At 52.6% G+C, this 911,725-nt stretch carries 831 protein-coding genes, 26 tRNA genes, 9 rRNA genes, 2 other RNA genes, 95 pseudogenes and 4 riboswitches (1 of these 967 running past the window's edge); of the genes and pseudogenes, 462 read left to right on the top strand and 501 right to left on the bottom strand.

Annotated elements, in window-relative coordinates:
* The 3 genes from HT085_RS06595 to HT085_RS06605 all read left to right on the top strand — a co-directional run.
* On the top strand, window positions 1-223 hold the end of the coding sequence (locus tag HT085_RS06595; RefSeq protein WP_003691703.1) for a glycosyltransferase family 2 protein. It extends 542 nt beyond the left edge of the window; the window shows 223 of its 765 coding nt (coding positions 543-765); its start codon lies off the left edge, out of view; the stop codon is at window positions 221-223.
* Window positions 224-1,288: a glycosyltransferase family 4 protein gene (locus HT085_RS06600; RefSeq protein ID WP_003691706.1), complete on the top strand. Its 1,065-nt coding sequence runs from the start codon at window positions 224-226 to the stop codon at window positions 1,286-1,288.
* A gap of 233 nt (window positions 1,289-1,521) precedes the next feature.
* Window positions 1,522-2,859, top strand: coding sequence for a sodium-dependent transporter (locus HT085_RS06605; RefSeq protein ID WP_003695694.1), 1,338 nt, complete (start codon window positions 1,522-1,524; stop codon window positions 2,857-2,859).
* A gap of 174 nt (window positions 2,860-3,033) precedes the next feature.
* On the opposite strand, the pseudogene HT085_RS11825 reads toward HT085_RS06605, so the two are convergent.
* Window positions 3,034-4,046: pseudogene (locus HT085_RS11825) on the bottom strand (FAD:protein FMN transferase).
* Window positions 4,047-4,054: 8 nt separating this feature from the next.
* Entirely contained in the window at window positions 4,055-4,849 is a 795-nt protein-coding gene (locus HT085_RS06625) for a thymidylate synthase (protein WP_003691712.1), read from the bottom strand.
* Between the two features lie 424 nt (window positions 4,850-5,273).
* On the opposite strand from HT085_RS06625, the gene gdhA reads away from it, so the two are divergent.
* Both gdhA and HT085_RS06635 read left to right on the top strand, forming a co-directional pair.
* Window positions 5,274-6,608: an NADP-specific glutamate dehydrogenase gene (gene gdhA / locus HT085_RS06630; protein ID WP_014580289.1), complete on the top strand. Its 1,335-nt coding sequence runs from the start codon at window positions 5,274-5,276 to the stop codon at window positions 6,606-6,608.
* 94 nt (window positions 6,609-6,702) lie between these two features.
* A pseudogene (locus HT085_RS06635) lies at window positions 6,703-6,809 on the top strand (IS5/IS1182 family transposase); the annotation flags it as partial.
* A gap of 37 nt (window positions 6,810-6,846) precedes the next feature.
* Here the strand turns inward: HT085_RS06635 and HT085_RS06640 are convergent.
* Complete coding sequence (locus HT085_RS06640) at window positions 6,847-7,626, bottom strand: FadR/GntR family transcriptional regulator (RefSeq protein WP_003691718.1); 780 nt, start codon at window positions 7,624-7,626, stop codon at window positions 6,847-6,849.
* Between the two features lie 349 nt (window positions 7,627-7,975).
* Between HT085_RS06640 and HT085_RS06645 the strand changes: the two are divergent.
* Window positions 7,976-8,182, top strand: a pseudogene (locus HT085_RS06645) (L-lactate permease); the annotation flags it as partial.
* Window positions 8,182-8,380, top strand: a pseudogene (locus HT085_RS06650) (hypothetical protein); the annotation flags it as partial. The pseudogenes HT085_RS06645 and HT085_RS06650, both read left to right, overlap by 1 nt.
* 200 nt (window positions 8,381-8,580) lie before the next feature.
* Here HT085_RS06650 and mtrE read toward each other — a convergent pair.
* Genes mtrE through mtrC form a run of 3 tightly spaced genes read right to left on the bottom strand, consistent with a single transcriptional unit; the run spans window position 8,581 to window position 14,490 of the window.
* Entirely contained in the window at window positions 8,581-9,984 is a 1,404-nt protein-coding gene (gene mtrE / locus HT085_RS06655; protein WP_003693770.1) for a multidrug efflux transporter outer membrane subunit MtrE, read from the bottom strand.
* Between the two features lie 52 nt (window positions 9,985-10,036).
* A complete protein-coding gene (gene mtrD, locus HT085_RS06660) occupies window positions 10,037-13,240 on the bottom strand; it encodes a multidrug efflux RND transporter permease subunit MtrD (protein ID WP_003695678.1) in 3,204 nt (1,067 codons plus the stop codon).
* Between the two features lie 11 nt (window positions 13,241-13,251).
* Window positions 13,252-14,490, bottom strand: coding sequence for a multidrug efflux RND transporter periplasmic adaptor subunit MtrC (gene mtrC / locus HT085_RS06665; RefSeq protein WP_004465401.1), 1,239 nt, complete (start codon window positions 14,488-14,490; stop codon window positions 13,252-13,254).
* A gap of 249 nt (window positions 14,491-14,739) precedes the next feature.
* Here mtrC and mtrR point away from each other — a divergent pair, with 249 nt between their 5' ends.
* Window positions 14,740-15,372: a multidrug efflux system transcriptional repressor MtrR gene (gene mtrR, locus HT085_RS06670; protein WP_003697360.1), complete on the top strand. Its 633-nt coding sequence runs from the start codon at window positions 14,740-14,742 to the stop codon at window positions 15,370-15,372.
* Between the two features lie 92 nt (window positions 15,373-15,464).
* Here mtrR and HT085_RS06675 read toward each other — a convergent pair whose 3' ends face one another.
* Window positions 15,465-15,677: a hypothetical protein gene (locus tag HT085_RS06675; RefSeq protein ID WP_010358853.1), complete on the bottom strand. Its 213-nt coding sequence runs from the start codon at window positions 15,675-15,677 to the stop codon at window positions 15,465-15,467.
* Between the two features lie 331 nt (window positions 15,678-16,008).
* Here HT085_RS06675 and mtrF point away from each other — a divergent pair, with 331 nt between their 5' ends.
* Window positions 16,009-17,577: an AbgT family antimetabolite efflux transporter MtrF gene (gene mtrF, locus HT085_RS06680; protein WP_003693758.1), complete on the top strand. Its 1,569-nt coding sequence runs from the start codon at window positions 16,009-16,011 to the stop codon at window positions 17,575-17,577.
* A gap of 69 nt (window positions 17,578-17,646) precedes the next feature.
* Here the strand turns inward: mtrF and recC are convergent, their stop codons facing one another.
* From recC to ccoN, 6 genes are all read right to left on the bottom strand, one after another.
* The gene (gene recC / locus HT085_RS06685; protein ID WP_004465404.1) at window positions 17,647-20,856 is read right to left on the bottom strand and encodes an exodeoxyribonuclease V subunit gamma; all 3,210 of its coding nucleotides are present in this window, start codon (window positions 20,854-20,856) and stop codon (window positions 17,647-17,649) included.
* Between the two features lie 100 nt (window positions 20,857-20,956).
* Window positions 20,957-22,366 (bottom strand): PepSY-associated TM helix domain-containing protein, encoded by a 1,410-nt coding sequence (locus tag HT085_RS06690; RefSeq protein ID WP_003693752.1) that lies wholly within the window; start codon window positions 22,364-22,366, stop codon window positions 20,957-20,959.
* Window positions 22,367-22,709: 343 nt separating this feature from the next.
* The gene (ccoP, locus tag HT085_RS06695) at window positions 22,710-24,029 is read right to left on the bottom strand and encodes a cytochrome-c oxidase, cbb3-type subunit III (RefSeq protein ID WP_003695664.1); all 1,320 of its coding nucleotides are present in this window, start codon (window positions 24,027-24,029) and stop codon (window positions 22,710-22,712) included.
* Window positions 24,030-24,052: 23 nt separating this feature from the next.
* Entirely contained in the window at window positions 24,053-24,223 is a 171-nt protein-coding gene (locus HT085_RS06700) for a CcoQ/FixQ family Cbb3-type cytochrome c oxidase assembly chaperone (protein ID WP_003693747.1), read from the bottom strand.
* Window positions 24,224-24,227: 4 nt separating this feature from the next.
* The gene (ccoO, locus tag HT085_RS06705; RefSeq protein ID WP_002212596.1) at window positions 24,228-24,839 is read right to left on the bottom strand and encodes a cytochrome-c oxidase, cbb3-type subunit II; all 612 of its coding nucleotides are present in this window, start codon (window positions 24,837-24,839) and stop codon (window positions 24,228-24,230) included.
* Between the two features lie 26 nt (window positions 24,840-24,865).
* Window positions 24,866-26,299 carry a cytochrome-c oxidase, cbb3-type subunit I gene (gene ccoN, locus HT085_RS06710; RefSeq protein WP_010358857.1) on the bottom strand — a complete coding sequence of 478 codons (1,434 nt, stop codon included), beginning with the start codon at window positions 26,297-26,299 and terminating at the stop codon, window positions 24,866-24,868.
* 325 nt (window positions 26,300-26,624) lie between these two features.
* Between ccoN and HT085_RS06715 the strand changes: the two genes are divergently transcribed.
* Together HT085_RS06715 and HT085_RS06720 are read left to right on the top strand one after the other, a co-directional pair.
* Window positions 26,625-28,373, top strand: coding sequence for a M61 family metallopeptidase (locus HT085_RS06715; protein WP_010951253.1), 1,749 nt, complete (start codon window positions 26,625-26,627; stop codon window positions 28,371-28,373).
* A 64-nt stretch (window positions 28,374-28,437) separates the two neighbouring features.
* On the top strand, window positions 28,438-28,866 hold the full coding sequence (locus HT085_RS06720; RefSeq protein WP_002220419.1) for a TIGR01244 family sulfur transferase: 429 nt from the start codon (window positions 28,438-28,440) through the stop codon (window positions 28,864-28,866).
* A gap of 500 nt (window positions 28,867-29,366) precedes the next feature.
* On the opposite strand, the gene HT085_RS06730 is transcribed toward HT085_RS06720, so the two are convergent.
* The 3 genes from HT085_RS06730 to HT085_RS06740 all read right to left on the bottom strand — a co-directional run bounded on the left by HT085_RS06730 (window position 29,367) and on the right by HT085_RS06740 (window position 31,383).
* Window positions 29,367-29,801, bottom strand: a complete 435-nt coding sequence (locus HT085_RS06730; RefSeq protein WP_003693740.1) for an ExbD/TolR family protein — start codon at window positions 29,799-29,801, stop codon at window positions 29,367-29,369.
* A 2-nt stretch (window positions 29,802-29,803) separates the two neighbouring features.
* Window positions 29,804-30,466: a TonB-system energizer ExbB gene (exbB, locus tag HT085_RS06735; protein WP_003695658.1), complete on the bottom strand. Its 663-nt coding sequence runs from the start codon at window positions 30,464-30,466 to the stop codon at window positions 29,804-29,806.
* A gap of 65 nt (window positions 30,467-30,531) precedes the next feature.
* A complete protein-coding gene (locus HT085_RS06740) occupies window positions 30,532-31,383 on the bottom strand; it encodes an energy transducer TonB (RefSeq protein WP_003693736.1) in 852 nt (283 codons plus the stop codon).
* Between the two features lie 255 nt (window positions 31,384-31,638).
* Between HT085_RS06740 and HT085_RS06745 the strand changes: the two genes are divergently transcribed.
* The gene (locus tag HT085_RS06745; RefSeq protein WP_003693735.1) at window positions 31,639-32,277 is read left to right on the top strand and encodes a site-2 protease family protein; all 639 of its coding nucleotides are present in this window, start codon (window positions 31,639-31,641) and stop codon (window positions 32,275-32,277) included.
* A 71-nt stretch (window positions 32,278-32,348) separates the two neighbouring features.
* On the opposite strand, the gene HT085_RS06750 is transcribed toward HT085_RS06745, so the two are convergent.
* A complete protein-coding gene (locus tag HT085_RS06750; protein ID WP_010358860.1) occupies window positions 32,349-32,990 on the bottom strand; it encodes a GrxB family glutaredoxin in 642 nt (213 codons plus the stop codon).
* A gap of 142 nt (window positions 32,991-33,132) precedes the next feature.
* Between HT085_RS06750 and HT085_RS06755 the strand changes: the two genes are divergently transcribed.
* The gene (locus tag HT085_RS06755) at window positions 33,133-35,346 is read left to right on the top strand and encodes a RelA/SpoT family protein (RefSeq protein ID WP_003698774.1); all 2,214 of its coding nucleotides are present in this window, start codon (window positions 33,133-33,135) and stop codon (window positions 35,344-35,346) included.
* Between the two features lie 63 nt (window positions 35,347-35,409).
* On the opposite strand, the gene HT085_RS06760 is transcribed toward HT085_RS06755, so the two are convergent.
* The 19 genes and pseudogenes from HT085_RS06760 to HT085_RS06855 all read right to left on the bottom strand — a co-directional run bounded on the left by HT085_RS06760 (window position 35,410) and on the right by HT085_RS06855 (window position 47,181).
* Window positions 35,410-35,787: an immunity 41 family protein gene (locus tag HT085_RS06760; RefSeq protein ID WP_003693730.1), complete on the bottom strand. Its 378-nt coding sequence runs from the start codon at window positions 35,785-35,787 to the stop codon at window positions 35,410-35,412.
* A 68-nt stretch (window positions 35,788-35,855) separates the two neighbouring features.
* The gene (locus HT085_RS06770; RefSeq protein ID WP_010360642.1) at window positions 35,856-36,311 is read right to left on the bottom strand and encodes a hypothetical protein; all 456 of its coding nucleotides are present in this window, start codon (window positions 36,309-36,311) and stop codon (window positions 35,856-35,858) included.
* On the bottom strand, window positions 36,292-36,921 hold the full coding sequence (locus HT085_RS06775; protein ID WP_012503800.1) for an HINT domain-containing protein: 630 nt from the start codon (window positions 36,919-36,921) through the stop codon (window positions 36,292-36,294). Before HT085_RS06775 ends, HT085_RS06770 begins: the two co-directional genes overlap by 20 nt.
* 148 nt (window positions 36,922-37,069) lie before the next feature.
* Window positions 37,070-37,300: a MafI family immunity protein gene (locus tag HT085_RS06780; RefSeq protein ID WP_002259831.1), complete on the bottom strand. Its 231-nt coding sequence runs from the start codon at window positions 37,298-37,300 to the stop codon at window positions 37,070-37,072.
* Window positions 37,301-37,466: 166 nt separating this feature from the next.
* Complete coding sequence (locus HT085_RS06785; RefSeq protein ID WP_002231818.1) at window positions 37,467-37,739, bottom strand: hypothetical protein; 273 nt, start codon at window positions 37,737-37,739, stop codon at window positions 37,467-37,469.
* A gap of 298 nt (window positions 37,740-38,037) precedes the next feature.
* Window positions 38,038-38,487 (bottom strand): annotated as a pseudogene (gene mafB, locus HT085_RS11835) (polymorphic toxin MafB class 1); the annotation flags it as partial.
* A gap of 97 nt (window positions 38,488-38,584) precedes the next feature.
* Entirely contained in the window at window positions 38,585-38,962 is a 378-nt protein-coding gene (locus HT085_RS06795) for an immunity 41 family protein (RefSeq protein WP_003689514.1), read from the bottom strand.
* Between the two features lie 30 nt (window positions 38,963-38,992).
* Window positions 38,993-39,391: an immunity 41 family protein gene (locus HT085_RS06800; RefSeq protein WP_003691611.1), complete on the bottom strand. Its 399-nt coding sequence runs from the start codon at window positions 39,389-39,391 to the stop codon at window positions 38,993-38,995.
* 5 nt (window positions 39,392-39,396) lie between these two features.
* Window positions 39,397-39,927, bottom strand: a pseudogene (locus HT085_RS12190) (polymorphic toxin-type HINT domain-containing protein); the annotation flags it as partial.
* A gap of 44 nt (window positions 39,928-39,971) precedes the next feature.
* Window positions 39,972-40,307 (bottom strand): hypothetical protein, encoded by a 336-nt coding sequence (locus HT085_RS06810; protein ID WP_002218743.1) that lies wholly within the window; start codon window positions 40,305-40,307, stop codon window positions 39,972-39,974.
* Entirely contained in the window at window positions 40,304-41,035 is a 732-nt protein-coding gene (locus HT085_RS06815) for a polymorphic toxin-type HINT domain-containing protein (protein ID WP_003700253.1), read from the bottom strand. Before HT085_RS06815 ends, HT085_RS06810 begins: the two co-directional genes overlap by 4 nt.
* 134 nt (window positions 41,036-41,169) lie before the next feature.
* Window positions 41,170-41,712 (bottom strand): suppressor of fused domain protein, encoded by a 543-nt coding sequence (locus HT085_RS06820; RefSeq protein WP_003697374.1) that lies wholly within the window; start codon window positions 41,710-41,712, stop codon window positions 41,170-41,172.
* A gap of 126 nt (window positions 41,713-41,838) precedes the next feature.
* A complete protein-coding gene (locus tag HT085_RS06825) occupies window positions 41,839-42,066 on the bottom strand; it encodes a hypothetical protein (RefSeq protein WP_002236686.1) in 228 nt (75 codons plus the stop codon).
* A 58-nt stretch (window positions 42,067-42,124) separates the two neighbouring features.
* Window positions 42,125-42,448, bottom strand: coding sequence for a ribonuclease E inhibitor RraB (locus tag HT085_RS06830; RefSeq protein WP_004465421.1), 324 nt, complete (start codon window positions 42,446-42,448; stop codon window positions 42,125-42,127).
* On the bottom strand, window positions 42,438-42,791 hold the full coding sequence (locus tag HT085_RS06835) for an immunity protein Imm33 domain-containing protein (RefSeq protein ID WP_002216461.1): 354 nt from the start codon (window positions 42,789-42,791) through the stop codon (window positions 42,438-42,440). The genes HT085_RS06830 and HT085_RS06835 overlap by 11 nt, the downstream gene beginning before the upstream one ends.
* 296 nt (window positions 42,792-43,087) lie before the next feature.
* Window positions 43,088-43,636: a suppressor of fused domain protein gene (locus HT085_RS06840; RefSeq protein WP_002227008.1), complete on the bottom strand. Its 549-nt coding sequence runs from the start codon at window positions 43,634-43,636 to the stop codon at window positions 43,088-43,090.
* A complete protein-coding gene (gene mafB, locus HT085_RS06845; RefSeq protein WP_014580299.1) occupies window positions 43,626-45,443 on the bottom strand; it encodes a polymorphic toxin MafB class 1 in 1,818 nt (605 codons plus the stop codon). The genes HT085_RS06840 and mafB (HT085_RS06845) overlap by 11 nt, the downstream gene beginning before the upstream one ends.
* Before the next feature lie 3 nt (window positions 45,444-45,446).
* The gene (gene mafA, locus HT085_RS06850; protein ID WP_003691615.1) at window positions 45,447-46,388 is read right to left on the bottom strand and encodes an adhesin MafA; all 942 of its coding nucleotides are present in this window, start codon (window positions 46,386-46,388) and stop codon (window positions 45,447-45,449) included.
* 139 nt (window positions 46,389-46,527) lie between these two features.
* Window positions 46,528-47,181 carry an IS1595-like element IS1016 family transposase gene (locus HT085_RS06855; protein ID WP_048596768.1) on the bottom strand — a complete coding sequence of 218 codons (654 nt, stop codon included), beginning with the start codon at window positions 47,179-47,181 and terminating at the stop codon, window positions 46,528-46,530.
* 66 nt (window positions 47,182-47,247) lie between these two features.
* Between HT085_RS06855 and HT085_RS06860 the strand changes: the two genes are divergently transcribed.
* Both HT085_RS06860 and HT085_RS06865 read left to right on the top strand, forming a co-directional pair.
* Window positions 47,248-47,829, top strand: a complete 582-nt coding sequence (locus HT085_RS06860) for a C39 family peptidase (protein WP_080282422.1) — start codon at window positions 47,248-47,250, stop codon at window positions 47,827-47,829.
* Between the two features lie 129 nt (window positions 47,830-47,958).
* On the top strand, window positions 47,959-49,620 hold the full coding sequence (locus tag HT085_RS06865; protein WP_003689235.1) for an electron transfer flavoprotein-ubiquinone oxidoreductase: 1,662 nt from the start codon (window positions 47,959-47,961) through the stop codon (window positions 49,618-49,620).
* 133 nt (window positions 49,621-49,753) lie between these two features.
* Here the strand turns inward: HT085_RS06865 and HT085_RS06870 are convergent, their stop codons facing one another.
* The 11 genes and pseudogenes from HT085_RS06870 to gcvT form a co-directional block, all read right to left on the bottom strand.
* Window positions 49,754-50,248, bottom strand: coding sequence for a nitrous oxide reductase accessory protein NosL (locus HT085_RS06870; RefSeq protein ID WP_003689238.1), 495 nt, complete (start codon window positions 50,246-50,248; stop codon window positions 49,754-49,756).
* Window positions 50,245-51,075: an ABC transporter permease gene (locus tag HT085_RS06875; RefSeq protein ID WP_003689240.1), complete on the bottom strand. Its 831-nt coding sequence runs from the start codon at window positions 51,073-51,075 to the stop codon at window positions 50,245-50,247. Before HT085_RS06875 ends, HT085_RS06870 begins: the two co-directional genes overlap by 4 nt.
* Entirely contained in the window at window positions 51,072-51,968 is an 897-nt protein-coding gene (locus HT085_RS06880) for an ABC transporter ATP-binding protein (protein ID WP_003689241.1), read from the bottom strand. The genes HT085_RS06875 and HT085_RS06880 overlap by 4 nt, the downstream gene beginning before the upstream one ends.
* A 57-nt stretch (window positions 51,969-52,025) precedes the next feature.
* Window positions 52,026-53,060, bottom strand: a pseudogene (nosD, locus tag HT085_RS06885) (nitrous oxide reductase family maturation protein NosD).
* A gap of 53 nt (window positions 53,061-53,113) precedes the next feature.
* Window positions 53,114-53,257 (bottom strand): annotated as a pseudogene (locus tag HT085_RS12195) (NosR); the annotation flags it as partial.
* A 296-nt stretch (window positions 53,258-53,553) separates the two neighbouring features.
* Window positions 53,554-55,521 (bottom strand): annotated as a pseudogene (nosZ, locus tag HT085_RS06890) (TAT-dependent nitrous-oxide reductase).
* A 128-nt stretch (window positions 55,522-55,649) separates the two neighbouring features.
* Window positions 55,650-57,956, bottom strand: a pseudogene (locus tag HT085_RS06895) (4Fe-4S binding protein).
* A gap of 246 nt (window positions 57,957-58,202) precedes the next feature.
* Window positions 58,203-59,450 carry a glutamyl-tRNA reductase gene (gene hemA / locus HT085_RS06900; protein ID WP_003689254.1) on the bottom strand — a complete coding sequence of 416 codons (1,248 nt, stop codon included), beginning with the start codon at window positions 59,448-59,450 and terminating at the stop codon, window positions 58,203-58,205.
* Window positions 59,451-59,602: 152 nt separating this feature from the next.
* A complete protein-coding gene (gcvH, locus tag HT085_RS06905; RefSeq protein ID WP_003695621.1) occupies window positions 59,603-59,989 on the bottom strand; it encodes a glycine cleavage system protein GcvH in 387 nt (128 codons plus the stop codon).
* Between the two features lie 51 nt (window positions 59,990-60,040).
* Complete coding sequence (locus tag HT085_RS06910) at window positions 60,041-60,580, bottom strand: hypothetical protein (RefSeq protein WP_003689258.1); 540 nt, start codon at window positions 60,578-60,580, stop codon at window positions 60,041-60,043.
* Window positions 60,581-60,726: 146 nt separating this feature from the next.
* A complete protein-coding gene (gcvT, locus tag HT085_RS06915; protein WP_003693701.1) occupies window positions 60,727-61,827 on the bottom strand; it encodes a glycine cleavage system aminomethyltransferase GcvT in 1,101 nt (366 codons plus the stop codon).
* A 210-nt stretch (window positions 61,828-62,037) separates the two neighbouring features.
* A riboswitch (glycine riboswitch) is annotated at window positions 62,038-62,134 on the bottom strand.
* 202 nt (window positions 62,135-62,336) lie between these two features.
* On the opposite strand from gcvT, the gene HT085_RS06920 reads away from it, so the two are divergent.
* The 4 genes from HT085_RS06920 (at window position 62,337) to HT085_RS06935 (ending at window position 65,607) form a co-directional block, all read left to right on the top strand.
* Window positions 62,337-62,819 (top strand): Lrp/AsnC family transcriptional regulator, encoded by a 483-nt coding sequence (locus tag HT085_RS06920; RefSeq protein ID WP_002221359.1) that lies wholly within the window; start codon window positions 62,337-62,339, stop codon window positions 62,817-62,819.
* Between the two features lie 46 nt (window positions 62,820-62,865).
* Window positions 62,866-63,471 (top strand): DUF1415 domain-containing protein, encoded by a 606-nt coding sequence (locus HT085_RS06925; protein ID WP_003693700.1) that lies wholly within the window; start codon window positions 62,866-62,868, stop codon window positions 63,469-63,471.
* Window positions 63,468-63,827: a YbaN family protein gene (locus HT085_RS06930; protein WP_003689264.1), complete on the top strand. Its 360-nt coding sequence runs from the start codon at window positions 63,468-63,470 to the stop codon at window positions 63,825-63,827. Before HT085_RS06925 ends, HT085_RS06930 begins: the two co-directional genes overlap by 4 nt.
* A gap of 358 nt (window positions 63,828-64,185) precedes the next feature.
* Window positions 64,186-65,607, top strand: a complete 1,422-nt coding sequence (locus HT085_RS06935; protein ID WP_172763941.1) for a sodium:proton antiporter — start codon at window positions 64,186-64,188, stop codon at window positions 65,605-65,607.
* 73 nt (window positions 65,608-65,680) lie between these two features.
* Here the strand turns inward: HT085_RS06935 and HT085_RS06940 are convergent, their stop codons facing one another.
* Window positions 65,681-66,334 carry an IS1595 family transposase gene (locus HT085_RS06940; protein WP_172763942.1) on the bottom strand — a complete coding sequence of 218 codons (654 nt, stop codon included), beginning with the start codon at window positions 66,332-66,334 and terminating at the stop codon, window positions 65,681-65,683.
* Between the two features lie 237 nt (window positions 66,335-66,571).
* Between HT085_RS06940 and HT085_RS06945 the strand changes: the two genes are divergently transcribed.
* The 8 genes from HT085_RS06945 to nqrM all read left to right on the top strand — a co-directional run bounded on the left by HT085_RS06945 (window position 66,572) and on the right by nqrM (window position 74,186).
* On the top strand, window positions 66,572-67,915 hold the full coding sequence (locus HT085_RS06945) for a Na(+)-translocating NADH-quinone reductase subunit A (RefSeq protein ID WP_012503818.1): 1,344 nt from the start codon (window positions 66,572-66,574) through the stop codon (window positions 67,913-67,915).
* A gap of 2 nt (window positions 67,916-67,917) precedes the next feature.
* Window positions 67,918-69,150, top strand: coding sequence for an NADH:ubiquinone reductase (Na(+)-transporting) subunit B (locus tag HT085_RS06950; protein ID WP_003689269.1), 1,233 nt, complete (start codon window positions 67,918-67,920; stop codon window positions 69,148-69,150).
* Window positions 69,143-69,919 carry a Na(+)-translocating NADH-quinone reductase subunit C gene (locus tag HT085_RS06955; protein ID WP_003689271.1) on the top strand — a complete coding sequence of 259 codons (777 nt, stop codon included), beginning with the start codon at window positions 69,143-69,145 and terminating at the stop codon, window positions 69,917-69,919. The genes HT085_RS06950 and HT085_RS06955 overlap by 8 nt, the downstream gene beginning before the upstream one ends.
* A complete protein-coding gene (locus HT085_RS06960) occupies window positions 69,919-70,545 on the top strand; it encodes an NADH:ubiquinone reductase (Na(+)-transporting) subunit D (protein ID WP_002214361.1) in 627 nt (208 codons plus the stop codon). The genes HT085_RS06955 and HT085_RS06960 overlap by 1 nt, the downstream gene beginning before the upstream one ends.
* 3 nt (window positions 70,546-70,548) lie before the next feature.
* On the top strand, window positions 70,549-71,142 hold the full coding sequence (gene nqrE / locus HT085_RS06965; protein WP_003689273.1) for an NADH:ubiquinone reductase (Na(+)-transporting) subunit E: 594 nt from the start codon (window positions 70,549-70,551) through the stop codon (window positions 71,140-71,142).
* A 13-nt stretch (window positions 71,143-71,155) separates the two neighbouring features.
* Window positions 71,156-72,373, top strand: a complete 1,218-nt coding sequence (gene nqrF, locus HT085_RS06970; protein WP_003693696.1) for an NADH:ubiquinone reductase (Na(+)-transporting) subunit F — start codon at window positions 71,156-71,158, stop codon at window positions 72,371-72,373.
* Between the two features lie 516 nt (window positions 72,374-72,889).
* Window positions 72,890-73,945, top strand: coding sequence for an FAD:protein FMN transferase (locus HT085_RS06975; RefSeq protein ID WP_003693694.1), 1,056 nt, complete (start codon window positions 72,890-72,892; stop codon window positions 73,943-73,945).
* 25 nt (window positions 73,946-73,970) lie between these two features.
* Window positions 73,971-74,186, top strand: a complete 216-nt coding sequence (gene nqrM, locus HT085_RS06980) for a (Na+)-NQR maturation NqrM (protein WP_002214367.1) — start codon at window positions 73,971-73,973, stop codon at window positions 74,184-74,186.
* Between the two features lie 123 nt (window positions 74,187-74,309).
* Here nqrM and grpE read toward each other — a convergent pair whose 3' ends face one another.
* Window positions 74,310-74,888, bottom strand: coding sequence for a nucleotide exchange factor GrpE (gene grpE / locus HT085_RS06985; RefSeq protein ID WP_002214370.1), 579 nt, complete (start codon window positions 74,886-74,888; stop codon window positions 74,310-74,312).
* Window positions 74,889-75,070: 182 nt separating this feature from the next.
* On the opposite strand from grpE, the gene cysE reads away from it, so the two are divergent.
* Window positions 75,071-75,889: a serine O-acetyltransferase gene (gene cysE, locus HT085_RS06990; protein ID WP_003689278.1), complete on the top strand. Its 819-nt coding sequence runs from the start codon at window positions 75,071-75,073 to the stop codon at window positions 75,887-75,889.
* 203 nt (window positions 75,890-76,092) lie between these two features.
* Here the strand turns inward: cysE and ubiB are convergent, their stop codons facing one another.
* From ubiB to HT085_RS07015, 5 genes and pseudogenes are all read right to left on the bottom strand, one after another.
* Window positions 76,093-77,604 (bottom strand): ubiquinone biosynthesis regulatory protein kinase UbiB, encoded by a 1,512-nt coding sequence (gene ubiB, locus HT085_RS06995; protein WP_003689279.1) that lies wholly within the window; start codon window positions 77,602-77,604, stop codon window positions 76,093-76,095.
* Between the two features lie 34 nt (window positions 77,605-77,638).
* Window positions 77,639-78,096 (bottom strand): annotated as a pseudogene (locus HT085_RS11850) (peptidase).
* Window positions 78,093-78,239: a hypothetical protein gene (locus HT085_RS07005; RefSeq protein ID WP_003703690.1), complete on the bottom strand. Its 147-nt coding sequence runs from the start codon at window positions 78,237-78,239 to the stop codon at window positions 78,093-78,095. Before HT085_RS07005 ends, HT085_RS11850 begins: the two are co-directional and overlap by 4 nt.
* A 16-nt stretch (window positions 78,240-78,255) precedes the next feature.
* A complete protein-coding gene (gene erpA / locus HT085_RS07010) occupies window positions 78,256-78,594 on the bottom strand; it encodes an iron-sulfur cluster insertion protein ErpA (protein WP_002219692.1) in 339 nt (112 codons plus the stop codon).
* A gap of 132 nt (window positions 78,595-78,726) precedes the next feature.
* A complete protein-coding gene (locus HT085_RS07015) occupies window positions 78,727-79,413 on the bottom strand; it encodes a S24 family peptidase (RefSeq protein ID WP_003689281.1) in 687 nt (228 codons plus the stop codon).
* Window positions 79,414-79,599: 186 nt separating this feature from the next.
* Between HT085_RS07015 and HT085_RS07020 the strand changes: the two genes are divergently transcribed.
* The 9 genes and pseudogenes from HT085_RS07020 (at window position 79,600) to HT085_RS07060 (ending at window position 89,430) form a co-directional block, all read left to right on the top strand.
* Window positions 79,600-79,872, top strand: a complete 273-nt coding sequence (locus HT085_RS07020; RefSeq protein ID WP_003689282.1) for a hypothetical protein — start codon at window positions 79,600-79,602, stop codon at window positions 79,870-79,872.
* Window positions 79,873-80,079: 207 nt separating this feature from the next.
* Window positions 80,080-82,008, top strand: coding sequence for a molecular chaperone DnaK (dnaK, locus tag HT085_RS07025; RefSeq protein WP_014580306.1), 1,929 nt, complete (start codon window positions 80,080-80,082; stop codon window positions 82,006-82,008).
* Between the two features lie 222 nt (window positions 82,009-82,230).
* Window positions 82,231-84,157: pseudogene (locus HT085_RS07030) on the top strand (TonB-dependent receptor).
* A gap of 56 nt (window positions 84,158-84,213) precedes the next feature.
* A complete protein-coding gene (locus tag HT085_RS07035) occupies window positions 84,214-85,191 on the top strand; it encodes an ABC transporter substrate-binding protein (protein ID WP_003693688.1) in 978 nt (325 codons plus the stop codon).
* Between the two features lie 336 nt (window positions 85,192-85,527).
* Window positions 85,528-85,665, top strand: a complete 138-nt coding sequence (locus HT085_RS07040) for a hypothetical protein (RefSeq protein ID WP_153707873.1) — start codon at window positions 85,528-85,530, stop codon at window positions 85,663-85,665.
* Window positions 85,666-85,743: 78 nt separating this feature from the next.
* A pseudogene (locus HT085_RS07045) lies at window positions 85,744-86,514 on the top strand (ABC transporter permease).
* Window positions 86,515-86,540: 26 nt separating this feature from the next.
* The gene (locus tag HT085_RS07050; RefSeq protein ID WP_003689290.1) at window positions 86,541-87,233 is read left to right on the top strand and encodes an ATP-binding cassette domain-containing protein; all 693 of its coding nucleotides are present in this window, start codon (window positions 86,541-86,543) and stop codon (window positions 87,231-87,233) included.
* 191 nt (window positions 87,234-87,424) lie between these two features.
* Window positions 87,425-88,039, top strand: a complete 615-nt coding sequence (locus HT085_RS07055; protein ID WP_003703682.1) for a CadD family cadmium resistance transporter — start codon at window positions 87,425-87,427, stop codon at window positions 88,037-88,039.
* Window positions 88,040-88,334: 295 nt separating this feature from the next.
* Window positions 88,335-89,430, top strand: a pseudogene (locus tag HT085_RS07060) (NnrS family protein).
* Between the two features lie 46 nt (window positions 89,431-89,476).
* Here the strand turns inward: HT085_RS07060 and HT085_RS07065 are convergent.
* Window positions 89,477-91,666, bottom strand: a complete 2,190-nt coding sequence (locus HT085_RS07065; RefSeq protein ID WP_003705770.1) for a primosomal protein N' — start codon at window positions 91,664-91,666, stop codon at window positions 89,477-89,479.
* Between the two features lie 139 nt (window positions 91,667-91,805).
* On the opposite strand from HT085_RS07065, the gene HT085_RS07070 reads away from it, so the two are divergent.
* Window positions 91,806-92,591, top strand: a complete 786-nt coding sequence (locus tag HT085_RS07070; protein WP_003689299.1) for a DsbC family protein — start codon at window positions 91,806-91,808, stop codon at window positions 92,589-92,591.
* 98 nt (window positions 92,592-92,689) lie between these two features.
* On the opposite strand, the gene HT085_RS07075 is transcribed toward HT085_RS07070, so the two are convergent.
* On the bottom strand, window positions 92,690-94,624 hold the full coding sequence (locus tag HT085_RS07075) for a MacB family efflux pump subunit (RefSeq protein WP_003695602.1): 1,935 nt from the start codon (window positions 94,622-94,624) through the stop codon (window positions 92,690-92,692).
* 65 nt (window positions 94,625-94,689) lie between these two features.
* A complete protein-coding gene (locus HT085_RS07080) occupies window positions 94,690-95,868 on the bottom strand; it encodes a MacA family efflux pump subunit (protein WP_003689303.1) in 1,179 nt (392 codons plus the stop codon).
* Between the two features lie 225 nt (window positions 95,869-96,093).
* On the opposite strand from HT085_RS07080, the gene HT085_RS07085 reads away from it, so the two are divergent.
* Window positions 96,094-96,483, top strand: a complete 390-nt coding sequence (locus HT085_RS07085) for a type IV pilin protein (RefSeq protein ID WP_014580308.1) — start codon at window positions 96,094-96,096, stop codon at window positions 96,481-96,483.
* Between the two features lie 93 nt (window positions 96,484-96,576).
* Here HT085_RS07085 and smc read toward each other — a convergent pair whose 3' ends face one another.
* On the bottom strand, window positions 96,577-100,062 hold the full coding sequence (gene smc / locus HT085_RS07090) for a chromosome segregation protein SMC (protein ID WP_014580309.1): 3,486 nt from the start codon (window positions 100,060-100,062) through the stop codon (window positions 96,577-96,579).
* Window positions 100,063-100,438: 376 nt separating this feature from the next.
* Here smc and HT085_RS11860 point away from each other — a divergent pair, with 376 nt between their 5' ends.
* From HT085_RS11860 to HT085_RS07105, 4 genes are all read left to right on the top strand, one after another.
* On the top strand, window positions 100,439-101,107 hold the full coding sequence (locus tag HT085_RS11860; RefSeq protein WP_003695595.1) for a hypothetical protein: 669 nt from the start codon (window positions 100,439-100,441) through the stop codon (window positions 101,105-101,107).
* Window positions 101,079-101,564, top strand: a complete 486-nt coding sequence (locus HT085_RS11865) for a YadA C-terminal domain-containing protein (protein WP_020997380.1) — start codon at window positions 101,079-101,081, stop codon at window positions 101,562-101,564. The genes HT085_RS11860 and HT085_RS11865 overlap by 29 nt, the downstream gene beginning before the upstream one ends.
* 208 nt (window positions 101,565-101,772) lie before the next feature.
* Window positions 101,773-102,495: a UDP-2,3-diacylglucosamine diphosphatase gene (gene lpxH / locus HT085_RS07100; protein WP_003689323.1), complete on the top strand. Its 723-nt coding sequence runs from the start codon at window positions 101,773-101,775 to the stop codon at window positions 102,493-102,495.
* 268 nt (window positions 102,496-102,763) lie between these two features.
* Window positions 102,764-104,350, top strand: a complete 1,587-nt coding sequence (locus tag HT085_RS07105; RefSeq protein ID WP_003689325.1) for an L-lactate permease — start codon at window positions 102,764-102,766, stop codon at window positions 104,348-104,350.
* 165 nt (window positions 104,351-104,515) lie between these two features.
* Here the strand turns inward: HT085_RS07105 and HT085_RS07110 are convergent, their stop codons facing one another.
* The gene (locus HT085_RS07110; protein ID WP_003689327.1) at window positions 104,516-104,719 is read right to left on the bottom strand and encodes a zinc-finger domain-containing protein; all 204 of its coding nucleotides are present in this window, start codon (window positions 104,717-104,719) and stop codon (window positions 104,516-104,518) included.
* A gap of 115 nt (window positions 104,720-104,834) precedes the next feature.
* On the opposite strand from HT085_RS07110, the gene HT085_RS07115 reads away from it, so the two are divergent.
* Window positions 104,835-105,332, top strand: coding sequence for a DNA-mimic protein DMP19 (locus HT085_RS07115; RefSeq protein WP_003689329.1), 498 nt, complete (start codon window positions 104,835-104,837; stop codon window positions 105,330-105,332).
* Window positions 105,333-105,413: 81 nt separating this feature from the next.
* On the top strand, window positions 105,414-106,604 hold the full coding sequence (locus HT085_RS07120; RefSeq protein WP_003705754.1) for an amino acid aminotransferase: 1,191 nt from the start codon (window positions 105,414-105,416) through the stop codon (window positions 106,602-106,604).
* Here HT085_RS07120 and HT085_RS11580 read toward each other — a convergent pair.
* The 3 genes and pseudogenes from HT085_RS11580 to HT085_RS07140 form a co-directional block, all read right to left on the bottom strand.
* Window positions 106,605-107,413: pseudogene (locus tag HT085_RS11580) on the bottom strand (transposase); the annotation flags it as partial.
* A 246-nt stretch (window positions 107,414-107,659) separates the two neighbouring features.
* On the bottom strand, window positions 107,660-109,171 hold the full coding sequence (gene lysS / locus HT085_RS07135; protein WP_003689332.1) for a lysine--tRNA ligase: 1,512 nt from the start codon (window positions 109,169-109,171) through the stop codon (window positions 107,660-107,662).
* Window positions 109,172-109,325: 154 nt separating this feature from the next.
* Window positions 109,326-110,579, bottom strand: coding sequence for an NRAMP family divalent metal transporter (locus tag HT085_RS07140; protein ID WP_003689333.1), 1,254 nt, complete (start codon window positions 110,577-110,579; stop codon window positions 109,326-109,328).
* A 458-nt stretch (window positions 110,580-111,037) separates the two neighbouring features.
* On the opposite strand from HT085_RS07140, the gene HT085_RS07145 reads away from it, so the two are divergent.
* Window positions 111,038-112,834, top strand: a complete 1,797-nt coding sequence (locus tag HT085_RS07145) for an aminopeptidase P family protein (protein WP_010360673.1) — start codon at window positions 111,038-111,040, stop codon at window positions 112,832-112,834.
* A 16-nt stretch (window positions 112,835-112,850) separates the two neighbouring features.
* Entirely contained in the window at window positions 112,851-113,006 is a 156-nt protein-coding gene (locus HT085_RS07150; RefSeq protein ID WP_003697400.1) for a hypothetical protein, read from the top strand.
* A gap of 1,972 nt (window positions 113,007-114,978) precedes the next feature.
* Here HT085_RS07150 and HT085_RS07155 read toward each other — a convergent pair.
* The 5 genes and pseudogenes from HT085_RS07155 to serB form a co-directional block, all read right to left on the bottom strand.
* Window positions 114,979-115,275, bottom strand: coding sequence for a hypothetical protein (locus HT085_RS07155; RefSeq protein ID WP_003695979.1), 297 nt, complete (start codon window positions 115,273-115,275; stop codon window positions 114,979-114,981).
* Window positions 115,276-115,509: 234 nt separating this feature from the next.
* Window positions 115,510-116,307 (bottom strand): opacity family porin, encoded by a 798-nt coding sequence (locus HT085_RS07160; protein WP_172763943.1) that lies wholly within the window; start codon window positions 116,305-116,307, stop codon window positions 115,510-115,512.
* Between the two features lie 713 nt (window positions 116,308-117,020).
* Complete coding sequence (purH, locus tag HT085_RS07165) at window positions 117,021-118,601, bottom strand: bifunctional phosphoribosylaminoimidazolecarboxamide formyltransferase/IMP cyclohydrolase (RefSeq protein WP_003698822.1); 1,581 nt, start codon at window positions 118,599-118,601, stop codon at window positions 117,021-117,023.
* A gap of 160 nt (window positions 118,602-118,761) precedes the next feature.
* Window positions 118,762-119,984 (bottom strand): annotated as a pseudogene (locus HT085_RS07170) (chloride channel protein).
* A gap of 63 nt (window positions 119,985-120,047) precedes the next feature.
* Window positions 120,048-120,881: a phosphoserine phosphatase SerB gene (gene serB / locus HT085_RS07180; protein WP_003693646.1), complete on the bottom strand. Its 834-nt coding sequence runs from the start codon at window positions 120,879-120,881 to the stop codon at window positions 120,048-120,050.
* 288 nt (window positions 120,882-121,169) lie between these two features.
* Between serB and HT085_RS07185 the strand changes: the two genes are divergently transcribed.
* The 3 genes from HT085_RS07185 (at window position 121,170) to pntB (ending at window position 124,560) form a co-directional block, all read left to right on the top strand.
* Window positions 121,170-122,708 carry a Re/Si-specific NAD(P)(+) transhydrogenase subunit alpha gene (locus HT085_RS07185; protein WP_025455821.1) on the top strand — a complete coding sequence of 513 codons (1,539 nt, stop codon included), beginning with the start codon at window positions 121,170-121,172 and terminating at the stop codon, window positions 122,706-122,708.
* Between the two features lie 3 nt (window positions 122,709-122,711).
* The gene (locus tag HT085_RS07190) at window positions 122,712-123,095 is read left to right on the top strand and encodes an MAPEG family protein (protein ID WP_003689346.1); all 384 of its coding nucleotides are present in this window, start codon (window positions 122,712-122,714) and stop codon (window positions 123,093-123,095) included.
* A 79-nt stretch (window positions 123,096-123,174) separates the two neighbouring features.
* Complete coding sequence (gene pntB / locus HT085_RS07195; RefSeq protein ID WP_003689349.1) at window positions 123,175-124,560, top strand: Re/Si-specific NAD(P)(+) transhydrogenase subunit beta; 1,386 nt, start codon at window positions 123,175-123,177, stop codon at window positions 124,558-124,560.
* A 207-nt stretch (window positions 124,561-124,767) separates the two neighbouring features.
* Here the strand turns inward: pntB and HT085_RS07200 are convergent, their stop codons facing one another.
* Window positions 124,768-125,346, bottom strand: coding sequence for an NAD(P)H-dependent oxidoreductase (locus tag HT085_RS07200; RefSeq protein ID WP_003693637.1), 579 nt, complete (start codon window positions 125,344-125,346; stop codon window positions 124,768-124,770).
* Window positions 125,347-125,584: 238 nt separating this feature from the next.
* Between HT085_RS07200 and crgA the strand changes: the two genes are divergently transcribed.
* On the top strand, window positions 125,585-126,496 hold the full coding sequence (gene crgA / locus HT085_RS07205; protein WP_003689351.1) for a LysR family transcriptional regulator CrgA: 912 nt from the start codon (window positions 125,585-125,587) through the stop codon (window positions 126,494-126,496).
* A 497-nt stretch (window positions 126,497-126,993) separates the two neighbouring features.
* Here crgA and HT085_RS07210 read toward each other — a convergent pair.
* The 10 genes and pseudogenes from HT085_RS07210 to HT085_RS07255 all read right to left on the bottom strand — a co-directional run bounded on the left by HT085_RS07210 (window position 126,994) and on the right by HT085_RS07255 (window position 134,240).
* A tRNA-Asn gene (locus HT085_RS07210) sits at window positions 126,994-127,069 on the bottom strand.
* A gap of 91 nt (window positions 127,070-127,160) precedes the next feature.
* Entirely contained in the window at window positions 127,161-127,520 is a 360-nt protein-coding gene (locus HT085_RS07215; RefSeq protein ID WP_002212575.1) for a roadblock/LC7 domain-containing protein, read from the bottom strand.
* 20 nt (window positions 127,521-127,540) lie between these two features.
* Window positions 127,541-128,183 (bottom strand): annotated as a pseudogene (locus HT085_RS07220) (peptidase M23).
* Window position 128,184: 1 nt separating this feature from the next.
* A pseudogene (locus HT085_RS07225) lies at window positions 128,185-128,720 on the bottom strand (GTP-binding protein).
* 11 nt (window positions 128,721-128,731) lie between these two features.
* Window positions 128,732-129,830: pseudogene (locus HT085_RS07230) on the bottom strand (response regulator).
* Window positions 129,831-129,832: 2 nt separating this feature from the next.
* Window positions 129,833-131,270 (bottom strand): annotated as a pseudogene (locus HT085_RS07235) (tetratricopeptide repeat protein).
* 241 nt (window positions 131,271-131,511) lie between these two features.
* Window positions 131,512-132,294 (bottom strand): malonyl-ACP O-methyltransferase BioC, encoded by a 783-nt coding sequence (gene bioC / locus HT085_RS07240; RefSeq protein WP_003689357.1) that lies wholly within the window; start codon window positions 132,292-132,294, stop codon window positions 131,512-131,514.
* Window positions 132,282-132,929, bottom strand: a complete 648-nt coding sequence (locus HT085_RS07245; RefSeq protein WP_003689360.1) for a pimeloyl-ACP methyl esterase BioG family protein — start codon at window positions 132,927-132,929, stop codon at window positions 132,282-132,284. Before HT085_RS07245 ends, bioC begins: the two co-directional genes overlap by 13 nt.
* A gap of 9 nt (window positions 132,930-132,938) precedes the next feature.
* Entirely contained in the window at window positions 132,939-134,081 is a 1,143-nt protein-coding gene (gene bioF, locus HT085_RS07250; RefSeq protein WP_003689362.1) for an 8-amino-7-oxononanoate synthase, read from the bottom strand.
* A gap of 21 nt (window positions 134,082-134,102) precedes the next feature.
* A complete protein-coding gene (locus tag HT085_RS07255) occupies window positions 134,103-134,240 on the bottom strand; it encodes a hypothetical protein (protein ID WP_010358890.1) in 138 nt (45 codons plus the stop codon).
* A 63-nt stretch (window positions 134,241-134,303) separates the two neighbouring features.
* Here HT085_RS07255 and HT085_RS07260 point away from each other — a divergent pair, with 63 nt between their 5' ends.
* Complete coding sequence (locus tag HT085_RS07260; protein WP_003689364.1) at window positions 134,304-135,380, top strand: L,D-transpeptidase; 1,077 nt, start codon at window positions 134,304-134,306, stop codon at window positions 135,378-135,380.
* A 203-nt stretch (window positions 135,381-135,583) separates the two neighbouring features.
* On the opposite strand, the gene HT085_RS07265 is transcribed toward HT085_RS07260, so the two are convergent.
* The 8 genes from HT085_RS07265 to rpsT all read right to left on the bottom strand — a co-directional run bounded on the left by HT085_RS07265 (window position 135,584) and on the right by rpsT (window position 145,043).
* The gene (locus HT085_RS07265) at window positions 135,584-137,050 is read right to left on the bottom strand and encodes a DASS family sodium-coupled anion symporter (RefSeq protein WP_003697406.1); all 1,467 of its coding nucleotides are present in this window, start codon (window positions 137,048-137,050) and stop codon (window positions 135,584-135,586) included.
* A gap of 197 nt (window positions 137,051-137,247) precedes the next feature.
* The gene (speB, locus tag HT085_RS07270; protein WP_003689368.1) at window positions 137,248-138,171 is read right to left on the bottom strand and encodes an agmatinase; all 924 of its coding nucleotides are present in this window, start codon (window positions 138,169-138,171) and stop codon (window positions 137,248-137,250) included.
* A 98-nt stretch (window positions 138,172-138,269) separates the two neighbouring features.
* Window positions 138,270-140,162: a biosynthetic arginine decarboxylase gene (gene speA, locus HT085_RS07275; protein WP_003689369.1), complete on the bottom strand. Its 1,893-nt coding sequence runs from the start codon at window positions 140,160-140,162 to the stop codon at window positions 138,270-138,272.
* A 166-nt stretch (window positions 140,163-140,328) separates the two neighbouring features.
* Window positions 140,329-140,613 carry a PepSY domain-containing protein gene (locus HT085_RS07280; RefSeq protein WP_004465656.1) on the bottom strand — a complete coding sequence of 95 codons (285 nt, stop codon included), beginning with the start codon at window positions 140,611-140,613 and terminating at the stop codon, window positions 140,329-140,331.
* A 149-nt stretch (window positions 140,614-140,762) separates the two neighbouring features.
* Window positions 140,763-142,571, bottom strand: coding sequence for an aspartate--tRNA ligase (gene aspS / locus HT085_RS07285; protein ID WP_004465659.1), 1,809 nt, complete (start codon window positions 142,569-142,571; stop codon window positions 140,763-140,765).
* Between the two features lie 57 nt (window positions 142,572-142,628).
* The gene (locus HT085_RS07290) at window positions 142,629-143,330 is read right to left on the bottom strand and encodes a DUF502 domain-containing protein (RefSeq protein ID WP_010358891.1); all 702 of its coding nucleotides are present in this window, start codon (window positions 143,328-143,330) and stop codon (window positions 142,629-142,631) included.
* A gap of 141 nt (window positions 143,331-143,471) precedes the next feature.
* Window positions 143,472-144,620: a phospholipase A gene (locus tag HT085_RS07295; RefSeq protein WP_003689377.1), complete on the bottom strand. Its 1,149-nt coding sequence runs from the start codon at window positions 144,618-144,620 to the stop codon at window positions 143,472-143,474.
* 159 nt (window positions 144,621-144,779) lie between these two features.
* On the bottom strand, window positions 144,780-145,043 hold the full coding sequence (gene rpsT, locus HT085_RS07300; protein WP_002212556.1) for a 30S ribosomal protein S20: 264 nt from the start codon (window positions 145,041-145,043) through the stop codon (window positions 144,780-144,782).
* Window positions 145,044-145,347: 304 nt separating this feature from the next.
* Here rpsT and HT085_RS07305 point away from each other — a divergent pair, with 304 nt between their 5' ends.
* A complete protein-coding gene (locus tag HT085_RS07305; RefSeq protein ID WP_010361543.1) occupies window positions 145,348-146,490 on the top strand; it encodes an extracellular solute-binding protein in 1,143 nt (380 codons plus the stop codon).
* Between the two features lie 1,611 nt (window positions 146,491-148,101).
* On the opposite strand, the gene tbpA is transcribed toward HT085_RS07305, so the two are convergent.
* From tbpA to HT085_RS12285, 3 genes and pseudogenes are all read right to left on the bottom strand, one after another.
* Window positions 148,102-150,840, bottom strand: a complete 2,739-nt coding sequence (gene tbpA, locus HT085_RS07310; RefSeq protein ID WP_004465694.1) for a TonB-dependent transferrin-binding protein TbpA — start codon at window positions 150,838-150,840, stop codon at window positions 148,102-148,104.
* Between the two features lie 86 nt (window positions 150,841-150,926).
* Complete coding sequence (locus HT085_RS07315; protein WP_014580321.1) at window positions 150,927-153,038, bottom strand: transferrin-binding protein-like solute binding protein; 2,112 nt, start codon at window positions 153,036-153,038, stop codon at window positions 150,927-150,929.
* 3,071 nt (window positions 153,039-156,109) lie between these two features.
* Window positions 156,110-156,226: pseudogene (locus tag HT085_RS12285) on the bottom strand (Fic family protein); the annotation flags it as partial.
* Between the two features lie 196 nt (window positions 156,227-156,422).
* Here HT085_RS12285 and fic point away from each other — a divergent pair.
* A complete protein-coding gene (fic, locus tag HT085_RS07320; protein WP_003689382.1) occupies window positions 156,423-157,532 on the top strand; it encodes a protein adenylyltransferase Fic in 1,110 nt (369 codons plus the stop codon).
* Window positions 157,533-158,260: 728 nt separating this feature from the next.
* On the opposite strand, the gene murI is transcribed toward fic, so the two are convergent.
* Entirely contained in the window at window positions 158,261-159,073 is an 813-nt protein-coding gene (gene murI, locus HT085_RS07325) for a glutamate racemase (protein ID WP_003689383.1), read from the bottom strand.
* A gap of 187 nt (window positions 159,074-159,260) precedes the next feature.
* On the opposite strand from murI, the gene tsaE reads away from it, so the two are divergent.
* The 3 genes from tsaE to HT085_RS07340 all read left to right on the top strand — a co-directional run bounded on the left by tsaE (window position 159,261) and on the right by HT085_RS07340 (window position 161,869).
* Window positions 159,261-159,722: a tRNA (adenosine(37)-N6)-threonylcarbamoyltransferase complex ATPase subunit type 1 TsaE gene (tsaE, locus tag HT085_RS07330; protein WP_003703029.1), complete on the top strand. Its 462-nt coding sequence runs from the start codon at window positions 159,261-159,263 to the stop codon at window positions 159,720-159,722.
* A complete protein-coding gene (locus tag HT085_RS07335; protein ID WP_014580324.1) occupies window positions 159,719-160,969 on the top strand; it encodes an N-acetylmuramoyl-L-alanine amidase in 1,251 nt (416 codons plus the stop codon). Before tsaE ends, HT085_RS07335 begins: the two co-directional genes overlap by 4 nt.
* Window positions 160,970-161,050: 81 nt before the next feature.
* Window positions 161,051-161,869 carry a Fic family protein gene (locus tag HT085_RS07340; RefSeq protein ID WP_025455823.1) on the top strand — a complete coding sequence of 273 codons (819 nt, stop codon included), beginning with the start codon at window positions 161,051-161,053 and terminating at the stop codon, window positions 161,867-161,869.
* Window positions 161,870-161,914: 45 nt separating this feature from the next.
* Here HT085_RS07340 and HT085_RS07345 read toward each other — a convergent pair whose 3' ends face one another.
* The 9 genes and pseudogenes from HT085_RS07345 to HT085_RS07390 form a co-directional block, all read right to left on the bottom strand.
* Window positions 161,915-163,057 carry a THUMP domain-containing class I SAM-dependent RNA methyltransferase gene (locus HT085_RS07345; protein ID WP_004465704.1) on the bottom strand — a complete coding sequence of 381 codons (1,143 nt, stop codon included), beginning with the start codon at window positions 163,055-163,057 and terminating at the stop codon, window positions 161,915-161,917.
* A gap of 48 nt (window positions 163,058-163,105) precedes the next feature.
* Complete coding sequence (locus HT085_RS07350) at window positions 163,106-163,528, bottom strand: hypothetical protein (protein WP_003693592.1); 423 nt, start codon at window positions 163,526-163,528, stop codon at window positions 163,106-163,108.
* Window positions 163,521-164,330, bottom strand: coding sequence for an NUDIX domain-containing protein (locus HT085_RS07355; RefSeq protein WP_004465706.1), 810 nt, complete (start codon window positions 164,328-164,330; stop codon window positions 163,521-163,523). Before HT085_RS07355 ends, HT085_RS07350 begins: the two co-directional genes overlap by 8 nt.
* A gap of 81 nt (window positions 164,331-164,411) precedes the next feature.
* Window positions 164,412-164,789, bottom strand: coding sequence for a holo-ACP synthase (gene acpS / locus HT085_RS07360; protein ID WP_003695557.1), 378 nt, complete (start codon window positions 164,787-164,789; stop codon window positions 164,412-164,414).
* 49 nt (window positions 164,790-164,838) lie between these two features.
* Window positions 164,839-165,567, bottom strand: a complete 729-nt coding sequence (pdxJ, locus tag HT085_RS07365; RefSeq protein ID WP_003695556.1) for a pyridoxine 5'-phosphate synthase — start codon at window positions 165,565-165,567, stop codon at window positions 164,839-164,841.
* 52 nt (window positions 165,568-165,619) lie between these two features.
* Window positions 165,620-166,363: a DNA repair protein RecO gene (gene recO / locus HT085_RS07370; RefSeq protein WP_003695555.1), complete on the bottom strand. Its 744-nt coding sequence runs from the start codon at window positions 166,361-166,363 to the stop codon at window positions 165,620-165,622.
* Between the two features lie 36 nt (window positions 166,364-166,399).
* Entirely contained in the window at window positions 166,400-167,527 is a 1,128-nt protein-coding gene (gene pheA, locus HT085_RS07375) for a prephenate dehydratase (RefSeq protein WP_003689394.1), read from the bottom strand.
* Window positions 167,528-167,567: 40 nt separating this feature from the next.
* Window positions 167,568-168,793 (bottom strand): annotated as a pseudogene (locus HT085_RS07380) (multidrug effflux MFS transporter); the annotation flags it as partial.
* A 115-nt stretch (window positions 168,794-168,908) separates the two neighbouring features.
* Window positions 168,909-169,784, bottom strand: a complete 876-nt coding sequence (locus HT085_RS07390; RefSeq protein ID WP_003689397.1) for a DMT family transporter — start codon at window positions 169,782-169,784, stop codon at window positions 168,909-168,911.
* A gap of 182 nt (window positions 169,785-169,966) precedes the next feature.
* Between HT085_RS07390 and HT085_RS07395 the strand changes: the two are divergent.
* The 5 genes and pseudogenes from HT085_RS07395 to HT085_RS07420 all read left to right on the top strand — a co-directional run.
* Window positions 169,967-170,371, top strand: a pseudogene (locus tag HT085_RS07395) (pilin); the annotation flags it as partial.
* A gap of 669 nt (window positions 170,372-171,040) precedes the next feature.
* Window positions 171,041-171,964 (top strand): UDP-3-O-acyl-N-acetylglucosamine deacetylase, encoded by a 924-nt coding sequence (gene lpxC, locus HT085_RS07405; protein WP_003687007.1) that lies wholly within the window; start codon window positions 171,041-171,043, stop codon window positions 171,962-171,964.
* Window positions 171,965-172,092: 128 nt separating this feature from the next.
* Window positions 172,093-172,494 (top strand): annotated as a pseudogene (locus HT085_RS07410) (pilin); the annotation flags it as partial.
* Between the two features lie 137 nt (window positions 172,495-172,631).
* Window positions 172,632-173,027, top strand: a pseudogene (locus tag HT085_RS07415) (pilin); the annotation flags it as partial.
* A 642-nt stretch (window positions 173,028-173,669) separates the two neighbouring features.
* Window positions 173,670-174,377 carry an opacity family porin gene (locus tag HT085_RS07420; RefSeq protein WP_172763944.1) on the top strand — a complete coding sequence of 236 codons (708 nt, stop codon included), beginning with the start codon at window positions 173,670-173,672 and terminating at the stop codon, window positions 174,375-174,377.
* Here the strand turns inward: HT085_RS07420 and HT085_RS07425 are convergent.
* Window positions 174,351-174,509, bottom strand: a complete 159-nt coding sequence (locus HT085_RS07425; RefSeq protein ID WP_154235881.1) for a hypothetical protein — start codon at window positions 174,507-174,509, stop codon at window positions 174,351-174,353. The genes HT085_RS07420 and HT085_RS07425 overlap by 27 nt on opposite strands.
* A gap of 149 nt (window positions 174,510-174,658) precedes the next feature.
* Window positions 174,659-175,471, bottom strand: coding sequence for a carbon-nitrogen hydrolase family protein (locus HT085_RS07430; RefSeq protein WP_003689398.1), 813 nt, complete (start codon window positions 175,469-175,471; stop codon window positions 174,659-174,661).
* An 84-nt stretch (window positions 175,472-175,555) separates the two neighbouring features.
* Between HT085_RS07430 and HT085_RS07435 the strand changes: the two genes are divergently transcribed.
* Complete coding sequence (locus HT085_RS07435) at window positions 175,556-176,428, top strand: prephenate dehydrogenase (RefSeq protein WP_003693577.1); 873 nt, start codon at window positions 175,556-175,558, stop codon at window positions 176,426-176,428.
* 57 nt (window positions 176,429-176,485) lie between these two features.
* Here the strand turns inward: HT085_RS07435 and HT085_RS07440 are convergent, their stop codons facing one another.
* A complete protein-coding gene (locus HT085_RS07440) occupies window positions 176,486-177,640 on the bottom strand; it encodes an NnrS family protein (RefSeq protein WP_010358927.1) in 1,155 nt (384 codons plus the stop codon).
* Between the two features lie 44 nt (window positions 177,641-177,684).
* On the bottom strand, window positions 177,685-178,053 hold the full coding sequence (locus HT085_RS07445; protein WP_003689404.1) for a hemerythrin domain-containing protein: 369 nt from the start codon (window positions 178,051-178,053) through the stop codon (window positions 177,685-177,687).
* Window positions 178,054-178,226: 173 nt separating this feature from the next.
* Here HT085_RS07445 and HT085_RS07450 point away from each other — a divergent pair, with 173 nt between their 5' ends.
* Both HT085_RS07450 and HT085_RS12065 read left to right on the top strand, forming a co-directional pair.
* Entirely contained in the window at window positions 178,227-178,670 is a 444-nt protein-coding gene (locus HT085_RS07450; protein ID WP_003689406.1) for an Rrf2 family transcriptional regulator, read from the top strand.
* A 9-nt stretch (window positions 178,671-178,679) separates the two neighbouring features.
* Window positions 178,680-178,808 (top strand): hypothetical protein, encoded by a 129-nt coding sequence (locus tag HT085_RS12065; protein WP_010358932.1) that lies wholly within the window; start codon window positions 178,680-178,682, stop codon window positions 178,806-178,808.
* Between the two features lie 23 nt (window positions 178,809-178,831).
* Here HT085_RS12065 and HT085_RS07455 read toward each other — a convergent pair whose 3' ends face one another.
* From HT085_RS07455 to mraZ, 26 genes and pseudogenes are all read right to left on the bottom strand, one after another.
* Complete coding sequence (locus HT085_RS07455) at window positions 178,832-179,452, bottom strand: L-threonylcarbamoyladenylate synthase (protein ID WP_010358934.1); 621 nt, start codon at window positions 179,450-179,452, stop codon at window positions 178,832-178,834.
* Between the two features lie 110 nt (window positions 179,453-179,562).
* Window positions 179,563-180,762, bottom strand: coding sequence for an acetate kinase (locus HT085_RS07460; protein WP_004465718.1), 1,200 nt, complete (start codon window positions 180,760-180,762; stop codon window positions 179,563-179,565).
* Between the two features lie 311 nt (window positions 180,763-181,073).
* A pseudogene (gene prpF / locus HT085_RS07465) lies at window positions 181,074-182,236 on the bottom strand (2-methylaconitate cis-trans isomerase PrpF).
* Between the two features lie 549 nt (window positions 182,237-182,785).
* Window positions 182,786-185,391 (bottom strand): annotated as a pseudogene (gene acnD, locus HT085_RS07470) (Fe/S-dependent 2-methylisocitrate dehydratase AcnD).
* A gap of 76 nt (window positions 185,392-185,467) precedes the next feature.
* Window positions 185,468-186,252 (bottom strand): annotated as a pseudogene (locus HT085_RS07475) (TSUP family transporter).
* Between the two features lie 151 nt (window positions 186,253-186,403).
* Window positions 186,404-187,552 (bottom strand): bifunctional 2-methylcitrate synthase/citrate synthase, encoded by a 1,149-nt coding sequence (gene prpC, locus HT085_RS07480; protein WP_003700328.1) that lies wholly within the window; start codon window positions 187,550-187,552, stop codon window positions 186,404-186,406.
* A gap of 84 nt (window positions 187,553-187,636) precedes the next feature.
* Window positions 187,637-188,512: a methylisocitrate lyase gene (gene prpB / locus HT085_RS07485; RefSeq protein ID WP_025456211.1), complete on the bottom strand. Its 876-nt coding sequence runs from the start codon at window positions 188,510-188,512 to the stop codon at window positions 187,637-187,639.
* Window positions 188,513-189,131: 619 nt separating this feature from the next.
* On the bottom strand, window positions 189,132-190,442 hold the full coding sequence (locus tag HT085_RS07490) for an NCS2 family permease (RefSeq protein WP_003689428.1): 1,311 nt from the start codon (window positions 190,440-190,442) through the stop codon (window positions 189,132-189,134).
* A gap of 135 nt (window positions 190,443-190,577) precedes the next feature.
* The gene (ftsZ, locus tag HT085_RS07495; protein ID WP_003689432.1) at window positions 190,578-191,756 is read right to left on the bottom strand and encodes a cell division protein FtsZ; all 1,179 of its coding nucleotides are present in this window, start codon (window positions 191,754-191,756) and stop codon (window positions 190,578-190,580) included.
* Between the two features lie 118 nt (window positions 191,757-191,874).
* A complete protein-coding gene (gene ftsA, locus HT085_RS07500) occupies window positions 191,875-193,119 on the bottom strand; it encodes a cell division protein FtsA (protein ID WP_003689434.1) in 1,245 nt (414 codons plus the stop codon).
* 85 nt (window positions 193,120-193,204) lie between these two features.
* Window positions 193,205-193,933 (bottom strand): cell division protein FtsQ/DivIB, encoded by a 729-nt coding sequence (locus HT085_RS07505; protein ID WP_003689436.1) that lies wholly within the window; start codon window positions 193,931-193,933, stop codon window positions 193,205-193,207.
* A complete protein-coding gene (locus tag HT085_RS07510) occupies window positions 193,923-194,837 on the bottom strand; it encodes a D-alanine--D-alanine ligase (protein WP_003689437.1) in 915 nt (304 codons plus the stop codon). Before HT085_RS07510 ends, HT085_RS07505 begins: the two co-directional genes overlap by 11 nt.
* A 111-nt stretch (window positions 194,838-194,948) precedes the next feature.
* Window positions 194,949-196,358, bottom strand: coding sequence for a UDP-N-acetylmuramate--L-alanine ligase (murC, locus tag HT085_RS07515; protein WP_033908872.1), 1,410 nt, complete (start codon window positions 196,356-196,358; stop codon window positions 194,949-194,951).
* Window positions 196,359-196,512: 154 nt separating this feature from the next.
* Entirely contained in the window at window positions 196,513-197,580 is a 1,068-nt protein-coding gene (gene murG / locus HT085_RS07520; RefSeq protein WP_003689443.1) for an undecaprenyldiphospho-muramoylpentapeptide beta-N-acetylglucosaminyltransferase, read from the bottom strand.
* Between the two features lie 3 nt (window positions 197,581-197,583).
* Window positions 197,584-198,855 carry an FtsW/RodA/SpoVE family cell cycle protein gene (locus HT085_RS07525; RefSeq protein WP_025455826.1) on the bottom strand — a complete coding sequence of 424 codons (1,272 nt, stop codon included), beginning with the start codon at window positions 198,853-198,855 and terminating at the stop codon, window positions 197,584-197,586.
* Between the two features lie 178 nt (window positions 198,856-199,033).
* Entirely contained in the window at window positions 199,034-200,371 is a 1,338-nt protein-coding gene (murD, locus tag HT085_RS07530; RefSeq protein WP_003695534.1) for a UDP-N-acetylmuramoyl-L-alanine--D-glutamate ligase, read from the bottom strand.
* 84 nt (window positions 200,372-200,455) lie between these two features.
* Window positions 200,456-200,836 carry a tetratricopeptide repeat protein gene (locus tag HT085_RS07535; RefSeq protein ID WP_003689448.1) on the bottom strand — a complete coding sequence of 127 codons (381 nt, stop codon included), beginning with the start codon at window positions 200,834-200,836 and terminating at the stop codon, window positions 200,456-200,458.
* A 124-nt stretch (window positions 200,837-200,960) separates the two neighbouring features.
* Window positions 200,961-202,043: a phospho-N-acetylmuramoyl-pentapeptide-transferase gene (gene mraY / locus HT085_RS07540; protein ID WP_003689450.1), complete on the bottom strand. Its 1,083-nt coding sequence runs from the start codon at window positions 202,041-202,043 to the stop codon at window positions 200,961-200,963.
* Between the two features lie 244 nt (window positions 202,044-202,287).
* Complete coding sequence (locus HT085_RS07545; protein ID WP_003689452.1) at window positions 202,288-202,464, bottom strand: hypothetical protein; 177 nt, start codon at window positions 202,462-202,464, stop codon at window positions 202,288-202,290.
* 2 nt (window positions 202,465-202,466) lie between these two features.
* Window positions 202,467-203,825: a UDP-N-acetylmuramoyl-tripeptide--D-alanyl-D-alanine ligase gene (locus tag HT085_RS07550; protein ID WP_010358960.1), complete on the bottom strand. Its 1,359-nt coding sequence runs from the start codon at window positions 203,823-203,825 to the stop codon at window positions 202,467-202,469.
* 124 nt (window positions 203,826-203,949) lie between these two features.
* Window positions 203,950-205,596: a phosphoethanolamine transferase family protein gene (locus HT085_RS07555; protein WP_003693549.1), complete on the bottom strand. Its 1,647-nt coding sequence runs from the start codon at window positions 205,594-205,596 to the stop codon at window positions 203,950-203,952.
* A gap of 22 nt (window positions 205,597-205,618) precedes the next feature.
* Window positions 205,619-207,097 (bottom strand): UDP-N-acetylmuramoyl-L-alanyl-D-glutamate--2,6-diaminopimelate ligase, encoded by a 1,479-nt coding sequence (locus tag HT085_RS07560; RefSeq protein ID WP_047923773.1) that lies wholly within the window; start codon window positions 207,095-207,097, stop codon window positions 205,619-205,621.
* Window positions 207,098-207,121: 24 nt separating this feature from the next.
* Entirely contained in the window at window positions 207,122-208,867 is a 1,746-nt protein-coding gene (gene penA, locus HT085_RS07565; RefSeq protein WP_172761298.1) for a peptidoglycan D,D-transpeptidase PBP2, read from the bottom strand.
* 60 nt (window positions 208,868-208,927) lie between these two features.
* Window positions 208,928-209,191: a cell division protein FtsL gene (ftsL, locus tag HT085_RS07570; protein WP_003701583.1), complete on the bottom strand. Its 264-nt coding sequence runs from the start codon at window positions 209,189-209,191 to the stop codon at window positions 208,928-208,930.
* A gap of 26 nt (window positions 209,192-209,217) precedes the next feature.
* On the bottom strand, window positions 209,218-210,174 hold the full coding sequence (rsmH, locus tag HT085_RS07575) for a 16S rRNA (cytosine(1402)-N(4))-methyltransferase RsmH (RefSeq protein ID WP_003689462.1): 957 nt from the start codon (window positions 210,172-210,174) through the stop codon (window positions 209,218-209,220).
* A complete protein-coding gene (gene mraZ / locus HT085_RS07580; RefSeq protein WP_003689463.1) occupies window positions 210,171-210,626 on the bottom strand; it encodes a division/cell wall cluster transcriptional repressor MraZ in 456 nt (151 codons plus the stop codon). Before mraZ ends, rsmH begins: the two co-directional genes overlap by 4 nt.
* Window positions 210,627-210,904: 278 nt before the next feature.
* Between mraZ and HT085_RS07585 the strand changes: the two genes are divergently transcribed.
* The 3 genes from HT085_RS07585 to HT085_RS07595 all read left to right on the top strand — a co-directional run bounded on the left by HT085_RS07585 (window position 210,905) and on the right by HT085_RS07595 (window position 212,407).
* Window positions 210,905-212,152, top strand: a complete 1,248-nt coding sequence (locus HT085_RS07585) for a class I SAM-dependent methyltransferase (protein WP_010951292.1) — start codon at window positions 210,905-210,907, stop codon at window positions 212,150-212,152.
* Between the two features lie 95 nt (window positions 212,153-212,247).
* Window positions 212,248-212,324, top strand: a tRNA-Met gene (locus HT085_RS07590).
* 7 nt (window positions 212,325-212,331) lie between these two features.
* Window positions 212,332-212,407: transfer RNA gene (locus tag HT085_RS07595), tRNA-Ala, on the top strand.
* Window positions 212,408-212,592: 185 nt separating this feature from the next.
* On the opposite strand, the gene HT085_RS07600 is transcribed toward HT085_RS07595, so the two are convergent.
* The 5 genes from HT085_RS07600 to HT085_RS07620 form a co-directional block, all read right to left on the bottom strand.
* Window positions 212,593-213,414, bottom strand: a complete 822-nt coding sequence (locus tag HT085_RS07600) for an undecaprenyl-diphosphate phosphatase (RefSeq protein WP_003689465.1) — start codon at window positions 213,412-213,414, stop codon at window positions 212,593-212,595.
* Window positions 213,415-213,446: 32 nt separating this feature from the next.
* Entirely contained in the window at window positions 213,447-214,091 is a 645-nt protein-coding gene (locus HT085_RS07605; protein WP_003689466.1) for a thiol:disulfide interchange protein DsbA/DsbL, read from the bottom strand.
* Window positions 214,092-214,093: 2 nt separating this feature from the next.
* Window positions 214,094-214,957, bottom strand: coding sequence for a cell division protein FtsN (ftsN, locus tag HT085_RS07610; RefSeq protein ID WP_010360712.1), 864 nt, complete (start codon window positions 214,955-214,957; stop codon window positions 214,094-214,096).
* 105 nt (window positions 214,958-215,062) lie between these two features.
* A complete protein-coding gene (locus tag HT085_RS07615) occupies window positions 215,063-216,559 on the bottom strand; it encodes a YifB family Mg chelatase-like AAA ATPase (protein WP_004465745.1) in 1,497 nt (498 codons plus the stop codon).
* Window positions 216,560-216,572: 13 nt separating this feature from the next.
* Window positions 216,573-216,893, bottom strand: a complete 321-nt coding sequence (locus HT085_RS07620; protein ID WP_002216505.1) for an accessory factor UbiK family protein — start codon at window positions 216,891-216,893, stop codon at window positions 216,573-216,575.
* A gap of 487 nt (window positions 216,894-217,380) precedes the next feature.
* On the opposite strand from HT085_RS07620, the gene putP reads away from it, so the two are divergent.
* From putP to HT085_RS07650, 7 genes and pseudogenes are all read left to right on the top strand, one after another.
* Window positions 217,381-218,907: a sodium/proline symporter PutP gene (putP, locus tag HT085_RS07625; protein WP_003689473.1), complete on the top strand. Its 1,527-nt coding sequence runs from the start codon at window positions 217,381-217,383 to the stop codon at window positions 218,905-218,907.
* Window positions 218,908-219,158: 251 nt separating this feature from the next.
* Window positions 219,159-222,764, top strand: a complete 3,606-nt coding sequence (gene putA / locus HT085_RS07630) for a bifunctional proline dehydrogenase/L-glutamate gamma-semialdehyde dehydrogenase PutA (protein ID WP_010360714.1) — start codon at window positions 219,159-219,161, stop codon at window positions 222,762-222,764.
* Window positions 222,765-223,128: 364 nt separating this feature from the next.
* Complete coding sequence (locus HT085_RS07640) at window positions 223,129-223,818, top strand: opacity family porin (RefSeq protein ID WP_048596783.1); 690 nt, start codon at window positions 223,129-223,131, stop codon at window positions 223,816-223,818.
* A gap of 234 nt (window positions 223,819-224,052) precedes the next feature.
* Window positions 224,053-224,349, top strand: coding sequence for a hypothetical protein (locus tag HT085_RS07645; RefSeq protein WP_003695979.1), 297 nt, complete (start codon window positions 224,053-224,055; stop codon window positions 224,347-224,349).
* A 147-nt stretch (window positions 224,350-224,496) separates the two neighbouring features.
* Window positions 224,497-224,674, top strand: a pseudogene (locus HT085_RS11870) (DUF1275 family protein); the annotation flags it as partial.
* A 153-nt stretch (window positions 224,675-224,827) separates the two neighbouring features.
* Window positions 224,828-225,094: pseudogene (locus HT085_RS11875) on the top strand (YoaK family protein); the annotation flags it as partial.
* Between the two features lie 68 nt (window positions 225,095-225,162).
* The gene (locus HT085_RS07650) at window positions 225,163-225,840 is read left to right on the top strand and encodes a YiaD family glycine zipper/OmpA-like lipoprotein (RefSeq protein WP_003705684.1); all 678 of its coding nucleotides are present in this window, start codon (window positions 225,163-225,165) and stop codon (window positions 225,838-225,840) included.
* 273 nt (window positions 225,841-226,113) lie between these two features.
* Here the strand turns inward: HT085_RS07650 and xth are convergent, their stop codons facing one another.
* Window positions 226,114-226,884 carry an exodeoxyribonuclease III gene (gene xth / locus HT085_RS07655; RefSeq protein WP_003689477.1) on the bottom strand — a complete coding sequence of 257 codons (771 nt, stop codon included), beginning with the start codon at window positions 226,882-226,884 and terminating at the stop codon, window positions 226,114-226,116.
* A 59-nt stretch (window positions 226,885-226,943) separates the two neighbouring features.
* Window positions 226,944-227,225, bottom strand: coding sequence for an ArsR/SmtB family transcription factor (locus HT085_RS07660; protein ID WP_003697444.1), 282 nt, complete (start codon window positions 227,223-227,225; stop codon window positions 226,944-226,946).
* Between the two features lie 56 nt (window positions 227,226-227,281).
* Here HT085_RS07660 and HT085_RS07665 point away from each other — a divergent pair, with 56 nt between their 5' ends.
* The gene (locus HT085_RS07665; protein WP_010361561.1) at window positions 227,282-227,548 is read left to right on the top strand and encodes a hypothetical protein; all 267 of its coding nucleotides are present in this window, start codon (window positions 227,282-227,284) and stop codon (window positions 227,546-227,548) included.
* A 300-nt stretch (window positions 227,549-227,848) separates the two neighbouring features.
* Here HT085_RS07665 and nadC read toward each other — a convergent pair whose 3' ends face one another.
* Complete coding sequence (nadC, locus tag HT085_RS07670) at window positions 227,849-228,730, bottom strand: carboxylating nicotinate-nucleotide diphosphorylase (protein WP_003689485.1); 882 nt, start codon at window positions 228,728-228,730, stop codon at window positions 227,849-227,851.
* Window positions 228,731-228,805: 75 nt separating this feature from the next.
* Window positions 228,806-229,744 (bottom strand): NUDIX hydrolase, encoded by a 939-nt coding sequence (locus tag HT085_RS07675; protein WP_003695517.1) that lies wholly within the window; start codon window positions 229,742-229,744, stop codon window positions 228,806-228,808.
* A 201-nt stretch (window positions 229,745-229,945) separates the two neighbouring features.
* On the opposite strand from HT085_RS07675, the gene nadA reads away from it, so the two are divergent.
* Both nadA and nadB read left to right on the top strand, forming a co-directional pair.
* Window positions 229,946-231,058: a quinolinate synthase NadA gene (gene nadA, locus HT085_RS07680; protein WP_003695516.1), complete on the top strand. Its 1,113-nt coding sequence runs from the start codon at window positions 229,946-229,948 to the stop codon at window positions 231,056-231,058.
* Window positions 231,059-231,109: 51 nt separating this feature from the next.
* Complete coding sequence (nadB, locus tag HT085_RS07685) at window positions 231,110-232,618, top strand: L-aspartate oxidase (protein ID WP_003689488.1); 1,509 nt, start codon at window positions 231,110-231,112, stop codon at window positions 232,616-232,618.
* Window positions 232,619-232,977: 359 nt separating this feature from the next.
* Here the strand turns inward: nadB and HT085_RS07690 are convergent.
* The 5 pseudogenes from HT085_RS07690 to HT085_RS07715 all read right to left on the bottom strand — a co-directional run.
* Window positions 232,978-233,307, bottom strand: a pseudogene (locus HT085_RS07690) (transposase); the annotation flags it as partial.
* A gap of 139 nt (window positions 233,308-233,446) precedes the next feature.
* A pseudogene (pgmB, locus tag HT085_RS07695) lies at window positions 233,447-234,089 on the bottom strand (beta-phosphoglucomutase).
* Between the two features lie 12 nt (window positions 234,090-234,101).
* A pseudogene (locus HT085_RS07700) lies at window positions 234,102-236,359 on the bottom strand (glycoside hydrolase family 65 protein).
* 246 nt (window positions 236,360-236,605) lie between these two features.
* Window positions 236,606-237,567: pseudogene (locus HT085_RS07705) on the bottom strand (aldose epimerase family protein).
* 3 nt (window positions 237,568-237,570) lie between these two features.
* Window positions 237,571-238,925 (bottom strand): annotated as a pseudogene (locus HT085_RS07715) (SLC45 family MFS transporter).
* Between the two features lie 235 nt (window positions 238,926-239,160).
* Here HT085_RS07715 and ettA point away from each other — a divergent pair.
* Window positions 239,161-240,837 (top strand): energy-dependent translational throttle protein EttA, encoded by a 1,677-nt coding sequence (ettA, locus tag HT085_RS07720; RefSeq protein WP_003701575.1) that lies wholly within the window; start codon window positions 239,161-239,163, stop codon window positions 240,835-240,837.
* 59 nt (window positions 240,838-240,896) lie between these two features.
* On the opposite strand, the gene HT085_RS07725 is transcribed toward ettA, so the two are convergent.
* The 3 genes from HT085_RS07725 to rmpM all read right to left on the bottom strand — a co-directional run bounded on the left by HT085_RS07725 (window position 240,897) and on the right by rmpM (window position 243,816).
* Window positions 240,897-241,382 (bottom strand): phosphatidylglycerophosphatase A family protein, encoded by a 486-nt coding sequence (locus HT085_RS07725; RefSeq protein ID WP_003689495.1) that lies wholly within the window; start codon window positions 241,380-241,382, stop codon window positions 240,897-240,899.
* Window positions 241,375-242,331 carry a thiamine-phosphate kinase gene (thiL, locus tag HT085_RS07730; protein ID WP_003689496.1) on the bottom strand — a complete coding sequence of 319 codons (957 nt, stop codon included), beginning with the start codon at window positions 242,329-242,331 and terminating at the stop codon, window positions 241,375-241,377. The genes HT085_RS07725 and thiL overlap by 8 nt, the downstream gene beginning before the upstream one ends.
* A gap of 774 nt (window positions 242,332-243,105) precedes the next feature.
* Window positions 243,106-243,816 carry a peptidoglycan-binding outer membrane protein RmpM gene (rmpM, locus tag HT085_RS07735; RefSeq protein ID WP_003689500.1) on the bottom strand — a complete coding sequence of 237 codons (711 nt, stop codon included), beginning with the start codon at window positions 243,814-243,816 and terminating at the stop codon, window positions 243,106-243,108.
* 363 nt (window positions 243,817-244,179) lie between these two features.
* Between rmpM and HT085_RS07740 the strand changes: the two genes are divergently transcribed.
* Window positions 244,180-245,130, top strand: coding sequence for a CysB family HTH-type transcriptional regulator (locus tag HT085_RS07740; RefSeq protein WP_003689503.1), 951 nt, complete (start codon window positions 244,180-244,182; stop codon window positions 245,128-245,130).
* Between the two features lie 112 nt (window positions 245,131-245,242).
* Here the strand turns inward: HT085_RS07740 and fnr are convergent, their stop codons facing one another.
* Entirely contained in the window at window positions 245,243-245,977 is a 735-nt protein-coding gene (fnr, locus tag HT085_RS07745; protein WP_010358997.1) for a fumarate/nitrate reduction transcriptional regulator Fnr, read from the bottom strand.
* 134 nt (window positions 245,978-246,111) lie between these two features.
* Here fnr and hemN point away from each other — a divergent pair, with 134 nt between their 5' ends.
* Window positions 246,112-247,533, top strand: a complete 1,422-nt coding sequence (hemN, locus tag HT085_RS07750) for an oxygen-independent coproporphyrinogen III oxidase (RefSeq protein WP_003689506.1) — start codon at window positions 246,112-246,114, stop codon at window positions 247,531-247,533.
* Between the two features lie 37 nt (window positions 247,534-247,570).
* Here hemN and HT085_RS07755 read toward each other — a convergent pair whose 3' ends face one another.
* Together HT085_RS07755 and HT085_RS07760 are read right to left on the bottom strand one after the other, a co-directional pair.
* Window positions 247,571-247,759: a hypothetical protein gene (locus tag HT085_RS07755; RefSeq protein ID WP_153707880.1), complete on the bottom strand. Its 189-nt coding sequence runs from the start codon at window positions 247,757-247,759 to the stop codon at window positions 247,571-247,573.
* A 13-nt stretch (window positions 247,760-247,772) separates the two neighbouring features.
* A complete protein-coding gene (locus HT085_RS07760) occupies window positions 247,773-249,347 on the bottom strand; it encodes an inorganic phosphate transporter (protein ID WP_003693510.1) in 1,575 nt (524 codons plus the stop codon).
* A gap of 324 nt (window positions 249,348-249,671) precedes the next feature.
* Here HT085_RS07760 and HT085_RS07765 point away from each other — a divergent pair, with 324 nt between their 5' ends.
* From HT085_RS07765 to HT085_RS07835, 15 genes and pseudogenes are all read left to right on the top strand, one after another.
* Window positions 249,672-250,772 carry an anhydro-N-acetylmuramic acid kinase gene (locus HT085_RS07765; protein ID WP_025455827.1) on the top strand — a complete coding sequence of 367 codons (1,101 nt, stop codon included), beginning with the start codon at window positions 249,672-249,674 and terminating at the stop codon, window positions 250,770-250,772.
* Between the two features lie 118 nt (window positions 250,773-250,890).
* The gene (gene mafA / locus HT085_RS07770) at window positions 250,891-251,832 is read left to right on the top strand and encodes an adhesin MafA (RefSeq protein WP_003691615.1); all 942 of its coding nucleotides are present in this window, start codon (window positions 250,891-250,893) and stop codon (window positions 251,830-251,832) included.
* Window positions 251,833-251,835: 3 nt separating this feature from the next.
* Window positions 251,836-253,566, top strand: a complete 1,731-nt coding sequence (mafB, locus tag HT085_RS07775) for a polymorphic toxin MafB class 1 (RefSeq protein WP_048596787.1) — start codon at window positions 251,836-251,838, stop codon at window positions 253,564-253,566.
* Complete coding sequence (locus tag HT085_RS07780) at window positions 253,544-253,825, top strand: hypothetical protein (protein WP_003693718.1); 282 nt, start codon at window positions 253,544-253,546, stop codon at window positions 253,823-253,825. The genes mafB (HT085_RS07775) and HT085_RS07780 overlap by 23 nt, the downstream gene beginning before the upstream one ends.
* Window positions 253,826-253,898: 73 nt before the next feature.
* A pseudogene (locus tag HT085_RS07785) lies at window positions 253,899-254,528 on the top strand (MafB family polymorphic toxin); the annotation flags it as partial.
* Window positions 254,525-254,941: a DUF6911 family protein gene (locus HT085_RS07790; protein WP_003689511.1), complete on the top strand. Its 417-nt coding sequence runs from the start codon at window positions 254,525-254,527 to the stop codon at window positions 254,939-254,941. The pseudogene HT085_RS07785 and the gene HT085_RS07790, both read left to right, overlap by 4 nt.
* Window positions 254,942-255,076: 135 nt before the next feature.
* On the top strand, window positions 255,077-255,754 hold the full coding sequence (locus tag HT085_RS07795; protein ID WP_003705658.1) for a hint domain-/BECR-fold containing toxin: 678 nt from the start codon (window positions 255,077-255,079) through the stop codon (window positions 255,752-255,754).
* A 5-nt stretch (window positions 255,755-255,759) separates the two neighbouring features.
* The gene (locus HT085_RS07800; protein ID WP_003691611.1) at window positions 255,760-256,158 is read left to right on the top strand and encodes an immunity 41 family protein; all 399 of its coding nucleotides are present in this window, start codon (window positions 255,760-255,762) and stop codon (window positions 256,156-256,158) included.
* Between the two features lie 30 nt (window positions 256,159-256,188).
* A complete protein-coding gene (locus tag HT085_RS07805; protein ID WP_003689514.1) occupies window positions 256,189-256,566 on the top strand; it encodes an immunity 41 family protein in 378 nt (125 codons plus the stop codon).
* A 130-nt stretch (window positions 256,567-256,696) separates the two neighbouring features.
* Window positions 256,697-257,434, top strand: a complete 738-nt coding sequence (locus HT085_RS12200; protein WP_048596789.1) for a polymorphic toxin-type HINT domain-containing protein — start codon at window positions 256,697-256,699, stop codon at window positions 257,432-257,434.
* Complete coding sequence (locus HT085_RS07815) at window positions 257,431-257,850, top strand: DUF4265 domain-containing protein (protein ID WP_002231813.1); 420 nt, start codon at window positions 257,431-257,433, stop codon at window positions 257,848-257,850. The genes HT085_RS12200 and HT085_RS07815 overlap by 4 nt, the downstream gene beginning before the upstream one ends.
* Before the next feature lie 250 nt (window positions 257,851-258,100).
* On the top strand, window positions 258,101-258,370 hold the full coding sequence (locus HT085_RS07820; RefSeq protein WP_003693502.1) for a hypothetical protein: 270 nt from the start codon (window positions 258,101-258,103) through the stop codon (window positions 258,368-258,370).
* A complete protein-coding gene (locus HT085_RS07825; RefSeq protein WP_003689518.1) occupies window positions 258,352-258,504 on the top strand; it encodes a hypothetical protein in 153 nt (50 codons plus the stop codon). Before HT085_RS07820 ends, HT085_RS07825 begins: the two co-directional genes overlap by 19 nt.
* On the top strand, window positions 258,491-259,036 hold the full coding sequence (locus tag HT085_RS07830; RefSeq protein WP_003695508.1) for a suppressor of fused domain protein: 546 nt from the start codon (window positions 258,491-258,493) through the stop codon (window positions 259,034-259,036). The genes HT085_RS07825 and HT085_RS07830 overlap by 14 nt, the downstream gene beginning before the upstream one ends.
* A 403-nt stretch (window positions 259,037-259,439) precedes the next feature.
* Entirely contained in the window at window positions 259,440-259,841 is a 402-nt protein-coding gene (locus tag HT085_RS07835; RefSeq protein WP_003693500.1) for a hypothetical protein, read from the top strand.
* A gap of 142 nt (window positions 259,842-259,983) precedes the next feature.
* On the opposite strand, the pseudogene HT085_RS07840 reads toward HT085_RS07835, so the two are convergent.
* A pseudogene (locus tag HT085_RS07840) lies at window positions 259,984-260,097 on the bottom strand (IS5/IS1182 family transposase); the annotation flags it as partial.
* A gap of 15 nt (window positions 260,098-260,112) precedes the next feature.
* Here HT085_RS07840 and HT085_RS07845 point away from each other — a divergent pair.
* From HT085_RS07845 to HT085_RS07855, 3 genes are all read left to right on the top strand, one after another.
* Window positions 260,113-260,607, top strand: a complete 495-nt coding sequence (locus tag HT085_RS07845; RefSeq protein WP_003693499.1) for a hypothetical protein — start codon at window positions 260,113-260,115, stop codon at window positions 260,605-260,607.
* A gap of 119 nt (window positions 260,608-260,726) precedes the next feature.
* The gene (locus HT085_RS07850; protein ID WP_004465779.1) at window positions 260,727-261,860 is read left to right on the top strand and encodes a hypothetical protein; all 1,134 of its coding nucleotides are present in this window, start codon (window positions 260,727-260,729) and stop codon (window positions 261,858-261,860) included.
* A gap of 6 nt (window positions 261,861-261,866) precedes the next feature.
* A complete protein-coding gene (locus tag HT085_RS07855; RefSeq protein ID WP_004465781.1) occupies window positions 261,867-262,187 on the top strand; it encodes a hypothetical protein in 321 nt (106 codons plus the stop codon).
* 175 nt (window positions 262,188-262,362) lie between these two features.
* Here the strand turns inward: HT085_RS07855 and HT085_RS07860 are convergent, their stop codons facing one another.
* The 3 genes from HT085_RS07860 to glnA form a co-directional block, all read right to left on the bottom strand.
* A complete protein-coding gene (locus HT085_RS07860; protein WP_003689530.1) occupies window positions 262,363-262,638 on the bottom strand; it encodes a GIY-YIG nuclease family protein in 276 nt (91 codons plus the stop codon).
* Window positions 262,635-263,918 (bottom strand): MFS transporter, encoded by a 1,284-nt coding sequence (locus tag HT085_RS07865; protein ID WP_003693496.1) that lies wholly within the window; start codon window positions 263,916-263,918, stop codon window positions 262,635-262,637. Before HT085_RS07865 ends, HT085_RS07860 begins: the two co-directional genes overlap by 4 nt.
* 148 nt (window positions 263,919-264,066) lie before the next feature.
* Window positions 264,067-265,485 carry a type I glutamate--ammonia ligase gene (glnA, locus tag HT085_RS07870; RefSeq protein WP_003697465.1) on the bottom strand — a complete coding sequence of 473 codons (1,419 nt, stop codon included), beginning with the start codon at window positions 265,483-265,485 and terminating at the stop codon, window positions 264,067-264,069.
* A 310-nt stretch (window positions 265,486-265,795) separates the two neighbouring features.
* Between glnA and aroE the strand changes: the two genes are divergently transcribed.
* Window positions 265,796-266,605, top strand: coding sequence for a shikimate dehydrogenase (gene aroE / locus HT085_RS07880; RefSeq protein WP_003689536.1), 810 nt, complete (start codon window positions 265,796-265,798; stop codon window positions 266,603-266,605).
* A 2-nt stretch (window positions 266,606-266,607) separates the two neighbouring features.
* Window positions 266,608-267,309 carry a monofunctional biosynthetic peptidoglycan transglycosylase gene (gene mtgA, locus HT085_RS07885; protein ID WP_003693494.1) on the top strand — a complete coding sequence of 234 codons (702 nt, stop codon included), beginning with the start codon at window positions 266,608-266,610 and terminating at the stop codon, window positions 267,307-267,309.
* A gap of 273 nt (window positions 267,310-267,582) precedes the next feature.
* Here the strand turns inward: mtgA and HT085_RS07890 are convergent.
* The 6 genes from HT085_RS07890 to HT085_RS07915 all read right to left on the bottom strand — a co-directional run bounded on the left by HT085_RS07890 (window position 267,583) and on the right by HT085_RS07915 (window position 271,319).
* Window positions 267,583-267,658, bottom strand: a tRNA-Phe gene (locus HT085_RS07890).
* A gap of 190 nt (window positions 267,659-267,848) precedes the next feature.
* On the bottom strand, window positions 267,849-268,583 hold the full coding sequence (gene lptB, locus HT085_RS07895; RefSeq protein ID WP_003689540.1) for an LPS export ABC transporter ATP-binding protein: 735 nt from the start codon (window positions 268,581-268,583) through the stop codon (window positions 267,849-267,851).
* A 70-nt stretch (window positions 268,584-268,653) separates the two neighbouring features.
* A complete protein-coding gene (gene lptA, locus HT085_RS07900) occupies window positions 268,654-269,184 on the bottom strand; it encodes a lipopolysaccharide transport periplasmic protein LptA (protein WP_003689542.1) in 531 nt (176 codons plus the stop codon).
* Window positions 269,165-269,746, bottom strand: a complete 582-nt coding sequence (gene lptC, locus HT085_RS07905) for an LPS export ABC transporter periplasmic protein LptC (RefSeq protein ID WP_003689544.1) — start codon at window positions 269,744-269,746, stop codon at window positions 269,165-269,167. The genes lptA and lptC overlap by 20 nt, the downstream gene beginning before the upstream one ends.
* Window positions 269,743-270,279, bottom strand: coding sequence for a KdsC family phosphatase (locus tag HT085_RS07910; protein WP_003689546.1), 537 nt, complete (start codon window positions 270,277-270,279; stop codon window positions 269,743-269,745). Before HT085_RS07910 ends, lptC begins: the two co-directional genes overlap by 4 nt.
* Before the next feature lie 65 nt (window positions 270,280-270,344).
* Entirely contained in the window at window positions 270,345-271,319 is a 975-nt protein-coding gene (locus HT085_RS07915) for a KpsF/GutQ family sugar-phosphate isomerase (RefSeq protein WP_003689550.1), read from the bottom strand.
* 96 nt (window positions 271,320-271,415) lie between these two features.
* On the opposite strand from HT085_RS07915, the gene tal reads away from it, so the two are divergent.
* Genes tal through gluQRS form a run of 4 tightly spaced genes read left to right on the top strand, consistent with a single transcriptional unit; the run spans window position 271,416 to window position 273,816 of the window.
* Window positions 271,416-272,471 (top strand): transaldolase, encoded by a 1,056-nt coding sequence (gene tal / locus HT085_RS07920; protein WP_003689551.1) that lies wholly within the window; start codon window positions 271,416-271,418, stop codon window positions 272,469-272,471.
* An 11-nt stretch (window positions 272,472-272,482) separates the two neighbouring features.
* Window positions 272,483-272,617, top strand: a complete 135-nt coding sequence (locus tag HT085_RS12070; RefSeq protein ID WP_003703570.1) for a hypothetical protein — start codon at window positions 272,483-272,485, stop codon at window positions 272,615-272,617.
* 4 nt (window positions 272,618-272,621) lie between these two features.
* Complete coding sequence (locus tag HT085_RS07925; RefSeq protein WP_003689553.1) at window positions 272,622-272,912, top strand: hypothetical protein; 291 nt, start codon at window positions 272,622-272,624, stop codon at window positions 272,910-272,912.
* A 16-nt stretch (window positions 272,913-272,928) separates the two neighbouring features.
* Entirely contained in the window at window positions 272,929-273,816 is an 888-nt protein-coding gene (gene gluQRS / locus HT085_RS07930; protein WP_003689554.1) for a tRNA glutamyl-Q(34) synthetase GluQRS, read from the top strand.
* 69 nt (window positions 273,817-273,885) lie between these two features.
* On the opposite strand, the gene dusA is transcribed toward gluQRS, so the two are convergent.
* Window positions 273,886-274,902: a tRNA dihydrouridine(20/20a) synthase DusA gene (gene dusA / locus HT085_RS07935; protein ID WP_003689555.1), complete on the bottom strand. Its 1,017-nt coding sequence runs from the start codon at window positions 274,900-274,902 to the stop codon at window positions 273,886-273,888.
* A gap of 119 nt (window positions 274,903-275,021) precedes the next feature.
* Between dusA and HT085_RS07940 the strand changes: the two genes are divergently transcribed.
* Complete coding sequence (locus HT085_RS07940; RefSeq protein ID WP_003697468.1) at window positions 275,022-276,176, top strand: tyrosine-type recombinase/integrase; 1,155 nt, start codon at window positions 275,022-275,024, stop codon at window positions 276,174-276,176.
* 49 nt (window positions 276,177-276,225) lie between these two features.
* Here HT085_RS07940 and HT085_RS07945 read toward each other — a convergent pair whose 3' ends face one another.
* From HT085_RS07945 to HT085_RS08000, 12 genes are all read right to left on the bottom strand, one after another.
* Window positions 276,226-276,492, bottom strand: coding sequence for a pyocin activator PrtN family protein (locus tag HT085_RS07945; protein WP_003689557.1), 267 nt, complete (start codon window positions 276,490-276,492; stop codon window positions 276,226-276,228).
* Between the two features lie 107 nt (window positions 276,493-276,599).
* Window positions 276,600-277,748, bottom strand: a complete 1,149-nt coding sequence (locus HT085_RS07950; RefSeq protein WP_003705649.1) for a DNA methyltransferase family protein — start codon at window positions 277,746-277,748, stop codon at window positions 276,600-276,602.
* Window positions 277,745-278,728: a hypothetical protein gene (locus HT085_RS07955; RefSeq protein ID WP_047919745.1), complete on the bottom strand. Its 984-nt coding sequence runs from the start codon at window positions 278,726-278,728 to the stop codon at window positions 277,745-277,747. The genes HT085_RS07950 and HT085_RS07955 overlap by 4 nt, the downstream gene beginning before the upstream one ends.
* 110 nt (window positions 278,729-278,838) lie before the next feature.
* Window positions 278,839-279,054 carry a hypothetical protein gene (locus tag HT085_RS07960; RefSeq protein WP_003691538.1) on the bottom strand — a complete coding sequence of 72 codons (216 nt, stop codon included), beginning with the start codon at window positions 279,052-279,054 and terminating at the stop codon, window positions 278,839-278,841.
* A gap of 51 nt (window positions 279,055-279,105) precedes the next feature.
* A complete protein-coding gene (locus HT085_RS07965) occupies window positions 279,106-279,597 on the bottom strand; it encodes a siphovirus Gp157 family protein (protein WP_003691537.1) in 492 nt (163 codons plus the stop codon).
* Window positions 279,594-279,776: a hypothetical protein gene (locus HT085_RS07970; protein WP_003691535.1), complete on the bottom strand. Its 183-nt coding sequence runs from the start codon at window positions 279,774-279,776 to the stop codon at window positions 279,594-279,596. Before HT085_RS07970 ends, HT085_RS07965 begins: the two co-directional genes overlap by 4 nt.
* 139 nt (window positions 279,777-279,915) lie before the next feature.
* Entirely contained in the window at window positions 279,916-280,602 is a 687-nt protein-coding gene (locus HT085_RS07975; RefSeq protein WP_003691532.1) for a phage replication initiation protein, NGO0469 family, read from the bottom strand.
* Between the two features lie 68 nt (window positions 280,603-280,670).
* Window positions 280,671-280,832 carry a hypothetical protein gene (locus HT085_RS07980; protein ID WP_003691530.1) on the bottom strand — a complete coding sequence of 54 codons (162 nt, stop codon included), beginning with the start codon at window positions 280,830-280,832 and terminating at the stop codon, window positions 280,671-280,673.
* The gene (locus HT085_RS07985) at window positions 280,829-281,107 is read right to left on the bottom strand and encodes an NGO1622 family putative holin (protein ID WP_003691529.1); all 279 of its coding nucleotides are present in this window, start codon (window positions 281,105-281,107) and stop codon (window positions 280,829-280,831) included. Before HT085_RS07985 ends, HT085_RS07980 begins: the two co-directional genes overlap by 4 nt.
* A 152-nt stretch (window positions 281,108-281,259) precedes the next feature.
* Window positions 281,260-281,592: a hypothetical protein gene (locus HT085_RS07990; protein ID WP_003691528.1), complete on the bottom strand. Its 333-nt coding sequence runs from the start codon at window positions 281,590-281,592 to the stop codon at window positions 281,260-281,262.
* 256 nt (window positions 281,593-281,848) lie between these two features.
* Window positions 281,849-282,325 carry a DUF6948 domain-containing protein gene (locus HT085_RS07995; RefSeq protein WP_003691526.1) on the bottom strand — a complete coding sequence of 159 codons (477 nt, stop codon included), beginning with the start codon at window positions 282,323-282,325 and terminating at the stop codon, window positions 281,849-281,851.
* Between the two features lie 32 nt (window positions 282,326-282,357).
* On the bottom strand, window positions 282,358-282,558 hold the full coding sequence (locus HT085_RS08000; protein WP_047919800.1) for a hypothetical protein: 201 nt from the start codon (window positions 282,556-282,558) through the stop codon (window positions 282,358-282,360).
* 482 nt (window positions 282,559-283,040) lie between these two features.
* Here HT085_RS08000 and HT085_RS08005 point away from each other — a divergent pair, with 482 nt between their 5' ends.
* Window positions 283,041-283,259, top strand: a complete 219-nt coding sequence (locus HT085_RS08005) for a hypothetical protein (RefSeq protein ID WP_003691731.1) — start codon at window positions 283,041-283,043, stop codon at window positions 283,257-283,259.
* Between the two features lie 16 nt (window positions 283,260-283,275).
* On the opposite strand, the gene HT085_RS08010 is transcribed toward HT085_RS08005, so the two are convergent.
* From HT085_RS08010 to HT085_RS08020, 3 genes are all read right to left on the bottom strand, one after another.
* Entirely contained in the window at window positions 283,276-283,635 is a 360-nt protein-coding gene (locus tag HT085_RS08010) for a hypothetical protein (protein ID WP_003691733.1), read from the bottom strand.
* The gene (locus tag HT085_RS08015; protein ID WP_003695998.1) at window positions 283,636-284,175 is read right to left on the bottom strand and encodes a Panacea domain-containing protein; all 540 of its coding nucleotides are present in this window, start codon (window positions 284,173-284,175) and stop codon (window positions 283,636-283,638) included.
* A gap of 159 nt (window positions 284,176-284,334) precedes the next feature.
* Complete coding sequence (locus HT085_RS08020) at window positions 284,335-285,039, bottom strand: S24 family peptidase (RefSeq protein WP_003702453.1); 705 nt, start codon at window positions 285,037-285,039, stop codon at window positions 284,335-284,337.
* Between the two features lie 127 nt (window positions 285,040-285,166).
* On the opposite strand from HT085_RS08020, the gene HT085_RS08025 reads away from it, so the two are divergent.
* Together HT085_RS08025 and HT085_RS08030 are read left to right on the top strand one after the other, a co-directional pair.
* Window positions 285,167-285,382, top strand: a complete 216-nt coding sequence (locus tag HT085_RS08025; protein ID WP_223169978.1) for a helix-turn-helix domain-containing protein — start codon at window positions 285,167-285,169, stop codon at window positions 285,380-285,382.
* Between the two features lie 79 nt (window positions 285,383-285,461).
* On the top strand, window positions 285,462-285,617 hold the full coding sequence (locus tag HT085_RS08030; protein ID WP_003691446.1) for a hypothetical protein: 156 nt from the start codon (window positions 285,462-285,464) through the stop codon (window positions 285,615-285,617).
* Here the strand turns inward: HT085_RS08030 and HT085_RS08035 are convergent.
* Complete coding sequence (locus tag HT085_RS08035) at window positions 285,594-285,782, bottom strand: hypothetical protein (protein WP_003691445.1); 189 nt, start codon at window positions 285,780-285,782, stop codon at window positions 285,594-285,596. The genes HT085_RS08030 and HT085_RS08035 overlap by 24 nt on opposite strands.
* 173 nt (window positions 285,783-285,955) lie before the next feature.
* On the opposite strand from HT085_RS08035, the gene HT085_RS08040 reads away from it, so the two are divergent.
* From HT085_RS08040 to HT085_RS08070, 8 genes are all read left to right on the top strand, one after another.
* Window positions 285,956-286,183 carry a helix-turn-helix domain-containing protein gene (locus tag HT085_RS08040; protein ID WP_003691442.1) on the top strand — a complete coding sequence of 76 codons (228 nt, stop codon included), beginning with the start codon at window positions 285,956-285,958 and terminating at the stop codon, window positions 286,181-286,183.
* Window positions 286,180-287,190, top strand: a complete 1,011-nt coding sequence (locus tag HT085_RS08045) for a helix-turn-helix domain-containing protein (protein WP_014580341.1) — start codon at window positions 286,180-286,182, stop codon at window positions 287,188-287,190. The genes HT085_RS08040 and HT085_RS08045 overlap by 4 nt, the downstream gene beginning before the upstream one ends.
* A gap of 11 nt (window positions 287,191-287,201) precedes the next feature.
* The gene (locus HT085_RS08050) at window positions 287,202-287,981 is read left to right on the top strand and encodes an ATP-binding protein (RefSeq protein ID WP_025455804.1); all 780 of its coding nucleotides are present in this window, start codon (window positions 287,202-287,204) and stop codon (window positions 287,979-287,981) included.
* A 12-nt stretch (window positions 287,982-287,993) separates the two neighbouring features.
* A complete protein-coding gene (locus HT085_RS08055) occupies window positions 287,994-288,260 on the top strand; it encodes a hypothetical protein (protein WP_172763933.1) in 267 nt (88 codons plus the stop codon).
* 38 nt (window positions 288,261-288,298) lie between these two features.
* Window positions 288,299-288,793: a DUF3310 domain-containing protein gene (locus tag HT085_RS08060; protein WP_003691434.1), complete on the top strand. Its 495-nt coding sequence runs from the start codon at window positions 288,299-288,301 to the stop codon at window positions 288,791-288,793.
* A gap of 176 nt (window positions 288,794-288,969) precedes the next feature.
* The gene (locus HT085_RS08065; RefSeq protein ID WP_003689110.1) at window positions 288,970-289,119 is read left to right on the top strand and encodes a hypothetical protein; all 150 of its coding nucleotides are present in this window, start codon (window positions 288,970-288,972) and stop codon (window positions 289,117-289,119) included.
* A gap of 28 nt (window positions 289,120-289,147) precedes the next feature.
* The gene (locus HT085_RS11900; protein WP_003689109.1) at window positions 289,148-289,429 is read left to right on the top strand and encodes a hypothetical protein; all 282 of its coding nucleotides are present in this window, start codon (window positions 289,148-289,150) and stop codon (window positions 289,427-289,429) included.
* The gene (locus HT085_RS08070) at window positions 289,420-289,800 is read left to right on the top strand and encodes a RusA family crossover junction endodeoxyribonuclease (RefSeq protein WP_017147222.1); all 381 of its coding nucleotides are present in this window, start codon (window positions 289,420-289,422) and stop codon (window positions 289,798-289,800) included. The genes HT085_RS11900 and HT085_RS08070 overlap by 10 nt, the downstream gene beginning before the upstream one ends.
* 328 nt (window positions 289,801-290,128) lie before the next feature.
* Here HT085_RS08070 and HT085_RS08075 read toward each other — a convergent pair whose 3' ends face one another.
* From HT085_RS08075 to HT085_RS08145, 15 genes are all read right to left on the bottom strand, one after another.
* A complete protein-coding gene (locus HT085_RS08075; protein ID WP_048596800.1) occupies window positions 290,129-291,091 on the bottom strand; it encodes an IS110 family RNA-guided transposase in 963 nt (320 codons plus the stop codon).
* 511 nt (window positions 291,092-291,602) lie between these two features.
* Window positions 291,603-291,962, bottom strand: coding sequence for a hypothetical protein (locus HT085_RS08080; protein ID WP_003689732.1), 360 nt, complete (start codon window positions 291,960-291,962; stop codon window positions 291,603-291,605).
* Between the two features lie 120 nt (window positions 291,963-292,082).
* Complete coding sequence (locus HT085_RS08085; protein WP_003691565.1) at window positions 292,083-293,168, bottom strand: zonular occludens toxin domain-containing protein; 1,086 nt, start codon at window positions 293,166-293,168, stop codon at window positions 292,083-292,085.
* Between the two features lie 9 nt (window positions 293,169-293,177).
* On the bottom strand, window positions 293,178-293,468 hold the full coding sequence (locus tag HT085_RS08090; RefSeq protein WP_047917922.1) for a DUF2523 domain-containing protein: 291 nt from the start codon (window positions 293,466-293,468) through the stop codon (window positions 293,178-293,180).
* Window positions 293,447-295,036: an IgG-binding virulence factor TspB family protein gene (locus HT085_RS08095; protein WP_172763945.1), complete on the bottom strand. Its 1,590-nt coding sequence runs from the start codon at window positions 295,034-295,036 to the stop codon at window positions 293,447-293,449. The genes HT085_RS08090 and HT085_RS08095 overlap by 22 nt, the downstream gene beginning before the upstream one ends.
* Window positions 294,978-295,295 (bottom strand): DUF1132 family protein, encoded by a 318-nt coding sequence (locus tag HT085_RS08100; RefSeq protein WP_003689167.1) that lies wholly within the window; start codon window positions 295,293-295,295, stop codon window positions 294,978-294,980. Before HT085_RS08100 ends, HT085_RS08095 begins: the two co-directional genes overlap by 59 nt.
* A 127-nt stretch (window positions 295,296-295,422) precedes the next feature.
* Entirely contained in the window at window positions 295,423-295,701 is a 279-nt protein-coding gene (locus HT085_RS08105) for a hypothetical protein (RefSeq protein WP_003691583.1), read from the bottom strand.
* Window positions 295,702-295,707: 6 nt separating this feature from the next.
* Entirely contained in the window at window positions 295,708-295,926 is a 219-nt protein-coding gene (locus tag HT085_RS08110; protein ID WP_003691584.1) for a major capsid protein, read from the bottom strand.
* Between the two features lie 85 nt (window positions 295,927-296,011).
* A complete protein-coding gene (locus tag HT085_RS08115; RefSeq protein ID WP_003689736.1) occupies window positions 296,012-296,215 on the bottom strand; it encodes a hypothetical protein in 204 nt (67 codons plus the stop codon).
* Window positions 296,216-296,228: 13 nt separating this feature from the next.
* A complete protein-coding gene (locus tag HT085_RS08120) occupies window positions 296,229-296,540 on the bottom strand; it encodes a hypothetical protein (RefSeq protein WP_003689737.1) in 312 nt (103 codons plus the stop codon).
* A gap of 13 nt (window positions 296,541-296,553) precedes the next feature.
* Window positions 296,554-297,840, bottom strand: a complete 1,287-nt coding sequence (locus tag HT085_RS08125) for a replication initiation factor domain-containing protein (RefSeq protein WP_003691767.1) — start codon at window positions 297,838-297,840, stop codon at window positions 296,554-296,556.
* Between the two features lie 28 nt (window positions 297,841-297,868).
* Complete coding sequence (locus tag HT085_RS08130) at window positions 297,869-298,093, bottom strand: hypothetical protein (RefSeq protein ID WP_003689739.1); 225 nt, start codon at window positions 298,091-298,093, stop codon at window positions 297,869-297,871.
* 395 nt (window positions 298,094-298,488) lie between these two features.
* Window positions 298,489-298,695, bottom strand: coding sequence for a DUF2788 domain-containing protein (locus tag HT085_RS08135; RefSeq protein WP_003689742.1), 207 nt, complete (start codon window positions 298,693-298,695; stop codon window positions 298,489-298,491).
* Window positions 298,696-298,789: 94 nt separating this feature from the next.
* A complete protein-coding gene (metZ, locus tag HT085_RS08140; RefSeq protein WP_003691769.1) occupies window positions 298,790-299,959 on the bottom strand; it encodes an O-succinylhomoserine sulfhydrylase in 1,170 nt (389 codons plus the stop codon).
* A 145-nt stretch (window positions 299,960-300,104) separates the two neighbouring features.
* Window positions 300,105-300,875 (bottom strand): hypothetical protein, encoded by a 771-nt coding sequence (locus HT085_RS08145; protein ID WP_003689746.1) that lies wholly within the window; start codon window positions 300,873-300,875, stop codon window positions 300,105-300,107.
* 101 nt (window positions 300,876-300,976) lie between these two features.
* Between HT085_RS08145 and HT085_RS08150 the strand changes: the two genes are divergently transcribed.
* From HT085_RS08150 to trkA, 4 genes and pseudogenes are all read left to right on the top strand, one after another.
* Window positions 300,977-301,228, top strand: a complete 252-nt coding sequence (locus HT085_RS08150) for an NGO1151 family protein (RefSeq protein WP_003689748.1) — start codon at window positions 300,977-300,979, stop codon at window positions 301,226-301,228.
* A 51-nt stretch (window positions 301,229-301,279) separates the two neighbouring features.
* Window positions 301,280-302,086: a basic amino acid ABC transporter substrate-binding protein gene (locus HT085_RS08155; RefSeq protein ID WP_003691772.1), complete on the top strand. Its 807-nt coding sequence runs from the start codon at window positions 301,280-301,282 to the stop codon at window positions 302,084-302,086.
* Window positions 302,087-302,392: 306 nt separating this feature from the next.
* Window positions 302,393-303,916 (top strand): annotated as a pseudogene (locus tag HT085_RS08160) (fumarate hydratase).
* Window positions 303,917-304,013: 97 nt separating this feature from the next.
* A complete protein-coding gene (gene trkA, locus HT085_RS08165; RefSeq protein ID WP_003689753.1) occupies window positions 304,014-305,426 on the top strand; it encodes a Trk system potassium transporter TrkA in 1,413 nt (470 codons plus the stop codon).
* A 484-nt stretch (window positions 305,427-305,910) separates the two neighbouring features.
* Here the strand turns inward: trkA and HT085_RS11905 are convergent, their stop codons facing one another.
* The gene (locus HT085_RS11905; protein WP_003689755.1) at window positions 305,911-306,369 is read right to left on the bottom strand and encodes an autotransporter outer membrane beta-barrel domain-containing protein; all 459 of its coding nucleotides are present in this window, start codon (window positions 306,367-306,369) and stop codon (window positions 305,911-305,913) included.
* Between the two features lie 676 nt (window positions 306,370-307,045).
* Window positions 307,046-307,312: pseudogene (locus HT085_RS11910) on the bottom strand (pertactin-like passenger domain-containing protein); the annotation flags it as partial.
* 333 nt (window positions 307,313-307,645) lie between these two features.
* On the opposite strand from HT085_RS11910, the gene HT085_RS08175 reads away from it, so the two are divergent.
* On the top strand, window positions 307,646-308,299 hold the full coding sequence (locus HT085_RS08175) for an IS1595 family transposase (protein WP_115067325.1): 654 nt from the start codon (window positions 307,646-307,648) through the stop codon (window positions 308,297-308,299).
* Here the strand turns inward: HT085_RS08175 and HT085_RS08180 are convergent.
* Window positions 308,267-309,529: a hypothetical protein gene (locus HT085_RS08180; protein WP_020996890.1), complete on the bottom strand. Its 1,263-nt coding sequence runs from the start codon at window positions 309,527-309,529 to the stop codon at window positions 308,267-308,269. The genes HT085_RS08175 and HT085_RS08180 overlap by 33 nt on opposite strands.
* A 196-nt stretch (window positions 309,530-309,725) precedes the next feature.
* On the opposite strand from HT085_RS08180, the gene HT085_RS08185 reads away from it, so the two are divergent.
* A tRNA-Glu gene (locus tag HT085_RS08185) sits at window positions 309,726-309,801 on the top strand.
* Window positions 309,802-310,016: 215 nt separating this feature from the next.
* Here the strand turns inward: HT085_RS08185 and HT085_RS08190 are convergent.
* Entirely contained in the window at window positions 310,017-310,169 is a 153-nt protein-coding gene (locus HT085_RS08190) for a hypothetical protein (protein WP_003689760.1), read from the bottom strand.
* Window positions 310,170-310,228: 59 nt separating this feature from the next.
* Between HT085_RS08190 and thiD the strand changes: the two genes are divergently transcribed.
* On the top strand, window positions 310,229-311,035 hold the full coding sequence (thiD, locus tag HT085_RS08195) for a bifunctional hydroxymethylpyrimidine kinase/phosphomethylpyrimidine kinase (RefSeq protein ID WP_003689761.1): 807 nt from the start codon (window positions 310,229-310,231) through the stop codon (window positions 311,033-311,035).
* Window positions 311,036-311,092: 57 nt separating this feature from the next.
* Here the strand turns inward: thiD and tehB are convergent, their stop codons facing one another.
* On the bottom strand, window positions 311,093-311,962 hold the full coding sequence (gene tehB / locus HT085_RS08200) for an SAM-dependent methyltransferase TehB (protein ID WP_003705511.1): 870 nt from the start codon (window positions 311,960-311,962) through the stop codon (window positions 311,093-311,095).
* A gap of 112 nt (window positions 311,963-312,074) precedes the next feature.
* Here tehB and rnhA point away from each other — a divergent pair, with 112 nt between their 5' ends.
* Complete coding sequence (gene rnhA / locus HT085_RS08205) at window positions 312,075-312,512, top strand: ribonuclease HI (protein WP_003689763.1); 438 nt, start codon at window positions 312,075-312,077, stop codon at window positions 312,510-312,512.
* 330 nt (window positions 312,513-312,842) lie between these two features.
* Here rnhA and HT085_RS08210 read toward each other — a convergent pair whose 3' ends face one another.
* The 26 genes and pseudogenes from HT085_RS08210 to HT085_RS08330 all read right to left on the bottom strand — a co-directional run bounded on the left by HT085_RS08210 (window position 312,843) and on the right by HT085_RS08330 (window position 332,418).
* On the bottom strand, window positions 312,843-313,805 hold the full coding sequence (locus tag HT085_RS08210; protein WP_048596793.1) for an IS110 family RNA-guided transposase: 963 nt from the start codon (window positions 313,803-313,805) through the stop codon (window positions 312,843-312,845).
* Window positions 313,806-314,316: 511 nt separating this feature from the next.
* Window positions 314,317-314,676 (bottom strand): hypothetical protein, encoded by a 360-nt coding sequence (locus HT085_RS08215; RefSeq protein ID WP_003689732.1) that lies wholly within the window; start codon window positions 314,674-314,676, stop codon window positions 314,317-314,319.
* A gap of 120 nt (window positions 314,677-314,796) precedes the next feature.
* The gene (locus tag HT085_RS08220) at window positions 314,797-315,882 is read right to left on the bottom strand and encodes a zonular occludens toxin domain-containing protein (RefSeq protein WP_003691565.1); all 1,086 of its coding nucleotides are present in this window, start codon (window positions 315,880-315,882) and stop codon (window positions 314,797-314,799) included.
* A gap of 9 nt (window positions 315,883-315,891) precedes the next feature.
* Window positions 315,892-316,182 (bottom strand): DUF2523 domain-containing protein, encoded by a 291-nt coding sequence (locus HT085_RS08225; RefSeq protein ID WP_047917922.1) that lies wholly within the window; start codon window positions 316,180-316,182, stop codon window positions 315,892-315,894.
* Entirely contained in the window at window positions 316,161-317,702 is a 1,542-nt protein-coding gene (locus tag HT085_RS08230; RefSeq protein WP_425325815.1) for an IgG-binding virulence factor TspB family protein, read from the bottom strand. The genes HT085_RS08225 and HT085_RS08230 overlap by 22 nt, the downstream gene beginning before the upstream one ends.
* Window positions 317,689-318,006 (bottom strand): DUF1132 family protein, encoded by a 318-nt coding sequence (locus tag HT085_RS08235; RefSeq protein ID WP_014580264.1) that lies wholly within the window; start codon window positions 318,004-318,006, stop codon window positions 317,689-317,691. Before HT085_RS08235 ends, HT085_RS08230 begins: the two co-directional genes overlap by 14 nt.
* 127 nt (window positions 318,007-318,133) lie before the next feature.
* Window positions 318,134-318,412, bottom strand: coding sequence for a hypothetical protein (locus tag HT085_RS08240; RefSeq protein ID WP_003691583.1), 279 nt, complete (start codon window positions 318,410-318,412; stop codon window positions 318,134-318,136).
* 6 nt (window positions 318,413-318,418) lie between these two features.
* Window positions 318,419-318,637 carry a major capsid protein gene (locus HT085_RS08245; RefSeq protein WP_003691584.1) on the bottom strand — a complete coding sequence of 73 codons (219 nt, stop codon included), beginning with the start codon at window positions 318,635-318,637 and terminating at the stop codon, window positions 318,419-318,421.
* Window positions 318,638-318,710: 73 nt separating this feature from the next.
* Window positions 318,711-318,908: a hypothetical protein gene (locus tag HT085_RS08250; RefSeq protein ID WP_003689600.1), complete on the bottom strand. Its 198-nt coding sequence runs from the start codon at window positions 318,906-318,908 to the stop codon at window positions 318,711-318,713.
* Window positions 318,909-318,912: 4 nt separating this feature from the next.
* Entirely contained in the window at window positions 318,913-319,203 is a 291-nt protein-coding gene (locus HT085_RS08255; RefSeq protein WP_012503914.1) for a hypothetical protein, read from the bottom strand.
* 44 nt (window positions 319,204-319,247) lie between these two features.
* A complete protein-coding gene (locus HT085_RS08260; protein ID WP_025455830.1) occupies window positions 319,248-320,597 on the bottom strand; it encodes a replication initiation factor domain-containing protein in 1,350 nt (449 codons plus the stop codon).
* Window positions 320,598-320,735: 138 nt separating this feature from the next.
* On the bottom strand, window positions 320,736-321,158 hold the full coding sequence (locus tag HT085_RS08265) for a very short patch repair endonuclease (protein WP_003691751.1): 423 nt from the start codon (window positions 321,156-321,158) through the stop codon (window positions 320,736-320,738).
* Between the two features lie 5 nt (window positions 321,159-321,163).
* Window positions 321,164-321,760: a TIGR02391 family protein gene (locus HT085_RS11915; RefSeq protein ID WP_012503916.1), complete on the bottom strand. Its 597-nt coding sequence runs from the start codon at window positions 321,758-321,760 to the stop codon at window positions 321,164-321,166.
* A gap of 189 nt (window positions 321,761-321,949) precedes the next feature.
* Complete coding sequence (locus HT085_RS11920; protein ID WP_012503917.1) at window positions 321,950-322,807, bottom strand: ATP-binding protein; 858 nt, start codon at window positions 322,805-322,807, stop codon at window positions 321,950-321,952.
* A 13-nt stretch (window positions 322,808-322,820) separates the two neighbouring features.
* Entirely contained in the window at window positions 322,821-323,150 is a 330-nt protein-coding gene (locus tag HT085_RS08275; protein ID WP_002234365.1) for a DNA cytosine methyltransferase, read from the bottom strand.
* A gap of 38 nt (window positions 323,151-323,188) precedes the next feature.
* Complete coding sequence (locus HT085_RS08280) at window positions 323,189-323,797, bottom strand: DNA cytosine methyltransferase (protein WP_080229275.1); 609 nt, start codon at window positions 323,795-323,797, stop codon at window positions 323,189-323,191.
* A gap of 891 nt (window positions 323,798-324,688) precedes the next feature.
* Entirely contained in the window at window positions 324,689-325,138 is a 450-nt protein-coding gene (locus HT085_RS08290) for a type IV pilin protein (RefSeq protein WP_002214937.1), read from the bottom strand.
* Window positions 325,139-325,225: 87 nt separating this feature from the next.
* Window positions 325,226-325,621: a helix-hairpin-helix domain-containing protein gene (locus tag HT085_RS08295; RefSeq protein ID WP_003703428.1), complete on the bottom strand. Its 396-nt coding sequence runs from the start codon at window positions 325,619-325,621 to the stop codon at window positions 325,226-325,228.
* A gap of 104 nt (window positions 325,622-325,725) precedes the next feature.
* A pseudogene (locus HT085_RS11925) lies at window positions 325,726-325,842 on the bottom strand (competence protein ComE); the annotation flags it as partial.
* A 35-nt stretch (window positions 325,843-325,877) separates the two neighbouring features.
* Window positions 325,878-325,991: ribosomal RNA gene (gene rrf / locus HT085_RS08300) — 5S ribosomal RNA — on the bottom strand.
* A gap of 96 nt (window positions 325,992-326,087) precedes the next feature.
* Window positions 326,088-328,979 (bottom strand): 23S ribosomal RNA (locus HT085_RS08305).
* Window positions 328,980-329,326: 347 nt separating this feature from the next.
* Window positions 329,327-329,402 (bottom strand) — tRNA-Ala (locus HT085_RS08310).
* 5 nt (window positions 329,403-329,407) lie between these two features.
* Window positions 329,408-329,484 (bottom strand) — tRNA-Ile (locus HT085_RS08315).
* A 100-nt stretch (window positions 329,485-329,584) separates the two neighbouring features.
* Window positions 329,585-331,125, bottom strand: a 16S ribosomal RNA gene (locus HT085_RS08320).
* A gap of 341 nt (window positions 331,126-331,466) precedes the next feature.
* A pseudogene (locus HT085_RS08325) lies at window positions 331,467-332,120 on the bottom strand (TIGR01621 family pseudouridine synthase).
* A complete protein-coding gene (locus HT085_RS08330; protein WP_003691787.1) occupies window positions 332,074-332,418 on the bottom strand; it encodes an HAD hydrolase family protein in 345 nt (114 codons plus the stop codon). The pseudogene HT085_RS08325 and the gene HT085_RS08330 overlap by 47 nt, the downstream one beginning before the upstream one ends.
* 286 nt (window positions 332,419-332,704) lie before the next feature.
* On the opposite strand from HT085_RS08330, the gene HT085_RS11930 reads away from it, so the two are divergent.
* Window positions 332,705-332,866 carry a hypothetical protein gene (locus HT085_RS11930; protein WP_003698918.1) on the top strand — a complete coding sequence of 54 codons (162 nt, stop codon included), beginning with the start codon at window positions 332,705-332,707 and terminating at the stop codon, window positions 332,864-332,866.
* A gap of 19 nt (window positions 332,867-332,885) precedes the next feature.
* Here the strand turns inward: HT085_RS11930 and HT085_RS08340 are convergent, their stop codons facing one another.
* Together HT085_RS08340 and HT085_RS08345 are read right to left on the bottom strand one after the other, a co-directional pair.
* The gene (locus tag HT085_RS08340; RefSeq protein ID WP_048596804.1) at window positions 332,886-333,539 is read right to left on the bottom strand and encodes an IS1595 family transposase; all 654 of its coding nucleotides are present in this window, start codon (window positions 333,537-333,539) and stop codon (window positions 332,886-332,888) included.
* A 91-nt stretch (window positions 333,540-333,630) separates the two neighbouring features.
* Window positions 333,631-333,969: a P-II family nitrogen regulator gene (locus HT085_RS08345; protein WP_002218119.1), complete on the bottom strand. Its 339-nt coding sequence runs from the start codon at window positions 333,967-333,969 to the stop codon at window positions 333,631-333,633.
* Between the two features lie 150 nt (window positions 333,970-334,119).
* On the opposite strand from HT085_RS08345, the gene purL reads away from it, so the two are divergent.
* Window positions 334,120-338,076, top strand: a complete 3,957-nt coding sequence (purL, locus tag HT085_RS08350; RefSeq protein WP_014580344.1) for a phosphoribosylformylglycinamidine synthase — start codon at window positions 334,120-334,122, stop codon at window positions 338,074-338,076.
* Window positions 338,077-338,146: 70 nt separating this feature from the next.
* Here the strand turns inward: purL and HT085_RS08355 are convergent, their stop codons facing one another.
* Together HT085_RS08355 and HT085_RS08360 are read right to left on the bottom strand one after the other, a co-directional pair.
* A complete protein-coding gene (locus HT085_RS08355; protein WP_308472334.1) occupies window positions 338,147-339,361 on the bottom strand; it encodes an NADH:flavin oxidoreductase/NADH oxidase family protein in 1,215 nt (404 codons plus the stop codon).
* A 70-nt stretch (window positions 339,362-339,431) separates the two neighbouring features.
* Window positions 339,432-339,743, bottom strand: a complete 312-nt coding sequence (locus HT085_RS08360) for an ArsR/SmtB family transcription factor (protein WP_003689616.1) — start codon at window positions 339,741-339,743, stop codon at window positions 339,432-339,434.
* Between the two features lie 231 nt (window positions 339,744-339,974).
* Between HT085_RS08360 and gloB the strand changes: the two genes are divergently transcribed.
* Together gloB and mgtE are read left to right on the top strand one after the other, a co-directional pair.
* Complete coding sequence (gene gloB / locus HT085_RS08365; RefSeq protein WP_003689617.1) at window positions 339,975-340,727, top strand: hydroxyacylglutathione hydrolase; 753 nt, start codon at window positions 339,975-339,977, stop codon at window positions 340,725-340,727.
* Window positions 340,728-340,960: 233 nt separating this feature from the next.
* A complete protein-coding gene (gene mgtE / locus HT085_RS08370; RefSeq protein WP_003689618.1) occupies window positions 340,961-342,415 on the top strand; it encodes a magnesium transporter in 1,455 nt (484 codons plus the stop codon).
* A gap of 85 nt (window positions 342,416-342,500) precedes the next feature.
* Here mgtE and hslO read toward each other — a convergent pair whose 3' ends face one another.
* Window positions 342,501-343,409, bottom strand: coding sequence for an Hsp33 family molecular chaperone HslO (gene hslO / locus HT085_RS08375; RefSeq protein WP_010358617.1), 909 nt, complete (start codon window positions 343,407-343,409; stop codon window positions 342,501-342,503).
* A gap of 244 nt (window positions 343,410-343,653) precedes the next feature.
* Between hslO and HT085_RS08380 the strand changes: the two genes are divergently transcribed.
* The 10 genes and pseudogenes from HT085_RS08380 (at window position 343,654) to HT085_RS08425 (ending at window position 356,744) form a co-directional block, all read left to right on the top strand.
* On the top strand, window positions 343,654-344,322 hold the full coding sequence (locus HT085_RS08380; protein ID WP_003697500.1) for a C40 family peptidase: 669 nt from the start codon (window positions 343,654-343,656) through the stop codon (window positions 344,320-344,322).
* A gap of 18 nt (window positions 344,323-344,340) precedes the next feature.
* On the top strand, window positions 344,341-344,559 hold the full coding sequence (locus HT085_RS08385) for a hypothetical protein (RefSeq protein ID WP_003691795.1): 219 nt from the start codon (window positions 344,341-344,343) through the stop codon (window positions 344,557-344,559).
* A gap of 144 nt (window positions 344,560-344,703) precedes the next feature.
* Window positions 344,704-345,048 carry a CidA/LrgA family protein gene (locus HT085_RS08390; protein WP_003691797.1) on the top strand — a complete coding sequence of 115 codons (345 nt, stop codon included), beginning with the start codon at window positions 344,704-344,706 and terminating at the stop codon, window positions 345,046-345,048.
* Window positions 345,048-345,740 carry an LrgB family protein gene (locus HT085_RS08395; RefSeq protein ID WP_003691799.1) on the top strand — a complete coding sequence of 231 codons (693 nt, stop codon included), beginning with the start codon at window positions 345,048-345,050 and terminating at the stop codon, window positions 345,738-345,740. The genes HT085_RS08390 and HT085_RS08395 overlap by 1 nt, the downstream gene beginning before the upstream one ends.
* A gap of 66 nt (window positions 345,741-345,806) precedes the next feature.
* The gene (argJ, locus tag HT085_RS08400; RefSeq protein WP_003691802.1) at window positions 345,807-347,027 is read left to right on the top strand and encodes a bifunctional glutamate N-acetyltransferase/amino-acid acetyltransferase ArgJ; all 1,221 of its coding nucleotides are present in this window, start codon (window positions 345,807-345,809) and stop codon (window positions 347,025-347,027) included.
* 59 nt (window positions 347,028-347,086) lie between these two features.
* A pseudogene (locus tag HT085_RS08405) lies at window positions 347,087-348,495 on the top strand (chloride channel protein).
* 187 nt (window positions 348,496-348,682) lie between these two features.
* Window positions 348,683-350,074, top strand: a complete 1,392-nt coding sequence (gene hrpA / locus HT085_RS08410; protein ID WP_003689635.1) for an ATP-dependent RNA helicase HrpA — start codon at window positions 348,683-348,685, stop codon at window positions 350,072-350,074.
* Window positions 350,075-350,141: 67 nt separating this feature from the next.
* On the top strand, window positions 350,142-351,644 hold the full coding sequence (locus HT085_RS08415; protein WP_025455914.1) for an SIR2 family protein: 1,503 nt from the start codon (window positions 350,142-350,144) through the stop codon (window positions 351,642-351,644).
* A 226-nt stretch (window positions 351,645-351,870) separates the two neighbouring features.
* Window positions 351,871-353,448, top strand: coding sequence for a lipooligosaccharide phosphoethanolamine transferase (lpt3, locus tag HT085_RS08420; protein ID WP_171000415.1), 1,578 nt, complete (start codon window positions 351,871-351,873; stop codon window positions 353,446-353,448).
* 65 nt (window positions 353,449-353,513) lie between these two features.
* Window positions 353,514-356,744 carry a DUF3418 domain-containing protein gene (locus HT085_RS08425; protein WP_012503929.1) on the top strand — a complete coding sequence of 1,077 codons (3,231 nt, stop codon included), beginning with the start codon at window positions 353,514-353,516 and terminating at the stop codon, window positions 356,742-356,744.
* Window positions 356,745-356,863: 119 nt separating this feature from the next.
* On the opposite strand, the gene HT085_RS08430 is transcribed toward HT085_RS08425, so the two are convergent.
* The 5 genes and pseudogenes from HT085_RS08430 to HT085_RS08450 all read right to left on the bottom strand — a co-directional run.
* A complete protein-coding gene (locus HT085_RS08430; RefSeq protein WP_082277468.1) occupies window positions 356,864-357,826 on the bottom strand; it encodes an IS110-like element ISNgo2 family transposase in 963 nt (320 codons plus the stop codon).
* A gap of 511 nt (window positions 357,827-358,337) precedes the next feature.
* Complete coding sequence (locus tag HT085_RS08435) at window positions 358,338-358,697, bottom strand: hypothetical protein (RefSeq protein ID WP_003689732.1); 360 nt, start codon at window positions 358,695-358,697, stop codon at window positions 358,338-358,340.
* Window positions 358,698-358,817: 120 nt separating this feature from the next.
* Window positions 358,818-359,903, bottom strand: a complete 1,086-nt coding sequence (locus HT085_RS08440; protein ID WP_003691565.1) for a zonular occludens toxin domain-containing protein — start codon at window positions 359,901-359,903, stop codon at window positions 358,818-358,820.
* Between the two features lie 9 nt (window positions 359,904-359,912).
* Window positions 359,913-360,203, bottom strand: a complete 291-nt coding sequence (locus HT085_RS08445; RefSeq protein WP_047917922.1) for a DUF2523 domain-containing protein — start codon at window positions 360,201-360,203, stop codon at window positions 359,913-359,915.
* Window positions 360,182-361,132: pseudogene (locus tag HT085_RS08450) on the bottom strand (IgG-binding virulence factor TspB family protein); the annotation flags it as partial. The gene HT085_RS08445 and the pseudogene HT085_RS08450, both read right to left, overlap by 22 nt.
* A gap of 203 nt (window positions 361,133-361,335) precedes the next feature.
* On the opposite strand from HT085_RS08450, the gene HT085_RS08455 reads away from it, so the two are divergent.
* The 8 genes from HT085_RS08455 (at window position 361,336) to HT085_RS08490 (ending at window position 366,162) form a co-directional block, all read left to right on the top strand.
* On the top strand, window positions 361,336-361,620 hold the full coding sequence (locus HT085_RS08455; protein WP_003689770.1) for a DUF2523 domain-containing protein: 285 nt from the start codon (window positions 361,336-361,338) through the stop codon (window positions 361,618-361,620).
* Window positions 361,621-362,808: a zonular occludens toxin family protein gene (locus HT085_RS08460; RefSeq protein ID WP_003689773.1), complete on the top strand. Its 1,188-nt coding sequence runs from the start codon at window positions 361,621-361,623 to the stop codon at window positions 362,806-362,808.
* Between the two features lie 214 nt (window positions 362,809-363,022).
* On the top strand, window positions 363,023-363,979 hold the full coding sequence (locus HT085_RS08465) for an IS110-like element ISNgo3 family transposase (protein ID WP_003691812.1): 957 nt from the start codon (window positions 363,023-363,025) through the stop codon (window positions 363,977-363,979).
* Between the two features lie 290 nt (window positions 363,980-364,269).
* A complete protein-coding gene (locus HT085_RS08470) occupies window positions 364,270-364,809 on the top strand; it encodes an NlpC/P60 family protein (RefSeq protein WP_003691814.1) in 540 nt (179 codons plus the stop codon).
* Window positions 364,809-364,967, top strand: coding sequence for a hypothetical protein (locus tag HT085_RS08475; RefSeq protein ID WP_003691816.1), 159 nt, complete (start codon window positions 364,809-364,811; stop codon window positions 364,965-364,967). The genes HT085_RS08470 and HT085_RS08475 overlap by 1 nt, the downstream gene beginning before the upstream one ends.
* Window positions 364,951-365,292, top strand: a complete 342-nt coding sequence (locus tag HT085_RS08480; RefSeq protein ID WP_003696082.1) for a hypothetical protein — start codon at window positions 364,951-364,953, stop codon at window positions 365,290-365,292. Before HT085_RS08475 ends, HT085_RS08480 begins: the two co-directional genes overlap by 17 nt.
* On the top strand, window positions 365,243-365,449 hold the full coding sequence (gene lysC, locus HT085_RS12290; RefSeq protein WP_003696084.1) for an Rz1-like lysis system protein LysC: 207 nt from the start codon (window positions 365,243-365,245) through the stop codon (window positions 365,447-365,449). The genes HT085_RS08480 and lysC overlap by 50 nt, the downstream gene beginning before the upstream one ends.
* A gap of 332 nt (window positions 365,450-365,781) precedes the next feature.
* Window positions 365,782-366,162, top strand: coding sequence for a type II toxin-antitoxin system PemK/MazF family toxin (locus HT085_RS08490; protein WP_003691817.1), 381 nt, complete (start codon window positions 365,782-365,784; stop codon window positions 366,160-366,162).
* Window positions 366,163-366,362: 200 nt separating this feature from the next.
* On the opposite strand, the gene HT085_RS08495 is transcribed toward HT085_RS08490, so the two are convergent.
* The 8 genes from HT085_RS08495 to HT085_RS08530 all read right to left on the bottom strand — a co-directional run bounded on the left by HT085_RS08495 (window position 366,363) and on the right by HT085_RS08530 (window position 371,617).
* Window positions 366,363-367,205, bottom strand: a complete 843-nt coding sequence (locus tag HT085_RS08495; RefSeq protein ID WP_003701667.1) for a BRO-N domain-containing protein — start codon at window positions 367,203-367,205, stop codon at window positions 366,363-366,365.
* 498 nt (window positions 367,206-367,703) lie between these two features.
* Window positions 367,704-367,880: a hypothetical protein gene (locus HT085_RS08500; protein WP_003689785.1), complete on the bottom strand. Its 177-nt coding sequence runs from the start codon at window positions 367,878-367,880 to the stop codon at window positions 367,704-367,706.
* 327 nt (window positions 367,881-368,207) lie between these two features.
* Entirely contained in the window at window positions 368,208-368,699 is a 492-nt protein-coding gene (dtd, locus tag HT085_RS08505; RefSeq protein WP_003689787.1) for a D-aminoacyl-tRNA deacylase, read from the bottom strand.
* A 73-nt stretch (window positions 368,700-368,772) separates the two neighbouring features.
* The gene (locus HT085_RS08510) at window positions 368,773-369,531 is read right to left on the bottom strand and encodes a peptidyl-prolyl cis-trans isomerase (RefSeq protein WP_003689788.1); all 759 of its coding nucleotides are present in this window, start codon (window positions 369,529-369,531) and stop codon (window positions 368,773-368,775) included.
* A gap of 69 nt (window positions 369,532-369,600) precedes the next feature.
* Window positions 369,601-370,467 carry a peptidyl-prolyl cis-trans isomerase gene (locus HT085_RS08515; protein ID WP_003689790.1) on the bottom strand — a complete coding sequence of 289 codons (867 nt, stop codon included), beginning with the start codon at window positions 370,465-370,467 and terminating at the stop codon, window positions 369,601-369,603.
* A gap of 48 nt (window positions 370,468-370,515) precedes the next feature.
* Entirely contained in the window at window positions 370,516-370,794 is a 279-nt protein-coding gene (locus HT085_RS08520) for a BolA family protein (protein WP_003689791.1), read from the bottom strand.
* Window positions 370,794-371,084 carry a YciI family protein gene (locus HT085_RS08525; RefSeq protein ID WP_003689792.1) on the bottom strand — a complete coding sequence of 97 codons (291 nt, stop codon included), beginning with the start codon at window positions 371,082-371,084 and terminating at the stop codon, window positions 370,794-370,796. Before HT085_RS08525 ends, HT085_RS08520 begins: the two co-directional genes overlap by 1 nt.
* A 2-nt stretch (window positions 371,085-371,086) precedes the next feature.
* Window positions 371,087-371,617, bottom strand: a complete 531-nt coding sequence (locus tag HT085_RS08530) for a septation protein A (RefSeq protein WP_010359130.1) — start codon at window positions 371,615-371,617, stop codon at window positions 371,087-371,089.
* 307 nt (window positions 371,618-371,924) lie between these two features.
* Between HT085_RS08530 and tspA the strand changes: the two are divergent.
* Window positions 371,925-374,241, top strand: a pseudogene (gene tspA, locus HT085_RS11935) (FimV/HubP family polar landmark-like protein TspA).
* 172 nt (window positions 374,242-374,413) lie between these two features.
* Here tspA and gloA read toward each other — a convergent pair.
* From gloA to HT085_RS08555, 3 genes are read right to left on the bottom strand one after another with little or no spacing between them, the layout of a single operon-like run.
* Window positions 374,414-374,830 (bottom strand): lactoylglutathione lyase, encoded by a 417-nt coding sequence (gloA, locus tag HT085_RS08545; RefSeq protein ID WP_003691827.1) that lies wholly within the window; start codon window positions 374,828-374,830, stop codon window positions 374,414-374,416.
* Window positions 374,831-374,854: 24 nt separating this feature from the next.
* Window positions 374,855-376,024 carry a lipopolysaccharide assembly protein LapB gene (lapB, locus tag HT085_RS08550; protein ID WP_003689796.1) on the bottom strand — a complete coding sequence of 390 codons (1,170 nt, stop codon included), beginning with the start codon at window positions 376,022-376,024 and terminating at the stop codon, window positions 374,855-374,857.
* A gap of 10 nt (window positions 376,025-376,034) precedes the next feature.
* Window positions 376,035-376,349: a LapA family protein gene (locus HT085_RS08555; protein ID WP_010359134.1), complete on the bottom strand. Its 315-nt coding sequence runs from the start codon at window positions 376,347-376,349 to the stop codon at window positions 376,035-376,037.
* A gap of 309 nt (window positions 376,350-376,658) precedes the next feature.
* Between HT085_RS08555 and ilvE the strand changes: the two genes are divergently transcribed.
* Entirely contained in the window at window positions 376,659-377,657 is a 999-nt protein-coding gene (gene ilvE, locus HT085_RS08560; protein ID WP_003689799.1) for a branched-chain-amino-acid transaminase, read from the top strand.
* Between the two features lie 244 nt (window positions 377,658-377,901).
* Here ilvE and fabI read toward each other — a convergent pair whose 3' ends face one another.
* The 3 genes from fabI to pgi form a co-directional block, all read right to left on the bottom strand.
* A complete protein-coding gene (gene fabI, locus HT085_RS08565) occupies window positions 377,902-378,687 on the bottom strand; it encodes an enoyl-ACP reductase FabI (RefSeq protein WP_002223367.1) in 786 nt (261 codons plus the stop codon).
* 154 nt (window positions 378,688-378,841) lie between these two features.
* The gene (gene dapD, locus HT085_RS08570; protein WP_003689804.1) at window positions 378,842-379,663 is read right to left on the bottom strand and encodes a 2,3,4,5-tetrahydropyridine-2,6-dicarboxylate N-succinyltransferase; all 822 of its coding nucleotides are present in this window, start codon (window positions 379,661-379,663) and stop codon (window positions 378,842-378,844) included.
* 209 nt (window positions 379,664-379,872) lie between these two features.
* Entirely contained in the window at window positions 379,873-381,516 is a 1,644-nt protein-coding gene (gene pgi / locus HT085_RS08575) for a glucose-6-phosphate isomerase (protein WP_003689806.1), read from the bottom strand.
* Window positions 381,517-382,025: 509 nt separating this feature from the next.
* On the opposite strand from pgi, the gene pilG reads away from it, so the two are divergent.
* The 4 genes from pilG to HT085_RS08595 all read left to right on the top strand — a co-directional run bounded on the left by pilG (window position 382,026) and on the right by HT085_RS08595 (window position 385,023).
* Window positions 382,026-383,258, top strand: a complete 1,233-nt coding sequence (pilG, locus tag HT085_RS08580; RefSeq protein WP_003689811.1) for a type 4 pilus assembly protein PilG — start codon at window positions 382,026-382,028, stop codon at window positions 383,256-383,258.
* A 73-nt stretch (window positions 383,259-383,331) separates the two neighbouring features.
* Window positions 383,332-384,192 (top strand): prepilin peptidase, encoded by an 861-nt coding sequence (locus tag HT085_RS08585; RefSeq protein ID WP_003689814.1) that lies wholly within the window; start codon window positions 383,332-383,334, stop codon window positions 384,190-384,192.
* The gene (gene coaE / locus HT085_RS08590) at window positions 384,189-384,821 is read left to right on the top strand and encodes a dephospho-CoA kinase (protein WP_003689816.1); all 633 of its coding nucleotides are present in this window, start codon (window positions 384,189-384,191) and stop codon (window positions 384,819-384,821) included. Before HT085_RS08585 ends, coaE begins: the two co-directional genes overlap by 4 nt.
* A complete protein-coding gene (locus HT085_RS08595) occupies window positions 384,814-385,023 on the top strand; it encodes a DNA gyrase inhibitor YacG (protein WP_003696096.1) in 210 nt (69 codons plus the stop codon). Before coaE ends, HT085_RS08595 begins: the two co-directional genes overlap by 8 nt.
* A gap of 85 nt (window positions 385,024-385,108) precedes the next feature.
* On the opposite strand, the gene pilB is transcribed toward HT085_RS08595, so the two are convergent.
* The 4 genes from pilB to HT085_RS08615 form a co-directional block, all read right to left on the bottom strand.
* The gene (pilB, locus tag HT085_RS08600; protein ID WP_003689817.1) at window positions 385,109-386,785 is read right to left on the bottom strand and encodes a type IV-A pilus assembly ATPase PilB; all 1,677 of its coding nucleotides are present in this window, start codon (window positions 386,783-386,785) and stop codon (window positions 385,109-385,111) included.
* 245 nt (window positions 386,786-387,030) lie between these two features.
* Window positions 387,031-387,102: transfer RNA gene (locus HT085_RS08605), tRNA-Arg, on the bottom strand.
* A gap of 20 nt (window positions 387,103-387,122) precedes the next feature.
* The gene (locus tag HT085_RS08610; RefSeq protein WP_003689818.1) at window positions 387,123-387,569 is read right to left on the bottom strand and encodes a DUF441 domain-containing protein; all 447 of its coding nucleotides are present in this window, start codon (window positions 387,567-387,569) and stop codon (window positions 387,123-387,125) included.
* A 3-nt stretch (window positions 387,570-387,572) separates the two neighbouring features.
* Window positions 387,573-388,547 (bottom strand): polyprenyl synthetase family protein, encoded by a 975-nt coding sequence (locus HT085_RS08615; RefSeq protein ID WP_003689819.1) that lies wholly within the window; start codon window positions 388,545-388,547, stop codon window positions 387,573-387,575.
* Between the two features lie 223 nt (window positions 388,548-388,770).
* Between HT085_RS08615 and rplU the strand changes: the two genes are divergently transcribed.
* The 3 genes from rplU to ubiM all read left to right on the top strand — a co-directional run bounded on the left by rplU (window position 388,771) and on the right by ubiM (window position 390,795).
* Complete coding sequence (rplU, locus tag HT085_RS08625) at window positions 388,771-389,079, top strand: 50S ribosomal protein L21 (protein WP_003691838.1); 309 nt, start codon at window positions 388,771-388,773, stop codon at window positions 389,077-389,079.
* Window positions 389,080-389,103: 24 nt separating this feature from the next.
* Entirely contained in the window at window positions 389,104-389,376 is a 273-nt protein-coding gene (gene rpmA, locus HT085_RS08630; protein ID WP_003689821.1) for a 50S ribosomal protein L27, read from the top strand.
* Window positions 389,377-389,610: 234 nt separating this feature from the next.
* Window positions 389,611-390,795, top strand: coding sequence for a 5-demethoxyubiquinol-8 5-hydroxylase UbiM (gene ubiM, locus HT085_RS08635; RefSeq protein WP_020996717.1), 1,185 nt, complete (start codon window positions 389,611-389,613; stop codon window positions 390,793-390,795).
* A gap of 188 nt (window positions 390,796-390,983) precedes the next feature.
* Here the strand turns inward: ubiM and rpmG are convergent, their stop codons facing one another.
* The 4 genes from rpmG to farA form a co-directional block, all read right to left on the bottom strand.
* Window positions 390,984-391,139, bottom strand: coding sequence for a 50S ribosomal protein L33 (gene rpmG, locus HT085_RS08640; RefSeq protein WP_003689824.1), 156 nt, complete (start codon window positions 391,137-391,139; stop codon window positions 390,984-390,986).
* 31 nt (window positions 391,140-391,170) lie between these two features.
* Complete coding sequence (rpmB, locus tag HT085_RS08645) at window positions 391,171-391,404, bottom strand: 50S ribosomal protein L28 (RefSeq protein ID WP_002216391.1); 234 nt, start codon at window positions 391,402-391,404, stop codon at window positions 391,171-391,173.
* A gap of 249 nt (window positions 391,405-391,653) precedes the next feature.
* On the bottom strand, window positions 391,654-393,177 hold the full coding sequence (farB, locus tag HT085_RS08650; protein ID WP_003703449.1) for a fatty acid resistance MFS efflux transporter permease subunit FarB: 1,524 nt from the start codon (window positions 393,175-393,177) through the stop codon (window positions 391,654-391,656).
* A 23-nt stretch (window positions 393,178-393,200) separates the two neighbouring features.
* Window positions 393,201-394,355, bottom strand: a complete 1,155-nt coding sequence (farA, locus tag HT085_RS08655; RefSeq protein ID WP_012503946.1) for a fatty acid resistance MFS efflux transporter adaptor subunit FarA — start codon at window positions 394,353-394,355, stop codon at window positions 393,201-393,203.
* A gap of 240 nt (window positions 394,356-394,595) precedes the next feature.
* A riboswitch (PreQ1 riboswitch) is annotated at window positions 394,596-394,640 on the top strand.
* A 3-nt stretch (window positions 394,641-394,643) separates the two neighbouring features.
* Between farA and queF the strand changes: the two genes are divergently transcribed.
* Both queF and HT085_RS08665 read left to right on the top strand, forming a co-directional pair.
* Window positions 394,644-395,117, top strand: a complete 474-nt coding sequence (gene queF / locus HT085_RS08660; protein ID WP_003689837.1) for a preQ(1) synthase — start codon at window positions 394,644-394,646, stop codon at window positions 395,115-395,117.
* A 74-nt stretch (window positions 395,118-395,191) separates the two neighbouring features.
* Window positions 395,192-395,878 (top strand): 7-cyano-7-deazaguanine/7-aminomethyl-7-deazaguanine transporter, encoded by a 687-nt coding sequence (locus HT085_RS08665; protein WP_003689839.1) that lies wholly within the window; start codon window positions 395,192-395,194, stop codon window positions 395,876-395,878.
* Window positions 395,879-396,227: 349 nt separating this feature from the next.
* Here HT085_RS08665 and HT085_RS08670 read toward each other — a convergent pair whose 3' ends face one another.
* Window positions 396,228-397,520, bottom strand: coding sequence for a DD-carboxypeptidase/endopeptidase Mpg (locus HT085_RS08670; protein WP_003691859.1), 1,293 nt, complete (start codon window positions 397,518-397,520; stop codon window positions 396,228-396,230).
* Between the two features lie 76 nt (window positions 397,521-397,596).
* Between HT085_RS08670 and HT085_RS08675 the strand changes: the two genes are divergently transcribed.
* On the top strand, window positions 397,597-398,565 hold the full coding sequence (locus HT085_RS08675; RefSeq protein ID WP_003691862.1) for a hypothetical protein: 969 nt from the start codon (window positions 397,597-397,599) through the stop codon (window positions 398,563-398,565).
* A 200-nt stretch (window positions 398,566-398,765) separates the two neighbouring features.
* Here HT085_RS08675 and HT085_RS08680 read toward each other — a convergent pair whose 3' ends face one another.
* Both HT085_RS08680 and HT085_RS12075 read right to left on the bottom strand, forming a co-directional pair.
* Window positions 398,766-400,229: a surface lipoprotein assembly modifier gene (locus HT085_RS08680; protein WP_422120942.1), complete on the bottom strand. Its 1,464-nt coding sequence runs from the start codon at window positions 400,227-400,229 to the stop codon at window positions 398,766-398,768.
* Between the two features lie 247 nt (window positions 400,230-400,476).
* Window positions 400,477-400,734 (bottom strand): autotransporter outer membrane beta-barrel domain-containing protein, encoded by a 258-nt coding sequence (locus HT085_RS12075; protein WP_235220045.1) that lies wholly within the window; start codon window positions 400,732-400,734, stop codon window positions 400,477-400,479.
* Between HT085_RS12075 and HT085_RS12080 the strand changes: the two genes are divergently transcribed.
* On the top strand, window positions 400,660-400,821 hold the full coding sequence (locus HT085_RS12080; RefSeq protein ID WP_003700479.1) for a hypothetical protein: 162 nt from the start codon (window positions 400,660-400,662) through the stop codon (window positions 400,819-400,821). The genes HT085_RS12075 and HT085_RS12080 overlap by 75 nt on opposite strands.
* A 96-nt stretch (window positions 400,822-400,917) precedes the next feature.
* Here the strand turns inward: HT085_RS12080 and HT085_RS12085 are convergent, their stop codons facing one another.
* Together HT085_RS12085 and HT085_RS08690 are read right to left on the bottom strand one after the other, a co-directional pair.
* A complete protein-coding gene (locus HT085_RS12085; protein ID WP_003703443.1) occupies window positions 400,918-401,397 on the bottom strand; it encodes a hypothetical protein in 480 nt (159 codons plus the stop codon).
* Window positions 401,398-401,923: 526 nt separating this feature from the next.
* Window positions 401,924-402,169 carry a hypothetical protein gene (locus HT085_RS08690; protein WP_003689849.1) on the bottom strand — a complete coding sequence of 82 codons (246 nt, stop codon included), beginning with the start codon at window positions 402,167-402,169 and terminating at the stop codon, window positions 401,924-401,926.
* Between the two features lie 111 nt (window positions 402,170-402,280).
* On the opposite strand from HT085_RS08690, the gene HT085_RS08695 reads away from it, so the two are divergent.
* On the top strand, window positions 402,281-402,709 hold the full coding sequence (locus tag HT085_RS08695; RefSeq protein WP_020997399.1) for a CopD family protein: 429 nt from the start codon (window positions 402,281-402,283) through the stop codon (window positions 402,707-402,709).
* Window positions 402,710-402,720: 11 nt separating this feature from the next.
* Window positions 402,721-403,197: a CYTH domain-containing protein gene (locus HT085_RS08700; protein ID WP_003689851.1), complete on the top strand. Its 477-nt coding sequence runs from the start codon at window positions 402,721-402,723 to the stop codon at window positions 403,195-403,197.
* Between the two features lie 29 nt (window positions 403,198-403,226).
* Here HT085_RS08700 and HT085_RS08705 read toward each other — a convergent pair whose 3' ends face one another.
* From HT085_RS08705 to HT085_RS08715, 3 genes are all read right to left on the bottom strand, one after another.
* Window positions 403,227-403,715, bottom strand: coding sequence for a dihydrofolate reductase (locus tag HT085_RS08705; RefSeq protein WP_025455834.1), 489 nt, complete (start codon window positions 403,713-403,715; stop codon window positions 403,227-403,229).
* A 67-nt stretch (window positions 403,716-403,782) separates the two neighbouring features.
* The gene (gene aroG / locus HT085_RS08710) at window positions 403,783-404,838 is read right to left on the bottom strand and encodes a 3-deoxy-7-phosphoheptulonate synthase AroG (protein WP_003689853.1); all 1,056 of its coding nucleotides are present in this window, start codon (window positions 404,836-404,838) and stop codon (window positions 403,783-403,785) included.
* A 161-nt stretch (window positions 404,839-404,999) separates the two neighbouring features.
* Window positions 405,000-405,227, bottom strand: a complete 228-nt coding sequence (locus tag HT085_RS08715; protein ID WP_153707886.1) for a hypothetical protein — start codon at window positions 405,225-405,227, stop codon at window positions 405,000-405,002.
* A 227-nt stretch (window positions 405,228-405,454) separates the two neighbouring features.
* Here HT085_RS08715 and HT085_RS12090 point away from each other — a divergent pair, with 227 nt between their 5' ends.
* Both HT085_RS12090 and HT085_RS12095 read left to right on the top strand, forming a co-directional pair.
* Window positions 405,455-405,751: a hypothetical protein gene (locus tag HT085_RS12090; protein ID WP_003689859.1), complete on the top strand. Its 297-nt coding sequence runs from the start codon at window positions 405,455-405,457 to the stop codon at window positions 405,749-405,751.
* On the top strand, window positions 405,748-405,987 hold the full coding sequence (locus tag HT085_RS12095) for a membrane protein (RefSeq protein WP_012503951.1): 240 nt from the start codon (window positions 405,748-405,750) through the stop codon (window positions 405,985-405,987). The genes HT085_RS12090 and HT085_RS12095 overlap by 4 nt, the downstream gene beginning before the upstream one ends.
* Before the next feature lie 633 nt (window positions 405,988-406,620).
* Here HT085_RS12095 and HT085_RS08730 read toward each other — a convergent pair.
* From HT085_RS08730 to HT085_RS08765, 9 genes and pseudogenes are all read right to left on the bottom strand, one after another.
* Window positions 406,621-407,016, bottom strand: a complete 396-nt coding sequence (locus HT085_RS08730; RefSeq protein ID WP_003703428.1) for a helix-hairpin-helix domain-containing protein — start codon at window positions 407,014-407,016, stop codon at window positions 406,621-406,623.
* A gap of 104 nt (window positions 407,017-407,120) precedes the next feature.
* A pseudogene (locus tag HT085_RS11945) lies at window positions 407,121-407,237 on the bottom strand (competence protein ComE); the annotation flags it as partial.
* A gap of 35 nt (window positions 407,238-407,272) precedes the next feature.
* Window positions 407,273-407,386, bottom strand: a 5S ribosomal RNA gene (gene rrf / locus HT085_RS08735).
* 96 nt (window positions 407,387-407,482) lie between these two features.
* Window positions 407,483-410,374: ribosomal RNA gene (locus tag HT085_RS08740) — 23S ribosomal RNA — on the bottom strand.
* Between the two features lie 347 nt (window positions 410,375-410,721).
* Window positions 410,722-410,797, bottom strand: a tRNA-Ala gene (locus tag HT085_RS08745).
* A gap of 5 nt (window positions 410,798-410,802) precedes the next feature.
* Window positions 410,803-410,879 (bottom strand) — tRNA-Ile (locus tag HT085_RS08750).
* Between the two features lie 100 nt (window positions 410,880-410,979).
* A 16S ribosomal RNA gene (locus tag HT085_RS08755) occupies window positions 410,980-412,520 on the bottom strand.
* Window positions 412,521-412,805: 285 nt separating this feature from the next.
* Window positions 412,806-412,964 carry a hypothetical protein gene (locus HT085_RS08760; protein ID WP_162488836.1) on the bottom strand — a complete coding sequence of 53 codons (159 nt, stop codon included), beginning with the start codon at window positions 412,962-412,964 and terminating at the stop codon, window positions 412,806-412,808.
* A 13-nt stretch (window positions 412,965-412,977) separates the two neighbouring features.
* Window positions 412,978-413,784 (bottom strand): cytochrome C assembly family protein, encoded by an 807-nt coding sequence (locus tag HT085_RS08765; RefSeq protein ID WP_003689873.1) that lies wholly within the window; start codon window positions 413,782-413,784, stop codon window positions 412,978-412,980.
* A gap of 221 nt (window positions 413,785-414,005) precedes the next feature.
* Between HT085_RS08765 and ffh the strand changes: the two genes are divergently transcribed.
* The gene (gene ffh, locus HT085_RS08770; protein ID WP_003691889.1) at window positions 414,006-415,376 is read left to right on the top strand and encodes a signal recognition particle protein; all 1,371 of its coding nucleotides are present in this window, start codon (window positions 414,006-414,008) and stop codon (window positions 415,374-415,376) included.
* A 255-nt stretch (window positions 415,377-415,631) separates the two neighbouring features.
* Window positions 415,632-416,087, top strand: coding sequence for a four-helix bundle copper-binding protein (locus HT085_RS08775; RefSeq protein WP_003689877.1), 456 nt, complete (start codon window positions 415,632-415,634; stop codon window positions 416,085-416,087).
* A 54-nt stretch (window positions 416,088-416,141) separates the two neighbouring features.
* Here the strand turns inward: HT085_RS08775 and HT085_RS08780 are convergent.
* A pseudogene (locus tag HT085_RS08780) lies at window positions 416,142-416,564 on the bottom strand (nitroreductase family protein); the annotation flags it as partial.
* A 46-nt stretch (window positions 416,565-416,610) separates the two neighbouring features.
* On the opposite strand from HT085_RS08780, the gene HT085_RS08785 reads away from it, so the two are divergent.
* Entirely contained in the window at window positions 416,611-417,573 is a 963-nt protein-coding gene (locus tag HT085_RS08785; RefSeq protein ID WP_048596809.1) for an IS110 family RNA-guided transposase, read from the top strand.
* A gap of 128 nt (window positions 417,574-417,701) precedes the next feature.
* Here HT085_RS08785 and HT085_RS08790 read toward each other — a convergent pair.
* Together HT085_RS08790 and HT085_RS08795 are read right to left on the bottom strand one after the other, a co-directional pair.
* Window positions 417,702-417,890, bottom strand: a pseudogene (locus HT085_RS08790) (nitroreductase family protein); the annotation flags it as partial.
* A 48-nt stretch (window positions 417,891-417,938) separates the two neighbouring features.
* Window positions 417,939-418,337 (bottom strand): DoxX family protein, encoded by a 399-nt coding sequence (locus HT085_RS08795; protein ID WP_002216361.1) that lies wholly within the window; start codon window positions 418,335-418,337, stop codon window positions 417,939-417,941.
* Window positions 418,338-418,444: 107 nt separating this feature from the next.
* Between HT085_RS08795 and HT085_RS08800 the strand changes: the two genes are divergently transcribed.
* The 4 genes from HT085_RS08800 (at window position 418,445) to HT085_RS08815 (ending at window position 423,625) form a co-directional block, all read left to right on the top strand.
* Window positions 418,445-419,356 carry a LysR family transcriptional regulator gene (locus tag HT085_RS08800; RefSeq protein WP_003689884.1) on the top strand — a complete coding sequence of 304 codons (912 nt, stop codon included), beginning with the start codon at window positions 418,445-418,447 and terminating at the stop codon, window positions 419,354-419,356.
* Entirely contained in the window at window positions 419,346-420,644 is a 1,299-nt protein-coding gene (locus tag HT085_RS08805) for an FAD-binding domain-containing protein (RefSeq protein ID WP_003691893.1), read from the top strand. Before HT085_RS08800 ends, HT085_RS08805 begins: the two co-directional genes overlap by 11 nt.
* Window positions 420,645-420,824: 180 nt before the next feature.
* The gene (gene dinG / locus HT085_RS08810; protein ID WP_003689889.1) at window positions 420,825-422,975 is read left to right on the top strand and encodes an ATP-dependent DNA helicase DinG; all 2,151 of its coding nucleotides are present in this window, start codon (window positions 420,825-420,827) and stop codon (window positions 422,973-422,975) included.
* A 35-nt stretch (window positions 422,976-423,010) separates the two neighbouring features.
* Complete coding sequence (locus HT085_RS08815) at window positions 423,011-423,625, top strand: tellurite resistance TerB family protein (RefSeq protein ID WP_003691896.1); 615 nt, start codon at window positions 423,011-423,013, stop codon at window positions 423,623-423,625.
* A gap of 135 nt (window positions 423,626-423,760) precedes the next feature.
* On the opposite strand, the gene HT085_RS08820 is transcribed toward HT085_RS08815, so the two are convergent.
* The 3 genes from HT085_RS08820 to HT085_RS08830 all read right to left on the bottom strand — a co-directional run bounded on the left by HT085_RS08820 (window position 423,761) and on the right by HT085_RS08830 (window position 427,783).
* A complete protein-coding gene (locus HT085_RS08820; protein ID WP_003691898.1) occupies window positions 423,761-425,629 on the bottom strand; it encodes an acyltransferase family protein in 1,869 nt (622 codons plus the stop codon).
* Between the two features lie 79 nt (window positions 425,630-425,708).
* Window positions 425,709-427,079 carry an adenylosuccinate lyase gene (purB, locus tag HT085_RS08825; protein WP_003689895.1) on the bottom strand — a complete coding sequence of 457 codons (1,371 nt, stop codon included), beginning with the start codon at window positions 427,077-427,079 and terminating at the stop codon, window positions 425,709-425,711.
* A gap of 71 nt (window positions 427,080-427,150) precedes the next feature.
* The gene (locus HT085_RS08830) at window positions 427,151-427,783 is read right to left on the bottom strand and encodes an LOG family protein (protein WP_003689897.1); all 633 of its coding nucleotides are present in this window, start codon (window positions 427,781-427,783) and stop codon (window positions 427,151-427,153) included.
* A 155-nt stretch (window positions 427,784-427,938) separates the two neighbouring features.
* Between HT085_RS08830 and HT085_RS08835 the strand changes: the two genes are divergently transcribed.
* Window positions 427,939-429,819: a ribonuclease catalytic domain-containing protein gene (locus HT085_RS08835; RefSeq protein ID WP_003691900.1), complete on the top strand. Its 1,881-nt coding sequence runs from the start codon at window positions 427,939-427,941 to the stop codon at window positions 429,817-429,819.
* 479 nt (window positions 429,820-430,298) lie between these two features.
* On the opposite strand, the gene HT085_RS08840 is transcribed toward HT085_RS08835, so the two are convergent.
* Window positions 430,299-431,300 (bottom strand): peptidylprolyl isomerase, encoded by a 1,002-nt coding sequence (locus tag HT085_RS08840; protein WP_003691902.1) that lies wholly within the window; start codon window positions 431,298-431,300, stop codon window positions 430,299-430,301.
* A 101-nt stretch (window positions 431,301-431,401) separates the two neighbouring features.
* Window positions 431,402-433,807: an LPS-assembly protein LptD gene (locus HT085_RS08845; RefSeq protein ID WP_003691904.1), complete on the bottom strand. Its 2,406-nt coding sequence runs from the start codon at window positions 433,805-433,807 to the stop codon at window positions 431,402-431,404.
* A gap of 69 nt (window positions 433,808-433,876) precedes the next feature.
* Here HT085_RS08845 and amgK point away from each other — a divergent pair, with 69 nt between their 5' ends.
* Window positions 433,877-434,881 (top strand): N-acetylmuramate/N-acetylglucosamine kinase AmgK, encoded by a 1,005-nt coding sequence (gene amgK / locus HT085_RS08850; protein ID WP_003689901.1) that lies wholly within the window; start codon window positions 433,877-433,879, stop codon window positions 434,879-434,881.
* A gap of 56 nt (window positions 434,882-434,937) precedes the next feature.
* Here the strand turns inward: amgK and HT085_RS08855 are convergent, their stop codons facing one another.
* Complete coding sequence (locus HT085_RS08855) at window positions 434,938-435,636, bottom strand: thiol:disulfide interchange protein DsbA/DsbL (protein WP_003689902.1); 699 nt, start codon at window positions 435,634-435,636, stop codon at window positions 434,938-434,940.
* Between the two features lie 437 nt (window positions 435,637-436,073).
* Here HT085_RS08855 and murJ point away from each other — a divergent pair, with 437 nt between their 5' ends.
* The 4 genes from murJ (at window position 436,074) to recQ (ending at window position 441,903) form a co-directional block, all read left to right on the top strand.
* Window positions 436,074-437,612: a murein biosynthesis integral membrane protein MurJ gene (murJ, locus tag HT085_RS08860; protein WP_003691906.1), complete on the top strand. Its 1,539-nt coding sequence runs from the start codon at window positions 436,074-436,076 to the stop codon at window positions 437,610-437,612.
* 132 nt (window positions 437,613-437,744) lie between these two features.
* Window positions 437,745-438,704, top strand: coding sequence for a YheT family hydrolase (locus HT085_RS08865; protein WP_003691908.1), 960 nt, complete (start codon window positions 437,745-437,747; stop codon window positions 438,702-438,704).
* Window positions 438,705-438,754: 50 nt separating this feature from the next.
* A complete protein-coding gene (gene trpC / locus HT085_RS08870) occupies window positions 438,755-439,537 on the top strand; it encodes an indole-3-glycerol phosphate synthase TrpC (protein ID WP_003689906.1) in 783 nt (260 codons plus the stop codon).
* Between the two features lie 62 nt (window positions 439,538-439,599).
* Window positions 439,600-441,903: a DNA helicase RecQ gene (recQ, locus tag HT085_RS08875; RefSeq protein ID WP_003691910.1), complete on the top strand. Its 2,304-nt coding sequence runs from the start codon at window positions 439,600-439,602 to the stop codon at window positions 441,901-441,903.
* Between the two features lie 36 nt (window positions 441,904-441,939).
* Here the strand turns inward: recQ and HT085_RS08880 are convergent, their stop codons facing one another.
* Window positions 441,940-443,313: a hypothetical protein gene (locus HT085_RS08880; protein ID WP_003698956.1), complete on the bottom strand. Its 1,374-nt coding sequence runs from the start codon at window positions 443,311-443,313 to the stop codon at window positions 441,940-441,942.
* A 118-nt stretch (window positions 443,314-443,431) separates the two neighbouring features.
* Here HT085_RS08880 and HT085_RS08885 point away from each other — a divergent pair.
* Window positions 443,432-443,542, top strand: a pseudogene (locus tag HT085_RS08885) (IS5/IS1182 family transposase); the annotation flags it as partial.
* 80 nt (window positions 443,543-443,622) lie between these two features.
* On the opposite strand, the gene HT085_RS08890 reads toward HT085_RS08885, so the two are convergent.
* Together HT085_RS08890 and bioH are read right to left on the bottom strand one after the other, a co-directional pair.
* On the bottom strand, window positions 443,623-444,411 hold the full coding sequence (locus HT085_RS08890) for a class I SAM-dependent methyltransferase (protein ID WP_003689910.1): 789 nt from the start codon (window positions 444,409-444,411) through the stop codon (window positions 443,623-443,625).
* Entirely contained in the window at window positions 444,408-445,157 is a 750-nt protein-coding gene (bioH, locus tag HT085_RS08895; RefSeq protein WP_010360850.1) for a pimeloyl-ACP methyl ester esterase BioH, read from the bottom strand. Before bioH ends, HT085_RS08890 begins: the two co-directional genes overlap by 4 nt.
* Here bioH and HT085_RS08900 point away from each other — a divergent pair.
* The 10 genes from HT085_RS08900 to HT085_RS08950 all read left to right on the top strand — a co-directional run bounded on the left by HT085_RS08900 (window position 445,156) and on the right by HT085_RS08950 (window position 452,441).
* Window positions 445,156-445,881, top strand: coding sequence for a ComFC family protein (locus HT085_RS08900; protein ID WP_003689912.1), 726 nt, complete (start codon window positions 445,156-445,158; stop codon window positions 445,879-445,881). The two genes, bioH and HT085_RS08900, sit on opposite strands and share 2 nt — an antisense overlap.
* 64 nt (window positions 445,882-445,945) lie before the next feature.
* Entirely contained in the window at window positions 445,946-446,410 is a 465-nt protein-coding gene (gene trmL / locus HT085_RS08905; protein WP_003689916.1) for a tRNA (uridine(34)/cytosine(34)/5-carboxymethylaminomethyluridine(34)-2'-O)-methyltransferase TrmL, read from the top strand.
* A 127-nt stretch (window positions 446,411-446,537) separates the two neighbouring features.
* Window positions 446,538-447,224, top strand: coding sequence for a septal ring lytic transglycosylase RlpA family protein (locus HT085_RS08910; protein ID WP_003689919.1), 687 nt, complete (start codon window positions 446,538-446,540; stop codon window positions 447,222-447,224).
* A gap of 60 nt (window positions 447,225-447,284) precedes the next feature.
* The gene (locus tag HT085_RS08915; RefSeq protein ID WP_003689921.1) at window positions 447,285-447,611 is read left to right on the top strand and encodes a PepSY domain-containing protein; all 327 of its coding nucleotides are present in this window, start codon (window positions 447,285-447,287) and stop codon (window positions 447,609-447,611) included.
* A gap of 81 nt (window positions 447,612-447,692) precedes the next feature.
* Complete coding sequence (ruvA, locus tag HT085_RS08920; protein ID WP_003689924.1) at window positions 447,693-448,277, top strand: Holliday junction branch migration protein RuvA; 585 nt, start codon at window positions 447,693-447,695, stop codon at window positions 448,275-448,277.
* Entirely contained in the window at window positions 448,277-448,414 is a 138-nt protein-coding gene (locus HT085_RS08925; protein ID WP_003689926.1) for a hypothetical protein, read from the top strand. Before ruvA ends, HT085_RS08925 begins: the two co-directional genes overlap by 1 nt.
* Window positions 448,415-448,439: 25 nt before the next feature.
* The gene (locus HT085_RS08930; RefSeq protein WP_003689927.1) at window positions 448,440-450,296 is read left to right on the top strand and encodes an ABC transporter ATP-binding protein; all 1,857 of its coding nucleotides are present in this window, start codon (window positions 448,440-448,442) and stop codon (window positions 450,294-450,296) included.
* Window positions 450,297-450,300: 4 nt separating this feature from the next.
* Window positions 450,301-451,224, top strand: a complete 924-nt coding sequence (gene rsgA / locus HT085_RS08935) for a ribosome small subunit-dependent GTPase A (RefSeq protein ID WP_003689928.1) — start codon at window positions 450,301-450,303, stop codon at window positions 451,222-451,224.
* A 25-nt stretch (window positions 451,225-451,249) separates the two neighbouring features.
* Window positions 451,250-451,561, top strand: a complete 312-nt coding sequence (locus HT085_RS08945; protein ID WP_003697631.1) for an exodeoxyribonuclease VII small subunit — start codon at window positions 451,250-451,252, stop codon at window positions 451,559-451,561.
* Complete coding sequence (locus tag HT085_RS08950; RefSeq protein ID WP_003691917.1) at window positions 451,545-452,441, top strand: polyprenyl synthetase family protein; 897 nt, start codon at window positions 451,545-451,547, stop codon at window positions 452,439-452,441. The genes HT085_RS08945 and HT085_RS08950 overlap by 17 nt, the downstream gene beginning before the upstream one ends.
* Before the next feature lie 116 nt (window positions 452,442-452,557).
* Here the strand turns inward: HT085_RS08950 and HT085_RS08955 are convergent, their stop codons facing one another.
* From HT085_RS08955 to HT085_RS09055, 21 genes and pseudogenes are all read right to left on the bottom strand, one after another.
* A complete protein-coding gene (locus tag HT085_RS08955; protein ID WP_010359269.1) occupies window positions 452,558-452,857 on the bottom strand; it encodes a DUF2818 family protein in 300 nt (99 codons plus the stop codon).
* A 111-nt stretch (window positions 452,858-452,968) separates the two neighbouring features.
* On the bottom strand, window positions 452,969-454,414 hold the full coding sequence (gene nuoN / locus HT085_RS08960) for an NADH-quinone oxidoreductase subunit NuoN (RefSeq protein ID WP_003689932.1): 1,446 nt from the start codon (window positions 454,412-454,414) through the stop codon (window positions 452,969-452,971).
* A gap of 9 nt (window positions 454,415-454,423) precedes the next feature.
* Entirely contained in the window at window positions 454,424-455,920 is a 1,497-nt protein-coding gene (locus tag HT085_RS08965) for an NADH-quinone oxidoreductase subunit M (RefSeq protein WP_003691918.1), read from the bottom strand.
* 113 nt (window positions 455,921-456,033) lie between these two features.
* On the bottom strand, window positions 456,034-457,197 hold the full coding sequence (locus HT085_RS08970) for a phospholipase D family protein (protein ID WP_003691920.1): 1,164 nt from the start codon (window positions 457,195-457,197) through the stop codon (window positions 456,034-456,036).
* Between the two features lie 183 nt (window positions 457,198-457,380).
* Window positions 457,381-459,405 (bottom strand): NADH-quinone oxidoreductase subunit L, encoded by a 2,025-nt coding sequence (gene nuoL, locus HT085_RS08975; RefSeq protein WP_003691922.1) that lies wholly within the window; start codon window positions 459,403-459,405, stop codon window positions 457,381-457,383.
* A 2-nt stretch (window positions 459,406-459,407) separates the two neighbouring features.
* Window positions 459,408-459,713: an NADH-quinone oxidoreductase subunit NuoK gene (nuoK, locus tag HT085_RS08980; protein WP_002215628.1), complete on the bottom strand. Its 306-nt coding sequence runs from the start codon at window positions 459,711-459,713 to the stop codon at window positions 459,408-459,410.
* Entirely contained in the window at window positions 459,710-460,381 is a 672-nt protein-coding gene (locus HT085_RS08985) for an NADH-quinone oxidoreductase subunit J (RefSeq protein ID WP_003689941.1), read from the bottom strand. Before HT085_RS08985 ends, nuoK begins: the two co-directional genes overlap by 4 nt.
* 11 nt (window positions 460,382-460,392) lie before the next feature.
* Window positions 460,393-460,872 (bottom strand): NADH-quinone oxidoreductase subunit NuoI, encoded by a 480-nt coding sequence (nuoI, locus tag HT085_RS08990; RefSeq protein WP_014580372.1) that lies wholly within the window; start codon window positions 460,870-460,872, stop codon window positions 460,393-460,395.
* Between the two features lie 80 nt (window positions 460,873-460,952).
* Complete coding sequence (gene nuoH / locus HT085_RS08995; protein ID WP_003691926.1) at window positions 460,953-462,029, bottom strand: NADH-quinone oxidoreductase subunit NuoH; 1,077 nt, start codon at window positions 462,027-462,029, stop codon at window positions 460,953-460,955.
* 2 nt (window positions 462,030-462,031) lie between these two features.
* Window positions 462,032-464,293, bottom strand: coding sequence for an NADH-quinone oxidoreductase subunit NuoG (nuoG, locus tag HT085_RS09000; protein ID WP_003691927.1), 2,262 nt, complete (start codon window positions 464,291-464,293; stop codon window positions 462,032-462,034).
* Between the two features lie 413 nt (window positions 464,294-464,706).
* Window positions 464,707-465,006 carry a hypothetical protein gene (locus HT085_RS09005; protein ID WP_010359298.1) on the bottom strand — a complete coding sequence of 100 codons (300 nt, stop codon included), beginning with the start codon at window positions 465,004-465,006 and terminating at the stop codon, window positions 464,707-464,709.
* On the bottom strand, window positions 465,006-466,307 hold the full coding sequence (gene nuoF, locus HT085_RS09010) for an NADH-quinone oxidoreductase subunit NuoF (protein ID WP_003689949.1): 1,302 nt from the start codon (window positions 466,305-466,307) through the stop codon (window positions 465,006-465,008). Before nuoF ends, HT085_RS09005 begins: the two co-directional genes overlap by 1 nt.
* 389 nt (window positions 466,308-466,696) lie before the next feature.
* Window positions 466,697-467,170 (bottom strand): NADH-quinone oxidoreductase subunit NuoE, encoded by a 474-nt coding sequence (nuoE, locus tag HT085_RS09015; protein ID WP_014580373.1) that lies wholly within the window; start codon window positions 467,168-467,170, stop codon window positions 466,697-466,699.
* Window positions 467,170-468,426 (bottom strand): NADH dehydrogenase (quinone) subunit D, encoded by a 1,257-nt coding sequence (nuoD, locus tag HT085_RS09020; RefSeq protein ID WP_003689951.1) that lies wholly within the window; start codon window positions 468,424-468,426, stop codon window positions 467,170-467,172. Before nuoD ends, nuoE begins: the two co-directional genes overlap by 1 nt.
* Window positions 468,416-469,009 carry an NADH-quinone oxidoreductase subunit C gene (locus HT085_RS09025; RefSeq protein ID WP_003689952.1) on the bottom strand — a complete coding sequence of 198 codons (594 nt, stop codon included), beginning with the start codon at window positions 469,007-469,009 and terminating at the stop codon, window positions 468,416-468,418. Before HT085_RS09025 ends, nuoD begins: the two co-directional genes overlap by 11 nt.
* Window positions 469,010-469,021: 12 nt before the next feature.
* Window positions 469,022-469,504 carry a NuoB/complex I 20 kDa subunit family protein gene (locus HT085_RS09030; protein ID WP_002215610.1) on the bottom strand — a complete coding sequence of 161 codons (483 nt, stop codon included), beginning with the start codon at window positions 469,502-469,504 and terminating at the stop codon, window positions 469,022-469,024.
* Window positions 469,495-469,851, bottom strand: coding sequence for an NADH-quinone oxidoreductase subunit A (locus HT085_RS09035; protein ID WP_002216332.1), 357 nt, complete (start codon window positions 469,849-469,851; stop codon window positions 469,495-469,497). Before HT085_RS09035 ends, HT085_RS09030 begins: the two co-directional genes overlap by 10 nt.
* Before the next feature lie 492 nt (window positions 469,852-470,343).
* Window positions 470,344-471,831, bottom strand: coding sequence for a spermine/spermidine synthase domain-containing protein (locus HT085_RS09040; RefSeq protein ID WP_003691931.1), 1,488 nt, complete (start codon window positions 471,829-471,831; stop codon window positions 470,344-470,346).
* Window positions 471,818-472,438 (bottom strand): fused MFS/spermidine synthase, encoded by a 621-nt coding sequence (locus tag HT085_RS09045; RefSeq protein WP_003696151.1) that lies wholly within the window; start codon window positions 472,436-472,438, stop codon window positions 471,818-471,820. Before HT085_RS09045 ends, HT085_RS09040 begins: the two co-directional genes overlap by 14 nt.
* 198 nt (window positions 472,439-472,636) lie before the next feature.
* Window positions 472,637-473,013 (bottom strand): annotated as a pseudogene (locus HT085_RS09050) (transposase).
* 308 nt (window positions 473,014-473,321) lie between these two features.
* Window positions 473,322-473,447 (bottom strand): annotated as a pseudogene (locus HT085_RS09055) (IS110 family transposase); the annotation flags it as partial.
* A gap of 787 nt (window positions 473,448-474,234) precedes the next feature.
* Between HT085_RS09055 and HT085_RS09060 the strand changes: the two are divergent.
* The 3 genes and pseudogenes from HT085_RS09060 to HT085_RS09070 form a co-directional block, all read left to right on the top strand.
* Window positions 474,235-474,603 (top strand): annotated as a pseudogene (locus HT085_RS09060) (pilin); the annotation flags it as partial.
* Between the two features lie 526 nt (window positions 474,604-475,129).
* A pseudogene (locus HT085_RS09065) lies at window positions 475,130-475,528 on the top strand (pilin); the annotation flags it as partial.
* A 642-nt stretch (window positions 475,529-476,170) separates the two neighbouring features.
* Window positions 476,171-476,878, top strand: a complete 708-nt coding sequence (locus HT085_RS09070) for an opacity family porin (protein ID WP_172763944.1) — start codon at window positions 476,171-476,173, stop codon at window positions 476,876-476,878.
* Window positions 476,879-477,141: 263 nt separating this feature from the next.
* Here HT085_RS09070 and ftsY read toward each other — a convergent pair whose 3' ends face one another.
* On the bottom strand, window positions 477,142-478,395 hold the full coding sequence (ftsY, locus tag HT085_RS09075) for a signal recognition particle-docking protein FtsY (RefSeq protein WP_003696286.1): 1,254 nt from the start codon (window positions 478,393-478,395) through the stop codon (window positions 477,142-477,144).
* Between the two features lie 145 nt (window positions 478,396-478,540).
* Between ftsY and msrAB the strand changes: the two genes are divergently transcribed.
* Entirely contained in the window at window positions 478,541-480,109 is a 1,569-nt protein-coding gene (gene msrAB / locus HT085_RS09080; RefSeq protein WP_003694393.1) for a bifunctional peptide-methionine (S)-S-oxide reductase MsrA/peptide-methionine (R)-S-oxide reductase MsrB, read from the top strand.
* Between the two features lie 83 nt (window positions 480,110-480,192).
* Here the strand turns inward: msrAB and HT085_RS09085 are convergent, their stop codons facing one another.
* From HT085_RS09085 to HT085_RS09095, 3 genes are all read right to left on the bottom strand, one after another.
* Window positions 480,193-480,675, bottom strand: a complete 483-nt coding sequence (locus HT085_RS09085; RefSeq protein WP_003694396.1) for a CinA family protein — start codon at window positions 480,673-480,675, stop codon at window positions 480,193-480,195.
* Between the two features lie 26 nt (window positions 480,676-480,701).
* Complete coding sequence (locus HT085_RS09090) at window positions 480,702-481,550, bottom strand: mechanosensitive ion channel family protein (protein ID WP_003687000.1); 849 nt, start codon at window positions 481,548-481,550, stop codon at window positions 480,702-480,704.
* 93 nt (window positions 481,551-481,643) lie between these two features.
* Window positions 481,644-482,645 carry a thiamine ABC transporter substrate-binding protein gene (locus tag HT085_RS09095; RefSeq protein WP_003691948.1) on the bottom strand — a complete coding sequence of 334 codons (1,002 nt, stop codon included), beginning with the start codon at window positions 482,643-482,645 and terminating at the stop codon, window positions 481,644-481,646.
* Window positions 482,646-482,703: 58 nt separating this feature from the next.
* On the opposite strand from HT085_RS09095, the pseudogene HT085_RS09100 reads away from it, so the two are divergent.
* From HT085_RS09100 to HT085_RS09110, 4 genes and pseudogenes are all read left to right on the top strand, one after another.
* Window positions 482,704-483,419 (top strand): annotated as a pseudogene (locus tag HT085_RS09100) (pyrimidine 5'-nucleotidase).
* Window positions 483,412-483,684, top strand: coding sequence for a hypothetical protein (locus HT085_RS11950; RefSeq protein WP_003686997.1), 273 nt, complete (start codon window positions 483,412-483,414; stop codon window positions 483,682-483,684). The pseudogene HT085_RS09100 and the gene HT085_RS11950 overlap by 8 nt, the downstream one beginning before the upstream one ends.
* Window positions 483,685-483,738: 54 nt before the next feature.
* On the top strand, window positions 483,739-485,109 hold the full coding sequence (gene glmU, locus HT085_RS09105) for a bifunctional UDP-N-acetylglucosamine diphosphorylase/glucosamine-1-phosphate N-acetyltransferase GlmU (protein ID WP_003691951.1): 1,371 nt from the start codon (window positions 483,739-483,741) through the stop codon (window positions 485,107-485,109).
* Between the two features lie 74 nt (window positions 485,110-485,183).
* Window positions 485,184-485,513, top strand: a complete 330-nt coding sequence (locus tag HT085_RS09110; protein WP_003686995.1) for a zinc ribbon domain-containing protein YjdM — start codon at window positions 485,184-485,186, stop codon at window positions 485,511-485,513.
* Between the two features lie 71 nt (window positions 485,514-485,584).
* Here the strand turns inward: HT085_RS09110 and efeB are convergent, their stop codons facing one another.
* From efeB to efeU, 3 genes and pseudogenes are all read right to left on the bottom strand, one after another.
* Window positions 485,585-486,850 carry an iron uptake transporter deferrochelatase/peroxidase subunit gene (gene efeB / locus HT085_RS09115; protein WP_003691953.1) on the bottom strand — a complete coding sequence of 422 codons (1,266 nt, stop codon included), beginning with the start codon at window positions 486,848-486,850 and terminating at the stop codon, window positions 485,585-485,587.
* 307 nt (window positions 486,851-487,157) lie between these two features.
* On the bottom strand, window positions 487,158-488,324 hold the full coding sequence (gene efeO / locus HT085_RS09120; protein WP_003691957.1) for an iron uptake system protein EfeO: 1,167 nt from the start codon (window positions 488,322-488,324) through the stop codon (window positions 487,158-487,160).
* Window positions 488,321-489,140 (bottom strand): annotated as a pseudogene (gene efeU / locus HT085_RS09125) (iron uptake transporter permease EfeU). The gene efeO and the pseudogene efeU overlap by 4 nt, the downstream one beginning before the upstream one ends.
* Window positions 489,141-489,372: 232 nt before the next feature.
* Here efeU and mltA point away from each other — a divergent pair.
* Window positions 489,373-490,698: a murein transglycosylase A gene (gene mltA / locus HT085_RS09130; protein WP_003686988.1), complete on the top strand. Its 1,326-nt coding sequence runs from the start codon at window positions 489,373-489,375 to the stop codon at window positions 490,696-490,698.
* 288 nt (window positions 490,699-490,986) lie between these two features.
* Here the strand turns inward: mltA and HT085_RS09135 are convergent.
* A pseudogene (locus HT085_RS09135) lies at window positions 490,987-491,508 on the bottom strand (hypothetical protein); the annotation flags it as partial.
* Between the two features lie 272 nt (window positions 491,509-491,780).
* Here HT085_RS09135 and glmS point away from each other — a divergent pair.
* Window positions 491,781-493,619: a glutamine--fructose-6-phosphate transaminase (isomerizing) gene (gene glmS, locus HT085_RS09140; RefSeq protein WP_003691965.1), complete on the top strand. Its 1,839-nt coding sequence runs from the start codon at window positions 491,781-491,783 to the stop codon at window positions 493,617-493,619.
* Between the two features lie 115 nt (window positions 493,620-493,734).
* Entirely contained in the window at window positions 493,735-495,789 is a 2,055-nt protein-coding gene (gene metG / locus HT085_RS09145; RefSeq protein WP_010359662.1) for a methionine--tRNA ligase, read from the top strand.
* Between the two features lie 74 nt (window positions 495,790-495,863).
* Here metG and HT085_RS09150 read toward each other — a convergent pair.
* Window positions 495,864-496,172: pseudogene (locus tag HT085_RS09150) on the bottom strand (NAD(P)-dependent oxidoreductase); the annotation flags it as partial.
* A gap of 3 nt (window positions 496,173-496,175) precedes the next feature.
* Between HT085_RS09150 and HT085_RS11955 the strand changes: the two are divergent.
* From HT085_RS11955 to HT085_RS11970, 7 pseudogenes are all read left to right on the top strand, one after another.
* Window positions 496,176-496,511, top strand: a pseudogene (locus HT085_RS11955) (pilin); the annotation flags it as partial.
* Window positions 496,512-496,550: 39 nt separating this feature from the next.
* Window positions 496,551-496,960, top strand: a pseudogene (locus HT085_RS09160) (pilin); the annotation flags it as partial.
* A 107-nt stretch (window positions 496,961-497,067) separates the two neighbouring features.
* A pseudogene (locus HT085_RS09165) lies at window positions 497,068-497,448 on the top strand (pilin); the annotation flags it as partial.
* A pseudogene (locus HT085_RS09170) lies at window positions 497,448-497,801 on the top strand (pilin); the annotation flags it as partial. The pseudogenes HT085_RS09165 and HT085_RS09170, both read left to right, overlap by 1 nt.
* Window positions 497,783-498,106: pseudogene (locus HT085_RS09175) on the top strand (pilin); the annotation flags it as partial. The pseudogenes HT085_RS09170 and HT085_RS09175, both read left to right, overlap by 19 nt.
* A gap of 26 nt (window positions 498,107-498,132) precedes the next feature.
* Window positions 498,133-498,557 (top strand): annotated as a pseudogene (locus HT085_RS11960) (pilin); the annotation flags it as partial.
* Between the two features lie 114 nt (window positions 498,558-498,671).
* Window positions 498,672-499,028, top strand: a pseudogene (locus HT085_RS11970) (pilin); the annotation flags it as partial.
* A 488-nt stretch (window positions 499,029-499,516) separates the two neighbouring features.
* Here the strand turns inward: HT085_RS11970 and thiC are convergent.
* Entirely contained in the window at window positions 499,517-501,418 is a 1,902-nt protein-coding gene (gene thiC, locus HT085_RS09190) for a phosphomethylpyrimidine synthase ThiC (RefSeq protein WP_047918965.1), read from the bottom strand.
* Window positions 501,419-501,508: 90 nt separating this feature from the next.
* Window positions 501,509-501,608, bottom strand: a riboswitch (TPP riboswitch).
* 148 nt (window positions 501,609-501,756) lie between these two features.
* Between thiC and HT085_RS09195 the strand changes: the two genes are divergently transcribed.
* From HT085_RS09195 to HT085_RS09205, 3 genes are all read left to right on the top strand, one after another.
* A tRNA-Met gene (locus HT085_RS09195) sits at window positions 501,757-501,833 on the top strand.
* Window positions 501,834-502,015: 182 nt separating this feature from the next.
* Window positions 502,016-502,891: an NUDIX hydrolase gene (locus tag HT085_RS09200; protein WP_003686971.1), complete on the top strand. Its 876-nt coding sequence runs from the start codon at window positions 502,016-502,018 to the stop codon at window positions 502,889-502,891.
* Window positions 502,892-502,899: 8 nt separating this feature from the next.
* Complete coding sequence (locus tag HT085_RS09205) at window positions 502,900-503,841, top strand: ABC transporter ATP-binding protein (RefSeq protein WP_003686969.1); 942 nt, start codon at window positions 502,900-502,902, stop codon at window positions 503,839-503,841.
* A 126-nt stretch (window positions 503,842-503,967) separates the two neighbouring features.
* On the opposite strand, the gene ptsP is transcribed toward HT085_RS09205, so the two are convergent.
* The 5 genes from ptsP to HT085_RS09230 form a co-directional block, all read right to left on the bottom strand.
* Window positions 503,968-505,743: a phosphoenolpyruvate--protein phosphotransferase gene (gene ptsP, locus HT085_RS09210; RefSeq protein WP_003686967.1), complete on the bottom strand. Its 1,776-nt coding sequence runs from the start codon at window positions 505,741-505,743 to the stop codon at window positions 503,968-503,970.
* On the bottom strand, window positions 505,743-506,012 hold the full coding sequence (locus tag HT085_RS09215) for an HPr family phosphocarrier protein (protein ID WP_003686964.1): 270 nt from the start codon (window positions 506,010-506,012) through the stop codon (window positions 505,743-505,745). The genes ptsP and HT085_RS09215 overlap by 1 nt, the downstream gene beginning before the upstream one ends.
* A 220-nt stretch (window positions 506,013-506,232) precedes the next feature.
* Complete coding sequence (locus HT085_RS09220) at window positions 506,233-506,670, bottom strand: PTS sugar transporter subunit IIA (RefSeq protein WP_050172611.1); 438 nt, start codon at window positions 506,668-506,670, stop codon at window positions 506,233-506,235.
* Between the two features lie 83 nt (window positions 506,671-506,753).
* A complete protein-coding gene (locus HT085_RS09225) occupies window positions 506,754-507,317 on the bottom strand; it encodes a hypoxanthine-guanine phosphoribosyltransferase (protein WP_003691981.1) in 564 nt (187 codons plus the stop codon).
* A 68-nt stretch (window positions 507,318-507,385) separates the two neighbouring features.
* Window positions 507,386-508,210, bottom strand: a complete 825-nt coding sequence (locus HT085_RS09230; protein WP_014580390.1) for a DNA ligase — start codon at window positions 508,208-508,210, stop codon at window positions 507,386-507,388.
* A gap of 92 nt (window positions 508,211-508,302) precedes the next feature.
* Between HT085_RS09230 and HT085_RS09235 the strand changes: the two genes are divergently transcribed.
* Window positions 508,303-508,935: an MBL fold metallo-hydrolase gene (locus HT085_RS09235; RefSeq protein WP_003686957.1), complete on the top strand. Its 633-nt coding sequence runs from the start codon at window positions 508,303-508,305 to the stop codon at window positions 508,933-508,935.
* A 66-nt stretch (window positions 508,936-509,001) separates the two neighbouring features.
* Here HT085_RS09235 and HT085_RS09240 read toward each other — a convergent pair whose 3' ends face one another.
* The 5 genes from HT085_RS09240 to HT085_RS09260 form a co-directional block, all read right to left on the bottom strand.
* On the bottom strand, window positions 509,002-510,792 hold the full coding sequence (locus tag HT085_RS09240) for a DNA recombination protein RmuC (protein ID WP_003686956.1): 1,791 nt from the start codon (window positions 510,790-510,792) through the stop codon (window positions 509,002-509,004).
* Window positions 510,793-511,123: 331 nt separating this feature from the next.
* Window positions 511,124-511,912, bottom strand: a complete 789-nt coding sequence (locus HT085_RS09245; protein WP_003691984.1) for a cytochrome c1 — start codon at window positions 511,910-511,912, stop codon at window positions 511,124-511,126.
* A gap of 14 nt (window positions 511,913-511,926) precedes the next feature.
* Window positions 511,927-513,276 carry a cytochrome b gene (locus tag HT085_RS09250; protein WP_002215003.1) on the bottom strand — a complete coding sequence of 450 codons (1,350 nt, stop codon included), beginning with the start codon at window positions 513,274-513,276 and terminating at the stop codon, window positions 511,927-511,929.
* An 18-nt stretch (window positions 513,277-513,294) separates the two neighbouring features.
* The gene (gene petA, locus HT085_RS09255) at window positions 513,295-513,876 is read right to left on the bottom strand and encodes a ubiquinol-cytochrome c reductase iron-sulfur subunit (protein WP_002215005.1); all 582 of its coding nucleotides are present in this window, start codon (window positions 513,874-513,876) and stop codon (window positions 513,295-513,297) included.
* 122 nt (window positions 513,877-513,998) lie between these two features.
* Window positions 513,999-514,748: a Nif3-like dinuclear metal center hexameric protein gene (locus HT085_RS09260; protein WP_025455841.1), complete on the bottom strand. Its 750-nt coding sequence runs from the start codon at window positions 514,746-514,748 to the stop codon at window positions 513,999-514,001.
* 128 nt (window positions 514,749-514,876) lie between these two features.
* Between HT085_RS09260 and HT085_RS09265 the strand changes: the two genes are divergently transcribed.
* Both HT085_RS09265 and HT085_RS09270 read left to right on the top strand, forming a co-directional pair.
* Entirely contained in the window at window positions 514,877-515,806 is a 930-nt protein-coding gene (locus tag HT085_RS09265; RefSeq protein ID WP_003686949.1) for a LysR family transcriptional regulator, read from the top strand.
* A 192-nt stretch (window positions 515,807-515,998) separates the two neighbouring features.
* On the top strand, window positions 515,999-516,493 hold the full coding sequence (locus tag HT085_RS09270; protein ID WP_003691989.1) for a hypothetical protein: 495 nt from the start codon (window positions 515,999-516,001) through the stop codon (window positions 516,491-516,493).
* Between the two features lie 380 nt (window positions 516,494-516,873).
* Here HT085_RS09270 and rpsI read toward each other — a convergent pair whose 3' ends face one another.
* The 7 genes from rpsI to ppc all read right to left on the bottom strand — a co-directional run bounded on the left by rpsI (window position 516,874) and on the right by ppc (window position 522,586).
* The gene (gene rpsI / locus HT085_RS09275) at window positions 516,874-517,266 is read right to left on the bottom strand and encodes a 30S ribosomal protein S9 (RefSeq protein ID WP_003686946.1); all 393 of its coding nucleotides are present in this window, start codon (window positions 517,264-517,266) and stop codon (window positions 516,874-516,876) included.
* Window positions 517,267-517,278: 12 nt separating this feature from the next.
* Window positions 517,279-517,710: a 50S ribosomal protein L13 gene (rplM, locus tag HT085_RS09280; RefSeq protein ID WP_003686944.1), complete on the bottom strand. Its 432-nt coding sequence runs from the start codon at window positions 517,708-517,710 to the stop codon at window positions 517,279-517,281.
* A 177-nt stretch (window positions 517,711-517,887) separates the two neighbouring features.
* A non-coding RNA gene (gene ssrS, locus HT085_RS09285) (6S RNA) lies at window positions 517,888-518,067 on the bottom strand.
* Between the two features lie 5 nt (window positions 518,068-518,072).
* Complete coding sequence (locus HT085_RS09290; protein WP_003686942.1) at window positions 518,073-518,378, bottom strand: cell division protein ZapA; 306 nt, start codon at window positions 518,376-518,378, stop codon at window positions 518,073-518,075.
* 10 nt (window positions 518,379-518,388) lie between these two features.
* Window positions 518,389-518,718 (bottom strand): hypothetical protein, encoded by a 330-nt coding sequence (locus tag HT085_RS09295; RefSeq protein WP_003686940.1) that lies wholly within the window; start codon window positions 518,716-518,718, stop codon window positions 518,389-518,391.
* Window positions 518,719-518,771: 53 nt separating this feature from the next.
* Window positions 518,772-519,761, bottom strand: coding sequence for an NAD(P)H-dependent glycerol-3-phosphate dehydrogenase (locus HT085_RS09300; RefSeq protein ID WP_003686938.1), 990 nt, complete (start codon window positions 519,759-519,761; stop codon window positions 518,772-518,774).
* Between the two features lie 122 nt (window positions 519,762-519,883).
* The gene (gene ppc, locus HT085_RS09305) at window positions 519,884-522,586 is read right to left on the bottom strand and encodes a phosphoenolpyruvate carboxylase (protein WP_025455842.1); all 2,703 of its coding nucleotides are present in this window, start codon (window positions 522,584-522,586) and stop codon (window positions 519,884-519,886) included.
* Window positions 522,587-522,628: 42 nt separating this feature from the next.
* Here ppc and HT085_RS09310 point away from each other — a divergent pair, with 42 nt between their 5' ends.
* A complete protein-coding gene (locus tag HT085_RS09310) occupies window positions 522,629-523,522 on the top strand; it encodes a HesA/MoeB/ThiF family protein (protein WP_003686936.1) in 894 nt (297 codons plus the stop codon).
* A 399-nt stretch (window positions 523,523-523,921) separates the two neighbouring features.
* Here the strand turns inward: HT085_RS09310 and HT085_RS09315 are convergent, their stop codons facing one another.
* The 8 genes from HT085_RS09315 to tldD all read right to left on the bottom strand — a co-directional run bounded on the left by HT085_RS09315 (window position 523,922) and on the right by tldD (window position 531,504).
* Entirely contained in the window at window positions 523,922-524,146 is a 225-nt protein-coding gene (locus HT085_RS09315) for a SlyX family protein (protein ID WP_003686929.1), read from the bottom strand.
* A complete protein-coding gene (locus HT085_RS09320; protein ID WP_003686927.1) occupies window positions 524,147-525,535 on the bottom strand; it encodes a Na+/H+ antiporter family protein in 1,389 nt (462 codons plus the stop codon). It lies immediately after the preceding gene.
* Window positions 525,536-525,620: 85 nt separating this feature from the next.
* On the bottom strand, window positions 525,621-526,442 hold the full coding sequence (gene prmC / locus HT085_RS09325; protein ID WP_025455843.1) for a peptide chain release factor N(5)-glutamine methyltransferase: 822 nt from the start codon (window positions 526,440-526,442) through the stop codon (window positions 525,621-525,623).
* A gap of 416 nt (window positions 526,443-526,858) precedes the next feature.
* The gene (locus HT085_RS09330; RefSeq protein WP_003704691.1) at window positions 526,859-527,713 is read right to left on the bottom strand and encodes an amino acid ABC transporter substrate-binding protein; all 855 of its coding nucleotides are present in this window, start codon (window positions 527,711-527,713) and stop codon (window positions 526,859-526,861) included.
* Window positions 527,714-527,825: 112 nt separating this feature from the next.
* Window positions 527,826-528,557 (bottom strand): amino acid ABC transporter ATP-binding protein, encoded by a 732-nt coding sequence (locus HT085_RS09335; protein ID WP_003686921.1) that lies wholly within the window; start codon window positions 528,555-528,557, stop codon window positions 527,826-527,828.
* Window position 528,558: 1 nt separating this feature from the next.
* The gene (locus HT085_RS09340) at window positions 528,559-529,227 is read right to left on the bottom strand and encodes an amino acid ABC transporter permease (RefSeq protein WP_003692001.1); all 669 of its coding nucleotides are present in this window, start codon (window positions 529,225-529,227) and stop codon (window positions 528,559-528,561) included.
* Window positions 529,217-529,876, bottom strand: coding sequence for an amino acid ABC transporter permease (locus HT085_RS09345; RefSeq protein ID WP_003686917.1), 660 nt, complete (start codon window positions 529,874-529,876; stop codon window positions 529,217-529,219). Before HT085_RS09345 ends, HT085_RS09340 begins: the two co-directional genes overlap by 11 nt.
* A gap of 143 nt (window positions 529,877-530,019) precedes the next feature.
* Window positions 530,020-531,504: a metalloprotease TldD gene (gene tldD, locus HT085_RS09350; protein WP_003692003.1), complete on the bottom strand. Its 1,485-nt coding sequence runs from the start codon at window positions 531,502-531,504 to the stop codon at window positions 530,020-530,022.
* A gap of 74 nt (window positions 531,505-531,578) precedes the next feature.
* Window positions 531,579-531,683, top strand: a riboswitch (TPP riboswitch).
* Window positions 531,684-531,748: 65 nt separating this feature from the next.
* Between tldD and cytX the strand changes: the two genes are divergently transcribed.
* The 6 genes from cytX to HT085_RS09385 all read left to right on the top strand — a co-directional run bounded on the left by cytX (window position 531,749) and on the right by HT085_RS09385 (window position 536,421).
* Entirely contained in the window at window positions 531,749-532,975 is a 1,227-nt protein-coding gene (gene cytX, locus HT085_RS09355; RefSeq protein WP_003692005.1) for a putative hydroxymethylpyrimidine transporter CytX, read from the top strand.
* Window positions 532,972-534,072 (top strand): FAD-dependent oxidoreductase, encoded by a 1,101-nt coding sequence (locus HT085_RS09360; RefSeq protein ID WP_003692007.1) that lies wholly within the window; start codon window positions 532,972-532,974, stop codon window positions 534,070-534,072. The genes cytX and HT085_RS09360 overlap by 4 nt, the downstream gene beginning before the upstream one ends.
* A 21-nt stretch (window positions 534,073-534,093) precedes the next feature.
* Window positions 534,094-534,711 carry a thiamine phosphate synthase gene (gene thiE, locus HT085_RS09365; RefSeq protein WP_003692009.1) on the top strand — a complete coding sequence of 206 codons (618 nt, stop codon included), beginning with the start codon at window positions 534,094-534,096 and terminating at the stop codon, window positions 534,709-534,711.
* A 421-nt stretch (window positions 534,712-535,132) separates the two neighbouring features.
* The gene (thiS, locus tag HT085_RS09375; protein ID WP_003692010.1) at window positions 535,133-535,327 is read left to right on the top strand and encodes a sulfur carrier protein ThiS; all 195 of its coding nucleotides are present in this window, start codon (window positions 535,133-535,135) and stop codon (window positions 535,325-535,327) included.
* Window positions 535,328-535,405: 78 nt separating this feature from the next.
* Window positions 535,406-536,194, top strand: coding sequence for a thiazole synthase (locus HT085_RS09380; protein ID WP_003692011.1), 789 nt, complete (start codon window positions 535,406-535,408; stop codon window positions 536,192-536,194).
* 14 nt (window positions 536,195-536,208) lie between these two features.
* A complete protein-coding gene (locus tag HT085_RS09385; RefSeq protein WP_123766931.1) occupies window positions 536,209-536,421 on the top strand; it encodes a histidinol phosphate phosphatase in 213 nt (70 codons plus the stop codon).
* Between the two features lie 505 nt (window positions 536,422-536,926).
* Here the strand turns inward: HT085_RS09385 and HT085_RS09390 are convergent.
* The 7 genes from HT085_RS09390 to HT085_RS09420 all read right to left on the bottom strand — a co-directional run bounded on the left by HT085_RS09390 (window position 536,927) and on the right by HT085_RS09420 (window position 540,638).
* The gene (locus tag HT085_RS09390; protein WP_003692015.1) at window positions 536,927-537,751 is read right to left on the bottom strand and encodes an SPOR domain-containing protein; all 825 of its coding nucleotides are present in this window, start codon (window positions 537,749-537,751) and stop codon (window positions 536,927-536,929) included.
* A gap of 112 nt (window positions 537,752-537,863) precedes the next feature.
* A complete protein-coding gene (locus HT085_RS09395) occupies window positions 537,864-539,642 on the bottom strand; it encodes a bifunctional biotin--[acetyl-CoA-carboxylase] ligase/type III pantothenate kinase (protein ID WP_003692016.1) in 1,779 nt (592 codons plus the stop codon).
* The gene (gene rfaE2 / locus HT085_RS09400; RefSeq protein ID WP_003692018.1) at window positions 539,639-540,145 is read right to left on the bottom strand and encodes a D-glycero-beta-D-manno-heptose 1-phosphate adenylyltransferase; all 507 of its coding nucleotides are present in this window, start codon (window positions 540,143-540,145) and stop codon (window positions 539,639-539,641) included. Before rfaE2 ends, HT085_RS09395 begins: the two co-directional genes overlap by 4 nt.
* Complete coding sequence (locus HT085_RS09405) at window positions 540,138-540,278, bottom strand: hypothetical protein (protein ID WP_228369780.1); 141 nt, start codon at window positions 540,276-540,278, stop codon at window positions 540,138-540,140. Before HT085_RS09405 ends, rfaE2 begins: the two co-directional genes overlap by 8 nt.
* A gap of 78 nt (window positions 540,279-540,356) precedes the next feature.
* Window positions 540,357-540,432 (bottom strand) — tRNA-His (locus tag HT085_RS09410).
* Between the two features lie 27 nt (window positions 540,433-540,459).
* A tRNA-Arg gene (locus HT085_RS09415) sits at window positions 540,460-540,536 on the bottom strand.
* 24 nt (window positions 540,537-540,560) lie between these two features.
* A tRNA-Pro gene (locus tag HT085_RS09420) sits at window positions 540,561-540,638 on the bottom strand.
* Between the two features lie 222 nt (window positions 540,639-540,860).
* Here HT085_RS09420 and folD point away from each other — a divergent pair.
* Complete coding sequence (gene folD / locus HT085_RS09425; protein WP_003686899.1) at window positions 540,861-541,715, top strand: bifunctional methylenetetrahydrofolate dehydrogenase/methenyltetrahydrofolate cyclohydrolase FolD; 855 nt, start codon at window positions 540,861-540,863, stop codon at window positions 541,713-541,715.
* A gap of 61 nt (window positions 541,716-541,776) precedes the next feature.
* On the opposite strand, the gene HT085_RS09430 is transcribed toward folD, so the two are convergent.
* Complete coding sequence (locus HT085_RS09430; protein WP_003686897.1) at window positions 541,777-542,358, bottom strand: RDD family protein; 582 nt, start codon at window positions 542,356-542,358, stop codon at window positions 541,777-541,779.
* A 174-nt stretch (window positions 542,359-542,532) separates the two neighbouring features.
* Between HT085_RS09430 and asd the strand changes: the two genes are divergently transcribed.
* Window positions 542,533-543,648 carry an aspartate-semialdehyde dehydrogenase gene (gene asd / locus HT085_RS09435; RefSeq protein ID WP_003686895.1) on the top strand — a complete coding sequence of 372 codons (1,116 nt, stop codon included), beginning with the start codon at window positions 542,533-542,535 and terminating at the stop codon, window positions 543,646-543,648.
* A 92-nt stretch (window positions 543,649-543,740) separates the two neighbouring features.
* On the opposite strand, the gene HT085_RS09440 is transcribed toward asd, so the two are convergent.
* The 7 genes from HT085_RS09440 to obgE all read right to left on the bottom strand — a co-directional run bounded on the left by HT085_RS09440 (window position 543,741) and on the right by obgE (window position 550,203).
* Window positions 543,741-544,271 (bottom strand): alpha/beta hydrolase, encoded by a 531-nt coding sequence (locus HT085_RS09440; protein ID WP_003686894.1) that lies wholly within the window; start codon window positions 544,269-544,271, stop codon window positions 543,741-543,743.
* A gap of 9 nt (window positions 544,272-544,280) precedes the next feature.
* The gene (locus HT085_RS09445) at window positions 544,281-544,625 is read right to left on the bottom strand and encodes a hypothetical protein (protein WP_003686892.1); all 345 of its coding nucleotides are present in this window, start codon (window positions 544,623-544,625) and stop codon (window positions 544,281-544,283) included.
* Entirely contained in the window at window positions 544,612-545,391 is a 780-nt protein-coding gene (locus HT085_RS09450; protein WP_003692021.1) for an exodeoxyribonuclease III, read from the bottom strand. Before HT085_RS09450 ends, HT085_RS09445 begins: the two co-directional genes overlap by 14 nt.
* A gap of 170 nt (window positions 545,392-545,561) precedes the next feature.
* Entirely contained in the window at window positions 545,562-546,983 is a 1,422-nt protein-coding gene (cysS, locus tag HT085_RS09455; RefSeq protein ID WP_010355798.1) for a cysteine--tRNA ligase, read from the bottom strand.
* Between the two features lie 15 nt (window positions 546,984-546,998).
* Window positions 546,999-548,051 carry a HaeII family restriction endonuclease gene (locus tag HT085_RS09460; protein ID WP_003686885.1) on the bottom strand — a complete coding sequence of 351 codons (1,053 nt, stop codon included), beginning with the start codon at window positions 548,049-548,051 and terminating at the stop codon, window positions 546,999-547,001.
* Window positions 548,048-548,995 carry a DNA cytosine methyltransferase gene (locus tag HT085_RS09465; protein WP_003686883.1) on the bottom strand — a complete coding sequence of 316 codons (948 nt, stop codon included), beginning with the start codon at window positions 548,993-548,995 and terminating at the stop codon, window positions 548,048-548,050. The genes HT085_RS09460 and HT085_RS09465 overlap by 4 nt, the downstream gene beginning before the upstream one ends.
* A gap of 53 nt (window positions 548,996-549,048) precedes the next feature.
* Window positions 549,049-550,203: a GTPase ObgE gene (gene obgE, locus HT085_RS09470; protein WP_003686881.1), complete on the bottom strand. Its 1,155-nt coding sequence runs from the start codon at window positions 550,201-550,203 to the stop codon at window positions 549,049-549,051.
* 278 nt (window positions 550,204-550,481) lie between these two features.
* Here obgE and HT085_RS09475 point away from each other — a divergent pair, with 278 nt between their 5' ends.
* Window positions 550,482-551,012, top strand: a complete 531-nt coding sequence (locus HT085_RS09475; RefSeq protein ID WP_003704702.1) for a cytochrome b — start codon at window positions 550,482-550,484, stop codon at window positions 551,010-551,012.
* A 34-nt stretch (window positions 551,013-551,046) separates the two neighbouring features.
* Here the strand turns inward: HT085_RS09475 and rsmI are convergent, their stop codons facing one another.
* Window positions 551,047-551,922 (bottom strand): 16S rRNA (cytidine(1402)-2'-O)-methyltransferase, encoded by an 876-nt coding sequence (gene rsmI / locus HT085_RS09480; protein WP_010359642.1) that lies wholly within the window; start codon window positions 551,920-551,922, stop codon window positions 551,047-551,049.
* A gap of 46 nt (window positions 551,923-551,968) precedes the next feature.
* Here rsmI and HT085_RS09485 point away from each other — a divergent pair, with 46 nt between their 5' ends.
* The 7 genes from HT085_RS09485 (at window position 551,969) to HT085_RS09515 (ending at window position 556,070) form a co-directional block, all read left to right on the top strand.
* Window positions 551,969-552,316, top strand: a complete 348-nt coding sequence (locus tag HT085_RS09485) for a YraN family protein (RefSeq protein ID WP_003686873.1) — start codon at window positions 551,969-551,971, stop codon at window positions 552,314-552,316.
* Between the two features lie 4 nt (window positions 552,317-552,320).
* Window positions 552,321-552,914 (top strand): phosphoheptose isomerase, encoded by a 594-nt coding sequence (locus HT085_RS09490; RefSeq protein WP_003692028.1) that lies wholly within the window; start codon window positions 552,321-552,323, stop codon window positions 552,912-552,914.
* A 63-nt stretch (window positions 552,915-552,977) separates the two neighbouring features.
* Window positions 552,978-553,586 (top strand): BON domain-containing protein, encoded by a 609-nt coding sequence (locus HT085_RS09495; RefSeq protein WP_003686871.1) that lies wholly within the window; start codon window positions 552,978-552,980, stop codon window positions 553,584-553,586.
* A 7-nt stretch (window positions 553,587-553,593) separates the two neighbouring features.
* Window positions 553,594-554,244 (top strand): hypothetical protein, encoded by a 651-nt coding sequence (locus HT085_RS09500; protein WP_003692031.1) that lies wholly within the window; start codon window positions 553,594-553,596, stop codon window positions 554,242-554,244.
* A 39-nt stretch (window positions 554,245-554,283) separates the two neighbouring features.
* On the top strand, window positions 554,284-555,063 hold the full coding sequence (gene map, locus HT085_RS09505; RefSeq protein WP_003686869.1) for a type I methionyl aminopeptidase: 780 nt from the start codon (window positions 554,284-554,286) through the stop codon (window positions 555,061-555,063).
* Between the two features lie 98 nt (window positions 555,064-555,161).
* A complete protein-coding gene (locus tag HT085_RS09510; protein ID WP_003686868.1) occupies window positions 555,162-555,461 on the top strand; it encodes a helix-turn-helix domain-containing protein in 300 nt (99 codons plus the stop codon).
* 237 nt (window positions 555,462-555,698) lie between these two features.
* Complete coding sequence (locus tag HT085_RS09515; RefSeq protein ID WP_010355785.1) at window positions 555,699-556,070, top strand: ACP-like domain-containing protein; 372 nt, start codon at window positions 555,699-555,701, stop codon at window positions 556,068-556,070.
* Window positions 556,071-556,256: 186 nt separating this feature from the next.
* Here the strand turns inward: HT085_RS09515 and HT085_RS09520 are convergent, their stop codons facing one another.
* From HT085_RS09520 to HT085_RS09530, 3 genes are all read right to left on the bottom strand, one after another.
* Window positions 556,257-557,723: a malate:quinone oxidoreductase gene (locus HT085_RS09520; RefSeq protein WP_003686866.1), complete on the bottom strand. Its 1,467-nt coding sequence runs from the start codon at window positions 557,721-557,723 to the stop codon at window positions 556,257-556,259.
* Between the two features lie 383 nt (window positions 557,724-558,106).
* Complete coding sequence (locus HT085_RS09525) at window positions 558,107-558,697, bottom strand: GNAT family N-acetyltransferase (RefSeq protein ID WP_003692034.1); 591 nt, start codon at window positions 558,695-558,697, stop codon at window positions 558,107-558,109.
* A gap of 60 nt (window positions 558,698-558,757) precedes the next feature.
* On the bottom strand, window positions 558,758-559,339 hold the full coding sequence (locus HT085_RS09530; RefSeq protein WP_010355779.1) for a 5-formyltetrahydrofolate cyclo-ligase: 582 nt from the start codon (window positions 559,337-559,339) through the stop codon (window positions 558,758-558,760).
* Between the two features lie 77 nt (window positions 559,340-559,416).
* Between HT085_RS09530 and HT085_RS09535 the strand changes: the two genes are divergently transcribed.
* From HT085_RS09535 to HT085_RS09600, 14 genes and pseudogenes are all read left to right on the top strand, one after another.
* A complete protein-coding gene (locus HT085_RS09535) occupies window positions 559,417-559,650 on the top strand; it encodes a hypothetical protein (protein ID WP_003686864.1) in 234 nt (77 codons plus the stop codon).
* 172 nt (window positions 559,651-559,822) lie between these two features.
* A complete protein-coding gene (gene rpsB / locus HT085_RS09540; protein WP_003686861.1) occupies window positions 559,823-560,551 on the top strand; it encodes a 30S ribosomal protein S2 in 729 nt (242 codons plus the stop codon).
* A gap of 128 nt (window positions 560,552-560,679) precedes the next feature.
* Entirely contained in the window at window positions 560,680-561,534 is an 855-nt protein-coding gene (tsf, locus tag HT085_RS09545) for a translation elongation factor Ts (RefSeq protein ID WP_003692036.1), read from the top strand.
* 216 nt (window positions 561,535-561,750) lie between these two features.
* Window positions 561,751-562,470: a UMP kinase gene (gene pyrH / locus HT085_RS09550; protein WP_003686859.1), complete on the top strand. Its 720-nt coding sequence runs from the start codon at window positions 561,751-561,753 to the stop codon at window positions 562,468-562,470.
* 130 nt (window positions 562,471-562,600) lie between these two features.
* Window positions 562,601-563,563 (top strand): adhesin MafA, encoded by a 963-nt coding sequence (gene mafA, locus HT085_RS09555; RefSeq protein ID WP_003706509.1) that lies wholly within the window; start codon window positions 562,601-562,603, stop codon window positions 563,561-563,563.
* Between the two features lie 39 nt (window positions 563,564-563,602).
* Window positions 563,603-565,168 carry a polymorphic toxin MafB class 3 gene (gene mafB, locus HT085_RS09560; RefSeq protein WP_082298493.1) on the top strand — a complete coding sequence of 522 codons (1,566 nt, stop codon included), beginning with the start codon at window positions 563,603-563,605 and terminating at the stop codon, window positions 565,166-565,168.
* Window positions 565,165-565,536, top strand: a complete 372-nt coding sequence (locus HT085_RS09565) for an SMI1/KNR4 family protein (RefSeq protein ID WP_002218307.1) — start codon at window positions 565,165-565,167, stop codon at window positions 565,534-565,536. The genes mafB (HT085_RS09560) and HT085_RS09565 overlap by 4 nt, the downstream gene beginning before the upstream one ends.
* 88 nt (window positions 565,537-565,624) lie before the next feature.
* A pseudogene (locus HT085_RS09570) lies at window positions 565,625-565,747 on the top strand (adhesin); the annotation flags it as partial.
* A gap of 39 nt (window positions 565,748-565,786) precedes the next feature.
* The gene (locus HT085_RS09575; RefSeq protein WP_048596828.1) at window positions 565,787-567,283 is read left to right on the top strand and encodes a MafB family polymorphic toxin; all 1,497 of its coding nucleotides are present in this window, start codon (window positions 565,787-565,789) and stop codon (window positions 567,281-567,283) included.
* Between the two features lie 4 nt (window positions 567,284-567,287).
* Window positions 567,288-567,647 (top strand): immunity 8 family protein, encoded by a 360-nt coding sequence (locus HT085_RS09580; protein WP_002218298.1) that lies wholly within the window; start codon window positions 567,288-567,290, stop codon window positions 567,645-567,647.
* Window positions 567,648-567,723: 76 nt separating this feature from the next.
* Window positions 567,724-567,933, top strand: a complete 210-nt coding sequence (locus HT085_RS09585) for a hypothetical protein (RefSeq protein ID WP_003688150.1) — start codon at window positions 567,724-567,726, stop codon at window positions 567,931-567,933.
* Between the two features lie 100 nt (window positions 567,934-568,033).
* Window positions 568,034-568,882, top strand: a pseudogene (mafB, locus tag HT085_RS09590) (polymorphic toxin MafB class 3); the annotation flags it as partial.
* Window positions 568,879-569,235 (top strand): DNA mimic protein DMP12, encoded by a 357-nt coding sequence (locus tag HT085_RS09595; RefSeq protein ID WP_002225728.1) that lies wholly within the window; start codon window positions 568,879-568,881, stop codon window positions 569,233-569,235. The pseudogene mafB (HT085_RS09590) and the gene HT085_RS09595, both read left to right, overlap by 4 nt.
* Before the next feature lie 173 nt (window positions 569,236-569,408).
* The gene (locus HT085_RS09600; protein WP_003692042.1) at window positions 569,409-569,783 is read left to right on the top strand and encodes an SMI1/KNR4 family protein; all 375 of its coding nucleotides are present in this window, start codon (window positions 569,409-569,411) and stop codon (window positions 569,781-569,783) included.
* Between the two features lie 37 nt (window positions 569,784-569,820).
* Here the strand turns inward: HT085_RS09600 and HT085_RS09605 are convergent.
* A pseudogene (locus tag HT085_RS09605) lies at window positions 569,821-570,182 on the bottom strand (IS1595 family transposase); the annotation flags it as partial.
* Window positions 570,183-570,283: 101 nt separating this feature from the next.
* Between HT085_RS09605 and HT085_RS12210 the strand changes: the two are divergent.
* Window positions 570,284-570,480: pseudogene (locus tag HT085_RS12210) on the top strand (replication initiation factor domain-containing protein); the annotation flags it as partial.
* Here the strand turns inward: HT085_RS12210 and HT085_RS09615 are convergent.
* The 4 genes and pseudogenes from HT085_RS09615 to HT085_RS09625 form a co-directional block, all read right to left on the bottom strand.
* Window positions 570,475-570,726: pseudogene (locus HT085_RS09615) on the bottom strand (IS1595 family transposase); the annotation flags it as partial. The pseudogenes HT085_RS12210 and HT085_RS09615 overlap by 6 nt on opposite strands.
* A 95-nt stretch (window positions 570,727-570,821) precedes the next feature.
* Window positions 570,822-571,305 (bottom strand): annotated as a pseudogene (locus HT085_RS12295) (transposase family protein); the annotation flags it as partial.
* Between the two features lie 81 nt (window positions 571,306-571,386).
* On the bottom strand, window positions 571,387-572,373 hold the full coding sequence (locus tag HT085_RS09620) for a S49 family peptidase (RefSeq protein WP_003688139.1): 987 nt from the start codon (window positions 572,371-572,373) through the stop codon (window positions 571,387-571,389).
* A 39-nt stretch (window positions 572,374-572,412) separates the two neighbouring features.
* Window positions 572,413-573,213 (bottom strand): competence/damage-inducible protein A, encoded by an 801-nt coding sequence (locus HT085_RS09625; protein ID WP_003692044.1) that lies wholly within the window; start codon window positions 573,211-573,213, stop codon window positions 572,413-572,415.
* Between the two features lie 124 nt (window positions 573,214-573,337).
* On the opposite strand from HT085_RS09625, the gene argG reads away from it, so the two are divergent.
* The 3 genes from argG to HT085_RS09640 all read left to right on the top strand — a co-directional run bounded on the left by argG (window position 573,338) and on the right by HT085_RS09640 (window position 575,307).
* Window positions 573,338-574,681: an argininosuccinate synthase gene (argG, locus tag HT085_RS09630; RefSeq protein WP_003688135.1), complete on the top strand. Its 1,344-nt coding sequence runs from the start codon at window positions 573,338-573,340 to the stop codon at window positions 574,679-574,681.
* Between the two features lie 202 nt (window positions 574,682-574,883).
* Window positions 574,884-575,099 (top strand): DUF4177 domain-containing protein, encoded by a 216-nt coding sequence (locus tag HT085_RS09635; RefSeq protein ID WP_002218233.1) that lies wholly within the window; start codon window positions 574,884-574,886, stop codon window positions 575,097-575,099.
* A complete protein-coding gene (locus tag HT085_RS09640) occupies window positions 575,092-575,307 on the top strand; it encodes a hypothetical protein (RefSeq protein ID WP_002242092.1) in 216 nt (71 codons plus the stop codon). The genes HT085_RS09635 and HT085_RS09640 overlap by 8 nt, the downstream gene beginning before the upstream one ends.
* Here HT085_RS09640 and HT085_RS09645 read toward each other — a convergent pair.
* From HT085_RS09645 to sstT, 5 genes are read right to left on the bottom strand one after another with little or no spacing between them, the layout of a single operon-like run.
* Window positions 575,300-575,548 (bottom strand): hypothetical protein, encoded by a 249-nt coding sequence (locus HT085_RS09645; protein WP_225577385.1) that lies wholly within the window; start codon window positions 575,546-575,548, stop codon window positions 575,300-575,302. The genes HT085_RS09640 and HT085_RS09645 overlap by 8 nt on opposite strands.
* 59 nt (window positions 575,549-575,607) lie before the next feature.
* A complete protein-coding gene (locus HT085_RS09650; RefSeq protein WP_003688134.1) occupies window positions 575,608-575,811 on the bottom strand; it encodes a malate:quinone oxidoreductase in 204 nt (67 codons plus the stop codon).
* Complete coding sequence (locus HT085_RS09655) at window positions 575,811-577,091, bottom strand: transferrin-binding protein-like solute binding protein (protein WP_003701776.1); 1,281 nt, start codon at window positions 577,089-577,091, stop codon at window positions 575,811-575,813. Before HT085_RS09655 ends, HT085_RS09650 begins: the two co-directional genes overlap by 1 nt.
* Window positions 577,084-577,233 (bottom strand): hypothetical protein, encoded by a 150-nt coding sequence (locus HT085_RS09660; RefSeq protein ID WP_003697759.1) that lies wholly within the window; start codon window positions 577,231-577,233, stop codon window positions 577,084-577,086. The genes HT085_RS09655 and HT085_RS09660 overlap by 8 nt, the downstream gene beginning before the upstream one ends.
* Window positions 577,234-577,241: 8 nt before the next feature.
* Window positions 577,242-578,471: a serine/threonine transporter SstT gene (gene sstT / locus HT085_RS09665; protein WP_002215131.1), complete on the bottom strand. Its 1,230-nt coding sequence runs from the start codon at window positions 578,469-578,471 to the stop codon at window positions 577,242-577,244.
* Between the two features lie 371 nt (window positions 578,472-578,842).
* Here sstT and HT085_RS09670 point away from each other — a divergent pair, with 371 nt between their 5' ends.
* From HT085_RS09670 to HT085_RS09680, 3 genes are all read left to right on the top strand, one after another.
* Window positions 578,843-580,690, top strand: coding sequence for an autotransporter assembly complex protein TamA (locus tag HT085_RS09670; protein ID WP_003688132.1), 1,848 nt, complete (start codon window positions 578,843-578,845; stop codon window positions 580,688-580,690).
* Between the two features lie 54 nt (window positions 580,691-580,744).
* A complete protein-coding gene (locus HT085_RS09675; RefSeq protein WP_003692054.1) occupies window positions 580,745-584,914 on the top strand; it encodes a translocation/assembly module TamB domain-containing protein in 4,170 nt (1,389 codons plus the stop codon).
* A 780-nt stretch (window positions 584,915-585,694) separates the two neighbouring features.
* Window positions 585,695-587,152 (top strand): MFS transporter, encoded by a 1,458-nt coding sequence (locus HT085_RS09680; protein ID WP_003688130.1) that lies wholly within the window; start codon window positions 585,695-585,697, stop codon window positions 587,150-587,152.
* Between the two features lie 330 nt (window positions 587,153-587,482).
* Here the strand turns inward: HT085_RS09680 and rnpB are convergent.
* The 3 genes from rnpB to HT085_RS09695 all read right to left on the bottom strand — a co-directional run bounded on the left by rnpB (window position 587,483) and on the right by HT085_RS09695 (window position 590,020).
* Window positions 587,483-587,842: RNase P RNA component class A (gene rnpB, locus HT085_RS09685), an RNA gene on the bottom strand.
* 78 nt (window positions 587,843-587,920) lie between these two features.
* A complete protein-coding gene (prfB, locus tag HT085_RS09690) occupies window positions 587,921-589,024 on the bottom strand; it encodes a peptide chain release factor 2 (protein ID WP_003688127.1) in 1,104 nt (367 codons plus the stop codon).
* 102 nt (window positions 589,025-589,126) lie between these two features.
* Window positions 589,127-590,020 (bottom strand): patatin-like phospholipase family protein, encoded by an 894-nt coding sequence (locus HT085_RS09695; protein WP_010355679.1) that lies wholly within the window; start codon window positions 590,018-590,020, stop codon window positions 589,127-589,129.
* A 339-nt stretch (window positions 590,021-590,359) separates the two neighbouring features.
* Here HT085_RS09695 and HT085_RS09700 point away from each other — a divergent pair, with 339 nt between their 5' ends.
* From HT085_RS09700 to HT085_RS09730, 7 genes are all read left to right on the top strand, one after another.
* The gene (locus HT085_RS09700) at window positions 590,360-590,809 is read left to right on the top strand and encodes an HvfX family Cu-binding RiPP maturation protein (RefSeq protein WP_003692059.1); all 450 of its coding nucleotides are present in this window, start codon (window positions 590,360-590,362) and stop codon (window positions 590,807-590,809) included.
* A 73-nt stretch (window positions 590,810-590,882) separates the two neighbouring features.
* Window positions 590,883-591,191 carry an HvfA family oxazolone/thioamide-modified RiPP metallophore gene (locus tag HT085_RS09705; RefSeq protein ID WP_003692062.1) on the top strand — a complete coding sequence of 103 codons (309 nt, stop codon included), beginning with the start codon at window positions 590,883-590,885 and terminating at the stop codon, window positions 591,189-591,191.
* A gap of 117 nt (window positions 591,192-591,308) precedes the next feature.
* A complete protein-coding gene (locus HT085_RS09710) occupies window positions 591,309-592,151 on the top strand; it encodes an HvfB family MNIO-type RiPP peptide maturase (RefSeq protein ID WP_010355671.1) in 843 nt (280 codons plus the stop codon).
* A complete protein-coding gene (locus HT085_RS09715; RefSeq protein ID WP_003692064.1) occupies window positions 592,141-592,887 on the top strand; it encodes an HvfC family RiPP maturation protein in 747 nt (248 codons plus the stop codon). Before HT085_RS09710 ends, HT085_RS09715 begins: the two co-directional genes overlap by 11 nt.
* 21 nt (window positions 592,888-592,908) lie before the next feature.
* Window positions 592,909-593,496 carry a sigma-70 family RNA polymerase sigma factor gene (locus tag HT085_RS09720; RefSeq protein ID WP_003688115.1) on the top strand — a complete coding sequence of 196 codons (588 nt, stop codon included), beginning with the start codon at window positions 592,909-592,911 and terminating at the stop codon, window positions 593,494-593,496.
* 5 nt (window positions 593,497-593,501) lie between these two features.
* Window positions 593,502-593,681, top strand: coding sequence for a zf-HC2 domain-containing protein (locus HT085_RS09725; RefSeq protein ID WP_003692066.1), 180 nt, complete (start codon window positions 593,502-593,504; stop codon window positions 593,679-593,681).
* A gap of 231 nt (window positions 593,682-593,912) precedes the next feature.
* Complete coding sequence (locus HT085_RS09730; protein WP_003688111.1) at window positions 593,913-594,353, top strand: surface-adhesin E family protein; 441 nt, start codon at window positions 593,913-593,915, stop codon at window positions 594,351-594,353.
* 151 nt (window positions 594,354-594,504) lie between these two features.
* Here HT085_RS09730 and HT085_RS09735 read toward each other — a convergent pair whose 3' ends face one another.
* The 3 genes from HT085_RS09735 to purD are packed head-to-tail and all read right to left on the bottom strand — an operon-like array spanning window position 594,505 to window position 596,942.
* Window positions 594,505-595,020 (bottom strand): hypothetical protein, encoded by a 516-nt coding sequence (locus tag HT085_RS09735; RefSeq protein ID WP_003688109.1) that lies wholly within the window; start codon window positions 595,018-595,020, stop codon window positions 594,505-594,507.
* Between the two features lie 14 nt (window positions 595,021-595,034).
* Window positions 595,035-595,637 (bottom strand): L-threonylcarbamoyladenylate synthase, encoded by a 603-nt coding sequence (locus HT085_RS09740; protein WP_003688107.1) that lies wholly within the window; start codon window positions 595,635-595,637, stop codon window positions 595,035-595,037.
* A gap of 33 nt (window positions 595,638-595,670) precedes the next feature.
* Complete coding sequence (gene purD, locus HT085_RS09745) at window positions 595,671-596,942, bottom strand: phosphoribosylamine--glycine ligase (protein ID WP_003688105.1); 1,272 nt, start codon at window positions 596,940-596,942, stop codon at window positions 595,671-595,673.
* 169 nt (window positions 596,943-597,111) lie between these two features.
* Here purD and HT085_RS09750 point away from each other — a divergent pair, with 169 nt between their 5' ends.
* Window positions 597,112-597,417, top strand: a complete 306-nt coding sequence (locus tag HT085_RS09750; protein ID WP_029670075.1) for a DUF4298 domain-containing protein — start codon at window positions 597,112-597,114, stop codon at window positions 597,415-597,417.
* 51 nt (window positions 597,418-597,468) lie between these two features.
* Here the strand turns inward: HT085_RS09750 and HT085_RS09755 are convergent, their stop codons facing one another.
* The 5 genes from HT085_RS09755 to HT085_RS09775 all read right to left on the bottom strand — a co-directional run bounded on the left by HT085_RS09755 (window position 597,469) and on the right by HT085_RS09775 (window position 601,704).
* Window positions 597,469-598,080 carry an IMPACT family protein gene (locus tag HT085_RS09755; RefSeq protein WP_003688100.1) on the bottom strand — a complete coding sequence of 204 codons (612 nt, stop codon included), beginning with the start codon at window positions 598,078-598,080 and terminating at the stop codon, window positions 597,469-597,471.
* A 62-nt stretch (window positions 598,081-598,142) separates the two neighbouring features.
* Window positions 598,143-599,078, bottom strand: a complete 936-nt coding sequence (locus HT085_RS09760) for an electron transfer flavoprotein subunit alpha/FixB family protein (protein WP_003688098.1) — start codon at window positions 599,076-599,078, stop codon at window positions 598,143-598,145.
* Window positions 599,079-599,088: 10 nt separating this feature from the next.
* Window positions 599,089-599,838 (bottom strand): electron transfer flavoprotein subunit beta/FixA family protein, encoded by a 750-nt coding sequence (locus HT085_RS09765; RefSeq protein ID WP_003688096.1) that lies wholly within the window; start codon window positions 599,836-599,838, stop codon window positions 599,089-599,091.
* Between the two features lie 225 nt (window positions 599,839-600,063).
* Entirely contained in the window at window positions 600,064-601,032 is a 969-nt protein-coding gene (gene waaC / locus HT085_RS09770) for a lipopolysaccharide heptosyltransferase I (RefSeq protein WP_003688094.1), read from the bottom strand.
* A gap of 36 nt (window positions 601,033-601,068) precedes the next feature.
* Window positions 601,069-601,704 (bottom strand): nicotinamidase, encoded by a 636-nt coding sequence (locus tag HT085_RS09775; RefSeq protein WP_003692069.1) that lies wholly within the window; start codon window positions 601,702-601,704, stop codon window positions 601,069-601,071.
* Between the two features lie 459 nt (window positions 601,705-602,163).
* Here HT085_RS09775 and tsaA point away from each other — a divergent pair, with 459 nt between their 5' ends.
* A complete protein-coding gene (gene tsaA / locus HT085_RS09780; RefSeq protein WP_003692071.1) occupies window positions 602,164-602,844 on the top strand; it encodes a tRNA (N6-threonylcarbamoyladenosine(37)-N6)-methyltransferase TrmO in 681 nt (226 codons plus the stop codon).
* Between the two features lie 151 nt (window positions 602,845-602,995).
* Here tsaA and gap (HT085_RS09785) read toward each other — a convergent pair whose 3' ends face one another.
* Window positions 602,996-604,000: a type I glyceraldehyde-3-phosphate dehydrogenase gene (gap, locus tag HT085_RS09785; protein ID WP_003688087.1), complete on the bottom strand. Its 1,005-nt coding sequence runs from the start codon at window positions 603,998-604,000 to the stop codon at window positions 602,996-602,998.
* Between the two features lie 430 nt (window positions 604,001-604,430).
* On the opposite strand from gap (HT085_RS09785), the gene mutS reads away from it, so the two are divergent.
* Window positions 604,431-607,025, top strand: a complete 2,595-nt coding sequence (gene mutS / locus HT085_RS09790; protein WP_003688085.1) for a DNA mismatch repair protein MutS — start codon at window positions 604,431-604,433, stop codon at window positions 607,023-607,025.
* A 275-nt stretch (window positions 607,026-607,300) separates the two neighbouring features.
* On the opposite strand, the gene HT085_RS09795 is transcribed toward mutS, so the two are convergent.
* From HT085_RS09795 to arsC, 5 genes are all read right to left on the bottom strand, one after another.
* Window positions 607,301-607,792 carry a GNAT family N-acetyltransferase gene (locus HT085_RS09795; RefSeq protein WP_003688081.1) on the bottom strand — a complete coding sequence of 164 codons (492 nt, stop codon included), beginning with the start codon at window positions 607,790-607,792 and terminating at the stop codon, window positions 607,301-607,303.
* Window positions 607,793-607,795: 3 nt separating this feature from the next.
* Window positions 607,796-608,191, bottom strand: coding sequence for a hypothetical protein (locus tag HT085_RS09800; protein ID WP_003688080.1), 396 nt, complete (start codon window positions 608,189-608,191; stop codon window positions 607,796-607,798).
* Between the two features lie 20 nt (window positions 608,192-608,211).
* Window positions 608,212-609,606, bottom strand: coding sequence for a glutamate--tRNA ligase (gene gltX, locus HT085_RS09805; RefSeq protein ID WP_003692075.1), 1,395 nt, complete (start codon window positions 609,604-609,606; stop codon window positions 608,212-608,214).
* Window positions 609,607-609,721: 115 nt separating this feature from the next.
* Window positions 609,722-610,378 (bottom strand): YdcF family protein, encoded by a 657-nt coding sequence (locus tag HT085_RS09810; RefSeq protein WP_002237424.1) that lies wholly within the window; start codon window positions 610,376-610,378, stop codon window positions 609,722-609,724.
* Window positions 610,375-610,728, bottom strand: a complete 354-nt coding sequence (arsC, locus tag HT085_RS09815) for an arsenate reductase (glutaredoxin) (RefSeq protein WP_003692077.1) — start codon at window positions 610,726-610,728, stop codon at window positions 610,375-610,377. The genes HT085_RS09810 and arsC overlap by 4 nt, the downstream gene beginning before the upstream one ends.
* 123 nt (window positions 610,729-610,851) lie before the next feature.
* Between arsC and HT085_RS09820 the strand changes: the two genes are divergently transcribed.
* From HT085_RS09820 to HT085_RS09835, 4 genes are all read left to right on the top strand, one after another.
* The gene (locus tag HT085_RS09820; RefSeq protein ID WP_003688077.1) at window positions 610,852-611,334 is read left to right on the top strand and encodes a TlpA disulfide reductase family protein; all 483 of its coding nucleotides are present in this window, start codon (window positions 610,852-610,854) and stop codon (window positions 611,332-611,334) included.
* 193 nt (window positions 611,335-611,527) lie between these two features.
* Complete coding sequence (locus HT085_RS09825) at window positions 611,528-612,178, top strand: cell division ATP-binding protein FtsE (RefSeq protein ID WP_010355614.1); 651 nt, start codon at window positions 611,528-611,530, stop codon at window positions 612,176-612,178.
* Window positions 612,175-613,092 (top strand): permease-like cell division protein FtsX, encoded by a 918-nt coding sequence (gene ftsX, locus HT085_RS09830; protein ID WP_003688074.1) that lies wholly within the window; start codon window positions 612,175-612,177, stop codon window positions 613,090-613,092. The genes HT085_RS09825 and ftsX overlap by 4 nt, the downstream gene beginning before the upstream one ends.
* Window positions 613,093-613,184: 92 nt before the next feature.
* Window positions 613,185-613,433 (top strand): BolA family protein, encoded by a 249-nt coding sequence (locus HT085_RS09835; RefSeq protein ID WP_002247180.1) that lies wholly within the window; start codon window positions 613,185-613,187, stop codon window positions 613,431-613,433.
* A 51-nt stretch (window positions 613,434-613,484) separates the two neighbouring features.
* Here the strand turns inward: HT085_RS09835 and HT085_RS09840 are convergent, their stop codons facing one another.
* The 8 genes from HT085_RS09840 to HT085_RS09875 form a co-directional block, all read right to left on the bottom strand.
* Complete coding sequence (locus HT085_RS09840; RefSeq protein ID WP_014580412.1) at window positions 613,485-614,678, bottom strand: phosphoglycerate kinase; 1,194 nt, start codon at window positions 614,676-614,678, stop codon at window positions 613,485-613,487.
* An 80-nt stretch (window positions 614,679-614,758) separates the two neighbouring features.
* Window positions 614,759-616,012 carry a UDP-N-acetylglucosamine 1-carboxyvinyltransferase gene (murA, locus tag HT085_RS09845; RefSeq protein WP_003688069.1) on the bottom strand — a complete coding sequence of 418 codons (1,254 nt, stop codon included), beginning with the start codon at window positions 616,010-616,012 and terminating at the stop codon, window positions 614,759-614,761.
* Window positions 616,013-616,232: 220 nt separating this feature from the next.
* Window positions 616,233-616,308 (bottom strand) — tRNA-Lys (locus HT085_RS09850).
* A gap of 68 nt (window positions 616,309-616,376) precedes the next feature.
* Window positions 616,377-617,351 carry a TerC family protein gene (locus HT085_RS09855; protein WP_003688067.1) on the bottom strand — a complete coding sequence of 325 codons (975 nt, stop codon included), beginning with the start codon at window positions 617,349-617,351 and terminating at the stop codon, window positions 616,377-616,379.
* A 32-nt stretch (window positions 617,352-617,383) separates the two neighbouring features.
* On the bottom strand, window positions 617,384-617,833 hold the full coding sequence (locus HT085_RS09860) for a CopD family copper resistance protein (RefSeq protein ID WP_003692085.1): 450 nt from the start codon (window positions 617,831-617,833) through the stop codon (window positions 617,384-617,386).
* Between the two features lie 40 nt (window positions 617,834-617,873).
* A complete protein-coding gene (gene waaA, locus HT085_RS09865; RefSeq protein WP_010360974.1) occupies window positions 617,874-619,145 on the bottom strand; it encodes a lipid IV(A) 3-deoxy-D-manno-octulosonic acid transferase in 1,272 nt (423 codons plus the stop codon).
* A 62-nt stretch (window positions 619,146-619,207) separates the two neighbouring features.
* Window positions 619,208-620,656: a decarboxylating NADP(+)-dependent phosphogluconate dehydrogenase gene (gene gnd, locus HT085_RS09870; RefSeq protein ID WP_003688061.1), complete on the bottom strand. Its 1,449-nt coding sequence runs from the start codon at window positions 620,654-620,656 to the stop codon at window positions 619,208-619,210.
* 79 nt (window positions 620,657-620,735) lie between these two features.
* On the bottom strand, window positions 620,736-620,999 hold the full coding sequence (locus HT085_RS09875; RefSeq protein ID WP_017147189.1) for a hypothetical protein: 264 nt from the start codon (window positions 620,997-620,999) through the stop codon (window positions 620,736-620,738).
* Window positions 621,000-621,841: 842 nt separating this feature from the next.
* Between HT085_RS09875 and pilC the strand changes: the two are divergent.
* Both pilC and HT085_RS09885 read left to right on the top strand, forming a co-directional pair.
* A pseudogene (gene pilC, locus HT085_RS09880) lies at window positions 621,842-624,939 on the top strand (PilC family type IV pilus tip adhesin).
* 651 nt (window positions 624,940-625,590) lie between these two features.
* Window positions 625,591-625,875 carry a GIY-YIG nuclease family protein gene (locus tag HT085_RS09885; protein WP_003692093.1) on the top strand — a complete coding sequence of 95 codons (285 nt, stop codon included), beginning with the start codon at window positions 625,591-625,593 and terminating at the stop codon, window positions 625,873-625,875.
* Between the two features lie 479 nt (window positions 625,876-626,354).
* On the opposite strand, the gene yccS is transcribed toward HT085_RS09885, so the two are convergent.
* The 3 genes from yccS to pilT form a co-directional block, all read right to left on the bottom strand.
* Window positions 626,355-628,505, bottom strand: coding sequence for a YccS family putative transporter (gene yccS / locus HT085_RS09890; RefSeq protein WP_003699137.1), 2,151 nt, complete (start codon window positions 628,503-628,505; stop codon window positions 626,355-626,357).
* Window positions 628,506-628,621: 116 nt separating this feature from the next.
* On the bottom strand, window positions 628,622-629,848 hold the full coding sequence (locus HT085_RS09895; protein ID WP_003697786.1) for a PilT/PilU family type 4a pilus ATPase: 1,227 nt from the start codon (window positions 629,846-629,848) through the stop codon (window positions 628,622-628,624).
* 163 nt (window positions 629,849-630,011) lie between these two features.
* Complete coding sequence (pilT, locus tag HT085_RS09900; RefSeq protein WP_003690200.1) at window positions 630,012-631,055, bottom strand: type IV pilus twitching motility protein PilT; 1,044 nt, start codon at window positions 631,053-631,055, stop codon at window positions 630,012-630,014.
* A 119-nt stretch (window positions 631,056-631,174) separates the two neighbouring features.
* On the opposite strand from pilT, the gene HT085_RS09905 reads away from it, so the two are divergent.
* From HT085_RS09905 to HT085_RS09950, 11 genes and pseudogenes are all read left to right on the top strand, one after another.
* Window positions 631,175-631,861: a YggS family pyridoxal phosphate-dependent enzyme gene (locus tag HT085_RS09905; protein WP_003690201.1), complete on the top strand. Its 687-nt coding sequence runs from the start codon at window positions 631,175-631,177 to the stop codon at window positions 631,859-631,861.
* Window positions 631,861-632,268, top strand: coding sequence for a hypothetical protein (locus tag HT085_RS09910; RefSeq protein ID WP_003701818.1), 408 nt, complete (start codon window positions 631,861-631,863; stop codon window positions 632,266-632,268). Before HT085_RS09905 ends, HT085_RS09910 begins: the two co-directional genes overlap by 1 nt.
* A 48-nt stretch (window positions 632,269-632,316) precedes the next feature.
* Window positions 632,317-633,108 (top strand): pyrroline-5-carboxylate reductase, encoded by a 792-nt coding sequence (gene proC / locus HT085_RS09915; protein WP_003692105.1) that lies wholly within the window; start codon window positions 632,317-632,319, stop codon window positions 633,106-633,108.
* A gap of 148 nt (window positions 633,109-633,256) precedes the next feature.
* Complete coding sequence (gene dksA / locus HT085_RS09920) at window positions 633,257-633,673, top strand: RNA polymerase-binding protein DksA (protein WP_003692108.1); 417 nt, start codon at window positions 633,257-633,259, stop codon at window positions 633,671-633,673.
* A 457-nt stretch (window positions 633,674-634,130) separates the two neighbouring features.
* Window positions 634,131-635,671, top strand: a 16S ribosomal RNA gene (locus tag HT085_RS09925).
* Window positions 635,672-635,771: 100 nt separating this feature from the next.
* A tRNA-Ile gene (locus HT085_RS09930) sits at window positions 635,772-635,848 on the top strand.
* Between the two features lie 5 nt (window positions 635,849-635,853).
* Window positions 635,854-635,929: transfer RNA gene (locus tag HT085_RS09935), tRNA-Ala, on the top strand.
* Between the two features lie 347 nt (window positions 635,930-636,276).
* Window positions 636,277-639,168: ribosomal RNA gene (locus HT085_RS09940) — 23S ribosomal RNA — on the top strand.
* A 96-nt stretch (window positions 639,169-639,264) separates the two neighbouring features.
* Window positions 639,265-639,378 (top strand): 5S ribosomal RNA (gene rrf / locus HT085_RS09945).
* Between the two features lie 35 nt (window positions 639,379-639,413).
* Window positions 639,414-639,530 (top strand): annotated as a pseudogene (locus HT085_RS11975) (competence protein ComE); the annotation flags it as partial.
* Window positions 639,531-639,634: 104 nt separating this feature from the next.
* Window positions 639,635-640,030 (top strand): helix-hairpin-helix domain-containing protein, encoded by a 396-nt coding sequence (locus HT085_RS09950; RefSeq protein ID WP_003703428.1) that lies wholly within the window; start codon window positions 639,635-639,637, stop codon window positions 640,028-640,030.
* A gap of 524 nt (window positions 640,031-640,554) precedes the next feature.
* Here HT085_RS09950 and HT085_RS09955 read toward each other — a convergent pair.
* A pseudogene (locus HT085_RS09955) lies at window positions 640,555-640,884 on the bottom strand (transposase); the annotation flags it as partial.
* A 133-nt stretch (window positions 640,885-641,017) separates the two neighbouring features.
* Between HT085_RS09955 and dnaJ the strand changes: the two are divergent.
* Together dnaJ and HT085_RS09965 are read left to right on the top strand one after the other, a co-directional pair.
* On the top strand, window positions 641,018-642,139 hold the full coding sequence (gene dnaJ / locus HT085_RS09960) for a molecular chaperone DnaJ (protein ID WP_003690173.1): 1,122 nt from the start codon (window positions 641,018-641,020) through the stop codon (window positions 642,137-642,139).
* A 194-nt stretch (window positions 642,140-642,333) separates the two neighbouring features.
* Entirely contained in the window at window positions 642,334-644,352 is a 2,019-nt protein-coding gene (locus HT085_RS09965; protein ID WP_003690255.1) for an OPT family oligopeptide transporter, read from the top strand.
* Window positions 644,353-644,395: 43 nt separating this feature from the next.
* On the opposite strand, the gene rfbC is transcribed toward HT085_RS09965, so the two are convergent.
* The 4 genes from rfbC to galE all read right to left on the bottom strand — a co-directional run bounded on the left by rfbC (window position 644,396) and on the right by galE (window position 648,119).
* A complete protein-coding gene (rfbC, locus tag HT085_RS09970) occupies window positions 644,396-644,953 on the bottom strand; it encodes a dTDP-4-dehydrorhamnose 3,5-epimerase (RefSeq protein WP_003690256.1) in 558 nt (185 codons plus the stop codon).
* Window positions 644,954-645,090: 137 nt separating this feature from the next.
* A complete protein-coding gene (gene rfbA / locus HT085_RS09975; RefSeq protein ID WP_010359534.1) occupies window positions 645,091-645,957 on the bottom strand; it encodes a glucose-1-phosphate thymidylyltransferase RfbA in 867 nt (288 codons plus the stop codon).
* A gap of 104 nt (window positions 645,958-646,061) precedes the next feature.
* A complete protein-coding gene (rfbB, locus tag HT085_RS09980; RefSeq protein ID WP_003690258.1) occupies window positions 646,062-647,102 on the bottom strand; it encodes a dTDP-glucose 4,6-dehydratase in 1,041 nt (346 codons plus the stop codon).
* A complete protein-coding gene (galE, locus tag HT085_RS09985) occupies window positions 647,103-648,119 on the bottom strand; it encodes a UDP-glucose 4-epimerase GalE (protein ID WP_003690260.1) in 1,017 nt (338 codons plus the stop codon).
* A gap of 114 nt (window positions 648,120-648,233) precedes the next feature.
* On the opposite strand from galE, the gene HT085_RS09990 reads away from it, so the two are divergent.
* The 10 genes and pseudogenes from HT085_RS09990 to HT085_RS10040 all read left to right on the top strand — a co-directional run bounded on the left by HT085_RS09990 (window position 648,234) and on the right by HT085_RS10040 (window position 657,587).
* Window positions 648,234-650,507: a Tex family protein gene (locus tag HT085_RS09990; protein ID WP_003690262.1), complete on the top strand. Its 2,274-nt coding sequence runs from the start codon at window positions 648,234-648,236 to the stop codon at window positions 650,505-650,507.
* Window positions 650,508-650,537: 30 nt separating this feature from the next.
* Window positions 650,538-651,539 (top strand): DNA cytosine methyltransferase, encoded by a 1,002-nt coding sequence (locus HT085_RS09995; protein ID WP_003690264.1) that lies wholly within the window; start codon window positions 650,538-650,540, stop codon window positions 651,537-651,539.
* Window positions 651,532-652,539 (top strand): DNA adenine methylase, encoded by a 1,008-nt coding sequence (locus tag HT085_RS10000; protein ID WP_003690162.1) that lies wholly within the window; start codon window positions 651,532-651,534, stop codon window positions 652,537-652,539. The genes HT085_RS09995 and HT085_RS10000 overlap by 8 nt, the downstream gene beginning before the upstream one ends.
* A gap of 62 nt (window positions 652,540-652,601) precedes the next feature.
* Window positions 652,602-653,726, top strand: a complete 1,125-nt coding sequence (locus HT085_RS10005) for an HNH endonuclease signature motif containing protein (RefSeq protein WP_003690267.1) — start codon at window positions 652,602-652,604, stop codon at window positions 653,724-653,726.
* A gap of 6 nt (window positions 653,727-653,732) precedes the next feature.
* Window positions 653,733-653,831 (top strand): annotated as a pseudogene (locus tag HT085_RS12300) (hypothetical protein); the annotation flags it as partial.
* Window positions 653,832-654,278: 447 nt separating this feature from the next.
* A complete protein-coding gene (gltS, locus tag HT085_RS10020) occupies window positions 654,279-655,493 on the top strand; it encodes a sodium/glutamate symporter (protein ID WP_003690157.1) in 1,215 nt (404 codons plus the stop codon).
* 98 nt (window positions 655,494-655,591) lie between these two features.
* Window positions 655,592-656,608, top strand: coding sequence for a lysozyme inhibitor LprI family protein (locus HT085_RS10025; RefSeq protein ID WP_003690269.1), 1,017 nt, complete (start codon window positions 655,592-655,594; stop codon window positions 656,606-656,608).
* 9 nt (window positions 656,609-656,617) lie between these two features.
* Entirely contained in the window at window positions 656,618-656,815 is a 198-nt protein-coding gene (locus tag HT085_RS10030) for a hypothetical protein (protein ID WP_003690155.1), read from the top strand.
* A 17-nt stretch (window positions 656,816-656,832) separates the two neighbouring features.
* Window positions 656,833-656,982 (top strand): hypothetical protein, encoded by a 150-nt coding sequence (locus tag HT085_RS10035; RefSeq protein ID WP_010951364.1) that lies wholly within the window; start codon window positions 656,833-656,835, stop codon window positions 656,980-656,982.
* A 182-nt stretch (window positions 656,983-657,164) separates the two neighbouring features.
* A complete protein-coding gene (locus HT085_RS10040) occupies window positions 657,165-657,587 on the top strand; it encodes a hypothetical protein (RefSeq protein WP_003690270.1) in 423 nt (140 codons plus the stop codon).
* A gap of 82 nt (window positions 657,588-657,669) precedes the next feature.
* Here the strand turns inward: HT085_RS10040 and HT085_RS10045 are convergent.
* Together HT085_RS10045 and pyk are read right to left on the bottom strand one after the other, a co-directional pair.
* A pseudogene (locus HT085_RS10045) lies at window positions 657,670-659,097 on the bottom strand (OmpP1/FadL family transporter).
* A 158-nt stretch (window positions 659,098-659,255) separates the two neighbouring features.
* On the bottom strand, window positions 659,256-660,728 hold the full coding sequence (pyk, locus tag HT085_RS10050; protein ID WP_003690149.1) for a pyruvate kinase: 1,473 nt from the start codon (window positions 660,726-660,728) through the stop codon (window positions 659,256-659,258).
* Between the two features lie 259 nt (window positions 660,729-660,987).
* Here pyk and HT085_RS10055 point away from each other — a divergent pair.
* The 5 genes and pseudogenes from HT085_RS10055 to HT085_RS10080 all read left to right on the top strand — a co-directional run.
* Window positions 660,988-661,314 (top strand): annotated as a pseudogene (locus HT085_RS10055) (IS1595 family transposase); the annotation flags it as partial.
* Window positions 661,315-662,269: 955 nt separating this feature from the next.
* Entirely contained in the window at window positions 662,270-662,506 is a 237-nt protein-coding gene (locus HT085_RS10060) for a hypothetical protein (protein ID WP_003690275.1), read from the top strand.
* A gap of 220 nt (window positions 662,507-662,726) precedes the next feature.
* The gene (locus HT085_RS10065) at window positions 662,727-663,008 is read left to right on the top strand and encodes a Blp family class II bacteriocin (RefSeq protein WP_080281794.1); all 282 of its coding nucleotides are present in this window, start codon (window positions 662,727-662,729) and stop codon (window positions 663,006-663,008) included.
* Window positions 663,009-663,728: 720 nt separating this feature from the next.
* The gene (locus HT085_RS10075; RefSeq protein ID WP_002220133.1) at window positions 663,729-664,994 is read left to right on the top strand and encodes an HlyD family secretion protein; all 1,266 of its coding nucleotides are present in this window, start codon (window positions 663,729-663,731) and stop codon (window positions 664,992-664,994) included.
* Between the two features lie 2 nt (window positions 664,995-664,996).
* Window positions 664,997-667,084, top strand: coding sequence for a peptidase domain-containing ABC transporter (locus tag HT085_RS10080; protein WP_003700725.1), 2,088 nt, complete (start codon window positions 664,997-664,999; stop codon window positions 667,082-667,084).
* A gap of 81 nt (window positions 667,085-667,165) precedes the next feature.
* Here the strand turns inward: HT085_RS10080 and HT085_RS10085 are convergent, their stop codons facing one another.
* Window positions 667,166-667,468 (bottom strand): hypothetical protein, encoded by a 303-nt coding sequence (locus HT085_RS10085; protein WP_014575097.1) that lies wholly within the window; start codon window positions 667,466-667,468, stop codon window positions 667,166-667,168.
* Between the two features lie 66 nt (window positions 667,469-667,534).
* On the opposite strand from HT085_RS10085, the pseudogene HT085_RS10090 reads away from it, so the two are divergent.
* Together HT085_RS10090 and HT085_RS10100 are read left to right on the top strand one after the other, a co-directional pair.
* Window positions 667,535-668,206, top strand: a pseudogene (locus tag HT085_RS10090) (IS1595 family transposase).
* A gap of 158 nt (window positions 668,207-668,364) precedes the next feature.
* A complete protein-coding gene (locus HT085_RS10100; RefSeq protein ID WP_003690145.1) occupies window positions 668,365-668,916 on the top strand; it encodes a hypothetical protein in 552 nt (183 codons plus the stop codon).
* Between the two features lie 264 nt (window positions 668,917-669,180).
* On the opposite strand, the gene HT085_RS10105 is transcribed toward HT085_RS10100, so the two are convergent.
* Together HT085_RS10105 and HT085_RS10110 are read right to left on the bottom strand one after the other, a co-directional pair.
* Window positions 669,181-669,771: a C39 family peptidase gene (locus HT085_RS10105; protein WP_003690143.1), complete on the bottom strand. Its 591-nt coding sequence runs from the start codon at window positions 669,769-669,771 to the stop codon at window positions 669,181-669,183.
* A gap of 801 nt (window positions 669,772-670,572) precedes the next feature.
* Window positions 670,573-671,415, bottom strand: a complete 843-nt coding sequence (locus HT085_RS10110; protein WP_003690284.1) for a GNAT family N-acetyltransferase — start codon at window positions 671,413-671,415, stop codon at window positions 670,573-670,575.
* A gap of 234 nt (window positions 671,416-671,649) precedes the next feature.
* Here HT085_RS10110 and pyrB point away from each other — a divergent pair, with 234 nt between their 5' ends.
* The 3 genes and pseudogenes from pyrB (at window position 671,650) to HT085_RS10125 (ending at window position 673,765) form a co-directional block, all read left to right on the top strand.
* Window positions 671,650-672,570 carry an aspartate carbamoyltransferase gene (gene pyrB / locus HT085_RS10115; RefSeq protein ID WP_003690137.1) on the top strand — a complete coding sequence of 307 codons (921 nt, stop codon included), beginning with the start codon at window positions 671,650-671,652 and terminating at the stop codon, window positions 672,568-672,570.
* 9 nt (window positions 672,571-672,579) lie between these two features.
* Window positions 672,580-673,038: an aspartate carbamoyltransferase regulatory subunit gene (pyrI, locus tag HT085_RS10120; protein WP_003690135.1), complete on the top strand. Its 459-nt coding sequence runs from the start codon at window positions 672,580-672,582 to the stop codon at window positions 673,036-673,038.
* Between the two features lie 61 nt (window positions 673,039-673,099).
* A pseudogene (locus HT085_RS10125) lies at window positions 673,100-673,765 on the top strand (hypothetical protein).
* Between the two features lie 404 nt (window positions 673,766-674,169).
* On the opposite strand, the gene HT085_RS10130 reads toward HT085_RS10125, so the two are convergent.
* Entirely contained in the window at window positions 674,170-675,393 is a 1,224-nt protein-coding gene (locus HT085_RS10130) for a LysM peptidoglycan-binding domain-containing protein (RefSeq protein WP_025455749.1), read from the bottom strand.
* 411 nt (window positions 675,394-675,804) lie between these two features.
* Between HT085_RS10130 and def the strand changes: the two genes are divergently transcribed.
* The 26 genes and pseudogenes from def (at window position 675,805) to rpoB (ending at window position 699,345) form a co-directional block, all read left to right on the top strand.
* On the top strand, window positions 675,805-676,308 hold the full coding sequence (def, locus tag HT085_RS10140) for a peptide deformylase (protein ID WP_003690288.1): 504 nt from the start codon (window positions 675,805-675,807) through the stop codon (window positions 676,306-676,308).
* Window positions 676,309-676,395: 87 nt separating this feature from the next.
* The gene (gene fmt / locus HT085_RS10145; RefSeq protein WP_003690130.1) at window positions 676,396-677,322 is read left to right on the top strand and encodes a methionyl-tRNA formyltransferase; all 927 of its coding nucleotides are present in this window, start codon (window positions 676,396-676,398) and stop codon (window positions 677,320-677,322) included.
* A gap of 78 nt (window positions 677,323-677,400) precedes the next feature.
* On the top strand, window positions 677,401-678,660 hold the full coding sequence (gene rsmB, locus HT085_RS10150) for a 16S rRNA (cytosine(967)-C(5))-methyltransferase RsmB (RefSeq protein WP_003690289.1): 1,260 nt from the start codon (window positions 677,401-677,403) through the stop codon (window positions 678,658-678,660).
* Window positions 678,626-679,225, top strand: coding sequence for a DUF4390 domain-containing protein (locus tag HT085_RS10155; RefSeq protein WP_003690290.1), 600 nt, complete (start codon window positions 678,626-678,628; stop codon window positions 679,223-679,225). The genes rsmB and HT085_RS10155 overlap by 35 nt, the downstream gene beginning before the upstream one ends.
* Window positions 679,225-681,345 (top strand): HAMP domain-containing histidine kinase, encoded by a 2,121-nt coding sequence (locus tag HT085_RS10160; protein ID WP_003690126.1) that lies wholly within the window; start codon window positions 679,225-679,227, stop codon window positions 681,343-681,345. Before HT085_RS10155 ends, HT085_RS10160 begins: the two co-directional genes overlap by 1 nt.
* Complete coding sequence (locus HT085_RS10165) at window positions 681,338-682,615, top strand: sigma-54-dependent transcriptional regulator (RefSeq protein WP_003690124.1); 1,278 nt, start codon at window positions 681,338-681,340, stop codon at window positions 682,613-682,615. The genes HT085_RS10160 and HT085_RS10165 overlap by 8 nt, the downstream gene beginning before the upstream one ends.
* Window positions 682,616-682,705: 90 nt before the next feature.
* Window positions 682,706-683,893, top strand: coding sequence for a DNA-processing protein DprA (dprA, locus tag HT085_RS10170; RefSeq protein WP_003690292.1), 1,188 nt, complete (start codon window positions 682,706-682,708; stop codon window positions 683,891-683,893).
* 25 nt (window positions 683,894-683,918) lie between these two features.
* A complete protein-coding gene (locus HT085_RS10175; RefSeq protein ID WP_003690120.1) occupies window positions 683,919-684,380 on the top strand; it encodes a Smg family protein in 462 nt (153 codons plus the stop codon).
* Window positions 684,381-684,457: 77 nt separating this feature from the next.
* Window positions 684,458-686,764, top strand: a complete 2,307-nt coding sequence (gene topA, locus HT085_RS10180; protein WP_014580418.1) for a type I DNA topoisomerase — start codon at window positions 684,458-684,460, stop codon at window positions 686,762-686,764.
* Window positions 686,765-686,850: 86 nt separating this feature from the next.
* A pseudogene (locus HT085_RS10185) lies at window positions 686,851-687,647 on the top strand (IS1595 family transposase).
* Between the two features lie 101 nt (window positions 687,648-687,748).
* A complete protein-coding gene (locus HT085_RS10190) occupies window positions 687,749-688,576 on the top strand; it encodes an opacity family porin (protein WP_172763956.1) in 828 nt (275 codons plus the stop codon).
* 13 nt (window positions 688,577-688,589) lie between these two features.
* Window positions 688,590-688,943 (top strand): hypothetical protein, encoded by a 354-nt coding sequence (locus HT085_RS12220; RefSeq protein ID WP_010360925.1) that lies wholly within the window; start codon window positions 688,590-688,592, stop codon window positions 688,941-688,943.
* A gap of 88 nt (window positions 688,944-689,031) precedes the next feature.
* Window positions 689,032-689,601: a 16S rRNA (guanine(966)-N(2))-methyltransferase RsmD gene (gene rsmD / locus HT085_RS10200; RefSeq protein ID WP_003690114.1), complete on the top strand. Its 570-nt coding sequence runs from the start codon at window positions 689,032-689,034 to the stop codon at window positions 689,599-689,601.
* A gap of 122 nt (window positions 689,602-689,723) precedes the next feature.
* Window positions 689,724-689,975 carry a YfhL family 4Fe-4S dicluster ferredoxin gene (locus tag HT085_RS10205; protein WP_002215364.1) on the top strand — a complete coding sequence of 84 codons (252 nt, stop codon included), beginning with the start codon at window positions 689,724-689,726 and terminating at the stop codon, window positions 689,973-689,975.
* A gap of 96 nt (window positions 689,976-690,071) precedes the next feature.
* Window positions 690,072-690,155, top strand: a tRNA-Tyr gene (locus HT085_RS10210).
* A gap of 30 nt (window positions 690,156-690,185) precedes the next feature.
* A tRNA-Gly gene (locus HT085_RS10215) sits at window positions 690,186-690,259 on the top strand.
* Window positions 690,260-690,268: 9 nt separating this feature from the next.
* Window positions 690,269-690,343, top strand: a tRNA-Thr gene (locus HT085_RS10220).
* Window positions 690,344-690,391: 48 nt separating this feature from the next.
* On the top strand, window positions 690,392-691,576 hold the full coding sequence (gene tuf, locus HT085_RS10225) for an elongation factor Tu (protein WP_003690212.1): 1,185 nt from the start codon (window positions 690,392-690,394) through the stop codon (window positions 691,574-691,576).
* A gap of 6 nt (window positions 691,577-691,582) precedes the next feature.
* Window positions 691,583-691,658 (top strand) — tRNA-Trp (locus tag HT085_RS10230).
* Between the two features lie 114 nt (window positions 691,659-691,772).
* Window positions 691,773-692,051: a preprotein translocase subunit SecE gene (secE, locus tag HT085_RS10235; protein ID WP_003690113.1), complete on the top strand. Its 279-nt coding sequence runs from the start codon at window positions 691,773-691,775 to the stop codon at window positions 692,049-692,051.
* Between the two features lies 1 nt (window position 692,052).
* Window positions 692,053-692,589, top strand: coding sequence for a transcription termination/antitermination protein NusG (nusG, locus tag HT085_RS10240; protein ID WP_002215369.1), 537 nt, complete (start codon window positions 692,053-692,055; stop codon window positions 692,587-692,589).
* 100 nt (window positions 692,590-692,689) lie between these two features.
* A complete protein-coding gene (gene rplK, locus HT085_RS10245; protein WP_003690112.1) occupies window positions 692,690-693,124 on the top strand; it encodes a 50S ribosomal protein L11 in 435 nt (144 codons plus the stop codon).
* Window positions 693,124-693,819, top strand: coding sequence for a 50S ribosomal protein L1 (gene rplA, locus HT085_RS10250; protein ID WP_003690110.1), 696 nt, complete (start codon window positions 693,124-693,126; stop codon window positions 693,817-693,819). Before rplK ends, rplA begins: the two co-directional genes overlap by 1 nt.
* Before the next feature lie 227 nt (window positions 693,820-694,046).
* Window positions 694,047-694,547, top strand: a complete 501-nt coding sequence (gene rplJ / locus HT085_RS10255; protein ID WP_003690107.1) for a 50S ribosomal protein L10 — start codon at window positions 694,047-694,049, stop codon at window positions 694,545-694,547.
* Window positions 694,548-694,604: 57 nt separating this feature from the next.
* The gene (gene rplL, locus HT085_RS10260) at window positions 694,605-694,976 is read left to right on the top strand and encodes a 50S ribosomal protein L7/L12 (RefSeq protein WP_003690106.1); all 372 of its coding nucleotides are present in this window, start codon (window positions 694,605-694,607) and stop codon (window positions 694,974-694,976) included.
* A 190-nt stretch (window positions 694,977-695,166) separates the two neighbouring features.
* The gene (rpoB, locus tag HT085_RS10265) at window positions 695,167-699,345 is read left to right on the top strand and encodes a DNA-directed RNA polymerase subunit beta (RefSeq protein WP_003690105.1); all 4,179 of its coding nucleotides are present in this window, start codon (window positions 695,167-695,169) and stop codon (window positions 699,343-699,345) included.
* Here rpoB and HT085_RS10270 read toward each other — a convergent pair.
* Window positions 699,310-699,450, bottom strand: coding sequence for a hypothetical protein (locus tag HT085_RS10270; protein WP_020996737.1), 141 nt, complete (start codon window positions 699,448-699,450; stop codon window positions 699,310-699,312). The genes rpoB and HT085_RS10270 overlap by 36 nt on opposite strands.
* A gap of 47 nt (window positions 699,451-699,497) precedes the next feature.
* On the opposite strand from HT085_RS10270, the gene rpoC reads away from it, so the two are divergent.
* The 10 genes and pseudogenes from rpoC (at window position 699,498) to rpsJ (ending at window position 711,423) form a co-directional block, all read left to right on the top strand.
* Window positions 699,498-703,673, top strand: a complete 4,176-nt coding sequence (rpoC, locus tag HT085_RS10275) for a DNA-directed RNA polymerase subunit beta' (RefSeq protein ID WP_003690305.1) — start codon at window positions 699,498-699,500, stop codon at window positions 703,671-703,673.
* A gap of 287 nt (window positions 703,674-703,960) precedes the next feature.
* Entirely contained in the window at window positions 703,961-704,374 is a 414-nt protein-coding gene (locus tag HT085_RS10280) for a hypothetical protein (RefSeq protein WP_010360919.1), read from the top strand.
* A 17-nt stretch (window positions 704,375-704,391) separates the two neighbouring features.
* Window positions 704,392-705,021, top strand: a complete 630-nt coding sequence (locus tag HT085_RS10285; RefSeq protein WP_003690102.1) for a factor H binding protein domain-containing protein — start codon at window positions 704,392-704,394, stop codon at window positions 705,019-705,021.
* Window positions 705,022-705,260: 239 nt separating this feature from the next.
* Window positions 705,261-705,503, top strand: coding sequence for a hypothetical protein (locus tag HT085_RS10290; RefSeq protein WP_010951359.1), 243 nt, complete (start codon window positions 705,261-705,263; stop codon window positions 705,501-705,503).
* Window positions 705,504-705,699: 196 nt separating this feature from the next.
* Window positions 705,700-706,560 (top strand): annotated as a pseudogene (locus tag HT085_RS10295) (surface lipoprotein assembly modifier).
* A gap of 178 nt (window positions 706,561-706,738) precedes the next feature.
* A complete protein-coding gene (gene rpsL / locus HT085_RS10305; protein ID WP_002218431.1) occupies window positions 706,739-707,110 on the top strand; it encodes a 30S ribosomal protein S12 in 372 nt (123 codons plus the stop codon).
* A 117-nt stretch (window positions 707,111-707,227) separates the two neighbouring features.
* Window positions 707,228-707,698: a 30S ribosomal protein S7 gene (rpsG, locus tag HT085_RS10310; RefSeq protein WP_003690099.1), complete on the top strand. Its 471-nt coding sequence runs from the start codon at window positions 707,228-707,230 to the stop codon at window positions 707,696-707,698.
* 18 nt (window positions 707,699-707,716) lie between these two features.
* Window positions 707,717-709,822: an elongation factor G gene (fusA, locus tag HT085_RS10315; RefSeq protein ID WP_003690097.1), complete on the top strand. Its 2,106-nt coding sequence runs from the start codon at window positions 707,717-707,719 to the stop codon at window positions 709,820-709,822.
* An 87-nt stretch (window positions 709,823-709,909) separates the two neighbouring features.
* A complete protein-coding gene (gene tuf, locus HT085_RS10320; protein ID WP_003690212.1) occupies window positions 709,910-711,094 on the top strand; it encodes an elongation factor Tu in 1,185 nt (394 codons plus the stop codon).
* A gap of 17 nt (window positions 711,095-711,111) precedes the next feature.
* Window positions 711,112-711,423, top strand: coding sequence for a 30S ribosomal protein S10 (rpsJ, locus tag HT085_RS10325; RefSeq protein WP_002228872.1), 312 nt, complete (start codon window positions 711,112-711,114; stop codon window positions 711,421-711,423).
* Between the two features lie 341 nt (window positions 711,424-711,764).
* Here rpsJ and HT085_RS10335 read toward each other — a convergent pair.
* Window positions 711,765-711,881, bottom strand: a pseudogene (locus HT085_RS10335) (IS5/IS1182 family transposase); the annotation flags it as partial.
* Between the two features lie 327 nt (window positions 711,882-712,208).
* Between HT085_RS10335 and rplC the strand changes: the two are divergent.
* The 32 genes from rplC to oxyR all read left to right on the top strand — a co-directional run bounded on the left by rplC (window position 712,209) and on the right by oxyR (window position 728,517).
* The gene (rplC, locus tag HT085_RS10340) at window positions 712,209-712,853 is read left to right on the top strand and encodes a 50S ribosomal protein L3 (protein ID WP_003690089.1); all 645 of its coding nucleotides are present in this window, start codon (window positions 712,209-712,211) and stop codon (window positions 712,851-712,853) included.
* Window positions 712,853-713,473: a 50S ribosomal protein L4 gene (rplD, locus tag HT085_RS10345; protein WP_003690088.1), complete on the top strand. Its 621-nt coding sequence runs from the start codon at window positions 712,853-712,855 to the stop codon at window positions 713,471-713,473. The genes rplC and rplD overlap by 1 nt, the downstream gene beginning before the upstream one ends.
* Window positions 713,470-713,784, top strand: coding sequence for a 50S ribosomal protein L23 (gene rplW, locus HT085_RS10350; protein WP_010359449.1), 315 nt, complete (start codon window positions 713,470-713,472; stop codon window positions 713,782-713,784). Before rplD ends, rplW begins: the two co-directional genes overlap by 4 nt.
* A 5-nt stretch (window positions 713,785-713,789) precedes the next feature.
* A complete protein-coding gene (gene rplB / locus HT085_RS10355; protein WP_003690083.1) occupies window positions 713,790-714,623 on the top strand; it encodes a 50S ribosomal protein L2 in 834 nt (277 codons plus the stop codon).
* 5 nt (window positions 714,624-714,628) lie between these two features.
* Complete coding sequence (gene rpsS, locus HT085_RS10360) at window positions 714,629-714,907, top strand: 30S ribosomal protein S19 (protein ID WP_003690082.1); 279 nt, start codon at window positions 714,629-714,631, stop codon at window positions 714,905-714,907.
* Window positions 714,908-714,915: 8 nt separating this feature from the next.
* A complete protein-coding gene (gene rplV, locus HT085_RS10365) occupies window positions 714,916-715,245 on the top strand; it encodes a 50S ribosomal protein L22 (protein ID WP_002215424.1) in 330 nt (109 codons plus the stop codon).
* A 9-nt stretch (window positions 715,246-715,254) separates the two neighbouring features.
* A complete protein-coding gene (gene rpsC, locus HT085_RS10370; RefSeq protein ID WP_003690079.1) occupies window positions 715,255-715,947 on the top strand; it encodes a 30S ribosomal protein S3 in 693 nt (230 codons plus the stop codon).
* Window positions 715,931-716,347 (top strand): 50S ribosomal protein L16, encoded by a 417-nt coding sequence (rplP, locus tag HT085_RS10375; protein WP_002215430.1) that lies wholly within the window; start codon window positions 715,931-715,933, stop codon window positions 716,345-716,347. Before rpsC ends, rplP begins: the two co-directional genes overlap by 17 nt.
* A complete protein-coding gene (gene rpmC, locus HT085_RS10380; protein ID WP_002215432.1) occupies window positions 716,347-716,538 on the top strand; it encodes a 50S ribosomal protein L29 in 192 nt (63 codons plus the stop codon). Before rplP ends, rpmC begins: the two co-directional genes overlap by 1 nt.
* Entirely contained in the window at window positions 716,538-716,801 is a 264-nt protein-coding gene (gene rpsQ, locus HT085_RS10385) for a 30S ribosomal protein S17 (protein ID WP_003690077.1), read from the top strand. Before rpmC ends, rpsQ begins: the two co-directional genes overlap by 1 nt.
* Window positions 716,802-717,022: 221 nt before the next feature.
* Window positions 717,023-717,391 carry a 50S ribosomal protein L14 gene (rplN, locus tag HT085_RS10390; protein ID WP_003690075.1) on the top strand — a complete coding sequence of 123 codons (369 nt, stop codon included), beginning with the start codon at window positions 717,023-717,025 and terminating at the stop codon, window positions 717,389-717,391.
* Window positions 717,392-717,402: 11 nt separating this feature from the next.
* A complete protein-coding gene (gene rplX / locus HT085_RS10395) occupies window positions 717,403-717,726 on the top strand; it encodes a 50S ribosomal protein L24 (protein ID WP_003690072.1) in 324 nt (107 codons plus the stop codon).
* Window positions 717,727-717,735: 9 nt separating this feature from the next.
* A complete protein-coding gene (gene rplE, locus HT085_RS10400) occupies window positions 717,736-718,275 on the top strand; it encodes a 50S ribosomal protein L5 (protein WP_003690070.1) in 540 nt (179 codons plus the stop codon).
* Window positions 718,276-718,277: 2 nt separating this feature from the next.
* A complete protein-coding gene (rpsN, locus tag HT085_RS10405; protein ID WP_002216244.1) occupies window positions 718,278-718,583 on the top strand; it encodes a 30S ribosomal protein S14 in 306 nt (101 codons plus the stop codon).
* 15 nt (window positions 718,584-718,598) lie between these two features.
* Window positions 718,599-718,991, top strand: coding sequence for a 30S ribosomal protein S8 (gene rpsH, locus HT085_RS10410; RefSeq protein WP_002215438.1), 393 nt, complete (start codon window positions 718,599-718,601; stop codon window positions 718,989-718,991).
* Between the two features lie 13 nt (window positions 718,992-719,004).
* The gene (gene rplF / locus HT085_RS10415) at window positions 719,005-719,538 is read left to right on the top strand and encodes a 50S ribosomal protein L6 (protein ID WP_003690068.1); all 534 of its coding nucleotides are present in this window, start codon (window positions 719,005-719,007) and stop codon (window positions 719,536-719,538) included.
* Window positions 719,539-719,551: 13 nt separating this feature from the next.
* Window positions 719,552-719,905, top strand: a complete 354-nt coding sequence (gene rplR / locus HT085_RS10420) for a 50S ribosomal protein L18 (RefSeq protein WP_002215441.1) — start codon at window positions 719,552-719,554, stop codon at window positions 719,903-719,905.
* A gap of 18 nt (window positions 719,906-719,923) precedes the next feature.
* Window positions 719,924-720,442, top strand: a complete 519-nt coding sequence (rpsE, locus tag HT085_RS10425; protein ID WP_002215445.1) for a 30S ribosomal protein S5 — start codon at window positions 719,924-719,926, stop codon at window positions 720,440-720,442.
* Window positions 720,435-720,620, top strand: a complete 186-nt coding sequence (gene rpmD / locus HT085_RS10430; RefSeq protein ID WP_003690310.1) for a 50S ribosomal protein L30 — start codon at window positions 720,435-720,437, stop codon at window positions 720,618-720,620. Before rpsE ends, rpmD begins: the two co-directional genes overlap by 8 nt.
* 1 nt (window position 720,621) lies before the next feature.
* Window positions 720,622-721,056 (top strand): 50S ribosomal protein L15, encoded by a 435-nt coding sequence (gene rplO / locus HT085_RS10435; protein WP_003690064.1) that lies wholly within the window; start codon window positions 720,622-720,624, stop codon window positions 721,054-721,056.
* 11 nt (window positions 721,057-721,067) lie between these two features.
* Entirely contained in the window at window positions 721,068-722,378 is a 1,311-nt protein-coding gene (secY, locus tag HT085_RS10440) for a preprotein translocase subunit SecY (protein WP_003690313.1), read from the top strand.
* A 4-nt stretch (window positions 722,379-722,382) separates the two neighbouring features.
* Window positions 722,383-722,601, top strand: coding sequence for a translation initiation factor IF-1 (gene infA / locus HT085_RS10445; RefSeq protein ID WP_002215452.1), 219 nt, complete (start codon window positions 722,383-722,385; stop codon window positions 722,599-722,601).
* Between the two features lie 20 nt (window positions 722,602-722,621).
* On the top strand, window positions 722,622-722,735 hold the full coding sequence (gene rpmJ / locus HT085_RS10450) for a 50S ribosomal protein L36 (protein WP_003697674.1): 114 nt from the start codon (window positions 722,622-722,624) through the stop codon (window positions 722,733-722,735).
* 65 nt (window positions 722,736-722,800) lie between these two features.
* Window positions 722,801-723,163: a 30S ribosomal protein S13 gene (gene rpsM, locus HT085_RS10455; protein WP_002215453.1), complete on the top strand. Its 363-nt coding sequence runs from the start codon at window positions 722,801-722,803 to the stop codon at window positions 723,161-723,163.
* A 19-nt stretch (window positions 723,164-723,182) separates the two neighbouring features.
* Window positions 723,183-723,578, top strand: a complete 396-nt coding sequence (gene rpsK / locus HT085_RS10460; protein ID WP_002216249.1) for a 30S ribosomal protein S11 — start codon at window positions 723,183-723,185, stop codon at window positions 723,576-723,578.
* 19 nt (window positions 723,579-723,597) lie between these two features.
* Window positions 723,598-724,218 carry a 30S ribosomal protein S4 gene (rpsD, locus tag HT085_RS10465; RefSeq protein ID WP_002215455.1) on the top strand — a complete coding sequence of 207 codons (621 nt, stop codon included), beginning with the start codon at window positions 723,598-723,600 and terminating at the stop codon, window positions 724,216-724,218.
* A gap of 25 nt (window positions 724,219-724,243) precedes the next feature.
* Window positions 724,244-725,230, top strand: a complete 987-nt coding sequence (locus HT085_RS10470) for a DNA-directed RNA polymerase subunit alpha (RefSeq protein ID WP_003690059.1) — start codon at window positions 724,244-724,246, stop codon at window positions 725,228-725,230.
* A gap of 23 nt (window positions 725,231-725,253) precedes the next feature.
* Window positions 725,254-725,622, top strand: a complete 369-nt coding sequence (gene rplQ, locus HT085_RS10475) for a 50S ribosomal protein L17 (RefSeq protein ID WP_002233417.1) — start codon at window positions 725,254-725,256, stop codon at window positions 725,620-725,622.
* A gap of 146 nt (window positions 725,623-725,768) precedes the next feature.
* Window positions 725,769-726,482 (top strand): septum site-determining protein MinC, encoded by a 714-nt coding sequence (gene minC / locus HT085_RS10480; RefSeq protein ID WP_003690056.1) that lies wholly within the window; start codon window positions 725,769-725,771, stop codon window positions 726,480-726,482.
* A gap of 28 nt (window positions 726,483-726,510) precedes the next feature.
* Complete coding sequence (minD, locus tag HT085_RS10485) at window positions 726,511-727,326, top strand: septum site-determining protein MinD (protein ID WP_003696194.1); 816 nt, start codon at window positions 726,511-726,513, stop codon at window positions 727,324-727,326.
* Window positions 727,327-727,329: 3 nt separating this feature from the next.
* Window positions 727,330-727,593 (top strand): cell division topological specificity factor MinE, encoded by a 264-nt coding sequence (gene minE, locus HT085_RS10490; protein WP_003690052.1) that lies wholly within the window; start codon window positions 727,330-727,332, stop codon window positions 727,591-727,593.
* A 3-nt stretch (window positions 727,594-727,596) separates the two neighbouring features.
* Window positions 727,597-728,517, top strand: coding sequence for a LysR family transcriptional regulator OxyR (gene oxyR, locus HT085_RS10495; protein ID WP_003690049.1), 921 nt, complete (start codon window positions 727,597-727,599; stop codon window positions 728,515-728,517).
* Between the two features lie 717 nt (window positions 728,518-729,234).
* Here the strand turns inward: oxyR and porB are convergent.
* Entirely contained in the window at window positions 729,235-730,281 is a 1,047-nt protein-coding gene (gene porB, locus HT085_RS10500; protein ID WP_172763947.1) for a trimeric porin PorB.IB, read from the bottom strand.
* Between the two features lie 517 nt (window positions 730,282-730,798).
* Window positions 730,799-731,596 (bottom strand): tRNA pseudouridine(38-40) synthase TruA, encoded by a 798-nt coding sequence (gene truA / locus HT085_RS10505; RefSeq protein ID WP_003690045.1) that lies wholly within the window; start codon window positions 731,594-731,596, stop codon window positions 730,799-730,801.
* A gap of 732 nt (window positions 731,597-732,328) precedes the next feature.
* On the opposite strand from truA, the pseudogene HT085_RS10510 reads away from it, so the two are divergent.
* Window positions 732,329-732,454 (top strand): annotated as a pseudogene (locus HT085_RS10510) (IS110 family transposase); the annotation flags it as partial.
* A 49-nt stretch (window positions 732,455-732,503) separates the two neighbouring features.
* On the opposite strand, the gene HT085_RS10515 reads toward HT085_RS10510, so the two are convergent.
* The 4 genes from HT085_RS10515 to HT085_RS10530 all read right to left on the bottom strand — a co-directional run bounded on the left by HT085_RS10515 (window position 732,504) and on the right by HT085_RS10530 (window position 738,716).
* Window positions 732,504-732,968 carry a hypothetical protein gene (locus HT085_RS10515; protein ID WP_003690042.1) on the bottom strand — a complete coding sequence of 155 codons (465 nt, stop codon included), beginning with the start codon at window positions 732,966-732,968 and terminating at the stop codon, window positions 732,504-732,506.
* A 76-nt stretch (window positions 732,969-733,044) separates the two neighbouring features.
* Complete coding sequence (locus tag HT085_RS10520; protein ID WP_003690315.1) at window positions 733,045-735,882, bottom strand: valine--tRNA ligase; 2,838 nt, start codon at window positions 735,880-735,882, stop codon at window positions 733,045-733,047.
* A 104-nt stretch (window positions 735,883-735,986) separates the two neighbouring features.
* A complete protein-coding gene (locus HT085_RS10525; RefSeq protein WP_003690316.1) occupies window positions 735,987-737,246 on the bottom strand; it encodes a D-amino acid dehydrogenase in 1,260 nt (419 codons plus the stop codon).
* Between the two features lie 78 nt (window positions 737,247-737,324).
* Window positions 737,325-738,716, bottom strand: a complete 1,392-nt coding sequence (locus tag HT085_RS10530) for an alanine/glycine:cation symporter family protein (protein WP_003690317.1) — start codon at window positions 738,714-738,716, stop codon at window positions 737,325-737,327.
* Window positions 738,717-738,915: 199 nt separating this feature from the next.
* On the opposite strand from HT085_RS10530, the gene HT085_RS12225 reads away from it, so the two are divergent.
* Window positions 738,916-739,062 (top strand): hypothetical protein, encoded by a 147-nt coding sequence (locus tag HT085_RS12225; RefSeq protein WP_162488837.1) that lies wholly within the window; start codon window positions 738,916-738,918, stop codon window positions 739,060-739,062.
* Window positions 739,063-739,179: 117 nt separating this feature from the next.
* On the opposite strand, the gene lpxA is transcribed toward HT085_RS12225, so the two are convergent.
* The 16 genes from lpxA to HT085_RS10610 form a co-directional block, all read right to left on the bottom strand.
* Window positions 739,180-739,956 (bottom strand): acyl-ACP--UDP-N-acetylglucosamine O-acyltransferase, encoded by a 777-nt coding sequence (gene lpxA, locus HT085_RS10540; RefSeq protein ID WP_003690038.1) that lies wholly within the window; start codon window positions 739,954-739,956, stop codon window positions 739,180-739,182.
* A gap of 42 nt (window positions 739,957-739,998) precedes the next feature.
* Window positions 739,999-740,679 carry an Abi family protein gene (locus HT085_RS10545; protein WP_003690318.1) on the bottom strand — a complete coding sequence of 227 codons (681 nt, stop codon included), beginning with the start codon at window positions 740,677-740,679 and terminating at the stop codon, window positions 739,999-740,001.
* Between the two features lie 206 nt (window positions 740,680-740,885).
* Window positions 740,886-741,335 (bottom strand): 3-hydroxyacyl-ACP dehydratase FabZ, encoded by a 450-nt coding sequence (gene fabZ, locus HT085_RS10550; RefSeq protein ID WP_002231544.1) that lies wholly within the window; start codon window positions 741,333-741,335, stop codon window positions 740,886-740,888.
* A gap of 35 nt (window positions 741,336-741,370) precedes the next feature.
* A complete protein-coding gene (gene lpxD / locus HT085_RS10555; protein WP_014580429.1) occupies window positions 741,371-742,414 on the bottom strand; it encodes a UDP-3-O-(3-hydroxymyristoyl)glucosamine N-acyltransferase in 1,044 nt (347 codons plus the stop codon).
* 32 nt (window positions 742,415-742,446) lie between these two features.
* Entirely contained in the window at window positions 742,447-742,947 is a 501-nt protein-coding gene (locus HT085_RS10560) for an OmpH/Skp family outer membrane protein (RefSeq protein WP_003690321.1), read from the bottom strand.
* Window positions 742,948-743,012: 65 nt separating this feature from the next.
* Complete coding sequence (gene bamA / locus HT085_RS10565) at window positions 743,013-745,391, bottom strand: outer membrane protein assembly factor BamA (RefSeq protein WP_003690323.1); 2,379 nt, start codon at window positions 745,389-745,391, stop codon at window positions 743,013-743,015.
* Between the two features lie 56 nt (window positions 745,392-745,447).
* Window positions 745,448-746,788: an RIP metalloprotease RseP gene (gene rseP / locus HT085_RS10570; RefSeq protein WP_003690033.1), complete on the bottom strand. Its 1,341-nt coding sequence runs from the start codon at window positions 746,786-746,788 to the stop codon at window positions 745,448-745,450.
* A 34-nt stretch (window positions 746,789-746,822) separates the two neighbouring features.
* Window positions 746,823-748,058: a 1-deoxy-D-xylulose-5-phosphate reductoisomerase gene (ispC, locus tag HT085_RS10575; RefSeq protein WP_003690324.1), complete on the bottom strand. Its 1,236-nt coding sequence runs from the start codon at window positions 748,056-748,058 to the stop codon at window positions 746,823-746,825.
* Between the two features lie 4 nt (window positions 748,059-748,062).
* Window positions 748,063-748,860, bottom strand: a complete 798-nt coding sequence (locus HT085_RS10580; RefSeq protein ID WP_003690029.1) for a phosphatidate cytidylyltransferase — start codon at window positions 748,858-748,860, stop codon at window positions 748,063-748,065.
* 2 nt (window positions 748,861-748,862) lie between these two features.
* The gene (locus HT085_RS10585; protein WP_003690027.1) at window positions 748,863-749,609 is read right to left on the bottom strand and encodes an undecaprenyl pyrophosphate synthase; all 747 of its coding nucleotides are present in this window, start codon (window positions 749,607-749,609) and stop codon (window positions 748,863-748,865) included.
* A 55-nt stretch (window positions 749,610-749,664) separates the two neighbouring features.
* The gene (gene frr, locus HT085_RS10590; RefSeq protein ID WP_003690026.1) at window positions 749,665-750,222 is read right to left on the bottom strand and encodes a ribosome recycling factor; all 558 of its coding nucleotides are present in this window, start codon (window positions 750,220-750,222) and stop codon (window positions 749,665-749,667) included.
* 141 nt (window positions 750,223-750,363) lie between these two features.
* The gene (locus tag HT085_RS10595; protein WP_003690024.1) at window positions 750,364-751,356 is read right to left on the bottom strand and encodes a DNA cytosine methyltransferase; all 993 of its coding nucleotides are present in this window, start codon (window positions 751,354-751,356) and stop codon (window positions 750,364-750,366) included.
* Between the two features lie 4 nt (window positions 751,357-751,360).
* Window positions 751,361-751,765 carry an NgoPII family restriction endonuclease gene (locus HT085_RS11510; protein WP_353074622.1) on the bottom strand — a complete coding sequence of 135 codons (405 nt, stop codon included), beginning with the start codon at window positions 751,763-751,765 and terminating at the stop codon, window positions 751,361-751,363.
* Window positions 751,766-751,793: 28 nt separating this feature from the next.
* Complete coding sequence (locus HT085_RS11515) at window positions 751,794-752,198, bottom strand: NgoPII family restriction endonuclease (protein ID WP_003700761.1); 405 nt, start codon at window positions 752,196-752,198, stop codon at window positions 751,794-751,796.
* A 108-nt stretch (window positions 752,199-752,306) separates the two neighbouring features.
* Entirely contained in the window at window positions 752,307-753,434 is a 1,128-nt protein-coding gene (locus HT085_RS10605; protein ID WP_003690020.1) for an FUSC family protein, read from the bottom strand.
* A 69-nt stretch (window positions 753,435-753,503) separates the two neighbouring features.
* Window positions 753,504-753,579: transfer RNA gene (locus HT085_RS10610), tRNA-Thr, on the bottom strand.
* 106 nt (window positions 753,580-753,685) lie between these two features.
* Here HT085_RS10610 and HT085_RS10615 point away from each other — a divergent pair.
* From HT085_RS10615 to HT085_RS10625, 3 genes are all read left to right on the top strand, one after another.
* Window positions 753,686-754,165, top strand: a complete 480-nt coding sequence (locus HT085_RS10615) for a hypothetical protein (protein ID WP_003690329.1) — start codon at window positions 753,686-753,688, stop codon at window positions 754,163-754,165.
* 94 nt (window positions 754,166-754,259) lie between these two features.
* A complete protein-coding gene (rsmG, locus tag HT085_RS10620) occupies window positions 754,260-754,883 on the top strand; it encodes a 16S rRNA (guanine(527)-N(7))-methyltransferase RsmG (RefSeq protein ID WP_003690016.1) in 624 nt (207 codons plus the stop codon).
* A 99-nt stretch (window positions 754,884-754,982) separates the two neighbouring features.
* On the top strand, window positions 754,983-755,756 hold the full coding sequence (locus tag HT085_RS10625) for a ParA family protein (protein ID WP_003690014.1): 774 nt from the start codon (window positions 754,983-754,985) through the stop codon (window positions 755,754-755,756).
* A 744-nt stretch (window positions 755,757-756,500) separates the two neighbouring features.
* Here HT085_RS10625 and rnhB read toward each other — a convergent pair.
* From rnhB to HT085_RS10640, 3 genes are all read right to left on the bottom strand, one after another.
* Complete coding sequence (gene rnhB, locus HT085_RS10630; RefSeq protein WP_010359364.1) at window positions 756,501-757,085, bottom strand: ribonuclease HII; 585 nt, start codon at window positions 757,083-757,085, stop codon at window positions 756,501-756,503.
* Between the two features lie 67 nt (window positions 757,086-757,152).
* Window positions 757,153-759,048, bottom strand: a complete 1,896-nt coding sequence (mnmG, locus tag HT085_RS10635; RefSeq protein ID WP_003690334.1) for a tRNA uridine-5-carboxymethylaminomethyl(34) synthesis enzyme MnmG — start codon at window positions 759,046-759,048, stop codon at window positions 757,153-757,155.
* A 172-nt stretch (window positions 759,049-759,220) separates the two neighbouring features.
* Entirely contained in the window at window positions 759,221-760,648 is a 1,428-nt protein-coding gene (locus tag HT085_RS10640) for an alanine/glycine:cation symporter family protein (RefSeq protein ID WP_003690336.1), read from the bottom strand.
* Window positions 760,649-760,806: 158 nt separating this feature from the next.
* Here HT085_RS10640 and pdxA point away from each other — a divergent pair, with 158 nt between their 5' ends.
* Window positions 760,807-761,799, top strand: coding sequence for a 4-hydroxythreonine-4-phosphate dehydrogenase PdxA (pdxA, locus tag HT085_RS10645; protein WP_003690006.1), 993 nt, complete (start codon window positions 760,807-760,809; stop codon window positions 761,797-761,799).
* Window positions 761,800-762,028: 229 nt separating this feature from the next.
* Here the strand turns inward: pdxA and HT085_RS10650 are convergent, their stop codons facing one another.
* A complete protein-coding gene (locus HT085_RS10650; protein ID WP_003690003.1) occupies window positions 762,029-764,788 on the bottom strand; it encodes an Rne/Rng family ribonuclease in 2,760 nt (919 codons plus the stop codon).
* 492 nt (window positions 764,789-765,280) lie between these two features.
* Here HT085_RS10650 and HT085_RS10655 point away from each other — a divergent pair, with 492 nt between their 5' ends.
* The 5 genes and pseudogenes from HT085_RS10655 to HT085_RS10670 all read left to right on the top strand — a co-directional run.
* A complete protein-coding gene (locus HT085_RS10655) occupies window positions 765,281-766,273 on the top strand; it encodes an RluA family pseudouridine synthase (protein ID WP_003690001.1) in 993 nt (330 codons plus the stop codon).
* A 54-nt stretch (window positions 766,274-766,327) separates the two neighbouring features.
* Window positions 766,328-766,446: pseudogene (locus HT085_RS12305) on the top strand (IS5/IS1182 family transposase); the annotation flags it as partial.
* Window positions 766,424-767,596 (top strand): lipid-A-disaccharide synthase, encoded by a 1,173-nt coding sequence (gene lpxB / locus HT085_RS10660; RefSeq protein WP_003689999.1) that lies wholly within the window; start codon window positions 766,424-766,426, stop codon window positions 767,594-767,596. The pseudogene HT085_RS12305 and the gene lpxB, both read left to right, overlap by 23 nt.
* Before the next feature lie 7 nt (window positions 767,597-767,603).
* On the top strand, window positions 767,604-767,762 hold the full coding sequence (locus HT085_RS10665) for a hypothetical protein (protein WP_003689996.1): 159 nt from the start codon (window positions 767,604-767,606) through the stop codon (window positions 767,760-767,762).
* An 81-nt stretch (window positions 767,763-767,843) separates the two neighbouring features.
* Window positions 767,844-768,122: pseudogene (locus HT085_RS10670) on the top strand (hypothetical protein); the annotation flags it as partial.
* Window positions 768,123-768,235: 113 nt separating this feature from the next.
* On the opposite strand, the gene dapB reads toward HT085_RS10670, so the two are convergent.
* Both dapB and HT085_RS10680 read right to left on the bottom strand, forming a co-directional pair.
* Entirely contained in the window at window positions 768,236-769,045 is an 810-nt protein-coding gene (gene dapB / locus HT085_RS10675; RefSeq protein ID WP_003689993.1) for a 4-hydroxy-tetrahydrodipicolinate reductase, read from the bottom strand.
* A 9-nt stretch (window positions 769,046-769,054) separates the two neighbouring features.
* A complete protein-coding gene (locus HT085_RS10680) occupies window positions 769,055-769,432 on the bottom strand; it encodes an outer membrane protein assembly factor BamE (protein WP_003689992.1) in 378 nt (125 codons plus the stop codon).
* A 226-nt stretch (window positions 769,433-769,658) separates the two neighbouring features.
* Here HT085_RS10680 and fur point away from each other — a divergent pair, with 226 nt between their 5' ends.
* Window positions 769,659-770,093 carry a ferric iron uptake transcriptional regulator gene (gene fur / locus HT085_RS10685; protein WP_010359353.1) on the top strand — a complete coding sequence of 145 codons (435 nt, stop codon included), beginning with the start codon at window positions 769,659-769,661 and terminating at the stop codon, window positions 770,091-770,093.
* Window positions 770,094-770,162: 69 nt separating this feature from the next.
* On the top strand, window positions 770,163-770,888 hold the full coding sequence (gene aat / locus HT085_RS10690; protein ID WP_003689990.1) for a leucyl/phenylalanyl-tRNA--protein transferase: 726 nt from the start codon (window positions 770,163-770,165) through the stop codon (window positions 770,886-770,888).
* 254 nt (window positions 770,889-771,142) lie between these two features.
* Here the strand turns inward: aat and gap (HT085_RS10695) are convergent, their stop codons facing one another.
* Both gap (HT085_RS10695) and HT085_RS10700 read right to left on the bottom strand, forming a co-directional pair.
* On the bottom strand, window positions 771,143-772,174 hold the full coding sequence (gap, locus tag HT085_RS10695) for a type I glyceraldehyde-3-phosphate dehydrogenase (protein WP_003690340.1): 1,032 nt from the start codon (window positions 772,172-772,174) through the stop codon (window positions 771,143-771,145).
* Between the two features lie 198 nt (window positions 772,175-772,372).
* On the bottom strand, window positions 772,373-773,212 hold the full coding sequence (locus HT085_RS10700) for an RnfABCDGE type electron transport complex subunit B (protein WP_003690341.1): 840 nt from the start codon (window positions 773,210-773,212) through the stop codon (window positions 772,373-772,375).
* Between the two features lie 145 nt (window positions 773,213-773,357).
* On the opposite strand from HT085_RS10700, the gene HT085_RS10705 reads away from it, so the two are divergent.
* The 5 genes from HT085_RS10705 to HT085_RS10725 all read left to right on the top strand — a co-directional run bounded on the left by HT085_RS10705 (window position 773,358) and on the right by HT085_RS10725 (window position 775,812).
* Complete coding sequence (locus HT085_RS10705; RefSeq protein WP_017146899.1) at window positions 773,358-775,334, top strand: monovalent cation:proton antiporter family protein; 1,977 nt, start codon at window positions 773,358-773,360, stop codon at window positions 775,332-775,334.
* 69 nt (window positions 775,335-775,403) lie between these two features.
* Window positions 775,404-775,479: transfer RNA gene (locus tag HT085_RS10710), tRNA-Val, on the top strand.
* Between the two features lie 32 nt (window positions 775,480-775,511).
* Window positions 775,512-775,588 (top strand) — tRNA-Asp (locus HT085_RS10715).
* 39 nt (window positions 775,589-775,627) lie between these two features.
* A tRNA-Val gene (locus HT085_RS10720) sits at window positions 775,628-775,703 on the top strand.
* Between the two features lie 32 nt (window positions 775,704-775,735).
* Window positions 775,736-775,812 (top strand) — tRNA-Asp (locus tag HT085_RS10725).
* 125 nt (window positions 775,813-775,937) lie between these two features.
* Here the strand turns inward: HT085_RS10725 and HT085_RS10730 are convergent.
* Complete coding sequence (locus HT085_RS10730; RefSeq protein ID WP_170959667.1) at window positions 775,938-776,087, bottom strand: hypothetical protein; 150 nt, start codon at window positions 776,085-776,087, stop codon at window positions 775,938-775,940.
* 296 nt (window positions 776,088-776,383) lie between these two features.
* Between HT085_RS10730 and HT085_RS10735 the strand changes: the two genes are divergently transcribed.
* On the top strand, window positions 776,384-776,482 hold the full coding sequence (locus tag HT085_RS10735) for a hypothetical protein (protein ID WP_014575118.1): 99 nt from the start codon (window positions 776,384-776,386) through the stop codon (window positions 776,480-776,482).
* Window positions 776,483-776,552: 70 nt separating this feature from the next.
* On the opposite strand, the gene HT085_RS10740 is transcribed toward HT085_RS10735, so the two are convergent.
* On the bottom strand, window positions 776,553-777,938 hold the full coding sequence (locus tag HT085_RS10740) for an L-serine ammonia-lyase (protein WP_003696162.1): 1,386 nt from the start codon (window positions 777,936-777,938) through the stop codon (window positions 776,553-776,555).
* Window positions 777,939-778,036: 98 nt separating this feature from the next.
* The gene (gyrB, locus tag HT085_RS10745; protein WP_003689984.1) at window positions 778,037-780,427 is read right to left on the bottom strand and encodes a DNA topoisomerase (ATP-hydrolyzing) subunit B; all 2,391 of its coding nucleotides are present in this window, start codon (window positions 780,425-780,427) and stop codon (window positions 778,037-778,039) included.
* A gap of 265 nt (window positions 780,428-780,692) precedes the next feature.
* Between gyrB and HT085_RS10750 the strand changes: the two genes are divergently transcribed.
* Together HT085_RS10750 and HT085_RS10755 are read left to right on the top strand one after the other, a co-directional pair.
* Window positions 780,693-781,565 (top strand): mechanosensitive ion channel family protein, encoded by an 873-nt coding sequence (locus tag HT085_RS10750; RefSeq protein ID WP_004467023.1) that lies wholly within the window; start codon window positions 780,693-780,695, stop codon window positions 781,563-781,565.
* 87 nt (window positions 781,566-781,652) lie between these two features.
* On the top strand, window positions 781,653-783,689 hold the full coding sequence (locus tag HT085_RS10755) for a M3 family metallopeptidase (protein WP_003690348.1): 2,037 nt from the start codon (window positions 781,653-781,655) through the stop codon (window positions 783,687-783,689).
* A gap of 580 nt (window positions 783,690-784,269) precedes the next feature.
* Here HT085_RS10755 and HT085_RS10760 read toward each other — a convergent pair.
* The 3 genes from HT085_RS10760 to katA all read right to left on the bottom strand — a co-directional run bounded on the left by HT085_RS10760 (window position 784,270) and on the right by katA (window position 788,251).
* Window positions 784,270-785,433 carry a cytochrome-c peroxidase gene (locus HT085_RS10760; RefSeq protein ID WP_003705279.1) on the bottom strand — a complete coding sequence of 388 codons (1,164 nt, stop codon included), beginning with the start codon at window positions 785,431-785,433 and terminating at the stop codon, window positions 784,270-784,272.
* Between the two features lie 221 nt (window positions 785,434-785,654).
* The gene (locus tag HT085_RS10765; RefSeq protein WP_003690352.1) at window positions 785,655-786,221 is read right to left on the bottom strand and encodes a manganese efflux pump MntP; all 567 of its coding nucleotides are present in this window, start codon (window positions 786,219-786,221) and stop codon (window positions 785,655-785,657) included.
* A gap of 515 nt (window positions 786,222-786,736) precedes the next feature.
* Entirely contained in the window at window positions 786,737-788,251 is a 1,515-nt protein-coding gene (gene katA / locus HT085_RS10770; RefSeq protein WP_003689973.1) for a catalase KatA, read from the bottom strand.
* Window positions 788,252-788,558: 307 nt separating this feature from the next.
* On the opposite strand from katA, the gene HT085_RS10775 reads away from it, so the two are divergent.
* Both HT085_RS10775 and HT085_RS12330 read left to right on the top strand, forming a co-directional pair.
* Window positions 788,559-789,371 carry an RNA polymerase factor sigma-54 gene (locus HT085_RS10775; RefSeq protein ID WP_438941664.1) on the top strand — a complete coding sequence of 271 codons (813 nt, stop codon included), beginning with the start codon at window positions 788,559-788,561 and terminating at the stop codon, window positions 789,369-789,371.
* The gene (locus HT085_RS12330) at window positions 789,368-789,451 is read left to right on the top strand and encodes an RNA polymerase factor sigma-54 (protein ID WP_431607045.1); all 84 of its coding nucleotides are present in this window, start codon (window positions 789,368-789,370) and stop codon (window positions 789,449-789,451) included. Before HT085_RS10775 ends, HT085_RS12330 begins: the two co-directional genes overlap by 4 nt.
* Window positions 789,452-789,852: 401 nt before the next feature.
* On the opposite strand, the gene HT085_RS10780 is transcribed toward HT085_RS12330, so the two are convergent.
* The 5 genes and pseudogenes from HT085_RS10780 to acpP form a co-directional block, all read right to left on the bottom strand.
* The gene (locus HT085_RS10780; protein ID WP_003690357.1) at window positions 789,853-790,980 is read right to left on the bottom strand and encodes a glycosyltransferase family 4 protein; all 1,128 of its coding nucleotides are present in this window, start codon (window positions 790,978-790,980) and stop codon (window positions 789,853-789,855) included.
* 226 nt (window positions 790,981-791,206) lie between these two features.
* Window positions 791,207-791,329: a hypothetical protein gene (locus tag HT085_RS12100; RefSeq protein ID WP_010359328.1), complete on the bottom strand. Its 123-nt coding sequence runs from the start codon at window positions 791,327-791,329 to the stop codon at window positions 791,207-791,209.
* Window positions 791,330-791,333: 4 nt separating this feature from the next.
* A pseudogene (locus tag HT085_RS10785) lies at window positions 791,334-792,559 on the bottom strand (MFS transporter).
* Window positions 792,560-792,951: 392 nt separating this feature from the next.
* Window positions 792,952-794,199, bottom strand: a complete 1,248-nt coding sequence (gene fabF, locus HT085_RS10790) for a beta-ketoacyl-ACP synthase II (RefSeq protein WP_003689969.1) — start codon at window positions 794,197-794,199, stop codon at window positions 792,952-792,954.
* 155 nt (window positions 794,200-794,354) lie between these two features.
* Entirely contained in the window at window positions 794,355-794,591 is a 237-nt protein-coding gene (gene acpP, locus HT085_RS10795; protein WP_003689968.1) for an acyl carrier protein, read from the bottom strand.
* A 231-nt stretch (window positions 794,592-794,822) separates the two neighbouring features.
* Between acpP and HT085_RS10800 the strand changes: the two genes are divergently transcribed.
* The 7 genes and pseudogenes from HT085_RS10800 to HT085_RS10835 all read left to right on the top strand — a co-directional run bounded on the left by HT085_RS10800 (window position 794,823) and on the right by HT085_RS10835 (window position 803,702).
* A complete protein-coding gene (locus tag HT085_RS10800; protein ID WP_003689966.1) occupies window positions 794,823-795,830 on the top strand; it encodes a quinone-dependent dihydroorotate dehydrogenase in 1,008 nt (335 codons plus the stop codon).
* 196 nt (window positions 795,831-796,026) lie between these two features.
* Entirely contained in the window at window positions 796,027-796,500 is a 474-nt protein-coding gene (locus tag HT085_RS10805) for a DUF2247 family protein (RefSeq protein ID WP_003689964.1), read from the top strand.
* Between the two features lie 13 nt (window positions 796,501-796,513).
* On the top strand, window positions 796,514-796,849 hold the full coding sequence (locus HT085_RS10810) for a hypothetical protein (RefSeq protein ID WP_003690361.1): 336 nt from the start codon (window positions 796,514-796,516) through the stop codon (window positions 796,847-796,849).
* Between the two features lie 193 nt (window positions 796,850-797,042).
* Window positions 797,043-799,733: a bifunctional [glutamate--ammonia ligase]-adenylyl-L-tyrosine phosphorylase/[glutamate--ammonia-ligase] adenylyltransferase gene (glnE, locus tag HT085_RS10815; protein WP_003690363.1), complete on the top strand. Its 2,691-nt coding sequence runs from the start codon at window positions 797,043-797,045 to the stop codon at window positions 799,731-799,733.
* 423 nt (window positions 799,734-800,156) lie between these two features.
* On the top strand, window positions 800,157-802,364 hold the full coding sequence (uvrD, locus tag HT085_RS10825) for a DNA helicase II (RefSeq protein WP_003690365.1): 2,208 nt from the start codon (window positions 800,157-800,159) through the stop codon (window positions 802,362-802,364).
* 727 nt (window positions 802,365-803,091) lie between these two features.
* A pseudogene (locus tag HT085_RS10830) lies at window positions 803,092-803,217 on the top strand (IS110 family transposase); the annotation flags it as partial.
* Window positions 803,218-803,510: 293 nt separating this feature from the next.
* Complete coding sequence (locus HT085_RS10835; RefSeq protein WP_014580443.1) at window positions 803,511-803,702, top strand: hypothetical protein; 192 nt, start codon at window positions 803,511-803,513, stop codon at window positions 803,700-803,702.
* A 63-nt stretch (window positions 803,703-803,765) separates the two neighbouring features.
* On the opposite strand, the gene HT085_RS10840 is transcribed toward HT085_RS10835, so the two are convergent.
* From HT085_RS10840 to gmhB, 3 genes are read right to left on the bottom strand one after another with little or no spacing between them, the layout of a single operon-like run.
* Window positions 803,766-804,455 carry a YgjP family zinc-dependent metalloprotease gene (locus HT085_RS10840; RefSeq protein ID WP_003690369.1) on the bottom strand — a complete coding sequence of 230 codons (690 nt, stop codon included), beginning with the start codon at window positions 804,453-804,455 and terminating at the stop codon, window positions 803,766-803,768.
* Window positions 804,452-805,195, bottom strand: coding sequence for a lysophospholipid acyltransferase family protein (locus HT085_RS10845; protein ID WP_003687014.1), 744 nt, complete (start codon window positions 805,193-805,195; stop codon window positions 804,452-804,454). Before HT085_RS10845 ends, HT085_RS10840 begins: the two co-directional genes overlap by 4 nt.
* Window positions 805,196-805,224: 29 nt before the next feature.
* The gene (gmhB, locus tag HT085_RS10850; RefSeq protein WP_003687015.1) at window positions 805,225-805,788 is read right to left on the bottom strand and encodes a D-glycero-beta-D-manno-heptose 1,7-bisphosphate 7-phosphatase; all 564 of its coding nucleotides are present in this window, start codon (window positions 805,786-805,788) and stop codon (window positions 805,225-805,227) included.
* 142 nt (window positions 805,789-805,930) lie between these two features.
* Between gmhB and HT085_RS10855 the strand changes: the two genes are divergently transcribed.
* Window positions 805,931-807,583, top strand: coding sequence for an LTA synthase family protein (locus HT085_RS10855; protein ID WP_003697862.1), 1,653 nt, complete (start codon window positions 805,931-805,933; stop codon window positions 807,581-807,583).
* 66 nt (window positions 807,584-807,649) lie between these two features.
* On the opposite strand, the gene HT085_RS10860 is transcribed toward HT085_RS10855, so the two are convergent.
* Complete coding sequence (locus HT085_RS10860) at window positions 807,650-808,705, bottom strand: glycosyltransferase family 4 protein (RefSeq protein ID WP_010951397.1); 1,056 nt, start codon at window positions 808,703-808,705, stop codon at window positions 807,650-807,652.
* A gap of 151 nt (window positions 808,706-808,856) precedes the next feature.
* Window positions 808,857-810,098: an aromatic amino acid transporter gene (locus HT085_RS10865; protein WP_047918020.1), complete on the bottom strand. Its 1,242-nt coding sequence runs from the start codon at window positions 810,096-810,098 to the stop codon at window positions 808,857-808,859.
* A gap of 147 nt (window positions 810,099-810,245) precedes the next feature.
* On the opposite strand from HT085_RS10865, the gene ubiG reads away from it, so the two are divergent.
* Window positions 810,246-810,974, top strand: a complete 729-nt coding sequence (gene ubiG / locus HT085_RS10870; protein ID WP_003687021.1) for a bifunctional 2-polyprenyl-6-hydroxyphenol methylase/3-demethylubiquinol 3-O-methyltransferase UbiG — start codon at window positions 810,246-810,248, stop codon at window positions 810,972-810,974.
* A 36-nt stretch (window positions 810,975-811,010) separates the two neighbouring features.
* Window positions 811,011-811,928 (top strand): homoserine kinase, encoded by a 918-nt coding sequence (gene thrB / locus HT085_RS10875; protein WP_003687024.1) that lies wholly within the window; start codon window positions 811,011-811,013, stop codon window positions 811,926-811,928.
* A gap of 185 nt (window positions 811,929-812,113) precedes the next feature.
* Here thrB and HT085_RS10880 read toward each other — a convergent pair whose 3' ends face one another.
* Both HT085_RS10880 and HT085_RS10885 read right to left on the bottom strand, forming a co-directional pair.
* Window positions 812,114-812,632: a gluconokinase, GntK/IdnK-type gene (locus HT085_RS10880; protein WP_003690379.1), complete on the bottom strand. Its 519-nt coding sequence runs from the start codon at window positions 812,630-812,632 to the stop codon at window positions 812,114-812,116.
* 19 nt (window positions 812,633-812,651) lie between these two features.
* Window positions 812,652-814,038 (bottom strand): annotated as a pseudogene (locus tag HT085_RS10885) (GntP family permease).
* A gap of 390 nt (window positions 814,039-814,428) precedes the next feature.
* Here HT085_RS10885 and HT085_RS10895 point away from each other — a divergent pair.
* The 8 genes from HT085_RS10895 to coaD all read left to right on the top strand — a co-directional run bounded on the left by HT085_RS10895 (window position 814,429) and on the right by coaD (window position 819,993).
* Complete coding sequence (locus HT085_RS10895) at window positions 814,429-815,970, top strand: ABC transporter permease (protein WP_010356090.1); 1,542 nt, start codon at window positions 814,429-814,431, stop codon at window positions 815,968-815,970.
* Window positions 815,971-815,998: 28 nt separating this feature from the next.
* The gene (locus HT085_RS10900) at window positions 815,999-816,598 is read left to right on the top strand and encodes a beta-class carbonic anhydrase (RefSeq protein WP_003690382.1); all 600 of its coding nucleotides are present in this window, start codon (window positions 815,999-816,001) and stop codon (window positions 816,596-816,598) included.
* Window positions 816,595-817,200 carry a nicotinate-nucleotide adenylyltransferase gene (gene nadD / locus HT085_RS10905; protein WP_003687035.1) on the top strand — a complete coding sequence of 202 codons (606 nt, stop codon included), beginning with the start codon at window positions 816,595-816,597 and terminating at the stop codon, window positions 817,198-817,200. The genes HT085_RS10900 and nadD overlap by 4 nt, the downstream gene beginning before the upstream one ends.
* 58 nt (window positions 817,201-817,258) lie before the next feature.
* Entirely contained in the window at window positions 817,259-817,645 is a 387-nt protein-coding gene (gene rsfS / locus HT085_RS10910; RefSeq protein WP_003687037.1) for a ribosome silencing factor, read from the top strand.
* A gap of 52 nt (window positions 817,646-817,697) precedes the next feature.
* Complete coding sequence (gene rlmH, locus HT085_RS10915; protein ID WP_003690383.1) at window positions 817,698-818,168, top strand: 23S rRNA (pseudouridine(1915)-N(3))-methyltransferase RlmH; 471 nt, start codon at window positions 817,698-817,700, stop codon at window positions 818,166-818,168.
* A gap of 73 nt (window positions 818,169-818,241) precedes the next feature.
* Window positions 818,242-818,508, top strand: a complete 267-nt coding sequence (locus HT085_RS10920) for an oxidative damage protection protein (protein ID WP_002214948.1) — start codon at window positions 818,242-818,244, stop codon at window positions 818,506-818,508.
* 156 nt (window positions 818,509-818,664) lie between these two features.
* Entirely contained in the window at window positions 818,665-819,348 is a 684-nt protein-coding gene (locus HT085_RS10925; protein ID WP_003687040.1) for a Bax inhibitor-1/YccA family protein, read from the top strand.
* 129 nt (window positions 819,349-819,477) lie between these two features.
* Window positions 819,478-819,993, top strand: a complete 516-nt coding sequence (gene coaD, locus HT085_RS10930; protein WP_003687042.1) for a pantetheine-phosphate adenylyltransferase — start codon at window positions 819,478-819,480, stop codon at window positions 819,991-819,993.
* 138 nt (window positions 819,994-820,131) lie between these two features.
* Here coaD and HT085_RS10935 read toward each other — a convergent pair whose 3' ends face one another.
* Window positions 820,132-821,439, bottom strand: coding sequence for a YadA-like family protein (locus tag HT085_RS10935; RefSeq protein WP_012504094.1), 1,308 nt, complete (start codon window positions 821,437-821,439; stop codon window positions 820,132-820,134).
* On the opposite strand from HT085_RS10935, the gene HT085_RS10940 reads away from it, so the two are divergent.
* On the top strand, window positions 821,425-822,078 hold the full coding sequence (locus HT085_RS10940) for an IS1595 family transposase (protein WP_048596920.1): 654 nt from the start codon (window positions 821,425-821,427) through the stop codon (window positions 822,076-822,078). The two genes, HT085_RS10935 and HT085_RS10940, sit on opposite strands and share 15 nt — an antisense overlap.
* A 34-nt stretch (window positions 822,079-822,112) precedes the next feature.
* Here the strand turns inward: HT085_RS10940 and HT085_RS10945 are convergent, their stop codons facing one another.
* From HT085_RS10945 to fetA, 7 genes are all read right to left on the bottom strand, one after another.
* Window positions 822,113-822,871, bottom strand: coding sequence for an iron ABC transporter ATP-binding protein (locus HT085_RS10945; protein WP_003687045.1), 759 nt, complete (start codon window positions 822,869-822,871; stop codon window positions 822,113-822,115).
* Window positions 822,872-822,954: 83 nt separating this feature from the next.
* Entirely contained in the window at window positions 822,955-823,581 is a 627-nt protein-coding gene (locus tag HT085_RS10950; RefSeq protein WP_003690385.1) for an FmdE family protein, read from the bottom strand.
* A gap of 44 nt (window positions 823,582-823,625) precedes the next feature.
* Complete coding sequence (locus tag HT085_RS10955) at window positions 823,626-824,600, bottom strand: iron chelate uptake ABC transporter family permease subunit (RefSeq protein WP_003690387.1); 975 nt, start codon at window positions 824,598-824,600, stop codon at window positions 823,626-823,628.
* Window positions 824,590-825,558, bottom strand: a complete 969-nt coding sequence (locus HT085_RS10960) for an ABC transporter permease (RefSeq protein ID WP_003696522.1) — start codon at window positions 825,556-825,558, stop codon at window positions 824,590-824,592. Before HT085_RS10960 ends, HT085_RS10955 begins: the two co-directional genes overlap by 11 nt.
* Before the next feature lie 18 nt (window positions 825,559-825,576).
* Window positions 825,577-825,768 (bottom strand): hypothetical protein, encoded by a 192-nt coding sequence (locus HT085_RS10965; protein WP_162098110.1) that lies wholly within the window; start codon window positions 825,766-825,768, stop codon window positions 825,577-825,579.
* A 17-nt stretch (window positions 825,769-825,785) separates the two neighbouring features.
* Window positions 825,786-826,751, bottom strand: a complete 966-nt coding sequence (locus HT085_RS10970; protein ID WP_003696524.1) for a siderophore ABC transporter substrate-binding protein — start codon at window positions 826,749-826,751, stop codon at window positions 825,786-825,788.
* Window positions 826,752-826,902: 151 nt separating this feature from the next.
* The gene (gene fetA / locus HT085_RS10975) at window positions 826,903-829,044 is read right to left on the bottom strand and encodes a TonB-dependent siderophore receptor FetA/FrpB (protein ID WP_014580446.1); all 2,142 of its coding nucleotides are present in this window, start codon (window positions 829,042-829,044) and stop codon (window positions 826,903-826,905) included.
* A 505-nt stretch (window positions 829,045-829,549) separates the two neighbouring features.
* Between fetA and HT085_RS10980 the strand changes: the two genes are divergently transcribed.
* The 4 genes from HT085_RS10980 (at window position 829,550) to HT085_RS10995 (ending at window position 833,895) form a co-directional block, all read left to right on the top strand.
* The gene (locus HT085_RS10980) at window positions 829,550-829,840 is read left to right on the top strand and encodes a co-chaperone GroES (RefSeq protein WP_003687059.1); all 291 of its coding nucleotides are present in this window, start codon (window positions 829,550-829,552) and stop codon (window positions 829,838-829,840) included.
* A 92-nt stretch (window positions 829,841-829,932) separates the two neighbouring features.
* A complete protein-coding gene (groL, locus tag HT085_RS10985; protein WP_003690397.1) occupies window positions 829,933-831,567 on the top strand; it encodes a chaperonin GroEL in 1,635 nt (544 codons plus the stop codon).
* Window positions 831,568-832,270: 703 nt separating this feature from the next.
* Window positions 832,271-833,806: a sodium-dependent transporter gene (locus HT085_RS10990; RefSeq protein ID WP_010359695.1), complete on the top strand. Its 1,536-nt coding sequence runs from the start codon at window positions 832,271-832,273 to the stop codon at window positions 833,804-833,806.
* The gene (locus HT085_RS10995; RefSeq protein ID WP_010356218.1) at window positions 833,803-833,895 is read left to right on the top strand and encodes a methionine/alanine import family NSS transporter small subunit; all 93 of its coding nucleotides are present in this window, start codon (window positions 833,803-833,805) and stop codon (window positions 833,893-833,895) included. Before HT085_RS10990 ends, HT085_RS10995 begins: the two co-directional genes overlap by 4 nt.
* 51 nt (window positions 833,896-833,946) lie before the next feature.
* Here the strand turns inward: HT085_RS10995 and HT085_RS11000 are convergent, their stop codons facing one another.
* The 3 genes from HT085_RS11000 to lptM form a co-directional block, all read right to left on the bottom strand.
* Complete coding sequence (locus tag HT085_RS11000; protein ID WP_003687065.1) at window positions 833,947-834,369, bottom strand: toxin-antitoxin system YwqK family antitoxin; 423 nt, start codon at window positions 834,367-834,369, stop codon at window positions 833,947-833,949.
* Window positions 834,370-834,562: 193 nt separating this feature from the next.
* Complete coding sequence (gene lysA, locus HT085_RS11005; RefSeq protein WP_003690402.1) at window positions 834,563-835,783, bottom strand: diaminopimelate decarboxylase; 1,221 nt, start codon at window positions 835,781-835,783, stop codon at window positions 834,563-834,565.
* A gap of 10 nt (window positions 835,784-835,793) precedes the next feature.
* Complete coding sequence (gene lptM / locus HT085_RS11010) at window positions 835,794-835,964, bottom strand: LPS translocon maturation chaperone LptM (RefSeq protein ID WP_003687071.1); 171 nt, start codon at window positions 835,962-835,964, stop codon at window positions 835,794-835,796.
* Window positions 835,965-836,034: 70 nt separating this feature from the next.
* On the opposite strand from lptM, the gene cyaY reads away from it, so the two are divergent.
* The 5 genes from cyaY to HT085_RS11035 all read left to right on the top strand — a co-directional run bounded on the left by cyaY (window position 836,035) and on the right by HT085_RS11035 (window position 841,532).
* Window positions 836,035-836,358, top strand: a complete 324-nt coding sequence (cyaY, locus tag HT085_RS11015; protein ID WP_002226758.1) for an iron donor protein CyaY — start codon at window positions 836,035-836,037, stop codon at window positions 836,356-836,358.
* 32 nt (window positions 836,359-836,390) lie between these two features.
* Complete coding sequence (locus tag HT085_RS11020) at window positions 836,391-836,810, top strand: DUF2251 domain-containing protein (RefSeq protein ID WP_003687072.1); 420 nt, start codon at window positions 836,391-836,393, stop codon at window positions 836,808-836,810.
* 21 nt (window positions 836,811-836,831) lie between these two features.
* Entirely contained in the window at window positions 836,832-837,338 is a 507-nt protein-coding gene (gene luxS / locus HT085_RS11025; protein ID WP_003687075.1) for an S-ribosylhomocysteine lyase, read from the top strand.
* Window positions 837,339-837,482: 144 nt separating this feature from the next.
* Window positions 837,483-840,275 carry a DNA polymerase I gene (polA, locus tag HT085_RS11030; protein WP_003687077.1) on the top strand — a complete coding sequence of 931 codons (2,793 nt, stop codon included), beginning with the start codon at window positions 837,483-837,485 and terminating at the stop codon, window positions 840,273-840,275.
* A gap of 561 nt (window positions 840,276-840,836) precedes the next feature.
* Entirely contained in the window at window positions 840,837-841,532 is a 696-nt protein-coding gene (locus HT085_RS11035; protein ID WP_003690406.1) for a Fic family protein, read from the top strand.
* On the opposite strand, the pseudogene HT085_RS11040 reads toward HT085_RS11035, so the two are convergent.
* Both HT085_RS11040 and app read right to left on the bottom strand, forming a co-directional pair.
* A pseudogene (locus tag HT085_RS11040) lies at window positions 841,524-841,634 on the bottom strand (IS5/IS1182 family transposase); the annotation flags it as partial. The gene HT085_RS11035 and the pseudogene HT085_RS11040 sit on opposite strands and share 9 nt — an antisense overlap.
* Window positions 841,635-841,771: 137 nt before the next feature.
* Window positions 841,772-846,178, bottom strand: a complete 4,407-nt coding sequence (app, locus tag HT085_RS11045; protein ID WP_003690407.1) for an adhesion and penetration autotransporter App — start codon at window positions 846,176-846,178, stop codon at window positions 841,772-841,774.
* 425 nt (window positions 846,179-846,603) lie between these two features.
* On the opposite strand from app, the gene mnmE reads away from it, so the two are divergent.
* On the top strand, window positions 846,604-847,950 hold the full coding sequence (gene mnmE, locus HT085_RS11050; RefSeq protein ID WP_003687082.1) for a tRNA uridine-5-carboxymethylaminomethyl(34) synthesis GTPase MnmE: 1,347 nt from the start codon (window positions 846,604-846,606) through the stop codon (window positions 847,948-847,950).
* Window positions 847,951-848,842: 892 nt separating this feature from the next.
* Here the strand turns inward: mnmE and hupB are convergent.
* Together hupB and hupA are read right to left on the bottom strand one after the other, a co-directional pair.
* Complete coding sequence (gene hupB / locus HT085_RS11055; protein ID WP_003690410.1) at window positions 848,843-851,272, bottom strand: haemoglobin-haptoglobin-utilization protein HupB; 2,430 nt, start codon at window positions 851,270-851,272, stop codon at window positions 848,843-848,845.
* A gap of 27 nt (window positions 851,273-851,299) precedes the next feature.
* Window positions 851,300-852,382 carry a haemoglobin-haptoglobin-utilization protein HupA gene (gene hupA / locus HT085_RS11060; protein ID WP_003700809.1) on the bottom strand — a complete coding sequence of 361 codons (1,083 nt, stop codon included), beginning with the start codon at window positions 852,380-852,382 and terminating at the stop codon, window positions 851,300-851,302.
* A gap of 242 nt (window positions 852,383-852,624) precedes the next feature.
* On the opposite strand from hupA, the gene HT085_RS11065 reads away from it, so the two are divergent.
* Window positions 852,625-854,241, top strand: a complete 1,617-nt coding sequence (locus HT085_RS11065; protein WP_012504106.1) for a surface lipoprotein assembly modifier — start codon at window positions 852,625-852,627, stop codon at window positions 854,239-854,241.
* Window positions 854,242-854,301: 60 nt separating this feature from the next.
* Here the strand turns inward: HT085_RS11065 and HT085_RS11070 are convergent, their stop codons facing one another.
* Complete coding sequence (locus tag HT085_RS11070) at window positions 854,302-856,176, bottom strand: bifunctional chorismate-binding protein/class IV aminotransferase (protein ID WP_003700811.1); 1,875 nt, start codon at window positions 856,174-856,176, stop codon at window positions 854,302-854,304.
* A gap of 170 nt (window positions 856,177-856,346) precedes the next feature.
* Between HT085_RS11070 and ppk2 the strand changes: the two genes are divergently transcribed.
* Complete coding sequence (ppk2, locus tag HT085_RS11075) at window positions 856,347-857,276, top strand: polyphosphate kinase 2 (protein WP_003690414.1); 930 nt, start codon at window positions 856,347-856,349, stop codon at window positions 857,274-857,276.
* Window positions 857,277-857,357: 81 nt separating this feature from the next.
* On the opposite strand, the pseudogene aldA reads toward ppk2, so the two are convergent.
* Both aldA and HT085_RS11090 read right to left on the bottom strand, forming a co-directional pair.
* Window positions 857,358-858,789 (bottom strand): annotated as a pseudogene (gene aldA, locus HT085_RS11080) (aldehyde dehydrogenase).
* 107 nt (window positions 858,790-858,896) lie between these two features.
* Window positions 858,897-859,812, bottom strand: a pseudogene (locus tag HT085_RS11090) (helix-turn-helix transcriptional regulator).
* A 172-nt stretch (window positions 859,813-859,984) separates the two neighbouring features.
* Here HT085_RS11090 and HT085_RS11095 point away from each other — a divergent pair.
* The 9 genes from HT085_RS11095 to HT085_RS11135 all read left to right on the top strand — a co-directional run bounded on the left by HT085_RS11095 (window position 859,985) and on the right by HT085_RS11135 (window position 865,283).
* Window positions 859,985-860,785: an ABC transporter ATP-binding protein gene (locus tag HT085_RS11095; RefSeq protein ID WP_020996750.1), complete on the top strand. Its 801-nt coding sequence runs from the start codon at window positions 859,985-859,987 to the stop codon at window positions 860,783-860,785.
* A gap of 47 nt (window positions 860,786-860,832) precedes the next feature.
* Window positions 860,833-861,609, top strand: coding sequence for a lipid asymmetry maintenance ABC transporter permease subunit MlaE (gene mlaE / locus HT085_RS11100; protein ID WP_003687103.1), 777 nt, complete (start codon window positions 860,833-860,835; stop codon window positions 861,607-861,609).
* Window positions 861,610-861,659: 50 nt separating this feature from the next.
* Window positions 861,660-862,154: an outer membrane lipid asymmetry maintenance protein MlaD gene (mlaD, locus tag HT085_RS11105; RefSeq protein WP_003687104.1), complete on the top strand. Its 495-nt coding sequence runs from the start codon at window positions 861,660-861,662 to the stop codon at window positions 862,152-862,154.
* A gap of 30 nt (window positions 862,155-862,184) precedes the next feature.
* A complete protein-coding gene (locus tag HT085_RS11110; protein WP_003690419.1) occupies window positions 862,185-862,775 on the top strand; it encodes an MlaC/ttg2D family ABC transporter substrate-binding protein in 591 nt (196 codons plus the stop codon).
* 50 nt (window positions 862,776-862,825) lie between these two features.
* Window positions 862,826-863,104, top strand: a complete 279-nt coding sequence (locus HT085_RS11115; protein ID WP_003690420.1) for an STAS domain-containing protein — start codon at window positions 862,826-862,828, stop codon at window positions 863,102-863,104.
* Window positions 863,101-863,928: an MlaA family lipoprotein gene (locus HT085_RS11120; protein WP_003690421.1), complete on the top strand. Its 828-nt coding sequence runs from the start codon at window positions 863,101-863,103 to the stop codon at window positions 863,926-863,928. Before HT085_RS11115 ends, HT085_RS11120 begins: the two co-directional genes overlap by 4 nt.
* Window positions 863,929-864,052: 124 nt before the next feature.
* Window positions 864,053-864,415 carry a hypothetical protein gene (locus tag HT085_RS11125; protein WP_002229974.1) on the top strand — a complete coding sequence of 121 codons (363 nt, stop codon included), beginning with the start codon at window positions 864,053-864,055 and terminating at the stop codon, window positions 864,413-864,415.
* Window positions 864,415-864,798, top strand: coding sequence for an acyl-CoA thioesterase (locus HT085_RS11130; RefSeq protein WP_003687109.1), 384 nt, complete (start codon window positions 864,415-864,417; stop codon window positions 864,796-864,798). Before HT085_RS11125 ends, HT085_RS11130 begins: the two co-directional genes overlap by 1 nt.
* Window positions 864,795-865,283 carry a peroxiredoxin family protein gene (locus HT085_RS11135; protein ID WP_003690423.1) on the top strand — a complete coding sequence of 163 codons (489 nt, stop codon included), beginning with the start codon at window positions 864,795-864,797 and terminating at the stop codon, window positions 865,281-865,283. Before HT085_RS11130 ends, HT085_RS11135 begins: the two co-directional genes overlap by 4 nt.
* Window positions 865,284-865,516: 233 nt before the next feature.
* Here the strand turns inward: HT085_RS11135 and HT085_RS11140 are convergent, their stop codons facing one another.
* Entirely contained in the window at window positions 865,517-865,645 is a 129-nt protein-coding gene (locus HT085_RS11140) for an LbetaH domain-containing protein (RefSeq protein WP_002256059.1), read from the bottom strand.
* Window positions 865,646-865,650: 5 nt separating this feature from the next.
* Window positions 865,651-866,013, bottom strand: a complete 363-nt coding sequence (locus tag HT085_RS11145; protein ID WP_012504112.1) for a hypothetical protein — start codon at window positions 866,011-866,013, stop codon at window positions 865,651-865,653.
* A 32-nt stretch (window positions 866,014-866,045) separates the two neighbouring features.
* On the opposite strand from HT085_RS11145, the pseudogene HT085_RS11150 reads away from it, so the two are divergent.
* The 8 genes and pseudogenes from HT085_RS11150 to HT085_RS11185 all read left to right on the top strand — a co-directional run.
* A pseudogene (locus HT085_RS11150) lies at window positions 866,046-866,180 on the top strand (IS5/IS1182 family transposase); the annotation flags it as partial.
* 71 nt (window positions 866,181-866,251) lie between these two features.
* Window positions 866,252-866,467, top strand: coding sequence for a 50S ribosomal protein L31 (rpmE, locus tag HT085_RS11155; protein ID WP_010356285.1), 216 nt, complete (start codon window positions 866,252-866,254; stop codon window positions 866,465-866,467).
* A gap of 263 nt (window positions 866,468-866,730) precedes the next feature.
* Window positions 866,731-867,359: pseudogene (locus HT085_RS11160) on the top strand (CadD family cadmium resistance transporter).
* A 145-nt stretch (window positions 867,360-867,504) separates the two neighbouring features.
* Window positions 867,505-869,181, top strand: a complete 1,677-nt coding sequence (locus tag HT085_RS11165) for an ArnT family glycosyltransferase (RefSeq protein ID WP_010361207.1) — start codon at window positions 867,505-867,507, stop codon at window positions 869,179-869,181.
* A gap of 48 nt (window positions 869,182-869,229) precedes the next feature.
* Window positions 869,230-869,343: pseudogene (locus HT085_RS12310) on the top strand (IS5/IS1182 family transposase); the annotation flags it as partial.
* 44 nt (window positions 869,344-869,387) lie between these two features.
* Window positions 869,388-869,993, top strand: coding sequence for a glutathione S-transferase N-terminal domain-containing protein (locus tag HT085_RS11175; protein ID WP_003687122.1), 606 nt, complete (start codon window positions 869,388-869,390; stop codon window positions 869,991-869,993).
* A gap of 71 nt (window positions 869,994-870,064) precedes the next feature.
* Window positions 870,065-870,457, top strand: coding sequence for a ClpXP protease specificity-enhancing factor (locus HT085_RS11180; RefSeq protein WP_003690431.1), 393 nt, complete (start codon window positions 870,065-870,067; stop codon window positions 870,455-870,457).
* A gap of 4 nt (window positions 870,458-870,461) precedes the next feature.
* Window positions 870,462-870,608 carry a hypothetical protein gene (locus tag HT085_RS11185; protein ID WP_164823286.1) on the top strand — a complete coding sequence of 49 codons (147 nt, stop codon included), beginning with the start codon at window positions 870,462-870,464 and terminating at the stop codon, window positions 870,606-870,608.
* A gap of 47 nt (window positions 870,609-870,655) precedes the next feature.
* On the opposite strand, the gene HT085_RS11190 is transcribed toward HT085_RS11185, so the two are convergent.
* From HT085_RS11190 to ltgA, 3 genes are all read right to left on the bottom strand, one after another.
* On the bottom strand, window positions 870,656-871,102 hold the full coding sequence (locus tag HT085_RS11190; protein ID WP_010356294.1) for a GatB/YqeY domain-containing protein: 447 nt from the start codon (window positions 871,100-871,102) through the stop codon (window positions 870,656-870,658).
* A 131-nt stretch (window positions 871,103-871,233) separates the two neighbouring features.
* Window positions 871,234-871,446: a 30S ribosomal protein S21 gene (rpsU, locus tag HT085_RS11195; protein WP_002214819.1), complete on the bottom strand. Its 213-nt coding sequence runs from the start codon at window positions 871,444-871,446 to the stop codon at window positions 871,234-871,236.
* A gap of 289 nt (window positions 871,447-871,735) precedes the next feature.
* Entirely contained in the window at window positions 871,736-873,586 is a 1,851-nt protein-coding gene (gene ltgA / locus HT085_RS11200; RefSeq protein ID WP_003690436.1) for a lytic transglycosylase LtgA, read from the bottom strand.
* Window positions 873,587-873,962: 376 nt separating this feature from the next.
* Between ltgA and HT085_RS11210 the strand changes: the two genes are divergently transcribed.
* The 3 genes from HT085_RS11210 (at window position 873,963) to HT085_RS11220 (ending at window position 876,413) form a co-directional block, all read left to right on the top strand.
* Entirely contained in the window at window positions 873,963-874,700 is a 738-nt protein-coding gene (locus HT085_RS11210) for a methionine ABC transporter ATP-binding protein (RefSeq protein WP_003687134.1), read from the top strand.
* Window position 874,701: 1 nt separating this feature from the next.
* Window positions 874,702-875,388 carry a methionine ABC transporter permease gene (locus HT085_RS11215; protein ID WP_003687136.1) on the top strand — a complete coding sequence of 229 codons (687 nt, stop codon included), beginning with the start codon at window positions 874,702-874,704 and terminating at the stop codon, window positions 875,386-875,388.
* A 158-nt stretch (window positions 875,389-875,546) separates the two neighbouring features.
* Window positions 875,547-876,413 (top strand): MetQ/NlpA family ABC transporter substrate-binding protein, encoded by an 867-nt coding sequence (locus HT085_RS11220; protein ID WP_003687141.1) that lies wholly within the window; start codon window positions 875,547-875,549, stop codon window positions 876,411-876,413.
* A 62-nt stretch (window positions 876,414-876,475) separates the two neighbouring features.
* Here the strand turns inward: HT085_RS11220 and HT085_RS11225 are convergent, their stop codons facing one another.
* Entirely contained in the window at window positions 876,476-877,045 is a 570-nt protein-coding gene (locus HT085_RS11225; RefSeq protein WP_020996754.1) for a UbiX family flavin prenyltransferase, read from the bottom strand.
* A gap of 157 nt (window positions 877,046-877,202) precedes the next feature.
* On the opposite strand from HT085_RS11225, the gene HT085_RS11230 reads away from it, so the two are divergent.
* From HT085_RS11230 to HT085_RS11315, 18 genes and pseudogenes are all read left to right on the top strand, one after another.
* Window positions 877,203-878,063 (top strand): ParB/RepB/Spo0J family partition protein, encoded by an 861-nt coding sequence (locus HT085_RS11230; RefSeq protein ID WP_003687145.1) that lies wholly within the window; start codon window positions 877,203-877,205, stop codon window positions 878,061-878,063.
* 135 nt (window positions 878,064-878,198) lie between these two features.
* A complete protein-coding gene (locus tag HT085_RS11235; protein WP_003696565.1) occupies window positions 878,199-878,375 on the top strand; it encodes a hypothetical protein in 177 nt (58 codons plus the stop codon).
* A 362-nt stretch (window positions 878,376-878,737) separates the two neighbouring features.
* A complete protein-coding gene (locus tag HT085_RS11240; protein WP_003690443.1) occupies window positions 878,738-879,091 on the top strand; it encodes an ATP synthase subunit I in 354 nt (117 codons plus the stop codon).
* Complete coding sequence (atpB, locus tag HT085_RS11245) at window positions 879,081-879,947, top strand: F0F1 ATP synthase subunit A (RefSeq protein WP_003690445.1); 867 nt, start codon at window positions 879,081-879,083, stop codon at window positions 879,945-879,947. The genes HT085_RS11240 and atpB overlap by 11 nt, the downstream gene beginning before the upstream one ends.
* Before the next feature lie 56 nt (window positions 879,948-880,003).
* Entirely contained in the window at window positions 880,004-880,240 is a 237-nt protein-coding gene (gene atpE / locus HT085_RS11250; RefSeq protein WP_002214801.1) for a F0F1 ATP synthase subunit C, read from the top strand.
* A 69-nt stretch (window positions 880,241-880,309) separates the two neighbouring features.
* Window positions 880,310-880,780, top strand: coding sequence for a F0F1 ATP synthase subunit B (locus HT085_RS11255; protein WP_003687152.1), 471 nt, complete (start codon window positions 880,310-880,312; stop codon window positions 880,778-880,780).
* A 4-nt stretch (window positions 880,781-880,784) separates the two neighbouring features.
* Entirely contained in the window at window positions 880,785-881,318 is a 534-nt protein-coding gene (locus HT085_RS11260) for a F0F1 ATP synthase subunit delta (protein ID WP_003690447.1), read from the top strand.
* A 10-nt stretch (window positions 881,319-881,328) separates the two neighbouring features.
* A complete protein-coding gene (atpA, locus tag HT085_RS11265) occupies window positions 881,329-882,876 on the top strand; it encodes a F0F1 ATP synthase subunit alpha (protein WP_003687154.1) in 1,548 nt (515 codons plus the stop codon).
* A gap of 24 nt (window positions 882,877-882,900) precedes the next feature.
* A complete protein-coding gene (gene atpG, locus HT085_RS11270; protein ID WP_003690449.1) occupies window positions 882,901-883,776 on the top strand; it encodes a F0F1 ATP synthase subunit gamma in 876 nt (291 codons plus the stop codon).
* Between the two features lie 37 nt (window positions 883,777-883,813).
* Window positions 883,814-885,211: a F0F1 ATP synthase subunit beta gene (gene atpD / locus HT085_RS11275; protein ID WP_003690451.1), complete on the top strand. Its 1,398-nt coding sequence runs from the start codon at window positions 883,814-883,816 to the stop codon at window positions 885,209-885,211.
* A 10-nt stretch (window positions 885,212-885,221) separates the two neighbouring features.
* Window positions 885,222-885,644 (top strand): F0F1 ATP synthase subunit epsilon, encoded by a 423-nt coding sequence (locus HT085_RS11280; protein ID WP_003687159.1) that lies wholly within the window; start codon window positions 885,222-885,224, stop codon window positions 885,642-885,644.
* Between the two features lie 171 nt (window positions 885,645-885,815).
* Complete coding sequence (gene glyQ / locus HT085_RS11285; RefSeq protein ID WP_003692424.1) at window positions 885,816-886,712, top strand: glycine--tRNA ligase subunit alpha; 897 nt, start codon at window positions 885,816-885,818, stop codon at window positions 886,710-886,712.
* A gap of 116 nt (window positions 886,713-886,828) precedes the next feature.
* On the top strand, window positions 886,829-888,892 hold the full coding sequence (glyS, locus tag HT085_RS11290) for a glycine--tRNA ligase subunit beta (RefSeq protein ID WP_172760449.1): 2,064 nt from the start codon (window positions 886,829-886,831) through the stop codon (window positions 888,890-888,892).
* 63 nt (window positions 888,893-888,955) lie between these two features.
* Window positions 888,956-889,996: a glycosyltransferase family 2 protein gene (locus tag HT085_RS11295; protein ID WP_003694656.1), complete on the top strand. Its 1,041-nt coding sequence runs from the start codon at window positions 888,956-888,958 to the stop codon at window positions 889,994-889,996.
* Complete coding sequence (locus HT085_RS11300) at window positions 889,996-890,835, top strand: glycosyltransferase family 25 protein (protein WP_014580456.1); 840 nt, start codon at window positions 889,996-889,998, stop codon at window positions 890,833-890,835. The genes HT085_RS11295 and HT085_RS11300 overlap by 1 nt, the downstream gene beginning before the upstream one ends.
* A gap of 11 nt (window positions 890,836-890,846) precedes the next feature.
* Window positions 890,847-891,768, top strand: a pseudogene (locus HT085_RS11305) (glycosyltransferase family 8 protein).
* A 59-nt stretch (window positions 891,769-891,827) separates the two neighbouring features.
* The gene (locus HT085_RS11310; RefSeq protein WP_172763948.1) at window positions 891,828-892,841 is read left to right on the top strand and encodes a glycosyltransferase family 2 protein; all 1,014 of its coding nucleotides are present in this window, start codon (window positions 891,828-891,830) and stop codon (window positions 892,839-892,841) included.
* Between the two features lie 18 nt (window positions 892,842-892,859).
* Window positions 892,860-893,702, top strand: coding sequence for a glycosyltransferase family 25 protein (locus HT085_RS11315; protein ID WP_047922168.1), 843 nt, complete (start codon window positions 892,860-892,862; stop codon window positions 893,700-893,702).
* A 553-nt stretch (window positions 893,703-894,255) separates the two neighbouring features.
* Here the strand turns inward: HT085_RS11315 and HT085_RS11320 are convergent.
* Window positions 894,256-894,981 carry a 16S rRNA (uracil(1498)-N(3))-methyltransferase gene (locus tag HT085_RS11320; RefSeq protein ID WP_003687169.1) on the bottom strand — a complete coding sequence of 242 codons (726 nt, stop codon included), beginning with the start codon at window positions 894,979-894,981 and terminating at the stop codon, window positions 894,256-894,258.
* A 103-nt stretch (window positions 894,982-895,084) separates the two neighbouring features.
* On the opposite strand from HT085_RS11320, the gene HT085_RS11325 reads away from it, so the two are divergent.
* Complete coding sequence (locus tag HT085_RS11325; protein ID WP_003687170.1) at window positions 895,085-895,879, top strand: inositol monophosphatase family protein; 795 nt, start codon at window positions 895,085-895,087, stop codon at window positions 895,877-895,879.
* A 219-nt stretch (window positions 895,880-896,098) separates the two neighbouring features.
* Here HT085_RS11325 and HT085_RS11330 read toward each other — a convergent pair whose 3' ends face one another.
* The 15 genes and pseudogenes from HT085_RS11330 to HT085_RS11400 form a co-directional block, all read right to left on the bottom strand.
* Window positions 896,099-896,584 carry a YchJ family protein gene (locus HT085_RS11330; RefSeq protein ID WP_003694665.1) on the bottom strand — a complete coding sequence of 162 codons (486 nt, stop codon included), beginning with the start codon at window positions 896,582-896,584 and terminating at the stop codon, window positions 896,099-896,101.
* Window positions 896,585-896,648: 64 nt separating this feature from the next.
* Window positions 896,649-897,395, bottom strand: a complete 747-nt coding sequence (fabG, locus tag HT085_RS11335) for a 3-oxoacyl-ACP reductase FabG (RefSeq protein WP_003690463.1) — start codon at window positions 897,393-897,395, stop codon at window positions 896,649-896,651.
* 61 nt (window positions 897,396-897,456) lie between these two features.
* A complete protein-coding gene (gene guaA / locus HT085_RS11340; RefSeq protein ID WP_003690464.1) occupies window positions 897,457-899,022 on the bottom strand; it encodes a glutamine-hydrolyzing GMP synthase in 1,566 nt (521 codons plus the stop codon).
* Window positions 899,023-899,121: 99 nt separating this feature from the next.
* Window positions 899,122-900,987: a lipid A export permease/ATP-binding protein MsbA gene (gene msbA, locus HT085_RS11345; RefSeq protein WP_014580460.1), complete on the bottom strand. Its 1,866-nt coding sequence runs from the start codon at window positions 900,985-900,987 to the stop codon at window positions 899,122-899,124.
* 138 nt (window positions 900,988-901,125) lie between these two features.
* On the bottom strand, window positions 901,126-902,052 hold the full coding sequence (fabD, locus tag HT085_RS11350; RefSeq protein WP_003687177.1) for an ACP S-malonyltransferase: 927 nt from the start codon (window positions 902,050-902,052) through the stop codon (window positions 901,126-901,128).
* A gap of 25 nt (window positions 902,053-902,077) precedes the next feature.
* Window positions 902,078-902,449 carry a DUF1294 domain-containing protein gene (locus HT085_RS11355; protein ID WP_003687178.1) on the bottom strand — a complete coding sequence of 124 codons (372 nt, stop codon included), beginning with the start codon at window positions 902,447-902,449 and terminating at the stop codon, window positions 902,078-902,080.
* A gap of 46 nt (window positions 902,450-902,495) precedes the next feature.
* On the bottom strand, window positions 902,496-903,458 hold the full coding sequence (locus tag HT085_RS11360; RefSeq protein WP_003687179.1) for a beta-ketoacyl-ACP synthase III: 963 nt from the start codon (window positions 903,456-903,458) through the stop codon (window positions 902,496-902,498).
* Between the two features lie 26 nt (window positions 903,459-903,484).
* Entirely contained in the window at window positions 903,485-903,688 is a 204-nt protein-coding gene (locus HT085_RS11365) for a hypothetical protein (RefSeq protein WP_003696596.1), read from the bottom strand.
* A gap of 53 nt (window positions 903,689-903,741) precedes the next feature.
* Window positions 903,742-903,909, bottom strand: a pseudogene (locus HT085_RS11370) (DUF6911 family protein); the annotation flags it as partial.
* Between the two features lie 153 nt (window positions 903,910-904,062).
* Window positions 904,063-904,278, bottom strand: a pseudogene (locus tag HT085_RS11590) (DUF6911 family protein); the annotation flags it as partial.
* Window positions 904,279-904,304: 26 nt separating this feature from the next.
* Entirely contained in the window at window positions 904,305-904,556 is a 252-nt protein-coding gene (locus HT085_RS11380; protein ID WP_003687181.1) for a MafI family immunity protein, read from the bottom strand.
* Between the two features lie 137 nt (window positions 904,557-904,693).
* Window positions 904,694-905,740 (bottom strand): phosphate acyltransferase PlsX, encoded by a 1,047-nt coding sequence (gene plsX, locus HT085_RS11385; RefSeq protein ID WP_003687182.1) that lies wholly within the window; start codon window positions 905,738-905,740, stop codon window positions 904,694-904,696.
* A gap of 89 nt (window positions 905,741-905,829) precedes the next feature.
* Entirely contained in the window at window positions 905,830-906,357 is a 528-nt protein-coding gene (locus HT085_RS11390; RefSeq protein WP_003690468.1) for a phosphoribosyltransferase, read from the bottom strand.
* 174 nt (window positions 906,358-906,531) lie between these two features.
* On the bottom strand, window positions 906,532-906,711 hold the full coding sequence (gene rpmF, locus HT085_RS11395) for a 50S ribosomal protein L32 (protein WP_003687186.1): 180 nt from the start codon (window positions 906,709-906,711) through the stop codon (window positions 906,532-906,534).
* Window positions 906,712-906,744: 33 nt separating this feature from the next.
* Complete coding sequence (locus HT085_RS11400; protein WP_003687187.1) at window positions 906,745-907,245, bottom strand: YceD family protein; 501 nt, start codon at window positions 907,243-907,245, stop codon at window positions 906,745-906,747.
* 147 nt (window positions 907,246-907,392) lie between these two features.
* Here HT085_RS11400 and HT085_RS11405 point away from each other — a divergent pair, with 147 nt between their 5' ends.
* Together HT085_RS11405 and HT085_RS11410 are read left to right on the top strand one after the other, a co-directional pair.
* Window positions 907,393-907,983, top strand: coding sequence for a Maf family protein (locus tag HT085_RS11405; RefSeq protein ID WP_003690470.1), 591 nt, complete (start codon window positions 907,393-907,395; stop codon window positions 907,981-907,983).
* A 61-nt stretch (window positions 907,984-908,044) separates the two neighbouring features.
* Complete coding sequence (locus tag HT085_RS11410) at window positions 908,045-908,755, top strand: SAM-dependent methyltransferase (protein ID WP_010356435.1); 711 nt, start codon at window positions 908,045-908,047, stop codon at window positions 908,753-908,755.
* A gap of 80 nt (window positions 908,756-908,835) precedes the next feature.
* Here the strand turns inward: HT085_RS11410 and yidC are convergent, their stop codons facing one another.
* The 4 genes from yidC to rpmH form a co-directional block, all read right to left on the bottom strand.
* On the bottom strand, window positions 908,836-910,473 hold the full coding sequence (yidC, locus tag HT085_RS11415; RefSeq protein ID WP_003697918.1) for a membrane protein insertase YidC: 1,638 nt from the start codon (window positions 910,471-910,473) through the stop codon (window positions 908,836-908,838).
* A 172-nt stretch (window positions 910,474-910,645) separates the two neighbouring features.
* Window positions 910,646-910,867 (bottom strand): membrane protein insertion efficiency factor YidD, encoded by a 222-nt coding sequence (gene yidD / locus HT085_RS11420; protein WP_003690475.1) that lies wholly within the window; start codon window positions 910,865-910,867, stop codon window positions 910,646-910,648.
* A gap of 64 nt (window positions 910,868-910,931) precedes the next feature.
* Window positions 910,932-911,297, bottom strand: coding sequence for a ribonuclease P protein component (gene rnpA / locus HT085_RS11425; protein ID WP_003687193.1), 366 nt, complete (start codon window positions 911,295-911,297; stop codon window positions 910,932-910,934).
* 2 nt (window positions 911,298-911,299) lie between these two features.
* Window positions 911,300-911,434, bottom strand: a complete 135-nt coding sequence (gene rpmH / locus HT085_RS11430) for a 50S ribosomal protein L34 (RefSeq protein ID WP_002214728.1) — start codon at window positions 911,432-911,434, stop codon at window positions 911,300-911,302.
* Window positions 911,435-911,725 lie beyond the last annotated feature (291 nt).

A 911,725-nucleotide genomic window follows, 5' to 3' on the forward strand; every position in this document is an offset into this window, starting at 1 on the left:
TACTTCCATCTCGGCCGAGAAATACCGGGAGCAGGGAAAGCCCGTGAGTTTCGTTAGGGACATTATCCTCCGTCCGATTTGGGGTTTTTTCAAAATTTATATCCTGAACAAAGGGTTTCTTGATGGAAAAATGGGTTGGATTATGTCCGTCAACCACAGCTATTACACGATGATTAAATATGTCAAACTATATTATCTGTACAAATCCGGCGGAAAATTTTAAATGGAAAAAGAATTCAGGATATTAAATATCGTATCGGCCAAGATTTGGGGTGGGGGCGAACAATATGTCTATGATGTTTCAAAAGCATTGGGACTTCGGGGCTGCACCATGTTTACCGCCGTCAATAAAAATGATGAATTGATGCGCAGACGCTTTTCCGAAGTTTCTTCCGTTTTCACAACGCGCCTTCACACGTTCAACGGGCTGTTTTCGCTCTACGCGCTTACCCGCTTTATCCGGGAAAACCACATTTCCCACCTGATGATACACACCGGCAAAATTGCCGCCTTATCCGTACTTTTGAAAAAACTGACCGGGGTGCGCCTGATATTTGTCAAACATAATGTCGTCGCCAACAAAACCGATTTTTATCACCGCCTGATACAGAAAAACACCGACCGCTTTATTTGCGTTTCCCGTCTGGTTTACGATGTGCAAACCGCCGACAATCCCTTTAAAGAAAAATACCGGATTGTTCATAACGGTATCGATACCGGCCGGTTCCCCCCGTCTCAAGAAAAACCCGACAGCCGTTTTTTTACCGTCGCCTACGCCGGCAGGATCAGTCCGGAAAAAGGATTGGAAAACCTGATTGAAGCCTGTGTGATACTGCATCGGAAATATCCTCAAATCAGGCTCAAATTGGCAGGGCACGGACATCCGGATTATATGTGCCGCCTGAAGCGGGGCGTATCTGCTTCGGGAGCAGAACCATTTGTTTCTTTTGAAGGGTTTACCGAAAAACTTGCTTCGTTTTACCGCCAAAGCGATGTCGTGGTTTTGCCCAGCCTCGTCCCGGAGGCATTCGGTTTGTCATTATGCGAGGCGATGTACTGCCGAACGGCGGTGATTTCCAATACTTTGGGTGCGCAAAAGGAAATTATCGAACATCATCAATCGGGGATTCTGCTGGACAGGCTTACGCCTGAATCTTTGGCGGACGAAATCGAACGCCTCGTCTTAAACCCCGAAGCAAAAAACGCACTGGCAACGGCAGGACATCAATGCGTCGCCGCCCGTTTTACCATCAACCATACCGCCGACAAATTATTGGATGCAATATAAGCCGCTTTCAGGCGGCCTATGCCGTCTGAAAGCCTTTGATGCAACAAACCGCCAAATTATATTCGTTCATTGGAAAAAAACACCCCGAATTCATCCTTCAAAATAAGAAAATCCCAATATCCCCCGATATCGCGCAGCCTATTGGCAAAGTTTTGCAGCGTCTTCCCCGGCTTGTGCCGCCGCGTCAAGTGCTTTGTTACAATGCACTACCTTCACATTTCTTAATAAATTTTATGAGTAACCATACTTCTTGGTCGTCCAAAATCGGTTTCGTACTTGCTGCGGCAGGTTCGGCCATCGGTTTGGGCGCGATTTGGAAATTTCCTTATACGGCGGGCACCAACGGCGGCGCGGTGTTTTTCCTGCTGTTTTTGATATTTACCGTCTTGGTCGCCCTGCCCGTCCAGCTTGCCGAATTTTATATCGGGCGCACGGGCGGTAAAAATGCCGTCGATTCCTTCAGGGTTCTGCGTCCGGGTACGCAATGGCTTTGGGTCGGGCGCATGGGCGTTGCCGCCTGCTTTATTTTGCTGTCGTTTTACAGCGTGGTCGGCGGATGGGTATTGAATTATGTCGTCCACAGTTTTACAGGGGCAATCCATGCGGGAGCGGACTTTGAAGCCCTGTTCGGCACAACGATTTCCAATCCGGCAGGTTCGCTGTCCTATCAGGCACTGTTTATGCTGATTACGGTTTGGGTGGTCAAAGGCGGCATTTCAGACGGCATTGAAAAGGCAAACCGTTATCTGATGCCGGGGCTGTTTATCCTCTTTATTGCGCTGGCTGTCCGTTCGCTGACGCTGCCGGATGCAATGGAGGGCGTGTCTTTCCTGCTCAAACCCAATTGGTCGTACTTTAAAGCCGATACGATGATTACGGCTTTGGGCCAGGCGTTTTTTGCCCTGAGCATCGGCGTTTCCGCCATGATTACCTATGCTTCGTATTTGGGAAAAGATCAGGATATGTTCCGTTCCGGCCATACGATTATGTGGATGAACCTCTTGGTTTCCCTGCTTGCCGGCCTGGTGATTTTCCCGGCGGTATTCGCCTTCGGTTTTGAACCGAACCAGGGGCCGGGATTGATTTTTATCGTATTGCCCGCAGTGTTCATGAAAATGCCGTTCGGTACGGTTTTATTTGCAGTATTCATGCTTCTGGTCGTTTTCGCCACGCTGACTTCGGCATTTTCGATGTTGGAAACGGTCATTGCCTCAACCATCCGCCAAGACGAGCGCAAACGCAAAAAACATACTTGGCTTATCGGCACGGCTATTTTCATTGTCGGCATCCCGTCCGCGCTGTCTTTCGGCGCATGGGGTGAGTTTAAGGTTTTCGGCAAAACCATTTTTGATTTGTGGGACTATGTTATTTCCGCCGTCATTATGCCGATTGGTGCTTTGAGTGTTTCCATCTTTACCGCCTGGATTCAGGACAAGCAGTCTGTGTTAAAAGATGCCGGCGCGGGCAGCACCGTACCACGGGCAGTGCTGCTGCTGTGGCTGAATACCTTGCGCTACCTTGCCCCGATTGCCATTATTATTGTTTTCGTCAATTCTTTAGGCATCCTTTAAACATACCGCCCGACGGCAAAATGCCGTCTGAAAGCCTTTCAGACGGCATTTTGCTTCAGATTCAACCTATTTCGTTCAAAGTATAGTGGATTAAATTTAAATCAGGACAAGGCGGCGAAGTCGCAGACAGTACAGATAGTACGGCAAAGCGAGGCAACGCCGTACCGGTTTTTGTTAATCCACTATATTGTCCGGCATGGCCAGCCTAACTTTAAGCCGCCTGCTTTCGGCAACCGACCGTATCAGCGGCAAATCCATCACGGAAAACGCCGTCGACAAGGCATCGGCAACCGCCGCATCATCCGCCATTACGCTCATGCTTTTATAACGCGGCGTACTCACGCCGGTTCGCGGATCGAACAAATGGGTAAGCCTGCCCGCTTTGTCCATCACCGTCCCATAGCCGCCCGAAGTGGCAAACGCCTTGTCTTTCATCGTGATATTTGCCAACACGCCTTCTTCGTCGTCCGGATTGCGGATGCCGACATTCCACATCCGCCTGCCGTTTGTATCAAACCCCCTGATTTCGCCCATATCGACCAGCGCGGCAGGCACTCCGTTTGCTTTAAGCAGCGCAACAACCTTGTCCGTGATATAGCCTTGCGCGATGCCGTTCAAGGACAAACCCATACCCTTTTCGGCAAAACGGATTTCACGGTCGTCAAACGAGACTTTGCCGAAGCCGACCCGTTTCAGGGTTTCCTTCACGCTATTCTCCGGCGGCGTTTCCGCATCGGGACGGGCGGCAAAATAATCGGCATACAGTTTCCACAACGCCTGAACCGTCGGATCGAACGCGCCTTCCGTCAGCGCGTGAATATCGCGGCCAGGCTCAACAGTTCCAAAAAATCCGCCGGAGGCGAAGTCAGATAACCGTCGCGGTTCAGACGGCTGATCAGGCTGTCTTCACGGTAAAGGCTGAACATTTTTTCCAAACGCGCCACTTCCGCCAAAACCTTATTGACCCAATCCGCCGCCTGTCTGTCGTCCACGCCGAACAGGCGCAGCTCCGCGCCGGAACCCAGCGCGACACCTTTCCAGAAAAACACATTTTCATCGCGTTTTTTATCCATGTTGCGTTTTTCGCCGCCGGCGGCAAAAGGATTCGGCAAAAAAGAAACCGCCGCACCGGCCACAGCAACGGCGGCAGCCGTCAGAAAACGTCTGCGCCCGAAATGCCTGCCCATACCGCCTCCTAAACCGACACTACCGCCTTGATGTGCGGATGCGGATCGTAGCCTTCCAACTCGAAATCTTCAAACTTGAAGGCAAACAAATCCTTGACTTCAGGATTGATTTTCATCACAGGCAAGGCGCGCGGTTCGCGTTCCAACTGCAATGCGGCCTGTTCGAAATGGTTACGGTACAAATGCGCGTCGCCAAACGTATGGACAAACTCACCCGCCTCCAGCCCGCACACTTGCGCCATCATCATCGTCAACAGCGCGTAGCTGGCAATATTAAACGGCACACCAAGGAAAATATCTGCACTACGCTGGTAAAGCTGGCAGGACAGTTTGCCGTCGGCAACGTAAAACTGAAACAGCGCGTGGCAGGGCGGCAAGGCCATCTCATCGACCAAAGCCGGATTCCACGCCGACACAATCAGGCGGCGCGAGTCGGGGTTTTTCTTAATTTGTTCCACCACATTGGCGATTTGGTCGATATGCCTGCCGTCGGGCGCGGGCCAGCTGCGCCATTGGTAGCCGTAAACCGGGCCCAAGTCGCCGTTTTCGTCCGCCCACTCGTCCCAAATGGAAACATTGTTATCCTTCAGGTATTTGATATTGGTATCGCCTTTGAGGAACCAAAGCAGCTCGTGGATTATCGAGCGCAAATGCAGCTTTTTGGTCGTCAGCAGCGGAAAACCTTTGCCCAAGTCAAAACGCATCTGATAACCGAATACGGAGCGCGTACCCGTACCGGTGCGGTCTGATTTGTCCGTACCGTTGTCGAGGACGTGGCGCATCAAGTCCAAATAGGCCTTCATCATCATCTTTCATCAAATTAAACGGCACATATTGTAACATTTCCGGCCAACACCCGAGTCCGGACAAACGCGCAGGCCGCCCCGCCGGACGCTCAAAACGCGGATGAAGGCAGGCAGGATTGTTGGCAATTTCAGCCCTTTTTCACAGCAAAAGCAGGCGTGAAAACAAAATTATCTTGATTGGAATCAAAAAATCTAGTTTAACTACTTAGAATAAAATTCCAATAATATTTTTTTATTTGAGAAATTAATTTATGATTATTGGTTGATTATCGGCAATAAACATCATATATCGAAAATATGGGAAAAATAATGTCAACAATTTGTGCAAAATTAGGCTTGGCATCAGAAAAAAATAGGTTTATATTGCCAACTACAAATTTGTTTTCCCATTAGTACAATATCAACCAAAAGGAGTATCCGAATGACTGACCTGAACACCCTGTTTGCCAACCTCAAACAACGCAACCCCAATCAGGAGCCGTTCCATCAGGCGGTTGAAGAAGTCTTCATGAGCCTTGATCCGTTTTTGGCAAAAAATCCGAAATACACCCAGCAAAGCCTGCTGGAACGCATCGTCGAACCCGAACGCGTCGTGATGTTCCGCGTAACCTGGCAGGACGACAAAGGACAAGTCCAAGTCAACTGCGGCTACCGCGTGCAAATGAGTTCCGCCATCGGCCCTTACAAAGGCGGCCTGCGCTTCCACCCGACCGTCGATTTGGGCGTGTTGAAATTCCTCGCTTTTGAACAAGTGTTCAAAAACGCCTTGACCACCCTGCCTATGGGCGGCGGCAAAGGCGGTTCCGACTTCGACCCCAAAGGCAAATCCGATGCCGAAGTAATGCGCTTCTGCCAAGCCTTTATGACCGAACTCTACCGCCACATCGGCGCGGACACCGATGTTCCGGCCGGCGACATCGGCGTAGGCGGACGCGAAATCGGCTACCTGTTCGGACAATACAAAAAAATCCGCAATGAATTCACTTCCGTCCTGACCGGCAAAGGTTTGGAATGGGGTGGCAGCCTCATCCGCCCCGAGGCGACCGGCTACGGCTGCGTCTATTTCGCCCAAGCGATGCTGCAAACCCGCAACGATAGTTTTGAAGGCAAACGCGTTCTGATTTCCGGTTCCGGCAACGTGGCGCAATACGCCGCTGAAAAAGCCATCCAACTGGGTGCGAAAGTGCTGACCGTTTCCGACTCCGACGGCTTCGTCCTCTTCCCCGACATCGGTATGACCGAAGCGCAACTCGCCGCCTTGATCGAATTGAAAGAAGTCCGCCGCGAACGCGTTGCCACCTACGCCAAAGAGCAAGGTTTGCAATACTTTGAAAACCAAAAACCGTGGGGCGTTGCCGCCGAAATCGCCCTGCCCTGCGCGACCCAGAACGAATTGGACGAAGAAGCCGCCAAAACCCTGTTGGCAAACGGCTGCCACGTCGTTGCCGAAGGCGCGAATATGCCGTCGACTTTGGGCGCGGTCGAGCAATTTATCAAAGCCGGCATCCTCTACGCTCCGGGCAAAGCCTCCAACGCCGGCGGCGTGGCAACTTCGGGCTTGGAAATGAGCCAAAACGCCATCCGCCTGTCTTGGGCGCGCGAAGAAGTGGACAGCCGACTGTTCGGCATCATGCAAAGCATCCACGAGTCCTGCCTGAAATACGGCAAAGTCGGCGACAAAGTGAACTACGTCAACGGTGCGAACATCGCCGGCTTCGTCAAAGTTGCCGATGCGATGCTGGCGCAAGGCTTCTAAGCAAACGCCTCCGCCCCGCAAACAAAATGCCGTCCGAACCGCAAATGCTGTTCAGACGGCATTTCATTATCCGCCCGTTCGAATCGGGTAATACTATAGTGAATTAAATTTAAATCAGGACAAGGCGGCGAGCCGCAGACAGTACAAATAGTACGGCAAGGCGAGGCAACGCCGTACTGGTTTAAATTTAGTTCACTATACCGATACATCCGAATATGCCAGACCGTCTGAACGGTATTCATACCTCCCAATCCTGCACGCGCTTCAAATCGTTTTGCGCCAAAGTATCCGCGTGGCGGTTACGGCTCTGATATTCCCTGTCTTTCAATATGCTGCTCGCCACATAATTCAAATGAGCCTTTGCCGCCTCCGAAGCCTCGCCCGGCCGGCGGTTCGATATCGCCTCATACAGCACGCGGTGCTGCGCCATCAGTTTCGGACGCGGATCTTCTTCCTGATTCAGATAAATAAGGCTGCTGCGCGTCTGCCGGTACAGCATTTTCAACAAACCGCCCGACAAATGGCTGAACAACAAATTGTGCGCCGCATCCGCAATCGTCTGATGGAAGCTGACATCGGCTTCGCCCTGATGTTCCAGATTGCCGCTTCCGCACGCTTCCTCAAACTTTTCAAGCCAAAACCGAATCCGCTTCAAATCGGCATCCGTCCGGCGTTCTGCCGCCAATGCCGCCATACAGCCCTCGATGTGGCAGCTGAAATCAAAAACATCCTGTTCCCAATTGGAATGTTTGCCCAAAAGCTCCTGCCAACTTTGCAAAAAATCCTGCTGCGGCTTGACCGAAACATAATAACCATCGCCCTGCCTCGCTTCCAAAATCTGACGGGCAACCAAAATATTCAATGCCGACCGGACCGACGGACGCGAAACGCCGAACTCTTCCGCCAAAACGCGTTCGGGCGGAATCTTGCCCCCTTCCGCGTAAACCCCTTCCACGATGCGGCCTTCCAATACCGACAATACCTGATCGCTGATTTTCTGAGGCCTTACCAGTTTCATCACTCCTCCTTTATAAAGATTCCCTGCAGAACCCTTCCGAAATACATCAAACATCAAATTGGACTGGCCAATCAGGGCGGATTCTAATGACACGCCGTTCCCGCCGTCAACGGCACTTACCTCGCACCGCCCCCGAAACACAGGAAAAAACTACACCAAACTACAATTTTTGTTCATGCAAATATTTGTTTTAACGGGATTTAAATGAAAGCTCCGATTCAAATCTGCCGAACCGCCCAAAAATATATTGACCTGAATATTAAAGTTTCGTAAAGTAATGCAACGTTGCTTTAATTGGTTTGACCACTATTGCCGACGATTAGAAAAATATTTTCGGAGATGTTCAATTATGGAAACTTGGGTTCAAAACTACACGGCAATCGGCGGCAGCCTGTATCTGACTGCCGCCGCCGCACTCTTACCCATCGTCTTTTTCTTTGCCGCGCTGACCGTCCTGAAGCTGAAAGGCTATCAGGCGGGGCTTTATACGCTGCTGATTGCGCTTGCCTTTGCCGTATTCGGCTTCGGGATGCCGACGGGTATGGCGGTTTCTTCCCTGTCGCCGCAGCCGCATTGACCCAACGCCCCATACGCTACACTGGACTTGACCGCGCATTACAAAATCGGCAAATCCACCCGCATCGGTTTGGACTTTGAAAACGTCTTTAACAAACGCTGCCGCACGATGCCCGACATTCACGTTTACGGCACGCCGCGCAGCCTGACCGCAACCGTCAAACATATAGTGGATTAACAAAAATCAGGACAAGGCGGCGGGCCGCAGACAGTACAAATAGTACGGAACCGGTTCGCCCGGTGCTTGGGCGCCTTAGGGAATCGTTCTCTTTGAGCTAAGGCGGGGCAACGCCGTACTGGTTTTTGTTAATCCACTATAAAGAAAGAAATGCCGTCTGAAACCTTATCGTTTCAGACGGCATTTGTTTGCCCGGGCGGTTATTTGCCGGTTTGGGTATCCCGTTTCAATCCGCCGCCGAGCGCCTTGTACAAATCGGCAAGGTTTTCGGCGCGGGTCAGTTGTGCCGACAAAGCCGCACCTTCCGCCGAATAGCTGATGCGTTCCGCATCGAGCAAATCGAGCGCGCCGGATACGCCGTGTTTGTAACGCAGTCCGACCAAGCGCAACGCTTCTTTAGAGGCGCGGCTTTGTTTGCTTAAAGCGTCATAGGCTTTATCCAGCTGCTCGCGCGCCGCCAATGCGTTTGCCACGTCTTGAAAGGCGGATTGGACGGCGGATTCATAGGCAACAATTTGTGCCTGTTGGCGCAGTTTTGCCACATCAAGGTTCGCCTTGTTCGTTCCCCAAGTAAAAATCGGCAGGGTAATAGACGGCGCGAACGCCCAAACGCCCGTGCCGCTTTTGAACAGCCCGCCCAATTCGACAGAACCCGTACCGACGCTTCCGGTCAGGCGGATGGACGGGAAAAAGGCGGCGCGCGCCGCACCGATATTGGCGTTTGCCTGTTTGAGCGCGTGTTCGGCGGCGCGGATGTCGGGACGGTCGAGCAATACTTCGGAACTCAAACCGGCAGGCAGTTTTTCAACAAAAAACTGCTTGTCCAACGGCAAACCGGCGGGCAGGTCTTCGGGTATCGGACGGTTAATCAAGGTTGCCAAGGCATTGCGCGCCTGTTCGCGGCTGCGCGCGGCATGGGCATAATCGGCTTTGGCAGATTCAATCAAGGCTTCCTGCTGGCGCAGGGCGACGGCGGAAATCACGCCTGCCTTGTACCGCAATTCGGACAGCTTGTAGGTTTCCTCGCGCGTTTTCAAGACACGCTGCGCCAAAGACATCGCTTCTTCGGCATAACGCTCGTTGAAATAGGCTTTGGCAACGGTGGCAATCAGACTCAAATGTGCCGCATCGCGGTTGGCAACGCTGGCAAAATAGCCTTGCAGTGCTGCTTCGCTGCTGCTGCGCACGCGCCCGAACAGATCGAGTTCGTAAGATGCCGCACCCAGTCCGACATTGTAGCTGCTGCTGACATTGCCGCCGCTCAAGCTGCCTTGGCGCGAGCCGTTCGCATTGGCGGCAAGCGTGGGCAGGAGGTTGTTGCGCTCGATCATGTATTGTTTGCGGTAGATTTCGCTGTTCAATACGGCTGTACGCAAACTGGTATTGCGCTCGAGTGCGATGTCGATCAGCTTTTGCAGGCGCGGGTCGGCAAAATAGTCATGCCAACCCAAATCAACCGCGCGGATGGAAGAAACCGATGTGTCGTTTTGGAAGGTTTCCGCAACTTCGACTTTGGGCTGCTCGTATTGAGGAATCATGGTGCAGGCAGACAATGCAAAGGCTGCTGCAACAGAGGTCAAGGTAGTTTTCAATGTAGTATTCATAAAAAAGTCCTGATGCCGTCTGAAAACCGGCGGTTCTCAGACGGTATTTTGCTTAATATTGTTTATCGTCCGAACCGGTTATACCCGCTTTTGATGCATGTCTGACCGCCATTTCATGCTCGTGTGCAGTTTCTTTGAAGAATTTGCGCACCACTACATAAAAAAGCGGAACAAGGAACACGGACAAGAGCGTGCCGATGAGCATCCCCCAGAATACGGTCGTGCCGATGGCGCGCTGGCTGGCAGAACTCGCACCAGCGGCAATATACAGGGGAACCACGCCCAAAATAAAGGCAAACGAGGTCATGATAATCGGACGGAAACGCAGGCGGGCTGCCTCCAAAGCGGCTTCGACCGCGCTTTTCCCTTGCGCTTGAAGGTCTTTGGCAAATTCGATAATCAGAATCGCGTTTTTCGCACTCAAACCCATCACAGTAACGAAACCGACTTGGAAGTAGATGTCGTTGGCAAACGAGGGAACGCTGCCCAACAGTCCTTCAAACAGGTTGCGCCCGGTTACGCCCGCAGCCGCACCGATCAAACCCAACGGAATCACAAGGATGACCGCCAGCGGAATCGACCAGCTTTCATAAAGCGCGGCAAGTACCAAAAATACGGCTGCAACCGCCAAACCGTACAAAATCAGGGTTTGCGAGCCGCCTTTTGCCTCTTCGCGCGACTGTCCGCCCCATTCGAAGCTGTAACCGCCGCCCAATTCGTCAACCATTTTTTGAACCGCCGCCATAGCCTGCCCGGTGGAAACGCCGGTTGCAGGCGAAGCGGACAGCTTCATCGAGGGATAACCGTTGAAGCGTACGCTCTGTTCCGTACCGTTTTCCCAAGAAACAGTAGCAATGGTGGAAAGCGGTACGGCGACGCCGGATTTGTTCGGCACGGTCAGGTTCAAAATATCGGCAGGCTGCATACGGGCATCCTCGTCGGCCTGCACCATCACGCGTTGCAGACGGCCTTGGTTCGGGAAGTCGCTGACATAAGACGAACTCAGCGCGCTTGCCAATGCGGTGCGGATGTCGGCAAACGAAATGCCTTGCGCCGCCGCTGCGGCACGGTTGATGTCGATTTTCAACTGCGGCGAGTCTTCCAAACCGCCGGCACGGACGGTGCTGGGGTCAAACAAACCGCTGGCACGCATTTTCTGAATCAGCTCGTTGCGCTTCGCCAGCAATGCGGTATGGCCGGTATTGTTGCGGTCTTGCAGGTTGATGCTCAGGCCCGAACCGTTGCCCAACTCCAGAATCGGAGGCGGGACGACGGCGATGCCGAAACCGTCTTTAAGCGTCCCCATCATCATACCCGTCAGCTTGCCGGCAACCGCAACGGCATCGCTGCCGGAGGCGGTACGTTCGTTCCAATCTTTCAATATGGCAAAACCCATCGCCATATTCTGACCGCTGCCCGAAAAGCTGAAGCCGGAAACGGTAATGATGTTTTCAATTTCGGGAATGCTTTTCGCCAGTTGGGTAACTTGTGCTAGCGTCGCATCGGTGCGCTCTTTGGTCGCACCCGCAGGCAGTTGCACGCTGACCATAACGAAGCCTTGGTCTTCGGTCGGCAGGAACGAAGTCGGCAGGCGCATAAACAGGAACACGCCCACAACCGCCAAGCCGATATAGACAACCATCATGCGGAAAGTCTTACGCAGCACTTTGGCAACCCGGCCTTCGTAGCCGTGCGTCCAACTGTCGAATTTCTTGTTGAACCAGCCGAAGAAACCTTTTTTCTCTTCGTGATGCCCTTTCGGGATTGTCTTCAACATTGTGGCACACAAAGCAGGGGTAAGGGTCAGCGCAAGGAAGGCGGAGAATGCGATTGATGACGCCATCGTCAGGGCAAACTGTTTGTAAATATTGCCGGCCGCCCCGCTGAACATCGCCAGAGGCACGAACACGGAAATCAGAACGGCGGTAATACCGATGACCGCGCCCGAAATCTGACCCATCGCTTTTTTGGTCGCTTCTTTGGGCGGCAGGCCTTCACCCGCCATAATGCGCTCGACGTTTTCAACCACCACAATCGCGTCATCGACCACGATGCCGATGACCAATGTCATCGCAAACATCGTCAATACGTTAATCGACATCCCCATATAAGAGATGAAGGCGAAACCGCCCAACAGGGAAATCGGTACGACGATGGTCGGAATCAGCGTATAACGGATGTTTTGCAGGAAGAGGTACATTACGACAAACACCAGCACCATCGCTTCGATTAAAGTGTGAATCACTTTTTCAATCGAAATTTCAACGAATTTGGAAGTATCGTAAGGGGTTTTCCAACTCATACCCTGCGGAAAGTATTTTTCCAGCACCGCCAAGCGTTCTTTTACCGCCTTTGCCGTCGCCATCGCATTGCCGCTGTTGGACAACATTACCGCCATACCGGTGGTATTTACCCCGTTCAGGCGGGTTGAGGAAGAATAGTCTTCCATACCCAATCCGACTTTCGCCACATCCTTCAGGTAAATATTAGAACCGTCGGTATTGGCGCGGAGGATGACGTTGCCGAATTCTTCTGCCGTACCCAACTGCCCTTGCGCCGTTACGGTAGCCGTAACCGTCTGTCCGCGCACAGCGGGAAGCGAACCGATGGAACCTGCGGAAATTTGGATATTCTGCGCCGACAACGCGCTGCCGACATCGGCAAACGACAAATTGTAGTTTTGCAGTTTCTTAGGATCGACCCAAATCCGCATCGCGCGTTGCGCGCCGAACAGGCGGACCTGCCCCACGCCTTCGATACGCTGCAATTCGGGAACGACGTTGCGCTGCGCGTAGTCGTTCATCTCTTCGGTTGACTGCACATCCGACGAAAGCATCACAATCATCAGGAAATTGGAACGCGCCTTGGATACGGTTACGCCGTATTGCTGGACGGTTGCCGGCAGCGTGCTCAATACTTCGGAAAGCTTGTTCTGCACTTCCACCTGCGCCAGATTCTCGTCGGTATCGGGCGTAAAGGTCAGGCTCACGCTGCCGCTGCCGCTCGAATCGGCGGAAGTGGACATATAGTCCAAACCTTCCACGCCGTTCATATTCCGTTCGATCACGGAAAGTACGCTGCCTTCCATCACTTGTGCGGACGCACCCGGATAAATGGCGTGCAAAGTAATGGTCGGGGCGGCAACGGACGGATATTGCGAAACCGGCAGGCTTTTAATGCCGAAAATACCTGCCGCAATAATGAAAATCGAAATAACCCACGCGAAAATGGGGCGGTCGATAAAGAATTTAGCCATCGATGCCTTCCTTATTTCGCTTCAGAAGCAGGTTTGGCTTCAGATGCCGTCTGAACGCCGGCTTGAGGGGCGGCAGCTTGATTTTCAGACGGCGCCCATTCTTTAGGCGTTACCTTTTTCGCCCCCGTCATACCGGCGATACTGATGCCTTCCACAACCACCTTGTCCCCGTCCTTCAGACCCGACGTAACAATCCAATTCGTACCCTGCTGTTGCGCGACCGTTACCTCGCGGGGTTCCATACCGCCCTGGGCATTCACAATCATCACGGTATCTTTCGCACCGCGCGTTACCGCCTGCTGTGGAACGATGAATGCATTATCCGCCGCCACCTGATCCATCAGCACACGCACATACAGGCCGGGCATCAGGATATTCTGATCGTTCGATACGGCGGCGCGCAAGGTAATCTGACCGGTCGATTCGTCAACGGTCGGATCAGCAAACAGCAGGCGGCCTTTTTCAGGATAAACCGTACCGTCGTCAAATTTGATGCCGACCGCAATCGCACCATCCGCCGCCAGCAGCTTGCCTTCGGCTATCTGCCGGCGCAGTTTCATCACTTCGGATGCAGACTGGGTAACGTTCACATACATCGGATTGGTTTGGCGGATGGTGGCTAAAACAGTTGTATCGCCCGCATTCAACAGCGTACCTTCGGAAACTTTGGACTGACCGATAAAGCCCGAAATCGGCGCGGTAATGCGCGAACGGTTCAGATTGATGCCGGCGGATTTGATCGCCGCCTGCGCCGCTTTAACGCCCGCCTCGGCAGAACGTTTCGCCGTTACCGCAGCATCGTACTCTTGTTTACTGATGGCATCGGCGGAAACCAGCGGTTTGTAACGCGCCAAATCCGCATCCGCTTTGGCAAGCGTTGCCTGTGCCGTTGCCAGTTGCGCGCGCGCGCTTTCCAGACCTGCTTCATAAGTGGAACTGTCGATCTGATACAGCGGCTGCCCGGCGCGGACATAACTGCCTTCTTGGAACAGGCGTTTTTGGATGATGCCGCCGACTTGGGCGCGGACATCGGCGGTACGCAGCGATTCCAAACGCCCCGGCAACTCGACGGTCAATGCGACGGTTTGCGGATGGACGGTTACGACGCCGACGACGGGCGCGGGGGCTTCCCGACCCGCAGGCTGCCCGCCCTGCGCCGCGTCTCTGCCTTTACCGCAAGACGACAGTGCCAATGCAACGGCGGCAGCCAACGCGGCCGCACGCATCGCCTTAGAAGCATAAAAAGCCATTATTTATCCTATCTGTCTGGTTTGATGTAAAGGGTTTTGCCAATCAACAGGCATTCTTATTTCAGGATATAAAAACCGCCTGCTTTGATACCCGAATGTTCGAACGGGTTGCAAAGCAGGTTATACCTGTTTTCAAAGTTGAGATGCAGTCTCAATTTTATGGGTTTCATTATACATACACGATTGCACGGATAAAAGTCTTTTTTATAATCCGCCCTCGTCAAACCGACCCGAAACGAAAACGCCATTATGAGAAAAACCAAAACCGAAGCCTTGAAAACCAAAGAACACCTGATGCTTGCCGCCTTGGAAACCTTTTACCGCAAAGGGATTGCCCGCACCTCGCTCAACGAAATCGCCCAAGCCGCCGGCGTAACGCGCGACGCGCTCTATTGGCATTTCAAAAATAAGGAAGACTTGTTTGACGCGTTGTTCCAACGTATCTGCGACGACATCGAAAACTGCATCGCGCAAGATGCCGCAGATGCCGAAGGAGGTTCTTGGACGGTATTCCGCCACACGCTGCTGCACTTTTTCGAGCGGCTGCAAAGCAACGACATCCACTACAAATTCCACAACATCCTGTTTTTAAAGTGCGAACATACGGAACAAAACGCCGCCGTTATCGCCATTGCCCGCAAGCATCAGGCAATCTGGCGCGAGAAAATTACCGCCGTTTTGACCGAAGCGGTGGAAAATCAGGATTTGGCTGACGATTTGGACAAGGAAACGGCGGTCATCTTCATCAAATCGACGTTGGACGGGCTGATTTGGCGTTGGTTCTCTTCCGGCGAAAGTTTCGATTTGGGCAAAACCGCCCCGCGCATCATCGGGATAATGATGGACAACTTGGAAAACCATCCCTGCCTGCGCCGGAAATAATCAAGCCTTGGTAACAATGCCGTCTGAAACGAACAAACCCTTTCAAACGGCATCAAAATGACACAAAGCATTCTTCTAAAAATACATATTCACTAAATTGCATTTTTAATTTCCCCTATCATCGCATGAACATTGTCTTGGTCAAAATGTCCGTTTTCTTCTGAATAAACTTCTAACAAATAATGTTCAATGAACGTTTTATCTGTCATCAACGATACATCTTTGGCAATGTCTTCATACGACTCAAAATCATCTTCATGCCATGGATCATATTTATCCATGATTTTTTGAATTTCATTTTTCATATCATTTACCTTCCAATATTTATTTACAATTAATAACAATACCATTCGAATGTAAACTGCATTTTTCTCCGGCATTCTTGCAAACAAAAACCGAAAATCCCGTCATTCCCGCGCAGGCGGGAATTCGTTTTTTTGAGTTCCAGTCATTCCTGATAAGGCTTTAACGTCAAGTTTTCGGATTACCGCCTTTATGAGAATAACGATGTGGGCATTTTCCGTTTTAATCTATTACGGTTATATACATATACGATTATTTTAGTTTGCTTACAAAACACTTCATGTTAAATTCAAAAATTTAATGCACTCAATATATTTTTTTAAGGAGAAGCAGATGAGTCAAACCGACGCGCGTCGTAGCGGACGATTTTTACGCACAGTCGAATGGCTGGGCAATATGTTGCCGCACCCGGTTACGCTTTTTATTATTTTCATTGTGTTATTGCTGATTGCCTCTGCCGTCGGTGCGTATTTCGGACTATCCGTCCCCGATCCGCGTCCTGTTGGGGCGAAAGGACGTGCCGATGACGGTTTGATTCACGTTGTCAGCCTGCTCGATGCCGACGGTTTGATCAAAATCCTGACGCATACCGTTAAAAATTTCACCGGTTTCGCGCCGTTGGGAACGGTGTTGGTTTCTTTATTGGGCGTGGGGATTGCGGAAAAATCGGGCTTGATTTCCGCATTAATGCGCTTATTGCTTACAAAATCCCCACGCAAACTCACTACTTTTATGGTTGTTTTTACAGGGATTTTATCCAATACGGCTTCTGAATTGGGCTATGTCGTCCTAATCCCTTTGTCCGCCGTCATCTTTCATTCGCTCGGCCGCCATCCTCTCGCCGGTCTGGCTGCGGCTTTCGCCGGCGTTTCCGGCGGTTATTCGGCCAATCTGTTCTTAGGCACAATCGATCCGCTCTTGGCAGGCATCACCCAACAGGCGGCGCAAATCATCCACCCCGACTACGTCGTAGGCCCTGAAGCCAACTGGTTTTTTATGGCAGCCAGTACGTTTGTGATTGCTTTGATTGGTTATTTTGTTACTGAAAAAATCGTCGAACCGCAATTGGGCCCTTATCAGTCAGATTTGTCACAAGAAGAAAAAGACATCCGGCATTCCAATGAAATCACGCCTTTGGAATATAAAGGATTAATTTGGGCAGGCGTGGTGTTTATTGCTTTATCCGCCCTATTGGCTTGGAGCATCGTCCCTGCCGACGGTATTTTGCGTCATCCTGAAACAGGATTGGTTGCCGGTTCGCCGTTTTTAAAATCGATTGTTGTTTTTATTTTCTTGTTGTTTGCGCTACCGGGCATTGTTTATGGCCGGATAACCCGAAGTTTGCGCGGCGAACGGGAAGTCGTTAATGCGATGGCCGAATCGATGAGTACTTTGGGACTTTATTTGGTCATCATCTTTTTTGCCGCACAGTTTGTCGCATTTTTTAATTGGACGAATATTGGGCAATATATTGCCGTTAAAGGGGCGGTGTTCTTAAAAGAAGTCGGCTTGGCCGGCAGCGTGTTGTTTATCGGTTTTATTTTAATTTGTGCTTTTATCAATCTGATGATAGGCTCCGCTTCCGCGCAATGGGCGGTAACCGCACCGATTTTCGTCCCTATGCTGATGTTGGCCGGTTACGCGCCCGAAGTCATTCAAGCCGCTTACCGCATCGGTGATTCCGTTACCAATATTATTACGCCGATGATGAGTTATTTCGGGCTGATTATGGCGACGGTGATGAAATACAAAAAAGATGCGGGCGTGGGTACTCTGATTTCTATGATGTTGCCGTATTCCGCCTTCTTTTTGATTGCATGGATCGCCTTATTCTGCATTTGGGTATTTGTTTTGGGCCTGCCCGTCGGCCCCGGCGCGCCCACTTTGTATCCCGCACCTTAAACACGATAAACAAAATACCGTCTGAAAACCTTTTTTCTGTTTTCAGACGGCATTTGCCTTTCCATCCCGTCAGGCTTCTCCGGTCCCTTCCCTCTTTTCCGCTGCGGCAAGTGTGTCGGCGAGCAGGCGGGCGAGGTTTTCAAACAGGGGCTGTTCGAGCGGGTTTTGGCTTGCGTTGCCGAACACGAGGGCGACTTCGGTATAGTCTTTCTGCCCTTTGCTGACTTTGCTGCCGTAATAGGCGGTTTGGGCTTTTTTCAGGGCGGCTTCCCAATCTTGTTTTTGGGCAAACGCTTCGGCGGCGGCAAGCGAGGTTTTGGCAAAAAACGGCAGCGGGCGGTTTTGCCCGATATTGAAAAATACAATCCATTCCGACAACAGCTGCAATGCCCTGTCTTGCGCGATTTCCGCCAATACTTCGGTTTCTCCGGATTTGACGATAAAGGTTTGCCGCGTTTCGGCTTCAGACGGCATAACGGCGCAAAATATCAGGTGTTCCAACAAAAAAGCGATACGTTGCGGCGCATTGGGTTTGCCGTAGGCATAAAACACCTGACCGCAGCGGTACAGATTGCCCAAGCTGCCTTTCAGGATTTGCCCGTCCGACGGTATGGCGTATGGAAACGGGGGCAGTTTGGGGCTGTTTAAAACCGCCGTGTCGATTTGTTTGGCGGCGGTTTGGAAGGACTGCTGCCAAAGTTTTCCCAATTCTCCGGAAGGCAGCAGGCTTTCCGCCGCGATACGGGCGGCGGTTTGGGAAAAATCTTGTCCTTCGCGGCGCGCCCCGATATAGGTTTCGGCGATTTGCTCCGCGTGTTGCGGCTCGAAGGGTTCGGCAGGCTCCCAGGCTTCGCCGATATGGGGTTCGCTCCACGCAAGCTGCTGCTGAAGCCATACTTTGACGGGGTTGCGCCAGAAGCGGATAAATTCGTCCTGTCCGATTTCGGCAACGGGTTCGGCGTTTTCTACGGGTTGGTCGAAAAAAGGGCGCGGCGGTTCGGGCGTTTGTCCGAGCGCGGCGGCGTAGTCGGTACGCGTGCCGAATATGCCGTCTGAACGTCCGCCTTCTTGGAAATATCGGCGCGAGAAGGCTTGCAGCGGATGCTGTTCTATCCAATTTTGTGCAAGTTGGCGGCTGTTTGTGCCGGTCATGGCGGCAACTGTGTCGATGAGTTCGCCCAACAGGGAAGACGGGGCAAGCTCTTCGTCTTTGCGGATGTCGCGCCCGATGTAGGACAAATACAGGATTTCGCGCGCGCTGATGAGGGCTTCGAGGAACAGGTAGCGGTCGTCGTCGCGGCGGGCGCGGTCGCCTTTGGCGGGATGTTTGGCAACCAGGTCGAATACGGCGGCTTTGGTATTGCGGGGAAAATCTCCGTCGTTCAAACCCAACAGGCAGATGACTTTGAACGGCAGGCTCCGCATCGGCACCATACTGCAAAAGGTGATGCCGCCGCGTAAAAAGCCTGCCTCGCTTTCGCTGTCGAGGAAGCGGCGGATATGGCGGATGACGGTTTGTTGCGGCAACTGTCCGAAAAACCCAGCCAAAGTGCTCTCTTCCTGCCATTTGACCCATTCGTTTTCGAGGTTTTGGACTGCCTTTTGGTCATCGGGCCCGGCTTGAAACAATGTTTCAAGCAAATCCCGGCAACGCGCCACCCATTCGCCGACCGTCGCAGGTTGCCGCCATATCCGGGCAATATCCGACAGGGTTTCGAGGAAGGCGGCAAAACGTCCGAACATGGCGGTTTGATTCACGTCGGCATACCACGCGCTGACATCCTGCCACATCGGGTTGCCGCCTTCGGGCAGCATCCAGCCCAATATCATACGGTCTGCCGCCTGCTTCCAGGTAAACAGCTGATCCGTGCCGCCGCGCATTTCTCCGTCCAAACCCCAGCGGACGTTCAAATCGGCAACCATGTCGTGCAAAAGCGGTAAATCGTCCCCGGTCAGTCCGAAACGGCGCAACACGGGCGCGGTTTCCAAAAGCGCGAGCACTTTGCCGACTTCAAAACGGCTTTCCAGCAAGTCGGACACGCACTCCAACGCATAAAAAAACGGTTGCCGGCGGCTGATTTTCACGTCCGAAACGGAATACGGCAATGCCTGCGCGCCGGGCTGCGCCTGTCCGAACACGGCTTCGATAAAAGGCGTATAGGGTTCGATGTTCGGGGTTAATACGGCGATATCATGCGGCTGCCAATCGGGATGTTCATGCAGAATTTTCAACAGCTTGTCTTTGAGTATCTGCAATTCGCGCAAAGGGCTGTGTGCGGAGACGATGCGTATCGAGCCGTCGCCCGTGTTGACGCTTCCCACATTTTCAGACGGCATTTTCAGGTTTTGAATATCGGTTTGCAGGGCGTGCAAAAGCGTATCGCGTCCGCCTTCTTCAAATACCGGCGTTTCGCCTTCTATTTCCATTTCGTTCAAAAAGTCGAAAAAGTCGCGCCCCTGCTTGCCCAATGAGGCAAGCAGCGGATGCCCTGCCTGCGTCAGATCGGGATCGCCGCCGCCTTTGAGGATTTGCGCCGCTTCGATGACGTTGCCCCAATGCATCCCGCTCGGATTGAGTGCGAACACGAACACGTCGCAATGTTCGGACAGCTTGTGCAAAAGCTGCAAATACATCGGCGCCATCGTGGAAATGCCGAACACGAAATAACGCTCGGGCAGCTTATCCTTGTCCAACGCGGCAAGCAGTTTTTCCCACAACGCGACACGGTGCGGCGCGCTCTGCCTGCCGTCGTCGAGGTAACGCCACAGTTTGGACTGCCAGATTTCGTCGTCGCCCAAACCGAGTATCCTGCCCTGCTGCCAAGCGTCTATCCACTGAGGACGGTACACGAGGTATTGGTCGAATATGTCTGCAAGCTGTCCCGCAAGCTGGTAATCCGCCGATTCTCCGCTGCCCAGATAGTCTTGCAGCACATTCCTCACATCTTCAAATTCCGCTCCGTTTTGAAATTCTGCGCTGCGGAACAAATCCAGCAGCCGCCAGCGCATGACTTCGGGTGCAAACGGGCTGAGTTCCGGAATACCGGGAATCAGTTTTTTCATCAACTTCCACGTCAGGCCGGCGGGCAGGCTGAACGCCAAATTCGCCGCCACGCCCAAATCGCGGGCGAGGCAGGTGTTGAGGTAGCGGCGCATCCCCTGGCTCTGCACAACAATCTGTTCGGGCTGCAAGGCACATTTCAGCGGTTTGACTTTTTGAATGCGGGCAAACAGTGCAGCGAGCGATTCGAGGCGGTTGGATTGGTACAGGTAAAACATGGCTTGCTTTTTCAAAATGACAGTGATGCGGAATTATATAGCTTCTCGGGCAAGCCGCCCGCAAACAAAATGCCGTCTGAACGCTTCAGACGGCATCGGGTCATTTAAACCATTTCCTCAACACAGGAATCCGCGACAGCAGCAAGGTATCCAACAGCCAAATCACGGCAATGGCAAGCAGCGCGGTCGGGAAAAGCAGTGCAATCAACAGCAGCGGCAATGCCATCGCCCACCAGACGGGCAGTTTGATTTTTTGCGCCGGAGGAACAATGCCCGCCACGCCGGACGGACGGCGTTTCCACCACATCACGCAGCCGCTGATGCCGATAAAAATCACGGCAAGGCAGAACACGACGTTCGCCAACACGCTCCACCAGCCCAAAGTCCCCATATGCAGCGCAATGCTTGCCGCCATAAATTTGCCGAACGGGTTGTAATCGTCAAAACGGATGTCGGCAAGAATCTTGCCGCTGTACTGGTCGATATGCACCGTGCGGTCGGCAAACGGGCTGATCATGTCATAACTCATAGAATCCTGCGACAAAGTCCATACCCCGTCCTCGCCTTTGGGCAAATTCAACTGATAACGCCCTTTGAAACCGATTTCCCGCGCGAAACGGTCGACGGTTTCCAATGTCATCGGCTCGCTGGGGTTAATGCCGTTTTCACCCACAGTCGTCCCTGAGACAGGCATAGGCGTAAGCTCCAAAATCCACGGCACTTCCTTAACCTTGCCGTCATTCAATACCTCGCCGTGGGTCGGCACGACTGAAACGGGGTTCGGTTCGACACCCCATTTGCCGGCCGGGAACTGACTCCAAGCCTGCACGAACTTGCCGCCCCAAATACCTGCCCAAGCAATACCCGACAGGCAGAACAACAGTAAAATCAACGATACCCAAGTTCCAAACGCGCCGTGCAGATTCCGCCACCAAGAACGCGCCCTGCCTTTTGGCGGCAGCAGCATCGCTTTAATGCCGCGCTGTTTCGCCCACCAAAGGTACAAGCCGCTGACAACCATAATAATGGTCAGTGAAGCTGCCGTTTCCAAAAGATAATCGCCTGCCGCACCGAGCATCATATCGCCGTGGATTTCATCCATAGTGTGATACCAACCCTGATTGCGCGGCATGGTGTTGACCACTTTTGCCGTATAAGGATCGACCGCAACCATGGTTGCCTTACCCTCATTGTTGACACGGAACACAGCAACCATATCATCGGCACGCGGTGCAATATATTGGACGACGGACGAAGTCTCCGGATTAATGGCACCGCGTGCCGCTTCTGCCTGAACAGAGAGGGGTTGCACCACTGCCTGAGGGAAAACGTGAATACGCTCTCCCTCTTTACCGGTAATATTGGCAAACAACAGCATACCCAAACCTGTAACGGCAAGCAGGGTCAAGAAGGGCATAACCAATAAACCGGCATAAAAATGCCACCTCCAAACGCTCAGATAATGCCGGTTATTCTGCTGACCGGCTTCAGTTTTGATTTGTGTATCCATTAATCGTCCTTTTGAAATTAAGGCTATCGTGATGATGCGCGATTATAAACAATAAAGACTAATTCTTTATGACTAAAATCAATTTTTTTGCAACATATGAAAAAAGATTCAATTTTGAAGAAACAAACCTATATGCCGTCTGAAAGCATCAAACAATGCTGTCCGACACCCAACTGCACCATTCTTTAAACCATACAAAAATATCAGTCGGTCTGACTGCTTAAGCATCAAAATCCCCACTTTCAGACGGCATAAATCAAAAACAGGATTTCCGTTCAAAATAAAAAATCCGGATTCGATATGAATCCGGATTTCTGCATCCGACAAAGTCGGAAAACAACGGTTAGAACTTACCGCCTGACTGGTTGACCATATAGTCAACCGCAGCTTTGACCTCATCATCGCTCAAATCGCCGCGACCTCCTTTTGCGGGCATCGTATTAAAACCTTCGATCGCGTGTTTGTGCAACGTGTCCTTACCTTTTTTGATGCGGTCGGCCCAGTCGGCTTTGGTGCCTACATGGGGAATACCTGGAATTGCATTGCCATGGCAGGCGGCACAAACGGTTTCATAAACCTGTTTGCCATCCGCTTTGGCGGCAGGTGCGGCTTTTTCCTCGGCTTTAGGTTCTGCTGCGGCAGGTTTGGCTTCAGAAGCGGCTTGTGCTGCTTCTGCAGGAGCAGATGGTGCGGGTTCTGCCGCCGGTGCAGGCTCGGCTTTTTTCACCGGAGCTTTACCGTCTTTATTGGAAAGACCCCATACATAAGCAGTCATGATATGCAGTTTGTCTTTATCCAAGAAATGTCCCCAAGCGGGCATTTGGCTGCTGCGACCGTTGGTAATGGTTTCGATAATGGATTTTTGCGTACCGCCCCACAACCACACGTCATCAGTCAGGTTCGGACCCAAACCTTGGATACCTTGTCCCTTATCGCCGTGGCAAGTGAAACAGTTGGCAGGCGGACCGCTGAACAAGGCTTGTCCGCGCGCGGCACGTTCCTCATCATACTGACCTTTGGGTTTTGAAAGGGACATCACATAATGGGCAACGTCTTTCACGCCTTCTTCGCCCAAAGCAGGACCCCAGGCAGGCATAGTCGCAACACGGCCTTTTTCGATGGTCTCGTGGATTTTATCGGGATCGCCGCCCCACAACCAATCGCTATCGGTCAGATTCGGAAAACCTTTAGAACCTTTGGCATCAGAGCCGTGGCACTGGATACAATAAGTGTTAAACAGGTTTTGGGCGATTTGCTTGGCCTGTGGGTCTTTTGCCACTTTTTCAATCGGCATATCCGCAAACTTGGCATACAGTTTGCCGTATTGCTCATCGGCTTTTTTGACCTCTTTTTCATATTGGTTATGGCTGGTCCATTTCAGCAGACCTTTGTAGTCGCCGACACCCGGATACATAACCAGATAACCGATACCGAACAGCCACGTCAAAACACACAGCCAAAACCACCAGCGGGGCAGCGGATTGTCGTATTCGGCAATGCCGTCCCACTCGTGACCCGTAGTTTGTACTTCTTCGCCCTTCTTCGGACGTTTGACAACATTTTGAGACAGCAGCAGCCAAGCCAAAGCGATAAAGCTCAGTAAGACAATAACTGCAATATATATATTCCAGAAATTACTGGTAAATTGGGATGTTGCGTTCATTGTTTTGCTCCGTTATCACAATATTAACGGTTTTCGCTTTTCTTATCTTGCGCATCTTGGTTTTCAGCAAAAATGCTGTTTGCGGCATCATCGTAGTTTTTCTTATTCCGCCTGTTGAAGACGATATAGAGTACTAACAGGAAACAGATAAAGATCCATACCGTGAAAAGAGCGCGAATACCGTTAATATCCATGATGTTACCTTACGTTTTTCAAAGCCAGACCCAATCCTTGCAGATAGGCGACTACAGCATCCAGCTCGGATTTGTTTGCCAAAGCCTCAGGCGCTTTCGCAATTTCCTCATCACTGTAAGGAGTACCTACTTTACGCAAAGCCTTCATGTTGGCAACGGTTGCATCGACATCGACTTTATTGCGTGCAAGCCACGGGAATGCCGGCATATTGGACTCAGGCACGACATCACGGGGATTCAGCAGGTGGATGCGGTGCCATTCGTCGGAATAGCGGCCGCCCACACGTGCCAAATCAGGACCGGTACGTTTGGAACCCCATTGGAACGGATGGTCGTAAACCGACTCTCCAGCAACAGAGTAATGACCGTAACGCTCAGTTTCCGCACGGAACGGACGAATCATTTGAGAGTGGCAGTTGTAACAGCCCTCACGGATGTAAATATCGCGTCCGGCAACCTGCAGGGCATTGTAAGGCTTCACGCCCGGCGCCGGCTGTGTTGCCGCCTTGGTAAAGGCCAAGGGCACAACTTCAATCAACAGACCGACACTGACTACAAGCAGCGTGAACACAATCAGAACGCCGATTTTTTCTTCAGCCAATTGTTGTAATTTCATTTTGGTAGCCTATCTTTCTTAGTATTTTAGTGGTGCTGTGTTTGGGAAACCGCAGGGATTTCGGCATCGACTGCTTTACCACCGATGGCTGTGCGGTACACGTTGTACGCCATAATGCACATGCCACTCAGATACAATAAACCACCTGCAAAACGGATCATGTAGTAAGGCATGGTGCGTTTTACGGATTCGACAAACGAGTAGGTCAGCGTACCGTCATCGTTCAGAGAACTCCACATCAAACCCTGCATCACACCTGCAATCCACATCGCGGCGATATACAGAACCACACCGATAGTCGCAATCCAGAAATGCGCCTCTACCAGCTTGGTGCTGTGCATCTGCTCTTTGCCGAACAGACGGGGAATCATGTAATAGACGGAACCGATGGTTACAAAGCCTACCCAGCCCAACGCACCCGCATGAACGTGCGCGACGGTCCAGTCCGTATAGTGGCTCAATGCATTGACCGTTTTAATCGACATCATCGGGCCTTCAAAGGTAGACATACCGTAGAAGGACAAGGATACAATCAGGAATTTAAGAATCGGGTCTGTACGCAGTTTGTCCCACGCGCCGGACAAGGTCATAATGCCGTTAATCATACCGCCCCAAGAGGGTGCGAACAAAATCAAGGACAGAACCATACCCAAAGATTGCGTCCAGTCAGGCAGCGCAGTGTAGTGAAGATGGTGCGGACCCGCCCACATATAGGTGAAAATCAACGCCCAGAAGTGAACGACGGACAGGCGGTAGGAGTAAACGGGGCGGGCTGCTTGTTTGGGTACGAAATAGTACATCATACCCAAGAAGCCGGCAGTCAGGAAGAAGCCCACGGCGTTATGCCCGTACCACCATTGAACCATAGCATCAATCGCACCGGAATAGACGGGGTATGACTTCATCAAACCGGCCGGGATGCTGATATTGTTGACGATGTGCAAAAGTGCGACCGCCAAAATAAAGCCGCCGTAGAACCAGTTGGCAACGTAAATGTGTTTTACCTTGCGTTTGGCAATCGTACCGAAGAATACGATGGCGTAAGCCACCCAAACCAAAGTAATCAGAATGTCAATCGGCCATTCCAGTTCGGCATATTCCTTACCTTGGGTCCAACCCATAGGGAAGCTGACGACGGCGGCAACGATTACCGCCTGCCAACCCCAAAAGGTAAATGCCGGCAGCCAACCGCCGAAAAGACGGGTATTACAAGTACGTTGGACAACGTAGTATGATGTGCCGATCAGACCGCAACCGCCAAATGCGAAAATAACCGCATTGGTGTGCAGCGGACGCAGGCGGCCGAAGTGGAACCAAGGTCCGATATTAGACAAGTCGAGGGCAGGAGCAAAAAGCTGGGCGGCGACGATAACGCCGACCAACATGCCCACAATCCCCCAAACTACAGTCATGATGGCGAACTGGCGCACCACTTTGTAGTTGTAAGTTTGTGTGTCCATGAGAGTCTCCATGAATTATGGGAATAAAGATTTTTATCCTGCCGCTTCCGCAGCCTGTTTAAGGTGCAATCCGGGCAAGCGTAATTTTTTCTAAATTTAACATATCTGCCTTATTACGCCAAGCGGAATTACATTCGCGCCGCCGGCGAACCCTTTGCTTAATCTGTTTTTTATTACATATAAATCATATTGTTATAATAAATTACAACCCGGCCGCCATTGCTTTTGTTTCCAATTTTCCCTTTTTGTGGCACTTTATTGATGTAGGTTAAGCTGCATTTTAAAGGCATTTAATCCATCCCGTTTAACGATATATTTGATAGTTATGATTCATTATAAAATAGCCCCGTCCCCTCTAGACCATGAATGGCACATCCTGCTGAAATTCACACAAGATAATGATTTTCCTATAGAAATAAGCCTTCCGAATTGGGTGCCGGGCAGCTATCTGATTCGGGATTTTTCCCGCCACATCACTTCTATCCATGCATCCTGCAACGGCACGTCCATGCCGCTCGAACAAATTGCAAAAAACCGCTGGCACACTGCCGCCGTACGCGGCGAGTGGCAAATCCGCTACACCGTATATGCATTCGATTTGTCGGTTCGAGGTTCTTTCCTGACGACAGAACGCGGTTTTTTTGACGGATCGTGCCTGTTTTTGAAAGTCGAAGGAACGGAAACGCTGCCGCACCGCTTGGAATTGACAGGCATTCCACCCGAATGGCGTATTGCCACAACGCTGCCGGAAACAGGGAGGCTTGTCTTTCAGACGGCATCTTATGACGAATTGATTGACCGACCTGTCGAGATGGGCTTGATTGAATTTTTAGATTTTGAGGCGGCAGGCATTCCGCACACGATTGCCTTAAACGGCATATATCCCGATTTCGACCGCGACAGGCTGGTTTCGGACATCAAAAAAATCTGCGAAACAGAACTGGCGATGTTCTCCTCCCCTGCCCCATTTGAGAAATATTTGTTCCTGCTCCACGTCGGCGACCATATTTACGGCGGTTTGGAACACACCGACAGCACCGCACTGCTCGCCGATCGCCACAGCCTTCCGCCGTACGGTATGACCGATGCCGACGATGCCTACACCACATTGCTCGGACTTTTCTCCCACGAATATTTTCACGCGTGGAACGTCAAATCCATCAAACCTGCCGCATTCGCCCCTTATGACCTCGACAAAGAAAACTATACCGAACAACTATGGGCATTCGAAGGCATTACATCCTATTACGACGATTTGTTTTTGGCACGCAGCCGCACCATCTCGCCCGAATTTTATTTAAACCTGCTAGCACAAGGCATTACGCGCGTACAACAAACCCGCGGCCGTTTGAGGCAGACCTTGGCGGAATCGAGTTTTACCGCGTGGAACAAATTTTACAAACCGGATGAAAACAGCCCCAACGCCATCGTCAGCTACTACCAAAAAGGCGCACTTGCCGCATTGTGCCTTGATCTGATAATACGCAACCGAAGCAACGGCAGACATTCCCTTGATACGGTAATGGACAAACTCTATCGGGAGTGGAGGGACACACACTCGGGTATTCCGGAAAAACACTGGCAAATCCGTTGTCAGGAAATTACCGGCTTGGATTTGACAGATTTTTTTCAGACGGCATTGTACAGCACCGAAGATTTGCCGCTTGCCGAATGCCTGGCAACCACAGGCGTGAAACTGACCTTCCTGCCGCTTCCCCGACAACACGGCGGCGGATATGCGGAACACATTTTCCCCATCCCGCCGACGGGCGATTTCGGCGCACGCTTCAAACAAAACGCCGACCATATCGTCCTGACCCATGTCTTCAACGGCGGAAGTGCGGAATCTGCGGCACTGTGCCCGCAAGACAAAATCATTGCTTTAGACGGTTATGCCTGCACCGACTTTGCCGCACAATGGGCCCGATACCACGTCAGGGCAAAAATCAATATCCACTTCTTCCGTGCAGGCATATTGCGTCAAACCGTCTTGACGGTTCAGGCAACGGCGGCGGATACTGCCATCCTACACATCACAGATCGCAACCTGTTGGAAAACTGGTTGTTCGGTTAAACTTTCAGACGGCATTGCACACAAAATGCCGTCTGAACACCAACCGCAAAGCAAAGGAAACAAAATGGCGATTCTCAAACTTGACGAACATCTCTACATCTCCCCGCAACTGACCAAAGCCGATGCGGAACAAATCGCGCAACTTGGCATCAAAACCGTCATCTGCAACCGCCCCGACCGCGAAGAAGAATCGCAACCCGACTTCGCCCAAATCAAACAGTGGCTGGAACAAGCAGGCGTTACCGGATTCCATCACCAACCCGTTACCGCACGCGACATCCAAAAACACGATGTCGAAACCTTCCGCCAACTCATCGGACAAGCCGAATATCCCGTCCTTGCCTATTGCCGGACCGGTACGCGCTGCTCCCTCCTGTGGGGCTTCCGCCGGGCGGCAGAAGGTATGCCGGTTGACGAAATCATCCGCCGCGCCCAAGCGGCAGGTGTGAATCTGGAAAACTTCAGAGAGCGGCTGGACAACGCCCGCGTCTGATTACAAGCCGAAACGTTTAAACCACACCTTCAAGCGGCATTCCACCGCAACTTGAAAAAGAGGACGGCAAACCTTACTGCCGTCCTCTGTCCTTCTCCGTTTTTACAGTGGGTATAGCGGATTAACAAAAACCAGTACGGCGTTGCCTCGCCTTAACTCAAAGAGAACGATTCTCTAAGGTGCTGAAGCACCAAGTGAATCGGTTCCGTACTATTTGTACTGTCTACGGCTTCGTTGCCTTGTCCTGATTTTTGTTAATCCACTATAAAAATTAGAAATGCACATTTTCATTATTCTCGCGCAGGCAGGACTCCAGACTTACCCATTTCAGTAATGTTTGAAAATAAAAGAAAAATCAGATGTTTGTATTCCCGCCTGCGCAGAAATGGAGACGGTGCTCTGTCGTCTCATTTTTGTTTTAATCAACTATATATAACTGATTAAACATAAGAAATGCCGTCTGAAAGACTTTCAGGCGGCATTCGTTCAAGCGTCGAACTTTATTGCGCCTTGGTTTCGGTTACAAAACCGATTTTGGTAATTCCTGCCTGACGGGCGGCTTCTAAAGCTTTGTTTACATAATCGTATTCCACCGCCTTGTCTGCCGCAATCGCCACAATCACGTTTTCATTCTGCTCCTTGGCGGCTTTCAGACGGCTTTCCACTTCCCCGATTTCCACTTTGCTTGCAGAATCCCCGCCGACATAATAGCCGCCGTTCGCATCAATCGTCAGGCGCAGGGGGTCTTTAGGCTGTTTGTCCTGCTTGTTTGCCTGCTCGGACGCGGTCGGCAGTTCCAAAGGGATGGAATGCGTCAGCACCGGCATAGTAATCATAAACACAATCAGCAACACCAGCATCACGTCCACCAACGGCGTAACGTTGATGTCGGACATCGGAGAATCGTCGCTGGAATTCATCGAACCAAATGCCATAATCAGCTATCCTTTTGATTAAGCAGGCGGACGTGCAAATCGTGCGCCATCGCATCCAAATCCTGGGTCAGTATTTTTGTGCCGCGATTGAGGAAGTTGTATGCCAACACCGCCGGAATCGCCACGAACAAACCCGCCGCCGTCGCCACCAGTGCCTCGCCAATCGGGCCGGCAACCGCCGCAATACTCATCTGCCCGCTTTGCCCGATATTGATCAGGGCGTGGTAAATCCCCCAAACCGTGCCGAACAACCCGATAAACGGCGCGGTCGCGCCGATGGAGGCAAGCGCGGTCATCCCGTAATCAAACCGGCGCATAATCTGCGCCATACTGTTGCGGATTTGAATGACCAAATACTCGTTCAACGGCAAAGCCTGCGCCAGTTCGGACGCTTCGTTTCGGCGGTAGTTGCGGTAAGACTGCAATGCCTCTTGCGCCAGTTTGGACAAAGGCGCATCGACGGCGCGCACTTTTTCGACCGCGTCGTTCAGCGACAAAGTATCGCGCATATGCCGTTTGACGGCGGCATTCCCTTTGCGCGCCCGATACAGCTTGATGCAGCGCAAGACAACCAGACACCACGTTACGGTACTCATCAACAGCATCAACACAAACACACCGATCAGGACGGGATCGCCCGATTCAAACACTAATTTCAAATTCATAATGATTCCAACACTGAAAAAACCAATCAAACATCCAAGCTGCCGCAAACTGCCGCGACAACCGCCTAATTCAATTCAAACTTGACGGGGACTTTAAACTCCGTCCAGGCATTGGCTTGAAAATGCCCGTTTTGCGCCGCTTTGCGTGCCGCATTGTCCAAACGGGAAAAACCGCTGCTTTTCACCACTTTGACGGACTCGACATGACCGCCCGGAGAAACCAAAACGCTCAAAACAACCATACCCTGCTCGTCATTTTCCATAGAAAGTGCGGGATAGGCCGGGCGCGGGATGCTGCCGTTGGCGCGTAAAGGATTGCCTTTGCTGCTGCCGACACCGGTTCCGCCGCCGCTGCCGCCGGCTCCTTCCCCGTGTTCGCCTTTGGCACCGCCGCTTCCTTTACCGCTGCCTTCTCCGCGCCCCGTTCCGTCGCCTTTGGTACCGGTTCCCTTACCTTCCCCATTACCCTGCTCGCTGCCGGCTTTGGCAGAAGCATTACCGGAATGTTCGGCAGGTTTTTCAGACGGCTTCTCTGCCGGTTTTTCCGCCGGTTTCGGGGCAGGCTTCGCTTCCGGTTCGGGTTCGGGCTTAGGTTTTTCTTCGGGTTTCGGCTTTTCCTTAGGTTGCTGAATATCCGCATCCGCCTTTTTTGTAACCGCCGGCTTCAAAACCGGCTTGGGCGGTTCGACAGGTTTGGGCGGATCGGGCGCGGGTTGCGGTTCGGGCGCGGCAGGCGCGCCTGCGCCTTCGGGTGCGCCGCCCCCTCCGCCAAAATCGCCCAAATCGACAAATTCGATAACATTTCCTGACTCTATCACGGGCAGCTTGTGCGCCTGCCAGAGCAATGCCACTATTGCCAAATGCAGCAGTGCGACGGAAAACACGACTGCGGGGGTTAAAATTCGTTCTTTATCCATAATTCGGGCATAATAATAGCAACAATTCCTATTTGCAACCTATTTTTTATAATTTGTTGTCATGTGAACGCCTGCTCCATTCATAGGCAAACCGTGTTTAAACGCGGTATTACAGCAAATCATCAGATAACGGGCCGGCAGAAAAAATGATTCCGTCTGATTTCTTATTCCAATAAAATCAGGTTAGATGATATATTGCCGCTTCTGTCTGTCAGCCGTTTCGGGCTGCACACCACATCTGTTCAAAGGAAAACCATGTTTCAAAATTTTGACTTGGGCGTGTTTCTGCTTGCTGTCCTGCCCGTGCTGCTCGCCATTACCGTCAGGGAGGTGGCGCGCGGCTATACGGCGCGCTACTGGGGAGACAACACTGCCGAACAATACGGCAGGCTGACACTGAACCCCCTGCCCCATATCGATTTGGTCGGCACAATCATCGTACCGCTGCTTACTTTGATGTTCACGCCCTTCCTGTTCGGCTGGGCGCGTCCGATTCCTATCGATTCGCGCAACTTCCGCAACCCGCGCCTTGCATGGCGTTGCATTGCCGCGTCCGGCCCGCTGTCGAATCTGGCGATGGCTGTTCTGTGGGGCGTGGTTTTGGTGCTAACTCCGTATGCCGGCGGGGCGTATCAGATGCCGCTGGCTCAAATGGCAAACTACGGTATTCTGATCAATGCGATTTTGTTCGCGCTCAACATCATCCCCATCCTGCCTTGGGACGGCGGCATTTTCATCGACACCTTCCTGCCGGCGAAATATTCGCAAGCGTTCCGCAAAATCGAACCTTATGGGACGTGGATTATCCTGCTGCTTATGCTGACCGGGGTTTTGGGTGCGTTTATTGCACCGATTGTGCGGCTGGTGATTGCGTTTGTGCAGATGTTCGTCTGACTGGCTCTCAGACGGCATAAACGTTCCAAAAAACGCGGAAGGACATATTGCCCTGCCGCTTTTTTTTGGTTTTACAATGCCCTGTCGAAATAAAGCGGCACGCCTGATTTTTCACTCATACCGATTAAATAATCCATCGTCTTCCGAGGGAACGCGATGCCGCGCACCACGGTCAGATTCCTCAAAACGGGGAAAACCAAAATATCCTCCATACCGATTCCACCGTTGATGCCGTCTGAAGTACCGTCCATCAAATTCTCCAACTCTTGCAAATCTGCGTTTATCCGTTCAAGGTATTGGGCGGTTTTATTCAAATTGGCGGAAAAGCTGCCGATGCTTTTCTCTTTTTTGTCTGTGAAATATTTCACCGCTTCCGGCGTTACAAATTCGGGCAGCCCGATTTTGATCAAGCGTGGCTGAACCAATTTGTTGTTGTATCCGCCTACCTTGTCCAGCCACGCCTGTATCTCGGGGCGGACTTCGTCTTTCAGACGGCCTTCTCGGTCGAAATGGCACACAATGTCCAAACTCTCGCCCATAAACGAACCGTCTTCTTTTTGCAGGACGGGCACTTGTTTCGCACCGATCATACCGATCGGCGTTGCCTCGTCGTCGTTTGCCAGCACGACTTCTTCAACGTCAGCACCAAACAGCCCGGCAGCCATCCGCGCACGCACGCAAAACGGGCAATGGTCGTAAATATACAGTTTCATCAAAATATTCCTCGTCAACCTGTCGGTACCGGCTACCTTAACACCCGGCGCCGCCCGAAACAAGTTTATCTTCCCGCCTATGCACCGTAAATAAATAAGCTGTTACAATGAACTCGTTTTTATCGGAACGGAAGATCCCATCATGACCGCCATCAGCCCGATTCAAGACACGCAAAGCGCGACCCTGCAAGAATTGCGCGAATGGTTCGACAGCTACTGCGCCGCTCTGCCGGACAACGATAAAAACCTCATCGGTACCGCATGGTCGCTGGCGCAGGAACATTATCCTGCCGATGCCGCCACGCCGTATGGCGAGCCGCTGCCCGACCACTTCCTCGGCGCGGCGCAAATGGTCGACGAACTCGACCTGCTGCCCGATGCCGTCGCCGCCACCCTGCTTGCCGACATCGGACGCTACGTCCCCGATTGGAACCTATTGGTTTCCGAGCGCTGCAACAGCACCGTCGCCGAGCTGGTCAAAGGTGTGGACGAAGTGCAGAAGCTCACCCACTTCGCCCGGGTGGACAGCCTCGCCACTTCCGAAGAGCGCGCGCAGCAAGCCGAAACCATGCGGAAAATGCTGCTGGCGATGGTTACCGACATCCGCGTCGTATTAATCAAACTGGCGATGCGTACGCGCACCCTGCAATTTTTAAGCAACGCCCCCGACAGCCCCGAAAAACGCGCCGTCGCCAAAGAAACCCTCGACATCTTCGCCCCGCTCGCCAACCGCTTGGGCGTGTGGCAGCTCAAATGGCAGCTCGAAGATTTGGGCTTCCGCCATCAAGAACCCGAAAAATACCGCGAAATCGCCCTGCTTTTGGACGAAAAACGCACCGAACGCCTCGAATACATCGAAAACTTCCTCGATATCCTGCGTACGGAACTCAAAAAATACAATATCCACTTTGAAGTCGCCGGCCGTCCGAAACACATCTACTCCATTTACAAAAAAATGGTGAAGAAAAAACTCAGCTTCGACGGCCTGTTCGACATCCGCGCCGTGCGGATTCTGGTCGATACCGTCCCCGAGTGTTACACCACGCTGGGCATCGTCCACAGCCTCTGGCAGCCCATTCCCGGCGAGTTCGACGACTACATCGCCAACCCCAAAGGCAACGGTTATAAAAGTTTGCACACCGTCATCGTCGGCCCGGAAGACAAAGGTGTGGAAGTGCAAATCCGCACCTTCGATATGCACCAATTCAACGAATTCGGTGTCGCCGCCCACTGGCGTTACAAAGAAGGCGGCAAAGGCGATTCCGCCTACGAACAAAAAATCGCCTGGTTGCGCCAACTCTTGGACTGGCGCGAAAATATGGCGGAAAGCGGCAAGGAAGACCTCGCCGCCGCCTTCAAAACCGAGCTTTTCAACGACACGATTTATGTTTTGACCCCGCACGGCAAAGTCCTCTCTCTGCCAACGGGCGCAACCCCCATCGACTTCGCCTACGCCCTGCACAGCAGCATCGGCGACCGCTGCCGGGGCGCGAAAGTCGAAGGGCAGATTGTGCCGCTGTCCACCCCGCTCGAAAACGGACAGCGCGTCGAAATCATTACCGCCAAAGAAGGGCATCCTTCCGTCAACTGGCTTTACGAAGGCTGGGTCAAATCCGGCAAGGCCATCGGCAAAATCCGCGCCTACATCCGCCAGCAAAACGCCGACACCGTGCGCGAAGAAGGCCGTGTCCAACTCGACAAGCAGCTTGCCAAACTCACGCCCAAACCCAACCTGCAAGAGCTTGCCGAAAATCTCGGCTACAAAAAGCCAGAAGACCTCTACACCGCCGTCGGACAAGGCGAAATTTCCAACCGCGCCATCCAAAAAGCCTGCGGCACGCTGAACGAACCGCCGCCCGTGCCCGTCAGCGCAACCACCATCGTCAAACAGTCCAAAATCAAAAAAGGTGGCAAAACCGGCGTGCTCATCGACGGCGAAGACGGCTTGATGACCACGCTTGCCAAATGCTGCAAACCCGCGCCGCCCGACGATATTGCCGGCTTCGTTACCCGCGAGCGCGGCATTTCCGTCCACCGCAAAACCTGCCCCTCTTTCCGACACCTTGCCGAACACGCGCCCGAAAAAGTACTGGACGCAAGTTGGGCGGCGTTGCAGGAAGGGCAAGTGTTCGCCGTCGATATCGAAATCCGCGCCCAAGACCGCTCCGGGCTTTTGCGCGACGTATCCGACGCGCTCGCCCGCCACAAACTCAACGTTACCGCCGTACAAACCCAGTCCCGCGACTTGGAAGCCAGCATGAGGTTCACGCTCGAAGTCAAACAAGTCAACGACCTCCCGCGCGTCCTCGCCGGCCTCGGCGATGTCAAAGGCGTATTGAGCGTTACCCGGCTTTAAATACAAAAATGCCGTCTGAAAGCCGGATAACGCTTCAGACGGCATTTTGATTGCCGGGTTTTGCTATTTTTTGTTGTAATAATCAAATCGCACGTTGACTATGTCTTTCTCGGTAAAAATATAACGGAGCATCGTTGTGAATCTTTCATAACGTTCATGAATTCCCACACTATCAGGCAACCAAGGGGAAGATTTAATTGTAAAAAGTTTCCAATTTGGAACCATTAAAAACTCAATAATGGTACCGATTCCAATCACGATATCCCTTGGTATATCCATCGGATAAGGATATTTTCTCCTAACCTCGATTAAATCATTCTCCAGCTTCCAATATTCTTCATCATCCCACACCCCGTCATCATACCATTTACCAATAAATGAATTTTCGTCATACTCTTCAAAACAAGGGATGTTTCTTCTAAAATCCTTGAACTCGCACATAATAATTAATCTCCAATACGATTTAGGTTTTTATCAAATGTACCGTTTCTTGTTTCTTTTCTGTAATGTTATTCATCGTAGTAAGGTTCTGTCGAATAATTGTCTTTGCCCCCGGCAATGATAGTAACAATTTTCCCTTTTGCTTCCCATGCTTGTACTCCTATTTCATCAAACTCATAGACATATGTCGGATAAGATTCATTTGATAAATAATATTTATCAACACCGTATGATTTAGGGTGATGGAAAAGCTGTTTAAAATCTTCAAAATTCAGACCTATTATATTAACGCCCATAAAATATAGCTCCTGATAACAAAATATCGAAATAATTTTGTTTTTTTTGACGGAAATGAGTAAATTTGAGTCGGGAGATTCATAATATTCTGTTCCAAACTCATCAGGAGGTTCATACATAAAAGTTTCCAGTATGTTTTTGTACTGTGTTATATCAGCACCAAAACGGAATATTCCTACAGAAGTAAAAGGTAAAAATTCGGGAGTTTTAACGACCGCGTCGACCATGCTCTTCTCCTTTTGTTTTTCGATTGGCATTTTTGGCAATATTTTTGATTTTTTGCTTAATCTTTAAGCGTTCATTTTTGGACATTCCGGGAATAATTTTATTTGTTAATTCAGCAATTTTTGATTCCGCTGATATTTGACTTCGACCGCCGTCTCCATGTTTTTCATTCTTGGAGCTTCCTGTTCTTTTAGGCGGACAAGAATTATGAACCCAAACCCCTTCCGTTTCCGCCTGATTACCCTTGACGAAGTAAGTATGCCAGTCGGCAACGGTCAGATTGTAGGCTTTGAGCGGTTTTGGTTTGACAACGGTTTTGCGGACGGTTTGGGTTCTGCCGCTTTCGGATAACAGTCTGCTTCCCGCTTTTAAATCTTCCGCCTTAATCCATTTGCCGCCCGAATAAAACGAGTGGATGCGGTTGGAAATCAGGGTTTGGCTGTTGCCGATGCCGTCTGAAACTTCAATGTAAACGGTTTCCCGATACGGATTGCCGTATCGGGCGGTAACAGGTTTGCATCCCGTTACCCCGCTTGCCTCGTCCTTGGAGAGGACGCTCTCGCCGGCTCGGATACGGGCAATGGCTTTGTAGCCGTCTGCCGTTTTGACCAAGGTGCTGCCGTGGAAGGAGCAGGTGTAGGATTTTTGAAGAACTTAGTTTTCAATATCCTGTTTCAAATGAAGGAAATGCCGTCTGAAAATTAAACACGGTTTCAGAAGACCTTGTGATTGTTGGGTTTTTAAACCGACCTAATATTTATTAATCTGATGTACTTTCAATTCCAAATTCCTTATTAATAAAAGAGATTTCTTGGGATTCTTTTTCCGTAAGCTGGATATTGAAATCTTCAATATAATCACATAGCGTTTCAAAAGCTAGCAAACGTTCTGAAAAAGTAATGTACTCTAGTGTGGCATCAATTAGATTAGCGTCAATTCTATCTTCAAGAGATTTTCCTAAATTCTTTATTCGTTCGTCTAATGTTTCCATCTTTTAAATACTCATTATTTCATAAGGTTATATTTGAGATTAGTAAGCGTGTAGGTTGGGTCGAGACCCAACATTCTATGTTAATTGAAGAAAAGGTCGTTTGAAAAACTAAACACGGTTTCAGACGACCTTTGATTGTTGGTTTTTTTAACCTAACCTACGCTTGCTAATCAAAATTCCATTTTTCCGATATAGTATTTCTCCAAGCGTAACCACCAAGAGGTAAATTACTTAAGAGATTGACTGAGGAATCAATAGTGACAATTTCTTTTAAACTAACTATCACAGCATCTCCTTCATGAATTTCATTGCCATCTAAGAATTGCCACATTCCATCATCAGCATCATGCCATACTTCTAAGATTCCGTTTTTTTTAGACAAAATTCTTCTGGTGGTAATAACAGCAGTATTTTGAGGATCTTCAAATTTCCATTGCATATTGATACCTATTTATTTGATTTCTTAATATTTTCTCTTCTGGATAAAACCTGTGCATTTTTATAACTATTTGAACCTCCTTTACTTTTTGCTTGCACATGGTCAATCTGCCATTCATTTGATGGGGGGGGGTGATACCTTTTTGGCTCTTTTTAGGACGAACCAAAACTTCTCCAGATTGGTCAGACTTCACTACCCCTCCGTTTCTATTCATGTTTTCTTGGATGATTGCTTTCTTTTGAGCTGGTGTAAATTTTTTTCCTTCGCCAACAGATTTATTATCCGATAAATTTCCATACGGACAATCATTATGAACCCAAACCCCTTCCGTTTCCGCCTGACTGCCCTTGACGAAGTAGGTATGCCAGTCGGCAACGGTCAGATTGTAGGCTTTGAGCGGTTTTGGTTTGACAACGGTTTTGCGGACGGTTTGGGTTCTGCCGCTTTCGGATAACAGTCTGCTTCCCGCTTTTAAATCTTCCGCCTTAATCCATTTGCCGCCCGAATAAAACGGGTGGATGCGGTTGGAAATCAGGGTTTGGCTGTTGCCGATGCCGTCTGAAACTTCAATGTAAACGGTTTCCCGATACGGATTGCCGTATCGGGCGGTAACAGGTTTGCATCCCGTTACCCCGCTTGCCTCGTCCTTGGAGAGGACGCTCTCGCCGGCTCGGATACGGGCAATGGCTTTGTAGCCGTCTGCCGTTTTGACCAAGGTGCTGCCGTGGAAAGAGCAGGTGTAGGATTTTTGAAGAACTTAGTTCCCAATATCCTGTTTAAAATAAGGGGAAGGTCGCCTGAAAATTAAACACGGTTTCAGACGGCATTTTGATTGCCGGGTTTTGCTATTTTTTGTTGTAATAATCAAATTGCACGTTGACTATGTCTTTCTCGGTAAAAATATAACGGAGCATTGTTTTAAGCCTTTCATAACGTTCGTTAATTCCCACGCTATCAGGTAACCAAGGGGAAGCTTTAATTTCAAAAAGTTTCCAATTTGGAACCATTAAAAACTCAATAATGGTACCGATTCCAATCACGATATCCCTTGGTATATCCATCGGATAAGGATATTTTCTCCTAACCTCGATTAAATCATTCTCCAACTTCCAATATTCTTCATCATCCCACACCCCGTCATCATACCATTTGCCAATAAATGAATTTTCGTCATACCCCTCAAAATAAGGAACGTTTCTTATAATATCCTTGAACTCACACATAATAATGTATCTCCAATATAATTAAACTTTTCATCTCAATCTACCTTTACTATGTTGTATTGGAAAGTAAAAAAATTTCCAGTCCTCTGCATCTAGATCAGTAAAAATATAACGGAGCATTACTCTGAACCTTTCATAACGCTCATTAATTTTGACACTTTTAGGCAACCAAGGAGAAGCTTTAATTTCAAAAAGTTTCCAATTTTGAACCATTAAAAAATCAATAATGGTACCGATTCCAATCACGATGTCCCTTGGTATATCCATCGGATAAGGATATTTTTTTCTAACCTCGATTAAAGCATTCTCCAATTTCCAATATTCTTCATCATCCCACACTCCGTCATCATACCATTTGCCAATAAATGAATTTTCGTCATACTCTTCAAAACAAGGGATGTTTCTTCTAAAATCCTTGAACTCGCACATAATAATTAATCTCCAATACGATTTAGGTTTTTATCAAATGTACCGTTTCTTGTTTCTTTTCTGTTCAGATTTTTGGGTGAAGATGCTTCTTTCCAAGCCCCTCCATTATGTGAATCTACATCGCGTGATATATAACTCTTTCCTTTTTTAAAAATAGCAGCATCATTTCTCGTTCTTTCTTTTATTTTTCTATATCCCAATTTCTTTGCTGCTGCATATGCTTCTGAATCATTCCCATATACGGGGGTAGATGGTGTTTTTCTTGGCGGACACGCATTATGAACCCAAACCCCTTCCGTTTCCGCCTGACTACCCTTGACGAAATAAGTATGCCAGTCGGCGACGGTCAGATTGTAGGCTTTGAGCGGTTCCGGTTTGACGGTAACGCTTTGAACGGTCTGCTCTGCACCGTTTTCAGCAAACAGCCTGCTTCCCGCTTTCAAATCTTCCGCTTTAATCCATTTGCCGTCCGAATAAAACGGATGGATGCGGTTGGAAATCAGGGTTTGGCTGTTACCGATGCCGTCTGAAAGCCGGAATGTACTTTCAGACGCATCGGATTTCCGGGTTTAATCCGCGCTTACGGACGCTTTTTAAATATAAAGAAGGAAATATCGTCTAACGCATCTTCGGCAAAACCTTGAAAATCCGGATTACCTTGTTTTGAGCGCAATAAAGCAATCACTTTATCGCAATCGCCGATATTTTCATGCATCCTGGCGAGATGTCCGAAACAGGTTAATGACAATCTGGCAATATCCAAGTCTTTATGCTTCGACAACTCCGTCAATTTCTCGGAAATCCAAGGGATTTCATCCTCCTCCGAGCTGAAGGTCATACCGAGCATACCATCAATAACACAATCTTTATTTTCAGAATAAATCATCTTTTCTACTTGTTCCTTATCAGCCATCATTTTTTGATTTTTCCTTTTGAATTAACCAATCCTGCTTTCTTTAAAGCATTTTGTTGATCAGTATGTAAATTTTTCCAGTTCCTTACATGCCCATGATACTCAGCAGAACCGTCATTAAAAATTCTAGTTTGGTTTAATACAACGATTTCATTATTGGTTTTATCAACTCCAACTCTTTGAGAAGATGTCGATTTAACTTGAACAGAGTTATCAAGGACAGCTTGCCCATTTGTTGGCGCTCTACTTTTCACAGAATTATCATTTTTACCATGATAAGGAGCATCTTTATATCGTTGGTTGCCTTTTCCATACGGACACTCATTATGAACCCAAACCCCTTCCGTTTCCGCCCGATTGCCCTTGACGAAGTAAGTATGCCAGTCGGCAACGGTCAGATTGTAGGCTTTGAGCGGTTTTGGTTTGACAACGGTGTTGCGGACGGTTTGGGTTCTGCCGCTTTCGGATAACAGTCTGCTTCCCGCCTTTAAATCTTCCGCTTTAATCCATTTGCCGTCCGAATAAAACGGATGGATGCGGTTGGAAATCAGGGTTTGGCTGTTACCGATGCCGTCTGAAACTTTAATGTAAACGGTTTCCCGATACGGATTACCGTATCGGGCGGTAACGGGTTTGTATCCCGTCTCCCCGCTTGCCTCGTCCTTGGAAAGGACGCGGTCTCCGGCTTGAATATGGGCAATGGCTTTGTAGCCGTCTGCCGTTTTGACCAAGGTGCTGCCGTGGAAGGAGCAGGTGTAGGATTTTTGAAGAGCTTAGTTCTCAATATTCTGTTTCAAATGAAGGAAAGACCGTCTGAAAAACAAGCTTAATTTCAGACGACCTTTAATCAAATTTAAGAAAGCCCTTACCAAACAAACGGTTTCCTATTCATATCCGAAAGGTTGCCAACTTCATTATCCAACAAGAACTGCTCAAAAGCATTCCAACCCTTTTTTTCCACCAATTCGGCTTCCTGTTTATACAAGGGGACAAGCAAAGGGAAAACAATATTGTAGTGTTCGCCATAACAGACTTGGAAATCATCGTCGAAATAAAATGGGGCGGAAACATACAGTGCATCCATTTTTGTTGAATTAACAATGCTTCTAGGCAAATAAACAACCTGCCCCCGAAGAAGGATTTTTTTATTCTCAATGATGGTTTCTGCTAACCATCTTAAAAATGGGAAAATCTGATTTTCATCATATTTTAAAGAACATACAAAAAGTATTTCAAATCTGCTTTTATAATTCAGATCATGTTTGCTTAACCCTAAAGTAATATAAGTTTTTAAATCCCTGTTAGGGGAAGAGGGAATAGCTGCGATATTTAATTTGTACTGATTTCCCGAATCGCTTTTCGAGCCATGAGAAATAGTGCCTATATATTTTTCAATATGATTAATCATATTTTTCTTAGCTTCCCATCACTGTATCGAATAATCATAAACCGGATTGAGACAAAACGCCTTGTTCCCATTGGTAGAAAGTCCGTCTGAAAAGTAAAAGCGTTTCAAACGGACTACGTTTGCCGACTATCCGACCCACTTTATTATCCAATGAGATTCTTGCAGGTATTCTTTTAATATTTCTAAGTTTTCGACCCAGTCATCGTAACTGTCAAATGATGAGAATTTGTCATTTGAAGATAACAGTATCAGAAATCCACCGGTATTTTCCTGGTCATCAATAATTTTTATGAATTTTTCTTCAGGATTGACCCCATTCAGGATAACCCCCAAAGTATTGAATTTTATTTCCATAGACATCCCCTAATCTTTAATGGGAATATGGTTTTTTCAACCCAACCTACACTTTTTGTTAGTTCCCATACGAACCAAAACCTTCATAATTACAATCATTTTTTTGTGCAATACCAAATAACGTAGTTTCAATAGCTAAAATGTTTTCAAGGGAAGGGACGATATTGACGGAACAATAGCAAGTCCACATTTCTCCGAATTCATCTTGTTCAATACTGATTTGAAAATCTTGCCGATAAGAAATGAGTTGGCTTTCTATTGATTGCAGATTCTTTTGAGAACCATCTATAAAAAACTCTATTATCATAGGTTTTGTCAAATCAAACCCTAGTTCTTGATATTGTTTCAGTACATCTGAAGTAGATTTTTCGTCAATTATCATTTAATAGCAACTCATCAAACCATACGTCTTCATAACCGTTTTCCCCAATTAAAAAACGGTAACCGGGCGGAAGTGTCAAAAAGGGGATGATTTCGGGTCGCCATATTTGCAAATGGAACGTATGCAAGGGCAGGAAAAAATTTTTATCATAGGAGAAGTTTTCACCGGCCCAGATATACCAACCGTTAGTATCACCTTTGGGACGGTGCCTTAACCCGTTAATCGGATACAGGCCTGTCTGTTTGACATTTTCAGCAACACCGATTTTTGAAACATCGGAAACAGGATATATTTCTGTATTATATTTTTTACAAATTATTATTTGTTCATTTTTTATTCCCATTACTCAGTTTCTTTTTCTGTTCTTTTGAATATTGGCTTAATCTCCCTCCCTGTTTTGCAGAACAAGTCGGACATTGCGCTTGTACCGATTCAATTACCTGGCTTCATCTTGCTTCATCTTTGGCAAGGATACGGGCAATAATTTTTCATCCGTCTGCCGTTTTGACTAAAGCACCGACGTATAAGGGACGGAGATAGGATTTTTGAAGAACTCAGTTCCCAGTATCCTGTTCCATTCATCAGAATACCGTCTGAAAGTCCAAACTTGTTTCAGACGGCATTTTGATTGCCGAATTTTTATCCTGCCTGCCAGACAGTACTCGCACGATTTATATCTAAATAATCAATACCCGCTTCATCAAATTTCGTTTCCAATTCTTCTACCGAATGAGTATTCAAGAAAAGTCTTTCTGTCTGGGTAATTGGCAATAACCAGAAAAATCGGACATTATCCATATATTCCAACTCTTGCCCATAAGGATAAGGCAGAGAAATCAGAAAATGCCGGAAGGATGATTGCTCGACCCACGGTCTACCGATATTGACGGTTTTCCCTAATTGAAATTGATCAGGATAATGCATACTTGCAGATGCCAGCATTGCCAAGGTCTCAATATGTTCAGGTGTTTCAAACGGGCTGATGATAAAAAACTCCTGCCCTAAAAATTGACCTATCCCAGAGCTGACATAAACCCAAGGCTCATCTTCATGATTAGGAATCACTTGGAAAACTTGGAAATCGGGAAGTTCTTCAACAATTCTTCCTAAAGTCCAAGTAAATCCTTTAATATCATGATGTTTCCAAAATTTTTGCAAGTGAGATAAAACAGTTTGGTTATAGTCCATGCTTTTTAGCCTGTTCTCTCGAATATCTTGACATCATCGCACCCTCTTTCCTTTGACATGTTAAACATTGAGTTCCTTTTATGCTTTCCCTGGCATGTTTCGCTCGATCAGCATTGCTCATAGAGTGACCACCATGTTCATAGTAATGTTTTACTAATGGGGGTTCATGTTGCGGACTTGGTGCGGTTTTCGTACCAAATATCTGAATTCTACCACAAGTTGGACAAGGTTTACCTTCTCCTGCCTGTCTTGCTGCCTGAGCCCTTGCTCCATCTGTTTGAGAACCTCCATAATGCGTTTGACGATTATAACGTTCTGTCGGTTTTAGTTTGGTTGGACAATCATTATGAACCCAAACCCCTTCCGTTTCCGCCTTATCGCCTTTGACAAAGTAGGTATGCCAATCGGCAACGGTCAGATTGTAGGCTTTGAGCGGTTTTGGTTTGACAACGGTGTTGCGGACGGTTTGGGTTTTGCCGCTTTCGGATAACAGCCGGCTTCCCGCTTTCAAATCTTCCGCTTTAATCCATTTCCCATCCGAATAAAACGGATGGATGCGGTTGGAAATCAGGGTTTGGCTGTTGCCGATGCCGTCTGAAACTTTAATGTAAACGGTTTCTTGATACGGATTACCGTATTGGGCGGTAACGGGTTTGTATCCTGTTTTCCCGCTTGCCTCGTCCTTGGAAAGGACGCGGTCTCCGGCTTGAATATGGGCAATGGCTTTGTAGCCGTCTGCCGTTTTGACCAAGGTGCTGCCGTGGAAGGAGCAGGTGTAGGATTTAGAAAAATCCCCACTAACCGCAGCCTTCCCCGGTTTTGCCGCCTTTGTCAGGTTTTTGACTTTGGCAAACGGCAGGACGTTGACCAGGGCTTCGACGGTTTCGGCGGCATTGGGGTTTTCCTGTATCCACCGGTCAACGGCTTCGCGCGTATTCTTTTCAAAGCCCGCCACGCTGCCCAAGCCGCCGATGACGGCGAATTTACCCTCGGCGGGCAAGGGGGCGATGTTGCGCATCGCGGCTTTGTCTATGGCATAACCCGTTCCGTACAGTATGTCGCCTATGCCCAAGGCTTCGCCCGCGCTGATAAAGGGGTTGAGCGCGCCGGCGGCGACGCCGTTGATAAACTCCATGCTGTTGCCCCGGCGGTCGAGCTTGGCATTGTGCTCGAACATTTTTCTGTTGGCTTCATCGGCGCGGTCGGAGAAATTGCTGCCGAGGTTGCTGTAGTTGTCGGATATGCGTTGCCGGATGCTGCGGGTGTCGGTCGGATTGAGTTTGATACTGCGGGCTGTGCCGTTGACGTGATAGGTGTATTCGTCTCGTGCGCCCGTAGGTTTGGGGTAATTGCCGCCCTTCGGGCCGTCGTAGGCATCGGCGGGATGATGTTCGTGTCCTTCCCAGTTGAGCCGGTACACGGTAAAGCCGTCGTCAACGTTGCCTTTTTCTTCGCTTGCGCTGTCGGCGGCGTGGTTGTCGAAGGGGGCGTGTTCTTCGTGTCCGTGTCCGGAAAAGCGGGTGTGGTAGCCGATTGTGCCGTTGATGTTTGCCTGTTGGATAAGCAGGTTGCCCATCTGGTGGGTATAGTCTTGGATGACGTTGATTTTGCCGGTGCGGTCGGAAACGCTGCCGCGCGGGTCGCCGAAGAGGTGGTATTTGCCGCCGGGTTCGTAGTGCTGCCGTTGGGTGTTATCGGTAATGAACGGGTCTTGCGCCAAGTCCGCCGCGAGGGCGGGCTGTATGAGTGCGGCCGCCGCTACGGCACAGGCGGCAAGGAGGTTTGTCAGTCTTCGCAGCGGTTTCACGGTTTATCCTCCTTTGCGGCGGCGGATGACTTCGTTGCCGACATCGGGGTTTTTACCGTTGTTTTGTTTGAAGTCGGGACGGTTTTGGGCGGTTGTGTCGCCGTAGGGGGTGATGTCGGAGAAATCGACCATCAGGCGGTCTGAGGCTTTGACGGTTTTGCCGACGCTGTAAGGTCCCATCCAGAGGGCGTATTGTTCTTGGTATTGGGATTCGTAGGCGGCGGTTTTAGGGGCAATCAGCAGTTTCCGGCTGTCGCGGTCGACGGCGAAATATTCGAGCTTGGTTTGGGCTTTAAGGGTTTCGGCGTTGTAGAGGTGCAGTTCGGTACGGCTGCGGACGGTGCCGAATACGTCGACGGTTACGAATACGTCGGTGTCGGCGTATTCGGGCGGTACGACTTCGATGCCGCGCAGGTAGAAGACGGTTTGGATGAGGTTGGTCAGGAAGGAAACGTCGCGGGGGTTGGCGAGCAGGGTTTCGTTGCGGTAGTCGCCCGTGCCGTTGACGGACAGTCCGGCGGAGCGTTCGCCTTTGCGTCCGTTGTTTTTCGTCAGGGCGGCGGCGGGGGCGTTCAAAAGCGATGTGGAAGTGGTTACGCCGGAGAGCGCGTCGGATTTGGTGGTGGCGGTAGTGTCATAGGCGGGGTAGCTGTATCGGGTGGCGCTGTCGGGGTTGTTGTGGTAGCCGCCGCGTATCAGTGCGTCGATGGAGTAGCGTCCGCCGCTTATGTTGCCCGAACCTTGGTCGCCCATAACGGAGACGTAAAGGGCGGCTTTGCGTCCTTTCAGGGCGGACAAGTCCATTTCTTTGACGGCGGCGCGGGACGATGCGGCGACGAGTTCCTGTTCGACGGCAAAGCGTTTGCCGCCGCCGTGGGCGGGTATGCCGGTCAGTGTGCCGCAGGCGGTGAGTACGAGGGGGATGAGGAGGAGCAGGGTTTTCATGGCAGGGTTTGTTTTGTTTTGAACGGGTTTGAGTGTAAATGGATTTTAAGGGTTTGTAAACAAAAGGGGTGGAAATGCCGTCTGAACGGCAGGGCGGGCTTTCAGACGGCATTGTTTTTGTGGCTGTACTAGATTATCCCTAAATTCCACACCGATCCCGCAGGATTTTTAGCTGCCGGGACGGTGTGCCGAAGTTAAGTCGAAATTCGCATTCCCTCAACAACGGCGGGAAAGGTTTACGATCGATTCCGTTGTATTTCCGCAAGGCGCGTTTTGCCTGATTCCAAAAGTTCCCAATGCCGTTAATGTGGTTCCGACGGTCTGCAAATTCCTTGGAACGGTTGATGCGGCAACGGGTAAAACCGCCCGCGTCCGACTTGCCGCGGCTGCCCGGGCTATCGGCATAAACAATACCGTCCGGCATGATTTTCTTTTTGACGGCAGGGGGCAACGTTTCAGGCTCGGCATTGTCCGCGGCAACGGTATAGGTCCGCCCGTTGCGTTTCGGAATGCCGAAGACAACCGCTTTTCCTGCCGCGCCGCGACCGCGTCTGCCTTTACGCCGTCCGCCGAAACAGCTTGCGCCCGGCCCGGCGGGGCCCTCGAAAACCTCATCGGCAGCCAAGGCCAAACGATGGTTGGCAACCGTGCGGATTTTACGGTAAAACAGTGCCGCCGAATCGGGATGGATACCCAAAATATCGGCGGCAGAACGGGCGGTAACTTCCGGTACAAAAGAACGGAGCGGTTCTTTTTGTACTTCTTTCTTTAATTTGCAGTGTGTTATCTTCATATTTCGAGGGTAACATATCTGCTAATCTGGTACAGACCCTTGTCTTATCGTTTGAATGCTGCACCGATGTTTAACGATAATCCTGTTGTTTACGGAAAAATCAAATTGCAGAGTTGGAAAGCGCGGCGGGATTTCAATATTGTAAAGCAGGATTTGGATTTTTCCTGCGGGGCGGCTTCGGTGGCGACGCTTTTGAACAATTTTTACGGGCAAACGCTGACGGAAGAAGAAGTGTTGGAAAAACTGGGTAAGGAACAGATGCGCGCGTCGTTTGAGGATATGCGGCGCATTATGCCCGATTTGGGTTTTGAGGCGAAGGGCTATGCCCTGTCTTTCGAGCAGCTCGCGCAGTTGAAAATCCCCGTCATCGTGTATCTGAAATACCGCAAAGACGACCATTTTTCGGTATTGCGCGGAGTGGATGGCAATACGGTTTTGCTTGCCGACCCGTCGCCGGGTCATGTTTCGATGAGCAGGGCGCAGTTTTTGGAGGCTTGGCAAACCCGTGAGGGAAATTTGGCAGGCAAAATTTTGGCGGTCGTGCCGAAAGGGAGGGATGCCGGTGGGGATAAGGCGTTTTTCACACGCAGTCCGAAACGTCAGACGGAGTTTGCGGTCGGACAGGTAAAATGGTGGCGTGCTTATTGAAATTTCGACAAAGGTCGTCTGAAAACCGAAAATATGGTTTTCAGACGACCTTTGTTGTATTTGGTAACTATATGTTCCCGTTGTATAATTACGGATTTGCAATTCAATAATAAATACACAGGAACCGCCATGACAGAATCCATCACCCGCGACAGTATGCAATACGATGTCGTGATTGTCGGCGCAGGCCCGTCGGGGTTGTCCGCCGCCATCAAACTCAAGCAGCTTGCCGAACAGAACGGGCGCGAAATCAGCGTTTGCGTGGCGGAGAAGGGTTCGGAGGCGGGGGCGCATTCGCTGGCGGGCGCGGTTATCGATCCGATTGCGCTGAATGAGCTGATTCCCGACTGGAAAGAAAAAGGCGCGCCGCTGACGCGCACGGTAACTCAGGACAAGGTGTTGTTCCTGACGGAGAAAAAAGCGTTCAATCTGCCTATTACCCCGAATTTCGACAATCACGGCAACTACATCGTCAGCTTAGGCGAAGTCGTGCGCTGGTTGGCGGAGCAGGCGGAAAATATGGGCGTGGAAATCTATCCGGGCTTTGCCGCCGCCGAAGTGCTGTATCACGAAGACGGCTCGGTCAAAGGTATTGCGACCGGCAATATGGGTGTAGGCAAAGACGGCGGGCCGACCGACAGTTTCCAGCCCGGCATGGAGCTTTGGGCGCGGCAAACCCTGTTTGCCGAAGGTTGCCGAGGTTCGCTTTCCAAGCAAATCATCGAACGTTTCCAACTCGACCAAAACAGCCAGCCGCAAACTTACGGCTTGGGCATCAAAGAAGTTTGGGAAGTGCCGTCTGAACAGCATCAGCCCGGTTTGGTGGTGCATAGCGCAGGCTGGCCGCTGGACAGCAAAACCTACGGCGGTGCGTTTATTTACCATTTCGACGACAACAAAGTCGCCGTCGGCTTCGTGGTCGGTTTGGACTATCAAAACCCGTATCTGTCGCCGTTTGAAGAGTTCCAACGTTTCAAAACCCATCCCGAAATCCGCAAAACCTTTGAAGGCGGCCGCCGCATTGCTTACGGCGCGCGTTCGCTGATTGAAGGCGGTTTGCAAAGCCTGCCGAAGCTCTCGTTCAAGGGGGGCGTTTTAATCGGCGATGCGGCGGGGTTCCTCAATATGCCGCGCATCAAAGGCATTCATACCGCGATGAAATCCGCCATGCTCGCCGCCGAAGCCGTGTTCCCCTTGTTGGAAAACTTTGAAGAAGTGGAAAGCTTCGACAGCGGCAAAGAAGCGGGAAACTATCAAAAACTGTTTGAACAAAGCTGGCTGTATCAAGAGCTTTATGCCGCGCGCAATGTCCGTCCGTCATTCAAATGGGGCGTTTACCTCGGCTCGCTTTATACCGGCATCGACCAGATGATTTTCAGAGGCAAAGCCCCGTGGACCTTGAAACATCACGGCAAAGACAACGAGCAGCTCAAAAAAGCCGCCGTGTGCAAGCCGATTGATTATCCGAAACCCGACGGTGTGTTGACCTTTGACCGCTTGAGCAGCGTCTTCCTTGCCAATCTCGCGCACGAAGAAAACCAGCCCGACCATTTGGTGCTGAACAATCCGCAAACGATGATAGACGTGAACTATAAAGAATACGCCTCTCCCGAAACGCGCTATTGTCCGGCCGGCGTATATGAAATCATCGAAGAAAACGGCAGTCCGCGCCTGCAAATCAACGCGGCAAACTGCGTGCACTGCAAAACCTGCGACATCAAAGACCCGACGCAAAACATCACTTGGATTTGCCCCGAAGGCGCAAGCGGACCGAATTACGGCGGGATGTAAACCTCATTCCGCCGTTACGCCCGGTCAGGAATAAGGAATGGGGCAGTTGTTCGAACCTGCCCCGTTTGAACCTATGACAAAAAATGCCGTCTGAACCTTGGCTTCAACGTTCAGACGGCATTTCTGTTTGGATTTACTTGAAAATGTAAGCATCGGGCATATCGTCAAAACCGACGACCTTGCCGCCTTTATCCTTTGCAAATTTTTCAGCCTGCTCCTTGTTGCCGAACGGCAGCGCGTCTTCCGCGCCCATACCGCCGATAAAGCCGCTGTCGATGACGTAAAAGGCTTTTTTCGCATCTATCCACTCCGTGTCGGCATTAGGATTCGTCCAATCGGTAACATTGCCCATATCGGTAACGTAAATCACGCGGATGCCTTTGGGCTCTTCGGGCAGCTTGGTATAGCCGAACATCTGCTTGACGGTGGAGAACCAAACGGGCTGATCGGGTTTGCCGTTCAAAAAAATCTGGGCTTTGGGGCCGTTGTGTTCGGTCAGGTTCATACTGCAATAGTGTCCGACCGAACGGTCGCTAATCTGCCGGGGTAAAGGCGGCGGTGCCTCTTCCGCCTGCCGGCAGGCACTTAAGGCGAAAACGGCAACAATTGCCAACAGGGTTTTCTTCATATTCGTCGCTTTCTAAAAATTCCGGCTGCCAAAACAAGCGGAATGATAACCCATAAAACCTGCGCGGTCAGCAAAACGGGGACGGTCAGGCCGATTTGTCCGCTCAAACCCGCCATACCCGCATACATAGCCGTATTTTCGTAACCGGTCAGGTTGAGCAGGCGGTAAATGTCGGTGGGATTGAACAGCAGCACCGTTTCAACGACGGGCGCGGTGATGACCTGTTTCGAGTCGGCAACCAGAATACCCAAAAGCGCCATATCGAAGATGACGACGAAAAACAACCATACGCCGATGGAAATACCGGCCGCCGTCCCCCGCTCTTTGACCTTTGCACTAATCAAGTAGCCCATAGACAGAAATGCCGCACCTAAAATCACGCTGGCGGCAATCAACAGCGCAAAGGGTTTCCAAACGGCGATGTCGAAACCGCCGTTGGCAAGTTGCAGCGTAATGCCTGCCAATCCGTAACCTGCCGTGGTGGCAAGGGCGAGGATGATGAGGTGTCCGACAAACTTGCCGGCAAGGATTTGGTTGCGCCAAATGGGATAACTCAACAGCAACGCCATCGTACCGCGTTCGATTTCGCCGATCAGTGCGTCATAAGAAAGCAGCATCGCAATCAGCGGAATCAGGAAAATAGACAGGCTCGACAGGCTGACGACGGTAACGGTCAGCGGATCGACCTTGACCGAACCGGTGGGCGAGCTGCCGAGGAAACCCAAAGAAAGGGCGAGTGCGGCAAGCAGGAGGACGGCGGCAAGCACCCAGCGGTTACGCAGGCTGTCGCGGGCTTCTTTGCCGGTAATAATCCAAACGGGGTTCATACGTCCTCCCTTTTCAAGAACCGTGCGTACATTTCGTCAAGCGTCGGCGTGTGGATGTCGAAATAGGCAAGGTCGGACAGGCTGCCCAATTCGCCCAACAGTTCCATACGTTCTTCGGCCTGACATTGCGCCCGGTAGGAAATGCCGTCTGAAAGCGGCTGCCAGCGGCTGCTGAGGGTGCGCGGCGCATTGAGGCGGATATTGACGGTCAGCGGCAGCCCGCTTTGGACGTGCAATTCGTCCATACTGCCGTCGGCAACCTTAACGCCGTTTTTCATCACGACAATGCGGTCGGCGTGTCCGTCCAACTCGGCAAGGGCGTGGGTACTGAGCAATACGGTCGCGCCGCGCCCGTTGAGTTCGCGCACGACTTCGTAAAACATTTGTCGTGATGCAGGGTCGGGGCCGGTTGTCGGTTCGTCAAACAGCAGGACTTTGGGCTCGCCCAGCAGGGCTTGTGCCAAGGCAAGGCGTTGGCGCATCCCTTTAGAATAAGTGCCGACGCGGCGGTGTGCGGTCTGGGAAATGCCGACGCGCTCAAGCAGCCCCCGGTTCTGCGTGAGCGGCTGTTTTTTAAGTTTGGCATAAAAATCCAGCGTTTCGATGCCGGTCAGCGAAGGGTGCAGCGCAACGGTTTCGGGCAGGTAGCCGATTTGGCTGCGAAGCCGCGCCCCCGCTTTGCTGCCGGTACGTTCGCCCAAAAGCATCACTTCGCCTTCGGTCGGGGTAATCAGCCCGAGTATCAGCTTCATGATGGTGGACTTGCCCGCGCCGTTGTGTCCGGCAAGCCCGACGCTTTCTCCTGCCTTCAAAACCAAATCGACTTGGCTGACGGCTTTTTGCGCCCCGAACCGTTTGGTTACCTTCCTCAATTCGACATGATGTGTGGTCATGGTTGTTCCTTTTGTGTTTTCAGACGGCATTTGAATCCGGGTGCCGTCTGAAGCAGACTAGTTCAAAGAACCGTTTTCCGCCCTGCCCCGTTCCGACTGCCGCGTTTCGGCTTCTTTGAGCAACTCGTCCTTCATCGCCTGATAACGGGTTTGAATTTTGGGGGCATAAGGCTTCATCAGCGGTTTGCTGTCCACCACGCCGCCGGGCAGAACGGCGGGAAACTGCGCCTGCGCCCATTTGACGATGCTGATTGCGGGACTGTTCATCAAGAGGCGCGATACGGGCGCGCGCCAGATGATTTGGTCGATGATGCCGTCGGGACGGTACGCGCTGTCTCCGAAGCCGTCGCCGTTCAAATCGAACGGGCTGTTGTCGCTCCAGTAGTTGCCGTGTCCGCCCTCGCTCCAGTCGAGAAAGCGCGTACTGACATATTTGACCTGGCTTCCGTTGTTGATAAAGGAATTGTCGTGCAGGGACGTGCCTTCGATGGCGGCGGTAAAGTGCATGCCGATTTGGCAGTTTTCAAAATGATTGGCGGACAGTTTATCGTAGTTGGCATTGTAGGCAAAAACGCACTTGCCCGCTTTGTTGATAATATTGTCGTGAATATCGGAATAGTTGACATAGTTGAGCATGATGCCCTAATCGCGGCTGCCGACGGCGATATTGTCGAACACTTTGAGCCGTTCGGAAAACATCAGCACATAGCCCATATTGTTGCCCACGGAAATATTGCCGCTGACTTCGCTGTCGTTGGTGTACATATAGTGGACGGCGAAACGCAGGTCGCTGAAGCGGTTGTTTTTATAGGTGTTGTGCGTGCTGGTATTGGAAAAAATGCCGTCCCGCCCTTTGGAAATGTCGTTGCCGACGACCTGCGCGCCGGGCGCGTTCCAAACGGTAACGCCATTGCCGCGCTCATTCACGCGCAAGGTCGCATCGCCGACGATTTTATTCTCGCGCACCATCGCATCGGCAGAACCATGAAGGTATACGCCGAACGAATTATCAAAAATATTGTTGTGTTCAACCAGGGGGCGCGGGGCGGCTTTTTCGAGATAAATACCGGCATCCATTGCTGGCAGGCTCATACCGGAACGGGTAACGGTCAGGTTGCGGAGCGTTACGTCCGGCGCGTGTACGGCTATGGTACGCCCGCTCTTGTCCCCTTCGATGGTTGCGGAACGGTCGGCAGGCCCTTCAATCGTAATCGGTTTGTCGATATAAAGTTTGGTTTGATATACGCCGGAAGCCAGTTTGATCGTATCGCCCGCCCGGGCGCGGGCAAAAATTTCGGCAAGGTTGTCTTGCGGGGAAACGTGGACGACGGCTGCCGATGCCGTCTGAAAAATGCTGCCGGCGGCAAGTATCAGCACGGCCTTCAGCCATATACGGAGCGCGGATGTGTGCATAGTGTCCCTCTGTTTCGTTCGGTATGGCCGAACAAAATAAAGCATCATTCAAATGTGCCTGTTTTTATAGCGAAACCGCCTGAAACGGTACGGCAAGCGGTTTGGCTATAAATGCCGTCTGAAGACCTGTTGCCTTCAGACGCCATTCTCCATATTCAGCCGTCGGGCCGCATTATTTGGGATGAACAATCATCTGACCGGACATTTCCATATGCAATGCGTGGCAGAACCATTGGCAGTAGTACCAGTGCACACCCGGGCGGACGGCTTTGAAGGTTACGGAAGAAGTGGCTTGCGGGCCGATTTCCATAGCGATGCCGCAGCCTTCCAAAGTGAAGCCGTGGGTCAGGTCCTCGATGGTTTCGACGTTGGTAACGTAAACGGTTACTTCGTCGCCTTGGTTCACTTCAAACTGCGGGATACTGTAAGCAGGCGCGACGGCCGTCATATACACGCGTACTTTGTTGCCTTCGCGTACGGCTTTGGCGGCTTTTTCCAGCTCGACACCGTCTTTTTTCGCCTGTTCCAAAGCATCCTGCTAGAACCACGGGTCTTTGCGGTCCCAAGTTTTGCCCGGGTTCAGTTTGGACGCGGCAACCAAACACAAGTCGTGCGGTTCGGCAAAAGTCGGGTTGTCGTGTACCAGACGCATTTCGTCGCCGGAGATGTCGATCAATTGGTCGCACTCGGGTTTCAAAGGACCGGCATTCAAGAAGCGGTCTTTGGAGAATTTGTTCAAGGACACCAGCCATTGACCGTCGGCTTCTTTGGTTTCGCCCATGGTCGTATGGTTGTGACCCGGTTGATAGTGAACGTCGAGTTTTTGTTTGATCGGATCGATTTTCTCGCCTTTGTAGGCTTTGATCGCATCGTCAATATTCCATTTCACCATTTGGCTGTCGATAAACAATGTCGTATAAGCATTGCCGCGACCGTCGAATGCAGTGTGTAACGGGCCGAGACCCAGTTGCGGTTCGGCTACGACCACATCGCGCTCTTTGATTTTGCCGGCGAACAAATCGTCCAGTTTGCTGACATCCAATACGGTAACGGTTGGAGGCAGTTTACCGTTGGGCATGATGTATTTACCGTCAGGGCTTGCGTTACAGCCGTGAGGAGAGTTCGGCACAGGGATATAACGCGTGTATTTGGATTTGGCCTCAGCGCGGCCGTCCAGCATTTTCACACCGTTAACTTCTTTGAAGTCGCCCGCTTTGATGCCTTCTTCGATGGCTTTCAGGTCGAAAACGACGCACCAGTCCTGCTCGTTGGAAGACGCACCTTGTACGGTCAGCGCGCGCTCGGAGTTGTAGCAGGTGGCAAAAGAATATTTGCCTTGATAGTCGGCATCGCCGTTGTCCAGGTTACCGTCAACCAATACTTGCCATGCGATCTCCATGGTTTCGCCGTCGATGGCGGTGTACACTGCATTCCAGGTTTTCGCATCATCCAGTTTGCCTACACCGCTGACAGGGGTAATGTGTTCGCCGTTGGCAAAAACATAACCGGTTTTCGGATAACGTTGCGGACGCAGACCGTGAATACCTGAATCATTAGGGATGTCGATGATTTTGTCGGCCTTCATCACATCCAAACGCACGCGGCAGACGCGGTTGTTTGCCTTGTCGTTGGCATAGGCATAGCGGCCGTCATAAGTTTGGTCGGTAAACGACAGGTGCGGGTGGTGCAAGTCGCCGTTGGGGTAGCAGCGCAGGCCGCCGTCTTTTAAGAATTTACGGGTTTCTTCGGTAATATTGCCGTTGAGGACTTTCAAGCTCTCATTGGTGCGTCCCCAACCGGTCGCGCTGTCCATATTGAACACGGGGATACGCATCAGTTCGCGCATAGAAGGCAGACCGATCAGGCGCATCTCGCCGGACTGGCCGCCGGAAAGGAAACCGTAATATTGATCGAGTTCGCCCGGACCGACTTCGGAAGACAGTTGGCCGGGTTTGGATTCCCCTTGCGCCTTGGCGACGGGAGCCGCGCCGGAAGCGTTAGCGGCAGCCTGTTCGCCGTCTTTAGAGCAACCCGCCAAACCCAACAGGCCCGCACCGGCAATACCTGCACCGGAAGCGGCGGCCGTACCTAAGAACGAACGACGGCTCAAGCCGTTTTGTTCTAATTTTTCGTCTGACATACAACACTCCTTGGATAAAATACGGCAAACCGGTTTTCGGACGGCAAGCCGATGGGAAAAAAATTTTATTATCCTTCCGGGGAAACCCTGCCTGCCTGACACTTTGGCTTCAGGCTTCCCCCGGATGCTTATTTTTCAGATTGCGCCGTTTCGGGTTTGACAAAACGGACGACCTGTTCCTGCGGCTGCTTAGAGACATTTTCCAATTCCCCTGATTTGGCAGCAGCCTGTTTTTGTTTTTTCTTATTTTCCGCCACAACTTGCGGACAGCGCGTATCGTGGTGGTACATCACTTGGCAGTGCAGGCACTGGATACATTCGTTCGGATGGATGTCGCCCTCGGGCGCGATTGCCTGAACGGGGCATTCGTGCGTACAGATTTGGCAGGGGTTGCCGCACATTTTGTAGCGGCGCAGCCAGTCGAACACGCGGAATCTGCCCGGCAGCGCGATGCCCGCACCCAAAGGACACAGATAACGGCAGAAGAAGCGTTCGATAAACAGCCCCGCAATCAAAAGTGCCACGGCAAAGGCGACAAACCACCAATCGCACATGAATTTCAAGATAATCGCAGTTTTGAACGGTTCGACTTCGGCAAATTTTTCCGCCGTACCCAAATCATACAGCGAAATTGCAAAAAAACCGAAGAAAATCAGGTATTTTATGACGTTCAAACGGGTATGCAGCATATGCGGCACGGTAATCTGTTTCACACCCAGTTTTTTGGCAATGCGGTTAGTCAATTCCTGTAATGAGCCGAACGGACACAACCAACCGCAAAACGTCCCCCTGTTCCACAGCAGCATGGTTGCAGCCGTGAACAGCCACAGGATGAACACAATCGGATCCATCAGGAAGAATTCCCAATGAAATTCGGTAAGGATGGCGGAAAACAGCGTCAGCGTATTGACGACCGAAAGCTGCGCCTGTGCATACCAGCCGATATAGAAGAGCGTAAAAGTTAGGAAAGCAAAGCGGAAGCGGTCGTACCATTTTTCGTAACGCACAATCCAATCTTGGAACAGGAATACCAAAAGCAGGATGGTCAGCGCAATGCCGACGACGACAATCTGCCCCTGTTTCGCTTTCCAAATCTGTTTCCATAATTGGTTGGATACACCGTTTTCAGCTGACGCATCTTCGGCAATGCCGTCTGAAGCGGTATCGGATGCTGCGGCAGGTACTGCTTCGACAGGCGCGCTGATTTCTACGGGCGGCGCTTTAGGATCATCGACGTAATAAGCTTGGGGCAGTTCGTAATCCAAATCGGCGGTAACGAAGGCTTTATCGTTCACACTCAATACGCGCTGAACCATCAATTACAGCCGCCACGGCTCCGCACCGTCAAACGCTACGCCTTCAGGGATGGTAAACCAAGAAACTTCTTTAAAACGCGGCGCATCGGCGGCAGACAGCTCGACGACGCGTTCGTGTTGGGCATCGGTAAAACGGAAGCTGTTCTCCCCCTGAATCATCTCGATACGGTCGAAAATACCGCCGCGCACATAGCCCGAACCTTTCCAAGAATAACGGCCCTCTCCGGCAACCAAAACCGCCTGCTGCCCGGGTTTCAGCCGTTTTTGCAGATGCGCCCAGCCGTCCTTACCCAGCAGGCTTTTACCGATGGAAGGCTGGCTGACCAAGGCAACATACAAATCAATAAAGGTATCGTCAGGATCGCCCTGTTCGGCGTGATCGGCCACGCCGGCCTTGCCGCCTTTCTCAAACAGTTTGTTGATTTGATCGAGCGTGATATGCAGATGGCCGACGGCCTTTTGTTTCAAAAGTTCGTCCCAAGACAAAATATCCTGCTTGTCGGGATTTGCCATACGGCGCGGACGGGTTTCTGACGCAGGCGCGGCTTCCCGAACATCGGAAGCGGATGCCGTCTGAAGGGCCTTGTCCGAACCCAGACGGTATTGGTTGGCAATGACCTTGTACGAACGCTGGATGCTGTCGTTAACCACCATCAGTGTAACAGTCGCACCGCTGATGATGTCGCCCGGCGCCACGCCCGGGGTCGGCGGATTTTTAATAAAATTCAGACCGATATATTTGTCGATGAACTTATCGACACGCGATTGCGGGATACCGATCAGCATAATCGGTTCGTGATGATCGACCAGTTTCGCCCCGGCTATCGTGCCGTCGTTTGCCAAAGCCATCAGCGTATCGATCGGTTTGCTCGAATAACCGCGCGTATTGACCGCATCGGTCGTGATATAAACCAAACCGAGCTGCTCATCGCCTTTGTAAACGCGGGCAACCATAGGCTTGCCTTCCGGCTTGCCGTAACGATCCGCACCCGGAAAAATTTCCGAAGGCTGTATTTTCGCCAGAAAATCAGGCAGACGCTCCGCATAAGCGGGCAGTGCCGCCGTCAAAAAGACAAAGGCGGTAAAAAACGCCGTTATCCGCGCCCGAAACGCAGACATACGCCGGATTGAAAAACAGGACATAGCTATCCCCGATATACCGATACTCTTTAATATTGATATTATATGAATCATCTATCGGCGATTTTTGATGCAAATCAAATTTACAAATCTTAAAACCAATCCGCATATAGGATAATACTTTGTAATTACATCGATATAATGTGGGATTTCACGATGTTGTCAGGCGGCACAAAAATATGCCGTCTGAAACCCCTTCAGACGGCATCCTTTTCCGGCGCACCGTTATTTGTCCAAATGATAAATCTGCGCGACGGCATGAACCAAATCTTTATCTTCTTCCCCCGCCTTATTCAAGGTTTGAGTTGGCGAATGCAGCAGCTTGTTGGTCAGTTGGACGGACAGCCGTTCCAAAACCTCTTCCGCCGTTGCGCCTTTGGCAAGCTGTTTCATCGCATTTTCCAACACCTGCTTGCGCGCTTTCTCGCCCTCGTCCCGCAAGGCCTTAATCAGCGGAACGCTCTGCCTGCCCTGCTGCTGCCTGACAAATTCGGCAACCTTTTCGGACACCAGCGTTTCGGCGGCGGCGGCGGCCTTCTGCCTTGCCTCCTTGCCGCTTTGGACGATGTTGACCATATCGTCCACCGTATAAAGATACGCATCGTTCAAATCGCCGACTTCCGCTTCAATATCGCGCGGCACGGCCAAGTCAAGCATGAACAACGGCATACTCTGACGCTGTTTCAATGCGCGTTCGACCATGCCTTTGCCGACTATCGGAAGCTGGCTCGCCGTTGAAGAAACCACCACGTCGTAATCGTGCAGAATGGCAGGCAGATCGGACAGCAGGCACGGTTCCGCGTTAACACCGAGCTTGTCGCACAACTCCTGTGCACGCGCCAGCGTCCGGTTGGCAACCGTCATCAGCCGGGGATTTTTGGCGGCAAAATAAGTGGCAACCAGCTCAATCATTTCGCCTGCGCCGATAAACAATACGTTCAAATCGCCGATGTCGGGAAAAATCTGTTCCGCCAACTTGACGGACGCGGAAGCCATCGAAACCGAATTTTCGCCGACAGCGGTATCGGTACGGACTTCTTTAGCAACGGAAAAGGTTTTTTGGAACAGGGCATTGAGTTTTGCCCCCATACTTTCCTGTTCTTGAGCCGCACGCACCGCATCTTTAATCTGCCCCAAAATCTGCGGCTCGCCCAAAACCATCGAATCCAAGCCGCAGGCAACGCGGAAGGCGTGGCGCACGGTTTCCTGCATATCCAGCGTGTACAGATACGGACGGATTTCTTCAATCGGCAAACTGTGGTAATCGGCAAGCCATCGGATGATTTCTTCCGAATCGCCGACGCAGTAAAGCTCGGTGCGGTTGCAGGTAGAAAGGATTACCGCCTCCGTTGCCGCATTGCTTCGGGCAAGATTGCGGACGGCTTCTGGCAGGGCGGCGGCGGCAAACGCCAGCTTTTCCCGTATGCTTAAAGGTGCGGTTTGATGATTGAGTCCGACAGCGGTAAGTTGCATGAAAAAATCGGTGAAGATGGATATAGACCGTTATTATAGCCTAACTGCATCCTTAAAACACGGACAAAAAAACTGCACCTCCGACCGCAGAAATGCCGTCTGAAGGTGCAGTTTCCGTTTGTCCGACGGTTGCCGTCGGACAAACGGGCGGTTTAATCCACTTCGCCCGCGTATTGTTCGGCAGTCAGCAGACCGTCGTAATCGGCAGGATTGGCAGGTTTGATTTTGAAGAACCAGCCTGCGCCGTAAGGGTCGCTGTTGGCGGTTTCCGGCGCGCCTGGCAAGTCATCGTTGACGGCAACGACTTCGCCCGCAATCGGCGCATACACGTCGGATGCGGCTTTTACAGACTCAACCACACCGGACTGTTCTTCGGCGGCGAGGTTCGCACCGACTTCGGGCAGCTCGACAAACACGATGTCGCCCAACAGCTCTTGCGCGTGATGGGTAATACCGACGGTAATGGTACCGTCTTCTTCAAGGCGCAGCCATTCATGGCTGGCAACGTATTTCAGTTCTGTTGGGATGTTGTTGCTCATGGTTTGATTCTCCATTGGTAGGGGGTTATTTTCAGACGGCATCTGCACAACTTAGCGTACGCAGATACCTCGTGCGATTAATTCTTCCAAGCGTCCGTAATGGACGGCAATCATATTGTTTTTATCTTGTTCCAATTCTTGCTTTTGGGCGGAAGGCAGTTTAGAGGATGCAGAATAATCCAAATATGCTTCGTTTATCTTGCGCTTATTACTTGCCATTACGCCGCTTGCACGGAATACAACGATTTCTTGTTTGGGCCTCATATTGTCTGCAACGGCAACCTTCAGGCCTTTGCTGCGGTAATCTGCACAAATGCCTGTAACAGCCGATACTTTATCCACTTCAACTGTGCCCGCATAACGGCTGAACGCAATTAGGGTAAATGATTTCGCTTGCGACAATGCTTCCAGGTCGGAAGCACGGCTTCTACCCTTATTATCTTGCACGGCAATACTCAAATCATCATTCATGCGGACAATATCAAGAGCATATTCCCCGTCTATCACCACCTCGCCGGCAATCTTTCCATTGCCGCCAACGATTTTCATAAATATTGCAGTATGGGATTTTCCTTCTGTATCGAAAAACATCAATCCGCGCTCGCCGGCGACGAAGCGCAAGCCGATAACATCAATAACAACAATAAACTGCCAAAATTTGCTTTCATAGGAAATAACAATTCCTTAAAACCTGCTTTCAGACGGCTTAATTCAAACAAATGCCGTCTGAACCGATATTAATCAAACTGTTTTTGACCGCTGCGGACGAACGGCAGCTTCAGTACGCGCACGTCCGCTTCTTTGCCGCGAATCAGGACTTTGGCGGTATCGCCGTCAAAATCTTTCGGTACGCGGGCGATGGCGATAGATTGTTTCAGGCTGGGCGAGAATACGCCGCTGGTGGTTTCGCCTTTTCCTTTGTCGGTCAACACTTCCATATGCGCGCGCAGGATGCCGCCTTTTTCGAGCAGCAAACCGACTTGTTTGACGGCAACGCCTTTTTCTTTCAATGCCAACAAGGCGGCTTTACCGACAAAATCGCGGCTTTCGTCTTTCAAATCAACCGTCCGGCCCATGCCTGCTTCGAGCGGGCTGGTGTCGTCGTCCATATCGTTGCCGTAGAGGTTCATACCGGCTTCCATGCGCAGGGTGTCGCGCGCGCCGAGGCCGCAAGGCTGTACGCCTGCTGTTTGCAGGGCTTTGAAGAATGCGACGGCTTCGGTATCCGGCAGAATCACTTCGACGCCGTCTTCGCCGGTGTAGCCTGTACGGGCGACAAACCAGTCGTTGCCCAAATCCGCGCCTTGGAACGGTTTGAGGCCGTGAATCACATCCGCCCATTCGGGTTTGACGGTCAGGAGTTTTTCAATGGCTTTAGGACCTTGTACGGCAAGCATACCGAGGTCGTAGCGCGGATTGAAGGCAACGCCGAACTCTTGTCCGACTTTGTGGAATTGTGCCGTGTCTTTTTCACGGGTCGCACCGTTGGACACGATGCGGTATTGGGTTTCGGCCTCGTTGGTGCGGTAAACGATCAAGTCGTCAATCACGCCGCCGTTGTCGTTGAGCAAAGCGGAATAAAGGGCTTTGCCGACAAAAGCGAGTTTGGCAACGTCGTTGGCAATCAATTTGCGGAAAAAGGCTTTGGCGTTCGCTCCGACGACGTCGGTAACGAGCATATGGGATACGTCAAACATACCGGCGTCGGTGCGCACGGCTTCGTGTTCGGCGATTTGCGAACCATAATGGATGGGCAGTTCCCAGCCGGCAAAATCTACCGGCTTCGCGCCTGCATCTTGATGGGCTTGATGAAACGGGGTGGTTTTCAGAGCAGTCATTCTCAAGTTTCTCCGGATTTTTTGTTCAGATGCCGCCCGCGCACCTGTGCGCGGATGACCCTATCTGTCCTTGAACCTGAGATTTTCGACCGTATCCGCATGATGGCAAACCAGTCTGCTCACTGCTTTGCGCGGTTGTCTGAATGGTGGTTCAGACGGCCTTCTCCCCTTCGGTGGACGTTATTCTAACGCCGCTCTCCAGATTGTTTGTTTCAATGTGCAGTCCCTGATACCTGAGCGATTTAAGGGTGTCTGCGCCTTCGGCGGCTACGCGTAATCGGGTGTAGCTCTCTCCTGCACATTTCCCGATTATGTCTTGAATCGGCGGTTTGGGCAAGCCGTCTTAAAGAGATGCAAACCGACCGCCTCTGTTTTCACATGATTTTCCGAAAACAAAATTTGTCCCGGATGACGGTATAACTTTTTATATGTTAATATGGTCTCCATCTATGCGGATTGCCGCAAACATACGGACAGACAATCCGAATTCCTTAAAACGGAACGCAAATATGCCCCAACTCACTTTAGACAAAACCGATATTAAAATCTTACAGGTCCTCCAGGAAAACGGCAGGCTGACCAATGTCGAACTGTCCGAACGTGTCGCACTTTCGCCTTCTCCGTGCCTGCGCCGTCTGAAGCAGTTGGAAGATGCCGGCATCGTCCGCCAATATGCCGCGCTGCTGTCTCCGGAATCCGTCAACTTAGGTCTTCAGGCATTTATCCGCGTTTCCATCCGCAAAGCAAAAGACGCGCGGGAAGATTTTGCCGCATCGGTTCGAAAATGGCCGGAAGTCTTGAGCTGCTTCGCCCTAACCGGCGAGACCGACTACCTGCTTCAGGCATTTTTTACCGATATGAACGCGTTTTCCCATTTTGTTTTGGATACGCTTTTATCCCACCACGGCGTACAGGATGCGCAATCGAGCTTTGTTTTAAAAGAAATCAAACACACCACCTCCCTGCCGCTCAACCACCTGCTGAAGGAATAGTGCCCTTCCCGATTTTCCCGCACGTGCACTCTGCAAACACATTTACATGACAATAATGAATATCGATACTTCCGAAAATAAAGATGCTGTTGCCGAACACACCGGACAATGGTTGGAAAAAGCCGTCATCGGTCTGAACCTGTGTCCCTTTGCCAAAGCCCCCCACGTTAAAAACCTTGTCCGCATCGCGATCAGCGAAGCCAAACACCTTGACGGTTTTTTGGAAGACTTGGACGAAGAACTGCAGCGACTGGGCAATACACCCGCCACCGAACTGGAAACCACCCTGCTGGTTCACCCGACCCTATTCCCCGATTTCGACGTATTCAACGATATGCTCGACATTGCCGATGCCGCCGTTGTCGAAAACGGCTTGGAAGGCATCGTCCAAATCGCCCCGTTTCATCCCTATTTCCAATTTGAAGGCACGGATTCAGACGGCATCGGCAACTACACCAACCGTTCTCCCTATCCGACGCTGCACCTCATCCGCGAAGACAGCATTGCCAAAGCCGCACAAGCCTTTCCCGACGCTTCGGCAATATTCGAACGCAATATCGCCCTGCTGGAAAAAATGGGACATGAAGGCTGGGCAAAACTCGGTATCACATCCTGCCCTTATCCGCACAATAAGAAAAATATTTCAAAATGATCCGTTATCTTTTAATTGCCTGCGGCGGCATCTCCCTGCTGCTGGGGATCATCGGCATTTTTTTGCCGCTGTTGCCGACCACGCCGTTCGTACTACTCTCCGCCGCCTGCTGGGCAAAGGCATCCCCGCGCTTTCACCGCTGGCTGCACCGGCACCGCTATTTCGGCCCGATGGTTCATAACTGGGAACAAAACGGCGCAGTGCCGCGCAAAGCCAAGATTTTCGCCATCAGCATGATGACCGCATCCTGCCTGATGATGTTTTGGCAGTTTCCCCAACGCTGGTGGGTCGGGGCGGTTTCATCGGTTTTTTGTTCCCTTGTCGCCATATGGATGTGGCGCAGACCCGAATCTTGAATGCCGTCTGAAAGGGATAAGGGCAAACAAACGGGTGGGGCAAACCTGTTTCATTGCAAATATATGTTAAAATAAATTTATTTTTCGTTTTCGACAGATTATTTATTAAAGACATATATTTATTTGTTTTAAATAAAATTATTTATCAAAAAGAACATATATTCCCAAGCACGGCAATCCGCCTTCCCGCCGCCTTCCGGTTTGGGAAACTGGTTTATCCTGATTATTTACTTTACAATCAATCGGAAAACTTTTTTCAAAAACAAACAGGCAGCACAGTCCGCCTATGTCCGGGCGGCACGAAGCCTGTATCACTCCCGCGCGCCGCGCAAGGCAGTGCTTGAATCGAGGAAACACGATGCGCCACCTACCCCTGTTTTCACTAATGCTTTTCCCGGCATCGGTTTACGCCGCAGATTCGGACGGCGCAAACCTAAACCTGCTGTGGGGCTTGCCCTTTGCCCTGATTTTGCTGTCTATCGCATTGGGTCCCTTGTTTTTTTCGCATACCTGGCATCACCATTACGGCAAAATCACCGCCTTTTGGACATTGCTCTTCCTCATCCCGTTCAGTTTGGTTTTTGGCGCGTCCGCCGGTATCCATACCGTCGCACACGCACTCGTTGAAGAATATATCCCCTTCATCCTGCTGCTGCTTGCCCTGTACACCATTTCAGGCGGCATTTTGGTTTGGGGCGACTTGAACGGCACACCCAAGCTCAACACCGCCCTGCTTGCCGTCGGTACGGCACTTGCCTCTATCATGGGAACGACCGGCGCGGCAATGCTGATGATTCGTCCGCTGCTGAAAGCCAACCAAGACCGTACCCGCCGCGTGCACATCGTCATCTTCTTCATTTTCCTGGTTGCAAACATCGGCGGCGGCCTGACCCCTTTGGGCGACCCCCCACTCTTCCTCGGCTTCCTCAAAGGCGTAGATTTCATGTGGACGGTCAAACATATGTTCGCCCCCGTCCTGATTAGCACCGCTGTCCTGTTGACCGCCTTCTATTTCATCGACAACCGTTTCTTCAAACAGGAAAGCATTGCACAAGATACGCCGGCACAACAGGAAAAACCCGAAAAAATCGCCATCTTCGGCAAATGGAACTTCCTCCTGCTTTCGGGCGTGGTCGGCGCGGTTCTAATGTCCGGCCTTTGGAAACCCGAACACCCGGGATTTGAAATCCTCGGCAGCCGTTACGCCCTGCAAAACCTTGTCCGCGATGTCATCCTGATTACATTGACCGCCGTATCTATGGCAATCACGCCCAAACAAGTCCGCGCAGGCAACGAATTCAACTTTGAACCCATCGCCGAAGTGGGCAAACTCTTCCTCGGCATCTTCATCACCATCTTCCCCGTCCTGAGCATTCTGAAAGCAGGCGAGGCAGGCGCGCTGGGCGGGGTGGTATCGCTGGTTCACGATACGGCAGGTCATCCGATTAATACGATGTATTTCTGGATGAGCGGCATATTGTCGGCATTCTTGGATAACGCGCCCACTTATCTCGTGTTTTTCAATATGGCGGGCGGCGATGCCCAAGCCTTAATGACGGGTCCCCTGTTTCATTCGCTGCTGGCGGTTTCTATGGGTTCGGTATTCATGGGCGCACTGACCTACATCGGCAACGCACCGAACTTCATGGTCAAGGCCATTGCCGAACAGCGCGGCGTACCGATGCCGACTTTCTTCGGCTATATGATGTGGTCGGTCACCTTCCTGACACCCGTCTTCATCGTACATACCCTCGTCTTTTTCGTTTTCAAACTACTGTAAACGCTATGCCGTCTGAACATTCAGACGGCATTTTAAATTCCGGCATAATCAAAGGGGCTGTACTAGATTATCCCTAAATTCCACACCGATCCCGCAGGATTTTTAGCTGCCGGGACGGTGTGCCGAAGTTAAGTCGAAATTCGCATTCCCTCAACAACGGCGGGAAAGGTTTACGATCGATTCCGTTGTATTTTCGCAAGGCGCGTTTTGCCTGATTCCAAAAGTTCCCAATGCCGTTAATGTGGTTCCGACGGTCTGCAAATTCCTTGGAACGGTTGATGCGGCAACGGGTAAAACCGCCCGCGTCCGACTTGCCGCGGCTGCCCGGGCTATCGGCATAAACAATACCGTCCGGCATGATTTTCTTTTTGACGGCAGGGAGCAACGTTTCAGGCTCGGCATCGTCCTCGGCAACGGTATAGGCCCGCCCGTTGCGTTTCGGAATGCCGAAGACAACCGCTTTTCCTGCCGCGCCGCGACCGCGTCTGCCTTTACGCCGTCCGCCGAAACAGCTTGCGCCCGGCCCGGCGGGGCCCTCGAAAACCTCATCGGCAGCCAAGGCCAAACGATGGTTGGTAACCGTGCGGATTTTACGGTAAAACAGTGCCGCCGAATCGGGATGGATACCCAAAATATCGGCGGCAGAACGGGCGGTAACTTCCGGTACAAAAGAACGGAGCGGTTCTTTTTGTACTTCTTTCTTTAATTTGCAGTGTGTTATCTTCATATTTCGAGGGTAACATATCTGCTAATCTGGTACAGACCCTTATCAAATCAATATCCCCCTTCCGACAATTAAAAACGGCTTCCGCAAGGAAAAAAGCGGCAAATCTGACAAACAGGTACAATTCCTGATAAAATCTAACACTTTGCTACATTAATTTATTCAATGCTTTTGATGCCACGCGACACGGTATCAAAAACACGCCGTTTTTACCTTAACCATCACAAGTAATGCAAATCTATGATTAAAATCAAAAAAGGTCTAAATCTGCCCATCGCGGGCAGACCGGAGCAAGTCATTTATGACGGCCCGGCCATTACCGAAGTCGCGTTGCTTGGCGAAGAATATGTCGGCATGCGCCCCTCGATGAAAATCAAGGAAGGTGAAGCCGTCAAAAAAGGCCAAGTGCTGTTTGAAGACAAAAAGAATCCGGGCGTAGTATTTACTGCGCCGGCTTCAGGCAAAATCGCCGCTATTCACCGTGGCGAAAAGCGCGTACTTCAGTCAGTCGTGATTGCCGTTGAAGGCAACGACGAAATCGAGTTCGAACGCTACGTACCTGAAGCGCTGGCAAAATTGAGCAGCGAAGAAGTGCGCCGCAACCTGATTCAATCAGGCTTATGGACTGCGCTTCGCACCCGTCCGTTCAGCAAAATCCCTGCCGTAGATGCCGAGCCGTTCGCCATCTTCGTCAATGCGATGGACACCAATCCGCTGGCTGCCGACCCTACGGTCATCATCAAAGAAGCCGCCGAAGACTTCAAACGCGGCCTGTTGGTATTGAGCCGCCTGACCGAACGTAAAATCCATGTGTGTAAAGCAGCAGGCGCAGACGTGCCGTCTGAAAATGCTGCCAATATCGAAACACATGAATTTGGCGGCCCGCATCCTGCCGGCTTGAGTGGCACGCACATTCATTTCATCGAGCCAGTCGGCGCGAATAAAACCGTGTGGACCATCAATTATCAAGACGTGATTGCTATCGGACGTTTGTTCGTAACAGGCCGTCTGAATACCGAGCGCGTGGTTGCCTTGGGCGGCCTGCAAGTCAACAAACCGCGCCTCTTGCGTACCGTTTTGGGTGCGAAGGTGTCTCAACTTACCGCCGGCGAATTGGTTGACGCGGACAACCGCGTGATTTCCGGTTCGGTATTGAACGGTGCGATTGCACAAGGCGCGCATGATTATTTGGGACGCTACCACAATCAGATTTCCGTTATCGAAGAAGGCCGCGGCAAAGAGCTGTTCGGCTGGGTTGCGCCGCAGCCGGACAAATACTCCATCACGCGCACCACTCTCGGCCATTTCCTAAAAAACAAACTCTTCAAGTTCACGACAGCCGTCAACGGCGGCGACCGCGCCATGGTACCGATCGGCACTTATGAGCGCGTAATGCCGTTGGACATCCTGCCTACCTTGCTTTTGCGCGATTTAATCGTCGGCGATACCGACAGCGCGCAGGCTTTGGGTTGCTTGGAATTGGACGAAGAAGACCTCGCTTTGTGCAGCTTCGTCTGCCCGGGCAAATACGAATACGGCCCGCTGTTGCGCAAAGTGCTGGAAACCATTGAGAAGGAAGGCTGATTATGGGCTTAAAACATTTTCTGGAAAAAATCGAACCGCACTTCCTGCCGGGCGGCAAACATGAAAAATGGTATGCCCTCTATGAAGCTGCGGCGACGATTTTCTATACATCCGGCGCGGTAACGCGCAAAGCGGCGCACGTCCGCGACGCGCTCGACTCCAAACGCATGATGATTTTGGTGTGGCTGGCTTTGTTCCCCGCCATGTTTTACGGCATGTACAACGTCGGCGCACAGGCATTCGGTGCCTTAACGCCCGATTTGCTGCAACAAAGCATCGCCAACGACTGGCATTACGCCCTTGCCAACGCTTTGGGCATCAATATGTCGCCTGAAGCGGGCGTGTTGGGCAAAATGCTGTTCGGCGCGATTTACTTCCTGCCGATTTACGCGACCGTATTTATTGTGGGCGGCTTCTGGGAAGTCTTGTTCGCATCCGTACGCAAACACGAAATCAACGAAGGTTTCTTCGTTACTTCGATTCTGTTTGCCTTAATCGTTCCGCCCACGCTGCCGCTGTGGCAGGCGGCTTTGGGTATTTCTTTCGGCGTTGTGGTTGCGAAAGAAGTATTCGGCGGTACAGGTAAAAACTTCATGAACCCTGCGCTGGCAGGCCGCGCCTTCCTGTTCTTCGCCTACCCCGCCAACTTGAGCGGCGATGCGGTTTGGACGGCGGTTGACGGCTATTCCGGCGCAACCGCGCTGGCGCAATGGGCGGCACACGGTGCAGACGGCCTGAAAAACGCCGTAACCGGTCAAACCATCACTTGGATGGACGCATTTATCGGCAAACTGCCCGGCTCCATCGGCGAAGTCTCCACTTTGGCACTCTTAATCGGCGGCGCGTTTATCGTGTTTGCCCGCATCGCTTCTTGGCGCATTATTGCCGGCGTGATGATCGGTATGATTGCGATGTCTTCGCTGTTTAACTTCATCGGTTCTGACACCAACGCTATGTTTGCTATGCCTTGGTACTGGCACTTGGTGGTCGGCGGCTTCGCCATCGGTATGCTGTTTATGGCGACCGACCCCGTTTCCGCTTCCTTTACCAATGTCGGCAAATGGTGGTACGGCGCGCTTATCGGCGTAATGTGCGTGTTAATCCGCGTGGCCAATCCGGCTTACCCCGAAGGCATGATGTTGGCGATTCTGTTTGCCAACCTGTTTGCCCCGATTTTCGACTATTTCGTCGCACAAGCGAACATCAAACGCAGAAAGGCGCGCAGCAATGGCTAAGAAATTCGATAAAGACAGCTTCAGCGGCACGCTGATTGTCGTGTTGGCGGTCAGCCTGATTTGCTCGGTCATCGTTGCCGGTGCGGTCGTCGGCTTGAAACCCATCCAAGAAAAACAAAAACTCCAAGACAAACAAGGCTATATTTTGAGCGTGGCCGGTTTGATGGATAAGGACACCGACATCGGTAAAACCTTTGCCGAGCGTATCGAGCAACGCGTGGTCGATTTGGCGACCGGCGAATATGTGAAAGACGCGCCGAAAGACTTCAGCGCGCGCATCGCAGGCAAAGACCCCGCGCAAAGCATCCGCATCAAACCTGAAGACGATTTGGCAGGCATCAAAAGCCGCGCCAAATACACCGAGGTTTATTTGGTAAAAGGCGAAGACGGCAAAATCGGGCAAATCATCCTGCCGATGCACGGCAACGGTTTGTGGTCGGTGATGTACGGCTTCGTCGCCATCCGACCCGACGGCAACACCATCAACGGCATTACCTACTACGAACAAGGCGAAACCCCGGGCTTGGGCGGCGAAATCGGCAATCCTTTGTGGCAGCAAAAATTCGTCGGCAAAAAATTGTTTGACGGACAAGGCAAACTCGCCCTGCACGTGGGCAAAGGCGCGGGTTCGGACAAAGAACACGGCGTAGACGCCCTCTCCGGCGCGTCGCTGACTTCCAAAGGCGTGCAAGGTTCGTTCGCCTACTGGTTCGGCGAAAACGGCTATATCCCCTACCTGAACAAATTGAAATCAGCAGGAGTGCAATAATGGCTGATATGAAACGCTTGAAACATTTGATGTTCTCACCCTTTATCGACAACAACCCGATTGCCTTGCAGGTTTTGGGTATTTGTTCGGCTTTGGCGGTTACCACCAAACTTCAGACGGCCATCGTAATGGGTATTTCCGTAGCTTTGGTAACCGGTTTTTCCAGCTTCTTCATTTCGCTGGTGCGCAACTACATCCCCAACAGCATCCGCATCATCGTGCAAATGGCGATTATCGCGTCGCTGGTTACGCTGGTCGACCAACTGCTTCAGGCATTTGCCTACGAATTGTCCAAGCAGCTTTCCGTATTCGTCGGCCTGATTATTACCAACTGTATAGTGATGGGCCGTGCCGAAGCATTTGCGATGAAAGAGCCGCCGCTGGAAAGCCTGATCGACGGCATCGGCAACGGTGCGGGCTACGGGATGATGCTGCTTGTCGTCGCCACCGTCCGCGAACTGATCGGCTCAGGCAAACTTTTAGGTTATACCGTCTTTCAAACCGTACAGGACGGCGGCTGGTATCAGACCAACGGCCTCTTCCTACTCGCCCCCAGCGCGTTCTTCATCATCGGCTTTTTGATTTGGGGACTGCGTACTTGGAAACCCGAACAGGCGGAGGAATAAGCTATGGAACACTATTTGAGCCTCTTCATCAAATCCGTCTTCATTGAAAATATGGCGCTATCCTTCTTTTTGGGTATGTGTACGTTTTTGGCGGTATCCAAAAAAGTATCCACCGCATTCGGTTTGGGTGTGGCGGTAATTTTCGTACTCGGGCTGTCCGTCCCCGCCAACCAATTGGTTTACTCGCTGCTCAAAGACGGCGCGATTGTCGAAGGCGTGGATTTGACCTTTTTGAAATTCATCACCTTTATCGGCGTGATTGCCGCTTTGGTGCAGATTTTGGAAATGTTCTTGGACAAATTCGTCCCCGCCCTCTATAACGCGCTGGGCATCTACCTGCCTCTGATTACCGTAAACTGCGCGATTTTCGGCGCCGTATCGTTTATGGCGCAACGCGAATACGACTTCGGCGAGTCCGTCGTGTACGGCTTCGGCGCGGGTTTGGGCTGGATGTTGGCGATTGTCGCTTTGGCGGGCATTACCGAAAAAATGAAATATTCGGACGCTCCCAAAGGCCTCAAAGGCTTGGGCATTACCTTTATCGCCGCCGGCCTGATGGCAATGGCGTTTATGTCGTTCTCCGGCATCCAGTTATAAGAAAGGGACCGGTATGGAGATTATTTTAGGTATCGTGATGTTTACCGTCATCGTCTTAGCTTTGGCACTGATGATTCTGTTTGCCAAATCCAAGTTGGTCAGCGAAGGCGACATCACCATCAAAGTCAATGATGAAAAAGAACTGACTATGCCCGCCGGCGGCAAACTCTTGGGCGCGCTTGCCAGCCAAGGCATCTTTGTCCCCTCCGCCTGCGGTGGCGGCGGTTCGTGCGGACAATGCCGCGTTGTCGTGAAAAGCGGCGGCGGCGACATTCTGCCGACCGAGCTGTCCCACATCAGCAAACGCGAAGCACGCGAAGGCTGCCGTTTGTCCTGCCAAGTCAATGTCAAAACCGACATGGACATCGAAGTACCCGAAGAAGTGTTCGGCGTGAAAAAATGGGAATGCACCGTCATTTCCAACGACAACAAAGCAACGTTCATTAAAGAACTCAAGCTTGCCATTCCCGAAGGCGAAGAAGTTCCTTTCCGCGCCGGCGGCTACATTCAAATCGAAGCCCCGCCGCACACCGTTGCCTACAAAGACTTCGACATTCCCAAGGAATATCACGAAGACTGGGACAAATACAATCTGTGGCAATACGTTTCCAAAGTGGACGAGCCGATTTTGCGCGCCTACTCTATGGCTTCGTATCCTGAAGAAAAAGGCATCATTATGCTGAACGTGCGTATCGCCACGCCTCCCCCGCGCGTACCCGATGCGCCTCCGGGACAAATGTCGTCCTACATCTGGTCGCTCAAACCCGGCGACAAAGTTACGATTTCCGGCCCGTTCGGCGAATTTTTCGCCAAAGACACCGATGCCGAAATGGTATTTATCGGCGGCGGTGCGGGTATGGCCCCGATGCGTTCCCACATTTTCGACCAGTTGAAACGTTTGCACTCCAAACGCAAAATCACCTTCTGGTACGGCGCACGCTCCAAACGCGAAATGTTCTATGTCGAAGACTTCGACCAACTCGCGGCAGAATTCCCGAACTTCACTTGGCACGTCGCCCTGTCCGACCCATTGCCTGAAGACAACTGGGACGGCTACACGGGCTTCATCCACAACGTGGTTTACGAAAACCACCTGAAAAACCACGAAGCACCGGAAGACTGCGAATTTTATATGTGCGGCCCGCCGATTATGAACCAGTCCGTCATCAAAATGCTCAAAGACTTGGGCGTGGAAGACGAAAACATCCTCTTGGACGATTTCGGCGGTTAAATATTCGGCTTCAAACACAAAAGGAAGAAACCCCGGTTTCTTCCTTTTTTATCCGATGCCGTCCGAACACCCTTCAGACGGCATCCGCCCATACCCGTATCAATATCGTTTTTTTACCCTGCGGCGGATGTGCGGCTAAATATTTTGACGAAAAAACAAAGAAGTATACTTCTTTTTAGTTATGGTTGATTCCATAACTAAAAAAGTATCGATCAACCCATTTTACGAGGTACGGATAATGTCTGACAGCTTTGAAAACAGCCCCGAATACGATGATTGGATTGAATCGGGCGGTCGTGATGAAGATTACGAATACTACTACAACAAATGGCAACGCAGGACGCGCTGACCATTAAACCCTGACAAACCGGTTTGTAAAACACCGGTTTGTTTTTTATTACCGCCACCCAAACGACGGGCGATGCCGCCCGAACGCCCTTCAAACGGCATCGGCATAGAAACATACCGGCCGTTTTGCGATATAATTCAAGCCATTTGCCAAAACCGTCAAACACTATGCCGTCTGAAACACGCCTGCCGAACCTTATCCGCGCCTTGATATTTGCCCTGGGTTTCATCTTCCTGAACGCCTGTTCGGAACAAACCGCGCAAACCGTTACCCTGCAAGGCGAAACGATGGGTACGACCTATACCGTCAAATACCTTTCAAATAATCGGGACAAACTCCCCTCCCCTGCCAAAATACAAAAGCGCATTGATGATGCGCTTAAAGAAGTCAACCGGCAGATGTCCACCTACCAGACCGATTCCGAAATCAGCCGGTTCAACCAACACACAGCCGGCAAGCCCCTCCGCATTTCAAGCGATTTCGCACACGTTACCGCCGAAGCCGTCCGCCTGAACCGCCTGACTCACGGCGCACTGGACGTAACCGTCGGCCCTTTGGTCAACCTTTGGGGGTTCGGCCCCGACAAATCCGTTACCCGTGAACCGTCGCCGGAACAAATCAAACAGGCGGCATCTTATACGGGCATAGACAAAATCATTTTGCAACAAGGCAAAGATTACGCTTCCTTGAGCAAAACCCACCCCAAAGCCTATTTGGATTTATCTTCGATTGCCAAAGGCTTCGGCGTTGATAAAGTTGCGGGCGAACTGGAAAAATACGGCATTCAAAATTATCTGGTCGAAATCGGCGGCGAGTTGCACGGCAAAGGCAAAAATGCGCACGGCGAACCGTGGCGCATCGGTATAGAGCAACCCAATATCATCCAAGGCGGCAATACGCAGATTATCGTCCCGCTGAACAACCGTTCGCTTGCCACTTCCGGCGATTACCGTATTTTCCACGTCGATAAAAACGGCAAACGCCTCTCCCACATCATCAATCCCAACAACAAACGACCCATCAGCCACAACCTCGCCTCCATCAGCGTGGTCTCAGACAGTGCAATGACGGCGGACGGTTTATCCACAGGATTATTTGTTTTAGGCGAAACCGAAGCCTTAAGGCTGGCAGAACAAGAAAAACTCGCTGTTTTCCTAATTGTCCGGGATAAGGACGGCTACCGCACCGCCATGTCTTCCGAATTTGCCAAGCTGCTCCGCTAAACATACAAACCGATTAGGAAACACCATGAAAACCCTGCTCCTCACCTTCGGCATCTTCCTGACCGTCATCATCGGTATGGCGGTCGGCTATATTTTCTCCAAACGCACCATCAAAGGCAGTTGCGGCGGCATTACCGCTTTAGGTATGAAAAAAATGTGCGACTGCGACACACCTTGCGACACCCTGCAAAAAAAGCTGGATGAAGAAAAACAGGCAGGCGGCATACGGGTTGACCGTTAACGCCGAAACAAAATGCCGCCTGAAGCCCGGCCGGCGGGTTCAGACGGCATTGCCGCTTTACTTCGATCGGTTTATACGCAAAACGCGCTTCAGGAAATAAATCAGATTATTCCCCAGACGCCTTCAGGCTTCCTTCTGTGCCACCGTAACCATAGCCGGGCGCAACACACGGTCGGACAGGGTATAACCCTTCTTCATCACACCAACCACGGTATTGGGTTCCTGCTCACTGGCCACCGCCTGCATCGCCTGATGGATATTCGGATCGAGCTTATCGCCCGCTTTAGGATTGATTTCCTTGATTTGCGTGGCATCAAACGCCTTCTGCAACTCATTCAAAGTCATCTGCACGCCCATTTTCAGCGCATCGAAATTACCGCTCTGATCCAAAAGCGCCATTTCCAGATAATCCTTGACCGGCAACATTTCCACGGCAAACTTCTGTCCGGCGAACTTGTGCGTATCGGCAATTTCCTGCTGGTGGCGGCGGCGCAGGTTTTGCTCGTTTGCCAAAGCGCGCAGTTGTTCGTCTTTCAACTGCGCTTCCAACTCGGCAATCCGCGCCTGCAAATCCTCATAAGCCGGCTCGGCGGCAGCCTGTTCCTGTACACCGTCCGCATTTCCTACTGTCTCGACGGTTTCCACCGCCTCCACATTTTCAACCGCTTCTTCACTGTTTTGCTGCTGTGTCTGTTCGCTCATATCGTATCCCTCAAAACAAATTGGAAATCAAAATCCGGTTATTACCCGAGCAAGATAAGGACATTTTCAAGAAACTTCAAGCAAAGGCAGGAAATTTCACATCCGCCGCCGAATACCCTACCGCAAAAACCATATAAACGGTAAGATACCGCCGACCTTATGCTTTTCAGACGGCATCCATTATGAAAAAAAACCATTTGAACACAACCGGTTTCGACCTCTGGCACACCATCCGCGAAGAAACCGCGGCCGCTGCCGCCGCCGAACCGATGCTGGCAAGTTTTTTGCACCAAACCGTGTTGCGCCACGAGTCCCTCGGCTCCGTCCTTGCCTACCACCTTTCCAGCAAACTCGGCAGCCCGATTATGGACGTGCGCGCGCTGTTTGAAATTTACCAGCAGGCATTGGGCAGCGACACCCAAATCAGCAAATGTGTCGAAGCAGACTTAAAAGCCATCTACGAACGCGATCCCGCCTGCGACGAATATTCGCTGCCGCTTTTATATTTCAAAGGCTTCCACGCGATTCAGGCACACCGCATCAACCACCGGCTGTATCTCGACGGACGCAAAACGCTGGCGTATTTCCTACAAAACCGTATGTCCGAAGTATTCGGCGTGGACATCCATCCCGCCGCCCGTTTAGGATACGGGCTGATGCTCGACCACGCCACCGGCTTTGTTGCCGGAGAAACCGCCGTGTTGGGCAACAATATTTCGATTTTGCACGGCGTAACGCTCGGCGGTTCGGGCAAAGAAGGCGGCGACCGCCACCCCAAAATCGGCGACGGCGTGATGATCGGCGCAAACGCCTCGATATTGGGCAATATCCGCATCGGCAGCAATGCCAAAATCGGCGCGGGCAGCGTCGTGGTTTCAGACGTGCCGCCGTCCATCACGGTTGTCGGCGTACCCGCCAAACCCGTGGCGCGATCGCTCAAAACCCCGTCGGCGGATATGGATCAAAATATCCAGTTTGCCGAAATCGACTTTATGATTTGAATATCCGCACCAATGCCGTCTGAAACGCCAAACGGGCTTCAGACGGCATTGCCCGCTTCAAGCCTGCGCCTTAATATGCCGCCGATGCCGGCACTTATCAGTCGGACAAAATGCCTTTTATTCGATACGCCCGATTCCCACGCAACCGGAAATAACCGGTTTCCTTGTAAACGGGCGGAGTCGGGCAATGATTCGGACAAAGCCTATTTCAAAAGCAAAATCAGCAGCAAAACAACCGCTATCGCTGCCAGCCACAGGCTTTGCCGCTGCTGCACTTTGACCAAATGGATATAGGCATCGCGCATTTCCTGCCGGCGCGCCTCATCGACCAAGGCATTGATTTTGCGCGGCAGGGAAGGGATGATTTGCGCCCAGTCTGGGGCTTCGTTTTTGAGGTTGCGCCAAAGGGCTTTGGGACCGACCTGCCCGTTCATCCATTTTACCAAAAACGGTTTGGCGGTTTTCCACAAGTCCAAATCGGGATCGAGTTGGCGGCCCAAGCCTTCGATGTTGAGCAGCGTTTTTTGCAGCAATACCAGCTGCGGCTGGATTTCGACATTGAAGCGGCGGCTGACTTCAAACAGGCGCATCAGTACCAAGCCGAAGGAAATCTGCGAAATCGGTTTGTTGAACACAGGCTCGCACACGGCGCGAACCGCCGCTTCCAACTCTTCCGCACGCGTGTCGGCAGGCACCCAGCCCGATTCGACGTGGGCGGTGGCGACACGTCGGTAATCGCGGTTGAAAAAGGCGAGGAAATTGATGGCGAGATAGCGTTTGTCGTAATCGGTCAGCGTACCGACGATGCCGAAATCAAGGGCGATATAGCGGTTGTCGGCGGCAACCAAAATATTGCCGGGGTGCATATCCGCGTGGAAAAAGCCGTCGCGGAAAACTTGCGTGAAAAAGATTTCCACGCCGTAATCGGCAAGTTTGTGCAAATCGATGCCGTCTGCTTTGAGTTTGGCGATGTCGGAAACCGGCGTGCCGTCCATCCATTCAATCGTCAGCACGTCGCTTGTGCAGTAGTCGTAAAACACCTTGGGCACAATCAGCATATTGCTGTTTTGGAAATTGCGCCCGAGTTGTCCTGCATTGGCGGCTTCGCGCATCAAATCCAATTCGTCGTGCAGGTATTTGTCGAACTCCGCCACCACTTCGCGCGGCTTCAGACGCTTGCCGTCTGAAAACAAGCGTTCGACCCAAGCCGCGCCGAAACGCATCAGCGACAAGTCTTGTTCGATAAGGGGCAAGAGGTTGGGGCGCAAAACTTTGACCGCCACTCGTTCGCCCGAATGCAGGCGGGCTTTGTGTACTTGGGCGATGGACGCGCTGGCGACGGGCTCGGTTTCAAATTCCGCATACAGCTTTTCGATGGGCTGACCCAGCGATTTTTCGATTTGTTCACGCGAAAGCCGCGCGTCAAAAGGCGGCACTTTGTCTTGCAGCTTTGCCAGTTCGACGGCGTAATCGTGCGGAATCAAATCGGGGCGTGTGGACAAAACCTGCCCGAACTTGATGAAAATCGGCCCCAGGCTTTCCAAGGCAAGGCGCAGACGGACGGCAGGCGGTTCGTTTTTCAATTTGGACGACTGCGGCATCATTTTCAGCAGAGCGCATATCCAACCGCTACCCATCAGCGAAACGCACAGACCTGCCAGCCGATAGCGGTAAAAAGTCCCGACAATGACCGTCAGGCGTTTCAACCATTTCATATATAAAATCCCGAATACAGCATTTATCGGACAATCAAAAAATCTTACCGAGCAGATAGCCCAAAAAGGCAATCAGCAACCCGAAAACCAGCGGTTTGATATTGCGGGGCGGCTCGGGTTGCGAAGATGCGGAAATATCATCTTCCCGCCCGCCGTGAAGTTCAAGATATTCGGGCATTTCCCCATCCGCGCCTCCTCCTTCGCCCTCCCCCTCCTCCGGCGGCACGACCGTTTCCAACTCCATATACGGGTAATAATATCCAAACCCAAATAGCTGAAATAATCATGCAACTCTTCCCGTTTCGCCCAAGTGCATTTTTCCTCAACCAGCACTTGCGGTTTGGAATCGAGCGATTCGATCAATCCTTCCGCCTTTTCTTCGCCGAGATTCTCCTTAAGGCACTCCCGGATAAGCCCGCGATCCACTTGGGGCGGGTAGGAAACATATACATCGTACAAATCGTTTCGGTAATCTTTACTCATCTCAATCATAAGGGAACAAATACGCCTGATACCGTTCCGCCCGTTCCTTTCGGGAAACCCGATTCATCTTCAAGCAATCGGATTATATGTAAATTCATCCCGATAATATATTTTCCAAAAGTAAAAATGCCGTCCGAACGTTCAGACGGCATAACACAAACCAGCCGGTCACACGGAAAACGACGATCCGCAACCGCAGGTTGTTTCCGCGTTCGGATTGCGGATGACGAACTGCGAACCCTGCAGACTTTCCGTATAGTCGATTTCCGCACCGACCAGATATTGATAGCTCATCGGATCGACCAAAAAGACCAAACCGTTTTTCTCAATTTCAAAATCGTCGTCGTTTTTGATTTCGTCAAAAGTAAATCCGTACTGGAAACCCGAACAGCCGCCGCCGTTGACAAAAACCCGCAATTTCAAATCGGGATTGTTTTCTTCGGCAATCAAATCGGCAACTTTGGCACAGCAGCTGTCAGTAAAAATAATAGGGCTTTCGTCCGACATAGTGTTATTCCTTAATATAATATTTTCTGCATTCTCTCTCAACCCCCCTTCAAAGGCAAGCAGGGCTTCGCCTTTGAAAAAGGAATTGTCCCAATAGATAAGTTTGACCGCCTGCAATTTCAAGCCCCAAACTCAAACCGTCCTGCCGAACCACTCGACACGCCCGATAATCTCCACATCATCGGTCAAGTCGTTCAAATTGATTTCAAAAGCAGGATAAGCCTCGTTGGCGGAAATGACATTGATAATCCCGCCGGGGACGATTTGCAGGCGTTTGACCAACAGATTTTCATTAATCCGCAACACATACAGTCCGTCTCTCGGCGTATTTTCCCCATGATTGACCAAAATCGAATCTCCGTCATTCAAAACCCCCTCCATCGAATCCCCCTTGACGGAAATTACAGACAGGTTTTTCGTATCTCGGGTAACATAATTCTCAATCCAATGCCGTCTGAACGCCATTGTAAATACCGGTTCCTCATGACCGACAAACTGCCCGTATCCCGCAGCCGCCCGAATATCATATCTCGGCACAAAGACAAACTCGTCCGTATCAACTTCATTTCCCAAGGTATCGTAAGCAAGGGATTTTTTTGGGGCTTCATCCGGAAACGGATTACCCTCCCCTGTCAGCAGCCAATCGATACTACACCCCTTCAACTGCTTAATTTTTTTCAATGTTTCAGACTTCGGCAGACCGCCTTCATTCCATATTCTGCTGAAGCCCGCAATCGTCATTTCAATATCGGATGCGATTTTTGCCTGCCTCGCTTCACTTTTCCATAAAAAAACCAGTCTGTCTTTAAAGGTTTCCATAAATATCCTTCCGCTCCCCTTCATTCAATCATCTAAAGTAAACATGAAATATATTTTACATTAGCTATCCCAAAAACGGAATAACTATGATAAACTAAATTTAAATTATGATTTTTCTTATCCAATACATAATTTTTCAGATTTTCCATAGGTTTGATCCCGAATTGACAGAAAAAGGATAGAAAAATGAAGAAAACCAGCAAATATCTTATCTATACTGCGGCATTTACCTCATTCTGCTTTGCCTTCCAAGAAAACCGTTCTGAAGCCAAACAGCCCGACATCACTTTATCCGCATCCCTGTGCGAACAATTCAACATGCTGAACGCCAAAGATATGGATACAGAACAAGTCTCCCTTTCCAAAGAATGCGACATCATCGAGTCTTCACACGACTGGGAAAAAGAGTACGGCAACTTGAACGAACAGGAAATGCTCGCCGGCGTCGTCTATGAATAAACCTGCCTGCCATTTGAAACATTATGCTTGAATGCATTGGAGCCAAATGTATTAAATCAAATATAAAACCAATATATTCATAAAGTTATATACTTATGGCCATGCTGTAGCTTGAAACAGCCCGCCGCCCGCCCTATTTACAGCCCATCGGGACAAAATGTTCCAACATATTTCTCAAAATAAGCAAAATCAAATAGGAGTATCCACATGGCAAAAGTAATCGGTATCGACTTAGGTACAACCAACTCTTGTTTGGCCATTTCCGAAAACGGTCAAACCAAAGTCATCGAAAACGCAGAAGGCGCACGCACCACGCCGTCCATTATCGCTTATTTGGACGGCGGCGAAATCCTCGTCGGCGCGCCTGCCAAACGCCAAGCGGTAACCAACGCCAAAAACACTATTTACGCCGCCAAACGTTTGATCGGTCACAAATTTGAAGACAAAGAAGTCCAACGCGACATCGAATCTATGCCTTTCGAAATCATCAAAGCCGACAACGGCGACGCATGGGTAAAAGCACAAGGCAAAGAGCTGTCTCCTCCTCAAATTTCCGCAGAAGTCCTGCGTAAAATGAAAGAAGCCGCCGAAGCTTACTTGGGCGAAAAAGTAACCGAAGCCGTGATTACCGTCCCTGCCTACTTCAACGACAGCCAACGTCAAGCCACCAAAGACGCAGGCCGTATCGCCGGTTTGGACGTAAAACGCATCATCAACGAGCCGACCGCAGCCGCTTTGGCATTCGGTATGGACAAAGGCGACAACAAAGACCGCAAAATAGCCGTATATGACTTGGGCGGCGGTACCTTCGATATTTCCATCATCGAAATCGCCAACCTCGACGGCGACAAACAATTTGAAGTATTGGCTACCAACGGCGATACTTTCTTGGGCGGTGAAGACTTCGACCAACGCTTGATTGACTACATCATTGACGAGTTTAAAAAAGAACAAGGCATTGATTTGAAACAAGACGTAATGGCTCTGCAACGTCTGAAAGAAGCTGCCGAAAAAGCCAAAATCGAATTGTCCAGCGGCCAGCAAACCGAAATCAACCTGCCGTACATTACCATGGACGCAACCGGCCCGAAACACTTGGCAATGAAAATTACCCGCGCCAAATTCGAGAGCCTGGTTGAAGACCTGATTGCCCGCTCTATCGAGCCTTGCCGCACCGCATTGAAAGATGCCGGCTTGAGCACCGGCGACATCGACGACGTGATTTTGGTCGGCGGTCAGTCCCGTATGCCGAAAGTACAAGAAGCCGTTAAAGACTTCTTCGGCAAAGAACCGCGCAAAGACGTGAACCCTGACGAAGCCGTTGCCGTAGGTGCAGCGATTCAAGGCGAAGTATTGAGCGGCGGCCGCAGCGACGTATTGCTGCTGGACGTAACCCCTCTGTCCTTGGGTATCGAAACCATGGGTGGTGTGATGACCAAGCTGATTCAAAAGAACACTACTATTCCGACTAAAGCGTCTCAAGTGTTCTCTACTGCCGAAGACAACCAAAGCGCAGTAACCATCCACGTACTGCAAGGCGAACGCGAACGCGCTTCTGCCAACAAATCTTTAGGTCAATTCAACTTGGGCGACATCGCACCCGCACCACGCGGTATGCCGCAAATTGAAGTTACTTTCGACATCGACGCCAATGGTATCTTGCACGTTTCCGCCAAAGACAAAGGCACTGGCAAAGCGGCCAACATTACCATCCAAGGTTCTTCAGGTTTGAGCGAAAAAGAAATCGAACGCATGGTGAAAGATGCCGAAGCCAATGCCGAGGAAGATAAAAAGCTGACTGAATTGGTCGCTTCCCGCAACCAAGCCGAAGCCCTGATTCACTCCGTGAAAAAATCTTTGGCGGACTACGGCGACAAACTCGACGCTGCCGAGAAAGAAAAAATCGAAGCCGCGCTGAAAGAAGCCGAAGAAGCCGTGAAAGGCGACGACAAAACCGCCATCGATGCCAAAGCCGAAGCACTGGGCACAGCCAGCCAAAAACTGGGCGAAATGGTTTACGCGCAAGCGCAAGCCGAAGCCCAAGCCGGCGAGGGCGCACAAGCCAATGCTTCTGCAAAGAAAGACGATGATGTCGTAGATGCCGACTTTGAAGAAGTAAAAGACGACAAAAAATAATTGATGCCGTCTGAAAAAAACGCGAACCATTCGGTTCGCGTTTTTTTCAATTGAGATAAAAGACAATAGCATGACAGAGATTCCAAATTCATCTACCGTGATATTCCCAAGCCCAAGTTCCAACTGTTGCATCGGTTATCTGGAAATTTTTCATATCATTTTCTTATTTACTTAAATTTTTTAATAAGATAATAAATAATAATTATTATCATGAGCTAAGAAATGAAACTAAATACTCTCACATGGGCTTTGATGACCGTTTTTTCCGTTGCGCCATCTTGGGCAGAACAACCGGCAAATACTGAAGAAATACAACCCGTCAAAACCTTCTCCCCGCCCAAACCGATTGCACCGACCGCCGCACAAGGCTATTTCCCCGAAAACCAATTCGACCGCTCCGACCGCAGCGATTATTACTTTGTTACCGAAAACATAGACCAAGCCTTCCGTCCGCTGAAGGCAAACAGCAGTTTTTACGGCAAAAGCTTTTACAACTCCGTTACCGCGCAAGCACTCGGGGCGAAGGTATACGGCGTAGCCAACCTCAATCGCACCAAGGCAAACGGCTACAAAGATGGCGGTGGGCGCGACACTGATTGGAAATACAGCCGCTTCAATCAGGCTTTGGTACTCGGTTTCGTGCCGTCTGAAAATCAAGAATATCGCCTCACTTATCTGCACGACGACATCAACAACGACCGCCAGCCGCAGGTCGTCAACGACGCATTGGACACCGAACGCCACATCTCCAAACTCAACGTGCGTTGGGGCAATGCCGATTTGAGCAATACGGTCAGCGCGGAAGCAGGCGTCATCAAACTCAAACGCCATGCCGACAATTACTCCTTGCGACCAAACAACACGCCGCAGCAAGTGTTCGTAGAACTTGACCGCAAAGTGTATGATTTCTCGCTCAAACACGATGCGGATTTCGGCAAATTCCACAACACGGCAGCCGTCAGCTACCGCAACGACAGCCAAAACGGCGAACGCAACACCCACACTGCCATGTGCGATTTCCTCAACGGCTACCGTTTCGCCGATGTGCACATCGACCGCTGGTGCATTGCCGATACCTTATCTTACAAGTTTGACGACCGACACAAACTGGGCTTGGGCTTGGGCTTAAGCTACGAACTCAACGAAGCGGACATTCGCAAAAATACGGCACAGCCTGAAAACCCAATAAAACCCGGTTTCCCCTTCGCCTCATCACAACAAATCTGGAAAACCCATTACGGCTACGACTTCAACGGCAAAGTGCGCCGTCATGCTTTGTCAGGCGAACTCAAATACGATTTCACGCCGTCTGAAACGCAAAAATACAGCGTTTCCCTCGCGCATTTGGAACGCATCGGCGACAACACCGAACGCTTCAACTCGCTTGCTGCCATCGTGCAAAACCGTATGAGCGGCATGCTGATGAACCAAAATCCAGCCGCCGCCATTGCAGGCAATCCCCCTGCTGAAAACTGAAAAACACAACCGCATCAGGCTCACCGCCGACAGCCGCAACGACTACTACAACGGCTACATGAACTCGCTCGCAGGCGCGGGCTGGAACGTGGGCGGCACGCTTGTGGCGGACAAAGTCAAAGACCTGATTATTTTTGACCGCGCACACGGACAAAGCGGCACAGCTTCCAAAGACGGCGGCATCATCACACGCAACGTGGACGCACGATTGTTTACCGCGCAGGCCTACGCGCGTTACAACTTCAATCCGCATTGGGCGGCAGGCATCAAAGCCGCCTACAACTACGGACACAACGAAACCGACGGCAGGCCGCCCTATCAAATCCGTCCGTTTGAAGCCGCCGTCCAAGCCGACTACAAAAACTACTTTGCCCACGGCAGCTACAACATCGGCGCGGCAACACGCTTTGTCGCCAAACAAACGCGCGGTGATTTTGATATGGCAAGCGGTCTGGGCATAGACAAACGCGAAGCCGCCAAAGGCTTTACCGTTGCCGACGTGTACGCAGGCGTAAACATCAAAGACAAATACGGCTTGCGCTTGGGCGTGAACAACGTATTCAACAAAAAATACGTCGAATACATCAGCGGCGACCACGTCCTCGCCCTATCCCCCAGCGTAGTGTATGCACCGGGCAGGACATATTGGTTGAGTTTGCATGCGGCATTTTAAAACCATGCCGTCTGAAAAATACCTGCATTGGCTTATTAAGAATTAGGAGATAAAAAATGGATATGAAAAGACGCGATTTCTTAAAAATGACCGCCGCGCTGGCAGCCGCAGGCGTTTCGCCTTCTCTGCTTGCTGCCGGTAAAGAGCAATTTACCGTGTACGGCGCACCGGCAATGCCCAGCGTTACCATTGCCGTAGCGGCGTTGCAAGGTAAACTGGCGAAACAGGCGGACGTGTCGCTGAAAATCTGGCGTTCGCCCGACCAACTGCGCGCGGGCGTGGCAAGCGGGCAATTTAAAGTGATGATGAGTCCGAGCAATGTCGGCGTAAACCTGCGCAACCAAGGGCAGAAAGTCGGCATGGTGAATATTTTGACCAAAGGCATCACGCAGTTGGTCTGCAAAGGCAGCGCGATTGCCTCGCCGCAGGATTTGGTCGGCAAAAAAATCCTCGTGCCGTTTAAAAACGATATGCCCGACATCGTGCTGCAAGCCTTGTTGAAAAAACTGAAAATCGACGCACACAAAGTCAGCATTACCTACGCTGCCACACCGCCCGAAGCAGTCGGACTATTTCCAAGTAAAGGTTACCATGCCGTCATCCTGCCCGAACCGATGGCAACCGCCAGCCTACTGAAAGGCAAAACCATAGGTATAAACGTCGTGCACGGTTTTGATTTGGTAAAAGCATGGGGGCAGGCGTTTGGCACCAAACCGCTGATTCCGATGGCAGGTATCATCGCCAACGAAGAATATTTCCACGCACACAAGGCGCAGTTCGACATCTTCCATCAAGATTTGAAAAACGCGCTCAACTGGATATTGGCCAACCGCCAAAACGCGGCGAAAATCGGCAAAAACTACCTACCCGCCCCCGAACCCGCCCTAGTCATGGGCTTGGACGGCGCACGGCTGACGGTAAGCAAAGGCAGCGAAGTGAAAAACGAGATTTTGAAGTTTTACGAAATCCTGATGCAGTTCAACCCGGAACTTTTGGGCGGCAAGCTGCCGGATAACGGGTTCTTCTTGGCTTAAAGGGAAAGAGGCCGTCTGAAAAGGGTAGGGTGGTTGTGAATACCTGATTTATCATTTTTCAGACGGCCTATTAAGGCATTGTCAGCGGCGTGGGTCGGATTCTTGAATCCGACATTTCGGCTAAACGGGGCTGTCGGATACAAGTATCCGACCTACTCTTTTCAGACGGCCTATCAGATAATAGTTCGAACAGTACACAAAGAGCCGTCGGATTGCCTGAAATGTTGGGTCATGACCCAACCTACGCTTACTGGGGAAACGGGATCGAAGTGTGAGGTATGTGGCGGGGTTGTTTAATAATGAAATTTTATAACTATTTGATAGGGTGGTAATGCCATGAATGAAGATAAATATAGGGAAAATATGACATGGGATGAAATTGAAAATGTAGTAGGAACTTTAGTTTCTGAAGAAAGAATGCTTAAATCCAATAGCTTTTTAAGTATTAAAAATAGTAAGAATAGGTTGGCTTAATCACAACCATAACCCAACGAAAATACTAAAATTCCAAGCTAAGGCTATCCTTTCCAAACCATCCCCATCAACCAAACCATGATTAAAACCGACAAAATCCGCAAACCGCAGCCTGCGCTGTTTTACATCATCGACTACCTTTGGAGCGGCTTTGCCGGTCTGAGCGTGGCGATGGTGGTGGTGGCGTTGTGGGCGTGGGGCAGCGCCGTGTTCGGCGAGTTTATGCTGCCTGCGCCGGTAGAGGTGTTTCAAAAATCTTTGGATTTATTGAAACATTTTCAGGAAAATGAAATCGGGATTTCGCTGTGGCGGTCGGTAGTGGGTATTTCGGTTGCTTTGATAGCAGGATTGGCGGCGGGGCTGGTGGCGGGCAGTTTTAAGACGGCGATGGCGTTGCTTAAGCCTGTGATTACGATTTTGTTAGCAATGCCGCCGATTATTTGGGTGGTGATGGCGTTGTTTTGGTTCGGGTTCGGCAATCCGAGCGTGTTGTTTACCATCATTGTGTTGGTTGCGCCGCTGACGTTTGCGAGTGCGGCGGTCGGAATGGCGAGCGTGAACAAGCAGCATGAGGAGTTGTTTGACGCTTATAAATTAGGCCGTCTGAAAAAAATCCGCTATCTGTATATCCCGCATCTGACGGGCTATGTGATTTCCAGCGTCGGCGTGGCGGTGGCGATGGGGGTGAAGGCGGTGATCATGGCGGAACTCTTAGGCGCGAGCAAAGGCGTGGGCGCGCGGATTGCGGACGCGAGGGCAATGCTGTAGACTTCGACGGTAATGGCTTATGTGGTGTTGGTCATGGTATTTGTGTCGCTGTTTGAATACCTGATTACCAAGCCTTTGTAAATTTTGTTTATGCCGTGGAGGAGATGATGCTCTGTCTTGAAAACGTGCGTTTTGAAATCCTCCGCGACCCCATCGTGCGCGATTTCAGTTTGAACCTGCAACAGGGCGAAGTGAAAGCCTTGTTCGGGCCGAGCGGCTGTGGCAAGACGACGGTTTTACGGCTGATTGCGGGCTTGGAAACGCCGAAATCGGGCACGATACGTAATACTTTCCACAAAACGGGTTTTCTGTTTCAGGAAAACCGCCTGCCGGAAAACCTGACCGCGATGCAGAATATCGCGATTTTTATGGACAACCCAGACGAAGGCGAAATCGTCGCGCTGGCGGCGAAAGTCGGGCTGACTGCGGGCGATTTGAACAAATATCCGACCGAATTGTCCGGCGGCATGGCGAAACGGGTGGCGTTTTTGCGCCTGCTGCTGTGCGGCTGCGACCTAGCCTTGCTGGACGAACCGTTTGTCGGTTTGGACCGCGATTTGCGCGATATTTTGGTTGCTATGCTGGTGGAAAAAATCGAGCGGCAGGGCATGGCGTGTATACTGGTAACGCACGACCGCTTCGAAGCCGCGCGCCTGAGCCATGAAATTATGCTGCTTTCCGCTAAGGGCATGAACGTGCAAAACGTGATAACCCTGCCCACGCCGCTGTCCGAACGCGATTCGGCTTTTGAAGAAGTCGTGGTGGCAAGGGAGTTTCAGGGGATTCATTATTATGAGTGATGAGGGGATTTGAGTGTCTGACAAACCTTACGGTTCGTTGCCCTCTCCCTAACCCTCTCCCACGGGGAGAGGGTTAGCAAGCCTCAGGCTTGCCTCTTTAGCGAAAGATACGAATCTGTTATCCGAACGCGATTCGGTTTTTGAAAAAGCCGTGGTGCCAAGGGGGCAGGGGATTCATTATGAGGTGCTTTATGTTTTCGACTGTGATTACTGCTGCTGTTTTATATATTGCTACAGCAGTAGATTTGTTGGTAATACTATTAATATTTTTTGCTAGAGCAAATACTAGAAAAGAATATCGAGATATTTATATCGGACAATATTTAGGTTCTGTAATTTTAATATTAGTTAGTTTATTTCTAGCTTTTGTTTTGAATTATGTTCCGGAAAAATGGGTGTTGGGTTTATTAGGTTTAATACCGATTTACTTAGGTATTAAAGTTGCTATTTACGACGATTGTGAGGGCGAAAAAAGAGCTAAAAAAGAATTGGATGAAAAAGGGTTGTCAAAATTAGTCGGTATTGTTGCTTTGGTTACAGTTGCTAGTTGTGGTGCAGATAATATTGGACTTTTTGTTCCTTACTTTGTGACTTTAGATCTTGTCGACTTATTAGTTACTCTTCTTGTATTTTTAATATTGATTTTTGTTTTAGTATATACAGCACAAAGATTGGCTAATATTTCAGGTGTTGGTGAAATTGTAGAGAAGTTTAGTCGTTGGATAATGGCTGTTATTTATATTGGTTTAGGGTTATTTATTATTATTGAAAATAATACAATTCGAACAATAATATCAATAATATGAATGACAAGGGCATTTCAGTATCTGACAAACCTTGCGGTTCGTTTCCCTCTCCCTAACCCTCTCCCACAGGAGAGGGGATCAGGTTGCTGAAAATCAGAGGGCGAAGGATTGGGGATCAAATGGAAGGTAAAACCTGAAAATGTTCGGGTTTGACAGCCCGATTCCCTCTCCCCGTGGGAGAGGGCTAGGGAGAGGGCAAGCAAGCCGCAGGCTTGCCTCTTTGGCGAAAAATACAACCCTGTCCGCCCAATAAATCCATACCCGAAAGCATCTTCATACAGAATCAAGCCAAGCGATGAATAAATTTTTTACCCACCCTATGCGCCCGTTTTTCGTCGGTGCGGCAGTACTTGCCATACTCGGTGCGTTGGTGTTTTTTCATCAACCCCGGCGCTATCATCCTGCACCGCCAAATTTTCTTGGAACTTATGCTGCCGGCTGCATACGGCGGTTTTTTGACTACCGCTTTGTTGGACCGGACGGGTTTTTCAGGCAACCTGAAACCTGCCGCTACTTTGATGGCGGTGTTGTTGCTTGTTGCGGCTGTTTTATTGCCGTTTTTACCGCAACTTGCCGCATTTTTCGTCGCCGCCTATTGGCTGGTGTTGCTGCTGTTCTGCGCCTGGCTGATTTGGCTCGACCGCAACACCGACAACTTCGCTCTGTTGATGTTACTTGCCGCATTTACCGTTTTTCAGACGGCCTATGCCGTCAGCGGCGATTTGAACTTACTGCGCGCGCAAGTGCATTTGAATATGGCGGCGGTCATGTTCGTATCCGTCCGCGTCAGCGTCCTTTTGGGCACGGAAACCCTGAAAGAATGCCGTCTGAAAGACCCCGTATTCATCCCCAACGTTATCTATAAAAACATCGCCATCACCCTGCTGCTGCACGCCGCCGCCGAACTTTGGCTGCCCGCGCAAACCGCCGGTTTTACTGCGCTTGCCGTCGGCTTCATCCTGCTCGCCAAGCTGCGCGAACTGCACCATCACGAACTCTTACGCAAACACTACGTCCGCACTTATTACCTGCTCCAGCTCTTTGCCGCCGCAGGTTATCTGTGGACAGGCGCGGCGAAACTGCAAAACCTGCCCGCCTCCGCGCCCCTGCACCTGATTACCCTCGGCGGCATGACGGGTGGCGTGATGATGGTGTGGCTGACTGCCGGACTGTGGCACAGCGGCTTTACCAAACTCGACTACCCGAAACTCTGCCGCATCGCCGTCTCCATCCTTTTCGCCTCCGCCGTTTCGCGCGCTGTTTTAATGAACGTGAATCCGATATTCTTCATCACCGTTCCCGAGATTCTGACCGCCGCCGTGTTCATGCTTTACCTGCTGACGTTCGTACCGATTTTTCGAGCGAACGCGTTTACAGACGATCCGGAATAAAAATGCCGTCTGAAACGGTTTTCAGACGGCATCGGATTGCCAATGATCAAGCCTCCTGCGGATCGACATCCACCGACCATCGGATTTTGCCGTCGCGGTTCTGCTGCAACACCTGCACCCACAAACTCACGGCGCGGTGCAAATCTTGTCGGGATGTTGATTCGAGGAAAACTTGCGCACGTTCGCGTTCGGCAAGGCGCACCATCAGCATCGGGGCGGCACCGAACCGGGAGACGCTTTCGGGCAAGAGCGGGGCGAGGGTTTCTTTGGCGGCGTTGAGAAATTCCATCGCATCGGCAACACGCGGCGCATCGGCACGGACGGCCGTCTGAAAACCGAAAGGCGGCATGGCGAACATTTGCCGTTCGTTCAATTCGTTTTCGGCAAACACGGCGTAGTCCTGCGCTTTGACGGCGGCGAAGACAGGGTGTTCGGGCAGTTGGGTCTGTATCAGCACCTTGCCGGGTTTGTCGGCGCGCCCCGCCCTGCCGGACACTTGCATCAGCTCGGCAAACAGCCTTTCCGGCGCACGGAAATCCGCGCTGTACAGGCTGCCGTCGGCGTTCAACACGATAACGAGGTTGAGCCGCGCGAAATCATGGCCTTTGGCAAGCATCTGCGTGCCGACCAGAATGTCGATTTCGTCGTTGGCGATGCGGCGGTACAAATCTGCCCAGTCGTTTTTGTGCGCCGTACTGTCCCTATCGACGCGGACGACGGCTGCCTTGGGCAGGAAGGCGCGCAGGGTTTCTTCGACGCGCTGCGTACCGTGTCCGACGGCGGTCAGGTCTTGGTTGCCGCAGTCGGGACATTTGAACGGGATGGGTTCGCGGTGGTCGCAGTGGTGGCAGCGCAGTTGGCGGGCGCGTTGGTGCAGCACCATTTTGGCGGAGCAGTTCGGGCAGCCGAAGGTATGGCCGCAGTCGCCGCAAAACAGCGCAGGCGCGAAGCCGCGCCGGTTAAGGTACACCAGCGACATACCGCCCGCTTCAAAGTTCTGTTTCAAAAGCTGCAAGGCTTGCGGTGAGAAGCCGTTATCGAGTTTCAGACGACCTATGTTGAGGATGTCCACTTGTGGCAGTTGCGCGGAAGCATGGGCGCGTTCGGTCAGTTGCAGCAGGCGGTACGCGCCGCTTTGCGCCTTGTGCCAACTCTCCAAGCTGGGCGTGGCACTGCCCAACACGACGGGACAGCCGCCCTGCTTCGCCCGCCACACCGCCAAATCGCGGGCGTGGTAGCGCAATTCGTTGTCTTGTTTGAACGAGCCGTCGTGTTCCTCATCGACCACAATCAGCCCGACATCAGGCAAAGGCGTAAACACCGCCAGCCGCGTGCCGATCACCAGCTTCGCCTGCCCCAACATCGCGCGCAGATAATCCTGCGTGCGCCTGCCTGCCGCCATCCGGCTGTGCAACACGGCGGTCGGCACGTCGGCAAAACGGTTTTCCACCCGCTTTAAAAGCTGCGGCGTGAGGTTGATTTCGGGCAACAGAAACAACACCTGTCGCCCCTGCGCCAACACTTTCGCCATCGCATCGAAATACACCTCGGTCTTGCCGCTGCCGGTAATACCGTACAGCAGAAACGACCGGAAGCGTCCCAATGCCGTCTGAATTTCATCGGAAGCCTTCTGCTGGCCGGTATTTAATACAAATTCAGAGTGCGAAGCCTGCCCGCGGTACGGCCTTAAAACAGGTTTCGCCGCTTCCGTCGTTTCAATCCAGCCCTGCTCCGCCCAATCCTCAATCAATTTCGCCGCCTGCGCGTTTGCCTGTTTCAACGCCGCCATCGTCATTTCGCCCGACAGCAGCGCGTCCCACAAAGCCGCTTTTTTGTTGAACCGAGCCGGCGGCGGCGTTTGCGCCCTGCCCGCTTCGTTCAAAGCATAAAACAACGGCGGCTGCGGCATTTCCACCGCGCGCGTTTCCTTCAAACCCTGCGGCAATGCGGCAAATACAGCCTGCCCAATCGGATAGTGGTAATAACGCGACGTAAACGCCAACAAATCACGCCAGCTTTGAGACAGCGGCTTTTCTTCCACAAAGACCGTCTGAACGCTCAAAATCCGCGCCGCATCCATATCGGGCGCAATATCCGTTTCCCACACCATCCCGACAACAGTTTTATTGCGAAAAGGCACAAGCACCCGCGTTCCCGGAGGAAGCGGCTCGGAATGCGAATAAGTCAAAAGGCCGTCTGAAAGCGGCACGTTTACAGCGATGCGATGGTAGATCATACAGGCAGGCAAATCATTTTTTTGCGTATTTTAACAGCCGGAAGCTATTTTCAGACGATAAATTGAGCCTCGGCGCAATGCAGGCGCAACAGAGGTTTGATACAATGCCACTTTTCCAACACGCTCAATCATCTTTGATATGAAAACCAAGTTAATCAAAATCTTGACCCCCTTTACCGTCCTGCCGCTGCTGGCTTGCGGGCAAACGCCCGTTTCCAATGCCAACGCCGAATCCGCCGTCAAAGCCGAATCCGCCGGCAAATCCGTTGCCGCTTCTTTGAAAGCGCGTTTGGAAAAAACCTATTCCGCCCAAGATTTGAAAGTGTTGAGCGTCAGCGAAACACCGGTCAAAGGCATTTACGAAGTCGTCGTCAGCGGCAGGCAGATTATCTACACCGATGCCGAAGGCGGCTATATGTTCGTCGGCGAACTCATCAACATCGACACGCGCAAAAACCTGACCGAAGAACGCGCCGCCGATTTGAACAAAATCGACTTCGCCTCCCTGCCTTTGGACAAAGCCATCAAAGAAGTACGCGGCAACGGCAAGCTGAAAGTCGCCGTCTTCTCCGACCCCGATTGTCCGTTCTGCAAACGCTTGGAACATGAGTTTGAAAAAATGACCGACGTGACGGTTTACAGCTTTATGATGCCCATTGCCGGCCTGCACCCAGATGCCGCGCGCAAGGCGCAAATCTTATGGTGTCAGCCCGACCGTGCCAAAGCGTGGACGGATTGGATGCGTAAAGGCAAATTCCCGGTCGGCGGCAGCATCTGCGACAATCCCGTCGCGGAAACCACTTCCTTGGGCGAACAGTTCGGCTTCAACGGCACGCCGACCCTCGTCTTCCCCAACGGGCGCACCCAAAGCGGTTACAGCCCGATGCCCCAACTGGAGGAAATCATCCGCAAAAACCAGCAGTAAACCCGCAATGCAAAAGGCTTGGAACCATGTTCCAAGCCTTTTTCAAATGCCGTCTGAAGCCTGTCGCGGCAGCTTCAGACGGCATCTTTGTTCAAACCTCAATCCTGCGCCAATGCGTCTATCGGATTGAGTTTGGCTGCCTTATTGGCGGGCATAAAGCCGAACGCGATGCCGATTCCGGTCGAACAGGCGACCGCCCCGATAACGGATGCCGCCGAAATGTCCATCGGGAAATCGGTTACAAAATGATTGAACACGAGGCTGACGGCGGCGGACAAACCTACGCCGACCAAGCCTCCGATGATGCAGATTAACACCGCCTCAATCAAAAACTGCTGCAAAATATTGCCGCGCCGCGCGCCGATTGCCATCCGTATGCCGATTTCTTTGGTGCGCTCGGTAACGGACACCAGCATGATGTTCATCACGCCGATGCCGCCGACTACCAATGAAATCAGGGCGATGGAGGAAATCAGCAGCTTCATCGTACCGGTGGTGCTTTCGACCATCTGCCTGATGCTGTCGCTGTTGTTCATAAAGAAGTCTTCCGTGCCGTGCCGTGCTTTGAGCAGCTCGGCCAGCCCTTTTTCGGCAACCCGGGTATTGGCATTGTCTTTGATTTTGACGGTGATGGAGTTGGTGTGGCTCTCGCCTGTGATTTGGTGCATCACCGTCGTATAGGGCGACCAAAGCATCAGCACGTCGGAATTGCCGAAAGCGTTTTCGTCTTTTTTCATCACGCCGATGACGGTCAAGGGGCGTTTCCTGAACAAAATGGTTTTACCCAACGGATCCGAGTCCGCAAAGAGTTTGTCTTTGACATTTTGGTCGATGACGACGACTTGCGCGTCTTCTTTCACATCGTTCTCATCAAACAGCCGCCCCGTTTCCAGCTTCAGCCCGCGCACGTCGAAATATTGTTCGCCCACGCCGTACAAAGAAGCGGTCAGGTCGGTATTGCGGTAGGTCAGCGTGCCGCCGCTCGAAGTCATGGGCGTGGCGGAGGCAACGTAGCTTTGTTTGGCGATGATTTTTGCGTCGTCTATGGTCAGGGTTTTGATTTTGCCGCTGCGCCTGTCGCCGAAGCCGCGCCCGGGGAAGATGCTGATGGTGTTCGTCCCCATCGAACTGATGTCTTCGAGGATTTTTTTCTGCGAACCGTTGCCCAATGCGACGACGGAGACAACCGAAGCGATACCGATGATGATGCCGAGCATGGTCAGAAGCGAACGCATTTTGTGCGCCAATACTGCTTGTACCGACATTCTGAAGGCTTCGACAAACTGGTCGTAATAAAACGACCACGAGGCTTTTTCCTGAATCCTCCCGACATTGCTTGCGGGGATTTCGGGATTTTTCGAGGTGTCGGAAATGATTTCGCCGTCCCGGATTTCGATGACGCGGTTGGCATTGGCGGCAATGCCGGGGTCGTGCGTGACCATAATGACGGTATGCCCGGCTTCGTGCAGCCTGCGGATGATTTCCATCACATTTTTGCCGCTGGCGGTATCGAGTGCGCCGGTCGGCTCGTCGGCGAAGATGATTTCTCCGCCGTTCATCAGGGCGCGGGCGATGGAGACGCGCTGCTGCTGTCCGCCCGAGAGTTCGCCGGGCTTGTTGCCCTCTTTACTTGCCAAACCCAAATCCTGCAAGAGTTTGTCCGCCCGCGCGGAACGCTCTTTGCCGCCCATACCCATATACACGGCTGGCAGCGCGACGTTGTCCCTTGCGGTCAGCGAGCTTAAGAGGTTGTAGCGTTGGAAGATGAAACCGAAGCGTTCGCGGCGCAATGCCGCCAGTTCGTCAGGCTGCATTTTGGCAGTTTCGATGCCGTCGATTCGGTACGAACCGGAACCGGCGGTATCCAAACAACCGAGTATGTTCATCAGCGTGGACTTGCCCGAACCGGACTGCCCGATGATGGCGACAAAATCACCCTTCTCTATCGACAGGCTGATGTCTTTCAAAATATGGACGCGGTTCTCGCCGCTGCCGAAGCAGCGGTTGATGTTTTTACATTCGATCAAGCTCATAATATTCCGTAAATCAATAACAAATGCCGTCTGAAACCGTTTCCGTGTTCAGACGGCATATTCGTTTATCGGCGCGGCGGGCCGCCTAGGGCGCGTTCGCCGCTTTCCTGCTGCTCGGCGGCGGTTATTTCGGAGATGACCACTTTGTCCCCCTCTTTCAACCCGCTTTTCACTTCGGTATTCATACTGTCTCTCATACCGGTCCGGATTTCGCGTTCCGCCGCCTTGCCGTCCGCACCCAACACGCGTACGAACGCCTTGCCGCCGCGATTTTTCACGGTCAGCGACGGAATAAGCAACACATTTTTCACACCGTCGATTTCAACCGTATTCTGCGTCGTCATCCCCGTGGCGAGTTTGCCGTCCGGATTCGGCACAAACGAACGGGCATAATAATAGACCGCATTGGAAGCCGTATCCGTACTGCTGTTGTAGCCGCCCGACGACATCGTGGTCAGCCCGGGGTCGACGCTGTCGAGCTTCGCCTTAATCGGCGTATCCGGTTCGGACAAAATCGTAAACGAAATATCCTGCCCCGCCTTCACCTTGGTAATATCGCCCTCGGCAATCTGCATTTTGTTCAACATCATATCCAGATTCGCCAATTGGACAATCGTCGGCGTAGACTGCGCCGCGTTCACAGTCTGCCCCTCTTCCACGGGAATCGCCACCACCGTGCCGTCCATCGTCGCGGTAATGCGCGTGTAGCCCAAATCCGACTCGGCGGTATTGATGGAAATTTTGCTCTGTCTGATTAAAGCCTTCAACTCGGCAACATTGGCTTTGGCGGCGGCAAGCGCATCCTGCGCGCTTTCCAAATCTTCTTTAGAGGTCGCATCATCCTTCCACAACGCCGCCTGACGCTTATATTTCTTCTCCGCGCTGCCCAATGCAATCTGTGCCGACACCAGCTTCGCCTGATACGTTTCCAATTTGGATTTTTCCATATCGAGCGTGTTGGTCTGCGTGGTCGAATTGATTTCCGCAATCAAATCGCCCTTTTTGACCTGTTGCCCGAGTTTGACATAAAGCTTTTTAATCTGCCCCGAAGCCTGCGCGCCGACCGATACCAGGTTGGACGGCGAAATCTCGCCCGTCGCGGAAACCGTCCGGCTGATGCCGCCGCGCCTGACCGTTTCCGTAATATAAGAAGCCTGCGGCTCGGGCTTCAGATAATGCCATCCGCCCCAAACCGCTGCCGCCGCGACTGCCGCAACAGCCGACCATTTCATCATTTTCGCCATATTTTCAATTCTCTGTATGCGTCAATCCCATAAACCGGAAGCGGATTCTACCGCAAGTCCCTGCCCCATCCAAGGCGGCAAACCGCCGACAATAAAAATAACCATTTGTTTTAAATGGCTTATACAATCTGCTTTCCCGAAAATTTCAATCCGTTTACATATTCCGCCATTTCCGATACGGCGTTATAATGCCGCCCACAAACAACCAAATGGAAACACATTGCTATGAAAAACGTTCAAAAAGGCTTTACGCTGCTCGAGCTGATGATTGCCGTCGCCATCCTCGGCATCCTGACGCTCATCGCCTACCCTTCCTATAAAACCTACATCCGGCGCGCCCGCCTGTCGGAAGTCAAATCCACCCTGCTGGTGAACGCGCAAAACTTGGAGCGTTACTACCGCCAAAAAGGGACGTTTAAAAACTACGACCAAACCAAACTGAAACAAAACAAATATTTCAACATTACCTTAAGCAAAGTCAGCCCCGACCACTTCACCCTTCAGGCCGCTCCCGATACGGCGACCAACGAAGGCGAAACCTGCGTCGTTACGCTCAACGACGGCGGTATCATTGCCGCTTCCGGTACAAACCAATCCTGCCCCGGCTTCGACTGATTGGCTGTTGCAGTCGGCATTGTGCCTAAACCATCTATAAAAATGCCGTCTGAACGCTGTTCAGACGGCATTTTTGACATCCCGATACGCCTTTCAAACGGCTTCCGCCATTTCCAACGCCTGCTTGATGTCTACGGCGACGACGCGCGACACGCCTTTTTCCTGCATGGTTACGCCGACCAGCTGCTCCGCCATTTCCATGGTCAGGCGGTTGTGGGAGATGTAGAGGAACTGGGTTTGCACCGACATTTCTTTGACCAGCTTGCAGAAACGCGAGGTGTTGGCATCGTCCAGCGGGGCATCGACTTCGTCCAGAAGGCAGAAGGGGGCGGGGTTGAGGCTGAACAGGGCGAACACGAGGCTCATGGCGGTGAGGGCTTTTTCGCCGCCGGAGAGGAGGTGGATGGTGCTGTTTTTCTTGCCGGGCGGACGCGCCATGATGGACACGCCGGCGGTCAGGAGGTCGTCGCCTATCATTTTGAGGGTGGCTTCGCCGCCGCCGAACAGGGTCGGGAAGAAGGTTTGGACTTTGCCGTTGACGGCGTCGAAAGTTTCTTTGAAACGCGCTTTGGTTTTGTCGTCGATTTGGGCGATGGCTTCTTCCAAAAGCGCGATGGCGGCCTGCACGTCTTCGCTTTGGCTGCGGTAGTAGCCGTCGCGTTCGCGCGCTTCTTCGAGTTCTTGCAGGGCGGCGAGGTTGACGGCGCCGAGGGCTTCGATTTGCCGGGTAAGGCTGCCGATGCTGCTGTTCAATACTTTCGCCGATTCTTTCGCCAACGCTTCGAGCGCGTCCAGATCGGCAGCGCGTTCGGTCAGGTTTTGATGGTAGCGTTTGGCGTTGATCAGGGCCTCCTGCTGCTGCAACAGGGCGGTTTGGGTGGCGGCCTGAAGCTGCGGCAGCTTGGTTTGCAGGGTTTGTACGCGGGCGTATTGCTCCCTGCCCTGTTCCTGAATCTGCGCGAGTTTTTCCTGCACGGCGATGTATTCTTCGTCCAGCGTGTGTACGGTTTCGGTCAACTCGTCGAGCTTGATGTGCTGCTCGTCGTTTTGGAACTCGGTTTCATAGGCGAGGGCAAGCTCTTGCCGGCGTTCCTGCCAGTCCAGGGTTTGCTGTTCGAGCCGGGCGATTTGCTGCCGGTAGTTTTGTTTTTGCTGGTTGAGTTTGTGGACGGCGACTTCGGCAAGCCCGTATTGGCGGTTGGCTTCCAACAGGGCAAGCTGCGCCTGTTTCAGACGGCCTTGCTGCTCTTGGCGGCTGTGCGCGGTGGTTTGCTGCTGGTGTTCGAGTTCGGCGGCGGCTTCCTGCAAAGTAGCGATGTCGTCTGAAAGCCCGTCGGACGTGTGTTGCAACACGGTCTGCTCTTCCGCCAACTGTGCCAGTTCGCGCTCGATGTGTTCGCGGCGGATTTGCCCTTGGTTGGTGCGCGCCAGAAGTTCGGCGGTGCGTTGCTGCGCTTGACTGTATTGGCGCGTGTGTTGCTGTTGCTGCTGCATCAGATTTTTGTGCTGCACTTCGGACGAGCGCACGGCAGCCTCCGCCTGTTTGAACGCGGCTTCGGCGGCGGAAAGTCCGGGGGCGAGGTTTTCCAGTTCGGCCGCGATGCCGTCGAGGCGTGCTTTTTGGGCAATCAGGCTTTCCTGCGCGGGCTTGGCATAGAGCAGGACGCTGACTTTATCGACCTGATGGCCTTCGGGTGTGAGCCAGATTTGATGCGTGCCCAAATCGCTTTGATGCGCGAGGGCGTAGCTCAAATCGGGCGCGCACAATACGCCGTCGAGCCAGTGGTGCAATGCCGTCTGAAACGGCGGCTGCGCTTGGATTTGGTTCAGCAATGCCTGTACGGGCAGGGATTTTTTGATGCCGCCGGAGAGGCCGTCTGAAAGCCATGCCGCCTGCCCCTGCGGCAAAGGTGCGGGCGGTACGAAACTATTCGGCACGCTACGGGCGTGCAGGCGTTCGGCAAGGATGACGGACAGGGCGTGCTGCCACTCGGCGGGCGCGGTGATGTGTTGCCACAGTTGCGGCGCGGCGGCGTGGTCGGTTGCCTGCCAAAAGTCGGCGGCTTCCTGCTGTTGCGACAGGATTTGCGACAACGCCTGCTGCTGCGCCTGCAAGGTAATGTGTTGCTGCTTCAGGCTTTGGAAGCGGTTTGAGGCCGTCTGAAACGCCTCGCGGGCGGCGTGCAAGGCTTCTTCGGCGGCAATGATTTGTTCTTCGTAATGCTCTTGCCGGCTTTGCAACAAGGCGGCGGCTTCCTGAGCGGCGGCGGTTTCGGCCTCGTCGGGCAGGTTCAGGGCTTGGTTTTCCTGCTTCAGACGGCCTTTGCGCTCTTCGTGCTTGGCAACGGTTTGTTCGGCATGGGCAAGCTGCTGCTGCTTCAACGCCAGTTCGCGGCGGATGCGGTTTGCCTCGTCCTGCTGGGTTTGGAAGGCAGCGTTGAGCGTGGCTTGGACTTCTTCCAATTCGGGCAGACGCTCTTCGTGTTCGGCAACCTGCATCGCCCATTCCGCCAATTCGGTTTGCTTTTCTTCGGCCTGCAACTCGTTTTCCTCAAGCTGCACGCGGATTTGCTGCTGCTCCTGCCGGATGCGTTGCAACTGCGCCTGCGCTGCCTGCTTGTCGCGTTCGATGCGTTGGTGCAGGTTTTGCCGGTGGCGGATTTGTTCTTCCAAACGGGCAATCTGCTCGCGCAACACGCCGCGTTTGTTGCTCAATTCGTGTACTGCCTGCTGCTGCGACTGTTCGGCAGTCTGCAAGGCGTGTACTTCGTTATTTAACGCCTGAACCTGTGCGGCGGTTTCATCCTGCTGCGCCTGCAAAGATTGATGCTGCGCGGTCGCCTTGTCGGCGGCGGCAAGCGATTGCTGCCATTGGGCGTAATCGAGCAAATCCTGTTGTTGATTCAACTGCGCGGTCAGGGATTTGTAGCGTTCGGCGGTTTCCGCCTGTTTTTCCAGCTTTTCCACCTGACGCGCCAACTCGTTCTGCAAATCGCCCAAACGCTGCAAATGCTCGCGCGTGTCTTTCAGACGGCCTTCCGTCTCCTTGCGGCGTTCCTTATATTTGGACACGCCCGCCGCCTCCTCGATATAGGCGCGCAACTCCTCCGGCCGCGCTTCGATGATGCGCGAAATCATCCCCTGCTCAATGACGGCATAACCGCGCGCGCCCACGCCCGTACCCAAGAACAAATCAGTAATATCGCGGCGGCGCACGGTCTGATTGTTGATGAAATAAGTCGATTCCCCCTGACGCGTCAGCTGCCGCTTGATGCTCACCTCGGCATACTGCCCCCATGCGCCCTGCAAACTGTGGTCGCTGTTGTCAAATACCAGCTCCACCGAAGCCCTCGGCGCAGGACGGCGCGTCGCCGCACCGTTAAAAATCACGTCCTGCATACTCTCGCCGCGAAGCTGCTTCGCCGAAGCCTCGCCCAACACCCAGCGCACCGCGTCAATCACATTCGACTTGCCGCAGCCGTTCGGCCCGATAACCGCGACAAGCTGCCCCGGAACATGAATCGTGGTCGGGTCGGTAAAAGATTTGAAGCCGGAGAGTTTGATGTGGGTCAGGCGCATAATGGTCGGAAAAAATAAAAAAGAAGCGTATTTTAACGGAAATCCCGCCGCACCACCCCATATCTTGCCGGCAAAACCTTACCGCATCCCGCCCCGGTGCGGCAGGATTTTGCACATCCCGGCCATCCGTATTAAAATCTTTGCGTTTCCCACACTTTCCTGACAAATATACGGAGGAGGATTCCATGAAAACAAAAACAGTCAAGCAAGCAAGCAAGCAAGCAAGCAAGCAAAATAGTCTAACCCCCCTTTCTTTAATCGCTCTACTTAATTTCCACTTCTTTTTATCCTGTTCGATCTTTTGCGGCTGCACCTCAAGAAATAAACTATTCGTTATCAGGCGGTAAAGTTTACGCAGATAAGTTCAGTATCGCCATTGGGGTTGAGGCAAAAGCTCAGGGGGATAATACCAAACTTAGCAACCTCAATCGGCACATCTGCCGAAGCAAATGCACCCGGGGCATTGGCTTTAGGGGGAAGTTCTGAAGCATCGAAAAAATTTAGTATAGCAGAAGGCTATCTGGCATCTAGTGATGGCTATGGTGCAATAGCGATTGGTTCTGCCGCCAAGATAAAGCAATTGGAAAAAGGCACAATAAATCATATTGTGGGAAACGATAATAAAGGTCTTTATGTCGATGCAGACGGCAATGTAACAAAGATAACCGTAAGGACTGAGTCGGAAAAAGATATTCTCTCAAGATACGGTCAAACTTACGGTGCGGTGGCACTAGGGTTTAGATCTTCTTCACATAATCTTTTTGCCAGTTCATTTGGAGCGTTTTCTACAGCCACAGCTATTGAAAGCTTGGCAGTCGGCGACAGCAGCCAATCAACGGGCTACCGCAGTGCTACTTTTGGCAGTCACAGCAGGGCTTTGGCAGAAGAAAGTTTGGCATTAGGTTATGAAACTCGGGCAAATGCTTATGGTTCTGTTGCTTTAGGTGCAGAATCTGTGGCGAATGAAGAAAATACCGTATCAGTGGGTTCCGATACATTGAAACGGAAAATCGTCAATGTCGCCGATGGCACGGAAGATTTATGATGCAGTAAATGTCCGCCAGTTGAACCGCTTAAGCAAACGTACAAACCGCGTCGGCGCAAGTGCTGCGGCGTTGGCTTCGTTAAAACCTGCACAATTAGGCAAAAACGACAAATTCGCCTTTTCTTTGGGCTTTGGAAGCTATAAAAATGCCCAAGCGGTGGCAATGGGGGCGGTGTTTAAGCCCGCTGAAAATGTGTTGCTTAATGTGGCGGGCAGTTTTGCCGGACCGGACCGGGCTTTCGGCGCGGGGGTTTCTTGGAAATTCGGCGGCAAACCGACACCTGCGGTTGCCGCACAAAACGCGGCGCATCCTGCAAAAGTTTTGCAATTGCGGCAGGAAGTGGCGGCGTTGCGCGCCCGGCAGGCAGAAACCGACCGCAAACTGCACAAACAGGCCGAAATGGAAAACGAGCTGCAACAGTTGCGCCGCGCGTTGTCCGAATTGAAAAAACATTGAAGCAATAAACGTAAGGCGGGACGGCGGCTCTGCCTTTTTCCGATGCCGCACCCGCGCGATGCCGTCTGAAGCCTTCAGACGGCATTTTTAACGCGCCCGAACCCCGGTTCCGCCAATGCCCGATGCTTGGCGCGGCATTTGCCGTATTGCCCCGCCGCCGGGCGCGTTATAATCCGCCACGACATCCGCCCGATTTGGAAACCTGCCTATGCGACCCTCCTATTTCATTTCCGACCTGCATTTGAGCGAAAAGCACCCCGAACTGACCGAACTGCTGCTGCGTTTTTTACGTTCTGCCGCCGCCGGGCAGGCGCGGGCGGTTTATATTTTGGGCGATTTGTTTGATTTTTGGGTGGGCGATGACGAAGTTTCCGAGTTGAATACTTCGGTTGCGCGGGAAATCAGGAAATTGTCCGACAAAGGCGTTGCCGTGTTCTTTGTCAGGGGCAACCGCGATTTCCTAATCGGTCGGGATTTTTGCCGGCAGGCGGGTATGACGCTGCTGCCGGATTACTCGGTTTTGGACTTGTTCGGCAGCAACACCCTGATTTGCCACGGCGACACATTGTGCACCGACGACAAGGCATACCTGCGTTTCCGCCGCATCGTGCATTGCAGGCGGCTGCAAAAACTGTTCCTGATGCTGCCCCTGAAGTGGCGCACGCGCCTTGCCGCCAAAATCAGGCGTGTCAGCAAAATGGAAAAACAGGTCAAGCCCGCCGATATTATGGATGTCAATGCCGCCTTTACCGCGCGGCAGGTTCGCGCCTTTAACGCGGAAAGGCTGATACACGGACACACCCACCGCGAGCATATCCATCACGAAAACGGCTTTACCCGCATCGTTTTGGGCGACTGGCATAACGACTATGCTTCAATCCTCCGCGTGGACGGGGACGGCGCGGTATTCGTGCCGCCGGAAGAATGCTGAAAATGCCGTCTGAAGCCTTTCGGGCGGCTTTTTCTACACGCCCCTTTCCCACACTCCCTCCGCCGCATCATCACCATCCTTAACCCGCATTAATAGCCATTATCGATAAAATGCTTGACCGATTACATAAGATTACGTAAAGTGTGCAAACGCATAATAATTGGTCTTACCAATTTATCTTTTAACCAAAATATCGGGTGTGCGGGATTTGAACGTCTTTCCAAACCTCGACGCGCCTTATGATGCAAATGCCTAAAAAGGATTCGTTATGGCACTTTTCCTCAGCATATTCCCCATCGTCCTGCTGATTTGGCTGATGGTGAAAAAAAACAGTATGCCTTCCTACGTCGCACTGCCGATTACCGCAGTGCTGATTTACGCCATCAAACTTTTCTACTTCGGCGATGCGGGAATGCTGCTCAACGCCACCGCCGCTTCCGGCCTCGTCAAAACGCTCACGCCGATTACCGTGATTTTCGGCGCGATTATGTTCAACCGTATGATGGAAACCACGGGCTGCATCGATGTCATCCGCAAATGGCTGGCGACCATCAGCCCGAACCCCGTAGCGCAACTGATGATTATCGGCTGGGCTTTTGCCTTTATGATTGAAGGCGCATCCGGTTTCGGCACGCCTGCCGCGATTGCCGCGCCGATTCTGATGAGCTTGGGCTTCAATCCGTTGAAAGTGGCGATTTTCACTTTGGTGATGAATTCCGTGCCGGTATCGTTCGGCGCGGTCGGTACGCCGACCTGGTTCGGTTTCGCACCGCTGAACCTGAGTGCCGAAGACATCCTCGCCATCGGCAGGCAGACCGGCGTGATGCACTTCTTCGCAGGTTTCGTCATCCCTGTCATCGGTTTGGGCTTCATCGTGCCTTGGTCTGAAATCCGCAAAAACTTGGGCTTCGTCGCCATTGCCGTCTTCTCCTGCACCATTCCTTATGCCGCATTGGCGATGGTCAACGAAGAATTCCCGTCGCTCGTCGCCGGCGCAATCGGCCTGATGGTGTCCGTATTCGCCGCCAACCAAGGCTGGGGCTTGAGCAAAGACCACGCCAAAGACCCGAATGCCGAAAAAGTGCCGTTCGCCCAAGTCGCCAAAGCACTCGCCCCTTTGGGTATGCTGATCGGCATGCTGGTGGTTACCCGCATCAAACAGCTCGGAATCAAAGGCATTTTGACCAGCAAAGAAGAATGGTTCAGCTTCCAACTGCCGTTTGATTTGTCCAAAATTACCGTCAGCGACTCCCTGACGATTACCTTCGGCAATATTTTCGGACAAGATGTCAGCGCGTCTTACCAAACGCTGTACGTCCCGGCTTGGATTCCGTTCGTGCTGACCGTTTGGATTTGCATCCTGCTGTATAAAACCAAATTCAAAGATGCCTGGACGATTTATGCCGTAACCTTCAATCAAACCAAAAAACCGCTGCTTGCCCTGATGGGTGCGCTGATTATGGTTCAGCTGATGCTGGTCGGCGGCGACAATTCGATGGTGAAAATCATCGGTAAGGAATTTGCCGCAATGGCGGGCGAACACTGGGTTTATTTTTCGCCGTATCTGGGCGCGATCGGTGCGTTCTTCTCCGGCTCCAACACCGTGTCCAACCTGACCTTCGGTCCGATTCAGCAGCAAATCGCCCTTGATACCGGCCTGTCCGTGACCCTGATTCTGGCGTTGCAGTCCGTCGGCGGCGCGATGGGCAATATGGTGTGCCTCAACAACATCATCGCCGTATGTACCGTATTGGACGTGAAAAATTCCGAAGGTGCGATTATCAAGAAAACCGTTATCCCGATGGCGATTTACGGCGTGATTGCCGTCGTCGCGGCAATGATTTTCTTCCTCTAGGCGAAACGCCGCCATCCATAGCGGCAGCACGCGGGGAACGGAAACCGCCGCTCGTCCGGGCGGCGCGTCGGGCAGAATACCCGTGCCGGAACAGCCCGCCCCGCCAAACAAATGCCGTCTGAAACCGGAAAAGGCTTCAGACGGCATTTTTATCGCCGTTTGCATTCAGGCGTAGTAATGATGCGGCATCTTGCCGTCAAGGCGGTAGCGCGTGCCGCAATACGGGCAGGCAACGCTGCCCGATTCTCCTTCGCCCAAAGGTAAAAACACCCTCGGATGCCCGTTCCACTGCTCGTTGTCCGGTCCCGAGCAATACAGCGGCAGATTTTCCGGCAACACGGAAATTTCCTGCGGATTCAGATTGTCCATTTGATTTTCCTTTGCGTGGTTGGCGTGCGCCCATTTTACGCCATCGGCAGGCTAAAGGATATTTTCGGCGCAAAGCCGCAATCCGCTATAATCCCCACTTTTCAGACGGCATACCATGACTGCGCTTACCCTTCCTGAAGACATCCGCCAACAAGAACCATCCGTTCTGCTCTATACCCTCGTTTCCGCCTACCTCGAACACACCGCCCAAACCGGCGACGAATCCCTCTCCTGCCTGTCCGACGACCAGCACACGCTGACCGCATTCTGCTACCTCGACAGCCAAGTCGAAGAAGGCGGCTTCGTACAGCTTATCGCCTCCGGCTACGGCGAATACATTTTCCGCAACCCGCTTGCCGACAGCCTGCGCCGCTGGAAAATCAAAGCCGTGCCGAAAGTCTTGGACAAAGCCAAAGCCCTCTACGAACAACACGGCGAAACCATCGAAACGCTCGCCGACGGAGGCGCAGACATCGAATCCCTGCGCAAACAGTTCCCCGACTTTGAAGAATGGGACGGCGCATACTACGAAGCCGCCGAACAAGACCTGCCCCTGCTTGCAGAACACATCCTGTCAAACCGGGCGGCATTCGCCCATATCGGGCAGGCGTGATTGCGTCTGTTTCCAGCCCGTGTAAAACAGCGTAAAATCGGCAAACCCGAATTATCTTCCGTCCCCATCAAGGAGCAAGCTATGTTCTTCAAGCACATCGAAGCCGCCCCCGCCGATCCGATTCTCGGTTTGGGCGAAGCGTTCAAAGCCGAAACCCGCCCCGAAAAAGTCAACCTCGGCATCGGCGTGTACAAAGACGCATCCGGCGCGACACCCATTGTCAAAGCCGTCAAAGAGGCTGAAAAACGCCTGTTGGAAAGCGAAACCACCAAAAATTACCTGACCATCGACGGCGTTGCCGACTACAACGAGCAAACCCAAATCCTGCTGTTCGGCAAAGACCACGAAATCATCGCCAGCCGCCGCGCCAAAACAGCGCAAAGCCTTGGCGGTACAGGCGCATTGCGTATTGCGGCCGAATTTGCCAAACGTCAGTTGAACGCGCAAACCATCTGGATTTCCAATCCGACCTGGCCAAACCACAACGCCATTGCCAAAGCGGTCGGTATCCAAGACAAACCTTATCGCTACTATGATGCCGCCAAACACTGCTTGGATTGGGACGGCATGATTGAAGATTTGAACCAAGCGCAAAAAGGCGACATCGTCCTGCTGCACGGCTGCTGCCACAACCCTACCGGTATCGACCCTACGCCCGAACAATGGGAAACTTTAGCAAAACTTTCTGCCGAAAAAGGCTGGTTGCCATTGTTTGACTTTGCCTACCAAGGCTTCGGCAATGGTTTGGAAGAAGATGCCTATGGCTTGCGCGTGTTCTTGAAACACAATACAGAATTGCTGATTGCCAGCTCTTATTCCAAAAACTTCGGCATGTACAACGAGCGTGTCGGTGCATTCACTTTGGTGGCCGAAGATGAAGAAACAGCAGCCCGCGCCCACAGCCAAATCAAAACCATCATCCGTACCTTGTATTCCAACCCGGCTTCACATGGTGCGAACACCATTGCACTGGTGTTGAAAAATGATGATTTGAAAGCACAATGGATTGCCGAACTTGACGAAATGCGCGGCCGCATCAAAGCCATGCGCCAAAAATTTGTCGAGTTGCTCAAGGCCAAAGGTTCAACCCAAGACTTTGATTTTATTATTGAACAAAACGGTATGTTCTCTTTCAGCGGCTTGACTCCCGAACAAGTTGACCGTTTGAAAAACGAGTTTGCCATTTATGCCGTCCGTTCCGGCCGCATCAACGTCGCCGGCATTACCGACGACAACATCGATTATCTGTGTGAAAGCATCGTGAAAGTATAGTCAATTAAAATCAAAATAGGACAGTAGTGCATCGTCAAATCGGGCGTAATCAGACAAAACGGTTCGCAGATACCGCTTAATATTCGCCCACACTTTCTCAATCGGGTTGGGCTCGGGCGAACAAGGTGCGGGAGGCAATACCTTATGTCCCAATTTTTCCGCCGTTCCCCGTAAGGCACCCATACGGCGAAATCGCGCATTATCTGAAATAATCACCGATTTTTGAGCCAATGCGGGCAGTAGGCATTGCTGAAACCGCGCTTCAAAAAAGACCCCGGCCACCGTATTTTGACAAACCACCGGAGCAATCGGCCGGTTGCCGGCTTGTGCGGACACCAAAGATAAGCGCCGGTATCTTTTCCCACTTATCCGCGCTTTCGCCATTTGCCCTTTCAGGCTGCGGGCATAGGGGCGGAACAGGCGGCGGTCGAATCCTGTTTCATCCGGACAAACGCGTTGGCAGTCGGAAAATCCGGCCGGCCGTGTCAAATAATGCGTTACTTTGGCCGGGTCTTGTCCTTTGTAAGCGGCGGTCTTTTTTTGCGCGCCATCCGCATCTGTTTGGGCGCATGGCAAACGGCGGCTGCCGTACAATCAAAATGTTTGGCGATTTCATGCAGACAGGCATCCGGATGCCGCCCGACATATCGAGCCGGTTTTTGCCTATCCGATTTGGCGGCATTTAGGCCGGTAACTTGATGTTTTAGGCTGCCTGTTTGTTTTTTAAGGCGAATCCGCAGGTAAAGCGTGTTTCTTGACAAGTTAAACGTTGCTGCGGTTTGGCCGGTGTTTTTGCATTGTCCGTAATATAGCGGATTAACAAAAACCGGTACGGCGTTGCCCCGCCCCGGCTCAAAGGGAACGGTTCCCTAAGGTGATGGAGCGCCGGGCGGATCGGTTCCGTACCATTCGTACTGCCTGCGGCCCGCCGCCTTGTCCTGATTTTTGTTAATCCGCTATGGTTTAAAGCTTTGTTTCTTAAGTCCGCAGAGTATGCCATGGTTAAACCTTCAACGTCGAGTGTTGTACTATTTTGTTTTTAATTGAATATATGATTACTCGGGACGCATCTGCGGAAACAGAATCACATCGCGGATGGTTTGCAAATCGGTCAGCAGCATCACTAAGCGGTCGATGCCGATGCCGCAACCGCCGGTCGGCGGCAAACCGAATTCCATCGCGCGGATGTAGTCGGCATCGTAGTGCATGGCTTCGTCGTCGCCCGCATCTTTTTGCGCCACTTGCGATTTGAAGCGTTCGGCTTGGTCTTCGGGGTCGTTCAACTCGGAATAGCCGTTTGCCAGTTCGCGCCCGACAACGAAAAGCTCGAAGCGTTCGGTCAGACCTTGTTTCGTATCCGAAGCGCGCGCCAACGGGGAAACTTCGACCGGGTAATCGACAATAAAGGTCGGATTCCACAGTTTGCCCTCGGCGCAACCTTCAAACAGGGCGAGTTGCAGGCTGCCGATGCCCGGGGACGGCGGCAGGCTTTCGCCGTGTTTGACGATTTCTTTTTTCAGCCATTCCGCATCGTTCAACTGCTCGTCGGTGTAGTGCGGATTGTATTTTTTGATGGCTTCGAGGATGGTCAGACGTTCGAACGGGCTTTCCAAATCGACTTCTTTGCCGTTGTAAGTGATGTTTGCCGTGCCGTTTACCGTGCGCGATGCGTTGCGGATGATGTCTTCCGCCATCTGCATCATACGTTCGTAGTCGGAGAAGGCTTCGTAAAATTCAATCATCGTAAATTCGGGGTTGTGGCGCACGGACATGCCCTCGTTACGGAAGCTGCGGTTGATTTCAAACACGCGTTCCAAGCCGCCGACCACCAAGCGTTTCAGATACAGCTCGGGCGCGATGCGCAGGTAGAGCGGAATGTCCAAGGCATTGTGGTGGGTAACGAAGGGTTTCGCTGTCGCGCCGCCGGGAATCGGGTGCATCATCGGGGTTTCGACTTCGAGATAATGCTCGCCCACCATAAAATTACGCACAGATTGGATGATTTGGCTGCGTTTGATAAAGGTATTGCGCGATTCTTCATTGGCAATCAAATCGACGTAGCGTTGGCGGTATTTGGTTTCCTGATCGCTCAAGCCTTTGTGTTTGTCGGGCAGCGGACGCAGGGATTTGGACAGCAGGCGGATGTCGGACACACGCACGGTTAGTTCGCCGTGGTTGGTTTTGAACAAAGTGCCTTCCGCACCGACGATGTCGCCCAAGTCCCAGTGGTTGAAGTCGTCCAAAACTTCTTGGCTCACGCCTTTGTTGTTCAGATAAAGCTGGATTTGACCGGTAACGTCTTGAATGGTGGCGAAGCTGGCTTTGCCCATTTGACGTTTGAGCATCATGCGGCCGGCAATTTTAACGGGAACGGCCTGCGGGTCGAGTTCTTCTTTGCCGATTTCGCCGTATTGCGCCTGCAAATCGGCGGCAAAGCTGTCGCGCTTGAAATCGTTGGGGTAAGCGTTGCGCTGTTGGCGGATGTTGTTCAGTTTTTCGCGGCGCAGGGCGATGATTTGGTTTTCGTCCAACTGCGGCTCGGTTTGCGGATGGTTTTGTTCGCTCATAGGGTTTTCCGAAAAAATAAATCAGGCGCAGTCTGTTTCAGACGACCTGACCGAATCACAAAATTTGCGCGTATTTTACGCGATGTCGGTGTTTTTTTCCAAGAAAGGGCGATGCCGTCTGAAAATCTTGCAGACGGCATCCGTGTTTTGGAAACTATGCCAAAAGCCCCGTCAGGTTCAGCAGGAACAAAACGGCAAACCCGGCCAGGTAGAGCAGGCCGACAATGGCAAGGGCGTTCATACCGGCGGTAAGCCTGTGGCGTTTGTCCCCTTTGACGAGGCGGTAGTTGAGCCAGGCGAACACAGGGGCGGACACAAAGGCGGCAATCATCGCAAATTTGAGCAGATTCGCCATTACGCCGTCGAACCAGAAAATCACCGCCAAACCGCTGCCCGCCACCCAAATATTCCAGGCAAAGAGTTCGGCGTTGCCGGGTTTTTCCCTGCCGCGCAGCAGGCGCACGGGCTCGGCAATGGCGCGGGCGTAGCCGTCCACAACGGTAATCGTCGTGCCGTACATACAGGCAAACGCGATAAACGCCACCAGCGGGCGCGACCAGCCGCCGATGGTTACGGCATACATATTAATCAATTGCCCGATATATTTGCCGCCCGCCATCTGCACTGCTTCGCCGTTGCCGTATTGCACAAACGCGCCCAGTGCAAGGAAAACCAAAGCCAAAACCGCACTGGCGATATAACCGACGTTGAAATCGAAAATGCCGTCGCGGTAGCCGGAAGGCCGGATGCGTTGTTTTTCGGTTACCCACAAAGAATTGATGGCGGAAATCTCAATCGGCGCGGGCATCCAGCCCATCAGCGCGATCAGGAAGCCCAAACCGGCAAGCGTCCACGGTGTCGGCTCGATAAAATCGGGCTGCATCTGCATACCGCGCGACATAGCGATGCCGGCGGCGGCAAGCGTGGCGATGCTCAAAGTAACAATGATGATTTTGGAAACACGATCCAAAGCGCGATAGCGTCCGCTTACCACAATAATCAGGCAGGATGCCATAATCAAGGCGGCAACCGTGCCGGCATCAAACATCAGCGAGGGTGCCGCCATTTTGACGATGGCGGCGGTTACAATGGCGACCGCGCCCGCGTTAATCGTGGCGGAGGCGATACACAAAATCAAAAAAACCCACAAATAAACGCAGCTTTTCTCGGCATAACCTTCAATCAGACTCTTGCCCGTGTCCAGAGTGTAATGCGCGCTGAAGCGGAAAAACGGGTATTTGAAGAGGTTGGTCAGGATGATGATGAGCGCGAGCTGCCAGCCGTAAAGCGCGCCCGCCTGCGTCGAGGCAATCAGGTGCGAACCGCCGACAGCCGCCGAAGCCATCATAATCCCCGGTCCCAATGCGTTGATCTTGCTTTTCCAAGTCGAAATATGTTGTTCGGACATAAAGTCTTCCGTATTTTTAACTGTGTTTCAACATACAGAGCCGCATATTCGGACACAGCCCTATCTATTGCTCCAATTTGGGCGGGATTGACCCCAAACAAACCCAAATCCTACCGTCTTCAAAAACAGGATACCGCCCGGTAGGGAAATTTTGATGAAAGCGCGTATTGTAACGTAATCCAAATACCTGCCAACACACACTATTAGAACTTCATGCTGAAACCTGACTATATTTTCCGTATTACTTCCAAAAGAAGGCATGAAACGACATTTTATGCCTGAAATTTTACAACAAACAACCTTACATCGCTTTTTTTCGTGCAAACACGCACCATCCGATCAGCCCGTCCGTTTTGCAGCAGGCTGGCGATTTGATAATATGGTTATGTTTTTCAGACGGCATTTCAGATTTCCGTCCATGCCGTCTGAAGCCGCGAAACCCGATTGGAGGAACTGTTATGAATACCGTATCGAATTACCTGTCCGCATTGCGCGAAGCCATGAAGGCGCAAGGCTTGGACGCACTCGTCATCCCTTCCGCCGACCCCCACCTATCCGAATACCTGCCCGAGCATTGGCAGGCGCGGCGCGAATTGTCAGGCTTTACCGGCTCGGTCGGCACATTCGTCGTTACCGCCAATGAAGCGGGCGTATGGGTGGACAGCCGCTATTGGGAACAAGCCGCCAAACAGCTTTCCGGCAGCGGCATTGAGCTGCAAAAAAGCGGGCAAGTGCCGCCGTACAACGAATGGCTCGCGGCAAACCTGCCCGAAAACGCTGCCGTCGGCATCCCTTCCGATATGGTGTCGCTCACCGGCAAACGCACTTTGGCGCAATCGCTCGCCGCCAAAAACATCCGCATCCAACACCCCGACGACCTGCTTGACCAAGTGTGGACAAGCCGTCCCGCTATCCCCGCCGAAACCGTGTTCATCCACGACCACGCCTACGTCTCCGAAACCGCCGCCGAGAAACTCGCCCGCGTGCGCGCAGTTATGGCGGAAAAAGGCGCGGATTACCACTTGGTTTCCTCGCTTGACGACATCGCTTGGCTGACCAACCTGCGCGGCAGCGACGTGCCTTTCAACCCTGTTTTCGTGTCCTTCCTGCTGATCGGCAAAGACAGTGCCGTCCTGTTTACCGAACAATGCCGTCTGAACGCCGAAGCCGCCGCCGCGCTGCAAACCGCAGGTATCACGGTCGAGCCTTACGCCCAAGTTGCCGACAAACTCGCGCAAATCGGCGGCGCGCTGCTCATCGAGCCGAACAAAACCGCCGTCAGTACGCTCGTGCGCCTGCCCGAAAGCGCGCGCCTGATTGAAGGCATCAACCCGTCCACCTTCTTCAAATCCGTCAAATCCGAAGCCGACATCGCCCGCATCCGCGAAGCGATGGAACAAGACGGCGCGGCGTTGTGCGGCTTCTTCGCCGAGTTTGAAGACATCATCGGCAAAGGCGGCAGCCTGACCGAAATCGACGTGGATACGATGCTTTACCGCCACCGCAGCGCGCGCCCGGGTTTTGTGTCCTTGAGTTTCGACACCATCGCAGGCTTCAACGCCAACGGTGCCCTGCCGCATTACAGCGCAACACCCGAAAGCCACAGCACCATCAGCGGCAACGGTCTGCTGCTCATCGACTCCGGCGCGCAATACAAAGGCGGCACGACCGACATCACCCGCGTCGTCCCCGTCGGCACGCCCACAGCAGAACAAAAACGCGACAACACGCTCGTTCTCAAAGCCCATATCGCGCTTGCCGAAGCCGTGTTCCCCGAAAACATCCCCTCGCCGCTGATTGACGCGATTTGCCGCAAACCCCTGTGGCAGGCGCAATGCGACTACGGACACGGCACCGGCCACGGCGTAGGCTATTTCCTCAACGTCCACGAAGGCCCGCAGCGCATCGCCTTCGCCGCCCCCGCCACGCCCGAAACCGCCATGAAAAAAGGCATGGTTACCTCCATCGAACCCGGCCTCTACCGTCCGGGGAAATGGGGCATCCGCATTGAAAACCTCGCCGCCAACCAAGCCGTCGCCGACCCGCAGGAAACCGAGTTCGGCAGCTTCCTCTGTTTTGAAACCCTGACCCTCTGCCCCATCGATACACGCCTGATGGACACCGCCCTGATGACCGACGGCGAAATCGACTGGGTCAACCGCTACCACGCCGAAGTCCGCCGCCGCCTCGAGCCGCTGACCGAAGGCGCGGCAAAAGCGTGGCTGATCAAACGCACCGAACCGCTGGCGCGTTAAACGGCACGGTACAAAAATGCCGTCTGAAAGCCCTTCAGACGGCATTGGTTTCCCAAAACATTCCGCACCGTTATCGTCTTGCCGCAAGCAGACACCGATCCGTTTTGCGGCAAATGCACAAAAAACCCAATGCCGTCTGAAACGCCAAACAGGCTTCAGACGGCATCGGTAGCGGATGAAAACAGCAAATCCGCATATCGTCATTCCTGCGAAAACAGCTCTTCACAGCCCTCCGGCTGCCGCCATCTTTACCCTGAAATCCCGTCATTCCCGCGAAAGTGGGAATCTAGGAATGAAAAGCAGCAGGAATTTATCGGAAATAACCGAAACCGAACGGACTGGATTCCCGCCTGCGCGGGAATGACGCGGAAAAGTGGGCTGTGGGCGGGATTGGTGGAATGACGAAATATAAGTTTCCGTGCGGACAAATCCGGATTCCCGCCTGTGCGGGAATGACGGACGGGAACGGCGCACGGACATTCGCCGGAATTTTTTATGTCTCCATTCTCATACTCTTTTTAATGCGCTATTCCAAGAAAATAGGTTGTGCAGGCTGTTTTTACTTTTCAGACGACCTGAAATCAACGGCTGTAAATCCAATCTGTTTTTCAAACCGCCTGCAACCGCAAAATCTGCTGCAACCTGCCCCCTCCCCCGTGGGGGAGGGCCGGGGAGAGGGCATTTTCCAAGTTGCGGCAACCTTTCCCAACACCCTAACTGCCCCAATACAAGCCTTGCGGCTTGTTGCCCTCTCTCCAGCCCTCTCCCACGGGGAGAGAGGACGGGTCGGCTGTTGGGGTTGAGGTTTGCTGCAAGGAAAACAGGTTGTGCAGGTTGCTTTTTATTTTTCAGACGACCTGAAACAACAGCTGCAAATCTAAGTTGCCTTTCAAATCGCCTGCAACCGAAAAATCTGCCGAAACCCACTCCCTCCCCCGTGGGGGAGGGCCGGGGAGAGGGCATTCTCCAAGTTGCGGCAACCTTTCCCAACAACTTAACCGCCCCAATACAAGCCTTTCGGCTTGTTGCCCTCTCTCCAGCCCTCTCCCACGGGAGAGAGGACGGGGAGGCTGTTGGGGTTAAGGGTTTTGTAAACTAATCAGGTTGTGCAGGCTGCTTTTTACTTTTCAGACGACCTGAAACAACAGCTGCAAATCTAAGTTGCCTTTCAAATCGCCTGCAACCGAAAAATCTGCCGAAACCCACTCCCTCTCCCGTGGGGGAGGGCCGGGGAGAGGGCATTCTCCAAGTTGCGGCAACCTTTCCCAACAGCTTAACCGCCCAAATACAAGCCTTGCGGCTTGTTGCCCTCTCTCCAGCCCTCTCCCACGGGGAGAGAGGACGGGGAGGCTGTTGGGGTTAAGGGTTTTGTAAACTAATCAGGTTGTGCAGGCTGCTTTTTGCTTTTCAGACGACCTGAAATCAACGGTTGTAAATCCAATCTGTTTTTCAAACCGCCTGCAACCGCCAAATCTGCCGCAACCTGCCCCCTCCCCCGTGGGAGAGAGGGCTCCCTGAATTTCGACAATCTTTCCCAAATCCCTTAGTCTTCTAAAATACAAGCCTTGCAGCTTTCTAGCTCTCTCCCACAGGGAGAGAGGACTATGATGCCCGCCGGCGGCATCGCACCTTATCCGCGCGCTCCGGAACAGGGCTGTATGGCAGATGCGTAGGATGGGCGTAGGTGGGTTGTGGCGGGTTGCTATTAGGAATACCTGAATCGTCATTCCCACGAAAGTGGGAATCTAGAACGCAGGGTTGGGGCAACCGTTTTATCCGATAAGTTCCTATGCCGACAGACCTGAATTCCCGCCTGTGCGGGAATGACGGCGCATAAGTTTCCGCGCGGACAAATCCGGATTCCTGTCTGTGTGGGAATGACGAATCCGTCCGCACGGAAACCTGCACCGCGTCATTCCCCCGAAAGTGGGAATCTAGAAACTTAACGCTACGGCAATTTTTGGAAATGACTGAAACCGAACGGACTGGATTCCCGCCTGCGCGGGAATGGCGGGTTTTAGGATTACGGTGTATCGGGACGGTTCGGGTATTCTTGACAGGATGGGTTCTCAAGATGTTGCGTAGTGTCGGGCTCGCAAGGGGGTGCATAGAGAGGGTTGCAGGGCGGGCTTCAGCCCGCCGCATCAAGGTTTTTGGGGAATAGGCGTGATTCGGCGGAATTGATGGATTTGACGGAATCGGCGGCAATGGCGGGATCGGTAATATTGAAGGGATTGGTGGAGGCCGGCGGCAACGGCGGGGGCGGAAAAGACGCGCCAGCCGCCGAAATCGTAGCCGAGGGCGAGTCGGGGGTGGACGGAGCGGGTGCGGATGTTTTTGAAATAATCGCTTACCGTGCTTATTTTGCCTTGGTTTGCACCGGTTGCTTCGGGATAATCGCGGGTGATGTGCTCGTAGGCGTAAGCCAGATCCGCCTGCACATACGGGCCGCGCCCATGGTCTTCACCCGCCGCCTGCCAAGCATCAGGGCGAGCAGGAGGGGTTTGTATTGCATGGTTCGGCTTTCGGAAAAAATCGGATAATGCTGAAGGCCGCGCGAAAGCGGCCGGATGTTCGGATTATACTGTCAGTTATGCCGTCTGAAAATGCCGTTTGCCCGATCTTGCGCCTTAAAAATGCCGTCTGAAGGTTCAGACGGCATCGGTATCGGGGAATCAGAAGCGGTAGCGCATGCCCAATGAGGCTTCGTGGGTTTTGAAGCGGGTGTTTTCCAGGCGTCCCCAGTTGTGGTAGCGGTACCCGGCGTCCAGGGTCAGGCCGGGCGCGACGTCTATGCCCACGCCCGCCATCGCGCCGAAGCCCAAGCGGCGGCTGCTGCGGTTTTCGTGATAGGCAGGGACGGGGCTAGTTGATATAACAGAACCTCCTTGCGTACCATTCTTTGGTTTAGGGGTAACAGTTATAGTTTCTTGCCCAACCGAACGAACCTGATGTCTGACGTGTCCGTAGCCGACGCGCGCACCGATATAGGGTTTGAATTTATCGTTGAGTTTGAAATCGTAAACGGCGGATAAGCCGAGAGAAGAAGCGGCGTGGAAGCTGCCGTTTCCTTGATGTTCTGTTTTGGTTTCTCGGTAGTTGTCTTTTATATCTTCAGTAACTTTTTTAGTAGAAGAATTACTTTCTTTCCATTTTCTGTAACGGGCATAATCTGCCGCTATCCTCCAGCCGCCGAAGTCGTAGCCGACCGACACCCTGGGGTGGATGGAATGCGTACGGATGTTTCTGAAATAATCGCTTACCGTGCTTATTTTTTTGCCTTGGTTTGCACCGGCTGCATCGGGATAATCGCGGGTGATGTGCTCGTAGGCGTAAGCCAGATCCGCCTGCACATACGGGCCGCGCCCATGGTCTTCACCCGCCGCCCGCGCTGCGGAAGAGAAGAGAAGAGAAGAGAAGAGAAGAGAAGAGAAGAGAAGTTTTTTTGTCGGCCGTATGCATATCAACTCCAAATATCTAAGATTAAATTATTAAAAGGATTGTTAATAAACGCCAAGCATTTTATCAGATTTGTTTTGCCGGGATATGATTTTTTTTGTTAAAGAATGTATTTATTTTTTAAAATTCCGGTGCGGCGATCGGATATGGCGGATTAACAAAAATCAGGACAAGGCGACGAAGCCGCAGACAGTACAAATAGTACGGAACCGATTCACTTGGTGCTTCAGCACCTTAGGGAATCGTTCTCTTTGAGCTAAGGCGAGGCAACGCCGTACTGGTTTAAAGTTAATCCACTATAGTGGATTAAAATAGGAAATATCCAATGCCAAAGCAATTTGTCGGAAATGGCCGGAACTCAAAAACCGGATTCCCACTCCTTCGTCATTCCCGCGAAAGTGGGAATCTAGGAATGAAAAGCAGCAGGAATTTATCGGAAATAACCGAAACCGAACGGTCCGGATTCCCGCCTTCGCGGGAATGGCGGCGCATAAGTTTCCGCGCGGACAAATCCGGATTTCTGTCTGCGCGGGAATGACGGGTTTCAGGATTACGGTGTATCGGGAATGATGACACGGGTATTCCTGACGATTCGGGTATTTCTGACAGGATGGATTCTCATCTAGATTCCTGCCTGCGTGGGAATGACGGGATTTCAGGATTACGGTAAATAGCGCAAAAATGCCGTCTGAAAACCCTTCAGACGGCATTGCCTTGTTCGTCTGCCTTAATGGCGGAAGTGGCGGATGCCGGTTACCGCCATGGCGATGCCGTGTTCGTCCGCCGCGTCGAAAACTTCCTGATCGCGCATCGAGCCTGCCGGATGGATGATGGCTTTGATGCCCTGTTCGGCAATCACGTCCACGCCGTCGCGGAATGGGAAGAAGGCATCGGAAGCGGCACATGCGCCGTTGAGGTCGAGACCGGCATCTTGCGCTTTGCGGGCGGCGATGCGGGTGCTGTCCACGCGGCTCATTTGGCCTGCGCCGATACCGTAGGTTTGGCCGCCTTTGCCGAAGACGATGGCGTTGGATTTGACGTATTTTGCGACGTTCCAGACAAACAGCAAATCGTTCCATTCCTGCTCGGTCGGTTGGCGTTTGGAGACGACTTTCAAATCGGCGCGGTTGATGCGGTTGATGTCGGGCGTTTGTACCAACAGTCCGCCGCCGACGCGTTTGAGTTCAAAGCGGTTGGCACCTGCTTTGAGCGGCACTTCCAATACGCGCACGTTTTTCTTGGCGGCGGCGATTTCAAGGGCTTCGGCGGTAAACTTCGGCGCCATGAGGACTTCCATAAATTGGTTGTCGGTAATCTGTTTGACGGTTTCGCCGTCGACTTCGCGGTTGAAGGCGATGATGCCGCCGAACGCGCTGGTGGTGTCGGTGGCGTAGGCGAGTTTGTAGGCGGTCAAGGTATCGGCTGCAACGGCTACGCCGCACGGATTGGCGTGTTTCACGATCACGCAGGCGGGCGCGTCAAAGGATTTGACGGCTTCCCAAGCGGCATCGGCATCGGCGATGTTGTTGTAAGACAATTCTTTGCCTTGCAGTTGATTGTAGGCGGAAAGGCTGCCTGCGGCGGGGTCAATATCGCGGTAAAACGCGGCGCGCTGATGCGGGTTTTCGCCGTAGCGCATGTCTTGCACTTTAATCCAGCTTTGGTTGAACCGGCTTGGGAATTCGCCGATTTGGGGCTGGCCGCTCAAAACGTCGTCTGAAAGGGAGGTCAGGTAGTTGGAAATCATGCCGTCGTATTGGGCGGTGTGGCTGAATGCTTTGCGTGAGAGGTTGAAACGGGTTTTGTCGCTCAACGCGCCGTTGTTGGCTTCGAGTTCGGCGGCAATGGCGGGGAAGTCGGCGGTATCGGTAACGATGGCGACGTGTTTCCAGTTTTTCGCGGCGGAACGCACCATGGTCGGGCCGCCGATGTCGATGTTTTCAATTGCGTCTTCCAGTGTGCAGCCGGGCTTGGCGATGGTGGCGGCGAAGGGGTAGAGGTTGACGCACACAAGGTCGATGTTGCCGATGCCGTGCTCTTCCATCTTGGCGACGTGTTCGTCCAAATCGCGCCGACCCAAAATACCGCCGTGGATTTTCGGATGCAGGGTTTTCACGCGGCCGTCGAGCATTTCGGGAAAACCGGTGTAGTCGGCGACTTCAATCACGGGAACGCCCGCACCGGCAAGCAGTTTCGCCGTGCCGCCGGTGGAGAGGATTTCGACACCGAGCTTGTGCAGGTTTTGGGCAAATTCAACCGCGCCTGCCTTGTCGGACAGGCTGATCAGGGCGCGTTTGATGACGGACATTGGGGCTTCCTTTTCTGACGGTTGGATGGTGAAAGGGGATCTTTTTCGGGGCGGTATTATCCGCTATTTTCAGTTTTTTGGCAGTAGGTTTTTGCAGATATTGTTGACAATTTACAAAGAAATGCCGTCTGGAAACCTTTCAGACGGCATTTGTCGGCATTCATTTGAAGCCCATTTTTCCCGATGTTCCCAATGCCCCCGCCATGCCGATGCACAAAGGCAGCAGCAGGGACAGCGGCGCGTAGGTCAGTTCCAATACGAACACAATGGCGGTCAGCGGCATTTTGAGCGATACGCCGAGAAACACCGCCGCTCCGACGACTGCCGCGCTTTCAGACGGCATTTCGGGGAAGACGCTGTTCCACGCGGCGGCGGCTGCAAAAGAAATGGTGCTGCCGAGCATCATAGACGGCGTAATCAGTCCGCCGTATGCGCCTGCCGCCAGCGCCATCAAAACGACCGCCCATTTGACAGCGGTCAACTCAAGGCTGTATTGCCAGCCGGTCAAACCGCCAAAAGTCAGTTGGTTGCCTGCTTTGCCGTTGCCCAAAATTTCGGGAAACCAAACGGCAATCACACCGATGAGTACAAACATACAGACGGCCAAGGGAATGATTTTGATATTGTCGCGCTTGATGAAGGGGAATTTTTGGGCGGTGCGCCGGAAAAAGACGGCGGTTGCGCCAAGTATCGGGCCGATGACGGCGGAAAACCAAAGCAATGAAGTATTTACGGCAAGGTTGGCGGGATGATACTGCTGCACGTCGCCTAAGCCGATGCGCGCGACGGCGGTGGCGATGACGGAAGTCAGCAATGCGGCGGCAACCGCCTGCTGCGTCCACACGCCCAACATCGCTTCGAGGATAAACAGCGTGGAGGCGAGCGGCACGTTATACACCGCCGCCAAACCCGCTCCGGACGCACAGGCAATCAAGAGGCGCATTTCGCCTTCGTCCAAACCCAACCGCCTGCCGCCGGCAAAAGCAAACGCGGCAGTCATTTCACGCGGGGCGACTTCGCGTCCGAGCGGCGAACCGAGTCCGACCGTTATGATTTGCAGCAGAACATGGAAAACCGTCGTCAGAAACGGCAGCCCCTGCAACGGCTGCTTCAAGGCGGCTTTGATTTCGATTTGCGGCTTGCCGAAACGTTTGAGCAGCCACCAGCCGCCGCCTGCGATCGCGCCGCACAGCGTCAGCATGGCAACGCGCCGCATACCGAAAGCCTGTGCCACACCTTCGCGGAACGAGATGTACGCACCGTCCGCGTCATAACCGTATGCCGTATCCGTATGAAGTGCATCAGTTCCGTCAGCACAATGCCGACCAAACCGCCGATAACGCCTGCTGCCGCCAGGGCAAACCAAAGTTTTCTGCGTCCCACTGTCGTTCCTGCCGTTCAAATGCCGTCTGAAAACCTTTCAGACGGCATCCGTTTCCTATCCGCCTATCCGAACAGGCCGCGTACACGCTCCAAACCGCCGAAGTTGATACAGGCATCGGCGGCGGCCCGCGCTTTCGGTTTGGCGCGGTAAGCCACGCCTATGCCCGCTTCTTTGAGTATCGGAATATCGTTCGCACCGTCGCCCATCGCCAACACCTGATGCGGCTGCAATCCGAGGCGGCTGCGGTATTCGCGCAATAAATCCGCCTTTGCCTGCGCGTCGATGATTCTGCCTTTCAGACGGCCGGTCAACCTGCCGTTTTCAATTTCCAAAATATTGGCGTGTTGGTATTCGAAGCCGAGCCGTTGTTGCAGCCTTTCGGTAAAAAACGTGAACCCGCCGGACACCAGCAGGAATTTCACATTGTGCCTTTTGCATTCGTCCAACAAAAATTCCGCACCGGGCGAGAGCTTCAAAACGTTTTCATAAATGTCCGCCAAAATCTGTTCGTCCAATCCCGCCAACAACGCAACGCGGCTGCGTAAAGACTGTCCGAAATCCAACTCTCCGCGCATGGCGCGCTCGGTAATTTCCGCTACTTTGCCTTTCAAACCCACACCTGCCGCAATTTCATCGATACATTCGATGGTAATCAGCGTCGAATCCATATCGCTGACAATCAGCCCGAGTTCGCCAAACGCCATATTGGGCAAAACGGCGTGGTCGATTTGACGGCTGTCCAGTAACGCCGCGTCTTTTTCGCTTAAAGAAAATCCTTCTTCAACAATAAAACGCATACGCTTTTCATCAGCATAATCAGGTTCGGGCAGGCGTGAGGGGAAGTCGGAAGGCAGGGCTTCGGCGGAGGGAAATTGGAGGACGAGGGCTTGCGGCATAACGGCGGCTCAAAAAATGCGGATTATATAGTGAAACGGCAAAGAATGTTACGGCGGGCGTGCCTGCAATCGGAAAACGACTTCAAACGCAAACGGCAGTATGTGTCGGACAACACGGGAAAATGCGCAACTATTGCCAGCCTGATGAAAATTCGTTATAAGGGGATTATCTAAAATATATTAACATTTGAAGTGAATCGGTTTTAAACCGGTACGGCGTTGCTCCGCCCTGCACCGATTTAAATTTAACCCACGATACATATGAACAACCCGAAAAAGGATTCAGAGATGAAAATCGGTATCCCACGCGAGTCATTATCCGGCGAAACCCGCGTCGCCTGCACGCCCGCCACCGTTGCCCTGCTGGGCAAACTAGGCTTTGAAACCGTTGTCGAAAGCGGTGCAGGTTTGGCGGCAAGTTTGGACGATGCCGCTTACCAAACAGCAGGCGCAACCGTTGCCGACAAAGCGGCGGTTTGGGCCTGCCCTTTAATTTATAAGGTCAACGCGCCGTCCGAAGGCGAGCTGCCGCTGCTCAAAGAAGGTCAAACCATCGTCAGCTTCCTGTGGCCGCGCCAAAACGAGGCTTTGGTCGAGGCCTTGCGCGCCAAGAAAGTCAACGCGCTGGCGATGGACATGGTTCCCCGCATTTCCCGCGCTCAGGCCTTGGACGCTTTGTCTTCAATGGCAAACATCAGCGGCTACCGCGCCGTGATTGAAGCCGCCAACGCCTTCGGCCGTTTCTTCACCGGTCAAATCACTGCCGCCGGCAAAGTGCCGCCTGCGCAGGTTTTGGTGATTGGTGCAGGTGTGGCGGGTTTGGCGGCAATCGGTACGGCAAATTCGCTCGGCGCAGTGGTGCGCGCGTTCGATACCCGCTTGGAAGTGGCGGAACAAATCGAATCGATGGGCGGTAAGTTCCTGAAACTCGACTTCCTGCAAGAATCGGGCGGCAGCGGAGACGGCTGCGCCAAAGTGATGAGCGACGAATTTATCGCCGCCGAAATGAAGCTCTTTGCCGAACAGGCGAAAGAAGTGGACATCATCATCACCACCGCCGCCATTCCGGGCAAACCCGCTCCCAAGCTGATTACCAAAGAAATGGTGGAAAGCATGAAATCCGGATCCGTCATCGTCGATTTGGCGGCGACGGGCGGCAACTGCGAACTCACCCGACCGGGCGAATTGTCCGTAACCGGCAACGGCGTGAAAATCATCGGCTACACCGACATGGCAAACCGCCTTGCCGGACAGTCTTCCCAGCTTTACGCCACCAACTTGGTGAACCTGACCAAGCTGTTAAGCCCGAACAAAGACGGCGAAATCACGCTGGACTTCGAAGACGTGATTATCCGCAATATGACCGTTACCCGCGACGGCGAAATCACCTTCCCGCCTCCGCCGATTCAGGTTTCCGCCCGGCCGCAGCAAACGCCGTCTGAAAAAGCCGCGCCTGCCGCCAAGCCCGAGCCGAAACCTGTTCCCCTGTGGAAAAAACTCGCGCCCGCCGCCATCGCCGCCGTATTGGTGCTGTGGGTCGGCGCGGTCGCACCCGCAGCATTCTTGAACCACTTTATCGTCTTCGTCCTCGCCTGCGTCATCGGCTACCATGTCGTTTGGAACGTCAGCCACTCGCTGCACACACCGCTGATGTCGGTAACCAACGCCATCTCCGGCATCATCGTCGTCGGCGCGCTGCTGCAAATCGGTCAGGGCAACGGCTTCGTTTCGCTGCTGTCGTTTGTTGCCATCCTGATTGCCGGCATCAATATCTTCGGCGGCTTTGCGGTTACACGGCGTATGCTGAATATGTTTAAGAAAGGGTAAGCCATGACTTTCGCCTATTGGTGCATTCTGATTGCCTGCCTATTGCCGCTTTTTTGTGCGGCGTATGCCAAAAAAGCAGGCGGATTCCGGTTTAAAGACAACCACAATCCTCGCGGTTTTCTGGCACATACGCAAGGCGCAGCCGCCCGTGCCCACGCCGCGCAGCAAAACGGTTTTGAAGCCTTTGCACCGTTTGCCGCCGCCGTTTTGACGGCACACGCAACCGGCAATGCCGGACAAGCAACCGTCAACACGCTTGCCGGATTGTTCATCCTGTTCCGCCTCGCCTTTATCTGGTGCTACATCGCAGACAAAGCAGCATTGCGCTCGCTGATGTGGGCGGGCGGATTTGCCTGCACCGTCGGACTGTTTGTCGCGGCTGCTTGAAACAGATGCCGTCTGAAAACACGAACGTCAATTTTTCAGACGGCATTGAAAACAAATCATCGAAAATCGGAGAATTTCCATGTCTTCAGGACTCGTAACAGCGGCGTATATCGTTGCCGCAATTTTATTCATCTTCTCACTGGCGGGGCTGTCCAAACAGGAAACCGCCAAACGGGGCTGCTATTCCGGTATCGCCGGTATGGCGGTCGCCCTCTTCGTAACGGTCTTTTCCGACAATACCCACGGACTGGGCTGGATTATCATCGCCATGCTCATCGGCGCGGCAATCGGCATCCACAAAGCCAAAAAAGTAGAAATGACCGAAATGCCCGAACTGATTGCACTTCTGCACAGCTTCGTCGGCTTGGCAGCCGTTTTGGTCGGCTTCAACAGCTACATCGAGCCGGGCAACGTTTCGCACGATATGCACACCATCCATCTGGTCGAAGTCTATTTGGGCATTTTCATCGGCGCGGTAACCTTTACCGGCTCACTGGCCGCATTCGGCAAACTCAACGGCAAAATCAGCAGCAGCCCGCTGCAACTGCCCGCCAAACACAAGCTCAACGCACTGGCGCTCGCCGTATCGTTTGTGTTGCTGCTCGTATTTGTCGGCATTGACGGCAGCGGCTTCATCCTTCTGATTATGACCCTGATCGCCCTCGCATTCGGCTGGCACTTGGTTGCCTCCATCGGCGGCGCGGATATGCCCGTGGTCGTATCTATGCTCAACTCCTACTCCGGCTGGGCGGCCGCAGCGGCAGGCTTTATGCTCTCCAACGACCTGCTCATCGTTACCGGCGCGCTGGTCGGCTCAAGCGGCGCAATTCTGTCCTACATTATGTGCAAAGCCATGAATCGGTCGTTTGTTTCCGTGATTGCCGGCGGTTTCGGCAGCGACAGCGGCATATCGTCTTCCGGCAGCCAAGAGATAGAGGAATACCGAGAAGTCAAAGCTGCCGATGTTGCCGAAATGCTGAAAGGCGCAAGCAGCGTCATTATCACCCCGGGCTACGGCATGGCAGTGGCGCAGGCACAATACCCCGTTGCCGAAATTACCGAGCTTTTGCGTAAAAACGGCATCGAAGTACGCTTCGGCATCCACCCCGTCGCCGGCCGCCTGCCCGGTCATATGAATGTACTGCTCGCCGAAGCCAAAGTCCCCTACGACATTGTTTTGGAAATGGACGAAATCAACGACGACTTCCCCGAAACCGATGTGGTCTTGGTGATTGGTGCGAACGATACCGTCAACCCTGCCGCCCAAACCGATCCGAACAGCCCGATTGCAGGTATGCCGGTTTTAGAAGTATGGAAGGCAAAAGAAGTCGTCGTATTCAAACGCTCGATGAACACCGGCTACGCAGGCGTACAAAACCCGCTGTTCTTCAACGAAAACAGCGTGATGTGTTTCGGCGACGCGAAGAAAACCGTTGACGGGATTTTGGCGGAATTGAAAAAATAATGCCGTCTGAACAATTCGGCGCAGGTTTTCAATCTGTTTGATTTGAAAAAATCACTACCAGCCCCGTTTGTGAAGGTTTGCAGTGATTTTTTTGCATTGGGGCAAACATTTTCAGACGACCCGTCCGGATAAGCACCCACATCTGAAACTGACACAAAATCAACGAAACAAACAAAATCCATCTCCGTGTTGAAGATGGATTTTTAATTAGCCGAACACTTTTTCCAAGTGTGCCTGATAATCTGCCAAGTATTTTTCCACTTGCGGATTTTTAACCACATCGTTACATAAGAATGTCGGCAGGCGGCTCAAGCCGATGAACTCGTTGGCTTTGTGGAAGTGCATATACAAAACATCAACGCCTTTGCCTTCAAAGAAATCGCCTTCGCGGGTAAAGGCTTCAATCGGCGCATTCCAAGTCAGTGAAAGCATATGTTTTTTGCCTTGCAACAAGCCGCCTGTGCCGTAGCCCTCAGTCGGATTGACGCGGTGTCTGCCGTCGCTTTGGTAGAGTTTGCCGTGTCCGCCGGTAAAGACTTCGTCCATATATTTTTTCACTGTCCAAGGCTCGTGCATCCACCAGCCCGGCATCTGCCAAATCACAGCATCCATCCAAACGAATTTTTCGATTTCCGCCTCAACATCATAGCCGGCATCAATCACGGTTTCTTGAACATTGTGTCCGAGCGCGGTCAAAACTTCTTTCGCTTTTTTGTGAAGCGTGTGGTTTAACCCGCCGTGAGAATGTCCGAACGCTTTGCCGCCGTCTAATAATAAAATATTCATTTGTTACCTCGTTTGTGAATTGATGAATGTATTGTACCGTTTTACTTTATGATTTAAAAGTGCAAAAATAAGAAAACACTTTTGCGTCAAATGGAATAATCAGATGTTTCAACACACGGGATGACACATAAATCGTCTCCCTATGTGCCGTCCTGATTGGGAAGGGGTTACGCCCTTCCCAAATAAAGTCTGATCCTGCCGCCCTAAAGGGTGGGGTTCCAACCGAAAAGGAAACACGATGAAAACCAATTCAGAAGAACTGACCGTATTTGTTCAAGTGGTGGAAAGCGGCAGCTTCAGCCGTGCGGCGGAGCAGTTGGAGATGGCAAATTCTGCCGTAAGCCGCATCGTCAAACGGCTGGAGGAAAAGTTGGGCGTGAACCTGCTCAACCGCACCACGCGGCAACTCAATCTGACGGAAGAAGGCGCGCAATATTTCCGCCGCGCGCAGAGAATCCTGCAAGAAATGGCAGCGGCGGAAACCGAAATGCTGGCAGTGCACGAAGTACCGCAAGGCGTGTTGCGCGTGGATTCCGCGATGCCGATGGTGCTGCATCTGCTGGCGCCGCTGGCAGCAAAATTCAACGAACGCTATCCGCATATCCGACTTTCGCTCGTTTCTTCCGAAGGCTATATCAATCTGATTGAACGCAAAGTCGATATTGCCTTACGGGCCGGAGAATTGGACGATTCCGGGCTGCGTGCACGCCATCTGTTTGACAGCCACTTCCGCGTAGTCGCCAGTCCTGAATATTTAGCAAAACACGGCACGCCACAATCTGCAGAAGATCTTGCCAACCATCAATGTTTAGGCTTCACAGAACCCGGTTCTCTAAATACATGGGCGGTTTTAGATGCGCAGGGAAATCCCTATAAAATTTCACCGCACTTTACCGCCAGCAGCGGTGAAATCTTACGCTCGTTGTGCCTTTCAAGTTGCGGTATTGCTTGCTTATCAGATTTTTTGGTTGACAACGACATCACTGAAGGAAAGTTAATTCCCCTATTCGCCGAACAAACCTCCAATAAAACACACCCCTTTAATGCTGTTTATTACAGCGATAAAGCCGTCAACCTCCGCTTACGCGTATTTTTGGATTTTTTAGTGAAGGAACTGGGAAAAAATATGAATAGAACGAATACCAAATAAGACATTAATTAACTTATTCTTCATCATCAATCAAACAAGTCTTTTCAATCAACTCCCTTACTCAAGGATACACGGAATTTTTATAAATCTGTTCGTTCCAAATCAGTGTTTTTATAAAATATTGAATTTCAATTGGTATTTAGAAATATTTGAGATTGGGCAAGCTGCAATCAAACGCTCAAACACAACCGCCGATAAATCGCTTTGCGTCGGCAATTCAGGCAAAACGATGAAGATTACCCTCAAAATTCTTATGGGTTTGGCGTAAAAGACGCGCCGAAGACCGAAATTGCTTATCCCGAGACCTTTACAAAACCGATAAATTTCAAAATTATAAAAATAACCAATTAAATCTTTAGAAATTTATTTTTCATAACCATCACGAAAGGAATTTTGCAAAGATTTTATTCCATCTCAAAACAATCATCTCAAAAATGCGTTTCTGACCGCCGGTAAAACAAAACCCTCTAAGAAAATACTTAGAGGGTTTTGGAATTTGGCTCCCCGACCTGGGCTCGAACCAGGGACCTGCGGATTAACAGTCCGTCACTCTACCGACTGAGCTATCGGGGAGTAAACGCGAATAATAAAACAGAAATACCGAACGTGTCAATATAAATTGACAATCGATTGCACTTATCTGCAAGCCCGCAATCTTTATATGTTATATGGCTTCCGCAATATGCCTTGCCGCACGTTTGGCATCCAATAGGATTAAACCAAGTCTGCCGGTTTCTTTTGCCACCAGCACCAACACGGCATCTTTACCCGCCTGACTTAAAAGGATATAGCCTGATTTTCCTTTAATCATCACTTGTTCCAATTCCCCGCAGGCGAGTTCCTGCACCGAGCGACTCCCCAAAGCAAGCAAAGTGGCAGAAATCGCCCCTACCCTGTCCGAATTCAAATGTGAAGGAAGCATTGTCGCCATCGGCAATCCGTCGGTTGAGATAACGGCAGACGCGATAATATCCGTAGATGTATTATTTAAATCTTCAAGGATTGAAATCAATAATTGCTGCATAATCCCTCCTGTCCCAAGTTTTACACGCGGTTGCTGTAACGGCGGTATAAAATCCTTACCAAAGTAACAAATGCCTCTTTGCTCAAATCGGGAATGCCGGCGATAACCAAAATAAATTTGGTTGAACCGATATACAATGGGAAAAATGTCAATTCGCTCTGACCGGAAGGATCGCAAACGCCCCAAGCGTTATTGTTGATATACAGGTTGTTCCTAATCAGCAGCCGGTATTTCTTTTCCATCTGTGCGACTTCTGCCGCCAACAACCCCAACTCTTCCGCCGACTCATGATGGAAATTGGCGTTGGCAAGATACAGACCGTTCCGATCGACCAATAATGCCTTACCGCTGCCGGACAATTGTTCCATCAGCAACGGCAATTGCTCGTCCGACAAATTGATGCCGTCTGAATGACCGTTTTCATCGCCATAGAGGAATTCGAGTTTTTGCAAACGGTACAACAGGTTCAAAGCGGTATCGATGTCGGCGGTGTCCGCCCGCGAGCAGCTTCTCACTGCTGACCACTTCGTCCGCATCCGCTTTCAACAGGCTGCGCAACAAAGTTTTACCGGCACTGGGGGCATCGCTGGATACGGCATAAAATGCACCGGCAGGAGTCAGGCAGGGATATAAATTCGCTTGTAGTGAAAGTGTTGATTCCATATTAAACCTCCAGTCCCGGATCAATAGAAAATAACATTGCGCTAACCAATTGTTTTACGTCATCTTCCTTACGGGCATCAATTTCAAAAACCGGAACATTAAGATTATGTTTTGCAAGATATTTGTGATACACGTCGATACCGGGCTGAGAGCGTATATCCATCTTGGTAATACCGACAACGACGGATGCCTTCTCCAGCAGCCCTCGAAACGAATGTAAAAAGAATTCCAAATCTTTCAACGGGTTGGTTCGGGCATTATCTAAAAGCAATACCAAACCCATACTGCCTTGGCTTAAGATTTCCCACATAAAGTTGAACCGTTCCTGACCGGGCGTACTATATAAATGGACTTTGGTATCCTCATCCAAGCTGATGGCCCGTAGTCCATCGCCACTGTCGTATTCCTTTTCCTATCCAAAGTCATGTCGGATGCGGAAGCATCGGTCTGGACGAGTGCTTCGTCCGAAATAGCCGCAATGGCAGTGGTTTTCCCTACGCCGACAGGTCCTGTGAAAATAATTTTATTTTCTCTCATCTCTCCGCCTCTTAGCTGCCCAACAGTTTTTTCATCAGTCTTTGCAGAAGGCCGCGCGACTGGGATTGGGATGGTGTCGTGATTTTTTCCGCTTTTTTCATCATTTCACTATCAGAAGCAGAATCGGCCCCGATATTTATTTTATCCGCCATATCGGAGTATGCCTGTTGTGAAACCGTTTTCAAATCTACCGACAAAAACCCGGTTGTATAGGTTGCCGCAAGATAATTCAGAATATCATTGAGGTTTAAAGGCATCACTTTATACAACACGTTAAGGTTGACGGATGCCTTGGTCAAAAATGCCGACAAGCGTATCGACCCCGGCACATTTGCCTACCGGGTCAGGTTTGGCCAAGATTTCAACGTAAACGGAGTATCGGGAAAAATCGGATAAATCAACCTGTCCTGCGCCGTCCAAATGGAAAACTGCCACATACAGGACATAATGCCTACTTTAGCCTTTTCGCGCCATTGCGAGTTATCGGGAACAGTCTTGCAACTGACCTGCAAATTTTCGTCTTTGCACAATTCTTCGAGTTTTTACACACTTTCTGTCAGCAAAACCCGTTGTATCGAGGGGAAAACAATTAAGGACCGGCTTATTTCCATGCAAGATAGCGATGTCCTGCCTGTTCTTTTCCGCAAACCGCAACGCCCCCAATAATCCTTTATTCGGGTTAAACTGGCGTATCGTAACCGTACGCTGCACATTCCCGTTGTTTTTCGCCGACCGGTCTGCGGGTGCAATAAACGATTTCCCATAAACATTCTCGCCCTGCAATAACTTGCGGAGCATAGGAAACAATGTTTCAAACCGAATCGGTTTGGGCAGGTAGGGAACTTCAGAATCGGGAACTTTCTCCGAACAGACGGCGACGGGTATAGCCTTATAACGCCCGGCAAGCTCTTTCCAAAGTTCAAAACCGCCCTCGGCATCGGTATCCGCCAAAACCAAATCGGGCACGGCACTGCCGTCTGAAGGGGATACTGTTTCATAACGGGTGGTATTGTGCATTTTGAATGCCATTTTGAAAACGGATTCCTGCTGCGCCGTCATCCCCGCCAACATTACGCGTACTGTTTTAATTTTCGGCAGTTGAACTTCCATTTTTATTTTCCGTACCGTTTTATTTTTTTAATATTTTGATTCATACGCTGCAGCAGCCGGCTCATCAGCATAACGACCTCTTCAGGAAGCCTGTCCGCACGTTCCCTCAATACCCTTAAAAACTGCCCCAACCTATCCCAATCTTCAGTACGTTCATAAATATCGATCAACGTAATATAAAGCTGGGATTCGTCGGGATATTTCAATACCGCCTGCTCCAACACATCCATTGCCGCTTCAATCTGACCATACATCAGCAACGACTCTACTTCTTTAACCGCATCGTCTGCCGGAGACGAACCAGTGTTGATCAACGAAGAATCTTGAAGCACCAAATCCCGATGTTGCGCTTTGAATTTCTGTATATTTTTCGGCAGATACCCGTGCCTCATACCGATGTCTTTGATTTGCCGATCGTTCGCCCCCTTTTCCAAATCATCGAAAACTTCATGGTAACCCAGGCTGTACCCCTAACCCAGCATCCGCTCTTTAACCTGCCTGCCGTAGTTGCCCAACGTTTGGTAAAGTTTCCACAAATGTCCGGCAAAACGGTCTATATCCGCGTGTTGGTAATCGAGTTTCAACGCATCGATAATCAGGTTTGCAGGTTTTTCGGAAGTTTGGATGGCACGGTCGTATTGTTTCGATGCCGTTTCGTAGCTGACTTTGTCTTTAAGGATTTTCGCACCTTGATCGGCGCGGACCAGGCCGGCAATCGCACCGATTTTCTCTTGGCTGATTCCGGACACGTCTTTTTTGCCCCGCACAATCGGGATGCGCTTGATTTCTTCGGCTCCATAAGCCTTACCGCCGACATCCGGCGGGGGCGATGCGGAAGCTGCCGTCGCAGAACCGCCTTCCGCACGTTTTTCAATCTCCTGAGTGCCCTATCCCAAACCTTCTTCCGCCAAGACGCGGATACGCAAATGGTTTGAATCTCGCTGTAATGCCTGTTCGATATATTTTGCCAAAAGTTCGAAAGGAATCAGTCTGCCGTATTTTTGCAGATTGTCTGCCAAAACATCGACATCCCCCACTTCGAGATTGATATCGATCAGCTCGCGGATAAGGTTCTCAGGTTTCGCTTCACCATCCGGAATGCCGTCCAGATAGGCAGCCAAAGATTCGGCAGCCTTGCCCTGATAACCGAATTGCTTATAAACCTGATACTCCGTAAGCGGATCGACTTCTTGCGCGGATACGGCGGCGGATGCGGTCTCGGCACTTTCGTTCCAAGACCAGTCGAGTTGCGTGCCGTCTGAAACCGATTGACCAAGTCTGATCGACCCAGTCCGAATCATTGCTTCCGGGCGGCTGCCCCTGCGTATTGCCGACACCTTGGGATTTGCGCTTCGGTGTTTTCTTACCCTGCTTCGCACGCATAACCAAAAGCATCAGCAATACCGCCAGTGCCAGACCGATAATTAATGAGTTTTCCAAAGGAAACCCCCGATACCGTAACGAGCGGATAGCTGACCGCCTGCAACGGCCAATTATCCGCTTTTATTATTAAATTGTCCGCTTTTATTATTAACGATTTACTGAAATAGACTTGTAAATTTTAAATCATACCATAATTTAACGTTTGACAATATGCCTTCTGCATAAGGCTCGCCATATTACCTTTTACCCACATCAGTATCAATACCCGATATAAAAATAACTTTGCCCATAAGCTGCCTTATTGCCTGCCCGCCGCAGAGTGGCGCGCGATAAAAAATAACGGATGATAAGTCAGGCGCACTTTGCCCGACGGCATACCGAACGCCGACAAGTAATCGCCAATAAATCCATTGAGATTTTTTCTTGTCCAATTTTTTTGGTTCGTGGCGGTAACGCCTGTATATTTAAGGTGTTTGAGTACATCTAACGGCGTATCAAAGTCTAGTATTACCTTAAAATCCTCACACCATAAAAGCTCAAAATCTTTGGCTAACCAAGCCTGCCATTGGGATAAAGTCGGGTAATTTAAGCCTATATTTGTGATTTGGCGGACTTCTTTTAAATTGTCTTTGCCAAAGGTCGCAACCGCCAATAATCCGTTTGTTTTCAAGCCTGTTTTGCAATGGGCGATAAAAGCGTCGGGTTGGTGAAACCATTGCACGGCAGATGCGCTTGCGATTAAGTCAAATTGTCGTTGAAAAGGAAAGTTTTCCGCATCGCCGCAATAAAAATCAAAGGATTGAGGCAATTTTTCAGCCAGTCGGCTTCGTACATCGCACAAATCATTAAATAACCAATAATTCGCTGAAATCTGTTTTTGCAGCAAGGCACTCAACATTCCTGAGCCGCAGCCCAATTCCAACACGTTTTCCAATGGCATATCCGGCAAATAATCTTGCAAATGCGCGATTAGATTAATCGTCATTTTTTGTTGGATTAAGGCGTGCCTGTCATAATCGCTTAATGCTTTTTGGAAAGCCTGCCGAATGCGCGGTTTATTTATGGCAGTCAGTGATTCCATAGTGCCGACCAATGGGTAAATCTTGAAAACAGGTAATGCCCGCCGTCTGTTTCTTGAACGGTGCAACGCGGTGTCCAATATCGGTGCTGATTGGCAGGAATAAAAATTTTATCGCCCGATCCGAACAAGGCGTTTGTCCAGCGGATAAGATCTGTACGCCTATCTTGCCCGATCATCGCAAAAAGTGCGGTAAGTTCTTGATGAATTTCGTCAAACGGACGGGCGGGAAATTGTTGGTAATCTTCAAAAGATGCTTTATCGCCACAGATTCTACGTTCAAACTTTGAACGAGTATTTTCTGTGAGATTCTCCAATGTGCCTTTAAAAACGGCGCAAGGGATACCGAAATTATCATCGCAAGGCAAACCTGTGCCATTCACTGCCGTTGCGGATTTTAATCTTATTCCTTGCAATGCCCTCTCTGCCGCCCAAACGCCCATTGACCACGCCACCAAACGGATGTGCCGATAGGCGGAAAAATCAAAATCCAAATTTAAATCTTGATAATCATAGCAAATCAATAAATCGTGATTTTCCGGCAAAATCAAATGATTTACAGCATCGGGCGGCATTCCCCAACCTGCAAAATACAGGATTAAATGTTCGCCTTGATGATTGTAAAATTTTGTTTTCATATCATATCCTTACAGGCACGCCGCAAACTGCCGAACTTCATCCGTTGTCATATCGGCAGTTAAAGACAGGCGGATTCTGGATGTGTTTTTTGGTACTGTCGGCGGTCTGATGGGCAGGCAATAATAACCCTGACCTTGCAGATATTCCGCTTTGGCAAGGGTGGCTTCATTCCCGCCTAAAATATAGGGGACGATACAGGTTTCGCTCGGCATTATTTGCGTCCGATGCGCCACTTCCCGCCGTAAAAATGCGCTTAACTGCTCAAGATGACTTCTTTCTTTTGAGAATTGCGGCAATCGTTCAAAAATAAAATAAGTCCAAGCCACATTAAACGGCGGCAATGCGGTTGAAAAAATCAATGGGCGCATTTGATTAATCAAACATTCTTTCAATACTTGGTTGCAGACGGCATACGCCCCCACCGAGGCTAAGGCTTTACCGAAAGTGCCGACCAATAAATCAATCTCGGCAATCAGATTATCCCGTTCGGCAATCCCCAATCCGTTTTGCCCATAAACACCGATTGCGTGGGCTTCATCCACATAAAGATAAGTATTGGGAAACTGTTTTTTTAATTGGACAAGCTGTTTCAAATCCGCCACATCGCCGTCCATACTGAAAACAGATTCGGTAACGATAAAAGTGCGGTCAAATTTTCCGACGTTTTTTTCAAGCAGATTTTTCAAATGTTCATAATCATTATGACGATAACGGAAAAACGCACACCGGCTCAAACGGATGCCGTCAATCATACTGGCGTGAACGAATTTATCTGCCAAAATCAAACTTTTCGTCGTCGTCAAAGCAGGCAAAATACCGAGATTGGCGTGATAGCCGCTGTTGAACAATAACGCGCTTTCCCGTTGGAAACGTTGTGCGACAAGCTCTTCCAAATCGGTATAAATAGGAAAGTTGCCCGTTAATAAACGTGATGAAGAACTGGTAAAAGAGGGAAAATTACCGCCGTATTGCTGCAAAAAAGACCGGCGTAAGTTTTCATCTGATGCCAACCCCAAATAATCATTAGACGACATATTCAGCATTTTGCGGTTTTCCCGCGTAATATACCGCCCTTGATGAATCAAATCCGGAATCGAACGATATTGATTTTGCGCGCCGAGTTGTTCAAGCTGTTGTCTAAAAACTTTCATTATGATGTAAATATTCCTGAGTTAAAGCCTGAAGCAACCCAGCATCAAACAATCAAGTAATGCCCCTTTAATGAAAATCGTTTTGCCGCCGACCTTTGCCACACCCCTGCCTTCATAATCCAAGGCGGAAATTTCCGCGATATTTGTTTCCGTTGCCATTACCCAATCCGTCCGCACTGTACCGAAGCGCATATTTTCGCACAAATTGGTACGGTTTCAGGTATGATTTGCCGAAAACCTATCGGACACACACCATATTTTGATATGAATAAAACAATCTGCCGCACTGCCGCACTATTGATAAGCGGTTTTTCATACGCAAACACCGTCATTCCCGATGTCTCCCCCGTCGCACAAGGTCAACATGTCTTCATTAACATCCCTCAGCAACGCCTGTTCCTCTACACCGACGGCAAACTGACCAAGGTTTATCCCGTTGCAGTAGGTCGGGCGATGACACAAACCAATCTAGGCGAACATAAAATCGGGGCGAAAGCCTATAACCCTGTTTGGCACATCCCAAAATCCATACAGAAAGAACGCGGCGACGGCGTAAAAACCATAGCCGCCGGCCCGGACAACCCTTTGGGGCCGGTTTTTGTCCGCTTAGGAGACCCGAAACTCGGTTTGGGCATACACGGAACCAATGCACCGGCCAGCGTCCCGGGCATCCGGAGTCACGGCTGCGTCCGCATGAAATCGCCCGACGCGCTCGAGTTTGCCAAAACCATCGCCACCGGCTCGCCCGCCTCCGTCATCTATCAAATGGCGGGCCTCAATGAAGATGCGGATCGCAACCTGTGGCTTGCCGCCTTCCGCGACCCTTACGGTAAGAACAACCTTGACACCGCCTCCCTGAAAAAAAGCATCGGGCAATGGGCAAAAACACAGGGCAAAACCATCGCGCCCGAGAAAGTCGATGCCGTACTCAAAGACCGCACCGGATCGGCCGTCTGTCTGACCTGCGGCAAAAACGGCAAGATGAAGATGCCGCTCAAATCGCTGGCGTGGATACAGGGTTCTTCCTCATACAGCCAAGCTGAAGTCATTGAACAAACTGAGGAAACCAACTCTGCCGAAGTATCCGAGACACGCACGCCCGAAGTGCCTGATGTACACACGCCCGAGGCACAAGCGCATTTAAATACCCAATCCGACGGCACGCCGACTGCCTATACCGAACCGGCTGCCGATTCATCGCCGCAAGTAGAATCACCTGATCAGGCTGCTTCCGAGCCGGTTGATGTATTATTTTCAATAGATGTGATACGGCAGGGGAATTTGCGTTTAGGTAATTGAATAACCTTCTGATTATTTAATACTTATGTTTATCAGAAGTTGACAGGCGGTTTGGTTTTTGTTTGGCTTTTCCTACACCGCCGCCCTGCCGCTTTCTGCAACATCCAAGCGCACAAATATGCCGTCTGAAGGCTTTAGACGGCATATTTCACGATAATAGTCGCCCAATCAAATAAACACAGATTGGAAATTTATTTTTCCCTTTACCAATATCCCAGAACTTTCCACCAAATGCTGCCGATAACGGAAAAAATCAGAAAATTGACTACGCTCATGACAAAACCCGCCTTCCACCATTCTCCCATTGTGGTGTAGCCCGAGCCGAAAATCACAGGTGAAGTACCGGTCGCATAATGAGTGAGGGTCATCATAATGTTGGATGCGGCCGCCATCATCAGCGCGGTCGGCATCGCCGGGGCATTCAGTGAAACGGCAGCAGCGAGAAATGCGCCGAACATAGCGGTAATATGTGCAGTAGTACTGGCAAACATATAATGCGCATACATATAAGCAAGCACGAGGATTACGCCCGCAGCCGTGCCGCTAACGCCCAAACCGCCGACACTTTCCGCCAACACTCCGGAGAACCATTTAATCAGTCCGAGTTTATTTAAAAATGCGGCCATCATAATCAATGCGCCAAACCAAATAATCGTATCCCACGCGCTTTTTTCTTTCAAAACATCGTCCCAAGTCAATACACCGGAAAGCAAAAGCAGGCTTAATCCGATAAATGCGGTGGCGGTGGCGTTGATACTAAAAGCGTGATTGCCGGTAATAAGGGCGGGAACATCTGCCCACAACAGCAGCAAGATACCGAAAATGACCGCCATAATGATTTCGTCTGCCGACATTTTACCCATCTCGCTCAGACGGTCTTTGGCAAATTGAACAGCATTGGGCGTTTCTTTAATTTCAGGCGGATACAAAAAATATAAAATCAAAGGCATAACGAAAAAGGCGATAACGCCGGGAACAGCCATTGCCCACGCCCACGCCCCCCAAGAAAGACGGAAACTACTGCCTAAATTTTCGGCAATCAAGTTGACGATTAAAGGGTTGGGGGCAGTTGCAGTAATAAACATAGCCGACGAAATGGGATTGGAATGATAATTGACCAAAGCCAAATATTTACCCATCTTGCCTTCTGTGCCTTTTGCGGGATTGGAGCCGTAACTGCCGGCAATCGACTGCATAATCGGATGTATAATGCCGCCGCCGCGCGCGGTATTGGAAGGGGTAACGGGAGCCAGCAGCAGTTCGGAAAGAGCGAGACTGTAACCGATGCCCAGCGTTTTTCTTCCAAAAACGGCGATAAACAAATATCCGATACGCATCCCCAGCCCTGTTTTGAGCAAACCGCGCGAAATCATAACTGCGATGGCAATCAGCCAAATCAACGGATTGGCGAACGCACTCAACGCATCGCTCATCGCCGCGCCCGGTTTGTCGGCGGTTACGCCGGTTACTGCGACCAACCCGACGGCAATAATCGACAGCGCGCCCAACGGCATAACCTTGCCGATAATGGCGGCAATCACACCGACAAACATAGCCAGCAGCGTCCAAGCCTGAGGCTTGACCCCGTCGGGTACGGGCAGTGCCAAAACCAGGGCGCACAATACTGCGGCAATGGCGAGGGGTATCGGTTTGAAACCCAATTTCATCATATTGACCTCCGTAAAAAAGACCGTCCCGAAAAATCGGAAAAATAATATTTAACTAATTGTTTTATAAGTTATATTACGATATTTCACCGTCTTTCCGATATGCGGCTCCGGGCAACTTTTGTTTCAGTATTTGAATTTTCATTAGACTGAATACGCCGTTTGAACGGCACGGCGAAAACCCGGGGGATGCCGGACGTTCAGTCCTTTTTCGCACCTTGAAGGTAAAGCATTTCCAAGGCAATTGTGGCGCCGGCCAAAGCGGTAATGTCGGATTGGTCGTAAGAGGGGGCAACTTCTACAACATCCATACCGACGATGTCGAGATCCGTCAGCCCACGTAGGATTTTTAATGCCCTGTCGCTGCTCAAGCCGCCGCATACGGGCGTACCGGTCCCGGGGGCGAACGACGGGTCGAGACAGTCTATGTCGAAAGTCAGGTAAACGGGCATATTGCCGACGGTTTCTTTGATTTTACGGACGGTCTCTTCAACACTGTCTTCATTGACTTTGGGGGCGGACAACACAGTAAAAGGCAATTTTTTACTGTGTTCGGTGCGTATGCCGATTTGTACGGAACGGGACGGGTCGATGAGGCCTTCCTTGGGGGCGGTATAAAACATCGTGCCGTGGTCGTATTCGCTGCCGTTGTCGTAGGTGTCGGTGTGCGCGTCAAAATGAATCAGTGCGAGTTTGCCGAAATAGCGGGCGTGGGCGCGCAACAACGGGAGGGTAATGAAATGGTCGCCGCCCAAACTCAAACAGCGTTTGCCGAAAGAAAGTAATTTGCCGGCGTGCGCTTCCATTTTTTCGACAAAATCCCTGCTGTCGCCAAAAGAAAAAACCAAGTCGCCGCAATCAATAATGTTCAGGCGTTCGCGCACATCAAATGTCCACGGAAACCTGCGGTGCTCCCAAGCGAGGTTGACGGAGGCGCGCCGGATGGCTTCAGGACCGAAACGCGCGCCGGAACGCCCTGAAACCGCCATATCATAAGGCACGCCGGTAATAACCCAATCGGCATGGCTTTCATACGGCATAAAATTAAGCGGCAGGCGCAAAAACCCGAAATTATTGGAAACGAGGGAGTTGTCGGTTTGTCCTGCCAGTGTGCTGTATTGCATCGTAATGATTCCTTGTAATTGGTTTCAATCGGTCGTGATGATTGGTGTTTGAGTAAGAAAATCGGGCTTCAGACGACATATCCGATACCTTGATGCGTCTATTCGTCTTCCAAATAGGTATAACCATTAAGCCCCGCTTCGAGTTCTTTTAAGAAAGACATAGCCTGCGAGGCAGGAAGGTCTGAATGTTCGATTTGTTCGCGATAGCGTTTCATCAGCTCTTTCGGATCTTGATAAACGTATTCGAGCATATCGGCAACGGTGTTTCCTTCATCGTAATCGATGACGGTAAATTGTCCGTCTTCCCTTACAACAACATCAGCAGTGGCAGTGTCGCCGAAAAGATTGTGCATATTGCCGAGTATTTCCTGATATGCTCCCACCATAAAAAAGCCTAAAAACGGCGGCTCTTCTTCGGGATAATCAGGCATAGGCATCGTACCGGCGATGCCGTCGCCGTCGATGTAGTGGTCAATCGTACCGTCTGAATCGCAGGTAATGTCCAACAACACGGCGCGGCGCGCAATCGGTTCATTCAAACCGGTAATAGGACAAACAGGGAAAAGTTGATCTATGCCCCAAGCATCGGGCAAAGATTGGAAGAGTGAGAAATTGACATACAGCTTATCGGCAAAACGTTCTTGCAATTCGTCAATAATGGTTCGGTGAGACCGGTGTTTTTCATTAAACAATTCGCCGACTTCATGACAGATATTTAAATACAGTTGCTCCGCCCACGCACGTTGCGCCAAACTCAACAGCCCGACATTATACTGATTATGCACATCGGCAAGATCAAACTGCCCTTCGTGTATCCAGCTGCGTAAGGAACGTTTTTCCCGCGAGGCGGAAATATCCGTCCAAGTTTCCCACATACTGTGCAACACACGCGGTGCTTCGGGCGATGGCGCATCCAGCCGACGCGGTTTGTAACGTTCAACGCCTATAACATTAGCAACCAAAACGGCGTGATGTGCGGTAATGCCGCGCCCGCTCTCGGTAATGATTGTCGGATGCGGCAGCCCGTGTTCGAGACAAGCCTGACTGATGCCCCATACGACTGTGGCGGCATATTCGTTCAGGCTGTAATTAACGGAACAATCCGATTGTGTGCGGTTTCCTTCGTAATCCACGCCAAGCCCGCCACCTACATCAAAACAGCGGATATTTACCCCCAGTTTGTGCAACTCAACATAAAACCGAGCCGATTCGTGTACACCTGTGGCAACATCACGGATGTTCCCAAGCTGCGAGCCCAAATGGAAATGCAAAAGCTGCAGGCAGTCCAGCCTGTTTTTTTGTTTCAAAATATCGACCAGTTGCAAAACTTGGGAAGCCGACAAGCCGAATTTTGATTTTTCCCCACCCGAAGACTGCCATTTTCCCGAACCTTGGGAAGCCAGTCTGGCGCGCACACCCAAACGGGGCTTGATGCCGAGTTTTTCCGCCTCTTCCAATACCATTTGTATTTCGGACAGCTTCTCAATCACCAAATAAACCTGATGCCCCAGTTTTTCGCCCATCAAGGCGAAACGGATATATTCACGGTCTTTATAGCCGTTGCAGACGATTAATGTTTGCCGGGTGCCGGCGTGTGCCAAAACCGCCATCAGTTCGGCTTTAGAACCGGCTTCCAAACCATGCGGTTGTCCGCTTGACATAAGCGACTCGATGACGCGGCGGTGTTGGTTGACCTTGATAGGGTAAACCAAACAATAACCGCCCTTATAGCCGCACTCTTCCCGTGCCGTCTGAAAGGCGCGGTTAATGTCGCGGAGGCGGTGTTCGAGGATTTGCGGAAAACAAAACAAAACAGGCAGGCGCGCCTGATGTTTTTGTTGCACGGCTTCAGTCAGTTTTTGCAGTGAAACAGTTTGATTGTGTTGCGAGGGATTGGGGCGGACGATGATTTCGCCGGAATCGTCAACATCATAATAACCTATGCTCCAATGATTAATGTTGCACACTTCACGGATGGTAAGGATAGGCATAATAAACCTGCTCCGTCTGTCGTGTTGAAAAGGAATGATTATAACAAATCAGCGTGAAATGTCATTTTTTTAATAAGAAAAGCCTGCCTCATACCTGATGAGGAACAGGCAAAATGCCGTCTGAACGCTTCAGACGGCATTTTGGTTCATCTTTCCATCAAAGGAGTCAGCGATCGAGCTGCTGTTTGATGATTTTCAGGTCGGGGTAAGACAACACGATGTCGTATTCGCGGCCGTCTTTATAGGCTTCCACTTCCAAAACAGGTTTGCCCCAGTAGTCGTCGGCATCGACATCGTAAACCTGATAACCGCGCTGTTCCAACATTTTCACGGCTTTTGTGCGGTTTTGTTCAAAATGGGGATCGCCGTAAATCTGACGCTCGGCAGAGTCGCCGGCAAATGCGGTTGCGGCATTTAGGGAAACAACGGCGGCCAATAACAGTTTTTTCATTTTCAGTCCTTTTTTTATCGGTTGATTGAACAAGATGTGTTTTTCAATACCGCCATTAAAACACAGCAAAATTAGGTTTGAATTAGAGGGAAGTCAAGAAGCGTAAATGCCGTCTGAAAAAACAGAGCCGTCAAACGGCTCTGTTTTCCTTATGCTTCTTTTGTTTCAACTGCTTTTTGACGCAGACGCAGGCTCAATTCACGCAACTGCTTATCGTCCACGCTGTTGGGCGCATCGGTCAGCAGGCATTGGGCGCGTTGTGTTTTCGGGAAGGCAATCACGTCGCGGATGGATTCGGCACCGGTCATCAGCGTTACCAGACGGTCGAGGCCGAATGCAAGGCCGCCGTGAGGAGGCGCACCGAATTTCAGGTTGTCCAAGAGGAAGCCGAATTTCTCTTGTTGCTCTTCAGGGCTGATTTTCAGCGCGGCAAACACTTTCTCTTGTACGTCTGCACGGTGGATACGGATAGAGCCTCCGCCGATTTCCCAGCCGTTCAATACCATATCGTAGGCACGGGCCAGGCAGTTTGCAGGATCGGAAACCATCAGGTCTTCATGACCTTCTTTAGGCGCGGTAAACGGATGGTGTACGGCAACGTAGCGGTCGGCTTCTTCGTCGTATTCGAACATCGGGAAATCGACAACCCACAAAGGTTTCCATTCGTCTGTGAAGTAGCCGTTGTCTTTGCCGTGTTCCAAGCCGACTTTGATACGCAATGCGCCGACGGCTTCGTTCACGACTTTGGCTTTGTCCGCACCGAAGAAGATGATGTCGCCGTTTTGCGCGGCGGTACGCTCGATGATTTCTTTCAGGGCGTTTTCAGACAAGAATTTTACGATTGGAGATTGCAGGCCGCTGTCTTCGCCGTTGGAGAGGTTGCCCGCATCGTTTACTTTGATGTATGCCAGACCTTTCGCGCCGTAGATGCCGACAAATTTAGTGTATTCGTCGATTTCTTTGCGGCTGAATTTGGCGCCGTTAGGCACGCGCAGAGCGACTACGCGGCCGCCTTTCATGTCGGCTGCGCCACGGAAGACTTTGAATTCTTCCGTTTTCATCAGGTCGGTCAACTCGGTGAATTTTAAGTTGATGCGCATGTCCGGTTTGTCAGAGCCGTAGTAGAACATGGCTTCAGAATAAGGCATGCGTGGGAAGTCGCCCAAATCTACGTTCAAAGCATCTTTGAAGACTTGTTTGGCCATGCCTTCAGTGATGTCCATGATTTCATCCTCGTTCAGGAACGAGGTTTCCAAGTCGATTTGAGTGAATTCAGGTTGGCGGTCGGCGCGCAAGTCTTCGTCACGGAAGCACTTGGTGATTTGGTAGTAACGGTCGAAACCCGCCACCATCAACAGTTGTTTGAATAATTGCGGCGATTGCGGCAGCGCGAAAAACTCGCCCGGATGAACGCGGCTCGGTACGAGGTAGTCGCGCGCGCCTTCCGGAGTGGAGCGGGTCAGCATCGGCGTTTCGATGTCGATGAAGCCTTGCGCGTCCAGATAACGGCGAACGCCCGTAGCGACTTGGTAACGCAGGCGCAGGTTGCGCTGCATCACAGGGCGGCGCAGGTCGATAACGCGGTTGGTCAGGCGCACGTTTTCGCTGATGTTTTCGTCGTCGATTTGGAACGGCGGCGTAGCGGCGGCGTTCAACACTTCGATTTCTTTGGCAAGAATCTCGATTTTGCCGGAAATCATTTTATCGTTGGTCGTGCCTTCGGGACGGTTGCGTACGCGGCCGGCAATGCCCAAAACGTATTCGTTACGGGCGGAATCGGCAGCGGCAAACGCTTCGGGCGTGTCGGGATCGATCACGACTTGGACGATGCCTTCGCGGTCGCGCAGGTCGATAAAAATCACACCGCCGTGGTCGCGCCGGCGGTGTACCCAGCCTTTGACGGTAACGGTTTGGCCTAAGTATTGCTCGCTGATCAGGCCGCAATAGTTGGTACGCATAAAATCACCTTTTATTGATTTAAACTGAAAACGGAAAATGCCGTCTGAACGGCGGCTTTATTGTTGTTCGGGCAACTCCGCCTTTTCAGGCGGCATAGGTCCTGCCAATGTTTTGACGGGCAGGTCGTCAGGGATGACCATACCCAGCGAAATCACATATTTCAACGCTTCGTCCACGCTCATATCGAGTTCGCGCACATCGCTTTTCTTTACCATAATATAGTAACCGCCGGTCGGGTTGGGCGTGGTCGGGACATACACGGAAAGATAATCGCCATCCTGCGGCAATGCGGCCTTAACCGCATTCGACACCTGACCGGACACGAATGCGATTGTCCAAATACCCGATTGGGGAAACGGCACGAGTACCGGCGTTTTAAACGAACGGCTGCTGTCGGACAGCAGCGATTCGGATACTTTTTTCACACTCGAATAGATGGATTTGACAACCGGAATCCGACCCAACAGGCTGTCCCACGCGGCAAGAATCTGCCGGCCCAACACGTTTGCGGCAAATAACCCGGTTACAAACAATACGGCAATGGCAACAATAACGCCGAGCCCGGGGATATTAAACCCCAAAACATATTGCGGCCGCCATTGCTTCGGCAGCAGGTTGACAAGCTGGTCGGACGCGGAAACGATATAGGAAACCACCCAAACCGTTACCGCAATCGGCAGCCAGACCAAAATGCCTGTAATCAGATATTTTTTTAACGCCTTGGCAGCTTTGCCGCCTTCGGCCGCAGGTTCCGTCATCTTGCTTGATTCCGACAAAGTCCGTACAAACCGCACATTATACGCGTTTGCCCGGATTCAAACGAATTTTTTATCCCGCCCCGCCAAACCGCCGGCGGCTTCAGACGGCACGGCAACTTGATATGCCGTTTGAAACGGTATTCAGATGCCGTCCCAGTCGTTGAACATCAACCCGATACCGATACCGTTCTGCTTGTGGTTGTAGTCGATCAGGCTCTCGCCGTAACCGTGGAATCCGCGTACCACGCCTTTGAGTTTGCCCTTAATCGGAAACGTGTAGGCGGCTTCAATCGCGCCGTAGCCCGTTTTGGGGTTGTAGCGCAATACGGAATACACATTCTGCCTGTCGTTCAGGCGGTACTGCAGCTTCACGTCGCCATACCCCATATAGTCGGCAATATCGGGATTGTCGTTTTTATCGCCGCTCTGATCGAACGCACGCACCCACACGCGCGGAATCACCGTCAATTTGCCCCATTCCATGCCTGCCATGGCATAAATCCTGTTCCACGAACGCGATTCGGGACGGCTCTGTCCGTTGGACTGGTGGACAAAACCCGCACCGAGCATACGCAGCCTGCCGCCGAACGGCAAATCCGCCTTCACAGGCTGGGTCAGGAAAATTTCAGGTTTGTAATCCGTATTGCGGAACGGCGCGGATTTCCTGCCTTGGTTGTAAATCTGCCAATCGGATCTTTGGGTGTAGCCGAACCACAGATCCGCGCGGGTTTTAAACAAATTTTCGGCAATTTTGCTTTTGAACGAAACCTGCAATTTGGTTTCCGCACGTTTCTGCTGTCCGAATTTTTCCTGTACAGTCGTACCGCGCGTCGGCGAACTCGGGGCATAGTTGGGCGAATTGTTATACCAAAACGGCATAAGGTACATCGGATTGTGTTCGCGTACGCCCAACAGCCCGCGCAAATCGTTTTTGTCCAAGTCGTACATCAGGCTCAAAGGCGTATAGATATCGGCGGTTTCGCCCGCACTGTCGGCAGGAAGCGCATCCCCGCCTTTTTCAACAACAATGACCGCCTCGCCCTTATCCAAGCTGCTGCGGACGGTTTCCGTCAGATTGAGTACGGCTTTCGACTCCTGCCCTTCCTGCCCTGCCGAAGACGGAAGCTGTGCCGCAAAAATCCTGTCGTAACACGCCAAACGCGTAACATTGTCCGTCAAAGCGGCGCATTGCAGCGCGGTCTCTCCAAAAGCGGATGCCGTCGGCAACAGTCCTGTCAAAAGAATATAGCGCATATTTCGTGTATTCATCTCCGCCCCCATTGTCGGCATATTGGTTTTCAAACGGCATTTTATAGCGGATTCGGATAAAAAACCGCACCCTTTCCGCCATTTCGAACTTTACCCCCGAAATACAGAAAACCCCGAAACCGTCGGGCTTCAGGGTTTTCCGCTTATCGCGTATCAACCGCCTTGGCGGTTTTGCAAAAATCAAGCCAGTGCTTTTACTTTTGCAGACAGGCGGCTTTTGTGGCGAGCCGCTTTGTTTTTATGAAACACGCCTTTGTCGGCGATGCGGTCGATGACTTTGACGGACTCTTGGTAAACCGCTTGTGCGGCAGCTTTATCGCCTGCTTCGACTGCTTTCAATACTTTTTTCACTGCGGTGCGGAATGCGGTACGCAGGCTAGCGTTGTGGGCGCGTTGTTTGACGGACTGGCGGGCACGTTTGCGTGCTTGTGCGCTGTTTGCCATATTGGAATCTCCTGAAAGAAAAATAAATTCTGTAAACGCGCAATTTTAAAGGGGGTTTACATTATATGCAAGCCTTTTTTCTCTATCCGCCCGTCGGACACCCTGACGGCGCAAAAAAACGGCAAAATCGGGCGGCCGTTTCCCCCCCCCTTTTTGGAAACAGGGTAATTTTTTAGGAAAATCAGTCCAATATCGCTTTGAGTTTGCACAAATTTACTTTACAATGCCCAAACCTTGCGCCGGGGTGTTTATGGGGCGCGGGGTTTTCTTTTTTTCCAACCTCTTTCATCAGGAATCTGCCCGTATGAAAAAATCCGTATTAGCCGTTTTGGCCGCGCTGTCTCTGGCAGCCTGCGGCGGCAGCGAAAAAAACGCCGTGCAGCCTCAAGCAGGCAGCGCACCTGCTGCCAATGCCGAAGCCGCTGCCACCGATACTCTGAACATCTACAACTGGTCGAATTATGTTGACGAGAGTACGGTCGAAGACTTTAAAAAAGCCAACAATCTGAAGCTGACTTACGACTTGTACGAAAACAACGAAACGCTGGAAGCCAAAATGCTGACCGGCAAATCCGGTTACGATTTGGTCGTGCCGGGCATCGCCTTCCTGCCGCGCCAAATCGAGGCGGGCGCGTATCAAAAAGTCAACAAAGACCTGATTCCCAACTATAAAAACATCGATCCCGAACTCTTGAAAATGCTGGAAGCCGCCGACCCGGGCAACCAGTATGCCGTCCCCTATTTCTCCGGCGTGAACACGGTTGCGATTACGGCGAAGGGCAAAGAGCTTTTGGGCGGCAAGCTGCCCGAAAACGGCTGGGATTTGCTGTTCAAACCCGAATACACCCGCAAGCTGAAATCCTGCGGCATCGCCTTGTGGGACACCCCCAGCGAAATGTTCCCGATTTTGCTGAACTACTTGGGCAAAGACCCCAAAGGTTCGAATCCTGAAGATTTGAAGGCGGCGGCGGAAGTGTTGAAGTCTATCCGTCCGGACGTCAAACGTTTCAGCCCGTCCATCATCGACGAGCTGGCGCGCGGCGACATCTGCCTGGCGGCAGGCAACGGCGGCGATTTGAACTTGGCGAAAGCGCGTTCCGAAGAAGTGAAAAACAACGTCGGCATCGAAGTGCTGACACCGAAAGGTATGGGCTTCTGGATTGAGTCTTGGCTGATTCCCGCCGATGCGAAAAACGTCGCCAACGCCCACAAATACATCAACTACACGCTCGACCCCGAAATCGCGGCGAAAAACGGCATCGCCGTAACCTTCGCCCCCGCCAGCAAACCGGCGCGCGAAAAAATGCCTGCCGAGTTGGTGAACACCCGTTCCATCTTCCCGAACGAGCAGGATATGAAAGACGGTTTCGTCATGCCGCAAATGAGTACGGATGCGAAAAAACTGTCGGTCAGCCTGTGGCAGAAAATCAAAGTCGGCACCAACTGATTCGAAGCATTAAAAATGCCGTCCGAACGATGTTCGGACGGCATTTTATATTGGATTGAAATAGAAATATTTATACCGTCGCCCCCACGGCCGGGATTTCAGATTGCGGACATTTATAGCGGATTAACAAAAACCGGTACGGCGTTGCCCCGCCTTAGCTCAAAGAGAACGATTCTCTAAGGTGCTGAAGCACCAAGTGAATCGGTTCCGTACTATTTGTACTGTCTGCGGCTTCCTCGCCTTGTCCTGATTTTTGTTAATCCACTATAATCAGGAAAGACAAAAAACCTTCCGCCGTCATTCCCGCGCAGGCGGGAATCCGATCCGTTGGGATTTTGCAACTTCAAATCAATCCGCAAACCGGAATCCCGTCATTCCCGCGAAAGCGGGAATCTAGAACGCATCCGCACGGAAACCCGCACCCCGTCATTCCCACGGAAGTGGGAATCTAGAATGTCAAATCTCAAGAAACCGTTTTATCCGATAAGTTCCTATGCCGACGGACCTGGATTCCCGCCTGCGCGGGAATGACGGAGGGGAACGGCGCACGGACATTTGCCGGAATCTTTTATGTTTCCATTATCATACTCTTTTCGATGCGCTATTCCAAGAAAAAGAAAATAGCTTGTGCAGGCTGCTTTTTGTTTTTCAGACGACCTGTAATTAACGGCTGCTTATCCAATCTGCTTTTCAAACTACCTGCAACCGCAAAATCTGCTGCAACCCGCTCCCTCCCCTGTGGGGGAGGGTTTGGGAGAGGGCATTTTTCAAGTTGCGGCAATTCCCCCCCCGCTCAAAAAATTCCCTAACCGCCCCAATACAAGCCTTGCGGCTTACTGCCCTCTCTCTAACTCTCTCCCACAGGGAGAGAGGACTATGATGCCCGCCGGCGGCTTGCTATTAGGAATATCTGAATCGTCATTCCCACGAAAGTGGGAATCTAGAAACCCCAACGCAGCGAGAATCTATCGGAGAAACCGAAACCCGACAGACCCGGATTCCCGCCTGAGCGGGAATGACGGAGGGGAACGGCGCACGGACATTTGCCGGAATCTTTTATGTTTCCATTATCATACTCTTTTCAATGCGCTATTCCAGGAAAAAGAAAATAGCTTGTGCAGGCTGCTTTTTGTTTTTCAGACGACCTGTAATTAACGGCTGCTTATCCAATCTGCTTTTCAAACTACCTGCAACCGCAAAATCTGCTGCAACCCGCCCCTCCCCTGTGGGGGAGGGTTTGGGAGAGGGCATTTTTCAAGTTGCGGCAATTCCCCCCCCGCTCAAAAAATTCCCTAACCGCCCCAATACAAGCCTTGCGGCTTACTGCCCTCTCTCTAACCCTCTCCCACAGGGAGAGAGGACTATGATGCCCGCCGGCGGCTTGCTATTAGGAATATCTGAATCGTCATTCCCACGAAAGTGGGAATCTAGAAACCCCAACGCAGCGAGAATCTATCGGAGAAACCGAAACCCGACAGACCCGGATGCACGCCTGCGCGGGAATGACGGGTTTCGGGATTACGGTATTGTCGGGAGGGATGGGGAACGGTGAAATTTGTGTAAAAAATGCCGTCTGAAGCCTTTCAGACGGCATTTGCGGCGTTCGGACGTTTAGAACTTCATTTCCAAGCTAAATGTGTAGTTGCGGCCGGGGGCGGCATATCGGTTGTAAACGCCGACATTTTTGTGTTGGTTGACTGCGCCGGCGGCAGTTTGCCGCACATTTTCCCAAGTAACATAGCGGTGGTTGAGGAGGTTGTACACGCCCGCACGGAGGGTGAAGTGTTTTTTAACCGTGTAATAACCGGACACATCCACAATATACCAAGGGCGGGTACGGCGCGCGGTGGCTTTTGTATCGCGGCTGTTGCCGTTGAGCAAAGCCCGGCTGCCCAACAACTCTGTGATTTCCTTGGCTTTGGAATAAGTCAGCATACCGTTCACACCCCATTTGCCTTCCGGTTGGTCATAGCCCGAGCCGACGACATAGCGCGAGGGTTGGATGGCATCAAACAGGTGTGATTGGATATCGGTGCGGTCTGCGCGTTTTTTGATGTCGCGGACACGGACACGATTATAGGCAAATGTGGAATACCAACCTTCGGGCAATTTATCCCATACGCCGTTCCAATCGATTTTGCCCAAAATATTGATGCCGGTAATCCGCGCGCTTTGGGCATTGAGGTAAGCCGGGTCGCCTTTGACTCCTTCTTTGCCGTCTTTAATTTGCACTTCATAACCCCGGACAATCAAATCGCGGTAGGCATTGTCGAACCAACTTGCCTCCAAGTTGCCGAAATCGCCTTTAAACACGATGCCGGCTTCTTTGTTGAACGATTTTTCCGGATCGATTTTGACGGCTTTTATTTTATCGCCCGACCGCCAGCCGTACATTTCCGCAAACGAGGGCAGGCGGAAGCCGGTTGAGGTGCGGTAAGTCAAATCCAGCCAGTCGGCAGGTTTGAGGACGATGCCGGTGTTCCAGGACAGGGTGCGGTGCGTGCCGGTGGAAACGCTGCCGTCGTCCGAATGCGTGCTGCGGTAGTCGTAGCGCAACCCCGCGCCGACATCCGCCCACCTGCCCAAACGGACATTGTCCCGGACTGCCGCGTAATAGCTTTTGCCGTTGATGCTGCGCGGCGTGCAGTCCGTATAAGTATTGTTGCCAAAGAGGCAGATTTGCCCCGTAACCACATTTCCCCCGCCTATGCTGACCCAATAGGGCTTGTCCTTGCCGCCGTTGGGGATGGTTTTTTTATCGCCGTTTTGAGGGGGCGTTTTCGGCGAATAGGCGCGGTTGGCATGTTGATAATAATAATCCTGATGGCGGAGGTCGGAACCAAAACGGTCGTAACCGAGGTTGACGCTCAGGTTGTGGCGGATTTTGGCGGTATCGAAGGATTTTTTGAATGCCGCCTGCAAGAGCCTGTGGCTTTCCCCGTAAATCACGCGGTCGGATTTGTAGTAGGAAGACGGCTTGTCGGCACTCGGGCGGCAATATTTGTCCGAACCGTCGGCGGAACAGTGCGTCTGCTGAAAATGATTGTCCAAACCGATACCCTGCCGGTCGTAAGAGAGGCGGGCATAATCCGCCCAAGTGTCTTTATCGGCATTGGTATAGACATATTCCAAACCGTAGCGGCTTTTGGTGTGCGTCTCGTCGTAAAACACGCCCGTACCGTATTCCGCGCCCACCTGCGCACCGTTTTCACCTTTGGTAATCAGCCCGCCGTATCGGTGGTCGCCCGCGTATTTGCCGTGGCCTCTTATCGATCCGTATTTTTTATTTTCATCAAAAACCGCCTTGGTCAGGAATGCCGGAACCGTCATATCGCGCGTGTCGAAAGTTTGTTGCGTGCGTTCGAGTATGCCGCCGATGTAGTGCCGCTTATTCTCAAAACGAAAACCCGGGCGGAACAGCCACGACCGGCTTTCGTATGAAAGCGGATCGGCGAGGAAGCGGTTGGGGCCCGTGTAGTCTCGGGTGGAAACCGTTTGACGTTCGTCTTTGCCGTCAACATCTTTTTTCGCTTTACACTTTTCGTAACCCCCGTTTTTGCATTCTTCTTCAACGATGAAATAGGCGTATGTGCTCGCGTCATCAACCGGCGCCAGCCTGTTAAAGCTCTGAACGCCGCGTCCGGCGGCTTCGTGGGCGCGGATTTCCCCCGCGTGCCGCCCGGTGCGGATCAGCAAAGCCTCCGCACCGCCTATGCGCCCCGCCAGCGCGATGGATTGGGTAAGCCCCCGGTTTTTGCCGGAATAGGCGGTTTTACTCTGAATGCCCCACTGCCTGCCTTCCCCGATAACATCGTCGGCGGTTTTGGTTTGAAATGCGACCGAGCCCGCCAATGCGCCGCTGCCTTGTTCGACCGAGTTTGAGCCTTTGCTGATTTCGACAGCCTTGACGTTTTCATACTCGATTTCATTGATTGCGCCGCTGCTGCCCGCCGTCCTCGTCCCGCCCAATGCCGCCTGCGCGGTGTAGGACTGTATTTGCGCCAAGCCGTCCACCGTCAAGGCGACGCGGTTTTTGTCCATACCGCGTATCGAGTAGCCCGAGCTTGCGCCGCGCCCCTGTTCGACGACGGCGATGCCGGGGTCGTAACGCGTCAGGTCTCGGATGTCGAGTACCTGTTCTTTGCTGAGGGTGTCGGCGGTTTTGACCAATTTGCCCAAACCGGTTACTTCGTTATCGCGGCGGGTTTTCTGTTTTTTGGCTTTTACCTGTATGGTGTCCAACTGTTTTTCCTGTGCTTGTCCGGCTTGCACATTTTCTGCATAAGCGGGCAGCGCAGTCATTAAAGACAGGCATAAAATATTGAATCGGAACAAATGTTGCTGTTGCATAGTGTTTCCCTACCCTTCGCTTTCAGACGGAATCGGAAGGAACGATGCCGTCTGAAGCCTTATTCTCGATTGTTCGGCAGCCGTGCTTATTGCACAAGCTCTTGGCGTTTCGCACCGAATACCACGGTCGCGCTGCCTGCTGAATTTCCATTGCCGGATGAAGTTTGCGCATTTTTCGTTTGTCCATTGCCCGGATAGGCAAACCATCCGCCCAACTCTTCGGCTTTAGGCCCGTAAAAACCGCCCTGCACCGCGGCACTTGTGATGTGCACTTTATGTGTACCGGTGCTGCTGTTTTGATCCGGCGCAAAGCCGCCATTACCGGTTTTCGCCGTACCTTTAAAGCCGTTGCCATCAATCATGGCGTCAATGGTAAAGGTTGCCTCCGACCTGTTTTCAGCGGTTAACTTGCCGTTAATTTTTTTCGCATCGAAATTCACGGTAAATTCCGCCCTGTTGCCACTCGTTGCATTGGAAGCATTGCCGCTCCAGCTTGTGCCGCTGACAATATACCCGTACCAAGACCCCCGATAAACGATGTCTTGCCCTTGTGGAATCTTGTTTTCATCGGTGCGCTCGCCTTGAAGGAACATACTTCGTGCGCCCTGTGCCGTTTGGGCGGCGGCTTGGCTGCCTTTGCCGCCTCCCCCCGTGTTGCCGGCGGTTTTGCGCGTCAGCAACCCGTATTTCAGATAATTGAGGTTGGAACAGCAGGCTTGGACTTTATAGGTTTTTGTTTCGCCACTTGTGCCGCCCGCCGCATTTGAAACGGTTTGCATGCCGCCCGCGCCTGTTTGGGCTTGGGTGTTTTTTTCATCGCTTTCCGGCGTGTAGGTTGTTTCGTAGATAAAGGCTGTTTTGCCGTTTTCACCTTTATCTGCCTGACCGTCCCCGCTTTCGGTGGGCAGGAGCGGAATCATAATGCCGTCGACAACCAGTCGGGTAGCGTTGCTGAAGTTGTCGAGATTTTTGATTTCCTTGCCGTCTGGTGTCAATTCAACCGCATCCAAAACCGTGGTCAGCTTACCGTTTTCAGACGACGTGCCTGCCGCACCGTTTGATACGGAAACGCTTGCACCGCCCGAAGCACCGTTACCGCCCCCATTTTCGGCTTTGTCTCCGGTTTTCGCGCTGCCGACAACGGCAACTTTTCCATCGTCGCTCAAAAAGCGGAAACCCAATTCCTTACCCTGCGGGCCGAAAAAGCCGCCGCTCAGAGAAAACGAGTCGGAAACAAAGGGATGTTTCTTGGTTTGATCCCCGGTTTCACCATTTTTTGATTTGTCGGTTGCCATCGCCTTGCCGCTGAAGCGGTTGCCCCTAAGCGTCGCATCAAGGGTGTAGTATTCGGTGGTATATTTATTTTGATCATCACTATTATCATTGATTACATGATTGTTTTTAACTAATTTTCCTTTGAGGGTTTTGTTCTCAAAATCAACCGTTATTTCTGTTGTTAATCCCAAACCTTTGTGCTTTTCTTTTTTATCATCCTCTTTTTTGACTATATAATCCAACTCCCCGGGAAAAGCACTATATCGGTCGCCGGGTTTCGTAGAAGTATTTCCTAAATCTGTAAATTTCTGATTTGCTTTCACATCAGTTAAGAAATTCCAAGTCCCTTTATACGTAACCTGTCCCAATACAGGGAGTTGTCTCGAGGGATTTTTGCCTTTATAAAAAATATAACCGTCAGGACCGTTTCTGACTTCGATTATTTTACTAGATGAATCGTCTTTTTTAATTGTACGCCCAATCCGTTTATAAAAAAAACCCGACCATACGTATTTGAAATCGTGATAGCCCTCAACCTTAGATATACTCTGACCTTCTTGACTTGAATCTTGCAATGTTTCTCCATCATTTCCAGTTAAGGCATCAATAATACTTTTTTGTTTGGAAGGGTTTTTGATACCACCATTATCCGTTTGTTCCCAATCACTCTCGTTCAGTTTAACCCTGTCTTCTTTTGTCGACCCATACCAATTCCGCCGCTTGAAGCGCATTGCAAAACCGTATCCGCCTTGGTCTTTTCGGGCTTCCGGTTTTTTGGAAGGAACATCTTGATACTTTGGCGCGGGACGCGGGGCTTCGGTATCGACAGAATCAAGATCGAAACTGCCGCCTCCGCCCAGACAAGCGCTCAACAAAAACACAGGCAGCACCATAGCAGCCTGATTCACCAATGGATTGTTCATAACAAACCCGATTCAATTAAAGAATGATAAGGATTATTATTTTATTTATTTTTAAAAAATTTGCAAATGCTTTTTTATATTTTTAGTAAATAAACCAAAATACCGTCATTCCCGCGCTGCTTTTAAAACCGCCTGCAACCGCCAAACCTGCTGCAATCCGCTCCCTCCCCTGCGCGGGGGAGGGCTGGGGAGAGGGCACTTTCCAAGTTGCGGCAACCTCTCCCAAATCCCTTAGTCTTCTAAAACACAAGCCTTGCGGCTTACTGCCCTCTCTCTAACTCTCTCCCGCAGGGAGAGAGGACGGTGCGGCTGTTGGGGTTAAGGTTTCTGTAAACTAATCAGCTTGTGCAGGCTGTTTTTTATTTTTCATACGACCTGAAATCAACGGTAAATCCAAGTTGCTTTTCAAACCGCCTGCAACCGCAAAATCTGCCGCAATCCGCTCCCTCCCCCGTGGGGGAGGGCCGGGGAGACGGCATTCTCCAAGTTGCGGCAACCTTTCCCAAATCCCTTAGTCTTCTAAAATACAAACCTTGCGGCTTGTTGCCCTCTCTCTAGCTTTCTCCCGCAGGGAGAGAGGACGGTGCGGCTGTTGGGGTTAAGGTTTCTGTAAACTAATCAGCTTGTGCAGGCTGTTTTTTATTTTTCATACGACCTGAAATCAACGGTAAATCCAAGTTGCTTTTCAAACCGCCTGCAACCGCAAAATCTGCCGCAATCCGCTCCCTCCCCCGTGGGGGAGGGCCGGGGAGAGGGCATTCTCCGAGTTGCGGCAATCTTTCCCAAACTCCCTTAGTCTTCTAAAATACAAACCTTGCGGCTTGTTGCCCTCTCTCCAGCCCTCTCCCACGGGAGAGAGGACGGTGCGGCTGTTGGGGTTAAGGTTTATGCAAACTAATACGGCTTGTGCAGGCTGTTTTTTATTTTTCATACGACCTGAAATCAACGGTAAATCCAAGTTGCTTTTCAAACCGCCTGCAACCGCAAAATCTGCCGCAATCCGCTCCCTCCCCTGCGCGGGGGAGGGCCGGGGAGAGGGCATTCTCCGAGTTGCGGCAATCTTTCCCAAACTCCCTTAGTCTTCTAAAATACAAACCTTGCGGCTTGTTGCCCTCTCTCTAACTCTCTCCCGCAGGGAGAGAGGACGGTGCGGCTGTTGGGGTTAAGGTTTCTGTAAACTAATCAGCTTGTGCAGGCTGTTTTTTATTTTTCATACGACCTGAAATCAACGGTAAATCCAAGTTGCTTTTCAAACCGCCTGCAACCGCAAAATCTGCCGCAATCCGCTCCCTCCCCCGTGGGGGAGGGCCGGGGAGAGGGCATTCTCCAAGTTGCGGCAATCTTTCCCAAACTCCCTTAGTCTTCTAAAACACAAGCCTTGCGGCTTACTGCCCTCTCTCTAGCTTTCTCCCACAGGGAGAGAGGACGGGTCGGCTGTTGGGGTTGAGGTTTGCTGCAAGGAAAACAGGTTGTGCAGGCTGCTTTTTATTTTTCAGACGACCTGCATCAACGGTTGTAAATCCAATCTGTTTTTCAAACCGCCTGCAACCGCAAAACCTGCCGCAATCCGCTCCCTCCCCCGTGGGGGAGGGCCGGGGAGAGGGCATTCTCCAAGTTGCGGCAATCTTTCCCAAACTCCCTTAGTCTTCTAAAATACAAACCTTGCGGCTTGTTGCCCTCTCTCTAACTCTCTCCCGCAGGGAGAGAGGACGGGGTGGCTGTTGGGGTTAAGGTTTATGCAAACTAATACGGCTTGTGCAGGCTGTTTTTTATTTTTCATACGACCTGAAATCAACGGTAAATCCAAGTTGCTTTTAAAACCGCCTGCAACCGCAAAATCTGCCGCAATCCGCTCCCTCCCCCGTGGGGGAGGGCCGGGGAGAGGGCATTCTCCGAGTTGCGGCAATCTTTCCCAAACTCCCTTAGTCTTCTAAAATACAAACCTTGCGGCTTGTTGCCCTCTCTCTAACTCTCTCCCGCAGGGAGAGAGGACGGGGTGGCTGTTGGGGTTAAGGTTTCTGTAAACTAATCAGCTTGTGCAGGCTGTTTTTTATTTTTCATACGACCTGAAATCAACGGTAAATCCAAGTTGCTTTTCAAACCGCCTGCAACCGCAAAATCTGCCGCAATCCGCTCCCTCCCCTGCGCGGGGGAGGGCCGGGGAGAGGGCACTTTCCAAGTTGCGGCAACCTCTCCCAAATCCCTTAGTCTTCTAAAACACAAGCCTTGCGGCTTACTGCCCTCTCTCTAACTCTCTCCCGCAGGGAGAGAGGACGGTGCGGCTGTTGGGGTTAAGGTTTATGCAAACTAATACGGCTTGTGCAGGCTGTTTTTTATTTTTCATACGACCTGAAATCAACGGTAAATCCAAGTTGCTTTTCAAACCGCCTGCAACCGCAAAATCTGCCGCAATCCGCTCCCTCCCCCGTGGGGGAGGGCCGGGGAGAGGGCATTCTCCGAGTTGCGGCAATCTTTCCCAAACTCCCTTAGTCTTCTAAAATACAAACCTTGCGGCTTGTTGCCCTCTCTCTAACTCTCTCCCGCAGGGAGAGAGGACGGTGCGGCTGTTGGGGTTAAGGTTTATGCAAACTAATACGGCTTGCTGCCCTCTCTCTAACTCTCTCCCACGGGGAGAGAGGACTATGATGCCCACCGGCGGCTTGCTATTAGGAATATCTGAATCGTCATTCCCACGAAAGTGGGAATCTAGAACGTCAAATCTCAAGAAACCGTTTTATCCGATAAGTTTCTGTTCCGACAGGTTCGGATTCCCGCCTGCGCGGGAATGACGAATCCATCCATACGGAAACCTGCATCCCGTCATTCCCACGAACCTACATTCCGTCATTCCCGCGAAAGTGGGAATCTAGTTTTTTGAGTTTCAGTCATTCCCGATAAATTGCCTTAGCATTGAAGGTCCGGATTCCCGCCTGCGCGGGAATGACGGGATTTGAGGTTTCTGTTTTTAATTTTCTGTTTTCACGGGAATGACGGTTTAAAAGTTACCCGAAACCTCAAAAAAAAGCTGTGTTTTAATATAGTGTTGATAGACGTACTTGGCCTCCATGTATTCAATCGTGGAAATCTATATCTTCGTCCTCGCCGAAATAGTCTATGCCCGATATACAATTTTGATACACAAACTTGGAAATATGGGTATCGTCGCCGGAGCGATAGAATGCGGACAGTTATATATATACGGTTTTTTTAGGGGAGCGGGCAGATGAAGGGCGGATTTTGAATTAACCCCATGCAAATTGACTTTTGCGGGCGGTTTTACCGCCCATATATTTACAAAAGCCAAATTTTTAAACATATATCCTTGATATATACACGGCGTAAACATATACTGGAAACATCTTTAAATTTTCCGAAATTTTAAACATGAGCAACTGGAAACCCGATATTCCCTATAACGATTTACCACCCCTGCCGCCAAAACAGGATATTGAAAGCAAAACCATCCTGAAACGTTGTATAGCCGCCCGTGCATCCCTTGCCCGTTTAAAGCAGGCGGCAGAATTGATACCGAATCAAGCCATGCTGATTAACACCCTTCCTGTTATGGAAGCCCGTGCAAGTTCGGAAATTGAAAACATCGTAACCACCACGGACAAGCTGTTTCAATCCCTGCAAATGGATACGGAACGGCAAGACCCTGCCACGAAAGAAGCCCTGCAATACCGCACCGCCCTGTTTGCAGGCTATGAATCACTGGCGAGCCGCCCTTTATGCACACAAACCGCCATCATGGTCTGCAACGCCATCAAACACCCCTACGAAACGGCCATCCGCAAAACAGGCGGCACAGCCCTAAAAGGAGGTAACAGCGGAAATGTTGTCTATACCCCGCCCGAAGGAGAAGAAACCATACGCGGCAAGCTGGCAAATTGGGAGCGGTTTATTCACGAAAGCGGCGATTTAGACCCGCTTGTCATCATGGCGGCGGCACATTACCAATTTGAAGCCATCCACCCGTTTACGGACGGCAACGGGCGGACGGGACGCATATTGAACAGCCTGCTATTGATTGAAAAAGGGCTTTTGGATTTGCCTATTTTGTATTTGAGCCGCTACATCATCGAAAACAGGGCGGACTATTACCGCCTGCTTTTAGGCGTAACCGAACGGCAGGATTGGGAAAGCTGGATAATCTACATCTTAGACGGCGTAGCCGACACCGCCGATTGGACGGTATCGAAAATAGATGCGATACGCTGCCTGTTCGAGCAGACACGTCAACACATACGGACACACGCACAAGGAATCTACACGCACGAACTGGTAAATCTTCTGTTTGAGCAGCCATATACACGCATTGCCAACCTAGAAGCGGCAGGGATAGCCAAACGGCAGACGGCCTCTAAGTACCTGAAAGAGCTTTCAGGCATAGGTGTGCTGCAAGAAATCGCCATCGGCAGGGACAAACTATTCATTCATCCGCGCCTAATGGAACTATTGCGGGGAGAGGGCAACAGCTTTACTTCATTCTAACCCCCTCTTCATCCCTACATGACTAACACGAAACAGGGATTTTGACACCCGAACCGGTACCCCTTGTATTTTCCCCGCGAAAAGCCGGCATCCGCCCGCGTATCATGGGAGCAACAAAACCCCTGCCTAAAATTTTGACTTGTGCAAATTAGGGGTATATTTGGGGGGTATATTGAAAAATGGCTAAAATAAAATGTTTAATAAACAAAATGTTGAAACTTAATTTCGATAGAGCCTCTGCATATCGTATTGAGGCGTTAATGGAATTTGAGAAAGCTATTTTTAAATAAGAAAAGGTAACTATTAAATAGCTACCTTTCTAAAATTAAATATCAACACATCGTTAAAACACAGCCAAAAAAAAACCGAAACCGAACGGTCCGGATTCCCGCCTGCGCGGGAATGACGGATTTCAAGATTACGGTATTGTCGGGGATGATGGGAAACGGTGGGAATTGTGTAAAAAATGCCGTCTGAAGCCTTTCAGGCGGCATTTGCGGCATTCGGACATTTAAAAATCCCGTCATTCCCGCGCAGGAGGGAATCCGAATACATCCGCACAGAAACCTGCATCCCGTCATTCCCGCGAAAGCGGGAATCTAGAACGTAAAATCTAAAGAAACCGTTTTATCCGACAAGTTTCCGCACCGACAGGTCTAGATTCCCACTTTCGCGGGAATGACGGGATTTTAGGTCTCTGTAATCTCGGGCAGCTTTCCGTTATCGTTTTAACCCAAAGACACCATTTCAATCTGCTCCATCGTCCTGCCCAGAAAACGCTCGCCGATGGTTCTGAATTTCAAAGGAATATCGCTGACGTAAAAACGGTAGTCGGGATTGTTGTTGCCGGTATCGAGCAATCCTTCCTGTGCAAGGACGCGTGCGGTTTCTTCGGCCGTCGTAATCGCGGAATCGACCAGCGCGACATTGTGCGCCTCCCTGCCGATTAAGGGCTTGAGCAAGGGAAAGTGCGTGCAGCCCAACACCAGCGTATCGATGCCGTCTGCAAGCAGTGGTTTGAGGTATTCGCATACGGTCAGGCGGGTAACTTCGTGTTCCAACCAACCTTCCTCCACCAAAGGGACGAGCAGCGGCGCGGCCTGCGTGCGGACGAGCGTGTCGGGGTTGTCCCTGTGGATGGCGCGCGCATAAGCATTGCTGTTGACTGTCGTATTGGTGGCGATGATGCCGATTTTATTGTTGCGCGTCGTTGCCAGCGCGGCTTTGGCGCCGGCGGAAATCACGTCCAAAACGGGCATATTGCCCGTCTTTTGACGGATTTTCCGCCCCGCAACCGCCGCAATCGTGTTGCACGCGATAACCATCGCCTTGACATCGTGTCCCAATAAAAAATCGACAATCTGCATCGAGAAATTTTCGATGGTCGCCTTAGATTTCGTCCCGTAAGGCACGCGCGCCGTGTCGCCGAAATAAATGATGTTCTCCATCGGCAGCCGTTCCATCAGCGCGCGCACATTGGTCAAACCGCCGATTCCCGAGTCAAAAACGCCGATGGGCCGCTGCCTGCCGATATTTTCCATCCTTTTTCCAATCCGTCCTAAACATACAATCCGCATATTGTACACGCGCCGCTTTTTCTTGACAGCCATGCCGTCTGAAAGCAGGATGCGTATTTGGCTGTTATAATGTACGGCAATGCCGCCGCCGGGCGCACGGTTTTCCGACCGCCTGCCCTCCGATCCGCCACATAAAAGTTGTAAAGCCCCTATGTCTGATTTTTCCCCCGTTTCCCGATTCCTTGCCGACGAAGCCGCCACACTCGATTTGGGCGCGGCGTGGTCTTCCCGTTTAAACGCACCGCTGGTCATTTACCTCGAAGGGGATTTGGGTGCGGGCAAAACCACGCTGACGCGCGGCATCCTGCGCGGATTGGGTCACCAGGGCGCAGTCAAAAGCCCGACCTACGCCATCGTCGAATCTTATCCGCTGGAACGCTTCGCCCTGCACCATTTCGACCTCTACCGCTTCTCGTTCCCCGAAGAATGGGAAGACGCGGGGCTTGACGAGCTGTTTGCCGCAAACAGCGTCTGCCTGATCGAATGGCCGCAACAGGGAGGCGAATTTACCCCGCCTGCCGACATCACCGCAACATTGACACACGGCGGCGGCGGCAGAAAATGCCTGCTGACCGCCCATACCGAACGAGGACGCGAAAGCCTGCCGCTATGACCAAACTGACACGAAGACAAATCATCCGCCGCACCGCCGACACACTGTTCGCCCTGAGCCCCATCGCATCCGCCGTTGCCAAAACGGTACGCGCCCCGCAGTTTACCGCCGCACGGATATGGCCGTCGCACACCTACACCCGCCTGACGCTGGAAAGCACCGCCGCGCTCAAATACCAGCACTTCGCGCTCGACAACCCGGGCAGGTTGGTCGTCGATATACAAAACGCAAACATCAATACCGTATTGCACGGGCTTTCCCAAAAAGTTATGGCGGACGACCCCTTTATCCGCAGCATACGCGCGGGTCAGAACACGCCGACCACCGTCCGCCTCGTCATCGACCTGAAACAGCCCACCCACGCACAAGTCTTCGCGCTTCCGCCCGTCGGCGGCTTTAAGGACCGCCTCGTCGTCGACCTCTATCCGCACGGGATGGATGCCGACGATCCGATGATGGCGCTGCTCAACGGCAGCCTGAACAAAACCCTGCGCGGCTCTCCGGAAGCCGACCCCGCCCAAAACACCACGCCCCGACCCGGGCGAGGCAAAAACGGGCGCAGACCCGTCATCATGCTCGATCCGGGACACGGCGGTGAAGACCCCGGCGCCGTCAGCCCGGGCGGTTTGCAGGAAAAACACGTCGTCCTCTCCATCGCCCGCGAAACCAAAAAACAATTGGAAGCCTTGGGTTACAACGTCTTTATGACGCGCAACGAAGACGTGTTCATCCCATTGGGCGTGCGTGTCGCCAAAGGGCGCGCACGGCGGGCGGACGTATTCGTCTCCATCCACGCCGACGCTTTCACCAGCCCCTCCGCGCGCGGAACGGGGGTTTATATGCTGAACACCAAAGGCGCGACCAGCTCTGCCGCCAAATTCTTGGAACAAACCCAAAATAATGCCGACGCGGTCGGCGGCGTACCGACCAGCGGCAACCGCAATGTCGATACCGCCCTGCTCGACATGACGCAAACCGCCACACTGCGCGACAGCCGCAAACTCGGCAAACTGGTGCTTGAAGAATTGGGCAGGCTCAACCATCTGCACAAAGGCAGGGTGGACGAAGCCAATTTCGCCGTATTGCGCGCACCCGATATGCCGTCTATCCTGGTCGAAACCGCCTTCCTGTCCAATCCTGCCGAAGAGAAGCTGCTGGGCAGCGAATCCTTCCGTCGGCAGTGCGCCCAATCCATTGCCTCGGGTGTCCAACGCTACATCAATACATCCGTATTGAAGCGGGGTTGATTGAAAAGGCGGTGTTTCAAAATATAGTTGTCGGATGAAGGCAGGCATAAACCTACTTCCGCCCCAAACCGCGTTTTTATGATGAAAGGTATGGATAAATTGAGATACCAACGGGATTTTTTAAATATCCGCCCCATTTTTACAGCCGGCGAACAAGAATACCTGACCGAATTGTCCGATCGGCTTCCTTTATCTGTTTTAACGGACTCCGTGCGTAATATTGAAGAAATCGGTATCGATTTTGTGTACAGTCCTGCCAAATTGGAAGGAAACACTTATAATCAATACGATACGCAGGCATTGCTTAAACTCGGGCAAACCGCAGGCGGGAAGTTATATTCGGATGCCGTAATGTTAATCAACCTGAGGGAAAGTTACCGGCACCTGCTGTCCGGTTTGGACAGCCCCAAGCCGTTTGACTGGTTGGATTTCTTAAAAACCACCCACAGCCTGATTTCGGAAAACTTACTGGAAAAAGGCTCCGGCGGCGTAGTCCGCCGCGACAGCGTTACTATAAGCGGGACAGACTACACCCCTTTATCCAACCCGCAAAGTTTGGATACGGAATTGAAATGGTTGCTTCAAGAAGCCCCCAAAATAGAAAATCCTTTCGACCGCGCCGTTTATCTCCATAATAATTTGGCGTATCTCCGATATTTTAAGGACTGCAATAAACGTACTGCCAGAAACTGTATGACCTTGTCGCTGATGCGCTCCGGTTTTTTTCCTTGCGTATTCTCCCCCGACAGTTATCCCGCCTATGCCGAGGCTGTCGTAGCCTATTACGAAACCGGCGATTACGGTTTATTCAAGAAATATTTTATTTCGGCATACGAAAATACCGTAAATAAGTACGGTCCCCAGCCTGATGTGGATATTTTCCGAAATTTCTCCATTTAAAAAGCCGTCTGAACATTTTTCAGACGGCATTTTTGTACACTTTCCTCAACGGTTCGATCCCTGCACCATATCGATCAGGAACAGGCGGCAGTCGATGTTGCCGTTATAAAGCGGGATTTTCCGCTTGGGCAGCAGGCGCATGAATTTGGGCATTTCCCTGTCGCCGGTAAACATGCCGACCCGCCAGCCGGCATAGTGTTTTTTCAACCACGTCCCCAACTGCGGATAAAGTGCCTGCAAAGCGCGGACTTCCTCAAGGCGCACGCCGTAGGGCGGATTGGACACCATGATGCCGTTTTCGCCGTTCGGACGGACGGACTGCGCGCCGGCAACGCTGAAGGAAACGATGTCGTCCGCTCCGGCATTGTGTGCGTTGTCCAATGCCGTCTGAACGATGCGGCGGCCGTTGTCGCTGCCTGCAATCGGGGCGCGGACGGGGCGGGTTTGCGCTTCGGCGCGGCGGCGCAAATCCGCCCACAGCGTTTTATCGAAATTTTGCAGTTTTTCAAAACCGAAGCGGCGCATCATACCCGGCGCGCGGCCGGCGGCAATCCAAGCGGCTTCGATAGCAATCGTGCCGCTGCCGCAAAACGGGTCTTGAAACGGCTGCGTGCCGTCGTAGCCTGCCGAGAGCAGCAGCCCGGCGGCAAGGTTTTCGCGCAGCGGGGCTTCGCCGGTATCCAGGCGGTAGCCGCGTTTGAACAGGGCTTCGCCCGAAGTGTCGATGAAGATTTCGACATTGCGTTCGTCCAAAAAGGCGTGGATGCGGACATCGGGCGCGGCTTTGTCCACGCTCGGACGTGCGTCGTAAATGTCGCGGAAAGCGTCGCAGACGGCATCTTTGACGGTCAGGCCGGCAAATTGGAGGCTTTTGACGTTGGCGCGTTTTGCCTCGATTTTGACTTTGAACGTCTGCTGCAAGGTAAACCAGTTGAACCAGTTGATGTTTTTGGCAAGTTTGTAGATGTCGCGCTCGGTTCGGTATGTGCCTTTGGTCAGGCGCAGCAGGATGCGGCCGGCGGTACGCGAGTGCAGGTTGGCGGCGTAGGCCTGTTCCAATCCGCCCCGGCAGGAAACGCCGCCGTCAAACGCTTGGACATCGGTACAGCCGAGGCTTCCGAGTTCTTGAGATAAAACGGTTTCCAAGCCGCGCGGGCAGGTGGCGAAAAGTGTATATAAAGTATTCATAGCGTGTCCTTTCCGGACGGATGTTCCGGCAATGGCGGATTGAAAGGTTTATTCGGCGGTAAATGCCGTCTGAAATGTCCGGCTGCCGATTGTAATGTCCGCCGTAAAATCGCGCCTGCCTTCGACACAGACGGGCAGGCGGATGCGTGCTGCCTGCCAATTCCCCGACGGTTGCCGCTCGAACATATAGCGGTTGAAACCCATATCCATATTTTTCATACTGAAGCTGATGCTGACCTGTTCCGTGCCGGCGGGCGCGTGTTCGATATAAATATCAAACGGTTTTTTGGTTGAAACGGCGGCGGCGCGGACACGGCTTCCGTCCGGCAGCGTGCAACCCTCGGTCAAATCGCATTGCGCCGCCACGGCTTGCGGCTGCTGCGCCTGCCACCATTGCAACAAAACGAGCTTGAAGGCGGCAAAGGCAGTCAGCAGCAGTGCGGCAAGCAGTAATTTGCGGTTTTTATTCATGATTCTTCCCTATTGTTTCATCCCTTACCACCGCGTGCGCCCCCAATCCGAGCCATAGTTTTCCATAACGTGCAACCGTCTGTCCGTTTGCTGCAAGTACGAGCGGCACGGATACGCCCTGCCGCAGGGCTTCTGCCGCCTCTTGTGCCTGAACATCATCGCACACGCGCCACACGGCCACATCCGCGCCCTTTTCCTGCGCCTGCCGCCATTGTTCGCGGGCCTGCACCATCATCCACACGCTGCCGGCGTGTTCGGACCTGTCCTGCCATTGTGCCGCCTCCATCAAAACGTTCGCACCGCTTCCCCCTGCCGAACCCAAAGGCAGGACGCGGTACGCGCCCATACTGTTTTCGCCGTACAAACCTGTTTTCAGGCTGCCGTACAAACGGCGCGGGACGGACAGCGAACGCAAAAGCGCACCGTTGGCAGGCAGCATGGGGGCAACGGTAAAATCACCCGCCTTCTGCCAAGACCATTCCTGCCCTTCGCGCGATTGCGGTCCGCCCTCCCATTGATCGGGGTTTACCCATAAGAATTTCAGGCAGACGCGGGCGTGTTCGTAGGAATGGATTTTGGTCAGCCAAGGCGTGGCGGCGAGGATGCGGATGCCGAGTTCTTCTCCAAACTCGCGTTGCAGGGCTTGGAAGTCGGTTTCGCCCGCCTCGACCTTGCCGCCGGCAAATTCCCAATATCCGGCATAGGGCTTGCCTTCGGGGCGCGAGCCGAGCAGGTAATTGCCGTCTGAATCGAGCAGGATGCCGGCAACGACGCGGATAAGGGGGCGGGTATCTTGGATCATGGCGGGTATGCGGTTGGTCGGTCGGAATGCAAATGAGGGAAGGGCAATGCCGTCAACGGGTTTGCCGAATTTCAGACGGCATTATTTTTCGGCAACGGCAAACGCCAACACGGTATCGCCTTCGTCCGCCATACTCAGGCTGACGCGGCTGATGCCTTGTTCTTCCAGCCATTCGGACAGGGCGGGGCCGTAGAAAAATTCGGGCTTGCCCAATGCGTCGTGCCCGATGCCGATGTTGCAGAAGGAAACCGCGCCTCGTATGCCCGTGCCGACGGCTTTGGCGAAGGCTTCTTTGGCGGCAAAGCGTTTGGCAAGGTAGTTGACGGGTTTGCCCGCCTGCGGAAATTCAAGCAGCTCTTCGGGAGTGAGTATGCGCCCTGCAAACGCCTGTCCGAATTTTTTGTTTAAGCGGATGATGCGCTTGAGGGAAACGATGTCTGTACCGATGCCGTAAATCATATTTGCGCTCCTTTTTCGTGAAATGCCGTCTGAAACGGTTTGCCTGCCCTTACGGCAGCAGCCTTGCCCTGAACATCGCCTCCTTCATCTGGCGCACGGCTTCGGGAAGTCCGAGGAAGAGGGCTTGGGCAATCAGCGAATGCCCGATGTTCAGTTCGCGGATGGCGAGGATTTGGGCGACGGGGGTAACGTTGTGTATGGTCAGTCCGTGTCCGGCGTTGACGACCAAGCCCAAATCGCCGGCGAAATGCGCGCCGTTTTGGATGCGCTCGAACTGCCTGATTTGTTCGGCGTGGCTTTGTGCGTCGGCATATGCGCCGGTGTGCAGCTCGACAACGGGCGCGCCGACATCACGGGCGGCTTGGATTTGCCTGTCGTCGGCATCGATAAACAAGGACACGCGTATGCCCGCGTCGGTCAGGATTTTGGCGAATTCGGCGATTTTTTCCTGTTGCGCCAATACGTCCAAACCGCCTTCGGTCGTGATTTCCTGCCGTTTTTCAGGCACGATGCACACGTCTTCCGGCATCACTTTAAGCGCGTTTTCGAGCATTTCTTCCGTCAACGCCATTTCAAGGTTCAGGCGCGTGCGGATGGCGTTTTTGACGGCAAATACATCCGCGTCTTTGATGTGGCGGCGGTCTTCGCGCAGGTGCATGGTAATCAGGTCTGCACCGTGCGTTTCGGCAACCAGTGCCGCCTCCACGGGGCTGGGATAAGTCGTGCCGCGCGCGTTGCGGACGGTGGCGATGTGGTCGATGTTGACACCCAGAAGCATAATGTTTCCTTTTCTCTTCGTTTTCCTGTTTGACGGCATGGTGCGGGCGCAGCTACGCGGTATTGCGGTCGAACTGCCTTATCTGTTCCAACACCTGCCGCGATTTCAAGCCTTCGGGAAGCAGCGTGCCGATTAGCAGCCGTGTGATTTTCAATGCCTGTTGCAGGCTTTCGGCGGTGCGGAAACTGCCTTCGCGCAAATCGATCAGGCTCTGCCCTTCGACAATTGCGCCGGCTTCGTGCGAAAGCGCGCCTGTGTCCCGGCATACGGGCATGACCGCCTCTTCGGGCATCAGCCGGTAGGTTTTGTCCGCCAAAATATCGCCGCCCGTGCCGTCGGCGTGCAAATCGGGGGCAACGCCCAAGGCATTGAGCAGCTTCCATTCGAAGCGGCGCAAATCGGCAATATGGTTGGCTTCACGGCACACTGCCTCCATCACTTTTGCCAACGCGTCGTACAGTTCGGACATCGGGTCTTCGCGCGCGGTCAGTTTCAACACCAGCTCGTTCACATACAGACCGCTGAACAACGCCCTGCCCTGCGGCTGCCGCCATCCGCCCATCCATTCGGCGCGGTGCAGGGTTTTGAGTTCCTGACTGCCGTACCACGACACGCTGGCAGGGACGAACGGAACCAATACGCCGCGCAGCTCGCTCTGCCGTTTGCGCGCGCTGCGCGCCAGCAAAGCCACACGCCCGTAACGGCGGCTGAATGCTTCAACCCGCAGGCTGCTTTCGCGCCAAGGCGAAGATGCCAGCATAAAAACGGGTTCGTGGTTGACTCGGTATTCGGACATAATCGTTGTGGAAATGCCGTCTGAACGCTGCCGCGACTACAAAACGGCAGTCGGATACGAACCGATGGCTTTGACAAACGAAGCGCGTTCGCCCAAGCGTTCCAATGCCGTCTGAATCTGCGCGTCCCGGCGGTGTCCTTCGATGTCGATGAAGAACAGGTATTCCCACAAAACGGATTTGCTCGGACGGCTCTCAAACTTGGTCATGGAAATACCCGATTCGGTCAGCGGTTGCAGCAGCGAGGCAACCGCGCCGGCGCGGTTGGGCGCGGAAACGGCCAGCGAGGTTTTGTCGCTGCCGCTTGCACCGGTTTCGTGATGTCCCATGACCAGAAAGCGCGTGGTGTTGTTCGGTTCGTCTTCGATGCACTCGGCAACCATATCGAGTCCGTAAATTTCCGCCGCCGTGCGTCCGGCGATGGCGGCAACCGTACCGTCGTCCGATTCGGCAACCAGCCTTGCGGCTTCGGCATTGCTGGACACGGCAATCCGTTCGGCATTGGGCAGACGCCTGCCCAACCAGTCGTTGCACTGCGCCAACGCCTGCGCGTGCGAAAATACTTTGGCGATACCCTCGGTGCTGCCGTTGTTTTTGCGCAACAGGTTGTGGTGGATGCGCAAAACGACTTCGCCGCACGCCTGCAACGCGGTAACGGCAAGCAAATCCAATGTGCGCCCGACCGAGCCTTCGGTCGAGTTTTCCACGGGCGCGACCAGATAATCCGCCTGACGGGTTTCAACCTGTTTGAAGCAGTCGTCTATGGTCGGACACGCCATTGTATGCGCGGCGTGTCCGAAATGCTTGATTGCCGCCTGTTGGGTAAACGTGCCCTGCGGCCCCAGATAGGCGATGGTCAGCGGACGTTCGACGGCGAGGCACTCGCTCATCACTTCCCGAAACAGGCGTGCTACCGATTCGTCGGGCAGCGGGCCTTTGTTCAAATCCTGAATGCGGCGCAACACGGCAACCTCGCGTTCGGGGCGGTACACCGCGCCCGTGCCTTTCAGCTCGCCGATGGCGTGGGCATGTTGCGCGCGTTCGTTGAGCAGGCGCAGAATTTCGGCATCGATGGTGTCGATGGCGTTGCGGTGCGGGATGAGGAGTTCGTCGATAGTTTGGGACATAATTTCGCCTGAACGGTAATTTGCCGTGCATTCTAACATCAAATGCCGTCTGAAGCGGTTTCGGACGGCATCGGTTTACAAGTATTCGCTTTTTTTCGTTTTCCTTCCACGCCTTGTGCGAGCAGAGCCACAGAAGCGCGATGCCGCAAGAGGTAGGGCCGCCATAGTTGCCGCCATCACAGTTGCCGAACCGTCGTGCAGGACGGTTGCCGCCATGCCCACGCCCGCGCCGATTAAGGACCGGAATACACCCGACACGGCGTTCGCGCTGCCGCCCTCTTCTTTGAAATAAGACATAAAGCATGCCTGCGTGTCCGCACCGACCAGGCCCTGCGTACCGACGGAAAACATCACGCACGCAACCGGCAGCCAAAACGGGGGCAACCCGAAAAACAGCACGGCGGCGAGTTGGGACGGGTTGGCGGCAAATTGGACGACAATCCCCCGCAGCAGGATGCTTTGCGGATGCGCGCCGGTTTTAAGCCGCCACGCGGTAACGCGGCTGAAAAACATCATCGTGATGATGTTGAGTGCAAACACCCATGCGTACCGGTGCGGCGTAACGTGGTAGAGCTGCCGGTACACGAAGGAAGATTCGGTCAGAAAGGCGAACATCGAACCGAAGCTGAATGCCTGAAAAAACAGATAACCCATCGCGGCACGGGTTTTCAATACGCGCTTGAACCGCCCCGCCACCAGCCCGAACACATCCCTGCCGATTTTGCCGCCGACGGCGGGATTGGGCAGGAAATACTGTACCAAACCGGGCAGCACCGGCGAATACGCCGCCAAGAAAACGAAAATCGCCCGCCATCCGCCCAATCCCTGCAACAATGCGCCGACCATGGGTCCGGCCAGCGGCACAACCATCAGAATGATGCCGATAAGGGCAAACATCTGCGCGGCTTTGCGTCCGGAATAATAATCGCGCACCATCGCACCGACGATGACTACAGCCATGCCTGCGCCGAACGCCTGTACCGCACGCAGGTTAAGGAGCTGTTCGGTACTCGAAGCAAATACGATGGCGGCAACGGCAAGGCAATATACAATCAAACCGGTCAGGGCGACGGGTTTGCGCCCTTTGATGTCGGACACCGCGCCGCCGGCCACTTGCCCGAACGCCGTGCCGAACATAAACAAACTCAGACTCTATTCGATACGGTGGATATCCGCGTTCAGCGGCTGCGCCATTTCGGGAATCGCGGGCAGGTAGGCATCGGTGGAAAACGGCATCAGCGCGACCAGTACCGCCATCAAAACCGCCATCAGTTTTCCGCTCATCGGAGGAAGGGTCGGAGACATGGTTTTTCCGTTCAAATCAAATAAAGAAACCGTCGCAAACGACGGTCGGTACGGGCGCAAGTTTAACATATCGGACGGCGGGGCAAAACCGAAGGATATGCCGCCCGAAACCGCTTCAGACGGCATTGCCGTTTTGCGCGTCCCTGCGCGACAGCCGGCCGGCGGCGAAAGTGGCGGCGATGACGACAAACACGCCCAAGGCGGACACGGGCGATAAATGTTCGCCCAAAATCAAAACCGCCAACAGCACGCCGACGACGGGTTCGAGCGAAATCAACAGTCCCGACGCGTTGGCAGGAACACGGCTCATCCCCTTGTTCCACAGCCAATAGGCGTACCAGCCGCACCCCAAACCCAAATACAACAGCGACAATACCATCCCGACGCTCCAGTCCACGGTATAACTTTGCGCCAAAGCAAGCGAAAACGGCAGGCACATCAACGATGCGGCGGCAATGGAAACAGATGTGAATGCCGGTGCGCCGATGCGGGCAATCAGCCTTTGCGTCGGACGCATAGCGGCACAAAAGCCCGCGCCCGCCAACAACACCAGCAGGCAGCCGAACCAGCCGACTTCGCCGCCCTCTTCCGCACCGCCCGCCATCAGCAGCGCGACACCGGCAAATGCCGCCGCGCCGCATATCCAGTGGTAGGCACGCGCTTTGTCGTTGAAGAAAAAGTGTCCGACAAACACCATCAGCAGCGGCTCGAGTCCGACAATGACCGATGCGCTGGCGGCGGAAGTGTATTTCAACCCGACAAACTGAAGCAGCAGGGTCAGCACATAGTTGACGAACGACACAATCAGCAACGGCTTCCATTCCTCACGCGGAATCTTGCCGACATGACGGCGGCAGGCGGGCAGTGCAGGCAGCGCGGCAATCAGCAGGCGCACGCCGACCATCAATGCGGGATCGATGCCGCCATAAACATATTTGGCGGCAATAAACGAGCTGCTCCAGATAATCAGGGCAAGGATTTGGTAAAACATAGTGAGTGGTAAAGTCAGATGGTCATACAAAAGTATAGCGGATTAACAAAAATCAGGACAAGAAGGAATGCCCGAACCGTCATTCCCGCCACTTTTCGTCATTCCCGCGAAAGCGGGAATCTGGAATCTCGGACTTTCAGATAATCTTTGAATATTGCTGTTGTTCTAAGGTCCGGATTCCCGCCCGCGCGCAAGTTTCCGAAGCCATCCTTTTGGCCGAAGGTCAAAAATCAGCCGTTACCGAATATTACCTGAATAACGGCAAATGGCCGGAAAACAACGACTCTGCCGGCGTGGCATCCTCCCCCACCGACATCAAAGGCAAATATGTTAAAGAGGTTGAAGTTAAAAACGGCGTCGTTACCGCCACAATGAAATCAGACGGCGTAAACAAAGAAATCAAAAACAAAAAACTCTCCCTGTGGGCCAAGCGTGAAAACGGTTCGGTAAAATGGTTCTGCGGACAGCCGGTTAAGCGCGACAACGCCGACGCCGACGACGTTACCGACGACGCCGGCGGCAACGACAAAATCGACACCAAGCACCTGCCGTCAACCTGCCGCGATACGTCATCTGCCGGTAAGTGATTTTCCACGGCCGCCCGGATCAACCCGGGCGGCTTGTCTTTTAAGGGTTTGCAAGGCGGGCGGGGTCGTCCGTTCCGGTGGAAATAATATATCGATTGCGCTTCAAGGCCCTGCATGTGCCTCATTGCCACCCGTTTAAACACGGTTTTTATCTGACAGGCGCGCAACCCGCCCACTCATTTGCCGAACAAGCGGTCCGGACTCCCGCCCGCGCGGGAATCTAGGCCGGTCGGTGCGGAAACTTATCGGGAAAAAAGGTTTCTTGAGATTTTACGTCCTGGATTCCCACTTTTGTGGGAATGACGTGGTGCAGGTTTCCGTACGGATGGATTCGTCATTCCCGCGCAGGCGGGAATCCGGACCTTAGAACAACAGCAATATTCAAAGATTATCTGAAAGTCCGGGATTCTAGATTCCCGCCCGCGCGGGAATGACGGGATGTATAGTGAATTAAATTTAAACCAGTACGGCGTTGCCTCGCCTTTTCGTACTATCCGTACTGCCTGCGGCCCGCCGCCTTGTCCTGATTTTCGTTAATCCGCCATACATTTTCATGCGGCTTACGTGTTGGAAACGGATACATTGGCAAATACTATTGAAAAACATAGCCTGTTTTTCCGGTTTTATCGTATTATTCCGAAACTTACCCCATTGATAAGGAAGCGGTTTATGCTGCAAAGAACTTTGGCGAAATCCATCGGCGTTACCGGAGTCGGGCTGCATTCGGGCGAACGCGTCGCGCTGACCCTGCACCCCGCGCCTGAAAACAGCGGGATTTCCTTCCGCCGCACCGATTTGGACGGCGAGATGGGCGAACAAATCAAGCTGAACCCTTATTTGATCAACGATACCCGCCTTTCATCCACCATCGTTACCGACAAAGGCCTGCGCGTCGGCACCATCGAACACATCATGTCCGCACTGTCCGCCTACGGCATCGACAATGCGCTGATTGAGTTGAACGCGCCCGAAATCCCGATTATGGACGGCTCCAGCCTGCCGTTTATTTACCTCCTGCAAGATGCGGGCGTTGTAGACCAAAAGGCGCAAAAGCGTTTTTTGAAAATCCTCAAACCCGTCGAAATCAAAGAAGCGGGCAAATGGGTCCGATTTACGCCGTATGACGGTTTTAAGGTAACGCTGACCATCGAATTCGACCATCCTGTTTTCAACCGCAGCCCGCCTACGTTTGAAATTGATTTCGCCGGCAAATCCTACATCGGCGAAATCGCGCGCGCGCGCACTTTCGGCTTTATGCACGAAGTGGAAATGATGCGCGCCCACAATCTCGGCTTAGGCGGCAATTTGAACAACGCCATCGTGATTGGCGACACGGATGTCCTGAATCCTGAAGGCTTGCGCTATCCCGATGAGTTTGTGCGCCACAAAATCCTCGACGCCATCGGCGATTTGTATATCGTCGGACATCCGATTGTCGGCGCGTTTGAAGGCTACAAATCGGGACACGCCGTCAACAACGCCCTTTTGCGCGCAGTTTTGGCAGACGAAACGGCTTACGAATGGGTGGAATTTGCCGACAGCGATGATTTGCCCGACGCATTTCACGAGCTGAACATCAGAAATTGCGGATAACGCCCCCTTTTCCAAACAAATGCCGTCAAACAGATGCCGTCATTCCCGCGCGGGCGGGAATCTAGGACGTAAAATCTGAAGAAACCGTTTTACCCGATAAGTTTCCGTACCGACGGGGCTGGATTCCCGCCTGCGCGCAAGTTTCCGAAGCCATCCTTTTGGCCGAAGGTCAAAAATCAGCCGTTACCGAGTATTACCTGAATAACGGCGAATGGCCGAAAGACAACGCTTCTGCCGGCGTGGCATCCACCCCCACCGACATCAAAGGCAAATATGTTCAGAAAGTTGAAGTCAACAACGGCGTCGTCACCGCCCAAATGAATCCAAGCGGCGTAAACAAAGAAATCCAAGGCAAAAGACTCTCCCTGTGGGGCAGGCGTGAAAACGGTTCGGTAAAATGGTTCTGCGGACAGCCGGTTAAGCGCGACGACACCGCCGCCAAAGCCGGCACCGACAACGGCGGCAAAGGCAAAATCGAAACCAAGCACCTGCCGTCAACCTGCCGCGATAAGGCATCTGATGCCACCTAAGGCAAATTAGGCCTTAAATTTCAAATAAATCAAACGGTAAGTGATTTCCCACGGCCGCCCGGATCAACCCGGGCGGCTTGTCTTTTAAGGGTTTGCAAGGCGGGCGGGGTCGTCCGTTCCGGTGGAAATAATATACCCGCGCGCAAGTTTCCGAAGCCATCCTTTTGGCCGAAGGTCAAAAATCAGCCGTTACCGAGTATTACCTGAATAACGGCAAATGGCCCGCCGACAACGGCGCTGCCGGCGTGGCATCCTCCGCCACCGACATCAAAGGCAAATATGTTAAGGAAGTTAAAGTCGCAAACGGCGTCGTTACCGCCACAATGAATTCAACCGGCGTAAACAAAGAAATCAAAGGCAAAAGACTCTCCCTGTGGGGCAGGCGTGAAAACGGTTCGGTAAAATGGTTCTGCGGACAGCCGGTTACGCGCGCCAAAGCCGACGCCGACGCCGACGCCGCCGGCAAAGACACCACCAACATCGACACCAAGCACCTGCCGTCAACCTGCCGCGATAACTTTGATGCCAGCTGAGGCAAATTAGGCCTTAAATTTCAAATAAATCAAACGGTAAGTGATTTCCCACGGCCGCCCGGATCAACCCGGGCGGCTTGTCTTTTAAGGGTTTGCAAGGCGGGCGGGGTCGTCCGTTCCGGTGGAAATAATATATCGATTGCGCTTCAAGGCCCTGCATGTGCCTCATTGCCACCCGTTTAAACACGGTTTTTATCTGACAGGCGCGCAATCCGCCCCCTCATTTGCCGAACAAGCGGTCCGGACTCCCGCCCGCGCGGGAATGACGGCTGCAGATGCCCGACGGTCTTTATAGCGGATTAACAAAAATCAGGACAAGGCGGCGGGCCGCAGGCAGTACAAATGGTACGGAACCGATCCGCCCGGTGCTTGGGCGCCTTAGGGAACCGTTCCCTTTGAGCCGGGGCGGGGCAACCCGTACCGGTTTTTGTTCATCCGCCATATTGTGTTGAAACACCGCCCGGAACCCGATATAATCCGCCCTTCAACATCAGTGAAAATCTTTTTTTAACCGGTTAAACCGAATAAGGAGCCGAAAATGAATCCAGCCCGCAAAAAACCTTCTCTTCTCTTCCCTTCTCTTCTCTTCTCTTCCCTTCCGCAGCGCAGGCGGCAAGTGAAGACGGCGGCCGCGGCCCGTATGTGCAGGCGGATTTAGCCTATGCCGCCGAACGCATTACCCACGATTATCCGGAACCAACCGCTCAAAAAAAAGGCAAAATAAGCACGGTAAGCGATTATTTCAGAAACATCCGTACGCATTCCGTCCACCCCAGGGTGTCGGTCGGCTACGACTTCGGCGGCTGGAGGATAGCGGCAGATTATGCCCGTTACAGAAAATGGAACGACAATAAATATTCCGTGAACATAAAAGAGTTGGGAAGAAACGATAAGACCTCTTCTGGCAGCAGAGGCCATCTTAACATACAAACCCGAAAGACGGAACATCAGGAAAACGGCACATTCCACGCCGTTTCTTCTCTCGGCTTGTCAACCATTTACGATTTCGATACCGGTTCCCGCTTCAAACCCTATATCGGCATGCGCGTCGCCTACGGACACGTCAGACATCAGGTTCGTTCGGTTCAACAAGAAACCATTGCTGTTACCACTTACCCAAGCGACGGTAGTGCGAAAACTTCTGTTCCATCAGAAATGCCCCCCAAACCTGCCTATCACGAAAACCGCAGCAGCCGCCGCTTGGGCTTCGGCGCGATGGCGGGCGTGGGCATAGACGTCGCGCCCGGCCTGACCTTGGACGCCGGCTACCGCTACCACTATTGGGGACGCCTGGAAAACACCCGCTTCAAAACCCACGAAGCCTCATTGGGCGTGCGCTACCGCTTCTGATTCCCCGACACCGATGCCGTCTGAACCTTCAGACGGCATTTTTAATCGCCCGCCGTTTACAGGCGCGGGGCGGGCGCAGTAAAATACCCGAACCGTCATTCCCGACAACACCGTAATCTCGAAACCCGTCATTCCCGCGCAGGCGGAAATCCGGACCCCTGACGCGGCGGGAATCTATCGGAAATAACTGAAACCCCGCGTCCTAGATTCCCACTTCCGTGGGAATGACGGTTCGGTTGCTACGGCCCGCTGATTCCCCGACACCGATGCCGTCTGAACCTTCAGACGGCATCCAAAACCCGGTGTTTCAAGGCGGGCAGGCGGTTGCGGACGCTGTTCAGGCGGTTGGCATCGATGTCTGCCGTAACGATGCCTTCGCCTTCGGGTAATACGTCCAACACGTCGCCCCACGGATCGACAATCATACTGTGTCCGAACGTGCGCCGTCCGTTTTCGTGCAAACCGCCCTGTGCCGCCGCCACGACGTAACATTGGTTTTCGACGGCACGCGCGCGCAGCAGCAGCTCCCAGTGCGCCTTGCCCGTCGTATGGGTAAATGCCGCCGGCAGCATCAATACGTCAAACGGCAGTTGGCGGCGGAAAAATTCGGGAAAGCGGACATCGTAACAAATACCTGCCGCCACCGGCATGCCTTCTGCCGACAAGTGCGGCACTTCCCGCCCTGCGCGGATGGTATCGGCTTCGGCATAGCGTTCGCCCAAACCGGAAAAACCGAAGAGGTGCATTTTGTGGTACAGCCCCGTCCTTACGCCGTCGCACCCGTACACCAATAAAGTATTCATGACCTTGCCCGCTTCGGGGCTTTGCAGCGGCACGGTTCCGCCGAACAGCACCACGCCGCATTCTTTCGCCGTTTCGCTCAATGCCGTCTGAAAGCGTCCGCCGCCCAAAGGCTCGGCAAGTGCGAGTTTGCCGGTATCGTTTGCGCCCATCAGCACCCAATATTCGGGCAGCAGCACCCAATCCGCACCCTGCTCCGCCGCCCGTGCGACCAGGCGTTTCATGGCGGCGACGTTGGTTTCCGGCGACACGCCCGACACCATCTGCACGGCGGCAACTCTGATTTTGTCCATTTCTTCTCCTTTTTCCTGCCGACCTTGCGGCATATTCCGCCGATAGGCTACCATGGCGGCACTTTGCGAAAACCGTTTACACAAATGCCCATTTTGAACCATATTGCCCTCATCGGTGTAGGGCTGATCGGCGGTTCGTTCGTTCTCGACCTCAAAAGGCAGGGACTCGTCCGCACCGTTACCGGTATCGACACCGACCGCGACAACCTCGAACGTGCATTGGAACGCGGCGTGATTAACCGGGCTTCCGTCGTCATCGACGCGGACAGCATCGGCGGTGCGGACTTGGTACTGATTGCCACGCCCGTCGCCACCGTTCCCGCCGTTTTAACCGCGCTGCGCCCCGTTTTGCCGGAACACACTTGGATTTCCGATGTCGGCAGCACCAAATCTTCGGTCATCGAAGCCTTCCGCCGCTGCCTGCCCGACCGCCTGCACCGCTGCATCGCCGCACACCCGATTGCCGGTTCGGACAGAAGCGGTGCGCAAGCCGCGCAGTTCGGGCTGTTCCGCCACAGAAAACTCATCATCACGCCCCACGGCGGCGAAGATTCAGACGGCATCGCATTGGTAGAAAACCTGTGGCGCGCGGTCGGTGCGGACATTTTCACGATGGACGCGCAACACCACGACGCGGTTTTCGCCGCCGTCTCCCATATGCCCCACCTGACCGCCTTCGCCTATGTCCACCAGATTCTCGACCACCCCGACGGACAGGAATATCTGAAATTCGCCGCCACGGGCTTTCGGGACTTCACCCGCATCGCCTCCGGCCATCCCGCCGTGTGGGCGGACATCTGCCTTGCCAACAAAGACAGCCTGCTGCAACTGGTTCAAGGCTTGGGCAAACAGTTGGACGTTTTGGCAGACATCCTGACCGCCGACGACCGCGAAGCCCTGTACCGCTATTTTGAAGAAGCCAAAACCACGCGCGACCGCTGGCTGGACGGCAACTGACCGCCATGCCGTCTGAAAAGCAAACCGCCGCAGACCCGAAATCTGCGGCGGTTTTACTCAACCGGGCCTGCCGTCCGAACGCGGACGGATCAGCCACGGAATGTATTTCCACGCATACACCAGCAGCGCGAGTGCAAACAAAACCGAAGACGTGCGGATGCTGTGCGTGTAGGCAGTGCCGGAAGAAAATACGGCAACCATACGGACGGCGGTTGCCGCCATCATCAGCCAAAACGCAACGGGAACGGCTTTGGGCGGCGGATAAATCGAATTGCCCGTATGACCGAGCGCGGTACGCGCCATCATGCCCAAAGTCAGCACGCCGATACCGCCGACCCCGATCAGATGTACGCCCAGATTGAGGAAGGCAGGTTTGAAATAAGACGCGCCGACCGCAATCAGCCCCAATCCGGTAAACAGATAGCCGGCAAACAGAATCCACAGCATCGGTTCTTTCAATACGGGTTTATACCACCAGCGGTACACCTGTACGGTAAAAATCACGCCCGCCGCAAACGCGAAAGCCGCCGACAGCCAAGGCATCACGCCGTGCGCCATCAGTATGGCGGTCAGCATGGGTAGCCACAGCGAAGCCTGCGCCACCCATTTCGGACTGGGAATCTGCGGCACGTTCAACCGTTTGGACGTAAAAAACGAAATAATCCTCATCCCAATCAGGCCGATAAAGCCCGACACCATAACCAGGCCCGACTGCAATCCGCTCAAGAGTCCGCCTAGGTTGCCGTTGTGCAGCTGGACGTGGAACGCCGCATGCGTACCGCCCAGCACAAATATTGCGAATACGGCGACATAGTTGCGCCGGTTTTGCGAACGGATAACGGGCAAAGCCATGCACACCGCGCCGTACCAGAAAAACAGCGTACCGAGTATGCCGCTTGCCGCCGCACCCCAACCCGGGATAAAGGCGGCAATCCGCGCAGCCAGCCAAAAGGCGGTCAAGCCGACCAGAACGCCGCCCCTCGTGGGCGGCTGTCCCGTCCAAGTGGCGACGGCGGTCAGCAGGAAGGCGATGACGACGAGACCGGCATAACCCCAAATCATCTCATGCGCGTGCCAATAGAAACCGGACAGCTCGTGCGTTCCCGTGTAGCCGAAACCCCACAGCAATACGGACAATGCGCCGTACAGTGCCGCCAGTGAATAAAACGGGCGGAACGCCATTGCCCAGACGGGATGTTTGGTAAATTTCATGTGTGTTCCTTGTTTATCATTAATATATTTGCCGCAAAACGGAATCATGCCGGCAAAAACGGTTCGACGGCGGGAAACAGCTCGCGTTCTTCAAAGCGCGCGTGGTCGCGCAGGGTTGTGGCAAAAGCGGTATTCCACGCCGCGTTACCGCATTCGGGGCTTGCCATCATCTGCCGCAGTTTGGCGTGATCGCCTTCAAAACGGGTTTTCAACTCAGGCGCGACATTCTGCCAAATTGGGGCAAACTTGGCTTCTTCTTCGCGAAAATGGGTTTCCAGTTCGGCAAAATGCAGCTCGAGTTCGGCACGATGGTCTGCCCCGGGCGTCCGCAACATACGCACGCACAGGGAAAGCGAGTGGTGGTGTTCGCGCGAAAGCCCGACAAGGGCGGAATGTCGTTTCAACGGTTTCATAAATTTAGGTTACAATAACAAATTATCAAACGGTAGCGCGGATGTTTCAGACGGCATACCGCCGCAGACAGGCTACATTCTACCGCCCCGACGGACAGGGTTTCAACCATTAAGGTATTTTCCGTGAAACTTAAACCGTACCGATAAGAATAACGATCCATACCGAGAAAATCATGTATCTGACCCAACATACCGACTACGGGCTGCGCGTCCTCATCTACACCGCCGTCAACGACGACGCGCTGGTCAATATCGCCACCATCGCCTCGACCTACGGCATTTCCAAAAGCCATTTGATGAAAGTGGTTACCGCGCTGGTCAAAGGCGGGTTCTTGCACAGCGTACGCGGGAAAGGCGGCGGGCTGAGGCTGGCCGCGCCGCCCGAACGCATCAATATCGGCGCGGTCGTCCGCCACCTCGAACCGATGCAGCTGGTCGAGTGTATGGGCCCGAACAACGAATGCCTGATTACGCCGTCCTGCCGGCTGACGGGCATACTCGGCGGTGCAATGAAGTCGTTTTTCACGTATCTGGACGGTTTCACGCTGCAAGACCTGCTCAACAAGCCGACCTACGACCTGCTTTATGAATCGAAAATCCCGATTGCGGTGCGATAACGCATCAAAATGCCGCCCAAACCCGCGTTCGGACGGCATTTTGTTTGCCGTTTCAAACGGATATTCCGACCGGGCGCGATACGCGCCGGCATTTCGGGCTGCCGCCGGCAAGGCGCGCGATGCCGTCTGAACGGCTGATGCTTCAGACGGCATCGGTTTCCCTACAAACCGAACACCGCCGTATCGCCGAAACCCCGGCGCACCAGTTCCGTGCCGTCGGTCATGTCGATGACGGTAGTCGGATCGGTTCCGCACCAGCCGCCGTCAATTACCAAATCGACGGCGTGTTCCAAACGCTCGCGGATTTCATAAGGGTCGGTCAATGGTTCGCCGTCTTCGGGCAGCATCAGGGTGCAGCTTAAAAGCGGCCCGCCCAACTCCTCCAGCAGGGCTTGTGCAACGGCATTATCGGGAATACGCAGCCCGATGGTTTTGCGTTTCGGGTGCAGGGCGCGCGCCGGCGCATCCTTCGTCGCCTGCAAGATAAAGGTATAAGGCCCGGGCGTGGCGGCTTTAAGCTGACGAAACTGTACGTTGTCGATTTTGGCGTATGTGCCCAACTCGCTCAAATCGGCGCACATCAGGGTCAGGTGGTGTTTCAAATCGATTTTTCGGATGGAGAGTATGCGTTCCATCGCCGCCTTATCGCCGAGTTTGCAACCCAAGGCGTAACAGGAATCGGTCGGATAAACCACCACGCCGCCTTGATTGATGATTTCGACTGCCTGCTTGATGAGGCGTTCTTGGGGATTGTCGGGATGAACGGCGAAAAATTGTGCCATAGTTTGTTTCCTTATCGTCATGTTTTCCGTATTGTACGCCCAAACGCCAAACAAAATGCCGTCTGAAAACCTTTCAGACGGCATTTTTGCGGACTCGCCCCCTTTTTTGGCTACAAGATGCCGGCAAGTTCGGCAGTGTCGCAGGCAATCATCAGTTCTTCATTGGTCGGGACGACCAAAACAGCCGGAGAAGAATCGGTCGGGCTGATAATGCCCGAATTGCCGTAGCGTTTTTCCATATTGGCTTTGGTGTCGATGTGCAAACCCAAGAAATCAAGATAGGAAACGGTTTTGGCACGGATATTACGCGAGTTTTCGCCGATACCGCCGGTGAACACGAGTGCGTCAACACTGCCGCAGGCCACAGCCATCGAAGCGATGTATTTGGCGAGGCGGCAGGTCATGACTTCGAGGGCGAGGCGCGCGCCTTCGCGGCCTTCGTCGGCGGCGATTTCGAGGGTGCGGCAGTCGTTGGGAAGTTCGGAAATACCGGGGAAACCTGATTTTTCGTTCAGCATTTCATCAACTTGGGCAACATCCATCCCTGCGTGGAAAGTCGGATAGCTGTATACGCCCGGATCGGTGTCGCCGCAACGTGTACCCATTACCAAACCTTCGATCGGCGTGAAACCCATACCGGTATCGACGGATTTGCCGTTTTTGACGGCGGTAATAGATGCGCCGTTGCCTAAGTGGGCAATAATCATGCGGATGTCTTCCAGAGGTTTGCCCAAGATGCGTGCGGCTTCAGGGGCGACGTAACGCATACCGGTACCGTGGAAACCGTAGCGGCGGAAGGCGTATTTTTTGCGCAATTCGCGCGGCACGGCATAAGTGTAGGCCCGCTCCGGCATGGTTTGGTGGAACGAGGTGTCCATCACGCCGACGTTGGGCAGGCCGGGAAAGTGTTCCTGCGCGGCGAGGATGCCGCTAATGTTGGCGGGGTTGTGCAGCGGGGCGAACGGGATGCAGGCTTTCAGTTCGTCAAGGACGTCTTGGTCGATGAGGACGGACTCGTGATATTTTTCGCCGCCGTGGGCGATGCGGCGGCCGATGGCTTTGATGCGGTCGTGCAGTCCGTGTTTTTCCAGTTCGTTCAACAGCATACCCACCGCGCCGGCGTGGCAGTTGCGGCCGCTCAGGGGAACTTGGCGTTTGTTGCCGTCTTTGTTGAAGGTAATGACGGCTTCGGGCGTAGTCAGGCGTTCCCCGAGGCAGCTTAGGACGACGCTGCCGCTTTTGCGGTCGATAACGGCGCCTTTGAGCGATGAACTGACGCAGTTCAGGACAAGAATGAGTTGGTCGGACATGATGTTTCTCCTTGTAGTTTGTGGTTGTTTTTTTGGTGCGGGGCCGTCTGAAAAAGGATGGGCGTTGGGCGGAGTGTGTTTCAGACGGCCTCTTTGGGCAAAGCGTATGCCGTATTTCCTAGCGTCATTCCCACGCAGGCGGGAATCCATATTTGCTCACACGCAGGCTCTGATAAAAATCAGGAAACAGAATATCGGCTGCGGATTCCCGCCTGCGTGGGAATGACGGCGGTGAGGTTATTCGGCTTTATGGTAATCCTTAATCAAATGCCGTCTGAAACAGCGGACAGCAATGTGCGTCCTACATGATTTCAAAAACAATCATCGGGAACGCGCACCCAACCTTCCATAATCACGCGTGCGCTGCGGCTCATGACCGCTTTGGCGGCCGTCCATTGTCCGTCCTGACATTCGGCGGCAGCACCGACACGCAGCGTACCTGACGGATGCCCGAAGCGCACTTCTTTACGCGTTCCGCCGCCTGCGGCAAGGTTGACCAGCGTACCGAGCACGGCGGCGGCGATGGCGACCGAGGCGATGCCCATCATAGCGTGGTGCAGTTTGCCCATGCTCAGGGCGCGTACCGGCAAATCGATGTCGGCGGCGTTTACGGTTTTGCCGCTGGAGGCGGTGTAATCGGCGGCGGGCGCGACGAAGGCGGGTTTCGGCGTGCGCGCGCGGGCGGCGGCTTCGGATACGTCGCTGATCAAACCCATTTTCAGCGCGCCATATGCGCGGATGGTTTCAAATTTTTCCAGCGCGGCGGCATCGTTGTTGATGTCGTCCTGCAACTCTTTGCCCGTGTAGCCCAAGTCGGCGGCGTTCAGGAAAACGGTCGGAATGCCCGCGTTGATGAGCGTGGCTTTCAGACGACCTATATTCGGCACATCAATTTCGTCGACCAAATTGCCGGTTGGGAACATACTGCCTTCGCCGTCGGCTGGATCTAAAAATTCGATTTGTACTTCGGCTGCCGGAAAATTACGCCGTCAAGCTCGAAATCGCCTGTTTCCAACACTGCTCCGTTTTGCATCGGCACATGGGCAATAATGGTTTTGCCGATGTTTTTCTGCCAGATTTTGACCGTGCAGATGCCGTCTGAAGGGATTTTGGATTTATCGACCAAGCCCTGTTCGATGGCGAATGTGCCCACGGCGGCGGTAAGGTTGCCGCAGTTGCCGCTCCAATCGACAAATGGTTTGTCGATGGAAACTTGTCCGAACAAGTAATCGACATCGTGATCGGCGCGTTCGGATTTGTCCGAAATCACAGCTTTGCTGGTGGACGAACTGGCGTTGCCCAAACCGTCAATCTGTTTGCCGTAAGGGTCGGGGCTGCCGAGTACGCGCAAGAGGATTTTGTCGCGTGCCCCGCCTGCTTCCTGCGCAGCTGCCGGCAGATCGGTGCGTTTGAAGAAAATGCCTTTAGATGTACCGCCGCGGTAGTAAACGGCGGGGATTTTGATTTGCGGCATTTTAGGGTTCTCCTTATGTAGCGTGGGCTCTGCCCACGATTTTTATAGTGGATTAATTTAAACCGGTACGGGTTGCCCCGCCCCGGCTCAAAGGGAACGGTTCCCTAAGGCGCCCAAGCACCGGGCGAACCGGTTCCGTACCATTTGTACTGCCTGCGGCCCGCCGCCTTGTCCTGATCTTTGTTAATCCGCTATACCATGTCAATTCAGCCTTTATTTCGTGGGCAAAGCCCACGCTACACCCACTTTCCAGAAGTACATTAGGCTACCACTCCGACCAAAGCCGTTTGATTCCGCAAACTGTCGGGGTTCGCCCCAATCTACGGCTGCTGTGTTGTGATACGGTAGATTATTAAACCCCGTCATTCCCGCGTAGGCGGAAATCCAGATTTATCCGCACAGAAACTCATCGGATAAAAAGGTTTCCTCAATTCCACTTTCTGGATTCCCGCCTGCGCGGGAATGACGATTTACAGTAAATGCCTGCCATATCGGGAATTACGTGAATGAGAACCCGACCCACGCTACGTCTTGCTTTTCAGACGAACTCTAAGCCGCGTTCCCTTCCAAAAAGTCCTGTGCAAACCGTTGCAACACGCCGCCGGCTTCATATACCAATACTTCTTCTGCAGTATCGGGGCGGCAGGTAACCGGAACTTCGACGGTTTCTCCGTTTTTACGGTGAATCACGAGGGTCAGGCCGCAGCGCGGTGTGCGTTCGCCGACAACGTCGTAGGTTTCCGTACCGTCCAGTTGCAGGGTATGGCGGTTGGTGCCGGGTTTGAATTGCAGCGGCAAGACGCCCATGCCGATGAGGTTGGTGCGGTGGATGCGCTCGAAACCTTCGGCGGCGATGGCTTCCACACCCGCCAGCCGCACGCCCTTCGCCGCCCGGTCGCGGCTTGAGCCTTGACCATAGTCCGCACCGGCAATGATGATAAGCGGCTGTTTGCGGTTCATATAGGTTTCGATGGCTTCCCACATGCGCATGGTTTGGCCTTCTGGTTCAACGCGTGCCAACGAACCTTGGCGTACGCTGCCGTCTTCGTTTCTCACCATTTCGTTAAACAGTTTCGGATTGGCGAAGGTTGCGCGTTGGGCGGTCAAGTGGTCGCCGCGGTGGGTTGCGTAAGAGTTGAAGTCTTCTTCAGGCAAACCCATTTTCGCCAAATATTCGCCTGCGGCACTGCCGGCCAAAATCGCATTGGATGGCGAGATGTGGTCGGTGGTGATGTTGTCGGGCAAAATCGCCGGCGGACGCATACCTCTTAATGTACGTTCCCCTGCCAGTGCGCCTTCCCAATAGGGCGGACGGCGGATGTAGGTGGACATCGGTCGCCAGTCGTACAGCGGGCTTGGTGCTTTTTGCGCTGTGCCGGTGTCGGACATCGGGATATAAATGTCGCGGAATTGTTGCGGTTTCACATATTCGGCAACCATGGCATCGATTTCTTCGTCTGTCGGCCAGATATCTTTCAGGCGGATTTCGCGGCCGTCTGCAACGCCGAGTACGTCGTTTTCAATATCGAAACGGATGCTACCTGCCAATGCGTAGGCAACGACCAAAGGAGGCGAAGCGAGGAAAGCCTGTTTCGCATACGGATGGATACGGCCGTCGAAGTTGCGGTTGCCTGACAATACGGCGGTGGCGTACAAATCGCGGTCGATGATTTCTTGTTGGATTTTCGGGTCGAGCGCGCCGCTCATGCCGTTACAGGTGGTACATGCGAAGGCGACGATACCGAAGCCGAGTTTTTCCATTTCGGGCAACAAGCCTGCTTCTTTCAAATAGATTCCGGCTACTTTTGAACCCGGGGCAAACGAAGATTTCACCCAAGGTTTGCGTTTCAAGCCGAGGCGGTTGGCATTGCGTGCCAACAGTGCGGCGGCGACAACGTTGCGCGGGTTGGAAGTATTGGTACACGAAGTAATCGCGGCAATAATCACTGCACCGTCAGGCATTTGGCCGTCTGAAGGCTCTTCGTAAGGCTTCGCCAGCCCTTTCGCCGCCAAATCGGCGGTGGCAAAACGCGCGTGCGGGTTGCTCGGGCCTGCCATATTGCGCGTTACGCTGCTCAAATCAAATTTCAAAACGCGCGGATAAACGGCGGTTTTCAAGCCACCTGCCCATAAGCCTGCGGTTTTGGCGTAGGTTTCCACCAATTTCACCTGCGCGTCGTCACGTCCGGTCAGTTTCAAATAATCAATAGTTTGCGCGTCGATGGCGAACATGGCGGCAGTCGCGCCGAACTCCGGCGTCATGTTGGAAATGGTCGCGCGGTCGCCGATAGACAGGCTTCTCGCGCCCTCGCCGAAAAATTCGACAAACGCCCCGACCACGCGCTCTTTACGCAAGAATTCGGTGAGTGCCAACACGATGTCTGTGGCAGTAATGCCCGCCTGCCGTTTGCCCGTCAGCTCCACGCCGACAATATCGGGCAGGCGCATCATGGACGCGCGTCCCAGCATCACGGTTTCCGCTTCCAAACCGCCCACGCCACGGAAATCACGCCCAGCGCATCAACGTGCGGCGTATGCGAGTCCGTGCCGACGCAGGTATCGGGGAAAGCCACGCCGTTTTTGACTTGGACGACGGGCGACATTTTTTCCAGATTGATTTGGTGCATGATGCCGTTGCCCGCCGGAATCACGTCCACATTTTCAAATGCGGTTTTTGTCCAGTTGATGAAGTGGAAACGGTCTTCGTTACGTCTGTCTTCGATTTCGCGGTTTTTGCGGAAGGCATCAGGATCGTAACCGCCGCACTCCACCGCCAAAGAGTGGTCGACGATAAGCTGCGTCTGCACCACCGGATTCACTTTGGCAGGATCGCCGCCTTTTTCGGCAATCGCATCGCGCAAGCCTGCCAAATCCACCAGCGCGGTCTGCCCCAGAATATCGTGGCACACCACCCGCGCGGGATACCACGGAAAATCGATTTCCTGCTTCCCTTCTATCAACTGGCCCAGCCAGCTTTGCAGCATCGGCAAATCGACTTTGTCCGCGCGGTTGACCAAGTTCTCAGACAAAATGCGGCTCGTGTACGGCAGCTTGTCGTAAGAGCCGGGTTTGATGTCCTCACACGCCGCACGCGCGTCGTAGTATTCCAAATCCGTACCGGGCAGCGGTTTGCGGTAACTTTGGTTGGCAGTCATGTCGGTTCTCCTGTGGATCTATTTTTCTTGTGGTTTGGGTTTCAGCCGATGTTTTGAAGGAGTCGTCTGAAAGGGTTTAAAACATCGAAACAATCATCTGATACAGCGGATTTCTCTCGTCTATCAACAATTTCACAGCCATCGAAATGCTGATGACAATCAGCAGCGGCTTAATCAGCTTCGAACCGAAGCGGACGGCAAATCTCGCACCTAAATTCGCACCGACAAACGCACCGACCGCCATCGTTGCCACAATCGGGAAAATAATCGAACCGTGCAGCAGGAATACCGATAGCGAACCAAGATTGCAAGCAACGTTCGCCAATTTGGTGTAAGACATCGCGTTCAACAGCTTGCAGCCGAGCAAAACAATAAAGGCAATCAGAAAAAATGAGCCGACACCCGGTCCGAACACACCGTCGTAAAAACCCAAAAGCGGTGCAACCGTCAGCCCGAATAGAAAAAAAGACATTCTGGCTTTGCCTTCCTTACTGCCGTCGAGCTTGGGCGAAAACACAAAATACAGCGCGATAAATATCAACAAAACCGGCACGACCGCCAGCAAAATATCTTTGGAAACCAAGCTGACCGATAATGCACCGACCACGCCGCCTGCAAACGATGCTGCGGCAATCGGGAGACCTTTCTTCCAATCAAACCTTTGCGTGCAAAAGAAACCGTAGCCGAAAACGTAGCAGCGGCTGCTTGCAGCTTGTTGGTGGCAATTGCCGACACGGGAGGAATACCTGCCAACAAGAGTGCAGGCAGCGTAATCAAACCACCCCCGCCCGCAATCGCATCGATAAATCCGGCGATCATCGCAACCAAACCCAAAGCGAGTATTATGTATAAATCTTCCATGTTTCTTATCCTGTTACTTGCGCCAATACAGGATTATCTTCTCCTATTAGATTAAACTTATTTCAGACAACCTTTCCAATAAGGCAAGGTCGTCTGAAATCCTCAGCTTTGCATACCGAAATAAAGAACAAACTGCTATTGCATTCTTCAATTATCGTTCTTCAATCTCCACAAACGCCAAATCTTCAGGGCCGGCGTAGTTTGCGCTCGGACGGATGATTTTGCCGTCTTTGCGCTGTTCGAGGACGTGTGCGCTCCAACCGGTTGTACGGGAAATCACGAACAGCGGTGTGAACATAGCGGTCGGTACGCCCAATTTTTGGTAGGAAACGGCAGAGAACCAGTCCAGATTCGGGAACATTTTTTTCTCTTCCCACATCACGCTCTCCAAGCGTTCGGCGATGTCGAAGAGGCGCATGTCGCCCGCTTCCCGGCTCAAACCGCGCGCCACTTCTTTAATCACGACGTTGCGCGGGTCGGAAATGGTGTAAACCGGATGACCGAAACCGATCACGATTTCTTTGCGGCCGATGCGTTCGCGGATGTCGGCTTCGTCGGCGTTGCGGTAGCGTTTTTGGATGTCGTAGGCGACTTCGTTCGCACCGCCGTGTTTCGGACCTTTAAGCGCGCCGATGGCGCCGGTGATGCAGGAATACATATCCGAACCCGTACCGGCAATCACGCGGGCAGTAAAAGTGGAGGCGTTGAACTCGTGTTCGGCATACAGAATCAGTGAAACATGCATGGCTTTGATGTGTGATTCGCTTGGGCGTTTGCCGTGCAACAGGTGCAGGAAATGACCGCCGACGGTCTCTTCGTCGCTTTCAACTTCAATACGTTTGCCGTTGTGCGAATATTGATACCAGTAGAGCAGGATGCTGCCGAGGCTGGCGATCAGTTTGTCGGCGATGTCGCGCGCTTCGCTGTCGGGATGGCTTTCGCGTTCGGGATGAACGCAGCCCAGCATGGATACGCCGGTACGCATCACGTCCATCGGATGGGTATGTGCAGGCAGGCTTTCCAAAACTTTAATCACACGGATAGGCAGGCCGCGCATGGATTTGAGCTTGGTTTTATAAGCGGCCAGCTCGAATTTGTTGGGCAGATGGCCGTGAATCAGCAAGTGTGCGACTTCTTCAAACTCGCATTTTTGTGCCAAATTTAGAATGTCGTAACCGCGATGGCTCAAATCGTTACCGGTACGGCCAACGGTACACAAAGCGGTATTACCGGCCGCAACACCTGAAAGCGCAACGGATTTTTTAGGTTTGAAGGTCGGGGTTTGAGTAGTTTCAGTCATGGTATTTCTCCTTTGTATTTTTATGGGTTTTATTTTTCAGACGGTCGATGCGGATTTGTTGAAAGGCCGTCTGAAAGCGGTAAATCATTTTTGAAACAATTTATCCAGTTTTTGATCGAAGGCATGATAGTTCAGATGCTCGTACAGCTCGGCACGGGTTTGCATACTGTCCACCACCGCCGCCTGAGTGCCATCGCGCATAATCGCTTCGTAAGCATTCAAAGCGGCTTTGCTTGCTGCGCGGAATGATGACAACGGATACAGCACCAGTGACACGCCGTTTTCAGCCAACTCGCTTTGCGTATAAAGCGGTGTAGCACCAAACTCGGTAATGTTGGCCAATACTGGTACTTTCACTGCATCTGCAAATTGACGGTACATTTTCAAATCGGTCATGGCTTCAGGGAAAATCATGTCCGCACCGGCTTCGACACAAGCCTGAGCGCGTTCGATAGCGGCATCCAAACCTTCTACCGCCAGCGCATCGGTACGCGCCATAATCACGAAGTTCTCATCAACGCGCGCATCTACGGCAGCTTTGATGCGGTCGACCATTTCATCTTTGGAAACGATGGCTTTGTTCCGACGGTGGCCGCAGCGTTTTTGCGCTACCTGATCTTCGATGTGAACCGCTGCAACACCGGCGCGTTCAAAGTTGCGAATGGTACGGGCAATATTGAATGCACCGCCCCAACCCACATCGATGTCCACCAGCAGAGGCGTATCCACGTTGTCCGTAATGCGTCGTGCGTCGATCAGCACATCTTCCATTGTGGTAATGCCCAAATCAGGGATACCGCAAGAACAGGCTGCCACGCCGCCGCCGGACAGATAGATGGTTTTGAAACCGCTTTGGGTGGCCAATCGTGCAAAATAAGCATTGACGCAACCGGCGACGGCAAGCGGATTCGATTCTTTCACAGCTTGGCGGAAACGTGCTCCGGCAGAGTGTTGACTCATCATATTTCTCCTTTATAGACTTTTTTCAGTATGGACAGGCTTCCATCACATTCGGACGGCAAAACACAGCCATCCGACGCGTCGGGCATCCCAATCATTAAAAATATATGGGAAAAATTATCTTATTGATATTTAAAACGAATCAAAGAAAAACAGCAGACCGTTCGGAATTATGCGGCAAAACCGCAGACAAGAAGAAAACAAGGGGATTATTCAGAAAAGGGAAAAACATCTGAATTGGTTTCATAGTAATGTTCCTTTGTAGTATTATGTAGTTTTATTTTTCGGTAATCTAAAACACAAGACTGGAATGTCAAACATTTTTAAGGAGACTAATTACATAATTTTATTATTTTATTTTAACATTATGATTAATATAAATTAATTTTAACTTATTTGTTTCCGATAAAATTAATAGGAAATTTAGAAAAATTTTCAATAATCAAAATCCTGAAAAATTATAAAATATTTTATATATAAAACAATGAATTATTTTCAAGTAATCCGATGTAGTTTATTATCTATTTGATTTTTATATTATTTATTTAAAATTAAATATATCTGGCAAACAAAATGCCGTCTGAAAACCTTTCAGACGGCATTTTTAATATCGAATCAATCAGCCCAAATACCAGAATTTCAATGCCCACAATACGGCAACAACCCATACCATAGGCGGCACGTCCCCAGTCCGGCGACACAAAAGTTTGACCACGGCATAGCTGATGAAGCCGAAGGCGATGCCGTCTGCAATCGAATAGGTAAACGGCATGAAGACAATGGTCAGGAACGCGGGCGCGGCTTCAGTCATATCGTCCCAATCAATGTCCCTCGCACTGCGGAGCATCTGCGTGCCGACATAAAGCAGTGCGGGCGCGGTGGCAAATACCGGAACACTTTTCGCCAATGGGGAGAACATCAGACACGCCAGCATCAATACGCCGACGGTAACCGCCGTCAGGCCGGTCCGTCCGCCTGCCGATACGCCCGCCGCGCTTTCCACATAAGGCGTGGTTGAAGAAGTACCCAAAGCCGCACCTGCCACAATGGCGGTAGAGTCTGCAAGCAGTGCGCGTTTCAGGCGGGGCAGCTTACCGTCCACCAGCAGTCCGGCACGGTGGGATACGCCGACCAGCGTTCCGGTACTGTCAAACAAATCGACCAAGAAGAAGACGAAAATCACGCTGACCATGCTGACGGTAAACAGACCTTTAAAATCCATCTGCATAAAGGTCGGCGCAATGCCCGGTACTTCGCCGACCACGCCGTGAAACTCGTTCAAACCCATCAGGCTGGCAATGACGGTAATCGTCAGAATGGTGATGATGATTGCGCCTTGAACGCGGAAATACCCCAATACGACCACCATGACAAAACCGAACAATGCCAACAGTGCGCTGGGCTGATGAATATCGCCCAAGCCGACCAAGGTTGCCGGATTGGCAACGATAATGCCTGCGCCTTTCAGGGAAATCAGTGCCAAAAACAAACCGATACCGGCGGCAATCGACATTTTCAAACCCATAGGCAGTGCGTTGACCAGCATTTCCCTGACTTTAAAAAAGCTGAACAGGATGAAAATCAGACCGGAAATGAACACCGCACCCAACGCCACCTGCCAAGGCACGCCCATACCCTTAACGACGGCAAAGGTGAAATAGGCATTCAGCCCCATCCCCGGGGCAAGCGCAATCGGATAGTTGCCGATAAAACCCATGACAAAACAGCCGATGGCGGATGCGATACAGGTGGCGACGAATACCGCCCCCATATCCATTCCGGTCTCGCCCAAAATCAGGGGATTGACGATAACGATGTAGCACATCGTCAAAAAGGTCGTCAAACCCGCCATCAACTCGGTACGTACCGTCGTACCGTTTGCCTTCAGGTTAAAAACCCTATCCAGCAATGTTTGTTTTGAAATATCCATATCTAGCAGTCCGTTTCAAGTAAAAAATCTGAACCCGCACACCGCAAACCGCACAGGATTCGGCATATTGAAAAATATACCTCCCAAATCGGGAAAACCGGTTCGGGAGGCAATAAGTTTACGGCAGACGGCACATTATTTGTCTGAATTGTGTTGACGACGCAAAATTGCAGGAATTTCAAAATCGTCAAGGACAGACTGGTTATCGAAATCCGCTGCTGTCAGATTCATGGTGCGGATACCGCGATTGGTGCGGATCATACCTTCGACATTGTGGCTTTGCTCCTGTTTGGACGGGGCAACCGCTTCTACTTCCCTTGCCGGAGTAGGATCGACCGCTCCTTTTTCTTTCAGACCGGTAGCGATAATGGTAATCCGGATGGCATCTTCGCTCATGGTCTCGTCTTCAGCGGCACCGAATTTGCATTCCAAATCGGGATGCGCGCTTTGGTTGACGATTTTCATGACTTCAGACAACTCGGACATTTTCAGGCAACCCGGAGCAGTCGTAATATTGACCAGCACACCGCGTGCACCATCCAAAGTTACATCGTCCAGCAACGGACTGGAAATGGCCTGGTCGGTCGCCATACGCGCACGGTCGATACCTTGGGCATAACCCGAACCCATCATAGCGATACCGCGGTTGCTCATCACGGTTTTCACGTCGGCAAAGTCGAGGTTGATGATTTCGCTCGGGCAAGTTACCACTTCGGAAATGCCTGCGACCGCATCGCGCAATACATTGTCCGCCGCGCGGAAGGCTTCGCGCATAGTTACGTCTTCACCCAATGCGGTCATCAGTTTGTCGTTCGGGATGATAATCAGCGAATCGACGTATTCTTTCAACTGTTCCAACCCTGCCTGTGCCACATGGACGCGTTTGCCTTCATAAGAAAACGGACGGGTAACTACGGCAACGGTCAGAATGCCCAAAGACTTGGCAATCTCAGCAACAACCGGCGCGGAACCGGTACCGGTACCGCCGCCCATACCGGTCGTGATAAACAGCATATTCGCACCGCGAATGGCTTCTTCAATGGCCTCCCGATCTTCCTGTGCTGCCGCACGGCCGATATCGGGATTCGCACCCGCGCCCAAACCGCGTGTCAGATTCGTACCCAACTGGATTCTCTTCGCCGCATGGTTTTTTGCCAAAGACTGCGCATCTGTATTGGCACTGATAAACTCCACACTGCGCACATTGTTGGCAACCATGTTATTGATTGCATTGCAACCGCCGCCGCCCAAGCCGATTACTTTAATTACCGCAGGGCTGACTGCCGATTCTGCCACGTCGTAAACAAATTCCATTCAAAAACTCCTGATCGCCCCGTTCAGAGGACGGTTTAAATAAATTATTATTTATTATATAAGAAGTATCTTACTGCTGGCAAAATACTTCTCACCTGTCAAACGGCAATCCAACTGTTCAGAGGTTGTTTTCAATCCACCGCTTCAATCTTGCCAACAAACCGCCGCCCCCTTCTCTCTCTTGCACTGTACCGTTTTCCGGTTGCGGCAAGTTTCCTTCCAGCTTGCATGCTGCATGAAGCAGCCCGATAGCGGTAGAAAAGCGCGGTGTGCGGACACGGTCGGACAAACCGCCCATTTCTTGGGGCGCACCGGTGCGTACAGGCAAATCGAAGATTTTTTCGGCAAATTCCACAATCCCGGTCATCATGGACACACCGCCGGTCAGAACGATACCCGCATTCAGCACTTCTTTGGGGAAACCCGATTTTTGCAGTTCGCCCAGCACTACGCCAAAAATCTCCTGAATACGTGCGCTGATGATTGCTGCCAAAACCTTACTGGAAACCTGACGCGATGTCCGGTCACCCACGCCCGGAACTTCAATCATCTCGCCCAAGCCTTCCGTATCGCATGATGCCACGCCATAATGGATTTTAATGTACTCGGCGGCATCGAGAGGTGTTCTCAACGATTTGGACAAATCTTTGGTAATCAGATTACCACCGGCCGGAATGACGGACGTATGGCGGATGGCGCCGTTCATATAAACGGCAATATCGGTCGTTCCGCCACCAATGTCGATGACGCATACGCCGAGGTCTTTTTCATCTTCAGTCAGCACCGCCTGCCCGCTTGCCAACGGTTGAAGCATGATCTGATCGCTTTTCAAGCCGCACAGCTCGATACATTTTTGGACATTCTGCACTGCCGTACTTGCACCGGTAATGATGTGCACCCGCGTATCCAGACGCACACCGCTCATACCGATGGGCTCCCTTACACCAAGTTGGGTGTCGATAATGTAGTCTTGAACCACGGCATCGAGAATTTTTTGATCGGGCGGGATATTGATTGCCTTTGCCGTTTCAATGGCGCGGTCGATGTCTGCCTGTGTTACTTCTCCGTCTTTGATTTTAACCACACCTTGCGAATTAAGGCTGCGGATGTGGTTGCCTGCGATACCTGTGGTAACGTGGGTAATTTTGGTATCCGCCATCAGCTCGGCATCATTGACCGCCTGCCTGATGGCTTGGACGGTGGCATCGATATTGGTTACCATGCCCGCGCGCAAGCCCCGTGAAGGAGCCTGCCCCAAACCGATGATGTTGATTTTGTCGTCATCTTGAACTTCCCCGATCAGTGCGAGGACTTTAGACGTACCGATATCCAGTACGCTGATGTATCTTTTCTGCTGTTCCATTGTTCGTCTGCCCTTAAAACTGATTGAAATTTGCGTCGCACCGTTTCAGACGGCACGGCCGTAATATGTCCGATACCTGTTCCCACTATTCTTCGGATTCTTTTTCGGGTAAACCGTCGGGAGCATGGCGGACTGAAAATCCGTCCTTATACCTCATATCCACATAGGATAACCGATTTTTATTCTTACGCAACAGATGCTGCCACGCTTCGGTAAAAAGCCGGAGGCGTTTCATCTCGTTTTCCCGTCCGAGCCTGACGGTGATGCCGTTGTCCAAAACGACATTCCACGCCGAACGTGCCGTATAGGTCATCTCTTTGATGCCCAAACCCTGTTTTGCCAAAACAGTCGAAAATTCGTCATAACGGCGGAGCATTTCGGCAGACGTTCCTTCCGCGCCTCTGAATACCGGCATTCCGGGTCTGTCCAAGCGGGCTTCAAAAACATTGCCTTCGCCGTCCACCAAGGCATGGTCGCCCCAACGTGCAACCGGCTTGCGCTCGGTCAGGACGACCTCAACCGTATCGGGAAAACGGCGGCGCACCATGACCGACGCAATCCACGGATACCGGCGGTAGGCTTCCTGTGCGCCATTGATGTCCGTCCTCAAAATATTCCCATGGATGTATTCTTTCGCCAAACTGCCCAATGCCTTCTTATCGGAATAAACCAGGTTGCCCTTCAGCGACACCTGCTTGACGGGCAGATGATTCGAATTGTAAAACCAAACCAGCCCGGACGCAGCAAGCAGCATCGCCATCATGACAAGCAGCCAGCGCGTCAGCCGTTCCATCGCTTCGGCATTATCCCACATGTGCGGCCTTCAAAATTTCAATACATAAATCGGCAAAACCCACGCCCGTAACGGCAGCGGATTTCGGTACTAAACTATGGCCGGTCATACCGGGCAGGGTGTTGATTTCCAACAGATAGAGTTTGCCGTCGGTATCTTTGAGGAAATCGACGCGCACGCAGCCTTCCGCACCGATTGCCTGTGCGCCGCGAACCGCCAGTTCGCGCATCAGGCTTTCTTCGGCTTCGGTCAAATCTTCCGAAGGACATTGATAAATGGTGTCGTCTCGGTTGTACTTGGCTTCGTAGTCGTAAAACTCGGTTGCGGGGATGATGTGTATGCCGGGCAGCCCTTTGCCGTTCAGGACGGGGCAGGAATATTCGCCGCCGCCGATAAAACGTTCGGCAATGATTTCGCCCTGAAGGTGTTTCAATTCTTCGTAAACGCTTTTCAGACGGCCTTTTTCTTTGACTTTTACCACGCCGACGCTGCTGCCTTCGGCCGCCGGCTTCACAAACATCGGCAGACCCAATTTTTCTTCGACGGCATCGAAATCGGTATCATCGTACAGTACGGCGAACTCGGGAACGGGTAATCCCAATGCCTGCCAAATCAGTTTGCAGCGGTATTTGTCCATGCCGATGGCGGAGGCGGCGACACCGCTGCCGGTATAGGGAATGCCCAACAGTTCCAATGCACCCTGAACAGCCCCGTCTTCGCCGTAAGTACCGTGAAGGATGTTGAATGCCGTCTGAAAGCCCCGCTCCTTCAGTTCGGATAACGGCGTTTCCTTAGGGTCGAAGGCGTATGCGTCTATGCCTTTGCTTTTTAAGGCGTTCAAAATGGCGGTACCGCTGTCCAGCGAGATTTCTCGTTCGCTGGAAAAACCACCCATCAATACGGCCACTTTGCCAAAATTCTGCATTGTTTTTGTTCTTTCCTAATTGCTTTATGCTTGTTGTCAGAGGTCGTCTGAAACCTGATTGCGGTTTCAGACGACCTTTATATGATGTTCCGTCTGTCAGGCGGGTGTATCTCAAATCTGTTTCGACAATTCCAACAGCGCGGAGGGAACGCGGTTGATGCTTCCCGCACCCATATTCAACACAACATCGCCATCCTGTAAAACATTCATCAGCATTTGCGGCAGGTCGGCGACGTTTTCGCAGTAAATCGGCTCAAGTTTGCCCAATACGCGGATAGCACGCGCCAAGGCGCGGGAGTCGGCGGCGGCAACCGGCTCTTCGCCGGCGGCATAAACTTCGGTCAGTACCAGCGCATCAACGGTATTGAGTACTTTGGTAAAGTCTTCAAACAAATCGCGCGTGCGGGTATAGCGGTGCGGCTGGAAGGCGAGTACCAAACGTTTTTCCGGATACGCGCCGCGTGCAGCGGCAAGGGTTGCCGCCATTTCGACGGGGTGGTGTCCGTAATCGTCCACCAGCAAAGCGGTCCCGCCGTTTGGCAACTTGATGTCGCCGTATTTTTGGAAGCGGCGGCCGACGCCTTCAAAGCCGAGCAAGCCTTTTTGGATCGCTTCAACCGATGCGCCGACTTCCAGCGCCACGCCGATGGCTGCCAATGCGTTCAGCACGTTGTGTCTGCCGGGCATATTCAGCACGACTTCAAACGACCCCTGCTCATGTCCTTTCATTTGAACATGGACGGTGAATTTCATTTGCGCGCCGACGTTTTCGATGTCGGTGGCGTAGATGTCGGCGGTATCGTCCAAACCGTAAGTAGCATAAGGTTTGCTCACTTTGGGCAAAATCGCGCGGACGTGTTCGCTGTCAACACACAAAAAGGCTTTGCCGTAGAAGGGCATACGGTGGATGAAATCGATAAACGCCTGATGCAGTTTTTCGACGCTGTGCCCGTAGGTATCCATATGGTCTTCGTCGATATTGGTAACGACGGACATAATCGGGGTCAGATGTAGGAAAGAGGCATCGGATTCGTCGGCTTCGGCAACGATGTATTCGCCTTTGCCCAAGCGGGCGTTGGTGCCTGCGGCGTTGAGTTTGCCGCCGATAACGAAAGTGGGGTCGAGTCCTGCCGCGCCGAGGATGGAGGCGGTCAGGCTGGTGGTCGTGGTTTTGCCGTGCGTACCGGCAATGGCGATGCCGTCACGGAAGCGCATCAGCTCTGCCAGCATCAAGGCGCGCGGAATAACGGGAATTTGCCGCTCCAACGCAGCGACAACTTCGGGATTTTCTTTCTTGACGGCGGTAGAGGCAACGACGACATCCGCACCGTTAACGTGTTCTGCGGTATGGCCGGGATAAACTTGAATGCCCAGGCTGCTCAAATGCTCGGTAGCGGCATTTCGCGCCTGATCCGAACCGGAAACTTTAAAGCCCAAATTGTGCAAGACTTCGGCGATACCGCTCATGCCGACGCCGCCGATACCGACAAAATGGATGTTGCTTACTCGATTTTTCATCATAATGTTGCGTTCCGGTTGGTTTTTAGTGCGTAAAGGCGTTATTTTAAAGGTCTGACCGTTTGCGCACCATAGTTTTCTGACAAATATATAGCGGATTGAAATAAAAAACATCCATGCCGTCTGAACGGCTTTTCAGACGGCATGGTTCGGCAGTTTACGCCGCACACGCAATCGCGGCTTCGGCAACGTCATCCGCGCTGTGCGGCAATGCCAACGTACGGGCGTTTTCCGCCCATTTGAGGCATTTTTCGCGGTTGAGGCTGCCGAGGATTTCGGCGAGTTTTTCCGCCGTCAACTGGGTTTGCGGCAACAGCAGCCCCGCTTCTGCCTGCACCATGAAACGCGCGTTGGCGGTTTGATGGTCATCAACGGCGTGAGGATACGGCACTAACAACGCGCCCAGCCCCGCCGCCGTCAACTCGGCAATCGTCAGCGCGCCGGCACGGCAAATCACCAAATCGGCATCACGGTAGGCGGACACCATGTCGGTAATAAATTCCACGCATTCCGCTTTCACGCCCAACGCGTCATAATCCGCCTGAAGATTGCCCAGCTTGTTACGCCCCGACTGGTGGTACATCTGCGGGCGCACCTCTTCAGGCAGCAGTGCCAACGCCTGCGGTACGGTTTTGTTCAAAACGTCCGCACCCAAACTGCCGCCGACCACCAAAATTTTCAGACGGCCTTCGCGCCCTTGGAAGCGTTCGGCAGGCACGGGCAGGTTGCTAATATCGGCGCGGACGGGGTTGCCGACCAAACCGCCTTCGTGGCTGAACGCTTTCGGAAAAGCGTACAACACCCGTTTCGCCCAGCGCGACAGGTGGCGGTTGGACAAGCCTGCCACGGCGTTTTGCTCGTGAATCACAATCGGCACGCCCAAGAGTTTCGCCGCCAGACCGCCGGGAAAGGTAACAAAACCGCCGAAGCCGATGACGCACTCGACACGGTGTTTGCGGATAATCCGCTGCGCTTCGCGGACGGTTTTGTACAGAGTAAACGGAAGCATCAGCTTGCGTTTGATGCCGTTGCCGCGTATTCCTTTAATCGCCAGCGTTTCCAAGCGTATGCCGTATTGCGGCACGATGCGCTCTTCCATCGAATCCTTGCTGCCCAGCCAAATTACATGATGACCGCGCACGCGCAATGAATCCGCCACAGCCAGAGCTGGGAAAATGTGTCCGCCCGTTCCGCCCGCCATCAGCATAAAGGTTTTACCGCCCATGATTTACTCCACCCGGTAACCGCGCATTTTCCGGCGGTTTTCATAATCGATACGCAACAGCAGCATCATGCTGATCAGCATGAAAAAGACTGACGAACCGCCATAGGACATCAACGGCAGCGTCAGACCTTTGGTCGGCAAAGCACCGATGTTCACACCGATATTGAAGAAACTTTGGATACCGATCCAAATGCCGATACCCGAAGCGATATAGGCGTTGAAAGTCAAACCCAAATCGCGCGACTGCTTGCCGATGGAAAACGCCCGCACCACCAGCCAGCCGTAACAGAATATCAGCACGCACATCCCGAAGAAGCCGAATTCTTCAGCGATGATGGCAAAAATAAAATCGGTATGCGCTTCCGGCAGAAAGCCGCGTTTGCTCAAACTCGCACCCAAACCCATACCGAACCACTCTCCGCGCCCGATTGCCATCAGAGAGTGGGTAAGCTGGTAGCCGGCACCCTGCGGGTCTTTCCACGGGTCCAAAAATGCCACTACCCGCTGCACACGGTAGGGAGCGGCGGTAATCATCAGCACCATCCCACCCAAGACGCTGCCTACCAGGACAAAAAAATATTTCCACGGCAATCCTGCCAGAAACAGCATTCCAACGGTAATGACGGTAATGACGACAAACGAACCGAAATCCGGCTGTACCATTATCAGCACCAAACCGAACGCCACCAGCATAATCGGCAGGATGATCGCCCGGAAACGGCCGTACATTTCTAATGTTTCACGACGTGCCTGCGGATTGGTGGCGGACATAATCAGGTTGGCCGTCCCCCGCCAAATCGACTGCCAACCCAAACTTTCCATGCTGCGCAACACTTCTTCACGGCGCGTGAACAGGCTTGCCAAATAAAGGATGACTGCCAGCTTGAACAGCTCGGTCGGCTGGAAATTCAACGGACCCAAAGGTATCCAACGGGTCGCGCCATTGATTTCGCGCCCGGCAATCAATACGGCTACCAGCAACAGGCCGGATAAGGCAAAAATCCACGGCACAAGCCGCCGCCATGTCCTCATCCTGCAAAGAAACCATAAAAAACCGCTCGCTATAAGGCCGGCAACGACGAACCCCGCCTGCCTGGTCAAATAGAAAAACTGATCGCCGCCTTCCTTCGATGCCAAATACACAGAAGCCGAATAAATCATCAGCAGGCCGAACGCCGTCATCAGCACCACCATCCACAAAAGCGGCGCGTCGAATTTCCTGCCGTCGCGCACAATCGGCCTGTCGAGCAGCAGAGTGTGGACACCGTCGCCCACTTTTACCAATACTTCCGAAATCTTCAAAAAACCACCTGCCAGTCTGTTTGCACCTGCCGCAAAGGGCAAAAATTTCAGACGGCAGACAATGCCGTCCGAACATACGATACATCCCAAATCGGTATTCTAAATCTTTACTTGCCGCCCAACAATGACGGCGTTTGTGTTTCGGACGGCATCACAAAGCCTTAAACGCTTCGATAAACACTTCCGAACGGTGCGCGTAGCCTTTAAACATATCGAAACTCGCGCAGGCGGGGCTGAGCAAGACAATATCGCCCGCTTCGGCTTGGGCGTATGCCGTCTGAACCGCCTCTTCCAAAGTGACGCAGTCGGTCAGGTTCAAGCCGCAGCCGTCCAAATCGCGGCGGATTTGCGGCGCATCGACGCCGATCAGGAACACGCCTTTTGCCTTATCTTTCAACGCGTCGCGCAGGGGCGTGAAGTCCTGCCCTTTGCCCATGCCGCCCAAAATCACGAAGAGCGGGTTTTGCAAACCGGCAATCGCGGCGGCGGTCGCGCCGACATTCGTGCCTTTGCTGTCGTCGATGAATACCACGCCGTTTTTCTCGCCGATTTTTTCCACACGGTGCGGCAAGCCTTGGAAGGTTTTGACGTGTTCCAGCAATGCTTCGCGCGGCAAACCGACGGCCTCGCACAAAGCCACGGCAGCCATAACGTTGGCGGCGTTGTGCAAACCTTGCAGCGGGATGTCTTGCGTAGAAATCAAATCTTCATTGCCTTGTTTTAAACAGCCCGTCCCGCGTTCCAACCAAAAATCGGCTTCGTGTTCCAAGGAAAACCGTTTCACTTCACGCCCTGCCCGTTTCATGGCGCGGCAGAACACGTCGTCCGCATTCAAAACCTGCACTCCATCGCCACGGAAAATCTTGGCTTTGGTATGCGCGTAGTCGAGCAAATCGTCGTAGCGGTCGAGATGGTCTTCGGAAATGTTCATCACCGTCGCCGCAGTCGGGCGCAGGCTTTCGGTGTTTTCCAGTTGGAAGCTGGAAAGCTCCAACACCCACACGTCCGCCTTTTTGCCTTCGCGCTGCAATTCTGCCTCCAAAACCGGCGTACCGATATTGCCCGCAATGACGGTATCCAGCCCGCACTTGATGCAGAGATAGCCGACCAGGCTCGTTACCGTGGTTTTGCCGTTGCTGCCGGTAATCGCAATCACCTTGTCGCCGCGGCGGTTCACAATGTCCGCCAGCAATTCGATGTCGCCTAGCACGCGCCCGCCGTTTTGCTTGAACGCCTCGATATCCGGCTGCCGCTCGCTGATGCCGGGACTGAGCGCCAGAATATCGAAACCGTTGTCCAACGCATCTTTCAGACGACCCGTGTAAAACACCAGCCCGTCAAACATCTTACCGATTTGCGCCACGCGCTCGGCTTTCAGCTCCGCATCATAAGCGGCAACCTCCGCGCCGTTTTTGCGCAGATAGGCAATCATGGAAATACCCGTGCCGCCAAGTCCGGCGACGAGGATTTTTTTGTTTTGGAAAGTCATTTTGGTTTTGTCCTAAAACAAATCATATTGGGCAGGAGACGTCCGCCCTTGCCCAAGCCGCTTTCAGACGGCATCGCGAGCCGATTAATAACCCGCCTTCAGGCGTTGGTCATTGTCGCAGCTGTTTTGGTCTCCGTTTTGACAAGCCTTGCCAAGCCATTGTTGAGCGAGCGCAAGGTCTTGGCGCACGCCGCGTCCATCGTAATACATCAAGCCCAAATTGTATTGGGCTTGGGCATCCCCTTGTTCTGAAGCCTTGCGATACCACTGCACTGCCTGTACATAATCTTGACGAACTCCTTGTCCATTTTCATACATCACGCCCAAATTGAATTGGGCTGCTGCATTTCCCTGTTCTGCCGCCTGCAAGTTTTCCCGAAAATCCGATACGTCACCCGCCCACACCGCTTGGTTCAAGCCCAAGGCAATCAGGGCGGCGGCAAGCCATTTGACTGTCTGTTTCATGGTTTTCTCCTGTTTTAGTATAAGGCGGGTTTCAGCCGCCGTTAACGATAGGACGGGGCGGATTGCCGCCGCAGGTTTATTGCGCGTTCAAATGCCGTCTGAAAGGTGTTCGGACGGCATAGGTTCAGCGAATTTTGAGGGTACTCAAACCGATCAATACCAAGACGATGGTAATAATCCAGAAACGGACGACGACTTGGGTTTCTTTCCAGCCTTTTTGTTCGTAATGGTGATGAATCGGCGCCATCAGGAAGATGCGTTTTTTGGTTTTCTTGTACCAGCCGACCTGAAGCATAACGGACACGGCTTCTACGACGAACAGACCGCCCATAATGACGAGGACAAATTCTTGGCGGACGATGACGGCAACAGTACCGAGCGCGGCACCCAATGCCAGCGCGCCGACATCGCCCATAAAGACTTGCGCGGGATAGGCGTTGAACCACAAAAATCCGAGGCACGCGCCGCACATGGCGGTGCAGAATATAGCGACTTCGTTCGCGCCGGCGACATAGGGAAGCTGGAGGTATTGGGAAAATTGGTAGTGTCCGCTGACGTAGGCGAAAATGGCGAGCCCGGCGGCAACGAGGACGACGGGGAAGGCGGCAAGGCCGTCCAAGCCGTCGGTGAGGTTGACGGCGTTGGATGTGCCGACGATGGTCAGGTAAGACAACACCAAAAAGCCGACCACGCCCAGCGGCAGGGCGATTTGTTTGAAGAACGGGACAATCAAAATATTGTTGGCGGAATTGGCGGCAAGGTAAAACAATGCCAAACCGGCGATAACGGCAACGCTTGACTGCCACACCATTTTGAATTTGGCGGACACGCCGTTGGGGTCTTTATAAACGACTTTGCGCCAGTCGTCGTAAAAACCGAGCGCACCGGTGGCAAGCAGTACGCCCAAGAGAATCCAGATATACGGGTTCGCCCAGTTGCCCCACAACAGGGTGGACACGGTAATGGCGGTCAGAATCAGCGAACCGCCCATCGTCGGCGTGCCGTTTTTGACGAGGTGGGTTTGCGGGCCGTCGGTACGCACTGCCTGCCCGCATTTGAGCGCGGTCAGCCTGCGTATCGTCCACGGGCCGAACATCAGGGAAAACGCCAAGGCGGTCAACGCCGCCATAACGGCGCGGAATGTGGTGTATTGAAAAATATTCAGACCGGTTAACCAGTTGCTGAAATGTGCGAGCCATAAAAACATGGGGCTTCCTTTTTTGTTTTGTCGTTATAGCGGATTAACAAAAACCGGTACGTCGTTGCCCCGCCCCGGCTCAAAGGGAACGGTTCCCTAAGGCGCCCAAGCACCGGGCGAACCGGTTCCGTACTATCCGTACTGTCTGCGGCCCGCCGCCTTGTCCTGATTTTTGTTAATCCGCTATACATCGGGCTTGCGCCCGCTTGAGGTTTGCTTGCTGTCCGGCAAGGTTTCGGACGGCTTTTGCAGATTAACGTGCAGGGACTTTCCCAATCACGCAAATCGGGTAGCTCCCCGGATTTTTGCCGCCGCCCAAGTCTAAACATAAATCTTCATAAAGATACGCCTGCGTCCGCATTCCGGCATAAAACGCGCCGACCAGCGCGGCAATCAGCAATAAGGCTTTAAAAAAACGTCGGCTTTTCATTTTCACTTATCCTCCAATGCCTCGACCACTTCTTCCATCTGCATAAAGCGCGAACCTTTCACCAACACGGTGGCGCGTTCGGGCAAATCGTGGCTCAACACTTGAATCAACGGGTCTTTGGCGGCGAACCACAAACCGTCCGCGCCAAATTTTTCCGCCGCTTCGACGCTGTTGTCGCCGACAAAATAAGCCGCTTCGATGCCTTGGTCGCGGGCGTACGCGCCGACTTCGGCGTGCATGGCGGCGGCTTCGTCCTCGCCCAGTTCGCCCATATCGCCCATCACGAAAATGCGCGGCGCAGGCATACGCGCCAACACGTCAACCGCGGCTTTCATACTGTCGGGATTCGCATTATAAGTATCGTCAATCAGGGTTGCGCCCTTGATGCCGGCTTTGACGTTCAGACGGCCTTTGATGTTGCTGAAGCCTTGCAAACCTTCCGCCACATCGTTCAAACTCAAACCGGCAGCCAAAGCCAGCGCGGCGGCAGCGGCGGCGTTGTGGACATTGTGGCGGCCGGGAACAGGCAGCACCACGGCAGTGCGCTCGTCGCCGCACACCAAATCAAATTCGCACGACAAAGGTTTCAGCACGATATTTTCCGCGCGGACATCGCCGCTATCGACGCCGAAAGTGCACGTATTCAAATTAAACGTTGCCGTTTTGAAGACAGCCATATTGGCATCTTCTTGAGGAATCAGTGCCATGCCGTCTGAACATAAGCCTGCATAAATCTCGCTTTTCGCTTTGGCAATATCGCCCACTCCGTCGAAACCGCATCCGACATGGGCGCGCAGGGCGTTGTTGACCAAAGCGGCATCGGGTTTGGCGATTTGCGTTAAAACCGCCAGTTCGCCAAAATGGTTCATGCCCATTTCAATCACGGCATAGCGGTGTTTTTCGTTTAATTTCAATAAAGTCAGCGGCAATCCGATGTGGTTGTTGAAGTTGCCTGCCGTCGCCGAAACGGCATCATCGCCGAAACGGCGGCGCAATACCGCAGCCAGCATCTCCTTCACCGTCGTCTTGCCGCCCGAACCGGTAATGCCGAACACAAACGGGTTCACATTATCGCGCCACGCCTTCGCCAACGTTTGCAACGCGGCAAGCGTGTCATCGACTTTCAACGCGCCGCCCAAAGCCGCGCAATCTTCGCGCGAAACCACAACCGCCGCCGCGCCCGCAGACAATACGCCTCCAACAAAATCATGCGCGTCAAACCGCCCGCCCGCCAATGCGAAAAACACATCGCCTTCCCGAATATCGCGGCTGTCGGTTACGATGCGCGACACGGGTTTGTTTTCAGACGGCATCGGAAGCTTGAGGGCTTGGCAGATGAAATTTAGGTCCAGTGGTTTCATATTTGCTTTCGTTAATATTCGGGCGGCGGACACATCGGTAGCGGCTGATTTTTTTATCGCCTGTTTTGCTGTGGTAAAACACAGATTATTTTCCCATTCTCATTCGGCATTTTTTCTGTACGTATCATTTTTTAGACGTATTTTTAGCCGATTTGCCTTTTCCCGCATACCACGGCGCGGGGTCGTCGGACTGTCTGTCGATAAAGGCAAGGTTATTGCCTTCGCCCGGCACATCGGGGACATTCCCCCAAAAATCATAGCCGTCATCGGGCAACTCGTCGGTTTCGATACCCGTCCAACTGCCGAATCCGCGTAAAAAATTAAACGCGCTGCGCCTCACTTTAATCATTTCGCGCCGCGTGTCATCGGACGAAATTTTAACCAGCGGCACGCCGTAGCTTTGACGCTTCCACTCGCCGTGTGTCAACGTTCGCTCGCCGCCTTTGCCGACATGCATCAAACCGTGGTCGGAAAAGTAAACCAAAGACCAGCTTTCTTTATTTTCATTCAATATCTTAACCGTATCTTCTAAAAATTTATCGGTTTGCGCGATGGTGGAAACATAGCAGGATATTTTTTCAGTTTGATACTGAAACCGCCGCGCATCCTTATCCAAACGTGTGCAAAAATCACTGTGCGAACCCATCAGGTGCATCACAATCAGCCGAGGCTTCGTGCCTGCATTTCCTGTCAAAACCCGTTTGAACGCCGGCAACAAAAGGCGGTCGCTCAACCCCGCGCTTTTGCCATAATCACCCCTTTGGGTAAACCACGGATAATCGCTGCGTAGGGCATAGGTGGAAATTTCGTTGGCAAAATGCCCCAACATTCCTTGATTAGACAGCCACGCCGTCCGAAAACCCGCCTGCTTCGCCAAGCTGACAATGTTATTGTTCGGCTCTCCCGGCAGCCCCAAAGTCTGCGGCAGCGAAAGATTCGTCGCGTGGGCGGTCGATTGGTAACCGTTTATCAACAGCCCTTTGGTCCGACTCAAAAAAGGCGTATCGGGCAATGGGAAACCGTAAACATTCATATAATCCGAACGCGCGCTCTCACCGATAACCACAACATAATTTTTATACTTGGGCGCAACATGACGGATATGCCATGTTGACGCTTTTTTTGCTGCTTCCAAAATGTGGGCGCGCTTGGCGGCATATTGTGCCGGCGCGGAAGCCAAATCGTAATACAGGTCGAAAATATTCAACAACAGGCCGGCATCAGGTTCTCGCCAATCTTTATCGCCGGCGATTTTCTCCATCACCGCGCAGGATAAAATCAAAGTCAATAATATGGTCAGCCATATTTTGCTGCGGCGTTTATAGTTTTTTACGTCAGCAAATACCCCCACAGATACACAATATTTCCAAACTGTCAAGCCAAAAATGAAAAATAATGCCTGCACAAAATAAAGCGACCCGGGAAGATTGCCGACAAATTCACGCGCCTCGGCAGGATTGCTTTCCAATATCGAACCGACTATCTGATAAGAAGGCGCACCATACAGCCAGCCGACCGGCAAATATAGGGCGGTTGTGCCGACGTAAATCAGTAAAACAACTGAAGAAACGCGCGGGAAGCCGCGTGCCAATAATAATAAAAATACAACCGAAGCCAAAGCGCCCACGGCAGAATAACGGTAGCCGTATTCATATTCCAAGTGATAACCTGATGCGATGGCCGCGCCAAAACAAAAGGCTAAAAGCGCGCAAATGCCCAATGTATTTTTTAATGTCTGATCCATATTTTTTATTCGGGCGGATTGTTTCATACGATGCCGTCCGAATATCCCATTATTTACGAGTTAACAAAGCCTGCCCGACGATTTCAAGATCGGAAAAACGGTGCTTCACGCCCTGTACATCCTGATAGTTTTCGTGTCCTTTGCCGGCAATCAGGATGATGTCGTTTGCGGCGGCCTGCTCAACCGCATAACGGATGGCGGCGGCACGGTCGGCTTCGACGCATTCGGGCGCGGGCACGGCGGGCAGGATGTCGTTGATGATGTCTTGCGGATTTTCCAAACGCGGGTTGTCGCTGGTTACGACGACTTTATCCGCGCCCTGTACGGCTGCCGCGCCCATCAATGGGCGTTTGCCGCAATCGCGGTTGCCGCCGCAACCGAATACGCACCATAAGGCCGCACCCTGCGGTTTGATTTCCTGCAAAGTGGAGAGTGCTTTTTCCAATGCGTCGGGCGTGTGGGCGTAATCGACGACGACCAAGGGCTTGCCGCTGTTCATGATGCAGTCCATGCGCCCTGAAGCGGGACGGATTTTTGCCAGCACATCCAATACCTTATCAAGCGGATAACCGTTGGCACAAAGCAAGGCGATGCAGGCGGCGAGGTTTTGCGCGTTGAACCGTCCGAGCAGGCGGGTGCGGCATTTTCCTTCGCCCCACGGGGTTCGGAATACGGCTTCTATACCGTCTGAAGAGGCGGTGAAATCGGTAATGCGGATGTCGGCGTGTTCGCTGAAACCATAGCTGTAAACGGCTAAATCGGGACAGTCTTTTTTCAGACGACCTGCGAGTTCCGCGCCGTATCCGTCATCGGTATTGATAACGGCGTGTTTCAAGCCGTGCCAGTAAAACAGGCGCGACTTGATAGCACCGTAGGCTTCCATCGTGCCGTGGTAGTCGAGGTGGTCTCGGGTGAGGTTGGTGAAGATTGCGCTGCGGAACGGCACGCCGTTGACTCGCGACTGGTCAAGGCCGTGGCTGGAAACTTCCATCGCGGCGGCTGTTGCGCCTTGTTGACGGAAACGGTAGAGCAGGGTTTGGACATCGACGGGGGCGGGGGTGGTGTGCGCGGTTTCTTCCAATGCACCCCAAAAGCCGTTGCCGACCGTGCCGATAATGGCGGTTTTTTCGCCCAACAAATCGGCGGCTTGCGCCAGCCATTGCGTGATGGAGGTTTTGCCGTTGGTTCCGGTTACGCCCCAGACTTTGAGACCGTCTGAAACGTTGCCGTAAACCTGTGCCGCCAATATGCCGGCACGGTGTTTCAAATCTTTGATGCCTTGATTGGGGACTTTCCATTCGGGATTCCACGCGAATCTGCCGTCGTCGTCCCAAAAAACAAAAGCCGCGCCGTTGGCAACGGCGGCGGGGATATAACTGCGGCCGTCGGTATATTCGCCCTGACAGGCAACGAAAATATCGCCTTGTTTGATTTGGCGGCTGTCTGAATGCAACAAACGCCCTGCCGCGTTTGCACACGACAGGGTCGGGATGCCGGTTTCAGCCAAAGGGCTTAACTTGCTGAACATAAAACAATCTCGTTGATACTCGGATTAAGACGGTGTTTTGACGGCTGCGGCGGTCAGTGGCTTGGTCGGGGAAATGCCCAAGATGTTCAGGCTACCGCCCATAACTTGTTTGAAGACCGGACCTGTCACCACGCCGCTGTAGTAACCGTTTGCAGTCGGCTCGTCAATGGTTACCGCCACAATCACACGCGGATTTTTAGCCGGGGCAAAACCGATGAAAGTGGCAACGTGTTTGTAATCGACGTAACGACCGTTAACCAACTTACGCGCCGTACCGGTTTTTGCGCCGACGTCGAAACCATCTACCGCACCGGCAATACCGCTACCGCCGGCTTCAGTAACGGAAACCATCAACTCGCGCACTTTTTTGGCAGTAGAGGCTTTGATGACGCGCTTGCCTTTAGGGGCAACCGCCTGTTTTTCAAAGCTGACCGGCAACAAAACACCGTCATGCGTCAACACGGTATAGGCCCGTGCTAATTGCAGCAGGCTCAACTGCAGACCGTAACCGAAAGACATCGTCGCCTGTTCGATAGGCCGCCATTTCCGCCAATTACGCAACACGCCCGCGCTTTCCCCCGGAAAGCCGGAATGCATACGCACACCCACACCCAAATCATGGTAAAAATCATACATTTCTTTAGGCGTGAATTTTGCAGACAGTTTGCTGGTACCGACGTTGGAAGATTTTTGCATGATGCCGCGTACATCCAAAGTAGGATAAACGTGGGTATCTTGTACGGTGGCCGGGCCGATTTTGTAGGGCAGAGTATTGAATGTATCGGTCGTATCCACTTTGCCGGAATCCAGCGCTTTGGCAATGGTAAACGGCTTCATGACAGAACCGGGTTCAATCATGTCGGTTACGGCGCGGTTGCGGCGCTGTTCGCTATTAGCCTGGCCGGGCTGATTCGGATCGTAAGCCGGGCTGTTGACCAACGCCAAAATTTCGCCGGTTTGCGCATCCAATACCACAACCGTACCCGCTTTTGCCTGATGGTATTCGACCGCCTTGTTCAACTCTTCATAAGCCAAGGTCTGAATCCTCTGATCGAGGGAAAGGATGATGTCTTTGCCGTTTTGCGGTGCTTTATTGCGCGGGGAATCCAAGCTGTCCACAATATTGCCCTGCCGGTCCCGCAAAACGACTTCCGCGCCGTCTTCGCCATGCAGGCTGTCTTCAAGCGAAAGCTCCAAGCCCTCCTGACCTTTGCCGTCAATATCGGTAAATCCGATGACGTGTGCAAACAGGTTGCCCATCGGGTAATGGCGTTTTAATTCTTTTTCAAATACAAAGTTTTCCAAACCCAAGGCTTTGACCTCTTCGGCAACCTTGGGATCGAGCTGCCGCTTGATCCAAATAAACGACTTGCCTTTCTGTTCGAGTTTGTTCCTCAAAACATCGACCGGCACATCGACAAGCTCGGACAGGCGTTCCAATTGGGCGGCAGACGGCATTTCCTTCATATCTTTAGGCACGGCAAACAGGGACTCCGTCGGCGCGCTCAACGCCAAAACCGCACCGTTCCGGTCCGAAACCGTACCGCGTGTAGCCGGCAATGCTTGAGTCCGCACAATCCGGTTGTCGCCCTGTTCTTTCAAAAAGTTATACGTTACCGTCTGCAGATACAGCCCGCGGGCAATCAGACAGGCAAACAAGACCGCCATTGCCATCAGGACGAAGCTAATCCGTCCGTTACTGGTCATCGGCTTTTTGACCTGCTCTTCTTTGGGCAGCATCCGGGGCTTATATTCGCTTTTAATCAACATTTTTACTTCTCGTTATTATTATCCTGATGCAGGAATCCGATTCCGGCACACAGGCTGCTTCTATCTTTGATGTTCCACCATAAAGGTATTGCCCGAAACCGGCGGATGGAGGTTTTGTTTTTCTGCCGCCGCCCTGATCGCTTCGTGATTCGCCAAACGCGCCTGTTGCACCCTCATTTGCGCATAATCCTGCTCCAAGGCGATTTCCTGTTTTTTCGCCTTGTCCAAAGCTGTGAAGTTGAGCCTGTACTGGTTTTGCTGCATCACAACGGAAAAAGCGGAAACGCACACCGCAAGCAGCAGAAAGAAATTCGATTTGTTCATTGCCGTTCAGACGTTTTTCTCTGTTATTATTCCGGTATCGGACCGGCAGTCCGCTCCGCCACACGCAAAACTGCGCTCCTCGCCCTCGGGTTGGCGGCAATTTCCGCTTCACCCGGCTTTAATGCCCTGCCCACGATTTTCAGGGGCGGCTCGGGCAAATCCGCTTCTCTGACCGCCGCCCAGCTCGGCAGGGGCTCGTGTTGCGAATATTTTTTGACAAACTGCTTCACAATGCGGTCTTCCAACGAATGGAAAGCAATGACCGCCAAACGCCCGCCCTCTTTCAGACGGCACATGACCTGCGGCAATACCGCCCCTACTTCTTCAAGCTCGCGGTTAATAAAGATGCGGATTGCCTGGAAGGTGCGCGTCGCAGGATCCTGCCCCCGCTCGCGAGTACGGACGTTTTGTGCCACGATCTGCGCCAGCTTGCGGGTTGTATCGATTGGACTTTCCGCCCGTTGCGCGACAATGGCGCGCACAATCTGGCGGCTAAACCGCTCTTCACCATAATTCTTGATTACCTCGTGCAAATCCTGTTCCGACGCAACCGCTATCCACTCTGCGGCAGACATACCGCGCGTCGTATCCATACGCATATCCAAAGGGGCATCGAAACGGAAGCTGAAACCGCGGCTGCCGTCATCGATTTGCGGAGACGAAATCCCCAAATCAAACAGCGCACCGTCCACCTTGCCGATACCCAAACCGTCCAATGCCGTCTGAAACGAAGCAAAACCGCCATGCACGACACCGACCCGTTTGTCCGAACGCGCCAGCTCTTCTGCCACAGCAATCGCCTGCGGGTCTTTGTCGAAAACAATCAACCGCCCCGCATCGCCCAAACGCGACAAAATCAGCCGGGAATGCCCTCCCCTGCCGAACGTACCGTCCACATAGACACCGTCTTCGCGCACGGCAAGCGCATCCACCGCCTCATTCAGCAAGACCGTGATATGCCGGTAACTTTCTGCTCCACTCACAATTGCAAATCCGTCTGACTCAACTGGAAGGCAAGTTCGTCAGGATCGTCATCCAAAGCCTGAACCATCTCAGCCTCCCACTGCTCGCGACCCCAAAGCTCCAAACGGTTGGCACGGCCGACCAAAACAACTTCACGGTCGAAATCCACCCTTTTCCTCAGTCCGGCAGGAACCAGCACCCTGCCGGCGCTGTCCCATTCCAAAATTTCCGCGTTATGCAGCAAAAGATTTTGAAACCGCCGCAAAACAGGGTTATCCGCCACTTTTAAGTTTAAAAGTTGCGCCGCAACCTTTTCCCACTCCGCAACAGGGTACATCAACAGCTTATGTTTCGACTCGAGCGTTGCCACTACGGCAGGCGTATAGAGGCGCGACAGAATGTCGCGGAATTTGGCAGGAACAGCCAACCGCCCCTTACTGTCGATGCTTAATTCGTGTGCGCCGCCGAACATGACATGCCCCAAGCCGAAATCAAAATCACAAGGGTAAAAGAGACACTTTGCCCCACAATTCCCCACCAATCGACACTATAAGAAATTTTAAACACTCGGTCAAATCAGGGCATGAAAACTCATTAACATATCTGAAATTTTTATTCTGTTTAAAAACAATAAGATAAAAAATGACGACAACGGCACGGCGGGTGCAGTACAGAGTGACCGAACCAATAAACAACTATATATGATTAATTTAATAATATAAACACAATATATAGTATTAAGATAAAGCCATGACAGCACCCGTACCAACGTGTAATATGTCGGGAAATCCAATAAATTTACACAAGCTAACATTTATCATGCTCCTCCCCTCCCCCGAAGCACGGCAATCCTCGCTCAATCTGCAAACCCTCATTGCCGAAGAAATCGGCAAACACGGCAATTGGATTCCATTTTCACGTTTTATGGAATTGGTTTTATACGCTCCGCAATACGGCTACTACACCGGCGGCAGCCATAAAATCGGCAATACCGGGGATTTTATTACCGCACCGACCCTCACCCCTCTGTTTGCACAGACACTGGCACGCCAACTTCAAGAACTCCTGCCCCAAACGGCGGGCAATATCTATGAATTCGGCGCGGGAACCGGACAGCTTGCCGCCGATTTGTTGGGCAGCGTTTCAGACAGCATCAACTGTTACTATATTATTGAAATATCGCCGGAGCTGGCAGCACGTCAGAAAAACCTGATTCAAGCCCGTGCACCGGAAGCATCTCAAAAAGTTGTCCACTTGACCGCACTTCCCGAAGCGTTTGACGGCATCATCATCGGCAACGAATTACTCGATGCCATACCTGTCGAAATCGTCCGTAAAAATGAAGGAGGATTACTCGAGCACATCGGCGTTTGCACGGATAACGGCCGTTTCGCCTATTCTGCAAGACCCTTGCACGACCCGTCGCTTTCCACCTCGGCTTCCCTCTATTTTCCTCAAACAGATTATCCCTATACCAGCGAACTGCACCCGCAACAATATGCCTTTATCCGCACCCTTGCCTCAAGGCTTGAACGCGGGGGTATGATATTCATCGACTACGGTTTTGATGCGGCGCAGTATTACCACCCGCAACGCAATCAAGGCACATTGATCGGACACTACCGACACCACGTTATCCACAATCCTTTCGACTTCATCGGGTTGGCAGATCTGACCGCCCACGTCAATTTTACCGACATTGCCCAAGCCGGTACGGATGCAGGACTGGATTTGACAGGCTATCTGCCCCAGTCCCATTTTCTGCTGAATCTGGGCATAACCGAACTGTTGGCACAGACGGGTAAAACAGATTCGGCAGCCTATATCCGTGAAGCCGCCGCTGTTCAAAAACTGATTGACCAGCATGAAATGGGCGAACTGTTTAAAGTCATCGCATTCGGAAAAAATATCGGCATCGACTGGGCAGGATTCCGCTTCGGCGACATCTGCCACAAACTCCAACCCTCGTGCCGTCTGAATCCGCTTCAGACGGCATAAACTTTTTAACATTTAAAAACAAGAAACTAATTCAAAATTAAAAAATACGGCTTGTCAAAAAAACAAAAAAACATATAATAGCTAATTCACGAAACGGCGAATTAGCTCAGTCGGTTAGAGCAGAGGAATCATAATCCTTGTGTCCGGGGTTCGAGTCCCTGATTCGCTACCAGATTTTCGGGGGTATAGCTCAGTTGGTAGAGCGCTTGCATGGCATGCAAGAGGTCAGCGGTTCGATCCCGCTTACCTCCACCAGATAAAAAAGCACAGACCGTAAAAGGTATGTGCTTTTTTATTGCCTGATTGCCGGAAAATAAAGAATAAACCACTGCCTTCAAAACAGGCAATCGACTTTAAACCTATTGCCCCGCCTGTCCTGATTTTATCAGCCCGCCAGACAAACCCGACCTGAATAATGTCTTCAGGTCGGGTTTATGGTTTCATTCCCAACTTATCCAGCCCGACAACCACAATATTATGATGACAATGCCGAAAACAATGCGGTAATAGGCAAACGGGATATAGTTTTTCTTGGAAACAAACTTCAGCAGTGCTTTAACCGCTACCAAACCGGAAACAAAAGCGGCAATAAAGCCTATCAAAATCAAACCGACATCATGCAGGGTGAAAAATCGGTAATGTTTCAGGACATCATAAGCCGTTGCTGCAACCATCATCGGAACGGCCAAGAAAAATGAAAACTCCGTTGCCGTTTTCCGCTCGATTCCCCAAAGCATCCCGCCCATAACCGTACTGCCCGAACGGGACGTACCCGGAACCAGTGCAAACACTTGGGCAACACCGATCATCAACGCATCAATCGGACGCAATGCATCAACATCGGCAATTTTAGGCTCTGCTCGGCTTTGGCGTTTCTCCACCCACAAAATAAAAAAACCGCCCAAAACCAGCATGACTGCAACACTCAAGGGGTTAAACAGATACTCTTTGATTTGTTTGTCGAACAACAGCCCCATCACGGCGGCAGGTATAAAAGCAATGGCAAGATTGAGGACGAAACGGTTGGCTTTCCGGTCTTTTCCCACGCCATGCAACACATTGCTGAAACGCTGCCGGTATTCAAACACTACCGCCAAAACCGCACCGAGCTGGATGGCAATTTCAAAAACCTTGTGATTGCTGTGAAAACCAATCAGATTGCCGAACACAATCAAATGTCCGGTGCTGGAAATCGGTAAAAATTCGGTAAAACCTTCTACCAAGCCCATCATCAGGGCTTTCAGGACAATCAGAAAATCCATTGCTTGCGCTTCTTTCGGATACGGGAGTTCGGCTATTTCTGTACAGCAGGGGTCTGACGCTTGCGTTCTTCCCTGACTTTGGCAACCAATTCTTTAATCGTATGAACGCCGCCATCAAAGCCATTATTGAAGATAACGCGGTATTTTCCGCCGACAATAACGGTCGGCGTGCTGTCAATACCGTATTGTTCCGTCAGTTTCTGCATTTTTAATGCGACGGCGGCAGCTTCGGGGGAATCATAGGCGCGCATCAGTTTTTTGCCGTCAAAACCTTTTTGAGATAAAGCCCATTTTCCGGCAACAGCCCTGTTTTCCAAACGGATTTTTTGTTCGTAAACTGCTTTAAACACAGCAGAGTTTGCCTGATATTTCAAACCCGACAGCTTGACCGCAGCAGCCATTCTTGCCAGACCGAGCATTTCAGGCCGCCAGACCACGTGCTCCGTCCGCAGATAAGTATCAGACGGCAATGCCTTGCCCAGTTTCAATAACAAAGGATCGAAATGATGGCAATGTACGCAAAAATAGCCGAAAAATTCCAAAACCTCAATTTTTCCCGGCTGTTCTTGAGGAATGGGTTTATCCAACACAAGATAGTCTTCCCCTTCCGTCAGGGCATATGCCTGCGCGGACAACACTGCCGACAGCAGCAGCGGCAACAGATGTTTAAACTTCATAATTATTTGCCTTCAATCGCACGGATCAGGCTGGCAACCCCATGCTTTTTCAACTCGTCCTGCATTTTTTTCACCGCATCGGCAGACATATTGCCGCTTTGCACGCGGTAAAGCGTTTTATGTCCCGCCTGATAGCCGACCACTTCGGAAGATATGCCCAAGATTGCCAGTTTGGCACGCTGCCCTTCCGCGCTCCGGCGGTCGGCATACGCGCCCATTTGCAGATAATGCGTTGCTTCCGCCTTGCCAAACGTTTTCATTTTCTGCACTTCTTTGGCAGCGGCACTGCGCGCTTTTTCGATGCTGCCGCTGTTGAGGATTTGTTCCGGGGTCGGTTTGGGTGCAACTTTTTCCTTCGCCGCCTTTTTCTCTTCTTTTGAAGCTTTTTTCTCTGTTTCTTTAGACGGTTTTACCGCTTGTTTTTTAACCGTTTCGGCATCTTTCTTCTGCGCTTTTTCCCTGACGGTTTGTTCACGCTCTTCCGTCAGTGCTTTCTTGCGCACTGCCTGTCCGTCCGGCTCTTCCCGTTCCGGCTCGCCCGCCTTTTCTTCAACCTCGTCGGCTTTGTCGGCAACGGGCTGCTTGTCGGCAGCTTTTTCCGCATCCGACTGCTCTGCCTCTTTCGCAACATCCGGTTCGGACAAGGCGTTTTGATCGGCCGGTTCAGGTTGGATGTCTTCCTTAGGCTGGTTTTTCAGTTTCAGGATTTCCGTTTCTGCAGGCTGCTTCGACGGAGCCGGGATTTTGAACGCATTTTGACCGCCCTGGTTCAGATAAAGCAAAATACCGGCAATAATGACCGTTGCCAGTATCAAACCGAAGAAGAAACCGGACAGACCTTTTCCGGATTGGGAAAATTTGTTCATAAACATACCTTAATGTGTTTCAGACGGCATTAACGCCGTTTGCTTACGGGCGGATATTCTAACAATATCGCCATATTTGGGCAAAACCTGCTTCCATTCCCGTTCCTATAAAGCACGACGGAAGCCTATGGCTTTCATGACGTGGCTTCTGCCGACTTCTTCATCGCCCGCCAAATCCGCCAATGTACGCGCCACGCGCATAATGCGGTGGAAGCTGCGGGCGGAAAGAGACAATTTTTCCAGCAGGCTACCCAAGGCTTCCTGCGCTTCTTTTTGGATACGGGCTTGGGAATCGAGTTCGCTGACGCTCAAAGCGGCGTTGACTTTGCCCTGCCGTGCGTATTGTTTGCCGCGGGCGGCGATGACGCGTTCCAAAACGGACGCACTGCTTTCGCCCGCTTCCTGCTGCATCAGTTCGGCGGCGGACAGGCTGGGGACTTCGATGGTCAAATCGATGCGGTCGAGCAGCGGACCGGAAATTTTGCTTCGGTAACGCGCGACACTTTCGGGCGTGCAGCGGCAGGGTTTGACGGGATGCCCGAGATAACCGCACGGACACGGGTTCATGGCAGCGACAAGCTGGAATTTGGCGGGATAGACGGCTTGGCGCGCCGCGCGGGAAATGTGGATTTCGCCGTTTTCCAACGGTTCGCGCAAAACCTCCAAAACTTTGCGGTCGAACTCGGGCAATTCGTCCAAAAATAAAACGCCGTGATGCGCCAATGAAATCTCGCCCGGACGCGGATCCGAACCGCCGCCGACCATAGCCGCCGCGCTGGCGCTGTGATGCGGACTGCGGAAAGGACGGTTGCTGTCGAGTTGTTGTTGGTGGTTGGGCAGGAGCGAACGCAATGCCCAAACTTCTACCAATTCGTCTTCGGCCAGCGGCGGCAGGATGCCGGGCAGCCGTTGGGAGAGCATAGACTTGCCTGTTCCCGGCGGGCCCATCATCAAGAGGCTGTGTCCGCCTGCGGCGGCGATTTCCAAAGCAAGGCGGGCAGTGTGCTGACCTTTCACATCACACAAATCAGGTTGTCCGCCATGTTCAGACGGCATTTGCGGTACGGAACATTCGGTTTGCGCCAAAGGTTCGATACCGTTCAAATGAGCGGCGACTTCGCCCAAAGAGCGCGCGCCGTAAACGGTAATGCCGCGCATCACGGCGGCTTGTCCTGCGTTTTCTTCAGGCAAAACAAATGCACGTTTTGCCTGCATACCCTGCCACGCCATCGCCAACGCGCCGCGCACGGGGCGCAACAACCCCGACAGTGCCAATTCCCCCGCAAACTCGTATTCCGCCAGCTTTTCGGGTGCAACCTGCCCCGATGCGGCAAGGATGCCGATTGCTATCGGCAAATCGAAACGCCCCGACTCTTTGGGCAGGTCGGCAGGGGCGAGGTTGACGGTGATTTTTTTGGCGGGGAATTCAAAACCGCTTTGAATAATGGCGGCACGGACGCGGTCGCGGCTTTCCTTTACTTCCGTATCGGGCAGTCCGACGATGTTGAAATGCGGCAGGCCGTTGGCAAGGTGGGCTTCCACTTCGACCAACGGCGCATTCATACCGCTCAAGGCGCGGCTGTAAACCAAGGCAAGCGACATATTTCAGACGGCCTTATTCGCCGGCTTCGGTTTGCTGCCTGATTTCGGCGACGGCTTCTTCGGCAGCGGCTTCAGCCGCTTCCAATGCTGCCCGTTCGGGATTTTGCGCGGCTTCGAGTTTCGCCAGACGTGCTTCCAAAGCCGCCAGTTTGGTACGGGTTTTAATCAAAACCTGCTGCTGGATGTCGAATTCTTCGCGCGTAACCAAATCCATACGGTTGAACGCGCCGCCCAGCATCGCCTTAATATTTTTTTCCACATCTTTGGCAGGGCTGTTGGCGATGGTTTCGCTGATTTTCGAGCCGACTTCTTCAAAAAGCTGCTTGCCGAACATAATCTGCATCCTTCCTGAACATATCAAATTCAAGCGGCTATTGTATAAGGAAAAATGCCGTCTGAAAACGGGCGGCGGATAATCGTCAAAACATACCGCGCCCCCTTTGCGGTTGCTAAAATTACACTTCGAGACACCTGCCGCCTGAAAACGGATTTCATATTCCGCGCAACGCCCGATTACATTACAAGACACTACAAAACAATATGCTGTTTTAAATGATTTTTCCGATGCGCATCGTTTCAAACTCGGCTTTTTAAGCCATTAAGTGCTTTGCAAACAACAGAAATTGGGTTATGCTGAAACGGATTATTTACAATTTCATATAGTTTCATTACATATCTTATTGTAATTGAAGATAATTTATCCGAATCCCCTTTCGGGTATCCGGATTTTCCGTTGTACTTTCATTAGAAAAACATTTCAGGCGCAAGTTGCTTGCAATTTCAAAGCCTGTAATTCTGAAGTTTTAGACGAGGAATAGCACATGAATCCCATGTACATCACTTTTGCAATCTATTTGGTTGCAGTCCTTCTCATCGGGCTTGCCGCTTATTTTTCCACGCGCAATTTCGATGATTATATTTTGGGCGGGCGCAGCCTGGGCCCGTTTGTTACGGCGATGTCGGCAGGCGCGTCCGATATGTCCGGCTGGCTTTTGATGGGTCTGCCGGGCGCGATTTATTTGAGCGGTTTGAATGAGGCTTGGATTGCCATCGGCCTCTTGGTCGGCGCGTATTTCAACTGGCTCTTGGTGGCGGGCCGCCTGCGCGTGCATACCGAATATGCCAACAATGCGCTGACGCTGCCGGATTATTTCTTCCACCGCTTCGGCGCGGGCGGACACTTGATGAAAGTGGTTTCCGCACTGATTATCCTGTTTTTCTTCACGATTTATTGCGCCTCGGGCATTGTGGCGGGCGCAACCCTGTTCCAAAGCCTGTTTGAAGGTATGACTTACAATCAGGCAATGTGGCTGGGCGCGGGCGCGACCATCGCCTATACCTTCTTGGGCGGCTTCTTGGCGGTCAGCTGGACGGATACGCTGCAGGCTTCTTTGATGATTTTCGCCCTGATTTTAACGCCGGTGATGGTCTATCTGGGCTTGGGCGGCGCGGAACAGATGTCTGCCGCAATTCAAAGCGTCGCCGCAGGCACGGGCAAAGAATACGGCAGCCTGTTTGCCGGTACGACCGTCATCGGCATCATTTCCACCGCCGCCTGGGGCTTGGGCTATTTCGGACAGCCGCACATTTTGGCGCGCTTTATGGCCGCCGAAAGCGCGAAATCGCTGGTATCCGCACGCCGCATCGGCATGACTTGGATGGCGTTGTGCCTTGCGGGCGCGGTAGCGGTCGGTTATTTCGGCATTGCGTATTTCGGTGCAAACCCCGACAAAGTTTCTTCTATGAGCGGCAACCACGAACGCATCTTCATCGCGCTTTCCACCCTGCTGTTCAACCCTTGGATCGCCGGCATCATTTTGAGCGCGATTTTGGCGGCGGTGATGTCCACCCTGTCCTGCCAGCTTTTGGTTTGCTCCAGCGCGATTACCGAAGACTTCTACAAAGGTTTTTTGCGTAAAAACGCGCAACAGTCGGAATTGGTATGGGTCGGCCGCCTGATGGTATTGGCGATTGCCGTGATTTCCATCCTGATTGCTTCCGATCCGAACAGCAAAGTATTGGGACTGGTGTCTTACGCGTGGGCAGGTTTCGGTGCGGCATTCGGCCCGATTGTGATTCTGTCCGTATTGTGGAAACGCATCACTGCCTACGGCGCGTTGTCAGGCATGGTTGCAGGTGCGTCAACCGTTGTTGTGTGGGCGGAATGGGTAAAAAAACCGGCTCGAGCGGCAGGCGAAAGCGGCTTGTTGACGATGTACGAAATCGTCCCGGGCTTTATTGTTTGCTTGATCGTTGCCGTGTTGGTTTCCCTGTTCAACAAAGAACCTTCGCGCGAAATCCAAGAACGCTTTGAAAAAGCCGACGCAGATTACCGCGCCGCCCGATAAACCCCTTTCAGACGGCACGGCATCCCGGTTCGTGCCGTCTGAACCCGCTTCCGGGCCAAACACAAATAAACCTTGCCTGCATACAGGCCTTATTTGTGTTTTACCCGTTTCATTTTCAAAGAAACGGAAGCACCGATTCTGCCCGCATTTGAAGCCTTGTATTTCATCTGCGGATTTATTACGATATTACCGTATTCAGGCCGCACCGATGCCGTCTGAACCCCCCGAAAAAACTTTGGAGGATCCAAAAAATGTTTCATTTTGCATTTCCGGCACAAACTGCCCTGCGCCAAGCGATAACCGATGCCTACCGCCGTAATGAAATCGAAGCCGTACAGGATATGTTGCAACGTGCACAGATGAGTGACGAAGAGCGCAACGCCGCCTCCGAGCTTGCCCGCCGTTTGGTTACCCAAGTCCGCGCCGGCCGCACCAAAGCCGGCGGCGTGGATGCGCTGATGCACGAGTTTTCACTCTCCAGCGAAGAAGGCATCGCGCTGATGTGTCTGGCAGAAGCCCTGCTGCGTATCCCCGACAACGCCACGCGCGACCGCCTGATTGCCGACAAGATTTCAGACGGCAACTGGAAAAGCCATTTGAACAACAGCCCTTCCCTCTTCGTCAATGCTGCCGCCTGGGGTCTGCTGATTACCGGCAAGCTGACCGCCACAAACGACAAACAAATGAGTTCCGCACTCGGCCGCCTGATCGGCAAAGGCGGCGCACCGCTCATCCGCCAAGGCGTAAATTACGCCATGCGGCTTCTGGGCAAACAGTTCGTCACCGGACAGACCATTGAAGAAGCCCTGCAAAACGGCAAAGAACGCGAAAAAATGGGCTACCGCTTCTCCTTCGATATGTTGGGCGAAGCCGCCTACACCCAAGCCGATGCCGACCGCTACTACCGCGACTATGTCGAAGCCATCCACGCCATCGGCAAAGATGCGGCAGGACAAGGCGTTTACGAAGGCAACGGCATTTCCGTCAAACTCTCCGCCATCCATCCGCGCTACTCGCGCGCCCAACACGGCCGCGTGATGGGCGAACTGTTGCCTCGCCTGAAAGAATTGTTCCTTTTGGGTAAAAAATACGATATCGGTATCAACATCGATGCCGAAGAAGCCAACCGTCTGGAGCTGTCTTTGGATTTGATGGAGGCACTCGTTTCCGACCCCGATTTGGCCGGCTACAAAGGCATCGGTTTCGTTGTTCAAGCCTACCAAAAACGCTGCCCGTTCGTCATCGACTATCTGATTGACCTGGCCCGCCGCAACAACCAAAAACTGATGATCCGCCTCGTCAAAGGCGCGTATTGGGACAGCGAAATCAAATGGGCGCAAGTGGACGGCTTGAACGGCTATCCGACCTACACCCGCAAAGTGCATACCGACATCTCCTACCTCGCCTGCGCGCGCAAACTGCTTTCCGCGCAAGACGCGGTATTCCCGCAATTCGCCACCCACAACGCCTACACCTTGGGCGCAATCTACCAAATGGGCAAAGGCAAAGATTTTGAACACCAATGCCTGCACGGTATGGGCGAAACTTTGTACGACCAAGTCGTCGGTCCGCAAAACTTAGGCCGCCGCGTGCGCGTGTACGCCCCGGTCGGCACACACGAAACCCTGCTCGCCTACTTGGTGCGCCGCCTGTTGGAAAACGGCGCGAACTCGTCTTTCGTCAACCAAATCGTTGATGAAAACATCAGCATCGACCGCCTGATTAAGAGCCCGTTCGACACCATCGCCGAACAAGGCATCCACCTGCACAACGCCCTGCCGCTGCCGCGCGATTTGTACGGCAAATGCCGTCTGAACTCGCAAGGCGTGGACTTGAGCAACGAAAACGTATTGCAGCAGCTTCAAGAACAGATGAACAAAGCCGCCGCACAAGACTTCCACGCCGCATCCATCGTCAACGGCAAAGCCCGCGATGTCGGCGAAGCGCAACCGATTAAAAACCCTGCCGACCACGGCGATGTTGTCGGTACGGTCAGCTTTGCCGATGCCGCGCTTGCCCAAGAAGCGGTTGGTGCAGCCGTTGCCGCGTTCCCCGAATGGAGTGCGACACCTGCCGCCGAACGCGCCGCCTGCCTGCGCCGTTTCGCCGACCTGCTCGAACAGCACACCCCCGCGCTGATGATGCTTGCCGTGCGCGAAGCGGGCAAAACGCTGAACAACGCCATTGCCGAAGTGCGCGAAGCCGTCGATTTCTGCCGCTACTACGCAAACGAAGCCGAACACACCCTGCCTCAAGACGCAAAAGCCGTCGGCGCGATTGTCGCCATCAGCCCGTGGAACTTCCCGCTCGCCATCTTTACCGGCGAAGTCGTGTCCGCCCTGGCGGCAGGCAACACCGTCATCGCCAAACCTGCCGAACAAACCAGCCTGATTGCCGGTTATGCCGTTTCCCTCATGCACGAAGCCGGCATCCCGACTTCCGCCCTGCAACTCATCCTCGGCGCAGGCGACACGGGTGCGGCATTGACCAACGATGCCAGCATCGGCGGCGTGATTTTCACAGGCTCGACCGAAGTGGCGCGCCTGATCAACAAAGCCCTTGCCAAACGCGGCGACAATCCCGTCCTGATTGCCGAAACCGGCGGACAAAACGCCATGATTGTCGATTCCACCGCACTTGCCGAACAAGTCTGCGCCGACGTATTGAACTCCGCCTTCGACAGCGCGGGACAACGCTGCTCCGCCCTGCGTATCTTATGCGTCCAAGAAGACGTTGCCGACCGTATGCTCGACATGATCAAAGGCGCGATGGACGAACTCGTCGTCGGCAAACCGATTCAGCTCACTACCGATGTCGGTCCCGTCATCGATGCCGAAGCGCAGCAAAACCTGTTGAACCACATCAACAAAATGAAAGGCGTTGCCAAGTCTTACCACGAAGTCAAAGCCGCCGCCGATGTCGATTCCGAAAAATCCACGTTCGTTCGCCCCATCCTGTTTGAATTGAACAACCTCAACGAACTGCAACGCGAAGTCTTCGGCCCCGTCCTGCACGTCGTCCGCTACCGCGCCGACGAACTCGACAGCGTCATCGACCAAATCAACAGCAAAGGCTACGCCCTGACCCACGGCGTACACAGCCGCATCGAAGGCACGGTACGCCACATCCGCAGCCGCATCGAAGCCGGCAACGTTTACGTCAACCGCAACATCGTCGGTGCAGTCGTCGGCGTACAGCCCTTCGGCGGACACGGTCTGTCCGGCACAGGACCCAAAGCAGGAGGTTCGTTCTACCTGCAAAAACTGACCCGCATCCCCGAATGGGTTGCCCCGACCCTGAGCCAAATCGGACAGGCAGACGAAGCCGCGCTCAAACGCCTCGAAGCCCTGATTCACAAACTGCCGTTCAACGCCGAAGAGAAAAAAGCCGCAGCGGCCGCTTTGGGACACGCCCGCATCCGCACCCTGCGCCGTGCCGAAACCGTCCTTACCGGCCCGACCGGCGAGCGCAACAGCATCTCATGGCACGCGCCAAAACGCGTTTGGATACACGGCGGCAGCACGGTTCAAGCCTTTGCCGCACTGACCGGACTTGCCGCCTCCGGCGTACAGGCAGTGGTCGAACCCGACAGCCCGCTGGCTTCCTACACCGCCGACTTGGAAGGTCTGCTGCTGGTCAACGGCAAACCCGAAACCGCCGGTATCAGCCACGTTGCCGCCCTGTCGCCTTTAGACAGCGCACGCAAACAGGAACTTGCCGCCCATGACGGCGCACTCATCCGCGTCCTCCCTTCGGAAAACGGACTCGACATCCTGCAAGTGTTTGAAGAAATTTCTTGCAGCATCAACACCACAGCCGCCGGCGGCAACGCCGGCCTGATGGCGGTTGCCGACTGATTTTGCCAAACCGCCCGGGCGCGGCCCGTGAACAAATGCCGTCTGAAAACCTTTCAGGCGGCATTTTATAGTGGATTAACAAAAATCAGGACAAGGCGGCGGGCCGCAGACAGTACAAATAGTACGGCAAGGCGGGCCAACGCTGTACTGGTTTAAATTCAATTCACTATATGTGTTGGCACATCGCTCCAAACCTGATATAATCCGCCTTTCAACATCAGTGAAAATCGTTCTTTTTAGTCAGTTAACATTAAATTTCGGAGTCGAAAAATGAATCCAGCCCGCAAAAAACCTTCTCTTCTCTTCTCTTCTCTTCTCTTCCGCAGCGCAGGCGGCAAGTGAAGGCAATGGCCGCGGCCCGTATGTGCAGGCGGATTTAGCCTACGCCGCCGAACGCATTACCCACGATTATCCGAAACCAACCGGTACAGGCAAAAACAAAATAAGCACGGTAAGCGATTATTTCAGAAACATCCGTACGCATTCCATCCACCCCAGGGTGTCGGTCGGCTACGATTTCGGCGGCTGGAGGATAGCGGCAGATTATGCCCGTTACAGAAAGTGGAACAACAATAAATATTCCGTCAACATAGAAAATGTGCGGATACGTAAAGAGAATGGCATCAGGATAGACCGGAAGACGGAAAATCAGGAAAACGGTACGTTCCACGCCGCCTCTTCTCTCGGCTTGTCCGCCGTTTACGATTTCAAACTCAACGATAAATTCAAACCCTATATCGGTGCGCGCGTCGCCTACGGACACGTCAGACACAGCATCGATTCGACCAAAAAAGCAACAGAGTTTCTTACCGTCCCCCATGGTAAGAACATAAAATCTACAACTTATGATAATATTAGTCCACAGACGCAAAACGCCCATCACCAAAGCGACAGCATCCGCCGCGTAGGTCTCGGTGTCATCGCCGGTGTCGGTTTCGACATCACGCCCAAGCTGACCCTGGACGCCGGGTACCGCTACCACAACTGGGGACGCCTGGAAAACACCCGCTTCAAAACCCACGAAGCCTCATTGGGCATGCGCTACCGCTTCTGATTCCCCGATACCGATGCCGTCTGAACCTTCAGACGGCATTTTTAAGGCGCAAGATCGGGCAAACGGCATTTTCAGACGGCATAACTGACAGTATAATCCGAACATCCGGCCGCTTTCGCGCGGCCTTCAGCATTATCCGATTTTTTCCGAAAGCCGAACCATGCAATACAAACCCCTCCTGCTCGCCCTGATGCTTGGCAGGCGGCGGGTGAAGACCATGGGCGCGGCCCGTATGTGCAGGCGGATCTGGCTTACGCCTACGAGCACATCACCCGCGATTATCCCGAAGCAACCGGTGCAAACCAAGGCAAAATAAGCACGGTAAGCGATTATTTCAAAAACATCCGCACCCGCTCCGTCCACCCCCGACTCGCCCTCGGCTACGATTTCGGCGGCTGGCGCGTCTTTTCCGCCCCCGCCGTTGCCGCCGGCCTCCACCAATCCCTTCAATATTACCGATCCCGCCATTGCCGCCGATTCCGTCAAATCCATCAATTCCGCCGAATCACGCCTATTCCCCAAAAACCTTGATGCGGCGGGCTGAAGCCCGCCCTGCAACCCTCTCTATGCACCCCCTTGCGAGCCCGACACTACGCAACATCTTGAGAACCCATCCTGTCAAGAATACCCGAACCGTCCCGATACACCGTAATCCTAAAACCCGCCATTCCCGCGCTGCAATGGGACATCGGCGGCAGCGGGGCGGTTTTCCCTTCGCTCGCACTGTTTCTGCTCTGTTTCATCATAGGTATGCACAACACGGGGATGACGCTTCTGCCGGGCGGTGCAATCCGTTCGACGCACATGGCCCGGCACGGCAGCCGACTTGGGCATCGAAATCCCGCGCGTGCCGTACTATAGTGGATTAACAAAAACCAGTACGGCGTTGGCCCGCCTTAGCTCAAAGAGAACGATTCTCTAAGGTGCTGAAGCACCAAGTGAATCGGTTCCGTACTATCTGTACTGTCTGCGGCTTCGCCGCCTTGTCCTGATTTTTGTTAATCCACTATATTCCTAAACCCACCATCCGCGCCTGCCGCACGTACACGTCGACAAACCGAAAATATGGCTGCTCGGCGGCATCGTCGGCGCGTGGGGCTGCCATAAAATCGGACACCATTTCTCCCTGCCCGTTTCGGCAGTATTGCCGATACCGGGTGCAGGCTCGGTCGGCTACGATGTGAAGGTACGTTTTTTTGCGGATGTGGCTGCGGTTTCGGCGCAAATCACGATAAACCCGCGTTGTTTCGGGAAAAATCGGGTAATTTCAGGTTAATTGCACTTTTTCAGACGGCATGATTGCTTATAGTTGTACGGTTTGACATATGCACGGAAGGAAACGCCATGACTTTCTTCAAACCCTTTACCGTCGTGCTGACCGCATCCGCACTCGCGCTTTCCGGCTGCGTTGCCGACCCCGTAACCGGACAGCAGTCCCCAAACAAATCCGCCATGTACGGTTTGGGTGGCGCGGCAGTGTGCGGCATCGTCGGCGCACTGACCCACAGCGGCAAAGGCGCACGCAATTCCGCGCTTGCCTGCGGCGCAATCGGCGCAGGCGTGGGCGGCTATATGGACTACCAAGAGCAGCGTTTGCGCCAAAACCTTGCCGGCACGCAAATCGAAATCCAACGCCAAGGCAACCAAATCAGGCTGGTGATGCCCGAAAGCGTTACCTTCGCCACCGGCAGCGCGGCGTTGGGCGGCAGTGCGCAATACGCCCTGAACACTGCCGCACAGACGCTGGTGCAGTATCCCGACACGACGCTGACCATCAACGGGCACACCGACAACACAGGTTCCGATGCAGTCAACAATCCGCTTTCGCAACACCGCGCCCAAGCGGTTGCCTACTATCTGCAGACGCGCGGCGTGGCGGCTTCGCGCCTGACGGTTTACGGCTACGGTTCGCATATGCCGGTCGCGTCCAACGCTACGGTTGAAGGCCGCGCGCAAAACCGCCGCGTCGAAATCCTCATCAACCCCGACCAACGCGCCGTCAACGCCGCACGGCACATGTAACGCGCCCTGCAACGCCAATGCCGTCTGAATGTTTTTCAGACGGCATTTCCGTATTCGCAAGCACAGCCGTACCCCGACTGTAATGCTATGGATAACGTCTCGCCGTTTGCCGGGAAACCGCAGATTGCAGCCGGTGGCGTGCAAGTGGGCCCAACCTTGCAGACGTTACCGCCATACCGCGATACCCCTGTAACCTCATCGTTTAAACAGATATTCAATCAAAATGCCGTCTGAAACCCTGCGAAGTTTCAGACGGCATTTGCCTTTCCCGAATTACAAATCAAATTCTGCCGCCACGGGCGCGTGGTCGCTCGGACGCTCCAGCGCGCGCGTCTCCAAATCGATGCGGACATCCTTCAAAACGGCCGCCATTTCGGATGTAACCAATATATGGTCGATACGCAGGCCCAGTTTGCGTTGGAACATCGCGCCGCGATAGTCGAACCAGGTATAGAACGCGCCTTCGGGGTGGACTTGGCGCAGGCTGTCGGTCAATCCCAAATCCAGCAGATTTTGAAACCACTGCCGTTCGACGGACGAACAGTGGATTTTTTCATACCATTTTTCAGGGTCGTAACAGTCCGCATCGGCAGGCGCAATATTGAAATCGCCCAGCAGTACCAGTTTGCCGTGGCGGGTCATTTCGTCGCGGACAAACTCCGTCAGTGCGGCAAACCACTGTTCCTTATATTTGAATTTGGGGCTGTCCAAAGCCTCGCCGTTGACGCAATAGACATTGATGACGCGCACGCCGCCTACGGTCGCCGCAATCACGCGGCGTTGCGGGTCATCCGGCAGGGAAGGCAAACCGAAATGCACGTCCTGCGGCACGCTGCGGCTGATGATCGCCACGCCGTTGTAGGTTTTCTGCCCGCTCCAAACACAGTGCCAGCCCATCATCTGCAAGGCGGCGGCCGGAAATTTGTCCTGATCGAGTTTGAGTTCCTGCAAAACCAAAATATCGGGCGGATTGTCGGCAAGCAGGTTTTGCACCTGCGGCAGCCGCACATTGAGCGAATTGACGTTCCAAGTGGTGATTTTCATAACATTTCCGAAAAATGCCGTCTGAAACGTTCAGACGGCAAAAGAAAAGGATTCTAACACTATGCCGCGCGTTTGTTTTCCAAATCGCGGATTGTCCGCAGAATCGTTGCCGCGTCTTCGGAAACCAGGCGGTATTCGATAATGCGGTGGTAACGCGTAAAGTCCACCAGACCGCCCGCCCTCAGGCGGTTCAAATGACAGGAAACCGCGGTAGCCGACAGGGATAAGGATTTTGCCAGTTCGACGATATTGCGTTCGCTGTCCAACAGTTGGATCAGTATCGCCATACGTTCGGGATGCGCCATAAGTTTGAGTATGGTGTGGAGCGGTATTGTGTTCATCGGTATTCCTAAAACCTTTTCCGCCCGCCAAGCGGATTGACGGGCGGCAGATATGGATGATTTTGATTATCTTTATAAATTGTATTATAAATCAATTGTTTATTTCTCATTGTACAGGATTGTATGTTCCTTTTCCCACTATTTTTGCAAACAAGCGTAAAGACAGGCTTTCAGACGGCATAAAACTGCCGCCCCCGTCCTTTCCCCCTGTCCTGCCGCCGGCCGGAATCATCCGCATTGTTCAAAAGATGCCTTACAACCGCCGCACGCCTTGCCCTGCCGATGCCTCCGCGCCTTCGGGCAAACAAAATATAGTGGATTAACAAAAATCAGGACAAGGCGACGAAGCCGCAGACAGTATAAATAGTACGGAACCGGTTCACTTGATGCTTCAGCACCTTAGAGAATCGTTCTCTTTGAGCCGGGGCGGGGCAACGCCGTACCGGTTTTTGTTAATCCACTATACCTGCCTGAAATGCTGTTTTTTCTAAAGCATCACGACCTTCACGAAAAATGCCGTCTGAAGAATATTTCAGACGGCATTCCCTCCCTGAGGCAATAACCGGATTACGGTTAAGCGGTTCCTTACCTGACATATCAGACAGCCGCCCGCACCCTGAAACTCACGCCACGAAATCCAAACCTATGTCCAACGATCGGCTGCTGTGGGTCAGATAGCCGAGGGCGATGCCGTCCACGCCGGTTTGCGCCACGCGCTTCAGGCGGTCGAAGCCGATGCCGCCCGATGCTTCGCAATAGACGGTGTGGGGGTGGGCGGTTTGTGTGTGGCAGCGGTTTGCCGCTTCTTTCAGGGTTTCGTCGTCCATGTTGTCCAGCAAAATCCGTTCCGCGCCCGCTGCGATGGCTTCGTCCAGTTGTGCCAACGTGTCCACTTCGATTTCCACGCAGGTCAACGGTCCGACCGCCTGTTTTGCCTGCCGAACGGCTTGGGCGATGCTGCCGCAATAGGCGAGGTGGTTGTCTTTGATGAGCACGGCGTCGTCCAAACCCATGCGGTGGTTCGCGCCGCCGCCCGCCCTGACGGCGTATTTTTGCAGGACGCGCAGCAGGGGGATGGTTTTGCGGCTGCACACGATGTCTGTACCGTATTCGGCGACCTCGGCAACGGCACGAGCGGTGGCGGTGGCGATGCCGCTCAAGTGCGTGAGGTAGTTGAGCGCGGTGCGTTCGGCGGCGAGCAGCGCGCGGGCGTTGCCTTCGACGGCAGCCAGTGTCTGACCTGCGCGGACGGCTTGCCCGTCTTGGATTTCGGCTTGGAAGCGGACGCACGGATCCATCGTCTGAAAGGCGAGGCGCGCCAAGTCCATACCGGCGATAACACCGTCTTCGCGGCTGACGAGGAAAAGTTTGGCGGTTTTGTCGGGCGCGATGACGGCGGCGGACGTAATGTCGCCGCGCCTGCCCAAGTCTTCGCTCAAGGCTTGTTCCACCATGGGGCGCAACAAGGTGTCGGGCAGGGCAAAGAGGGGGTTTTCAGACGGCATGGGGTTTCCTTTGTTAAAAAAGATTGATGTTGCACCGATGGGGCAAAACTTCATTTGATGCCGTCTGAAAACGGGCTAACGGCTGCCCAGCGGCAGTCCGATGTCCGAAATCAGCCTGTCGGACAGGACGTTGTCGCGGAAGCGGTAAAGCTGCGCGGGACGGCCTTTGCTGCCCGATACGCCGGTATCCGACGGCTCGATAAGGTTTTGCTGCTGAATCTGGCGGCGGAAGTTTTGCTTGTGCAGCAATCTGCCGCTGATGGCTTCGACGCTGTTTTGCAGTTGCAGCAGCGTGAATTCGGGCGGCATCAGTTCGAAAATCACGGGACGGTATTTGATTTTGGCGCGCAGGCGGGACAGGGCGGTCGCCAACACGCGGCGGTGGTCGTGGCGCATGGTCTGCCCCGTGAGCGCGAAGTCGAAGTTTGCCTGCGGCTCGGCGGCCTCCGCTATCAGACCGCTTTCATACAACATTTCATAGCGTTGCAAAACGTATTCTTCCGACCAGTTTTCCGGTTCGACCCCCCAACACAAATGAATATGCTTGAGCCGCTTTTGGCGGACTTCCTCCGTGTCCGCCGAGTTTGCCCAAATGCGCAGGCGGCTGACGACGGCGTCGCGCTGCCCGCCGTCGGTGCGCAAGTCTTCCCATGGGAAATAGCCGTAGCAGTCCTGCCATTTCGCGTCGGGATGCAGGATGCTATCGGCTGCCTCGCGCACCAGCCCCAAATAGCTGACGTACAGCACGGGCATGCCGTGTTCGTTGCGGCGGTGGGTATCGACAAAGGTGTAAAGCTGTTCCACATAGCCCATAGGCTGCGAAGTCTGCTTGGCGACCCACAGCTTTACGCCCGCCTGCAGGGAATTGCGCAGGGGGGAAAGCGGGCCGTTGGGCAGGAGCGTGCCTTGGGCGACGGTCAACACCCGCAGGCCGCCGTCGGTAACGGCAATCAATACGGAAACCAGCTCGACGATGCTTTGCAGCGGAGCTTCGGCTTCGGGGTAGGCGTCCATGCTCGGCTTTCTGCGGGTGGGAAAGGCTTTATTGTAAACCAAAGCGGTTTGTCGGAACGAAGCGGGTCGGTTTTGCGGTATCGCAAACCTGTTTTCAGACGACCTTGCATATTATACTCAAGTTGAGCATAATGTAAAAACAGTTTGAAAAACAGACGGCAAACCTTCATGCCGTCTGAAAACCAGCTACAAGGAAACATCATGCAAACCGCCGCCCGCCGCTCGTTCGATTACGATATGCCCCTCATCCAAACGCCGACTTCCGCCTGCCAAATCCGTCAGGCGTGGGCGAAGGTTGCCGACACGCCCGACGACGAGACGGCAGGTCGTCTGAAAGACGAAATCAAGGCCTTGCTGAAGCGGAAAAACGCGGTCTTGGTGGCGCATTATTACGTCGATCCGCTGATTCAGGATTTGGCTTTGGAGACGGGCGGATGCGTGGGCGATTCGCTGGAAATGGCGCACTTCGGCGCGGAACACGAAGCCGGTACGCTGGTGGTGGCGGGCGTGCGTTTCATGGGCGAGAGCGCGAAAATCCTCTGCCCTGAAAAAACGGTGCTGATGCCTGATTTGGAAGCGGAATGTTCTTTGGATTTGGGTTGTCCCGAAGAAGCGTTTTCAGCGTTTTGCGACCAACACCCCGACCGCACGGTGGCGGTGTACGCCAATACTTCCGCAGCCGTGAAAGCGCGTGCCGACTGGGTGGTAACGTCTTCGGTGGCGTTGGAAATCGTGTCGTATCTGAAATCGCGCGGCGAGAAACTGATTTGGGGGCCCGACCGCCATCTCGGCGACTACATCCGCCGCGAAACGGGCGCGGATATGCTGTTGTGGCAGGGTTCGTGCATCGTCCATAACGAATTCAAAGGGCAGGAACTGGCGGCGTTGAAGGCAGAGCATCCCGATGCTGTGGTGCTGGTTCATCCCGAATCGCCGCAAAGCGTCATCGAACTGGGCGACGTGGTCGGCTCGACCAGCAAACTACTCAAAGCCGCCGTATCGCGCCCTGAAAAAAAATTCATCGTGGCAACCGATTTGGGCATCCTGCACGAAATGCAAAAGCAGGCGCCCGACAAAGAATTTATCGCCGCGCCGACGGCGGGCAACGGCGGAAGCTGTAAAAGCTGCGCGTTCTGCCCGTGGATGGCGATGAATTCGCTGGGCGGCATCAAACACGCCCTGACAGGCGGACGCAACGAAATCCTGTTGGACAGAAAGCTGGGCGAAGCCGCCAAACTGCCTTTGCAGCGTATGCTCGACTTCGCGGCAGGACTCAAACGCGGGGATGTGTTCAACGGCATGGGGCCCGCCTGATTTGCCGTCCATATCGCCGTTTCAGACGACCTCTCAAACAAGGACAACACCATGCAAACCGATTGCGACGTATTGATTGCCGGAAACGGGCTGGCGGCACTGACGCTCGCCCTGTCGCTGCCTGAATCGTTCCGCATCGTCATTTTGTGCAAAAACCGGCTGGACGACACCGCCAGCCGTCATGCGCAAGGCGGGATTGCGGCGGCGTGGTCGGGAGAGGACGACATCGGAAAACACGTCGCCGATACTTTGGAAGCGGGCGCAGGTTTGTGCGACGAAGCCGCCGTCCGCACCATCCTGTCGCAGGGCAAACCGGCAATCGAATGGCTGCTGGCGCAGGGCGTGGCGTTCGACCGGAATCATAACGACCTGCACCTGACGCGCGAAGGCGGGCATACCTGCCGCCGAATCGCCCACGTCGCCGACTACACGGGCGAAGCCGTCATGCAGAGCCTGATTATCCAAATACGCCGCCGACCGAACATCCGCGTTTACGAGCGGCAGATGGCGTTGGACGTTCAAACCGAATCAGGCGCAGCGTGCGGACTGACCGTCCTCGACTGCCGAACGCAAGAAACCTACCGCATCCGTGCCCGCCATACCGTACTCGCAGGCGGCGGCCTCGGGCAAATTTACGCCGCCACCACCACGCCGCCCGAATGCACGGGCGACGCCATCGCCATGGCGATACGCGCGGGTTGCGCAATCGAAAACCTCGAATTTATCCAATTCCACCCCACAGGCTTGGCAAGGCCGTCTGAAAACGGCCGCACCTTCCTGATTTCCGAAGCCGTGCGCGGCGAAGGCGGCATCCTGACCAATCAATCGGGCGAACGGTTTATGCCGCATTACGACCGCCGCGCCGAACTCGCGCCGCGCGACATCGTTGCCCGCGCCATCGCCGCCGAAACCGCCAAACAAACGCAAGACTTCGTCTCGCTCGACATCAGCCGCCAACCCGCAGCGTTCGTCCGTCGGCATTTCCCGTCCATCCATCGGCACTGCCTGTCCCAATGCGGCTTGGACATCACGCGCCAAGCCATCCCCGTCCGCCCCGTGCAACACTACACCTGCGGCGGCATCCAAACCGACCCCAGCGGCAGAACCTCCCTGCCGCAGCTCTACGCCTTAGGCGAAACCGCCTGTACCGGACTGCACGGAGCCAACCGCCTCGCCAGCAACTCCCTGCTCGAATGCGTCGTTACCGCCAGGCTTGCCGCCCAAGGCATCGCGGACGGACAAGCGTTCCAAATCGAACCATTCCAAAGGCCGTCTGAAAGCCCCTCCGCCGAAACAGACATCTTTTCAAACGACCTCCAAAACACATTCAGCCGCCCTGTCCTGCAAACGTTCAACCAACGCCATCTCGGCATCCTCCGCAACGATACCGACCTGCACCGCGCCATCGACCAACTGCGGCTTTGGAAGCAAAACCAAGCCGAACCGCACACCGCGTCCGAATACGAAAACCGCAACCTACTCGAATGCAGCCTCGCCGTCGCCCAAGCCGCATACAGGCGGAGACAGAACATCGGTGCGCATTTTAATAGTGATTGTTAAGGTTGGCTGGTTAGAAAAAAATCGTTCAAATAAATTTGAATAGCATGGTTAAGAGATTGGCATTCAGTTTTTATGGTTGCGTAAGTTGGGTTGAGGCCTTTGCAAAAAAGCCCTTCCTTCGGCATCCGAAACCCAAACACAGGTTTTCGGCTGTTTTCGCTCCAAATACCTCCTAATTTTACCCGAATATCCCCTTAATCCCCCCCGGATACCCGATAATCAGGCATCCGGGCCGCCTTTTAGGCGGCAGCGGGCGCACTTAGCCTGTTGGCGGCTTTCAACAGGTTCAAACACATCGCCTTCAGGTGGCTTTGCGCACCCACTTTGAGCAGCCCGAAATAGGCTGCCCGCGCATAGCGGAATTTACGGTAGCGGCATAAGGTGCTGCAACCGGGGATGCCCGGTCCGTCAAAACGGCAAAACAGGTTGAAACCGATGCGGGTGATGAGGCTGTGTTCGAGTTCGGGATCGGAGAGGCTGTGCCATTGTCCGGGCAGGACGGCTTTGAACATGGACGACAGGGGATGGGCGGGACGGCCGCGGCGGTCTCGGAGGTAACGGGTTTTTTGACGGTTCAGGTATTGTTCGATCGGCTGCCAATCAATCACCTGGTCCAACTCCGATAGCGGGAAGCGGCCGATGTGTTTGGCAGTCATGGCTTGGGCGGTTTGCCGGAAGAAGGTGCTCATGGGAAATCCCCTAAATGCCTTGGTGGGAATTTAGGGGATTTTGGGGATTTTTGCAAAGGTCTCGGGTTATCATTCTGTTCTAAAAGCAGAAAGGCCGTCTGAAACACTGTTCAGACGGCCTTTTTACTTCCTTAGAATTTTATCTGCCCGACTGTTCCCACACATTTTGCAAGTAGGCGTAGGTCAGCTCGGCGGTGTCGGACACCAGCGCGATGTCGCTGCCCAAGTCTTCGGTTTTGCCCACGCCGATGGGCAAAGCGCCAGAGGCTTTGATGGCGGCGACGCCGGCAGCGGCGTATGTCCGCACCCACGCCCTCGGCGGCGGCAAGGAAGATGTCGGGGGAGGGTTTGGAATGCGCGACGGCGGCAGGGTCGGCGACGGTGTCGAAGAAGTGGGTCAGCCCCATGCGTTCGAGCAAGAACGGGCCGTTTTTACTGGCGGACGCGAGGGCGATTTTTTTGCCGTTTGCCCTCAATGCTTCCAGCAGCGGCAAAATGCCGGGGTACACGTCTTCGGGTTTGACTGCCTGAATCATCTCTAAGTAGTTGTCGTTTTTGCGGCAGGTCAGTTCGGCGAACTCGGTTTCGCCGACGGTTTTGCCGCCGTGCGCGAGGATGCGTTTGAGCGAATCGTCGCGCGACACGCCTTTGAGCTGCTCGTTAAACTTGCGGTCGATGCCGATGCCCAATTCTTCGGCAAGCTTTTTCCATGCGAGGTAGTGGTATTCGGCGGTATCGGTAATCACGCCGTCGAGATCGAAGAGCACTGCGGTAAAAGTCATTTTGCGCCCTCCTTATTTTTCCAATGCAACGGTGTGGCTGCCGTTGAGCGTGATATCTTTGCCGTACACCTGCAATTCGAGCGGATCGCCTTTGAGCAGGGTGAAGACGACGTTTTTTGCCGACGGCGACTTTAATCAGACGGCCGCGGTAGTTGATGTGGAAGGCATAGCCTGTCCACGCACTCGGCAGGAACGGTGCGAAGCTGAGTTTGCCGCCCCAAGTTTTCATTTGGGCGAAACCTTGGACGATGGCGAGCCACGAGCCGGTCATAGAAGTAATATGCAGGCCGTCTTCGGTGTCGTTGTTGTAGTCGTCCAAGTCCAGGCGGGCGGTGCGCCGGTACATTTCCACGGCTTTTTCTTCTTTGCCCAGTTCGGCAGCGAGGATGGAGTGGATACATGGAGACAACGAGCTTTCATGCACGGTCATCGGTTCGTAGAAGTCGAAGTTGCGGCGTTTTTCGTCCATGTCGAAACGGTCGCCGAAGAAGTAGATGCCTTGCAATACGTCCGCCTGTTTGATGAAGGGCGAACGCAGGATTTTGTCCCACGACCATTTCTGGTTGAGCGGCAAATCGTCGGGCGAAAGCGCGGATACGGGGCGGATGTCTTTGTCAAGGAAGCCGTCGTGCTGCACGAATACGCCGAGTTCTTCGTCATGCGGACGGTACATATTCGCGCTGATGTCCGCCCATTTTTCCAACTCGGCGGCGCTCACGTTCGAACCCGGACGCGGGTATTTCGCCAAGGCTTCGCGGGTGTAGCCCAATACCCATGCGGCGAGGGTGTTGGTTTACCAGTTGTTGTTGATGTTGTTTTCGTATTCGTTCGGACCGGTTACGCCTTGAATCATGTATTTGCCGTTGCGTTTGGAGAAGTGGACGCGGTCCGCCCGGAAGCGGGACACTTCGACCAAGACTTCCAAGCCTTCTTTGGCAAGATAGCACTCGTCACCGGTGTAGTTGGTGTAGTTGTAGATGGCGTAAGGAATCGCGCCGTTACGGTGGATTTCCTCGAAGGTGATTTCCCATTCGTTGTGGCACTCGATGCCCGTAAACGTTACCATCGGATAGAGTGCGCCCGCCAAGCCCTGTTCGCGTGCGTTATGCTGCACCTGCGGCAATTTGGTTGCGGCGGTATTGCAGCAGGTTGCGGGTAACTTCGGGTTCCGCCAGTGCAAGGTAGAGCGGCACGGCGTAGGCTTCGGTGTCCCAATAGGTCGCGCCGCCGTATTTTTCGCCGGTAAAGCCTTTGGGGCCGATGTTCAGACGCGCGTCTTCGCCGTAGTAGGTGGAGAACAGTTGGAACAGGTTGAAGCGGATGCCCTGCTGTGCTTCGTCGCTGCCTTCGATGACCACGTCGGCGATTTCCCAACGATGCTGCCAGCCTGCTTTGTGCGCATCCAGCAAGGTTTCAAACGCAACACCTGCGATTTTTTCAGATAAGGCGCGGCCGGCGGCTTTCACTGCTTCCAAGCCCTGATAATCGCGGCTGGTGGTAACAATCACGCGTTTTTCAAAGGTTTCGGGCGTGCCGCCGACTTCGGCTTCAAAAGAATTAGAGACCTGCCAATCGGTTTGGCTGCCGCCGAAGGCTTTGAAGCTGCCGGCGAAGGTTTGCCCGGCGTTGACGATAAATTGTTCCACACCGAAAGGGTTGGCGACGGTTTGGGCGGCAATGTAGGAGCGGTCGTCTGAAACGCCTTTGTCCAATACCTGCCAGAATTTTTCTTCGTAGTTGGAGTCTTCGTTTTTCACGTCGGCATCGATGATGGAATCGATGCGGACTTGGTGGGTTTTGCCGTCAACGGACACGGCTTCCCAGCGGGTGAGAGCCAGCTCTTTTTGCGCGACCGACAGGAATTTGCACACATCGAAACGCACACCGAATACGGTGAACGAGCGGCGCAACACGCCGTGTTGCATATCCAGTTCGACGGAGAAGCCGGCAACGTCGTTTTTCGCCAAGTCCACCTCTTGCCCGTCGACAAAGATTTTGACTTTGCTGAAATTGAGCGCGTTGATGGCTTTGCCGAAATATTTGGGATAGCCGTTTTTCCACCAGCCGACGCGGGTTTTGTCGGGAAACCACACGCCGGCGATGTAGGTGCCCAAGTGGCTGTCGGCGGAGTAGGTTTCCTCAAAGCTGCCGCGCATACCCATATAGCCGTTGCCCAAGCTGGTCAGGCTCTCTTGCAGCCGTTTGTGTTCTTTTTCCAGTTTTGCCGAACGCAGCGTCCAAGGGCTGATTTCCATAATTCTTGTGTACATCGTAAAGCTCCTGTTTGGATTGATTTGAGGGAATGGTGAAATCTTATAGTGGATTAACAAAAATCAGGACAAGGCGACGAAGCCGCAGACAGTACAGATAGTACGGCAAGGCGTGGATTAACAAAAATCAGGACAAGGCGACGAAGCCGCAGACAGTACAGATAGTACGGCAAGGCGAGGCAACGCCGTACTGGTTTTTGTTAATCCACTATAAAAAGGTCGTCTGAAACCGGTGTTAGGAAGCTCCTAAGAAAGGGATTCGATGCCGTAAGCAATCGTCGCCTCCCTAGTATCACCCTTGTTCAGACGGATATTGCCGAATTCGGGCCAATGCAGGCTGTCGGGCAGCGTCTGCGCCTCGGTCGCCAGCGCGTCGTAAACGCCCGCATCGTGCCGCGCGAAATCCTGCGGGGCGGCGGTAAAGATGACCAAGCCGTTGCGGTCGCTGTATATGCTGATACGACGGCGGCGTCCGGCTTGCAACACGGCGGCGGGACGGCCTATATCGGACGGCACGCGGTAAGCGTCGTCAAAACCGGCCCGTTTCGCGGCGCAGGGCGGCAACGGCGGCATCCGGCGGCTTGGGCCGGCTGAAATCAAATACTTCGAGGCCGTCTGAAACCGTTAAGACGGGCAGTTTTTCGGCATCGGCCGGAATATGTCCGCCCTGCGGAATATGCAGAACCGCATCGTGCAGGCCCGCGTCCAGCCGCCAGTAAATGTGCAGCGTCGGGTCGAACACCGTGTCGCCGAGCGCGGTGGCGCGATAGGTAACGGTAAGCCGGCCATCCTCGTCCAAGCGGTAGGAAATATCCAAATCGTTGGGATAACCGTCGGCCGTCTGCCGCCACCGCGTTGAAACGGGTAACGGCCAGCCCGTGCGAACCGCCGTGCAGCGCGTTCCTGCCTTCGTTGGCCTCCACGCGGTAAGTCCTACCGTTGATGTCGAACGCCGCACCGCGGATGCGTCCGGCCACGCGCCCTATCTGCTTGTTAATCTGAAACGGATTGTCCGCATAGGAAGCCGCATCGTCGAACGACACCACGGGGTTTTCGCGCACGCCGTCTGCCAAAACGGAAAATTCCTGCACAATCCCGCCCAAGTCCAGCACGAAGACGCACGTACCACGCCGGTTGGACAGCACATAGCCGGTTACGGCCCGCCCGTCGATCAGGCCGAAATCGCGGGTAGCGGGGGTATCGCTCATCGCTCAAACCCCGCCGTGGGTCTCTTTAATCAGACAGACTGAGAAGGCTCCCAGCAGCAAGACTGCGCCTGCAACCAAGAACATGGTTGCCTGATGGCCGCCCAGCATCGGGAAAAGCACGAAACTCAACAGCGAAGCGACGATTTGCGGCATACAGACAGAGCCGTTAAACAGGCCCAAATAAGTATCCATGTGTTTGCCCGACAAAGCGTTGGCCACAATCGTCAGCGGATAAGTGATAATGCCCGCCCAAGCGATGCCGATTAAGATATAAGACAGGATGAGTGCGTATTGATTGTAGATGAAGAAGATAGAGAAGAAACCGAGCGCGCCCAAAGCCAAACAGCCGAAATAACCCGCCTTATGGTATTTATTCGGTACTTTTGCCAGAATAAACGAACAAATCACCGCCGCAACCGACTACACCGCCGCCAAAACGCCGTACCGGTTGCCCGCCTCCTGATGGCCTACGGAAGACGCATCGGTAGTGTGCCAGACGTTTTCTGCAATCGCGCCTGCCGAGTAAGTCCACATATACCGGAAGGCGAACCAGCAGAAAAACTGTACCGGAGTAACCGTCCAAAACACTTTAGGCGCGGTTTTTAAGAGTTCGAACCAGTTGGCTTTTTCCTGATTCGCGGCGACATCGATGCCGTGGTAACGGGCGTAGGTTTCCGGGTCGTATTCTTTGACTTTGGAGATTGTGAACGCACTGGTAATAATCAGTAACGCCGCACCCACATAGAATGCTACGACCACGGTTTGTGGCACAACGCCTTTCTCGGCAGTGTTCGCCAAACCGATATACGCGAACACAAACGGCAGAATCGCTGCCACAACCGCGTCCGTATTCGCTAAGAAACTTTGAATCCCGTAGGCGTAGCTTTTCTGCTCCTCGTTGACCATATCGCCGACCATCATCTTAAACGGCTGCATCGCCATATTCGACGACACGTCCAACAGCGCAATCATCAGCGCGCCGAACGACAAGGCCGCCAGCGACGCATAGCCGAAACCGAAGCTGCCCGAGTTCGGCATCAAAATCATCACGATGACCGCAATCAGCGTGCCGTAAAGCAGATACGGCAGGCGGCGGCCGCCCAAGCGCGGCTTCCAAGTGCGGTCTGAGTAGTAGCCACTATCGGCTGAACCAGCATCCCCGCCAGCGGCGGCAGGATGAAAAACCAGCCCAAATTGTGCGGGTCTGCGCCTAGCGTTTGAAAAATGCGGCTCATCTGCGAGCTTTGCAGGGTAAAGGCCGTCTGAACGCCGAGATAGCCGAAGCTCAACATCCAAATCGTGCTTTTTGCCGGCGCGGGCAAACCTTGTTTTGCTGTTTGAGGCGTATATTCCGACATAAAGTAAATCCTTTTTTTTGATTTGAAAAGTATTTGCTTTGGAAAATCCGAAATGGTTGCCGGCGCGGCGATCCCCTATCATTATTATTTTTTTGTCTGTATAATTTCAAAGGGATAGGCGGATTTTATGAATCCTGCCCGATTTTGGCAATACCGGTTCGCGGATAAACTGGCTTAAATCAAATTATCGGTTAAAATGGCCGTCTGAAATTTGTTTGACCGAATCGAGAAAACTATGTCCCAACAATACGTCTATTCTATGCTGCGCGTGAGCAAGGTTGTGCCGCCGCAGAAAACCATCATTAAAGATATTTCCCTTTCTTTCTTCCCCGGCGCGAAAATCGGCCTCTTGGGCTTGAACGGCACGGGCAAGTCCACCGTGCTGCGGATTATGGCGGGCGTGGATAAAGAATTTGAGGGCGAAGCCGTGCCGATGGGCGACATCAAAATCGGCTATCTGCCGCAAGAGCCGGAGCTTGATCCGGAAAAAACCGTGCGCGAGGAAGTGGAAAGCGGTTTCGGCGAAGTGGCTGCCGCACAGAAACGTTTGGAAGAAGTGTATGCCGAGTACGCCAATCCCGATGCGGATTTTGACGCGCTGGCGGAAGAACAAGGCCGCTTGGAAGCGATTATCGCGGCGGGTTCGTCAACTGGCGGCGGTGCGGAACACGAATTGGAAATCGCTGCCGACGCGCTGCGCCTGCCTGATTGGGATGCCAAAATCGGCAATCTTTCGGGCGGTGAAAAACGCCGCGTCGCTTTGTGCAAACTTTTGTTGAGCAAGCCCGATATGCTGCTCTTGGACGAGCCGACCAACCACTTGGATGCGGAATCGGTGGAATGGCTGGAGCAATTCCTCGTGCGCTTCCCCGGCACAGTGGTCGCGGTAACGCACGACCGCTACTTCCTCGACAACGCCGCCGAATGGATTTTGGAACTCGACCGCGGACACGGCATTCCGTGGAAAGGCAATTACTCGTCTTGGCTGGAGCAGAAAGAAAAACGCTTGGAAAACGAGGCGAAATCCGAAGCCGCGCGCGTGAAGGCGATGAAGCAGGAATTGGAATGGGTGCGCCAAAATGCCAAAGGCCGCCAAGCCAAGCCCAAAGCGCGTTTGGCGCGTTTTGAAGAAATGAGCAACTACGAATACCAAAAACGCAACGAAACTCAGGAAATCTTTATCCCTGTTGCCGAGCGTTTGGGTAACGAAGTGATTGAATTTGTGAATGTTTCCAAATCGTTCGGCGATAAAGTGCTGATTGACGATTTGAGCTTCAAAGTGCCGGCGGGCGCGATTGTCGGCATCATCGGCCCGAACGGCGCGGGTAAATCGACGCTGTTCAAAATGATTGCGGGCAAAGAGCAGCCCGATTCGGGCGAAGTGAAAATCGGGCAAACCGTGAAAATGAGCTTGATTGACCAAAGCCGCGAAGGTTTGCAAAACGACAAAACCGTGTTCGACAACATTGCCGAAGGTCGCGATATTTTGCAGGTCGGACAGTTTGAAATCCCCGCCCGCCAATATTTGGGACGCTTCAACTTTAAAGGCAGCGACCAAAGCAAAATCGCAAGGCAGCTTTCCGGCGGCGAACGCGGCCGTCTGCACTTGGCAAAAACCTTGTTGGGCGGCGGCAATGTGTTGCTGCTGGACGAACCGTCCAACGATCTCGACGTGGAAACCCTGCGCGCGTTGGAAGACGCATTGTTGGAATTTGCCGGCAGCGTGATGGTGATTTCGCACGACCGCTGGTTTCTCGACCGCATAGCCACGCATATCTTGGCGTGTGAAGGCGACTCCAAATGGGTGTTCTTCGACGGCAACTATCAAGAATACGAAGCCGACAAGAAACGCCGACTCGGCGAAGAAGGCGCGAAACCGAAACGCATCAAATACAAACCGGTAACGCGTTAACCTCCGAAACAATGCCGTCTGAAAGGCTTTCAGACGGCATTTTTACAAGGCAGCCCCGTTTAAAACAGCATTGCAATCCTCAAGACAATCAAGGTCATCACCGCAGCCGCCATATCGTCCGCCATAATGCCCAAACCGCCGTGCAGATTCTTGTCAAACCAACCGACGGGGGGCGGTTTGAGCGCATCAAACAGACGGAACAGAACAAATGCCGCCAGCCACCACGTCCACCTGAACGGCACAAACGCCAGCACAAACAGCATGGCGACAATCTCGTCCCAAACAATCCCACCGTGGTCACTGACACCCGTTTCACGTTCCGCACACGCACAAATACGTATGCCCCACATAAACAGCACGATACACACAAAAGCCAGCAGCAGCCCGTCTATGCCGAGCAAAATCAGCACAAACGCCAAAGGCAGTGCCGCCAAAGTGCCGAATGCGCCCGGCGCAAACGGAGCCAGCCCGCTGCCGAAACCGAAAGCCAAAAAACACAACGGCCGTTTCAACAGCCACGCAAAGTCAGGTTTAAAATCAGCCAAAATGATCGAATCCTAAAGAATGTAGTTCCAATTCCCTGCCGCCGGCATCTAAAACCTTCAGACGGCATCCTCCGTTGATTTTGCCGATGCACGTTACCGGCACGCCGCACCGTTCCGCCGCATCAAGCACGCGGCTGCGGCAACTTTCCGGAGCGGTAAAAACCAGCTCGTAATCGTCGCCGCCCGCCAAAGTATAAGACAGCCATTGCGCTCGGGGCAAAATATCTTTCAATACAGATAAAGATGGCAGCGAATCGGCCCAAATTTCCGCCCCCACGCCGGAAGCGGTCAGGATATGCCCCAAATCTTGCGCAAGGCCGTCTGAAACATCCTGTGCCGCCCGGGCAAACGGCAACAGCGCAAGCCCCAGCCCAACCCTTGGCTCGGGACGGAGCAGCTTTTGTTCGCATTCGGCGAACACATCATCCGGCAACACACACCGTTTCAGACGGCAGTTCAAAGCCGCCGCCGCCATACCGACACGCCCCGACACCCAAATATCGTCGCCCGCAACCGCCGCATCACGCCGCAACGCCCTACCCTTCGGCAATTCGCCGATAATGGTTACATTGAACGCCATATCGCCCTTGGTCGTATCGCCGCCGATTAACGTTACGCCAAACTTTTTTGCCAAACCGAAAAAGCTGCCGCAAAACCGTTCCAGCCATACTTCATCCAATTCGGGCAACGCCGCGCTCAGCAGCACCCAACGCGGTATCGCACCCATCGCCGCCATATCTGAAATATTGACGGCCAAAACCTTCCAAGCCAAGCCTTCAGGTTTGACATCTGCAAAAAAATGCCTGTCCTTCAAAAGCATATCCGCACTGAAACACAAATCGAAGCCTTCGCGCGGGCGGACAATCGCCGCATCGTCGCCTATGCCCAATACGACATCCTTATCCGTACCTGTTTGCAAATACCGTTTGATGAAGTCGAATTCTTTCATATCCCAAAATATCCGGCGTGCGAATCCAATTTAAATCATAGCAAAGCAGCAAAGGTCGTACAAACAATAAAGCGGCTCATTCAGTGTTTCAGCGTATTTCACTTTTAGCTTTAGCCATACCGTACCCGTATGCACCGACCACCCTGTTTCAACACACAAACGGCATATCAAAGCACCGCACTGCACGCCGCCCCGAATGCAAAGCGGCAACTTCCGCCACCGATTAGGCTCAATCGCTGCAACTGGCGGGGTTTCAACCGAAAAGGGATGATGATAAAACCATATCCGGCATACAGTGCCGCACACATCGGGCACGATTCCATCCATTTCCCAATGAGGGGGAAAGGCGTGAATTTGTATGAATTATCCCTTTCGGGGCTTGATACAGAAAGGATTCCCTTGCTATGGGCAAACCCACATCCTACCGCCTTAAAATCAGAGTTTCAACCGATATAGTGGATTAAATTTAAACCGGTACGGCGTTGCCTCGCCTTGCCGTACTATTGTACTGTCTGCGGCTTCGTCGCCTTGTCCTGATTTTTGTTAATCCACTATAAAGCGCGGCAATGGGACACAAACATGAATCTGAATCCGAATCCGAACCTGCACCCCGATTCTGACGATAGCCGTTTCAGAAAACCACCCAAAAAAACAAACCCCGCAAAAGCGGGGTTTGTTTCACATCATCGATACCGGCCGACGTTTCACGAATATTGCAACAGTACCCGGTACAAAATCCGCTAACCTCATGCATCGGCAAGATATTACCTAGCCTTAGTGTTGGTGATGATTGCGTGCCGGCACAACCTGACGGGTTACGATGCTGCGGATTTTCACATCTACGCGGCGGTCAGGTTCGATACATGCAATCAGAGCCTCACGTTTTTTGGCTTTAGAGGCTTTCGCACCCAGTTTGGCAACTTCGGCTTGACAAACTTGAGTCATTTGCGCTTGAGATTCGCCCAAGCCGACAGCAGAAATTCTAGAAGCAGGTACGCCGTTGCTGACCAGGTTGTTTGCCACTACGTATGCGCGGCGTTCGGACAGAGCCTGATTGTATTTTTCAGAACCCATAAAGTCGGTATGGCCTTCGACGCGGACAGATTGGACATTGGTTCGACTCAGGCGTTGCGCCAATACTTTCAGGTTGTCTTGAGCTTCGGCGCGCAATGAATCCTTATCGAAACCGAACAGGGTTTTGGCAGACAGGGAAATGGTTTCATCAACATATTGAGGAGCCTGCTCCACAACGGCGACAGGCGCGGGTTCGGGCTCGGGGACGGCAACCGCATCGCCACATTCTACGCGACCTTGGCTTGCTTTATCAAAGTAGGCGTTTTTCCAGCATTCTCCATAGTTGTTGCGTACGATTTCGTTCGACTGGCCGCTTACGGTGTAACCCTGAACGGACGCCTCGCCCGCAACAGCAGTGCCGGAAGCGAGCAATGCAACGAATAATGCGCTTAATTTCAGCTGTTTGGTCATTTTATTCCCTCATTAGATTTGTACAGCAGATACAGAAGCAACTGCTGAATTGCCAACATACAGGCCGCTGTAGAAACATGGCGGCAAATCGGATATTTCAGTCTCCACTATAAAGAAACAGGGGGCGGACTGTCAATACTCAACGCCTGAAAACAACCGTAAAACAGCCTGTTTCCTGATAGTCTATCATGCCGAAAAATCAATTCCGTGTCATTACTTTAGGGGGATTTTTTCCATATCGCACGATTGCCGTTGCACAAAAACAACAAACACAACGGCAAAGCCCCATACCGTACCGGCAAGAAAATATGATAAATTATAAACAATGTTCAGCCACCCGACACAGACCCACACCGACCCGCCATGAAATTACAACAATTGAAATACGCCTTAGAAGTTTACCGGCACAACCTGAACGTTTCCGAAGCGGCCGAAGCCTTATTCACATCACAACCCGGCATCTCCAAACAAATCAAATTGCTGGAAGAAGAAATCGGCATTCAGATTTTTATCCGCAGCGGCAAGCGCGTGGTTTCGGTCTCGCAGCCGGGCAAGGTGGTTTTGGATATTGCGGAACGTATTTTGCGCGATGTACAGAACATTAAAAATATCGGCAGCGAGTTTACCGGACAGGACAGCGGTTCGCTGACGGTTGCCACGACGCATACGCAGGCGCGCTATGCCCTACCGTTGATTGTTGCCGATTTTGTGAAACGCTATCCGAAAGTCAATCTGACCATCAAACAGGGAAGCCCTGCCGCCATCGCCCAAATGGTTACTTCGGGAGAATCTGATTTGGCGATTGTTACGGAACGGATAGACGACCACCCCGAGTTGGGAAGGCTTTCCTGCTACGACTGGACACACGCGGTGATTGTGCCGAACGACCATCCGCTGCTCGAATGCAGGAATCCCCTCCGTATTGAAGATTTGGCGAGGTTTCCGCTGATTACTTATGAATTTGCATTCAATGCGGGCAGCAGCATCGCGCGGGCATTCGCCAAAGCCCGTTTGGAACGGCCGGATGTCGCATTGGCGGCGGCGGATACGGATGTATTGAAGACTTATGTGCGCTTGGGTTTGGGCGTGGGACTGATGGCGAAAATGGCATACAACCCGGATACGGACGGCGATTTGCAGCTTGTGGATGCGGCACACCTGTTCGAGCCGTCGCCGACGTGGATAGCTTTGCGCAGCGATACTTATTTGCGCGGATATGCCTACGACTTTATCCAAGCGTTTGCGCCGCACCTGACACGCGAGAAGGTGGATAGGATTCTGTACACGCCCATCAGCGAGGATTTTTCGATTTAGGCGGCTGCCGGTTTTCAGGCGGCACTTTGCGGCAGATACAACAAACAGGGCAGATGTTTTCGTCTGCCCTGTGTTTATTGAGAATGCCGTCTGAAATGTTCGTACAGGTTAATCAAATGGCGTGCGAACAACCGGATACCATTTTTTTCAGCACCTGCAGATTGAGAATCTTGATGTGTTTGTGTTCGACGGAAATCAATCCTTCCTGATGGAACTTGGATAATGTGCGGCTGACGGTTTCAAGTTTCAGCCCGAGATAACTGCCGATTTCTTCGCGGGACATTCTTAAGATGAAGTCGTTGGCGGCGAAACCTCGGGAATAAAGGCGTTGGGAAAGGTTCAACAGGAAGGCGGCAATCCGCTCTTCGGCGCGCATATTGCCCAACAACAGCATAACACCTTGATCGCGCACAATTTCGCGGCTTATCATGCGGAAAAAGTGTGTACGCAGGCTGGGGATATTCTGACCGAGCTCTTCGATATGGGTAAACGGCAACTCGCATACCTCGCTGTTTTCCAAGGCGACCGCGTCGCAACTGTGCACATAGGAACAGATGCCGTCCATGCCGATGAGTTCGCCCGACATAAAGAAACCCGTTACCTGATCGCGGCCGTCCTGACTGGCGACGGTTGTTTTGAAGAAGCCCGAACGGATGGCAAAGAGCGAGGTAAAGGCTCCGCCGGCACGGAACAGGTATTCGCCTTTTTTCAGGCGGCGGCTTTGGCGGATGACGGCATCGAGTTGGCTGAACTCGTTGGGCAGCAGCCCGACAGGCAGGCAGAGTTCCCGCAAAGAACAGGAAGAACACAGCGTTTTCATCTGATGTGTAGTATTATGCGAAGCCATACCGTACCTTTTCGTGTGTTTTGCCCCATCCCGATTATGTGCTTGTTGACACATATCAAGACAGGTTTATCATACTGTGGCATTCTACCAAACTATCCAAAATTTGACTAACATCATAAAACCGCACACACACCATGAAAATCATTCAGATACAGAACAATCACAATGTAAACGATGACCGCCCCGAGTTTGACCGCGCGCTGATTGCCAGCCTGCCCGCCAGCGGTCCGCGCTATACTTCCTACCCTACCGCCGACCGTTTCCATGACGGTTTCCGCGAAGGCGAATATATCAAAGTTTTACATTTGCGCGGTATGGGCGCGTTAAACAAACCGCTTTCCCTTTACATTCACATTCCGTTTTGCAACACCATCTGCTACTACTGCGGCTGCAACAAAATCATCACCAAAGACAAAAGCCGCGCCGATACCTACATCGAATATCTTGAAAAAGAAATGGAACTGCTCGCTCCACATCTGAACGGACGGCACCAGCTTGCCCAACTGCACTTCGGCGGCGGCACACCGACCTTTTTGAGCGACGAACAGATCGAACGTGTCTTCCGCATGATCCGCAAACATTTCGAACTGATACCGTCCGGCGAATATTCCATCGAAATCGACCCGCGCAAAGTCAGCCGCGACACCGTCCTCATGCTCGGCAGACTCGGCTTCAACCGCATGAGCGTCGGCATTCAGGATTTCGACCCCAAAGTGCAGGCGGCAGTCAACCGCATCCAAAGCTACGAAGAAACCAAAGAAGTCATCGATGCCGCCCGTGAGGCAGGGTTCAAATCCGTCAGCGTCGATTTGATTTACGGCTTGCCGCATCAGACTTCCGAAAGCATCAAAACCACCATAGATACCGTTTTGTCGCTCGATCCCGACCGCCTCGCCCTTTACCACTACGCCCACCTGCCGCACGTGTTCAAACCGCAACGCCGCATCGATACCGCCGCCGTCCCCGACAGCGAAGAGAAGCTCGATATGCTGCAATACTGCGTCCAAACCCTGACAGAGCGCGGCTACGTCTTCATCGGCATGGACCATTTCGCCAAACCTGACGACGAACTCTCCATCGCCCTCAAAGAAGGCTTCCTCCAACGCAACTTCCAAGGCTATTCGACCTACGCGGATTGCGATTTGGTCGCCATCGGCGTGTCGTCCATCGGCAAAATCGGCAGCACCTATTCCCAAAACGAACGCGACATCGATGCCTACTATGCCGCCATCGACGAAGGCAGACTGCCCATCATGCGCGGCTACCAGCTCAATCAGGACGACATCCTGCGCCGCAACATCATTCAGGATTTAATGTGCCGCTTCGCGCTCGACTACAGGATTTACGAAAGTATGTTCGGCATCCCGTTCGACCGCTACTTCAAAGACGAACTGGCGGATTTGGAAAAACTCGCCGGTTTGGGATTGGTGCGCCTGAACAGCCACGGGCTGACCGTTACACCGAAAGGACGCTTCCTCATCCGCAACATCGCCATGGTCTTCGACTACCACCTGCGCCACAAAGAAACCAAAGCGAAATATTCGCAAACGGTGTGATTGCGGCTAACGTACAAAAGCCGTCTGAAAGGCTTTTTCAGACGGCATTTTGCTGCCGAGGATAAGTGTTTTCAAGAACAGGCGGCGGCATATCATAACCTTTGTGTCCGACCGTTCCGAAACCAAGATACCAAACAGCATATCCCGACAGAACAGATTGTGCATAAGGCACAAGCCCGCACATTCCATCAACAAAATGCCGTCTGAACACGGGTTCAGACGGCATCAGTATTTTACAATCAGAACACTGCCTGCAAAATCAAATAGCTGGCCATCGACAATACAGCGGCGGCAGGCAGGGTAATGACCCACGCCAAACCGATGGGTTTCATCAGTTTCCAGTTGGCATTGCGGTTGACCAGACCGATACCGAGTACCGCGCCGACCAAGATATGCGTACTGGACACGGGCAGCCCCATCAGCGACGCGCCCATCACGACGGATGCGGCGGACAGTTCGGCGGTAAAACCCGAAGCAGGATGCATTTCCGCCAAACTCGTACCGACGGTTTTAATCACCTCTTTACCGACAAACCACAAACCGACAATCAGCGCGATGCCGAAAGTCAGCATCGCAATCGGAGGGACGGCGCTTTGCGCGGCAACGCTGTTCGTCCGCAAAACATCCATAATCGCGGCAAACGGGCCGATGGCGTTGGCGATATCGTTCGCACCGTGGCTGAATGCGAAGCCGCAGGCGGTAAAGACCTGCATCCATGAAAACATCTGAAAGGTCGATTTGCCCAAGTCTTTACGCTTGAGGCTTTTGGCAAACACAAACGTCCCCATCCACACCGCCGCGCCTATCATAAAGATGGTCAGGAAGCTGTTGACGTTGCTCATCCCCAAATGCAGGTTTTTCAAGCCCTTGAAAATCAGCATAGCGGAAATCATCATCGTGCCGAACGAAGCGATAAAGGGAATCCAAGAATGCAGCGCCTTGTAGGAATCGACATTGTTTTTACGGTTGTCGAACGCATAAAGACCGCGGTAATACTCCGATTGCAGCTCTTGCGGATCGAATTCGGGTTCGTCGTAAATTTGCGCGTCGTGCGCCATTTTGGTGGCGTACTCGACTTTTTCGGCTTCGGACAAACCCTCGAAAAACAGGCGGTGCCGTTCTTTATAGGCCTTTTTTTCCTGCTTGATGCCCTTGAGCGTTCCTTCCGCCCAAGCGTTGTAATCTAAGACGTTTTTCTTGACGCGCGAAAACAGGAAATAGGACACCGCGCCGCCCAACACGGGCGACAATACCCAAGACATCCCGATTTCGCCCAGCTTGCCCCACCGTATCAACGCCACCCCGTCCGCATTATGCGTAAACGCCATACACAACGCACTGCCGACGATGCCGCCGATAATCGCGTGCGTCGTCGAAACCGGCAGGCCTTTGCGGGACGCGAACAGCAGCCACAACGCCGCCGCCAAAAGCGCGGACATCATAATAAACACAAACTGTATGGGTTCGAAATCAACACCCTTCAAATCGACGATGCCTTTGCGTATGGTATCGGTTACCTCGCCGCCCGCGATGACCGCGCCGCTGACCTCAAATACCGCCGCAATCAGCAAAGCCTGCGGGATGGTCAGCGTGCCTGCACCGACGCTGGTGCCGAAAGAATTGGCAACATCGTTGCCGCCGATGTTGAACGCCATAAACACACCGAACATCGTGGCAATAATGAATAAGGCGGCGTAATTGTAATGGGTATAACCCAAGCCCCAATAAATAAAATAGCCGACTGTACCTACCAGCATGGCGGCAAAGACGGCGTTGATGGTTTTAACATTTGCGCTCATTTGGATTTGAGCCATGGCAATCTTCCTTTAATGTGGTGGAAATCATGAGTGTTGCCGACACTGTATTGCTGCCTCCGGTCGAACTGCCGTTTCGGGATATGGCAGACGCATCCTTCCTTCTGAACCGCATCCGAATACCCCCAAACCTGACCGAATGCAAAACTGCTGCCGGAAACGGTTTGTATGACACTTCTACTACTGGATGTTGCGGGCGCATTATAATATTTTTCCACCCGTCTTAAAACATTTATTTACACTTTATTTACACTGCGGCGGCAAATCGGTATACGAGCGTCAATACACGTTAAAATGGCGTTTTGCACCAGTTTGGGAGTGATGATGGAAACACAGCTTTACATCGGCATTATGTCGGGAACCAGTATGGACGGGGCGGATGCCGTGCTGGTACGGATGGACGGCGGCAAATGGCTGGGCGCGGAAGGGCACGCCTTTACCCCCTACCCTGACCGGTTGCGCCGCAAATTGCTGGATTTGCAGGACACAGGCACAGACGAACTGCACCGCAGCAGGATGTTGTCGCAAGAACTCAGCCGCCTGTACGCGCAAACCGCCGCCGAACTGCTGTGCAGTCAAAACCTCGCTCCGTGCGACATTACCGCCCTCGGCTGCCACGGGCAAACCGTCCGACACGCGCCGGAACACGGTTACAGCATACAGCTTGCCGATTTGCCGCTGCTGGCGGAACTGACGCGGATTTTTACCGTCGGCGACTTCCGCAGCCGCGACCTTGCTGCCGGCGGACAAGGTGCGCCGCTCGTCCCCGCCTTTCACGAAGCCCTGTTCCGCGATGACAGGGAAACACGCGTGGTACTGAACATCGGCGGGATTGCCAACATCAGCGTACTCCCCCCCGGCGCACCCGCCTTCGGCTTCGACACAGGGCCGGGCAATATGCTGATGGACGCGTGGACGCAGGCACACTGGCAGCTGCCTTACGACAAAAACGGTGCAAAGGCGGCACAAGGCAACATATTGCCGCAACTGCTCGGCAGGCTGCTCGCCCACCCGTATTTCTCACAACCCCACCCAAAAAGCACGGGGCGCGAACTGTTTGCCCTAAATTGGCTCGAAACCTACCTTGACGGCGGCGAAAACCGATACGACGTATTGCGGACGCTTTCCCGATTCACCGCGCAAACCGTTTGCGACGCCGTCTCACACACAGCGGCAGATGCCCGTCAAATGTACATTTGCGGCGGCGGCATCCGCAATCCTGTTTTAATGGCGGATTTGGCAGAATGTTTCGGCACACGCGTTTCCCTGCACAGCACCGCCGAACTGAACCTCGATCCTCAATGGGTGGAGGCGGCCGCATTTGCGTGGTTGGCGGCGTGTTGGATTAACCGCATTCCCGGTAGTCCGCACAAAGCGACCGGCGCATCCAAACCGTGTATTCTGGGCGCGGGATATTATTATTGAGCGCAAATACCGTCTGAAAGCCATTTCCGCCGCTCAGACGGCATTTCCACCCCTTTTGTTTACAAACCCTTAAAATCCATTTACACTCAAACCCGTTCAAAACAAAACAAACCCTGCCATGAAAACCCTGCTCCTCCTCATCCCCCTCGTACTCACCGCCTGCGGCACACTGACCGGCATACCCGCCCACGGCGGCGGCAAACGCTTTGCCGTCGAACAGGAACTCGTCGCCGCATCGTCCCGCGCCGCCGTCAAAGAAATGGACTTGTCCGCCCTGAAAGGACGCAAAGCCGCCCTTTACGTCTCCGTTATGGGCGACCAAGGTTCGGGCAACATAAGCGGCGGACGCTACTCCATCGACGCACTGATACGCGGCGGCTACCACAACAACCCCGACAGCGCCACCCGATACAGCTACCCCGCCTATGACACTACCGCCACCACCAAATCCGACGCGCTCTCCGGCGTAACCACTTCCACATCGCTTTTGAACGCCCCCGCCGCCGCCCTGACGAAAAACAACGGACGCAAAGGCGAACGCTCCGCCGGACTGTCCGTCAACGGCACGGGCGACTACCGCAACGAAACCCTGCTCGCCAACCCCCGCGACGTTTCCTTCCTGACCAACCTCATCCAAACCGTCTTCTACCTGCGCGGCATCGAAGTCGTACCGCCCGAATACGCCGACACCGACGTATTCGTAACCGTCGACGTATTCGGCACCGTCCGCAGCCGTACCGAACTGCACCTCTACAACGCCGAAACCCTTAAAGCCCAAACCAAGCTCGAATATTTCGCCGTCGACCGCGACAGCCGGAAACTGCTGATTGCCCCTAAAACCGCCGCCTACGAATCCCAATACCAAGAACAATACGCCCTCTGGATGGGACCTTACAGCGTCGGCAAAACCGTCAAAGCCTCAGACCGCCTGATGGTCGATTTCTCCGACATCACCCCCTACGGCGACACAACCGCCCAAAACCGTCCCGACTTCAAACAAAACAACGGTAAAAACCCCGATGTCGGCAACGAAGTCATCCGCCGCCGCAAAGGAGGATAAACCGTGAAACCGCTGCGAAGACTGACAAACCTCCTTGCCGCCTGTGCCGTAGCGGCGGCCGCACTCATACAGCCCGCCCTCGCGGCGGACTTGGCGCAAGACCCGTTCATTACCGATAACACCCAACGGCAGCACTACGAACCCGGCGGCAAATACCACCTCTTCGGCGACCCGCGCGGCAGCGTTTCCGACCGCACCGGCAAAATCAACGTCATCCAAGACTATACCCACCAGATGGGCAACCTGCTTATCCAACAGGCAAACATCAACGGCACAATCGGCTACCACACCCGCTTTTCCGGACACGGACACGAAGAACACGCCCCCTTCGACAACCACGCCGCCGACAGCGCAAGCGAAGAAAAAGGCAACGTTGACGACGGCTTTACCGTGTACCGGCTCAACTGGGAAGGACACGAACATCATCCCGCCGATGCCTACGACGGCCCGAAGGGCGGCAATTACCCCAAACCTACGGGCGCACGAGACGAATACACCTATCACGTCAACGGCACAGCCCGCAGTATCAAACTCAATCCGACCGACACCCGCAGCATCCGGCAACGCATATCCGACAACTACAGCAACCTCGGCAGCAATTTCTCCGACCGCGCCGATGAAGCCAACAGAAAAATGTTCGAGCACAATGCCAAGCTCGACCGCCGGGGCAACAGCATGGAGTTTATCAACGGCGTCGCCGCCGGCGCGCTCAACCCCTTTATCAGCGCGGGCGAAGCCTTGGGCATAGGCGACATACTGTACGGAACGGGTTATGCCATAGACAAAGCCGCGATGCGCAACATCGCCCCCTTGCCCGCCGAGGGTAAATTCGCCGTCATCGGCGGCTTGGGCAGCGTGGCGGGCTTTGAAAAGAATACGCGCGAAGCCGTTGACCGGTGGATACAGGAAAACCCCAATGCCGCCGAAACCGTCGAAGCCCTGGTCAACGTCCTGCCGTTTGCCAAAGTCAAAAACCTGACAAAGGCGGCAAAACCGGGGAAGGCTGCGGTTAGTGGGGATTTTTCTAAATCCTACACCTGCTCCTTCCACGGCAGCACCTTGGTCAAAACGGCAGACGGCTACAAAGCCATTGCCCATATTCAAGCCGGAGACCGCGTCCTTTCCAAGGACGAGGCAAGCGGAGAAACGGGATACAAACCCGTTACCGCCCGATACGGCAATCCGTACCAAGAAACCGTTTACATTAAAGTTTCAGACGGCATCGGCAACAGCCAAACCCTGATTTCCAACCGCATCCATCCGTTTTATTCGGACGGCAAATGGATTAAAGCGGAAGATTTGAAAGCGGGAAGCAGGCTGTTTGCTGAAAACGGTGCAGAGCAGACCGTTCAAAGCGTTACCGTCAAACCGGAACCGCTCAAAGCCTACAATCTGACCGTCGCCGACTGGCATACTTATTTCGTCAAGGGTAGTCAGGCGGAAACGGAAGGAGTTTGGGTTCATAATGATTGTCCGCCTAAACCAAAACCAACCAATCATGCCCAACAAAGAAAAGAAGAAGCTAAAAACGATTCTCATCGAAGTGTGGGAGATTCCAATCGTGTCGTTCGCGAAGGAAAGCAATATTTAGATTCCGACACAGGAAACCATGTTTATGTAAAAGGAGATAAAGTGGTTATTCTAACTCCTGATGGAAGACAGGTAACTCAATTTAAGAACTCGAAAGCCAATACGTCAAAAAGGGTAAAAAATGGGAAATGGACACCAAAATAATCAATCTTCCTTAGAAAAAAGAATTTTTTATCTGGAGCATTCGGGGCAGTATCTGATGATTTGCGCCCTATCGGATTACTCCCAAAATAAACATACTGTCGTTATGGCGAATTTCCTCTATCCAAATGAAAAAATGGATTGGAGAAATTTAGATGATTTGTTCAATGAGTTGGTTTTAGAGGAATTACAGTCTTCATTTATGGATTGGTATCCAACTATTGAAAAGGCAATTAGCCATCATTTAGAAGACTTTTCGTAACAAGCATAAATCAAAAAGTCGTCTGAAACTGCTTTTAATTTTCAGACGACCTTTCCCCATATCGGCGGATTATGAATTTACAGCTATCGGGAAATTGAGTTATCTCTCTGATAGAGAAAATTCCATACGCGAAGCCGTTGACCGGTGGATACAGGAAAATCCCAATGCCGCCGAAACCGTCGAAGCCGTCTTCAACGTTGCCGCCGCCAAAGTCGCGAAGCTGGCAAAGGCGGCGAAACCGGGGAAAGCTGCGGTTAGCGGGGATTTTTCGATTAGCTATAAAAACTTTTCTACTGTCAAACCAAAAGTAATTGCCAAAGGAACGATTAATGGAAAGACTTTTAGAGATGTTAATCAAAGTGCAAAAATTGGATCGCCTGATTCACCTACATTAATAGCCCAACGAGTTAATGCAAAAATCCAAGCCGACGGTAAACCTCGTCCGAATGCAACCGTTGCTAATTCACATGCTGAAATTGGTGTTATCCAGCAGGCTTATAATGCAGGTGAAACGAAAGGGGCATCTATGACAATGACAGTTTCAGGAAAAGATGTTTGCGGTTATTGTAAAGGAGATATTGCAGCTGCTGCTCAAGCTTCTGGACTGAAATCACTGACTGTTAATGCGACAGATAATGTAACAGGAAAAAATAAAACTTACTATTGGACGCCTGGTATGAAATCAATTAAGGAGAGAAAATGAAAACATCAACAATTGTTTTTGGTGGATTTTTTATTACAGATAATGGAGAACGAATCCAAATCCCTATTTTAGAAAATCCTAACATTAAAGAAATAAATAACTTTTTTTCTGTATCAAATTTTGAAAAAAAAGCCGGAGTCCTTGTTTTCAGAATTATTCCTGAGCCTGAATTTGGCAATACTGAATTAACTATCTATTTTGAAAAAGGATATTATTTACCAATAATTCAAACAATTTTAGAAGATGGAGATATTGAAGTAAAAAATCTTAAAACAGAAAATTATAGTGGAAATACAATGGAAATTTTGGGAGACGTCTACCCTATTGAGCATATCTCTAAAAATATTTCTATAATTCAAGATATAATTTCTGAATTTATTATGAAAAATAAACCAATCACAATAATGATTTAATTGAAAAGTTCAACAATCAAAAGGTCGCCTGAAATCGTGTTTAATTTTCAGACGACCTATTTCCTTCATTTGAAACAGGATATTGAAAACTAAGTTCTTCAAAAATCCTACACCTGCCCTTTCCACGGCAGCACCTTGGTCAAAACGGCAGACGGCTACAAAGCCATTGCCCGTATCCGGGTCGGCGACCACGTCTTCGCCAAGGACGAGGCAAGCGGGGAGACGGGATACAAACCCGTTACCGCCCAATACGGCAATCCGTATCGGGAAACCGTTTACATTGAAATTTCAGACGGCATCGGCAACAACCAAACCCTGATTTCCAACCGCATCCATCCGTTTTATTCGGACGGCAAATGGATTAAAGCGGAAGATTTAAAGGCGGGAAGCAGACTGTTATCCGAAAGCGGCAGAACCCAAACCGTCCGCAACATCATTGTCAAACCAACACCGCTCAAAGCCTACAATCTGACCGTTGCCGACTGGCATACCTACTTCGTCAAGGGTAATCAGGCGGAAACGGAAGGGGTTTGGGTTCATAATGCGTGTCCGCCAAGAAAAACACCATCTACCCCCGTATATGGGAATGATTCAGAAGCATATGCAGCAGCAAAGAAATTGGGATATAGAAAAATAAAAGAAAGAACGAGAAATGATGCTGCTATTTTTAAAAAAGGAAAGAGTTATATATCACGCGATGTAGATTCACATAATGGAGGGGCTTGGAAAGAAGCATCTTCACCCAAAAATCTGAACAGAAAAGAAACAAGAAACGGTACATTTGATAAAAACCTAAATCGTATTGGAGATTAATTATTATGTGCGAGTTCAAGGATTTTAGAAGAAACATCCCTTGTTTTGAAGAGTATGACGAAAATTCATTTATTGGCAAATGGTATGATGACGGAGTGTGGGATGATGAAGAATATTGGAAATTGGAGAATGCTTTAATCGAGGTTAGAAAAAAATATCCTTATCCGATGGATATACCAAGGGACATCGTGATTGGAATCGGTACCATTATTGATTTTTTAATGGTTCAAAATTGGAAACTTTTTGAAATTAAAGCTTCTCCTTGGTTGCCTAAAAGTGTCAAAATTAATGAGCGTTATGAAAGGTTCAGAGTAATGCTCCGTTATATTTTTACTGATCTAGATGCAGAGGACTGGAAATTTTTTTACTTTCCAATACAACATAGTAAAGGTAGATTGAGATGAAAAGTTTAATTATATTGGAGATACATTATTATGTGTGAGTTCAAGGATATTATAAGAAACGTTCCTTATTTTGAGGGGTATGACGAAAATTCATTTATTGGCAAATGGTATGATGACGGGGTGTGGGATGATGAAGAATATTGGAAGTTGGAGAATGATTTAATCGAGGTTAGGAGAAAATATCCTTATCCGATGGATATACCAAGGGATATCGTGATTGGAATCGGTACCATTATTGAGTTTTTAATGGTTCCAAATTGGAAACTTTTTGAAATTAAAGCTTCCCCTTGGTTACCTGATAGCGTGGGAATTAACGAACGTTATGAAAGGCTTAAAACAATGCTCCGTTATATTTTTACCGAGAAAGACATAGTCAACGTGCAATTTGATTATTACAACAAAAAATAGCAAAACCCGGCAATCAAAATGCCGTCTGAAACCGTGTTTAATTTTCAGGCGACCTTCCCCTTATTTTAAACAGGATATTGGGAACTAAGTTCTTCAAAAATCCTACACCTGCTCTTTCCACGGCAGCACCTTGGTCAAAACGGCAGACGGCTACAAAGCCATTGCCCGTATCCGAGCCGGCGAGAGCGTCCTCTCCAAGGACGAGGCAAGCGGGGTAACGGGATGCAAACCTGTTACCGCCCGATACGGCAATCCGTATCGGGAAACCGTTTACATTGAAGTTTCAGACGGCATCGGCAACAGCCAAACCCTGATTTCCAACCGCATCCACCCGTTTTATTCGGGCGGCAAATGGATTAAGGCGGAAGATTTAAAAGCGGGAAGCAGACTGTTATCCGAAAGCGGCAGAACCCAAACCGTCCGCAAAACCGTTGTCAAACCAAAACCGCTCAAAGCCTACAATCTGACCGTTGCCGACTGGCATACCTACTTCGTCAAGGGCAGTCAGGCGGAAACGGAAGGGGTTTGGGTTCATAATGATTGTCCGTATGGCGGTTCAAATAATTTAGAGAAAGCAAAACTTCGCGCAGAACGGCTTAGTAAAAACGATCGGGCAGGAAAAGACTTTACTAAAGCAGGAAAAGAAGCCGTTATTGATTTGAATAGGATTCAAAATAATGGTCAAGTTAAGTGCGCTAATTGCGGTATTGAAACAATTCCAGCCAAACAATCTATAAAAAATATTTCTCCTACTTCAAATGAAAGACAAGTAGATCATGTCATCCCTAAATCTAAGGGTGGTCAAGGTACACCTAAAAACGGGCAGGTATTATGCAGAGGCTGCAACATTAAGAAGAGTAACAAATGAAATCGAAACTTACTGTCGTCTATTACGATTTGGAAAGCAATATTGCAGAAGAAATACTGTCAGGAAACATAATGCCTGATGGAAATTTTCTTATTCAAGAGATTCCTCTTTTCGCACCGAATTTGGCTTTAAACGACATTGTTGCCATAGAACGTGAGGATAAGATGCTGTTTTTCGACCACTTGATAAAAGCTTCAGGAAATACCACGATAAACATCGTTGTTTTGGATCATTTCCCAAAGGATTTATTGGCAGCCATAGAAGAACACAGTGGTAAAATCAGAAAAAATGGAGAGAATTATTTATCGGTTAATTTTCCGCCCAAAAAATATAATTCTGATTTAAAAGGAATTTTAAATAGATATGAGGAAGCAAATATCCTCAGCTACAGGGAAGCTTGTTTGGGCTTCTCTTAATCGATCTATAAGTAAGAATGGATTACGTTAGATTGTAAACCTAACGATTAAAAGGTCGTCTGAAACCGTGTTTAATTTTCAGACGACCTATTTCCTTCATTTGAAACAGGATATTGGGAATTAAGTTTTTCAAAAATCCTACACCTGCTCCTTCCACGGCAGCACCTTGGTCAAAACGGCAGACGGCTACAAAGCCAATGGACGTGTAATAGAAAATAGTGTAGTAACAATTATTCAGGATTAGAAAATTATGAGTGTAAAAGAATTATTCAAAGTTATCTTAGATAAAAATAAAGATTTTCCTATTAGAACGATTCATCGCACTCCAATGGGGATACTTCCCAAACCTGTTGCTTTAAGTATTGTTCAATATGAAAATGACCCGGGATTTTATTTGTTTTATTTGGATGAGACCGGTCAGGAACAAACGGATACTTATCATGACACATTAGATTCGGCATTTGAACAGGCTGAATTTGAATTTGGAATCAGCAAAGAGGAATGGATGCAAAGTCCTTAGACGGCAAAATCAAGATGCCGCTTTATTTTTCAGATGGCATTTCCGTCAATAAAAAAGTCGGTATTGGAGCCCAAAACAGCCTACGTCTTGCCGGGATAGGGATGAAATCTTTAAGAAAAAATGATTATAGTTGAACATTTAGAACATTATTTGGGTGAAATCGAAAGCGGTATAAAATGCTTGGATCGACGTTATCATCTCAGCGTTTCCGTCTTCCCATCACAACCATATAAAGGGGTAACTACTTTTTCTACTTTAGGCTTGAATCGATATGACTTGAACTATAAGAGTAGGTTTGAATTAATTTTTACCTGTTCTGAAGAATGGAATAAAGAAAATATTGCAGCTTTTCTATCAGGAGTGGCTGAATATTTGATTGACAATAGACAACCTATTTTAAGAGGTGAAATTATTCAATTACCCAGGGTAATTATCGAAGGTAGCAAAATGGATGCACTGTATGTTTCCGCCCCATTTTATTTCGATGATGATTTTCAGGTCTGTTATGGCGAACACTACAATATCGTTTTCCCTTTGCTTGTCCCCTTGTATAAACAGGAAGCAGAATTGGTGGAAAAGAAAGGTTGGAATGCTTTTGAGCAGTTCTTGCTGGATAATGAAGTTGACAACCTTTCGGATATGAAGCGGAAACCGTTTGCTTGGTAAGGGCTTTCTTAAATTTGATTAAAGGTCGTCTGAAATTAAGCTTGTTTTTCAGATGGTCTTTCCTTCATTTGAAGCAGGATATTGAGAACTGAGTTCTTCAAAAATCCTACACCTGCTCCTTCCACGGCAGCACCTTGGTCAAAACGGCAGACGGCTGAAAAGCAAACACCGTCCGTCGTGTTGCCGTTTGCGGATGAGTACGGGTCAACCCCAATGCCGCCGAAACCGTCGAAGCCGCCTTCAACATTGCCACCGCCAAAGCCGCGAAGTTGGCAAAAACGGTAAAACCGGGGAGATAAAAGCCGATGGCAGGAAAGTAAATGTGAGGATAGACAGTACGGAGGCAGACCTGCTTTATCCGGCAGGGCAATAAGAAAACAAAACTTAGATATGGAAAACGATTGTGAAGATTAAACCATTACAATTTTCTAACAATAATCACAGATTTTATGTGGACAAAATTTGTGTTACCGAACAAGATGTGAACATTTTGGCATCCGACCGAAATTATGAATTAAATATTGAAATATTTATTGACAATATAATTCATTTTCAAATAACGGATGAATCTTATAAAGTAAAATTTTCAGAATATTTATTCGAAAATAAAACAGAAAATAATTCGGATGGGAATCCTACTGCAAATTATTTTTTCGAGATAATAGATGACAGTTATATGGACTGGTTGAAAGAAGAAAGTTTTGGTTTTTTTGAAAAGAAATATTATAAGGCTTATATTTTCTTTTTTAGCGATTCTGTAATAGAAGTTATCAGCTCGACAGAACCTGTATTTTATTCAAAATAACAAATTATCAAACAAAACTCTGATTAAAAACCCAACAATCAGAATGCCGTCTGAAGCGGTATTCGGCTTTCAGACGGCATTTTCTCCGATTGGCACAGGATGCAGGGGCTTGCCGGCTTGATTTTGCCGAAGTTGTTGGCTCGTATAGTGGATTAAATTTAAACCAGTACAGCGTTGCCTCGCCTTGCCGTACTATCTGTACTGTCTGCGGCTTCGTCGCCTTGTCCTGATTTAAATTTAATCCACTATAATTTGGAAGAGGCAGCAACCTATGGAAAATAGATTTGAAAAAATCGTTAAGGATATTTTTAGTTTTACCCAATTTGTTTCCGAAGCGGAAAATAAAATTCCTAACCAATCCTCCCGTTATTACGACTGCTGGTGGGAATTGGAAATCCTGAATGCCTCCGCATTGGAAGATTGGGAAATATCGGGAAAGCCTGAAAAATGGGAGAAATGGACAGAAAAATATCAGACCGAAGCGTTACAGTCAGTTAAGGATCTATTTGCCGAAGAAGTTCCTGAAAATAATATAGTTTGCGATATTTCTCATTTTTTGCATTTTGCCGATCGGGCAGAAGCCGACATTCCCAATCAATCACGTTTATATGCCGAATATTGGTGGGAAATGGAAACGTTCAAAATGTCGGTTTTAAAAGATTGGGAGCGTTCAGGCAGACCACTAGATTGGGAAAAATGGCAAAGGCAATATCAATCCGAAGCATTTGAATTAGTCAAAAATTTGAACCGAAGCAAACAAGAGTAACAAGCCGCAGCCTGCATAGGGGTTTTTAAAGTACGGCAGCAACCGTAGATTAGATTAAAAATCAAACAATCAAAGCCCGCCTGATATAATCGATATATCCTGTTAAACGAAAAATAAATATGTTTAAAAAATTCAAACCGGTATTGTTGTCATTTTTTGCACTTGTATTTGCCTTTTGGCTGGGAACGGGCATTGCCTATGAGATTAATCCGCGTTGGTTTTTGAGCGATACGGCAACTGAAATACCTGAAAATCCGAATACTTTTGTGGCGAAACTTGCCCGCCTGTTCCGAAATGCCGACAGGGCGGTTGTCATCGTGAAGGAATCGATGAGGACGGAGGAAAGCCTTGCCGGAGCTGTGGATGACGGTCCGTTGCAGTCGGAGAAGGATTATCTCGCGCTCGCTGTCCGGCTCAGTCGTTTGAAAGAAAAGGCGAAATGGTTTCACGTAACGGAGCAGGAACATGGGGAAGAGGTCTGGCTGGATTACTATATCGGCGAGGGCGGTTTGGTTGCGGTTTCGCTTTTGCAACGCTCGCCGGAAGCGTTTGTTAATGCCGAATATCTGTATCGGAACGATCGTCCGTTTTCTGTAAATGTGTACGGCGGAACGGCTCACGGGGAAAATTATGAAACGACAGGAGAATATCGGGTTGTTTGGCAACCGGACGGTTCGGTATTTGATGCGTCGGGGCGCGGGAAAATCGGGGAAGATGTTTATGAGCATTGCCTCGGGTGTTATCAGATGGCCCAGGTATATTTGGCGAAATACCGGGATGTCGCGAATGACGAGCAGAAGGTTTGGGACTTCCGCGAAGAGAGCAACCGGATTGCGTCGGACTCGCGCGATTATGTGTTTTATCAGAATATGCGGGAATTGATGCCCCGGGGGATGAAGGCGAACAGTCTTGTGGTCGGCTATGATGCGGACGGTCTGCCGCAAAAAGTCTATTGGAGTTTCGACAATGGAAAAAAACGCCAGAGTTTCGAATATTATTTGAAAAACGGAAATCTTTTTATTGCACAATCTTCGACGGTAGCATTGAAAGCGGATGGCGTAACGGCGGATATGCAGACCTATCATGCGCAACAGACGTGGTATTTGGATGGCGGGCGGATTATCCGCGAAGAGAAACAGGGGGACAGACTGCCTGATTTTCCTTTGAACTTGGAAGATTTGGAAAAAGAGGTGAGCCGTTATGCAGAGGCTGCGGCGAGACGTTCGGGCGGCAGGCGCGACCTTTCTCACTGAACGCAAATGCCGTCTGAAACCGGTTTTCAGACGGCATTGGAGAGTCAAACGCTTTTTGCAATGCCGTATATGCCGAACCCGGTTCGCTACAAATTGAAAACCACAATCCAAAAAACGGAAATACACATTATCAAACAAACAAATAAGTTGACATATTGTGCGATATTGAGGGCTGTACCGTATTTTCCCGTTCTTTATATGAGCGGCAGGCATCCTCATAAAAGAAGGGATACCGATAAGGAAAAATCCCTCGGTATAAAAAATATACTGATTAATCAATACGAATCCAACAAACAGTTCATCATTTTCTTTTCTGTTGGCGTATAAAAACCGCTCGGAAAAAAATAAAATATCAAAACGGCAAAATAAAAATACTGATATATGCCTTCACTTTCATAGGGCGACGCTCTATGTGCCGTCCTGTGTGTTGAAACGTCGGTTTTCCTTACCGCCTGCCCCGCTTTTCCCTGATTGCTGCCAACTGCCGTCCGAACCTGAACCGTCAGGTTTCAGACGGCATTTTTTCTCCCTGTTCCCACAATTGCCGTTTTTGTGCGGCGGTCAGTTTTTTGACGGCGATTTCCTGTTTGAGCGCAGTGCCTTTATCCATGCCGCCTGCAACGATACGCATCGCCACCGGTTTGAATACGCGGGTATATTTCGCGCCTTTTCCGGCTGTGTGGATGGCAAGCCGCTGTTGCGGATTCGGGCTGATACCGCAATAGAACGCGCTGTTTTCACACAATATCAGGTAAACGCTCCAGTTTGACGCGTTCATCTGCCTGCATCCTGGGTTTTTTCCCCGTTCCAAGGCGCAACTTTCAGCAGCAGCAGCATACCCGGCAGGGCAAGTATGAAACACAGCCGGAAAAACGGTACATAACCCATCCATTCGATCAGATAGCCTGCAAAGGAATTGATGACCGTGCGCGGCACGGCGGACAGGCTGGTAAACAGCGCAAGCTGCGTTGCCGTAAACGCGGGATTGGTCTCGCGCGCCATATACGATACAAACGCCGCCGTCCCCAACCCCACGCCGACCGCTTCCGCGCCGATAACTGCCGCCAGCATCAGCCTCTCGCCTGTGCCGACCGTGTCGAAATGTCCGAACCCTGCCAGCCATACAAACCCCAAAACCGTTATTGCCTGCACCGCGCCGAATAGCCACAAGGCTTTGTTTACGCCGATTTTCAGCATCCACACGCCGCCCAAGATACCTGCCGCCACTGCCGGCCACAGTCCTGCATTTTTGGCAATCAAACCGATGTCGGTCTTGCTGAAACCCATATCCAGATAAAACGGCGTTGCCAACGCGGTTGCCATACTGTCGCCGAGTTTGTAAAGGAAGATAAACAGCAGCACGCACACCGCCGAAGCGATGCCCTTGCGCGTAAAAAATTCTTTAAACGGCTCTACCACGGTCTGCTTCAACGTTTTAGGAACGGAAGGCGGCAACACGGGTTCGTGCGCGAGAAACAGCGTCATCAGAAGGCCGGGCAGCATAAATAATGAAGTGATAACAAATACTTCTGACCACGGCATCCTGTCTGCCAACACCAAACTCAATGAACCGGGAATCAGGGCGGCAACCCGGTAGGCGTTCACATGAACCGAGTTGCCCAAACCCAATTCTTCGTCCGACAAAATCTCGCGCCTGAACGCATCCAATACAATGTCCTGACTGGCGGAAAAAAAAGCGACAAGCACCGACAAGCCGGCAATCAACGGCAGATGATTCCGGGGGTTTAAAAAGGCATATGCCGCCAAAGCCGCCAGTAACCCTGCCTGCGTCAGCAGCATCCACCCGCGCCGCCGTCCCAAAACGGGCAGCCTGACCGCGTCCATCAGCGGCGACCACAAAAATTTCCAAGTAAACGGCAGACCGATCAACGCCATCAGCCCGATGCTCTTCAAATCCACCTGCTCGCTGCGCAACCACGCCGGAATCAGGTTAATCAGAAAGTACAGCGGCAGCCCCGAGGCAAACCCCGTAAAAATACAGACGAGCATATTACGGGAAAAGATTTGCCCGATAAAACCTGATTTCGATGCAGTCATCGTTCGTACAGCCAAAAAACAAAAGCCTATTGTAGCAAATATCGCCCGCCTGCTGAAAAATGCCGCCACGCGCCGCCGGTTTGCCGTTCCAATGCAAAATGCCGTCTGAAACTGTGTTCAGACGGCATTGCTACTGAAACCCGACGGTTTACAGGCTGTAATACATTTCAAATTCCAGCGGGTGCGGCGCCATACGGATGCGGCGGACATCTTCCTCTTTAAAGGCGATGTAGCTGTCGATCCAGTCTTTGCTGAACACGCCGCCGCGCAGCAGGAATTCGTGGTCGGCCTTGAGGGCGGCAAGTGCTTCTTCCAAAGAAGCGCAGACGGTCGGGACGAGCGCGTCTTCTTCCGGCGGCAGGTCGTACAGGTTTTTATCGGCAGGGTCGCCCGGATGGATTTTGTTTTGAATGCCGTCCAAACCGGCCATCAGCAGGGCGGCAAATGCCAAATACGGGTTGGCGGTCGGGTCGGGGAAACGCGCTTCGATGCGGCGCGCCTTGCTGCTGTTCACAGACGGGATACGGATGGAAGCGGAACGGTTTTTGGCGGAATAGGCCAATTTGGTCGGTGCTTCAAAGTGCGGCACGAGGCGTTTGTAGGAGTTGGTGGACGGATTGGTAATCGCGTTCAGGGCTTTGGCGTGTTTGATGATGCCGCCGATGTAGTAGAGCGCGGTATCGGACAAACCGGCATAGCCGTCGCCTGCGAACAGGTTTTGACCGTCTTTCCAAATGGATTGGTGGACGTGCATACCGCTGCCGTTGTCGCCCATAATCGGTTTGGGCATAAAGGTGGCGGTTTTGCCGAAATTGTGGGCAACGTTTTGGATGACGTATTTCATATCTTGGGTTTGGTCGGCGCGTTTGACCAAAGTGGCGAAACGGGTGCCGATTTCCATTTGGCTGCCGGTACCGACTTCGCTGTGGTGGACTTCGACTTCGATGCCGAGTCCTTCCAAAATGTTCACCATGGCGGAGCGCAAATCTTGACCGCAGTCAATCGGCGCGACGGGCGCGTAGCCGCCTTTGACGGCGGGGCGGTGGCCGGTGTTTTGACCGTCCATATGCAGGCCGCTTGCCCACGCGCCGCTTTCGGACGTGATTTCGTAACGGGTTTTGTGCATGTCGGTTTCAAATTCTACGCCGTCGAAGACGAAGAATTCGGGTTCGGGGCCGAAATAGGCGGTGTCGCCGATACCGGAAGATTTCAAATAGGCTTCGGCGCGACGTGCGATGGAGCGCGGGTCGCGGTCGTAACCCTGACCGTCGGCAGGGTCGATGACGTCGCAGGTAATGACGACGGTAACATCATCATAAAAAGGATCGACGAAGGCTGTGGACGCATCGGGGCGCAACTGCATATCGGAAGCCTCAATGCCTTTCCAGCCGCCGATGGACGAGCCGTCAAACGCCGGTCCGTTTTCAAACCACTCTTCGGGGTCTTCCAACACGATGCGCGCAGGCACGGTAAAGTGGTGCTGCTTGCCTTTGGTATCGGTGAAGCGCAAATCGACAAAGCGGGCTTCGCTTTCTTCAATCAATTTTACGGCGTTTTTAATGGACATCTTCAGCTCCTGAAAAAGGGAAATGGCAAAATATGCGGAACGCGGCGGCTTGACGCAAAGTCGGCACGATTTTACCACGCCGATGCCGTCTGAAACCGGTTTTGCGTCAAATTCCAAGCCGGAAAATATAGTTTCAAACGGCAAGATTGTCAACAATATGCTTCGGTTTGTCTGTTCAAAAGCGGAATGCCCGCCCTTTTGTCCGAATGCCGACAAAACAGATGCCGTCTGAAGGCGGTTTCAGACGGCATCGTTCCCATCTTCGCGCCGCCGTTATAAAATGACCGCCCCGCCTTTATGGAATATGACTATGCACGCCCTCCCCCGCTACGCCGTTTTCGGCAACCCCGCCGCCCACAGCAAATCGCCGCAGATTCATCAGCAATTTGCCCTTCAGGAAGGCGTTGACATCGAATACGGACGCATTTGCGCCGACATCGGCGGTTTCGCGCAGGCGGTTTCGACATTTTTTGAAACAGGCGGTTGCGGGGCAAACGTTACCGTACCGTTCAAACAGGAAGCGTTTCATCTGGCGGACGAACATTCCGACCGCGCTTTGGCTGCCGGTGCGGTCAATACGCTGGTGTGGTTGGAAGACGGCAGAATACGCGGCGACAATACCGACGGTATCGGTTTGGCCAACGACATCACGCAGGTCAAAAACATTGCCATCGAGGGCAAAACCATCTTGCTTTTGGGCGCGGGCGGCGCGGTGCGCGGCGTGATTCCGGTTTTGAAAGAACACCGCCCTGCCCGTATCGTCATTGCCAACCGTACCCGCGCCAAAGCCGAGGAATTGGCGCGGCTTTTCGGCATTGAAGCCGTCCCGATGGCGGATGTGAACGGCGGTTTCGATATCATCATCAACGGCACGTCCGGCGGCTTGAGCGGTCAGCTTCCTGCCGTCAGCCCTAAAATTTTCCGCGACTGCCGCCTTGCCTACGATATGGTTTACGGCGAAGCGGCAAAACCGTTTTTAGATTTTGCACGACAATCGGGTGCGAAAAAAACTGCCGACGGACTGGGTATGCTAGTCGGTCAGGCGGCGGCTTCCTACGCCCTCTGGCGCGGTTTCAAACCGGACATCCGCCCCGTCATCGAACACATGAAAGCCCTGTAACCATGTTCCGCATCGTCAAATGGCTGATTGCCCTGCCCGTCGGCATCTTTATCTTCTTCAATGCCTATGTGTACGGCAACATCATTACCTACCGCGCCGTCGCGCCCCATCGGACTGCCTTTATGTCGATGCGGATGAAGCAGTTTGAACAAGAAGGTCGCGATGTCGCACTGGATTACCGCTGGATGCCCTACAAACGCATTTCCACCAACCTGAAAAAAGCCCTGATTGCTTCCGAAGATGTCCGTTTTGCCGGACACGGCGGCTTCGATTGGGGCGGCATTCAAAACGCCATCAGGCGCAACCGGAACAGCGGCGAAGTGAAGGCGGGCGGATCGACCATCAGCCAGCAGCTTGCCAAAAACCTCTTCCTCAACGAAAGCCGCAACTATCTGCGCAAAGGGGAAGAGGCGGCCATTACGGCAATGATGGAAGCTGTTACCGACAAAAACAGGATTTTCGAACTGTATTTAAACTCAATCGAATGGCACTACGGCGTTTTCGGCGCGGAAGCTGCGTCCCGGTATTTTTATAAAAAACCGGCCGCAGACCTGACCAAACAGCAGGCGGCGAAACTGACGGCACTCGTCCCCGCCCCGCTCTACTACGCTGACCATCCGAAAAGCAAACGGCTGCGCAACAAAACCAATATCGTGCTCAGACGCATGGGTTCGGCAGAATTACCCGAAAGCGATACGGACTGATTGTTTCAGATATGGAAATGCCGTCTGAACTGCGGTTCGGACGGCATATGTTTTCTGGTTCTTATAGTGGATTAAATTTAAACCGGTACGGCGTTACCCCGCCTTGCCGTACTATGTTGTACTGTCTGCGGCTTCGTCGCTTTGTCCTGATTTTTGTTAATCCACTAACCTGCCCGACAGCCGCAAAGACCATGTCGTGCATGGCAGGTATTTGCGGTGCGGGACTGCTGCCGAAAACGGCAGGCAAAAAAAAACCGCTTATAAGCGGTTTTTTGGTGGCCAGAGGCGGAATCGAACCGCCGACACACGGATTTTCAATCCGTTGCTCTACCAACTGAGCTATCTGGCCTGTATCTGTCTCGTTAAGAGGTGCGTATTAAACCAAATTTCGGGACGACACGCAAGCGGATTTGTCGATATTTTTTACCCAACCGACTAAGTCGATGTTTTAAGTTTAAATTAATTTCACAGAAAAATAGTGCAAATCGGTTTTTTGCCGTTCGTTCGGCGATGTTCTGCTTTGCAGACGGCAAAACGCTTCAATATTTGAAGTTCTCGCCCAAATAGACGGCGCGCACCTGTTCGTTGCCGACCAAATCGTCGGGCTTGCCGGAAGCCAGCACCGCACCGTCTGAAATGATGTAGGCGCGGTCGCAGATGCTGAGGGTCTCGCGGACGTTGTGGTCGGTAATCAATACGCCGATGCCGCGCGATTTGAGGAAACCGATGATTTTCTGGATGTCGATGACGGCGATGGGATCGACGCCGGCAAAAGGTTCGTCCAAAAGGATGAAACGTGGTTTCATGGCGAGGACACGGGCGATTTCGACGCGCCGCCGTTCGCCGCCGGACAGCGACGGCGCAGGATTGCGGCGCAAGTGTCCGATATTGAGGTCGGCGAGCAGTTTTTCGATTTCTCTGTCGATTTGATTTTTATCTTTGGTTCTGATTTCCAAGATGGCGCGGATGTTTTGTTCGACGGTCATTTTGCGGAATATCGAGGCTTCCTGCGGCAGGTAGCCGACACCCAGGCGGGCGCGTTCGTGTATGGGCAGGTGGCGCAATTCCCGCCCGTCCAGCATCACGCTGCCTGCGTCGGCAGCGATGAGCCCGACTATCATGTAGAAGCCGGTGGTTTTGCCTGCGCCGTTGGGCCCGAGCAGTCCGATGACTTCGCCGCTTTCGATCTCAAGGGAGAAACTTTTGACGACTTGGCGTTTTTTGAAACTTTTCTGCAGGTTTTGGACGACGAGGCGGCTGTTGTTTGCGCTCATAAATCTCTTCTCGGCATTTCGGTCGGCAAATGCCGTCTGAACTGCGTTTCCGTTTCAGACGGCATCGGGGTTATTCGGTTTTTTGTGTGCTTGAAGGCTGGATGACGACGCTGACCCTGCCGGTTTTGGAAGCGGATTTCGCACCCGATTTCGTGCTGCCGTTGATGGTATAGACTTCGGTTTTGGTGTTGTAGGTAATGACCGCACCTTCGGCAACGTCGCCGCCGCGCTGCACTTTGGCATTGCCGGTCAGAACGACGGTGCTTCCTGCGGAGGAATAGGTAACGTTGTTTGCCTGACCGCGCACCGTCCCTTTGCCCCCGTCCAACGTTTGGCTGAAGCGGACGGGCGAACCTTCCGCCCTCACGGATTCGCCGCCTTTGCCGCCGCGTGTGACGTTGACGCGCGAGGCGGAAATGTTGAGCGTACCCTGTCTGATGATGACATTGCCGCTAAATGTGGTACTTTGGTTGGCTTGATCGAGCGAACCTTGGTCGGCTTCGATTTGGATGGGCCGTCTGCTGTCGCTTTGAAGGGCAAAAGCGGGAGAAGTTGCAAAAATTACAATTAAAACAAATAGCTTACATATCTTTTGTATCATAAATCGCGGCTTTCACTTTAGATGAGAAGTTCAACATGCCTGTTTTGTGGTTGTAGGTCATACCGCCCGCCTGACCGTGCGATGCACCATATTGGAAACTGACAGGCGTATCGGTTTGGGCATATTGAGATTCGGTATCGACGTGCAGTTTTTCGGTTTCGACTTTACCCGCCTGCCGCCTGCCGTCGGCGGTTTTGGTCAGCACAACGTTGTTTTTAAAAAGAACCTGTTTGTTTTCGGTATGGTAAACGGCTTCATCGCTGCCGACTTCGTACAACAGCCTGCCTTCTTGGAAGAACACGAGATGCGGCGAATCAAAATGGATGTCGCTGTTTTCGGGAAACTGTTTCGCACCTTTCGCGCTCAAATGTTCTTTCAAGTATCCCTGTTCGTCAAACCGCCTTCCGTCCAAGCCGTCCATTGTGTATTGAGGTTCGTCGGGATTGAGCCTGACTTCCTCGATTTCGACTTCGCTGATACGGCCCAACCATGCCGACAGGCTGCCCAAGGCAACCGCCAATATCAATGGGAACGCAATTCCGTACCGCCATCTTACTTTCATTTGATGTACCCGTTCAAAGCCGCGCCCAACGTACCTTTCGCGCGGATAATCAGGTCACACACTTCGCGCACCGCGCCCGCACCGCCGGGGCGTTTGGCAATATAGGCGGCGTGTTGCAGCGTAAACCAATGCGCGTCGGGGACGGCAACCGGCAATCCGCAGCGCACCATCACCGGCAAATCGACCACGTCGTCGCCGACAAAGGCGCACTCGGCTTCTTCCAAGCCTGCCTGCGCGCGCAGCTCTTCATACGCGGCGCGTTTGTCCGAAATGCCTTTGAAGTAGTAATTTATGCCCAACTGTTTGACGCGGATGCCGACGGAGGGCGCGTCCCGACCTGTGATAATCGCAGTCTGCACGCCGCTTGCCTGAAGCATTTTCAGGCCGTGTCCGTCCAGTGTGTGAAACGATTTGATTTCTTCGCCGTCGTCGCGGATAAAGATGCGCCCGTCGGTCAAAACGCCGTCCACATCCAATATCAGCAGTTTGATTTTGGCGGCGCGTGCCTGTAATTCGGGAGAAATTGCCTGCATTGGGATTTCCTTGTTTTCAGACGGCATATCTTACCACAAATGCCGTCTGAAACGGCTGCAACGCCTTATACAATCCGCGCCGCCAAAAGGTCGTGCATATTCAGCGCACCTGTCAGCACGCCGTCTGCATCGGTAACCAGAAGCCCGTTCACATGGTTTGCCTGCATGACTTTCAGGGCTTCGGTGGCGAGGCGTTCGGCGGAGATGGTTTTAGGGTGTGTATGCATGACTTCGTCTATCGAAAGACCGGTAAAATTGTCGCATTCTTGAAACAGGCGGCGCAAATCGCCGTCAGTAAACACGCCTTTCAGACAGCCTTGCCCGTCCGTTACCGCCAACATGCCCAAACCTTTCTCGCTCATGCTGACGATGGCTCCTTTCAAGGGCGTGCCGAGTCGGACGGCGGGCAGGCCGCCGCCTTTGTGCATAATGTCGGCAACGCGCAAAAGCAGGCGTTTGCCGAGGCTGCCGGCAGGGTGGATCAAGGCGAAGTCGTCGGGCGTGAACGCGCGGGCGCGCAGCAGGACGACCGCCAACGCGTCGCCCAAAGCCATAACGGCGGTGGTGCTGGTGGTCGGGGCAAGCCCCAACGGGCAGGCTTCTTGCGAAACCGATGCGGTGATGTGGATATCGGCATGGCGCGCCATGGTTGAATCGGGGCGGGCGGTGATGCAGACGAGGGTAATGTCTTTGCGTTTGAGCGCGGGGATGATGGCGGTGATTTCGTCGCTTTCGCCGGAATTGGAAATGGCGGCGACGACGTCGTTGTCCACAATCATGCCCAAATCGCCGTGTGCCGCTTCCGCAGGGTGGACGAAAAACGCGGGCGTGCCGGTCGAGGCCATGGTTGCCGCCATTTTGCGCCCGATATGTCCGGACTTGCCCATACCCGTGATGACGACCCTGCCCTTGCAGTGCAACAACGCGTCTGCCGCAAGGACGAAGTTTTCGTCCAATTCCGCCGCAATTTCGCGCAAGCCTTCCGCTTCGGTGTGCAACACTTCGCGCGCCCAGTCGAGATATTTTTCGTTTTCTGCCATTGCCATCCGCCTTTGCTGTAACAAAACTACCCAAAATTTCCGAATCGGGGTAGCATAAGCCTTCAAACCCCGCCCATCCATCCAAAGGAATCAAAAATGACTATTTTATCGGACGTTAAAGCATTAGGACAACAAATCTGGCTGGACAACCTTTCCCGCTCGCTCGTGCAAAGCGGCGAATTGGCGCAAATGCTCAAACAAGGCGTGTGCGGCGTAACTTCCAATCCCGCCATTTTCCAAAAAGCCTTCGCCGGCGACGCGCTTTATGCCGACGAGGTCGCCGCCCTCAAGCGGCAAAACCTCAGCCCCAAACAACGCTACGAAACCATGGCGGTTGCCGACGTACGGGCAGCCTGCGACGTTTGCCTTGCCGAACACGAATCCACCGGCGGCAAAACCGGTTTCGTCAGTCTCGAAGTTTCTCCCGAACTTGCCAAAGACGCTCAAGGCACGGTAGAAGAAGCCCGCCGCCTCCATGCCGCCATCGCGCGTAAAAACGCCATGATTAAAGTGCCTGCCACCGACGCAGGCATCGATGCGCTCGAAACCCTCGTTTCAGACGGCATCAGCGTGAACCTGACCCTGCTGTTCTCACGCGCCCAAACCCTCAAAGCCTACGCCGCCTACGCGCGCGGCATTGCCAAACGCTTGGCAGCCGGACAAAGCGTTGCCCATATCCAAGTTGTCGCCAGCTTCTTCATCTCGCGCGTGGACAGTGCGCTGGATGCAACGCTGCCCGACCGGCTCAAAGGCAAAACCGCCATCGCCCTTGCCAAAGCCGCCTATCAAGATTGGGAACAATATTTCACCGCCCCCGAATTTGCCGCACTGGAAGCCCAAGGCGCAAACCGCGTGCAGCTTTTATGGGCATCTACCGGCGTGAAAAACCCAGCCTATCCCGACACGCTCTACGTTGACAGCCTGATCGGCGTGCACACCGTCAACACCGTCCCCGATGCCACGCTCAAAGCCTTTATCGACCACGGCACGGCGAAAGCGACGCTGACCGAAAGCGCGGACGAAGCACGGGCGCGGCTCGCCGAAATTGCCGCGCTCGGCATCGATGTCGAAACCTTGGCGGCGCGTTTGCAGGAAGACGGTTTGAAACAGTTTGAAGAAGCCTTTGAAAAACTGCTCGCGCCTTTGGTTTAGGCATTTCCCCGATGCCGTCTGAAAGGCTTTCAGACGGCATCGCCCGTTTGACCGGACACAGTGCGGCATATCAAGGATCCGCCCTAAAAATATTAATGGGCAAGAAGTTAATGCACGACATTACCCGCCAACACAAAAGGAAATAGAATCATGGCAAAAGCACTCGAAATCATTTCACCCGATGAAATTTATTCAGATCTGATTTTTAAGGATCCGGTACCTCCCCATACTATATATACAGAATTGATGAAACTGGTTGGTAGAAATGCAGGCAATGAGAGAATTGCAGATAGAGCCTTCGATTTTTTCTCGCCTGCTCTTATGGATGATTCAGCTACCGAAGAGCAATATAATGCCCTATATGATTTAACCTTGCTTGAAGAGCCCGGGATGGAACTGGATAAAGATGAGATAACGGCTTTGATTAATAGTCTTAAATAAAGGGGCTGTACCGGATATGTACACAGGACGCTTCGCCCCCAGCCCGACCGGGTTGCTCCACATCGGCTCTCTGCTGACCGCCGTCGCTTCCTATGCCGATGCACGTTCAAACGGCGGCAAATGGCTGGTCCGTATGGAAGACCTCGATCCGCCGCGCGAAATGCCGGGGGCGGCAAGCCATATCCTGCACACGCTCGAGGCATTCGGATTCGAGTGGGACGGCGAAGTCACCTATCAGAGCCGCCGTTACGCCCTGTATGAAGAAACCCTATACCGTCTGAAAACCGCCGGACTGGTCTATCCCTGCCATTGCAACCGCAAAGACTGGCAGGCCGGGGCAAGGCGGGGCACAGACGGGTTCGTCTATAACGGACGCTGCCGCCACCCCGGCCAACGCCCTGCACTGCAAGGCAAACAGCCGTCGTGGCGCATCCGCGTCCCCGACCGCGACATCGGCTTTTCAGACGGCATCGTCGGCAGTTACACCCAAAACCTCGCCCGCGACATCGGCGATTTCGTCCTGTTCCGTGCAGACGGTTACTGGGCATACCAGCTCGCCGTCGTTGCCGACGATGCCGAACAGGGCGTTACCCACATCGTGCGCGGACAAGACCTGCTCGTTTCCACACCGCGCCAAATCTATTTGCAGCAGTGTTTGGGCGTTCCGACACCGCAATATGCCCACCTGCCGCTGCTGACCAACGCGCAAGGGCAGAAATGGTCGAAGCAGACGCTCGCCCCCGCATTGGATTCAAACCGCCGCGAACAACTTCTCCGCCAAGTGTTCCGCTACCTCAAGCTGCCCGAAGCACCGGAAACCGACCGCCCTGCCGAATTGCTCGACTGGGCGGTGGCACACTGGGATATGGACAAAGTGCCGAAACACGCCATTACCGCCCCCTAAACACCACCCGACAAACGCACAAATGCCGTCTGAAACCTTCAGACGGCATTTCACACATACAGCCCCGCCCTATTCGCGCGTATTTGCCCGTTCGACTTCTTTCCACGCTTCGAAAATCAGGCCGCCGTCGTTGTCTTTCAAGAGCGTTGCATCGGAAAGCATACGCCGCCAAGTCCGCGCGCCTTTCAAACCGTGCATCAGCCCGAGGCTGTGGCGGACGATGTGGCGCAGGATTGTGCCGCGTCCGGCTTGGATTTGGACTTGGCTGTATGTGTAGAGGCGCTGCACCAAATCGGCGTATTCGATCGGGGCGCGGTTGTCACCGTAAAACAGCCTGTCCCATTCGCGCATCACCATCGGGTTGTGGTATGCCTCGCGCCCGACCATCACGCCGTCAACGTGTTGCAAGTGTCCGGCGATTGCTTCGTTGGTGGTGATGCCGCCGTTGATGATGATTTCCAGCTCGGGAAACTCCTGCTTGAGGCGGTAAACGTAATCGTATTTCAAGGGCGGAACATCGCGGTTTTCTTTGGGCGAAAGACCGTCCAGCCAAGCGTTGCGGGCGTGGACGATGAAGGTTTTGCAGGCGGTTTTGTCGCGCAGCGTGCCGACGAAATCGGCAACGGTTTGGTATTCGGTCTGCCTGTCCACACCGATGCGGTGTTTGACGGTAACGGGGATGCCGACCGCGTCGTGCATGGCGTTGAGGCAGTCGGCAACCAGCCCGACTTCGTTCATCAGACACGCGCCGAACGCGCCTTTCTGCACGCGCGGACTGGGACAGCCGCAGTTGAGGTTGACCTCGTTGTAGCCGTATTCTTCGGCGGCTTTGGCGGCTTTCGCCAAATCGGACGGATCGCTGCCGCCCAGTTGCAGGGCGACGGGCTGCTCGCCTTCGTTAAACATCAAAAAACGGTCTTTGTCGCCGTAAACAATCGCGCCGGCGTTGACCATTTCGCTGTAAAGCCAAGCATTTCGGGTAATCTGGCGGGCAAGGTAACGGTAGTGCCTGTCCGTCCAGTCGAGCATCGGGGCGACGCATAAACGCCTTTTCCCTTTATGTTCAATAAGTTCCTTGTTTATCATAAGGTTTTCACATTCTTTTAACTCAAACATTCTTTATTATTTGCTTGGATTTTTGCCCATTTCACTATATTTGACGTACCATACTTGCACCATAATTTTTAATTCTTGGAATGGTGCAAATGGCAACAATAACCAAGCGGCGCAATCCTTCCGGCGAAACAGTATATCGGGTTCAGGTACGGGTCGGCAAGAAAGGCTATCCTGCTTTCAATGAGAGCAGGACGTTCAGTAAAAAGGCTTTGGCGGTCGAATGGGGGAAGAAACGGGAGGCGGAAATCGAAGCCGGCCCAGAACTGCTTTTCAAGCGCGGCAAGGTCAAGATGATGACGCTGTCCGAAGCTATGCGGAAGTATCTTAACGAAACGCTTGGAGCGGGTCGGTCAAAGAAAATGGGCTTGCGTTTTCTGATGGAGTTCCCGATTGGCGGCATCGGCATCGATAAGCTGAAACGGTCTGATTTCGCGGAACACGTTATGCAGAGGCGGCGCGGAATCCCCGAACTGGACATTGCGCCAATCGCGGCTTCTACGGCATTGCAGGAGCTGCAATATATCCGTTCCGTGCTAAAACACGCCTTTTATGTGTGGGGGCTTGAAATAGGCTGGCAGGAATTGGATTTCGCGGCAAACGGGCTGAAACGCTCGAATATGGTTGCGAAATCTGCAATCAGGGACAGATTGCCGACCACGGAAGAACTGCAAACCCTGACAACTTATTTCCTGCGGCAATGGCAAAGCAGGAAATCTTCCATACCGATGCACCTGATTATGTGGCTGGCGATTTATACGTCAAGGCGGCAGGATGAGATTTGCCGCCTGCTGTTTGACGACTGGCACAAAAATGATTGTACCCGGCCGGTTCGTGATTTAAAAAATCCGAACGGCAGCACAGGGAATAATAAGGAGTTTGATATTCTGCCTATGGCTTTGCCGGTCATTGACGAGCTGCCGGAGGAATCGGTCAGGAAGCGTATGCTTGCCAACAAAGGCATCGCCGACAGCCTTGTACCGTGCAACGGAAAATCGGTTTCCGCCGCTTGGACGAGGGCGTGCAAGGTTCTTAGAATTAAAGACTTGCGCTTCCACGATTTACGGCACGAGGCTGCTACCCGTATGGCTGAAGACGGCTTCACGATTCCGCAAATGCAACGGGTAACGCTGCATGACGGTTGGAACAGCCTGCAGAGGTATGTGAGCGTACGCAAACGCTCGACGCGGCTGGATTTTAAAGAGGCAATGATGCAGGCGCAAAGCGATATAAAATCCGGGAAGTGATGTTAAATTAAAGGGGATGTGCCGCATCCCCTGATTCCTCCGTCTTGCATCAAGACCGGAATTTCCGATATTCCGATTTTGCCTTTTCTTCCTTGTCTGCGATTGCCTTTGCAAGCTCTCGGACGCTGACGAAATATTCCGATTTTCGGCTGTCGGACAATCGGAAAATCGGAAACGGAAGCTCGCACCGTACCCCCGATGCTTTAAACGCGTTAAAGCCGATATGGGCAAAAAAGTCTTTGTGTACTTCCCTCGGCGGGATATACGGGCGGCCGCCGTATGCGATTAAAAGCCCTTGTTCTTTACTGATGTTCATATATACCTCTTTCTGTTAATTCTGCTTTGTCCGGGTTTCCGCTTTTTTACGGCTTGGCGGATGTTCAGCCTGCGTCGGTGCATAAGTCCTCCTGTTCGGGCGGTTGTTCAGCCGGCCGCCCCTCCGAAAAGTGGCAGGCTGCACGGGAAGTAGTGTTTTTTTCCGTATTTCTCTGCCTGTATCAGGTTGCACAGGCGGTCGCAAAAGCCGTCAAATTCGGCATGCGGCCAGCCTTCTATCTCGTTGACCATTTTGCTGAACCTCAATTCCCGGGCAATCCGCTTTGCCGCTGCGTCACGGCATTCGTGTTCCAAGAGGACGGGGTCTTCCTTTTCCTTCGGCGGTGCAGGTTCTTGCACGGTTTGCCACAAGTCCGGTTCGATTTGCCAAGTGTCGGCGGCAAGCAGGGTGTCTGTTTTGCAGTCGTACAGTTCGCGGATGCAGCCGCCGTCGGTTTTGTCTTTGTCGATAACCAGTAAAAGCACTTCGATCGGCGTGTCTTCAAACGCGTTTTGTATGCGGTTGAGTTCTGCCAGCCGGTTGCCGATGATTTCGCGGAATCGCTGCTCGCTTTTGCGGTAGGCGATGCCGGGGAACAGGATGAAGAATCCGAAGCGGCGGGCGTTTTCCAATCCTTTTAAAACGAAGATTTCATCGGCTACGCCCGATTTCTTCCACGGGTATTCCTGTGCGATACGGCTTTTTTCGTCTTCGCTCAAATCCTTTAGCTTGATGGAAAACGGCGGATTCATGACGGTGCAGTCTTGCGGTTCGCCGTCGGTATAAAGGAAAAGGCTTGTGTTGTATACTTTGGCGGCAGGGTAGTTTTGCAACAAGGCTTTACACGCTTCCGCCTGTATCTCTACGGCGCGGAAATCGGACGGTTCGATGTACTGCTCCAGCTGCCCGCTTCCTGCCGCGCCGTCAAATACGCCCGGGTGTTCGCCGCAGTATCGGCGGACTTTGGCGGCAACCAGCCGCCTCAAGCTGCCGCCCGTGATGTATTCGGCGTAGCCGCCGGCTTTTTTACGGTTGTTGTGTCCTTGAAACGTCATGGGTTTTCGTCCGTTCTCTGGCTTGTCCGGGTGTGGCGGAGCGTTTGCGGATGCGGCTGACGCGCTGCGGTTTGCCGTCTTCGCCGCGCTGAAAAACGCTTGTTCCGCCGCGCCGGCAGCCGTGCCGCTTATGCCTGATGCCGTGTTTGAGCCTTTTGTGCCGGAATCGTGATACACGCAGGTCCGGATGTGCGTCCTCATGCCGCCGCTTCCCTGTGCATGAGGCTGATCAGGTTTGCCGTCCGTTTGAAATGTTCGGTCCAGTTGAAGCAGCTGAAGCCGGCGCCGTTGTCGCAATGCCGGATGACGTCTTCCGAGTCTTTTACGGCCCGGACCAACGCGCCGCCTTTGTCCGCAACAAGCATTTTCATCATCGGCCGGCGCACGTCGCTTATCCGTCGGGGGCGCACGGGATTCAGCGGCTTGCCGTACATCGCCGAAAGCTCCTTGTCCGCCTGAATGCCCACATCGTAAAGCAGGTTTGCGGCGTGTAGGATCCGGCCTGTAAATTCCGCGTACGGCATTTTCAGGCGGCGGGCTTCCGCGCGCGAATCCGCGCCGTTGACGACTTTGCCGACCGCCGAAATCAAACCGCCGTCAAGTTCTAAAAACGCCATGGCTTTCTTGGCAACCCGCACGGCCAATGAGTATGCCGATACTTCGGCTATCAGCCGTGCAGGCGCGTCTTTCAGAAATTCTTCGTACGCGGCGAAGAGATTTGACAGCGGACGCAGCACGAGTTGGCGCTGATTCGGGCTAAGGTCGTCGAAATCCTTAGTCCATTGCGCGACCGCCTGCGATGCTTCGCGGCAGGCAAACAGTACGCTTTCCTCGTTCGCGGGGTCGTCCGTGTTGCAGTACAGGCCCAAGCGTTGCACCTGTTTGACGATATGTTCGGCGAAGTTGATTAACTCCTGATTGCAGGCATAGCGCATATCCTGCAGGGACAGCCGCATCATGATGCCGCACGTCAGGGCTTCGTCTTCCGATACCTTTGCGCCCGACAACATCCGGGCGATGTTTTCTTTTTGCGCTTTTGACCGGGCGGACAGCCGGTTCCGGTCAACGTTTTTTACTGTTCCCGCGCGTTTGACGGCGCGTTCCTGCCGCGTTGATTCCTTCGCCGCGCGTTTGGCGGCAAGCATCTGTTTTGCCGTCGGTTTTGTTGCTACTGTTTGCATTTTGTTTTCTCGATTTTTTGATGCCGTTCTCTCAATGCCCAATCATAAAGCTGTATCTCTCACGGGGTCGCCGAATTTAAATTGATAGTTCATGTCTTGTTCCATTAATATCAAACGCAATCTTCAAACACCTCAATTACATTTTTTAAATCGCTAATACCATAATTTATTACATCCTTTAGAAATTCCAAAGAGGTATCCGCTTCGTCTGCTTTATCCCTAATTTCGTCTATATAACCCTCTAACGATTCAGGCTCTTTTAATGCTTCTTTGCATAAGTTATCTATTACCCTTAATGCGTTTTTTACATCTTCCAAATAGCTCATTTTTTGCTCCTTAACTCAAAATGGGATGCTGTCGTCAACATCTTCTACGGTTTATCTAATCTGCAAATTCTTCCGCCCTTCAATCTTCGCGCCTGCTACTTGCCGACCGCTTTCAATCGCTTTTCTGATGGCGGTTTTGTCCGGTTCGGTTTTGACGGCCTCACGCATAAATTCGGCGGGGATTTGTGCTTCGTCTAAGATCACGACGGCTTCGGATTTGCGGAACGAGGCTTTAAAAGTGCCGTCGTCCGCTTTGATTTCGGTAATGCCCGCCGCCTGCATATTGCGCGCCAAGTAGTCTTTCAGGCTTTGATTCCGCGCTTTTGCCGCCTTGAGCTTCCCGGTCATCCGCCCGATATGCTCTTCAAGCATTTTTTCCGTGATTTCTTGGTTTTTAATATAAGCGATAACGGATTGCGCTTTGACCTCGAACTGCCCGATAACGGCTTCCAGCGTGTCTTCGCGCTCGGTTTCGCTGTCGAAGTAGTAATCAAGCGCCGCCTGTACGTCTGCCGCGCACCGGTAGAGTGTGAGGGCGGTCATTGTGCCCCTCCCTCATATTCGGCAACCGCTTCGCCAAGCGCGGCGTGTATGGCGTATGCCTGTTCGATGTTGATGAATAGGTCGTCGCTGCCGATGGTGATGTTGATGTATCCCTGTTCGGGATTGGCGGCGGCGCCAATGGTTTTCCCGTCCCATTGGGTCAGGTCGATGTTTGCCATTTTTTTGTTTCCTTTCTCTGTTGCCGTCCGAAGCAGTTGCAAACTAAAAATCGACTACTGCTTCAGAGTGCGGGGCCCGCCCGCAGGGCGCGGCGTTTGTTTGCGGTTTTCCGTCCGGTTTTACGCCCTGACGGCGGGCTTAATTAAAAGGGATGTCGTCCTCGATGTCTTCGGCAGGCGCGGCATTGCCTTGGGGGTGTTCCGTCTGCCCTTCCGCCGCTTGGGCCTGTTTCTGCGGCGGCGCCGGCGGTTGGCGGCCGTTTACGGCTTCGGCATATTCCGGGCTTTTGGCAATCTGCTCCCTCAGTTTCTCGTTCAGGAGGCCGTAATTCGCCCAATCGGGGTCTGACAGGTCGAAGGCAAAAACGGCGTTGTCCGGCTGTTTCGGGGTGTAGCTCTTCATCTTGTTGCTGATGGCGGAAATGTTGGCATAGGTGGTTTTGCCGTCGCTGCTTTCTTGGTGGGCGATACTCAACAGGCAGGGCTTGCCCAAAATATTGCGCAAATCGAAGTTGTCGCGTTCTTCCGGTGTAAAGTCCCTTCCGCGCCAGCTTTTGAGGTCTGTTGCCAGTTGGCTTTTGCTGTGCAGGCTGGCGGTGTACCGGCGGCTGATGAGGTAGGGCCTGCCGTCCGGCATCAGCATTTCCGGATCGCCTTCCGGGTCGATTTCCCACTGCACTAAAATCTTGTGCTGCCGCTTTTGTTCGTTTTGGTACTCGACGAGCTGCGTACCCAAATCGATGATGCGGATGCAGGTGGCGTGATGGCTGCCTGCCGGGCATGGTTTGAAATTGCTTTCGTCTTTCACACTTAAAATCAATGACATTTTCGGTCTCCTGTTAAAGGTCGTTTCGTCTATCGGTCTCGCGCTGTTTTATGCCTTGCGCGGCGGCGTTACCTGATAATGCTTTTAATGTGGCCTTCTGCCTGTTTTTCGGTCATCCGCCGTGTTTCGGCGGTTTCCGGGCTTTGCCGGTATTTGATTTCTTCGGGGCTTGGTCCGTACGGCTCTGTTTCTCCGCCGCCGGTGTAAGCGGTTTCGGGATGGAAGCTCATTCTTTACCCCCCGGCACTTCCGCATCGCCGTGCACCCGCCGGCAACCGGCTTCTTCTTCATCGGCATTCAGGTGCCGCTCTTCCAGCCAGATCTCGGCGCTCAATTCCGCAACTTCCGCCTGCTTTTGAGCCAACGCCATACGCATTGCCGCAATACCGGCGGGTTTTCCCTTTGCCGTACGGCTTCCGCCTCCCTTGGCGAATCCGAAGGCATAGCCCGCCGCCAATACCGCCGCCAATACCGCGAACTTAAACGCAATATTCCTTGTCTTCATTTCTATTTCCTTAATTTAAAAGGTTTTAATTGCGCACCGCGTCCGCTAAGGATGGTACGGACCGTGCGCCGTCGGGGTTATCTGCGGCTAAAATCTACAAAAACCGCCGCCGCGCCCACTCCCCGGCTGACGGCGCGGCATTCCTATGCCCGCTATGAATTTGCCAGCCTGCCGATGTTCTCCGCCAGCGCGAACCATTCCCGCTCGTCTATGGCGTAGTTCATCGCGGCTTCGGTATCTTTACCGACACGGGAAGCATCTTCCGTAAGGTACGTTTCCCAATCCTCCTGCGTATAAGGTTCGCCGTCCGCATCGCGGACAAACTCCCGCGCCGATTTTTTGGCAATCTCAATCAACCCGGATTCGTGCAGGATTCGGTTTTCCGCCTCCCAACCGTCCAAAGCCTGCCGCATATCCTCCCGCGCGTAATATCTTTCCATCCCCCAATCGGGGCTGCCGTAAGCCGCCGTGCCGTAATATTTCACCGCCTTCGTCCTTTCCGTTTGAGAAAACCGCCCGCAGCATTCACTGTTTCGCCGTGCCGTTGCCCCGCTTTGAAGTTCGATACTTCATCGCTTTGTGCTATCCCCGGCTTGGCAGATATAGCTTCGGGCGGTTTTAAGGTTTAGCCGTTGCCGCTGCCGTTGCTGTAGCCGTTGCCGTAGCCGTTGCCATAGCCGCTACCGTTGCCGCTACCGTTGCCGTTGCCGTAGCCGTGCTTCAATGGTTGATCTAGATAACTCATGACTGGTCGACCTCCAGCGCGGTGCGGATTGATTCAGCCGCGCCGCCTGTTACTGGGATAATCTCAATCGCCTCGAGCCATACGGAATCAAGCTCGCCGCAAATTTGGCTGCCGTCTTGCCTGATGCCGTGTCGTGCGACACCTGACAGGCTGATTGATTCCTTTGCCCACCAGCTGTACATTCGGCGCGCTTTTGTCAGAATCACTTCATTGCCTGCTTTTTGTTTCAACACACCAAACCAAACGCCTGCCGAATAAGTGCGGATGATGACTTCCTTGCCGATGGCAAAGTCGTTGATACCTTTTTGCTCGGCAACTGTTACCGGCGGTTGCGGCTCATGTTGCGGTTCGTCAAATTCGGTTGAAATGTCGGCGCGTTTTACACCCATTGCCGCTTCGAAATCGGCAGCAATGCCTGCAAAGACTTTTATAAGGTCTGACAAACTTTTCACTTCAAATTTATTTGCTTCCATTTTTGTTTCCTTTCGGGGTGGGGTTGGTTTCTTTACAAAACAATCATTACCTTCTCTTTTAAGCCGTCTTTTTTCACTGTAAAAGTGAAGGCAGTGTGATTGAGGCTTTCGCTTTTTCTAGTGGTCCATGTCGCTGCTGCGTCGCGGCAGATTTCACCAACTTTCAATAAAAGGCTTTGCCCGTCCTTTGCCCTCGCGCCAAACCGATTTATTCTGCTGATTAATTCGTTCATCTCGTTTCCTTCAAGTTGTTGTTTGTTTCGATGGGTGTAGTTTAGTAAACACTTAACATCTAGTCAAGTAAAATGTTTAGTGATTATTTAATAAATACTGAACATTTTGATTATTAAAAGAATTTATTTTTGAGATTTCGCAGGCGCAAAAAAACCGCCTATTAAGGCGGTTGTTTAGGAAAGAATGCCCTCTGCGCGTGTAGGGTATTTCGATACTTGCGTTTATTATATCATATGATATAATAAACTCATAGATTAGGAAATGAAGAAACCCCGTATCAGCCGATACGGGGCAACCTGAAAGAGAAAGGAGGCAATGTGATTAAGAAAATCCTAATCTGTGTGATTTTGTATTTCCTTGCAAGCTCCCCAGCGTGGTAGGGAAATACAAAACAAGTGATTAACGATTAACCATTTGCAGGGCAGTTAAGGAGGCTGCCCTTCCTCTTATCTTTCCCATACTCTACTATAAGGATTTAAAAATGGCAAATTCCAACAGCGGGCATTCTAAAAAATTGCGCGCGGCAACGGCGGCGGCGGCGACAAAGGCAAAACTGGCAAGCGGCGAATACCGGCAGTTTTCAGTGCAGGGGCGTGCCGAAGACGTGGAGCTTATCCTTGCCGCCGTGGAAAAAGCCGGGGGCAGCCGCGTACAGGCTTTGGCAAAGATTTGCAGGCGGTATCTCGAGGGGCTGTCTTAAGGGGGGTAAGACAAGGTTATTTGGGAATATCGGGCAGGATAAAAGGCGGGTGTCTGTCAAAACCGATGATTTTGATAAAGCCGTCGCAAAGGGTATAGTGAAGGATATAGGCGGATGTCAAATCGCCATACCTGCCGCCGTTGTATTTGGGAATGCCGATGTGATAGTGCCAAAGGTTGTGCCGTTGGGCAAATCGGACTTTTTCCAGCCATTGAGGATCGTCTGCCGGTACGTTGTCGCTGGATTTGTTCCTGCCGGGTAACCCTGATAAGCCGTTCTGTTGGACGTGTGCGATAAATTCCGCAATTTTTCTGCGGTCTTCTTTGGGGTAGTTTTTCAACGCTCTTTTGAAGTCTTCGCCAAGCAGCACCTGCATTTACTGCTCCAACCATTTTTCCAAGTCGTCGGCGCCGTTGAAATGCGGGACGCTGACAAAGCTGTCTTCAACGGCTGTTTTGAGTTTTTCAAGATTGAAATTGTAATCCGTCTGCGGCAGCGCATGGCGGAAATATTCCCCCATCAGCGCAATCCCTATGACTTCGCCCTGCCGGGTCTGTATCCACGGCGCTTCCTGATGGGTTTTATTGCGTAATGCCCAAGCGGTGTAGCAGCCCTGCTCTTTACGGACACGGTTGAGGACAACCAACTCTTCGTCCGCATATTTGTCCGGTTCGATATGGGCCGCAGGCAATGGGCTGCCGCCGTATTTTTTGTAGGTGCGGTAAATGCAGGGGACTACCGGACCGTGCTGCCAGTGTTCGATATTTTCGGCAAACAGGGGGCGGTTAAGTATGGCAAGGGCGTAGCCTTGTGCGTAATACAGGAGTTTTTGAAGTTTGAGATTGGAGATTTGCTCCCCGTCCTCTTCTTCAAAAGGGGAAAGGAAGAAATCTGCCACGTCGTACGCGTTCAGCATTTTCTGTTTCCGTTGTTATTTTTCTGTATATTAAGGCCGCCGGCCCATTATTTCAAGAAATAATTTGTGCAAATTATCCGGTATCGGCAGGCTGTCCGCGCCGTCGGCATATCGGGCGGATATATTTGAAAAATACTTGCCCTGCCGTTTCAGACGGCATCAATCCAACACGCTCCACCAAAATACCCTGCCGATAACGGACAGGCTGTCCAAAGGGGCGGTTTCGTCGGGATAGAAGCCGCTGTTGTGGCTGCGTATCAGCACGCTGTTGCCGGGCTGCCGTATCAGGTATTTGACGCGGAACATGCCGTCTTGGGCAAAGGCGTATATTTTGCCGTCGCGTATGGCGGTTTCGCCCGTATCTACGGCGATTGCCGCGTCTTCTGCGATTTTTTCCTCCATGCTGTCGCCGGTCAGGGTGCAGCAGAAGACGTTGTCGGGGTTGATGCCTTTGCGCCTTAACGTTGATTTGCCGAACGGCAGGCGGTAGCCGTTGTAGTCGGGGATTTCATACGCGCCCGCCCCGCCTTTGAAGCAGCTCTCTTTGAGGTAGGGGACGAAAACATAATCATCGTCGGGCAGCGGGTCGTTACTGCTCCACATCATCGGGCGGTGGATGTCTTTGACTTCGTGCGGCAGGTCGGGGTTGATGAGGACGGGCGTTGGTTCGCTCGGAACGGAATCCAAGTACAGACTGCCCATCCCATATTCTTCTTCAAGCCGTCTGCTTACCTTTTCGCCAAAAGATGCTTTACCGCTCATCAATTGAGATAAAAGGCTTTTGTCTTTAACCGGCAACTTTTTATTTTCAAAGAATCTTTTTAAATTATCGATACGGATGGCCTTCAGATCTCTATTAGTCATTTTCGCGCTCCATTCAGATTGGGATTCAATTTTATTTAGTTTCTGCTAAACAAACAAATATTAAATTTTCTTGCCTATGCGTTTAATATTTGCTAAACTCATTAAATATTTACGGTGAAACTACAGAATGACTCATTCAGAATTTATTAAAACGCTGTCAGAACAGCGTGGTGCAAAAACGGAATACGCTAAAAAACTTGGCTTATCCCTGTCTTTTCTATGGCAGATAGAAAACGGACGGGCAGTAACGCCAAAGCGTCTTTATAAAGACGTTATGTTGTTGACAAAAAATAAGGTTTCTATTTCTGAATTAATTTCGGAGTTCAGGGTTTGTCCCAAATAAAAAGCCCGTCGGGTCAGATGTTAATTGATATAACCGAATTGAAGCGGAAGTCATCCGCAATTTACCGGAAAGGAAAAAAATGAAGAAGCAGGACAGAAACCGCCTGTCGAAGAAAGACAGACGGCTGATTAAAAAGGCGATGCTGAAAGCCGCCGCCAAAGGCTGCGATGAGGTTTACAGAATCGCGCCGGGTTTGAAAGACGGCTTTGAATTACTTGGAAAGCAGCCCGATTAAATATTCGTCATCGGTATTTGGCTCCGATTCTTCGGGTTTTTGATGAAGTGTTCGGATGAATACCGCCAATTCTCCGGCTTGTCCTTTGGCCGTACTGCCGCTTAAGCGGATAGAACCGCTGCGGATAAGCTCTTTGGCGAGTATGAAGGATAAGTCGGACGGCATTTTTTTACTCCGTCGGCCGTTGTGTGGAAACTCGGTTGTAACGGGGTGACGGCAAATCGGAAAGACGGCTGACCGCCCGGACAGACGGGCGGCCGATAAAGAAAAACCCGCACGGGGCGGGTAATCCCCCCTGAATTGCAGGGAAGCGGTTCAGGTAACGGCGAAAGGCGATTATGAATCAAAAACAAACGCAATGCAAACAAATTGTCGATTACATCCGTAACAAGGGATGCATCACATCCCTTGAGGCTTATCAGAACCTGAAGGTGACGCAGCTTGCGGCACGGATAACCGACTTGGAAGGCAGGGGCTTCGTGTTTGCCAAGCCGCGCATGAAGGCGGGCGGCCGCGGGAAGCCTGTTACGCATTATTCGATTGTCAAAAACGGAGCGGAAGTATGAGTGCGAGGCTGATGGGGATGGCTTTCAAAACGGGTATCCCGAGGGGGCAGCGTTTTGTTTTGGTGAAGTTGTGCGACTGCGCCAACGACGAGGGCTTGTGTTATCCGTCGCAAGAAACGCTGGCGGAAGATACGGGCTTCGCCGAAACCGCCGTACGGCAGCATATCAAGTGGCTGAAGGATAACAATTTCATCAAGTCCGCCCGGCGGCAGAGGGGGCGGGAGAGGAAGTCCGACATCTACCGCATCAACGTCGCCCTGCTTGAAAAATGCTATGCGGAGGCGGCAAAACGGAAGGCGGCGCGGCAGGCAAAAATGTGGGAAGAACCATTGGATTACGAACCGTCGGATTTTGAACCGTCGGATTTTGAACCGTCGGATTTTGAACCTTCGGATTTTGAACCTTCGGATTTTGACGCTAAGAACCATCAGATTTTGAGCGATGAACCATCAGATTTTGCGCTAAGAACCATCAGATTTTGCGCTAAGAACCATCAGATTTTGAGCGGCGAACCGTCAGATTTTGACGGTTCCTTATATGTAGAACCGTCAGTAGAACCGTCAGTAGAACCGTCAGGATCAAATGCGCGCGGCGCGCGCGCCCCTGCCGGACCGCACCCTGCGAAACCGCAAACGGCGCCTCCCGAAACCGCACCGGCGGCGAAGGCGAAAAAAACCGGCAGGCACGAAACCGAGCTTTCGCTGCTTGCCGACTACGGCATCACGGGGCAGGTGGCGGCGGACTTCCTGCAAGTCCGCAAGGCAAAACGGCAGCCGCTGACGGAAACGGCAATGCGCCTGATTGCCGCCGATGCGGAGAAATGCGGGATGACGGCGCTGCAGGCGGCGGAGTACGCCATCGCCAGCGGCTGGGGCAGCTTCCGCGCCGACTGGCTGCAAAACAAAACTTTCGGCAGGTCCGGAAACCGCGGCGGCCCGACGCACAACCAAACCGCCGCCGTGCCGGATGCGGGAAGCTACGGCGATATGCCGACGACGGATTTTTGAGGGGGCTTGGTATGGCTTTGAAGGGCGCGTCTGATTTTTTGAGGGCTTTCTGCAGTGTGCAGACCGAACGGCGGCAATGCGCGGAACACGGCGGATACGCGGCGAAAAGCGTTTTGCGCGGCGTGTGGACGGGCTGCCCGGCCTGCCGGAAGCTGGAGGCGGCGGACGAAATGGCGGCATACGCGGAAACGCTGCGCCGCGAGGCGATGCGCGACGCGCTGGAAAAACGCATCGGGCGTTCGGGCATCGCCCCGCGGTTCAGAAACTGCCGGATTGAAAACTACGCCGTCAGCGATTCGATCCCGGGGATGGCGAGGGCGAAGGCGGCCGCCGCCGAGTATGCGGCAAACTTCGCCGATGTGTTGCAGACGGGGCGGAGCATGATTTTTTCGGGCAGGAGGGGCACGGGCAAAAACCACCTTGCCTGCGGCATCGCCCGCGAAGTCATCGCCGCCGGCAAAAGCGCGCTGGTCATCACGGTGGGCGATATGCTGCGGACGGTCAAGGACAGTTTCGGCGGCGGCGGCGGCGAGGCGGGGGCGGTCGGGGTTTTCGTGAAGCCCGATTTGCTGGTGCTGGACGAGTTCGGCGCGGGCAGTCTGTCGGAAACGGACGGGCGGATTTTGTTTTCCGTCGTCAACGCCCGGTACGAGCGGCTGATGCCGATGCTGGTGCTGACCAACCTGACGGCGGAAGCCTTCCGCGAAAACACCGACGCGCGGATCAGGGACAGGCTGCGGGACGGCGGCGGCAAGCTGATTCCGTTCGACTGGGAGAGCTACCGTGCGTGAAACCTGTTTCTATTGCAACCATGCCGACTTCAAAACCAACACCGGCACGCCGGTGCGCGGTTTTGCGAAATGCGCGAAGGCGCGGAATGCGGAGGAAAAAGCGACGTACTACCCGCGAACCAATCCGTGCGCCGCCGGGGCGTTTCAGACGGCATCGGGGGCGGCAGTCGCAAAAAGGACGGCGGTGCTTGGGGAATATCCCCCCCCCGCAATGCGCCGAATTTGAGCGGGAAGGCGGGTAAAACGCTTGGGGAATACCCCAGCCTACCCGAGATTTAAAAAACGCGTTAAAACGCAAATTTGAAAGGAAATACGGAATGACGGTCCGAAACACGCAAACCGAAACCGTCCGGACGGAAGCCGCGCCGCAACAAGGCGGCAATACCAACCCGGGCTATTACAAAAACCGCGCCTTCGAGTGCGTCGGGTTTGCGCAATACCTCAACTTCAACCTCGGCAACGCCTTCAAATACATCTGGCGGCACAAGGAAAAAGGCGGGCGCGAAGACTTGGAAAAAGCCCTGCGGTACTTGGAACGCCAACGCGCCGACGCGCCGAAGTTCAAGAAACTCAAATGCCGCCGCTATGAAAAAATGTACGCCGGTCTGAAAGATTGCGGGTTCGACGGCGGCACGGAGGCCGCGCTGCTTGCCGTCATCTCCGCCGCTTATTACATCCGCGACGGCGAAGACAATTTTGCGTGGGCGGCCGCCTGTGTCGAAGATTTGTTGGAAAAAATGCCGCCTGAAGCGGGGCGGGCCCCGCACCCTGAAAGCCCGATGCCGCCTGAAACGGCGGGCGGAGGCATTTGACCCGCCAACCCGACCGCCGTGATTCCCGCGAAAGCGGGAATCCGGAATCCCGGACTTTCAGATAATCTTTGAATATTGCTGTTGTTCCAAGGTCCGGATTCCCGCCTGCGAGGGAATGACGGAGGCGGCGGGAATCCGACCCCGACCCATAAAACCGACCGAAAGGAAATAAAACAATGGATACCCTGTTAAGCATCATCACCGCGCTGTCGTTTGCCGGGGCGGCGACGTTGGCGGTATGGCTTTTGGTGGAAGCCGCCGACGCGGTTTTGCGCCGCAAGCGCGACGGCAAAGGCGAAGACGACTTCGACGGCTTCGGATATTAAACACATAAAAACAAAAGGAAAAATCAAAATGGCGGAAGAAATGCGCACCTGCAAGGCCTGCGGCGGGACCAAGCCGTTGGAGAAAGGGTTTAATGCCGTCCCGCGCAAGGAAGGGGGGGTCTATTATTACAAATCGTGCAAAACCTGCCGCAACAAGGCAGTCCGGCAAAAGCGCGCGGAAAAACGCGCGGCGGCGGGAGCCGGCGCGATGACGGCGGCAAGGCTGCACGGATACATCCGCGCCGCGCACGCCGCCTGCCCGATATTGGGCGCCGGCCTGTGGACGCAACCGGCAGGGGAATGCGCGTGATACGCCTTATCCTGCCTTACCCCGTATCGGCAAACCGATATTGGCGGATTTGGCGCAACAGGGCGGTCAGGAGCGCGGAGGCGGCGGCGTATAAGTCCGTCGTCCGCCGTATCGCGCAAGAAGCGGGCGCGATGCCGTCCGAAGGCGCGGTTGCCGTATATGTGCGGCTGATACCCAAAGCGAACAAAGACGGCGGCGCAAACAAGACGGTGATCGATTTGGACAACGCCCTGAAGGTTGCGCTGGACGCGCTTCAAGGCGTTGCCTATCACAACGACAGGCAGGTGCGGCGCATTGCCGCCGATTACGCCGACGAGCCGGTCGCAGGCGGCGGTTTGGCGGTGGAGGTGGGGGAGTTGGATGAAAAGTAAAACCGAAGCGGAAAAATCACATCTGCAAAAAGTGGCGGATATAGGTTGTATTGTTTGCCGCAATTGCGGGCGGTTCGGCGTTCCTGCCGAGGTCCGCCATATCCGAAACGGTGCAGGCGCGGGCTGCGGTAGAATTTGGAATCATTTGGGATGTTTAGGAGTTTGATTTGATGTCGGGATTGTCGGATATTGACGAGATACTACTTTAATTGACAACAGCATCTTTACAATTCATTTTCAACCCATTGAATTTCAATATTTGAAAATTCACCGGATTTCAGACGCGGCAAAGCAGGCATTTAAAAAATGCCTTTTTTCCTTTCGGGATTTACGCCGATTTGTAACGCGATGGATCGTAATCTCCGCCTTTCTTATGTACGTGATACGCAATAACGGCGAGTTTACGCATCAATGCTGCGATGATGACTTTTTTAGGCTTCTTCTTTTCTTCCAGCCTTTTGATGAAGTCGGGAAATGCCCTTATCCGGTATGCGACCATGGCCGGCATAAACAAGACGGCGCGTAATTTCCTGTTGCCAAACTTGGTCAGTTTGCCTTTTCCCCTTACGCTTGTCCCGGATTCTTTTTGTTGCGGGCTTAAGCCTGCGAACGCTGCAAATTTGTTTGATGTTTCAAATTTCGAAGATGTTAGATGATGAAACAATACGGCTGCGGTCATTCTGCCTATTGCCGGTATGGTTTCAAGACGCTTCACGCCTTCCTTGCAGTTAGGCTTCTCCGTCTGCTCTTTTATCTTCTCCTTTAAAACTTCAAGCTGTTCATTCATGGCTTTGATGATTTGCGCATATGCTTTGGCCGCTTCTTCATCTTTTGCCGCGTGATGACGGTTTTTCATTGCCGCGCATTCGCTTTTGATTTGCGCGTATGCTGCGGTCATCCGTAAAAGCCTGTATTGCTCGTCCGTAGGCTTCTGCCTCTTTACAAGCTCGCTTTCCTGCGCCGACCGGCAATACTGCGCTATCAGTTTTGCATCCTGTTTGCCTGTTTTGGTTCGCTTGAACCTGCTTTCTGCATACTTGCTTATTTTCAGCGGGTTCACTACGTAAACGCTGTAATACTGCGCGAAGTAGTCGGCAACTTCTTCATAATAGTTTCCCGTTGCCTCCATGCAGATATGCAGATTCTGACATCCCAAGCTTTTCAACCGGTCCGAAAACTGATCTAAACCTTTTGAATCGTTGTCAAACTTTGCCGAATGCTCCGTTTTGCCGACCATGGCGGATGCGTCAAATGTCAGCTTGGATATATCCAATCCTACGGCGTTACGCATGGGATTACCCTTATATATTCAGAATCTGTGTTCTTTGATACTACTCAATTTCACAAACAAGAAAACCGCCCGCCTATTCTCGTCATCAAACTTTAAGTTTGTGGTTTGTTCAGGCCGGACGGTTTCGGCAAAGGGTAGCTATTCCTTTGCCGTGTCTGATTTTATTTGGGTTGCAGGTTTTGGTAAAGATTCCTGTTGCGACCCGAATGTCTGATTTTTTTTAGGCGTATCTCAGTCCGGAATCACTCCGTTAGTGGGTTTGCGGTATTGAAAAACAGTTCATAAAAAAGGAAAAGGGGGTATTCGTAAAGATTGGGTAACGCACCCAATCTTTACAAAGCTTCCCCCTTTTCCTTTTTTATGAACTGTTTTTCAATACCGCAAACCCACTAACGGAGTGATTCCGGACTGAGATACGCCCAAAAAAAAACAGCCATTCTAGCAGTTAACCCCCTTCACTCCGCCCAAGCCATCCTGAGGGGTAGTGGCTGAATTTGTGATTTTGGTTTTATCAAACAAAATATTTGACTGAAGTCACATGGCGGTCGTCATATGGGGGTTCCTTCGCACCCAAAAAATCGACCGCGTAACGGTTTACTAAAACTTCATCGTCCTTAAACTTTTGGTGCTTTTTCCGGCAATATTTTCTGAACTCCGTTAAATTTGACGGCAAGAACCCGCAACCGTCTGCACCGTAAATGTAATCAACTTCAAACAAACTGTCTTTCCGGGCAAGCCGACCATCTTTAAGCCAGAACATAGGCTCGAAATAAAAAACTTTCGACGTGTCCGGGAACTTATGGAGACGGAGAACACGTGTGAAATCCCCGTTTTCATCTACAATTTTGATATATCTTGGTTTGTGAATCATGACATCCTCAGATTTAGTATTCAGAATATGATTTTAAAAAGAACTTTCTGCTTTACGACTCCGCCGCCGATTCCTTCAAACGGTTTTCCGCGCTCTTCAGTTGTCGTACATTAAATTTTATTAGGACTTTCCGCCCATTACGAGAACTTGGGGCTTGTCCGCTTTCGCGGACTGTGCCGCCTGTTCCGTCCTTTGCCGTTCGTCCTTGTAAGGATTGAAAGGCAACCCGTTTTTCACATATTCTTTACACATTATCTTTGTTATTTCTTTCAAGGGTGTTCCTTGATTTGAATAGCATGTGCAATCTGATTTTCCGCCGTCTATGCATCCGGCGATTTGCTCAAAGGTTTTTACTTGTCGGACTGTGTTATAAATAGGCTTGCTTTCGGGCTTTTCGGGCAAAGTCGGCACAAAGTCTTCAGGTTTCAGATTGTCGGAATGCTCAAAAGGCGCTGTTTCTGATGATGCCGTCTGCTCCGTCATCGTCTGCACAACGCTTTCTTTTTGCGCTTCCTGCTCAATCCGGCTGTCTGTGGCTTTGCTGTAAACTTGAAACATGCCGTAACTTTTCCAGCCTACAAACCCTACAACCGCAATCAACGCCCAAACCGCCCAAGGCACTTTTTTCTTGAACTTTTGGTGCCGGCTTGATGATTTATAGTATTTGAAGGCTTCTTTAGGCGGTTTCCAATTTGCGGCTTCTACGCCGCTTACGCCCGCGGGATTGTCCAACGAGGTTACGCATTTATACCAATAATACTGTTTCATGCCGATTGCCTTGCGTTCAAGGTGTACATGCTTTGAAACAAGGTTGCGGACGAATATATCAAGTTGGCTCGGGTGCCGCGTCATCAAAATGACGGTATGCCCGTGATGGCGGAGTTCTGTCAGTTCCTGAATATAGGGCGGAACGGGACGGCCTGCCGCGCGTACCGGGTAAGTGTAGTGCGCTTCGCCAACAATCAGCACCGCGCCTTCCGGTATGACATCACGAAGCGGGGCGGACATGATTTGCCCTTCCGCCAGTTCGCGGGCATTGAATTTTCGTTTGTCCAATCCGTCGATATGGCAGAAATAAAGCGGCCGGTCTGCCTCCGTGCCGTCTTCCAATTCCATTTTGAACAATCCGTCTTCGTTGTTCAAAATCATAGAGACGACGCGGGGGGTTTTGCCTGCCCCCATGTTTCCCGTAAACAGATAAATCATGTTTCTACCTCATCCCGGAAAGACAAACGTCAGTTTTTTGAATGCGTGCATACCAATGAAGAACGAGAATGCGCCGAACAGGCAGCCCAACCCCTGACCGAATCCCGAAATTAAAAGAAGGTTCAATATGTCGGAAGGCATGGAATTGATCGCATTTGCCGTGTAGCCTTTGAACTTTTCCAGTGCGGCGAGATACCCGGCATAGGTTACGAATGTCAGACCTGTTGCAAGGATGATTCTGACAATCAGCATTTTCAGAAGTATGCCTAAAAGTGGAATCAGGCCGGCAAGTAATGGCATTTATTCCCCCCCAACGAACCGAAAACGACAAAAGCCGACATAATGATAAAGGCGAGCAGTACGGCAAAACGGATTTTTTCGGCAAACACGCACAACGGTTCATAGCTTGCCCGATATTGCCTGCCGAAAACATGAAAGGTTTTCGGCTGCGGACATACGCCGTTAGACGGTAAAAAGTTATGTGAAGACCATGTTTTATCGTCTGTAACCTGCGGTATGCTTATATCGTGAAACATGCGGTCCGAAGGTTTGCCCATCTCCTGACAGGCTAGGATTTCCGGAAAATAATCGCACGAAAGCCCGCCGTCTTCGCCTTCTTTCCTTTCTTTGCGATGCCTGCCGTTTGGGCGGTCCGGAACGGCCGGGGAATCGGGGCTTGTTCCGGGCTGTCCGTCCGTATCGGGATTTGCATCGGGATTCAAATCGGGGTCGGGTTCGGGATTGGGGCGCGTGCCGGGGTTCTCATCGGGGTCCGGGTTGTTTGCGGGGTTTTCGGCGGGCGATACTTCGGGCGGCGGCTGTGCGTGAGGTGCTTCCGCGCTTGCGGGCGTGAGGTCGGGACGCGGGATTACTTGTACATCCGCCGTGGTGTTGCCTTGCGCGTCCCTGCCGAATGTTGCGGCAACCTGAACGGGATTCCCGTTCCTGTCCGTGACGGGCCCCATATTCACTTTTGTTCCGGGTGCGACTTCTACTTTTTCGGAATAACCGGGATATCCGGTTGCCTTTATGTATTTGTCGGGATCGGCATCGACTTTCAACGATAAAATCTCTTCCGGCTTTTTGGCATCCATTTCTTCTTTGTATTTCGGATTGCGGCCAAGTTTAAAATAAACTCGATGAATTAAATTATCACCGTTACGTACAAAACAACCGCCGCCGTTCCAAAAAAATTCACAATGACTAAAAGGAAAAAGACGCCACTTTAAAGCAGTATCTTTAGGAATTTCTTCTTTCCGTTTATCCCAAAAAGGACGAGCAATCCTTTCCATTTGACTTTCCATCAGTTGTTGGACTTCGGGGAATCTGCTGCGATCGGGCATAAGGCGCATAATCGAACTGTCAACGCCGTAGCAGCCATAGGTTCTATTAATACGTCTTTCGTCTTCGTACCAAAGGCAATTAGCATATTCGTAGCCTTTTACAAATTTGTCGGTTTCGGGATCGTATCGGCAGCCTCGTGCCTTTATGTCTTCTTTGAAAGTTTGGTATACGTCGTGGGCTAAAAGGGCTGTTCCGACATAGGGAACCGCCCTTGTGCCGAATTTCGCGCCTTGGCGGACAAGTTTGCCGACCCCCGACAATACGCCGGCGCGGGATACGCTGGCGGTTATTTTGGCGTTGATTCGGGCTTTTGCGCCCGTGGGGATGTGCTCGAAATTTGCCGCTTCTGTGAATTTGGAAAAAGTGTTAGAACTTGAATCTAATTTAAAACCAATTGATTTTAAATTATTACTTGATTGAAATTTAATTTGTGATTTTTCTAATCTTACAGGTTCAGAATAAGAATTACTCGAACATAGAATTAAAATCAGAACTATCGGTGTACTCTTGATAAACGAATTCATGAACAGTTTTTCCGTTCTCTTCTGATTTTCTTATAAAAATAACAGACTCATCAGAAAAATAAATCTTCCAAATATTATGTGCGACCCTCTTATTTAAGAAATAAGAGAAGCTCTCTAAAATATCGTACTCTTTTACGTTATTAACAAATTCTTCAAATTCTTTCTGAGCAATAAAAGCCATCGATTGCCCAAAATACTCGCTTGACGGCTGATATTTATAAAGTGCCAACTGCGCCTGCGTGATAAACGGCTTGTTCATGGTTCTGCCTTTCAAAGGTTGTTTTGAAAGCCTGATTTTGACACCATAACTTCATGCGCTCAATCCTTAAACAGAACCGCCCCGATTAATACGGGGACGGCAACGCCGAGATAGAAATAAAAATCCATCATTTCAAAACCTTTTTCAGCAGGGAAACAAAGTAAACGGACGCGAGGACGCCGAATACTATCCGGCCTGTTTCAAGACCGCTTTGCAGGTTGTCTTTCGGACTGCATTCCGCCAATGAAAGCCTTAGCGGCTGACCGTCCGACATCTTCCACATGCTGCCGTTATATTCCGGCCTGATTATCTGTCCGTTTTCTTGGATTCTTGGTACTACCAAGCTGAAATAAAGGTTTTCGGCCCGGTGCTTCTCAAGACATTTATTTCCGACTTGGCAGTACATGCCGCCTTACTTCATCACCCTCTTAACGATGGAAAATACAAAAAGCGCGGCGAAAACGCCCACTACAATCCAACCGGCTTCCATACCGTCCGCTTTTGCGGCTTCCAAAGCGTTTTTTGCCGTTTCGGGCAACGCTGCGTTTGCCTGTGCCGCCAAAGCCAGCGGGGCGGCTGTTACAACAGCCAGTTTTGCGCCGTATTTACGGCAGGTGTTAATAAATTTCATGATATTTTCCTTTACGAAATTTTTAAAAAAATGTGTTTGCGGGCTTTGTGAAGGTTTTAGAGACCGCCTGCCGAGCCTCTTAAACTTAATCTTCTTTTTCGTAGAATCCGAAAATTACAAATTCCCCGCCTATCTCTTCCAATGCCGAGCTAAAAGCGTCTTCATAGCTGTCATATTTACCGGCTGATTTGATGTTCGACGTAAATCCAATATCGCCAAACGAATCGGGATAGATGAATTCGTGATTTTCCAATTCCTGTACGATAAATTTCTGTTGGTATCTGCTCATGATTCAGCCTTTCTTAGGCTTTAGGTGCTGCGCCCTTTACTTGGAAATCCAACAATTTCTGCACTAAGCCTTTTCCTGTTGATTCCATGGCAACGGTTAGATCAACCGCACAGGGGAATTTAAGGTTTTTCAATTTTTCAAAATTATGGCTGTCACCAAACTTCATGCTTTCCGAGGTAAAGCCCACGGCATTGCCGTTTGACGGCATGGGGCTGGCTACCAAGACGGTGCATGAATCGATTTTGTTACCGTCGATTTCGCCTTTGAATTTTTTTGCGCCCAACAAAGTGGCGGTATATGTGGTTACTTGGCTTGTTTCAAACATTTTTCAATTTCCTTCAGTTGTTTAAAAAATCGGATATTTGACGTTCCTCGTACTCAATATCCTTGATGTGTTGCCGTTCCCTGTCTTGAGGAAATGCGTATTCTCTCTCTTCAATCAAATCATCAAACAGTGTTTCAATGTTCAATGCGTTAATGGCTTTCTGTTCTTCGTGGATATACTGGAATTTCTGCGTTTGGTTTTTGCAATCGTATTGCTCAGGCTGTAAACCTTTTGGATAACCTTCAACGCCTTTCACCAGCTCATCAACTATCCTGCTATCGTCCCACCCTATATCGCGGAGGAAATTAACCATCTTGCCGACTTGATTCCTTGCATGAAAAAGCTTAACGTCGAATATCAGATTAACGTTTTTAACTTTTACTTCCATGCGCTTGGCTTCTGTCTTAAAAATCTCCTTGCAAATCGGATATGCGCCGCCTAGATACGACCCCGAATAAAGTAGGACATCCAAGGGTATTTCTATATCCCCCTCAAACCTGACCCAAGGGCTATCAACATCTCCAAACTGTCTGCCTTTCTCGTAAACACGGGTAAATTTTGAATTTTCGCGCTTGCCGATGTAAAAAGTTTTTCCACTGCCGTCTTCATTGCGCCATGCCGTGCCGCGACATTCGCTTTTTGGCCGCATATTGTGTACGTCGTAATGTCCGTTATCGTGGTCTAACATTGCCTGATCGGGTGTGTACTCTCCGTTGAAAAAATCATGGGCGACATCGATACGGGTTATTTTGGGTCGGACGCATTTACTTAAAAATTCATACAATCGGTTTTCCCAACCGGGTAAAGCAGCCATGCAGCCTGTACCGTTCAATTCAACCAACATCGTTTCACATTGGCCGCCGTAATGAACCTTTCCGTATTCGACGTTATCGGGCCCGAATTGATAACAGCTTTGATAGAAAAACTTTCCTTTAAACGGTAATTTTTTGGTAATGCCGAATCCCAAGATTTCTTCAAGCAGCTCGCTATACCGGACAACGAATTCCGTATCTGATACCAATCCCTTTCCGGTTACTTTCGTCATGGAATTTTCATGTATCGTGAAAGTGATTTGGTCTATGAACGCTCCGTCATCCCTGCCACGCCTTAACGGTATTTCTATAAATCTGCCTTTGCCGTCCGATACAAAATGACTGAAATACTCGAATTGAAATTCTTGGTTTTCTGTTTTTTCCGCACCCTTCGGATTTGGGGTTTTATTTTGCTCCCCCCCTATTAGCCTAGGGGGGCAGCCTACGGCGGTTGCCGCAGCCCCGCCGTCCGCTAACGCGTCCGCCATGTCCGCGGACACCGCCAAGGCTTTATCTTCAAAGGCTTTCACGGTTGCATTCCTTATGCATCAGTTCTTTAACAAACAATCTGCCGTATTCATACGCTTCGTTTTCGGTCTTTTGCTTCAAAGTCGGATTGCAGATATAAAAAGAAACTGTTGTGATGCATTGGGATTCGTAGCCTTTATCCTTGAACACTTTCATGATGTATGCTTTGGGGAAATATACGTGTTCGGGATTGACAGTATAGAAAATAAACATGATTAAGCCCCTTCACTGACTAGAGTTAAGGGGCTTTACAAGGATTAAAAATATGCGCCCCTTATGGAGCGCAATATATAAGGTTTTAGATTGCGAGAATTTATCCGCTCCTCCGTCATTCCCGCGAAAGTGGGAATCCGGAAATGAAAGGCAACAGGAATTTATCGTAAATGACTGAAACCGAACGGACTAGATTCCCGCCTGCGCGGGAATGACGATGTAAAATTATCCGGGATTCAAAAAGACAGGCTTTCGCATCCGTGGGAATGATTGCGGAAAGATGATTTTTATTTTGTCATAAAAACCCGCACCTTAATCAGTTGGCGGTTAAATCAAACTTTTAGGGTGCAGATTACTTTTTATGATTTCAGACGGCATTTCGACAGACGGCAAACCTATTTGGGCAATACCAAAAACTTAATCAATAACTCTTTGAACACAAAACCGAACACACCCAAGCCCAAAACCAAAAACAAAACGGCGATGCCGAATTTGCCCGCTTTGGACTCCTTGCCCAAATTCCAAACGATAAAACCCAAAAAAATAATCAAACCGGTCAGGCAGATTTTCAACGCCCAATCGGCAAAAACCGCTTCATCCATATTTTTTCCTATTGTTGATGTGTATGCCATACGCAATAAGGGTTTCAGACGGCATCTGCCGCATTTTTCCGCCGATGCCGTCTGAAACACGCAATCAGCGCGCGAGTGCCTGTTTCAAATCGTCAATCAAATCGCCAACATATTCCAAACCGACCGACAGGCGCACCAGTCCGGGGCGGATACCGGCGGCGAGTTTTTCTTCGGGCTGCATCCTGCCGTGCGTGGTTGTCCACGGATTGGTGATGGTCGAGCGCACGTCGCCGAGGTTGGCGGTACGGGAAAAGAGTTCCACGCCGTCCACGACTTTCCACGCGGCTGCTTGGTCGGCGACTTCAAAACCGATGACGATGCCGCCGCCGTTTTGCTGTTTGCGGATAAGCTCCGCCTGCGGATGGTCGGGCAATCCGGTGTAGTACACTGCTTGAACCTGCGGCTGCTCTTGCAGCCATTGCGCGATTCTCAAGGCGTTGTCAAACTGTTTTTCCATACGCAGCGACAGGGTTTCCACGCCGCCCAACAACTGCCACGCGTTAAACGGCGACATCGCCAAACCGCAAGAGTTGCAGTAAACGGCGACCTGCGCCATCAGTTCTTCCGAACCCGCCAACACGCCGCCCATCACGCGCCCGTGTCCGTCTATGGCTTTGGTGGCGGAGGAAACGGAAATATCCGCGCCGTGTTTCAAAGGCTGCGAGCCGACGGGCGACAGCAGGCTGTTGTCCACCACCAAGAGCGCGCCGATGCCGTGCGCCAATTCCGCCAAGGCTTCCAAGTCGGCCACTTCGCCCAAGGGGTTGGACGGCGTTTCCAAAAACAGCAGTTTGGTGTTGGCTTTGACGGCGGCTTTCCATTCATTTATATCAGTCGGCGACACGCGGCTCACTCCGATGCCGAATTTGGTAACGATGTTATTGATAAAGCCGACGGTCGTGCCGAACAGGCTGCGGCTGGAAACCACATGGCCGCCCGCCTGCAGGAAGGTGAAAAACGCCGCCTGAATCGCGGACATGCCGGTCGAAGTGGCGACCGCGCGTTCCGCGCCTTCCAAAGCGGCTATGCGTTTTTCAAAGGCCGCGATGGTCGGGTTGGCGGTACGGGTATAAGTGAAGCCTTTGATTTTTTTTGAAAACAAATCGGCAGCGTGTTGGGCGTTGTCCCACATGAAGCTGCTGGTCAGGAACAATGCCTGATTGTGTTCGCGGTATCCGGTTTGTTCTTTGCCGCCGCGTATGGCGAGCGTTTGCGGATGAAGTTTTTTGCTCATCGGTGATTCCTCGGTTTTGTCCGTTCGGCAACGGGGCGTGCACCCGTTGTTTAATTTATTAATATTTTGCGCCTGTTCCATGAGGCTTTCAAGTCGGACGGGCAGGAAAATGCCGTCTGAACACGGCTTTCAGACGGCATGGCAATCAGCGTTTGTATTTTAATTCGTACTTGATGTCGTTGAGGATTTTACGGACATCGTGTTCCAACACGTCTTCGACTACCGCACCCGCCTGCTCGTGCAGCATTTGCTGGAGCTGATAAGTAAAGAGCGCCATCTGCTTCTGCACCGCCGTACGGATCATGCCGTTGACGGTATCGGTCAGATGCGGGCGCAGGCGTTTGATCAACCGTTCGGTCAGCTCCTGTTCGGACAGGCAGAACACTTCGCGCCGGTTGACGGCTTTCGGGTTCAGGATATTGATTTGGACGGGCATCAACGCCTCTTCCGCACCGCCTTCGCCGTTTTCCGCAACCCCGTCTGCCGCCGTACCGGATTCTGCCGCATCGGCGTTTTCCCCGCCCTCAATCTGTGCGGTTTCAAATTCGGCACTGTCTTTTTTGGCATCGAACCGGATTCTCCGCCGCGATTCGATGTGTTTTTCCGAAACCGGCATTTGCAGGGAAGCCTGCGCGTTGAGCCAGTTTTCCTGAAGGACGATCATCGGGTCGGTTTCGACTTCCTCGCCGCAATCGGCAACGGCGCTGTTGTGTTCTTCCTGCCATTTCTTCAGATACGCCTTTAACACACGGTCTCGGTTTGCATCGTCCAATTTCGGTATGGGCTCTTCCTTTCCGACTTCAGAAGGTTTGGTCAGCGGCACATAGGCAGGCGCGGTATTCATACGGCGCGTCTGACGCAGGTTTTCCAGGCGTTTTTCCCAATTCGGCTCTTTATCCTGATTGTTTGTATCCATTTTTTCGGCTTCCGGTTCTTAATCTTTGCAGGCGGGCAAACCCGCGCCCAAAGCGCAGTTTGATATAATGGCGCATTTTAACAGATTCGCGAGGATACATCATGGGCAGCATCGAACAGCGTTTGGAATATCTGGAAGAAGCAAACGATGTGCTGCGTATGCAGAACCACGTCCTGTCCACCGCCTTCAAAGCCCTGATCCGCGCCCTTCCCGCAGACACCGCCGAAATCGCGGTCGAGTCGATTCAGCTTGCTTTTGAGGACGCCTTGGCAGAATTGAGCTATGAGGACAGCCCGCATACGGATTTGTTCCACGACGTTACTTATGCGTTTTTCCGTGAAAAGGAACGTTAATTTTATGTTAAACTGATTTTTTAGGCTTTTTGATTACCGAAAGGAATTTTGATGAATATGAAAAAATGGATTGCCGCCGCCCTTGCCTGTTCCGCACTCGCGCTGTCTGCCTGCGGCGGTCAGGGCAAAGATGCCGCCGCGCCTGCCGCCAACCCCGGCAAAGTGTACCGCGTGGCTTCCAACGCCGAGTTTGCCCCCTTTGAATCTTTAGACTCGAAAGGCAATGTCGAAGGTTTCGACGTGGATTTGATGAACGCGATGGCGAAGGCGGGCAATTTTAAAATCGAATTCAAACACCAGCCGTGGGACAGCCTTTTCCCCGCCTTAAACAACGGCGATGCGGACATCGTCATGTCGGGCGTAACCATTACCGACGACCGCAAACAGTCTATGGACTTCAGCGACCCGTATTTTGAAATCACCCAAGTCGTCCTCGTTCCGAAAGGCAAAAAAGTATCTTCTTCCGACGATTTGAAAAAGATGAACAAAGTCGGCGTGGTTACCGGCCACACGGGCGATTTCTCCGTTTCCAAACTCTTGGGCAACGACAATCCGAAAATCGCGCGCTTTGAAAACGTCCCCCTGATTATCAAAGAACTGGAAAACGGCGGCTTGGATTCCGTGGTCAGCGACAGCGCGGTCATCGCCAATTATGTGAAAAACAACCCGGCCAAAGGAATGGACTTCGTTACCCTGCCCGACTTCACCACCGAACACTACGGCATCGCGGTACGCAAAGGCGACGAAGCAACCGTCAAAATGCTGAACGATGCGTTGGAAAAAGTACGCGAAAGCGGCGAATACGACAAGATCTACGCCAAATATTTTGCCAAAGAGGGCGGACAGGCTGCGAAATAAGCCCGCCCGTCCGAACAAAATGCCGTCTGAAGCCCTTTCAGACGGCATTGTTCATCAACCGGTCCACAATGAACTGCCTGCTGATTTCTCCCTACCGCAAAGCAACAGGCAAAGATTACAGATATCAAAATCCGAATAAAACAGTATTTTATTAAAACAAATTGATAATCAAGAGATTAGAATTATGTATTGTCTTCACCGTACAAACGCTGGCACTATTTCAACCTGATAAAAAACAGCCTTCAAAAAGGTTGTTTAAAACAGCAGCAGACACTTACCGCCACAACCTTGAAAAGGAACACAATCATGACCGTTATCAAGCAAGAAGACTTTATTCAAAGTATCTGCGATGCCTTCCAATTCATCAGCTACTACCATCCAAAAGACTACATCGACGCGCTTTATAAGGCGTGGCAGAAGGAAGAAAATCCCGCCGCCAAAGACGCGATGACGCAGATTTTGGTCAACAGCCGTATGTGTGCCGAAAACAACCGCCCCATCTGCCAAGACACAGGTATCGCAACCGTCTTCCTCAAAGTCGGTATGGATGTGCAATGGGATGCGGACATGAGCGTGGAAGAGATGGTTAACGAAGGCGTACGCCGCGCCTACACTTGGGAAGGCAACACCCTGCGCGCTTCCGTCCTCGCCGATCCGGCCGGCAAACGCCAAAACACCAAAGACAACACCCCCGCCGTCATCCACATGAGCATCGTGCCGGGCGGTAAAGTCGAAGTAACCTGCGCGGCAAAAGGCGGCGGCTCTGAAAACAAATCCAAACTCGCTATGCTCAACCCTTCCGACAACATCGTCGATTGGGTATTGAAAACCATCCCGACGATGGGCGCGGGCTGGTGTCCTCCCGGCATCTTGGGCATCGGCATCGGCGGCACGCCCGAAAAAGCCGTGTTGATGGCGAAAGAATCCCTGATGAGCCACATCGACATCCAAGAATTGCAGGAAAAAGCCGCGTCCGGCGCGGAATTGTCCACCACCGAAGCCCTGCGCCTCGAACTCTTTGAAAAGGTCAACGCGCTGGGCATCGGCGCGCAAGGCTTGGGCGGTCTGACCACCGTGTTGGACGTGAAAATCCTCGATTACCCGACCCATGCCGCCTCCAAACCGATTGCCATGATTCCCAACTGTGCCGCCACCCGCCACGTCGAATTTGAATTGGACGGCTCAGGTCCTGTCGAACTCACGCCGCCGCGCGTCGAAGACTGACCCGATCTGACTTACAGCCCCGACAACGGCAAACGCGTCGATGTCGATAAGCTGACCAAAGAAGAAGTGGCAAGCTGGAAAACCGGCGACGTATTGCTGTTGAACGGCAAAATCCTCACCGGCCGCGATGCCGCGCACAAACGCCTCGTCAATATGCTCGACAAAGGCGAGGAGTTGCCCGTCGATTTCACCAACCGCCTGATTTACTACGTCGGCCCCGTCGATCCGGTCGGCGATGAAGTCGTCGGTCCCGCAGGTCCGACCACAGCCACCCGCATGGACAAATTTACCCGCCAAATGCTCAAACAAACCGGCCTCTTGGGCATGATCGGCAAATCCGAGCGCGGCGCGGCCACCTGCGAAGCCATCGCCGACAACAAGGCCGTGTACCTCATGGCAGTCGGCGGCGCGGCATACCTCGTGGCAAAAGCCATCAAATCTTCCAAAGTCTTGGCGTTCCCCGAATTGGGTATGGAAGCCGTTTACGAATTTGAAGTCAAAGATATGCCCGTAACCGTCGCCGTGGACAGCAAAGGCGAATCCATCCACGCCACCGCCCCGCGCAAATGGCAGGCGAAAATCGGCATCATCCCCGTCGAGTCTTGAAGCGCAATGCCGTCTGAACGCAAAATCTGCCTTCAGACGGCATTTCCGCCGCCGGTTGCGGTACAATCCACCATTTCATCACCCGGCGACCCATACCGTGAAAATCCTCATTTTAGGCAACGGGCAGGTAGGTTCTACCGTCGCGCAAAACCTTGCCGCCATCACCAACAACGACGTAACCGTTATCGACATCGACGAAAAAGCATTGCAGGAAACAGGCAGCCGCCTCGATGTCCAAACCGTTTTCGGCAACGGCGCATCCCCCTTCACATTAGAACGCGCCGGCGCGGAAGATGCCGACTTGCTGCTCGCGCTCTCCCGCAGCGACGAAACCAACATCGTCGCCTGCAAAGTTGCCGCCGACCTGTTCAACATCCCCGGCCGCATCGCGCGCGTCCGTTCCAGCGAATACCTCGAATACCTCAGCCCCAAGCTCGAAAACAACGAAAACGGCAGCCTTTCCATATTCGGCATAACCGAAACCATCAGCCCCGAACAGCTCGTTACCGAACAGCTTGCCGGCCTGATAGACTGCCCGGGCGCATTGCAGGTTTTACGTTTTGCAGACGACCGCGTGCGGATGGTCATCATACAGGCGCGGCGCGGCGGGCTGCTTGTCGGACGCAGCATTGCCGACATCGCCCAAGATTTGCCCGACGGGGCCGACTGCCAAATCTGCGCCGTTTACCGCAACAACCGCCTCATCGTCCCCGCGCCGCAAACCGTCATCATCGAAGGCGACGAAATCCTGTTTGCCGCCGCCGCCGAAAACATCGGGGCGGTCATACCCGAATTGCGCCCCAAAGAAACCAGCACCCGCCGCATCATGATTGCCGGCGGCGGCAACATCGGCTACCGCCTCGCCAAGCAGCTCGAACACGCATACAACGTCAAAATCATCGAATGCCGGCCGCGCCGTGCCGAATGGATAGCCGAAAACCTCGACAACACCCTCGTCCTGCAAGGTTCGGCAACCGACGAAACCCTGCTCGACAACGAATACATCGACGAAATCGACGTATTCTGCGCCCTGACCAACGACGACGAAAGCAACATTATGTCCGCCCTTTTGGCGAAAAACCTCGGCGCGAAGCGCGTCATCGGCATCGTCAACCGCTCAAGCTACGTCGATTTGCTCGAAGGCAACAAAATCGACATCGTCGTCTCCCCCCACCTCATCACCATCGGCTCGATACTCGCCCACATCCGGCGCGGCGACATCGTTGCCGTCCACCCCATCCGGCGCGGCACGGCGGAAGCCATCGAAGTCGTCGCGCACGGCGACAAAAAAACTTCCGCCATCATCGGCAGGCGCATCAGCGGCATCAAATGGCCCGAAGGCTGCCACATTGCCGCCGTCGTCCGCGCCGGAACCGGCGAAACCATTATGGGACACCATACCGAAACCGTCATCCAAGACGGTGACCACATCATCTTTTTCGTCTCGCGCCGGCGCATCCTGAACGAACTGGAGAAACTCATCCAAGTCAAAATGGGCTTTTTCGGATAAACCGCTCCATTCCGGACACATTGCCGCCAAGCGGTATGGAAGCAAAAATAATAGTAGAGTGGGCTTCAGCCCACCGCTTCAGACGGCATCCGCCCCCCCCGTCATTCCCGCGTAGCGGGAATCCGGCCTGTTCGGTTTCAGTTGTTTTTGGGTTTCGGGTAATTTCCAAATCGTCATTCCCGTGCAGGCGGGAATCTAGACCATTGGAAAGCGGCAATATTCAAAGGTTAGCTGAAGCTTTAGAGATTCTAGATTCCCGTTTTCACGGGAATGACGAAAGGTTGCGGGAATCCAAACCATTGAGCAACAGCAATATTCAAAGATTATCTGAAAGTTTGAGGTTCTAGATTCCCGCTTTCGCGGGAATGACGAAGTTTCAGACGGCATCGCCCGCCTGTTTTGATATGGCAGCAAACCGCCCCGACAAAAAAACAATCCGGAACGCGTCTGACCGTTCCGGATTGTTTTCAGGCGTATCCGCGCATCAGAACATACTGCGCACGCCCATATTGACCTGCCAATTCTGGCGCATCGTGTGCATCGAAGACCTTTGCGCCTCAAAATAAAGCTGCCGTCCGTTTCCGGCATTGCGGCGCACCACGCCCAAGCCGTATTCCAACCAGCCGCCCCGGTGTTTGAATTCCTCCACGGCAGAGCCGTTGAACCTGTGGCGGATCGTGCCGATAAACTCGCGTTTGTACATCAGCTTGCCGTAGATGTTCAGCCTGCCGCCGTCCAAACCGTCCACGCCCGCCCGAAAGCCGAACCGCCCCATCAGGCTGCGGAAGTTGTCCGTCTCGGCAGACAGCCCGTTTGACAGCGGAAAGCCGTAGCCGCGCGTAAACCAGTAAGACAACTGCACTTCCGGCTGCCACCGATAGGTTTTTGCCGCCGTCTTGTTTTTCCATCCGCCTACCGGCTTCGGCGGAAAGCATATAGGCATTCAGGCGCGCCTCGTTCGATTCGACCCGTTTGCCGGCGTAATTGGTCAGCCCGTAGCTGCCCTTATATCGGGCGATGTTGGCGACCAAATCATAATAAGCCCTGCTTTCCCGGTTGAGCCAGGCGGAATAAACACCTGCCGCCCTGCCGTAGATTTTGCCGCTGCCGACGTAGTCTTCGGAAGCGTAGGACGATTGGAGGTGGCGGAGCATCAGCCCTTTGTAATGAATCCATTTATCGCCGAACCCCGTCCTGTTGAAGCCGCCGGCAAAGCCCCAATAGCGGTTGCCGTAACCGCCCACGCGGTAATCGCTGCGGCTGCCGGAGAATTTTCCGCCGACGCGTTTGATCCAAACGTTGTTGTCTTCCTGCGGCGTTCCGTCGGCGTGGATTTCGCCCATACGCTGCACCAGCGTTTCATCGGAAACCGCGTTCAACTGATACAACGCCTCGCCGAAAAGGACGCTGCTCGATGCGCCCGGCGTCAGGGTATCCGGGTAGAGGTAGAAGTCCCGCTTACCGTCTGTGGAAATATTGACCTTTTTGGAAGCACCCGACTCACCCAAGGCAAAACACCACCCTCCCTGTTCCGTACAGCGGACATTCAATTTGTATGATGCTTTATTTGATGCTTTATTGTCTTCTTGATTGCCCTTGTTTTCGACCAGTTTCAGATATTCCCTTCCCGTCGTTTTTGCCTTGGCATCGTCCATATATTCGATGATGTGCGTCCCTTCGCTGCCTTTTCGGGTAATCAGCTTGTCCGATTCTCCTTTGACGATGTCGCCATACATTTTGAACACGCCGCCATCGCCCTTGAGCTTGCTCACGGACACTTTGACGAATTTATTGTTGTCGCTAAATTCGACCTGCGCGTCTTCCGACAAATCCAACTCTTTCAGCATTGAATCATTGGTAACCGTCCAGCGCGCGCCGTTGCTCATTTTGAGGTTGACGGCGTTTTTTGTTTTGTCGTCGATAATGCTGTCTTTAAGCCAACCGTTTTCATCGAAGAACTTTTCAGATCTTTTGATTTCTTCTTCGAGTACCGCAACCTTTTCTATGTCTTCTTTTAGACGTTCTATGTGCCTTTTTCTGATCTGAATTTTGTTTTCTTGCTGTTTTACTTTTTTTCTAGTTCTTCTTTTTTCTTTTCATTTTCACCTAGTTCAGCCAATTCTTGATTGTATTTATCCAAAGTTGCTTTTTTTTGAGACAATCGTTTCTGCTTAACATTCGGGTCTGTACCAGATTAGCAGATATGCTACCCTCGAAATATGAAGATAACACACTGCAAATTAAAGAAAGAAGTACAAAAAGAACCGCTCCGTTCTTTTGTACCGGAAGTTACCGCCCGTTCTGCCGCCGATATTTTGGGTATCCATCCCGATTCGGCGGCACTGTTTTACCGTAAAATCCGCACGGTTGCCAACCATCGTTTGGCCTTGGCTGCCGATGAGGTTTTCGAGGGCCCCGCCGGGCCGGGCGCAAGCTGTTTCGGCGGACGGCGTAAAGGCAGACGCGGTCGCGGCGCGGCAGGAAAAGCGGTTGTCTTCGGCATTCCGAAACGCAACGGGCGGGCCTATACCGTTGCCGCGGACGATGCCGAGCCTGAAACGTTGCTCCCTGCCGTCAAAAAGAAAATCATGCCGGACGGTATTGTTTATGCCGATAGCCCGGGCAGCCGCGGCAAGTCGGACGCGGGCGGTTTTACCCGTTGCCGCATCAACCGTTCCAAGGAATTTGCAGACCGTCGGAACCACATTAACGGCATTGGGGATTTTTGGAATCAGGCAAAACGCGCCTTGCGGAAATACAACGGAATCGATCGTAAACCTTTCCCGCCGTTGTTGAGGGAATGCGAATTTCGATTTAACTTCGGCACACCGTCCCGGCAGCTAAAAATCCTGCGGGATCGGTGTGGAATTTAGGGATAATCTAGTACAGCCCCTAACATTCAGCTTTTTCTTTTCAATCGACTTTGTATCGGGGGTTAATTCATATCCGTCCGCATCCACGGTTAAGGCAAACATATCTTTCCCTTTGGCAAAGCTCCTTTTCCCGATATGGGCTTCCCCTTCAAAATAAGAGTCTTTGTTGGCAAGGTTCACGCTCACGCTGCCGCCGTTGTAGGCGAAAATATCGCCTTTGATTTTGACAACCTTGCCTTCCCCGCCGACAACCTCGACTTTGCTGTATTTCCCGTCAATCGCAAACGCGCTGCCTATGCTTTTGGGCCTGCCTTGCTCGTCATAAACCGGCGTTGCAACGATATCGACGTTCCCACGGAAAATCGCTTCCATCTTAGAACCTTCCGGAATCTGCTTCTTATTGCCTAATTTGCGGCTTGAATAGAAGCCAAAACCGTTGCTTTCCGCCTCTTCCTGTCCGTTCCTATCGATTTTAATGTTTACATCGCCCTTGAACTCCATTGTGGTGATGTTTGGAGAAGCCTTGTTGAAGTTGATGTCTGAGTTACCATAGTGGTTGGCGGTAATGCCCTGTCCTTTATCTTTTCCTGATTTGATGTTGATATTCAGCGTCGAGCCTTCTTCGGAAACAAGACGATATTCTCCCATTTTTTCACCATTATTAAGCAATAGGATACCTTCGTTACTAGAGTTGGCATTTGAGTCCGCGTCCATATTGATGGTATTGCGCCCTTTAAAGGCAAGCATCGCCGGCGCCAAGCTACTGGATTTATGCCTATCATCAGACAAAATGCCGGCAGGCGCGTTATGGGCGGCTATGGTTACGTTTTCAAAAGTAACCTTATTTTCTCCCTCATAGCTTTGATCCACCAACATCACCGCGCCGCTCCAATTCTGCCATGCGTACGTGTAACCGTTTTTATTTATATTTCTTTCAATCGAGTTATTGTCAATCGTCGGCGGGGCATCGGCAGGACCGTCTGCCAATTTGCCTTTTATCGTAATGTTGTTCGTACCGCCGTTGGCGGCAATGATGAGGGAATTTAAGGGTTTGACTTCGGTTCCGCCATTAAGGGTATAGTTGTTCTCTTGCCCTTGTTTTGCGAGGACGAGGGTGTATTTGTCTGTCTTCTCTATCGTTCCACTGTTTGCAGCGGCCGCCCCTTGCGCGTGCATAGAAGCGGCCGCGAAGCCAAGTAAGATGCACTGAACTGTCTTCTTTTGTTTCATCGGTTTTTCCATTTTGAAGGTATGTGATTTTTATCATTATATGCTTAAATCATTGACACGCCCCCAAAAAAAATGAATTGCTTGATATTCCAATGTTTTTTATCTTGTGATACGGTCAGACAAACGCCCCCTGACATTCGTTTAGACGGCATCGTATTGCTAAATTTCTATAAGTATGTATAATGTCCGTTTCCACGCGCCCATCGTCTAGAGGCCTAGGACACTGCCCTTTCACGGCGGCAACCGGGGTTCGAATCCCCGTGGGCGTGCCAATTCAAAAACCTGCTTGTTTCAAGCAGGTTTTTTATTATGAATCGTTATTCCCGCAATTTTTCGTCATTGCCGTGAAAACGGGAATCTAGAACCTCAAACTTTCAGATAATCTTTGAATATTGCTGTTGTTCTAAGGTCCGGATTCCCGCCTGCGCGGGAATGACGGAATTTTAGGTTTCTGTTTTTGCGGGAATGACGAATGAAGCGTGCCGGTTTATACTCGCCGCAACACGCGGTTCAGACGGCATCGCCCTCTTTTTTCATTATCAGTTGCTACGATGCACCCCGCTGCCTTGCCCTGTGCCTTGTCCTGCAATACGACATAATAATGCACCACAAACCCCGCGCTGCGGTTTTCAGACGGCATTGCCTGCTTTTTTACAGGCAGTAGCCCTTTTTATCGGACGCAATATTAAGGAGGAACAAATGAAAGGCTCTTTTGTGCAGACGCTTGCCATCGCCGGTTCGGATTCGGGCGGCGGTGCGGGCATTCAGGCGGATTTGAAAACGTTTCAGATGCGCGGCGTGTTCGGAACGTGTGTCATCACCGCCGTTACCGCGCAAAATACCTTGGGCGTGTCGGCGGTTCATCTCGTCCCGACCGAAACCATCACCGCACAAATCCAAGCAATCAGGGAAGACTTTGACATCCGCGCCTACAAAATCGGTATGCTCGGCACGGCGGAAATCATCGAATGCGTTGCCGACAAGCTGAAACACTGCAGCTTTGGCAGGCGCGTACTCGACCCTGTGATGATTGCCAAAGGCGGTGCGCCGCTGTTGCAGGATTCCGCCGTTGCGGCACTGACGCGCCTGCTGCTGCCGGACACGGACATCCTGACCCCCAACCTGCCCGAGGCGGAAGCCTTGACGGGCGTGCATATCGAAAACCGTAAAGATGCGGAACGTGCGGCAAAAATCCTGCTTGATTACGGTGTCAAAAATGTCATTATCAAAGGCGGACATTTGAACGGCAGCACAAGCGGACGCTGCACGGATTGGCTGTTTACGCAAAACGAAACGCTGGAATTGGACAGCCCGCGCTTTCCGACCGCCCACACGCACGGCACGGGCTGCACGTTTTCCGCCTGCATTACCGCCGAGTTGGCAAAAGGCTTAGACGTTTGCAAAGCCGTACAGACTGCCAAGGCCTACATCACGGCGGCAATCTCAAACCCTTTGGAAATCGGCGCGGGACACGGGCCGGTCAATCATTGGGCGTATCGGGACTAGACGTAAAAATGCCGTCTGAACGCCTTTTCGGGTTCAGACGGCATCGTCCGGCGCGGCTTATCCTGGTTTTTTCGCCAGCATAGTTACAAATTTAAACCGTATCGGGTTGCCGTTTTCGTCTTTGGCGTGCATCGCGCCCAATTCTTCTTTATATTCGACCAGCTCCCAATCCCGATAATAATCCTTCAGCTCGCCCTCTTTAAATTTGAAGGGGAACGGCATCGGGCAGGGGAAATCCGCCGTATCCATTGCCGATACGATTAAGTTGTACCCGCCCGCCGCCGTATGCGCCTGCATATCGGCAATCACGTCGGGCACGCGCTGCGGCATCAGGAACATCAGCACCACCGTTGCCACAATATAATCAAACTCGCCCTGAAGGGCGGCGGCGTTCAAATCATATTCCAGCGTGCGGACGTTCAAACCCTCCGCCTCTGCCAGTTCCGCCACGTTTGCCAACGCGGCGGGATTGCAATCGGCAGCGGTTACATCAAACCCCTTCAAACCCAGGAACAGCGCGTTGCGCCCCTGTCCGCAGCCCATATCCAACGCCCTGCCCGCCGGTACGGTATCCTGTGCCGCCGCGACCGCAGAATGCGTGGCACTCATCCCGTATTTTTTGTGAAAATAGTCTGCCGCCGCGCAATACAGCGACAAACGGATTTCGGCATCGTCCGTTTTCGGTTTGACCGAAAACACCTGCTGCGGCGCAAACACGCAATCGCCGCTTTCCGCCGACCAAACCTCTGCCGCCCCGTCCGGTGCACGGACTTCGACATCGCCCTGCAACACATTCAGGCAGACCCATTCCCCTTCCTCGGACGAATAACCCGACAACAAAACTTCCGGCAGGTTTTCCACTTTCCATACAGGCATTTGTCCGAAACAAAACAACTCGCCACTTTGACCCACTATCCGCTCCTTCATATTCAAAAATAAAGTTGCACATTATATGCCTATTTCAATCCGCCGCAATCTTTCAGACGGCACGACGCACAAACCGCTTATAATCACGCCGGACACCACACAAAGGCACGATATGGACACACCCGTTTACCTCTACACGGACGGCGCGTGCAAAGGCAATCCCGGCGCGGGCGGCTGGGGCGTATTAATGCGCTACGGCAGCCGCGAAAAAGAACTTTTCGGCGGCGAAGCGCAAACCACCAACAACCGCATGGAGCTGACCGCCGTTATCGAAGGGCTGAAATCGCTCAAACGCCGCTGCACCGTCATCATCTGCACCGACTCGCAATACGTCAAAAACGGCATGGAAAACTGGATACACGGTTGGAAGCGCAACGGCTGGAAAACCGCCGCCAAACAGCCCGTCAAAAACGACGACTTGTGGCAAGAACTCGACGCTCTGGTCGGGCAGCATCAAGTCAGCTGGACTTGGGTTAAAGGACACGCGGGACACGCGGAAAACGAACGCGCCGACGATTTGGCAAACCGTGGCGCGGCGCAGTTTTCTTGATTGCCGCACCGACAAAAATGCCGTCTGAAACCGCTAATGGGCTTCAGACGGCATCGTCCTCCACCGTCATTCCCGCGCAGGCGGGAATCCAGAACGTCGGGCAACGGCAATATTCAAAAGCCGTCTGAAAATTTAAAAGTTCTAGATTCCCGTTTTCACGGGAATGACGAAAAGTTGCGGACAGCAGAGGAATGACGAGATACTACTTTAATTGACAACAGCATTTTTACAATTCATTTTCAACCCATTGAATTTCAATATTTGAAAATTCACCGGATTTCAGACGCGGCAAAGCAGGCATTTAAAAAATGCCTTTTTTCCTTTCGGGATTTACGCCGATTTGTAACGCGATGGATCGTAATCTCCGCCTTTCTTATGTACGTGATACGCAATAACGGCGAGTTTACGCATCAATGCTGCGATGATGACTTTTTTAGGCTTCTTCTTTTCTTCCAGCCTTTTGATGAAGCCGGGAAATGCCCTTATCCGGTATGCGACCATGGCCGGCATAAACAAGACGGCGCGTAATTTCCTGTTGCCAAACTTGGTCAGTTTGCCTTTTCCCCTTACGCTTGTCCCGGATTCTTTTTGTTGCGGGCTTAAGCCTGCGAACGCTGCAAATTTGTTTGATGTTTCAAATTTCGAAGATGTTAGATGATGAAACAATACGGCTGCGGTCATTCTGCCTATTGCCGGTATGGTTTCAAGACGCTTCACGCCTTCCTTGCAGTTAGGCTTCTCCGTCTGCTCTTTTATCTTCTCCTTTAAAACTTCAAGCTGTTCATTCATGGCTTTGATGATTTGCGCATATGCTTTGGCCGCTTCTTCATCTTTTGCCGCGTGATGACGGTTTTTCATTGCCGCGCATTCGCTTTTGATTTGCGCGTATGCTGCGGTCATCCGTAAAAGCCTGTATTGCTCGTCCGTAGGCTTCTGCCTCTTTACAAGCTCGCTTTCCTGCGCCGACCGGCAATACTGCGCTATCAGTTTTGCATCCTGTTTGCCTGTTTTGGTTCGCTTGAACCTGCTTTCTGCATACTTGCTTATTTTCAGCGGGTTCACTACGTAAACGCTGTAATACTGCGCGAAGTAGTCGGCAACTTCTTCATAATAGTTTCCCGTTGCCTCCATGCAGATATGCAGATTCTGACATCCCAAGCTTTTCAACCGGTCCGAAAACTGATCTAAACCTTTTGAATCGTTGTCAAACTTTGCCGAATGCTCCGTTTTGCCGACCATGGCGGATGCGTCAAATGTCAGCTTGGATATATCCAATCCTACGGCGTTACGCATGGGATTACCCTTATATATTCAGAATCTGTGTTCTTTGATACTACTCAATTTCACAAACAAGAAAACCGCCCGCCTATTCTCGTCATCAAACTTTAAGTTTGTGGTTTGTTCAGGCCGGACGGTTTCGGCAAAGGGTAGCTATTCCTTTGCCGTGTCTGATTTTATTTGGGTTGCAGGTTTTGGTAAAGATTCCTGTTGCGACCCGAATGTCTGATTTTTTTTAGGCGTATCTCAGTCCGGAATCACTCCGTTAGTGGGTTTGCGGTATTGAAAAACAGTTCATAAAAAAGGAAAAGGGGGTATTCGTAAAGATTGGGTAACGCACCCAATCTTTACAAAGCTTCCCCCTTTTCCTTTTTTATGAACTGTTTTTCAATACCGCAAACCCACTAACGGAGTGATTCCGGACTGAGATACGCCCAAAAAAAAACAGCCATTCTAGCAGTTAACCCCCTTCACTCCGCCCAAGCCATCCTGAGGGGTAGTGGCTGAATTTGTGATTTTGGTTTTATCAAACAAAATATTTGACTGAAGTCACATGGCGGTCGTCATATGGGGGTTCCTTCGCACCCAAAAAATCGACCGCGTAACGGTTTACTAAAACTTCATCGTCCTTAAACTTTTGGTGCTTTTTCCGGCAATATTTTCTGAACTCCGTTAAATTTGACGGCAAGAACCCGCAACCGTCTGCACCGTAAATGTAATCAACTTCAAACAAACTGTCTTTCCGGGCAAGCCGACCATCTTTAAGCCAGAACATAGGCTCGAAATAAAAAACTTTCGACGTGTCCGGGAACTTATGGAGACGGAGAACACGTGTGAAATCCCCGTTTTCATCTACAATTTTGATATATCTTGGTTTGTGAATCATGACATCCTCAGATTTAGTATTCAGAATATGATTTTAAAAAGAACTTTCTGCTTTACGACTCCGCCGCCGATTCCTTCAAACGGTTTTCCGCGCTCTTCAGTTGTCGTACATTAAATTTTATTAGGACTTTCCGCCCATTACGAGAACTTGGGGCTTGTCCGCTTTCGCGGACTGTGCCGCCTGTTCCGTCCTTTGCCGTTCGTCCTTGTAAGGATTGAAAGGCAACCCGTTTTTCACATATTCTTTACACATTATCTTTGTTATTTCTTTCAAGGGTGTTCCTTGATTTGAATAGCATGTGCAATCTGATTTTCCGCCGTCTATGCATCCGGCGATTTGCTCAAAGGTTTTTACTTGTCGGACTGTGTTATAAATAGGCTTGCTTTCGGGCTTTTCGGGCAAAGTCGGCACAAAGTCTTCAGGTTTCAGATTGTCGGAATGCTCAAAAGGCGCTGTTTCTGATGATGCCGTCTGCTCCGTCATCGTCTGCACAACGCTTTCTTTTTGCGCTTCCTGCTCAATCCGGCTGTCTGTGGCTTTGCTGTAAACTTGAAACATGCCGTAACTTTTCCAGCCTACAAACCCTACAACCGCAATCAACGCCCAAACCGCCCAAGGCACTTTTTTCTTGAACTTTTGGTGCCGGCTTGATGATTTATAGTATTTGAAGGCTTCTTTAGGCGGTTTCCAATTTGCGGCTTCTACGCCGCTTACGCCCGCGGGATTGTCCAACGAGGTTACGCATTTATACCAATAATACTGTTTCATGCCGATTGCCTTGCGTTCAAGGTGTACATGCTTTGAAACAAGGTTGCGGACGAATATATCAAGTTGGCTCGGGTGCCGCGTCATCAAAATGACGGTATGCCCGTGATGGCGGAGTTCTGTCAGTTCCTGAATATAGGGCGGAACGGGACGGCCTGCCGCGCGTACCGGGTAAGTGTAGTGCGCTTCGCCAACAATCAGCACCGCGCCTTCCGGTATGACATCACGAAGCGGGGCGGACATGATTTGCCCTTCCGCCAGTTCGCGGGCATTGAATTTTCGTTTGTCCAATCCGTCGATATGGCAGAAATAAAGCGGCCGGTCTGCCTCCGTGCCGTCTTCCAATTCCATTTTGAACAATCCGTCTTCGTTGTTCAAAATCATAGAGACGACGCGGGGGGTTTTGCCTGCCCCCATGTTTCCCGTAAACAGATAAATCATGTTTCTACCTCATCCCGGAAAGACAAACGTCAGTTTTTTGAATGCGTGCATACCAATGAAGAACGAGAATGCGCCGAACAGGCAGCCCAACCCCTGACCGAATCCCGAAATTAAAAGAAGGTTCAATATGTCGGAAGGCATGGAATTGATCGCATTTGCCGTGTAGCCTTTGAACTTTTCCAGTGCGGCGAGATACCCGGCATAGGTTACGAATGTCAGACCTGTTGCAAGGATGATTCTGACAATCAGCATTTTCAGAAGTATGCCTAAAAGTGGAATCAGGCCGGCAAGTAATGGCATTTATTCCCCCCCAACGAACCGAAAACGACAAAAGCCGACATAATGATAAAGGCGAGCAGTACGGCAAAACGGATTTTTTCGGCAAACACGCACAACGGTTCATAGCTTGCCCGATATTGCCTGCCGAAAACATGAAAGGTTTTCGGCTGCGGACATACGCCGTTAGACGGTAAAAAGTTATGTGAAGACCATGTTTTATCGTCTGTAACCTGCGGTATGCTTATATCGTGAAACATGCGGTCCGAAGGTTTGCCCATCTCCTGACAGGCTAGGATTTCCGGAAAATAATCGCACGAAAGCCCGCCGTCTTCGCCTTCTTTCCTTTCTTTGCGATGCCTGCCGTTTGGGCGGTCCGGAACGGCCGGGGAATCGGGGCTTGTTCCGGGCTGTCCGTCCGTATCGGGATTTGCATCGGGATTCAAATCGGGGTCGGGTTCGGGATTGGGGCGCGTGCCGGGGTTCTCATCGGGGTCCGGGTTGTTTGCGGGGTTTTCGGCGGGCGATACTTCGGGCGGCGGCTGTGCGTGAGGTGCTTCCGCGCTTGCGGGCGTGAGGTCGGGACGCGGGATTACTTGTACATCCGCCGTGGTGTTGCCTTGCGCGTCCCTGCCGAATGTTGCGGCAACCTGAACGGGATTCCCGTTCCTGTCCGTGACGGGCCCCATATTCACTTTTGTTCCGGGTGCGACTTCTACTTTTTCGGAATAACCGGGATATCCGGTTGCCTTTATGTATTTGTCGGGATCGGCATCGACTTTCAACGATAAAATCTCTTCCGGCTTTTTGGCATCCATTTCTTCTTTGTATTTCGGATTGCGGCCAAGTTTAAAATAAACTCGATGAATTAAATTATCACCGTTACGTACAAAACAACCGCCGCCGTTCCAAAAAAATTCACAATGACTAAAAGGAAAAAGACGCCACTTTAAAGCAGTATCTTTAGGAATTTCTTCTTTCCGTTTATCCCAAAAAGGACGAGCAATCCTTTCCATTTGACTTTCCATCAGTTGTTGGACTTCGGGGAATCTGCTGCGATCGGGCATAAGGCGCATAATCGAACTGTCAACGCCGTAGCAGCCATAGGTTCTATTAATACGTCTTTCGTCTTCGTACCAAAGGCAATTAGCATATTCGTAGCCTTTTACAAATTTGTCGGTTTCGGGATCGTATCGGCAGCCTCGTGCCTTTATGTCTTCTTTGAAAGTTTGGTATACGTCGTGGGCTAAAAGGGCTGTTCCGACATAGGGAACCGCCCTTGTGCCGAATTTCGCGCCTTGGCGGACAAGTTTGCCGACCCCCGACAATACGCCGGCGCGGGATACGCTGGCGGTTATTTTGGCGTTGATTCGGGCTTTTGCGCCCGTGGGGATGTGTGTTAAATCTACCGTTTTTATTAAATCAGATGAATAAGTTTTACTATTTTTAGGTACAAACTTATGAATTTTCGCACCTTGTCCGGTATCAACCGAAAGAGTTTCAGATATTTTTACTGCATTTGCATTCGCTTCAAACGAATACATCATCAAAATTGCAATTATCGACAATTTGGCAAAATTCAAATTTGTATGTTTTATGACCATCTTTCAAGGATTCTTTAATTACCATTTCCGAATTATCAGGAAATGATATTAACCAAATGTCATGTTTGATTCTTCTATTCCAGAAAAAAGAGAAACAATCAATAACATTTTCAGACTTATTAATCTTCGCAAATTCAACAAATTCAGATTGCGCTATAACCGCCATCGATTGCCCAAAATACTCGCTTGACGGCTGATATTTATAAAGTGCCAACTGCGCCTGAGTGATAAACGGCTTGTTCATGGTTCTGCCTTTCAAAGGTTGTTTTGAAAGCCTGATTTTGACACCATAACTTCATGCGCTCAATCCTTAAACAGAACCGCCCCGATTAATACGGGGACGGCAACGCCGAGATAGAAATAAAAATCCATCATTTCAAAACCTTTTTCAGCAGGGAAACAAAGTAAACGGACGCGAGGACGCCGAATACTATCCGGCCTGTTTCAAGACCGCTTTGCAGGTTGTCTTTCGGACTGCATTCCGCCAATGAAAGCCTTAGCGGCTGACCGTCCGACATCTTCCACATGCTGCCGTTATATTCCGGCCTGATTATCTGTCCGTTTTCTTGGATTCTTGGTACTACCAAGCTGAAATAAAGGTTTTCGGCCCGGTGCTTCTCAAGACATTTATTTCCGACTTGGCAGTACATGCCGCCTTACTTCATCACCCTCTTAACGATGGAAAATACAAAAAGCGCGGCGAAAACGCCCACTACAATCCAACCGGCTTCCATACCGTCCGCTTTTGCGGCTTCCAAAGCGTTTTTTGCCGTTTCGGGCAACGCTGCGTTTGCCTGTGCCGCCAAAGCCAGCGGGGCGGCTGTTACAACAGCCAGTTTTGCGCCGTATTTACGGCAGGTGTTAATAAATTTCATGATATTTTCCTTCAAAAAGTGTTTGGCGGTAATGGATGGAGAGTTTTTCAGACGACCGCCGAACATCCGAAAATCAGTCTTTCAAAAATCCGAATACGACAAATTCGCATTGGTTGCCGATTTCTTCCAAACCTGCGTTAACCGCTTCTTCGAAGTCGTAGAAATAATCGGCATTGGTAATTAATTTGGTATGTCCGATGTCGCCCGTTTCAGGAGAGAGATACAGAAAGTCCCCTGTTGATACGGACTGGACAACATAGACTTTCTGCATTCAATCAGCCTTTCTTAACGAATTGAAAACCGGTGACTTTCAGTTTTTGAGTTTTGCCCGTAGTGACGATTTCCACGTTCAGGTTTGCTTCGATCGGAAATTGGGCGTTTCGGAACTGCTCGAAATTGGCAGAGCCGCCGAAATCGTATTCAGTAGTAGAGCTGCCCAATGCGTTGCCTTGGGAGCTGTCTAAGGGTGTGGCGACAATCAGGCGGCAATAGTCGAAGCTCTTGCCTTCGATTTGTCCGTTGAATTTTTTAACGCCGACGATGTGGCCTTGAAGTTGGATGTTCATTTTTTGGTTTCCTTGTGTGATTAAACGTCTTTCGGGCAGACACTTTAAGCCCATGAAATCGGTAGTCTTGCGAATTTGTCGTAAATGAAGTTGTTATAGCTTTCTTCATTGTTGACGTGTTTTTGCTGTTCAAGCTGTTTTTCAAGATTCTCGTAATATTCGTACATATAATAAGGGTCATTGTACGGTTTGAATGCGGGCTGTTCATGAATGACTTGAGATTTCAAAAAGGCGCAGTCGTAGGCTTCGAGAGCCAAAGACTTGGGCAGCTTGTGATGACTCGGCTCAATCAGTTCAAACAGTTTGGCTTTGTCCAATTCGGGAAAAATGAATTTCAGACCGTTTGCCGCACGTCCGAACTGTTTTTTTACCCATTCAAGGCAGCGGTCGGCTGAAACAACCTTATCTTCCTTAACCGCGTGTATGCGCGTTGCCTTTTGGGCGAATCGTTCGCAAATGGGATATGCGCCGCCGAAATATTCGCCCGGATTCTGCAAAACTTCGAAAGGGATAACGATGTCTTTTGCTTTGAATTCAATTTCAAAGCGCGTCCATGTGCTTGTTTTATCGCCCAACTGCTTGCCTTTTTCATAGACGCGGACATATTTGGACGATTCACGGGAGCCGATACCATAGGTCTTGCCTTTGGTCATTTTGGCTTCATCGTCTTCTTCCCAATCCGACCCCAAACATTCGCCCTTCGGTTTGACGTGATGGCACGTAAACAAACCTTTATTGCGGTCTTCTCTTGCCTGATTCGGGCTGTACTCTCCGTTGAAAAAGTCTTTTGCAATGTCAACGCGCGTTATTTTTGGACGAATCGCATTTGTCAGAAAATCAAAAAGCCTTGATTCCCATCCAATATTTGCAGCATTGCAGCCTACCGCCGTCAATTCAACCAACATCGTTTCACGTTGGCCGCCGTAATGGACGCGCCCGTATTGGGCATTTTCCGTTCCCATCAGCCAGCAGCCTTCATAGAAACGCCCGCCCGAATGCTTGGCTTTTTCAATGATTCCGAATCCGAAAATTTCCTCCATCTTGGCGGAAGCCGCGCGTATGAAATCGTCATCATCGAACAAATCAAACGAAAGTCCATAAACATGGAAAAACGTGTCTTCATGAATTGAAAATGTGATTTGGTCAATGAAAGCCGAATCTGATACACCGCGCCTAAGAGGAACGCCTAACAGGTTTCCTTTACCGTCCGTTATGTACGTTTCGTAACATTCGAAGACTTCCTGAACCCTGCCCGCCGTTTCGGTTTCTGTGCCCCCCCCTGTTAGATAAGGGGGGGGGGGAAGATTCGAAGCGGTTGCCGGCTTCCTGCCGTCCGCCGGCGCCTCCGTCATCACGCCGGCAACCTCCTTTGTCATCCCTTGCTTATCTTCCATTTGCGAATCCTCAAAAACGGGCAAAAAAAAAGCCCTGTTACTTGTAGAAAGTAAAGGGCGTTAATTTTTGTTAATCACCCCTTCTTAGGGACGCAATATATAAGGGTCTTAATTAAAGGAAGATGCCGTCTGATTTTTTCAGACGGCATCTTTTATTTCCTCGACCAACCGATTTAATCGCTCCCTACAAATAGCTTTATTTTTTAATTCGCACTCCCAAACGACAATCACTTTGAAACCAATCTTTTCCAGCTCGGTTTCATTTTTAATATCACGTTCGCGATTTTTTGTGATTTTTTCCAACCAAAAATCCATATTGCTTTTCGGGATATGTCCTTTATTACAAGAATGCCCGTGCCAAAAACAGCCGTGTATAAACACGACTGTTTTATATTTAGGCAAAACGATATCCGGTTTGCCTGCATAGCGCTTATCGTTTTTCCGATAACGGAAACCTTGGGAAAAAAGAAATTTCCTTACCAATACTTCCGGTTTGGTTTCTTTGCTATGGATTTTTGACATCACGAAGGAACGTTTGGATGGAGTGAAAATATCGGTCATAAAATTTAAGGCGATGTAGGTTTAGCTCGTTTTTTTGTTTGTTCCACTTTTCTCAATAAATATGAAACTAAGCTGATTAAATCCAAAGCATCCTTGTCATTAAAAATACTAGGAGATAAATTTGCTCTTAACTCATGTTGCACAGGATTTCTAAATCCAGTCCATGTTCCGCATGCAAGCTGTTCAAGACCATCTTCTAAATTTTGTTCCGCCTGCGTTTTGTTATTCGTTAATAGAAGCATAGATTTTTTACTCCCGAAGGCTTTTTCAATCAATTCTCTTCCGTCTATGCTATGAAGACCTGTCTGCTTCTGAACCTTATCTTCGAAAACTTTAACTGCCTCGATTGCAGCACTTAAATAATCCTTCTTTTCATTGTAAAAATCGTTACAGGCAGTATGCAAATCCTGATGCAAATGCCGCCAATGATAGTAAGGATATTCTGGAATAATACTATGTAAGGCAGAGATTACTTCCGCTTGTTCTTTATTTGTAAGCTCCGAATCTTCCAAACGATTCAAAATAACTTCTACCGGTTCTCTTTCCTTTTCTGGCAATTTGTTTTTCCAATTTTCGATATCAACTCCGCTTTCACCTTTCACTTCGTAATCTTTCTCTTTTTTTCTTCTTTTTCTCCAATCTTGCCCGATGGCTCAGACGATTTCCCCAAGGAAAACCCGTAATTTTGAAGTTTTAGGATGCTTCCAATCCAATGATGTCCTATCTGTAGCGATTAAATCTTCACCATCATTATCTATAAAATCAATACTTAACCATCCTGTCAGATAGGATTAGAAATGGCTGGATTCGCTATCAGTGAAAAACTCGGGCATATTTACCATTCTGCCGTTGGCAAACAAGGTAATACCTTTCATATTATTCTTTAAAGGTTTTTCCGTTGTAATGAACTTACCTTGTATTAATCCGCTGTATTCATACTGTTCGAATTTTGAAGATAACGATGAAATATTGGTTGCTAGATCCTGGTATTCCCATTCGAATTGTGGGGTAACAAGATTATATTTTAGGTTTCCGTCAATGATTCTTGGTTCCGAGCCGTTCAAGCTTACTTTGATTTTAAAATCCTGAGCCGGAAAATCAAATAAACGGGAAAGATGCCCCACATAATTATCTAACGGGTATCCTTGTTTTTTCGTCAGCTCGGTTAAAGTTATAGTTGTTCCGTTTTCGGTATTGGGTTTAACAGACTCTTTCTGAAACTCCGGTTGATAAATACGCTCACTTTTTTTAATCTCTGCATAATCCAAAGTAAAAGTAACCCGTTCGTTTCCTTGGATAGTAGAGATTTCGATTTTGTTGCCAAGCCTGAATAATGCCAATTTACCAAGACCTTTTTTACCCGTTGGAATTCTTCCGCACGGGGAGGCTTGTTTTTCTTCCCTTCTGTTCCGACCGATTCTCAAATAAAAATCATTGATTTCATCGAAGCTCATTCCTATGCCATTATCTTTAATAACGATTTTATGCTCCGGTTTATCGAATAACCTAACTTCCACTTCCGTAGCACATGCATCGTAGGCATTCGCTATCAACTCGGCAATCGCAGGAACAGTGTGCGAATACATCTTTACACCCAAATGTTCGATTACGGTTGGCTCGAAACTCATTTTCAATTTTTCTTCAGACATGTTTTCTCCTTTTCTAACATTCGATATTATCAACAATTGCCCTGCCTATTTTTTCCGCATACATCGGAGGAACGGCATTACCAATCAAACGGGCTATCTTGTCCCTACTGCCCGCTTTAAAGACATAGTTACGAGGGAACGATTGCAATGTTGCACCTTCTCGCAGGGATAACGCCCTATCTTCTTCAGGATGGGCAAACCGCCCGTTGGAAATGCTAAAGAATTTGGTCGTTATGGTAGGTGCGGGCTTATCCCACCATAGCCTACCGAACGTGTCTTTAAAACTATTGTCTTTTCCGATAAAACATTCCAGCTGTAATTCGGGAATATGCGCAAAAGCCAAACGGTTTCCTCCGTTTTTAGGTATCAAAGCCAATCGTTTCAAATTGATATCGGATAATCCCGCACAACTATGCATAAAATCCGTCTCGTCTTGATGTCCTGCCATAATTTTGGGAAAGCCGTTTTCCATTCCCAAAACATCGCGTACCGTAAGCCGTTTGCCCGAATACTTGACTGGTTCCAGCTTTTTTTGGTTATTCTGTTTGCAATTAACGTAAATCTTTTACGGCTTTGGGGAATTCCGTAATCAGCCGTATTGTGAATACCGAAATGGACGGTAAATCCTTTTTCTTCCAATAACTTTATGAAATTATCAAGCCCGCTTTCTTTCATTCTGCTCAGAATTCCCGGTACGTTCTCTACAACAACATATCCGGGATTGAAATATTCTACAAACCGCTGAAACTCCAAAAGCAAACTCTTGGATTTTTCCGATTTTCTTTTGTCTGTTTGAATAACACTCCAATATTGACAAGGACTACAACCTATAAGAATCAAATCATCATCATTCTTTTTTAAGCCGAGTTCTTTTTCCAAGGTTTCAGGCTGCAATTCAAAAATATCAGCCTGTATAAATTTGGCATTTATATTGGCTTCATATGTTTCTTTGCAGCTAAGTTCGTAATCTATCCCGGCTAAAACCTGAATACCGGCGGATTACATTCCATAGCTCATTCCGCCTCCGCCACAGAAAAAATCAACCGCCTTTAACTTACTGTTTTTCATTTCTATTTAAATAATTAGACTAGTGAGAACTAACTTTATATAACATATAATTTATTGCTTATCAAAAATAATTTGAGATTTTATTAAAATTCATGCATCTAAATAAGCAGAACTTAATTTCCTCCAAACGATCGGATATCTTCAAATGCACATTTCACAGAAAGGTCGTCTGAAACCCATTTTCAGACGACCTTTTTCCACTTCGCAAAACAAGAATTCCCACCCCTCTCCCCAAACATCGCCCAAACCAGTAAATTCCCCATATTTCAACAACTCCTTGGAAGCAAACCATGTCCCGTATCTACCTACCCCTCCTATTTCCGCCCCACATCGTCGAACGCGGCCTTTTGTATTTTCAGCAGGACAAGGTTCGCGATGTCCAAAAAATTTCCTTAGGGCGTTATCGGGCGAAGGTATTCGATTCGGAAAACTATTAGGCATGGTTGAAGCTGGATAGTGATTTGTACATTAAGGACGGGGCTGCGATTGCCCTTATGTCTAAAGGTGCAAACATGCCTTAAATTACTAAGCCTATAACGAATTGGAAACAAAATGCCGTCTGAAAACATCTTCAGACGGCATTATAAAATCTGTTCACCTTTTCAGATGAGTAATGTACACCCCTATACAATTTTTGCTACCATGCACCATAAATCCACGGCTAAAGATAATTGGGTTTATTCTTTTATCCAGAAACAATCCAGATACGGATCACGGGTCATAACTATAGGCTTAATATTACACGATTCTCATTCCATCAAGGCGGAAAACCGCACAAATACTGAAACACTATCGATCGATTTGTAAACAAGCCTACTTAAGTAACTTGCAGTCCTTATCATTTCCTTTAAAATAATCCAGCCCGTCACTACACGAACTGGCGGACTTCTTGCAAATAAAGGTTACTAGATTTTCATTCATCTTAATAATAAAAGGATTTTTATCTTTATCTATGGCTACCGCCTTCAACATGAATTTACTGTCTAAAGCCCCGCGCGCGATTCCATTCAAACGGATACAAAAGCCTTCTGCCTCTTTAATCGGCAAACTTGGCCATTTGGTAGATGTTTGTTTAAATCTCCCATTCTGCAGATAAAACTTTTCCATAAAATGTGCATTTTCTAACAAGGCTGCCCGCACTGCATTTATCTTTGCTTTCTCAACATAATTGCGATAGCTCGGATAAACAATTAAAGCAAGTACAGACAATATCAAGACCACTGATATTAATTCAACCAGCGTAAACCCCCGATTATCAGTCATTACTTTACTTCCAATAAGAACAGATTATTCAACATATTTCTTTGAACAGACTTACTATCCCATTCAGCAGTATGCATATTTCCCACTCTATTTTTTAACCGCAGGCAGCACCGGTTTGGCGGGGCCTTTTGGTGCGGGCGCGCCGACGGAAGCCTGGTCTTTCAGCTTCGCCAGCACCGCCGGACCGATGCCCTTCACCTTGATCAAATCGTCCACAGACTTGAACGCGCCGTTTTGCGCGCGGTATTCCGCAATGGCCTTCGCCTTCGCCGGGCCTATGCCCGGCAGCGCCTCCAGCTCCTGCTGCGAAGCCGCATTGATGTTTACCGCCGCAAGGGAGAAGGCGCAGGAGAACAGCATACAGAACAATACAAACATTTTTTTCATGGTTTTTCCTTTAAGGGTTGCAAACAACAAACCGCATCTTGCGACGATATGGCGGATTAACAAAAACCGGTACGGCGTTGCCCCGCCCCGGCTCAAAGGGAACGGTTCCCTAAGGTGATGAAGCACCGGGCGAACCGGTTCCGTACTATCCGTACTGCCTGCGGCCCGCCGCCTTGTCCTGATTTTTGTTAATCCGCTATAAAACGGGTCATTCTAAAATGAATATCCCAAAGTTTCAAGCCGTTCCTCCGCAAACCCGACCGGACACCGTACAGATGCCGTCCCGCCATCCCCGACATTTTTTCCGGGCAAAGCAAAAACCCCCGGATATCCGGGGGTTTTCTGAAAGGGTGTTTGGCAGTGACCTACTTTCGCATGGAAGAACCACACTATCATCGGCGCTGAGTCGTTTCACGGTCCTGTTCGGGATGGGAAGGCGTGGGACCAACTCGCTATGGCCGCCAAACTTAAACTGTTGCAAATCGGTAAAGCCTTAATCAATATATTCGGTAATGACTGAATCAGTCAGTAAGCTTTTATCTCTTGAAGTCCTTCAAATGATAGAGTCAAGCCTCACGGGCAATTAGTATGGGTTAGCTTCACGCGTTACCGCGCTTCCACACCCCACCTATCAACGTCCTGGTCTCGAACGACCCTTTAGTGCGGTTAAACCGCAAGGGAAGTCTCATCTTCAGGCGAGTTTCGCGCTTAGATGCTTTCAGCGCTTATCTCTTCCGAACTTAGCTACCCGGCTATGCAACTGGCGTTACAACCGGTACACCAGAGGTTCGTCCACTCCGGTCCTCTCGTACTAGGAGCAGCCCCCGTCAAACTTCCAACGCCCACTGCAGATAGGGACCAAACTGTCTCACGACGTTTTAAACCCAGCTCACGTACCACTTTAAATGGCGAACAGCCATACCCTTGGGACCGACTACAGCCCCAGGATGTGATGAGCCGACATCGAGGTGCCAAACTCCGCCGTCGATATGAACTCTTGGGCGGAATCAGCCTGTTATCCCCGGAGTACCTTTTATCCGTTGAGCGATGGCCCTTCCATACAGAACCACCGGATCACTATGTCCTGCTTTCGCACCTGCCCGACTTGTCGGTCTCGCAGTTAAGCTACCTTTTGCCATTGCACTATCAGTCCGATTTCCGACCGGACCTAGGTAACCTTCGAACTCCTCCGTTACGCTTTGGGAGGAGACCGCCCCAGTCAAACTGCCTACCATGCACGGTCCCCGACCCGGATGACGGGTCTGGGTTAGAACCTCAAAGACACCAGGGTGGTATTTCAAGGACGACTCCACAGAGACTGGCGTCTCTGCTTCCAAGCCTCCCACCTATCCTACACAAGTGACTTCAAAGTCCAATGCAAAGCTACAGTAAAGGTTCACGGGGTCTTTCCGTCTAGCAGCGGGTAGATTGCATCTTCACAACCACTTCAACTTCGCTGAGTCTCGGGAGGAGACAGTGTGGCCATCGTTACGCCATTCGTGCGGGTCGGAACTTACCCGACAAGGAATTTCGCTACCTTAGGACCGTTATAGTTACGGCCGCCGTTTACCGGGGCTTCGATCCGATGCTTGCACATCTTCAATTAACCTTCCGGCACCGGGCAGGCGTCACACCCTATACGTCCACTTTCGTGTTGGCAGAGTGCTGTGTTTTTAATAAACAGTCGCAGCCACCTATTCTCTGCGACCCTCCGGGGCTTACGGAGCAAGTCCTTAACCTTAGAGGGCATACCTTCTCCCGAAGTTACGGTATCAATTTGCCGAGTTCCTTCTCCCGAGTTCTCTCAAGCGCCTTAGAATTCTCATCCTGCCCACCTGTGTCGGTTTGCGGTACGGTTCGATTCAAACTGAAGCTTAGTGGCTTTTCCTGGAAGCGTGGTATCGGTTGCTTCGTGTCCGTAGACACTCGTCATCACTTCTCGGTGTTAAGAAAACCCGGATTTGCCTAAGTCTTCCACCTACCGGCTTAAACAAGCTATTCCAACAGCTTGCCAACCTAACCTTCTCCGTCCCCACATCGCATTTGAATCAAGTACAGGAATATTAACCTGTTTCCCATCGACTACGCATTTCTGCCTCGCCTTAGGGGCCGACTTACCCTACGCCGATGAACGTTGCGTAGGAAACCTTGGGCTTTCGGCGAGCGGGCTTTTCACCCGCTTTATCGCTACTCATGTCAACATTCGCACTTCTGATACCTCCAGCACACTTTACAATGCACCTTCATCAGCCTACAGAACGCTCCCCTACCATGCCGGTAAACCGGCATCCGCAGCTTCGGTTATAGATTTGAGCCCCGTTACATCTTCCGCGCAGGACGACTCGACCAGTGAGCTATTACGCTTTCTTTAAATGATGGCTGCTTCTAAGCCAACATCCTGGCTGTCTGTGCCTTCCCACTTCGTTTACCACTTAATCTATCATTTGGGACCTTAGCCGGCGGTCTGGGTTGTTTCCCTCTTGACAACGGACGTTAGCACCCGCTGTCTGTCTCCCGAGGAACCACTTGATGGTATTCTGAGTTTGCCATGGGTTGGTAAGTTGCAATAACCCCCTAGCCATAACAGTGCTTTACCCCCATCAGTGTCTTGCTCGAGGCACTACCTAAATAGTTTTCGGGGAGAACCAGCTATCTCCGAGTTTGTTTAGCCTTTCACCCCTACCCACAGCTCATCCCCGCATTTTGCAACATGCGTGGGTTCGGTCCTCCAGTACCTGTTACGGCACCTTCAACCTGGCCATGGATAGATCACTCGGTTTCGGGTCTACACCCAGCAACTCATCGCCCTATTAAGACTCGGTTTCCCTACGCCTCCCCTATCCGGTTAAGCTCGCTACTGAATGTAAGTCGTTGACCCATTATACAAAAGGTACGCAGTCACACCACTAGGGCGCTCCCACTGTTTGTATGCATCAGGTTTCAGGTTCTGTTTCACTCCCCTCCCGGGGTTCTTTTCGCCTTTCCCTCACGGTACTGGTTCACTATCGGTCGATGATGAGTATTTAGCCTTGGAGGATGGTCCCCCCATATTCAGACAGGATTTCACGTGTCCCGCCCTACTTTTCGTACGCTTAGTACCGCTGTTGAGATTTCGAATACGGGACTGTCACCCGCTATGGTCAAGCTTCCCAGCTTGTTCTTCTATCTCGACAGTTATTACGTACAGGCTCCTCCGCGTTCGCTCGCCACTACTTGCGGAATCTCGGTTGATTTCTTTTCCTCCGGGTACTTAGATGGTTCAGTTCTCCGGGTTCGCTTCTCTAAGCCTATGTATTCAACTTAGGATACTGCACAGAATGCAGTGGGTTTCCCCATTCGGACATCGCGGAATCATAGCTTTATTGCCAGCTCCCCCGCGCTTTTCGCAGGCTTACACGTCCTTCGTCGCCTATCATCGCCAAGGCATCCGCCTGATGCACTTATTCACTTGACTCTATCATTTCAAGAACTTCTTTGACTTCGTTTACCTACCCGTTGACTAAGTAAGCAAACTTGAAATCCCTACTTTGATAAAGCTTACTGCTTTGTTGTGTCTTAATCCTGCCTTTTGTGTTTCAGGATTAAGTCGATACAATCATCACCCAAATACTATGTTTGTTTTCTTTTCTCTTGCGAGAGATTTTTTATCCTTTGCAAAGAATAAAAAATCAAAACAAACTCATTGTCTTTGTTTGTTGATTTCGGCTTTCCAATTTGTTAAAGATCGATGCGTCGTTATTCTACTTCGCAAATCAAAATAAGCTGCTAAAAACAGCAAACTTGCTTTCATTTGTAAAGTTTTGGTGGAGGCAAACGGGATCGAACCGATGACCCCCTGCTTGCAAAGCAGGTGCTCTACCAACTGAGCTATGCCCCCGTTCTTGGTGGGTCTGGGAGGACTTGAACCTCCGACCCCACGCTTATCAAGCGTGTGCTCTAACCAGCTGAGCTACAAACCCGGTTTCCCTTCTTAAGCGAACCTTGCCTTCACTCAAGCTTCTTCCGCATCTTTTCAGTTTACCGATAAGTGTGAATGCCTAAAGCCCCTTCTTTCTCTAGAAAGGAGGTGATCCAGCCGCAGGTTCCCCTACGGCTACCTTGTTACGACTTCACCCCAGTCATGAAGCATACCGTGGTAAGCGGGCTCCTTGCGGTTACCCTACCTACTTCTGGTATCCCCCACTCCCATGGTGTGACGGGCGGTGTGTACAAGACCCGGGAACGTATTCACCGCAGTATGCTGACCTGCGATTACTAGCGATTCCGACTTCATGCACTCGAGTTGCAGAGTGCAATCCGGACTACGATCGGTTTTGTGAGATTGGCTCCGCCTCGCGGCTTGGCTACCCTCTGTACCGACCATTGTATGACGTGTGAAGCCCTGGTCATAAGGGCCATGAGGACTTGACGTCATCCCCACCTTCCTCCGGCTTGTCACCGGCAGTCTCATTAGAGTGCCCAACCGAATGATGGCAACTAATGACAAGGGTTGCGCTCGTTGCGGGACTTAACCCAACATCTCACGACACGAGCTGACGACAGCCATGCAGCACCTGTGTTACGGCTCCCGAAGGCACTCCTCCGTCTCCGGAGGATTCCGCACATGTCAAAACCAGGTAAGGTTCTTCGCGTTGCATCGAATTAATCCACATCATCCACCGCTTGTGCAGGTCCCCGTCAATTCCTTTGAGTTTTAATCTTGCGACCGTACTCCCCAGGCGGTCAATTTCACGCGTTAGCTACGCTACCAAGCAATCAAGTTGCCCAACAGCTAATTGACATCGTTTAGGGCGTGGACTACCAGGGTATCTAATCCTGTTTGCTACCCACGCTTTCGGACATGAACGTCAGTGTTATCCCAGGAGGCTGCCTTCGCCATCGGTATTCCTCCACATCTCTACGCATTTCACTGCTACACGTGGAATTCCACCTCCCTCTGACACACTCGAGTCACCCAGTTCAGAACGCAGTTCCCGGGTTGAGCCCGGGGATTTCACATCCTGCTTAAGTAACCGTCTGCGCCCGCTTTACGCCCAGTAATTCCGATTAACGCTCGCACCCTACGTATTACCGCGGCTGCTGGCACGTAGTTAGCCGGTGCTTATTCTTCAGGTACCGTCATCGGCCGCCGATATTGGCAACGGCCTTTTCTTCCCTGACAAAAGTCCTTTACAACCCGAAGGCCTTCTTCAGACACGCGGCATGGCTGGATCAGGCTTGCGCCCATTGTCCAAAATTCCCCACTGCTGCCTCCCGTAGGAGTCTGGGCCGTGTCTCAGTCCCAGTGTGGCGGATCATCCTCTCAGACCCGCTACTGATCGTCGCCTTGGTGGGCCTTTACCCCGCCAACCAGCTAATCAGATATCGGCCGCTCGGATAGCGCAAGGCCCGAAGGTCCCCTGCTTTCCCTCTCAAGACGTATGCGGTATTAGCTGATCTTTCGATCAGTTATCCCCCGCTACCCGGTACGTTCCGATATGTTACTCACCCGTTCGCCACTCGCCACCCGAGAAGCAAGCTTCCCTGTGCTGCCGTCCGACTTGCATGTGTAAAGCATGCCGCCAGCGTTCAATCTGAGCCAGGATCAAACTCTTATGTTCAATCTCTAACTTTTTAACTTCTGGTCTGCTTCAAAGAAACCGACAGGACAATGTTCAAAACATCATCTCGTCTGTCTTTCAAACAGTGCGAGGCCCAAGGCACTCACACTTATCGGTAATCTGTTTTGTTAAAGAGCGTTGCGAAATTATAAAGTATCCCTTCCGCCTGTCTAAGATATCTCTCGATATTTCCGACATTCCGTGCTATACTTTTCAGTTCGTCCGCCGCTTCGGCAGCGGCGAAGAACCGAACTATACGCTTAAAGAGATTTGCGGTCAACCGTTTTTTGAAAAAATTTTATAAAAATATTTATCATATTGTTTTAATTGATTTATATCTATTAACCTGCTTTTGCCATATAAAATTCTTCCAGTGCATGAGAGATATTTTCGGCCTGCCATGCATTTTTCAAAGGTGCGGTAATTTCGATTTCTTGTTGTTGATAGGTAAATTGTATTTTTCACGCATACAGGAACATAGTTTCGGATTCTGTTCCTCCATACAGGCTGTCCCCAAATATAGAGCTGCCCAGACTCTTCATTACCACCCTCAACTGATGTGTCTTACCCGTATGTGGCTCAAGGATGAACAGCCGCATTTTTTCACTGATGCGGATACTGAAAAACCGGGTAACGGCAATATTTTCCATATTGCGCGTCAGCTTCCACATCCCGCGCCTGGATTTTTCCATGCCGCCTTTTATCCATCCTTGTTTTTTGGACGGTTTGCGGTCGGACAAAGCCAAATAGGTTTTCTTCATTTTCCTTTCGGCAAACTGTGCGGCAAGAACAGCGGCACTTTGGGGATTAAGGGCAAACAGCAATATGCCTCCGGCCTGCTTGTCCAACCTGTGCAGCAACCATACCTTTTCTACGCCCAACTGTGCCGCAAGTGTTGCCGTCAGACTGACTTCGCCGCCGGAACGGTGGACGGATATGCCTTGAGGTTTATTGATGGCGACAAAATCTTGGTATCTGAATAAGATTTCCCACATATGATGTTTTGTAAAGCTCGAGAACTAATTCTTCAGGCAAACTATTGCTATAAAGCAAATTACCCTGTAAATCCCGTACACGAGCACCGTTTGATGTAATCATAACCGCACGTTCCGCACCGATTTTTCCAAGAATGGATGACATATCGGTATGATTGCGTCCTGTTGCCAAAATAATATCTACGCCTTTTTGCTCTAATACTCTCAGAGTATCAATGGTAAGATCACCCACTAAATGTTCAGGTGTTAAAAGTGTGCCACCTAAATCAGACACCATTGCCCGAAAAGGTAAATTCATAAAAACCTCAAAAAATAAACTATACTTATCACATCACTAAATATACAGGAACAATACGACATTAAAATACGGGAATTATTTCGATTGACGGGGGGGGGGAGTTATCCTATACTATTGATACTGAATGAAATGATATGAAGTAATGTTATGTATATAGGTCGTCCGCGATAGCGGCTGGTATTTTGTTAATGAGTGCTTTGTCTTCTTATGGGGCGGATTCTACTTTGCAAGAAGGTAATAATGGCTCCTTATCATGGAACGATAAAGCATCGGCATCTAAAATTGAGTGGCATTGGGTACTTCTGCTAATGCATCGAATTTTGGTATTTCCTTAGGGAAAAGCAGTGCTGCCAGTGGTACGAAAGGAATTGCAGTGGGGACATCTTCTCAGGCAACAAATTTAAGTGCGGTGGCAATTGGTACTGAAAGTAAGGCACAAAATAAATAGGGGCTGTACTAGATTATCCCTAAATTCCACACCGATCCCGCAGGATTTTTAGCTGCCGGGACGGTGTGCCGAAGTTAAATCGAAATTCGCATTCCCTCAACAACGGCGGGAAAGGTTTACGATCGATTCCGTTGTATTTCCGCAAGGCGCGTTTTGCCTGATTCCAAAAATCCCCAATGCCGTTAATGTGGTTCCGACGGTCTGCAAATTCCTTGGAACGGTTGATGCGGCAACGGGTAAAACCGCCCGCGTCCGACTTGCCGCGGCTGCCCGGGCTATCGGCATAAACAATACCGTCCGGCATGATTTTCTTTTTGACGGCAGGGAGCAACGTTTCAGGCTCGGCATTGTCCGCGGCAACGGTATAGGCCCGCCCGTTGCGTTTCGGAATGCCGAAGACAACCGCTTTTCCTGCCGCGCCGCGACCGCGTCTGCCTTTACGCCGTACGCCGAAACAGCTTCCGCCCGGCCCGGCGGGGCCCTCGAAAACCTCATCGGCAGCCAAGGCCAAACGATGGTTGGTAACCGTGCGGATTTTACGGTAAAACAGTGCCGCCGAATCGGGATGGATACCCAAAATATCGGCGGCAGAACGGGCGGTAACTTCCGGTACAAAAGAACGGAGCGGTTCTTTTTGTACTTCTTTCTTTAATTTGCAGTGTGTTATCTTCATATTTCGAGGGTAACATATCTGCTAATCTGGTACAGACCCAAAAACAAATGCCGTCTGAAAGCCTTTCAGACGGCATTTCCATTCCAAACGCTCAAACCGCCGCGTCCGAACGTTCGCCCGTGCGGATACGGATTGCCTCCTCGACCGGCAGCACAAAAATCTTGCCGTCGCCGATTTTGCCCGAACGCGCCACCTCGACAATCACGTCAATCGCGCGTTCCACGGCATCATCCGCCAACACCAACTCGATTTTGACCTTGGGCAGGAAATCGACGGCGTATTCCGCACCGCGATAGATTTCCGTATGCCCCTTCTGCCTGCCGAACCCTTTGACCTCGCTGACGGTCATGCCCGTAATGCCGATTTCCGTCAACGCCTCGCGCACGTCGTCGAGCTTGAACGGTTTGACAATCGCCTCGATTTTTTTCATAAAATTTCCTTTGAACAAACAATACAAACACATCCGAAAAACGGGAACCCCCGTCAGATTGTCAACATTTTAAACCAAAATACCCAAGCAATACAGCCCCCGTTGCGCATATAATGACAGCTTTTCCAACCGCATTTGAGAGCCGAATCCATGTCTGTTGTTTTGCCCTTGCGCGGCGTTACCGCCCTTTCCGATTTCCGTGTCGAAAAACTCTTGCAAAAAGCCGCCGCACTCGGCCTGCCCGAAGTCAAATTAAGCAGCGAATTTTGGTATTTCGCCGGCAGCGAGAAAGCACTTGATGCCGCGACTGTCGAAAAACTGCAAGCCTTGTTGGCGGCGCAAAGCGTTGAACAAACGCCCGAAGCGCGCGAGGGTTTGCATTTGTTTTTGGTAACGCCCCGTTTGGGTACGATTTCGCCGTGGGCTTCCAAGGCGACCAATATCGCGGAAAACTGCGGTTTGGCAGGCATCGAACGCATCGAGCGCGGTATGGCGGTGTGGCTGGAAGGTGCGCTTACCGATGAACAGAAACAGCAATGGGCGGCGTTGCTGCACGACCGCATGACCGAATCCGTGCTGCCCGATTTTCAGACGGCATCCAAATTATTCCACCATCTCAAATCCGAAACCTTCTCCACCGTCGATGTTTTGGGCGGCGGTAAAGAGGCTTTGGTCAAAGCCAATACCGAAACGGGTTTGGCACTCTCCGCCGACGAAATCGATTATCTGGTTGAAAACTATCAGGCTTTGCAGCGCAATCCGTCCGATGTGGAGCTGATGATGTTCGCGCAGGCAAACAGCGAACACTGCCGCCACAAAATCTTCAACGCCGATTTCATCCTCAACGGCGAAAAACAACCGAAATCCCTGTTCGGCATGATACGCGACACGCACAACGCGCATCCCGAAGGTACGGTCGTCGCCTATAAAGACAATTCGTCCGTGATCAAAGGCGCGAAAATCGAGCGTTTCTATCCGAATGCAGCGGAAAACCAAGGCTACCGTTTCCACGAGGAAGACACCCACATCATCATGAAAGTGGAAACGCACAACCACCCGACCGCCATCGCGCCGTTTGCGGGCGCGGCAACAGGCGCGGGCGGCGAAATCCGCGACGAAGGTGCGACGGGCAAAGGTTCGCGTCCGAAAGCGGGCTTGACCGGCTTTACCGTGTCCAACCTCAACATCCCCGACCTCAAACAGCCGTGGGAACAAGACTACGGCAAGCCGGAACACATTTCCTCGCCGTTGGACATCATGATTGAAGGCCCGATTGGCGGTGCGGCGTTCAACAACGAATTCGGCCGCCCGAACCTCTTGGGCTACTTCCGCACCTTTGAAGAAAAATTTGACGGTCAGGTTCGCGGCTACCACAAACCGATTATGATTGCCGGCGGTTTGGGCAGCATTCAGGCGCAGCAGACGCACAAAGACGAAATCCCCGAAGGCGCACTGCTGATCCAACTGGGCGGCCCGGGCATGCTCATCGGCTTGGGCGGCGGTGCGGCTTCTTCGATGGATACCGGTACAAATGATGCGTCTTTGGACTTCAACTCCGTACAACGCGGCAACCCTGAAATCGAACGCCGCGCGCAGGAAGTCATCGACCGCTGCTGGCAGCTCGGCGACCAAAACCCGATTATCTCCATCCACGACGTGGGCGCGGGCGGCTTGTCCAACGCTTTCCCTGAATTGGTCAACGATGCCGGACGCGGCGCGGTATTCGAGCTGCGCGAAGTGCCGTTGGAAGAACACGGTTTAACGCCTTTGCAAATCTGGTGTAACGAATCGCAAGAGCGTTATGTCTTGTCGATTTTGGAAAAAGATTTGGACACCTTCCGCGCCATCTGCGAACGCGAACGCTGCCCGTTTGCCGTAGTCGGCACGGCGACCGACGACGGTCATTTGAAAGTGCGCGACGATTTGTTCTCCAACAACCCCGTCGATTTGCCGCTGAACGTCTTGCTCGGCAAACCGCCCAAAACCACGCGTACCGACAAAACGGTTACGCCGTCCAAAAAACCGTTTCACGCGGGCGATATCGACATCACCGAAGCCGCCTACCGCGTTTTGCGCCTGCCTGCCGTAGCCGCCAAAAACTTCCTGATTACCATCGGCGACCGCAGCGTCGGCGGCATGACCCACCGCGACCAAATGGTCGGCAAATACCAAACCCCCGTAGCCGACTGCGCCGTTACCATGATGGGCTTCAACACCTATCGCGGCGAAGCGATGTCTATGGGCGAAAAACCGGCCGTCGCCCTGTTTGACGCGCCCGCCTCGGGCAGAATGTGCGTCGGCGAAGCCATCACCAACATCGCGGCAGTCAACATCGGCGACATCGGCAACATCAAACTTTCCGCCAACTGGATGGCGGCGTGCGGCAACGAAGGCGAAGACGAAAAACTCTACCGCACCGTCGAAGCCGTTTCTAAAGCCTGCCAGGCATTGGATTTGAGCATTCCCGTAGGTAAAGACAGCCTGTCGATGAAAACCGTGTGGCAGGACGGCGAAGAGAAAAAATCCGTGGTTTCGCCGTTGAGCCTGATTATTTCCGCGTTCGCGCCTGTTAAAGACGTGCGAAAAACCGTTACGCCCGAATTGAAAAACGTCGAAGGCAGCGTATTGCTGTTTATCGATTTGGGCTTCGGCAAAGCGCGCATGGGCGGCTCGGCGTTCGGTCAGGTGTACAACAACATGAGCGGCGACGCGCCCGATTTGGACGATGCAGGCCGTCTGAAAGCGTTTTACAGCGTAATTCAACAGCTTGTCGCCGAAGACAAACTTTTGGCGTATCACGACCGCAGCGACGGCGGTTTGTTTGCGACGCTGGCGGAAATGGCGTTTGCGGCACGGTGCGGTATTAGTGCCGATATAGATTGCCTGATGGATAAATTCCTGCCGATTCATCTCCCGGATTTTCAAGGCGACCCTGCCGAAGACTTATCTGACGAACTTTATAATCATGCCGCCATTAAAATCTTATTCAATGAAGAATTAGGCGCGGTTATCCAAATCCGCCAAAAAGATAGGGATTATGTTGATGCGGCATTTGAAACGGCCGGCTTAACCGATGCGGTCAGCCGGATTGGCTCTCCTGATTTTGACAATGAGTTTATTTCTTTCTTTGGTTACGGTTATTTCTTGGAACAAAACCGCGCCGACCTGCAACGCGCGTGGCAGGAAACCAGCCACGCCATCCAACGCCTGCGCGACAACCCTGCCTGCGCCGACAGCGAGTTCGCCCTGATTGGCGACAACGAACACAGCGCATTGTTTGCCGACGTGAAGTTCGACGTGAACGAAGACATCGCCGCGCCGTTTATCAACAGTGGCGCGAAACCTAAAATCGCCATCCTGCGCGAACAGGGCGTAAACGGGCAAATCGAAATGGCCGCCGCCTTCACCCGCGCCGGATTCGATGCCTACGACGTGCATATGTCCGACCTGATGGCTGGCCGCTTCCGCCTTGCCGACTTCAAAATGCTGGCGGCGTGCGGCGGCTTCAGCTACGGCGACGTACTCGGCGCGGGTGAAGGCTGGGCGAAATCCATCCTGTTCCACCCTGCCTTGCGCGACCAATTCGCCGCCTTCTTTGCCGATCCGAACACGCTGACATTGGGCGTGTGCAACGGCTGCCAAATGGTCAGCAACCTTGCCGAAATTATCCCGGGCGCAGAAACATGGCCGAAGTTCAAACGCAACCTGAGCGAGCAGTTTGAAGCGCGCCTGAATATGGTTCACGTCCCCAAATCAGCGTCGCTGATTTTGAACGAAATGCAAGACTCCAGCCTGCCTGTCGTGGTCAGCCACGGCGAAGGCCGCGCCGACTTCGCGCTTCACGGCGGCAATATTTCCGCCGATTTGGGCATCGCGCTGCAATATGTGGACGGTCAAAACCAGGTTACCCAAACCTATCCGCTCAACCCCAACGGCTCGCCGCAGGGCATCGCCGGCATTACCAACGCCGACGGCCGCGTTACCATTATGATGCCCCACCCCGAACGCGTGTACCGTGCCGCACAAATGAGCCGGAAACCGGAAGGCTGGACGGAACTGTCCGGCTGGTACCGCCTCTTTGCCGGCGCACGTAAAGCCTTGGGCTAAACCGTCTGCCCAAACAAATGCCGTCTAAAAAAGGTTTTGAAACCCGTTTCAGACGGCATTTTGACCATTCTCAAGCCCTGCCGGTACTCAATCCCGCTTTACCGTTTTCCCGCAAAGTTTTCAGCAATACTTTCCACGCCGACAATTTAGGGTTGGACTGTTTTCCTTGTCCGATCAAATCCATTTGCGTCATATACCAGTTCATTTCTAACATTGCACCCGCTTTTTTATCAACAAATGCTACGCCAGTTTGGATGCGGTCTGCTTGTACGGTTTGGTAAGTTCTGTTTTGCATTTTGTTCGCCAAATCAGGGACTAAGGCAAACGGGCGGGCTATGCCGACCAAATCCAAATGACCGCTGGATAAGGCATCTTCCATGGCGGTTTGCGAACGGAATCCGCCGGTGATAATCAGCGGGGCTTGGCTGGCTGCACGGGCTTTTTCGGCGTAATCGATGAAGAAGGCTTCGCGTTTGCGGGTGCTGTCTTTGGCGGCGAGCATTTGCGGGCTTTCGTAGTTGCCACCGGAAACTTCAATAAAATCAATGCCCATTTCCGACAGTTTTTGCACCACCTGCACCGATTCGCTTTCGTCAAATCCGCCTTTTTGGAAATCTGCCGAATTGAGTTTTACGCCCACCAAGAAATCTTTGCCCGCGGCAGCGCGAATAGCGGTGTAGGTTTCCAAAAGGAAGCGCATACGGTTTTCCAAACTGCCGCCCCATTGGTCTTGGCGGCGGTTGTGGTGCGGCGAGAGGAATTGGCTGATGAGATAACCGTGTACGGCGTAAATTTGTACGCCTGAAAAGCCTGCCTGTTCGGCAATTTTGGCAGTTTGTACGAATTGCTGAATCAGCCCGTTGATTTCATCGGCACTCAATTCGCGCGGCGGATTGATAAAGCCATTCATGCCCACCAGCGGCACGGCGCTCGGTGCAAGCGGTGTTTTATTGACCACCGCAGGCGACTGTTTGCCCGCATGATTGATTTGCATGATGAGCAGCGTGTCGTTTTGCATGCGGGCTTTCGCCCATTTTTTCAGCATTTCAAGGGCGCGGTCGTCTGAAATCAACACATCGTTTATCGAACCTTTGCCGCTTTCAGCCACCATCACATTGCCCGTCACCAAAACGCCTGCGCCGCCTTCTGCCCAAGCGCCGTACAGGCGGACAAGTTTTTCAGACGGCTGGTCGTTTTGGGCAAGTTGCTCTTCCATGGCGGATTTGAAGATACGGTTTTTGGCGGTTTTGCCGTTTTGAAAAGTGAATGGCGTGAATAATATGATCGTTCCTTTAAGTTGATAAGTTTAAAAATGTAAACGTATTTGGGTAAAAATAAAGGGCCAACGGATAACCCTATTTTGAAAGCGGGCAATTTTGAGCCATCAAATCGGCAAGCTGTTTCAATCTCGCCACCGCATCCGCCATGGCAATACTGTAAAACCGCTCTTTGCCGACCTGCTCCACCGCCACCGCTCCGGCTTGCAGCATGATTTTTAAATGGTGCGACACAGCAGGGCGCGACAGATGCAGATGCTCGGTCAGCTCATTCACATTCATCCTACCGTGTTTCCACAATACATGCAGGATCTGATGGCGGTTTTCATCGCTCAATACGGTAAAAATGGGTATGCACTCGCGCATTAAATTCATGGTTTGTTGCGGCATATTCGATCTATTGAGTTTATATATTTAAAAATTCGAACGTATTTTAGAGGGAAGGTCGGCAGTTATCAAAGGCAGTTTGGTTTGCAGTTTGGCAATATATTGTTGCTGAAAGGTTTTTATAAGAAAAAATGCCGCCTGAAACAGCATGATGGCGTTTGCTAGGGTTCCGCTGTATATTAACGCCTTTCGGATACACCTTTCAGACGGCATCCGAACCATCAAGGAACACTCATGAAAATTACCCCCGTCAAAGCCCTGACCGACAACTACATCTGGATGATACAGCACGGCAACCATGCCGTCTGCGTCGATCCTTCCGAACCCTCGCCCGTCTTGGAATTCCTCGTACGCAACCGACTCATGCTCGCCCAAACCTGGGTAACGCACCCCCATCCCGACCACGAAGGCGGTGCGGCGGCACTCTGGCGCGGCTACATGGAATCGCCCGTTTACGGCGAATCCGACATCGAAGCCGCCACCCACACCGTAACCGCCGGCACACGATTCACCTTCGGCAACGGTCAGGTTACCGTTTGGGCAACACCCGGCCACACAGACCGCCACACCAGCTACCTTCTCGAAACTTCAGACGGCATACACGTTTTCTGCGGCGACACCCTTTTTTCCGCCGGCTGCGGACGCGTGTTTACCGGCACGGTCGAACAGCTTTACGACAACTTCCAACGGTTCAACCAATTACCCGAAGGCACCCTGTTCTATCCGGCACACGAATACACCGCCGCCAACCTGCGTTTCGCCGCCCATATCGAGCCGGACAACGCCGACATTCAGACGGCATTGAAGGCGGCGGAACACACGCCCACCCTGCCCGTTACCCTCGCGCACGAACGCCGCGTCAACCCGTTCTTACGGACAGAAATCCCCGCCGTCCGCCAACGTGCCGAAGCCCTGGTCGGCAAAACGCTGAACAGCGGTTTGGAAGTATTCGCCGCCCTGCGCGAACTGAAAAACGCCTACCGCTGACCTGCCCTCCGAAAAATGCCGTCTGAAACCCGCGTTTCAGACGGCATTTGCGTTAAAAATAGTAAACCGTTTCAAAAGGGAGTAGAATAGTGCTGTTTCCAATCCCGTGCCTGATTTTTCGGGCTTTTATTATGGACCTTCCCAGTTCGTTTTTACTGAACACCCCTTCCGATTCCAAACGACAATAACCATCCCGCCGGAATGCCTCCCCGCACACGGCGGGCGGAGCATTTATGAGCATCGAACACACTCCTCCGACACACGACGGCGAAACCGGTCAAAACCATGCCGAACGCCCTTCCGCCGATTTCGACCGTGTCCACTCCCTCTGCGAAATCCTCGAACCTGCTTTTGAACAAATCGAAAACGGCACACCGCTCGAAGATGCGCCGCTGCGCGACAAACTGACCGAGCTGACCGTCCTCTTGGCCGAGTTGCACCCTGCCGACGTGGCCGACGTCTTGGAGTCCCTGCCGCCGCGCGAACGCAATATCGTTTGGCTTCTGGTCAAACCCGAAGACGACGGCGAAGTATTGCTGGAAGTATCCGACGCGGTGCGAGAAACGCTGATCGAGTCAATGGACAAGGACGAATTGTTGGCGGCGGTCGATGATTTGGATGCGGACGAATTGGCGGAGCTGGCAGACGATTTGCCGCACCAAGTGGTTTATGAAGCCTTACAGACGCGCGATGAGGAAGAGCGCGCCCAAGTCAAGGCGGCAATGTCGTATGAAGACAACCAAGTCGGTGCGATTATGGACTTCGAGTTGGTCTGCATCCGCGCCGATGTCGCCTGCGAAGTGGTGCTGCGTTATCTGCGCCGCTTCGACAGCCTGCCCGACCATACCGACAAGATTTTTGTCGTCGATGAAAACGACGTGCTGCAGGGCGTGCTGCCCATCCGCAAACTTTTGGTCGCCGATCCCGAAGATTTGGTGGAAAACGTGATGGCGAAAGATGTCGTGCGTTTCCGCGCCGAGGACGACGTGGAAGAAGCGGCGCAGGCGTTTGAACGCTACGACTTGGTTACCGCGCCCGTCGTTGATGAAAACAAAAAGCTCATCGGCAGGATTACCATCGACGAGATGGTGGACGTGATCCGCGAAGAATCCGAAGCGGATATGTTGAACATGGCAGGTTTGCAGGAAGAGGAAGACCTGTTCGCCCCCGTCTTGGATTCCGTCAAAAACCGCTGGATGTGGCTCGCCGTCAACCTCTGCACCGCCTTCCTCGCCAGCCGCGTCATCGGCGCGTTTGAAGGCAGTATCGAAAAAATCGTCGCACTCGCCGCGCTGATGCCCATCGTCGCCGGCATCGGCGGTAACTCGGGCAACCAGACGATTACCATGATTGTCCGCGCGATGGCGATGGGGCAGCTGACGGATATGCAGGCGGGAAGGCTGTTGAAAAAAGAAGTCGGCGTCGCCTTGGTCAACGGCATTATTTGGGGGACGGTGATGGGAGCGGTTTCGTGGCTGCTTTACGGCAGCCTCGGCATCGGTTTGGTCATGGTTGCCGCGATGACGCTCAACCTCCTGCTGGCGGCAACGGTCGGCGTATTGATTCCCGTGGTAATGGAAAAATTCGGACGCGATCCCGCGCTGGGCAGCTCGGTGCTGATTACCGCCGTTACCGACTCCGGCGGCTTCCTCATTTTCTTGAGTCTCGCCACCCTGTTCCTGCTTTAAATGCCGTCCCGACCCGCGCAAAAATGCCGTCTGAAGCAGAAGCTGCTTCAGACGGCATTCGACCATTCATCCTTGTTGCTCAAGATTATTGGACGGTATGTCGGGGCAGCCCTTTGGCAACGCCGACCACATCCTCCCCGAACAGCGCGTTGACATCGGTTTCATCAAACACGTATTTGCTGTGGCAGAAGTCGCAATCGACTTCGATGCTGCCTTGTTCCGCCACCACGCCGCCGACTTCTTCCCCGCCCAGCATCAACAGCATATCGCTGACCTTGCCCCGAGAACAGGTACATGAGGATTCAAACGTTTCCGGCTCGAACACGCGCGGCGGCGTTTCGTGGAACAGGCGGTATAAAACGTGTTGCGCGTCCAATTCTGCCAGCTCCTCCGCCGTCAGCGTGCGCGCCAGCGTACTGACGTGTTCCCATGCCTCTTCATCCAACACCTCTTCAGGCAGACGCTGCACCAGCAGCCCGCCCGCCGCTTCATCGCTTGCAGACAGGGCGATGTGCGTATCAAGCTGTTCGGAACGTTTCATATAGTTCACCAACATTTGCGCGATGCTGCCGCCTTCCAAAGGCACTACGCCCTGCCAGGGTTCGCCGTCTTTGGGTTGCAGCGTCAATACGAACACGCCGTTGCCGCCCAAAAGGTCGCCGAGGCTTTCGTCATCGGCTATTTCTGCGGTTTCGTCCCACCGCGCGGTTGCACGGACGGTACGGTCGGAAGTCGCTTCCGCAACCAGCATTTTCAGTTTTCCCTGCCCCTGAACCTGCACAATCAGCGTGCCTTCGTTTTTAAGGTTGCCCGACAGCAGAACGCCGGCAGCCAGTAGCTCTCCCAAGGCGCAGCGGATGGCGGCGGGATAGTTTTTCTGTTTTACAATGTGCTGCCACACGTTTTCCAGACGGACGTGCAGCCCGCGCACGGGCATATCGTCGAAGATAAAGCGGGTACGCGCATCGGCGCGGTTGATGGCGGTTTGATTCATGATTTTCTCTGACTGATTGTTCGGATGGCGGCTATATGGTTGCGGTCGGCGCGAAAACAAGGCGGACGGCGGATGCGCTTCCCAAATTCTCAATAAATTATATAAAAATCAACATATTAACTCAATCTAACAAGCCGTTTTTTGCCAAACAGCCGTTTTTTTATATACAATCAACAAGATATTTTCGACTGATACAGCATAACATCGCACGGCGGCACGATGCCTCCTGCGCGGAAACACCGATATGGATTCTTTTTTCAAACCGGCAGTTTGGGCGGTTTTGTGGCTGATGTTTGCCGTCCGCCCCGCCCTTGCCGACGAGTTGACCAACCTGCTCAGCAGCCGCGAGCAGATTCTCAGACAGTTTGCCGAAGACGAACAGCCCGTTTTACCCGTCAACCGAGCCCCCGCCCGGCGGGCGGGCAATGCCGACGAACTCATCGGCAGCGCGATGGGGCTTAACGAACAGCCCGTTTTACCCGTCAACCGAGCCCCCGCCCGGCGGGCGGGCAATGCCGACGAACTCATCGGCAGCGCGATGGGGCTTTTGGGTATTGCCTACCGCTACGGCGGCACATCGGTTTCTACCGGTTTTGACTGCAGCGGATTCATGCAGCACATCTTCAAACGCGCCATGGGCATCAACCTGCCGCGCACGTCGGCGGAACAGGCGCGGATGGGCGCACCCGTTGCCCGAAGCGAATTGCAGCCCGGGGATATGGTGTTTTTCCGCACGCTCGGCGGCAGCCGCATTTCCCATGTCGGACTTTATATCGGCAACAACCGCTTCATCCACGCGCCGCGCACGGGGAAAAATATCGAAATCACCAGCCTGAGCCACAAATATTGGAGCGGCAAATATGCGTTCGCCCGCCGGGTCAAGAAAAACGACCCGTCACGCTTTCTGAACTGATTTCCCAAGGAATACGCAATGAGTATGCCCGAAATGCCCAAATGGTACGGCGATGACGGACAGATCGTATCCTGTACCGAAAAGGTCAAAGTAATGGCCGAAAACATGTCTGAACTGTACCAAACAGCACAGGATGCATTTGAAGACGCGTTGCTGATGGGTTGCGGCGAACGGCAGTTGCGCGCTTACCTGCTCGCGCTGATTGAAGGTTTGGAAAATCCCTACCGCAAAGTCTGAACACGCCCCGGTTGCTGCGGCACGGTTTATCCGTGCCGTTTTTGCGTTTGTGCGCGGCTTCGGCTTTTCAGACGGCATATTTGACGTTATGATTAAACAGTTAACAAGATTTATCACAACGCCGTCAAAAGACAGACACACAACATGAACACCATCCGCGCGCTCCTCATCATCCTCGGCTGCCTCGCCGCCGGCGAAACCGCCGTTTTCCTAGCAGGCATCAAACTGCCCGGCAGCATCGTCGGCATGGGCGTGCTGTTTGCGCTTTTGCAGGCGGGTTGGGTCAAAACGTCTTGGCTGCAACAGCTTACCGACGCGCTGATGGCAAACCTGACGCTGTTCCTCGTGCCGCCCTGCGTGGCGGTCATCAGCTATTTGGATTTGATTGCCGACGATTGGTTTTCGATACTGGTTTCCGCCTCCGCCAGCACTTTGTGCGTACTGCTGGTTACGGGCAAGGTTCACCGCTGGATACGGAGCATTATCTGATGAGCGAAATCCTCAGGCAGCCCGGCATCCTGCTTTTCCTCACGCTTGCCGTGTACGCGCTTGCGATTATCGTGCGCACGCGCACGGGCAATATCTTCTGCAACCCCGTACTCGTCAGCACTATCGTGCTGATTGCCTACCTGAAAATCCTCGGTATCGATTATGCGGCGTACCACAACGCCGCGCAATTCATTGATTTTCGGCTGAAACCCGCCGTCGTCGTGCTTGCCGTGCCGCTCTACCAAAACCGCCGTAAAATCTTCAACCAGTGGCTGCCCGTCATCGTTTCGCAGCTTGCGGGCAGCGTTACGGGCATTGTTACGGGGATGTATTTTGCCAAGTGGCTGGGCGCGGAACGCGAAGTCGTCCTCCCGCTCGCGTCCAAATCTGTTACCAACCCCATCGCCATCGAAATCACCCGCTCCATCGGCGGCATTCCCGCCATTACCGCCGCCACCGTCATCATTGCCGGTCTGGTCGGACAGATTGCCGGTTACAAAATGTTGAAGAACACGGTCGTCATGCCCTCGTCCGTGGGTATGTCGCTCGGCACGGCTTCGCACGCGATGGGCATTGCCGCCTCGCTCGAACGCAGCCGCCGCATGGCGGCATACGCGGGGATGGGGCTGACGTTCAACGGCGTGCTGACCGCGCTGATTGCGCCGCTGCTTATCCCCGTTTTGGGGTTCTGAACCCGTTTCAGACGGCATTTCAACCCATGCCGTCTGAACGCCGACACACTCGCAAGGAGAACCGTTATGGCTGTCAACCTGACCGAAAAAACCGCCGAACAACTGCCCGACATCGACGGCATTGCCCTCTACACCGCCCAAGCAGGCGTGAAGAAGCCCGGGCATACCGACCTGACACTGATTGCCGTAGCCGCCGGCAGCACCGTCGGTGCAGTCTTCACGACCAACCGTTTCTGTGCCGCGCCCGTCCACATCGCCAAATCGCACCTTTTCGACGAAGACGGCGTGCGCGCCCTCGTCATCAACACGGGCAACGCCAACGCGGGTACGGGCGCACAGGGCAGAATCGATGCTTTGGCAGTGTGTGCCGCCGCCGCCCGGCAAATCGGCTGCAAACCGAACCAGGTGATGCCCTTCTCCACCGGCGTGATTCTCGAACCGCTGCCCGCAGACAAAATCATCGCCGCCCTGCCCAAAATGCAGCCTGCCTTCTGGAACGAAGCGGCACGCGCCATCATGACCACCGACACCGTTCCCAAAGCCGCCTCGCGCGAAGGCAAGGTCGGCGACCAACACACCGTCCGCGCCACAGGCATTGCCAAAGGCTCGGGCATGATTCATCCCAATATGGCGACCATGCTCGGTTTCATCGCCACCGATGCCAAAGTTTCCCAACCCGTCCTCCAACTGATGACGCAGGAAATCGCCGACGAAACCTTCAACACCATCACCGTTGACGGCGACACCAGCACCAACGACAGCTTCGTCATCATCGCCACCGGCAAAAACAGCCAAAGCGAAATCGACAACATCGCCGACCCGCGTTACGCCCAACTCAAAGAATTGTTGTGCAGCCTTGCGCTCGAACTCGCCCAAGCCATCGTCCGCGACGGCGAGGGCGCGACCAAGTTCATCACCGTCCGCGTCGAAAACGCCAAAACCTGCGACGAAGCCCGCCAAGCCGCCTACGCCGCGGCACGTTCGCCACTGGTCAAAACCGCCTTTTTCGCCTCCGACCCCAACCTCGGCAGGCTGCTCGCCGCCATCGGTTATGCCGACGTTGCCGACCTCGATACCGACCTCGTGGAAATGTATCTCGACGATATTTTGGTTGCCGAACACGGCGGACGCGCCGCAAGCTACACCGAAGCACAAGGGCAGGCGGTGATGTCGAAGGACGAAATCACCGTCCGCATCAAGCTGCATCGCGGACAAGCCGCCGCCACCGTCTATACCTGCGACCTGTCGCACGGATACGTTTCCATCAACGCCGACTACCGTTCCTGACCCGACACGGCTTCAGACGGCATACATAAAATGCCGTCTGAACCGTCGGACAACATACCATGACCTCCACATTCCCCCGCCGCCTCGCCCGCAAAATCCGCCAAACCCGCCGCCTGTCGCGCAAAAGCATCGCCTTTCTGTTCCTTCTGGCAGGTTCGGCACTCGTCGCCCTGACCGCACTGTTTTTTGCCCATCTTGCCGATTTTGCGCTGGAACTGAACGCCAAACTGGTTCAACAATACCCGTGGTTCGCATGGATTGCCCTGCCGCCGGGACTGCCCGTCATCGTCTGGCTCACACGCAAATTCGCCCCCTTCACCGCCGGCAGCGGCATCCCTCAAGTCATCGCCTCACTGTCGCTGCCCTACGGCGCACAAAAAACGCGGCTGATACGCCTCGGGCAAACGCTGCTGAAGATTCCGCTGACCTTTTTGGGTATGCTGTTCGGCGCGTCCATCGGACGCGAAGGCCCGTCCGTGCAGGTCGGCGCGGCAGTAATGGGCGCGTGGGGCGCGTGGTGCAAAAAACACGGTTTGGCGTTTAAGGGTATGCAGGAAAACGATTTGATGGCGGCGGGCGCGGCGGGCGGTTTGGCAGCAGCGTTCAACGCGCCGCTGGCGGGCGTGATTTTCGCCATTGAGGAACTGGGGCGCGGCATCATGCTGCGCTGGGAGCGGCAGATTCTGCTCGGCGTACTCGCCGCCGGTTTCATACAGGTCGCCATTCAGGGCAACAACCCGTATTTTTCGGGTTTCAACGGCGGCGTTTTGGAAAATATTTTGATGTGGATCGTGGCGGCGGGGCTGGTTTGCGGCGCGGCTGGCGGCATATTTGCCCGTATGCTCCATCGCGGTGCGGCGGCGTTTGCACCGCGCAAGATACGCGGCTTCATCCGCAACCGTCCGCTGCTGCTGGCGGCACTGATGGGGCTGCTGCTCGCCCTGCTCGGCACGTTCTACCAAGGCAAAACCTACGGCACCGGCTACCACGAAGCCGCCCAAGCCCTGCACGGCATCTACGAAGCCCCGTCGGACTCGCCGCCGCCAAATGGCTCGCCACCGTATTCAGCTATTGGGCAGGCATCCCGGGCGGCATTTTCACTCCCTCGCTGACCATAGGTGCGGTTTTGGGCGAGCATATCGCCGCCATCGCCGACATATCGCAGGGTGCAAACATCATCGTCCTCATCTGCATGGCGGCATTTTTAGCGGGCGCGACACAATCGCCGATTACTTCCGCCGTCGTCGTCATGGAAATGACCGGCGGGCAAAGCCTGCTGTTTTGGATGCTGATTGCCTGCATTTTCGCCTCGCAGGTTTCGCGCCAGTTTTCGCCGCGTCCGTTCTACCACGCATCGGGAATGCGCTTCCGCCGGCGCGTGCTTCAGGAAACCGCCGCCCAAACCGGCAATGCGCCCGCAAGACCGCAAGCCGCAAACAGCAAAACGGGAATGCCGTCTGAAAATTAAAACGCCCCCGATCAAACGCCGGCAGCCGCCTTGATTCAAATACCGTTCCGCTGCGCTTGAAATTTCAGCAACAATGCCGTCTGAACGACAGAATGCGGTTTTCAGACGGCATTTCCCCATCCCGATATTGTTCAAACAAAACCGAAGCGTTTGCTATAATTGCACTTTTTACCGCACACGCACGCCCATGTTTCCCGATTTCTCCCAAACCCTCTCCAAAGACCGCCACTTCCTGCAATCCGCCTTCAAAAATCCCAACAAATACGGCGGCTTGTCCAAAATCGAAGAAAAATACCGAAAATCGCACGAAATCTTCTTGAAACGTTTGGCCGCATTGCCAAAACCCGAATTCGACAACACCCTGCCCGTTCACGAAAAACTCGAAGAAATCAAAAAAACCGTTGCCGAAAATCAGGTAACGATTATCTGCGGCGAAACCGGTTCGGGCAAAACCACGCAGTTGCCCAAGATTTGTTTGGAACTCGGGCGTGGGGCGGCAGGATTGATCGGGCATACCCAGCCGCGCCGTTTGGCCGCGCGTTCGGTGGCGGAGCGGATTGCCGAAGAGCTGAAATCCGAAATCGGCAGCGCGGTCGGCTATAAAGTGCGCTTTACCGACCACACCTCGCGCGATGCCTGCGTCAAGCTGATGACCGACGGCATCCTGCTGGCGGAAACCCAGACCGACCGTTATCTCGCCGCCTACGACACGATTATCATTGACGAAGCGCATGAACGCAGCCTGAACATCGACTTCCTCTTGGGCTACCTAAAACAACTCCTGCCGCGCCGCCCCGATTTGAAAGTCATCATCACATCAGCCACCATAGACGCAGAACGCTTCTCCCGACACTTCAACGGCGCGCCCGTACTGGAAGTGAGCGGGCGCACCTATCCCGTCGAAATCCTCTACCGACCGCTGACCGGCAAAGACGAAGACGACGCAGAAGTCGAGCTGACCGACGCGATTGTCGATGCCGCCGACGAATTGGCACGCTACGGCGAAGGCGATATTTTAGTATTCCTGCCGGGCGAACGCGAAATCCGCGAAGCGGCAGAAGCCCTGCGCAAATCCACACTGCGCCGCAATGACGAAATCCTGCCCCTGTTTGCACGCCTGTCGCACGCCGAACAGCACAAAATCTTCCACCCTTCAGGCGCAAAATGCCGCATCGTGCTGGCGACCAACGTCGCCGAAACCTCGCTCACCGTGCCGGGCATCAAATACGTCATCGACACCGGCCTCGCGCGCGTCAAACGCTATTCCGCGCGGGCAAAAGTGGAACAACTTCACGTAGAAAAAATCTCCCAAGCCGCCGCCCGCCAACGCTCCGGCCGCTGCGGACGCGTCTCAGCAGGCGTGTGTATCCGACTGTTTTCAGAAGAAGATTTTAACAGCCGTCCCGAATTTACCGATCCCGAAATCGTCCGCAGCAACCTCGCCGCCGTCATCCTGCGCATGGCATCGCTGAACTTGGGCGACGTAGCAGCATTCCCGTTTTTAGAAATGCCCGACTCGCGGTATATCAATGACGGGTTTCAGGTGTTGTTGGAATTGGGGGCAGTGGAGGTTGTCTGAAAACAGGCAGATCGGGCGTTTATGCCCAACGAGAACCTTATTGTCACTATTATTAGGGATTAATACAATGAATATAAAAGAATTTATGTCTAACTATACCAACCATCCCGTTCTCTTTATTGGAACAGGTATGAGTTTGAGATACTTAGATAATTCATATACTTGGGATGGTTTATTATCTAAAATTGCAATAGATTTATTTGGAGATGATAGGGAATATTTGAACATCAAATCACGGTACTGTGAAGATGGTAGATTCCAATATGAAGAGATTGCAGAGGAATTACAAAGTAAATTTGATAAAGTTTTAGAAAATGACCCTGATGGTAGATTTAAAGAAATAAATGATAAGTTCTTTGAAAATATGAGGGCGGGAAACACCTTGAGCAGGTTTAAGATTTATATATCCACCCTGCTCTCACAATTGAATTATAAAGATAATTCTAATACAGAATTATCTGAATTAAAAAAAGCGAGAAAAAATGTAGGGTCAATCATTACAACAAATTATGATAAATTAGCCCAAGATATTTTTGAATTTAACCCACTAATTGGTAATGATATTCTTTTAAGCAACCCTTATGGCTCAGTATACAAAATACATGGTTGTGTGGACGATCCATCAAAAATTATTATTACCAAAAAGGATTATGAGAAATTTAAAGAAAAATATGAACTTATTAGAGCCCAACTATTATCGTTATTTATTCACAATCCAATCATATTTCTTGGATATAATGTTGGTGACGAAAATATCAAAGAAATTTTAAAAACAATCTTTACTTATGTAGAACCAAACTCTCCTTCAGCTAATAAAATTCGTAGGAATTTTTTACTCGTAGAATATGAACCTGAGTCTAACAATGAAGATATTGTTGAACATGATATAGATATAACTGGATTCTCTACTATCCGTATTAATAAAATCAAAACAGATAACTTCTCACAAATTTATAAAGCTCTTGCAGAACTAACACTACCAATCTCAGCTATGGATGTACGTAAATTTCAATCTATAGCAAAGGAGATTTATACTGGCGGTAACATTAAAGTTAGCTTTACGGAAGATATGGACAATTTAAATAATAGCGATAAAGTGGTTGCTATTGGTTCAACTAAAACTATCAGCTACAACTTTCAAACAACATCAGAGATGATGTCAAATTATTTCAAAATAATTGAAGAGGAAAATTCACAACTTCTAAAATTAATAGATAAACATAGTATAGCATCTACGCAATATTTTCCTATTTATGGATTTAGTAGGATATGTTCTGATATACATAAAGAAGCTGTACTAAAACGCCAACAAAAAGAAAAATTAGATCATTTTATTGAAGAAATAAATAGGCGTTGTAAAAATAATCATTCATCCATCCAATCAATTTTAGATGATGAAAATATTTCAGACACATATAAAAACGATGCGATTGCTTGGGGAATATGGAATAACCAACTTTCAGAAGATGAGGTTGAAAATTATTTAAAAAATTTTGTGAATAAAAAAAATACGCACTATAAAAGACTACTATGTATGTTCGATTATAAAAAATATGCGGATACTGTCTAAACTCTAAAAAATAAGGTCGGGCATTTATGTCCGACCTACAAAACTATGCAAAACACTAAAAATCAAGCACGCAGCTCAGGCATTCATGCCCAACACAATCCGACAAATGACAAACCACTTTCAGACAACCTCGTTTTTTGAAAAACAATCTGTAAACAGATAGCTGCTGAAGAATACCGTTGCCGAGCCCCAAAACCCGTCCTGCAACTTTTATTGTGAACTGCCCATTATGAAAAAATCCCTTTTCGTTCTCTTTCTGTATTCATCCCTACTTACCGCCAGCGAAATCGCCTATCGCTTTGTATTCGGAATTGAAACCCTACCGGCTGCAAAAATGGCGGAAACGTTTGCACTGACATTTGTGATTGCTGCGCTGTATCTGTTTGCGCGTTATAAGGCAACGCGTTTGTTGATTGCGGTGTTTTTCGCGTTCAGCATTATTGCCAACAATGTGCATTACGCGGTTTATCAAAGCTGGATGACGGGTATTAACTATTGGCTGATGCTGAAAGAGGTTACCGAAGTCGGCAGCGCGGGCGCGTCGATGTTGGATAAGTTGTGGCTGCCTGCTTTGTGGGGCGTGGCGGAAGTCGTGCTGTTTTGCAGCCTTGCCAAGTTCCGCCGTAAGACGCATTTTTCTGCCGATATCCTGTTTGCCTTCCTAATGCTGATGATTTTCGTGCGTTCGTTCGACACGAAACAAGAGCACGGTATTTCGCCCAAACCGACATACAGCCGCATCAAAGCCAATTATTTCAGCTTCGGTTATTTTGTCGGACGCGTGTTGCCGTATCAGTTGTTTGATTTAAGCAAGATCCCTGTGTTCAAACAGCCTGCTCCAAGCAAAATCGGGCAAGGCAGTATTCAAAATATCGTCCTGATTATGGGCGAAAGCGAAAGCGCGGCGCATTTGAAATTGTTTGGTTACGGGCGCGAAACTTCGCCGTTTTTAACCCGGCTGTCGCAAGCCGATTTTAAGCCGATTGTGAAACAAAGTTATTCCGCAGGCTTTATGACGGCAGTATCCCTGCCCAGTTTCTTTAACGTCATACCGCACGCCAACGGCTTGGAACAAATCAGCGGCGGCGATACCAATATGTTCCGCCTCGCCAAAGAGCAGGGCTATGAAACGTATTTTTACAGTGCCCAGGCTGAAAACCAAATGGCAATTTTGAACTTAATCGGTAAGAAATGGATAGACCATCTGATTCAGCCGACGCAACTTGGCTACGGCAACGGCGACAATATGCCCGATGAGAAGCTGCTGCCGTTGTTCGACAAAATCAATTTGCAGCAGGGCAGGCATTTTATCGTGTTGCACCAACGCGGTTCGCACGCCCCATACGGCGCATTGTTGCAGCCTCAAGATAAAGTATTCGGCGAAGCCGATATTGCGGATAAGTACGACAACACCATCCACAAAACCGACCAAATGATTCAAACCGTATTCGAGCAGCTGCAAAAGCAGCCTGACGGCAACTGGCTGTTTGCCTATACCTCCGATCATGACCAGTATGTGCGCCAAGATATCTACAATCAAGGCACGGTGCAGCCCGACAGCTATATTGTGCCTCTGGTTTTGTACAGCCCGGATAAGGCCGTGCAACAGGCTGCCAACCAGGCTTTTGCGCCTTGCGAGATTGCCTTCCATCAGCAGCTTTCAACGTTCCTGATTCACACGTTGGGCTACGATATGCCGGTTTCAGGTTGTCGCGAAGGCTCGGTAACAGGCAACCTGATTACGGGCGATGCAGGCAGCTTGAACATTCGCAACGGCAAGGCGGAATATGTTTATCCGCAATAAGCAGCGTGAAAACCAATAAAGACAAATTTAGATGATGTCGGGGAAGATGCCCGACCGACAAGACTATGCAAAATATGAAAAACCAAGTACGCGGATCAGGCATGGATGCCCGATCCAACCCGGCCAATGTTTCAGACGGCCTGCAAAACAGTTCGGGCCATATCGGTACCAACACGCGCTACCGCCTGACCAAGCTCGGCGAACAAATGGCGCGCCTGCCCATCGATCCGAAAATTGCGCGCATTTTGCTGGCGGCGAAGAAACACGACTGCATGGCGGAAATATTGGTGATTGCGTCTGCGCTGTCGATTCAAGACCCGCGCGAACGGCCGCTGGAAGCGCGCGATGCCGCGGCCAAGGCGCATGAACGCTTTACCGACAAGCAATCCGATTTCCTTACCTACCTGAATATTTGGGACAGTTTCCAGCGCGAGCGCGACAAAGGTTTGTCCAACAAGCAGTTGGTGCAATGGTGCCGTCAATATTTTCTGTCGCACCTGAGGATGCGCGAGTGGCGCGAGCTGCACCACCAGCTTGCCCAAACCGCGATTGAAATGGGCTTGACCACCAAAGAAGCTGCGTTTAGACGACCTCCCGAAGTCAAGCAACTGACGTCGTCTGAGAATGCGGGCGACCAAGACCTATCTGCCAAACTCAAACAAAAACAACTGGATAAGAAACAACACCGCACCCAAATCCGCGCTACCAAAGAAGCGGGCTACGAACAAATCCACCGCGCCCTGCTCACCGGCCTCATCGCCAACGTCGGCATGAAATCGCCCGACAGCAACGACTACACCGGCGCGCGCGGCAGCCGCTTCCACCTTTTCCCCGCCTCCGCCCTGTTCAAAGCCAAGCCCAAATGGGTGATGGCGGCAGAATTGGTTGAAACCACGCGCCTTTACGCGCGCGACGTCGCCGTTATCCAGCCCGAATGGATCGAGCAGGAAGCCCCGCACCTTGTCCGCTACCATTATTTCGAGCCGCACTGGGAACAAAAACGCGGCGAAGTCGTCGCCAGCGAACGCGTAACGCTTTACGGCCTGGCCGTATTGCCGCGCCGCCCCGTGTCTTACGGTAAAGTTGCGCCCGAAGAAGCACGTGAAATCTTTATCCGCAGCGCGTTGGTGGCGCAGGAATACGATTTGAAAGCGGATTTTTTTGTCCACAACAAAAAGCTGATTAAAGAAATTACCGAACTCGAACACAAATCGCGCAAGCAAGACGTATTGGTCGATGACGAAGCCCTGTTTGCGTTTTATCACGAACGGCTGCCCGATTTTTATATGGCGGATTCGGTTTCAGAGGGCCTGTGTCCTGCAAATCCGCAGCAAACCACCCCCTCCCCCGTGGGGGAAGGCTGGGGAGAGGGCAAAACAGTTGCCGCACAAACCAACTTTTCCGCAACCTCAGCAAGCCCTCTCCCTAACCCTCTCCCACAGGAGAGGGAACAGAGTGCCTCAGTTTCAACGGTTTCAGGCAGTCTGAAAACAATGTCTTGCGAAGCAAGGCTGAATTTCTGCGAAGCTAAAACTAAAACCGAAAGCAGCCTGCACTCCCAAAGGCTATCTGAAAACTACACCCCGCCATTTTCAGACGGCCTGCGTCCTGCAAACCCCCAGCAAACCACCCCCTCCCCCGTGGGGGAGGGCTGGGGAGAGGGCAAAACAGTTGCCGCACAAACCAACTTTTCCGCAACCGCAGCAAACCCTCTCCCACAGGAGAGGGAACAGAGTGCCTCGGCTTTAACAGTTTCAGATGACCCCAAACCCAAAAAGCAGCCTGCATCTCAAAAAGGCCGTCTGAAACCTTTGCCCCTTGCCGATATCCGCACCTTTGAAGCCTGGCTCAAAACCGCCGAGCGCGACAACCCGCGCCTGTTGTTCCTCAGCCGCGACGACCTCATGCAGCACGCCGCCGCGCACATCACCGAAGAACAATTCCCCAAACACTGGCAGACCGCAGACGGCAAATTCAAACTCAGCTACCGCTTCGAGCCGCACCACCCGCTCGACGGCGTTACCCTCACCCTGCCGCTCACCGTGCTCAACCGCATCAGCCCCGCCGCCCTCGAATGGCTCGTGCCCGGCATGATACGCGAAAAAATCCAGCTACAAATCAAAGCACTGCCCAAACAAATCCGCCGCATCTGCGTACCCGTACCCGAATTCATCACCCAATTTTTAAGCCAAAACCCCGACCGCAACGCCCCCATCCTGCCCCAGCTCGCCCAAGCCATCGCCAAAACCGCAGGCGACATCCGCATACTCGAGCAAATCAACCAAGACGAATGGGCCGCGTTCAGGCTGCCCGAACACTGCTATTTCAACCTCCGCATCATCGACGACGGCGGACAAGAGTTAGCCATGGGTCGCGATTTAATCCAAATCCAACAACAACTTGGCAAAGCCGCCACCACCACCTTCCGCGACAACACCCAAGAATTCGAGCGTGACAACGTTACCGCATGGGACATCGGCATCCTGCCCGAATCCATCAAATTCGCCCGCGGCAAACAACAGCTCACCGGCTACCTCGGCCTGCAAAAAGAAAAAGACGGCCGCATCGCCCTGCGCCTGTTCGACACGTCTGCCGCCGCCGGACACGCCCACAGATTAGGCGTGATTGAACTCATGAAACTACAACTAAAAGAACAAGTTAAAGATCTGAACAAAGGCATCCAAGGCTTCACCCAAGCCGCCATGCTGCTCAAACACATCAACGCCGACACCCTGCGCGACGACCTCACCCAAGCCGTCTGCGACCGCGCCTTTATCGGCGAAGACAAGCTGCCGCGCAACGAAAAAGCCTTCAAAGAACAAATCAAACGCGCCCGCAGCCGCCTGCCCGCCGTCAAAGAAGCCCTCAGCCGCTACCTGCAGGAAACCGCAGCCGCCTACGCCGAACTGAACGGCAAACTCGGCAAACACCCATTGACCCACCTCCTAAGACTACGCCTGCAAACCCTGCTTGCACCCGGCTTCGCCACCCGCACCCCGTGGGCACAATGGCCGCGCCTCCCCATCTACCTCAAAGCCATGACCCTGCGCCTCGAAAAATACAGCAGCAACCCCGCCCGCGACGCAGCCCGCGAAGCCGATATCCAAGAGCTGGAACAAATGTGGCAGGAAAAAACTGACGGCTTGGCGAAACAAGGACAGCCCGTTTCAGACGGCCTCGCCGCGTTTAAATGGATGATTGAAGAATTGAGAGTGTCGCTGTTCGCGCAGGAGTTGAAGACGCCGTATCCGGTGTCGGTAAAGCGGCTGTTGAAGATGTGGGAGATACTACTTTAATTGACAACAGCATCTTTACAATTCATTTTCAACCCATTGAATTTCAATATTTGAAAATTCACCGGATTTCAGACGCGGCAAAGCAGGCATTTAAAAAATGCCTTTTTTCCTTTCGGGATTTACGCCGATTTGTAACGCGATGGATCGTAATCTCCGCCTTTCTTATGTACGTGATACGCAATAACGGCGAGTTTACGCATCAATGCTGCGATGATGACTTTTTTAGGCTTCTTCTTTTCTTCCAGCCTTTTGATGAAGTCGGGAAATGCCCTTATCCGGTATGCGACCATGGCCGGCATAAACAAGACGGCGCGTAATTTCCTGTTGCCAAACTTGGTCAGTTTGCCTTTTCCCCTTACGCTTGTCCCGGATTCTTTTTGTTGCGGGCTTAAGCCTGCGAACGCTGCAAATTTGTTTGATGTTTCAAATTTCGAAGATGTTAGATGATGAAACAATACGGCTGCGGTCATTCTGCCTATTGCCGGTATGGTTTCAAGACGCTTCACGCCTTCCTTGCAGTTAGGCTTCTCCGTCTGCTCTTTTATCTTCTCCTTTAAAACTTCAAGCTGTTCATTCATGGCTTTGATGATTTGCGCATATGCTTTGGCCGCTTCTTCATCTTTTGCCGCGTGATGACGGTTTTTCATTGCCGCGCATTCGCTTTTGATTTGCGCGTATGCTGCGGTCATCCGTAAAAGCCTGTATTGCTCGTCCGTAGGCTTCTGCCTCTTTACAAGCTCGCTTTCCTGCGCCGACCGGCAATACTGCGCTATCAGCTTTGCATCCTGTTTGTCTGTTTTGGTTCGCTTGAACCTGCTTTCTGCATACTTGCTTATTTTCAGCGGGTTCACTACGTAAACGCTGTAATACTGCGCGAAGTAGTCGGCAACTTCTTCATAATAGTTTCCCGTTGCCTCCATGCAGATATGCAGATTCTGACATCCCAAGCTTTTCAACCGGTCCGAAAACTGATCTAAACCTTTTGAATCGTTGTCAAACTTTGCCGAATGCTCCGTTTTGCCGACCATGGCGGATGCGTCAAATGTCAGCTTGGATATATCCAATCCTACGGCGTTACGCATGGGATTACCCTTATATATTCAGAATCTGTGTTCTTTGATACTACTCAATTTCACAAACAAGAAAACCGCCCGCCTATTCTCGTCATCAAACTTTAAGTTTGTGGTTTGTTCAGGCCGGACGGTTTCGGCAAAGGGTAGCTATTCCTTTGCCGTGTCTGATTTTATTTGGGTTGCAGGTTTTGGTAAAGATTCCTGTTGCGACCCGAATGTCTGATTTTTTTTAGGCGTATCTCAGTCCGGAATCACTCCGTTAGTGGGTTTGCGGTATTGAAAAACAGTTCATAAAAAAGGAAAAGGGGGTATTCGTAAAGATTGGGTAACGCACCCAATCTTTACAAAGCTTCCCCCTTTTCCTTTTTTATGAACTGTTTTTCAATACCGCAAACCCACTAACGGAGTGATTCCGGACTGAGATACGCCCAAAAAAAAACAGCCATTCTAGCAGTTAACCCCCTTCACTCCGCCCAAGCCATCCTGAGGGGTAGTGGCTGAATTTGTGATTTTGGTTTTATCAAACAAAATATTTGACTGAAGTCACATGGCGGTCGTCATATGGGGGTTCCTTCGCACCCAAAAAATCGACCGCGTAACGGTTTACTAAAACTTCATCGTCCTTAAACTTTTGGTGCTTTTTCCGGCAATATTTTCTGAACTCCGTTAAATTTGACGGCAAGAACCCGCAACCGTCTGCACCGTAAATGTAATCAACTTCAAACAAACTGTCTTTCCGGGCAAGCCGACCATCTTTAAGCCAGAACATAGGCTCGAAATAAAAAACTTTCGACGTGTCCGGGAACTTATGGAGACGGAGAACACGTGTGAAATCCCCGTTTTCATCTACAATTTTGATATATCTTGGTTTGTGAATCATGACATCCTCAGATTTAGTATTCAGAATATGATTTTAAAAAGAACTTTCTGCTTTACGACTCCGCCGCCGATTCCTTCAAACGGTTTTCCGCGCTCTTCAGTTGTCGTACATTAAATTTTATTAGGACTTTCCGCCCATTACGAGAACTTGGGGCTTGTCCGCTTTCGCGGACTGTGCCGCCTGTTCCGTCCTTTGCCGTTCGTCCTTGTAAGGATTGAAAGGCAACCCGTTTTTCACATATTCTTTACACATTATCTTTGTTATTTCTTTCAAGGGTGTTCCTTGATTTGAATAGCATGTGCAATCTGATTTTCCGCCGTCTATGCATCCGGCGATTTGCTCAAAGGTTTTTACTTGTCGGACTGTGTTATAAATAGGCTTGCTTTCGGGCTTTTCGGGCAAAGTCGGCACAAAGTCTTCAGGTTTCAGATTGTCGGAATGCTCAAAAGGCGCTGTTTCTGATGATGCCGTCTGCTCCGTCATCGTCTGCACAACGCTTTCTTTTTGCGCTTCCTGCTCAATCCGGCTGTCTGTGGCTTTGCTGTAAACTTGAAACATGCCGTAACTTTTCCAGCCTACAAACCCTACAACCGCAATCAACGCCCAAACCGCCCAAGGCACTTTTTTCTTGAACTTTTGGTGCCGGCTTGATGATTTATAGTATTTGAAGGCTTCTTTAGGCGGTTTCCAATTTGCGGCTTCTACGCCGCTTACGCCCGCGGGATTGTCCAACGAGGTTACGCATTTATACCAATAATACTGTTTCATGCCGATTGCCTTGCGTTCAAGGTGTACATGCTTTGAAACAAGGTTGCGGACGAATATATCAAGTTGGCTCGGGTGCCGCGTCATCAAAATGACGGTATGCCCGTGATGGCGGAGTTCTGTCAGTTCCTGAATATAGGGCGGAACGGGACGGCCTGCCGCGCGTACCGGGTAAGTGTAGTGCGCTTCGCCAACAATCAGCACCGCGCCTTCCGGTATGACATCACGAAGCGGGGCGGACATGATTTGCCCTTCCGCCAGTTCGCGGGCATTGAATTTTCGTTTGTCCAATCCGTCGATATGGCAGAAATAAAGCGGCCGGTCTGCCTCCGTGCCGTCTTCCAATTCCATTTTGAACAATCCGTCTTCGTTGTTCAAAATCATAGAGACGACGCGGGGGGTTTTGCCTGCCCCCATGTTTCCCGTAAACAGATAAATCATGTTTCTACCTCATCCCGGAAAGACAAACGTCAGTTTTTTGAATGCGTGCATACCAATGAAGAACGAGAATGCGCCGAACAGGCAGCCCAACCCCTGACCGAATCCCGAAATTAAAAGAAGGTTCAATATGTCGGAAGGCATGGAATTGATCGCATTTGCCGTGTAGCCTTTGAACTTTTCCAGTGCGGCGAGATACCCGGCATAGGTTACGAATGTCAGACCTGTTGCAAGGATGATTCTGACAATCAGCATTTTCAGAAGTATGCCTAAAAGTGGAATCAGGCCGGCAAGTAATGGCATTTATTCCCCCCCAACGAACCGAAAACGACAAAAGCCGACATAATGATAAAGGCGAGCAGTACGGCAAAACGGATTTTTTCGGCAAACACGCACAACGGTTCATAGCTTGCCCGATATTGCCTGCCGAAAACATGAAAGGTTTTCGGCTGCGGACATACGCCGTTAGACGGTAAAAAGTTATGTGAAGACCATGTTTTATCGTCTGTAACCTGCGGTATGCTTATATCGTGAAACATGCGGTCCGAAGGTTTGCCCATCTCCTGACAGGCTAGGATTTCCGGAAAATAATCGCACGAAAGCCCGCCGTCTTCGCCTTCTTTCCTTTCTTTGCGATGCCTGCCGTTTGGGCGGTCCGGAACGGCCGGGGAATCGGGGCTTGTTCCGGGCTGTCCGTCCGTATCGGGATTTGCATCGGGATTCAAATCGGGGTCGGGTTCGGGATTGGGGCGCGTGCCGGGGTTCTCATCGGGGTCCGGGTTGTTTGCGGGGTTTTCGGCGGGCGATACTTCGGGCGGCGGCTGTGCGTGAGGTGCTTCCGCGCTTGCGGGCGTGAGGTCGGGACGCGGGATTACTTGTACATCCGCCGTGGTGTTGCCTTGCGCGTCCCTGCCGAATGTTGCGGCAACCTGAACGGGATTCCCGTTCCTGTCCGTGACGGGCCCCATATTCACTTTTGTTCCGGGTGCGACTTCTACTTTTTCGGAATAACCGGGATATCCGGTTGCCTTTATGTATTTGTCGGGATCGGCATCGACTTTCAACGATAAAATCTCTTCCGGCTTTTTGGCATCCATTTCTTCTTTGTATTTCGGATTGCGGCCAAGGGAAAAAGAAGCCCCAGCTCTGAAATCATCACCTTTATTGACCGCACAACCTCCGCCGTTCCAATCAAATGTGCAACGATTTAAAACAAAATTATTCCAATCCAATTAAGCAACTTTAGCCAAAGGCAGGCGAAGCATCGCACTTTGCGGGCGAAGCCGCAAACAGCCGAGAAGCGCGGGGGGGGATTGGCGATAAGCGCGAGGGGGTGTCCCCACAGCGCTGCCGCGCCGCGAATGCGGAGCAATCTTTCAGATTAAGAAACATTTGTTTAATGAGGCAAACGTGCCTTTTAAGAAAGGGAGAGCAAATGAAATTGTTGGCCGCATTGATTCCGCTCTTGATGAGCGTCGCAGGCCGTATATTGACTGCATTAGGCTTGATGGCTGTTACCTATGCGGGTGTAGATAGATTGGCAGCCCATTTTCAACAGGCGATAACCCATAGCATAACGGGCGCGCCTCAAGCAATGTTACAGCTTTTCTATATAAGCGGCGGTGGTACTGTTCTAAACATTCTTTTCGGCGCAATCGCCTTTATTCTGTCCTTTAAACAAATGACAAAACTCGCAACCTCAATCGGGAAGAAAAAATAAATGGCAGAAATCTGTTTGATAACCGGCACGCCCGGTTCAGGGAAAACATTAAAAATGGTTTCCATGATGGCAAACGATGAAATGTTTAAGCCAGATGAAAACGGCGTACGCCGTAAAGTATTTACGAACATCAAAGGTTTGAAGATACCGCACACCCACATAGAAACAGACGCAAAGAAGCTGCCGAAATCAACCGATGAACAGCTTTCGGCGCATGATATGTATGAATGGATCAAGAAGCCTGAAAACGTCGGCGCAATCGTTATTGTCGATGAGGCGCAAGACGTATGGCCCGCACGCTCCGCAGGTTCGAAAATCCCCGAAAACGTCCAATGGCTGAACACACACAGGCATCAGGGCATAGATATATTTGTATTGACACAAGGTCCTAAACTCTTAGATCAGAACTTGCGAACATTGGTTAAAAGACATTACCACATTGCGGCCAACAAAATGGGTTTGCGTACCCTGCTTGAATGGAAAGTATGCGCGGATGACCCGGTAAAAATGGCATCAAGTGCATTTTCCAGTATCTACACACTGGATAAAAAAGTTTATGACTTGTACGAATCCGCAGAAATTCACACGGTAAACAAAGTCAAGCGTTCAAAATGGTTTTATGCATTGCCCGTCATCATATTATTGATTCCGCTATTTGTCGGTTTGTCTTACAAAATGTTGGGCAGTTACGGAAAAAAACAGGAAGAACCCGCAGCACAAGAATCGGCGGCAACAGAACAGCAGGCAGTACTTCCGGATAAAACAGAAGGAGAATCGGTGAATAACGGAAACCTTACGGCAGATATGTTTGTTCCGACATTGCCCGAAAAACCCGAAAGCAAGCCGATTTATAACGGTGTAAGGCAGGTAAGGACCTTTGAATATATAGCAGGCTGTATAGAAGGCGGAAGAACCGGATGCACCTGCTATTCGCATCAAGGGACGGCATTGAAAGAAGTGACGGAGTTGATGTGCAAGGACTATGTAAAAAACGGCTTGCCGTTTAACCCATACAAAGAAGAAAGCCAAGGGCAGGAAGTTCAGCAAAGCGCGCAGCAACATTCGGACAGGGCGCAAGTTGCCACCTTGGGCGGAAAACCGCAGCAGAACCTAATGTACGACAATTGGGAAGAACGCGGGAAACCGTTTGAAGGAATCGGCGGGGGCGTGGTCGGATCGGCAAACTGAAGAAAACGGCAACAGAGAAAAAAGACCCGTAAACCGTTTGAATATAGACGGCTTACGGGTCTTTGTTTCGCGCAAAGCAAGGGCTAAGGCAGTCAGGCAGCAAATCCCGCAATGTATTAAAACAGACGCGTAGAAATGCCGGCTGCCTTTATCCATCCTCAAAATTGAATATCATCCTAGCCGTATCAAGGCTGTATAAATAAGGAAAATACCAATGAATATAATCGGGTCGGACATCTCAAAGGACACCATAGACGCAACATTGCATAAAACAAACGGAAGTATCCATTACATTAAATTTAAGAATAATGATGATGGATTAAAACAGTTTAGATTGTGGATAAAGGGAAACAGAATCAGAAAAGTCTATATCGGCATGGAGGCAACAGGCATCTATTACGAAAAGGCAGCAGATATGCTTTCTTCCTACTATACCGTTTACGTTATCAATCCCTTAAAAATCAAGGACTACGGAAAAAGCAGGTTTAACCGCACCAAAACCGACAAAGCAGATTCAAACCTGATAGCAGATTACATAAAAAGGCATCAAGATACATTGATACCGTATCAGATACCCAAAAACAAAGCACTGCAAAAACTGATTAATCTTAAAAACCAATTACAGCAACAGCAGAAGCAAATTAAAAACCGTCTTCATAGCACTGAAGAAGACTTCATAAGGAACATACATCAAGACTTGATAGATACCATACAGGACAAGATGGAACAGGTAAAAATAGCCATATCCGAACAAATCAAAAAACAAACGGACAATAACCATTACCGCAATCTTCAAACCATCCCGAGCATAGGCAAAGACACCGCATCAGTTCTTTATGCGCAACTGACAGAAAAACATTTTAAAACCGCAAACCAATTTGTATCCTATGCCGGATTAAGTCCCGCCATCATACAATCAGGGACAAGCGTAAGAGGTCGGGGCAGATTGAGCCGATACGGAAACAGACGATTAAAAAGTACGCTGTATATGCCCGCCCTTTGTGCTTACCGTTTTAACGCATTTCCGAAATTAATAAATAATCTGAAAAAAGCGGGTAAGCCAAAGATGGTAATTATCGTTGCCATCATGCGCAAACTGGCGAAGCCCGCCTATTACATTGTTAAAACCGGCCAGCCTTACGATGCGGAAAGACACCGATTGAATCAATAAAATTCAACAAAATTAAACGGTTGCGCGAATATATTTGTGTAACCGTGCATTTGCATATCGTAAATAAACGTAAATAAAAATAACAATATAAATCAGCATGTTGCAACTTTGTTTTTTATTTTGTGTTGACGGGCAACATATCATCTGCGCGGAAAGTTACCGTATCGGCAAACGCGACTGAAAAAGACAGCGTGTTCGGCGATGCGGTGCACATTGTGATTGCGACTTAAAACATAGAACGAGTTGCCAACCCAAAGTTTACATCTCGTCTTTTACCGAAAGGATTAAAAATGACAGAATTACCGTGGATAGCCGAAGCGAGAAGGCACATCGGTTTGAAAGAAATTCCCGGCGCGAAACACAATCCGACGATTGTGCAATGGCTCAAAGAGACGGGCGGCTTCCCCGGCGCGGCAAAGTCTTGGTACTTTGAAGACGAAACGCCGTGGTGCGGCCTGTTTGTCGGACACTGCCTGGGCAAAAGCGGACGCGCGGTCATCAGGGACTGGTATCGCGCCAAAGCCTGGTCAATGTCGGGTTTGACGAAACTCGAAGCCCCCGCATACGGCTGCATCGCGGTCAAACCGCGCCGGGGCGGCGGACACGTGTTCTTCGTTGTCGGCAAAGACGCGGAAGGCAGAATCTTGGGCTTGGGCGGCAATCAGGGCAATATGGTATCCATCATCCCGTTTGACCCTGCGGACATTGACGGCTACTTCTGGCCGTCCAAGCTGATTGGCGGCAAAGCCGTGCCGTCGTCCCCCGCCGAAGGGCGTTACCGGTTGACTGCCGCCGCCGCCACGGCGAAACAGGGCGCGGGAGAGGCGTAATGATGAATCCTACCGAGTTTCTGAAAGCGCGTATCGCCGAATGGGAAGCCAAAAGCAAAGAGGCGGGCGGAAACGCCGATTTTAAAGCTTTTGAGTTTGCCGAAAGCGAAATCAAAAACTACAAAGCGATGTTGAAAACTTATGAACGGCCTGATTAAAAACCCGAAGCTGATTGCGGTGTCGGTTTGCGCCGTGTTCGTTGCCGGCGCGTGGCAATACGACCGCGCCGCGCAATACCGGCGCGGATACGGTGCGGCTATGCTGGAGGTTTCGGAACGCCTCAAAGCCGCCGCGGTCGAACACGCCGAACACGCCCGCAAATCGTCCGCCGCGTATCAGGCGCAAAAGGCGGCGCGTGAGGAAAAAGAAAGGGTGCGCTATGTGCAAACGCTTAAAATCATTGAAAAACCTGTGTACCGCAATGCCTGTTTTGATGCTGACGGCGTGCGCGAACTCAACGCCGCCGTTGACGACGGCGGTTAAGCCGCCCGCCGATTTGGTGCGGCCCTGCCCGAAACTGCCGCACCTTGAAGGGAACACGGGCGCGGACGTGCTGCCGTGGGCCCTGAAGGCGGCCGGTATGTATAACGACTGCAGGGCGCGGCACGGCGCGCTGGTACGGGCGTTGGGCGCGGATTGAGTTGTCAACCGAAAGTTTGCAACCGAACCGTCGGTTCGGGGTTGGCGGCCGCATCGGGGGAAGTGTCGGCATTCCCCCCGATTTTTTACATATCGGGCGGACGCGGCAAATTTTTGCCGTTTTGTTTGCGCGAAGGGGGCGTTATACAAAATTATCAGGCGCACCAATAATGGGCGGAAATGAAAATGCCGTACCCTATGGGCAGGCTTCGCACTCTGAAAGGTTCAGGCGGCATTTTTATTGGAAGGCTTTTTTTTGCAACCGCCTTACACAAAGCGGTTTTTTGTGTAAGAACTGCTATAATAGCCGCCTGTCATCGTCAGGAGCGGCTAATGCCTTTAAAATTCCAACCAAGGGAACGTTCAGTTATCATGTGCGACTTTCGCGGTTATGAAGAACCGGAAATGGTCAAGAAACGCCCTGTCGTCGTCATAGCGCGAAACAGGCACAACGGCAAACCGGTAACGGTCGTACCCTTAAGCAGCACAGAGCCTGTCCCTTTGGCGGACTGCCACCACAAAATGAGTGAAAACCCCTTACCGGACAAGCCGCACATCCAATGTCGGGCAAAATGCGATATGACGGCAACAGTCGGATTGGCACGATTAGACCGATACAAACCCAAAGGGCGCGACCGTTGCATCCCAATAATCAGTGAAGAGGATTTTCAGGCGGTTAAAACAGCCGTTGCCAAGGCATTCAAACTGTACTAGAATAAAACCGTTCCCTTAAAGGGGCTTGCAAGACTGTTCCGAAATATGGGCAGCCGCGCACGGGCGACAGGCGATGACAAGCCGTCCGTGCGTGTGATGGGGCGCGGAATGCGCCCCTTGTCGTATCTGCAAACGCCTACAAATCCCCAATCATCCCTTCAATAAAAATGCCGTCCGAACCTTCAGGCGGCATTTTCCGTTTACCTTGCCGCAGCCTTGCCGTAAATGCCTTCAAGACATGCGGCTATGCGGCCGGAGGCGTCTTTGTCCGCATATCCCCGCAACACTTCGAGGGCTGCGACGGATCTTTTCAGGATTGAACGGGTTTCGTGCCAAACCGTCCACATCGTAACCGCCTGTTTGCAGCCGAGCTGCTTCAGCGGCGCGGAAACGTCTTTGCCCAATTCGATCATCCGTGTGCCGTAATAAACCATAGCGGCAATGTCGGCCAAAGCGTTGCCGCTTATGGGCAGGGCGGGTTGCGGCGCGGGCAACGGTTCGCGGTCGGGGACTTCGCCGGCCAAACCCGTGTGCAGTGTCAATGCGTGGACGTAGGCGACGGCTTCGGGCAGTTTGTCGGCGGGGATGCCTTCGACGGCTTCGACGTTGAAGCGTTGGTGTATCATACTGTACGCGGAGGAGTAGCCTATGCGTTTGCGCCCGACAAGCGCGGCAACCGCCCGGCGCAATCCGGTACGGTCGTCGGCGGTGGTTTTGGGAGTAATTTGGTAGCCGCCTGTTTTGCGGATTTGAGGGATAACCTCTTCAAATATCCAGTCTTGGAATTTGACGGCTTCGGCTTTGCGTGAACGGAAGATGACTCGGTAGAGATTCGGCTCGTTGATGAAAAGTAATTCTTGGTTGCCTTTTTTTGTTGCAACGCTGGATTTTTGAATGCCCTGGTCTTTTAATGGCAACTGACGGGCATTTTGAATTTGAAGAATTTCCGCAACATCGCCAAGGCAAAACCAAGGTTCAGCCCCCAAGATTTGAGTACGGACATTTTGAGATTTGAAAGAAAATACAGAAATGGTGTTTTGCATTTTAAGCTCCACGAAAGTTTGAAAGCCTCTCTTCGACCAAGAAGAGGTAGGCGGACGTTTCAGGTTGGTCGACTGCTCGTGGAAACAGCACATCCGGAGATGTCCCGAAAGTCCGCCCGTTGGCTTTTTCAGCAAGGGTGTATGTTTAACATACACCCTTCAGGGAACTCTTATCAAAACAAAAGCCGCAAGCGCGGCAATAACCACGAAAGAAACAGGCGACCAAACCTGTGAACCGAACTTTACTATTATTCCGCTATTGCGTCAATATTTTGGGGGGAAGCACGGACGGAGCTTTGTTGAAAGTTTAAAACTTGGACAGTATTCATGGTAGAATGACCTTTCTATTTCATGGTAGATAGACGCGGAAAGAGAGTTGCCGCTCTGCTTTCCACCTGCCCAAATCAAGTTACAGCTTGGTTTGGGCTTCTTTTTTATCTGCAATCAGCAAGTGTTGAAATTATAATTTGTATCTACGATTCATGCAAGCCATTTCTATTATTTTTTCAGTTTTTCTAATTCAAGTTCATGTTTCAGCTTTTCTTTTACCCATTTGGAGAAGTCTAAATTATTGGAAAATTCCAATAAATTAGCTTCTTTTTCAGTGTTAAATGAAACGTGCTTTAAAACGCGCTTAGATTCGTAGCTTTTTTTGGATTGTTTGGTTGGGTTCATTCTTCCCCCTTGTTGAAAATAATCGTAGATACATTTTACTCGATTTAAAATCATAGGGCAACAAAAAAACCGCCAAGTTTGCGGCTTGGCGGCGGTCGGGCTATTTTAAGAACTCTTTTCGGATTTTTTCTTTAACCCATTGGGAAAAACTAATTTTATTTGCACCTTATTTGCACCTTTTTTATAAATATAATTCAAATATTTGATTTATATATTAATTTAATTAAATATTACATGACCCTGCATAGGGGCGACGGAAAGGCGGCGCGGGGGAAGGGTGTGTGTATTGTCGTTCATTGTCGATATTTCATCATTGCGGACTCAATTTCAATCCGGAACAACCTTCATTTTTGGGGAAATCCGCGTCATGAAAGAGTCCAGCAGTATGGTTACCGGCCCGTCGTTGCAGAGCGACACCTGCATATGCGTGCGGAAACGCCCTGTTTCGACATGAATCCCGTGTCCGCGTAACAGCTCCGCCGTTCGCAGGTAAAGCCGTTGCGCCTGTTCTGCCGGCGCGGCTTGGGAAAACGAAGGCCGCCGCCCGCTTGCCGCGTCGGCATAAAGCGTAAACTGCGACACCAGCAGCACCGCGCCGCCGACATCTTTCAAAGACAGGTTCAGCTTGCCCGCTTCGTCTTCAAACACGCGCAAATGTGCGATTTTGTCGGCGATATAGCGTGCATCTTTTTCTGTGTCGCTATGCGTTACACCGAGTAACACGACAAACCCGCCGTCGATTTTGCCGCAGGTTTCCGTGCCGGCTTCGGACACGACATCCACCTTTGCACCTACCGTTTTCTGTATGACCGCACGCATAAGCCGTCCTCCTTACCTGAACGTGCAATGCCGTCTGAAAAGGCTTCAGACGGCATCGGTATCGGAAATGCCATTACGGTTTGACACCGTTTTCTTCCAAAAGGGCATCGATTTTCAAGCGGGCTTTTTCCTGCCTCAAACCTTGTTCCAACTGGTTTCTGACCAACTCGAAAGGCTGCGCGTCGGGGTTTTTCCCGACCGCGCCGAGTTTGAACAGGTAATAGCGTTCGCCCAATTTGACCGGATTGCGGGTAACGTCGCCACGGTTCATACCGGCAAACTGCGAAGCCAGCGGCTCGGGAAGCTGCTGCGCCATAATGAAACCGTCGAACGCCTGCTCGTCGTTCGGATAACGCTTCATCAGCCCTTCAAAAGACAGCCCTTTGAGCAGGAGCTGCTGCGCCTGACGCGCCTCCTCTTCGGTTGCGAAGCTGACCTGCTGCAATTTGATCATGCGGATTTGCCGCTCATAAAACTGACGCAGTGCGCTTTCGGAAACCGTTTCCGAACGTTCCAGAAAACGGACGTACTCCTCGGCATAAAAAGACGCTTCGGCGATTTTAAAGCGGTTTTGGACATCCTTATCCTTATCCAAACCTTCCTTCAATGCCCTGTTTTTCAAAACTTCCAAAGTTTGCAGCCGGCGGACGGCATCGTTTCGGATTGCCTGCCCGTCCGGTCTTTGGGACTGCTCCGCATGCCGGTCTGCCTGCTGCATGATCTGCGCCACCAGCGTATCCACCAAAGCCGGGTCGATTTCGGGTGCTTTGGCTGCCGCAAAACCTGCCAACATTGCAGCAATAACTGCGGCAGCGGTCTTTTTCTGTTTCATGGTATTCCCTGTCCTGCGCGGCGGCAAAACGCCTGTATGAACGTCTTGCCGCCGTATCCCGTTTTCAGATTATTTTGCAGGTTTGATGTTTGCCTTACCCAACAGCGCACCGACGGCACGGTCAATCCGTTCCGCCTGAAGGTTGCCGGCAATCTGTCCTTTCATTTCGTCAAAAGAAGGCACTTTCACCTCGCGGCTGTCGTTGACATAATAAACGCCGTAGAAATCGCCGTTTTTCAGCGGCGTTGCCGTAAATTCGCCTTTTTTCAAGTCCTTAATTGCCTGATAAAGCGGCGGAACACCCTGTTCCAAATCTTTCAGCGGCACATATCCGTCCGGCGCGCCGGTCCGTTTGGTGCGGTCGTTGAGCGAGTATTGTTTCAAAACGGCATCAAAACCTTTTTTCGCCTTCAAATCGGCAACCGCTTTTTTCGCATTTTCTTCCTTGTCGGTCAGGATTTCGCCCAACTGGACTTCCTGCGTGCCTTTATAAAAACCGCTGATATTGTCGTAAACGGCTTTTACTTCCTGCTCGGAAACCGGTTGGGTTTTGGCGATATGCAGTGCGTATGCCTCGCCGTTCAAGCCATATTTTACCGCCTGCCAAACGGTTTTGAAGGACGGTTTCTTGTCGTCGCCCGACTTTTTCGCTTCGGCACGCAATTTGGCAAGCGCATCTTTAAACTCTGCCGACCGGTCGAGTTTCAGGCGTTTCACTTCCTGTGCGACCACGGTGTTGACCACTTCGTTTTCCAGCAGGGATTGGCGCAGTTGCGGCGTGTCTTCGGCACGGCTGTTTTCCGCACGGAATGCGGCAACCTGCGCATCGATGACGGAACTGTCGATTTTCTGACCGTTAACGGTTGCCAGCGTTTGGGCAAACAGGCTGCCGGAACAGGCAAGCAGCGCAACGGAAGTCAGGATTTTTGCTTTCATAATCTTCTCTCTTTAAATTTTAAATTGAAATATTCAGGCAGACTTCATTCAGTCCGCCGTATGGAAATACTCGTCAGGGGTAGCCGCCCGGATGCCGAGCGCGTGAATCATGCCGCCTGAAAATAAATCTTTGAGCAGCGATTTGACCGTTTTCTGACGGTTCAGACGGCTTAAACCTTCAAAACGGCCGCTGACGACCAAAACGGCATAATGTCCGCCGCCGGTATTGCCCGCGTGTCCTTTGTGCAGATGGCTCTCATCGCCGATTTCCAACACCAGAGGATCGAGCGTCTGCAGGCGTTCGCGGATCAAATCGACAGCCGGCATTATTTGAACACCGCTTTAAACGGCTTGATCAGCACTTCGCTGTACACGCCGGCATGAACATAGGGATCGTCTTCAGCCCAAGCCTGCGCCGCATCCAAAGACTCGAACTGTGCCACAATCAAGCTGCCCGAAACACGTTCGGGATTGTCCGGCAGCAGGTTTGGGCCTGCCGTCAGCAGACGGCCTTCCGATTTCAGCGTTTCCAGCCGTTTAAAGTGTTCGGGACGTGCCGCCATACGCGCTTCATGCACATCCTCCCCGTCTGTTGCCAGCAACATAAAATATTCCACAGTCAATCCTCCTTTTTCAGATAGGTACTCAGATAAATACCCTGAATAATAAAGAAAAAAAGCATCAGCGCAGTCGAACCGAACATCTTATAGTTAACCCATTGCGCTTCAAACCTAGTAAACACAAACCAGTTGGCAATACCCATAAAAATCAGAAAACCGACCCACATATATGTCAATTTTCCCCATACGGCATCCGGAAGCTGAATCTCCCTGCCGATACTCGCTTTCAAGCCGTTTTTACCCGCAAGGTGGCTGCCCAGCAGGAATAACGCCCCGCACCAGAACAATACTGTCGGCTTCCACATAATGAAGCGGCTGTCGCCCAAAACAATGGTTGCGCCGCCGAATACGACAATCAGCACCAGTCCGACCCACTGCATCGTATCCAGCCTTTTATGCTTCCAATACAGGAAAGCCGCCTGAACCACGCCTGCAACCAAGGCAACCGCCGCAGCGGCAATCATATTTTTGGTAACGGTATAAGTAGCAAAAAACAAGATGACGGACAAAAGGTCGCTGACAAATTTCATATCCAAATGAGAAAGCAAATCAAATAAACGCTAATCATACAGGCAGAACCCTATCTTTGCACCTGCAAAACCAACAAATTTTGTTTTGATTAATGCAAATATGCACAGATGTTTTTGAAAAAAGATGGAAATATGTCATAATTTATAAAATTGGCTTTAAAATACAGCTTCGGTCGGAACCTCTGCCTATCCGCACCCTATCGTCCGTATTGCCTATGCCTGATGACGAAATTTACAGACTGTACGCGGTCAAACCGTATTCAGCCGCCAACCCACAGGGGATACATCTTGCAAAAACAACAGACAAATCAAACTGATTGCCGCCTCCATCGCAGTTGCCGCATCCTTTCAGGCACATGCGCGACTGGGCGGACTGAATATCCGGTCCAACCTTGACGAACCCTTTTCCGGCAGCATTACCGTAACCGGCGAAGAAGCCAAAGCCCTGCTAGGCGGCGGCAGCGTTACCGTTTCCGAAAAAGGCCTGACCGCCAAAGTCCACAAGTTGGACGATAAAGCCGTCATTGCCGTTTCTTCCGCACAGGCAGTCCGCGATCCCGTCTTGGTGTTCCGCATCGGTGCAGGCGCGCAGGTACGCGAATACACCGCCATCCTCGATCCTGTCGGCTGCTCGCCCAAAACCAAATCTGCACTTTCAGACGGCAAGACACACCGCAAAACCGCTCCGAAAGCAGAGTCCCAAGAAAATCAAAACGCCAAAGCCCTCCGCAAAACCGATAAAAAAGACAGCGCAAACTCAGCCGTCAAACCGGCGCATAACGGCAAAACCCATACCGTCCGCAAAGGCGAAACGCTCAAACAGATTGCCGCCGCCATCCGTCCGAAACACCTGACGCTCGAACAGGTTGCCGATGCGCTGCTGAAGGCAAACCCAAATGTTTCCGCACACGGCAGACTGCGTGCGGGCAGCGTGCTTCACATTCCGAATCTGAACAGGATCAAAGCGGCAGCACCCAAAAAAATCAAAGCGGAACAACCCAAACCGCAAACGGCGAAACCCAAAGCCGAAACTGCATCCATGCCGTCTGAACCGTCCAAACAGGCAACGGTAGAGAAACCGATAGAGAAACCTGTCGAAAAACCGGTTGAAAAACCTGAAGCAAAAGTTGCCGCGCCCGAAGCAAAAGCGGAAAAACCGGCCGTTCGACCCGAACCCAAACCCGCAGTGTCCGAAACTCCGGCTTCGGCGACAGAACGCCAACCCGGACCTGTACCCGCTGCAAATACTGCCGCATCGGAAACCGCTGCCGAATCCGCCCCCCCAAGAAGCCGCCGCTTCTGCCATCGACACGCCGACCGACGAAACCGGTAACACCGTTTCCGAACCTGTTGCGGAAACAGCCAGTGAAGTTGCCGCCGAACCCGTTGCCGAACCTGTCGAACAGGTTTCTGCCAAAGAAGAAACCGAAAGCGGACTGTTTGACGGTCTGTTCGGCGGTTCGTACACCTTGCTGCTTGCCGGCGGAGGCACGGCATTGATCGCCCTGCTGCTGCTTTTACGCCTTGCCCAATCCAAACGCGCGCGCCGTACCGAAGAATCCGTCCCTGAAGAAGAGCCTGACCTTGACGACGCGGCAGACGACGGCATAAAAATCACCTTTGCCGAAGTCGAAACTCCGGCAACGCCCGAACCCGCTCCGAAAAACGATGTAAACGACACACTTGCCTTAGGTGGGGAATCTGAAGAAGAGTTATCGGCAAAACAAACGTTCGATGTCGAAACCGATACGCCTTCCAACCGCATCGACTTGGATTTCGACAGCCTGGCAGCCGCGCAAAACGGCATTTTGTCCGGCGCACTTACGCAGGATGAAGAAACCCAAAAACGCGCGGATGCCGATTGGAACGCCATCGAATCCACAGACAGCGTGTACGAGCCTGAGACCTTCAACCCGTACAACCCTGTCGAAATCGTCATCGACACGCCCGAACCGGAATCTGTCGCCCAAACTGCCGAAAACAAACCGGAAACCGTCGATACCGATTTCTACAACAACCTGTTCTCAAACAACCATATCGGCACAGAAGAAACAGCTTCCGCAAAACCTGCCGCACCCTCCGGACTGGCAGGCTTCCTGAAGGCTTCCTCGCCCGAAACCATCTTGGAAAAAACAGTTGCCGAAGTCCAAACACCGGAAGAGTTGCACGATTTCCTGAAAGTGTACGAAACCGGTGCCGTCGCGGAAACTGCGCCTGAAACGCCCGATTTCAACGCCGCCGCAGACGATTTGTCCGCATTGCTTCAACCTGCCGAAGCACCGGCCGTTGAGGAAAATGCAGCGGAAATCACTTTGGAAACGCCTGATTCCAACACCTCTGAGGCAGACGCTTTGCCCGACTTCCTGAAAGACGGCGAGGAGGAAACGGTAGATTGGAGCATCTACCTCTCGGAAGAAAATATCCCAAATAATGCAGATACCGGTTTCCCTTCGGAATCTGTAGGTTCTGACGCGCCTTCCGAAGCGAAATACGACCTTGCCGAAATGCATCTCGAAATCGGCGACCGCGATGCCGCTGCCGAGACAGTGCAGAAATTGCTGGAAGAAGCGGAAGGCGACGTACTCAAACGTGCCCAAGCATTGGCGCAGGAATTGGGTATTTGATTCCCAACTGCCCTTTCGCAGATCAAGGATGCCGTTTCAGACGGCATCTTTTTTTGCCTTATCGGTGTAACGGATAAAGTTTGAACCGGCACAGGCTCAAACAGCAGGCCGACGGCAACAAAATGCCGTCCGAAACCCCTAAAGGCTTCAGACGGCATTGGCGGCGGCGGTATCAGGTATTCGCATAGGCAACCGAATCGTCGCCGCTTTTCTTTTGAACGAACTCGATTTTGCATCCGTCGGGGTCTTCTACGAAGGCTATCACGGTTGTGCCGTGTTTCATCAGGCCGGCTTCGCGGACGACGTTTCCGCCCTGCCGCTTCACGCGTTCGCAGGCTTCGTAGGCATCGTCCACTTCAACCGCGATGTGTCCGTAGGCGTCGCCCAAGTCGTATCGTTCCGTATCCCAGTTGTGCGTCAGTTCCAAAACCGTGCTGTCGGTTTCGTCGCCGTAACCGACGAAGGCAAGGGTAAATCTGCCTTCGGGATAGTCTTTTCGGCGGAGCAGTTTCATACCCAAAACGTTTTGGTAGGAATCGAGGGATTTTTCGAGATTGCCCACGCGGAGCATAGTATGGAGTAAGCGCATTTTTCGTGTTCCTCTCGGTGGTGGTTAAACTTCGATTTTATTCGGCGTAAACGTCTGCCATTTGTTGCAGGCGGGACAGTGCCAGAAAAAGACTTGGGATTTGAAGTGGCAGTTGCGGCAACGGTACATCACGCTGCGCTGGAGCTGCCGTCCGATAACCGAACGCATCATGTCGGCATCGGCTTTCCAAGCCGGATCCAAATCGCTGAGTTTCAAACCGAGCAGGCGGTACACGCCGTTAAGGTCGGGCTTGCGGCGGACAAGCTCGACGGCGGTTTGCGCGGCTTCTTTCTCGCCCTTAAGCAGCAGGGATTTCTCGTACACGACATTGATCAGGTCAAGTTCGGGAAACGTCTGCATATATCCTGTCAGACGGTTCAAGCCTTCTTCAGGTTTTCCCTGCGCGGCATAGGCTTCGTAAAGCTTCTCGCCGACCATGCTCAAGTATGCATGGTTTTGCTGCTCGATGGCGGCATAGGCTTCGACGGCGGCAGGGAAATTGCCTTGTCGGTGTTCAATGTCGCCCAAAATCATGTTGGCGCGGGTGCATTTTTTGTTGGCTTCGAGTGCCTTGCCGACATTGAAACGCGCGGCATCGAAATTGGACTTGAACAGCGCGGCTTGGGCAAGTTCGCAATAAAACTGTGCAATCTCAAACTGATATGTCTGTTCGTCGTGACTAAGAAGTTGGGCGGTTTCAACCGCTTTTTCCCAATCCCTGTCCTGCTGGTAGATATTGAGCAGGTGCTGTCTGGCTTCACGCGCCATTTCACCGTCTTGCAGCCCCAAAAAAATCTGTTCGGCACGATCGACCAAACCCGCGCTTTGGTAGTTTTGCGCCAATTCAAACAGGACGCGCGCGCGCTTTTCGCCGACCGTATCGGGAGAATCGAGCATTGTCCGGTGTATGTTGATGGCTTTGTCGTTTTCGCCGCGCTGACGGTAAAGTTTGCCGAGGGTAAGGTTCAAATCATACGATTGCGGCCGGCCGTCGACGACTTCCGCCAACTCCCTTGCCGCGCGCCCGCTGTTGCGGTCGACCAAAGCGTCCAGGCTTTTATAAAATCCCGAAGGGATGCTTTTTGCCTGCTTCAATACGGTTTTCATATCCACGCGGGCGGCAAACCAGCCCATCGTGAAGAAGACGGGCAAAAGGATAATCGGCAGCAGGATAATCCACAATTCGTTGTCCATATCGGCTTTCTTAAGGCTGTTTGGCAGATTCGGCAGCATTTTGTATCGGCGGTGCAGTCAATTTCTGTCCGCTCAAGCGCGCACTTTTCTTCACTTCCGCACGCAGGCGGCTGTTTTCGCCGCGCAAGGACAGCAGCCGCCCGAACAGGGCAAACATTCCGAACACGATGCCGACGACAAACGCGCCGAACAATACGACAATCAGCGGCAGATTGACACTCTGCCCCGGAAGATAGGAAAAGGTAACGGCATCCATATTAATGACGGCAAGCAGCAGGAAGAGCAGCAGGATAATGATTTTGATGACGGTATAGATAAGTTTCATGTTTGCTCCGTAAATAAAAACGCCGCACGGACAGCTTCGCACTCTGAACCAAGATTGCGTTAGTTTAAACGATTTGCACGGTTTCGGATAGAATGCGGCAGCGTGTTCGGACGGCATACGGAGTATGCGATTGCCGACAATTTTACCAAATACACCGCTCCTTTCCATTTGAAAAATAACGGATTGGACACCGCATCGACAGAAAAACCCGCCGCGCACTTGTCAAAACCCTGTTTGCAGGCGTATCTTTACAACCTTCAAATTCAAACCGTTCATTGAAACATATCAGAATAAGAAAGGCTTTACATCATGAGCAGACCCGTACCCGCCGTATTCGGCAGCGTTTTTCACAGTCAAATGCCCGTCCTCGCCTACCGCGAAGGCAAATGGCAGCCGACCGAATGGCAATCTTCCCAAGACCTTACCCTTGCACCCGGCGCGCATGCCCTGCATTACGGCAGCGAATGCTTTGAAGGTTTGAAGGCCTTCCGTCAGGCAGACGGTAAAATCGTGCTGTTCCGTCCGACCGCCAATATCGCGCGTATGCGGCAAAGTGCGGACATTTTGCACCTGCCGCGCCCCGAAACCCAAGCTTATCTCGATGCTTTGGTCGAACTGGTCAAACGTGCCGCCGACGAAATTCCCGATGCGCCTGCTGCGCTGTACCTGCGCCCGACCTTAATCGGTACCGATCCCGTTATCGGCAAGGCCGGTTCTCCTTCCGAAACCGCCCTGCTGTATATTTTGGCTTCCCCCGTCGGCGACTATTTCAAAGTCGGCTCGCCCGTGAAAATCTTGGTGGAAACCGAACACATCCGCTGCGCCCCGCATATGGGCCGCGTCAAATGCGGCGGCAACTACGCTTCCGCCATGCACTGGTTGCTGAAGGCGAAAGCCGAATACGGCGCAAATCAAGTCCTGTTCTGCCCGAACGGCGACGTTCAGGAAACCGGCGCATCCAACTTTATCCTGATTAACGGCGATGAAATCATTACCAAACCGTTGACAGACGAATTCCTGCACGGCGTTACCCGCGATTCCGTGCTGACTGTCGCCAAAGATTTGGGCTATACCGTCAGCGAACGTAATTTCACGGTTGACGAACTGAAAGCTGCTGTGGAAAACGGTGCGGAAGCGATTTTGACCGGTACGGCCGCCGTCATCTCGCCCGTTACTTCCTTCGTCATCGGCGGCAAAGAAATCGAAGTGAAAAACCAAGAACGCGGCTATGCCATCCGTAAGGCGATTACCGACATCCAGTACGGTTTGGCGGAAGACAAATACGGCTGGCTGGTCGAAGTGTGCTGATGCTTTAAATAAAAAAATGCCGTCTGAAACCCGTTTGGCGTTTCGGACGGCATTTTCGCGTTCGGACCGTTTCCGCCGCACCTGCAGCAAGTCGGTACAAAGGCAATCGGTTAAAACAAGCGTCCGCATTTCCCATCCCGCCTGCCGCAAGTCGGGCATTTCCCTGGAAATACGCTTCAAACGGCAAACCGCCGCCCGAAACCGATACTCGGCACGGACGGCGCACGAATTTGAAAACGGCGGATTATCCCTCGGTGCTCAAGGCATTGATGCTGTAACCGCCGTCAACATAAGTGATTTCGCCGGTAATGCCGGACGACAGGTCGGACAGCAGGAAGGCGGCAGTATTCCCGACTTCTTCGATGGTAACGTTGCGGCGCAGCGGGTTGTGGGCGGCGACGTGTCCCAAGAGTTTGCCGAAATCGGCGATGCCGGAGGCGGCGAGCGTTTTGATCGGGCCGGCGGAAATGCCGTTGCAGCGGATGCCCTCTTTACCCAGACAGGCGGCGGTAAAGCGGATGCCTGCCTCAAGGCTGGCTTTTGCCATACCCATCACGTTGTAATTCGGAATCGCGCGTACCGCGCCCAAGTAGCTAAGGGCGACGATGGCGGAGTTTCTGCCGCGCATCATCGGACGGGCGGCTTTTGCCAATGCGGGCAGGCTGTATGCGGAAATTTCGTGTGCGGTGTTGAACGCTTCGCGGCTGATGCTGTCGAGGAAGTCGCCGCTCAAGGCTTCTTTCGGCGCGAAGCCGATGGAATGCACCAAACCGTCCAAGCCATCCCAATGTTTGCCTAAGTCGGCGAACACTTGGTTGATTTCGTCGTCGCTGGCGACATCGCAGCGGAATACGAGTTCGGAATCTAATTCCGCCGCCATTTTGCGGACGCGCTCTTCCAGTTTGTCCACAACGTAGGTAAACGCCAGTTCCGCGCCCTGTTCGCGGCAGGCTTTGGCGATGCCGTAAGCGATGGAACGCTCGGAAATCATGCCGGTAATCAGAATTTTTTTGCCTTGCAGAAAACCCATTTTGTATCCTTCAAATAGTGTTCGGTTCGTTCTAAACCGTTGATTATAGCAAATTGTCCCTGTTTCTGTGTTTTCACGTTGCAGCGTGCGGACGGCAATGCCGTCCGAAGCGGATTTCAGACGGCATTGGACGTTTCAAATACGGTTTAAGGCATCAGATGCCGCGCAAGAGTTCGTTCACGCTGGTTTTGGCGCGGGTTTGCGCGTCCACGCGTTTGACGATGACGGCACAGTAAAGGCTGTGGCTGCCGTCTTTGGAAGGCAGGCTGCCGGACACGACGACCGAACCTGCCGGTACGCGGCCTTGGTAGATTTCGCCTGTGGTGCGGTCGAAGATTTTGGTGGATTGACCGATGAACACGCCCATCGAAATCACGCTGCCTTCTTCGACAATCGCGCCTTCGACGATTTCGGAACGCGCGCCGATGAAGCAGTTGTCTTCAATGATGGTGGGTGCGGCCTGCAGGGGCTCGAGTACGCCGCCGATGCCGACACCGCCGCTCAAGTGGACGTTTTTGCCGATTTGCGCGCAAGAGCCGACGGTCGCCCAAGTATCGACCATCGCGCCTTCGTCGACGTATGCGCCGATGTTGACGTAAGACGGCATCAGCACGGCGTTTTTGGCAACAAAGCTGCCGCGTCGGGCAACCGCACCCGGAACTGCGCGGAAGCCTGCGTTTTTGAACTCGTCTTCAGACCAGTCGGCAAATTTGGTCGGCACTTTGTCGAAGTATTTGTTCACGCCGTCGTTGAGGACTTCGTTGTCTTGGATGCGGAAGGACAGCAACACGGCTTTTTTCGCCCATTCGTTGACTTTCCACTCGCCCACGCCCAAGCGTTCGGCGACGCGCAGTTTGCCTGAATCGAGTTGGCGGATGGTTTCCAACACGGCTTCTTTGACTTCGGGGGCAACGGTGGTCGGAGTGATGTCCGCGCGGTTTTCAAAGGCGGTTTCGATAATGTTTTGCAAAGACATAATGTTTCCTTGGTTCGAGATATTTCGGGACGCTTGCCGGTATTGTTCAGACGGCATGGCGGTTGGAACAAACGTGCTATTGTGCCATACAAACGCCCGCCCGTCAGCCGCGCCGCAGGCTTGCCGGATGCCGGCGTTTCGGAATCGGGCGGGCGGCAGGCATATGTCTTTTTCCGCGCCCGAATCAATACAGAAAGGCGGCGGTACTTTTATGCCGCGCCGCCGCCTTTCAGACGGCATTCGCGGTAAAACGCCATCAGCCCTTCGGTCGAGGCATCGTGTACGGACGTGCCGCCTTCCAGTTCGCCGATGATGGTTTTTGCCAACTGTTTGCCGTACTCAACCCCCCACTGATCGAAGGGGTTGACGTTCCATATCGCGCCTTGGACGAAGGTTTTGTGTTCGTAAGCCGCCATCAGCATACCCAGATTGCAGGGCGTGAGGCGGTCGAGCAGGATGCTGTTGCTGGGGCGGTTGCCGGGGAACTCTTTGTGCGGCGCGAGGCGTTCGCGTTCCGCTTCGGGCAAATCTGCCAGTTCGGCGCGTGCTTCGTCTAAGGTTTTACCCTTCATCAGGGCTTCCGCTTGGGCAAAGGCGTTGGCAACGGTAAAACGGCTGCGTCCGTCCTCCGCGCCCTGCGCCGTCATCGGGACGATAAAGTCGCAGGGAATCAGGCGCGTGCCTTGGTGGAGCAGTTGGAAATAGGCGTGCTGGCAGTTGACCCCTTCACCGCCGAACACGATGCCGCCCGTTTTGCACGCGGCGGGACTGCCGTCTGAAGCGCGGCTTTTGCCCAAACTCTCCATATCGAGCTGGTTCAGCCACGCCGGCAGCAGGCGCAGGTTGTGGCTGTACGGAACGGCGGTCTGCCCGTCCGCGTGCTGGAAATTGTTATACCACACGGCAATCAGTGCCATCAGAACGGGAATGTTGCGACGCGGGGGCGTGTGGAAAAAATGGCTGTCCATCGCGTGCGCCCCCGCTAGCAGTTCGCGGAAACGCGCCCCGCCAACCGCAACCATCACGGGCAAACCGACGGGCGACCAGACGGAATAGCGTCCGCCCACCCAGTCGTACATCGCAAACACGCGTTCCGCCGCAATGCCGAAACTTTGCGCCGCTTCCGTATCGGCAGACACCGCGCAAAAATGGCGCGCCGTTTCGGATTCCGAGAACCCCGCACCGCGATACCACGCCTTGACCGCCTCTGCATTGAGCAGGGTTTCCGGTGTTTTAAAGGACTTGCTGGCAACGCAAAACATTGTTGTTTCGGGGTTCAGACGGCATAAGACCTCATCCAGGCAGGCAGGGTCGGCATTAGAAACAAAATGGACGGAAATCTGCCGTCTGAACGGCTCGAGCGCCTGCACGCACATTGCCGGCCCGAGGTCGGATCCGCCTATGCCGATGTGGACAAAATCCGCAATCCGTTTTCCGGTTATCCCCTGATATAAACCGTCGTCCAAACTGTGTGCAAACTTCAACGCACGATTTAACTCGCGGCGGATTTCGGGCAACACGTCCCTGCCGTCCGCATAAACGGCATCCGCACCGTCGGGCAGGCGCAAAGCCGTATGCAGCGCGGCACGCCCCTCGCTGCCGTTGACTTTCGCACCCGTCCGCAAAGCACGCATTTTCCCTTCCAAATCCGCCGTCTCCGCAAGACGGCAGAGCAGTTGCAGCGTATCTTCGCCAAAACGGTTTTTGCTGTAATCGAACAACATCCCGTCCAAACGCTCATGCATACGCTCAAAACGGTCGGGTTCGGCAGCAAAGCGGTCGCGCAAAAGGATGTGGCACGTATCCTGATAATGGCGTTCGAGCGCATACCATGCACGGGTAAAGGCATCCATCTGTTTTCCTTGATTTTTCAGAACCGGATTAAAATATAGCAGAATGTAGTCTAACAAACGGCAGACACTTTAGCGAATCTCAGGAACACCGCCCGCCGCGTCCAATAACACCTTATTTCCATATGGCGAAAATATAGTGAATTAACAAAAATCAGGACAAGGCGGCGGGCCGCAGGCAGTACGGATAGTACGGAACCGGTTCGCTTGGTGCTTCATCACCTTAGGGAATCGTCCTCTTTGAGCCGGGGCGGGCCAACGCCGTACCGGTTTTTGTTAATTCACTATACCCTCCGGCCGGCATTTGACCCGCAACAATATCCTGCAAGATTTATTGTGTGCGCATAAATGCCGGACAGCCGCCTAAATTAAGGTATAATCGCATCCGATTCTGTCCCGTTTGCCGCCCGCAGGCGGGATGTCGGCGGTTTTCATCTTACCGGGAACACGCCGATACTGTTTTTTAACGATGTTTCTTACATTTTATTCCAATTACTTTACGGGGCTAGAATATGGCTAAAAATGGGGGATTTTCTTTGTTCGCAAAGAAAGAAAAACGCTTTATCTTTGAAGGCAGGCATTCTGCCTCCGACAAACTGGTCAACGGCGAAGTATCCGCGTTTACCGAAGAAGAGGCACGCAAAAAACTGGCAAAACGCGGCATCCGCCCGTTGCAGATTACCCGTGTGAAAACAAGCTCCAAGCGCAAAATCACACAAGAAGACATTACCGTTTTCACCCGCCAGCTTTCCACGATGATTAAAGCGGGCCTGCCGCTGATGCAGGCATTTGAAATCGTGGCGCGCGGACACGGCAACCCGTCTATGACGGAAATGCTGATGGAAATCCGAGGCCAAGTGGAACAGGGCAGCTCGTTGAGCCGCGCATTCTCAAACCACCCGAAATATTTCGACCGCTTCTACTGCAACCTGGTTGCGGCGGGCGAAACGGGCGGTGTATTGGAAAGCCTGCTGGACAAATTGGCAATTTACAAGGAAAAAACCCAGGCCATCCGCAAAAAGGTAAAAACCGCGCTAACCTATCCGGTATCCGTCATCGCCGTCGCCATCGGTTTGGTATTCGTGATGATGATTTTCGTACTGCCCGCCTTTAAAGAAGTTTACGCCAATATGGGCGCGGAGCTTCCCCCACTGACCCAAACAGTGATGGATATGTCCGACTTTTTCGTCTCATACGGCTGGATGGTGCTGATCGCACTGGGCTTTGCCATATACGGCTTCCTTAAATTGAAGGCGCGTTCGATTAAAATCCAACGGCGTATGGATGCCATACTGCTGCGTATGCCGATTTTCGGAGACATTGTCCGCAAAGGGACGATTGCCCGCTGGGGCAGGACGACGGCAACGCTGTTTGCCGCCGGCGTGCCTTTGGTCGATGTATTGGACTCCACTGCCGGCGCGGCGGGCAATTTAATCTATGAAGAAGCCACCCGGGAAATCCGTACGCGCGTCATCCAAGGTCTGTCTATGACTTCGGGGATGCGTGCGACGGAACTGTTCCCCAATATGATGTTGCAGATGTCCTCCATCGGCGAGGAATCGGGTTCTTTGGACGATATGCTCAACAAAGCCGCCGAATTTTACGAAGACGAGGTGGACAATGCGGTCGGCAGGCTGTCCGCTATGATGGAGCCGATTATTATTGTGATTTTGGGCTTGGTCATCGGTACGCTTCTGGTCGCTATGTATCTGCCGCTGTTCAACTTGGGCAACGTGGTCGCCTGATTTGCCGCACAGATCCGGCGCGGATTGGTTCTGCGCCGGTTTGTTTTTGCTTTGAATATATCAAGGACAAAATATGTCTGATTTGTCTGTATTGTCGCCGTTTGCCGTGCCTTTGGCAGCAGTTTTGGGGCTGCTGGTCGGCAGCTTCCTGAATGTCGTCATTTACCGCGTACCCGTTATGATGGAACGCGGCTGGACGGTATTTGCCAAAGAACATTTAAACCTGCCGCTGACCGACGATGAAAGCCGTACCTTCAACCTGATGAAGCCGGATTCCTGCTGTCCCAAATGCCGTGTGCCGATACGCGCGTGGCAGAACATCCCGATTGTCAGTTACCTGCTCCTGCGCGGCAAATGCGCTTCCTGCCAAACCAAAATCAGCATACGTTATCCCTTAATCGAGCTGCTGACCGGCGTATTGTTCGGGCTGGTCGCCTGGCAATACGGCTGGTCTTGGATTACGCTGGGCGGTTTGATACTGACCGCGTTTCTGATTTCCCTGACCTTTATCGATGCGGACACCCAATACCTGCCCGACTCGATGACATTACCCTTGATCTGGCTGGGGCTGATATTTAATTTGGACGGCGGCTTCGTGCCTTTGCAGTCTGCCGTTTTAGGTGCGGTTGCCGGCTATAGTTCATTATGGCTCTTATGTGCAGTGTATAAACTGCTCACAGGAAAAACCGGTATGGGCAACGGAGATTTCAAACTGATTGCCGCATTGGGCGCGTGGCTCGGCATATCCGCATTGCCCGTGCTGATTTTTGTTTCCTCTCTGATCGGTTTGGTCGCGGCAATCGTTATGCGCGTCGCCAAGGGGCGGCATTTTGCCTTCGGCCCCGCACTGACAGTTTCGGGCTGGATAATTTTTACGGCAAACGATTCCGTATGGCGGGCGGTCAACTGGTGGCTGACCCATCCGGTGAGATGACAGCATGGGTCGGACTGACCGGCGGAATCGGCAGCGGCAAATCGGCAGCCGCGCAATATTTTGCCGATTTGGGCGTGCCGCGCATCGATGCGGACGCGGCGGCGCACTCGCTGACGGCTTCAGACGGCATCGCCCTGCCGGAAATCAGGCGGCTGTTCGGCGACACCGTTTTCGACACACAGGGTTTGTTGCGGCGCGACATATTGCGTAAAGAAATCTTTGCCTCCCCATCGCGCAAAGCCTTGCTCGAATCCGTGATGTTGCCGCTGATTTTCTCAGAAATCAAAAAACAGCAAGAAACCTTTACCGATGCGGTTTACGGCATTGTCGAAATTCCGCTGCTGACGGAGAAGCGTCAATTTATCAGCCTGATACGGCGTGTCCTGACCATAAGCGCACCTTTGGAAAAACGTATCGGCAGGGTAATGGCACGCAGCGGGCTGACGCGCGGCGAGGTCGCGGACATCATCAGCCATCAGGCATCCGAATCCGAACGCCTGCTGCTTGCAGACGATGTACTGCTCAATGACGGCAGCCTCAAAAGCCTACGTGAGAAAACAATGCTCCTGCACGCGTTTTATTCAGGGATTTTCGCCTCAAAACCAACACAAGGAAAACACAATGGCTGAATCGCGGCAAACACGCCTTCAAGTCAAATGTCCGACCTGTCAAACGGCAGTAGTATGGAAACCGGAAAACGCATTCCGCCCGTTCTGTTCGCAACGCTGCAAACTGATCGACTTGGGCGGATGGGCAGACGGGAAATATACGGTTTCCGGCCAAACGGAAAGTTTGCCGGAAATATCCGAACCCGACGGGGCATACCGCTGACCGCCCCGCCTTCCCGGCAAACACCCTGAAAGGTCAAATGCCGTCTGAAACAAACACGCTTCAGACGGCATTTTCATTCTCAAACCTAATCGTTGGTATTTGCCGTTACCTCTTCCAATGAAGTAATGCCCTGCATAATTTTCAAAATACCGGCCCGGCGCAAATCCACCATACCCTCCTTATAGGCAACGTCCAAAATACCCACTTCCGTACCGTTGTTCATAATCACACGCTGCATTTCTTCGCTGATGGGCATAACCTCATACACGCCCGCACGCCCCTTATAACCCTGCCCCCGGCAACGGTCGCAACCGACGGCGCGGTAAAGTTTCCAATCTTTTGCAAGATCCTCATCGGTGAAACCGACTTCCTTCAAAGCAGAGGCAGACGGGCGTTCCACTTCCTGTTTGCAGCTCGAACACAGCCTGCGTAAAAGACGCTGCGCCATAATCAGGCTGACCGAACTGGCAATATTAAACGGCGCGACACCCATATTCAGCATACGCGACAACGTCGCCGGCGCATTATTCGTGTGCAGTGTGGAAAACACCATATGCCCTGTTTGTGCCGCCTTAATCGCAATATCGGCAGTTTCCAAATCACGAATCTCACCGACCATAATGATGTCCGGGTCCTGACGCAGGAAAGACTTCAAAGCAGCGGCAAAAGTCAGACCCTGCTTATCATTGACGTTAACCTGATTGATGCCCGGCAGGTTAATCTCGGCAGGGTCTTCCGCCGTTGCAATATTTACCGACTCCGTATTCAAAATATTCAAACAGGTATAGAGCGACACCGTCTTACCCGAACCCGTCGGGCCGGTTACCAGCACCATCCCGTAAGGACGGTGAATCGCTTCCAACAACAATTTTTTCTGGAACGGCTCAAAACCGAGCTGGTCGATGTTCAAAGACGCGGCATCGGAATTCAAAATCCGCATCACGACCTTTTCGCCAAACAGCGTCGGCAATGTGCTGACACGGAAATCGACAGGCTTGCCGCCCTTTTGAAAGGTCAGCTGCATCCTACCGTCCTGCGGTATCCGTTTTTCGGAAATGTCCAAACGCGACATTACCTTAATCCGGGAAGCAAGCTGCCCCCTTACCGCAATGGGCGGCTGAACCACCTCGCGGAGCTGCCCGTCCACACGGAAACGGATACGCGCATTGTGTTCGTAAAACTCGAAATGGATGTCGGATGCCCCGCTACGCAAGGCATCCGACAAAGTTTTATGGATAAACCTCGGAACAGGGCCGTCTTCTGCCTCCTCGTTGTCGATATACAGGGTGTGGCTTTCCTCTTCCTCTTGCCCCTCCCCAAGCTCCTGAAGCAGCGATGTCGAACGCGAACCCACCCAATCGAGCAAACCCGCCAACTGGTCATCCTCGACAATGACCAACTCAACCGCAATCCCTGCGGCAGAAACGGTTTTCTGAATTTGCGGCATCTGGGTCGGATCGGAAACCGCAAAAAATACTTTGTCGCCCCGACGGAAAACCGGCACACAGTGGAACTCCACCATCTGCTCCTCCGTCAACACCCCCATCAGCACCCTGTGGCGCGGATAATGACGCAAATCAAGAATCGAATAACTGAACACCCTCGCAATCAATGCCGCAAGCGACTTGGGCGAAATGACACCGTCTGAAAACAGCATCGGCAACACTTCCTTACCCGCCTGCGACTCATTGTAGTAATGCTCGGCCTGCTCAACAGTAACCACCTGGTTTTGAACCAGAATCCTCAGCAAACCTACGCTCATACGACCTTATCCCCAAATTTATTCATTGTTATACCTGTACAGATTTTATCATAAAACAACAGATTTCCAAGCCTGAACATCTTTTACGAAGCCTGAAAATCATTTCACGATTCTGCCGTCCTAAAGGTCGGTTTTTCAAGCAGGAAGAAAAAGTTTTCAGATGGCAAAAAAGCCCTCCAGCACTGAAAGGCCTTATATCGGAAACTTCCCGCAACACGGGAAACAGACAAATGCAAACCGTCAAACCTCGCCAACAGGAATCGAACCTGTATTTTACGCTTAGGAGGCATACGTTCTATCCGTTGAACTATGGCGAGCCGAAATGAAAAGGGAGATTTTAAACCTTTCCGGCAACAAAAGACAAGATGTCGGCCGCAATCAGCGGCCCGACAGGGATACCGCCCATAAATGCCACCCCGATGACCGTACCGATCAGCAAGCCCGTTACCAATACCGGCTGCCGTCCCATCAAAGGCACGCCGCATCCCGCCAGCCAAGCCACGAAAATACCGATAAAAACGGCGGATATCATTTTAAAATTCAAAAATTCGGCAACAGGAGGAACCTGCGCCTTTCCTGAAACCAACGGACTCAAAACCCCTATGGTCAAAAGAATGATACCGAGGTTCAACCCGTGCTTCTCGACCAACGGGACAAACTGTACCAATGCCGTCTGCTGCATCAGCAGCAATATGGTTGCCGAGACGGTAATCGAATTGTTGTTGCTGACCACCCCCAACAGAATCAGCGTAACCAGAAACAGGGGAACAAAACTGAAATTCATCGGTTACGACACCCTGACCAAAGATTCCTTCGCCAGCTGAATCATAGCATCCTTCACTTCGCTGTCGGACAGGGCATCCAACGCGGCAACGGCACAATCGACTGCTTTGCGCGCCTCGCCTATCGAATATGCCAAAGCATCCGAACGGACGACATAATCGCGGATTTTTTCAAAATAGCCGCGATCTGCATTTTCCAAAGCAGTACGCACATCGTTCGCAACCTGTTCGGAACCCTGACGCATCAGATAAATCAAAGGCAGGGTCGGTTTTCCTTCCGCCAAATCGTCGCCGACGTTTTTACCTGTTTCTTCGGTTTCCCCCGAATAATCCAGCACATCGTCAATAATCTGGAATGCCGTACCGACGTACATACCGTAGTCTTTCAAGGCCTGTTCGTGCCCGGGGGAAGCTTTGCCCAAAATTGCGCCGACTTGAGCGGCAGCTTCAAACAATTTTGCCGTTTTATATTGGATGACTCGGATATATTGTTCTTCGGTAATGTCCGTATTGCCGATGTTCATCAGCTGCATGACCTCTCCCTCGGCAATGATGTTGGTCGCATCCGCCATCACTTCCAAAACGCGCATACTGCCCGAGGCAACCATCAGTTGAAATGCACGGGTATATAAAAAGTCGCCAACCAACACTGCCGCCGCATTGCCGAACAGATTGTTTGCCGTTGCCCGCCCACGGCGCAAATCGCTTTCATCGACGACATCGTCGTGCAGGAGTGTGGAAGTGTGGATAAACTCGACCATCGCTGCCAGCGAATACAGTTTCTCGTCATCATAACCGACCGCCTTACCCGCCAAAATCGTCATAATCGGACGCAGGCGTTTGCCGCCCGCGCTGATGATATATGTACCGATTTGCGAAATCAGTGCGACATCGGATTGCACCGCACGGTTGATGACTTCATTGACTTTGGCAAGGTCTTCAGGCAGATGTCGCTGGAAATAGGGCAGATTCTCGAGCATGGCAGACTCTCAGGTTTACGTTTCCGTCAAACGGCAGATACCGCTTGAAAGCTGATTCAAATAGCGGGCAATTATATCAGCAAAGCCATCAGGGTACATCTTTTCAGACGGCATATGATTGCCCGAACCGCGCAAACTTTGACAAAACAGGCAAATAACAATACAATGCCCAATTTCGCACAATGGTGTGCGGATATTAACCATAACCCTTATGGAGTTGAGTATGTACGCGGTCGTAAAAACCGGCGGCAAACAGTATAAAGTTTCCGTCGGCGAAAAATTGAAAGTAGAACAGATACCAGCCCAACTCGACAGCCAAATCGAACTGACCGAAGTTTTGATGATTGCTGACGGCGAATCTGTAAAAGTTGGCGCACCCTTTATCGAAGGTGCAAAAGTAACGGCTAAAGTAGTGGCACACGGTCGTGGCGAAAAAGTCCGCATCTTCAAAATGCGCCGCCGCAAACACTACCAAAAACGCCAAGGCCACCGCCAAAATTTCACCCAAATCGAAATCGTGGCAATCGCCTAACCTTAAAACTTAGGAGCATTACAAATGGCAAGTAAAAAAGCAGGCGGCAGCACCCGCAACGGTCGCGATTCAGAAGCCAAACGCTTGGGCGTTAAAGCCTACGGCAACGAGCTGATTCCCGCAGGTTCCATCATCGTACGCCAACGCGGTACCAAATTCCACGCAGGCGACAACGTAGGTATGGGCAAAGACCACACTTTGTTCGCCAAAATTGACGGTTATGTCGAATTCAAAACCAAAGGCGCGCTGAACCGTAAAACTGTCAGCATCCGTCCTTACACCGGTTCTGAAGAATAATTCAACCGATACCTGAAGCCGCATCTTTTCACGATGCGGCTTTTTACATACCCCATACCCGATTTGATACACATTAAGCTGAAAGTAAAAATCCGCATACACCCTCCCCTGCATATTTCTTCAACAACGGGTTTTGATATAATCGCCTATCTGTTACAGATAGTTCAAACGGCATTCAAACCCTTACAAATGCCGTCTGAAATCATCGGCATCCGCCTATGCAAAGGATATTTTATGAGTTTACACAGCGACATCCTCGTCGTCGGCGCAGGCCCGGCGGGTTTAAGTTTTGCAGCCGAACTTGCCGGCAGCGGTTTGAAAGTTACTCTGATCGAACGCAGCCCACTGACTGTTCTGCAAAATCCTCCCTATGACGGACGCGAAATCGCCCTGACCCATTTTTCCCGCGAAATCATGCAGCGTTTGGGTATGTGGGACAAAATTCCCGAAAACGAAATCTACCCCTTGCGCGATGCCAAAGTGCTGAACGGACGTTCCGACTACCAGCTCCACTTTCCCCAACCGACTGAAGCGCGCGGCGAGCCTGCCGACTGTTTGGGCTATCTGATTTCCAACCACAATATCCGCCGCGCCGCCTATGAAATCGTATCACAACTCGACAATGTCAGCATTCTGACCGATACGGCCGTTAAAGAAGTCAAAACATCTGATAATGAAGCGCAAGTCTTTTTGGAAAATGGAGACATTCTAACCGCGCGTCTCCTTTTGGCAGCAGACAGCCGTTTCTCACAAACCCGCCGACAACTCGGTATTTCTTCAGATATGCACGACTACAGCCGAACCATGTTCGTCTGCCGCATGAAACATACCCTTTCCAACCAACATACCGCTTACGAATGCTTCCATTACGGACGCACCATCGCACTGCTGCCACTGGAAAAGCGCCTGACCAATACCGTCATTACAGTCGATACCGATAAAATCAACAGCGTTCAAAACCTTTCGCCCGAAGAATTGGCGGCAAGCGTAAAAGAACAGCTCAAGGGCAGGCTCGGCGACATGGAACTGGTCAGCAGCATCCACCATTACCCCCTTGTCGGCATGATTGCCAAACGTTTCTACGGCAAACGCAGCGCGCTGATCGGCGATGCGGCTGTCGGTATGCACCCCGTAACGGCACACGGCTTCAACCTCGGGCTTTCCAGCGCGGATATTCTGGCAAAACTGATACTCGAAGCCGAACAGCGCGGTCAAGACATCGGCGCGGCTTCCTTGTTGGAAAAATACAGCAGCAAACATATGCTGCACGCCCATCCGCTTTATCACGGCACCAATATGATGCTGAAACTGTTTACCAACGAAACCGCGCCGGCAAAACTGTTGCGCGGTTTGGTATTACGAGCCGGCAACAACTTCCCGCCGCTGAAAAAGCTGATTACCAAACAACTGACCGGTTGAAAACTGCCGAAATGCCGTCTGAAACGTTTCAGACGGCATTTTTGTATTATGAACCGTTTTGCGGTTTCCATATCCTTGGCAGACGGTTTGCAGCAGATTCGCATACGGCAGATGTTTCAAGCAGAAAGGAAACACAATAAAAATAAAAAAGCCTCCGAACAGTCGGAGGCTTTGCTTTCAAACTGAAATTATTTCAGTTTGGTTTCTTTGTACACTACGTGTTTGCGGGCAACCGGATCGAATTTTTTGATTTCCAGTTTGCCGGGCATAGTGCGTTTATTTTTGGTAGTGGTGTAGAAGTGGCCAGTACCTGCACCGGATTCCAGTTTGATTTTATCGCGCATTGCAGTAATCCTTAATTAAATAGTGTTTAAATTAAGCTTCGCCGCGAGCACGCAAATCAGCCAATACGACATCAATGCCTACTTTGTCGATGGTACGCAATGCAGCGTTGGAAACGCGCAGGCGAACCCAGCGGTTTTCACTTTCTACCCAAAAACGACGTGATTGCAAGTTGGGCAAAAAACGGCGTTTGGTTTTGTTGTTGGCGTGCGATACGTTGTTGCCGGACATCGGGCGTTTACCGGTCACTTTGCAAACTCGTGCCATAATCAGTCTCCAAACTTCTAAAATAGTAAAACGCGATTTATACCACGAAAAACAATGCCGTTTCAAGTGTTTTAAAGAAAAACAGATGTTTTGCGCGGGTAAGCCGCCCGAGTGCCGCATCTGCGGAACGTTTGCAGGTGCGAAACAGATGGGGCGCGATTATAGCGGATTTCGGGAGCTTCTGCATTCAAAATGCCGTCCGAACATATTTCCAGTATTTTCAGACGGCATTTCAAGTTTTCAAATCCCTCAATGTCCACCGCCGCCGCTGTGGAACGGCGGTTTCGCCAGCCAGACAATGGGAATCAGGACGATAAACAAAATGCTGCCGGCGAGGAATATTTCGTTCGATCCGATGATGAAGCCCTGTTGCGTAATGGTATTGTTGATGATGCCTAGAGTTTGACCGTCGGAAATGCCTTGTTGGGACAAATGCGCCGCCGTTTCGTGCAATGTTGCGGAATAGGGCGTGATGTGTTCGGCAAAACGCGTGTGGTGCAACGCTTCGCGCCGTTCCCACAGGGTGCTGACGACGGATACGCCGACACCGCCCATCAGCACGCGCAGGAAATTCGACAGGCTGCCGGCGGCGGCAATCTGTCCGCCCTTCATGTGCGACAGTGTGATGGTGGTCAGCGGCAGGAAGAACATGGCAACGCCTACCCCCTGCCAAAACTGCGGCCAGATGACGTTGCCGATATCCATGTCGGCATAAAAATCAGTGCGCCAATAAAAAGTGAAGGCAAAGGTCAGGAAGCTGGCGGTTACGAGCAGGCGCATATCGATTTTATTGCCGAACCTGCCGATTAACGGAGATAGGAAGACGGGGAGGATGCCGACGGGCGCGGCAGCAAGCCCTGCCCACGCGGAGGTATAGCCCAAGTTGGTCTGCAACACTAACGGCAGCAGGGTCAGCGTCCCCATATACACCATGAAACCCAACGAGGTGGCAATTACGCCGACGGTAAAATTCCGATCTTTAAACAGCGATAAATCGACAATCGGATATTTTTCTCCCAATTCCCAAACAATAAAATACGACAAGCACACCAGTGCGACTACGCCCAAGGTAATGATTTCTCCAGAGGCGAACCAGTCAAGTTCCTTACCCCTGTCCAGCATCATCTGTAACGCGCCGATACCGACCATCATCAGCGTCAGCCCGACATAGTCGGTCGGCGTTCTGACGGTTGCCGTTTCGCGGTGTTTCAAATGTTTCCATGTAATCCATGCCGATATGATCCCGATGGGGATATTAATGAAGAAAATCCAACCCCAATGCCAGTTTCCGGAAATCCAACCGCCGAGTATCGGCCCGAGGACAGGGGCGACAACGACGGTCATTGCCCACAATGCCAGTGCCAGCATCCGTTTTGCGGGCGGATAGGATGCCATTAACAGGCTTTGCGACAGGGGAATCAACGGCCCGGCGATAAAGCCCTGCAAAATGCGGAAAACAACCAGCGACTGAAGGTTGGGCGCGATGCCGCACAGCCACGATGCGATGACGAAACCGGCGGCGGCGGCGGTAAACAATTTGACCTCGCCGATACGTTTTGCCAAAAAGCCCGTCAGCGGCACGGAAACGGCGTTTGCCACGGAAAAAGAAGTGATGACCCACGTCCCCTGCGTGGTTGCCGCACCGAGGTTGCCGGCAATGACGGGGACGGCGACGTTGGCGATGGTCGTATCTAAAACCTCCATAAATACGGCAAGCCCCAAAGACAGCGTAACCCACGCCAATGCCGCACCCTTAAGCGGTGGATAATCCATTGTGTCCTCCGTTTCAGACGGCATCAGGGCGCGGATTGCCCGAGGATTTCATCGACCGTCCGATCGACTTCCGACCAGTCGGTACTTTCCATTTCCGGCAATGCCGCACCCGGCGTTTTTGAAACAGGCGCGCCTGCGGCGGAAGTATCCACTTTAACCGTCATCGACAAACCGATACGCAACGGATGCCTGTCCACATCTTCGCGGTTCAGCACGATACGGACGGGGACGCGCTGCACCACTTTAATCCAGTTGCCCGTTGCGTTTTGCGCCGGAATCAGCGAAAACGCGCTGCCCGTACCTGCCGAAAACCCTGCCACCCTGCCGCGATAAACAATTTGTTTGCCGTACAAATCGGACACCAGCTCGGCAGGCTGTCCGATTTTCATATGCCGCAACTGCGTCTCTTTAAAATTGGCATCCACCCACACATCCGACAGCGGCACCACCGCCATCAGCGGCGCGCCTGCCGCCACCTGCTGCCCGACCTGCACCGAACGCTTCGCCACCTGACCGTCCGCCGGCGCGCGGACTTGCGTCCGCCGAAGGTTCAGCCACGCATCTTTCAACCTGCCGATTGCCGTCTGAACCTCCGGCTGTTCGCGCAAAGAAACATCTCCGCCCAAAGCCGCGCGTGCCGAAGATTCTTCCGCCAAAGCCGCCTTAACCGCCGCCTGCGCCTGAGACACTGCCGTACGGGCGTGTGCCAGCTCTTCGGCGGACACCGCACCCGATTCCGCCAAAGCGGACCGGCGGCGCAAATCATCCTGCGCGCGCGCCAAATCCGCACGGCGCAAGGCAACCTGCGCCCCCGCCTGCGAAGTGGCGGCATTTTGCCGGCGGTTTTGGCGCACCGCCTGAACCAACTCGTTTTTTGCCCGCTCGTAAGCCAGCACATCATTATCGTCATCCAACACCGCCAGCACGTCGCCTTTTTTCACGGCATCCGTATCGTCGTGCAAAACCTTCCGCACCGTGCCGCCCTTTTGCGGCGTAACCTGAACCACGCGTCCGGCAACATAAGCGTCTTCCGTTTCCTCTTCGTGCTGCCACCATAAAAAAAACGCCGATCCGGCGGCTGCGGCGGAAAGCGCGAACAGCAGCGTCAATGCCGTCAGGCGGCGTTTGCGTTTGACTTGCGTGTTTTGAAGTTTTGTTTCGTCTGTGTGCGTTTCCATAAGATTGGGTTCCGAATTTCCTGATTTCATATAAACAATGTTCTTTCAATAGGAAATAGATTTTATATCCGCGCAATAATTCAATCAAGTCAGTATTTTAGATGCAATATTCAAAAAACAACGCTTCAGGCGGCAAAACTGAAAATATATTTCGTTTATATATGACATGGCAAACACCGCCGCCCGCACCATGCCGTCTGAAGAAAACTACACAAATACCGCCGCTTATATTACAATCGCCGCCCCGTGGTTCGAAAACCTCCCACACTAAAAAACTAAGGAAACCCTATGTCCCGCAACAACGAAGAGCTGCAAGGCATCTCTCTTTTGGGTAATCAAAAAACCCAATATCCGACCGGCTACGCGCCTGAAATTCTCGAAGCATTCGACAACAAACATCCCGACAACGACTATTTCGTCAAATTCGTCTGCCCCGAATTCACCAGCCTCTGCCCGATGACCGGGCAGCCCGACTTCGCCACCATCGTCATCCGCTATATCCCGCACATCAAAATGGTGGAAAGCAAATCCCTGAAACTCTACCTCTTCAGCTTCCGCAACCACGGCGATTTTCATGAAGACTGCGTCAACATCATCATGAAAGACCTCATCGCCCTGATGGATCCGAAATACATCGAAGTGTTCGGCGAGTTCACACCGCGCGGCGGCATCGCCGTTCATCCGTTTGCCAACTACGGCAAAGCAGGCACAGAGTTTGAAGCATTGGCACGCAAACGCCTGTTCGAGCACGACGCACAATAAACCATCCTTCCCATATTTCAGACGGCATTCCTTCGATACGGTATGCCGTCTGAACGCCTTTCCGAAAGGTTTTTATGTACGCATTGACCGCCGCACAGCAACAGAAGGCACTCTTCCGGCTGGTGCTTTTCCATATCCTCATCATCGCCGCCAGCAACTATCTGGTGCAGTTCCCCTTCCGGATTTTCGGCATCCACACCACTTGGGGCGCGTTTTCCTTTCCCTTCATCTTCCTCGCCACCGACCTGACCGTCCGCATTTTCGGTTCGCACTTGGCGCGGCGGATTATCTTTTGGGTGATGTTCCCCGCCCTTTTGCTTTCCTACGTCTTTTCCGTTTTGTTCCACAACGGCAGTTGGACGGGCTTGGGCGCGCTGTCCCAATTCAACACCTTTGTCGGACGCATCGCGCTGGCAAGTTTTGCCGCCTACGCGCTCGGACAAATCCTTGATATTTTCGTATTCGACAAATTACGCCGTCTGAAAGCGTGGTGGATTGCCCCGGCCGCATCAACCGTCATCGGCAATGCACTGGACACGTTAGTATTTTTTGCCGTTGCCTTTTACGCAAGCAGCGATGAATTTATGGCGGCAAACTGGCAGGGCATCGCTTTTGTCGATTACCTGTTCAAACTTACCGTCTGCACCCTCTTCTTCCTGCCCGCCTACGGCGTGATACTGAATCTGCTGACGAAAAAACTGACGGCCCTGCAAACCAAACAGGCGCAAGACCGCCCCGTGCCCTCGCTGCAAAATCCGTAAAACAGCTCTGTAGGGAATCGGGACGGTTGGGTTTTCTTTTATTTGCAAACACTGCCGGAACGGATAAATCCGGATTCCCACCCACTTCGTCATTCCCGCGAAAGCGGGAATCCGGTGCGTTGGGGTTCAGTCATTTCCGATAAACTCCTGCCGCATTGTATTTCTAGATTCCCGCTTTCGCGGGAATGACGGCGGATGGGTTTCCGTGCCGTGGTGTCCGGATTCCCGCCGGTACGGGAATGACGGCAGCGCTTCCTTGGCTTAGTTTTATTTTAAGCCACTATAAATGCCGTCTGAAAACCTGTTTGCAGATTTTCAGACGGCATTGTTTTCGTCGTCGGTTCAAACTTCAATCCGATTGCGACACGGTAACCGGTATGCCGCGCAAGCGCGCAAGCAGCGCGTCCGCCTTCTGTTTCTGCGCGGCAAACGCCGCCTTGTCCGCCTGCGTCAATTCGGGTGTCGGCAATGCGACCGAAACAGGATTGACGGGCTGCCCGTTGATGCGCGCCTCGTAATGCAGGTGCGGCCCGGTCGAACGCCCTGTCGAACCGACAAAACCGATGACCTCGCCGCCGCGCACATTGCCTTGTGCCTGCGAAAACGCGCTCAAGTGCGCGTACAGCGTTTCCACACCGTTGGAGTGGCGTATCATCACCGCGTTGCCGTATCCGCCCTTCCGGCCTTTAAAGGTAATCACGCCGTCGGCGGAAGCCCTGACCGGCGTTCCCTGCGGTGCGGCATAATCGATGCCCGTGTGCAGCCGCCATGTGTGCAGGATGGGGTGCATACGGTAGCCGAACGGCGAAGAAATGCGCGTATAGACCAGCGGCTCGATGTTGAAGCCGCCTTTTTCCTGCAACACCCTGCCGTCTTCATCGTAATAATTGCCGCCCCCTCCGCCTTCCTTGTCCGAACGGTAATAGAACGCCTGATGGGTTGTGTCGCCCTTGACAACTTCCGCCGCCAAAATATCGCCCGCCGCCACCTGCTGCCCGTGGAAATACAGGCTGTCGTAAAGCAGGCGCACGGCATCGCCTTCCTTCAAACCGTCAAGGCTGAAGCGGCCGGCAAAAATCCCGCTTAAGGATTCGCGGATTTCGACGGGCACTTCCGCCCGCGCCAGCGAACCGCGCGCCGACGTTTTGACCACGACCGAACGCAGTGTCGGCAAAACCTTCATATCCGCATCAGAAGCCGACCGCCGCCATATGCCGCCTTTTTTTTCCAAAGCGACCAGATTGCGCTCGCCGTCTTCGTCGGTAAAAAACTGCACTTCGCGCGCACTGCCGTCGCCGCCGACCAAAACATGAACCGACTGGTCGGCACGCAAATGCCGCAAATCGGCTTCGCCGCCATATTTTTCCGTGATTCGGGCAATCTCGTCCCGCGCCATACCCGAACGCGCCAGCACGTCCGCCAGCGAGTCGCCCGGCTGCACCGCCTCCTGCACCCAATATGCCGTCTGAACGCCGCTGCCGCCCCAAGACAGCGGCGGCAGTTTTTGTTCCACGCGCTGCGGTCTGACGCGCTCCGTCCCCTCTGTCGAAGCAATGTATGCCGCCGACACCAGAATAATCGAAACGGCAAGCGCGCGCAGCGCGTATTTCCGATGTTTTGCCGAAAGTGGGAAGACAGCCATATTGTTCCTTTTTGACGGCGTTTGCGCCGAATCCTCTATAATATCCGCCCGATCCTCATTTGTCAGGCATCAAACGATGAAACTCACCCTCGCCCTCCCCTCGCTCAATTTGGATGAAGACGAAATCCGAATACCTCTATGCCTGCCCGCCTTCAACAAAATCCTGCAATACGGCTCGCCGCACCGCCAAAGCTGCACGGCTTCGGCATTTTACGCACGTTATTTGTGGTGCGGAAGACTGGCACAACGCCCGGCGCAAAGCCTGAATATGCCGTCTGAAACCGTCGCGCTCGCCACGCCCGTCTGGCAAAAAATGGGGCTGCATCAGGCAAATGTGCTGACGGCGGAATATTTGGATGTCGGTACGGATGAAGCGGAACGGCTCTGCCGCGATCTGTCGGCGTTTTACGGCGACATTCCGTGGCGTTTCGTTCCCGTCCTGCCCGAATTATGGCTGGTTTCCCTTCCCCGCGCGTACCGCTGGGGCGCGAAGCCCGTTTTGGACTTGGGCGGACTGTTGGGCGCGGACGATCAGCCGGACGGGGAAGACGCGTTGGAATGGCTGCGCGTCCAAACCGAAATCCAAATGTGGCTGAACGCTCACCCCGTCAACCACAACCGCAAAAAACGCGGGCTGCCCGAATTGAACGGCTTATGGCTTTGGGACAGTCTGCACGGAAGCGCACAAGGCGGCACGCTTTTCGCCGATACGGTTTGGAGCCGTTTTCACCCGAACCGCCGAGCATTGCCCGACAGCTTCCGAGCTTATGCGGAAACGGCGGCACACCTGCCCGATACGCACCACATCCTGTTTATGGACGATTTGCGCCTGACCGCCCTGACAGGGGACAGGGAGCGGTATGCGGCAATATTGCAGCAGTGGGAAGAACGCTGGTTCGCACCGCTTTACGAAGCCGTCCGCACCGGCAAAATCAAACGGCTGGACATCGCCACGGACGGACAACACGGCGGTACGCTGACCTTCAAACCCACAGACAGGCGGAAGTTTTGGCGCTGCACGAAAACCTTTGACGGAATCTGGTAAACCCGCCCGCCGCAACCGCGACAATGCCGTCTGAAGCCCGAATCGGGTTTCAGACGGCATTTTACCCCGCATCGCCGTTATGCCGGAAAAACCGGAATACGTTTCCGCACACGCGGCGGCACGCAAAACACCGCCCGAAAGCCGCCGATGCCCGCCGTGACACCGCCGCCGGCAGGGTTTCCGCCGAAAAGGAACAGCAATCAGAACGTTTTGTTAAACTCGACAAACGCCCTGTTTTTCTCGTATTCGTTAAACACATCGTTGCTCCACGTTTCGCGGTGCGACAGCGTCAGGCGCGGCGTGATGCCTTTGAAATGCAATGCCCGGTGCCAAAGGCTCAAGGATGTGTCCGATTCTTTATCCCTGCGCCTTTCCCCTTTAAAACTGCTGAAGAAGCCGGGTTTTTCATAATGCCGTTTCGCCACGCCGAGGCGGAACAGCGAAGACAGGCCGCTGCCGCCCCATTCCTGCCCCCAGGCAAAGCGCAGGCCGTAACGGTTGAAATTGTCGCCACGGTCGGCGGGGTTGCGCTCGCGGTAAAAATCCAAACCGCCCGTCCAATATTGGCGCGCATTCCGGTAAAACACCAGCGAATTGGAAATTTGCAAATGGGTATTGTCGGAACGCGCCCGGCGCGTATTCTTCAAACGCCCCCACTCCGCCGAAGACAGCGTTTGCCATCTCGGGGTTTGCCAACGGTTGAAATAAAGGCGTGCGCCGTTGGCGTAAGAATAAGCGTCGTTGCCGTAGGTGCGGCGTTCGTGGAACACTGCCAGCCCGACATCTTTACGCCGGTCGGCAAAACCGATGCCGCCGGAAACACCTGCCGTCATATCGTTGAATTTCTTATTCCCCGGATAAGCCCTGCCGGACACGTCGCCGCCCGCCGTCGTGTACCAGCCGTTTTTCAGCGACCATTTTTTCTCCGCGCCGAACCGGTAATTGACCGCCGTGCCGTCCACCTGTTTCGGGAAAGTCCAGTTGCCGTACTGCTGCTGTTTCGGGGCTTGGTTGATATTGTGTTCGCGGGTAATGCTGAAACCGCCGTTTACCTTCCACGCATCGCGTTCGCGCAATGCCTTGCGGTACAGCTCGACCTGCTCCATAAGCTGCGGCGGCAGATCTTCTGTTTTCAGGCGGTCGAACTGGTCTGCCGCCGCCTCGTTCTGCCTGTCTTCAAACAATGCCGCCGCCAAACGCATACGGACGGCGGGCGCGTCGGGTTGGGCGGCAATCAATTCCCGGTAATGGGAAACCGCCTCCTTCACCCTGCCCTCTGCCTGCGCCAAAATCCCTTGTGCATAAAGTGCCAACATCTTATCCTGCCGCGCCTGTTGTAGGTAAATCGGCAAAATCACGCGGATACCGGCAATATTGTTTGAGACCACTGCGGAATACATGGCACGCGACAACAATTCGGGATTTTTCAGCAGGGTTTCGCCGTCAACCTGCAAAACTTTTCCTTTTTCCCGCACCTGCCCCGGTACCTTCTCCCTGTCGATCGGTTTGACCTCCGCTTCATGAAGCCTGAACTCGGGACGGCTTCTCAAATCCGGTTCGCGCGGTGTTTCTTCGGCGTATGCCGCGCTTGCCAATAAAGGCAGCAGCATCCATCTGTTTCGTGCAGGCATAAATGTCTTCCCACAAAAATAAAAATAAAAAATAACCATTATCAACCGGCGGATTGTATCAGTTTTTTATGCCGCTGTTCCAAACCCTGCCGCCCGATGCCGCGACAATGCCGTCTGAAGCCAGAATCGGGTTTCAGACGGCGGCAAAAAACCGGCGGTTTTCCGCCGGTTTCATCATTATGCCCCGCCCTTCGGGGCGGCAGGGTTCGGATCGGTTTGCGGGGCGGCGCACGGGGCCGTGCAGGTGTGCCGCCTGTGTGTCAAAACATTTCCCGGCGCATCAAAACAACCATTTGACCGACAATGCGGCTTCTTTGTCGCCGTCCGTCCTTTTGCCGTATCCGATGCGTGCGGACATATGGCCTTTCCAACCGGCTTCAATGCCAAACCGCCCTTCGAGCGCCGTCCTGCCTGCCAGCGTCTGTTTTTCGCCGTCCATTTCCATGCCGAAAGATTTTGACCTGTGCAAAACATTAAAAGCGGCAAAAGGCTGAAGATTGACACCGTTACGCAAAGCAAAACGGGTTTTTGCCCGAATGCCGGCGCGGATTTGCCACTGACCGCTGCCGAGCAGCCCGACCGCCGCCCCTCGCTGTCGGTAAAGCCGCCGTTTACGCCCAAGTAGGTAAACTGCGCCTGCGGTTGCAGGTAAAACTGCATATTACTGCCTTATATATTGCGTCCCTAAGAAGGGGCGATTAACAAAAATTAACGCCCCTTCTTAGGGACGCAATATATAAGGAGTGAGTACCTGTTCTTCTATTAAAGAATTAATCTTTTGAGGCATTTTCTGTTGAAGTTTATTAAACACATCTTCAGAAATTCCAAACTGCTTTATTATCTCTTCCCTAACCCGTTTTTTATTTTCTTCCCAAGCCTCGGGTCTTGTTTTGTATAAATCCTGTAATTGCTTTTTAACTGCCTGCTTTAAATCAGTTCGGTAATTATCTGTAATATATTTCTTAACAACAGGCATATTATCGACGGCGAGGATGCCGCTATTGTAGTTTTTACCCGTAATATTGATTTCGTCATACAAGGCTTCAGATGATTTTTGATCGGTTTTACCGCTGGAGAAATAATGGAAAACACCGTTTGCCGGCTTGTCTGAAAATGAAAAATCGGCAGTATCGCCAACATTTGTAGGACGAGTATCCGAACCGGGCTGATAACTGAAAGCACCGAAGCAATCAAAAGACACACTGCACGGGCCGCGCCAAACGTGGGAATTTCTGTCTTCCGCCGCTTCTAAAATAAATTTGTTTTTAATCTCGGCTTCTTTGACGGGATCGTACGCATCCGAACCCCAAGCATATGGCGTGCAAAACAGCGATAAAACAGATAATGTTAATAGATTAACCCGACCGCTTGCTTGCTTTCAGTGTCATGAGAAATTTTCCTTTGTCAAGTGTTAAAGTTATAATGATTATATACTATATCACACTACATCGCAATGAAAAATCGGGAAAAACAAAAAACCCCTCCGCCGTCATTCCCGCGAAAGCGGGAATCTAGAATTTTAATGCGGCAAGAATTTATCGGGGATGGCCGGGGTTTAAAGGTCTGGGTTCCCGCCTGCGCGGGAATGACGGTTTAGAAATCACCCGAAACGAGAAAAAGAACCGAAACCGGACAAGTCGGATTCCCGCGCGGGCGGGAATGACGATAAGCGTAATTTCAATCCGCCATATTGTCTTTTCACTTGCCTGAAAACAGATTTCAGCCGCCTATCCCTGCATCCGGCGGCTGATGTAGTCGGCAATCAAATCCCGCTTTTCCCAAAAAAACTTCTGCATTTTTTGTTCGGAATACAGTTTGCGGACCAGAGTGGGCAGACCGCTGTGGACGATGGCGGCGATTTCTTTGTTGCCTTCTTCTTCCTGCATTGCCGTCTGAAAATCCAAACCCCTGCCTTTCAGATATGCTGCAAGGCGGTTGCGGATGTGTGAATTGAGTTCGATGGATTTGAGCATTTTGCCTCCGTTTTGCGGTAAGGATTTATTCGATTTGTTTATCCGCCTGATTTTATCACGTTTCCCAAGCGGTTTGCCTGTACAATACCGCTTTTCGGAAGGGTGTGGGCGATGATGTTTTCTTGGTTCAAGCTGTTTCACTTGTTTTTTGTCATTTCGTGGTTTGCAGGGCTGTTTTACCTGCCGAGGATTTTCGTCAATATGGCGATGATTGATGCGCCGCGCGGCAATCCCGAGTATGTGCGCCTGTCGGGGATGGCGGTGCGGTTGTACCGTTTTATGTCGCCTTTGGGTTTCGGCGCGGTCGTGTTCGGCGCGGCGATACCGTTTGCCGCCGGCCGGTGGGGCAGCGGCTGGGTTCACGTCAAACTGTGTTTGGGCTTGATGCTCTTGGCTTATCAGTTGTATTGCGGCGTGCTGCTGCGCCGTTTTCAGGATTACAGCAATGCTTTTTCACACCGCTGGTACCGCGTGTTCAACGAAATCCCCGTGCTGCTGATGGTTGCCGCGCTGTATCTGGTCGTGTTCAAACCGTTTTGACGGAGCATCTTATGCCGATAGAAATCGAACGCCGTTTTTTGATTGAAAACGACAAATGGCGGCAATACGCCGATGAGCCGCTACTGCTGAAACAGGGCTACCTGTCTGTTGAAAAAGAACGCACCATCCGCATCCGCATTGCCGGAAAACGGGCGTGGCTGACGCTGAAAGGCTATATTTCGGAAATCAGCCGCAGCGAGTTCGAATACGAAATCCCGCTTGCCGATGCGGAAAAGATGATGGAAACGATGTGCCCGTTTAAGATGGAAAAACGGCGTTATCCGGTCAGATGGGGCGGCAGCCTGTTTGAAGTCGATGTTTTCCTTGGCGAAAACTCGCCTTTGGTCGTCGCGGAAATCGAGTTGCCCGCCGAAAATGCCGATTTTGACCGTCCGGACTGGCTGGGGCGCGAAATCACTTCAGACGGTATGTTTACCAATGCCTATTTGAGCAAACATCCGTTCTCAAGCTGGAAAAATGCCGTCTGAAGCGGCTTCAGACGGCATCTGCCTTGCGGTTATCCCTTGAGGTAATGCACGAATGTATATGCAACGCCTTTGCTGCTGACACGGCGTTCCGTCCGCTCTGCTTCTTTCCAATGCGTCCGGTCTATTTCTGGGAAAAATGCATCTCCTTCCACAGACAAATCCACTTCGGTTATCCGCAAATCGGTCGCTAATGGCATCGCTTGTCCGTATATCTGCGCGCCGCCCATAATGACGGCTTCTTCCGCGCCGGCGCACAATGCCAATGCCGCCTCCAAACTTGCCACCGTTTCCGCGCCTGCCGCGCAATAATCCGCCTGCCGGCTGATGACGATGTTCCTCCGTCCGGGCAGGGGTTTGACGGGCAGGGATTCCCACGTTTTCCGCCCCATAATGACGGGTTTGCCCAAGGTATAGGCTTTGAAAAATGCGAAATCTTCGGGGATGTGCCAAGGCATAGCATTGCCCGCCCCGATGCACAGGTTTTCCGCACACGCCGCAATTATGGTTATTTTGAGCATATTTTCTCCACAAAAATGCCGTCTGAACGCTTCAGACGGCATTTTATGACATTCTGCGTCAAAAATCTCAACCTGCGCGCGCCATACGTTTTGTGTTCGCACCCGCCAACAATGCCAACAATTCTTCAGTCGCGCCCCAACCGATACACGCATCGGTAATGCTCTTGCCGTACACTTCCGGCTTGTCCTGCCTGCCTTCGACCAAATGGCTTTCCACCATCACGCCCATGATATTGCCGCCGTCCTGTTCCAATTGGTCGGCAATGTCTTGTGCCACTTCCATCTGCCGGGTGTAATCCTTGCGGCTGTTGGCGTGGCTGCAATCGATCATCAGCTTGTCGGTTACCCCTGCCGCACGCAGTTGTTCCACCGCCTCGCTGACGTGTCCCGCATCATAATTCGGCTCTTTTCCGCCGCGCAAAATGACATGACAGTCGGGATTGCCGCCGGTATGGACAATGGCGGAATGCCCGGCCTTGGTTACAGACAAGAAATGATGCGAATGGCTCGCCGCACCGATTGCGTCGATCGCAATCTTCAAATTGCCGTCCGTACCGTTTTTAAAGCCGACGGGGCAGGACAGACCGCTTGCCAATTCGCGGTGGACTTGGCTTTCGGTCGTCCGCGCGCCGATTGCCCCCCAAGAAATCAGGTCGGCATAATACTGGGGTGTAATCATATCCAAAAATTCGGTAGAGGCAGGCATGCCCATATTATTCAGGGACAACAACAGGCTGCGCGCCTGACGCAAACCGAAATTGATGTCGAACGTACCGTCCAAATGCGGGTCGTTAATCAAACCTTTCCAACCCACCGTCGTTCTCGGCTTCTCGAAATAAACGCGCATCACGATCAAAAGCTCGTTTTCATACCGCTTGCGGAGTTTCAACAGACGTTCCGCATATTCCAACGCCGCTTTCGGATCGTGAATCGAACACGGCCCGATAATGACCAACAGCCGCCTGTCCCTGCCGTGAACCAAATCGGAAATTTCCTGACGGGTGCGGTGAACCAAGCCCGAAGCCTCTTTGGAAATCGGCAGCTCGTAAAGATGGGCAATCGGCGGCAACAACTCTTTAACTTCTTTAATCTTAATATCGTCTGTGGGGTAATGGTGTGTCATCTTGCATCTTTCCTGATGGGTTTTTATACGCGGCTTAGGTTACATCGTTTACCTTGCACAAACAAGTGCAACATATTACTACAAAGCTATTTTATTTCAAAATAACTGATATATCTTTTTTCATAGATTTTAAATTTCATATTTTTAATATTTTAGGAATTTTATTTCAAAGAAAAAGAAACAGATTGATAAAAACAATACCCGCCATTCATTCGGGCAAAACCGCACGGAACATCCGTTTTCCCGTTTCCACGACAATCCGGTACAGGACACCCCGCTGCCGATTCCGCCTGCACATCCGGCAAAATTTCATACGCAAGGAAAATGTTGAAAACAAAAAGAACTAATTGCTTGAAAAAAGATTTAATTGGAATGCGGGTATTTCCCACACTTTCTCCATTTATTTATCCTCATTATAAAAACATGAAAAAAAACCCCTGCTTGCACTCTCACTTGCAGCCGTGTCCGCCGTTACGGTAGCCGATATTCCCGAGTCTAACGGCAAAGGCGAATACAAAGTCTTTACCGCTTATGTTAAAGGCAAAGCCACTGCCGGCAATTTGAAAGAAAAATAACGCACACCGTCCATCGGTTTTCGTTCAACGAACGCCACGATATGCGTTTTAAGGCAGAGTACGCCCGAAGCAAAAACGATGCAGACGACAAAAGAGGGAATGCACACATCGCTAACGGCGCAATAGGCAAAATGGCTGCCGTGTATGCCGGTTATACCTACACCCAACCGGGCGGCGAATCCACACGTTTCCGTGGCGGTTTGGAGCGTGTCCAAGTTAAACGTTATCTGGGAGAAAAATGCTGCGGCTACGCCTGTCCAAAAAGCGAACGCTTCACCCTGCAAGCAGATGGTGAAATCCGTCAAAACCTTGGCGAAGGCTGGTTTCTGAAGCTATGAGCGGGGTGGCTGTCTATCTCCGCAACAAAAACAAAATAGCAATTGCCTCCCAAGATGCCAACCTAAACTCCAAAGGCCGGTTCGTCAGCAGCGGTCTGAATGTGGGCAAACAACTGACCGGCAGTCTCGGCGTAGAGTTTGACCCATACTACCGCCACCGCGCAATCCGCAAGTCTGCCGAATTTGTCCCGAACACTACCAAAACCAAAACAGACAGCGAAAAGTTTAACGAGTAGGGCTTCCGCGTAGCCGCAACGTTCTAATTCCCTTACGTATAAAAAGCAGCATAAAAATGCTGCCTTTTCCCATTTCCAAGGGAAGTATTCCGTAGTGCAGCTTACCTCATTGTTTCACACAAACCGAAAATGCCGTCTTAAAACCAATTTTCAGACGGCATTTGTCCCTTAAAACACGTTTTTTCAAGCGCGACCATACCAAACACCCACAGGTTGCCTTCCACCCTTCGTACAACCTTTGCTCCATCAAACATCCACTTCCTAAATACTGATGTATACTGATGTCTGCTTAGGTTGAATCGGCATTCGTACGATTACGGCACACCGCCTAATCTGTACCTGCGTCTGTTGCGCCCAATACCAAAGGCTACCTGAAAATCTCCCAAACTTTTCAGGTAGCCTTATCACGTTTTCAACTGCCGCCACACGCCCAAAGACCGCCTGAAACCCTTTTTCAGACGTTCCGCTCTGATACACCCAACAAAACGCTGCCCGAACGCATGTTCAGACGGCATTTCCTTTGCATCGATTCATTCCCCGATATAGCGCAGGTCTTTCTCCAGCCATTTCCCTTCCAAACAAAGAACAAAAAAGCGCCGGCGGCAGCCGATGCCCCTTCCTTTACAGGTTCCCCTATTTTTTAACCGCAGGCAGCACCGGTTTGGCGGGGCCTTTTGGTGCGGGCGCGCCGACGGAAGCCTGGTCTTTCAGCTTCGCCAGCACCGCCGGACCGATGCCCTTCACCTTGATCAAATCGTCCACAGACTTGAACGCGCCGTTTTGCGCGCGGTATTCCGCAATGGCCTTCGCCTTCGCCGGGCCTATGCCCGGCAGCGCCTCCAGCTCCTGCTGCGAAGCCGCATTGATGTTTACCGCCGCAAGGGAGAAGGCGCAGGAGAACAGCATACAGAACAATACAAACATTTTTTTCATGGTTTTTCCTTTAAGGGTTGCAAACAACAAACCGCATCTTGCGACGATATGGCGGATTAACAAAAACCGGTACGGCGTTGCCCCGCCCCGGCTCAAAGGGAACGGTTCCCTAAGGTGATGAAGCACCGGGCGAACCGGTTCCGTACTATCCGTACTGCCTGCGGCCCGCCGCCTTGTCCTGATTTTTGTTAATCCGCTATAAAACGGGTCATTCTAAAATGAATATCCCAAAGTTTCAAGCCGTTCCTCCGCAAACCCGACCGGACACCGTACAGATGCCGTCCCGCCATCCCCGACATTTTTTCCGGGCAAAGCAAAAACCCCCGGATATCCGGGGGTTTTCTGAAAGGGTGTTTGGCAGTGACCTACTTTCGCATGGAAGAACCACACTATCATCGGCGCTGAGTCGTTTCACGGTCCTGTTCGGGATGGGAAGGCGTGGGACCAACTCGCTATGGCCGCCAAACTTAAACTGTTGCAAATCGGTAAAGCCTTAATCAATATATTCGGTAATGACTGAATCAGTCAGTAAGCTTTTATCTCTTGAAGTCCTTCAAATGATAGAGTCAAGCCTCACGGGCAATTAGTATGGGTTAGCTTCACGCGTTACCGCGCTTCCACACCCCACCTATCAACGTCCTGGTCTCGAACGACCCTTTAGTGCGGTTAAACCGCAAGGGAAGTCTCATCTTCAGGCGAGTTTCGCGCTTAGATGCTTTCAGCGCTTATCTCTTCCGAACTTAGCTACCCGGCTATGCAACTGGCGTTACAACCGGTACACCAGAGGTTCGTCCACTCCGGTCCTCTCGTACTAGGAGCAGCCCCCGTCAAACTTCCAACGCCCACTGCAGATAGGGACCAAACTGTCTCACGACGTTTTAAACCCAGCTCACGTACCACTTTAAATGGCGAACAGCCATACCCTTGGGACCGACTACAGCCCCAGGATGTGATGAGCCGACATCGAGGTGCCAAACTCCGCCGTCGATATGAACTCTTGGGCGGAATCAGCCTGTTATCCCCGGAGTACCTTTTATCCGTTGAGCGATGGCCCTTCCATACAGAACCACCGGATCACTATGTCCTGCTTTCGCACCTGCCCGACTTGTCGGTCTCGCAGTTAAGCTACCTTTTGCCATTGCACTATCAGTCCGATTTCCGACCGGACCTAGGTAACCTTCGAACTCCTCCGTTACGCTTTGGGAGGAGACCGCCCCAGTCAAACTGCCTACCATGCACGGTCCCCGACCCGGATGACGGGTCTGGGTTAGAACCTCAAAGACACCAGGGTGGTATTTCAAGGACGACTCCACAGAGACTGGCGTCTCTGCTTCCAAGCCTCCCACCTATCCTACACAAGTGACTTCAAAGTCCAATGCAAAGCTACAGTAAAGGTTCACGGGGTCTTTCCGTCTAGCAGCGGGTAGATTGCATCTTCACAACCACTTCAACTTCGCTGAGTCTCGGGAGGAGACAGTGTGGCCATCGTTACGCCATTCGTGCGGGTCGGAACTTACCCGACAAGGAATTTCGCTACCTTAGGACCGTTATAGTTACGGCCGCCGTTTACCGGGGCTTCGATCCGATGCTTGCACATCTTCAATTAACCTTCCGGCACCGGGCAGGCGTCACACCCTATACGTCCACTTTCGTGTTGGCAGAGTGCTGTGTTTTTAATAAACAGTCGCAGCCACCTATTCTCTGCGACCCTCCGGGGCTTACGGAGCAAGTCCTTAACCTTAGAGGGCATACCTTCTCCCGAAGTTACGGTATCAATTTGCCGAGTTCCTTCTCCCGAGTTCTCTCAAGCGCCTTAGAATTCTCATCCTGCCCACCTGTGTCGGTTTGCGGTACGGTTCGATTCAAACTGAAGCTTAGTGGCTTTTCCTGGAAGCGTGGTATCGGTTGCTTCGTGTCCGTAGACACTCGTCATCACTTCTCGGTGTTAAGAAAACCCGGATTTGCCTAAGTCTTCCACCTACCGGCTTAAACAAGCTATTCCAACAGCTTGCCAACCTAACCTTCTCCGTCCCCACATCGCATTTGAATCAAGTACAGGAATATTAACCTGTTTCCCATCGACTACGCATTTCTGCCTCGCCTTAGGGGCCGACTTACCCTACGCCGATGAACGTTGCGTAGGAAACCTTGGGCTTTCGGCGAGCGGGCTTTTCACCCGCTTTATCGCTACTCATGTCAACATTCGCACTTCTGATACCTCCAGCACACTTTACAATGCACCTTCATCAGCCTACAGAACGCTCCCCTACCATGCCGGTAAACCGGCATCCGCAGCTTCGGTTATAGATTTGAGCCCCGTTACATCTTCCGCGCAGGACGACTCGACCAGTGAGCTATTACGCTTTCTTTAAATGATGGCTGCTTCTAAGCCAACATCCTGGCTGTCTGTGCCTTCCCACTTCGTTTACCACTTAATCTATCATTTGGGACCTTAGCCGGCGGTCTGGGTTGTTTCCCTCTTGACAACGGACGTTAGCACCCGCTGTCTGTCTCCCGAGGAACCACTTGATGGTATTCTGAGTTTGCCATGGGTTGGTAAGTTGCAATAACCCCCTAGCCATAACAGTGCTTTACCCCCATCAGTGTCTTGCTCGAGGCACTACCTAAATAGTTTTCGGGGAGAACCAGCTATCTCCGAGTTTGTTTAGCCTTTCACCCCTACCCACAGCTCATCCCCGCATTTTGCAACATGCGTGGGTTCGGTCCTCCAGTACCTGTTACGGCACCTTCAACCTGGCCATGGATAGATCACTCGGTTTCGGGTCTACACCCAGCAACTCATCGCCCTATTAAGACTCGGTTTCCCTACGCCTCCCCTATCCGGTTAAGCTCGCTACTGAATGTAAGTCGTTGACCCATTATACAAAAGGTACGCAGTCACACCACTAGGGCGCTCCCACTGTTTGTATGCATCAGGTTTCAGGTTCTGTTTCACTCCCCTCCCGGGGTTCTTTTCGCCTTTCCCTCACGGTACTGGTTCACTATCGGTCGATGATGAGTATTTAGCCTTGGAGGATGGTCCCCCCATATTCAGACAGGATTTCACGTGTCCCGCCCTACTTTTCGTACGCTTAGTACCGCTGTTGAGATTTCGAATACGGGACTGTCACCCGCTATGGTCAAGCTTCCCAGCTTGTTCTTCTATCTCGACAGTTATTACGTACAGGCTCCTCCGCGTTCGCTCGCCACTACTTGCGGAATCTCGGTTGATTTCTTTTCCTCCGGGTACTTAGATGGTTCAGTTCTCCGGGTTCGCTTCTCTAAGCCTATGTATTCAACTTAGGATACTGCACAGAATGCAGTGGGTTTCCCCATTCGGACATCGCGGAATCATAGCTTTATTGCCAGCTCCCCCGCGCTTTTCGCAGGCTTACACGTCCTTCGTCGCCTATCATCGCCAAGGCATCCGCCTGATGCACTTATTCACTTGACTCTATCATTTCAAGAACTTCTTTGACTTCGTTTACCTACCCGTTGACTAAGTAAGCAAACTTGAAATCCCTACTTTGATAAAGCTTACTGCTTTGTTGTGTCTTAATCCTGCCTTTTGTGTTTCAGGATTAAGTCGATACAATCATCACCCAAATACTATGTTTGTTTTCTTTTCTCTTGCGAGAGATTTTTTATCCTTTGCAAAGAATAAAAAATCAAAACAAACTCATTGTCTTTGTTTGTTGATTTCGGCTTTCCAATTTGTTAAAGATCGATGCGTCGTTATTCTACTTCGCAAATCAAAATAAGCTGCTAAAAACAGCAAACTTGCTTTCATTTGTAAAGTTTTGGTGGAGGCAAACGGGATCGAACCGATGACCCCCTGCTTGCAAAGCAGGTGCTCTACCAACTGAGCTATGCCCCCGTTCTTGGTGGGTCTGGGAGGACTTGAACCTCCGACCCCACGCTTATCAAGCGTGTGCTCTAACCAGCTGAGCTACAAACCCGGTTTCCCTTCTTAAGCGAACCTTGCCTTCACTCAAGCTTCTTCCGCATCTTTTCAGTTTACCGATAAGTGTGAATGCCTAAAGCCCCTTCTTTCTCTAGAAAGGAGGTGATCCAGCCGCAGGTTCCCCTACGGCTACCTTGTTACGACTTCACCCCAGTCATGAAGCATACCGTGGTAAGCGGGCTCCTTGCGGTTACCCTACCTACTTCTGGTATCCCCCACTCCCATGGTGTGACGGGCGGTGTGTACAAGACCCGGGAACGTATTCACCGCAGTATGCTGACCTGCGATTACTAGCGATTCCGACTTCATGCACTCGAGTTGCAGAGTGCAATCCGGACTACGATCGGTTTTGTGAGATTGGCTCCGCCTCGCGGCTTGGCTACCCTCTGTACCGACCATTGTATGACGTGTGAAGCCCTGGTCATAAGGGCCATGAGGACTTGACGTCATCCCCACCTTCCTCCGGCTTGTCACCGGCAGTCTCATTAGAGTGCCCAACCGAATGATGGCAACTAATGACAAGGGTTGCGCTCGTTGCGGGACTTAACCCAACATCTCACGACACGAGCTGACGACAGCCATGCAGCACCTGTGTTACGGCTCCCGAAGGCACTCCTCCGTCTCCGGAGGATTCCGCACATGTCAAAACCAGGTAAGGTTCTTCGCGTTGCATCGAATTAATCCACATCATCCACCGCTTGTGCAGGTCCCCGTCAATTCCTTTGAGTTTTAATCTTGCGACCGTACTCCCCAGGCGGTCAATTTCACGCGTTAGCTACGCTACCAAGCAATCAAGTTGCCCAACAGCTAATTGACATCGTTTAGGGCGTGGACTACCAGGGTATCTAATCCTGTTTGCTACCCACGCTTTCGGACATGAACGTCAGTGTTATCCCAGGAGGCTGCCTTCGCCATCGGTATTCCTCCACATCTCTACGCATTTCACTGCTACACGTGGAATTCCACCTCCCTCTGACACACTCGAGTCACCCAGTTCAGAACGCAGTTCCCGGGTTGAGCCCGGGGATTTCACATCCTGCTTAAGTAACCGTCTGCGCCCGCTTTACGCCCAGTAATTCCGATTAACGCTCGCACCCTACGTATTACCGCGGCTGCTGGCACGTAGTTAGCCGGTGCTTATTCTTCAGGTACCGTCATCGGCCGCCGATATTGGCAACGGCCTTTTCTTCCCTGACAAAAGTCCTTTACAACCCGAAGGCCTTCTTCAGACACGCGGCATGGCTGGATCAGGCTTGCGCCCATTGTCCAAAATTCCCCACTGCTGCCTCCCGTAGGAGTCTGGGCCGTGTCTCAGTCCCAGTGTGGCGGATCATCCTCTCAGACCCGCTACTGATCGTCGCCTTGGTGGGCCTTTACCCCGCCAACCAGCTAATCAGATATCGGCCGCTCGGATAGCGCAAGGCCCGAAGGTCCCCTGCTTTCCCTCTCAAGACGTATGCGGTATTAGCTGATCTTTCGATCAGTTATCCCCCGCTACCCGGTACGTTCCGATATGTTACTCACCCGTTCGCCACTCGCCACCCGAGAAGCAAGCTTCCCTGTGCTGCCGTCCGACTTGCATGTGTAAAGCATGCCGCCAGCGTTCAATCTGAGCCAGGATCAAACTCTTATGTTCAATCTCTAACTTTTTAACTTCTGGTCTGCTTCAAAGAAACCGACAGGACAATGTTCAAAACATCATCTCGTCTGTCTTTCAAACAGTGCGAGGCCCAAGGCACTCACACTTATCGGTAATCTGTTTTGTTAAAGAGCGTTGCGAAATTATAAAGTATCCCTTCCGCCTGTCTAAGATATCTCTCGATATTTCCGACATTCCGTGCTATACTTTTCAGTTCGTCCGCCGCTTCGGCAGCGGCGAAGAACCGAACTATACGCCCGCAGGGGAAAACAGTCAATACTTTCAGCGGGATTTTTTTTGGGGAAATTCGTCATGTCGCTGTCGGATAAGGTTTTTTATCTCCGCCAAACGCTGCGCCGCCTCCAACCCCCCCTCCTCTTCTCCTCCGGCTGATGCGCCTTTGTGAATATGCCGCCTGAAACTCGGGGCTTCAGACGGCATCTGTTGGCTCTTCTTATCTTTTCAGAATGATTTCCAATACGAACTTGCTGCCCATATAGGCAATCATAAGGCTGACAAATCCGATGATGGTCCACACGGCGGCTTTTTTGCCGCGCCATGCGGTCATGCTGTGTTTGAGCAGCAGTCCTCCGTAAATCAGCCATGACAATATGCCGAATACGGTTTTATGGGTAAATGTCATGGGTTTGCCGAATACGGCTTCGGCGAAGAATGTGCCGCTGACGACGGAATAGGTCAGCAGGATGAAACCTGCCCACATGGCCTGGAACATGAGTTTTTCCAAACTGAGCAGCGACGGCAGGAATCCTGCGAGCTTGGAGAAGTTTCTGCGGTGCAGGCTCCGGTGCAGCAGCAAGCTCAAAACGGACAATAATGTTGCGATGCCGAACAGCCCGTATGCAAGCAGTGATGTGCCGATATGCAGCATAAAGGGAAAGTCGGTAATTTCATATCCCGAGAATTTTCCCGGGAAAACCAAACCTGACAGCAGCATCAGTGCGGCGCAAGGATACAGCAGCAACTGCACTCCGCGCAGCGGATAAAAAAAGCTGCCGGCAAAATAAATAAACAGCATCATCCAAACAATCAGGCTGCCGGAATACCCGAAGCCCATAATGATGATTTTGTCTTGAATGACCGGCATCAGCAGTGCCGCGCCGTGGACGGTCAATGCCGCGCCCAAAACCGGCAATTCCGTCTTCCACGGGTAATCCCGGCCGCGCCCCTGCTGTTGGCAGTGCCATGCAAATGCACCCAATCCTGCGTAAACCGCCGTCAAAAAGATGAAAACTGTCGGCATGGTGGACTTTCTCTATCTATACTGTTGCGCCGTATGCGGCCGCTTATGAAATATTGGAACTTTTAACGTTGGAATTGTAAAATCCCCGTTTCGGGCAAGCCTTGACGGATTTGCCGATATGCTGTCCGGCACACAAGCCGCATCAAATTATTTTGATTTTATTTTAACAAAGAATGCCCCTGATGGGGCAAGCTATTCTTACTTCAGACCAAGGACCAAGTATGTTAGACAATTTAACCGGCCGCTTCAGCAATGTCTTCAAAAACATCCGGGGGCAGGCCAAACTGACCGAAGACAATATTAAAGAAGCCTTGCGCGAAGTCCGACTCGCCCTGCTTGAGGCGGATGTCTCCCTGCCTGTCGTCAAAGAGTTCGTCAACAACGTCAAAGAAAAGGCCCTCGGTCAGGAAGTGGCGGGCAGCCTGACGCCTGACCAAGCCTTTATCGGCGTGGTCAACCAAGCCTTAGTCGAACTGATGGGCAAGGAAAACAAAACACTGGATTTATCGGTTTCACCGCCTGCCATCATTTTGATGGCCGGTTTGCAGGGTGCCGGTAAGACAACAACCGTCGGCAAACTCGCCCGCCTGCTGAAAAACGATCAGAAGAAAAAAGTTTTGGTGGTATCCGCCGACGTTTACCGCCCTGCCGCGATTGAACAGCTGCGCCTGTTGGCCGAACAGGTCGGCGTAGATTTTTTCCCATCCGATACCAACCAAAAACCGGTTGAGATTGCAACTGCCGCCGTTGATTACGCCAAAAAACATTTTTACGATGTATTGATGGTCGATACCGCCGGCCGTTTGGCAATCGATGAAGAGATGATGAACGAAATCAAAGCGCTTCATGCGGTGGTCAACCCGGTTGAAACTTTGTTCGTTATCGATGCCATGCTGGGTCAGGATGCGGTAAATACCGCTCAGGCATTTAATGAAGCCCTGCCGCTGAACGGCGTCGTATTGACCAAGATGGACGGCGACTCGCGCGGCGGTGCGGCATTGTCCGTACGCCATGTAACCGGCAAACCGATTAAATTTATCGGCGTCGGCGAGAAAATCAACGGCCTCGAACCTTTCCACCCCGACCGTCTTGCCAGCCGTATCCTCGGCATGGGCGACGTATTGACCCTGATTGAAGACGTTCAAAAAGGTATTGATGAAGAAGCCGCCGCCAAAATGGCGAAAAAGCTGCAAAAAGGCAAAGGCTTTGACCTCAATGATTTTAAAGAACAAATCCAGCAAATGCGCAATATGGGCGGTTTGGAAAACCTGATGTCGAAAATGCCGGGCGAACTGGGTCAAATATCGAAACAAATCCCCGAAGGTACGGCTGAAAAAGCGATGGGCAAAGTAGAAGCCATCATCAACTCGATGACCCCTAAAGAACGCGCCAACCCTGCCCTGCTCAAATCCGGCCGCAAACGCCGTATTGCGATGGGCGCGGGCACGACCGTGCAGGAAGTGAACAAATTGCTCAAACAGTTTGAACAAATGCAGCAGATGATGAAGATGTTCAGCGGCAACGGTTTGGGCAAACTGATGCGCTTGGCCAAAGGCATGAAGGGAATGAAGGGAATGTTTCCCGGTCTTTAATGTTTGAAAACAAAAGCCGTCTAAAACGATTTTCAGACGGCTTTTTGTCTGTTACCATGTCTGCGCATCATTTCAAAACAGGTTGATGCACCCTTCCTCGAATTTCCGAATAGCTAAAACATGCCTGCTCGTGCGACAATTTCACACCTGCAAAATCAAGCAGTTATTCAGAAAATCGTACCGATCCGGCCAGGGCAGTATGGTAAGTGTGTACCTTATGCCGGACCCGCATGTTGAAACATAAAGGAAAAAATCATGAACCGTCGTCAATTTTTGGGCAGCGCCGCTGCCGTCTCTTTGGCTTCCGCCGCCTCTTTCGCGCGTGCGCACGGACACGCCGACTACCACCATCATCACGATATGCAGCCTGCCGCCGCATCCGCCTACACCGCCGTCCGCCAAACTGCCGCACACTGTCTGGATGCCGGACAGGTTTGCCTGACCCACTGCCTGTCCCTGCTCACTCAGGGCGACACGTCTATGTCCGACTGTGCGGTTGCCGTGCGCCAGATGCTTGCCTTATGCGGCGCGGTGCACGACCTTGCCGCACAAAATTCCCCTCTGACACGCGACGCGGCAAAAGTGTGCCTCGAAGCGTGCAAACAGTGTGCCAAAGCCTGTAAAGAACACTCCGCCCACCATGCGGAATGCAAAGCCTGTTACGAGTCCTGCCTCGACTGTATCAAAGAATGCGAAAAACTCGCCGCCTGATACTGAAAAATGCCGTCTGAACGGGGTTCAGACGGCATTTTTTTGACCGCGAAATTATGCGCCGAACACTTTCAAACGTTCCGCAACGGGTTCAAAGACCTTTTCACCTGCCGCCCCTTCAATACCACCGATAACCATTTGCGCGCGCAACAGCCAGTTTTCGGGAATATTCCACGCTTTAGCAATCGCCACATCGGGCAAGGGGTTGTAATGTTGCAGATTTGCACCTGCACCGACCGCGGCAAGTGTCGTCCAGACGGCATACTGTACCATAGCGTTCGCCTGGTCCGCCCAAACGGGAAAGTTGGCGGCATAAGCAGGGAACTGCTCCTGCAAACCTTTGACGACATTTTGATCTTCATAAAACAAAATGGTTGCCGCGCCCGCCTTAAACAGCTTCAATTTTTGCGCGGTCGGTTCAAAACTGTCGGCAGGCACGACGGCACGCAGCGCGTCTTCGACAAATTGCCACACCTTATATATTGCGCCCCTTCTTAGGGACGCAATATATAAGGGTAATCCCATGCGTAACGCCGTAGGATTGGACATATCCAAGCTGACATTTGACGCAACGGCCATTGTCGGCAATGCCGAATATTCGGCAAAGTTTGACAACGATTCAAAAGGTTTAGATCAGTTTTCGGACCGGTTGAAAAGCTTGGGATGTCAGAATCTGCATATCTGCATGGAGGCAACCGGCAATTATTATGAAGAAGTTGCCGACTACTTCGCGCAGTATTACAGCGTTTACGTAGTGAACCCGCTGAAAATAAGCAAGTATGCAGAAAGCAGGTTCAAGCGAACCAAAACAGGCAAACAGGATGCAAAACTGATAGCGCAGTATTGCCGGTCGGCGCAGGAAAGCGAGCTTGTAAAGAGGCAGAAGCCTACGGACGAGCAATACAGGCTTTCACGGATGATCGCAGCATACGCGCAAATCAAAAGCGAATGCGCGGCAATGAAAAACCGTCATCACGCGGCAAAAGATGAAGAAGCGGCCAAAGCATATGCGCAAATCATCAAAGCCATGAATGAACAGCTTGAAGTTTTAAAGGAGAAGATAAAAGAGCAGACGGAGAAGCCTAACTGCAAGGAAGGCGTGAAGCGTCTTGAAACCATACCGGCAATAGGCAGAATGACCGCAGCCGTATTGTTTCATCATCTAACATCTTCGAAATTTGAAACATCAAACAAATTTGCAGCGTTCGCAGGCTTAAGCCCGCAACAAAAAGAATCCGGGACAAGCGTAAGGGGAAAAGGCAAACTGACCAAGTTTGGCAACAGGAAATTACGCGCCGTCTTGTTTATGCCGGCCATGGTCGCATACCGGATAAGGGCATTTCCCGACTTCATCAAAAGGCTGGAAGAAAAGAAGAAGCCTAAAAAAGTCATCATCGCAGCATTGATGCGTAAACTCGCCGTTATTGCGTATCACGTACATAAGAAAGGCGGAGATTACGATCCATCGCGTTACAAATCGGCGTAAATCCCGAAAGGAAAAAAGGCATTTTTTAAATGCCTGCTTTGCCGCGTCTGAAATCCGGTGAATTTTCAAATATTGAAATTCAATGGGTTGAAAATGAATTGTAAAGATGCTGTTGTCAATTAAAGTAGTATCTTATCATGCTCTTCGCCAAACAGCACGACCACGCGGGCAGATTGGGAATTGAACGAAAAAGGTGTGTGCAAAACGGCGTGTTCGACGATTTGGACGATTTCATCTTTGCCAACGGGCAGGTTTTTATTTAACGAATAAACGGAACGGCGGCTTTCGGCAGCCTGTTGCAGGGATTGACGGCTCATTTCTTTTCCTCAAAAACATTCAACAAAATACACTTTAGGCAGTCCGGTTCAGGCTTTACGCTTGAAAAACAGCCTGTCCAGCGACCATGCTCCGCCGCCCGCTGCCGCGATATAGAGAAATACGAAGCAGAACAGCACTGCGGACTCGCCGCCGTTGGCAATCGGGAACAAAGCATTTCCGGAAGCGTGCGCCATAAAATAGGCAACCGCCATCTGGCCGGACAAAACAAACGCGGCAGGGCGCGCAAACAGGCCCAACACCAGCAAAATGCCGCCGACAATTTCTAAAATACCGGCAAGCAGCAACAGCCCGCCGGGCGAACCGCTGCCCATTTCAATGGGGAAGGCGAAGATTTTCGACGTACCGTGCAACAAAAACAGGTAGGCGGTTACGATACGCAAAACAGAAAGCAAAACCGGTTGGATACGGTTGCAGCAATCGGACATAAAAGCTCCTTTGATATTTGTCTTCATTTCAGGCGGCAGAGTATAGATGTTTCCCTTTTTCAAATATATACTGCTTTTATTGATACAACTTTTCCACACAAGAAAATATGGACACCCTGTTCAGCCTCAAAGTTTTCCGCCAAGTCGTCCAAAGCGGCGGCTTCACCCGCGCCGCCGACGCGCTCGGCATCTCCACCGCAATGGCAAGCAAACACGTCAGTCACTTGGAAAACACCGTCCAAGCCAAACTCCTGCACCACAACAGCCGCAACCTCAGCCTGACCGAAGCCGGGGAAGAATACTACCGGCAATGCAGTTACGCGCTCGACACGCTCGACGATGCCGCGCAAAAAGCCGCCGGGGGGACGGAAAAACCGCAGGGGCTGCTGCGCGTAACGATGCCGCTGTGGTTTGCCGGCAGCCAGATATGCAACTGGCTGGCGGAATACCGCGAACGTTATCCCGAAGTGGCGTTGGAACTGATTTTGGACAACCGCCACGTCGATTTGATTGCCGAAGGCGTGGATTTGGCGTTGCGCGTTTCCCAAACCCTTTCCCCTTCGCTGATTGCGCGCCCGCTGGCGGAAATCGAATTTGCCCTGCTTGCCTCGCCCGACTTCCTGAGGCGCAACGGCGTGCCGGAAACACCGGAAGAAGTGGCGGGGCTGCCTGCCGTCCTGCCGACCTACACCAACCAGCAGAAACTCGACCTCACCCGCAAATCGGACGGCAAGAAATACCGGCTTGAACTGACCCCCGTCATCCGTACCGACAACACGCTGATGATGCGCGAAATGATTAAGGCGGGCGCGTGCATCGGTTATCAGCCGCTTTGGGCGGCGGAACACGATTTGCGCTGCGGCCCGCTGGTGAGGCTGCTGCCCGGATACGCCGTCCCGACCGACCGGCTGAACGCCGTTTATGCGGACAGGGCATTTTTGAGTGCGAAAGTCCGCAGTTTCATCGATTTTCTGAACGAAAAAATCGCCAGCAGGAAAGGCTGCCGAAATGCCGTCTGAAACCGCCCTCCCCCTTTATGCGGACACGCGCGCCGCGCACACGCTCGTCTGGTTCCGCCAAAACCTCCGCATCCGCGACAACGCCGCCTTATGCGCCGCCGTTGCCGAAGGTTCGCCCGTTATCGGCATTTGGATTGACGATGCCGAAACAGACAACCCGCGCCGCGCCGCGTTCTACCGCCAATCCGCCGCCGAACTCGCCCAAGGGCTGGCAAGGCGCGGCATCCCGCTCTACACGGCGGCATCGCCTGCCGGGCTTGTCCGGCTCGCCGTCCGCCTCAATATCCGCGCCGTCATCGCCGACGAATCCCATACTTTTGCCGACAAACTCGCCGACAACGCCCTTTGGCACGAATTGGACAAACACGGCATCGCGTTAACCTTCGTCAACGACCGTTCCGTTTTCGGCAAAACCGACCTGACACCAGACAACGGTACGGCACACACCGATTTCAACCGCTACCGCGAAGTATGGCTCGACCGCTTTTCCAAGCAGCCCCCCGCCGGTTCGGACCTATTCGCGGCATACCGCCAACCCTTCCCCGAAAACCTGCCCGCCCCGCCGCCTGCCGCGCTTTCAGACGGCATCTTCCTGCCGCAAAACGGCGGCGAAACGGCGGCTTGGCGGCAGTGGCGGCGGTTTCTCGAACAGGCGGCTTCCTACTCCGTTTTAAAGGATTTCCCTTCGCGCAAAAACACTTCGCTGATGGGCGCGTATTTGAGTGTCGGCTGCATCTCGCCGCGCCTGCTCGCGCGGGAAAGCCTCGAACGCCGTCTGAACGCGTGGGCGGACAACATCATCCGCCGCGATTTTTTCCTTCAACTTGCCTTGCAGCACGCGGATGACGACCCTTCAGACGGCAATCCGGAACACACCCTGCGCCTGACGCTTTGGCAGCAGGGCCGGACCGGCATTCCGATTATCGATGCCGCGATGCGCTGTTTGCACAAAACCGGCAGCCTCCACCCCGCCCTGAGACGCTTGAGCGCGGATTTTTTCTGCCACGTTTTAAACCTCCCCCGCCGCGAAGGCGAGATATGGTTTGCCCGGCAGCTGACCGATTTCGATGCGGCAATCAACCAAGGCAACTGGCGGCTTGCCGCCTCACGGCACACCTGCCCCGACATTGCCGCCGCCTCATACCGTACCGACCCGGACGGTACTTTTATCAAACGGCACATTCCCGAACTCGCCCACCTGTCCGCCGACACCGTCCACACGCCTTGGCGGTTTGCCTGTTCGGTCGATACCCACGGCTATCCCGCCCGCCCCGTCGCCGGCGTATAAGCGCGGCAATGCCGTCTGAAGCCCGTTTCCCGCTTCAGACGCCATTTTGTACGGATGACCCAATATCTTCCGTTTTTTTACTTTCAATAATCAGATATGCCCGAACCACCGTCCGACAACGATACCGTACCGCATCCGCGCAATGTTAAAATGACCCCAAATCATCCGCCCACCGATACTATGCTCACCGATTTAGAAAAAAACGCCATCCGCGACCATTACCAAAATATCGGCAAAAACCTGCCCGGTTTCCGTCCGCGTGCTTCGCAGCGGGAAATGATTGCGGCGGTTGCCAACGCTTTTTCGCGGACGTTGACGCGCGAAGAAGGCGGCGAGCCGCCCAAGCGCGAGGGCGAAAGCATTGCCGTAATCGAAGGGCCGACCGGCGTGGGCAAATCGCTTGCCTACCTGCTTGCGGGCGGCATCATGGCGCAAACACGCGGCAAGCGGCTGATTGTGAGCAGCGCGACGGTTGCCTTGCAGGAGCAGTTGGTAGACCGCGACCTGCCGTTTCTGGTCGAAAAAAGCGGTTTGGAACTGACCTTCGCACTTGCCAAAGGGCGCGGCCGCTATCTCTGCCCCTACAAACTCTATCAACTGACGCAAAGCAACGCCCAGCAAAACCTGCTCGGCTTTGAAGCCCCCGCCGTCTTGTGGGACAGCAAACCCAAGCCGGAAGAATTGAAGCTGCTGCGCGACATCGCCGACGAATTTTCCGCCCGACGGTTCAACGGCGACCGCGACGCTTGGCCGGAAAAAATCGATGACGCGATTTGGCTCAAAGTGACCAACGACCGCCACGGCTGCCTGAAAGCCGCCTGTCCCAACCGTCCGGAATGCCCTTTTTACCTGGCACGCGATATGTTGGAAACCGTCGATGTCGTTGTTGCCAACCACGATCTTCTGCTTGCCGACATCAGCATGGGCGGCGGCGTGATTCTGCCTGCGCCCGAAAACAGTTTCTATTGCATAGACGAAGCGCACCACCTGCCCAAAAAAGCCCTCAGCCGTTTTGCCGCCGAACATTCATGGAATATTGCCGTTTGGACGCTGGAAAAACTGCCGCAGCTTACCGGCAAAATTGCCGCGCTTACCGATAAAGCCGAACTTGCCAACCTTGCCGACGAAGCCGCCGCATCCTTGCTCGACAGCCTGCACGAATGGCAATTCCATTTGGCGGAAGAGCCGTCTTTAAGTATGGGGCTGTCTGAAAACGACAGACGAACCAACAGCGAACCGACTTGGCTGTGGGAAGACGGCAAAATCCCCGAAGGCCTCGAAACCACCGTTTCCAATACGGCCATTGCTGCACGCAGCCTGCTCAAACACGTTGTCGGGCTGAACGATGCGCTTTCCGCCGCACGCCGCGAAAAAGAACAGGACGGTGCGCTCATCGACCGCCTGACCGGCGAGTTCGGCCTTTTTATCGCCCGTATCGAACAAATCAGCGCGGTTTGGGATTTGCTCTCCACTGTTTCCATTGAGGGCGAGGAGCCGTTGGCGAAATGGATAGCCCGCCGTGCCGACGACAAAAACGACTATATTTTCAATGCCAGCCCCATCAGCAGCGCGTCCCACCTTGCCAACAGCCTGTGGCGGCGCGCGGCAGGCGCGGTGCTGACTTCGGCCACCCTGCAATCGCTCGGCAGCTTCAACTTGATTTTGCGCCAAACCGGCCTGCTGTGGCTGCCCGAAACCACCACCCTCGCCCTCAAAAGCCCCTTTGACTTTGAAAAACAGGGCGAACTCTACATCCCCTCCATATACGCCAGCCCCAAAGACCCCGAAGCCCACACCGCCGCCGTCATCGAATGGCTGCCCAAGCTGATTTCGCCCACCGAAGCCATCGGCACACTCGTCCTGTTTTCCTCGCGCAAACAAATGCAGGATGTCGCCCTGCACCTGCCCGGAGACTACCTGCCGCTCTTGCTCGTACAAGGCGAATTACCCAAAGCCGTCCTCCTGCAAAAACACCACCAAGCCATAGAAGAAGGCAAAGCCAGCATCATCTTCGGACTCGACAGCTTCGCCGAAGGGCTCGACCTGCCCGGCACCGCCTGCGTGCAAGTCATCATCGCCAAACTCCCCTTCGCCATGCCCGACAACCCCATCGAAAAAACCCAAAACCGTTGGATAGAACAACGCGGCGGCAACCCCTTCATCGAAATCACCGTCCCCGAAGCCGGCATCAAACTCATCCAGGCCGTCGGCCGCCTCATCCGCACCGAACAAGACTACGGCCGCGTAACCATCCTCGACAACCGCATCAAAACGCAGCGGTACGGCCAACAATTATTGGCCGGCCTGCCACCGTTTAAAAGGATAGGGTAAACATACCGCCCTTCCCGCAACAGAAAGGAAAAATCATGAACTTCACCCGGTTGCTCAACCAAGTCTTAAGCACGGTTCAAAAAAAAGGCAGCACATTCTCCGGCAGCCCGCTCAATTCATTCGGCGGAGGCGCGCTGGTTGCCGGTGTCGCCTCCATGCTGCTGAACGGTAAAAACCGCAAAACCATCACCAAAATCGGTTCGACCGCCGCTTTGGGCTACCTCGCCTACCGGGGCTATCAGATGTGGCAGCAAAACAAAGGGCGGGCAACCGTAACACAAAGCGATTTCCAACCTGCCGGAAAAACCGAAGAAACATACAGCCGCACCGTATTGCGTACCATGATAGCCGCCGCCGCTTCAGACGGCATGATAGACGAAGCCGAACGCCGGACTATCGAACAGGAAAGCGGCACAGACCCCGAAACTGCCGCATGGCTCGCCGCCGAATACCGCCTGCCCGCAAGCATCGGGGACATCGCCGCCGCCGTCGGCAACGATGAGGCGTTGGCGGCGGAGACCTATCTGGCGGCAAGGTTGGTCTGTGCCGATTTGTCGCGGAAAGAAACCGTCTTCCTCGCCCGCCTGTCGCAGGCTTTGGAACTGGATGACAATCTGGTGGAGAGTTTGGAAAGGCAACTAGGGATTTGATGACACAGCCGGGGAGGGAAAATCATCAAAAAACGGTTATTCCCGACCCCGGCCTCAAAACGGCAAAATAAAAGCCGCCTCAAAGGGCAAACAGCGGCATAGGCTGCCAAAGGCAATATCCGGCAAGAAGGCAGGCTACTGCAATGCGCCGCCTCGGGAATGCTTGAGCAGGCTTTCGTGTTTGTGGAATTCCCGCCCCATATAATAAGAACCGAAATAGGTCAGGTGGTCTTGGTCGCCGTAAAGATAGCGTCCGTGTATTTCGACCGTGTTTTCAGGCAGGTATTTTTGTGCGTCCACCCAATGCACATTGGGAATATCTTTAACCAAATCAAAGACCGCCTGATTGCTCTTGCCGATGTCGCCCATAGCCTGAATGGGGCGCAGATATTGGTTTATAGCAAATCTTTTCAATTTTTCCTCCCTCAGGGGCGAACGGCTGATTGATGTGTTGTTTGCAAAAACATAGACGGGTTTGACGGCGGCTATCCTTTTGACGGTTTCCCTGAATCGGGCTTGGAATCCGGGTATCAGGAAGGATTGCGCTTCAAATCTCGGCACGGGCTGGCCGCCCATCCTCAAATCATAGAATTGGGCAATGAAAACGGCTTCGGCTTTTTCAACTTCATCCCGGTATTTTCGGCACAACGGGTTGTCTGCCAGCTTCTCATCCACCCAAACCAAACACTCCGAATCGAGGGACAGGATTTTAGCTTTCCACCCTTCCCTGCCGCCGACATAATCCAGAAAACCCCGCAGGTGTCCGGCGTGCGAGTCGCCGAGGGTCAAGACGGTTTCCGGAAAATTATTTTCCGCAGCAACGGGCGTGCCGGGCAGCGGGCGGAGGTGTTCCTGTTTCAATATCCCTCTTGAATACAGGTTGTAACCGACAAGCATCAGGGACGGGGCGAGATAAAGGCAGAAAAATGCCTTTTTGAAGGTCATCTTCCGTTTTCTAAGCGGCTGTTCAATCAAATAATAGCTCAACAGGGAAAATCCGGCCGTCAACGCGGCAACCGCCGATACGGCAGGCAATCCGAGCTGTTTGTCGCCTGTAATGTAATGGGCGAAGGAAATAAAAATCCAATGGTACAGGTATAGGGAATAAGAGATTTTGCCGACAAATACGATGGGGCTTGCCGACAGGATGCGGGTCGGAAGTGTCCCGTATTGCATACTCCGGATAAGCAGCGCCGTCAGCAGGCAGGGAAGGAGCAGGGTTATTCCCGGGATAAACGGATCGTGTTTGTCGATCACGAACAGGCAGACAAGCAATGCGCCGAAACAGAGTAATGAAAGCAACTGCCGTTTTCCATTTTCTGTTTGCCGTCTGCCGTTTTGCGTTTGCCCGTAAACCGCCAACAGCGAACCCACCAACAGCTCGGGAAACCTCAGTGTCGAAAGGTAATAAGTATTGGGTTGGTTGAGGATGTCGGTATAAAACGCGGCCGGCAAAAACGATGTGGCAGTCAAAATCAGGAACAGGATGATGCTGATGTGGCGCAACGCCCGTAGCGATTTTGTCTTTTTGCAGCAGAATATCAGCAAAAGAGGATACAGGAGGTAATACTGTTCCTCTACCGCCAAAGACCAGATATGCAGTACGGGGTTCTCGTCGGCACTCAAATCGAAATACCCCAATCGGAACCCCAAATAAATATTGGACAAAAAAACCGTAGAAAGCTCTATGGTTTTCCTCATTTGGTTGAAATCTTCGTAAAGGAAGATTTGAGAAGCAATCACCGAAGCCAGGGACACGGCCGCAATAAAAGCAGGATAAATCCGCTTAATCCTGCGGGTATAAAAATCCCGGAAAGAAAAAGAACCGTTCTGTATTTCAGAAAGAATGATGTTGGTAATGAGGAATCCCGAGATGACAAAGAAAATGTCCACCCCCAGGAATCCTCCGGGCAGCCAGCGGTTATTCAGGTGGAAAATAATGACGGATAGCACGGCGACGGCCCGCAATCCGTCAATTTCAGGCCTGTATCGGACAGCTTGCATCAATATCGCCCCGTATGTCCCGTTATCTTAAAAATGCCGTCTGAACGCGCGTTCGGACGGCATCGGTTTCAGTAAACGCTCAAATCCGTTTCGCCAACGCTTCAGCCTTGCCCACATACAGCGCGGGGGTCAGCTCAAGCAATTTGGCTTTGGCTTCGGCGGGAATTTCCAGCGATCCGATAAAGCCTTTCAGCACTTCGGGTGTGATGCCGCCTTTACCGCGCGTCAGGTCTTTCAGTTTTTCGTAAGGATTGGCGACACCGTAACGGCGCATTACGGTTTGAATCGGCTCGGCGAGCAGCTCCCAAGTGACATCCAAATCGGCGGCAAGCGCGGCAGGGTTCGGCTCGAGCTTGTTCAGACCGCGCAGGTGGGCGGCGAAACCCAACACGGCATAGCCCACGCCCACGCCCATATTGCGCAATACGGTGCTGTCGGTCAGGTCGCGCTGCCAGCGGGAAATCGGCAGTTTTTCGGACAAAAAGCCCAATACGGCGTTTGCCATGCCGAGGTTGCCCTCGGAGTTTTCAAAGTCGATGGGGTTGACTTTGTGCGGCATGGTGGAAGAACCGACTTCGCCCGCTTTGACTTTTTGTTTGAAATAACCCAATGAAATATAACCCCAAACGTCGCGGTTAAAGTCGATCAGGATGGTGTTGACACGGCTGAGGGTTTGGAAAAACTCCGCCATATAGTCGTGCGGCTCGATTTGGATGGTGTAGGGGTTGAAGGTCAGGCCGAGGCTGATTTCGACGAAGTTGCGGCAGTGTGTTTCCCAATCCACATCGGGATAGGCGGCCATGTGGGCGTTGTAGTTGCCGACCGCGCCGTTGATTTTGCCGAGGAATTCTTGCGCCTGAAGGATTTTGAACTGGCGTTGCAGGCGGTACACGACATTGGCGGTTTCTTTGCCCAAAGTGGTCGGTGTGGCGGGCTGGCCGTGGGTGCGGCTCATCATCGGGACGGCGGCAAGGTCGTGCGCCATAGCGGTGAGTTTGCCGATGATTTCGGCAAGTTTGGGCAGGATGACGGTTTCGCGCGCCTCTTGCAGCATCAGGGCGTGGGACAGGTTGTTGATGTCTTCGCTGGTGCAGGCGAAGTGGATGAACTCGCTCACGGCGGCGACTTCCGGCACTTCGGCAAAACGTTTTTTCAGCCAATATTCGATGGCTTTGACATCATGATTGGTCGTGGCTTCGATGGCTTTGACGGCGGCCGCGTCTTCTAATGAAAAGTTTTCGATGACTTTGTCGATTTCGGCAAGCGTTTCGGCACTGAAGGGCGGCACTTCGGCAATCTCCGGCGCGGCGGCCAGGGCTTTGAGCCAGTTTAATTCGACTTTGACGCGCGCCTTCATCAGTCCGTACTCTGAAAAAATCGGGCGCAATGCTTCAACGGATTGGGCATAACGGCCGTCTAGGGGGGAAAGCGAGGCGATGGGGTTGATCATATCGGCATCCTGTTCGGAAAAGACATCAAAAATTGACAAATTGTTTGCAATTATACATCACTCTCAGGACGCTATGCCGTCTGAAGCCCGTGTTCCGACAGATACGCAATGATTTCGTCTTCGTCGTCCGATATGGAGAACAAAGAAGCGGCCCCTTCGGAAATCATACCGCGCGCCAAAAGCTGCGCGTTTATCCACTCCGCCAAGCCCGACCAAAACGCCTTTCCAACCAAAACGACCGGACGCGGCGGCACTTTGCCCGTCTGCACCAAGGTCAGGATTTCAAACAATTCGTCCAGCGTCCCGAAGCCGCCCGGCATCACGACATATGCTTGGGAATAGCGGAAAAACACTGCCTTGCGTTCGGCAAAACGGGAAAACCGCAAGGCGATGTCCTGATACGGATTCGGTTTCTGCTCGTGCGGCAGGGCAATGTTCAGCCCTACCGAAACCGACTTCCCGGCAAACGCGCCCTTGTTTGCCGCCTCCATAATCCCCGGCCCGCCGCCCGAAATGACGGCAATACCCGAATCCGACAGCCGCCGCGCCAGACGGCAGGCAAACGCATAATCCGCATGATCCTGCGGCGTGCGCGCGCTGCCGAAAATACTGACTGCCGGAAACACGTCCGCCAATGCTTCGTCTGCCTGCCTGCGTTCGGCATCATAACGTGCCTGCTCCGGCACGCGGTTTACATTCTCCATTCCGTCCTCCGTTCAAAAACGGCGATTGTACCCCGTCAAAAACGCAACGCAAGCACCGCAAAGCCGCACCCGCCTTCCCCCAACCTTTTTTCAGACGGCATTTTCGGTAATCTGCTAAAATCGCCCGCTTGAGTTTCCACAGAAAAATCCGAAAAATGAATATTTTTTACGAAGAGTCCGGCCAGTTCAAAGTTGCCGTCGTCGTCCAAAAAAACGACGCTACCTACCAAGTCGATACCCAACACGGCAAACGCACCAAAGTGAAGGCAAACAATGTCTTTGCCGAGTTTGACGGCGATATGGCGGCGTTTTTGGAAAACGCTCAGGCGCAGGCGGCGGACATCGACACCGATTTATTGTGGGAAGTATGCGGCGAAGAGGAGTTTACCGCCGAAGCCATCGCCGAAGAATATTACGGCCATGCGCCGACCAAAACCGAGCTGGCGGCGACTTTGATTGCGCTGTACGCCGCGCCGGTGTATTTCTACAAAAAAGCCAAAGGCGTGTTCAAAGCCGCGCCCGAAGAAACTTTGAAACAAGCGCTTGCCGCCATCGAACGCAAAAAACAGCAAGACGCGCAAATCGACGCTTGGGCGGAAGCCTTGAAACGCGGCGAGATGCCGTCTGAAATCGCGGCGGATTTGAGAACCATCTTACACGCGCCCGACAAACAGTCGCTGACCTACAAAGCCTTTACCAAAGCCGCCGACGCACTGAAAACCTCCGCCTACGAACTGGCGAAAAAAACGGGCGGCATTACGTCCATTCCGCAATACCTGCAAGAAGGCTTTGAAATCAAATACTTCCCCAAAGGAACAGGTTTCCCCGACCTCTCCCTTCCCGAAATGCCCGACCTGCCCAAGGCCGACGTTACCGCCTTTTCCATTGACGACGAATCGACCACCGAAGTGGACGATGCCTTGAGCCTGACCGATTTGGGCAACGGCACGAAGCGCGTCGGCATCCACATCGCCGCGCCGTCGCTTGCCGTCCGACAAGGCGGCGGAATGGAACAAATCATTATGCAGCGGTTGAGTACGGTTTATTTCCCCGGCGGCAAAATCACGATGCTGCCCGAAAACTGGATTACCGCGTTCAGCCTCGATGCAGGCGCATACCGCCCTGCCGTCAGCATTTATTTCGATGTGGACGGCGAGTTCAACGTCGGCGAGCCGACCTGCAAAATCGAAGCCGTCAACATCGCCGCAAACCTGCGTATCCAAGCCATCGAGCCGCATTTCAACGCAGAAACCGGCTTGGACCAAGCAGGCGAAATGATGTTCGCCCACCATCAAGACCTGATTTGGTTCTATCAATTCGCCACCGCCCTGCAAAAAGCGCGCGGCAAATACGAACCCGACCGCGCGCCGCAATACGATTACAGCATCGAATTGGATGAAGAAGGCAACGTCTCCGTCGTCCGCCGCGAACGCGGTTCGCCCATCGATACGCTGGTCAGCGAGATGATGATTCTTGCCAACAGCACTTGGGCGCAAATGCTAGACGAAAACGGGCTGCCCGGCATTTTCCGCGTCCAACCGGCAGGCAAAGTGCGCATGAGCACCCAATCCGAGCCGCACATCGGCATGGGCGTGCAGCATTACGGCTGGTTTACCTCGCCGCTGCGCCGCGCCGCCGACTACATCAACCAAAAGCAGCTGATCAGCCTGATCGACGACACTGCCGAGCCGCTGTATCAAAAAAGCGATGCCGCGCTCTTCGCCGCCCTGCGCGATTTCGACACCGCCTACGCCGCCTACGCCGACTTCCAACGGCAGATGGAAGCCTACTGGAGCCTCGTGTACCTGCAACAACAAGGCATCAGCGAACTGACCGCGACGATTCTGAAAGAAGACCTCGTCCGCATCGAAGGTCTGCCACTGACAACGCGCGCGACCGGTATTCCGTTTGACGCGCTGCCCAAATCGCAGGCATTGTTTAAAATCACCGAATTGGATGCCGAGAAGCAGTTTGTCTCGCTCAACTACATCAAGGCAGCCGCACCCGGGGGCAAAACGGCAGGCAATGCCGTCTGAAGCCCGATACGGCAAATTCCCACAAAAACAGAAATCTGAAATCCCATCCTTCCCACGCAGGCGAAATTTTAGTTTTTTAAGTTTCAGTTGCTTTTAAGTTTAGTTTTAGGTAATTTTTAAATCGCCATTCCCGATAAATACCCGCAATCTAAAATCCCGTCATTCCCGCGCAGGCGGGAATCTAGGTTTGTCCTCACGGAAACCGATATGCCGTCATTCCCGTAAAAGCGGGAATCCGGTTCGTTCGGTTTCGTTTTTTTTTTTGAGTTTCGTGTAACTTCTGAATCGTCATTCCCGCGAAGGCGGGAATCCAGACCTTTAAACTCCGGCCATTCCCGATAAATTCCTGTTACTTTTCGTTGCTAGATTCCCGCCTGCGCGGGAATGACGAATGGCGGTGTAAAAGTAACTCGAAATTCAAAAAAGCCATACCGCCCGGACTTTTGCCCGATCGGTATGACTTTTGGATTCAAACCGCCTTAGCGGATGTCGACATACGCGCCGGAATGCAGGTCGCGCAACAGGTTGACGGTTGCCTGTCCGGCTTTTTGTTGGAAGATGTATTGCCGCACGGAATTGCGGATACGTTCCTCCGGCGTGCCGGCATCGCGCACTTCGTTCAATTTGATGATGTGCCAGCCGAATTGGGTGCGGACAGGCGCGCCGACCTGTCCGGGTTTGAGCGCGTGGACGGCTTCTTCAAAGGCGGGAACCATTACGCCGTCGGCAAACCAGCCCAAGTCGCCGCCATTGCCCGCGCTTGCGTCTTGGGAATATCGGCGTGCCAAACCTGCGAAATCCGTGCCGTTGCGCGCCTGGTCGTAGATTTTGCGGATGGTACTTTCCGCGCCGACGGCGGCGTTTTTGCTGTCGGCTTTAATCAGGATGTGTTGGGCGCGGTATTGGCGCAACGGTGCGCCTTCGGGCAGGGTGATGCCTTGTTTTTGCGCCTGCTCGAGGAAGGCATCAATTTCAGCTTCGCTCACGCGGCTGTTTTGCATCACTGCCTGCTGGCGGACTTTTTCGGCAATGATGTTGTCGGCAAGCTCGCGGCGTTGGGTGGGGCTGAGGTTTTTGAGGGCGGGATTTTGTGCGACGACGGCATCGATTTCCGCTTCACTTGCCTGAATGTTGCGGCGTTTGCCCGCCTGTACAATCAGGGATTGGTTGACAAGCTGCATCAGCACCTGTCGGGACAGCTCGGATTCACTTATCTGCGCGTCTTCGGGCAGGGTGGCTTTGGCTTCGGCAACGGCTTCGGCAAGCCGGCGGTTGGTGATGACTTCGTTGTCGGCAACGGCGGCAATGCCGTCTGAAAAGCGGATACCGCCCTGCTGTTGTGCGGGTGCGGCTTCTTTTTGCGCCGTGGCGGCAGCTTTGACCGCTTTGGCGGGCGCGGTTTTTGCCTTTTGCGGTGCGGCGTGGACATCGGCTGCTGCCAGCAATGCGGCGGCAATCATCAGGGCTTTGATTTTCATCATTCTTTCCTTATCGTTTGAATCCTGCCTTTGATGGCGGGTTTGGGGTTGTCGGTGGAATGCTATCTTGTGCAGGAACGGTGCTCCTGCCGGGTTTCCGACGGTCAGGGCCGTTTGTTGCGTCCGGCGGAAAGAGAGTGGGCGGGGATGTAGCCGGGAACGGCGACATCCATCCTGCCTGCGGGGTTTCTGCCGACGCTGCTGAGGTCTTTCAACTGAAGTGAAAAAAAGACGGCGTTTTTGTAGGTGTTTTCGCCGGTAACGTAGCGTTGGGCGTACACGCCCGCGCCCCAGCAGCCGCAACTGCTTTTGTATTCTGCACCGGCAAGCATTTCTATCGGTTTTTTGGCTTCAAAACCGTAGTTGTAGCGGACGACGGCAGACAGGTTGCGCGTCAGCGGCCATTGTGCGGACAGGTCGAGCTGGCTGAGTTTGTCGTAAAAATAGGAACCGTCCGCCTGCAGGTAGATTTTTTCGTTGCGCCCGTATTTGTAGCGGGCGTTCAACACTTTTCCGGGGGCGGGGCGGTAGCCTGCGCCGACGGCGTAATGTTCGGCGCGTTTGTCGTTTTGGTTGTAGTGGATGCTGCTGTCGAGGGTGAAACGCCCGCCTATGCCGCCGGAGGCGAATGCCACCCAGTCGGAACGGCTGCGCGGATTTTTGCCGACGCTGCCGTCAAGCATCACCGCATCATCCTTGAAATAGAATTTCTGACCGATACCGGCGCGGAAACGCTCCTCCCCCGTCGCGCCGTCCAAAATACGGCTCTGCACGGCGGTGGAAAGGCTGTTGGCGGCGTTGATGCGGTCGTTGCCGTAATAAAGGTTTTCGCGGAAAAGCTGCCCGTAGCCGAAGCTGCTTTCCGACGAATCGAAATTGGGCAGGTCGTTTTGAGATTTGGCAGGAATATAGTTGTAGAACAGGCGCGGCTCGATGGTTTGCACGACTCCGCCGCCGAACAGGCGCGTATTGCGTTCGAAGGTTGTGCCGCCGTCGATATTGACAACGGGCAAAACGCGCCCGACGCTGCGGGATGCTTTGCCGCCGAAACTGTCGAGGCTGTAATAAGTGGCGTGCAGCCCCAGTTTGGGGCGGACGTAGCCCCAGCTGTTGCTGAAATCCCATTTGATACCGGGATACACGACCAGTCGGCTGCCGTCTTGGCGGCCGTCTTGGCTGAAGCGTGTAAATTGTGCGGACACGCCGATTTGCGCCCTGCCTGCGTTTTTATGCCAATCGGCAGAAAGGCGGGGCATGATGGCGTAAGGTTCGTCTTTGTAGCCGCTTTGGTTTGCCAGCGTCTGGTATTTCTGAACCGAAAGGCCGGCATTCAGGCTGCCTCCCGCCGCCCTGCCGCCATAATCCAGCCATACGCGGCGGTTGAGGTTGACGTTGCCGGCGATTTCTTCGCCGCCGTAAAAGTCGCGGTAGTAGCCGCTGTCGGAGACTTGGTTGAAATCGACACCCGCCTGAAGCGTGTCGGAAATGTCGTGCCGGTGCTGCCATTTTGCCTGATAGCGGTTGTTCCTGCCGCTTTTCTTATCGTGCGGCAGCCAGGTCAGGTCGGTCTGTCCGCTGTAATCGGGACGCAGGTAACGGATTTGTCCGTCAAACGTCGCGCCGCGTTCGCCGATAATGCCGGGGGCGAAAGTGGCATCGAAGTTGGGGGCAAGGTTGAAATAATAGGGGACGGAAAGGGAAACGCCGTCCGAACCGGCAGATACGGACGGGACGAGCAGTCCGCTTTTGCGGTTGCCGTCAAGCGGGAAGTCCGCCCAAGGCGTATAGAAAAGGGGGACGCCGCCGAACACGAAGGCGGCGTGTTTGGCAACGCCTATGCCTTTTCCCCGATCGGCTTCGACAGAGGCGGCCTTGACATACCAGCCGGCATCTCCGGCGGAACAGGTGTTGAATTGGGTTTCCGTCAGTTTGTAACGCCCTTCGCCCAACATTTCGGCGGTGCGGCTGACGCTTTGCAGCCGCCGTCCGCCTTGTTCGGTTTCCATACGGACGTTGTGCGCTTCGCCGGTCTGCTGATCGAGATTGTAGGTCAGGGTTTCGCCCCGAATCAGCGTACCGTCCTGTTGGAGGGCGAACCGGTCGCCTACGGTAACGGTGTCGCCCGACTGGTCGTAATCCGCCCAATCGGTATTGAGGACTGCGCCGTCCCGTTCGATGATAACGCTTCCTTCCGCGCGCACCTTAACCTGCGACTGTCCTTCCATCCTGTCGGCAACAATGCGCGTATAGTCTTCGGGGACGGATGCTTCGCCGCTGCCTTGGACGGCGGCTTCGGTTCTCTCGGGGCTGCCGCTTTCGTTACTGCAAAACAGGCAGGTCGAACCGAGGGTCAAATCGGAAGCTTGTGCGGATTCGGACGCGCCCTGCGCACCGCCTTCTGCGACACGCCCGTCCGCCTCTTCCGCCGCAACGGTATCGGCGGCGCAATGCGTGCCGAAACAGAAGCCCAATGCCAGCACCAGTGGTTTGAGTGAAAATAAACGAGCCAAAATCGCCCCTCAAGTCGGTTTACCGGTTAGAATAGTGTTTATTGTAACCCGAAATGCCCGGATACTGTTATGCAACGGCAAACCGAACTGAAAAATTGGCTTCAGACCGTTTATCCCGAACGGGACTTCGATCTGTCCTTCGCGGCGGCGGATGCTGATTTCCGCCGCTATTTCCGTGCGGCGTTTTCAGACGGCGGCAGCGTCGTCTGTATGGATGCGCCGCCCGACAAGATGAGTGTCGCGCCTTATTTGAAGGTGCAGAAGCTGTTTGACATGGTCAATGTGCCGCAGGTATTGCACGCGGACACGGATTTGGGGTTTGTGGTATTGAACGACTTGGGCAATACGACGTTTTTGACCGCGATGCTTCAGGAGCAGGGCGAAGCGGCACACAAAGCCCTGTTGCTGGAGGCCATCGGCGAGCTGGTCGGATTGCAGAAGGCAAGCCGTGAAGGGGTTTTGCCCGAATATGACCGTGAAACGATGCTGCGCGAAATCAACCTGTTCCCGGAATGGTTTGTCGCAAAAGAATTGGGGCGCGAATTAACATTCAAACAACGCCAACTTTGGCAGCAAACCGCCGATACGCTGCTGCCGCCCTTGTTGGCGCAGCCCAAAGTCTACGTGCACCGCGACTTTATCGTCCGCAACCTGATGCTGACGCGCGGCAGGCCGGGCGTTTTAGACTTCCAAGACGCGCTTTACGGCCCGATTTCCTACGATTTGGTGTCGCTGTTGCGCGATGCCTTTATCGAGTGGGAAGAAGAGTTTGTTTTGGATTTGGTTATCCGCTACTGGGAAAAGGCGCGGGCTGCCGGCTTGCCTGTCCCTGCCGAGTTTGACGAGTTTTACCGCCGGTTCGAATGGATGGGCGTGCAGCGGCACTTGAAGGTCGCGGGCATCTTCGCACGCCTGTACTACCGCGACGGCAAAGACAAATACCGTCCGGAAATCCCGCGTTTCTTAAACTATCTGCGCCGCGTATCGCGCCGTTATGCCGAACTCGCCCCGCTCTACGCGCTCTTGGTCGAACTGGTCGGCGATGAAGAACTGGAAACGGGCTTTACGTTCTAAACCCAATCAAAATGCCGTCTGAAAACCAAGTTTCAGACGGCATTTTTCAAACGGGCCTACTGCGCGGCTTTTTGTTCTTCACGTACTTTGTCCGCCAAAAGGTCGATGGTGTTCATACCGGACTCCCAGTCGGCAAATTCAACTTTATATTTGCCGCCGACGATAACCGTGGGCGTACCGTCGATTTGGAAGGTTTCGGTCAGCTCCTGCATTTTGCCGGCGCGCGCCTGACTTTCGGGGGATTCGTAGGCGGCAAGGACTTTTTTGCCGTCAAAGGCGGTTTGTTCGCCCAGCCATTTTTTGAGGACTTCCGGCTCTTGCAGCTTGATTTTTTGGTTGACCATCGCATCGAAAATATGGCTGTTCGCCACATCTTTGCTTTCGGCGGCAGCCATATCGACGGCGGCGGCGAGGCGTGCCAGCGGCAGCATTTCTTTCTGCCAGACGACGTGTTCGGTACGCAGGTACATATCGTCTTTAAAAGACTTGGCGTGTTTGCTCAAAACAGGTTCGAGGCGGGCGCAGTGCGGACAAAAATAGCCGAAAAACTCAAGCACTTCAACCTTGCCTGCCTGCTGTTGGGGAATCGGGTTGGCAAGGACGGTGTAGTTTTGCCCTTCGACCAGTCCTGCCGGGGCGGCGGCTGCCGAAGCGGCAGGCGCGCTGTCGGCGGGGACGCTGGTTTGGACTTTGCTGTCGCACGCGGCAAGGGCGAACAGGGCGGCAACGCCGAGGGCGAGGTGTCTGGATTTCATACGGCTCTCCGTGATGTTGGAAATAAATCGGATATTGGTATTTTATTGTATTTTCGCGTGTTGATACAGTTTGCCGCCGAAAAAGGACGTTTTCGTTTCGGGAAACCGCTTCAGACGGCATCAAACCCGATGCCATCCGAAGCGGTTTCTGTCGTACAATACGCGCCGCCCCGGACGGATACGGCTGTTGGGGAACAATGATGTTTCAACACACAGGACGGCACATAAAGCACCGCCCTATGCGTTGCCCTGATTTGGAAGGGTTACACCCCTTTCAAATATAGTGGATTAACAAAAACCGGTACGGCGTTGCCTCGCCTTGCCGTACTATTTGTACTGTCTGCGGCTTCGCCGCCTTGTCCTGATTTTTGTTAATCCACTATAAAGTCTGATCCTGCCGCCCTAAAGGGCGGGGTTTCAACCGAAAAGGAAACACGATGAATATGCTTGGAGCTTTGGCAAAAGTCGGCAGCCTGACGATGGTGTCGCGCGTTTTGGGATTTGTGCGCGATACGGTCATTGCGCGGGCATTCGGCGCGGGTATGGTGACGGATGCGTTTTTTGTCGCGTTCAAACTGCCCAACCTGCTTCGCCGCGTGTTTGCGGAGGGGGCGTTTGCCCAAGCGTTTGTGCCGATTTTGGCGGAATATAAGGAAACGCGTTCTAAAGAGGCGACGGAGGCTTTTATCCGCCACGTTGCGGGAATGCTGTCGTTTGTGCTGATCGTCGTTACCGCGCTGGGCATACTTGCCGCGCCTTGGGTGATTTATGTTTCCGCGCCCGGCTTTACCAAAGACGCGGACAAGTTCCAACTTTCCATCAGCCTGCTGCGGATTACGTTTCCTTATATATTATTGATTTCTTTGTCTTCTTTTGTCGGATCGATACTCAATTCCTACCATAAGTTCGGCATTCCCGCGTTTACGCCCACGTTTTTAAACATCTCTTTTATCGTATTCGCACTGTTTTTCGTGCCGTATTTCGATCCGCCCGTTACCGCGCTGGCGTGGGCGGTTTTTGTCGGCGGTATTTTGCAGCTCGGTTTCCAACTGCCGTGGCTGGCGAAACTGGGCTTTTTGAAACTGCCCAAACTGAATTTCAAAGATGCGGCGGTCAACCGCGTCATGAAACAGATGGCGCCTGCGATTTTGGGCGTGAGCGTGGCGCAAATTTCTTTGGTTATCAACACGATTTTCGCGTCTTATCTGCAATCGGGCAGCGTTTCATGGATGTATTACGCCGACCGCATGATGGAGCTGCCCGGCGGCGTGCTGGGGGCTGCACTCGGTACAATTTTGCTGCCGACTTTGTCCAAACACTCGGCAAACCAAGATACGGAACAGTTTTCCGCCCTGCTCGACTGGGGTTTGCGCCTGTGCATGCTGCTGACGCTGCCGGCGGCGGCCGGACTGGCGGTATTGTCGTTCCCGCTGGTGGCGACGCTGTTTATGTACCGAGAATTCACGCTGTTTGACGCACAAATGACGCAACACGCGCTGATTGCCTATTCTTTCGGTTTAATCGGTTTAATTATGATTAAAGTGTTGGCATCCGGCTTTTATGCGCGGCAAAACATCAAAACGCCCGTCAAAATCGCCATCTTCACGCTCATCTGCACGCAGTTGATGAACCTCGCCTTTATCGGTCCGTTGAAACACGCCGGGCTTTCGCTCGCCATCGGCCTGGGCGCGTGCATCAACGCCGGATTGTTGTTCTTCCTGTTGCGCAAACACGGTATTTACCGGCCCGGCAGGGGTTGGGCGGCGTTCTTGGCGAAAATGCTGCTCGCGCTCGCCGTGATGTGCGGCGGACTGTGGGCGGCGCAGGCTTGCCTGCCGTTCGAATGGGCGCACGCCGGCGGAATGCGGAAAGCGGGGCAGCTCTGCATCCTGATTGCCGTCGGCGGCGGACTGTATTTCGCATCTCTGGCGGCTTTGGGCTTCCGTCCGCGCCATTTCAAACGCGTGGAAAGCTGACCGATGCCGATATCCTTTTTCGGAAAACGCTTTTTCCGCGCCTATATCCGGGCGCGCATCGCCCGCGTCCGCACCGGCCGGACGGGCTGCCGCATCACCAATGCCGTCTGAAAACAGAAAAACCGATACCTTATGATTTTGACACCGCCGGACACGCCCTTTTTCCTCCGCAACGGCAATGCCGACACGATTGCCGCCAAATTCCTGCAACACCCCGCACCCGCATACCGCCGCGAGATGCTTCCCGACAGCACGGGTAAAACCAAAACCGCCTACGACTTTTCAGCAGGCGGCATTTCGCCCGATGCGCCGCTGGTCGTGCTGTTTCACGGTTTGGAAGGAAGCAGCCGCAGCCATTACGCGGTCGAACTGATGCTCGCGGTACGCAATCGGGGTTGGCACGGCGCAGTCGTCCATTTCCGCAGCTGCGGCGGCGTAGCGAACACCGCCCCGGTGTTCTACCACTTGGGTGATACCGCCGAAATCGCCTTTGCTTTGGACACGCTCGCCGCGCGTTACCGTGAAATATACGCCGTCGGCGTATCGCTGGGCGGCAACGCGCCGGCAAAATATTTGGGCGAACAGGGCAAAAAGGCATTGCCGCACGCCTCGGCCGCCGTATCCGCCCCCGTTGATGCAGAGGCGGCAGGCAGCCGCTTCGACAGCGGCATCACGCGGCTGCTCTACACGCGCTACTTCCTCCGCACACTGATACCCAAAGCACGTTCGCTCCAAGGTTTTCAGACGGCATTTGCCGCAGGGTGCAAAACACTGGGCGAGTTTGACGACCGTTTCACCGCACCGCTGCACGGCTTTGCCGACCGGCACGACTACTACCGCCAAACTTCCTGCAAACCGCTGCTCAAACACGTTGCCAAACCGCTGCTCCTGCTCAATGCCGCCAACGACCCCTTCCTGCCGCCCGAAGCCCTGCCCCGTGCAGACGAAGCGTCCGAAGCCGTTACCCTGTTCCAACCTGCACACGGCGGGCACGCCGGCTTTGTCAGCAGCACCGGCGGCAGGCTGCACCTGCAATGGCTGCCGCAGACCGTCCTGTCCTATTTTGACAGCTTCCGCACAAACAGGCGTTAACGGTTTGATGCTAATATTCCCCCTTTCCCCGGACAAATACGGAACACGACATGACCGACATCCTCAATAAAATCCTTGCCACCAAGGCACAGGAAGTTGCCGCCCAAAAAGCCGCCGTCAACGCCGAACACATCCGCGCACTTGCCGCAGAAGCCGCGCCCGTCCGCAGCTTCATCGATTCGATACGCGGCAAACACCGCCTAAACCTGCCCGCCGTCATTGCCGAAATCAAAAAGGCAAGCCCGAGCAAAGGGTTAATCCGCCCCGACTTCCGCCCTGCCGAGATTGCCCGCGCCTATGAAAACGCCGGGGCGGCGTGTTTGTCGGTACTGACCGACGAACCCTATTTCCAAGGTTCGCCCGAATACCTCAAACAGGCGCGCGAAGCCGTATTGCTGCCCGTGCTGCGCAAAGACTTCATCATCGACGAATACCAGGTTTATCAGGCGCGCGCATGGGGGGCGGATGCCGTCCTGCTGATTGCCGCCGCACTGGAACAGGGACAATTGGAACGCTTTGAGGCGCTGGCGCACGAATTGGGCATGACCGTCCTGCTCGAGCTGCACGACGAAACCGAATTGGAAAAATGCCGCAACCTGACCACGCCGTTGCGGGGCGTAAACAACCGCAACCTGCGGACTTTTGAAGTCTCCCTCGACCAAACCCTGTCGCTGCTGCCCGCGCTGGAAGGCAAAACCGTCGTTACCGAAAGCGGCATTACAGGCAAGGCGGATGTGGAATTTATGCGGGCGCGCGGCGTGCATACCTTCCTGATCGGCGAAACGTTTATGCGTGCCGACGATATTGGGGCGGAAGTGGGCAAACTCTTCTAAAATCCCGATTTCAGACGGCATATTGCCGCCGACCGACCAACACCCTTACCGGACACGGAACAATGACGCACCGACCCACCGCCAGACAGATTTTGCACGAAGTATTCGGCTATCCCGAATTTCGCGGCAGGCAGGAGGATGTCATCAATACTTTGGCAGGCGGCGGCAGTTTGACGGTGCTGATGCCGACGGGCGGGGGCAAGTCTTTGTGTTACCAGATTCCGGCGCTGATGCGCGAAGGCGTGGCGGTTGTCGTATCGCCGCTGATTGCGCTGATGAACGACCAAGTGGCCAGCCTGCATGTGGCCGGGATTGAAGCGGCGGCAGTCAACAGCGGCACATCGGCAGATGAGGCGCGCGAGATTGCCGACAAGCTTGCCCAAGGCCGTCTGAAGCTGCTTTATGTCGCGCCGGAACGCTTGGTTACCGACCGCTTTTTACGTTTTCTCGACCAACAAACCGTCAGCCTGTTCGCCATTGACGAAGCGCACTGCGTCAGCCGGTGGGGACACGATTTCCGCCCCGAATATCAACAGCTCGGTATGCTTGCCGAACGCTATCCGAACATCCCGCGCATCGCCCTGACCGCCACCGCCGATGCCGCCACGCGCGCCGACATCAAGCATTATCTGCACTTGGACGACGCGTCCGAATTTGTCTCCAGCTTTGACCGCACGAATATTTATTATCAGGTTATCGAAAAAAACAACGGCAAAAAACAATTGCTGGATTTCATCCGCAAAGAAATGACGGGGCAAAGCGGCATTGTGTATTGCCTAAGCCGCAAAAAGGTTGAAGATGCGGCGCAGTTTTTGCGTGAAAACGGATTAAACGCGATTCCGTATCATGCCGGTTTGAGCATGGACGTGCGCGAGGAAAACCAACGCCGCTTTACGCATGAAGACAATATTATCGTGGTGGCGACCGTGGCGTTCGGCATGGGCATAGACAAACCCGACGTGCGCTTTGTCGCCCATCTCGATATGCCCCAGAGTGTCGAACATTTCTATCAGGAATCAGGGCGCGCCGGCCGGGACGGGCTGCCTGCCGTGAGTTGGCTGTGTTACGGCTTGAACGATTGGGTGTTGCTGCGCGAACGGATTGCCGAAGGCAACAGCGACGAGGTGCAAAAGCAAATCGAAATGCAAAAACTCGATGCCATGCTTTCCGTCTGCGAAACCGCCGCCTGCCGCCGCGTACTGCTGCTCAAACATTTCGGCGAAGCATCCGAACCCTGCGGACATTGTGACAACTGCCTGCATCCGCCCGTACGGTTTGACGGCACGGTGTTGGTGCAAAAATTACTCAGCTGCGTGTACCGCGCCGGACAACGCTTTGCCGCCGGTTACATCACCAACCTTTTGCGCGGCAAAAGCGACGATTGGATACGCGGCAACCGGCACGAGCAACTGTCCACATTCGGCATCGGCGCGGAATTGTCCGACAAAGAATGGCGCAGCGTCATCCGCCAGTGCATCAGCCTCGGCTACCTCACCGTCAACATTGCCCGATATCAGGCATTGCAACTGACCGAAGCCGCCAAAAAAATCCTCAAAGGCGAAACCGAAGTGATGCTGCGCCCGCTCAAGCGCGACAAGCCCGCCACCCGCACCCTCAAAGACAACTGGCTGCGTACCGAACGCGAAGAACGCCTGTGGCAGGCATTGCGCGTTTGGCGCATGAAACAGGCTGAAGCCGAAGGCATCCCCGCCTATATGATTTTCGGCGACAAAACCCTGCGCGACCTTGTCGAAAAAATGCCGCAAAACCTCAACGGGCTGCACGACATCTACGGCTTGGGCGAAGCCAAAACCGAACGTTTCGGACACGGCATACTCAAAGTCTGCCAAAACGCTGCCGACTTTAGCCACGATGCCGTCATCCGTCCGCAAACCGAACGCGAACAACAACTGCGTCAAAAACTCGAAGCCTGGCGGTATGAACAGGCAAGGGCGGAAAACTGCGCCCTGCATACCGTCCTCTCCGACGAAAGCCTTGCCGATATGCTTGCCGCCACGCCCGAAACCGAAACCGACCTCGAAGCCGTACACGGCTTGGGCAGCGTACGCGCCGCCAAATACGGACGGGACATCCTCGCCGTCTGCCGTCCGTTTTCAGACGGCATCGATGAAACCGCCAAACACAAACGCTGCCTGATGCGCGCCCTGATTCAATGGTGCAACGAAACCGCAAAACACGAACAGTCCGAACCCTACCGCATTCTCAGCAAAGCCGCCCTGCGCGCCATTGCCGCCAAACAGCCGGAAGGTTTGGCGGAGCTTGCCGCCGTATACGGCGTAGGCGAAGAAAAAGCCGCACGTTACGGTGCGGCGGTGTTGGCGGTGTTGGAACGGGATGCCGTCTGAAGCCCGTTACCAAGTTTCAGACGGCATTGCCTCTGTTTAAAAATTCCTGTTTTTATCAAATATTTCAAACAGTTTTTCCTTGTCGGCACAAGACCCATCCGGTATCAGGTCCAATATCGTTTCCAACGCCTCGGCAATATCTTCCCGCTCTACCGTGTCGATAAAGTGTTTTTTGTCCATTTTGTTGAAACCTCCGGTATAGGCTTTGACCGCCTCTGCCAGCCCCTCCCCTGTGTTTTCAGGCGGATTGCCGAGCAGTTTGACCACGCCGGCACGGGTTTTCCGGTACAGCTCCGCCGCTTTTTTGGCATGGCTTTTCGGGATATGCTCCGCGCCGTCCCAATCGCGGAAGGGGTTGTCGAAATTTTGCGCCAGCCATTCGGGTTTTCGGGCTTTTTCTATCCACAGGTCCAGCCCGTCTTCCTTCCGTTTCTTATAAAGTTTCTTCACTGCCTTCGCCGCCTCTTCGGGCAGGCTGCTCATCCACAGCCTGTGCAGCTTCGGCAGCCGGTCGGGATGAGGGATGTCGTCCGCGCCGAAACCGAACAAATCTACGGCAGTGAACACTTCCAAATCCTCAAATCCCGATACGGCGGAAAAATTGGCGATATTGCCCGGTTTGCCCCACAGCCGTATGGTTTTGAGCTTGGGATACGTTTCCGACAGGTTTTGCATATCGAAATCGGCAATGCCCATGACGTTGACGGCGGTCAGGTTTTCCAAACCCCGCACTTTGGGAACGCTTTTGCCCACTTCCAAAATCAGACCCGCGCCCTTTCCGGCGGTACAGACCTTGCAGTTTTCCTTGATTTCGCCTTTCAGGTTCAGGCTGTCCAAGCCTTCGTTCAGATAAAGCGATTCCACGCCGGTCATATCGACAGAAAGGTCGGTTATGCGCGTATTGCTGAAATCCAGCACGGTCTGACCGTGGTTTTCCAGACACAATCGGGTGATAAACGGATATTCCTCCAGATATTCATATAGATTTTTATGCCACTTGGTCAGAAACAGCGAAGACAGGCAGGGAAACGCCTTCAGTTCCATCGCGTCTTCAAAATCATCCCAAACATCGCTCAAATTCTGTTTGGATATGCCGTATTCCCGTCCGGCAAACATCACGGTATTTTTGCTTTTGGCGGCTTTTTTGAATGCCTTTCTCTGTTTTTCGGGTATCTGCCGCCATCTCAACTGACGGTACACGTCGTAGCCGTCGCCCCAAAAAGAGGCATACCGCTGCGTGTCTTCGCCGCACAGCGGCGCGGTATTCCCAACCCGTACATATCCCGTCGGCACGACGGCACTTGCCTTATACATGTGCAGACCGCGTTCCCAATACATAAAGTCTTTGTAAAGCGGTTTCAAATCCGCCAGCTCCGCCGCCCCAAGCGGTTTGTTGCCCCGCCAGTCCAAAGCCAGCAGGGTCGCATGTGTTTTTTTGCCACCGTGTTCTTCAACTCGGGTAACCTGGCAGGCAGTGTACTGCTTCAGTCTGATGTTATAGACGCAATATACGTCTCCGGCATCGGCACATAGTGGATTAAATTTAAATCAGGACAAGGCGGCGAAGCCGCGGACAGTACAGATAGTACGGCAAGGCGAGCCAACGCCGTACCGGTTTAAATTTAATTCACTATACATCGGCATTTCCTTTATTTCTGTCGGTTTTCACAGACAAATGCCGTCTGAAACTTGGAAACGGCTTCAGACGTCATCTGCACATCATCTCTTCGGAAAAAAACGCACCACGTTCTCCCCCTGCGGCAGCACCAGTTTTTTCACGGCGTGTCCGTACACCGTTTCCAGCGTAATGCCCAAACCGCCTTCCCGTTCAAATATCGCCCCGACACACGAACGCGCGGCGTTTTCGTCGTCCCACGCCACCGCCCGCCAAACGCCCAGCGTGTCCATATCCGCCCAAAACGTTTCCGCCTTTTTGTAGTCCAACACCAGCTTCGCCGTATCGGTAACTGGATCGTAAAAGCCGTTTTCGGCGAGCATATCGCCCAAGTCGTGCATATCGGGAAACATCACGCTGCGGCTTTCAATGCCGTTTTCTTTCAGACGGGATTTCAGTTCCGCCAAGGTATCGCGCCCGAAGCAGGTGAAAAACAGCAGCCCGTCCGTCTTCAGCGCGCGCGCCCAGTTGTGCAGCACGGGAAGGATTTGTTCCGCCGCCAACAGTCCGAGGTTCGACCACAACATATCGGCACACGCTTCGGGCAGCGGCACGGTCGGGGATTGGCAGTGCTGCACCACGCCCCTGCCCGTCAGTTTTTGCCAGAAACCGCCCTTGCGCGCGGCTGCGGCAGCCGCCAAAAAATCCGCACGGGAATCGTATTCTTCAAATACCGCCAGCGGATAGCGCTTCGCCAACAGGCTGCGGCTGATGTCCGCATCCGCACCGGCAAGCAGGATATGCCCGGGCGCGTTGCGGACGAGTGTCAGGCGTTGGTCGGTATGTTCGGCAAGATGGCGGTGAACCTGCCAGCATTTGTCCTGCGGATTCATGTCAAACCCCCTTCGACAAAGTCGCGGTACAGCGCGGCAAACACTTCCGCATGGCTCAAAAACGGCGCGTGTGCCGCCTTTTCCATCACAACCAGCCTGCTTCCTTTCAAATGCCGATGCAGATACTCGCCCATACGCGGCGGTGTAATCGCGTCTTTGCCGCCGAACACCAGCAGTACCGGAACATCTATCTTGTCCAACAAATGCCGCACATCCGCCCTTTCCGCCGCGTCCAAAGCTTCCTGTAAGGCTTGAGGCGTGCCGCAGCGCGCCAAATCGGGCAGGATTCTGCCGATGATTTCGGCGGCATCAGGCGTGTGCAGAAGCTGGAGTTGTAGAAACTGTTTGATATGTTTGGCATAATCCGTTCGGAACGCGCCGACCATTTTGCCCAGTGCAGGCGCGGCAAGCCCTTCGGGATAGTCTTCGGCAGCCGTCAGCCGTGCGAAACTCGCCGTCAGGCAGAGCGAACGGACTTTGTCGGGATGGCGCGCCGCCAGATACAGCGCGACCAATCCGCCGAGTGACCAGCCGAGAATGTCGGCCGACGTATCGATTTGAGCGGCAATGCCGTCGGCAGCTGCCTCAATATCGAAGGGTTGCGCGAAGGGCGCGTCCCCGTGTCCGGGCAAATCGACGGCGGACACCGGCCACGTTGCGGGCAGGCGCGGCATCAAATCGTCGAACGCGTGGCGGTTCGCCCCCCAACCGTGTATCAGGTAAACTTTTTTGGCAGCATCAGGCATGAATTTTCTCTCTTGTTGGCGGCGCATCGCAGACGCGCCCACTATCAGGCGTTGCGTATTATGCCACGGTTCGTCCGGCGTTTCAGACGGCATCTGCGCCGGCTGCAATACCGATTTGGCAAGTTTCCGCACCGACGCGGCAAACAGCTGCCCCCTGTGTTTCAGGCACGTTCAAGGCGGCGCGGTGTGCGGCGGATGTCAGAAAAAACCGCCCGCATTCGACCGGATGTGGGCATCGCTGCATTACGAACCGCCCGTCAGCAATATGATACGCGCGCTGAAGCACTTGGCTGATTTGGGCATGGCGCAGCCGCTGGCAGACCTGACGATGCAGAATCCGCCCGACCGGCTTTCAGACGAATGTTTCGATTTCGTCCTACCCGTTCCGCTAAGCAGGGAGCGGCTGCTGCAACGCGGGTTCAACCAAAGCGAGAGCATCGTCGGGTTGTTGGCGCAACGCTACGGCTGGCAGATACTGCCCCGACACACCGTATTCCGACACCACCGCCCGCCGCAAAGCACGCTCAAAGGCGGCGAACGGCGGCGAAACATCAAAAACGCCTTTGAAATCCGCACACCGATACCGGAAAACTGTAATATTTTGTTAATCGACGATGTCTTTACCACCGGCGCGACGCTGGACGAATTGGCAAAGACGCTGAAAAAATCGGGCGCAAACCGAATCTGCTGCTGGACGCTGGCACGCACGCCAATGAAAAAATAACTAAATTTTTTGACACCCCATCCGCCTTATGGCAAGGTTACGCGCCTATAAGTGATTGATATTTATGCTTACCATCGTTTTATATCAGCCGGAAATCCCCCCGAACACGGGCAACATCATCCGCCTGTGCGCCAATACCGGCGCGGATTTGCACCTTGTCAAACCGCTCGGCTTCCCATTGGATTCCGCCAAAATGAAACGCGCCGGGCTCGACTACCACGAATTCGCCAGCCTGACGGTGCACGAAAACTTCGACGACTGCCTCAAGTCGCTGGCAGGCCGACGTATTTTCGCCCTGACCACCAAAGGCACGGCGCGCCCCGATGAAACCGCGTTTCAAAAAGGCGACGTTTTACTGTTCGGGCCGGAAACGCGCGGGCTGCCTGCCGACATCCTCGACAGCCTGCCCGCCGCGCAAAAAATCCGCCTGCCGATGCGGCCCGGCAGCCGGAGTATGAACCTTTCCAACACCGTCTCCGTGATTCTCTTTGAAGCGTGGCGGCAACACGGTTACGCAGGCGGCGTTTGAACGCAGGTTCATGCCGTCTGAAAACCGTTCGGACACATTCCGAACCGCTGCCGCAGCGTGCGGCGGTTCGGAACGCGTCCGTAGGGCATAATGCCCATCCGTCTTCAACTCAAGAACGGAACACATTTTGACTTTAACCCGAAAAACCCTTTTCCTCCTCACCGCCGCGTTCGGCACACACTCCCTTCAGACGGCATCCGCCGACGCAGTGGTCAAGGCGGAAAAACTGCACGCCTCCGCCAACCGCAGCTACAAAGTCGCCGAATTCACGCAAACCGGCAACGCCTCGTGGTACGGCGGCAGGTTTCACGGGCGCAAAACTTCCGGCGGAGACCGCTACGATATGAACGCCTTTACCGCCGCCCACAAAACCCTGCCCATCCCCAGCCATGTGCGCGTAACCAACACCAAAAACGGCAAAAGCGTCATCGTCCGCGTCAACGACCGCGGCCCCTTCCACGGCAACCGCATCATCGACGTATCCAAAGCCGCCGCGCAAAAATTGGGCTTTGTCAGCCAAGGGACGGCACACGTCAAAATCGAACAAATCGTCCCGGGCCAATCCGCACCGGTTGCCGAAAACAAAGACATCTTTATCGACTTGAAATCTTTCGGTACGGAACACGAAGCACAAGCCTATCTGAACCAAGCCGCCCAAAATTTCGCCGCTTCGTCATCAAGCCCGAACCTCTCGGTTGAAAAACGCCGTTACGAATACGTTGTCAAAATGGGCCCGTTTGCCTCGCAGGAACGCGCCGCCGAAGCCGAAGCGCAGGCACGCGGTATGGTTCGGGCGGTACTGACCTCCGGTTGACGGTTATTCGATACCTTATTAATATCCCCATTTTTCAACCCCTGATTTACAAGGGCAAATATGAACATCAAACACCTTCTCTTGACCGCCGCCGCAACCGCACTGTTGGGCATTTCCGCCCCCGCACTCGCCCACCACGACGGACACGGCGATGACGACCACGGACACGCCGCACACCAACACGGCAAACAAGACAAAATCATCAGCCGCGCCCAAGCCGAAAAAGCGGCTTGGGCGCGTGTCGGCGGCAAAATCACCGACATCGATCTCGAACACGACGACGGCCGTCCGCACTATGATGTCGAAATCGTCAAAAACGGACAGGAATACAAAGTCGTTGTCGATGCCCGTACCGGCCGCGTGATTTCCTCCCGCCGCGACGACTGAATTTGATACAATCCGTGCCGTCTGGAGCCCGAACCGGTTTCAGACGGCATTTTGCACCCGACACTTCAGGATTCGGCACACATGATCAGCAGACTGACCGGCAAACTGGTTGAAAAAAACCCTCCGCAAATCGTCATCGATGTCAACGGTGTCGGTTATGAAGCCGACGTATCGATGCAGACCTTCTACAACCTGCCGCCCGTGGGTGAAAGCGTACAACTGTTTACCCAGCTTATCATTCGGGAAGACGCACATCTTTTATTTGGTTTTGCCACTGCGGAAGAACGCAAGACCTTCCGCCAACTGATTAAGGTCGGCGGCATCGGCGCGAAAACGGCTTTGGGCATTTTGTCGGCGATGACGGCAGACGAGCTGGCGCGGGCGGTTGCAGAAGAAGATGTCAAACGCCTCTCCTCCGCTCCGGGAATCGGCAAAAAAACCGCCGAACGTATGGTCTTGGAACTGCGCGGCAAGCTGGTCGCGCATACGGTAACGGACGGGCTGTTTGCCGCCTCACCCGCCGCCGACGAAACGGAAGACATCGTCAGCACGCTGCTTGCGCTGGGTTACAACGAACGCGAGGCAAAAGCGGCGGTCAAAGGCGTTCCGAAGGGGACGGACGTGGGCGAAGGCGTGCGCCTTGCCCTGAAAAACCTGCTGAAATAATGCCGTCCGAAGGCGGCGCGGCGTTTGCCCTGACGAAACCCTGCGTTTCCGCCCCGCGCTGTCTTCCCGACGGCTTTTCCCGTAAAATGGCGTTATTGTCCCTCCTTTCGGACGGCATTGTGTTTGATGCCGTCTGAAACTGTTTTACCGAAATCGAAAACAATGTTGAACAAAATATTTTCCTGGTTCGAGTCCCGAATCGACCCCTACCCCGAAGCCGCGCCGAAAACGCCCGAAAAAGGCTTGTGCCGGTTTGTCTGGAGCAGTATGGACGGGGTGCGGAAATGGATAGCCGCCCTAGCTGCGCTGACCGCCGGCATCGGCATTATGGAAGCCCTGATTTTTCAATTTATGGGCAAAATCGTAGAGTGGCTCGGCAAATACGCGCCCGCCGAACTGTTTGCCGAAAAAGGTTGGGAACTGGCGGCAATGGCGGCGATGATGGTGTTTTCGGTCGTGTGGGCGTTTGCCGCGTCCAACGTGCGCCTGCAAACCCTTCAGGGCGTGTTCCCTATGCGCCTGCGCTGGAACTTCCACCGCCTGATGCTGAACCAGAGCCTCGGTTTTTATCAGGACGAATTTGCCGGCCGCGTGTCCGCCAAAGTCATGCAGACCGCGCTGGCGTTGCGCGACGCGGTGATGACGGTTGCCGATATGGTCGTTTATGTGTCGGTGTATTTCATCACTTCGGGCGTGATTCTCGCCTCGCTCGACTCATGGCTGCTGCTGCCCTTTATCGGCTGGATAATCGGTTTCGCTTCGGTAATGCGCCTGCTGATTCCCAGATTGGGGCAAACCGCCGCACGGCAGGCGAATGCCCGCTCGCTGATGACCGGCCGCATTACCGATGCCTATTCCAATATCGCCACCGTCAAACTCTTTTTCCACGGCGCGCGCGAAGCCGTCTATGCCAAGCAGTCGATGGAAGAATTTATGGTTACGGTGCGCGCCCAAATGCGGCTGGCGACTCTGCTGCATTCGTGCAGCTTCATCGTCAACACTTCGCTGACCCTCTCCGCCGCCGCACTGGGCATCTGGCTTTGGCACAACGGACAGGTCGGCGTGGGTGCGGTCGCCACCGCCACCGCGATGGCGTTGCGCGTCAACGGGCTGTCGCAATACATTATGTGGGAATCCGCGCGGCTGTTTGAAAACATCGGCATCGTCAACGACGGCATGGCGACCCTGTCCAAACCGCACACCATCCTCGACAAGCCCCAAGCCCTGCCGCTGAACGTGCCGCAAGGCGCAATCAAGTTCGAACACGTCGATTTTTGCTACGAAGCCGGCAAACCGCTGCTCAACGGCTTTAACCTGAATATCAAACCCGGCGAAAAAGTCGGCTTGATCGGACGCAGCGGCGCGGGCAAATCCACCATCGTCAACCTGCTTTTGCGTTTCTACGAACCGCAAAGCGGCACGGTTTCGATCGACGGGCAGGACATAAGCGGCGTTACCCAAGAATCTTTACGCGCCCAAATCGGTTTGGTCACACAAGATACCTCGCTGCTGCACCGTTCCGTGCGCGACAACATTATTTACGGCCGCCCCGACGCGACCGATGCCGAAATGGTTTCCGCCGCCGAACGCGCCGAAGCCGCCGGCTTCATCCCCGACCTTTCCGATGCCAAAGGGCGGAGCGGCTACGACGCGCACGTCGGCGAACGCGGCGTGAAACTCTCCGGCGGACAACGCCAGCGCATCGCCATCGCCCGCGTGATGCTCAAAGACGCACCCATCCTGCTGCTTGACGAAGCCACCAGCGCGCTCGATTCCGAAGTTGAAGCCGCCATCCAAGAAAGCCTCGACAAAATGATGGAAGGCAAAACCGTCATCGCCATCGCCCACCGCCTCTCCACCATTGCCGCGATGGACAGGCTCGTCGTCCTCGACAAAGGCCGCATCATCGAAGAAGGCACACACGCCGAACTCCTCGAAAAACGCGGGCTTTACGCCAAACTCTGGGCGCACCAGAGCGGCGGCTTCCTCAGCGAACACGTCGAGTGGCAGCACGACTGAACCGATGCCGTCCGAACACCCCTTTTCAGACGGCATTTCCACACCCAACCCCAAAGAAACCATGAACGACACCGCCCAAATTACCGCCGGCTACGGCCGCCGCTACATCGTCCGCACGCCCGACGGCACAACCTACGAAGCCAGCACCCGCAAAAAACGCGTCGATTTCGCCTGCGGCGACCGCGTCCGCATCAGCCCCGTCAACGCCGAACAAGTTGTGATTGAAGATTTTTTACCGCGCCAAAGCCTGCTCTACCGCCAAGACGCGTGGAAAACCAAACTCATCGCCGCCAACGTTACCCAACTCCTCATCGTAACCGCCGCCGTCCCGAGTCCGAGCGTGCGGCTGCTACAGCGCGCCCTGCTTGCCGCCGAAGCCGCCGGCATCCGCGCCGTCATCGTCCTGAACAAAGCCGACCTGCCCGAAACCGCCCTCTGGCTCGAAAAACTCAAATTCTACGAAACGCTGGGTTACCCCGTCATCGAAACCCGCGTGCTGGAAAACGCCGACAGCCTGCGCCCCGTCCTGCAAGGGCACAGCAACATCCTGCTCGGACAAAGCGGTATGGGCAAATCCACCCTGACCAACGCCCTTTTAGGCAGCCAAACCGCCCGCACCGGCGACATTTCCGCCGCACTCGACTCGGGAAAACACACCACCACCCACGCCCGGCTTTATGATTTGAACGGCGAAACCCAACTCATCGACTCCCCGGGTTTGCAAGAATTTGGTTTACACCACCTCCAAGCCGCCGATTTGCCGCACTATTTCCCCGATTTCCGCCACCTTGTCGGGCAATGCCGCTTCCACAACTGCACCCACCGCGCCGAACCCGGCTGCGCCTTCAAAGCCGCCGCCGAAACCGGGGCGGCAAGCCCCGAACGCCTCGCCTTTTTGCAGGGCATCACCGACGAACTGCTCGGGTAACGCCTTGCCGACCGGGGCGGAAAAAATGCCGTCTGAAGCCGGATTCGGGTTTCAGACGGCATCCGTTTTGCAAAAATGCTACAATCCGCTTTTTACCGGAACACCCGAAACTATGAAGAAAAACACCCCGAAATCGTTTGAAGAGGCCTTGTCGCGCCTTGAATCGCTGACGCAGTCCATGCAGGGCGAAATGCCCTTGGAAGACGCGCTTGCCGCCTATCAGGAAGGCAACGAGCTGGTCAGGTACTGCCAAACCAAGCTGGCCCAAGTCGAACAGAAATTACAGGTTTTGGATGCGGACGGGACGAAGGAGTTGAACCTTGAATCCGACGAATGATTTGAAAGCGTGGCAACAGAGGGCGCAGGCGCAGACAGAGCTGCTGCTGGAACGCTTTTTGCCGTCTGGAAACGAAATCCCGCACACGCTGCACGAAGCGATGCGCTATGCGGCTTTGGACGGCGGCAAGCGTCTGCGCCCGATGCTGGTGCTGGCGGCTTCGGAATTGGGCGGGGCCGTGGCGGATGCGGTCGGACAGGCAATGGCGGCAATCGAAATGATCCACGTCTATTCTTTGGTTCACGACGATATGCCGGCGATGGACAACGACAGCCTGCGGCGCGGCAAACCGACCTGCCACATCAAATATGGCGAAGCCACCGCCCTTCTGACCGGCGACGCTTTACAAACCCAAGCCTTCGACGTGTTGAGCCGTCCGACAGAACTGCCCGCCGCACGCCAGTTGGCAATGTTGTCGGTGTTGGCAAAAGCGGGCGGCAGCGCGGGTATGGCGGGCGGACAGGCAATCGATTTGGCAAATGTCGGCAAACAAATGGTTCAAGCCGATTTGGAACGGATGCACAGCCTGAAAACGGGGGCGTTGATCCGTGCGGCGGTTTTATTGGGGGCGACGGCGTGTCCCGATCTGTCCGACGCGGAACTTGCCGTATTGGACGCTTACGCGGCAAAACTGGGTTTGGCGTTCCAAGTCATCGACGATGTGTTGGATTGTGAAGCGGACACGGCGACTTTGGGCAAGACGGCGGGCAAAGATGCCGACAACGACAAGCCGACTTATGTGAAACTGATGGGCTTGGAAGCGGCGCGCTCATACGCACACAAACTGGTTGCCGAAGCAGTCGCGCTGCTCGAACCCTTCGGCGACAAAGCCCTGCGCCTGCGGCAGTTGGCAGAATTTGCAGTCGCACGCAAATATTAAAACCGGCGTATATCGCCGACTGAAACGTGCCGGCACAGCGATGCCGGCCTGCACTTGAATGAAACAAATGCCGTCTGAAAGGGTTTCAGACGGCATTCCTATGCTTGTTTGCTTGTTTATTCCCTGTTGCGCGTGTGCCAAAAATACCGCCGCACGAAACACGGGAAGGCGAAAATGAGGTACAGGCAGACGACGGTGGCGTAAAACTCCCAACCCTGATTGTGTACCGCTCCCGCACGGGATTCGAGGATGTAGGCAAGAGAGGCGGTCAGCGCGAAACCTGCCGCCAGCTCGATCAGGTGGTGTCCGAAATGTTTGCGCTTGAGCGCGGCCACGCCGAACAGTCTGGTCGTGAGGAAGGGGGCGTTGGCAAAGATGAGTGCCAAGACCAAAAGGATGTACATGGATGCGGTCATGATGGGCTTTCTGTTTGGGCATTGTCGGCGGCGATGCCGTCTGAACTGCATTGCGGAACGGCATATCTTAACAAAAACGGCAGCCTCTGACACGGCTGCCGTTTCGGCGGCTCACAGCGTGTTCTCCAACGCCTTGGCGCACCAGTCGATAACGGTTTGCGGCATAATGCCCCACAGCACCAACAGCAGCGCGTTGACGCTTAAGAGGGATTTTGCGGCATTGTTGCCGCCGGCGGCGGGACGGGCGCGGCCGGATTCGTCAAAATACATGACTTTGACCACGCGCAGGTAGTAGAACGCGCCAACCAGCGACATCACGACGGCAAACACCGACAACCATACATAGCCTTGTTTCAAAAGCGCCATAATCACGCCGAATTTGGCGTAAAAACCCATCAGCGGCGGAATGCCCGCCATAGAGAACATAACCAGCAGCATCAAAAAGGCAAGCCATACGCGGTGTTGGTTCAACCCTGCCAAATCGCTGATGTTTTCGCACTCGTTGTCCCCGTCCGACAACACCATCAACACGCCGAACCCTGCCGCCGCCATCAGCGCGTAGGTAATGGCGTAATAGAGGCCCGCCGCAAAGCCGACCGCGCCCGCCATAAACGCCAACAGGATGAAACCCGTATGCGATACGGTGGAATAGGCGAGCATACGTTTGATATTGGTCTGCATGATGGCGGCAAGGTTGCCGACCAGCAGCGAGGCGGCGGCAAGCAGGGCAAACATCAGAGACCAGTCATGATGCACGGTTCCCAGCCCGGTAACGAGGATGCGGAAAGCGAAAACGACGGCGGCGATTTTCGGGGCAGTGCCGACCAAGGCGGTAACAGAAGTGGGCGCGCCGTGATACACGTCGGGCATCCACATATGGAACGGTACCGCGCCGAGTTTGAACGCAACGGCGACGACGATAAACACCAGACCCAGTTTCAACAGCCATTCGTTAGCTTCTTCATTGAAGGAAGAGGCGAGCACGCCGGCAAATTCCAGCGAACCGGTTGCGCCGTAAACCATAGAAATACCGTAGAGCAGCAGGCCGGATGCCAGCGCGCCCAGAACAAAATATTTCAAGGCGGCTTCGGCGGCAAAACCGGAATCGCGGCGCAGGGCAATCAGGGCGTAAAGGGCGAGCGACAAGAGTTCCAAACCGATATAGGCAGTTAAAAAATGCCCCGCGCTCACCATCACGCTCATGCCCAAGAGGGCAAACAGCGACAGGGTGTAAAACTCGCCTTTGAAAATACCGCGCACTTGGTTGTAGGGCTTGGCATAGACAAACAGGACAAACGTCAAGGCATATAAAACCATTTTTGCCAAACGCGACATACCGTCCGCAATATACATCCCGTTGAACGAAGACGTGCTGCCCTGTTCCCACACGGCAAGCTGCACCGCCGCCGTAACCGCCACCGTTGCCAACGCGCCGTAATGCGTCCAACGGCATTTGTCATCACTGGCCCACAAGTCCGCCGGCAACAATAACACCAGTAGCGACAGCAGCGCGACTTCGGGCAGTGCGGGCATTAAATTCAAATCTGACCAATTCATTTACACACCTCAAATCTTGCTTTGCGCCACATGGGCAATCAAATCGTTTGCCGCCTGATGCACCACTTCGATAAATGCGTTCGGATACAGGCCCATCCCCAAAACAGCAACCGCCAAAACCGCCAGAATCGCAAACTCGCGGCAATTGATGTCTTTCATTTCGGCAACGTGCGGATTGTGAATCGCGCCGAAAATCACGCGCTTGTACATCCACAGGGTATAAGACGCGCCGTAAATCAGCGTCATAGCCGCCAGCGCGCCCACCCAGAAATTCACTTTAACCGCGCCCATAACCACCATAAACTCGCCCACGAAGCCGGAAGTCGCAGGCAGGCCGGCGTTCGCCATACCGAACAACATCATAAACGCCGCAAACTTGGGCATCACATTGACCACGCCGCCGTAATCGGCAATATTGCGCGTGTGCAGGCGGTCGTACATCACACCGATGCACATAAACATCGCCGCCGACACGAAGCCGTGCGAAATCATCTGAATGACCGCGCCTTTCAACGCCCAGTCGTCCAACTGCCCGTCAACAAACAAAAACATCCCAAGCGTTACAAAACCCATATGGCTGATGGACGAATACGCCACCAGTTTCTTCATATCGGTTTGCACCAGGGCCACCATACCGATATAAATTACGGCAATCAGGCTCAATACGATGATCACGGGGGCAAAATAGCGAGCCGCGTCCGGCATAATCGGCAGGATAAAGCGCAAGAAACCATACGCACCCAGTTTCAGCGTAATTGCCGCCAACACCATCGAACCGCCGGTCGGCGCTTCAACGTGGGCATCCGGCAGCCAAGTGTGTACGGGGAACATCGGCACTTTTACGGCAAATGACAGGAAGAACGCTACAAACAAAAGCTGTTGTACGCCCAACGGAATCTGTTTGATGTTTTGGAAATCGACAATAGAGAAGCTGCCTGTCTGATAGTACAGGTAAACCATGGCAACCAACATCAAGAGCGAACCCGTCAGCGTATAGAGGAACAGCTTGACCGACGCATAGACGCGGCGCGGGCCGCCCCATACACCGATAATCAGGTACAGCGGAATCAGCATACCCTCGAAGAACACATAAAACAGAATCGCATCCTGCGCGGCAAACGCGCCGTTAATCAAACCCGACATCATCAGGAATGCCGCCATATACTGCGCCGGACGTTTCTGAATGACTTCCCAACCGGCCAATACCACCAGCAGCGTAATAAACGCATTCAAGATGATAAAGAGCACTGAAATACCGTCCACGCCCAATGCGTAGTTGATTTTCAGAAGCGGAATCCACTCGTGGAACTCGGTAAATTGATAGCCGCCGCTCAAACGGTCGAAACCGGTAAACAGGGGCAGCGTTACCAAGAAACCGGCAAGCGCTCCCATGAAGGCAAGCACACGCGCCAGCGGCGCACGGCTGTCTTTACCGGTCGCCAAAACCAGCACGCCTGCGGCGATGGGTATCCATATTGCCAAGCTGAGTAGGTAGTTGGAAAACATAGTGGTTAACCTGTGGTTAAAATAAAAAATATAGTTGTATGGGTTGGTCTTTACAGACAGCGTTTTAGGAAGTCGTCTGAAAGAAGGAATGAATACTCTCCCCCCTTCTTTACTTATTCCCAATCAATATCTGTACGATTGCGATATTCTGCCTGTACTAAAACATCTAATTCAGCCAAATCTTTTATTTCTGACTGCATAGCTAGTAAAGCTCTTAACTTCATACTTAAATCAATATATTTGGAGCCTTCGCTTGCTCCTTTTGCAGACTTAAATTTATTTTCTTCTAAAAATTTTTTAATGGGAGCATTTAAAACAGGATATCTATCTGGATATTCTTGACAAAGCATTTCAGAAAAAACTGAACCACGAGTGGAAACCCCACATTCTTTTAGCCAATCAATTTGCTTGGCAACCACATTATCTCTCTCAGTAAGTGGAGCATCAAAAACTGATTGGATGGCAATGCATAATTTTCTAAAATCTGAAGACTTACCCGTCCTTTTCCACGTTTTATCTTGAAAACGATTGCCTACCCCTTCTCCTTTATTTTCGCTTTTCCAAGACCATAATTTATTAAATTCCCCATAAAAATCATTATTGTCTATTTTTCCTGCTGCACATTGCTTAATAAGATTTTTTAATTGATTACACACAGTTTGATGGTTTCTCATCTGCTTTCTCCGTGCCGCAATCAGTTCTTGATTATAATTTGGCATCTCCATAAATAACTTATCCATCACTGATTGTCTAACAGTTGATTTCTTATAGTTAATTTCAGCTTCCTGATACTCCTCAAGCCAATCTTCCGATACCGGGATAGATTTCATCGCAATTTCATCAGCCCAAGATTTGACTTTTATAAAATCCTGCTCGGAAATTTTAGTCAAAATATTTGCTTCATAATTGCTATTAAACGCAGCATGAGTCAAATTTGAAGAACCGATTAAAGCATAATATTCATTCTTATCATTCTTCCAAAATACAGCTTTAGGATGAAAACCCTGAATGCCTTGAGCTACCATCAGTGTGAATTTCAAATGGGACGGAAGCCATTTCAACACTTTCCGAATAGCCTCTTTTTTAGACAATCCGAAATCTTGTCCAAAAATAAATTTAAACTCTTGCAATTTGCTATTGAGCTTATTTTTTACATCCCAATGAGTGAGATACGCAGAGAAAATATACAGCTCTACTGCCTCTGAAACAGCTTTCTCATATATTGAAATCAGTTCCTTCTCATTTGGTGTATCTGAATGTAAAAATAACTGTGTCATCCCTTTTGACTCCTCTATATTTGTTGAGATTGCCTAAAAAATTTAGGAAACAGATAATTTGCATGTTGGCTATTTCACGCCTGTTGGGTACCATTTTGTTCCACCCTTTGACTTAATGCCCACTTCTCAAACTTTTCAGACGACCTCTACAAAACTATGAACAGGTCGTCTGAAACTCCGCCTTTATCTGAACAAGCCCCAGAAGGTCATGCCGAGCAAGACCAATACGCCGAACACCATAGCGGCGGCGTAGGTGTAGATAAAGCCGGTTTGGGCTTTGCGTACCTGAGCGGCAATCGCGCCGACCAGTTTGGCGGAGCCGTTGACGATGCCGTTGTCGATAATGGCGGTATCGCCGACTTTCCAGAAGAAAGTGCCCAATGCGCGCGTGCCTTTGGCGAAGACGTTGAAATACAAGGCGTCGAGGTAGTATTTGTTTTCAAACAAAACGTAAACCGGACGGAACGCCTGCGCGATTTTAGCGGGCAGGTGCGGCAGTTTGACGTACAAAAGCCATGCGCTCAATACGCCTGCGGTAGCGAGATAGAGGACGGGCGAATGCAGACTGTGCGACACCATCGCCAATGCGCCGTGGAACTCTTCTTTCATGATGTGCATGGTCGGATGCGCGTCGGCGTTGACGAAAATCACGTCTTTGAAGAAATCGCCGTAGAGCATGGGTTCGATGGCGATGTAGCCGATGATGACGGACGGAATCGCAAGCAGAATCAGCGGCAGGGTAACGACCAGCGGGCTTTCGTGCGGATTGTCGTTTTTGCCCAAGCCGTGATGTTCTTCACCATGGCCGTCTGAATGGTGTTCGGGCAGGCTGCGCCATTTTTCTTCGCCGTGGAACACCATAAAGTATTGGCGGAACGCGTAAAACGCGGTAACGAACACGCTGGCGAGGACGGCAAAATAGGCAAAGCCGCTGCCCGGCAGGGTGCTGTATTTCACTGCTTCGATAATCGAATCTTTGGAGTAGAAGCCGGAGAAGAACGGCGTACCGATCAGAGACAAATTGCCGATCAGCATAGTCAGCCAAGTAATCGGCATGTATTTTTTCAGGTTGCCCATATGGCGCATATCTTGATCGTGGTGCATACCGATAATCGCACTGCCCGCCGCCAAGAACAGCAAGGCTTTAAAGAAGGCGTGGGTCATGACGTGGAACATCGCCACAGAATAGGCGGACGCGCCCAGAGCCACGGTCATGTAGCCCAGTTGCGACAGGGTAGAATACGCAACCACACGTTTGATGTCGTTTTGAATCACACCCAAGAAGCCCATAAACAGGGCGGTAATCGCGCCGATTACCATAATGACCGACAGCGCGGTGCTGCTCATCTCATAAATCGGCGACATACGCGACACCATAAACAAACCGGCGGTAACCATCGTCGCGGCGTGAATCAATGCAGAAATCGGAGTCGGGCCTTCCATCGAATCGGGCAGCCAGACGTGCAGCGGGAATTGTGCCGATTTACCCATCGCACCGACAAACAGGAGCAAACAGGTTACGGTAATCAAAGACCATTCCACGCCGGGGAAAAGCTGGATAGTGGCATTTTGTACGTTGGGCAGATAGGCGAATACGTCCTGATAACGCAGGCTGCCGCCGAAATAGGCAAGCACCAAGCCGATACCGAGCAAAAAGCCGAAGTCGCCGACACGGTTGATCAAAAAGGCTTTCAGGTTGGCAAATGTCGCGCCCGGGCGTTTGAAATAGAAACCGATCAAGAGATACGACACCAAGCCCACCGCTTCCCAACCGAAGAAGAGCTGGATGAAGTTGTTGCTCATAATCAGCATCAACATGCTGAAAGTAAACAAAGAAATATAGCTGAAGAAGCGTTGGTAGCCGACTTTTTCATCGTGCATATAACCGATGGTATAGATATGCACCATCAACGACACGCCCGTTACCACGACCATCATCATCGCCGTCATCGTATCGACCAAGAAGCCGACGGAAAAATCCAAGCCGCCCATTGTCAGCCAGGTATAGACGTTTTCGTCAAACTTGGTACGGCTGCCATTGAGGAATCCCCACAGCACATAAGCCGACAGCACGGCAGATACAGCGACACCGAGTATCGTAACCGTATGCGCGCCGGCACGCCCGATTTTGTTGCCGAACAAACCCGCAATCAGCGAGCCTGCCAACGGAACAAGGGCAATTATCAAATATAAAGTCATATCGTTCATGATTACCCTTTCAACTCGTCCAAATCGGCAACATTAATCGTTTGTCGGTTGCGGTACACCAGCACCATAATCGCCAAACCGATGGCAGATTCGGCAGCGGCAACGGTCAATACGAAGAATACGAAAATTTGTCCGGCAGTATCGCCCAAATGTTGCGAGAAGGCGATAAAGTTGAAGTTCACCGCCAAAAGCATCAGCTCGATGGACATCAGCAATACCAGCACGTTTTTGCGGTTCATAAAGATGCCCATCGCGCTGATACCGAACAGGAGAGCGCCCAATACCAGATAATGCGTCAAAGTAATCATGCTTTGCCCTCCCCTTCCGTCTTGAGGCCGTCTGAAACTTCGCTTTCTTCGGCAGATTCGACTTGCGGTTTGACCGCTTCCATTTTCACCAGACGCATACGGCCTTGATCGGCGCGTACTTTAACTTGGTCGGCTGGATCCATACGTTTCGGATTGGTGGTTTTGCGGTGAACCAATGCAATCGCGGCCACCATGCCCAACAGCAGCAATACCGCCGCCAATTCAAACGGCAACAGGTAGTCGGTATAAATACGGCTGCCCAAATCGCGGATATTGTTGTAATCGGCCGGAATGTCTTTCATCAGACCAAATGCGGCCAGGTCGGTTTTCGGGTTGACCAGAATCAGGATCAGGGCAACCGCCAACAACGTACCGACCACACCGGCAACAGGCGCGTGCCGCCAGAAACCGGCGCGCATTTCCTCGATGTCGATATTCAGCATCATCACGACGAACAGGAACAACACCATTACGGCGCCGACGTAAACCACCACCAGCGTAACGCCCAAAAACTCCGCCTGCATCAGCATCCAAATCATCGCGCTCACGCAGAAGGTCAGCACCAGATGCAAAGCGGCATGGACAGGGTTTTTGGCGGTAACGGTACGAACCGCACCGTACAAAACGATGGCGGCAAGGATATAGAACAGAATCACGGAAAAAGTCATTCGTCTGCTCCTTAGCGGTACGGCGCGTCAGCGGCTTTGCGTTTGGCGATTTCGGCTTCGTATTTGTCGCCGATTGCCAAGAGGATGGGCTTGGTCATATGCAAGTCGCCTTTTTTCTCGCCGTGGTATTCAAAAATATGGGTTTCCACAATCGCATCGGTCGGGCAGGCCTCTTCGCAGAAACCGCAGAAGATGCACTTGGTCAGGTCGATGTCGTAACGCTTGGTGCGGCGGGTGCCGTCTTCGCGTTCTTCCGATTCGATGTTGATCGCCATTGCCGGACACACCGCCTCGCACAATTTACACGCGATGCAGCGTTCCTCTCCGTTCGGATAACAGCGTTGCGCGTGCAGACCGCGGAAACGCACGGATTGCGGCGTTTTCTCTTCGGGAAAATAAATTGTGTCTTTGCGGGCAAAAAAGTTTTTGAGCGTTACGCCCATGCCTTTGACCAGTTCGCCAAGCAGAAAGGTTTTTACTAAGTTAGCCATATTATGTTCCCTCAAAACAGGGATTTCGTTAGGTATTCAAAATCGCTTTGTTCAGACGGCCTCAAGATGCCGTCTGAAACTTATTTCCACAAATTCAGCGGTGAAATCATCCACACGCCCAAAACCACGATGTAGGCGAAGCCGATCGGAATCAGCACTTTCCAGCCCAAACGCATGATTTGGTCGTAGCGGTAGCGTGGGAAGGTTGCACGAATCCACAGATACCAGTACAGCACCGCCGCCATTTTCACGAACATCCAGAATGCGGAAGGCGTACCGACAATGCCCCAGCTTTGCGGGAACGGAGACAACCAGCCGCCGAGGAACATCAGCGATGTCAGCGCGGCAATCAGAATCATGAAAATGTATTCGGCAAGGAAGAACAGCGCGAATGCAAAGCCGGAGTATTCGACGTGGTGTCCGGCAACGATTTCAGACTCGCCCTCTGCCACGTCAAACGGTGCGCGGTTGGTTTCGGCAACGGCGGAAATCAGATAGACGATGAAGATTGGGAACAGCGGCAGCCAGTTCCACGAGAACACAGAACCGCCCGCGATGCCTTTTGCCTGCGCGGCAACGATGTCGGAGAAGTTCATGCTGCCCGATACCATCACAACGCACACCAGCGCGGCACTCATGGCAATCTCGTAGGAAATGCTTTGCGCGGAAGCACGCATTGCACCCAAGAACGAATATTTGGAGTTGGAAGCCCAGCCCGCGATAATCACGCCGTAAACCGACAGCGAGGTAATCATCAGGATGTACAAAAGGCCGATATTGATATTGGTCAGCACCCATTCTTCGTTAAACGGAATCACCGCCCACGCCGCGAAAGACGGGGCGAGCGACATAATCGGGCCGATGTAGAATAAGGCTTTGTTTGACAGCTTCGGACGGGTTACCTCTTTAAACAAGAGTTTGAACACGTCGGCAAACGGCTGAATCAGACCCCGCGGGCCGGTTACGTTCGGGCCGACGCGAAGCTGCATAAAGCCGATGACTTTACGTTCGAAATACGTCAGGTAGGCAACGGTCAGAATCAGCGGAATCAGGATAATCACGATTTTGACGATGACGGATACCACCAAGCCTACGGTGATGCCCAAATCGCCCAGACCGAGCGTTGCGGCAAAGAGGTTTTGGAACCATTCCTGCATAATCAAGCTCCCGCCAGTTCAATAGTGCCCATCAACGCACCCAGCGCGGCATTTTCGGTATGCAGCGGCAGATGCACCACGTTTTCAGGCAAACCGGCATCGGCTTTGACGGCAACCGATACGCTTGCGCCGTTTTGTTTGGCGACAGCGGTTTGTCCGTCTTGCAGGCCCAAGCGTGCCAATGTGTTCGGATTTACACGCGCGGCAGGCACGGCGGCATGGCTGGTTTCTTGCAACGGTGCGGAACGGCGCACGATAGAATCAGTATGATAAATACCGACGCCGCCGACACGGACGAGGCGGTCTGAGGCCGTCTGAACGCCCTCCCCTGCCCATGTGCTGCGGTTGTCCAGTTTGGACGGCAGGCTTTCCGCATCCAGCGCGTCTTTCAGAATCGCGGCGGTATCGTGGTATTCAAAACCTTTCAGGTCAAACAGGTTGCCCAATACGCGCAACACTTTCCACAACGGACGTGAATCGCCGAAGCCTTGTACCACGCCGTGGAAAGATTGCAGACGGCCTTCCATATTGATGAAGCTGCCTGATGTTTCGGTAAACGGCGCAATCGGCAGCAATACGTCGCACACGTCCAGCAGCGTTTCGCTGACAAACGGCGTAAACGCCATCACGCTTTTCGCCTGTTTCAACGCGGCTACGGCTTTTGCACCGTCAACCGTATCGATTTCAGGCTCGACGTTGAGCAGCAAGACTGCCTGTTTCGGCGTGTTTGCCATTTCGGCAACGCTCTCGCCCGAGTTCACACCCAATACGTCCGCACCGACGCTGTTGGCGGCTTGCGGCAAAATGCCCAGCACTGCGCCGGTCGCGTCCGCCAACTCTTGCGCGGCGGCATAAATGGCGGCGTAATCAGGATGGTTTTGCACTTCCGCACCCAAAATCACCGCTGCTTTTTCAGCGTTTTTCAGGCTGGCGGTAACGGCATGTTCCGCATCGGCAGACAGGTTTTTCAGACGGCCTGCCCACTCGTCGGGATGTGCGGCTTCTTGAGACAGAAGCGGCATAAACAATTCTTCTTTACTGCCGGCCAATACGCTCAAGGCCATACGGTCTTTGGCGGCGCGGCGCAGGCGGGCGGTCAGGAGCGGCTGTTCTTTGCGCAAGTTCGCACCGACTACCAATACGGCATCGTTGTCAGCCAAAGATTCAATACTTTGTCCCAACCATTGCGCACCTTTAAGGCCGTCTGAAAGACGTTTGTCTTGTTGGCGCAAACGGGTTGCAAAGTTTTTAACACCCAAGCCGTCGGCAAATTTTTTGGCCAGATACAGCTCTTCAACCGTATTCATCGGATTAGCCCAAACGCCGACTTGGTTTTGGTTGCCGTCTTTGGCGATACATTCAATCGCGCTGCGGACATATTCCAACGCGGTTTTCCAATCCACGTCCATCCACTCGCCACCCTGTTTGATTTTCGGATTTTTCAGACGGCTTTCGTGATACAGGCCTTCGTAGGCAAAACGGTCGCGGTCGGACAGCCAGCATTCGTTGATGGCTTCGTTTTCCAACGGCAACACGCGGCGGACGGTATGGTCTTTGGTTTGTACAATCAGGTTGCTGCCCAAAGCGTCGTGTGCGGAAACGGATTTGCGGCGGTTCAATTCCCAAGTACGCGCGTTGAAGCGGAACGGTTTGCTGGTCAATGCGCCGACGGGACACAAATCGATGACGTTGCCCGACAGCTCGGTTTCCACCGCTTTGCCGATAAAGGGCATGATTTCGGAGTGTTCACCACGATTCACCATCGCAATTTCCTGCAAACCGGCGATTTCTTCGGTGAAACGTACGCAGCGGGTACAGTGGATACAGCGGCTCATTTCCTCGGCGGAAACCAAAGGACCCATGTCCTTGCCGACGACGGAACGTTTTTCTTCGGTATAACGGCTGGTGGTTTTGCCGTAGCCCACCGCCAAATCCTGCAACTGGCATTCGCCGCCCTGGTCGCAGGTCGGACAATCAAGCGGATGGTTGATGAGCAGGAACTCCATCACGCCTTCTTGCGCCTCTCGGGCTTTTGCCGAATGCGTACGCACAATCATGCCGTCCGTTACCGGCGTGGCACAGGCAGGCAGCGGTTTGGGGGCTTTTTCCACATCCACCAGACACATACGGCAGTTGGCGGCAATAGAGAGCTTTTTGTGGTAACAGAAATGCGGAATATAAGTACCGAGCTTGTGCGCGGCTTCAATTACCGTCGCGCCCTGCTCCACAGATACCTGTTTGCCGTCGATTTCGATTTGTAACATGGTTCGTTCCTAGTTACGGGTATTTGATAAATAATTTTTTATGGAGATCGTCTGAAAAATGGGCTTCAGACGGCCTTTTGAGTTTCATTGACAATCAATACTGTTTAAAACGTTTACTGCCACCTTGCCGTCATTCCCGCACAGGCGGGAATCCATTTTTTGAATTTCGGCAACTGCTTTTCAAATATCGGGTTCTGTAAATTCCACTATGGATTCCCGCCTGTGCGGGAATGACGGCAAAGTTAAATTTTTAGCATTTTGCTTTTAACCAATATAAAACCAACTAAAACTATAACTCATTTATTATATTTTTAAATGACTTAAATAACTCTTTAACAGCACGCTCATTGTCTTCATCTGTAGGCTCAAACTTTTCACACCAATTAATTATATTTACATCGCCATGCAATATCCTACTGCATCGCAACTACCACCCCGTGTCCTTGACGTGCCAAAATAAAATCACAATTATGCGAATAAAGTTTGTATAAATTTCTCCTAACCTCGTATTCATTATCACCAGATGAATAAAAACCAATCCTCTGACCTTCATGATCAAATACTGCAACAAAATCTAAGCCGTTTCCATATCTTTCAAAAAAGACTAGAAATTTAGAAAATTTCCGACAAATCTGATTAAAAAGCGTATTGAGTGTCGTACTCTTACCTTTGTTGGCTGCACCGTATAGAATAAAAATTTTAGCTTCCACCATTACCACCCTCCCCACTTATGCTCTTTCATCGGCCCGCCGTGTTCGATGTAATGCGCAAACTCATCACGGAAATGCTTGGTAAAGCTGCGGACAGGGAAGACGGCGGCATCGGCAAGGGCGCAGATGGTGCGGCCTGCCATTTGGTTGCCGACAGAATCCAGCAAATCCAAGTCTTCCATGCGGCCTTTGCCTTCTACGATGCGGCGGACGATGCGGTAAAGCCAGCCGGTACCTTCGCGGCAGGGGGTGCATTGGCCGCAGGATTCGTCGTAGTAGAAATAGCTTAAGCGTTCGAGGGCTTTGACCATGCACACGTCTTCGTCCATCACGATAATCGCGCCGGAACCGAGCATCGAGCCGGCTTTGGAAATCGAGTCATAGTCCATATTGGTCTGCATCATAATGTCGGCAGGCAATACGGGGGCGGACGAACCGCCGGGAATAACGGCTTTGAGTTTTTTACCGCCGCGCATACCGCCCGCCATTTTCAAGACTTCGGCAAACGGCGTGCCCAACGGCACTTCATAGTTGCCCGGACGCTCGACATGGCCGGAAATACAAAATAATTTGGTACCGCCTGCATTCGGAATACCTTTATCGGCAAACGCCTGTCCGCCGTCACGGATAATGAATGGAACGGAGGAGAACGTTTCGGTATTGTTGATGGTGGTCGGTTTGCCGTACAGGCCGAACGAGGCGGGGAACGGCGGTTTGAAGCGCGGCTGGCCTTTTTTGCCTTCCAACGATTCAAGCAATGCGGTTTCTTCGCCGCAAATATATGCGCCGTAGCCGTGGTGGGCGAAGAGTTCGAATTCAAAATCCGAACCCAAAATATTTTTACCCAAAAAGCCTGCGGCACGCGCCTGCTCCAAAGCGGCTTCAAAGCGTTGATAACCTTCGAAAATTTCGCCGTGGATATAGTTGTAGCCGGCTTTCGCGCCCATCGCGTAACCGGCAATGATCATGCCTTCAATCAGGGCATGAGGATTGAACATGATGATGTCGCGGTCTTTAAATGTACCCGGCTCGCCTTCGTCGGTGTTGCAAACCACATATTTTTCGCCCGGGAAAGAACGGGGCATAAAGCTCCATTTCAAACCGGTCGGGAAGCCCGCACCGCCGCGCCCGCGCAAGCCGGAGGTTTTGACTTCGTCAATCACATCGGTTTGCGAGATGTTTTCGGACAGGATTTTACGCAGGGCGGTATAGCCGCCGCGTTTGACGTATTCGTCCAATGTCCAGCAATCGGGATTGGCGGTATCCACTTGGTCAAAAATCACGCCTGATTGGTAAATAGCCATTTTTGGTGTGCCTGTTTGTTTTCGTATCGGTTGCGGCCGCTGTTTCAGACGACCTTAAAATGTCTTTGTGTATCGGCTTGTAACGTCTTCTGAAATAAAATCTAGTTTATCAAATCGATATTTTCAGACGACCTTCAATCGTTTTTGTTGGATCTCGACCACTTGCTTGTCTGCCGTCATTCCCGCGCAGGCGGGAATCCATCCTCAATGGTAAGCAATGTCTTATTAAATTCAGAAACCGAATCTTACCGGTGGATTCCCGCCTGCGCGGGAATGACGGCATTTCAGTATTTCAGTAGGGCGGATTCTTAAATCCGACATTTTGCCTTTTTACCCACTCTGTCGGATACAAGTATCCGACCTACGTTTAAATCGTCGTTTCAGACGACCTACTCCAACTCCGCCAGTTTCTTCTCAATCGCCTCTTCGGTCATAAAGCTGCACATGCTGTGGTTGTTGACCAGCATAACGGGGGCATCGCCGCACGCGCCCATGCATTCGCTTTCGACAAGGGTAAATTTGCCGTCGGGCGTGGTTTCGCCGTAGCCGATACCGAGTTTTTGTTTGAGGTATTCGCCGGTCGCCATACCGCCGCGCAGAGCGCAGGGCAGGTTGGTACAAACGGTCAGTTTGTATTTGCCGACAGGCTCAAGGTCGTACATATTGTAGAAAGTGGCGACTTCATATGCCTGCGCCGGCGTGATGCCGATGTAGTCGGCAACAAAAGCGATGGTTTCGGGGGCGAGCCAGCCTTTTTCGGTTTGGGCGATACGCAACGCGCCCATGATGGCGGAACGGCGTTGGTCGGCGGGATATTTCGCCAACTCAATGTCGATTTGTTTTAAGGATTTTGCGGATAACATTATCGGTCAACCTCCCCGAATACGATGTCCTGCGTACCGATGATGGCAACGACGTCGGCGAGCATATGGCCTTTTGCCATTTCGTCCATGCCTTGCAGGTGGGCGAAGCCGGGTGCGCGGATTTTCAGGCGGTAGGGTTTGTTTGCGCCGTCTGAAATGATGTAAACGCCGAACTCGCCTTTCGGGTGTTCGACAGCGGTGTAGGTCTCGCCCTCGGGAACGTGCATACCCTCGGTAAAGAGTTTGAAATGGTGAATCAGGTCTTCCATACCTGTTTTCATTTCGGTACGTTTGGGCGGAGCGAATTTGTGGTTTGCGGTAATGACCGGGCCGGGATTGACGCGCAACCAGTCGGCGCATTGTTTGATGATGCGTACGGATTGGCGCATTTCTTCCATACGGCAGAGGTAACGGTCGTAGCAGTCGCCGTTGACGCCGACGGGGATGTCGAAATCCATTTTGTCGTACACTTCGTAGGGCTGTGTCTTACGCACGTCCCATTCCACGCCGGAACCGCGAAGCATCACACCGGTAAAGCCTTTTTGCATGGCGCGCTCGGGAGAGACAACGCCGATGCCGACGGTACGCTGTTTCCAGATGCGGTTGTCGGTCAGGAGGGTTTCGAGTGTGTCGATATTTTTGGGGAAGCGTTCGCAGAAGGCATCGATAAAGTCAAGCATCGTGCCTTCGCGGGATTCGTTGAGCTGCTTCAATACTTTGGCATTGCGGAATTTGCTGCTCTCGTATTTGGGCATAAAGCCGGGTAGGTCGCGGTAAACGCCGCCGGGACGGAAGTAGGCGGCGTGCATACGTGCGCCGGACACGGCTTCGTACAAGTCCATCAGCTCTTCGCGGTCGCGGAAGGCGTAGAGGATGGCGGTCATCGCGCCGATGTCGAAGGCGTGCGAACCGATGCCCATCAAGTGATTGAGGATGCGCGTTACTTCGGCGAACATCACGCGGATGTATTGGGCGCGGATAGGCACATCGATACCGGCAAGTTTTTCTACCGCCAAGCAATACGCCTGCTCGTTGACCATCATGGAAACGTAGTCCAAACGGTCCATATAGGGCAGGGCTTGCAGATAGGTTTTGGTTTCCGCCAGTTTTTCGGTGCCCCGGTGCAGGAGGCCGATATGCGGATCGGCACGGACGATTTGTTCGCCGTCCAGCTCCAAAATCATACGCAATACGCCATGCGCCGCAGGGTGCTGCGGGCCGAAGTTGATGGTGTAGTTTCTTAATTTATTGGCCACCGTAGTTCTCCTCACGGACGATACGCGGTGTGATTTCGCGCGGCTCAATGGTAACAGGTTGGTAAATCACGCGTTTTTGCTCTTCGTCATAACGCATTTCCACATAGCCGGAAATCGGGAAGTCTTTGCGGAACGGATGTCCGACAAAGCCGTAATCGGTCAGGATGCGGCGCAAGTCGGGATGGTTGTTGAACATGATGCCGTACAAATCGAAGGCTTCGCGCTCGTACCAATCCGCGCTGTTGTAAATATCGGCTACGGATTCGACTACAGGGAAGTCGTCGTCTGAAACCCAGACGCGTACGCGGATGCGTTGATTGTTTTTAACGGAAAGCAACTGACTGACAACGGCAAAGCGTTTGCCCTGCCATGCTTCGTTTTTGTAAGTGCTGTAATCGACGCCGCACAAGTCAACCAGAAGCTCGAAATGCAAATCTTCATGGTCGTGCAATGCGGTCATGACTGAAATATAGTGCTCGGGCAGACACTCGACGGTAATCTCGCCCAAAGCTGAAATGACTTTGCCTGCCTGATCGCCAAGCACGCCGACGACGGTCTCGTATAAGTTTTGAATGCTTGCCATATCGTCCTCTCCTTACTCGTCACGCGCGATGGTGGAAGTGCGCTTGATTTTTTGTTGGAGCTGAATCAGGCCGTAAATCAGAGCTTCCGCAGTCGGCGGACAACCCGGCACATAAACGTCCACCGGCACGACACGGTCGGCACCGCGCACAACGGAATAAGAATAGTGATAATAGCCGCCGCCGTTGGCACACGAACCCATAGACAATACCCAGCGCGGCTCGGCGAGCTGGTCGTACACGCGACGCAGGGCTGGCGCCATTTTATTGGTCAGCGTACCTGCCACAATCATCAGGTCGGCCTGACGTGGGGACGGACGGAAAATGATACCGAAACGGTCAAGGTCATAACGCGCCATACCCGCATGCATCATTTCCACGGCGCAGCAGGCCAATCCGAAAGTAACCGGCCACAATGAACCGGTACGCATATAGTTCAACACCGTATCCGCGCTGGTGGTGATGAAACCTTTTTTCAAAACGCCTTCTATTCCCATTCCAGCGCACCTTTTTTCCATTCGTAAACAAAGCCTACCGTCAGGACGACGATAAACACCAGCATAGACCAAAAGCCGTACGCGCCCAAATCTTTGAACACGACTGCCCACGGCAGCATAAACGCAACCTCCAAATCGAAGAGGATGAACAGGATGGCGACGAGGTAATAGCGCACGTCGAACTTCATCCTTGCGTTTTCAAAGGCTTCAAAACCGCATTCGTAAGGCGCGTCTTTTTCGGCATAGTGGCGTTTCGGGCCCAAAATCGTGCCGAGCAGGATAAACAGTACGCCGGCCGCGAGGCCGACGAGGATAAAGACAAAGACGGGAAAATAAGCGGACAACATGGTTACACCCAAATCCGTTAACAAAATTTCTACAATAATTTCGTATTTTAGCGAATTTCAAAAACCATTAAAAGGTAAATATCGGCAAAACGCCCAAAAAAACCCAATAAATACAATCATGTTATGATAACGATTCTTATTTGATTTTATAAGGTCATATAAATTTTTACACCGTAATTCGTGGTATAGCGGATTAACAAAAACCGGTACGGCGTTGCCCCGCCTTAGCTCAAGGGGAACGATTCCCTAAGGTGCCCAAGCACCAGGCGAATCGGTTCCGTACTATCCGTACTGTCTGCGGCCCGCCGCCTTGTCCTGATTTTTGTTAATCCGCTATATATAGGAATAAGAATTCGGGACAAAATGTTTAAACCATTTTGTCCCGACTGCTGTGATGCGGTTTTTTTGAACTAGCAGGACGTTACCTAAAACCTGCGTTACCTAAAACCTGCGTTGCCTAAAACCTGCGTTGCCTGAAACCCTTTAAGACGGTTAAATCCCTCTGCCGTATTTGTATTCTACAATCATATTATCGTCAGTAATGACTTCCGCCCCAGCCGAAGGTTCCGTCATCCGAATCAGCATACGAGAGACAACCTTTTGTGCTGCAGCATCCACGGTGCTGCTGTCAAATACGTGCCTGCCGCTTTCCGGCCAAATCAACCGGGAAAGGCGTTGCTTGAGCAGTTCTTTATTAGGGAAAACTACCGGGGTTGCCGAGCCGACTACCATATGCCCGTAGCGGTATGCATAGGGAATACTGTGTACGGCGGTAGCAAAAGCATGCGGGCTGTGCGTGGTATTAAACATTACAATACCATCCGGGGTAAGGTGGCTTTGCACCTGTTTTAAAAATTCCGCACTCAACAGGTTAGTGGAATAGGCACGCCAGTACCAAGTCGAATTCATCAAAATCAGGTCGAATTTTTCATCAGGATGGCGACGCAGCCATTTCCTACCGTCATCCAATACAATTTCAACACGTTTGTCCTGCAAAAGCGGTGCGATTTGCGGCTCGTCCGCGATAAGGCTACGGTATGCCGGATTGATTTCCGCAACGATCATCGACTGCATTTCCGGAATGGCAGACAAGACGCGCGCCCACGAACCTGTACTCAATCCAACGACGAAAATGCGGCGTATGCCGGACTTCAGGGAGGGTGGCAGATAGGCACGTTCGATGCCGTTGACACTATTGAATATATCGGTATTGTATGCGCCGTCGTATACATTCGCCCCATAAACAACCTTATCACCATCTCTATGGTAAACCGCAACAATGCCGTGTTTGTTTTCAATCAGCCTATCCGGACGGTCAGCAATATTTTGAAAGACGGAATCCGGCAGTAGGAACATGAGGATGCCGAACATTAGGGAAACTGCTACCGACACTGCATTCAGTCGGAGACTTTTTTGGAACGGTGTACAAAACAAAGGGACAGCAGCAGAAATCAAACAGATGAGCAGGTAAATCTGTTGGGTGGACAAGAAATCAAGTATCACAAAGCCGATAAGGACCGGACCCAATGCACTGCCGGCAACGTTGGCGAAATAAACATTGGAAACCTGTCGTCCGGATTTGTTGCCATCCGTACCCACATGGTGTACAAGTGGGAAAATCAACCCCCTGACGACGGCAGACAGGGTAATGAAGATACCGGCGTGGTGGACGAAGCCGGAAAAACCCGTCAACAACCACGCAGCACCCAAAATCAAAAAATCGGCAATACCCGCCCACAAGAAGCACTGCCCGATAAAGGGAATATCAACAAAGCGGCTGCGGCAAATCCGTTTGCCAAAATACGCGCCGACGGCGATACCGGTCAGAAAACAGGCAAGAGTAAATGAAAATGCCTGAGGCACGGACTGTGCTGCGAACGAAAACATCCTTACCCACAAGACTTCTATACCCAAGCTCAATAATCCGCTAAGGAAAGAAAGCATATAAATCAAACTAGTATTCGGTTTAGTGTTCACCATATCCATCCTTTCTGTAACGCAGCCATACTGAAGCAGCAATCAGAAGGTTAAGGCAGGCTGTCAGCGCAATGGTTTGGGAGAGGGTAAAAAAGACGTAGAAAAATTCGGCGGCGGCAAGCGATCCGAGTGCCGCACCCAAAGTGTTGAAAAAATATAAGGTACCGATAGACTCGCCAACATTATGTATTTTCCGGTTAAAAAAACAGGTCAGCAAGGGCAAGGTCGCGCCCATCATAAAGGTAGGAAGCAGCAATAAGAGGAAATTGGCAGCAGCGATGATGGGCAAATCAGCCTCAACTAAAAGATGCCCCAAGCCGGAAATCAGACCCTTGCTTACCAAACCGAACAGACCGATGGATACTTCAGCGATGCAAAACAGGGGGATGATACTTGAAGGAAAACGGTCAGCAATGCGTCCGCCGAAATACGCACCTACACCCAAGCCGACCATAAATACAGAAATAATGACAGTAATCGAACTCAAATCGATACCTATGTGGCTGAATAGAAGCCTCTGCCAGCTGACCTGGTAAATCAGGGCGCAGAAGCCAGAGGCGAAAAACACCAGCGACAATCCTTTCAGGGTTTTACTTGCGGTCGAATTCATATTTTCTATTTTCAAATAGGCGGAACTATAAATGAAATGTATTAATGTGTAAACATTTGTATTAGCCGTAGGAAATCACCGCATTGCTCAAACTGCAGGCCGGGAAAATAAACTCGTAAGCCCGCAAACGGCGTATCACTGTTCAAACTGCTGTGCGGCTTCATGACGTTATAAAAATTAAGGGGCTGTCCTGGACAACTAGGATAAACTCGATTTTGCTAATTGTTTTAAAATGGAACAAGAACTTTTATCTCACTGTTGTTAAAACGCCGTTCGCACTCCTTTAAATACGGCTCAAAATGCTCTTTGGGAATGCCGTCAAACTTGCGTAAATGACGTTTTGCCCGGTTCCAAAAGTTCCCAATTCCATTAATATGGTTTTGTCGTTCGGCAAAATGTGTGCTGTGATTGATACGGAAATGGCTAAATTCGCCCGCATCCAATACATCATAGCGACGATAACAATCCGTATAAACAATGCTGTCAGGCTCTGTTGCTGTTCTTGCAGTTACGCCTGCGACAAACAGTTCAATGAGTTTATTTTGTTTATACCGGCTTAGACGGCTTTTTCTCATAGGGATAATTCTAACTTAATTTGAATTTCCCTAGTTATCTAGGACAGCCCCAAGAATAATAATCATTCTGGATATTCAGTGATAACAGACACCGGGTGTTCATACCCTGTTTTTACCGTCCGTCATTCCCACGAAAGTGGGGATCCAGGACGAAAAATCTCAAGAAACCGTTTTACCCGATAAATTTCCGCACCGACAGACCTAGATTCCCGCCTGCGCGGGAATGACGGTTCGGGTATTTCTGACGATTCATCGAGCCGTAGCAACTGTATTTTCCACCCCGTCGGGCAAAAATACCAAAACTCAAATCAAGCCGTCCGAATACCGTTTTCGGCGGTATCGTTTGCGGCAAAATAATCACGCATCCGGGCATTCAATATCGTCGGCAGTTTGCGCATACATGCCGTAACGGCAACCTTATACGGCTTACCCTTGTATGGCGGATTAACAAAAATCAGGACAAGGCGGCGGGCCGCAGGCAGTACGAATGGTACGGAACCGATCCGCCCGGTGCTTGGGCGCCTTAGGGAACCGTTCCCTTTGAGCCGGGGCGGGGCAACGCCGTACCGGTTTTTGTTAATCCGCTATACCTGCGTAATGGTATCGGGTACTCATCATCAACCTGCCTTGCATTCGGTTGTGTTGTCCGGCAACTGTCCGGTTGTGCCGATGGGTTGCCCTGCCGCTCCCTGAGCCGCGCAACGGTTGTCTGCCTTGGGCGGGCGCGGGTGGCGGCCGGGCGGTTTGTCGCTATGATACGGAAGTTCCGATATACAAGCGGTGGGCTGAAGCCTACCATTTCCATCAATCCAACATTTCTACCGTTTTCATTGAATCCATCGAATCCGCCCCTTTCGACAATCCGACCCTATACAACTGAACCGTCATTCCCGCACAGGCGGGAATCTAGACCCGTCGGCACGGAAACCTGCGTCCCGTCATTCCCACAAAAGTGGGAATCCGGAACGCAAAATCTAAAGAAACCGTTTTACCCGATAAGTTTCCGCACTGACAGACCTGGATTCCCGCCTACGCGGGAATGACGGTATATCGGTTTCCGTTCGGACAAATGTCTGCGCAGGAATAAATGGCCGCGTTTGAATTCTCGGTTAATTCCATTTATTAGCCGCTTGCTTCTGTTTGCATGAAAGCCGGGATTATTGAATAAAATACATTTGCACGGCCGGTTAGGTTTGCCCGCCGGAAATTTAAACACCGCCAAAAAAATCAGCCGTTACCGAGTATTACCCGAATCACGGCGAATGGCCGAAAAACAACGCTTCTGCCGGCGTGGCATCCTCCGCCTCCGACATCAAAGGCAAATATGTTCAAAGCGTTACGGTCGCAAACGGCGTCGTCACCGCCACAATGAATTCAAGCGGCGTAAACAAAGAAATCCAAGGCAAAAGACTCTCCCTGTGGGCCAAGCGTGAAAACGGTTCGGTAAAATGGTTCTGCGGACAGCCGGTTAAGCGCGCCGACAACGCCGGCAAAGCCGACGACGTCACCGTTGCCGACGCCAAAGACGGCAAAGAAATCGACACCAAGCACCTGCCGTCAACCTGCCGTGATACGTCATCTGCCAAATAAGGCAAATTAGGCCTTAAATTTCAAATAAATCAAGCGGTAAGTGATTTTCCACGGCCGCCCGGATCAACCCGGGCGGCTTGTCTTTTAAGGGTTTGCAAGGCGGGCGGGGTCGTCCGTTCCGGTGGAAATAATATATCGATTGCGCTTCAAGGCCCTGCATGTACCTCATTGCCACCCGTTTAAACACGGTTTTTATCTGACAGGCGCGCAATCCGCCCCCTCATTTGCCGAACAAGCGGTCCGGACTCCCGCCCGCGCGGGAATGACGGCGGAGCGGTTTCCGTTGCTCCCGATAAATTCCTAAAACTTAAAATTTCATCATTCCTACAAGGACAGAAAACCAAAAACAGAAACCTAAAATTCGTCATTCCCGCAAAAGCGGGAATCCAGTTCGTTGAATTTCAGTTATTTAGAATAAATTTTGAAACTTTAATCCCGTCATTCCCGCGAAAGCGGGAATCTAGGACGTAAAATCTAAAGAAACCGTTTTCCCGATAAGTTTCCGTGCCGACAGACCCGGATTCCCGCCCGCGCGCAAGTTTCCGAAGCCATCCTTTTGGCCGAAGGTCAAAAATCAGCCGTTACCGAGTATTACCTGAATAACGGCAAATGGCCCGCCGACAACGGCGCTGCCGGCGTGGCATCCTCCGCCACCGACATCAAAGGCAAATATGTTAAGGAAGTTAAAGTCGCAAACGGCGTCGTTACCGCCACAATGAATTCAACCGGCGTAAACAAAGAAATCAAAGGCAAAAGACTCTCCCTGTGGGGCAGGCGTGAAAACGGTTCGGTAAAATGGTTCTGCGGACAGCCGGTTACGCGCGCCAAAGCCGACGCCGACGCCGACGCCGCCGGCAAAGACACCACCAACATCGACACCAAGCACCTGCCGTCAACCTGCCGCGATAACTTTGATGCCAGCTGAGGCAAATTAGGCCTTAAATTTCAAATAAATCAAACGGTAAGTGATTTCCCACGGCCGCCCGGATCAACCCGGGCGGCTTGTCTTTTAAGGGTTTGCAAGGCGGGCGGGGTCGTCCGTTCCGGTGGAAATAATATATCGATTGCGCTTCAAGGCCCTGCATGTGCCTCATTGCCACCCGTTTAAACACGGTTTTTATCTGACAGGCGCGCAATCCGCCCCCTCATTTGCCGAACAAGCGGTCCGGACTCCCGCCCGCGCGGGAATGACGGCTGCAGATGCCCGACGGTCTTTATAGCGGATTAACAAAAATCAGGACAAGGCGGCGGGCCGCAGGCAGTACAAATGGTACGGAACCGATCCGCCCGGTGCTTGGGCGCCTTAGGGAACCGTTCCCTTTGAGCCGGGGCGGGGCAACCCGTACCGGTTTTTGTTCATCCGCCATATTGTGTTGAAACACCGCCCGGAACCCGATATAATCCGCCCTTCAACATCAGTGAAAATCTTTTTTTAACCGGTTAAACCGAATAAGGAGCCGAAAATGAATCCAGCCCGCAAAAAACCTTCTCTTCTCTTCCCTTCTCTTCTCTTCTCTTCCCTTCCGCAGCGCAGGCGGCAAGTGAAGACGGCGGCCGCGGCCCGTATGTGCAGGCGGATTTAGCCTATGCCGCCGAACGCATTACCCACGATTATCCGGAACCAACCGCTCAAAAAAAAGGCAAAATAAGCACGGTAAGCGATTATTTCAGAAACATCCGTACGCATTCCGTCCACCCCAGGGTGTCGGTCGGCTACGACTTCGGCGGCTGGAGGATAGCGGCAGATTATGCCCGTTACAGAAAATGGAACGACAATAAATATTCCGTGAACATAAAAGAGTTGGGAAGAAACGATAAGACCTCTTCTGGCAGCAGAGGCCATCTTAACATACAAACCCGAAAGACGGAACATCAGGAAAACGGCACATTCCACGCCGTTTCTTCTCTCGGCTTGTCAACCATTTACGATTTCGATACCGGTTCCCGCTTCAAACCCTATATCGGCATGCGCGTCGCCTACGGACACGTCAGACATCAGGTTCGTTCGGTTCAACAAGAAACCATTGCTGTTACCACTTACCCAAGCGACGGTAGTGCGAAAACTTCTGTTCCATCAGAAATGCCCCCCAAACCTGCCTATCACGAAAACCGCAGCAGCCGCCGCTTGGGCTTCGGCGCGATGGCGGGCGTGGGCATAGACGTCGCGCCCGGCCTGACCTTGGACGCCGGCTACCGCTACCACTATTGGGGACGCCTGGAAAACACCCGCTTCAAAACCCACGAAGCCTCGTTGGGCGTGCGCTACCGCTTCTGATTCCCCGATACCGATGCCGTCTGAACCTTCAGACGGCATTTTTAATCGCCCGCCGTTTACAGGCGCGGGGCGGGCGCAGTAAAATACCCGAACCGTCATTCCCGACAACACCGTAATCTCGAAACCCGTCATTCCCGCGCAGGCGGAAATCCGGACCCCTGACGCGGCGGGAATCTATCGGAAATAACTGAAACCCCGCGTCCTAGATTCCCACTTCCGTGGGAATGACGGTTCGGTCTGCCGTTTTCGGACGGCATTTCGGCTCAATCCAGCAGTGCGTCCACAAACGCGCGCGCGTCAAACGGGCGCAGGTCGTCTATGCCTTCGCCCACGCCGATGTAGCGGACGGGGACGGGGCGGTCGGAAGCAAGCGCGGCGAGGATGCCGCCTTTTGCCGTGCCGTCGAGTTTGGTAACGATAAGCCCCGTCAGCCCCAATGCGTCGTCAAAGGCTTTGACTTGGTTGACGGCGTTTTGCCCGATATTGGCATCGAGTACGACGATAATTTCGTGCGGCGCGCCGGGAATGGCTTTTTGCAGCACGCGCTTCACTTTTTTGATTTCTTCCATCAAATGAAGCTGCGTGGGCAGGCGGCCGGCGGTGTCGGCAAGCACGATGTCGATCCCGCGCGCTTTGGCGGCTTGGACGGCATCGAAGCACACGGCGGCGGAATCGCCCGTGGTTTGTGAAATGACGGTTACATTGTTGCGCCCGCCCCAAGCCTGAAGCTGCTCACGGGCGGCGGCGCGGAAGGTATCGCCCGCCGCCAGCAATACGGATTTGCCCTGCGCTTGGAAATATTTGGCGAGTTTGCCGATAGACGTGGTTTTGCCCGCGCCGTTGATACCGGCAAGCATAATCACGAAAGGCTCTTTAGTTTCGGGCAAGACCAGCGGTTTTTCCAACGGCTTAATCAGGTCGTACAAGGCTTCTTTCAACGCGCCGCGCAATTCGTTGCCGTCTTTCAGCCCTTTGAGGCTGACGCGGCCGCGCACGTCTTTCATCAGGTATTCGGTGGCCTCCATGCCCATATCGCCGGTAATCAGCACGGTTTCCAGCTCTTCGTACAAATCCTCGCCGATTTGTCCGCCGCCGAACACGCCGGCCAGCGATTTCGCCATTTTGTCGCGTGATTTGGCCAAGCCTTGTTTCAAACGCGCAGCCCAACCGAGCTTGTGTTCTTCAGTTGTCGCAACGGCTTCTTGAACTTGCCCGACAGCCTCGCCGACGGTTTCGGCAACAGCTTCTTTTGCGGATTCAACGCGTTCCGCCGCTTCCCCTGCTTCAGACGGCATCTCGGCAACGGTTTCCTTTACCTGTTCAACCGCACCGCTGACGGTTTCAACGGCAGATTCGGCCCGCCCTTTGACGCTTTCTGCTAAAGATTCGACATCTTCTTTAATATTTCCAACTATTTGAGCAACTTCAGATTCTACTTTTGCTGCGGTTTCCTGAACTTGGGCCTCCTCGAGAGCCGGCGTTTCCTGTTTTTTCTTGCGACGGAAGAAGCTGAACATTGAATTTTCCTTTTAATTTTAGAAACTTGAAATAGGGCGTATTGTAGCGTATTTTGCGCGGCAAGGTTGTCTGAAAATCCGGGCCGTAAGGTTTCGGCATCTCAAACGTCTAATCATGCAAACCGTCCACACAGGAAACATCAAAATGAAACACCGTACTTTCTTTTCCCTTTGCGCCAAGTTCGGCTGCCTGCTTGCGCTGGGCGCTTGTTCGCCCAAAATCGTCGATGCCGGGGCCGCGACCGTGCCGCACACTTTATCCACGTTAAAAACCGCGGACAACCGCCCCGCCAGTGTTTATTTGAAAAAAGACAAACCGACGCTGATTAAATTTTGGGCGAGCTGGTGTCCTTTATGTTTGTCCGAATTGGGACAGGCCGAGAAATGGGCGCAAGATGCAAAATTCAGCTCCGCCAACCTGATTACCGTCGCCTCCCCCGGCTTTTTGCACGAGAAAAAAGACGGCGAGTTTCAAAAATGGTATGCCGGTTTGAACTACCCCAAGCTGCCCGTCGTTACCGACAACGGCGGCACGATCGCCCAAAACCTGAATATCAGCGTTTATCCTTCTTGGGCGTTAATCGGTAAAGACGGCGACGTGCAGCGCATCGTCAAAGGCAGCATCAACGAAGCGCAGGCATTGGCGTTAATCCGCAACCCGAATGCCGATTTGGGCAGTTTGAAACATTCGTTCTACAAACCCGACACTCAGAAAAAGGATTCAGCAATCATGAACACGCGCACCATCTACCTCGCCGGCGGCTGCTTCTGGGGCTTGGAAGCCTATTTCCAACGCATCGACGGCGTGGTTGACGCGGTATCCGGCTACGCCAACGGCAACACGGAAAACCCGAGCTACGAAGACGTGTCCTACCGCCATACGGGTCATGCCGAGACCGTCAAAGTGACCTACGATGCCGACAAACTCAGCCTGGACGACATCCTGCAATATTATTTCCGCGTCGTTGATCCGACCAGCCTCAACAAACAGGGTAACGACACCGGCACGCAATACCGCAGCGGCGTGTACTACACCGACCCCGCCGAAAAAGCCGTCATCGCCGCCGCCCTCAAACGCGAGCAGCAAAAATACCAACTGCCCCTCGTTGTTGAAAACGAACCGCTGAAAAACTTCTACGACGCCGAGGAATACCATCAGGACTACCTGATTAAAAACCCCAACGGCTACTGCCACATCGACATCCGCAAAGCCGACGAACCGCTGCCGGGCAAAACCAAAGCCGCACCGCAAGGCAAAGGCTTCGACGCGGCAACGTATAAAAAACCGAGTGACGCCGAACTCAAACGCACCCTGACCGAAGAGCAATACCAAGTGACCCAAAACAGCGCGACCGAATACGCCTTCAGCCACGAATACGACCATTTGTTCAAACCCGGCATTTATGTGGACGTTGTCAGCGGCGAACCCCTGTTCAGCTCCGCCGACAAATATGATTCCGGCTGCGGCTGGCCGAGCTTCACGCGCCCGATTGATGCAAAATCCGTTACCGAACACGATGATTTCAGCTTCAATATGCGCCGCACCGAAGTCAGAAGCCGCGCCGCCGATTCGCACTTGGGACACGTCTTCCCCGACGGCCCCCGCGACAAAGGCGGACTGCGCTACTGCATCAACGGCGCGAGCTTGAAATTCATCCCGCTGGAACAAATGGACGCGGCAGGCTACGGCGCGTTGAAGGGCAAAGTGAAATAAGCCGCACCGCCGCCTAACCCGGCAAAATGCCGTCTGAAACCTGCAACGTTTCAGACGGCATTTTTTATCCGGCGGGGATTTGTTCAGACAGCATCGCCGCCGTTTTCAACCAGCCCGGCCAACCGTTCCAACGCGAAGGCGACCGCCTGCGCGCGGACGGATTCGCGGTTGCCGTCAAAACGGCGCATTGCTTCGCAACTTCCGCCCGGAAAGGCAAACCCGAACCAAACCGTGCCGACGGGTTTGCTTTCGCCGCCGCCCGGGCCGGCGATGCCGGAAATACCGACGGCGTAATCCGCCTGAGCCACGGCTTTCGCGCCGCGCGCCATCTCATAGACGGTTTGGCGGCTGACCGCGCCGTGTTCGAGCAGGGTTTCGGGCAACACGCCCAAGCGGTATTCTTTGGCTTTGTTGCTGTATGTTACAAAACTCTGGTCGAACCATTGCGAACTGCCTGCAACGCTTGTGAATGCGGCGGCAAGCATTCCGCCCGTGCAGGATTCGGCACAGCTTACGGTTTGACGTTTTTTCGTCAGGTTTCGGGCGATGGTGTGCAACGCGTCCATTTCCCACCCCCCCTTTCAGACGGCGTTTAAGAATTGATGATGTGTATGTCGCGTTGCGGGAACGGGATGTTGATATTGACTTTGCGGAGGTTTTCGACCACTTGTTCGTTCAAGTCGCATTGCAGCGTCCAGCGGTCTGCTTCGTTTGCCCAAGCCCATAATGTGATTTCGATGGCATTGTCGCCCAAGGCGGTGATGTAGGCGGCGGGCTGCCGCTCTTCGTTTTGAACGCTCAAGGGGTGTTCGGCGGCGGCTTTCAACACCGCCTCTTTCGCCACTTTCAAATCGCAGTTGTAATCGACGCCGACTATCACTTGGGCGCGGCAAAGCGGCAGGCTGGAACGGTTGACGATGCTGTTGCCCATCACCACGCTGTTGGGCAGCACGACTTCTTCGTTGTCGGTCGTCCGCAAAGAAGTCTGCACCATTTTGATTTCCCGGACATATCCTTCAAAACCGCCGACACGGATAAAGTCGCCGACTTTGAACGGGCGGAACAGGATAATCAGCGCGCCGGCGGCAAAATTGGACAGCTGGTCTTTTAAGGACAACGCCACCGCCAAACCCGCGCCGCCGATTAAGGCGGTTACGGATGTTGTGGAAACGCCCAACCGTCCCAATGCGGCAATAATCACCAAAATCAATAAGCCGATATTGGCAACATTACACAAAAAACTAATCAGCGTGGCATCGACCTGCGCGCGCGTCATCGCCGCCCTCATCACGGCGACAATGCGTTTCGCCGCCCATTTCCCGACCAAGAAAATAAGCAGCGCGGCGGCAAGGTTCAGCCCGAACGCCCACGCCTTTTCAGCCAGATGCCCCCAACCGGAAACACTGATCAGGTGTAAAAAATCAAATTGTTTGAAGTCCATTGTTTTCCTCTCGATCGAACATCCGCCCCGTGCGGCGTAATCGGCACAGGTGTAAAAATGCCGTCTGAAGCCCTGCGGGGCGGTATGTTTGTTTTATTTCAAAACCGTCCTGATCCAACGGGAAACCCATCCGCGCTGGTTCGCATCAATATCGCGCTGCGCGGGGGCGGTAGTGTGCGCCGGGGCTTGGGCGAAGCGGAACACGTCGGGCAGGCGCGTGTTTTTGACGGCGGGGTAAACCCACATTTCAGACGGAACCGCCTGCTGCACTTCCGGACTTTGCAGCCATTGCACCAGTTTTGCCGCCAGCTTCGGCTGTTTCGCGCCCTTCAAGACCGCCGCGCCTTCGACCTGACGGAATACGCCGCCTTTTAAAAACAGGTTGCCCGTCGGCGGCTCGCTGTATTTGCCTTTGGAAAAATATACTTCCGCCGCAGGGCTGGCGGCATAACCGACCACCAGCGGATACGCGCCGCCGTTGTGCGAAAAGTCGGTGTAATACGCCTCGCTCCAGCCTTTGGCGACCTTCACGCCGTTCTGCCGCATCTGTGCCCACCATTTAAACGCGCCTTCTTCGCCCAGACCGCCGATGTTCGCCATCAGGAAGCCCAAGCCGGGGGAAGATGTGGCGGGGGACGGCACGACCAATAGGTTTTTATATTCGGGGCGGGTCAAATCCTGCAGGGTTTGCGGCAGGGGCAGCTTTTTGCCTTCAAACCATTTTTTGTCGTAATTGACGGACACATAGCCGTAATCGACCGCCAAAGCCGAAGGCAGCCCGACCGCGACGGGGGCGGATTCGGGTTGCGCCGCCGCCAAAATGCCCATTTCCCGCGCCTTGCCGATATTGGCGTTGTCCAAACCGTACACCGCGTCGGCAATCGGGTTGGCTCGGCTCAAAATCAGTTTGTTGAGCATTTCGTTCGCGCCGCCCGCCTGAATAATCGACACTTTCGCATCGTTTGCCCGCTCGAAGCGCGCAATCAGCCCTTTGGGCAGGCTGAACGACTTATGCACCGCCAGCCTGACTTCCGTCTGCGCCTGCAGGTATGCCGAAACCGCCAGCAGCGGCAGCAGCCAAATTTTCCGTTTCATTCCGAGTCTTCCTTTATTCGCTGTAAAATAACATTCTAACAAATTTTCACGGTTCAAAATGCAAGAAAACCCGACCGTGTGGCTGTTCGACCTCGACAACACGCTGCACGATGCCGACGCAGGCATCTTCCACCTCATCAACCGCGCTATGACGCGCTATATGGCACGCCGCCTCAAACTCTCCGAATCCGCCGCGTCCGACCTGCGTCAAGACTATTGGCACCGTTACGGCGCAACGCTCGCCGGACTGCAAATCCACCATCCCGAAATCGACATTGCGGAATTTTTACGCGAAAGCCATCCGATCGATGCAATCCTGACCAGGCTGCACGGCATGGCGGATACGGAAAACACCCTATGCCGTCTGAACGGGCGCAAGGCGGTTTTTTCCAACGGCCCGTCGTTTTACGTCCGTGCCGTTGCCGGCGCACTCGGTTTGGAAAACTGTTTCGACGCACTGTTCGGCACGGATGATTTCGGACTGCTGTACAAACCCAATCCGCAAGCGTATCTCAATGTCTGCCGCCTGTTGGACGTACCGCCCGAATGCTGCATTATGGTGGACGACAGCGCGGACAACCTCCATCAGGCAAAAGCATTGGGCATGAAAACCGTCCGGTTCGGTGCAAAATCCCACACGCCGCCCTTTATCGATGCCTCCGTAAGCGATATGGCGCAACTGGCACGGTATGCAGAAACTTTGTCAGAACGCCGCCAAAATCATTACAATACCCGCACCCCCCCCCCGAAAATACGAAAGAATGCTATGCGTAAAACCTTCCTTATCCTGACCGTCTCCGCCGCCCTTTTGTCGGGCTGCGCGTGGGAAACTTATCAAGACGGCAACGGCAAAACCGCCGTCCGTCAAAAATATCCCGCCGGCACGCCCGTTTATTACCAAGACGGCAGCTACTCGAAAAATATGAACTACAACCAATACCGTCCCGAACGCCGCGCCGTGCTGCCCGACCAAACCGGCAACAACGCCGACGAAGAGCATCGCCAACACTGGCAAAAACCAAAGTTTCAAAACCGATAAACCTACCCTATGCCGTCTGAAACCGCTTCAGACGGCATGGCACAGGAAAACGCTATGCCGCAAAACACTTTAAACACCGTCATCCTCTCCGCCGGCAAAGGCACGCGCATGTATTCCCAAATGCCCAAAGTGCTGCACTGCATCGGCGGCAAGCCCATGGTCGAGCGCGTTATCGACACCGCCGCCGCGCTGAATCCGCAAAACATCTGCGTCGTCGTCGGACACGGCAAAGAGCAAGTTTTAGACACTGTCAAACGCGATGCCGTCTGGGTCGAACAAACCGAACAACTCGGCACCGGCCACGCCGTCAAAACCGCCCTGCCCCACCTTGCCTCCGAAGGCCGCACGCTGGTGTTGTACGGCGACGTTCCTTTAATTGACGTTGAAACCCTCGAAACCCTGCTCGAAGCCGCAGGCAACGAAGTCGGGCTGTTGACCGACGTGCCCGCCGACCCGACAGGCTTGGGGCGCATCATCCGCGACGGCAGCGGCAGCGTAACCGCCATTGTCGAAGAAAAAGACGCAAGTGCCACCCAAAAAACCATCCGCGAAATCAACACAGGCATCCTCGTCCTGCCCAACGCCAAACTGGAAAACTGGCTGAACAGCCTTTCCAGCAACAATGCCCAAGGCGAATATTATTTAACCGACCTCATCGCCAAAGCCGTTGCCGACGGCATCAAAGTCCGCCCCGTCCGAGTGCGCGCCTCCCACCTCGCCGCCGGCGTGAACAATAAACGCCAGCTCGCCGAACTCGAACGCATCTTCCAAACCGAACAGGCGCAAGAATTGCTCAAAGCAGGCGTGACCCTGCGCGATCCGGCGCGTTTCGATTTGCGGGGCCGTCTGAAACACGGACAGGATGTCGTGATTGACGTCAACGTCGTCATCGAAGGTGAAGTCGAACTCGGCGACAACGTCGAAATCGGCGCAAACTGCGTCATCAAAAACGCCAAAATCGGCGCAAACAGCAAAATCGCCCCCTTCTCCCACCTCGAAGGCTGCGAAGTCGGCGAAAACAACCGAATCGGCCCGTACGCCCGTTTGCGTCCGCAAGCCAAACTGGCTGACAATGTACACGTCGGCAACTTCGTCGAAATCAAAAACGCCGCCATCGGCAAAGGCACCAAAGCCAACCACCTCACCTACATAGGCGATGCCGAAGTCGGCAGCAAAACCAACTTCGGCGCGGGCACGATTATTGCCAACTACGACGGCGTGCACAAACACAAAACCGTCATCGGCGACGAAGTGCGCATCGGTTCGAACTGCGTACTGGTTGCCCCTGTAACACTGGGCAACAAAGTAACCACAGGCGCAGGCAGCGCGATTACCCGCAATATCGAAGACAACAAACTCGCCCTCGCCCGCGCCCGCCAAACCGTCATCGAAGGCTGGGTAAGGCCGGAAAAAGACAAACAATAAAGCCGTGCCGTCTGAAGCCGGTTTCAGGTTTCAGACGGCATCCCAAAACAAACATCCGATAAGGACGGCAAACCATGTCATTACCCCCTTGCCCGCAATGCGCCTCCGAATACACCTATGAAGACGGCGGACAATACATCTGCCCCGAATGCGCCCACGAATGGAATGAAACCGAATCCGCCGCCGACCTTGCGGCTCAAGTGCGCGATGCCAACGGCGCGGCGCTGCAAAACGGCGACACCGTCATCCTCATCAAAGACCTCAAGGTAAAAGGCAGTTCGATGACGATCAAACAAGGTACGAAGGTCAAAGGCATACGCCTGCAGGAAGGCGATCACAACATCGGCTGCAAAATCGACGGCAGCGCGATGAATTTAAAATCCGAATTCGTCAAAAAAGCCTGACCGTCCAAACAGTAAAATCCCGTCCGAACCCGTTTGGCAAGGTTCGGACGGCATTTGTCCGTCAGGCAGGTTTATACGCCCGGCAGCCCTTGTCCCAAGAATCCGCCTTTTCCCACGCCGGGCAAGACGAAGAAATAGCCGCCGCCGAAGGGGCTGATGTATTCTTCCAGCGGTTCGCCGTTGAGGAGGTTTTGCACGAAGATGAAACCGTCGGCAAGATTTGCCTGATAGCAGACGAACACCAGCCCGACATCAAGCTGTCCGCTTGAGGCGGGTCCGCGAGAATAGTTGTAGGCGCGGCGGAAGAGGCGGTGTTTTTTGAGGAATTCGGGATCGCGCGGATTCGCCAGGCGCATATGGCTGTCTTTGGGCGTGGTATTACCCTCGGGGTCTTTGGCGAAATCCGGTTGGTCGGCTTCTTTTTTGCCGTCCATCGGCGCCCCGCTGTATTTTCGCCGCCCGAAAATGTCGGTTTGCTCTTGAAGCGGCGTCCTGCCCCAAAACTCGACAAAGCGGCGGATAAGGCGGACTGCCTGATAGCTGCCGTTTTTCGCCCACTCCGGTTCGTCGAGGCTGTTGGCGGCCACGCCCGTCCATAAAACCTCGTCGGCGGTTTTGGGATCGGAAACCTTGGGGTTGCCCGTGCCGTCTCGGAAGCCCAACAGGTTGCGCGCCGCCATCGCGCCGGGTTCGGATTTAGGCTGCCACCCGTCGATACTCCAGCGGATGACGGCGGTTTGGGCGGTGTGTTTGATGATGTCGCGCAGGGCGGCTTGGCAGGTTTCGGGGGTGAAGGCGCAGATTTGCAGGCTCAAATCGCCGTCGCACCAGCTTTTTTGCAGCTTATCGTTGGGGAAGTCGCGCATTTCCTGCAAATGAACCGTTTTTTTGTCTTTGAGTCCGAACCGGCCGTCAAACAGGCTGCTGCCCACCCCCACGGTAACGGTCAATCCGTCGGGGTTGAAGGCTTTGCCCAAAATGCCGCTGCCGGCTGACGGGAGTTTGTCGTCGCCGTCTTGGTATTCTCCGCCTTGGGTGAGAAACTCGATGCGGGCGGTCAGTGTGCGGAACAGGTTTTCCAGCTGCTTGGCACTTTGCGCGGTTACGTCGAAGGCGCACATAATGGAAAACGCCTGCCGCGGCGTAACGATACCTGCCTGATGTTCGCCGTAGCAGGGATAGGCTTGGGGCGAGTGTTGGCTTTCGGCGGTGCGTTCGGCGGTTTCGCCCTGTTTTTTGCCGCCGAAATAACCTCCGATTGCGCCGATTGCGCCGACGGCAAGGGCGGTTTTGAACAGATTGCGTTTGGTCGGTTGTGCGGGTTGGTTTTGACTCATGGCGTTTCCTTCAATATCCGTGCAGCAGGGTGGGCATCCCTGCACGCCGTTTTTCCATTAACCGATAGCGGCGGTCTGAAAGCCCGCCCTGCAACATATGGCGGATATAGCGGATTAACAAAAATCAGGACAAGGCGGCGGGCCGCAGGCAGTACAAATGGTACGGAACCGATCCGCCCGGTGCTTGGGCGCCTTAGGGAACCGTTCCCTTTGAGCCGGGGCGGGGCAACGCCGTACCGGTTTTTGTTAATCCGCTATAAAACTTCAGACGGTATCTGCCGCCAAATACCGTCTGAACGCTTGCGGCTTATTTCAAGCCGAGTATGCCGCGAAGTTGGGCAAGGTCTTCGGCAAGCGCGTTAATAGGAGCCTGTAATGCTTTGCGGTCGGCTTCGCTCAGCTTGTCGTAGGTTTCAAAACCGTCTTTGGTGCGGTATTTCGCCAGAATTTCGTTGACCTGTTTGAAGTTGGTATCGGTTTTTTCCAACAAGGCTTTGTTTTTGGCCTCAATCAACGGACGGAACAAATCGACGATTTTTTTAGATCCGTCCGCATTAGCTTGGAAGTCGCTCAAATCGGTGTGGCTGTAACGGTCTTCTTCGCCGCTGATTTTACTGCCCGCCGCTTCTTCAATCAGTTCGGACGCGCCGCCGACCACCTTGCCCGGAGGGAACGCCAATGCGTCGATTTCTTTTTGCAGGGCTTCGACATCGGTCATCAGTTTGGCCGCGGTTTCCTTCACGCCGGATACGTCTTTTTCCACCCAAAGGGCGTGTTCGATACGGTGGAAGCCGGTAAATCCGGCATCTTTCGCGCCGTCTTTGAAGTCGTCTTCACGCGCATCGATGACGGGGTCGAGTTCGCTGAAAAGCTCGGCAATCGGTTCGATGCGTTCGTAATGGACGCGGGTGGCGGCAAACAGGGATTTCGCCTTTTCAATGTCGCCTGCTTTGACGGCTTCGGTAAAGGTTTTGGTTTTCGCCGCCAGCTCTTTAACCTCGCCTTGAACGTAGGCTTTATAGTCGGCGAGCGGTTGGGGCAGTTTTTCCAAATCCGCTTCGTTGGCGGTGTCTTTAAAGCCGCTGTCGGCTACCACCAGCTTGCCGCGCGGATTGGTCAAAAGGCCGCAGGTCATTTCGTATTCGCCCGGCAGCAGGGTTACGGTCATTTTGTCGGAAAGCCCCGGGGCGATATTTTCGCGTTCGTCCACCACCATCACGCCCTTCAGGATTTCCCATTCGAGCTTGCGGCCGCTGTTGTTTTTAATATTGAACACAACCTGTCCGCTCGGCACGGTCAGATTCATCGGTTCGCAGGCATTGTCGTTGACGGCGATACCGACCGAACCGCCTTCGTTGGCGGATTGGGTCTCACCGGACGCGGCCGGCGCGGCTTTCTCCGCCTCCGGCGGCTGGCACGCGGTCAAACCCAAGGCAAGCATCACGGACAATGCGGTCAAATTGAATTTTCTCATTTCAATTCCTCTTTACGGGTTAAAGTTTCAGACGGCCTGCTGCCGCGCAAAAACCAAATCATGACGGGAATAAGGTACAGCAGCCAAACCAAGGCCCCGCCCTGCGCCGGATGGTCGGTATAGCCGAAAAATCCGCCGAGCAGCACACCCAACGGACTGTCTTCGTGCAAATATTTTGATGGGTCCAACACAATGTCCTGAAGCGCGTTCCAAATGCCTGCCTCATGCAGCGCACGCAGCGAGCCGGCAAGCAGACCGGCGGCAACGATAATCAGAAACGCCCCCGTCCAACGGAAAAACTTCGCCAGATTCAGGCGCATCCCGCCCTGATAAATCAACGCGCCAATCACGGCGGCAGCCAAAACCCCCGCTACCGCGCCGGCCGGCATCTGCCACGTCGGGCTCTGTTTGAATACGGCAAGCAGGAAAAAAACGCTCTCCAAACCTTCGCGCGCCACGGCAAGAAACGCCATACCGACCAAGGCCCATCCTTGACCGCTGCCACGGTTCAAAGCCGCCTGTACAGAATCCCGAAGCTGCCGCTTCATCGAACGCGCCGCCTTTTTCATCCATAAAACCACACAAGTCAGCATCGCGACGGCAACCAAACCGATAATGCCGACGACGAACTCCTGCTGCTTCCGGGGAATCTCGCCCGTTGCCGAATGGATGCCGTATCCGATGCCCAAACACATCAAAGAAGCAAGGACGACCCCGAACCAGACCTTAGGCATCAGTTTTTGAATGTCCGGACTGTTTCAAAAAACCGGCAACGATGCCGACGATGAGCGCGGCTTCGATACCCTCGCGCAACATAATTAAAAAAGCGACCAGCGTAAACGCGAATGAACAAGGATGATTAATAATATATTATCGGAATATTTTCATTACTTGCAAATACAAATGCAAGTTATTTTTATCTGCATTGCCGCGTGGCGGAAAGTTCCGCAGGCTGCGGCTGCGCCCTGTGTTAAAATCCCCTCTCCCCGGCTACCGCAACGCCGCCCGAAACCATCTTTTTTTATTACTGACGACAACATTGTCCATTATGAAAAAACACCTGCTCCGCTCCGCCCTGTACGGCATCGCCGCCGCCATCCTCGCCGCCTGCCAAAGCAGGAGCATCCAAACCTTTCCGCAACCCGACACATCCGTCATCAACGGCCCGGACCGGCCGGCCGGCATCCCCGACCCCGCCGGAACGACGGTTGCCGGCGGCGGGGCCGTCTATACCGTTGTGCCGCACCTGTCCATGCCCCACTGGGCGGCGCAGGATTTTGCCAAAAGCCTGCAATCCTTCCGCCTCGGCTGCGCCAATTTGAAAAACCGCCAAGGCTGGCAGGATGTGTGCGCCCAAGCCTTTCAAACCCCCATCCATTCCTTTCAGGCAAAGCGGTTTTTTGAACGCTATTTCACGCCTTGGCAGGTTGCAGGCAACGGAAGCCTTGCAGGTACGGTTACCGGCTATTACGAACCGGTGCTGAAGGGCGACGGCAGGCGGACGGAACGGGCCCGCTTCCCGATTTACGGCATTCCCGACGATTTTATCTCCGTCCCCCTGCCTGCCGGTTTGCGGGGCGGGAAAGCCCTTGTCCGCATCAGGCAGACGGGAAAAAACAGCGGCACAATCGACAATGCCGGCGGCACGCATACCGCCGACCTTTCCCAATTCCCCATTACCGCGCGCACAACGGCAATCAAGGGCAGGTTTGAAGGAAGCCGCTTCCTCCCCTACCACACGCGCAACCAAATCAACGGCGGCGCGCTTGACGGCAAAGCCCCGATACTCGGTTACGCCGAAGACCCCGTCGAACTTTTTTTCATGCACATACAAGGCTCGGGCCGTCTGAAAACCCCGTCCGGCAAATACATCCGCATCGGCTATGCCGACAAAAACGAGCATCCGTATGTTTCCATCGGACGCTATATGGCGGACAAAGGCTACCTCAAGCTCGGGCAAACCTCCATGCAGGGCATTAAGTCATATATGCGGCAAAACCCGCACAAACTCGCCGAAGTTTTGGGTCAAAACCCCAGCTATATCTTTTTCCGCGAGCTTGCCGGAAGCGGCAATGAGGGCCCCGTCGGCGCACTGGGCACGCCGCTGATGGGGGAATACGCCGGCGCAATCGACCGGCACTACATTACCTTGGGCGCGCCCTTATTTGTCGCCACCGCCCATCCGGTTACCCGCAAAGCCCTCAACCGCCTGATTATGGCGCAGGATACAGGCAGCGCGATCAAAGGCGCGGTGCGCGTGGATTATTTTTGGGGTTACGGCGACGAAGCCGGCGAACTTGCCGGCAAACAGAAAACCACAGGATACGTCTGGCAGCTCCTGCCCAACGGCATGAAGCCCGAATACCGCCCGTGAACCGGCAAAACAATGCCGTCCGAAGCCCGTCCCTAGCCAATCGGGCGCATTAAGGCGAAGTTTTGCGATACCGCAGGCACAAGCCGGCCGGTCGGACAAAACGCCTTTCTTATTTGACGGAATGGATTTCCGCCCGAACGGAAATCCCCCTTGCAAACGGACAGAATCGGACGGGTATTCAAACGCATCCGAACAAAAAAAGGCGGACATTCCCGCCCGCCCGTACCGGTATGGAAACCACGCGTCCGATTCGGACGGCGGCATCCTCCCGGTTGTCCCCTGCCAAAGCAACAATGCCGGGGTTCTGCCGTTGCATTTGATTTCTTTTTCCAATTCGTCAAACTCGGCTTCAAACCGCCGTTTCAATTGCTCGATCGCCGCCTGACGCTGCTGATACGTTTGGTTTGACGGCAACGCATTTCGCGCGTCGAGGTATGCCTGTGCCGTTTGTCCGCACTTTTTCTGGTGGGCGATGATTTTGTCCTTCATCGCCGCATCGGTTTTCACATACCGCCTGCGTTCGACATACAGCTCTTTCCCGTCGTCGGAAAGTTTGATCGGGATTTCCCCTATCCCCGTGTTTATCGAAAGCGCGCCGTCTTTTTCAGACAAAAGCAAAGACTCCTCCTTGCCTGTAAACACGTTGATTTTATTAAGGAAGTAATTGCCTTTTTCTTTTTTGACGGCAATCACGCCCTCTTTTTTGTCCGACTTTTCGCGCCAATAACCCTCGTAACCGCCGGCATCCTTGCCGCAGCCCGCCAACACCGCCGCCACGCCGACGGCCAAAAGCATTTGTTTCATTTCCATACTCCGTTAACATTAAGACCGGGCGGGTATATTGTTTTTTTTTCAGCTTGTTAATATTGATTTGCAAAAACTATAAACCGGCGGCAGGCAATGCCGTCTGAACGCCCATCCCGGTCAGGCGGGGAAATCCCTCCCTTTTTTGAGCAAGCCCAAGCCTTCAGACGGCATTTTGCTGTTTTCCGGCGCGGGAGGCGGTTTATAATCCGAAACGGAAGGTGCGGTACGGAAGCCGTCCGCATCTTTTTTTTCAACCGGATACTAAGGAACAGTTTATGTGCGGTATCGTCGGCGCCATCCGCGCCCATCACAACGTCGTCGATTTTCTGACCGACGGCCTCAAACGCCTCGAATACCGGGGTTATGACTCATCAGGCATTGCTGTGTATTCAGACGGCAAAATCAAACGCGTGCGCCGCGTCGGACGCGTGCAGCTTATGGAGGACGCGGCACGCGAAAAAGGCATCAGCGGCGGCATCGGCATCGGGCATACGCGCTGGGCGACACACGGCGGCGTTACCGAGCCGAACGCCCACCCGCACATCAGCGGCGGTATGATTGCCGTCGTCCACAACGGCATCATCGAAAACTTTGAAAGCGAACGCAAACGCTTGGAAGGTTTGGGATACCGGTTTGAATCGCAAACGGATACCGAAGTCATCGCACACAGCATCAACCACGAATACGCGCAAAACGGCGGCAGGCTGTTTGAAGCCGTGCAGGAAGCGGTCAAACGTTTCCACGGCGCATACGCCATCGCGGTTATTGCCCAAGACAAGCCTGATGAATTAGTTGTGGCGCGTATGGGCTGCCCGCTTTTGGTCGCTTTGGGCGACGATGAAACCTTTATCGCTTCGGACGTATCCGCCGTCATCGCCTTTACGCGCCGCGTGGCGTACCTCGAAGACGGCGACATCGCGCTGCTGGCTTCAGACGGCATCAAACGGCTGACCGATAAAAACGGCCTGCCTGCCGAACGCAAAGTCAAGGTATCCGAACTCTCGCCCGCCTCTTTGGAACCGGGTCCGCACAGCCACTTTATGCAAAAAGAAATCCACGAGCAGCCGCGCGCGATTGCGGACACGGCGGAAGTTTTCCTCGACGGCGGATTCATCCCCGAAAACTTCGGCAAAAACGCCAAAAGCGTGTTTGAAAGCATCCGCAGCGTCAAAATCCTTGCCTGCGGCACGTCCTATTACGCCGCGCTGACCGCCAAATATTGGTTGGAATCCATCGCCAAAATCCCGGCCGACGTCGAAATCGCAAGCGAATACCGGTACCGCAGCGTGATTGCCGACCCCGACCAACTGGTCATTACCATTTCCCAATCCGGCGAAACGCTGGACACGATGGAGGCTTTGAAATACGCCAAATCTTTGGGACACCGCCACAGCCTCTCCGTCTGCAACGTGATGGAATCCGCCCTGCCGCGCGAAAGCAGCCTTGTGCTTTATACCCGTGCCGGCGCGGAAATCGGCGTCGCCTCGACTAAAGCATTTACCACGCAACTGGTCGTGCTGTTCGGTTTGGCGGTAACGCTGGCGAAAGTGCGCGGCGTGGTATCCGGCGAAGATGAAGCACGTTACACCGAAGAACTCCGCCAGCTTCCCGGCAGCGTGCAGCACGCTTTGAACCTCGAACCGCAAATTGCCGCTTGGGCGCAACAGTTTGCCAAGAAAACCAGCGCGCTGTTTTTGGGGCGCGGCATCCATTACCCGATTGCCCTTGAAGGTGCGTTGAAGCTAAAGGAAATCACCTACATCCACGCCGAAGCCTATCCTGCCGGCGAACTGAAACACGGGCCGCTTGCCTTGGTGGACGAAAACATGCCCGTCGTCGTCATCGCGCCCAACGACAGCCTGTTGGACAAAGTCAAAGCCAATATGCAGGAAGTCGGCGCGCGCGGCGGCGAACTTTTCGTCTTTGCCGACCTCGACAGCAATTTTAATGCCGCCGAAGGCGTGCACGTTATCCGCGCACCTCGCCACGTCGGCGAACTGTCCCCCGTCGTGCATACCGTCCCCGTGCAGCTCCTCGCCTACCACACCGCCCTCGCGCGCGGCACGGATGTGGACAAGCCGCGCAACCTGGCGAAATCCGTAACCGTCGAATAAATCCCGCCGGTTGGCAAAAATGCCGTCTGAAGCCCGATTTTTCAGGCTTCAGACGGCATTTCCCCGTTTGATTTGCGGTATAATCCGCCTTTACCCATTGTTTGCAAAGCACAATATGACACGCAAAATCTTAGTTACCTCCGCCCTGCCCTATGCCAACGGCAGCATCCACCTCGGCCACATGGTCGAACACATCCAAACCGACGTTTGGGTGCGCTTTCAAAAACTGCGCGGCCACGAATGCTACTACTGCTGCGCCGACGACACCCACGGCACGCCCGTTATGCTTGCCGCGCAAAAACAAGGCATCGCGCCCGAAGACATGATTGCCAAAGTGCGCAAAGAGCACCTTGCCGACTTTACCGGCTTTTTCATCGGCTACGACAATTATTACAGCACCCATTCCACTGAAAACAAACAGTTTTCCCAAGACATTTACCGCGCGCTGAAAGCCAACGGCAAAATCGAAAGCCGCGTCATCGAGCAGCTTTTCGACCCCGAAAAACAAATGTTCCTGCCCGACCGCTTCGTCAAAGGCGAATGCCCGAAATGCCACGCCCAAGACCAATACGGCGACAACTGCGAAGTCTGCGGCACGACCTATTCCCCGACCGAACTGTTCAACCCGTATTCCGCCGTTTCCGGCGCGAAACCCGAATTGCGCGAATCCGAACACTTCTTCTTCAAACTGGGCGAATGCGCCGACTTCCTCAAAGCATGGACTTCCGGCAACAACCCGCACGACGGCAAGCCCCATCTGCAACCCGAAGCCCTCAACAAAATGAAGGAATGGCTGGGCGAAGGCGAAGAAACCACCCTGTCCGACTGGGACATTTCCCGCGACGCGCCGTATTTCGGTTTTGAAATCCCCGACGCGCCGGGCAAATACTTCTACGTTTGGCTGGACGCGCCCGTCGGCTATATGGCGTCGTTTAAAAACCTGTGCGACCGCATCGGCATCGATTTCGACGAATACTTCAAAGCCGACAGCCAAACCGAGATGTACCACTTCATCGGCAAAGACATCCTCTATTTCCACGCCCTGTTCTGGCCGGCCATGCTGCATTTCTCCGGCCACCGCGCCCCGACCGGCGTGTACGCACACGGCTTTTTGACCGTGGACGGACAAAAAATGTCCAAATCGCGCGGCACCTTCATCACCGCCAAATCCTATTTGGAACAAGGCCTGAACCCCGAGTGGATGCGCTACTACATCGCCGCCAAGCTCAACAGCAAAATCGAAGACACCGATTTGAACCTGCAAGACTTTATTTCCCGCGTCAACAGCGACCTCGTCGGCAAATACGTCAACATCGCCGCCCGCGCTTCAGGTTTCATCGCCAAACGCTTTGAAGGTCGTCTGAAAGACGTTTCAGGCAGCGCATTGCTGGCAAAACTCGCCGCCGAAAGCGACACCATAGCCGAGCAATACGAAAACCGCGAATACGCCCGCGCCCTGCGCGACATCATGGCATTGGCAGACATTGTCAACGAATACGTCGATGCCAACAAACCGTGGGAGCTCGCCAAACAAGAAGGTCAAGACGAACGCCTGCACGAAGTATGCAGCGAACTCATCAACGCCTTCACCATGCTGACCGCCTACCTCGCCCCCGTGTTGCCGCAAACCGCCGCCAACGCCGCGCGTTTCCTCAATCTGGACGCGATTACCTGGGCGAATACACGCAAAACCTTGGGCGGACACCCCATCAACAAATACGAACATTTAATGCAACGAATGGAGCAAAAACAAGTGGACGATTTGATCGAAGCCAACAAACAAAGCATTCAGACGGCATCCGCGCCCGTTGAAGAGGGTAAATACGAAAAAGTCGCCGAACAGGCGGGCTTCGACGACTTTATGAAAATCGATATGCGCGTCGCCAAAGTATTGAACTGCGAAGCTGTCGAAGGCAGCACCAAACTTTTGAAATTCGACCTCGATTTCGGTTTTGAAAAACGCATCATCTTCTCCGGCATCGCCGCGTCTTACCCAAATCCTGCCGAATTGAACGGTCGCATGGTCATCGCAGTCGCCAACTTCGCCCCGCGCAAAATGGCAAAATTCGGCGTATCCGAAGGTATGATCCTCTCCGCCGCCACGGCAGACGGCAAACTGAAGCTGCTTGACGTGGATGCGGGCGCTCAGCCGGGCGACAAAGTCGGTTAGGCAGAAATCTCAAAAAACGCCGTCTGAACCCCTTGGGCGTTCAGACGGCGTTTTTTTCCGCAATCCCGACAGGTTCAAACCACGCGGTTTTGCGCCTCGCCTTTCACAAAGGCGTGAATGTTCGCCAACAATATTTCAAACAACCGATCCAAAGCCTCGCGGCTCGCCCACGCGGTATGCGGCGTAACAATCAGATTGGGTAATCGTGCATTCAGCAAGGGATTGCCGCCCCTCGGCGGTTCCTCCGTCAAAACATCGACACCCGCCCCGCCGATCTGCCCGTATTTGAGTGCGGCAAGCAGCGCGTTTTCATCCACCGGCCCGCCGCGCCCGCAATTGATCAAAACCGCACCCGGCTTCATCTGCCGCAACTCGTTTTCGCCGGGTATTACCTGAATCACGGCGAATGGCCCGCAAACAACGGCGATGCCGGCGTGGCATCCGCTTCAGAAATCAAAGGCAAATATGTTGAAAGCGTTACGGTCGAAAAAGGCGTCGTTACCGCCAAAATGCTTTCAAGCGGCGTAAACAATGAAATCAAAAACAAAAAACTCTCCCTGTGGGCCAAGCGTCAAGACGGTTCGGTAAAATGGTTCTGCGGACAGCCGGTTAAGCGCGACAAAGCCAACGCCGCCAAAGACGACGTCAAAGACGCCAACGACGCCGGCACCAAAATCGACACCAAGCACCTGCCGTCAACCTGCCGTGATAAATCAACTGCCGTTTGCACGAAACACCACGCGCCGATTTCAAACACTTCCAAAAAATCAGCCGTTGCCGGGTATTACCCGAATCACGGCAAATGGCCGGAAGACAACACTTCTGCCGGCGTGGCATCCCCCCCTCCGACATCAAAGGCAAATATGTTCAAAGCGTTACGGTCGCAAACGGCGTCGTTACCGCCGAAATGAAATCAGACGGCGTAAACAAAGAAATCAAAGGCAAAAAACTCTCCCTGTGGGGCAGGCGTGAAAACGGTTCGGTAAAATGGTTCTGCGGACAGCCGGTTAAGCGCGACGCCAACAACGCCAACAACGACGCCGTCACCGACGACACCACCGGCAACGGCAACGAAAAAATCGAAACCAAGCACCTGCCGTCAACCTGCCGCGATGAATCATCTGCCGTTTGCATAGAAACACCACCTACGGCTTTCTATAAAAATACCTAAACCGTCATTCCCACAAAAGCGGGAATCCGGAACGCAAAATCTAAAGAAACCGTTTTACCCGATAAGTTTCCGTGCCGACAGACCCGGATTCCCGCCTGCGCGGGAATGACGAAGCCATCCTTTTGGCCGAAGGTCAAAAATCAGCCGTTACCGAGTATTACCTGAATAACGGCAAATGGCCCGCCGACAACGGCGCTGCCGGCGTGGCATCCCCCGCCACCGACATCAAAGGCAAATATGTTAAGGAAGTTAAAGTCGAAAACGGCGTCGTCACCGCCCAAATGGCTTCAACCGGCGTAAACAATGAAATCAAAGGCAAAAAACTCTCCCTGTGGGCCAAGCGTCAAGCCGGTTCGGTAAAATGGTTCTGCGGACAGCCGGTTACGCGCAACGACGCCGCCGACAACGACGACGTCGCCAAAGACGCCGCCGCCGGCAACGCCATCGAAACCAAGCACCTGCCGTCAACCTGCCGCGATGAATCATCGTTGCCGGGTATTGCCCGAATCACGGCGAATGGCCGGAAAACAACGCTTCTGCCGGCGTGGCATCCTCCCCCACCGACATCAAAGGCAAATATGTTAAAGAGGTTGAAGTTAAAAACGGCGTCGTTACCGCCACAATGAAATCAGACGGCGTAAACAAAGAAATCAAAAACAAAAAACTCTCCCTGTGGGCCAAGCGTGAAAACGGTTCGGTAAAATGGTTCTGCGGACAGCCGGTTACGCGCGACAACAAAGCCAACGACACCGTTGCCGACGCCGCCGACAAAGACAAAATCGAAACCAAGCACCTGCCGTCAACCTGCCGCGATGAATCATCGTTGCCGGGTATTACCTGAATCACGGCGAATGGCCGAAAGACAACACTTCTGCCGGCGTGGCATCTTCTTCATCAATCAAAGGCAAATATGTTAAAAGCGTTACGGTCGCAAAAGGCGTCGTTACCGCCCAAATGGCTTCAACCGGCGTAAACAAAGAAATCAAAGGCAAAAAACTCTCCCTGTGGGCCAGGCGTGAAGCCGGTTCGGTAAAATGGTTCTGCGGACAGCCGGTTAAGCGCGGCGACGACGCCGTCACCGACGCCAACAAAATCGAAACCAAGCACCTGCCGTCAACCTGCCGTGACCCGTTCTCTGCTAGCTAAGGCAAATTAGGCCTTAAATTTCAAATAAATCAGCCCTCACCGAATATTACCTGAAAACGGCGAATGGCCCAAAGACAACGGCTCTGCCGGCGTGGCATCCGCTTCAACAATCAAAGGCAAATATGTTCAGAAAGTTGAAGTCACAAACGGCGTCGTTACCGCCCAAATGGCTTCAACCGGCGTAAACAAAGAAATCAAAGGCAAAAAACTCTCCCTGTGGGCCAGGCGTCAAGACGGTTCGGTAAAATGGTTCTGCGGACAGCCGGTTAAGCGCGACAACGCCAACGCCGCCAAAGACGACGTCACCGCCACAATGAATTCAAGCAACGTAAACAAAGAAATCCAAGGCAAAAAACTCTCCCTGTGGGCCAAGCGTCAAGACGGTTCGGTAAAATGGTTCTGCGGACAGCCGGTTAAGCGCGACGCCGGCAACGCCGGCAAAGCCGACGACGTCACCAAAGACGACGCCGACAAAAAAATCGACACCAAGCACCTGCCGTCAACCTGCCGCGATAAATCAACTGCCGTTTGCACGAAACACCACGCGCCGATTTCAAACACTTCCAAAAAATCAGCCGTTGCCGGGTATTACCTGAATCACGGCGAATGGCCGGAAAACAACACTTCTGCCGGCGTGGCATCCTCCGGCGAAATCAAAGGCAAATATGTTCAGAAAGTTGAAGTCGCAAAAGGCGTCGTCACCGCCACAATGAATTCAAGCGGCGTAAACAAAGAAATCCAAGGCAAAAAACTCTCCCTGTGGGGCAGGCGTGAAAACGGTTCGGTAAAATGGTTCTGCGGACAGCCGGTTACGCGCACCGACGCCAAAGCCGACACCGTTGCCGACGACGCCGGCGGCAACGACAAAATCGACACCAAGCACCTGCCGTCAACCTGCCGCGATAAACATGATGCCACCTAAGGCAAATTAGGCCTTAAATTTCAAACAAATCAAGCGGTAAGTGATTTTCCACGGCCGCCCGGATCAACCCGGGCGGCTTGTCTTTTAAGGGTTTGCAAGGCGGGCGGGGTCGTCCGTTCCGGTGGAAATAATATATCGATTGCGCTTCAAGGCCCTGCATGTGCCTCATTGCCACCCGTTTAAACACGGTTTTTATCTGACAGGCGCGCAATCCGCCCCCTCATTTGCCGAACAAGCGGTCCGGACTCCCGCCCGCGCGGGAATGACGGCGGAAAGATTCTATTTTTCCCGATAATCGCCCACAATCTCAAATTCCTTCATTCTCTCAAAACAAAATCAGAACCCTAAATCCCATCATTCCCATCTATGTGAATATAAAAATTTTAAAAATTACTTTAATGATCGGTTGTTTAATCATTTTCACAAGCGAAAAAATGCCGTCTGAAGCCTTTTTTCCGGGCTTCAGACGGCATTTTTTGCTTGACGTTTCAACTGTAAATCTTCGCGCCTTTTTTGACGAACTCGACCGCTTTTTCCTCCATACCCTGCCGTTGGGCTTTTTGCTTGTCGGCGTAGTCGCGCACTTCCTGCGTGATTTTCATCGAGCAAAATTTGGGGCCGCACATTGAGCAAAAATGGGCGATTTTCGCGCCTTCGGCGGGCAGGGTTTCGTCGTGGAAGCTCTCGGCGCGTTCGGGGTCGAGGCTTAAGCGGAATTGGTCGCGCCAGCGGAATTCGAAACGCGCCTTGCTCAGGGCGTTGTCGCGTAATTGCGCGCCCGGCCAGCCTTTGGCGAGGTCGGCGGCGTGGGCGGCGAGTTTGTAGGTGATGATGCCGGTGCGCACGTCTTCTTTGTCGGGCAGCCCCAAATGTTCTTTGGGGGTAACGTAACAAAGCATCGCCGTGCCGTACCAGCCGATATTGGCCGCGCCTATGCCCGAAGTGATGTGGTCGTAGCCGGGGGCGATGTCGGTAACGAGCGGGCCGAGTGTGTAAAACGGTGCTTCAAAGCAGTGTTGCAACTCTTCGGTCATATTTTCTTTGACGCGTTGCAGCGGCACATGGCCGGGGCCTTCGATCATGACTTGTACGTCGTGTTTCCACGCTTTATCGGTCAATTCGCCCAAGGTGTGCAATTCGGCGAATTGGGATTCGTCGTTGGCATCGGCAATGCAGCCGGGGCGCAGGCCGTCGCCCAAGCTGAACGATACGTCATACGCCTTCATGATTTCGCAGATTTCGTCGAAATGCGTGTAGAGGAAGTTTTCCCGATGATGTGCCAAACACCATTTCGCCATAATCGAACCGCCGCGCGATACGATGCCGGTGAGGCGGTTGGCGGTCATCGGCACATAACGCAGCAACACGCCCGCGTGTATGGTGAAATAGTCCACGCCTTGTTCCGCCTGCTCGATTAAGGTGTCGCGGAACAAATCCCAAGTCAAATCTTCGGCGATGCCGCCGGTTTTTTCCAAAGTTTGGTAAATCGGCACTGTGCCGATGGGGACGGGCGCGTTGCGGATAATCCATTCGCGCGTTTCGTGGATGTGCGCGCCTGTGGATAAGTCCATAATCGTGTCCGCGCCCCAACGCAGCGACCACACCATTTTTTCGACTTCTTCGGTCAGGCTGGAGGTTACGGCGGAATTGCCCAAGTTGCCGTTGATTTTGACGCGGAAGTTGCGGCCGATAATCATCGGTTCGAGTTCGGGGTGGTTGATGTTGGCGGGGATAATCGCGCGTCCGGCGGCGATTTCTTGGCGCACGAATTCGGGGGTGATTTGGTCGGGACGGGTCGGGATGTTCGCACCGAAACTTTGCCCTGTGTGCTGTTTCAAGAGCTTGGCGTATTCAGGCCGTCTGAAAAGCTCGTCCAGCTTCATGCGTTCGCGTATGGCGGCGAACTCCATTTCGGGCGTGATAATGCCTTGGCGGGCGTAATGGAGCTGGGTTACATTGCGGCCGGCTTTGGCACGGCGCGGGCGGGTGATTTGGTTGAAGCGCAGATGGGCGGTTTTCGGATCGTGTGCGCATTCGATGCCGTATTCGCTGGAGAGTTTGGGCAGGATTTCGGTATCGCCGCGTTCGTCCAGCCACGCCGTGCGGATGTGCGGCAGGCCTTGTTTCAGGTCGATGTGCGCCGCCGGATCGCCGTATGCGCCGCTGGTGTCGTACACCGGAATAGGCGGGTTGGCTTCCGTACCTTGCGCCGTGTAGGTGTCGTCCTGACGGATTTCGCGCAAAGGTACGCGGATGTCGTCGCGGCTGCCTTGCAGATACACGCGTTCGGAGTTCGGATATTTGAAGCGGATGCCGATGTCTTCGCTCAAGTCGGAAAGTTCGCGCGCTTCGTTGCCGGAAATTTTGGCGGTTTTTTTTGGCGTAGTCATAAAAAATGCTCCTGTTTTCTCGTTTAGAATAAAGAAACAGGAGCGTTTTGCGTTTTCAGACGGCATTTGAAAACCAATGCCGTCTGAAAGACAGAATCCGTGAAAACTCCCCACGCAGGTATTATCCCGATCGGGTGTAAAGGGTATTTCTCAGCCGCCTGAACATCAGGCAGCACCCCTGTTTCGATGTTAACCAAAATTAAATCACGAACATGAACTTTTGTAAAGAAAATGATATTTCAAATCAGGCATAAGCCGCCGGACGGAAAACTTTATGATTTTTCACGGAAATAATGTTTGACAACATAAAAAATCTGCCGTATAGTTTCATCTTCTGACGCGGGATGGAGCAGCATGGTAGCTCGTCGGGCTCATAACCCGAAGGTCGTAGGTTCGAATCCTGCTCCCGCAACCAAATATCAAACCCCTCGGTTCAATGCCGAGGGGGTTTTGTTTTTCCTGTTTCCTGCCGCCTCCGTTTTTTGCCGGATTTTCCTTCCTGCCGCAATATCGGAACGGCAGGCCGCCGTCTGTTTGCGGTTGCAAATTCAGGCGGTTTGGCTACAATCTTCCGCATTGTGTTCAAGAAAGCCGGCTATGCCGACCGTCCGTTTTACCGAATCCGTCAGCAAACAAGACCTTGATGCCCTGTTCGAGCGGGCAAAAGCAAGTTACGGTGCCGAAAGTTGCTGGAAAACGCTGTATCTGAACCGTCTTCCTTTGGGCAATCTGTCGCCGGAATGGGCTGAGCGCATCAAAAAAGACTGGGAGGCAGGCTGCTCCGAGTCTTCAGACGGCATTTTTCTGAATGCGGACGGCTGGCCGGATATGGGCGGACGCTTGCAGCACCTCGCCCGCACATGGAACAAGGCGGGGCTGCTTCACGGATGGCGCAACGAGTGTTTCGACCTGACCGACGGCGGCGGCAACCCCTTGTTCACGCTCGAACGCGCCGCTTTCCGTCCGTTCGGACTACTCAGCCGCGCCGTCCATCTCAACGGTTTGGTCGAATCGAACGGCAGATGGCATTTTTGGATAGGCAGGCGCAGTCCGCACAAAGCAGTCGATCCCGGCAAGCTCGACAATATTGCCGGCGGCGGTGTTTCCGGCGGCGAAATGCCGTCTGAAGCCGTGTGCCGCGAAAGCAGCGAAGAAGCCGGTTTGGATAAAACGCTGTTTCCGCTCATCCGCCCAGTATCGCGGCTGCACAGCCTTCGCCCCGTCAGCCGAGGTGTGCACAATGAAATCCTGTATGTGTTCGATGCCGTCCTGCCCGAAACCTTCCTGCCTGAAAATCAGGATGGCGAGGTAGCGGGTTTTGAAAAGATGGACATTGGCGGCCTATTGGATGCCATGTTGTCGAAAAACATGATGCACGACGCGCAACTGGTTACGCTGGACGCGTTTTACCGTTACGGTCTGATTGATGCCGCCCATCCGCTGTCCGAGTGGCTGGACGGCATACGTTTATAGGATGCGCCATGCTTGAACTGAACGGACTCTGCAAATGCTTCGGCGGCAAAACGGTCGCCGACAACATCTGCCTGACTGTCGGGCGCGGCAAAATACTCGCCGTACTGGGGCGGTCGGGCTGCGGCAAATCCACCCTGCTGAATATGATTGCGGGCATCGTCCGGCCGGACGGCGGCGAAATTCGGCTGAACGGGGAAAACATTACCTGTATGCCGCCCGAAAAACGCCGTATCTCGCTGATGTTTCAAGATTACGCGCTGTTTCCCCATATGAGTGCGCTGGAAAATACGGCATTCGGTTTGAAAATGCAAAAAATGCCGAAAGCCGAAGCCGAACGCCTCGCCTTGTCGGCACTTGCCGAAGTCGGGCTGGAAAACGAGGCGCACCGCAAGCCTGAAAAACTTTCCGGAGGCGAGAAGCAACGGTTGGCACTGGCGCGCGCTTTGGTTGTCCGCCCTTCCCTGCTGTTGCTGGATGAATCGTTTTCCAGTTTGGACACGCATTTGCGCGACCGGCTGCGCCGTATGACCGCCGAACGCATCCGCAAGGGCGGCATCCCTGCCGTTTTGGTAACGCATTCGCCCGAAGAGGCCTGCACGGCGGCGGACGAAATCGCCGTCATGCACGAGGGGAAAATCCTTCAATGCGGTACGCCCGAAACCTTGATTCAAACGCCTGCCGGCGTGCAGGTCGCCCGTCTGATGGGGCTGCCCAATACCGACGATGACCGCCATATTCCGCAAAATGCCGTGTGCTTGGACAATCATGGAACGGAATGCCGCCTGCTGTCCCTCGTCCGCCTGCCCGACTCGCTCCGGCTTTCCGCCGTCCATCCCGAACACGGCGAGCTGACCTTAAACCTGACTGTCGGACAACATACGGACGGTATTTCCGGAAACGGTACGGTCCGCATCCGCGTCGATGAAGGGCGTATCGTCCGTTTCCGATGATGCGGCAGAAATGCCTGCCAAACAAAATGCCGTCTGAAAATTTTTCAGACGGCATTTCTTGACCAAAGCAGCTGTATTTTTTAAGGGCGTTATTTGACTGCAACCCGCTCGCATTGTCAACAATATTTATTTCCGTCCCTTGACTTCGGCTTCTTCCGCGACAGACACGCTGTTGATCTGTTTGATCAGCTTTTCCGACTTCTCTTCGTCTTCGCAGCGGATGACTTTCGCAATATCGCCTTCGAGCTGTCCGGCATTGCTGTGCAGAATGATGTTTTTGACGGGCAGGATGTTGTTCGGATTCATGGAAAAACGGCGCAGCCCCATACCCAATAAAACGCGGGTAAACGCGGTATCGCCCGCCATCTCGCCGCATACGGACACGTCTTTGTCCATGCGGTTGGCGGTACGGATGACGTGTTGCAGCATTTTCAGCACGGAAGGATGTCCGGGTTGGTAGAGATGGCTGACGCTGTCGTCGCCGCGATCGACGGACAGAATATATTGGATCAAATCGTTGGTACCGACGGAGATGAAATCGACCAGTTTCAAAATACTGCCGACGGTCAGCGCGGCAGACGGAATTTCAATCATGCAGCCGATGCCGACTTCGCCGAAGGCATCGCCGCGTTCGGCAAGCTGGCGTTGCGCGGTGTCGAGGTGGATGAGGCACTGGCGCACTTCGGATACGGAGGTAATCATCGGCCACATCATGCGGACGGGGCCGTGTACCGCCGCACGGAGGATGGCGCGCATCTGCGTGCGGAACATGACCGGTTCGGCAAGGCACAGGCGGATGCCGGTCATGCCCAGCGCGGGGTTGAGGCTGCCGTTGGGCGTGCTGTTTTTCCCGAACCAGCGCGGATTTTTGTCCACACCCAAATCGACTGTCCGTATCGTTACGCTTTTGCCCTTCATTTTTTTGACAATCGCGCTGTACACTTCGTACTGCTCGTCTTCAGACGGCATCGTATCGCGGTTCAGGTAAAGAAACTCGCTGCGGAACAGCCCGATGCCGTCTGCGCCGAGGTTGTGCAGCGGTTTCACGTCTTCGGCGGATTCTATATTGCCCACAAGCTCGATGCAGACCCCGTCGGCGGTGGCGGCGGCGGTTTTTTTGAGCTTGTTCAAATCGCGTTTGTGGCTGCGGTATTCGCGGGCGCGGCGGCGGTATTCGTTCAACACCGACTCATCCGGCGAAATAATCAACACGCCGTTGATGCCGTCCACGATGACCGTTTCGCCTTCGGTAATCAGTTTGCGCGCGTTGTGCAGCCCGACGACGGACGGGATGTCCAAGCTCCTGCCCAAAATCGCCGTATGCCCGGTGGGGCCGCCGGCATCGGTAACGAAGGCGGCAATGCGCTGCTCTTTAAACAAAACCGTGTCGGCGGGTGAAAGGTCGTTTGCAATCAGAACGGTTTCGTCAAACAGGTTGTCGGCAACCTCCAACTCGTTGCCCTGCCCGATCAGGTTGTTGTGGATGCGGCGGACGACTTGCAGCATATCCTGCTTGCGTTCGCGCAAATAGGCATCGTCCATATTGTCGAATTGGGCGGCGAGTTTGTCGCTCTGCTGCTTCAATGCCCACTCGGCGTTGATTTTTTGTTCCCTTAAAATATCGACGGGTTCGCGCGACAAGGTAACATCGGTCAAGAGCATCAGGTGCAGCGAGATGAACGCGCCCAACTCGGTCGGGGCGTTTTCGGGAATCGCGCTGCGGAGCTGTTCCAACTCTTTGCGCGTGGCTTTGACGGCGGCATCGAAACGTTCGGCTTCGGCATCGGTGTCCGCCTGAGCAACATCATACTGCGGCACTTCCTCCGTACCGCGCGCAATCAGGTGGGCGCAACCGACGGCAATGCCTTTGCCCGCCGCCACGCCGTGCAGCACGATACTCATTATTCGCCCTCGCCGAAGTAGTCGTTGATTAAGTCGGTCAATGCCTTCATGGCTGCGGCTTCGTCCAAGCCGTCGGTTTCCAGTTCGATGACCGTACCCTTGGCGGCTGCGAGCATCATCAGCCCCATAATGCTTTTGCCGTTGACGCGGCTGCCGTTTTTCGTAACCCAGACTTCGCTTTTGAATTGGGACGCGGTTTGGGTGAACTTGCTGGACGCGCGGGCGTGGAGTCCGAGTTTGTTGATGATTTCGATGGATTGTTTGAGCATTTCGGTTCCCGTGTTATGTATAGTGGATTAACAAAAACCAGTACGGCGTTGCCCCGCCTTGGCTCAAAGAGAACGATTCTCCAAGGTGCTGAAGCACCGGGCGAACCGGTTCCGTACTATCCGTACTGTCTGCGGCCCGCCGCCTTGTCCTGATTTTTGTTAATCCGCTATATATCGGCAGCAGACGCCGTTTAAAATGTTTTCCTGCCCTGCCGCTTCTTCAGACGGCATCGCCGCTGCGCCGGCACACCAAATCTTCGGGCGCGGACGTGATGGCGAAAATGCCTTTTACCGCCGCCTCCCTGACGCATTCGGTAAAGGCGGCAAGGTCTTCCGCCGCCGGCGAATATTGGACGGCCTTAACCATCATCGGCGCGTTCAGCCCGGTCAAAATCGCCGATTTGTTTTCGCGCACGAGCCGGCGGGCGGCATTGCAGGGGGTCGCGCCGAAGATGTCGGTCATAATCAATACACCGTGGTTTTCAGGAAACTCTTGCAGCGCGGAAATGGCGTTGTTGATAATGTCGTCTTGGCCTTCCGTCGGCTGCACGCCGAGTATGCGGACGTTTTCAGGCAGCCCGCCCGGAAAAAAATGATGCGCCAGCTTGCGGTAGGCTTCGCCTATGGTTTCGTGTGTGATGATTAAAAGCCCTATCATATTGATGCGTCCTGTTCCTCATTAATCCTGCCGGCGTATGGGCGCGATGCCGTCTGAAAGGCCTTCAGACGGCATCGCATCCCTTATTTTCCGCCCAATGCGTAAATCTCGCCCAAATTGCGCCAGCAGCCTGCCGCATCCATACCGTAACCGAAAACATAACGGTTCGGCACATCCAGTCCGACATAATCGGCTTTGACCGGTTTTTCTTTGTCGATTAATTTATTGGCGAACACCGCCGCACGGCAGCTTGCCGCACCCATTTCCAAAAGTTTGGCTTGAATGGCGGACATCGTATGCCCTTCGTCCAAAATATCGTCCAACACGACCACGTGCCTGCCCCGGATTTGTTCCGCATCAGGCATACGCTTCCAGTTGAACGCGCCGCCCTCCAGCTTGTCGCCGTAACGGGAAACGTGAACATAATCAAAGTCTAAGGGAAAGCGCAACAGCGGCAGCAACTGCCCCGTAAACACCACCGCCCCGCCCATCACGGGCAGGAGCAACGGATATTTATCCCCCAAATCGCGCGTAATCTCGTACGCCACTTTTTGCAGTGCGGCGCGGCATTGCCCTTGGTCGAACAAAAGTTCGGCGTTTTCAAGCATCGCCTGTGTTTCAAGGCGTTTGGTTTCTAAATCGGTCATATGTCGGAATCGGTCGGTAAAAGGAAAATTATAAACCAAAGTATCGGCTGCCGTCCGAGCCGTCCTGCTCAACGGTCGGTACGCACGCGCACGAAGGTGGCAAATTTCGGCGTGCCTTTCCGCGTAAAGCCACGGTAACGGTAGGTAATCAGCGTGCCGATTTTGGGCGGGTTGTCGCGGTCTTTGTCCTTGAAACCGCTGCCGATGCGGAATTCGCCGTGTCGGTTTTTGCAGCCGACCGCGCCCAGCCGTCCGGCGTTTCGCCCTTTGCCCTCATAGTGCCGCGTTACCGTGCATTCGTCGTCGTATTGGCTTTTCAGCTTCAATAATTGGCTGCTCCTGCCGCCGCTGTAACGGGATTCGGGCTGGCGCAGCATCACGCCTTCGCCGCCCTGCGCTTCGATTTGTTTTAAAAAGTCCATCGCGTGCCGCCGGTCGCGCACTTTGATTTGCGGGATGATGGTAATCGGCGCGTTCGGATGCGTTTTCAGCCACTGCGTTGCGACTGCCAAACGTTGGTAGAGGTTGCCCTGCGCCTTGGGTACGTCGAAAACGTGCAGGCGGATGCCGCGCCAGTCTGAAGAAACAGAACGCACGGTAGCAGAAATCTGCTCGAACTGACCGCGCCCGCTATACAATTCGCCGTCCAAAGGATAAGGCGGAAACTGCGCGGTAAAGCCTTTGGGCGGCGTAAACGCATAACCCTGACGGCTTATCAGGTGCTTTCCGTCCCAATACGCGCGCACGCCGTCGAGCTTCTCGCTCATCGCCCAGCCCGCAATCTCTTGGTCTTTGTATTCCTGCGCCAGCATCAAATCCGCCGCGCCTGCCGATGCAGGGATGAAAACCGCCGTAAAAATCGGTATGATGCCGCCGATTATCTTCTTAATCACCTGATTCCCCCAATATCAAAACAGGCGGCAAACCGCCATAAAACAAACGGCAAACCCGATGCCGTCTGAAAAACCGTTTTAGGAACACGCCGATGACCCTACGTTACGAAATTCTCCCCGTTACCCCCTTCCGCCAAAACTGCACCCTGATTTGGGACGACGAAAGCGGCGAAGCCGTCCTGACCGATGTCGGCGGCGACGTGCCGTTCCTGCTGCAAGCGTTGGCAAACCGCAAACTCACGCTCACGGCAATCTGGCTGACGCACGGTCATCTCGATCACGCGGGCGGCGTGGTCGAGATGCTGGAAACGCATAAAGTCCCCGTCCTCGGCCCGCACCGCGAAGATGAATTCCTGCTCCAATCGCTGCCGCAAACCACCGCGCAATACGGATTCCCCGTCTCGCCCGCCTTTGCGCCGAACCGTTGGCTCGAAGAAGGCGAAACGCTCACGGTCGGACGCTATGCCTTCCAAGTGCTGCATATTCCGGGGCACACGCCCGGACACGTGGTTTTCTATTGTGCCGAAGCGGAGCTGCTGATTGCGGGCGACGTGTTGTTTTACGAAACCATAGGCAGGACCGATTTTCCGCGCGGCAACCACGCCGACTTAATCAATAATATCCGCAACAAATTATTCGCCTTCCCCGAAACCGTGCAAGTTGTCGCCGGACACGGGCGTATGACTTCCATCGGACACGAAAAACGGCACAATCCGTTTTTCTAACCGACTTTCCAAAGTCTTCAGACGGCATCATCTGCACTGATGCCGTCTGAAACGCATCCGCCTTTCCTATTCGGCTTCGTCAGCCGCTTCCTGTTCCGAAGGTTTGCCCAAAGCAAATGCCGTCTGTTCGTTGGCACGCTCGACCAAATCCCGTTGAAGCTGTTTGCCTGCCTTCACGCCCAACAGACGCAGTTTCTCGGCGCGTCCGACCAGATTCCCGCGTCCCTCGGCAAGTTGCTTGAATGCCGTCTGAAAGCTGTTTTGCGCCTGATCGATGCCTTTGCCGACGCTTTCGAGCGTCTGTACGAAGCCGACAAACTTGTCGTACAGCTTGCCGCCTTCGTCCGCAATCGCCAGCGCGTTTTGGTTTTGCTGCTCGTTGCGCCAAATATTCGCCACCGTCCGCAAAGTCGCCAGCAGCGTACTGGGGCCGACCAGCATAATCCGTTTGTCGAAACACTCTTGGAACAAGCCCGCGTCATTCTGCAACGCCAGCAGGTAGGCCGGTTCGACAGGGATAAACATAAAGACGAAATCCAATGTGTTCACACCTTCCAAATCGGTGTAATCCTTCAGCGACAAGCCTTTCATATGCGCGCGTATGCTGGCGATATACGCCGCCAGTTCGCGTGCCGCCTCATCCGCATCCGCCGCCTGCGTGTAGCGCACATAAGCCGTCAGCGAAACCTTGGAATCAATGACAATCTGCTTGTTGTCGGGCAGGTTGACCAAAACGTCGGGCTGGAGGCGGCGCGTGCCGCCGTCTTCCTCTTTTCGGACGGATGCCGCCTGAACCACATATTCCCGCCCTTTCTGAAGGCCGGAATTTTCCAAAACCGTTTCCAGAATCATCTCGCCCCAATTGCCCTGAACCTTGTTCTGCGTGCCGGTCAGCGCGTTGGTCAGGGCCTTTGCCTCGCTGTGCAGCTGCGCATTCAACCCTTGAAGCCGTTTCAATTCGTTTTCCAAAGTCAGCCGCTCGCGCGATTCTTTATCATAAGTTTGCCTGACCAACTCGCCGAAACCGTGGATGCGTTCGTTCAACGGGTTCAAAACCTGATGGAGCTGCTCGCGGTTCTGCTCGGTAAAACGGCGGCTTTTTTCTTCCAAAATCGTGTTGGCAAGATTTTGAAACTGATCGCTCAAGCTTTTGCGCGCCTCGCCCAGCAAGGACAGCTTTTCTTCAGAAGCAAGGCGTTCCTGTTCGATTTGCGTTGCCAAACGTTCGTTTTCAACCGCCAAACCCTGCGCCTTTTCCTGCAACTCGGTATGCGACTGCCTCAACCGCTCCGCTTCCGCCTCTTTTTCCTGCAAATAGGCAATCTGTTTTTCGGCGGCGGCAAAACGGTTGCCCACATCGGAAAGGTCGTTTTGCACGTCGCGGACAGTTTGGCGGCTTTCTTCCAAATCGGTTTCGACTCTTTGGCGGATTTGGCGTTCCAGCGCATATTGCTCGGCAAACGCCTTCCGTTCCTGCCCGAGCTGCGTTGCCAAACGTTCGTTTTCAACCGCCAAACCCTGCGCCTTTTCCTGCAAATCGATATACGACTGCTTCAACCGAACCGATTCCGCCTCTTTTTCCTGCAAATGGGCAATCTGCTTTTCGGCTGCGGAAAAACGGTTGCCCAAAGCATAATTTTCGTCCTGCAAATGCTCGTATTTCCCATCCAAAGCGGCCAATTCTGATGCAATTTCTGCGTGTGCCTGTTCAATAAAATCACATCTTGCCGCCTTTTCCGCCAATTGCGCGTTCAAACCGGCAAACTCGCCCTGAAACCTGCCCTTCATCAGCAACCATGTAAACAACACGCCCGACACCAACGCCGCCAAAGGCAGCAAAACAGTCATCAGCTCCATCAATCATCCTAATATTCAAACATTTTCACACCGGACAAAACCGCCGCCATTCTACCTGTTTGCACGGTGCAGCTCCAAAAAATATAGCGGATTGGCTTTAAACCTGTTCGACATCGCCTTACCATGCTGCTTGCGGTTTCAGACCTTTTCCTAATTCAATATCAATCTGCCACAAACCCTGATTAAGTTCCCGATGTCTGACATTTTTAGAATGATGCCGTCTGAAATGTTGCAGCTATGTTCAGACGGCATCCGGGTGCTGATTTTCCCAAAGGGCAGAAGCATGCAAAAAGGGCAAACCCTAAAGGATTTGCCCTTTTGTTCCAAACGCTTAGTGTACGTCTTTCCAATATTCTTTTTTCAGGAAGTATGCCAAAGGCAGCATAACCGCCAACAAGAAAATCATCACGACATAGCCTATACGTTTGCGTTGCAGTTGTGCAGGTTCACCCATGTACACAAGGTAATTGACCAAATCGCGTACATAAGTATCGTACTCTTTTTGGATGACTTTGCCGTTCGGCAGGCGGCGGCTGTGCAGGCCGGTAGATTCCCAATACAGCTTAGGCTTCATCTCGCCGTGTTCGTCTTTTACCATAACCGGCTGACCTTTGGCATCCAACTCGACTGCCTGAACACCTTGCTGTTCCCACAACGGGTGGGGCATACCGACTTTATCGAATACGGTATTGTTCCAGCCGCTCGGACGGGTCGGATCTTTATAGAAGCCGCGCATATAGGCGTAAAGGTAGTCTGCACCTTTGGAACGCGCAATCAATGTCAAATCGGGCGGAGCAGCACCAAACCATTTTGCCGCATCTTTCGGGTTCATCGCCGAATGCATGACATCGCCGACATTATCGGTGGTAAACATCAGGTTTTTCTTGATTTCTTCATCAGTCAGACCGATGTCTTTCAAACGGTTGAAACGCATACCGCTTGCCGAGTGGCAGGACAAACAGTAGTTGGTAAAGATTTGTGCGCCGCGCTGCAAGCTTACTTGGTCGCGCAAATCAATATCGACTTTCTCATAGTGTGCATGACCGCCCGAAGCAAATGCCGCACTCATGGGTACTGCCGACAGCAAGGCAGCAAACCAATTCTTCATAGCTTGTTTCATTTCGACTGCCCTCATCAGATGTTGGTTGCAAACAGGTAAGCACCCACGGCAGTAATGCCGACGTAAACAAAGAACATGATTTTTTGTTTGGCGGTGCTCATGGTTACGCGTTCGGGAACCGGTTTGTTTTTATCCAGCTTGGTATAGAACGGCATACCCAGGAAGAATGCGAAATAGACGAAGGACAGGATGCGCGCGACCAAAGTACGCGTATCGGTTGCCACCATCGCGCCCAAAATACCCAAACCGATAAAGGAAATGATGAACAAGACCAATGCGGTTTTGAAAATCGGACCGCGGTAACGGACGGATTTCACCTCGCCCCTGTCCAGCCAAGGCAGCAGGGCAATCAACACGACCGCCGCGCCCATACCGATTACACCCCAAACCTGCGTTCCCAAGAAGGAAGGAATCGCACGCAAAATGGCGTAGAACGGTGTGAAATACCATACCGGCGCAATGTGCGGGGGTGTTTTCAGCGCATTTGCCGCATCGAAGTTCGGCGCTTCGAGGAAGTAGCCGCCGCCTTCAGGGGCAAAGAACAATACGGCACAGAAGACAATCAGGAATACAACGACGCCCAGGATGTCTTTAACAGTGTAGTAAGGGTGGAACGGGATGCCGTCGCGCGGAATGCCGTTTTCATCTTTGTTTTTCTTGATTTCCACACCGTCGGGGTTGTTAGAGCCCACTTCGTGCAGTGCGATGATGTGTGCCACGACTAAACCGAGCAATACCAGCGGTACGGCGATAACGTGCAGGGCGAAGAAGCGGTTCAGGGTAACGTCGGAAACGTTGAAGTCGCCGCGAATCCAAGTGGACAAATCAGGACCGATGACGGGAATGGCGGAGAACAGGTTGATAATCACCTGCGCACCCCAAAAGGACATCTGACCCCAAGGCAGCAGGTAGCCCATAAAGGCTTCCGCCATCAATGCCAAGAAGATCAAAGAACCGAAAATCCACACCAATTCGCGCGGTTTTTTATATGAACCGTAAATCAAACCACGGAACATGTGCAGATAAACAACAATGAAGAAGAAAGATGCGCCGGTGGAGTGCATGTAGCGGATAATCCAACCGCCGGACACGTCGCGCATGATGTACTCTACTGCGGTAAAGGCAGCAGGCAGATGGTAGGCATTCAGGTTGCCGTCCGGTTTGTAGTTCATCGTCAGGAAAATACCGCTGACGATTTGAATCACGAGGACGAGCAGGGCTAAAGAGCCGAAATAGTACCAAAAATTAAAGTTTTTCGGCGCATAGTATTGCGCCAAATGCTCATTCCACATTTTAGACAGGGGGAAGCGAGCGTCCATCCAGCCTAACAATGCTTTTGCTTTGCTATTGGTTTGGTTTGCCATAATTATCGTTCCTTATTCTTAGTCTTCGCCCACCAAGATAGTTGTGTCGCTCAAGTATTTATATGGCGGGACAACCAGGTTGGTCGGGGCAGGAACACCTTTATATACGCGGCCGGCCAAGTCGAATTTCGAACCGTGGCACGGGCAGAAGAAGCCGCCCTTCCAGTCTGCGCCCAAATCGGCGGGGGCAATGTCGGGACGGAAGGTGGGCGAGCAGCCCAAATGGGTGCAGATACCGATGGCGACAAGGATGTTCGGCTTAATCGAACGGGTCTCGTTTTTAGCATACTCCGGCTGCTGTTCCGCATCGGAATTGGGATCGGTAAGTTCGCCGTTCAGGCCTTTCAGGTCTTTAAGCTGCTGATCTGTACGGTTGAGCACCCAAATCGGTTTGCCTTGCCACTCGGCGGTCAGCAGCTGACCCGCTTCGATTTTACTGACATCCACCTCGACGGCAGCACCGGCGGCCTTGGCTTTTTCCGAAGGGAAAAAACTGGCCACAAACGGCGTTGCCACACCCAATGCTGCCACTCCGCCCGCGCCGCAGGTCGCAAGTGTCAGGAAACGGCGGCGGCCGTTGTTGATTTCTTGATTATCCATTATTCAGTCGTCCTAATATTTTGGGAATGCCGAGCCATTAAACATTGCAATTTTACCCAGTTTGCAGTGATACTCAAAGCATTATTTAAAATAAGGTAAAGTTTTATGATATTTCTCAAGACTCAAGCCGGGTTGTTTTCGTCAAAATGGCACACTTCCAACCCGAAAACCTCTGCCGCCGATTCTGCCAGCGCGCGTACGCCGTAACGTTCCGTCGCGTGATGCCCTGCCGAAATGAAAGCCGTACCCGTTTCATTGGCGAGGTGGTATTGGGCTTCGGAAATTTCACCCGTCAGATACAGATCGACGCCTTCATCTATTGCCGTCTGAAAAAAGCCCTGTGCACCGCCGGTACACCATGCAACCCGTCGGATTTCGCGTTCGGGATTGCCGATGGCGACAGGCTTACGTTGCAAAACTGTTTCAATATGCGCCGCCAATGCGCCGAGTGTCTTGGCTTGTTTCAGGCTGCCCGAGTTGAGCAGGTTTTGTTCGCCGAACCGTTTTTCTGTCGCAAAACCCAATCTGTCGGCGAGTTGGGCATTGTTGCCCAGTATGGGATGCACATCCAGGGGCAGATGGTAGCCTGCCATATTGATGTCGTGCCGTAACAGTGCGGCAATCCGTTCTTTTTTCCAACCGGTAACGGTCGGCAGCTCGTTTTTCCAGAACATACCGTGATGTACCAAAAGCAAATCTGCCTTCTGCTCCACAGCAAAATCAATCGCTGCCCTGCTTGCCGTTACCGACGTAACGATTTTCCCGATATATTCCCTCCCTTCAACCTGCAAACCATTGGGGGCGTAATCTTTAAACGATGCCGTCTGCAACGTTTCGTCGCACCAGGCTAAAAAATCTCTGCGCAAAACCATATTTTTCCTGTCATTTCCAAACAAGCGGGCATTCTAACCGCAAATGCCCGAAACGCCCATTTTTCCGATTTGCACCCGCATATGAATTATTTTAATATGCGCCGGTTCAATATGCCGTCTGAAGCCCCATGGATTCCATTATCGAATTGCGCCACCTCAAAACCCTGCTGGCACTTGAAGAAACCGGCAGCGTCTCCCTTGCCGCCAAACGGGTTTTCCTTACCCAATCCGCCCTTTCCCACCAGATCCGTATGCTCGAAAACCACTACGGCACGCCGCTGTTCGAACGCAAATCCACGCCCCTGCGCTTTACCCCGGTGGGCGAAAGGCTGCTGCGCCTCGCCCACGAACTGATACCTCAAGTTGCTGTTGCAGAACGAGATTTGGCGCGAATCACGGAAGGGGAGGCGGGAGAGCTGCGGATTGCCGTCGAATGCCATACCTGTTTCGACTGGCTGATGCCCGCCATGGGCGAATTCCGCCCGATGTGGCCCCAAGTCGAACTGGATATCGTATCAGGATTCCAAGCGGATCCCGTCGGGCTGCTGCTGCAACACCGCGCCGACCTCGCCATTGTCTCCGAAGCCGAAAAACAAAGCAGCATCAGCTTCCACCCACTGTTTGCCTACGAAATGGTCGGCATTTGCGCCCCGGACCATCCGCTTGCCGCCAAAAACGTTTGGACGGCGGAAGACTTTATCGGGGAAACCCTGATTACCTATCCCGTTCCCGATGAAATGCTGGATTTACCCAAAAAAATCCTGATTCCGAAAAACATCAACCCGCCGCGCCGGCACAGCGAGCTGACCATCGCCATTATCCAACTGGTTGCCAGCAGACGTGGCATTGCCGCCCTTCCCTATTGGACAGTCATGCCCTACCTTGAAAAAGGCTATGTCGTCCACCGCCAAATTACTGCCGACGGACTGCAAAGCAAACTGTATGCCGCCATCCGCACTGAAGACACAGATAAAAGTTATCTGAACAACTTTTGCCAAATCATACGTGAACGCGGCTTCGCGGACTTGCCCGGATTAAGTGAGTTGGAACCGGTCTGATTTCCCTTGTTCAAACTATACCCGGGCTATTTTTCTATTTTTTTATATTTAAGAAAACGGAATAGTTATTAGAAAAACTCTTTTAACATAGCCTCAAGGGGTTGTTAAACTTGAAACTATATGAGATGGGAACAGACTCATAACGGGTGAAATATATGGATCAACAGGACGTTTTAGACATGGAACAAAATAATGAGATTAACGAAATATCCTTATAATTCCATAAGAGAGTTAGAAGACTATTTAATAAACACCTATCAAAAATATATTATTCTACAAGAGGGAGGAAAAGAGATTTATCGATGTTTTATTCTTTCTTTTTATAAAGAATTCAATATAGGTATTGGATTAGCTGTTTCTTGCATAAGTATTCCCCCAAAAGTATTAATGCTTGATGATAAAAATATTTTTATCGGATTTGATTCAGTCGTTTTTTGTATTTCTATACAAAATTCAAAAGTTAACATACTAAATATAGATGGAATAGTTTTTGATATTTATTTATTGGATAATCAAAAAATTTGTATTATTCATGAGTTGGGTGCAATTATTACAGATAAAAATTTAATAAGAGAGAATTCAGTATCTACCGATATAATATCAGACTGGGAAATAGATAAAGTTAATAAGTTAATCATATTAAAAGGGTTAGACTCTGAAAAAATAATTTCTCTAAATTATGATTAAGGATGCTTGGTTATTTAAGATATTCTCCCCATTATGTAATACAGGTTAGCTAAAAACTAGGAAACTGTTCCTTTACTGATCGGCTTGAACGGCGGCGGTGACACCTATGCTAACCCTAATAGATTGCCATTTTTATAGGCTAGTTGAAATAGCCGTTCTATTTTTTCAATAACTCTAAATAAATTAAAAGTTATTTTACAAAGTAGAAATACGATGTCCTCTCCAGTAACAGCCATCCCTGACGGTCAGTTCGTCCGTGTAGTCGATACTGGTGCTGTTTTTGATTTTTGCCCAATCCGTAATCTTTAGATTACCAATGGGAAACCGCCTGTTACAAATAAAAAACCCTGCGATAAGCAGGGTTTTTTGAATTTCCAAAATCAACGTTTGGAGAATTGTTTTGCACGGCGTGCTTTGCGCAGACCCGGTTTTTTACGTTCGACTTCGCGCGCATCGCGGGTAACGAAACCGGCTTGAGACAAGGCGGGTTTCAAAGCAGCGTCAAAATCAATCAGGGCACGGGTAATACCGTGGCGGATTGCGCCGGACTGGCCGGTTTCGCCGCCGCCGACAACATTTACTTTGATGTCGAGAGATTCGGCGTTTTCAGTCAGAACCAGAGGTTGGCGGACAACCATACGGCTGGTTTCGCGTGCGAAGAATTCGTCAACGGGACGGCCGTTTACGATGATTTGACCCGTACCTTTAGTCAGGAATACACGAGCCACTGAACTTTTGCGGCGGCCTGTGCCGTAGTAGTATTTACCGTTCATGTCGTGTCCTTATTATTTCAGTTCCAAAACTTTGGGTTGTTGCGCAGCATGGGCATGCTCCGCACCAGCGTACACTTTCAGTTTTTTAATCATGGCGTAACCCAGCGGACCTTTGGGCAGCATACCTTTTACAGCCTGCTCCAAAGCGCGGCCCGGGAATTGATCTTGCATTTCGCGGAAAGTGCGCTCGTAGATGCCGCCTGGAAAACCGGAATGGCGGAAGTATTTTTTATCTTCGAATTTGGCACCGGTTACACGCAGTTTGTCCGCATTGATGACGATGATGTAATCGCCGGTATCGACGTGGGGGGTGTATTCAGGTTTGTGTTTGCCACGCAGACGGCTGGCGACTTCGGTTGCAACGCGACCCAAGACTTTGTCTTGGGCATCGATGACGAACCATTCGCGTTTCACCTCGTGAGGTTTCGCTGAAAAGGTTTTCATAGTGGAAATCCAGATAGATATAGAAAGTTATGGATTTTAAAGACAGGATTTGATTTTGTCAATCGCATTACCGCGTTACGGAAGGATTTTCCGGATTTCGGCAGACTGCATACTGCTTTTTCGGGCGGGACGGCGGCCAATGTGAAAAACCGCATCGTTGCGATGCGGTTTTGAATGGGAATCCCCGCGAGAGCCGTTTCGGCCGAATCCGCTTGAACCTTGCTGACAAGGCGGCTGCCCCGGGTAGTTTCGGGTGCGTCCGCAAAAGGACGCTCGCGCCCACTACTGCTCCCGGCAACCTTAAGCGAACTTATTGGTTCAAAGGAATATATGCCTTCGCGGACACCGCAGGGAAAAAGGGGTTATTCCTGCCCCAAGCGGGATAGTGCCTTTTGGCAGGCGTTGTCCATATCGGTTATTTTACGCGCAAAATCGCCGATTGCCAAATCGCCGCCGTTCAGGGAGGTTTTCAATAGGTCGTGGACGACGTTGAGCGCGGCCATAATGACGATTTTTTCGCTGTCCGCGACGCGGCCGCCTTCGCGGATGGCTTCGGCTTTGCCGTTGAGCATTCCGACTGCCTGCAACAGTGTGTCTTTTTCTTCTGCCGGCGTGTTGACGGTCAGCCGGGCGTGCATGACTTCGATGTAGACTTGTTCGATGTTCATCCTTTAATCCTTATTGCTGCGTTTCCTGCCGTTGGGGGAGGCGCGCTGCCAGTGCGCTGATTTTCTCCCTGCTCTGTTCGAGCAGGGCGCGGTATCGTGCATTTTCTTCCGTCAGGCTGTCGATTTTGTTTTGCAGGTCTTCTTTGAGTTTGCCGACTTGGACGAGCAGGGCTTCGCTGAGTTCGTCGACGGCGGTCTCGTGTTCGAGTTTTTGCCGCTCGTGCGCCCGTTCGAGTTCGGCGACGGTTTCTTTGAGGCGGCGGTTTTCGCTGACGAGGGTTTCGAATTTTTGTACCAACGTATAAACGCTGCTTTCGAGTTTTTCGATATTTTGTTTCATGACCTTACCTGTCTGTATGCCGTCTGGGGGTTCAGACGGCATCTGTTTGTTGTTTATTCGAAACGCGCGCTGCGTTCCATCAGCCTTTCGACGACCTGCTGAGGGGTCATTTCTTTGCGGATGAGTTGCAGCAGGGTTTGGGTAATCGGCATATCGATTTGGTATTTGCAGGCGGTATTGAAGACTTCTTCTATGGTGCTGACCCCTTCGGAAACGTGCCCGATTTCGACCAGCACCTGATGCAGTTCCTTGCCTTCTGCCAAACCCAAGCCGACGCGGCGGTTGCGCGAAAGTGCACCGGTACAGGTCAAGATGAGATCGCCGATGCCGGCAAGCCCCATCATGGTTTTGGGCTGCGCGCCCATTGCGGAGGCAAGGCGGGTGATTTCGGCCAGTCCGCGCGTAACCAGTGCGGCACGGGCGTTGAGTCCGTATTCGAGTCCGTCGGAGAGTCCGGTAGCGATTGCCATGACGTTTTTGACTGAACCGCCTACTGCCACGCCGATAACGTCGGTACTGCCGTAAAGCCTCATGACGGTCGTGTTGAGCTGCGGTACGAGTTCTTCAATCCACTCTTGGTTTTCGGAGGCGAGGACGACGGCGCAGGGCAGTTGTTTGGCGAGTTCCTGTGCAAAACTCGGACCGGAAAGTACGCCGATTTTCTTATTGTCGGGCAATACTTCTTTCAAGACTTGGAAGGTCAGCAGCCCTGTATCCTGCTCGAAGCCTTTGCAGGCGGCGAGGACGGGGAGGTGTCCCGCGCCGTACTGTTTGAGCAGCTCTGCGCTGCTTCTCAATCCGGCAACGGAGGTTACGATAAGGACAAGTCCGCTGTCTTTGAGCGCCTCTGCCAAATCCGCACACACTTCCAAGGTTTCGGGAAAGGAAAAGCCGGGCAGTCCGCGTTTGTTTTCACGCGCTTCCTGCATTTGGCGGACTTGGTCTGCGTTGCGCGTCCACAGGGATACGCGGTTGCCGTGTTGGGAAAAATGCAGGGCGAGCGCCGTACCCCACGAACCTGCGCCGATAACGGTAATTTTCATTGGTCGTCTTTCAACATATCACTGCCGTTCACTTTAAAACAATCGGTGTTTCTCTGCAAGTGCGGTCAGGTAAATGCCGTCTGAAAGGCGTTCAGACGGCATTTTGCCCCGATGCGGCACTATCAGCCGGTATTGCGCAAACCTTGCGCCACGCCGTTGATGGTCAGGTGCACCATCAGCAGGGCGTGCGGATTGTCGGGTTCTTTGCGCAGGCGTTTGAGCATGGCGACTTGCAAACCGTTGAGCGCGTTCAGGTATGGAATCCTCAAAGCGAGCGAACGGGCGAGGCTGCGGTTGTCGCGCAAAAGTTCTTCGGTTTGCAGCAGGTCGAGCAGGGCTTTGCGGCTGCGTCGGTATTCTTCCTTAATCATGCCGAAGATGACTTTTGCCTTTTCGGGTGATTCGCTCAAACCGGCGTAGTTTTCCGCCAAGGTGATGTCGGTTTTCGCCATCACTTGTTCCATATTGGAGAGCATCGCTTGGAAGAAGGGGTTGTTTTGGGCGTGTCCGCGCAGGGCGGCGAGGGTTTCGGGGCTGCCTTCGCACAAGGTTTCCACCGCGCTGCCGAAACCGTACCAAGCCGGCAGCATGAGGCGGTTTTGCATCCAGGAGAATACCCACGGAATCGCGCGTAAATCCTGAATTCGCGCCAGGGTTTTGCGGCTGGCGGGACGGCTGCCGAGGTTGAGGGTGGCGATTTCCTGAATCGGGCTGGTTTGCAGGAAGTAGTCGATGAAGTCGGGGTGGGTAATCAGTTCGCGGTAGTATTTGAACGATACGTCCGACAATGCCTGCATCAGTTTGGCATCAGGGTCTTTTTTATCCGGCAGGATGCTGGCTTCCAAAGTCGCGGCAACCAAGGTTTCCAAGTTGCGTTGGGCGTTGCCGGGGTCGGCGTATTTGGCGGTGATGACTTCGCCTTGCTCGGTAATGCGGATTTGTCCGGCAACGCTGCCTGCGGGTTGCGCCAAGATGGCTTGGTAAGACGGGCCGCCGCCGCGTCCGACGCTGCCGCCTCGACCGTGGAACAAGCGCATACGGACATCGTATTTTTTGAAGAGTTCGACCAAGCCCAATTCCGCCTGATGCAGACACCATGAGCTGGTAACGTAGCCGCCGTCTTTGTTGGAGTCGGAATAGCCGAGCATGATTTCTTGGATGTTGCCGCGGCTTTCGAGCAGGGCATCATACCAGTCGAGGCGGAACATGGTTTCCATGACCGGACAGGCATTTTCGAGCGCTTCGATGGTTTCAAACAGAGGCACGATGTTGATGCGGCTGTGCGGTTTGCCGTTTTCCACCGCCAACAGGCCGCTTTCTTTCAGCAGCAATGCCAAGGCGAGCAGGTCGCCGGGTTGTTCGCAGTTGGAAATAATGCTTTGTGTTACGGCATCTTCGCCAAATTCGTCTTTGATTTTGCGCGCTTCGTTGAAAATCGCCAATTCGCGGCAGGTATGGTCGCTGTATGTGATGAACGGGCTGTACAGCGGACGTTGGTGGCCCAATTCGCGCAACAAGGCGGCTTGTTTTTGCTCTTCGTTCAGGCTGTTGTAGTCTTCCAAGCCTGCGTGTTGGAAAAGCTCGGCAACCACATCGGCGTGTTTGCCTGCGTGTTGGCGCAGGTCGAGCGGCATCATGTGGAAGCCGAACACGGACACGGAACGGATGAGGTCTGCCAAACGGCCTTCGGCAAGCAGGCGGCTGCCGTTGTCGATAAGGGAACGTTGCAATTTTTTCAAATCATCGAGAAATTTTTGGGCCGAAGCATAAGGCTCGAGAAAGCCGAATTTGCAGCCCATGCCCAAACCGAGCGAGCGCGCTTTGCCCATAGCGCGCGCCATAATGTAGGCAATGGCGCGGCGGTAAGGTTCTTCGGTGCGGGCGATTTCTTCGTCAGGCGAGAGGGCTGCCAGTGCCATTACGTCGTCGTTGACTTTGACGCGGCGGATGGAAAGCGGCAGTTCGCGGTAAAGTTTGTCGAGTTCGCTGCGGTAAAAACGGAACACGGCATCGGCGTGGCGGCGGAAGGCAAAGCGCAGGGTTTCGCCAGAAACAAACGGATTGCCGTCGCGGTCGCCGCCGATCCAGCCGCCGATTTTAAGGATGTTCGGAACGCGGACATCGGGATAGGCCGTCTGAAAGTCGTGTTCCATCTTGCGGTAGAGTTTGGGCAGGGCTTCAAAAAAGCTCATCGGGAAGATGGACACGCCGTTGTTGATTTCGTCGTTGACGCTGAGTTTGTGGCGGCGCGTTTCGCTGGTCTGCCACAAGCCCAGAAGCACGGTGTCGATTTCGCGGCGCAGCCGTGCCAGCGCGTCGGCATTGGTGCAGCGTTCGCGTTGCGGCAGCAGCGCGCGGATGCGGCGGTTGAAATTCAAAACGGTTTGGCGTTGCACTTCGGTCGGGTGCGCGGTCAAAACGGCGGTAACGGACGTATTGTCCAACTGCCGCTGCACCGATTTGCCGTCGGCTTTCCCCGCTTTGAGCCTGCGGACGGTTTCCGTCAGGCTGCCTTCTGCTGCGTTGTGGCCGGCATCTTCGTGGATTTGGCGGCGGCGTTCGTGGTGCACGTCTTCGGCGATATTCAGAATCTGGGCGAACAGCCCGCAGGCAAGCGTCAGATCGTAGGTCTGCCGTTCGTCCAATTGCGGCAATACTTTTTCAATCAATGCCGCGCTGTCGTCGGAAGTGGACAAGAGTTTGACCGTTTCGACAACCAACGGCGAGGCTTCTTCGTGCAGGAGGTTGAACAGGGACTGTTTCAAAAATTCCGCGTCCGCCGCCAAAGCCGCGTCCTTCGGATTGTTCAGGATATGCAGTTGCATGATTTTCCTCTCATTGCCGTAAATACTGTAAATGTACCTCAAATGCCGCATCCGTGCCAAACCGTTCACACTTTAACCACTCATGTCCCGAAATGCCGTCTGAAGTTGAACGCCGCCCGACGGCGGCGTTACAATCGCCCGCAACTGTTTTTTCCGAACATCATCATGACCGCGACCGAACACGACAACGACGACGCACTCCTGCTGCGGTACAGCCGCCACATCCTCTTGGACGAAATCGGCATCGAAGGGCAGCAGAAGCTTTCCGCCGCGCATATTTTGGTCGTCGGCTGCGGCGGATTGGGCGCCGCCGCCCTGCCCTATCTCGCCGCCTCGGGCGTCGGCACGCTGACCATAGCCGATTCCGACACGGTCGAGCTGCACAACCTGCAACGCCAAGTCGCATTTGACGAGGGCGATGTCGGCAAGCCTAAAGCCGAAACCTTGGCAGGCCGCCTGAAACGCATCAACCATACTGTCGATGTCCGCGCCGTCAACGAAAAACTCGACGGCTGCCGCCTGACCGGTTTGGTTCAAACCGCCGACATCGTTTTAGACTGCTGCGACAACTACGCCACGCGGCAGGCGGTCAACCGTGCCTGCGTGCAAACGAAAACACCGCTGGTTTCAGGGGCGGCGGTACGTTTTGAAGGACAGCTTGCCGCATACCGTCCCGACTTGCCCGACTCGCCGTGTTACGCCTGCCTGTTCGACGGCGGATCGGCTTCAGACGGCATCTGTTCCCTCTTCGGCGTGCTCTCGCCGCTGGTCGGCATCGTCGGCTGCACACAGGCGGCGGAGGCTCTGAAAATCCTGCTGGAAGCGGGCGAACCGTCGCACGGCAGGCTGGCGGTTTACCGTGCCTTGGAAGGGGGCTGGCAATATTTCGACCTGCCGCGCAACCCCGAATGCCCGGTTTGCGGCGCGGCACGGTAAAACCCTGCCGCCGTTTCAGACGGCATCCGAACGGATGCGGCGGAACGGTTTTAAAAATTTAAAAATTTACATTTCTTTGCAAAAAAATAAACTTACCTTATAATTGCAGTTGTTTTAGCAATGTCTGTTTCGCAGACTCATTGAGTAAGACGTTTTCCCCGTAATGTGTTTGGCCGTCTGTCCCCTTTGGGTTCGGACGGCTTTTTTTGGCTGTGTTTGAATACCCGGTTGGTTTTATCTGTTTGCAGCGGGGGAAGCCGCTCATCGCCGTTCGGACAAGAACCGGTTTCATCGGATAAAAGGCATTTTGTCCGACTGATTAAGGTTACATCTTAGGGTTGCACCGGCGGAATATTCAAACACAGCCTTTATTTAAGGAAATCCGGATACGGCGGCGCATCAATAATGCGGCGGAATCTCGTCGCGCAGGGAATACGGCTCTTGCGCGTCGGGATTCCTGTCCTGCATTTTTTGATACAGCAGCCTCAACTGAGCCTGCTGCAAATCCAACGTCTGCCGCAATTCCGCCACCATCGCGTTCAGACCGGAGATTACGTCCTCCTGAAGCGCGGTTTGGATTTCCAGTTCGACAATACGGCGTTCCAACTCTTGAACCGCGTCCATTTACAGCACCATCGCGGCAATCCAGCCGGCAATCAGAAGCGGGATGTTGTAGTGGATGAAGGTCGGGATGACGGAATCGCGGATATGGTCGTGCCGCCCGTCGGCGTTCAGCCCCATCGTCGGGCCCAGCGTGGAATCGGACGCGGGCGAACCGGCATCGCCCAACGCCCCCGCCGTGCCGACAATGGCGGCGGTGGCAAGCGGCGAAAAGCCCAAACCGGTACACAGCGGCACATAAATCGCGGCAATAATCGGCAAAGTGGAAAAGGACGAACCGATGCCCATCGTTACCAAAAGCCCCACCACCAGCATCGCCAACGCCGCCATACCTTTGCTGTTGCCGAATATCGCCATACTGCTTTCCACCAGCGGCTGAATATGCCCGGTCGCATTCATCACGGCGGCAAAACCCTGCGCGGCAATCATAATGAAGCCGACCATCGCCATCATCTTGATGCCTTCGCCGAATACGTCGTTTGCCTTGTCGCGGTTAATGACCCCCAACATCATAAATACGGCGAAACCGAGCATCGCGCCCAACACCAGCGAATCTTCATACATCAACTGTATGGCAAAGCATACGGCGATGGCGGCGGCGGCAACCAGGCTGCGGTAGGCGGACGGCTGCGGACGGTTTGCCGCATCGGCGTTGCCCGCCGTATCGGCATTGTTGCTTTGGTACAGTCGCGGTTTGCGGTAGTGGACAAACGCCAGCAGGAGTCCGGCCAGCATTCCCAATGCGGGAATCGCCATTGCCGCCATCACGTTGATGTTTTTCACATCAAGCTGCGGCGCGGCGGAATGGATGTTGCCCAACAGGATTTCGTTCAAAAAAATCGCGCCGAAGCCGTAAGGCAGGAACATATAAGTCGTAACCAGCCCGAAAGTGATGACGCACGCAATCAGGCGGCGGTCGATTTTCAGGCGGTTAAACACCAAAAGCAGCGGCGGAACAATCATCGGGATAAAGGCGATGTGGATGGGTATGACGTTCTGACTCATAATGCCCATCACAAGGATGATGGAAAGCAGCAGCCATTTGACCGCGCCCTCGCCCGAACGCACGCTGTCGGGCATACCGCCCCGGTTCAGCTTGCGGACGACCGCGCCGGCAAGCTGCTGCGGCAGGCCGGAATGGGTAATCGCCATCGCAAACGCACCAAGCATCGCATAAGAAAGCGCAATCTTCGCGCCGCCTTCCAAACCTTTGTTGAACACGGGGATAATCCCCGCCTGACTGACCTGTCCCGCCGCATCGGCAATGTTTTGCAGCGGCATACCCGCCACCGCGCCGCCGACAAACGCGCCGACCGTCAGGCTCAATACCACGTGCACGCGCGACAGCGACAGCACCAGCATAACGATTACGGCAACTACGACTGCATTCATTGTTTATCGCTCCAAACCTATAAATGTTTACATATCAAAACACATCATAACCCAATAACGGAAAATCCGCCAATTTTGCAAACAATTATTTCAAATGCTTCATATACTTCCCCAGCGTAACCCTGTCCAAACCGACCAAATCCGGCAGGATTTCCACTCCCGAAAAACCATTCTCCGCCAACACGCCGCGCACCGCCGCGCCCTGATCGAAACCGTGTTCCAACAACAAAAAACCGCCTTCCGCCAAACGGTCGGGCGCGCCTTGCGCCAAGGTGCGGATGCAGCTTAGGCCGTCTGAAAAGTCGGTCAGCGCGATTTGCGGCTCAAACCGCAAATCGCCTTGCGACAAATGTTTATCGCCGTTTTCGATATAGGGCGGGTTGGACACGATGATGTCCCATTGCCTTTCAGACGGCATATCGGTGTCGAACCACGAACCGTGTGCAAATTCGACCCGCGCGCCCAAATCCGCCGCATTTTTCCGCGCCGTTTCAAGGGCGGGCGTGCTGATGTCGGATGCGCGCACAAACGCATCGGGGCGTTCGAGCGCGACGGTTACGGCAACTGCGCCGCTGCCCGTCCCCAAATCCCACACGCGCCCGTTTTCGGGCAGGCGCGCCAATACGGCTTCGACCAAGTGTTCGGTTTCGGGGCGCGGAATCAGCACGTTCGGGTTGACTGTAAAGCGTCTGCCATAAAATTCGCGCACACCTAAAATATAGGCAACCGGCTCGCCGTTCAGACGGCGTTGCGCCAGCCTGTCCGCCCGCTGTCGGATTTCGTCCGGCATTTCTTCCCCGCCCCGCGTCAACAACTGCACGCGCGTATATTCCGAAACATATTGCAGCAGCATCCTTGCTTCAATTTTAGGCAGTTTTGACAAGCCCAACCATTCGTCAAACGTCATTTTTCGTCCCGTCTGCCGCCGATGCGGCTTGAACATTTTTTCCGGCTTTGCGGCACGCTTGTTCAAAAAATATCATTTTGCATTGAAATTATATAATAAAGGAAAACACCTTATCGCCGTTTCAATACCGTAGGAATTTATCCGAATAACAGAAACGCTCCGCCGTCATCCCGCGAAAACGGTCATCCGGAAACATAAGGCTGAAGCGTTTTATCTGGAATGACGATTTGGAAGTTTCCCGAAATTCAAAAACAGGCAAAACCGGACGAACTTGATTTCCGCACGCGCAAGAATAATAAAATAAATAAAACGATGAGATAGTTGATTTTTCCTTTGAATTTGCAATATTTTCGGCGGCTGAAAAAAAATCCGCACCCGCCTTCAAATGCGGATACGGATTTTCTTGTCAAACAAACTTATTCGGCCAACAATGCTTCCGGTTTGACTTTCTCGCCATACACGGGCAAGAGGGTTTTTTCATAGGCGGCTTTCAGACGGCCGTCTTTTTTCATGGCGGCGATTTCGCCGTTGACCCAGTTCAGGAGGTCGGCGTTGCCTTTTTGAACGGCGGGGGCGATAAATTCGGCAGGACCGAGATTGCCGATGGCGACTTCAAAGTTCGGGTTTTCTTTCGCCCACGCCCACAGCAGGGCGTTGTCGTGCGCGAGTGCTACGCCGCGACCGTCTTTCAGCGCGTCGAAGGTTTCAGTGTTTTGGTCGAATTTCAACAGCTTGACTTCGGGATGGCTTTTGGTGAAGAAAGCGTCGGCGGTGGTGCCTTTGTTGACCAGCAGGGTTTGGTCTTTCAATTGCGCCATGTCGGTAATCGGTTTGTTTTTGGGGGAAACCACGCCCAACGCCACTTTCATGTAAGGATCGGCGAAATCGACGGCTTCGGCGCGTTCGGGGGTTTGGGTAAAGTTGGCGAGGATGAGGTCGACTTTGCCGGAACGGACGTATTCGACGCGGTTTGCGGCCTCGGTCAGGACGAATTCGACTTTGTCGGGGCTGCCGAGCAGGTCTTTGGCCAGGTCTTTGGCGATTTCAACGTCAAAGCCTTGGTTTTTGCCGTTTGCGTCAACATAGCCGAACGGGGGTTTGTCGCCGAATACGCCGATGCGGATAACGCCTTTTTCTTTGATGGCGGCAACGGTTGCCGCACCGCTGCTTTGTGAAGATTGGGCATCGCCGGAGCCGCCCCCGCAGGCGGTCAGACCGACGGCGATGGCGGCGGAAGCCAAAAGGGCTTTGAGTTTGGCGTTCAATTTCATTGGAAATCTCCTTTTTGAATGTTTGCTTGGGATGTTTCAACACACAGGACGACACATAAAGCACTGCCCTATGAAATGCCGTCTGAAAAGGGTTCGGACGGTTTGCGGTAAATCAGTAGTCCATACCTGCCAGAAATTGGCGGGCGCGTTCGCTTTTTGGTGCGGAAAAAAAGGTTTCGGGGTCGGACGATTCGACGATGCCGCCTTTGTCCATAAAGACGATGCGGTCGGCAACTTTGCGTGCGAACCCCATTTCGTGGGTTACGATGAGCATACTCATCCCTTCGCGGGCGAGTTCCAAAACCACTTCCAAGACTTCGCGCACCATTTCGGGGTCAAGTGCGGCGGTGATTTCGTCCAGCAGGATGACTTCCGGATTCAGGCACAGGGCGCGGACAATGGCGATGCGCTGTTTCTGACCGCCGGAAAGTTCGCGCGGATAGGCGTTTTTGCGGTCTAGCAGTCCGACGCGTTCCAACAGTTTGCCGGCTTGCGCCTCTGCTTCGGCACGGTCGCGGTTTTGTACCTTTACCGGGCCTAAGAGGATGTTTTCGATGACGGTCATGTGGGCAAACAGTTCGTAGCTTTGAAAGACCATACCGACTTTTTGCCGGGCGGTTTGCCAGGAAACGTCTTTGCCGAATTCGCCGACACCGTCCATCACGATGCTGCCGCCTTGGTGCGGCTCCAAACCGTTGACGCAGCGCAGGAGGGTGGATTTGCCGCAGCCGGACGGGCCCAGCAGTACGATGACTTCGCCTTTTTCCAAGTCCAAGTCTAAGGATTGGATGGCGGTTACGCTGCCGTATTGTTTGTGCAGCTTGCGGATGCTCAGTAAAGCCATGTCAGTGTTCCCATTTTTGTTCAAGTTTTGCCGCCAGTAGAGATAGCGGCCAGCAACAGAAGAAATACAGCATAAAAATCAGGCCGTAAACCCAAAATGAAGCATTGGGCTGCGTCAGCAACGAGTTTTCAATAATTTGCTGCCCGACTTTGACGACTTCGATCACGCCGATAAGCCAGGCGAGCGAGCTGGTTTTGATCATGCGCGTGAACAGGTTGACCGCGCCGGGCAATACGCGGCGGATGCTTTGCGGCAGCTCGATGCAGCGGAATACCTGCCCCCGGCTCAAGCCGGGCGCAAGACCCGATTCGACCTGGTGTTTTTCAATCGATTCCAGTGCGCCGCGCACCAAGTCGCCCATTTCGGCAACGCCCCACAGGGAAAATACCCAGACGCAGACCCAAAATCCGCCGATATGGATGCCTGTCCAGACGGATAGGCCGAAATACAGGCCGAACAGCCACACCAAAATCGGCACGATTCGGATGGTTTCGAGATAAAACCGTCCGACAAAGCGGACAAGCCGGTTGCGCGAACGCAAAACCAAGCCGAACAGCGTGCCCAATACGCAAGAAGCCGCAACAGAGATTAAAGAAATTTGTGCCGTTAAGAGCAGGCCTTCGCCCAACCGTGCCGCATTTTTTCCTTCAAACAGCCATTCAAACGCCATATTTCGCACTCCGTACGCGGTTTTCAATCCGCCGCGCCAACAAAGAAACAGGCAGCAGGATAATCAAATAAGCGGCAAACAGCAGGAACAAGGCTTCATTGGTTTTGTAGTCCATACCGATGACGTCTTTGGTAACAAATAACAATTCCGCAATGCCGACCGTGCTGACGACGGATGTTTCTTTCATTAAAAACAATATGTTTGCGCCGATGGCGGGAACGGCGACCGCCCAAACCTGCGGCAATTCGACATAGCGGAACACTTGAAAGCGGCTCAAACCGATTGCCTTGCCCGCTCCGACCTGCCCTTTGGGGACGGCGAGGATGCCGGCGCGGACAGCTTCCGCCATATAGCTTGCGCCCAAGAAAACCAGCGCGATTACGCCGCAGGTGAAACCGTCCCATTTGATGCCCATTTTCGGCAGACCGTAATATAGGAAAAACAATTGGATCAGCAGGGGCGTATTGCGCGACAGCTCGATATAGGCGCGCGCCAATGCGTAGAAGGGGCGGATGCGGTATGCCGTTACCACGGCGACGGGCAGGCCGAACAGCAACGACAAAACAACGCCGTAAACGGACAATTCCAGCGTCAGCTTTGCCGCATCGGCGAATTTGGGTACGGCATCGATTAAATAAGGCCAGTTCATCAGAAATCAGCTTAACGAAAGGCGGTATTTTAATGAACTTGTAAGATAATGTTAAAGAATGCTTAGGAATATCAAACATCGGAAAAAAGAATAAGGCGATGCCGTCTGAAAACCTTTCAGACGGCATCGTGCCGGATTCCGCGTCAGATTGCGCTGCCGCCGACGGTCAGCCCGGCATCGATACGCAGGGTCGGCTGCCCCACGCCGACGGGGACGCTCTGCCCTTCTTTGCCGCACACGCCGACACCGCTGTCGAGCGCGGTATCGTTGCCTATCATCGAAACGTGTTTCAGCACTTCGGGGCCGTTGCCGATAATGGTCGCGCCTTTGACGGGGTATTGCAGCCTGCCGCCTTCCACCCACCACGCTTCGGACGCGCCGAAGACAAATTTCCCGCTGGTGATGTCCACCTGTCCGCCGCCGAAGTTGACGGCGTAAATGCCCTTGTCGATGGACGCGATGATTTCTTCCGGCTCGTAGCTGCCGTTTTCCATAAAGGTGTTGGTCATACGCGGCATCGGGACGGAGGCGTAGCTTTGGCGGCGGCCGTTGCCGGTCGATTGCGTACCCGTCAGGCGGGCGTTGGTTTCGTCCTGCATATAGCCGACCAAGATGCCGTCTTCAATCAATACGGTGCGGCGTGTTTCGTTGCCTTCGTCGTCGATGTTGAGCGAACCGCGCCGGCCGGCAATATCGCCCTGATCGACGACGGTAACGCCTTTGGCGGCGACGCGTTCGCCGATCCGGCCGGAAAAGACGCTGGTCCCCTTGCGGTTGAAATCGCCTTCCAAACCGTGTCCGACCGCTTCGTGCAGCAACACGCCCGGCCAACCGTTGCCCAAAACGACGGTCATCTCGCCGGCAGGCGCAGGACGGGATTCGAGATTGGTCAGGGCTTGTTTGACGGCGGCATCGACAAACTGCCGCACCAAGGTTTCATCGAAATAAGCCAAGTCGTAGCGTCCTCCGCCGCCCGCGCCGCCCTGTTCGCGGCGTTCGCCCTGTTTGGCGATGACGGTAACGTTCAGGCGCACCATCGGGCGGATGTCGGCGGCGTGTTTGCCGTCCAGACGGGCGAGGTAAACCATATCGTATTCGCAGGTCAAACCGGCCATCACTTGCACGATGCGCGGATCGGCGGCTTTGGCGATTGCTTCCACTTTGTTCAACAGCGCGACTTTGGCGGCGGAATCGAGGCCGGCAATGGGGTCGGATGCGGAACAAACCGGCTTGCCGCGCGTTTCAGACGGCATTTTGGCGGACACCTTGCCGCCTGCCGCCCCAATCGCGCGGACGGCGCGGGCGGAACGGTTTATCGAATCGATGCACAGGCTGTCGGCGTAGGCAAAGGCGGTTTTGTCGCCCGAAACGGCGCGCACGCCCACACCCTGATCGATTTGGAAGCTGCCCGATTTGACGATGCCCTCTTCCAAATGCCAGCTTTCATAAGCGGTGCGCTGGCAGTAGATATCGGCATAATCGACGTGGTGCGCGCCGATGATGCACAGGCTTTTGGCGAGCAGTTCGGGGCAAAGGCGGTTGGCTTCGAGCAGCCGCGCCTGTACGGCGGAATAGGTCGGATGCATAGTGTCGGCGCATAAAAAATCAGGGGCTTGATTATACGGCATTTGTTATGGAAATGCGCCGTGCCGTCGAAAATGTAAGAATTTTGCCAACGCACGTTGCTTTGTGTAAACTTAAAGCCTTCTTGTCGGAGTGCCGCCCGCCGGGCGGCTGAGATTGCGAAAGCAAAATCCGTAGAACCTGTCGGGGTAATGCCTGCGTAGGAAACAAAACCTCCCCGCCCTTTCGGGCTTCCGTTCCCTTTTCCGCACTTCCCCGCCCACCTTCCTTCTTTTTAAAGGACGTCATATGTCGGGCAATGCCTCCTCTCCTTCATCTTCCGCCGCCATCGGGCTGATTTGGTTCGGCGCGGCGGTATCGATTGCCGAAATCAGCACGGGTACGCTGCTCGCCCCCTTGGGCTGGCAGCGCGGTCTGGCGGCCCTGCTTTTGGGTCATGCCGTCGGCGGCGCGCTGTTTTTTGCGGCAGCGTATATCGGCGCACTGACCGGACGCAGCTCGATGGAAAGTGTGCGCCTGTCGTTCGGCAAATGCGGTTCAGTGCTGTTTTCCGTGGCGAATATGCTGCAACTGGCCGGCTGGACGGCGGTGATGATTTACGTCGGCGCAACGGTCAGCTCCGCTTTGGGCAAAGTGTTGTGGGACGGCGAATCCTTTGTCTGGTGGGCATTGGCAAACGGCGCACTGATCGTGCTGTGGCTGGTTTTCGGCGCACGCAGAACGGGCGGGCTGAAAACCGTTTCGATGCTGCTGATGCTGCTTGCCGTGTTGTGGTTGAGCGTCGAAGTGTTCGCTTCGTCCGGCACAAACGCCGCGCCCGCCGTTTCAGACGGCATGACCTTCGGAACGGCAGTCGAACTGTCCGCCGTCATGCCGCTTTCCTGGCTGCCGCTGGCCGCCGACTACACGCGCCAAGCACGCCGCCCGTTTGCGGCAACCCTGACGGCAACGCTCGCCTATACGCTGACGGGCTGCTGGATGTATGCCTTGGGTTTGGCGGCGGCTCTGTTTACCGGAGAAACCGACGTGGCGAAAATCCTGTTGGGCGCGGGCTTGGGCATAACGGGCATTCTGGCAGTCGTCCTCTCCACCGTTACCACAACGTTTCTCGATACCTATTCCGCCGGCGCGAGTGCGAACAACATTTCCGCGCGTTTTGCGGAAACACCCGTCGCTGTCGGCGTTACCCTGATCGGCACGGTGCTTGCCGTCATGCTGCCCGTTACCGAATATGAAAACTTCCTGCTGCTTATCGGCTCGGTATTTGCGCCGATGGCGGCGGTTTTGATTGCCGACTTTTTCGTCTTAAAACGGCGTGAGGAGATTGAAGGCTTTGACTTTGCCGGACTGGTTCTGTGGCTGGCAGGCTTCATCCTCTACCGCTTCCTGCTCTCGTCCGGTTGGGAAAGCAGCATCGGTCTGACCGCCCCCGTAATGTCTGCCGTTGCCATTGCCACCGTATCGGTACGCCTTTTCTTTAAAAAAACCCAATCTTTACAAAGGAACCCGTCATGACCCGTATCGCCGTCCTCGGAGGCGGCCTTTCCGGAAGGCTGACCGCATTGCAGCTTGCAGAACAAGGTTATCAGATTGAACTTTTCGACAAGGGCACCCGCCAAGGCGAACACGCCGCCGCCTATGTTGCCGCCGCGATGCTCGCGCCTGCGGCGGAAGCGGTCGAGGCAACGCCCGAAGTCATCAGGCTGGGCAGGCAGAGCATTCCGCTTTGGCGCGGCATCCGATGCCGTCTGAACACGCACACGATGATGCAGGAAAACGGCAGCCTGATTGTGTGGCACGGGCAGGACAAGCCATTATCCAGCGAGTTCGTCCGCCATCTCAAACGCGGCGGCGTAGCGGATGACGAAATCGTCCGTTGGCGCGCCGATGAAATCGCCGAACGCGAACCGCAACTCGGCGGACGTTTTTCAGACGGCATCTACCTGCCGACCGAAGGCCAGCTCGACGGGCGGCAAATATTGTCTGCACTTGCCGACGCTTTGGACGAACTGAACGTCCCTTGCCATTGGGAACACGAATGCGCCCCCCAAGACCTGCAAGCCCAATACGACTGGGTAATCGACTGCCGGGGCTACGGCGCGAAAACCGCGTGGAACCAATCCCCCGAGCACACCAGCACCTTGCGCGGCATACGCGGCGAAGTGGCGCGGGTTTACACGCCCGAAATCACGCTCAACCGCCCCGTGCGCCTGCTGCACCCGCGCTATCCGCTCTACATCGCCCCGAAAGAAAACCACGTCTTCGTCATCGGCGCGACCCAAATCGAAAGCGAAAGCCAAGCCCCCGCCAGCGTACGTTCCGGGCTGGAACTCTTATCCGCGCTCTATGCCGTCCACCCCGCCTTCGGCGAAGCCGACATCCTCGAAATCGCCGCCGGCCTGCGCCCCACGCTCAACCACCACAACCCCGAAATCCGCTACAGCCGCGAACGCCGCCTCATCGAAATCAACGGCCTTTTCCGGCACGGCTTTATGATTTCCCCCGCCGTAACCGCCGCCGCCGTCAGATTGGCAGTGGCACTGTTTGACGGAAAAGACGCGCCCGAACGTGATGAAGAAAGCGGTTTGGCGTATATCGGAAGACAAGATTAAAGCCGCCCGAAAGGACACCCTATGACCTTCCCGCCCCTAAAATCCCTACTTAAATTCTACGCCGTCGTTCCCACCGCCGATTGGGTGGGGCGCATGGTCAAAGCAGGTGCCGACACGGTGCAACTGCGCTGTAAAACCTTGCACGGCAACGAATTGAAACGCGAAATCGCCCGCTGCGTCGCCGCCTGTCAAGGCAGCCGCACACAGCTTTTCATCAACGACCACTGGCGCGAGGCAATCGAAGCGGGCGCATACGGCGTACATCTCGGGCAGGAAGACATGGACACCGCCGACCTTGCCGCCATCGCCGCCGCCGGTTTGCGTTTGGGTTTGAGTACGCACTCCGTCGCCGAACTCGACCGCGCCCTGTCCGTACACCCCGGCTACATCGCCAGCGGCGCGATTTTCCAGACCACGACCAAACAAATGCCCACCGCCCCGCAAGGCTTGGACAAATTGCGCGAATATGTGGAACAGGCTCGCGGCACGCCCGTCGTCGCCATCGGCGGCATCGATTTGAACAACGCCCGAGCCGTGCTGGCCACCGGAGTTTCCTCACTCGCCGCCGTCCGCGCCGTAACCGAAGCGGCAAATCCCGAAGCGGTGGTTAAAGCGTTTCAGGCTTTGTGGGATGGATAAAACCGAAAGAAGAAAATTCAATTGCCGTGTAGGCAAAACTTAGCCCGTTATCGCAAATATGCTTAACTTTAAATGTGGCATATCATCAAATTCCGTCATTCCCGCTCAGGCGGGAATCCGCCGTAAAACTTGAGAAACCATCATTTGAAAAACAGTTTCCGAATTTCAAAAATGGATTCCCGCCTGCGCGGGAATGACGGCAACCGGCCGGTTGCGTATCAAAAAATAAAGTAATTCGGCTAGATATAGTGGATTAACAAAAATCAGGACAAGGCGGCGAAGCCGCAGACAGTACAAATAGTACGGAACCGGTTCGCCCGGTGCTTGGGCACCTTAGGGAATCGTTCCCTTTGAGCCGGGGCGGGGCAACGCCGTACCGGTTTTTGTTAATCCGCTATAAATACAGAGACATCGAGAAACCATGAACATCATCTTAAACGGCGGACCCGCCGAACTTCACGGCACAAGCGTTGCCGACCTCATCGCCCAAACCGCGCCGCAAAAACCCTTTGCCGTGGCGGTCAACACCGTTTTCATCCCCAAAGGCGCGTATACGGAAACCGTTTTACACGAAAACGACAAAATCGACATCGTCCGCCCCGTCGTCGGCGGCTGAATGCCGTCTGAAACCCCAAAGGCACGCCGCCGGCTTTCAGACGGCATCGCGTCCGACAACCATACCAAAGAATCCATCATGCTCACCCTGTACGGCGAAACTTTCCCTTCGCGGCTGCTGCTCGGCACAGCCGCCTACCCGACCCCTGAAATCCTCAAACAATCCGTCCGAACCGCCCGGCCCGCGATGATTACCGTCTCGCTGCGCCGCACGGGATGCGGCGGCGAGGCGCACGGTCAGGGGTTTTGGTCGCTGCTTCAAGAAACCGGCGTTCCCGTCCTGCCGAACACGGCAGGCTGCCAAAGCGTGCAGGAAGCGGTAACGACGGCGCAAATGGCGCGCGAAGTGTTTGAAACCGATTGGATAAAATTGGAACTCATCGGCGACGACGACACCTTGCAGCCGGACGTGTTCCAACTCGTCGAAGCGGCGGAAATCCTGATTAAAGACGGCTTCAAAGTGTTGCCTTATTGCACCGAAGACCTGATTGCCTGCCGCCGCCTGCTCGATGCGGGCTGTCAGGCGTTGATGCCGTGGGCGGCTCCCATCGGCACGGGTTTGGGGGCGGTTCACGCCTATGCGCTCAAAATCCTGCGCGAACGCCTGCCCGACACGCCGCTGATTATCGACGCGGGCTTGGGTTTGCCTTCCCAAGCGGCACAAGTGATGGAATGGGGTTTTGACGGCGTATTGTTAAACACCGCCGTTTCCCGCAGCGGCGACCCCGTCAACATGGCGCGCGCCTTCGCACTCGCCGTCGAATCCGGACGGCTGGCATTTGAAGCCGGGCCGGTCGAAGCGCGAACCAAAGCCCAAGCCAGCACGCCGACAGTCGGGCAACCGTTTTGGCATTCGGCGGAATATTGAAAAAGGCGGCAAAAATGCCGTCTGAAGGCTTCAGACGGCATCGCGGCCCCAAACGGGCAAACCGCCATTCCCCGGCATCACGGCTTTGTCGTGAGGAACAGGGAAACCGGCCGGAAAACCTTGCCGCCCGCCCCGACACCGCAACCAACGAAACACCCGGACTCCCCGGCGCGCAGGCTGCTGCGCAAGCCCTAAGTACGGCAATAGAAGGGTGTTTTGTCGTTTGAATACATTTAAAAATACCTCGGGGCATCCGTAAGCCTTCATCCGCAACGGTTTCACCGCTTTTGCATCCCCGAATCCGCGCTCAAACACCCCCGAATGGCAACCCTGTCCGCACCAAATCGGACGGTTGTTCAAACACGGCAGGCTTCTTTCCGACAGGCACGAAGCCCCCGTCCATGCCTGCCGACCCCGATTTGTCCGGCGCAATGAAAGTTTGCCGACCCAAATCACAAACATCGGCGGACAGGTTAATTTGTTTATTTTTCATCGCATTACAAAAAATCCGCATTTATTTTTAAATTTTTATTGATAATTATTATTATTAGCGTATAATCAAAACCACTCGGAAGCCGTCCGTTCCGAACCATTAAACACTGTATTCCCTCACAATTCACTTTCACACTTGGAGTCGGCATATACGAGACATACATTCCCTTTTTAATCAGATACTCAAAACCGAAACGCCAAACCCACCCTAGCGGTGGGTTTGGCGTTTTTGGTCTGCACTTATTTGCAAGACTTGAGGTTCAGTTTGCCGTATAGGGACGTGATTTTACGGATTTCGTCCGCATCGGCGGCATTCACGCCCGTAAACAAAACCGTCATACGCGACACGCTCAAAGAATCGTCCTGCCTGTCGGCTTCGGCAAAGTGTTCGACAATATGCGCCCCGCCGAATCCGGCATCGGCAAGTCGGTTTTGCAGGGCTTGGGCGTTTTCCCGGCTGTTGCCGACACCCAAACTCAATGCTCCGTCAAACGGTACGGGGTTGAAACCTTTGGCAGACAGCTCCGCCGCCTGATTTTCGGCATCGGCGGAAACGGGCAGGACGACGCGGTAGGTTTTGTCGGCAGGTTTGGCTTTGGCGGTGCGTTTTTCGACGCTCCTGCTGGCAACGTGCGACCATTTGCCCAAAAGCCCTTTGATGCGGTGGTAGTCGTCTTCGTCCATCGTGAGGCTTGCCTGCGCGGCGCATAAGGCATCCGCCGCGCCGTTTTCACGTTCCGCCTGCGCCTTTTCGGCGGCGAGTTTTTCGCGGCGGGCTTTTTCTTCACGCTGTTTTTTCTCCCTCAGTTTTTTCTGTTCCGCTTCTTTTTTCAAGCGCAACTGCTCCGCCTGTTCTTCGCTCAGGATGTCGCCCGGTTTGAGCAGTGCCGCCGTATCCTCCACGGATGCCGCCGCATTGCCGGCGGCGGGCGTTGCGGGGGGCGTGTTTTCGACGGCCCGGTTTTCCGGCACGCCGCCCGCCGCTTTAACGGCCAATTTATAGCCCACCGTGCCGCCGAATACGGCAATATTGAGTACCGCCAAAAGGGTGAAGAGCCATTTCATTAGAATTTCCTCAATGTTTGAAACCCCGCCCGCCCGGGCGGCAGTCTGTCGGGCGGCAGAATCCGGACAGATTCGGACGGATGCCGCCCCGTGTTGAAAAAAGGCATATTTTTTAAGCGTGTTCCGATTCCCCGCCTTCGGCGGCAATCAGGTTCAGCAGCCCGTGGATGACGAGGTTGTCCGCCACGCGCACGGTATTTTCCGCCAAAAATGCAGGCGGCAGGGCTTCGGCGACTTTCGCCGCGCCGCCGCCGGTAATGATGACATCGACAGGCTTGCCCGCGCCGTTTTTTTCTTTCAAACGGCCGTGCATCATCATTATCGAGCCGCAAACCGCGTCCATCATGCCGCTTGCGACGGCGTTGCCCGTTGTGGTCGGGAAAGGGTAACGTTTGCCGGCGGGGCGGTTGAGGTTGGCGGTTCGGACGGCGAGCGATTCTTTCATCAGGTGGAAGCCGGGCATGATGGTTCCGCCGAGATAATGTCCGTCATCGGTGAGCGCGTCAACCGTTACCGCCGTGCCGCAACTGACGACGACGCAGGCGTTGCGGCTGAAGCGGCGGCTGCCCAAGGCGTTGAACCAACGGTCGGAACCGTGTTCTTCGGGGTGGCGGTAGTGGTTGCGTATGCCCAAAGCCTGTGCGGAAGACGGCAGCCACTCGATTTTTCGGGCGAGCTGTTCCTTCACTTGTGCCTTTTTGGATTCTCCGCACACGGCGCAACCGACGATGCGGACATTTCCATCCGCCTTTTCCGCCCACTCCGCGCCCAAAGGCGACAAATCGCGGTACGGCGCGCTGCCGACGGTTGCGAACGTGCCGTTTTCCACCCACGCCCACTTGAGCCGGCTGTTCCCGCCGTCCAACAGCAAAAAACGTTCCGAATCCCGCCGCTTCGGCACGGAAACCGGTCTGTCGTCGGGCCGCAGGCTGATTTCGCCGCTGACGACCGTCTGTTCGCCCTCTGCCGTTTCCAAGTGCAGAACGCCTCGTCCGTCCACGCCTTTAACCGTGCCTTCGCACACGGTTTCGCCGTCGCGCAACAGCAATACCGCCTTGCCGTGGTCGCGGTTGGCCGTTTCATACTCATTTAAAAATGGCGCGAACCCTTCTTCCGCATATTGTTCCAACACCGCGCCCAGTTCCGCAAGCAATGTTTCCAGCAATACGGCGGCATCGGCATTGCCCCGCCGCGATGCCGTCTGAAACAGCGACTGCACGGAAGCGGCGTTTTCCACTTCCTTGGGCAGCACGAAATTGATGCCGATACCGACCACGGCAACCGTTTTACCGCCCGCCCTGACTGTTTCAATCAGAATGCCGCCCAATTTGTCGCGTCCGACGACCAAATCGTTTGGCCACTTGATTTGCGTTTCCAAACCCAAACACCCCAAAGCGCGCCGGCACGCAAGTGCCGCAACAGGCGACAGCGAACCCAACTCATACTGCGGCCGGTCAAACGCCCAGCCGAAACTGAACATCAGGCACTCGCCCAAACGGTGCGACCACTTCCGCCCCTGCCGCCCCCTGCCCTTACTTTGCAGGTGGGTCACGCATATGGTTTTGTGCGCCTTGTCCGGCGCAATCCGCGCCAATTCCAGTATCTCGTCGTTGCTGGACGCGCACTCGTGCTTCAATGCCGTCTGAAAACCCGACCTTTCCCCCAGATCGCGCAAACCTTCGGCATCGAAAACCGCCAAGGGGCGCACCAGCCGCCAATAGCCGTCGTGTTGGCGCAACAGCCCGCGTATATGCGCCGGCATCTGCTGCCAAAAACCGTTGAGCTGCTGCGGCTTCATGTCCGCCTCACGCGCCAATTGCGATACGTGTTGCGGCAAACCGTCGGCAAGCTCCGCCAACACCCGCCAGTGCGAAGGCTTCAAAACCGTCATTTTCCGCCCTCTGCCGCACGGATTTTTGCCAAAGTCTTCGTTGTCGAAGTCTGATGCAGAAACGGAATTGAAAACACCTGACCGCCGCGTGCCAGCGTTTCCGCCGCACCGACAATCTTATCCACGACCCAATCGCCGCCCTTGACCAACACCTCCGGCTTGACCGCCTCAATCAACGCCGCCGGCGTATCCTCGTCAAACCAAGTAACCAAATCCACACTTTCCAACGCGGCGGCAACGGCGGCACGGTTCTCCAAAGAATTAACCGGGCGGTCGCCGCCCTTGCCCAAACGCCGCACCGAAGCATCGGTATTCAACGCCAGCACCAACGCCGCCCCTGCCGAACGCGCCTGCGCCAGATAAGTAACGTGCCCCCTGTGGAGGATGTCGAAACAGCCGTTGGTAAACACCAGCGGGCGCGGCAACAACGCCAAACGCGCCGCCAACGCCTCGGGCGGACAGATTTTCGATTCAAAATCAGGGACAGACCAAGCGTCAACCATCAAAGCCTCCGACAAAAACCATAAAAGACAGAAAAACCCACATGATACAGAAGCATATGCGAAAGGCAAAGCCGGCGGCGCAAATGCCGTATGAAGCGGTTTCCGTATGACCGGCCCGGCTTTCAGACGGCATACCGCCGCACCGGTACGACGGCGCGGACAGTACGCGCAAACAGGAAAAGACCCGTACCGAAAAGTACGGGCCTTTATCTGGGGTGGCTGATGGGGCTCGAACCCACGACAACCGGAATCACAATCCGGGGCTCTACCAACTGAGCTACAGCCACCATAAAAACGGTTTTCAATCAAATTCTTGGCACGCCCGACAGGAATCGAACCTGTAACCCCCGACTTAGAAGGTCGGTGCTCTATCCGGTTGAGCTACGGGCGCTCATGCCGATTCGTGCTGATTGATTGGTCGGGGCGGTGGGATTCGAACTCACGACCCTCTGCTCCCAAAGCAGATGCGCTAACCGGGCTGCGCTACGCCCCGACTTGAAGAAGCGGAATATACAGTTCAGGGAAAGATGCGTCAACATTTATTTTCAAAACACCAAGATGAAAAATATAGTTTTTTGATTTGAAAAAATATTTAATCCGTCCAAACAGCCGTATTTTATTTCGGGGCAAATTTATTTTCGGCATTCTGCTGTAAAAACAAACGGAAAATGCGATAATTTTCAGCATTTTCTACCTGTTTAACAAAAGGACGGATATGTCGGCACAACTGATCAACGGTAAAGAAGTTTCGCAAAAACACCTGCAGGCGATTGCCGAAGCGGTGGCGCAACGCCAACAGGACAATCTGCACACGCCTTGCCTGGCCGTGGTTTTGGTCGGAGGCGACCCTGCCGGCGCAGTTTATGTCCGCAACAAGAAAACCGCCTGCCAAAAATGCGGCATCAAGTCGCTGTCGTACGAACTGCCCGAATCAACATCGCAGGAAGAACTGCTGGCATTGGTCGACCGTCTGAATGCCGATTCCGAAGTGGACGGTATTCTGGTTCAGCTTCCACTGCCGAAGCACCTCGACAGCCAAGCGATCTTGGAACGTATTTCGCCGGATAAGGACGTGGACGGCTTCCATCCTTACAATGTCGGCAGGCTGGCGGTCAAAATGCCGCTGATGCGCCCGTGTACGCCCAAGGGCGTGATGACGCTTTTGGAGGCTTACGGCATTGATCCGAAGGGGAAAAAAGCGGTCGTGGTCGGCGCGTCGAATATTGTCGGCCGCCCGCAGGCGTTGGAATTGCTGCTGGCGCGCGCAACGGTAACGGTCTGCCACAGTGCGACCGAAAATCTTGCCGATGAAGTTGCCGCCGCCGATATTTTGGTGGTCGGCGTGGGCATTCCGAACTTTGTCAAAGGCGGGTGGATCAAACCCGGCGCGGTCGTTATCGATGTGGGCATCAACCGTTTGGACGACGGCAGCCTGTGCGGCGACGTGGAATTTGAAACGGCAAAAGAACGGGCGGCGATGATTACGCCCGTTCCCGGCGGCGTGGGTCCGATGACGATTGCCACATTAATGGAAAACACTTTGCACGCAGCTTCGCTGCACGATGCTTGAGCGGTTCTGAAGATAAAAATGCCGTCTGAAAGCCTTTCAGACGGCATTTTGCCGCGTCCGTTTATTTGGGCAGCTTGACGACAACCGTATCCGCCAATATGTCGTAAAGCGTGCGGCGGTCGCGTTTGACCATAAAGAGCAGGACAAAGTTGGCAAGGAATGCCAGCAGGTTGATGGCGTTTTCCCCGTTTTCACCTACTGCAAGACCGATAACGGCGGCAATAATGGCAACCAAAACCGACCACGCGATTTCGCGTACCAAAACCGTGCCGACAAAACCCGGATTGCGGCCGTCGGTTTTCAACACGCGGATTCTCATGATTTTCTTACCCAATGACTGCCCGTCCCTGCTCATATAGTAGATTTGGATGACGGTGTACGCCAAAATGCCCGCCAGTCCGACCCAAAAGGAAGTCATGCCCAAAAGCAGCCCGAATATTTCCTCACGACCGCCAATCCTGCCTTCATTTTTGACGGCGAAGGCAATCAGTCCGACAAACGGCACCAACAAAATCAAAAAGGTAAACAATTGGTTCAGCAGCGCGGCAAGTATCCGGTCGCCTGCGCCGGCAATTCCGACTTCAATTTCCTGCCCGTTGCGGTTGTCGGATACCGCGTCGGTGTAGTCGTTTTTTTCTTCCATATCCGTTCCTGATAATTGTTCTTAAACAGATGGAATTCTACCGCCCTACTGCTGCAAACGCCAATCCCAAAAAGAAAATTCGATAAAGAACTTTACATTTTCCCAATACGGCGTTAAAACGCTTTCTTTACGCCATACATAATTTTATTAACGATTTTCCTCAAGGAGCAATACATGAAAGTAGGTTTCGTCGGCTGGCGCGGTATGGTCGGTTCGGTTTTGATGCAGCGTATGAAAGAAGAAAACGACTTCGCCCACATTCCCGAAGCGTTTTTCTTTACCTCTTCCAACGTCGGCGGCGCGGCACCTGATTTCGGTCAGGCGGCTAAAACATTATTGGACGCGAACGACGTTGCCGAGCTGGCGAAAATGGACATTATCGTCACCTGCCAAGGCGGCGATTACACCAAATCCGTCTTCCAAGCCCTGCGCGACAGCGGCTGGAACGGCTACTGGATTGACGCGGCGTCCTCACTGCGCATGAAAGACGACGCGATTATCGCCCTCGACCCCGTCAACCGCAACGTCATCGACAACGGTCTCAAAAACGGCGTGAAAAACTACATCGGCGGCAACTGTACCGTCTCCCTGATGCTGATGGCTTTGGGCGGCCTGTTCCAAAACGATTTGGTCGAATGGGCGACCAGCATGACCTACCAAGCCGCTTCCGGCGCGGGCGCGAAAAATATGCGCGAACTCATCAGCGGCATGGGCGCGATTCACGCCCAAGTGGCGGACGAGCTTGCCGATCCTTCCAGCGCGATTCTCGATATCGACCGCAAAGTGTCCGATTTCCTCCGCAGCGAAGACTATCCGAAAGCCAACTTCGGCGTACCGCTCGCCGGCAGCCTGATTCCGTGGATTGACGTGGATTTGGGCAACGGCCAGTCCAAAGAAGAATGGAAGGGCGGCGTGGAAACCAACAAAATCCTCGGACGCAGCGGCAATCCGACCGTCATCGACGGCCTGTGCGTCCGCATCGGCGCGATGCGCTGCCACAGCCAAGCCATCACTCTGAAGTTGAAAAAAGACCTGCCTGTTTCCGAAATCGAAGCGATTTTGGCAGGCGCGAACGACTGGGTGAAAGTCGTCCCCAACGAAAAAGAAGCCAGCATCCGCGAGCTGACGCCCGCCAAAGTTACCGGCACGCTGTCCGTCCCTGTCGGACGCATCCGCAAACTGGGCATGGGCGGCGAATACATCAGCGCGTTCACCGTCGGCGACCAACTTTTGTGGGGTGCAGCCGAACCGATGCGCCGCGTGTTGCGTATCGTGTTGGGCAGCCTGTAAGCCCTGTTTGAATGGAAATGCCGTCTGAAGCCTGTTTCAGACGGTATTTTCCTTGCAACCCCGGTTAACCGAAATTCCGATAAAGCGACCGTTCACGCCAGCAACATTTCCTGCATCAGCTTCATACCCCACTGCCAGCCGCCGAGCATACCGTTCAAACTGCCCGAATGCGGGGAAACCAACAGGCGGGCGTTCCACAAATCCGCCTGTTTTTGCGCCCAACCGTGCGGCACGCCGCCGTGTTCGGACACCACCAATGCGGCACGGCAAGGACAGCGGACGCGTTGGAAAGTGTGTTCCGCATCGTCGGGAAAAATATCGGGACGCGGAGATACGAGAATGATACCGGCGAGTTTCTTCTGCGTCAGGATGTCGGCGCGGTACAGCCACGCCAAGAATGCGGCCGCGCCCGCGCCGTGTGCGACAACGGCGATATGCCTGCCCTGTATCCGTTCGAATGCCGTCTGAAGCGCGCTTTGCCACGCTTCCGTGCTGCCGTTTGCGGACGCTTCGGACATCTGCACAACGGGATAACTGACCGCCCAACGGTCTATCCACATTTCCGCTTCATCCGCATCGCGTATCAGCCACAGCGTCAAATCCTCAAGCTCGAAACTTTCCATTGTCCGCGACTATTTGAGCAGGTCCCGGAGGGTAAAGGCGATGAGCAGCGAAGCGGGTACGCTCAATATGGCGCAGACGGTCAGGCAGACAAAAATATTCACCACCCGCCGCCAGCCTTTCCAACCCAAACATTTGGCCGCAATCAGCAGGCAGGGCAGACAAATCAGCAGCCACACCAACGCCCATATCGGGTTTGCCTTGGTCGGCGCAAGCCAGCCTTGCATCCGCGACAACATAAACACCGCCCACACCAATATGGGCAGGATAAACGCAGCGACAACCCATGCCGCGCCTATTCCTGTTTTTCCGTCCACATTCCAATCATATTTACCCAAAACCTTATTCGGCAGCATAGTCATACTCCACAACTAAAGGGGCGTGATCCGAGAATTTTTCATCTTTATAAACGTGTGCGGACACGGCTTTGGCGGCAAGTTCGGGCGTAACCATCTGATAATCGATGCGCCACCCGACATCTTTCGCATACGCCTGCCCGCGGTTGCTCCACCATGTATAACCCGGCACATCGGGATAGAGCGTGCGCCACATGTCCGTCCAGCCCAGCGTATGCATGACTTTGCCTATCCACTCGCGCTCTTCGGGCAGGAAGCCCGAATTTTTCTGATTGCCTTTCCAATTTTTCAGGTCGATGTTTTGGTGGGCGATGTTCCAGTCGCCGCAGACGACGATGTCGCGCCCTTCGTTTTTCATCGCTTCGAGCATAGGGTAAAACGCATCGAGGAAACGGTATTTCACCTGCTGGCGTTCTTCCGCGCTGCTGCCGCTGGGCAAATAAAGCGAAATGACGCCCAACCTGCCGAAATCGCAACGCACAAACCGCCCTTCGCGGTCGAATTCCTCAATGCCCATGCCGATTTGCACATTGTCGGGTTTGCGTTTGCTGTACACCGCCACACCGCTGTAACCGCGCTTCTCGGCGCAATGCCAATAGCCGTGCATCCCGTGCGGATTTTTCATATCGGCAGACAAATCAGCCTCCTGCGCTTTGAGTTCCTGCACGCAGACAATGTCTGCGCCCGATGCGGCGATGTATTCGTAAAAACCTTTTTTGTAGGCGGAGCGGATGCCGTTGACGTTGGCGGAAATGATTTTAAGCATAATAAAAATAAGTTCTCACAATGTTCCCATACACAAAGCGGCACCCGGTGCGCCGCCCGGTATTTCCCATTCGGTCCTGCCTGCTGAAAACGGCGGGGCTTCAAGCGGGAAATGCCGTCTGAAAACGAAAAAAGGGCAAAAGGCGGTACTTTTGCCCTTTCCGATACAGTTCAACCGCGCCGCCAAGTCGTGCCGCCGGCGCTGTCTTCCAAAATGATTTTGTGTTCGTTCAGAAGGTCGCGGATGCGGTCGGACTCCGCCCAGTTTTTATCCGCGCGAGCCTGTTTGCGTCGGGCAATCAAGTCTTCGATTTCTTCGTTGGAGAGGCCGTCTGAAACTGCGCCGCCTTGGAGGAACTCAATCGGGTTGCGTTGCAGCAGGCCGATGATGCCGCCCAAAGCTTTCAGGCAGCCGGCGAGGTGTGCGTCATTGGTTTTGTTCACTTCGCCTGCCAGCTCAAACAACACGGCAACCGCTTCGACCGTACCGAAATCGTCGTTCATGGCGGCGTAGAAACGGCGGGTGTAGCCGTTGGCGTTTTCAGACAAATCAAACTCAGCCGCCGGTGTGTTTTTCAAGGTGGTGTACAGACGGGTCAACGCGCCTTTCGCGTCGTCCAAATGCGCGTCGGAGTAGTTCAACGGGCTGCGGTAGTGGGCGCGCAGGATGAAGAAACGCACGACTTCGGGGTCGTATTGTTTCAATACTTCGCGGATAGTAAAGAAGTTGCCCAGCGATTTGGACATTTTTTCGCCGTCCACACGGATGAAGCCGTTGTGCAGCCAGTATTTGACGTGGCTGGCAATACTTTGACCGTGGTGGGTTTGCGCGTGGTCATGACCGCAGGTGTGACCGCTGGCACCGACGCTTTGGGCGATTTCATTTTCATGGTGCGGGAACTGCAAATCCGCGCCGCCGCCGTGAATGTCGAACGTATCGCCGAACAGGTTTTCACTCATCGCGGAACATTCGATGTGCCAACCCGGACGGCCGTTGCCCCACGGGCTTTCCCACGCCGGTTCGCCTGCTTTCGCCGCTTTCCACAATACAAAATCAAGCGGATCGCGTTTGAAACCGTCCACTTCCACGCGTTCGCCCGCACGCAGGTCGTCCAACGATTTGCCCGATAATTGTCCGTAAGCGGCAAACTCGCGCACGGCGTAGTAAACGTCGCCGTTTGCGGCAGGATATGCCTTGCCGTTTTGAATCAGGGTCTCAATCATGGCAATCATTTGCGGGATGTTTTCCGTCGCCTTCGGCTCGATGTCGGGACGCAACACGCCCAAAGCATCGGCATCTTCGTGCATCGCCTGAATGAAACGCGCGTTCAGTTCGCCGATGGTTTCGCCGTTTTCAGCCGCACGGGCGATGATTTTGTCGTCGATGTCGGTGATGTTGCGCACATAAGTGAGCGGATAACCGCACTCGCGCAACCAGCGGGCAATCATGTCGAACACCACCATCACACGGGCATGGCCTAAGTGGCAATAGTCGTAAACGGTCATGCCGCAGACGTACATACGCACGTTTTCAGGGTCGATGGGGGCGAAGGGTTCTTTTTGACGGGTAAGGGTGTTGTAGATGGCGGTCATATTCATCAAGTAAGTTTAGAAATGAGTAACAGTAATGTCATATCCGCGATTTTGGGCGAAATCTAAAAATTCATTGGCTTCATTAACGGCAGGAAATTCACGCATAATTTCAGTTTTAATATTTTCCAACAACGCTTCTGCAATCGGATATTGGCCTCTCAATGCTTTTTCGTACCAACTTATCAAATCATCCTCAGTTACGATGTTTTGAATTCGGCTTTTCCAGCCTATTTGCGTCAGTAATGAAACAATCACCGATTGTTCTGCCTTTTTGCAGACAATGACAATTCTATCTGCGCTAATGGAGGATACAATATCTTCTGCCAACTCTTCGTCTAAAGAGAGATGTTTGACCTGTATGGCCAATCCGAAGTTAGACCACATATCCAACCCTCTATCGGCAGCATTGGTTACGCCTACACGATGGATTTTTGCAGGAAGTTTTAAATGCTCATTTTTCGGCATAGTGATGATTTTTTCGGCAAAATCTTGATATTCCTCCCATAAAAACAGGTTTTCCTTAGGAAAATCAATTGAAACCGTTATGCCTAATTCTGAAACCAATGCATCAAACAACGCATAAACAACGATTTCATATATCTTGTCTATACTTCTTTTCAATCCCGGCTCGAGCCAAAATAAATTTAGAAATTCAGACAGTTGGAAGGAGTATCTGTCTGTATTGCCGACATAAGCCAATGCTTCGCTCATTTGGGAAAAACGATTGAAAAACTGTTTATAAATGTACGATTCTACCCCGCCGTCCGACTGTCTGTTTAATGTTCCCAATACCGCTAGTTTTTCAGGCGGTATTGCATTTTTTTCAAACAGATTATCTTGGAATTTTGCAGATGAAGTAGAAATCCGCCCTAAAAACCGACGGCAGATTTCATCCCTCCAGCGTTTAGATTGGTTGCGGTAAGTATCTAAATTTAAAAAATCCAACTGTTTTATACAACGGTCATGATATAAAATTTCTGCAATTTGAATGGGTTTATAAAGGTGGACACGGGATTTTTTGATAATGCCGTCCAATGCTTCTTTGGCTTGTTGTTCTTCAAGCGTCATCCTGCCTCCAATAAATCCAATTGCCCTTTTTGTTCGACCTTGCCGGAAAGAGAAGCGAGCATATTTTCCGCGATGGCTTCTATTACAGGGACGGATACAGAATTTCCGGCGACTTTCCTGACTTGCGAGTAGGGGATATTGATTTCAAAATCATCGGGAAAACCTTGTAATCTTAACATTTCCCTTCCTGTTAGCCTTCTTACTCCGTTTACCACCAAATAATTGTAACTTCCCCCGGCCCTTAAGGCACAGGAATATGGAAGTGCGGAAACATTCCCGCCAATATTTTCATGCCAAATTGATGGGGTGGGCGGAGCTTTTTTTAAGGCTGCCAAACGTTTTTGTTTCAAGGTATCTGATAAAAAATAGCTTGGTTCGACATCTCGATCGTTTTCCAGCAGTTCGCCCAATGGCCGATATTGGTTTATGGGTTCGGGAAAGTAAAAAGGGATGTTGTCTGAAAAACCCACAATATAAATTCTCTCGCGTTTTTGCGGCAATCCGAAATCCAAAGTATTTAAAACCTTAAAATAAACCGTATAACCAAGCTGTTTAAGGGTTTCTAAAACAATACGGAAAGTCCTGCCCGAATCGTGCGTAGTCAGCCGCTTAACGTTTTCCAGAAGAAAAGCCTTCGGCTGTTTGGTTTTCAGGATTTCGGCAATATTGAAAAACAATGTTCCGCGCGTATCTTCAAATCCCAATCCCTTACCTGCGATACTGAAAGGTTGGCACGGAAATCCCGCAAGCAGAATATCATGATCGGGAATATCTGAAGGATCGATGCCGTTAATGTCGCCAAAAGGTTTTTCTCCAAAGTTTGCTTCATACACTTGTCGGGCATATTTGTCCCATTCCGATGAGAATACATTGGTGCACCCGTATTTTTCAAAGCCTAGGCGTATTCCGCCAATGCCTGAAAATAAATCTATTGTTTTGTACATAGCACATCTCTGCAGAATGAGCCGCCTGAAAACTTTCAGACGGCCTTGTCCTTTTACTCCGGCTTAAACACGCCAGTATCCGTTTTAGGCTGCTGTTCGATAATTTCAACATTTGCCGCTGCTTTCTCCGCTTCGGCTTTTTCAGCCTCGATACGTTTTTTCTCGGCCAGGTATTGGTTGATTTGGTGTACCAACTCCTGCGTGCCTTGATGTGTCAGCGCGCTGATTTGGAAGAGGCGCGGGGTTTCCATGTCGAATTGGAAACGGTCATCAGGTTCGGGGTAGTCCCAGCCGACGGCTTCGAGGAAGGCGGCTGTTCGCGCCCGGGCTTCTTCTTCGTCGAGCATATCGAGTTTGTTCAGCACCAGCCAGCGCGGTTTGCCGTAAAGTTCTTCGTCGTATTTGCGTAATTCGTTGATGATGGCGAGTGCTTCTTCGGCGGGATTGACGGTTTCGTCGAAGGGTGCCAAATCGACAACGTGTAACAGCAGACCGGTGCGTGATAGGTGTTTGAGGAAGCGGTGGCCGAGGCCTGCGCCTTCTGCCGCGCCTTCAATCAGGCCGGGGATGTCGGCCATCACGAAGCTGTGGTTTTCGTCGATGCGTACCACGCCCAAGTTCGGATGCAGGGTGGTGAAGGGGTAGTTGGCGATTTTGGGGCGTGCGGCGGAGACGGCGGTAATCAGGGTGGATTTGCCGGCGTTGGGCATGCCTAACAAGCCGACATCGGCGAGGACTTTGAGTTCGAGTTGCAGGGAACGGGTTTCGCCTTCTTCGCCGGGCGTGGATTGTTTTGGGGCGCGGTTGACGGAGGATTTGAAGTGGATGTTGCCCAAGCCGCCTTTGCCGCCTTTGGCGAGGCAGACGCGCTGTCCGTGGTAGGTGAGGTCGGCAACGATTTCGTCGGTGTCGAGGTCGCGGATAAGGGTGCCGACGGGCATTTTGAGGACAATGTCGTCCGCACCTGCGCCGTAGCGGTCGGAACCGTGGCCTTTTTCGCCGTTTTTGGCTTGGTAGCGTTTGACGAAGCGGTATTCGACGAGGGTGTTGGTGTTTTCGTCGGCTTCTGCCCAGACGCTGCCGCCTTTGCCGCCGTCGCCACCGTCCGGGCCGCCGCGGGGTACGAATTTTTCGCGGCGGAAACTGGTTGCGCCATTACCGCCTTTGCCTGCGGCGACTTCGATTTTTGCTTCGTCGATGAATTTCATTAAATGCTCTTGTTTGTTGGTTTTAAATAGGGTTTCAGGCGGATTGCCATATGTTTTGATGCCGTCTGAACAGATTTTCTGCCGACATTATAAGGTATAAGCGGTATTTCAATATACCGCGGAGAAACTATTTGTTCTGCCCATCTTAATGAATTTTTAAGCAAATCTTCAGCCTGCAAACAAAATATGTCCAACTTCTTTGGTACAATCGCGCCTTTTTGACATTCCGACCCGACGGAATGTCCGTTCAAACCGTTACATATGATAAGGATTTTTTTATGAACACAAACCAACCTGCCGTTTACGACCCGTTGACACGCGCGCTGCACTGGCTGACCGTTGCCGGCTTCATCGGCATTCTGACCACCATCGTCCTGTGGACAATTTACGAAGAGGCGGAATGGGCGGGCAGCCTGTTCGGCCTGCACAAATCTTTCGGTTTCCTCATGCTGACGGTGATTGCATTGCGCATCGTGTGGGCGGTTGCCAACCGCGCCAAGCGTCCGCAAAGCGACAGCAAGGCGGCAGCGGCAGGACACGGCATTCTGTATCTGCTCATGCTTGCCGTTCCCGTTATCGGCATGATCCGCCAATACGGTGGCGGACGCGGCCCGTTGAAAGTGTTCGGCGTTGAAGTAATGCAGGGTTCGCCGGAAAAAATCGAGTGGATGGCAAACTTGGGCAACACGTTCCACGGCAATTTGGGCTGGCTGCTGTTTGCCGCCGTCGTCGGACACGTCGCCATGGTCGTCGTCCACCGTGTTCAAGGCAAAGACGTGCTGTACCGCATGACGGGGCGTGTCCGTTGATTCCGTTCGCACTATGGTGCCGGTCCATCCGGCATCATTTGTTTTTCCACGACAGTGCCAAATCGTACAAAGCCTTTTTGCCCTCACCTGTAATCTTGGCGGCAAGCTCCGCCGCCTGCTTGGTCGGCAGCTCGGCCGCAAGGATTTTCATCGCATTTTGCGCAGACTCGGACAAGCCTTCGTGTTTTTCATCCTGCGCCGGATAAAGCACCAACACCATCTCGCCGCGCGATTGGTTGCCGTCCGCCGCCAATGCCGTCTGAATTTCCCCAACCGTGCCGCTTAAGAACGTTTCAAACGTTTTCGTGATTTCGCGCGCCAGCATCAGACGGCGTTCGGGGAACAATTCCGCCATATCGGCAAGCGTTGCCCCGATTCGGTGCGGCGTTTCAAACATGACGACAGGAAATGCCGCCCGCACCCATTTGGCAAACAATTTCCTACGTTCGCCCGATTTCGGCGGTACAAAACCGTTGAAATAAAAATCGGATTCCGCCACACCGGCCACACTCAACGCCGCCATTACCGCGCTTGCGCCCACGACGGGAACGACTTTGAACCCTGCTTCGCGCACGCGGCGGGCGAGTTTCGCGCCCGGGTCGCACACGGCCGGCGTACCCGCATCGGAAACCTGCGCCACAACCAGGCCGTCTGAAAGGAAACCGATTACCTTGTCCGCCATCTGCCGCTCGTTGTGTTCGCGCACACTGACCAACCTGCCCTGAATGCCGTACGCGCTCAAAAGCTGCGCAGTAACGCGCGTGTCTTCGGCACAAATGATGTCCGCCTTTTGCAATACCGCCAAAGCGCGCAGGGTAATGTCTGCCAAATTGCCGATGGGCGTGGCAACCACGTATAATGTCCCTCCGACGACGCTGTCGGGGGCTTTCTGCAAGTGTTTCTGAAACATAAAAAATGCCGTCTGAAAAACAGACATTATAAAGGTTAAACCGATTATGCGCTTAAACCACAAACAGGGTACGGCAGGGGAAGATGCCGCACTTGCCTTCCTCCAATCCCAAGGCTGCACGCTGCTTGCCCGCAACTGGCACTGCGCCTACGGCGAAATCGACCTGATTGTCAAAAACGGCGGCATGATTCTGTTTGTTGAAGTAAAATACCGCAAAAACCAACGGTTCGGCGGCGCGGCATACAGCATTTCTCCGTCCAAATTATTGAAACTGCAACGAAGTGTAGAGTATTATCTGCAACAGAACAGGCTGACAAACGTACCGTGCCGCCTCGATGCGGTACTTATCGAAGGAAACCGCCCGCCCGAGTGGATAAAGAATATTACAGGTTGACGATATGACGACATTACAAGAACGCGTTGCCGCACATTTTGCCGAAAGCATCCGTGCCAAACAGGAAGCCGAAAAAATACTGGTCGAGCCGACCGTACAGGCTGCCGAGCTGATGCTGCAATGCCTGATGAACGACGGCAAAATCCTGGCCTGCGGCAACGGCGGTTCGGCTGCCGACGCGCAACACTTCGCCGCCGAAATGACCGGGCGTTTTGAGAAAGAACGCATGGAACTCGCCGCCGTCGCCCTGACCACAGACACCTCCGCGCTGACCGCCATCGGCAACGACTACGGTTTCGACCACGTATTCAGCAAACAAGTGCGCGCGCTCGGACGTGCAGGCGACGTCCTCGTCGGCATTTCCACCTCCGGCAATTCCGCCAACGTCATCGAAGCCGTCAAAGCCGCGCACGAACGCGATATGCACGTCATCGCCCTGACCGGCCGCGACGGCGGCAAAATCGCCGCCATGCTCAAAGACACCGACGTTCTGCTCAACGTCCCCCATCCGCGCACCGCCCGCATTCAGGAAAACCACATCCTGCTGATACACGCCATGTGCGACTGTATCGACTCCGTACTGCTGGAAGGAATGTAACCCTTTTCAGACGGCATGGCGCAAAGCAATGCCGTCTGAAACGCCCAAGAAAGGAAGTCCCCGATGAAACCCAAACCACACACCGTCCGCACCCTGATTGCCGCCGTCCTCAGCCTTGCCCTCGGCGGCTGCTTCAGCGCAGTCGTCGGCGGGGCCGCCGTCGGCGCGAAATCCGTCATCGACCGCCGAACCACCGGCGCGCAAACCGATGACAACGTTATGGCGTTGCGTATCGAAACCACCGCCCGTTCCTACCTGCGCCAAAACAACCAAACCAAAGGCTACACGCCCCAAATCTCCGTCGTCGGCTACAACCGCCACCTGCTGCTGCTCGGACAAGTCGCCACCGAAGGCGAAAAACAGTTCGTCGGTCAGATTGCACGTTCCGAACAGGCCGCCGAAGGCGTATACAACTACATTACCGTCGCCTCCCTGCCGCGCACTGCGGGCGACATCGCCGGCGACACTTGGAACACGTCCAAAGTCCGCGCCACGCTGCTGGGCATCAGCCCCGCTACACAGGCGCGCGTCAAAATCATTACCTACGGCAATGTAACCTACGTTATGGGCATCCTCACCCCCGAAGAACAGGCGCAGATTACCCAAAAAGTCAGCACCACCGTCGGCGTACAAAAAGTCATTACCCTCTACCAAAACTACGTCCAACGCTGACTCGGCAATGCCGTTTGAACCGCCTTCAGACGGCATTGCCCGACACCCCAAAAGCACAATCAAAATGGCAAAAAAACCGAACAAACCCTTCAGGCTGACCCCCAAACTCCTGATACGCGCCGTATTGCTCATCTGTATCACCGCCATCGGCGCATTGGCAGTAGGCATCGTCAGCACATTCAACCCGAACGGCGACAAAACCCTCCAAACCGAACCGCAACACACCGACAGCCCCCGCGAAACCGAATTCTGGCTGCCAAACGGCGCCGTCGGACAAGATGCCGCCCAACCCGAACACCACCACGCCGCCTCATCCGAACCCGCACAGCCGGACGGCACAGAAGAAAGCGGCAGCGGACTGCCGTCCCCTGCCGCACCCAAGAAAAACCGGGTCAAACCGCGCCCTTCGGATGCGGCCCGGGCAGCCGATTCGTTAACCGGCACCGGAACACAAGCTGAAAACACACTCAAAGAAACCCCCGTACTGCCCACAAACGCCCCCCATCCCGAACCCCGAAAAGAAACACCCGAAAAACAGGCGCAGCCCAAAGAAACACCCAAAGAAAAAGAAACGCCCAAAGAAAACCATACCAAACCGGACACCCCGAAAAACACGCCGGCCAAACCCCATAAAGAGATTCTCGACAACCTCTTTTGACCCGGCACGGCAGGCACACCCGCAATCCAAGGAAGCATTATGAACGGCATCATCATCAAAACCCCCGAAGAAATCGAAAAAATGCGCGAGCTGGGCAAACTCGTCGCCGAAGCCCTCGACTACATCGGACAATTCGTCAAACCCGGCATCACCACCGACGAAATCGACAAACTTGTTTACGACTACCACGTCAACGTCCAAGGCGGCTATCCCGCCCCCCTCCACTACGGCAACCCGCCCTACCCCAAATCCTGCTGCACCTCCGTCAACCACGTCATCTGCCACGGCATTCCCGACGACAAGCCGCTCAAAGAAGGTGACATTATCAACATCGACCTCACCATCAAAAAAGACGGTTTCCACGGCGACTCCAGCCGTATGTTTACCGTCGGCAAAGTCTCCCCCATCGCCCAACGCCTGATCGACGTAACCCACGCCTCTATGATGGCGGGCATAGAAGCCGTCAAACCTGGCGCGACGCTGGGCGGCGTAGGTTACGCCTGCCAGCAGGTTGCCGAAAATGCAGGTTATTCGGTTGTACAAGAATTCTGCGGACACGGCATCGGGCGCGGTTTCCACGAAGCCCCGCAAGTGTTGCACTACGGAAAAAAAGGGCAGGGTCCCGTTCTAAAACCGGGTATGATTTTTACCGTCGAACCGATGATCAACCAAGGCAAACGCCACCTGCGTATCCTCAACGACGGCTGGACGGTGGTTACCAAAGACCGCTCCCTCTCCGCCCAATGGGAACACGAAGTCTTGGTGACCGAAACCGGCTACGAAATCCTCACCGTCAGCCCCGCCACCGGCAAACCCTGAAGCTGTATGCAATATAAAAACAGGCTTGACCCGGCACATTACGAAAACAAAGCAAATCGGAATTTGCCCCGCAACCAGAAAAACTTAAAGGAAGTTTTATGAAAATATTTGAAAATATAGAAGATGTTAAAGCCATCCGTAAAAAGACCGGGATGAACCAGATAGACTTCTGGGGCAAGGTCGGCGTTACTCAATCCGGAGGTTCACGCTACGAAACCGGCCGCAAGATGCCCAAACCCGTACGCGAACTGCTCCGCCTCGTCCATATCGAATGCCTCGATTTGGCAAAAGTCAACAAAAAAGATATGGAAATCGCCGCCCTGTTGAAAAAACACCATCCCGACCTGTATGCCGAATTGTCCAAACAGACCAAGGCCGAAAGAAAAAAACAAGGTTAAACCGCAACCTCCGGATGCCCGGAGGTTTTTCATTTCCGAAAAATGCAAACAATGCCGTCTGAAACACCGGACAGGCCGCCGTATCCCGCCTGCCGCCCCTGCCTCAAACCGCCGAACCGCCCGAACCTGCCTTTTTACAAACTTTATCCAATTTCCTGTTTATTTCAGGATACGCCGACATTAGACTGTCAAACAGTCCGAAACGGGCAAACTCCACATCTATCCAAAGGAATAAAAATGAAACTTCTGACCACTGCAATCCTGTCTTCCGCAATCGCGCTCAGCAGTATGGCCGCCGCCGGCACGGACAACCCCACCGTTGCCAAAAAAACCGTCAGCTACGTCTGCCAGCAAGGTAAAAAAGTCAAAGTAACCTACGGCTTCAACAAACAGGGTCTGACCACATACGCCTCCGCCGTCATCAACGGCAAACGTGTGCAAATGCCCATCAATTTGGATAAATCCGACAATATGGACACGTTCTACGGCAAAGAAGGCGGTTATGTGCTGAGCACCGGCGCAATGGACAGCAAATCCTACCGCAAACAGCCTATTATGATTACCGCACCTGACAACCAAATCGTCTTCAAAGACTGTTCCCCACGTTAATCAGGCAACAAAAAACAGCGTTTTCATTTCTGAAAACGCTGTTTTTTGACCGTTCCATTATTCGCAAAAGGGAAAAAACGATTACCTGCCCCGTGTATCAAAACCTGCCCTGCCGGATGAAGGGCATAACCGGCAGGGACGGCGTCAACACCATATGGGGGTACGGCTTTTCTTGAAAGATTCGGTTTAAATATCCAACACTTTCGCGGTATAGGCGATAATTTCATCCGCCCTTTCAGGGTTTTCGTTCAACTTGATGCCGTAACCCGGTACCAGCTCTTTCAGACGACCTTCCCAAGACGGGGCGCGCTCGGGGAAGCATTGGTGCATCAGCCGGATCATCAGCGGCACAGCGGTCGATGCGCCCGGCGACGCTCCCAGCAATGCGGCGAGCGAGCCGTCGGCGTGGGCGACAATCTCCGTACCAAACTGCAGCACGCCGCCTTTTTCGGAGTCTTTTTTAATGATTTGGACGCGTTGCCCTGCGGTGATGAGTTCCCAGTCGTCGGGGTTTGCCTCGGGGTAGTATTCCAGCAGGGAGGCAAAGCGTTCTTCTTTGGTTTTACGCAATTCGCCCAGCAGGTATTTGGTCAGCGGCATATTCGCCCAGCCGGCGCGCAGCATAGGATAGAGGTTGTCCATATGGATGGACAGCGGCAAATCCATAAACGAGCCTTGCTTGAGGAAGTTGGAACGGAAACCTGCGTAAGGACCGAACATAAGGTGTCGTTTGCCGTCTACGTTGCGTGTGTCGAGGTGCGGGACGGACATCGGCGGCGCGCCGACGGAAGCCTGCCCGTACACTTTGGCGTTGTGTTGTTCGGCGGTTTCGGGGTTGCTGTTGCGGAAGAACAGGCCGGACACGGGTAAGCCGCCGTAGCCTTTGCCTTCGGGGATGCCGGATTTTTGCAGCAGGGTCAGTGCGCCGCCGCCCGCGCCGAGGAAGAGGAAGCGGGTGCGGAGGGTGAGCTGCCAGTCTGGGTTGCGGGTATCGGCGGTTTTGAGCACCCACGCGCCGTCGGATTCGCGTTTGATGTCTTCGACGTGGCGGTTGAACTCGGTTTTTACGCCCTTGCCCTGCAAATATTTCACCATCTGGCGCGTCAGCCGTCCGAAATCGACATCCGTGCCTTCGGCGGAATAGTTGGCGGCGACGGGTTGGTTTTCGTCCCGGCCGCGCATAATCAGCGGAGCCCAATCGGAAATTTTGTTCCGATCGGTGGAAAATTCCATATTTTCAAAAAGTTTCTGCGTTTTAAACACATCATAGCGTTTTTGCAGGTAACGGCAGTGGTCTTCGTTCATCACCAAAGACATATGCGGCACGGCATTGATGAAGGAATTGTCTTCCAACTTGCCTTCCGCGACCAGCGTCGCCCAAAACTGGCGGCTGACATGAAACTGTTCGGCAATATTGAGGGCGCGCGCCGGATTGATGACGCCGTCCGCACCCAGCGGCGCATAGTTCAATTCGCACAGCGCGGAATGCCCCGTGCCGGCGTTGTTCCACGCGTTTGACGATTCCAACGCCACATCTTCCAAGCGTTCAATCAGGGTGATTTCCCAAGACGGTTCGAGTTCTTTGAGCAAAACGCCCAAAGTCGCGCTCATAATGCCGCCGCCCACCAAGACAACGTCTGTCGCTTCAGCCATGGTTTACTCCTAAAAAACAGGCATCTTCTGCCCTTATGGTTATTTGCCGTACTACAAACGCCTGAATCGCAAAAGCAGGGGAAACCGGCAATGGTGTGTGTCCGAGCACGCTGTTTCGGGGTTGGAATGCGTTGCAAGTATGGCTTCCGACACCGCTTCAGGGGCTTGTAATATGTTATCGTGAATGTAGTGGATTTTACTGGGAAATGCAAAGTTTTTCTGTCGCCCGCCAAGCCGGGGAACTGCGAAACAAAAAATAAAAATAGTTATTTATCTATATATATCAAATTTTTAATAGACAAAAAATCAAAATTGTTTATATATTAATTTTTAAAAGATTGTCAGCATATCGCGTTAAGTTTTTTAAATTTGAGAATACTGCCTCACACCTGCACGCCATACCCTGCCAACCTGCCGGTCAGGATTTCCCTGTTTTTGCACCAATCTTCCCTCAGCATACTGTACACAACCGTATCGCGCACACTGCCGTCTTTACGGAGCATATGCATACGCAGCACGCCGTCTTTTTCCGCGCCCAGCCGTTCGATGGCACGTTGCGAGGCAAGGTTCAGAATATCCGTGCGCCATCCCGCGCAACAGCAAGCTAAAACATCAAATGCGTAATCCAACAGCATGATTTTGCAACAGGTGTTTATCCGTTTCCGCCGTGCCGATGCCGCATACCATGTGAATCCGATATCCAAACGCGGAATCTGCGGTTCAAAATGATAATACGCCGTTGTCCCGACCACCCTGTCCGCCTCTTCATCGACAACCGCAAACGCCAAACGCGTTGCCAATGCTGTCCCGATATAGTCTGCCACCCTATCCGGATGGGGCGCGGACGTTACCCCCAGCTTCCAAACCTCCCCATCGCAAACCGCCTCGCGCAAACCCGTTTCATGATGCACATCCAACGGTTCGAGCCGTACGCCGCCCAATGACAAAACCGGCAGTATTATCCTTTCCGACATCCTTTTCTCCCAATATTCCGCCTTCAGACGGCATTTCCGCCCGAAATGCCGTCTGAACGGCTAAAAACACAATATCCCCGCTTCCGATACAAAACCGTCCAGCGGCAGGTCGTGCGCCTCGCGTGGGAGCCTGTCCACCAACTGGCAGGCAAAGCCCACGCCCACGGTTTTCGCCTGCAAACGGTATTTCATCGCCGAAAGCGTCGCATCGTAATAGCCGCCTGCCTGCCCCAAACGGTAGCCTTCGCGGTCTATGCCGACAAGCGGGACGAGCAATACCGACAAACCGTGCACGCGGATTTTGCGCCCTGCAAACTGAGGGACATGCAGCTTCGCCCTACCGCGCTTGCGTTCCCGTTCCATTCCGCGTTCAGGATACGGCGTAAACCACATCCGCCGCGTGTGCGGTTCGATATAAGGCAGATAGAGTTTTGCGCCGCGTTTTTGCGCCGCGCGGACAAAGCCGCCCAAACGCAATTCCTTGCCCATCGGCCAATACACGCCGATTTTCCGACCGCGCTTGATATAACGTTTGAGCAGGCGGTTGATTTTTACCGCCGCCGCCGCCCGCACGTCCCGCCCCATTTGCGAACGCCGCCCGCGCAATTCGCGGCGCAGGGCGCGTTTTTCCTCGTTCCTCATTTCAGACGGCCTTTCAGGATTGCGGTAGAATGTTGCGATTATAACGATTTTGTTAACATTCAAACAGGACGCACACAATGTGGCACATCGTCGCCATCGGCTATCTTTTTGTTGCCGTTATGTATTCCGCCGCGCAGCCGAGTATTGCGCGCGCTTTGATTTATTTGGTTTTTTGGGTGGTTCTGCCCACCGTGTTCACGGTCTTCGCCGTAACCGTCCGCCGCCGCAACCGCCTGATGGGGCAGCAGGAACAGGCAGAATCCGAACAGCAGCGCGCACAACGGCAAAAAGACAGCGGCACAAAACCCTGAATCCCTTTTCAGACGGCATCTTATCCGCTATAATCCGTCAGTTTTCCATTTCGGAAACACACTATTTTTAAAACTTATGCCCACTTTCGCCGAAGGGTGCTTGACAATAGGCGCCGCCTATCAAGTTCTATGCGATTGAATGTGTGCTCTTTAACCCTTTCAAGGAAATAACATGTCTCAAATTACTATGCGTCAGATGATTGAAGCCGGTGTTCACTTCGGCCACCAAACCCGTTTCTGGAACCCGAAAATGGCTCAATACATTTTCGGCGCGCGCAACAAAATCCATATCGTAAACTTGGAAAAAACCCTGCCGATGTTCCAAGAGGCGCAAGAAGCCGTACGTCGTCTGGTTGCCAACAAAGGTACGGTATTGTTCGTAGGTACCAAACGCCAGGCACGCGACATCATCCGCGAAGAAGCGACCCGCGCCGGTATGCCTTTCGTCGACCACCGCTGGTTGGGCGGTATGCTGACCAACTACAAAACCGTTAAGCAATCCATCAAACGCCTGGAAGAAAAAACCGCAGCCTTGGAAAATGCTGCCGAAAGCGGTTTCAGCAAAAAAGAAATTCTGGAAATGCAACGCGACGTTGAAAAACTGGAACGCTCTTTGGGCGGTATCAAAAACATGAAAGGCCTGCCCGACGCGATTTTCGTTATCGATACCGGCTACCAAAAAGGTACTCTGGTTGAAGCTGAAAAACTGGGCATCCCCGTTATCGCCGTAGTCGATACCAACAACAGCCCAGACGGCGTGAAATACGTCATCCCCGGCAACGACGACTCCGCCAAAGCCATCCGCCTGTACTGCCGAGGCATCGCCGACGCAGTTTTGGAAGGCAAAAACCAAGCGCTGCAAGAAACCGTAGCCGCTGCCCAAGAAACCGCTGCCGAGTAATTCGGTACACAGAAGAGGGGCGTTATGCCCCTTTTCTCAAATATGCCGTCTGAACGCCCGTTCGCGGCACACGATTCCCGAATGTGGAAAATCCTTTCCGTATTTCCCAAAAATCTAGGAGATTCAAAATGGCAGAAATTACTGCAAAAATGGTTGCCGACCTGCGCGCCGCTACCGGCCTGGGTATGATGGAATGCAAAAAAGCCTTGGTTGAAGCTGAAGGCAACTTCGACAAAGCCGAAGAAATCCTGCGTATTAAATCCGGTGCGAAAGCGGGCAAACTGGCTGGCCGTACTGCTGCCGAAGGCGTATTGGCTTATGCAATCAACGGTAATGTCGGCGCATTGGTCGAAGTAAACTGCGAAACCGACTTCGTTGCTAAAGACGCCGGCTTCGTAGAATTTGCCAACTTCGTTGCGAAAACTGCTGCCGAGAAAAAACCGGCTTCTGTTGAAGAACTGAGCGAACTGGTTGAATCAGAACGCAAAGCCATCATCGCTAAATTGGGCGAGAACATGTCTGTCCGCCGCTTCCAAGTGATTGACACTGCCAACCAACTGGTTGCCTACATCCACGGCGCATTGGCGACCGAAGGCGTTTTGGTCGAGTACAAAGGCTCTGAAGATGTAGCACGCAAAATCGGTATGCACATCGTTGCCGCCAAACCGCAATGCGTAAGCGAAGCCGAAGTAGATGCTGAAACCGTTGAAAAAGAACGCCACATCTACACCGAGCAAGCCATCGCTTCCGGCAAACCTGCCGACATCGCCGCTAAAATGGTTGAAGGCCGTATCCGCAAATTCTTGGCTGAAATCACTCTGAACGGCCAAGCATTCGTGATGAACCCTGACCAAACTGTTGCCCAATTCGCTAAAGAAAACGACACTGAAGTGGTTAGCTTCGTACGCTACAAAGTAGGCGACGGTATCGAGAAAGCCGTTGTCGACTACGCAGCCGAAGTAGCCGCAGCCGCCAAAGTGTAAGGCACTTATGAAAAAGAAAGCACCTGGATTCCAAACGAATCAGGGTGCTTTTTTTTGAGAAAACCGTTTACGGTACCTATTTTAAGACGACCGAATATAAAGGCCGTCTGAAAACAAAACAATAATAGAACGACACACCATATCATTGTAATCCGACCATTTGAAATTCAGACGTCCCAACTCCGACCGACGACATTCAAGAAAGCAAGGTATCCCATGACACAGCAAATCAAATACAAACGCGTATTACTGAAACTCTCCGGCGAATCCCTGATGGGTTCCGATCCGTTCGGCATCAATCACGATACCATTGTTCAAACTGTCGGCGAAATTGCCGAAATCGTGAAAATGGGTGTGCAAGTCGGTATCGTTGTCGGCGGCGGTAACATTTTCCGCGGCGTATCTGCACAAGCAGGCAGCATGGACCGCGCCACTGCCGACTACATGGGCATGATGGCGACCGTGATGAACGCCTTGGCACTCAAAGACGCATTTGAAACCTTGGGCATCAAAGCGCGCGTACAATCCGCACTGTCTATGCAGCAAATCGCTGAAACTTACGCCCGTCCTAAAGCCATTCAATATTTGGAAGAAGGCAAAGTCGTGATTTTCGCCGCCGGTACCGGTAATCCGTTCTTCACGACCGACACTGCCGCCGCATTGCGCGGCGCGGAAATGAACTGCGACGTGATGCTCAAAGCCACCAACGTCGACGGCGTGTACACCGCAGACCCGAAAAAAGACCCGTCCGCCACACGCTACGAAACCATTACTTTTGACGAAGCCTTGAATAAAAACCTCAAAGTCATGGACGCGACCGCCTTTGCCCTCTGCCGCGAACGCAAGCTCAATATCGTCGTCTTCGGCATCGCCAAACAAGGCTCGCTCAAACGCGTCATTACCGGCGAAGACGAAGGCACACTGGTCCACTGCTGATTGATGATTGACCATAGGGTCGGCAGATATAGTCGCATATGGGCTTCAGACAGCCATTTATTATATGGAGATTATAGTGGATTAAATTTACAATTTTGATACAATTTGTTTTTCATAAAGGAGAAAATCTATGCGGGCACGGCTGCTGATACCTATTCTTTTTTCAGTTTTTATTTTATCCGCCTGCGGGACACTGACAGGTATTCCATCGCATGGCGGAGGCAAACGCTTCGCGGTCGAACAAGAACTTGTGGCCGCTTCTGCCAGAGCTGCCGTTAAAGACATGGATTTACAGGCATTACACGGACGAAAAGTTGCATTGTACATTGCAACTATGGGCGACCAAGGTTCAGGCAGTTTGACAGGGGGTCGCTACTCCATTGATGCACTGATTCGCGGCGAATACATAAACAGCCCTGCCGTCCGTACCGATTACACCTATCCGCGTTACGAAACCACCGCTGAAACAACATCAGGCGGTTTGACGGGTTTAACCACTTCTTTATCTACACTTAATGCCCCTGCACTCTCGCGCACCCAATCAGACGGTAGCGGAAGTAGGAGCAGTCTGGGCTTAAATATTGGCGGGATGGGGGATTATCGAAATGAAACCTTGACGACCAACCCGCGCGACACTGCCTTTCTTTCCCACTTGGTACAGACCGTATTTTTCCTGCGCGGCATAGACGTTGTTTCTCCTGCCAATGCCGATACAGATGTGTTTATTAACATCGACGTATTCGGAACGATACGCAACAGAACCGAAATGCACCTATACAATGCCGAAACACTGAAAGCCCAAACAAAACTGGAATATTTCGCAGTAGACAGAACCAATAAAAAATTGCTCATCAAACCCAAAACCAATGCGTTTGAAGCTGCCTATAAAGAAAATTACGCATTGTGGATGGGGCCGTATAAAGTAAGCAAAGGAATCAAACCGACGGAAGGATTGATGGTCGATTTCTCCGATATCCGGCCATACGGCAATCATACGGGTAACTCCGCCCCATCCGTAGAGGCTGATAACAGTCATGAGGGGTATGGATACAGCGATGAAGCAGTGCGACAACATAGACAAGGGCAACCTTGATTCACACTGCCATAACCGCTTGCTGCCAAGGAAAACAAAATGAATTTGCCTATTCAAAAATTCATGATGCTGTTTGCAGCGGCAATATCGTTGCTGCAAATCCCCATTAGTCATGCGAACGGTTTGGATGCCCGTTTGCGCGATGATATGCAGGCAAAACACTACGAACCGGGTGGCAAATACCATCTGTTCGGTAATGGTCGCGGCAGTGTTAAAAATCGGGTTTGCGCCGTCCAAACATTTGATGCAACTGCGGTCGGCCCCATACTGCCTATTACACACGAACGGACAGGGTTTGAAGGCATTATCGGTTATGAAACCCATTTTTCAGGACACGGACACGAAGTACACAGTCCGTTCGATAATCATGATTCAAAAAGCACTTCTGATTTCAGCGGCAGCGTAGACGGCGGTTTTACCGTTTACCAACTTCATCGGACAGGGTCGGAAATACATCCCGCAGACGGATATGACGGGCCTCAAGGCGGCGGTTATCCGGAACCACAAGGGGCAAGGGATATATACAGTTACCATATCAAAGGAACTTCTACAAAAACAAAGATAAACACTGTTCCGCAAGCCCCTTTTTCAGACCGCTGGCTAAAAGAAAATGCCGGTGCCGCTTCCGGTTTTCTCAGCCGTGCGGATGAAGCAGGAAAACTGATATGGGAAAACGACCCCGATAAAAATTGGCGGGCTAACCGTATGGATGATATTCGCGGCATCGTCCAAGGTGCGGTTAATCCTTTTTTAACGGGTTTTCAGGGATTGGGAGTTGGGGCAATTACAGACAGTGCGGTAAACCCGGTCACAGATACAGCCGCTCAGCAGACTCTACAAGGTATTAATGATTTAGGAAATTTAAGTCCGGAAGCACAACTTGCTGCCGCGAGCCTATTACAGGACAGTGCTTTTGCGGTAAAAGACGGCATCAATTCCGCCAGACAATGGGCTGATGCCCATCCGAATATAACAGCAACAGCCCAAACTGCCCTTGCCGTAGCAGAGGCCGCAGGTACGGTTTGGCGCGGTAAAAAAGTAGAACTTAACCCGGCCAAATGGGATTGGGTTAAAAATACCGGCTATGAAACAACTGTTACCCGAAAGACTTTAGATGGGCAAATAGCTGGCAAGAACAAGCCTATTAAACCTTCTTCAGGAGATTATGTCTTGCCGGTAGGCAGACAAATCATAGATCCTACTCGTACATCTTTTTCACAAGCTACAGTTAGCTATCAGAAGCGTGGTGCAAATTACAACTATGATTCTCTTGTAGCTGCAATGAACGAAAAAAAATCATGGGTTGGCGACAGGGTTGATGTTGTTAATATGCCTGATGGAGCACCTACTAGTATGGATAACACGCGTATTATGGCAGCACGTGAAGCAGGGGTAAAAGTGGAAGCGAATGTTCATAATTTTAATGACCGATTATCATCAAAAGAGAGAATCAGGTTTAAGCATGATGGTATTGAGCCTCAAACTTGGGGAGAAGCTATCCAGCTACGAATTAGAAAGCAAGAAACACAAAAAGGAGTTCCAGAAGGGTGGAGCAAAAGATTTCCTAACGGAAGTATTTATGATGTAAAGGTACTTAGGAAATGATAAAACAAAATAGTTTTGTTCCGTATCCTGAAGCAATGCTTCCTAAAGGATTTAAATATCCGCAAAGTTATTTAAAATTAGCTCAATCCACTCATGCCATTAACTACGATGAACAATATTCTTTTCCTTGGTGGTTTGAAAATGCAGAAAGCAATATATCAGAAGTAATTGACATTTATTTTGAAATAACTGGCATTCCAAACCTATTACCTTTTGCTAGAAACCAAGAGTGGGCTGCCTGTTTTGATATTTCAGATAAATCAGGTAATCCTAAAATTATAGTAGTTAATTTAGATAATACAAAATATTACGAGACTTTTGAAAATTTTGATACTTGGCTAAAAGAAGCTGAAAATGATGGTTGGTAGCAGCCGTAGGTCGGATTCTCGAATCCGACATTTTCCAACAGCGGCATTTCGGAAACGATAGACGCGTCAAATATTTTTGTCGGATACAAGTATCCAACCATACGGCAATCATACGGGTAACTCCGCCCCATCCGTAGAGGCTGATAACAGTCATGAGGGGTATGGATACAGCGATGAAGCAGTGCGACAACATAGACAAGGGCAACCTTGATTCACACTGCCATAACCGCTTGCTGCCAAGGAAAACAAAATGAATTTGCCTATTCAAAAATTCATGATGCTGTTTGCAGCGGCAATATCGTTGCTGCAAATCCCCATTAGTCATGCGAACGGTTTGGATGCCCGTTTGCGCGATGATATGCAGGCAAAACACTACGAACCGGGTGGCAAATACCATCTGTTCGGTAATGGTCGCGGCAGTGTTAAAAATCGGGTTTGCGCCGTCCAAACATTTGATGCAACTGCGGTCGGCCCCATACTGCCTATTACACACGAACGGACAGGGTTTGAAGGCATTATCGGTTATGAAACCCATTTTTCAGGACACGGACACGAAGTACACAGTCCGTTCGATAATCATGATTCAAAAAGCACTTCTGATTTCAGCGGCAGCGTAGACGGCGGTTTTACCGTTTACCAACTTCATCGGACAGGGTCGGAAATACATCCCGCAGACGGATATGACGGGCCTCAAGGCGGCGGTTATCCGGAACCACAAGGGGCAAGGGATATATACAGTTACCATATCAAAGGAACTTCTACAAAAACAAAGATAAACACTGTTCCGCAAGCCCCTTTTTCAGACCGCTGGCTAAAAGAAAATGCCGGTGCCGCTTCCGGTTTTCTCAGCCGTGCGGATGAAGCAGGAAAACTGATATGGGAAAACGACCCCGATAAAAATTGGCGGGCTAACCGTATGGATGATATTCGCGGCATCGTCCAAGGTGCGGTTAATCCTTTTTTAACGGGTTTTCAGGGATTGGGAGTTGGGGCAATTACAGACAGTGCGGTAAACCCGGTAACCTATGCGGCAGCACGGAAAACTTTACAGGGTATTCACAATTTAGGAAATTTAAGTCCGGAAGCACAACTTGCCGCCGCGAGCCTATTACAGGACAGTGCTTTTGCGGTAAAAGACGGCATCAATTCCGCCAGACAATGGGCTGATGCCCATCCGAATATAACAGCAACAGCCCAAACTGCCCTTGCCGTAGCAGAGGCTGCAGGTACGGTTTGGGGCGGTAAAAAAGTAGAACTTAACCCGGCCAAATGGGATTGGGTTAAAAATACCGGCTATAAAAAACCTGCTGCCCGCCATATGCAGACTGTAGATGGGGAGATGGCAGGGGGGAATAGACCGCCTAAATCTATAACGTCGGAAGGAAAAGCTAATGCTGCAACCTATCCTAAGTTGGTTAATCAGCTAAATGAGCAAAACTTAAATAACATTGCGGCTCAAGATCCAAGATTGAGTCTAGCTATTCATGAGGGTAAAAAAAATTTTCCAATAGGAACTGCAACTTATGAAGAGGCAGATAGACTAGGTAAAATTTGGGTTGGTGAGGGTGCAAGACAAACTAGTGGAGGCGGATGGTTAAGTAGAGATGGCACTCGACAATATCGGCCACCAACAGAAAAAAAATCACAATTTGCAACTACAGGTATTCAAGCAAATTTTGAAACTTATACTATTGATTCAAATGAAAAAAGAAATAAAATTAAAAATGGACATTTAAATATTAGGTAATTATATGAGATTAAAATTAAAAAATTATGATTGTTCTGACTTTGATTTGGAAGATTTCCCACAAGACAAGTTAGAAAATTTTTGTATACTTTTGACATTATCAATAGGTTTTGATGAAAGTAATGGTGCTGATTATTTTTATGTTTATATATATAGCACCGAATGGTTACTTTCAAATATACATAGACCGATGTCATTAAAAAACTCAATTGTTACAAACCGTTTTAATATTGAACACATATTAAAATTGATAAATGATATATTGGAAATATGTAATTCAACGTCTGAAGATAAGTCTATATCAAATTTGGCAAAATATTTTGACTGGGAATTTGACGATTATAATCTAAATATCCAAGACTAAAGATGGTGGGACAGCATTTAGACCAAAAACAGGTAAACAGTATTTTGATGACAAATTAAAATAAAAGGAATTATTCATGAAATTAATTGATTTTGAAGGGAATTTAGTTAAAATTAGTCTCGATAAAGATGAGTTGTATATTATTCAAGCAATTGTAGGAGAAATTTATTCAGGCGTATGCGTGGATTGTAGAGATTTTGAGATAATTCATGGTGTTGAAAAAAATAAAGTTCTTCTTTTGGATAAAGAACTTAAAAAAATATATGATACTTGGGATAAATGTTAGCTAGATAGGGTGGGCACTCGTTGCCCACCTTTTGCCGTATATTAAAAATCCTTTTCAGGCTGCCTGAAACTGGGTGGGCATCAATGCCAATCCTAACTGTGCGGATGAAGCAGGAAAACTGATATGGGAAGACGACCCCGATAAAAATTGGCGGGCTAACCGTATGGATGATATTCGCGGCATCGTCCAAGGTGCGGTTAATCCTTTTTTAACGGGTTTTCAAGGAGTAGGGATTGGGGCAATTACAGACAGTGCGGTAAGCCCGGTCACAGATACAGCCGCTCAGCAGACTCTACAAGGTATTAATGATTTAGGAAAATTAAGTCCGGAAGCACAACTTGCTGTCGCGAGCCTATTACAGGACAGTGCCTTTGCGGTAAAAGACGGCATTAATTCCGCCAGACAATGGGCTGATGCCCATCCGAATATAACAGCAACAGCCCAAACTGCCCTTGCCGTAGCAGAGGCCGCAGGTACGGTTTGGCGCGGTAAAAAAGTAGAACTTAACCCGACCAAATGGGATTGGGTTAAAAATACCGGCTATGAAAAACCTGCTGCCCGACCTATGCAGACTGTTGACGGGGAAATGGCAGGTGGGAATAAACCTATTAAATCTTTACCAAACAGCGCCGCTGAAAAAAGAAAACAAAGTTTTAAGAAGTTTAGTAGCAACTGGAGTTCAGCAAGTTTTGATTCAGTGCACAAAACACTAACTCCCAATGCACCTGGTATTTTAAGTCCTGATAAAGTTAAAACTCGATACACTAGTTTAGATGGAAAAATTACAATTATAAAAGATAACGAAAACAACTATTTTAGAATCCATGATAATTCACGAAAACAGTATCTTGATTCAAATGGTAATGTTGTGAAAACCGGTAATTTACAAGGTAAGCAAGCAAAAGATTATTTACAACAACAAACTCATATCAGGAACTTAGACAAATGAATGAACACAACCTGTTAATTTTCTGTTTAAAAGACAATGTTTCAATTAGTGAATATACTGAAATGGTTGATTGGGCTTATGAAAACATTCAATCTGAAACAGTTGTAGAAATTACGGAAAATCAAATTATTGAATATCAAAATCGTGGATTATGGGGGCTTGTTTCTGAAATTACCGATAATTGGTTATTTGGACCAAGTGAGGGGGATTGGCTAATAGATAAGGAAAGTATTTTGGCTGTAAAAGAAAAATTACAAAATTCAGATTTTTCTACAGAGCCCTTAGTGAAAAATATTATTCATGTACTTGAATATGCTATAAAAAATGAAAAAACAGTAATTTTTCATTTTTGAAACTAATCTAATTTTTAGTAATATTGATGCAGAGCAAGCAGCATTAGATGCCGCAAACATGGGGAGAAGCTATTCAATTTAGAATTAAAAAAACAAAGTGAAAATGGACTAGCACCACCAAATTGGTCTACCCAGTTTCCTAATGGTAGTATTTATGATACTAAGGTAACGAAATGATTATTCAAAATGAATTTAATTTATATCCTAGTAATATGCTTCCTGAAGGGTTTTGTTATCCTGAAAAGTATGTTCGTATCTCTAACGATACATCTTTAATACCTTATATTCAGCCACATAATTTTCACTGGTGGTTTGAGAATTATGGAACAGAAGGGGCAGAAGTAGCTTATATATTTAGAAATTCCATCCTGCCTGATTTAAATCTTATCCCATTCGCTGGTAATGGAGAATGGGAAGCTTATTTTGATGGTAATGATGTAACAGGAAATCCTAGGGTTATTGTTATTAATTTAGATAATATAGAAAACCATGAATTTTTTAATAGTTTTGAAGAGTGGCTTGAATTAGCAATTAAGGATACTTGGTAAGCAGCTATCTATAAAGAGATGAGGCCGTCCTGGACAACTAGGATAAACTCGATTTTACTAATTGTTTTAAAATGGAACAAGAACTTTTATCTCACTGTTGTTAAAACGCCGTTCGCACTCCTTTAAATACGGCTCAAAATGCTCTTTGGGAATGCCGTCAAACTTGCGTAAATGACGTTTTGCCCGGTTCCAAAAGTTCCCAATTCCATTAATATGGTTTTGTCGTTCGGCAAAATGTGTGCTGTGATTGATACGGAAATGGCTAAATTCGCCTGCATCCAATACATCATAGCTACGATAACAATCCGTATAAACAATGCTGTCAGGTTTCACTTGTTCGCGGATAATAGGAAATAAAGTAGCGGTTTGAGTATTCGCTACAGTAACCGTATAAACCTTATATATTGCGTCCCTAAGAAGGGGCGATTAACAAAAATTAACGCCCTTTACTTTCTACAAGTAACAGGGCTTTTTTTTTGCCCGTTTTTGAGGATTCGCACATGGGAGATAAGCAAGGGATGACAAAGGCGGTTGCCGGCGTGATGACGGACGCGCCGGCGGACGGCAGGAAGCCGGCAACCGCTTCGAATCTTCCCCCCTTATCTAACAGGGGGGTACGGAAACCGAAACGGCGGGCAGGGTTCAGGAATTCTTCGAATGTTACGAAACGTACATAACGGACGGCAAAGGAAACCTTGCCATTTCGTTTGAGAAGCCTGAATACTGCGACTTTTCCGGCAGCACCGCGACCGCATTTACCTTTGCGTTGTCCGCCAAAATAACTTTCATCTGCTTCTACTTCGCCATCAAACATTTCCAAATGCGGACCGTTTTGATAAATCAGTCATCGTAAACGATGAAAATCATAGGCTGCAGTATTTTTATTAACGCCTACCAACTCTGCCGCTGTTCTTGCAGTTACACCTGCGACAAATAGCCCAATGAGTTTATTTTGTTTATACCGGCTTAGACGGCTTTTCTCATAGGGATAATTCTAACTTAATTTGAATTTCCCTAGTTATCTAGGACAGCGCCTAAATTAATAAAGCAGCACAACTCCTTTTGCTGATGTTCCGGACTGTCAAACGACTGTTCCTCATGCCACATCTCCATCAAGGTACGGATAACCCGCTCCGCCTTACCGTTGGTCTGCGGACAAGCAAATCGGGCAAGCCTCCAACCAATCCCATTATCATAACAAGCTGCACCGAAAGCATGTTGGACGGCTCTTTATATTACCTATCATTGTCAGAGTAAACGTACTCAACCAGGTACAAGCAGGGGTCAGCCAGATGTTCGGTCAGAAACTTGGCAGCACTGTCTGCGGTTTTGTCCGGCAAAATGGCAGAGTATAAAAATCGTCAATAGCGACAAACAGGTAATCTCGTTTATCGGCGGCCTTCCGTCCTTTGAGCAACAGCAACAGCAACAGCAACCGATCGGTATCAGGATGCACAAAACCTCCCGGGGACAACCTGCCTTTTGCGGCTTTAAGTGCACGGTAAATAGTAACGCGGCTGACTTAGTGGCAGCATACTGGGGAGGTGAGTGTTTTTGTGTATATTTTTATTCTGGTATTCCCTTAGAAATACTGTAAACAACGCTACCGGACGGCCTGCAGAGCTTCCGAAACGCTTGCTTTGAGTTCTGCTCCGAAGCGTCTGCCCAAGATTCTGCCGAAATCGTCCTTCGGAGTGTAATCCACCACATCGGGAGCTTTGACCACGTCTCGCGCCACGCTGTAAATATTGCCGAGTCCGTCCACCAGCCCGACTTTCAGCGCGTCCGCGCCTGTGTACACGCGACCGCTGAACACGTCGGGATATTGTCGGAATTTGAGGCGGCCGCCGCGTCCGGTTTTGACGGCTTTGATAAATTCGCCGTGTATGCCGGTCAGCATTTCTTCCCAGATTTTCGACTGTTCGGGCGTTTCGGGCGAAAACGGATCGCCCATGCCTTTGTTGCTGCCCGCAATTTTAACCCTGCGTTTTACGCCGATTTTTTCCATCAGGCCGGTCGCGTCGAAACTGCTGCCGATAACGCCGATGCTGCCGACGATGCTGGACGGGTCGGCATAGATTTTGTCCGCCGCCGCCGCGATGTAGTAGCAGCCGGACGCGCACATATCCTCTGCCACGAGATAAACGGGGATGCCGGGGTGCTGCGCCTTCAGACGGCGTATTTCTTCAAAAGCGGTGTTGGAGACGACGGGCGAACCGCCGGGGCTGTTGGCGCGGATGACGATGGCTTTTGCCTGCGGGTTTTTGTAGGCGGCCTCCATCCCGTCTTTGAGTTTTTTGACCTGGTCTTCTACGCCGTTGCCGATTTTGCCGTACAGGTTGACGACTGCGGTATGCGGCGTGTTGCCCGCCAACTGCAATGCGGCTTCGTCTTTTCGGAAAATGCCTGCAATCAGGGCAACCAGAATCAGGGTGCTGACGGCGCGCCAGATGTTTTTCCACATCCGCTCCCTGCGCCTGTCCCGATAGGCGGACAGCAGCACTTCGCGCATAATGTCGCGCTCCCATAAGGTTTCCCCCGCATTTTTTGCTTCGGGTGCTTCGTTTTCTCTTCTGATTCGGTATTGCATGGTTTTCCTTAAATATCGTCCGATTTGGGCAAACAGTTTTCAGTTTACCCGATTTTTCAGCTTTGCTCCCAATCCGTCCAAGCTGTGCAACACTTCCGCCCACGCCGCGTCCAAAAGGTTGACGGCTTCTCCTTCGGCTTTGATGCCGAACTCAATGTGCGGTTTGACCTGCGTGCCGTCTGAATGCGTCCAACCGACGCTGGGCAGGCTGTACGAACGCACGCCGGGATAAGTTTGCTCGATATGCTCTATAATCGGCGTAATGCGCGATTCGGGCTGCTCAAACACATACACGCTGCGGCTGCCGCGTTCGGTTTGGTTGAAGCGGCCGGCGTAATAAGTTTCCAAAACCCATTCCGCCATCGGGTGCGCCATCACAGGAAAGCCGGGGAAGAAATAATGCTCGCGGATGGAAAATCCGGCGATGTTGTTGAACGGGTTGGGCACAAGCTCTGCGCCCTCGGGGAAATCCGCCATTTTCAGGCGTTGGGCGTGTTCGGGCGAATCGAGCGGCTTGCCGCGTTTCCGGGTTATGCCTTCGATAAACTTGGCGGCTTCAGGATGGCGGACGACGGGCAAATCCAAAGCAGCCGCTGCGGTTTGGCGCGTGCGGTCGTCGGGCGTGGCGCCGATGCCGCCGGTAACGAACGTCGGTATGCCGTCTGAAAAGCTGCGGCGCAGTTGCCTGACCAGCAAATCGGGTTCGTCGGGCAGATATTGCACCTGATTGAGCTTCAGCCCTTTGGATTCGAGCAGGGATTTAAAAAAGGCGAAATGTTTGTCTTGGCGGCTGCCGTGTAAGATTTCGTCTCCGATGATGATGAGGTTGAACGCGTTCATAATGTTTTCGGTTTTAAATACCGCCTGAAACGGCGGAATACCCGTTCAGACGGCATGATGGCTGACAATATTTTCTATTTATAAGATAATGGCTTTGATTTTTCAAGCTATCGAGGATTTTTTCATGAACCAAAACCATACTATTTTACAAAACCTCCCCGTCGGTCAGAAAGTCGGCATCGCCTTCTCCGGCGGTCTTGATACCTCTGCCGCGCTGTTGTGGATGAAACTCAAAGGCGCGCTGCCTTATGCCTACACTGCCAACCTTGGCCAGCCCGACGAAGACGATTACAACGCCATTCCCAAAAAAGCAATGGAATACGGTGCGGAAAACGCCCGCCTGATCGACTGCCGCGCACAACTGGCACACGAAGGCATCGCCGCCATCCAATGCGGCGCGTTCCACGTTTCCACCGGCGGCATCGCCTATTTCAACACCACGCCTCTGGGCCGCGCCGTGACCGGCACCATGCTCGTTTCCGCCATGAAAGAAGACGATGTGAATATCTGGGGCGACGGCAGCACCTACAAAGGCAACGACATCGAGCGTTTCTACCGCTACGGCTTGCTCACCAATCCCGCGCTGAAAATCTACAAACCCTGGCTCGACCAGCAATTTATCGACGAACTCGGCGGCCGTCACGAAATGAGCGAATTTCTGATTGCCAACGGCTTCAACTACAAAATGTCGGTTGAAAAAGCCTACTCCACCGATTCCAATATGCTCGGCGCGACCCACGAAGCCAAAGACTTGGAATTTTTGAACTCGGGCATCAAAATCGTTAAGCCCATCATGGGCGTTGCCTTCTGGGACGAAAACGTCGAAATTGAACCCGAAGAAGTCAGCGTGCGCTTTGAAGAAGGCGTGCCGGTTGCATTGAACGGCAAAGAATACGCCGACCCCGTCGAACTCTTCCTCGAAGCCAACCGCATCGGCGGCCGCCACGGCTTGGGTATGAGCGACCAAATCGAAAACCGCATCATCGAAGCCAAATCGCGCGGCATCTACGAAGCCCCGGGCATGGCATTGTTCCACATCGCCTACGAACGCTTGGTTACCGGCATCCACAACGAAGACACCATCGAACAATACCGCATCAACGGCCTGCGCCTCGGACGTTTGCTCTACCAAGGCCGCTGGTTCGACAGCCAAGCCTTGATGTTGCGCGAAACCGCCCAACGCTGGGTCGCCAAAGCCGTTACCGGCGAAGTTACCCTCGAACTGCGGCGCGGCAACGACTACTCGATTCTGAACACCGAATCGCCCAACCTGACCTACCAACCCGAACGCCTGAGTATGGAAAAAGTCGAAGGTGCGGCGTTCACACCGCTCGACCGCATCGGACAGCTCACGATGCGCAACCTCGACATCACCGACACCCGCGCCAAACTGGGTATTTATTCGCAAAGCGGTTTGCTCTCGCTGGGCGAAGGCTCGGTATTGCCGCAGTTGGGCAATAAGCAATAAATTTCGCCGCATTGCATCGCTGCAATTTAAGGGATTGCCTGAAAAGGCAATCCCTTGATTAAAGGAATCCTATGTTTCAACACACAGGACGATACATAAAGCACCGACCTATGTATCGTCCTGATTTGGAAGGGGTTCCCTCCCAAATAAAGTCTGATCCTACCGCCCCAAAGGGCGGGGTTTCAACCGAAAAGGAAATACGATGAAAGAATACAAAGTCGTCATTTATCAGGAAAGCCTGTTGTCCAGCCTGTTTTTCGGCGCGGCAAAGGTCAACCCCGTCAATTTCAGCGCGTTCCTCAACAAACAAACCCCCGAAGGCTGGCGGGTCGTAACGATGGAAAAAGATTTGCGCCGTATGCTGCTGTTTTTCAAACGCGAAGCCTACGTCGTCATTTTGGAGCGGGACCGTGTTTAAGCTCGGCGTTTATGCCTGTCTCGGACTGTTTGCCGGCTGGGTGCTGCTGCTGATTGTGCAACTTTGGTTTTCTTTTCTCGAAGCCGAATTGTTCTTCAAAATCACACTGACTATGGCAGGGCTGTTTGTCATCATCCTCGCCGCCCTGCTGGTATGCGGCCAGTATTTTTCCGAAAAGAAAATGAAAGACAACGGGTTTATCAACTGATGCGGATTTGAACCGGACCCGCGCCCCAAACATCACAATGCCGTCTGAACGCACCCGCTTCAGACGGCATACCGTTGCCGCAAACCCTTTCGGCACATAAGGCGCACCCCGTTGCACCGCCCCGATTCGGAAAGGCGATGCCTTTCCCCAAACCGGCCCGAACCCTGCCGCCCCGAAGAGCGGGGTTCAAGGCATTATCTCCCTGCTGCTGCCGGTTGGAACCGGCGGAGTGTTGAAACACAGCCGTTAAAAAAACAGGCCGTCTGAACATTCAGACGGCCTATGCTTTATTTTCATATTTCAACAGCCCGAAAAAGGCGGGCGGAAATACCCGACATTCCGGCTGCTGCCGACGGTTTCCCCGGCAGGCTGCGGAATGCCGCCGATACGCGCGGCAATTTCAGTGCCGGATTTTGGGATGCCGCCTTTTTCGGGGGCTTGTTTGATGATTTGAACGCGTCGTCCCGCCGTAATGAATACCTGCGCTTCGGGCGGCATCAACATCAATCCCGATCTTTTTTGCCGGCAAACACGCCGAATCCGCCCTTTTCAGCATCTGTCGGGCGATAGCTGTATTTTCCCGCCACTTCCTCGCCGGCCGGGCCGTAAAACCTTCCGGAAACATCCCCGCCGCCATTTTCCGTCCAAGTCCCCTTAAAGCCGTTTCCATCGATGGCGGCTTTGAATTTTTGCGTACCCATATGCAAATCATCGCCGCTGTCGATAATGCCGTCCACAGATTTGCTGCCGAAATCGACTTTTGCGGCAAACCTGCTTCCGGACGGGTACGGACGGCCGTTTTCCATATGGAAATGCAGCACTTCGCCGTTGTACACGGCCGTGCCAACAAGCATTTCGCCTTTTGCCGGTTCGCCTTGCACACGGAGGGCATACGATCCGCCGGGCAATTTTTCCGCCCCGTAAGTCAGATACCGGTAATTCCCTTCGGGCGCGAAGATATTGCCGGAATGCCCCGTCAGGCTGACCGCTTCCCCATCCACAATCAGCGTATCGGCCTGATTGACGGGAATCAGCGGAATCTCGGCCGGAAGCGACCTCCTCGACCGTGCAGAACGAGTAGGCTGAGCTTGATAAATAATGGTATATTTATTCAACCCATTATTTTCAACTTTTATAGCAACCAAACCAGTAAACTTTTCTCCATCTTTTTTATATTTCTTAATTTTCTCTTCATCACTTAACGATTCAAATTCTGATTTTGGCGGTGCTTCTTCATCCAATAAATTATCACCATTACAAGGATCGCCTTTACAGTGGGTCAACGTTATATTTTGCGACGGTCCGTCAATCACAACAGAATTGCCCACGTTCGTCCTTCCAAAATCGCTACCGCCATTCGCAGGGGCAGGGTTTGACGCGGGGGCGGAATCTGAAGAACCGGCGGGTTGGTTGTTCCCTGTTTGATTTGCGGATTCGGCGGCATTTTGCGGCATATCATTTTGCGCCCCCGCGTCTTCATTTTTGGGGTTGTCCGTTGTTGCCGCACCGCCATTGCCTGTATTTTCTGCCGAAACTGCCGCCATATCTTGGCTGCCTTCTCCGGCGGTTGCGTCCTGCGTATCGGCTTGCGGCGCACCGCCCGCTGCCTCCTCATCTTTCTTTTCTTTCGGCAGCACCCCTTCCCCGGCATTTTCAGCAACAACGGGGGCGGCCGGTTTTGACGGCGTGTCCGCCGACTTGACATCGGGCGATCCGCCACCGCCGCCCCCACAGGCTGAAAGGGGAAAAATACAAGCCATTGCAATCACACTGCGTTTAAACATCATCATCTCCTTCATAGGGCGACGCTTTATGTATCGACCTGTGTGTTGAAACATATTCAAGGCAGCCGGTATTGTTTCCGCCATATGCCCATAAAATTGTAAAAATATGCCGTCTGAACGCCAAACGGGCTTCAGACGGCATAGCTTGGTTTATTCCGCACGGTTTCTCTGTCGGCCCAAATCGGCGGCAGCGGTAAACAAAACGTCGGTTGAAGAATTCAACGCCGTTTCCGCCGAATCCTGAATCACGCCGATGATGAAGCCGACGGCGACCACCTGCATGGCGACATCGTTGCTGATGCCGAACAGGCTGCACGCCAGCGGAATCAGCAGCAGCGAACCGCCGGCCACGCCGGACGCGCCGCACGCGCTGACCGTCGCCACCAGGCTCAACAGCAGCGCGGTGGCAAAATCAACCTGTATGCCTTGGGTGTGCGCCGCCGCCATAGCCAAAACGGTAATCGTAATCGCCGCGCCGCCCATATTGACGGTCGCCCCCAACGGGATGGAAATCGAATAAGTGTCTTCGTGCAGCCCCAGCTTTTTCGCCAAAGCCATATTCACGGGGATATTGGCGGCGGAAGAACGGGTAAAGAAGGCATACACGCCGCTTTCGCGCAGGCAGGTAAACACCAGCGGATAAGGGTTGCGGCGGATTTTCCACCACACGATGGCGGGATTGACCGCCAGCGCGATAAACGCCATACAGCCCAACAGCACCGCAAGCAGCTTCGCATAACCCGCCAGCGCGCCGAAACCCGTCTCCGCGATTGTGGACGACACCAGCCCGAAAATACCCAAAGGGGCAAAACGGATAATCCATTTCACGACGGTGGAAACCGCTTCCGCCAAATCGGCAACGACCTGCCGCGTAACGTCCGAACCGTGATTCCGCAACGCCGCGCCCAAAACCAAAGCCCAAGCCAAAATGCCGATATAGTTGGCATTGGCAATCGCGTTAATCGGGTTGGCGACCAGGTTCATCAGCAGCGATTTCAACACTTCCACAATGCCGGAAGGCGGCGCGGCGGACACATCGCCCGCGCCCGCCAAAACAATGTGCGTCGGGAAAACCATACCGGCGATGACGGCGGTCAGGGCTGCGGAAAACGTGCCGATGAGGTAAAGGACGATAATCGGCCTGATATGCGCCTTGTTGCCTTTTTGGTGCTGCGCGATTGTGGCCGCCACCAAAATAAATACCAAAACCGGCGCGACCGCTTTGAGCGCGCCGACAAACAGGCTGCCGAACAAGCCTGCCGCCAAGCCCAGTTGCGGTGAAACCGAACCGATTACGATGCCCAACGCCAAACCGGCGGCAATCTGCCTGACCAGGCTGACGCGGCCGATCGCATGAAATAAGGATTTGCCGAACGCCATAATTCTTCCTTATGTTGTGATATGTTAAAAAATGTTGTATTTTAAAAGAAAACTCATTCTCTGTGTTTTTTTTATTTTTCAAGCTGTGTTTTGAGGTGCGTTGATTTGCCCTATGCAGGGACAGGCTTTGTTTTATCATTCGGCGCAACGGTTTAATTTATTGAACGAGAATAAATTTATTTAATCCTGCCTATTTTTCGACACTATTCCGAAACGCAGCCTGTTTTCCATATGCGGATTGGAAACAAAATGCCTTAAAACAAGCAGATACATTTCCGGCGGGCCGCAACCTCCGAAATACCGTCGGCAGTATGCCGTCTGAAGCGTCCCGCCCCGTCCGAACAGTGTTAGAATCGAAATCCGCCACACCGATGCACGACACCCGTACCATGATGATCAAACCGACCGCCCTGCTCCTGCCGGCTTTATTTTTCTTTCCGCACGCATACGCGCCTGCCGCCGACCTTTCCGAAAACAAGGCGGCGGGTTTCGCATTGTTCAAAAGCAAAAGCCCCGACACCGAATCAGTCAAATTAAAACCCAAATTCCCCGTCCGCATCGACACGCAGGACAGTGAAATCAAAGATATGGTCGAAGAACACCTGCCGCTCATCACGCAGCAGCAGGAAGAGGTTTTGGATAAGGAACAGACGGGATTCCTTGCCGAAGAAGCACCGGACAACGTCAAAACCATGCTCCGCAGCAAAGGCTATTTCAGCAGCAAGGTCAGCCTGACGGAAAAAGACGGAGCTTATACGGTGCACATCACACCGGGCCCGCGCACCAAAATCGCCAACGTCGGCGTCGCCATCCTCGGCGACATCCTTTCAGACGGCAACCTCGCCGAATACTACCGCAACGCGCTGGAAAACTGGCAGCAGCCGGTAGGCAGCGATTTCGATCAGGACAGTTGGGAAAACAGCAAAACTTCCGTCCTCGGCGCGGTAACGCGCAAAGGCTACCCGCTTGCCAAGCTCGGCAACACCCGGGCGGCCGTCAACCCCGATACCGCCACCGCCGATTTGAACGTCGTCGTGGACAGCGGCCGCCCCATCGCCTTCGGCGACTTTGAAATCACCGGCACACAGCGTTACCCCGAACAAACCGTCTCCGGCCTGGCGCGCTTCCAACCGGGCACGCCCTACGACCTCGACCTGCTGCTCGACTTCCAACAGGCGCTCGAACAAAACGGGCATTATTCCGGCGCGTCCGTACAAGCCGACTTCGACCGCCTCCAAGGCGACCGCGTCCCCGTCAAAGTCAGCGTAACCGAGGTCAAACGCCACAAACTCGAAACCGGCATCCGCCTCGATTCGGAATACGGTTTGGGCGGCAAAATCGCCTACGACTATTACAACCTCTTCAACAAAGGCTATATCGGCTCGGTCGTCTGGGATATGGACAAATACGAAACCACGCTTGCCGCCGGCATCAGCCAGCCGCGCAACTATCAGGGCAACTACTGGACAAGCAACGTTTCCTACAACCGTTCGACCACCCAAAACCTTGAAAAACGCGCCTTCTCCGGCGGCATCTGGTATGTGCGCGACCGCGCGGGCATCGATGCCAGGCTGGGGGCGGAATTTCTCGCAGAAGGCCGGAAAATCCCCGGCTCGGATGTCGATTTGGGCAACAGCCACGCCACGATGCTGACCGCCTCTTGGAAACGCCAGCTGCTCAACAACGTGCTGCACCCCGAAAACGGCCATTACCTCGACGGCAAAATCGGGACGACTTTGGGCACATTCCTGTCCTCCACCGCGCTAATCCGCACCTCTGCCCGCGCAGGTTATTTCTTCACGCCCGAAAACAAAAAACTCGGCACGTTCATCATACGCGGACAAGCGGGTTACACCGTTGCACGCGACAATGCCGATGTCCCCTCGGGGCTGATGTTCCGCAGCGGCGGCGCGTCTTCCGTGCGCGGTTACGAACTTGACAGCATCGGGCTTGCCGGTCCGAACGGATCGGTCCTGCCCGAACGCGCCCTCTTGGTGGGCAGCTTGGAATACCAACTGCCGTTTACGCGCACCCTGTCCGGCGCGGTATTCCACGATATGGGCGATGCCGCCGCCAATTTCAAACGTATGAAGCTGAAACACGGTTCGGGACTGGGCGTGCGCTGGTTCAGCCCGCTCGCGCCGTTTTCCTTCGACATCGCCTACGGACACAGCGACAAAAAAATCCGCTGGCACATCAGCTTGGGAACGCGTTTCTAAACCGATACGGCCGCTTCAGACGGCATTGCAGCAAACCATTTTGAAACAGACATTATGACCGATACCGCACCGACAGATACCGATCCGACCGAAAACGGCACGCGCAAAATGCCGTCTGAACACCGCCCCGCCCCGCCGGCAAAAAAACGCCGCCCGCTGCTGAAGCTGTCGGCGGCACTGCTGTCTGTCCTGATTTTGGCAGTATGTTTCCTCGGCTGGATCGCCGGTACGGAAGCAGGTTTGCGCTTCGGGCTGTACCAAATCCCGTCCTGGTTCGGCGTAAACATTTCCTCCCAAAACCTCAAAGGCACACTGCTCGACGGCTTCGACGGCGACAACTGGTCGATAGAAACCGAGGGGGCAGACCTTAAAATCAGCCGCTTCCGCTTCGCGTGGAAACCGTCCGAACTGATGCGCCGCAGCCTGCACATCACCGACATCTCCGCCGGCGACATCGCCATCGTAACCAAACCGACTCCGCCTAAAGAAGAACGCCCGCCTCAAGGCCTGCCCGACAGCATAGACCTGCCCGCCACCGTCTATCTCGACCGCTTCGAGACGGGCAAAATCAGCATGGGCAAAACCTTTGACAAACAAACTGTCTATCTCGAACGCCTCAACGCGGCATACCGTTACGACCGTAAAGGGCACCGCCTCGACCTGAAGGCCGCCGACACGCCGTGGAGCAGTTCGTCGGGGTCAGCCTCGGTCGGCTTGAAAAAACCGTTTGCCCTCGATACCGCCATTTACACCAAAGGCGGATTCGAAGGCGAAACCATACACAGTACGGCGCGGCTGAGCGGCAGCCTGAAGGATGTGCGCGCCGAACTGACGATCGACGGCGGCAATATCCGCCTCTCGGGAAAATCCGTCATCCACCCGTTTGCCGAATCATTGGATAAAACATTGGAAGAAGTACTGGTCAAAGGATTCAACATCAATCCGTCCGCCTTCGTGCCTTCCCTGCCCGATGCCGGGCTGAATTTCGACCTGACCGCCATCCCGTCGTTTTCAGACGGCATCGCGCTGGAAGGCTCGCTCGATTTGGAAAACACCAAAGCCGACTTTGCCGACCGCAACGGCATCCCCGTCCGTCAGGTTTTGGGCGGCTTTGTCATCCGGCAGGACGGCACGGTGCATATCGGCAATACGTCCGCCGCCCTGCTCGGACGGGGCGGCATCAGGCTGTCGGGCAAAATCGACACCGAAAAAGACATCCTTGATTTAAATATAGGCATCAACTCCGTCGGCGCGGAAGACGTGCTGCAAACCGCGTTCAAAGGCAGGTTGGACGGCAGCATCGGCATCGGCGGCACGACCGCCTCGCCCAAAATCTCTTGGCAACTCGGCACCGGCACGGCACGCACGGACGGCAGCCTCGCCATCGCAAGCGACCCCGCAAACGAACAGCGGAAACTGGTGTTCGACACCGTCAACATCTCCGCCGGGGAAGGCAGCCTGACCGCGCAAGGCTATCTCGAGCTGTTTAAAGACCGCCTGCTCAAGCTGGACATCCGTTCCCGCGCATTCGACCCTTCGCGCATCGATCCGCAATTTCCGGCAGGCAATATCAACGGTTCGATTCATCTTGCCGGTGAACTGGCAAAAGAGAAATTTACGGGCAAAATGCGTTTTTTGCCCGGTACGTTCAACGGCGTGCCGATTGCCGGCAGTGCCGACATTGTTTACGAGTCCCGCCACCTTCCGCGTGCCGCCGTCGATTTGCGGTTGGGGCGGAACATCGTCAAAACAGACGGCGGCTTCGGCAAAAAAGGCGACCGGCTTAACCTCAATATCACCGCACCCGATTTATCCCGTTTCGGTTTCGGACTCGCGGGGTCTTTAAATGTACGCGGACACCTTTCCGGCGATTTGGACGGCGGCATCCGAACCTTTGAAACCGACCTTTCCGGCACGGCGCGCAACTTACACATCGGCAAAGCGGCAGACATCCGTTCGCTCGATTTTACCCTCAAAGGCTCGCCCGACACAAGCCGCCCGATGCGCGCCGATATCAAGGGCGGCCGCCTTTCCCTGTCGGGCGGCGCGGCGGTTGTCGATACCGCCGGCCTGACGCTGGAAGGTACGGGCGCGCAGCACCGCATCCGCACACACGCCGCCATGACGCTGGACGGCAAACCGTTCAAACTCGATTTGGACGCTTCAGGCGGCATCAACAGGGAACTTACCCGATGGAAAGGCAGCATCGGCATCCTCGACATCGGCGGCGCATTCAACCTCAAGCTGCAAAACCGTATGACGCTCGAAGCCGGTGCGGAACACGTGGCGGCAAGTGCGGCAAATTGGCAGGCAATGGGCGGCAGCCTCAACCTGCAACACTTTTCTTGGGACAGGAAAACCGGCATATCGGCAAAAGGCGGCGCACGCGGCCTGCACATCGCCGAGTTGCACAATTTCTTCAAACCGCCCTTCGAACACAATCTGGTTTTAAACGGCGACTGGGATGTCGCCTACGGGCACAACGCGCGCGGCTACCTCAATATCAGCCGGCAAAGCGGCGATGCCGTATTGCCCGGCGGGCAGGCTTTGGGTTTGAACGCATTTTCCCTGAAAACGCGCTTTCAAAACGACCGCATCGGAATCCTGCTTGACGGCGGCGCGCGTTTCGGACGGATTAACGCCGATTTGGGCATCGGCAACGCCTTCGGCGGCAATATGGCAAATACACCGCTCGGCGGCAGGATTACAGCCTCCCTTCCCGACTTGGGCGCATTGAAGCCCTTTCTGCCCGCCGCCGCGCAAAACATTACCGGCAGCCTGAATGCCTCCGCGCAAATCGGCGGACGGGTAAGCTCTCCGTCCGTCAATGCCGCCGTCAACGGTAGCAGCAACTACGGGAAAATCAACGGCAATATCACCGTCGGGCAAAGCCGCTCCTTCGATACCGCACCTTTGGGCGGCAGGCTCAACCTGACCGTTGCCGATGCCGAAGTATTCCGCAACTTCCTACCGGTCGGACAAACCGTCAAAGGCAGCCTGAATGCCGCCGTAACCCTCGGCGGCAGCATCGCCGACCCGCACTTGGGCGGCAGTATCAACGGCGACAAGCTCTATTACCGCAACCAAACCCAAGGCATCATCTTGGACAACGGCTCGCTGCGTTCGCATATTGCAGGCAGGAAATGGGTAATCGACAGCCTGAAATTCCGGCACGAAGGGACGGCGGAACTCTCCGGCACGGTCAGCATGGAAAACAGCGTGCCCGATGTCGATATCGGCGCGGTGTTCGACAAATACCGCATCCTGTCCCGCCCCAACCGCCGCCTGACGGTTTCCGGCAACACCCGCCTGCGCTATTCGCCGCAAAAAGGCATATCCGTTACCGGTATGATTAAAACTGATCAGGGGCTGTTCGGTTCGCAAAAATCCTCGATGCCGTCCGTCGGCGACGATGTCGTCGTATTGGGCGAAGTCAAGAAAGAGGCGGCGGCATCGCTCCCCGTCAATATGAACCTGACTTTAGACCTCAATGACGGCATCCGCTTCTCCGGCTACGGCGCGGACGTTACCATAGGCGGCAAACTGACCCTGACCGCGCAACCGGGCGGAAATGTGCGTGGGGTGGGCACGGTCCGCGTCATCAAAGGGCGTTACAAAGCATACGGGCAGGATTTAGACATTACCAAAGGCACAGTCTCCTTTGTCGGCCCGCTCAACGACCCCAACCTGAACATCCGCGCCGAACGCCGCCTTTCCCCCGTCGGTGCGGGCGTGGAAATATTGGGCAGCCTCAACAGCCCGCGCATTACGCTGACGGCAAACGAACCGATGAGTGAAAAAGACAAGCTCTCCTGGCTCATCCTCAACCGTGCCGGCAGCGGCAGCAGCGGCGACAATGCCGCCCTGTCCGCAGCCGCAGGCGCGCTGCTTGCCGGGCAAATCAACGACCGCATCGGGCTGGTGGATGATTTGGGCTTTACCAGCAAGCGCAGCCGCAACGCGCAAACCGGCGAACTCAACCCCGCCGAACAGGTGCTGACCGTCGGCAAACAACTGACCGGCAAACTCTACATCGGCTACGAATACGGCATCTCCAGCGCGGAACAGTCCGTCAAACTGATTTACCGGCTGACCCGCGCCATACAGGCGGTTGCCCGTATCGGCAGCCGTTCGTCGGGCGGCGAGCTGACATACACCATACGTTTCGACCGCCTCTTCGGTTCGGACAAAAAAGACTCCGCAGGAAACGGCAAAGGGAAATAAACGGTTTTCAGACGGCGCGGCACGCTCCGCCGCCATGCCGTCTGAAAGACGCGCCGCCAAACCGGACATTTGAAAACCCGCCTTTCGCCATCCGCCGCTGCCGTCCGCCTGCAAGGGAACAGGATCGATATGTTCAAAAACCTTATACAGGCTTCCGATATGCCTTTATAAAAGGCTGATGCGCCCCACCGCTTCCAAACCGGCAAAAACGCGGAACACAACAATCTGTTTTTAAAATTCTACAATAAAAACAATAGAATATTGCATTTCCCACTGATATAAAAAAACCTTCGCACGGCTGTTGGAAGGGATGGTTAAGAAAAATATAGCGGATTAACAAAAATCAGGACAAGGCGGCGGGCCGCAGGCAGTACAAATGGTACGGAACCGGTTCGCCCGGTGCTTGGGCGCCTTAGGGAATCGTTCCCTTTGAGCCGGGGCGGGGCAACGCCGTACCGGTTTAAAGTTAATCCACCATAATGCGCCCTTCGGCGTGGCGGATATATAAGGAAGTGATTTTCCATCTAAGTAAAAACCGCCCTATCGGATAAGCCATTGACAGAAAAGGATTTACCCGCGCCGTATCGGAACACGTCCTCTAAAATACAATCCATTGAATTGAAACAAATATAAAAACATCCGCCCGCGAAAAACGGCAGCGCGTCGTTTGACAAAGAATGAAAATATCGGTTAAAAACCGATATTTTCATACAAAAAACACCGCCGCCGTCCGCATCCGTTTCAGACGGTATTGAGAGAAAATCTTTTAGGAGAACCTTTATGTCCCGGCATCCCGCCCGCACCGGAGAAAAAACATTTTTCGGCCACCCCTTCCAGCTTTCCACCCTCTTCCATATCGAATTGTGGGAACGTTTTTCATTTTACGGAATGCAGGGCATCCTGCTGATTTACCTCTACTACACCGCCGACAAAGGCGGCTTGGGCATAGACAAAACCCTCGCAGGCGGCATTGTCGGCGCATACAGCGGCAGCGTGTACCTGTCCACCATTTTGGGCGCGTGGTTTGCCGACCGCGTATGGGGTGCGGAAAAAACCCTCTTCCTCTCGGGCATCGTCGTAATGCTCGGGCACATCGTCCTTGCCGCCGCACCGGGCCTGTACGGCCTTCTAATCGGGCTGATATTCATCGCATTGGGCAGCGGCGGCGTGAAATCTACGGCCAGTTCTATGGTGGGCGCATTATACGAACAGGACGAAATGCGCCCGCTGCGCGATGCGGGATTTTCCATTTTCTACATCGCCATCAATATCGGCGGCTTCTTAGGCCCCTTATTGACCGGACTGCTTCAAGAAAACATCGGTTTCCATTATGGTTTCGGCGCGGCGGCGGTCGGTATGGCATTCGGCTTGTGGCGTTATTCCTTGGGACGTAAAAACCTGCCCCACCCCACCGTCCCCCATCCGCTTTCAAAAGGACAGGGCAAAACTGCGGCCGCCGTCGGCATCACCCTCATCGCCGCACTTGCAACCGCCATCAAAACCGGGCTTGTCAACCTCGACAATTTCTCCGGCATCCTCTTATCTACCGTCATCCTTGCCGTCATCGCCTATTTCGCCCGCCTGCTGACCAACCCCCGCGTCAGTTCCGACAACAAACGGCACATCATCGCCTACATCCCGCTTTTCCTGACCATCTGTATGTTTTGGGCCGTCTGGTTTCAGATTTACACCGTGGCAACCGTCTATTTCGACGAAACCGTCAACCGCACCATCGGTTCGTTTACCGTACCCGTCGCCTGGAAAGATTCTATGCAAAGCCTGTGGGTCATCCTGTTTTCCGGACTCATGGCGGCAATGTGGACAAAAATGGGGCGCAAACAACCCAAAACCCCGCTGAAATTCGCTATGGCGGTATTTGTTACCGGCGCGTCGTTTTTGGGATTCGTTCCCTTTATTTCCTCCGGAACGCCGATGCCTATTGCGGTTTTCGCACTGATCGTCCTCGCCATCACGATAGGCGAACTGATGATTTCCCCGATTGCGCTGTCCATCTCCACCAAAATCGCACCGCCTTTATTCAAAACCCAAATGGTCGCCCTTAATTTCCTTGCCTTTTCATTAGGCTTCACTTTGGGCGGCGTATTGTTTGAAAAAGGCTATCAGGCGGGCGACGAAATCGGCTTCTACCGGCTGCTGTTCTACATCGGCGCAGCCACAGGCTTCCTGCTGCTCCTGCTCGTCCCAAAATTGAACAAAATGCTCGAAGGCACAGACTAAGTCCTGCCCCGATGCGCCGATACCGTCTGAACCCTTCAGACGGCATTTTTCCGCATAATGAAACCAAACCGTTTCCACCCGACAGGACAGGCTTTCCCCCCCCCAACCGGAAGGCAGCCTGCTGATTGTCATTTAAATACCCGCCTGATTCCGTCTGTTTGCAAGGGAAATAGCCGTTTATTTCCGCTTGGGCGGAAACCGGTCCTATTGAGTAAAAGGCATTTTGTCCGACTCATCAGGGCTGCATCAACGGAATATAAAAACACAGCCTAAATAAAAATGCCGTCCGAACCGTATTTCAGGTTTCAGACGGCATTTGCGTGTCGGATGCACACCGGACAGGCGGTAAGCCGGGTTCTGTCTCGGACAGTCATTCCTCTAGGCATACCGTTGCCGGTATGCTCAAGCAACCTACCCGAACGCTCGGCGGGCAGCGTCATTGCGTTCTGTTTGGTCTTGCTCCGAATGGGGTTTGGCCTGCCGCATATTGTTACCAAATGCGCGGTGCGCCCTTACCGCACCTTTTCACCCTTGCCTGTGCTGCCAAAGCAGCCATCGGCGGTTTTGCTTTCTGTTCCACTTTCCGTCGCGTTACCGCGCCCGGCCGTTAACCGGCATTCTACCCTGCGGAGCCCGGACTTTCCTCCCCGTATGCCTTACGCGATACGCGGCGACTGTCTGCCCGTCCCGTGTGCGGCGCGGATTATAACACGAAACGCAAAAATGCCGTCTGAAACGGTACAGGTTTCAGACGGCATACAGCCTAAACTACACACCCTGTTTCAGGCTGGCTTCGATAAAGCCGTCCAAGTCGCCGTCCAATACGGCTTTGGTGTTGCCGACTTCGTAGCCTGTACGCAAGTCTTTGATGCGTGAGGAATCCAAAACATACGAACGGATTTGGCTGCCCCAACCCACATCCGACTTGCCTTCTTCCAATGCCTGTTTCTCTTCGTTGCGTTTGCGCATTTCCAATTCATACAGTTTGGATTTCAACATTTCCATCGCGGCCGCTTTGTTGGCGTGTTGCGAACGGTCGTTTTGACATTGCACCACAATCCCCGTCGGCTCGTGGGTAATACGCACGGCGGAGTCGGTTTTGTTGATGTGCTGACCGCCCGCGCCCGATGCACGGTAGGTGTCGATGCGCAAATCGGCGGGGTTGATTTCGATTTCGATGGAATCGTCGATTTCAGGGTAAACGAACACGGAGGCAAACGAGGTATGGCGTTTGTTGTTCGAATCAAACGGCGAGTAGCGAACCAAGCGGTGAACGCCGGTTTCGGTACGCAGCAAACCATAAGCGTATTCGCCTTCCACTCGGATGGTGGCGCGGTTGATGCCTGCGATTTCGCCGTCGTCTTCCTCAAGGATTTCGATTTTGAAGCCTTTGCGCTCGGCATAGCGGCTGTACATACGGAACAACATCCCCGCCCAGTCTTCCGCTTCGGTACCGCCCGCGCCGGCGGTGATGTCGATAAAGCAGTTGTTCGGGTCGGCGGGCTGGTTGAACATCCGTTTGAACTCCAAATCCGCCATCTGTTTTTCCAGCCCCGCCACGTCTTCCTTCACGGCGGCAAAACCTTCTTCGTCGTTTTCTTCGACGGCCATTTCAATCAGCATACGGTTGTCTTCGATACCCGAAGCGATGTTGTCGAGCGTCAGCACGATGCCTTCAAGGATTTTGCTCTCTTTGCCGATTTCTTGGGCACGTTTCGGGTCGTTCCAAAGCTCGGGGTCTTCGGAAAGCCCGATGACTTCTTCCAATCGGTCTTTCTTGCCCTGATAATCCATATAAACGCGGATGTCTTCGCTACGCTTCTCCAAATCATTCAGGGTGTTGTTGAGCTGGTTGATTACTTCGGCTTCCATGATTCTTTCGTTCTTTCAAAATTTTAGGGGCGTATTGTACGGGATTCGGGTATTTTTTTCTATGGATAAAGCCTTCTGGAAATACGTTCGGACGGCATAGCGTCAATAACGGTATGCCGCCAGTTTGCGTTTGATTTCAGGCAATGCGGCACGTGCTGCCTCCTCGCCCAACCGGATGGCGCGCTTTTTCTGATCGAATCCGCCGACTGCACCCAAATCCAAAACCTGCGGTTTGATAACCACATCCGCCTGCCCCAACTCGTTTTGCAACACGGAAACGCTCATCACGTTCAGCGTCTGATCGAGATAAGAGAAGAAACCTTGACCGACATTTTTGCTCGGACGTGCGGAAATATCGACGGCAATCACGAAATTCGCCCCCTGCCGCCGAGCGGCACTGACGGGCACGGGCTGCGACAGACCGCCGTCAACATATTTGTGCCTGCCGATGATGACTGGCTGGAACACATTGGGAATGGCGGCGGAAGCACGAACCGCCTGCCCGGCATTCCCCTGATTGAAAGCGACGGCCTTGCCGGTTTCAAAATCAGTGGCAACGGCGGCAAATTTGATGGGAAACTGCTGAATCTGCCTGCCGCCGACTTTTCGGTTGATGTAATTTTGCAGCTTTTCGCCTTTGATAAAACCACTGGTGGACAAGGTTAAATCGACTAAATCGGTTTTACCTAAAATCTCGGCTTCCAATTCGAGGCGGTCGGGCGACATACCCGATGCCAAAAGGCTGCCGACTATCGAACCTGCCGATGTGCCGGTAACCACCTTCACAGGAATACCGTTTTCTTTCAAAACCTTAACAATTCCTATATGGGCAAATCCTTTAGATGCGCCGCCACCGAGTGCCAAAGCGACCACTGCGGCGGGTTTGGCGGTTTGCACCGGCTTGCGGGCGGCATTGTTTCCCGCCGTACCGCAGGCGGCAAGCAACGCGGCGGCGGCGATTGCCAAAAATGATCTGATTTTTGAAAACGTTACCATATTTTCCATTCCTTTACATATCGCACCCCGTCAAAGGGAGATTGCTTTTCTTAACAATCTCCTTTGACAGCCAAGCGAAAGGGGCTTTGTTAAATCATCATCAAAATTAATATTTTCTTTTTTCCTTTACGGAAATTGTATTTGAAGGCATACCGTCCAAGGCGGGAATTATCTCACAACACCGCCGTTATCCAAATATCCCGCCTTTTTCCCTTTCTTTCCGTCAAAATACTTTCTTTTTATATTCATTAACTTGTTAAATTATTAGCTGACGGGTGTCAGTTTTTCCGACAAAATCCGTCTAACGGGGTATCAACAGGAACAAAAACAGGAACACTTATGAAAATCGGAACAACTTGGCAGACGGCATCCGCTATGCTGGTTTTGCGTCTGTTTGCCGCATATGAATTTTTGGAATCGGGTTTGCAAAAATGGAACGGGGAGAATTGGTTTTCCGAAATCAACGATCAGTTTCCATTCCCGTTCAACTTGCTGCCGGACGCGTTAAACTGGAATTTCGCCATGTATGCGGAGCTTTTGCTGCCCGTACTGTTGCTTTTGGGTTTGGCAACGCGCCTGTCGGCATTGGGGCTGATGGTCGTTACCGCCGTCGCTTGGGCTGCGGTTCACGCCGGTTCGGGTTACAATGTCTGCGACAACGGTTATAAAATGGCTTTAATTTATATCGTGGTATTAATCCCGCTGCTTTTCCAGGGTGCGGGCGGATGGTCGCTGGATACGCTGCTGAAAAAACTGTTTTGCCCCAAATGCCGTCTGAAACAAGATTGATTCAGTCGTGGAATCCGACTTTAAACATTCCAACCTTATCTCGTTAACTTGATATTCTGAAAAGGAAATAGAAATGAACAAAAATATTGCTGCCGCACTCGCCGGTGCTTTATCCCTGTCTTTGGCCGCCGGCGCCGTTGCCGCCCACAAACCGGCAAGCAACGCAACAGGCGTTCAAAAATCCGCCCAAGGCTCTTGCGGCGCATCCAAATCTGCCGAAGGTTCGTGCGGCGCGGCTGCTTCTAAAGCAGGCGAAGGCAAATGCGGCGAGGGCAAATGCGGTGCAACTGTAAAAAAAGCCCACAAACACACCAAAGCATCTAAAGCCAAAGCCAAATCTGCCGAAGGCAAATGCGGCGAAGGCAAATGCGGTTCTAAATAATCCCTCCCCTTCAAACCAAGCCGCGTTTTTCAGTAAAATGCGGCTTTTTTAACGGCAAACAAAGATTTTTTTAAACAAGCACATTATTCTTTTGTGCCATCCGAACCGGGTAAAAATATGATTCAACACGCAGGCTTGGGCTACCGCCGCGACTTGGCGGAAGACTTTCTCTCGCTTTCCGAAAACAGCCCGATATGCTTTATCGAAGCCGCACCGGAAAACTGGCTGAAAATGGGCGGCAGGGCGCGCAAACAGTTTGACCGTGTGGCGGAACGGCTGCCGCTGGCGTTGCACGGATTATCTATGTCGCTGGGCGGACAAGCCCCGCTGGATACCGATTTGATAGACGGCATCAAAGAAATGATGTGCCGTTATGACTGCACGTTTTTCTCCGATCATTTGAGCTACTGCCACGACGGCGGTCATCTTTACGATTTGTTGCCGCTGCCTTTCACTGAAGAAATGGTGCATCATACGGCGCGGCGTATCCGCGAAGTGCAAGACCGTTTGGGCTGCCGCATCGCCGTGGAAAACACGTCCTACTACCTGCATTCTCCGCTTGCCGAGATGAACGAGGTCGAGTTCCTCAACGCGGTTGCCCGTGAAGCCGACTGCGGTATTCATTTGGATGTGAACAATATTTACGTCAACGCCGTCAATCACGGCCTGCTGTCGCCTGAGGCCTTTTTAGAGAATGTGGACGCAGGGCGCGTGTGCTACATCCACATCGCCGGACACGATGCCGAAACCCCCGAGCTTTTGATTGATACCCACGGCGCGGCGGTTTTACCGACCGTTTGGGACTTGCTCGAACTCGCCTACACCAAGCTTCCCACCATCCCTCCCACCCTGTTGGAACGCGATTTCAATTTCCCACCTTTTGCCGAACTCGAAGCCGAAGTTGCCAAAATTGCCGATTATCAAACGCGTGCCGGAAAGGAATACCGCCGTGCAGCCTGAAACCTCCGCCCAATACCAGCACCGTTTCTCCCAAGCCATACGCGGGGGCGAAGCCGCAGACGGTCTGCCGCAAGACCGATTGAACGTCTATATCCGCCTGATACGCAACAATATCCACAGCTTTATCGACCGCTGCTATACCGAAACGCGGCAATACTTTGACAGCAAAGAATGGAGCCGTCTGAAAGAAGGTTTCGTCCGCGACGCGCGTGCCCAAACGCCCTATTTTCAAGAAATCCCCGGCGAGTTCCTACAATATTGCCAAAGCCTGCCGCTTTCAGACGGCATTTTGGCACTGATGGATTTTGAATATACCCAATTGCTGGCAGAAGTTGCACAAATTCCGGATATTCCCGACATTCATTATTCAAATGACAGCAAATACACGCCCTCCCCTGCGGCCTTTATCCGGCAATATCGATACGATGTTACCCATGATTTGCAGGAAGCGGAAACAGCCTTGTTAATATGGCGAAACGCCGAAGATGATGTGATGTACCAAACATTGGACGGCTTCGATATGATGCTGCTGGAGATAATGGGTTCCTCCGCGCTTTCGTTTGACACCCTCGCCCAAACCCTTGTCGAATTTATGCCTAAAGCCGATAATTGGAAAAATATTTTGCTTGGGAAATGGTCAGGCTGGATTGAACAAAGGATTATCATCCCCTCCTTGTCCGCCATATCCGAAAATATGGAAGGCAATTCCCCGAGCCAAAACCATCTATCCGCATAAAATTACCTTGTTCCCGATACTATGCCGCTACCCGACCTGACCGATGCCGAATTAATGGAGTCGCGCAAACTGCTTCTGCATTTTGCGCGACTCCAGTTGCCCGACCACCCTGATTTGGCTGAAGATTTAGTGCAGGAAACATTGCTGTCCGCATACAGCGCAGGCGACAGTTTTCAAGGCAGGGCACTTGTCAACAGCTGGCTTTTTGCCATATTGAAAAACAAAATTATTGACGCATTACGTCAAATCGGGAGGCAGAGGAAAGTCTTTACCGCACTGGATGACGAGCTGCTGGATGAAGCATTTGAAAGCCATTTTTCCCAAAACGGGCATTGGACGCCGGAAGGGCAGCCGCAACATTGGAACACTCCGGAAAAATCATTAAATAACAACGAATTCCAAAAAATTCTGCAAAGCTGCCTATACAACCTGCCTGAAAACACCGCACGGGTATTCACCCTGAAGGAAATACTCGGTTTTTCATCCAACGAAATACAACAAATGTGCGGTATCAGCACGTCCAACTACCACACCATTATGCACCGCGCCCGAGAATCATTGCGCCAATGCCTGCAAATCAAATGGTTCAACCAAGAAAACCCGAAGTAAACGTTATGAAAAAATGCCGCGATATTGCCCTGCTTCTTTCCAAACATCAGGACCGGGAAACCACCCCGGGCGAGAAGATTTCCATATATATGCACCTGCTGTTCTGCCCGCATTGCCGGGAATATAAAAGACAGCTTCAAACCATCAAAATATCACTGGCAAAAACAACCAGAACTTCAAAATAAATGCCGTCTGAAAGGGCTTCAGACGGCATAAGCTGACGGAAACAAATCAAACCGATTTACTGTTATCGGCAGTTCATCCATAATACACTCTTCAAAAGCAGCATATTCCTCCATACGGAATATATAAATACGTAAAACACGAAGGCTGCATCAATTTCCCATATTTGCCTCATTTCACAGACGGCATTACCCCTCCGGCCCAACCCGTTCTTTCTGAATGAGCGGATTTCAATGATTAAGGAAACCCTAATGCGCCCAATCTTCCTATCTTTCGTTTTACTCCCTATTTTGATAACCGCCTGCAGCACACCGGACAAGTCTGCCCGATGGGAAAATATCGGCACAATCTCAAACGGCAATATTCATACATATATTAATAAAGACAGTGTGAGAAAAAACGGAAATCTGATGATTTTCCAAGATAAAAAAGTTGTTACCAATCTGAAACAAGAACGTTTTGCCAACACCCCCGCATACAAGACTGCCATTGCCGAGTGGGAAATCCACTGCAACAACAAAACATACCGCTTAAGTTCGCTACAGTTATTTGATACAAAAAACACGGAAATTTCCACACAAAACTACACAGCCTCTTCCCTCCGCCCGATGAGCATCCTGTCCGGGACATTAACTGAAAAACAATATGAAACCGTATGCGGGAAAAAACTCTGATTTTAACTTATACACAAATTTATCCATAAGCCTTATTATAAAAATGCCGTCTGGAATACTGAAATATCAGCATTTCAGACGACATTTTGCCATTCCCTGAAATTATCCACATTATTTTTTTAAACCGGCTTCCATCCGAAATATAAACCCGCTATACAATCTCACTATTCAAACGTAAATTGTTCCATTGATACACAAAACTGCTTGCCCTCATAATTTTGATAAAGCATTTTTTACATTCCCGGCTCCGTCCCGTAACCAACACAGCCTCTAAAAAATAATCGCTTGTTTTGACACCGATACATTCATACAGATACAGAAATTCAAGAAAATAGCCTTGTGCATTGATCATTTCAAGCAATTCAGAAAAATCAAGAAATTTTCTGACTGTAAACAAACGTTTCCCTAAAAAGACGATGTCTTCAAAAATATCGACCAAATAGTCGTCTTCGGCGTTTCTATTTTCATGGGTTAAAACAACACGGGAAAAATCTGTTTTCAGATGCTTGCCCGCTTGATTGTTCGGATTATTGTCCAGAACGACAAAACCGTCCTCAAAATCAAAGCAGACGTTGCGTCCTTCTACCTTTATCGCCGTGCGATAACAATCATGTAGAGAAATACCATCCAAAAAATTTTTTCTTTGTGTATGCAAAAAAGTTTTCACTCAAGCATCCATATCTAACGCAAACGTTTACCTGTTTCCCCATCGATAATCTGACTCGGCGATTTCTGCCTGCCGATTCTCCCACCGACAATCCACACATCGCGTCCGAACTGCCTTCTGACTTCCCTCTCCGTCCGACACGCGCGTTTACCCGCCCGATTACATGAAGTGGAAACCAAAGGCATACCCAATGCCTGACACAAACGCCTTGCACCTGTATGATCGGGCACTCTGACCGCAAGCTTGCTGCGCCTCTTCCCGCGCAACGCAGGTAATACGCCAGATTTAGCCAACAATAGGAAAGTCTTAGGAGCAGGCCATTCGTTTCTAAGCATGGTTTGAATGTTTTCAAACGGCATTTGAAGTAAAGGCTGCAATTGTTCAAGTTGATTCCCGATGACAATCATACCCTTGTGTTGCGGCCTTTTTTTCAAATGCGCCAACTTACCGAGTGCTTTGGCTAATGTCGGAAGACACCCCAAGCCATAACAAGATTCGGTCGGATAAGCAACCAAACCGCCTTTTTTCAAATAAACGCTTAACTTACGTTGCGCTGATGCTGCGATAATTCTCGAAAATAACATAATATAAAATGCCGTCTGAAGCGCATCAGTCATACTTGGCTTCAGACGGCATCATCCTCTTTCTAATTAACGGTTAATCGCTTTATCGGCAATGTCTTTACGGTATTGCATCCCGTCGAAGCTGATTTTTTCCAACGCGCCATACGCCTTGGCTTTCGCTTGCGCCACATCGTCGCCCAATCCTACAACACACAATATGCGCCCGCCGTTGGTCAACACGTCGCCTTTCTCGTTTACCGTTGTGCCGGCATGGAATACTTTGCCGATTCGGTTGACGTCATCCAAACCGGAAATAACATCGCCTTTCTTGGGTGTTTCGGGGTAATTTTGCGCCGCCAGTACCACACCCACGGCAGTTTGCGGATTCCATTCCGCTTTGACGCTGTCCAGTCTGCCGTCTATTGCCGCTTCAACCAAATCCGCCAAATCGCTGTTTAGACGGCTCATAATCGGCTGGGTTTCGGGATCGCCGAAACGGCAGTTAAACTCAATCGTATAGGGTGCACCGCTTTGATCGATCATCAAACCTGCGTACAAAAAGCCGGTGAACTCGTGCCCCTCCGCTTTCATACCCGCTACGGTCGGCAAAATAATCTCGTTCATCGCACGCTCGTACACAGCAGGCGTTACCACAGGCGCGGGACTGTACGCACCCATACCGCCCGTATTCGGGCCTTTATCTCCGTCTAAAAGACGTTTGTGGTCTCGACTGGTCGCCATAGGTAATACATGATTGCCATCAACCATAACGATAAAGCTCGCTTCTTCGCCTTGCAGAAAATCTTCAATCACAACGCGTTCGCCGGCATTGCCCATTTTATTGCCCAACAACATATCGTCAATCGCAGCATGCGCTTCATCCAAAGTCATTGCCACAATCACGCCTTTACCTGCCACCAAACCATCGGCTTTGATAACGATAGGCGCACCTTTCTGATTGACGTAATCATGTGCGGCATCGGCATTTTCAAAGGTTTGGTATTGCGCGGTCGGAATATTGTATTTCACCATAAATGCTTTGGCGAAATCTTTAGAACTTTCCAACTGCGCCGCATATTGTGTCGGACCAAATATTTTCAGCCCTGCGGCACGAAAATCATCCACAATACCTGCCGCCAAAGGCGCTTCAGGGCCGACGACGGTAAAAACAATATTTTCTTTACGGCAGAATTCAATCAAATCCTGATACGCGGTCAAGGCAATGTTTTGGAGCTTGGATTCAATCGCCGTACCGGCATTACCGGGCGCAACAAATACTGTTTCCACTTTGGGCGATTGCGCCAACTTCCAAGCCAGCGCGTGTTCGCGACCGCCATTACCGATAACCAGCAGTTTCATGCCATCTCCTTGACAAATATGTACTTTTAACGAAAACTCGATACAAAGGAACTTTTGTCCCATCTGAAGAAATTTTAGTAGAATCAAACAAAAGACCACTTCATTCCACTCTGCAACCTATTCAACTTATTCACAAATTAAAAAATAACAAGCAAACACGCAAAAACGTATTGATGAAATCCAAAGCAAATACCGCGAATGGTGTCATTTACTACTGCAACTGGAAGAAAACATCCGCCGTTGGAAATATGCCGTCGCTTTAATTCGCGATATGGACAATTTCTATACCCACGAGTATCAGGTGCGCCATCAGACTATTAAAGACGGGGTAGAACTGAATTTGCAAACAGAAGGCGAATATAGCATTATGAGTGAAGATGCATTATGGAACGCGCCGGGCGAATTCCATCAATTGGCTTGGCTATATTTATGCTCCAGCGTCGATACCTTAGACAGATATACACAAGAAAATTAATCAGCGAAGAGGTTGCCTGAAATACCATTACAAAGCATTTCATACAACCTTTCATTCAAAAGGCTTTTCCGTATTTACTTCAACCTGCCGTGTATTCTTCCAAGCCGCAACACAGGCCTCATAATTTGCCAACGACAAACTTACCGTCAATCGGCAATCCAACTGCAAATCCTGCTCCAATATATCCGCCTGATATTGTTTGGCAATGCATATTGCTTCATTCAAAAACGGATACTCACATTTCAGCCAAACGGTTTTTTCAATATTCTTTTCAACCACTTCCGCGATCGCCAACGCCTGAGCCGTTGCCTCTTTGTATGCGTGAATCAAGCCGGGAACGCCCAATAAAGCACCACCGAAATAGCGGACGACCACGACCAAAACATCAGTGATACCCACCGAATCAATCTGTCCCAAAATTGGCCGCCCAGCACTTCCTGGTGGCTCTCCATCATCGTTGCCGCGAAACTGCATCCCGTTCACACCTAAACGATAGGCATAGCACCAATGCCGCGCTTTATAATGCTCTTCCTTTAACAGATTGAGGTATTTTTTCACATCAGCCAATGTCCGAATCGGATAGGCAAATGCAATAAAACGGCTGCCTTTATCTTTAAACTCAGCCTGCGTCGGGGAAGTAATGGTTTTATAAGTCGTAATCATGCTGAAATGTTTTTAGACGACCTCATTAATAACAAAGTCGCCTGAAAGTTTCACGTGAAACATCAATTTTTCAATAATTCTATTAATTGTGGAACAATTTCAAATAAATCGCCAACCAATCCGTAATCGGCTACATTGAAAATCGGCGCATCGGCATCTTTGTTGATTGCAACAATCACCTTACTGTCCTGCATACCGGCAACGTGTTGAATCGCACCTGAAATACCGATTGCAAAATAGAGCTGCGGCGCAACCACCTTACCGGTTTGTCCGACTTGAGCATCGTTTGGTGCATACTCGGCATCAACCGCCGCACGGGATGCACCGATTGCCGCACCTAAAACATCCGCCAACGGTGTCAGCACTTCACTGAATTTTTCCACACTACCCAACGCACGACCACCGGAAACAATCACTTTTGCCTGAGTCAGTTCGGGACGATCGGAATGGGAAAGTTGACGGTTAACAAAACGACTCAGGTTTTGGGCAGGGGTTGTTTTAACATTAATTACCTCAGCATTACCACCTTGCGCCGCCACTGCGTCAAAAGCCGTCACACGGAAGGTCAGCACCAATTTTTCTGAATCGGCTTGCACGGTTTCAAATGCATTACCTGCATAAATCGGACGTACAAAAGTCGTGTTATCTACAATCTCGGTCAAATCAGAAATTTGCGGTACGTCTAATAAGGCGGCTACGCGGGGCAAAAGGTTTTTACCGAATGTGGTTGCCGTTGCTGCAACATAGCGGTAATCCGCCGCCAATTTGACAACCAGCGGAGCCAACTCTTCAGCCAAACCTTCAGCATAATGAGCAGCATCTGCAACCAAAACTTTTTCCACTCCCGCTACTTGCTTCGCGAATTCCACGACGGACGATGCGCCGTTTCCGACAACCAATAAATCGACCTTGCCCAGTTTGGCGGCAGCGGCAACAGCATGCAAAGTGGCAGGATTCAACTGTTTGTTGTCGTGTTCGGCAATAATCAATACGCTCATTTCAGCCTCCTCAAATCACTTTGGCTTCGTTTTTCAATTTTTCAACCAATTCGGCAACGCTTGCTACTTTTACGCCTGCCTGACGCGCCTTAGGTTCGGCAAATTTCACCGTTTTCAGACGAGGCGAAATATCGGTAGCCAAATCGGCAGAATCCAGTTTTTCCAGAGGTTTTTTCTTTGCCGCCATAATATTGGGGAGTTTGACAAAGCGCGGCTCGTTCAAACGCAAATCTGCGCTGATGACTGCAGGCAGTTTCAACGCAATCGTTTCTTCGCCGCCATCAATTTCGCGCACAATCTGTACTTCATCACCTTCAATTTGTACTTTTGAAACAAATGTACCTTGCGCCGCATTCAACAAAGCTGCCAGCATTTGCGCCACTTGATTGGCATCGTCATCAATCGCTTGTTTGCCCAAAAAGAAAATTTGCGGATTTTCTTTGTCCGCAACAGCTTTCAGCAGTTTGGCAACTGCCAGCGGCTCTAATTTCACATCGGTTTCAATATGAATGGCACGGTCGGCACCCATTGCCAAAGCGGTACGCAAGGTTTCTTCGCATTTCTTTTCACCCAAAGAAACCGCTACAATTTCGCTTACTTTCCCGGCTTCTTTCAAACGGACGGCTTCTTCCACAGCGATTTCATCAAACGGGTTCATCGACATTTTGACATTGCCGATGTCCACATCCGAACCATCGGCTTTCACACGGACTTTGACGTTGTAGTCCACTACGCGCTTTACTGCGACCAGTGCTTTCATTGAATTCTCCTAAAAAGAACGCTGCTTTCACCATCCAGCGAAACCAAACCTTCTTCTTTATAAAATCAAATCCGTTTTCCTTAAAAACGAATTTATTTAGCAATCTTTCGGATAATTTTACCGATTATACCATTTTTAAAGTATTTACTCAGTCTGGCGGATATACATTCCTGTATCTAATAAATTGGAAAATATCATGCCGCCATATCAGTTTTAGACGACCCTTTAGCCTTTATCTGCTGAAACACAATCCATCAGCGTTTGATAAACCAAATCTGCGGTCGGAATCTGCCCGATATTGCCCACATTTTTTGCAATAGCCGAAACTTGAACGCCTGTTTTAATCGGATCGGTATCGGTATAAATGCCGACCACAGGTTTTTCCAAGGCATTTGCCAAATGCAGCAAACCGGTATCTACACCAACTATTCCAACCGCGTGTTTCAACAGATACGCCGCCTGTAATAAATTCATTTTAGCGCACACTATGGTAAACGGCAGCCCGTCTGCAATCTGTTCCGCACGCACTTTTTCAGCCTCGTTTCCCCAAGGCAGATAAACATTGCATTGTTGTTTTTGATTCAGTTTCTGCAGCAACTCCCGCCAATTTTCCATAGGCCATAACTTACTGTCCCGACTGGTCGCGTGCAAAGCCGCATAATACGGCTGCGCTAAATTTTTCAGACGGCTTGCTTCAGGAACGGACAAACCAAATACCTGCGTCTCAGGCATTGCATACCCAAACACCTGGGCAAACAGATCACGGTTGCGCCAAACGGCATTTCTACCTTTCGGTACGACATACTTTTTATCATACGCCAAAGCAGCCACCCCCTCACGCGCACTGTGTTTATCCAAACCATAAATAGGGGATTTTGCCATTTTGGCGAAACACGCGCTTTTAATCAGACCCTGACTGTCCAATACAAAATCAAATGCTTCCTGCAGCAAAGCCTGTTTCAGACGACCCATCTCCCGCCAAGTTTCAGCCTGAAAGAGATGTTTGCGCCATTGCCGCCACTTCATTACATGGACCTTTTTTACAAACGGATGCAACCGTGCAATACCCGCAAACCCGGCTTCACATAGCCAATGCAGTTCTACATCAGAGCATTGTCGCGCCAAATCTTCGATTGCGGGCAAAGTGTGAATTAAATCACCCATACTGGACAAACGGACAAGCAAAATTTTCATATGTAGACAGGGTGTTTCACGTGAAACAATTATAAGTTATTGATTATTAATATATTTTTTAATTTTTTCGGCGTTTTTCAAAATTATCGCACCCGAAGAACGCATTTCCTGCCACGCTGCTTCAATGGTATCGGGCGCAATACCCCGACAAGCCGCTTCATTCACGATAACCTGCCAACGACCGCCTTTAAGTAACTGCAAAACCGTTGTTTTAACACAATAATCCGTAGCCAAGCCGCCGACAATGACCATATTCGTATTTTGACAACGCAGCCACTCAATCAATCCAGTGCTCAGTTTTTCCTCAATATCGTGAAAACACGCGCCGTAAGGATGCAATTCGGGATCGACACCTTTCCAAACGCAATAATCGTATTCCTTGACGGAAGGCAGACCGTCCAACAATTCATAGCCGCGCGTACCGACCATCGCATGAGCCACCCAAGTCAAATCCGCATCGGACAAACCTGTCGGCTTCAACATATTAACAGGGTTACCCACAAGCCATTTCGCCGCCATATGATGCGCATCTTTCGTCATCACACGCAAATCCGCCAAAGCGGCTTGGGCATTTAACTCCTCGACAATCAAATGCCCCTCGTTCACGGGCAGTTCGTCAGGACACAAAGGCGTAAAAGTTTTTTGTGCATCAACATCAATGGAAACAATCATCTCATTACTTCTTCATTTAAGATCGTCATTCTCTATTTTACGAATAACAAAACTCTTACCTTCTTTATTTAAGGAGTACAATCCATCTAGGTGGATATGATATGTCATATCCACCCCCTCCATTTTAGCTATACCTAAGGTACTCCTTGCTAGAAGCTGTAATCCGATTTTATTACCCAAAATTTCAGATCTCACCTCCTGTAAGTGAGATCCAAAAGGAAAGATAACAACCTGACTTGGGTGTAATATACGGGATTCCCTCTTCGTTATAACGAACCGTTATGCTTCTTTTTTATCAATACTCCAATGCCTTTTTAAGAGCGTCTTGGACACGAGGATTCTGTGCTACTTTATTTCAACGCGATTTAAATGCCCTGTATTATAACAAATTACTACCCGAAAGCGGTAAAACCGGCTGTGATAAGATAAGGTTTTTCCAAAAAACTTATCCACAATCTTATGACTTATACCATTACCCCCATCGGCGCCGCCCGCTCGCCCTACAAACAGAAATTCGGCATCGCCCGCCAGCCCGGTTTGGTCTCCGCCGCAGAAGCCTGCATCGAGCTGAATCCCGAATTTACCGCAGACAGCGTGCGCGGGTTGGAAGATTTCGATTATGTGTGGATAAGTTTTATCTTCCACGGCGTATTGGATGAAGGTTGGGCGCAAATGGTGCGCCCGCCACGGCTCGGCGGCAAACAAAAAATGGGCGTGTTCGCCACGCGCAGCCCCCACCGCCCCAACCATCTCGGACTCTCTCTCCTTAAACTCGAACGCATCGAAACCGGCAAACCCGTCCGCCTCTATTGCAGCGGCTCAGACCTGCTGGACGGCACGCCGATTGTGGACATCAAGCCTTATATCCCCTTTATCGAATCCAAACCCGATGCCGCATCCGGTTTCGTCAGCGGCAAACCCGTAGAGTTGGAAGTCGTTTGGCAGGAAAACATCGGCGCGGAAAATTTATCTGCAAACACCAAAAACCTTATCAGCCAAAGCATTGCCCAAGATCCGCGCCCCGCCTATCAGAATATTCCCGAACGGATTTATGTGATGAATATTGCGGATTACGAAGTCAGGTTTCAAATCGAGGAAAACCGCGCGACGGTTATTAATCTTTCCCCAACCCCGCTTTAAATCGGGCAAAATCCGGTTTTGCCGCATAGCAGTTGAACAAACGGCTGTTGTTTGTTCGCCATAAGCCGCAATATCAAGTTACAGATAAACAATGCCGTCTGAACGCAATGTGTTCAGACGGCATTTACTTATCCACAGGTTTGTTCAAGCCTTAGATTTTGCCTGCGAAGTATTCCAAAGTACGGACGAGTTGGCAGGTGTAGGACATTTCGTTGTCGTACCAGGCAACGGTTTTCACCAGTTGTTTGCCGCCCACGGTCATCACGCGGGTTTGGGTTGCGTCAAAGAGCGAGCCGTATTCGATGCCGACAACGTCGGAAGAAACGATTTGATCTTCGTTGTAGCCGTAAGATTCGCTGGAGGCGGCTTTCATCGCGGCGTTGATTTCTTCTTTGGTTGCAGGGCGTTCGAGGACGGAAACCAATTCGGTCAGCGAGCCGGTGGCAACAGGGACGCGTTGGGCGGAGCCGTCGAGTTTGCCGTTCAATTCGGGGATAACCAGACCGATGGCTTTGGCGGCGCCGGTGCTGTTGGGCACGATGTTGAGCGCGGCGGCGCGGGCGCGGCGCAAATCGCCTTTGCGGTGCGGCGCGTCAAGGGTGTTTTGGTCGCCGGTGTAGGCGTGGATGGTGGTCATCAGGCCTTCGACTACGCCGAACTCTTTTTGCAGGACTGCCGCCATCGGGGCAAGGCAGTTGGTGGTACAGGAAGCGGCGGAAATGACAGTTTCGCTACCGTCCAAGATGTCTTGGTTTACGCCATATACGACGGTTTTCACATCATTGCCGCCGGGTGCGGAAATCACGACTTTGCGCGCGCCGGCACGGATATGTGCTTCGGCTTTGGTTTTGTTGGTAAAGAAACCGGTACATTCGAGGACGACATCCACACCCAACTCGCCCCAAGGCAATTCTTCGGGATTCGGATTGGCGAAAACTTTGATTTCTCTGCCGTTTACCACGATGGCATCGTCTTTTAATTCGGCAGTACCTTGGAAACGGCCTTGTGTGCTGTCGTATTTGAAAAGGTGCAGCAGCATTTCGGCAGGGGTCAGGTCGTTGACGGCGGCGACTTCGATGCCGTGGGCTTTTTCAATTTGACGCAATGCGAGGCGGCCGATGCGGCCGAAACCGTTAATCGCTACTTTGATGCTCATATTTTGTCTCCCGGTTGTGAAATAAAGTCCGATGCCTGTATTGTATTCTGAAATAAAACTACATTCCACTATTACATAAAATTACTTGCGTTTTGTTTGACGCAGGTGAATTTCGCTATTTCAAAAACGCGCATTCAATATTTGATTTTAAAATTTTAATGATGATTTTGATGATTGCCGACCTGCTTGTGTATAAGTAGCAAATATCCAATATTTTCATTACCTTTTTGTTAAATAAATTTGAGTTTAAGGCTTGCCGTATAAGACAGATAAGCGTGGATGTTTTTTGACTTAATAATATTCTTATGGATAACTTTGCCGTTTTCCTATTTGTCTCCACAACTTTATTGACAAGCTTACGGTCAGTCTCATTCCGTCGAAGACAAAACCTTTTGCTACAATACCGTTTTCCTAATAATAAGGCAGCCCCATGTCCAAATCCGCCGTTTCCCCAATGATGCAGCAATACCTCGGCATAAAAGCGCAACATACCGACAAACTAGTGTTTTACCGTATGGGTGATTTTTACGAGCTGTTTTTGGATGACGCGGTGGAAGCGGCGAAATTGTTGGACATCACCCTGACCACACGCGGGCAGATGGACGGCGTGCCGATTAAAATGGCGGGCGTTCCGTTTCACGCGGCGGAACAGTATCTGGCGCGCCTGGTCAAGTTGGGCAAAAGCGTGGCGATTTGCGAACAGGTCGGCGAAGTCGGCGCGGGCAAAGGGCCGGTGGAGCGCAAAGTCGTGCGCATCGTAACGCCCGGCACGCTAACCGATTCCGCATTACTGGAAGACAAGGAAACCAACCGCATCGTTGCCGTGTCTCCCGACAAAAAATACATCGGTTTGGCGTGGGCATCGCTGCAAAGCGGCGAATTCAAAACCAAGCTGACAACTGCGGATAAATTGAACGACGAACTGGCGCGCCTGCAGGCGGCGGAAATTTTGCTGCCGGACAGTAAAAACGCACCGCAACTTCAGACGGCATCGGGTGTTACACGCCTGAACGCGTGGCAGTTTGCCGCCGACGCGGGGGAAAAACTGCTGACGGAATATTTCGGCTGCCAAGATTTGCGCGGCTTCGGTTTGGACAGCAAAGAACACGCCGTTTCGATTGGCGCGGCAGGTGCGCTGTTGAACTATATCCGCCTGACGCAAAACCTGATGCCGCAACATTTGGACGGCCTGTCGCTCGAAACCGACAGCCAATATATCGGCATGGATGCCGCCACGCGCCGCAATCTCGAAATCACGCAAACCCTCTCCGGCAAAAAAACGCCGACCCTGTTTTCCATACTCGACGGCTGCGCCACCCACATGGGCAGCCGCCTGTTGGCATTGTGGCTGCACCACCCTTTACGCAACCGCGCCCACATCCGAGCGCGCCAAGAAGCCGTAACCGCGCTGGAAAGCCAATACGAACCCCTCCAATGCCATCTGAAGAGCATTGCCGACATCGAACGTATCGCCGCCCGCATCGCCGTCGGCAATGCCCGCCCGCGCGATTTGGCATCTTTACGCGACAGTCTGTTCGAGTTGGCACAAATCGACTTGTCCGCAACCGGCAGCAGCCTGTTGGAAACCCTTAAAGCCGTTTTCCCCGAAACCCTGCCAGTTGCCGAAACCCTCAAAGCCGCCGTGATGCCCGAACCTTCCGTCTGGCTGAAAGACGGCAATGTCATCAACCACGGTTTTCATCCCGAACTGGACGAATTGCGCCGCATTCAAAACCATGGCGACGAATTTTTGCTGGATTTGGAAGCCAAGGAACGCGAACGTACCGGTTTGTCCACACTCAAAGTCGAGTTCAACCGCGTTCACGGCTTTTACATTGAATTGTCCAAAACCCAAGCCGAACAAGCACCTGCCGACTACCAACGCCGGCAAACCCTCAAAAACGCCGAACGCTTCATCACGCCGGAACTGAAAGCCTTTGAAGACAAAGTGCTGACTGCTCAAGACCAAGCCCTCGCCTTAGAAAAACAACTCTTTGACGGCGTATTGAAAAACCTTCGGACGGCATTGCCGCAGCTTCAAAAAGCCGCCAAAGCCGCCGCCGCGCTGGACGTGTTGTCCACATTTTCAGCCTTGGCAAAAGAGCGGAACTTTGTCCGTCCCGAGTTTGCCGACTATCCGGTTGTCCACATCGAAAACGGCCGCCATCCCGTTGTCGAACAGCAGGTACGCCACTTCACAGCCAACCACACCGACCTCGACCACAAACACCGCCTCATGCTGCTCACCGGCCCCAATATGGGCGGCAAATCCACCTATATGCGCCAAGTCGCGCTGATTGTTTTATTGGCACACACCGGCTGTTTCGTGCCTGCCGATGCCGCCACAATCGGGCCTGTCGATCAAATCTTCACCCGCATCGGCGCATCGGACGACCTCGCCTCCAACCGCTCCACCTTCATGGTCGAAATGAGCGAAACCGCCTACATCCTGCATCACGCCACCGAACAAAGCATTGTTTTAATGGACGAAGTCGGACGTGGTACTTCCACTTTCGACGGCCTCGCCCTCGCGCACGCAATCGCCGAACACCTGCTGCAAAAAAACAAATCCTTCAGCCTGTTTGCCACCCACTATTTCGAGCTGACCTACCTGCCCGAAGCCCACGCCGCCGCCGTCAATATGCACCTTTCCGCGCTCGAACAGGGACGGGACATCGTGTTCCTGCACCAAATCCAACCCGGTCCCGCCGGAAAAAGCTACGGCATCGCCGTCGCCAAACTCGCCGGCCTGCCTGTGCGCGCATTGAAAGCCGCCCAAAAGCATTTGAACGGACTGGAAAACCAAGCCGCCGCAAACCGTCCCCAACTGGATATTTTCAGTACCATGCCGTCTGAAAAAGGAGATGAACCGAATGTGGACTGCTTTGTGGATAAAGCAGAGGAAAAACATTTTGAAGGTATATTGGCAGCAGCCCTGGAAAACCTCGATCCCGACAGCCTGACCCCGCGCGAAGCATTGTCAGAACTGTACCGTCTGAAAGATTTGTGCAAATCCGTATCTTAATTTCCGTTGGCGGAGCAGCATCAAACCATATGGAAAAATCTGTGGATAAACTTTATGGCGGATTAACAAAAATCAGGACAAGGCGGCGGGCCGCAGGCAGTACAAATGGTACGGAACCGATCCGCCCGGTGCTTGGGCACCTTAGGGAATCGTTCCCTTTGAGCCGGGGCGGGGCAACGCCGTACCGGTTTTTGTTAATCCACTATATCTGACAGGAAATTTCCAAACATAAAAAATGCCGTCCGAACAGCTCAGACGGCATCTGCCCATTCGGCTTAAACCTTATCCACATCCAAACGCATAACCGTAACCCATTCCCCGTTATGGAAATGTCGCCCGACAACCGCCCAGCCGAATGATTCATAAAATATTTGCACATCAGGCGTATAAAGATACAAGAACTTTATCCCCAGCGAACGCGCTGCGCCTATGCAGTGGGCGACCAGCCTCCTGCCAATGCCTTTTCCGCGATATTCAGGTAAAACAAAGACATCGCCCAACCAATATTCATACTGTGGAAAATTTTCCATATCATGCCGCTTGACTGCAGCCGAACCCAACAGGGTTCCGGAATCATCCACAGCCGCAAAAGCCAGCGGCAATTCGTCATCCTTCAAACATCTGCCGTAATAGGCACGAATCTTATCCACAGAAGACCACGGTTCAAATCCGTGCCACTCCTCAAACAACGCCTGAACCAACCTGCCGATATGCCCGGCTTTCAGCCGTGTAATAAAAACAGTGTTGTCCACAAAGAGGGAATTCATCGGTCAATTCCCCCGACGCTTTCGTTCCCCTGCGCCGTAAACCGCATTCCAAGCATGGTCCAAACGCACTCCGATTTGCCTCATCTCTTCAGCCTGCCGGGCTTTTTGGGCCATTGCTGCAGGAATTTCCGCTTCCAAACGGGCGATGTCTGCCTGAGCCGCCTGCAAACGCCGGCGCGCATCTTCCAAATCCGACTGCATCCCGATGATTTTTCCGTCCAGATTGTTTTGCTTTTGCAGTAAAGCACGGTAACCGGATTGGATGCTGAGCAAATTGTCTTCCGCACCCCCTGCCCATACGCTTGTAGAAAAAACAAACATCAGAAAATACAATATTTTTTTCATGTTCAACTTCCGTCTGAATGCCGTCTGAAGCCGCATTCCGACATCAGACGGCATTGCCCGCACCTGTGGATAACTTAAGCACGGATGCGTTTCAACACTTCCTCTTTGCTGATTAATGCCAACACGGCATCGACGCTCGGGGTTTTTGCCGTACCGCAGACAGCAAGGCGCAGGGGCATACCGAGTTTGCCCATTTTGATGCCTTCTTCGTCGCAGAAAGGTTTGAAGAGGTTGTGAATGGCTTTGGCGTTCCAGTCTTCCAGCCCTTCGAGGCGTTCGGCGAAGCGCAGCATACGGGCGGCGGCTTCGTCGTCCCAGTGTTTGGCAACATCGGCTTCGGCAGGGACTTGTTTTTTGTAGAAATACAGGCATTCGTCTGCCAAGGCGTTCAAATCTTGGGCGCGGTCTTTGACCAGTGCCAACACGTCTTCCAACGCAGGTTTTTCGGTTTCATGAATATCGCGCAGCGCAAGGCGCGGTTTGACGAGTTCGGTAAGTTTGCCGTCGGGTGTGATTTTGATGTGTTCGCCGTTGATCCAATAGAGCTTTTTCAAATCCATACGGCTTGGGGACGGGGAAACGTCTTTCAAATCAAACCATTCGATGAATTGTTCCGTCGTGAAAAACTCATCGTCGCCGTGCGCCCAGCCCAAACGCGCCAAATAGTTGAGCATCGCTTCGGGCAGAATGCCCATTGCGCCGAAATCGGTAATGGCGACGGTATCGCCGCTGCGTTTGGAGATTTTTTTGCCTTGTTCGTTGAGAATCATCGGCAGATGCCCGTATTCGGGCAGGTTCGCGCCGATGGCTTTCAAGATGTTGATTTGTTTCGGGGTGTTGTTCACATGGTCGTCCCCGCGGATAATGTGGGTAACGCCCATGTCGTAGTCGTCTACCACGGCGCAGAAGTTGTAGGTCGGCGTACCGTCGGCGCGGGCAATAATCAGGTCGTCTAGGGCTTCGTTGGGGATGGAGATTTCGCCTTTGACCAAGTCTGTCCATTTGGTAACGCCGTCCAAAGGCGTTTTGAAGCGGACGACGGGTTGCACGCCTGCAGGAATTTCGGGCAGGGTTTTGCCTGCTTCCGGCCGCCAGCGGCGGTCGTAAGTCGCCGTGCCTTCTTTTTCGGCTTTCTCGCGCATCGCTTCCAATTCTTCTTTGCTGCAATAGCAGTAGTAGGCATCGCCTTTTGCCAAGAGTTCGGCAATGACTTCTTTATAACGGTCGAAACGGCGGGTTTGGTACACCACGTTGTCGGCGTTGTCGTAATCGAGACCGACCCATTTCATGCCGCCAAGGATGATGTTGACGGATTCGGCGGTGGAACGTGCCAAGTCGGTGTCTTCGATACGCAATAAAAATTCGCCTTTATGATGGCGGGCAAACGCCCACGAAAACAAGGCGGTGCGAACGCCGCCGATGTGCAGGTAACCGGTGGGGCTGGGGGCGAAACGGGTTTTGACGGTCATAATGGCTCCGAAATCTTTGAAAGCGTTTATTTTACTGTTTTTACCGTGCTTAGGCATCAAAAATGCCGTCCGAACCCTGCCTGCGGATAAGTTTCAGACGGCATTTTCTACCGCTTCAATCAGACAGCCATCCCAAAAAGCGGCTGCCCCATTTTTCCAAACGGTAGAGGGATAACGCATACCCCTCTTGCAGCATAAAGATTTTTTTCTTATTTCCCGCATCAAACCGCGTGGTCGGCGTGGCAGACATATAAACGCGGACACCCAAATCCTCCGCCATTTCCGCCGCCCGCGCCAAATGGTAGGGATCGCTGACAATCACCACGCTGGCAATACCGTTGGCACGCAAAACCGGACGGATGTTGTTCAGGTTTTCATAAGTGTTGCGCGAAGTGTTTTCAAACAGGATGTTGCGCGCCGGAACCCCCTGTTTGAGCGCGTACCGCCGCCCGACCTCGGCTTCGGTCATATAGCCTTTTTTGGTTCGCCCTCCCGTAAACACGATTTTGCCTACCCTGCGGCTTTGGTAAAGCGCGATGGCGTGGTTGATGCGTTCCCGAAAAACCGGGGAAGGGCGTTTGTCCCACGCGGCTGCGCCCAACACCAGCGCGGCATCCGCCCGGACATACGGCGGCAAAACCTGCCCGCCCGTCCGATAAACCGCCCAAACGGATGAGGCAAACACCAGCAAAAGCGGAAAAACACTCAAACAGAAACCGCCCAACAGGTAATAGCGCAAGCCGTTGCGGCTGCAAAACAGCCGTTTGTTCACAATACCGCTTCGATATTTTCCAACGGTCTGCCGACAGCCGCCTTACCGTTTGCCAAAACAATCGGACGCTCCAACAGGGCGGGATGATCGGCGATGGCACGCAGCAGCGCGTCATTGTCCAAATCGGGGTTGTCCAAACCCAATTCCTTGTACAAATCATCTTTCACGCGCATCATCCCGCGCGCCGATTCCAAGCCCAATTTGTTGAAAATATCCTTCAATTCGGACAAGTCGGGCGGCGTATCCAAATATTTGACCGCTTCGGCAGCAATGCCGCGTTCTTCCAATAGGGACACGGCGGCACGCGATTTGCTGCAACGCGGATTGTGGAAAATTTTGATTTCAGACATGACATTTCCCTACTTCTCGACAATCCCCTTATTATCGGCTTACGCAGGGTTTTACTCAATACCCCGCCTCCAACCGTACCAAACGGTTTACAATACCCGAATCGACATACAAAGGACAAAACGATGAAACGCTTGAATCTCGCCGCAATCGCCCTTGCCGCCACATTTGCCGCACATACCGCCTCGGCAGACGAACTGGCCGGATGGAAAGACAATACCCCGCAAAACCTGCAATCGCTCAAAGCCCCCGTCCGCATCGCCAACCTATGGGCGACTTGGTGCGGTCCGTGTCGAAAAGAGATGCCCGCCATGTCCAAATGGTACAAAGCGCAGAAAAAAGGCAGCGTCGATATGGTCGGCATCGCGCTCGACACATCCGACAATATCGGCAACTTTCTCAAGCAGACCCCGGTCAGCTACCCGATTTGGCGTTACACCGGGGCGAACAGCCGAAACTTTATGAAATCCTACGGAAACAATGTCGGCGTACTGCCCTTTACCGTCGTCGAAGCCCCGAAATGCGGATACAGGCAGACCATTACAGGAGAGGTGAACGAGAAAAGCCTGACCGAAGCCGTCAAACTCGCCCATTCAAAATGCCGTTAAACGCCGGATGCCGTCTGAAGCCGCTTCAGACGGCATTTTCCCGCCCGGCCTTCGGTATCCGCCAAACTTATCCACTATCTAAAAACAGGCGGAATCTTTATAATCGGTACTGTCTTACCTATTGTTCAGACGGCATATCCCTGCGGACGCAACCGCCCGAAACGATATGCCGCCCTTCCTTACAGGACCTCCTATGATCCGTTTCGAACAAGTTTCCAAAACCTATCCCGGCGGTTTTGAAGCCCTGAAAAACGTCAGCTTCCAAATCAACAAAGGCGAGATGATTTTTATCGCGGGACACTCCGGTTCGGGCAAATCCACCGTCCTCAAGCTGATTTCGGGCATCACCAAGCCGAGCATGGGCAAAGTCCTGTTTAACGGGCAGGACCTCGGCACATTGTCCGACAACCAAATCGGCTTTATGCGCCAACACATCGGCATCGTGTTCCAAGACCACAAAATCCTCAACGACCGCAATGTCCTGCAAAACGTCATCCTGCCCCTGCGGATTATCGGCTATCCGCCGCGCAAAGCCGAAGAACGCGCCCGCATCGCCATCGAAAAAGTCGGCTTGAAAGGACGAGAATTGGACGATCCCGTAACCCTCTCGGGCGGTGAACAACAACGCCTGTGCATCGCCCGCGCCGTCGTCCACCAGCCCGGCCTGCTGATTGCCGACGAACCCTCCGCCAACCTCGACCGTGCCTACGCGCTCGATATTATGGAATTGTTCAAAACCTTCCACGAAGCGGGAACCACCGTCATCGTCGCCGCACATGACGAAACCCTGATGGCGGACTACGGACACCGCATCCTGCGCCTCTCGAAAGGACGACTCGCATGAGCATCATCCACTACTTCTCGCTGCACGTCGAATCCGCGCGCTCCGCACTCAAACAGCTTCTGCGCCAACCCTTCGGCACACTGCTTACCCTCATAATGCTTGCCGTCGCGATGACCCTGCCGCTGTTTATGTATCTGGGCATCCAAAGCGGGCAAAGCGTGTTGGGCAAACTCAACGAGTCGCCGCAAATCACCGTCTATATGGAAACCGCCGCCGCACAAAGCGACAGCGATACCGTACGCAGCCTGCTGACGCGCGATAAACGGCTCGACAACATCCGCTTCATCGGCAAGGAAGACGGTTTGGCGGAATTACAGTCCAACCTCGACCAAAATCTGATTTCCATGCTTGACGGCAACCCCCTGCCGGATGTCTTTATCGTTACCCCCGACCCGGCAACCACGCCCGCCCAAATGCAGGCAATCTACCGGGACATTACCAAGCTGCCTATGGTCGAATCCGCGTCTATGGATACCGAATGGGTGCAAACGCTGTACCAAATCAACGAGTTCATCCGCAAAATCTTATGGTTTCTTTCCCTGACGCTGGGTATGGCTTTCGTCCTTGTCGCACACAACACCATCCGACTGCAAATCCTCAGCCGCAAAGAAGAAATCGAAATCACCAAACTCCTGGGTGCGCCCGCGTCGTTTATCCGCCGCCCCTTCCTTTATCAGGCTATGTGGCAGAGTATCTTCTCCGCCGCCGTCAGCTTAGGGCTTTGCGGTTGGCTGCTCTCTGCCGTGCGCCCCTTGGTCGATGCCATCTTCAAACCCTACGGCTTGAACATCGGCTGGCGTTTCTTCTACGTCGGCGAACTCGGGCTGGTGTTCGGCTTCGTCATCGCGTTGGGCGTATTCGGCGCGTGGCTTGCCACCACACAACACCTGCTCTGCTTCAAAGCCAAAAAATAAAACACCGTCAAAAATTCCGTCTGAAGCCGTTTTCAGACGGAATTTCGATTTGCCAGTATAATGGCGCATTTCCCCAATAAGGACTCCCCACTATGCTGACACCCGAACAAGTCAAGGCCCTGATTGCAGGCGTGGCAAAATGCGAACACATCGAAGTAGAAGGCGACGGACACCATTTTTTCGCCGTCATCGTTTCATCAGAATTTGAAGGCAAGGCACGCCTCGCGCGCCACCGCCTGATTAAAGACGGACTCAAAGCCCAACTGGAAAGCAACGAACTGCACGCACTTTCCATTTCGGTTGCCGCCACTCCGGCGGAATGGGCTGCCAAAGCACAATAACCGCCACACAAAAATGCCGTCTGAAACCATTTCGTTTCAGACGGCATTTTTTTATATCAAACCGTTTACTCGCCGCGTTTTTTCCAAAGCGGCTACGGCAGGCAGCTCTTTGCCTTCCAAGAACTCAAGGAACGCGCCGCCTCCGGTGGAGATGTAGCCGATTTGGTCGGTAACGCCGAATTTGGCAATCGCCGCCAGCGTGTCGCCGCCGCCCGCAATCGAGAACGCTTTGCTTTGGGCGATGGCTTCGGCAAGGGCTTTCGTGCCGCCTGCGAATTGATCGAACTCGAACACGCCGACCGGCCCGTTCCAAACGACCGTACCGGCGGCTTTAAGCAAATCGGCAAGCGCGGCGGCGGATTTCGGGCCGATGTCCAAAATCATCTCGTCTTCGGCAACGTCGGCGATGTCTTTTACCACCGCTTCGGCATCGGCGGCAAAGGCTTTGGCAACGACGACATCGGTCGGCAGCGGCACAGAACCGCCTTTGGCCGCCATTTTCGCCATAATTTTTTTGGATTCTTCCACCAAATCATGTTCCGCCAGCGATTTACCGATGGCTTTGCCTTCCGCCAACAGGAATGTGTTGGCGATGCCGCCGCCGACGATAAGCTGATCGACTTTGTCCGCCAACGATTCGAGGATGGTCAGCTTGGTGGACACTTTGCTGCCGGCAACAATCGCCACCATCGGGCGCGCGGGCTGTTTCAAGGCTTTGCCCAAAGCGTCGAGTTCGCCCGCCATCAATACGCCGGCGCAGGCGACGGGCGCGGCTTGGGCAACGGCTTCGGTCGAAGCTTGGGCGCGGTGTGCGGTGCCGAACGCATCATTGACGAACACGTCGCACAAGGCGGCGTAGGCTTTGCCCAGTTCTAAATCGTTTTTCTTCTCGCCTTTGTTGATACGCACGTTTTGCAACATCACGACATCGCCCGCGTTCAAAGCCGGTTTGTTTTCGCGCCAGTCGTTCAATACTTTCACGTCTTTGCCCAACAGGCCGCCCAAGTGCGCGGCAACGGGCGCAACGTCGTCTTCGGGGTGGAACTCGCCTTCGGTCGGGCGGCCCAAGTGGGTCATCACAATAACGGACGCGCCGTTGTCCAAGCAGTATTTGACGGACGCGAGCGAGGCGCGGATACGGGTGTCGTCGCTGATTTTGCCGCCTTTGAACGGCACGTTCATATCGGCGCGGATGAGGACGGTTTTGCCCCGCACGTTTTGTTCGGTCAGTTTTAAAAATGCCATAATCAGTCCTTTTCAATCAGTGTTTGCGATACAGAAACAATTGATGCCGCCTGAAGCCTTCAGACGGCATCGCAACCCGATCAGCCGGATACGCGCTCGATGTTCGCACCGACGCTGCCGAGTTTTTTTTCAATATTTTCATAACCGCGATCCAAGTGGTAAATCCGTTCGACCACGGTTTCGCCGCGCGCCGCCAAACCGGCGATAACGAGGCTGGCGGACGCGCGCAAATCCGTCGCCTTGACGACCGCGCCGGAAAGCCGTTCCACACCCTGCACAAATGCCGTATTGCCCTCGGTTGTAATGTTCGCCCCCATCCGGTTCAACTCCGGAACGTGCATAAAGCGGTTTTCAAAAATCGTTTCCACCACGCGGCAGCTTCCTTCCGCCACAGCATTCAATGCCATAAACTGCGCCTGCATATCCGTGGGGAAGCCGGGATGGACGACCGTGCGGATGTCCACCGCCTTCGGACGCTGCCGCATATCGATGGCGATCCAATCGTCGCCCGCTTCAATCACCGCACCTGCCTCGACCAGTTTGTCCAACACCACTTCCATCGTTTTCGGGGCGGCATTCCGCAAAACCACCCTGCCGCCGGTTATCGCCACCGCACACAGGAACGTCCCCGCTTCAATCCGGTCGGGGACGACGCTGTGTTCGCAGCCGTACAGCTCGCCCGCACCTTCCACAATCATGGTCGATGTTCCGATGCCGCTGATTTTCGCGCCCATTTTGACCAGGCATTCCGCCAAATCGACCACTTCAGGCTCGATGGCGCAGTTTTCCAAAACCGTCGTACCTTCCGCCAGCGTCGCCGCCATCAGCAGGTTTTCCGTACCGCCGACGGTAACGACATCCATCGCCACGCGCGCACCTTTGAGTTTGCCTTTGGCTTTGACGTAACCGTGTTCGATGGCGATTTCCGCCCCCATCGCTTCCAAGCCTTTCAAATGCTGATTGACGGGGCGCGAACCGATGGCGCAGCCGCCCGGCAGGCTGACTTGCGCCTCGCCGAAACGCGCCAGCGTCGGGCCAAGCACCAAAATCGAAGCGCGCATCGTCCGAACCAATTCGTAAGGGGCGCAGGTATTGTTGACCGTACCGCCGTTGATTTCAAATTCGCTGATATTGTCGGTCAGAACGCGCGCGCCCATGCCCTGAAGCAGCTTTTGCGTGGTTGCGACATCTGCCAGCATAGGGACGTTTTTCAGGCGCAACGTACCCGACGTCAGCAAACCCGCGCACATCAGCGGCAATGCCGCGTTTTTCGCGCCCGAGACCGTTATTTCCCCGTTGAGCGGGCCGTTTGCGGAGATTTTCAGTTTGTCCACGTTTGTTCCCTCCTGGTGGGTACTTGCTAATATTTCAATACTCGGGACAATGCATAAAGCATCACCCGATGAAGGTTGCAGAGGCGGAATTATAAGGGATTTTCGGGAAAAATACGGAAGCCGCACCAAAGAATTTGACGAAATGCCGCGCTTTCCGAACAAGGATTGTCGGAAAACAAAAAAAAGCCGAGTTTTGAAAACTCAGCTTTTTTGCTTTACCTGGTGGGTCGTGAGCGATTCGAACGCTCGACCAACGGATTAAAAGTCCGCTGCTCTACCGACTGAGCTAACGACCCGAAAAATTTGAAAGTTTATACATCAAGCCTGATGCTGTCAACCATTTTGTCGGCGTTCAGACGGCGTTTTATTTATCAGGCTGTTTTTTCGTATAAATTAACGAGGTCAGTATCGATGCACCCAACGCGCCGAACACGACCGACAGCGAAACGGAAATCGGGATGTGTACCCAATGCATCACCAGCATTTTCACACCGATAAAACCCAACACGAATGCCAAGCCGTATTTCAGGAAGATAAAGCGTTCCGCCACATCCGCCAGCAGGAAATACATCGCCCGCAAACCCAAAATAGCGAAAATATTGGAAGTCAGCACGATAAACGGATCGGTGGTAACGGCAAAGACGGCGGGGATACTGTCCACGGCAAAAACGACATCGCTCAATTCAATCATAATCAGCACCAAAAACAGCGGCGTGGCGATTTTTTTGCCATTCTCGACGGTAAAAAATTTCTCGCCGTGAAACGCCGTGCCGACCGGAACGACTTTCTTGACGGCATTCAGCAGCCTGCTGTTTGCCAAATCCTCTTCCTCATCTCCTTCGGGCTTCATCATGTGTATGCCGGTATAGAGCAGGAACGCGCCGAACAGATACAGAATCCACTCGAACTGCCGAACCAGTGCCGCGCCGACGAAAATCATGACGGTGCGCAATACCAATGCGCCCAATACGCCGTACAGCAGCACGCGGTGTTGAAACTGCGGTGCGACTTTGAAGTAGCCGAATATCATCAGGAACACGAAAATATTGTCGACTGCCAACGATTTTTCCAAAATGTAGCCGGTAAAGAATTCCAATACTTTTTCTTTTGCGGCTGCCGCGCCGTAGCCGGGATTGCCGGCGAGTTCGAAATACAGCCAGCCTGCGAACAGGCAGGATACGGCAACCCACAAGCCGCTCCATGCCAAGGTTTCTTTGATGCCGACTTTATGGCTGCCGTTTTTCTTCAGCGAAAACATATCCAAGGCAATCATGACCAGCACTGCCGCAAAAAAAACGCCGTAAAACAACGGCGACCCGATGCCGGGATATTCTGTCATGGTTCAATCTCCTGATTTGAAATGTAGTTGTGTTACCAGCTGATATAAAACATCGCTTTTGCCAAAAAGACAATCAGCAGCATATGGGTAAAGACGACGGCGTGTATGTATTTCGACCAGCCGACCGTCAGCGTGGAACGCGCCATTTTGACGACGGCGACGGCGAAGTGCGCCAACACGCTGAACGCCAACAGGATTTTCAGCGTCAGCATCGTACCGAAGGAAGTGGCAAACGGTTCGCCCGATATAGGAAGGTAGCGGTTTGCCGCCATCACGATGCCGCTGGCGAACAGCAGTCCGACCGCAAACGGCATCACCCTGACGGCGCGGTAAGACATTGCCTTTTCCACTTCGCGCCGCGCCTCGCGCGACACCCGTCCCGTATGCAGGACGGACAAAACCAGCACTTCAAAAAACACGCCGCCGACAAAGGCGGTGGCGCAATACAGGTGGATGATGTGCGCGACGGCATAAATACTCATACGATGCTCCAACCGGAAAACTCGGATACGGATTGTATCACTATCGCCCCCGATGTCCGCATACCGCTTCCCGCACCGCCTCGGCGATTCTCGCGCCCGCTCCGCGATGTTGTGCGATAAAGCCGTCCACGCGCGCCTGCATCTGCATTCCGCCCCCCTCGCCAGATAAGTTTTTTTCAACGGCTTCACGCCACGCGTCCGCCGATTCGACTTGAACCGCCGCACCCGATGCCAAGGCGTGCCGGCAGGCTTCGGAAAAATTGTAGGTCGAAAAGCCGAATATCGTCGTAACGCCGCAGGAAAGCGGTTCGATGATGTTCTGACAGCCCGAACCGACCAGACTGCCGCCGACAAAAGCGACATCGGCGCACAGGTAATACGCATACAGCTCGCCCATACTGTCGCCTATCCACACCTGCGTATCGGGTTCGACCGGCAAACCGTCGCTGCGCCGCTGAACCTTAAACCCGAAGCGTTTCGCCGTTTCAAATGTCGTCTGAAAATGCTCGGGATGGCGCGGCACGACGGCCAGCAGGGCATCGCCGCGATATTGTTGCCACGCCGCCAGCAGTTTTTCCGCCTCGTCTTCGCCCCGATAAACGCGCGTGCTGCCGCACACGGCAACCGGCCGGCCTCCGATGCGTTTTTCAAACTGCCCCGCCAGCGTTTTCATGTCTTCAGACGGCATCAGGTCGTATTTGGTATTGCCGCACACCTGCACGGATGCCGCGCCCAATTTCGCCAACCGCGCCGCATCCGCCTCCGTCTGCGCCAGACAGCCCGTCAGCGAAGCGGCTGCGGGACGGATCAGGCGGCGGACTTTCAGATAACCGTTCAGCGATTTTTCCGACAGCCGCGCATTCGCCAAAAACAGCGGCACACCCGCTCGCCGGCATTCCTTCATCAGATTGGGCCAGATTTCGGTTTCCATCAAAATGCCGAACATCGGGCGGTGTTCGCGCAAAAACTGCCGTACCCACGTTTTTTTGTCATACGGAAGATAGCGGCATTGCGCATCGGGAAACAGAACTTGCGCGGTTTCCCGTCCCGTCGGGGTCATCTGCGTCATCAGCAGCGGCGCATCGGGAAAACGCCGCCGCAACTCGCGTATCAAGGGCTGGGCGGCACGCGTTTCTCCGACCGAAACGGCGTGTATCCAAACCGCGCCGGTAACGGGATTCGGATGCGGCTTGCCGAAACGCTCGTCCCTATGCGCCCGGTATGCCGGGGCACTTCCGGAGCGTTTGTCCAAATAACGCCGTATCCATATCGGCGCAAGCAGCCACAATACATCATAAAGCCATTGGAACATCTTTCTATTTCCTGCAAAACAAATGCCGTCCGAACGGTTCGGACGGCATTTCGGCAACGGAATCAAATATCGTAGGTTGTCGAAGCGGTATCTCCGCCCTTGCCCGTCCAGTTGGTATGGAAAAATTCGCCGCGCGGTTTGTCGGTGCGCTCGTAAGTGTGCGCGCCGAAGTAGTCGCGCTGTGCCTGCAAGAGGTTGGCAGGCAGGCGTTCGGTCGTATAGCCGTCCAAGAACGTAATCGCCGAAGCCATGCAGGGCATAGGGATGCCGCATTCGACCGCCTTGGCAACCACCTTGCGCCATGCCGGCAGGCAGTTTTCCAAAATATTTTTGAAATACGGATCCGCACCCAAGAACACCAAATCGGGATTGGCCTCATACGCGTCGCGGATATTGCCCAAAAACGCGCTGCGGATGATGCAGCCTTCGCGCCACAGCAGCGCAGTGTTGCCGTAGTCCAAACCCCAGCCGTAACTTTCGCCCGCTTCGCGGATCAACATAAAGCCTTGTGCGTAGGAAATGATTTTGGAGGCAAGCAAAGCCTGTCTCAACGCCTCGACCCATTCTTGTTTGCCGCCTTCGACGGGCGTGGCGGTTCGGGCGAACAGCTTGCCGGTCTGCACGCGCTGTTCTTTGAACGACGAAACACAGCGGGCGAATACGGCTTCGGAAATCAGCGTCAGCGGAATGCCCAAATCCAAGGCATTGATGCCCGTCCATTTGCCCGTGCCTTTTTGCCCTGCCGTATCGAGGATTTTCTCGGCCAGCGGTTCGCCGCCTTCGTCCTTATAGCCCAAAATTGCCGCTGTGATTTCAATCAGATAAGAATCCAGCTCGGTTTTGTTCCACTCGGCAAACACGCGGTGCATTTCGTCGTAGGACAGCCCCAAACCGTCTTTCATAAACTGGTACGCTTCGCAAATCAGCTGCATATCGCCGTATTCGATGCCGTTGTGCACCATTTTGACAAAATGTCCCGCGCCATCCTTGCCGACCCAGTCGCAACACGGTTCGCCCTGCGGCGTTTTGGCGGCAATCGCCTGGAAAATCGGCTTGACCGCTTCCCAAGCGCGCTTATCCCCGCCCGGCATGATGGACGGCCCGCGCCGCGCGCCTTCTTCGCCGCCGGATACCCCCGCGCCGACAAACAAAATCCCTTTTCCGGCAAGGTAATGTGTCCGCCGTGTCGTGTCGGGGTAATTGGCGTTGCCGCCGTCGATAATGATGTCGCCTTCTTCCAACAGCGGAAGCAGTTGTTCGACAAAGTCGTCAACCACCGAACCTGCGCGAACCATCATCATGATTTTTCTCGGTTTTGCCAGCTTATCGACCAAGTCTTGCAGGGAATACGCGCCGATAATGCCCGTCTCTTTTGCCGCACCGTTTAAAAATTCGTCCACTTTACCGATTGTCCGGTTGTAGGCGACAACCTTAAATCCGCAATCGTTCATATTCAAAATCAGGTTTTGACCCATAACCGCCAAACCGATTACGCCAATATCGCCTTTCATTGCAGGAAGCTCCGTTATAGATTTAATTTATCGGCTGCAACTCTACCTGATTTACACTTGTTTAACAATCCTTAACTTTTTAATTTTTTGAAAAGATGCCTTTACGCTTTGCCGTGCCGTTTCCCTGAAGGGTTATAAATAAAATATAAGGTTTAAATAATAAAACGATGATTATATTGATATGGGGAATTTTCTGTGGGTAACTTTTTTTTATTTTTAAAATCATCTGAATTGCCGTTTTAAAAGGGTGTCGGTAAGGAGGATTCCCTTTTGTGCATACCTGTGGATTGTTTTTCGTGGGGAATAGGTTTTGTGGATAGTTTGCTTGTTGTGCGGACGACATCCCGCTTTTCTTTACCGAATGGCTGCCGGTGCCTTTGAGAACGGGAATGCTGTGGATATTTAAGCCGGAAATGTGTTTGGAACTTGTGGGGATGAAAAGGTGTCGGCGCGAATGTCTTTTTTTCTGCATATTGGCAGAGTGTGTATCCGAGTTTGTGCATAAGTGGTGGAGAAAATAAGATTTTTGAGTAAATCTTATGATATTTCAATAAGATGGCTTTTGGCTGGTTGTGTATAAGCATAGCGGATTAACGAAAATCAGGACAAGGCGGCGGGCCGCAGGCAGTACAAATGGTACGGAACCGATCCGCCCGGTGCTTGGGCGCCTTAGGGAACCGTTCCCTTTGAGCCGGGGCGGGGCAACCCGTACCGGTTTTTGTTAATCCGCTATAAAAGGCGGGCTATAGGGTAGGCTTCATCCCGCCAATCTCACTGAATCCGTCAATTTCCACAATTCAATTAAATACCGTCAAACCGATGCCGTCATTCCCGCGCAGGCGGGAATCTAGAACGTGGAACAACAGCAATATTCAAAGGTTAGCTGAAGCTTTAGAGATTCTGGATTCCCACTTTCGTGGGAATGACGGGATGTAGGTTCGCGGGAATGACGCGGTGCAGGTTTCTGTATGGATGGATTCGTCATTCCCGCGCAGGCGGGAATCCGGACCGGTCGGGCATCTGCGGCGGTTTGCTAAAAAACGCTTTACCGTGATAAGTGCGCAAAGTTAAAATGGGGAGGTAAGCTTTTCAATCAGCAATCCGGCGGGCGCGGAATCGGGCGGTTTACCGAACCCCGGCGTTCGCGGCGCGCCGTCCCGCGAAGGCAAACTTAAGGAATAAAATATGAATAAAACTTTAAAAAGGCGGGTTTTCCGCCATACCGCGCTTTATACCGCCATATTGATGTTTTCCCATACCGGCGGGGGGGGCAGGCGCAAGCCCGTGACTACGCTATTATCATGAACGGGCGAAACCAGCCCGAGGTAAAGTCGAATGTGCCATCTTCAATAAAGGACAAAGACAGGAAGCGGACATTTAGCCATACGAGCCAGACAAACTGGCGGGGCCAACAAAACAATTTTATCTCATTCGACAATAGCGATGAGCTTGTTTCTCAACAAAGCGGTACTGCCGTTTTTGGCACAGCCACCTACCTGCCGCCCTACGGCAAGGTTTCCGGTTTTGATACCGATAGGCTGAAAAAGCGCAACAATGCCGTTGATTGGATTCGTACCACCCGCATCGCGCTGGCAGGCTACAGCTACGAAGGTGTCGTATGCAGAAGCGGCACAGGCTGTCCCAAACTTGTCTATAAAACCCGATTTTCCTTCGATAATCCCGACTTGGTAAAAAATGCGGGCAAGCTGGATAGGTACACAGACCTAAGCCGCGAAAATTCGCCCATTTACAAATTGAAGGATTATCCATGGTTGGGCGTATCTTTCAATTTGAGCAGCGAGAATACCGTCAAAGATAGCAAATTATCCAACAAATTGATATCTTCTTTTAGTGAAAGCAATAATAATCAAACCATCGTCTCTACGACAGAAGATCACCCTATTTCCCTTGGCGGCTCGCAGCGCGAACATACCGCCGTGGCCTATTATCTGAACGCCAAACTGCACCTGCTGGATAAAAAAGGGATTGGAGATATCGCGCCAGGCAAAACAGTGCGGTTGGGTCTCTTGAAGCCGAGCATCGATGTGCGGAAAGGAAATACGGGGCTTAGCGGCATTCTATCTTTTAATGCTACGTGGGACATTAAAGATACCGGGCAGATTCCGGTCAAGCTCGGCCTGCCGGAAGTCAAAGCAGGCCGCTGCATCAACAAACCGAACCCCAATCCCAAATCAGCCCTTTCGCCGGCACTGACCGCCCCCGCGCTGTGGTTCGGCCCTGTGCAAAATGGCAAGGTGCAGATGTATTCCGCTTCGGTTTCCACCTACCCCGACAGTTCGAGCAGCAAAATTTTCCTGCAAAACCTTTCCCGCAATGATGACAAAAACAAACCGGGCCGCTATTCCCTCAAACCCTTGAGTGAGAATGAGATTAAAAGTAAAGAGCCGCGTTTCAACGGAAGGCAGACCGTCATCCGATTGGATAGCGGCGTACAGCTGATCAAACTGAATGGAAGCAAGGATGAGGTCGTCATTTTTGGAAACAACGGCAACAACGGCACTTTCGGCATTGTTAAGGAAGCGAACGTCAATCTTGAAGCCGACGAGTGGAAAAAAGTGCTGCTGCCTTGGACGGTTCGGGGTCCCGATAATGACAATAAATTTAAATTAATTAACCAAAAACCAGACAGATACAGCCAAAGATACCGCATCCGCGAAAACGGCAATCGCGATTTGGGCGACATCGTCAACAGCCCGATTGTCGCGGTCGGCGGGTATCTGGCAACTTCTGCCAACGACGGGATGGTGCATATCTTCAAAAAAACCGGCACGGATGAACGCAGCTACAATCTGAAGCTCAGCTACATCCCCGGTACGATGGAGCGTAAGGATATTGAAGGCAATGACTCCGACCTCGCCAAAGAGCTGCGCACCTTTGCCGAAAAAGGCTATGTGGGCGACCGCTACGGCGTGGACGGCGGCTTTGTCTTGCGTCAAGTTAACTTAAACGGACAAGACCGCGTGTTTATGTTCGGCGCAATGGGCCTTGGCGGCAGAGGCGCATACGCCTTGGATTTAAGCAAAATCAACGAAAAGTATCCAGCCGCCGCTCCCCTGTTTGATGTCAAAAATGGCGATAAAAACGGCAAAAACGGCAAAAATCGCGTGGAAGTGGAATTAGGCTACACCGTCGGTACGCCGCAAATCGGCAAAATCCGCAACGGCAAATACGCCGCCTTCCTCGCCTCCGGTTATGCGGCTAAACAAATTGCCAGCCAAGAAAATAAAACCGCGCTGTATGTGTATGATTTGAAAGACACCTTAGGTACGCCGATTGCAAAAATCGAAGTGAAGGGCGGCAAAGGCGGGCTTTCGTCCCCCACGCTGGTGGATAAAGATTTGGACGGCATTGTCGATATCGCCTATGCCGGCGACCGGGGCGGGAATATGTACCGCTTTGATTTGAGCAATTCCGATCCTAGTAAATGGTCTGTAAGCACTATTTTCGAAGGCGGGAAGCCGATTACCTCCGCGCCCGCCGTTTCCCGACTGGCAGACAAACGCGTCGTCATCTTCGGTACGGGCAGCGATTTGACCGAAGATGATGTACTCGATACGAAAGAACAATATATTTACGGTATCTTTGACGACGATAAGGCGGCGAATAATGTAAATGCAAGCCGCGGCGTTTTGGGGAGCGGGCTGCTCGAGCAACACCTTACTCAGGAAAATAAAACATTATTCCTGAACAAGAGATCCGACGGTTCGGGCAGCAAGGGCTGGGCGGTGAAATTGACAGGCGGACGGCGCGTTACCGTCAAACCGACCGTGGTATTGCGTACCGCCTTCGTAACCATCCGCAAATATAAAGACGACGGCTGCGGCGCGGAAACCGCCATTTTGGGCATCAATACCGCCGACGGCGGCGCATTGACTCCGAGAAGCGCGCGCCCGATTGTGCCGGAAGCCAATACGGCTGTCGCACAATATTCCGGCCATAAGAAAACCGCCGGCGGCAAGTCCGTCCCCATAGGCTGCATGTGGAAAAACAGCAAAACCGTCTGCCCGAACGGATATGTTTACGACAAGCCGGTTAATGTGCGTTATCTGGATGAAACGGAAACAGACGGATTTTCAACGACGGCGGACGGCGATGCGGGCGGCAGCGGTATAGACCCCGCCGGCAGGCGTCCCGGCAAAAACAACCGCTGCTTCTCCAAAAAAGGTGTGCGCACCCTGCTGATGAACGATTTGGACAGCTTGGATATTACCGGCCCGATGTGCGGTATCAAACGCTTAAGCTGGCGCGAAGTCTTCTTCTGACCCGCCTGCGCGGCCGGTTTTTCCGCAAATGCCGTCCGAAAGGTCTTCGGACGGCATTTTTTTGCGTTTTTCGGGAGGGGGCGGCAAATGAAACGCGTCATTCCCGCGCAGGCGGGAATCTAGACATTCAATACTAAGGCAATTTATCGGGAATGACTGAAACTCAAAAAACCGGATTCCCACTTTCGTGGGAATGACGGGATTAGAGTTTCAAAATTTATTCTAAATAGCTGAAACTCAACGCACCGGATTCCCGCCTGCGCGGGAATGACGAAGTGGAAGTTACCCGAAACTTAAAACAAGCGAAACCGAACGAACCGGATTCCCACTTTCGTGGGAATGACGGGATTTTAGGTTTCTGATTTTGGTTTTCTGTTTTTGTAGGAATGATGAAATTTTGAGTTTTAGGAATTTATCGGAAAAAACAGAAACCGCTCCGCCGTCATTCCCGCGCAGGCGGGAATCTAGAACGTGGGACAACAGCAATATTCAAAGGTTAGCTGAAGCTTTAGAGATTCTGGATTCCCGCTTTCGCGGGAATGACGAAGAGTTGCGGGAATGATGGAAAGCTATGGGGATAACGAAGGGTTAAAGTAATCACCGGATGGTGTTCGCGGGAATATAAATTTAAATAATTCAAAAGGGTATTATATGCAGCCTGCGGTTTATATTTTAGCAAGCCAACGTAATGGCACGTTATACATTGGCGTTACATCTGATTTGGTGCAACGTATTTACCAACATAGGGAGCATTTGATTGAAGGATTTACATCACGGTACAACGTTACTATGCCGGTTTGGTATGAACTGCATCCTACGATGGAGAGCGCAATTACTCGGGAAAAACAGTTGAAGAAATGGAACAGGGCTTGGAAGTTGCAACTGATTGAAGAAAATAATGTTTCTTGGCGGGATTTATGGTTTGATATTATTTAGCCCGTCATTCCCGCTCAGGCGGGAATCCGGCTTGTTCGGTTTCGGTTTTTTTTGAGGTTTCGGGCAACTTCTAAACCGTCATTCCCGCACAGGCGGGAATCTAGAACGTAAAATCTAAAGAAACCGTTTTACCCGATAAGTTTCTGTGCCGACAGACCTAGATTCCCACTTTCGTGGGAATGACGGGATTAGAGTTTCAAAATTTATTCTAAATAGCTGAAACTCAACGCACTGGATTCCCGCCTGCGCGGGAATGACGAAGTGGAAGTTACCCGAAACTTAAAACAAGCGAAACCGAGCGAACCGGATTCCCACTTTCGTGGGAATGACGGGATTTTAGGTTTCTGATTTTGGTTTTCTGTTTTTGAGGGAATGACGGTTCAGTTGCTACGCATTTACCCTGCGCAAAGCCTTATCCACTATCTTGCAACCTGCCTGACAATCCGCCCCCCCCCCCTTTACAAAATGCCGAAATTTTTTCAGGCTGCGTTTTGGGGCTGCCTGTGCGGAATTTGTCGGTAGGCGCGGTAGTAGGGTTCGAGTTGCCGGGCGATGAGTTGGAGCTGTTGGAGGAGGATGTGGCTTTGTGTTCCGCTGCTGCGGGTGCGGAGGGTGCCGAGTTCGCCGCGCAGTGTATCCAATGCCGTCTGAAAGTCGTCGGGTCCCATGTCGGGCAGGTGTTGGAAGATGTGGGCGGTGTGTTCGGCGGCAAGGTGGAACTGTGCGGTAAAGTCGGGGCTGCATTCTTCGTGCATTTCGCTGCGGTATGCGCCGAGGGCGGAGATGTAGCCGGTCAGGGCGTAGCCGGTTTTGAGCAGGGTAAAGCCGGGTTGCAGGCTGTCGGCGAATTTTGCGGGTTCGCTGCTCATGTCGGAAAGGGTGCTGCTGAGGGCGGCGGTGTGTTCGTGGGCGCGGCGGCGGGTGATGCGGTATTCTATGTCGTCGCCGGTTTCGCCGGTTTTGAGGCGTTCGGCAATTTTTTGGAGGTATGTGCCGCTGCCGCATACGGCAAGGGCGGCGGTGCGTTCGAGCGTGAGGTATTTCCAGTCTGGCCACAGGTAGCTGACCGCCGCCCAGGCAAGGGATGCGCCGATAATGGTGTCGATGATGCGCACGGGCATGGCGGCGTATACGTCCAAACCTGCGAGGGAGAGGCTGGTCAGTGCCTGAATGGTGATGAAGAAGGTGGAGAAACTGTATTTGTAGGTGCGGGTCATGAAGAACAGGGTGGTACCGGCGATGACAATCCAGAGTTTGGTTTCGACGGAGGGGGTGAAGTAGGGGACGAGCGAGCCGACGATTACGCCGAGTACGGTGCCGGCGATGCGTTGGTACACGCGGCTTTTGGTGGCGGTGTAGTTGGGTTGGCAGACGAAAAGGGCGGTCAGCAGTATCCAGTAGCCGAGGTTGAGGTTGAGGGCTTCGACGATGGTGCAGGCGGCGGCAACGACGAGGGACAGGCGGACGGCATGGCGGAATACGCCTGATTCGAGGTTCAGCTGCGGACGGATTGCCTGCCAGGTGTTTTTGAAGCTGCCGGTTTCGAGGGCGGCGATGCGGGTGTCGCCCATGCGGTCGTTTTCGGCGGGGGAGTCGCTGTGTCGGAGTTGGCGGAACTGCTGGTCGACGCTGCCGAGGTTGTCGAGAAGGCGGCTCAGGTGGCGGATGTCGGGACTGTCGTTGCCGTCTGAAAGGAGGCGCAGCGATTGGCGGCAGCCTTCGATGGCGCGTCCGAGGCGTTTGCTGTAAACGTAGTCTTTGCTTGCGCGCAGGGCTTGTGCGGTGTTGCGGCAGGCTTGTCCCTGCATTTCGAGCAGGCGGCGGATGCGGAAGATGATGTCGGTGTTTTTGAATTTTTCGGACATCTCTTGGTAGTCGACGTGGGCGGAGCTGATGCGTTCGTGGATGTCTTGGGCGGCGAAGTAGTAGCGCAGCATTTTGGCGGTGCGCGGGTGGCGGTGTTTGCCGCGCAAACGGTAAAACAGGGCGGAACGGCATTGGTTGAAGGCGGTGATGACGCCGGTGTTGCTCATGGCGAGGTCGATGTGGCGGTTGCCTATCCAGGCTGCCTCATCGGGGTCGAAGAAGTCGGCTTTGGCTTCGAGGTAGCCGCCGAGTGCTTCGTAGGCGTTGGCGACGCTTTCTTGGACGGGGCGGTGGGGCAGGATGATTTGGAACAGGATGATGGCGGTGCTGTACAGTACGGTGCCGCATAAAATCATGAAGGGGTTGGTCAGCCAGTAGGTTTCGGGGGTGTAGGTAAGCGTGGTGTAGGTGGCGACGGCGAGTGCGCCGAAGGCGAAGGTGCGGTATTTCAGCCCGACCGCGCCTAAAATGGTAAAGCCGAAGGTCATCAGGGTCATGGCGAGGATGAAGGGCAGCCCTGTGCCGAGGGTGCTTTGCGCCGTGAGCGAGGAGAGGGTAAACAGGGCGACGGTGGCGATGATGTTTTTCAGCCGTCCGGTCAGGCGGTTGTCCAAATCGACCAGGCCGCCGGCGATGATGCCGAGTACGAAGGGCATGGCGAGCTTGGGTTCGCCTAGCTGCCAGACGATGGAGGCGGCGGTAAAGACACTGGCGAAAACGGGAAGCGAGGTAATGAGCAGAGGCTTGAGGAGTGGGGTTTTCATGGTTTTACCGGTTTATTGTTATGAAGTGAATAAAGTGTGGCACATGAATGGGGCGGATAAAATCATGCCGTCTGAAAACGGGGATGCGGTTTTCAGACGGCATTGGGTTTTGCGGATCAGGAAATGAGGTTGAGACCGTTGACCCTGTCGTAAAGGAGTTCGGGCGTTTTGCCTTCTTTGTGCAGTTGGATGTGCAATCGCAGGTTGTTGGCGGAAACGGACTGGCGCAGGGCTTCTTCGTAACTGATGATGCCGTGACGGTACAGTTCGAAAAGGTTTTGGTCCATCGTCTGCATTCCGTCGGTTTTGGCGGTTTCCATGATTTTACTGATGTTCATCAGGTCGCCCTTCAGGATGAAGTCTTGGATGGCGGGCGTGTTGATGAGCAAGTCGACAACCGCCGTCCTGCCCGTTTTGTCTTTTTTGAGGGCGAGGCGTTGGCAGATGATGCCGGTCAGATTGAGGGCGATGTCAATCAGTATTTGGTTGTGCTGTTCTTTGGGGTAGAAGTTGAGTATGCGTTCGAGCGACTGCGGCGCGGTGTTGGCGTGGAGCGTAAAAATGCACAGGTGGCCGGTTTGGGCGAGCTGCATCGCGTATTCCATACTTTCCCTGCTGCGGACTTCGCCGATACAGACCACGTCTGGGGATTGGCGCATAGCGTTTTGTACCGCCGTCTGCCAGTTTATGGTGTCGACGCCGATTTCGCGCTGGGTAAAGATGCAGCGGCGCGGTTTGTAGATAAACTCAATCGGGTCTTCGATGGTAACGATATGGCCGGGCAGGGTTTTGTTGCGGTGTTCGAGCATAGTCGCCATCGTGGTGGATTTGCCCGAACCGGTAGGCCCGACGATAATCAGCAGCCCGCGCGGTGCGACGGCGAGGTCTTTGAGTTTTTCGGGCAAGCCCAATTCCCGCATTTGCGGGATGACGTGGTTGATGCGCCGCAAAACCAAACCTGCGCTGCCTTGGCTGTAGTAGGCGTTGGCGCGGTAGCGCGTGCCGCTGCGCGATTGGACGGAGTAGTTGATTTCGCCGTCGCGCCGGAATATTTCCGATTGTTCGGCGTTCATCGTCGATGCGGCGATGGCGGCGGTTTCCTCGCCCGTCAGAGCCTTTTGCGGCTGCGGGGTTAATGCGCTGTTGATTTTCAACGAGGGCGGGAATCCTTTGCTGATAAGGATGTCGGACGCGTTTTGTGCTTCTGCGGTTTCGCACAGGCGGTCGAGCAGCGGGTGGAAGTGTGCGCCGATTTCGGCCGGGGTTTCGGATCGGCTTTGTTTTTTTTGAGAATACACTTGAACCGTTTCGTCCAAGATGTCGTGCAGGTTATCGGTATTCATCGTTAGCTTCTTTTCGGTTTAAGCCTTGCAGTTTGCGGCGGCAGGTTTCAACAGGAAGGCGGACGCTTCCTGTTCGGAAGGGTATGCCGGGCGGGATGCCGCGTCCCGCCCGGCGTGTTTGCGCCTTGTTTTCCCGCCGGTATGGCCGGAAGGCGGTTGTGTGTCAGAAACTCATACTTTCGCTGTTTTGCGCGCGTCTGCGTGCGGCTTCCGGTGCGATCAGCCCTTGGCGCACCAGCGATTGCAGCGATTGGTCCATCGTCTGCATACCGCTCGCCTGCCCGGTTTGCAGGACGGAGTTAATCTGCGTGATTTTGTTTTCGCGGATGAGGTTGCGGACGGCGGGGTTGGCAATCAGGATTTCGTGCGAGGCGACACGGCCGTTGCCGTCGTGCGTTTTCAGCAGGTTTTGGGAGATGACGGCGGTCAGCGATTCGGACAGCATGGAACGCACCATTTCTTTCTCTCCGGCGGGGAATACGTCCACGATACGGTCGACGGTTTTTGCCGCGCCGGTCGTGTGCAGCGTGCCGAAAACCAAGTGTCCGGTTTCGGCGGCGGTCAGTGCCAAGCCGATGGTTTCGGGGTCGCGCATCTCTCCGACAAGGATAACGTCGGGGTCTTCGCGCAATGCGGAACTCAGCGCGTTGGCGAAGCTGAGGGTGTGCTGGTGCAGCTCGCGTTGGTTAATCAGGGATTTTTTGCTTTGGTGGACGAATTCGATCGGGTCTTCGATGGTCAGGATGTGTGCCGGCTGGGTTTCGTTGATGTAGTTGATCATCGCGGCAAGCGTGGTCGATTTGCCCGAACCGGTAGGGCCGGTAACCAATACCATGCCGCGCGGCGATTCTGCGATTTTTTGGAAAATGCTCGGGGCTTTCAATTCTTCCAGCGATAAGACGGTGCTGGGAATGGTGCGGAATACGGCGGCGGGGCCGCGGCCGGTGTTGAAGGCGTTGACGCGGAATCGGGCGACGTTGGGCAGTTCGAACGAGAAGTCGACTTCCAAGTTTTGCTGGTAGATTTTCCGCTGGTGGTCGTTCATCACCGAAGTTACCATATTGCCGACCTCTTCCGCGCTCATTTCGGGAAGGTTGATGCGCCGCATATCGCCGTGAACCCGAATCATAGGGGATATGCCCGAACTCAGGTGAAGGTCGGATGCTTTGTTTTTAGCGCCGAAGGCGAGTAAGTCGGTAATCTGCATAATGCGGCTCTGTTTAGTATAATGTTTCGATTGGTTGGAATGATTCTAACAACCTTGATTATACCGCCCTGACTGGAGGGGTTTCAACTGTTTAATCATTTTTAATTAGGGGATGATCTATGACGGTGTTGCAAGAACGTTATCGTGAGGTGTCCGACCGTATCGGAAAATTGGTTCTGCAGGCGGGCAGGGAGCCGCATTCCGTCAGCCTGATTGCCGTCAGCAAGACCTTCCCTTCAGACGGCATCCGCGAAGTTTACGCTGCCGGACAGCGTGATTTCGGCGAGAACTATATTCAGGAGTGGTACGGCAAAACGGAGGAATTGGCGGATTTGACCGACATCGTGTGGCACGTCATCGGAGATGTGCAGTCCAACAAAACCAAATTTGTCGCCGAACGCGCGCATTGGGTGCATACCGTATGCCGTCTGAAGACCGCCGTCCGGCTGAGCAGGCAGCGTCGCTCCTTAATGCCGCCCTTGCAGGTGTGTGTCGAGGTAAACATTGCGGGCGAGGCGGCAAAACACGGTGTCGCGCCCGAAGAAGCGGTCGCGCTTGCCGTGGAAGTGGCGAAGCTGCCCAACCTTGTCGTGCGCGGACTGATGTGCGTTGCCAAAGCCAACAGCAGTGAAACGGAGTTGAAAACTCAGTTTCAGACCATGCAAAAGCTGCTTGCCGACCTCAATGCGGCTGGCGTTAAGGCGGACGTGCTGTCTATGGGGATGTCGGACGATATGCCTGCCGCCATTGAGTGCGGTGCGACACACGTCCGTATCGGCAGCGCGATTTTCGGGAAAAGGGGCTGATGGAAATTCGGGTAATAAAATATACGGCAACGGCTGCGTTGTTTGCATTTATGGTTGCAGGCTGCCGGCTGGCGGGGTGGTATGAGTGTTCGTCCTTGTCCGGCTGGTGTAAGCCGAGAAAACCTGCCGCCATCGATTTTTGGGATATTGGCGGCGAGAGTCCGCTGTCTTTAGAGGACTACGAGATACCGCTTTCAGACGGCAATCGTTCCGTCAGGGCAAACGAATATGAATCCGCGCAAAAATCTTACTTTTATAGGAAAATAGGGAAGTTTGAAGCCTGCGGGTTGGATTGGCGTACGCGTGACGGCAAACCTTTGGTTGAGAGGTTCAAACAGGAAGGTTTCGACTGTTTGGAAAAGCAGGGGTTGCGGCGCAACGGCCTGTCCGAGCGCGTCCGATGGTAAAAAATTGGGAATGAATTTAGTAAGGTAATTTTGAATAGGGTAGAAATAATGAATGTTTATTTTCTCGGCGGCGGAAATATGGCGGCTGCCGTTGCGGGCGGATTGGTCAAACAAGGGGGATGCCGCATCCATATAGCCAACCGTGGTGCGGAAAAGCGCGAACGTTTGGGAAAAGAGTTGGGGGTCGAAACTTCGGCAACCCTGCCGGAGCTTCATTCCGACGATGTTTTAATCCTTGCCGTCAAACCGCAGGATATGGAAGCCGCGTGCAAAAATATCCGCACCAACGGTGCATTGGTGCTTTCTGTCGCAGCCGGATTGTCGGTCGGTACGCTCAGCCGTTACCTCGGGGGAAGCCGCCGCATTGTCCGGGTTATGCCGAATACACCCGGAAAAATCGGGCTGGGCGTATCCGGTATGTATGCCGAAGCGGAAGTATCGGAAACAGACCGCAGGATTGCCGATCGAATCATGAAATCAGTCGGTTTGACCGTTTGGTTGGAAGATGAAGCGCAAATGCACAGCATTACCGGCATCAGCGGCAGCGGGCCGGCTTATGTGTTTTATCTGCTGGACGCATTGCAAAATGCCGCCATCCGACAAGGGTTTGATATGGCAGAAGCACGCGCGCTCAGTCTGGCAACGTTTAAAGGAGCGGTTGCCCTTGCCGAGCAGACGGGTGAAGATTTCGAGAAGCTTCAAAAAAATGTAACGTCAAAAGGCGGGACAACCCACGAAGCCGTGGAAGCCTTCAGACGGCATCGTGTCGCCGAAGCCATAAGTGAGGGCGTTTGTGCCTGTGTGTGCCGTTCGCAGGAAATGGAACGGCAATATCAATAATGTAAAGAAAATAAAAAAAACCAATCCAAAACGTGTTATGATGCGCGTTTTCAAAAACGCCTTAGGCAATAAGCCTTATAAAAATCAAAGGAATAAAGCCACTTTGTAGTGCTTTGTTTTTTTGCGGTGAACCGAGAGGGCATACATTATGGTAAAGCTGACAGAACAAGATATTTTGAATTGGATTGGGCCGGAAGACGATTATATGAATGACGACCATTTGGCTTTTTTCCGCGAATTGCTGGTAAAAATGCAAGACGAACTCATCGAAAACGCCTCCGTTACAACAGGGCATCTCCAAGAACACGAATCAGCCCCCGATCCTGCCGACCGTGCCACACAGGAAGAAGAGTACGCATTGGAACTCCGTACCCGGGATCGGGAACGAAAACTTCTCAGTAAAATACAGGCGACCATCCGCAATATTGATGAAGGGGACTATGGATTCTGTGCCGATACGGGAGAACCTATCGGTCTGAAGCGGCTGCTGGCACGCCCGACAGCCACTTTATCCGTTGAGGCCCAAGAACGCCGAGAGAGGATGAAGAAACAGTTTGCCGACTGATGGAGGCAAACAAAATGCCGTCTGAAGCCCCGAGTTTCAGGCGGCATATTCACAAAGGCGCATCAGCCGGAGGAGAAGAGGGGGGTTGTTGGAGGCGGCGCAGCGTTTGGCGGAGATAAAAAACCTTATCCGACAGCGACATGACGAATTTCCCCAAAAAAAATCCCGCTGAAAGTATTGACTGTTTTCCCCTGCGGGCGTATAGTTCGGTTCTTCGCCGCTGCCGAAGCGGCGGACGAACTGAAAAGTATAGCACGGAATGTCGGAAATATCGAGAGATATCTTAGACAGGCGGAAGGGATACTTTATAATTTCGCAACGCTCTTTAACAAAACAGATTACCGATAAGTGTGAGTGCCTTGGGCCTCGCACTGTTTGAAAGACAGACGAGATGATGTTTTGAACATTGTCCTGTCGGTTTCTTTGAAGCAGACCAGAAGTTAAAAAGTTAGAGATTGAACATAAGAGTTTGATCCTGGCTCAGATTGAACGCTGGCGGCATGCTTTACACATGCAAGTCGGACGGCAGCACAGGGAAGCTTGCTTCTCGGGTGGCGAGTGGCGAACGGGTGAGTAACATATCGGAACGTACCGGGTAGCGGGGGATAACTGATCGAAAGATCAGCTAATACCGCATACGTCTTGAGAGGGAAAGCAGGGGACCTTCGGGCCTTGCGCTATCCGAGCGGCCGATATCTGATTAGCTGGTTGGCGGGGTAAAGGCCCACCAAGGCGACGATCAGTAGCGGGTCTGAGAGGATGATCCGCCACACTGGGACTGAGACACGGCCCAGACTCCTACGGGAGGCAGCAGTGGGGAATTTTGGACAATGGGCGCAAGCCTGATCCAGCCATGCCGCGTGTCTGAAGAAGGCCTTCGGGTTGTAAAGGACTTTTGTCAGGGAAGAAAAGGCCGTTGCCAATATCGGCGGCCGATGACGGTACCTGAAGAATAAGCACCGGCTAACTACGTGCCAGCAGCCGCGGTAATACGTAGGGTGCGAGCGTTAATCGGAATTACTGGGCGTAAAGCGGGCGCAGACGGTTACTTAAGCAGGATGTGAAATCCCCGGGCTCAACCCGGGAACTGCGTTCTGAACTGGGTGACTCGAGTGTGTCAGAGGGAGGTGGAATTCCACGTGTAGCAGTGAAATGCGTAGAGATGTGGAGGAATACCGATGGCGAAGGCAGCCTCCTGGGATAACACTGACGTTCATGTCCGAAAGCGTGGGTAGCAAACAGGATTAGATACCCTGGTAGTCCACGCCCTAAACGATGTCAATTAGCTGTTGGGCAACTTGATTGCTTGGTAGCGTAGCTAACGCGTGAAATTGACCGCCTGGGGAGTACGGTCGCAAGATTAAAACTCAAAGGAATTGACGGGGACCTGCACAAGCGGTGGATGATGTGGATTAATTCGATGCAACGCGAAGAACCTTACCTGGTTTTGACATGTGCGGAATCCTCCGGAGACGGAGGAGTGCCTTCGGGAGCCGTAACACAGGTGCTGCATGGCTGTCGTCAGCTCGTGTCGTGAGATGTTGGGTTAAGTCCCGCAACGAGCGCAACCCTTGTCATTAGTTGCCATCATTCGGTTGGGCACTCTAATGAGACTGCCGGTGACAAGCCGGAGGAAGGTGGGGATGACGTCAAGTCCTCATGGCCCTTATGACCAGGGCTTCACACGTCATACAATGGTCGGTACAGAGGGTAGCCAAGCCGCGAGGCGGAGCCAATCTCACAAAACCGATCGTAGTCCGGATTGCACTCTGCAACTCGAGTGCATGAAGTCGGAATCGCTAGTAATCGCAGGTCAGCATACTGCGGTGAATACGTTCCCGGGTCTTGTACACACCGCCCGTCACACCATGGGAGTGGGGGATACCAGAAGTAGGTAGGGTAACCGCAAGGAGCCCGCTTACCACGGTATGCTTCATGACTGGGGTGAAGTCGTAACAAGGTAGCCGTAGGGGAACCTGCGGCTGGATCACCTCCTTTCTAGAGAAAGAAGGGGCTTTAGGCATTCACACTTATCGGTAAACTGAAAAGATGCGGAAGAAGCTTGAGTGAAGGCAAGGTTCGCTTAAGAAGGGAAACCGGGTTTGTAGCTCAGCTGGTTAGAGCACACGCTTGATAAGCGTGGGGTCGGAGGTTCAAGTCCTCCCAGACCCACCAAGAACGGGGGCATAGCTCAGTTGGTAGAGCACCTGCTTTGCAAGCAGGGGGTCATCGGTTCGATCCCGTTTGCCTCCACCAAAACTTTACAAATGAAAGCAAGTTTGCTGTTTTTAGCAGCTTATTTTGATTTGCGAAGTAGAATAACGACGCATCGATCTTTAACAAATTGGAAAGCCGAAATCAACAAACAAAGACAATGAGTTTGTTTTGATTTTTTATTCTTTGCAAAGGATAAAAAATCTCTCGCAAGAGAAAAGAAAACAAACATAGTATTTGGGTGATGATTGTATCGACTTAATCCTGAAACACAAAAGGCAGGATTAAGACACAACAAAGCAGTAAGCTTTATCAAAGTAGGGATTTCAAGTTTGCTTACTTAGTCAACGGGTAGGTAAACGAAGTCAAAGAAGTTCTTGAAATGATAGAGTCAAGTGAATAAGTGCATCAGGCGGATGCCTTGGCGATGATAGGCGACGAAGGACGTGTAAGCCTGCGAAAAGCGCGGGGGAGCTGGCAATAAAGCTATGATTCCGCGATGTCCGAATGGGGAAACCCACTGCATTCTGTGCAGTATCCTAAGTTGAATACATAGGCTTAGAGAAGCGAACCCGGAGAACTGAACCATCTAAGTACCCGGAGGAAAAGAAATCAACCGAGATTCCGCAAGTAGTGGCGAGCGAACGCGGAGGAGCCTGTACGTAATAACTGTCGAGATAGAAGAACAAGCTGGGAAGCTTGACCATAGCGGGTGACAGTCCCGTATTCGAAATCTCAACAGCGGTACTAAGCGTACGAAAAGTAGGGCGGGACACGTGAAATCCTGTCTGAATATGGGGGGACCATCCTCCAAGGCTAAATACTCATCATCGACCGATAGTGAACCAGTACCGTGAGGGAAAGGCGAAAAGAACCCCGGGAGGGGAGTGAAACAGAACCTGAAACCTGATGCATACAAACAGTGGGAGCGCCCTAGTGGTGTGACTGCGTACCTTTTGTATAATGGGTCAACGACTTACATTCAGTAGCGAGCTTAACCGGATAGGGGAGGCGTAGGGAAACCGAGTCTTAATAGGGCGATGAGTTGCTGGGTGTAGACCCGAAACCGAGTGATCTATCCATGGCCAGGTTGAAGGTGCCGTAACAGGTACTGGAGGACCGAACCCACGCATGTTGCAAAATGCGGGGATGAGCTGTGGGTAGGGGTGAAAGGCTAAACAAACTCGGAGATAGCTGGTTCTCCCCGAAAACTATTTAGGTAGTGCCTCGAGCAAGACACTGATGGGGGTAAAGCACTGTTATGGCTAGGGGGTTATTGCAACTTACCAACCCATGGCAAACTCAGAATACCATCAAGTGGTTCCTCGGGAGACAGACAGCGGGTGCTAACGTCCGTTGTCAAGAGGGAAACAACCCAGACCGCCGGCTAAGGTCCCAAATGATAGATTAAGTGGTAAACGAAGTGGGAAGGCACAGACAGCCAGGATGTTGGCTTAGAAGCAGCCATCATTTAAAGAAAGCGTAATAGCTCACTGGTCGAGTCGTCCTGCGCGGAAGATGTAACGGGGCTCAAATCTATAACCGAAGCTGCGGATGCCGGTTTACCGGCATGGTAGGGGAGCGTTCTGTAGGCTGATGAAGGTGCATTGTAAAGTGTGCTGGAGGTATCAGAAGTGCGAATGTTGACATGAGTAGCGATAAAGCGGGTGAAAAGCCCGCTCGCCGAAAGCCCAAGGTTTCCTACGCAACGTTCATCGGCGTAGGGTAAGTCGGCCCCTAAGGCGAGGCAGAAATGCGTAGTCGATGGGAAACAGGTTAATATTCCTGTACTTGATTCAAATGCGATGTGGGGACGGAGAAGGTTAGGTTGGCAAGCTGTTGGAATAGCTTGTTTAAGCCGGTAGGTGGAAGACTTAGGCAAATCCGGGTTTTCTTAACACCGAGAAGTGATGACGAGTGTCTACGGACACGAAGCAACCGATACCACGCTTCCAGGAAAAGCCACTAAGCTTCAGTTTGAATCGAACCGTACCGCAAACCGACACAGGTGGGCAGGATGAGAATTCTAAGGCGCTTGAGAGAACTCGGGAGAAGGAACTCGGCAAATTGATACCGTAACTTCGGGAGAAGGTATGCCCTCTAAGGTTAAGGACTTGCTCCGTAAGCCCCGGAGGGTCGCAGAGAATAGGTGGCTGCGACTGTTTATTAAAAACACAGCACTCTGCCAACACGAAAGTGGACGTATAGGGTGTGACGCCTGCCCGGTGCCGGAAGGTTAATTGAAGATGTGCAAGCATCGGATCGAAGCCCCGGTAAACGGCGGCCGTAACTATAACGGTCCTAAGGTAGCGAAATTCCTTGTCGGGTAAGTTCCGACCCGCACGAATGGCGTAACGATGGCCACACTGTCTCCTCCCGAGACTCAGCGAAGTTGAAGTGGTTGTGAAGATGCAATCTACCCGCTGCTAGACGGAAAGACCCCGTGAACCTTTACTGTAGCTTTGCATTGGACTTTGAAGTCACTTGTGTAGGATAGGTGGGAGGCTTGGAAGCAGAGACGCCAGTCTCTGTGGAGTCGTCCTTGAAATACCACCCTGGTGTCTTTGAGGTTCTAACCCAGACCCGTCATCCGGGTCGGGGACCGTGCATGGTAGGCAGTTTGACTGGGGCGGTCTCCTCCCAAAGCGTAACGGAGGAGTTCGAAGGTTACCTAGGTCCGGTCGGAAATCGGACTGATAGTGCAATGGCAAAAGGTAGCTTAACTGCGAGACCGACAAGTCGGGCAGGTGCGAAAGCAGGACATAGTGATCCGGTGGTTCTGTATGGAAGGGCCATCGCTCAACGGATAAAAGGTACTCCGGGGATAACAGGCTGATTCCGCCCAAGAGTTCATATCGACGGCGGAGTTTGGCACCTCGATGTCGGCTCATCACATCCTGGGGCTGTAGTCGGTCCCAAGGGTATGGCTGTTCGCCATTTAAAGTGGTACGTGAGCTGGGTTTAAAACGTCGTGAGACAGTTTGGTCCCTATCTGCAGTGGGCGTTGGAAGTTTGACGGGGGCTGCTCCTAGTACGAGAGGACCGGAGTGGACGAACCTCTGGTGTACCGGTTGTAACGCCAGTTGCATAGCCGGGTAGCTAAGTTCGGAAGAGATAAGCGCTGAAAGCATCTAAGCGCGAAACTCGCCTGAAGATGAGACTTCCCTTGCGGTTTAACCGCACTAAAGGGTCGTTCGAGACCAGGACGTTGATAGGTGGGGTGTGGAAGCGCGGTAACGCGTGAAGCTAACCCATACTAATTGCCCGTGAGGCTTGACTCTATCATTTGAAGGACTTCAAGAGATAAAAGCTTACTGACTGATTCAGTCATTACCGAATATATTGATTAAGGCTTTACCGATTTGCAACAGTTTAAGTTTGGCGGCCATAGCGAGTTGGTCCCACGCCTTCCCATCCCGAACAGGACCGTGAAACGACTCAGCGCCGATGATAGTGTGGTTCTTCCATGCGAAAGTAGGTCACTGCCAAACACCCTTTCAGAAAACCCCCGGATATCCGGGGGTTTTTGCTTTGCCCGGAAAAAATGTCGGGGATGGCGGGACGGCATCTGTACGGTGTCCGGTCGGGTTTGCGGAGGAACGGCTTGAAACTTTGGGATATTCATTTTAGAATGACCCGTTTTATAGCGGATTAACAAAAATCAGGACAAGGCGGCGGGCCGCAGGCAGTACGGATAGTACGGAACCGGTTCGCCCGGTGCTTCATCACCTTAGGGAACCGTTCCCTTTGAGCCGGGGCGGGGCAACGCCGTACCGGTTTTTGTTAATCCGCCATATCGTCGCAAGATGCGGTTTGTTGTTTGCAACCCTTAAAGGAAAAACCATGAAAAAAATGTTTGTATTGTTCTGTATGCTGTTCTCCTGCGCCTTCTCCCTTGCGGCGGTAAACATCAATGCGGCTTCGCAGCAGGAGCTGGAGGCGCTGCCGGGCATAGGCCCGGCGAAGGCGAAGGCCATTGCGGAATACCGCGCGCAAAACGGCGCGTTCAAGTCTGTGGACGATTTGATCAAGGTGAAGGGCATCGGTCCGGCGGTGCTGGCGAAGCTGAAAGACCAGGCTTCCGTCGGCGCGCCCGCACCAAAAGGCCCCGCCAAACCGGTGCTGCCTGCGGTTAAAAAATAGGGGAACCTGTAAAGGAAGGGGCATCGGCTGCCGCCGGCGCTTTTTTGTTCTTTGTTTGGAAGGGAAATGGCTGGAGAAAGACCTGCGCTATATCGGGGAATGAATCGATGCAAAGGAAATGCCGTCTGAACATGCGTTCGGGCAGCGTTTTTATAACAAAAACACTTAATGGCGGTTGGTTTTATACCTATCTAAGTTTTTGTGTCGTGCATATCTGAAAAGTGTATTCCGTTTCAGTTTGTAAGCTGTGGCATTCTGAGACCTTTGCAAAAAAGCCCTTCCTTCGACAGCCGAAACCCAAACACAGGTTTTCAGCTGTTTTCGCCCCAAATACCTCCTAATTTTACCCGAATATCCCCTTAATCCTCCCCGGATACCCGATAATCAGGCATCCGGGCCGCCTTTTAGGCGGCAGCGGGCGCACTTAGCCTGTTGGCGGCTTTCAACAGGTTCAAACACATCGCCTTCAGGTGGCTTTGCGCACCCACTTTGAGCAGCCCGAAATAGGCTGCCCGCGCATAGCGGAATTTACGGTAGCGGCATAAGGTGCTGCAACCGGGGATGCCCGGTCCGTCAAAACGGCAAAACAGGTTGAAACCGATGCGGGTGATGAGGCTGTGTTCGAGTTCGGGATCGGAGAGGCTGTGCCATTGTCCGGGCAGGACGGCTTTGAACATGGACGACAGGGGATGGGCGGGACGGCCGCGGCGGTCTCGGAGGTAACGGGTTTTTTGACGGTTCAGGTATTGTTCGATCGGCTGCCAATCAATCACCTGGTCCAACTCCAATAGCGGGAAGCGGCCGATGTGTTTGGCAGTCATGGCTTGGGCGGTTTGCCGGAAGAAGGTGCTCATGGGAAATCCCCTAAATGCCTTGGTGGGAATTTAGGGGATTTTAGGGGAATTTTGCAAAGGTCTCAGTCTGTTTGTCTTGTGTTTTGCGCAATTGCCCTCATTTTAAGCCGTGATTTTATTTTTAGATGAAAAAATGAGTAATCAAGATTTTTATGCGACGCTGGGTGTGGCAAGAGCAGCTACCGATGATGAGATTAAAAAAGCCTACCGTAAATTGGCGATGAAATACCATCCCGACCGCAATCCTGACAATAAAGAGGCGGAAGAGAAGTTTAAAGAAGTACAAAAGGCGTATGAAACTTTGTCCGACAAGGAAAAGCGTGCCATGTACGACCAGTATGGTCATGCGGCGTTTGAAGGCGGCGGACAGGGGGGCTTCGGAGGGTTTGGCGGATTTGGCGGTGCGCAGGGTTTTGACTTTGGGGATATTTTCAGCCAAATGTTTGGAGGTGGTTCGGGGCGCGCCCAGCCTGATTATCAGGGTGAGGACGTGCAGGTCGGTATCGAAATCACGCTTGAAGAAGCCGCAAAAGGTGTGAAGAAACGCATCAATATTCCGACTTATGAAGCGTGTGATGTCTGCAACGGCAGCGGCGCGAAACCGGGGGCATCCCCGGAAACCTGCCCGACTTGCAAAGGTTCGGGTACGGTGCACATCCAGCAGGCGATTTTCCGTATGCAGCAGACTTGTCCGACCTGCCGCGGTGCGGGCAAACATATTAAAGAACCTTGCGTCAAATGCCGTGGCGTGGGGCGGAATAAGGCGGTCAAGACGGTGGAAGTCAATATTCCCGCCGGTATCGATGACGGGCAGCGTATCCGTTTGAGCGGTGAAGGCGGGCCGGGTATGCACGGCGCGCCTGCCGGCGACCTGTATGTAACCGTCCGCATTCGGGCGCATAAGATTTTCCAACGCGATGGTTTGGATTTGCATTGCGAACTGCCGATTAGTTTTGCCACGGCTGCTTTGGGCGGGGAGTTAGAAGTGCCGACCTTGGACGGCAAAGTCAAGCTCACCGTCCCCAAAGAAACCCAAACCGGCAGGAGGATGCGCGTGAAAGGTAAGGGTGTCAAATCTTTACGCAGCAGCGCGACCGGCGATTTGTACTGCCATATTGTTGTCGAAACGCCTGTCAATTTGACCGACCGTCAAAAAGAGCTTTTGGAAGAATTTGAGCGGATTTCTACGGGCTTGGAAAACCAAACGCCGCGCAAGAAATCGTTTTTAGACAAGCTGCGCGATTTGTTTGATTGATTTTAAGGTTCGGAAACAAGCAGCCGTATCGGGGAACCTCCCTGATACGGCTGTTTTTGTTCGTTTGGAAATAGTTTTTATTTTCAATTGGGTATGGGCAGGGTGGGATAATTGTTTTTAACTGTTCTTTTTAAAACTTGACATCATGGCGTGATGCCAACAATATGTGAACGTCTGTTGTCAAAGGAAGAATAATGAATAAATCTTTATCCGGTTCGGTAGAAGAATACCGCGAACTGACGCTCCGAGGCATGATACTCGGCGCATTGATCACTGTAATTTTTACTGCGTCTAACGTTTACCTCGGTTTGAAAGTCGGGCTGACCTTTGCCTCGTCGATTCCGGCGGCGGTGATTTCGATGGCGGTTTTAAAATTTTTCAAAGGCAGCAATATTTTGGAAAACAACATGGTGCAGACCCAAGCCTCGGCTGCGGGTACGCTTTCAACCATCATCTTCGTCCTGCCCGGTTTGCTGATGGCGGGCTACTGGAGCAGTTTCCCGTTTTGGCAGACGACGCTTTTATGTATTGCCGGCGGGATTTTGGGGGTGATTTTCACCATTCCGCTGCGTTACGCGATGGTGGTGAAAAGCGATTTGCCTTATCCGGAAGGTGTGGCGGCTGCTGAAATTTTGAAAGTGGGCGGTCATGAAGAAGGGGATGACCGTCAGGGCGGCAGCGGTATCAAAGAGCTGGCGGCCGGCGGCGCGTTGGCGGGATTGATGAGCTTTTGCGCCGGAGGTCTGCGTGTGATTGCCGATAGCGCGAGTTATTGGTTTAAAAGCGGTACGGCAATTTTCCAACTGCCGATGGGCTTTTCACTGGCCTTGTTGGGCGCGGGTTATTTGGTCGGACTGACGGGCGGCATCGCCATCCTGCTGGGCATTTCGATTGCTTGGGGTATTGCCGTGCCGTATTTCTCCTCACACATTCCGCAACCTTCCGATATGGAAATGGCGGCGTTTGCGATGAAGCTGTGGAAGGAAAAAGTGCGTTTTATCGGTGCGGGAACCATAGGTATCGCGGCGGTTTGGACGCTTTTGATGCTGCTCAAGCCAATGGTGGAAGGCATGAAGATGTCGTTCAAGAGTTTTGGCGGCGGTGCGCCCGCTACAGAACGCGCCGAACAGGATTTGTCGCCTAAAGCCATGATTTTCTGGGTGTTGTCTATGATGTTTATTCTAGGCGTGTCGTTTTACCACTTTATCGGCGATTCGCACATTACGGGCGGCATGGCGTGGCTTTTGGTGGCGGTTTGCACGCTTTTGGCTTCCGTCATCGGCTTTTTGGTCGCCGCCGCCTGCGGTTATATGGCAGGTTTGGTCGGCTCGTCTTCCAGCCCGATTTCCGGCGTGGGCATCGTGTCCATCGTCGTTATTTCACTGGTTTTGCTGCTGGTAGGCGAATCCGGAGGTTTGTTGGCGGATGAGGCCAACCGCAAATTCTTACTGGCGTTGACGCTTTTTTGCGGATCGGCAGTAATCTGCGTGGCTTCGATTTCCAACGACAACCTGCAAGACTTGAAAACCGGCTACCTGCTCAAAGCTACGCCTTGGCGGCAGCAAGTCGCCCTGATTATCGGCTGTATCGTTGGTGCGCTGGTTATTTCGCCCGTGTTGGAACTGCTTTACGAAGCCTACGGCTTTACCGGCGCAATGCCGCGCGAAGGCATGGATGCGGCGCAGGCTTTGGCAGCCCTTCAAGCGACTTTGATGACGACCATTGCGTCGGGCATTTTCGCCCACAACCTCGAATGGGCGTACATCTTTACCGGTATCGCGATTGGAGCGGTATTAATCGTCGTCGATTTGGTGTTGAAAAAATCATCAGGCGGTAAACTTGCCCTGCCCGTCCTTGCGGTCGGTATGGGCATTTATCTGCCGCCGTCCGTCAATATGCCCATCGTGGCAGGCGCGGTGTTGGCGGCGGTGTTGAAACACATCATTGGCAAGAAGGCGGAAAACCGCGAAGGCCGTCTGAAAAACGCCGACCGTATCGGTACGCTTTTCGCGGCAGGCCTGATTGTCGGTGAAAGCCTGATTGGTGTAATTATGGCGTTTATTATTGCCTTCTCTGTGACCAACGGCGGCTCGGATGCGCCGCTCGCGTTGAATCTGCAAAACTGGGATGCCGCCGCTTCTTGGTTGGGCTTGGCGTTCTTCGTTACCGGGATGTTTTTCTTTGCACAGCGCGTACTGAAGGCGGGTAGGTAGCCTGTCGGAGAAAATGCCGTCTGAAACGTTCGGACGGCATTTTTTATCGGGAAAGCGTAAGGCGGAGCTTTTCGGCTTGTGCCCACGTTTTGCCGGCAAGGTCTTTGGGCGAAAGTAGCGGCGCGGTTTGAAGCGGCCAGCCTATGCCGATTGCCGGGTCGTTCCATATTAAAACCTGTTCGGTTTCAGGGTTGTAATAGTCCGTGCATTTGTACACGACTTCCGCCGCGTCGCCCAAAACGCAAAAACCGTGTGCGAAGCCTTCGGGTATCCAAAGCTGGTATCGGTTTTGCGCCGACAAGGTTGCGCCCGCCCATTTGCCGAAAGTCGGCGAACCTTCGCGCATATCGACGGCCACGTCGAACACTTCGCCGACAACTATGCGTACGAGTTTGCCTTGGGTGTTTTCGGTTTGGTAGTGCAGGCCGCGCAATACGCCCTTGCTGGAGTTGGAGTGGTTTTCCTGCACGAAAGTTCGATCGGCAATATTTTCTTTGAACCATCCGTCGCGGAATGTTTCCATAAAAAAACCGCGCCCGTCTGTGAAGACTTGCGGTTTTAAAAGTTTTACGTCGGGGAGGGCGGTGTCGATGATGTCCATAAAGTCCTTTGGCGGTATCGTTACCGCTGTTTTTTGCGGTTTGATTTTTTATGCGCGCCGTGCGGCAGGTCGGTTAAGGTGGCGGCGCGGCACGGTTTGGATGCCGTCTGAAAGCCGTCGGGGCGTTCAGACGGTATTTATTTGCCGATCAGGCGCAGCAGGTATTGCCCGTAGGCGGTTTTTTCCAAAGGCTTTGCCCGTGTTTCCACATCTTTTTTCGTCAGCCAGCCGTTACGCCAGGCGATTTCTTCGAGGCAGGCGATGTGCAGGTTTTGGATATTTTGCACGGTTTGGACGAAGGAAGCCGCCTCGTGCAGGCTTTCTTGCGTGCCGGTGTCCAACCACGCGAAACCGCGTCCCAATATTTGAACGGACAGCGAGCCGTCTTCCAGATACATCCGGTTGAGGTCGGAAATTTCCAATTCGCCGCGTGCGGACGGTTTGAGCTGTTTGGCGAACTCGACGGCGCGGTTGTCGTGGAAGTACAAGCCGGTTACCGCCCAATCGGATTTGGGCTGTTGCGGTTTCTCTTCGATGGATAAGGCGTTGAAGTTTTCGTCAAATTCAACCACGCCGAAACGCTCGGGGTCTTTAACCCGATAACCGAATACGGTTGCGCCGTGGGTCTTGGCGGCGGCCTGTTTCAATGTTTGCGTAAATGATTGACCGTAGAAAATATTGTCGCCCAAAATCAGGCAGACATTGCCGTTGCCGATAAATTCTTCGCCGATGATAAATGCCTGCGCCAAGCCGTCGGGGCTGGGTTGAACGGCATATTGCAGGCGGATGCCGAAGTCGGAGCCGTCGCCGAGTAGCCGTTGGAAGGCAGCGTTGTCTTCGGGTGCGGTAATTACCAAAATATCGCGGATTCCCGCCAGCATCAAAACCGACAAGGGGTAATAAATCATCGGTTTGTCGTACACGGGCAGCAGTTGTTTGGATACGCCGCGCGTAATCGGATATAGGCGCGTACCGCTGCCGCCTGCCAGTATGATGCCTTTCATCTTTTCTTTCTTCCTTTGCGATGGGTTTTCAGACGGCATTGCGTCGGGATGCCGTCTGAAAACTATTTGCCCGTACCTAAGCGTTCCGAACGGCAGTTGCCGTTTTATGCGTTTTGCCGCCGGGTTTTGTTGTCCAAATACCATTGCACGGTTTTGCGGAGGCCGGATTCAAAAGTTTCCAAAGGCAGCCAGCCCAAATCCCGCCTGATTTTCGCCGCATCGACGGCGTAGCGGGCATCATGGCCGGGGCGGTCTTGTACGAAAGTAATTAAATCTTCATACCGTGCCACGCCGGCCGGTTTTTCGGGGGCGAGTTCTTCCAAGAGGGCGCAGATGGTTTTGATCACTTCGAGATTGGTTTTTTCATTGTGTCCGCCGATATTGTAGGTTTCGCCGACAACACCTTCGGTAACGACCTGATACAGCGCGCGCGCGTGGTCTTCGACAAACAGCCAGTCGCGGATTTGCGCCCCGTCGCCGTACACAGGCAGTGGTTTGCCGGAAAGTGCGTTCAGAATCATCAAAGGAATGAGTTTTTCGGGGAATTGTCGGGGGCCGTAATTATTGGAACAGTTGCTGACAATGGAGGGCAGCCTGTAAGTCCGCTGCCACGCGCGGACAAGGTGGTCGGCGGCGGCTTTGGAGGCGGAGTAGGGGCTGGACGGCGCGTATGGCGTGGTTTCTGTAAACAAATCGTCTGTGCCGTGCAAATCGCCATAGACTTCATCGGTAGAAATATGGTGGAAACGGAAGGCTTCGCGTTTTTCAGACGGCATTTGCTGCCAATAGGCGCGCGCAGCTTCCAGCAGGTCGAATGTGCCGACGATATTGGTTCGGATAAATTCGCCTGCCGAACCGATGGCGCGGTCGACGTGGCTTTCCGCCGCCAAGTGCATCACGGCATCGGGCCGGTATTGCGCGAACACGCGGTCGAGTTCGGCGCGGTCGCAAATATCCACTTGCTCAAAAGCGTAGCGGGGATTATCGGCAATGTCGGTCAGCGATTCGAGATTGCCCGCGTAGGTTAACTTGTCGAGGTTGACGACGGAATTTCGGGTGTTTTGGATAATATGGCGGACGACTGCCGAGCCGATAAAACCCGCGCCGCCGGTAACGAGGATGTTTTTTTTGCCTGCGGTTTGCATTTAATCCCCATATCTGCCGGGGTTGCGGCTGACCCAACGCCACGAATCTTGCATCATTTGCTGCAAGCCGCGTTTGGTTTCCCAGCCGGTTTGTTGTTTGGTATGGGACGGGTCGGCATAGGAACACGCCAAGTCGCCGGCGCGGCGGGGTTGGATTCGGTAAGGAATGTGCAAACCGGATGCGGCCTCAAAGGCGCGGATGATTTCCAAAACGGAATAGGCGCGTCCCGAACCCAAGTTGAACAAATGTACGCCGGCAACGCCGCCTTTCGCCTTCATTGCCGCGATATGCCCTTCTGCCAAATCCATCACATGGATGTAGTCGCGCATTCCCGTACCGTCGGGGGTCGGATAGTCGCCGCCGAATACCGACAGTTGCGGCAGCCTGCCCGAAGCCACTTGACAGATATAGGGCAAAAGATTGTTGGGAACGCCGTTGGGCTGTTCGCCGATAAGTCCGCTTTCGTGCGCGCCGATCGGGTTGAAATAGCGCAACAAAATCACGCTCCAACGCGGATCGGCTTTTTGGATGTCGGTTAACATCCGCTCCACCATCGCTTTGGACGCACCGTAAGGATTAGCGGTATCGCCCGGGCGCATATCTTCCGTATAGGGGACTTTTTCCGCATCGCCGTAAACGGTTGCCGACGAGCTGAATACGATTTTCAACACGCCCGCGCGCGCCATTTCTTCCGCCAGCACCAGGCTGCCGTAAACATTGTTGCCGTAATATTTTGTCGGCTCGGCAACGCTTTCCCCCACTGCCTTCAAACCGGCAAAATGGATGACGGATTCGATTTCATGTTCTGAAAAAATCTGCCTCAAAATCTGACAGTCGCGGATGTCGCCCTGATAAAACGGTATGTTTCTGCCGGTAATTTGCCGAAGGCGCGGGAGGACGGCGGCAGACGAGTTGCACAGATTATCCAAAATCACGGCATCGTAACCGGATTGGACGAGCGAGACGGCGGTGTGCGAACCGATAAAGCCGGTGCCGCCGGTAATCAGGACGGTCATAAACATTCCTTTCAGATTGTATCGGGCAAAGTATATCAGTATTATCTTCATCTTTTCCAAACGATTACCCACATTGCGCCGTCGGCTGTTCAGACGGCATCACGGAGGCAATTTATGAACATCACCCGAATCCTCTCCCAAGAACTCTCCGCCACTACCGTGCAAATCAATGCCGCTATCGAGCTTTTGGACGACGGCGCGACCGTCCCCTTTATCGCGCGTTACCGTAAAGAAGCCACGGGCGGGCTGGACGATACGCAGCTGCGCCAGCTTGCCGAGCGGCTGCAATACCTGCGCGAGTTGGAAGAGCGCAAGGCCGTTGTGTTAAAAAGCATTGAAGAGCAAGGCAAGCTTTCAGACGACCTCAGGGCGCAAATCGAAGCCGCCGACAACAAAACCGCGTTGGAAGACCTGTACCTGCCCTACAAACCCAAACGCCGCACCAAAGCGCAAATCGCTCGCGAACACGGTTTGCAGCCGCTGGCGGACGTGTTGCTTGCCGAACAGCCGCAGGACGTGGAAGCCGCCGCGCAAGGCTACCTGAACGAAAACATCCCCGACGCCAAAGCCGCGCTGGATGGCGCGCGCGCGATTCTGATGGAGCAGTTTGCCGAAGACGCGGAACTCATCGGCACGCTGCGCGACAAGCTGTGGAACGAAGCCGAAATCCACACGCAAGTCGTTGAAGGCAAAGAAACCGAAGGCGAAAAATTCAGCGATTATTTCGACCGCCGCGAACCCGTGCGCGCCATGCCCAGCCACCGCGCGCTGGCGGTTTTGCGCGGTCGCAACGAAGGCGTGTTGAACATCGCGCTCAAATACCAGCCCGACGACACGCCGATTACGCAGCAAAGCGAATACGAGCAAATCATCGCCCGCCGCTTCAAGGTTTCAGACGGCCACAAATGGCTGCGCGACACCGTGCGCCTGACTTGGCGCGCGAAAATCTTTTTGTCGCTGGAACTCGAAGCTCTCAATCGTTTGAAAGAAGCTGCCGACACTGACGCGATTACCGTGTTCGCCCGCAATCTCAAAGACTTGCTGCTCGCCGCGCCCGCCGGGCGGCTGACCACTTTGGGACTCGACCCCGGCTACCGCAACGGCGTGAAATGCGCCGTGGTGGACGACACGGGCAAACTGCTGGATACGGTCATTGTCTATTTGCATCAAGAAAACAATATGTTGGCAACGTTGTCGCGCCTGATTAAACAACACGGTGTGAAGCTCATCGCCATCGGCAACGGCACCGCCAGCCGCGAAACCGACAAAATCGCGGGCGAACTGGTGCGCGGAATGCCCGAAAGCAGCCTGCACAAAATCGTCGTTTCCGAAGCCGGCGCGTCGATTTATTCTGCGTCCGAACTGGCGGCGCGCGAGTTTCCCGACTTAGATGTTTCCCTGCGCGGCGCAGTGTCCATCGCCCGCAGGCTGCAAGACCCGCTTGCCGAGTTGGTCAAAATCGACCCCAAATCCATCGGCGTGGGGCAGTATCAGCACGACGTGAACCAAAGCCGGCTCGCCAAATCGCTGGACGCGGTGGTCGAAGACTGCGTGAACGCCGTCGGCGTGGACGCGAACACCGCCTCCGCCCCGCTCTTGGCGCGGATTTCCGGCTTGAATCAAACCCTTGCCCAAAACATCGTCGCCTACCGTGATGAAAACGGCGCGTTCGACAGCCGAAAAAAATTGCTAAAAGTACCGCGCTTGGGCGAAAAAACCTTCGAGCAAGCAGCAGGCTTTTTGCGGATTAACGGCGGCAAAGAGCCGCTGGACGCGAGCGCCGTCCACCCCGAAGCCTATCCCGTCGTCGCCAAAATGCTGGCGCAACAAGGCATTACCGCCGCCGAACTCATCGGCAACCGCGAGCGTGTGAAGCAAATCAAAGCATCCGACTTCACCGACGAACGCTTCGGTCTGCCGACTATTTTGGACATCCTGTCCGAGCTGGAAAAACCCGGCCGCGACCCGCGCGGTGCGTTTCAGACGGCATCGTTTGCCGAAGGCATCCACGAAATCAGCGACTTGCAAGTCGGCATGATACTCGAGGGCGTGGTCTCCAACGTCGCCAACTTCGGCGCGTTCGTGGACATCGGCGTCCATCAGGACGGCTTGGTGCACATCTCCGCCCTGTCTAATAAGTTCGTCCAAGACCCGCGCGACGTGGTGAAAGCCGGCGACGTGGTAAAAGTGAAAGTGCTGGAAGTCGATGCCGCACGCAAACGCATCGCGCTGACCATGCGCTTGGATGACGAACCGGGCGGCGCAAAACATAAAATGCCGTCTGAAAACCGCAGCCGCGAACGGACAGCCGGCCGCAAACCCCAACGCAACGACCGCGCCCCGACCAATTCGGCGATGGCGGATGCGTTTGCGAAGTTGAAGCGGTAAAATAATCGAAGAGTTTATGGATTTTGACTTATGCACACACCACTTACCTATATTGACCTTTTCTCAGGAGCAGGAGGCCTATCCTTGGGTTTTGAACAAGCCGGATTCCAACAATTGCTTTCTGTTGAAATGGAGTCTGATTATTGTCAGACTTACCGTACCAACTTCCCCCGTCATCAATTACTGCAAAAAGATTTAACCACACTAACCGAACAAGATTTAACCAATTGTCTTAACGGACAATCAGTTGATTTGGTTATTGGAGGACCACCTTGTCAAGGTTTTAGTATGGCAGGAAAGATTGGACGGACATTTACAGATGACCCACGCAACCATTTATTTAAAGAGTTTGTCCGAATAGTTAAAATTGTCCAACCATATTTTTTTGTTATGGAAAATGTAGCGCGACTCTATACACACAATTCAGGTAAAACACGTATTGAGATTATTCAAGCATTTCAGAATATCGGTTATTCGGTGGAATGTAAGATACTGAGTGCAGCCGATTTCGGTGTTCCTCAGATACGTAGCCGAGTGATATTTATCGGGAGGAGGGATAAAGGCAAAATTTCCTTTCCCGAACCTTTGCAGATTTCCCATCAGACTGTTGGATCAGCAATAGGACATTTTCCAAAACTGGCTGCTGGCGAAAGCAATCCACACGTTGCAAATCATGAAGCTATGAATCATTCGGCACAAATGTTAGAAAAAATGGCATTTGTTAAAAATGGAGGTAACCGTAACGATATTCCTGAACCATTACGTCCGAAAACAGGTGATATCCGTAAATACATCCGTTACAACAGCAACAAACCAGCCGTTTGTATTACAGGAGATATGCGCAAAGTTTTTCACTATGAACAGAATCGGGCTTTAACCGTTCGTGAATTAGCTGCCTTACAATCTTTCCCTGATAATTTTATTTTTTGCGGCAGCAAAATTGCCCAGCAGCAGCAGGTTGGTAACGCCGTGCCGCCTTTATTGGCAAAAGCTATTGCTGAAAGTATTTTAAAAATGAGTGAAAATGAATAAGAAATATCCGAAAATTAACTATATCGGTAATAAAGAGAAAATAGCTTCCTGGATTTGTGACCAGCTTCCGTCTGATGTAGATACAGTTGCAGATGTATTTAGTGGAGGCTGTTCCTTTGCCTACGAAGCCAAAAAACGCGGCTATCGTGTGATTACTAACGATATTTTGGCAATTAATTACCAAATTGCTTTAGCATTAATAGAAAACAACCATGAAACATTAAATGACGATGATGTCGCAATGATTTTTTCAGGCAGCCCGCATGCCGGTTTTATGAGTCAGCGTTATTCCGAAAAATTCTATTTTCACGATGAATGCCAACAACTTGATTTGTACCGTAAAAATATAGGGAAGCTGAATAACCAGTATAAACGTGCTTTGGCGTTTACTTTAATGCGTCGCGCCATGATACGTAAAATGCCCTATTCACGATTCACAATTCCTTGGGAAAAAGTTAAACAACTGCGTGATGAAGAATACAGTTATGCTAAATATGGCCGTCGACGCGCCTACCACAATGAAAGTTTTCAAAGTCATTTTCTGCAAAATTTGGATGACTATAACCAAGCTGTTTTCAATAATGGCTGGCGGCATCACGCCTTTAATCAAGATATATTTGATTTATTACCTAATATACAAGCTGATGCCGTCTATTTAGACCCACCTTACACAGGCACGATGAACAATTATTTTGGCTTTTACGGATTATTGGACAGTTACATTACATCATCCATACCCAAACCATTTGCCAATCATTTCATGGATAAAAAGCAGGCTGTCGAATTATTTAAAAGGGTAATCAATCATTTGAAACCATTTAAATATTGGCTGTTAAGCTACAACAATGCTTCATATCCAAACCGAGATGAATTAGAAGAAATGTTAGGTAAAAATGGGCGAAATGTACAAATCTTGGAAACGCCTCACGTTTATAAGGTTACAGGAAAAGAAAAGAAGCAAAGCCATAAGGAAATTCTGTTTTTAGTAGAAAATACATGAATGATAGATATTACTTAAATACAAAAACAGAATATTGGTATCGAATATTCTTGGAGACAGAGATGAGTAATAATCAGCCAAACAGCCAAATTTATGAAGATTATTGGGCGTTTACCAATGCCTTTACAAATTATAACGATCAAAAATTTTGTACTGCACTCAATATTTGTCTTGACTTTATTGATGCGAATCAAGACCAGCCATACAGCAACGAACTATATGAAGCATTGCAGCAAAACATTGCCCAAGATTCCGTTATGGCTTCGCAGAGAACAAGCAAGGCCATGAATTTGGCCTCGGTTCGTAAAGCTATTAATCAATTTGTAAAAATGGGATTTATAGAACCGTTTTTATCAAGCTATACACCTTTATCACGAGATTATGTACAAGCTCGTACTAACCGAAAACGACAAACCCTACTTTCCAAAATCGTATATACGCACTCTGGCTTTCAGCGTTCAGTAACTGAAAACTCTAATATTCGACAAATAAATTTCCTGATTAAAACGCTGGTCGAGCATCCACAAGGCAAGCTAAATAAAAAAGAAATTGCCGCCATGATGTTAGTAGACTTAAAAACCTTTCAACAAGATTATCTAACCGAAACAGAATTGAATGATTATTTTCAACAGGGAATAGAATCAGGATTTATTGAACGAAAATACAATCAAATAAGTTATTTATGGAACCTATTAGACAAATTAGACGACTTAAAACGAGTAGGTGATGACTTATATTTTGCTGAGGATGCCCAACGTATTTTTGGTAATTTGGATGAAATTACTGTAAGGAAACGCGACCCTTATTTACATCGCCTATACAAAAACCAACTTCAAGAAGAAAGTGAAGAACATTACGGTAATGTGAAATGTATGCTGGAAAAACTTGCCTATCCTGTATTGATTGCCAGTCATATTAAGCCTTTCATCCTGTCGGATGATACCGAAGCATACGACCCAAATAACGGCTTGCTATTAAGTCGTACCTTGGATAGCCTATTTGATTTGAAATATATTTCGTTTGATGATGAAGGAAATATGGTGAAATCTAAGCGGTTATCAGATGATGTTTGGCGACGTTGGTGTGATGTGAAGCTAGATAACAATCTGCTCAACGACAAACGTAAATCTTACTTGGCATATCATCGAGAACTTATGCTACAAGAAGACCAAGAATTTCATATTTAGGCAGTTAACCGCGAGCGCGTGAAGCAAATCAAAGCGTCCGACTTCACCGACGAACACTTCGGACTGCCGACCATTCTGGACATTCTGTCCGAGCTGGAAAAACCGCAGCCGCGAACGGACAGCCGGCCGCAAACCACAACGCAACGAGCGTGTCCCAACCAATTCGGCGATGGCGGATGCGTTTGCGAAGTTGAAGCGGTAAGTCCGACAGCAGGGATGTACAGCGACAGATGCAGCGGCGGGTTTTGCCCCCGCTTTTTCTGTTATTTCAAATATGTGTATTCCCATGATGCCGTCTGAACGGAGTTTCGGACGGCATTTTGTTTGTAAAAAATAGTTGTATAGTGGATTAAATTTAAATCAGGACAAGGCGACGAAGCCACAGACAGTACAGATAGTACGGCAAGGCGAGTCAACGATGTACTGGTTTAAATTTAATCCACTATAAAAAACGGCGATTCTTTGACAAGCCTTAACTATTCCCCTAATATCTTCGCGCTTGCGTCCCCTTCGGGCGGATATAAAGAAAAACATTTTAGGAGGTCAAACGATATGGAATGGGCGTTTAACAGTTATTACACCTTGATTGCCGCCACTTTGGTTTTGTTGGTCGGCAAGGTTTTGGTTAAGAAAATCAAAATCTTGCGTGATTTTAACATCCCCGAACCCGTGGCGGGCGGGCTGATTGCCGCGATTATCCTGTTTGCGCTGCACGAGGCGTACGGCGTGAGCTTCAAATTTGAGAAACCGCTGCAAAATGCGTTTATGCTGATTTTCTTCACGTCCATCGGCTTGAGCGCGGATTTTTCCCGTTTGAAGGCGGGCGGTTTGCCGCTGGTGGTTTTTACCGCGATTGTGGGCGGATTTATCTTGGTGCAAAACTTTGTCGGGGTCGGACTGGCTACGGCTTTGGGTTTGGACCCGCTCATCGGTCTGATTACCGGTTCGGTGTCGCTGACGGGCGGACACGGCACGTCAGGTGCGTGGGGACCTAATTTTGAAACGCAATACGGCTTGGTCGGCGCAACCGGTTTGGGTATTGCTTCGGCTACTTTCGGGCTGGTGTTCGGCGGCCTGATCGGCGGGCCGGTTGCGCGCCGCCTGATCAACAAAATGGGCCGCAAACCGGTTGAAAACACAAAACAGGATCAGGACGACAACGCGGACGACGTGTTCGAGCAGGCAAAACGCACCCGCCTGATTACGGCGGAATCTGCCGTTGAAACGCTTGCCATGTTTGCCGCGTGTCTGGCGTTTGCCGAGATTATGGACGGCTTCGACAAAGAATACCTGTTCGACCTGCCCAAATTCGTGTGGTGTCTGTTTGGCGGCGTGGTTATCCGCAACATCCTTACCGCCGCATTCAAGGTCAATATGTTCGACCGTGCCATCGATGTGTTCGGCAATGCTTCGCTTTCGCTTTTCTTGGCAATGGCGTTGCTGAATTTGAAACTGTGGGAGCTGACCGGTTTGGCGGGGTCTGTAACCGTGATTCTTGCAGTACAAACCGCAGTGATGGTTTTGTACGCGACTTTTGTTACCTATGTCTTTATGGGGCGCGACTATGATGCCGCAGTATTGGCTGCCGGCCACTGCGGTTTCGGTTTGGGCGCAACGCCGACGGCGGTGGCAAATATGCAGTCCGTCACGCATACTTTCGGCGCGTCGCATAAGGCGTTTTTGATTGTGCCTATGGTCGGCGCGTTCTTTGTCGATTTGATTAATGCCGCGATTCTCACCGGTTTTGTGAATTTCTTTAAAGGCTGATTTTCCGCCTTTCCGACAAAGCGCCTGCAAGGTTTACCGCCTGCAGGTGCTTTTGCTATGATAGCCGCCATCGGTCTGCACCGTTTGGAAGGAACATCATGTATCGGAAACTCATTGCGCTGCCGTTTGCCCTGCTGCTTGCAGCGTGCGGCAGGGAAGAACCGCCCAAGGCGTTGGAATGCGCCAACCCCGCCGTGTTGCAGGACATACGCGGCAGTATTCAGGAAACGCTCACGCAGGAAGCGCGTTCTTTCGCGCGCGAAGACGGCAGGCAGTTTGTCGATGCCGACAAAATTATCGCCGCCGCCTACGGTTTGGCGTTTTCTTTGGAACACGCTTCGGAAACGCAGGAAGGCGGGCGCACGTTCTGTATCGCCGATTTGAACATTACCGTGCCGTCTGAAACGCTTGCCGATGCCGAGGCAAACAGCCCCCTGCTGTATGGGGAAACGTCTTTGGCAGACATCGTGCAGCAGAAGACGGGCGGCAATGTCGAGTTTAAAGACGGCGTATTGACGGCAGCCGTCCGCTTCCTGCCCGCCAAAGACGCTCGGACGGCATTTATCGACAACACGGTCGGTATGGCGACGCAAACGCTGTCTGCCGCGTTGCTGCCTTACGGCGTGAAGAGCATCGTGATGATAGACGGCAAGGCGGTGACAAAAGAAGACGCGGTCAGGGTTTTGAGCGGCAAAGCCCGTGAAGAAGAACCGTCCAAACCCACCCCCGAAGACATTTTGGAACACAATGCCGCCGGCGGCGATGCGGGCGTACCCCAAGCCGCAGAAGGCGCGCCCGAACCCGAAATCCTGCATCCCGACGACGTCGAGCGTGCCGATACCGTTACCGTATCACGGGGCGAAGTGGAAGAGGCGCGCGTACAAAACCAACGTGCGGAATCCGAAATTACCAAACTTTGGGGAGGACTCGATACCGACGTGCAAAAAGAGTTGGTCGGCGAACAGCGCAAGTGGGCGCAGGAAAAAATCAGCAACTGCCGACAAGCCGCCGCGCAGGCAGACCGGCAGGAATACGCCGAATACCTCAAGCTCCAATGCGACACGCGGATGACGCGCGAACGGATACAGTATCTTCGCGGCTATTCCATCGATTAGGGCAAACCGATGAATACCGTCCCCAAAAGCAGGATTCCCGTCAAACCGCTGCCCGAAAAAACCACAGCCGAAGCCAAAGTCGAAAAATGGCGGCAGCTCGGTGCGGACCACGGTTTGTCGGGCGAATGGGCAGTTGCCGCCAGATTGGGCGAAAACGGTTTTACCGAAGAACAGATGGAAAATATCGCCAACCTGTTCGGCAGATAAAGGGAAAATTGACGGAAATGCCGTCTGAAACCCTGTTGTCGGTTTCAGACGGCATTTTGACCAATACGGTACGCAGGCGCAAAACAGCCGGCTTTTCCTGTGTTTCCTATGCTGATGTTTCAACACACAGGACGGCACATAAAGCGTCGCCCTATGTGCCATCCTGATTCGGAAGGGGTTACGCCCCTCCCAAATATAGTGGATTAACAAAAACCGGTACGGCGTTGCCTCGCCTTGCCTTGCCGTACTATTTGTACTGTCTGCGGCTTTGTCGCCTTGTCCTGATTTTTGTTAATCCGCTATATTGTCCATTCGGCAGGGAAAGCCTGAAGAAGAATTTTCCCGCAAGATGGCCGGCTGCCTGACCGACTTGGAAAACTGTCTGGAAAAATACCTCGAACAGTTCGGGCCGGTATCGGAAAGTATCGAAGCCTGTACCGCCAAACTGCAGGAGCAACCGTCGTTCTTCAACAGGCTGATGAAAGCCAACGACAAGCTCAACAGGCAGATTGACGTGTTGCAGAAACAGTCGGCAGCCATCCACAACGAAGCCTATATCGAAATGAACACGCTGCTTTACCGCCATCGCGAAGTAGTTTCCATCCACAACCGCAAAGCAGATTATGCGGAAAAGGGCAAAGAGCGGATTGCGCTGTTCCCGCGCGGTTTGAACGGCATCACCAAGCTGCCTGCCGCCGTCCTGTTGCCCGAGCGTCCCTACCATTTTGATATGAAGGAGGTTCTGTATATATTCTCCCGAATACCGAGATAGGCGTATCGGCTGCCGGATAAAAATGCCGTCTGAAACGGAAATCTGTTTCAGACGGCATTTTTATATTCAAACGGTGTAACGTTTATTTGAATTTGTAGGTGTATTGCAGGTCGATGATGTCGGCGTGGTTTTTGAAACGTGCGCAAGACGCACCTTTGCTGTCCACATCGTTGCCGCTTGCCTTCGCCGTGCGGTAGCTGGTGTCGTTGATGTGGATGTGGGTGTAGGCGGCATCGACGACGTGGTTTTTGCCGATATGGTATTTCATGCCGGCGGAGAACCAGATGCGGTTGCCGTCGGGCAGGCTGTTCATGCGGTAGTCGGCGTTGCGGACAGGCGGTTTGTCAAAAGCGATGCCGACGCGCAGTTGCAGCGGTTCGCTGATTTGATAAGAACCGCCCAAGCCGACTTTGTAGGTGTTGCGCCAGTTGGGGGTGATGGTGGTGCGGTCGGATTTTTTGCCATTAGCAATATTTTTTTCTTTTTCAAAAAACAGTTCCGCCTTATTGAAGCGGCTGTGGCGCGTCCAAGTTACGTCGCCGAACAGGTCGGCTTTGTCGGACACTTTGTACATGCCGTGTACGGACAAAGACTCAGGCGTTACGATTTTGACGCGGGCTTTTTCATTCGCCGTGTAACCGAGCGGTGTGAGCATATTGTCATTCCACTGTTGTTTCGCCGCCGCGCCGTCTGCCGCCCATTCGGCATCGCCTTTGAGCGTGTGTGAAACTTTGGAACGGTAGTTCACGCCCACGCGCGCGCGGTCGTTGATGTCCCACATCCACGCCAGTTGGTAGCCGACGCCCCAATCGCTGCCTTTGACATCGGCGTGTCCGTCGGCCTTGATTTGAGCAGCGGCAGTAGGATTAGAAGGTGTTGCTTGCAGCATTTGCGCTTTTTTTGGGATTCCTCAGTCGGCATATTTGCGCAGTTCGGCGGAATTATGTTGGGCGATGATGCCTGCGCCGAAGGAATGGCGTTCGTTGAGTTTCCACGCGGCGACAGGTTCGACGGCGATGCTGGTCAGACCGAGTTTGTTGATGTTGTGGCGCAACACGGAATCTTTTTCGTATTCGGTGGCAGAGCCGAAGGGGACGTACACGCCCAAGCCCACGGTCAGATTGTCGTTGACTTTGTATGCGCCGTAAATGTGGGGTGCGACCGTGGTTTTGGTGATTTTGCCGTTTTTAGAACCTTGGACGGGAAGCCCGGTAAAGTCGGTGGCGGAATCTGCTTCATAATGAATGCTGGGCAGCACGATGTTGGCGTTGACGGAAATCTGGCTGCTGTCGAGTTTGGTCAGGCCGGCGGGATTGTAGAAGATGGTCGACGCGTCGGCGGCATTTGCCGTGCTTTGCGCGTTGACCGACTGTGTGCCGAAGTGGTAGCCGGATGCGTGGACAGATGCGGCGGCAAAGGCAGTGCCGAGCAGCAGGACGGTTTTTTCAGTGTGAAAGGGGTCATTTCGGTTTCCGTAAAAAGGCGGACGGTGGACAAATAAAAAAGGCAGTCGGAAATGCCTTGTTTCGCTTTAGTATAGGCACTCGATTTTATCCGATGTTGCCGGATTTGCACAATTCTTTCGGTTTTACCTGACGGAATGCAAATAAAATGCCGTCTGAAGCCCGACAGTATCGGCTTTAGACGGCATTTTCCACTCAGGGCGGATTATTTGACGCGCAGCACTTCCAGCGTATTGGTCGAACCGGATTCGCGCATTTGCGAGCCGCTGGTGATGATGTACTGGTCGCCGGAATGCAGGATGTTGTGTTCCACCAGCATCGTTTCGACTTCGTTCAACGCCGTGTCGTGGTCGGTGCTGGTTGCCAAAATCAGCGGGCGCACGCCCCGGTACATCGCCATACGGCGTTGGGCGGAAACGCTCGGGGTCAGCGCGAAAATCGGCAGGGTAATATTGTGGCGGCTGATTTCAAAGGCGGTCGAACCGCTTTCGGTCAGGGCGACGATGGCTTTGGCGTGAACCGCGCGCGCCACGCTGACCGCGCCGCCGGCAATCGCTAAGTTGGTGCTGACGGCTTCGGGATACTCTGTCTGTTCGGCAACGCCGTTGAGCGAATCCTGTTCTTTTTCCGCAGCCGCGCAGATAATCGCCATTTGGCTGACGGTTTCAAACGGATACGCGCCGACGGCGGTTTCGGCGGAACACATCACCGCATCGGTGCCGTCCAATACCGCGTTTGCCACATCGCTGACTTCCGCGCGGGTCGGCACGGGGTTGGTAATCATCGATTCCATCATTTGCGTCGCCGTAATGCTGAAGCGGCGCAACTCGCGGGCGCGGCGGATCATCCGTTTTTGCAGGGCGGGGACGGCGGCGTGTCCGACTTCGACCGCCAAGTCGCCGCGCGCAACCATAATGCCGTCGCCGGCAAGGATGATTTCATCAAGGTTTTCAATCGCTTCTACGCGTTCGATTTTGGAAACCAAACCGGGGCGGACGGCAGTGCTGCCCTTCATTTCCTCTTCGACTTTGGCGCGCGCGATGTGCAGGTCTTCGGCGGATTTCACAAAGCTGATGGCGAGATAGTCGCAACCGATGGCAATCGCGGTTTTCAGGTCGCGGAAGTCTTTTTCGGTCAACGCGCCTGCGGACAAACCGCCGCCGCGTTTGTTGATGCCTTTGTTGCTTTTCAGGATGTGGCTGTTTTCCACCCTTGTGATAATCCTGCTGCCTTCGACGGATTCCACGGTCAGGGTCAGCAGGCCGTCGTCCAGCCACAAGACATCGCCTGCGGCAACGTCGTCGGGCAGGTCGCGGTAGTCCAAACCGACCGCCTCGCGCGTGCCTTCGCCTTCGAGCGCGGCATCGAGTACCAATGTTTCGCCTTTGTTCAATTCGATGCCGCCGCCGGCGATTTTGCCCACGCGGATTTTCGGGCCCTGCAGATCGGCAATGATGGCGATTTCCTGTCCGGCGCGTTTTGCCGCCTCGCGCACGATGCGGGCGTTTTCCTGATGGAATTCGGGCGTGCCGTGGCTGAAGTTGAAGCGGACGACGTTCAGGCCGCCGACGCGGATCATGTCTTCCAACAGTTCGACGTTGTTGCTGCCCGGCCCAAGGGTGGCGACGATTTTGGTGTTGTGGCTGATGCGGGTCAGATCGCGGCTTGTCTGGTTCATATGAAAGTCCTTTCGGTCTCAATCGGGTGTTTTGCGGTATTTTGTTGCAAAATTACAGAAATTTGGAACCGGTTTGATGTCCATTTGGTGAACGCGGCGGAATATTCTGTAAAAATATGATTTAAATTAATGGTTTGATATTTTACCTGCAAACCGCCTTTTTTGGTGCAAAATTACACGGTTTTATGATTTAGGCTAAATTTATTTTGGGGCTGTCCTAGATAACTAGGGAAATTCAAATTAAGTTAGAATTATCCCTATGAGAAAAAGTCGTCTAAGCCGGTATAAACAAAATAAACTCATTGAACTGTTTGTCGCAGGTGTAACTGCAAGAACGGCAGCAGAGTTAGTAGGCGTTAATAAAAATACCGCAGCCTATTATTTTCATCGTTTACGATTACTTATTTATCAAAACAGTCCGCATTTGGAAATGTTTGATGGCGAAGTAGAAGCAGATGAAAGTTATTTTGGCGGACAACGCAAAGGCAAACGCGGTCGCGGTGCTGCCGGTAAAGTCGCCGTATTCGGTCTTTTGAAGCGAAATGGTAAGGTTTATACGGTTACAGTACCGAATACTCAAACCGCTTAAAATTCCATGTTTGTGTACTGAAATGCTTCAAAACACCAAACCAAGTTTCGTTTTCTAAAATACGAAACCATTACTGCTGCCTAAATTTTTTTGGATTGCTAAATTATGGCAGTATGATTTTGGATTTTAAATTGAAAGGCAAGAAAAATGTCAAAAAATGATGTAGTTAAAGTAATTGGTATATTCCCCTTATTGTCCGAACAATAGAGCAGACTTCCCGGCAGGTCAAATTGTTTTAAAACACGGCGAACACAAAAAGGTTAATCACGGCTTTGGTGTGATTCACATTTTGGCAGAACACAAAGCAGATTTAACGCGGTTTGGATTAAGCCACGATGAAACAGGTGTAACCCTTTTATGTGGAAATGATTTTTCAATCAGGCGCAAAAATTTTTAGTGAATTTAGTGATGTAAGGGGCAATCATCGTCCTATGATTGTCTATTCTCGGATTGGGACAGTCGTTTTAGAACGCAAAGAAGTTGAGGGGGAAAGTGTGTATTCAGTTGTTACCGCGTTTGGGCGAACAAGCCCTCGTGGTACACAAATTGGTACAATGCCATAAAAAGACAAAAGCACCCAATAATTTCAGGTGCTTTGTGTAGTAGCCGCAGCCTCTCCTTAGCTTGATAGGGTCGGATACCAATCTGACGATTGAGCTACTGAAATTGGTTAGCGACAACCAACCTGCCCACATCATTCGCTGGTTTGTACGTCCTGAAAAAGCTCTTGCATTAAGTTAATCATAATGGGAAATTTAAATTTTTTCAATGCTTACTTAAACAAAAGCCCCACTCCGCCATTAGGAGTTTCTTTTTCAGTATACAAGTAAATATTTTTAAAATATTGATTTAATTTAAAATAAAATACTTGCAAAAAAAAGTATTAAATTAAACTTAAGAAAGATTGATTCTGATTTACATTTCCAACCATACTTCTTTACAGGAGAAAATCATGAAAGAGTTACACACCTCTGAATTAGTTGAAGTGTCAGGTGGCAAATTCCATATCTCTGCACAGGGTGGCGGCAACCTAGGTAAAAAAGATATGGTTGCTGTTGGTAAAATTGGTGTTTCCTATTCCCCTAACAATAGTGGAGTAGAGTTTTCTGTTAGCAAGCAATTTGGATATGTACAAGGTCTTGGTGTACAGTTTTCGAAACCTACTTTTGGTTTTAGTAAAAAATGGTAAGATTTTTTGTTTTATCCTTTCTGACATTAATAAATCTATGCTCATTAAGCGCATGCAATAGCCACTTTACAGGAAATATCAATCCATTAGGTACTCACAATAAAGTTGCTAATCCCAGTTGTGCCAATAGTGCCAATAGTCATATCAGACAACCCAGTAGTAAAAACTATGATCCAACTGAATATAGTGCTTGGTTACAGTATATGCATGATTGCAAATAATGAGTAACGATGAAAATTTACTTTTTTCTCAACCACACTTAACAAAGGTGAATATTATGCAAGTTTTGACTTTGGATGAAATTCAACAAGTTTCTGGTGCTGCTTGTAACTGGCGTGATTTCTCAAAAAATACCATTGGTAGTGCATTAGGTGGAGCAGCTGGTGGGGCAATTGTTGGTTCATTTGCAGGTGGTATTGGTGCTATTCCAGGTGCGAAATTCGGAGCTATTGGTGGTGCAATCACTGGTTCTGTACAATATGGAAGCACTTGTTGGTGGTAATATTCCTTAATAAAACTAGGGTATTTTGATATTTTCTATTCAAAATACCCTAGTTTTTCATAAGAACTTAAATACAAAAAGGAACAAATAATGAAAAAATATAGTGATTATTTTAAATATTTAATCTTTTTTTTGATTTTACTCCCAACAAATTATCTCGTATCTCATTATGTGGTACAAACCTCAATGAGTATGTTAAGCATTTTAAGTTCTTCTATAATAACAACTTGCCTTTTTTTTGTTTTTACAAATTTATCCCAATCAAAGAAACATAAATAAGTACACATGTCTAACAATCACTCATTTTTCAGACCAGAAGTCTTTGTAGCTCAACGGAACAAGTGGACAGGACCAGTAGGCTGGGTTGACGCAATGGGAGCTGGTATTTTCTCTGTTGCTGGCGGATACAATATCGGTCGTGGCATGATGAAGCCATAAGATAATTACATCATTAAGGAAAAGGTAATTTCAGTTACAGCAATATGTATTGAAGTTACCTTTTTCTATTTAGATTGAACAATTTTGAAAGAGAAAAATTGTGAATACTGAAACCATTTACGCCACTGTCTTTTGCATTTTAGCTGCAACCATTTCTGGATTATTGGTTAAATTTAATGTAATTAAAATAGAAACATCAATCAATAGCAAATTTATGTTATTAGGCATAAGTATTTAATTATTGGTGTTTTTCTATCCATTTTTTTTAAGAAATAATAATAAATGTCCCACTTATTCCGAAAAGAAGTCTTTGTAGCCCAACAAAATAAGTGGACAGGTCAGGTTATCTTGACCCGTCCATTCTCTTTTTTATTTCTGACTTTTTGCGCTTTTCTCATTGCTCTGTGTATCATTATCTTTTTGATTTTTGGTAGCTATACCAATAAAACAACCGTTGAAGGTCAATTACTTCCAACTATGGGGGTGGTTCGTGTTTACTCTTCCGATATCGGCACGATTACGCATAAATTTGTTGAAGATGGTAACTTTGTCAAAGCTGGCGAACCATTGTTCAAACTTTCCACATCGCGTTTTGGCGAAAAAGGAAACGTACAAGCCAAATTGGCAGCAGAAGCCAACCTTAAAAAAACTTTGGCATTACAAGAATTGGAACGTTTAAAGCGCATTCATCAAAATGAGCAAAAAAATGTTCATAACAACATTCATCGTTTAAACAATCAATTAGAGAATATTAAACAGCAAATTACAGGGCAAAATCGTCAAATTCGTTTAGCGGAAAAAACCCTTAACAAGAACAAGTTTTTAGCCAGTCAAGGCGCAGTATCCCAACAAGATAAGATGACCGCCGAAAGCCATTTATTGGAACAACGCTCACGTTTGGAGAGCCTAAAACGTGAACAAAATAATGCAATCAGGGAACTTGATGAACAGAAAATCACATTAAGCAGCCTGCCTGAACGCCATAAAACCGAATTGAGCCAACTCAACCGTGCGATTACGGAAATGAACCAAGAAATTTTGGATTTTGATTTGAAATCCGAACAAACCATACGAGCTAGTAAATCAGGTTATATTTCAACAATTAATGTTGATATAGGGCAACAAGTTGAACCGTCTAAATTGCTGTTAAGCATTGTCCCTGAACAAACTGAATTGGTCGCCAATCTTTACATACCCAGTAAAGCTGTTGGTTTTATTAAACCGAAAGATAAAGTTGTTTTACGTTACCAAGCGTACCCTTACCAAAAATTTGGACATGCCACAGGAGAAATTATTTCAGTTGCCAGAACTGCTCTCGGTAAACAAGAGCTATCAGGTTTAGGTATCATTTTCACTAACCCAACCTTATTAAATGAACCTGCCTATCTTGTGAAAGTTAAATTGGAAAAACAAACGATTAAAGCATACGGAGAAAACAAGCCGCTTCAAATTGGCATGATTTTAGAAGCAGATATTCTCCATGAACGAAAAAAATTGTACGAATGGGTACTTGACCCACTTTACAGCATTTCAGGAAAAATCAATTAAAAATGGATTATTTATCAAGACTGTCCTTTGGATTTAACAAAAAGCTACCTGTCATTCTGCAAACAGAAGTTGCTGAATGTGGTTTAGCATGCCTGACATCCATCTTGTCCTATTATGGCTTTCACACTGATTTAAGAACGTTACGCCAAAAATACACCCTGTCATTAAAGGGCGCAAATCTTGCAGACATCATGAGATTTGGCAATGAAATGAATTTAACGCCACGAGCTTTGCGTTTAGAGTTAGATGAGCTGTCAAATTTACAACTACCCTGCATTCTCCATTGGAACTTAAACCATTTTGTTGTACTTTGTTCCATTTCCAAAGACAGTATCGTCATTATGGACCCTGCTGTCGGTATGCGAAAAATCAAAATGGACGAAGTTTCACAAAAATTCACAGGGATTGCCCTAGAATTATTCCCCAATACCCATTTTGAAGAGAAAAAAGAAACAAAGAAAATCAAAATATTATCTCTATTAAGGGGGATTTCAGGCTTAAAACGCTCTTTAATTCAAATGCTTATATTAGCTATTTCTTTGGAAGTCTTTGCATTGGTTAGTCCATTCTTTATGCAATGGGTAATAGACCATATCATTGTAACTGCTGATAAAAATTTATTACTGACCCTTACTTTGGGATTTGGTTTACTGGCTATCCTGCAACAGTTAATTAGCCTGTTACAAGCATGGGTAGGTATGCACCTATCTACAACTCTTAATTTACAATGGAAAGCCAATATATTTAAAAGGTTACTTGACTTACCTAATGACTATTTCAGTAAACGACATTTAGGAGATGTGATTTCAAGATTTGGTTCAATAGATCATATCCAAGAAACACTAACTTCTACTTTTTTTGTTTTAGTTTTAAATAGCTTAATGGCTATTTTTACTTTCGTGTTAATGACAATTTACAGCACTCAATTATCGCTGATTGTTCTTTTAACACTTGTTTTGTACATACTAATTCGTTGGCTTGCATATTACCCATTAAGAAATGCAACAGAAGAAAATATTGTTCATGAAGCCAAACAAAACTCATATTTCATGGAAACCATTCGTGGTATCCAATCAGTTAAATTATTTGATAAACATTATCAAAGACATGGCACTTGGATGAGCCTATTTGTGAATACAGTCAATACCAAGCTGACAACAGATAAACTCTCTGCTTTATTTGAATTTTCAAATAAACTGTTGTTTAGCATGGAAAATATTATCATAATTTATCTTGGTGCAAGCGCAATTTTAGATGGTTCATTTACAGTCGGTGTTCTGATGGCTTTTTTGGCTTATAAAGGGCAATTTGAAAGCAGAACAGCTTCTCTCGTTGACCAATACATCCAAATCAAAATGTTAGGGCTTCATGCTGAACGTTTGGCTGACATTACTTTAAATGAAACAGAAACTGAAATTATTAAGTATAATCATATACCTAAATTAGATAATGAACAACTGGTTCTTAAAGTTGAAAACGTCTCATTCAGATATGCTGATAATGAGCCATATCTTTTTGAAAACATTAATTTGGAATTCAAAGATAATGAAGCAGTTGTTTTAACAGGACAATCTGGTCGGGGGAAGTCCACTTTGTTAAACATTTTAACAGGTAGCCTAAAACCTGAAACTGGTACAGTTAGTATTAATGGGCATGATATATATCAAGTTTCTCCATCCTTTATTAGGGGATTGAGCGGGATTGTTCGCCAAGATGATGTCCTTTTTGCAGGTTCTATTGGGGAAAATATTTCATTTTTTGATGAAAGCCCAAATATGGAGCTCATTGAACAATGTGCAAAAATGGCACAAATACATGACGATATACTTAAAATGCCAATGGGCTATGAGACCTTGATTGGCGATATGGGAAATATCTTATCAGGTGGACAAAAGCAGAGAGTTATCTTGGCTCGTGCATTGTATAAACGACCCAAAATTCTATTTTTAGACGAAGCAAGTAGCCATTTAGATGTAGAAAATGAACAAAAAATTAACCATAACCTAAAAAGTCTTGGTATTATGAAAATAATGGTTGCACACCGCCAAGAAACAATTCAATCGGCAGATAAAATTCTGAATTTAGGTTGAACAGAACAAGACTTCATTTTTCTTTAACAAAAAGTGAAGTCTTTTTTCAAATAATTTAATAGAATACATGAAAATAGCGGTTTAACGTTCCATTTCCCAATCATCACGACTGGCTTTGTGTTTTGGCGATTTTTCAGTTTCCTTTTTCTGTTGAATTTGTTGTTTTTTCTGCTCTTGTTCCCATTTTTGGGCTAATTTCACGGTCTCATTTTCAGCCCATTCCATCACGGCACAACGATGTAGCTTTTCTCCGATATCGCCATTAAAGCCAGCTCCACGAACTTCACCATAAATTCTTGAATATTTTTGATTATATTCAATTTCTTTTCCATTTTCTTTAAAGGATTTCTCCCACTTTTCACAAACTTCATCAAAATCTTTCAAAGGGATATTTTTTAAGGGGCTGTCCTAGATAACTAGGGAAATTCAAATTAAGTTAGAATTATCCCTATGAGAAAAAGTCGTCTAAGCCAGTATAAACAAAATAAACTCATTGAACTGTTTGTCGCAGGTGTAACTGCAAGAACGGCAGCAGAGTTAGTAGGCGTTAATAAAAATACCGCAGCCTATTATTTTCATCGTTTACGATTACTTATTTATCAAAACAGTCCGCATTTGGAAATGTTTGATGGCGAAGTAGAAGCAGATGAAAGTTATTTTGGCGGACAACGCAAAGGCAAACGCGGTCGCGGTGCTGCCGGTAAAGTCGCCGTATTCGGTCTTTTGAAGCGAAATGGTAAGGTTTATACGGTTACAGTACCGAATACTCAAACCGCTACTTTATTTCCTATTATCCGTGAACAAGTGAAACCTGACAGTATTGTTTATACGGATTGTTATCGTAGCTATGATGTATTAGATGTGAGCGAATTTAGCCATTTTAGCTTCGCTGAAACTTCGTTTTCGTATCAATCACAGCACACATTTTGCCGAACGACAAAACCATATTAATGGAATTGAGAACTTTTGGAATCAGGCAAAACGTCATTTACGCAAGTTTAACGGCATTCCCAAAGCGCATTTTGAGCTGTATTTAAAGGAGTGCGAATGGCGTTTTAACAACAGTGAGATAAAAGTTCTTGTTCCATTTTAAAACAATTAGTAAAATCGAGTTTATCCTAGTTATCTAGGACAGCCCCTTATTTTTTGTTCGGCGGCTTGCGTGGTCGGGTATAGTGGATTAAATTTAAATCAGGACAAGGCGACGAAGCCGCAGACAGTACAAATAGTACGGCAAGGCGAGGCAACGCCGTACTGGTTTAAATTTAATCCACTATAAAATGAAGGTTTTGAACGGTTGGTCAGATAGGAAGATGTGGCGGGTTTTGAGTGCTTTGCCGATAGGCGTGGTGTTTTTTGATTTGATCTACGGTTTTGTGTTGAATGTGTTGCAGGGGTTGGATTTGCAGCGTGCCGTGCCGGATTCGGAAGGCGTGTTGGCGGTTACGCCCGATATTGCGTTCAACAGTTTGCAGATTGTCGCCAACGGCGGTATGGCGGCGGTGGTCTGTTTCGGGTTGGCGGTTGTGTTTTTGCTCAACCGTTCGGTGCGGCGGCGGCAGGTCTTGGAAATCGGGGTGTTCCGGATGTTGGGGCTGGTGGCGGTATTGGCGTTCAGCGCGCCTTCGCTGTGGGAGTGGGCGAACGCGCTGCCGCTGCTGCTGAAGGGCGCGGACGTGGTCAATACGGGGAATGCGCGTTATGTGCTGACGGCTTTGTGTATGCCCTTTCCGGCGGTGTCGTGCATCATCGGGCTGGTAGGGCGGTTCAGGCTTCAGACGGCATCGGGCAGGGTGGCAAAGGCAGGGGGTGCGGTCAAGGCGGGCGGATAGGGCGCATTTTTCAGCGGGTGCGTCGAGAAGCAGCCGATGTGTTTGGCAGCCGCAGCTTGGGGGGGTGTAGTGCTAATGGCGGTTTCTTTGCTTTTATAGTGGATTAACAAAAACCAGTACGGCGTTGCCTCGCCTTAGCTCAAAGAGAACGATTCTCTAAGGTGCTGAAGCACCAAGTGAATCGGTTCCGTACTATTTGTACTGTCTGCGGCCCGCCGCCTTGTCCTGATTACTATATAAAATAAATGGGCAAAAATCGGTTTATTATCGTTTTTGCCGCATTTGGATTTGTTCTACCGTAAAACGTGTTTGACGAACGGGATTTTTATTAAAAAACATCTGATTTCTAACAAAATCAGTATTTTTTGGCACGATGGCTAAAATTTTTCCTTCCATTTCGCCATCACGTGTTTTCCATGCGCTCAAGAATTGTGATTTGCTCGTTGAGACGTGCCCCAGCGATGGATCAGCCAGCAAAACAGTTTCTCCGTTAATACCGTTCAATACCGAAAAATGGTTGTTTTTACGGTATTTTAAATACACAATTACAGGAATTTTTAGTTGTACCAACTGTTCAAATGGCAAAGCATAACCTTGTGCTTCAAAACCCAGTTCGGGCATTATGCGTTGCATATCATCAAAAGAAGCACGCATTTGGGTTTTATCCATTTTGTCTAAGATTTCCGCTTCAGAATAATGTCTGCCATAAAAATTATTCAGTAACGTGGCAATCGAAGCCGCGCCGCAAGAAAAATCCAAATCTTGTTTTACTATGCCGGAATCTCGCCGTGCTTTCCAACTCCGTACATGGATGTTTTGGTAAGAAGCGGGGGTCAACAAACATAGGCCAAGCAAAAACTATATTTGGGGCGAAACCAATCAAAGCCGCATAATTTATCAATTTATAAAGATTTTTTATCATAATATGTATACGCGGAATAAACGCATGAAACATAAAAAAATAAAATCATATGCAATTTTATTGCATGAATAAATATGAATAAAATAGATAATGATGGGAGTAAATACGCCATGTATTTTGGAAGTTTAAATTTATTAATAATAAAATAATTTATCGTAGCGCAAATAAATCCCAAAATTGGAACGATTAGAAAAAAAATTAATACACCCATAATCATGCAACCTATATTAATAAATAGCTAACTAATTCTATTACAGAAATTAGTTAGCTGATTAAAAGTGATTAACAATTATAGTGGATTAACAAAAATCAGGACAAGGCGACGAAGCCGCAGACAGTACAAATAGTACGAAACCGATTCACTTGGTGCTTCAGCACCTTAGGGAATCGTTCTCTTTGAGCTAAGGCGGGGCAACGCCGTACTGGTTTTTGTTAATCCACTATAAATAGCGAGCATCGATTCACGGTGCGCTTTAGTGCAAAGCGTACAACGCGAGCCTGAACCACCAGCCGCAATAGGAAAAGAAAGCCGATAGAGTGCAATGCTTGCCAACGCGCAAGCGAGCTTGCAAGAACGCTTGGCTCAACGAGAGCAGGCAAGACAGAAAGCAGGATAGGAGAGGCAACGCAAAGGTCTCGGGCTTTGATTTCGCCGTAAACCTGAGTGCCGCCTTGTCCGGACGGGGTGGTTCAGGCGGCGGGTGCCGACAGGGTGCAGATGAGGAGGAGTATTTTCATTTGGGGTCGCAACGGAAGTGGTAGGCGCAGATTTCAAAACCGTTTTTGAAATACAGGCGGTGCGCGTCGGTACGGTCGTGGTTGACGTGGACGTTAAGGTGGATTTTGGTAACCCCTGTTTCCGCGCTGATTTTGCGGACTTCTTCCAAAAGGCGCGAGGCGTAGCCTTTGCGGCGGCTTTGCGGCAGGGTAACGATGTCGTCGATGTGGATGTGGCGGCCGCCGGCGAGGGTGCAGGCTTCGCGGAAGCCGCAGACAGCGACGGCGTTGTGTTTGCCTTCTTCAAAAATGCCCAGCAGGCGGTAGCCTTGGGGGCGTTGGGTTTTGTTGATCTGTTCGGTAAAGCGGCCGATGTCGGTCAGGGCGGAACGCAAAACACTCAAGGCTGCAAAGGCGGTGGCGGTGTCGTCCGCGCCGATTTCGCGTAAAACGTAGGATGCGCCCGAGGCGGTCTGTTCCTGTGTTTTCTCGGCGGCGTGTTTTTCTTCGATTGCCTGTGCCAGCAGGACGCGTTCGTTGGCAGGGTCGTTTTGTCCGCCCTGTTCGCGTTCTTCGAGCAGGGCTTTGCAGTCGATGACGCGCAGGTCGTTGTCGGCGGCAAAGTCCATCAGGAAGCGGAACATCTGCGGATTGTCGGTTTCCAGTTTTTTATCGACGGCGACGCAGCGGATGTTGTCCACCAGCATGGGGCGCACCCATTTCGAATAGGAGAGGCGGTTGTCTTTGGTGAACGAGGACAGGATGCCGCACAGGCGTTCCGCCCAGTCGCCGGGGCGGAAAATCTTGCCGGAACTCGTTGTGCCGTGGATGACGACTTCGTAGGGGTTGCAGATTAACATGGCGGCTTCCTGAAAAGAAATGTCTGGCGCGATTATACCTTATGCTTATGCGGGCGTGTTTGGATATGCCGTCTGAAAAATACAGGATTCGTGCGGTAAAACTTTGTGGAGGCAAATGTGCGATAATACGCGCCGTGTCGCCGCTTTTGCGAAGCTGTTCCGCAAACATACGGGCGGCGTGGACGTATAACCGGATGCCCGCCTGACGCGGGTTTTTTACGGAAGGGGGGCAAAATGCCTAATCCGCTTTACAGACAGCACATCATCTCCATTTCGGATTTGTCGCGCGAACAGTTGGAATGCCTGCTTCAGACGGCATTGAAGCTGAAGGCGCATCCGCGCGGCGATTTGTTGGAAGGCAAACTCATCGGTTCGTGCTTTTTCGAGCCGTCCACGCGCACGAGGCTGTCGTTTGAAACGGCGGTGCAGCGTTTGGGCGGTAAGGTCATCGGCTTTTCGGACGGCGCGAATACCAGTGCCAAAAAAGGCGAAACGCTTGCCGATACCGCCCGTATCATTTCCGGCTACACCGACGCGATTGTCCAACGCCATCCCAAAGACGGCGCGGCGCGCGTGGCGGCGGAGTTTTCGCGCGTCCCCGTCATCAACGCCGGCGACGGCACGAACCAGCACCCCAGCCAAACCTTGTTGGACCTGGTAACGATTTATGAAACGCAGGGGCGTTTGGACAAGCTTAAAATCGCCATGGCGGGCGACTTGAAATACGGGCGCACCGTGCATTCGCTGTGTCAGGCGTTGAAACGCTGGGGCTGCGAATTTGCCTTCGTCTCGCCGCCCAGCCTCGCGATGCCCGACTACATTACCGAAGAGTTGGAAGAAGCCGACTGCCGATACCGCGCCCTCGGCAGTTTGGAAGAGGCGGCGGAATGGGCGGACATCCTGTATATGACCCGCGTCCAGCGCGAACGTTTCGACGAACAGGAATTTGCCAAAATCCAAGGCAAATTCAACCTCGAAGCGTCTATGCTCGCCCGCGCCAAACCGAACCTGCGCGTGCTGCACCCCCTGCCGCGCACGGACGAAATCCACCCCGATGTCGATGCCGCGCCGCACGCCTATTATTTCGAGCAGGCGACCAACGGCGTTTATGCGCGTATGGCGATATTGTCGCTGGTGTTGAACGAAGAAGTGTGAGGAACCGATATGGAAGCGCAAAAACTCAGTGTCGAAGCCATCGAAAAAGGCACGGTTATCGACCATATTCCCGCCGGCAGGGGGCTGACCATCCTGCGCCAGTTCAAACTTTTGCACTACGGCAACGCGGTAACCGTGGGCTTCAACCTGCCCAGCAAAACCCAGGGCAGCAAAGACATCATCAAAATCAAAGGCGTGTGCTTGGACGATAAAGCCGCCGACCGCCTCGCCCTGTTCGCCCCCGAAGCGGTGGTCAACACCATCGACAATTTCAAGGTCGTACAGAAGCGGCATTTGACCCTGCCCGACGAAATCGCCGAAGTGTTCCGCTGCCCGAATCCCAATTGCGCCGGCCACGGCGAGCCGGTCAAAAGCCGGTTTTATGTTAAGAAACACAACGGGCAGACGCGGCTGAAATGCCACTACTGCGAAAAAACCTACAACCGGGATTCGGTGGCGGAAGCCTGACGGATTCCCGAGCCCGGCGGCGGAATTTTGCCTGCCGCCTGTTTTGCCAATCTGAAATGGAATGATGATGCACGCTTCTGTCCAAAGTCGTTTCGCACCGATACTTTATGTTTTGATTTTCTTTGCCGGTTTTTTGACCGCGCAAATCTGGTTCAATCAGAAAGCCTATACTGAAGAGCTGCCTCCGCTTCTGTCCGCATTGTCCGCCGTCGCGCTGGTGTGGCTGGCGTGGGCGTTCGTGTCGGTGCGTTCAAAGGCTAAGGCAGAAAAGTTCTACCGCGAAAAAATGATACAGAACGAAAGCATACCCCCGTCCTGCACGCTTCTTTGCAACACTTGGAACACAAGCCGCAAATGCTCGCCCTGCTGGTCAAAAACCACGGCAAAGGCATGGCGGAACAGGTCAGGTTCAAGGCGGAAGTGCTGCCCGACGACGAAGACGCGCGCACGATTGCCGCCGAGTTGGCAAAAATGGATATGTTCGCATTGGGGACGGACGCGGTCGCCTCGGGCGAAACCTATGGGCGCGTGTTCGCCGATATTTTCGAGTTGTCGGCGGCTTTGGAAGGGCGCGCGTTCAAAGGGATACTGAAACTGACGGCGGAATATAAAAAACATCTTCGGCGATGCCTGCCGTTCGGAAACGGCGTTGGATTTGGGCGCGCTCAATCAGGCGTTGAGGGAAATCTCGAAAACGCCGGAAAAGCCTAAGCAGATATTTTATTGAAGGTGTCCCGATGTATGGGGAGCGCACGGGTGGCGCGGCGGCAAAGCGGCAAGATTGGGTTTGGATACCCGGTTGGTTTTATAGTAGATTAACAAAAATCAGGACAAGGCGGCGGGCCGCAGACAGTACAAATAGTACGGAATCGGTTCGCCCGGTGCTTGGGCACCTTAGGGAATCGTTCCCTTTGAGCCGGGGCGGGGCAACGCCGTACCGGTTTTTGTTAATTCGCTATATCTGTCTGCAAGGGAGACAGCCGCTGTGATTTCCGTTCGGGCGGAAACCGATTCCATCGGATAAAAGGCATTTTGTCCGACTAAATCAGGGTTTTGCATCAACGGGATATGAAAACACAGCCTAAATAAAAATGCCGTCTGAATGCTTCAGACGGCATTGTTGCCGAGGGGTTATTGGAAAGGGTCGGAATCGACGCGGGCGCGGCCCTGATCCGGCATATTGTCCAAATCCCGTCCCGGATTGGCGGCGGTGTCGCCTTCGGAAATATCGGAGATGTTTTCCAAAATAATGGCGTAAGCCAGTTTCGGCGCAGTGTGGTAAACCATTGCCAAGCCCACTTCTTCGGCAGGTGTCGAAATCAGCTCGACGGTATCCCTGCTTTTAGGTTCTTCGGTCAAATTGTTGGAGAGGTTGACCTGCATCGTTTTCTTGCGTTTGTAAAGGCTTAAAACTGCGCCTTTGTCCAAACCGTCGTCCCCGCCTTTGTCTATCGTAATGGTTTTGAACTGTCCGCCGACCCCCACGCCTTCAAACACGGAAACGATTTTTGCCTGAACCGGGCGGGACGGTTCGTGCGGCACCATATTGAAGCGGTCGGTGTCTTCCGGCATTTTCATCAGGTAGTCGCCCTGCTGTATTTCGGAAATGGCGGTTTCGACCACCAGCGGCTGTATCGAACGGGTGCGCACCGGGGTAATCAAAGGATGGGTGCGGGTGTAGTATTCGTTGTCTTTCAGCCGTTCTTCAGCCTGTTTCGAGCGTTGTTCGAGGGCGGAGTCGGTATAGTCGAGGGAGCGCACGATGCCGCTGAATGCGACTTCTTGTCCGAGGAATTTACCCGTATCCGGATCGGTGATGTTTTTATTGATTCGGTAGGTCAGATAACGGCCCGGCTCTTTCAGGCCTTTGGTGTAAACCCTGGCGCCTTTGGTGTACAGCAGCCTGCCTTCCGGGCCCGAGAGCAGGCGCGGCGCGGCAGCGGTTTCTTTGCGGGAAACGATTTGCGGGTGCCGTATAAAGATGCGGTAGAAGTTGGCATTGACGGCAGGGATGCCGTATCCGGACACTTCTTTATCCGGACTCATTTTGACGACGGGGATGCCGTCTGTCTGTTCCAAATCAAGGCGCGGTTCGCCGCCAACGTAGCGCAACACCAATACCTGGCCCGGATAAATCAGGTCGGGATTGTGGATTTGATCCCGGTTCGCGCCCCACAGGCTGCCCCATTGCCACGGGCTGTACAGGTATTTGCCGGAGATGTCCCACAGGGTGTCGCCCTGTTTGACCGTGTAGCGTTGCGGCGCATCCGGGCGCACCTCCAGATTTGCCGCCAAAGTTTGTGTTGAGAATGCCATGCCTGCCGCGCAGAGCAGGGTTATAATACGACGTTGCATAACTGTTCCCCTTATCTGATAAATTTCGGTTTGTCTTGCTTGATTGGGTTGGAAAAAGCGGCGGCAGCCCCTCGGGATGTGCCGCGTGATAACAAATGTTCCGCATTTTAACATCGAATTATCCGTACCATCACGGTAATTATGAAAAACAGGCGGCGTATCCGCCGAAGGAAAGAGAAAATTATGGCTTTACTGAATATAGAGCAGGGTTATAATACGACGTTGCATAACCGTTCCCCTTATCTGATAAATTTCGGTTTGTCTTGCTTGATTGGGTTGGAAAAAGCGGCGGCAGCCCCTCGGGATGTGCCGCGTGATAACAAATGTTCCGCATTTTAACATCGAATTATCCGTACCATCACGGTAATTATGAAAAACAGGCGGCGTATCCGCCGAAGGAAAGAGAAAATTATGGCTTTACTGAATATCTTGCAATATCCCGACGAGCGTCTGCACACGGTGGCAAAGCCTGTCGAACAAGTTGACGAGCGCATCCGGAAGCTGGTTGCCGATATGTTTGAAACGATGTACGAATCGCGCGGCATCGGGCTGGCGGCGACGCAGGTCGATGTGCACGAACGCGTGGTCGTGATGGATTTGACCGAAGACCGCAGCGAACCGCGCGTGTTCATCAACCCCGTCATCGTTGAAAAAGACGGCGAAACCACTTACGAAGAGGGCTGCCTGTCCGTACCGGGCATTTACGACGCCGTTACCCGCGCCGAACGCGTCAAGGTCGAGGCTTTGAACGAAAAAGGCGAAAAATTCACGCTGGAGGCGGACGGGCTGCTGGCGATTTGCGTGCAGCACGAGTTAGATCACTTGATGGGCATCGTGTTTGTCGAACGCCTTTCCCAACTCAAGCAGGGGCGGATTAAGACCAAACTGAAAAAACGTCAGAAACATACGATTTGATTCGCTTCGTCATGCCGTCTGAACGCTGCAAGGCTTTCAGACGGCACAGCCTTGTCCGACAACTTTACGCACACGCAGGAACACGCTATGAAAGTCATCTTTGCCGGCACGCCCGATTTTGCCGCCGCCGCCTTAAAAGCCGTTGCCGCCGCCGGTTTTGAAATCCCGCTGGTGCTGACCCAGCCCGACCGTCCGAAAGGGCGCGGTATGCAACTGACCGCCCCGCCTGTCAAACAAGCCGCGCTGGAACTCGGTTTGCGCGTGGCACAGCCCGAAAAACTGCGCAACAACGCCGAAGCCCTGCAAATGCTCAAAGAGGTCGAGGCGGACGTAATGGTGGTTGCCGCGTACGGCTTGATTCTGCCGCAGGACGTGTTGGATACGCCGAAACACGGCTGCCTCAATATCCATGCTTCGCTGCTGCCCCGTTGGCGCGGCGCGGCGCCGATTCAGCGCGCGATTGAGGCCGGCGATGCCGAAACCGGCGTGTGCATTATGCAGATGGACATCGGTTTGGACACCGGCGATGTGGTCAGCGAACACCGCTACGCCATCCAACCTACCGATACTGCCAACGAAGTCCACGACGCGCTGATGGAAATCGGTGCGGCGGCGGTTGTTGCCGATTTGCAACAGCTTCAAAGCAAAGGCCGTCTGAACGCGGTCAAACAGCCCGAAGAAGGCGTAACTTACGCCCAAAAACTAAGCAAAGAAGAAGCGCGTATCGATTGGAGCGAAAGCGCGGACATTATCGAACGCAAAATCCGCGCCTTCAACCCCGTGCCTGCCGCGTGGGTCGAATATCAGGGCAAGCCGATGAAAATCCGGCGTGCCGAAGTGGTGGCGCAACAAGGTACGGCAGGCGAAGTGTTGTCCTGTTCGGCGGACGGTTTGGTCGTTGCCTGCGGCGAAAGCGCGCTGAAGATTACCGAATTGCAGCCTGCCGGCGGCAGGCGTATGAATATTGCGGCGTTTGCGGCGGGACGGTCTATTGAAGCAGGGGCGAAGCTGTAAATCCCTTCAGACGGCATTCCGATCCGCAAACGGGAATGCCGTCTGAAACCATCAGTTGAAGAAAGCGAATCACATAATATGAGTATGGCACTTGCCCAAAAACTTGCCGCCGACAGCATTGCGGCGGTTGCCGAAGGGCGCAACCTTCAGGACGTGTTGGCGCACATCCGCGCGGCGCATCCGCAGCTGACGGCGCAGGAAAACGGCGCGTTGCAGGATATCGCCTACGGCTGCCAGCGTTATTTGGGCAGTTTGAAACATATGCTCGCGCAGATGCTGAAAAAGCCCATCGACAATCCGCAGCTCGAAAGCCTGCTTTTGGCGGCGTTGTACCAACTGCATTACACGCGCAACGCGCCCCACGCCGTGGTCAACGAAGCTGTTGAAAGCATAGCCAAAATCGGGCGCGGGCAGTACCGTTCGTTTGCCAACGCGGTTTTGCGCCGCTTTTTGCGCGAACGTGAAAAATTGGCGGCTTCCTGCAAAAAAGACGATGTGGCGAAATACAACCTGCCGCTGTGGTGGGTTGCCTACCTGAAAAACCATTATCCGAAACACTGGCACAACATCGCCGCCGCGCTGCAATCCCATCCGCCGATGACGTTGCGCGTCAACCGCCGGCACGGCAACGCCGAAAGCTATTTGGAAAAACTGGCTGTGGAAGGTATCGCGGCTAAGGCGTTGGACGAATATGCGGTTACGTTGGAAGAAGCCGTGCCGGTAAACCGTCTGCCCGGTTTTGCCGAAGGACTGGTGTCGGTACAGGACTTCGGCGCGCAGCAGGCGGCGTATCTCCTTAACCCGAAAGACGGCGAACGGATTTTGGACGCGTGCGCCGCGCCGGGCGGCAAGACGGGGCATATTTTGGAACTGGCGGACTGCCGCGTTACCGCCTTGGACATCGATGCAGGCCGTCTGAAGCGTGTGGAGGACAATATCGCCCGTTTGGGCTTTCAGACGGCATCGGCGGCGTGTGCCGATGCGCGGGATTTGGCGGCGTGGTATGATGGAAAGCCTTTCGACGCAATCCTTGCCGACGTGCCGTGCACCGCTTCCGGCGTGGCGCGGCGCAATCCCGACGTGAAATGGCTGCGCCGACCGACCGACGCGCTCAAAACCGCCCGCCGGCAGGAAGCCCTGCTGGACGCACTTTGGCAGGCGTTGAAACAGGGCGGCAGAATGCTGCTTGCCACCTGTTCCGTGTTCGTCGAAGAAAACGACGGGCAACTGCAAAAATTCCTCAACCGCCATGCCGATGCCGAACCGATCGAATCGCGGGTGCTTTTACCGAACAAACACCAAGATGGCTTTTATTACGCGCTTATTCAAAAGCATTAAACAATGGCTTGTGCTGTTGCCGATGCTCTCCGTTTTGCCGGACGCGGCGGCGGAGGGCATTGCCGCGACCCGCGCCGAAGCGAGGATAACCGACGGCGGGCGGCTTTCCATCAGCAGCCGCTTCCAAACCGAGCTGCCCGACCAGCTCCAACAGGCGTTGCGCCGGGGCGTACCGCTCAACTTTACCTTAAGCTGGCAGCTTTCCGCCCCGACAATCGCTTCTTATCGGTTTAAATTGGGGCAACTGATTGGCGATGACGACAATATTGACTACAAACTGAGTTTCCATCCGCTGACCAACCGCTACCGCGTTACCGTCGGCGCATTTTCCACCGATTACGACACTTTGGATGCGGCATTGCGCGCGACCGGCGCGGTTGCCAACTGGAAAGTCCTGAACAAAGGCGCGTTGTCCGGTGCGGAAGCAGGGGAAACCAAGGCGGAAATCCGCCTGACGCTGTCCACTTCAAAACTGCCCAAGCCTTTCCAAATCAACGCATTGACTTCTCAAAACTGGCATTTGGATTCGGGTTGGAAACCTCTAAACATCATCGGGAACAAATAATGCGCCGCTTCCTACCGATCGCAGCCATATGCGCCGTCGTCCTGCTGTACGGATTGACGGCGGCAACCGGCAGCACCAGTTCGCTGGCGGATTATTTCTGGTGGATAGTCTCGTTCAGCGCAATGCTGCTGCTGGTGTTGTCCGCCGTTTTGGCACGTTATGTCATATTGCTGTTGAAAGACAGGCGCAACGGCGTGTTCGGTTCGCAGATTGCCAAACGCCTTTCCGGGATGTTCACGCTGGTCGCCGTACTGCCCGGCTTGTTCCTGTTCGGCATTTCCGCGCAGTTTATCAACGGCACGATTAATTCGTGGTTCGGCAACGACACCCACGAAGCCCTCGAACGCAGCCTTAATTTGAGCAAGTCCGCACTGGATTTGGCGGCAGACAATGCCGTCAGCAACGCCGTTCCCGTACAGATAGACCTCATCGGCACCGCCTCCCTGTCGGGCAATATGGGCAGTGTGCTGGAACACTACGCCGGCAGCGGTTTTGCCCAGCTTGCCCTGTACAATGCCGCAAGCGGGAAAATCGAAAAAAGCATCAATCCGCACCAATTCGACCAGCCGCTTCCCGACAAAGAACATTGGGAACAGATTCAGCAGACCGGTTCGGTTCGGAGTTTGGAAAGCATAGGCGGCGTATTGTACGCGCAGGGATGGTTGTCGGCAGGTACGCACAACGGGCGCGATTACGCGCTGTTCTTCCGCCAGCCGATTCCCGAAAATGTGGCACAGGATGCCGTTCTGATTGAAAAGGCGCGGGCGAAATATGCCGAATTGAGTTACAGCAAAAAAGGTTTGCAGACCTTTTTTCTGGTAACCCTGCTGATTGCCTCGCTGCTGTCGATTTTTCTTGCGCTGGTAATGGCACTGTATTTTGCCCGCCGTTTCGTCGAACCCATTCTGTCGCTTGCCGAGGGCGCAAAGGCGGTGGCGCAGGGTGATTTCAGCCAGACGCGCCCCGTATTGCGCAACGACGAGTTCGGACGTTTGACCAAGCTGTTCAACCATATGACCGAGCAGCTTTCCATCGCCAAAGAAGCAGACGAACGCAACCGCCGGCGCGAGGAAGCCGCCCGCCACTACCTCGAGTGCGTGTTGGATGGGTTGACTACCGGTGTGGTGGTGTTTGACGAAAAAGGCCGTTTGAAAACCTTCAACAAGGCGGCGGAACAGATTTTGGGGATGCCGCTCGCCCCCCTGTGGGGCAGCAGCCGGCACGGTTGGCACGGCGTTTCGGCACAGCAGTCCCTGCTTGCCGAAGTGTTTGCCGCCATCGGTGCGGCGGCAGGTACGGACAAACCGGTCCAGGTGGAATATGCCGCGCCGGACGATGCCAAAATCCTGCTGGGCAAGGCGACGGTATTGCCCGAAGACAACGGCAACGGCGTGGTGATGGTGATTGACGACATCACCGTGCTGATACGCGCGCAAAAAGAAGCCGCGTGGGGTGAAGTGGCGAAGCGGCTGGCACACGAAATCCGCAATCCGCTCACGCCCATCCAGCTTTCCGCCGAACGGCTGGCGTGGAAATTGGGCGGGAAGCTGGACGATCAGGACGCGCAAATCCTGACGCGTTCGACCGACACCATCATCAAACAGGTGGCGGCGTTAAAAGAAATGGTCGAGGCATTCCGCAATTACGCGCGCGCCCCTTCGCTCAAACTGGAAAATCAGGATTTGAACGCCTTAATCGGCGATGTTTTGGCCCTGTACGAAGCCGGCCCGTGCCGGTTTGAGGCGGAACTTGCCGGCGAACCGCTGATGATGGCGGCGGATACGACCGCCATGCGGCAGGTGCTGCACAATATTTTCAAAAATGCCGCCGAAGCGGCGGAAGAAGCCGATATGCCCGAAGTCAGGGTAAAATCGGAAACGGGGCAGGACGGACGGATTGTCCTGACGGTTTGCGACAACGGCAAGGGATTCGGCAAGGAAATGCTGCACAATGCTTTCGAGCCGTATGTGACGGATAAGCCGGCGGGAACGGGACTGGGTCTGCCTGTAGTGAAAAAAATCATTGGAGAACACGGCGGCCGCATCAGCCTGAGCAATCAGGATGCGGGTGGGGCGTGTGTCAGAATCATCTTGCCAAAAACGGTAGAAACTTATGCGTAGCAGCGATATTTTAATTGTAGACGACGAAGTCGGCATCCGCGACCTGCTGTCGGAAATCCTGCAGGACGAAGGCTATTCGGTCGCGTTGGCGGAAAATGCCGAAGAGGCGCGCAAGCTGCGCCATCAGGCGCGCCCGGCGATGGTGCTGCTGGATATTTGGATGCCCGATTGCGACGGTATCACCCTTTTGAAGGAGTGGGCGAAAAACGGGCAGCTCAATATGCCGGTGGTGGTGATGAGCGGGCATGCCAGCATCGATACCGCCGTAGAAGCGACCAAAATCGGCGCGATCGATTTTTTGGAAAAACCGATTTCCCTGCAAAAGCTGCTGTCTGCGGTCGAAAACGCGTTGAAACACGGTGCGGCGCAAATCGAAACGGGACCGGTGTTCGACAAACTGGGCAACAGTGCCGCGATTCAAGAGATGAACCGCGAAGTCGAAGCGGCGGCAAAGCGCACGTCCCCTGTATTTTTGACGGGCGAGGCGGGTTCGCCGTTTGAAACCGTGGCGCGCTATTTCCATAAAAACGGTACGCCGTGGGTCAGTCCGGCAAGGGTCGAATATCTGATCGATATGCCGATGGAACTGTTGCAGAAGGCGGAGGGCGGCGTTTTGTATGTCGGCGACATCGCCCAATACAGCCGCAATATCCAAACCGGCATTACCTTTATCATCGGCAAGGCAGAACGCTGCCGTGTCAGGGTGATTGCTTCGTGCAGCTACGCGGCAGGTTCAGACGGCATTTCATGTGAAGAAAAATTGGCCGGGCTTTTTTCGGAATCGGTCGTCCGTATTCCGCCCCTGAGTATGCAGCATGAAGACATTCCCTTCCTGATACAGGGGATTGCCTGCAATGTGGCGGAAAGCCAAAAAATCACGCCTACCGCATTCAGTGACGATGCGCTTGCCGTATTGTCCCGTTACGACTGGCCGGGGAATTTCGAGCAGTTGCAAAACGTCGTGACAACGCTGCTGCTGGAGGCGGACGGGCAGGAAATCGGTATCGGCGCGGCTTCTTCGGCACTGGGGCGCGGTGTGCCTGCCGACGGAACGGGGCATATGGCGTGCGGGTTCGACTTTAACCTGCCGCTGCGCGAATTAAGGGAGGAGGTGGAGCGGCGTTATTTCGAGTACCACATCGCCCAAGAAGGTCAGAATATGAGCAAAGTGGCGCAGAAGGTCGGTTTGGAACGCACGCACCTTTACCGCAAACTCAAACAGCTCGGCATCGGCGTTTCGCGCCGGGCGGGGGAAAAAACCGAAGAATAGGCCCGGACGGCCGGTTTCCCGGCTGCGGGCTTTTGTTTTCAGACGGCATTTGGAGAAAATGCCGTCTGGAATCGTAAGGGGATGGATTTTATGACAGAGGACGAACGTTTCGCGTGGCTGCAATTGGCGTTTACGCCCTATATCGGCGCGGAAAGTTTCCTGCTGCTGATGCGCAGTTTCGGCAGCGCGCAAAATGCCTTGTCCGCACCGGCGGAACAGGTTGCCCCGGCGGTGCGGCATAAGCACGCGCTTGAGGCTTGGCGCAATGCGGAAAAACGCGCTTTGGCGCGGCAGGCGGCAGAAGCGGCGTTGGAATGGGAAATGCGGGACGGATGCCGCCTGATGCTGCTTCAGGATGAAGATTTCCCCGAAATGCTGACGCAGGGGCTGACCGCGCCGCCGGTTTTGTTTTTGCGCGGCAACGTGCGGCTGCTGCACAAGCCTTCCGCCGCCATCGTCGGCAGCCGCCATGCCACGCCGCAGGCGATGCGGATTGCCAAAGATTTCGGCAGGGCGTTGGGTGGGAAAGGCATTCCTACCGTGTCGGGTATGGCTTCGGGCATCGACACCGCCGCCCATCAGGGCGCACTGGAGGCAGAAGGCGGCACCATCGCCGTGTGGGGGACGGGCATAGACCGCATTTATCCGCCGGCCAACAAAAACCTTGCCTATGAAATCGCCGAAAAAGGGCTGATTGTCAGCGAGTTCCCCATCGGCACGCGGCCGTATGCCGGCAACTTTCCGCGCCGCAACCGCCTGATTGCCGCGCTGTCGCAGGTTACGCTGGTGGTCGAGGCCGCCTTGGAATCCGGTTCGCTGATTACCGCCGGCCTGGCGGCAGAAATGGGGCGCGAAGTGATGGCGGTACCCGGTTCGATAGACAACCCCCACAGCAAAGGCTGCCACAAACTGATTAAAGACGGAGCGAAACTGACGGAATGTTTGGACGACATCCTGAACGAATGCCCGGGGCTATTGCAAAATACGGGTGCTTCGTCATATTCTATAAATAAGGATACGCCCGACACGGGCCGCCGCGCCGTTCAGACGGCATACGCCCCGCCGCCTGCCGCAAAAATGCCGTCTGAAGGGGCGGCAGGCGGCACAGCCGTCGGCGGCATACTGGATAAAATGGGTTTCGACCCCATCCATCCCGACGTGCTTGCCGGACAGTTGGCTATGCCTGCCGCAGATTTGTATGCCGCACTGTTGGAATTGGAATTGGACGGCAGCGTTGCCGCAATGCCCGGCGGCAGATACCAGCGTATCCGAACTTGAACGCACTTTATATTAAGGAACACGAATGACCGAAGTCATCGCCTACCTCATCGAACATTTCCAAGATTTCGATACCTGCCCGCCGCCCGAAGACTTGGGTATGCTGCTTGAAGAAGCGGGTTTCGATACGATGGAAATCGGCAACACCCTGATGATGATGGAAGTATTGCTCAACAGCTCCGAATTTTCCGCCGAACCCGCCGGCAGCGGCGCATTGCGCGTGTACAGCAAAGAAGAAACCGACAACCTGCCGCAGGAAGTGATGGGGCTGATGCAGTATCTGATTGAAGAAAAAGCCGTCAGCTGCGAACAGCGGGAAATCATCATCCACGCGCTCATGCACATCCCCGGCGACGAAATTACCGTAGATACCGCCAAAGTGCTGACCCTGCTGCTTTTATGGGCAAACAAGAGCGAGCTGCCCGTATTGGTCGGCGACGAGCTGATGAGCGCGCTTTTACTCGACAACAAACCCACGATGAACTGAAGCGGCTTCAGACGGCGCCGGCCCGCCCGATGCCGTCTGAAACACCGGCGTCAAAACCACCATCCAGAGAACGACAAATGGCGAAAAACCTCTTAATCGTCGAATCCCCGTCCAAAGCCAAAACCCTGAAAAAATATTTGGGCGGCGATTTTGAAATCCTCGCGTCCTACGGACACGTCCGCGACCTCGTCCCCAAAAGCGGCGCGGTCGATCCCGACAACGGCTTTGCGATGAAATACCAACTCATCAGCCGCAACGGCAAACATGTCGATGCGATTGTTGCCGCTGCCAAAGAAGCCGAAAACATCTACCTCGCAACCGACCCGGACAGGGAAGGCGAAGCCATTTCCTGGCATCTTTTGGAAATCCTCAAATCCAAACGCGGCCTGAAAAACATCAAGCCGCAGCGTGTCGTGTTCCACGAAATCACCAAAAACGCCGTGCTCGATGCGGTTGCCCATCCTCGCGAAATCGAAATGGATTTGGTCGATGCGCAACAAGCCCGTCGCGCTCTGGACTATCTGGTCGGTTTCAACCTCTCGCCGTTGCTGTGGAAAAAAATCCGACGCGGTTTGAGCGCGGGCCGCGTGCAAAGCCCTGCTTTGCGCCTGATTTGCGAACGCGAAAACGAAATCCGCGCGTTTGAAGCGCAGGAATATTGGACGGTACATCTAGACAGCCACAAAGGCCGCAGCAAGTTCACCGCCAAACTCGCCCAATACAACGGCGCGAAACTCGAACAATTCGACCTGCCGAACGAAGCCGCTCAAGCCGATGTGTTGAAAGAACTCGAAGGCAAAGAGGCCGTCGTTACCGCCATCGAAAAGAAAAAGCGCAGCCGCAACCCCGCCGCGCCGTTCACCACATCCACCATGCAGCAGGATGCCGTGCGTAAACTTGGTTTCACCACCGACCGCACCATGCGTACCGCCCAGCAGCTTTACGAAGGTATAGACGTAGGGCAGGGCGCCATCGGTCTGATTACCTATATGCGTACCGACAGCGTGAATTTGGCTGACGAAGCGTTAACCGAAATCCGCCATTACATTGAAAACAAAATCGGCAAAGAATATCTGCCGAGTGCCGCCAAACAATACAAAACCAAATCCAAAAACGCCCAAGAAGCCCATGAAGCGATCCGCCCGACTTCCGTGTACCGCACGCCCGAAAGCGTCAAACCCTTCCTGAGTGCAGACCAGTTTAAACTTTATCAAATGATTTGGCAGCGCACCGTCGCCTGTCAGATGACGCCCGCCAAATTCGACCAAACCACCGTCGATATTACCGTCGGCAAAGGCGTGTTCCGAGTAACCGGACAAGTGCAAACCTTCGCAGGCTTCCTCAGCGTTTACGAAGAAAGCAGCGACGATGAAGAGAGCGAAGACGGCAAAAAACTGCCCGAAATGAGCGAAGGCGACAAATTGCCGGTCGACAAACTCTACGGCGAACAACACTTCACCACTCCGCCGCCGCGCTACAACGAAGCCACACTGGTTAAAGCCCTTGAAGAATACGGCATCGGCCGCCCCTCGACCTACGCCAGCATCATCTCCACGCTCAAAGACCGCGAATACGTTACCCTTGAGCAAAAACGCTTCATGCCCACCGACACAGGCGACATCGTCAATAAATTCCTGACCGAACACTTCGCCCAATACGTCGATTACCACTTCACCGCCAAACTCGAAGACCAGCTTGACGAAATCGCCGACGGCAAACGCCAATGGATCCCTGTGATGGACAAATTCTGGAAACCGTTCATCAAACAAGTGGAAGAAAAAGAGGGCATCGAACGCGCCAAATTTACCACGCAGGAACTTAACGAAACCTGCCCGAAATGCGGCGAACACAAGCTGCAAATCAAGTTCGGCAAAATGGGCCGCTTCGTCGCCTGCGCCGGCTATCCCGAATGCAGCTACACGCGCAACGTCAACGAAACCGCCGAAGAAGCCGCCGAGCGCATCGCCAAAGCCGAGGCTGAACAAGCCGAACTCGACGGACGCGAATGCCCCAAATGCGGCGGACGGTTAGCGTATAAATACAGCCGTACCGGCAGTAAATTCATCGGTTGCGCCAACTACCCCAAATGCAAACACGTCGAGCCGTTGGAAAAACCCAAAGATACCGGCGTCCAATGCCCGCAATGCAAAAAAGGCAACCTCGTCGAGCGCAAATCCCGCTACGGCAAACTGTTTTACAGTTGCAGCACCTATCCCGACTGCAACTACGCCACTTGGAACCCGCCCGTTGCCGAAGAATGCCCGAACTGCCATTGGCCGGTACTGACCATCAAAACCACCAAACGCCGGGGTGTGGAAAAAGTCTGCCCGCAAAAAGAATGCGGCTGGAAAGAACAAATCGAACCGCCTGCACCGCAAGAGTGAAGCGGTTGGGATTAAGATGAAAGAAAATGCCGTCTGAAAGGGGTTTCAGACGGCATTTGTAAATTAGAAGGGGCTGTCCCAGATGGCTGGGGAAATTTAAATTAAGTCAGAATTATCCCTATGAGAAAAGCCGTCCAAGCCGGTACAAACAAAAGAAACCCATCGGACTGTTTGCCGCAGGGGTAACTGCAAGAACGGCAGCAGGGTTGGCAGCAGTTAATCAAAACACGGCAGCCTGTTATTTTCTATGGCGAAATAGTGTTTGGCACATCATCGGGAAAACTTCCTTTACACGCATTTGGACGAAATCTGCGAAATTATGGAGGCATACGACATATCGTTTACGATTACTTATCCGTCAAAACAGTCCGCATTTGGAAATGTATGACGGCGAAGCAGGGGCGGGTGAAAGTTATTTCCGTAAAGGCAGACGCGGCCGCAGTGCCGCCGGCAAAGCCGCCGTATTCGGGCTTTTGAAGCGCAACGGCAAGGTTTGTACGGTTACTGTCGGACACTCGAACCGCTATTTTATTGCCTATTATCCGCGGACGGGTGAAACCCGGCAGCATTGTTTATACGGATTGTTCGTAGTTACGATGTATCAGATTGTAAGCGGATTTGGCCGTTTCCGTATCAATCGCGGCACACATTTTGCCGAACGGCAAAACCATATCAACGCAATTGGGAACTTTTGGAATCGGGCAAACGTCATTTGCGCAAGTTTGACGGCATTCCCAAAGAGCATTTCGGGCTGTATTTGAAGGAGTGCGGACGGCGTTTTGACAACAGTGGGGTAAAAGTTCGAATTTCCATTTTAAAACAATTGGTAAAGCAGGATTTATCCCGGTTGGCCGGGATTTTAAAAAATAAATACATTCTTTAACAAAACAAATCATATCCCGGCAAAACAAATCTGATAAAATGCTTGGCGTTTATTAACAATCTTTTTAATAATTTAATCTTAGATATTCGGAGTTGATATGCATACGGCCGACAAAAAACTTCTCTTCTCTTCTCTTCTCTTCTCTTCTCTTCTCTTCTCTTCTCTTCTCTTCTCTTCTCTTCTCTTCCGCAGCGCGGGCGGCGGGTGAAGACCATGGGCGCGGCCCGTATGTGCAGGCGGATCTGGCTTACGCCTACGAGCACATTACCCGCGATTATCCCGATGCAGCCGGTGCAAACCAAGGCAAAAAAATAAGCACGGTAAGCGATTATTTCAGAAACATCCGTACGCATTCCATCCACCCCAGGGTGTCGGTCGGCTACGACTTCGGCGGCTGGAGGATAGCGGCAGATTATGCCCGTTACAGGAAATGGAACAACAATAAATATTCCGCCAACACAAAACTGGTGCAAACAGGAGGTGATAAAAGGCTTCGCAACGAGCAAACCTTGAAGACGGAACATCAGGAAAACGGTACGTTCCACGCCGTTTCTTCTCTCGGCTTGTCAACCATTTACGATTTCGATACCGGTTCCCGCTTCAAACCCTATATCGGCATGCGCGTCGCCTACGGACACGTCAGACATCAGGTTCGTTCGGTTCAACAAGAAACCGTTGCTGTTACCACTTACCCAAAGGAACAGGGTGTTAAGCCAAGTGTTACCACAAATGCTCCGATCCGCAAACTTCCCCATCACGAAAGCCGCAGCATCAGCAGCTTGGGCTTCGGCGCAGTGGCAGGCGTAGGCATCGACATCACGCCCAACCTGACCTTGGACGCCGGGTACCGCTACCACAACTGGGGACGCCTGGAAAACACCCGCTTCAAAACCCACGAAGCCTCGTTGGGCGTGCGCTACCGCTTCTGATTCCCCGATACCGATGCCGTCTGAACCTTCAGACGGCATTTTTGATGCACCTGCCGTTTACAGGCGCGGGGCAGGTGCGGGGAAATACCCGTACCGCCATTGCCGATACACCGTAACCCTAAAACCCGCCATTCCCGCGCAGGCGGGAATCCGGATTTGTCGGGATTCGCTCAAATCGGGCGGCGGCGGGATGGTGTTGCAGATTAACGATGTGGATACCAACAGCGGGGAATTTGCAATCTATACCGCTCAGGATGCATCGGTAAAGCTGGATTTGTTAAAAATGGAATTAAAACACTGTAAAGAAATGTTGGAACAAAAAGACAAAGAAATCGAGCTGCTCCGCAAGCTGACCGAAACCGTTTAAACAGATATGCCGTCTGAAAAAAGTTTTCAGGCGGCATATTCTTCGACAGGTCTTGTATAATACCGTTTGAACTTTCAGGCTTTTGATTATGGCGGCAGGCAAACATACCAAACACAGCAACCGGGTACGCATTATCGGCGGGCAATGCCGGGGCAGGAAATTGAGTTTTGCATCCGCCGACGGACTGCGCCCAACCCCCGACAGCGTGCGTGAAAAGCTGTTTAACTGGCTGGGACAGGATTTGACGGGAAAAACGGTTTTGGATCTCTTCGGAGGCAGCGGCGCACTCGGCATGGAGGCGGCATCGCGTAATGCAAAACGGGTCGTGATTGCAGACAACAACCGTCAAACGGTGCAAACCCTTGAGAAAAACAGCCGCGAACTGGGTTTGGGGCAGGTGCAAACCGTCTGTTCGGACGGCATTGCCTATTTGGCAAACCTAAAAGAGAAATTCGATGTCGTCTTCCTTGATCCGCCGTTTGCGTGGCAAAGTTGGGAAAGTCTTTTCAATGTATTGGGCACACGCCTGAATGACGGCGCATATGTTTATATCGAGGCAGGCAGGCAGCCGGACAAACCTGATTGGCTGACGGGATATAGGGAGGGGAAGTCGGGGCAGGGTACATTTGAATTAAGGGTTTTCCAAGTGGCTGAATAATATGCGCTTTGATAATCATTTCCGGGTTGTAAACATTCGTTTGCAACCGTCCGGTTCAAAAAAACCTTGTGCTATAATCCGCGCCCGCCCGGTTTTGATAATTTAGTGGAAAAGGAAAAGAAATGTCGCTTTTTATTACCGACGAGTGCATCAACTGCGACGTATGCGAACCCGAATGCCCCAATGATGCCATTTCCCAAGGCGAGGAAATTTACGAAATCAACCCCAACCTCTGCACGCAGTGCGTCGGACACTACGATGAGCCGCAGTGCCAGCAGGTTTGCCCGGTGGACTGCATCCTGATTGACGAAGAACATCCCGAAACCCATGACGAGTTGATGGCGAAATACGAAAAGATTATCCAGTTTAAATAAATTCTTTTTAAAACATCAAATTATGTCTGTTTTGAAATAAAATCAAAAAAAAACTTGACGGAAAAGCAAGCCGCTAATAAACTAGTGTTCTCTTTTGGAGGGATTCCCGAGCGGTCAAAGGGGGCAGACTGTAAATCTGTTGCGAAAGCTTCGAAGGTTCGAATCCTTCTCCCTCCACCAAAATTCTTACTTGGGGCAGTAGCGAGTAATGCGGGTGTAGCTCAATGGTAGAGCAGAAGCCTTCCAAGCTTACGGTGAGGGTTCGATTCCCTTCACCCGCTCCAAACAATTAGGCCCATGTAGCTCAGGGGTAGAGCACTCCCTTGGTAAGGGAGAGGTCGGCAGTTCAAATCTGCCCATGGGCACCATCTCTCGATTATTCATTTCTTTAAGGCTTAGATATATAGGATATTGCCATGGCTAAGGAAAAATTCGAACGTAGCAAACCGCACGTAAACGTTGGCACCATCGGTCACGTTGACCATGGTAAAACCACCCTGACTGCCGCTTTGACTACTATTTTAGCTAAAAAATTCGGCGGCGCTGCAAAAGCTTACGACCAAATCGACAACGCACCCGAAGAAAAAGCACGCGGTATTACCATTAACACCTCGCACGTAGAATACGAAACCGAAACCCGCCACTACGCACACGTAGACTGTCCGGGTCACGCCGACTACGTTAAAAACATGATTACCGGCGCCGCACAAATGGACGGTGCAATCCTGGTATGTTCTGCTGCCGACGGCCCTATGCCGCAAACCCGCGAACACATCCTGCTGGCCCGTCAAGTAGGCGTACCTTACATCATCGTGTTCATGAACAAATGCGACATGGTCGACGATGCCGAGCTGTTGGAACTGGTTGAAATGGAAATCCGCGACCTGCTGTCCAGCTACGACTTCCCCGGCGACGACTGCCCGATCGTACAAGGTTCCGCACTGAAAGCCTTGGAAGGCGATGCCGCTTACGAAGAAAAAATCTTCGAACTGGCTACCGCATTGGACAGCTACATCCCGACTCCCGAGCGTGCCGTGGACAAACCATTCCTGCTGCCTATCGAAGACGTGTTCTCCATTTCCGGCCGCGGTACCGTAGTCACCGGCCGTGTAGAGCGAGGTATCATCCACGTTGGTGACGAGATTGAAATCGTCGGTCTGAAAGAAACCCAAAAAACCACCTGTACCGGCGTTGAAATGTTCCGCAAACTGCTGGACGAAGGTCAGGCGGGCGACAACGTAGGCGTATTGCTGCGCGGTACCAAACGTGAAGACGTAGAACGCGGTCAGGTATTGGCCAAACCGGGTACTATCACTCCTCACACCAAGTTCAAAGCAGAAGTGTACGTATTGAGCAAAGAAGAGGGCGGCCGCCATACCCCGTTTTTCGCCAACTACCGTCCCCAATTCTACTTCCGTACCACTGACGTAACCGGCGCGGTTACTTTGGAAAAAGGTGTGGAAATGGTAATGCCGGGTGAGAACGTAACCATTACTGTAGAACTGATTGCGCCTATCGCTATGGAAGAAGGTCTGCGCTTTGCGATTCGCGAAGGCGGCCGTACCGTGGGTGCCGGCGTGGTTTCTTCTGTTATCGCTTAAGTTTAGAGGCCAATAGCTCAATTGGTAGAGTATCGGTCTCCAAAACCGAGGGTTGGGGGTTCGAGACCCTCTTGGCCTGCCAAATAAAAAATTAACCGGCCTTGTGCCGGTTAATTTTTTTGTATTTGTTATTTAGTAAACTCTCTTGCCATTTACATGGATTGAGAATAGACAGATGCTATGATGGATAAATAATATGACAGAACATACGCCTGAAAAAAAGAATGTTAAAGTGAATCAACTGGTTGTTCAAGATAAAGAATCTGCATCTAATTCCGGTAAGGAGGGTTTTTTTGCATATTTCTCAAATTCTTGGTCCGAATTCAAAAAGGTGGTTTGGCCTAAGCGTGAAGATGCCGTCAGAATGACTGTATTTGTTATAGTGTTTGTTGCTGTGCTTTCTATATTTATCTATGCGGCAGATACAGCAATTTCGTGGTTATTTTTTGATGTATTGCTGAGAAGGGAAGGTTGAGATGTCGAAAAAATGGTATGTTGTACAGGCGTATTCGGGGTTTGAGAAGAATGTCCAACGAATATTGGAAGAGCGAATTGCCCGTGAGGAGATGGGAGATTATTTCGGACAAATTCTGGTGCCTGTAGAGAAAGTTGTTGATATCCGCAATGGTCGTAAGACTATTAGTGAAAGAAAGTCATATCCTGGTTATGTGTTAGTTGAGATGGAAATGACAGATGACTCTTGGCATCTTGTAAAAAGCACTCCCCGTGTTTCTGGTTTTATTGGAGGGAGGGCTAATAGACCCACGCCGATTAGTCAGAGAGAGGCTGAAATTATTTTACAGCAGGTTCAGACCGGCATAGAGAAGCCGAAACCAAAAGTTGAATTTGAGGTCGGTCAACAGGTTCGTGTAAATGAAGGACCGTTTGCGGATTTTAACGGGGTGGTTGAGGAGGTCAATTATGAACGGAATAAGTTACGCGTGTCTGTTCAGATATTTGGTAGAGAAACACCCGTTGAGCTGGAGTTCAGCCAGGTTGAGAAGATTAACTGATTTTTATACTTGAAAAAAAAGCAATAAGAGGATAGAATCAAAAACTAACTTGGGGAGCGGAAATGGTTCCGCGTCTTACCCGTTTTTAGGAGTCCGTTAAGTGGCAAAGAAAATTATCGGCTATATTAAACTGCAAATTCCTGCAGGCAAAGCCAATCCATCCCCCCCAGTTGGTCCTGCTTTGGGTCAACGTGGTTTGAATATCATGGAATTCTGTAAAGCATTTAATGCTGCAACCCAAGGTATGGAATCTGGTTTGCCAATTCCGGTTGTGATTACTGCATTTGCAGATAAATCATTCACATTTGTGATGAAAACTCCTCCGGCTTCTATTCTGTTGAAAAAAGCCGCCGGTTTGCAAAAAGGTAGTTCTAATCCTCTGACAAACAAGGTAGGTAAATTGACCCGTGCCCAGTTGGAAGAAATTGCTAAAACTAAAGAGCCTGATTTGACTGCTGCTGACTTGGATGCGGCTGTTCGTACTATAGCAGGTTCTGCTCGCTCAATGGGCTTGGACGTGGAGGGTGTTGTATAATGGCTAAAGTATCTAAACGCTTGAAAGTTCTTCGCTCTTCTGTTGAAGCTAACAAACTGTACGCAATCGACGAAGCAATTGCCTTGGTTAAAAAAGCTGCTACCGCTAAATTTGACGAATCTGTTGACGTATCTTTCAACTTGGGCGTTGATTCTCGTAAATCTGACCAAGTTATCCGTGGTTCAGTCGTTCTGCCTAAAGGTACTGGTAAGACAACCCGTGTGGCTGTATTTACTCAAGGTGTAAATGCAGAAGCTGCTAAAGAGGCTGGTGCGGATGTCGTCGGTTTCGAAGATTTGGCTGCTGAAATCAAAGCAGGCAATCTGAACTTTGATGTTGTTATTGCTTCTCCTGATGCAATGCGTATCGTTGGTCAATTGGGTACCATCTTGGGTCCTCGTGGTCTGATGCCAAACCCTAAAATAGGTACGGTTACCCCTAATGTTGCCGAAGCGGTAAAAAATGCAAAAGCAGGTCAAGTGCAGTACCGTACCGACAAGGCAGGTATTGTTCATGCAACGATTGGTCGTGCTTCATTCGCTGAAGCTGATTTGAAAGAGAACTTTGATGCGTTGCTGGACGCTATCGTTAAAGCCAAACCTGCTGCTGCTAAAGGTCAGTACCTGAAAAAAGTTGCTGTATCCAGCACTATGGGTTTAGGTGTTCGCGTTGATACATCAAGCGTGAATAACTAATCTAAGAAATTTTCAAGCAACTCTGTTTTTGAGTTGCTTGAATTTGGGCTACTTAAAATTAAGTAGATGTCCAAGACCGTAGGGATCGTAAGATTTAATCGTAACTGCCCTACGCAGACGGTAGTCCTGAAACACATTGCAAGATTGCTTGTAAGATGTCTTTTTAGGTTACCGCGCTGGTGGGATATCGTTTTGGTATCCTGTTTATAAACAGTGGGAGGTAGACCTTGAGTCTCAATATTGAAACCAAGAAAGTGGCGGTCGAGGAAATTAGCGCGGCAATTGCTAATGCTCAAACCCTCGTAGTCGCTGAATATCGCGGTATCAGTGTTTCCAGTATGACTGAGCTTCGTGCGAATGCACGTAAAGAAGGCGTTTATTTGCGCGTTCTGAAAAATACTCTGGCTCGTCGCGCAGTGCAAGGTACTTCATTTGTAGAATTGGCCGATCAAATGGTTGGTCCGTTGGTTTACGCTGCTTCTGAAGATGCTGTTGCTGCTGCTAAAGTGTTGCACCAATTCGCGAAAAAAGATGACAAAATTGTCGTTAAAGCCGGTTCTTACAATGGCGAAGTAATGAATGCTGCTCAGGTTGCTGAGTTGGCTTCTATTCCGAGCCGCGAAGAGCTGTTGTCCAAACTGTTGTTCGTTATGCAAGCTCCTGTATCGGGCTTTGCGCGCAGTTTGGCTGCTTTGGCAGAGAAAAAAGCCGGCGAAGAAGCTGCTTAATCGATTTTGTTTCTGTTAATCAATTATTTTTTAATACAATATTTGGAGTAAAATAGCATGGCTATTACTAAAGAAGACATTTTGGAAGCAGTTGGTTCTTTGACCGTAATGGAATTGAATGACCTGGTTAAAGCTTTTGAAGAAAAATTCGGTGTTTCTGCTGCTGCTGTTGCAGTTGCAGGTCCTGCTGGTGCCGGTGCTGCCGATGCTGAAGAAAAAACCGAATTTGATGTCGTTTTGGCTTCTGCCGGCGATCAAAAAGTCGGCGTGATTAAAGTTGTCCGTGCAATTACTGGTTTGGGTCTGAAAGAAGCTAAAGACATCGTTGACGGCGCACCTAAAACCATTAAAGAGGGTGTTTCTAAAGCTGAAGCCGAAGACATCCAAAAACAACTGGAAGCAGCAGGCGCTAAAGTCGAAATCAAATAATTTGATGCTTCTTATGAAGGCTGGCAGTTTTCTGCCAGCCTTATTTTGCTTCTTAAAATAAGCATTAAGTATTGTTTACATTTATTTGCATAGTTTTTATCAAATCATTGCAAATAAATGTAAATATCAGATTGATGCGTACCGTTGTTTTCAGACGGCCTATTATTGAAAATTACTTTTCGGAGTGTGTATGAACTATTCGTTTACCGAGAAAAAACGTATCCGTAAGAGTTTTGCAAAGCGGGAAAATGTTTTGGAAGTTCCTTTTCTACTGGCAACCCAAATTGATTCTTATGCGAAATTTTTGCAGCTGGAAAATGCTTTTGACAAACGTACCGATGACGGTCTGCAAGCGGCATTTAATTCTATTTTCCCGATTGTGAGCCACAACGGTTATGCTCGTCTGGAGTTTGTATATTACACGCTGGGCGAGCCTTTGTTCGATATCCCTGAATGTCAATTGCGCGGAATCACTTATGCTGCCCCTCTGCGCGCGCGTATCCGTTTGGTGATTTTGGATAAGGAAGCGTCTAAACCGACGGTAAAAGAAGTTCGTGAAAACGAAGTGTATATGGGCGAAATTCCGTTGATGACCCCGAGCGGTTCTTTTGTGATTAACGGCACAGAGCGTGTGATTGTTTCCCAGTTGCACCGTTCGCCCGGTGTGTTCTTCGAGCATGACAAAGGTAAGACACACTCTTCCGGCAAATTGTTATTCTCCGCCCGCATCATTCCCTACCGTGGTTCATGGTTGGATTTTGAATTTGATCCGAAAGATTTGCTGTATTTCCGTATCGACCGCCGCCGTAAAATGCCGGTAACGATTTTGTTGAAGGCTTTGGGCTACAACAATGAGCAAATCTTGGATATTTTCTACGACAAAGAAACGTTTTATTTGTCTTCAAACGGTGTTCAAACCGATTTGGTCGCAGGCCGTCTGAAAGGCGAAACTGCCAAGGTCGATATCTTGGATAAAGAAGGCAATGTATTGGTTGCCAAAGGTAAGCGCATTACTGCGAAAAATATCCGTGATATTACCAATGCAGGCCTGACCCGTTTGGATGTAGAACAGGAAAGCCTGCTGGGCAAAGCATTGGCTGCCGATTTGATTGATTCGGAAACCGGCGAGGTATTGGCTTCTGCCAATGATGAAATTACAGAAGAGTTGTTGGCCAAATTTGATATTAACGGCGTAAAAGAAATTACGACCCTTTACATCAATGAGTTGGATCAGGGTGCTTATATTTCCAATACCTTGCGCACGGATGAGACTGCCGGCCGGCAGGCGGCGCGTGTTGCGATTTACCGTATGATGCGTCCGGGCGAACCGCCCACCGAAGAGGCGGTCGAGCAATTGTTTAACCGCTTGTTCTTCAGTGAAGACAGCTACGATTTGTCCCGCGTAGGCCGTATGAAATTTAATACGCGCACATACGAACAAAAACTGTCCGAAGCCCAACAAAACTCTTGGTACGGCCGCCTGTTGAACGAGACGTTTGCCGGTGCTGCCGACAAAGGCGGTTATGTCCTGAGCGTCGAAGATATTGTCGCCTCGATTGCGACTTTGGTCGAGTTGCGTAACGGCCATGGCGAAGTGGACGATATCGATCACTTGGGCAACCGTCGAGTACGGTCGGTAGGCGAGCTGACTGAAAACCAATTCCGCAGCGGTTTGGCTCGTGTGGAACGTGCCGTAAAAGAACGTTTGAATCAGGCGGAATCAGAAAACTTGATGCCGCACGACTTGATTAATGCGAAACCCGTTTCTGCCGCCATCAAAGAATTCTTCGGCTCCAGCCAATTGAGTCAGTTTATGGATCAGACCAATCCCTTGTCTGAAGTAACCCATAAACGCCGTGTATCTGCATTGGGCCCGGGCGGTTTGACCCGCGAACGTGCCGGCTTCGAAGTGCGGGACGTGCATCCGACCCACTATGGACGTGTATGTCCTATTGAAACGCCTGAAGGTCCGAACATCGGTTTGATCAACTCATTGTCTGTTTACGCGCGCACCAATGATTACGGTTTCTTGGAAACGCCTTACCGCCGCGTTATTGACGGCAAAGTAACCGAGGAAATTGATTACTTGTCTGCCATCGAAGAAGGCCGCTATGTGATTGCACAGGCGAATGCCGATTTGGATTCAGACGGCAATCTGATTGGCGATTTGGTTACCTGTCGTGAAAAAGGCGAAACCATTATGGCAACGCCCGACCGCGTCCAATATATGGACGTGGCAACCGGTCAGGTGGTATCCGTTGCGGCATCCCTGATTCCGTTCTTGGAACACGATGACGCGAACCGCGCATTGATGGGTGCCAACATGCAACGTCAGGCAGTGCCTTGTCTGCGTCCTGAAAAACCGATGGTCGGTACCGGTATCGAGCGTTCCGTTGCCGTTGACTCTGCTACTGCAATCGTTGCCCGCCGAGGCGGCGTGGTCGAGTATGTCGATGCCAACCGCGTTGTGATCCGTGTCCATGACGACGAAGCGACTGCCGGCGAAGTGGGTGTCGATATTTACAATTTGGTTAAATTCACCCGTTCCAATCAATCTACCAACATCAACCAACGTCCGGCTGTCAAAGCAGGCGATGTTTTGCAACGCGGCGATTTGGTGGCCGACGGCGCGTCCACCGATTTGGGCGAATTGGCTTTGGGTCAAAATATGACCATCGCCTTCATGCCGTGGAACGGTTACAACTACGAAGACTCGATTCTGATTTCCGAAAAAGTGGCTGCGGACGACCGCTATACTTCGATTCACATTGAGGAATTGAATGTCGTTGCCCGCGATACCAAGCTGGGTGCGGAAGACATTACCCGCGATATTCCGAACTTGTCCGAGCGTATGCAAAACCGTTTGGACGAATCCGGTATCGTTTACATCGGTGCGGAAGTAGAAGCCGGCGATGTGTTGGTAGGCAAGGTAACGCCTAAAGGCGAAACCCAGCTGACGCCGGAAGAAAAACTGCTGCGCGCCATCTTCGGCGAAAAAGCGTCTGACGTAAAAGATACTTCATTGCGTATGCCTACCGGTATGAGCGGTACGGTTATCGACGTTCAAGTCTTTACCCGCGAAGGCATCCAACGCGACAAACGCGCCCAATCCATTATCGATTCCGAATTGAAACGCTACCGTTTGGATTTGAACGACCAATTGCGTATTTTCGACAACGACGCATTCGACCGTATCGAGCGTATGATTGTCGGTCAGAAAGCCAACGGCGGTCCGATGAAGCTGGCCAAAGGCAGCGAAATCACGACCGAATATCTGGCGGGTCTGCCGAGCAGGCACGATTGGTTTGATATCCGTTTGACCGATGAAGATTTGGCCAAGCAGTTGGAACTGATTAAATTGAGCCTGCAACAAAAACGCGAAGAAGCGGATGAGTTGTATGAGATCAAGAAGAAAAAACTGACCCAAGGCGACGAGCTGCAACCCGGCGTACAAAAAATGGTGAAAGTCTTTATCGCCATCAAACGCCGTCTGCAAGCCGGTGACAAAATGGCGGGCCGCCACGGTAATAAAGGTGTGGTATCTCGCATTCTGCCTGTGGAAGACATGCCGTACATGGCGGACGGCCGTCCTGTGGACATCGTACTGAACCCGTTGGGCGTACCTTCCCGTATGAACATCGGTCAGATTTTGGAAGTTCACTTGGGTTGGGCGGCAAAAGGTATCGGCGAGCGCATCGACCGTATGCTGAAAGAGCGACGCAAAGCCGGCGAGCTGCGCGAGTTCTTGAACAAACTCTACAACGGCAGCGGTAAGAAAGAAGATTTGGACAGCCTGACTGATGAAGAAATCATCGAATTGGCTTCCAATCTGCGTAAAGGTGCATCTTTCGCCTCTCCTGTATTCGACGGTGCGAAAGAGTCTGAAATCCGCGAAATGTTGAACTTGGCTTACCCAAGCGAAGATCCTGAGGTTGAGAAACTGGGCTTCAACGACAGTAAAACTCAAATCACGCTGTATGACGGCCGTTCAGGCGAAGCATTTGACCGCAAGGTTACAGTCGGTGTGATGCACTATCTGAAACTGCACCACTTGGTTGACGAAAAAATGCACGCGCGTTCTACCGGCCCGTACAGTCTGGTTACTCAACAACCTCTGGGCGGTAAAGCTCAGTTTGGCGGCCAACGTTTCGGTGAGATGGAGGTTTGGGCATTGGAAGCATACGGCGCGGCATACACGCTGCAAGAGATGCTGACTGTGAAGTCTGACGACGTGAACGGCCGTACCAAAATGTACGAAAACATCGTCAAAGGCGAACACAAAATCGATGCCGGTATGCCCGAGTCCTTCAACGTATTGGTCAAAGAGATTCGCTCACTGGGTTTGGATATCGATTTGGAACGCTACTGATACGGGTTTCAGACGGCATAAGGGGAGCTGTTCTGCAGGTATGCGGGGCAGCCCGACAATGTTTAAAAACGAAATGCCGTCTGAAAGCACTGTACCTTTATCCATATCGAAAATCCGCCACGCGGTAAAAATATTTCCTTCAAGGAGCAGAAATGAATTTGTTGAACTTATTTAATCCGTTGCAAACCGCAGGTATGGAAGAAGAGTTTGATGCCATCAAAATCGGTATTGCCTCTCCCGAAACCATCCGCTCATGGTCTTATGGCGAAGTTAAAAAACCTGAAACCATCAACTACCGTACGTTCAAACCCGAGCGCGACGGCTTGTTCTGCGCCAAAATCTTTGGCCCGGTCAAAGACTACGAATGCTTGTGCGGAAAATACAAACGATTGAAATTTAAAGGCGTAACCTGTGAAAAATGTGGCGTAGAAGTTACCCTGTCCAAAGTGCGCCGCGAACGCATGGGCCATATCGAATTGGCTGCACCCGTTGCCCATATTTGGTTCTTGAAATCCCTGCCTTCCCGCTTGGGTATGGTATTGAACATGACGTTGCGTGATATCGAACGCGTATTGTACTTTGAAGCATTCGTGGTGACCGATCCCGGCATGACTCCGTTGCAACGTCGTCAATTGCTGACTGAAGACGATTACTACAACAAACTGGACGAATACGGCGACGACTTCGATGCCAAAATGGGTGCGGAAGGTATCCGCGAATTGTTGCGAACCTTGGATGTAGCAGGCGAAATCGAAATCCTGCGCCAAGAGCTTGAATCGACCGGTTCTGACACCAAAATCAAAAAAATCGCTAAACGCTTGAAAGTATTGGAAGCCTTCCATCGTTCCGGTATGAAGCTGGAGTGGATGATTATGGATGTGCTGCCGGTATTGCCGCCTGATTTGCGTCCGTTGGTTCCGTTGGACGGCGGCCGTTTTGCCACTTCCGATTTGAACGATTTGTACCGCCGCGTCATCAACCGCAACAACCGTCTGAAACGCCTGCTGGAACTGCATGCGCCTGACATCATCGTCCGCAACGAAAAACGTATGTTGCAAGAAGCGGTTGACTCGCTGTTGGATAACGGCCGTCGCGGTAAAGCCATGACCGGAGCCAACAAACGTCCGCTGAAATCGTTGGCAGATATGATTAAAGGTAAAGGCGGCCGCTTCCGTCAAAACCTGTTGGGCAAACGTGTGGACTACTCCGGCCGTTCCGTGATTACCGTAGGCCCATACCTGCGTCTGCACCAATGCGGTTTGCCGAAAAAAATGGCGTTGGAACTGTTCAAACCATTTATTTTCCACAAATTGGAAAAACAAGGTTTGGCGTCTACCGTTAAAGCTGCGAAAAAATTGGTAGAACAAGAAGTACCTGAAGTATGGGATATCTTGGAAGAAGTCATCCGCGAACATCCGATTATGTTGAACCGTGCGCCGACCCTGCACCGTTTGGGTATTCAAGCGTTCGAGCCTATTCTGATCGAAGGTAAAGCGATTCAGTTGCACCCATTGGTGTGTGCCGCATTTAATGCCGACTTTGACGGTGACCAAATGGCAGTACACGTTCCATTGAGCTTGGAAGCGCAAATGGAAGCACGCACGCTGATGCTGGCTTCAAACAACGTATTGTCTCCTGCCAACGGCGAACCGATTATCGTACCTTCCCAAGACATCGTATTGGGTCTGTACTACATGACCCGCGACCGTATCAATGCCAAAGGCGAGGGCAGCCTGTTTGCCGATGTGAAAGAAGTGCATCGTGCATACCATACCAAACAGGTCGAGCTGGGTACAAAAATAACCGTACGTCTGCGCGAATGGGTGAAAAACGAAGCAGGTGAGTTTGAGCCTGTCGTTAACCGTTACGAAACAACCGTCGGCCGTGCATTGTTGAGCGAAATCCTGCCGAAAGGCCTGCCGTTTGAATATGTCAACAAAGCGTTGAAGAAAAAAGAAATTTCCAAGCTGATTAACGCATCGTTCCGCCTGTGCGGCTTGCGCGATACGGTTATCTTCGCCGACCACCTGATGTACACCGGTTTCGGATTTGCGGCAAAAGGCGGTATTTCCATTGCCGTTGACGATATGGAAATTCCAAAAGAAAAAGCGGCCTTGCTGGCTGAAGCCAATGCCGAAGTTAAAGAAATCGAAGACCAATACCGTCAAGGTTTGGTTACCAACGGCGAACGCTACAACAAAGTGGTGGATATTTGGGGTCGTGCCGGCGATAAGATTGCTAAAGCGATGATGGACAACCTGTCCAAACAAAAAGTTATCGACCGTGACGGCAACGAAGTCGATCAAGAGTCATTCAACTCCATTTATATGATGGCGGACTCCGGTGCCCGTGGTTCTGCGGCTCAGATTAAACAGTTGTCCGGTATGCGCGGTTTGATGGCGAAACCTGACGGATCGATTATTGAAACGCCGATTACCTCAAACTTCCGCGAAGGTCTGACCGTATTGCAATACTTTATTGCGACCCACGGTGCGCGTAAGGGTTTGGCGGATACCGCGTTGAAAACCGCGAACTCCGGTTACCTGACCCGTCGTCTGGTAGACGTAACTCAAGACTTGGTCGTTGTTGAAGACGATTGCGGTACTTCAGACGGCTTTGTCATGAAGGCAGTGGTACAAGGCGGTGATGTGATTGAAGCATTGCGCGATCGTATTTTGGGTCGTGTTACCGCGTCTGACGTTGTCGATCCGTCAAGCGGCGAGACTTTGGTTGAAGCCGGTACGTTGTTGACTGAAAAACTGGTGGATATGATTGACCAATCCGGTGTCGATGAAGTCAAAGTCCGTACTCCGATTACTTGTAAAACCCGCCACGGTCTGTGCGCGCACTGTTACGGCCGCGACTTGGCGCGCGGCAAACTGGTCAATGCCGGCGAGGCAGTCGGCGTGATTGCGGCTCAGTCTATTGGTGAACCGGGTACCCAGTTGACCATGCGTACGTTCCACATCGGTGGTGCGGCATCCCGTGCGGCAGCAGCCAGCCAAGTCGAAGCCAAATCCAACGGTACGGCACGTTTCAGCAGCCAAATGCGTTATGTTGCCAACAACAAAGGCGAGTTGGTTGTCATCGGCCGTTCTTGCGAAGTCGTGATTCACGATGACATCGGCCGTGAACGCGAACGCCACAAAGTACCTTACGGTGCCATCCTGCTGGTACAAGACGGTATGGCCATTAAAGCCGGTCAAACCTTGGCAACTTGGGATCCGCATACCCGTCCGATGATTACCGAACATGCAGGTATGGTGAAATTCGAGAACATGGAAGAGGGCGTTACCGTTGCAAAACAAACCGATGATGTAACCGGTTTGTCCGCTTTGGTAGTGATTGACGGTAAACGCCGTTCCTCTAGTGCTTCCAAACTGCTGCGTCCGACTGTGAAACTCTTGGACGAAAACGGCGTGGAAATCTGTATTCCCGGTACGTCCACTCCGGTTTCGATGGCATTCCCCGTTGGTGCGGTGATTACCGTACGCGAAGGTCAGGAAATCGGTAAAGGCGACGTATTGGCGCGTATTCCGCAAGCCTCTTCCAAAACCCGCGACATTACCGGCGGTCTGCCGCGCGTTGCCGAGCTGTTTGAAGCACGCGTGCCGAAAGATGCCGGTATGCTGGCGGAAATTACCGGTACCGTTTCCTTCGGTAAGGAGACCAAAGGCAAACAACGTCTGATTATCACTGACGTGGACGGTGTAGCATACGAGACTTTGATTTCCAAAGAGAAACAAATTCTGGTACATGACGGTCAAGTGGTAAACCGAGGCGAAACCATTGTGGACGGCGCGGTCGATCCGCACGATATTCTGCGTCTGCAAGGTATCGAAGCACTGGCACGCTACATTGTCCAAGAGGTGCAAGAGGTTTACCGCCTGCAAGGTGTGAAGATTTCCGATAAACACATCGAAGTCATCATCCGTCAAATGTTGCGCCGTGTGAACATTGCGGATGCCGGCGAAACCGGGTTTATTACCGGAGAGCAGGTCGAACGCGGCGATATGATGGCGGCCAATGAAAAAGCTTTGGAAGAAGGCAAAGAGCCGGCACGTTACGAAAACATATTGCTGGGTATTACCAAAGCCTCCCTGTCCACCGACAGCTTCATTTCTGCCGCATCGTTCCAAGAAACCACCCGTGTGTTGACCGAAGCTGCCATCATGGGCAAACAAGACGAACTGCGCGGTCTGAAAGAGAATGTCATCGTCGGTCGCCTGATTCCTGCCGGTACCGGTTTGACTTATCACCGCAGCCGTCATCAGCAATGGCAAGGGGTAGAGCAGGAGACTGCTGAAACCCAAGTAACGGATGAATAATCTTCGGCGCGTTCATTCAATAAAAAACCGCAAGCCTTGAGCTTGCGGTTTTTCTTTGTCCGATTAAGGCAAAAACAAGCGTTTTCGTCATTTTGAGGCGTGTGGATATAAGCCCGATAAGTGTCCCATATCTTCGTGCCGTCAAATTATGCATCGAATAGAACGAGTTAAATCCGAAGGTTATTGTGTTAAATATTGCAAAAATACTTTAAAAATTTCGCACGGTGGGGGGTAGAATTCCCAGACTTAAAGCTTAAGTTTTTTTAACAAAGTTTGGGGGAGTCTAAATGAAAGTATCTCAATCAGCAATGAATAAACTTGTTATTGCTGTTATTGCTTCTATGGGGCTAACAGCGTGCGCGGGTGGCGGTTCCGATTCATCTATGTCGGTTCAACCAAGCGTTTCGGAACAACTGAAAGACAATGCAAATGTTGATGCGAAAGATGAAAAAGTTATTGAATATCTGAAGAAATCATCATTAAAAGATGTACCAAAAGAATTGCAAGCCAAAGTATTAAAGGTTAAAGGTGATGAATATACAGGAGTGCGAAAACAATATGCAGGTAAGCTCGGTAAGGGTGAATCTGTCAAGGCAATGCTATTTCTAGACGGCGAAGAGCCGTTTAGTAAGGAACAACTTCAGAAGATGGATGTATATGTTAATGGTAAAAAATACGAAGGTAGTAAGGGGGGGAACTAGATGTTCTCCCCAAAGGTTTGAGTGAGCAAAAGATTGAGTTTTACGGTGCGGATAAAGAACAGAATTATGCGCTATTAAAAACTTGGGTTTATGAGCAACCGTATTCTGTGGTTAGAGGCTATTTTGGCTACAGTCGAAAAGACGGTAATCCTATAGAAGAGGATGGACAAAATCCTGAAGAGATTCCTTTTGACTTGTATCTGGGCGACATTAGAGGCGTGGCAACAGATGAAGACAAATTACCCAAGGCTGGGAGCTTTCAATATGAAGGTCGGGCATTTGGCGGTAATGGGGTTTTATCCAAAGAATCGTTAGATAACCATAATGGCGTATTTAGATACACAATTGATTTTGATCGTAGAAAAGGCTCTGGCTCAATTGAAGGAATGGAACAATATGGCAAGATCAAATTAGAAGAAGCTGCTATTGAGAGAATCCCTTATCGAGAGTCCGGCTCCAGCTTGGGGTTGAAAGACCGGGTTTCTTATTTCGGCGTGAACGAAGGGGTGGCTATGTTAGAGAAGGATAATGAGATTAAAAAGTATCATTTGGGTATTTTCGGCGAAGCGGCTAATGAAGTAGCAGGTGCTGTAAGCCAAGAGCATAAACATCAAGCTGTTATCGGTTTCGGCGGCGAGAAGAAATAGAGAAAGCACTATTTCTATTTAGTGCCGTTTGTCCGGGCAAGATGCCGTCTGAAGTTTCAGACGGCATTTTCTTCAAAAAACAGTCCGCCAAATCGAATACTGCCAAGCGGCAATGCAATACCTCAAAACAGCAATAATTTCTTTTAAAACAGTTGATTCTTACTGAACATAAATGGCCGGGCAATACGAAAAGAAAAATGGCGTTGCTGGGCATTTTATTTGAATTTGTTATGAAATTGATGAAATCTAAAAATATCTTTTTTATGGGATACCTAATCGCTTCGGCGACGTTTGCCGAGGATATCGGCGTGCCTGTCGAACCGATTAACGTCGGTAGTCGGGCTGCGATGCCGTCTGAAGGGGAAAGCCTCGCCCTCCTGCCGTTTGCAGAGGATGTGCCGCCGGTTCGCGATGCAATGCCGTCTGAAGTTCCTAAAAGCGCGGCAGGCGGCGATGTTCGAGGCGGCCGATCTATACCGTGAGTTGTTGTCGGAAAGACCCGATCTTGTTTATCCCCGTTTTGATTTGGGCGTGATGCTGTTTGAAGACAAACAATATCGTGAGGCATTGGTTCAGTTGCACCGGGCCGAGGAGGTGTTGCCGCCCGATATGCGGCAGCTTGCACGGGAATATATCCGTCAGGCGGAAGCGGTGCAGGCGTGGCATCCTTCGTTCAATATGAACTATGAACAAACAGATAATGTAAACAATGCGTCCCTTTCACGGGACATCGTCATCAACGGCCGGAAATGGATAAAATCGGAAGACAGCCTGCCCAAACGCGCCAACGGGATAAGGTATGAATTGGGTATTGACCGGATGTTTAACATGGCAGGCAATCACTTTGCCCGCTTAGGCATCAGCGGTTCCGGTGTGCATTATTGGAATGCCCGGGATTTTAGCGAACAGGCGTTTCATGCCGAAGTAGGCTACCGTTATCGGAATAGCCGTCTAGAGTGGGGATTCCGGCCCTTTGTCAAACAAAACCGGCTGGGCAATAACCGTTATACGGCAAATACGGGTATTGCGTTGGATTACAGCCGCCGTCTGAATGAAAAATGGCGCAGCACCCAATCTTTCCAGTATGGCCGCAAACAATACCATGACGAATATTTGGCAAAACGTTACAACAGTAAAACGATTTCGGTGAGCGGTACGTTCAGCTATTACGCTATGTCGGCTTGGCAGTTGTACGGGGGTATTAGCGGTATGTTTGATAATACTGTGGAGAAAGAGCAGGCTTCACGGCGTTATGGTGTAAGTTTGGGTACGGTGAAAATATTAGACGGCGGTCTTGGACTGAAGTTGGGTGCGGGTTACACGAAACGGATATTTAAAGCCCCTGCAACATTAATTTACAATTTTACTCGGCGTGATGATTAACATCGGATGAGCGCGGCTTTATGGCATAAAAAACTGTCGTGGAAAGGATTTACACCCCAAATAAATTTCCGTTACAACAAGAACAACAGCAATATGCCCGCCTTTTATTCGCACAGCGGCAAGGGATGGTTTGTCAGTATGGAAAAAACGTATTGACAGTATTTTCTCCAGCCGTCCGACTGATTGTGAGGGATGTCGGTAAATATTTATCGGCAAACAAGAAAATCATCTTTTTTCTTGTCGTTATGCTTGACTGTCTGCTTGCAATAAAAATATAATTCCACTCTTGCCGACATGGTGTCGGCAAGTATTTAACTCAACAGGACGAGAAAATATGCCAACTATCAACCAATTGGTACGCAAAGGCCGTCAAAAGCCCGTGTACGTAAACAAAGTGCCCGCACTGGAAGCCTGCCCGCAAAAACGCGGCGTGTGCACCCGTGTATACACGACTACCCCTAAAAAACCTAACTCTGCATTGCGTAAAGTATGTAAAGTCCGCCTGACCAACGGTTTTGAAGTCATTTCATATATCGGCGGTGAAGGCCACAACCTGCAAGAGCACAGCGTCGTACTGATTCGCGGCGGCCGTGTAAAAGACTTGCCGGGTGTACGTTACCACACTGTACGCGGTTCTTTGGATACTGCAGGTGTTAAAGACCGCAAACAAGCCCGTTCTAAATACGGTGCTAAGCGTCCTAAATAATTACCGGGACTCAAATAGGCACGTCGGCCGCCTAAGCTGAACAACGGCCGAGTAAGTGAATACTCAATTGGGTATTCATGGGAATAGACCCGACTGAATAGATTAAAGGAAATTAAAATGCCAAGACGTAGAGAAGTCCCCAAGCGCGACGTACTGCCAGATCCTAAATTCGGTAGCGTCGAGTTGACCAAATTCATGAACGTATTGATGATTGACGGTAAAAAATCCGTTGCCGAGCGTATCGTTTACGGTGCGTTGGAACAGATTGAGAAAAAAACCGGCAAAGCAGCAATCGAAGTATTTAACGAAGCCATTGCAAACTCCAAACCTATCGTGGAAGTGAAAAGCCGCCGTGTAGGTGGTGCAAACTACCAAGTTCCTGTTGAAGTTCGTCCTTCACGCCGTCTGGCTTTGGCAATGCGTTGGGTTCGCGACGCGGCCCGCAAACGTGGTGAGAAATCCATGGATCTGCGTTTGGCAGGCGAGTTGATTGATGCGTCCGAAGGCCGTGGCGGTGCGTTGAAAAAACGTGAAGAAGTACACCGTATGGCTGAAGCCAACAAAGCATTCTCTCACTTCCGTTTCTAATTTTGAAAGGCTAATAAAATGGCTCGTAAGACCCCGATCAGCCTGTACCGCAACATCGGTATTTCCGCCCATATCGATGCGGGTAAAACCACGACGACAGAACGTATTTTGTTCTATACCGGTTTGACCCACAAGCTGGGCGAAGTGCATGACGGTGCGGCTACTACCGACTACATGGAACAAGAGCAAGAGCGCGGTATTACCATTACCTCCGCTGCCGTTACTTCCTACTGGTCCGGTATGGCGAAACAATTCCCCGAGCACCGCTTCAACATCATCGACACCCCGGGGCACGTTGACTTTACCGTAGAGGTAGAGCGTTCTATGCGTGTATTGGACGGCGCGGTAATGGTTTACTGTGCGGTGGGCGGTGTTCAACCGCAATCTGAAACCGTATGGCGGCAAGCCAACAAATACCAAGTTCCGCGCTTGGCGTTTGTCAATAAAATGGACCGCCAAGGTGCCAACTTCTTCCGCGTTGTCGAGCAAATGAAAACCCGTTTGCGCGCAAACCCCGTACCTATCGTCATTCCGGTAGGCGCGGAAGACAGTTTCACCGGTGTTGTCGATTTGCTGAAAATGAAATCTATCATCTGGAATGAAGCCGATAAAGGTACAACCTTTACCTATGGCGATATTCCTGCCGAATTGGTCGAAACTGCCGAAGAATGGCGTCAAAATATGATTGAAGCCGCAGCCGAAGCCAGCGAAGAACTGATGGACAAATACTTGGGCGGTGAAGATCTGGCCGAAGAAGAAATCGTAGGCGCGTTGCGTCAACGTACTTTGGCAGGCGAAATTCAGCCTATGCTGTGCGGTTCTGCATTTAAAAACAAAGGTGTTCAACGTATGTTGGACGCAGTTGTAGAATTGCTGCCAGCTCCTACCGATATTCCTCCGGTTCAAGGTGTTAATCCTAACACTGAAGAAGCCGACAGCCGTCAAGCCAGCGATGAAGAGAAATTCTCTGCATTGGCATTCAAAATGTTGAACGACAAATACGTCGGTCAGCTGACCTTTATCCGCGTTTACTCAGGCGTAGTAAAATCCGGCGATACCGTACTGAATTCTGTAAAAGGCACTCGCGAACGTATCGGTCGTTTGGTGCAAATGACTGCCGCAGACCGTACTGAAATCGAAGAAGTACGCGCTGGCGACATCGCAGCCGCTATCGGTCTGAAAGACGTTACTACCGGTGAAACCTTGTGTGCGGAAAGCGCGCCGATTATCTTGGAACGTATGGAATTCCCCGAGCCGGTAATCCATATTGCCGTTGAGCCGAAAACCAAAGCCGACCAAGAGAAAATGGGTATCGCCCTGAACCGCTTGGCTAAAGAAGACCCTTCTTTCCGCGTTCGTACAGACGAAGAATCCGGTCAAACCATTATTTCCGGTATGGGTGAGCTGCACTTGGAAATTATTGTTGACCGTATGAAACGCGAATTCGGTGTGGAAGCAAATATCGGTGCACCTCAAGTGGCTTACCGTGAAACTATCCGCAAAGCCGTTAAAGCTGAATACAAACATGCAAAACAATCCGGTGGTAAAGGTCAATACGGTCACGTTGTGATTGAAATGGAACCTATGGAACCGGGTGGTGAAGGTTACGAGTTTATCGATGAAATTAAAGGTGGTGTGATTCCTCGCGAATTTATTCCGTCTGTCGATAAAGGTATCCGCGATACGTTGCCTAACGGTATCGTTGCCGGCTATCCTGTAGTTGACGTACGTATCCGTCTGGTATTCGGTTCTTACCATGATGTCGACTCTTCCCAATTGGCATTTGAATTGGCTGCTTCTCAAGCGTTTAAAGAAGGTATGCGTCAAGCATCTCCTGCCCTGCTTGAGCCGATTATGGCAGTTGAAGTGGAAACTCCGGAAGAATACATGGGCGACGTAATGGGCGACTTGAACCGCCGTCGCGGTGTTGTATTGGGTATGGATGATGACGGTATCGGCGGTAAAAAAGTCCGTGCCGAAGTACCTCTGGCAGAAATGTTCGGTTACTCGACCGACCTGCGTTCTGCAACCCAAGGCCGCGCTACTTACTCTATGGAGTTCAAGAAATATTCTGAAGCTCCTGCCCACATAGCTGCTGCTGTAACTGAAGCCCGTAAAGGCTAATCAGGCAAATAGGCCGTCTGAAAGGCTGAAATGATTTTTCAGATGGCATTGTTCTTTAATCGATCTTTAATGTAAAGGAATTAGCTCATGGCTAAGGAAAAATTCGAACGTAGCAAACCGCACGTAAACGTTGGCACCATCGGTCACGTTGACCATGGTAAAACCACCCTGACTGCTGCTTTGACTACTATTTTAGCTAAAAAATTCGGCGGCGCTGCAAAAGCTTACGACCAAATCGACAACGCACCCGAAGAAAAAGCACGCGGTATTACCATTAACACCTCGCACGTAGAATACGAAACCGAAACCCGCCACTACGCACACGTAGACTGTCCGGGTCACGCCGACTACGTTAAAAACATGATTACCGGCGCCGCACAAATGGACGGTGCAATCCTGGTATGTTCTGCTGCCGACGGCCCTATGCCGCAAACCCGCGAACACATCCTGCTGGCCCGTCAAGTAGGCGTACCTTACATCATCGTGTTCATGAACAAATGCGACATGGTCGACGATGCCGAGCTGTTGGAACTGGTTGAAATGGAAATCCGCGACCTGCTGTCCAGCTACGACTTCCCCGGCGACGACTGCCCGATCGTACAAGGTTCCGCACTGAAAGCCTTGGAAGGCGATGCCGCTTACGAAGAAAAAATCTTCGAACTGGCTACCGCATTGGACAGCTACATCCCGACTCCCGAGCGTGCCGTGGACAAACCATTCCTGCTGCCTATCGAAGACGTGTTCTCCATTTCCGGCCGCGGTACCGTAGTCACCGGCCGTGTAGAGCGAGGTATCATCCACGTTGGTGACGAGATTGAAATCGTCGGTCTGAAAGAAACCCAAAAAACCACCTGTACCGGCGTTGAAATGTTCCGCAAACTGCTGGACGAAGGTCAGGCGGGCGACAACGTAGGCGTATTGCTGCGCGGTACCAAACGTGAAGACGTAGAACGCGGTCAGGTATTGGCCAAACCGGGTACTATCACTCCTCACACCAAGTTCAAAGCAGAAGTGTACGTATTGAGCAAAGAAGAGGGCGGCCGCCATACCCCGTTTTTCGCCAACTACCGTCCCCAATTCTACTTCCGTACCACTGACGTAACCGGCGCGGTTACTTTGGAAAAAGGTGTGGAAATGGTAATGCCGGGTGAGAACGTAACCATTACTGTAGAACTGATTGCGCCTATCGCTATGGAAGAAGGTCTGCGCTTTGCGATTCGCGAAGGCGGCCGTACCGTGGGTGCCGGCGTGGTTTCTTCTGTTATCGCTTAATTGAAGGATATTGATAAATGGCAAACCAAAAAATCCGTATCCGCCTGAAAGCTTATGATTACGCCCTGATTGACCGTTCTGCACAAGAAATCGTTGAAACTGCAAAACGTACCGGTGCTGTTGTAAAAGGCCCGATTCCTTTGCCGACCAAAATCGAGCGTTTCAACATTTTGCGTTCTCCGCACATGAACAAAACTTCCCGTGAACAATTGGAAATCCGCACCCATTTGCGCCTGATGGACATCGTGGATTGGACCGATAAAACTACCGATGCGCTGATGAAGCTGGATTTGCCGGCCGGTGTTGATGTAGAAATCAAAGTCCAATAATTCGGACTGTCGAAAATCCCCAAGCAATCAATGCTTGGGGATTTTTTATGTTATGCCGTCTGAAAATATGCGGCGGCAAACAGATTTAAGGCAAAACAACAAAATCAAAAAACAGTGCGGTCGGTGAAATCGGCTTATTTTGTGCCTCAAGAATTTTCAGACGGCATTTTTTAGTGAACAAAACAGGATATTTTTTATCCATAACTTTCCTAAGGCTTGCCCCCCGAAAAAAGGTAGAATCGGGCTTGGTTTGGGCAGAAGCATCCATCTGATTCTAAGGATGGATGATGTTTTATTCTCAAGTAAATAAAGGAAAGATGATGAGCCTACTAATGTCTTTAAAGATATAGTGGATTAAATTTAAACCGGTACGGCGTTGCCTCGCCTTGCCGTACTATTTGTACTGTCTGCGGCTTCGTCGCTTTGTCCTGATTTAAATTTAATCCACTATATTTTAAACAACAAAGAATTGAATTTGGAAGAACGGCATGATTTGGAGCGGGCGGTTAAGATCTTGCAGGACACGCACGTCATCCCGGTTTGTCGGAGAAAGATGCATACGCCGTGATGGTCGGATACCGACACTTTAAAAGCATCCGACCCCATGCCTTCTGAAGATTCAAAACGCTTCAGACGGCATATTGAAGATATTTCTGATATTTCTGTTGATATTTCTTTGACTTGTCGGATATAATGTCAAGCTTGGTACATTTTTGCCAAGTTTAACTTTATCTGAAAGACAGGCCAATCGCAGCCTGTCCCTTTACTTTAAAAGGAAAATAATCATGACTTTAGGTCTGGTTGGACGCAAAGTTGGTATGACCCGCGTGTTCGACGAGCAGGGTGTTTCTGTTCCGGTAACCGTTTTGGATATGTCTGCCAACCGCGTTACACAAGTAAAATCCAAAGATACTGACGGCTATACCGCCGTTCAAGTTACCTTTGGTCAGAAAAAAGCCAATCGTGTCAACAAAGCCGAAGCCGGACACTTTGCAAAAGCAGGTGTTGAAGCCGGTCGCGGTTTGATTGAGTTTGCTTTGACTGAAGAAAAACTGGCTGAATTGAAAGCCGGTGACGAAATCACCGTTTCTATGTTTGAAGTCGGTCAACTGGTCGATGTAACCGGTACCTCTAAAGGTAAAGGTTTCTCCGGCACGATCAAACGTCATAACTTCGGTGCCCAACGTACTTCCCACGGTAACTCCCGTTCTCACCGCGTTCCAGGCTCTATCGGTGTGGCGCAAGACCCGGGTCGCGTGTTCCCCGGTAAGCGCATGGCCGGCCAATACGGCAACACCAAAGCAACTGTTCAAAAATTGGAAGTTGTCCGTGTTGATGCAGAACGCCAACTGCTGTTGGTTAAGGGTGCTGTTCCGGGTGCGGTCAACAGCGATGTTGTAGTTCGTCCCAGCGTGAAAGTAGGTGCGTAATGGAATTGAAAGTAATTGACGCTAAAGGACAAGTTTCAGGCAGCCTGTCTGTTTCTGATGCTTTGTTCGCCCGCGAATACAATGAAGCGTTGGTTCACCAGCTGGTAAATGCCTACTTGGCAAACGCCCGCTCTGGTAACCGTGCTCAAAAAACCCGTGCCGAAGTAAAACACTCAACCAAAAAACCATGGCGTCAAAAAGGTACCGGCCGCGCCCGTTCCGGTATGACTTCTTCTCCGCTGTGGCGTAAAGGCGGTCGCGCGTTCCCGAACAAACCCGACGAAAACTTCACTCAAAAAGTAAACCGTAAAATGTACCGTGCCGGTATGGCGACTATCCTGTCCCAATTGGCGCGTGACGAGCGTTTGTTTGTGATTGAGGCGTTGACTGCCGAAACTCCCAAAACCAAAGTTTTTGCCGAACAAGTAAAAAATTTGGCTCTGGAGCAAGTGCTGTTTGTAACCAAACGGCTCGACGAGAATGTTTACTTGGCTTCACGCAACTTGCCAAACGTATTGGTTTTGGAAGCTCAACAAGTTGATCCTTACAGCTTGCTGCGTTATAAAAAAGTAATCATCACTAAAGATGCGGTTGCACAATTAGAGGAGCAATGGGTATGAATCAACAACGTTTGACTCAAGTAATCTTGGCGCCTGTCGTTTCTGAAAAAAGCAACGTATTGGCTGAAAAATGCAACCAAATGACGTTTAAAGTCTTGGCAAATGCAACCAAACCTGAAATCAAAGCTGCTGTCGAGCTGCTGTTCGGTGTTCAAGTTGCTTCTGTAACTACCGTTACCACTAAAGGCAAAACTAAGCGTTTTGGTCGTATTTTGGGTCGCCGCAGCGATGTTAAAAAAGCTTATGTAAGCTTGGCTGACGGTCAAGAGTTGGATTTGGAAGCCGCTGCTGCAGCTGCAGATAAGGAATAAACAAAATGGCAATCGTTAAAATGAAGCCGACCTCTGCAGGCCGTCGCGGCATGGTTCGCGTGGTAACAGAAGGTTTGCACAAAGGTGCACCTTATGCACCCTTGCTTGAAAAGAAAAATTCTACTGCCGGCCGTAACAATAATGGTCATATCACCACCCGTCACAAAGGCGGCGGTCATAAACACCATTACCGTGTTGTAGACTTTAAACGTAACAAAGACGGCATTTCTGCTAAAGTAGAGCGTATCGAATACGATCCTAACCGTACTGCCTTCATCGCACTGTTGTGCTATGCAGACGGCGAGCGTCGTTACATCATCGCTCCTCGCGGTATTCAAGCCGGTGTCGTATTGGTTTCCGGTGCTGAAGCTGCCATCAAAGTAGGCAACACCCTGCCGATCCGCAACATTCCCGTTGGTACGACTATCCACTGTATCGAAATGAAACCCGGTAAAGGTGCTCAAATCGCACGTTCTGCCGGTGCTTCTGCGGTATTGTTGGCTAAAGAAGGTGCATACGCTCAAGTCCGTCTGCGCTCTGGCGAAGTTCGTAAAATCAACGTAGATTGCCGTGCGACCATCGGTGAAGTCGGTAACGAAGAGCAAAGTCTGAAAAAAATCGGTAAAGCCGGTGCTAACCGTTGGCGCGGTATTCGTCCGACCGTACGCGGTGTTGTCATGAATCCCGTCGATCACCCGCATGGTGGTGGTGAAGGCCGTACCGGCGAAGCCCGCGAACCGGTTAGTCCATGGGGTACTCCTGCTAAAGGCTACCGCACTCGTAATAACAAACGCACGGATAATATGATTGTTCGTCGCCGTTACTCAAATAAAGGTTAATTAGTATGGCTCGTTCATTGAAAAAAGGCCCATATGTAGACCTGCATTTGCTGAAAAAAGTAGATGCTGTTCGCGCAAGCAACGACAAACGCCCGATTAAAACCTGGTCTCGTCGTTCTACCATTCTGCCTGATTTTATCGGTCTGACCATTGCCGTGCACAACGGTCGCACCCATGTGCCTGTGTTTATCAGCGACAATATGGTTGGTCATAAATTAGGCGAATTCTCATTGACCCGTACCTTTAAAGGCCACCTGGCCGATAAAAAGGCTAAAAAGAAATAAGGTGAATCATGAGAGTAAATGCACAACATAAAAATGCCCGTATCTCTGCTCAAAAGGCTCGTTTGGTAGCTGATTTGATTCGTGGTAAAGACGTTGCCCAAGCTTTGAATATTTTGGCTTTCAGCCCTAAAAAAGGTGCCGAGCTGATCAAAAAAGTATTGGAGTCAGCTATTGCTAATGCTGAGCATAATAACGGTGCGGACATTGATGAACTGAAAGTGGTAACTATCTTTGTTGACAAAGGTCCAAGCTTGAAACGTTTTCAAGCTCGCGCCAAAGGTCGCGGTAACCGCATCGAAAAACAAACTTGTCATATCAATGTGACAGTGGGTAACTAAGGAAAAGCTATGGGACAAAAGATTAACCCTACAGGCTTTCGCCTGGCGGTAACTAAAGACTGGGCTTCAAAATGGTTTGCTAAAAGTACCGACTTTTCTACTGTTTTGAAGCAGGATATCGATGTTCGCAATTATTTGCGTCAAAAATTGGCCAATGCTTCGGTTGGTCGAGTAATTATTGAACGCCCTGCAAAATCTGCACGCATTACCATTCACTCCGCTCGTCCGGGTGTGGTTATCGGTAAAAAAGGTGAGGATATCGAAGTTTTGAAACGTGACTTGCAAGTCTTGATGGGTGTACCTATTCATGTAAATATTGAAGAGATTCGCCGTCCTGAGTTGGATGCTCAAATTATTGCTGATGGTATCGCCCAGCAGTTGGAAAAACGCGTTCAATTCCGTCGTGCTATGAAACGAGCAATGCAAAATGCAATGCGTTCTGGTGCTAAAGGCATTAAGATTATGACTTCAGGCCGTCTGAATGGTGCGGATATTGCCCGTAGCGAATGGTATCGTGAAGGTCGCGTGCCACTGCATACTTTACGTGCAAATGTAGATTATGCAACCAGCGAAGCGCACACCACATATGGTGTATTGGGTCTGAAAGTTTGGGTTTATACGGAAGGCAATATTAAATCTTCCAAACCTGAACATGAGAGTAAACAAAGAAAGGCAGGTAGACGTAATGCTGCAGCCAACTAGACTGAAATACCGTAAGCAACAAAAGGGTCGCAATACCGGCATCGCTACTCGCGGTAATAAGGTAAGTTTCGGTGAGTTCGGCTTGAAAGCCGTAGGTCGTGGTCGTTTGACTGCCCGTCAAATCGAAGCTGCTCGTCGTGCAATGACCCGTCACATCAAACGTGGTGGTCGTATTTGGATTCGTGTATTCCCTGACAAACCGATTACTGAAAAGCCTATTCAAGTTCGTATGGGTGGCGGTAAAGGTAACGTGGAATATTACATTGCCGAAATTAAACCAGGTAAAGTGTTGTATGAAATGGATGGCGTTCCAGAGGAACTGGCTCGTGAAGCATTCGAGTTGGCTGCTGCCAAATTGCCTATTCCTACAACCTTTGTAGTAAGACAGGTGGGTCAATAATGAAAGCAAATGAATTGAAAGACAAATCCGTTGAGCAGTTGAATGCAGATTTGTTGGACTTGTTGAAAGCTCAGTTTGGCTTACGTATGCAAAACGCTACCGGTCAATTAGGCAAACCAAGTGAATTGAAACGTGTACGTCGCGATATTGCTCGTATTAAAACCGTTTTAACTGAAAAAGGTGCTAAGTAATGAGCGAAACTAAAAATGTTCGTACTTTGCAAGGCAAAGTAGTAAGCGACAAAATGGATAAAACCGTAACAGTATTGGTTGAGCGTAAAGTAAAACATTCGCTGTATGGTAAGATTATTCGATTATCTACTAAAATCCATGCCCATGATGAAAATAATCAATATGGAATTGGTGATGTGGTTGTTATATCGGAATCCCGTCCATTGTCAAAAACTAAATCTTGGGTTGTCAGTGAGCTGGTTGAGAAAGCACGTTCTATTTAAGAATTAAAGCAACGTGCTTGGAATGGGAAACGAAGTATTGCAGCAAATTTAATTTGCGTGTAAACTTCGTTTCCTGTCTTTCAGTTTCTTCTGGAAGTTTCTTCCCTTTCGGGATCCAAGACTGGTTTACTTGAACCGCAAGGTTTCATTTAATAAGCAGCGGCTTTGCTGTAAGTTATCTGAAAGTGGTAAATTAAGTTGGTTAATTTAAAGGTAATAATATGATTCAAATGCAGACCATCTTAGATGTGGCTGATAACTCTGGTGCGCGTCGCGTAATGTGTATCAAGGTATTGGGCGGATCTAAGCGTCGCTACGCTTCTGTTGGCGATATTATTAAAGTGGCAGTTAAAGATGCGGTTCCGCGTGGCCGTGTCAAAAAAGGCGATGTATATAATGCGGTAGTTGTTCGTACTGCTAAGGGTGTGCGTCGTCCTGATGGTGCGTTAATTAAATTCGATAACAATGCCGCCGTGTTGCTGAATAATAAACTTGAACCTTTGGGTACTCGTATCTTTGGTCCGGTAACCCGTGAATTGCGTACTGAGCGATTTATGAAAATCGTTTCATTGGCACCTGAAGTATTATAAGGAATAGCACGATGAATAAAATCATTAAAGGCGATAGGGTTGTAGTAATTGCTGGTAAGGATAAAGGTAAGCAGGGTCAAGTAGTTCGAGTGTTGGGTGGTAAAGTTGTTGTTGAGGGCGTTAATGTTGTAAAACGCCATCAAAAACCTAATCCAATGCGTGGCATTAAGGGCGGTATTATTACTAAAGAAATGCCTTTGGATATTTCTAATATCGCAATCCTGAATCCGGAAACTAATAAAGCGGACCGTGTTGGTATTAAGCTGATTGAAAATGAAGGCAAAGTTAAACGCGTTCGTTTCTTCAAATCAAATGGCTCTATCATTGGAGCATAAGGAGATAACATGGCTCGGTTGAGAGAGTTTTATAAAGAGACAGTTGTTCCTGAATTGGTTAAACAATTTGGTTACAAATCAGTAATGGAAGTCCCGCGTATTGAAAAAATCACCTTGAATATGGGTGTGGGTGAGGCTGTTGCTGACAAAAAAGTTATGGAACATGCTGTTTCCGATTTAGAGAGAATTGCCGGTCAAAGACCGGTTGTTACTGTTGCCCGTAAATCTATCGCAGGTTTTAAAATCCGTGATAACTATCCGGTTGGTTGCAAAGTAACATTGCGTCGTGATCAAATGTTTGAATTCTTGGATCGTTTGATTACTATTGCATTACCTCGCGTACGTGACTTCCGTGGTGTGAGCGGTAAATCATTTGATGGCCGTGGCAATTACAATATGGGTGTTCGTGAGCAAATTATTTTCCCGGAAATTGAATACGATAAAATTGATGCTTTGCGTGGTTTGAATATTACTATTACTACTACAGCAAAAACCGATGAGGAAGCGAAAGCTTTATTGTCATTGTTTAAATTTCCGTTCAAAGGATAATCATGGCTAAGAAAGCACTTATTAATCGTGATCTGAAACGTCAAGCTTTGGCTAAAAAATATGCGGCTAAACGCGCGGCAATTAAAGCGGTAATCAATGATTCGAATGCAACTGAGGAAGAGCGTTTTGAGGCTCGTTTGAGGTTTCAATCCATTCCTCGTAATGCGGCACCTGTGCGTCAACGTCGTCGTTGTGCTTTGACAGGTCGCCCTCGTGGTACTTTCCGTAAATTTGGTTTGGGTCGTATTAAAATCCGTGAAATCGCCATGCGTGGCGAAATTCCGGGTGTTGTTAAAGCCAGCTGGTAATAGGAGTAATTAAGAATGAGTATGCATGATCCTATTTCCGATATGTTGACTCGTATCCGCAATGCGCAACGTGCTAATAAAGCAGCAGTTGCAATGCCTTCTTCAAAATTAAAGTGTGCTATTGCAAAGGTATTGAAAGAAGAAGGATATATTGAGGACTTCGCAGTTTCATCTGACGTAAAGTCTATATTGGAAATTCAATTAAAATACTATGCAGGTCGTCCTGTAATTGAACAAATCAAGCGTGTATCTCGCCCCGGTTTGCGTATTTATAAAGCGTCTAGTGAGATTCCAAGTGTTATGAATGGCTTGGGTATTGCTATCGTTAGTACTTCTAAAGGTGTAATGACTGATCGTAAAGCACGTTCTCAAGGTGTTGGTGGTGAGTTGTTATGCATTGTAGCCTAGTGGAGGAAAAGAAATGTCACGTGTCGCAAAAAACCCAGTGACGGTTCCCGCTGGTGTAGAAGTAAAATTTGGAACAGAGGCATTGGTTATTAAGGGTAAGAACGGTGAATTGTCTTTTCCTTTGCATTCTGATGTAGCCATTGAATTTAATGATGGCAAATTGACTTTTGTTGCGAATAATAGCAGTAAACAAGCAAATGCAATGTCTGGTACTGCTCGCGCATTAGTCAGCAATATGGTTAAAGGTGTTTCAGAAGGTTTTGAGAAGAAATTACAATTGATAGGCGTGGGTTATCGTGCTCAAGCACAAGGTAAAATCTTGAATCTGTCTTTGGGTTTTTCTCATCCGATCGTATATGAAATGCCTGAAGGTGTCTCCGTTCAAACTCCTAGCCAAACAGAGATTGTTTTAACTGGCTCGGATAAACAAGTTGTTGGTCAAGTTGCTTCTGAGATTCGTGCGTTCCGTGCTCCTGAGCCTTATAAAGGTAAAGGTGTTCGCTATGTAGGCGAAGTAGTGGTAATGAAAGAAGCCAAGAAAAAATAATTGAGGTTCACTAATGGATAAACATACAACCCGACTCCGTCGTGCACGCAAAACCCGTGCTCGTATTGCGGACTTGAAAATGGTAAGATTATGTGTGTTCCGAAGCAATAATCATATTTATGCTCAAGTAATTAGTGCTGAAGGTGATAAAGTATTGGCTCAAGCCTCTACATTGGAAGCTGAGGTGCGCGGTAGTCTGAAATCTGGAAGCAATGTTGAAGCAGCTGCAATAGTTGGTAAACGTATTGCTGAGAAGGCTAAAGCAGCAGGTGTAGAAAAGGTTGCTTTTGATCGTTCAGGTTTCCAATATCACGGTCGTGTGAAGGCTTTGGCTGAAGCTGCTCGTGAAAATGGTTTAAGCTTCTAAATATTTGGAGACTTTCAGATGGCAAAACATGAAATTGAAGAACGCGGTGACGGTCTGATTGAAAAGATGGTCGCAGTTAACCGTGTAACCAAAGTAGTTAAAGGTGGTCGCATTATGGCTTTCTCTGCGCTAACTGTTGTTGGTGATGGAGATGGTCGTATTGGTATGGGTAAAGGTAAGTCAAAAGAAGTGCCTGTTGCAGTCCAAAAGGCGATGGATCAAGCACGACGCTCTATGATTAAGGTACCATTAAAAAATGGTACGATCCATCATGAGGTTATTGGTCGACATGGTGCTACTAAAGTATTTATGCAGCCTGCTAAAGAGGGTAGTGGCGTAAAAGCCGGTGGACCTATGCGTTTGGTTTTTGATGCTATGGGCATTCATAATATTTCCGCCAAAGTGCACGGATCTACTAACCCATATAATATCGTACGTGCAACATTAGATGGTTTGTCTAAGTTGCATACTCCTGCTGATATCGCAGCCAAACGTGGCTTGACAGTGGAAGACATTTTGGGAGTTAACCATGGCTGAACAAAAAAAGATTAGGGTTACATTGGTTAAAAGCCTGATTGGTACAATTGAATCTCATCGTGCATGTGCACGCGGTTTAGGTTTGCGTCGTCGCGAGCATACGGTAGAGGTTTTAGATACCTCTGAAAACCGTGGTATGATTAATAAAATCAGCTACTTGTTGAAAGTGGAGTCTTGATATGTTTTTGAATACAATTCAACCTGCTGTTGGTGCTACGCATGCTGGTCGTCGTGTTGGACGCGGTATTGGTAGTGGTCTTGGCAAAACGGGTGGTCGTGGTCATAAAGGTCAAAAGAGCCGGTCTGGTGGGTTTCATAAGGTGGGTTTCGAGGGTGGTCAAATGCCCTTGCAACGACGCCTCCCTAAAAGAGGTTTTAAATCTTTAACAGTATCAGCTAATGCACAGCTTCGTTTAAGTGAACTGGAATCAATTGCTGTTAATGAGATTGATATTTTAGTCTTAAAGCAAGCAGGTCTGATTGCATCTACAGTCTCTAATGTTAAAGTTATTGCTTCTGGTGAAATTTCTAAGGCAGTTGCTTTGAAGGGTATTAAAGTTACCAAAGGTGCGAGAGCTGCTATCGAGGATGTTGGTGGTAAGATTGAAATGTAAGGTTTAATATTGTGGCTAATCAACAAACGTCATCAGGTTCATCCAAGTTTGGAGATCTTAAGAAACGTCTTTTGTTTCTATTTGGAGCATTGATTGTTTTTCGAATTGGTGCCCATATACCCGTACCTGGGGTTGATGCTGTTGCTTTAGCTAAATTATACGAAAGCGCTGGAAACGGCATCCTGGGAATATTGAATATGTTTTCCGGTGGGTCGTTAGAGCGCTTTAGTATATTTGCAATAGGAATTATGCCATATATTTCAGCTTCTATTATTGTACAGCTCGCTTCTGAAATTTTGCCATCATTGAAGGCTTTAAAAAAAGAAGGGGAGGCTGGTAGAAAGGTAATTACGAAATATACTAGGTATGGTACTGTTTTGTTAGCAATTCTTCAAAGTCTAGGTGTTGCATCTTTCGTATTTCAGCAAGGAATTGTTGTAACAAGTTCATTTGAGTTTCATGTTTCCACGGTAGTTTCTTTGGTAACGGGAACCATGTTTCTTATGTGGCTTGGGGAGCAAATTACTGAAAGGGGTATCGGGAACGGTATTTCTTTAATCATTACGGCAGGTATTGCTTCAGGTATTCCTTCGGGTATTGCAAAGCTGGTTACACTGACGAACCAAGGTTCTATGAGCATGCTTACGGCGTTGCTTATTGTATTTGGTGCCTTATTATTAATTTATTTGGTTGTATACTTTGAAAGTGCACAGCGGAAGATTCCTATTCATTATGCAAAACGCCAGTTTAATGGTAGGGCGGGTAGTCAAAATACGCATATGCCTTTCAAGTTGAATATGGCTGGTGTTATTCCCCCAATTTTTGCTTCCAGTATTATTCTATTTCCATCTACTCTTTTAGGTTGGTTTGGTTCGGCTGATACAAATAGTGTTTTGCACAAAATAGCTGGATTGTTACAACACGGTCAATTGCTGTATATGGCTTTATTTGCAGCGACAGTTATTTTCTTTTGTTATTTTTATACGGCTTTGGTTTTTAGTCCTAAAGAAATGGCAGAGAATTTAAAAAAGAGTGGTGCTTTTGTTCCTGGGATTAGACCTGGTGAGCAGACCTCTAGGTATTTAGAAAAAGTTGTATTACGTTTGACATTGTTTGGAGCTCTTTATATTACAACTATTTGTTTAATTCCAGAGTTCTTAACTACGGTTTTAAATGTACCTTTTTATTTGGGTGGCACGTCTTTGTTGATTCTAGTTGTTGTAACGATGGATTTTAGTACACAAATAAATTCGTATAGGCTTACTCAACAGTATGATAAGTTAATGACTCGTTCAGAAATGAAATCATTTTCTCGGAAATAGAATTATGGCGAAAGAAGATACTATCCAAATGCAAGGTGAAATTCTTGAAACTTTACCTAACGCAACATTTAAAGTAAAACTTGAGAATGACCATATTGTATTGGGTCATATTTCTGGGAAGATGCGGATGCATTACATTCGTATTTCTCCGGGAGATAAGGTCACAGTAGAGCTGACACCTTATGATTTAACTAGGGCTCGAATCGTTTTCAGAGCAAGATAAACCAATAAAAGGAAAATAAAATGCGTGTACAACCATCTGTTAAGAAAATTTGCCGAAATTGCAAGATTATTCGTCGAAATCGTGTAGTTCGTGTGATTTGTACTGATCCCCGTCACAAACAGCGTCAAGGTTAATGGAATATTTCTTTTAATGTGATTCTGTGATATAGTGACAAAATTTGCTCTAAAAAGGAAAAAACATGGCTCGTATTGCAGGGGTAAATATCCCTAATAACGCACACATCGTAATTGGTCTTCAGGCTATTTACGGTATTGGTGCTACTCGTGCTAAATTGATTTGTGAGGCTGCAAATATTGCGCCTGATACTAAAGCAAAAGATTTGGACGAGACTCAATTAGATGCTTTGCGTGATCAAGTTGCCAAGTATGAAGTAGAAGGTGATTTGCGTCGTGAAGTAACTATGAGTATCAAACGATTGATGGACATGGGCTGCTATCGTGGCTTCCGTCATCGTCGCGGCTTACCATGCCGCGGTCAACGCACTCGTACAAATGCGCGTACTCGCAAAGGTCCGCGTAAAGCGATTGCTGGTAAGAAATAAATTTTAAGGAATTTTATTAATGGCTAAAGCAAACACAGCTTCACGTGTACGTAAAAAAGTACGTAAAACCGTGAGTGAGGGTATTGTGCACGTTCATGCATCTTTCAACAATACCATCATTACAATCACTGACCGTCAAGGCAATGCGTTGTCTTGGGCTACCTCTGGCGGCGCTGGTTTTAAAGGTTCTCGTAAAAGTACACCATTTGCAGCACAAGTTGCAGCAGAAGCAGCTGGTAAAGTTGCCCAAGAGTATGGCGTTAAAAATTTAGAGGTTCGTATTAAAGGTCCAGGTCCAGGTCGCGAATCCTCTGTACGTGCTTTGAATGCTCTTGGTTTCAAGATTACCAGCATTACTGACGTTACCCCGTTGCCTCATAACGGTTGCCGTCCGCCTAAAAAACGTCGTATTTAATATTGGAGTGATTTGAAACATGGCACGTTATATTGGCCCTAAATGTAAGTTGGCACGTCGCGAAGGTACGGATTTGTTTTTGAAGAGTGCGCGCCGCTCTTTGGATTCTAAATGTAAAATTGATTCCGCTCCCGGTCAGCATGGTGCAAAAAAACCGCGTTTGTCAGACTATGGTTTGCAGTTGCGTGAAAAACAAAAAATCCGCCGTATTTATGGCGTATTAGAACGTCAGTTCCGTCGTTATTTCGCAGAAGCTGATCGCCGTAAAGGTTCTACTGGCGAGTTGCTGTTGCAGTTGCTGGAATCTCGTTTGGATAATGTCGTTTATCGTATGGGTTTCGGTTCTACCCGAGCTGAAGCAAGACAGCTTGTTTCTCATAAGGCTATAGTTGTAAATGGACAAGTTGTCAATATTCCTTCTTTCCAAGTGAAAGCTGGTGATGTTGTCTCAGTTCGTGAAAAAGCCAAAAAACAGGTACGTATTCAAGAAGCATTGGGTTTGGCAACTCAAATCGGCTTGCCGGGTTGGGTTTCTGTAGATGCAGATAAACTTGAGGGTGTGTTCAAAAACATGCCGGATCGCTCTGAATTGACCGGTGATATTAATGAACAGCTGGTGGTAGAGTTCTACTCTAAATAATGCTAGCTCAGTGAGGGACAGTTAAATGCAGAATAGCACAACCGAATTTTTGAAACCTCGTCAAATTGATGTAAATACTTTTTCTGCAACTCGTGCAAAAGTATCTATGCAGCCATTTGAACGTGGTTTCGGTCATACCTTAGGTAATGCTTTGCGCCGTATCTTACTGTCATCCATGAATGGTTTTGCTCCTACTGAAGTAGCTATTGCCGGTGTATTGCACGAATATTCTACTGTTGGTGGTGTTCAGGAAGATGTTGTTGACATTTTGCTGAATATTAAAGGTATTGTGTTTAAACTCCATGGTCGTAGCCAAGTTCAACTTGTGTTGAAGAAATCAGGTTCAGGTGTCGTATCTGCCGGTGATATTGAGTTGCCGCATGATGTAGAAATTCTGAATCCTGGTCATGTCATTTGTCATTTGGCTGATAACGGTCAAATTGAAATGGAAATTAAAGTAGAGCAAGGTCGTGGTTATCAATCTGTTTCAGGTCGTCAGGTAGTTCGTGATGAGAACCGTCAGATTGGTGCAATCCAGTTGGATGCGAGCTTTTCGCCCATCAGCCGTGTTAGCTTTGAGGTTGAACCTGCACGTGTAGAGCAGCGGACGGATCTTGATAAGTTGGTTTTGGATATCGAAACCGACGGTTCTATTGATCCTGAGGAAGCTGTACGCAGTGCGGCACGTATTTTGATTGATCAGATGTCTATTTTTGCTGATTTGCAGGGTACTCCTGTGGAGGAGGTTGAAGAAAAATCACCTCCTATCGACCCTGTTCTTTTGCATCCGGTGGATGATCTGGAATTGACAGTACGTTCAGCTAATTGTTTGAAAGCTGAGGATATTTATTATATTGGCGATTTGATTCAACGCACTGAAACCGAGCTTCTTAAAACGCCGAATTTGGGACGTAAATCTTTGAATGAGATTAAGGAAGTATTGGCATCTAAAGGTTTGACACTGGGTTCTAAGTTGGAAGCATGGCCACCTGTAGGCTTGGAAAAGCCTTAATGAAGAATTAAAGGATAATTGATATGCGTCATCGTAATGGCAATCGCAAATTAAACCGTACCAGCAGTCATCGTGCTGCAATGCTGCGTAATATGGCGAATTCATTATTGACTCACGAAACTATTGTAACAACTCTGCCTAAGGCCAAGGAATTGCGCCGTGTAGTAGAGCCGTTGATTACATTGGGTAAAAAGCCGTCATTGGCAAGCCGCCGTTTGGCATTTGACCGTACTCGCGACCGTGATGTTGTAGTAAAACTGTTTGGCGATTTGGGTCCTCGTTTTACTGCTCGTAACGGTGGTTATGTTCGAGTGTTGAAATACGGATTCCGTAAAGGTGATAATGCACCTCTGGCACTGGTTGAATTGGTTGACAAACCGGCTGCTGAGTAATTTTAGTCATATAACGCCATCTGCCGAAAAGCAGGTGGCGTTATTTTTGCAATATCTGATAGATAATATGGTATTGGCTATCATGTTTAAAATATTAATTGAATAGCTAAGGTTTGCGCGGTAAACTTACATCATTAAAAAATTCTATGATGGTTTATATAATGAATGCCTTCGATATAAAGTCGACAAAGATGGACGTATTGTCTATATCTTTGCATACATCAGACTTGTTTGATTTGGAAGATGTGCTGGTCAAATTGGGCAAGAAGTTTCAAGAGTCTGGTGTTGTTCCATTTGTTCTGGATGTTCAAGAATTTGATTATCCCGAGTCTTTGGATCTTGCTGCATTGGTTTCGTTGTTTTCAAGGCATGGTATGCAAATTTTGGGTCTGAAGCATTCTAATGAACGTTGGGCTGCTGTGGCTATGAAGTATCATTTGCTGTTTTGTCTGTCTCATTCGGAAAATGTTAAAGAACTGGGTCAGGTTGAGGTGCAGAAAACGGAGGATGGTCAGAAAGCAAGGAAAACAGTATTGATTACATCCCCTGTCCGTACCGGTCAGCAGGTTTATGCCGAAGATGGCGATTTGATTGTTACGGGGGCGGTCAACCAGGGGGCGGAATTGATTGCAGATGGCAATATGCATATTTATGCGCCGATGAGAGGGCGTGCTTTGGCCGGCGCCAAAGGTGATACTTCTGCCCGCATATTTATCCACTCCATGCAGGCGGAGTTGGTTTCTGTCGCGGGGATTTACCGTAATTTTGAACAGGATTTGCCGGACCATCTGCACAAGCAGCCGGTACAGATATTGTTGCAGGATAACCGATTGGTTATCAGTGCAATTGGCTCAGAGTAATTGTTTGATATTTTAAAAAGGAAATATTGTGGCAAAAATTATTGTAGTAACTTCAGGCAAGGGCGGTGTCGGTAAAACGACTACCAGTGCAAGTATTGCAACAGGTTTGGCATTACGCGGATATAAAACTGCGGTAATTGATTTTGATGTGGGTTTGCGCAACCTCGACCTCATTATGGGTTGCGAGCGTCGTGTCGTTTATGACCTGATCAATGTCATTCAGGGTGAGGCGACGCTCAACCAGGCTTTGATTAAAGATAAAAATTGTGAAAACCTGTTTATTTTGCCGGCTTCCCAGACTCGGGATAAAGACGCTTTGACACGCGAGGGCGTAGAAAAAGTGATGCAGGAGCTGTCCGGCAAGAAAATGGGCTTTGAGTATATTATTTGCGACTCTCCTGCTGGTATTGAGCAGGGTGCATTGATGGCGTTGTATTTTGCTGATGAAGCCATTGTAACGACCAATCCTGAGGTTTCCAGTGTGCGTGACTCCGACAGGATTTTGGGCATTTTGCAAAGCAAATCCCGTAAGGCGGAGCAAGGCGGTTCGGTTAAAGAACATCTGTTAATTACGCGTTATTCTCCCGAACGTGTGGCAAAAGGCGAAATGCTGTCTGTACAGGATATTTGCGATATTCTGCGTATTCCTTTGCTGGGTGTGATTCCCGAATCCCAAAACGTCTTGCAGGCATCCAATTCCGGAGAACCGGTCATCCATCAGGACAGCGTAGCGGCTTCCGAGGCATATAAGGACGTTATTGCCCGTCTTTTGGGCGAGAACCGTAAAATGCGTTTCTTGGAAGCTGAGAAAAAAAGCTTCTTCAAACGTCTGTTCGGAGGATAAGGTATGTCATTGATCGAACTTTTATTCGGTAGAAAGCAGAAAACGGCAACCGTTGCCCGCGACCGCCTTCAAATCATCATTGCCCAAGAGCGCGCCCAAGAAGGTCAGACTCCGGATTACCTGCCGACTTTACGTAAAGAGTTGATGGAAGTCCTGTCCAAATATGTGAATGTTTCATTAGACAATATCCGTATTTCCCAAGAAAAGCAGGATGGTATGGATGTGCTTGAGTTGAACATTACTTTGCCGGAACAGAAAAAGGTATAGGACATGACCTTAACCGAATTGCGGTACATCGTCGCAGTCGCCCAAGAACGTCATTTCGGCCGGGCGGCGCGGCGTTGTTTTGTCAGCCAGCCCACTTTGTCTATTGCCATTAAGAAATTGGAAGAAGAGCTTGCCGTCTCTTTGTTTGACCGGAGCAGCAACGATATTATTACGACCGAGGCGGGGGAACGTATCGTTGCACAGGCGCGTAAGGTATTGAAAGAGGCGGAGCTTATCAGGCATTTGGCAAATGAAGAACAAAACGAGCTGGAGGGTGCGTTCAAACTCGGGCTGATTTTTACGGTTGCGCCATACCTGCTGCCGAAACTGATTGTCTCTTTGCGCCGTACTGCACCGAAAATGCCTTTGATGTTGGAAGAGAATTACACGCATACTTTGACCGAGTCGCTCAAACGCGGGGACGTTGACGCGATTATCGTTGCCGAACCGTTTCAAGAGCCGGGCATTGTTACCGAACCCTTGTATGACGAACCGTTTTTCGTGATTGTCCCGAAAGGGCATTCATTTGAGGAACTGGATGCCGTTTCGCCCCGGATGCTGGGTGAGGAGCAGGTTTTGCTGCTGACGGAAGGCAACTGTATGCGGGATCAGGTACTCTCAAGCTGTTCCGAATTGGCGGCGAAACAGCGCATACAGGGGCTGACCAATACATTGCAGGGCAGCTCGATCAATACAATCCGCCATATGGTCGCCAGCGGTTTGGCAATCAGCGTGTTGCCGGCAACCGCGCTGACCGAGAACGATCATATGCTGTTCAGCATTATTCCGTTTGAAGGTACGCCGCCAAGCCGGCGGGTCGTATTGGCGTATCGCCGTAATTTTGTCCGTCCGAAGGCGTTGTCGGCGATGAAGGCGGCGATTATGCAGTCGCAGCTTCACGGGGTAAGTTTTATCCACGACTAGGCGCAGAAAATGCCGTCTGAAACGGGTTTCAGACGGCATTTGTTATCTTTGCCGTCAATCAGGCAAACCTATCCGACCTACAGTTGCTTCGAATCGTCATTCCCGCGCAGGCGGGAATCTAGGTCTGTCGGTGCGGAAACTTATCGGATAAAACGCTTGCTCCAATCTCGCGTTCCAGATTCCCACTTTCGTGGGAATGACGGGATCAGGTTTCCGTATGGATAGATTCGTCATTCCCGCGCAGGCGGGAATCTAGGTCTGTCGGTGCGGAAACTTATCGGATAAAACGCTTGCTCCAATCTCGCGTTCCAGATTCCCACTTTCGTGGGAATGACGGCATATTTTGACATTGAATAAAAAAGACTAAAAACAGAAAACAGAAAACAGAAAACAGAAAACGGAAAACGGAAAACGGAAAACGGAAAACGGAAAACGGAAAACGGAAAACGGAAAACGGAAAACGGAAAACGGAAAACGGAAAACGGAAAACGGAAAACGGAAAACGGAAAACGGAAAACGGAAAACAGAAAACAGAAAACAGAAAACAGAAAACAGAAAACAGAAAACAGAAAACAGAAAACAGAAAACAGAAAACAGAAAACAGAAAACAGAAAACAGAAAACAGAAAACAGAAAACAGAAAACAGAAAACAGAAAACAGAAAACAGAAAAAAGCCTGTCTGGCGACAGGCTTTTTGTTGATACCAATCTTTGCAGATTAGAATTTGTGGCGCAGAACGACGGCGCTGGCAGTCGATACGATTTTGTTTGCGCCTTTGCCTTCTTGCAACCAGCCGGCAGAAACCAAGGCAGAAGTGCGTTTGGAGAAGTCGTATTCCGCACCGACAACCACTTGGTCATAAGTATTGTCGTGGTCTGCACTATCAACAGTGCCTTTGAAGCCGTGGGCGTAAGAAACGCGGGGCGTTACATTGCCGAAACGGTATGCCGCGGTAGCGGCAACTTCGGTTTGAGAGTTGTGCGAATTATCACGCACTAATTGATTTTGATACAATTTGGCATCTTGTTGTTGTGCGGCTACGGAGACGTACAGGGCATTATTGTCGTAACCGCCGACCAAACGGTGAACTTGCAGTTTTTCAACAAACAGACTGGGGATATTATACTGATAGCCTTCGATTTTTTTAGTGCCTTCGCCGTATCTTTGGAACAAGCCGGCGTATTGTGCGAAGAAGCCGTTGTTTCGGTAGTTCAAGCCAACGTGGTAAGATTCGCCGTTTGAGCCTGAATTGTCTTTAGGTGCGTATTGTACGCTGCCGCTGAAGCCGGCAAATTCGGGAGAATCGTAGCGTGCGGACAGGTAGCGGTGTTCCCGTTTGGCCATTCCGCTGATTTCCAGCACATTGCCGGTAAATTTGCCGGATTCCCAAGCATTGACGTTGTTCTTGGTGTTTTTCAGGGGGCTGTTCAGGCTACCGGCGCGGATGGTGCCGAAGCCGCCCTTCAAGCCGATGAAGGATTGTTTGTTGCCCCAGCCGCTGTTAGTGCCGGCGACGGAGGCGCCTTGTTCCAACTGCCAAATGGCTTTCAGGCCGTTGCCGAGGTCTTCTTGGCCTTTGAAGCCGATTTTTGAACCGAAGTCGGAGATTTCGCTGCCGGTTTCCACGCCAACTACTTTGCCTTCCCGATGTTCTACAGAACGGTAAGTTTGTACGCCGGCTTTGATGGCGCCGTACAGGGTGACATCGGCCGTTGCCGCAACAGGAAGGGCTGCCAAAGTCAGGGCAATCAGGGATTTTTTCATTGCTGTATTCCTTTTTTGGTTAAGAAATTTAAGCAGGCCGGGTTTTCCAAGCCGCTTAGCTTTGCATTTACCGCCGAGGGGCTCGGCGGTTACATGTCTGAAACTATAGATGTTCCTGTCTGAAAAAACAAACTTCTGCCTGTTTTTGTGTGGAATCCGATGTGCATTTTGAAGGGCGGATAGAGATATTACGGGTATTTTTTGTTTTATAACATATGGTTATTTAAAATTTTTAAGATTTGCATTTTTACAACACTTACTCGGGAGGGTATTGGAGGGCATTGCAAACCGGGGGTTATAGCGGATTAACAAAAACCGGTACGGCGTTGCCCCCGCCCCGGCCCAAAGGGAACGGTTCCCTAAGGCGTCCAAGCACCGGGCGAACCGGTTCCGTACTATTTGTACCGTCTGCGGCCCGCCGCCTTGTCCTGATTTTTGTTAATCCGCTATAGTGTCAACATTGAAAAAGATTGCCTGACAGTTTGTCCGATTTCAAAATCTCCGCGACAAGAATGTTTTAAAGCCATTCGGGGATTTGGGGGCGGACGATGCCGTATGCCCCGGGATAGTCGACGCCGGTCAGGTAAAGCCCGTCGGGCATGAAGGTCGGTGGGGCTTTGAGGCGGCTGCGTTCTTGAATCAGTGCGGCGAAGCCTTCGACGCTGAGCCTGCCGCTGCCGACATAAACGAGCGCGCCCATGATGTTGCGTACCATATGGTGCAAAAAGGCGTTGCCGTGCAAATCGAGGCGGATCAGTCCTGCGCTTTGGGTAAGGTCGGTGCGGTAGATGGTTTTGACGGGGGATTTTGCCTGGCACCCGGCGGCGCGGAAGCTGGAGAAGTCTTGTTCGCCGATCAATAAGGCGGCAGCCCGGCGCATCGGTTCGATGTCGAGTTTGAGGTGTGTCCAGCCTGCCCTGTTTTTGAGCAGGGGGGAACGGACGGGGGCGGATTCGAGCAGGTAGCGGTAGTGCCGTCCGTATGCGTCGAAGCGGGCGTGAAATCCGGGTGCGACCTGTCGGGCGTGCAAAACGGCAATGCCTTCGGGCAGGTGGGCATTTACGCCGCGCACCCATGCCTGTTGGGGACGGGCGGCAGTTATGTCAAAGTGGACGACTTGGGCGGCAGCGTGCACGCCGGTGTCGGTCCTGCCGGCAACTGTGGTGGCGACAGATTCTCCTGCGATTCGGGCGAGTGCGGTTTCCAATGCCGCCTGAACGGTCGGTACGCCGCCCGCCTGTTTCTGCCAGCCGTAAAAGCGGCTGCCGTCGTAGGATAGGGTTATTGCCCAGCGTTGTTTTTGTGCGGTATCCATCGGGTTTGGGATTCGGATAAATGTTCAGACTGCATTGTATCGCAGATTTTGCAGGGAAACGGCAAACGCCCGGGGCGCGCGGCGTTGTTTGGGGAGTTGTTCGGGGGGTTGGATGCAGTTGCTACGAATCGCTATCCTGTGAATTCACCCTGTCAGGAGTGCCCGAACCGTCATTCCCGCGCAGGCGGGAATCTAGGTCTGTCAGTGCGGAAACTTATCGGGTAAAACGGTTTCTTGAGATTTTTCGTTCCGGATTCCCACTTTTGTGGGAATGACGGGATGCAGGTTCCCGTGCCGACGGGTCTGGATTCCCGCTTATGCGGGAATGACGGCGGCGGGAATCGGTGTATTCGGCGGAGTTGGTGGATTTGGCGGGCTGAAGCCCGCCCTTGTATATCGGAACTTCCGTATCATAGCGACAAACCGCCCGGCCGCCACCCGCGCCCGCCCAAGGCAGACAACCGTTGCGCGGCTCAGGGAGCGGCAGGGCAACCCATCGGCACAACCGGACAGTTGCCGGACAACACAACCGAATGCAAGGCAGGTTGATGATGAGTACCCGATACCATTACGCAGGTATAGCGGATTAACAAAAACCGGTACGGCGTTGCCCCGCCCCGGCTCAAAGGGAACGGTTCCCTAAAGTGATGAAGCACCGGGCGGATCGGTTCCGTACCATTCGTACTGCCTGCGGCCCGCCGCCTTGTCCCGATTTTTGTTAATCCGCCATACAAGGGTAAGCCGTATAAGGTTGCCGTTACGGCATGTATGCGCAAACTGCCGACGATATCGAATGCCCGGATGCGTGATTATTTTGCCGCAAACGATACCGCCGAAAACGGTATTCGGACGGCTTGATTTGAGTTTTGGTATTTTTGCCCGACGGGGTGGAAAATACAGTTGCTTTTCACTCCACTTTCGTACATGCCTCACGGGAAGTTCCGTCTTCGGACACTAATTTGCCTGATTTATCCAGTTGATACACATCATCTTTTCCGGGTTTGTCCATCTGCGCGACCAATCCGGTGTACATCATGCTTTCCAAGAGTCGTCCATCCTCCGACTTTTCTAACCACGCCAGCGTTTCGGGGCTGTGCTGTCGTGAAACTTCACCGTACTTGATTTGGCTTTGAGTTAAGGCATTGTTCGCAAAACGCCATTTACCTTCACCGACAACACGGTATGCCAAGATATTGCCGTCATCATCGATTTTGAGTATAGCATCGCCACGGAAGCTGCCGTCCTGAAGATATTTGACTTTTGTATCACTGTGAATGTTTTCATCAGTGCCGATGCAATGCCATGTACCGACAATCGGAGAAGCCAAGGCGGTTGTTGCGGATAAAAGCACCGGCAGAATAAAGCGTTTCATCTATTTCCTTTTTTAAAGGAGGCCGTCTGAAAACCCCGGTTTCAGGTTTTCAGACGGCCTTGTCTATTCAATCAAATCAGTCTTTCAACTTCGCCAACTGATTTTGCACTTTTGCCATTTTGTCTTCCAATTCCGCCAAATCGGCTTTGTCTTTTTCCACCAGATGCGCCGGGGCTTTTTCGGTGTAGCCGGGTTTGGAGAGTTTGGCATTGAGTTTGTCCAAGGCTTTTTGCAGCTTCTCGGCTTCTTTGCTCAAACGGGCGGTTTCGGCGGCTTTGTCGATTTCGACTTTCAGCATCAGGCGCGCGCCGTTGCAGACGGCGACGGGCGCGTCTCCGCTTTCGGGCAGGGCGGCGACTTGCCGTGCTTCGGTCAGGCGGGTCATCATCGGCAGGTATTTGAGGTAGTCCGCCAAGTCGTCCGCGCTTTCGACAAACAGCGGGGCTTTCACGTTGGGCTGGATGCCCGTTTCGCCGCGCAGGTTGCGGACTGCGCCGATCAAATCCTGCAACACGGTCATTTGCCCGAATGCCGTCTGAACAATCTCGCCGCCGTCGGTTTCGGGGAAACGGGCGAGCATGATGCTGTCGGCGGTTTTGGCATCGCACATGGGGGCGACGGTTTGCCACAGTTCTTCGGTGATGAACGGGATAATCGGGTGCAGCAGGCGCAGGGCGGCTTCGAGTACGCGCAATAAGGTATGGCGTGTGGCGCGCTGGCGGCTGGCGCAGCCGGTTTGGAGCTGCACTTTGGCGAGTTCCAGATACCAGTCGCAATAATCGTTCCATACGAAGCTGTACAGGGTTTCCGCCGCCAAATCAAAGCGGTAGGTTTCGTAGGCTTGCGTAACCTGCTCGATGGTCTGATTCAGACGACCTATGATCCACATATCGGGGAAGGAATGGCCGCGCGGTTCGGCAGCGGTTGCGCCGTAGCCGCAGTCTTGGTTTTCGGTGTTCATCAAGACGAAGTTGGTGGCGTTCCAGATTTTGTTGCAGAAGTTGCGGTAGCCTTCGGCGCGTTTGAAGTCGAAGTTAACCGAACGGCCCAAGCTGGCGTAGCTCGCCATGGTGAAGCGCAATGCGTCCGCGCCCATGCTGGGGATACCTTCGGGGAAGAGTTTTTTCGTGGCTTCTTCCACTTTCGGCGCGGTTTCGGGTTTGCGCAGGCCGGTCGTACGTTTCATCAGCAGCTTGTCCAAGCCGATACCATCGATCAAATCCACAGGGTCGATGACGTTGCCTTCGGATTTGGACATTTTTTTGCCTTCGTGGTCGCGCACGATGCCGTGGATGTACACGGCTTTAAACGGTACTTTGCCGGTGAAGTGGGTGGTCATCATAATCATGCGCGCCACCCAGAAGAAGATGATTTCATATCCGGTAACCAAGACGTTGGACGGCAGGAAGGCTTTGAGCTCGTCGGTTTCAGACGGCCAGCCGAGCGTGGAGAACGGCACGAGCGCGGAGGAGAACCATGTGTCCAATACGTCTTCTTCGCGGGTCAAACCTGTTTTGCCGGCTTGTTTTTCGGCTTCAGCCTGATTGCGGGCGACGTAAACATTACCTGCTTCGTCGTACCACGCGGGGATTTGATGCCCCCACCACAGTTGGCGCGAAATACACCAGTCTTGGATGTTGTTCATCCATTGGTTGTAGGTATTGACCCAGTTTTCAGGGATAAAGCGCACTGCGCCGCTGTCGACGGCTTTTTTGGCTTTGTCGGCAAGGCTCAAGCCTTTGAATTCGTTGTCAGGCTCGCCGCCGTTCGGTGTGGCGGACATGGCGACAAACCATTGGCTGGTCAGCATCGGCTCAATCACTGAACCTGTGCGGTCGCCTTTCGGCGTCATCAGCGTGTGCGGTTTGATTTCGACCAAGAAGCCTTGCTCCTGCAAATCGGCAACCATTTGTTTGCGCGCGGCAAAGCGGTCCAAGCCTGCGTATTTTTCAGGCAGGGAAAAGCCTGGTTGCGCTTCGCCTTTGAAGTTGAACACTTCGGCGTTTGCCAGCACTTTGGCTTCTAAGTCGAACACGTTAATCAGGCGCGTGTCGTGGCGTTTGCCGACTTCGTAATCGTTGAAATCGTGCGCAGGCGTGATTTTCACGCAACCGGTACCGAAGTCTTTTTCAACGTATTCGTCGGCGATAACCGGAATGGTGCGACCGGTCAGCGGCAGGATTAATTCTTTGCCGATTAAGTGGGTGTAACGTTCATCTTCTGGATTGACGGCAACGGCCGCGTCGCCCAGCAACGTTTCAGGACGGGTGGTCGCCACGATAACGGCTTCGGTGGGATTGTCGGCCAGCGGATAGCGGATGTGCCACATAGAGCCTTGTTCTTCCATGCTTTCCACTTCCAAATCCGACACCGCCGTGCCAAGCACGGGATCCCAGTTCACCAAGCGTTTGCCGCGGTAAATCAAGCCCTGTTCATACAGGCGCACGAACACTTCGGCCACGGTTTCGGCGCGTACGTCGTCCATCGTGAAATACTCGCGCGTCCAGTCGGCGGAGCAGCCCACGCGGCGCATTTGCTGGGTAATCGTGCCGCCGGAAACTTCTTTCCACTCCCACACTTTTTCCAAGAATTTTTCGCGCCCCAAGTCGTGACGGGACACGTTTTGCGCGGCAAGCTGACGCTCGACCACGATTTGCGTGGCGATGCCCGCGTGGTCGGTACCGGGAATCCAGGCGGTGTTGCAGCCTTTCATGCGGTAGTAGCGGGTCAGGCCGTCCATGATGGTTTGGTTGAAGGCATGACCCATGTGCAGCGTGCCGGTTACGTTGGGCGGCGGCAGTTGGATGGAAAAAGACGGTTTGGTCAAATCCATATCGGGCCGGAAATAGCCTTGGCTTTCCCAGTTTTGATAGTGTTTGGATTCGATTTCGGCGGGGGAGTATTTGTCTAACATATGAAGCCCTGAGAAATAAGATGATTTGATGGTTTGAATTATAGCGCAAATGCCGTCTGAAACGCTTTCGGGGTTTCAGACGGCCTTAAATTTAAATATTGCCTTTACAGTTTTTGATAGCGCGACAGGCTCAAATCGTCGCTGCGGATTTCGGTGTCTTTGCCGCTCACGATATCGGCGGTCAATTTTGCCGAACCCGGCGACATGGTCCAGCCCAAAGTACCGTGCCCGGTATTCAGAAACAGGTTTTCAAAGCGGGTGCGCCCGATTAACGGCGTACTGTCGGGCGTCATCGGCCTGAGGCCGCTCCAGGACAATGCTTGGCTCAAATCGCCGCCTTCCGGGAACAAGTCGTTGACGACCAAAGCCAAGGTTTCGCGGCGTTTTTCGGGCAGTTTGGTTTCGTAGCCGGACAATTCCGCCATTCCGCCGACGCGGATTCTGTTGTCAAAACGCGTGATGGCGACTTTGTAGCTTTCATCTAAAACAGTGGACACCGGTGCGCCGTCGGAATTTGTGACCGGCAGGGTCAAGGAATAGCCTTTGACGGGATAAATGGGCAGATTGAGATCCAACTGCGCCAACACAGTCCTGCTGAAGCAGCCGAGCGCGCAGACAACGGCATCTGTTTCAAACCGCCCTGTTTCGGTTTCAACGGCTTTGATGCGCAGCCCGTTGTGGTCGATGCGGCTGATGGTTTGGTTGAAGTAGAACCGTACGCCCTTCTCTTGACACAATTTGTACAGGTTTTCGGTGAAGAGGCGGCAGTCGCCGGTCGCATCCGCAGGCAGGTGCAGACCGCCGACAATTTTGGCGGTAACGCGTGCCAGCGCAGGCTCGAATTCTGCGCATTCTTCGGGCTTCAGACGGCGGTACGGCACGCCGTAGCGTTCCAAAACGGCAATGTCTTGTTTTGCCGCTTCGACTTCTTCGGTTTGGCGGAAAATCTGCAACGTCCCTTTTTTGCGTCCCTCAAAATTCATGTCGGTTTGCGCTTCAAAACGGCGGAACATTTCACGGCTGTATTCGGAAATCCTGACCATGCGCTCTTTATTGATTTGATAGCGCGTTGCCGTGCAGTTTTGCAGCATCCGCCACAGCCATTCGATTTGATACAGGCCGCCGTCAGGGCGGAACAGTAAAGGCGGATGGCTTTTAAACAGCCGTTTCAGTGCTTTGGTCGGAATACCGGGTGCAGCCCAAGGCGTGGTATAGCCGTAAGAAAGCTGGCCTGCATTGGCAAAACTGGTTTCCATCGCCACACCCTCGGTGCGGTCGATGACCGTTACTTCATGTCCGGCCTCTGCCAGATACCACACGGAGGATACGCCGGCAACACCCGCACCTAAAACAAGCACTTTCATGTTTCCCCCTCCGGCTTTTTCAAAACAGGCTTAATATGCCGTGCCGTCTGAATATTCGGATTCAGACGGTCTCGGATATTAATGCGGCAATTCGCCGTTTGTGATTTTTTGTTTGAAGTCGCGTGTTTCATTGACGATGACTTTCGCCATCAACAAAAGCGCAGTCAGGTTGGGCAATGCCATCAAGCCGTTGAATGTATCCGAAGCCAGCCATACCAAATCAAGGCTCAACACGGTACCCGGCATGACGGAAGAAACATAACCGACGCGGTACAAAGCGGCAAACTTCTCGCCGAAGACGTAAACCGCGCATTTCTCGCCGTAATAACACCAGCCGAGAATGGTTGAGTAGGCAAAGAAAATCAGGCCGATGGTCACAATCCAGCCGCCGATGCCGGGCAGCATTTTTTGGAAAGTGACGGTTGTCAGCGCCGCGCCGCTCAATTCAGGTTTCACAAACTCGCCGCCTGCGCCGAGCAGACCCATGACCAACACGATACCGGTAATCGAGCAGACAACAATGGTGTCCAAAAAAGTACCGGTCATGGAAACCAAAGCCTGACGAACGGGGTGGTCGGTTTTCGCGGCTGCGGCGGCAATAGGCGCAGAACCCATACCCGCCTCATTGGAGAACACGCCGCGCGCCACGCCGTAGCGGATGACCGTACCGATAGCGCCGCCTGCTACGGCCTGCGCGCTGAACGCATCGGAGAAAATCAGCTTGACGGCAGGCATCAGTGCATCGGAATTAATGACGATAATGGAAAGACCGCCCAACACATAAAACACCGCCATAGCAGGCACGATGAAAGAAGCGGCTTTGGCGATGCCTTTAATACCACCTAAAACGACAACGGCAGTCAGAACGGTCAACGTAATGCCGGTATAGGCAGGTTCGATACCGAAGCTGGTTTGCACAGCCTGTGCAACCGAGTTGGACTGCACCGAGCTGCCGATACCGAAGGAAGCGAATGTGCCGAACAGCGCAAATGCAACGGCCATCCATTTCCAGTTTTTGCCCAAGCCTTTTTCGATGTAATACATCGGGCCGCCGGACATTTCGCCTTTGGAATTGTTGACGCGGTATTTCACCGCCAACACGCCTTCGCCGTATTTGGTGGCCATGCCGAAAATAGCGGTCATCCACATCCAGAATACCGCGCCCGGGCCGCCGGTTACCACTGCAGTCGCCACGCCGGCGATGTTACCCGTACCGATGGTGGCGGACAGCGCGGTCATCAACGCCGCAAAATGGGAAATATCGCCTTCGTGGCCTGCGCCGCCTTCATACTTCTTTGACGGCACAAACGCCTGTTTCAGCGCATAGCCCAACATAGTGAACTGCAAGCCTTTCAGCATAACGGTCAGCACAATGCCGGTGCCGACCAGCAGCATCAACATAACAGATCCCCAAACCCAGCTGCTGACGGTTTCGAAAAAGGCTTTGAGATTGTCTAAAAATACTTGCATGGCTTTCTCCTTTGTCTGTTTTATTTTTAAAACACCACTTTTGTAGTGTCCGGTAATTTCAGCACAGAATATTCAATAAGACAATATGTTCTTTTGAAAAATACTTTTGGTTTTTTCACCGAAGACAGGCCGGTTCAAGCTGCGGAAATTGTTTGCAATTATTTAAAAGCAGAGGCGGAGGTCACAATGAAATGTCCGAATGGGGATGTGGCGGGCGGCAGAAATCATCAATGCTGCCGACTGCCATACTTTTGAAATCTATAGTGGTTTAAATTTAAACCGGTACGGCGTTGCCTCGCCTTGCCGTACTTCTTGTACTGTCTGCGGCTTCGTCGCCTTGTCCTGATTTAAATTTAAACCACTATACAAAATGATGCATCGATCAAACAACATACCGCTTTAAAAAAAAACCGATGCCGTCTGAAACGCTTTCGGGGTTTCAGACGGCATTGAAAGGGTGCGGTCAGCGGATGATGCCGCGCGTCGATTGTGCGAAGAAGTCTTGAAATACGGCAAGCTCGGCTTGGGTTTCGGCGCGGCGGAGAATGTCCGCCTTGGCTTCTTCAAACGGAATGCCGCGATGGTAGAGGGTTTTGTATACGTCTTTGACGGCGGAAATCTGTTCTGCGGTAAAACCGTTGCGGCGCATACCTTCGCTGTTTAGGCCGGCCGGTTCGGCGCGGTAGCCCGATGCCATAAAGTAGGGCGGCACGTCTTTGTGTACGCCTGCGGCGAAGGCGGTCATGGCGTAGTCGCCGATGCGGCAGAATTGGAAGACCAGCGTGTAGCCGCCCAAAACGACGTAGTCGCCGACGGTAACGTGTCCGGCAAGCGAGGCGTTGTTGGCGAAAATGGTGTGGTTGCCGACCACGCAGTCGTGCGCGAGGTGGCAGTACGCCATAATCCAGTTGTCGTCGCCGATACGGGTTTCGCCGATGCCGGTTACCGTGCCTAAATTAAAGGTGGTGAATTCGCGGATGGTGTTGCCGTTGCCGATAATCAGCTTGGTCGGCTCGTCGCGGTATTTTTTGTCCTGCGGAATTTCGCCGAGGCTGGCAAATTGGAAAATGCGGTTGTTTTCGCCGATGGTGGTGTGGCCGTTGATGACGGCGTGCGGACCGATTTCTGTATTCGCACCGATTCGGACGTTGGGGCCGATGACGGTGTACGCGCCGACTTTGACGCCGGAGTCGAGTTCGGCTTTGGGGTCGATGACGGCGGTCGGGTGGATGAGGGTCATGTTTTGAATACTCCGCTGCTTGTTAAGACAAATAATAGAAAATCACAGTTTGTCGATTTCATCGCAGACCGCAATCACTTGATCGCTAAAATGGCTAAATACTGAAGCAGTATCTACATCCATGTAATTAAGCAGTTCAAAAATAGATTGGTAAATATTTCTAGCGTAGCCGGTATCTTTTATTGCACCTTTAAAACAAATCGGTTCGTGATGTGCCAAACGATTACGGAAATTGTTAATATTGGAAAGTTCTCGAAAAATCCATTTTTGGTTATATTGCACACTTGGTGTAGATTTGGGCTTTTTTGGAAAAACTTTCATCAATACTTTTCCTGCAGCATCAAATTGAGCATCTTTCCCTCCCGCAAACAGATACCGCCAAAAACCGAATCCTAGTCCTGCAACCAATTGGTTGTGGTCAAACTTTCCTCCGCTATTATTTTGTATTTTAGATAATGCAACCTTGATTAATTCAGCAGATTCTTTCGTACCATTTCTTAAAAAGCAACCTTGATATTTCAATGCAGGATTCGTTTGTGGTTGTATGCTATCATATAACCGGTTTCTGTCTTTAAACTCCTGCCGAAAGCAAATATCAATTTTGTTTCTTAAAACGATCTCAAATATAGAAACAACATGAAAAAGTTCTCTTGATAAAGATAAATTCAATAAATACAATTCAGCTGCTTTGTCTTTCCTAACGGCATTTTTATACCGTTCCATTCTGAAATCAGAAAAAATACTACAGCATTCCTTATAATTCACGCTAACCCTTGATTCTTTATTTTTAAATTGACGTTTCAAACTATATTTGATATAGTTAGATAAAACTAATCCCCACCGTGTCCCTGGGTTTGAATAAACCTAAACCGGTGGGTTTTCTTTTTATTAGGTCGTCTGAAACTTTCAGACGACCTTTTTCCGAACGCTCAAACCACGCGTTTGGCGCACATAATCACGGCTTCGACGGCGACTTGTCCGTCCACTTTGGCAACGGCGTTGAATTTGCCGATGCCGCGCCGGCTGGTCAGGAGTTCGACTTCAAAGACGAGTTGGTCGCCGGGGATGACTTGGCGTTTGAAACGGGCTTCGTCTATGCCGGCGAAGAAGAAAAATTCGTTTTCCTTGCGCCCGCCTTCGCTCAAAATCGCCAACGTGCCGCACGCCTGCGCCATCGCTTCGATGATGAGTACGCCGGGCATAACGGGCAGGTCGGGGAAATGGCCTTGGAATTGGGGTTCGTTTATGGTTACGTTTTTGATGGCGGTCAGGGTTTTCATCGGCTCGAAGGCGGTAATGCGGTCGAGCTGGAGAAACGGGTAGCGGTGGGGGATGAGTTTTTGGATGTCTTTGGCTTCGATGGGGAGTTGTACGTCCATGTCTGTCGTATTCCTTGAATAAAGTCGGTTTGGATTTATTGCGTGTCTTTGCTGTCTGAAAGCTGCTGTTCCAGCGTTTTGAGGCGTTTGTTCATTTCGCTTAAGCGGTGGATGTAAACGGCGTTGCGCGCCCATTCTTTATGGGTGGACATCGGGAAGATGCCGGCGATGTGTTTGCCGCTTTCGGTAATGCTGTGGGTAACGGACGTGCCGCCGCCGATGGTGGTTTTGTCGGCGATTTCGATGTGTCCGACCGTGCCGACTCCGCCGCCGATGATGCAGTAGCTGCCTATGGTTACACTGCCGGAGATGCCCGTTTTGGCGGCGATGACGGTGTGCGAACCGATTTTGCAGTTGTGTCCGATTTGGACTTGGTTGTCGATTTTGGTGCCGTTGCCGACAATGGTGTCGCTCATCGTGCCCCGGTCGATGTTGGTGTTCGAGCCGATTTCTACGTCGTCGCCCAGCGTTACCGCGCCGGTTTGCGGGATTTTGAACCACGAATCGCCGGCGAAGGCGAGTCCGAAACCGTCCGCGCCGATGACCGCGCCGCTGTGGATTTCGACGTGTCTGCCGAGTGTGCAGCCGTAATAAACGACGGCGTTGGGATGCAGGACGACTTCGTCGCCCAGTTTGCAATCGTGTTGGACGACGGCGTTTGCCAAGATGCGGCAGCCTTCGCCGAGCACGGTGTTCGCGCCGATGTAGGCGTTCGCGCCGATTTCACAGCTTGCGGGAACGGTCGCGCCCGGTTCGACGACGGCGGTCGGATGGATGCCGCCGCGCGCTTTGACGACGGGTGAAAACAGGCGCGCGACTTTGGCGAAATAGAGATAGGGATCGTCGGCGACAATCAGGTTGCGCCCTTCAAATCCGTCTGCTGCTTTGGCGGAAACGATGATCGCGCCCGCGCTGCTGTCGTGGACTTCGGCTTTGTATTTCGGATTGGCGAGGAAGCTGATGTGTTCCGCCTGCGCGTCTGCGAGCGGGCGCACGGCGGTAACGGAAATGTCCTCGCCGCGCCATTCGCCGCCGAGCCGCGCGGTGATTTGGGACAGGGTGCAGGTGGCCGGAATCATGGTTTTCCTGTTTGGTATGCCGTCTGAAAGGGTTAGCGGGCGTTCATTTCTTTAATGACGCTGTCGGTAACGTCGTATTGGGTGTTGACGTAAATCACGTCCTGCAAAATGACATCGTAACCTTCCTGTTTGGCGATTTTGACGATGACGCGGTTGGCGTTTTGCTGGAGGGAGGCAAACTCTTCGTTGCGGCGGAGGTTGTAGTCTTCTTCAAACTGCGCCTGTTTTTTGCGGAACGCTTCGACCAGCCCGCGCCATTTTTCTTCGGCTTGCGCCTTTTTTGCGTCCTTAAGTTTGCCGCCGGCGAGCTGCCTTTCCAAATCCAAGCCTTCGCGTTGCAGTTTTTGCAATTCGTCCTGACGGGCGGAAAATTCGCCGTCCAGCGTTTTTTGGATGTTGCGCGCCTGCTTGGATTCGAGGTAGATGCGCTCGGTGTTGATAAAGCCGATTTTTTGGAAGGTGTCGGCGTGCGTGCCTGTGGTGCAGCATAAACCGATCAGGGTGGCGGCAAACGCGCGGGTCAAACGGGTCATGGTAAAACTCCTTCGGATGTTGCCGCGAAATGCCGTCTGAAGGGCTTCAGACGGCATTTGCGGGATTAGAACGTCGTGCCGAGCTGGAATTGGAAGCGTTGGATTTCGTCTTCCGGTTTTTTCTTCAGCGGGTAGGCGTAGCTGAATTTCATCGGGCCCAAAGGCGAGAGCCAGGTAACCGCGCCGCCGGCGGAATAGCGCAATTCGTTGGTAAAGGTGGATTTATGCGCGTTTTCCGAGTAAACCGATTTGTTGTTACCGTTTTCGGCGGCGGTATAGGTTCTGCCGTCCCACACGCTGCCTGCGTCGGCAAACAGGCTCAGGCGGACGGTGCGTGCGTCTTTCGCACCGGGCATCGGGAAGAGCAGCTCGGCGGAGACGTTGGCTTTTTTGTTGCCGCCGTAGCTGATTTTTTCGCCGTATTCGTCATACACTTTCGGGCCGAGCGTGCCGCTTTCGTAGCCGCGCACCGAACCCAGGCCGCCGCCGTAGAAGTTTTCAAAGAAGGGGATTTCTTTGGTTCTGCCGTAGCCGCCCGCAATGCCGACTTCGCCGCCGAGCATCAGCGTGAAGGTTTTGCTTAAGGGGAAGAACCAGGTTTGGTTGTGGGTGGCGGAGTAGTATTGCAGTTTGCTGCCGGGCAGGGCGATTTCGGCATTTACGCCGGTCAGGTAGCCGCGCGTCGGCCATAAGGCGCTGTCGGTCTTGTTGCGCCCCCAGCCGACAGTGCCTTTGTACAGCAGGCCTTTGAAGCTGCCGTCTGCGCCGTCGGTTTTGCCGTATTGTTTGATAAAGTCGGCATAGCGTTTGGGTGCTTTGTTGTAGGTGTTGACGGTCAGGTGTTCCGCCGCCAGCCCGAAATTGACGCGGTCGTATTCGGTAACGGGGATACCCATCCTTACGCCGCCGCCGGCGGTGGTGGTTTTATATTGTTTGACGCTGGTCGATGCTTTGCGCGGGTCGAAGGCTTTTCCGTAAATATCGTAGCCCAGGCTGACCCCGTCTGCCGTGAAGTACGGGTCGGTAAACGACAGCGAGCCGTTGAGCGTGGTTTTGCTTCGCGAGGCGCGCAGGGCGGCCGACTTGCCCGTACCGAACAGGTTGTCCTGCGATACGCCGGCGGACATGACCAAGCCGGTATCCTGAACCCAGCCCGCGCTCAAGTCGAGCGAGCCGGTGGAGCGTTCGGTCAGGCTCATGTTCAAATCGACTTTGTCGGGCGTGCCGGCAAGCGGGACGGCATCAAACTGTACGTTGTCGAAGTAGCCCAAAAGCTCGACGCGCTCTTTGGAACGTTGCAGCTTGGAGGTGTCGTAAGGCGCGGATTCCATTTGGCGCAATTCGCGGCGGACGACTTCGTCGCGGGTTTTGTTGTTGCCGGTGATGTGGATTTCGTTGACGTAGATTTTTCTGCCCGGTTCGATGTGCAGGACGAAATCGACGGTTTTGGTTCCGGCGTTCGGCAGCGGCTGTACGCTGATTTCGCTGTATGCGTAGCCTGCCGAGCCCATGCGGTTCTGAATCTCACCCAAAACGGCGGTCATCTGCTGGCGTTCGTACCATTTGCCGGGCTTCATGGTCAGCAGTTTTTCCAGTTCGGCCTTGGGGACTTCGTTGGTGTCGCCTTCAATCGACACTTTGCCCCAGCGGAAACGTCCGCCTTCGTGGACGGTGATTTTGATGGTCTGCCTGGTTTTGTCTTCGTTGGTTTGGATGTCGGTATCGAGGATACGGAAATCGAAGTAGCCGTTGTTCTGGTAGAAGTCGGTTACTTTTTCCATGTCTTGGGCGAATTTCTGGCGGTCGAACCGGTCGCTTCGTGTCAGCCATGTCCAAATGCCGCCTTCGGTCAGCGACATCTGCCGCATCAGTTTGCGGTCGGAATAGACTTGGTTGCCTTCAAATTCGATGTCGGTGATTTTGGCGGATTTGCCCTCGTCAATCGTGATGTCGATGTCGACGCGGTTGCGGGCGAGTTTGGTTACTTTGGGCGTGATTTGGATATTGAGTTTGCCGCGCCCGAGGTATTCTTCTTTCAGGCCGGCGACTGCCTGGTTGAGTGTCGCCTGATTAAAGTATTGCGACTGCGCCAGCCCGAACGATTCGAGGTTTTTCTTGATGGCGTCGTTTTGCAGCATTTTGGCGCCGGTGATGTTGAGCGAGCCGATGGTGGGGCGTTCGATAACGGTCAGCAGAAGCTGCCCGTCCGCAGTTTCGACTCGTACGTCGTCAAAGAAACCGGTGGCGTACAGGCTTTTGATGATGGCACTGCCGTGTGTGTCGTTGTAGGTGTCGCCGACTTTGACGGGCAGGTAGTTGAATACGGTGCTCGGCTCGGTACGCTGCAAGCCTTCGACACGGATGTCTTGGATGGTGAAGTCGGCAAATGCCAAAGGCGATATGCCCAACATCATCAGTGCGGAGGCAATCTGTTTCAGTTTCATCGTAAGTTCCTTGTGGTGCGGAATGCGGTTTCAGACTGCATTCCGAAACGTAAAATCTAACCGATCAGCCGGGTAACGTCGTTGAAGAAGGCGGCCGCCATCATCAGCATCATCAGGGCGAGCCCGAAGCGCAAACCGATGTTTTGGACACGTTCGCCCAAAGGTTTGCCGCGTATCCATTCGACAGTATAAAACACGAGGTGCCCGCCGTCCAAAACGGGGACGGGCAGCAGGTTCAGCACGCCGAGGCTGATGCTGACCAACGCTAAAAATTCCAAATAACTTTGCAAGCCGAGTTCGGCGGACTGTCCGGCAATGTCGGCAATGGTCAGCGGCCCGGAAATATGGCTGACAGAGGCGTTGCCGCTGATTAGTTTGCCGAAAAATTTGAGGGTTGTCCACGAGTGGGAAACGGTTTTTTCCCAGCCCATGCCGAATGCGCGGACAACAGACGGACGGTAGCTGCGGCGGATTTGCGCGTCCCACGCCCTGTCCGGCTGCGGACGGAGGCCGACGCGCCCGATCAGGGTGTGGTCGGGCTGTTCGACAGTATCGGGGCGGATGTCGGCGGTATGGGTTTGTCCGGCGCGTTCGTAGGTCAGGGTGATTTTTTTGCCCGGGCTTTGGCGGGTCAGGTTTGCCCATTCCTGCCATGAGGCGATGGGTTTGCCGTCGGCGGCAGTCAGCCTGTCGCCCGGTTTCAGGCCTGCTTTTTCGGCGGGGCTGCCTTTTTCCACGCCGCCGGCAACGGTTGTGATTTTAAAGGGCATCAGTCCGATGTAGCCTTGGTTTTTTGCGATTTTACCGGCTTCCGGCGTGCCTGCGGCATCGATGGTGCGGACGGTTTGCGCGCCCGATGCCGTCTGAACGCCGACGGCGACTTTGCCGGCTTCGAGGTTGAGGACGATTTCGGTTTGCGCGCTGCTCCAGTCTTGGACGGAAACGCCGTTGACGGATTGTATTTTGTCGCCGCTTTGGAAGCCGGTGCGGGCGGCAATGGTGTCGGGTTCGACTGTGCCGACATAGGGCCGCAGTTCGGTTACGCCGAAGGAAAAGCTCAGTCCGTACAGCAAAACCGCCAGTGCGAGGTTGGTCAGCGGACCGGCGGCGACGATGGCGATGCGCTTGGCGGGGTGTTGTTTGTCAAAAGCGTAGGGTAAATCGGCTTCTGATACTTCGCCTTCGCGCGTATCGACCATTTTGACGTAGCCGCCCAACGGAATCGGGGCGAGGCACCATTCGGTGTCGCCGCGCTTTCGGGTGAAAAACGGTTTGCCGAAGCCGACGGAAAAACGCACAACCTTGACGCCGCACAACCTGGCGACGATGTAGTGTCCGAATTCGTGCAGGCTGACCAAAATCAGGATGGCGAAGATAAAAGCTAGAAGGGTTTGCAAATGGTTTTCCTTTGATAACGGTGTTCGGACGGTATCAGCGCAGTGTGCCGATAAATGCCCGCGCTTGTGCGCGTGTCCGGGCATCTTGCGCCAACAGTCCTTCTATATCGCCCATGCCGTTTGAAAAGTCTTGTGCAAGACAGTGGGCGACGGTTTTGGCAATGTCGGTAAACTTAATCTGTCCGTCCAAAAAGGCGGCGACGGCGGTTTCGTTGGCGGCGTTCAATACGCAGGGCGCGGCTCCGCCTGCGTTTATGGTTTCATAGGCGAACTTCAGGCAGGGGAAGCGGCCGAAGTCGGGCTTTTGGAAGGTCAGCGCGGACAATGCGCCGAAATCGAGTTTGCCGACACCCGAATCGATGCGCTCGGGCAAGCCCAAACAATAGGCGATGGGCGTTCGCATATCGGGATTGCCCAGTTGCGCCAGCACGGAGCCGTCGCGGTAGCGCACCATACTGTGTATCACGGATTGGGGATGGATGACGACTTCGAGTTTGTCGGGCGGACAGTTGAACAGCCAATGCGCTTCAATCAGTTCCAAGCCCTTGTTTGCCATAGTGGCTGAATCGACGGAGATTTTGCGCCCCATACGCCAATTGGGGTGTTTGACCGCCTGCTCGGGCGTAATGCTGTCGAACGTGCTTAAATCGGTTGTTAAAAACGGGCCGCCGGAAGCGGTCAGGATAATCGAATCGATGCCGTGTTCGTTCAGACGGTCTGTGTAATCGCGCGGCAAAACTTGGAAAATGGCGTTGTGTTCGCTGTCGACGGGCAACACTGCCGCGCCGTTTGCGCGGGCGGTTTCCATAAACAACGCGCCGGAAACCACCAGCGTTTCTTTGTTTGCCAGATAAATGGTTTTGCCTTTTTGCGCCGCTGCGAGCGCGGAAGGCAGCCCCGCCGCCCCGACGATGGCGCACATGACGCCGCTGACTTCGTCGGCAGACGCAACGTCAACCAATGCCTGCGCGCCGTGTAAAACCTGAGTCGCCGTGCCGTCGCGTTTCAACAGGGCTTCAAGCCGGGCGGCGTGTTCGGCATCGGCAACGACGGCATATTCGGGGCGGAACGTTTGACATTGAGCCGCCAGTTTCTCGACCTGCTTATGCCCTGCCAGCGCGAATACGCGGAATTTTTCGGGATGGCGGGAGACAACGTCCAGCGTGCTTTCGCCTATGCTGCCGGTACTGCCTAATATGGTCAGGACTTGTGGTGTCATAATGAGGATAACTTTATACCGGATGCCGTCTGAAGCGTTTTCAGACGGCATAGAATCAATTTAAAACCGACATTATCGCCGCATAGACGCTGATAACGGCAATCAGGCTGTCGGTACGGTCGAACACGCCGCCGTGTCCGGGCAGCAGGTTGCTGCTGTCTTTGATGCCTGCCGCGCGCTTGAGCCAGCTTTCCAACAGGTCGCCGCATACGCTGACAACGGTCAACACCAAACCGATTAACACGGTATCGAACCAGCCTGTATCGAATGCCAGCCAGCCGGCACTTCGTACGGCAGTCATGTACACTGCCACGCAAACCGCACCGCCGATTGCGCCTTCCCAGCTCTTGCCGGGGCTGATTGCCGGTGCGATTTTGTGTTTGCCGAGCGCCTTGCCGCTGAAATACGCGCAAACGTCGGCAACCCAGACCAAACCCATCACGGCGAGCAGCGGCAGGGCATCATCGGGATGCGGGCGCAGGGATACGAGCGCGAACCAAAACGGCATGAGCAAAAGCCAGCCGACGGCATAAACCTGCCAACCGCCGTTGAGCCTCCATTTGAATCTCAACCACAAAGGCATAACGGCGAGCCAAAATGCCAAAACAACATACCAAACCAAATTAGGCAGCATCCAGCCGCCCGCATAGGCAACTACGCCGAAAACCAAGGTTGCGGCGAGGTAATGGTTGGTTTCGGTTTTGCACAAACCGGCCATACGGGCATACTCCCACAAGGCGGTCAGGGCAATCAGCCCGCAAAATGCAGCCCACAGCCATTGCGGCGCGTAAAACAGCATGCCCAGCATCAGCGGCAGCAGCCACATAGCGGTTATTACCCGTTGTTTCAGCATATTCAGTTCCTTTGCTGTCCGATAGGCAGTTGCTCGGAAGTGCGTCCGAACCGCCGTTCGCGTTTTTGGAACGAAGCGACGGCGGCATCTAAGGCGGTTTCGTCGAAATCGGGCCACAGGATGTCGGTGAAATACAGTTCTGCATACGCCATCTGCCAGAGCAGGAAATTGCTGATGCGCGTTTCTCCGCCCGTGCGGATGAACAAATCCGGTTCCGGCGCGTCGCCCAGCATCAAGTGTTTGGCCAGCGTGTCTTCCGTAATCTCGGATACGCCTTCGGCAATCAGTTTGTTTGCCGCCTGCAAAATATCCCAGCGGCCGCCGTAATCCGCAGCAATGCTCAGGGTCAGACCGGTATTATTTGCCGTCAAGGCTTCCGCCTCTTCGATACCTTGCAGAATCTGCCGATTAAAGCGTTCGCGGCTGCCCAATATTTTCAGGCGCATATTGTTTTCGTGCAGGCGGCGTACCTGTTTTTGCAAAGCCTGTAAAAACAGCCCCATCAGGAACGAAACTTCGTCTTCGGGGCGACGCCAGTTTTCGGTTGAAAAGGCAAACACGGTCAGATATTGCACGCCCAGTTTGGCGCAATGCTTCACCATATTTTCCAACGCGTCCAAGCCGCGTTTGTGTCCCATTATACGCGGGAGAAAACGTTTTTTCGCCCAACGGCCGTTGCCGTCCATAATTACGGCGATGTGCCTCGGGATGGCGGTGTGTTCCAAAATGGTCTGCGTGCTGCTCTTCATATCTGCCTTTCGCGGTTCGGCGTTCAAATGCCGTCTGAACGCCGCGCCGTGAGATTTAAACCGCCATCAGGTCTTCTTCTTTGGCAGCCAAAACCTTATCGGCTTCGGCAATGTACTTGTCGGTCAGTTTTTGAACCGCCTCTTCGCCGCGACGTGCCTCGTCTTCGGAAATTTCTTTGTCTTTGAGGAGTTTTTTGATGTGGTCGTTGGCATCGCGGCGCACGTTGCGGATAGAGACGCGTCCTTCTTCCGCCTCGCCGCGCACGACTTTAATCAGGTCTTTGCGGCGTTCCTCGGTCAGCATGGGCATCGGCACGCGGATCAAATCGCCGACAGCTGCCGGGTTCAGTCCCAAGTTTGAATCGCGGATGGCTTTCTCGACTTTGGCCGCCATATTGCCCTCAAACGGTTTCACGCCGATGGTGCGCGCGTCCAAAAGGGTTACGTTGGCAACCTGGCTGACGGGGACCATGCTGCCCCAGTATTCGACTTCCACTTGGTCGAGCAGGCCGGTATGCGCGCGGCCGGTACGCACTTTCGCCAGATTTTCTTTCAGTACTTCGACCGAACGCTGCATCTTGCCTTCGGCTGTTTTTTGAATATCGTTGATCATATTGTTCTTTCGGTAAGATAAGGTAGGCGGGCAGCCGTTCGAACGCGCTCCAAGCCGTTCAGACGGCATAAAGACCGTTAACTGCGAATAGTACCGTTATTCGGGCATGACGACAAGGCAGATGCCTGTAGGAAGGGTGTTTCACCTTTCTAGGGTTTTTTTAATTGCCGCTGCAATTTCGTAGGCAAGGTTGACGGGGACGGCGTTGCCAATCATTTTGTATGCGTCGTTGACATTTTGATAGATGAATTTGAAGTTGTCGGGAAAGCCTTGGATTCTTGCAACTTCGCGTACCGTCATCCTCCGATATAGTGTTTCTTTGCCGGCAGCAAAACGGTAGTCGTTTGCCCCGTGCTTTTCCATCTTTGGGGCTTGCGGGTGCAGTTGGCACTGCCTGCCTGAAGCTTGGACGGTAAAACCCTGTTCATCCCACGCTTTAACTCGGTTCCGGCTCATAAAAATAGGGGAAAAACTGCCGGTAAAATATTCGTTGTTGTTGACTGCGTCGGGGTTGGTCTTGTTTTGCGGGGCGGAAGGTACGGCTGTGTCCTGCAAATCCCAAATAACGTCTTTCAATGTAATCTTGTCTTTGTCTTCGACCGTCGAACCTTTTGGAAAAGAAAATTTTATTTCCAAGTCTTTACGGAAACCGATGTAGAAGACCCTTTTGCGTTCCTGTGCTACACCGTAGTCTTTGGCGTTGGCCATAGTCAAGGTTACGTCGTATCCGCATCCGTCAAACATTTTCAGCAGGTTTTGTACGGCTCCGTTGTGGCGGTTTGCCAGCATTCCGCTGACGTTTTCCGCTAAAAAGAATTTTGGCTGTTTGCTTTTCAAAATACGGATGTAGTCGAAAAACAACTGTCCGCGCGCATCGTCGATGCCGCGCAAAGCTCCCGCTTCAGACCAAGACTGGCAGGGTGGGCCGCCGATAATCCCGTCGATTTCTTCAGGGAAATCTTCTTCTTTAATCTTGCGTATATCGCCTTCTATCAAATGGGTCTTTGGATGGTTTGCCTTGAAGGTTGCCCAAATGGTTTTATCGTATTCGTTGGCGGCGGGGATTTCAAATCCCGCTTTTTCGAAACCCAAATCCAAACCGCCGCAACCGCTAAACAAACTAATGATTTTCATAGGATTATAAGTGGTAGGTGATGAGTTTTGCATTTCTTAATCGCGCCGGGTTGTTGGGATTTTTAATTTTAATGTCGGAAATGGCCAGTTTGGAATCCTGTATGGCAAGCAGCTTGTCTGTATTGTTAAAACTGTTCCATTTGTCTTCGTTGATAATGGCCATGAAATTGAAACTTTTTTCCATATTCCGTTGGTAAATATAGTTGAAGACAAACCATGGATTTTCGATTCCCCACATACCCCGTACTCTCAGATAAGTTATGTTGAGCGGATCAATGCGGTTGACCCTGCCCAGCTCTTTGGTTTCTGCAAACTGTATGCCGCCGATGTTGCCGATTCCTTCCTTAATTTGATTTTTTATCTTCAAATAGCATTCGGCATCGGCGCAGTAGTCGATTCCGTAAACCATTGCCAAGTGTTTGAGGTTTTTCTTTTTGTCAACGACGCCGACAATTATAGATAATGTCTTTCTCTTCCCATTTTTCCGCATCTTTGCAGGCTTTTGTAAGCATGCTGTCATCAACAGAGAGCTTTGATTTTGGGTGGCTGCTATTCAGCGCCAGTGCGGAATCTTTACTTTCAATTTTCTTAACTTCAATGGCATCCCCGTTTCGCAACATGGCATCAGGAGGGTTGGAGTTGTTGCCCAAATATGAGAATACTTTTGCGTGTCGGGCTATGCGTTGGGTTTCATTTAGGTTGAAACTGCCGGAAAACAAGTCTTTTACATATTCTTCCAAAGCATCACCTGCCTGATTGGCACGATTGTTGCTTTGAGAATGGGAGTTGACCCCGACAACAGGGTTGTTAGCCAAATTGATGATGGCATCGATAATGTTCATGGTTTTTCCTTGGGGTTTTGCGGCAGATTATAGCAAAACCGTCAGGGTGTTTATCGGACCGATGCCGTCTGAAGCGGCAGGCGTTTCAGACGGCATCGTGTCCGGCCGTCAGCCGTGTTCCCGTGTTTCAAGCAGGCTTTGGCGCAGGTGTTGGCGTTCGTGGGCATCCAGCCATTTGCGGCGGGTGCGTTGCAGCAGGATGACGAGGGCGGAAATTTCCTGACGCATATTGGTGCTGAGCCAGAGGAAGCCCTGCCATTGGTAGTGGAGGTGTTCGGCGAGGGCTTCCAGTTCGGGGTTGATGGCGGTGTCGATGCGGATGCGGCGGGCGTGTCTGCCGTTGATGAGGGCGGCGGTTTGTTGCAGGTCGGTTTGGAGCAGTGTGAAGTGGCGGTCGAGCAGCCGGATTTCGCTGCCGTTGAGTTTGGGAGATTGCAGCTTGGCGGCGGTGGTCAGGAGCAGCTCGGTGGTGTTGACGATTTTGCGGTGGGCGTGCTGCATGGCTTCCATCATGGAGGGGCTGATGCGGCTTTCGCCCGATGTGGCGGCGAGGTGGCTGCGGCTTTTGACCATGCGTGCGTTGATTTGGCGCATTTTGACCATATTCTGCTCCAAACGTTCGCGCGTCATACGCCTGCCGTTGCTGATTTCGGCAATCATTTTGCTGCAGTCGGCCAGGTTGTCGGCAAGCATGAAACGCCACATCAGTGTGGATTTCAGCGGCAGCAGTTTGGCGGCGGCAATGGCGATGGCGGCGCCGATGAGGACGTTCATCGCGCGCATCAGGCCGCTGTCGAGCCATTCGCTGCCGTTGTCGCCGATGAGCATGCACATCGTCAGCCCCGCCAGCATAGGGACGTAGCCGTTTTTGCCGACCGCCGCCCAGCCGGCCAGTGCGCTTGCCGTGCCGATGGTCAGGTAGAAGAGGAGGTTGCCGTGGAAATAATGCTGGTTCAGCCATAAAACGCCCAAACCCGCGCCCAGCCCGATGACCGTACCGAGCATACGTTCCACCGCCTTGGAGTAAATCGCGCCTTGGAACTGGAGCATGCCGAGGACGACGAAGACGGTCATCCCTATCCATTCGCCGTGTTGGAGGTGGAGTAGCCGGGCGAGTGCGGTGGCGAACAGGACGGCTCCGCCGAGCCGCACGGCATGTATGAGGCGGCGGTGGCGGTAGCGTTCGTAGGAGTTGAGCCAGCGGCCGGAAAGGCGTTTGCGTTGCGAGGAGTTCATATCGGATGCCGTCTGAAGCGGAAATGTGAAAAAGCACAGGCTTCCCGAGGGAGGGTCTGTGCTTGGTATTGGTGCCGGAGAAGGGAATCGAACCCCCGACCTTCGCGTTACGAATGCGCTGCTCTACCGACTGAGCTACACCGGCGTTTTTCGTTATGATATATATAAACGGTTGTTTGTGCAACTTTTCGGGCGGGCGGCAAGGCGGTGCGCGGTATAATGCGGCCTGCTTCGGAAGAGGGGGGGCGGCGATGTTTGTGAACGAGAAATATCCTTATGCGACCCTGTTTGCGGGGCTGGTGTTTTTGACGCTGCCGTTTGCGTTGGCGGTGCATGATGCCTTTGCATGTGCGTTCGGACGGGCGGGGCTGCTGGTGTCGGTGTCGGCCGGCGGATTCGGCCGGCGTGGCGGTTGGGACGGCACTGTTTGGTTTGTGTTCGGTGTGTTTGCGTTTTTGAATGTGGTTGTGTCGGCGGGCCTGACGAAACTGGCGTACAAAAAGATGATGCGGCGGCATTCGCGTTACGCGCTGTTTCTGTCGGGCGTGGCGGCTTGCGCGGCGGTGGCTTGGATTTTCAAGCTGTTGTTGGGCAGTGCCGCCTTGGGCGGGCTGAGCGGGGAGGCGGTGTCGGAATATGCGTTTGCCGTGTGGCTGGTGTCTATGCTGACGCTGCCGAAACGCCTGACGCGCGCGCCGGTGCAGCCTGTGGTGTTCCACAGGAAAAAATAGGACGGAACGGAAATGCCGTCTGAAACCCGATACGCGGTTTCAGACGGCATGTTTTTCCGCTAACATTACGCCTGAATATGGACAGGAAGCAGATATGGAACGTAAAGAACGCCTGCGTGCAGGCATTGCCGCGATGGGGCCGGATATTTCGGAAACGGCGCAGGACAGGCTTTTGGCCTATGTGGATTTGTTGAAAAAGTGGAACAAAACCTACAATCTGACCGCCCTGCGCGACGAGGAAAAAATGATTGTCCATCATCTTTTGGACAGCCTGACGCTGCTGCCCTATATCGAAGGCGCACAGACGATGCTGGATGTCGGTTCGGGCGGCGGCCAGCCCGGCATTCCGGCGGCGGTGTGCCGTCCGGATGTGCAGATAACCTTGTTGGATGCGAATACGAAGAAAACGGCTTTTTTGCGGCAGGCGGCTATCGAGTTGGGGTTGGACAATGTGCGCGTGGTGTCGGGGCGCGTGGAGGCGGTTTCGGACGTGCGTGCCGACGTGGTTACCAGCCGTGCGTTTGCGGAACTGGCGGATTTTGTGTCGTGGACGGCGCACCTGTTGAAAGACGGCGGCTACTGGGCGGCGATGAAGGGCGTATATCCGCAGGGGGAAATCGGCCGCCTGCCGCAGGATGTGTGCGTCGAAAAAGTCCAAAGGCTCGACGTGCCGGGCTTGGATGCGGAACGCCATATCGTCATCCTGAGCAAGCGTTGAGCGCGCTTCAGACGGCATGAATACCTTTTTTGTGCGGATAAAGGTAAAATTCCGCACTGTTTTTCTTTTTTTCAACATCAGACGGGACACGGGCGGGACATGAGTGCGAACATCCTTGCCATCGCCAATCAGAAGGGCGGTGTGGGCAAAACGACGACGACGGTAAATTTGGCGGCTTCGCTGGCATCGCGCGGCAAACGCGTGCTGGTGGTCGATTTGGATCCGCAGGGCAATGCGACGACGGGCAGCGGCATCGACAAGGCGGGTTTGCAGTCCGGCGTTTATCAGGTCTTATTGGGCGATGCGGACGTGCAGTCGGCGGCGGTACGCAGCAAAGAGGGCGGATACGCTGTGCTGGGTGCGAACCGCGCGCTGGCCGGCGCGGAAATCGAGCTGGTGCAGGAAATCGCCCGGGAAGTGCGTTTGAAAAACGCGCTCAAGGCAGTGGCGGAAGATTACGACTTTATCCTGATCGACTGCCCGCCTTCGCTGACGCTGTTGACGCTTAACGGCTTGGTGGCGGCGGGCGGCGTGATTGTGCCGATGTTGTGCGAATATTACGCGCTGGAAGGGATTTCCGATTTGATTGCGACCGTGCGCAAAATCCGTCAGGCGGTCAATCCCGATTTGGACATCACGGGCATCGTGCGCACGATGTACGACAGCCGCAGCAGGCTGGTTGCCGAAGTCAGCGAACAGTTGCGCAGCCATTTCGGGGATTTGCTTTTTGAAACCGCCATCCCGCGCAATATCCGCCTTGCAGAAGCGCCGAGCCACGGTATGCCGGTTATGGCTTATGATGCGCAGGCAAAGGGTGCCAAGGCGTATCTTGCCTTGGCGGACGAGCTGGCGGCGAGGGTGTCGGGGAAATAGGTCAATCCAAATCGGGCTGCCCGTGCCTTTATGCTGTTTGGCCGGGTGCGTTAATATGGCGGATTAAAATAAAAATACTTATATCGTCATTTATAGCGGATTAACAAAAACCGGTACGGCGTTGCCCCGCCTTAGCTCAAAGAGAACGGTTCCCTAAGGCGCCCAAGCACCGGGCGAACCGGTTCCGTACTATCCGTACTGTCTGCGGCCCGCCGCCTTGTCCTGATTTTTGTTAATCCGCTATATCGTCATTCCCGCAAAAACAAAAAAATCAAAAACACAAAACTGAAATATCGTCATTCCCGTGCAGGCGGGAATCTAGGTCTGTCGGTACGGAAACTTATCGGGAAAAACGGTTTTTCCAATCCTGAGACTCCGGATTCCTGTTTTCGCGGGAATCCGGTTTTTTGAGTTTCAGTCATTTTTGATAAATTCTTGCAGCTTTGAGTTTCTAGATTCCCGCTTTTGCGGGAATGGCGGTTTGGAAGTTACCTGAAATTCAAAAAAAAAACGGAAACCGGACGGATTGGATTCCCGCCTGCGCGGGAATGACGGATTTTAGGTTTTTTTGATTTTCTGTTTTTCGCGGGAATGACGGTTGGGAAGTTTCCCGAAACTTAAAAACAACTGAAACCCAAAAAACTAAATTACCGCCTGCGGGGGAATGACGGTTCGGGTTCTTTCTCTTTGAAGTTGCGATGCTGGAAATGCCGTCTGAAGTTCAGACGGCATTTTTGTGCCGGTTTAAAACAAGGCCTGCTGCGCGAGCAGGTTTCTGACGGGGGCGAAGTCGCGGCGGTGTTCGGGCAGCACGCCGTATTGTTTGAGGGCTTCCAGATGCTGCTTTGTGCCGTAACCTTTGTGTTTGTCAAAACCGTATTGGGGACGGCGTTGCGCCAGTGCGTACATTTCCGCATCGCGTGCGGTCTTTGCCAAAACGGATGCGGCGGAGATTTCGATGATTTTGCTGTCGCCTTTGACGACTGCTTCGGCAGGGATGCCTAAATGTTCGGGAATGCGGTTGCCGTCGATGAATATTTTTTCGGGACGCGCAGCCAAACCGTAAACGGCACGTTTCATGGCGAGCATGGTGGCGTGCAGGATGTTGAGGCTTGCGATTTCTTCGGGCGTGGAGGCGGCGACGTGCCACGCGACCGCCTGTTCTTTAATCATTTCGGCAAGCGCGTCGCGTTTTTTCTCGCTGAGTTTTTTGGAGTCGGTCAGTCCGGGCAGGTCGAATGTTTCCGGAAGGATGACGGCGGCGGCAAACACGCTGCCGACCAAAGGTCCGCGTCCTGCCTCGTCCACGCCGGCGGTCAGTATGTGCATGATGTTTCCTGTCGGGATGGTACGATGCCGTCTGAAAATGGTTTCAGACGGCATCGTACCGATGTGTTTATTTCGCGTCTTTAAACCCGCGCTTCAAATGCACCATCAGCAGTGCGACGGCGGCAGGCGTAACGCCGGAAATGCGGCTTGCCTGCCCGACGGTTTCGGGTTTGTGCTGGTTGAGCTTTTGTTGCACTTCTGCCGACAAGCCTTTGACTCTGCCGTAATCGATGCCGTCGGGCAGTTTTAAGGTTTCGATGTCGCGGCGGCTGTCGATTTCTTCGTTTTGGCGGTCGATATAGCCTTGGTATTTGACTTGGATTTCGACTTGTTCGACCACTTCGGCGGAGAGGCGTTCAGACGGTATCGCGCCTTCGAGCGTCATCAGCGCGGCGTAATCGAGGTTCGGGCGGCGTAACAAATCGTGCAGGTTGGCTTCGCGGCTGAGTTTTTGTCCGAACACGCGGATTTGTTCGTCTTCGGCGAGTTTTTGCGGCGCGTACCACGTTGTTTTCAAACGTTGGATTTCGCGTTCGACGGCTTCGCGTTTTTCGTTGAACATGCGCCATTGCGCTTCACCCACCAAGCCGATTTTGTAGCCGTCTTCGGTCAGGCGCATATCGGCGTTGTCTTCCCTGAGTTGCAGGCGGTATTCGGCGCGGCTGGTAAACATCCGGTAAGGTTCGTTCAGGCCTTTGGTAATGAGGTCGTCCACCAATACGCCGAGGTAGGCTTGTTCGCGGCGCAGCAGGAGCGGATCTTGTCCGCGGACGTATTGCACGGCGTTCGCGCCCGCCAGCAATCCTTGCGCGGCGGCTTCTTCATAGCCTGTCGTGCCGTTGATTTGCCCGGCGAAAAACAGTCCCTCAATGGTTTTGGTTTCGAGGCTTGCTTTGAGGTTGCGCGGATCGAAGTAGTCGTATTCGATGGCGTAGCCGGGGCGCAGGATATGGGCGTTTTCAAGACCCTTCATACTGCGCACGAGCGCGATTTGGATGTCGAACGGCAGGCTGGTGGAGATACCGTTGGGGTAGTATTCGTGCGTGGTCAGACCTTCGGGTTCGAGGAAAATCTGGTGGCTGTCTTTGTCGGCGAAGCGGTTGATTTTGTCTTCGATAGACGGACAATAACGCGGACCCACGCCTTCGATTTTGCCGGTAAACATCGGGCTGCGGTCGAAGCCTGAGCGGATGATGTCGTGGGTTTGCGTGTTGGTATGCGTAATCCAGCAGGACACTTGGCGCGGGTGCATTTCGGCGTTGCCGCGCACGGACATGACGGGAACGGGCGTGTCGCCGGGCTGTTCGGTGAGTTGGGAAAAGTCAATCGTGCGTCCGTCAATACGCGGCGGCGTGCCGGTTTTCAGACGGCCTTGCGGCAGCTTCAATTCGCGCAAACGTCCGCCGAGCGATTTGGCGGCTGGGTCGCCGGCGCGGCCGCCTTCGTAGTTTTCCAAACCGATGTGGATTTTGCCGGACAAGAACGTGCCTGCGGTCAGCACCACGGCGCGTGCTTTAAACTCCGCGCCCATCGCGGTGATCACGCCGCTGATGCGTTCGCCCTCGAGTGTTACGTCTTCGACGGCTTGTTGGAAAAGGTCGAGGTTTTCTTGGTTTTCCAACATTTCGCGGATGGAGGCTTTATACAGGATGCGGTCTGCCTGCGAGCGCGTGGCTCGTACTGCCGCGCCTTTGCTGGCGTTCAGGCGGCGGAATTGGATACCTGATTTGTCGGTTGCCAACGCCATTGCGCCGCCGAGCGCGTCGAGTTCGCGTACCAAATGCCCTTTGCCGATGCCGCCGATAGAGGGGTTGCACGACATTTGTCCGAGCGTTTCGATATTGTGTGTGAGCAAAAGCGTCTGCGCGCCCATACGGGCGGCGGCAAGCGCGGCTTCCGTGCCGGCGTGTCCGCCGCCGACGACGATGACATCGTAGGTTTTGGGGTAAATCATGTGGGTCATGTGTGTATTGCCTATCGGTTTTTCAGACGGCATTCCAAGCAGGATGCCGTCTGAAAAACGAAACGGATTCAAAAGTAAAGGGTTGGGATTGTACGCCTGTTCGCCCTGTTTTTACAGTGCGCGGAAAGGGAAAAGCCGCTTCGCGGGGAAGCGGCTCCGGTAAGGGTGGGATTTACCAAACATCGGATTTGATGCGGCGTTTCAGGCCCGGATGTTCGGAAAGTTTGAACTCGGGGTCTTTGCCCATTTTCAGCTTGGCGGTGTAATCGCGCAGCAGCATAAACGCCAATGGCGAGAGCAGCAGGATGGCGACGAGGTTGATCCACGCCATGATGCCCATCGCCATATCCGCCATATCCCAGACCAAAGGCACATTGGCAACCGCGCCGAAATAGACCCACGCCAAAACCAGCATACGGAAAACGGCGGTAATCAGCCAATGGCTTTTGATGAATTGGACGTTGGACTCGGCATAGGCATAGTTGCCGATAACGGTGGAAAAGGCAAACATAAACAGGATGACGGCGAGGAAACCCGCGCCCCATTGCCCCACTTGGCTGACAATCGCCGCCTGCGTCAGCGCCGCACCGCTCAAATCGCCATAAGGCTGTTGGTAAATCAAGATGATGAAGGCGGTGCAAGAACAAACGATGATGGTATCGACAAACACGCCCAGCATTTGAATCATACCTTGCGAAACAGGGTGTTTCACTTCGGCGGCGGCGGCGGCGTTCGGCGCGGAACCCATACCCGCCTCGTTGGAATACAGGCCGCGTTTGATGCCCATCATCATCGTTTGCGAAATCAGACCGCCGAGTAAGCCGCCTGCTGCCGCGTCGAATTTGAACGCGCCCGAAAAAATCTGACCGAACACGTCCGGAATCATCGGAATATTGGTCAAAATGATGAAAAGCGCGATAAAGAGGTACAAAACCGCCATCAGGGGCACGACGATTTCCGCCGCTTTGGATATGCGCCTGATGCCGCCGAAGATAATCGGCGCGGTTAAAATCACCAGGGCGACGCCGACATAATGAGGCTCCCAGCCCCACGCCGCTTTGACGGTATCGGCGATGGTATTGGTCTGAACCGCTTCAAACACAAAACCGAAACAGAAAATCAGGCTCAGGGCGAACAACACGCCCAGCCATTTCTGCCCCAGACCGTGCGTGATGTAGTAGGCAGGGCCGCCCCGGAAATGGTGGTTGTCGCAGTCGCGGACTTTAAAGAGCTGCGCCAGCGAAGATTCGACAAACGCCGAACTCATGCCGATTAAGGCGGTTACCCACATCCAAAACACCGCGCCCGGCCCGCCGACTTTGATGGCGATTGCCACGCCCGCGATATTGCCCACGCCCACGCGGCTGGCAAGGCCGGTTACAAATGCCTGAAACGGCGTGATGCCGTGAGGGTCGTCCCCCTGTTTGCGGCCGCCGAGCATTTCTTTGATGCTGCGCCCGAACAGGCGGAATTGGACAAAGCCCGTGGTTACGGTGAAGAAAAGCCCCGTACCCAAAAGCATATAAACCAAGTATGACCACATCGGATCGTTGATGGCGCCGACCCAGCCGTGCAGCCATTCGGTAAAGTTCTCGTTCATATCGCTTCCTTAAAGTTGAAACCCGCACATATGGCGGTATGCAAGCAGGGTTTAAATTTTGTAAACGCCCATTCTAGCAGATTGTCAACAAAATCAGAAAAATTTACATCGCCGCGCGCCTGTGGCGTTAGAATCGCGTTTTGTTTGGAGCAAACACGATGAAACAGCCTGTTTTTGCCGTTACTTCCGGCGAGCCTGCCGGCATCGGCCCCGATATTTGTTTGGACTTGGCGTTTGCACGCCTGCCCTGCCGCTGCGCGGTATTGGGCGACAAACACCTGTTGCGCGCGCGCGCCGAAGCCTTGGGCAAAAGCGTCGTCCTGCGCGACTTCGATCCGGAATCAGGCGGCGCGCACGGAGAAGGCGGGCTGGAAGTGCTGCACATCCCTGCCGCCGAAGCGGTTGAGGCAGGGTGGCTCAATCCCGCCAACGCCGCCTATGTGCTGCAACTTTTGGACACCGCGCTCGCAGGCATTTCAGACGGCATTTTCGACGGCATCGTTACCGCGCCGCTGCACAAAGGCATCATCAACGCCGCGCGCGCAAGCACAGGTTTTTTCAGCGGACACACCGAATATCTGGCGGAAAAAAGCGGCACGGGGCAGGTCGTGATGATGCTTGCCGGCAAAGGCCTGCGCGTCGCCCTCGTAACGACCCACCTGCCGCTGAAAGACGTTGCCGCCGCCATCACGCAACCGCTGATTGAAAGCGTCGCACGCATTTTGCATCACGACTTAAAACACAAATTCGGCATCAAAAATCCCAAAATCCTAGTCGCCGGGCTCAATCCCCACGCCGGCGAAGGCGGACACCTCGGACACGAAGAAACCGACACCATTATCCCCGCGCTCGAAAACCTGCGCCGCGAAGGGATAAACCTCGCCGGCCCGTATCCGGCGGACACATTGTTCCAACCGTTTATGCTCGAAGGTGCGGATGCCGTATTGGCGATGTACCACGACCAAGGGCTGCCCGTGTTGAAATACCACAGCTTCGGGCAGGGCGTGAACATCACGCTGGGGCTGCCCTTTATCCGCACCTCCGTCGATCACGGCACCGCGCTCGATTTGGCGGCAACCGGCAGGGCGGACTCCGGCAGCCTGATAACTGCCGTGGAGACCGCCGTCGAGATGGCGCGCGGCAGCCTTTAAAGATGATAAAAGACCCGTCATTCCCGCGCAGGCGGGAATCCGGACCTTCGGGCGGCGGCAATATTCAAAGGTTATCCGAAAGTTTGAGGTTCTAGATTCCCGTTTTCACGGGAATGACGAAAGGTGGCGGGAATCACGGGAATGGCGAAGTTTCAGACGGTATTGCAGGTATCCGAAACCATGCAAAAAGAGGTTCTGCGGAACAGAACCTCTTTTTGCCGCCGTCGGTTCAGCCTTGCCGGGTTTCGACTTGGATCATTTCTTCGGCAGGGACGGTTGCGGCTTCAGACGGTTTTGGCTGTTCGGAACGGCGCAAACCGCGTCCGGCTTGGACTTCGGGTTGTGCCGCCCATGCCTTCAATGCGGCAGGGTCGGTTTCGATCAGGACGAGTCCGCCGGTTTGTGCGGTTTCCCGTGCCTGTTCCGCCGCAGCCGTAAAGGTTGCGGTTTCAGACGGCATTTCCTGTGCTGCGGCTTTCGGTGCCGCGCCTTCGGGCAGGATGTCGGCGGCGGCACGGCGGATTTTTTCCGCCGCATCATAAATCAGTGCGTCGCCGTTTGAAACGGCGGAAGATGCCGTCTGAACGGGTGTGGCGATGAGCGGATCGGCAATGCTGACGGTAATCGGCGCGTTTGCGTCGGTTTCGCCGAAAACGTGCGCGGCGGCGGAACGGACTTTGTCGGCGGTGTCGTGAATATTCAGGTACTGCTCGATTTTGGCGGCAGACGGGATATTGCGTTTTTTGCCGTTTTGACGGCGGTCGCGCTGATTGTTGCGTTCGCGGCGTTCTTTGGCATCGCGGCTGTCGCGTTCGCGGCGGTTGCGTTCGGATTTGGGCTTGCTGCCTTTGTCTTCTGCGGTATACGGTTCGGGCGGCGTGTTTTCCGCTGTCTGAACGGCTGTTTCGGCAACGGCGGCGGTTTCCGGTGCGGTTTGGCCACGTTCGTTGCGGCTGCCGTTGCGGCGGCGTTTTCCGGTTTGACCTTCGGTTTCGGGCGGTGCGGCATCTGCAACGGGTGCGGCAGGCTGTACGTTGCGGCTTTGGATTTCCGCTTCGTTGGCGCGTTCGGTGGCACGGTCGCCGCGTTCGTTGCGGCGGCGGTTGCCGTTGTTGCGCGTTTCGGCTTTGTCGGCGCGCGCTTTCTGTCCGGCAGTTTTGCCCGCCGCTTCGCGGACTTCTATTTTGCTGCCTTCGCGTTTGCTGCGGCGCGGGTTTTGGCGGCGGTTGTTGGCGCGGCTGCCGCTGCGGTTTGCCGTGCTGCGTTTTTCGGAGGTTTCGGCAGCGGGTACGGCTTGGGTTTCGCTGCCGCCGAAAATGCGTTTGAGCCATGCTTTGAAGCTGTCCCACCAGGAGGTTTTTTTCTCGGGGGCGGCAGTCGGGGCGGGGCTGGTGTGGCGCACGCCTTTGACGGCGGGTTCGGGGCGGGCGGCTTTGGCTTTTTCGCCGCCGAAAGGTTTGGCGGATTCGTCTTCTTCAGGCTCGGCAACGCGCTTGTAGCTCGGTTCGCCGTCTTCTTCTACGTCGTCGGTGCGGATGCGGTTGATTTCGTAGTGCGGATTTTCGAGGTGGATGTTCGGAATCAGGACGACGTTCACATCCAAACGCTCTTCCATTGCAAACAGCTCGGCGCGTTTTTCGTTCAGCAGGAAGGTGGCGACATCGACGGGCACTTGGGCGCGCACTTCGCCGGTGTTGTCCTTCATCGCTTCTTCCTGAACCATGCGCAAAACGTGCAGGGCGGTGGATTCGATGCCGCGGATCACGCCGGTGCCGGCGCAGCGCGGACAGGCGGCGTGGCTGCTTTCGCCCAAAGCGGGTTTCAGGCGTTGGCGGCTCAATTCCAAAAGTCCGAAACGGGAGAGTTTGCCCATCTGTACGCGGGCGCGGTCTTTTTTGAGTGCGTCGCGCAGGACGTTTTCCACATCGCGCTGGTGTTTGGGGTTTTCCATGTCGATGAAGTCGATGACGACCAAGCCGCCCAAGTCGCGCAGGCGCATTTGTCGGGCGACTTCTTCGGCAGCTTCCATATTGGTTTTGAAGGCGGTGTCTTCGATGTCCGCGCCGCGTGTGGCGCGTGCGGAGTTCACGTCGATGGAGACGAGGGCTTCGGTGTGGTCGATGACGATCGCGCCGCCGGAGGGCAGGCTGACGCTGCGCGAGAACGCGCTTTCGATCTGGTGTTCGATTTGGAAGCGGGAAAACAGCGGCGTGTGGTCTTCGTAGAGTTTCAGACGACCTGCGTTGCCCGGCATGACGTAGCTCATGAACTCGGCAACTTGGTCGTAAACTTCTTGATTGTCCACCAAAATTTCGCCGATGTCGGGACGGAAGTAGTCGCGGATGGCGCGGATGAGCAACGAGCTTTCCATAAAGAGCAGGTAGGGGTCGTGATGCGCTTTTCCTGCTTCTTCGATTGCCTGCCAGAGTTGTTTGAGGTAGTTCAAATCCCATTCCAACTCTTCCGCGCTGCGGCCGATGCCGGCGGTACGCGCGATGATGCTCATGCCGTTCGGAATGTCGAGTTGCGCCATCGCGGCTTTGAGTTCTTGACGCTCTTCGCCTTCGATACGGCGGGATACGCCGCCGCCGCGCGGATTGTTCGGCATCAATACCAGATAGCGTCCGGCGAGGCTGATGAAGGTGGTCAGCGCCGCGCCTTTGTTGCCGCGCTCGTCTTTTTCGACTTGGACGATGACTTCCATGCCTTCTTTGAGCACGTCCTGAATGCGCGCGCGCCCGCCTTCGTAGCCGAGGAAATACGAACGCGATACTTCTTTAAACGGCAAAAAGCCGTGGCGGTCGGTTCCGTAATCGACGAAACACGCTTCCAGCGACGGCTCGATGCGGGTAATGATGCCTTTGTAGATATTGCCTTTGCGCTGTTCTTTGCCCAGCGTTTCGATGTCCAAATCCAGCAGGTTTTGTCCGTCGACGATGGCAACGCGCAGCTCTTCGGCCTGCGTTGCGTTGAATAACATTCTTTTCATGATCACCTCGTGGACAGGCGGCATTCGGGCGCGCCGGTCCGGTTCGGCATTCCGTAAGGCTGGGTTTCCGATGTCTTCGGATAAAACCGGTAATCAGTTTTTGAGTTGAAAATCCGCAGGGATGCACGTTCCGGGGAACCGTGTGCGGAAGGGTCGGATAAAGAAGGCTATAAAGATCGATGCGGCGGTCTGCCTGCCGCGTTCCGAACGCTGCGGTCGGAAAAATGGGCGCCGGCTTCTTCTTGTTATCGTGATGCCTGTGTTTTCGGGCGGTTTGCGTTCGGGGCTTGGGGCTCCGCTGCCGTCTTACTTCCGCGCCGAAACGGCAAAATCAATTCAAACTTGACTACGTTCTGCGCCTGCCGGCTGGGAACAGGCGCAGGGAAAATGCTTTGCGGAGTGCGTTTTTAATATAAAATTCCGTTTTAAAGTAAACCGTTTCAGGGGGCGCGGCGGACGCGCTTTCTGCTGAAACGGATGTTCGGATTATAGATGAAAACGCACGAAATAAGCAAAGGTTCGGTCAGCCTGATAGGGGTTGCCGAACATGAGGCGGGTCAACGCCTTGATAACTATCTGATAAAAATCCTCAAGGGCGTGCCCAAGGGCTATATCCACCGCATTATCCGCGCCGGCGAGGTGCGGTTGAACAAGAAACGCTGCAAACCCGACAGCCGTATTGCGGAGGGAGATACGGTGCGGATTCCGCCTGTGCGCGTGGCGGAGAAGGAAATGCCGTCTGAAAGGCGTGCCGCCGTACCGGCGCGTGCGTTTGAGGTGGTGTATGAGGACGACGCGCTACTGGTGGTCAATAAGCCTTCCGGTGTGGCGGTACACGGTGGCAGCGGCGTGAGTTTCGGCGTTATCGAACAGTTGCGCCGCGCCCGTCCGGAGGCGAAGTATTTGGAGTTGGTCCACCGTTTGGACAAGGATACGAGCGGCTTGTTGATGGTGGCGAAGAAACGCAGCGCGCTCGTCAAACTGCACGAAGCTATCCGTAACGACCACCCCAAAAAAATCTACCTTGCGCTGGGGGTGGGCAAACTGCCGGACGACAATTTCCATGTCAAACTGCCCCTGTTCAAATATACCGGCGCACAAGGCGAAAAGATGGTACGCGTCAGCGAGGACGGGCAGTCGGCGCATACGGTGTTCCGTGTGTTAAGCCGTTTCTCAGACGGCATTTTGCACGGTGTCGGGCTGTCGCACCTGACTTTGGTGCGGGCAACGCTGAAAACGGGCCGTACGCACCAAATCCGCGTGCATCTGCAATCTCAAGGCTGTCCGATTGCGGGCGACGAACGCTACGGCGATTATCAGGCGAACCGGCGTTTGCAGAAATTGGGTTTGAAGCGCATGTTTTTGCACGCGTCCGAGCTGCACCTGAACCATCCGCTCACGGGTGAGCCGCTGGTGTTGAAGGCGGAGCCGCCGCCGGATTTGGCGCAGTTTGCGGTGATGTTGGAAAACGGGACGAAAATGTGAACCCCGATGCCGTCTGAAGGCTTCAGACGGCATCGGGGCGTGAAAGTATAGTGGATTAACAAAAATCAGGACAAGGCGGCGAAGCCGCAGACAGTACAGATAGTACGGCAAGGCGAGGCAACGCCGTACCGGTTTTTGTTAATCCACTATATGTGGGGACAGACGAATATGGTTGATAAAAAAAGCCCTTTGATTGCCGTCAGTGTCGGCGAAGCGTCGGGCGACCTGTTGGGGGCGCACCTGATACGCGCCATCCGAAAGCGTTGCCCGCAGGCACGGTTAACCGGCATCGGCGGGGAACTGATGAAGGCGGAAGGTTTCGAGAGCCTTTATGATCAGGAGCGGCTGGCGGTGCGCGGCTTTGTCGAAGTGGTCAGGCGGCTGCCGGAAATTTTACGGATACGCAGGGAGCTGGTACGGGATTTGCTGTCGTTGAAACCTGATGTCTTTGTCGGTATCGATGCGCCCGATTTTAATCTGGGTGTGGCGGAAAAGCTGAAACGGGCGGGCATTCCGACCCTGCATTATGTCAGTCCGTCGGTTTGGGCGTGGCGGCGCGAACGCGTGGGCAAAATCGTGCATCAGGTCAACCGCGTGCTGTGCCTGTTCCCGATGGAGCCGCAGCTTTATCTCGATGCGGGCGGACGTGCGGAGTTTGTCGGTCATCCGATGGCACAGCTTATGCCCTTGGAAGACGACCGTGAAACGGCGCGGAAAACTTTGGGCGCGGATGTCGGCATCCCCGTATTCGCCCTGCTGCCCGGCAGCCGCGTCAGCGAAATCGACTATATGGCGCCGGTGTTTTTTCAGACGGCATTATTGTTGTTGGAACGCTATCCCGCCGCCCGCTTCCTGCTGCCTGCCGCAACGGAGGCGACGAAGCGGCGTTTGGCGGAAGTTTTGCAGCGGCCGGAGTTTGCCGGATTGGCGCTGACGGTAACCGACAGACAGTCTGAAACGGTGTGCAGGGCGGCGGATGCGGTGCTGGTAACGAGCGGTACGGCGACTTTGGAGGTGGCGTTGTGCAAGCGTCCGATGGTCATCAGCTACAAGATTTCGCCGCTGACCTATGCTTATGTGAAACGCAAAATCAAAGTGCCGCATGTCGGCCTGCCGAATATCCTGTTGGGTAAGGAGGCCGTGCCGGAATTATTGCAATCTGAAGCAAAACCGGAAAAACTGGCGGCGGCATTGGCGGACTGGTACGAACACCCCGATAAGGTTGCCGCGCTGCAACAGGATTTCGGGGCGTTGCACCTGCTGTTGAAAAAAGATACGGCGGATTTGGCCGCGCGTGCGGTTTTGGAAGAGGCGGGATGTTGAGCGGTTAATGGATTATTTTCCCGAAGCAGCACGTATTACAAAAAAAGGGGGAGAAATTGTGATTAATGGCACATCAAACAATAAGTATTTAAGAGGAATTCCAAATGAAACAGAACTGGCCCGAATGGGATTAAGGTTAAAATATAATGGTTCGTTAACTGATTAATTTTATTATATATGATTATAGTTTATACTAATACGCTTACGTACCTTGTTTCATTTGTTCTTCGTAAATTTCTATTTTAGGCAATTGTGTCCTACACCAAATTACACAGACTGGGTAAAAATTAAATTCAAGCAGTTCAGCTATTTGAAATTTATCTATGGATACGCTACGGAGAACCAAGATAAAGATATCGATAATACCTTGGAGCTTGGAGAATTAAAGCAGGATGATGAAATCTTGGATTATGGAGGTGCACTGGCATTAATAAGGCGTAGGTATAATCTTCCGACCAGTTTTATCATAGATATAGTTTGCCGGGAAATAGAGTTGGAATTTTTAGATCAGGAGAGTTTCAATTAAACGAGCCGTAGCTTGTCATGCTGCACAAGCAACTTTATTGATATGCCGATACGAAGCCTGTCGGCAAAATGCCGTCTGAACAATATCTTTTCAGACGGCATTTTGTATGGGGGTTAACGGTTGTTCAGCCCGAGTACGTCCTGCATATCGTACAAACCCGTTTTGCCGTTTACCCAAACTGCGGCGCGGACGGCACCGGCGGCAAAGGTCATGCGGCTGCCGGCTTTGTGGGTGATTTCCACGCGTTCGCCGTCGGTGGCGAAGAGGGCGGTGTGGTCGCCGACTATGTCGCCTGCGCGGACGGTGGCAAAGCCGATGGTGGAAGGATCGCGCGGACCAGTGTGGCCTTCGCGGCCGTAAACGGCGCATTGTTTGAGGTCGCGGCCGAGCGCGCCGGCGATGACTTCGCCCATTCGTAATGCTGTGCCGCTGGGGGCATCGACTTTGTGGCGGTGGTGGCCTTCGATGATTTCGATGTCGTAGCCTTCGTTGAGGACGCGGGCGACGGTGTCGAGGATGTGGAAGGTGAGGTTGACGCCGACGCTGAAGTTGGCGGCGAAAACGATGCCTGTTTTTTCGGCGGCGGCGCGGATGGCGGCTTTGCCCGCATCGTCGAAGCCTGTTGTGCCGATGATGATGTTGACTTGTTTTTCAACGCATTTTTGCAGGTGCTTGAGGGTCGGCTCGGGGCGGGTGAAGTCGATGAGTACGTCGCTTTGGGCGAGAACGGCGTCAACGTCGTCTGAAATGGCGATGCCGGTTTTGAGTCCGACGGCGTAGCCCGCGTCCAGCCCGAGGGCTTCTGAGCCTGAGTGTTCGAGCGCGCCGGAAAGGACGGTGTCGGGATGGTTGTTGACGGCTTCGACGAGGACGCGTCCCATGCGGCCGTTTGCGCCGGCGATGGCGATTTTGAGCGGTATCATGTGTGTTCCTTATTGTTTGTCTGCGTTTTGTTTCGCGCGGAGGGCTTCGGCGGCATTTTGGAGGGCGTCGCCTTCGGTGCGGACGAGTACGCCGTTTTCAAAATAGACGGTCAGGTTGCTGCGTTCTTTGATGATGCCGTTGCGGGAGGTGTTGAAGGTATAGTCCCAGCGGTCGGTATGGAAAGCGTCGCGCAGTATGGGGCTGCCGAGCAGGAGCAGGACTTGGTCTTTGGTCATGCCGGGGCGCAGGGCGGCAACGGCGCGCGGTTCGAGTTCGTTGCCTTGGATGATTTTGAGTTTGTAGGAGGGAAACAGCGAGACGCGTTCGACGCTGCACGCGGTCAGGCTGAACAGGGCGGAAAGGGCGAGGATGAGGGTTTTGTTCACGGGAGAACCTTTCTGTGCAAATCGGGATGTCTAGTGTAGCACTGCTTGAATATTTTATAAAAGCGAACGATAATCATACGCTTAAGCGGTATTTTACCCTGTCTGTGTCCGACTGCCCGTCCGCCGTTGCGGTTTTGCTATTGCGAACTGCTATGGTGTGATAGTGGGCAAGCAGGCTGAAATTGCGTATTATAGCGTCTATTATTTTACAGGGATATTGAATATTATGGAAAAATTCAGCAACATTGCGCAACTGAAAGACAGCGGTCTGAAGGTTACCGGCCCGCGTTTGAAGATTTTGGATTTGTTCGAGAAGCACGCGGAAGAGCATTTGAGTGCGGAAGATGTGTACCGCATTCTGCTGGAAGAGGGCGTGGAAATCGGTGTGGCGACGATTTACCGCGTGCTGACGCAGTTCGAGCAGGCGGGCATTCTGCAACGCCACCATTTTGAAACGGGCAAGGCGGTTTATGAGTTGGACAAGGGCGACCACCACGACCATATCGTCTGCGTGAAGTGCGGCGAGGTAACGGAATTCCACAATCCCGAAATCGAAGCCCTGCAAGACAAAATCGCCGAGGAAAACGGCTACCGCATCGTCGATCACGCGCTTTATATGTACGGCGTGTGCAGCGACTGTCAGGCCAAGGGCAAACGTTAAATCCGGACGGTTTGTTGTTCAGACGGCATTCATGATTTTGGATGCCGTCTGTGTTTTTGGAGAACTGCCATGCGTATTCCGCTGCTTGCCCCTGACAATTATGCCTTTCCCGATCCTGCCTATGCTTTGGCCCGGTGCGACGGGCTGGTCGGCGTGAGCAGGGATTTGGACGCGGGGCGGCTGCTCGAGGCGTATCGGAACGGCGTGTTTCCTTGGTTTTCGCGGGACGGTTGGTTTTTTTGGTATGCGGTCGGGCCGCGTGCGGTAATTGTTCCCGAACGTCTGCACGTTCCGCGCTCGCTGGCGAAAACGCTGCGTAACGGCAGCTATCGGGTTGCGGTCAACGGCTGTTTTGCGGAAGTTGTCGCGCATTGTGCGGCAGCGGCGCGCCCGAATCAGGATGGGACTTGGATTGCGCCCGAGTTTCAGACGGCATATTTGAAGCTGCACGAAATGGGACACGCGCATTCTTTCGAGTGCCATTATCCCGATGAAAACGGTAAAACGAGGTTGGCGGGCGGCTTTTACGGCGTTCAGATCGGCAGGGTGTTTTATGGCGAATCGATGTTTGCGTTGCAACCGGATGCGTCGAAAATCGCGTTTGCCTGCGCCGTGCCGTTTTTGGCGGATTTGGGCGTGGAACTGATAGACTGCCAGCAGGATACGGAACATATGCGCCGTTTCGGTTCGGAGCTGCTGCCGTTTGCGGATTTTGCCGAACGTCTGCGGATGTTGAACGCCGTGCCGTTGAAAGAGGAAATCGGGCGGCGCGAAGTGGCGTGCAAGGGGCTTTGATGGCGGCTTATGCTTCGGTCAGGTTCAAATATAGTGGATTATAGTGGATTAACAAAAATCAGGACAAGGCGGCGAAGCCGCAGACAGTACAAATAGTACGGCAAGGCGAGGCAACGCCGTACCGGTTTAAATTTAATCCACTATAAAATTGGAAATGACGACAGCCGGGTAAAATCGCGGTCAAAAATGAAAAGTGCCGTCTGAAACTTGAAAACATCGGGTTTCAGACGGCATTTTGTTTGACGGTTTGTTGCTTATTTGAGCGGGCGCACTTCAAGTCCGAACATACGGCGTGCGGTGTTCAGCATTTGGCAGCTGAAGCCCCATTCGTTGTCATACCACGCGAACACTTTGACCATGTTGCCGTCGACGACTTTGGTCAGCGTTGCGTCGAAGTGGCTGGCTTCGGTGGTGTGGTTGAAGTCCATGGAAACCAATGGCAGGGTGTTGTAGCCCAAAACGCCTTTGAGCGCGCCTGCTTCCGAGACGGCTTTCATCAGTGCGTTGATTTCTTCGACTGTGGTGTCGCGCGCGGCTTGGAAGCTCAAATCTACCAAGGATACGTTGACGGTCGGCACGCGGATGGCAAGCCCGTCGAGTCTGCCTTTCAATTCGGGCAAGACCAAACCGACGGCTTTTGCCGCGCCGGTTTTGGTCGGAATCATGTTTTCCACGCCGCTGCGGGCGCGGCGCAGGTCTTTGTGGCGCACGTCGGTAACGGTTTGGTCGTTGGTCAGTGCGTGGATGGTGGTCATTGCGCCTTTGACGATGCCGACGCTTTCGCTCAACACTTTGGCAACCGGCGAGAGGCAGTTGGTGGTGCAGGAAGCGTTGGAAACGACGGTCATGTCGGCGGTCAGGACGCTGTCGTTCACGCCGTACACGACGGTTGCATCGACATCGTCGCCGCCCGGTGCGGAAATGAGGACTTTTTTCGCGCCGCTTTCGAGGTGGATTTTGGCTTTTTCTTTGCTGGTGAACGCGCCGGTGCATTCCATGACCAAATCGACACCGAGTTCTTTCCACGGCAGTTCGGCAGGGTTGCGGGTCGAGAAGAAGGGGATTTTGTCGCCGTTGACGATGAGGTTGCCGCCGTCGTGGGATACGTCGGCTTCAAAGCGTCCGTGTACGGTGTCGAATTTGGTCAGATGGGCGTTGGTTTCAAGGCTGCCGCTGGCGTTGACGGCGACGATTTGGAGTTGGTCTTGAATCTGATAGTCGTAGATGGCGCGCAAAACCTGGCGGCCGATGCGTCCGTAGCCGTTGATGGCGACTTTGATGCCCATGGTTTGTTCCTTTGTTGAGGGTTGGGTAGATTTTCGGGGCGGATTATAGCAAATTTGTAGTGGCGTGTAATTAATATTTTATTGAAAACGGCACGGCCGGAAGGGTGGGCGGTAAGATACGGACGGCACGGGTACGGCGGACGGAGAGCTTGATAAAATGCCGTCTGAAGCGGCTTCAGACGGCATGTCGGGTAAGGGTCAGGAGGCGGTATTCTGTGCGGCTTCCTGTTTGGCTTTGTATTGTTTGAGGTATTCGAGGGCGGCGGCTTTTTCGCTGTCGCTGCCGTATTTCATATCGCGTTGGGCGCGGCGCAATTCGGCGCGTTCGCGGGCTTCGGCTATCTGTTTTGCCTGATAGCCTTGGCGGTTGTCGGCGGCGGCGAGGCGATCCTGTTGGGTTTGCGCTTTTGCCATGGCTTTGGCGATGAGGTCGGCGGGGTTGAACGCCGGTTTTTCCGGTGTGTCGGGCGTTTGCGGACGCGCGTTGCGGACGGCGGCTTCGCGTTCGGCAAGCATGGCCTTGCGTTCGTCGGCTTCGCGCTGTTTGCGTTCGTTGCGTTTGAGGTAGCGCGCACGCGCGTGTTCGGCGGCGGCAAAACGGCTGTCGTCGGACAGGCTGAAACGGCGCGCGCGCGGCAGGACGGTGTCGGCAACGGGCTGCATATGGATGCAGTCCACGGGGCAGGGGGCGACGCAGAGTCCGCAGCCGGTGCATTCGTCGGTGATGACGGTGTGCATAAGTTTGCCCGCGCCCATAATGGCATCGGCAGGGCAGGCGCGGATGCAGGCGGTGCAGCCGATACAGGCGGTTTCGTCTATCCGGGCGAGTGCTTTGGCTTGGGTTTTGGCAGGTGCGACAAGGGGTTTGCCGAGCAGGGCGGCAAGGTCGCGGACGACGGTTGCGCCGCCCGGGGCGCAGAGGTTGTGCGCCTCGCCCCGCAGCATCGCGCGGGCGTAGGGCAGGCAGCCTTCATAGCCGCATTCGCGGCATTGGGTTTGGGGGAGGAGTCGGTCTAAATCGGCGGCGGTGGCGGTCATTGTGCGGTGGTGCGGGTCAAAAGGGCGTATTTTATCAGAATTGTATGCCGCGCCCGTTTCGGATGGTGCGCGGTGTTTTGTTATAATACGGCGGCGTATGCCGTTTCAGACGGCATTTTTCTGTATTTTCCTGTTCGGACGGTCCATGAACGAATTTTCGCTTGCCCCTATTGTGGTTGTTCTGCTGGTGTCGGTCATTACGGTGATCCTGTGCCGCAAGTTCAACATTCCCTCCATGCTGGGCTACCTGCTGGTGGGCTTTTTGGCGGGGCCCGGTATGCTCAGCCTGATTCCGAAAAGCCATGCGACGGATTATTTGGGCGAAATCGGGATTGTGTTCCTGATGTTCAGCATCGGTTTGGAGTTTTCATTGCCCAAGCTGAGGGCGATGAGGCGGCTGGTGTTCGGTCTGGGCGGTTTGCAGGTCGGCGTTACGATGCTGTCGGTAATGGGCATACTGATGCTGACGGGCGTGCCGTTCAATTGGGCGTTTGCCGTATCGGGCGCGTTGGCGATGTCGTCCACGGCGATTGTGAGCCGGATTTTGTCGGAAAAGACGGAGTTGGGGCAGCCGCACGGTCAGATGGCGATGGGCGTGCTGCTGATGCAGGACATCGCCGTCGTGCCGCTGATGATTCTGATTCCCGCGCTGGCTGGCGGAGGGGACGGAAATATTTGGGCGGCCTTGGGTTTGGCGTTTGCAAAAATGCTGCTGACGCTGGGGCTGCTGTTTTTCGTCGGCAGCAAAATTATGTCGCGATGGTTCAGGATGGTGGCAAAACGCAAATCGTCCGAACTCTTTATGATCAATGTGCTGCTGGTAACCTTGGGTGTGGCTTATCTGACTGAGCTGGAAGGTTTGTCTATGGCGTTGGGCGCATTCGTTGCCGGCATGTTGCTTTCGGAAACGGAATACCGTTTCCAAGTCGAAGACGACATTCGCCCGTTCCGCGATATTTTGCTCGGCTTCTTCTTTATCACGGTCGGCATGAAGCTGGACATTCAGGCATTGATCGGCGGCTGGCGGCAGGTATTGATGCTGTTGGCAATGCTGCTGGTGTTGAAGGCATTGGTTGTGTTTGCCATTGCATTCAAAATGAAGCATTCGGTCGGCGACAGCCTCAAAACGGCTTTGTATCTCGCGCAAGGCGGCGAGTTCGGCTTCGTGATGCTGGCCATTGCCGGGCAGCTTGATATGGTTTCGCCAGAATTGGAACAGGCGGCGACGGCGGCGGTTCTGCTGTCGATGATTATCGCGCCCTTCCTCTTGGGCGGCAGCGATGCGCTGGTCGGGCGCTTGGTCAAGTCAAGCTGGGACATGAAGTCGCTCGATCTGCACAGCATGTTGGTGGAAGCGATGAGCAAGTCTGATCATGTGCTGATTGTCGGCTTCGGCAGGGGCGGGCAGACGGTCGGACGCGTCCTCGCCCAAGAGGATATTCCGTATTTCGCGCTCGACTTGGACATCGCACGCGTGCAGGTAGCCAGAAGTGCAGGCGAGCCGGTGTCGTTCGGCGATGCGAAACGCAGGGAAGTATTGGAAGCCGCCGGTCTGGGACGGGCGAAAATGGTGGTGGTTACGCTCAACAATATGCACGAAACGCAACACGTTTTAGACAATGTGCTGTCCATGCATCCCAATATGCCCGTATATGCGCGCGCCACCAATGACGATTATGTGAAAACGTTTACCGATATGGGTGCGGAAGAAGCCGTGTCGGACACCAAAGAAACCGGACTCGTGCTGGCAGGCTATGCGATGTTGGGTAACGGCGCGTCGTACCGGCACGTCTATCAGACGATGGCAAATATCCGCCACAGCCGTTATGCCGCGTTGGAGGGACTGTTTGTCGGTAGTGATGATGAGGCAGGATTCGGCGAAAATGGCGAAACCGTCCGCCACGCCTTTCCTTTGGCTGCAGAAGCATACGCCGTCGGCAAAACAGTCGGCACGCTTCCGATGGCGGCTTACGGCATCAAACTCTTGTTCGTCCGCCGCCGCACCGGCCGGATTGAAAACCCGGATGCCTCGTTTACATTGGAATGCGGTGACGTGTTGGTGGTCGCAGGCAAAAAAGAAGAAATTATCTCTTTTGAAAACTGGAGCTTGCAGGGAATATAAATGAAATGCCGAAATAAGGCTTGCGCCATTCCCGGTTATTTGGTCTAATAGCGTTTTCGCAAATCGCAAGGGTGATTAGCTCAGTTGGTAGAGCGTCTGCCTTACAAGCAGAATGTCGGCGGTTCGACTCCGTCATCACCCACCAAGTTTCCTTTCATTGTTGCAAACAATGGATGCGCGGTGGTAGCTCAGTTGGTTAGAGTACCGGCCTGTCACGCCGGTGGTCGCGGGTTCGAGCCCCGTCCGCCGCGCCAAGTTTCAAAATACTGACTCTGTCGGTATTTTTTATACACGGGTGATTAGCTCAGTTGGTAGAGCGTCTGCCTTACAAGCAGAATGTCGGCGGTTCGACTCCGTCATCACCCACCAAGTTTCCTTTCATTGGTGCAAACAATGGATGCGCGGTGGTAGCTCAGTTGGTTAGAGTACCGGCCTGTCACGCCGGTGGTCGCGGGTTCGAGCCCCGTCCGCCGCGCCAAAAGTTAAGAAATACCAACCTCCGGTTGGTATTTTTTGTTTGTACGCTTTGAAAAATGTTTGTTTCCGGATTTTGCCATTCCCATCCGGTTTTGCGCTGTACGATGTGTTTTAGCGCGGACTTGATCAAAATCGGATGTGGTTCCGGTATTTGAGGCTTTGATTAGGGATGCGGACTTTCAATATATTTTTCTCAGTTACAACAACGAAGTCTTGATGTCTGTCGGGCAGGTAAGGGAGATTTTTGAGTGTTTCGGCAAATATAATTTGGTTCAAACGGAATACCGGCGTTTTAAGGCGGATAAGACAGAAAACCGTAATCATAAGGCAAATTCGACATTCGAATATCTGCATATTTTAGAAAAGACCTTTTATAGTGGATTAACAAAAACCGGTACGGCGTTGCCTCGCCTTAGCTCAAAGAGAACGATTCTCTAAGGTGCTGAAGCACCAAGTGAATCGGTTCCGTACTATTTGTACTGCCTGCGGCTTCGTCGCCTTGTCCTGATTTTTGTTAATCCACTATAAAAATTCTTGCCGGATGCTGCAAACAACGCCGGTTTGCATTCCTGATGGCGGTGGTTTTCTTGGACGAACGCCCGAACACGCAGGAATGGATAGGCTTGGGGCTGGTTACGGCGGGCGTGTTGACGTTGGCGTTGAAGCGGTAAACCCGCAAGAAATAAATGAAATGCCGTCTGAAAAACTGTTTTCAGACGGCATTTTCGTTTCTGTCCATCCTCAGCACTCGACCACGCGCACGGATACGGGGACGGCTTTTTTCCGGAGCGTGGCGGCGAGTCCGGCAAGCGAGGTTTCTTTGTAGGTCGCCTTCATGTCCCGGCCGGTTTGCAGCATGGTTCGGATGACTTCGTCGAGCGAGACTTTTTTGTCCGTGCCGTCTTCCAAGAGCGCGAGCGTGCCGAGTTTGAGGGCTTTTTCGGCGGCGATGCCGTTGCGTTCGATGCAGGGGATTTGCACCAACCCGCCGACGGGGTCGCAAGTTAAGCCCAAATGGTGTTCCATTGCCATTTCGGCGGCGTTTTCCACTTGTTTGGGCGTGCCGCCGATGACTTCGGCGTATGCACCCGCCGCCATTGAACACGCTACGCCGACTTCGCCCTGACAACCGACATCCGCGCCGGAAATGGAGGCGTTGGTTTTGTAGAGGATGCCGATTGCGCCTGCGGTGAGCAGGAAGTTTTCGACACGTTCCTGTGTGGCGTGGGGGTTGAACTTGCGGAAATAATGCAATACGGCGGGAATGATGCCTGCCGCGCCGTTGGTCGGGGCGGTAACGACGCGTCCGCCGGCGGCGTTTTCTTCGTTGACCGCCATGGCGTACACCATCGGCCAGAGCTGGGTGTTGACGATTTCGGTTTCGCGCAGGACTTTGAGTTTGGCGGCAAGCTGCGGGGCGCGGCGGCGGACGTTCAATCCGCCGGGCAGTTCGCCGTCCGCACCCAAGCCGCGTTTGATGCACTCTTCCATAATCTCGGCAACACCGGCAACCCGGCGGCGGATTTCGGCTTCGCCGCATCCGGCAAGCGCGGCTTCGTTTGCCAACACGACTTCGGAGATGTCGAGCCGGTTCAGACGGCATCGGGCAAGCAGCCCGGCACAACTGTTGTAAGGATAAGGAACGGCTTTTTCCGTTTCCGACTGCCACTCGAAGTCTTCTTCGGTAACGACAAAGCCGCCGCCGACCGAATAATAAACCTGTTCCTTCAATACCGTGCCGTCTGAAGCATAGGCGGTAAATCGCAGGCCGTTGGGGTGTTTGGGCAGCACTTGATTGCCGCGTATGTTCAGGTCGCGGTCGGGGATGAAGCGGATTTCTTGCCCGTTGAGCCGGAGGATGTGCTGCGTGCGGATGCGTCCGAGGCGTTCGGGAATGCCGGCAAGCGGGATGTCGTGCGGCAGGCTGCCTTCCAAACCGAGCATCAGCGCGTCAAATGTGCCGTGTCCGTATCCGGTCAGGGCAAGCGAGCCGTAAATGTCGATGGCGATGCGGGCGGTTTGCGCGTCCAAGCCTGCGGCAAAGGCGGCGGCGGCCTTCATCGGGCCGACCGTATGCGAACTGGAAGGGCCGATACCGATTTTGAAAATATCAAAAATGCTGATCATGGTTTTGCTCCGAAAGGCGGTTTCAGACGGCATGGCTTCCGTTTGACAAACCAAAAGGAGACGCGGCAAGCTGCCCGTCTCCTTTTTTAAAACGGCACTTATGCGTCGATATTTTGCGCAATCAGCGCATTGTTTTCGATAAAGGCGCGGCGCGGTTCGACCTCGTCGCCCATCAGGGTAACGAACACTTCGTCGGCGGCAATGGCATCTTCGATGCGCACTTTCAACAGGCGGCGCACGGCGGGATCCATCGTGGTTTCCCAAAGCTGCTCGGGGTTCATCTCGCCCAAACCTTTGTATCGTTGGATGGACATACCTTTTTGGGCAACGCTCATCAAGATGTCCAAAGCGGTTTCAAAGCTGTCCGCGTCGTACTCGTTCTCGCCTTTGTAGAGCTTGGCGCCCTCGCCGACCAAGCCTTTGAGCGCGGCGGCGGTTTGGGTGAGGGTTTGGTAGGCTTTGCTGTTGAGGAACTTGGGTTCGATGTAGCTGACCATGACGTTGCCGTGCAGCTTGCGCGTGATTTTGATGAACCGGTGTCCTTCATGACCTTCGATGCGTTCGAGGGCGGCTTCTTTTTCGTCAAGCAAACCGGAAAGTTCGGCAACGGCTTTATCGGCGTTTTCAGACGACGTCAAATCAATGGGCGACGCGTGCAGCATGGCACGCAGGACGAGTTCGTCCACGAAGCGGCTTTCCTGTTCGATGACGGTTTTCGCCAACAAGAATTGTTTGGCGGTGTCGGCAAGTTCTGCGCCTTCGATGGTGCGGCCGTCTGAAACGATTTTGGCTTTTTCCAAGGCAAGGCCGAGCAGCCATTGGTCTTTTTCCAGTTCGTCTTTGAGGTAACGCTCCTGCTTGCCGTATTTGGCTTTGTAGAGCGGCGGCTGGGCGATGTAAATGTAGCCGCGCTCGACCAGTTCGGGCATTTGGCGGTAGAAGAAGGTCAGGAGCAGGGTGCGGATGTGCGCACCGTCCACGTCGGCATCGGTCATGATGATGATGCGGTGGTAGCGTAGTTTTTCAGGGTTGAACTCTTCTTTGCCGATGCCTGCACCCAGCGCGGTAATCAGGGTGGCGACCTCTTGGCTGGCGAGCATTTTTTCAAAACGTGCTTTTTCGACGTTCAAAATTTTACCTTTGAGCGGCAAAATCGCTTGGAATTTGCGGTCGCGGCCCTGCATGGCGGAACCGCCTGCGGAGTCGCCCTCGACGAGGTAGAGTTCAGACAGGGCAGGGTCTTTTTCTTGGCAGTCGGCGAGTTTGCCGGGCAGTCCCAAGCCGTCCATCACGCCTTTGCGGCGGGTGATTTCGCGGGCTTTGCGGGCGGCTTCGCGTGCGCGGGCGGCATCGACGATTTTGCCGGTGATGATTTTGGCTTCGTTCGGATTTTCTTCGAGGAAGTCGGTTAGTGCTTGGTTGATGACTTCGTTGACAACGGGGCCGATTTCGCCGGAAACCAGTTTGTCTTTGGTTTGGGATGAGAATTTGGGGTCGGGCAGTTTGACGGACAACACGCAGGTCAAACCTTCGCGCATATCGTCGCCGGCGGTTTCCACTTTGGCTTTTTTGGCGACTTCGTTAGCTTCGATGTAGCTGTTGATGGTGCGCGTCATCACTTGGCGCAGCGCGGTCAGGTGCGTACCGCCGTCGCGCTGAGGGATGTTGTTGGTGAAGCACTGCACGCTTTCCTGATAGCTGTCGTTCCATTGCATTGCGCATTCGACGCTCATGCCGTCTTTCTCGCCGAACGCATAGAAGATTTTTTCGTGCAAGGGCGTTTTTTTGCGGTTCATGTATTGCACGAAGCCCGCCACGCCGCCGGAAAGGGCGAAGCTTTCGTGCTTGCCGTCGCGCTCGTCGGTCAATTCGATGTCCACGCCGTTGTTTAGGAACGAAAGTTCGCGAATACGTTTGGCGAGGATGTCGAAGCTGTATTCGATATTGCCGAAGGTTTCCGTGCCGGCGAGGAAGCGCACGGTCGTGCCTTTTTTGTCGGAATCGCCGACAATTTTCAGCGGCTCTTCGGTTTCGCCGCGTACGAAGCGGACGAAGTGTTCTTTGCCGTCGCGGTAGATGGTCAGCGTTACCCAGTCGGACAGCGCGTTGACGACGGATACGCCCACGCCGTGCAGGCCGCCGGAGATTTTGTAGCTGTTGTTGTCGAATTTGCCGCCCGCGTGCAAGACGGTCATGATGACTTCGGCGGCGGAACGCCCTTCTTTCGGGTGGATGCCGGTGGGCATACCGCGCCCGTTGTCGGCGACGCTGACGGAATGGTCGGCGTGTATCGTTACCGTGATTTTGTCGCAATGTCCGGCGAGTGCTTCGTCGATGGCGTTGTCCAATACTTCAAACACCATATGGTGCAGGCCGCTGCCGTCCTGCGTGTCGCCGATGTACATGCCGGGGCGTTTGCGTACCGCTTCCAAGCCTTCGAGCACCTGGATGCTGTCGGCGCCGTATTCTTCGTGTTTTTGTTCAGTCATATTTTTTGCCGGATTTTGAAAAGATTTTGCGATGCCGCCAAAACAGTCCGCACCTTGTGGAAAAAGCGGGCGGGACGGCGCATATAATTGTGTATTATAGCCGATTTCGCCGCCTGATTCAGCGTTATCCGCATCCGGATGCCGTCTGAAAGGGCGTGCGGCGCATTTGCGGCCGGTACGGGCGCGGAATTTGCCGGCAAAGTGGCAAAAGCGTTTTTTTGCCACTAAAATCTACACCCTATACTTTTCGGACAGGGGCGCGGAAATGGAAATATGGAATATGTTGAACACTTGGCCCGATGCCGTCCCGATACGCGCGGAGGCGGCCGAATCCGTGGCGGCGGTCGCGGCTTTGCTGCTGGCGCGCGCCCTTCTGTTGAACATCCGCTTCAGACGGCATCCGGATTTCGGCATCGAAAGCAAGCGGCGGTTTTTGGTTGCCAGCCGCAATATAACGCTGCTTTTGGTGCTGTTTTCGCTGGCATTTATCTGGTCGGCGCAAATTCAAACGCTGGCTTTGTCGATGTTTGCGGTGGCGGCGGCGGTCGTCGTGGCGACAAAAGAACTGATTATGTGTCTGTCGGGCAGTATTTTAAGGTCTGCCACCCAGCAATACTCGGTCGGCGACTATATCGAAATCAACGGCCTGCGCGGGCGCGTGGTCGACATCAATCTGTTGAACACGCTGATGATGCAGGTCGGTCCGAACCCCTTGGTCGGACAGCTTGCGGGAACCACCGTTTCTTTCCCCAACAGCCTGTTGTTGAGCCACCCCGTGCGCCGCGACAATATTTTGGGCGACTATGTCATCCATACGGTCGAAATCCCCGTTCCCATCCATTTGGATTCGGATGAAGCCGTATGCCGTCTGAAAGCCGTACTCGAGCCCTTGTGCGCGCCCTACATCCCCGCCATTCAGCGGTATTTGGAAAACGTGCAGGCGGAAAAACTGTTTATCACGCCCGCCGCCAGGCCGCGCGTTACCCGCGTACCGTACGACGACAAGGCATACCGCATCATCGTCCGCTTCGCCTCCCCCGTTTCAAAGCGGCTGGAAATCCAACAGGCGGTTATGGACGAATTTTTGCGCGTACAATACCGCCTGTTAAATCATCCCGCCGGCTCCGAAACACTTTAACTTTCCCCGGCCGGCCCCATTTCTGGCTTCAGACGGCATATTGCCGATATGCCGTCTGAAGCACAACACGCAAAGGAAACCCATCTTATGATTGACAACGCACTGCTCCACTTGGGCGAAGAACCCCGTTTTAATCAAATCAAAACCGAAGACATCAAACCCGCCGTCCAAACCGCCATCGCCGAAGCGCGCGGACAAATCGCCGCCGTCAAAGCGCAAACGCACACCGGCTGGGCGAACACCGTCGAGCGTCTGACCGGCATCACCGAACGCGTCGGCAGGATTTGGGGCGTCGTGTCCCATCTCAACTCCGTCGTCGACACGCCCGAACTGCGCGCCGTCTATAACGAACTGATGCCTGAAATCACCGTCTTCTTCACCGAAATCGGACAAGACATCGAACTGTACAACCGCTTCAAAACCATCAAAAATTCCCCCGAATTTGCAACGCTTTCCCCCGCACAAAAAACCAAGCTCGATCACGACCTGCGCGATTTCGTATTGAGCGGCGCGGAACTGCCGCCCGAACGGCAGGCAGAACTGGCAAAACTGCAAACCGAAGGCGCGCAACTTTCCGCCAAATTCTCCCAAAACGTCCTAGACGCGACCGACGCGTTCGGCATTTACTTTGACGATGCCGCACCGCTTGCCGGCATTCCCGAAGACGCGCTCGCGATGTTTGCCGCCGCCGCGCAAAGCGAAGGCAAAACAGGTTACAAAATCGGCTTGCAGATTCCGCACTACCTTGCCGTTATCCAATACGCCGGCAACCGCGAACTGCGCGAACAAATCTACCGCGCCTACGTTACCCGTGCCAGCGAACTTTCAAACGACGGCAAATTCGACAACACCGCCAACATCGACCGCACGCTCGAAAACGCATTGAAAACCGCCAAACTGCTCGGCTTTAAAAATTACGCCGAATTGTCGCTGGCAACCAAAATGGCGGACACGCCCGAACAGGTTTTAAACTTCCTGCACGACCTCGCCCGCCGCGCCAAACCCTACGCCGAAAAAGACCTCGCCGAAGTCAAAGCCTTCGCCCGCGAACACCTCGGTCTCGCCGACCCGCAGCCGTGGGACTTGAGCTACGCCGGCGAAAAACTGCGCGAAGCCAAATACGCATTCAGCGAAACCGAAGTCAAAAAATACTTCCCCGTCGGCAAAGTATTAAACGGACTGTTCGCCCAAATCAAAAAACTCTACGGCATCGGATTTGCCGAAAAAACCGTCCCCGTCTGGCACAAAGACGTGCGCTACTTCGAGCTGGAGCAAAACGGCAAAACCATCGGCGGCGTTTATATGGATTTGTACGCACGCGAAGGCAAACGCGGCGGCGCGTGGATGAACGACTACAAAGGCCGCCGCCGCTTCACCGACGGCACGCTGCAACTGCCCACCGCCTACCTCGTCTGCAACTTCGCCCCGCCCGTCGGCGGCAAAGAAGCGCGTTTAAGCCACGACGAAATCCTCACCCTCTTCCACGAAACCGGCCACGGACTGCACCACCTGCTTACCCAAGTGGACGAACTGGGCGTGTCCGGCATCAACGGCGTCGAATGGGACGCGGTCGAGCTGCCCAGCCAGTTTATGGAAAACTTCGTTTGGGAATACAATGTATTGGCACAAATGTCCGCCCACGAAGAAACCGGCGAGCCCCTGCCGAAAGAACTCTTCGACAAAATGCTCGCCGCCAAAAACTTCCAGCGCGGCATGTTCCTCGTCCGCCAAATGGAATTCGCCCTCTTTGACATGACCATTTACAGCGAAGACAACGAAGGCCGTCTGAAAAACTGGCAGCAGGTTTTAGACAGCGTGCGCAAAGAAGTCGCCGTCATCCAACCGCCCGAATACAACCGCTTCGCCAACAGCTTCGGCCACATCTTCGCCGGCGGCTATTCCGCAGGCTATTACAGCTACGCATGGGCCGAAGTCCTCAGCGCCGATGCCTACGCCGCCTTTGAAGAAAGCGACGACGTCGCCGCCACAGGCAAACGCTTCTGGCAAGAAATCCTTGCCGTCGGCGGCTCCCGCAGCGCGGCGGAATCCTTCAAAGCCTTCCGCGGACGCGAACCGAGCATAGACGCACTGCTGCGCCACAGCGGCTTCGACAACGCGGCTTGATAGTCAGGTTGATATAAAAAGCGGATTCGATGTAGAAATACCTGAATCGTTATCCCCGCGCAGGCGGGAATCCGGAACATAAAATTGAAGAAACCGTTTTACCCGATAAGTTTCTGTGCCGACAAGTCTGGATTCCCGCCTGCGTGGGAATGACGACAAAGATATTTTTATTTGAAATTTACTATAAAAGGCCGTCTGAAAATTTTTCAGACGGCCTTTTTATAATCTAAAACTGTCGGATTCGGGAATACAATCCAAACAGGCTATTGATTATCATAATGCCGAAGTACAAACCCCCAAAGCCGATGGTAATGGTAGCGCAAGAATATTGATTAATTATCCAAACGCATCATGGCTTACACAACGCAGCCATTGAATTAGGCTTCAGCCCACCAATCCCTCCGCCTACGCCGCGCATTCGTGAAAAACGCATAAGACCCGGACATGGTTGGTTGAATTGGTGGAAACGGCTGGCTGAAGCACACCCTACGGCATACCCTGCGTATCTGACGCGACGAAATATAAAATGCCGTCTGAAACAGATTCCCGTTTCAGACGGCATTTTTGCGTACCGGCCGGATTATTTGTTGTCCGGCTTAGATTCCATCGGTGCGGTCAGGGGCAGTTCCGGCATCGTGCGCGCTGATTCGGAAACATTGCCGGAAAGTGCATTCAGGAATACGACGATGTTATCCACATCTTCTTTCGGAATGTCTTTACCCAATTGCGCCTTACCCATGATGGTAACTGCCTTATCCAGCTCCCACACGCTGCCGTTGTGGAAATACGGATAAGTTTTAGCCACGTTACGCAACCCCGGAACACGGAAGAAAAATTCGTCTTCGGTTTTTTTGGTTACGTCAGCACGGCCTTTGTCGCGTTTCGGATCTTCAATGAATTTCCAATACGGCCCTTGGACCAGACCGAATTTCTGGAAGGTCGTGCCTCCAAGGTTGACACCGTTGTGGCAGGCAATACAGCCGTTGTCCATGAACGCGCGCACGCCTTTTCGTTCCTGTTCGCTCAGGGCGTTGACGTTGCCTTTGAGGTATTCGTCCCATTTGGTCGGCGTCAGCAGGGTACGCTCAAACGCACCCAATGCGGTAGTGATGTTTTTAAACGAAACCGCGCCGTCTTCAGGAAAAGCTTTTTTAAACATTTCTTGATATTCGGGAACTTTGGCGATTTTGGCTGCAGCCGCCTCTTGCGAATCATTCGCCATTTCCACCGGATTCACCAAAGGCCCGCCAGCCTGTTCTTCAACATCGGCGGCACGTCCGTCCCAAAACTGGCTGCCCAGCAGCGCAGCATTCAATGCGGTAGGCGAGTTGCGTCCGCCGAACTGCCCTTTGTGCCCCTGACTGGTCGGCATATTGTCCACACCGGCGGAAGCAAGGTTGTGGCAAGAGTTGCAGCTTACGGTATTGCCTTTGGAAAGGCGTGGTTCATACCAGAGTTGGTGTCCGAGTTTGACCTGTTCTTCGGTAAACGGACGGATTTTCTGCATTTCTTCGACAGTCGGCAAAGGTTGGAATACACCTTGCGCGCGTTTCAAAAGGTCTTGGTCTTCGGGCGAGGCCGATGAAGCGGAAGGAACGGCTTCCGAGGCCTGTACTTGGGAAGCCGCTTCGGTCTCGGAAGCAGGAGAAGCATCGCCTGCCGCAGACTTTTCCTGACCGCCGCATGCCGCCAACAGTGAAGACAATGCCAATACTGATGCGAGGTAACGGAGTTTGAAAGACATCGTGTATTCCTTATGGGAGGTTAAAATCATTGTTCAAACCGGCAGGCAAACCTGTTCTGCCGATTATTTCTTCAGTGTACCTATCGCACCTTTAGCCATCTTTGCGGAAAATCAATATTTTATTTTCAATAGCTTTACACAATAATACCGATAGAGAATCAAGTTTAACAAAATGCCGTCTGAAACCGGTAAAGCTTCAGACGGCATTTTATTTTCCGACATCATTGAATCAAACCCAAATGCGATAAGAGCGTCCATGTACCGATGGCAATCAACACCAAACCTCCGGCAAATTCCGCACGCCTGCCGAACAATACGCCAAAAGCCTTTCCCGCCGTCAGCCCGATGGTAACCATTACCGTAGCCGCCATACCGATTACGGCGGCGGCAAAGGCGATGTTTACCTCCATAAACGCCAAGCCCACCCCGACGATCATGGAATCAATACTGGTTCCAAAAGCAGTCAAAACCGTCATCCATAGGCTTTCCTGTTTGCTTTCGCGCACATCTTCCGCCTCGCCGGACAACCCTTCGCGCATCATTTTCAGACCCAGTCCGCCCAACAGGACAAAAGCCACCCAATGGTCCCATTCGCTGATAAACGGCTTGGCATAAAAACCGCCTACCCAGCCCGCCAGCGGCATGAACGCTTCAACCGTACCGAACACCAAAGCCGTTGCTGCAATTTTGCGCGGGGGCATCCTGACCGCCGCGCCCTTTGCCAGCGCGACGGCAAACGCATCCATCGACATTCCCAGCGCAACCAAGAGCAAAGCGTAAAGACTCATACCGCACCCATCCTTAAAAAGGGCGGATTATAACAAAACAGCAAAGCGCGAAAAACGCCGCACGAAAACCCGCATCCCGTTATTCCCGCAAAAACAAAAAATCAAAAACAGAAATCCCGTCATTCCCACGAAAGTGGGAATCCAGCCCCGTCGGCACGGAAACTTATCGGATAAAACGGTTTCTTTAGATTTTACGTTCCGGATTCCCACTTTCGCGGGAATGACGCGGAAAAGTTTTCGTGCCGGTTTGAACCGGTGGGGATGGTGCGGGAATGACGGGATATTTTGCGTTTATAGTGGATTAACAAAAATCAGGACAAGGCGAGGCAACGCCGTACCGGTTTAAATTTAATCCACTATAATAAAAAACGCCCACTGAAACGGCGGGGCGAGGTGTGGAAATGCCGTCTGAAACGGTCAAACGACGTTTCAGACGGCATTTTTATGCCCGGTTATTTCCGGTATCGGACGGCGCGGGACAGGATTTCTTCAATTTCCATCCACATAATGCCCCCTTACAGCAAACCGGCCTGACCCAGTGCGGGATCGGTCGCGCGGGCGGCTTGTGCGTCTTCGACGGTCAGTCCGAGGGCTTTGGCTACGCCTTCACCGTATGCCGGGTCGCAACGGTAGCAGTTGCGGATATGGCGGTATTTGATGAAGTCGGGCGCATCGCCCATGGCTGCGGCGGTGTTGTCAAACAAAGCCTGTTTCTGCGCGTCGTTCATCAGGTTGAACAAGGCGCGCGGTTGGCTGAAGTAGTCGTCATCGTCTTGGCGGTAGTCCCAGTGTGCCGCGTCGCCGTTGATTTTCAAAGGCGGTTCGGCGAAGTCGGGTTGTTGCTGCCATTGGCCGAAGCTGTTGGGTTCGTAGTGCGGCAGGCTGCCGTAGTTGCCGTCGGCGCGGCCTTGTCCGTCGCGCTGGTTGCTGTGAACAGGGCAACGCGGACGATTGACGGGGATTTGGCGGAAGTTCACACCCAAGCGGTAACGTTGCGCGTCGGCGTAATTGAACAAACGGGCTTGCAACATTTTATCCGGGCTCGCGCCGATACCGGGAACGAGGTTGCTCGGTGCGAAGGCGGATTGTTCCACATCGGCGAAGAAGTTTTCGGGATTGCGGTTCAACTCGAATTCGCCCACTTCAATCAGCGGATAGTCTTTTTTCGGCCAAACTTTGGTCAAGTCAAACGGATGATAAGGCACTTTTTCGGCATCGGCTTCAGGCATGACTTGGATGTACATCGTCCATTTCGGGAACTCGCCGCGCTCGATGGCTTCGTACAGGTCGCGCTGATGGCTTTCGCGGTCGTCGGCGATGATTTTTGCAGCTTCTTCGTTGGTCAGGTTTTTAATCCCTTGCTGGCTGCGGAAATGGAATTTCACCCAAAAACGTTCGCCCGCTTCGTTCCAGAAGCTGTAGGTATGCGAACCGAAGCCGTGCATATGGCGGTAGCTGGCGGGAATACCGCGGTCGCTCATCACGATGGTAACTTGGTGCAGGGCTTCGGGCAGCAGCGTCCAGAAGTCCCAGTTGTTTGTGGCGGAACGCATATTGGTGCGCGGATCGCGTTTGACGGCTTTGTTCAGGTCGGGGAATTTGCGCGGGTCGCGCAGGAAGAACACGGGCGTGTTGTTGCCGACCACATCCCAGTTGCCTTCTTCGGTATAGAATTTCAACGCAAAACCGCGGATGTCGCGTTCCGCATCGGCTGCGCCGCGCTCGCCTGCCACGGTGGTGAAACGGGCGAACATCTCGGTTTTTTTGCCGACTTCGCTGAAAATTTTGGCGCGGGTGTATTTGGTGATGTCGTGTGTTACGGTAAACGTACCGAACGCGCCCGAACCTTTGGCGTGCATACGGCGTTCGGGGATGACTTCGCGCACGAAGTCGGCGAGTTTTTCATTCAGCCACAAATCTTGCGTCAGCAGGGGGCCGCGCGGGCCGGCGGTCAGGCTGTTTTGATTGTCGGCAACGGGCGCGCCGTTGTTCATGGTCAGATGGGTTACGGGGCATTTGGAGGTAGTCATCGCTCTTGTTCCTTTTCTCAGGTTGGTCAAATGGGGGGCAAACGGCTTACAGTACGATTTGGCGGAAAGCGTATTCGTAACCGGTTTCTTGATTGTAATAAATTTCTTGAATCGACATTTTATTTTCCTTTTGCAAAAACTATGGATGCGATTATACGCCAAGATTTTCGTTATTAAAACTATGAAATTGATTTAATATTGTTATAAGCAATCAAGTTTCCATTTTCGTTTGTTTTTTGTTATCGGACGGAATCCGAACCCGCTCATTAAAACCATTTATAATGCAATGCCGCTTTGCGGCATTTTTTTGCGCCGACAGGCTGAAAATAACAATTTTCACCGCATTATCATTACCTTAATCGGAATAAAGCTCAAACAGACCCAGCAGCTCGACCAGCGGCTGCAACAATCTTTGCGCGTATTGCAGATGCCGGGTATCGAACTTGAACGCGAGGTCGAAAACTGGCCGTCGGACAACCCCCTGCTCGAACGCAAAGAAACGGATGAATTTTCCGATGCCGAATTCAGCCATTACACCGCGCCCGCGCGTCAAATCGGCGGAGACGAAGGCGAAGATATGCTGTCCAACATCGCCGGCGAAGAAGATTTCAAGCAATACCTGCACGCGCAAGCGTGCGAACACCCCCTTTCCGACCAAGAAGCCGCCTGCGTCCACATCCTTATCGATTTCCTTGACGAGCAGGGCTACCTGACCGACAGCATCGAAGACATCCTGGACCATACGCCCTTGGAGTGGATGTTGGATGAAGCAATGCTGAAACAAGCCCTGACCGCATTGAAAAAATTCGATCCGGCAGGCATGGCCGCCGCCGATGTGACCGAATCGTTGATATTGCAGATAGAAAGATCGGGCGAATGTGCTGCCAAACCCGCCGCCCTGCATATCGTCCGAAACGCCCTCGACAGCATTGACGGCAACCGCAGCCAAACCCCGGCGCGAATAAAAAACGCCTGCCCCAAACCGACAGCGGCACACTCGAAGCCGCACTCGGCCTCATTGCTTCGCTCAACCCCTTTCCCGCCGCCGGTTTTGCCTCGTCCACGCCCAAGTCCTATTCTGACGAGGCACTCGCCAACCTGCTGGCTTTCCGCGGTATAGAGGTTTCCCGCCGCACCGTTGCCAAATACAGAGAATCCCTTGAGATTCCGGCAGCACACAAACGCAAAACCGCAGAATAATTACCGAATAATCTTATAAAGACAACAAACCAAAAGCCGACATTTCTGCGAAAGCGGGAATGCCGAATCCGTCCGCGCGGAAACCTGCATCCCGTCATTCCCGCGAAAGTGGGAATCTAGAACGTAAAATCTGAAGAAACTTTTTTTCGATAAGTTTCTGTACCGGCGGGGCTGGATTCCCGCCTGCGCGAGAATGACGGGATATAAGTTGCTGTGCCGGTTTGAGCCGGTGAGGTTGGTGGCGGGATTGGTTTCGGTGGGCTGAAGCCCACCCTACAGCCCGCCCTACACATCTGAAACTCAACGAACCTGGATTCCCGCTTTCGCGGGAATGACGGGGTTTCGCGGGAATGGCGGGAGTTTGTCAGAAATCACCGAAACTCAAAAGCCGACCACCTTGTTTACGCCTTCAAAATATCGAGAAATTTCAAATCGACTTTTTCGGCATCGAATTTATCTTTGGCAATCGCATAACTTGCATTCCCCATCAGGCGGACGGCAGCCCTGTTTTCGATAAAATAAATCATTTTTTCGGCCAAGATGCGGGGATTCCAAGGTTCGATCAGGAAGCCGTTGACCTTGTCGGCAACCGTTTCCCTGCATCCGGGGACATCCGTCGTAATCACCGCCCTGCCGACGGCCATTGCCTCCTGGGTGCTTCGGGGAACGCCTTCCCTATAATAAGACGGCAATACGAATATATGATGTTCTTTTATCACTTCGGAAACATTGTTTACAAAACCGGGGAAACGGATAATATCGCGGGCGGCAGGCTGTTCCAAATCCCCGCTCCCGCGTGGTTTGTCGATTGCGCCCAAAGCGGTAAAAACCGTATCGGGGTATTTGCCCTTAACCTGTTCCGCCGCCCGAATAAAATCATCAATCCCCTTTTCTTTCAGAAATCTGCCGATAAAGAGGAATTTTACGGGTTCTTTTTCATCGGGAATATCCGCCTCGGAATAAGGATATTGCCGCAAATCCAGACCGATTCCGCCCAAAATATGGATGTTTTTTATTTTGATGCCGTATTGATGCAGCAACTCGTCTTTGTCGTCGGGGTTTAATACAATCAGGCTTTCCAACATCGGCAGGGTAATGCGGTACAAGGCGATTAAAATCCCCTTTATGATTTTTGTTTTTAACGGTATGCCTTCCGGCTGCGGGGTAAATGCGAATCCCAAACCTTCCAGCATCCCGACGATTCTGGGCACGCCTGCCAATTTTGCGGCAAAAGTGCCGAAAATCACGGGTTTTGCGAAATAAGGGAAAACCAAATCCGGCGATATTTTTTTGAGTGCTTTAAATATGAGGAAGGTGGATTTTATATCGGAAAACGGGTTTACCCCGCTGCGGTTTGACCGGTAGGTAACGGGTGTAACCCCCATTTCCCTGATAATGTCCAACTCATTGTCGGAAAACTCCGATACAAATGCATACACCTGATGGTTTTTGCCGATTAATTTTTTAATGACGGGGGCGCGGAAACCGTAAATGCTGGATGCGACTGTTGTGATAAAAACGATTTTCATAAGGCGGACACCTTGAATATAGGATTGGAAATGCGGTCTGCATTGATGAAATGCCGGATACGGGGCGCGGCGGGCAAACCTTTGCCAAGCGCGCCGCATCCGACGCTTCGCCCGCCCGGGCAGGGGCGGCTTCAGACGGCATTTTATCCTGAAATCCGCTGCATAACGCCCAGCGATATACAGTATCGCGTTTTGTGATGATTTTACACCCGAAGGGAAAACGGGCTTATTTGAATGGCGGTTTAATCGCGGCGGTTATTTGCGGTTTGATAAGGCTGATTTGCGTGCCGTGCAGTCCGGCAACGGGCGGGGTGTTTGGAAAATGCCGTCTGAAGGTTTCAGACGGCATTCTGTCATGCGGCGGTTCGGGGTTCGCGGACGGGCAGGACAAGCAGGGCTGCCGTGCCGGCGAGTACGGCATCGGCGTACCACATCCAGCCGTAGTCACCGAATTGTGTAATCACGATGCCGCCGATGTACGAGCCGAGGAATCCGCCGATTTGGTGGGTGAGCATCACCAGTCCGAACAGGGTGGCGAGGTAGCGCGTGCCGAAGAGTTTGCCGGTAACGGCGGCGGTCGGGGCGACGGTGGCGAGCCATGTGAATCCGAGTGCGGCGGCGAAAATGTAAAAGTTGAGGTCGGTTTTGGGTGAGAAGATGTAAATCAGCACCATGGCGACGCGTGAGGCGTAGAGTCCGAACAGGATGTGTTTTCCTTTGAAGCGTCCGGTGCATCAGCCTGAGAACACGCAACCGGCGATGTTTGCCAGTCCGATGATGGCGATGGATGTCGAGGCGACGGTGGCGGGCAGTCCGCACAGGGCGACTTCCGTGGGTAGGTGGGTTACGAGAAAGGCGATGTGGAAGCCGTAGGCGAAAAAGCTCAGGTGCAGCAGGATGTAGCTTGGGGTTTTGAAGGCGGTTTTGACTGCTTCTCCGAGGCTTTGTCCGTGTGTGGCTTGGGTGTGTTGGGTGTGGGCGGCGTTGTTGCCGCCGGCAAGCCACCATGAGACGGGCAGAATCAGCAGGGCGATTGCGCCCCAAACGTAAAATGTACCCGTCCAGCCGACTTCGGGCAGGACGACGAGTCCTTGAGTCCTTGAACCAGCGGTGCGAACAGGAATTGTCCTGCCGAACCGCCTGCGTTGACCAGTCCGGATGCCAAGCCGCGTTTGTGTGTGGGGACTTGGGCGGCGACCTGTCCCATAATGATGGAAAACCCGCCGGAACCGGTGCCGAATGCGAGCAGCAGCCCGACGGCAATCATCAGCCCCCAATAAGTCGGGATGTTGGAGGCAATCAGGCAGGCGCAGACGAGCAGGAGGGCACCGCCGCTTAATACCCTGAACGCGCCGAAACGGTCGGCAAGCGCGCCGGACAATGGTTGCAATACGCCCCACATCAGTTGGAAAACGGTGATGATGAGGCTGAACTGGGCAATGCTCAATTCGGTGGTGTTGACGACGGGTTGGACGAACAGTCCGAGCGTCATCCTCATGCCGATGGTAATCAGCAGGATGAATGCGGCGGCGGCAATGACCGCCCAGAGTTTGGGTGTTTTCGATGCGGTGTGCGTCATAATATGTATTTTGAGTCGGTTAAGTTTGCGAATTTTAACAAACCGGATGATTCGGGCTAAATAATTCCTGATTCTTTGGATATAGCCAACGGTATGTCTGCCGATGCCGTCTGAAAGGGCTTGATGGGCGTTTGCGATTCGGGTTAATATTTGTGCCGTATTTGTTAATTCCAGTTAGTATAGTGGATTAACTTTAAACCGGTACGGCGTTGCCCCGCCTTAGCTCAAAGAGAACGATTCCCTAAGGTGCTGAAGCACCGGGCGAACCGGTTCCGTACCATTTGTACCGTCTGCGGCCCGCCGCCTTGTCCTGATTTTTGTTAATCCACTATAAAAATGCCGTCTGAAACGGTTTCAGACGGCATTTCGATGTCGGCGGCGGCTTTGCGGAATCAGCCTTTGAAGCGTTTGAAGACCAGCGTACCGTTGGTGCCGCCGAAGCCGAAGGAGTTGGAAATGGCAACGTCGATTTCCGCGTCGCGCGCTTCGTTGGCGCAGTAGTCCAAATCGCAGCCGGCTTCAACGTCTTGTTCAAAAATGTTGATGGTCGGCGGGATTTTGCCGTCGTGTATCGCCAAAATGCTGTACACGGCCTCCACGCCGCCCGCCGCGCCGAGCAGGTGGCCGGTCATGGATTTGGTCGAGCTGATGACGGTTTTGCAGGCGTGTTCGCCGAACGCGCGTTTGAGGGCTTTGGTTTCGTTGGCATCGCCCAAGGGGGTGGACGTGCCGTGCGCGTTGACGTAATCCACGTCTTCGGGATTGATGCCGGCATCTTTCAGCGCGCGGGTAACGGCAAGGGCGGGGCCTTCTTCGTTCGGCGCGGTGATATGGTAAGCATCGGAACTCATGCCGAAGCCGACGATTTCGGCGTAGATTTTCGCGCCGCGTTTTTTGGCGTGTTCTAATTCTTCCAACACCAATATGCCCGCGCCTTCGCCGATGACGAAGCCGTCGCGGCCTTTGTCCCACGGACGGGAAGCGGTGGCGGGGTCGTCGTTGCGGGTGGAGAGGGCTTTCATCGCAGCAAAACCGCCCACGCCCAAGGTGCTGATTGCGCCTTCCGCGCCGCCGGCAACCATTATGTCCGCGTCGCCGTATTTGATCAGTCGGGCGGAATCGCCGATGGCGTGCGCGCCGGTGGTACAGGCGGAAACCATGCCGTAGCTCGGGCCGCGGTAGCCTTTGAGGATGGTAACGTGTCCGGAAATCAGGTTGATCAGCGAACCGGGGATAAAGAAAGGGTTGATTTTGCGCGCGCCGCCTTCGATTACGGCTTTGCCGGTGGCCTCGATGCTGGGCAGTCCGCCGATGCCGGAACCGATGTTCACGCCGATGCGGTCTTTGTCGAGGTTTTCCACATCGTCCAAACCCGAATCGGCAATCGCCTGCAATGCGGCGGCGATGCCGTAGTGGATGAACACGTCCATCCGGCGCGCTTCTTTCGCGCTGATGTATTGTCCGATGTCGAAACCGCGCACTTCGCCGGCGACACGGCTGTTGATGTCGGATGCGTCAAAGCGGGTAATCGCGCCGATGCCGCTTTTGCCGGCGAGCAGGTTGTCCCAAGCCTCTGCGGCAGTGTTGCCGACAGGGGAAACCTGACCTAAGCCTGTAATGACTACTCTTCTCTGACTCATGATAACCTCGCTGTTGGTTGTCGGAATGGGGGCATATGCGGCTGTCGTGCAGATGCCGTCTGTAATTTGCGGCAGGGGTTCAAACAGTTTGCCATATAAGGGAAAAGCCTCTATTGCGCGGTGCAGCAGAGGCTGTTGTGTCGGGCGACGACCGGTTAGCCGTTGTGGGCATTGATGTAGTCGATAGCCAGTTGGACGGTGGTGATTTTTTCGGCATCTTCGTCGGGGATTTCGCAGCCGAAGGCTTCTTCCAAAGCCATAACCAGCTCCACGGTATCCAAAGAATCCGCGCCCAAGTCGTCTTGGAAGGAAGATTCGTTTTTCACGTCGGCTTCGTTTACGCCCAGTTGTTCAGCAATAATTTTCTTAACTTGTTGTTCGATGTTTGACATATCAGTCGTTCCTTTATGCCTTGCGGCAGGTTGTTTAAGGGAAATAAATCGGTGGTATTGTACCGATTTTTAATAGAGTTTTCTATCTAATGCCTATTATATCAATATTTGCGGATTTGTACATTTTTGGGTGCGGCGGGTTTTGTCGTTCAAGTTTGACCTGTGTGCCGTATGTTTGGCGGGATTTCGGTTAAAATGGCGGCATTTCCATCTGAAGCAGAAAGCCCTGTCATGTATCCACTTGCCCGCCGCATCCTGTTTGCACTCGATGCCGAAAAAGCCCACCACTTCACGCTCGACGCGCTCAACACGGTTTATAAATTGGGCCTGATTCCCGTAACCGACAACCGTACCAAACCTATAAAACTGATGGGTATGGATTTGCCCAACCCTGTCGGGCTTGCCGCAGGTCTCGACAAAAACGGTGAATACATCGACGCTTTGGGCGCGCTCGGTTTCGGCTTCCTCGAAATCGGCACGGTTACGCGCAACCCGCAGCCCGGCAACCCGCAGCCGCGCCTCTTCCGCGTTCCCGAACACCAAGGCATCATCAACCGAATGGGTTTTAACAACCACGGCATCGACGCGATGATACGCAATATTGAAAAAAGCAAATATCAAGGCGTATTGGGCATCAACATCGGCAAAAACGCGGTTACGCCCATCCAAAACGCCGCCGATGATTATTTAATCTGCCTCGAAAAAGCCTACGCGCACGCAAGCTACATTACCGTCAACATTTCCTCGCCCAACACCAAAAACCTCCGCGCGCTGCAAGGCGGCGGCGAATTGGGCGCATTGCTCGAAGCCCTGAAAAACAAACAGGCGCAGCTTGCCGCCGCCCACGGCAAATACATCCCGCTAGCCGTCAAAATCGCCCCCGATTTGGATGAAGCACAAATCGAAGACATCGCCCGCGTCGTCAAATCCGTCGAAATGGACGGCATCATCGCTACCAACACCACCATCGACAAATCAAGCCTCGGCAGCCATCCGCTCGCAGGCGAGCAGGGCGGTTTGAGCGGTTTTCCCGTGCGCGAAAAAAGCAACCGGGTGCTGAAAAAACTGGCGGAACACATAGACGGCGCATTGCCGATTATCGGCGTAGGCGGCATTATGGAAGGCGGGGACGCGGCAGAGAAAATCCGCTTGGGCACGACCGCCGTCCAAGTGTACAGCGGATTGATATACAAAGGCCCGGCGTTGGTCAAAGAATGTTTGAAGGCATTGGCGCGATGACGCGCCCCACCCAAAATGCCGTCTGAACGCACGTTTTGCCGTTCAGACGGCATTTTCATAGATTGGTATCCGACTGTTGAAGAGGCAATCAGCCGTCATTTGGAAGACTTTTCGTAACAGGCGTCAATCGAAAGGGGCGGAATGACGGGGCAGGCAAACCGATGCGTGAACACGGGGCAGGCAACCGGAGTAAAAAATGAACCTTGATTTAACCGCTCAAAAAGTCCGCCTTTCTTGGAAGGATATTCTGTGGGGGTATGAGAATAAATACTTGGGTTGGGCTGATGTGGCAGCTTATGCCCGAAAAATGACGCTTTCAGATCATGATGAACGCGTGTTCAAGCTATCTTTAACCAACAAATCCAATATTTTTGAATTAAAGCCTGTTCTAGAAGATTTGGCTTCGGAAACGAGGGGTTATTCCCCTAAAAATTGGCTGTACATCCTCCTAAATGACGTATTCCATAGAAAGGAAGAATTTGAGGATCCTCTGGGGGAAGTTGAAAAAATTTATGCGGATTTTGATTACCCGGAAGAAATAGAATCATTTGTCAGGTATATGCCGCCCAAAGACGGCTATATCCCTTCTAATCATAGTTATGAAGAAAATATTGCCCGGTTATATTCTCACTGGGAACACTATTTGAACAACGGCGGCGGGCAGGGTTAAAACCGGCAATCCGATGCCGTCTGAAGCGTTATCCGGCGTTCAGACGGCATTTTGTTTTCCGACAGTTTATAAACTGTCGTTGTTTCTTGACAGAAACAACGACCTTATTTATTTGAAACGATTGGAGGACATGATTATGGGTTTTTGGGGTAGTGTGGGAAAAGCAGCAAAAGCAGTAGGCGAGGGATTGATTGAAGCCGGCAATCAGCATAAGGCGTTGAAAATGGAATATGCGGAGAAATCAAGTGAGGAGCTGCATGAAATCGTAAAGAGTGATGGTTTTTTTAAAAATTCCACACGGGAGAAAGGTGCGGCTTATGCTGTTTTAAAAGAGCGTGGCGAGGTTTGAACGGGAAACGGCGGCATTTGCCGCTGTTTTTTTATCGGCAGGCATCCGTCCGAATATCGGGGCAAGGTTTCAGACGGCATCGAAGGTTGCTATGATATAGTGGCTTGACTTTAAACCGGTACGGCTCCGCCTTGCCCTGATTTGAAGTTCATCCGCTATCACATTCCCGCCATCCTTTCAAACGGAATCCGAAATGTCCGACCACCGCCTCGACACCGCCCGCCGCCATTCCCTGTTCCTCGCCCGCCAGCTCGACAACGGCAAACTCAAGCCCGAAATTTTCCTGCCCATGCTGGACAAGGCGTTGACGGATGAGGATTTCCAAGCCTTTGCCGACTGGGACAAAATCCGCGCGGAAGAAAGCGAGGAAGAATTGGCGCGGCAGTTGCGCGAGTTGCGCCGTTATGTGGTGTCGCAGATTATCGTGCGCGATATAAACCGCATCAGCGATTTGAACGAAGTTACCCGCACGATTACGCTGTTTGCCGATTTTGCCGTCAATACCGCGCTGGATTTCGCCTACGCCTATTATCAGGACATGTACGGCACGCCGATCGGGCGTTATACCAAATCGCCGCAGCATTTGAGCGTGGTGGCGATGGGCAAGGCGGGCGGCTATGAGCTGAACGTGTCTTCCGACATCGATTTGATTTTCGTCTATCCCGAATCGGGCGACACCGACGGCAGGCGCGAACGGGGGAATCAGGAGTTTTTTACCAAAGTCGGGCAGAAACTGATTGCATTGTTGAACGGCATTACTGCCGACGGGCAGGTGTTCCGCGTCGATATGCGGCTGCGGCCGGACGGTGATTCGGGCGCGCTGGTGTTGAGTGAAACCGCGCTGGAGCAATATCTGATTACGCAGGGGCGCGAATGGGAACGCTATGCGTGGTGCAAAGGCCGCGTAGTCACGCCGTATCCGAACGACATCAAATCGCTGGTGCGCCCCTTCGTGTTCCGCAAATATCTGGATTACGGCGCGTATGAGGCGATGCGCAACCTGCACCGCCAAATCCGCAGCGAAGTCAGCAAAAAAGGCATGGCGGACAACATCAAACTCGGCGCGGGCGGCATCCGCGAGGTTGAATTTATCGCCCAGATTTTCCAGATGATACGCGGCGGCCAAATGCGCGCGCTGCAACTGAAAGGCACGCAGGAAACGCTGAAGAAAATTGCCGAGATGGGCATTATGCCGTCTGAAAACGTCGAAACCCTGCTTGCCGCCTACCGCTTCCTGCGCGATGTCGAACACCGCCTGCAATACTGGGACGACCGGCAAACCCAAACCCTGCCGATCTCGCCCGAACAGCGGCAACTGCTCGCCGAAAGCATGGGTTTCGACAGTTATGCCGCTTTTTCAGACGGCCTCAATGTTCATCGGAACAAAGTCAATCAGTTGTTCAACGAAATTTTGAGCGAACCTGAAGAACAAGCGCAAAGCAATAGCGAATGGCAATGGGCATGGCAGGAAAAACCCGACGAAGAAGAACGGCTAGGCCGTCTGAAAGAACACGGGTTCGATGCCGAAGCCGTCACCGCAAGGCTCGAACAAATCTGCCACGGACATAAATACCGCCGCCTTTCCGCACACGCCCAGCCGCGCTTTGACACCATTGTGCCGCTGTTCGTACAGGCGGCGGCAGAGCAAAACAACCCGACAGATACGCTGATGCGGCTGTTGGATTTTCTCGAAAACATCAGCCTCCGCTCCGCCTATCTCGCCTTCCTCAACGAACATCCGCAAACCTTGGCACAACTGGCGCAGATTATGAGCCAAAGCTCGTGGGTGGCGGCGTATCTGAACAAATATCCGATTTTGTTGGACGAACTCATCAGCGCGCAGCTTTTGGATACCGCGTTTGATTGGCAGGCACTCGCCGCCGCCCTTTCAGACGGCATCGAAGCCTGCGGCGGCGATACCGAAGCGCAAATGGACACGCTGCGCCATTTCCAACACGCCCAAGTCTTCCGCCTCGCCGTCCAAGACCTCGCCGGATTGTGGACGGTAGAATCCCTCTCTGACCAACTCTCCGCCCTCGCCGACACCGTCATTGCCGCCGCCCTTTCGTGCGCGTGGGCGGATATGCCCAAAAAACACCGCGACACCCCGCAATTCGCCGTCATCGGCTACGGCAAGCTCGGCGGCAAAGAACTCGGCTACGCCTCCGACCTCGACTTAGTCTATCTTTACGACGATCCCCATCCCGAAGCAGGCGACGTGTACAGCCGCCTCGCCCGCCGCCTGACCAACCGGCTTTCCGCCGCCACCGGCGCGGGCAGCCTCTACGAAACCGACCTGCGCCTGCGCCCTAATGGCGACGCCGGTTTCCTCGCGCACAGCATCGCCGCCTTTGGAAAATACCAGCGTGAAAACGCATGGACATGGGAACACCAGTCCCTCACCCGCGCCCGCTTCATCTGCGGCACACCCGAAATTCAGACGGCATTCGACCGCATCCGCACCGAAATGCTGACTGCCGAACGCGACCAAACCGCCTTGGCAGGCGAAATCATCGAAATGCGCGAAAAAATGTTCCCCACCCATCCGCCTGCCGACAGCAACGTCAAATACGCGCGCGGCGGCGTGGTCGACGTCGAATTTATCGTCCAATATCTGATACTTGCCCATGCCCGCCAGTATCCGCAACTCTTGGACAACTACGGCAACATCGCCCTATTGAACATCGCCGCCGACTGCGGTTTGATTGACAAAACCCTCGCCGGACAAAGCCGCACCGCCTACCGCCTCTACCGCCGGCAGCAGCACAACACCAAACTGCGCGACGCGGCAAAAACCGAAGTAAGCGACGAATTGCTGTCCCATTACGGCAATGTCAGGAAATTGTGGCGGGAAGTGTTCGGGGAGGAAGCGGCAACCGCCTGAACAAAAAATGCCGTCTGAAGCCTGACGATTCGGGTTTCAGACGGCATTTGTTTTTGGCTGTGTCTGAACAATCGGTACGATTTCGGTTGTTTGCAAATTGAAAGGCGGTTATTCCTATGTTCAGGCGGCAAACCGAAATATTTTCCCCAACCGATAGGGCGATATCAAAGCCTATTCGAATACCGCCTTTACGGGGAAGGGGCTTTCCGAGCTTGACCATGGTCAGGCTCGGCAAATCAGCCCGCATCCTGTCGATGCGTCCGTCCAAATCGGTTTGGAACGCCGCAATGTGATATCCGCCTATCAAGGTTTTGCGTGCGTGTGTCGGCGAGGGCTTTGCCAAAACCGAAATCAAAATCAAGTTGTCAGGCATCCTTCCGTTTCTATTAAAATAGCGCATTCCATTTTTCAGACGGCATCCTTATGTTTCCCGACCAATCCGCCCCCAATCTGCTGCAAGGCTTGAACCCCGAACAACTCTCCGCCGTAACCTGGCCGCCGCAATCCGCCCTCGTTTTGGCAGGCGCAGGCAGCGGCAAAACGCGCGTGCTGACCACGCGTATCGCATGGCTTTTGCAAAGCGGACAAGCCAGCGTACACAGCATTATGGCGGTAACGTTTACCAACAAGGCCGCCAAAGAGATGCAAACCCGATTCGGCGCAATGATTCCCATCAACGTCCGCGCTATGTGGCTCGGCACGTTCCACGGTTTGTGCCACCGCTTTTTGCGCCTGCACCACCGCGACGCAGGCCTGCCGTCTTCCTTTCAAATCCTCGACAGCGGCGACCAGCTTTCCCTCATCAAACGCCTGCTCAAAAGCCTCAACATCGCCGAAGAAATCATCGCGCCGCGTTCGCTGCAAGGCTTTATCAACGCGCAAAAAGAATCCGGTTTGCGCGCTTCCGTCTTGGGCGCGCCCGATCCGCACACAAGCCGCATGATTGGGTGCTACGCCGAATACGACAAAATCTGCCAACGCGAAGGCGTGGTCGATTTCGCCGAACTCATGCTCCGCAGCTACGAAATGCTGCAAAGTAACGAAATCCTGCGCCGGCACTACCAAAACCGCTTCAACCACATTCTGGTCGACGAGTTTCAAGACACCAACAAACTGCAATACGCCTGGCTCAAACTCATGGCGGGCGGTAACGCAGCGGTATTTGCCGTCGGCGACGACGACCAAAGCATTTACCGCTTCCGCGGCGCAAACGTCGGCAACATGACCGCACTGATGGAAGAATTCCACATCGACGCGCCCGTCAAACTCGAACAAAACTACCGCTCCGTCGGCAACATCCTCGCCGCCGCCAACGCCGTTATCGAAAACAACGACGAACGTCTCGGCAAAAACCTGCGCACCGACGCCGAAGCAGGCGACAAAATCCGCTACTACTCCGCCTTTACCGACCTCGAAGAAGCCCGGTTCATCGTGGATGAAACCAAAGCCCTCGAACGCGAAGGCTGGGATTTGGACGAAATCGCCGTCCTCTACCGCAGCAACGCCCAATCGCGCGTCATCGAACAAAGCCTGTTCCGCAGCGGCATCCCCTACAAAATCTACGGCGGCCTGCGCTTTTACGAACGCCAAGAAATCAAACACGCCCTCGCCTACCTGCGCCTCGCCGTCAATCCCGACGACGACAACGCCCTCTTGCGTGTCATCAACTTCCCACCGCGCGGCATCGGCGCGCGCACCGTCGAAAACCTTCAGACGGCCTCAAACGAACAAGGCATCACCCTCTGGCAGGCAGCCTGCAACGCCGGCGCGAAAGCCGCCAAAGTCGCCGCCTTCGTCCGCCTGATTGAAGCCCTGCGCAACCAAGTCGGACAAATGCACCTGTCCGAAATCATCGTCGGCATCCTCAAAGACAGCGGTCTGACCGAGCACTACCGAACCCAAAAAGGCGACAACCAAGACCGCCTCGACAACCTTGACGAACTCGTCAACGCCGCCATCGAGTTCAAACCCGAAGACAGCAACTTTGAAACCCTGCCCGAAAACATTTCAGACGACCCCGCCTTCCCCATCCTCGCCTTCTTGAGCAACGCCGCCCTCGAATCCGGCGAAAACCAAGCAGGGGCAGGCGAAAAAGCCGTCCAACTGATGACCGTCCACGCCGCCAAAGGCTTGGAATTCAACGCCGTCTTCCTCACCGGTATGGAAGAGGGGCGTTTCCCCAGCGAAATGAGCCTTGCCGAGCGCGGCGGCCTCGAAGAAGAACGCCGCCTCATGTACGTCGCCATCACCCGCGCCCGCAAACGCCTCTACATCACCATGGCACAGCAACGCATGCTGCACGGACAAACCCAATTCGGCATCGCATCCCGCTTCGTCGAAGAAATCCCGCCAGAAGTATTGCACTACCTGTCCGTCAAAAAACCCGCCTTCGACAGCTACGGCAACACGCGCCAAACCACCGTACAACGGGACAAAATCATCGATGACTTCAAACAGCCGCAAACCTACGCAGGCTTCCGCATCGGACAAAACGTCCGTCACGCCAAATTCGGCACCGGCGTGATTATCGATGCCGCAGACAAAGGCGAATCCGCCCGACTGACCATCAACTTCGGCAAACAGGGCGTGAAAGAGCTGGATACCAAGTTTGCGAAATTGGAAGCGATGTAAATTTGAAATGCAGGCCGGATATTCGTATCCGACAAAAAAACATTTGACGCGTTTATCGTTTCCGAAAAACCGCTGTTGGAAATGTCGGATTCGAGAATCCGACCTACGGCAAAAAACCGTAGCAAGGACAAGGCAAATAGTCGTCTGAAAACGGGAAGGGCAATTTTGCCGCAGCCGCCGCCGTCATTCCCGCGAACCTACATTCCGTCATTCCCACGAAAGTGGGAATCCGGAACGCAAAATCTAAAGAAACCGTTTTATCCGATAAGTTTCCGCACCGACAGGTCTGGATTCCCGCTTATGCGGGAATGACGGCGGCGGGAATCGGTGGATTCGGCGGAGTTGGTGGATTTGGCGGGCTGAAGCCCGCCCTTGTATATCGGAACTTCCGTATCATAGCGACAAACCGCCCGGCCGCCACCCGCGCCCGCCCAAGGCAGACAACCGTTGCGTAGCTCAGGGAGCGGCAGGGCAACCCATCGGCACAACCGGACAGTTGCCAACTGTATATGGCTGCCGCGGCAGCGACACGTTTTGAACCGCTTATTCGGGATTTCCACCAACGCCTGCTGTATAGCGGATTAACAAAAACCGGTACGGCGTTGCCCCGCCCCGGCTCAAAGGGAACGGTTCCCTAAGGTGATGAAGCACCGGGCGGATCGGTTCCGTACCATTTGTACCGTCTGCGGCCCGCCGCCTTGTCCCGATTTTTGTTAATCCGCCATACAAGGGTAAGCCGTATAAGGTTGCCGTTACGGCATGTATGCGCAAACTGCCGACGATATCGAATGCCCGGATGCGTGATTATTTTGCCGCAAACGATACCGCCGAAAACGGTATTCGGACGGCTTGATTTGAGTTTTGGTATTTTTGCCCGACGGGGTGGAAAATACAGTTGCTACGGCTCGATGAATCGTCAGAAATACCCGAACCGTCATTCCCGCGCAGGCGGGAATCTAGGACGTGGAATCTAAGAAACCGTTTTATCCGATAAGTTTCCGCACCGACAAAACCAAATTCCCGCCTGCGCGGGAATGACGGCGGCGTATTCGGTAGAGTTGGCGGATTTGGCAGGCCTCAACCCATCCTGCAATCCACCCTGCCCGCCTTTTACGAATCCGCCGCCATCCAGGAAAACGCAAAAAAATGCCGTCCGAAAACCTTTCGGACGGTATTTTCGCGGGCAAATCAGTAGAAGACTTCGCGCCGGCTCAAGCGTTTCATACCGCACGTCGGATCGGGCGGGTTTCGGAAGGGCGGTGTGAAATGAAACGGTGCGGACGGCGCGGATGCCGCCATCCTGCCCCGAACCGGCGGCAAAGCGTCATCGCGGTTTGAATCGGGCGGGCGCGTGCCTGTTCCGGCACGGATGCCGTCTGAAAGCGTCGGCCCGGGGCTGCGTCAGCCCAAGGCGAAAAGCTCCCTGCCGTGGATTTTGATCCGCTGTTTTGCTTCGGGCGTGTAGGGGGCGAAGCGGCGGGTCAGTTCCCAAAAGGCGGGGCTGTGGTCGGGATGGGCGAGGTGGCAGAGTTCGTGTATGCAGACATAGTCGGCAACGTATTCGGGTGCGCCGACCAGCCGCCGGTTGAGGCGTATGCCTGTGGTTTTGCGGCACACGCCCCAGAAGGTTTTGGCGGAGGTCAGCGAGGAGGAGGCGGGGAACAGTTGCGTGGCGCGGGCGTGGTGTTCGAGACGGGGAATCAGGTAACTGTGCGCCTGCCGTTCCAAAAAGTCCCGCAGCAGCGCAAGCTGTTTTTCGGGCGCGCCTTCGGGGACGAGGATTTCAGACGGCATCAGCAGGATTTGCGTGTCTTGATGGGCGGTAAGGGCAAGCTGCCTGCCGTGGAACCAGATATGTTCGGGCAGTCGGTTTGCCGTATTGTGCGGCGGTGTTTTCGCCAGTGTCCGCCGCAGGACGGCTTCGTTTTCATACAGCCAGCGGTTGAGGGCGGAGACGGAGAAGCAGGGTGGGACGCTGATGCGGACGGTATGTGTGCCGATAGGGCGGATAATCAGGTTTTTCTTGGCACGGCGGTTGATTTCGACGGTCAGTTCTATGCCGTCTGAAAGGGTGTGAATCAGGGAGGTCATGCGGTTTCAGACGGCATTTCGGCGGCAAACGGGCCTGCGCCGGAAATGAGCGGCTGCTGCGTTTCGATGAGATGTTCGCATTTTTCCATCAATTCGGCTTCGCTGCCGCTTGCGTGCGGGATGGTCGGACAGATGATGACGGTGATTTCCCCCGGATATTTCAGAAAGGAATTTTTCGGCCAAAATTCGCCGCTGTTGAGGGCGACGGGGACGATGTCCATCTCAAACATTTTCGCCATGCGCGCGCCGCCGAGTTTGTATTTGCCGCGTTTTCCGGGCGCAAGGCGCGTGCCTTCGGGGAAAATGGTAATCCAATAACCTTCGTTTTTGCGCGCCAAACCCTGTTTTATGAGCTGTTCGTTGGCTTCGCGGCGGTTGTTGCGGTCTATGCCTATGGTTTTGACCAGTTTCAAGCCCCAGCCGAAAAAGGGGATTTTGAACAACTCGCGCTTGGCAACGTAAACCTGCGGCGGAAAAATCTCTTGGAGCGCGAGCGTTTCCCAGCCGCTTTGGTGTTTGGCGCAGATGACGGAGGGGCGGTCCGGAATGTGTTCCGCGCCGATGATGCGGTATTTGAGCCCGACGATGTGTTTGAGCGACCAGTTGAGGATGCCGACCCAGACCCGCGCCATCTTGTGCGCCCCGTCCCGGAAAGGCGAGGCGAGCAGCATAAAGGGAAAGAGGAAAATCAGGCTGGAACAGAGTATCAGCCAGTAAATCAGGTTGCGGATGATGAGCATGGTTTTGCCTTGTCGGAAATGCGGTATGTTCAGTCGGCTTGCGGTGCGGCGTTTTCCTGCATGATGTATTGTGAGAAATCGAGCAGGGTATCGAAAACCTGTGTGTGTCCGGGTAATTCGTGTCCGTGTTGGGAGAGCGTTTTTTTGCCTTTTCCGGTCAGAACCAGCGCGGGTTTTCCGCCGACGGCATCGATTGCCTGCAAATCGCGCAGGCTGTCGCCGACCAGCCAAGTTTCCGAAGCTTGGGCGTTGAAGCGTTCGAGGATGTCTTCAATCATGCCCGGTTTGGGCTTGCGGCAGTTGCAGCCGTCGGCGCCGGTATGCGGGCAGAACCAGATGCCGTCGATTTCCCCGCCCGCCTGACGGATGAGGCGGTGCATTTTGGCATGCATTTCGGTGAGGTCTTGAACGGTAAAATATTTGCGGCCGATGCCGGATTGGTTGGTGGCGACGGCAACGGTGCAGCCTGCCTGCGTCAGGAATGCCACCGCATCCATGCTGCCTTCGACAGGTATCCACTCGTCAACGGATTTGACGAAGTCGTCGCGGTCCCGGTTGATGACGCCGTCGCGGTCGAGAATGATGAGTTTCATCACGGTTCCTTTGGGTTGGGCGGGTTCGGGGATGGCATTATACTGAAATATCGGTGGAAATGCGCCTGTGCTGCATTATAATGCACGCTTTCGATAATAATTCGCAACGGCACAGGTATGCCGTTTTGAGGAGTGGGGCGGGATGGTTGCCTATGCTTTCCTATTTTTGTTTGTAACGGCGGTGGTGCTGCTGATTGTCAGGTCGCACTACCGCTGGACGTATTTTTTCGCGTCGGCGCTGTTTGTCTTTTTGGCGGGCGGTATGCTGATGTTGACGGCGCAGTGGCAGCGCGCCTTGAATTTCGCTTCGGTCTGGTTTGTGGTGCTGATACTGTTCCACAGGCTGAAAATCCATTATTACAAACAGCCGCTGTTGATTTCCGACTTTTTGCTGATTGCCGACTGGCGGAATTGGGAAACGCTGTTTCATTATAAGGAAGCGGTTATCGGTATGGCGGGGCTGCTGGCTTTGGCGGCATATGCGGTTTTCGGCTGGAGCGGTGCGGATTCTTTGGGTATGCCGTGGCGTTGGGCGGGCGCGGTTCTGTTTGCGGCGGCGTTCGTGTCGGTGCGGCATTTTTCCAAGCACCCCGGCGCGGTAAAGACGTGGCTGGACTCGCTGCCGGACGACGGGCGCGACGTGTTTTTGAACCTGCCGATGTCCTGTCGGGCGGTGTTTTTCCAAGTACCCGTGTTCGAGGGCGACGGGGAAGCGTTTGCCAGGCAGATGCCGTCTGAAACCCGGCCGTACGGCATGTCGGATGAAAAGCCCGATATTGTCGTTACCCTGATGGAATCGACGCTCGATCCGCACTGTTTCGATTTTGCCGCCGCCAAAATTCCCGATTTGAAAATGTTCGGACGGCAGGAAGATACTGTATTTTCCTCACCTTTGCGCGTGCATACTTTCGGCGGCGCAACGTGGAAGTCCGAATTTGCGTTTTTGGCGGGTGTTCCGTCCACAGATTTCGGCGCGTTGGCAAGCGGCGTGTTTTATTCGGTCGTACCGCATTTGCAGACCGGTTTTGTCCGCAACCTGCGCGAACACGGTTATTTTTGCGTGGCGCTCTCGCCGTTTACCAAGGGCAACTACAATGCCAAGGCAGCATATGACCATTTCGGCTTTAATCTGATGTTCCAGCCGCAAGATTTGGGCTATCCCGCGCCGATGGGCAAAAACCTGTGGCACATTTCCAGTGAGGAAATGATGCAGTATGCGCGGATGATTCTCGAAAAACGCCATCCCGATTTGGAAAACGTGCGGCAGCCGATGTTCGTATATGTGCTGACCATGAAGGAGCACGGGCCGTATCGGACGGATACCGACAATGTGTTTGATTTGGATGCGCCCGATTTGAATGCGAAAACCGTATCCGCGCTTAACGACTACATCGGGCGCATTGCCGATTTGGACAAAGCGGTGGAAAGTTTCGACCGTTATCTGCACGAACGCGGCAAACCCTTTGTTTTCGGTTATTTCGGCGATCATCAGGTACCGTTTGAGGGCGTGTCCGTCAGGAAGAAATGGGATTACGCTCAGCCGGATTATGTAACGCAGTTTGCCGTCAGGAGCAATATTGCCGGCGGATTCGTACAGCGGCAGGATTTCCTCGACCTTGCCTTTGCAGGCGGCGTACTGATGGAGGCGGCTGGTTTGGAAGCCAAAGACGGCTTCATGCGTGCGAATATGGCGATGCGCGGTTTGTGCGGCGGAGGGTTGGAAGACTGCCCGAACCGGGAGTTGGTCGGAAATTACCGCAACTATCTGTACGACGTTTTGAAAATTGCCCGTTAGCTTTTTGCCGCACGGCTGCAACGGTTGCGAAAATGCCGTCTGAAAACCCGTTCAGACGGCATTTTGTTATACGGATGCCAGCATGTCGGTCAGTCGGTCGATGTGGTGCGACAGGGACGGGTTGTAGTTCAGCGCCCGCATCGGGTCGGACAGGCGGTGTCCGCCCTGTTTTTTAAGGCTGACGGCTTGGGCAACGGCTTGCGCGAGGGTTTCCGGGTTTTGTCGTGAGAAAAAGAATCCGGCTTCTTCGTTCATGACCTCTGTACATGCCATGTTTTCGGAGAGGACGACGCGTGTGCCGCATAGGGCGGATTCGACACCGACCAGCCCGAAGGGTTCGTACAGGGATGCCATAATGGTAAAGTCGGCGGCGCGGTAGAGTTCGGGCATATCGGTGCAGAAGCCCAGTCCGACGACGTTTTTCATCGGGCGGGGAAGCGGTGAACCGGCAACGGCGAGCTTGACGGGCAGTTCGGTTTGTTCGAAAAAGTCGGCGAGCAGTTCCAGGCCTTTGCGCGTGTGGCCGGTCGATGGGAATAGGAAAACGGTTTCATGGTCGGCAAAACCGTATTTGGCGCGCAGGGCGGCAGTTTCTCTAGGTTGTGGAAAGAAGCGTTCCGTATCTGCGGGGGGGGGGGCGACTTGGATTCTTTCGGGGGGAACGCCGTATAGTCCGACCAGTTCGCGCCGCATCATATGGGAATGCGCCACAATCAGTTTGGCGGTGGCGTAGTTGCTGCGGTTGCGGCGTATGGCGAGGCGGTCGAGCAGGTTCGGTTTTTGCGCCATATGGTGCAGGTAGCCCAAGTGCGTGCCGCCGCAGATGAGGAGGTCGGCGTAATCGGCGTGGTGGCAGGCAATCAGTTTGGCGGCACTGTTTTTTCTGGTTTGAGCGAGCCGGCTTGAAAAGAGGAACGAGCGTAGTTTTTTCAGCGTCCGGCGTTGATCGACAAGATGGGGTTCGATCATGGCGTATTCGGGAATGCCGTGATCAAATTTCGTCGCATAAACGGCCGGTGTGATGTTTTGTCTGTTCAGACCCTTTACCAAATCCAATGTGTAGCGTTCCGTGCCGCCGCCGTGTTTGAAGTTGTTGGTTGCAATGTCTATTTTGAGCTTCATCATTGTTCCTTTATGGTTGCGTCCCGCGCCTGTCGGGGCGGGATTTGTGCGTGAGGGGGTAGGGTAATGCGCTGTGTGCCGGAATACGGTTGCCGTTTGTTGCGGCAATGCCGCCTGAAGCCGCCGGCGGGTTTCAAACGGCATTTTGCCTTTATCCTTTAAATACGGGGACGAGTTCCATTTGGCTCAATACCTGTGCGGCGATGTTGGCGATGCCGAAAAGGAAGACCCAAACCATCAGCCACAAGCCGCCGTAAACTTTATAGGTTTTGCCTGCGCCGAATTTTTTGCGCGAACGGTAGAGCAGCATGGCGGGGATGATGCCTGTCCAGACGGTTGCCGCCAGGCCGACGCAGCCGATGGCGGTAACGAAGCCGGTGGGGAAGAGCAGGCAGGAAATCAGGGGCGGCAGGAAGGTCAGCGCGGCGGTTTTGGTGCGGCCGGACATGCTGTCGTTCCATTTGAAGATGTCGGCGATGTAGTCGAACAGGCCTAAGGTTACGCCTAAAAACGAGGTGGCGATTGCCATGTAGGAAAATAGGGACAATATTTTATCCATATTACCGGTTTGGGCGAATTTGGACAGGGTTTCAATCAGGACGGAGACTTGCCCTTCGGCGGCAATCACGGGGGCGAACTCGTTGCGCGGCAGGTTGCCTTGGATGGCGGTTTGCCAGAGGACGTAAATTACCAAGGCAACCAACGTACCTGCCCAGATGGATTTCGCCACTTTGGGCGCGTCGCCTTTAAAGTATTTGAGCAGGCTGGAAACGTTGCCGTGGAAGCCGAAGGAAGCGAGGCAGACGGGCAGGGCGGTGGCGGCGTAAATCCAGTAGCCGGTGCCGGCGGGGGCTTGGGTGTCGAAGAGGACGGACGGTTTGGCATCGGCAACCAGGCCGCCGGTTGCCCAAATAAAGGTTAATACCATGCCGCCGATGAGGACGCCGGTAAAGCGGTCGACCAAGCGTGCGGATGCCCATACGCAAAAGGCGAGGATGCCGAAGAAGACGAGTTGTCCGACGGTGAGCGAAATTTTGCCGCCTACTGCGCTGCCGATGCCTTTGGCGGTCAGGTCGCCGCCGACGAAGATGTAGGCGTAGGTGAGCAGGTATAAAACGAAGGCGACGGCGATGCCGTTGATGATGTTCCAGCCGCGTCCGAGCAGGTCTTTGACCATGGTGTCGAAACTTGCGCCGTGCGGATAATGGGTGTTGACTTCCAAAATCATCAGGCCGCCGGAGAGCATGGAAAACCAAGTGTAAAGCAACACAATCAGCGAGCCTGTAAACCATACGCCGGAGGTGGCGGTGGGGTTGGCGAGCATACCTGCGCCGATGACCGTGCCGGCGATAATCATCGCGCCGCCGAAGAGCGACGGAGTTTTGGCGGACATATAAGCCTCCTCGGGAAAAACAGCCTGCATTATGCCGTAAAGTGTAAGGGTTTGTAAGGTATTTGCGCCGCGCCGCCCGAAAAGGCTTTCAGACGGCATTGCGTCCCATAGTATAATCTTGGGTTTTTGAGTGGGGCGGTTCGTCAGATGGGAGGGAAAATGTCCGACAAAAAATATAATGTCGATGAGGGAGAAATCGCCAAGTTCAGCCGGATTGCCGACAAATGGTGGGACAAGTCGGGCGAGTTCAAAACCTTGCACGACATCAATCCGCTGCGGCTGGATTATATCGACGGACACGCGGATTTGCGCGGCAAACGGGTTTTAGATGTAGGCTGCGGCGGCGGCATCCTCGCGGAAAGCATGGCGCGGCGCGGCGCGGCGTTTGTCAAAGGTATCGACATGGCGGAGCAGTCGTTGGAAACCGCCCGCCTGCACGCGGCTTTGAACAATGTCGCCGATATCGAATACGAATGTGTCCGCGTGGAAGACCTTGCCGGGGCGGAACCGCACTCGTTCGATGTGGTAACGTGCATGGAAATGATGGAACACGTCCCCGATCCCGCCGCCATCGTGCGTGCCTGTGCCAAGCTGGTCAGGCCGGACGGCATGGTGTTTTTTTCCACCATCAATAAAAACCCGAAATCGTACCTGCATCTGATTGTGGCGGCGGAATATCTGTTGAAGTTTGTCCCCAAAGGCACGCACGACTGGAAAAAATTCATCTCGCCTGCCGAGCTGGCGCGGATGTGCCGTCAGGCGGGCTTGGATGTGGCGGATACGAAGGGTATGACTTACCATGTGTTGTCGCAAACTTATGCCCTGTGCGATTCGACCGATGTGAATTATATGTTTGCCTGCCGTCCGGCGTTCTGACGGCGGGTTTGCCCGTTTTTGAGCAAGTGAGTTGATATGTCTGTCTATACCAGTGTTTCCGATGATGAAATGCGCGGCTTCCTGAGCGGTTACGATTTGGGGGAATTTGTTTCCCTGCAGGGCATTGCGCAGGGGATTACCAACAGCAATTATTTTCTGACGACGACTTCGGGACGTTATGTGCTGACCGTGTTTGAAGTGTTGAAACAGGAAGAGCTGCCGTTTTTTCTGGAGCTTAACCGGCATTTGAGTATGAAGGGCGTGGCGGTTGCCGCGCCGGTTGCGCGCAAAGACGGCCGGCTCGATTCCGTTTTGGCGGGCAAGCCGGCCTGCCTGGTTGCCTGCCTGAAAGGTTCGGATACCGCGCTGCCGACGGCTGAGCAGTGTTTCCATACCGGTGCGATGTTGGCGAAAATGCACCTTGCCGCCGCCGATTTCCCTTTGGAAATGGAAAACCCGCGTTACGATGCGTGGTGGACGGAAGCGTGCGCCCGGCTGCTGCCCGTCCTGTCGCAAGACGATGCCGCGCTGCTGTGTTCCGAAATCGATGCGCTGAAGGACAATCTCGGCAACCATCTGCCTTCGGGCATCATCCACGCCGACCTGTTTAAAGACAATGTGTTGCTTGACGGCGGTCAGGTATCGGGCTTCATCGATTTCTATTATGCCTGCCGGGGCAATTTTATGTATGACTTGGCGATTGCGGTCAACGATTGGGCAAGGACGGCGGACAATAAGTTGGATGAGGCGTTGAAAAAGGCGTTTATCGGCGGTTATGAGGGCGTGCGCCCCTTGAGTGCCGGGGAAAAGGCGTATTTCCCGACCGCCCAACGCGCCGGCTGCATCCGTTTTTGGGTGTCGCGCCTGTTGGATTTTCATTTTCCGCAGGCGGGCGAGATGACGTTTATCAAAGACCCGAACGCGTTCCGCAACCTGCTGTTGAGTTTGGATTGAGTGCGTCCGGCGTTTGACAGAAATGCCGTCTGAAAGGGTTTCGGACGGCATTTTTATGGCTGATTAAAACGAAAATGAGACGATAGCCGGGTATTTTCCATTTTAAATCAATGTAATTCATTCTGTTCCCGATGTTTATGCCGCCTGAAACCCATCCTGTGCCGGGCTTCAGACGGCATATTGCTTCAAAGCAGGTTTTCCGAGGCAACCCAGTTCAGAATATCGGCTTCGACCGCTTCGGGCGTGCCGGGGTTGGCGATTTTGACCCCGTATTCGCCTTCGCCCAGTTCCTCGAGGATTTCCAGTTGCGAATCGAGCATCCCTGCTTTCATGTAGTGCCCTTTGCGCGACATCATGCGTTCGAGGTTGATGTCTTGCGGCGGACTGAGGTGGATGAAGGCGGCTTTGCCTTCGGCTCCGCGCAGAATGTCGCGGTAGCCGCGTTTGAGGGCGGAACAGGTTACGATGGTGTGGTCCGCGCCGTTTTGCGCCTGTTGCGTCATCCAGTCGCGCAGATTGCCCAACCACGGATAGCGGTCTTCATCGGTCAGCGGAATACCCGCGCCCATCTTGTCGCGGTTGGCTTGGGTGTGGAACTCGTCGCCTTCGGCATAGGGACATTGACCGAGGTGTTTCTGCAGGGACGGCGCGGCGGTGGTCTTGCCGCAGCCGCATACGCCCGTAACGACAAAATGCGTAGTCATTTACTATCCTTTCCGTCTGTCAGACGATGGCAAACAGCAGTGCGGACAAGGCAAAGCCGATGAGTGCGATGAGGGTTTGGTTGACCGTCCAGGTTTTCAGCGTGGTCGGTACGTCCATATCCAAGAGGCGGCCGACCAGCCAGAAGCCGGAGTCGTTGAAGTGGCTGCAACCGACCGAACCTGCCGCCGTTGCCAATACGATACAGGCGAGCTGCCAGTCGGTAAAGCCGGCGGCGGCAACGGCAGGAGCCATCAGCGCGGCGGCGGTGGTCAGGGCGACGGTTGCCGAACCTTGCGCGATACGCAGTGCCAAGGCGGCAAGGAAGCAGCCCAAAAGGACGGGAATGCCCAAATCCGCCATGCTGTCGGCGAGTGCCTTGCCGATGCCGGAAGCGCGCAAAACGCCGCCGAACATACCGCCCGCGCCGGTAATCAGAATCACGGAACAGACGGGGGCGAGTGCGCCGTCCACGGTTTTTTCCAACGTGCTGCCGCTTTCGCCGCGTTTGCGTCCCAAGACCAACAGTGCGGCCAATACGGAAATCAGAAGGGCGACAGGTGTCGAACCGATCATTTTTGCCGTCTGAACCCAGGTTTCGTCCGCGCTCACGAGTTTTTCGCTGATGAGGGCCGATACGCCGGTATTCAGGAAAATCAGCAGCATGGGAATCAGCATGACGGCGACGACCGTTCCTGCTTTGGCAGGTTCTTTCGGCGGGTCGCTGTCTCGCGTGCCGCCGCTGAGCAGTTCGGGAACGGGAACATGGATGGCGCGCCCCAACACTTTGCCGAGCATATAGCCGCTGAAATACCATGTGATGAAGGCGGTCGGCAGACCCAAAATCAAAACCTGGCCGATGTTCGCGCCGTAAAATTCGGAAGCGGCAATCGGGCCCGGATGGGGCGGCAGGAAGACGTGCATGACGGATAAATGCGCCGACGGAGGCAAGCGCGAAGGGCAGTACGTCCTGTTTCATGCGCCGTGCGGTGGCGAATACGATGGGCAGCATGACGATTAGTCCGGCATCGAAGAAAATCGGGAAGCCGAAAATCAGCGAGGCAACGCCCGGCGCGAACGGTGCGCGTTTTTCGCCGAACATCCGGATCAGCGCGTCCGCCAGCGACTGTGCGCCGCCGGATGTTTCTACCAAACGTCCGAGCATTGCGCCCAGACCGACCAGAAGCGCCACGCCGCCGAGCGTGCCGCCGAAGTTTTTGACCAGTACGTCGTTGACGATGCTGCCTGTGGGCAAACCGGTTGCCAAAGCCGTCAGCAGGCTGGCGATGACCAGTGTCAGCAGCGCGCGGATGCGGAATTTGACGATTAAAATCAGAATGAGGATGATTGCCGCCGCCGAAATGCCCAACAAGGTTTGCGCGGACAGCGTCTGTGTCCGGCCGTCCATTTGTAAAGCCTTTCTCTGTAATAAAAGTACAAAATTGTCAGGTTTTTTTAAGTTGTGCGAAAACGATAGCACAAATCGGGCGGTAAGTTGTTTGTCTGAAGTTATATTCCTGTTTATTTGAACGATTTATAGTGGATTAACAAAAACCGGTACGGCGTTGCCCCGCCCCGGCTCAAAGGGAACGGTTCCCTAAGGCGCTGAAGCACCGGGCGAACCGGTTCCGTACTATTTGTACTGCCTGCGGCCCGCCGCCTTGTCCTGATTTTTGTTAATCCGCTATATTTCAGACGGCGGGAGGAAGGCGGATACGGTACGTAGTCGGATTGAAATATACGGTATGTGGGGCTTTTGGGTACAATCGCAACATCAGTGTTTCAAGTGGGGAAGGCGATGGATGGACGGCGTTGGGCGGTACGGGGTGCTTTTTCCCTGCTGCCTTCGGCTTTTTTGGCGGTAATGGTCGTTGCGCCTTTGTGGGCGGTGGCGGCGTATGACGGTTTGGCGTGGCGCGCGGTGCTGTCGGATGCCTATATGTTCAAACGTTTGGCGTGGACGGTGTTTCAGGCGGCGGCAACCTGTGTGCTGGTGCTGCCTTTGGGCGTGCCTGTCGCGTGGGTGCTGGCGCGGCTGGCGTTCCCGGGGCGGGCTTTGGTGCTGCGCCTGCTGATGCTGCCGTTTGTGATGCCGACGCTGGTGGCGGGCGTGGGCGTGCTGGCTCTGTTCGGGGCGGACGGGCTGTTGTGGCGCGGCCGGCAGGATACGCCGTATCTGTTGTTGTACGGCAATGTGTTTTTTAACCTGCCCGTGTTGGTCAGGGCGGCGTATCAGGGGTTTGCTCAAGTGCCTGCGGCACGGCTTCAGACGGCACGGACGTTGGGCGCGGGGGCGTGGCGGCGGTTTTGGGACATTGAAATGCCCGTTTTGCGCCCGTGGCTTGCCGGCGGCGTGTGCCTTGTCTTCCTGTATTGTTTTTCGGGGTTCGGGCTGGCATTGCTGTTGGGCGGCAGCCGTTATGCCACGGTCGAAGTGGAAATTTACCAGTTGGTTATGTTCGAACTCGATATGGCGGGGGCTTCGGCGCTGGTGTGGCTGGTGTTGGGGGTAACGGCGGCGGCAGGGTTGCTGTATGCGTGGTTCGGCAGGCGCGCGGTTTCGGATAAGGCGGTTTCCCCCGTGATGCCGTCGCCGCCTCAATCGGTGGGGGAATATGTATTGCTGGCATTTTCGGTGGCGGTGTTGTCCGTGTGCTGCCTGTTTCCTTTGTCGGCAATTGTTGTGAAAGCGTGGTCGGCCGGCGAATCGCGGCGTGTGTTAATGGAAAGTGAAACGTGGCAGGCAGTGTGGAATACTTTGCGCTTTTCGGCGGCGGCGGTGTTTGCGGCGGCGGTTTTGGGTGTGGTGTATGCGGCGGCGGCGCGGCGGCTGGTGTGGATGCGCGGACTGGTGTTTTTACCGTTTATGGTGTCGCCGGTTTGTGTTTCGGCGGGCGTGCTGCTGCTTTATCCGGGGTGGACGGCTTCGTTACCGCTGCTGCTGGCGATGTATGCGCTGCTGGCGTATCCGTTTGTGGCAAAAGATGTTTTATCGGCCTGGGATGCACTGCCGCCGGATTACGGCAGGGCGGCGGCAGGTTTGGGCGCAAACGGCTTTCAGACGGCATGCCGTATCACGTTCCCCCTCTTGAAACCGGCGTTGCGGCGCGGTCTGACTTTGGCGGCGGCGACGTGTGTGGGCGAATTTGCGGCAACCTTGTTCCTGTCGCGTCCGGAATGGCAGACGTTGACGACTTTGATTTATGCCTATTTGGGGCGTGCGGGTGAGGACAATTATGCGCGGGCAATGGTGTTGACATTGCTGTTGTCGGCATTTGCGGTGTGCATTTTCCTGCTGTTGGACAACGGCGAAGGCGGAAAACGGACGGAAACGTTATAATGCGAACCCTTTTTCAGAGGACGGCAAAATGAGCGAGTTGAGCGAAATCCTTTCCTATAATCAGAAGTTTGTCGAGTCGGGAGAATATGAAAAATACTTTACCGACAAATACCCCGAACGCGGGCTGGCGGTTTTGTCCTGTATGGATGCGCGGATTATCGGGCTGCTGCCCGACGCGTTGGGTTTGAAAAACGGCGATGCCAAGCTGATTAAAAATGCCGGCGCGCTGGTTACGCACCCGTGGGGTTCGGTGATGCGGAGCCTTTTGGTTGCCGTGTTTGAATTGAAGGTCAGAGAGATTATGGTCATCGCCCATCACGATTGCGGTATGCAGGGGCTGAATGCCGAAGAATTCCTCGGGCGCGTCCGGGAAAGCCGGATTCCCGAAGACCGTATCGAAACCCTGCGTTATGCAGGTGTCGACCTCGACGGCTGGCTGACCGGTTTCGACAACGTCGAAGACAGCGTGCGCCACACGGTGGACCTTATCCGCAACCATCCGCTGATGCCGCGCCATATCGCCGTTCACGGACTGGTCATCCATCCCGTTACCGGCAAACTGACGCTGGTTGTGGACGGCAGTGTTTCAGACGGCATGGACTTATCGGAAGGAATGGAAACATCATGAAGAAAATCGGACTGTTCGGCGGCACTTTCGACCCGATACACAACGGGCATTTTCATATCGCCCGTGCCTTTGCCGACGAAATCGGGTTGGACGCGGTTGTTTTCCTGCCGGCAGGCGGCCCGTATCACAAAGACGCCGCCTCCGCTTCCGCCGCCGACCGCCTTGCCATGGTCGAACTGGCGACGGCAGAAGACGCGCGTTTTGCCGTCAGCGACTGCGACATCGTCCGAGAAAGTGCAACCTATACTTTTGATACCGTCCAAATCTTCCGCCGGCAGTTCCCGTCCGCGCAACTTTGGTGGCTGATGGGCAGCGACAGCCTGCTGAAGCTGCACACATGGAAAAAATGGCAGTTGCTCGTGCGCGAAACCAATATCGCCGTCGCCATGCGGCAGGGCGACAGCCTGCACCAAACCCCGCGCGAACTGCACGCGTGGCTGGGCAATGCCCTTCAGGACGGCAGCGTCCGCATCTTGTCAGCCCCGATGCATAATGTGTCGTCAACGGAAATCCGCCGCAACCTGAGTGCCGCCGGTGTTTCAGACGGCATCCCGCCTGCCGCCGCCCGTTATATCCGAAAACACGGTTTGTATGAAAAATAAAGTCAAATCAGTAAGGAGAGGCTATAATGCCGTCTGAAAACATCCCGTTAGGAAAACAATGAACGAACAAGAACTGCAAGACCTGCAAAAAATGGTCGGGGTCGCCGTCAATGCCCTCGAAGACATCAAAGCCAAAGACATTTCCGTTCTCGAAACGCAAGACAAAACTTCGCTGTTTGCCAGAATGATTATCGCCAGCGGCGACAGTACGCGCCAAGTCAAAGCACTGGCCAACAACGTTGCCGTCGATTTGAAAGAAGCCGGTTTTGAAATCCTCAGTACCGAAGGAGACAGCGGCGAATGGACGTTGGTTGATGCAGGAGACCTCGTCGTCCACGTCATGCTCCCTGCCGTGCGCGACTTCTACGACATTGACACCATCTGGGGCGGCGAGAAACCGAGTTTCCACGCCGGAATGCAGAAGCCGTGGCACGCTGCAGACTGATTCCCGATGCCGTCTGAATATTCATACGGCATTTCCTGTAAGGGGGAAAGCATTGAACATTACCGTCTTGGCAGTCGGCACCAAAATGCCGCGTTGGGTTGATGAGGCCGTCGCCGAATACGCCAAACGCTTCGGACGCGACGCCGCCTACGCACTCAAAGAAATCAAACCCGAAAAACGCGGCGCGGGCGTGAATGCCGTCCAAGGTATGGCGGCGGAAGAAAAACGCATCCTTGAAGCCATTCCGCAAGGCGCGTTCCTCGTCGTTCTTGACGAACGCGGCAAAGCACCGACCTCCGTCGAGCTGGCGGAACACCTCAAAAGCTGGCGGCAAAACGGCGAACACGTCTGCTTCGTCATCGGCGGCGCGGACGGCATGACCGACCGCCTCAAACAACAAGCCCGCATGATGATGCGCCTGTCCAGCCTCACCCTGCCGCACGGCATGGTGCGCGTCCTTCTGACCGAGCAGCTCTACCGGGCCGTTTCCATCCTGCACAACCATCCTTATCATCGGGAATAAAAAGGCTTTTGTCTGTACCCCCTAATCGGTTAAAATCGCCCCGTTATTTCTGAACACAGCAAAGGAATCCGCTATGGCACGAATGGTATTCTGCGTCAAGCTCAACAAAGAAGCCGAAGGCATGAAATTTCCGCCGCTGCCCAACGAATTGGGCAAACGCATTTTTGAAAACGTATCGCAAGAAGCATGGGCGGCGTGGACGCGCCACCAAACCATGCTGATTAACGAAAACCGCTTAAGCCTTGCCGATCCGCGCGCGCGCGAATACCTGGCTCAGCAGATGGAGCAGTATTTCTTCGGCGACGGCGCGGATGCCGTGCAGGGATACGTTCCGCAATAACGGTTTTCCGTTTTGAACACAGGCTGTCCGAAACTGCTTCAGACGGCCTTTAAAATACGCCGGACAACTTTATCTTCACGCAACCGGACAAATTTTGACATTGGGCAATGTTAAAATCCCCCGTTATTTCCAACCGCGCTTTCAGGAGCAGATGATATGCAACACGACGTTTACGACTACACCGCGCATACGGTTTCTAAAAACACCGTCCTGCAGAAAACCTACCGCCTGCTCGGATTTTCATTCATTCCGGCAGCCGCAGGCGCGGCACTTGCCGCCAATGCCGGTTTCAATTTTTACGCCGCCTTCGGTTCGCGCTGGATAGGATTTGCCGTCGTATTGGCGTTTTTCTACGGTATGATCCACTTCATCGAAAAAAACCGTTACAGCAATACCGGCGTTACCCTGCTGATGGTATTCACATTCGGTATGGGCGTATTGATCGGCCCCGTGCTGCAATACGCACTCCATATTGCCGACGGTGCGAAAATCGTCGGCATTGCCGCCGCGATGACCGCCGCCGTCTTTTTAACGATGTCCGCATTGGCACGCCGAACCCGGCTCGATATGAACGCGCTCGGACGCTTCCTGACCGTAGGTGCGGTCATTCTGATGGTCGCCGTGGTTGCCAATCTGTTTTTGGGTATTCCCGCACTCGCCCTGACCATTTCCGCCGGTTTTGTCTTGTTCAGTTCCTTAATGATTATGTGGCAGGTACGCACCGTCATCGACGGCGGCGAAGACAGTTACATCAGCGCGGCACTGACACTGTTTATCTCGCTTTACAACATCTTCAGCAGCCTGCTCAACATCCTGCTGTCCTTAAACGGCGACGACTGATGTAGGCGAAACACCATGCAAACCATGCCGTCTGAAAGCACTTATTTTCAGACGGCATTTTGTTTTGGGCATACAATACGGATGCAAACACATAAAAACACAGCCGGCTATGAAGCCGGGAGGAATCAAATGTTACCGAATACACCGCGCCGCGCCGTTTATGCCGGCAGTTTCGATCCGCCCACATTGGGGCATCTGTGGATGATACGGCAGGCGCAATCTATGTTTGACGAACTCATCGTCGCCATCGGCATCAATCCCGACAAACGCAACACCTATACCGCCGCTGAAAGGCAGGATATGTTGTGCGCCATTACCGACAACTTCCCAAACGTCAGAATTGAAGTGTTTCAAAACCGGTTTTTGGTGCATTACGCCCGTGAGGTAGATGCGGGATTCATCGTGCGCGGCATCCGTTCCACCTCCGATTATGAATACGAACGCTCCATGCGCCATATCAACAGCGACCTCGCACCCGAAATATCTACCGTATTCCTCATGCCGCCGCGCGAAATCGCCGAAGTGTCGTCCACTATGATCAAAGGACTGGTCGGGCCCGAGGGCTGGATGGAAACCGTCAAAAGATATGTGCCGCCGGCCGTGTACCAAAAAATGATTGCAGAACATCACAACAACAATGCCTGACAGAAAGTTCCTGTCAGGCATATTCGGGTTCAAACCCGTTTGAGGTATTGGTTACAATTTATTGTATATTATCAACGGTTTGAAAATTATGCACTTTATCATTGGCGATATACTCAATAAACCGTTATCGCCACAAGGCTACATAGCATTCAGACGTGCTTCTAATTTCTCCAATCGTGCCTTTAATTGACGATTATCTTGCATCAACTGTTCCATAAGCACCTTATCACTTGTAGCCGGAACACCTTGGCTCGTTCCAAATTTCCAAGTCAAGCCTACATTCATCATATGTCCCGTCTTATTGCCGCCTAAGGTTCCGCCTACTTTTACCATAAAGCGGTCATTGACGAAATGGGACAATCCTAATGCCATAGCTTGACGTCCTTTGTATGTGCCGAAACCGACCATAAACTGCGTAGGATTGTTTGCATCATAGGATAATGGAGTCAGAGCCGATAGGGCTGCACTACTCGCTGCCACACCACGCACTTCGCTGCGTACTGAAAATAGCTCAGCCATATTTTGTCCTTGCATCGCTTTCAACTGGCGTACATTGACGGCATCAAAATCATTGACACCATCATCAACACCTACAATTTTTCTATAGGAAAGTTCTGTAGATTGTGGTGTTTCTTTATAGGCAACAGAGACGACATTATTCTCACTAGCTACTGAACCATAACCCGGTGCCACAGAATTGCTCACACCATCTTTTATTTCACTACGAGATCCTAAACTCACAGAATGATTTCCGTTTGCCCTTGCATATCGGCCAATGACAAGTGAGTTTTCCTTAGTCGCTTCAGCCTTATTCCCCACAGCCACCGCAAAATCTGCCTCTGCCTTAGATTGGTTACCGAGACCTACGCCGCCTTGCCCCTTTGCCTTGCTTTCATTACCCACGGCGGTACTAAAATCACCGGCAGCTTCTGATTCTACGCCAAGTGCCATTCCATTTTGCTTCGTTGCTTTTGCTTGTTTTCCCAAAGCGATGGCGCCACCTTTGCCAGCCTCTGCTTGATACCCGACGGCAATAGCGTCCGCATAATATGCCGGTCCATCTAACAGTGTGTTCGTTGTTTTGCCCCCTGCTTTGGCTTCTTTACCAATCGCAATACCACGTTCTGCATTTACCTTTGCCTCAGAACCTACCACAACCCTTTGTTTAGCTTTGTTCTTTACCGTTGCTTTAGAACCTACTGCAACCCCTTGATCTGCTTCCGGTTTTACTTGCCTTGAATCGCCAATTACAACACTGCCTTCTGCACTGGCAACAGAAGCATAGCCTGCAGCATAGGATTTATTTCCACTGGCAACAGAATTATAGCCCGACGCATAGGAATACTCTCCACTGGCAGTAGAACTAGATCCTAATGCTACTGCATATTTCTTGGGGCTGTACCAGATTAGCAGATATGTTACCCTCGAAATATGAAGATAACACACTGCAAATTAAAGAAAGAAGTACAAAAAGAACCGCTCCGTTCTTTTGTACCGGAAGTTACCGCCCGTTCTGCCGCCGATATTTTGGGTATCCATCCCGATTCGGCGGCACTGTTTTACCGTAAAATCCGCACGGTTGCCAACCATCGTTTGGCCTTGGCTGCCGATGAGGTTTTCGAGCGCCCCGCCGGGCCGGGCGCAAGCTGTTTCGGCGGACGGCGTAAAGGCAGACGCGGTCGCGGCGCGGCAGGAAAAGCGGTTGTCTTCGGCATTCCGAAACGCAACGGGCGGGCCTATACCGTTGCCGCGGACGATGCCGAGCCTGAAACGTTGCCCCCTGCCGTCAAAAAGAAAATCATGCCGGACGGTATTGTTTATGCCGATAGCCCGGGCAGCCGCGACAAGTCGGACGCGGGCGGTTTTACCCGTTGCCGCACCAACCGTTCCAAGGAATTTGCAGACCGTCGGAACCACATTAACGGCATTGGGAACTTTTGGAATCAGGCAAAACGCGCCTTGCGAAAATACAACGGAATCGATCGTAAACCTTTCCCGCCGTTGTTGAGGGAATGCGAATTTCGACTTAACTTCGGCACACCGTCCCGGCAGCTAAAAATCCTGCGGGATCGGTGTGGAATTTAGGGATAATCTAGTACAGCCCCTTTCTTTTTGAGCTTCAGATGTGGTGGACGATGAGTTTTTTGCCTTCGTAGTCGAGTACGTCCACGTCCATGTCGAACAGTTCTTTGATGTTGTGTACGGTGAACACTTCTTCGGGTGTGCCGGTCAGGGCGGCTTTGCCGTTTTTCATGGCGACGACGTGGTCGGCGTAGGCGGCGGCCTGGTTGATGTCGTGCAATACGGCGACGGTGGTGCGTTTGTGTTCGTGCGTGAGCTTTTGCAGAATCTGCATGAGCGAGCGGGCGTGATACATATCGAGGTTGTTCAGCGGTTCGTCCAAAAGGACGTAGTCGGTGCTTTGGCAGAACACCATCGCAATCATGGCGCGTTGGCGTTGTCCGCCGGAGAGTTCGGTCAGGTAGCGGTCGGAGAGGTCCTGCAGGTGGAATTCTTCGATTGCACCGTTAACGATACGGCGGCATTCGGCAGTCGGTCTGCCTTGATGGTAGGGGTAACGGCCGAACATCAGCAGGTCGCGCACGGTGATGCGGCTCATGATGCTGTTTTCTTGGGTGAGGATGGAGAGCGTGCGGGCGAGTTCGGCGGTGGGGGTGCCGGCAAGGTTTTTGCCTCGGTAGGCGATGCTGCCGCTTTCAAGCGGGCGCAGCCGCGCCATAAAGGAAAACAGGGTGGATTTGCCCGCACCGTTGGGGCCGATTAGCGCGGTAATGCCGCCTTCGGGGATGTCGAGGCTGACGTTGTCGAGGATGGGGTGTGTGCCGATGCGGTAGCTGACGTTGCGGATGGTAATCATGGCGGATGCTTGTCGGGCGTAGGTTTGTTGTTGTTTGGCGGGGGTTCGGACGGCATTTGGAATTCGGAATGCCGTCTGAACGTTCACAGTTCGCGGACGATGACGAACTGCGGGTCGTCCGCCGATTCGGTCAAAAATGCTTTAACGCGTGCCTGCCAAAGTTGTCCGAAGCGTTCGAGTTCTTTTGCGCTTGCGCTGCCGCCGACGGCTTTGGGCATGATGTCGCGCATTTGAGGTGCAAAGGGTTGCAGGGCGGCGTTGAGGCTGACGGCAACGGTTTTGCCGTTGTCTTTGCGGCGCAGGGTCAGTGTGCCGTTGATTTCGCCTGCACCAAAGGATAAGAGGTTGCGGCGGGCGAAGCGTCCCTGCATTCCGATGCCTCCGAAGCCGGTTTCGGGGGCTGCGCCGGTAAGGAGTTGGACGACGGACGCGGTTACGCCGACCGTGCCTTCGTCGCGCGTTCCCTGCATGGCGGCTTCGATGCCGCCGCGTTCGGGCAGCTCTTCGCCGTAAAGTGCTTTCAGGCCTTTGATAACCATCAGGTACGCGCCCGCGACGGTCGGGCAGGAATGTCCGCACAGGCGCACGGCATCGGCGTAGCGGTAAGTGAGGATGCCGTTTTCGGCCGCGCCGAGGAATGCGGCAAGCGGGTCTTGTACGGTCAGCGTCGGGGCGCGGTCGAAAAATTCGGGTAAACGTTCTTGCGTCATATGGTTTGTCCTTTCGGGGCGGGCTGCCGTTCAGACGGCATCCGTCATTTTTTGTGTTTTAAAACGAGATAGAGGAAAACGAGTCCGCCCGCAAATTCGACCACCACGCTTAATACCGCCTTCATGCCCAAGAAGTGTTCGAATACGGTTTGTCCGCCGACCAAGAGGATGCCGCCGACGCAAACCGTCATCGGCAGGCGGACGGAATGGCGCACGGACGGGGAAAAGTGGTTGGCAAGCGAGGCGGCGAGAAGCCCGAAAAAGCTTACCGGGCCGACCACGGCGGTCGCCGTCGCCACCAATGCGGCAATCCAAAGCAGTATCCATAAGGTGTTGCGCGTGTAGCTGATGCCCAAATTGACGGCTTGGTCGCGCCCCAAAAGGTGTACGTCCGAGCGGTAGCGTTCGCGCCAAACGACCGCCGCGCTGACGAGCAGGACCAGCGCGCCTATGCCCAAAAGCTCGCTGCGGACGGTATTGAATCCGGCAAACATATTCGCCTGCGCGGCGGTAAATTCTTCGGGGTCTATCATGCGCGAAAGCAGCGAGGAAAGGCTGCGGAACAAAATCCCGAAAATCACGCCGATTAAAATCATGTGCGGCAAATCGCGCCCGCCCTGACGGATGAGCGTGTAAAACAGCAGCAGCGAGCCGCCCATCATAACAACCAGTTCAAAGCCGAATTTGCCCGTCAACGGCAGGGATGTATAGCCCACGCCGCCGAACGTAAACACCAGCAAGGTCTGCAAAAACACATACAGCGAATCGAAACCCAAAATCGAAGGGGTCAGAATCGGGTTGTTGGTCAGCGTTTGGAAGAGTTGAGTGGACACGCCGACCGCATAGGCGACCATCAGCAGCGCGGCAAGCTTGGTCAGGCGCAGGTGCAAGACAAAGTCCCAATCGCCTTTGACGTTGACCGTCATAAACAGGATGCAGGAAACCAGCAACAGCGCAAAGGCGACCCGCAACGGACGGCTGCTTCCTGCCATAAAACCGATATTTTTTTCAGACGGCATGGGCAGGTTTCCTTAATAAAAGCCACAAAAACAAAGCCGTACCCAACACACCAAAAACCGTGGAGACCGGAATTTCAAACGGAAACACAATCATGCGTCCCAAAATATCGCACAGCAGCACCATAGACGCGCCCAAGAGGGCGACCGCAGGCAGGCTTTGGCGCAGCCTGTCGCCCGTCAGGCGGCTGACGATATTCGGCACGACCAGCCCGATAAACGGAATATTGCCGACCGTTACAATGACCAGCGATGTAATCAGTGCCACAATAATCAAACCCGACCACAACACCGCCGTCCGGTTCAAACCCAAATTCACGCTCACCGTCTCGCCCAGCCCCAAAATCGTCAGCCGGTCGGCAATCAGGTAGGCAAACACCGCCAAACCGCCCGTAATCCAAAGCAGCTCGTACCGCCCCAGCAGCACGCTCGAAAAATCGCCCTGCTGCCACACGCCGAGCATTTGCAGCATTTCGTTTTTATACGCGATAAACGTCGCCACCGCCTCAACCACGCCGCCGAAAATAATCCCCACCAGCGGCACCATCAGTTGCGCCGTCGGCGGCAGGCGGCGGATCAGCAGCATAAAGACCAACATCCCGATCAGCGCGGCAACGGCGGCAACCGACATTTTGACCGGCAGCGGCGCGGCAGGCAGCAGCAGGGACATCAGAAGCAAACCCAAAGCCGCACTTTGGCCCGCACCCGCCATAGAAGGCTCGACAAAACGGTTGCGCATCAGAATCTGCATAATCATCCCCGCCACCGCCATCGACGAGCCCGTCAACACAATCGCAAACGTGCGCGGCAGGCGGCTGATGAACATCACTTGCTGGCTGTCGGACAGCGAAAACACATCCGACCAGCGGAAATCGGCAACGCCGACCGACAGGCTGACGGCAAACAACACCGCCGGCAGCAGGAGGTTGGCCAGGTTGAGGGAAAAAGGTTTGGCAGTCATAAACAGAAGGGAAAAGCGTTACGGCGTAGGAGATTCAAACAAGGCAGTCCGAACCGTCGGAGCGGAAAACCTTGTTTGAAACCTCCGGACGGGCAGAGGATGGGGCAAGTTCCAATCAAAACGCTTGCCGCCATTCCCGCGATAACGCCCGTATCGGGCAATGCCGTCTGAAACACAGGAAGCGGTTTGCATCCGTGTTTCAGACGGCATCGAATGCCGCCGTTTCATTATTTCGCGGCGTTGAACGCATCCGCAACCTGTTTGCTCGCGTTCAGCAGCTCTTGCGCGCCGCCGGCTGCCAAATAAGTTTCGGGAACGAGGTAAACGACCTGTCCTTTTTTCCATGCGGTCGTTTCGGCAACCAGCGGATTGTTCAACACGTCTTTCGCCGCCTGACCCTCTTCGCCGATGGCCGCGCTGCGGTCGAGGACGAACAGCCAGTCGGGATTTTTCTCTTTCAAGTATTCGAAGCTGATAGGCTGGCCGTGGCTGCCTTCTTTAATTGATTCATCGACAGCGGGAACGCCGATGTCTTTGTGCAGCCAGCCGCCCAGTCGTGAAGACGGGCCGAAGGCGGACATCTTGCCGCCGTTGACCAAAATCACCAAACCTTTGCCTTTGCCTTGCGCGGCGGTTTTCGCCGCTTCAAAAGACGCGTCGATTTCCGCCTTCAGCTTGTCGGCTTCCGCCTGTTTGCCGAAGATTTGCGCCAGCGCGTCGATGCGCTCTTTGGCACTTTCTTTGAGGTTGGCGGTGTCGGCGGTCATCTCGATGGTCGGCGCGATTTCGTTCAATTTGTCAAACGCCTTGGCGGCGCGGCTGCCGATGATGATGAGCTGCGGCTTGTAGGCATTGAGTGTTTCGTAATCCGGCTCGAACAAAGTTCCGGCAGGTTTTGTCGTTTTGAAATATTCCTCTAAATACGGCAGGCGGTTTTTATCGACGGACAAACCGGTTTTCACGCCCAGTTTGCTCAAGGTGTCGAGCATACCCAAATCGTAAACGGCGATGCGTTCGGGGTTTTGCGGTATTTGAACGTCGCCGCGCGCGGTTTTGACGGTAACGGACGCGCTTTCGGATTGTGCGGCGGAAACCGCCTGTTCTTTGGCTTGTGGGGCAGGGTCGGAATTTTGCGGCGAACACGCGCCCAAGGCGAGGACGGTGCAGAGGGTCAATGTGGTCAAACGCAACATAGGGTGTCTCCAAAATGGGGATATTGGGGCAAAGCCGCCGGTCGGACAAACCGGAACGGCTTTAGAAAGGATAAATGATAACCTATATCAAATTATCAGGACAGATGCCGTCTGAAAGGCTTTCAGACGGCATTTTTTCGGGATGTGCGTTTTAGAACTTGTAGTTCACGCCCAAGCGTACATCACGTCCCACGCCCGGCAGGGTATTGGTCCAGCGTTGGCTGTGCGGATAGTAGAACTTGTCGAACACGTTGTTAACCGAAAGATTGACATTGAGCGTGTCTTTGCCCAATGGTTTCCAGTTGGCGAAGACGTCGTTCACACCGAAACCTTGGCGTACAACGTTTTCCAATTTGCCGTCGCGGTCTTTTTGACCTGCCGCCAATATCGAACCCGTAGCTTTTTGAACATAGCGTCCGCGCCAGCCGATTTCCAGATTCGGGTTTTTGAAGCGGTAGGCAAGGGAGGCCGTCCAAGTGCGGCCGGTTTGTGCGCCAAACTCGGGGTTCGCGCTCAACAGTTTTTTAGGATGGGTATCGTAAAAGCGCGGTTTGCTGCGGCTTACGCCGACTTTGGCGGTCAGACCGCCGGTGCGGTAGGACGCGCCCAATTCGTAACCGTGGTTTTTGATGTAGCCGGCGTTGACGGCTTCGCGGACGGCGACGGAGTCGTGGCGGTTTTGCGGATTGGCAAGCGCGTCTTTGATGGTCTGCCGGAAGTAGCTGCCGTTTGCGGCAAACGTGCCGTCGTTGTAGTTGAAGCCGATTTCGGTATTGCGCGCGCGTTCGGCTTTGGTGCCGTCGGCAATCGAGATGATGCCGCGTTTGCCGTGGGTTTGCAGCGCGTCATACAGGCGCGGGCTGCGGCCGGCGTAGTTGTGGCTCGCGCTGAAGCTCCAGTGTTCGCGCGGCTGCCAAATCACGCCGAAACTCGGGTTAAGGCTGCTGCTTGAAACGGTTTTGCCGTCGTGGGTTTTTACCTTGAAGCGGTCGTAACGCAGCCCGCCGGTCAGGGTAAAGCCGTCAATCTCGTGAATGGCTTCGATATACGCGCCGGTATCGGTTTTGGTCGGGTTGGTCAGACGGTAGGCTTTGGCAATTTTTTCATTTTCACGGTTCTTCTTTTTCTCTTCATTAGTTGCTTTTTCTTTATCTTTTATTTCAAATTCCGAGTTCAAAAACGCTTGCGGTTTGATTTCCTGATGGCGGTAGTTGATGCCGTATTTCAACAGGGTTTGTTCGGCAAGGCGGCTGTCGAAGTTGAAGTTCATGCCCCGAGTGGCGATTCGGGTATGGTTGGGGCCTTTTACATTGCCTGCGTAGCCGTTATCTTTGTCATCGGCGGAATAGCGTTTTTTTTCCAGCACATAGGCGTTGGCATCCAGTTTTTCGACAAAGCCCAAATCTTTGCCGGTGTACGCCAAATTGGTGTTGGATTGTGTGGTTTCGCGGTAGGCAGGGGCTTGGCGTTTAATAGTTATCCGTGAATTTTTTTCGCTGACGGCAAACTCTTCACGCACAGTGCGGATGCCCCGGTGTTGGTCTTTCATGTGGCTCAATACGATGCGGTGGTCGCCGTCGCCGAAGGTTGTTCCGATTTTGGCGAGGTAGCTGCGTTTGTCCAGCGCGCTGTACGGTACGGTTTTGCCGCCGTTGTCATTGCGGAAACCTTTGCCTGCTTCGTAATCTTTTTCATCGTTGCGGTTGTAAGAGAACAAGCCGTCGAAGTTGCCCTCTTTTCCGAATACGCTTGCGCCGTAGCTTACGCCTTCGTTGCCGGCAAAGCCGCTGTTGAGGCGCACGCCCCAGTTTTTATCCAAGCCTTTGAGCAGGTCTTGGGCATCGACGGTTTTGGCGATGATCGCGCCGTTGGTCGCGCCGATACCGGCAGAGGCGGAACCCGCGCCTTTCTGTACGGAAACGACTTTAACCAAAGCGGGATCGACAATAAATCTGCCTTGGTGGTAAAGGATTTGGCTGTCGGAATAGGCGTTGTCCACCTTGATGTCGACAGAGTTCTGACCCATACCGCGCAGCGTCAGGAATTGGGACGTGCCGTTGCCGCCGCCGAAATCGATGGAGGGCTCTTCTTTTAAGAGTTCGCGCATATCGGTTGCGGTGCTTTCGTCTTTTTGTTGAAGCGTAACGATGTTGGTACGGATTTTGCTGCCTTGGCGGTCGCCTTTTACGGTAACGGTATCCAATGCGACATTGGCATTATTTTCTGCCGCGTGGGCAAAGCCGGCGGCAAGTGTGAGCGAGAGCAGGCTGAGGCGGAAAAACGGGGCGTTCATTTGTTCGTCCTTTTGAGTGTATGAAGGGAAGTTAAGCCAAACCGTTAAGGTTTGGCAGGATAAGAAAAAATAATAATAATTATTTTTGTTTATATTAGCGGGGGGGGGGGTTGTGTAAAGCTGATTATCGTTTTTATTTGCGAAGCGTTGTTTTTTGTTGACAGGTTTTGTCGGAAATGTATAGTGGACTAACAAAAATCAGGACAAGGCGGCGAAGCCGCAGGCAGTACAGATAGTACGGAACCGATTCACTTGGTGCTTCAGCACCTTAGAGAATCGTTCTCTTTGAGCTAAGGCGGGGCAACGCCGTACCGGTTTAAATTTAGTCCACTATAAAAAACGGCGGAAATAAATTTTTTTCCGCCTCACTTGAATTTTCCCGCACACACCCTAATTTTGCCGACTTGTACGGGCAGGCCGTTAGGCGGCAGCCCGGTTTCCACTTCAATTTGTCCGAACCGTTCGGGCAGATGATTGTTTTCAAACCATTTATCGGAGCATAAATATGACCATCCGTCCTTTACACGACCGCGTCGTCGTCAAACGCTTGGAAGCTGAAGAAAAAACCGCATCGGGCATCGTCCTGCCGGGTGCGGCCGCCGAAAAACCCGATATGGGCGAAGTCATCGCCGTGGGCGCGGGCAAAATCGGCAAAGACGGCGCGCGCCGTCCGCTGGATGTCAAAGCCGGCGACAAAATCATTTTCGGCAAATACAGCGGCCAAACCGTAAAAGCCGACGGCGAAGAGCTGTTGGTAATGCGCGAAGAAGATATTTTCGGCATCGTTGAAAAATAAATACGGACACGATGCCGTCTGAAACGGCAAACCGCCTTCAGACGGCATAAACGGTTTTATCAGACAGTTTTAATGATTTTTGGAGAATTGAAATGGCAGCAAAAGACGTACAATTCGGCAATGAAGTCCGCCAAAAAATGGTAAACGGCGCGAACATTCTGGCAAACGCCGTGCGCGTAACCTTGGGCCCCAAAGGCCGCAACGTAGTGGTTGACCGCGCTTTCGGCGGCCCGCACATCACCAAAGACGGCGTTACCGTCGCCAAAGAAATCGAACTGAAAGACAAGTTTGAAAATATGGGCGCGCAAATGGTGAAAGAAGTCGCGTCCAAAACCAACGACGTAGCCGGCGACGGTACGACTACCGCCACCGTATTGGCACAATCCATCGTTGCCGAAGGCATGAAATACGTTACCGCCGGCATGAACCCGACCGATCTGAAACGCGGCATCGACAAAGCCGTTGCCGCTTTGGTTGAAGAGCTGAAAAACATCGCCAAACCTTGCGATACTTCCAAAGAAATCGCCCAAGTCGGCTCGATTTCCGCCAACTCCGACGAACAAGTCGGCGCGATTATCGCCGAAGCGATGGAAAAAGTCGGCAAAGAAGGCGTGATTACCGTTGAAGACGGCAAATCTTTGGAAAACGAGCTGGACGTGGTTGAAGGTATGCAGTTCGACCGCGGCTACCTGTCCCCTTACTTTATCAACGACGCGGAAAAACAAATCGCCGGTCTGGACAATCCGTTTGTTTTGCTGTTCGACAAAAAAATCAGCAACATCCGCGACCTGCTGCCCGTGTTGGAACAAGTGGCGAAAGCCAGCCGCCCGCTGTTGATTATCGCTGAAGACGTAGAAGGCGAAGCCTTGGCGACTTTGGTCGTGAACAACATCCGCGGCATCCTGAAAACCGTTGCCGTCAAAGCCCCCGGCTTCGGCGACCGCCGCAAAGCGATGCTGCAAGACATCGCCATCCTGACCGGCGGCGTAGTGATTTCCGAAGAAGTCGGCCTGTCTTTGGAAAAAGCGACTTTGGACGACTTGGGTCAAGCCAAACGCATCGAAATCGGTAAAGAAAACACTACCGTCATCGACGGCTTCGGCGACGCAGCCCAAATCGAAGCGCGTGTTGCCGAAATCCGCCAACAAATCGAAACCGCGACCAGCGATTACGACAAAGAAAAACTGCAAGAGCGCGTTGCCAAACTGGCAGGAGGCGTGGCAGTGATCAAAGTCGGCGCGGCGACCGAAGTCGAAATGAAAGAGAAAAAAGACCGCGTGGAAGACGCGCTGCACGCTACCCGCGCAGCCGTTGAAGAAGGCGTGGTTGCAGGCGGCGGCGTAGCCCTGTTGCGCGCCCGTGCCGCTTTGGAAAACCTGCACACCGGCAATGCCGACCAAGACGCAGGCGTACAAATCGTATTGCGCGCCGTTGAGTCTCCGCTGCGCCAAATCGTTGCCAACGCAGGCGGAGAACCCAGCGTGGTGGTGAACAAAGTGTTGGAAGGCAAAGGCAACTACGGTTACAACGCAGGCTCCGGCGAATACGGCGACATGATCGGAATGGGCGTACTCGACCCTGCCAAAGTAACCCGTTCCGCGCTGCAACACGCCGCGTCTATCGCCGGTCTGATGCTGACGACCGACTGCATGATTGCCGAAATCCCCGAAGACAAACCGGCTGTGCCCGATATGGGGGGAATGGGCGGTATGGGCGGCATGATGTAAGCAATGCCGTCTGAAACCTTCAGACAACAAGCCGCACGGTCAACGCCGTGCGGTTTTTTTGCGAATAAGTGCGGCTAAGGCGCAAACCTTAAAATTATAGCGGATTAACAAAAACCGGTACGTCGTTGCCCCGCCCCGGCTCAAAGGGAACGATTCCCTAAGGCGCCCAAGCACCGGGCGAACCGGTTCCGTACCATTCGTACTGCCTGCGGCTGGCCGCCTTGTCCTGATTTTTGTTAATCCGCTATATTTCCCGCCATCCCAAAAACGAAGAGCGGCAGGAATTTATCGGAAAAACAGCACCTCTCCGCCGTCATTCCCGCGAAAGCGGGAATCTAGGTTCGTCCGGTTTCGGTTATTTCCGATAGATTCCTGCCGCGTTGGGGGTCTGGATTCCCGTCTGCGCGGGAATGACGGGACTTTAGGTTTCTGTTTTTGTTTTTCTGTTTTTGCGGGAATGACGGGGAAGTTGGCGGTTGTTTCTTATGGAGTGGTTTTTGTATTTGGATAAAAAATTTTTCGTTTTCAAGCCTTCACCGCTTGCCATCGGCGTTAAAATTTTTTACGATAAGCACATAGATTGTAAACAATCGGCCACAAGCCGGTTTGTTTTTTCAGAAGACATTATCCCTGTCAGACGCTGTTTCTATATATGTTTGCCTATAACGGCTTGTTTTTAATAAATAATTCAAGAGGTACCAACGTGTCTGATTCCAAAACGAAAGAACGCGCCACATTCGGCACGCGCCGCGCGTTTATGATTGCCGCCATCGGGTCCGCCGTCGGCTTGGGCAATATTTGGCGTTTCCCCTATATTGCTTTTGAAAACGGCGGCGGCGCATTCATCCTGCCCTATCTGGTAGCGCTTCTGACGGCGGGCATCCCGCTGCTGCTGCTCGATTATGCCATCGGCCACCGTTACCGGGGTTCTGCGCCCTTGGCTTTCCGCCGCCTCGGACGCTGGTTCGAGCCGGTCGGCTGGTGGAACGTGATGACCAATATCGTCATCTGCATCTATTACGCAGTGATTATCGGTTGGGCGGCAAGCTATACCTATTATTCGGTCAACGCCGCCTGGGGTGCGGATCCGCAGGGTTTTTTCTTTAAGGACTTCCTGCAAATGGCGGGCCCGGAAGCCTTGGGTTTGGATTTTGTCGGCAAAGTCGCCGGCCCTTTGGCGGGCGTGTGGGTTTTTACCGCCGCCATTATGGCTTTGGGCGTGCAAAAGGGCGTGGCGCGCGCCTCGTCGTTCTTTATGCCGCTGCTTTTGGTGATGTTTTTGATTATGGTCGGCATTTCGCTGACGCTGCCGGGTGCGGCAAAGGGCTTGGACGCATTGTTTACGCCCGACTGGTCGAAACTCGCCGATTCCAAGGTCTGGGTGGCGGCATACGGGCAGATTTTCTTTTCGCTTTCCATCTGCTTCGGCATTATGGTTACCTATTCTTCTTATTTGAAGAAAAAAACCGACTTGGGCGGAACGGGGCTGGTGGTCGGTTTTGCCAACAGCAGCTTCGAACTGCTCGCGGGCATCGGCGTGTTTGCCGCATTGGGCTTTATGGCGCAGGCGGGCGGCAAGGCGGTCAACGAGGTTGCCTCCGGCGGCATCGGTTTGGCGTTTATCGCCTTTCCGACCATTATCAACCAGGCGCCGATGGGCTGGCTGATCGGCATATTGTTTTTCGGTTCGCTGGTGTTCGCCGGCGTTACGTCGATGATTTCCATCCTTGAAGTGATTGTGGCGGCGATTCAGGACAAGCTGAACATCGGGCGCGTCAACGCCACGCTGCTGGTCTGCATTCCGATGGGCATTGTTTCCACGCTGCTGTTCGGTACGGCGACGGGGCTGCCTGTTTTGGACGTGATGGACAAATTCGTCAACACCTACGGCATTGTTGCCGCCGGCTTTGTTTATGTTGCCGCCATCATCATCGGCGGCAGGTTGCCGGAATTACGCAGGCACCTGAACGCCTTGTCCTCCATCCGCGTCGGCGGCTTGTGGACGGCCTGCGTCGTGTTTACCGTCGTGATGCTCGGCTATATGCTGTATCAGGACACCGCCGGATTGTTGGAAAAAAACTACGGCGATTATCCGGATGGTTTCCTCAATATTTTCGGCTGGGGGATGTCGGCGGCGTTAATCATGTTCGGGCTGCTGCTGTCGCTGCTGCCTTGGAAACACGGTCAGGATTTTAATGTCAAAGACGAACACGAACATGAACAAGGAGGAGAAAAATGAGTACTTCCGCCATTGTGATGATGGTTGCCGCCATCGCGGTGATTTGGGGCGGGCTGCTGCTTTCCCTGTTAAGGCTGCCGGAAGAGTAAGCCTTTAGAACGTTAAAAATGCCGTCTGAACCGCTTCAGACGGCATTTGTTTTACGGCTGCCATTCGCGTTCCACCTTGCCCGACGCATCCAAAGTTTGCGCTCGGACGATATGCCCGTCCCGGTACAGGATGCGCGTCCGCAATATGCCCTGTTCGGTATAGCCTTGCGCCACGCCGTTTTCAACCGGCGTGTGCGAATGCAGTTTGCCGTTTGGATGGTAAATATCGACAAAGCGGTCGAACACGCCGTTTTTGACGATGCTTTTCAAGACGCGCCCGTTTGAGGCGCGGGTGCTGAATGCGCCGTCCGGCGTGCCTGAAGGCGGCCGGCTGTATGGGTTGGCGGGTTGGATGGGCGCGCTTTTCGGCAGGGTGCGAAGCGGCGGCCGGTCAGAGGGAAGGGCGGTGCAGCCCGCCGAAAGTAGGGCGGCGGACGAAGCGGTAAGCAGGAGGATAATCGGAGCGTGCTTCATTTCAATTCCTTAGATATTGCACCCCATAAAAGGGGCGCGTAATTTTTTTCAACAATTCCCTTCGTCAGTCGGGCGAGACGGGGATTTGTTGCGTCGTCATTTGAAAACAGGCTGTGTTTGAATATTCCGCCAAGATGTCACTTTAAACGGACAATGCCGTCTGAAGGCTTCAGACGGCATTTTGATGTTCGGCTTATAGGCAGGCGAGTTCGTTTGCCATTTGCTGTTCCAAGGTTTCGCGCCGGCGGATGAGTTTGTATCCGCCGCCGTCAACCAACACCTCCGCCGCACGGTTGCGCGTGTTGTAATTGCTAGCCATACTGGCCCCGTATGCGCCCGCGCTGCGGATAAGCAGCAAATCGCCTTCTTCGCAGGCGATGGTGCGGTCTTTGCCGAGGAAGTCGCCGGTTTCACAAATCGGGCCGACGATGTTGGCGGTCAGAGGCTCAATGTTTTTGGTTTCAACCGCTTCGATGTGGTGGTAGGCATCGTATAGGGCTGGGCGCATCAAATCGTTCATCGCCGCATCGACCATCACAAAGTTTTTCTCTTCACCGTGTTTGACAAATTCGACGCGCGTCAGCAATGCACCTGCGTTGCCGACCAAGCTGCGGCCTGGCTCAAGAATGAGTTTCAGACGGCGTGTCCCCATCAGTTTTTGAACCGCTCGGGCATACGCACCCAAATCGGGGACGCCTTCGTCTTTGTAAACAATGCCGACGCCGCCGCCTAAGTCCAAATGTTCCAAAACAATGCCTTCGGCGGCAAGAGCGTCAACCAAAATCAAAATGCGTTCGCAGGCTTCGACCAGTGGGCTTAAGTCGGTCAGTTGCGAACCGATGTGGCAGTCGATGCCGATGATTTTCAAATTGGGCTGTTGTGCGGCATGGCGGTAGGCTTCGAGCGCGTCGGCGTAGGCGATGCCGAATTTGTTGGCTTTCAGACCTGTGGAGATGTAGGGATGGGTTTTTGCATCGACATCGGGATTGACGCGCAGGGAGACGGGCGCGGTTTTGCCCAAACGCGCGGCAATTTTCTGAATGCGGTCGATTTCGGGGATGCTTTCCATATTGAAGCATTTTACGCCGGCATTCAGCGCGAACTCGATTTCCGCCTCGCTTTTGCCTACGCCGGAAAAAATCGTTTTCGCCGCATCGCCGCCTGCCGCCAAAACGCGTGCCAATTCGCCGCCCGACACAATGTCAAAACCGCTGCCCAACGAGGCGAAGTGTTTGATGATGCTCAGATTGCCATTGGCTTTAACCGCATAGCAGACGAGCGGGTTCAAAGCGGCAAAGGCGGTTTGATAGTTTTCAAATGCTCCGGTCAGCGCGGATTGGCTGTACACATAAAGCGGCGTGCCGAATTCTTCGGCAAGGCGGGGGTAGGGGACTTGTTCGCAAAACAGGGTCATATTTTCGTTTTCATTTTTGGGTTGGTGGGGCGGATTGCGGTTTGCCTTGAAGCTGCAAACCGGTTTGGATCACGCCGAAACGCGCCGTATCGCCTTCTTTGGGCAGGTAGAGGCCGCCTTTGTAACCGCAGGCGGAAAGCAGGAGGGCGGTTGCCGCCGCAAAAAATACGCCGTATTTCATCGGTAAACTTCCTTCATAAGCGCGAATGTGGCAAGATTCGGCATCTTAAACAAAAAACACGCAAAAAGCTATGATGACCGAAAGCGAGTTTATCCGCGCGAGCGAAGCATTATTTGAACACATCGAAGACCAAATCGACGAAAACGGCTGGGATTTCGACTGCCGGTTTGCCGGAAACGTCCTGACCATCGAAGCCGGAGACGGCACGCAAATCATCGTCAACCGCCACACGCCCAACCAAGAATTGTGGATTGCCGCAAAAAGCGGCGGCTACCATTTCGCCGAACAAAACGGCAAATGGCTGGCAACGCGCGACAGCCGCGATTTTTACGACGTTTTAAACGAAGCCCTGAGCGCGGCTTCGGGCGAAGCGGTTGAGATTGCCGAATTGTGATTCAATTTTCGATATAAAAAGATTGTTACCCAATGGCACAATTACCTCTATATCGGACTGCCGAAATCGGAAATTTTACTGTCGGCACGCCTAAAGTTTTAGAATCATTTTCCAAACATATCCCTTATGGTGTTGTCTTTGAAGATGATGGCAACACGGGCTACTTCTATGCCGCTTCGCAAGAGGGGATTTTGGATGCCTTGCACATCTACAATGTCGAAGATGTATCCGACAAACATATCCCCAATCATGTCTTGATTTTATGGGATGGCGCCTGCACCATAGCCGCATTGTGTATCAACGACTACATCCATGCCGTCTATGATTTTGTCGAACAGGCAGGATATTGCCGCAACGGCTTCCCTGAAGCAGGCGGCGAATGGGTAAAAGTCGAAAACCGCGTCTTGGACGATGAATTGCTGGACAAAATCCTATCCCGAAAACCTACATAACCCGCACAAAAGGATACCCAAATGCCCCTGTTAGACAGTTTCAAAGTCGATCACACCCGTATGCACGCCCCTGCCGTACGCGTGGCGAAAACCATGACCACGCCCAAAGGCGACACCATTACTGTATTCGACCTGCGCTTTTGCATCCCCAATAAAGAAATCCTGCCCGAAAAAGGCATCCACACGCTGGAGCATTTGTTTGCCGGCTTTATGCGCGACCACTTGAACGGCGCCGGCGTGGAAATCATCGACATTTCCCCGATGGGCTGCCGCACCGGTTTTTATATGAGCCTTATCGGCACGCCTTCCGAACAGCAGGTTGCCGATGCGTGGTTGGCTTCGATGCAGGATGTTTTGAATGTCAAAGACCAAAGTAAAATCCCCGAGTTGAACGAATACCAATGCGGCACTTATCTGATGCACTCGCTCGCCGAAGCGCAACAAATCGCGCAAAACGTGTTGGCGCGCAAAGTGGCGGTTAACCGAAACGGCGATTTGGCTTTGGATGAAAGCCTGCTGAACGCTTAATCCGCCGCAAATGCTGTCTGAACAAGGGTTTCAGACGGCATTTGCCTTTTCCGTTATAATCCGGGGTTGTACGGGGGCGGGTTTTAAGCCGGCATCGTCCTTCCCTATTTTTTCTGTCCCTTATCGGTTTCAAGCGGGTTTTTTATGTCCAACAGACCTACACTCCTCCTCGTTGACGGCTCTTCCTATCTCTACCGCGCGTATCACGCGATGGGGCAAAACCTGACTGCGCCTGACGGTGCGCCGACGGGTGCGCTGTATGGCGTATTGAATATGTTGCGCCGTTTGCGGTCGGAATATCCGCACGATTATTGCGCGGTGGTTTTTGATGCGAAAGGCAAAAATTTCCGCCATCAAATGTTTGAAGAATACAAGGCGACGCGCCCGCCGATGCCGGACGATTTGCGCCCGCAGGCGGAAGCCCTGCCGGATTTGGTGCGCCTGACGGGCTGGCCGGTATTGGTGATTGGGCAAGTGGAGGCGGACGATGTGATCGGCACGCTGGCGAAACAGGGGGCGGAACATGGTTTGCGAGTCATTGTTTCGACGGGCGATAAGGATATGGCGCAGTTGGTGGATGAGCGCGTTACGCTGGTGAACACGATGAGCGGAGAAACGCTGGATATTGAAGGCGTGAAGGCAAAATTCGGCGTTCGCCCCGACCAAATCCGCGATTATCTCGCGCTGATCGGCGACAAGGTGGACAACGTACCGGGCGTGGAAAAATGCGGCCCGAAAACGGCGGTGAAATGGCTGGAAGCCTACGGTTCGTTGCAAGGCGTGATGGAACACGCTCCGGAAATCAAAGGCAAGGTCGGCGAAAACCTGCAAGCCGCGCTGCCCCAACTGCCGCTGTCGTATGATTTGGTCACGATTAAAACCGATGTGGACTTGCACACCGAGCTTTCAGACGGCATCGAAAGCCTGCGCCGTACCGCGCCGAAATGGGCGCAGCTTGCGGTTGATTTCAAACGCTGGGGCTTCCGTACTTGGCTGAAAGAAGCGGAATCAAACATGAATACCGGCTCGACCGATGATTTGTTCGGTAGCGACAGCATCGGCGAGCAGGCGGCTTTGAATGCGGAAATACCGTCTGAAAAACGAGCTGAAAAAGCCACCGCCCCTGAAAAACTGGATTATCAAGCCGTTACCACCGAAGCTCAGTTTGCCGCCTTGTTGGACAAACTAGCGAAGGCGGACACAATCGGCATTGATACGGAAACCACGTCATTAGATGCGATGAATGCCGAGCTGGTCGGCATCAGCATTGCGTTCCAAGCAGGCGAAGCGGTTTACATCCCCGTAGGCCACAGCCTGACTGCCGCGCCCGAACAGCTTGATTTGCAAGACGTATTAGGCCGTCTGAAGCCGCATTTGGAAAACCCCGCCCTGAAAAAAATCGGTCAAAACCTCAAATACGACCAACACGTTTTCGCCAACTACGGCATCGCGTTAAACAACATTGCCGGCGACGCGATGCTCGCTTCCTACATCATCGAGAGCCATCTCGGACACGGCTTGGACGAATTGTCCGGACGCTGGCTCGGTTTAGAAACCATTACCTACGAATCGCTGTGCGGCAAAGGCGCGAAGCAAATCAGTTTTGCCGATGTCGCCATCGGGCAGGCGACCGAATACGCCGCCCAAGATGCCGATTTCGCCCTGCGCCTCGAAGCGCGCCTGCGCGCGCAAATGGACGACAAACAACTTGAAATGTATGAAAAAATGGAGCTTCCCGTCGCGCAGGTATTGTTTGAAATGGAATGCAACGGCGTGCAAATCGACCGCGCCGAACTCGCCCGCCAAAGCGCGGAACTCGGCGCGGAGCTGATGAAGCTCGAACAGGAAGCCTACGCCGCTGCAGGTCAACCGTTTAACCTCAACTCGCCCAAACAGCTGCAAGAAATCCTGTTCGACAAAATGGGCATCCCGACAAAAGGGCTGAAAAAAACCGCCAAAGGCGGCATTTCCACCAACGAAGCCGTGCTCGAACAGCTCGCGCCCGACTACCCCCTGCCCAAAATCATCCTGCAAAACCGCAGCCTGGCGAAACTCAAATCCACCTACACCGACAAACTGCCCGAAATGATTTCGCCCCGGGATAACCGCGTGCATACCACCTATGCCCAAGCCGTCGCCATTACCGGCCGCCTCGCCAGCAACAACCCCAACCTGCAAAACATCCCCATTCGCACCGCCGAAGGCCGCCGCGTGCGCCGCGCCTTCACTGCACCGCCGGGCAGCGTCATCGTTTCCGCCGACTATTCCCAAATCGAGCTGCGCATTATGGCGCACCTCTCCGGTGACAAAACCCTCATTGCCGCATTTCAAAGCGGCGAAGACGTACACCGCCGCACCGCCGCCGAAGTGTTCGGCACTGCGCCCGAAAACGTCTCGCCCGAGCAACGCCGCTACGCCAAAACCATCAACTTCGGCTTAATCTACGGTATGGGGCAATACGGTTTGGCAAAATCATTGGGCATCGACAACCTTTCCGCCAAAAACTTTATCGACCGCTACTTCGCCCGTTATCCCGGCGTCGCCGAATACATGCAGCGCACCAAAGAACAAGCCGCCGCCCAAGGCTACGTCGAAACCCTGTTCGGCAGAAGGCTCTATTTGCCCGACATCCGCAACAAAAACGCCAACGCCCGCGCAGGAGCCGAGCGTGCCGCCATCAACGCCCCCATGCAAGGCACCGCTTCCGACCTCATCAAACGCGCCATGATAAACGTGCGAAACTGGCTTTCAGACGGCATCGGCAGCAAACTGGTCATGCAGGTGCATGACGAACTGGTGCTGGAAGTCGTTGAAACCGAACTGGATTTTGTCAAAGAAAAACTGCCGCAGATTATGGCGAAAGTGGACGGCGGATTATTGGATGTACCGCTGGTGGCTGAGGTTGGCGTAGGGGAGAATTGGGAAGAGGCACATTGAGAATGCACAAGTATTGAACTGTTACGTTTTGATTTATCAAAATTTAAGGAAGTAAAATACCCGATTCGAATGATTGGAAATCAATAGCAAGCCGTAGGTCGGATACTTGTATCCGACAAAAGCCTGCCATCTCAAATAGCAGTCGGATTCGAGAATCCGACCTGCCAAACCGGGCGCGGACGCTCCGGTCGGCAGTTAGCGCACAAATCGAACAGAACATCACAAAAAAGCCTGATTCGGATTTTCCAATCGGGCTTTTTTGCGCCCGTTTTGTCATCCCGTGAAATATCCGCATAACAAAAATAATGCAAAATCATGACAAAACCGGCGCGAGGTTACACAAACGGATGAAATCAACCGATATTCAAACACAGCCATTTTTAGCGCATTTTCAGCGTATCTTTATGCGGAAAATTTCGTGAACAGGTTTTTTGCACAGGCTTCCGCCGCGTTTCGCGGGATGGGAAACCGTATTAGAAAACGGACGCACGCAACATAAACCCCGAAAGTGATGATAAGATGATGATTTAACGTACTGCTTTAATTATTTAAGGAATTATCGTGTTTCCCGACAAATACAAGTTGAGTTTGGAAGAAAATATTTTTCTGGCAAAGAAAGTATTGGTTGCTCAAATTCACAACCTCAGCCGTTTTGAGAATTGTCAGACGACCTTGTTGCAGACCGAGCAAATTATCAATGGCAAAAATGTAGCCTCCGCGTCACTGGAAGACATCCAAACCATCTTGAACCTGAAACGTGCCTATCAATATGTGATTTCGCATATTTCAAACGGCGAACCGGTCAATATTTCACTCCTTAAAAGAATCAACAACATTGTTGCCAAGGACGATTCTTTGGTACCCGTGGATTTCCGTACCGGTTCGGTCGGCGTAACGCTATTGGACGGTTCCCGTCATGCCCCGAATCCGGTGAAGGAAATTGAAGTGGCCCGCGTGTTGCAAAATATCGGACTGCAAAGCGGTTCGACGACGGAAGCAGCCGTTCGTTTCATGCTCTATTGTATGCGGCAGCAGGTTTTTTGGGACGGCAACAAACGGACGGCAACCCTATTTGCCAACGGCCTGATGATGGCGGGGGGCTGCGGTATCCTGGAAATCTCCGAAATGCAGATGCCGCGATTCAATGAAAAACTATCCGCATTCTATCGCACCGGCGACGATACCGATATTTCCAAGTTTGTGTATCAAAATTGTATATCGGGCATAGACTATTTCGGCGCGGACGAAGATATATAGTGGATTAAATTTAAACCGGTACGGCGTTGCCTCGCCTTGCCGTACTATTTTTACTGTCTGCGGCTTCGCCGCCTTGTCCTGATTTAAATTTAATCCACTATAGATTTCCCCGACTCGCCGAACATGGGCTAAAAATCAATTTGACGGTTATCAGACGATGGAGTAGGCACAAGGTGGCAGAAAAAGGGGTTTGACAGTGCACGGCGGCATCGTCAAACCCCTTTCGGCATATCCGGCGGTTACCAGCGGTAGCCTAATTTGATGCCCGCGCTGTGCTGCGCTTCCAATTGCGGCCCCTTGGCGGCGGCAGCGTGGAGGGACAGCGTGAAACCTTTGATTTCGGCGTTTACGCCCCATTCCGCACTGCGGGTTTTGCCGAAATCCTGCGCCAATACGGCGGTATTGACGCGCGTTCGGACTTTGCCGGAAGCGGCATCGGTATAGGACAGGCTCAAATAAGGCGTGATGGAAATGTGTTGCGCCGGTTTGAATGAATAATCTGCCTTAATGCCCGCGCGGTAGCGGTTGAATGCAAGGCCCGGGGTGGCGATATTGACGTTTTCGTATCGGTAATCCGCTTTTTGGACGAAATAGCGCGTTGCGCCGATGTGCGGTTCGATGCCGAATCCGCCGAAACCTGCGCGGTATCTTGCCTGAATGCCGTAATGCAGCACGCGGCGGCGGATTTTGCCTCTGATGCCGTCTGAAAGGCTGCCGCTACTAAAACCCGCGCCCGCGCTGATGCCGATGTCGAACCTGCCGATGCCGTATTGCCCGAAAACGGCACCGTGGGCAAGCCGTGCCGAGTTGCCGATGCCGTCGTCGAAGGTGTTTTCGGTCCGGTTGTGCGAAAACAGGATGCCGACGCGCCCGCTGCCGAGGTTTTTCTGCATACCGATTTGGCGCAGGTCGGTTTGTTGGCGGTAGGCGCGGAAATCTTGCGAACGGTAGTGTTTGGTGTCCCGGATGCCGCTTGTCCAAACGGCGTTGCGGCGGTCTTCGGCAAACACGCGGTCCAATTCGTCCTGTACGGCGAAAACGCTGTTGAGCGTGGCGGAAAATTCACTCAAACCGCTATTGGCATAACGGCTGATCAGGTCGCGCTGCGGTTGGGGTTGCGGTTGGGGCTGCGGTTGCGGCAAATCCCGGCGGGCGCGGCGGGCGCGGGGGAAGGCGGTGGTAGCCGGCCGGGTTTCCGCTTCGCGCTGTTTCGCCAAGGCGGTGTCTTTATCCGCCTGCACCCGTTTTTTCTCTTCCTCCGCCTGCATAATGCCGGCATTTTCCCCGCCTGCCTGCCGGGCCGGTTCGGCAACGCTTTCTGCCTTTTCGGTGGCATCGCGCCCGGCCGCAATCAGCGCGTCAAGGCTTTGCGCGTTGTCTTTTTCCGCCTGTTGTTTGGCGGCAAGTTGTGCCTGTTTTGCCGTCAAGGCGGCCTCTGTTTCTCCCGCCTTGCCGAGTTTGTCGGAAAGCTCTTGTTCTTTGACCGGATTATGCAGGCGGAACTCGCCGTCTTTGCGGATAAGCTGATAACGCCATGCGCCGGCATCGACGTGTTCGTTTTGCAGGGTGAAATTAAGATTTTCGGACAGCGGTGTGTTGTCTTTTCCTTCCACTACCGTCAATTGCTCGAGACTTACGGGTTCGTTGCCGGTATTGTTGACAGCCAAGGTGTAAGTGCCTTCGGAACTTTCCGCCAGCTTCAATTTGCCGCTGCGGTAGCCGAAGAGTTCCGACATAAAGCGGAATGTTCCCTGACCGTTCAATTTGCCGTTTACCGTCAGCGTGTTGAAACGGGATTCTGCCGAAGTTGGCGGCGTAACGGATAATAGGGAACGGCGCGAACGGCGGCGCGGCGCATCTGCCGCACTGCCGGTTTGCGCGCCTGCCGCATCGTGTCGATAGGCGGAATTGAGTGTAATGGTGGCGTTGTCAAGGTTTAAATTGCCTAATTCCGTGCCCGACGGCAGCGTCCATTCGCTGTCTTTTAAGTGTAATGCCGTATCCTTGCCGCCGCTGATTTTTCCGGTAAAGCGGCTGTTTTCAAAATGGAATACTGCCTTATCGGCTAGGGAGACATTGCCGTTGAGTGCGGAATGGCTTACGTTTGCCTTAGCGTTGTCGGAAAGCGTCAGACTGCCGTTTTGTACGGCGTTGTTGCTTAGATTAAATGAAGCATTGTCCGAAGCCGATGTGTTGCCGTTTAATGTGGCTTGATTAAATGTTGCTTGGGCATTGCCCACGAGGCTAAGGTTGCCGTTTTGGGTGGCGTTGCGCGTAACCGTATAGTGCGTGTCTCCGCCTGCACTAAGATTGCCGTTGAGTGTGGCAAGTCCTGTGAGATTTAAATGAGCGTGATCGGCAAGGCTGACATTGCCTCTGATGTCGGTCTTGCTCAATGAAGCAATCACTTTATCGTCGGTAATGGTTTTTTCGGTACAACTTGTCAGACCCGTCCAGTCCGAACGTGTACAGATTGTGTGGCTTTGATGCGGTGCGACACCGAAAACTGCTTGGGCGTGATTGCTTAAATGCCAATCGCCTTCCACTTTGGCAACATTGCGGGAAACCACCGCTTGTCCGCCCTGAATATGGAAGTTTTCCGCTTTAAATGTGCGGTCGATCCAATCGTTGTCCCACACGATTTCTCCTTGTGGGATACCTTCCATTTTTGACCACCCGCTTCCTAAATGATTGTAGGCGTGCGGTGTCGGTCTGCCGCTGAAAAACAGTTTGCCGTTTGTTTGCGTGATATTGCCGTTTAAATTTGTTCCGCCGGAAAGCAGTAAAGTGCGATCCGCTTCTTCCGGTTGGTAATTCAGATTGAGCCGCCCGTTCGTTTTGGTTGCATCTTTCTCGCCAAACCAACCGTTGTAGGCAATTTCTTTTTTGCTATCCAAGTTGTTGTTATTGCCGGTTGTAGTAATATCTTTATTGCCTGTAATGGTAACGGTGGATTCTTTGTCTTGATTGTGGTTGACAATCATCGCCCCTTCATCGGTATTTTGAATGCGGTGGAACGAAAGCGAATGCCCGTTCAAATCCAAACGTCCGCCGCGAAAGCCGAAATAGAGTTTGTCGGGGTTGAACTGATTATCGGCATTCAGTTGCACCGTCCCCCTGCCGCTGACCAAGCCGATTTCACTAAAGGCTTGTTTTTTGCCTTGATCGTCCGCCTGCTGATCTAAGATGACTTTACCGTCGCCCACGCTGACCGAGCCTTGGTTTTCCCCTTTGGCTTGAACCAGCAGCGTGCCTTTGCCGATTTTGGACAGGCGGTCGTTTGCCACGCCGTTTACTTTCCAAGTAACGGTACTGCCATCACTGATATGAACGCCCGCGCCTTGCCACGTTTCGTTGTTTTTAGGCGAGACCGTAAAATTACCCTCAAAATACAAACCGCCCGCGCCTTGGTTGATGTTGCTGGTAAGTATCAATTCACCTTTTCCTTTGTCAATAAAGGAAATATTTTCTCCATTATTCAGTCTGGGTCGATAACTGTTGACCCCACCTGCAGCATGATAAACAGGTTCTCTTGCTGTCTCGGATAAAGAAACATTAAACAATTGAACGGTTCGTGTTTTTAATCTATAAGGTAGAGAATAGTGTTTATGTTTGGCATCGATTTTTCCTGCGCCATTATTATTGTCGTTAAAAAAGTATTTCCCATTTTGATGTGGTTCGTAGAATACTGAATGGGTATCTCCAGCAAAGATTTCATCATAGAACCAATCTTTACGAACTAGCTGGAAGCCATTGCTTTTTCCTATATAGGGGTTGCCTGTTTGCAATACCCCATTAATTAACCACTTTTGCTTTTGGGCATCATAGATAAACATTGGTGAGCCACTGTCGCCAAATGAGCCTCCTGTTGGTAAAAAACCATATGGGCTATGTTTAATTTTTTCGCTACCTAAGTTGACTGTGCCACCACCTGATCCATTTTGTGCAAAGGTATTGCCACCGACGAGCCAAGAATATGCGCTTGCAATATGATATGAACTTTCGCGGTTATTGGGTTCGTCTTCATCAGACCGCCAATATTGTCTGCCTGCTCCGATTCGAACACGATCAGGGTATTTATTTAAATCAGCGTATTTCCACCCATCCATATAACTGGTCATCTCAACAGGTTCTGCATCTGTGACAAATTTGTGCAAACGCGGCATATGATAATCGCCGCCATAAGGATGGCCGTTAGTCCCTGCTTTATAATTATTTCTTTTCACAATTTGGTAAGAAAAGCGGTGCTGATCGGGATTGCTTCCCTCCGCACCAAAATCAACATTGTTATAGCCGCCGTTATGTGCCACGCTCACAATATATTGATCGCCCGCCAATGCCGCCACGCCGTTACGCGATACCACAGAAAAATCAATCATCGGGGCTTTCGTCATCGATTTGCCGACCAACTCCCCTTTTTTGTTGTAAACCTCAATATCTTTCGCCCCGACTGCAAACTTGCCTTTATTTTCGGCAAAGTCGCGATAGTATTGGTAGTTGATGCCGAAATAAGTGTGTCCCGCCCGGGCTTGGGGCAGAATGCCGAACGACAGGCATATGGCTAAGTAAGCGGGCGAGAAGCGGATGCGGCCGGTTTTAGGGGCTTTGCGGTGTGTTTCGGTTGTCCGTTTGTCGGTTGTTTTCATTATTTTTCCTTATCTGACGGTTGGGAGGGCGCGGCTTCCGCTTCCGGGCGGCGCGCGGGATGTGGCTATATGTGCGGTTCGGCGTATTTTGCCGCTTCTGTTCGGAGATGGTGCAGGGAAGGGCGGGAAGGAAAAAAAGGGGATTTTTATCAACTCGCCGGAGCAATCGATGGGTTGCACATAAAGGCATCATTTTGAATACGAAATCATATCACACTTTACTTTATCCCCGTTCCTTTTCGGTCGGAACCCCGCCGTTTTCGGCGGTAAAAACCGACCGGAGGCGGAATGCGGGGCAGGGTTTTGTGCCGTGCGGTGTCGGAATATCGTTTTACACAAGCCGGCAATGCCATCTGAAAGCCGAACCGTCGGACTTCAGACGGCATTTGCTATAATCGCGGCTGTTTTGAATTTTCGGGGGTTTTATGTCGGATAACGTTCCAACGATTGCGGCAGTCGCGACCGCGCCCGGACGCGGCGGCGTGGGCGTGATACGCATATCGGGGAAAAACCTGTTGCCGATGGCGCAGGCTTTGTGTGGGAAAACGCCCGAGCCGCGCGTGGCAACCTATGCTGATTTTACGGACGCGGACGGACAGGCAATCGATAGCGGGCTGCTACTGTTTTTTGCCGCGCCGGCAAGTTTTACGGGCGAAGATGTCATCGAGCTTCAGGGACACGGCGGGCCGGTAGTGATGGAGATGCTGCTGAACCGCTGTTTGGAACTGGGCGCGCGCCTTGCCGAGCCGGGCGAGTTTACCAAACGTGCGTTTTTAAACGACAAACTGGACTTGGCACAGGCGGAAGGCGTGGCGGATTTGATTGACGCATCCGGCCGTTCGGCGGCGCGTCTGGCGTTGCGCTCGCTCAAGGGCGATTTTTCGCGGCGGATACACGGTTTGGTCGAAGGCTTGATTACCTTGCGGATGCTGGTCGAAGCGGCGCTGGATTTTCCCGAGGAAGACATCGATTTTCTCGAAGCGGCGGACGCACGCGGCAAACTGGACGGCTTGCGCCGCGCCGTGGATGATGTGCTTGCCAACGCGCAGCAGGGCGCGATTTTACGCGAAGGTCTGAATGTCGTATTGGTCGGTGCGCCGAATGTCGGCAAGTCCAGCCTGTTGAACGCGCTGGCGGGCGACGAAGTGGCGATTGTTACCGATATTGCCGGAACGACGCGCGACGCGGTCAGGGAACGTATCCTGATTGACGGCGTGCCGGTGCATATTGTCGATACGGCAGGTTTGCGCGAGACGGACGACGTGGTCGAACGCATCGGCATCGAACGCAGCCGCAAAGCCGTATCCGAAGCCGATGTCGCGCTGGTGTTGGTCGATCCGCGCGAGGGTTTGAATGAAAAGACGCGGATGATTTTGGATACGTTGCCGTCGGATTTGAAACGCATTGAAATCCACAGCAAATCCGATTTGCACGCACACGCGGCAGGCGGGTTCGGTACGGGCGCGGAAACCGTCATCGCGCTGTCGGCGAAAACCGGCGACGGCTTGGACGCGCTGAAACGGACGCTGTTGTGCGAGGCCGGTTGGCAGGGCGAAAGCGAAGGGCTGTTTTTGGCGCGGACGCGGCACGTCAACGCACTCAAGGCGGCGCAGGAAGAATTGTCGCTGGCCGCTTTGTGCGGCAACCATCAAATCGAGCTGTTTGCCGAACACTTGCGGCTGGCTCAGGTCGCGTGCGGCGAAATTACGGGGGAATTTACGGCGGACGACCTGCTCGGCGTGATTTTTTCGAGGTTTTGCATCGGAAAATAAGCGGGCCGGAGGCATTGTGGCGGTGTCCGGCTGAACATTCCGTTATCCCATAAAAACGGGAATCCGATCCGTTCGGTTTTGGTTTTTTGAATTTCGGGCAACGCTTAAATCTTCATTCCGCGCAGGCGGAAATTATCGGCGCGGTACGGCAACTTTTTTCAATACTGAAAGCCCCGTCATTCCTGTAAAAACAAAAAAATCAAAAACAGAAAACTGAAATATCGTCATTCCCGCGCAGGCGGGAATCCAGCCCCGTCGGCACGGAAACTTATCGGGAAAACGGTTTCTTTAGATTTTACGTTCCGGATTCCCGCTTTCGCGGGAATGACGGGATTAAAGTTTCAAAATTTATTCTAAATAACTGAAACTCAACGAACTGGATTCCCGCTTTTGCGGGAATGACGAATTTTAGGTTTCTGTTTTTGGTTTTCTGTCCTTGTGGGAATGATGAAATTTTAAGTTTTAGGAATTTATCGGAAAAAACAGAAACCGCTCCGCCGTCATTCCCGCGCAGGCGGGAATCCAGCCCCGTCGGTACGGAAACTTATCGGATAAAACGGTTTCTTTAGATTTTACGTTCCGGATTCCCGCTTTCGCGGGAATGATGGGATTAAAGTTTCAAAATTTATTTTAAATAACTGAAACTCAACGAACTGGATTCCCACTTTCGTGGGAATGACGAATTTTAGGTTGCTGTTGTTTCGGATAAGTTCCTGTGGCTTTGCGTTTCTAGATTCCCACTTCCCTGGGAATGACGGAGAGTTGCGGGAATGACGGAGAGTTGCGGGATTGGGCTTGGTACAAGCCTGAAAGGGGGCGGCGGTGCGACCGTAAAAAATGCCGTCTGAAACCCAAATCATCGGGTTTCAGACGGCATTGGCACATCAGGAGCTTAGAACTTCGCTTCGATGGTGAAATTGTAGCTCCTGCCCGGCGAGGTAAAGCGTTGGATGCCGGCGTGGGTTTTGTTGTTGACGCGGTTGACCGTGCCGAACTCGCGGACGCTGCGTAAAGATTCCCAAGTGTAGTACTGCTTGTTGGTAATGTTGTACGCGGCGGCGCGGAGCGTAACCTGTTTGCCGATGTTGAGGTAGGCGGAAAGGTCGAACAGCGTATAGGCCTTGCTGTGTTTGGCATAAGGCCACGGTTTGTTCAAGTCGTCGTTGCTGTGGACGGTGTCGGACGGCTTTTTGGCGGCGGTGCGCGCGGCGTAGGCGTTGACGCCCCAGCGTTTGGAAGGCGCGTCATAGCCCAGGCTGTAAACCGCCGTCCACGGCGAAAGCGCGTTGATGGGCGTTTCTTTGCCGTTGTTTTGCGTTGCCTTGCCCTTGATGTAGCTGACGTTGAGGCCGGTGTGCAGCCCTTTGGGCAGCCCGATGCTGTCGAGGTTCCAAGTGCCGTTAAACTCTATGCCTTCCACCCAGGCGGCGGTGCGGTTTTGGTTTTGCCAAACGGGCGAGCTGACCAATGCCGTGCCGTCTGAAAGCGGGGCGTATCTGGGGTTGTTTTTATCGTCTGACGAAACGCCCATATACGTCAATTCGATAAAGTCGCGGTATTTGGTTTTGAAGCCCGAAAGCTTGAAGCTGCCAGCTTTGCCGCTGCCCGCCAGGCCCAATTCCCAGTTTTTGGCTTTTTCCGCTTTCAGTTCGGGATTGGTTTTCAGGTAGAAATCGGGGTGTGGGAACAGCAGCCAGGTTTCGTCCGAAGTCGGTGCGCGGAAGCCGGTGCTGTATTTTGCCAACAAGTGCAGATGCTTGGTAAACCGCCAGTCGAACCCTGTGCCGTAGCTGAAGCCCGCGTGCGCGCGTTCCGAACCCAAATGGGGAATCTGCCCCCGGATGGCGGTGGTGTATTTCGGATCGTCTTTCGCGCTGCTGCTGTTTTTGTCGTAGCGTATGCCCGCATTCAGGCGGAAGCGGTCGTTGCCGCCCAAGTGAAACACATTGTTCCAATAGGCAAATTTATATTTCGACCGGTTTTCGATCAGCATCGTGATTTTGGCTTGGTTGGAAGCGAGGATTTTGGGGTCGTACAGTTTTGCGAAATAACTGTAATCCGAGTTGGCATTGTCCCCTCTGCCGCCGCCTAAGCCGTATTGCGCCGCCCAAACGGCTTTGGAAAAGTCGAGTTGTTTTTCAAAATCGGCAGTCCATTGCGCGGTGTTTTGGCGGATATGCCGGAACGAATGGTAAACCTCGCCGTTGATGCCGTTTGTATCGTAATTTTTCGGGATGTCCCAAGTCCAAGTGTTCATATCGATGCGCTGCTTGTCGTAGCGCAGCTTGAGGCTGTCCCACGGGCCGTGTTCCAATTCGTTTTTGTATTCGACGCCGGTGCGGCGGCGGTAGCTCACGTCTTGGCGGTGGCGGTAGTCGCCCGTTGCGGCAGACGTGGTCGTACCCGTCCACAAATTAGACAGCTCGTTGGTAAAACGGTCGGTGCGCGAGTCTTCAAAAATCCAGCCGATGCGGTTGCGGTCGTTGAAATTGTAGCCCAGCTTGAACAGGGTGCTTTTGTTTACCCATTCTTGCGGGTCGGGTTGGGAGCGAGCAACCCCTGTGGCTTTGTAGGTAAGGTATCTGCTGGGCGAGGGGTTGGCCGGGTCAAAGACATATCCGTCGTTTTTAATTTCGACATCGCCCTCGGTCGAGCGGTTTTTGGTTTCTTTGCCGAAGCGGCGGGTATAAACCAATAAGGCATCCAAACCAAAGAGCCTGCCGGCGGCGGTAATGCTGCTGAATTTTTGGCTGTTTTTGCCGACGCTGCCGCCCTTTATCCCCAAATGGTAGGGCTTGTCTTCGGAAACATAGTCGCTTGCGGATTTGGTTTGGTAATTGACTGCGCCGCCCAATGCGCCGCTGCCGGATTTGAGCGAGTCCGCGCCTTTGGTGATGGTTACTTCGGAAAAGTTTTCCGGCTCGGAAGTGTTGCGGTTGGCGTTGAAGTTGCCGTACGCGCCGAACAATTCTTGGAAGGCTTCGGAAGAGCGGCTTTCCGCCTGCGCCAGCCCGTCAACGTTGATGGCGACGCGGTCTTTGTCCACGCCGCGTATGGTAAAGCCGTTAGAACCCGCCCTGCCGCCTTCGACGACGGAAATGCCGGGGTCGTAGCGCACCAGGTCGTGTTCGTCGTTGGTCAAGAGCTTGTCTAAGGTTTTGCGGCGGATTTTTTCTTCGCCGAGTTTTTGGGTTTTGTGCGTGCCGGTAACGGTGATTTCGTTCAGCGTTTGGGCGGACTGCGGCGCGGGGTCTGCCGCAAAGGCGGGAAACGCTTGGGCGATGGCGGCGGCAGCCAATACGGGTTTGAAGGGAATGGGCATAAGAAACCTTTGCAGGGATGAGGTGGTTTATTGTTTAGTAAGGTGGTTGGTATCTTGACTGGTGTCATCAAGTTTTTTTTCATAACTCACACCGCCGAATACGGTATCGAGGGAGCGGTCGCCGTCAAAGGTGATTTTGCCGCCTATGCTGACTTCGCTGCTGCGGGTGCTGGCGAACTTGCCAAAAAACTTGCCTTCCAATTTGCCGCTTTTCCCGCCGGACGTGGCATCGCCGGAAAAGGTCGGACCGGTAATCGTTGCGTTTTGAATATCCACATCCGGCCCGTAATCGCTGTTGCCGAGGATTTTGCCTGCCAGTGTGTTGCTGTTGAAATTGGCGGTGATAAAGGAAAGGACGGGGGTATTGGCAAGTGTCCCATAATAAGAACCGCTTTTCGGCGGCGTATAAGAGGAAGTAACAAATTGCCCGTTTCTGACGCGGATGCCCCAAACCTGATAAGTGATTTTACCCTTTGACAATGCGGTTTCGGGCGTGCTGCTGCCGTAGGAGAACGCAGGAGGCGGCGTTTTGCCGACGGGGAAGCCGCCGGCGAAGAGGTCGATTTCGCCGTTGGGACCTATCCACGCCCCGAATTTCATATAATCTTGTTTGGTAATTTCCGCATACGAAGTAGCCCCGGAGTCGCTGCAGCAGATAAAGATGCGGCTGCCGTCGGCGAGCCGCTGCCCTGCGTGGCGGTCGGGAATTTTGAAATCGGGGGAGGAGTAGCTGACGGTTATGGGGTCGGCGTAGGATGAAAGGGCGTATTGCGCGCCGCCGGGTGTTTTGAAGATGAATGATGTTTCTTTTGATTTATAGCCGAAATAGTCTTTTTCTACTTCCCGCTGCCGAATGGAAATGCCGGATGTGTTTTGCGGGGCGGCATCGAGCGAGCGTCTGCTGCGGCTCGGCGCGTCGGATGCGCTTCCGGCGCCGGCGGTGTTGATGTTTTCGATATTGCCGTTATCGCTTGATAACGTTACCTCGCCGGCGGGCAGCGGCGTGGCGGTGGGGATGGACACGGGGACGTGCGGTTCGGCTACCCCCCCCCCGGCACAGGCGGCAAGGGCGGCGGCAAGCGGCAGTAAGGGCAGGGCTTTGTATTTCATCGCATACTCAATCTTGATGATGTATTAATAATAGTTTTGATTATCAATTTAAATGTTATATGATGTCAACTGTTTTATGGGGCGGCGCGGAAATCGGACGTGCCTGCGTTTGCCTGCCGCGTTTCTACCTTTGTTTTTTATAGCGGATTAACAAAAACCGGTACGGCGTTGCCTCGCCTTGCCGTACTATCTGTACTGTCTGCGGCTTCGTCGCCTTGTCCTGATTTTTGTTAATCCACTATATGATGCGCCGCGTCCGCCGCGCGTGGGGCTTGCGGCGTTTCTGCCGCCGCCGTCCGGCGGTGTTTTTTAAGGAAGGCAAATTGAAGGATAGTGTGTATCGGGTATGCCGGCTGTGTGCCGCGCTGTGTGTTTGGGGTGCGGTCGGCGCGTATGCCGCCGGCTTGCCCGACGTTCGGGACGATGCGGCGGCGTTGCGCGCCCAGCGTGCGGCTGCGGAGGGTTGGGCGGGAATGCCGCCGGAAGGGGATTCTGCCGCAAACGGCGGTTCGCGCGTAATCGACGGGGATTTCCTGCTGTCGCGCCCGCAGTTGTTGGAACACGTTTTGCGCGACGCGCTCAACGGCAATCAGGCGGATTTGATCGCTTCGTTGGCGGATTTGTATGCCAAGCTGCCGGATTATGATGCGGTGTTGTACGGCAGGGCGCGGGCTTTGCTGGCGAAATTGGCGGGAAGGCCGGCGGAGGCGGTGGCGCGCTATCGGGCGTTGCACAGGGATAATGCGGCAGACGAGCGGGTTTTGCTGGATTTGGCGGCGGCGGAGTTTGACGATTTCCGGCTGAAGTCGGCAGGGCTGCATTTTGCGGAGGCGGCAAAATTGGATTTGCCGGCGCCGGTTTTGGAAAATGTGGGGCGTTTCCGGAAAAAAACGGAGGGGCTGACGGGCTGGCATTTTTCGGGCGGCATCAGCCCTTCTGTGAACAAAAACGCCAACAATGCCGCGCCGCAATACTGCCTGCAGGGCGGCGGCAGCCGGATATGCAGCGTTACCGGACCTGTCCGTGCGGCAGGGTTGGATTATGAGGCCGGGGCGGAAAAGCTGACTGCGCTGGCGGACAACCATTATCTGCTGTTCCGCGCCAATGTCGGGGGCACAAGCTATTATTTCAGCCGCAAATCGGCTTATGACGATGCTTTCGGCAGGGCTTATTTGGGCTGGCAGTATAAAAATGCGCGGCAGACGGTGGGGGTTTTGCCGTTTTATCAGGCGCAATTGTCGGGTAGCGACGGCTTTGATGCGAAAACGAAACCGCCTGCCGACCGCCGGCTTGCGCCGTATATGCTGGCGCACGGGGCGGGTGTGCAGTTGGCGCATTCTTACCGCCTGAGCCGCCGGTCGCAGCTTTCGGTGTCGCTGGAACGTTACCGCCAACGCTACCGCGAACAAGGCCGGGCGGAACGCAACGACGGTTGGCAGGACGGGCTTTATGTGTCGCTGGCAAGGCGGTTGGGCGGCTCGGCAACCGTGTTCGGCGGCTGGCAGTTTGCGCGGTTTGTGCCGAAACGCGAAACGGTGGGCGGCGCGGTCAACAATGCCGCCTACCGCCGCAACGCCGTCCATATCGGTTGGGCGCAGGAGTGGGGCGGGACGGGCGGTTTGAACAGCCGGATTGCCGCGTCTTACGCCCACCGCAACTACAAAGGCATTGCGGCATTTTCGACGGAGGCGCAGCGTAACCGCGAATGGAATGTCTCGCTGGCTTTGAGCCACGACAAGTTGTCGTACAAAGGCATCGTGCCGACGTTGAACTACCGCTTCGGTAAGACGGAAAGCAATGTGCCGTATGCAAAACGCCGCAACAGCGAGGTGTTTGTGTCGGCGGATTGGCGGTTTTGAATGGTGGGATAATGCCGTCCGAACTTTGCGGCAGCAGGTTCGGACGGCATTTTTGCGCGTTCAGGCAAGGACGGCGGCAAATACGCCGCGCAAGGCGTTGGAGAGGCGGATTTCTTCGGCTCCTTGCAGTGTTTTTTGTGTGATGTGTGTTTCAATCACTTGATTTGTGTGCAAATATTTTTGCGGTTCGTCCGACACGGCTTGGCGCATTATGCCGTTTAAAATGTCTAAATCTAAAGAGGGCGTGAGCCATTGTCCGCGATGTTTGACGAACACGTTGCTCCTGCCGCCTTCGAGTAGGATGCCGTCCGAATTGAAAAACAGGCTGTCGAACGCGCCTTGCGTTTCGGCGGTTTGCCACGCTTGGTCGAAGATGGCGCGGTGTGTGGTTTTGAAGCGGCGCAGGTAGTTTTGTGCGGGCAGGATGGTCGGCGAAATGATGACGCGCTGTTTGTCGGTCAGACGGTTTAAAACGGCGTGGGACAGGCTGATGCCGTCTGAAGCGAGCAGGGCTTTGATGCGGAACGCGCCGTCGGGCAAGTCGGCAATGTATTGTTTGATTTGATTTTCGCAGCCGTCGGGCAGGGGCAGGTTGAGGGCTTGGGCGGAGGTTTTCAGACGGCATAGGTGGCGGTCGAGCAGGGCGCATTGCCTGTTTTCCGCGCGCAGGGTTTCAAAAATGCCGAAATCGGGGCGCAGTTCGTTGAGGAATCGGGCTTTCCAGCCGCATTCGCGATATTCGGCGGCGGGGTCGCTGTCGATGACGATGCCGGAACCGACACCGTACACGCCCCGATACGGCGGATTGGCTTCAAACGGATGCGGCGTTTCCCCGCCTTGTCCTGCCGTTCGGGCTTGCGCGTTTGAATCCGTGCCGCCGATGCCTGAAACAATGCCGTCTGAAACGGGTTTGAGCGACAGGGTGCGGATGACGACGTTGAACGCGCCTTCAAACCCCAAGCCGCCGGAACACGGGTTCAAATAGCCGATGCTGCCCGTATAAAGCCCGCGCGCTTCGGTTTCGAGCGATTCGATAATCTGCATACTCATTTTTTTGGGCGCGCCGGTGATGCTGCCGCAGGGGAAGGCGGCGCGGAGGGTGTCGGCGAACGAGGTGTCCGGCAGGGCTTGCGCCCGGATGGTGCTGGTCATCTGCCAGACGCTGCCGAAACGCGATACTTTAAACGGCTCGGGTACGCATACTTTACCGGTTTGGGCGATTTTGCCGAGGTCGTTGCGCAGCAAATCGACAATCATCACGTTTTCGGCGCGGTTTTTCGGGTCGGTTTGTAACTCGGCGGCGCGGCGTTCGTCTTGTCCGTCGCCCAAAATCGGCGCGGTGCCTTTCATCGGTTCGGTGCTGATGGTGCCGTCTGAAGCGATGTTGAGGAAGAGTTCGGGCGAGAAACACAGCGTCCACGCGGATTGCCCGGCTTCATCGGGCAGGTGGGACAATACGGCATAGGGGACGGGCTGGCGCAGGCGGCGGTAGAGGCTGACGGGGTTGCCGTAGGCTTGCAGGTGCAGGCGGGTGGTGTAGTTGATTTGATAGGTGTCGCCGCGCCGGATGGCTTCGTGGATTTGGCGGATGCGGTCGAGGTAATCGGTTTCGGATACGGAGGATTGCGGCGTGGAAATACCGGCGGGGATGCCGTCTGAATGTCGGGCAAGCCAGCTTTCGGCATCGGTGTCGGCGCAGTCGGCAAACCAGTGCAGGGCAATGTTGCCGCCGCGTTCGGATTCCATCCCCATCAGCGGCAAACCGAATTCGTAGTCTGCAAACAACACCGAATGCAGCCCTTTTTGCCATCCCGATTGCAGCGCGCCGTCTAAAGCATCGAGTTCTTCGGGACGGAAAAAACGGCTTTCCACATGATTTTGATAGAGTTTTGCGCGTCGGCTGACGGCATCGTCAAACAGGGCGAAATAAGGCATGGCAATTCGGGGCAAATGTTTTGATTATACGCCCCTTTTACACGGATTTTCAGACGGCGGGGCAAATTCGGGCAACAAAATGTAATTTTATGTAGAGAAAGCGGTGGCGAAAGTGTAAAATTGTGAAAACGGACTTTCATTTCCAACCTGAAATACAATAGGAGACCTTTATGACAGACCGCCAGTTGCAACCGTTTGAAAACGTAGAATTGGGCGAAAAGCAAGACCAGCTCCAAGTATTTGAAAAAGCTGTTTTGGAACATGAAGGCAAAGGTTCTGCCGAAGATTCCGGCACAGCCCCGCTGCCCGAAAACTACCCCTGCCGCAAACGTATGCGCCGTGCCGTATACGAAGCCGAAAAAGCCAAACTGCAAATCGAGCTGCTGAAAGTGCAAAGCCGGGTCAAAGACTCCGGCCAGCGCATCGTCAGCCTGTTTGAAGGCCGGGATGCGGCAGGTAAGGGCGGCACCATCAAACGCTTTATGGAACATTTAAACCCGCGTGGCGCGCGCGTGGTTGCTTTGGAGAAACCAACCACTACCGAACGCGGACAATGGTATTTCCAACGCTACATCCAAAACCTGCCGACTGCGGGCGAAATGGTATTCTTCGACCGCTCGTGGTACAACCGCGCCGGCGTGGAACGCGTGACGGGCTTCTGCGAACCCAACGAATATATGCTCTTTATGTGCCAAGCCCCTGAGTTGGAACGTATGCTTGTCGCCAGCGGCATCCACCTGTTCAAATTCTGGTTCTCCGTATCCCGCGAAGAACAACTGCGCCGCTTCATCTCCCGCCGCGACGACGCCCTGAAACACTGGAAACTTTCCCCCGTGGACATCCAGTCGCTCGACCGCTGGGACGACTACACCGAAGCCAAAAACGCGATGTTCTTCCACACCCACACCGGCGACGCGCCTTGGGTCATCATCCGTTCGGACGACAAAAAACGCGCCCGTTTGAACTGTATCCGCTACTTCCTGCACCAGTTGGACTACCCGGGTAAAGACGTGAAAGCCATCGGCAAAGTGGACGATAAAATCGTTCTTGTTCCCGATACGCGTTACAAAGAGAAAACCATCGATGTCGGTCATGACTGATTGCCGGTGAAGTAATAAAAATGCCGTCTGAACCCGATTTCAGGTTCAGACGGCATTTTCTATCCGTGTGTCAAACCGGCATCAGATGTCGGTTTCCAGATAAATGACTTGGGTTTGCAGGTATTCTTCCAAACCGTGTTTGCCGTCCGCGCCGCCGATGCCGGATTTTTTCCAGCCCGCGTGGAAGCCCTGCATGGCTTCGAAGTTTTCGCGGTTGATGTAGGTTTCGCCGAATTGCAGGCGGCGGGTAACGTAGAAGGCTTCGTTCAGGTTGGTGGTGTACACGGAGCTGGTCAGACCGAATTCGCAGTCGTTTGCCAGGGCGATGACCTGGTCGAGCGTGTCGAAAGCGGAAACGGGCAGCACGAGGCCGAAAGTTTCTTCTTTCATAATGTCCATACTGTTGTCGGTGTCGGTCAGCAGGGTAGGCTCGAAGAAATAGCCGCGTCCTTCGGTGCGTTTGCCGCCGCAAACCAATTTCGCACCTTGTTTGACGGCCCGTTCCACTTTTTCGGCAACGGCTTTGACGGCGCGCTCTTCAATCAGCGTGCCCATTTCCGGCGCGCCTGCTTCGGCTTCGGCAGGGTTGCCGTAGCGCACGCCTTTCATCGCGGCGGTCATTTTTTCAATGAACGCGTCTTTCAGGCTGCTGTGGACATAGACGCGCTCGGCGCAGTTGCAGATTTGACCGGTGTTGCCGACGCGCGAAGCCAAGATGGATTTCACCGCTAAATCCAAATCCGCGTCTTTCAACACGATGGCGGGGGCTTTGCCGCCGAGTTCCAGCGAGACTTTGGTGATGTTGGCGGAAGCGGCTTCCATCACTTGGCGACCCGCTTCAACCGAGCCGGTCAGGCTGACCATATCGACTTGCGGATGGGCGGACAAGGCGTTGCCGATTTCCGCACCCGGACCGTCCACCACGTTGAACACGCCTGCGGGCAGTCCGACCGCATCGATGATTTCGGCGAAGATGTGGCAGTTGATCGGGGTTACGCTGCTGGGTTTGACGACGATGGTGTTGCCCGTAACCAGATCCGGGCCCATTTTGCGGGCGATCAGGAAGAAGGGGAAGTTCCGCGGCAAAATGCCGGCAATCACGCCCAGCGGACGTTTGAACGATAAAATGTTTTCGCGCGGGCGGTCGCTTTGGATGATTTCGCCTTCGTAACGGCGCGCCCATTCGGCTTGGTAATCGAGATAGTCGGCAGTGAACATCACTTCCACACGCGCCAAGTCTTTGGTTTTGCCGCCTTCGGCAACGATGGTGTCGGTCAGCTCGTCGGCGCGTCCGCGTATGCCTTGGGCGATTTTACGCAAATACGCGCCGCGTTCGACCGCAGGCAGACGCTCCCAAGCCGGTTGCGCCGCGCGCGCCGCGGTCAACGTCCGCCCTGCCGCCTTTGGGTTCGCGGGCGATGGTTTCTTCGGTGGACGGGTTCAATACGTCGCGCCATTCGCCGTTGAAATCGTTTTCAAAGCGTCCGTTGATGTACATGGCCAATTGTTTCATTTCGGGCCCTCCAGTTTTGTAGTCGGATGTAGTTTTGGTTTATTCCCAAATAAATTACCGTACAAGTTTCTTTACACGCGGATTTTGGGTTTCAAGTCAAATACGGCTTACCGGTTTTCTTTTTTAGTTTCCGCAGGCGTGCTGCCGAAATATTGCCTGAATGCCTGAATAAAGCTGGAAACGTGGCGCTAGCCGCACAAATACGCGGTTTCGCCCACGTTTTTGCCCCCGTTTTGCAACAGATAGAGCGCGTGCTGCATTTGTTTGTGGTGCAGCCACTCGCTTGCCGTAATGCCGAAATGGTCGCGCATACGGCGTTGCAGCGTCCTTTCGCTGATGTTCAGCGCGGCTGTCAGCCGGTTGACTTGGTGTGCGCCGCCGTCGAACGCGGCATTCAGGGTGCGGCTGAAGTCTTCAGACGGCATAGCGTCTGCTTCCGCCGTTTGCCCCGCCGCCGGCTCGATGCCGTCTGAAACCGTGTCCCACAAATCCGACAGCAGCCGCAACACGTCCGCCTCGCGGCGCAATGTTTCGCCCAAATGCCCCTTTGGGACGGTTTGCAGGCAGGATGCCGCCAAGCCGCGCAGGTTTGGGGGCAAATCCCATATCCTGACCGGTTCGCGGTAAAGCAGGGGTGCGAAACGCGCGTATTCCGGACGCGGCAGCCATTGTTCCATACCTTTAATGGTCATTTTGACCGTTTTGCCGCCGCGATAAAGATAGCGGCTGAACAGGACTTCTTCCCCGACGGCAATTAGGACAATCTTGCCGCCGTCCGCATCGATGCGGAAGCGGCGGCGGTTGATGCCGAAGTCCAAACGCCCTTCCAGCAACAGCACGAACGACACATAAGGTTCGGCGAGGCGGCTGCTGCAAAAATCGCACCGTGCCGTTACCGTACCGCCGTGGATGGAAATGCCGTTGGACAAAGTATCGAAACGGTAGCTGCCCTCCACATAAGCCGCCGCCGCTTTTGACCAGATTGACGAACCGGCTGCTGTTCAAATGTTCTGCTTTTTCCATAGTTTTCTGATAAAGGTTATCATTTGAAAGATAACATTTTTCGCCACAGCAAACAATCCGCCGCCGACAAAGGCATTTTCACAACACTTGCCGTCCGTATGCCGTCTGAAAATTGCCCGTCTTCCCGATAAGCCTTAAAATACACGCCGTCAAACCTACCGTCCGCCCGTACATGAGCCCATCCCCCTTTATCGAAATGAAAGACGTCGCCTTCGCGTATGGCGACCGCCCGATTCTGAACGACATCAATTTCAGCATTCCGCAAGGCAATTTTGCCGCCGTGATGGGCGGTTCGGGCAGCGGCAAAACCACGCTGATGAGGCTGATTACAGGACAGATTCGTCCGCAGTCCGGGCAGGTTTTGATTGAAGGACGGGATTTGGCGGGTTTTTCGGCTGACGAACTCTACGAACACCGCCGCCGTATGGGCGTATTGTTCCAACACGGCGCGCTGTTTACCGATTTGTCGGTATTCGACAATATCGCTTTTCCGATGCGCGAACTGACGCAACTTCCGGAAGCGGTTATTCGCGATTTGGTTTTGTTGAAATTGAACGCGGTCGGTCTGCGCGGCGTGGAAAACCTGATGCCGTCCGAGTTGTCCGGCGGGATGTCGCGCCGCGTCGCGCTGGCACGCACAATCGCGCTCGACCCCGAAATTATGTTGTACGACGAACCGTTTACCGGCCTCGACCCGATTTCCTTGGGCGTGATTGCCCACTTGATCAGCCGCGTCAACAAGGCCTTGCGTTCGACCAGCATTATGGTAACGCACGACATTGAAAAATCTTTGGAAATCGTCGATCAGGTAATTTTCTTGGCGCACGGCGAAATTATGTTCTCCGGCTCGCCGCAGGAAATGCGCGAACTGGATTCGCCTTGGGTGCGCCAGTTTGTCGGCGGGCTGGCAGACGGCCCCGTGGCATACCGCTATCCGGCGCAAACGTCGTTGCAGCAGGATTTGCTCGGGTAAATGAGCAGGTGCCGTCTGAAACCGTTGAACCTTACATATAGAAATTTATGAATTTTATCCGTTCCGTCGGGGCGAAAACCCTCGGCCTTATTCAACCCTTCGGCAGTATCACGCTGTTTCTGCTGAACATTTTGGCGAAATCCGGCACGGCTTTCGCCCGTCCGCGCCTGAGCGTGCGCCAAGTGTATTTTGCCGGCGTGCTGTCGGTGCTGATTGTTGCCGTTTCGGGGCTGTTCGTCGGTATGGTTTTGGGTTTGCAGGGCTATACGCAGTTGTCGAAATTCAAATCCGCCGATATTTTGGGCTATATGGTCGCGGCTTCTCTGTTGCGCGAACTGGGTCCCGTGTTGGCGGCGATTCTGTTTGCCAGCAGCGCGGGCGGTGCGATGACCAGCGAAATCGGTTTGATGAAAACGACCGGACAGCTCGAAGCGATGAACGTGATGGCGGTCAACCCCGTCGCCCGCGTGGTTGCCCCGCGTTTTTGGGCGGGCGTGTTTTCTATGCCGCTTTTGGCTTCGATTTTCAACGTCGCGGGCATTTTCGGCGCGTATTTGGTCGGCGTGAGCTGGCTGGGTTTGGACAGCGGTATTTTCTGGCCGCAGATGCAGAACAACATTACGATACATTACGATGTAATCAACGGTTTGATCAAATCCGCCGCGTTCGGCGTGGCGGTAACGCTGATTGCCGTGCATCAGGGCTTCCACTGCATCCCGACTTCGGAAGGCATTTTGCGCGCCAGCACGCGCACGGTGGTTTCGTCCGCCCTGACGATTTTGGCGGTCGATTTTATATTGACCGCGTGGATGTTTACAGATTGACAGACTGTCTGAAGACGAAACGCGGAACATCGGATATTCAAGGAACTTTAATGAAAAAGAACATATTGGAATTTTGGGTCGGACTGTTCGTCCTGATCGGCGCGGCGGCGGTTGCCTTTCTCGCTTTCCGCGTGGCGGGCGGCGCGGCGTTCGGCGGTTCGGACAAAACTTACGCCGTTTATGCCGATTTCGGCGACATCGGCGGTTTGAAGGTCAATGCCCCCGTCAAATCCGCAGGCGTATTGGTCGGGCGCGTCGGCGCTATCGGGCTTGACCCGAAATCCTATCAGGCGAGGGTGCGCCTTGATTTGGACGGCAAGTATCAGTTCAGCAGTGACGTTTCCGCGCAAATCCTGACTTCGGGACTTTTGGGCGAACAGTACATCGGGCTGCAGCAGGGCGGCGATACGGAAAACCTTGCTGCCGGCGACACCATCTCCGTAACCAGTTCTGCAATGGTTCTGGAAAACCTGATCGGTAAATTCATGACCAGCTTCGCCGAGAAAAACGCTGAGGGCGGCAATGCGGAAAAAGCCGCAGAATAAACATACACATCCATTTTCAGGAAAGACATCATGAAAAAATCCTCCTTCATCAGCGCATTGGGCATCGGTATTTTGAGCATCGGCATGGCATTTGCCTCCCCGGCCGACGCAGTGGGACAAATCCGCCAAAACGCCACACAGGTTTTGACCATCCTCAAAAGCGGCGACGCGGCTTCTGCACGCCCAAAAGCCGAAGCCTATGCGGTTCCCTATTTCGATTTCCAACGTATGACCGCATTGGCGGTCGGCAACCCTTGGCGTACCGCGTCCGACGCGCAAAAACAAGCGTTGGCCAAAGAATTTCAAACCCTGCTGATCCGCACCTATTCCGGCACGATGCTGAAATTCAAAAACGCGACCGTCAACGTCAAAGACAATCCCATCGTCAATAAGGGCGGCAAGGAAATCGTCGTCCGTGCCGAAGTCGGCATCCCCGGTCAGAAGCCCGTCAATATGGACTTTACCACCTACCAAAGCGGCGGCAAATACCGTACCTACAACGTCGCCATCGAAGGCGCGAGCCTGGTTACCGTGTACCGCAACCAATTCGGCGAAATCATCAAAGCCAAAGGCATCGACGGGCTGATTGCCGAGTTGAAAGCCAAAAACGGCGGCAAATAACCGACAAACCATACCGTCCGAGGGCGGTATGGGTTTTTCGAACAAACGCTATGCATACAGAACTCAAAAACGGAACACTGCACATCGGCGGCGACATCACCGTCAAAACCCTGACCGGGGACGCATTTGGGCGTTTCCGGCAACAATGCCGTCTGAAAGAAACCATTGCCGTCGATTTCGGAGGTGTCAAACGTGCCGATTCCGCCTGCGTGTCGCTGCTGCTCGAAGTGCTGCGCGGCTGCAAAGGCAGCGTCAGGCTGACCGGCATTCCCGAATCCGTGCGCGCGCTGTCCGAACTGTACGAAATCAAAGACTGGCTGAAATCATGAAAAAAACCGCCTACGCCATCCTCCTGCTGATCGGGTTCGCTTCCGCCCCTGCATTTGCAGAAACCCGCCCCGCCGACCCTTATGAAGGCTACAACCGCGCCGTTTCCAAATTCAACGACCAAGCCGACCGCTACATTTTCGCCCCTGCCGCGCGCGGCTACCGCAAAGTTACGCCGAAACCCGTCCGCGCCGGCGTGTCCAATTTTTTTAACAACCTGCGCGACGTGGTCAGTTTCGGCAGCAATATCTTGCGTTTGGACATCAAACGCGCAAGCGAAGACCTCGTCCGCGTCGGCATCAATACCACCTTCGGTTTGGGCGGGCTCATTGATATTGTCGGCGCGGGCGGCGTTCCCGACAATAAAAACACTTTGGGCGACACGTTTGCCTCGTGGGGCTGGAAAAACAGCAATTATTTCGTGTTGCCCGTCTTAGGCCCGTCCACCGTCCGCGACGCGCTCGGCACGGGCATTACCTCTGTTTATCCGCCCAAGAATATCGTTTTCCATACCCCTGCCGGACGCTGGGGCACGACTGCCGCTGCCGCCGTCAGTACGCGCGAAGGCCTGCTCGATTTGACCGACAGTCTGGACGAAGCCGCCATCGACAAATACAGCTACACGCGCGACCTCTATATGAAAGTCCGCGCACGGCAGACCGGTGCAACACCTGCCGAAGGTACGGAAGATAACATCGACATCGACGAATTGGTCGAAAGTGCCGAAACCGGCGCGGCAGAGCCCGCCGTTCACGAAGATTCCGTATCCGAAACACAGGCAGAAGCAGCAGGGGAAGCCGAAACGCAACCTGGAACACAACCCTAAAGCCATGCCGTCTGAAAATCCGTGTTCGGACGGCATTCCCTTCCGTCGGAACGGACAGTCCGACACTACAGATTGGGCTATAATCCCTTTTTTGCGCATACCGCGCGACAGCAAAGGAAAAACCATGTACGAAGTCAACCGCAGCGTATTCGTCCTCATCCCTTTAGAACCTTTTTGGAACTGGCTGCAAACCCTGCCGGGCAACCACCTCGACGGACTGACCCTCGAAGACATCCAAGCCGATGCCAATTCCTACCTTGTCCGCCCGTGCGAAACCGCCGACGAAGTATGGGACGAAATCGAAGCCCGTTTCGAAGACATTTTCGCCGCCGAACTTGCCGACTGGTGCGAAGACGAACGCGAGTGGCCCGCACTCGATGCCGACATTTTCAACGAATGGTTCGACATCCAGCTTTCTACCGTCATCACCGACCTCGAACACGAACCGCTTGCCCGCGAAGCCTTCCAACCCATCAACCTGAACTGATGAAGCTGACCGTCCGCAATTACCATCTCGACGGCTACGGTCATGTCAACAATGCACGCTACCTCGAATTTCTCGAGGAAGCGCGCTGGGCGTTTTTTGAAAAACGCGGACTGATGCACGAGTTGGCAGGCCTCATACTGATTGTCGCCCGCATCGACATCCGATACAGCCGTCCCGCCGTCGAAGGCGACGTATTGCAGTTTTCATGCCGCCTGAAAACCCCCGGCATGCGCCGCATTGTGCTGACCCAGACGATTACACTGCCAAACGGCAAAACCGCCGCAGAAGCCGACATCACCCTGATGCCCGTCCACGCCGCCACACAACGCACCGTCAGCCTGCCCGCCACCCTTGCCCGCGCACTGGAAGCCTTGTCCGAATGAAAAAAATACTCACCGCCGCCGCCGTCGCACTGATCGGCATCCTCCTTGCCACCGTCCTCATCCCCGACAGTAAAACCGCGCCCGCCTTCTCCCTGCCCGACCTGCACGGAAAAACCGTTTCCAACGCCGACCTGCAAGGCAAAGTCACCCTGATTAATTTTTGGTTTCCCTCCTGTCCGGGTTGTGTGAGCGAAATGCCCAAAGTCACCAAAACGGCAAACGACTACAAAAATAAAGATTTCCAAGTCCTCGCCGTTGCCCAGCCCATCGATCCGATAGAAAGCGTCCGCCAATACGTCAAAGACTACGGACTGCCGTTTACCGTCATTTATGATGCGGACAAAGCCGTCGGACAGGCATTCGGCACACAGGTTTATCCGACTTCCGTCCTTATCGGCAAAAAAGGCGAAATTCTCAAAACCTACGTCGGAGAACCCGATTTCGGCAAACTCTACCAAGAAATCGATACCGCGCTGGCACAATAGCGATGCCGTCTGAAGCGCAAAAAAAGCAGGAACGATGTTCCTGTTTTTTATAATGGATTAACAAAAACCGGTACGGCGTTGCCCCGCCCCGGCTCAAAGGGAACGATTCCCTAAGGCGCCCAAGCACCAAGCGAACCGGTTCCGTACCATTTGTACTGCCTGCGGCCCGCCGCCTTGTCCTGATTTTTGTTAATCCACTATAGATCATCCGCCCCGACACGTTCAGACGGCATTCAACCTTCCGGCAGATTCTTTTTCACCACTGCCGGATTGCCTGCCGCCAAAGAGTAGGGCGGAATGTCTTTTGTAACCACCGCGCCTGCGCCCACGACCGAACCGCGTCCGACGGTTACGCCCGCCATCACAATCACCCTGCGCCCCGGCCAGACATCGTCCTCCAACGTAATCGGACGGATTTCCGTGTAGCCCTCAAAGCGTTTTTTTCACGGTCAAACTTGTGGTTGGTCGAATAGAGCAGGCATTCCGGCCCCATCATCACATTTTTGCCGACCACCAGCCCACGGCAGATTTCACAGTTTGCCCCGATGCCCGAGCCGTCGCCCAAAACCGTATCCGGAAACACATACGCCCCGCGTCCGATATGCGGCGAAATCCGCCGCGCCAGAAAACCGAGCACCCGTCTGCCGATGATGCCGATGCCGCGCATATGCGACGGCGGCAACACCGAACCGGCAAAACGCAGCAGCAGGAAAAAGAATTTTGATCCCATCAAACCTCCCTCAAAAGAACTTTTTATAGTGGATTAACAAAAATCAGGACAAGGCGACGAAGCCGCAGACAGTACAGATAGTACGGCAAGGCGAGGCAACGCTGTACTGGTTTAAATTTAATCCACTATACATTTTATCGAATATCCTCTTGACGAAACAACAGAAAATAGCGAGAATGCCGAGCTTGTCTGAGGCATAGGTACATCCCCTATGCCCGCTTTTTTGAAAGGAAATCAAATGAAACAAGGTATTCACCCGAACTACCGCGAAGTTAACGTTACCTGCTCTTGCGGCAACAAATTCGTAACCAAATCCGCAATGGAAAAAGAAAACTTCAACATCGAGGTTTGCTCCCTGTGCCACCCGTTCTATACCGGCACCCAAAAAATCGTCGATACCACCGGCCGCGTGGACAAATTCAACAACAAATTCGGCAACCTGTTCAAACGCTGATTGCCGCTTTGCAAGAATTAAGCCCTGCCATCATTTCGATGGCAGGGCTTTTTAATATTTGGCACACTGACTTCTTATCTATATAGTGGATTAACAAAAATCAGGACAAGGCGACGAAGCCGCAGACCGTACAAATAGTACGGCAAGGCGAGGCAACGCCGTACCGGTTTTGTTAATCCACTATATTTTGACGGGGTTGAAGTTGACATCTACAAAGTTTAATGTTTGAATACATTAAAAAATATATTTGAATGGGATGTTTTATGATTCAAAATGTTGTTACTTCAATAATCCTGTATTCTGGGACAGCCGTAGACTTACTTATTATCCTAATGTTATTTTTTGCCAAAAAAAAAGCAGAAAAGACATCATTAACATCTATTTAGGACAATTTCTAGGCTCTGTTAGCCTGATATTGCTAAGTTTGCTTTTTGCATTTGTCTTAGATTATATTCCTAGTAAAGAGATTTTAGGTTTGCTCGGCTTGATTCCGATTTTCCTAGGCCTCAAAGTTTTGCTGTTAGGAGATTCCGATGGAGAGTCTATTGCCAAAGAGGGTTTGCGCAAAGATAATAAAAACCTGATTTTTCTAGTCGCTATGATTACTTTTGCAAGTTGTGGCGCTGACAATATTGGTGTCTTTGTCCCATATTTTACTACCTTAAATTTAGCGAATTTGATAGTGGCTTTACTTACCTTTCTAGTTATGATTTATCTCTTGGTTTTTTCTGCCCAAAAATTGGCACAAGTCCCTTCTGTCGGAGAAACTTTGGAAAAATATAGCAGATGGTTTGTTGCCGTTGTTTATTTAGGATTGGGGATATATATCCTGATTGAAAACAACAGTTTTGATATGCTATGGACTGTGTCGGGCCAGGAAAAAATATTATGAAAAAGATAGTATCTGCAAAGACTGCCCCGTGCAGTCTTTTTTGTTGCCGGTCTTTTTGTGTCTGATGCCGTCTGAAGCAGTCTCTGCACGACCTTTGTGCGAATATTTGCTACACTTGGCAATCCGTCCATTTCTTCTCACGCTTATGCTGACCTATACCCCGCCCGATGCCCGCCCGCCCGCCAAAACCCACGAAAAACCGTGGCTGCTGCTGTTGATGGCGTTTGCCTGGCTGTGGCCCGGCGTGTTTTCCCACGATTTGTGGAATCCTGCCGAACCTGCCGTCTATACCGCCGTCGAAGCACTGGCAGGCAGCCCCACCCCCTTGGTTGCCCATCTGTTCGGTCAAACCGATTTCGGCATACCGCCCGTGTATCTTTGGGTTGCCGCCGCATTCAAACATTTGCTGTCGCCGTGGGCAGCCGACCCGTATGATGCCGCACGCTTTGCAGGCGTATTTTTTGCCGTTATCGGACTGACTTCTTGCGGCTTTGCCGGTTTCAACTTTTTGGGCAGACACCACGGGCGCAGCGTTGTTTTAATCCATATCGGCTGTATCGGGCTGATTCCGGTTGCCCATTTCCTCAATCCCGCCGCCGCCGCCTTTGCCGCCGCCGGACTGGTGCTGCACGGCTACTCGCTGGCACGCCGGCGCGTGATTGCCGCCTCTTTCCTGCTCGGTACGGGTTGGACGTTGATGTCGCTGGCGGCAGCTTATCCGGCGGCGTTTGCGCTGATGCTGCCCCTGCCCGTGCTGATGTTTTTCCGTCCGTGGCAAAGCAGGCGTTTGATGTTGACGGCAGTCGCCTCGCTTGCCTTTGCCCTGCCGCTTATGACCGTTTACCCGCTGCTCTTGGCAAAAACGCAGCCCGCGCTGTTTGCGCAATGGCTCAACTATCACGTTTTCGGTACGTTCGGCGGCGTGCGGCACATTCAGACGGCATTCAGTTTGTTTTACTATCTGAAAAATCTGCTTTGGTTCGCACTGCCCGCGCTGCCGCTGGCGGTTTGGACGGTTTGCCGCACACGCCTGTTTTCGACCGACTGGGGGATTTTGGGCATTGTCTGGATGCTTGCCGTTTTGGTGCTGCTCGCCTTTAATCCGCAGCGTTTTCAAGACAACCTCGTCTGGCTGCTGCCGCCGCTTGCCCTGTTCGGCGCGGCGCAACTGGACAGCCTGAGGCGCGGCGCGGCGGCTTTTGTCAACTGGTTCGGCATTATGGCGTTCGGGCTGTTTGCCGTGTTCCTGTGGACGGGCTTTTTCGCCATGAATTACGGCTGGCCCGCCAAGCTTGCCGAACGCGCCGCCTACTTCAGCCCGTATTACGTTCCCGACATCGATCCCATTCCGATGGCGGTTGCCGTACTGTTCACACCCTTGTGGCTGTGGGCGATTACCCGGAAAAACATACGCGGCAGGCAGGCGGTTACCAACTGGGCGGCAGGCGTTACCCTGACCTGGGCTTTGCTGATGACGCTGTTCCTGCCGTGGCTGGACGCGGCGAAAAGCCACGCGCCCGTCGTCCGGAGTATGGAGGCATCGTTTTCCCCGGAATTAAAACGGGAGCTTTCAGACGGCATCGAGTGTATCGGCATAGGCGGCGGCGACCTGCACACGCGGATTGTTTGGACGCAGTACGGCACATTGCCGCACCGCGTCGGCGATGTCCGTTGCCGCTACCGTATCGTCCGCCTGCCCCAAAACGCGGATGCGCCGCAAGGCTGGCAGACGGTCTGGCAGGGTGCGCGCCCGCGCAACAAAGACAGTAAGTTTGCACTGATACGGAAAATCGGGGAAAATATATTAAAAACAACAGATTGAGCCGAATTTCTGGATTAAGTGCCGGAAATCGCGTATAATTGCGCGATTAAACCCTTATATAGTGGATTAAATTTAAATCAGGACAAGGCGACGAAGCCGCAGACAGTACAAATAGTACGGCAAGGCGAGGCAACGCCGTACCGGTTTAAATTTAATCCACTATAAATCAGCCGTTTTGCAGGCATCACACAGGAGCGACAATTATTATGATGACCCTCTATTCCGGCATTACCTGCCCCTTCAGCCACCGCTGCCGCTTCGTTTTGTACGAAAAAGGTATGGATTTTGAAATCAAAGATATCGATATTTACAACAAACCCGAAGACCTCGCCGTCATGAACCCGTACAACCAAGTCCCCGTGCTGGTCGAGCGCGATTTGGTGCTGCACGAGTCCAACATCATCAACGAATACATCGACGAACGCTTCCCCCATCCGCAGCTTATGCCCGGCGATCCCGTTATGCGCGGCCGGGGGCGGCTGGTGCTGTACCGTATGGAAAAAGAATTGTTCAACCACGTCCAAGTTTTGGAAAACCCCGCCGCCGCCAACAAGGAACAGGCAAAAGCGCGCGAAGCCATCGGCAACGGCCTGACGATGCTTTCCCCTTCGTTCAGCAAAAGCAAATACATCCTCGGCGAAGATTTTTCTATGATTGATGTTGCCCTGGCCCCGCTGTTGTGGCGGCTCGACCATTACGATGTCAAACTGGGCAAAAGTGCCGCGCCGCTGCTCAAATACGCCGAGCGTATCTTCCAGCGCGAAGCCTTTATCGAAGCACTGACACCCGCCGAAAAAGCCATGCGCAAATAAGTCCGAAATGCTTGCAAAACCCGCCGTTTTGCAGGCATTTTCACATTCAGGCACACCACACGGAACCCATCATGCCCACCTCAACCAAACCCTACATCCTCCGCGCACTTTGCGAATGGTGCAGCGACAACAGCCTCACGCCGCACATCCTTGTCTGGGTAAACGAGCATACGCGCGTCCCCATGCAGTACGTCCGCGACAACGAAATTATGCTCAACATCGGCGCAACCGCCACGCAAAACCTTCGAATCGACAACGATTGGATCAGCTTTTCCGCCCGTTTCGGCGGACAAGCGCACGACATATGGATACCTGTCGGACACGTCCTCAGCCTTTTCGCACGGGAGACCGGAGAAGGTATGGGGTTTGAATTGGAGGAGTACCGCCCCGACACGCCGTCTGAAAACACCTCTGCCGAAACCGCGCCCCGGCCCGCCAAAAAAGGTTTGAAATTGGTCAAATAAATCTATGCCGTCTGAACGGAATCGTGTTTCAGACGGCATTTTGTCCGATGGGGCGCAAACGGAATCCGTTTGTCGGCAAAACCTGTTTCGGCGTATCGAAACCGTGTTGCCCCTGCCGATTCGATATTGGGACATTGAAAATGCCGTCTGAACCTGCGATACGGGCTTCAGACGGCGTTTTGTCCGATATTCGGGCAATCAGGCGGTCAGTACGGTTTTCAAGATTTTGTTGACTTCGCCCATATCGGCTTTGCCGGCGAGGCGGGTTTTCAATACGACCATCACTTTGCCCATATCCGCCATACCTGCCGCGCCGGTTTCGGCAACGGCTGCTTCGACGGCGGTGCGGATTTCGCCGGCGGAGAGCATTTGCGGCAGGTAGCGGTGCAGCACGTCGATTTCGGCGTTTTCTTTGTCTGCCAAATCCTGACGGCCGGCTTCAGTGTAGATTTTCGCGCCGTCTTTGCGCTGTTTGACCATTTTGGTCAGGATGGCGGTGATTTTGGCATCGTCGGCTTCGATGCGTTCGTCTACTTCAAACTGTTTGACGGCGGCATTGATGAGGCGGATGGTGCCGAGGGAAACTTGATCTTTGGCGCGCATCGCGGTTTTCATATCTTCGGTAAGGCGGGTTTTCAGGCTCATGATGTCCTCGCTGGGATGTCGGATGGAAACGGCGGGTTTCGATGCCGTCTGAAAAGCAAAACACACCGCAGAGCAGGTCTTGCGGTGTGTCTTCATATCACAGGGCTGACCTGTAATCTGTACTTGAACGTTTAGTACATTTTGGGCGGCAGCTGTTGGCTGCGCAGGCGTTTTTGCAGGCGTTTTACGGCTGCCGCTTTTTTGCGTTTGCGTTCGGTAGTCGGTTTTTCGTAGGCTTCGCGGGCGCGCAGCTCGGTCAGCAGGCCGGTTTTTTCTACGGCGCGTTTGAAACGGCGCATAGCGACTTCAAAGGGTTCGTTCTCTTTTACGCGGATTGCAGGCATTTTATTTCCTTTAATAAATTCGGTTGTTCCATCTGCCCATCATAATCGGTGGAAAGGGTAGGGCAGACGGTGTTGTAGGTTTTCCGTATCGCTGTGCCTTTCGGCGGCGGGATACGCGCCGTGACGGAAACATCACCTCCTAACGGGCCGGCTTGTGCCGTGTCAAGCTGCTTGAAAAAGTAGGAAAAACAATTTTCGGATTGTCTTATATTTATGGTTCGCCGTCAATGCCGTTCGGGATAAAAATGCCGTCTGAAAGACCGGGCGGGTTTCAGACGGCATCGGCACGTCAGCGTGCGGGAACGGTGCCCATACGCTGTTTGAGCGGGATGTGCGGCGCGCCGAAGAGGGAGGCGTAGTAGGCGGCATTGGTCATCACTTTTTTGACATAGTCGCGCGTTTCGGAAAACGGGATGGTTTCGGCATATACCGCGCCTTCGAGGGGTGTGTCCGCCTGCCATCGGCGCGCCCTGCCGGGGCCGGCGTTATAGCCTGCGGTGGCGAGGATTTCGTTGTTTTGCAGGCGGCGTTTGGTGTCCGCCATATACCACGTCCCCATACGGATATTGCCGTCGGCGGTGTAGAGCTGGGCGGCATCCATACCGATTTTGCCGGCGATTTCGCGCGCGGTGGCAGGCATAACCTGCATCAGCCCCTGCGCGCCTACGCGGGATTGCGCGCCTATAACGAAGCGGCTTTCCTGACGAATCAGGCCGTAAACCCAAGCCGGATCGACATTAACATTTTGCGCGTGGCGGATTACCGTGTCTTTAAACGGCGAAATATAGCGCAAGGTGTAGTTGAGTTTGCGGTCGGTGCGTTCCGCGCTGTTGACCGCCATATCGTAAAAACCGTGGTCGAACGCGGTTTGCGCGGCGGCCAGCAGCTTGTCTTCGTCAAAGCCGCGTGTGGCAAAACGCCATTCCGCCTGAGCCTGACGGCGCATTTTCGCATCGCCGGCGGTTCGGCTGTGTTGGAACAACACCAGTGCGCGCTTAATCGCGCCGTCTTCCGCCATACGGAGGACGCTGTTTTTGCCGGCATCGGGAACATTGTTGCGCGTATCGATTTTGCGCCCCAACTCTTCCCCTGCCAGTACGGCATAAAAATTCCTGCCCGTCGCTGCCGCCTGTTTGTAAAGTTTTTCCGCTTCTTGCGTGTTGCCCGTTGCGGCGCGGCTGCGTGCCAGCCAGTAGAGCCAGGTCGGGCTTTTTTGCAGTTTTTCGGGCATATGCGAGATCACGGAGGCCAGCTCGTCCCAACGTCGGGCGCGCAAGGCGGCGCGGGCGTACCACTCGATTTGGTCGTCGGTCAGTTGGCGGCGGTCGGCAACCTTGCCGTAATAGTCCAAGGCGGCAGGCACATTGAGGCTTTGCGACTGATAATGCCCCAATACGCCCCACGCGAAACTGCGTTGTTCGGGGCTTAAACCGCTTTCCATTTCGGACAGCAGGGCGGCGGCATTCGGCGATTTGCGTGCTTCTTTGCCGATGACGTTCAACAGGGCATATTCGCGCGAACCTTGTGTACCGCCGTCAAACGGGCTGCCCAATGCGGCGGCAAGGTTGCGCGCGTCCGTCGTTTGGCGGCCGGCCAGCAGTCCGCGCACGCGCCTCCAGGCATCGTTGCCGTCCAACAAGCCGGATGCGGCTGCCTGTTCCAACAGTTTGGTGCAGCCCGAAGGCAGTTTGCCCGTATTTTTGACCAGTTCGGCGGCACGCGTATAGTCGTTGCGGCTCGAATCGGCGTAGCATTCGACTTCTTGGGCGCGCCCTTCAGGTTTGAGTTTGGCATATTCCTGTGCAAACAGCGTCCACTGTCTGCGCGCGCCCAAAGACTTCAGCCACTCGTTGCGGACATTTTCCGCCATCGCGCTGTCGCCGGCGTTTTCCAAATAGGCGGCGGCTGCCGCATCGTTGTTCTGTTTCACTGCATCCAGTGCGGACGGGTAGCCGCCGTAATCTGCCAGCGTTTTTCCTTCCGGTTCGGCAGGGCGGGTGGGAACGCTTGCCGAAAGGTCGGCAGTTTCTATATTGTCTGCCGGGGTCTTGCCGGCTGGCAGTGTGTTTGTCGAAGAACACGCGGCAAGCACCAGGGCCGCCAGCAGCGGCAGGGAATGCTTCATAGAGGGTAGGTACATCGGATTTCCTTAAGAATCGGAACCCTGAACGGTCAGGGTTGGAAAAGACAAAATGCCGTCTGAACAGGCGTTTGCCCGAATTATATGCCGAAACTGCACCGTCTTTGGAATGTTTCCGACATAATTTATATTTTTCAATCATTTGCCGTTTGGGTGCGAACCGCTGCCTTTGCCCGTTTCAGACGGCATTGTCCGAAATGGTTGCCCGCTTCCTGCTTTATTGACAAAAAAACGCTTTCCCGATAATATCCTACGAAAATTAACCTGCCGATTTGACACAGCTTGCGGGCATAACAGCTAAAGCGTTCCGACAATTTCAGCTTTATCTTCCGCGCCCGTTGTGTCCGACATCGGGCTTTGTTGTATGGGAAAGACAATGATTATTTTGGACAAGGTTTCCAAGCATTACCAAACGCGCGACAAAACCCGTTTTGCCGCCGTCGAGCCGACCAGCCTCGAAATTCAAGACGGCGAAATCTTCGGGCTGATGGGCTATTCCGGTGCGGGCAAATCCACTTTGTTGCGCCTGATCAACCTGTTGGAACGCCCCGACACGGGCAAAGTCAACGTCTGCGGACAAGAACTGACCGCGCTCGATGCCGCCGCATTGCGTCAGGCGCGGCAGAATATCGGCATGGTGTTTCAGCAGTTCAACCTTTTAAGCAACCGCACCGTCGCCGGCAACGTTGCCTTTCCACTGGAAATCGCCGGATGGCCGTCTGAAAAAATCAAAGCGCGCGTTGCCGAGTGCCTCGAAATCGTCGGCTTGACCGAACGCGCCGGCCACTACCCCGCCCAGCTTTCAGGCGGGCAGAAACAACGCGTCGGAATCGCCCGCGCGCTCGCGCCCAAGCCGCAAGTCATCCTCGCCGACGAACCCACTTCCGCCCTCGACCCCGCCACCACGCGCAGTGTCTTGGAATGTTTGGAAGACATCAACAAACGCTTCAACGTTACCATCGTCATCGTAACCCACGAAATGAGCGTCATCAGACGATTGTGCGACCGCGCCGCCCTGTTGGATAAAGGGAAAGTGGTGGAAATCGTCGAAGTACGCGGCAACCAAATCCACGCTCAATCCGAAATCGGGCGCGAACTGATTCGGGAGGACTGATATGGCAGGCTTAACATTCGAACAAGCCGTTTCCACCATCGTCGGCATGAAAGACGAAATCGTCCGCGCCTTGGGCGAAACTTTCGTGATGGTCGGCTTGTCCACCACATTCGCCGTCATCTTCGGCACGCTCTTGGGCGTGTTGCTCTTCGTAACTTCCAGCCGCCAACTGCATTACAACAAGCCGGTAAACTTCCTGCTCGACAACCTCGTCAACCTCATGCGCGCCTTCCCCTTCGTCATCCTGATGATTGCGATGATACCCGCCACACGCGCCATCGTCGGCAGCACCATCGGCCCGGTTGCCGCCTCGCTGGTGTTGAGCGTGTCGGGATTGTTTTATTTTGCCCGACTGGTGGAACAAAACCTGCGCGAAGTCCCAAAAGGTGTGATTGAAGCCGCCGCCGCGATGGGTGCGCCGCCGATTGCCATCGTCCTCAAAGTCCTCTTGAACGAAGCGCGCGCGGGCATGGTTTCCAGCATTACCGTGCTTGCCATCGGGCTTTTGTCATACAGCGCGGCGGCAGGCATGATAGGCGGCGGCGGCTTGGGCGACCTCGCCATCCGCTACGGCTACTACCGCTACCAAACCGAAGTCATCGTCTTCATCGTCGCCCTCCTCGTGCTGCTGGTCATCCTGATTCAAAGCACCGGCAACGCGTTGGCGCGGAAACTCGACAAACGTTAAACCCGAATGCCGTCTGAACGCCAAAAACCCCGCCGCTATCCGAAAAATGCTATAAAATCCCCCTGTTCGCGGCAAATGCCGTCTGAACGCCGAATCCGGACGGCAGGACTCCCTGCCTGTCATTTTTGTTTGAAACCGCCACAACATCAGGAGAAAATATGAAAACCTTCTTCAAAACCCTTTCCGCCGCCGCACTCGCGCTCATCCTCGCAGCCTGCGGCGGTCAAAAAGACAGCGCGCCCGCAGCCTCTGCCGCCGCCCCTTCTGCCGATAACGGCGCGGCGAAAAAAGAAATCGTCTTCGGCACGACCGTCGGCGACTTCGGCGATATGGTCAAAGAACAAATCCAAGCCGAGCTGGAGAAAAAAGGCTACACCGTCAAATTGGTCGAATTTACCGACTATGTGCGCCCGAATCTGGCATTGGCGGAGGGCGAGTTGGACATCAACGTCTTCCAACACAAACCCTATCTTGACGATTTCAAAAAAGAACACAACCTGGACATCACCGAAGCCTTCCAAGTGCCGACCGCGCCTTTGGGACTGTATCCGGGCAAACTGAAATCGCTGGAAGAAGTCAAAGACGGCAGCACCGTATCCGCGCCCAACGACCCGTCCAACTTCGCACGCGCCTTGGTGATGCTGAACGAACTGGGTTGGATCAAACTCAAAGACGGCATCAATCCGCTGACCGCATCCAAAGCCGATATCGCGGAAAACCTGAAAAACATCAAAATCGTCGAGCTTGAAGCCGCACAACTGCCGCGCAGCCGCGCCGACGTGGATTTTGCCGTCGTCAACGGCAACTACGCCATAAGCAGCGGCATGAAGCTGACCGAAGCCCTGTTCCAAGAGCCGAGCTTTGCCTATGTCAACTGGTCTGCCGTCAAAACCGCCGACAAAGACAGCCAATGGCTTAAAGACGTAACCGAGGCCTATAACTCCGACGCGTTCAAAGCCTACGCGCACAAACGCTTCGAGGGCTACAAATACCCTGCCGCATGGAATGAAGGCGCAGCCAAATAAGGCAGTCGTATAAAATGATGCCGTCTGAACCGCATTCCGTGTTCAGACGGCATTTTTGTCCTTTAATCCGCCATTCCCTGCCATTCCGCCAAATCCGGCGTATCGATTCCGAACAGCGACAGCGTGTGTGCGATACTGTGCGCCACTATGTCGTCCGCCGTCTGCGGCTTGCGGTACATCGCAGGAACAGGGGGAAACACCACGCCGCCCATTTCCGTTACCCGCTTCATATTGTCCAAATGGGCAAGGTTCAGCGGCGTTTCGCGCACCATCAGCACCAGCCGCCGCCTTTCCTTCAAAACCACATCCGCCGCACGCGTCAAGAGATTGTCGCCGAAGCCGTGCGCGACAGAGGCAAGCGTCCGCATCGAACAGGGTGCGACCAGCATCCCGTCCGTTTTAAACGTACCGCTGGCAATGCACGCCCCGATATTGCCGATCGGATGGACGAAATCAGCCAAGGCATATACTTCGTCTTTCGTATAATCCGTTTCCGAAGCGCGCGCCATCTCCGCGCCTTTCGATACCACAAGGTGCGTTTCGACATCTTGCGCGCGCAAAAGTTCCAAAGCCTTCACGCCGTATTGGAAACCGCTCGCCCCGCTGATGCCGATTATCAAACGCCGTACCATCATCCGCCTTTCCCATAAAACCGCCTGCAACGGCAAACCGGCTATTATAGTGAAAAAACAGAAATCCGATAAACACGGATACAAATTGTCGGCAACACCCAATATCCGATAAAATACCCGATTTAACATCCTATCTGAATAGGCACGGGAGGGCGGTATGGCAAAAGTAAAAGGCGGATTGGGGCGCGGCTTGGATTCGCTGCTCGCCAACGGTGCGGACAACAGCAGCGGCGACCGGCTGACTGCGGTTGCGGTTAAAGATATCCGGCCCGGCCGCTATCAGGCGCGCGTCCAAATCGATGACGAAGCCTTGCAGGAACTGGCAGATTCGATTAAGGCGCAAGGCGTGATACAGCCCGTCATCGTGCGCGAACACGGACTGTCCCGATACGAACTGATTGCAGGCGAACGCCGTTGGCGCGCCGCTCAGATTGCCGGCCTGTCCGAAATCCCCGCCGTTATCAAAACCATCAGCGACGAAACCGCATTGGCAATGGGTTTGATCGAAAACCTCCAGCGCGAAAACCTCAACCCCATCGAAGAAGCACAAGGCTTGAAACGCCTTGCCGACGAGTTCGGGCTGACCCACGAAACCATCGCCCAAGCCGTCGGCAAAAGCCGAAGCGCGATTTCCAACAGCCTGCGCCTTTTAAGCCTGCCCGAATCCGTGCAGGAAATGCTTTACCAACGCCGCCTCGAAATGGGGCACGCCCGCGCACTGCTGACCCTGCCCGTCGTCGAACAGCTCGAATTGGCGCAAAAGGCCGTCAAAAACGGCTGGTCGGTGCGCGAAGTCGAACGCCGCAGCCAGGCCGCCCTTCAAAACAAACGTCCCGAGCCAAAAAAAACTGCCGCCGCCGACATCGGCCGCCTGAATGATTTGCTGACTGAAAAATTGGGTGTCAACGCCGAAATCAAGACCGCCAACCATAAAAAAGGCAAAATCATCCTGCATTTCGACACGCCCGAAACCTTCGACCATATCTTGAAGCAGTTGGGCATAGATTACCGGCCTTAATTTTGCGGGATATGCCGTTTGAAATATAGAGAATAGCTTTCCAGATTTTAAGTGGGAAATATAATTCTATTGACATTTTTTCTGCTTCGCGTAAGAATCGTTTTCCTGTTTTCATTTTTAATTTTCGAGGAAATTATGAACACACGCATCAACTTTACCGCAACTGTGGGTAAGCGCGTGAGCCAATGCTATGTTACCAGTGTAATCAGCACAATCGGCGTTACCACTTCCGATGCAATTTGTTCGGGAGGCGGAACGAACAAAGCCAAAAGTCAATGCAATGCTTTGCTTAAAGCGGCAGGCCGCTGCTAATCCTTTATTCGGAAAAGGTCGTCTGAAAATATTTTCAGACGACCTTTTATTTATTGAGCAAACTCCCCAAACTGCCGACAATCCGACCGATAAACTACTACAATTTCGCGTTGATTTTTTATTATTTCCACGTAAAGCAAACAAATCACGTAAGAACATTAAAAGTGTAAAGAAATTGCGGACAAACTCCTTAATATCCTGTAATCATATGTAATATGTGTTAGAATAGCGGAGTTGGATTTTGGGGAGTCGCTCGTCTGTATCGGCGGCGAGTTTCACAAAGATTAACATATTGCTTGACGTAATAAGGCTTCTAAATTATATTAGCCGCGCCCCAAACCTGAGGCGGAAACATTCCCTTTATGAAGCAGATTATCATCCTACAATCCGCCGTATTGTCCATATGCGCCGCAGTTGCCTTTGCCGTATGGGGTTTTGCCGGATTCCTTTCGGCGGTCGGGGGCGGTTTGTCCTACCTGCTTCCCACGTTTGTTGCAGTTTTACTTCTAAAACTTTTCAGGGGAAACCCCTTCCTGCAAAGCAGGATGTTCGTCTTCGGAGAGATTTTAAAAGTAGTGCTGTCGCTGTTGTCCATGCTTGCCGTATTTGCAATATGGCATCAATCGCTGGTGTTCGTCCCGTTTTTGATGGGGCTGCTCGGTGTCAGCCATCTGGTTTTTTTAGTATTGTTGAGAGTGAAAGATTATGGCAGGTGAAACCATTACCGCTGCCGACTACATCAAGCACCACTTGCAGAGCTTGACCAGTTTGTCGGATGTTACTCAGGGTCAGGGACTGAAAAACATTGCTGATTTTTCGTTTATTAACCTTGATGCCGTTTTTTTTGCCGTCCTGTTGGGCGTAATCGGCAGCTTCCTGTTGTGGCGCGGTGCAAAAAAAGCAACGGCAGGCGTTCCCGGACGTTTCCAGGCCGCCGTGGAAATCTTGTTCGAGTTTGTGGACGATATGTGTAAGAGCATCATTCACAGCGAAAAGTCTAGAAAAGCCGTCGCGCCGTTGGGTCTGACGCTGTTTGTTTGGATTTTCCTGATGAACGCGATGGATATGCTGCCGGTCGATTTGCTGCCGATGGTATGGCAGGGCATTACCGGCAACCATCACGCCCTGCTGCGCATCGTACCGACTGCCGATTTGAACACCGCTTTGGCACTCGCTGTCGGCGTGTTGCTGATTTGTATCTATTACAACATCAAAATCAAAGGATTGGGCGGCTGGTTTCACGAGTTGTTCAGTGCGCCGTTCGGTGCAAAACTCGCACCTGCGAACTTTCTGTTGAACTTGGTCGAGTTTCTTTCTAAAACCGTATCCCACGGTATGCGGTTGTTCGGCAATATGTATGCGGGCGAGCTGGTATTCCTGCTGATAGCCTTGCTTGGCGGTGCTTGGGCGGCTTCCGGCAGCGTTGAAGTCATGGATCCGATTCTGTTTGTATTCCACATTATTGCCGGTTTGGCATGGGCGATTTTCCATATTTTGGTGATTACCCTGCAGGCATTTATTTTCATGGCGTTGGCGTTCGTCTATATCGGGCAGGCGCACGATGCCCACTGATTTTCCCAAGTAGTTTGTTTTTGTAGTTTAACCTTTGTTTCTTTAAGGAGTTTAAAATGGGTTTGATTGCTATCGCATGTGGTTTGATCGTTGCATTGGGTGCATTGGGTGCATCTATCGGTATCGCAATGGTCGGTTCTAAATATTTGGAGTCTTCTGCTCGCCAACCTGAACTGATTGGTCCGCTGCAAACCAAACTGTTCCTGATTGCCGGTCTGATTGATGCCGCATTCTTGATCGGTGTCGCCATTGCACTACTGTTCGCCTTCGTCAACCCGTTTGCAGGTGCATAATCAGGACGGATTCGTCCGTTCGTACAGGTGCAGCCTGTTTGATTAACCCCAATACGAAGGTTAAGTAACGTGAATATCAATGCAACATTATTCGCTCAAATCATCGTCTTTTTCGGTTTGGTATGGTTTACCATGAAATTTGTGTGGCCGCCGATTGCAAAAGCTTTGGATGAGCGTGCCGCAAAAATCGCCGAGGGCTTGGCTGCCGCCGAGCGTGGTAAAAGCGATTTCGAGCAGGCTGAAAAAAAGGTTGCAGAACTTTTGGCAGAAGGGCGTAATCAGGTTTCCGAAATGGTTGCCAACGCCGAAAAACGTGCCGCCAAAATTGTCGAAGAAGCCAAAGAACAGGCTTCTTCCGAGGCGGCGCGCATTGCAGCTCAGGCAAAGGCCGATGTGGAGCAGGAATTGTTCCGCGCACGCGAATCCCTGCGCGATCAGGTTGCCGTGTTGGCTGTCAAAGGTGCCGAATCTATTTTGCGCAGCGAAGTCGATGCTTCCAAACACGCAAAACTGCTCGATACCCTGAAACAGGAGTTGTAATCTTATGGCAGAGTTTGCAACGATCGCCAGACCTTATGCAAAGGCATTGTTCGGTCTGGCTCAGGAAAAAAACCAAATTGAGTCTTGGTTGGGCGGACTGGAAAAACTTGCGGCGGTTGTTCAGGAAGGGAAGGTGGCTTTATTGATTGACCGTCCTGAAACGAATGCTTCAGAAAAAGCAGATATCCTCATCGATTTGGTCGGTTTGAAAGACAAGGAGTTAAAAAACTTTGTTATCGTCTTGGCCGGGCAGAAACGTTTGTCGATATTGCCGGAAGTGTATGCTCAATATCAAGACTTGACCTTATCATTCAACCATATCAAATCTGCCGTCATTTACAGTGCCTATCCGTTGACCGACAAACAGGTCGGCGAGTTGGCGCAAATGCTGAATAAGCGTTTCGACAGCGAGCTGAAAATCTCTGTCGAAATCGAACCGGAGCTGATTGGCGGCATAAAAGTTGAAGTGGGTGATCAGGTTTTGGATTTGTCTGTACAAGGCAAACTGAGTGCTTTGTACACGACTATGACGAATTAGGAGAGTTTTCATGCAGCTTAATCCTGCTGAAATTAGCGATCTGATTAAAGCCAAGATCGAAAATCTGTCTGTAAATGCCGAAGTGAGTACCCGTGGTACGGTGATTTCGGTAACTGACGGTATCGTTCGCATCCATGGTTTGTCAGATGCAATGCAAGGTGAGATGCTCGAATTCCCGGGTAACACTTTAGGCTTGGCGATGAACCTGGAGCGCGACTCCGTCGGTGCCGTAGTGTTGGGCGAGTACGAACATATTAAAGAAGGCGACACGGTTACCTGTACCGGCCGTATTTTAGAAGTGCCGGTCGGACGCGAATTGGTCGGACGCGTCGTCGATGCATTGGGTCGGCCTATCGACGGCAAAGGCCCGATTAATACAACTTTGACCGCCCCTGTCGAAAAAATCGCACCGGGCGTGATTGCACGCAAATCGGTTGATCAGCCGATGCAAACCGGTCTGAAGGCGATTGACTCTATGATTCCTGTCGGTCGCGGTCAGCGTGAGTTGATTATTGGAGACCGTCAGACAGGTAAAACGGCCGTGGCATTGGATGCCATCGTCAACCAAAAAGGTACGGGTGTTATCTGTATCTATGTCGCTATCGGTCAAAAAGCATCTTCTATTGCCAACGTGGTCCGCAAATTGGAAGAGCATGGCGCGATGGAACACACGATTGTGGTTGCTGCAACTGCATCTGAAGCGGCGGCATTGCAATATATCGCACCTTATTCAGGTTGTACGATGGGTGAATTCTTCCGCGATCGTGGCGAAGATGCCTTGATTGTTTATGACGATTTGTCCAAACAGGCTGTGGCTTACCGTCAAATTTCCCTGCTTTTGCGCCGTCCGCCCGGCCGCGAAGCCTATCCCGGCGATGTGTTCTACCTGCACTCCCGTCTGTTGGAACGTGCGGCACGTGTCAATGAACACGAAGTGGAAAAATTGACCAACGGCGAAGTAAAAGGCAAAACCGGTTCTCTGACCGCGTTGCCGATTATCGAAACCCAAGCGGGCGACGTATCTGCTTTCGTTCCGACTAACGTCATTTCGATTACCGACGGTCAGATTTTCTTGGAAACCGACCTCTTCAACGCCGGTATCCGTCCTGCAATCAATGCCGGTATTTCCGTATCCCGCGTAGGCGGTGCTGCACAAACCAAAGTGATTAAAAAGCTGGGTGGCGGTATCCGTTTGGCGTTGGCACAATATCGTGAATTGGCGGCGTTCTCGCAATTTGCATCCGATTTGGATGAAGCTACGCGCAAACAGTTGGAGCATGGCGAAGTCGTAACCGAACTGATGAAACAGAAACAGTTCAGTACGTTGAATACGGCTGAAATGGCTTTGACCCTTTGGGCAATCAACAACGGTTCGTATTCTGATGTTCCGGTTGCCAAAGCTCTAGCTTTTGAATCTGAATTTTTGAGCTTTGTCCGTACCCAACATCCGGAAGTTTTGGAAGCCGTCAATGCTTCAGGTGCAATGTCCGACGAGAGCGAGAAAACGCTTGAAGCAGCCATGAAATCCTTCAAATCTTCTTACGCCTATCAGGCATAAGGCTTGAAGTGAAAGGAGTCTGAAATGGCAGTAGGAAAAGAGATTCTCACCAAAATCCGCAGTGTTCAGAATACCCAAAAGATCACTAAAGCGATGCAAATGGTGTCAACCTCTAAAATGCGGAAGACTCAGGAACGGATGCGTTTGGCGCGTCCGTATGCCGAAAAAGTGCGTATGGTGATGAGCCATCTTGCGCAAACCAATACCGATCATGGTATTCCGTTACTGGAATCTCATCGGGAAATCAGACGTGTCGGTTTTATTTTGATTACGTCTGATAAGGGTTTGTGTGGCGGTTTGAACGCCAACGTGCTGAAAAAGTTTTTGGCACAAGTTCAAGAGTATCGGAATCAAGGTATTGAAGAGGAAATCGTATGCCTTGGCAGTAAAGGTCTGATGGCGTGTCAGAGCATTGGTCTGAATGTGGTTGCCAGTGCCGTAAATTTGGGCGATACCCCAAAAATGGAAATGCTGCTCGGACCTTTGACAGAACTTTTCCAACGGTATGAGAAACATGAAATTGACAAAATCCATCTGGTGTATTCGGGTTTTGTCAATACCATGCGTCAAGAACCGAGGATGGAAGTATTGCTGCCTATCGGTGAGAACGTGATTGGCGATTCAGCTCCCAAACCACCGTTCAGCTGGGAATACCGCTACGAACCGACTGCACTTGCAGTGTTGGAATATCTGGTTCGCCGCTATTTAGAGTCTGTGGTTTATCAGGCGTTGAGCGACAATATGGCATCCGAACAGGCAGCCCGCATGGTTGCCATGAAAGCTGCAACAGACAATGCAGGCAATGCCATCAAAGAGTTGCGTCTGGTATATAACAAATCGCGTCAAGCTGCGATTACCACGGAATTGTCAGAAATTGTAGCAGGTGCGGCGGCCGTCTGATGCCGTCTGAATCCTGTACGGAAATTAGGATACGATAATGAGCCAAGGCAAAATCGTACAAATTATCGGTGCGGTTGTTGACGTGGAATTTCCACGCGACATGATTCCGCGCGTTTACGACGCTTTGAAATTAGACGAAAACGGTCTGACTTTGGAAGTCCAACAGCTTTTGGGTGATGGCGTAGTCCGTACCATCGCTATGGGCAGCTCGGACGGTTTGAAACGCGGCATGACTGTGAGCAATACTGGTTCGCCCATTACTGTGCCGGTAGGTAAAGGTACGTTGGGACGCATTGTCGATGTATTGGGAACTCCTGTTGACGAGGCAGGTCCAATTGATACCGACAAGAGTCGTGCCATCCACCAAGCCGCTCCTAAGTTTGACGAACTGTCTTCCACAACCGAATTGCTCGAAACGGGCATTAAAGTGATTGACTTGCTGTGTCCGTTTGCCAAAGGCGGTAAAGTAGGTCTGTTCGGCGGTGCCGGTGTGGGTAAAACCGTGAACATGATGGAATTGATCAACAACATCGCCAAAGCGCACAGCGGCTTGTCCGTGTTCTCAGGCGTGGGTGAGCGTACCCGCGAAGGTAACGACTTCTACCACGAGATGAAAGATTCCAACGTATTGGATAAAGTAGCCATGGTGTATGGCCAAATGAACGAACCTCCAGGCAACCGTCTGCGCGTTGCTTTGACCGGTTTGACTATGGCTGAATACTTCCGTGACGAAAAAGACGAAAACGGTAAAGGTCGTGACGTATTGTTCTTCGTTGACAACATCTACCGTTACACTCTGGCCGGTACCGAAGTATCCGCACTGTTGGGCCGTATGCCTTCTGCAGTGGGTTACCAACCGACATTGGCTGAAGAAATGGGTCGTTTGCAAGAGCGTATTACCTCTACCCAAACCGGTTCCATTACTTCCATCCAAGCCGTATATGTACCTGCGGATGACTTGACTGACCCGTCTCCGGCGACAACTTTCGCCCACTTGGACGCGACCGTCGTATTGAGCCGTGATATTGCCTCTTTGGGTATTTACCCGGCAGTTGACCCGCTTGACTCTACTTCGCGCCAATTGGATCCGATGGTATTGGGTCAAGAGCACTACGACGTAGCGCGCGGTGTACAGTCTACTCTGCAAAAATACAAAGAATTGCGCGACATCATCGCCATTCTGGGTATGGACGAATTGTCTGACGAAGACAAACTGGCTGTAATGCGTGCCCGTAAAATCCAACGCTTCCTGTCTCAACCGTTCCACGTTGCCGAAGTGTTTACAGGTTCTCCAGGCAAATATGTCGCCCTGCGCGATACCATTGCCGGCTTCAAAGCCATCTTGAACGGCGAATACGATCATCTGCCCGAACAGGCATTCTATATGGTCGGCAGCATCGAAGAAGCGGTTGAGAAAGCGAAAACCTTAAACTGAGGAGGTCGGCATGAGCATCATGCAAGTTGAGGTGGTAAGTGGCGAGCAGAAAATCTATTCAGGCGAGGCAACATTTATCGTTGTTCCGACTGTACAGGGCGAACTCGGTATTTATCCGCGACACGAGCCGATTATGAGTTTGGTGCGTCCCGGTGCGTTGCGTTTGACCGTTCCGGGCGAGGATAAAGAGGTTTTGGTTGCTGTTTCCGGCGGTATTTTGGAAGTACAGCCTGATAAAGTAACTGTCTTGGCGGATGTTGCCGTCCGCAGTGCGGAAATGGATCGGGCACGTGCGGAAGAGGCGAAAAAAGCCGCAGAAGCGGGCATTTCCCAAGCTAAAGACGATAAGGCTTTGGCGGAAGCACATAAAGCATTGGCTGCCGCAATTGCACAGCTCAAAACTTTGGACTATATCCGTTCGCACAAGAAATAAACTTGTTTGGTTTGAAAAAGCACGACCGTTTGGCCGTGCTTTTTATTTTCCGGATTTAAATTAAAAAATTATCCATCCCCTGGTTTCAAATCAGGCTGTCTTCGAGATAAATCTATTCAAGCGGCTATGGAAACAGTAAAATAAAACCTTTATTTTATCGAACAATAAGCCATGCTTACCTTCCAACAAATCATCTTCAAACTGCAAACCTTCTGGGCAGACAAAGGCTGCACCGTCATCCAACCCTTCGACATGGAAGTCGGTGCCGGCACATCCCATCCCGCCACCTGCCTGCGCGCGCTCGGCCCCGAGCCTTGGTTTGCCGCCTACGTCCAACCCAGCCGCCGCCCCAAAGACGGCCGCTACGGCGACAACCCCAACCGCCTGCAACACTATTACCAATTCCAAGTCGCCCTCAAACCCGCCCCCGCCAATATCCAAGACCTCTATCTCGACTCCCTGCGCGAATTGGGCATCGATCCCAAAGTCCACGACATCCGCTTTGTCGAAGACGACTGGGAAAACCCCACCCTCGGTGCGTGGGGTTTGGGCTGGGAAGTCTGGCTCAACGGCATGGAAGTAACCCAGTTTACCTATTTCCAACAAGTCGGCGGTATCGATTGCACGCCCGTACTCGGCGAAATTACCTACGGCATCGAACGCTTGGCGATGTACCTGCAAGGCGTGGAAAACGTCTATGACCTCGTTTGGGCAAAAACGCCGGACGGCAATACCGTAAGCTACGGCGACGTGTACCATCAAAACGAAGTCGAGCAATCTACCTACAACTTCGAATACAGCGATGCCGACTGGCTGCTGCGCCAGTTCAACGACTACGAAGCGCAAGCCAAACGCCTGTTCGCCGAAGAAAACGCCGGCCTTGCCTTACCTGCCTACGAGCTGGTCCTCAAAGCGGGGCATACGTTCAACCTTTTAGACGCACGCGGCGCGATTTCCGTAACCGAGCGGGCAACTTATATTGGACGTATTCGTGCATTGAGCCGCGCCGTGGCGCAAAAATATATCGAAAGCCGTGAGAAACTGGGCTTCCCGTTGATTAAAAAATAACGATACGTCGTCTGAAACAGGTTTTCAGGCGACCTTTATTGCGTATCCATTAATACAGGCCGTACGGCATATGCAGGCTTTATAAGCATGGCCTACGGACAAACAGAAAGTCTCACATGACAACCCAAACCCTTTTAATCGAACTCCTTACCGAAGAACTCCCGCCAAAAGCCCTGAATAATCTGGGCAACCATTTTGCCGCTTCCGTTGCCGAAGGCTTGGAAAAAGCGCAACTGGTTGACGGCGCGGCCGAATTTACGGCTTATGCCTCGCCGCGCCGTTTGGCGGTTCAAGTCAAAAACGTCAAAGCTGTTCAGGCCGATCAGAAAATCGTGAAAAAAGGCCCTGCCGTGGCGAATGCCGTAAAAGACGGTACGCCGACCAAGGCTTTGGAAGGTTTTGCGCGCGGGGCGGGGGCGAAAATCGAAGACCTGACCATCATCCACGACGGCAGGCAGGACGTGTACGCCTACGAATACGTCCAAACCGGCAAACCGTTGGGCGGACTTTTGGAAAACATTATCAATCAAGCTGTTAAGAAGCTGCCGATTCCGAAAGTAATGCGTTGGGGCAGCAGCACGTTTACCTTCGTGCGCCCTGTTCACGGGCTGATTGTGCTGCACGGCGGCGATGTCGTGAACGTCAGCGTTTTGGGCCTGCAAAGCGGCAATCAAACCTTGGGACACCGCTTTCTTTCCGACGGCGAAATCATCATTGAAAACGCCGACAGCTACGCCGCACAAATGCGCGGGCAAGGCAAAGTCGTCGCTTCGTTTGCCGGGCGCAAAGCCGCGATTCAGACGGCATTGGAAGGGCAGGCACGCCGTCTGAACGCGACCGTTGCCGCCGATGAAGCCCTGTTGGACGAAGTAACCGCGCTGGTCGAATGGCCTGTGGTATTGGAAGCCGGTTTTGAGGAACACTTCCTCGCCGTGCCGCAGGAATGCTTGATTTTGACGATGCAGCAAAACCAAAAATACTTCCCGCTGCTCGACCAAAACGGCAAGCTGATGAACCGCTTTTTGCTGGTTTCCAACCTGCAAACCGAAAACCCGTCGCACATCATCCGAGGCAACGAACGCGTTTTGCGCGCGCGCCTGTCTGATGCCGAGTTCTTCTACAAACAAGACCAAAAAGCGACTTTGGAAAGCCGCCTGCCCAAGCTGGCGAACGTGGTGTACCACAACAAAATCGGTTCGCAGGCCGAACGCATCGAACGCCTGCAAAGCATCGCCGCCCATATCGCCAAAGCATTGGGCGCGGATGCCGCGGCAGCCGAGCGCGCCGCGCGTCTTGCCAAAGCCGACTTGGTAACTGAAATGGTCGGCGAGTTCCCCGAACTGCAAGGCACGATGGGCAAATACTACGCCCGCTTGGACGGCGAAACCGAAGAAATCGCCGAAGCTATTGAGCAACACTACCAACCGCGTTTTGCCGGCGACAAGCTGCCCGAAAGCAAAATTGCCGCCGCCGTGGCACTTGCCGACAAACTGGAAACCCTGGTCGGCATTTGGGGCATCGGTTTGATTCCTACCGGCGACAAAGACCCCTACGCCCTGCGCCGCGCCGCCTTGGGTATTTTGCGGATGCTGATGCAGTACGGTTTGGACGTGAACGAACTGATTCAGACGGCATTCGACAGCTTCCCGCAAGGTTTGCTCAACGAGAAAACGCCGTCTGAAACCGCCGACTTTATGCAGGCGCGCCTTGCCGTGTTGCTGCAAAACGATTATCCGCAAGACATCGTTGCCGCCGTACTCGCCAAACAGCCGCGCCGTTTGGACGATTTGACCGCCAAACTGCAGGCCGTCGCCGTATTCAAACAACTGCCCGAAGCCGCCGCGCTCGCCGCCGCCAACAAACGCGTGCAAAACCTGCTGAAAAAAGCCGATGCCGCGTTGGGCGCAGTTAACGAAAGCTTGCTGCAACAGGACGAAGAAAAAGCCCTGTACGCTGCCGCGCAAGGTTTGCAGCCGAAAATTGCCGCCGCCGTCGCCGAAGGCAATTTCCGAACCGCCTTGTCCGAACTGGCTTCCGTCAAGCCGCAGGTTGATGCCTTCTTCGACGGCGTGATGGTGATGGCGGAAGATGCCGCCGTAAAACAAAACCGCCTGAACCTGCTGAACCGCTTGGCAGAGCAGATGAACGCGGTGGCCGACATCGCGCTTTTGGGCGAGTAACCGTTGTACAGTCCAAATGCCGTCTGAAGCCTTCAGGCGGCATCAAATTATCGGGAGAGTAAATTGCAGCCTTTAGTCAGCGTATTGATTTGCGCCTACAACGTAGAAAAATATTTTGCCCAATCATTAGCCGCCGTCGTGAATCAGACTTGGCGCAACTTGGATATTTTGATTGTCGATGACGGCTCGACAGACGGCACACTTGCCATTGCCAAGGATTTTCAAAAGCGGGACAGCCGTATCAAAATCCTTGCACAAGCTCAAAATTCCGGCCTGATTCCCTCTTTAAACATCGGGCTGGACGAATTGGCAAAGTCGGGGGGGGGGGAATATATTGCGCGCACCGATGCCGACGATATTGCCTCCCCCGGCTGGATTGAGAAAATCGTGGGCGAGATGGAAAAAGACCGCAGCATCATTGCGATGGGCGCGTGGTTGGAAGTTTTGTCGGAAGAAAAGGACGGCAACCGGCTGGCGCGGCACCACAAACACGGCGAAATTTGGAAAAAGCCGACCCGGCATGAAGACATCGCCGCCGTTTTCCCTTTCGGCAACCCCATACACAACAACACGATGATTATGCGGCGCAGCGTCATTGACGGCGGTTTGCGTTACGACACCGGGCGGGATTGGGCGGAAGATTACCAATTTTGGTACGATGTCAGCAAATTGGGCAGGCTGGCTTATTATCCCGAAGCCTTGGTCAAATACCGCCTTCACGCCAATCAGGTTTCATCCAAACACAGCGTCCGCCAACACGAAATCGCGCAAGGCATCCAAAAAACCGCCAGAAACGATTTTTTGCAGTCTATGGGTTTTAAAACCCGGTTCGACAGCCTAGAATACCGCCAAACAAAAGCAGCGGCGTATGAACTGCCGGAGAAGGATTTGCCGGAAGAAGATTTTGAACGCGCCCGCCGGTTTTTGTACCGATGCTTCAAACGGACGGACACGCCGCCCTCCGGCGCGTGGCTGGATTTCGCGGCAGACGGCAGGATGAGGCGGCTGTTTACCTTGAGGCAATACTTCGGCATTTTGTACCGGCTGATTAAAAACCGCCGGCAGGCGCGGTCGGATTCGGCAGGGAAAGAACAGGAGATTTAATGCAAAACCACGTTATCAGCTTAGCTTCCGCCGCAGAACGCAGGGCGCACATTGCCGATACCTTCGGCAGTCGCGGCATCCCGTTCCAGTTTTTCGACGCACTGATGCCGTCTGAAAGGCTGGAACGGGCGATGGCGGAACTCGTCCCCGGCTTGTCGGCGCACCCCTATTTGAGCGGAGTGGAAAAAGCCTGCTTTATGAGCCACGCCGTATTGTGGGAACAGGCGTTGGACGAAGGCTTACCGTATATCGCCGTATTTGAAGATGATGTCTTACTCGGCGAAGGCGCGGAGCAGTTCCTTGCCGAAGATACTTGGCTGCAAGAACGCTTTGACCCCGATTCCGCCTTTGTCGTCCGCTTGGAAACGATGTTTATGCACGTCCTGACCTCGCCCTCCGGCGTGGCGGACTACGGCGGGCGCGCCTTTCCGCTTTTGGAAAGCGAACACTGCGGGACGGCGGGCTATATTATTTCCCGAAAGGCGATGCGTTTTTTCTTGGACAGGTTTGCCGTTTTGCCGCCCGAACGCCTGCACCCTGTCGATTTGATGATGTTCGGCAACCCTGACGACAGGGAAGGAATGCCGGTTTGCCAGCTCAATCCCGCCTTGTGCGCCCAAGAGCTGCATTATGCCAAGTTTCACGACCAAAACAGCGCATTGGGCAGCCTGATCGAACATGACCGCCGCCTGAACCGCAAACAGCAATGGCGCGATTCCCCCGCCAACACATTCAAACACCGCCTGATCCGCGCCTTGACCAAAATCGGCAGGGAAAGGGAAAAACGCCGGAAAAGGCGCGAACAGACAATCGGCAAGATTATTGTGCCTTTCCAATAAAAGGAGAAGAGATGGACATCGTATTTGCGGCAGACGACAACTATGCCGCCTACCTTTGCGTTGCGGCAAAAAGCGTGGAAGCGGCCCATCCCGATACGGAAATCAGGTTCCACGTCCTCGATGCCGGCATCAGTGAGGCAAACCGGGCGGCGGTTGCCGCCAATTTGCGGGGGGGGGGGTAATATCCGCTTTATAGACGTAAACCCCGAAGATTTCGCCGGCTTCCCCTTAAACATCAGGCACATTTCCATTACGACTTATGCCCGCCTGAAATTGGGCGAATACATTGCCGATTGCGACAAAGTCCTGTATCTGGATACGGACGTATTGGTCAGGGACGGCCTGAAGCCCTTATGGGATACCGATTTGGGCGGTAACTGGGTCGGCGCGTGCATCGATTTGTTTGTCGAAAGGCAGGAAGGATACAAACAAAAAATCGGTATGGCGGACGGAGAATATTATTTCAATGCCGGCGTATTGCTGATCAACCTGAAAAAGTGGCGGCGGCACGATATTTTCAAAATGTCCTGCGAATGGGTGGAACAATACAAGGACGTGATGCAATATCAGGATCAGGACATTTTGAACGGGCTGTTTAAAGGCGGGGTGTGTTATGCGAACAGCCGTTTCAACTTTATGCCGACCAATTATGCCTTTATGGCGAACGGGTTTGCGTCCCGCCATACCGACCCGCTTTACCTCGACCGTACCAATACGGCGATGCCCGTCGCCGTCAGCCATTATTGCGGCTCGGCAAAGCCGTGGCACAGGGACTGCACCGTTTGGGGTGCGGAACGTTTCACAGAGTTGGCCGGCAGCCTGACGACCGTTCCCGAAGAATGGCGCGGCAAACTTGCCGTCCCGCCGACAAAGCATATGCTTCAAAGATGGCGCAAAAAGCTGTCTGCCAGATTCTTACGCAAGATTTATTGACGGGGCAGGCCGTCTGAAGCCTTCAGACGGCATCGGACGTATCGGAAAGGAGAAACGGATTGCAGCCTTTAGTCAGCGTATTGATTTGCGCCTACAACGCAGAAAAATATTTCGCCCAATCGCTGTCCGCCGTCGTGAATCAGACTTGGCGCAACTTGGATATTTTGATTGTCGATGACGGTTCGACGGACGGCACGCCCGCCATTGCCCGGCGTTTCCAAGAACAGGACGGCAGGATCAGGATAATTTCCAATCCCCGCAATTTGGGCTTTATCGCCTCTTTAAACATCGGGCTGGACGAATTGGCAAAGTCGGGGGGGGGGGAATATATTGCGCGCACCGATGCCGACGATATTGCCTCCCCCGGCTGGATTGAGAAAATCGTGGGCGAGATGGAAAAAGACCGCAGCATCATTGCGATGGGCGCGTGGTTGGAAGTTTTGTCGGAAGAAAACAATAAAAGCGTGCTTGCCGCCATTGCCCGAAACGGCGCAATTTGGGACAAACCGACCCGGCATGAAGACATCGCCGCCGTTTTCCCTTTCGGCAACCCCATACACAACAACACGATGATTATGAGGCGCAGCGTCATTGACGGCGGTTTGCGGTTCGATCCAGCCTATATCCACGCCGAAGACTATAAGTTTTGGTACGAAGCCGGCAAACTGGGCAGGCTGGCTTATTATCCCGAAGCCTTGGTCAAATACCGCTTCCATCAAGACCAGACTTCTTCCAAATACAACCTGCAACAGCGCAGGACGGCGTGGAAAATCAAAGAAGAAATCAGGGCGGGGTATTGGAAGGCGGCAGGCATATCCGTCGGGGCGGACTGCCTGAATTACGGGCTTTTGAAATCAACGGCATATGCGTTGTACGAAAAAGCCTTGTCCGGACAGGATATCGGATGCCTCCGCCTGTTCCTGTACGAATATTTCTTGTCGTTGGAAAAGTATTCTTTGACCGATTTGCTGGATTTCTTGACAGACCGCGTGATGAGGAAGCTGTTTGCCGCACCGCAATATAGGAAAATCCTGAAAAAAATGTTACGCCCTTGGAAATACCGCAGCTATTGAAACCGAACAGGATAAATCATGCAAAACCACGTTATCAGCTTAGCTTCCGCCGCAGAGCGCAGGGCGCACATTGCCGCAACCTTCGGCAGTCGCGGCATCCCGTTTCAGTTTTTCGACGCACTGATGCCGTCTGAAAGGCTGGAACAGGCGATGGCGGAACTCGTCCCCGGCTTGTCGGCGCACCCCTATTTGAGCGGAGTGGAAAAAGCCTGCTTTATGAGCCACGCCGTATTGTGGAAACAGGCGTTGGACGAAGGCTTACCGTATATTGCCGTATTTGAGGATGATGTCCTGTTTGGCAAAGACGCAGAAAAGTTCCTTGCCGAAGATACTTGGTTGGAAGAGCGTTTTGATAAGGATTCCGCCTTTATCGTCCGTTTGGAAACGATGTTTGCGAAAGTTATTGTCAGACCGGATAAAGTCCTGAATTATGAAAACCGGTCATTTCCTTTGCTGGAGAGCGAACATTGTGGGACGGCTGGCTATATCATTTCGCGTGAGGCGATGCGGTTTTTCTTGGACAGGTTTGCCGTTTTGCCGGCAGAGCGGATTAAAGCGGTAGATTTGATGATGTTTACTTATTTCTTTGATAAGGAGGGGATGCCTGTTTATCAGGTTAGTCCCGCCTTATGTACCCAAGAATTGCATTATGCCAAGTTTCTCAGTCAAAACAGTATGTTGGGTAGCGATTTGGAAAAAGATAGGGAACAAGGAAGAAGACACCGCCGTTCGTTGAAGGTGATGTTTGACTTGAAGCGTGCTTTGGGTAAATTCGGTAGGGAAAAGAAGAAAAGAATGGAGCGTCAAAGGCAGGCGGAGCTTGAGAAAGTTTACGGCAGGCGGGTCATATTGTTCAAATAGTTTGTGTAAAATATAGGGGATTAAAATCAGAAATGGACACACTGTCATTCCCGCGCAGGCGGGAATCTAGGTCTTTAAACTTCGGTTTTTTCCGATAAATTCTTGCCGCATTAAAATTCCAGATTCCCGCTTTCGCGGGAATGACGGCGGGGGGATTTCTGTTTTTCCGACAAATTCCTAAAACTTAAAATTCCGTTATTCCCGCGAAAACAGAAAACCAAAAACAGAAACCTGAAAACAGAAACCTAAAATTCGTCATTCCCGCGCAGGCGGGAATCCAGTCCGTTCGGTTTCGCTTGTTTTAAGTTTCGGGTAACTTCCACTTCGTCATTCCCGCGAAAGTGGGAATCCGGTTCGTTGGGTTTCAGTCATTTCCGATAAATCACCGCAACGTTAAATTTCTAGATTCCCGCCTGCGCGGGAATGACGGCGGAGAGGGTTTGTTGTTTCGGGTAAATCCCTGTAGTTTTTCGTTTCCAGATTCCCGTTTTCGCGGGGATGACGGCGGGGGGATTGTTGCTTTTTCGGATAAAATCCCGTGTTTTTTCATCTGCTAGGTAAAATCGCCCCAAAGCGTCTGCATCGCGGCGATGGCGGCGAGTGGGGCGGTTTCTGTGCGTAAAATCCGTTTTCCGAGTGTAACCGCCTGAAAGCCGGCTTCAAATGCCTGTTGTTCTTCCTGTTCTGTCCAGCCGCCTTCGGGCCCGACCATAAAGACGATTGCGCCGGACGGGTGGCGGATGTCGCCGAGTTTGCGGGCGCGGTTGATGCTCATAATCAGCCTGGTGCTTTCAGACGGCATTTTGTCGAGTGCTTCACGGTAGCCGATGATGGGCAGTACGGGGGGAACGGTGTTCCTGCCGCTTTGTTCGCACGCGGAGATGACGATTTCCTGCCAGCGTGCGAGGCGTTTGGCGGCGCGTTCTCCGTCGAGGCGGACGATGCAGCGTTCGCTGATGACGGGCTGTATGGCGGTTACGCCGAGTTCGACGCTTTTTTGCAGGGTGAAATCCATGCGATCGCCGGAGGAAATGGATTGGATGAGCGTGATGTTGAGCGGGGACTCGTTGTCGGTTGTGTCTTCGTGCAGGATTTCGGCTTCGGCGCGGTGTTTTTCCAAAACGGTCAGCCGTGCGGTATGTGCCTTGCCTTTGCCGTCGAAGAGGGTGATGTTTTCGTTGGGGCGGACGCGCAGGACGTTGAGGTGGCGGACGATGTTGTCGGGCAGGGCGACGGTTTGTCCGACGGAAAGGTTTTCGGGCAGGTAGAATCTGGGCATAGTTTTTGGCGGTTCGGACGGTTATAATCCGTCGCAGCGGCGTGATGGAAACGGACATTATACGTTCGCGCGCCGCAAGTTCAAAATATGAGGACAGTAGGAAGTGTTACACCGTTTGCAGAAAGTCGTGCGCCATATCGCGCAAACCGAAATTATGCCGCGTTTTTTGAATACGCCGTCCCGCCGCAAGGAAGACGGTTCGATGTTGAGCGAGGCGGACATTGCCGCGCAGACGGCATTTGCCGCCGCGTTGCCGCTTCTGATCGATTGCCCGATGTTGGGCGAGGAAATGTCGCGGCAGGAACAGTCGGCTTTGTGGGAACAATATTCGGGGGAAAAGGGGCTGTGGATTGTCGATCCGATAGACGGGACGAACAATTTTGTCAACGGGCTGCCGCATTTTGCCGTGTCGGTGGCGTTTGTCCGCAACGGGCGCGCCGAATTGGGCGTAATCTACAATCCGGTCAGCGGCGAATGTTTTTATGCCGAACGCGGGCAGGGTGCGTTTCTTAATGGGACACGCCTGCCTTTGCGTCTCGTGGATAAAAAACTCAATGAGGCGATTGCGGGCGTGGAAATCAAATATCTGCGTTCGGGCAAACTTTCCAGCCGCATGAGTACGCTCGCGCCTTTCGGGACGATACGCAGTATGGGCAGCAGCACGCTGGACTGGTGTTATCTGGCGTGCGGGCGTTATGATGTTTATGTCCACGGCGGGCAGAAGCTGTGGGATTATGCTGCGGGTGCGTTGATTTTCGAGGAGGCGGGCGGCAGGCTGACGACTTTGGAAGGCGACGGGTTTTGGAGTGGTGAACACGTGTTCAAACGCTCGGTCGTCGCCGCGCTCGAACCGAAGCTGTTTGAACGCTGGGTCGGGTGGATACGGGAAAACCAGTAGGTTCCAGATATATTCGTTAATATATTTTCAAAATTAATGTTTTTTAACATTAATAAAGGTACAATGCTTTTGCTGGTTAACACTGCCGTTTCTCCCTTTTCGGCAGTGCAGCAAGTAAGATGTTTTCCCGCAATGTATTGACCATTCATACTTACCCTTGGTATGAATGGTTTTTTTTTTGCGCGTTGAAAATGCCGTCTGAACGTTCAGACGGCATTTTTATGCGACAGGTTGCAGATATTTGCCGCAGCAGGCTTTGAATTTTTTGCCCGAACCGCAAATGCAGGGCTGTTTCATGGTAGGCAGCGGAACAGCCGGATCGATGAAATACCATTGCTCCGCTATTTTCACGAATGCCGACAGCTCGTGATGCACTGTTCGGTTTCCGCCGTCTTGGAAGTAGGCTTCAAATTCGACTTGGGCGTGCTGTTTGCCGAGGTTGCGGTGTGCGATGACATTCAAGCCCAGCCATTCGGCTTCTCTGCTCCACTGCATCAGTTCGGCGGCATCGAGGAATGTTTGTTGCGCCGGAACGGTAGTAGCGATGATGTAGTCGATAAGGTGCAGCACATACGCGCCGTACCGCGAACGCATGAGGGCTTCGGCGGTGGGCGGCAGGATTTGGCGCAGATGAAGCGGTCGGCAGCAGCCGGCATAGCTTGTGCCTGAACCGCAGGGGCAGGGCAGGTGGTGGTGAGTGTTCATTTTGTTTGGGAATGCAAATGCCGTCTGAAAGGGCTTCAGACGGCATGGTTGAAAAGCCTGTCCGTTAGGGCATCAGCATACCGCCGTTGACGTGCAGCGTTTGACCGGTGATGTATTTCGCCTGATCGGAAGCGAGGAACAGAACCGCATCGGCGATGTCTTGCGCGTCGCCGAATCTGCCCAAGGCGGTTTGGGCGGTAAATGTTTGGCGGGTTTCTTCGGGCAGGGCGCGGGTCATATCGGTATCGATAAAGCCCGGGGCGACGCAGTTGACGGTAATGCCCCGGCTGCCGACTTCGCGCGCCATAGATTTGGCAAAACCGATCAAGCCCGCTTTTGCGGCGGCATAATTGGTTTGCCCGGCATTGCCCATCACGCCGACGACGGAGGTGATGTTGATGATGCGGCCGGCGCGCTGCTTCATCATGCCGCGCAAGACGGCTTTAGAAGCGCGGAACACGGATTTGAGGTTGACCTGCATGATGTCGTCCCACTCTTCTTCTTTCATACGCATCAACAGGTTGTCGCGGGTGATGCCGGCGTTGTTGACCAGAATGTCGAGTTTGCCGAACGTTTTTTCGATGTCGGCAATCAGGTTTTCGACGGTTTCGGGTTCGGCGGAATTTAATACGCGGCCTTCGCCGCCCCATTGTGCCAGACGTTTGCTAATCGCCGCCGCACCGCTCTCGCCGGTTGCCGTACCGATGATTTTGGCACCGGCTGCCGCCAGTGTGTCGGCAATTGCCGCGCCGATGCCGCGCGATGCGCCGGTTACCAAAGCGATTTTGCCGCTTAAATCTTGTGTGCTCATATTTTTTCCTTTTTTCCGATAATCGAAGGACTGCGCCGGACGGTGCAGCCCTGTTTGCTGTTTATTCCCACTCGATGGTGGCGGGCGGTTTGCCGCTGACATCGTACACCACGCGGTTGATGCCTTTGACTTCGTTGATGATGCGGTTGGACACGCGGCCGAGCAGTGAGTATGGCAGCTCTGCCCAGTGTGCAGTCATAAAGTCGCTGGTGATGACTGCGCGCAGTGCGACGACGTAGTCGTAAGTGCGGCCGTCGCCCATCACGCCGACGGATTTGACGGGCAGGAATACGGCAAATGCCTGGCTGGTCAGGTCATACCAAGACGTGCCGTTTTCGTCGGTAGTATTGCGTAATTCTTGGATGAAAATATCGTCCGCCTGACGCAGCAAGTCGGCGTATTCTTTTTTCACTTCGCCCAAGATGCGCACACCCAAACCGGGGCCCGGGAAGGGGTGGCGGTACACCATTTCGCGCGGCAGGCCCAAAGCCACGCCCAACTCGCGCACTTCGTCTTTGAACAAGTCGCGCAAGGGCTCAAGCAGTTTGAGCTTCATATTTTCAGGCAGGCCGCCGACGTTGTGGTGGGATTTGATGGCGTGGGCTTTTTTGGTTTTCGCACCGGCGGATTCGATTACGTCAGGGTAAATCGTGCCTTGCGCCAGCCATTTGGCGTTGGTGAGTTTTTTCTCTTCGGCATCAAATACTTCGATAAATTCCGCGCCGATGATTTTGCGTTTTTTCTCAGGGTCGGTCACGCCGGCGAGTTTCGCCATAAACTGCCCTTCGGCATCGACGTGTATCACTTTCACACCCAAGTTGCGGGCGAACATATCCATCACCATTTTGCCTTCGTTCAGGCGCAACAAACCGTGATCGACGAACACGCAGGTCAGTTGGTCGCCGATGGCGCGGTGAATCAGCGCGGCGGCTACGGAAGAGTCCACGCCGCCGGACAGACCTAAAATCACTTCGTCGCTGCCGACTTGTTCGCGGATTTTGGCAACGGCTTCTTCGATGTAGTTGGGCATCGTCCAGCCCGGTTGCGCGCCGCAGATGTCCGAGACAAAGCGGTTCAACAGGGCGCGGCCTTGTTTGGTGTGGGTAACTTCGGGGTGGAACTGGATGCCATAGAATTGTTTTTCGGTGTTTTCCATCATGGCAATCGGGCAGGACGGAGTGTCGCCGATGACGGCGAAACCGTCGGGCAGTTTGGACACTTTGTCGCCGTGGCTCATCCATACGTCGAGTGTGTTGGGCGCGTCGTCTTGAATGCCGCGTGTCAGTCCGCTGTCGATGGTTTTGACTTGCGCGTAACCGAATTCGCGCTGGTTGCCGGGCTGCACTTCGCCACCCAAGTGGTGCGCCATAAACTGCATGCCGTAGCAGATGCCCAAAACCGGAATGCCCAAATCAAAAATACCGGTATCGGCTTGATAGTCGGATTCGTAAACAGAATTAGGGCCGCCGGAAAGGATGATGCCTTTGGGGTTGAAGGCTTTGATTTCGTCCAAAGGCATATCGAAGGAATGCAGCTCGCAGTAAACGTGTGCTTCGCGCACGCGGCGGGCGATCAGCCGGGTAACTTGCGAACCGAAGTCGAGGATGAGGATTTTGTCTTGGGTCATAATGGGTTTTACGGTGGTTGAAGATAATCGGATGGGTCGGCGGATATAGTGCCGTCTGAAGGGGTCGGGGCGATTATACCATTTCGGACGGCATTTTGTTTATGCCGTCTGAACGGCGGCGGTATCTTTTCCGGAGATGTTCCTCAGCATGGTGTAGTAGCCGTTTTGGAACATGAGTTGATCGTGTGTGCCTTGTTCGATGATTTTGCCGCCATCCATGACGATGATGCGGTCGGCGGATTCGACGGTGGTCAGGCGGTGGGCGACGATGATGCCGGTGCGGTTTTCCATCAGGCGTTCGAGCGCTTGTTGGACGAGGCGTTCGGATTCGTTGTCCAATGCGCTGGTGGCTTCGTCCAATAATAATATCGGCGCGTCTTTCAAAATGGCGCGGGCAATGGCGACGCGTTGCCGCTGTCCGCCGGATAAGTTGCTGCCGTTCGATCCGATGGGCTGGTGCAGTCCGAGCGGGGATGCGTCGATCAGGCTTTGCAGGTTGGCGGCTTGGAGGGCGGACAGGACTTCGGATTCGCCAGCGTCGGGACGGCTGTATCGGACGTTTTCAAACAGGGTGTCGTCAAACAGGAATACGTCTTGGGAGACGAGGGCGAATTGGGCGCGCAGGCAGTCGAGTTTGATGTCGGCGATGTCGATACCGTCTATGCAGATGTTGCCGGCAGACGGTTCGACAAAGCGGGGCAGAAGGTTGACGACGGTGGATTTGCCACTGCCGGAACGTCCGACCAGGGCGACGCGTTCGCCTTGTCTGATGTCGAGGTTGAAGTTGTCGAGGGCTTTGATGCCGTCTGAACGGTATTCGACATCGACGTTGCGGAAGCTGATGCGCCCTTCGACACGCTGCGGCGCGAGCGTGCCTTTGTCCTGTTCGGGCGGGGTGTCGAGAAATGCACATACGCCGTCGGCGGCGAGGAACATCGTCTGCATAGGGATGCTGATGTTGGCAAGGCTTTTGATGGGGGCGTACATTTGCAGCATCGCGACGATGAATGCCATAAATTCGCCGATGGTGGTGTAGCCGTTTTGGCTTTGCCACAGGGCGATGAAGATGACGACGGCGAGGGCGATGGAGGCAATCAGTTCGCTGAACGGGGAATGTGCCGCCGTTGCCTGCGTGATTTTTTTGCTGAGGCGGACGATGGTGCGGTTGACCGCGTCGAACCGGTTTGCCGCCTGCGCCTGCCCGTTGAACAGCTTGACGACGCGGTGTCCCTGATGGGTTTCGGCAATCACGTTGTTCATCGTGCCTATGCTTTTTTGCGAGTCGGAAATGACGTGTTTCAGACGGTCGCGGTAGTAGCGCGAGAGCAGGGAGAGCAGGGGGAACATCAGGACGACGATGAGGCTGAGCTGCCAGTTGAGGTAAAGCAGGACGATGGTCAGGCCGGTAACGATCATCGTGTCGCGCGTGAGGACGGTGAAGATGTCGCTGGCGTTGCTGACCGACTGTTCGGTCAGGTTGAGCATATTCATCAGTACGGTGCCGGACGGCGTTTCCTGATGGTAGCGGGAGGAAAGGGTCAGCATTTTGGCAAACATATCTTTGCGGATTTTGCTGATGGTCATCACGGAGACCCAAGTCATCAGATAGGTGCTGGTAAAGCGGCAGATGCCACGGATGACGACGAGGATGATGAGGAAGAGGGGGACGGTCCAGATTTTGTTTTCCGTCCCCCAAACCATATAGGTAAACTGTTCGCGCCAGTTTTGCAGGGTGGAAATGATGCCGGCGGCGGACAGCTCGGGCGGCGCGGCGGGTGCGGAAAAGCCGTGGTTGATCAGGGGGGCGATGAAGGCGGCGAGGTAGCTTTCGGTGGCGGCAACGCCGAAAATGGCAATCAGGGCGGCAACGATGCGGATTTTGTAGGGGCGGACGTACGCCATCAGGCGCATAAAGCTGCGCGCGTCTTCTTTTTTAAACAGTCCGAAAGTCAGTTTTTCTATCATATCGGTAGGGCGGGAACTGCAACGGCAGCCGCTGTCGGTGGTTTGGTAGGGATGAATTATAGCGCAAATATGCGGCTGTTTGCCGTTCGGACGTGAAAAGCAGCCTGAAGAGGGCAGGCTGCTTTTTGCGGAACGAAGTCAGTGCGCTTCGATAAAGGCGGTAATCTGTCCGGCATCGGTCAGTGCGCTGCAAGCGGCGGCCTTGTTGATGCGTTTTGCCAAGCCCGCCAACACTTTGCCCGGACCGCATTCGGCGGATTCGGCAATGCCGTCTGAAACAAGGGCGTTGACGGTTTCCGTCCAGCGCACGGGGCTGTAAAGCTGGCGGACGAGCGCGTCTTTGATTTTGCCGGCATCATCGTAGGCGGCAACGTCGGCGTTGTGGATGACACGGATTTGCGGCTGCTTGATTTCAACGGTTTTGAGTGCTTCGGCAAGTTTGTCGGCGGCGGGTTTCATCAGGCTGCAATGGGAAGGAACGGATACCGGCAGCGGCAGGGCGCGTTTGGCTCCGGCTTCTTTGGCGGCAGCCATGGTGCGTCCGACGGCGGCGGCGTTGCCTGCAATCACGACTTGTCCGGGCGAGTTGAAGTTGACGGCTTCGACCACTTCGCCCTGTGCGGATTCGGCACAAATCTGCCTGACCTGTTCATCTTCCAAACCCAAAATGGCCGCCATTGCGCCTACGCCTTGCGGTACGGCGGACTGCATCAGTTCGGCGCGCAGGCGGACGAGTTTGACGGCATCGGCAAAATCCAATGCTTCGGCGGCGACAAGCGCGGTGTATTCGCCGAGGCTGTGTCCGGCAACGGCGGCAGGCGTTTTGCCGCCCACTTCCAAATAGGCGCGGTAAACGGCAACGCCGGCGGCGAGCATAATGGGCTGGGTGTTGACTGTTTGACCGATGATTTCGGCATCGCTGCCGTTAATCATCGCCCACAAGTCCTGCCCCAATATGGCGGAGGCTTCGTCAAATGTGTTTTTGACGATGGCGTGTTCGGCAAAGCCGTTCATCATGCCGAGGCTTTGGGAACCTTGTCCGGGGAAGAAGAATGCGAAAGACATAGTATTCCTTTGTTGGGTTGGATTGTCAGAGATGTTGCCCGAGTTTTACAAAAAGTTCGGGCGGAACGAAATAATCAATCAGGATGCAGGTCGCCAGGACATTGCCCGAAACAGTCAGACGGAACAGCACAACAAAACGCTTTTTCGCCGTTTTATGCCTGAACATCCTACTACCCAAGTATGCGCCCGTCCAACCGCCGAACAAGGCAGGCAGGAGCAGGCGGTGTTCGGGAATGCGGCGTTTTCCCCGCACGGCACGCCGTTTGTCGATGCCGTAAAGTGCAAACGCATAGAGGGACAATATTGCGTAACACGCGCCCAATACGGGGAGGCGCAGCGAAACGGCGGACAGAAATGCCGCACACGCCATCGGTTTGAAGAAAGCCTGCCGCTTCATGATATGGGAAATGCCGTCTGAAAGCCTGTTTCAGACGGCACCGGTTTCAATATTGCAACAGCACCGCGCCCCACGCGAAACCGCCGCCTATGCCTTCGAGCAGCAGGTTTTGACCGCGTTTGATTTGTCCGCTGCGGATGCCCGCGTCCAAAGCCAGCGGAATGGATGCGGCGGACGTGTTGCCGTGGTCTTGGACGGTCAGGACGACTTTGTCCATACTCAAACCCAAATGTTTCGCGGTCGATTCGATAATGCGGCGGTTTGCCTGATGGGGAACAATCCAGTCGATTTGTTCGGCGGTGTAACCTGCTTCTTCGATAACGTCATCGGCGATTTTGGACAGCATTTTGACGGCAAACTTGAACACGCCGGGACCGTCCATCGAAATGTACGGCGAACCGGAAACTTTGCCGCAGGCGATTTGCCCGGGGACGTTTAAGAGTTTCAGATAATTGCCGTCGGCTTTGAGTTTGCTGTGGATGATGCCCGGTTTGTCGGACGCGCTTAAAACCACCGCGCCCGCGCCGTCGCCGAACAGCACGCAGGTTGTGCGGTCGTTCCAATCGACGATGCGGCTGAAGGTTTCCGCGCCGATGACCAGCGCGTTTTTCGCCATACCGCTTTTAATGTAGGCATTTGCCGTAGTCAGCGCGTACATAAAGCCTGCGCACACCGCCTGCACGTCAAACGCGGGGCAGCCGTTGGTGATGCCCAATTTTTGCTGCACGATGGTGGCGGTAGAAGGAAACTGCATATCCGGCGTTGCCGTCGCCACGATAATCAAATCAATGTCGTTTATATTTAATTTGGCATCTGCCAAAGCGCGCCGCGCCGCTTCGGCTGCAAGATCGCTGGTTTTTTCGTTTTCGGCTGCAATATGGCGGAATTTGATGCCCGTACGCGCGGTAATCCACTCGTCAGAGGTATCTACCTTTTGGGCAAGGTCGTCATTGCTGACGCGGTTGGCAGGAAGATAGCTGCCCGTGCCGGAAATTTTTGCATACTGCATGGGAACGGCCTTTTTAGAGAGTTGGTTCAGATTCGGCTATTGTAAGCGAAAAACCGATGATTGCCCAATACGGGCAGGGTGCAAATGACGGAAACAGGGATGGGGGTGTGGTTTGGCATACAGATGGTTTTCAGATGCGGATTGCCGTGGACGGGCGGGGCGGGGTTGCCGATACGCTGTTTTAAGTGAAGGAAATGCCGTCTGAAAGCCCAAGCTGCTTCAGACGGCATCTTGATTGTTGGGTTTCCATCAAATTATTTGGTGCCGGTGTTTGTTTTTGTCTGATAAATTCGGAAATGATATTTTGAATTGTAGAAATATTTTTAGAGATATGTTCAATAGGGTAGCAATCTCCCAAGATTTCCCTTGCCTTCCCGCTGTAATTTTCTGTTTTAAGGTTTTTTACTTTAATATCCCCGCCTTCTAAAATTGTTTGAATTATTGGCAAATATAGTGGATTAACAAAAATCAGGACAAGGCGGCGAAGCCGCGGACAGTACGGATAGTACGGAACCGGTTCACTTGGTGCTTGGGCACCTTAGGGAATCGTTCCCTTTGAGCCAAGGCGGGGCAACGCCGTACCGGTTTTTGTTAATCCACTATAATATCCTTTTTCAAAATAGACAGTTAATTCGGTATTGCCAAATTCCGGCTCGGGGATGATTCTGAAAACAAGGACGCCGGCTTTTTTCTCAAAATTTGATACGGAAAAAAAGCGATTGATTTCCCTAATGTCAGGATTTTCCAAAACGGGGATTTGGATTCGCTCCCCGTTGTCTGCCATAAAAAATCCGCCAAAAACGACCGTCGATGTTTTCATTCTTATCAAATCATTGGCTTTATTGGTTAATCGGACGTGCTTTCTATCTCAAATTCCTTGTTGATAAAAGAAATTTCCCGGGATTCTTGTTCCGTCAGCCGGATATCGAAATCTTCGATATAAGTACACAGGATGTCAAAAGCCAAAAAACGTTCCGAATAATGAATATAATCCAATGCGGATTCAATCAGACGGGCATCAAGCCTGCCTTCAAGGGATTTTCCGAACTTCATCATCCGTTTGTCTAGAGCTTTCATCCGTTTTTCTAATGTCTTCATTTTTCAAATACTCCTTATTTTACAGGGAAGTATTTGGGAAGTGCCGGACAGGCGCATCGCCGTCCGCGCCCGCAGGTTTGGACGGGTGCCGGATGCCGTCTGAAAGGGGCGGGGGCGTTCAGACGGCATCGTGCGTGTTACAGACTGGCGGCGGTTTCGTTTTGGGCGGCTTCCAGTGCGGCGAGTTGTTCGGCAACGCCTTGTTCGATTTTGGAAAGGCCGGCGGACTTGGCTTCGTGGTAGGCTTCTTCGAGTGCGTAGCGGAAACCGGTTTTGTCTGTGCCGCCGTGGCTTTTGATGACGATGCCGCGCAGCCCGAGCAGGATGGCCCCGTTGAATTTGCGCGGATCGAGTTTGTTTTTCAAGCCTTTGAGGGCGGGTAGGGCGGCAACGGCGGCAAGTTTGTTGAACAGGTTGCTCTGGAATTCGCGGCGGATGGCTCCGCTCATGAATTTGACTGCGCCTTCGATGGTTTTGAGCATGACGTTGCCGACAAAGCCGTCGGCGACGACGACATCTGCTTCGCCGTACAGGATGCCGTTGCTTTCGATGTTGCCGATAAAGTTGAGTTTGCTGTTTTGCAGCAGTTTGTAGGTTTGTTTGACGGTATCCGTACCTTTGATGTCTTCTGTGCCGACGTTGACCAGCCCGACGCGCGGCTGTCCTTTTTGAGGATGGAGTGCGTGGACGAGTTCGCTGCCGATGACGGCAAATTGGGCAAGCTGTTCGGGTGTGCAGTCGACGTTTGCGCCGAGGTCGAGGGCGAGGGTAACGTGGTCGGTGTCGGAAGGAAGGAATTTGGCGATGGCGGGGCGTTCGATGCCGGGTATGGTCTTGAGGACGAAACGTGCGGTTGCCATGAGCGCGCCCGTGTTGCCTGCGGATACGGCGGCTTGGGCTTTGCCTTCTTTAACTTGGTTGATGGCAACGCGCATGGAGGAGTATTTTTTGTTCTTTAGGGCGGACTGAGGGGATTCATCCATGCCGACAACCTGGGTGGTATGGCAGATGTCGATGCGTTCCATCGGCGCGCCTGCCGCGTTCAGGGCTTGGCGGAGCTGCGTTTCGTCGCCGGTCATAATCAGGCGGACATCGGGGTGTGCTTGGAGGAATGCGGTTGCGCCGGGTACGGTAACGGCAAGTCCTTGGTCGCCGCCCATGGCATCTACGGCCAATGTAATCATAGGGGTTTCTCCGGTAGATTTTCGGTCTGCGGCAGGGGTCGTGCGGGCTTCAGACGGCATCGGTTCGGAAAATATGCCGTCTGAAAGGGTTAGCCTCGGCCGGCTTCGGCAAGGCGGTTGTGTTCGTCGATGTCGAGTGCGTCCCACGGATAGTTGATCCACCAGTCTTCTACGGTAATGCCGCTGAAATAGGGAATGCCTTCGGGGATTTTGCCTGCTTTGGCTTTGATTTTTTCGTGCAGGACGGCGACGCCGACAGTGTCGAAGTCTTCCTTGAGCAGTTCTTTCAGGCAGAACTCCATGGTTACGCGGCTGTCGTCCACTTCATCGACGACGAGCACGTTTTTGCCCCGCAGGACTTCGGGGACGGGGTCTAGCCATTGGACTTTTTTGACTTCTTCGGTAACTTGTCCTTCGTTGTCGCTGTCGTAATAGGCGGTGGTTACGGCATAAATCGGAATTTCCAGAAAACAGCGCAGCATGCGTGCCGGAATAAAGCCGCCGCCGCCGATAGCGATCATGGCATCGTATTTGACGCCGGCGTTCCGGATTTTTTCTGCCAATGCTTTGATGACGCGGTGGATGTCATCGTAGGTGTACCAGATTTTCTGTTTCATCGGAATTTCCTTGGTGGTTGGGGCTTTTGGAATATTTTCACGGGGTATTATACGGAACGCTTTGCCCCTGTGTGTTGACGTATGGCGAAAGTTTGGACGGATGGTGCGTCCAATGTAAAAAAAGCCAGTAATTGCATGGCAATGTTCTGGCTTTTTCAGTCAGTCGAATAGGGATTATTCGCCTTTGGCTTTGACCACTTTGCGGCCGCGGTACATACCGTTGGGGGAGATGTGGTGCGGGCGGTGTACTTCGCCGGTTGTGCTGTCGACAAACAGTGCGGGCGCGGTCAGTGCGTCGTGCGAACGGTGCATACCGCGTTTGGAAGGGGATTTTTTGTTTTGTTGAACGGCCATTTCAAGCTCCTAGATAAATAAACTGTGTCCTAATTAACTGCTTTTCAAACCCGCCAAAACAGCAAAGGGGTTGGGTTTGTCTTGGTTGGCGGATTCCGGAAGGGTATTGCCGCAGTGTCCGTGTCGCGGCGAAAAGGGCAGGGACATCAGGATTTGGTCTTCTACCAATGCGCGCACGTCGAGTTCTTTTTCAATCAGTATGCCTTCGAGTTCTTCGTCGGCAAGCATGGATTCGTCCAAGGACTCTTCGTCGGAAAACAGGACGATACGGCTGCTTTCATCGAGCATGAACGGCATGGGTTTGATACATCTCTGGCAAATCAGGGGCATATCGGCTTTGACGTTCAGGTCGAGGAACAGGCGTTGCAGCCGGTCGCGACCGCCGGTCAGTGTAAACGATATTTTGGTCCGCCTGTCGGCGGGATAATCGTGCAAACTGACTCGCTCGTCCAATTCTTCCAGCAGAAAACTGCCTTGCAGGTTCTGCCTTTCGGCGGCAAAAATTTCCGGGTCAATCAAATTAGGGTCTGACATAAACGGGGTATGATATAATTTAGATGTTCTAACGTCAATATTTTTAAGAAAAATGTTGCGGTACGCCGAAGGCGGGCGTCCGTGTTTCGGCGCATGGCTGGATTTTACCGCCCCTTCGGGCGTGTTTTCAACGGTAAGGAGGATGGGATGGGTTTGGAACTGCCTTTGGTTTTGGGTACGAGTTCGGTTTTCCGCCGCGAACAGATGGAAAGGCTCGGCATTGCCTTTCAGGCGGCATCCCCCGATTTTGACGAAACGCCGATGTTGGGGGAATCCGCCCCTCAGACGGCATTGCGCCTTGCCGAGGGTAAGGCGCGGTCGTTGACCGGGCGTTTCCCCGGGGCGTTGATTGTCGGTGCGGACCAGGTGGCGTGGTGCGACGGCAGGCAGTGGGGCAAGCCGATGAACCTTGCCAACGCGCAAAAGATGTTGATGCATTTGAGCGGCAGGGAGATTGAGTTTTACAGTGCGGTCGTTCTGCTAAATACGGTTACGGGCAGGATGCATCGGCATATCGATAAGACGGTGGTCGTGATGAGGCAGTTGGACGAGCTGCACATCCTCCGCTATTTGGAGCGCGAGCCGGATGCGGTTTATTGTTCGTGTGCGGCGAAAAGCGAGGGCTTGGGCGCGCTGTTGATCGAACGGATTGAAAGTACCGATCCGAATGCCTTGATTGGTCTGCCGGTTTTCCGTCTGGTCGATTTTTTGAAAAACGAGGGCGTGGATGTTTTGTAACTGCCCGTTTATGCCGTCTGAAGGGTTCGGACGGCATTTTTAACCGATGAGTGAGGGAATGATGTCTCCTGTTTTGTATTTGATTCCTACGCCTTTGGGTACGCCTGACACGCCGTGCCTGTTGCAGCATGAACAACGGGCGGTTGTCGGGCTGACGGATTTTGTCGTGGAAGCGGAAAAAACGGCGCGTGCGCATTTGAAGCATTTGGGGATAACGACGCCGATACGCGAACTGAATCTGCAAACGTTGAATGAACACACGGATTTGAAGACTTTGCCGGAATTGCTGAAACCTTTGCAAGAAGGGCGCAGTATGGGGATTGTCAGCGAGGCGGGTTGCCCGGCTGTTGCCGATCCGGGCGCGAATTTGGTGGCATTGGCGCATAAACACGGTTTTGAAGTACGGCCTTTGGTCGGCCCGTCCAGCCTGCTGCTGGCGCTGATGGCTTCGGGTGCGAATGGGCAGAACTTTGCGTTTAATGGTTATCTGCCGTCTGAAAAAAATGAGCGCATTCAGAGTTTGAATGCTTTGGAGCAACGTTCGCGGCAGTGCGGCGAGACGCAGATTTTTATTGAAACGCCTTACCGCAATGATGCGCTGCTTGCCGATGCGGTGGAAAACCTGCATCCTGAAACGCGCTTGTGTACGGCTACGGATTTGACGTTGCCGACTCAGTTGGTGGTCAGTAAAACGGTTGCGGATTGGCGCAGGATGAAGGAAATGCCCAATCTGAAAAAACGCCCGACGATTTTTGTGATGTATGCGGGTTGAAGATTTCCGCCCCGATAGGGGGTGAACAATAAAAATGCCGTCTGAACAGGTTTCAGACGGCATTTTTCATGCTGCGGCATTTAGGAAACGACTTCGCCTTGGGCGCGTTGTTTTTCGATGCTGCGGTTGATGTGCCACTGCTGGGCGATGGTCAGGAGGTTGTTGACCACCCAGTAGAGAACCAAACCGGCAGGGAAGAAGAAGAACATGACGGAGAAAACCAACGGCATGATTTTCATCATTTTCGCCTGCATCGGGTCGGTCGGCGGCGGGTTCAGATAGGTTTGGGCGAACATCGTTGCCGCCATAATGATGGGCAGGATGTAGTAGGGGTCGGCGCGGCTGAGGTCGGTAATCCAGCCCAGCCAAGGTGCCTGGCGCAATTCTACGGAGGCGAACAATGCCCAGTACAAGCCGATGAAGACGGGGATTTGCAACAGCATAGGCAGACAGCCGCCCAGCGGGTTGATTTTCTCGTCTTTGTAAAGCTGCATCATCGCTTGCTGTTGCGCCATACGGTCGTCGCCGTATTTTTCTTTGATGGTCTGCAGTTTGGGTGCGGCGGCACGCATTTTCGCCATCGAACGGTAGGAGGCGTTGGTCAATGGATACAGTACGGCTTTGACGATGATGGTCAAAACGACGATTGCCCAGCCCCAGTTGCCGATAATGTTGTGCAGTTGGTTCAGGAGCCAGAAGAGCGGCGATGCGAACCAGTGTACTTTACCGTAGTCTTTTGCCAGTTGCAGGTTGTCGGCGATGTTTGCGATAACGGATGTGGTTTGCGGACCGGCATACAGGTTGACGGCAGTTTCGGCTTTGGCGCCGGCTTGGATAGCGGCTAAAGGCACGCTGACGCTTGCGCTGTACAGCTTGTCGCTGCGGCGTTTGATGTCGATGTGGCAGTCGCCTGCGGCGCAAACGCTTTGGCCGCCTTTAGGTTGGAGGATCCAGGTGGACATGAAGTGGTGTTCAATCATGCCGAGCCAACCGGTCGGGGTTTTGCGGATGTATTCGGCCTCGGATTTGCCGGATTTCGCATCGTCGTCCAAGTCGGAGAAGCTGACTTTTTGGAAGTTGCCTTCAGGGGTATAAACAACAGGGCCGACGTAAGAGTGGGTAAAGTAGCCTTGACCCTCGGGTTCGCTGTGGTCGCGGACGATGCGGTAGTCCGCGCTCAGGTTGGCGGTTTGACCGCTGCCGTTGGCGATGTCGAAGCGGACGTTGACCAGATAGCTGTCTTTGGTAAAGGTATAGACTTTGTCGATTTTCAGTCCGTTGGTTTCGGGCGCGCTCAGGCGGACTTCGACTGTGTCGCCGTTGAGGGTGTACTGTTTTTTCGGTGCGCTAAAGCCGATGCCTTTCAGAATGTTGTTGCCCTGCGCGTCCAAAAGTTCGGATTGGGCGACGTAGGTGTATTCTTTGCCGTCGCCAAACAGGACGAACGGTTTGTTTTCGTCGCCGGTTGCTTTGTATTTGAGCAGGGTCAGCCGGCGCAGGTCGCCACTTTTTTCATCAATAACGGCTTGAACCGTGTCGGTCGTTACGGTAATCGGCGTTGCGGGCGCGAGCGCGGCTTCGGCGGAAGCGGTTGCTGCCTGTTTTTGTGCCGCCTGTTGGGGCGCGGGGACGGGTTTCGGGGTGGGGAACATTTTTTCCCAGCCGATCATAATCACCAGCGCGATGGCGAAAAACGCCGTGAGTCTTTTAAAATCCATATAGAGTTTCCTGAATGGTCGGAAATGCCGCAGGTTGCGTGTTCCGATAGACGGGGAATAAGGGCGGGCTTCATACCCGACGGCCGTGCCGCCAGCCCGAAGGTTCAGACGGCATTATATAGAAACCGATGGGAAATAAAAGGAAAGCGTGCAATTTGAATATTGCGTCGGGTCAGGGAACGGGGTCGTGTCCGTGTCCGCCGAAAGGGTGGCAGCGTGCAATGCGCTTGATGGCGAGCCGGAGGCCTTTGAATGCGCCGTATTTTTTGACCGCTTCGACCGCGTATTGCGAACAGGTCGGCGTATAACGGCAGCGCGGCGGAATCAGCGGGCTGATGCAGTATTGGTAAAACCTTATCAGCCCCAGCAGCAGTTTGGACAATAGGAAGTTCATCGGGATGTTCCTTGTATGGGAAACCCGTTGCCGTCTGAACCTTGCCTGCAGGGTACCGTTCTGATCATACCTGTTTCCCGCATCCGGTTGCGGGGTTGCCGAACATGAGTTGTGCCAGTTCCGCCCTTGCCTGTTTTGCGGTAGCCCTGTCGAATTTCCGGCGGACGCGCACGACGAAATCCTGAGGCGGCAGCCGGTTTTTGTTCAATCTGAACCAGTCGCGGATGACGCGTTTCATATAGTTCCGCTCGTTGGCGCGTTTGGCGGTTTTTTTGCCGACCACCAGACCGATGCGGGGATGGTCCAGCCCGTTGCCGTTTGAGCGCGAAACTTGCAGCAGGTCGCGGCTGCGGCGGTTTCTGAATGCAAAAACGGATGAAAAATCATCCGTTTTTAACAAGCGGTACTGCCTTCCGAAGCGGTAGTCCAAAATTACACTGCCAGGCGTTTGCGGCCTTTGGCACGGCGTGCGGCCAATACTGCGCGTCCGCCGCGTGTTTTGGAGCGCACGAGGAAGCCGTGGGTGCGTTTGCGTTTGGTAACGGAAGGTTGATAAGTGCGTTTCATGATGGTTCCTAAAATAGAATGGGTAGATAATTAAACCGTGAATTACACTCCAATTTGCCGCTTTTGTCAATCAATATAGAAACTTTGCAGGAGGATTGCCCGATTGCCTGCGGATTTCTGCCGCCTTTCTGTGGATAAATTTTTGCACGGGTTGTGGATAAAATATCGGCGAGTCGGTATAATCGGTTCGCTGCGTTTTGAACCGACGCGTATTCAACAGATTTGTTTTCTTTTTGAAAATATTATATTTTCTTTGTTTTCGATTTCATTTTTACCGATTCGAGCCTATCC

It is taken from the genome of Neisseria gonorrhoeae (assembly GCF_013030075.1).
GTDB lineage: Bacteria > Pseudomonadota > Gammaproteobacteria > Burkholderiales > Neisseriaceae > Neisseria > Neisseria gonorrhoeae.

Excerpts from the sequence above, each read along its gene's own strand:
- HT085_RS06600 (WP_003691706.1), top strand. The coding sequence starts at position 224 with ATGGAAAAAGAATTCAGGATATTAAATATCGTATCGGCCAAGATTTGG.
- HT085_RS06605 (WP_003695694.1), top strand. The coding sequence starts at position 1,522 with ATGAGTAACCATACTTCTTGGTCGTCCAAAATCGGTTTCGTACTTGCT.
- HT085_RS06625 (WP_003691712.1), bottom strand. The coding sequence starts at position 4,849 with ATGAAGGCCTATTTGGACTTGATGCGCCACGTCCTCGACAACGGTACG.
- gdhA (WP_014580289.1), top strand. The coding sequence starts at position 5,274 with ATGACTGACCTGAACACCCTGTTTGCCAACCTCAAACAACGCAACCCC.
- HT085_RS06640 (WP_003691718.1), bottom strand. The coding sequence starts at position 7,626 with ATGAAACTGGTAAGGCCTCAGAAAATCAGCGATCAGGTATTGTCGGTA.
- mtrE (WP_003693770.1), bottom strand. The coding sequence starts at position 9,984 with ATGAATACTACATTGAAAACTACCTTGACCTCTGTTGCAGCAGCCTTT.
- mtrD (WP_003695678.1), bottom strand. The coding sequence starts at position 13,240 with ATGGCTAAATTCTTTATCGACCGCCCCATTTTCGCGTGGGTTATTTCG.
- mtrC (WP_004465401.1), bottom strand. The coding sequence starts at position 14,490 with ATGGCTTTTTATGCTTCTAAGGCGATGCGTGCGGCCGCGTTGGCTGCC.
- mtrR (WP_003697360.1), top strand. The coding sequence starts at position 14,740 with ATGAGAAAAACCAAAACCGAAGCCTTGAAAACCAAAGAACACCTGATG.
- HT085_RS06675 (WP_010358853.1), bottom strand. The coding sequence starts at position 15,677 with ATGAAAAATGAAATTCAAAAAATCATGGATAAATATGATCCATGGCAT.
- mtrF (WP_003693758.1), top strand. The coding sequence starts at position 16,009 with ATGAGTCAAACCGACGCGCGTCGTAGCGGACGATTTTTACGCACAGTC.
- recC (WP_004465404.1), bottom strand. The coding sequence starts at position 20,856 with ATGTTTTACCTGTACCAATCCAACCGCCTCGAATCGCTCGCTGCACTG.
- HT085_RS06690 (WP_003693752.1), bottom strand. The coding sequence starts at position 22,366 with ATGGATACACAAATCAAAACTGAAGCCGGTCAGCAGAATAACCGGCAT.
- ccoP (WP_003695664.1), bottom strand. The coding sequence starts at position 24,029 with ATGAACGCAACATCCCAATTTACCAGTAATTTCTGGAATATATATATT.
- HT085_RS06700 (WP_003693747.1), bottom strand. The coding sequence starts at position 24,223 with ATGGATATTAACGGTATTCGCGCTCTTTTCACGGTATGGATCTTTATC.
- ccoO (WP_002212596.1), bottom strand. The coding sequence starts at position 24,839 with ATGAAATTACAACAATTGGCTGAAGAAAAAATCGGCGTTCTGATTGTG.
- ccoN (WP_010358857.1), bottom strand. The coding sequence starts at position 26,299 with ATGGACACACAAACTTACAACTACAAAGTGGTGCGCCAGTTCGCCATC.
- HT085_RS06715 (WP_010951253.1), top strand. The coding sequence starts at position 26,625 with ATGATTCATTATAAAATAGCCCCGTCCCCTCTAGACCATGAATGGCAC.
- HT085_RS06720 (WP_002220419.1), top strand. The coding sequence starts at position 28,438 with ATGGCGATTCTCAAACTTGACGAACATCTCTACATCTCCCCGCAACTG.
- HT085_RS06730 (WP_003693740.1), bottom strand. The coding sequence starts at position 29,801 with ATGGCATTTGGTTCGATGAATTCCAGCGACGATTCTCCGATGTCCGAC.
- exbB (WP_003695658.1), bottom strand. The coding sequence starts at position 30,466 with ATGAATTTGAAATTAGTGTTTGAATCGGGCGATCCCGTCCTGATCGGT.
- HT085_RS06740 (WP_003693736.1), bottom strand. The coding sequence starts at position 31,383 with ATGGATAAAGAACGAATTTTAACCCCCGCAGTCGTGTTTTCCGTCGCA.
- HT085_RS06745 (WP_003693735.1), top strand. The coding sequence starts at position 31,639 with ATGTTTCAAAATTTTGACTTGGGCGTGTTTCTGCTTGCTGTCCTGCCC.
- HT085_RS06750 (WP_010358860.1), bottom strand. The coding sequence starts at position 32,990 with ATGAAACTGTATATTTACGACCATTGCCCGTTTTGCGTGCGTGCGCGG.
- HT085_RS06755 (WP_003698774.1), top strand. The coding sequence starts at position 33,133 with ATGACCGCCATCAGCCCGATTCAAGACACGCAAAGCGCGACCCTGCAA.
- HT085_RS06760 (WP_003693730.1), bottom strand. The coding sequence starts at position 35,787 with ATGTGCGAGTTCAAGGATTTTAGAAGAAACATCCCTTGTTTTGAAGAG.
- HT085_RS06770 (WP_010360642.1), bottom strand. The coding sequence starts at position 36,311 with ATGGTCGACGCGGTCGTTAAAACTCCCGAATTTTTACCTTTTACTTCT.
- HT085_RS06780 (WP_002259831.1), bottom strand. The coding sequence starts at position 37,300 with ATGGAAACATTAGACGAACGAATAAAGAATTTAGGAAAATCTCTTGAA.
- HT085_RS06785 (WP_002231818.1), bottom strand. The coding sequence starts at position 37,739 with ATGCAATGGAAATTTGAAGATCCTCAAAATACTGCTGTTATTACCACC.
- HT085_RS06795 (WP_003689514.1), bottom strand. The coding sequence starts at position 38,962 with ATGTGTGAGTTCAAGGATATTATAAGAAACGTTCCTTATTTTGAGGGG.
- HT085_RS06800 (WP_003691611.1), bottom strand. The coding sequence starts at position 39,391 with ATGTGCGAGTTCAAGGATTTTAGAAGAAACATCCCTTGTTTTGAAGAG.
- HT085_RS06810 (WP_002218743.1), bottom strand. The coding sequence starts at position 40,307 with ATGATGGCTGATAAGGAACAAGTAGAAAAGATGATTTATTCTGAAAAT.
- HT085_RS06820 (WP_003697374.1), bottom strand. The coding sequence starts at position 41,712 with ATGATTAATCATATTGAAAAATATATAGGCACTATTTCTCATGGCTCG.
- HT085_RS06825 (WP_002236686.1), bottom strand. The coding sequence starts at position 42,066 with ATGGAAATAAAATTCAATACTTTGGGGGTTATCCTGAATGGGGTCAAT.
- HT085_RS06830 (WP_004465421.1), bottom strand. The coding sequence starts at position 42,448 with ATGATAATTGACGAAAAATCTACTTCAGATGTACTGAAACAATATCAA.
- HT085_RS06835 (WP_002216461.1), bottom strand. The coding sequence starts at position 42,791 with ATGGGAATAAAAAATGAACAAATAATAATTTGTAAAAAATATAATACA.
- HT085_RS06840 (WP_002227008.1), bottom strand. The coding sequence starts at position 43,636 with ATGGACTATAACCAAACTGTTTTATCTCACTTGCAAAAATTTTGGAAA.
- mafA (WP_003691615.1), bottom strand. The coding sequence starts at position 46,388 with ATGAAAACCCTGCTCCTCCTCATCCCCCTCGTACTCACCGCCTGCGGC.
- HT085_RS06855 (WP_048596768.1), bottom strand. The coding sequence starts at position 47,181 with ATGAAGATAACACACTGCAAATTAAAGAAAGAAGTACAAAAAGAACCG.
- HT085_RS06860 (WP_080282422.1), top strand. The coding sequence starts at position 47,248 with ATGTTTAACGATAATCCTGTTGTTTACGGAAAAATCAAATTGCAGAGT.
- HT085_RS06865 (WP_003689235.1), top strand. The coding sequence starts at position 47,959 with ATGACAGAATCCATCACCCGCGACAGTATGCAATACGATGTCGTGATT.
- HT085_RS06870 (WP_003689238.1), bottom strand. The coding sequence starts at position 50,248 with ATGAAGAAAACCCTGTTGGCAATTGTTGCCGTTTTCGCCTTAAGTGCC.
- HT085_RS06875 (WP_003689240.1), bottom strand. The coding sequence starts at position 51,075 with ATGAACCCCGTTTGGATTATTACCGGCAAAGAAGCCCGCGACAGCCTG.
- HT085_RS06880 (WP_003689241.1), bottom strand. The coding sequence starts at position 51,968 with ATGACCACACATCATGTCGAATTGAGGAAGGTAACCAAACGGTTCGGG.
- hemA (WP_003689254.1), bottom strand. The coding sequence starts at position 59,450 with ATGCAACTTACCGCTGTCGGACTCAATCATCAAACCGCACCTTTAAGC.
- gcvH (WP_003695621.1), bottom strand. The coding sequence starts at position 59,989 with ATGAGCAACAACATCCCAACAGAACTGAAATACGTTGCCAGCCATGAA.
- HT085_RS06910 (WP_003689258.1), bottom strand. The coding sequence starts at position 60,580 with ATGTTTTTCGATACAGAAGGAAAATCCCATACTGCAATATTTATGAAA.
- gcvT (WP_003693701.1), bottom strand. The coding sequence starts at position 61,827 with ATGACTGCTCTGAAAACCACCCCGTTTCATCAAGCCCATCAAGATGCA.
- HT085_RS06920 (WP_002221359.1), top strand. The coding sequence starts at position 62,337 with ATGCCCCAACTCACTTTAGACAAAACCGATATTAAAATCTTACAGGTC.
- HT085_RS06925 (WP_003693700.1), top strand. The coding sequence starts at position 62,866 with ATGACAATAATGAATATCGATACTTCCGAAAATAAAGATGCTGTTGCC.
- HT085_RS06930 (WP_003689264.1), top strand. The coding sequence starts at position 63,468 with ATGATCCGTTATCTTTTAATTGCCTGCGGCGGCATCTCCCTGCTGCTG.
- HT085_RS06935 (WP_172763941.1), top strand. The coding sequence starts at position 64,186 with ATGCGCCACCTACCCCTGTTTTCACTAATGCTTTTCCCGGCATCGGTT.
- HT085_RS06940 (WP_172763942.1), bottom strand. The coding sequence starts at position 66,334 with ATGAAGATAACACACTGCAAATTAAAGAAAGAAGTACAAAAAGAACCG.
- HT085_RS06945 (WP_012503818.1), top strand. The coding sequence starts at position 66,572 with ATGATTAAAATCAAAAAAGGTCTAAATCTGCCCATCGCGGGCAGACCG.
- HT085_RS06950 (WP_003689269.1), top strand. The coding sequence starts at position 67,918 with ATGGGCTTAAAACATTTTCTGGAAAAAATCGAACCGCACTTCCTGCCG.
- HT085_RS06955 (WP_003689271.1), top strand. The coding sequence starts at position 69,143 with ATGGCTAAGAAATTCGATAAAGACAGCTTCAGCGGCACGCTGATTGTC.
- HT085_RS06960 (WP_002214361.1), top strand. The coding sequence starts at position 69,919 with ATGGCTGATATGAAACGCTTGAAACATTTGATGTTCTCACCCTTTATC.
- nqrE (WP_003689273.1), top strand. The coding sequence starts at position 70,549 with ATGGAACACTATTTGAGCCTCTTCATCAAATCCGTCTTCATTGAAAAT.
- nqrF (WP_003693696.1), top strand. The coding sequence starts at position 71,156 with ATGGAGATTATTTTAGGTATCGTGATGTTTACCGTCATCGTCTTAGCT.
- HT085_RS06975 (WP_003693694.1), top strand. The coding sequence starts at position 72,890 with ATGCCGTCTGAAACACGCCTGCCGAACCTTATCCGCGCCTTGATATTT.
- nqrM (WP_002214367.1), top strand. The coding sequence starts at position 73,971 with ATGAAAACCCTGCTCCTCACCTTCGGCATCTTCCTGACCGTCATCATC.
- grpE (WP_002214370.1), bottom strand. The coding sequence starts at position 74,888 with ATGAGCGAACAGACACAGCAGCAAAACAGTGAAGAAGCGGTTGAAAAT.
- cysE (WP_003689278.1), top strand. The coding sequence starts at position 75,071 with ATGAAAAAAAACCATTTGAACACAACCGGTTTCGACCTCTGGCACACC.
- ubiB (WP_003689279.1), bottom strand. The coding sequence starts at position 77,604 with ATGAAATGGTTGAAACGCCTGACGGTCATTGTCGGGACTTTTTACCGC.
- HT085_RS07005 (WP_003703690.1), bottom strand. The coding sequence starts at position 78,239 with ATGCCGTCTGAACGTTCGGACGGCATTTTTACTTTTGGAAAATATATT.
- erpA (WP_002219692.1), bottom strand. The coding sequence starts at position 78,594 with ATGTCGGACGAAAGCCCTATTATTTTTACTGACAGCTGCTGTGCCAAA.
- HT085_RS07015 (WP_003689281.1), bottom strand. The coding sequence starts at position 79,413 with ATGGAAACCTTTAAAGACAGACTGGTTTTTTTATGGAAAAGTGAAGCG.
- HT085_RS07020 (WP_003689282.1), top strand. The coding sequence starts at position 79,600 with ATGAAGAAAACCAGCAAATATCTTATCTATACTGCGGCATTTACCTCA.
- dnaK (WP_014580306.1), top strand. The coding sequence starts at position 80,080 with ATGGCAAAAGTAATCGGTATCGACTTAGGTACAACCAACTCTTGTTTG.
- HT085_RS07035 (WP_003693688.1), top strand. The coding sequence starts at position 84,214 with ATGGATATGAAAAGACGCGATTTCTTAAAAATGACCGCCGCGCTGGCA.
- HT085_RS07040 (WP_153707873.1), top strand. The coding sequence starts at position 85,528 with ATGAATGAAGATAAATATAGGGAAAATATGACATGGGATGAAATTGAA.
- HT085_RS07050 (WP_003689290.1), top strand. The coding sequence starts at position 86,541 with ATGCTCTGTCTTGAAAACGTGCGTTTTGAAATCCTCCGCGACCCCATC.
- HT085_RS07055 (WP_003703682.1), top strand. The coding sequence starts at position 87,425 with ATGTTTTCGACTGTGATTACTGCTGCTGTTTTATATATTGCTACAGCA.
- HT085_RS07065 (WP_003705770.1), bottom strand. The coding sequence starts at position 91,666 with ATGATCTACCATCGCATCGCTGTAAACGTGCCGCTTTCAGACGGCCTT.
- HT085_RS07070 (WP_003689299.1), top strand. The coding sequence starts at position 91,806 with ATGAAAACCAAGTTAATCAAAATCTTGACCCCCTTTACCGTCCTGCCG.
- HT085_RS07075 (WP_003695602.1), bottom strand. The coding sequence starts at position 94,624 with ATGAGCTTGATCGAATGTAAAAACATCAACCGCTGCTTCGGCAGCGGC.
- HT085_RS07080 (WP_003689303.1), bottom strand. The coding sequence starts at position 95,868 with ATGGCGAAAATGATGAAATGGTCGGCTGTTGCGGCAGTCGCGGCGGCA.
- HT085_RS07085 (WP_014580308.1), top strand. The coding sequence starts at position 96,094 with ATGAAAAACGTTCAAAAAGGCTTTACGCTGCTCGAGCTGATGATTGCC.
- smc (WP_014580309.1), bottom strand. The coding sequence starts at position 100,062 with ATGCGCCTGACCCACATCAAACTCTCCGGCTTCAAATCTTTTACCGAC.
- HT085_RS11865 (WP_020997380.1), top strand. The coding sequence starts at position 101,079 with ATGTCGCCGATGGCACGGAAGATTTATGATGCAGTAAATGTCCGCCAG.
- lpxH (WP_003689323.1), top strand. The coding sequence starts at position 101,773 with ATGCGACCCTCCTATTTCATTTCCGACCTGCATTTGAGCGAAAAGCAC.
- HT085_RS07105 (WP_003689325.1), top strand. The coding sequence starts at position 102,764 with ATGGCACTTTTCCTCAGCATATTCCCCATCGTCCTGCTGATTTGGCTG.
- HT085_RS07110 (WP_003689327.1), bottom strand. The coding sequence starts at position 104,719 with ATGGACAATCTGAATCCGCAGGAAATTTCCGTGTTGCCGGAAAATCTG.
- HT085_RS07115 (WP_003689329.1), top strand. The coding sequence starts at position 104,835 with ATGACTGCGCTTACCCTTCCTGAAGACATCCGCCAACAAGAACCATCC.
- HT085_RS07120 (WP_003705754.1), top strand. The coding sequence starts at position 105,414 with ATGTTCTTCAAGCACATCGAAGCCGCCCCCGCCGATCCGATTCTCGGT.
- lysS (WP_003689332.1), bottom strand. The coding sequence starts at position 109,171 with ATGAGCGAACAAAACCATCCGCAAACCGAGCCGCAGTTGGACGAAAAC.
- HT085_RS07140 (WP_003689333.1), bottom strand. The coding sequence starts at position 110,579 with ATGTCCGAACAACATATTTCGACTTGGAAAAGCAAGATCAACGCATTG.
- HT085_RS07145 (WP_010360673.1), top strand. The coding sequence starts at position 111,038 with ATGAATACCGTATCGAATTACCTGTCCGCATTGCGCGAAGCCATGAAG.
- HT085_RS07150 (WP_003697400.1), top strand. The coding sequence starts at position 112,851 with ATGCCGTCTGAAAGCCCTTCAGACGGCATTGGTTTCCCAAAACATTCC.
- purH (WP_003698822.1), bottom strand. The coding sequence starts at position 118,601 with ATGTCCGTCATCAAACGCGCCCTGATCAGCCTGTCCGACAAGGCAGGC.
- serB (WP_003693646.1), bottom strand. The coding sequence starts at position 120,881 with ATGCCGCAAGCCCTCGTCCTCCAATTTCCCTCCGCCGAAGCCCTGCCT.
- HT085_RS07185 (WP_025455821.1), top strand. The coding sequence starts at position 121,170 with ATGAAAATCGGTATCCCACGCGAGTCATTATCCGGCGAAACCCGCGTC.
- HT085_RS07190 (WP_003689346.1), top strand. The coding sequence starts at position 122,712 with ATGACTTTCGCCTATTGGTGCATTCTGATTGCCTGCCTATTGCCGCTT.
- pntB (WP_003689349.1), top strand. The coding sequence starts at position 123,175 with ATGTCTTCAGGACTCGTAACAGCGGCGTATATCGTTGCCGCAATTTTA.
- HT085_RS07200 (WP_003693637.1), bottom strand. The coding sequence starts at position 125,346 with ATGAATATTTTATTATTAGACGGCGGCAAAGCGTTCGGACATTCTCAC.
- crgA (WP_003689351.1), top strand. The coding sequence starts at position 125,585 with ATGAAAACCAATTCAGAAGAACTGACCGTATTTGTTCAAGTGGTGGAA.
- HT085_RS07215 (WP_002212575.1), bottom strand. The coding sequence starts at position 127,520 with ATGCAGCAATTATTGATTTCAATCCTTGAAGATTTAAATAATACATCT.
- bioC (WP_003689357.1), bottom strand. The coding sequence starts at position 132,294 with ATGGAATCACTGACTGCCATAAATAAACCGCGCATTCGGCAGGCTTTC.
- HT085_RS07245 (WP_003689360.1), bottom strand. The coding sequence starts at position 132,929 with ATGAAAACAAAATTTTACAATCATCAAGGCGAACATTTAATCCTGTAT.
- bioF (WP_003689362.1), bottom strand. The coding sequence starts at position 134,081 with ATGAAAGTTTTTAGACAACAGCTTGAACAACTCGGCGCGCAAAATCAA.
- HT085_RS07255 (WP_010358890.1), bottom strand. The coding sequence starts at position 134,240 with ATGGCAACGGAAACAAATATCGCGGAAATTTCCGCCTTGGATTATGAA.
- HT085_RS07260 (WP_003689364.1), top strand. The coding sequence starts at position 134,304 with ATGATTTGCCGAAAACCTATCGGACACACACCATATTTTGATATGAAT.
- HT085_RS07265 (WP_003697406.1), bottom strand. The coding sequence starts at position 137,050 with ATGATGAAATTGGGTTTCAAACCGATACCCCTCGCCATTGCCGCAGTA.
- speB (WP_003689368.1), bottom strand. The coding sequence starts at position 138,171 with ATGCAATACAGCACACTGGCAGGACAAACCGACAACTCCCTCGTTTCC.
- speA (WP_003689369.1), bottom strand. The coding sequence starts at position 140,162 with ATGCCTATCCTTACCATCCGTGAAGTGTGCAACATTAATCATTGGAGC.
- HT085_RS07280 (WP_004465656.1), bottom strand. The coding sequence starts at position 140,613 with ATGAAAAAACTGTTATTGGCCGCCGTTGTTTCCCTAAATGCCGCAACC.
- aspS (WP_004465659.1), bottom strand. The coding sequence starts at position 142,571 with ATGCGTACCAACTATTGCGGCCTGATCAGCGAGCAATACTTAGGCCAA.
- HT085_RS07290 (WP_010358891.1), bottom strand. The coding sequence starts at position 143,330 with ATGACGGAACCTGCGGCCGAAGGCGGCAAAGCTGCCAAGGCGTTAAAA.
- HT085_RS07295 (WP_003689377.1), bottom strand. The coding sequence starts at position 144,620 with ATGCCGACAATGGGGGCGGAGATGAATACACGAAATATGCGCTATATT.
- rpsT (WP_002212556.1), bottom strand. The coding sequence starts at position 145,043 with ATGGCAAACAGCGCACAAGCACGCAAACGTGCCCGCCAGTCCGTCAAA.
- HT085_RS07305 (WP_010361543.1), top strand. The coding sequence starts at position 145,348 with ATGAAAAAATCCGTATTAGCCGTTTTGGCCGCGCTGTCTCTGGCAGCC.
- tbpA (WP_004465694.1), bottom strand. The coding sequence starts at position 150,840 with ATGCAACAGCAACATTTGTTCCGATTCAATATTTTATGCCTGTCTTTA.
- HT085_RS07315 (WP_014580321.1), bottom strand. The coding sequence starts at position 153,038 with ATGAACAATCCATTGGTGAATCAGGCTGCTATGGTGCTGCCTGTGTTT.
- fic (WP_003689382.1), top strand. The coding sequence starts at position 156,423 with ATGAGCAACTGGAAACCCGATATTCCCTATAACGATTTACCACCCCTG.
- murI (WP_003689383.1), bottom strand. The coding sequence starts at position 159,073 with ATGGAAAATATCGGCAGGCAGCGGCCCATCGGCGTTTTTGACTCGGGA.
- tsaE (WP_003703029.1), top strand. The coding sequence starts at position 159,261 with ATGTCTGATTTTTCCCCCGTTTCCCGATTCCTTGCCGACGAAGCCGCC.
- HT085_RS07335 (WP_014580324.1), top strand. The coding sequence starts at position 159,719 with ATGACCAAACTGACACGAAGACAAATCATCCGCCGCACCGCCGACACA.
- HT085_RS07340 (WP_025455823.1), top strand. The coding sequence starts at position 161,051 with ATGAAAGGTATGGATAAATTGAGATACCAACGGGATTTTTTAAATATC.
- HT085_RS07345 (WP_004465704.1), bottom strand. The coding sequence starts at position 163,057 with ATGAATACTTTATATACACTTTTCGCCACCTGCCCGCGCGGCTTGGAA.
- HT085_RS07350 (WP_003693592.1), bottom strand. The coding sequence starts at position 163,528 with ATGAATAAAAACCGCAAATTACTGCTTGCCGCACTGCTGCTGACTGCC.
- HT085_RS07355 (WP_004465706.1), bottom strand. The coding sequence starts at position 164,330 with ATGATCCAAGATACCCGCCCCCTTATCCGCGTCGTTGCCGGCATCCTG.
- acpS (WP_003695557.1), bottom strand. The coding sequence starts at position 164,789 with ATGATTTACGGCATCGGTACAGACATCGTTTCCCTCAAGCGCATCATC.
- pdxJ (WP_003695556.1), bottom strand. The coding sequence starts at position 165,567 with ATGCTTCTGGGTGTCAACATCGACCACATCGCCACCGTCCGCAACGCG.
- recO (WP_003695555.1), bottom strand. The coding sequence starts at position 166,363 with ATGTCCGAATACCGAGTCAACCACGAACCCGTTTTTATGCTGGCATCT.
- pheA (WP_003689394.1), bottom strand. The coding sequence starts at position 167,527 with ATGTTAGAATGCACGGCAAATTACCGTTCAGGCGAAATTATGTCCCAA.
- HT085_RS07390 (WP_003689397.1), bottom strand. The coding sequence starts at position 169,784 with ATGTTTTACCAAATCCTTGCCCTGATTATCTGGAGCAGCTCGTTTATT.
- lpxC (WP_003687007.1), top strand. The coding sequence starts at position 171,041 with ATGCTGCAAAGAACTTTGGCGAAATCCATCGGCGTTACCGGAGTCGGG.
- HT085_RS07425 (WP_154235881.1), bottom strand. The coding sequence starts at position 174,509 with ATGACGGGTTTCGAGATTACGGTGTTGTCGGGAATGACGGTTCGGGTA.
- HT085_RS07430 (WP_003689398.1), bottom strand. The coding sequence starts at position 175,471 with ATGGACAAAATCAGAGTTGCCGCCGTGCAGATGGTGTCGGGCGTGTCG.
- HT085_RS07435 (WP_003693577.1), top strand. The coding sequence starts at position 175,556 with ATGCCCATTTTGAACCATATTGCCCTCATCGGTGTAGGGCTGATCGGC.
- HT085_RS07440 (WP_010358927.1), bottom strand. The coding sequence starts at position 177,640 with ATGAAATTTACCAAACATCCCGTCTGGGCAATGGCGTTCCGCCCGTTT.
- HT085_RS07445 (WP_003689404.1), bottom strand. The coding sequence starts at position 178,053 with ATGAAACCGTTGAAACGACATTCCGCCCTTGTCGGGCTTTCGCGCGAA.
- HT085_RS07450 (WP_003689406.1), top strand. The coding sequence starts at position 178,227 with ATGTATCTGACCCAACATACCGACTACGGGCTGCGCGTCCTCATCTAC.
- HT085_RS12065 (WP_010358932.1), top strand. The coding sequence starts at position 178,680 with ATGCCGCCCAAACCCGCGTTCGGACGGCATTTTGTTTGCCGTTTCAAA.
- HT085_RS07455 (WP_010358934.1), bottom strand. The coding sequence starts at position 179,452 with ATGGCACAATTTTTCGCCGTTCATCCCGACAATCCCCAAGAACGCCTC.
- HT085_RS07460 (WP_004465718.1), bottom strand. The coding sequence starts at position 180,762 with ATGTCCGACCAACTCATTCTTGTCCTGAACTGCGTCAGTTCATCGCTC.
- prpC (WP_003700328.1), bottom strand. The coding sequence starts at position 187,552 with ATGACTGAAACTACTCAAACCCCGACCTTCAAACCTAAAAAATCCGTT.
- prpB (WP_025456211.1), bottom strand. The coding sequence starts at position 188,512 with ATGAGTCAACACTCTGCCGGAGCACGTTTCCGCCAAGCTGTGAAAGAA.
- HT085_RS07490 (WP_003689428.1), bottom strand. The coding sequence starts at position 190,442 with ATGGATATTTCAAAACAAACATTGCTGGATAGGGTTTTTAACCTGAAG.
- ftsZ (WP_003689432.1), bottom strand. The coding sequence starts at position 191,756 with ATGGAATTTGTTTACGACGTGGCAGAATCGGCAGTCAGCCCTGCGGTA.
- ftsA (WP_003689434.1), bottom strand. The coding sequence starts at position 193,119 with ATGGAACAGCAGAAAAGATACATCAGCGTACTGGATATCGGTACGTCT.
- HT085_RS07505 (WP_003689436.1), bottom strand. The coding sequence starts at position 193,933 with ATGTGGGATAATGCCGAAGCGATGGAACGGCTGACGCGCTGGCTGCTT.
- HT085_RS07510 (WP_003689437.1), bottom strand. The coding sequence starts at position 194,837 with ATGCAGAATTTTGGCAAAGTGGCCGTATTGATGGGTGGTTTTTCCAGC.
- murC (WP_033908872.1), bottom strand. The coding sequence starts at position 196,358 with ATGATGAAAAATCGAGTAAGCAACATCCATTTTGTCGGTATCGGCGGC.
- murG (WP_003689443.1), bottom strand. The coding sequence starts at position 197,580 with ATGGGCGGTAAAACCTTTATGCTGATGGCGGGCGGAACGGGCGGACAC.
- murD (WP_003695534.1), bottom strand. The coding sequence starts at position 200,371 with ATGACTTTCCAAAACAAAAAAATCCTCGTCGCCGGACTTGGCGGCACG.
- HT085_RS07535 (WP_003689448.1), bottom strand. The coding sequence starts at position 200,836 with ATGAAACAGACAGTCAAATGGCTTGCCGCCGCCCTGATTGCCTTGGGC.
- mraY (WP_003689450.1), bottom strand. The coding sequence starts at position 202,043 with ATGTTTTTATGGCTCGCACATTTCAGCAACTGGTTAACCGGTCTGAAT.
- HT085_RS07545 (WP_003689452.1), bottom strand. The coding sequence starts at position 202,464 with ATGAAAAGCCGACGTTTTTTTAAAGCCTTATTGCTGATTGCCGCGCTG.
- HT085_RS07550 (WP_010358960.1), bottom strand. The coding sequence starts at position 203,825 with ATGAAACCACTGGACCTAAATTTCATCTGCCAAGCCCTCAAGCTTCCG.
- HT085_RS07555 (WP_003693549.1), bottom strand. The coding sequence starts at position 205,596 with ATGAAACAATCCGCCCGAATAAAAAATATGGATCAGACATTAAAAAAT.
- HT085_RS07560 (WP_047923773.1), bottom strand. The coding sequence starts at position 207,097 with ATGTTCAGCAAGTTAAGCCCTTTGGCTGAAACCGGCATCCCGACCCTG.
- penA (WP_172761298.1), bottom strand. The coding sequence starts at position 208,867 with ATGTTGATTAAAAGCGAATATAAGCCCCGGATGCTGCCCAAAGAAGAG.
- ftsL (WP_003701583.1), bottom strand. The coding sequence starts at position 209,191 with ATGAACAAATCGAATTTCTTTCTGCTGCTTGCGGTGTGCGTTTCCGCT.
- mraZ (WP_003689463.1), bottom strand. The coding sequence starts at position 210,626 with ATGTTCGGCGGCGCACACGAATTAAGCATCGACAGTAAGGGGCGGTTG.
- HT085_RS07585 (WP_010951292.1), top strand. The coding sequence starts at position 210,905 with ATGACAGCACCCGTACCAACGTGTAATATGTCGGGAAATCCAATAAAT.
- HT085_RS07600 (WP_003689465.1), bottom strand. The coding sequence starts at position 213,414 with ATGGATTTTCTGATTGTCCTGAAAGCCCTGATGATGGGCTTGGTAGAA.
- HT085_RS07605 (WP_003689466.1), bottom strand. The coding sequence starts at position 214,091 with ATGAAGTTTAAACATCTGTTGCCGCTGCTGCTGTCGGCAGTGTTGTCC.
- ftsN (WP_010360712.1), bottom strand. The coding sequence starts at position 214,957 with ATGAACAAATTTTCCCAATCCGGAAAAGGTCTGTCCGGTTTCTTCTTC.
- HT085_RS07615 (WP_004465745.1), bottom strand. The coding sequence starts at position 216,559 with ATGTCGCTTGCCTTGGTTTACAGCCGCGCCTTGAGCGGTATGAATGCG.
- HT085_RS07620 (WP_002216505.1), bottom strand. The coding sequence starts at position 216,893 with ATGTTCGGCAAGCAGCTTTTTGAAGAAGTCGGCTCGAAAATCAGCGAA.
- putP (WP_003689473.1), top strand. The coding sequence starts at position 217,381 with ATGAATCCCATGTACATCACTTTTGCAATCTATTTGGTTGCAGTCCTT.
- putA (WP_010360714.1), top strand. The coding sequence starts at position 219,159 with ATGTTTCATTTTGCATTTCCGGCACAAACTGCCCTGCGCCAAGCGATA.
- HT085_RS07650 (WP_003705684.1), top strand. The coding sequence starts at position 225,163 with ATGACTTTCTTCAAACCCTTTACCGTCGTGCTGACCGCATCCGCACTC.
- xth (WP_003689477.1), bottom strand. The coding sequence starts at position 226,884 with ATGAAAATCACCACTTGGAACGTCAATTCGCTCAATGTGCGGCTGCCG.
- HT085_RS07660 (WP_003697444.1), bottom strand. The coding sequence starts at position 227,225 with ATGAACACAATACCGCTCCACACCATACTCAAACTTATGGCGCATCCC.
- HT085_RS07665 (WP_010361561.1), top strand. The coding sequence starts at position 227,282 with ATGATTTTGATTATCTTTATAAATTGTATTATAAATCAATTGTTTATT.
- nadC (WP_003689485.1), bottom strand. The coding sequence starts at position 228,730 with ATGCCGTCTGAAAACCCCCTCTTTGCCCTGCCCGACACCTTGTTGCGC.
- HT085_RS07675 (WP_003695517.1), bottom strand. The coding sequence starts at position 229,744 with ATGGACGCCTACCCCGAAGCCGAAGCTCCGCTGCAAAGCATCGTCGAG.
- nadA (WP_003695516.1), top strand. The coding sequence starts at position 229,946 with ATGCAAACCGCCGCCCGCCGCTCGTTCGATTACGATATGCCCCTCATC.
- nadB (WP_003689488.1), top strand. The coding sequence starts at position 231,110 with ATGCAAACCGATTGCGACGTATTGATTGCCGGAAACGGGCTGGCGGCA.
- ettA (WP_003701575.1), top strand. The coding sequence starts at position 239,161 with ATGTCCCAACAATACGTCTATTCTATGCTGCGCGTGAGCAAGGTTGTG.
- thiL (WP_003689496.1), bottom strand. The coding sequence starts at position 242,331 with ATGAAAGAATTCGACTTCATCAAACGGTATTTGCAAACAGGTACGGAT.
- rmpM (WP_003689500.1), bottom strand. The coding sequence starts at position 243,816 with ATGACCAAACAGCTGAAATTAAGCGCATTATTCGTTGCATTGCTCGCT.
- HT085_RS07740 (WP_003689503.1), top strand. The coding sequence starts at position 244,180 with ATGAAATTACAACAATTGAAATACGCCTTAGAAGTTTACCGGCACAAC.
- fnr (WP_010358997.1), bottom strand. The coding sequence starts at position 245,977 with ATGGCTTCGCATAATACTACACATCAGATGAAAACGCTGTGTTCTTCC.
- hemN (WP_003689506.1), top strand. The coding sequence starts at position 246,112 with ATGAAAATCATTCAGATACAGAACAATCACAATGTAAACGATGACCGC.
- HT085_RS07755 (WP_153707880.1), bottom strand. The coding sequence starts at position 247,759 with ATGCCGTCTGAACCCGTGTTCAGACGGCATTTTGTTGATGGAATGTGC.
- HT085_RS07760 (WP_003693510.1), bottom strand. The coding sequence starts at position 249,347 with ATGGCTCAAATCCAAATGAGCGCAAATGTTAAAACCATCAACGCCGTC.
- HT085_RS07765 (WP_025455827.1), top strand. The coding sequence starts at position 249,672 with ATGGAAACACAGCTTTACATCGGCATTATGTCGGGAACCAGTATGGAC.
- mafA (WP_003691615.1), top strand. The coding sequence starts at position 250,891 with ATGAAAACCCTGCTCCTCCTCATCCCCCTCGTACTCACCGCCTGCGGC.
- HT085_RS07780 (WP_003693718.1), top strand. The coding sequence starts at position 253,544 with ATGGGAAATGGACACCAAAATAATCAATCTTCCTTAGAAAAAAGAATT.
- HT085_RS07790 (WP_003689511.1), top strand. The coding sequence starts at position 254,525 with ATGAAAACATCAACAATTGTTTTTGGTGGATTTTTTATTACAGATAAT.
- HT085_RS07800 (WP_003691611.1), top strand. The coding sequence starts at position 255,760 with ATGTGCGAGTTCAAGGATTTTAGAAGAAACATCCCTTGTTTTGAAGAG.
- HT085_RS07805 (WP_003689514.1), top strand. The coding sequence starts at position 256,189 with ATGTGTGAGTTCAAGGATATTATAAGAAACGTTCCTTATTTTGAGGGG.
- HT085_RS07815 (WP_002231813.1), top strand. The coding sequence starts at position 257,431 with ATGAAATCGAAACTTACTGTCGTCTATTACGATTTGGAAAGCAATATT.
- HT085_RS07820 (WP_003693502.1), top strand. The coding sequence starts at position 258,101 with ATGAGTGTAAAAGAATTATTCAAAGTTATCTTAGATAAAAATAAAGAT.
- HT085_RS07825 (WP_003689518.1), top strand. The coding sequence starts at position 258,352 with ATGGATGCAAAGTCCTTAGACGGCAAAATCAAGATGCCGCTTTATTTT.
- HT085_RS07830 (WP_003695508.1), top strand. The coding sequence starts at position 258,491 with ATGATTATAGTTGAACATTTAGAACATTATTTGGGTGAAATCGAAAGC.
- HT085_RS07845 (WP_003693499.1), top strand. The coding sequence starts at position 260,113 with ATGGAAAATAGATTTGAAAAAATCGTTAAGGATATTTTTAGTTTTACC.
- HT085_RS07850 (WP_004465779.1), top strand. The coding sequence starts at position 260,727 with ATGTTTAAAAAATTCAAACCGGTATTGTTGTCATTTTTTGCACTTGTA.
- HT085_RS07855 (WP_004465781.1), top strand. The coding sequence starts at position 261,867 with ATGCCGTCTGAAACCGGTTTTCAGACGGCATTGGAGAGTCAAACGCTT.
- HT085_RS07860 (WP_003689530.1), bottom strand. The coding sequence starts at position 262,638 with ATGAACGCGTCAAACTGGAGCGTTTACCTGATATTGTGTGAAAACAGC.
- HT085_RS07865 (WP_003693496.1), bottom strand. The coding sequence starts at position 263,918 with ATGACTGCATCGAAATCAGGTTTTATCGGGCAAATCTTTTCCCGTAAT.
- glnA (WP_003697465.1), bottom strand. The coding sequence starts at position 265,485 with ATGTCCATTAAAAACGCCGTAAAATTGATTGAAGAAAGCGAAGCCCGC.
- aroE (WP_003689536.1), top strand. The coding sequence starts at position 265,796 with ATGCACGCCCTCCCCCGCTACGCCGTTTTCGGCAACCCCGCCGCCCAC.
- mtgA (WP_003693494.1), top strand. The coding sequence starts at position 266,608 with ATGTTCCGCATCGTCAAATGGCTGATTGCCCTGCCCGTCGGCATCTTT.
- lptB (WP_003689540.1), bottom strand. The coding sequence starts at position 268,583 with ATGAGCGCAAACAACAGCCGCCTCGTCGTCCAAAACCTGCAGAAAAGT.
- lptA (WP_003689542.1), bottom strand. The coding sequence starts at position 269,184 with ATGATACAAAAGATATGTAAGCTATTTGTTTTAATTGTAATTTTTGCA.
- lptC (WP_003689544.1), bottom strand. The coding sequence starts at position 269,746 with ATGAAAGTAAGATGGCGGTACGGAATTGCGTTCCCATTGATATTGGCG.
- HT085_RS07910 (WP_003689546.1), bottom strand. The coding sequence starts at position 270,279 with ATGCAGGCAATTTCTCCCGAATTACAGGCACGCGCCGCCAAAATCAAA.
- HT085_RS07915 (WP_003689550.1), bottom strand. The coding sequence starts at position 271,319 with ATGGCAGAAAACGAAAAATATCTCGACTGGGCGCGCGAAGTGTTGCAC.
- tal (WP_003689551.1), top strand. The coding sequence starts at position 271,416 with ATGACTATTTTATCGGACGTTAAAGCATTAGGACAACAAATCTGGCTG.
- HT085_RS12070 (WP_003703570.1), top strand. The coding sequence starts at position 272,483 with ATGCCGTCTGAAAGGCTTTCAGACGGCATCGCCCGTTTGACCGGACAC.
- HT085_RS07925 (WP_003689553.1), top strand. The coding sequence starts at position 272,622 with ATGGCAAAAGCACTCGAAATCATTTCACCCGATGAAATTTATTCAGAT.
- gluQRS (WP_003689554.1), top strand. The coding sequence starts at position 272,929 with ATGTACACAGGACGCTTCGCCCCCAGCCCGACCGGGTTGCTCCACATC.
- dusA (WP_003689555.1), bottom strand. The coding sequence starts at position 274,902 with ATGATAAACAAGGAACTTATTGAACATAAAGGGAAAAGGCGTTTATGC.
- HT085_RS07940 (WP_003697468.1), top strand. The coding sequence starts at position 275,022 with ATGGCAACAATAACCAAGCGGCGCAATCCTTCCGGCGAAACAGTATAT.
- HT085_RS07945 (WP_003689557.1), bottom strand. The coding sequence starts at position 276,492 with ATGAACATCAGTAAAGAACAAGGGCTTTTAATCGCATACGGCGGCCGC.
- HT085_RS07950 (WP_003705649.1), bottom strand. The coding sequence starts at position 277,748 with ATGAGGACGCACATCCGGACCTGCGTGTATCACGATTCCGGCACAAAA.
- HT085_RS07955 (WP_047919745.1), bottom strand. The coding sequence starts at position 278,728 with ATGCAAACAGTAGCAACAAAACCGACGGCAAAACAGATGCTTGCCGCC.
- HT085_RS07960 (WP_003691538.1), bottom strand. The coding sequence starts at position 279,054 with ATGAGCTATTTGGAAGATGTAAAAAACGCATTAAGGGTAATAGATAAC.
- HT085_RS07965 (WP_003691537.1), bottom strand. The coding sequence starts at position 279,597 with ATGACCGCCCTCACACTCTACCGGTGCGCGGCAGACGTACAGGCGGCG.
- HT085_RS07970 (WP_003691535.1), bottom strand. The coding sequence starts at position 279,776 with ATGGCAAACATCGACCTGACCCAATGGGACGGGAAAACCATTGGCGCC.
- HT085_RS07975 (WP_003691532.1), bottom strand. The coding sequence starts at position 280,602 with ATGTCATTGATTTTAAGTGTGAAAGACGAAAGCAATTTCAAACCATGC.
- HT085_RS07980 (WP_003691530.1), bottom strand. The coding sequence starts at position 280,832 with ATGAGCTTCCATCCCGAAACCGCTTACACCGGCGGCGGAGAAACAGAG.
- HT085_RS07985 (WP_003691529.1), bottom strand. The coding sequence starts at position 281,107 with ATGAAGACAAGGAATATTGCGTTTAAGTTCGCGGTATTGGCGGCGGTA.
- HT085_RS07995 (WP_003691526.1), bottom strand. The coding sequence starts at position 282,325 with ATGGAAGCAAATAAATTTGAAGTGAAAAGTTTGTCAGACCTTATAAAA.
- HT085_RS08000 (WP_047919800.1), bottom strand. The coding sequence starts at position 282,558 with ATGAACGAATTAATCAGCAGAATAAATCGGTTTGGCGCGAGGGCAAAG.
- HT085_RS08005 (WP_003691731.1), top strand. The coding sequence starts at position 283,041 with ATGGCAAATTCCAACAGCGGGCATTCTAAAAAATTGCGCGCGGCAACG.
- HT085_RS08010 (WP_003691733.1), bottom strand. The coding sequence starts at position 283,635 with ATGCAGGTGCTGCTTGGCGAAGACTTCAAAAGAGCGTTGAAAAACTAC.
- HT085_RS08015 (WP_003695998.1), bottom strand. The coding sequence starts at position 284,175 with ATGCTGAACGCGTACGACGTGGCAGATTTCTTCCTTTCCCCTTTTGAA.
- HT085_RS08020 (WP_003702453.1), bottom strand. The coding sequence starts at position 285,039 with ATGACTAATAGAGATCTGAAGGCCATCCGTATCGATAATTTAAAAAGA.
- HT085_RS08025 (WP_223169978.1), top strand. The coding sequence starts at position 285,167 with ATGACTCATTCAGAATTTATTAAAACGCTGTCAGAACAGCGTGGTGCA.
- HT085_RS08030 (WP_003691446.1), top strand. The coding sequence starts at position 285,462 with ATGAAGAAGCAGGACAGAAACCGCCTGTCGAAGAAAGACAGACGGCTG.
- HT085_RS08035 (WP_003691445.1), bottom strand. The coding sequence starts at position 285,782 with ATGCCGTCCGACTTATCCTTCATACTCGCCAAAGAGCTTATCCGCAGC.
- HT085_RS08040 (WP_003691442.1), top strand. The coding sequence starts at position 285,956 with ATGAATCAAAAACAAACGCAATGCAAACAAATTGTCGATTACATCCGT.
- HT085_RS08045 (WP_014580341.1), top strand. The coding sequence starts at position 286,180 with ATGAGTGCGAGGCTGATGGGGATGGCTTTCAAAACGGGTATCCCGAGG.
- HT085_RS08050 (WP_025455804.1), top strand. The coding sequence starts at position 287,202 with ATGGCTTTGAAGGGCGCGTCTGATTTTTTGAGGGCTTTCTGCAGTGTG.
- HT085_RS08060 (WP_003691434.1), top strand. The coding sequence starts at position 288,299 with ATGACGGTCCGAAACACGCAAACCGAAACCGTCCGGACGGAAGCCGCG.
- HT085_RS08065 (WP_003689110.1), top strand. The coding sequence starts at position 288,970 with ATGGATACCCTGTTAAGCATCATCACCGCGCTGTCGTTTGCCGGGGCG.
- HT085_RS11900 (WP_003689109.1), top strand. The coding sequence starts at position 289,148 with ATGGCGGAAGAAATGCGCACCTGCAAGGCCTGCGGCGGGACCAAGCCG.
- HT085_RS08070 (WP_017147222.1), top strand. The coding sequence starts at position 289,420 with ATGCGCGTGATACGCCTTATCCTGCCTTACCCCGTATCGGCAAACCGA.
- HT085_RS08075 (WP_048596800.1), bottom strand. The coding sequence starts at position 291,091 with ATGCGTAACGCCGTAGGATTGGATATATCCAAGCTGACATTTGACGCA.
- HT085_RS08080 (WP_003689732.1), bottom strand. The coding sequence starts at position 291,962 with ATGATTCACAAACCAAGATATATCAAAATTGTAGATGAAAACGGGGAT.
- HT085_RS08085 (WP_003691565.1), bottom strand. The coding sequence starts at position 293,168 with ATGATTTATCTGTTTACGGGAAACATGGGGGCAGGCAAAACCCCCCGC.
- HT085_RS08090 (WP_047917922.1), bottom strand. The coding sequence starts at position 293,468 with ATGCCATTACTTGCCGGCCTGATTCCACTTTTAGGCATACTTCTGAAA.
- HT085_RS08095 (WP_172763945.1), bottom strand. The coding sequence starts at position 295,036 with ATGAATTCGTTTATCAAGAGTACACCGATAGTTCTGATTTTAATTCTA.
- HT085_RS08100 (WP_003689167.1), bottom strand. The coding sequence starts at position 295,295 with ATGAACAAGCCGTTTATCACGCAGGCGCAGTTGGCACTTTATAAATAT.
- HT085_RS08105 (WP_003691583.1), bottom strand. The coding sequence starts at position 295,701 with ATGTACTGCCAAGTCGGAAATAAATGTCTTGAGAAGCACCGGGCCGAA.
- HT085_RS08110 (WP_003691584.1), bottom strand. The coding sequence starts at position 295,926 with ATGAAATTTATTAACACCTGCCGTAAATACGGCGCAAAACTGGCTGTT.
- HT085_RS08115 (WP_003689736.1), bottom strand. The coding sequence starts at position 296,215 with ATGAGCAGATACCAACAGAAATTTATCGTACAGGAATTGGAAAATCAC.
- HT085_RS08120 (WP_003689737.1), bottom strand. The coding sequence starts at position 296,540 with ATGTTTGAAACAAGCCAAGTAACCACATATACCGCCACTTTGTTGGGC.
- HT085_RS08125 (WP_003691767.1), bottom strand. The coding sequence starts at position 297,840 with ATGGCGGACGCGTTAGCGGACGGCGGGGCTGCGGCAACCGCCGTAGGC.
- HT085_RS08130 (WP_003689739.1), bottom strand. The coding sequence starts at position 298,093 with ATGTTTATTTTCTATACTGTCAATCCCGAACACGTATATTTCCCCAAA.
- HT085_RS08135 (WP_003689742.1), bottom strand. The coding sequence starts at position 298,695 with ATGGATGAAGCGGTTTTTGCCGATTGGGCGTTGAAAATCTGCCTGACC.
- metZ (WP_003691769.1), bottom strand. The coding sequence starts at position 299,959 with ATGAGCAAAAAACTTCATCCGCAAACGCTCGCCATACGCGGCGGCAAA.
- HT085_RS08145 (WP_003689746.1), bottom strand. The coding sequence starts at position 300,875 with ATGGATACAAACAATCAGGATAAAGAGCCGAATTGGGAAAAACGCCTG.
- HT085_RS08150 (WP_003689748.1), top strand. The coding sequence starts at position 300,977 with ATGGGCAGCATCGAACAGCGTTTGGAATATCTGGAAGAAGCAAACGAT.
- HT085_RS08155 (WP_003691772.1), top strand. The coding sequence starts at position 301,280 with ATGAATATGAAAAAATGGATTGCCGCCGCCCTTGCCTGTTCCGCACTC.
- HT085_RS11905 (WP_003689755.1), bottom strand. The coding sequence starts at position 306,369 with ATGCCTATATGCTTTCCGCCGAAGCCGGTAGGCGGATGGAAAAACAAG.
- HT085_RS08175 (WP_115067325.1), top strand. The coding sequence starts at position 307,646 with ATGAAGATAACACACTGCAAATTAAAGAAAGAAGTACAAAAAGAACCG.
- HT085_RS08180 (WP_020996890.1), bottom strand. The coding sequence starts at position 309,529 with ATGAAACAAAAGAAGACAGTTCAGTGCATCTTACTTGGCTTCGCGGCC.
- HT085_RS08190 (WP_003689760.1), bottom strand. The coding sequence starts at position 310,169 with ATGCCGTCTGAAAACCGCAGCGCGGGGTTTGTGGTGCATTATTATGTC.
- thiD (WP_003689761.1), top strand. The coding sequence starts at position 310,229 with ATGAAAGGCTCTTTTGTGCAGACGCTTGCCATCGCCGGTTCGGATTCG.
- tehB (WP_003705511.1), bottom strand. The coding sequence starts at position 311,962 with ATGAAGGAGCGGATAGTGGGTCAAAGTGGCGAGTTGTTTTGTTTCGGA.
- rnhA (WP_003689763.1), top strand. The coding sequence starts at position 312,075 with ATGGACACACCCGTTTACCTCTACACGGACGGCGCGTGCAAAGGCAAT.
- HT085_RS08210 (WP_048596793.1), bottom strand. The coding sequence starts at position 313,805 with ATGCGTAACGCCGTAGGATTGGATATATCCAAGCTGACATTTGACGCA.
- HT085_RS08215 (WP_003689732.1), bottom strand. The coding sequence starts at position 314,676 with ATGATTCACAAACCAAGATATATCAAAATTGTAGATGAAAACGGGGAT.
- HT085_RS08220 (WP_003691565.1), bottom strand. The coding sequence starts at position 315,882 with ATGATTTATCTGTTTACGGGAAACATGGGGGCAGGCAAAACCCCCCGC.
- HT085_RS08225 (WP_047917922.1), bottom strand. The coding sequence starts at position 316,182 with ATGCCATTACTTGCCGGCCTGATTCCACTTTTAGGCATACTTCTGAAA.
- HT085_RS08230 (WP_425325815.1), bottom strand. The coding sequence starts at position 317,702 with ATGTATTCGTTTGAAGCGAATGCAAATGCAGTAAAAATATCTGAAACT.
- HT085_RS08235 (WP_014580264.1), bottom strand. The coding sequence starts at position 318,006 with ATGAACAAGCCGTTTATCACTCAGGCGCAGTTGGCACTTTATAAATAT.
- HT085_RS08240 (WP_003691583.1), bottom strand. The coding sequence starts at position 318,412 with ATGTACTGCCAAGTCGGAAATAAATGTCTTGAGAAGCACCGGGCCGAA.
- HT085_RS08245 (WP_003691584.1), bottom strand. The coding sequence starts at position 318,637 with ATGAAATTTATTAACACCTGCCGTAAATACGGCGCAAAACTGGCTGTT.
- HT085_RS08250 (WP_003689600.1), bottom strand. The coding sequence starts at position 318,908 with ATGCAGAAAGTCTATGTTGTCCAGTCCGTATCAACAGGGGACTTTCTG.
- HT085_RS08255 (WP_012503914.1), bottom strand. The coding sequence starts at position 319,203 with ATGAACATCCAACTTCAAGGCCACATCGTCGGCGTTAAAAAATTCAAC.
- HT085_RS08260 (WP_025455830.1), bottom strand. The coding sequence starts at position 320,597 with ATGGAAGATAAGCAAGGGATGACAAAGGAGGTTGCCGGCGTGATGACG.
- HT085_RS08265 (WP_003691751.1), bottom strand. The coding sequence starts at position 321,158 with ATGACCGATATTTTCACTCCATCCAAACGTTCCTTCGTGATGTCAAAA.
- HT085_RS11920 (WP_012503917.1), bottom strand. The coding sequence starts at position 322,807 with ATGTCTGAAGAAAAATTGAAAATGAGTTTCGAGCCAACCGTAATCGAA.
- HT085_RS08290 (WP_002214937.1), bottom strand. The coding sequence starts at position 325,138 with ATGACTGATAATCGGGGGTTTACGCTGGTTGAATTAATATCAGTGGTC.
- HT085_RS08330 (WP_003691787.1), bottom strand. The coding sequence starts at position 332,418 with ATGAATTTACCTTTTCGGGCAATGGTGTCTGATTTAGGTGGCACACTT.
- HT085_RS08340 (WP_048596804.1), bottom strand. The coding sequence starts at position 333,539 with ATGAAGATAACACACTGCAAATTAAAGAAAGAAGTACAAAAAGAACCG.
- HT085_RS08345 (WP_002218119.1), bottom strand. The coding sequence starts at position 333,969 with ATGAAAAAAATCGAGGCGATTGTCAAACCGTTCAAGCTCGACGACGTG.
- purL (WP_014580344.1), top strand. The coding sequence starts at position 334,120 with ATGTCTGTTGTTTTGCCCTTGCGCGGCGTTACCGCCCTTTCCGATTTC.
- HT085_RS08360 (WP_003689616.1), bottom strand. The coding sequence starts at position 339,743 with ATGCCGCAACAAACCATGAATTTAATGCGCGAGTGCATACCCATTTTT.
- gloB (WP_003689617.1), top strand. The coding sequence starts at position 339,975 with ATGAAAATTACCCCCGTCAAAGCCCTGACCGACAACTACATCTGGATG.
- mgtE (WP_003689618.1), top strand. The coding sequence starts at position 340,961 with ATGAGCATCGAACACACTCCTCCGACACACGACGGCGAAACCGGTCAA.
- hslO (WP_010358617.1), bottom strand. The coding sequence starts at position 343,409 with ATGAATCAAACCGCCATCAACCGCGCCGATGCGCGTACCCGCTTTATC.
- HT085_RS08380 (WP_003697500.1), top strand. The coding sequence starts at position 343,654 with ATGGATTCTTTTTTCAAACCGGCAGTTTGGGCGGTTTTGTGGCTGATG.
- HT085_RS08385 (WP_003691795.1), top strand. The coding sequence starts at position 344,341 with ATGAGTATGCCCGAAATGCCCAAATGGTACGGCGATGACGGACAGATC.
- HT085_RS08390 (WP_003691797.1), top strand. The coding sequence starts at position 344,704 with ATGAACACCATCCGCGCGCTCCTCATCATCCTCGGCTGCCTCGCCGCC.
- HT085_RS08395 (WP_003691799.1), top strand. The coding sequence starts at position 345,048 with ATGAGCGAAATCCTCAGGCAGCCCGGCATCCTGCTTTTCCTCACGCTT.
- argJ (WP_003691802.1), top strand. The coding sequence starts at position 345,807 with ATGGCTGTCAACCTGACCGAAAAAACCGCCGAACAACTGCCCGACATC.
- hrpA (WP_003689635.1), top strand. The coding sequence starts at position 348,683 with ATGTTTCCCGATTTCTCCCAAACCCTCTCCAAAGACCGCCACTTCCTG.
- HT085_RS08415 (WP_025455914.1), top strand. The coding sequence starts at position 350,142 with ATGAATATAAAAGAATTTATGTCTAACTATACCAACCATCCCGTTCTC.
- HT085_RS08425 (WP_012503929.1), top strand. The coding sequence starts at position 353,514 with ATGCAAAATATGAAAAACCAAGTACGCGGATCAGGCATGGATGCCCGA.
- HT085_RS08430 (WP_082277468.1), bottom strand. The coding sequence starts at position 357,826 with ATGCGTAACGCCGTAGGATTGGATATATCCAAGCTGACATTTGACGCA.
- HT085_RS08435 (WP_003689732.1), bottom strand. The coding sequence starts at position 358,697 with ATGATTCACAAACCAAGATATATCAAAATTGTAGATGAAAACGGGGAT.
- HT085_RS08440 (WP_003691565.1), bottom strand. The coding sequence starts at position 359,903 with ATGATTTATCTGTTTACGGGAAACATGGGGGCAGGCAAAACCCCCCGC.
- HT085_RS08445 (WP_047917922.1), bottom strand. The coding sequence starts at position 360,203 with ATGCCATTACTTGCCGGCCTGATTCCACTTTTAGGCATACTTCTGAAA.
- HT085_RS08455 (WP_003689770.1), top strand. The coding sequence starts at position 361,336 with ATGAAATTGTTGGCCGCATTGATTCCGCTCTTGATGAGCGTCGCAGGC.
- HT085_RS08460 (WP_003689773.1), top strand. The coding sequence starts at position 361,621 with ATGGCAGAAATCTGTTTGATAACCGGCACGCCCGGTTCAGGGAAAACA.
- HT085_RS08465 (WP_003691812.1), top strand. The coding sequence starts at position 363,023 with ATGAATATAATCGGGTCGGACATCTCAAAGGACACCATAGACGCAACA.
- HT085_RS08470 (WP_003691814.1), top strand. The coding sequence starts at position 364,270 with ATGACAGAATTACCGTGGATAGCCGAAGCGAGAAGGCACATCGGTTTG.
- HT085_RS08475 (WP_003691816.1), top strand. The coding sequence starts at position 364,809 with ATGATGAATCCTACCGAGTTTCTGAAAGCGCGTATCGCCGAATGGGAA.
- HT085_RS08480 (WP_003696082.1), top strand. The coding sequence starts at position 364,951 with ATGAACGGCCTGATTAAAAACCCGAAGCTGATTGCGGTGTCGGTTTGC.
- lysC (WP_003696084.1), top strand. The coding sequence starts at position 365,243 with ATGCTGACGGCGTGCGCGAACTCAACGCCGCCGTTGACGACGGCGGTT.
- HT085_RS08490 (WP_003691817.1), top strand. The coding sequence starts at position 365,782 with ATGCCTTTAAAATTCCAACCAAGGGAACGTTCAGTTATCATGTGCGAC.
- HT085_RS08495 (WP_003701667.1), bottom strand. The coding sequence starts at position 367,205 with ATGCAAAACACCATTTCTGTATTTTCTTTCAAATCTCAAAATGTCCGT.
- HT085_RS08500 (WP_003689785.1), bottom strand. The coding sequence starts at position 367,880 with ATGAACCCAACCAAACAATCCAAAAAAAGCTACGAATCTAAGCGCGTT.
- dtd (WP_003689787.1), bottom strand. The coding sequence starts at position 368,699 with ATGCGTGCGGTCATACAGAAAACGGTAGGTGCAAAGGTGGATGTCGTG.
- HT085_RS08510 (WP_003689788.1), bottom strand. The coding sequence starts at position 369,531 with ATGAAACAGAAAAAGACCGCTGCCGCAGTTATTGCTGCAATGTTGGCA.
- HT085_RS08515 (WP_003689790.1), bottom strand. The coding sequence starts at position 370,467 with ATGAAAGCAAAAATCCTGACTTCCGTTGCGCTGCTTGCCTGTTCCGGC.
- HT085_RS08520 (WP_003689791.1), bottom strand. The coding sequence starts at position 370,794 with ATGCCGGCTGTCGATTTGATCCGCGAACGCCTGCAGACGCTCGATCCT.
- HT085_RS08530 (WP_010359130.1), bottom strand. The coding sequence starts at position 371,617 with ATGAAATTTGTCAGCGACCTTTTGTCCGTCATCTTGTTTTTTGCTACT.
- gloA (WP_003691827.1), bottom strand. The coding sequence starts at position 374,830 with ATGCGCTTACTCCATACTATGCTCCGCGTGGGCAATCTCGAAAAATCC.
- lapB (WP_003689796.1), bottom strand. The coding sequence starts at position 376,024 with ATGGACAACGAATTGTGGATTATCCTGCTGCCGATTATCCTTTTGCCC.
- HT085_RS08555 (WP_010359134.1), bottom strand. The coding sequence starts at position 376,349 with ATGAAACTTATCTATACCGTCATCAAAATCATTATCCTGCTGCTCTTC.
- ilvE (WP_003689799.1), top strand. The coding sequence starts at position 376,659 with ATGAGCAGACCCGTACCCGCCGTATTCGGCAGCGTTTTTCACAGTCAA.
- fabI (WP_002223367.1), bottom strand. The coding sequence starts at position 378,687 with ATGGGTTTTCTGCAAGGCAAAAAAATTCTGATTACCGGCATGATTTCC.
- dapD (WP_003689804.1), bottom strand. The coding sequence starts at position 379,663 with ATGTCTTTGCAAAACATTATCGAAACCGCCTTTGAAAACCGCGCGGAC.
- pgi (WP_003689806.1), bottom strand. The coding sequence starts at position 381,516 with ATGGATGCCTTTACCCGTGCATGGTATGCGCTCGAACGCCATTATCAG.
- pilG (WP_003689811.1), top strand. The coding sequence starts at position 382,026 with ATGGCTAAAAATGGGGGATTTTCTTTGTTCGCAAAGAAAGAAAAACGC.
- HT085_RS08585 (WP_003689814.1), top strand. The coding sequence starts at position 383,332 with ATGTCTGATTTGTCTGTATTGTCGCCGTTTGCCGTGCCTTTGGCAGCA.
- coaE (WP_003689816.1), top strand. The coding sequence starts at position 384,189 with ATGACAGCATGGGTCGGACTGACCGGCGGAATCGGCAGCGGCAAATCG.
- HT085_RS08595 (WP_003696096.1), top strand. The coding sequence starts at position 384,814 with ATGGCTGAATCGCGGCAAACACGCCTTCAAGTCAAATGTCCGACCTGT.
- pilB (WP_003689817.1), bottom strand. The coding sequence starts at position 386,785 with ATGAGCGTAGGTTTGCTGAGGATTCTGGTTCAAAACCAGGTGGTTACT.
- HT085_RS08610 (WP_003689818.1), bottom strand. The coding sequence starts at position 387,569 with ATGAATTTCAGTTTTGTTCCCCTGTTTCTGGTTACGCTGATTCTGTTG.
- HT085_RS08615 (WP_003689819.1), bottom strand. The coding sequence starts at position 388,547 with ATGCTCGAGAATCTGCCCTATTTCCAGCGACATCTGCCTGAAGACCTT.
- rplU (WP_003691838.1), top strand. The coding sequence starts at position 388,771 with ATGTACGCGGTCGTAAAAACCGGCGGCAAACAGTATAAAGTTTCCGTC.
- rpmA (WP_003689821.1), top strand. The coding sequence starts at position 389,104 with ATGGCAAGTAAAAAAGCAGGCGGCAGCACCCGCAACGGTCGCGATTCA.
- ubiM (WP_020996717.1), top strand. The coding sequence starts at position 389,611 with ATGAGTTTACACAGCGACATCCTCGTCGTCGGCGCAGGCCCGGCGGGT.
- rpmG (WP_003689824.1), bottom strand. The coding sequence starts at position 391,139 with ATGCGCGATAAAATCAAACTGGAATCCGGTGCAGGTACTGGCCACTTC.
- rpmB (WP_002216391.1), bottom strand. The coding sequence starts at position 391,404 with ATGGCACGAGTTTGCAAAGTGACCGGTAAACGCCCGATGTCCGGCAAC.
- farB (WP_003703449.1), bottom strand. The coding sequence starts at position 393,177 with ATGGATTATCCACCGCTTAAGGGTGCGGCATTGGCGTGGGTTACGCTG.
- farA (WP_012503946.1), bottom strand. The coding sequence starts at position 394,355 with ATGGAAACGCACACAGACGAAACAAAACTTCAAAACACGCAAGTCAAA.
- queF (WP_003689837.1), top strand. The coding sequence starts at position 394,644 with ATGTCCCGCAACAACGAAGAGCTGCAAGGCATCTCTCTTTTGGGTAAT.
- HT085_RS08665 (WP_003689839.1), top strand. The coding sequence starts at position 395,192 with ATGTACGCATTGACCGCCGCACAGCAACAGAAGGCACTCTTCCGGCTG.
- HT085_RS08670 (WP_003691859.1), bottom strand. The coding sequence starts at position 397,520 with ATGGCTGTCTTCCCACTTTCGGCAAAACATCGGAAATACGCGCTGCGC.
- HT085_RS08675 (WP_003691862.1), top strand. The coding sequence starts at position 397,597 with ATGAAACTCACCCTCGCCCTCCCCTCGCTCAATTTGGATGAAGACGAA.
- HT085_RS08690 (WP_003689849.1), bottom strand. The coding sequence starts at position 402,169 with ATGCTCAAATCCATCGAACTCAATTCACACATCCGCAACCGCCTTGCA.
- HT085_RS08695 (WP_020997399.1), top strand. The coding sequence starts at position 402,281 with ATGATGTTTTCTTGGTTCAAGCTGTTTCACTTGTTTTTTGTCATTTCG.
- HT085_RS08700 (WP_003689851.1), top strand. The coding sequence starts at position 402,721 with ATGCCGATAGAAATCGAACGCCGTTTTTTGATTGAAAACGACAAATGG.
- HT085_RS08705 (WP_025455834.1), bottom strand. The coding sequence starts at position 403,715 with ATGCTCAAAATAACCATAATTGCGGCGTGTGCGGAAAACCTGTGCATC.
- aroG (WP_003689853.1), bottom strand. The coding sequence starts at position 404,838 with ATGACACACCATTACCCCACAGACGATATTAAGATTAAAGAAGTTAAA.
- HT085_RS12090 (WP_003689859.1), top strand. The coding sequence starts at position 405,455 with ATGCGTTTTAAGGCAGAGTACGCCCGAAGCAAAAACGATGCAGACGAC.
- HT085_RS12095 (WP_012503951.1), top strand. The coding sequence starts at position 405,748 with ATGAGCGGGGTGGCTGTCTATCTCCGCAACAAAAACAAAATAGCAATT.
- HT085_RS08760 (WP_162488836.1), bottom strand. The coding sequence starts at position 412,964 with ATGCCGTCTGAAGCCCCGAGTTTCAGGCGGCATATTCACAAAGGCGCA.
- HT085_RS08765 (WP_003689873.1), bottom strand. The coding sequence starts at position 413,784 with ATGCCGACAGTTTTCATCTTTTTGACGGCGGTTTACGCAGGATTGGGT.
- ffh (WP_003691889.1), top strand. The coding sequence starts at position 414,006 with ATGTTAGACAATTTAACCGGCCGCTTCAGCAATGTCTTCAAAAACATC.
- HT085_RS08775 (WP_003689877.1), top strand. The coding sequence starts at position 415,632 with ATGAACCGTCGTCAATTTTTGGGCAGCGCCGCTGCCGTCTCTTTGGCT.
- HT085_RS08785 (WP_048596809.1), top strand. The coding sequence starts at position 416,611 with ATGCGTAACGCCGTAGGATTGGACATATCCAAGCTGACATTTGACGCA.
- HT085_RS08795 (WP_002216361.1), bottom strand. The coding sequence starts at position 418,337 with ATGTCCGATTGCTGCAACCGTATCCAACCGGTTTTGCTTTCTGTTTTG.
- HT085_RS08800 (WP_003689884.1), top strand. The coding sequence starts at position 418,445 with ATGGACACCCTGTTCAGCCTCAAAGTTTTCCGCCAAGTCGTCCAAAGC.
- HT085_RS08805 (WP_003691893.1), top strand. The coding sequence starts at position 419,346 with ATGCCGTCTGAAACCGCCCTCCCCCTTTATGCGGACACGCGCGCCGCG.
- dinG (WP_003689889.1), top strand. The coding sequence starts at position 420,825 with ATGCTCACCGATTTAGAAAAAAACGCCATCCGCGACCATTACCAAAAT.
- HT085_RS08815 (WP_003691896.1), top strand. The coding sequence starts at position 423,011 with ATGAACTTCACCCGGTTGCTCAACCAAGTCTTAAGCACGGTTCAAAAA.
- HT085_RS08820 (WP_003691898.1), bottom strand. The coding sequence starts at position 425,629 with ATGCAAGCTGTCCGATACAGGCCTGAAATTGACGGATTGCGGGCCGTC.
- purB (WP_003689895.1), bottom strand. The coding sequence starts at position 427,079 with ATGATCAACCCCATCGCCTCGCTTTCCCCCCTAGACGGCCGTTATGCC.
- HT085_RS08830 (WP_003689897.1), bottom strand. The coding sequence starts at position 427,783 with ATGGAGAATGTAAACCGCGTGCCGGAGCAGGCACGTTATGATGCCGAA.
- HT085_RS08835 (WP_003691900.1), top strand. The coding sequence starts at position 427,939 with ATGAATATTTTTTACGAAGAGTCCGGCCAGTTCAAAGTTGCCGTCGTC.
- HT085_RS08840 (WP_003691902.1), bottom strand. The coding sequence starts at position 431,300 with ATGATGAAAATCAAAGCCCTGATGATTGCCGCCGCATTGCTGGCAGCA.
- amgK (WP_003689901.1), top strand. The coding sequence starts at position 433,877 with ATGCAACGGCAAACCGAACTGAAAAATTGGCTTCAGACCGTTTATCCC.
- HT085_RS08855 (WP_003689902.1), bottom strand. The coding sequence starts at position 435,636 with ATGAAATCCAGACACCTCGCCCTCGGCGTTGCCGCCCTGTTCGCCCTT.
- murJ (WP_003691906.1), top strand. The coding sequence starts at position 436,074 with ATGAATATGCTTGGAGCTTTGGCAAAAGTCGGCAGCCTGACGATGGTG.
- HT085_RS08865 (WP_003691908.1), top strand. The coding sequence starts at position 437,745 with ATGATTTTGACACCGCCGGACACGCCCTTTTTCCTCCGCAACGGCAAT.
- trpC (WP_003689906.1), top strand. The coding sequence starts at position 438,755 with ATGACCGACATCCTCAATAAAATCCTTGCCACCAAGGCACAGGAAGTT.
- recQ (WP_003691910.1), top strand. The coding sequence starts at position 439,600 with ATGACGCACCGACCCACCGCCAGACAGATTTTGCACGAAGTATTCGGC.
- HT085_RS08890 (WP_003689910.1), bottom strand. The coding sequence starts at position 444,411 with ATGAATCCGCAGGACAAATGCTGGCAGGTTCACCGCCATCTTGCCGAA.
- HT085_RS08900 (WP_003689912.1), top strand. The coding sequence starts at position 445,156 with ATGAATTTTCTCTCTTGTTGGCGGCGCATCGCAGACGCGCCCACTATC.
- bioH (WP_010360850.1), bottom strand. The coding sequence starts at position 445,157 with ATGCCTGATGCTGCCAAAAAAGTTTACCTGATACACGGTTGGGGGGCG.
- trmL (WP_003689916.1), top strand. The coding sequence starts at position 445,946 with ATGCTTACCATCGTTTTATATCAGCCGGAAATCCCCCCGAACACGGGC.
- HT085_RS08915 (WP_003689921.1), top strand. The coding sequence starts at position 447,285 with ATGAACATCAAACACCTTCTCTTGACCGCCGCCGCAACCGCACTGTTG.
- ruvA (WP_003689924.1), top strand. The coding sequence starts at position 447,693 with ATGATCAGCAGACTGACCGGCAAACTGGTTGAAAAAAACCCTCCGCAA.
- HT085_RS08925 (WP_003689926.1), top strand. The coding sequence starts at position 448,277 with ATGCCGTCCGAAGGCGGCGCGGCGTTTGCCCTGACGAAACCCTGCGTT.
- HT085_RS08930 (WP_003689927.1), top strand. The coding sequence starts at position 448,440 with ATGTTGAACAAAATATTTTCCTGGTTCGAGTCCCGAATCGACCCCTAC.
- rsgA (WP_003689928.1), top strand. The coding sequence starts at position 450,301 with ATGCCGTCCGAACACCCCTTTTCAGACGGCATTTCCACACCCAACCCC.
- HT085_RS08945 (WP_003697631.1), top strand. The coding sequence starts at position 451,250 with ATGCCGTCTGAAGCCGGATTCGGGTTTCAGACGGCATCCGTTTTGCAA.
- HT085_RS08955 (WP_010359269.1), bottom strand. The coding sequence starts at position 452,857 with ATGACCGCATCCATGTACATCCTTTTGGTCTTGGCACTCATCTTTGCC.
- nuoN (WP_003689932.1), bottom strand. The coding sequence starts at position 454,414 with ATGAATTGGTCAGATTTGAATTTAATGCCCGCACTGCCCGAAGTCGCG.
- HT085_RS08965 (WP_003691918.1), bottom strand. The coding sequence starts at position 455,920 with ATGTTTTCCAACTACCTACTCAGCTTGGCAATATGGATACCCATCGCC.
- HT085_RS08970 (WP_003691920.1), bottom strand. The coding sequence starts at position 457,197 with ATGACACAGTTATTTTTACATTCAGATACACCAAATGAGAAGGAACTG.
- nuoL (WP_003691922.1), bottom strand. The coding sequence starts at position 459,405 with ATGAACGATATGACTTTATATTTGATAATTGCCCTTGTTCCGTTGGCA.
- nuoK (WP_002215628.1), bottom strand. The coding sequence starts at position 459,713 with ATGATTACTTTGACGCATTATCTGGTATTGGGCGCTCTCCTGTTCGGT.
- HT085_RS08985 (WP_003689941.1), bottom strand. The coding sequence starts at position 460,381 with ATGACTTTTTCCGTGATTCTGTTCTATATCCTTGCCGCCATCGTTTTG.
- nuoI (WP_014580372.1), bottom strand. The coding sequence starts at position 460,872 with ATGGCTAACTTAGTAAAAACCTTTCTGCTTGGCGAACTGGTCAAAGGC.
- nuoH (WP_003691926.1), bottom strand. The coding sequence starts at position 462,029 with ATGCAGGAATGGTTCCAAAACCTCTTTGCCGCAACGCTCGGTCTGGGC.
- nuoG (WP_003691927.1), bottom strand. The coding sequence starts at position 464,293 with ATGTTACAAATCGAAATCGACGGCAAACAGGTATCTGTGGAGCAGGGC.
- HT085_RS09005 (WP_010359298.1), bottom strand. The coding sequence starts at position 465,006 with ATGGTGGAAGCTAAAATTTTTATTCTATACGGTGCAGCCAACAAAGGT.
- nuoF (WP_003689949.1), bottom strand. The coding sequence starts at position 466,307 with ATGGCTATTTACCAATCAGGCGTGATTTTTGACCAAGTGGATACCGCC.
- nuoE (WP_014580373.1), bottom strand. The coding sequence starts at position 467,170 with ATGTTATCCGCAAAATCCTTAAAACAAATCGACATTGAGTTGGCGAAA.
- HT085_RS09025 (WP_003689952.1), bottom strand. The coding sequence starts at position 469,009 with ATGGCAAGCATTCAAAACTTATACGAGACCGTCGTCGGCGTGCTTGGC.
- HT085_RS09030 (WP_002215610.1), bottom strand. The coding sequence starts at position 469,504 with ATGGGAATAGAAGGCGTTTTGAAAAAAGGTTTCATCACCACCAGCGCG.
- HT085_RS09035 (WP_002216332.1), bottom strand. The coding sequence starts at position 469,851 with ATGTTGTCCGCTTATTTTCCCGTCTTTGTCTTTATCCTCGTCGGCCTC.
- HT085_RS09040 (WP_003691931.1), bottom strand. The coding sequence starts at position 471,831 with ATGGTGAACACTAAACCGAATACTAGTTTGATTTATATGCTTTCTTTC.
- HT085_RS09045 (WP_003696151.1), bottom strand. The coding sequence starts at position 472,438 with ATGAATTCGACCGCAAGTAAAACCCTGAAAGGATTGTCGCTGGTGTTT.
- ftsY (WP_003696286.1), bottom strand. The coding sequence starts at position 478,395 with ATGTTCAGCTTCTTCCGTCGCAAGAAAAAACAGGAAACGCCGGCTCTC.
- msrAB (WP_003694393.1), top strand. The coding sequence starts at position 478,541 with ATGAAACACCGTACTTTCTTTTCCCTTTGCGCCAAGTTCGGCTGCCTG.
- HT085_RS09085 (WP_003694396.1), bottom strand. The coding sequence starts at position 480,675 with ATGGACGCGTTGCACACCATCGCCCGAAACCTGACGAAAAAACGTCAA.
- HT085_RS09090 (WP_003687000.1), bottom strand. The coding sequence starts at position 481,550 with ATGGACTTCAAACAATTTGATTTTTTACACCTGATCAGTGTTTCCGGT.
- HT085_RS09095 (WP_003691948.1), bottom strand. The coding sequence starts at position 482,645 with ATGAAACGGAAAATTTGGCTGCTGCCGCTGCTGGCGGTTTCGGCATAC.
- HT085_RS11950 (WP_003686997.1), top strand. The coding sequence starts at position 483,412 with ATGCGTAAAACCTTCCTTATCCTGACCGTCTCCGCCGCCCTTTTGTCG.
- glmU (WP_003691951.1), top strand. The coding sequence starts at position 483,739 with ATGCCGCAAAACACTTTAAACACCGTCATCCTCTCCGCCGGCAAAGGC.
- HT085_RS09110 (WP_003686995.1), top strand. The coding sequence starts at position 485,184 with ATGTCATTACCCCCTTGCCCGCAATGCGCCTCCGAATACACCTATGAA.
- efeB (WP_003691953.1), bottom strand. The coding sequence starts at position 486,850 with ATGAGTCAAAACCAACCCGCACAACCGACCAAACGCAATCTGTTCAAA.
- efeO (WP_003691957.1), bottom strand. The coding sequence starts at position 488,324 with ATGAGAAAATTCAATTTGACCGCATTGTCCGTGATGCTTGCCTTGGGT.
- mltA (WP_003686988.1), top strand. The coding sequence starts at position 489,373 with ATGAAAAAACACCTGCTCCGCTCCGCCCTGTACGGCATCGCCGCCGCC.
- glmS (WP_003691965.1), top strand. The coding sequence starts at position 491,781 with ATGTGCGGTATCGTCGGCGCCATCCGCGCCCATCACAACGTCGTCGAT.
- metG (WP_010359662.1), top strand. The coding sequence starts at position 493,735 with ATGACACGCAAAATCTTAGTTACCTCCGCCCTGCCCTATGCCAACGGC.
- thiC (WP_047918965.1), bottom strand. The coding sequence starts at position 501,418 with ATGACTACGCCAAAAAAAACCGCCAAAATTTCCGGCAACGAAGCGCGC.
- HT085_RS09200 (WP_003686971.1), top strand. The coding sequence starts at position 502,016 with ATGCCGACCGTCCGTTTTACCGAATCCGTCAGCAAACAAGACCTTGAT.
- HT085_RS09205 (WP_003686969.1), top strand. The coding sequence starts at position 502,900 with ATGCTTGAACTGAACGGACTCTGCAAATGCTTCGGCGGCAAAACGGTC.
- ptsP (WP_003686967.1), bottom strand. The coding sequence starts at position 505,743 with ATGAGTATCGTGCTGCACGGCGTGGCGGCGGGCAAAGGCATTGCCGTC.
- HT085_RS09215 (WP_003686964.1), bottom strand. The coding sequence starts at position 506,012 with ATGCTCAAACAATCCATCGAAATCATCAACAAACTCGGACTCCACGCC.
- HT085_RS09220 (WP_050172611.1), bottom strand. The coding sequence starts at position 506,670 with ATGATAGGGCTTTTAATCATCACACACGAAACCATAGGCGAAGCCTAC.
- HT085_RS09225 (WP_003691981.1), bottom strand. The coding sequence starts at position 507,317 with ATGACCGATTTAGAAACCAAACGCCTTGAAACACAGGCGATGCTTGAA.
- HT085_RS09235 (WP_003686957.1), top strand. The coding sequence starts at position 508,303 with ATGACCCTACGTTACGAAATTCTCCCCGTTACCCCCTTCCGCCAAAAC.
- HT085_RS09240 (WP_003686956.1), bottom strand. The coding sequence starts at position 510,792 with ATGGAGCTGATGACTGTTTTGCTGCCTTTGGCGGCGTTGGTGTCGGGC.
- HT085_RS09245 (WP_003691984.1), bottom strand. The coding sequence starts at position 511,912 with ATGAAACAAGCTATGAAGAATTGGTTTGCTGCCTTGCTGTCGGCAGTA.
- HT085_RS09250 (WP_002215003.1), bottom strand. The coding sequence starts at position 513,276 with ATGGCAAACCAAACCAATAGCAAAGCAAAAGCATTGTTAGGCTGGATG.
- petA (WP_002215005.1), bottom strand. The coding sequence starts at position 513,876 with ATGGATAATCAAGAAATCAACAACGGCCGCCGCCGTTTCCTGACACTT.
- HT085_RS09260 (WP_025455841.1), bottom strand. The coding sequence starts at position 514,748 with ATGGTTTTGCGCAGAGATTTTTTAGCCTGGTGCGACGAAACGTTGCAG.
- HT085_RS09265 (WP_003686949.1), top strand. The coding sequence starts at position 514,877 with ATGGATTCCATTATCGAATTGCGCCACCTCAAAACCCTGCTGGCACTT.
- HT085_RS09270 (WP_003691989.1), top strand. The coding sequence starts at position 515,999 with ATGAGATTAACGAAATATCCTTATAATTCCATAAGAGAGTTAGAAGAC.
- rpsI (WP_003686946.1), bottom strand. The coding sequence starts at position 517,266 with ATGAACGGTAAATACTACTACGGCACAGGCCGCCGCAAAAGTTCAGTG.
- rplM (WP_003686944.1), bottom strand. The coding sequence starts at position 517,710 with ATGAAAACCTTTTCAGCGAAACCTCACGAGGTGAAACGCGAATGGTTC.
- HT085_RS09290 (WP_003686942.1), bottom strand. The coding sequence starts at position 518,378 with ATGAACATCGAACAAGTCTACATCGAAGTCATGCACGCCCGGCTGACC.
- HT085_RS09295 (WP_003686940.1), bottom strand. The coding sequence starts at position 518,718 with ATGAAACAAAATATCGAAAAACTCGAAAGCAGCGTTTATACGTTGGTA.
- HT085_RS09300 (WP_003686938.1), bottom strand. The coding sequence starts at position 519,761 with ATGAAAATTACCGTTATCGGCGCAGGTTCGTGGGGTACGGCGCTCGCC.
- ppc (WP_025455842.1), bottom strand. The coding sequence starts at position 522,586 with ATGCAACTGCATATCCTGAACAATCCGAAGGACGCGGCTTTGGCGGCG.
- HT085_RS09310 (WP_003686936.1), top strand. The coding sequence starts at position 522,629 with ATGCCGCATCCGTGCCAAACCGTTCACACTTTAACCACTCATGTCCCG.
- HT085_RS09315 (WP_003686929.1), bottom strand. The coding sequence starts at position 524,146 with ATGGACGCGGTTCAAGAGTTGGAACGCCGTATTGTCGAACTGGAAATC.
- HT085_RS09320 (WP_003686927.1), bottom strand. The coding sequence starts at position 525,535 with ATGAATGCAGTCGTAGTTGCCGTAATCGTTATGCTGGTGCTGTCGCTG.
- prmC (WP_025455843.1), bottom strand. The coding sequence starts at position 526,442 with ATGACGTTTGACGAATGGTTGGGCTTGTCAAAACTGCCTAAAATTGAA.
- HT085_RS09330 (WP_003704691.1), bottom strand. The coding sequence starts at position 527,713 with ATGAAATTGAACGCCAAACTCAAAGCCCTTTTGGCTTCCGCCGCCATC.
- HT085_RS09335 (WP_003686921.1), bottom strand. The coding sequence starts at position 528,557 with ATGGCTTTACTGAGCATCCGCAAGCTGCACAAACAATACGGCAGCGTA.
- HT085_RS09340 (WP_003692001.1), bottom strand. The coding sequence starts at position 529,227 with ATGGCGTTTGAATGGCTGTTTGAAGGAAAAAATGCGGCACGGTTGGGC.
- HT085_RS09345 (WP_003686917.1), bottom strand. The coding sequence starts at position 529,876 with ATGAACTGGCCTTATTTAATCGATGCCGTACCCAAATTCGCCGATGCG.
- tldD (WP_003692003.1), bottom strand. The coding sequence starts at position 531,504 with ATGCCGTATAATCAAGCCCCTGATTTTTTATGCGCCGACACTATGCAT.
- cytX (WP_003692005.1), top strand. The coding sequence starts at position 531,749 with ATGTCGGGCAATGCCTCCTCTCCTTCATCTTCCGCCGCCATCGGGCTG.
- HT085_RS09360 (WP_003692007.1), top strand. The coding sequence starts at position 532,972 with ATGACCCGTATCGCCGTCCTCGGAGGCGGCCTTTCCGGAAGGCTGACC.
- thiE (WP_003692009.1), top strand. The coding sequence starts at position 534,094 with ATGACCTTCCCGCCCCTAAAATCCCTACTTAAATTCTACGCCGTCGTT.
- thiS (WP_003692010.1), top strand. The coding sequence starts at position 535,133 with ATGAACATCATCTTAAACGGCGGACCCGCCGAACTTCACGGCACAAGC.
- HT085_RS09380 (WP_003692011.1), top strand. The coding sequence starts at position 535,406 with ATGCTCACCCTGTACGGCGAAACTTTCCCTTCGCGGCTGCTGCTCGGC.
- HT085_RS09385 (WP_123766931.1), top strand. The coding sequence starts at position 536,209 with ATGCCGTCTGAAGGCTTCAGACGGCATCGCGGCCCCAAACGGGCAAAC.
- HT085_RS09390 (WP_003692015.1), bottom strand. The coding sequence starts at position 537,751 with ATGAAATGGCTCTTCACCCTTTTGGCGGTACTCAATATTGCCGTATTC.
- HT085_RS09395 (WP_003692016.1), bottom strand. The coding sequence starts at position 539,642 with ATGACGGTTTTGAAGCCTTCGCACTGGCGGGTGTTGGCGGAGCTTGCC.
- rfaE2 (WP_003692018.1), bottom strand. The coding sequence starts at position 540,145 with ATGGTTGACGCTTGGTCTGTCCCTGATTTTGAATCGAAAATCTGTCCG.
- HT085_RS09405 (WP_228369780.1), bottom strand. The coding sequence starts at position 540,278 with ATGCCGTCTGAAAGCCGGGCCGGTCATACGGAAACCGCTTCATACGGC.
- folD (WP_003686899.1), top strand. The coding sequence starts at position 540,861 with ATGTCGGCACAACTGATCAACGGTAAAGAAGTTTCGCAAAAACACCTG.
- HT085_RS09430 (WP_003686897.1), bottom strand. The coding sequence starts at position 542,358 with ATGGAAGAAAAAAACGACTACACCGACGCGGTATCCGACAACCGCAAC.
- asd (WP_003686895.1), top strand. The coding sequence starts at position 542,533 with ATGAAAGTAGGTTTCGTCGGCTGGCGCGGTATGGTCGGTTCGGTTTTG.
- HT085_RS09440 (WP_003686894.1), bottom strand. The coding sequence starts at position 544,271 with ATGGAAAGTTTCGAGCTTGAGGATTTGACGCTGTGGCTGATACGCGAT.
- HT085_RS09445 (WP_003686892.1), bottom strand. The coding sequence starts at position 544,625 with ATGCTGCCGAATAAGGTTTTGGGTAAATATGATTGGAATGTGGACGGA.
- HT085_RS09450 (WP_003692021.1), bottom strand. The coding sequence starts at position 545,391 with ATGCTTAAAATCATTTCCGCCAACGTCAACGGCATCCGCTCCGCCTAC.
- cysS (WP_010355798.1), bottom strand. The coding sequence starts at position 546,983 with ATGACCGCCATCTACAACACCCTTACCCGTCAAAAAGAACCCTTCGCC.
- HT085_RS09460 (WP_003686885.1), bottom strand. The coding sequence starts at position 548,051 with ATGACGCTTGAAGAACAACAAGCCAAAGAAGCATTGGACGGCATTATC.
- HT085_RS09465 (WP_003686883.1), bottom strand. The coding sequence starts at position 548,995 with ATGTACAAAACAATAGATTTATTTTCAGGCATTGGCGGAATACGCCTA.
- obgE (WP_003686881.1), bottom strand. The coding sequence starts at position 550,203 with ATGAAATTCATCGACGAAGCAAAAATCGAAGTCGCCGCAGGCAAAGGC.
- HT085_RS09475 (WP_003704702.1), top strand. The coding sequence starts at position 550,482 with ATGAACACAAACCAACCTGCCGTTTACGACCCGTTGACACGCGCGCTG.
- rsmI (WP_010359642.1), bottom strand. The coding sequence starts at position 551,922 with ATGTTTCAGAAACACTTGCAGAAAGCCCCCGACAGCGTCGTCGGAGGG.
- HT085_RS09485 (WP_003686873.1), top strand. The coding sequence starts at position 551,969 with ATGCGCTTAAACCACAAACAGGGTACGGCAGGGGAAGATGCCGCACTT.
- HT085_RS09490 (WP_003692028.1), top strand. The coding sequence starts at position 552,321 with ATGACGACATTACAAGAACGCGTTGCCGCACATTTTGCCGAAAGCATC.
- HT085_RS09495 (WP_003686871.1), top strand. The coding sequence starts at position 552,978 with ATGAAACCCAAACCACACACCGTCCGCACCCTGATTGCCGCCGTCCTC.
- HT085_RS09500 (WP_003692031.1), top strand. The coding sequence starts at position 553,594 with ATGCCGTTTGAACCGCCTTCAGACGGCATTGCCCGACACCCCAAAAGC.
- map (WP_003686869.1), top strand. The coding sequence starts at position 554,284 with ATGAACGGCATCATCATCAAAACCCCCGAAGAAATCGAAAAAATGCGC.
- HT085_RS09510 (WP_003686868.1), top strand. The coding sequence starts at position 555,162 with ATGAAAATATTTGAAAATATAGAAGATGTTAAAGCCATCCGTAAAAAG.
- HT085_RS09515 (WP_010355785.1), top strand. The coding sequence starts at position 555,699 with ATGAAACTTCTGACCACTGCAATCCTGTCTTCCGCAATCGCGCTCAGC.
- HT085_RS09520 (WP_003686866.1), bottom strand. The coding sequence starts at position 557,723 with ATGGCTGAAGCGACAGACGTTGTCTTGGTGGGCGGCGGCATTATGAGC.
- HT085_RS09525 (WP_003692034.1), bottom strand. The coding sequence starts at position 558,697 with ATGTCGGAAAGGATAATACTGCCGGTTTTGTCATTGGGCGGCGTACGG.
- HT085_RS09530 (WP_010355779.1), bottom strand. The coding sequence starts at position 559,339 with ATGAGGAACGAGGAAAAACGCGCCCTGCGCCGCGAATTGCGCGGGCGG.
- HT085_RS09535 (WP_003686864.1), top strand. The coding sequence starts at position 559,417 with ATGTGGCACATCGTCGCCATCGGCTATCTTTTTGTTGCCGTTATGTAT.
- rpsB (WP_003686861.1), top strand. The coding sequence starts at position 559,823 with ATGTCTCAAATTACTATGCGTCAGATGATTGAAGCCGGTGTTCACTTC.
- tsf (WP_003692036.1), top strand. The coding sequence starts at position 560,680 with ATGGCAGAAATTACTGCAAAAATGGTTGCCGACCTGCGCGCCGCTACC.
- pyrH (WP_003686859.1), top strand. The coding sequence starts at position 561,751 with ATGACACAGCAAATCAAATACAAACGCGTATTACTGAAACTCTCCGGC.
- mafA (WP_003706509.1), top strand. The coding sequence starts at position 562,601 with ATGCGGGCACGGCTGCTGATACCTATTCTTTTTTCAGTTTTTATTTTA.
- mafB (WP_082298493.1), top strand. The coding sequence starts at position 563,603 with ATGAATTTGCCTATTCAAAAATTCATGATGCTGTTTGCAGCGGCAATA.
- HT085_RS09565 (WP_002218307.1), top strand. The coding sequence starts at position 565,165 with ATGATAAAACAAAATAGTTTTGTTCCGTATCCTGAAGCAATGCTTCCT.
- HT085_RS09575 (WP_048596828.1), top strand. The coding sequence starts at position 565,787 with ATGAATTTGCCTATTCAAAAATTCATGATGCTGTTTGCAGCGGCAATA.
- HT085_RS09580 (WP_002218298.1), top strand. The coding sequence starts at position 567,288 with ATGAGATTAAAATTAAAAAATTATGATTGTTCTGACTTTGATTTGGAA.
- HT085_RS09585 (WP_003688150.1), top strand. The coding sequence starts at position 567,724 with ATGAAATTAATTGATTTTGAAGGGAATTTAGTTAAAATTAGTCTCGAT.
- HT085_RS09595 (WP_002225728.1), top strand. The coding sequence starts at position 568,879 with ATGAATGAACACAACCTGTTAATTTTCTGTTTAAAAGACAATGTTTCA.
- HT085_RS09600 (WP_003692042.1), top strand. The coding sequence starts at position 569,409 with ATGATTATTCAAAATGAATTTAATTTATATCCTAGTAATATGCTTCCT.
- HT085_RS09620 (WP_003688139.1), bottom strand. The coding sequence starts at position 572,373 with ATGCAATACCGAATCAGAAGAGAAAACGAAGCACCCGAAGCAAAAAAT.
- HT085_RS09625 (WP_003692044.1), bottom strand. The coding sequence starts at position 573,213 with ATGAACGCGTTCAACCTCATCATCATCGGAGACGAAATCTTACACGGC.
- argG (WP_003688135.1), top strand. The coding sequence starts at position 573,338 with ATGAACCAAAACCATACTATTTTACAAAACCTCCCCGTCGGTCAGAAA.
- HT085_RS09635 (WP_002218233.1), top strand. The coding sequence starts at position 574,884 with ATGAAAGAATACAAAGTCGTCATTTATCAGGAAAGCCTGTTGTCCAGC.
- HT085_RS09650 (WP_003688134.1), bottom strand. The coding sequence starts at position 575,811 with ATGTTGATGCCGCCCGAAGCGCAGGTATTCATTACGGCGGGACGACGC.
- HT085_RS09655 (WP_003701776.1), bottom strand. The coding sequence starts at position 577,091 with ATGTTTAAACGCAGTGTGATTGCAATGGCTTGTATTTTTCCCCTTTCA.
- HT085_RS09660 (WP_003697759.1), bottom strand. The coding sequence starts at position 577,233 with ATGCCGTCTGAAGCCCGTTTGGCGTTCAGACGGCATATTTTTACAATT.
- sstT (WP_002215131.1), bottom strand. The coding sequence starts at position 578,471 with ATGGCGTTCGGCAAATCCTTATTTCATGCGATCGGCCGCGTCAGCCTG.
- HT085_RS09670 (WP_003688132.1), top strand. The coding sequence starts at position 578,843 with ATGCACGACACCCGTACCATGATGATCAAACCGACCGCCCTGCTCCTG.
- HT085_RS09675 (WP_003692054.1), top strand. The coding sequence starts at position 580,745 with ATGACCGATACCGCACCGACAGATACCGATCCGACCGAAAACGGCACG.
- HT085_RS09680 (WP_003688130.1), top strand. The coding sequence starts at position 585,695 with ATGTCCCGGCATCCCGCCCGCACCGGAGAAAAAACATTTTTCGGCCAC.
- prfB (WP_003688127.1), bottom strand. The coding sequence starts at position 589,024 with ATGGAAGCCGAAGTAATCAACCAGCTCAACAACACCCTGAATGATTTG.
- HT085_RS09695 (WP_010355679.1), bottom strand. The coding sequence starts at position 590,020 with ATGGTAACGTTTTCAAAAATCAGATCATTTTTGGCAATCGCCGCCGCC.
- HT085_RS09700 (WP_003692059.1), top strand. The coding sequence starts at position 590,360 with ATGAAAATCGGAACAACTTGGCAGACGGCATCCGCTATGCTGGTTTTG.
- HT085_RS09705 (WP_003692062.1), top strand. The coding sequence starts at position 590,883 with ATGAACAAAAATATTGCTGCCGCACTCGCCGGTGCTTTATCCCTGTCT.
- HT085_RS09710 (WP_010355671.1), top strand. The coding sequence starts at position 591,309 with ATGATTCAACACGCAGGCTTGGGCTACCGCCGCGACTTGGCGGAAGAC.
- HT085_RS09720 (WP_003688115.1), top strand. The coding sequence starts at position 592,909 with ATGCCGCTACCCGACCTGACCGATGCCGAATTAATGGAGTCGCGCAAA.
- HT085_RS09725 (WP_003692066.1), top strand. The coding sequence starts at position 593,502 with ATGAAAAAATGCCGCGATATTGCCCTGCTTCTTTCCAAACATCAGGAC.
- HT085_RS09730 (WP_003688111.1), top strand. The coding sequence starts at position 593,913 with ATGATTAAGGAAACCCTAATGCGCCCAATCTTCCTATCTTTCGTTTTA.
- HT085_RS09740 (WP_003688107.1), bottom strand. The coding sequence starts at position 595,637 with ATGACTGATGCGCTTCAGACGGCATTTTATATTATGTTATTTTCGAGA.
- purD (WP_003688105.1), bottom strand. The coding sequence starts at position 596,942 with ATGAAACTGCTGGTTATCGGTAATGGCGGTCGCGAACACGCGCTGGCT.
- HT085_RS09755 (WP_003688100.1), bottom strand. The coding sequence starts at position 598,080 with ATGATTACGACTTATAAAACCATTACTTCCCCGACGCAGGCTGAGTTT.
- HT085_RS09760 (WP_003688098.1), bottom strand. The coding sequence starts at position 599,078 with ATGAGCGTATTGATTATTGCCGAACACGACAACAAACAGTTGAATCCT.
- HT085_RS09765 (WP_003688096.1), bottom strand. The coding sequence starts at position 599,838 with ATGAAAGCACTGGTCGCAGTAAAGCGCGTAGTGGACTACAACGTCAAA.
- waaC (WP_003688094.1), bottom strand. The coding sequence starts at position 601,032 with ATGAAAATTTTGCTTGTCCGTTTGTCCAGTATGGGTGATTTAATTCAC.
- HT085_RS09775 (WP_003692069.1), bottom strand. The coding sequence starts at position 601,704 with ATGATTGTTTCCATTGATGTTGATGCACAAAAAACTTTTACGCCTTTG.
- tsaA (WP_003692071.1), top strand. The coding sequence starts at position 602,164 with ATGACTTATACCATTACCCCCATCGGCGCCGCCCGCTCGCCCTACAAA.
- gap (WP_003688087.1), bottom strand. The coding sequence starts at position 604,000 with ATGAGCATCAAAGTAGCGATTAACGGTTTCGGCCGCATCGGCCGCCTC.
- mutS (WP_003688085.1), top strand. The coding sequence starts at position 604,431 with ATGTCCAAATCCGCCGTTTCCCCAATGATGCAGCAATACCTCGGCATA.
- HT085_RS09795 (WP_003688081.1), bottom strand. The coding sequence starts at position 607,792 with ATGAATTCCCTCTTTGTGGACAACACTGTTTTTATTACACGGCTGAAA.
- HT085_RS09800 (WP_003688080.1), bottom strand. The coding sequence starts at position 608,191 with ATGCCGTCTGATGTCGGAATGCGGCTTCAGACGGCATTCAGACGGAAG.
- gltX (WP_003692075.1), bottom strand. The coding sequence starts at position 609,606 with ATGACCGTCAAAACCCGTTTCGCCCCCAGCCCCACCGGTTACCTGCAC.
- arsC (WP_003692077.1), bottom strand. The coding sequence starts at position 610,728 with ATGTCTGAAATCAAAATTTTCCACAATCCGCGTTGCAGCAAATCGCGT.
- HT085_RS09820 (WP_003688077.1), top strand. The coding sequence starts at position 610,852 with ATGAAACGCTTGAATCTCGCCGCAATCGCCCTTGCCGCCACATTTGCC.
- HT085_RS09825 (WP_010355614.1), top strand. The coding sequence starts at position 611,528 with ATGATCCGTTTCGAACAAGTTTCCAAAACCTATCCCGGCGGTTTTGAA.
- ftsX (WP_003688074.1), top strand. The coding sequence starts at position 612,175 with ATGAGCATCATCCACTACTTCTCGCTGCACGTCGAATCCGCGCGCTCC.
- HT085_RS09835 (WP_002247180.1), top strand. The coding sequence starts at position 613,185 with ATGCTGACACCCGAACAAGTCAAGGCCCTGATTGCAGGCGTGGCAAAA.
- HT085_RS09840 (WP_014580412.1), bottom strand. The coding sequence starts at position 614,678 with ATGGCATTTTTAAAACTGACCGAACAAAACGTGCGGGGCAAAACCGTC.
- HT085_RS09855 (WP_003688067.1), bottom strand. The coding sequence starts at position 617,351 with ATGACAGAATATCCCGGCATCGGGTCGCCGTTGTTTTACGGCGTTTTT.
- HT085_RS09860 (WP_003692085.1), bottom strand. The coding sequence starts at position 617,833 with ATGAGTATTTATGCCGTCGCGCACATCATCCACCTGTATTGCGCCACC.
- waaA (WP_010360974.1), bottom strand. The coding sequence starts at position 619,145 with ATGTTCCAATGGCTTTATGATGTATTGTGGCTGCTTGCGCCGATATGG.
- gnd (WP_003688061.1), bottom strand. The coding sequence starts at position 620,656 with ATGAAAGGCGATATTGGCGTAATCGGTTTGGCGGTTATGGGTCAAAAC.
- HT085_RS09875 (WP_017147189.1), bottom strand. The coding sequence starts at position 620,999 with ATGTCGTCCGCACAACAAGCAAACTATCCACAAAACCTATTCCCCACG.
- HT085_RS09885 (WP_003692093.1), top strand. The coding sequence starts at position 625,591 with ATGCAGCCTGCGGTTTATATTTTAGCAAGCCAACGTAATGGCACGTTA.
- yccS (WP_003699137.1), bottom strand. The coding sequence starts at position 628,505 with ATGAAAACCCCACTCCTCAAGCCTCTGCTCATTACCTCGCTTCCCGTT.
- HT085_RS09895 (WP_003697786.1), bottom strand. The coding sequence starts at position 629,848 with ATGAATACCGATAACCTGCACGACATCTTGGACGAAACGGTTCAAGTG.
- pilT (WP_003690200.1), bottom strand. The coding sequence starts at position 631,055 with ATGCAGATTACCGACTTACTCGCCTTCGGCGCTAAAAACAAAGCATCC.
- HT085_RS09905 (WP_003690201.1), top strand. The coding sequence starts at position 631,175 with ATGACGGTGTTGCAAGAACGTTATCGTGAGGTGTCCGACCGTATCGGA.
- HT085_RS09910 (WP_003701818.1), top strand. The coding sequence starts at position 631,861 with ATGGAAATTCGGGTAATAAAATATACGGCAACGGCTGCGTTGTTTGCA.
- proC (WP_003692105.1), top strand. The coding sequence starts at position 632,317 with ATGAATGTTTATTTTCTCGGCGGCGGAAATATGGCGGCTGCCGTTGCG.
- dksA (WP_003692108.1), top strand. The coding sequence starts at position 633,257 with ATGGTAAAGCTGACAGAACAAGATATTTTGAATTGGATTGGGCCGGAA.
- dnaJ (WP_003690173.1), top strand. The coding sequence starts at position 641,018 with ATGAGTAATCAAGATTTTTATGCGACGCTGGGTGTGGCAAGAGCAGCT.
- HT085_RS09965 (WP_003690255.1), top strand. The coding sequence starts at position 642,334 with ATGAATAAATCTTTATCCGGTTCGGTAGAAGAATACCGCGAACTGACG.
- rfbC (WP_003690256.1), bottom strand. The coding sequence starts at position 644,953 with ATGGACATCATCGACACCGCCCTCCCCGACGTAAAACTTTTAAAACCG.
- rfbA (WP_010359534.1), bottom strand. The coding sequence starts at position 645,957 with ATGAAAGGCATCATACTGGCAGGCGGCAGCGGTACGCGCCTATATCCG.
- rfbB (WP_003690258.1), bottom strand. The coding sequence starts at position 647,102 with ATGCAAACCGCAGGCAAAAAAAACATCCTCGTTACCGGCGGCGCGGGT.
- galE (WP_003690260.1), bottom strand. The coding sequence starts at position 648,119 with ATGACCGTCCTGATTACCGGCGGCACCGGCTTTATCGGTTCGCACACC.
- HT085_RS09990 (WP_003690262.1), top strand. The coding sequence starts at position 648,234 with ATGAACATCACCCGAATCCTCTCCCAAGAACTCTCCGCCACTACCGTG.
- HT085_RS09995 (WP_003690264.1), top strand. The coding sequence starts at position 650,538 with ATGCACACACCACTTACCTATATTGACCTTTTCTCAGGAGCAGGAGGC.
- HT085_RS10000 (WP_003690162.1), top strand. The coding sequence starts at position 651,532 with ATGAATAAGAAATATCCGAAAATTAACTATATCGGTAATAAAGAGAAA.
- HT085_RS10005 (WP_003690267.1), top strand. The coding sequence starts at position 652,602 with ATGAGTAATAATCAGCCAAACAGCCAAATTTATGAAGATTATTGGGCG.
- gltS (WP_003690157.1), top strand. The coding sequence starts at position 654,279 with ATGGAATGGGCGTTTAACAGTTATTACACCTTGATTGCCGCCACTTTG.
- HT085_RS10025 (WP_003690269.1), top strand. The coding sequence starts at position 655,592 with ATGTATCGGAAACTCATTGCGCTGCCGTTTGCCCTGCTGCTTGCAGCG.
- HT085_RS10030 (WP_003690155.1), top strand. The coding sequence starts at position 656,618 with ATGAATACCGTCCCCAAAAGCAGGATTCCCGTCAAACCGCTGCCCGAA.
- HT085_RS10035 (WP_010951364.1), top strand. The coding sequence starts at position 656,833 with ATGCCGTCTGAAACCCTGTTGTCGGTTTCAGACGGCATTTTGACCAAT.
- HT085_RS10040 (WP_003690270.1), top strand. The coding sequence starts at position 657,165 with ATGGCCGGCTGCCTGACCGACTTGGAAAACTGTCTGGAAAAATACCTC.
- pyk (WP_003690149.1), bottom strand. The coding sequence starts at position 660,728 with ATGAACCAGACAAGCCGCGATCTGACCCGCATCAGCCACAACACCAAA.
- HT085_RS10060 (WP_003690275.1), top strand. The coding sequence starts at position 662,270 with ATGAAAGAGTTACACACCTCTGAATTAGTTGAAGTGTCAGGTGGCAAA.
- HT085_RS10065 (WP_080281794.1), top strand. The coding sequence starts at position 662,727 with ATGAGTAACGATGAAAATTTACTTTTTTCTCAACCACACTTAACAAAG.
- HT085_RS10075 (WP_002220133.1), top strand. The coding sequence starts at position 663,729 with ATGTCCCACTTATTCCGAAAAGAAGTCTTTGTAGCCCAACAAAATAAG.
- HT085_RS10080 (WP_003700725.1), top strand. The coding sequence starts at position 664,997 with ATGGATTATTTATCAAGACTGTCCTTTGGATTTAACAAAAAGCTACCT.
- HT085_RS10100 (WP_003690145.1), top strand. The coding sequence starts at position 668,365 with ATGAAGGTTTTGAACGGTTGGTCAGATAGGAAGATGTGGCGGGTTTTG.
- HT085_RS10110 (WP_003690284.1), bottom strand. The coding sequence starts at position 671,415 with ATGTTAATCTGCAACCCCTACGAAGTCGTCATCCACGGCACAACGAGT.
- pyrB (WP_003690137.1), top strand. The coding sequence starts at position 671,650 with ATGCCTAATCCGCTTTACAGACAGCACATCATCTCCATTTCGGATTTG.
- pyrI (WP_003690135.1), top strand. The coding sequence starts at position 672,580 with ATGGAAGCGCAAAAACTCAGTGTCGAAGCCATCGAAAAAGGCACGGTT.
- HT085_RS10130 (WP_025455749.1), bottom strand. The coding sequence starts at position 675,393 with ATGCAACGTCGTATTATAACCCTGCTCTGCGCGGCAGGCATGGCATTC.
- def (WP_003690288.1), top strand. The coding sequence starts at position 675,805 with ATGGCTTTACTGAATATCTTGCAATATCCCGACGAGCGTCTGCACACG.
- fmt (WP_003690130.1), top strand. The coding sequence starts at position 676,396 with ATGAAAGTCATCTTTGCCGGCACGCCCGATTTTGCCGCCGCCGCCTTA.
- rsmB (WP_003690289.1), top strand. The coding sequence starts at position 677,401 with ATGAGTATGGCACTTGCCCAAAAACTTGCCGCCGACAGCATTGCGGCG.
- HT085_RS10155 (WP_003690290.1), top strand. The coding sequence starts at position 678,626 with ATGGCTTTTATTACGCGCTTATTCAAAAGCATTAAACAATGGCTTGTG.
- HT085_RS10160 (WP_003690126.1), top strand. The coding sequence starts at position 679,225 with ATGCGCCGCTTCCTACCGATCGCAGCCATATGCGCCGTCGTCCTGCTG.
- HT085_RS10165 (WP_003690124.1), top strand. The coding sequence starts at position 681,338 with ATGCGTAGCAGCGATATTTTAATTGTAGACGACGAAGTCGGCATCCGC.
- dprA (WP_003690292.1), top strand. The coding sequence starts at position 682,706 with ATGACAGAGGACGAACGTTTCGCGTGGCTGCAATTGGCGTTTACGCCC.
- HT085_RS10175 (WP_003690120.1), top strand. The coding sequence starts at position 683,919 with ATGACCGAAGTCATCGCCTACCTCATCGAACATTTCCAAGATTTCGAT.
- topA (WP_014580418.1), top strand. The coding sequence starts at position 684,458 with ATGGCGAAAAACCTCTTAATCGTCGAATCCCCGTCCAAAGCCAAAACC.
- HT085_RS12220 (WP_010360925.1), top strand. The coding sequence starts at position 688,590 with ATGCCGTCTGAACCTTCAGACGGCATTTTTGATGCACCTGCCGTTTAC.
- rsmD (WP_003690114.1), top strand. The coding sequence starts at position 689,032 with ATGGCGGCAGGCAAACATACCAAACACAGCAACCGGGTACGCATTATC.
- HT085_RS10205 (WP_002215364.1), top strand. The coding sequence starts at position 689,724 with ATGTCGCTTTTTATTACCGACGAGTGCATCAACTGCGACGTATGCGAA.
- tuf (WP_003690212.1), top strand. The coding sequence starts at position 690,392 with ATGGCTAAGGAAAAATTCGAACGTAGCAAACCGCACGTAAACGTTGGC.
- secE (WP_003690113.1), top strand. The coding sequence starts at position 691,773 with ATGACAGAACATACGCCTGAAAAAAAGAATGTTAAAGTGAATCAACTG.
- nusG (WP_002215369.1), top strand. The coding sequence starts at position 692,053 with ATGTCGAAAAAATGGTATGTTGTACAGGCGTATTCGGGGTTTGAGAAG.
- rplA (WP_003690110.1), top strand. The coding sequence starts at position 693,124 with ATGGCTAAAGTATCTAAACGCTTGAAAGTTCTTCGCTCTTCTGTTGAA.
- rplL (WP_003690106.1), top strand. The coding sequence starts at position 694,605 with ATGGCTATTACTAAAGAAGACATTTTGGAAGCAGTTGGTTCTTTGACC.
- rpoB (WP_003690105.1), top strand. The coding sequence starts at position 695,167 with ATGAACTATTCGTTTACCGAGAAAAAACGTATCCGTAAGAGTTTTGCA.
- HT085_RS10270 (WP_020996737.1), bottom strand. The coding sequence starts at position 699,450 with ATGGATAAAGGTACAGTGCTTTCAGACGGCATTTCGTTTTTAAACATT.
- rpoC (WP_003690305.1), top strand. The coding sequence starts at position 699,498 with ATGAATTTGTTGAACTTATTTAATCCGTTGCAAACCGCAGGTATGGAA.
- HT085_RS10280 (WP_010360919.1), top strand. The coding sequence starts at position 703,961 with ATGAAAGTATCTCAATCAGCAATGAATAAACTTGTTATTGCTGTTATT.
- HT085_RS10290 (WP_010951359.1), top strand. The coding sequence starts at position 705,261 with ATGAAATCTAAAAATATCTTTTTTATGGGATACCTAATCGCTTCGGCG.
- rpsL (WP_002218431.1), top strand. The coding sequence starts at position 706,739 with ATGCCAACTATCAACCAATTGGTACGCAAAGGCCGTCAAAAGCCCGTG.
- rpsG (WP_003690099.1), top strand. The coding sequence starts at position 707,228 with ATGCCAAGACGTAGAGAAGTCCCCAAGCGCGACGTACTGCCAGATCCT.
- fusA (WP_003690097.1), top strand. The coding sequence starts at position 707,717 with ATGGCTCGTAAGACCCCGATCAGCCTGTACCGCAACATCGGTATTTCC.
- tuf (WP_003690212.1), top strand. The coding sequence starts at position 709,910 with ATGGCTAAGGAAAAATTCGAACGTAGCAAACCGCACGTAAACGTTGGC.
- rpsJ (WP_002228872.1), top strand. The coding sequence starts at position 711,112 with ATGGCAAACCAAAAAATCCGTATCCGCCTGAAAGCTTATGATTACGCC.
- rplC (WP_003690089.1), top strand. The coding sequence starts at position 712,209 with ATGACTTTAGGTCTGGTTGGACGCAAAGTTGGTATGACCCGCGTGTTC.
- rplD (WP_003690088.1), top strand. The coding sequence starts at position 712,853 with ATGGAATTGAAAGTAATTGACGCTAAAGGACAAGTTTCAGGCAGCCTG.
- rplW (WP_010359449.1), top strand. The coding sequence starts at position 713,470 with ATGAATCAACAACGTTTGACTCAAGTAATCTTGGCGCCTGTCGTTTCT.
- rplB (WP_003690083.1), top strand. The coding sequence starts at position 713,790 with ATGGCAATCGTTAAAATGAAGCCGACCTCTGCAGGCCGTCGCGGCATG.
- rpsS (WP_003690082.1), top strand. The coding sequence starts at position 714,629 with ATGGCTCGTTCATTGAAAAAAGGCCCATATGTAGACCTGCATTTGCTG.
- rplV (WP_002215424.1), top strand. The coding sequence starts at position 714,916 with ATGAGAGTAAATGCACAACATAAAAATGCCCGTATCTCTGCTCAAAAG.
- rpsC (WP_003690079.1), top strand. The coding sequence starts at position 715,255 with ATGGGACAAAAGATTAACCCTACAGGCTTTCGCCTGGCGGTAACTAAA.
- rplP (WP_002215430.1), top strand. The coding sequence starts at position 715,931 with ATGCTGCAGCCAACTAGACTGAAATACCGTAAGCAACAAAAGGGTCGC.
- rpmC (WP_002215432.1), top strand. The coding sequence starts at position 716,347 with ATGAAAGCAAATGAATTGAAAGACAAATCCGTTGAGCAGTTGAATGCA.
- rpsQ (WP_003690077.1), top strand. The coding sequence starts at position 716,538 with ATGAGCGAAACTAAAAATGTTCGTACTTTGCAAGGCAAAGTAGTAAGC.
- rplN (WP_003690075.1), top strand. The coding sequence starts at position 717,023 with ATGATTCAAATGCAGACCATCTTAGATGTGGCTGATAACTCTGGTGCG.
- rplX (WP_003690072.1), top strand. The coding sequence starts at position 717,403 with ATGAATAAAATCATTAAAGGCGATAGGGTTGTAGTAATTGCTGGTAAG.
- rplE (WP_003690070.1), top strand. The coding sequence starts at position 717,736 with ATGGCTCGGTTGAGAGAGTTTTATAAAGAGACAGTTGTTCCTGAATTG.
- rpsN (WP_002216244.1), top strand. The coding sequence starts at position 718,278 with ATGGCTAAGAAAGCACTTATTAATCGTGATCTGAAACGTCAAGCTTTG.
- rpsH (WP_002215438.1), top strand. The coding sequence starts at position 718,599 with ATGAGTATGCATGATCCTATTTCCGATATGTTGACTCGTATCCGCAAT.
- rplF (WP_003690068.1), top strand. The coding sequence starts at position 719,005 with ATGTCACGTGTCGCAAAAAACCCAGTGACGGTTCCCGCTGGTGTAGAA.
- rplR (WP_002215441.1), top strand. The coding sequence starts at position 719,552 with ATGGATAAACATACAACCCGACTCCGTCGTGCACGCAAAACCCGTGCT.
- rpsE (WP_002215445.1), top strand. The coding sequence starts at position 719,924 with ATGGCAAAACATGAAATTGAAGAACGCGGTGACGGTCTGATTGAAAAG.
- rpmD (WP_003690310.1), top strand. The coding sequence starts at position 720,435 with ATGGCTGAACAAAAAAAGATTAGGGTTACATTGGTTAAAAGCCTGATT.
- rplO (WP_003690064.1), top strand. The coding sequence starts at position 720,622 with ATGTTTTTGAATACAATTCAACCTGCTGTTGGTGCTACGCATGCTGGT.
- infA (WP_002215452.1), top strand. The coding sequence starts at position 722,383 with ATGGCGAAAGAAGATACTATCCAAATGCAAGGTGAAATTCTTGAAACT.
- rpmJ (WP_003697674.1), top strand. The coding sequence starts at position 722,622 with ATGCGTGTACAACCATCTGTTAAGAAAATTTGCCGAAATTGCAAGATT.
- rpsM (WP_002215453.1), top strand. The coding sequence starts at position 722,801 with ATGGCTCGTATTGCAGGGGTAAATATCCCTAATAACGCACACATCGTA.
- rpsK (WP_002216249.1), top strand. The coding sequence starts at position 723,183 with ATGGCTAAAGCAAACACAGCTTCACGTGTACGTAAAAAAGTACGTAAA.
- rpsD (WP_002215455.1), top strand. The coding sequence starts at position 723,598 with ATGGCACGTTATATTGGCCCTAAATGTAAGTTGGCACGTCGCGAAGGT.
- HT085_RS10470 (WP_003690059.1), top strand. The coding sequence starts at position 724,244 with ATGCAGAATAGCACAACCGAATTTTTGAAACCTCGTCAAATTGATGTA.
- rplQ (WP_002233417.1), top strand. The coding sequence starts at position 725,254 with ATGCGTCATCGTAATGGCAATCGCAAATTAAACCGTACCAGCAGTCAT.
- minC (WP_003690056.1), top strand. The coding sequence starts at position 725,769 with ATGATGGTTTATATAATGAATGCCTTCGATATAAAGTCGACAAAGATG.
- minE (WP_003690052.1), top strand. The coding sequence starts at position 727,330 with ATGTCATTGATCGAACTTTTATTCGGTAGAAAGCAGAAAACGGCAACC.
- oxyR (WP_003690049.1), top strand. The coding sequence starts at position 727,597 with ATGACCTTAACCGAATTGCGGTACATCGTCGCAGTCGCCCAAGAACGT.
- porB (WP_172763947.1), bottom strand. The coding sequence starts at position 730,281 with ATGAAAAAATCCCTGATTGCCCTGACTTTGGCAGCCCTTCCTGTTGCG.
- truA (WP_003690045.1), bottom strand. The coding sequence starts at position 731,596 with ATGGATACCGCACAAAAACAACGCTGGGCAATAACCCTATCCTACGAC.
- HT085_RS10515 (WP_003690042.1), bottom strand. The coding sequence starts at position 732,968 with ATGAAACGCTTTATTCTGCCGGTGCTTTTATCCGCAACAACCGCCTTG.
- HT085_RS10520 (WP_003690315.1), bottom strand. The coding sequence starts at position 735,882 with ATGTTAGACAAATACTCCCCCGCCGAAATCGAATCCAAACACTATCAA.
- HT085_RS10525 (WP_003690316.1), bottom strand. The coding sequence starts at position 737,246 with ATGAAAGTGCTTGTTTTAGGTGCGGGTGTTGCCGGCGTATCCTCCGTG.
- HT085_RS10530 (WP_003690317.1), bottom strand. The coding sequence starts at position 738,716 with ATGCAAGTATTTTTAGACAATCTCAAAGCCTTTTTCGAAACCGTCAGC.
- HT085_RS12225 (WP_162488837.1), top strand. The coding sequence starts at position 738,916 with ATGGGGATGTGGCGGGCGGCAGAAATCATCAATGCTGCCGACTGCCAT.
- lpxA (WP_003690038.1), bottom strand. The coding sequence starts at position 739,956 with ATGACCCTCATCCACCCGACCGCCGTCATCGACCCCAAAGCCGAACTC.
- HT085_RS10545 (WP_003690318.1), bottom strand. The coding sequence starts at position 740,679 with ATGGAACGGTATAAAAATGCCGTTAGGAAAGACAAAGCAGCTGAATTG.
- fabZ (WP_002231544.1), bottom strand. The coding sequence starts at position 741,335 with ATGGACGTACAACTCCCCATCGAAGCCAAAGACATCCAAAAACTCATC.
- lpxD (WP_014580429.1), bottom strand. The coding sequence starts at position 742,414 with ATGATTCCGGCCACCTGCACCCTGTCCCAAATCACCGCGCGGCTCGGC.
- HT085_RS10560 (WP_003690321.1), bottom strand. The coding sequence starts at position 742,947 with ATGACCCGTTTGACCCGCGCGTTTGCCGCCACCCTGATCGGTTTATGC.
- bamA (WP_003690323.1), bottom strand. The coding sequence starts at position 745,391 with ATGAAACTGAAACAGATTGCCTCCGCACTGATGATGTTGGGCATATCG.
- ispC (WP_003690324.1), bottom strand. The coding sequence starts at position 748,058 with ATGCCGTCTGAAAACGCTTCAGACGGCATCCGGTATAAAGTTATCCTC.
- HT085_RS10580 (WP_003690029.1), bottom strand. The coding sequence starts at position 748,860 with ATGCTGAAACAACGGGTAATAACCGCTATGTGGCTGCTGCCGCTGATG.
- HT085_RS10585 (WP_003690027.1), bottom strand. The coding sequence starts at position 749,609 with ATGAAGAGCAGCACGCAGACCATTTTGGAACACACCGCCATCCCGAGG.
- frr (WP_003690026.1), bottom strand. The coding sequence starts at position 750,222 with ATGATCAACGATATTCAAAAAACAGCCGAAGGCAAGATGCAGCGTTCG.
- HT085_RS10595 (WP_003690024.1), bottom strand. The coding sequence starts at position 751,356 with ATGAAAATCATTAGTTTGTTTAGCGGTTGCGGCGGTTTGGATTTGGGT.
- HT085_RS11510 (WP_353074622.1), bottom strand. The coding sequence starts at position 751,765 with ATGGTTTACGGAATCGACTACTGCGCCGATGCCGAATGCTATTTGAAG.
- HT085_RS11515 (WP_003700761.1), bottom strand. The coding sequence starts at position 752,198 with ATGAACATTATCGATGCCATCATCAATTTGGCTAACAACCCTGTTGTC.
- HT085_RS10605 (WP_003690020.1), bottom strand. The coding sequence starts at position 753,434 with ATGAACTCCTCGCAACGCAAACGCCTTTCCGGCCGCTGGCTCAACTCC.
- HT085_RS10615 (WP_003690329.1), top strand. The coding sequence starts at position 753,686 with ATGTTTGTGAACGAGAAATATCCTTATGCGACCCTGTTTGCGGGGCTG.
- rsmG (WP_003690016.1), top strand. The coding sequence starts at position 754,260 with ATGGAACGTAAAGAACGCCTGCGTGCAGGCATTGCCGCGATGGGGCCG.
- HT085_RS10625 (WP_003690014.1), top strand. The coding sequence starts at position 754,983 with ATGAGTGCGAACATCCTTGCCATCGCCAATCAGAAGGGCGGTGTGGGC.
- rnhB (WP_010359364.1), bottom strand. The coding sequence starts at position 757,085 with ATGCACATACTGACCGCCGGCGTGGACGAGGCAGGACGCGGACCTTTG.
- mnmG (WP_003690334.1), bottom strand. The coding sequence starts at position 759,048 with ATGACCCACATGATTTACCCCAAAACCTACGATGTCATCGTCGTCGGC.
- HT085_RS10640 (WP_003690336.1), bottom strand. The coding sequence starts at position 760,648 with ATGAACGAGAACTTTACCGAATGGCTGCACGGCTGGGTCGGCGCCATC.
- pdxA (WP_003690006.1), top strand. The coding sequence starts at position 760,807 with ATGAAACAGCCTGTTTTTGCCGTTACTTCCGGCGAGCCTGCCGGCATC.
- HT085_RS10650 (WP_003690003.1), bottom strand. The coding sequence starts at position 764,788 with ATGAAAAGAATGTTATTCAACGCAACGCAGGCCGAAGAGCTGCGCGTT.
- HT085_RS10655 (WP_003690001.1), top strand. The coding sequence starts at position 765,281 with ATGAAAACGCACGAAATAAGCAAAGGTTCGGTCAGCCTGATAGGGGTT.
- lpxB (WP_003689999.1), top strand. The coding sequence starts at position 766,424 with ATGTGGGGACAGACGAATATGGTTGATAAAAAAAGCCCTTTGATTGCC.
- HT085_RS10665 (WP_003689996.1), top strand. The coding sequence starts at position 767,604 with ATGGATTATTTTCCCGAAGCAGCACGTATTACAAAAAAAGGGGGAGAA.
- dapB (WP_003689993.1), bottom strand. The coding sequence starts at position 769,045 with ATGATACCGCTCAAAATCGCCATCGCCGGCGCAAACGGCCGCATGGGA.
- fur (WP_010359353.1), top strand. The coding sequence starts at position 769,659 with ATGGAAAAATTCAGCAACATTGCGCAACTGAAAGACAGCGGTCTGAAG.
- aat (WP_003689990.1), top strand. The coding sequence starts at position 770,163 with ATGCGTATTCCGCTGCTTGCCCCTGACAATTATGCCTTTCCCGATCCT.
- gap (WP_003690340.1), bottom strand. The coding sequence starts at position 772,174 with ATGGGCATCAAAGTCGCCATCAACGGCTACGGACGCATCGGCCGCCAG.
- HT085_RS10700 (WP_003690341.1), bottom strand. The coding sequence starts at position 773,212 with ATGACCGCCACCGCCGCCGATTTAGACCGACTCCTCCCCCAAACCCAA.
- HT085_RS10705 (WP_017146899.1), top strand. The coding sequence starts at position 773,358 with ATGAACGAATTTTCGCTTGCCCCTATTGTGGTTGTTCTGCTGGTGTCG.
- HT085_RS10735 (WP_014575118.1), top strand. The coding sequence starts at position 776,384 with ATGGCGGTGGTTTTCTTGGACGAACGCCCGAACACGCAGGAATGGATA.
- HT085_RS10740 (WP_003696162.1), bottom strand. The coding sequence starts at position 777,938 with ATGATCAGCATTTTTGATATTTTCAAAATCGGTATCGGCCCTTCCAGT.
- gyrB (WP_003689984.1), bottom strand. The coding sequence starts at position 780,427 with ATGACTGAACAAAAACACGAAGAATACGGCGCCGACAGCATCCAGGTG.
- HT085_RS10750 (WP_004467023.1), top strand. The coding sequence starts at position 780,693 with ATGGAAATATGGAATATGTTGAACACTTGGCCCGATGCCGTCCCGATA.
- HT085_RS10755 (WP_003690348.1), top strand. The coding sequence starts at position 781,653 with ATGATTGACAACGCACTGCTCCACTTGGGCGAAGAACCCCGTTTTAAT.
- HT085_RS10760 (WP_003705279.1), bottom strand. The coding sequence starts at position 785,433 with ATGTCTTTCAAACTCCGTTACCTCGCATCAGTATTGGCATTGTCTTCA.
- HT085_RS10765 (WP_003690352.1), bottom strand. The coding sequence starts at position 786,221 with ATGAGTCTTTACGCTTTGCTCTTGGTTGCGCTGGGAATGTCGATGGAT.
- katA (WP_003689973.1), bottom strand. The coding sequence starts at position 788,251 with ATGACTACCTCCAAATGCCCCGTAACCCATCTGACCATGAACAACGGC.
- HT085_RS10780 (WP_003690357.1), bottom strand. The coding sequence starts at position 790,980 with ATGAAAATCGTTTTTATCACAACAGTCGCATCCAGCATTTACGGTTTC.
- HT085_RS12100 (WP_010359328.1), bottom strand. The coding sequence starts at position 791,329 with ATGCCGTCTGAAACCTTCAGACGGCATTTTCCAAACACCCCGCCCGTT.
- fabF (WP_003689969.1), bottom strand. The coding sequence starts at position 794,199 with ATGAGTCAGAGAAGAGTAGTCATTACAGGCTTAGGTCAGGTTTCCCCT.
- acpP (WP_003689968.1), bottom strand. The coding sequence starts at position 794,591 with ATGTCAAACATCGAACAACAAGTTAAGAAAATTATTGCTGAACAACTG.
- HT085_RS10800 (WP_003689966.1), top strand. The coding sequence starts at position 794,823 with ATGTATCCACTTGCCCGCCGCATCCTGTTTGCACTCGATGCCGAAAAA.
- HT085_RS10805 (WP_003689964.1), top strand. The coding sequence starts at position 796,027 with ATGAACCTTGATTTAACCGCTCAAAAAGTCCGCCTTTCTTGGAAGGAT.
- HT085_RS10810 (WP_003690361.1), top strand. The coding sequence starts at position 796,514 with ATGCCGTCTGAAGCGTTATCCGGCGTTCAGACGGCATTTTGTTTTCCG.
- glnE (WP_003690363.1), top strand. The coding sequence starts at position 797,043 with ATGTCCGACCACCGCCTCGACACCGCCCGCCGCCATTCCCTGTTCCTC.
- uvrD (WP_003690365.1), top strand. The coding sequence starts at position 800,157 with ATGTTTCCCGACCAATCCGCCCCCAATCTGCTGCAAGGCTTGAACCCC.
- HT085_RS10835 (WP_014580443.1), top strand. The coding sequence starts at position 803,511 with ATGCCGTCCGAAAACCTTTCGGACGGTATTTTCGCGGGCAAATCAGTA.
- HT085_RS10840 (WP_003690369.1), bottom strand. The coding sequence starts at position 804,455 with ATGACCTCCCTGATTCACACCCTTTCAGACGGCATAGAACTGACCGTC.
- HT085_RS10845 (WP_003687014.1), bottom strand. The coding sequence starts at position 805,195 with ATGCTCATCATCCGCAACCTGATTTACTGGCTGATACTCTGTTCCAGC.
- gmhB (WP_003687015.1), bottom strand. The coding sequence starts at position 805,788 with ATGAAACTCATCATTCTCGACCGCGACGGCGTCATCAACCGGGACCGC.
- HT085_RS10855 (WP_003697862.1), top strand. The coding sequence starts at position 805,931 with ATGGTTGCCTATGCTTTCCTATTTTTGTTTGTAACGGCGGTGGTGCTG.
- HT085_RS10860 (WP_010951397.1), bottom strand. The coding sequence starts at position 808,705 with ATGAAGCTCAAAATAGACATTGCAACCAACAACTTCAAACACGGCGGC.
- HT085_RS10865 (WP_047918020.1), bottom strand. The coding sequence starts at position 810,098 with ATGTCCGCCAAAACTCCGTCGCTCTTCGGCGGCGCGATGATTATCGCC.
- ubiG (WP_003687021.1), top strand. The coding sequence starts at position 810,246 with ATGGGAGGGAAAATGTCCGACAAAAAATATAATGTCGATGAGGGAGAA.
- thrB (WP_003687024.1), top strand. The coding sequence starts at position 811,011 with ATGTCTGTCTATACCAGTGTTTCCGATGATGAAATGCGCGGCTTCCTG.
- HT085_RS10880 (WP_003690379.1), bottom strand. The coding sequence starts at position 812,632 with ATGACTACGCATTTTGTCGTTACGGGCGTATGCGGCTGCGGCAAGACC.
- HT085_RS10895 (WP_010356090.1), top strand. The coding sequence starts at position 814,429 with ATGGATGGACGGCGTTGGGCGGTACGGGGTGCTTTTTCCCTGCTGCCT.
- HT085_RS10900 (WP_003690382.1), top strand. The coding sequence starts at position 815,999 with ATGAGCGAGTTGAGCGAAATCCTTTCCTATAATCAGAAGTTTGTCGAG.
- nadD (WP_003687035.1), top strand. The coding sequence starts at position 816,595 with ATGAAGAAAATCGGACTGTTCGGCGGCACTTTCGACCCGATACACAAC.
- rsfS (WP_003687037.1), top strand. The coding sequence starts at position 817,259 with ATGAACGAACAAGAACTGCAAGACCTGCAAAAAATGGTCGGGGTCGCC.
- HT085_RS10920 (WP_002214948.1), top strand. The coding sequence starts at position 818,242 with ATGGCACGAATGGTATTCTGCGTCAAGCTCAACAAAGAAGCCGAAGGC.
- HT085_RS10925 (WP_003687040.1), top strand. The coding sequence starts at position 818,665 with ATGCAACACGACGTTTACGACTACACCGCGCATACGGTTTCTAAAAAC.
- coaD (WP_003687042.1), top strand. The coding sequence starts at position 819,478 with ATGTTACCGAATACACCGCGCCGCGCCGTTTATGCCGGCAGTTTCGAT.
- HT085_RS10940 (WP_048596920.1), top strand. The coding sequence starts at position 821,425 with ATGAAGATAACACACTGCAAATTAAAGAAAGAAGTACAAAAAGAACCG.
- HT085_RS10945 (WP_003687045.1), bottom strand. The coding sequence starts at position 822,871 with ATGATTACCATCCGCAACGTCAGCTACCGCATCGGCACACACCCCATC.
- HT085_RS10950 (WP_003690385.1), bottom strand. The coding sequence starts at position 823,581 with ATGACGCAAGAACGTTTACCCGAATTTTTCGACCGCGCCCCGACGCTG.
- HT085_RS10955 (WP_003690387.1), bottom strand. The coding sequence starts at position 824,600 with ATGCCGTCTGAAAAAAATATCGGTTTTATGGCAGGAAGCAGCCGTCCG.
- HT085_RS10960 (WP_003696522.1), bottom strand. The coding sequence starts at position 825,558 with ATGACTGCCAAACCTTTTTCCCTCAACCTGGCCAACCTCCTGCTGCCG.
- HT085_RS10965 (WP_162098110.1), bottom strand. The coding sequence starts at position 825,768 with ATGCCGTCTGAAACACGGATGCAAACCGCTTCCTGTGTTTCAGACGGC.
- HT085_RS10970 (WP_003696524.1), bottom strand. The coding sequence starts at position 826,751 with ATGTTGCGTTTGACCACATTGACCCTCTGCACCGTCCTCGCCTTGGGC.
- fetA (WP_014580446.1), bottom strand. The coding sequence starts at position 829,044 with ATGAACGCCCCGTTTTTCCGCCTCAGCCTGCTCTCGCTCACACTTGCC.
- HT085_RS10980 (WP_003687059.1), top strand. The coding sequence starts at position 829,550 with ATGACCATCCGTCCTTTACACGACCGCGTCGTCGTCAAACGCTTGGAA.
- groL (WP_003690397.1), top strand. The coding sequence starts at position 829,933 with ATGGCAGCAAAAGACGTACAATTCGGCAATGAAGTCCGCCAAAAAATG.
- HT085_RS10995 (WP_010356218.1), top strand. The coding sequence starts at position 833,803 with ATGAGTACTTCCGCCATTGTGATGATGGTTGCCGCCATCGCGGTGATT.
- HT085_RS11000 (WP_003687065.1), bottom strand. The coding sequence starts at position 834,369 with ATGAAGCACGCTCCGATTATCCTCCTGCTTACCGCTTCGTCCGCCGCC.
- lysA (WP_003690402.1), bottom strand. The coding sequence starts at position 835,783 with ATGACCCTGTTTTGCGAACAAGTCCCCTACCCCCGCCTTGCCGAAGAA.
- lptM (WP_003687071.1), bottom strand. The coding sequence starts at position 835,964 with ATGAAATACGGCGTATTTTTTGCGGCGGCAACCGCCCTCCTGCTTTCC.
- cyaY (WP_002226758.1), top strand. The coding sequence starts at position 836,035 with ATGATGACCGAAAGCGAGTTTATCCGCGCGAGCGAAGCATTATTTGAA.
- HT085_RS11020 (WP_003687072.1), top strand. The coding sequence starts at position 836,391 with ATGGCACAATTACCTCTATATCGGACTGCCGAAATCGGAAATTTTACT.
- luxS (WP_003687075.1), top strand. The coding sequence starts at position 836,832 with ATGCCCCTGTTAGACAGTTTCAAAGTCGATCACACCCGTATGCACGCC.
- polA (WP_003687077.1), top strand. The coding sequence starts at position 837,483 with ATGTCCAACAGACCTACACTCCTCCTCGTTGACGGCTCTTCCTATCTC.
- app (WP_003690407.1), bottom strand. The coding sequence starts at position 846,178 with ATGAAAACAACCGACAAACGGACAACCGAAACACACCGCAAAGCCCCT.
- mnmE (WP_003687082.1), top strand. The coding sequence starts at position 846,604 with ATGTCGGATAACGTTCCAACGATTGCGGCAGTCGCGACCGCGCCCGGA.
- hupB (WP_003690410.1), bottom strand. The coding sequence starts at position 851,272 with ATGCCCATTCCCTTCAAACCCGTATTGGCTGCCGCCGCCATCGCCCAA.
- hupA (WP_003700809.1), bottom strand. The coding sequence starts at position 852,382 with ATGAAATACAAAGCCCTGCCCTTACTGCCGCTTGCCGCCGCCCTTGCC.
- HT085_RS11065 (WP_012504106.1), top strand. The coding sequence starts at position 852,625 with ATGATGCGCCGCGTCCGCCGCGCGTGGGGCTTGCGGCGTTTCTGCCGC.
- HT085_RS11070 (WP_003700811.1), bottom strand. The coding sequence starts at position 856,176 with ATGCCTTATTTCGCCCTGTTTGACGATGCCGTCAGCCGACGCGCAAAA.
- ppk2 (WP_003690414.1), top strand. The coding sequence starts at position 856,347 with ATGACAGACCGCCAGTTGCAACCGTTTGAAAACGTAGAATTGGGCGAA.
- HT085_RS11095 (WP_020996750.1), top strand. The coding sequence starts at position 859,985 with ATGAGCCCATCCCCCTTTATCGAAATGAAAGACGTCGCCTTCGCGTAT.
- mlaE (WP_003687103.1), top strand. The coding sequence starts at position 860,833 with ATGAATTTTATCCGTTCCGTCGGGGCGAAAACCCTCGGCCTTATTCAA.
- mlaD (WP_003687104.1), top strand. The coding sequence starts at position 861,660 with ATGAAAAAGAACATATTGGAATTTTGGGTCGGACTGTTCGTCCTGATC.
- HT085_RS11110 (WP_003690419.1), top strand. The coding sequence starts at position 862,185 with ATGAAAAAATCCTCCTTCATCAGCGCATTGGGCATCGGTATTTTGAGC.
- HT085_RS11115 (WP_003690420.1), top strand. The coding sequence starts at position 862,826 with ATGCATACAGAACTCAAAAACGGAACACTGCACATCGGCGGCGACATC.
- HT085_RS11120 (WP_003690421.1), top strand. The coding sequence starts at position 863,101 with ATGAAAAAAACCGCCTACGCCATCCTCCTGCTGATCGGGTTCGCTTCC.
- HT085_RS11125 (WP_002229974.1), top strand. The coding sequence starts at position 864,053 with ATGTACGAAGTCAACCGCAGCGTATTCGTCCTCATCCCTTTAGAACCT.
- HT085_RS11130 (WP_003687109.1), top strand. The coding sequence starts at position 864,415 with ATGAAGCTGACCGTCCGCAATTACCATCTCGACGGCTACGGTCATGTC.
- HT085_RS11135 (WP_003690423.1), top strand. The coding sequence starts at position 864,795 with ATGAAAAAAATACTCACCGCCGCCGCCGTCGCACTGATCGGCATCCTC.
- HT085_RS11140 (WP_002256059.1), bottom strand. The coding sequence starts at position 865,645 with ATGGCGGGCGTAACCGTCGGACGCGGTTCGGTCGTGGGCGCAGGCGCG.
- HT085_RS11145 (WP_012504112.1), bottom strand. The coding sequence starts at position 866,013 with ATGGGATCAAAATTCTTTTTCCTGCTGCTGCGTTTTGCCGGTTCGGTG.
- rpmE (WP_010356285.1), top strand. The coding sequence starts at position 866,252 with ATGAAACAAGGTATTCACCCGAACTACCGCGAAGTTAACGTTACCTGC.
- HT085_RS11165 (WP_010361207.1), top strand. The coding sequence starts at position 867,505 with ATGCTGACCTATACCCCGCCCGATGCCCGCCCGCCCGCCAAAACCCAC.
- HT085_RS11175 (WP_003687122.1), top strand. The coding sequence starts at position 869,388 with ATGATGACCCTCTATTCCGGCATTACCTGCCCCTTCAGCCACCGCTGC.
- HT085_RS11180 (WP_003690431.1), top strand. The coding sequence starts at position 870,065 with ATGCCCACCTCAACCAAACCCTACATCCTCCGCGCACTTTGCGAATGG.
- HT085_RS11185 (WP_164823286.1), top strand. The coding sequence starts at position 870,462 with ATGCCGTCTGAACGGAATCGTGTTTCAGACGGCATTTTGTCCGATGGG.
- HT085_RS11190 (WP_010356294.1), bottom strand. The coding sequence starts at position 871,102 with ATGAGCCTGAAAACCCGCCTTACCGAAGATATGAAAACCGCGATGCGC.
- rpsU (WP_002214819.1), bottom strand. The coding sequence starts at position 871,446 with ATGCCTGCAATCCGCGTAAAAGAGAACGAACCCTTTGAAGTCGCTATG.
- ltgA (WP_003690436.1), bottom strand. The coding sequence starts at position 873,586 with ATGTACCTACCCTCTATGAAGCATTCCCTGCCGCTGCTGGCGGCCCTG.
- HT085_RS11210 (WP_003687134.1), top strand. The coding sequence starts at position 873,963 with ATGATTATTTTGGACAAGGTTTCCAAGCATTACCAAACGCGCGACAAA.
- HT085_RS11215 (WP_003687136.1), top strand. The coding sequence starts at position 874,702 with ATGGCAGGCTTAACATTCGAACAAGCCGTTTCCACCATCGTCGGCATG.
- HT085_RS11220 (WP_003687141.1), top strand. The coding sequence starts at position 875,547 with ATGAAAACCTTCTTCAAAACCCTTTCCGCCGCCGCACTCGCGCTCATC.
- HT085_RS11225 (WP_020996754.1), bottom strand. The coding sequence starts at position 877,045 with ATGGTACGGCGTTTGATAATCGGCATCAGCGGGGCGAGCGGTTTCCAA.
- HT085_RS11230 (WP_003687145.1), top strand. The coding sequence starts at position 877,203 with ATGGCAAAAGTAAAAGGCGGATTGGGGCGCGGCTTGGATTCGCTGCTC.
- HT085_RS11235 (WP_003696565.1), top strand. The coding sequence starts at position 878,199 with ATGAACACACGCATCAACTTTACCGCAACTGTGGGTAAGCGCGTGAGC.
- HT085_RS11240 (WP_003690443.1), top strand. The coding sequence starts at position 878,738 with ATGAAGCAGATTATCATCCTACAATCCGCCGTATTGTCCATATGCGCC.
- atpB (WP_003690445.1), top strand. The coding sequence starts at position 879,081 with ATGGCAGGTGAAACCATTACCGCTGCCGACTACATCAAGCACCACTTG.
- atpE (WP_002214801.1), top strand. The coding sequence starts at position 880,004 with ATGGGTTTGATTGCTATCGCATGTGGTTTGATCGTTGCATTGGGTGCA.
- HT085_RS11260 (WP_003690447.1), top strand. The coding sequence starts at position 880,785 with ATGGCAGAGTTTGCAACGATCGCCAGACCTTATGCAAAGGCATTGTTC.
- atpA (WP_003687154.1), top strand. The coding sequence starts at position 881,329 with ATGCAGCTTAATCCTGCTGAAATTAGCGATCTGATTAAAGCCAAGATC.
- atpG (WP_003690449.1), top strand. The coding sequence starts at position 882,901 with ATGGCAGTAGGAAAAGAGATTCTCACCAAAATCCGCAGTGTTCAGAAT.
- atpD (WP_003690451.1), top strand. The coding sequence starts at position 883,814 with ATGAGCCAAGGCAAAATCGTACAAATTATCGGTGCGGTTGTTGACGTG.
- HT085_RS11280 (WP_003687159.1), top strand. The coding sequence starts at position 885,222 with ATGAGCATCATGCAAGTTGAGGTGGTAAGTGGCGAGCAGAAAATCTAT.
- glyQ (WP_003692424.1), top strand. The coding sequence starts at position 885,816 with ATGCTTACCTTCCAACAAATCATCTTCAAACTGCAAACCTTCTGGGCA.
- glyS (WP_172760449.1), top strand. The coding sequence starts at position 886,829 with ATGACAACCCAAACCCTTTTAATCGAACTCCTTACCGAAGAACTCCCG.
- HT085_RS11300 (WP_014580456.1), top strand. The coding sequence starts at position 889,996 with ATGCAAAACCACGTTATCAGCTTAGCTTCCGCCGCAGAACGCAGGGCG.
- HT085_RS11315 (WP_047922168.1), top strand. The coding sequence starts at position 892,860 with ATGCAAAACCACGTTATCAGCTTAGCTTCCGCCGCAGAGCGCAGGGCG.
- HT085_RS11320 (WP_003687169.1), bottom strand. The coding sequence starts at position 894,981 with ATGCCCAGATTCTACCTGCCCGAAAACCTTTCCGTCGGACAAACCGTC.
- HT085_RS11330 (WP_003694665.1), bottom strand. The coding sequence starts at position 896,584 with ATGAACACTCACCACCACCTGCCCTGCCCCTGCGGTTCAGGCACAAGC.
- fabG (WP_003690463.1), bottom strand. The coding sequence starts at position 897,395 with ATGAGCACACAAGATTTAAGCGGCAAAATCGCTTTGGTAACCGGCGCA.
- guaA (WP_003690464.1), bottom strand. The coding sequence starts at position 899,022 with ATGACCCAAGACAAAATCCTCATCCTCGACTTCGGTTCGCAAGTTACC.
- msbA (WP_014580460.1), bottom strand. The coding sequence starts at position 900,987 with ATGATAGAAAAACTGACTTTCGGACTGTTTAAAAAAGAAGACGCGCGC.
- fabD (WP_003687177.1), bottom strand. The coding sequence starts at position 902,052 with ATGTCTTTCGCATTCTTCTTCCCCGGACAAGGTTCCCAAAGCCTCGGC.
- HT085_RS11355 (WP_003687178.1), bottom strand. The coding sequence starts at position 902,449 with ATGAAGCGGCAGGCTTTCTTCAAACCGATGGCGTGTGCGGCATTTCTG.
- HT085_RS11360 (WP_003687179.1), bottom strand. The coding sequence starts at position 903,458 with ATGCAGTATGCAAAAATTTCCGGCACGGGCAGCTATCTTCCTGCCAAC.
- HT085_RS11365 (WP_003696596.1), bottom strand. The coding sequence starts at position 903,688 with ATGCCGTCTGAAGCAGCTTGGGCTTTCAGACGGCATTTCCTTCACTTA.
- HT085_RS11380 (WP_003687181.1), bottom strand. The coding sequence starts at position 904,556 with ATGAAGACATTAGAAAAACGGATGAAAGCTCTAGACAAACGGATGATG.
- plsX (WP_003687182.1), bottom strand. The coding sequence starts at position 905,740 with ATGATTACATTGGCCGTAGATGCCATGGGCGGCGACCAAGGACTTGCC.
- HT085_RS11390 (WP_003690468.1), bottom strand. The coding sequence starts at position 906,357 with ATGAAACAGAAAATCTGGTACACCTACGATGACATCCACCGCGTCATC.
- rpmF (WP_003687186.1), bottom strand. The coding sequence starts at position 906,711 with ATGGCCGTTCAACAAAACAAAAAATCCCCTTCCAAACGCGGTATGCAC.
- HT085_RS11400 (WP_003687187.1), bottom strand. The coding sequence starts at position 907,245 with ATGTCAGACCCTAATTTGATTGACCCGGAAATTTTTGCCGCCGAAAGG.
- HT085_RS11405 (WP_003690470.1), top strand. The coding sequence starts at position 907,393 with ATGGGTTTGGAACTGCCTTTGGTTTTGGGTACGAGTTCGGTTTTCCGC.
- HT085_RS11410 (WP_010356435.1), top strand. The coding sequence starts at position 908,045 with ATGTCTCCTGTTTTGTATTTGATTCCTACGCCTTTGGGTACGCCTGAC.
- yidC (WP_003697918.1), bottom strand. The coding sequence starts at position 910,473 with ATGGATTTTAAAAGACTCACGGCGTTTTTCGCCATCGCGCTGGTGATT.
- yidD (WP_003690475.1), bottom strand. The coding sequence starts at position 910,867 with ATGAACTTCCTATTGTCCAAACTGCTGCTGGGGCTGATAAGGTTTTAC.
- rpmH (WP_002214728.1), bottom strand. The coding sequence starts at position 911,434 with ATGAAACGCACTTATCAACCTTCCGTTACCAAACGCAAACGCACCCAC.